Source organism: Mesorhizobium sp. NZP2298 (genome assembly GCF_013170825.1).
Lineage (GTDB): Bacteria > Pseudomonadota > Alphaproteobacteria > Rhizobiales > Rhizobiaceae > Mesorhizobium.
The window spans coordinates 4695782-5607748 of the sequence record NZ_CP033365.1 but is presented as its reverse complement, the minus strand read 5'-3'; the positions used below and the strand labels follow the sequence as shown (position 1 = coordinate 5607748).

Sequence of the window (911967 nt, the reverse complement as noted above, 5' to 3'; positions counted from 1 at the left end):
ACCTTGCGGATCGCGCCGGTCAGCGCCATGCGGTTGTCGGTGTCGATGTTGATCTTGCGCACGCCGTGCTTGATGCCGCGCTGGATCTCCTCGACCGGCACGCCCCAGGTCGGCTTCATCTGGCCGCCATATTTGTTGATGATCTCCTGCAACTCCTCCGGCACGGAGGAAGAGCCGTGCATGACCAGATGCATGTTCGGCAGGCGGCGGTGGATCTCCTCGATGACGTTCATCGCCAGCACCGCGCCGTCCGGCTTGCGCGAGAATTTGTAGGCGCCGTGGCTGGTGCCCATGGCCACCGCCAACGCATCGACATGGGTGTCCTTGACGAACTGCACCGCCTGCTCCGGATCGGTCAGAAGCTGGTCGTGGCTGATCGCGCCTTCGACGCCGTGGCCGTCCTCCTGCTCGCCGCCGCCGCTCTCCAGTGAGCCCAGCACGCCGATCTCGCCTTCGACAGAGACGCCGCCCCAATGCGCCATGTCGACGACGCGTTTGGTGATGCCCGAATTATAGGCGTAGTCGGCCGGCGACTTGCCGTCCTCCTTGAGTGAGCCGTCCATCATCACCGAGGTGAAGCCGTACTGGATCGCGGTGACGCAGGTGGCTTCGTTGTTGCCATGGTCGAGATGCATGCAGACCGGGATATCGGGGTGGATTTCGACCAGCGCGTCGATCAGCTTGGCCAGCACCACGTCATTGGCATAGGCGCGCGCACCGCGGCTTGCCTGCAGGATGACAGGCGATTTGGTCTCTTCCGCCGCCTCCATGATGGCGAGGCCTTGTTCCATGTTGTTCATGTTGAAGGCCGGCACGCCATAGCCGTGTTCGGCGGCGTGATCGAGCAATTGTCTCAGTGTGATGCGAGCCAACGAATAGTCTCCCGTATCTGGTTTCGAACCTGTGGTTGCGGACTGTCCGCGCATCGTCCAGCCCACCGATGCTTCTGGCCGGATTTCGGCCCAACCGCAACCGTAACCGGTCGTCCCAGCTGCAATTCTTGTTACAGGGCCGCGATCAGGGCAAGCGGAATATCCCAAGAAATCGTCCCATTATCACAAAATATTTGCTACTTTTGCGACGATATCTGTTATCGTTTGGGTCCGGTCAGGGAGCCACGCTTCGGCGTTGGCGGTCAGCGGCAATGAAGAGCGATATCAGGCGTCAAGGCATCATGGAGTTTCTGATGGACGCCGGTCAGGCCGGCGTCGACGACCTGGCTTTGCTCTTTGGCGTCTCCAAGATGACCGTGCACCGCGACCTCGACGAGCTCGAGGAAAGCGGGTTCTTGCGCAAGGTGCGCGGCGGCGCCTCGATCCAGCCGAGCGGTCTGTTCGAAAGCGATTTCCGCTACCGTCAGAAGCAGGCGACCGAGGAAAAGCAGCGCTTGGCGGCTGCCGCTGTGGGCATGATCGAGCCCGGCCAGACCGTGATCATCGACGATGGCTCGACGGCGGGCGGCATTGCGCGGCATCTCGCCGATCTGCGGCCGCTGACCGTGATCACCAACAATCTGGCCGTTATCCAGGATCTGGCCGGCGCAGGTGGCATCAGCCTGATCGCGCTCGGCGGCCAGTACAGCAAGAAGTTTCACGGCTTCTTCGGCCTGCTGGCTGAGGCGTCGCTCAAATCGCTGCGCGCCGACGTTGCCTTCCTGTCATCCTCGGCCATCCATGGCGCTTCCGCGTTCCACCAGGACCAGGAGGTGGTGCAGGCCAAGCGGCTGATGATGGCGGCGGCGACCCGCAAATATCTGCTGGTCGATCACGGCAAGTTCGGCCGCACGGCGCTCCACTTCCTCACCGATCTCAGCGCCTTCGACACGGTCTTTACGGGCCGGGCGCCCGAGCCGGCGATGCGCGCCGCGCTGGATGTCGCTGGCGTGTCGCTGACGGTGATCGACAAGGGATCATGATCCCGAAGACGGGCGCTGATCGCTGGACAAAATAAGGAGCAGTACGCGTGGTTTACTGGGTCGGTACAAGCTGGAAGATGAACAAGACGCTCGCCGAGGCGATGGCTTTCGCTCAGCGCCTGGCCGGTTTCATCCCAGACTTCGATGACCGCATCCAGCCTTTCGTGATCCCGCCTTTCACGGCGGTGCGCGAGGTCAAGCGGGCGCTGTCGTCGACGCGCGTCAAGGTCGGTGCTCAGAACATGCATTGGGCCGATGCCGGCGCCTGGACCGGCGAGATCTCGCCGCTGATGCTGATGGATTGCGGGCTCGATCTGGTCGAGCTCGGCCACAGCGAACGGCGCGAGCATTTCGGCGAGACCGACCGCACCGTCGGCCTGAAGACGGCCGCCGCCGTGAAGCACGGATTGATACCGCTGATCTGTGTCGGCGAGACGTTGGCCGAGCGCGAAGGCGGCAAGGCCGATGCCGTGTTGAGCGCCCAGGTCGAGGGGGCGCTGCAATATCTCGAAGGTCAGGCGAAGGGCACAAAAATCCTGTTCGCCTATGAGCCTGTCTGGGCGATCGGCGACAAGGGCATTCCGGCCAGCTCCGACTATGCCGACAAGCAGCAGGCGTTGATCAAGAAGGTCGCCGGCGGTCTGCTGCCGTCCGTGCCGCCGGTCCTCTATGGCGGCAGCGTCAATCCCGGCAATGCCGCCGAGCTGATCGGTCAGCCCAATATCGATGGCCTCTTCATCGGCCGCTCCGCCTGGCAGGCGGATGGCTACATCGACATCCTAGGCCGTGCTTCGGCGGCGATCTGAAATCATCCAAACACGAAAGGGAAAACCATGAAAATAGCCATTGGAGCCGACAGCGCCGGCAAGCCGCTGCTCGATGTCATCGCCGCACACCTTGCCACCAAATCCGGCCTGACGGTCAGTGATCTCAGCCAGGCCGGCTACTATGCCGACCTCTCGCAAAAACTCGCCCAGACCATCATCGATGGCGAGAACGAGCGCGGTATCCTGTTCTGCGGCACTGGCATCGGCGTGTCGATCTCGGCCAACAAGGTGCCGGGCATCCGCGCCGCACTCACCCACGATACCTATTCGGCCGAGCGGGCCGCGAAATCCAACAACGCGCAGATCATCACCATGGGCGCCCGCGTCATCGGCCCGGAATTGGCCAAGGCGATCGTCGATACGTGGCTGGCGTCGGAATTCGACGACAAAGGTCCCTCGGCCGGCAATGTCGAGGCGATCAACAGGCTCGACGCGGTGAAGCCTGCATGAGCCGCAGGCCCGCGGCATAGCTGGGCGGGCTTGGTTCCGCGCTGAGCATGCTGCGATGCCGGCCTACTTCTGTCTGCCGAGCCTGGCAGCGAGGGAACGCCGCACATCCTCTTCCGCTCCGTCCAGCAGGTCGATCAGCACCTTGCTGGTGGCTGCCGAGTCGCGCTTTTCGATGCTCTCGACAATCTGCCGATGCAGGCTGAGCGAATGGCGCTGACCGGCTGGGTTGTCGTCCGAAAGCCGGAAGCTGATCACCAGCGCGGTCTCGATCAAAGCGGCGAGCGAACCGATCAACTCGTTGCCCGACATGTGCAGGATCGCCTGGTGGAAAGCCAGATCCGGCACAGCGAAACGTTCGCCGTCATCACCGGCCTGTTCCATCTCTTCGAGGATTGCCCGCAAATCGGCGATCTGCTCCGGGCTGGCGCGCTGCGCCGCCAAGGCCCCGGCTGTCGGTTCGATCGCGCGGCGCAGCTCGAACAGGGAACGCGCCTCCTCTGCTGTCGTTCTCGAGCCGAAACGCCACAAGAGCACATCCGGATCGAGAAAGTTCCAATCCTTGCGCGGGCGCACCCTGGTCCCGGTCCGGGGGCGCATTTCCACCATGCCCTTGCCAGCCAGAACCTTGACGACTTCACGCAGGCCCGTGCGGCTCGCGCCATAGGAGGCGCTCCAATCGTCGCCATTCGGCAACTGGTCACCGGGAATCAGTTCGCCGCGCACGATGCTGAGGCCGATTTCATTGAGCAGTCTGCCGTGAAGACCGGAATGCGACGAGCCGGCCATGCGCGACGTCATCCGGGACGCCCGAGAGAGAGGGGCTGAATTCTTCATACTATTCCCATTATTCATACGATTGTCACGTACCCGCCCTAGTGAGCACATCGTTGAACTCTCCGCCAGAGCGATCGACGAACCACAGCGCAGATAGCACCCGAAGAGCCACAAAACCTCGTGTCTTGCCATCGCCGGCGGCCGCCACCGTCGTTGGTCGATGTCGTGCGCGTCGAACCGTCGATTACAAACACCAACAGGAACGCGTCAGAAATGTCTTCCAAGATGATCGATCACGCCAGCAGAGCCGCCCTCAAGGGGACGGTCTGTCTTCCGAAAACCATAGCCTCCTGCATCGTTCTGTCCAGTGCGCTCGCCATGACATCGGTGCCGGCGTTTGCCGTCGAGCCCTGGATCATGGTCGAGAAGACGACCTTCACCGGCGACGCGATATCCTCGAAGCAACAGGGCGTGACGACGGACGGCACGAACTGGTATTTCTCCGGCACCAATATTCTCGAGCGCACGGACAGGAACTATAATCCGTCCCTGACTGTCTCGCCCGCCATTCCCAATGTTCTCAAGCTTCCGTCCCAATATTCCGATATCGGGCTGAACCACATCGGCGATATCGATTATGCCGACGGGCTTCTCTATATTTCACTGGACTCGAGCCAGCGCGACCCAGTCACCGGGGGCAAATACGAAAACCCGGTTTTCGCGGTGTATCGCGCGAGTGACCTGAGCTTCACCGGTCAGGCATTTTCGCTCAATCCGCCCCATGGCATCCATGATATTGCCAGTTGGGTGGCCGTCGATGCCAAGAACGGCCTCGGCTACGGCATGGCCTATGAGAACGCGACGGAGATAGCGGTCTACAATCTGTCGGACTGGAGCTTCAAGGAATACATCCCGCTGACGCACACCATCGACCAGGCACAGGGCGGCAAGCTTCTGGACGGCTGGATGTATTTTTCGACCGACAATGACCAGAAGATCATCTACCGGGCGAACCTCAAGACCGGCGAAGTCGAGAATCTGGGCAATCTGAACATCGGCCGCGAACAGGAAGTCGAAGGGCTTTCCTTCAACCAGACGAAGGACGGTTGGTCGATGTACATCCTCAATCGGGAAGCGCTGGAGAGCGACCCCACCGTGGAGGCGGTCGGTTTCTATCGCTATCTGCGTCCCTATGGAAACGCGCTTTCCGGAGAGATCCACGCCGACATCAGCGGCGCTCTTGTTGAGGACAGCCGTTTCGCACGGGACGCCGCGAACAGCCGAATTCGCGCCGCCTTCGATGGGGTTTCCACACCGGTTTTGACGACCGCCAGCATCGACACCGACGGCGTGCGCGCCGCGCCCGCCAATGCCGATGGCATCGTGATCTGGAGCCAGGCACTTGCAATGACTGGCGATACGAACGGCTCCGGCGATGCCGCTGCATTCGGCCGCAACACGACAGGATTCATCGGCGGCGCCGACGCACCGGTCGGAAGCTGGCGGCTCGGCGTGCTCGGCGGTTACAGCCATTCGAGGTTCGATGTCACCGACCGGGCTTCATCCGGTTCGAGCGACAACTACAATCTCGGTGTCTATGCCGGCACGCAACTGGGACAGTTCGGGTTCCGCGCCGGCGCGATCTATGGCTGGCATGACATCGAGACCAGGCGCAACGTGGTCTTCCCCGCCTTCAGCGAACAGCTCTCCGCCGACTACAATGCCGCGACGGCGCAGGCTTTCAGCGAACTGGCCTATCGCTTCGATATCGGACGCAATGCCTTCGAACCCTTCGCCAATCTCGCCTATGTCAATCTGAAGACCGACGGTTTCGCCGAGACCGGCGGCACGACTTCGGCGCTGACGGCACAGAAGACGACGACGGAAAACACCTTCTCGACATTTGGCGTTCGCGCTTCGACCCAGTTCGACACGGGGGTGACCAAGGCCGCCCTGCACGGCATGCTGGGCTGGCAACACGCGTATGGCAACGTCGGTCCGACCTCCGATCTGGCCTTCAACACCGGAGCATCCTTTACCATTTCCGGCGTGCCGATCGCCCGGGATGCGCTGGCGGTCGAAGCCGGGTTCGACGTTCTCCTGTCGTCCAATGCCAAGCTCGGCGCATCCTATTCCGGCCAGATCGCGAAGGATGCCCAGGGACATGCCTTCAAGGTCAGCTTCGATCTGAAACTATAGGGTCGATGTCAGGCTCTTGCGTATCGCGCCGATCACTGTAACGGCCGATGCGGCGCCCGGGTCGATATGCCCGAGCGATCGCTGGCCAAGCCTGGAGGAGCGGCCCTTGGCGGCGATCATGTTCTTGGTCGCTTCAGCACCAGACTCGGCGGCGGCAAGTGCTGCCCCGAGGCTCTCGGCCAAGTTCTTGCCGGCAAGATTGGCCGCGGCGGCGGCTTCCGCCGCCGGCTGCCAGGCATCGACCATCGTCTTCTCGCCCGGCTCCGCCTTGCCGCGATCCTTGATGCCTTGCGCCATGGCCTGGAACAGGGCGATGAAATCCGCCTCCGCCAGCGTCGCCTTGCCCTTGGCGGCGGCGGCGGCGCGCATGAAGGCTGTCGCATAGAGCGGGCCCGAGGAAGCACCGACGGCATTCAGGAACGATTTCGCCGCCGTGTTGAGCAGCGCCGTCGGCTCGATCGCCGCAAGGTCGAGCGAGGCCAGCGCATCGCACACGGCGTTGAAGCCGAGCGCCATGGCAATGCCGTGGTCGGCGTCGCCAATGACGCCGTCAAGCTGGCAGAGCCTGTCCGTGTCGGTCTCGATCGCCACCGCGATCGTATCGAACATTCTTTTCAGGTCGGCGGCATCGATGGTCACGAGAACGCTCTTTCGTCAGCCGGCACGGAACATGGCGCAGTCGCAGGGGTGGTCGAGCATGGTCTGCAATTCCTCGTCGAGATGAAAAAGCGTCACCGAGGCGCCGGCCATTTCCAGCGACGTGCAGTAATTGCCGACCCAGGTCGCGTGGATCGAAACGCCGATATCGTCGAGCCGCTGCTTGACCCGGCGGTTCATGATGTAGAGCTCCATCAGCGGCGTCGAGCCGAGCGAGTTGACCAGCACCGCGACCTTGTCGCCGCGCTTCGGCGCCATCTCGGCGAAAATCTTGTCCAGCATCTCGTCGGTGATTTCGTCGGCGCTTCCAAGCTTGCCGCGGGCGATGCCGGGTTCGCCATGGATGCCCATGCCGATCTCCATTTCGTCGGCGCCGATCTCGAAATTCAGCCGCCTTGTCTGCGGCAGCGAGCAGGGTGACAGGGCCACGCCCATGGTGAAGGTGTGGTCATTGGCCTTGCGCGCGATGCGCTCGACCTCGTCCAGGGAGAGCATGAGGTCGCAGGCGGCACCGGCCGCCTTGAAGATGAAGAAGTTGCCGGCGACGCCGCGGCGCTTCTGCCGCTGGTCGCGCGGTGCCGAGGCGACGTCATCGGTGGTCAGCACGGTGCGCACCTCGATGTCGTCCATCGCGGCCATCTCGGCCGCCATGTCGAAATTCATCACGTCGCCGGCATAGTTGCCGTACATGAACAGGACGCCGGCGCCGCCGCTGACGGCCTTGGCGCATTCGAGGATCGGATCGGGCGGTGGCGAGGCAAAGACATTGCCGATGGCCGCCGCGTCCGCCAGTCCCTTGCCGACAAAGCCGAGAAAGGTCGGCTCGTGGCCGGAGCCGCCGCCGATGACCAGCCCGACCTTGCCGGGCCGCGGCCCGTCGCGGGCGATGATCGAGCGCGGGCTGCCATCCGCGCTCATGAGGTGGCGAGGATGCGCGGCGAGGATCCCGTCGAGCATCTCGTCGACGGCGCGGTTGCCGTCATTGATGATCTTCTTGGTCTGCACCTGCATCCTCCCCGAACTCGGTATTCTCGCAAATACTACCGGGTGTTGTCGCGATTTCCACCCAGCCGGGAAGATTTCATGCCGCGATCTTTTCCCGCGCGGCGAGAATCTGGACGCAGGCGTTGGCCGCTTCCTTGCCCTTGACGATGAAGTGCTCGAAGAAGAAGCGGTGATGCTCGGCGCTGTCGTGATAATTGTGCGGCGTCAGCACCGCCGAAAGCACCGGCACGCCGGTCGACAGCTGCGCGTTCATCATGCCGTCGATGACGGCGCTGGCGACGAACTCATGCCGGTAGATGCCACCATTGACGACGAAGGCCGTGCCGAGGATCGCGGCATAGCGGCCGGTCTCGGCCAAGGTCTTGGCGTGCAGCGGGATCTCGTAGGCGCCGGGCACGTCGAAGACATCGACGGCGAAGCGGTCGCCTCCGATGTCGGCGAGTTCCGCCTCGAAAGCCCTTACGCACTGGTCGACGATATCGGCATGCCAGCGCGCTCTGATGACGGCGATGCGGGTTGTTTCGTAGTCTTTGTGGGAATGCTGATTCATGGGTCCATCCTTCCGTTTCGAACCAGAATCAGGACGCACGACACGAAATCCGGCCCGCCGATGCGGTCCGTTTTCCGTTCGTCCTCTTTCATCCGGACTCTAACCGTCGGCTCCGGAATCACACCGGATCTGCTGACCTTTCCAATTGTCTTGGAAAGCGCTCGCGGGCTTGGGTCCCGTGCATGACGCCGAAAGGAATCATGCACAACCGAGAGTCCTTACCGCCGGTGGGGACTTTCACCCCGCCCTGAGAACATTAACGGGCTTTGTATGGAGGGCAGGGGTGCCACTGTCAACCGGGCGACAGGCCGGTGGCCAATCGCGTTCTGTCGACTGGAGCGATCACGTAAAAGAAGCGTTCTATCGCGTGCGCCACGCGGCCGCCGCTGCGGCAACCAGCATCAGCAGTGCCGCAACCATCGCACAGACCGCAAAGCCGAAGTTGGAATAGAGCGGCCCGAAACCGGTGGTGCCGACAAAGACCGCCAGATAGGTCACCGAGCTGTTCAGGCCCATGATCGTGCCGCGCCGTGAGGGATCGAGCGCCGAAAGACTCATCACCAGCACATTCAGTCCGAAATGATTGGCAAGCCCCCACACCGCCACCATCGCGAGCGTCAGGCCGAAACTGTTGCTGCTTGCGGCGATCGCGACGTAGACGATGGCGACAAGAAGATAGGCGAATGGCATGACGCGGCGAGCGCCCAGGCGATCGATCACCCCGTCGAGGAGAGCAGCCGTGCCGAAGCCGATGCCATAGGCAAGGGCTGCCCAGCCATTGGCGCTCACCGGCTTGCCCAGTCCACTGTGAAGGTGATCGCCGAGATAGCCATAGACACCGTAGAAGGCGGTCATGAAGGCTGCGCAGGCGATGAGAAGCGGCACAATGCCGGGAATGCCGAGCGCCGCCAGCGGTGTCGGGGCCGGGCCGCTCTTCCTGATGCCGCTCAGCGACGTCATCGTGAGACTGGTCAGCGCCAGCATTGCCAGTACCGCGACGGCCGCGAAGACGGCGCGCCAGTGCACGAGATCGGCAAGCACGGCCGAGAGCGAAACGCCGGCCACCATGCTGAGCGTCCATCCGGTCAGCACGACGCCGATGGTCCCGCTTTCGCGGCCGGGCGGTGCGATCGCCGCCGAACTCGCATAGATCGCCGGCATGGCGATGCCGGCGGCAATACCGGCGACGAGCTGGGCCGCGACCAGCATGATCAGTATCGGTGCGGCCGCGCTGGCAACCAGGGCTATGGCCAGCAACAGCAATGCCCCCTGCAGCATCCGGCGAGCGCCGAGCCGGTCGATATAGCGTGCCAGGAACAGGGCGCTTGCCGAGGTCCCGAGGCCAAAGGCGGCCGCTGCGATCATCACGGCCGGGACGCTGCTCGCGAAGGACGACGCCACGGCCGGGGCTATCGGGCCCAGGACCAATGAATTCGAACCGATCACGGCGATGCATCCGGTCAACAGATAGGCGAGGGCCGGGATGGGTGGCCTGGCACCCGTTGGCAGGGCTGTAGCTTGATTGCTGTTCGACATATGGCCATAATGGCCGTATTAAATTCTGTGGCAATTGGGATTGTCGATATGGATGAAGAAACAGATACCATTCCGCGGAACACGCCGGCGCCCCGCGATGTCGACGCAATTGACCGAAAGATATTAGGCGTCCTCGTCGACGATGCCACGGTCAGTTATGCGGAACTCGGCGATCGGGTCGGGCTTTCGCCGCCAGCCGCGCATGAGCGGGTCAAGCGCCTTCGGCGCAGCGGCGCCATTCGCGGCACAGCCGCGATCATCGACCCCAAGGCGGTGAAGAAGCCACTGCTGGCCTTCGTGCATATCGACACCAGGGGCTGGGGCAAGACCCCGGAACTGATGGCGGTTTCGCAATATCCGGAAGTCGAGGAGATCCACACCGTCGCCGGCGACACCTGCATGTTGCTGAAGGTCCGCACCGAAGATACGAGGGCGCTGGAAGGCCTGCTCGCTCGCCTCTACGAAACGCCCGGCGTCACCTCGACCCGCAGCTATGTGGTGCTGTCGACCTATCTCGAACGCCCAGTGCAGCCCGGCGTCACCACGCAATGGCCAACGCCCAACCACATGAGCAAGCCGCTGTATTAGCTGGCATCGGCTCTACGCCCGTTCGGGGAACATCGCCTTCAGACCTTCGCGCGATGCCTTGGCGATGCCGCGTTCGGTGATCAGCCCGGTCACCAGCCGAGCCGGGGTCACATCGAAGGCTGGATTGGCCGCGGGCGTCGCTTCGGGCGAGATGCGCACCTGGGCGATCTCGCCGCCGGCGGTCTTGCCCCATACCAGCGAGACCTCGTCGGCCGAGCGCTGCTCGATCGGGATTTCCTTGAGCCCGTCATGCACCGTCCAGTCGATGGTCGGCGAGGGCAGCGCGACATAGAACGGCACGTCATTATCGGCGGCGGCGAGCGCCTTCAGATAAGTGCCGATCTTGTTGCAGACATCGCCGTCGGCGGTGGTCCGGTCGGTGCCGACAATGACCATGTCGATCGCGCCGCGCTGCATCAGATGGCCGCCTGCATTGTCGACGATCAGTGTGTGTGGCACGCCGTGGCCGGCCATCTCCCAGGCGGTCAGCTGGGCGCCCTGGTTGCGCGGGCGGGTCTCGTCGACATAGACGTGGACCGGAATGCCGGCTTCGGTTGCCAGATAGATCGGCGCGGTGGCGGTACCGTAATCGACGGTGGCCAGCCAGCCGGCGTTGCAATGCGTCAGGATGTTGACCGTCTCACCCGGCTGCTTGCGTGCCGCGATCGCCTTGATGACGGCAAGACCGTTCTCGCCAATGGCGCGGTTCAGACCGACATCCTCGTCGGCGATCTCACTGGCGCGCCGATAGGCGGCTTCGGCGCGTTGTTCTTTTGGCAGCGGCTTGAGGAAGCGCCGCATCTCGTCGAGCGCCCAACGCAGGTTGATCGCCGTCGGGCGTGTCTCGTGCAGCGTCTCCCATACGGCATCGAGCGCTTCGTCGGACGGGTCGTCGGCCATCTGCAGGGCAACACCATAGGCGGCGGTGACGCCGATCAGCGGCGCGCCGCGCACCCACATGTCGCGGATGGCGGTGGCGATGCCGGAAACCGTGCCGATCGTCTCGATGCGGAAATCATGCGGCAGCCAGCGCTGGTCGATAATGTCAACCGAACGTCCGTCGTCGCTCAGCCAGATGGTGCGATAGTGGCGCTCGCCGACGTTCAAATGCTGCTCTCCTGTTCGATCAGCGCGGCCAGATTGTTGACCTCGTCGATGCTGTGTATCCGCCGCCGGTTGACGGCGATGTGACGGCCGAATTTCAGCGCTTTCGCCTCGCAGGAGGCGCGCAGATCCTTGTCGGCGATGGTCTCGAAATCGGCATTGTGGGCGAGGCCGAGGATGCGACGGTGCACCTCGATGCCGGCAAAGCCGAGCAGGTCGGTCCAGATCTGGTGCAGCACATGGTCGAGCGCCTGCTCGGCACCCAGCCTGTCGCCCTGATCCTCGAACAGGCTTTGTTGATAGAGCATTCCGGTGCGCTCGCTGCGCCACAAATGCGAGAACTCGGCGCGGAACACCGCCCATGTCTCCGCGGTGACCCCAAGCAGATAGGCGCGCATCGCATCGCGCTTGCCTTTCTCCTCGTGGCCACGCTGCGAGAAGAACGACATCCAGAAATTGGCGAGCAGCATGCCGACATCGAAGGCCATCGGCCCGTAGAAGGCGAACTCCGGATCGATCATCCTGGTCTCACTGTCGGTGACCATGATCGAGCCGGAATGTAAATCGCCATGCAGCAGCGTCTCGGCATTGGCGGCGAAGATGTGCTTCAGCCGTTGCGCCTCGACCTTGAGGTCGCGGTCGGCACGCAGGTCCGCAACCAGACCGTCGAGTTGCGGCGAGGTATGCCGGTTCAACTTGGCGTCGAAATAGGGATCGGAGAACACCAGGTTCTCGGTGATGTCGCAGAGGTCGACATTGTCGGCGAACAGCGCCAGATCGGCCTTGCGATCCCTCGTCACCATCGACAGGTCCGAACCGCGAAACAGCGTCCGAGCCATGAACAGGCCGATATCCCTGGCAATGTTGGGCAATTGGCGCCCGTCGATCAGGGCGCGCCTGAGAATGGTGTGTGGGGGCGCCAGATACTCCATGATGATCAGCGCCTGGCCTTGATCGAAATGATAGATCGCCGGCACCGAGCCCGGCGCGCGCGCCTCCTGACGGGTCAGCGCGTGATACTCAAAGAAGGAACGCTTCAGCGGCAGCGGCCAGCTGTCGCCGACCAGCCGGACATAGGGCAGGGCCTGCTTGACGATGGCGCCGCCGCCGGCACCCTCGACGATGAACACCAGGTTCAGATTGCCGTCGCCGACTTCGCGGACCTTCCATTGTGTCGTGTCCTTGCCGATCTTCGCGCACAGTGCCTCGTTCGTGCCGAGGCGCGTTGCAAGCGTCTCCACCGACAATGCTTCGAACGGCAATTTCCCAGTCATTCGTCTCCCTCCCGCCTGTGCGCTCCGATCATAAGGGAGCCTTAGCGGCGGGGCCAAGCTAGGAAGCTGTCTGGCAATTGTCAATCGTGTTGACAATTGCCGATATTGACCATAGCGTCGAGGTCAGGGAGGAACGCATGGTCGGCAATGCCGTGTTCCGCGTAGAGGGACTGAGGAAATCCTTTGGCCGCAACGAGGTGCTTGGCGGCATCTCGCTTGAGCTGCATTCCGGCGAAGTGACCGTGCTGATGGGCGCCAACGGCGCCGGCAAATCCACCCTCGTCAAGATCATCAGCGGCGTCTACGAGCGTGGCGGCGGCACCATGACGCTTGCCGGGCAGGACTTCGCGCCGAACACGCCGGCGGAAGCGATCCGCTCCGGCGTCGTCACCGTGCATCAGAACATCAATGACGGTGTCGTGGCCGACCTCGACGTGGCCACCAACCTGACGCTCGACAGGCTGAGCGGGAAGGCCGCACCGACCCTGTTCAATCCGGCCCGGGTGCGCCGCGAGGCCAAGGCCGTCGCCGACCGCATGGGGCTGGCCATCGATCTCAAGGCCCGCGTCAACGACCTTTCGCTGGCCGATCGCCAGATGGTGGCGATCGCACGCGCCCTGGCGCACCAGCCGAAGGTGCTGATCCTCGACGAGCCGACCTCCTCGCTCTCCAGCGCCGAAGCCGACCGGTTGTTCGCCCTGGTCGACAGGCTTCGCGAACAGGGCGTGGCGATCCTCTACATCTCGCACCGCATGTCTGACATCAGGCGGCTTGCCGATCGCATCGTCTCCATGCGTGACGGCATCGTTTCAGGTGTCTTCGACACCAAGCCGCTCGATTATGAAGGCGCGGTCAATGCCATGCTCGGCCGCAAGATCCATCTTGACCAGATCGTTGCCAGAAGTTCCGCCAAGGTGGTCCTGACCGTTGAAGGCCTGCGTATAGGGCAGGGCGCCAGGCCGATCTCGCTGACGCTTGGCGATGGCGAGGTCGTCGCCATCACCGGCCTCGTCGGTGTCGGCAAGACCGCTTTTGCCGAAACGCTGTTCGGTGTGCGCAAGCCGCTGTCGGGTACGATGACGATGAACGGTAGGCCCTACGCGCCGCGATCCGCCGGTGATGCGATCGCCGCCGGCGTGTTCCTCGTCGCCAAGGACCGCGCCACCAGCGGCATTGTCGGCGGCTTCAACATCGAGCGTAATGTCAGCCTGCCGTTCCTGAAGCGGATGTCGAATCTGAGCGTGCTCAAGCGCCGGCTCGAACGCGCAACCGCGCGCCGGCAGATCGAGGAACTCAGCATCGTCTGCCGCTCCGAGAAGGACGAAATGTCGGCACTGTCGGGCGGCAACCAGCAGAAGGTGATGGTCGCCCGCTGGATGGCGCAGAACGCCGCACTATTCATCCTCGACGAGCCGTTTCAGGGCGTCGATATCTCGGCCAGGCGCGACATCGCCGCCAAGCTCAGGGCAAGCGCCCATGGCCGCGCGACGCTTTTGTTCGTCACCGAACTCGACGAGGCGCTGGAGACGGCCGACCGAATCCTGGTGATGTCGGAACACACGATCGTCGGCGAACACCGCAACGCCGAAGTCGATCTCGATCGCCTGCTGGCCGAGGTCGCCGGCGGGCCGCTGCACAGCGCTGCCTGAGCGTGACGGTCGATAGAATTGGAATGGAGAGATTATGGGTTCGAGTTGGGTAAAGTGGGCAGCGGCGCCGGGGTGCGCTGAATGACGCTTCGCGACTACGCAATCCGCTACGGATTCATCGTCCTGCTGGTCGGGCTCGTCGCCTATTTCGCGATCGCGGCCGACGGTTTCGTCTCGCCGCAAAGTGCCGTCTTCATCTTCCAGTCCGTGGCCATCACCGGCGTGCTGGCGCTTGGTGTGACCGCCACGCTGGTTGTCGGCGGCTTCGACCTGTCGATCGGCTCGGTCGCCACATCGGCCATGATGGCAGCTGCCTATGTCATGGTGGTGCTGGAGCAGAATGCCGTCGTCGCCGTGGTCGTCTGTCTGCTCATCGGCGCCATTGTCGGCCTGATCAATGGCTGGCTGATCGTCTATATGCGCGTGCCGGATCTGCTCGCCACGCTCGGCATGATGTTCCTGCTTGTCGGCTTGCAGCGCATTCCGACCGAGGGCCGCTCGATCGCCACCGGCATGACCATGCCCGACGGTTCGGTCGCCAATGGCAAGTTCGGCGCCGCCTTCCTGGCACTCGGCCGCCACCGCTTCGACTTCTTCATCCCGAACCTCATTCCGGTGTCGGTTGTCGTGCTGCTGGTGTTGGCCGTGGTGATCTGGTTCTTCCTCGAATACACCCGCTTTGGTCGCATGATGTATGCCGTGGGCTCCAATGAGCGCGCCGCTGAACTCGCCGGTGCGCCTGTCAAGGCATACAAGATCTGGGCCTACGTTATTTCAGGAGTTTTTGCCTCGATCGGCGGCATTTTGCTCGCGGCTCGGCTTGGACGCGGCGATATCGCCTCGGGTAATAATTTGCTGCTCGATGCGGTCGCCGCGGCGCTGATCGGCTACGCGGTGCTTGGCGCCGCCAAGCCGAACGCCTTCGGCACCGCTGTCGGCGCGCTGTTCGTCGGCATCCTGCTGCAAGGCCTGACGATGATGAACGCGCCTTACTACACGCAGGATTTCGTCAAGGGCGTGGTTCTGGTCGTCGCCCTTGTCTTCACCTTTGCCTTGTCGGGCAGGGGCCGTAGATAGTTTCGGCCGGATAGGATTTTGGGCTCAACAGAGTGGAGGAAAACAAGGTGAACATCACAAGAAGACTTCTGGGGAAGGTGGCGCTCGGGCTGGCCGGCGCAACCATGCTGATGCAGGTGCCGGCTTTTGGCGCGGACAAGCCAGCGCCGTTCGACAAGCCCGGCGTCAAGATCGCGCTGGTGCGCTATCTCTCGACCGGCGACTTCTTCCAGGCCTATCTCTCGGGCGTCGAGGCGCAGTCGAAAGCGCTCGGCATCGACCTGCGCGTGCTCGACAGCCGCCAGGACGCCGCCCTTCAGTCCGACATGGTCGACCAGGCGATCGCGCTCGGCGTGCAGGGCATCATCATCCAGCACGGGCTGACGGAATCGATGAAGGACGCCGCGCAGCGCGCCGTTGACGCCGGCATCAAGGTGGTAGCCTTCGACGTCAATGTAGAAAATCCGAAGATCCCGCAGATCGAACAGTCGGACAAAGACCTTGCCCGCCTCGCGCTCGAGCAGGCGGTCAAGGACAATGGCGAGAGCTGGAACGCCGGCTATGTCTATGTCGCCGGCATCGCGCCGCTCGACCGCCGCAACGAGACCTGGGTCGATGTGAAGAAGAAGTATTCGGGCATCAAGGAAGTGGCCATGTTCGGCACGCTCGACAACCCGATCGCCAACTCCGTCGCCAACCAGGCTCGTTCGGTGCTGTCGGCTCATCCCGATATCAAGGTGATGTTTGCCCCCTATGACGAATTCGCCAAGGGCGTGAAGATCGCCGTCGACGAAGCCGGCCTGAACAAGGGCATCAAGATCTATTCGGCCGATATCTCGACTTCGGATATCGCGGCGATGCGCGAGCCCGACAGCGCCTGGGCTGCGACCGCGGCGACCAACCCGGCCGTTGTCGGCCAGGTCTCGGTGCGCGCTCTGGCACAGCTGCTCGCCGGTGAGGACCCCGGCCACAACGTCATCGTGCCGCCGACGCTGATCACCCAGAAGGAACTGATCGACAAGGACATCAAGAACATGGAAGACCTGTCGGCCAAGCTGCCGCAGTTCGCCCATGCCGATGTCGCCATGCCGGCCTGGATGCCGAACCCGAACGCCAAGTAAGGGTCGTCACGACAGATATGAAAAGGGCGGCCCGTGAGCCGCCCTTTTTGTTGTCAGTCGGAAATGCCTACCGCAGCGCCGCCGCGATGTTGCCGCCGTCGACGGTCGTCACATCAGCGGTGGTGCGTTCGGCCAGCGCGTGATGCAGGAAGGCCTGAGCCACGTCCTGTGCGGTCACTTCCTGGCCGAGCAGATTGCCGGACATGTACTCCTTCTCCGAGACGCCGCGCGCGCCGGAGCGGCTGGCGATCATGGCGTCGGTCAGAAGGCCGGACCGGATGCGATCGGCGTTGACGGCGTTGGAGCGGATGCCGTGGGCGCCGTAGTCGAGCGCATATTGCCTGGACAGGAACAAAGTCGCCGCCTTCGGTACGCCATAGGCGCCGAATTTCGGGCCGGGGTTCACCGCCTGCTTGGAGGTGTTGAACAAAAGCGCCCCGCCCGTGCCCTGTTCGAGCATGATGCGCACCGCGTTCTGCGCCGCCGATTGGTGGGCGAAGAAATTGAGCTCGAAGCTCTTGCGCAGAAGCGCATCATCGAGTTCGCCGATCCGCCCTTCCCAGGCCGCCCCCGCGTTGGAGACCAGGATGTCGATGCCGCCGAAGACGGCAACCGCTTTGTCGAAGGCGGCACGCAGTTGGGCCGGATCGGTGATGTCGGCGGCGACGCCGATCGAATTGTTGCCGGCCTTCTTGGCGGCATCAGCAGCCTTGTCGGCATCGAGATCGACAACGACGGCATGGGCGCCATTCTCGGCGAACAGTTTTGCGGTCGCCGCCCCGATCGCGCCGGCGCCGCCGGTGATCAGCACCACTTGGCCAGTCAGCGGCTTCGGCTTGTTGGAGGCAAGCTTGGCCTGTTCGAGGGACCAGTATTCCAGCGGGAACAGATCAGCCTTGGACAGCGGATGGAACCGGCCGACCGCTTCCGCGCCGCGCACCGCCTCGATCCACATTTCGCCAACGTCGGAGGCGATCTTGGCATCCTTCAGCGTGCGGCCATGGCCGAACATGCCGAGGCCCGGCACCAGCGTCAGGCGCGGCATCGGGTCGAGCATGATGCGCTTGACGTCGTCGAGCGCGTCATTGGTCTCGAAATAGGCGCGATAATCCTTGGCGAAGGCGTCGACATGGCTCTTGATGACGGCCTTGTAGTCGCCGGCCTTGTCGGCATCGGGCGCCGGCACCGCCATCGGGCCGGTCTTGATGCGGATCGACAGGTCGGGTGTCGACACGCCGCGTCCGGCATAGTCGGCGATCGCGGCCGAGTTGATGAAATCGACGATCGCGTCCGAGGTGCGGAAGTCGGAGATCATGCGGTCAAAACGGCCTTCGCCGCGCGACACCGCGACGGCGCCGCGCAGCATCGGCGCGATGGAGGCCGGTGTCGCGAGCTTTGCCGGTAGCGCGGCCTTCGCCGCCTTCGGCTTGGCATGCTTGGCCACATAGTCCTCGGCGACATTCACATAGTGGATCATCCGGTCATAGGCCTGCCTGGCGTCGTCGCCGAAGGTGAAGATGCCGTGCTTGTCGAGGATCAGGCCTTCAACGGTCGGGTCGGCATCGAAAACGTCGGCCGCCGCCTTGGCAAGGTCGAAGCCTGGCATGATGTAGGGCACGTAGCCCATCTTGCTGCCGAAGACGGTCTTCACCAGCGGCTTCGAGTCTTCCTGGTCCACGATGGCCAGGATCGCGGTCGAATGGGTGTGGTCGACGAATTTGTGCGGCAGGAAGGCATGCAGCAAAGTTTCGACCGAGGGATTGGGGGAGGACGGATCGATCAGGTTCGCCCGCTGCAGCGCCACCATGTCCTCGTCGGAGAGCTTGTCCAGCGCGCGCGCCTTGAGCAGGGCGCCCATCTTGACCGCCGGCAGGCCTTGCGGCTCGATGACGGCCATGTCCCAGCCGCTGCCCTTGACGCAGAGCACGTCCCATTTATCGCCGACGAGGTCGGTCGCCTTGATCTTGCAGGAAGTGTTGCCGCCGCCATGCAGCACCAGCTGCGGCACACCGCCCAGCAGCCGCGTGGTGTAGACGCGCAAGGCCAGGTCGCGGCCGACGCCCTTCTTGGCATAGTCGGCAACAAGTTTCTCCGCCGCTTCGTCGTTCCACAGGTTCTTCATGTTCGCTTCGTCCAGTTGCTGTCTTGGGTGGTGAACAGGAATGCCGCGACGCCTTGATGACAATGCGCCGGCGAAAGATTGCTTATTCAGGATGCCTTTTGGGTTGCCGCTCCGGCATGATCGAGCAGCCGCTGCGCCATATGCGCGCCGACCACGAGATGTGTGCAAAGCCCGCCGGCGATCGCCGCGAGCAGCGGTTCGAACTTGCTGTCCTCCTGCACCACCATCAGCCGCCTGGCGATGGCGCGCAGCGAGGCAAGCTCGGCGGAGATCACCCGGCGGTTGTAGCTGCAGTCGAGCACCTTGCCCTCGGCGTCGATGATCTGCCCGGCAATGACGCCCTCGGCACCTCGGCTGCGCAACTCCGCCATCTCGCCCGGTGTCAGCGCGCCGCATTTGACCAGATGGCTCTCGGCGTCGACCGCGCCGACCGAGTAAAGCGCGAGATCGCAGTCCTTGATACCCGACAACTGCTCGCGGATCACCGGTTCGTCCCGCAGCGCGCGCGCCAGCTCTTCCGTCGACAGCACCAGCGGCGCATAGAAGTTCAACCCCTTGGCGTTGAGCCGGCGCGCGATTTCCATGGTGCACTGGTCGGGCCGATAGGAGTAGGGCGCGCCGAGATTGCCGCAGAGCTGCACCACCGTGACATCCTGCAGGTCGGCATAGGACATGATGTCGGCGATCATGTAGACGGTGCGGCCCCAGGCAACGCCGATGCGGTCACCCTTCTTGACCAGTTCCAGAAAGACGCTCGCCGCCAGCACGGCGATGTCAATCGAAGGGTCCGGGATATGGCCGTTCTCCGGCGCGATCCAGACGGCGTCGAGGCCCAGCGCGTCCTCGAGCTTGCGCGCCATGACATCATCGGTGAACAGCTGCGTCGAGGTCGAGATGTTGACGATGCCCGTCTCGCGCGCCTTGCGCAGATACATGGCCACCGAAGCACGGGAAATGTTAAGCTGGCTCGCAACCTGGTCCTGCCGCAGGCCATGCGCGTAGTAGAGCCAGGCGGCCTTGTGAATGAGCTGTTCTGCCGGTCGGATCGCCATGCCGTCTCCTCGGCTGACATTAGTCACGGCTCTCGACAAAAGTCAAATTCGGATGCGGGGACACGATCGTCTCTGGGCGAGGTTTATCCGGGATCGCCATTCTACAAAGCCTGGATAGCATAGCATTTTCGGCCATCCGGGGGGATGGCCTGACGAGAGTCCTGAGGTTAGAAAGCTCGAAAAGAACTTTGGGGAGAACGGGATGGGCAATCCCTACGAACAGGATCTCGACAGGAACGCCGCCAACCACCAGCCGCTGACGCCGCTTACCTATCTGGAGCGCGCCGCAAAGACCTATCCTGATCATATCGCCATCATCCATGGCGGCCAGCGCATCTCCTATCGCGAATTCTGGCGCCGCTCGCTGAAGCTCGCCTCGGCGCTTCAGAAGCGCGGCATCGGCAAGGGCGACACGGTCACCGTCATGTTGTCCAACACGCCGCCAATGCTGGAGGCGCATTTTGGCGTGCCGATGACCAAGGCGGTGCTGCATTCGCTCAACACCCGCCTTGACGCCGCGATCATCGCCTTCCAACTCGACCATGCCGAGACCAAGGCGCTGATCGTCGATCGTGAATTCTCGGGTGTCGTCCGGCAGGCGCTTGATCTGGCCAAGGTCAAGCCGCTGGTCATCGACTACGACGATCCCGAATACGCCGCCGACGCGCCCTATCCGAAAGGCGAGCGGATCGGCGCATCAGACTATGAGGACTTTGTCGCCGGCGGCGACGAGGACTTCGCCTGGTCGATGCCCGACGATGAATGGGACGCCATCTCGCTCAACTACACCTCCGGCACGACAGGCAATCCCAAGGGCGTCGTCTACCACCATCGCGGGGCGGCGCTGATGGCCTACACCAACACCATCCATGCCGGCATGGCCAAGCACGCCGTCTATCTCTGGACGCTGCCGATGTTCCATTGCAACGGCTGGTGTTTTCCGTGGACGCTCGCCGTCCAGGCCGGCACCCATGTCTGCCTGCGCTGGGTGCGGCCGAAGCCGATCTACGACGCCATCGCCGATCATGGCGTTACCCATCTGTGTGGCGCGCCGGTCGTGATGTCGGTGCTGATCAACGCCAGGGACGAGGACAAGCGTGAGTTCCCGCAGATCGTGACCTTCAACACCGCGGCCGCTCCGCCGCCGGAAGCCGTGCTGTCGGGCATGGCCGATGCCGGCTTTGCCGTCACCCACCTCTACGGCCTGACCGAGACCTATGGTCCGGCCGTGGTCAACGAATGGCACGGTGAATGGGACGGTCTGGCAAAAGGCGAGCGCAGCGCCAAGAAGGCACGGCAGGGGGTCCGCTACGCAGCACTCGAAGGGCTGACCGTCATGCATCCCGAGACGATGCAGACGACGCCGCCCGACGGAGAGACGATCGGCGAGGTCATGTTCCGCGGCAACATCGTCATGAAGGGTTATCTGAAGAACCGCAAGGCAAGCGACGATGCCTTCGCCGGCGGCTGGTTCCACTCGGGTGATCTCGGCGTCATGCATCCCGACGGCTACATCCAGCTCAAGGACCGTTCCAAGGACATCATCATCTCGGGTGGCGAGAACATTTCCTCGATCGAGGTCGAGGACGCACTCTACAAACACCCATCCGTTGCCTCTTGTGGCGTGGTGGCGCGTCATGATGACAAGTGGGGTGAGGTGCCCGTGGCCTATGTCGAACTGAAGCCCGGCAAGACCGCGACCGAGGCCGAGATCATCGAGCATTGCCGTGCGCTGCTTGCCCGCTTCAAAGTGCCGAAAGCGGTGATATTTGCGGAGATACCGAAGACGTCGACGGGCAAGATCCAGAAGTTCCGGCTCCGGGAGATGGCCAAGGGGACGTAGCTGCACCGTCATTCTTGCCATGGCCTCGACAATTTGTCGCGGACCTGCCTGACGTGGTTATCCTAGGGTGGATCAGTCGCGAAGCGACGTCGCGGAACCCTGGGATCCATGCCGCGACCTAGCGGCCGTGCTCCAACGGCTCTTCGCAGGCTGTCGATGCTGATCCGCGTAACGCTTTGATCCGTCTCATTCTTCGGCAGACGTCCCGGCATGGATCCTGGGGAGTGCGCTGCGTCGCTGCGCCCTAGAATGACGAATTCATGGGGCCGATCCCAATCGCGAGCGCCGGTTGTCGCACCCGCCCACTGTCACCATCTGTCACCAATTATACGCGTACGTCGATTTCGCGTTGACATCTCCCTCTCTTCAATTTACGAGTGACGAAAATTAAAATTCGTCACTCGTAAAACGACAGGGACCCATGTCCGAAGCCGCCAACATCGTGGTCGATGCCGCCAGGCAGGAGAATGTGACGCGCATTCTCGACTGCGCCGAGCGCCTGTTCCGGCACTATGGCTACGGCAAGACGAATGTCGCGGACATCGCCCGCGAACTCGGCATGTCGCCGGCCAACATATACCGTTTCTTCGCCTCCAAGGTTGAAATCCACCAAGCCGTCTGCGGCCGGATGCTCGGCGCCAGCTACAAGATGGCTTACGAGATCATGCACCTGCCGCTCAGCGCGGAGGAGCGGCTGCGTCGCTACATTCACGCCCAGTACAAGATGACGCTCGAGACCATGCTCGACGAGCAGAAGGTCCATGAGATGGTCATCGTCGCGCTCGAGCGCGACTGGAGCGTTATCGACAAGCACGTCAACAGCATTCACGACCTGTTCGCCGAGGTGATCCGCGAGGGCGTCGAGACCGGCGAGTTCAGGGAGCAGGATCCCGAAGCCGCCTCGCGCTGCTTTGGCGCCGCCACCGTCATTCTCTGCCACCCGCAGATGGTGGCGCAGTGCCTTGCCAAGACCAACCGGGCAATGCCCGACGAACTTATCGACTACGCCATCAGAGCCTTGAAATAGACGCCGGTCGCCGGTGTCGACAGTCCGCCTCCAGTCGGGAGTACCACGATGTCCTTGTCCAATTCCATCATCCGCCGGTTGCCGGTCGCGGGCCTGGTCGTTGCAGGGCTCACGCTCGCCGGCTGCAGCCAGGAGAAGGCCGAGGTCAAGGAGATCATCCGCCCGGTCAAGGTTGTCGAGATTGCAGAAGCGCACGACACCCGCACGCTCTCCTACTCCGGTTCGGTGCGGGCCCGCACCGAAAGCGCGCTGGCTTTCCGCGTCAACGGCAAGATCACCGAGCGCCTTGTCGACATCGGCCAGCACGTGGCGCCGGGCGATGTACTTGCCCGCATCGATCCCACCGACTACGACCTTTCGGTCAAGAGCGCGCAGGCAGCCCTCGATGCCGCCGAACGGCAGGTCGAGACGACAGAGCTTGCGCGCAAGCGCGCCGAGCAGCTTTTTGCCAAGAACTTCTCACCGAAATCGCAGCTCGAACAGGCGACGCTGACCTATGACCAGGCGGTTGCCACGCGCGACTCCGCCCGTTCGTCGCTTGCACAGGCCAAGAACCAGGTCGGCTATACCGACCTCAAGGCCGACAAGGACGGCATCGTCACGGCCGTGAACGCCGATGTCGGCCAGGTGGTCGGCTCCGGTGCGCCAGTGGTCACCGTCGCGGTCGACGGCGAGAAGGAAGTGCTGATCGCGGTCCCGGAAATGGAGATCGCCGAGTTCAAGCCGGGCAAGTCAGTCAAGGCCGGCTTCTGGTCCGACAACACACTGACGCTCGACGGCAAGGTTCGCGAGGTTGCCGGCAGCGCGGATCCGCAGTCGCGCACCTTCGCTGTCCGCGTCAGCCTGCCCAACGACCAGCGCGTGCTTCTCGGCATGACTGCCAATATCGAGGCGTCGGCGGCCAATGAAAAGCAACTCGTATCGATCCCGCTGAGCGCGTTGGCTGAGAAAGATAGCCAGTCGATCGTCTGGACCGTCGATCGTGGCGCCGACACCGTCCATGCCCGTCCGGTGAAGGTTGCCAAGTTCGCCGCCGATGGCGTGCGTGTCGCAGAAGGACTGAATCCCGGCGATATCGTGGTCGCCGCCGGAACACAGTTCATGACCGAGAATCTGAAGGTGAAGCTCGCCGGCGGCATCGCGCAGCAGTCCGCCTCGGCCGACGACGCCAGCCGGCTGCGCTGACGACAGACAGGTCGGCCGCGCGTTCCCGCGGCCGCAGGTTTCCGGGCGGCGTGCGCCCGAAGGTCGAGACGTCAAGGCCGATGTACCCCCGCATCGATCCTAGCGTCCCACCTCGATGAGTGTCTCTCCGCTCGGAAAGCCTCGCCGCCCGGAAGCCAGTACCGAACGCAAATGATTTCGTTTTCGCGCGCCGCGCTTCTTCGAAGCACCAGGCGCCGGCAAACAGCAAAGTGGACCAGCACCGATGACGAACTCCACTGAAGAAAAGCGGCCCTTCAACCTTTCGCGCTGGGCCATCGGCCACCCCTCCATAGCACGGTTCCTGTTCGGGCTGATCATCATCGCTGGTGCGCTCGGCCTGATGCGCATGGGCCAGAAGGAAGACCCCGACTTTACCTTCCGCGTCATGGTCGTGCAGGCGATCTGGCCGGGCTCCTCGATCCAGGAGATGGAGGACCAGGTCGTCAACAAGATCGAGCGCAAGCTGCAGGAAACGCCGCATCTCGACTTCGTACGCTCCTTCACCCGCGCCGGCAGCGCCATCATCACGGTGCAGATCAAGGGCGATACCAACGCCGCCGAGGTAACGGATGCCTTCTATCAGGTGCGCAAGAAGGTCGGCGACATATCCGGCGACCTCCCACAAGGGTTGCTCGGCCCCTATTTCAACGACGAGTTCGGCGACACCTTCATCACGCTGCATTCGATCAGCGGCGATGGCTTCTCCTATCCCGAGCTGAAGAAATTCGCCATCCAGGCGCGCGACATGCTGTTGACCACGCCCGGCGTCGAGAAGGCCGTCATCATCGGCGACCAGCCGGAAAAGCTCTATATCGACGTCTCGTCCAAGGCGCTGGCCGAGCGCGGCCTGACGCTGACCGACCTGCAGAATGCGATCAAGGGCCAGAACAATGTCGATCCGGCCGGTGCCGTCGACACCGGCATCAATTCGGTGCGCATCTCGGTCGAAGGCGACGTCACCAAGGCCGCCGATATCAGGGAACTGCGCCTTCGCGCCGGGGGCCAGGTCACCCGGCTCGGCGACATCGCCACCGTGACCTCGGGGCTCGAAGATCCTTTCCAGCGCAAATACCGCTTCAACGGTCATGACAGCGTGCAGCTTGGCGTCGTGATGGCCAAGGGGTTTAAAGTTACCGACGTCGGCAAGGATGTCGAGGCGACCTACAAGCGCTTCGAGGAGGGGCTGCCTTATGGTGTGTCGGTCGACCAGATTTCCGACCAGCCGGGCGTCGTCACGGATGCGGTGGCCGAATTCATGCACGCGCTCGGCGAGGCGCTGCTGATCGTGCTTGTCGTCTCCTTCTTGTCGATCGGCTGGCGTTCTGGCCTGGTCATCGCCATTGCCATTCCGCTGGTGCTCGCAGCCACTTTCGCCATCATGTACGAGCTCGGCATCGACCTGCAGCGCATTTCGCTGGGCGCCCTGATCATTGCACTCGGCCTGCTTGTCGACGACGCCATGATCGTCGTCGAGATGATGGAGCGAAAGCTGGAGGAGGGCCTGGTCAAGATCGAGGCGGCGAGCTTTGCCTATACATCGACCGCTTTCCCGATGCTGACCGGCACGCTGATCACCACCGCCGGCTTCATTCCGGTCGGCTTTGCCGCCTCCACGGCTGGCGAATATGTGCGCACGCTGTTTTATGTCGTCGGCATCGCTCTGATCGTGTCGTGGTTCGTCGCGGTCTATTTCACGCCATGGCTCGGCAACATGATCCTCAAGCAGCGCAAGCATGCTGGCAGCCATCATGATGTCTTCGACACGCGCTTCTACCGCCGGCTTCGCGCCACCGTCGGCTGGGCGGTGCGCCATCGCATCATCGTGCTTGTCATGACGTTGGTGACCTTCGCCACAAGCCTGTGGGCGTTCCAGTTCATTCCGCAGAACTTCTTCCCGCAATCGTCGCGGCCGGAGATCCTCGTCGACCTCTGGCTGCCGGAAGGCACCTCGATCAAGGAGGTCGAAGCGCAGGCCAAGGCGCTTGAGGCCAAGATGATGAACGACAAGGACAAGCGCTTCATCGCCACCTATATCGGCGAAGGCGCGCCGCGCTTCTTCCTGCCGCTCGACCAACAGCTCAGCAATCCGAACTTCGCCCAGATGCTGGTGATGGCCAATGACGAGCCGGCCCGCGAGCGGCTGATCGTCAAGCTGCGCACAGTTCTGGCCGAGGACTTCCCCTCGATCCGCGCCAAGGTCGACCGCCTGTTCCTCGGACCGCCAACCGGCTGGCCGGTGCAGATGCGCGTCATGGGCCCGGATCGCCAGGAGGTGCGCCGCATCGCCGACCAGGTCAAGGCGAAGTTTCGCGAGAATCCGTTGCTCGGCGCGGTCCATGACGACTGGCTCGAACCGGTGCCGGCGATGAAGCTGGTGATCGACCAGGACCGTGCCCGTGCGCTCGGCGTCACCTCGCAGCGCATCCGCCAGATGCTGCAGGCAACCATGTCCGGCGCACCGCTCGACAATTTCCGCGACGGCGAGGAGACCGTGTCCATCGTCGCTCGCGAGCCGGACGCCAGCCGCAACCTGCTGTCGTCGGTTGACTCGGTCTATATCCCGACCGATTTCGGCGGCTTCGTGCCGCTGTCGCAGGTGGCCAAGGTGGTTCCGGTGCTGGAGCAAGGCATCGAGTGGCGCCGCGACCGCTTGCCGACGATCAGCGTGCGTGCCACGCTGCCCGACGGCGTGCAGTCCAATGACGTCGTCACCAAGATGTACAAGGACATCCAGGGCCTGCGCGACGGCCTGGCGCCCGGCTACAAGATCGAAATCCAGGGCGGTGCCGAGGATTCGGCCGAAAGCCAGGCTTCGATCGCCGCCAAGGCGCCGATCATGCTGGCCATCATCGTCGTGCTCTTGATGATCCAGCTGCAGAACTTCGGCAAGGCGATGCTGGTGCTGGCCACCGGTCCGCTCGGTATCATCGGCGCGGCCGCGGCCCTTTTGATCAGCGGCGCGCCGTTCGGCTTTGTCGCTATCCTCGGCGTCATCGCGTTGCTCGGCATCATCATGCGCAACTCGATCATCCTGGTTGACCAGATCGACCAGGACATCGCCAGAGGCATGGAGCGCTCGGAGGCCATCATCGGCTCGGCTGTGCGCCGTTTCCGGCCGATCGTGCTGACTGCGATGACGGCGGTGTTGGCGCTGATCCCGATCTCGCGCGCCGTGTTCTGGGGGCCGCTCGCCTATGCGATGATGGGCGGCATCGTGGTCGCCACCGTGCTGACCATCCTGGTGCTGCCCGCCGGCTATGCCCTGTTCTTTGGCCGCGAGCCGAAGAAGCGTGGTGTCGACGCCGCGGAAGCATCCGCGACGGAACAGCCGGAAAGGCCGCAACTGGCGCTGGCAGCCGAATAGAGCGGAGCTGATCATCCGCCATCGCTGATGTCGATGGCGGATGGTCCGGCGCGGCGGCTGATCCCATCACGCCGATTAAAATGCTCTCTAGCGCCGATTTTGCAAAACAGAATTCCTTCCCAGTGCGGCCAAGCGGTACCATGCTGAGCGGCACCGGAGCGGCAACGCTCGTCCTTATCAGGGTGTCTTCCCATGACAGAAAAGAAGCAATTGCGGCTCGGCGCCTTCATGCGTCCCGTCAGTTTGCACACCGGCGCCTGGCGCTATCCGGGCGCCTATCCCGACGCTAACTTCAACTTCGCGCATCTGAAGCGTTTCGCGCAGACGCTGGAGGCGGCGAAATTCGACGCTTTCTTCATGGCCGATCATCTGGCCGTGCTGAACATGCCGATCGAGGCGCTCCGGCGCAGCCACACGGTGACCTCGTTCGAGCCGTTCACCTTGTTGTCGGCGCTTGCCGCCGTCACCGATCACATCGGGCTGGTTGCCACCGCATCGACCACCTTTGACGCGCCCTATCACATCGCCCGTCGATTCGCGTCGCTCGACCACATCAGCGGCGGACGCGCCGGCTGGAACATCGTCACGACGTCCAATCCCGATGCGGCGCTCAACTTCGGCCTCGACGAACATGTCGAGCATGACGAGCGCTATCACCGGGCGCGGGAATTCTACGATGTCGTCACCGGCCTCTGGGACAGCTTTGCCGACGACGCCTTCATCCGCGATGCCGAAAGCGGCCTCTATTTCGATCCCGCCAAATTGCATGTGCTTGACCATAAGAGCGAGCATCTCTCTGTGCGCGGCCCGCTCAACATCGCGCGGCCGGTGCAGGGTTGGCCGGTCATCGTGCAAGCCGGCGCGTCGGAGGCCGGGCGGCAGTTGGCCGCGGAAACGGCGGAAGTCATTTTCGCCGCCCATGGTGATCTCGGGTCGGGCCAACGCTTCTTCGCCGACGTTAAAAGCAGGGCGCAAAAACTTGGCCGTTCCCGCGACGACATCAAGATCCTGCCTGGCGCTTTCGTCATTGTCGGCGACAGTGTCGAGGAAGCGCGGGCCAAGCGGGCGAAGCTCGACAGCCTGGTCTATTACGAGAGCGGCATTGCCTCGTTGTCGATCGCGCTTGGACATGACGCGTCGGCCTTTGATCCCGACGCCGCTCTGCCGGAAATACCGGAGACCAATGCCTCGAAGAGCAGCCGCGAGCGTGTCATCGAACTGGCCCGGGATGAAAACCTGACGGTGCGCCAGCTTGCCCAGAGACTGGGTGGCTATTCCGGCCTTGCTTTCGTCGGCACGCCGAAAACCATTGCCGACGAGATGGAGGAATGGCTGGTCGCCGAGGGATCGGACGGCTTCAACATCATGTTTCCCTACCTGCCCGCCGGGCTCGACGATTTCGTCGAGAAGGTGGTGCCCGAGCTGCAGCGGCGCGGCATCTTCAGGCGGCAGTATGAGGGCTCGACGCTGCGCGAGAATCTCGGCCTGAAGCGGCCGCCCAACCGGTTCTTCGAAGGTACGGAAGCGTCGGTCCGCAAGGCTGGGTGAGGTGAAGCCCCCGGCCGGTGGCCGAAAATATCGGGCGCGCCGAAGCGCGCCCGATACCTGTTAAGTTGCCTCTGTCAGATGACGAATATCCAGTTGGCGATCAGCATCACGACCACGCCGGCGACCAGCGTCAGATAGGGCAGCATGCCCGCTTTCTTCACCGAGAGGTCAGTTCCCGTCATGCCGAGATCGGCCAGCATGTGGTCGGGAAACTTGCCCTTGTCCTGGATGTAGTGGCGGAAGCAGAACACCGGAATGATCAGCGCCGCGGTGATCAGCCCGGCCCACAGCGCCATCGGGTTCCACACCTTGGCGCCGGCGCCCATGAAGATCGCGTTGACATAGGCGAAGATGGCTCCGATTCCGAGCAGCCAGGTCGGCGCCTTCCATGGCCGTGCGATATGGCCGTTGTCGATGCGGTGGATCCAGCCGGCATTGAGGTTGAGGAAATTGAAGATGATGTAGCCGCAGTTCGACACGGCGAGGATGAAGAAGAAGCTCGTCGCATCGGCCGAGGCGATGGCCAGTACGATCAGGTTGAAGCAGAGGTCGGTCCACATGGCACGGGTCGGCGCGCCATGCTCGTTGACGTGGCTGAGATAGCGCGGCAGCCAGCCGTCAACCGAGCCTTGATAGAGCGTGCGCGAGGAGCCGGCCATCGCCGTCATGATGCACAGCACCAGCGCCAGGATCATCAGCATCACCAGCAGGCTGTGGATGAGCTTGCCACCGCCTACCATGCCGGCAAGCGCGTCAGCGACGCCGGAGCCGTCGACGATCGGCGTTGCCAGCATGCCGTTGAGGCCCAGCACGCCCTGGAAGGTGAAGGGCACCAGGATGAACAACAGCATGCAGAGCAGGCCGGAATAGAAGATGGCCTTGAACGTGTCGGTGCCGGGATTTTTGAATTCGGAAGTGTAGCAGACGGCGGTCTCGAAGCCGTAGGTCGACCAGGCGGCGATGAACATGCCGCCGAGCACCAGCGTCCACCCGGCGATGTTCCAGGCGCCTGGCTCGGGCGCATAGGCGGCGGCCAGCGGCACCAGCGGCGAGAAATTCGCCCAGTTGATCTGCCCGGTGACGATCGGCACGACGCCGACGATGAGCATCGGGATGATGACCAGCAGGCCGATATACTTCTGCACATTGGCGGTGCCGAGGATGCCGCGATGCTGGATCGAGAAGATGATCAGCATCAGCACCGCGCCGATGAAGAAGGTCGCATTGAACGTGAAGGAAACCGGACCCAGCGTGTGGCTGTACAGCGTCCAGTTGCGGATTGCGGGCGTTGCGGCCGCGGTCACGGCGGTGATGGCGTCGGCGGGTGCCGTTCCGGCATGCGCCGCGATATAGGCGACGACTTCCGCCGAGGTCTCGGTGAACAGCGGCACCGGCGCCAGCGCGTTGAGGATATAGGCGGCGGCGATTGAGCAGCCGAGCGACAACACCGGCGACCAGGCGAACCAGTTGCACCACACCGACAGCGGCGCGATGAACTTGGAATAGCGCAGCCAGGCTGTGGCGCCGTAGATCGAGGCGCCGCCGGACTTGTTCGGGAACAGGCCGGCGATCTCGGCATAGGTGAAGGATTGCAGGAAACCCATGATCATGGACACCGTCCAGATCAGGAAGGCCAGCGTCCCGGTCGTGCCGGCAATGCCGCCGATCGAAAACAGAACCAGTGCCGGAACGCCGCTTGCCACCCAGAAGGCGCCGCGCCAGTCGATATGCCTGAGCAGCTTGCCCTCGGCAGGCTGTTCCAGGGTCGTGCTTATGGTGCTCATGTCAGTGACTTCCCCTTTTCGATGTTCCCCGCCGGCGATGCCTCGACTTTGCGAAGCTTGCTCCCCGGCCCATGACGACACGACTCCAATGTTTCCACTCAGTCGTTTTTTTTTCTTAAGAGTGAAGATTGATCCGGCGCGCTTTCAGGTCAAGCGTTTTGTGAAACCGTACACATCACGCTTGCGCGCGCACGCAAGCATACGCCTCGCGGCGCTGCTGGCGCGGTTTTGCCTGTCCTGAAGGCAATGCTCAGGAACGCGGTCTGGTCTTCTGTGGATCGTAGTGGGCGAAGGCGACGACACGCGCCGGCAGCCTTTTGGCATGGCCGTCGAGCTTGCCGATCTCGACCTCGGTGCCGATGGCCGCATGGGTGACGTCGAGCCGAGCCAGCGCGATGTTCCTGTTCAGGACCGGCGAACGCATGCCCGAGGTGACGACACCGATCTGGGCACGGCCGACATGGACGCAATCGCCATGGCCGACAGCGACATTGGCGTCAATGTCGAGGCCGACCAGTCTGTTTTGCGGGTTTTCCTTGCGCCGGATCAGCGCCTCGCGGCCAACGAAATCATCGGTCTTGCTCTTCAGCGGCACGGTGAAGCCGATGCCGGCCTCGAACGGGTCGGTCTGGTCCGAGAATTCGTAGCCGGCGAAGATCAGTCCGGCCTCGATGCGCACCATGTCGAGCGCCTGCAGGCCCATTGGCTTCAGCCCATGCGGCTGGCCGGCTTGCCATATGGCGTCGAACACCTTTTCTGCGTCGCGCGGATGGCACCATATCTCGTAGCCGAGCTCGCCAGTATAGCCGGTGCGTGAGACGACGACCGGTACGCCGTTGCCGCCGCCGATGCGGGCGACGGCGAAGCGGAACCATTCGAGCTCATCAATCGATGGCTGCAACGGTGAAGTCCAGATCACTTCTCTGAGGATGTCGCGGCTTTTCGGGCCCTGCACGGCGACATTATGCATCTGGTCGGTTGACGAGCGCACCAGCACGTTGAGGTCGAGCTTTTTTGCCGTCTCGCGCAGCCATTCGCCGGAAAGATCGTCGCCCCCGACCCAACGGAAATTGTCCTTGCCGAGCCGCAGCAGCGTGCCGTCGTCGATCATGCCGCCATGCTCGTAACACATGGCGGAGTAGACGACCTGGCCGACGCCGAGTTTCTTCACATCGCGGGTCAGCGTGTATTGCAGCAGCGCTTCGGAATCCGGGCCGGTGACCTCGAACTTGCGCAGCGGCGACAGGTCCATGATCACCGCGTCCTGCCGGCATGCCCAGTACTCGGCTATCGGCCCATCCTTGGCGAAGGAGTTGGCCAGCCAATAGCCCCTGTACTCGACGAAGTTGCGGGTGTGCTTGGCAAAGCTCGAATGAAAGGCTGTCTCGCGGGTCATTTTCGGTTCCGAATCGGGCGTCATGCGTCTGGCGATCGCTCGCGAGAATTTGTGCTGGCCGGAATAGGTCCGCACGTGGATGTCGGTCAGGTCCCAGCCATTGGCCGGCGTCGTGTCGTCGGGGCAGGCGGAGGAAACGCAGACGATGTCGGTGAGCGCGCGCAGCAGCACATAGTCCCCCGGCCTGGACCACGGCTCGTCAGACACCATGACGCCGTGCGCGTCGATCGCCGTGTTGAAGAAGAAGTTGATCGCCATCCAGCCGGCGCGGGGATTGACGCCCTTGTCCGACAACGCGCGGTTGAAGTTCTCCGAGCAATTGGTGTGACCGGGATAGCCGATGTCGTCGTAATATTTGGCCGCGCAAGCGAGCGCGAAGGCGTCATGTCGACCACACGTGTCCTGCACCACCTCGACCAGCGGCTCCATGTCCTGGTCATAGTACTTCGAATGCAGGCCGGGCATCGGATAGCTTGATCCCATCAGCGTGCGTGTCGTGGTCACGTCGAGCGGATGGTCGAGGCCCTTGTCGAGCTTGCGCGCCGAAAAGCACTGGAAGTCGGTGCACTGGCGCCCGTCGACATCGATGATCTGCAGATAGTCGCCCGCCTTGACGAAATAGGATTCGGCGGTTGCCGAGTGCACCCTGAGGTCGAGCACCGGATCGGCGAGTGGATCGGCCAACTGCGATTTTGTCTTCAGGCGGATCGTGGCGCGGCGCACGACAACCGTAAGCGGCGTTGCCGTGTCGTGGCCATCGACCAGCATCGGGCCGCCGGGTGCAGCGACGATCATCGAGCCGTCGCGAGCGACGATGAAACCCTGTTCGGTGCCTGCAGGCGTGGCACTGCCGAAGACGCGGACTGCCTTGGCCTGGTCAAGCTGAACTTGCCGGCGCGAGATGCCCCGCCGCAGGGCAGCGAGACTGTCATCGCCTTCGGTCAGCAACGCCTTGATGCCTGCGGCATTGCTGTTGGATCTTTCGCCGAGGATGGCGGCATCGGTGGCGCCTGTGACGTCCCAGGCCAGCAGTTCGCAGGCCTGGCCACCCTCGACATTGCGGACCGTGATCGTATCGCCGGCCTCGACTTCGATCAGCGCCGCGCCATTGCCCTGGATTGTATAGCGTTCCATGCCCGGCGGCAGCACGATCTGGCCGGGCCTCAGGATGAGGCTTGGGCGCGGCGGTCCTGCTGTGACCGTGGGGTAGGGCGACTGGTTCATCTCAGCCTTGCGGTTCGAGAAACAAGTTTGCCTGTGTGTGAAATTATTTTAGCAGCAAGAATAGCAGCGCGGTTGCGTTTGGCAAGGCGGCTGCTCTTTCTTGCTTCCCCGCAAGGGAGAAGGGAGAGGCGCGTACAAGCGCTAAGTCAGTTCCTCGGAATGCTCGATGTTGACGCCATACTCCGCAGCTGAGTCCAGCATCGTGTGCCACAGGCTTTCGGCAAAAGTCGCAAACACAAGAACGTTGAACACCGCCGACCCATCCGCCCCGTCATTGCCGCGCCAGAGCGTGACGCTGGTGTGATCCATCGAGGTCGCGGCAGCCGTCCCAACCGCGAACGTATCGGGATGCAGATCGATCGAAGACAGCTTGGCCAGCATTGCGCGTGCCTTGGCGCCGGAGACACTGATCAGTACGCGCGCATGCGATTGGTCGGACAGCGACGTCGATGCGGCAAAGGCAGGCGCAAGCGCTCCCGTCCCATGCTTGCCGCCCTTGGACAGGACAAAAAACTGATCCGGTCCCGACCAGATCAGTGTTGCGTCCGCCGCGGCGATCGCGTTCGGCGTTTCCGGAGCGGCAACGCCGAACCTGCCCTTCGCGGCCTTGGCCATGTCGGCTGCCTTGCCGCGCCGCGCCATCACCTGGACGAGGTCGAAATTGCGGATCTCGGCCAGCAAGACGCCGGCATCGCCACGTGCGCCATACGCACCCGATACGAGCGCCCGCTCGAGCGGACTGCGGATGTCCCAGGAAAACTCAGCCACGCTGGCGCCCTCCATCCGGATCGTAGAAGACGGGATTACACAGTTCGACATCATAGTCTTCGCCGCGTATCGGGTCATGCGCATGGACGATCTCGCCGATGCGTTCGCGGCCGCGCTCGACGAGCGCGAGCCCGATCCACTGGTCTGATGTCGGCGAGAAGCAGACCGAGGTGATATAGCCTTGGTCGTTGCCTGGCCCGGGCGTCTGCCCCTTCGGGATAATGTGCGCACCGGAGCGCAGCCGGCGCGCTCTGTCCGTGGGCTTGACGCCGACGACGACCTGACGATCCGGCGCGGCCAGCGCCTCGCGGCCGGCCATGACACGGCCGATGAAATCTTTCTTGGTGGACATCATCTTGCCGAGGCCAAGGTCGGCGGCCGTCGTCGTGCCGCTCAGTTCCGGTCCGGCGATGTGACCCTTCTCGATGCGCATCACGCCGAGCGCCTCGGTGCCGTAAGGCGTGACGCCGAATTGTCTGCCGGCCAGCATCAGATTGCGCGCCATCGCTTCACCATAGCGCGCTGGCACGGAAATCTCGAACGCCATCTCGCCGGAGAAGGAGATGCGGAACAGCCGCGCCTTGATGCCGCCGCGCAAGGCGACTTCGCGCGTGCCCATGAATGGAAAACCTTCGTTCGACAGGTCTTCCGCCGGGTCGACGATCTCCTTGAGCAGATCGCGGGTTTTCGGTCCGGCGATGGAGAACTGCGCCCATTGGTCGGAGACCGAGGTCAGCTGGACGTCGAGTTCCGGGAACAGCACTTGCCGGCAGTATTCGAGATGCTGCATCACCAGTCCGGCCTTCGCCGTGGTGGTGGTGAGGAAGTAATGGTCCTCGGCCAGCCGCGACGTCGTGCCGTCGTCGTAGACGATGCCGTCCTCGCGCAGCATCAACCCGTAGCGCGCCTTGCCAACGGCGAGGTTGGAGAAAGTGTTGATGTAGACGCGGTCGAGGAAGGCGCCGGCATCCGGGCCGTGCACGTCGATCTTGCCGAGCGTCGAGACATCGCAGAAGCCGACGCCGCTTCGCACCGCCCTGACCTCGCGGGTCACCGATTCCAGCCAGTCCTTCTCGCCGGCGCGGGGATACCATTGCGCGCGCTTCCACAGCCCGGTGTCGACGAAGACGGCACCCTGTTCGGCTGCCCAGTGATGCGACGGCGTCAGCCGCGTCGCGTGGAAAGTCTCGTCGCGATGATGGCCGGCAAAGGCACCGATGGCAACCGGCACATAAGGCGGCCGATAGATCGTCGTGCCTGTCTCGGGAATGGAGCGGCCGCTCACCGCCGCCATGATGGCGAGGCCGGCAACGTTCGAGGTCTTGCCCTGGTCGGTCGCCATGCCGAGCGTCGTGTAGCGCTTCAGATGTTCGACCGATTCAAAACCCTCGCGCTGCGCCAGTTCAATGTCGGAGGCGGTGACATCGTGCTGGTAGTCGACGAATGCCTTGCCCTTGCCGGCGACATGCCAGAGCGGCGTTAGGGAGAACGCCTCGTCGTCGGCGCCGGGCGCGGTGCCTGCCTTGCCTTCATGTCCTGCATCACGCGCCGCCGCCGCGCCGGCGGCAAACCCCTGGCTCAGACAGGCGCCGAGGCCGAAATCGCCGTTGGCCGCACCCGCTGCGACCATGCCGGGAGGTGCGCCGTCGGGGACGAAGGCGGCGATGTCGTCGCGCCATTTTGGCCGGCCGCGATGATGCGAGGTGAGCCCGACCGCCGGATTCCAGCCACCGGAAACGGCAAGCCCGTCGGCCTCGACCTCCGCGCGCGCCCCACCGGTCAGCGACACGATGATTTTCCTCACGCCATCCTTTCCGCCGTCAACGCCACTGACAGCGCCGTGCAGCACCGGGAAGTCGCCCTTGGAGGCAAGTGAGCGATGGGCAGGGGAGACGTCGGCCCGCGCGTCGATCACCGCGGCGATCTGCAGTCCGGTTGCAAGTGCGGTCTCGACCGTGCGCCAGCCATCCTCATTGTTGGTGAACAGCGCGACGCGTTTTGCGGGAGTGGCGGCGTAGCGCTTGACATAGGTGCGCATCGCCGAGGCCATCATCACACCGGGCGTGTCGTTGCCGGCAAAGACGATCGGCCGTTCGATGGCACCGGCCGCGACGACACAGCGCTTCGCCACGATCCGCCACATCCGCTGGCGGACCTGGTGTTCGGGCGGCGAGGGCAGGTGGTCGTTGACCCGCTCCAGCGCGCCATAGGTGCCGCCATCGTAGACGCCGAACAGCGTCGTGCGGGTCATGATGCGGACATCGGGCATTGCCGCGAGCTCGGCCAGCGTCCGCGACAGCCATTGGCCGGCCGGCAGGCTATCTATCGTGCCGCCATCCGAGAGCAGGCGGCCGCCGAGCGCAAAATCTTCCTCACACAGGATGACGCGGGCGCCGCTGCGGCCCGCAGCAAGTGCCGCCGCAAGGCCAGCCGGACCGGAGCCTGCGATCAGCACATCGCAATGTGCCCAGGCCTTGTCGTAGTGGTCGGGATCGGCAACACCGGCGGCGCGGCCAAGGCCCGCGGCGCGGCGGATCGCCGGCTCGTAGATCGCTTCCCAGAACTTCGCCGGCCACATGAAGGTCTTGTAGTAGAAGCCGGCAACGAAGATCGGCGCGAACAGCTGGTTGACCGACATGACGTCAAAGCGCAGTGACGGCCAGCGGTTCTGGCTGGCTGCTTCCAGCCCCTCGTAGAGCTCCGCCGTCGTTGCCTTGGTATTCGGCTCACGCCGGGCGCCGGTGCGCAACTCGACCAGCGCGTTGGGCTCTTCCGAGCCTGATGTCAGGATGCCGCGCGGGCGATGGTACTTGAACGAGCGGCCGACCAGCTTGACGCCATTGGCAACGAGCGCGGACGCCAGCGTGTCACCCTGGAAACCGGAAAAGCTCTTGCCGTCGAAGCGGAAGTTCAACTGCGCCGAGCGGTCGATGAGACCGCCATTGTCCAGCCGGTTTGTCTGCGCGCCGGCCATCACGCGTCAACCTTCGCGGCACCGGCGCCCAGTGCCGGTTCGACTGCGGAAATCTCATGCGTCAGCGTGTTGCGCGTGACTTTCAGCCAGGCCCGGCATCCGCCGCCATGATACCAGTTCTCGCTCATCACGCCGGCGATGTTGTCGCGCAGATAGACATAGTCGTAAACCTCGTCTTCCGCAGCGCCAGTCGCCGGCCGCACCGGTTTGGCGTCGCCGAGATAGGTGAACTCGCCGAGTTCGCGTTCGCCGCAGAAGGGACAGACAATACGCATGTGACCGTCCTCAGTGCAGGTTCGGTTGGGCGCCCTGGCCCTTTTCGTCGATCATGGCGCCAGTCCGGAACCGGTCGAGGCGGAACCGTGCTGCCTCCTCGTGCGGCGTGTCGCGGGCCAGAAGATGGGCAAAGACAAAGCCGGAACCCGGCGTTGCCTTGAAGCCGCCATAGCACCAGCCGGCGTTGAGATAGAGCCCGTCGACCGGCGTCTTGTCTATGATCGGCGAACCGTCCATGGACATGTCCATGATGCCGCCCCACTGGCGCAGCAGGCGCACGCGGCCGATCATCGGCATCAGTGCCATGCCGCCCTCGCAGACATCCTCCATCACGGGCAGATTGCCGCGCTGGGCGTAGGAATTGTAGCCGTCAATGTCGCCGCCGAAGACCAGCCCGCCCTTGTCCGACTGGCTGACATAGAAATGGCCGGCGCCGAAGGTCATGACGTTGGGGATCAGCGGCTTGATCGCCTCTGAGACGAAGGCTTGCAACACATGGCTTTCGATCGGCAGGCGCAGCCCCGCCATATCAGCGACGCGCGACGAGGAGCCGGCGACCGCCATGCCGACCCTGCCGGCGCCGATCCTGCCGCGCGAGGTCTCGACGCCGGTTACCTTGCCGTTGGCGTCCCTGACAAAGCCTGTCACCTCGCAATTCTGGATGATGTCGACGCCGAGCCCGCTCGCCGCATGGGCGTAGCCCCAGACCACGGCGTCGTGCCGCGCCGTGCCGCCGCGCCGCTGCAACAGCCCGCCTTGCACGGGAAAGCGCGCATTGTCGAAATTCAGGAACGGCATCATCTTCTTGACTGCTGCGAGGTCGAGCAGTTCGGCGTCGATGCCGTTGATACGCATCGTGTTGCCGCGCCGCGCATAGGCGTCGCGTTGCGCGTCCGAATGGTAAAGGTTGATGACGCCGCGCTGGCTGACCATCGAATTGTAGTTGAGATCCTGCTCCATCCGCTCCCACAGCTTCATCGACAGTTCGTAGAAGCCGGTATTGCCGGGCAGGCCGTAGTTGGAGCGGATGATGGTGGTGTTGCGGCCGGCATTGCCGGAGCCGATCCAGCCCTTTTCCAGCACCGCGACGTTCCTGATGCCGTATTCGCTGGCGAGGAACCAGGCCGTGGCCAGGCCATGGCCGCCACCACCGACGATGACCACGTCATAGCGATCCTTCGGCGTGGCGTCGCGCCAGGTACGCTGCCAGGTCTTGTGGCCGGAAAGGGCGGCACGAGCGAGCGAGAAGATCGAGTATTTCATCAGTTCATTCCGAGGTCGCTCGCACCGCTGGGACCTTTTCTTAACGCATCGGATTCACCCGAAAACCGCTTCGCACTTTTCGGTCCGATGCTTCTAGATGTCCAGCGTGTGGTCGCGCTCCCATTGCGTGAAGTGCGAAGCATAGGAATTCCATTCCTGGTGCTTCAGCTTTAGGTAAGCCGACGAGAATTCCTCACCCAGCGCCGTCTTCAGCGATTTATCCTTGTCGAACTCCCTGAGCGCGTCGAGCAGGTTGAGCGGCAGTTTCGGCGCGCCCTTCACCGTGTGGCCGTGCTGGTACATGTCGATATCGTAACGCTTGCCGGGGTCGGCCTTCGAGCGGATGCCGTCGAGGCCGGCGGCGATGATGACGGCCTGCAACAGATAAGGGTTGGCCGCACCGTCCGGCAGGCGCAGTTCGAAGCGGCCGGGGCCTGGCACGCGCACCATGTGGGTGCGGTTGTTGCCGGTCCAGGTGACGGTGTTCGGCGCCCAGGTCGCGCCCGAGATGGTGCGTGGCGCGTTGATACGCTTGTAGGAGTTGACCGTCGGGTTGGTGATCGCGGCCAAGGCCGAGGCATGCTTCATGATGCCGCCGAGGAAATTCTTGCCCTTGGCCGACAGGCCGAGCTCCATCGAATTGTCGGCGAAGACATTGGTCTTGCCGGCCCTGTCCCACACCGAGATGTGGGCATGGCAGCCATTGCCGGTCAGGCCTTGGAACGGTTTTGGCATGAAGGTGGCGCGCAGGCCGTGCTTCTCGGCCACCGACTTGACCATGAACTTGAAGAACGAATGCTTGTCGGCGGTTGCCAGCGCATCGTCGAAGGCCCAGTTCATCTCGAACTGGCCGTTGGCATCCTCGTGGTCGTTCTGGTAGGGCCCCCAGCCCAGCGCCAGCATGTGATCGCAGATCTCGGCGATGACGTCGTAGCGGCGCATCACGGCCTGCTGGTCGTAGCAGGGCTTTGAGGCCGTGTCGTACTTGTCGGAGATGACGCTGCCGTCCGGGGAGATGAGGAAGAATTCGGCTTCGACGCCGGTCTTCACATGCATGCCGTCGCCGGCAGCCTCCGAGATCAGTCGCTTCAGCGTGTTGCGTGGCGCCTGGTCGACCTCCTTGTCGTCCATGACGCAGTTGGCGGCGACCCAGGCGACGTCGGGCTTCCATGGCAGCTGGATGACCGAATCCGGATCCGGCACCGCCAGCATGTCCGGATGCGCCGGCGTCAGATCAAGCCAGGTGGCGAACCCGGCGAAGCCGGCGCCGTCCTTCTGCATGTCGGCGATGGCTTGCGCCGGCACCAGCTTGGCGCGCTGGCCACCGAACAGGTCGGTGTAGGAGATCATGAAATATTTGACGCCGTTCTCCTTGGCGAATGCGGCGAGATCGTTCCCCATTATGTAGTTCCCTCGCTTATGGATTTCGTGATGTTAGAAGCCGTTCTTCCCCGGTATCCAGTTGGTGCCGGCCAGCGGTACGCCAGCCATGGCGGCGGCTTCGATGGTGAGCGCGACGAGATCCTCGGGCTCGAGATTGTGCAGGCTGTTCTTGCCGCAGGCGCGGGCGATGGTCTGCGCCTCGAGCGTCATCACCTTGAGGTAGTTGGCCAGCCGGCGGCCGGCGGCCACCGGGTCGACCCGCTTCATCAGTTCGGGATCCTGCGTGGTGATACCGGCGGGGTCGCGGCCCTCATGCCAGTCGTCATAGGCTCCGGCCGTGGTGCCGAGTTCGTTGTACTCCGCCTCCCAGCGCGGATCGTTGTCGCCGAGCGCGACCAAGGCTGCCGTGCCGATCGAGACGGCATCGACGCCTAGCGCCAGCGCCTTGGCGACATCGGCGCCGTTGCGGATGCCGCCGGAGACGATCAGCTGCACCTTGCGGTGCATGCCGAGATCTTGCAGCGCCTGCACCGCCGGCCTGATGCAGGCGAGCGTCGGCTGGCCGACATTTTCAATGAACACTTCCTGCGTGGCGGCCGTGCCGCCCTGCATGCCGTCGACCACGACGACATCGGCGCCGGCCTTCACCGCAAGCGCTGTATCGTAATAGGGGCGCGCGCCGCCGACCTTGACGTAGATTGGCTTTTCCCAGTCGGTAATTTCGCGCAGTTCGAGGATCTTGATCTCGAGATCGTCGGGTCCGGTCCAGTCGGGGTGGCGGGAGGCCGAGCGCTGGTCGATGCCCTTGGGCAGCGTGCGCATCTCTGCGACACGGTCGGAAATCTTCTGGCCGAGCAGCATGCCGCCGCCACCGGGCTTGGCGCCCTGGCCGACAACGACCTCGATGGCATCGGCCCGGCGCAGGTCGCGCGGGTTCATGCCATAGCGGGATGGCAGGTACTGATAGACCAGCGTCTTGGAATGGCCGCGCTCTTCCTCGGTCATGCCGCCATCGCCCGTGGTGGTCGAGGTGCCGGCCAGCGTCGCGCCTCGACCGAGGGCTTCCTTGGCCGGGCCGGACAACGAGCCAAAGCTCATCCCGGCGATGGTGATCGGGATCTTCAGTTCGATCGGCTTCTTGGCATGGCGGGAGCCCAGCACGACACTGGTGTCGCAGCGCTCGCGATAACCTTCGAGCGGATAGCGCGAGATCGAGGCGCCGAGGAACAGAAGGTCGTCGAAATGCGGCAGCTTGCGTTTGGCGCCACCGCCACGGATGTCATAGATGCCGGTTGCCGCGGCGCGGCGGATTTCGGAAAGCGTGTAGTCGTCGAAGGTCGCGGATTTGCGCGGCGTCGTCGGCGGATTCTTGTAGGTCATGCTGCCTCAATACGCGTCGGCGTTGTCGATATTGAAATTGTAGAGCGTGCGCGCCGAGCCGTAGCGCTTGAACTCCGACGGCTTGACGCCGGTGATGCCGGCGCGGTCGAGCAGGCCTTGCAGCAACTCGAGATGCTCGGGCCGCATCTCCTTGGCGATGCAGTCGGCACCCAGGCTGTCGACCTTGCCGCGCACGAACAGCCGCGCCTCGTAGATGGAATCGCCCAGCGCGTCGCCGGCATCGCCCAGCACCACCAGATTGCCGGACTGCGCCATGAAGGCCGACATGTGGCCGATATTACCGTGCACGACGATGTCGATGCCCTTCATCGAAATGCCGCAGCGCGACGACGCGTTGCCTTCGATGACCAGCAGGCCGCCCTTGCCGGTTGCGCCGGCATACTGGCTGGCATCGCCTTTCACGATGATCGATCCCGACATCATGTTCTCGCCGACACCGGGGCCCGCCGAGCCATGGACGGTAATGGTGCTGCCGGAATTCATGCCGCCGCAGTAGTAACCGACGCTGCCACGCACATCGATGGTAACAGGTTGGTCGACCCCGACGGCGACCGAATGGCTGCCCTTCGGGTGCAGCACTTCCCATGCCGTTTCATTCGAGCCGGGAGCCAGATTGTGCAGCGCCTGGTTGAGCTCGCGCAGCGACGACACATCGAGATCGAAGATTCGGGAGGCGTGGTCTTGCGTCGCGGCCTTCGAAAGTTTGGTTGCCGGCATGAACTCAATGCTCCCAGAAATAGACGGTTGCGGGTTCCGGTTCCCAGACCCTCGCATTGTCTATGCCGGGCAGCTTGGTCAGCGCGCGATATTCCGAGCCGAAGGCGACATACTGGTCGGTCTCGGCCATGACGGCGGGCTTGCAGGCGATCGGATCGCGCACGACGCCGAAGCCGTTCTTGGTGCCGACGACGAAGGTAAAGAAGCCGTCGAGATCGGAGAGCGTGCCTTCCAGCGCTTCGCCGAGATTCTTGCCATGCGCCATCTGCGAGGAGAGATAGGCGGCCGCGACTTCGGTATCGTTCTCGGTCTCGAATTTCATGCCTTCGCGAACCAGCTCACGGCGGACATTGTTGTGGTTCGAAAGCGAGCCATTGTGCACCAGGCACTGGTCGGCGCCGGTCGAGAACGGATGCGCGCCCATCGTCGTCACCGCCGATTCCGTTGCCATGCGGGTGTGGCCGATGCCATGCGTGCCAGTCATGCTGCGGACGTCGAAACGGTCGACCACCGCCTCTGGCAGGCCGACTTCCTTGTAGATTTCGACAACGTCGCCGGCACCCATGATGCGGATGTCGGGACGCAGTGCCTGGATGGCCTCGCGCGCTTCGTCGATCTTGGCGGGCGTGGTCCTGACCACGGCATGGGTCGATTTCACCGCGATGCTCACCGGCGTTCCGATGGCCTTGGCGAGTTCGGTGTCAAGTCCGCGGAAATCGCGCTCCGGCTTGGCCGATTGGATGGTAATCTTGGCTTCATTCTTGGAAGGCGCGCCGTAGATGGCGATGCCGGCGCTGTCCGGGCCGCGATCGCTGAGCGAGATCAGCATCTGCGACAGCATCGAGCCGAGTTGAGGCTCAAGCGACTTGTCCTTCAAAAAAAGTCCGACGATTCCGCACATGTCAGCCTCCCGGCGTTTGTAGCTAGACGATGATGTATCGAATGAGTCCCATAAATTCAATCATATGAAAAAAATTTTCCTCTAGTTACGTATGCGGCGCAATGCCGCCATGCCCACTATCGCTGTCCTGCCGGGCACTGTGAACCCATTGGGCATGACGGATGCGGGCCAACTTGTAGGCATCGAGGACCGACAAGGCATAGATCAGGAAGCCCCCCGCATGGCGGCCGACGAAGCTGGCATCAGGCGGGGCGATCTTGGCCGTCACCCATGCCAGGATCACCATGAAGAAAAGAAACTGCAGGCCGCGCACCGGCACTCCGAGAATGACATGTCCGCTAGCCGGCAGGACGATTGCCGCGCCGAGTACCAGATAGGGGTTTGGAGGCGCGGGTGCGGCGGCTGAATTGGTCATGCGGCTTGCCTGTCGTTTCTGTTGATGGCGTCGCGAAGCGTCGACGCTGATTCCAGCAGTCTCTCGATCTGTGTCGGGTCCAGCGTGGCGTCGCCAAATTCGGCTTGCCGGAAGACGCCGTAGCGCGCGCGTTCCGCCTCCGCCAGCAGCCAGACGATGCGCACTCCGTTCGGAGTGATCAGCAGTTCCTTGGCGCGCCCTTCGGAAAAGATCCCCAGGTGATCGGCGATGATCTCCTGCGGGAAGCGGACGCCTTTGCGATCCGTCCGCACCACAGCCTCGGCCGGCAATGCCGAACTCTTCGGCAGCGTATGATCGAGATGATCGAAATTGGAGAAGGTCGTTGGCGACCCCGGCCGCATCATCATGTCGAAAGTGCCTGGCACCGCCACCTTTTCGGTGATGGAGGCGCTCAGCCAGCGCGCCGGAAGTTTTCTCGTCGCGAGCGTGTCGACGATGGTGCGTATCTGGACGCGCTGGCCATTCCAAGATCCTTCCCAGGTGAGGACACCGGCGGTGCCGTCCGAAACATCGGCTGCGTCGGCAATGACGGTGCGGATGTTGGCTTGTTCGACGGCGAGCGCCACTGCCGCCCTGTTGCGGCTGGCGCGCGCCAGCCAGGCAAGGTGAAGGACGAGGGCCAGGACAATTGCTCCGGCAAGCAGTGCTGACGTCACGTCGGACATTTCGTCATGCCAGGCCCGCCCAGTATCCGGACGGGCCTTCTCCCATCAATAGCCCTGCGGCTTCGGCCACGGCATGGTGAACTGGTCGCCGCGCCGCACGAATTTGTAGCGGTAGAAATGGAACCACAGCGAGATCAGGAAGTAGAAGGCGACCATCGCGATCAGCTGCGAACCGAAGCCAAGGAAGATCGCGAAGAAGGTCACCACGCACAGGCAGAACAGCACGATCGCCGGCAGCGGATGGAAGGGGTGCGTGTAGCCGCGGCGGATCGAGCCGAGCGGCCACTTCTTCCTGAACATGATGATGTTGATGCTCATGAACGTATATTGCAGCACGCCCGACAGGATCGAGAAGGTGATCGCCTGGTTGAGGTCGGCGATGAAGGCGAAGGCAAGCGCGATCGGCAAAAGGAACAGGATCGAGCGATAGGGCGTGCGATATTTCGGGTGTACGGCCGAGAACCAACTCGGCAGATAGCGGTCACGGCCGAGCGAGAACCAGGCCCGTGCCGCGTCGTTGATGCAGCCATTGGCCGACGCAAGCGCCGCCAGCAGCGTCGCGATGAACAAAAGGTTCTCGAGCAGCGGGCTGCCGGTCAGCTTGCCCGCGTCCCACAGCGGATAGTAGGTGATGCCGAGATATTCCCACGGCATCAGGGAGGCGCAGACATACCAGGTCATGGCGGCGGCGATCAGAAGCGTGATCATGCCAGCCATGGTGCCGTAGGGCAGGGAGCGGGCCGGCGAGCGCACTTCCTCGGCCGCCTGCGTTGTGCCTTCGATGCCGAGATAAAACCAGATGCCGAACTGGAAGGCGGCGATGACGCCGATCCAGCCATAGGGCAGAGCGTTTTCGGGAGTGACCAGCTCATTGAGCTTCAGCACGGCGCCTTGCGTCCACGGGCTGACCGAGAAGAACAGGATGACGATAGCGATATAGGCGATCGCGGTGATGACGAAGTTGACGTTAAGCGTCATCAGCACGCCGCGATAGTTGAGCCACGCCAGCACCACGATGGTGGCGGCGATGAAGGAATTGTGCGTGAGCCCTTCGACGCCGGCCTTGGCGACGATGGTGTCGCCGAGCAGGATGGCATCGGACACTTCCAGCATGGTGTAGGCGAAGACTAGGAACAGCGCGACGTTGAAAGCCATCAGCGGTCCGACGATGTGCTTGGCCTGCGCGTATTGGCCGCCGGCAGCGGCGACGGTCGATGTCACCTCGGAATCGATCATGGCGACCGAGGTGTAGAGCAGCCCGACGATCCAGCAGACGATCAGCGCCGCCAGCGCGCCACCCTTGTCGGCGGCAAAATTCCAGCCGGTGAACTCGCCGACCAGCACGATGCCGACGCCGAGCGCCCAGACATGGGCCGGGCCAAGCACGCGTAGCAGTGAGACCCTGTCCCCGTGGATTACCGGCTCAAGCGTGATCGTCATTGTTCAATCCCCACTCAGATCCGGTGTTTTTCGGAAACGGCTTCAAGCTCGCCTTCGCGTGAGGAAGTCAGGACATCCTCGGTATAGGTGGTATCCACCTTGAACCAGTCGTAGAGCATCCACAGCGCGAGCACGATCGATATGCCCCAAGATGCGTAAGAGAGTGCCACCCACATGATGCGTCCCCCGGATTACTTGTCGTCGAACTTTTCGTTGATGACGTCGCGATATTCGCGGTCGGATGCGCGGAACAGGAAGACGAAATAGCCGACCAGCACCGCCGCCATGATGATCAGCGTCGGCCAGTCGATGACGTAGTGGAAACGGTTCTGGATGATGTCGTGCGCGGTTTCGGGCGTGTAGCCGAGCTTTTCCCAGATCGAGGCCATCGTCGGGTTCTGGCCAAGCGCTTCCCAGGTCTTGGCGTCGAGCGCGTCGATGGATTTGGCGGCTCCGGCAAGACCCAGTTTCAGCGGCAGCCACAGCGCCACGAATATGGCGACGACCACCACGACGATATCGAAGATCTGCCCGGCCTTGCTCTGCTCCGGCGGCGTGTAGCGGGACATGCTCTCTACCCCTCAGGACTTGCGGTTGCGGAAGGCGTCGGCGTTCTTGATATCGAGCCCGTAGATGAAGTCCTTATCTTCCTTGTAGTGCTTGACCATCGCCAGGATGGCGGCCGTGTTGAAGATCAGCACCGCGGCGGCCGCGATTGCCACCACGAGCTTGATCCCGGCATCGGGTATGTGTGGCCAGGTCATCAGCAGGACGAAGAGGATCGTCGCCCACAGGCAGATGATCAGCAACGCGGCTCCGCGCAAGTCGGAACGGTACAGCGCTTCGATGCGCTGCTGCAGGTCTGACATCGGTTTCTCCCCTTTTCCCGGCGCCCGGTTCCGAATCCTCCGCGCACCGCTCTCTTTCAAGAGAGTGAAATTTTTTTCATAAATTCAGACCGTTTCCCGCAATTGTCAAGATGAATTTACGTCGGGTTAACCATTTGCTCGGGACGGCCAATTTTGCCTGACAATGAAATTATTTGCTTTCAGGGGATTGCGGCTCTCCCGCGTTTGCGGTCAATATTCAAGCCAAAGCTCCGGCCTCCGCGCCAAGGAGCAGGGAACAGTGGATTTTTGAACGGAGGACGAGCGGATGACGGCATCCTGGAGATTTTCGACCCTGGCGGATCGCCACCGCGCGCTGGGTTCGAAGCTCGAAGACTGGAGCGGCATGGGGACCGCCTGGACCTACGACAAGGACGCCGACGAAGAGTACATCGCCATCCGTACCAAGGCCGGTCTGATGGACGTGTCGGGGCTCAAGAAGGTTCACATATCAGGGCCGCATGCCTCGCATCTCATCGACCTTGCCACCACGCGCGACGTGGAGAAGATCTATCCGGGCAAGTCGGCCTATGCCTGCATGTTGAACGAGGCGGGAAAATTCACCGACGACTGCATCCTCTACCGCACCGGCCCGAACAGCTGGATGGTGGTGCATGGTTCGGGCACCGGCCATGAGGAATTGCAGCGCGCCGCGATGGGCCGCGATGTCTCGCTGCGCTTCGACGACAATCTGCACGATCTGTCGCTGCAGGGACCGACTGCAGTCGATTATCTGGCCAAGCACGTGCCCGGTATCCGCGATCTCAACTACTTCCATCATATGCAGACGCAGCTGTTTGGTTTCCCGGTGATGATCTCGCGCACCGGTTACACCGGCGAGCGCGGCTACGAGATCTTCTGCCGCGGCCAGGACGCCGGCACGATCTGGGACAGGATTCTCGACGAGGGCAAGAGCGCCGGCATCATTCCGTGCCGCTTCACCACGCTCGACATGCTGCGTGTCGAAAGTTATTTGCTTTTCTACCCCTACGATAATTCCCAAAAGTATCCGTTCGAGAACGAAGGCCCCGGCGACACGCTGTGGGAGCTCGGCCTCGACTTCACCGTCAGCCCTGGGAAGACCGGCTTCCGTGGGGCCGAGGAACACTACCGGCTGAAGGGCAAGGAGCGCTTCAAGATCTATGGCGTGCTGCTCGACGGCAAGGAGCCCGCCGACGAAGGCGCACCAGTCTACCGCGACGGCAAAAAGGTCGGCGTGGTGACATGTGCCATGTATTCGCCGCTGGTCAAGAAATCGATGGGCATCGCCCGCCTCGACGTCGACTGCGCGGTCAAGGATACCAAGCTCGAGATCCGCAACAAGAGCGGATCGATCAAGGCGACCGCGCAGCCCTTGCCTTTCGACGATCCCAAAAAGACCAAGCGTACCGCCAAGGGTTGAGGCATCATAAACAGCGAGGGGTTTTAAGGCACAAAGAGAGAATGGCAGCCAAGACCATCATCAGCCGGCCCATTTACGGGACCCTGTCCCCGCAGCCCGGCAAGCATCATCTTTTCATCGCCGATGCGGAAGGCGCGCTGGCGATCGTCGATATGGCAAAGATGGCTCCGCCCGGTTTCTTCGACGGGGCCGAGATCGTCTTTATCCCGGGGCCCGACAGCAAGCATATCGGCGCGCTCGAAGGGCTGAGGCCGGCCCAGTTCCATCTCGCGCCGTCCTTCGCCAGCCTGCTGCCGAGGCTGAAGCAGACGCTGGCCAATGCCCATATGGGCCTGCGCCTCTACCTCGCCGGCACCGAAGGCCTGATCGGCCAGGCCATGCAAGTAGCGCTCGAAGCCGGCATCGACCATACCTCCATGCAGACCGAGCATCGCGGTTCCTTGGCACGGCGCATGCAATGCGTGCACTGCAAAGGCATCACCGAAAACGTGACGACGCAGCCCGCTACCTGTTCGCATTGTGGGCTGCTGCTTCTGGTGCGCGATCACTATTCCAGGCGCCTCGCCGCTTTCCAGGGCGTGTGCATCAACGCCGAGGATCGCTCGGAGAATCCTCCGATGGAGGAGACCTTCCCATGAGCACCGGCACCACCAAGCTTGATGTCGTGGTCAGCGACGTCGTACCGGTCAACGAACTGGTCACCCGCTTCCATTTCCGCCGGCGCGACGGGCAGATGTTGCCGACCTTCTCCGGTGGCGCCCATGTTGTGGTCGAGATGCGCGACGGCGATCGCACCCGGCTCAATCCCTATTCGCTGATGGGTTCGCCGCTCGACACGCGCGAATACACGATCTCGGTGCGCCGCGACGATGTCGGCCGCGGCGGCTCGCTGTTCATGCATCGCTCCGTCAAGCCCGGGCTGGAGATGGTGATCAGTTATCCCGTCAATTTGTTCTCGCTCGATCTCAGGGCGAAAAAACACCTGATGCTGGCCGGTGGAATCGGCATCACGCCCTTCATGGCGCAGACCGCGCAGCTGGCCGGGGAGGGCGGCAATTTCGAACTGCACTACACCTGCCGCACCGCCTCGCTCGGCACCTATGCCGACGTGCTGCGGGAGCGTTACGACAGACGCATCAGGCTCTACCATGACGACCGCGACGAGCGCATCGACCTTGACCGGCTGCTGTCGACGCAGCCGCTCGGCACGCATCTCTATGTCTGTGGCCCGGCCGGCATGATCAACTGGGCGCGCGACCGTGCGGCAAGCCTGGGCTGGCCGTCGGAAGCCGTGCATTTCGAGCATTTCGCGGCACCCCAGCCCGGACTGCCCTTCGACGTGACGCTGGCCGTCAGCGGCAAGACGATCCGCGTCGGCGAACAGCAGAGCCTGCTCGAGGCCATCGAGGCGGCCGGCGTGGATCCGCCCTATCTCTGCCGCGGCGGCGTCTGCGGCCAGTGCGAGACCAACGTCATCTCCTACGATGGCAAGTTCATCCACAACGACCACTGGCTGAGCGAGGAAGACCATCGCTCCGGTTGCAAGATCATGCCGTGCGTGTCGCGCTTCGAGGGCCGGTCGCTGGTGCTGGAGCGGTAGAGCATTTTGCAGCCAAGTGGATACACTTGGCATCGCAGAAATGCGGCTAAACAAAGAGATAGAGCGGGCATCCCGCTCTAGGAGGAAATCATGGGCATCACCTTTCGCAAGGAAACGTTCCGCGACGATTTCACATTCAGGAACAGCCCCGAGCATATCAGGCGGTTCCCGTTCCCGTTCCACGAAGACGCCTATATGTATGCCGTCAACATCGAGCCGCATGTCGTCGGCCCAAAGGGCAGCGTGCTCGAAAACCTGATCGATGTCGACGAACACTATGTCGCCGAGATGCAGGATCGCGCTTTGGTGCTGGCCGAGGATCCGCTGCGCTGCCAATCGTTGCCGCACATGACGCTGGCCGGCTGGGACCTGCTTGAGCTTTTGATGGAGCAGCAGGCGCTTGGTTATCCCGAGCATTTCACGCTGACGCGCGACGGTGATCGCTGGCGCTGGATCAACCGGCCGCTCGGCATCGACGATACCTTCACCTTCGGCGACACCTCGACGCTGCCTTACGGCCCGATGGAATATATCACGAGGCAGAGCCAGGGCGATTTCTGCATCCTTGATCAGCGCGACGGCAATCTGTGGATGGATGCCGGCATGGTCACCACCCAGGCCGACTGGTCGCTCGATTTCGACATAGGCATGAATTTTTTCGAGTGGCACGCGCCGGTGCCGCTGGCGCATGAGAAGGGGATTTTTACCCGGGCGCTGAAGTTCCTCACCAACATCCAGCAAGGCAAGCCGGCGCGTCGTCTCAACTGGACGATGACCATCAATCCGCGCCTCGACACAAGCCCGGAAAATTATCACAAATGGGGTCCGGACCGGACAACCGTGACGCCGGAAAATGTCGGCGACAAGGTCCATCTGCGCGTCGAGCTGCAGAGCTTCTGGCGGCTGCCGCGCTCCAATGGCATCGTCTTTCCGATCCGCTGCTACCTGATCAAGATGGACGAGTTGGTGACGCAGCCGAAATGGGCGCGGCGCCTGCACCGCGTCATCCGCGACCTGCCTGAAGAACTCGCGACCTACAAGGGCCTGACGCGTTACCGCCCGACGCTGGTGGAGTGGCTGTCGAGGCTGGATGACGGGAGTGTTACCAGCCCGGGGTTTGGGCCGGACTGAGCTGCCGCCGAAGCTGCTAATCTCCCCACGAGGGGAGGAGATTAGCTAACCCGCGCTGTTCTGCGGGTAGCAAATAATCGACAAATACCGCATCGGCAGTTTCGTCAGCTGTTCGGGTCCGTGTGGCGCGTCCGCGTCGAAGAACAGGCTGTCGCCGGGCTTCATCGGATAGAGGTTGCCGCCGTGCCGGTAGACGACCTCGCCTTCCAGCATATAGAGGAACTCCATCCCTTCATGCTGGAAGGTCGGGAACACATCGGAGTCCTCGGTCAGGCTGATCAGATAGGGCTCGACGACGACGCCGCTGGTGTTGGAGCCGATATGGCCAAGCAGATTGTACTGGTGACCAGCACGTGTGCCGCGGCGCTCGACATCGAGGCCTTCGCCGGCTTTGACGAAGACAGCACTTCGCTCTTCCTCGAAGCGACGGAAGAAAGCGGTGACGGGAACGCCGAGCGCCCGTGACAGCGCCTGCAAGGTGGTCAGCGACGGCGAGGTTATGCCGTTCTCGATCTTCGACAGCATGCCCAGCGAAATGTCGGTGGCGACAGCGAGATCGGCGACGGTGATGCCGAGCTTCTTGCGGAACGCCCGCACCTCGCGGCCGATCGCGACCTCCAGCACTTTCTCGCGTGTGTCGCGGATGGCGTGTGGGTTCTGCGTCAGCGGCGCGCGGATGGTTTTGCCGTCCGCCGAGACCTTCGGCAGCGGCTTGGCTTTTGCGGAACCAGGACGAGCCTTCGAACCGGAAATTGTCTTTGCCATCTCGCCCCCGCAACCTCAGGATTTATTTCACTCACGGTGAACATCTCAGGTGCCGATACATGAGCGCAACCGCGACGGCAAGCCATCTTGTGTCGCATGTGCCGGCTCGGCGATTGCAATCGCTGCGGGTTTTTCATCAGGAATCCGTTGCGCGCAAATGCCGTTCCAGCAGATGTCTGTTGACAGCGCGGAAGGGCCAATTACTGTCACTCCCAGTGAAATTTGTTTCGCTGGGGAAATCAAAAAAGAGGAGGCCTGGAAATGAAAACTCGCGTTGCCGTCATCGGAGCCGGACCGTCCGGGCTGGCACAGCTCAGGGCCTTCAAGTCGGCTGCCGACAAGGGCGCCGAGATTCCCGAAATCGTCTGCTTCGAAAAGCAATCCGACTGGGGCGGCCTGTGGAACTACACCTGGCGCACCGGCCTCGACGAACATGGCGACCCCGTGCACGGTTCGATGTACCGTTATCTCTGGTCGAACGGGCCAAAGGAATGCCTGGAATTCGCCGACTACACTTTCGAGGAGCATTTCGGCCGGCCGATCGGTTCCTATCCGCCGCGCGCCGTGCTGTGGGATTACATCAAGGGCCGCGTCGAAAAATCCGGCGTGCGCAAATGGGTGCGCTTCAACAGCCCCGTGCGCATGGTCACTTTCTCGGACGAGACCAAGAAATTCACCGTCACCGCGCATGACCGCACCAACGACGTCACCTATTCCGAAGAATTCGACAATGTCGTCGTTGCCTCCGGGCATTTCTCGGTGCCCAATGTGCCCTATTTCGAAGGTTTTTCCACCTTCAACGGCCGCATCCTGCACAGTCATGATTTTCGCGACGCCATGGAGTTCAAGGGCAAGGACATATTGATCATCGGCCGCTCCTATTCAGCCGAGGACATTGGTTCGCAATGCTACAAATACGGTGCCAAATCGATCACCTCCAGCTACCGCTCCAAGCCGATGGGCTTCAAATGGCCGGAGAATTGGAAGGAAGTGCCGCTGCTGCAGAAGGTGGTCGGCAGGACGGCTCACTTCAAGGACGGTACCACCAAGGATGTCGACGCCATTATCCTGTGCACCGGCTACCTGCATTCCTTCCCCTTCCTCACCGACGATCTGAAGCTCAAGACCGCCAACCGCATGTGGCCGCTGGACCTCTATGAGGGCGTCGTCTGGGAGAAGAATCCGAAGCTGTTCTATATCGGCATGCAGGATCAGTTCTACACCTTCAACATGTTCGACGCGCAGGCCTGGTACGCGCGCGACGTCATCATGGGCCGCATCAAGCTCCCCTCCGCCAAGGCGATGGCCGAGCACAGCGCCAAGTGGCGCGCGCGCGAGGAAACGCTGGAAGACGCCGAGCAGATGATCTGGTTCCAGGGTGACTACACCAAGGAACTGATGGAGCAGACCGACTATCCGGGGTTCGATGTCGAGGCGGTCAACCAGACCTTCATGGAGTGGGAGCACCACAAGGCGGAAGACATCATGAGTTTCCGCGATCACGCCTACCGCTCGCTGATGACCGGCACCATGGCGCCGCTGCACCATACGCCTTGGCTGCAGGCGCTGGACGATTCCATGGAGAGCTATCTCGAGGTGAAGGGCGTCGCGGCGGAATAGGCCGCGGCGCATCGTCCTGCCCTATCCCAGCCTTGCCCGCGCTTTCGCCGTCCAGGCGTTGAACAGCCGGTCGGCAACGATGCCGATGAAGGCTATCGCGAGGCCCGCGACAATGCCACGGCCGGAATCGGCCTTTGACAGCGCGATGAACACCTCCTGGCCGAGATCACGTGTGCCGACCATGGCGCAGATGATGATCATCGCCAGCGCCATCAGGATTGTCTGGTTGACGCCGAGCATGATCTCCGGCAGCGCCAGCGGCAATTGCACGCGAAAGAAGGTCTGGCGCGGCGTGCAGCCAGACACCTTGGCCGCCTCGATCAGCGCCGGCGGCACCTGCCTGATGCCGTGATTGGTGTAGCGGATCGCCGGCACCACGGCGAAAGCGACGGTGGCGATCATGGCGGTGACGTCGCCGACCCGAAACAGCATCACAACCGGGATGATGAAACAGAAGGACGGCAGCACCTGCAGCGTGTCGATGATGGGCGTGACAATCTTCTCGAAGCGGTCGCTGCGCGCGGCCATCAGTCCGATCGGGATGCCGATCAGGCAGGCGATGAAGGCCGAGATGCCGCAGAGATAGACGGTCGCCATGGTTTTTTCCCACAGCCCGGCGACGGCGCAGAAGACGGTCAGCGCCGCGACAAGGGCGGCCAGGCGCGGACCCGAGAGTTGATAGCCGGCGAGGCCGAGCAGGAACACCGCGCCGAGCCACGGAAAGCCTTCGCAGAAGGCACGCACCGGGTTGAGCACATTGAGGATCAGCGCCACGCGGAACGCTTCGATGATGTCGAAGAAGTTGATCGTTACCCAGTTCACCGCCGCCTTCCACAGCGGCGCCGTGGTGAAGGTGATCGCCTTCGGCACCGCGGCGAAAGCCGGCACGAACAGCCCAAGCAGCGTGGTGACGGCAAGTATGGCGATGGCCAGCGTCAGGTTGGGGTAGCGCCGCCAAAGAGTCGGGCTCGATTCCTGATGGACATGACCCTTTGCCTGCTTGTGCGCGATGGCCTGGCTCAGCCGGTCGAGTGCGATCGCCAGCGCGACGATGGCGAGCCCGGCTTCCATAGCCTCACCGACCTTCAGTGCACGCAGCGCCAGAAGCACATCGTAGCCGAGGCCGCCGGCGCCGATCATCGAGGCGATGATCACCATGTTGAGCGCCAGCATGATGACCTGGTTGACGCCGACCATCAGCGTCGGCCGCGCCGAGGGCAACAGCACCCGCCACAGCTTCTGCCGCGCCGTGCAGCCGGCCATGTCGCTGAATTCGCCGATCTCCAGCGGCACCCGCGTCAGGCCGAGCATCGTCGCCCGCACCATCGGCGGCGTCGCGAAAATGGCGGTGGCGATCATCGCCGACACCGGACTGTTGCCGAACAGCAGCAGCATCGGGATAAGGTACGCGAAGGTCGGGATCGTCTGCATCAGGTCGAGGGCAGGGGAGACGATGAGCCTTTCCGCCCAAGGCTTGCGCCAGGCCCAGATGCCGGCGAACAGGCCGGTGACGATGCAGAACGGCACGGCGATGGAAATCAGCGCCAGCGTCAGCATGGCGCTGGTCCATTGGCCGAACAGAGCGATGTAGAGGAAACAGCCGCCGACCAGCAGGCTGAGTTTGCGACCGCCCACGGCATGGCCGGCGAGGAAAGCCGTGGCGCACACCCCGACCCAGGACAGGCGCGGCAGGACATAGGCGTCCGCGCCGTGGCCGATCTTGAAATTCTTGGCCAAGAGATTGAGCGCGAAGTCGAGCGGCACGCCGAGCACCGCGGTGATCGAGCGCGTCAGCCATGACAGGTTCGACTTGATCCAGCGCATCAGCGCGCTGACCCAGTCGGCGACCGGCACGACCGTATCGGCCGGATAGTTGACTGCCCAGGGCACACTTTCCTGCAGCAGGAACACCACCAGCACGGCGGCAAGGGCGAGTACCCAGGCAAGCAGCCAGCGCTGAAGCGGCGGCTTTGCCTCGCTGGCGCTTGCCGTCACCGTCATGCGCGTGCCCCGGAACGGTCGATGCCGGCCAGCAGGTCGATGACCGCTTGCGGCGTCACTTCGCCGATCGGCTTGCCGGTGCCGTTGATCACCGCGAACGGCTTGCCGGCGGAAACGATGCTGGCCGAGAAGCTGGCGATCTTGGCATCCGGCGCGACGGTCCCTCCATGCTCCGAGCCGTCGCAGGCGCGCATCAGGCTGCGCGCCGAGATCACCTTGGCGCGGTCGACGTCGCGAGTGAATTCTGCGACATAGTCGGTGGCTGGATTGACCACCAGTTCCTCTGGTGTGCCGATCTGGATGACCTCGCCGTCCTTCATGATGGCGATGCGGTCGGCGAGCCGGATCGCCTCGTCGAAATCATGGGTGATGAAGACGATGGTCTTGTGCAGCATGGTCTGCAGCCGCATCAGTTCGTCCTGCATCTCGCGGCGGATCAGTGGATCGAGCGCGGAGAACGGCTCGTCGAGGAACCAGATCTCCGGTTTTGTCGCCAGGCTGCGGGCGATGCCGACGCGTTGCTGCTGGCCGCCGGAAAGCTCGCGAGGATAGAAATGTTCGCGGCCACGCAGGCCGACGAGTTCGATGACCTCGCGGGCGCGCGCCTCGCGTGTTGGCCTGTCCTGCCCCTGGATGCTGAGCGGAAAGGCGATGTTGTCCAGCACATTGAGATGCGGCAGCAGCGCGAAGTTCTGGAACACCATGCCCATGCGGTGGCGCCGCAACTCGATGAGGGCTGCGTCGGAGATCTTGAGCAGGTCCTTGCCTTCGAACTCGACTTTGCCGTGGCTCGGCTCGACCAGCCTAGACATGCAGCGCACCAGCGTCGATTTACCGGAGCCCGACAGCCCCATGATGATGAAGATCTCGCCCTGGCGGATTTCGAGATCGACGGCGCGCACGGCACCGACCAGTCCGGCGGCAGTGACATCGGCCATGCTGGCCCTGCCGTCGCGCTCGCGGATGAAATTGGCCGCGTTCGCCCCGAACAGCTTCCAGACATTGCGGCAGGCAAGTTTTACCGGGCGGTGATCCGTGCCCGGTTGCGCCGATCCCTGTTCAGTCGTCATCCAATCTTCCTTCTGGAACATCAAGACTTGAAACCCGACCGATCAACGGCCGGATCTCATTTCTCCAGTCGGAACGATCACTGCGCCCAAGCTTTCCAGTCGGCCTCGTGCGCGGCGATCCAGGCGGCGGCGACGTCTTCCGGCGTCTTGCCGTCAAGGTCGATCTCGCCGCTCATCTTGTTGAGTTCGTCGGTGTCGATCGTGTAGGCCTTGGCCACCTTGTAGGCGATCGGCCATTTGTCCTTCATGCCGTTCCAGGCATATTTCCAGATCTCGCCATGCGGCTTGCCGCAGTCATATTTGGCATCGGGGTTCACGCCCCATTTCGGGTCGTTGTAGCACTCGGGCGTGTATTCGGGGAATTGCACCCATTCTCCCTTGTATTTCGCCGGCGCCCAATGCGGCGAATAGATCCACAGCATGATTGGCGCCTTGCGCTGATAGGCTGAATCGAGTTCCGCGAACATCGCCGCGTCGGTGCCGGCATGGATCACGGTGAAGGGCAGTTTCAGCGCCGCGACGCGCTCGTCGTCAAAGCCTTCCCAGGTCACCGGGCCGCCGAGATAGCGGCCCTTCGGCGCCGTCTCCGCTGTCGAGAATGAAGCCGCGCATGTCGGGTCGAGCAGCGCATGCCAGTCCGGCAAGGTCGGGCATTTCTCCTTCATATATTCGGGAAACCACCATTCTTCCTTGGCCTTCGGGCCGAGCTTGCCGAGCCGTTCGGTCTGGCCGGTGGCATCGGACGCCTTCATGGCTTCGCCGGCGGTCGTGTCCCAGAATTCCATGCCGACATCGAGGTCGCCATTGGTAAGGCCGGTGGTGAGGCTCGAGAGGTAGTCGGCGGTCGGATATTCGACGGTATAGCCGAGCTTTTCCAGGATGCCGCCGAGGATCTTGGCGTTGAGGTTGACGCTGGTCCAGTCGAACAGCGCGATCTTGATCGGGTCGTTGGATTCCGGTGCGGCGGCGTGGGCGGAAGGCGACAACAGGCTTAGTGTCGCGAGCGCGACGGCACTCATCGATAACTTCGAGATATAGCTGCGAAATGACATGCTTGTTCTCCTTCAAGCTGTGGCGGTTATTGTTGGTTCCCTTCTTGCGTCTTTTTATGATTGTGGTGGAAAGACTGGTCGTTGCGCAAGGCCGTTGCCGCCACGTCGCGGCTAAAGCCGGCGCAGGCGAAATGATGCTGAATTTCGGTGACGGTGGAATATGCCGGGAAGGTCAGCGTCATGGCTGCCGATGCATCGCCACGACAGCGATCATCCGCGGATCAATTGCCAGTCTTGCGGCGCCCTGCAAGGTGCGAGCCATCAAGGTCCCATGATCTCGGCTACCGGCCCGGCAAGCCCCGTCTCGCCAACGCCGTTTCATGGGGTGAAATTATATATACCAACGTTCATCTTGCGCAACGACTAACGCCTCGCGGCCGCACAAATTCAGACTGCAGGCGAAGTTCTGCGAGATGCGATCTTACCAGCAGACGTAACCGCCATCGACGATCAGGTCGAGGCCGGTGACGAAACTCGACGCGCGGCTGGCGAGGAACACCGTCGGTCCGACCATTTCCTCAGGCGCCGCCATGCGTCCCATCGGCGTGTCGCGCTTGAAGATCTTGATCTCCTCAGCCACTTCTGGCCGCTTGTTCATCGGCGTCAGCGTATAGCCCGGGCTGACGACATTGACGCGTAAGCCGCGATCGGCCCACTCCATGGCAAGGCTCTTCGACATGTGGATGACGGCGGCTTTCGAAGAGTTGTAGTGCGCCTGCGTCAGCCCGCGATTGACGATGGTGCCCGACATCGAGGCGATGTTGATGATCGAGCCCTTGCGTCGCGCCAGCATCTTGCGCGCCTCGGCCTGGCAGGACAGGAACACGCCGGCGACGTTGACCTCGTGCACCTTCTGCCATGTCTCCAGCGACAAGGTCTCGGCCGGTTCCGAGCCGGCGATGCCGGCATTGTTGACGGCGACGGTCAGTGCACCGAGTTCGGCCTCGACGCGATCGATTGCCGCCGCGAGATCGCTTTCGCATGTCACTGTGCCGGTCAGCACCAGTGCCTTGCGGCCAAGTGCCGTGATCCGGTGCGCGGTCTCCTCCAGCCCACCCCTCGATGCATGACCGAAACAGGCGACATCAGCCCCTGCCTCAGCCAGTCCGATCGCGATTGCCTGGCCAATGCCGCTGCCGGCGCCGGTGACCAGCGCGACATCGCCGTCCAGCTTGAAAAGATCCATCAATAGTCCTCCCTAATTAAGGGGAGGGTATGCGCTGCATGGCAGTTCGATCAACCTCTTCAGAAATCGCAAGCCTTGGGGCGCTTGTCCGAGGACCAGTCCTTGAGCGGCACTGGCCTGAATTTGCCCTTGATCGGCTTGCCGTCCTCAAGGTCCTTTGAGACGGTGCCCCTGCCGGTGAGATAGTTGATGTCGCAGCCCCCCACCGTCGTCTTGACGCCATCCGACGTCCGCTGGTTCCAGTCCCAGCTGCGGCTGTAGCCGCCGACCAGGAATTGGCCATGGCGGTAGACGATTGTCAGCATGTCTTCCGTCGACTTGCTGGCGCCGCAGCCGAAGCAGGACGTCATCGCCAGCGATCCCTTGCCCTTGCCTTCAAGGTCGATGACCCGGTCTTCGGTCAGCCCCTTCTTGACGAAGTCGGGCGGGCGCGAGGGATCGAGCTTCTCCTCGCCGGCTGCCGTGTAAATATACAGATCGGCCGGTCCGCCGGGCTCCTGCATCACCACGGCCCTGTCCATCTTGCCGTCCTGGTCGATGTCGAGCTTCAGCTCGAAAGCCGGATCATTTTCGGCAAACGCCGGCACGGGCAAAGCGGCCAGGGCAACGAGCCAGGGCAGAGTCGCATGATGAAGTACTGTCTTCATGAGCAATCGTCCGGCGCCAGAGCTGAGCCTAGCATCGGCCCGGGCGAACGAAAACTCGAAACCTGGCTGACTTCGAACGCAGTCAGCCAGTGACAGCTCAGAAATAGCCGCTGGACGCGGCCGTGAATTCCTTCGGGATTTCGACGCCGTCGACCAAGATCTTGTCGACCAGTTCGTGGTGGAAGCAGACCAGGCCCTTGATGCGCTCGGCTTCGTGCACCGGCTCGGGATAGTACCAGACGAGGTTCTCGTGCCGCTTCTTGGGCGTCGTCACGTGATAATAGTTGGAGATGCCCTTGTAGGGGCAGCGTGAAATGTAGCGGCTGGGCGCGAACATATCGAGCCGCGTGTCCGCGATCGGCAGATAGTGGCGCACCGGATGGCCGGTCTCGAACAGGAACACGCCGCGTCGTGAATCGGCGACCTGCTCGCCGTCGAGGATGACCTGCACCCGTCGCGAGGACGGCAGGCAGTCGACCCGGCGGAACGGATCGCGGGCGTGGACGAAGATTTCTTCGTCCTCTTCATACCAGTGCGTCATCTTGGGCCAATAGAAGGACATGTAGTCCGACAGGTCAGGCGATCCCTTGACCGGATCGACATAGCGCCAGGCCGCATCCTCGACCAGCGTGATGCCTGTGTTCAGCGAATAGTGCGTGGCGACGCCCTTGAACGGGCTCTCGGTCGTCGTCGTGCTGGGCAGCAGGAACTCCTCGCGCACGTCGCTGATCGGGAAGTAATAGACCGGCAGATGGTCGGATTCGTAGAGCACCAGCGCCTTGGTCGTGTCGGCGACGATCATCGACCCCACCTGCACGCGCAGCCGCTTCTGCGTCGGCATGGTGAAGGCGACATAGCCGGGTTCCGACTCATACTGCACGATAGTGTCGAGCAGGGGGAAATGCGGTCCGCGACCGCGCAAATGAGGCTTGCGAATGGTAGTCTCCCGTTTCTTTTCTTTTGTCATCGAGCGTTGGCGCAAAGCGAGATGAACCTGGATTGAACCATTGTGTCGGAGGGTTTCCGGGCGGCGGGTTTCTCTTGCATCGAGCGGCTCGAGCGATGGCCCCCCATCGCTCTTTGCAGCCTGCCAGGGGATAGCCTCACCGCCCGAAAGACAGAATTGTCCAATCCAGCCTCTATCCCAGCGATACACGATCGAGCAGCAGTCCGGCGGCGATCGGCGGCAGGCCGCTGACATTCTTGCGCACCGGCACCAGCAGATCCGGGAAATAGCTGAAGATCACTGGTGTCTCGTCGAGCAGCAGTTTCTGGATGTCGGATGCGGCCGCGCGCTGCGCACCGATGTCGAGCGCCTTGAGATAGCTGGCGACCATACCGTCATAGGCCGGGCTCTTGAAATGCGCCGCGTTCCACGGGCCGTCGCTGACCAGCGGGCTCTTGAGGAAGACGTTGGGCACGCTGCGATGCGCGTAGTCGGTGATCCCCAACGGGCTGTCCAGCCAGTCCGACTGGCCGAACACCGCCTTGCCGTAATATTTGTCCTGGTCCTCGATGTTCAGCGCGATGCGGGCACCGATCTCCTTGGCGAAGTTCTGGAACAGCTGCGCGTAGCCCGGGATGTCGGAATAGCGCAGCGTCGTCAGGGTCATGTCGAAGCCGCTGGCGAGCCCGGCGGCCTCGAGCAGTTGCTTGGCCTTGGCGATATCCTGGACGCGCTGCGGCACCGTCTTGTCGGTGGCGGGGAAGGCCGGCGCGAACGGGCTGTCATTGCCTGTCGCCGCCATGCCGCGGCAGAGGCCATCGACCAGCTTGGAACGGTCGATGCTGAGCGCCAGCGCCTGGCGCACGCGCTTGTCGGTGAACGGACCAGTATCGCAGCGCATGTGCAACTGGCGATGCGCGGTCGAGGCGACACGCAGCACGGTGATGTCGGGGCTGTTGACCACCACCTGGCTGACATCGAGCGGAACGGCGTCGAGGACGTCGACCTCGCCGGCCTGCAGCGCCAGGATGCGAGGCTGCACGTCGCCGTAGAATTTGAATTCGAGCCGGTCGGGCAGCGCCTTCTCGCCCCAATAGTCGGGGTTGCGCACGAAGGTCGCGCCGACCTTCGGCGTATAGCTCTCCAGCCGGAACGGACCGGTGCCTTCAAAGGTCTTTTCGTAGTCGCCCTTGTAGCTCGCCGGCAGGATGACGGCGTTGTAATTGTCGATCGACACCGAATAGGGAAAGCTGCCGTTGGGTGCATCGAGATGGAAGGCGACAGTGTGGTCGTCGACCTTCTGCGTGCCGCCCTTCGACAGCAGGCCCTTGAACACCGAAAGCGCGTTCGAGGCGCCGTTGGGGTCCGCGAGGCGGTCGAAGGTCGCGACCACGTCGTCGGCCTTGAAGTCCTCGCCATTGTGGAATTTCACGCCCTTGCGCAGCTTGAAGGTCCAGACGCTGCCGTCCGCGTTCGGCGACCAGCTTTCCGCCAGCACCGGCTTCAGAGTGAGATCCGGCTGCGTGACGCAGAGGAATTCGGCGGTCTGGAAAACCAGCTGGTAGCTGCCGCTGTCATAGTAGGTGACGGGATCGATGGCGCCGCCCGGCGTGGCGATGCCGGCGCGCACCGTGCCGCCCGGCTTGCCCTCGGCGCGGGCCTTTTGCGTGCCGAGGCCGGCAGCCGCGACAAGGCTGGCCAGGAACGGCAGGGAAAGGCCGAGCACGCTGCCATGGCGCAGGAAATCGCGGCGGTCGAGCCTGCCGGCCAGCAAGTCGTCGACAGCGGAATTTTCGATTGCCGTCAGATTTTTGCGGGCGGCGTCGATTGTCACGAAAGGCCTTGGCATGGGCGCATTCCTCGCTTGCCTCGGGGATCGGCCATTTAGGTCATTGTTGACCGCGGCCGGAAAGCGATATTTTTGTTGGGTGCCATCGAAATTTTCGATGCAAGGGGTGAGCATGGATACCGAAAACCTGCGCAGTTTCCTCGAGGTTGCCGAACATGGCAGCTTCACAGTCGCGGCCAGCCGGCTCAACCTTGCGCAATCCACCGTCAGCGCGCGGATCAGAGGGTTGGAGGAGCAGTTGGGACGCCGGCTTTTCGTGCGCGACCGCGACGGCGTCACGCTGACGCCGGCCGGCCGGCAGTTCCTGCCGCACGCCTCTTCCATCACTCGCACCTGGGAGCAATCGCGGCAGGATATCGCCGTTCCCGATGGCTATGACAGCCTGCTGCGGCTGACCGCACCCGCCTATCTGTGGGAGCGCATCACCTCGCCATGGGTCGAGTGGATGCGCGCTAAGAGGCCGAACGTGGCGCTGCGGCTCGAGGGCAGTTTTCCGGATCTGGCGATCGACCAGCTGGCAGAAGGCCTGCTCGACATCTGCATCCTCTATCTGCCGCGGCCGCATCCCGGCATCGTCTATGAGACGCTGGCCGTCGATCAGGTCGTGCTCGTCCAGCACGCCGCGCAGACCAAGCCATGGACCGAAAACTACATACTGATGGATTGGGGGCTCGAATTCCGCATCGAGCACGACCGCGCTTTCGCCGGCATGGTCAAACCGGCCATTTCGGCCGGGCTGGTCTTCATCGGCCTGCAGCATGTGCTGTCGCAACAGGCGGCCGCCTATCTGCCGCTCAGCGCCGTCAGCGGCCATATCGAACGCGGCGAGATGCGGCGCATCGACAACGCCCCGGTGTTCCAGCGGCCGATCTATCTCGCCTATCCCTCGAACCCCGTGTCGTCTGACGTGCTCGACATCGCGCTGACGGGCTTGCGCTCGCTGGCCAGGAACTGGAGCAGCGATCAGGGTTTTTCCGAAGGCGACCGCTCCCTGGGCATGGCCGGCCGGAGGTAGCCGGCCGGCCATGCCTCGCTATGCCGGCTCGGTCACGGCCGCCTTCTGCAGCCTGGCAAGTTCCGGGTAGGGGATGTGGCAGCGGATCGAATGTCCGGGCTGCGCCTCGGCCAGCGCCGGCTCCTGCTGCTCGCAGATCGGGCCGATCTTGCGCGGGCAGCGTGTGTGGAAGACGCAGCCCGGGGGCGGGTTGGTGGCGCTGGGGATCTCGCCGTCGAGCCGGATGCGTGCCGTCTCGGTCTGGTCAAGCTTGGGCACGGCTGACAGCAGCGCTTCCGTATAGGGGTGATGCGGCCCAGAGAAGACTTCCTCCGATGGCCCAATCTCCATAATGCGTCCGAGATAAAGCACGGCGATCTTGTCGGAGAGGTAACGCACCACGCCAAGATCGTGCGAGATGAAGATGTAGCTGACATCTTCCTTCGACTGCAAATCGGCGAGCAGGTTGAGGATTGCCGCCTGGACGGAGACGTCGAGTGCGGAGGTCGGCTCGTCGCAGACGACGATGCGCGGATCACCGGCGAAAGCACGCGCAATGGCGACGCGCTGCTTCAGCCCGCCTGACAGCTGGCGCGGCTTGACGGCCAGATGCCGGTCGGTGAGTCGCACAGACCGGACGAGGTCGTCGAGGCGCGCCTCCAGCGCCTTGCCGGATAGGCCCGCCAGCCGCTTCAAGGCGCGGCCGAGGATGTGGCGGATCGAATGCGAGCGGTTGAGCGCGGAGTCCGGGTTCTGGAAGACGATCTGCATCGCCTTGACCTGGTCGTCGCCACGGTTCTCCAGCTTCGGCGCCAGCGCCTTGCCCTCGAGCTCGATGGTGCCGCCGTCATCGGGCGGGACCAAGCCGAGCAGCAGCCTGGCGAAGGTGGTCTTGCCGCTACCGGATTCGCCGACCAGCCCCAGCGTCTCGCCGGGCCGCAGATCCAGCGAGACATCCTTCACGGCACGCAAGGGATGGCCGTGGCTGGCATAAGTCTTGTTCAGCCCGGCGACGCGCAGCACCGGTGCGGTTGCCGGCTTGGGTGCCGCCGCCACATCGCTCGGTGTGGCGCGTGGCAGGGCTTGCGCCTTGTCGTGATGGAAGCAGCGCGACAGGCGCTTGCCTCGCTCGTCGCTCAGATCATAGAGCGGCGGCAATTCGGTGCGGCAGCGATCATCGGCGAGCGCACAGCGGTCGGCGAAGGCACAGCCCTTGATGTCAGCCCCAATGCCGGGCAGGAAACCAGGAATGGTGTCGAGCCGGCCCTGGTCCTTGCGCTGGCCACCGCGCGGCAGGCAGCGCAACAGGGCGACTGTGTAGGGATGGCGCGGGTCGTTGAAGACGACATCGGTCGGTCCTTCCTCGACCAGCATGCCGGCATAGAGCACGCCGACCCGGTCGCACATGTTGGACACGACGGCGAGGTTGTGGCTGATGAACAGGATCGAGGCCGACAGCTCCTGCCTAAGCTGCGCGATGAGGTCGAGCACCTCGGCCTCGACCGTCGCATCGAGGCCGGTGGTCGGTTCGTCGAGGATCAGCATCGAGGGATCGTTGGCCAGCGCCATGGCGATCGCCACGCGCTGCTGCATGCCGCCGGAGAGTTGGTGCGGATAGCGCTGCATGACGCTTGGCGGATCGGAGATGCGCACGCGGTTCAGCATGGCGATGGCGCGATCGGTGGCCGCCTGGCCTGTTATGCCGCCAAGCTCGAAGATCTCGGTCAACTGACGACCGATGCGGATCGACGGGTTCAGCGCCTTGCCGGGATCCTGATAGACCATGGAGACGCTTTCGGCGCGCGCGCGCCGCAAGGCCTCGGCATCGAGCTTCATGACGTCCTGGCCGTCGAGCGAGATCACGCCGCCCGATATCGAGCCGTTCCTTGGCAGATAGCGCACGACGGTGAGCGCGACAGTGGATTTGCCGCAGCCGGATTCGCCGACCAGCCCGTAGGCCTCGCCTTGCCCGATGTTGAGGCTGAGATTGCGCAGCACGGCGCGATTGCGCCCGGCCACCCGGTAGGCGACCGACAGATCGGTGAGTTCGAGCGCGTTTTGCGCCTTCGCGGAGTTAGTCATTGAGCGCTCCATGAACGCCGTCGGCCACAAGGTTGACACCGATCACCAGCGAGGCGATGGCGAGCGCGTCGAACAGCACCGTCCACCAGAAGCCGCCGCCGATCATGCCGTAATTGCTGGAGATCGACAGCCCCCAGTCGGGTGAGGGCGGCTGGATGCCGAAGCCCATGAAGGAAAGTGTGGCGACCGCGAAGATGGCGTAGCCAAGCCGCACGGTGGTCTCGACCAGGATCGGCGGGACGACGTTGGGCAGGATCTCGATGAACATCGTGTGGAAGGCGCTCTCGTGCCTCAGTTGCGCGGCGGCGACATAGTCGAGTTCGCGCTCGGCCAGCACCGCCGAGCGCACGGTGCGGGCGATGATCGGCGCGAAGCTGAGCCCAATGACGACAATGACCGTAGCCTTGGAGGTGCCGAGCGCGACGATGGCGAGCAGCGCGACGATGACCACGGGGATGGCCATGAAGGCTTCCAGGATGCGGCTGACGACATCGTCGACAATGCCGCGGAAATAGCCGGTGAGCAGGCCAAGTGCCGTGCCGGCGACCGTCGCCAGCAGTGTCGCAAGCGGGGCGACGGTGAGGATGTCGCGCGAACCGACAATGACGCGCGAGAAGACGTCGCGGCCGATCTGGTCGGTGCCGAACCAATGTTCGGACGAAGGCGGCGCCAGTGCGTTGATGATGTCGTCGGCAAGCGGGTCGTAGGGTGCGAAGTGCTCGCCGAACAACGCGCAGGCGACCCAGAACAGCACTATGAAAAGGCCGACAAGGAAGGTCCGCGAGCGCATGAGCGAGAAAAAGACTTCCGCAAGGGGACTGCGCCGGCGCGTACCGTCTTGTGGAGGAGAGGTGGTCTGCACGGCGCTCATTGGTCTGACCCCAGCCGGATGCGTGGATTGAGCACGGAATAGAGGAAGTCGGCGATCAATGTCGCCACGGCATAGACGATGCCAATGGTCAGGATGCCCGATTCCAGCATCGGAAAATCCTTGCCTCGCGCGGCGGTGAAGATCAGCGAACCGATGCCCTGGTAGCGGAACAGCGTCTCGATCACCACCAGGCCACCGATGAGATAGCCGGTCTGGGTGGCGATGACGGTGATGGTCGGCAGCAGCGCATTGCGCAGCACATGGCGCCAGATCACGGTGCGCCAGGGCAGGCCCTTGAGCACGGCTGTCCTTGTATAGTCGGAATCGAGCGCCTCGATCATGCCGGAGCGTGCCATACGGGCGATGTAGCCGAACAGCACCAGGAACAGCGGTAGCGAAGGCAGGATCAGGTAATAGAGCTGCGTGAAGAAACCGGCATCACGCGGCCATGCGGCCGATATCGGCAGCCAGCGCAGCCACACACCAAAGATCAGGATCAGGATGATGCCGGTGACGAATTCCGGCAGCACCGTCACCGATAGGCCGCCGAGGCTGATGATGCGATCGAGCGGTCGGTTGAGGTTGAGTGCGGCAATGACGCCGCCGAGGATGCCGATCGGCACCACCAGCACGAAGGCGACCGCCGCCAGCTTCATCGAATTGCCCAAGGCATCGATGACGAAGGGCGCGACCGGCGAGCGGAAGATGTAGGACGTGCCCATGTCGCCCCGGATAAAATTCCAGATCCAGGTCGCATATTGGGTGAGCAGCGGGCGATCGACGCCCAGCGTATGATTGAGCGCGTCGACCGCGCGCTGGTCGGCAAACGGTCCAAGGATCGCACGCCCGACATTGCCGGGCAGCACCTGGCCGCCCAGGAACACCATGATGCTGAGCAGGAACAGCGTCACAAGCGACAGGGAAACACGCCGGGCAAAGAAGGAAAGAATGGCTAAGCCTCCTCGTGATGGGGCTGCGGTCCGGCCAGGCCGGGCACATCGGCTAAACGCACTGTGGCAGGCGGATCGAAGGCTGTCACCGGGGGGACGTCTCCGTCAAATCGAGATACCTCGACCAGCGTCGAATTGCAGGTCGGTGATTGGGCAAGGCGCGACGTCCCCCGGTCTGGCGTCAGCACGTTCGGATTGCCATGCTTTTCCAGACTGTGCGGCTGTCCCGGTGTGGAGGGGTCAAACCATGCTCCGGTGGGCAACTGGATGACGCCGGGGATCAGGCCATCCGTCAGCACGGCGCCCGCGAGGCACGCTCCGCGATCGTTGAAGACGCGCACGACAGCTCCGTCCAGGATGCCGCGCGCTGCGGCATCCGCCCGGTTGATCCACAGCGGCGCGCGATCCGATACCTTGCCTGCCCGACTGACCGAGCCGTGATCGTACTGGCTGTGCAGCTTGTCGGCGGGCTGCGGTGACAGGAGATGCAGCGGGAACCGGCTGGCAAGCTCGCTGCCCAGCCATTCCCTTGGCTCCCGCCAGACGGCATGGCCGGGACAGTCGTCATAGCCGAAGGAGTCGATCGTCGGCGAGAACAGCTCTATGCGGCCCGATGGCGTCGCCAGCCGATGGCGCTCCGGATCGGCGCGGAAGGAACCGAGCAAAGTCTGCGACGTCACCTGCCGGGCAAGGTCGGCGTGGCCGTCATGCCAGAAACGGTCGAAGGGCGGCATCTCGACTCCGGCCGCGTTCGCATTGTCCCTGGCCTGCTCATAAAGCAACCGGATCCAGTCGCTGGCTGCTCGCCCTTCGGTGAAGGCTTCGCCGGTACCGAGCCGCGTCGAAAGGTCGGCAAAGATCCGATAATCGTCGCGCGCTTCCCCAACCTGGTCGATCGCTTGCTTCATGGCGACGACGAGGTTTTCGCGGTTCGAGAAGGCGAGGTCGTTTCGCTCCAGCGGCGTGGTGACCGGCAGCACGATGTCGGCATGGCGCGCCGTCGCGGTCCAGAAGGGCTCGTTGACGATGATCGTTTCAGGCCGCCGCCAAGCCTCGACCAGTCGGTTCAGGTCCTGGTGATGATGGAACGGATTGCCGCCGGCCCAGTAGACCAGCCTGATGTCGGGATAGGCCATTGCGGCGCCGTTGAATTCGAAGGAACCGCCTGGGTCGAGCAGCATGTCGGCCATCCGCGCGACCGGGATGAAGTCCGGCACCTGGTTCCTGCCTTGCTGCACGGATGGCCACCGGAATCCCATCTCCGGCCTTCCGGCGCCATTTGTCGATGAATAGCCGAAGCCAAGGCCGCCGCCCGGCAGTCCGATCTGGCCGAGCAGCGCGGCAAGCGTGATCGCCGCCCAGTATGGCTGCTCGCCATGGTCGGCGCGCTGCAGGGACCAGCTCACCATCAACATCGTGCGCTTGGCAGCCATTTCCCTGGCCAGGGCGACGATCCTGTCCTGCGCCACGCCGCTCAGGGAGGCAGCCCATGTCGGACTTTTCGGTTGGCCATCGGTTTCTCCCAGGACGTAGGCCCGCACAGCCTCGAAGCCGGTGCAATAGCGCGCAAGGAATGCCTCGTCATGGCGGCGCTCGCTGAGGAGGACATGGCACAGGGCCAGCATCAAGGCGGTGTCGCTGTTCGGCCGCAGCGCCAGCCATTCGGTCTCGACGCCACGCGGTGCGTCATCGCGCACGGGCGAGACATTGATCAGCCGGGCGCCGTTGGCGACAGCATTGCGCAAGGCCGCGGCGGCTTCGTGACGGGCCGCGCCGCCGCCCTGTATCTGCGCATTGCGCCAGGGCAGGCCACCAAAAGCGATGATCAGTTCGCTATGCCGTTCGATCCCGTCCCAGGTGGAATGATTGCCCGTCAGGCCATCGGTCCCGCCAAGCACATGCGGCAGGATGATCTCGGCCGCGCCGTAGGAATAGCTGAGCACCGAACTCGTATAGCCGCCGATCACGTTGAGGAAGCGGTGGACCTGGCTCTGGGCATGGTGGAACCGTCCCGCGCTCGCCCACCCATAGGAGCCGGCATAGATGGCGCTGTTGCCATGCTCGACGCGAACACGGTCCAGTTCGGACGCCACGATGTCCAGCGCCGTGTCCCAGGAGACTTCGACAAAAGCCTCGCTGCCGCGCCCGCCCTTGCCGCCGGACCTGTTCCCCTCCAACCAGCCGCGCCGGATGGCGGGACGGGAGACACGCAGATCGCCCTGGACGGTGCCGAGCATGGACTTGCCGATCGGCGATGGATCGGGGTCGCCGCTCCATGGCTCGACGCCGACGAGCCTGCCGTTCTCGGCACGGACTTCGTAGGTCCCCCAATGCATGGTGGTGAGCAGGGTCGCGGACTCCATGGGCAATGATCGATCGTCCCGCAACGCGAGGCTCCGCGTCAGGCCGGCGCGTAGCGCCTTGCCTCGGCCTGGCAGCGAAAGCGCCAGCCCCACTGGGGCTGGCGGTCGCGGGATGGGCTTGTCTGCCTCCGCTTAGGCCTTCGATGCCTTTTCGAGGAAGAGCTGCGACATGGCGGTCGGCTGCACGCCGGCCACGCCTTTCGCCGTCGCCGTCAGGTAGTCGTAGAAATAGCCGAAGATAACAGGCGTTTCCTCGAGCAGCAGCTTCTGGATCTTGCCGGCGTCGGCCTTCTGCGCCTCGAGATCAAGCGCCGCGATGTAGCTGGTCGCCAGCGCGTCGTAGTCCTTGTTCTTGAAGTGCGCCGCGTTCCAGGTGCCTTCGCTCTTCAGCGGGGCAGCGAGATAGACATTCGGCACGCCGCGGTGGCCATAGTCGGTGATGCCCATCACCGAATCCAGCCAGTTCGATTTGCCGAACACCGCGTCGCCGTAATAGGCGCTCTGGTCGAGGATGTTGAGCTCGAGCTCGATGCCGATCTCCTTGACCCAGTTCTGGATGAGCTGGGCATATTCGGGGATTTCGAGGTAGCGCTCGGTGGTCAGCGTGATCTTGAAGCCCTTGCCGACACCCGCCGCTTCCATCAACTGCTTGGCTTGCGCGATGTCCTGCTTGCGCTGCGGCACGCTGGTATCGGTCGACGGGTAGACCGATGCGAACGGGCTGTCATTGCCCGCCACGGCGCGACCCTTCATCAGGCCAGCGACCAGCTTGTCGCGATCCATGCTGAGCGCGATGGCGCGGCGCACGCGCGCGTCCTTCAGCGGGCCGTCGTCGCAGCGCAGGTGCAGTTGCTGATGCGCTGAGGACTTTAGGCTGATGATGTCGACGCTCGGATCGCTGAGCAGGGCGACGCCGGCCAGAACCGGCATCTGGTTGATGATGTCGACCTGGCCGCCTTGCAGGGCCAGGATCATCGGCTGCACATCGGTGAAGAAGGTGAATTCCGTGCGATCGGGCAGGGCCTTCTCGCCCCAATAATTCTCGTTGCGGACGAAGGATGCGCCGACTTTCGGCGTGTACTTCTCGACCTTGAACGGCCCGGTGCCGTCGAAGCTCTTCTCGTAGTCGCCCTTGTAGCTCGCCGGGATGATGACGGCGTTGTAATTGTCCGATGACAGCATGTAGGGGAAGTTGCCGTTCGGCGCGTCGAGATGGAATTCCACCGTGTAGTCGTCGACCTTCTTGCTGGCGCCTTTCGACAGGATGCCGGTGAACACCGACAGCGCGTTGGACGAGTTTGCCGGGTCGGCAAGGCGGTCGATGCTGGCCACCACGTCCTCGGCCTTCATCTCGCCGCCCGAATGGAACTTCACGCCCTTGCGCAGCTTGAAGGTCCATACCGAGCCGTTGTCGTTCGGCTTCCAGCTTTCGGCCAGCGCCGGCTTGAGCACGAGGTCCGGGCCATCGACGCAGAGGAACTCGGCAACCTGCTGCATGACCAGCAGGCCGCCGGCGTCGGCGATGGTGACCGGGTCGATGGCTGCCGCCGGCACGCTGCTGGCGACGCGGATGGTCGCGCCGGGCGCCCCCTGGGCGCGGGCGAGCGACGGCATGCCACTGAGGCCGGCGGCCGTGGTGATGCCGCCCAGGAGTGGCAGCGACAGGCCGAGCAGGCTGCCGTGGCGGATGAAGTCACGGCGACTGACGCGGCCGTCGACGAGACCGTCGATAAGGTGATTTTCGAGCGGCGAGCGGTTGCGCCGGATCAGGTCGAGAATGCGGTAGTTCTTGCTCATGGGTTTAACCCTTTCCCCTTGTTTCTTATGGCTGAAGAATGCACTTGCGGTTGACGAAATCCCGTGGAGTTCTCCTGTCCCGGCCATCAACGAAGTCGGTCGTCCGGGACTGTAGCATGCTGTCTTTTCTGGTCCATCCGATCCTTGCGGCGCGGGGGTCAGATTTTCTTGAGGCAATGCTTCCACCCGTCAGGTGCTGCCTTGGCGATCCAAATCGCTGCGGCGGACCCTTGCTGTCGGCTAGTCTCCTTTCCTTCTCTGTCTCCTAGTTCAGCGGCAGGCGGCGATATGTTCCGGGCTTTGCCGGGTCGTGATATTTGTTGCACGGGCCGTTCTCGGTGAAGTCGCGATGGCAGGCCGCGAGGTTTTTCCGCGACAAGGTAACGCCGAGACCCGGGCCTTCCGGCACGCGTACGACATTGTTCCTCGGCGAAAACGGCCCTTCTTCGGTGATGTCCATCGGCTGCATGCGAAACAGCGACTGGTTCGGCTCCCGGATCCAGCCGAGCGCGGCGCACAGATGCAGATAGGCCGCGCTGCCAATGCCGCTGTCGCCGCTGTAGCACCAGAAATCGACGCCGGCATGTTCGCAGGCGCCGACGAAGCGCAGCAGGCGGCCGATGCCGCCATGCGCCGTCGGATTGCCGACGAAGGCGTCAGGAACCTTGAGGTCCATGGCGCGCGCAATATCGATATTGTGGGTCGAGAACGGGATCGAGCAATGCTGCCGCAACTGCCGCATCTCCTCGATCGTCGCCACCGGATCCTCCCAGTTGCGGACCCCGAGGTCTTCGAGCGGCCGCGCCAGCCGCCGCGCGGTGGCCAGCGAATAAGCCTGGTTGGAATCGATGCGGATCATCGCCTCGTCGCCGAGCTTTTGGCGGATCAGCTCGACCATTCTCAGCGAGACTTTCGGGTTCTCGGTCGAAAACTTGCCTTCGAAGAAGGTCGTGCCATGCGTCTCGTTGAGTTCGACGCAATAGTCGGCGACTTCTTCAGGCGTCGTCTCGCCTTTCACCCTGGGCCCGTCGCCGCGCAGCGAAAAATAGTCGGTGAACGGAATATCCTTGCGCACCGCGCCGCCGAGCAGCTGGTAGAGCGGCTGCTTCCACGCCTTGCCGCGCAGGTCCCACAACGCCATCTCGATGGCGCCGAAGGCCATGATGCGGGTGCGATCGTTGATCGACTGCACGCCGGTCCAGTAGGGCAGGCAGACATATTCGGCGCCGGCGATGTCGAAGGCATCGCGTCCGACCAGGCGCTCGGCCAAGACATCGTTGATGATCGCTGCTGCCGCCGGCGTCGGCGCTTCGCCGAGGCCGATCAGCCCATCCTCGGTCTCGACCTCGACAATGGTTTGCGAAAAGCCGTCGAGCTCGCCAAAGACCCAGCCATAGGGCGCTTCGAGGCGAAGATTGATCGGCGTGGCCTTGATGCCGCGGATTTTCATCTCAGCCGATCTCGAAGAAAGGCTTGCCGAGCAGGCTCGGGTCCACGTCGATGCCGAGGCCAGGCCCATCCGGAATGCCCATATGGCTGCCGGTGACCGGCGGGGCGTTGAAGGCCGTGCGCACCGTCACCCATTCATGGAAGGCGATGGCATGCAATCGCCGCTCTTGCGGTGTAGACAGCGACAGATGTGCCATCGCCGCTGTGTCGATCTCGGCGCCGCCTGTGTCCTCGACCGTGATCATGAAACCGAGGTCGACGGCAACGTCGCGGATCTGCCGGGTCCTGGTCACGCCGCCTAGCCGTGAGATTTTCAGCGTCAACCCGTCGGCCGCCCCCAGGCGGTGGATCTCCAGCATCTCTTCCAGCGACGTCACGGATTCGTCGAGCACCATCGGCTTGTCCAGCATGCGGCGCACCGACATGTTCTCCTCGATCGTCGTGCAGGGTTGCTCGAACGTGTAGTCGATGCCGCGCGTGGCATCGGCGAACTGCCGGGCCTGATAGGGTGTCCAGCCGGCATTGGCGTCGCAGAAAATCACCGTACCTCTCGGCACGGCCGAGGCGACCGTCGTTACCCGCTCGATGTCGTCGTGCACATTGCCGCCGACCTTGACCTGCAAACGGCGACAGCCCTCGGCGATGATCCTTGTTGCCAGTGCCGCCATCTGGTCGAGCGTGCCGTGGGTGACGACCCGGTAGGTTTCCGCCATATCGCTCTCGCGGCCACCGAGCATGGTCACCAGGGGCACGTCGGCGGCGCGTGCGGCCAAGTCCCAGCAGGCCATGTCGAGCGCCGATTTGATGTAGGGATGGCCTTTGAACACCGTGTCCATCAGCCGGCCAATGCTGGCCAGCCCGCGCGGATCCTGTCCGATGAGATGCGGCGCGATCTCCGGCACGCCCGCGCGTGTCCCCGCTGGAAACGCGGCCGAGTAGAAATTGCCGAGCGGCGCCATCTCGCCCCAGCCGGTCACGCCGCTATCGGAAGTGATGGCGACGATGACCGCGTCGAAGCAGTCGGCGACCCGGCCCTTTGACATGCGGTAGGGCCCGTCCACGAAGGGCTGAACGACATGGTAGGCCTTGATGGATTTGATCTGCACTATTGTCTGTCCGTGATTTCAGGAAAGCATCGCCTTGGTGGCGAGGCCCTCAGCCGTTGTTGTTCCGTCCGGCGCGATCGGCCTTGGCGCCCTTCGATTCCCGTTGCTCCAGCCCGCGCGCATAGGCGAGCAGCTCCTCGAAATCCATGTCGATATGTTCGCGGGCATAGCGCTGGGCGGCGCGCATATCCTTGCCTTTCATGAGCCGCACATAGGTCTCGTGGATGTCCTCGACCGGCACCGGCTCGTTGCGGGCATGCAGATGGAGCGCGAAATACATCTGCAGCCGGCTGGTCAGCCGCTGCCAGGTTTCCAGCAGCACCGAATTGTCGGCCCATTCGTAAATCAGTCCGTGCAGTTGCAGCGCGGTCTCGATCTGGCGCGTGGTGTCGAGAGCCCGCGTCGCTTGCTTCACCGCCTCATGGCGCCGGTCGATCTCGTCGAAGAAGCGTTGGTCGCGCAGCGGCCAGGTGCGCTCGATGGCGAATTCGTCCAGAACCTTGTTCAGCGAATAGGCATCGTCGATGTCCTTGGCGGTGACGTCGACGACGAAGGTGCCGGCGTAGGGGATGCTGGCGAGGAGACCTTCCTGCACCAACTCGCGCATTGCCTCGCGCAATGGCGCGCGGCTGACCCGCATCTGCTCGGAAATCCTGACCTCGTTGAGCTTCTGGCCGGGCTCCAACTGGCCGGTCAGGATCGCGCGCCGCAGCAGCGCCACGATCTCGGCGCGGCGCGTCGTGTCGGCAATCGGGCTGAAATCCGTCTTCACTATCCGGCTCACTCCAGCGAGAACAGACCGCAAGACAATCAGATTGTCGACAATCTAACAAGATCTCATTTTCGGATTTTTCTCAGCGCCAGGCAAAGCCCGACCCGGATCGGTGGAGGGCGGCTCAGGCCGCCCGGCCGTAGAAGCCGACCCGTTCCTCGGCGCTGAACATCACGCCGGGTTTCTCGTAATAGGAGAACACCGCGATCATGCGTTCGCGTTCGCCTTCGACGGTGGTGACACGGTGCGCGGTGTTCTTGCCGCGGAAGACATTGAGCGTACCGGGGTTCATGCGCAGGATTTTTGCATCGGGGTCTCGCCCTTCGAGCAGCCTGGCGACACCGTCATAGTTTGGATCGTCGTCCGAGCGCAGATCGGTGCGGTATTCGAGGTCGCCGCCACTCTCGGCCTGCTGTAGCAGAAGCGTCGTGGTGAATTCCGAGCGGTCGAAATGCCAGTTCAGCGCCTCGCCGGCACGGTAGGCCATGACATTGGTGCGGGCCAGCGGATCCTGCATGACATGCAGTTCTGTCTTGCCCATCGTCGCCGCCAGGAAACGCACAAGCGGCTCGTATTCGTAGATGGCAAGCACGATGCTGCCGGGAAGCTGGTCGGCACAGACAGTGTGGCTGATGGTCTCGACCTTGCGCAAGGCGGGGTGGTCAGGCGCCAGTTCGGGGATGCTGGGCTTGAAGTAGATGTTGTGCATGCGCTTGTGGACATGGGACTGCGTGTCCATGACTGGCTTGATTTCCCGCACCGCCTGTTCGGCGACGCCGGGCCGCAGAAAACCTTCGAGATTGAACATGCCGTCGGCCTTGAGCGCCGCGACGGACTGCCCGACGAGACGCCGCCAGTCGGCGCTGCCTTCGCGGTCGAGCGGATAGCGGTCGAGATCGAGAATGTCTTTCATGTCGCGTGCTCCAAGGGTTGGACACAGAAGACGGCAAAAAATTCTTTCTCTCAACGCGGAAAATTATTACGAATGACCAAGAAAAACTTATGGAGCCTGTCATGGAACGGCTGCCGCCGCTGAACGCGATCAAGGCCTTCGAGGTCGCCGCCCGTGCCGGCAGCTTCACCCTGGCCGCGAGCGAGCTTGGCGTGTCCTCGGCGGCGGTCAGCCAGCAGATCCGCAATCTCGAAACCTGGTTCGGCAAGCAGCTGTTCGTGCGCACCGGCAACCGCATCACGCTGACGGACGCCGGCCACGCCATCTACCCGCAGACCGCGCGTGCGCTTGGCGACATCGCCGCCATCGGCCAGCGCATGCTGGAAGGCGGCCTGAGAACGCGTCTGGTCGTCAGCGTGCCGTTTTCGCTGGCAGAGCTATGGCTGGCGCCGAGGCTGGCTGCACTTCTCGAGGCCTTTCCGCACATGGCGATCGATGTGCGCGCGGAAGACGATCCGATTGATCTGATGCGCCAGAATGTCGACCTGCGCATCTCCTATGGCGACTATCACTATCCCGGCTTGCGGATGATCCGCCTTGTCCATGACGATGTGCTGCCGGTCTGCTCGCCGGAATTCTGGCACCGGCACGGCAATGGCGATCCGGGGCTCACGGACCTGCATGAGAGCCTGTTCATCCACACCAATTGGGGGCCGAACTATGCCTCGCACCCAACCTGGGCGGACTGGTTCGCGGCGTGCGGCGGCAGCCGCTCGCCAGACCCGTCGCATGGGCGCCGTGTCGGGTTGTCCAGTCTGGCGATCGCCTCGGCGAGGCTCGGCCTGGGCATTGCCCTTGGCCAGCGGGTGATGGCGCAAGCCGATCTGGATACGGGCCGCCTGGTTGCGCTTTCCACTGTTTCAGTGCGCCTCGGCCATCCTTATTGTGCATTCATGCCACCGGCCAGGGCCGATCGCGCCGATGTGGCCGCTCTTGTCGGCCTGCTCGTGAAAACGGCGCCCGCGACCTGAGAAAAGGTCGGGGGCGCCGCGCGGAAACCGGGCCTGCGGGGGATTCAGGTAGCCGGTTTCTGTGGCAGTGGCGAGATCGGCATTCCGGGGCCGATCTTCTGCAGATTGCCTGTGATGATCTGGTCGCTTTCGGAGACGCCGCTCAGGATCGCAACCAGATCGCCGCTGGTCGGGCCGAGCGAGACCAGACGCTGGTCGACCGTGTTGCCCTTGCCGACCACGTAGAGATATTTGCCGAGCTGGCTCGAACCCAGCGCCGTCTGCGGCACCATCAGCGCATCAGGCTGCTGCCTGATATGCAGCCGCACGCGGACATACTGGCCAGGCATCAGCGTGAACTTCGCATTGCCGATGGTGGCGCGAGCGGTGATGGTTCCGGTCGAATGGTCGACCGTGTTGTCGATGAAGGTGAGTTCGCCCTTCTGGCTGGTCTCGGTCTCGCCCGGAAGCAGAACCTCGACCTCGATCGGGCCGGCTGCGCGGGCCTGCTCGATCTCCGCCAGATCCGTCTCGCTCGGATTGAAGGTGACATAGATCGGGTCAAGCTGCACCAGCGTGTTGAGCACCGTGCCGGCGACGCTGACCAGCGTTCCGACCGAAGCCTGATTGCGGCCCAGGCGCCCGGTGAACGGCGCGTGGATCTCGGCATAGCTCAGATTGAGTTCCGCCGTGCGCACCGCTGCCTGGTTGAGCGCCAGCGACGCCTGCGCTTCGCGCAAGGTGCTTGTGCGCTGGTCGAAGCTGTCCTTGTCGAGGTAACCGCTCTTGGCGAGCTCGGTGCCGCGGCCGAGATTGGAACGGGCATAGTCGAGCGTCGCCGTATCGCGCTGCACCTGGGCTTTCGCCTGGTCGAGAGCTGCCTGGAAGTCGTCGGGCGAGATCTTGTAGAGGAGGTCGCCCTGCCGCACATCGGCGCCATCTTGCGCGGTCTGTTCCTGCAGGTAGCCCGGCACGCGCGCTTGCAGCGTGATGCTGCGGATCGGCTCGATGCGAGCAGCATAGTCGAGATAGATCGGGATCGTCTTCTTGACGACGCTTGCCACCGGCACCGGCATGACGAATGCCGCCGGAGCAGGCGCAGCCCCAGCCGTGCTGGCGCTGAGCCTGAGGTTGCCCATGTCGAGCAGATGGACGCTGGCCACCGAGATGGCGCCCAGCGCGACAGCCGTTCCCAACGCGATTTTCCATTTACGCATGATTAGTCTCCAATCTTATTCGGCCGCTTCCGCCAGGGGAGGCAAGGCGGGTTCGGCGGTTGGTTCAGGATGTTGGGAGACGGGTTCGCCGCCTTCACGGCGTTCCCGCAATTGTTCGATGACCGCGTAGAAGACCGGCACGAACACCAGCGACAGGATGGTCGCGGCGACCATGCCGCCAAACACGGTGGTGCCGATCGACTGACGGCTCGCGGCGCCGGCGCCAGTGGCGAACATCAGCGGCAGCACGCCGAGGATGAAGGCGAAAGCCGTCATCAGGATCGGCCGGAGTCTCAGCCGCGCGGCTTCCATCGCCGCCTCGACGATGCTGAGGCCCTCCTCGCGTCGCCTTCTTGCGAACTCGACGATCAGGATCGCGTTCTTCGCCGCCAGGCCGATCAGCATGACGAAGCCGATCTGCGAGTAGACGTCGATCTGCATACCGCGCAGCAACAGGGCTACGAAGGCGCCGAACAGGGCCAGTGGCACCGCCAGCAGCACCATGAACGGCATCGCCCAGCTCTCATACTGCATAGCCAGGATCAGGAAGACGAAGACGATGGCGAGGCCGAAGACGACCGACGCGATCGATCCTGCCTTGAGCTCCTGGAAGGTGATGCCGGTCCATTCGAAACCGAAATCCCTGGGCAGCGCGGTGGCAGCGGCCCGTTCCATTGCGGCGACCGCCTGGCCTGAAGAGAAGCCGGGGGCAGCGCCGCCATTGATCGTGGCCGAGGCGTTGTTGTTGTAGTGGGGCACGGTTTCCGGGCCGACGAACGGCACCAGCTTGCCCAACGTCGAGAGCGGCACCATGCCGCCTGAGGCATTGCGCACATAGAGCCGTGAAATGTCGGAGGCACCCGCACGTGCATCCTTGTCGGCCTGGATGGTCACCCGGAAAGTGCGGCCGAACAGGTTGAAATCGTTCACGTAGAGCGAACCGAGATAGATCTGCAGCGTGTTGAAGACATCGGGCAGGTTGAGGCCGAGCAGCTTCGCCTTGGCCCGATCGAGGTCGTAGTTGAACTGCGGCGTCGAGGTCGAGAATGGCGAGAACAGCTGCTGCGGGTTGATTTCCGGCTGCTTGCGCGCCTCGGCGATCACGGCCTGCGTCGCGTCGTTGAGGGCCGTGCTGCCGCGGCCGGTGAGGTCCTCGACGACGAATTCGAAGCCGCCCGTGGTGCCGATACCGGGGATAGAGGGCGGATCGAAGGAGAGCGCAAACGCCTCCGGAATCTGCATCAGCTTGCCGCGTACATCGGCGACGAGCTTGGACGCGCTCTGGTCGGGGCCACGCTCTTCCCATGGCTTCAGGATGGCGAATTCGACCGCCGAGTTCGATTGCGCCGCACTGGTCAGGAAGTTCAGGCCGCTGATCGAGCCGACGATGTCGACGCCGGGTGTCGCCTGCAATATGTCGCGCGCTTTCTGGGCCACCGCGTCGGTGCGCTCCAGCGAGGCACCATCGGGCAGCTGGATGACGACGAAGAAGTAGCCCTGGTCCTCGACGGGAAGGAAGGTCGACGGCAGCTTCTGCCAGACGAAGTAGGTTGCCACCAGTCCGGCCGCGAACAGGCCGAGCATGATCCAGCGCAGCCGGATGAGGATGCGCACGCCGTGGGCATAGGCATGTGACGCCTTGTCGAAGCCTGTATTGAACCAGCGGAACGGGGCGAACTGCGTCTCGCCGCGATGGCGCAGGAACGCGGCACTGAGGGCCGGACTGAGCGTCAGTGAGTTGAAGGCCGAGATGCCGACCGAAATCGCCACCGTCAACGCAAACTGATTGTAGAGCTTGCCGGAGACGCCGGGAATGAAGGCGACGGGCACGAAGACGGCCATCAGCACCGCCGTGGTGGCGATGATCGGCCCGGTGACCTCGGCCATCGCGGCCTTGGTCGCCGCCAGCGGTTTGAGGCCCGCCTCCAATTGTCGTTCGACGTTTTCGACCACCACGATGGCGTCGTCGACGACGAGGCCGATGGCCAGCACCATGCCGAGCAGGGACAGCATGTTGAGCGAGAAGCCCATCATCTCCATGACGACCATCGTCGCCACCAACGACACCGGAATGGCAATGGTCGGGATGATCGTCGTGCGCCAGCTCTGGAGGAAGACGAACACCACGGCGACGACCAGCACCAAGGCTTCGCCGAGCGTGATCAGCACGTCATGCATCGAGGCCGACACGAAGCGCGTCGTGTCGTAATGCATGGCGTATGAGACGCCCTTGGGGAAACGTGCCGACAGCTCCTGCATCTTGTCCTTGACGTGCTGCTGCAGATCGAGCGCGTTGGAACCGGGCATCTGGTAGACGGCGAGCACGACCGTCGGGTCCTTGCCGAAGAAGGCCGAGGACGAATATTGCAGGGCACCGAGTTCGATACGGGCCACGTCGCGCAGCCGCACCAGCGAGCCGCTATCGGTGTTGGCGCGCACGACGATGTCGCCGAACTCCTTAGGGTCGCTCAGGCGGCCGACGGCGTTGACTTGCATTTCGAAGGCGGTGCCGGCCGGCGCCGGCGACTGGCCGATCTTGCCGGCCGCGACCTGGACGTTCTGCTCCGAGATGGCGTTCTGGACGTCGACTGCGGTGATGCCGAGATTGGCGAGCTTGTCGGGATCGAGCCAGACACGCATCGAATAGCGCCGCTCGCCGAAGATCTGCACGTCGCCGACGCCGGGCAAACGCTTCAGCGGATCGACGACCTGCAGGTAGGCGAGGTTGCTCAACGCCACCGGGTCAACCGATTTGTCGGGCGAGGTCAGGTTGACGATGAGAACGAAATTCGGGTTCTGCTTCTTGATCGTCACGCCGCCCTGGTTGACGATCGCGGGCAGCGACGAGGCCGCCTGCGAGACGCGGTTCTGGACGTCGACGGCGGCCGTGCTCAGGGAATAGCCGACATCGAAGGTGATTGTGATGGTCGAGGAGCCGTCATTGGAGCTCGTCGACGACATGTAGGTCATGCCTTCGACACCGTTGATCTGCTGCTCCAACGGCGTCGTCACCGTATCGGCGACCACCTGCGCGCTGGCGCCCGGATAGTGGGCGCTGACCACGACCTGGGGCGGTGTGATGTCGGGAAACTGCGAGACCGGCAGCAGGAAATAACAAATCGTCCCGGCGAGCACCATGATGATGGCGATCGACGAGGCGAAGATCGGACGGTGAATGAAAAAGTTTACCACGACACACATGCCTCGCCGGCTGCTCTTGCCCGCCCGAAGGCACTGGCAACCCTGGACAACTGGCCGTGCCCGTCACGGGAAGCTTCCCGTGAACGCAGCAACGGCACCTCGCGCCGCTGCCCATCGGCAAGCGAGCGAAGCATTCTCTCGAAGGCGCGGGGGTCGACCCCATCTGCCTTCATGACCAGCCGGATCATCGGATCCCGGACGGCCTCATCTATGGTAAGATCGCGGCGCTGTGGCATTGGCCGGCTCCTTGTCTGTCGATTCGCAGCCCATGCTCGCGAACCGTTTTCATTTCTTCACCGGCCGAGGCCGCATGATTGGCAGTTTCTCGTCCCTCTCATCTGGCAGGACCAGTTCACGGCCTTGTTATTGACGACGGACGACATAGGTGTTACCAGTAAGTAACATTCTGGAAGTTACAGACCGGTAACACCCTAGTCAAGAGGTGGCCGAGGGTTTTTTGGAAACGAAAGGAGATCATGATGACAGACGGCGTCGTGGAGCGCTCTCGTCCCCGGGATCGAATCCTGGAGACGGCACGCGACATGTTCCACAAGCACGGCATCAAGGGCGTCGGCGTCGACGCTATTACTGAAGCTGCCGGCACGAACAAGATGACGCTCTATCGTCACTTCGAATCCAAGGACGAGCTGATCGTCGAGTGCCTGCGCGCCAACGCGGCCAAGGCCGGCGCCATGTGGGACGCTTTCGAGGCTGAGTTTCCTGGCGACAAGCTTGCGCAACTGCATGCCTGGGTTCGCAAGGCTGCAGCCATGCTCAATGCTGATGGTCGCGGCTGCGACATGGCCAATGCCGCCGCAGAATTGACCGAACCGGATCATCCGGCCAGGCGCGTCATCAAGGAACTCAAGGAAGCCCAACGTGATCGCCTTGTGGCGTTGTGCCGGGGTGCCGGCATCGGCCAGGCAGAACTTCTCGCCGATACGCTATCGCTGCTGTTCGAGGGCGCGCGCGTCAGCGTGCAGACGGTGGGTACCGAAGGTCCGAGCACGCAGTTCGTGCGCATGGCCGAAGGGCTGATCGTTTCCTTCCGGGGCACTGCCGCCGGTTGAGTTTCGCTGCCTCTGTCGGTGGTTTGCCGGTCATATGACTGAGGCGATGTCTGGCGCCCTTTGGCGTCGGCTGTGCCGCTATTCCTGATGGCTGGACGAAAAAAGCCCGCTGCCGGGAGGAGGTGGCAGCGGGCTCGATTTCGAATGCGGTGCGGGAGGAGGTGCACCCCATTCAGCGTCGGCATCGCATCTGGGAGGAGTAGATGGCCGACAACCAGAACCTACGAGTTGCCCAATGATTCGGCAACAATGAATTGTGCATAGCTGCTGTGCAGATTTGCCGTGTCGTCCGCAAAAGCTGGGAAACACGGGCTCATTGCACCGGAACGTTTTCCCTGAAGATCAGTCGTGGCTCGATGAATTTTCGCGTCAGGTAGGGCGCCGATGAGGCGATGGAGCCCAGCAGGCGAATGACCGACTGTTCGGCGATCAGCCTGGCGTTCTGGTCGATGACGACATCGGCGAGGTCGTCGACGAGGTAGCCGCGCGTTTCCCTCGTCAGGTCGTGACAGATGAAGACCGGCTTGCGGTTGGGCCTGGCTTCCCGGATGGCCTTTGCAACGCCGGAGCGTCCGGCCCCGACACAATAAATGCCGAGCAGTTCCGGTTCGTTGTGCAGCGCCTTCATGGTTTCGGCATAGCTGGCATCCGGCTCATCGTTGATCTCGACGGCACTGGTTACGGTGAGGTTGGGAAATTCCTCGCCAAGCACGGAGCGAAAGCCCATTTCACGTTCCTCGTGGCCGCGATAGGAGCGCGAGCCGACGACCATCGCAAGATGGCCCTCGCGGCCGCCGAGGAAGCGTCCCATCAAGAGCGCGGCCGTCCGTCCCGCCACGCGGTTGTCGATGCCGACATAGGCCGAGCGGGGAGCGGCCGGAATATCGGACACCAGCGTCACCAGGCGGATGCCGGTGTCGACAATGTCGCGCAGGATGTTGCGGGTTCGCGGATGGTCGATGGCGATGACGCCGACGCCATTGGCCCTCAGCGACAGGTTTTCGACGGCGCTCTGCAGCGCATTCGGCGCGATGCCGGCGAGGTTGTGGATCCGGCAGGAGGCGACCAGCGGCAGGCGCGATGCATAGTCCTCGATGTGTCTTGCCAGATCCTGCATGAAGGCATTGCTGCCGATCGGCAGGAAGAATTCGAGGTTTGCAGGCTTCGAGGGAAGTGTCACCTGGTCGGCTACCGGCAGATAGCCGAGTTGCTTGGCCGCCTCCATGACACGCTGCCGGTTGGCTGCACTGGCACCTGGCCTGTTGTTGAGCACCCTGTCGACCGTCGCGGTCGAGAGCCCGCAGTTCCTGGCGATATCGGAGACCGTGGCCTTCATGCCGTAACCCTATGCGCCGATGCGGTGGCGCGCCAGACAAGCGATTTGGCAGCCGACGCGATATGAGTGACGGGTGATCGACACCCATCACCGCGACGTGCGTTCGGCTGCCTCGACAAGACGGCTTCCGCCCGTCCTCAGTGTGACGGCTTGCCGTCGGCGACGGCGTCGCGGATTTCCTTGTCCGACATGCCGGTGATGATCCGTTCGACTTCCGTCACGGTCGTCTTCTTCGGGTCGATGTCGTCGGCGACCACTTTGCCCCGGCGCATGACGACGATGCGGTCGACCACCTGGAAGACATGATGGATGTTGTGCGCGATGAAGATGCAGGAATGGCCGGAATCGCGGGCGTTGCGCACGAAGCTCAGCACGCCCTGCGTTTCGGCGACGCCAAGATTGTTGGTCGGCTCGTCGAGGATGATGAGGTCGCTGTCGAAATGCATGGCGCGCGCGATCGCCACCGCCTGGCGCTCGCCGCCCGACAGCGAGCCGATCGGCGTCGTCGGTGGGATGTTTTTCGAGATGCCGACCTGTTTGAGCAGGTCGCGGGCGACAGTGTTCATCGCCTCCTGGTCCATGCGGTTGAGGAAACGCGGCGGCTTGATCGGTTCGCGCCCGAGGAACAAATTGCGGGCGATCGACAGTTGCGTGACCAGTGCCGAGTCCTGGTAGATCGTCTCGATGCCCTGGGCGATGGCGTCGCTGGTGCTGCGCAAGGTCACCTTCTTGCCGCGGATGAAGATATCGCCACTGGTCAGCGGCACGGCGCCTGACAGCACCTTGATCAGCGTCGACTTGCCGGCGCCGTTGTCGCCGAGCAGGCCGACGATCTCCCGCTCATTGACATGGAAATTGGCGTCCTCGAGCGCCTGCACCCGGCCATAGGACTTGCGGATGTTCTGCATGCGGATCAATGGCTCGGCCATGGTTCAAGTCCCTGCCTGATGCCGGCGTTCCAGCCATGAGTGGAGCGCCATCATGCCAAGGATGATCGCGCCGATGAAGATGTTGTAGGCGAGTCCCGGCACGCCGATCAGCACGATGCCGTTGCGCATCACGCGCAGGATCAGGATGCCGAGCACCGTGCCGATGATGGTGCCGCGCCCGCCGGTCAGCGCCGTGCCGCCGATCACCACCATGGCGATGACTTCGAGCTCGTAGCCGGTGCCGCTGTTGGGATTGGCTGCGGACGTGCGCAGCGAGGAGATGACGCCGGCCAGCGAAGCCATAACCGAGGAGAGCACGAACAGGCCGATCTTGACGCGGTTGACGTTGACGCCGCGGGCCCGCGCCGCGTTGGGATTGCCGCCTGCGGCCTGGATCCAATTGCCGGTCCGGCTCTGCGTCAGCACATAGCCGAGCGCGATCGCCGCGGCGATGAACCAGAACAGCGACATGTAGATGCGGAACGGCCCGATGAAGAAGTCGCCGACCAGCGCTTCCGCCAGCCAGCTGCCTTCGGCGCTCCAGGTGCGCTGCGGAAAACCGTCGGTGATGAAAAGGGCGCTGCCGCGCACCACGAGCAGCATGCCGAGCGTCACCAGGAAGGACGGGATCTTGAGCTGCGTGACGAACCAGCCGTTGACCAGGCCGATCAAGGCGGCGACCAGCAGCGCGACGACGAAGCCCATTTCCAGAGAGGTGACGCCACTGTTGAACAGCGTCCACATCAGCACCGGCGAAAAGCCGAACAGCGAGCCGACGGAAAGGTCGAATTCGCCTGATGTCATCAACAGCGTCATCGCCAGCGCGATCAGGCCGAGCTCGACGGTGAAGGCCAGCGTGTTGGAGATGTTCTGCGGCGACAGGAAGTCGTGGTTGAAGCCCCAGAAAACGCCGATCTCGACGACGAGCAGCACGAAGGGACCAAATTCAGGCCGCGCGATCAGGCGTTGGATGAGCGAATGATTTTCCACAGGGAACCCGCGACATGGTTGGAACGGGCCGCGATCCCCACCGCATCAGGCGGGCCAGTCGCGGCGCAAGGGAAACCTGGCGCCGCGTGCCAGGACGGTGCGGCGCCAGGATCGCGGTTATTTGCCGGACAGGATCTTGTCGTAGATGCCGGCCGTGTCCTTTTCGTAGAGCGCGCCGGTGATGACGTTGAAGCCCGGAGGAATGCCTGACGCGGCCATGTTGGCGAGCGACAGCGCGACATAGCTGGTCGCCTGCGGGTCCTGCCATTGGCCGGCATTGACATAGCCGTTCAGCACTTCCTGCGTAGTATCGAGCGAATTGCCCCAGCCGACGACCGGGATTTCGCCCGGCTTGACGCCGACCTGGTCGAACACCCGCTTGATCGAGCCGGTGACGAGGTCGCCGAGGCCGATGATGGCGTTGACCTTGCCTTTGTGGGCGGTGAGGTAGTCGACCATGCGGTTGATCACCTCGGCCTGGTCGAGCGTCGCCTCGGTCACTTCATAGGTGATGCCGAGCGGTCCGAACACGCTCTTGATGCCTTCTTCTTCCTGGACGCCGTATGTGGCACCGGGGATCTCGACCGGCATCCAGACGAAGTCGCCCTTCTTCACCAGGCCCTTGTCGACCAGATACTGCGCCCAATGCTTGCCGAAGGTGACGTTGTCGCCGCCGACATAGGCATTGAAATTGGCCTTGGGATCGGGCGTGTTGAAGTTGATGATCGGGATGTTGGCGGCGCGGGCTTCCTTGACGATCTCGACAAGGCTGCCCGGATCGGGGCTGGTGGTGACGATACCGTCGGCCTTGGCCGAGAGGGCGGCGCGAACCGCTTCCTGCTGGGAGGCGACATCGCCATTGTGGAACGAGGTGTTGACGGTATTGCCGGTGTCCTTGGCCCATTGCTTGGCGCCGGCCAGGAAGTAGGTCCAGACCGGGTCGGCCGGGCCGCCATGTGAAATCCAGTAGAAGGTCTTGGCCTGCGCCGCGGCGGGAATGACCGTCAGCGCGACCAGCAGGCCGTAGAGCACAAGTCTCAGTCTTGTCAGCATTTGATTTCCTCCCGGTTGAAGATGATCCGTCCCTTGTTCCGGCCCGGCCGGATTGCGTCTTTTGCCAGCGCCGCTCGGATGCCTAAGAGCATTCCCTTTTTCAACGAATGGCAAGCCTCCATCTGCAGATGTAGTTGGCGCCCGACGCGCCGCCATCAGCAGAGCCATCAGATTGCATCAGTTGGGGTGACTTTTCAGGGCAGCCGGATGATCGGTGCAGGGGCGCAGCCCGCCAGCACCTTGTCAGCGTCGACTTGCCGGCGCCGATTTCGCCGACCAGCGCGTGGATCGAGCCGCGCTCGATCATAAGGTTCATGTCTTCGAGCACGATCGTGCCGCCAAAGCGCCTGGCGACGTTGCGCACGAACAGGATCGGCGAATCGGACATCGGAGCGGCCCCCCGACCGCACCGCGATCTTGAAGCGGATTGCGTCCGCCGTCATCGGATTCCGCACAAAATCATGTTGATTGCGGCGGTTTGGGTAGAGATTCTAGATAAGATCAGCTTTCGCAAGGTCGCGCATCAAATGGCTGGCACCGTAGGTCCAGTGCGGACAATCGGGCGACAGCCGCACCCGGTTGACCAGCGCGCCGAATTTTTCCGACGAGATGGTGACGATGTCGCCGACCTTGTGGGTGAAGCCCTTGCCCTTTTCGCCGCGGTCCTTCGACGGCACGAACATGGTGCCGAGATAGAGCGCCAACCCATCCGGATACTGGTGGTGCGGTCCCATGGCCGCGGCAACCAGCTCTTCCGGCGAACGGCTGATCTCGGCCATCGAGCTTGCGCCCTCCAGCGAGAACCCATCCTCGCCCTCGACTTTCAGGCGCACGACAGCCCGCTTCACATCGTCGATCGAGAACGTGTCGTCGAACAAGCGGATGAAGGGGCCAAGCGACGCCGAGGCGTTGTTGTCCTTGGCCTTGCCGAGCAGCAGTGCGGAGCGCCCTTCGACGTCGCGCAGATTGACATCGTTGCCGATGGTGGCGCCGACGATCCTGCCGCTTGAGGCGGCGATCATGGCGATCTCCGGTTCCGGATTGTTCCAGGTCGATACCGGGTGCAGGCCGACATCGGCGCCGAAGCCGACCGAGGCCATCGGCTGGCACTTGGTGAAGATCTCGGCATCGGGGCCGATGCCCACTTCCAGATATTGCGACCAGGCGCCGCGCGCGATGAGTTTGGCCTTGATCTCCATGGCCTCCGGCGACCCGGGCTTGAGCTTCGACAAATCATGGCCGATCAGTCCGGCAATGTCGGCGCGGATGGCATCCGCCTTTTCCGCCGAGCCGCGCGCCTGCTCCTCGATCACCCGCTCTAGCAGGCTGACGACGAAGGTCACGCCCGATGCCTTGACGGCCTGCAGGTCAACGGGGGAAAGCAGATGGGGTTTTGCCAGATCGCGCGTCGCCTCGAAACTGTTGGCCGCGATGTCATCGAGCGAGCCGATCGGCTTGCCCTTGGCCGAACGCACATGGTTTTCCGGATCGGCCATCTCGCAGATGTCACGCACGGTCGGCGCCACGCTTGACGTGATGTCGAAGACGGTGCCGTCACGCACCGTGACCACCATGGGATGCGAGACATCGCCACTCCTGGCGCGGCCGACAAAAAGGCCCTCGGTAGGCAGATGCGTCGGGTTTGTCATGCGTGGGATCCTCTGATCATCGAAAATGCGGCTTGCCGGATCGGCGCGGCACTTTCACCGGATTCCGCTCAAAGGTCTATCCCACCGATGGTGATCCAAGGTGCCGGGCTTTGGCTATGAACTCCGCATCTGCACCAGCACGGTCCGTGCCGGCGTCACAAAACCGCGAGCTTTTTCAAGAACATGAAACGCTCGATGGATTTTCATGCAGGACACGTAAGCCCGTGCGGCTGCGGTCTCGGCGAATTTAGGCGTTGATCGCGGCCATTTCCGCCAATGGGATTCTACTTGACAGTTTCAGAAATATGAAAAAATCTTGGCCAATTTCAAAATCTCGATGAGCAGGTCCATGTCGACGCTGGTTGCAGCAGAGGTGCCCGAGCCCCGATCTATACCGGGCTTCCGCCTCGCCATGCTGCTACCGGGGGCACTGGTCACGTTCCTGCTGATCCTGTTTGCGCTTGGCCTGGTGCTGTTCCTCGCCTTCCGCGGCAATGACGGCTCGCTGCTCGGCGTTGGGCTGACAGTCGAAAACTTCACCACCGTGGCAACCGATCCGCTCTACTGGACGGTGACGCTGCGCTCGCTGGTCATTGCCGGCCTGGTGACGCTGGCAACGGTCGTCACCGCCTATCCCGTCGCCTACTACCTTGCCTTCCATGCCGGGCGGCGGCGTGGCCTGCTGTTGTTCCTGGTGACGTTGCCATTCTGGACCAGCTATCTCCTGCGCGTTTTCGCCTGGAAGATCGTGCTCGCCTATAACGGCGTCTTGAATTCGGCGCTGATCGAAAGCGGCATCTGGTCGGAGCCGACGCTGGCCTTCCTCAACACGCCGGCGGCGGTGGTTGTCACGCTCGCCCATGCCTACGCGCCGTTCGCCATCCTGCCGATCTATGTGGCGCTGGACACGATCCCGAAATCCCTGCTCGAGGCCGCCTCCGACCTTGGCGCGCGGCCGTTCACCGCGTTCCGCCGCGTCGTTTTGCCAAACTCCATGCCCGGCGTTCTGGCCGCGGCCCTTGTCGTCTTCGTGCCGACGGTCGGCGACTATGTCACGCCGGCCATGGTCGGCGGCCCGGCCAGCACCATGATCGGCACGCTGATCCAGTCACAGTTCGGCAAGGCCAATGACTGGCCGTTCGGCGCGGCCCTTTCGGTCTGCGTCATGCTGGTCATCCTGCTTGTGGTGCTGGTGGCGCGCGGCGCCGACCGCAGATTTGGCAGCCGCACATGAGGGCCGAACGCGCCGGGACGAAACGCGATGGCCGCTGGCTCGGCCTCTACGTCCTTGCCTATCTGGTGTTCCTCTATCTGCCGGTGCTGCTGATCCCACTGTTTTCCTTCAACGATTCCATCCAGGCGGCGTTTCCCCTGCAGGGCTTCACGCTGCAATGGTACGCGACGCTCTACGGCAATCCGGCGCTTTCGGGCGCGCTCGCCAACAGCCTCGTCATCGGCGTTGTCGCGGCTTCAGGCGCCACGCTGTGCGGCATCACCGTGTCCTATATGGATCTCTATGGCCGCTCGCCTTTGGCCACCACCATCAGCGCCATCGCACGGCTTCCGATCCTCATCCCCGGCGTCATCGTCGGCATATCGTTGCTGATCCTTGTCAACCTGATCGGCCTCGGGCCATCGCGTATCGCCATCGTTCTCGGCCATATACTGGTGGCTCTGCCGACCACCGTGGTCATCATGCGCAGCCGTTTCGCCGCCATCCCCAGGACCGTTCGCGAGGCGGCCCTCGATCTCGGCGCTTCCGACTGGACGACGTTCCGGCGCGTCATGCTGCCGCTCAGCCTGCCAGCCGTACTGTCGGCCTTCATGCTTGCTTTCCTGATCTCCTTCGACGAATTCATCGTCGTCTTCTTCCTCGCCGGAACCGAGCCGACACTACCGCTCTACATCTGGAGCCAACTGCGCTTCCCGCGATCGCTGCCGACCGTCATGGCGCTGGGGACGGTGATCCTGGCTGTTTCCTTCATCATCGCCGGTACCGCCGAGATCCTGCGCCATCGCGGGCTCGGCGCGGCACGCCGCAATCCAGCCTGACCATAACAACCAAGAGGAGAACGAAAATGGCATTCCTGAAATCGATAACCGGACACAAGGCCCGGGCCGGCCTCGCGGCATTGGCGCTCGCACTGTCTTCGACCGTGACGCTGGCCGCCGAAAAACTGCAGTATTTCACCTGGTCGGGTTACGAATTGCCCGACTTCAACAAAAGCTTCCTTGCCGCGCATCCCGATGGCGTCGAGGCCTCGATCTTCGGGGACGACGACGATGCCTTCACCAAGGTCAAGGCCGGCTTCCGTCCTGACATCGCCCATCCCTGCTATGACAAGGTGGCGCGCTGGAACAAGGAGGGCCTGCTGCAGCCGATCGACACCAAGCGCATCAAGAACTGGGATTCGATCTTCCCGGTGTTCAAGAACCTGCCCGACCTGCAAGCCGGCGACGGCAAGGTCTGGATGGTGCCGTGGGACTGGGGCAACACCTCGATCCTCTACCGCACCGACCTGGTGAAGAATCCCGAGGCGAGCTGGAACCTGCTCTGGGACAAGCAATATGCCGGCCGCATGGCGACCATCGACGCCGTCCATGACACGCCCATCGTCGCCGCACTTCTCGCCGGCGTGAACCCCTTTGACATGACGCCGGAGCAGATGGACAAGGTCGCGGCAAAGCTGCGCGAACAGCGCCCGCTGCTGTCGAGCTACACCACCGACATGACCTCGGTCGAGCAGGCGCTGGCCAGCGGCCAGCTGGTCGCCGCCATGACCTGGAACGCATCGGCCACATCGCTGAAGAAGCAGGGCGTGCCGGTCGAGTTCATGAAGCCGAAGGAAGGCATGCTGACCTGGGCCTGCGGCTTCGTCATGCTGAAGGACGCCAAGAATGTCGATCTCGCCTATGACTTCATCAACAGTCGGCTCGACGCCGACTCCGGCAAATTCCTGATCCAGTCCTATGGCTATGGCAGCTCGCTCAGCACCGCTTTCGCCGGCGTGTCGAAGGACGAACTTGAGAAGCTGCAACTGCCGTCCGACCCGGAGGTGATGCTGAAGAGCACGATCTTCACCGGGCCGATGAAACAGAACGACGATGTGGCGAAGATGTTCGAGAAAGTGAAGGCTGGCGGGTGATCAGCGGTTAATTGCGGACGCTGGCGCTGCCCCTCATCGCAGGCAGGTGAGGGGTGGGGCCAACGCCAGGGTAAGTGGGTGCCGAAGGCAAGCTTGCCGGACGCGAGCCAAAGTACTGCAACGAGGACGAATGCATGGATGTTCTTGACGAAACGGCGGAGAAGCCGAAGGACGATGCCGATGTGCGGGTCGGCCGGCGCGTGCGGGCGCTGAGGCTCGAGCGCCGCCTGTCGCTGGCCGAACTGGCCGCGAGGGCAGGCGTGTCGATTGGCGCGCTCAGCCAGATCGAACGCGGCATGTCCTCGTTGCGCGTCAAGGTAATCTGGCCGCTCGCCGCCGCGCTCGACATCGAGCCTTCGGCGTTGATCGCCGACGGCGACGAGGCCGTCAACGATCTCTATTGCGTGCGCGCCAACAGCCGCCGCGCGATTCCGGTGAAATCCGAAGGCATCGCCAAGGCCCTGCTGTCGCCGCCCGGCGCGACGCTGACCGGCATGCTGGTGACGGTGGAAGCCGGTGGCGGCACGGCGGAAGCCTATGCCCATGCCGGCCATGAATTCGGCTTCGTGCTTTCGGGCGAGGTCGAACTGGTGGTGGATTCGACAAGATACGGGCTGAAGACCGGCGACAGTTTTGCTTTCAAGAGCACGCTTTTGCACGCCTTCCGCAATCCCGGCTCGGAGCAGTGCCAGATCCTCTGGGTCAACACCACGAAGCCGTCCGAGGTTCGCGATGGCGCCTGATCCACTCGTCCGGCTGCAGGCGGTTTCCAAGGTTTTTCCAGGTGGCATCGTCGGACTCGATGCCGTCGATCTCGACATTGTCAGCGGCGAATTCATCACGCTGCTCGGTCCGTCCGGTTGTGGCAAGACCACCAGCCTGCGTGTCATTGCGGGCTTCGAAAGCCCGTCGAGCGGCAAGGTCTTGCTCGACGGCCGTGACATCACGGCCCTTCGGCCCTTCGACCGGCCGGTCAACACCGTATTCCAGGACTACGCGCTGTTTCCGCACATGAACGTCGCCGAAAATGTCGGCTTCGGCCTGTCCTTGCGAAAACTGTCCGGCGCCGAGCAGGCAAAGCGCGTCGGCGAAGCCCTGGAGATGGTCGGTCTCGCAGACAAGCTTCGCGCTCGCGTCCTGGAACTGTCGGGCGGCCAGCGCCAGCGCGTCGCGCTCGCCCGCGCCATCGTCTGCGAGCCGCGCGTGCTCTTGCTCGACGAGCCGCTGTCGGCGCTGGACGCGCATCTGCGCGAACAGATGCAAGTCGAGTTGAAGCGGCTGCAGTCGCGGCTTGGCACCACCTTCGTGATGGTCACGCACGACCAGACCGAGGCGTTGTCGATCTCCGACCGCATCGTCGTCATGAACAAGGGCCGCATCGAGCAGATCGCGCCGCCGGCGACCCTCTATGATCGGCCCGCCACCACATTCGTCGCCAGCTTCATCGGCACGATGAACCTGCTGCAGTCGCGCTTTGTCGGCAGAGACGGCGATCGCTTGCGGTTCGCCGCCGGCGCTCTGCCGCTGGAAGCCATGCCGGAAAATGGCGAGGCCCCGAGCGCGGGCGCAACGCGCATCATCGGCGTGCGGCCGGAGGATCTCCTGGCGACGACCGAAGCCACGGCCGGCACAGCGCCGGCGCGCGTCAACAGCATCGTCTTTCACGGCCGTACGCTGCGCCTGCATGCCGAACTCGGGCAAGGCATTCCGATCGTCATCGACGCGCCCCGCCAGGCCGAGGGGTTTCAATTCAGCGTCGGCGACGTGGCGCATATCAGCCTGCGCCGTGGGGCGAACTGCCCTATGCTGTCGGGCTAGTCTGACCACCTTCGAAAGGTCGCCGCACAGCTGCGGCGAGGCAGGTCTCGATCGACTGTCATACCGGGACCGTTCGCACCCTGGAGGTCAAGGGCACCATCAGCTACGGGGCTCGGGCTTCGGATCATCCACGCTTGACTCAAAGATTTGTTCGTGCTTTGTTCTAAATTGCTAAGGCGAAAACAGGAGCGTTCCTTGGCGAGCGTATGCGCATGTACCAAGGCGAGTTCGATTTCGGAATTCCAGAGGGACCATGGCGGCCTAAGCTGCCGGAGCGCGTCTTCTACGGCTTGTTTTTGCAGCAGAAGGACTATTCTCGGTTTGCGGACTGTCAAAGCCGGCTATGCGGCCAATGTGAGATAACCGGCTCCCGTCTGCTGTATCATCGCTTTCACGTCAGCCTGCAACACGTCGGTGATTACAAAAGACTGCGAGAGAAATTCATCTTCGCTGCCGCCCGGTCGGGCCGGAGAGTTGCGATGTCTGAGTTTGAGGTCACCTTTCGTTCTTTCAGGAGCTTTCCCGGTCGCCCGGCGACGAGGGGCCGCCCGGCTAAGCATCCTTTCGTGCTTCTCGCCGATGACGGACCGGTTTGTGAATTGAGCAGGAAGCTTGGCGCTGAGATGTTGCGCGAAGGTCTCAAGGCTTCAGACAGTTTCGTTCCACATTTGACGCTGGCCTATGACCAGAAGCTAATTTCGCAACAGCCTATCGGCCCAATCAGCTTTGTCGCCCGGCAATTCGTTCTTGTGCACAGCTTGCGCGGACTGAAGAAGTACGTTTTCCCCGAATGTTGGCCGCTGAGTGCTATGTGATACGCTGATCGCTCTCCCTCAATTTGTCGTCACACAGCCGCGCTATATCGATCGTCCTGACACGGCTTGTCAGCTGTCATGCGGGCAGGGGTGGCGGGCCGGCAAGCGCTTCCCCACTTCGAGTGCGTCTGAACAGGAGGAACACAAATGACCATCGCGGAAATTGCCAAGGATTTCACCGAGCTCCTCAAGCAGGGAGACCACAACGGTGCCGCCGAAAAGTACAATGCCGATGACATCGCCAGCTACGAAGCCATGGAGGGACCGATGGCCGTCAGCCATGGCAAGGAGGCCCTCAGGCAGAAAAGCCAATGGTGGCAGGAGAACCATGAGGTCCACGGTGGCTCGGTCGAGGGACCCTATGTCAACGGCGACCAGTTCGCGGTGCGCTTCACATTCGACGTCACGCCCAAGGCTACCGGCCAGCGTGTAACCATGGACGAGGTTGGCCTCTACACGGTCAAGAACGGCAAGATTACCGAAGAGCGTTTTTACTACTGAGGCAGGAGATGCCTCCGACTTCGGAGCCTGCACTTCGCTTCGAGATACAAGCATTGCGGCCGGGACGGCGTCCTGGCCGCAATGTGCCGCTCAAATCATCTTCACATACTCGGCAAGCTGGTCGGCCACCATGCCCCAGCCATCGAAGAAACCCCTCTCCTCATGGCTGTCGCGGGTCGCCTCGTCGCGGTGGATGGCGGTGGCGGTCTAGCGCGTGCCTCGGCCATCCGGCTGGAGGGAAATGACCGCGGTGATGAAGGGCTCGCCTGACGGCCGATAGCCCGGCAGCAGCGCATCCGTCCACACCAGCCGCTCGTTCGGCACGATGTCGAGATAGCAGCAATGGTTGCGGGCCTGGGCGCTGGCAAATCGGGAAGGGCGGTTTTAGGTTGTGGGAGGGATTCGATTGTCAGCCCAAGGGAAACGCGCTTTGACGACTACGATCTACGGCATCACCACCTGCGACACGGTCAAGAAGGCGCGCGTCTGGCTGGAGGACCACGACGTTGCTTATCGCTTCCATGACTTTCGCTCGGAGGGGCTGGACGCGAAGCGGTTGGGTGGCTGGGTTGGCAAGGTCGGCTGGGAAAAGCTGCTCAACAAGGGCAGCACGACCTTCCGCGAACTGCCGGACGCCGACAAGCAGTCGCTCGACGAAAAAAAGGCCAAGGCGCTGATGCTGGCCAAACCCACAATGATCAAGCGCCCGGTGCTTGAGGTTGGCGACCAGATCTTGGTTGGGTTCAAGCCGGATGTCTATGCGCAGGCGGTTGGCAAGTAGACGCTGTATTCGCCCGCTTCGTCATTGCCTGAACGCAAGGCTCCGAGGCGGTCTGATTCCTCGGAGCTGATGACGAAGCTGTGGCCAACGGTGGCTAGTTGCGAGCGCCCGCGCTGAGATAGCCCGCCAGCGCCACCGCATTGTTGTGCGCTTCGTCATGCGCGCCGTAGAGCAGCGTCACCTTGCCGTGGCGGAGCAGTCCGCGCAGTCGCGCCACCGCCTCTTCATTCTCATCGAGCTCAGCCCGATACCGCTTCTGAAACTCCTTCCAGAGTTCGGGCTTGTGCCCGAACCACTTGCGCAGATCATCGCTCGGCGCGATCTCTTTCAGCCACAGCGCCAGCGCGGCATGCTCCTTGCTGACGCCGCGCGGCCAGATGCGATCGACCAGCACCCGTTGGCCATCGGCCTTGTCGGGTGCTTCGTAGATGCGCTTGACCGCGATATCGAAAGTCATCCCGCCCTCGCAGGCTGGCAAGCCGTCAGGCCCACTCGCCCTTGCGCATGACCGCCACGCGGCTGCCGTCCTTGTGGACGCCGTCTATGTCGATCTTGTCCGAACCGATCATCCAGTCGATGTGGATGAAGCTCTTGTTGCCACCGCGGGCCGCGATCTCGTCCTGGCTGAGCGAGGCGCCGTTGACGAAGCACTTGGAATAGCATTGGCCGAGCGCGATGTGGCAGGCGGCGTTCTCGTCGAACAGCGTGTTGAAGAACAACAGGCCGCTGGCCGAGATCGGCGAGGAATGCGGCACCAGCGCGACTTCGCCCAGACGGCGCGATCCCTCGTCGGTGTCGAGCACTTTCTTAAGCACATCCTCCCCCTTCGAAGCCTTGGCTTCGACAATCCGTCCGCCCTCGAACCGCACCGAGATCTCGTCGATCAGCGTGCCCTGGTAGGAGAGTGGCTTGGTCGAGGAGACATGGCCCTCGACCCGCCTGGCATGCGGCGTGGTGAAGACCTCCTCGGTCGGGATGTTGGGATTGCAGGTGATGCCGTTCTTGGCGGTCGAGGCGCCGCCCATCCATTCATGGCCGTCCGCCAGTCCGACCGTGAGGTCGGTGCCCGGTCCGGTGAAATGCAGCGCGTGGAAATTATGGCCGTTCAGCCATTCGGTGCGGCCGCGCAGAGCGGCATTGTGCGCCTTCCAGTTGCCGATCGGGTCCTCCACATCCACTCGCGAGGCGGCGAAGATGGCATCGGCGAGCTTGACCACGGCGACATCGTCGGCATCGCCGGGAAAAACCTGCTTGGCCCATGCGAGGTCCGGATAGGCGACGATGTTCCAGTTGATGTCGAAGCCGGTGATCTTTTCCAGCGCCGGCTGGTAGGCCATGGAATTCGCCTTGTTGGCGCGCGCCACTTTCGCCGGGTCCTGCGCCGACAGCAGCGAGGGATCCTCGCCGCGCACGGCAAGCCTGGCCGCATTGTTGGAAAAGGCCTTCGCCATGCCTTCATAGAGCCAGCCGGCGGCGTGGTCGAAACCGGCGTCGGCGCCGAAGCGGTAGCGCGCCAGCGTCATCTCGTCGTCGTTGAAGATCGGCGTCACCAGCCCGGCGCCGGCCTTGTAGGCGTGTTCGACGATGCGCCTGGTCAGCGGCAGGGCCGCGATCGACGAGGTCAGCACCAGATCCTGTCCCGGCTGCAATTGCAGCCCGACCTTGATGGCGACTTCCGCCAGCCTGTCGAGCTTCACCGGGTCGATCGTTGCGGAAACGCCGCGCGAATGTGTGGTCATGATCCTGCCTGCCGTAGTTGGATATCCGACTCTACATAGACCGGGGACGCGGTGCTTTCCACCGCGATCGCGCCGCCGGGATCTGTAGTCGCCGATCTGAATTGCGCCATCGTCGCCTCGATCTCTTCCTTGATCCAGATCTTGAAGTCCCGAACCTTGCGGCTTTCCGCCTTCGTCGACGAGGTCACCAGCCAGTAACCGAGCCCGCTCTGGGCACGGATTCCGAACGGCGCCACCAGCCGTCCATCGGCCAGCGCATCCGCCGTCAGCAACTGCCAGCCCAGCATCACGCCATGGCCGGCAATCGCCGAGTCCAGGCATAGCATCGGATCGGTGAAGCGGGCGCCCTTCTGGAAGGTGACGGGCGCAACACCGGCGGCGGCGAACCAGCTGTCCCAGTTGATCATCGCCCGCTCGTCGGTGATGGCGCAGGTCTGGGCAAGGTCCTCGATCGAGCTCAATTTCCTGGCGATGCCGGGTGCGCAGACCGGGAAAACTTCCTGCGCCAGAAGCAGTTCCGCGCGCCCGCCAGGCCATTTGCCGTCGCCAAGCCGGATGGCGATGTCGATGTCGGAATGATCCAGATTGGCCAGCCGCACCGAGGCGTCGATGCGCAGCAGCACATTGGGATGCCGGTCGAAGTGGCGCGACAGTCGCGGCAGCAGCCATTTCGAGGCAAAGGCCGGCGCCACCGAAACCACCAGGGTGCATTGGGTCGTTTCGTCTGCCAGCGCCACGGCCTGGGTGAGCTCGCGAAATCCAGCGCCAAGGCGGGTTGCGAACACGGCGCCGAATTCGGTCAGCACGAGACCGCTGGCCGTGCGCTCGAACAGCGCCTGGCCGAGCTGTTTTTCGGTGCGGCTTATCTGCTGGCTGACGGCGCTGGCGGAAACGTTGAGCTCGCCGGCGGCCGCTGCAAGCGAGCCGAGACGGGCAACCGTTTCGACGGCCCGAAGGCCGTTGAGATGAACGCGATTGAGCATGGCCATTTGAGATTTTCTAAACTGGTCCGGCCGAAATCTCAATTGAAACTCACATCGGAACGGCAGACTTTGTTGATGGGAGACAGACCCGCGGAGCCGGAAATGCTGAGGATGGTGTCGTCGCTGAGGGGCATGTTCGCCGCGAATGCCTCATGCGTGCCTCACTCAGGGAGCGAGGCACAGGGATGGCTGACAGATCCGCTTTCACATCCTGTGCTGAACACCATGTCGGAGCGCGAACTCGGCGACATGCCGTTCAGGCTGACGGCACGGCTAACCGAGCACGAGACCTGCTCACCCCCTGCCGGTTTGGGTGAACGCCGCTGAGCCGAGGCCGCGCGGTCCGGCTTGAGGAAATGTCGGACAAAGCGTGGCGCATTGGCGGTCGTATTGGCCCAACGAAATGCGGTTGTTTCGGCGGCGCCGGCATTTATTGTGCGCCGCAATGAAATCGACCTCAGCAGCGCTTCGCTTCACCGTCGCCGGCATGATCGCGCTGGCCGTCGCCATGGGCATCGGCCGCTTCGTCTACACGCCGATCCTGCCCGGCATGATGGAAGAGCTGCATCTGTCGCCGGCCAATGCCGGGTGGATAGCTTCGGCCAATTATCTCGGCTATCTCGTCGGTGCGTTTGCCGCGGCCGGTGGTTGGGCGCATGGCCGGGAACGTCTGCTGATGTTGGCGGCTCTTGGCGCCAGCACTGTCCTGGCCGCGCTGATGGGGCTGACCGACGCCATGCCCGCCTTTCTCCTCATCCGCTTTCTGGCGGGTCTGGCCAGCGCCTTCGTCATGGTCTTCATGGCCAGCATCGTTTTCAGCCATATCAATGCCGCCGGTCGTGGCGACCTGCAGGCCTGGCATTTCGGCGGTGTCGGGCTCGGCATGGCGATCTCGGCGGTGATGATGGCGGTGCTGGTCACTGAACATGCCGGCTGGGCGGCGGGCTGGTTGTGGTCGGCTCTGATTTCGGCTTGCGGCTTGGTCGTCGTGGCGCTGCTGGCGAACGAGGGCCCGCTTGTCAACGGCGAAGCCGCCCGTGAGCCGGCCCTGCCGAAAGCCCGGTCGCTGATGAAGATCATCGTCGCCTACGGCCTGTTCGGTTTTGGCTATGTGGTGACCGCGACATTCCTGGTCGCCATCGTCCGCCAGGGCGGCGGCAGCCGCGTCTTCGAGGCCATGGTGTGGCTGGTCGCCGGCCTTGCCGGTTTTCCCTCGACGTGGCTGTGGCAGAAGATCGCCGCGCGGATTGGCCTCTACGCCGCCTATGCGCTCGCATGTTTCATAGAAGTGATCGGCGTCACCGCCAGCGTGGCGCTTGGCGGATATACGGGGCCGCTGCTCGGCGGCCTGCTGCTCGGCGGCACCTTCATCGCCATCACCGCGCTTGGCTTGCAGGCCGCACGCCAGCAGGCGCCAAAGGCGCCCCGGCGCATCTTTGCGTTGATGACGGCGTCGTTCGGCCTGGGCCAGATCATCGGCCCGATCGTTGCCGGTTTTTTGGCGCAGATGTCAGGTGATTTCTTCCTCGCTTCGCTCCTCGCCGCGGCCATGCTGGTCGTCTCCGGCGCCGTCACCTGGTCGGCCGCGCCAAAATCGCCATGATTGTGGTCTTGCTGGCACCGGGCATCGGGCAGGCATTTTCTTTCCCCCTAATGTGTGACTTTATGCCCGCTGTTGTCAGCTGATTTGCGCCTAAAGCAAGGAATTCGCCCAGTGTTCGTATCCTTCTTCCCGCAGCCGAAGCTCTTCTTTTCTTCGGCCGCCATCTGGAGCCTTGCGGCGATCCTGTTCTGGTTTTTCGGTGGTGAGCAATTGGGCGCCGTCTTCGGCCTGCCGGCGGCGGCCGCCGACGCGCCGCCGATCATCGGCATTGCGGTGCTGGTGTCGAAGCCGTTCCTCTGGTTCTATATCTACTTCGTGGTCTGCGTGGCCATCTTCTACGCGTTCTGGAGCTGGTATTCGCCGCATCCCTGGCAGCGCTGGTCGATCCTGATGACGGCGGTCATCCTGTTCTTCATCTATTTCAATGTGCAGGTCAGCGTCGCCGTCAACGCCTGGTACGGGCCGTTCTTTGACTATGTGCAAGGGCTGATGTCAGGCACCGGCAAGTCGACCAACGGTGAATTCTATACCGGACTGGCCGACTTCTCATGGCTCGCGCTGGTCGGCATGAATGTGCAGGTGGTCAATGCCTTCATCGTCAGCCACTGGATCTTCCGTTGGCGCACGGCGATGAACAACTACTTCATCGAGAACTGGGCCAGGTTGCGCCATATCGAGGGTGCCTCGCAGCGTATCCAGGAAGACACGATGCGGTTCTCGCAGATCATGGAAGATCTCGGCTCCAGCTTTGTACAGTCGATCATGACCTTGATCGCCTTCCTGCCGGTCATGATCCAGTTGCAGGCCCATATCAGCGAGTTGCCGATCATCGGCGCGATCCCCCAGCCCCTGGTGGTCGCGGCACTGGCCTGGTGTCTGTTCGGAACGATCTCGGTGATGATAGCCGGCCTGAAGCTTCCGGGGCTGCAGTTCCGTAACCAGCGCGTCGAGGCCGCTTACCGCAAGGAACTGGTTTACGGCGAGGATCATGCGGACCGTGCACAGCCTGCAACCACCGCCGAGCTGTTCGCCAATGTCAGGCACAATTATTTCAGGCTCTATTTCCACTACATCTATTTCAACGTCGTCCGGTACACCTACCTGCAGGCCGATAATATTTTCTCCCTGCTGATCCTGGGTCCGTCTCTGGTCGCCCACAAGATAACGTTCGGCGCGCTGAACCAGATCTCGAACGCCTTTGGTAAGGTGACGGGTTCGCTGCAGTTTCTGCTGACCTCCTGGTCGACCATCGTCGAGCTTCAGTCGGTCCACAAGCGCTTGCGCGCCTTCGAGGCCACGCTCCTGGGTGAGCCACTGCCCGAGATCGACCAGCGTTACCTGGCAAGACATGGCGCCGAAGATCCGGCCTGAGAAGATTTGGGTTTGATCCGAAACGGGTTGGCGGCTCAGCCGCCGACCGTTGCCTGCTTCTGGCCAGCGCTTTGCCGCGTGACATAATCGCGAAAACTGATGCATTCGACATCGGCCTTCACGCAGACCTCGCCGGCAAAGCGCTCCAGCGCGTCCCAATACGCGCCGTCATTCATCAGCGTGAAATGGAAGCCGAGTTCCAGCGGAATGCGCTTGCCCTGATACTGCGTATCGAACGCGGCGCGAAACGCCTGATAGGTCCGGTCGGCGAATTCGCCCGCCTTGCTCGGCCGCTCGAAGCCGCCGGAATGCCTGACATACAGATTGTAGTCCATCGCGATCACCGGCCGTGATTTCGGTCCTTCCGGGATCTGCGGCAGTGAAAAGCGCGTGATGCCGCCGACGGTCGGCGGCAGGGCAGGGCCTTGCGAGACGCCGCTGGCGTCGAATTCGTAGCCGGCGGCAGGCAAGGCCTCGTAAAGCGTCTTGCTCGTCGACAGATACGGCGCGCGGAAGCCGACAACGGCGTGTCGCGCGAAATCACGCCAGCCCTGCGGTTCAGGCGCGATGCCGTTGATCGCATAGGCGTTCTCGAGAATGTGCTCGAACGAGGCGAACTCCTTCAGCCAGTCGGCCTTGCTCCATTCCTTGCCGTCGAAATGACCGCAGGCGTGGCTGGCAATGTCGTGGCCTTCATGCGCGGCAAGGCCGATCTGGTCGAGCCGTTCGGCGACTTCCTGTTTGGAGGCGGCAAAGCCGATGTTGGATTTGCCTGATGTCTTGCCGGGTGCGGTGTATTCCTTGCGCGTCTCCGGCGACAGCAGGAAGACGCAGGAGAGAAAATAGGTGAAATGCGCGCCGGTGCGCTGCGCCAGCGCCCGGCTGCGCTTCCATTGCGAGATGTCGCGGGCGCTGTCGAAGGAGATGATGACGACCTGCTTCGGCTTTGCCGGCTTTGCCGGCATTGGCGGCGCGGGCGGATCGGCCAGAGCCGCGCCGGCAGCGGCGAGCGAGGCAAGAGAGAACGCAACAACGCGAGACAAACGAGGCATCGGCAAACTTACAGGCTCCGGGCGGTCAGCAAGCCGGCTATCCCCGAAATGTGGCGTGGGTGCGATTGGGTCATTTTGTCCGTTTGCCCGGAGCAAACATCCGTTTGCCCTGGGGAATGGGCGATTTTCCGCCCGAACCCCTTCCATGCCGACAAAATTTCGCTAAAACGCGGGCTCATGAACCGCCCCGGCCCGGGGCAAAAGTGGTTTTGATTGATGTCCGACGACAGTTTTATCCGTGAAGTGAATGACGAGATCCGTCGCGAACAGGCGCAGGCGCTGTGGGACCGTTTCGGCCCGGCCTTGCTTGTCATTGCGGTCCTCGTGGTGCTCGGCACCGCTGCTTTCGTCGGCTATCGCTATTGGGACGAGACGCGCGCCAACCGCTCGGGCGATGCGTTCTCGCAGGCGCTGAAGCTTGCCAATGACGGCAAGAACGACGAGGCGCTGGCCGCGCTCGATCAGTTGGAGAAGGATGGCTACGGCGCCTATCCCCTGCTTGCCCGCATGCGCGCCGCCACCGTCAAGGCGAGCAAGGGCGACACCGATGCCGCCGTCAAGGACTTCGACGAAGTCGCCGCCGACACCGCCATACCCCAGGGCATCCGCGACATGGCGCGGCTGCGGGCAGCGTTGCTGCTCGTCGATCACGGCTCCTTCGCCGACGTTTCCAGCCGCGTCGAGGCGCTTACATCGGACACCAACACACTGCGCCATACGGCACGGGAGGCGCTTGGCCTTGCTGCCTGGAAGGAAGGCAAGACCCAGGACGCGCTGAAACTGTTCGACCAGATCGCCGCCGATGACGGCGCCCCACGCAACACCCGCGAGCGGGCAACGCTCATGTCCGAGCTGATCCGCGGCTCGGGCAATGCCTCGTAAATGCATGTCGCCCAAAAGTGTGCAGCGGTTTTGGGATAGCGACATGCATGATTGTAGGACCTTATGACCTTCAAAGTCGCCATTATCGGCAGACCTAACGTCGGCAAATCGACGCTTTTCAATCGGCTGGTGGGGAGGAAGCTGGCGCTGGTCGACGACACGCCGGGCGTCACCCGCGATCGTCGCGTCCACGCCGCCAAGCTCTACGACCTGCATTTCGATGTCATCGACACAGCCGGTTTCGAGGATGCCGCCGCCTCGACCCTGCCTGGCCGCATGCGTGCGCAGACCGAGATCGCCATCCAAGAAGCCGACCTGATCTTCTTCACCATCGATGCCAAGTCCGGCCTGCTGCCGGACGACAGGACCTTTGCGGAAATCGTACGCAAATCCGGCAAGCCGGTCGTTCTGGTCGCCAACAAGGCCGAGGCGAAAGGCGCCCAGGGCGGCATGTTGGAAGCCTGGGAACTCGGCCTTGGCGAGCCGATCCCGGTTTCGGCCGAACATGGCCAGGGCATGCCCGATCTGCGCGACGCGGTGATCGCGGCACTCGGCGAGGCGCGCGCCTTTGGTGAGGAGGAAGAGGGCGAAGACGACGAGATCGCCGCCACCGAGGTGCTGATCGGCGAGGACATTGCCGATCCCGACGCCGAGGATACGCACACTTACGACGACACCAAGCCGATGCGCATCGCCGTCGTCGGCCGTCCGAATGCCGGCAAGTCGACGCTGATCAATGCGCTGATCGGCGAGGAGCGGCTGCTGACAGGACCGGAAGCCGGCATCACCCGCGATTCCATCTCGGTCGACTGGGATTGGCATGGCCGCCGGCTGAAATTGTTCGATACGGCCGGCATGCGCCGCAAGGCCAGGATCCACGAAAAGCTGGAAGTGATGTCGGTGCAGGACGGCTTGCGCGCCATCCGTTTCGCCGAGATCGTCATCATCGTGCTCGACGCCACGATCCCCTTCGAGAAGCAGGATCTGCAGATCGCCGACCTGATCATCCGCGAGGGCAGGGCGCCGGTGATCGCTTTCAACAAATGGGATCTGATCGATCATCCGCAGGAACTTCTGGCGGAACTGCGCGAAAAGACCGAGCGGCTGCTGCCGCAGGTACGCGGCATCCAGGCCGTTCCGGTCTCGGCCGAGACAGGGCGCGGCCTCGACAAGCTGATGGACGCGGTGCTGAGGACCCACAAGGTCTGGAACAGCCGCGTCTCGACCGGCAAGCTCAACCGCTGGCTTGAAGCCATCCTGGCGCATCATCCGCCGCCCGCCGTTGCCGGGCGCCGGCTGAAGGTCAAATATGTCACGCAGGCCAAGACGCGGCCGCCGGGCTTCGTGGTCCAGTGCTCGCGCCCGGATGCGATGCCGCAATCCTATGTGCGTTATCTCTCCAACAGCCTGCGCGAAGCGTTCGACATGCCGGGCGTGCCGATCCGCATCGCGCTGCGAACCTCGGACAACCCGTTCGCCGGCCGGGCCAAGAAACGCGGCTGAGCCTGGCGCTCGTCCGATCAGGCCACGGCGCGTAGGCCGGCAGTCCGCGCATTGTCGGGTAGTGCCTGTCGCGCCGCCTCCAGCAGTATATCGGCGAGGCGCGCCGCCACCGGCTCGAGTTCGGCATCCCGGCGATGCAGGTACAGAGCCATCTTGGGCAGCCCCGGCAGGCCGGCAATCTCCGGCTTCATCGCGCTGACGCTGGCCGGCAGGCCAATGTCGGTGCGGATCGTCAACCCCAGCCCCGCGGCCACGGCCGCCCATATGCCGCCAAGGCTCGGGCTGGAGAAGGCCATGCGCCATGGCAATCCGGCGCGGTCGAGCGTTTCCGTCGCCACTGTGCGCAGCAGGCATGGCGCTTCGAGTGCCACCAGCGGCAGCGGCTCGCCGTCGCGCAGGCTGGTCTCGATGCGCTTGGTCGGACCGATCCAGCGCATTGGAACGTCGGCGACGTGCTCGCTATAGGGCAGCATCGTGCCATTGTGCCAGGCAAGCGCGATATCGAGACTGCCTGACGTGATCTTGTCGGCGAGTTCGAAGCTGCGCGCGATCCTGGCCTCGATCTTCACCTTGGGGTGGGCACGGGCGAAGCGGCCGAGCACATCCGGCAGCACCGCCTCGCCGAAATCCTCCTGCAGGCCGAGCCGCACCCAGCCCTCCAGCTCGACATCATGGATTGCCGCCACCGCCTCGTCATTCAGCTCGATCAGCCGGCGCGCATAGCCGAGCATGGTCTCGCCGGCCTCCGTCAAGGCGAGGCCGCGCCCCGATTTGCGGAAGATCGGCGTCGCTGCCTGCTCTTCCAGCTTCTTCAACTGCGCGCTGACCGCCGAGGTCGAGCGGCCAAGCCGGTCGGCGGCCTTGGCAAAGCTGCCGAGCTCCATGCCGGTGACGAAACTGCGGAGAACGTCGAGGTCGAAGGTCACGCGTTGCATAAGAAATATCCTGCTTTTCAGGATTGATAGTCAAAAACTTCCTGATTTTTAGGACGGATTTATGGCGATAGAGAGATGGGGTCAAGGTCCAGGCGACTGGATTCCCATGGGAATGAAATCATGTCCGCCATCGTTGACTGCACCGACCAAAAGCCAACACAAATCCTGCAAGACAGGGCTGCCGGCTCCACCGGAAGGGTGTTCAGCCCTGGCCATCGCTGGAAGGTCCTGGGCATCGGTGTCGCCGCGAACGCCAGTTTCTCGGCCACCTTCTCCGGCATACCGGCAACGGCCGTCGTGCTTCGTCAGGGCTATCACCTGAGCAATGCCGAGCTTGGCCTGGCGCTTGGCCTCCTCGGACTGGGCGTTGCGCTCAGCGAATTGCCCTGGGGCTTGCTCACCGATCGCTGGGGCGATCGCCGCGTGCTTCTGATCGGACTTGGGGCGACGGCGGCCTGGCTGCTTGCCATGGCCGTGCTCGTCGTGCCGACGAGGTCAGGCGTTCCCGATATCACGCTCCTGTCGGCAAGCCTGCTCGTCACCGGATTGCTGGGCGGCAGCGTCAACGGCTCGAGCGGCCGTGCCATCATGGGCTGGTTCCGGGAAAATGAACGTGGCTTTGCCATGAGCATCCGTCAGACGGCGGTGCCGCTTGGTGGTGGCCTGGGCGCGCTTGTCCTGCCGTCGCTCGCCCTGGTTTTCGGCTTTTCCGCGGTGTTCGGGCTCCTGGCCGGCACATCCGCTATCTCCGCCCTGTTCGCCTGGCGTTGGCTGCACGAGCCGCCGACCGTGGATCACGTCGTTTCGCCGACCACGGCCGGATCGGCGCCGCTGCGCAACCTCGAGGTCTGGCGCATCGCCACCGCTATCGGCTTGCTCTGCTTCCCGCAGGTGGCGGTGCTCACTTTCGCGTCTGTGTTTCTGCACGACTTCGCAGGGCTGGGAACCGCCGCGATCAGTGCGAGCTTGGCAGCCGTGCAGATCGGCGCCATGGTCATGCGCGTCTGGAGCGGCCGCTTCACCGACCGCCACGGCAATCGCCGTCAGTTCCTTCGCAGATGCAGCGCGTTCAGCGCGCTTGCCTTCGTGGTGCTCTGGGTATTGGTCCTGGCCAGCCCCGCCATGCCGGGCGGCCAGTCCTTCCTGATCGCTGTTCTTCCCCTAGTGCTGATTGCCGCAGGCATCTCGGTCTCCGCCTGGCATGGTGTTGCCTACACCGAGCTTGCCACGCTTGCCGGCGCCGGCCATGTCGGAACCGCGCTCAGTCTGGCCAACACCTTTGTTTTCGTTGGCTTCTTCCTGGTGCCGGTGGCCATTCCCGGGCTGCTGCACCTCTGGTCATGGTCCGGCGTCTGGCTGTCGGCCGCCATCTGCGCGCTCATCGCATGGCCGATTTTCCTGCGGCCGGCCTGAATGCTCCCGCCGCAAAACCGCCCGACTTCGAAACCACGACCTTGAGCCGACTGAGAAAACCCGATCGATCCCGTTAACGTCCCATCAAGGTTAATGCATCATTTTGCTCTCCAGTGGGGTCAGTAGCGTTCCTGGAGAGAGTTCCGTGCATCGACGCGTCTTGAAGCGGCTTGCTGCCGCCGCCGGTGAGAAGAAGCGCAATTTTGTGTCTCCGCTCATCATCGGCCTCGGCATCTGGATCGGTTTCCCGACCGTCGCTGCCTACCAGGACATGACCAGTCTGGTTTCCGGCCTCGAATCGCCGACCGCGCGCTGGAATTCCTATGTCGAGAGATCCGTCGCCGGTTCGGTGCATGCCGCCGAGATGCCGTTCGTCGATTCCGATGTCACTGGCTCGATCTCCGGATCGGGTATTCACCTGGCGGGCGTCGGCTCTGTCTCGTTTCGCGGCAAGGGCGGCAAGGTCAGCGGCTCGCCCGACGAGGATCGCGTCATGCGCGCCGACAAGAAGGGCCGCATCGTCCAGGTGTCTCCTGTTGCACCGCCGAAGAACTTCAACGCCGGTTCGATCTTCCAGCGGACCTCATCCTTGATGCGGCCGAGCATGGACAGCGATCTGAAAATGGCATTTGCCAAGCCCCAGATCAAAGGCAAGGAAATCCAGATCGCCGCGGAATTCCATGCGCGTGAGGACAAGAAGCCGGATCCCGGCGTGCCGGCCATGCTTGCGGCCCTCGTCAACAACGATCATCCGGATGTGCTGGCAACGGCTTATGCGCAATCCGAGCCGGACTATGCCAAGGCCTCGCCCTTCGAAGCCCTCCTCCAGGACGAGCAGCCCAACAGTGGCCGCTTCATTCCGCCGATGGCCAAGGGTGACCATTGGTGGATCCAGAATCCGCTGCCTGAGAGTGTCTTCTCCAAGAAGGAGCAGGCATGCCTGGCCAACGGCATCTATTTCGAGGCGAGGAGCGAGTCCGTGCGCGGCCAGGCTGCCGTTGCCCAGGTCATCCTCAATCGCGTCCGCAATCCGGCCTACCCCAATTCGATCTGCGGCGTCGTTTACCAGAACGACAGCTGGTTCAACCGTTGCCAGTTCTCCTTCGCTTGCGACGGCAGGAGGAAGCGCATCGACAGCCCGGTCGCCTACAAGACCGCGCAGGACATCGCCATGGCCGTCACCGCCGGCAAGATATTCATCCCGGAGGTCGGATCGTCGACCCACTACTATGCCCAATATGTCCATCCGGGATGGGCGCGCACGATGCAGAAGATGACCAAGATCGGCTTGCATATCTTCTACCGCACCTATGGCGGCGGGTGGAGCTGAAGGCCTGTCGGCCGCTGGTCTTTTCCGCCGGCTACGGGCTCGATTGAGGAGCCATTGTCCGGGGGATTCGCGCGACGCATCCCCGTCGTCGCGGCGGGCACGATGTCGCACCTTACTAATTCTTTGATTTTATTGCCTAAAATACATGGCAATGATCTTCCGCCCGTGGCTTGACGGGCGCAAACCCTCTAACTATGTTGCCGGCGACTTTAGAAGCGGACGGACGGTGACGGTCTGACCGGGCAGGGGGGTTGCGATGGCCGATAAAAGCAGGCCAGACGGAACCGGAGAAACCGGCCGCGGCAATCAGCATGAAACCGGCATCCGCGACGACGATCTTGAGCGACGTCGGCGTGAACTTGAAGCATCGCTTGCGACAAGGCTGCCGAACCGGCTCGAGGGGAAAGACGACGCGAAAGCGGGCAGTGCGGCCGGATATGGCCAGGCGGTCAAACTCTCCAGTGAATTTATCGCTGGCGTGGTGGTGGGCGCCGGTATCGGCTGGATCATCGACCGTATGGCGGGGACATCGCCGTGGGGTCTGATCGTTTTCCTGCTGCTTGGTTTTGGCGCCGGCGTGCTCAATGTCATGCGTTCCGCGGGCGTTGTGGCAGAATTCGGACAGGGCGATAAATCGCGCTCTGGCCGGGACGACAGCAAATGACCGCCCTTCAGGCGGCATTTGGAAATAGCCGCCTCGTGCGGCAATGGTAATTTGGCCGTACGCGGCATTGACGGGGTTAGAACGTGGCAGCTGACAAGGTCGATCCGATCCACCAGTTCCATATCATCAAGCTGGTTCCGATTAACATCGGCGGCTACGACCTGTCCTTCACAAATTCGGCACTGTTCATGGTCGCGACCGTGGTTGTCGCGGCCGCGTTCCTGTTCCTGACGACGTCGAGCCGCAGCCTGGTTCCCGGCCGGCTGCAGTCGATCTCCGAAATGGCCTACGAGTTCGTCGGCAACATGTTGCGCGATGCCGCCGGCACGCAGGGCATGAAGTTCTTCCCCTTCGTGTTCTCGCTGTTCATGTTCGTGCTGGTCGCCAACCTGCTCGGCCTTTTCCCCTATTTCTTCACCGTCACCAGCCACATCATCGTCACCTTCGGCCTCGCCGCCCTGGTGATCGGAACCGTGGTGGTCTACGGCTTCATGAAGCACGGTCTCGGTTTCCTGAAGCTGTTCGTGCCGCATGGCGTGCCGGTGTTCCTGCTGCCGCTGGTGGTGCTGATCGAAGTCATCTCCTTCGTGTCGCGCCCGGTCAGCCTCTCGGTTCGTCTGTTCGCCAACATGCTGGCCGGCCACATCACGCTGAAGGTGTTCTCGGGCTTCGTCGTCAGCCTCTCCGCGCTCGGCGCGGTCGGCGTCGCGGGCTCGATCCTGCCGCTGGCCATGGCGGTGGCGCTGACGGCGCTTGAATTGCTGGTCGCCTTCCTGCAGGCGTACGTCTTCGCGGTGTTGACCTGCATGTATCTCAACGACGCCCTGCATCCCGGGCACTAGGCCCAAGAGTTTCCGGCCTTACGAGTTTCCAACTCTGGCGCCGGATGGAATACCAACGGAATTTTCAGATCCAAAGGAGTTGAACAAATGGACGCAGAAGCAGCAAAGTACATCGGCGCCGGCATCGCTTGCCTGGGCATGGGTGGCGCGGGCATTGGCCTGGGCAACATCTTCGGCAGCTACCTCTCGGGCGCGCTGCGCAACCCGTCGGCTGCTGACGGCCAGTTCGGCCGCCTGATCTTCGGCTTCGCCGTGACCGAAGCTCTGGGCATCTTCTCGCTTCTCATCGCGCTGCTGGCCCTGTTCGGCTGAGCTTTGGGAAGATTGGACAGGCCGGCCGCGCAAGCGGCGGGCCTGATATCTGGGGATAGTCCATGTTCGTGACATCTGCCTTTGCGCAAGAGTCCGCGCCTGCCGCCGATACCAGCCATGCCGCGACCGGAGGCGACACGCACTCCGCCACCGGCGTGCCTGCCGAAGCGCATGGCGCATTTCCGCCGTTCGATCCTGCGACCTTCCCGTCGCAGCTTCTGTGGCTGGCGATCACTTTTGGGCTGTTCTACCTCTTCCTGAAGCGCGTCGTGGTGCCGCGCGTCGGCGGCATCATCGATGTGCGCAATGACCGTATCAGCCAGGATCTCGATCAGGCGAGCAAGTTGAAGGGCGAGGCCGACGCCGCTGTTGCTGCTTACGAGCAGGAACTGGCGGAAGCCAAGAAGAACGCCAATTCGATCGGCCAGCAGGCCGCCGATGCGGCCAAGACGGAAGCCGAGACCGCACGCAAGAAGATCGAGGCCGCGCTCGACGAGAAGCTTGGCGAGGCCGAGGCACGCATTTCTTCCATCAAGGCCAACGCCATGAAGGAAGTCGGCAGCATTGCCGAGGACACCGCTTCGGCGATCGTCGAGGCCCTGGTCGGCGGCAAGGCCAGCAAGGCCGAGGTCGCGGCCGCGGTCAAATCCGTGGCCCGGTGAGGAGCGCATCATGGACGCTACATCTCTCGCAACGCTCTGGGCCACGATTGCCCTGATCATCTTCCTGGGCGTCGCCATCTATATCAAGGTGCCCGGCCTGATCGCCAAGGCGCTTGACGCCCGCGCCGCCAGGATCAGCAGCGAGCTCGACGAAGCCCGCAAGCTGCGTGACGAGGCCCAGCAACTGCTCGGCCAGTACAAGAAGAAGCGCAAGGAAGCCGAGCAGGAGGCTGCCGACATCGTAGCGGCCGCCAAGCGCGAAGCCGAAATGCTCGCCGCCGACGCGCATAAGAAGTCCGAAGACTATGTCGCTCGGCGCACCGCGCTTGCCGAGCAGAAGATCGGTCAGGCCGAGCGCGATGCGGTTGCCGAAGTGCGCGCCAGCGCCGTCGATATCGCTGTCGAAGCCGCCCGCGCGCTGCTGGCCGCCAAGGTCGATGTCAAGGCCGGCGCCGACCTGTTCAAGGCTTCGCTCGCGGATGTGAAGGCCAAGCTGAACTGAGCGGTTCTCGAGCCGCCGACATGAAGCCGCCCGGGCAACCTGGCGGCTTTTTTGTTGGGCGCATTGAGCACCGATAATCCCTCGAGGGGGAGATCGCTCGCTCAGCTCAATCCAGCCCGGCCAGGCTCTCTTCTTCAACCACTTCAGCCCCGCCCAGCCTGAACGGCGCGAATGACACCCGGTGCAGCCGTGCGACGGGGCCATGCGCCTCGATCGCCGTGCGGTGGCGGGCCGTGGCGTAGCCCATGTGGACTTCAAAGCCGTAGCGGTCGTGATGGCTGCCGCAGCCGCACATCATGCGATCGCGCATCACCTTGGCGACGATCGAGGCGGCGGCGATCGACTGCGAGCGCTGGTCGCCCTTGATCAACGCGCGGCCGTCGCACGGCAGCCCGGGCGGCACATCGCGGCCGTCGGCAAGCGCGAGTTTCGGGCGGACCGACAGCCCGACCAGCGCGCGCCGCATCGCCTCCAGGCTTGCCTTGAGGATGTTGCTGCTATCGATGCCTTCGGCGCTGATCGACGCCATCGAAACCGCCTGCGCGGAGCCAAGAATGCGCAGGAACAGCGCCTCGCGCTGCAAATGACTGAGACGTTTGGAATCGTCGAGGCCTTCGGGGATGTTGGCGGGGTCGAGCACCACCGCGGCCGCGACCACCGGCCCGGCCAGCGGGCCGCGACCGGCCTCATCCATTCCCGCGACAGGCCATAGCCCGTCAGCCATCGCCTTCGTCTCGAAGGAGAAATCGGGTTTCTCGACGATTTCGAAGAGAAGCGGAGAATCGGAACGCGCGCGAGCCATGTTGCGGCGAGGTTCGCATCGGCTCCGATTCTCCGCAAGTCCCTCCGGGTCGGGTGGGGCGCCGGACCGGGAGGGCACCGTCTGCAGGCCGGGGCAGGCCGGACGGGATTCTTTGCCGTGACCGCAATGAAGCGGCGGCGGCGAAAGGGGGCGTTCAGAGCAGCATCAACTGCTCCTGGTCCTTTCCGGCCGCGACGAACAGGTCGGTGCGGAGCGTGCGCCGCTCAGCATTGAGGCCGAGCCGCTTGGCGGTGATCTCGAAGCGGCGACCGATCTGCCAGGCGTAGGGTCCGGCGCCCTTCATGCGCTTGCCCCATTCCGAATCGTAGTCCTTGCCGTCGCGCATCGAACGGATCAGGGACATCACGTGGCGGTAGCGGTCGGGATAATGGCGCAGCAGCCAGTCCTTGAAGATCGGGCTGACCTCCAAAGGCAGGCGCAGCACGACGTAACCCGCCTCGCGCGCGCCCGCCGCGCGCGCCGAATCGAGGATCCGTTCCATCTCCTGGTCGGTGAGGCCGGGGATGATCGGCGCCACCATGACCGAAGCCGGAATGCCGGCATCCGAAAGCTGCCGGATAGCCTCCAGCCGCTTGGTCGGCGTCGACGCGCGGGGCTCCATGGTGCGCGCCAGCATGCGGTCCATTGTCGTCACCGACAGCGCCACCTTGGCCAGCCCGCGCTCGGCCATGCGCGACAAGATGTCGATATCGCGCGTCACCAATGCGGACTTGGTGACGATGCCGACCGGATGGCCACGCGCTTCCAGCACTTCGAGGATCTCGCGCATGATCCGGTACTGCTTTTCGATCGGCTGGTAAGGGTCGGTGTTGGTGCCGATGGCGATGGTGCGCGGCTGGTAGCCGTCCTTCGACAGTTCCTTGTTGAGCAACCTTGCCGCATCCGGCTTGGCGAACAGCTTGGATTCAAAATCCAAGCCCGGCGACAGGCCCATGAAGGCGTGCGTCGGCCGTGCGAAGCAATAAACGCAGCCATGTTCGCAGCCGCGATAGGGGTTGATCGACCGGTCGAAGGAGATGTCAGGCGATTCGTTGCGGGTGATGATGGTACGCGGCTTTTCAACCTGCACTTCGGTCTTGAAGGGCGGCAGCTCCTCCAGCGAATCCCAGCCATCATCGAAGACATGGCGGCTGACCGGCTCGAACCGGCCGGACGGATTGATGCCCGCCGACCGGCCGCGATTGCGGTCCGGACGGATACGCATGCCACTCTGCTCGATCATCGCATTGGCCATCTCGGCTCGTCCAGCTCCGAAAGCTGCAATGTCGGCGCGCACGATCGGTTCCATCTTGGCCCGCTCCCAGGGACTGTCCATGTTGTTTCGAATCGCTCGGTTCATGAAATTATTCCTATTTTCTCGATGAGAACAAATCAAGAACTTTCTATGCTGCGCTGCAAAAACTGGCGCTGTGCGCTGCTTTCCGCTATTCGGCTAAACATGCTCAGTGTTCTCATTGAAACGCGCAATGACGAGGAGGCTCTCGCCCGTACGCTCAGCTCGCTGATTGGCGGCGCTGTCGAGGGCGTGGTGCGCGAGGTCGTCGTCTGCGACACCGGCTCCACCGACCAGACGCATCATGTCGCCGAGCATGCCGGCTGCCAGTACGTGGCAAGCGGCGGCATTGCCGTGGGGATCCGCCAGGCCAAGGGTGACTGGCTGCTGCTGCTGGAGCCGGGCGCGCGGCTGGTGGAGGGGTGGATCGATGCGGTTGTCGCCCACACGGCGCGGCAAACCATGGCGGCGCGATTCTCGCGCGCGCGGGGCAGCCGCACACCGTTCCTGGCTCGGGTCTTTTCGGGAAACCGTGCGCTCGCCGACGGGCTGGTGATCAGCAAGCGGCAAGCCGCGTCCTTGTCGAAAAGCGCCGGTAGCGCCGAGGCGCTGGCGCGTGGCTTGGCGACAAAGAGGCTCGACGCCGAGATCTGGGTAGCGCCGCCGAGGCAGCAGCACCGCTCGCCAAAGTGATTTTTTGCATATGCTCTGTCTATTGTGCATTGCACAAAACGTGACACGGGGTTAGCCTCTCCCCGAGGTGGTGAATTGGGTTTGGGTCATGCGAGTGGTGAGCACCGATGCGGCATCGGGGTCGCGCTCATGGACGAGGATCCGATGAACCTTTCAACCCCTGACAAATCCGGCGCCGCCAGTCTCGAGGCCATTGCCCGCAATGGCAGCTTGTTGCGGCGCATCGCCGTACGCATTCCGACCTATCTCACGGACCTGCGCGAAAACCCTGCCTGGCTGCCGATGTTCATGCTGGCGCGCACCATGCCTGGGCGACGGATGCATTGGCTGGGTGCAAAACGCGCCCGTCCTGCCGACAATGTTGGGGATACGATGTTTTCCGGTGTCGAGCGGGCGGCGGTGGTCGACGCGCTGCGCTCCGACGGCCTGTTTTCAGGCCTGGTCCTGCCATCGGAAATTCATGAGGAGATCGCGCGTTTCGCAGAACGCACGCCTTGCTTCGGCAATTTCGACCGTCGTCTCGAATTCATGCCGGGCGAGCATGCGCAAGCCGAGAAACGCCTGGCTCGCTCGTTGCTCAGCGGACACTATTTCGAGCGCATCCTCGACTGCCCGGCCGCACTCGCCATCCAGCGCGATCCGCTGCTGCTCGACATTGCCGCGCACTATCTCGGCGGCCAGGCGAAACTGATCACCACACGCGTCTGGTGGAGCTTTCCGACCGGCGCGGCCTCCGACGCCGACAAGAACCTTGCCTCCCTCGGCAAGTATCATTTCGACCTCGATGACTGGCGCATGCTGAAATTCTTCTTCTACCTCAGGCCTGTCGACGCCGACACCGGTCCGCATGTCTATGTCAGGGGCAGCCACAGGCGCCGCGCCATGAAGCATCAACTGACCCTGTTGGTCGGCCATCCCGCCCAGGAGGTGCTGGACGTCTATGGCGAGCAAAGCCCGGTGACTCTGACCGGAGAGGCCGGCCTCGGCTTTGTCGAGGACCCGTTCGGTTTCCACATGGGCACCGTGCCGGCGCGCACGCCGAGGCTGATGATGGAGGTGGGCTTCGGTGTTTCGCGCCCGTCACGCCGGCGCTTCCATGGAGAGCCGGTCATCCGCTGAGCGGGATCAGTCGAAGCTGATCTCGACCCGCATCCAGCGGAGGCGACGCCTGGCTTCGCGTTGCTCTCTGCTTTCCCCGTCGAAATCGACAGGGACAGGCTCGCGGCTGAACGCCTTTTGGTCGTCCATGGCACTGATGATGACGATTGCTTTCGCGTCGTCTCCGGCGATCGCGGCGACATAGACGCCGCAATCCGCGCAGATCAGATAGTCGGCCGTCCTCAGCCCGAACCGGTATTTGCGTAATCGCTCGATATCCCCGACCGAGACAATCAGCCTGCCGTCCGGATCGGCGACGGCGCGCGAGCCATGTTTGATGCAGAACGAGCATTGGCAGGCGCGGACTTCGATTTGCGATGGATCGAGTTCGGTTGAAAATCGAAGGCGTATGTTGCCGCAATGGCATCCGCCGGTATGCTCGGTCATCGCATCGTCCTTGTCGGGATCGGCTATTGCCGTTCCACGAGAAGGTACTTTCTCCGGCATCCGGTTTGGAATGGCCTTTCGAAGGCGCCGGCGCCGTTCTGCCTGGCAAACGCGGCGTGAAACCGGGGCTTTGCCCTCGGCTTTTACGGAGTCGACTTCCCGCGCCGCAGATGTTCGTCCAGGCGCGGCATGATCTCGACGAAATTGCACGGCATGTGACGGTAGTCGAGCTGCGCCTTCAGGATGCCGTCCCAGGCATCCTTGCAGGCGCCGGGCGAGCCCGGCAGCACGAAGACGAAAGTGGCGTTGACGACGCCACCGGTCGCCCGGCTCTGGATCGTCGAGGTGCCGATCTTGTCGTAGGAGATGCGGTGGAACACTTCGGAAAAGCCGTCCATGCGCTTTTCGAACATCGGCTCCAGCGCCTCCGGTGTCACGTCACGCCCGGTGAAGCCGGTGCCGCCGGTGGTGATGACGACATCGATATTCTTGTCCCGCGACCACGCCAGGACCGTGTCGCGGATCTTGTCGCGGTCATCGGTGACGACATCGCGGGCGGCCAGGATGTGGCCGGCCTCGATGATGCGATCGGCCAATGTCCGGCCGGATTTGTCGTCGGCAAGGCTGCGCGTGTCGGAAACGGTCAGCACCGCGATGCGAACCGGAATGAACGAACGGCTCTCGTTAATCCCAGCCATCTCACTCAGCCTCCGATGCCATGCTGCGCGTCGCCGCGACGAACCAGTCGGGCTGGCGGCCGCGTATTTCGGCTGCCGCCCGCTTGGCGACATTGCCGGTCTCGAACAGACCGAAGCATGTCGCGCCCGATCCGGACATGCGTGAAAACCCCGATCCGGCCTTATCAAGCCACGACAGCGCCCGGCCTATGGCGGGCTGCAGCGCCACGGCTACCGGTTCGAGATCGTTACGGGTGACCTCCAGCCAGTTGCGCAGGCTGTGAAAATCGATGCTGCGCGGCAGCGGCGCCAGTGGTTCATTGTCGCGGCGGGATAGCGCTGCGAAGATTTCCGCCGTCGACACCGGCTTGCCCGGATTGACCAGCACCAGTCCAAGCGCCGAAAAATCCGGCACCATCGACAGCTCGTCACCAATGCCGCGCGCCACCAGCGGTTTTGCCGCCAGGCACATCGGGACGTCGGCGCCAAGCGAGAGACCGATCCGCGCCAGCTTGGCGTCGTCGATGGCCAGGTCCCATGTCCGCACCAGCCCGCGCAATACGGCCGCCGCGTCACTCGATCCGCCGCCGACGCCGGAGGCGACCGGCAGGTTCTTTTCGAGTTTTATGGCAACCGGCGGAGTTCGTGCGGAGCCGGCCTCTCGTCGCAGGGCATCGCGCGCCTTCAGCACGAGATTGCTGGCGTCGAGAGGAACCGCGGGCGCATAACGGCCGGACACGGTGAAATCGTCGCTGTCGGCGAGCGCGATTTCGACCCGGTCGCCAAAACGCGTGAACACCGCCAGGCTTTCAATCAGATGATAGCCGTCAGGCCGCCTGCCGGTGACATGGAGTGCCAGATTGATCTTGGCATGCGCGGGCCAGGTGCGCGAACCGATTTCGGTGTCCACGGCGTCAGTCGTGTGGGGGATGATGCTCAGTCCTTGGCCAGCCGGTATTCGCCGGTCTTCGGATCCTTGACCAGCGTACCCATAGCGCCGTTGGCCGCCTGCTTTTCAGTCCGCCGCACCTTGGCCGTCACGCGCTCGGCTTCCCGGACGAAAGTGCGGTAGCCGAAATAGGCGGCGACGCCGACGACGGTGAAGAAAATGATCTGCGGCATGTCAAAACTCCTCCCACGCTGGGCCGGCGAAGGCGGCCGGTCGGGTCGGTTGGTGCATGTTGCCCAAAAACTGTGTCCGGTTTTGGGAAAACGACATGCATGAGACTACAAGCACTCATGCTAGACGGTTTCGCCCGGTTTTCAAAGCCCGAAGCGAGCCCACAGCGCGCGCTCTTCCGCCGCATCGATGATGCCACTGGCCGCGGCGCCGGCGATATCGGGCGCCGAAAAGCCCCTGCTCGAGCCGAACAGGCCGAAGCGGCTGAGGAAGCCCCGCGGCGCCGAGACCAGCCTGAGCTGGGTCTTCGCCCCGAACCGGGTCTTCAGCACGGTGCGCATGTCGCCGAGCGCATCGACGAGGCCGAGTTCCAGGCCTTTCTTGCCGGTCCAGAACAGGCCGGTGAACAGGTCCGGATCGTCCTTCAGTTTCGTGCCGCGCCGCTCCTTGACCAGATCGATGAACGTGCCGTGCACCTCCAGCTGCAACGCCTTCAGCCGCTCGATGTCCTCCTTCTTCTCGGGCTTGAATGGATCGAGCACCGCCTTGTTCTGGCCGGCGGTGTGGACACGGCGCTCGACGCCGATCTTCTTCATCAGTTCAGGGAAGCCGAACGAGGCCGAGACCACGCCGATGGAGCCGACGATGGAGGAGGGATCGGCAAAAATCTCGTCACCGGCGACCGCGATCATGTAGCCGCCGGAGGCGGCGACGTCCTCGACGAAGACCAGAACCTTCTTGTTCTTTTCGTTCGCCAGGTCGCGGATGCGCTTGAAGATCAGCCGCGACTGCACCGGCGAGCCGCCGGGCGAATTGATCGAGACGGCGACCGCCGGCGCGTCGAAGGAAAAGGCCTTCTCGATGAGGCCGGCGGTGGAGGCCAGCGACAGGTTCTGCCGGAACTGGCCGCCCGACATGATGGTGCCGTGCAGCCGGATGACCGGAATGGTGACGACGGTGGAGCGCCAGGATTTCGGCAGCAGGCGGTTGAAAAGACGTTTCACGAGGACGCGGTCTCCGGTCGATGGGTTGCAGGCATGTAGGGATTTCCCGGCCAACGGCAATGTGGCGGCCAGGAATAGCTCAATCTCCAAACAGCGAGGCGAGACCGTTGGCGATCATTTCGCTGCGCTCGTCGGGGCCATTGCCCGATTGCGCGTGCAGCATCAGGGGCGGACGGATGGCGAGTTTTCCGCGGGTTCCCAGCGCTGCGCGCACGACGATGCGGATCGCCGCCGCGTCGGGGCGAGGGTGCACGGCGAGCATCTCGGCATCGCCGAAACGGCCTGCGATCGCGTCGAGGATGGCGCCTAGCTGTTCGGGCCGTGCGATGACGGCCAACCCGCCGCGCGGCTTGACAACCGCCGCCGCACTGCGGATCCAGCTTTCGAACAGCCCGTCCTCCATGACATGGGCTTCCTTTCTCAGCCGGTCAGGCGTGGCGCGGTCCCGGGCGGCGTTGAAGGGCGGATTCATGATGACGTAGTCGAAGTCATTGTCGGCCAGACCTGCCGCCGCCCGGGCCTGGCCGGATACTGTGACATCGGCGACGAGCACGGATGCGCGATCGCTGAGATGGGCATTGCCGGGATGAGCAAGGGTGGCCGCGGCAAAGGCCGCCATTTCCGGCGCGCGTTCGACCAGCACGGCCTGGGCAGCCGGGCATCGCGACAGCACGGCCAGGCCGGCGGCGCCGGCGCCGGCGCCGAAATCGGCGAGGCGTCCGCCAAAGGCGGACGGTACGGACGCCGCCAGCATCATCGCATCCATGCCGGCGCGATGGCCGCCATGCTTGGGTTGCACCAGCCAGAACCGGCCGCGATGGAAGGCATCGACCGTATGGGCCGGCGTGTCCGGGCCAAGGGTGTCAAGGGCAGGGGCGGCTGGCGCGGCCGGCATTATTTTGTGCGGATCTCGTTGGCGATGCCGGCGTCCGTCAGGATACGCCGCGCGGCATCGACCTGGTCGGCGTCGACCATCACGCGCTTCTGCAAAAGACCGATCGATCCTTCGAGAATGCTCATATTCTGATCGGCGACAAAGAAGGCGATGCCGGCGTCGCGCATCAGCGATTCGACGAAGGAGATGATCACGGCATCGTTTGTGCGGACAAGTTCTATCATCTGATGAAACTCGCAGTTTGCGCTATTGATGTAAACGGGCGGAGATTCCCTGGCCGAGCCTCGCTCCCCCAGCGGTTGACAGGCTGTTACCGACGCCGCGCCAATTCGCCACTTGCCGTGGCCGTGTCCGCCGCCCTAGAGTCCATACTGGGACTAAGGGTGCCGTCGCACGCGTTATACCAAGACGGGAGTGATTGTCGTGGGTGTCGTTCTCAACATCGAAAACGGGAAGCGGGAACCCGCCTCCATCAAGGATCTGATCGATCTGACGGCCGCCGATATGGGGCGCGTGAACGAATTGATCCTGTCCAAGGCCGGCTCCGACGTCGAGATGATTCCCGAGGTCGCCAACCATTTGATCTCGTCCGGCGGCAAGCGGCTCAGGCCGATGCTGACGCTCGCCGCCGCGCAGATGTTCGGCTATGCCGGCGAGGGTCACGTCAAGCTCGCCACCTCGGTCGAGTTCATGCACACGGCCACGCTTCTCCACGACGATGTCGTCGATGAGAGCGGGATGCGACGCGGCAAGAAGACTGCCCGCATGATCTGGGGCAACCAGGCGAGCGTGCTGGTCGGCGACTTCCTGCTCGGCCAGGCCTTCCGCATGATGGTCGATGTCGGCTCCCTCGAGGCGCTCGACATCCTGTCGAGCGCGGCCTCGATCATCGCCGAGGGCGAGGTCATGCAGCTTGCCGCAGCCAAGAACCTGGAGACCACCGAGGACGAGCATTTCGCCGTCATCAAGGCCAAGACCGCCGCACTGTTTTCGGCCGCCGCCGAAGTCGGCCCCGTCATTGCCCAGGCGACCCGCAACGATCGCGCGGCCCTGCGCTCCTACGGTATGAATCTCGGCCTTGCCTTCCAGCTGATCGACGATGCGCTGGACTATGGCGGCGCCAGCAAGGATCTGGGCAAGAATGTCGGCGATGATTTCCGCGAGGGTAAGGTGACCCTGCCGGTCATTCTCGCCTACCGGCGCGGCACCAAGGCCGAGCGCACCTTCTGGAAACGTGCCATCGAGGACAATATCGTCGACGACGCGGGCCTGGAAAAGGCGATCGGCCTGATGACCCGCCATGGCGCCATCGCCGATACGATCGGCCGCGCCCGCCATTTCGGCGAGATCGCCCGCGACGCGCTAGCGCCGCTGGAAGAAACGCCGCAGAAATCGGCGCTGATCGACGTCATCGATTTCTGCATCAGCCGGGTGAACTGAGAAGGCCGGCCTTTCCCGGAATTCCCTTGGCTTGTGCTGGGGAGAACGCCAATGAATACGGCGTCGCCATCTCGACAAGCTGCCCTGCCGCAAATTATCTATAAAACATGGCAAAAGGCACGGACGACACCATCGCGGTGCGCATCAGCAAGGTGCTGGCGGACCGCATCATCTCTGGCGCGATAGAGCCGGGGGCCAGGCTGCGCCAGGATCATGTCGCCGAGGAATTCCACACCAGCCATGTTCCGGTGCGCGAGGCGTTCCGCCGCCTGGAGGCGCAAGGCCTGGCCGTCAGCGAACCGCGCCGCGGCGTGCGTGTCGCCGCATTCGATCTTGGCGAGGTCAAGGAGGTCGCCGAAATGCGGGCGGCACTCGAAGTGCTGGCGCTACGTCATGCCGCGCCGCATCTGACGTCAGCCATTCTCGACCTCGCCGAGGAGGCGACCAAGGCCGGCGACAAGTCCCGCGACGTCAGGTCATGGGAAGAAGCCAACCGCGCCTTTCACCGGCTGATTTTGGCGCCATGCGCCATGCCCCGCCTGCTCGCCACCATCGATGATCTGCATGCCGCCAGTGCGCGCTTTCTGTTCGCGGCATGGCGTTCGGAGTGGGAGGCACGCACCGACCAGGACCACCGGGCGATATTGACCGCCTTGCGGCAGGGAAACACCGAATCGGCAGCTGCAACGCTGGGACGCCATGTCCAATGGATCGGCCGCAAGCCGGTCAGGACGGCCTCCGGCGCGACGCGCGAAGCCTTCGCGATCGTGGGTTGAGGCATGTCGCCCAAAAGTGGCTCCCTGCTTTGGGGGAACGACAGGCATGAAACACTGCCCTAAGCCGCGTCGCGACGCGCTTTTAGGCCATCCCCACCAAGCGGAGGCTTGCTATCCCGGCGAAAATGTGGATTCGATAATAGATCGAAAACAGAGATTATCTATAATTTCAAATCGGTCGAAGGTATCCCAATGGCAGACATCGCATTCAACTCCCGCAAACCTTCTTTCAGCCCGCTCAGGCTCCAGGATCGCGCTCTCGGCTGGCAGGTCGGAGCCGTCGTGCTCGGCACGCTGTTCCTGGCGTTGGCGTCCTACATCGAGGTGCCGATGGTGCCGGTCCCGGTAAACATGCAGACCTTCGCGGTAACACTGATCGGCGCGCTCTACGGCTGGCGGCTTGGCGCCATCACCATCGCCGCCTGGCTGGTCGAGGGCGCTGTGGGCTTCCCAGTCCTGTCCGGAGGGGTAGGGGGCGCGTCCTATTTCGTCGGGCCGACGGGCGGTTATCTCTTCGCTTTCCCGGTTGTCGGCGCGCTTGTCGGCTGGCTGGCCGAACGCGGCTGGAACAGCAACAGGGTGGTGCTTGCCTTCGCCGCCATGCTGCTCGGCAACCTTGCCTGCCTGGTTCTGGGCACGGCATGGCTTGCCGTCATGATCGGCGCCGAGAAGGCCATAACCTTCGGCTTCCTGCCGTTCATCGTCGGCGGATTGCTGAAGTCGGCGCTTGGTGCGGCGACACTCATGGCGCTTCGCGGCGGCAACGCCAAGCCGGCCAATCCGTGACGGTTAGGCTGCGCGCCCATCACCTCCTTTGCCTGCTCACCTATGTGGGCAAGGGATACAGCCCCGCCTTCACCGCCAATTATGACGGGATCGCGGAGCGCCTGAGCCGTGGCGAGGACATCCTCCTCGTCTCCGGTCCGGATGATGTCTGCGCGCCGTTGCTCGACGGGCCGGAACCGCATTGTCTCAACCAGAGCGTCATCGAGCGGGACCGGCTTGCGGCACGCAATGTCGAGGACTTGCTGGCCCTGCCAGTCCAACCCGGCATCCGCCTCGATCTCGATGTGGCAACACTGGCGCTGATGCGCCGGGCGTTTTCCGTTGGTGGCGTACGCAAGGCTTGCGGCGGCTGCGAATGGAACGAGTTGTGCGGCGCGATAGCGGCCGGCGGCTTTCCCAATACTAAGGTGCAGCGATCCGTCGTGCCGCGCTGACCTTGACGCCGGCTTTTCCCCGGTCGAAAATCCGCTGCAGCCATGGTTTGTTAATCGGCTGACCCGATTGTGAATTTCAGGCGGATTGAAGCGTGACCCCAAAAAGGCCATGCTTTGCCCGGAAAGATCGAGTCTACGTCGATCCCGCTGACGCGGAGATGGCGCCTGGCTGAAAGGGATACGATGCAGCAAGGACGAGCGCGCTGGCTGACAAGGCTGGCAATTGTGACCGGCATGGCGATCTCGGCTTTGCCGGCCTATGCCAAGCAATCCACCGAACCGGTCAAGATTTCCTCGTTCTCGGGTGCCTATCTGGCTGCCCGGATCGCCGAAGGCGACAACGACCTCGACAGCGCCATCGCCTATTACAAGCAGGCCCTGGCCTTCGACCCGAGCGACACCGGCCTGCAACAGAGCCTGATGCTGTCGCTGATCGCGCAAGGCCGCTTCGACGAATCCCTGGTCTATGCCGACAAGCTCAAGGAAGTGCCCGATGTCGAGCGCTTCTCGCGCCTGGCGCTGGCCGTCGATTCCTTCCACAAGAAGGATTTCACCAAGGCGCAGTATTGGCTCAAGCTGTCGCTGGAATCCGACCTCGACCGGCTGATCTCCGGCGTCATGTCCGGTTGGGCCCAACAGGGTGCCGGCCAGGCCAGCGATGCAATGGCCTCCATCGACAAGCTTCAGGGCCCGGACTGGTTCGGCCTGTTCAAGTCCTTCCACCGCGCGCTGATCGCCGATGCCTCCAACATGCCCGAGAAGGCCGAGGCGATCTACGCCGCGACGATGCAGGACACGGCCGCCGGCGGCGCGGCGCCTGAAACCTGGATGCGCAATGCCCAGGCCTATGCCTCGTTCCTGGCCCGCAAGGGCGACAAGGCCAAGGCGATATCGGTGCTGGATCAGGCCGAAACGTTTTCGCCGGGCAAGCTCGAAATCGTCACCTTGCGCGACAGGATCGCCAAGGGCGACAAGATCGCGCCGTTTGTCTCAGGTCCGTCCGACGGCGCTTCCGAAATCCTGCTCGATCTCGCCACCGCGCTCAACCGTGGCGGCGGCGAGCCGTTCGTCCGTCTTTACCTGCAATACGCCCTGGCTCTGAGGCCTGACAGCGACGCGGCCCTCGTGCAACTCGCCGCTGTCGCCGAACAGCTGAAGGACGGCGAGGGCGCCATCGCGCTCTATCGGCGCATCCCTGATTCTTCGCCGCTGAAAGAGCTTTCGGACTTGCAGCTTGGCCTCAACCTTGCCGATCTCAACCGCCATGACGAGGCGATCACCCACCTGAAGGCCTTCGTCGACGCCCATCCCAACGACATGCGCGCCTATCTGGCGCTCGGCGGCGTCTATTCCTCCAAGGATGATTTCCGCTCCGCCGCCAACCTCTACGACAAGGCTGTCGAGGTGCTGAAGACGCCGACCGCGGCCAACTGGAACATTTTCTACCAGCGCGGCATCGCCTATGAGCGCCTCAAGGAATGGCCAAAAGCCGAGCCGAATTTCCGCAAGGCGCTGGAATTGCAGCCGGACCAGCCTCAGGTGCTGAACTATCTCGGCTATTCCTGGGTCGACATGAACACCAACCTCAAGGAAGGCCTGGCGATGATCCAGAAGGCCGTCGACCTCAGGCCGAGCGACGGTTACATCGTGGATTCGCTCGGTTGGGCCTATTTCCGGCTCGGCAGGTTCGATGACGCGGTGCGCGAGATGGAGCGTGCCGTATCGCTGAAGCCGGAAGATCCGGTTCTCAACGATCATCTCGGCGACGCCTACTGGCGCGTCGGCCGCAAGCTGGAAGCCACTTTCCAGTGGAACCAGGCCCGCGACCTGAAGCCCGATCCCGACGTGCTGGCCACGCTGCAGCAGAAGCTGATGAAGGGCCTGCCGCCGATCGAATCCAACACGGCGCAGGAAACCCCGAAGGTCAAGCCCGAGCCGGTGCCTGCCCCGAAGGGGTGAAATCGGCTTTTTGAATGCGAGCGGGGCTTCTTTGGGAGCCCCGCTGCGCCCTTTCGGGAGCCGCATCCGGCGTGCCTTGCTTGACGCTTCGCCGTCGTGTCTCTAGGACGTGCCGGCAAGCTAGCCTTTGCTGTCGAGGCCAACCGTGACGATTGAAATTCCCGCCCATATGCATCCCAGCCGCTCGTTCCAGGGGCTGATCCTGACCTTGCACAATTACTGGGCGGCCTATGGTTGCGTCATCCTCCAGCCCTACGACATGGAGGTCGGCGCAGGCACGTTTCATCCGGCAACGACGCTGCGCGCGCTCGGGCCGCGTCGTTGGAACGCTGCCTACGTCCAGCCCTCGCGCCGTCCCAAGGATGGCCGCTACGGCGAGAACCCGAACCGGCTCCAGCATTACTACCAATACCAGGTGATCCTGAAGCCGAACCCGCCGAACTTGCAGGAGCTCTATCTCGGTTCGCTTCAGGCGATCGGCGTCGACCCGCTGCTGCATGACATCCGCTTTGTCGAGGACGACTGGGAAAGCCCGACGCTGGGCGCCTGGGGGCTTGGCTGGGAATGCTGGTGCGATGGGATGGAAGTCTCGCAGTTCACCTATTTCCAGCAGGTTTGCGGCATCGAATGTGCGCCGGTGGCCGGCGAACTGACCTATGGGCTGGAGCGGCTGGCCATGTATGTGCAGGGCGTCGACAATGTCTACGACCTCAACTTCAACGGCCGCGAGGGCGTCGACAAGGTGACCTATGGCGACGTCTTCCTGCAAGCAGAGCAGGAATATTCGCGCCACAATTTCGAATACGCCAACACAGCGATGCTGCTCAGGCATTTCGAGGACGCCGAGGCCGAATGCAAGGCGCTGCTCGATGCCGGCGCACCGGCTTCGAACGACAATCTGCCGATGCACAAGATGGTCTTCCCGGCGTACGACCAGTGCATCAAGGCCAGCCATGTCTTCAACCTGCTTGACGCACGCGGCGTGATCTCGGTCACCGAGCGGCAGAGCTACATCTTGCGGGTGCGCAATCTGGCGAAGGCCTGCGGCGAGGCGTTCTTGAAGACGCAGGCTGGTGGTTTGGCGGCCTGAGTCAGGCACCCCTTATCATTTCGAGGGAAGCGTTGATCGGCGACAGGATCTGGCCGCTTTGTCCGGCCATCGTCCGCAGCGCCTGCCGCACGCCCGGCATCGAAAAGGCGCCGTGGACCTGCGCGGTGAAGCAGGCGCTGAGCGCGAGGATCTGCAGAAGTCTGGATGTCGTTTTCATCGTCGTTCAGCCAATAGTTCCCTGCCTGAGCGTGGGTCGCTTCAGCGCTGCGTTCGGTTCATGGAAATCTTCGATCCAAGGACGGGCCGGATCGCCGGGGCCCGACAGGGCAGCCAAAATTTCTGGAAATCAGCCGAAGTCGACGATCACCTCGCGGAAAGGGTGACAGCGGCCAGCCGAGTTGCTATGCCCCGCCCGGACCATTTTGCCGCGTGAGCCCCAACCATGCCTGACCTGCTTCTAGAACTCCGCTCGGAAGAGATTCCCGCCCGCATGCAGCGCAAGGCGGCCGGTGATCTCAAGAAGATGCTGACCGATGGTCTGGTCGAGGCGGGTCTGACCTATGAGGCGGCGCGCGAGTACTGGACGCCGCGGCGCCTGACGCTCGACATCAGGGGCCTGACGGCGCGCTCCAAGGACATAAGCGAGGAGATCAAGGGGCCGTCGACAACGGCGCCTGAACAGGCGGTCCAGGGGTTCCTGCGCAAGGCCGGGCTGTCTTCGGTCGCCGAGGCGCATGTCCATTCCGACCCGAAGAAGGGCGACTTCTACGTCGCCCACATTTCGAAGCCGGGCAGGGCGGCCGAAGAGATCATCGCCGAACTGGTGCCGGGCATCATCCGCAATTTCCCGTGGCCGAAATCGATGCGCTGGGGGCCGGCCTCGGCCAAGCCGGGCTCGCTGCGCTGGGTGCGGCCGCTGCAATCGATCCTGTGCACCTTCGGCCCGGAGACCGAGGAGCCTGTCGTGGTCGATTTCGAGATCGACGGCGTCCGCTCGGGCAACATCACCTACGGCCACCGTTTCCTCGCGCCGGCTGAAATCACCGTGCGCCGCTTCGACGACTATGTGAGCAAGCTTGAGGCCGCCAAGGTCGTGCTCGATGCCGACCGGCGCAAGGAGATCATCCTCGCCGACGCCCGCAACCTCGCCTTCGCCAACGGGCTCGACCTGGTCGAGGACGAAGGCTTGCTGGAAGAGGTGTCGGGGCTGGTCGAATGGCCTGTCGTGCTGCTGGGCGAGTTCGAAGAGGCTTTCCTCGCCATTCCGGCCGAAGTGATCCGGCTGACCATCCGCGCCAACCAGAAGTGCTTTGTCACGCGCCCGCAAGGTGAGGGCGACGCGCTGTCCAACCGCTTCATCCTCACTTCCAACATCGAGGCCAGGGACGGCGGCAAGGAAATTGCCCACGGCAACGGCAAGGTGGTGCGCGCGCGCCTCTCCGACGCGCTCTATTTCTGGACGACCGACCAGGGCGATCTGCCGGATCTCGGCCGGCTCGAAGCTTCGGCGAAAAAGTTCGGGCTCGATCTGAAAAAGCCGCTCGACCAGCGCATGGCCCGCCTCGACCATCTCAATGTGACGTTCCACGCTAAGCTCGGCACGCAAGGCGAGCGGGTGGAGCGGATCAAGCGGCTCGCCGAAGAACTGGCGCCGATCGTGGGCGCCGATCCCGCGCTCGCCGCTCGCGCCGCCGTTCTCGCCAAGGCCGATCTCACCACCGAAGTGGTCGGCGAGTTCCCGGAACTGCAGGGCGCCATGGGCCGCAAATACGCGCTGCTCCAGGGCGAGAATCCCTCCGTGGCTGCGGCCATCGAGGAACACTACAAGCCGCAGGGCCCGTCCGATCGCGTGGCGAGTGAGCCAGTGTCGATCGCAGTGGCGCTTGCCGACAAGCTCGATACGCTGGTTGGCTTCTGGACCATCGACGAAAAGCCCACGGGTTCGAAGGACCCCTATGCCTTGCGCAGGGCTGCCCTTGGGGTAGTCAGATTGGTCCTAGAGAATGAAGTAGGGTTGAAGCTCTATGCGCCTCTCGTGACGAAAGCAGGCGAGCTTGCCTCTGCGCTAATATCGAATAGGAACATGGATTGGGAAACTGAGAAACGCTGGTTTGAAGGCAGCGAGATTGATCCAAAGATGACCTCTGCTAAGGAGCTTTTGGCCAAGGGTGCTCGGGAGTTTCCAATGGAGGTGCCGGCGTTTGAGAAGATCGGCTCCGATCTCCTCGCCTTTTTCCACGACCGTCTGAAAGTCTACCTTCGCGACCAGGGCGCCCGGCACGATCTCATCGATGCCGTCATCACGCCGCAGTCCGACGATCTCCTGCAGATCGTCCGCCGCGTCGAGGCGTTGGGCTCCTTCCTCGAAACCGAGGACGGCAAGAACTTGCTCGCCGGCACCAAGCGTGCGGCCAACATCCTGGCGGCCGAAGAGAAGAAGAAAACGGCGGTCGCCGAAACCGTTGAGCCGGCTCTGTTCAAGGAGAATGCCGAGAAATCGCTGTTCGCTGCGGTGAATCAGGCCGAGAAGCAAGCCGGCGAAGCGATTCAAAACGAAGACTTTTCCGCCGCGATGCTGGCGCTTAGCGCGTTGCGCGAACCCGTTGATTCATTCTTTGAAGCCGTTCTCGTGAACGATGAAGACCTGGCGGTGCGAGCCAACCGTCTGGCGCTTCTCACGCGCATCCGCGCGGCCACCGGTCAGGTCGCTGATTTCTCGAAAATCGCTGGTTGAGCGCTCAGGAAAAATATCTGTAAGCCGGCCGTTCGAGCCGGCTTACAGTCATATGACGATGATCTCTGCGTGGCAGAAGGGACATGTTCCCCAACCCAACGGAGGCTCCCATGAATTCCGATCACGAAATCGAAGTGACTGAAGAAACCTCGGCCGCCGCCGAGGCGCTTGAATCCGCTTCCGAAACCGCCATCGATCACGCCGCCGCCGCCACGGTCGAAGCCGCCGATCTGTCGGATGACGACGAGGATGGCGATGACGAAGAAGGCGACGATGAAGACGGCGAAGAGTCTGACGAAGGCGACGATGAAGCCGTGAAAGCCGAAGGCGACGACGCCGAGGACGAAAAAGAAGACGCCGAGTCCGAGGAAGACGACGACAAGGAAGAAGCGGCCTGAGATTTCAATCCGGTTCTGTCGGGAAGAGGGGGCGGCGCAGCGGCGCCGCCCTTTTTATCGTCTTCCCGGATGCTTGTCAGTTCTCCAGGATGCTGACCCGCACGCTGTTTTCGTAGACATCGACCTGGATCAGCGGTTCGCCATTGACGATGGCGCGCTTGGTCGAGGAACTCATCGCGCCGGGACGCTCCAGCATGCGCTGCAGATCGGCGCGCTGGTCGTTGGTCCTGAACCACGCATCACCCTCATCGTCGCGGTCGCGGCGATGGAATTTGTGCCAGTTGGCGCGATCCTGCCGCACCATCTGCGCGGCGCTGTCCAGCGCATAGCCGTCGCTCGCCTGGTGATCCCGATCGGAAATACGCGCCACATAGGATCCCAGCATGTCATCGGCTTGCGCCGCGCTGGCACCCAGCAGCGATGCCAGCAAAAGCGCGGCCACGGTAACGGTCTTGGATAGTCTCATGATCAACCCCCTTTTGAACGACGAAGCCCGTCTGCCAGAGCCGTCCCTGTGCCCGAATCGCTTGACCAAATCCAGGCGGCGGCTTCGAGCGGCCAGATACGCCAGGACGAACTCGCACGGCAATGGTGCGCAGGGCGCCGTCAAGCTGTCAACGATCTGGCCAGCCCAGCAATTTGTGGCGGCTACTTGACCTTGCCGGTCCCAGCCGCGGGGGTCGATGCGGCTGCCGGTGCGGTCGGCTTCTTCTGCATGCCCGACGCCGGAGCCGCCGAGGCGGTCGCCTGGGCTGGAGCGGGAGCAGGGGTGGCGGTCGTGGCCGGTGCCTTGACTTGCGTCGGTGTCGAGAAGTCGCCGCCGACCACGCCGCCACGAATGATCATCGGGCCTGGCATGAAACCGTGCCGTGGCTCGGGCGCGTTGGGGATCGCCGCCACCTTTTCATCAGTAACCTCGGGTTCGCCGAGCGCAACGACGGAGAGCACGTCGCCTGCCTGGATGCCGTCCGCCTTCAAGGCAAGGATGGAGGGTGTCGCGGCCGGCGCGCCGGGAAAGACAAGCGACGAGGCCTGAGCTCCACCGCTCAACGCCGCCAGAGTGATCCCCAGCAGGATACGCACAGACACGATGGCCACTCCCCTTTGCCCAGGCCCTGACGGTAGCGGACCGGAATTGATACCGGCTTTCGCGGAAACGTAGCATTTTAGGAATTGATAAATCGCCAAGACCCTCTTGCCCAACAGCCGGCTTGCCCAATAGCCGCCATCGTACTACGCAGCCGGCATCTGCGAGGTGACGAGAATGGCTGAGATACTTGCCGTCGACGAAGCGTTGGAGCGGGCGTTGGCTCTGCTTCAGGGCGGCGATGTCGTGGCCATCCCGACGGAGACCGTCTATGGGCTTGCCGGCGATGCCACCAACGGCATCGGCGTGGCGCGCATCTTCGAGGCCAAGGGGCGGCCGCGTTTCAATCCGCTGATCGCCCATGTCGCCGACATGGCGATGGCCGAGCGCATCGCTATATTCGATCCGCTGTCGAGGAGACTGGCGCAGGCGTTCTGGCCGGGTCCGCTGACGCTGGTGCTGCCGCAGCGGCCCGGCAACGGCATCCATCCGCTGGTCACGGCCGGGCTGGATACGATCGCCTTGCGCATGCCGAGGGGCTTTGGCGGTGACCTCATCGCAAAGCTCGGCCGGCCACTTGCCGCCCCCAGCGCCAACTCATCCGGCAAGATCAGCGCGACGACGGCACAAGCGGTGGCGGCGGATCTCGGCGCGCGCATCAAGCTGGTGGTCGATGGCGGCGCGACGCCGGTCGGGCTGGAATCGACCATCCTCAAGGCCGAAGGGGGGAGCTTGTGGCTGCTGCGGCCCGGCGGCGTTGCCGCCGAGGAGATCGAGGCGGCCATTGGTGTGAAACTGCTGCGTGGCGGTGCCGCCGGCATCGAGGCGCCGGGCATGCTTGCCTCCCACTACGCGCCGGGGGCGGCGATGCGGCTCAATGCAGGAACGGTCGGCGAAGGCGAAGCTCTGCTTGCCTTTGGGGATCAGCGGGCCGAAGGCTGGCGTGATGCCGCAGCGTTCCTCAATTTGTCTGAAACCGGTGACCTGCGCGAAGCGGCAAGCAATCTTTTCGCCTATATGCAGGAACTCGACCGCAGCGGCGCGCGCACCATCGCCGTTGAGACGATTCCTTTCGATGGTCTTGGCGAGGCCATCAACGACCGGCTCTCGCGTGCCGCCGCCCCTCGTGACAATGTACAGCCCGCACCGTAGTTTTCCCACATGACCGACATTTCGCAAAAACTTGATCCCGCTCTCATCGATCGCTTCGCGGCGATCGTTGGCGACAAATACACGCTGCGCGACGAACAGGACATCGCGCCCTATCTCATCGAGCGGCGCGGGCTCTGGCATGGCGCGACATCGCTGGTGCTGCGACCGGGCAGTGTCGAAGAGATCAGCCGGATCATGCGGCTGGCGACCGAGACGGGAACGCCGGTCGTGCCGCAAAGCGGCAACACCGGGCTGGTCGGCGCCCAGGTGCCGGACAGATCCGGCCGCGAGATCATCCTGTCGCTGTCGCGGCTGAACCGCATTCGCGAGATCGATGTTCTATCGAACACAGTGACGGCGGAGGCCGGCGTTATCCTGCAGACGCTGCAGGAGGCGGCCGACGCCGCCGACCGGCTGTTTCCGCTGTCGCTCGCCGCGCAAGGCTCCTGCCAGATCGGCGGCAACCTGTCTTCCAATGCCGGTGGCACCGGCGTGCTGGCCTACGGCAACGCGCGCGAACTGTGCCTCGGCGTCGAAGTGGTGTTGCCGACCGGCGAGGTGTTCGACGATCTGCGCAAGCTCAAGAAGGACAACACCGGCTACGATTTGAAGAACCTGTTCGTCGGCGCCGAAGGCACGCTCGGCATCATCACCGCCGCCGTGCTGAAACTGTTCCCGAAGCCGAAGGGGCGCGAGGTCGCTTTCGCCGGACTGTCGTCGCCCGAGGCGGCACTGGCGCTGTTCAGCCTGGCGATGGACCGCGCCGGCGCTTCGCTCACGGCCTTTGAACTGATCGGCAAGAGACCTTACGATTTCACGCTCAGGCATGGTCAAGGTGTCGTACGACCGCTGGCCGATGACTGGCCCTGGTATGTCTTGATGCAGGTTTCCTCCGGCCGCTCGGATACCGACGGCCGGGCTCTGATCGAGGAGGTGCTGGCGGATGGTCTCGAGCAAGGCATCGTTGGCGATGCGGTGGTCGCGGCAAGCCTTGCCCAGGGCGACGCCTTCTGGAATTTCCGCGAGACGCTCCCTGAATGCCAGAAGCCGGAAGGCGCTTCGATCAAGCACGACATTTCGGTGCCGATAGCATCGATCCCGCGTTTTATCGAAGAGGCCGCCGGCGCGGTGGCCTCGGTCAGTGCCGGCGCCCGCGTGGTCTGCTTCGGCCATATGGGCGACGGCAACCTTCATTATAACATCTCGCGGCCGCTCGACGGCGACGACGAGGCGTTTCTTGCCCTTTATCATCCCATGAACAAGGCCGTGCACGATGTGGTGCGGTCCTTCCATGGATCGATCTCCGCCGAGCACGGCATCGGCCAGTTGAAGCGCGACGAACTGATCGCCACCGCGCCGCCGATGGCCATCGATCTGATGCGCCGGGTGAAGGCTGCCTTCGACCCTGCCGGCATCATGAATCCCGGTAAGGTTATCTGATCCTTTCAACATCTTGCGCCCGGTGGCATTCCGATAACCATCCCTGAGATCAGCAAAATTTAACCGACTTTCTTAAGCGCGACGGTAAGGAGCCCACGCTACTGTTTCCCCATAACGAGGCCGGGAAAACTGGCCCGGAGAGAACCGGACACCGGCTCTCAGGAGACAGACAGGAAGGCACTCTATGAACACCGGACTGAAGCCAGTCTGGGCGGGACGCAACATGCGCCTCGACCCATTCCGCCTGCCGCAGGTGGTTAGCTACGCCACACGCGACGACTATGGCGACGTGACCTTCACCATTGACCAGCGCGGCGCCGTGATCCGTCGCATGCTGGAGATGAGCGGCGTGCCCGCGATCATCGCACTGCCCGCCAATGCGTTCCGCGGCGTTGCCGCCCGCGCGATGGAGGATCCGGACGGCAATGTCACGGTTACCCTCGAACTCCTGCACAACGACCCAATGCTGTCGGTGCCTCTGCTGGTGGCCGACGACCTCGATGATGTCGCCGCCGACTGGCGCGCCTGGGCCGATGCCTACCGCCTGCCGATGCTCCTGATCGAATCGGACGGCGTTGCCCGCACGCTGGAAGAATCGCTCGGCGCCGCCATCAAGACGCTGCCGCCGCAGGATCGCCGAAAGGGCCGCATTTCGACCACGCGCCGCCCGCGCTTCCTCGCCCGCCGCAGGGCCGGCAACCTTGGTCTCAGGCTGGTCATCGGCGGCCAGGAGATTATTTCTCGCGACTGAGCATGACCCCGGTTCGGGATTGCTGAAAGGCGAAGCCGCTAGACCAGCGGCTTCAGTGCCACCCACAATGCGCCGCCGATCAGGCCGAGGAAGATCAGCCAGCCGACCTGGTTGTTCGACCGGAACAGCCGCAGGCATTGGTCCGGATCGTTGATATCCAGAACCGTGATCTGGCGGGCCATGTGGGCGCCGGCGGCGATCAATCCCGCCAGCGCCACCACCGGTGCCTGCGCCGAGGCAAAGGCGATGGCGAAGCAGATCAGCGTACCGCCATAAAGCCCCGCCAGCCACGCCTTGGTGTTGTCGCCGAACAGCCGTGCCGTCGAGCGCACGCCGACAATGGCGTCGTCTTCCTTGTCCTGATGCGCATAGATCGTGTCGTAGCCGATCACCCACAGGATCGAGCCGATATAGAGCATGATGGCGGGGCCATCGAGATCGCCGAACTCGACCGCCCATCCCATCAGCGCACCCCAGGAAAAGGCAAGGCCGAGAAACAGTTGCGGCCAGTTGGTTATCCGCTTCATGAATGGATAGATGGCCACGATCGACAGCGAGCAGACGCCGAGCAGAATGGCGAAGCCGTTGAACTGCAGGAGCACGGCAAGGCCGACCAGGGCCTGCAGCACAAGGAACAGCCAGGCCCGCCGGCGCGTGGTCTGGCCGGACGGCAGCGGCCGCGAGCGGGTGCGCTCGACCTGGTTGTCTATGCCTTCGTCGACGATGTCGTTGTAGGTGCAGCCGGCGCCGCGCATGGCGATGGCGCCGACCAGGAACAGCACGAGATACCATGGCGCCGGCAGCAGCGTGAGCAGCGGATCGCCGGGGCGTGGATAGGCGCTCGCCGCGAGCGCCGCCGACCACCAGCACGGCCACAGAAGCAATTGCCAGCCGATCGGCCTGTCCCATCGCGCAAGCTGTGCATAGGGCCAAATCGCGCGCGGCAGCACCCGGTAGACCCAATGGCCATTCGGCGCATCGGCGACGCGGCCCTGGGCCGTTTTCGATTGGATAGGTTCCATGTTCCATGGAGTGGCAGCAGGCGCGGAAACCGTCAAGCGGCAAGCCGGCGAGGGACGACCGTCAACCCGTCAGGAGGTGAAGATGTCACGCGTGGAAAACCAGGCCTTCGCTGTTTCGACAAATGCGAGTGCTGCATTCGATACGCGCTGATGCGTGTCATAGGTGAGGATGATGCGCTGCATGGGCAGCGGATCCGATAGCGGCTTGCAGATCAACGGCAGTCCGTCATAGCTGCTGTCCCCGTGCGGCCGGGTGTAGGTGACGGCGACACCAAAACCGTTCGCCACCATGCTGCGCTGGAGTTCGAATGAACTCGTTGCCCTGTCGGCCACCGGGGAGAGGCCGCGGCTGCGGAACAGATCGAGCATATGCTGCCAGCTGTGCGGCTGATCGGTCGTGATCAGCGGATAGGCGGCGAGGTCCGCCAGGCTGACCGATGGTTGGTCCGCCAGGGCATGGCCCGCCGGCAACAGCGCGTGCGGGCGAAGTTCGTGCAGCAGGATGCGCGCGAAATGTGTCGGCAAGCTGAGATCATAGGTGAGGCCGAGATCGATGGCGGCATCGCCAAGCCGCCGCCCAAGCGTCTCGAACGTCTCGTCGCGAACGACGACTTTCACCGCGGGATAGCGTTCGGAAAAGGCGCGGAGCAGCGCCGGTGCGAAGAATGGCGCCAGATCCTCGAAGCACCCCAGCACCAGTTCGCCGCCGACAGCAGATTTGCTTGAACCCAGGCTGACAAGTTCGTCCGTTTCGGTGAGAACCTGTCTCGCCTTGGCCACGAAAGCGCGACCGAACGATGTCGGCGACACGCCACTTCCCCGCTGGCGTACGAACAGCTTCTGGCCGAAATTCTTTTCGACTGCGTCAATCGCCACCGAAATTGAAGGCTGTGAGACGTTCAGCATCTTTGCCGCGCCGGTGACGCTGCCATGGCGCGCCACGGCGACGAGATAGCGCAATTGCGTGAGGGTGACGTTCATAGGCCTAATCTATATATCAGATGGAAAGTTATTATTTTACTGAATGAGAGGGGATTGCGATAGTCGGTTCATTCCAAGAGGAGAACGCGATGGCTTCCCAAGCTGCCACCCACACTGCCGACGCCCCCGTGATCGACGCGGATACGATTGCCGACTATCAGCGTGACGGCGCGGTCTGCATCCGCGGCGCCTTCAAGGGCTGGGTCGATACGATTGCCGCCGGCATCGAGCGCAATATGCAAAACCGCAGCGCCACCGCTTCCGACATCGCCAACGGCCGTGGCAGTTTCTTCGATGACTACTGCAACTGGGAGCGTATTCCCGAATTCGTCAGGGTGGTGCGCGAATCGCCGGCCGCCGAACTGGCGGCGGCGGTAATGCAGTCGCGCACCGCGCAGTTCTTCCATGATCACGTTCTGGTCAAGGAGCCCGGCACGCAGAAGCCGACGCCTTGGCATCAGGACATCCCCTACTATTTCGTCGACGGCCAGCAGACGGTGAGCTTCTGGATTCCCATCGACCCGGTAAAGGAGGCGACGCTGCGCCTGATCGCCGGCTCGCACAAATGGGACAAGATGATCCTGCCGGTGCGCTGGCTCGACGACAGCAATTTCTATGCCGGCGAGGGCGACTACCTGCCGGTGCCCGATCCCGATAACGATCCGTCGATGAAGGTTCTCGAATGGGAGATGGAGCCGGGCGACGCCATCCTGTTCGACTTCCGCACAGCGCATGGCGCGCGCGGCAACCTTACCGCGGCACGGCGTCGGGCACTGTCACTGCGCTGGGTCGGCGACGATGCTCATTATGTCGAGCGGCCAGGCCGAACATCACCGCCCTATCATGGCCACGGCATGCAGCCGGGCCAGAAATTGCGCGAGGACTGGTTCCCGGTGGTTTTTCCCGTCTGAAGCGGGCCAGAATATGGGCGCCAGAAATCGGCGCCCATATCTGGCCGGGGATAACGTTCCCGTGTGCAATTCTGATCAAAACACCCTGATGCCTTGACCCGTCGCCCGGAGAGCAATAGCGGGTGCTCTCCAGGGTTTGCATCAAGAGGTGGCCATGAACGTTCTTCTTCTGGGCTCCGGCGGCCGCGAACATGCGCTTGCCTGGAAGATTGCCGCCTCGCCGCTGCTGACCAAGCTCTACGCGGCCCCCGGCAATCCGGGCATCGGGGCCGAGGCCGAGCTGGTGAAGCTAGATATCACCGATCATGCCGCCGTGGCCGCCTTCTGCCGGCAGAAAAAAATCGACCTCGTCGTGGTCGGCCCGGAAGGGCCGCTCGTCGCCGGCATTGCCGACGATCTGCGCGCAGAAAACATCCGCGTCTTTGGGCCTTCGAAAGCCGCCGCGCGGCTGGAGGGTTCGAAGGGTTTCACCAAGGACCTCTGCGCGCGATATAACATCCCCACCGCCGCCTACGGCCGTTTCGGCGATCTGGCCTCCGCCAAGGCCTATCTCGAGAAGACTGGTGCGCCGATCGTCATCAAGGCCGACGGGCTCGCCGCCGGCAAGGGCGTCACCGTCGCCATGACGCTGGACGAGGCGCTGGCGGCACTCGATGCCTGTTTCGAAGGTTCCTTCGGCGCCGCCGGCGCGGAAGTGGTGATAGAGGAGTTCATGACCGGCGAGGAGGCGAGCTTCTTCTGCCTCTGCGACGGCACCACCGCACTGCCCTTCGGCACGGCACAGGATCACAAGCGCGTTGGCGACGGCGACGTCGGCCCCAACACGGGCGGCATGGGCGCCTATTCGCCGGCGCCGGTGATGACGCCTGAGATGGTCGAGCGCACCATGCGCGAAATCATCGAGCCGACGATGCGTGGCATGGCCGAGCTCGGCGCGCCCTTCGCCGGCATTCTGTTCGCCGGGCTGATGATCACGGACAAGGGGCCGAAGCTGATCGAATACAACACCCGTTTCGGCGATCCGGAATGCCAGGTGCTGATGATGCGGCTGAAGGACGATTTGCTGGTGCTGCTCAACGCCGCCGTGGACGGCCAGTTGGCGCACACTTCCATACGCTGGCGCGACGAGGCGGCGCTCACCGTGGTGATGGCCGCTCGGGGCTATCCCGGCACGCCGGAAAAAGGCTCCGTCATCCGCGGCGTCGAGCAGGCGGCGGGCGAAGGCGTCCAGATCTTCCACGCCGGCACCGCCATCAATGGCGGTGCACTGGTTGCCAATGGCGGCCGCGTCCTCAATGTCACGGCAACCGGAGCCACGGTCGGCGAGGCACAGGCGCGGGCCTATGCCGCGCTCGACCGGATCGACTGGCCGGACGGATTCTGCCGTCGCGACATCGGCTGGCAGGCCGTGGCGCGCGAGCAGGCGAACTGAGATTACGGCACGGCGGCTTATTGCTGGCCGCGGTCGATTTCGGTCGAAGCGGTGCTGACCGGATCGGCCCCGGCGAAGGCGGCGTCGAGCTGCTCGGGTGAGCGCTGTTCGGTTCGCTTCCAGGCAACATATTGCACAATGCCGAAGCCGGGCCGGCGCGGCACCGTCTTCACCACAGGCATGCGGAACCCGTCGCGGAATTTCGACCAGCGCGAGCCAAGCACCGCGACCATTTCCTCGAACGTCGGCGGCGTCGCCACATCCGCATAGATCAGGGTCGCCTTGCCGGCGAGCGCTGCCTCGCGCGAGAGCGGCACCGGCACGCTGGCAAGATAGTCTGATGGCACGTCGATCAGCCCGCCAAAGGGCCATTGCTGGCGCAGCGTGGCGGCATCGGTTGGTGCGACGTTGACGTCGATATCGTTAGGCGTGCCGGCAACCCTGTAGGGGCAACGGAAGCGGCCGCAATTGGCCTGCGCGGAAAATTGCCAGAGCGCATAGCCTTGCCAGTTGCCCATCGGAAAATGCACGTCGATATCGGGTTTATAGCGGGCGTACCAAAGCGGCAGCCGCGACAGGAGCCGGTACTTGTAGCGATTGTCGGCGATGTACTGGGCCGTCTTGCCGTTGGTATAGAGCACCGGGAAGCGACCCATGCGCCGATGCACCTGGCGTACGAACTCCTCGGCATCGTCGAGCGACATCCATTGCGAGGGATCGTTGCCCTCGAGGTCGAGAACCATGAGATCGTCCGGCGCGGGATCGGCAAAATCGAGGAAATTATTGGCCTGCTCGACCGGATTGCCCGGGCGGGCCAGGTGATAGGCACCCCATTTCATCCCGAGCGCCTTGGCCACGACCCGGCGCGTCTGGAACAGTTCGCGCGTCACCGCATGGCGTTTCCACAGCGCCTTGCAGAGCTTCACGTCGGTGTCGCTGCCAAAACAGAAATAGGGCGGCGGCATGCCGTCGGAAGCCTTGTTGATGAATCCGACGATGCGCTTGTCGGTGGCAAGTTGCGCCCAGTCGATGGAATTGTATTCGTAGGCATCGACCACCAGGGCGCGGTCGGCATTCTTCCACGGCTCGGAGAAATCCGAAGCCTGCGCAGCCATCGACAGCGCCACGGTCGCCGCGAAAGCCAGAGGCGTCAGTGCGTGTCGCCAGGAAATATACAGAGGTTTTAGAGAAGCGGCATGCCCAGGGAAAAAGGGTTTGGCGAGCGTTGGCACAGCGCTCTTTGAACGGCGATGGAAACGCCTTTGCAATTTCAAAACAGGGAATCCCCGTTGATCAAAGGCAAATCCTGAACCGTCATGGTTAAGGAATGCTTCTCGATGCCGGGGCAGCCTGTGCCAGGTTAGAACACACCGCCAATCCCAATTCCGCCACTGATGTCGGGAGGGGGAGCGGCGGGACGCGACGATGGCGAACGTGAGGGCGTGGAGGTCTTTCGGCTCGCCGCTCCCTTTTTGCGCGGCGGAGCGGCGTCCGACGCGACCTTCGCCGGCTTGACCTTCACGATGACCGGATCCTTGCAGACACGGCCGGAGTGCAAGAAGAGATCGCCCAGAAGTTCAACCGTTGGCTCGGTCCCCGATGCGGCCCGCCTGGTGTTCTTGTAGTAGTTGTTGAGAGCTTGGACCGAGTGCTTGCCCCAATCCCCATCAACCGTCATGCGATAGCAGCCCAAGCGGCGCAATTCCGTCTGGATGTTGCGTGCTAGGTCGGTCGCTTTCGCAGGGCCCGGCTCATCGGCCGACGTGCCGACGATCAATGTCTCGAGACCGGAAACTACGCTTTGCCGGGCTCCTTCAAGGCTGGCAAGCTGCGTACCTGCCGGTTCCGGTGGAGCGCCGGGCGGGGCTGAAATCTCGGCCGATCGCAATGTTTGTCCCACGATAAGCACGGCGGTCTGTAGGTCATTGGAGGCAAGCTCGACCTGCAGTTTTTTCTTGGCGGCCGGGTCCGACAGAATGCGAGACAGGCTAGCGCTCAACTGAGCCGGGTCGAGCTCTTGTTGCTCGGTGAAATAGAATTGCTCACGAAGGTTCGACTGGTCCCATGGAACCTGACGACCTGCGGTGAGTGCCTCGGTCTCGTTGCGAACGCGGATCATCATATCCGAGATGCTGAGTCCGGGAATCTCAACGTTCCTCAACAGGGCTGTGGTGAAGGGGCTGTTGTCTCCCGAGCCATCGGCCGTGATGTTGCCTGGCTGGGTCGCGAAGGCGACAAACGTGTTTTCGCCCACTTCCACCTGGGCAAGGCCATCCATGACGCTGGCGCCTTTGCCGACCGGGTTGTTGCGGCAAGCGTCAAGAAAGATAAACGTCTGCCTCTCCCGGTTGGAAAACTTTGCGATCACGTCGTTTAGCCTGATCGCGCCCGCGGTCAGTTTTTCCAGGGTTTCAGGATCGGGTGTATCGACGGGCAGGAGATAGTTCTCTCCCTGCAACTGAACGCCGTGACCGGCGTAGAAGATCACCACGGCGCTGGCGGTTGCGAGTTTGCTGTCGGCCCTGTCAAAGAGCTTGGCAAAACCGTCCGACGAAAGGTCGAGCCCCGTCACCACGTCGAAATTCAGCCTTTTCAGACTTTCGGAGAGTTGTGTGGCGTCGTTTACCGCATTGGTCAAATGTTGAAGGCGGGCGCTTTGGTAATGCGAATTGCCAATGACGATTGCAAGCCGCTTGCTTGGCTTTGACGCAAGCACTTCCTCGACCGCGGCTTGGGCACCCATCGAACCGAAAAATACGACCAGCAGAACTGCAGCAAAGTGCCGGAAGAGACTGTAGGTCATGTCACGGGCTCGTTTCAGCTGCGACAACGTTCGCGCCGTCGAAGTGTCCGTCCGGCTGATGCGCCGCCCCCCTCGGACGCCGGAACCCGTATCTCCGAAGACCATTGAATTTTACATCACAAACCGCCTCAAAGAAAGGGCGAGGGTCTCGCGACCCGCGTTTGAGAGGCCGAGCGGGGCGGCGCGAAACATCCTCTTACACGCGCTTCAAAAGGTTCGCTTGGCAAGGACTGCAGCCGCGCCGGCACGCGGAAACCGATTCGACATTCGAAACCATATCTTCCCAGGGCATAACATGTTATAGTCCTTATAGTGCAGTCGCAGTATGTTGAGCGCGCGCGCTGAAGCCGGACGGATATTTTGAATATCGCCGGCGAATTGCATCCCTGATTATTATTGTCTTACTTGTAATAAAGAGGGGAAATGACAATGACAGCAAAGAAATGGCATTTTGACCCGGTCAACGCGATTGCGCTCTCGATCGGTGCTATGGTCGTCCTCCTGCCTTCGAAGGCCGCCGCCTGCATCTTCGTTGGCGAGGGAACTGTTCTGTCAGGGCAGTGCTATCTCAACGGCATAGCCAATGGCGCGGTTGTCGACACGTCCCTGGATGCGCTTCTGGGCGTTGTCGATAACGCAATCGAGTCAGATGTCGGCCTTGCGAACGGACCCCCGCAGGCTTTGTCGACGCCGTTCGGCGTCTTCGCTTCGGGCCAGTTGGCGCACACGAAGCACGACGGCTTCACGATTTCACAGGGACCGACCGTGATCACCGGACCGGATTTCGACGTTGACGAATTTTCCGCCGCGGTCAGCGTGGACTTCAACGCTGCAAAGCACTTCGGTTTCGACAATGAGCACGGACTAAACCTGGGGCTGTTTGGCGGCTATGCTTCGGCCAACGTAGACGCCAATGCGCTCGGTTTCTTTCCTCCCAACGGCGAAGCCACCAACAGAAGCGGTATGTTCGGCGGTTATGGGCTCTATCGTCGCGGCACCAGCTATATGCTCGTGGCTGCATCGGCCTTCCTCGGCAACACCGATGTCGAAAGCACGGGCCTCGGCTCCGGCACGTATGACACACAAGGCTACGCCGTGACGGGGTCGATCGGCCACATCTTCAACTTGACCGATCGGGTGCGCTTCGATCTGCGTGGTGGATTGCTTGGTGTTAGTTTCACCGGCGACGAATACACGGACAGCTCTGGTGTTTCGTACGGAAAAAGCCGCCTGTCATTTGGCGCAATCAAGTTCGAGCCCGGAGTTTATGCCGATTATCAACTCGGAAACGGTATGGTGATCAGCCCTTATGCGCGAGCCGATCTGCAGCAGCGCTTCGGCTATTCAAACACCGCGAGCGTATCCGGAATCGAAAGTAGCTTCGAAGATGCGGACTTCTCGGCGGCGGTGTCGGCAGGCTTCAATCTGAAAATGTCCCAATCGACCACCGTCAGCAGTGAGATCCGGGGCAAGTGGTCCCAAGACAGTTCAACCGTCAGTGGCAAGCTGGGCGTAAAGATCGCCTTCTGAACATAGACGACAGGATGGTCATTTCCGTCGCCGGCAACGCAAGATGCTCGGCGGGCGACTATTCGGTTAGCGCCGGATGCTTGGCGGAAATTCAAACGGGTCGGGCGCGGGCTCCTGCCGCAGCGTGCCTTCGGCGGCGCGTTTGCGGTGGTGGGCCAGCGAGCATTGCGGCGAGCACAATATGCCGCGATCCGACCAGTAGGCCGCACCATGTTCCACTCTGCCCTCATGGTACCAGAATCCCGGTGCGCGATAGGGCAGGCCGCATTCGATGCAGCGGTAGGCGTCGGGTCTGGCGAGCATGAGATGTTCCGGTCGGCTGGTTCTGGTCCGTCGCCGGTCGACTTGATCCGGCTTCGACAGAATTTAATACAGGCCAGCGTGATTGCAAAATCCGCGTGACAAATTTTGACGTTTACGTAAAAAGAAGATGGGAGACGGCCCAAAGGCGGATGGTTTTGCGCCGGAACTGGCTCTAGGGTCGGCGAGGCCGATGCATCAGGAGGATCGAGCGGCATGTATCGGGCACCGGTAGAGGATATCGCCTTTACGCTGAAGCACGTGGCTGGGCTCAAGCAGGGGCTCGATGCCGGCGTATTTGGCGATCTCAGCGAGGATCTGGTCGATGCCGTCCTTGGCGAAGCAGGCCGTTTCGCCACCGAGGAAGTGGCCCCCCTCTACAAGATCGGCGACGAACACGGTGCTATGCTGAAGGACGCTGCCGTTACCACACCGCCCGGCTGGAAGGAGCTCTATCGCCGTTGGATCGATGGCGGCTGGAACGCACTGTCCGGGCCCGAGGAGTATGGTGGCCAGGCGCTGCCGACCATGCTGGGCGTCGCCGCGCTCGAAATGTGGAATTCGGCCGCCATGGCCTTCGGCATCGGCCCGACGCTGACCATGGGCGCGGTCGAAGCGCTGGACAAGCATGCTTCGGAAGAGCTCAAGGCAAAATATCTCGAAAAGCTCGTCTCCGGCGAATGGATGGGCACGATGAACCTGACCGAGCCCCAGGCGGGCTCGGACCTCGCTGCCTTGCGCGCCCGCGCCGAGCCTGCCGGCAACGGCACTTACCGCATCTTCGGCCAGAAGATCTTCATCACCTATGGCGAGCACGATTTCACCGACAACATCATCCATCTGGTGCTGGCGCGGCTGCCGGACGCACCGTCCGGCACGCGCGGCATCTCGTTGTTCCTGGTGCCGAAATTCCTGGTCGGCGACGACGGCTCGCTCGGCGCTCGCAACGATGTCTTCTGTTCCGGCCTCGAGCACAAGCTCGGGATCCATGCCTCGCCGACCTGCACCATGATCTATGGCGATGGGTTCCAGGGCGCCAAGCCCGGCGCCATTGGCTGGCTGATCGGCGAGGAGAACAAGGGCCTCGCTTGCATGTTCACCATGATGAACAATGCCCGCCTGGCCGTCGGCATGCAGGGGGTCGCCGTCGCGGAAACCGCCACCCAGAAGGCGATCGCCTATGCCAATGAGCGCCGCCAGGGCAAGGCGGCGGATTACGCCGGCGCCGGCATGGCGCCGATCGTTCACCACCCCGACGTGCAACGCAATCTCTTGACCATGAAGGCGCTGACGCAGACGGCGAGGGCGATCAGCTATTCCTGTGCCCATGCGATCGACATGGCGCGGGTCTCGGAGGGTGACCAGGCTGCGCATTGGCGTGATCGTGCCAATCTTTTGACGCCGCTGGCCAAGGCGTTTTCGACCGATGTCGGCGTCGAAGTGGCCTCGCTCGGCCTCCAGGTGCATGGCGGCATGGGCTTCATTGAGGAGACGGGCGCGGCGGCTCTCTACCGCGACGCGCGCATCGCGCCGATCTACGAGGGCACCAACGGCATCCAGGCGATCGACCTGGTCACCCGCAAGCTACCGCTCGGCGGCGGCGAGCATGTGCACGGCTTCATCGGCGAACTGGCTGTGGCCGCCAAGGCCGTGCGCACATCAGATCTGCAAGGTTTCGGTCGCACCGCGGATGCGCTCGACGCAGCACTCGGCGATCTGACGCAGGCGACGCGTTTTCTGCAAAAACTGTCGGCGGACGGCTGGACGGAGGAGGTGCTGGCGGGGGCGACGCCTTATCTCAGGCTGATCTCGCTTGCCGCCGGCGGCGCCTATCTGGCCCGGAGCGCTCTTGCCGATCAGGGCCGCATCGGCCTTTGCCGCTTCTTTGCCGAAAACCTGCTCGGCGAGACGGGTGCCCTGAAAGGGCGTGTTGTCGATGGCGCGGAAAGCCTCGTGGCCGCCGGCAAGACACTGATTTCAGCCTGACGTTCACAAGGAAAGCACTGTGACAGACCATATCCTCGTCGAGCGCCAGGGCGCCATCCAGGTCATCCGCATGAATCGCCCGGACAAGAAGAACGCGCTGACGCGCGCCATGTACGCCAAGATGTCGCAAACCCTGGCCGAGGGTGACGCCGATCCGGCGATCCGCGTCCATGTGTTCCTCGGCGTGCCCGGCGCGTTCTCCTCGGGCAACGACCTTGCCGATTTCATGGTCGTGGCCACGGGTGGCGACGGCGGCACGGAAGTCTGGGATTTCCTCATGGCGCTGGCCAGGGTCGAAAAACCCATCGTCTCCGGCGTCGACGGCATCGCGGTCGGCATCGGCACCACGATAAACCTGCATTGCGACCTGACCTTCGCCACGCCGCGCACCGTCTTCAGGACGCCTTTCGTCGATCTTGGCCTCGTGCCCGAGGCAGGATCGAGCCTGTTGGCGCCGCGGGTCCTGGGGCAGCAAGGCGCGTTCGCGCTGCTTGGCCTTGGCGAGGGCTTTTCCGCCGGGCGTGCGAAGGCCGCCGGCCTGATTTACGAGGTGGTCGAGGAGGGTGCGCTGGAGGCATCGGTGCTGTCGGCTGCCGGCCAGATCGCGGCCAAGCCGCCGCAGGCGCTGAAGATCGCGCGCGATCTCATGCGCGGCCCACGCGACGACCTCGTCGCGCGCATCGGCGAGGAAAGCGAGCATTTCCGCGAGCGGCTGAAGTCGGATGAGGCGCGCGCGGCGCTCACGGCGTTCATGACAAGGAAGAAGTAGCAAGCCTCAGGGATAAAGCCGCGTCTTGTCCCACCCGCCCTTGGCGTTGCGTGAAAAGACCACCCGGTCATGCAATCGGAACGGCCTGTCGTGCCAGAACTCGATCGTCTTTGGGACGATACGGAAACCCGACCAGTGTTTTGGCCGCGGAATCTCGCCGATGGCATAACGCGCCGTGTATTCGGCGACCGCTTTCTCAAGCGCGAAGCGGCTTTCAAGCGGCCGTGACTGTTTCGAGGCCCAGGCACCGATGCGGCTGCCGCGTGGCCGCGTCCCATAATAGGCGTCGGCTTCGGCGTCGCTGACGATCTCCACCGGGCCGCGAATGCGCACCTGGCGGCGCAGCGATTTCCAGTGGAAACACATCGCCGCCTTCATGCTGCCAAGAATCTCCTGGCCCTTCGCGCTCTCGAAATTCGTGTAGAAAACAAAGCCGCCTTCATCGAAGCCCTTGAGCAGCACCATCCGCACATCCGGCATGCCCTCGCCATCGACGGTAGCCAGCGCCACGCCATTGGCATCATTGATTTCGCTCTTGGTGGCGTCGTCCAGCCATGCGGCAAAGAGTCGAAACGGCTCGGCCGCCTCGGTAAAGTCACTGCTTGTTAACTCTGTGTCACTCATAGTTTTTCTCAAATTGTCACGAACCGGGGGAGGTTGCCGATTGTCGCGTATCGCGCAGGCTTTTGACAGCAGGCAATGGAGCGTTATCGCTTCGGCCAGCGCGAAAGCGGCGATCGTGTCAATCGCCCTGCCTCTTGTTGGCTGTGGCGCAGGTGGATTCAGCCTGGAAAAAGCCGAAGTCGACCGCTCGATCCTGACCAGTAGCACCTCGGCTTCATCCGCGCCCGCCGATTCGGATCGCGACTCCGATCAGACGACGATCGGCAATGCGGTGTCCTCCGCCGATATCGAGCAACTCGGCGGCCAGGCCGTGCCGTGGGCGAATGCCGGCACCGGGTCGCGTGGCTCCATCACCGAACTGGCGGAGTTGAAGGACCGGGGCCAGACGTGCCGCCGCTTCAAGGCCTCACGCGAAAGCTTTGACGGCGTTGCCATGTTCGAGGGTGAACTGTGCCTTGCCGGTGCCGGCGGCTGGCGCATGCAGGGCTTCAAGGCGCTCTGACTTTCCGCTTTTTGATATGACGGTCCGCTACTGGAATTTCTTCCTATTCGAGCGCATATAGGGGGCAAGTATGGACTCAACTCTTCTCCAGGGCAGAACGCATGCGCGACCCGTATGAGGTGCTGGGCGTTGCAAAGAACGCATCGGCCAAGGACATAAAATCGGCATACCGGAAACTCGCCAAGAAACATCATCCGGACCAGAATCCGAATGATCCCAAGGCGAAGGACCGTTTTGCCGCGGCCAATCAGGCCTAAGAGATCGTCGGCGACGAGAAGAACCGTGCCGCTTTCGATCGCGGCGAGATCGATGCCGACGGCAAGCCGCGCTTCCAGGGTTTAGAAGGTGCCGCCGGTGGTGGCGACCCCTTTGCAGGGTTTCGCCGCCAGCAAGGGCCCGGTGGTTCGCGATTCGAATTCCGGTCAGGGCGCCCGGGCGGCGATCCTTTCGACGGCAACAGCGATATTTTCAGCCAGATTTTCGGCGACGCCTTTTCCGGCGCGCGCGGCGCGGGCGCGGGCGACCGTCGCCAGCCGGCGACGGCGGCCGATCTGAACGTCACGCTCGACGTCACCATCGAGGAAGCGGCGAACGCCGAAAAGGTGACGGCGATGTTTCCCGATGGCCGCAAGGTGGCTGTCAAGCTGCCGGCCTTTGTCGAGGATGGTCAGACCATCCGGTTGAAGGGGCAGGGCGAGCAGGGGCCGGGCCAGCCTGGCGACGCGCTGGTCAAGATCCATATCCGCCGGCACCCGCGCTACCGCATCGAAGGCCGCGACCTGCATGCCGATCTGCCGGTGCCGCTGGCGGATGCGGTGCTGGGCGCCAAGGTGCCGGTCGAGACACCGACCGGCAAGCTAGCGGTCAACGTTCCCGCCTGGTCGAGTTCGGACAAGGTGCTGCGCCTGAAAGGGCGGGGTCTTCCGGAAAAGGCCGGCGGCCATGGCGACCTCTACGCCCATGTGCGCATCATGCTGCCGGAAGGCGGCGACAGCGCGCTGGAAATGCTGTTGCGCGGCCAAAAAGGCTGATCCAGCGCTTTGTCCCCCGAACTGTCCGGTTTGAGCGCTTGAAGGGGCAGTGTGCCTGTGCGATAGGCACTCCACAAAGCACAAACCTTGCGGAGAGCGCTCACATGGCGGGTGGACAGGGCCTGATGGCCGGCAAGCGCGGCCTCATTCTTGGCGTCGCGAACAACAGGTCGATTGCCTATGGCATCGCCAAGGCCTGTGTGGATCATGGTGCCGAGATCGCGCTGACCTATCAGGGGGAGGCGTTCAAGAAGCGCGTCGAGCCGCTGGCGGCGGAACTGGGCGCCTTTGTCGCCGGCCATTGCGACGTCACAGACCCGGCGAGCCTCGACGAGGTTTTTGCCAATGTCGCCAAGCATTGGGGCAAGCTCGACTTCCTCGTCCACGCCATCGCTTTTTCCGACAAGGACGAACTGACCGGCCGCTATGTCGAGACGACGCGCGACAACTTCCTGCGCACGATGGACATTTCGGTCTATTCCTTCACCACCATAGCCAAGCGCGCCGAAGCGCTGATGACCGATGGCGGCTCGCTGCTGACGCTGACCTACTATGGCGCCGAGAAGGTGATGCCGCACTACAACGTCATGGGCGTCGCCAAGGCCGCGCTCGAGGCCAGCGTGCGTTACCTCGCCGTCGATCTTGGCGCCAAGAAGATCCGCGTCAATGCCATCTCCGCCGGGCCGATCAAGACTCTGGCCGCCTCCGGCATCGGCGACTTCCGCTACATCCTGAAATGGAACGAATACAATTCGCCGCTGAAGCAGACGGTCACCCAGGAAGAGGTCGGCGATTCCGGCGTCTATTTCCTGTCCGACCTGTCGCGTGGCGTCACCGGCGAAGTGCATCATGTCGATTCCGGCTATCACGTGGTCGGCATGAAGGCGGTCGACGCGCCCGATATTTCGACGGTCAAGGACTAACTCCCTCCGCTCATCCTCCGCCCAGGCCCTTGCCCGACCTCCGGAAGACCTGATGTACCCGCTGGTTTATATCGTGCGCCACGGCCAGACTGCGTGGAACGCCGAGTTCCGGCTTCAGGGCCAGGCCGACACCGATCTCAATGCCCTTGGTTGCGAACAGGCGACCGGAAACGGGCATCGGCTGGCCGAACTTGTCGACGATGTCAGGGATTTCGATTTCGTCGCCAGCCCGATGCGGCGGACGCGCGAAACGATGGAACGCATCCGCGCCGCGATGAAGCTCGATCCGCTCGCCTATCGAACCGATGTCAGGCTGGTTGAGGTCAATTTCGGCGACTGGCAGAGCTTTACCTTCGCCGAGCTCGAGACGCAGTCTCCCGGAGCAAGCCGGTCACGCGCCCTGGACAAATGGAATTTTCAGCCGCCCGGCGAGGGGGCGGAAAGCTACCAGATGCTGCTCGAACGGGTGAAGCCTTGCTTCGACGAACTTGACCGCAGGACGATCTGCGTGACGCATGGCGGCGTCATGCGCACCCTGTTCCGTTTTGTGCTGGATATGGCCGAGGACGAGGCCGCGAACCTGGAGATACCGCAGGATCGCGTGCTCAAGCTCGAAGGACAGAGCCTGGAGTGGCTTTAAGCCGCCTGAGCTAGTTCGTGTCGCTGTCCGGCAACTGCATATCGGTCACGACATTCTCGCCATTGGTCACGTCGTAAGCGATGACGATGTCCATGCCCGGCTTCAGGGAGTCGAGATCGGTTTCGGCGTTCAGCTTGTAGGATTTGCCGTCGTCCAGCGTCAGCGTCAGCGCATCCTTGTCGATCTTCTTGATCAGGCCCTCGGTCTGTCCGGCGAAGGCGGCGGTGGAACAAAGCAGCATGGCGGCAACAGCGCCAATCAGGGTACGCATGATTGTCCTCTTTGGTCATTGCGCCGGCACTGTGGCGGCGGATCCTCAACGGCGGATGGAAGAAAGCAGAAACCAGCCGAATGTGTCAAAACTTAAACGGCGGGGATGACAGTTTGACCACCGCAAAAAACGCCAATAGAAGGCAGGCTTCAACCGGCTCGGCTGCCGGGCAGGGCAGTTTTCCATGTCTCACAACACGTTCGGCCACCTTTTCCGCGTCACCACCTGGGGCGAAAGCCATGGAGCAGCGCTCGGCTGCGTGGTCGACGGCTGCCCGCCAGGCATCCGCTTCACGCGGGATGAAATCCAGGCCGAACTCGACAAGCGCCGGCCGGGCCAGTCGCGCTTCGTCACCCAGCGCCGCGAGCCGGACGAGGTGAAGGTGCTGTCCGGTTTTGTCCTCGACGGGGACAGCCAGACGATGATCACCACAGGCACGCCGGTCTCGATGCTGATCGAGAATGTCGACCAGCGCTCGAAGGACTATGGCGAGATCGCGCGCCAGTACCGGCCGGGCCATGCCGATTACACCTATGACGTCAAATACGGCATACGCGACTATCGTGGCGGCGGTCGCTCCTCGGCCCGCGAGACGGCCGCGCGCGTTGCTGCAGGAGCGCTTGCCCGCAAGGTAGTGCCGGGCATGGTGGTGCGCGGCGCATTGGTGTCTATGGGCGAGAAGTCGATCGATCGCGCCAATTGGAACTGGAATTTCATCGGTGATGCCGAGAACCCGTTCTTCACCCCCGATCCCGCTTCTGTTCCCGTTTTTACGCAGTACCTCGATGGAATCCGCAAGGCTGGTTCGTCGGTCGGCGCGGTGATCGAGATCGTCGCCGATGGCGTTCCGCCAGGTCTCGGCGCGCCGATCTACGCCAAGCTCGACCAGGACATCGCCTCCGGGCTGATGTCCATCAATGCCGTCAAGGGCGTCGAGATCGGCAACGGTTTCGAGGCCGCCCGTATCACCGGCGAACAGAATGCCGACGAAATGCGCATGGGCAATGACGGCAAGCCGGTGTTCCTGTCCAACAATGCCGGTGGCATCCTCGGCGGCATCTCGACTGGACAGGCGATCATTGCGCGCTTCGCCGTCAAGCCGACCTCGTCGATCCTGACACCGCGAAAGTCGATCGACAAGGACGGCAACGACGTCGAGGTGATGACCAAGGGTCGCCACGACCCCTGCGTCGGCATCCGCGCCGTGCCGATCGGCGAGGCGATGGTTGCCTGCGCGATCGCTGACCACTATCTGCGGCATCGAGGACAGACGGGGTAGGGAGAGGAATAAGGCAACAGGGCAGTATGTTACGTTGCCCGCCGAAACAGCCAAAACTTTCCTTTTCCCTACTTCCTCACTGCCCTATTCCCTACTGCCCTGCGAGCAAAGCGAGCGCCCATGCCTTACGATCAGAAGAAGATTGTCGAAGCCATCCGAGCCTTCGAACGTGGCGAGATCGTCGTCGTCATGGATGATGACGGGCGCGAGAATGAGGGCGACCTGATTGTCGCCGCTGTTCACTGCACGCCGGAAAAGATGGCCTTCATCGTGCGCAACACCTCCGGCATCGTGTGCACGCCGATGCCGCGCGAGGAGGCCAAGCGGCTCAACCTGCAGCCGATGGTCGCCGACAATGATTCCGCGCACACCACCGCCTTCACTGTCAGCGTCGATTTCAAGCATGGCACGACGACGGGCATTTCGGCCGACGACCGCACGCTCACCGTGCGCAACCTCGCCAACGGCAATGTCGGCGCCTCCGATTTCGTCCGTCCCGGCCACATCTTCCCGCTGATCGCGCGCGAAGGCGGGGTCCTGATGCGTTCGGGCCATACCGAGGCGGCCGTTGATCTCTGCAAGCTCGCGGGCTTGCCGCCGATCGGTGTCATTTCGGAACTGGTCAATGACGACGGCACCGTCAAGCGCGGCCCGCAGGTGCAGGCTTTCGCTGAAGAGCATGGTCTGAAACAGGTCTCGGTCGCCGACCTCATCGCCTACCGACAGCGCAAGGAAACGCTGGTCGAGCGCGTCGCTTGCTCCGACATCGACACGCTCGGCGGCAAGGCACAGGTCTTCACCTACACGCTGCCGTGGGACACAATGCATCACGTCGCTGTCGTTTTCGGCGACATCCGCGACGGCGAGGACGTGCCGGTGCGGCTGCATTCCGAGGATGTGGTGACCGACGTCTTCGGCACCAGCCATCGGCTGGACGGCATCATGAAGGCGATGGGCGAGCGCAAGCGCGGTGTCATCGTCTATCTGCGAGAGGGTTCCGTCGGCGTCGCGCATCAGGAACGCAAACGGCCGGCAAGCGGCGACCGCGAGGATCATGAAGAGGCCCGCCGGCGCGAGAACGAATGGCGCGAGATCGGCCTCGGCGCGCAAATCCTGAAGGACCTCGGCATTTCCTCGATCAACCTGATCGCCTCGCGCGAGCGCCACTATGTCGGCCTCGAGGGTTTTGGCATCCATATCGCGAAGACCGAGATTCTCTAGGCCATGTTGATATTCAGGTGAGGTCGGCCTGACCTGAATCTCGACATATCCTGGCGGTCACTAGGCCGGAACGGCGGCGTCGTCGCATCCCTCCAACTCGCATTTATGGGTGGCAAGGCTGTGCTGGCCAAGCAGCACCGTGATCAACGCGATGGTGCCTGCCGCCACTGAAACCCAGAACCCGCTCTGGGCGCCGAATGCGTCCACCACGGCGCCGGCGGCGAAGGAGCCCAGTGCCATGCCGATACCGATCCCCGTGGTCACCCAGGTGATGCCCTCCGTCAGCATCGCTTCGGGCACATGCCGCTCGATCAGGCCGAAGGCCGTGATGAAGGTCGGTGAGATGGCCACGCCGCTGATGAAGACGGTGAGTGCCAGAAGCGGCACGGTGCCGGCGGTGAGCGGCAGCAGCGTGCTGACCGCGATGACGGCTACCGCGATGGCCAACTGGCGTTGCAGCGGTGTTTTCAGATTGAGCGCCCCGACAATGATGCCGAGCACGAACGACCCCAGCGCGTAGACGCCAATGACGAGGCTGGCGGCGCCGGGTTGGCCGAGTTCCTTGGTGATTGCCACGGTGCTGACTTCCGTCGTCGCGAAGGTGGCACCGATGAAGATCAGGGCGAATGTGATGATCTGCACCGGGCGCAGGCGGATTGCGGAGCCGCTCGAGCCGTGACCAATCGGCCGCACTTGCGGCTCGGTCGATCGCTGCAGGATGAACGCCGTCGAGCCCAAGGCAAGGAACAGCGTGCTCGCCAGCATGCCCGCTTCCGGGAACAGGGCGGCACTCAAGCCCACCGACAGTGATGCGCCGGCGATGTAGACCAACTCATCCGCCGCCGACTCGAAGGCGAAGGCGGTGCTCATCTCGGGCCGGCCGCGGAAAATCTCGGTCCAGCGTGCGCGCACCATTGCCGGCATGCTGGGCATGGCGGCGGCCAGCAGCGCCGACACGAACAGCGTCCAGACCGGCCAGTCCTTATTGGCCGATGCAATCAGCGCCAGGAATGCGAGCACGGAGATGATTGTGGTGGGCACGACGATCCGGGTCTGGCCAAGGCGGTCGACCAGTCTTGATATTTGCGGCGCCAGGAAAGCGTTGGCCAATGCGAATGTCGCCGAGACAGCGCCGGCCAGCCAGTATTCGCCACGTGTCTGCGACAGCATCGCCACGATGCCGATGGGCGCCATGGCGATCGGCAGGCGCGCCAGGAAACCGGCGGCTGCGAAGCCCTTGGCACCGGGGGCGCGAAAGATCTCTGAGTAAGGGTTCTGCATGATCCGGTTCCTCGACAAAAGGCGATATGCCAATTACATACGGAGCGTATGGGAACTAGATAGATCATACGCAGCGTATGTCAATTGGCATACGTTGCGTATGTGAATAAGGCCAGGCAGAATGCGCAGACCCCGCAAGGAGATGATCGCCGAGACGCGCGCCAAGCTGATCGCCGCTGCCCGCCAGGCGTTCGGTTCGATCGGATATGCCGAAGCGTCGATGGACGATTTCACGGCATCCGCCGGGCTGACGCGCGGCGCGCTCTATCATCACTTCGGCGACAAGAAGGGGCTGCTGGAGGCGGTTATCGCCGAAATCGACGGCGAGATGGCGGCTCGGGTGAACGAGATCGCATCGAGAGCGCCGACCCGCTGGCAGCGTTTCGTCGACGAATGCACCACCTATATCGAGATGGCGCTGGAGCCGGAAATCCAGCGCATAATGTTCCGGGATGGCCCTGCTGTGCTGGGCGATCCGGCACAATGGTCGAATGCCAATGCCTGCGTTGGCTCAATGACGGATCATCTGACCGCGCTGCAGAGGGAAGGGGTGGTCGTCCCGGGCGTCGACCCTGAAACGGCCGCGCGCCTTATCAACGGGGCGAGCAGCCAGGCGTCGCAGCGGATCGCCAATTCAAACGACCCCGAAGCCACGTCGAGGAAGGTGGTGGCGGCGTTCAAGCAACTGCTTGAGGGGCTGCTCAAAGAACCGGGTCCGCAATCGAACTGAAGTCCCGTCTGCGGCCTGGTGCCCCGCCCATGATTGACAATCTTCGGTTAGAGCGCATCCTCCCCAGCCATCTCTGAGGGGAGATTCGGGGCATGTGGGATTTCGATATCGGCAGGTCGGTGTCCATCATGATGCGGACCTGGCCTTTCATTGTCTTTCGCATGATCGTCTATTTCGGCATCACGCTGGCCTACATCATGGCGACCGGCACGGGCGCCTCGGTCGGCTATGGCGTCGGCCATATCTCCACCGATCCCGATGGACCGCTGTCCTTTGCCCTGTGGGGCGGCGTGGTCGGTTTCGGCATCGTCTCCATCGCCGTCTACTGGATCCGCGAATACATCCTCTACGTCGTCAAGGCCGGCCATATCGCCGTCATGGTCCACCTGATCGACGGCCATCATGTTCCTGCCGGCCAGAACCAGATCGCCTATGCCCGGCAGGTCGTGACCGAGCGTTTCGCCGAGGCCAACATCCTTTTCGTCGTCGACCAGCTGGTCAAGGGCGCCATCCGCGCGATCACCGGCCTGCTCGGCGGCGTCGCCGCCTCTCTGCCCATTCCGGGCCTGAGCGGCCTGGTCTCCTTCATCAACACGGTGATCCGCCTGTCTCTCACCTATGTCGACGAGATCATCCTCGGCTACAACATCCGCATCAACTCGTCCTCGCCTTTCGAAACCGCGCGGCAGGGCGTGGTTCTCTACGCCCAGAACGGCAAGACCATGGTCAAGAACGCCGTCTGGCTGGCGGTCATCATGTGGGGCGTGTCCTTCGTCATCTTTCTGCTGATGCTCGCCCCGGCCGGGGCCATTCTTTTCCTCATGCCCGGACAGCTCGCCGGCTGGGCCTTCGTGCTGGCCATCGTCTTTGCCTGGGCCTTCAAGGCGGCGTTCATCGAGCCCTTTGCCATCGCCTGCCTGATGCAGGTCTATTTCAAGACCATCGCCGGCCAGGTGCCTGATCCGGCCTGGGACGCGCGGCTGGCCGAGGCGTCATCGAAGTTCAGGGAACTCAAGGACAAGGCGCTTTCCTCCTTCGGCGGCTCGCGCTGGGGCACGGCCGGCGCGACGCGCTGATCGGCCGGGCAGGCCTGGGCGGCATCGACGGCGTTCAGGCGCGCCGCCGCTGACTTGAGCGGTGCCTCGCCTTTCCCGCAAAAGGTCTCGCTCATGATCAGTTCGGGCAGGGGCAGGCGCCGGCCCCAGCCATGTGTTTCAAGGTCCGGTTTGGGCGCGAACTCGGAAACCCGGCCGACGCAGAGATAAGCGATCGGCGTTACATGGTCGGGAATGGACAGCAGGCTTTTCAGTGCCTGCGCCTCGATGATGCTGACCCAGCCGACGCCGACGCCTTCGGCGCGTGCCGCCAGCCAGAAATTCTGCACCGCGCAGACCGTGCTGTAGAGGTCCATCTCCGGATTGTGCCAACGTCCCAGCGGCGAGCCCTTCGAGCGCTGGCGGTCGCAGGTGATGCAGATGTTGAGCGCGCTTTCGCAGATGCCTTCCAGTTTGAGTTTGCGGTAGAGTGCCTGCCTTTCCTTTTCGATTTCAGGCAGTTCCTGTTCTCGCGCGGCCAGGAACAGGTCGCGCACCTTCTCCCGTCGCGCGGCATCGCGGATGACGATGAAATTCCACGGCTGCATGAACCCGACCGATGGCGCGTGATGGGCGGCAAGCAGCAGCCGTGCCAACACCTCATCGTCGAGAGGAGTAGGCAGGAAATGGCTGCGCACATCGCGCCGCGTGAACATGGCGCGGTACACCGCGTCGCGCGCCATCTGGTCAAATCCGTCGCCGACAGGAGCGGTCATAGCATCCGGCATCGCTTGTCCCCTTGCGATTGCAATAGTTTCACACCGTCAGAGCGCACTTAGTGCGTCCAAGTGGACGCACGTCGCTCTGATGTCATCCGCCTGACCATGCGGATGACGGTGCCTGCCAGGCCGGTCTTCTGGCTCAGGATCAACCCGCGTCCGGTGCCTTCCCGTCATCGACAGTGGCATTTACCGGCGCGGTCCCCCTCACAGCGTTGGGCACGCCACGGAATTCAACCGTGTTCCCGATTCTCCCGCCAGAGCATTTGCAGCCAAGTGGAATCACTTGGCGCCGCAGAATGCGGCTAGACAAACAGACTGGCGGGCACCAGGCAGTGACGGCGACCTTATGCCGAAGCGTCCGCGGCGCCAATCCCCACAGCGACGCCAATGGACGCAGAAGCGATTTTCCCCAGCCATCGGGCCGCGACGCATGGCCATCGTGGCGTTGGGGCACTAGATAGGGATCATGGCCACTCGTCTCTACACGCATCCGATCTTCCTTGAGCACATCACGCCCCCCGGTCACCCCGAGCGGCCGGACCGCTTGCGCGCCATCGAGCGCGTGCTTGACGACGAAGCCTTTGCCGAGCTCGACCGCGTCAAGGCGCCGGAAGGCGACGAGGCCACCATCCTTTACGCGCATCCGGCCGATTTCATCGCGCGCGTGCGCGCCGCCATCCCAGACGAAGGCATTGCCCGCATCGATGCCGACACCACCGCCAGCCCGAAGAGCTGGCAGGCGGTGATAACCGCGATCGGCGCCGCCAACGCCGCCGTCGACGACGTCTTCGCAGGCCGCGCCGACAATGTCTTCGTCGCCGCCCGGCCACCCGGCCACCATGCCGAAAAGACCACCGCAATGGGCTTTTGCTTCTTCAACACGGCGGCGATCGCGGCCCGCTATGCGCAGAAGAAGCACGGCATCGACCGTGTCGCAGTCGTCGACTGGGATGTGCACCACGGCAATGGCACACAGGATATTTTCTGGGACGATCCCTCGGTGCTCTATTGCTCGACGCACCAGATGCCGCTTTATCCCGGCACTGGCGCGAAGAGCGAGACCGGCGCCGGCAACATCGTCAACGCACCACTGGCGCCGCGGACCGGCAGCGAGGTGTTTCGCGATGCCTTCCTGTCGCGCGTCCTGCCGGCGCTCGACAATTTCGCGCCCGACCTCATCATTATTTCGGCCGGTTTCGACGCGCATCACCGTGATCCCTTGGCCGAGATCAACCTGACCGAGGACGATTTCGACTGGGCGACTGGCCAGCTGATGCAGCGCGCCGCCCGCCACAGCGGCAACCGGCTCGTCAGCCTGCTCGAGGGCGGCTACGATCTGCAGGGACTGGCATTTTCGGTCGCCGCCCATGTCGGGCGACTGATGAAAGGATGAATGATGGCTGCTGAGACCAACGAAGACGTCAAGGCGATGAGCTTCGAGCAGGCACTCGACGCGCTGGAGAAGATCGTCGATGATCTGGAGCGTGGCGACGTGCCGCTCGATCAGTCGATCCGGATCTATGAGCGCGGCGAGGCCCTGAAGGCGCATTGTGACCGGCTGCTGAAGGCGGCCGAGGACAAGGTTGAGAAGATCAGGCTATCGCGCGACGGCAAGCCGGTTGGAACCGAGCCGCTCGACGCGGACTGAGGCATGGCCGCGAACCATGGTCTTGCCTCTCCGGTTTTTGGACACGATCATGGTTGAGGATAAAACTCGTTCCGATTGAAACGGCTCCAGGACAAGAGGAGATACGGAAGCGATGTGCAGAAACATCAAGACCCTGTTCAATTTTGATCCGCCGGCAACCAATGACGAAGTGCGCGACGCAGCCCTTCAATTTGTCCGCAAGCTGAGCGGAACGACGCGGCCTTCGAAACAGAACCAGCATGCGTTCGACCACGCAGTGGAGGCCATTGCGGCATCGGCGCGCGAACTTCTCGATTCGCTCGAAACCAACCAGCATCCGCGTAACCGCGAAGAAGTGGCCGCCAAACTGCGGGCAAAGGCGGCGATCCGCTTTGCGTGATGTCGCCAAAGCGGTCACCGAACGCTGACAAGGAGAGTTCATGAGCTTCTTCCCCGGGAAAGACCCTGAAGCCGGCGATGCCTTTGCCAGCGACCAGATCGAACTGATGGTCATCCCGAACGCCAAGGACATTGGCGGCTTCGAGGTCCGTCGTGCTTTGCCGACCGCCAGGAGACGGCTGGTCGGGCCGTTCATCTTCTTCGATCGCATGGGTCCGGCAATCCTGCGTGCAGGCCAGGCGCTCGACGTCCGTCCGCATCCGCACATCGGCCTGTCGACGGTGACCTATCTGTTCGACGGCAAGATCAGGCATCGCGATTCGCTCGGCACTGAAATGGTCATCCAGCCCGGTGATGTGAACCTGATGACCGCCGGCCGTGGCATCGTCCACTCCGAGCGCACGCCCGAGGAATTGCGCGGCGCGCCGATGTCGATCTCCGGCCTGCAGACATGGCTGGCACTGCCGGACGGCAAGGAGGAAGTGGCGCCCGTATTCGAGAACACCGCTGCCTTGCGGCTGCCCGAGATCGATGCCGAAGGCGTCAAAGGCCGCGTTGTGATCGGTGACTTCCAGGGACTGCGTTCCCCGGTACGGGCCGACGCCGAGACGCTCTACGCCGACCTCAGGCTGGCGCCCGGCGCCAACATAAAGATCCCGGCCGATGCGGAGGAACGCGCCATCTACACACTGGAGGGCGAGGTCACGATTTCGGGTGACGTCTTCCCGGCTGAACGCCTGCTGGTGTTCCGGCCCGGCGACGAGATCATCGTGTCGTCGCAAACCGGTGCGCATTTCATGCTGTTCGGCGGCGCCTCGCTCGGCTCGCAGCGCTATATCTGGTGGAATTTCGTCTCCTCCTCCAAGGAGCGCATCGAACAAGCCAAGCAGGAATGGAAGACGGGCCGCTTCGATATCGTTCCTGGAGACGAGGAAGAGTTCATCCCGCTGCCGGAAAGCTGAGGAAATCGGCAAGGGGACCTGCTTGATCCGTGTCACCGGCACGCATTTACTTTCGCAGGCCGGCGGCTTATCCCGCCGTTGAACAGAAAGCCCGAGCACCCGTGAACGCAACGCCGCATACGCCGCTTCTCGACAAGGTCCGCATTCCGGCGGACTTGCGTACGCTTGACGAGAGCGAACTGCCGCAACTGGCATCAGAACTTCGCCTCGAACTCGTCGACGCGGTGTCCCGCACCGGTGGCCACCTTGGCGCCGGCCTTGGCGTGGTCGAACTGACGATCGCGCTGCACTATGTCTTCAACACCCCGGACGACCGGCTGATCTGGGATGTCGGCCATCAGGCCTATCCGCACAAGATCCTGACCGGCCGCCGCGACCGCATCCGCACGCTGCGTCAGGAAGGCGGCCTGTCCGGCTTCACCCGCCGTGCCGAGAGCGAATACGATCCGTTCGGCGCCGCCCACTCCTCGACTTCGATATCGGCAGGCCTTGGCATGGCCGCCGCCCGTGACCTCTCCGGTGGCCGCAACAATGTCATCGCCGTCATTGGCGACGGCGCCATGTCGGCCGGCATGGCCTATGAGGCGATGAACAATGCCGGCGCTCTCGATGCCCGGCTCATTGTCATCCTCAACGACAACGACATGTCGATCGCACCGCCGACCGGTGCGATGAGTGCCTATCTGGCGCGGCTGGCCTCGGGCAGGGCCTATGCCGGCCTGCGCGACTTCGGCAAGAAACTGACATCCTATCTCGGCAAGCGCGCCGATCGTGCCATTACAAGGGCGGTCGAGCATGCGCGCGGCTACGTCACCGGCGGCACCTTGTTCGAGGAGCTCGGCTTCTATCATATCGGCCCGATCGACGGTCACAATCTCGAGCATCTGATCCCGGTCCTGAAAAACGTCCGCGACAATGGCGAAGGCCCGGTGCTGATCCATGTCGTCACCCAGAAGGGCAAGGGCTACGCGCCGGCGGAAGCCGCCGCCGACAAATATCATGGTGTCAACAAATTCGACGTCATCACCGGCGCGCAGGCCAAGGCGCCGGCCAACGCGCCGGCCTACACCAAGGTGTTCGCCGAAAGCCTGATCCAGGAGGCTCTAGAGGACGATCGCATCGTCGCGGTTACCGCCGCCATGCCGAGCGGCACGGGGCTGGATCTGTTCGGCGAAGTGTTTCCGGCCAGGACCTTCGATGTCGGCATCGCCGAGCAGCACGCGGTCACCTTCGCGGCGGGCCTGGCGACCGAAGGCTACAAGCCGTTCGCGGCGATCTATTCGACCTTCCTGCAGCGCGCCTACGACCAGGTCGTCCACGACGTCGCGATCCAGAAACTGCCGGTTCGTTTCCCCATCGACCGTGCCGGCTTCGTCGGCGCCGATGGCGCCACCCATTGCGGTGCTTTTGACACCACCTTCCTGGCAAGCCTGCCGGGCTTTGTCGTGATGGCGGCTGCCGACGAGGCGGAGCTTCGCCACATGGTGCGCACCGCGGCAAGCTATGATGACGGCCCGATCGCCTTCCGCTATCCGCGCGGCAATGGCGTCGGCCTCGACATGCCGGAGCGCGGCTCGGTTCTCGAACTCGGCAAGGGCCGCATTGTCAGGGAAGGCACAAAGGTGGCGCTGCTGTCCTTCGGCACGCGCTTGCAGGATTGCCTTGTTGCTGCCGAGGAGCTCGGCGCGGCCGGGCTTTCCACCACCGTCGCCGATGCCCGCTTCGCCAAGCCGCTCGACGAGGATCTGATCCGGCGGCTGGCCCGTTCGCACGAGGTTCTGGTGACGGTGGAAGAGGGCGCCATCGGCGGCTTCGCCAGCCACGTGCTGCAGTTCCTTGCCCATGAAGGACTGCTGGAAAGCGGCCTGAAGGTGCGCCCGCTGGTGCTGCCCGACGTGTTCGCCGACCACGCCAAGCCGGAAAAGATGTATGCCGATGCCGGGCTCGATGCCGCCGGCATCGTGCGCACCGTTTTCACCGCGCTCGCGCATACGGCCCGCGCCCAGCGCGCCTGAATCAAAATCTCAAGCGCTTGAATCAGTTTGCCGGCTTGATTTCTTAACGCACTGTTTACGCTGCCGTTTGGCGCTTTGCTTACCGTGTCTCTTGGCCGTTTTTCAACGGCGCCCTGCTAGATCGACGTCAGGCAGGGAGACAATAACAATGAAGACGCTTCTGTGCGGCGTGGCGCTTTTAGCCATCATCGCAACACCCGCCGCCTCCGAGACGCGTTATGACCGCAATCTCGAAAAGGCGGCGATGGGCATCGTCGCAAGCAAGATGGGCGATATCAGGGGCGGCTTCTCCTACAAGCAGGTGCCGCAATTGGTGGTCGTATCGGAACCCGCGCCTGCGTCCGCGGTTGCGGCTGAGCCTCCACGGGAGCAAGCTTCAGGGGATCGGCATGACGGCTTGTCTCCCGCCGTCGAGCGCCAAGTGTCGCGCACTATCTTCTAGAACCACATGTCGCGCACGCAGCGGCCATCGCGTGGCAGGTCGTCATATGTGTCGAGGCCATCGAAATGGTCGATCGGCAGATCGGCGACAGCGTCGGGCGGCGCCAGCCGCACATTGACGGCGATGCGCGTTCGACCGGAGGCACCGGCGCGCAGGCCGCGCCAGGCGAGCACGCAGGCGCAGGTCGGGCAGAACAGGATTTCGAGCGAAGGCGTATCCTTTCCGACGCGCGTGTAGCTGGCCATCGGTCCCGCGACGCGAATGCGCTCATCGACATAGTCATAGGCCCAGAGCGTGCCATAGCGGCGGCAAAGCGTGCAGTTGCAGGCGGTCATCGGCTCGGGATCGCCCGCAAGGGTCCAGTGGGTTGCGCCACAGTGGCAGGTTCCCGTCAGCATTCTTTGTCCCCGGTTCCGACCATGGAGGTCCTCCTCCTCGACACCATTTTGCCGAACCCGATGCGATGCACGCAAGCCGCGGCGTGGCCTGATGCGCCCGCCGCTCTTTGCTTGTTCGACCCAATGTCCTTGCCTTCGCCGCCGGCTTTCGCCATGAAGGCCGATGAACTCGCCTCTGCCAGCCAGCACCCGCCAGCGGCTCGACGACCTGCTCGTCCAGCGCGGCCTGTTTGCCAGCCGCTCGCGTGCCCGCGACGCGGTCGAGCGTGGCACGGTGACGGTCGACGGCACCATTGCCCGCAAGCCCGGTCAGAACGTTTCGCCGCAATGCCTTGTTGCCATCGATGATCCGGCGCAAGGCTATGTCTCGCGCGCGGCGCTGAAGCTGATCGGCGGGCTCGACCATTTCAGCCTCGACCCAGCCGGCCGCGAAGCGCTCGACATCGGCGCCTCGACCGGTGGGTTCACCCAGGTGCTGCTCGAACGCGGCGCGTCCCATGTCACGGCAATCGATGTCGGTCACGGCCAGATACATCCTGATGTCGGTGGTGATCCGCGCGTGACGGTCATCGAAGGGCTGAACGCCCGCGATCTCACCATCGCCGATCTTGCCGGCCGTGTTCCCGGTTTCATCGTCTCCGACGTCAGCTTCATCTCGCTGAAGTTGGCGCTGCCGCCGGCGCTCGCCATTGCGAAGCCTGGTGCCGCCGCGGTCTTTCTGGTCAAGCCGCAATTCGAGGCGGGTCGCGAGGCGATCGGCAAGGGCGGCCTCTTGAAAGACCCCTTCGATGCCGCCCGGGTCGCTGGCCTGCTGCAGGATTGGCTGGACGCCGTGCCCGGCTGGCGCTCGCTCGGCCTGCATCTGTCGCCAATCGAAGGCGGCGACGGCAATCGCGAATTCCTGCTCGGTGGGATCAAGGATCGATGAGCGCGCGCTTCACCATCAAAAAGCTTGGCGCCCAGGGCGACGGCATTGCCGAGACCGAAGGTGGCGATCTGTTCATTCCCTTTACGCTGCCCGGCGAGATCGTCACCGCCGCGCGCGAGCGGGATCGCGCCACGTTGATGGCGGTGCTGGAGGCTTCGCCGCTGCGCATCGAGCCGGCCTGCCGCCATTTCACGGAGTGCGGAGGCTGTGCCCTCCAGCATTTCGAGGCCGAAGCCTATCGCCAGTGGAAACGCGAGAAGGTGGTGCACGCCCTGAAGGGCAAGGGCATCGAGTGCGACATCGACGCGCTGGTTGCCTGCGCGCCGCAGACGCGGCGCCGTGTCGTGCTTGCCGCGCGTCGCAGCGATACAGGGATGCTGCTCGGCTTCAATCGCCATCTGTCGCCGGAAATCATTTCCATATCGGAATGTCCGATCTCGCTGCCCGAAATCGTCGGAGCGCTTGGCCAGTTGAAGGCGCTCGCCGACTTGATATGCGCCACCACCAAATCGTTCCGGATGGCGGTCACCGTGACGGGTTCCGGCCTCGATGTCGCGGTGCATGAATCCGGCAAGCTCGGCGAACACCAGCGCCGCATCGCGTCCAATTTTGTCCTTGCGCAAGGTTTTGCCAGGCTGTCCATCGATGACGAGATCATCATCGAGCCGAGAAAGCCCGTGGTGATGTTCGGCAGCGTCGCTGTCGCCGTGCCGCCGGGTGCCTTCCTGCAGGCAACCGAAGCAGCCGAGCAGACCATGGCCGAGATTGTCGGCGGACATCTGAAGCGCGCCAAGAAGATCGCCGATCTTTTCGCAGGCTGTGGCAGCTTTGCGCTCCGGCTTGCGGCGAAGTCGGAAGTCCATGCGGTGGAGGGCGATGCGGCGGCACTTTCGGCGCTCGACCGGGGATCACGCTTCGCGACTGGCATCAAGCGGGTGACGGGCGAACGCCGCGACCTGTTCCGCCGACCCTTGACCTTCAAGGAGTTGAACGCCTTTGACGGTCTTGTCTTCGATCCGCCGCGAGCGGGTGCCGAGGACCAGTCGAAGCAGGTCGCCCGCTCGGACGTTCCGTTTGTTGCCGCGGTGTCCTGCAACCCGGTGACGCTGGCTCGCGACCTGCGCATCCTCCTCGACGGCGGCTACACCTTGAAAAGCGTGACGCCGATCGACCAGTTCCTGTGGTCGCCGCATGTCGAGGCGGTCGCCCTGCTGGAAAAGCCCAGGAAAAGGCGCGGCTGAGCCGGACAATGATCACGTTTCGTTGAAACCGGGGAATCCGACCGCTTGATACCGAAAGACGTCGGATTAACGCCGCAAAGCCGCCTTTTTGCGCAAGCCTAGTCTGGGCTCTGGGGCGGAAGCATCGTCACTCTCACCTGACGGATGATCGTAATGCGGACGGTCTTGAAATTCCTTGCTTTCTTCCTCGCTTTCTCCATTTTGGCATTCGGCTCGATGGCCGGGGCGCTGGCGCAAGGCGAAAAGCGCCTTGCCTTCGTCATCGGCAATGCCGCCTATCCCGCCAGCGCCCTGACGACGCCGGCCAATGATGCGGGCTTGATCGCCCAGACATTGCAGGCGGCCGGGTTCGACGTGGTCGGCGCGCGCGACGTTGACCAGGAATCGCTGCGTGGCGCCTATCGCGATTTCCTCGCCAAGGTGACCGCGGCCGGCCCCGACGCGGTGGTATTTGTCTATCTAGCCGGGCAGGGATTGCAGTTCGAAGGCGAGAACTATTTCGCGCCCGTCGATGCCGAGATCGCCAATGCGGCTGACGTGCCGATGGCCGCGGTCCGGGTTTCCGACCTTACAAAGCCGCTTGCCGCGCTGCCGACGAAGGTCAACATCGTCGTGCTCGATGCGGCGCGGCCAAATTCTTTCGCCAAGTCGAACCAGCCGCTGGCCGGGGGCCTCGCACTCGTCGATCCCGACCCGAACATGCTGATTGCCTTCAACGCTGCCCCAGGCACGGTCGCGCCGGAAGGCAAGGGGCCGTATGGGGCCTATGCCCAGGCGCTTGCCGAGATGATCAGGGATGGTGGCCTGCAGCTAGGCGATGTGTTTGACCGCACACGGCTGCGGGTCAATGAAGTGACTGATGGCGCGGAGGTGCCTTGGAACGCCTCCAAGATCACCGATCCCTTTGTCTTCTTCGACCGCGGCCCGGATGCTCCGGCGCCGCAGGTCTCCGCCGCCGAGGTGCGTACCAACCGAACCAGGGAGATACGCGATTTCGACGCGCATGATGCCTATATCGCGGCTCTGGATCGCGACACGATGCGCGGCTACGAAGATTTCATCGTCGCTTATCCGCATGACCCGATGGCCAGGCGCGTGCGCGCGATCCTGGCGGCGCGGCGCGAGGCGATCACCTGGCGCCAGACCTGGCTCAGGGACACGCCCGAAGCCTACTGGTCCTATCTCGATCGCTATCCGCGTGGCCCCCATGCCTGGGACGCCCGCCGCAGGCTTGAGCATTTCGACGCTGCCCTGGAGCCGCCGCAGAATTTCGCGGTCTATGACTATGACGTGCCGCCGCCTCCGCGGGAAGAGATCGCCTATGTCGACCGGCCCGTGCTCTATTTCGACGATCCGGAATTCGACTTCGATCCACCGCCGCCCGTGGCGGTGATCTTCCTGCCGCCGCGGCCGCGCGACTTCATCGAATTGCCACCACCGCCGCCGCCGGTCGGGATATTCGTTCTGCCGACGCCTGTCTTTGTGCCGGTGCCTGCCTGGGTGAACCCGCCGCATGACATCCTCCCACCGCCGAACGACGTCATCTTCAACAACATCCACAACACAACCATCGTCAACAACACGACCATCAACGAGAATCAGGGCGGCCTGACCACCGGCCAGAAGCTGACCGCAGGTGCGGTGGGCCTCGGTGCGGCCGCGCTTGCGACCAAGGTGGCGCTGCCGGCCTTCCTGCAGAAGAAGGAAGCCACGCTCGCCAAAATCAATCCGGGTGGCTTGCCGTCGAAGCTTGTCCGGACGGGCCAGCAGAACGGCGGCGCGCCGCTGCCGAAAACACTGCCGGCGGACAGGCTGGCCGGTCACGCTCTGCCCGGCGCCGATGGCAAGACACTGCCGCTTGTCAACGGCAAGCCGGTCCTCAGCGGTCAAAACCAGACCAACGACAAATCTCGCAAATTGTTGCGCAAGCAGGGCCTTGCTGGTGCCGCGGCGACCGCCAATGGCGCGGGGCCGGTGACCAATGGACAGGGCAAGGCTCCCAAGTTCCACAAGCTACCAGCCGGCGCCATCGCGCCTGCCGGCAATGGGCAGAATGCCCAGTTGAAACCGAAGATCAAAAATCCCGCGGCGCTCAACGGCCAGATCGCGGCCAATGGCAAATTCAAGAAGCTTCATGGCCAGGGCGCCGGCGGCCCGGACACGACGAATGGGGCAGTCAATGGACAGGGCAAGGCCCCCAGATTCCACAAGCTGCCGGCCGATGGCGGGCCGGCGGGCGACAAGGTCTCGAGCGGCAATCCGCGTCGCCAATTCAAGCAGCAGGCACAGGCATTTCCGAAGCCGCAGAAGCCGGAATTCCACGCTGCCCAGATGCGGCGGCAGCCGCCGACACAGCAACAGCCGCAGCGGGAGGCTGGCAAGAAGCCGCCGTGCGGGCACCCCAATGAGCCTGCCTGCAAGAGGTAGCGCATGGAGGACGGCGGACATGGCCACACACGATCGCATCACAACCGCGTGGTTGGCTACGGTCAAGATTGCGTGCTGCCCTGGCTCGCTGTTACCAGTCAATGCCGGGGGGCGCTCAAGGGAGTGACCACAATGAGGATTGCAAGCGTTCTGACGTCCATCGCCCTGGCCGGGTTCATTGCGACGGGAACTGCCGCCGCGGCGACGACGGCTGCGACCACGACGGCGCCGGCCGCCACAACGACCGCCCCCGCGAAGAAGGCAAAGACGACTGCCATGACGCCTGAGAAAACCGCGATTTCGAAACAGTGTTCCGCGCTCGCGGATGCCCAGAAACTGCACGGCAAGGCCCGTGAAAAGTTCCGGGCGGACTGCAAGAAGAACGGCGGCAAGGCCACCTGATCTTCGCCTGTTTCACGACTATCGTTGCCAGCCTGCCATTCCGGGGAGGCTGGCGGCGACACCAGAAAATATGGAACCGGGTTTTCGTCTAAGGCCGGTCTCACCTGGGCTCCATCAAGAGCGAATGAAGACGGTCGCGGATCCTCCGAAGGTTTGCGGCGTCTGGACCGCCACGGTCCTGACGGGCCTCTCAGTCCACGAGCTTGGCAACATCCGCAAGGGCCTTCGGCGTACCGCCCCGCCGGTTGATCGAAACCCAGATATTCGGGTTCTGCTGCGACTGGCGTTTCACGAAGTAGTAGCCGGTCGCATTCCAGGGCCTGATTTCGTCGACCAGATTGTCGAGGACCAGATCGCCTTTGTCGGTTTTCACCGTCAGGATGGTGTGGCCTTCATTGTCAAGGTCGTGCACCACGGTCATCAGCAGCGCCTGCCGGGGAAATCCAGCCTCCTGAAGAAGCTTGCGCTTGTAGAGTGCGTAGATCTTGCAGTCGCCCTTGCCGTCAACCGGGTAATCCCAGTGGTCCGTCATCGTGCCCCAGTGGTCGAAATTGCTGACGGGTTTGATGGAACTGTTCGCCTTTTGATTTATCCGCTTGAGGATGCGCAGGTTCTGCGCGGTCAGCTTGATGTTGGCGGCCGGCAGAGCGGGCACCTTGCACTCTTTTGGTCGGCGATGGCAGAAATCGATCCAACCGTAGGGGACACTGGTGGGGCCGCCAACGGCCGCGGAGAGTGGCCCATCCGTGGATGGGCGCGTCGATATTCGCTTGAACAAGGTCGATTGCGCCGCCGCCGGGCTGACTTGCAGCGACGTCGCACCGATTAACGAAACGAAGCCAAGCAGGATAGACGAGGTCAGGACGGGGGAATGCCGCATTGCCAAAACCACCACCGCAACGAGGAAGCTGGTGCTGCGTTCGTGCGCAAATGCAGCCCAGGCAGTTAAACACTTAATAATTTCCTAACTTGGATTGTGTTCACTTCAAGGTGCCGACCAGGATTCAGGCCAGAAAACGTCAGCATCAGCTGGTCGCGGAGAGAATACGTTCGACGAAGGCAGGCACCACTTGCGTCGCCGGTCCTTCCATCTGGTCGTCGAAGCGGGAGCCCCAGCCGGCGCATTTCAGGTTGAGTTCGATCGTCAAGGCGCCGGCGGCGCGCGCCTCCTCGACGAAACCCGCCGCCGGATAGACGTTGCCGCTCGTTCCGATCGCCACGAACAGGTCGCAACGCGTCAACGCTTCGCCGATCTCTTCCATTCGGTACGGCATCTCGCCGAACCAGACCACGTCGGGCCGCAACCGTCCCTTCGCACCGCAGGCTGGGCATCCGGAGTGAACGGCGATGTCGCCGGCCCAGGGGCTGCTTCCGCCGCAGTCCTGGCAAAGCACGCGGCCGAGCTCTCCATGCATATGGATCAGGTTTCGCGAGCCCGCGCGCTCATGCAGATCATCGATGTTCTGGGTGACGAGAAGGATGTCGCCTCGGATTTCGCGCTCCAGCCTGGCCAGTGCCGCATGGGCCAGGTTTGGCTCGACGCTGTCCATTTGTCGCCGGCGCATGTTGTAGAAGTCCTGCACCTTGGCGGGATCGCGGGCAAAACCTTCCGGCGTCGCAACGTCTTCGAGGTTGAATTTCGCCCAGACACCATCGGGGTCGCGAAAGGTCGCGACGCCCGATTCCGCCGAAATGCCGGCACCTGTCAGGATGACGATCCTTGATCTGGGCATAGCCGGGCCGCCTGCATTCGGAAACACCACTTTGGCGGATGATGTTACCGAAACGGCTCCAAGGCCTCAAACCCTTGTGCCGCCGACCGTCATCTGGTTCATTCTGAGATGCGGCTGGCCGACGCCGACCGGCACGCCCTGTCCGGCCTTGCCGCACATGCCGATGCCATTGTCGAGCTTCATGTCATTGCCGACCATCGAGACGCGATGCATGGCATCAGGGCCGTTACCGATCAGCATCGCCCCCTTGATCGGCTGCGTTACCTTGCCGTTCTCGATCATGTAGGCCTCGGTGCAGCCGAACACGAATTTGCCCGAAGTGATGTCGACCTGGCCACCGCCGAAGGAGACGGCATAGATGCCGTTCTTGACCGAGGCGATGATCTCGTCCGGCTCCATGTCGCCAGAAGTCATGTAGGTGTTGGTCATGCGCGGCATCGGCTGGTGCGCGTAGCCCTCGCGCCTTCCGTTGCCGGTGGCCTTCATGCCCATCAGCCGGGCATTCTGCCGGTCCTGCATGTAGCCGACCAGCTTGCCGTCCTCGATCAGCACGTTGCGGGCCGACGGCGTACCTTCGTCGTCGACCGTGAGCGAGCCACGCCGCTCCGGGATTGTGCCGTCGTCAACCACGGTGACGCCCTTGGCGGCGACCTGCTGGCCCAAAAGGCCGGCGAAGGCCGAAGTCTTCTTGCGGTTGAAGTCGCCTTCCAGCCCGTGCCCGACGGCTTCGTGCAGCATGACGCCCGGCCAGCCGCTGGACAGCACGATGTCGAATGTGCCGGCCGGGGCGGGAATGGCCTCGAGATTGACCAGCGCCTGACGGAGCGCTTCCTTGGCGGCATGCTTCCAGCTGTCCTCGATCAGGAATTCGCCAAAGGCCTTGCGTCCGCCCATGCCGTAGGAGCCGCTTTCCTGGCGGTCGCCGTCGCCAACCACGACCGAGACGTTGATGCGGACCAGAGGCCTGATATCGCGCACCACCTGACCGTCCGCGCGTACGATCTCGACATGCTGCCAGGACGCGGCGAGCGAGGCCGTCACCTGGCGCACGCGCGGATCCTCGGCGCGCAGCCAGGCGTCGATTTCCTGCAACAGCTTTGCCTTGGCCTCGAAGGAAGGCGAGGGGATCGGGTTCTCGTCGCCGTAGAGATGGCGGTTGGTGCGGGCGGGCGGCGTGGCAAGCGTGCCGGAATAGCCGCCCTTGACGGTTGCAACGGCAGCGGCCGCGCGCAGCAGCGAGGCCTCGGAGAGGTCACTCGAATGAGCGTAGCCACTGGCTTCGCCGGCGACCGCACGCAGGCCAAAGCCCTGGTCGGTGTTGAAATTGGCGGTCTTCAACCGGCCATTGTCGAACATCAGCGCTTCGCTCTCGCTGTATTCGAGAAACAGTTCGCCGTCGTCGGCGCCGTTTATGGTGTCGGCAACGATCTGCTTGATGCGATCGTCTGAAATGTCGAATTGGCCGATCAGGCTGTTCATGGCGTGCACCCGTGGGAAGATTGCTTTCCCCCGATGTAGGCGCGAAGCCGCGCCCGCACAATCGGCAATGAAGATCGGCGTCGACGAATGGCGGCGGCCGGTTGATGCAAGCCCGGCTTTCGATTCACGAAAGCCGCGTCAGGGTCCGGTTTCCCGAAAAGGCGGGATCAGGGAAGGGCGGCGAAACCCTCGGCGAAACCTTTGAGATCGACAGGGATGCCTATGCCTTCTTCAGGTGTCTGGAAGACGATGAACGTCGCCGACGTGCCGGTCTTCAGCGTGTCGAGGAGCGGCTTTTCCAGAATGACCTCGGCGTAGCAGCCGTCCTGGAAGCAGCGCACGAAATAGGCGCGGCCGATGTCCTTGCCGTCGACGTTGAGGCCGAGCCCGTTGGGCAACAGCACGCCTAGCGGCGCCAGCACGCGCAGGATTTCGGCCTTGTTGTCGGCGGTGCGCAGCACGACCACCGACAGCCCCATCTCCGGACGATCCTCGGCAACGACATTCTGCATCATGACGCATTGCTCGGAGGTCGCGCCGGCCGGCGTGTCGCAGATGATCGACCAGGCGCCATGCGTCGAGCGCACCGTGCCGCTCGGCTGGGCCGCATAGGCCTCACTCGCGACGAACAGACCGGCTGTGGACAGGACGGCGAGAAACACGACCTTCGCCAGGGCTGTCGAAAGCCCTAGTCTCGTGTGCCTCAGTCTCGAAAGCCAAGAGTTCATGACGGCTCCATTGCGAATCACGGCACTTTAAGCCGCGCCAATGCCAAGTAAAGGACGAGACCGCGTCCGAACTGTCCCGAAACAGGCAATACTGCGCTTTTCCATGCCAATTTTGCCTGAATTGCGACGCTTGGCACGCTCCGCCGGCATGAGGCGGGCGACCCGCCGAACATACGCGATTCGCCGCCGTGGCCGCCGCCACGGAAGAGCCGTGCCAGCTTGCGCGCAAAAATGCCGCACAGTTTCCTCCGCTCCTTTCTTGCGGAGGGAAAAAGAGTATGGTTTGAACCACCTTGAGACTGTCGGGATTCCCGTCCCGGCATTGTTCGTTATTCTCGTTGGCGCAGCCGCGAGGAACTGGGAGACGAAGAGGGCGATGAGAAATTTCCTAGCTGGCGCCAGGTTTCTAGCAAGTGCCAAGTTTCTGAGTGCTTGTGCCGCTGCCACGATTTTTGCCGGTACATCCGCCCATGCCGATCAGCCCGTGGCGTGGGAGACGACCTTCCAGGCGCCGGCGACCGATATGATGCGGCAGATCGAGTGGTTCGGAAACTACACGATGTGGTTCATCGTCCCGATCACCATTCTGGTGCTGCTTCTCCTCGCCTACTGCATCGTGAAATTCCGCGCGAGCGCAAATCCGGTCCCCTCCAAGACCAGCCACAACACGCTGATCGAGGTGATCTGGACTGTTGGCCCGGTCGTGGTCCTGCTCTGCCTCGCTATTCCCTCGTTCCAGCTCCTGACCGCGCAGTACACCCCGCCGGAAGAAGCCAAGCTGACCGTCAAGGCGACCGGCAACCAGTGGAACTGGGATTACGAGTATCAGACCGACAACACGCTTTCCTTCAATTCGGCCATTCTCCAGGATGGCGATCGCGCCAAGGCGGGCAAGGAGGATCGCAAGGTCTATCCGCGCCTGCTCGCCGTCGACAATGAGCTGGTGGTGCCGGTCAACACGATGACGCGCGTGCTTGTCACCGCGACCGACGTGATCCACTCCTTCGCCATGCCGTCCTTCGGCATCAAGATCGACGCCATTCCGGGACGTACCAACGAGACCTGGTTCAAGGCTGAGAAGGAAGGCCTCTATTATGGCCAGTGTTCGCAGCTTTGCGGCAAGGACCATGCCTTCATGCCGATCGCCATTCGTGTCGTCTCGGATGCGCAGTTCAAGACCTGGCTGGCGGCGGCCAAGACCGACCTGCCCGGCGCCAACAAGACGCTCATGGCCGAGGTCGAAGGCCAGAACAAGGTAGCGGCCGCAGGCAATTGATGCCGCGGGTTAGCAAGATTTAGGGAACGGAGCGGAACATGGCAGACGCTGCAGCTCACGACGGGCACGACCACAAGCCTTATCACGGTTGGGTGCGCTGGGTTTATTCGACCAACCACAAGGACATCGGTACGCTCTACCTGATCTTCGCGATCATGGCCGGCATCATCGGCGGCGCCCTGTCGGTTGCCATCCGCATGGAACTGCAGGAGCCTGGCATCCAGATCTTCAGCGGTCTGGCGCAGATGGTCTACGGTATGAACGGTGACGCCGCGATCGATGGCGGCAAGAGCATGTACAATGCCTTTGCCACCGCGCACGCGCTGATCATGATCTTCTTCATGGTCATGCCGGCCCTGATCGGCGGTTTCGCCAACTGGATGGTGCCGATCATGATCGGTGCTCCGGACATGGCGTTTCCGCGCATGAACAACATCTCCTTCTGGCTGTTGCCGCCGGCCTTCATCCTGCTGCTCACCTCGATGTTCGTGCCGAGCGCGCCTGGCGCCTACGGTGTCGGCGGTGGCTGGACGCTCTATCCGCCGCTGTCGACCTCGGGTCAGCCCGGGCCGGCCATGGATCTGGCGATCCTGTCGATCCACATCGCCGGTGCCTCGTCGATCCTCGGTGCCATCAACTTCATCACCACCATCTTCAACATGCGCGCTCCGGGCATGACGCTGCACAAGATGCCGCTGTTCGCCTGGTCGGTGCTGGTGACCGCCTTCCTGCTGCTGTTGTCCCTGCCGGTCCTGGCCGGCGGCATCACCATGCTGCTCACCGACCGCAATTTCGGCACGGCCTTCTTCGCGCCGGACAATGGCGGCGATCCGCTGCTGTTCCAGCATCTGTTTTGGTTCTTCGGCCATCCGGAAGTGTACATCCTGATCCTGCCGGGCTTCGGCATCATCAGCCATATCGTCTCGACCTTCTCGAGGAAGCCCGTGTTCGGCTATCTCGGCATGGCCTATGCCATGGTCGCGATCGGCGCCGTCGGCTTCATCGTGTGGGCGCACCACATGTATACGACCGGCCTGTCGCTCGACACGCAGCGCTACTTCGTCTTCGCCACCATGGTCATCGCGGTGCCGACGGGCGTGAAGATCTTCTCCTGGATCGCAACGATGTGGGGTGGGTCGATCTCCTTCAAGACGCCGATGCTGTGGGCACTGGGCTTCATCTTCCTGTTCACCATCGGTGGCGTCACCGGCGTCCAGCTGGCCAATGCCGGTCTCGACCGTTCGCTGCATGACACTTATTTCGTCATCGCCCACTTCCACTACGTGCTGTCGCTAGGCGCGGTGTTCGCGATCTTCGCCGGCTGGTACTACTGGTTCCCGAAGATGACCGGCTACATGTATTCGCCTGTCATCGCCAACACCCACTTCTGGGTCACCTTTGTCGGCGTGAACCTGATCTTCTTCCCGCAGCACTTCCTTGGCCTGGCTGGCATGCCGCGCCGCACCATCGACTATCCGGACGCGTTTGCCGGCTGGAACTATGTGTCGTCGATCGGCTCCTATATCTCGGCCGTTGGTGTGGTGATCTTCCTCTACGGCGTGTTCGAAGCCTTCCAGAAGAAGCGGATCGCCGGTGCCAACCCATGGGGTGAGGGCGCCACCACGCTCGAATGGCAGCTGCCTTCGCCGCCGCCGTTCCACCAGTGGGAGCAGCTGCCGAAGATCAAGTAAGGCGACTCCCCGCTCGAACACGAAACCGCCGGCCCGCCGGCGGTTTTGGCCAACGGAATGATGGACTTGAGTACGCATGGCCCTAGTCGACGAAACCAGCATTGACGAAGCGGGCTTCCGCATGTCGGAAGCGACGGCGGGCGATTTCTTCGCCCTGCTGAAGCCGCGCGTCATGTCGCTGGTGGTGTTCACAGCCTTCGTCGGGCTGGTCGCCGCACCCGTGACCATCAACCCGCTGCTGGCGGTGATCGCCATCCTTTCGATCGCCATCGGTGCTGGCGCCTCTGGTGCGCTCAACATGTGGTACGATGCCGACATCGACGCTGTCATGACCAGGACGGCCAGCCGTCCAGTGCCGTCCGGCCGCATCCAGCCGCACGAGGCGCTCAGCTTCGGCCTGGTGCTCTCGGTGCTGTCGGTGATGACGCTCGGCGTGCTGGTCAACTGGCTGTCGGCGACGCTGCTGGCCTTCACCATCTTCTTCTACGCCGTCGTCTACACGATGTGGCTGAAGCGCTGGACGCCGCAGAACATCGTCATCGGCGGCGCGGCCGGCGCGATCCCGCCGGTCATAGGCTGGGCCGCGGTGACCGGCTCGGTCAGCCTCGAGAGCATCGTCCTGTTCCTGATCATCTTCCTGTGGACGCCGCCGCATTTCTGGGCTCTCGCGCTGTTCAAGTCCGAGGACTATGAGCGCGCCGGCATACCGATGATGCCCAATGTCGCCGGCCAGGCGTCGACCCGCCGTCAGATCTTCGCCTATGCGCTGGTGCTGGCCCCGGTCGGCGTGCTGCCATGGCTGCTCGGCTACACCACGCCCTTCTATGGCGTGGCCGCCATACTGCTCGGGCTCGGCTTTGTCTGGTACGCCTGGAAAGTGCTCGGCATGGCCGACGACGACCGCGCCATGAAACCGGCCAAGGCGCTGTTCGCCTATTCGCTGCTTTATCTCTTCGCCATCTTCGCTGCCTACCTGGCCGACAGCGTTGTCGAACGCGCGCTTGCCATGGGTGGAGCATGATCATGATCGAGGAAAAGCTCGAGACGGTCACCTTGACCGATCGCCAGAGGAAGGCCCAGCGCAGCCGATCCATCGCCATAGGCGTGGCGCTGGCGGTGCTGGTCGTCATTTTCTACATCGCGACGATCGTGAAGTTCGGCCACAATTTGTCGGGCAAGATGTGATGAGCGTCGAGACGCCTAGAAAGACGGCCGGGAAAAACAGCAACCGCATCGTCGCGGCTGTTTGTCTTGCCTTCTTCACCGGCATGATCGGCATGGCCTATGCCGCCGTGCCACTCTACAAGATGTTCTGCCAGGCGACCGGCTATGGCGGCACGACGCAACGTGTCGAGAAGCAGTATGCCGGCCGCGTGCTTGACCGCGAGATCACCGTCCGCTTCGACGCCAATATTGCCGGCGTGCCGTGGGAGTTCCAGCCGGTCCAGCGCTCGATGACCATGAAGATCGGCGAGACGGTGCAGGCGCACTATCAGGCGACCAACAAGTTCGATCGCCCCGTTACCGGCCGAGCCACCTTCAACGTGCAGCCGGAACTGGCGGGTCCTTACTTCAACAAGGTCGAGTGCTTCTGCTTTACCGACACGTCGCTGAAGCCTGGCGAAACGCTGGACATGCCGGTCCTGTTCTATGTGGACCCCGATATCGTGAATGTGCCGGAACTGAAGGACGTGAAGACGATCACGCTGTCCTACACGATGTTCCCGGTCGAGAAGAACAAGCCGGTCGCCTCCTCGGAGCCGGCCAAGGGCAACAGCAAGACAGTTTCAGATACCGAAGCAAATCTCGGGGGTTGATATGGCAGACGCGCACGCAAAACATCACGACTATCATCTCGTCGACCCGAGCCCGTGGCCTTTCCTGGGGTCGGTAGGGGCGCTCGTCACCGCCTTTGGCGGTGTCGCCCTGATGGAATATCTGAAGGGTGGATCGTTCCCGATCTTCGGCTTCAACATCGCCAATCCGTGGCTGTTCTTCATCGGTCTCGTGATCGTGCTCTACACCATGTTCGCCTGGTGGTCGGATACGATCAAGGAAGCGCATGAGGGACATCACACGCGCGTCGTGTCGCTGCATCTGCGCTACGGCATGATCATGTTCATCGCATCGGAGGTGATGTTCTTCGTCGCCTGGTTCTGGGCTTATTTCGACGCCAGCCTGTTTCCGAGCGAGGCGCAGCAATATGCCCGCACCGCCTTTACCGGTGGCGTCTGGCCGCCGAAGGGCATGGAAGTTCTCGATCCCTTCCATTTGCCGCTCTACAACACCGTTATTCTGCTGCTGTCGGGCACCACGGTCACCTGGGCGCACCATTCGCTGCTGCATGGCGATCGCAAGGGGCTGATCAACGGCCTGGTGCTGACCGTCGGCCTCGGCATGCTGTTCACCATGGTGCAGGCCTACGAGTACATGCACGCTCCGTTCGCCTTCAGGGATTCCATCTACGGCGCGACCTTCTTCATGGCGACGGGCTTCCACGGCTTCCATGTCATCATCGGCACCATCTTCCTGCTGGTCTGCCTGATCCGGGCGATGAAGGGCGACTTTACCCCCAAGCAGCATTTCGGCTTCGAGGCGGCCGCCTGGTACTGGCACTTCGTCGACGTGGTCTGGCTGTTCCTGTTTGCATCGATCTATGTCTGGGGATCGGTCGGCGCGGTGATCGAAGGCCACTGATCCGGGCCTTCAGCATTTGGATTCTGGAAGGCGGCCACGGCGACGGGCCGCCTTCTTCTTTTCGGCGCAATGATCGCCCATCGGTTGCCGATGCGGCGGACAGTTTCCTGGGCGATTTGTGCATTTATTCTCCTGGCGTTCCCGGTCCTTGCGGCTGAGAAGGTCGATTTGGTGCGTGTCCGCAAGGCGGAACGGCGGCTCGAACTGGTCGGCGACGGCAAGGTCCTGCGCAGCTACGGTATCGCGCTCGGAGGAGATCCCTTCGGCCACAAACGCCAGGAGGGCGATCAGCGCACGCCCGAAGGCCGCTATATTCTCGACTGGCGCAACCCCAACAGCATCGCGCACAAGTCGATCCACATCTCCTATCCCAATGCCGACGATCTGGCGGCCGCGAACGCACGCAATGTCGACGCTGGCGGCATGATCATGATCCATGGCCAGCCGAATGGCTTCGGCTGGTGGGGCTGGCTGCTTCAATTGGTCGACTGGACCGATGGCTGCATTGCCGTTACGGATTCCGACATGGACGACATCTGGGCAATGGTGACCGATGGGACACCGATCGAGATCGAGAAATAACCATGAATGACGACAAAGCGATCTGGCCTCCGATCGATCCGATTTCGGCTGGCCTGCATGGCCGCTGCCCACGCTGCGGCGAGGGGCGGCTGTTTTCCGGGTTCCTCACCGTCGGCAAGCGCTGCATCAATTGCGGCCTCGACTATTCCTTCGCCGATGCCGGCGACGGGCCGGCGGTCTTCGTCATCCTGATCATCGGCTTTATCATCGTCGGCTTGGCTCTCTGGGTCGAAGTGACGCTGAGCCCGCCGCTCTGGCTGCATCTGCTGATATGGATTCCGCTGGCCCTGGTGCTGTGCCTGACGGCGCTGCGGCTGATCAAGGGTGTGCTGCTCACCCTGCAATATGCCAACAAGGCGGCCGAAGGCCGGCTGGACCACAGCGAATGAGCGAGGCCTCCGTCAAGGATCGTGGCCGTTCGCGGCCGCGATCGGCGTTGCTGCTCGGCCTTGGCCTGCTGCTGCTTTTGATCCTTCTGGCGCTCGGCACCTGGCAGGTCCAGCGCCTGCACTGGAAAGAAGGCCTTCTGCAGACCATCGATCGACGCACCCACTCCGCGCCTGTGCCGCTGGCCGAGGTCGAGAAGGAATTCACCTCGACCGGCGATGTCGACTACACGCCGGTCACGGTCTCCGGGACGTTCCTGCATTCGGGCGAGCGGCATTTCTATGCGACCTGGGAAGGCGAGGCCGGCTTCAACGTCTACACGCCCCTTGCCCTCGACGATGGCCGCTTCGTGCTGATCAATCGTGGCTTCGTGCCTTATGATCTGAAGGACGCCGCCAAGCGGAACAAGGGACAGGTGACCGGCAAGGTCACGGTCACCGGCCTTGCCCGCAATCCGCTGCCGGCAAAACCGTCGATGATGCTTCCTGACAATGACGTGGCGAAGAACATCTTCTACTGGAAGGACCGCGACGTCATGGCGGCGAGCGCCGGCCTGCCTGCCGGGTTCACGCTGGTGCCGATCTTCATCGATGCGGACAAGACGCCGAATCCCGGCGGTCTGCCGATCGGAGGCGTCACCATCATCGACCTGCCGAACAGCCACCTGCAATATGCCGTCACCTGGTATGGGCTTGCCGCAGCACTCGCAGCCGTGCTCATCCTGCGGCTTCGCCGTCCCGCGAAAGAGGAATGAACGCGCGAGCCGCTTTTCTACCGGTGTCCCTTTCTACTAACGCCCCCTTTCTACCGATGCCCTTGACAGGGCAGGGGTAGGCACCTCATTTCGGCGCTGACTAACCGGCTAGGATTCAATGCTTCAGACAACCGCCAAGCCTCCTCTGACGATACGGCTCTGCCAGCCTCGCGGTTTCTGCGCCGGCGTCGACCGTGCCATCCAGATCGTCGTGCTGGCGCTGAAGAAATATGGCGCGCCGGTCTATGTCCGCCACGAGATCGTGCACAACCGCTACGTCGTCGAAGGACTGCAAAGCCTTGGCGCCGTCTTCATCGAGGAGCTTTCCGAAATCCCGCCCGAGCATCGGCAGTCGCCGGTCGTCTTCTCGGCGCATGGCGTGCCCAAATCGGTGCCGGCGGACGCGCAGGCACGCAACCTGTTCTATCTGGACGCCACCTGTCCGCTGGTCTCGAAGGTCCACAAGCAGGCCATGCGCCATCAGCGGCTTGGCCGCCATGTGCTGTTGATCGGCCATGCCGGACACCCAGAGGTGATCGGCACGATGGGGCAATTGCCCGAGGGCGCGGTCACGTTGATCGAGACCGAGGCCGACGCGGCCATGCTTGTGCCAACCGATCCGAAGGCGCTTGGCTTCGTCACCCAGACCACGCTGTCGGTCGAGGACACCGCCGGCATCATCCGTGCGCTGCAGGACCGTTTTCCCGACCTTCAGGCGCCCGCGGCGGAATCGATCTGCTACGCCACCACCAATCGCCAGGAAGCGGTCAAGGACACAGCGCCGGGGGCTGATCTCTACCTGATCGTCGGCGCCCCGAATTCCTCCAATTCGCGCCGCCTTGTCGAGGTCGCGGAGCGTGCCGGCGCCACGATGTCGCTTCTCGTGCAGCGTGCCGCCGAGATTCCATGGAATAACATCGGCAACATTTCGACCCTTGGCCTGTCGGCTGGGGCATCCGCGCCGGAGATCATCGTCGACGAGATCATCGACGCGTTCCGCCAGCGCTTTGATGTTACCATCGACCTGGCCGTCACGGCCACCGAAACGGAGGATTTTCCGGTCATGCGGGTATTGCGCGATGTCGAACTGACGCCGGCCGACATGGCCTTCGTCAATGGAGCCGCGTAAGGCACATGGCGGTCTACACCGATGTTGCGGAGGGCGAACTCGGCGCTTTCCTGAAGCACTACCCGGTTGGCGATCTCCTGTCCTACAAGGGCATCGCCGAAGGCACCGAGAATTCGAACTTCCTGCTGCACACCTCCACGGGTTCCTACATCCTGACGCTCTATGAGAAGCGCGTCGAGAAGGCGGACCTGCCGTTCTTCCTTGGGCTGATGGGCCATCTCGCCAACAAGGGGGTGTCCTGCCCGCTGCCGGTGACAGCGCATGACGGCAGCGTCATCGGCACACTGGCCGGCCGCCCGGCGGTCATCATCACCTTCCTCGAAGGGCTTTCGCTGCGACGGCCGACAGCCACGCATTGCGCCGAGGTCGGCAAGGCGCTGGCCGCCCTGCACCTGGCTGGAGCCGATTTTTCGATGACCCGTCCCAACGCGCTGGCCATCGACGGCTGGCGCAAGCTGTGGACCGCAGCCCGTGGCCGGGCCGACGAGGTTGAGCCGGGCCTGGCGGCCGAGGTCGATGCCGACTTCGCCGATTTCGAGCGGAACTGGCCGAAGGGCCTCCCCGAAGGCATCATCCATGCCGATCTTTTCCCGGACAACGTGTTTTTCCTCGGCGAAAAGCTCTCCGGCCTGATCGACTTCTATTTCGCCTGCAACGATCTCTATGCCTACGACGTCGCCACCTGCCTCAACGCCTGGTGCTTCGAGAAGGACTTTTCCTTCAATCTCACCAAGGGCAAGGCGCTGCTCGCCGGCTATCAGAGCGTGCGGCCCCTGAGTGATCAGGAAAAGGCAGCACTTCCGATGCTGGCGCGCGGCTCGGCCCTGCGCTTCATGTTGACCCGGCTCTACGACTGGCTCACCGTTCCCGATGGTGGCCTGGTCATGAAGCGGGACCCGGCCGAATACATCAGACGGATGCGATTCCATCGGGCAATCAAATCTGCTTCGGAATATGGATTGGCCGAATACGGGGTATCATGAGCAAACAGGTTGAAATCTTCACCGACGGCGCCTGTTCGGGCAATCCCGGCCCTGGCGGCTGGGGTGCCATCTTGCGCTTCAACGGCACCACCAAGGAACTTTCGGGCGGCGAGGCCGAGACCACCAACAACCGCATGGAGTTGCTGGCCGCCATCTCGGCGCTCAATGCGCTGAAGGAGCCTTGCACGGTCGAACTTCATACCGACAGCAAATATGTCATGGACGGCATTTCCAAATGGATCCATGGCTGGAAGAAGAACGGCTGGAAGACCGCCGACAAGAAACCGGTCAAGAATGGTGAGCTGTGGCAGGCGCTCGACGAAGCCAACCGGCGCCACAAAGTGACATGGAACTGGGTCAAGGGCCATGCCGGCCATACCGAGAACGAACGCGCCGACGAGTTGGCCAGGGAAGGCATGGCGCCGTTCAAGAAAGGCTCCTTCAAGCCGGCGGGGTCAGCGCCGAGGCCGGATGTCCAGGCAAAACAGCCGCCGGCCACGAAAGCGCGTCGTTCGACACAGAGCTATTGATTTCCGGCAACTGGTCCGTGCTCAGGCAGTAACCTCTCGACCATGCCGATCCTCTACTATGTGACGCATCCCCAGGTTCAGGTCGATGCCACTGTTCCGGTGCCGGAATGGGGTCTATCCGATTTTGGGCGTGCACGAGCGATTGTGATGCTCGATCAACCGTGGGTCGGATCGATACGGCGCATCGTATCTTCGTCTGAACGCAAGGCGATAGAAACCGCTGAGATCCTCGCAAGCCATGTCGGCCTTGCCGTCGAGGTGAGAGAACGGACGCATGAGAATGACCGGTCGGCGACAGGTTTCCTGCCGCCACTGGAGTTCGAAGCAGTCGCCGACCAGTTCTTCGCCAATCCGCGCAAAAGCATTCGCGGGTGGGAGCGGGCAATTGATGCGCAGCATCGTATCGTGAGCGAGGTCAGCGCTCTGCTCGGCATCCATGACGCTGGCGACGTTACTATTGTGGGCCATGGAGGCGTAGGAACGCTCCTCCTTCTCTCCCTCAGCGGACGGGAGATCAGCCGCGAAGCGGATCAGCCGGCCGGCGGCGGCAACTATTTTGCCTACGATATCGGCGCGCGTCACGTCATCCACGGATGGCGGCCGATCGACAGACTGGAACAGCCCTGAATCCTTAGCGGATCAGCAGCGCGGTGCCCCAAAGCCCGAGTGCGAACACTGTGTGGGAGACCAGGTTGAGCGCCCGAATCCGCATGGGATTGGGTCGCTTCGAGGCTGCCCATCCCGCTCCCATGCCGGGCGCCAGCAGGAACCAGCCGGCACCGACGGTGACGATGCCGAGGATGAAGGCCGGCAGGAAGGTCGGCGCGGCAAGCCAGCCCGCACCAGCCACCACCACCAGGATGATGCCGTAGACGATGCCGACGAAATAGTGAAAGGCCCAGCCCAGCGCCACTTCGTGTGCGTAGGGCGCTGCATCGCCGATATCATCGTGAAAGACCTTGTCACCGAGATGCCAGACCCAGCGCCCGACCGGTCCCCAATTCGGCCGTGGCTGGCCGAACGCCTTGTGCAGGAAGATGGCCCAGAGATCCATCAGCGCCGTGGCGCCGACGCCAATTGCGATAGCGCGCCAGAAGACGTCAAACATTGCTGGGGATCCCCCGAAAATCGGCAGTTCTGGAGTGCAAGCGGTTTGGGCGAGGTCAGCCGTCGCGGCCTCGCCCGACGCGATCGTCGAAGCTCAGAGCTGTCCGAGAATATGAGCCGCACCGGACTCGTCGACGCCGGGCTTGGTCTCGACATTGACCGCGGTCACCTTGCCGTCGTCGACGACCATGGAAAACCGCTTCGAGCGCAGGCCCATGCCGCCACCGGAATAATCGGCATCAAGGCCGACCGCCTTGGCGAAATCGCCGTTGCCGTCTGCGAGGAACAGGATCTTGCCCTCACCGCCGGTGAAGCGGGCCCAGGCACCCATGACATGAACGTCGTTGACCGAAACGACGGCGATGGTGTCGACGCCACGCGCCAGGATGGCGTCATGGTTTTCGAGATAGCCGGGCAGATGGTTGTTGCTGCAGGTCGGCGTGAAGGCACCGGGAACACCGAACAGAACCACCTTCTTGCCCGGGAAAATCTCGGCTGACGTGATCGCCTTGGCGCCATCGGCGGTCATTGTCTTGAAGGTCGCCTCGGGCAGCTTGTCGCCAACGGAAATGGTCATGAGTTCCTCGCTTGGGGAATGGGAAGAGTGCGTGCTTGCGTAGCGAACTCGGCGGCTTCCTGCAACCATCGAGGCGTCAAGGGAAAGGCAGCAGTCCTTCGACAGCGCCCGCCGAACTCGTCAGCGTGTAGTGAAGTCCGCCATCCGTGGGCGTTGTCGAAGGACGGTCGAGGATCGGTACGGTGAAGATCAGCTTGCCGTCCTTCTCGCTGCGGGAAGGGGTGCCGAACATGTAGTCTCGCTCACCGGCGACGAAGAAATCCGCCGCCTCCGGGTCACCGGGAAAGCTCGCCTCGACAACCAGTGTCTCGTGATCGCCCGGCAGCACGTTGATGCCGAAATCAGGCTTTGCCGGCGCCGGCAGGGCCGTAAAACTCGCCTTCACCAAGGCTGCGTCGTCGGCATTGTCGGGATCGGAAGTGGGGTCGACGGTCAGCCGCGTCTGCACGGGGATGCAGATCGTTTCACAAATGCCGAGAAAGATATCGGCGTCGATGACCGCCGGTTGGTTCGGCGTCGCCAGCGTGAATGTCACAGGCAGCGAAACCGGGTAATTGTAGCCGGCCCATTTGCCATAGCCATCGTCGTGGCGTTGGGGCGCCGGAAACGAGAGGGCGGCATCGGCGATATTGGTGCTGGCCGAAATGTCGAGTTGCGGCGGCACGCCGGCGTCACCCGGATCGCGCCAGTAGGTCTTCCAGCCGGGCTTGAGCGCTATGTCGAGCACGCCCTGGATGCGGCCGGCCTCGTCCGGCTTTCCTGATGTCACCAGCCGCACCTTGCCGCCCTCGCTGTTGTACCAGGCGGATGAGGAAGCGGAGGCGGGGAGGACGGTCGCCGATCCGATGGCGGCGCCGAGCAGCAGGATTTTCAAGCTTTGCATGGCGGTGATTTGATCGTCCGTTCGTGGCGGTGCAATGATTTCATGGCCTTGCCGGCATCATATTTGCGTGACCCCCGGTGGCAAGCCAGGGCCCACGGGCAACATGGGCTTTGGTCGAATCCGGCGCAGCGCATCTTTTCGGCGCCCGGGAAACACGGTACCCTCCCTGCCATGGATTTGTTGCGCCACAAGAAGACGGCCGCTGGACGCGGCTTTCTCGACGATCAGTTCCTGATTGCCATGCCCGGCATGAAGGACGACCGTTTCACGCGCTCGGTCATCTACATCTGCGCGCACAGCGATGAAGGCGCGATGGGCCTGATCATCAATCAGACACAGCAGATGCTGTTTCCGGACCTTCTCGTGCAACTCGGCATCATGAACGAGCAGGAGGCGATCCGCCTGCCGGCGCAGGCGCGCGATTTCGTCGTGCGCAATGGCGGCCCTGTCGATCGCAGCCGGGGCTTTGTGCTGCATTCCGGCGACTATCGCGTGGAATCGTCGCTGACCGTTTCCGACGATATCTGCCTGACGGCGACGGTCGACATTTTGCGCGCCATATCGTCGGGCCGCGGCCCGCGCCATGCGCTGATGGCACTGGGTTATTCGGGCTGGGGCGCCGGCCAACTGGAAACCGAGATCGCCGAGAATGGCTGGCTGACCTGCCCGGCCAGCCCCGGGCTTCTGTTCGACGCCGATATCGAGCGCAAATACGATCGAATTCTCGCCTCGATCGGCATTGATCTCGCCCATCTCAGCCTGGCCGCCGGTCACGCCTGAAGCTGCCGAAGCTTGGACGCATCACGCCTGCGTCAGCGGATACTGTTCCTTCAAAGTCTTCAGCACCTGGTCGCCCGGCATCGGCGCGCCAAACATGAAGCTTTGGACGTATTCGCAACCCATCTGGCGCAGTTCCAGCGCGTCGCGCTCGTCCGATATGCCTTCGGCAACCACTGACAGACCTAGCTCATGCGCCATGTTGACCATGGATTTGAGCAGGACAGCGCGCTTGGGCGTGTTGTCGTCGACAAAACTCTTGTCGATCTTGATGGTGTCGAACGGGAACCGCGTCAGATAGGCGAGCGAGGAATAGCCGGTGCCGAAATCGTCCAGCGACAGGCCGATGCCAAGCTGCTTCAGCTTGGTCAGCACATGGGCGGTCTGTTCGGGATTATCCATGACCAGGGACTCGGTGAGTTCCAGCCGGAAACAGCGCGGCTTCAGATTGGCCCGCGCGATGACCGAGCGGACATCGCTGACCAAGTCGCGGCGGATGAGCTGACGGCTGGACAGGTTGACCGAGACCGACAGCGGCGCATCACCGATCTGCTTCTGCCATCCAGCGAGATCCTCGGCCGCCTGTTGCATGGCGAACAGCCCAAGCTGCACGATCAGCCCGCAGCTTTCGGCGACTGGGATGAAGTCCGCCGGCGGGATCATGCCGCGACGCGGATGATCCCAGCGCAGCAAGGCTTCGAAGCCGGCAACGCTGCCATCTTCCAGGCGCACGATGGGTTGGTAGGCCAGCGTGAATTCGCGCCGTTCGATGGCGCGCCGCAAATCGGATTCAAACTGCAGCCGGTCGGTTCCGACGGTGCGGAAAGCCGGGCGGAACGGCTCGATCCTGTCGCCGCCAAAACGCTTGGCCTGGTGCATGGCCAGCTCGGCGTCCTTGACCATGTCCTCGGCCGACGTCTGGGCCGAGGTCCAGGTGATCAGGCCGATCGAGGCGGTCAGCACGATCTCGCGCTTGGCAAAGGTGATCGGGTTGTTGATCGCGTGCTTGATGGCATCCGCCACACCGGCGATGCGGGCAGGGTCCTGTTCGGACAGCAGCATCAGCGCGAACTGATCGCCGGCGAAGCGCGACAGTGAATCCTTCGGCTTGAGCAGCCGGTGCAGGCGGCGCGCTATGGTGAGCAGGATGGTGTCGCCGGCCGAGATGCCGAGCCCGTCATTGACCTGCTTGAAGCGGTCTATGTCGATGACGAAGACGGTCGGACGCACCTTCTCTTCGGTGCGGGCGATCGAGATGATCGCTTCCAGCCGGTTCATGAACAATTCGCGGTTCGGCAGGCCGGTCAGGTTGTCGTGCACGGCGTCGTGCAGCAGCCGCTCCTCGGACTTCTTCTGCTCGGTGACGTCGACCATGGTGCCGACGCAGCGGATGACCTCGCCGTCCGATCCGATGACCGGTCGAGCCCGCAAGTTGAACCAGTGATAGTGCCCGTCAGCCCCGCGCAGGCGGAAATTCTGCGCCACCCGGCCACGGCGATGCTCCAGCACCACGTCGAGCGTCGTGCGGAAGGTGTCGCGGTCGTCGGCGTGCAGCACCGGCAGCCAGTTGCGCGCCGCACCCCCCAGGCTGTTGGGCGCCAGGCCGAGCTGGATGCTGACATCGGGCTTGGTGACCACGCGGTCGCGCAGAACGTCCCAGTCCCACACCGTGTCGCCCGACCCGGCAACCGCCAGCGCCTGGCGTTCGAGGTCGGAGAACAGTCCCTGATGCAGCGCACCGCCGGCAAAGGCGTGCTGCATGACGGTGAAGCCGATCAACAGGATGATCAGGATCAGCCCGCCGCCGAGTGCCGGCTGGGCGATGTCGTTGTCGAGCATGCCGGTGATCGCCATCCACGACCCGCATAGCCACAACAGCACCATGACCCAACTGGGCACCAGCATGATCGCACGATCATAACCACGAATCCCGAGGAAGATGATCAGCCCGAGCCCGGTCAATGCGGTGGCGGCAAAGGAGATACGGGCGATGCCGGCTGCGACCGCGGGATCGACGATGGCGACACCGGCGATCAAGAGCAACCCAAGGATCCAGACCAGGGCGCCATAGCTGAAATGGCCGTGCCATCGGTTGAGGTTGAGATAGGCGAACAGGAACACCACGAAGGTCGCGGCAAGCGCCACCTCCGTACCAGCTCGCCACATCTGCTCATTGCCGGGCGAAATCTCGATGACTTTGTTGAGGAAGCCGAAATCGACGCAGATATAGGCAAGCACCGCCCAGGCAAGGGCTGCGGTCGCCGGGAACATGGAGGTCCCCTTGACCACGAAAAGGATGGTCAGGAAGAGTGCCAGCAGACCGGCGATGCCGATGACGATGCCGCGAAACAGCGTATAGGAGTTGACCGAGTCCTTGTAGGCTTCCGGCTCCCAGAGATACACCTGCGGCAGCTTGGGCGAGGCGAGTTCCGCGATGAAGGTGATCACCGTTCCCGGGTTCAGCGTCACCCGGAACACATCTGCGTCTGGGCTGGTCTGGCGGTCGAGCGCGAAGCCCTCGCTGGGCGTGATGGCGGCAATGCGGGTGGCGCCAAGATCGGGCCAGAAGATGCCGGAATTGACCAGACGGAAATGCGGCGCCACGATCAGCCTGTCGAGCTGCTGGTCGGTGGTGTTGGCCAGCGCGAACACCGCCCAGTCGCCGGTCGAGCGCGCGTCATTGGCCTCGACCTCGATGCGCCGCACGATGCCGTCTGGCCCGGGCGCCGTCGACACCTGGAAGTTCTCACCCTGGTTGCGGTAGATCTCGAAGGCGCGCGACAGGTCGAGCGCAACGTCGTCGCGGGCGATCTTGATCGGTTCGACGGCAAAGGCAGACGATACCGCGCACAGCGTCAGGATTGCCGCGAGGACAAAGGCGAACAGCGGCCCGTTGCGCAGGAAATTCGTCAAAAATCAGTCCTTCGTTCCAGCGCTCGGCGGATCGTCCGCGATCCGGGCGTAGAGATAGTGGTCCTGCCAGATGCCGTTGATCCTGAGATAGGATCGTAAGAGTCCTTCGCGCCGGAATCCGGCTTTTTCAAGCACGCGGACCGACCGGATATTGTCGGGAATACAGGCCGCTTCGATCCGGTGCAACCTCAGCGTATCGAAGGCAAAGCGGGCCACGACCTTGACCGCGTCGGTCATCAGCCCGCGGCCGCCGAAGCGCTCGCCGATCCAGTAGCCGACATGGCCGCTTTGCGAGACACCGTGGCGTATGTTGCCGAGCGTGATTCCGCCGGCCAGCTTGCCGCTCGACTTCTCGAAGATGAAGAAGGCGATCGCGGTCCCTTGCGCATAATCCTCGCGATAGCGGGAGATGCGCAGGCGCCATGCCGTGCGATCGAGTTCATCGGGAGTCCAGCGCGGCTCCCACGGCTCCAGGAATGCCCGGCTTTCGCCGCGCAACGTCGACCATTCACGGTAGTCATTGGTGAATGGAACGCGAAGCGTAACGAGGTTACCCTTCAGCGCCGGCAGGTCACGGCGAAAGAAAGGGAGCGCGAACACGACGCTTTGGGGACTTAGACGGCGAGCCTGCGGGCCATGGTCTGCGTGCCCGGAAGCGAATCGAGAATCGCCTCATATGGCGCCAGCGTACCAACGGGCCCGACAGCGGTAAGTGTCGGCTTGGTCGAGAACATCCGCGACGACAGGTCGGTCAGCCGCTCCACCGTAAGCGCCGAGAGGCGCTCCATCAATTCCTCCTTGGCGATCGGCCTGCCGAACAAGAGCAGTTGCCGCGCGATCTGCGAGGCACGGCTGGCCGGGCTTTCGGCCGACATGATCAGCCCAGCGCGATACTGGGCACGCGCGCGGTCGAGTTCTTCCTGCAGGATGCTCTCTCCGGCCTTCTGCAGTTCGTCGATGATGACAGGTACCAGTTCGGCAATGTCGCTCTGGCCGGTCGCGGCGTGGACGCCGAATATGCCGGTGTCGGAAAAGCCCCAGTGGAAAGCATAGACCGAGTAGCAGAGGCCGCGTTTCTCGCGGACTTCCTGGAACAGGCGCGACGACATGCCGCCGCCGAGGATCATCGACAGAACCTGCGAGGCGTAGAAGTCGCGCACATGGTAGGCGCGGCCCTCGAAGCCCAGCACGATCTGCGCGTCCATCAGGTCGCGGTCCTCGCGGAAATCGCCGCCGACATACTGCGCATATTGCGGAATGGTGCTGTCGGCCTTGCTGCGAAAGCCGCCGAGCTGCTTCTCGACCTCGCGCACGAAATTGTCGTGCTTGATGTCGCCTGCGGCCACGATCACCATCCGCTCGGCGCCATATTGGCGTTCGATGAAGTCGTGCAACTGCTTGGAAGTGAAGGATTTGACGGTTTCCGGCGTGCCCAGGATAGAGCGGCCGATGGTCTGGTGGCGAAAGGCCGTCTCGGTGAAACGGTCGAAGACGATATCGTCTGGTGTGTCGTGCGCGGCACCGATCTCCTGCAGGATCACATGCTGCTCGCGCTCGAGCTCCTGCGGGTCGAATTCGGATTCCTGCAGGATGTCGGCAAGGATGTCGACCGCCAGCGGCACGTCGTCGGACAGCACCCTGGCATAGTAGGACGTGGTCTCGACGCTGGTGGCGGCGTTGATCTCGCCGCCGACATCCTCGATTTCCGAGGCGATTTCGAAAGCGCTTCGCCGCTTTGTGCCCTTGAACGCCATATGCTCGAGCAGATGGGCCATGCCATGCTCTTCGTCACGTTCATTGCGGGCGCCGGACTTGACCCAGGCACCCAAGGCAACCGATTCGATACTTGGAAGGGTTTCGGTGGCGACTGTCAGGCCGTTCGACAGACGGCTTACCTCAACACCCATATGGCTCGTACTCCCTAACGCGCCGCCCGCGCGCGGCGACTGACGTAATCTTCCACCATTTTCAGGTCGGATGGAAGTACCGTGTATTTTTCCTCAAATGTCATCAATCCCCCTAGCCATGCGGGCAGGGCGGGCGAGACACCGCTGGCGGCCTCGACGGCGGCCGGAAATTTCGCGGGATGGGCGGTGCCCAGCACCACCATCGGCACGGCGCCTGACGTTTTGCCGGCCGCGACATGCACGGCCGCGGCGGTATGCGGATCCAGAAGATAATTGCTGGCCGCGAGCGTCGAGCGGATGGTGGCGGCGACCTCGTCCATGGTGGCACGGCCGGCGTCGAATTCGGACCGCATCCTGTTGATTTCGCGGGCTTCAATGGTGAAGGCGCCGGACTGCTTCAGGCCATCCATGTAGCGCCGCACCGTCGCCGCGTCACGGTTCGAGGCCTCGAACAGCAGGCGTTCGAAATTCGACGACACCTGGATATCCATCGATGGCGACGTGGTGGCGAAGACGCCTTTGGTACGGTATTCGCCGGTGGCGAAGGTGCGGGCCAATATGTCGTTGTCGTTGGTGGCGATGACCAGCCGTTCGATCGGCAGGCCCATCTTCTTGGCGGCGTAGCCGGCAAAGATATCGCCGAAATTGCCGGTCGGCACCGTGAACGACACCGACCTGTCCGGTGCGCCGAGCGACAGGGCCGATGAGAAATAGTAGACGATCTGGGCCATGATGCGGGCCCAGTTGATTGAGTTGACCCCCGACAGGGCCACCCGGTCACGGAAAGCGTGGTCGTTGAACATGTCCTTGAGCAGGGCCTGGCAGTCGTCGAAATTGCCTTCGATCGCCAACGCATGGACGTTTTCAGCCTTCGACGTCGTCATCTGCCGCTGCTGCACCGGCGAAACGCGGCCATGCGGGAAAAGGATGAAGATGTCGGTTCGGCTGCGCCCGGCAAAGGCGTCGATGGCCGCGCCGCCGGTATCGCCTGAAGTGGCGCCGACAATGGTGGCATGCTGGTCGCGTTCGGCAAGCACATGATCCATCAGCCGAGCGAGCAGCTGCATTGCCACGTCCTTGAACGCCAGCGTCGGCCCATGGAAGAGTTCGAGGACAAACGTGTTGGGGCCGGTCTGGACCAGCGGGCAGACCGCTTCGTGGCGGAAGGTGGCATAGGCTTCACGCACCAGGCGTTCGAAGACCGGCGCTGCGATCTCGCCGCCAAGGAACGGCGTCAGCACGCGTATGGCAAGGTCGGGATAGGCAAGGCCTCGCATGGCACGGATGTCGGCCGCCGAGAAGTGCGGCCACTCGCGTGGTACGTAGAGCCCGCCATCGCGGGCCAGGCCGGCCAGCACGGCATCGGAAAATCCAAGCGCGGGCGCCTCGCCGCGCGTACTCACATATTGCATGTCTCAGTCCCGTTGCTGCTCGGCTCTTCCGTTCACCACAAGGTGGTTAATTTCTGTGCCGGCTCCAGTCGCATTTTTGCCGCGCCGTTGATATACGTCACCAGCTTTACGAGAGGGAAGTGCAGTTTCATGGCGTTTCGTACATCACGTGGCCGCTTTTTGGCGGGTCTTGCGCTCACCGGCTTTATGCTCGCCGCCGCAGGCTGCCAATCGGGCGACAATGGTATCCTTGACCTCGGCTTCGGCAAGAAGAAGGACCCGGCAGCGCCACCACCGCCGCAGGATCCCAAGGTCCTGGCCAGCCAGTTGAACGCCTATTGCCCGAGGGTAACGGTGCGCGACGGTACGGCCTTCTTCAACACCTATGCCAACGAGGTCAAGAAGGCCAAGCCCAAAGTCAAGAAGACAGGCGACGCCGCGGCGGATGCCGCTGCCCAGGCTGCTGCCGACGCCGCCGCTGCCACTCCGCCCGATGATTCGGCGAGGATCATTTACCAGGCGTCGATTGCCGACGTGACCCGCGACTGCAGCCGTGCCGACGGGCAGATGACGATGAAGATAGCGGTCGCCGGCAAGATCGTGCCGGGACCCAAGTTCTCGCCCGGCACCATCACCATGCCGATCCGCACCGCGGTGATGCACGGCACAGACGTGCTCTACTCGCAGATCCACCAGTATCAGGTCCATGTCACCGATCCCTCGGTCGCCACCCAGTTCGTCTTCACCGATTCCAATGTTGTGGTGCCGGCGCCGACGGCGCAGGATTATCAGGCCTATGCCGGCTATGACGAAACCGCGCCGAAGGGGACCACCGACAAGCCGAAGAAGACCCACAGGAAGAAGGCCGCCGCGACGAACTGAGCGGTCATAGACACAGCGTGCGTCCGCCCGGGCGCCCGCGTCTCAGGCGTCAGCCGACCATTCCGATAATGCCGCGATCACGCTTTTCAGCTCCGCCCAGCGGCGGATCACCGTCTCGGCGCCGGCCTCTGTCAGCGCGTCGGCATGGCCGGCATAGCTGTGGCTGGCGCCGGTGAAGCCGATCACGCGCATTCCGGCTGCCCTTGCGCCGGTGACGCCGTGCACGGAATCCTCGATGACGAAGGTGTTCGCCGGATTCGCGCCGAGTTTTTCCGCCGCGAACAGGAACACATCCGGGGCGGGCTTGGTCTTTTTGCTCGGTATCTCCAGCGCCGAGAAGATACGGCCGGCGAAAAATGGCAGCAGATGCACCTTCTCCAGCATGAATCCGATCCGCTCCGAACGTGAGTTGGAGCAGATGGAGCGCTGTGTCGTGACCGAGGCTACCGCCTCGCGCACGCCCTCGATGGCGCGGACGTCGCTTCGCAGTTTGCGGTCGACCAGATCCTCGGCGCGATCGATGAGCGATGCCTGGAACGGGATTTTGGACTTCTCCTCGATCCGCATCAGGATGTCCTTGAACGTCAGGCCCGCATAGGTCTCCGCGATCTCCTCGGCCGAGATTTCGTATCCGGCCAGGGTTATCAACTCTGCCTCGACCCGCGCGGCGATGATTTCGGAATCGACGAGCACGCCGTCGCAATCGAAGATGACAAGGTCTGGCTGGGGCATGGTGATCCGGAACAAGGAGGGTGGAGGAATGGCCTCTCGGGCTCAAGCGGCGCGGCATACACCAATGGCCCGGCCTTCGCAAACCTGACGGACGATCGCGTTTGCCTTCACCGAATATTTACGCTGATCGGTAACCATAACGGGGAGTAAACAGTAACGCGTGCCTTGGGTGTAAAAATGTCTGCCGTGCGTCTTCTCGACGAGCTTTCCCTTGCCCCCCAGCAATCCGAATGGCTGGACACGATCCTGAAGGGCGACTGCGTCGCGGCGCTCGACCGCCTGCCGGAAAAGTCGATCGACGTCATCTTCGCCGATCCGCCCTACAACCTGCAGCTTGACGGCGATCTGCATCGCCCCGATCAATCCAAGGTCAACGCGGTCGACGACGAGTGGGACCAGTTCGAGAGTTTTGAAGCCTACGACGCTTTCACCCGCGCCTGGTTGCTGGCGGCGCGGCGAGTGCTGAAGCCCAACGGCACAATCTGGGTCATTGGCTCTTACCACAACATCTTCCGGGTCGGCGCCAAGATGCAGGATTTGGGCTTCTGGATCCTCAACGACGTGGTCTGGCGCAAGACCAATCCGATGCCGAATTTCCGCGGGCGCCGCTTCCAGAACGCGCATGAGACGATGATCTGGGCCTCGCGTGACCAGAAGGGCAAGGGCTACACCTTCAACTATGAAGCGTTGAAGGCGTCCAATGACGATGTCCAGATGCGCTCCGACTGGCTGTTCCCGATCTGCACCGGCGGCGAGCGGCTGAAGAACGACAATGGCGACAAGCTGCACCCGACTCAGAAGCCTGAAGCCCTGCTGGCCCGCATCATGATGGCCTCGACCAAGCCGGGCGACATCGTGCTCGATCCTTTCTTCGGCTCCGGCACGACAGGCGCCGTGGCCAAGCGTCTTGGCCGCCATTTCGTCGGCATCGAGCGCGAGCAGGCCTATATCGACGCCGCCAACGAGCGTATCGATGCGGTGCGACCGCTGCAGGATGCCGATCTGACGGTCTTGACCGGTAAGCGCGCCGAGCCGCGCGTTGCCTTCGTCAGCCTGATCGACACCGGGCTGGTGACGCCGGGCGCCACGCTCTATGACGCCAAGAAGCGCTGGGCGGCCAAGGTGCGTGCCGACGGCACGGTGGCGATCGGCGACAGCGCCGGCTCGATCCACAAGATCGGCGCCGAAGTGCAGGGACTGGATGCCTGCAACGGCTGGACCTTCTGGCACTATGAGCGCAGCGGTGGGCTCACCCCGATCGACGAACTGCGCCGCATTGCCCGCCTCGGCATGGAGCGGGCAGGGGGCTAACTCCCTGCCAATTGCTGCTTTCACGTTGATTCAAGATCTGAGCGGATCGCCGCAAGCGATTCAGATCACGCCTTGATTCCGAAGCGTTCAAGATCCGCTTTAAGCGTCCTGGCATCGGTGAATAGCACGGATTGCCAGCCCGCCACCCGGGCGCCGTCGACATTCTTCTGGCTATCGTCGATGAAGAGCGTCGCCGATGGTTCGAGCCCGAACGCAGCCACGTGATGGTCGTAAATGTCGCGATCCGGTTTGATCTTGCCGATCTCGCCGGAGATGGTCACGCCACGTGGACGATCCAGGAAATCGAAGCGTTTGCGGGCTTCGGCCAAAGTGTCGGAGGCGAAGTTGGTCAGCATGGTCACGTCATGGCCGCGCTCGATCAGGCCGAGCATGATGGCGACGCTGTCGTCATAGGCATGCGGCACCATTTCGTGCCAATGGCGACGAAAATTGCGGATGTTTTCCGAATGATCTGGATGCTCCGCGATCAGCAGCGCCTCGGCCTCTTCCCAGCTTCGTCCGCGATCCTGCTCGATGTTCCAGTCATGTGTGCAGACATTGTCGAAAAACCACTGTCTCTCTTCGGCATCGGGAATGAGGCGACTGAACGGGATGTTTGGATCGTAGTGGATCAGCACACGGCCGATGTCGAAAACGATGTGGCGGATTTCAGTCATGGGGCCTCTTTGCACTGAGCGTTGATTGCTTTCTCGTCGCGCCGGGTATCGCAGCCTCGATTGCCTTTTTCATGACAGTGGGCAGCGCCTCTCCGGCAATCTCATGGGCTGGTGACCAGAAACACCCTGCCGGCGCTTCACCTTCTATATTGGCGCGAAAGACGTCGAGCTCGAGCGCGAAATGGGTGAAGACATGCGTGATTGTCCCGGCACGCCGCCAATCGCCGGAAAAGGGCGCCGCCGCCGGTGTGGTGGCCCCATCCATCCGCGCCGTCCAGTCCGTGGTCGGCACCTCGGTCATGCCGCCAAGCAAACCTTTCTCGGGCCGTTTGCGCAGAAGAATGGCACCGTCCTCGCGCACCGCGACGAAAGCAGCACCGCGTCGCTGCGGCTTGTCGGCTTTTGGCAGCCGCACCGGGAAATTTTCGGGGTCGCCTGAGACGACGGCGCTGCAGTCCTCGCGCAGCGGGCACAGCATGCAGCGTGGCCGGCGCGGGCTGCAGATCGTGGCGCCGAGATCCATCATCGCCTGGGCGAAGTCGCCCGGCCTTGCCGCCGGCACCATGGCCTCGACATGGGCGCGTATCTCAGGCTTGGCGTCGCTGAGCGGCGTCGTGATCGAAAACAGCCTCGATATGACGCGTTCGACATTGCCGTCGACAACGGCGGCGGGGCGGTCGAAGGCGATCGCGGTGATGGCCGCCGAGGTGTAGGCGCCGATGCCGGGCAGGTCTCGCAGGGCAGCCTCGGTATCGGGAAACCGCCCGCCACGCGCAGCCACCAGATCGGCGCAGGCCTTGAGGTTGCGTGCGCGGGAATAGTAGCCAAGCCCCGCCCAGGCCTTCATCACGTCCTCGGTCGGCGCCGCGGCCAGCGCCTCGACATCAGGCCATTTCTCGACAAAGACGCGGAAATAGGATTTCACCGCCTCGACAGTCGTCTGCTGCAGCATCACTTCGGACAACCAGATACGGTAGGGGTCGGGCCTCACGCCGCGTGCATGGTCGCGCGGGCTCACGCGCCACGGCAGGTCGCGATGATGCACGTCGTACCAGGCCAGAAGGCGCGACGCGATATCGCCCGACATTGCCTTGCCGGTCTGGGCTTCGGGGGGCTGGGCCTTGCGGGTCTGGTCTGCTGGTGCCATTGATCGTGTATTGGCCTGGCCGGTATTGCTGGGGTCGTGGCTGGAGAACGTACATGGCAGGGAGAACGCCCTACGGCAATCCCGTCCCGGTGAGCGATCTTGCGACCAAAATCCTCGATCCGGTGCTGCGCAAAAGGGCAGGCATCTCGATCGGTCTCGTCCAGTCCTGGGAAGAGATCGCCGGACCGCGCCTCGCCAGCCGCTCGCGGCCCGAGAAAATCCAGTGGCCGCGTCGCCTGCACGAGGACGATCCGTTCGAGCCGGCGGTGCTGGTTATCGCCTGCGAGGGCATGGCGGCGCTTCATCTGCAGCATGAAACCGGCGAGATCATCAACCGGGTCAACGCCTTCCTCGGCTTTACGGCAATAGGCCGCATCAGGATCGTGCAAAAACCGGTGACGTCGGACAAAGGACGGCCTAAACCCAGCTTCAGGCCCTTGACGGCGGCGGAGAAGACGAAATTGTCCAGCACGGTCGAACTGATCGAGGATGAAGGGTTGCGTGCCTCGCTGGAAAGGCTTGGCGCAACCATCCTGGGTGAAAGGAAGTCAAAAACCCCCTGAAGACAGTCATGGATTTGTCGTCAACATCTCGCATTCGTGATCGCCTTTGTCGGGTGCCGCGATTGGATTGGGGATGGAGATGCCTTAATTCGCGCCAACTCTCGCCTTTTCGTGCCTTTGCATTGCAAAATCCAACCCTTGTCAGGTGATTCGTATGAACCGTCCTTCGTTCGGCAAAAGTCTGTCTCGCAGAAACGTCCTGTCTTCGCTGGCCGCGATCCCGGCGGTTGCCCTGCTTGCCGCCTGCAGCGACTCCGGCGAAGAGGCCAAGGCGGCGGATGTGAAGCCTGCTGATCCGGCCGCACCCGCAAAGCCGGCAACACCGGCGGCTGTCCAGGTGCCGGAAGCGCAGGGCACCGTCGACATGGCCGAATTGCTGAAGCCGGGCGCGCTGCCCGACAAGCAGCTCGGCAAGGATGACGCCAAGGTCACCATCGTCGAATACGCCTCCATGACCTGCCCGCACTGCGCGCATTTCGCTGAGACCACCTTCCCGGATCTGAAGACCAAGTACATCGACACCGGCAAGGCGCGCTATATCCTGCGCGAATTTCCGTTCGATCCGAGCGCGGAAGCCGGTTTCATGCTGGCGCGCTGCGCCAAGGATAACTATTTCCCGATGGTGGACGTGCTGTTCCGGCAGCAGGCGAACTGGGTTGGCGTGTCCAACACCAAGGATGCGCTGCTGCAAATCTCGAAGCTCGCCGGTTTTACACAGGAGTCCTTCGAGGCCTGCTTGACGGACCAGAAACTTCTGGACGATGTGAGATCTGTCCAGAAGCGCGGCGCCAGTGAATTCAAGGTCGACTCGACACCGACCTTCTTCATCAACGGTAAGACCTACAAAGGGGCGATGTCGATTGAGGAAATGTCGGCCATCATCGACCCTCTGCTCTGACATCAGGTCAGCGCTGAAGCGGCAGCGTTTCGGCGCTCGCCTTTATGGGGCGCGTGAATGAAGTTCTCGCGCCTCCGCCTCCTTGGTTTCAAGTCCTTCGTCGAGCCCGGCGAGTTCGTCATTGAACGCGGCCTGACGGGCATTGTCGGGCCGAACGGCTGCGGCAAGTCGAACCTTGTCGAGGCGCTGCGCTGGGTGATGGGCGAAAGCTCCTACAAGAACATGCGCGCGTCCGGCATGGACGACGTGATCTTTTCCGGCTCGGGTACGCGGCCCGCGCGCAATACCGCCGAAGTCACGCTTTTCCTCGACAATACCGACCGCTCGGCGCCTGCCGCGTTCAACGATGCCGACGAATTGCAGGTGTCGCGCCGCATCGAGCGCGAGGCAGGCTCGCTTTATCGCATCAATGGCAAGGAAGCGCGCGCCAAGGACGTGCAGCTTCTGTTTGCCGACCAGTCGACCGGCGCGCGCTCGCCATCGATGGTCGGGCAGGGCCGTATCGGGGAGTTGATCCAGGCCAAGCCGCAGGCGCGACGTGCGCTGCTGGAAGAGGCGGCCGGCATTTCCGGCCTGCACACCCGTCGCCACGAGGCGGAACTGCGGCTGAAGGCGGCCGAACAGAACCTCGAACGCCTGGACGATGTCGTTGGCGAACTGGAAAGCCAGATCGAGAGCCTCAAGCGCCAGGCGCGCCAGGCGTCACGCTTCAAGAACCTGTCGGCCGATATCCGCAAGGCCGAAGCGACATTGCTGCATCTGCGCTGGACGCTGGCCAAGACGCAGGAAGGCGAAGCGCGTTCGGCGCTGGCTGCCGCCACCGCCCTGGTTGGCGACCGCGCCGCCGCGCAGATGGCCGCCGCCAGGGAACAAGGCATCGGCGCTCACCGCTTGCCCGACCTGCGCGACGCGGAAGCCGCGGCCGCCGCCGCCTTCCAACGCCTGTCGATCGCCAAGTCGCAGATCGAGGAGGAGGCCGGCCGCATCCGCAACCGCCAGGCCGAAATCGAACGTCGGTTGCAGCAACTTGACGGCGACATCGCCCGCGAGGAGCGGATGGTGCGTGACAATGCCGATGTTCTCGAACGCCTGCGCACCGAAGAGGCTGCACTGAATTCCGAGAACGCCGGCGCCGCCGAACGCGAGGCCGCCACTCGCGCGGCATTCGAACAGGCGGCGTCGACGCTTGCGCAGAGCGAAGCCAAGCTCGCAGCTCTGACAGCCGAACGGGCCGAGGCCGCCGCCTCGCGCCATCAGATCGAACGGACGCTGCGCGAAACCGCTGAGCGCCGCGACCGTTTCGCCCGGCAACTCGCCGAGGTCGACCGCGAATTGTCGGACATCCTCTCCAAGGTGGCTGGCCTGCCGGATCCGGCCGAGAAGCGGCTGCTGGTCGAACAGGCCGTGGCGCTGCTCGAAGAATCCGAGGCAGCGGTGGCGCAGGCCGAGCAGTCGGTCATCGATGCCCGGGCCGCCGAAAGCGCTGCCCGGCCGCCGCTGCAGGACGCCAGGGCCGAGCTGGCGGGCATCGAGACCGAAGCGCGCACCCTGGCCAAGATACTCAATGCCGCCAGCGGCGATCTCTTCCCTTCGGTGCTGGAGCAGATCAGCGTCGAGCGCGGCTTTGAGACGGCGCTGGGTGCGGCCCTCGGCGAAGACCTCGACGTGCCGCTCGACCGCAGCGCGCCGGTGCATTGGGGCGAAAGCCAGATCCATGCAGGTGACGCGGCCCTGCCGGACGGTATCAAGAGCCTGGCCAGCGTGGTTCGTGCCCCCGCGCAATTGGCGCGCCGACTGGCGCAGATCGGTATCGTCGAGGCGGCTGACGGCCGCCGGCTGCAGGCGCTGCTTGCGCCGGGCCAAAGGCTGGTCAGCCGCGAAGGTGCGCTTTGGCGCTGGGACGGTCTCACGGCCAGTGCCGATGCGCCGACGGCCGCGGCACAACGGCTGGCGCAGAAGAACCGGCTTGCCGAACTCGATGCCGAAGCGGTGCAGGCGACGCTTGTCCTGCGCCAGGCCGAGGAGGCGCTGGCAAAGGCCGAACAGGCGCTTCGCCAGGCAAGCGAGGCCGAACGCAGCACGCGCCAAGCCGGACGCGACGCACAGCACCGCCTGGACGCTGCCCGAAATGCGCTGGCCGACGCCGAAAAGGCGGGCGGCGAGCTGTCGAGCCGGCGCGCCGCCTTGGACGAAGCGCGTGCCCGCATCGTCGACAGCCATGAGGAAACCTCGGCGGCCTTCGTCGAGGCCGAAATGCTGTTGCAGGACGCGCCCGATCTCGGCGACCTGCAGTTGCAGCTCGAACAGTCCTCGGCCAATGTCTCGCGCGACCGCGCCACGCTTGCCGACGCGCGTGCCGTCCATGAGGGATTGCGGCGTGAAGCCGAGGCGCGCGCACGCCGGCTCGATGCCATCGGCGCCGAACGCAGCAACTGGCTGGTGCGTGCCGAAAACGCCTCGACGCAGATTGCCTCGCTCGGCGACCGCAAGGCCGAGGCCGAGGCCGAGCGCGAACGCTTGGCTGATGCTCCCGACGAGATCGACGCCAAGCGGCGCGCGCTGCTGTCGCAGCTTACCGAGGCCGAGACCTTGCGCAAGGCGGCCGCCGATCGTTTGCAGGAAGCGGAGAACAGGCAGGCCGAACTGGACAAGCTGGCTACCTCAGCCATCCAGTCGCTGGCCGAGGCGCGCGAGACCCGTGCCCGTACCGAGGAAAGGCTGACGGCGGCCGACGAGCGCCGGCTTGAGGTCGAGGCGCGCATCCAGGAAACGCTGAACACGCCACCGCATCTGGTCATTCGCCATACCGGCCTGGAAGTCGACGCTCCGATGCCCGAGATGGCCGAGATCGAACGCCAGCTCGACCGCTTGAAGATCGAGCGCGAACGGCTCGGCGCCGTCAATCTGCGCGCCGAGGAAGAGCAGAAGGAGCTCTCCGACCGGCTGGAGGCGATCGTTTCCGAGCGCGAGGACATCATCGAAGCGATCCGCAAGCTCAGGCAAGCGATCCAGAGCCTCAATCGCGAAGGCCGCGAGCGGCTTCTCGCTGCCTTCGACGTGGTCAACAGCCATTTTCAGCGGCTGTTCTCGCACCTGTTCGGTGGCGGCACGGCGGAATTGCAGCTGATCGAATCCGAAGATCCGCTCGAGGCAGGTCTCGAAATCCTTGCCCGCCCACCGGGCAAGAAGCCGCAGACCATGACGCTGCTGTCGGGCGGCGAGCAGGCGCTGACGGCGATGTCGCTGATCTTCGCCGTCTTCCTGACCAATCCGGCGCCGATCTGCGTCCTCGACGAAGTCGATGCGCCGCTCGATGATCACAATGTCGAACGCTTCTGCAATCTCATGGACGAGATGGCCAAGACCACCGAGACGCGCTTCGTCATCATCACGCACAATCCGATCACGATGGCCCGCATGGACCGGCTGTTCGGCGTCACCATGGCCGAGCAGGGCGTGAGCCAGCTTGTGTCGGTCGATCTGCAGGCCGCTGAAGCGATGCGCGAGGCGAGCTGACGTGTCCGTGCTGATCGCGCTCCGCCGTCGGGACAATGTGCGATTGGCGCTCAGTCTCGACGGCGCATGAGCCAGGTTGCACAACCCGCCACCACCAGCCCGCACGCGATGCCGATGCAATCAGCAACCCAGTCGAACACATCGAAATCGCGGTCTATCTCCGACGTCCCCTGAAGGACTTCGATAGCAGCTCCGACCGCGGCCAGGAAAATCACCAGCCAGAGCTTATGCTTGGGCCATCCCAGACTGCCAAGGGCGGCCAGGACGGCGAATGCGCTGGCGTGGTTGAGCTTGTCATCGCTGAAACCGATATCGATCCCGAATTCCTGAAGCCAGGGCTCCGGCAGCAGCGCGAGGATAAGAACCGCGACGAACGTAACGACAAATGCGGTCCGTAAGACGACTGAGCAGGATGTCATTGTGCCCCAACAGCGATTTCGACCGCTTTGAGGTCGAAGACTGCCGACTGAACCCGATGCACTACGCAGGAGAAGCGCAGAGCGTCACGATTGCATCGGATTGTTGGAAAAGCAACGAAGTTTCGCCGGCATGGAAGGGTGAATTTTCCCGTTTTTTGGGAAGGTCAGTGGCCATCAAAGCGGGTTCCGTTTCATTTCGGCAAAGATAAGCTCTCCTCGTGAACTGGAGCTTCTTGACGATGACAGACGCGGAAACCGGGATTTCTCGCACGGAAGATGGTCTGGCGAACCCGGCGACACGGCCGGGGATTCTCGCGGATCTGTCGAGGCAAGGTACGTGTGGACGCGTCTGCGCGACGTGTCCGATGCGAAGCCTGAACTGCTCCTCATCGGTCCTCGATAGTGTCGCCGTGGGGCGAAATGCTCGTTGAGGTGAAAAGAAATGGCGGGGGCGGCGCTGCGGAAAGCGCCGCCCTGTTTTCCTGGTAATCAGGCGGCGAGCCAGGCCCTCGTGAAATCCTGCTCATAGGCCTGATGCATCTGATAGCCCATCAAGGCAGGTTTCATATGGCAGAACAGCTTTCGCCAGTAAGGCTGAACGATGACGCCGGATTCCCGCAGCATCAGCTGCAATTCCTTCATAACCGCGCGACGCTGATCCGGATCGGCGATGGCATTGGCCTTGTGAACCTTGGCATCGAACGCCGGATCGGCAAACCCTGTCTCGTTCCATGCCGAGCCGCTCTGATAGGCAAGCGCATAGGTCTGGATGCCGAGCGGGCGGGCATTCCAGTTGGTCGTCGCGAAGGGGTACTTGGTCCAATCGTTCCAGAATGCCGATTCCGGGATGACTGTGCGCTTCACCTTGAAGCCGGCGTCACGCATCTGCTGGGCGACGACATCGGAGCTTTCCTTGCGGTAGTCGGCTTCGACCGAGATCAGATCGAACTCGAAATCGAGCTGGCCGGCTTCCTCCAGCAGCGCCTTGGCCCGGACCGCGTCGCGCTTGATTGGCGGCAGGTCGGCGTGCTCGGGGTGCATCGGCCCGACGTGATCGTTCTGCGCCACCATGCCCATGCCGTTGGCGCCGAGCTGCAGCACCGCCTCATTGTCGACCGCAAGCTGAATGGCATTGCGCACACGCTTGTCGTCGTAGGGCTTGGCGTTGATGTTGCAGCGCGAGACGATGGTGGCGGCGGTGACGATCTCGCTCTTCTTCAAGCCCAGTCCGTCGAGCATGGCGACGTCATAGGACTGCGTCTGGCCGTTCAAATCGATCTCCCCCGATTCGAAAGCGGAGACGGTGGCGGCCGAGTCGGTGCCGTAGTCGATCCAATCGATGCCATCCAGGAACACCTCGCCGCCCCACCACGAGCCTTCCGGCCGCTTGCGCACCGAGGCGGCGACCCCGACATCGAGCTTCTTGAGTTCGAACGGGCCCGTGGAAACGGGATTTGCCGACAGGGCTGCCTCTTTCGGATTGAAGTCGCGATGGACGATCAATGCAGGGTAATCCGTCATCGCCGGGATGATCGTGATGTCGGGTTGCGACAGTTTCAGCGCCACGGTGTGGTCGTCGCGGATCGTGATCGCGCCGGCCCGCGCCACCTTGGTGTCGGGATCGATCAGCGAACTCATGCGCCCGGCCATGGAGTTGCCGGCGGCACCCTTCTCGCACCAGCGCGTGATGTTGAAGGCAACGTCAGTGGCGGTGAAATCGTCGCCGTTCGACCATTTCACGCCTGGGCGGACCTTGAGCACGTACTCCGTGGCGTCCGCGTTGATTTCCCAGCTCTGCAGAAGGACCGGCTCAAAGGTGAAATCCGGCTTCCAGCGCACCAGCGGTTCGAGAAATTGCATGGCGATGTTGCCCATCTGCGAAACCTTGAAACTGCGCGGATCCTCCAGTTCCATCACCTGCATGGCGACGCGAACGACACCGCCCTTCCTGGGCTGGGCCGCTTCTCCGGCCAGAGCCGGAACCGGCTGGCCGATGAGGCCGTAGGCGACCGCCGTGCTGGCGCCAAAGGCGCTGGCCAGCGCCAGGAATTCGCGGCGGCCGAGCGCGCCATTTTTTGTACCTCGCGCAAAGGCATCGATCGCGGGATGAAGAGGCTTGGATGTCATATCGTTTCTCCCATTGTTGATTTTACGTCCAAATTCGGTGGAATGCCCTTGCCGCACGATCGCCGGGCGCTGTCTTCTGTCGGACGCCGCGAAGGGTGGAGCAGATGCGGCGGCGAGGGGAAGCCAGGATGAATCTTCTGACGGCCATGCGCGTGTTCGACCGGGTCTGCCTGCTGGGCAGCCTCTCGGCGGCGGCGCGCGATCTCAACATGTCGACCACGGCGGTCAGCCGCATGATCAAGGATCTGGAAGAGGATCTTGGCGTGCGTCTCATCAACCGCACCACAAGGCGCCTCAGCCTCACCGAGGCGGGACGTGACTATGCTCCGCGGGCTCGCAGCCTGCTGGACGACATCTCGGAACTGCAGGATTCGACGCGCGGCCTGCACAAGGAAACGCGCGGGCTGATCCGGGTTTCCTGCTCCAATGTCCTTGGTCACACGCGCATCACCAAGCTGGTGCCGAAATTCCTGGAAGAGAACCCGCTCACCAGCATCGAGTTCGACCTGACCGCGCGCTACGTCGTCGGCATTGTCGAGGAGGGCTACGATGTCGCCATCCGTTTCGGCGGGCAGGCCGATTCCGCCTTGATCGCGAGGCGCCTTGGCGAGGTTCGCAACTATGTCTGCGCCACGCCGGACTACTGGAACAGAAATGGCCGGCCGGCCCATCCGGACCAGCTGGCAAGCCATTCCTGCGTGTTGAGCAACTTCGCCAAGCGGCTGGGCACATGGCCGTTTATCGGACCCGACGGGCCGTTCGACGCCGCAATTGGCGGACGCATCTCGACCAACAGCGTGGAGGCCGCCTATCAGATGACCATCGCCGGCTTCGGCATCGGCAACCTGCCGAGCCTTCTGGTTGATGCCGCGATCCGGGACGGCCGTCTGGAGGTGCAGCTTGACGAGTTTCGCCCGGGCTCCAGCCCGATCTATGCGCTCTATCCGCACCGCACCTATATCGCCGCCAAGGTGCGCGCCTTCGTCGATTTCCTGATGCGCGAACTGTCGGCGGATTTCACCGCCTGAGACTTTGCAAGGCCGCAGGCGAACGCAGTCAGGGGCCCGGCGCGAACGCCAGGCCCCTTTTGCCCCCATCGCCCGACGCGGCAATGTCATTTCCACCAGGCGGTGGTGTCGTACATCGGTCCCGGCTCCTCGAAGAGCTTTTCGTATTTGCACAGCGTCGGCGTCTTGCCGAGCGGCACGGAGACGCCATCCCGGAACGCCCATTCGCCGCGCTGCGTCGAGTCCGCCCGCACATAGCTCGACAGGGCGAAGGCGCGGTCGTGCTGCGACTTGTTCGGCGAGGAGCCGTGCACCGTAAGCAGCCCCCACATGGCAAGGTCGCCCGGCTCCAGCACCAGCGGAACGATGGTCGCCGGATCGATGCCGACCTTGCGCAACTCCTCCTCGGCGGTAAGGCCTTTCATCAGCTCGCCGGTTCCCTCGTCCGAGAGGCCGAGATAGCCGAGCTTGTGGCTGCCGGGCACGACCTGGAGGCAGCCATTGTCGAGCGTCGCGCGGTCCACTGCGAGGCCGGTGGTCACGGTCGCGTCGGCGACATTGTCGAAGGCGGCCTGGTTGCGGAAGCGCAGATCCTGGTGGAAGCGGTAACCCGTGACATTGGCGCCTGGCGGCTTCCAGTGCAGTTGCTGGGCGATTTGCCTGATGTCGCGGCCAATCAGGCCTTCAAGCAGTTTCAGATAGTCCGGGCTGCGCCGGAATTGCTCGAAATAGGAATTGACCCAGGAAAACCAGTACGCCTGCAGCACGTAACGCTGGCCGAAATCCGACTCGGGCAGAATCTGGAAGCTGAGATTGCCATGCCTATAGGTGGCGTGATGCTTGAGCCCTTCGGCGTAGACATCATCCGTTTCCTTCTTCAGCCGGGCCATCTCGTCGCCGTCGACGAACTGTCGAACGATCGCATATCCTTCCTCGCGGTACTGCTCCACCGCCTCGCGTGCCTGCTTGTCCGTCAACATGTCTTTGACAACCCCTGTCTGGTGATCCGTGGCGATCGTAACAAAGGCATTGCGGGCGATAAGTCGTGGATTCTGGCATCGACTTTCCCGAATATCGGAAAAATGCCGTCGGCGAAGGCGGGCGTGAATTCCGAACCCAGGTATCCCTCGCAAAGATCGCGGCGTCTGGCCCAGACGCAGCGCATCCAGCGCGCCATATGCGGCTGGTGCAGGAACCCGCGGTAAGCGCCGCTCCGGCCGCGACCTTCCTGCTTCAGCGGCAACCGTGCCAGCTCAACGCCGCGGTGCGGCACGGATCGGTGAACGGTGGCGCCGACGCAGTAGCGTCACCGCAACCCAAAACGGGAAGCCGCGCGTCCGCTGTTGGGGGATGGGGCTTTGGGCGGACGCGGCGTGTCGCCGACAACGCGCCATCTTGTCGACGCACGCAACTGGCCTGTGTTACGCTGGCGGTCATGCCGTCTCGCCGAGATGGCCTTGCATTGCAGGCCCGGTCCGGAGGGTGGGACTGGCACGAAACCTAACATGGCTTGAAGTGGCTTGGCTGTTCCATGGAGAACAGATCCTCAGAGGTCCTTGCTTTCGATGAAAAAGGCACTTGTCTTTGGAGCGGCGGGCCAACTTGGTACGGCTGTAGCGGAACGTCTGCTAGACGCGGGGTGGCAAGTTTGGGGTGCTACACGCGGTGGCAGACGCCTCCCTGATTATCTCTCACAACGTGGCATTCATTGGATCGATGGACCGAACGACAGCTATCAAGGCATGTTCCGAAGCCTCGGGAGTTCTGTGGATTCGGCATTCGTCCCAACTGCCTACGATGCTTCCCATGCAACGGACTTGCTGACCGCCGGGACGGGTATCGGCTCGCTAGTTGTAGTCTCGTCATCCAGCGTCTACGCCGATGGTGAAGGCAGGTCTCTGGACGAGGCGGCGGAGACCGGATTTCCCGTGTTCGATAGACCAATCAACGAGGAAACCCGCACGGTAGTGCCTGGACCACAGACTTATTCGACGCGGAAGATGGCCATGGAGCAATCCTTGCTTTCATCTAGCCTACACGTAACGATCCTTAGACCATGTGCCATCTACGGGCGGTTCGCGAGGCATCCGCGTGAATGGTGGTTCGTAAAAAGAGCGCTGGACGGGCGAGACCGCATTCCAGTCGCCTTCGGCGCCGAAAGCATTTTTCATACAAGTAGCGCGCGTGGCATCGCGGGACTGGCGGAAATCTGCATGTCTTCGCCCGCGCAGCGCATTCTGAATGTCGCTGACACAACGCCACTGAAAGTCAGAAGCATTGCTGCCGCGATCGGGAAAGCAATCGGCTTGCCAATCAATCTGGCTCCTCTTGAGGGAAAGTCTGTGGGACCCTCATATATCGGCTCGACGCCATGGTCCGTCGAACGGCCTTATGTTTTGGATACGTCGCGCGCTGCGGCGCTCGGTTGGCACGGAGGTGAATATTCGGAGCAAGTCAGAGAGACTTGTTGCTGGCTCGTTGAAAGCGCGCGCGGTGGAGATTGGCAAAGCCATTTCACTGCTTTCGCGCAGTATGGCTACGATGCTTTCGACTACAAAGCTGAAGATGAGTTGCTGGCGAAGCTATGACCCATCGGGCAGTGCTGGTGCACCATGGCGGAACAAATCGCAGAAAGAATTTGACCCTTGTCAATCGAGTTTCTTCAGAACACGCTCCTCGGAGTCGGGCTAGCCGCCTCTGTGCTGGTCACCTTGGCGATCTTGTTCTGGCTGCCGTTGGTGGCCATGGTCGCTCTGATTTTCGCAGCCATCCTCTACCTCTACCATTTCGCAACCGGCTGCCGGCGTAGCCAAGTTTTTCACTACGCTAATAGGGCTTTGCAGGCGTCGCTTATGTTCGGTGCCATTTCGGCGATAGGTCACATCATTTTGGAGCTACTACGCAGTTACGCGATATCCTTGGCACATGATTTACCGTCGCCGGTCGCAACCGCCTTTCTACAGTGAAACGGTCCATTGCGCGCCTCACGAATAATCCCTTGCCACGTATTGCGCCGCGAACGCTGTTTGCAGCCGCTTGTCGTCGTCCCATGACATGGGCGAGGGGTTCGCCCTGTCCCATGCTCGCAAGCGAGCATCTGCAGCTTTCATTGCCTTGAAGAGATCGCGGTTCGACAAGTCATCGGCCCCGGTTTCCTGTCTGAACGATTTAGCGGCTTCCTTTCGACGCTTGGACCACTCCGCATATGCCGGGTGATTTGCGCGCCGATACTCTTGCAGCGCCTGCTCGCGGTCTTCAGCGGCGCGCTTTTGCCATGGAGCGGGCTTTCCCTTCTTGCCGGGATTGTTGCTCATTGCCGCATCTCTCCTATAGCACGGGCGATTTTCACAGACCGGATGCCATGTGGAACATCCATTTGGCTGTAACGCTTGGCAATTTCTAGTGTTATCTAACTGATTGAAAAACAATGAAAATGGCGATGGCTGGGGCGCCAGGATTCGAACCTGGGAATGTCGGTACCAAAAACCGATGCCTTACCACTTGGCGACGCCCCAATAGCCGTCAGAGTCGCTTGTGCGGCGCGTTATTAGCAGAGCAGCCGAAAAGCACAATGCCAAAGCACAATGCTCATGAGTGACGCGAGAACACTCGGCTGGCCTGCGGCGCGTTGCCGCCAGATGGTCAATGAACAGGCTATTGGGACCACACTGCGAGCTCATTGCCGGCCGGATCGACGAAGTGGAAGCGCCGGCCGCCGGGAAATGCGAAGATCGGCTTGACGATCGTGCCGCCGGCGCTTTCGACGGCGCCAAGTGTTTCCTCGAGGTCGTCGCTGTAGAGCACGGGCAGCGGCTTGGCCTGTGCTTCCGCGGCATCGGCCTGGAAACCGCCATCCAGGCCCTCTGCGAAGGCCGAATAGGTGGGGCCATAGTCGGTGAACGACCAGGCAAAGGCGGAACTGTAGAAAGCCTTCAGCCGATCCAGCGTGCCACCCGTCGCCGGCATTTCCAGATAGTCGAGTTTTCCAGTCAGTTTCATGGGGCACCTATTTGTTCCCTTTATGTTCTAGACATCGAACCGTGAGGTGGCAAGTCTTTTTGCCGTATGTCCGGGCCGGCCTTTTTCTTAATCGATTGTAGCGGCGGAACGGCTTTTCCGGCGCTTGCCTTTCGCACTGCAGCATCATATCGCTCCAAAGTCGGACCAGGGCGGAACTTTCCGTTTCGCCAATCTTTCCAATCTCCTGCAACCGGAGAGCAAAGCATGACCAAATGGGTTTTCACCTTTGGCGATGGTGCGGCGGAAGGCCGTGCCGGCGACAAGAATCTGCTGGGCGGCAAGGGTGCCAACCTTGCCGAGATGTGCAGCCTGGGCCTGCCGGTGCCGCCAGGCTTCACCATCACCACCGAGGTCTGCAATGCCTATTACGCCAATGGCCGCGCCTATCCGGCGGGTTTGGAAGCCGATGTCGCGATCGCGCTCGATCACATTGGCCGGCTGACCGGCCGCCAGTTCGGCGATCCGTCAAAGCTGCTGCTCGTGTCGGTACGCTCCGGGGCTCGCGCCTCCATGCCGGGCATGATGGACACCGTGCTCAATCTCGGCCTCAATGACGAAACCGTCGAGGCGTTGGCCACTGATTCCGGCGATGCGCGCTTTGCCTATGACAGCTACCGCCGCTTCATCCAGATGTATTCCGATGTCGTCATGGGGCTCGATCACGAGGTGTTCGAGGAGATCCTGGAAGACCAGAAGGCCAGCCTCGGCCATGAACTCGACACCGAACTGACGGCCATCGAATGGCAAGGCGTGATCGCGCTCTACAAGGCCAAGGTCGAGGAAGATCTCGGCAGGCCGTTCCCGCAGGATCCGCAAGAACAGCTCTGGGGCGCCATCGGCGCCGTGTTCTCGAGCTGGATGAACAACCGTGCCATCACCTACCGGCGTCTGCATGACATCCCCGAAAGCTGGGGTACGGCGGTCAACGTGCAAGCCATGGTGTTCGGCAATATGGGCGAGACCTCGGCCACCGGCGTCGCCTTCACCCGCAACCCATCGACCGGCGAAAAGCAGCTCTATGGCGAGTTCCTGGTGAACGCGCAGGGCGAGGATGTCGTTGCCGGTATCCGCACGCCGCAGAACATCACCGAGGCGGCCCGCATCGCCGCCGGCTCCGACAAGCCGTCGCTGCAAAAGCTGATGCCCGACGCCTTCCAGTCCTTCGTCACCATCTCCGACAGCCTGGAAAAGCACTACCGCGACATGCAGGACCTCGAATTCACCATCGAGCGCGGCAAATTGTGGATGCTGCAGACCCGCTCCGGCAAGCGCACCGCGAAGGCGGCGCTGAAGATTGCGGTCGAGATGGCCAGGGACAGCCTGATCTCGAAGGAAGAGGCTGTCGCCCGCATCGATCCGGGCTCGCTCGACCAGTTGCTGCATCCGACCATCGATCCGAAAGCCGCGCGTGACGTCATCGGCGTCGGTCTGCCGGCCTCGCCGGGCGCCGCCACCGGCGAGATCGTCTTTTCCTCCGGCGATGCCGAGGATCTGAAGACCCAAGGCCGCAAGGCGATCCTGGTGCGCATCGAGACCAGCCCCGAGGACATCCACGGCATGCATGCGGCGGAAGGCATCCTGACCACGCGCGGCGGCATGACCAGCCATGCCGCCGTTGTCGCGCGCGGCATGGGCAAACCTTGCGTGTCGGGCGCCGGAACGCTGCGCGTCGACTATAAGGCGGGCACGCTGATCTCGATGGGGCAGACCTTCCGCAAGGGCGACATCATCACCATCGATGGCGGCAATGGCCAGGTGCTGAAGGGCGCGGTTGCCATGCTGCAGCCGGAACTGTCGGGCGATTTCGCCGCCATCATGGAATGGGCGGATGCCGTGCGCCGCATGAAGGTGCGCACCAACGCCGAAACGCCGCTCGATGCCCGCATGGCGCGCTCTTTCGGCGCGGAAGGCATCGGGCTTTGCCGTACCGAGCACATGTTCTTCGACGGCGACCGCATCGTCGCCATGCGCGAGATGATCCTCGCCGACACCGAGAGCGACCGGCGCGCCGCCCTGGCCAAGCTTCTGCCCATGCAGCGTTCGGATTTCCTGGAACTGTTCGAGATCATGGCGGGCCTGCCGGTGACGATCCGCCTGCTCGATCCGCCGCTGCATGAATTCCTGCCCAAGACCGAGGCCGAAATCGCCGAGGTCGCCGCCGTCATGAATGTATCGGCCGACAAGCTCAGGCAGCGCACCGAGGCCCTGCACGAATTCAACCCGATGCTTGGCCATCGCGGCTGCCGGCTGGCCGTCTCCTATCCGGAGATCGCGGAGATGCAGGCACGCGCCATTTTCGAGGCTGCCATCGAAGCCGGCAAGAAGGCCGGCGCGCTGGTGGTGCCCGAGATCATGGTGCCGCTGGTCGGCCTCGTGAAGGAACTCGACTATGTGAAGGCGCGCATCGATGCGGTCGCCAAGAGCGTCATGGACGAGAGCGGCGTCAAGATCGACTATCTGACTGGAACCATGATCGAACTGCCGCGCGCGGCGATCCGTGCCCATGTGATCGCCGAGTCGGCCGAGTTCTTCTCATTCGGCACCAATGACCTTACCCAGACCACCTTCGGCATCTCACGCGACGATGCGGCCTCGTTCCTGGAGACTTATCGCCAGAAGGGCATCATCGACCAGGATCCGTTCGTCTCGCTCGACATCGACGGTGTCGGCGAACTGGTGCGCATGGCCGCGCAAAAGGGCAGGGCGACACGGCCGGAGATCAAGCTCGGCATCTGCGGCGAACATGGCGGCGATCCCTCATCGATCCGTTTCTGCGAGGAGGTCGGTCTCGATTATGTGTCGTGCTCGCCCTATCGCGTGCCGATCGCCAGGCTGGCGGCCGCGCAGGCAGCGGTGCAGGTAGCAAAGACGGGGCGCGGATAGGGAGATCAAAGCTTACGGTTTTGTATGAAAACTCACGCGAACGTGCTGAAGGCACTGCGTAATCTCGACATTGTTCCTGCCCAATTTGCGGACGGCCCGCCAATTGTCCCGGGAATCATATGTTGCAGATATCACCCGCGCCGTTCCGCTCGATCCTGGTCATTCAAACGAAGTTCATAGGCGACATCGTCCTCGCCTCGGCGCTCGCCAGGAACCTGCAACTCGAATTCCCTGGCGCCAGGATCGTGTTCCTCTGCGAAGCGCAGTTCGAAAGCTTCGTGGTTACGCATGGTATCGCCTCGGAAGTGGTCACGTTCAGGCGATCCCGCATGCGCGGCACCGCGCTGGAGCGTGGAAAAGAGCTCTATGCCATGGTGCGGGCCCTGCGCGGCTTCCGCTTTGACCTGACGATCGACCTGACCGATTCAAAGACCTCGCGCATCATCAGCGGGTTCGTCAACGCCAAGACCCGCGTCGGCTACAATCCTCCCGAACGGCCTCTGAAGCTGCTGGAGCGGCAACCCGCCAATGTGTTTGCCAAGCCGTTCGGATTTGGCGGCCAGCATTTTGTCTATCGCTATCTTTCGCCCGTTGAAGCGCTCGGCCTTGATCTGCGCGTGACGGTGCCAAGCATTCAGCCTCTGCCGTTCGAGATCCTGAAAGCCTTGGCGCTTCTGGGCAAGCGTGGTCTCAACCCAAACGGCTTCGTGGCGGTGCACGCGGGAGCGAGTTTCAAGGGCCGGCAATGGCAGCCCGAACGCTTTGCCGAGGCGATCGACGAAATTGCAATCGATACCGGATTGGGCGTCGTCTTGGTCGGAGGGCCGGAGGAGCAGGGGACCGCCGCGCGGATCATCGCCAGGACGGCGACGCCGGTCGTCGATCTTGTCGGGACGCTGTCGCTCGAGACCTTGTTGGCCGTCCTGAAGCAGGCGCGACTGTTTCTCGGCAACGAGAGCGGCCCGATGCATATGGCCGCGGCCGCGGGCACACCCGTTGTCGGCCTGTTCGGTATGACGAACCCGTCGCGCTGGGGGCCTCTCGGCGTGCCCAGCATCGCGCTTCGGCCGCCGATGCCGTGCGACTGCGTGGCCAAGGGCTTGTGCCGCCGGACCGACCCCCGCAAGGCATGCTGCGTCTGGCGCCTGGAGGTGAAGCCTGTCATCGAGGCGGCGCGCGATCTTCTGGCGCGCACCGAGATGAAGCGGGAACGGGCTGTCTGAACGGCTGTCGTCGGATGGATCGTTCGCAAGCCCGGCGGTCAAATTGCCGCGCCAGGCATTTTTCTGCTACCCATCGTCCTGATTTCCGCCTTCATGCGGGTCTTGGGATGGCGGCTTGAAATCGCCCCATGGGAAATGTTCCAAAACAAAGGGCGGGTTGCCGTTTCCGTGAAACGGTGAACTGCTTCAGTCGGGAATTCGGTTTGATGCGTCTGCTGCAAAGACATCTCTGCATGATCGCCATATCGCTGGCGGCGATATCCAGCGCCCAAGCCGCGCCGCTTGTCGAGCCCACGCTGCACATCAAGCCCGCGGCAAGCGGAGCGGGCCGCGTTGCGCTCACGCTCGATGCCTGCGATGGCCAGACAGACACACGCATTCTCTCGGCGCTGGTGGAAAACAAGATACCGGCCACCATTTTTGTCACCGGCATCTGGCTGAAGCGCAACGCCGCGGCCGTCGAGATCATGCGGGCGCATCGCGACCTTTTCGAATTGGAAAATCACGGCGGGCGCCATGTTCCGGCGGTCGACACGCCGCAGAAGATCTATGGCATACGCAGCGCCGGCAGCCCGGATGCAGTGTTGACCGAGGTTGAGTCGGGGGCCGCGGCGCTTGCACGGACTGGTGAGCCCGCGCCTAAATGGTTCCGCGGCGCAACCGCCGAATACAGCCCCTCGGCGATCGCGATGATCCGCAAGCTCGGTTTCAAGATCGCCGGCTTCTCGATCAATGGCGATGGCGGCTCGCTGCTGGGCGCCAAGGAAACCGCCAAGCGCATCGCTGCGGCCAAGGACGGCGACGTCATCATCGCCCATATCAACCAGCCGACCCATGCCGCCGGCGAGGGCGTGGTGCAGGGCCTGCTGGCACTCAAGGACAAGGGCATGACCTTCGTGCGCCTGGACGATGCCGACGGTACCGGCAATCACGGCACCACCGACTGAGGGTGCATTCAGGTCGAAGTGCTCAGGCTGGCGTGGCCTCGACCGTGACCTTGCTGGCGTAGAACGCGCCGTGGTCGCGGATTTCGGTCATTTCGTCGAAAGGCCGCTCGTAAGCCCACATTGCATTCTGACCGGTTTCGCCGGCAAGCAGCACACTCCAATAGCTGGCATCGCCCTTGTAGGGGCAATGGGTCGAGTGTTCGGTAGCGCTCAGCTTGCCGAAATCGATGTCGGCGAACGGAATGTAGAAGGCGGCGGGGTAGGGAGCCTCCGTCAGCACCTTGGCCTTCGTGGACGACGCGATAACCGTACCGCCGGCGCGTACCGTAACGGTGCCTACATAGGGCTCGATGGTGATGATCTTGTCGGGATTGCGCTGGAAGCCGGGTGCCGGGTTGGCGATCTTGTCCATGCTGGTTCTCCTTGCCTGGCTCCCTAAGGTGTGGCGGGCACAGCCGTTGCGCAAGGTCCGTTTTCATCAAGAATACAGGCGCCAATCACCAAGGCGTGGCACGGCGCGTCGCGCTTTCGAGTGTCCGCCCCGGCTCAGGCAGCGGTTTTGAATGCGTCCATCAGTCCGGCATAGGCGGCCGCGATGCCCGCCACCGGGTTGCTGCTTCTCGAAACGGTTTCGACTTTCAGAGAGCCACCAACGGTTGGCAAGGTGAGCAGCAGGAACTGACGGTTGCCGCCATCGCCGACGGATGCCGCCGCGACGTGCTGGCCTTCGCCTTCGTTCTGGACGCACATCTTGAACAGCAGCGTGCCGCCGACCGCTTCGAGCGCGCCGCCGACAACTTCAACAAATTCGTCTTCGGAAACAGTCTTTTCGCCCGGCACCAGATCGGCCAGGCTTTCCGCAATTGTGCTCTCAAGGGCTTTGTCGTCGAGCTGCGCGTCCATGCGAACCTCTTTCAGTCGCCAATCGCCCCTTGCCCGTTAACGAAACTTAACGCCGACGATGGCCGGATTGTGGCGGATTTCCAAGTCATTTCGCCGGATAAGGCACTGCGCCGCTGTAGTGATTTCGATCCTCCTGCCATCTCGGTGGCACGATTGGCCCGGAGGAGGAAGCCCAAAACATGTCAAGATTCAACCGCTTGCCGTAGCGGCACGGGCGCGGAAATTCGTTCGCCGCGCAAGCGGGTGACTGGACAATCCGCAGGTTCGCTTCACAATGGTTCCAAGCTACGACGCAAAATGCGCGAGGGAGGAGGAGCGGAATGCTGGGGCTGATGCAGGAATGGCCGCTGCTGTGCCACAAGCTTATCGACAACGCCGAACGGCAGCATGGAGTGCGCGAGATCGTGTCACGCTCGGTCGAGGGACCGATCGTGCGCACCACCTATGCCGACATCCATCGTCGTTCCCTCAAGGTCGCCCAGAGGCTGGAGCGTGACGGCTATGGGTTGGGCGACCGCATCGCCACGCTGGCCTGGAACACGGCGCGCCATATCGAGGCCTGGTATGGCATCATGGGCGTCGGCGCGATCTATCATACGCTCAACCCGCGCCTGTTTCCCGAGCAGATCGTCTGGATCATGAACCATGCCGAGGACAAGGCCGTCTTCGTCGACCTCACCTTCATACCGCTGCTTGAGAAGATCGCCGGTGCCGTCAAATCGCTGAAAAAGGTGATTGTGCTAACCGACAAGGCGCACATGCCGCAAACGACCCTGCCCAATGCCGTCGCCTATGAGGACTGGCTTGACGAGGTCGATGGCGATTTCGCCTGGAGGACCTTCGACGAAGGCACCGCCGCCGGTATGTGCTACACATCGGGCACGACAGGCGATCCCAAGGGCGTCGTCTACAGCCATCGCTCGAACGTGCTGCACGCCATGATCGCCGCCATGCCCGACGCGATGGGCCTGTCCTCACGCGACACCATCCTGCCTGTGGTGCCGATGTTCCACGCCAACGCCTGGGGCCTTGGCCAGAGCGCACCGATGATCGGCGCCAAGCTGGTCATGCCCGGCTGCAGGATGGACGGCGCCTCGATCTAAGAATTGCTCGACACCGAGAAGGTGACCTTCAGTGCCGCCGTGCCGACCATCTGGATGATGCTGCTGCAATATCTGGAGGAGACCGGCAAGAAGCTGCCCTATCTGAACAAGGTCGTCATCGGCGGCTCGTCCTGCCCGCGTGCGATCATGACGAAGTTCCAGGACAATTACAACGTCCAGGTCATCCATGCCTGGGGCATGACCGAGATGTCGCCGCTCGGCACGCTGTGCACCTTGAAGCCGGAATATGCAGCCCTGGAGGGGGAGGCCCGGCTCGACGTCAAGCAGAAACAGGGTTACCCGCCCTTCGGCGTCGAAATGAAGGTGACCGATGACGAGAACAATGCGCAACCCTGGGACGGCAAGACCTTCGGCCGGCTGAAGGTGCGTGGACCGGCCGTTGCCCGCGCCTACTACGGTGGCGCCGGTGCCGAGCAGTTCGATGAGGACGGCTGGTTCGACACCGGAGACGTCGCTCACATCGACGCTGGCGGCTACATGCAGATCACTGATCGAGCCAAGGACGTCATCAAATCCGGCGGCGAGTGGATTTCGACTATCGATCTCGAGAATCTGGCCGTCGGCCATCCGGACGTTGCGGAGGCGGCGGCGATCGGCGTCCATCATTCGAAATGGGGCGAGCGGCCCTTGCTGGTCGTGGTCGCCAAGCCGGGCAAGGAACCGACCAAGGCTGACATTCTCGGCTTCATGAACGGCAAGGTGGCCAAGTGGTGGTTGCCGGACGATGTCGCTTTCGTCGGCGAAATACCCCATACCGCCACCGGCAAGATCCAGAAGATCACCTTGCGCCAGCAGTTCAGGGACTACCGCCTGCCGACGGATTGAGGGGATGTTGCGTGTTTCGGCTTCAAGCCGACGCGAAAAGGCACTAAACCTCCGTCCGGGTTGGGGCAGCGCAGAGAACAATGGTTAGCATTCCCGAACGGCGAACCTCGAAGGCTGCCGGCTGGTCGCGGCGCACGGCCGCATTTTCAGCGGTGCTTCTGCTGACCGATTTCGTCGGCCACCGCTTCGATCTCGTCGAAACCCCGGTGTTCCTATGGGTGCTGGGCATCGTCGCGCTGCTCGCTGCGCTGGCGCTGTTGTTCGCCGCCTTTGCCTTTTCGCGACTATGGAAATTTGGTGATCACGGCGGCCGTGACCTGACCGTCGGCGCCTTGCTGGCCCTGCTGGTGCTCGTTCCCTACGGCGTTGCCGCCTACTGGGCGACGATCTATCCGCCGCTCAGGGACATCTCGACCGATTTCGATGATCCGCCCGCGCTCGATGTCAGCGACCGGACAAAGGACATGAACGTGCTCTCGCCGTCGACGCCGGGCGAACAGCGGCTGCAGACCGACAGCTACCCGCTGGTCACCGCGCGCAGCTACGACCTGCCATTCGAGACCATCGTCAATGCCGTCGAGACCGTGCTCGACCGGCGCGGCTGGGATCTTTCCGAACCCTATCCCGACCTCGCCGGGCAAAGCGATGTGACCATTACCGCTGTCGCCAAGGGTTTCGTGCTCGGCCTTCCCGCCGATGTGGCGATCCGCGTGACGGACGATGGCGATACGGTGATCGTCGACATGCGGTCGGCCTCGCGTTACGGTCGCTACGACCTTGGCGACAATGCCGCGCGCGTCACTGATTTCCTGGCGGAATTGGACCAGGAAGTCGCCGGCCAGGTCGGGGCGGCTCCGGCCGAGTAGTCTTTTCCGCCGATCCCATGCCTGCTGGGAGGGTAGGGCCCAGGGCAGGCCTATCGGGTCGGCGTGAAAAGGCCGTCGATGGCGGGAGCCGCGTCCGTCGACACCACGCCACGCGCCACAAGATCCTCGAGATGGGCAAGCACCGACAGTCCGGCAGCACCATGCAGCTGCGGATCTGTATCCCGGTAGATCGCCTTGACCATGTCGGGAACCGTCCGGTCGCCGGCTCTGACCCGCTCCAGAATGGCCCGTTCGCGCATCTTGCGATGCGTCTTCAACCCGCGCATGAACGCGCGCGGCGCCGTTACCGGCCCGCCATGGCCTGGCAGCAGCATGCGGTCGTCGCGCTCGATCAGTCTGTCCAGCGATGCCATGTAGTCGGCCATCGCTCCGTCCGGCGGCGCGACGATGGACGTCGCCCACGCCATGACATGATCGGCCGAAAACAGGATGCCGGTTCCTTCCAGCGCGAATGCCGCGTGATTGGCGGTGTGGCCGGGGGTCAGAACCGTGCGAATCGCCCAGCCGTCGCCGGCGACCAACGTGCCGTCCGGCAGGGCGGTGTCGGGAACGAAAGCGGTGTCGGCGCTGGCGTCGAGTGCGTTGGTCTCGCCAACATGAAGTGGCCTTGCCGGCCGGTGAGGCCCCTGCGCCATCACCAAGGCACCGGTGCGCTGTTTCAGCCGGGCCGCCAGCGGGGAATGGTCGCGATGCGTGTGGCTGACGAAGATATGGCTGACCGGCCTGCCGGCGATCACGTCGAGCAAGGCCTGAAGATGAGCGTCGTCATCGGGCCCGGGATCGATCACCGCCAGCGTGTCGCGCCCGACGACATAGCTGTTGGTGCCATGAAAAGTGAAGGGGCTGGGATTTCGGACCGTGACGCGCTGCACGTCCGGTGCCACGCTCACGCCCTGGCCGTAATGCGGATCGAAGCTGGTATCGAATTTGAGAGCCATATCGGCACATTGTTCCCGGAACGGCAAAACCGATTGCCGCATAGCACGCAAGCCAATATAGGAAAACGCTAGACCGCGATTATCGGATCGCGACAGATCGGATTGGGGAAGACCATGGCAACTGCAACGACGATGCGCCCGCTTGTTTCTCTGGCCTTGCCGCAGGATGGCGCGGCGCGACTGGCAACACAGCTTTTCCTGGCGATCGCCGGAACGCTGCTGCTGACCCTGTCGGCCAAGACCAGGGTCGTGCTCGGCCCCGTCGACATCTCGATGCAGACGCTTGCCGTCTTGCTGATCGCCGCCGCCTTCGGCATGCGCCTCGGCGTTGCCACGCTGCTGCTCTACATGGCGGAAGGCGCCATGGGCTTCCCGGTTTTCCAGGGCACGCCGGAGAAGGGCATCGGCATCGCCTACATGCTTGGCTCGACCGGCGGCTACCTCGCTGGCTTCGTGGTCATGGCGGCGATTGTCGGCTGGGCCGCGGATCGCGGTTGGGATCGCCATCCGATCAAGCTTTTCAACGCGATGCTGGTTGCCGAAGTGGTGATGATGGCGATGGGTTTCGCCTGGCTCGCGCTGCTGATCGGCCCGGAAAAGTCCTGGCAGTTCGGCGTCGTGCCGTTCATCGTCGGCGACCTGATCAAGGTTGCGCTCGCGGCAAGCCTTGTGCCGGCCGTGTGGTCGCTGCTCAAGCGCTCCTGAGGTCTGTCGATAGTTTGGCGTGCCATAGACGTCAGGGCTCCATTCCCGAGGACGGGCGCTTCTGATGAAGGTTCTGGTCACCGGCGTCGCCGGCTTCATAGGCTATCATGTCGCCAGGCGGCTCATCGAGCGCGGCGACGAGGTTGTCGGTATCGACAGCGTCAACGACTACTACGATCCGGCGATCAAGCAGGCGCGGCTGCGGCTGCTTGCCGAGGCAAGCCGAAGCACCAATGCCGGCTATCATTTCATCCATGGCAATCTTGCCGACAGGGGCATCGTGGACGGCTGCTTTGCCGACCACGCCTTTGACCGGGTGATCCACCTCGCCGCCCAGGCCGGGGTCCGCTACAGCCTTGAAAACCCGCGCGCCTATGTCGAAAGCAACATCGTCGCCTTCACCAACATGCTGGAGGCCTGCCGCGGCGGCGGCATAACGCACCTGACCTACGCCAGCACCTCGAGCGTTTACGGCGCCAACACCGACATGCCGTTCTCCGAGCACCGCCCGGCCGATCATCCGCTGCAGTTCTACGCCGCGACCAAGCGCGCCAACGAGTTGATGGCTCACAGCTACAGCCATCTGTTCGGGTTGCCGACCACCGGGCTGCGTTTCTTCACCGTGTACGGCCCCTGGGGGCGTCCCGACATGGCGCTGTTCCTGTTCACCAGGAGCATCCTGGCCGGCGAGCCGATCAAGCTGTTCAACAATGGCAACCACACGCGCGACTTCACCTATGTCGATGACATCGCCGAAGGGGTGATCCGAACCAGCGACAGCCCTGCCGCCGGCAACCCCGACTGGGATTCCAGCCATCCGGATCCGGCAACGAGCAGTGCGCCCTGGCGCATCTTCAACATCGGCAACAACAATCCGGTGAAGCTGACCGCCTATGTCGAGGCGCTGGAAAACGCGCTTGGCCGCAAGGCCATCATCGAGCTCTTGCCGCTGCAGGCGGGGGACCTGCTCGATACGTTCGCCGACATTTCAGCATTGCAGGAGGCGGTCGGATACCGCCCCGGTACCTCCGTGTCGGAAGGGGTAGGGCGATTCGTCGAGTGGTATCTGGCGTATTTTGGTAACGACTCTGCGGTAAAAGCGGGCGCTGGCAGCAGCTTTTTCAGGGTGTAGTATGGCTCCCACTGCCGCCGAGGGGATTTGGGCATGTCAGGGAGAGCTTCTTGAAAGGAATTATCCTTGCGGGAGGTAGTGGAACACGCCTTTATCCGCTGACGTTGGCAGTCTCCAAACAAATTCTTCCGGTATACGACAAGCCGATGATCTATTATCCGCTGAGCGTATTGATGCTCGCGGATATCAGGGAGATCCTGGTTATTTCGACGCCGCGAGACCTGCCCGTTTTTCGTGATCTACTCGGCGACGGATCGGAGTTCGGGCTGGATATCTCCTATGCGGAGCAGCCGCACCCCAATGGGCTTGCGGAAGCTTTCATCATCGGCCGCGAGTTCATCGGCAAAGACAGTGTGTCGATGATCCTGGGCGACAATATCTATTTCGGCGATGGGCTGTCGCAGCTTTGCCGCACCGCCGCTTCGCGCGACACGGGCGCTTCGGTTTTCGCCTACCGCGTGGATGATCCTGAACGGTATGGTGTCGTATCCTTCGACAAGGTCACCGGAACCGCGCTCACGATCGAGGAAAAGCCGCAAAAGCCGAAATCCAACTGGGCTGTTACAGGGCTGTATTTCTACGACAACACTGTTGTCGACATCGCCTCGTCCATTCGTCCTTCGGCCCGCGGCGAGCTGGAAATCACGGCGGTCAACAACGCCTATCTCGACCGCGGCCTGCTGCATGTGCACCGATTGGGACGCGGCTATGCCTGGCTCGACACCGGGACCCATGACAGTCTGAACGACGCGTCTTCCTTCGTGCGCACGATCGAACATCGACAGGGCATCAAGGTCGCTTGCCCTGAGGAGATCGCCTTCGAGCAGGGTTGGCTGACGGCAGAGCAAGTGCTGCAGCGCGCAACCCGGCTGGGAAAAAATGAATATGCCGCCTATCTGCGCCGGCGTGTCGCCGATCTGTCGGAGGGCTAGGCGTTGGAGATCAGGTCCCTCGGCATTGAAGGCGTACTGGAAATTGTTCCAAAGCGGCACGGCGATGCGCGCGGTTTCTTCATGGAAACCTACAATGCCGAGCGGTTTGCGCAGGCTGGAATAAAATTGCTTTTCGTGCAGGACAACCATTCCTATTCGGCCGAGGCAGGCGTCTTGCGCGGGCTCCATTACCAGCTTGCGCCCCGGGCGCAGGACAAGTTGCTGCGCGTTGTACGCGGCCGGATTCTGGACGTTTGTGTCGACATTCGCCGCAGTTCGAAGACCTTCGGAAAATGGATCGGCCACGAGATTTCGGCCGAAAAGGGCAACCAGATCCTGGTGCCCAAGGGCTTTGCCCATGGCTTCCTGACCCTCGTGCCCGACACCGAGGTCCTCTACAAGGTGACCGACACCTATTCGCCTGAGCACGACCGGTCTATCCGCTTCGACGATCCCGCGATCGGCGTCGAATGGCCTTCGGTGGCCAGCGGGTTCCAGCTTTCGGACAAGGACCGCAAGGCGCCGATGCTCGCCGACACCGAGGTGTTTGCCTGATGAGGACAGCAGCATGAATTTTCTGGTGACAGGCGGGGCCGGCTTCATCGGTTCGGCGGTGTGCCGGCATCTGTGCGCCAATCCGGCCTACCGCGTGACCAATCTCGACAAGCTGACCTATGCCGGCAACCTGGCTTCGCTGCGGCCGATCGAAAACGCGCATAATTATCGCTTCGTCCATGGCGATATCGGCGATGAGAGGACAGTGCTCGATCTCCTGCGCCGTGACGATATCGACATCGTCATGAACCTCGCCGCCGAGAGCCATGTCGACCGCTCGATCGACGGACCGGGCGCCTTCATCGAGACCAACATTGTCGGCACCTACCGGGTCCTCAATGCGGCGCTCGAGTATTGGCGTGGCCTTGCCGATGACAGGAAGGGCCGCTTCCGCTTCCACCATGTCTCGACCGACGAGGTGTTCGGCGATCTGCCTTTCGATGGCGGCATGTTCGTCGAGGAGACGCCTTACGCACCGTCCTCGCCCTATTCCGCCTCGAAGGCGGCTTCGGACCATCTGGTGCGGGCCTGGCACGAGACCTATGGCCTGCCGGTCGTGCTCTCCAACTGTTCGAACAATTACGGCCCCTATCATTTTCCCGAGAAACTGATCCCGCTGGTCATCCTCAACGCGCTCGACGAAAAGCCGCTGCCTGTCTATGGCGCCGGCGCCAATGTGCGCGACTGGCTGTTCGTCGAGGATCATGCGCGGGCCCTGGAACTCGTCGCGACGAGAGGGCATCCGGGCGAGAGCTACAATGTCGGCGGCAATTCGGAACGGACGAACCTCGCCGTCGTTGAGACGATCTGCGACCTGCTCGACATCAGGCGTCCCCGGGCCGGCGGCAAGCGCTATCGCGAACTGATTTCCTTCGTCACCGACCGCCCCGGCCATGATCGCCGCTACGCCATCGATGCCTCCAAGATCGGCGGTGAACTCGGCTGGACGCCGACCGAGAATTTCGACAGCGGCCTGGCCAGAACCGTGGATTGGTTCCTCGAAAATAAATGGTGGTGGGGGCCGATCCGCGAGCAGCGCTATGCCGGAGAAAGACTGGGCGAGGCGCGCAAGGGTGGTGCGTGAGGCTCGTCGTCACCGGACGCGAAGGTCAGGTCGCGGCAAGCCTGCTGGAGGCATGCCAAGGGAAGGCCGGCATGGAGGTCGTCGCCATCGGCCGCCCGGAACTCGACCTGGCAAGACCCGGGACCATCATCGACGCCATTGCGGCTGCGAAGCCGGATATCGTGGTGTCGGCCGCCGCCTACACGGCGGTGGATCAGGCCGAGGACGAGCCCGACCTCGCCTTTGCGGTCAACGCGACCGGCGCCGGCAAGGTGGCTGAGGCGGCGGCTCGGCTCGGCGCTCCCCTCATCCACCTTTCGACCGACTACGTCTTCGACGGCAGCGCCACCCACGCCTATGTCGAGACCGACGCGACGGCGCCCCTCGGCGTCTACGGCGCCTCCAAGCTCGCTGGCGAACAGGCGGTGGCCGCCGCCGGCCCGCGCCACCTGATTCTGCGCACCGCCTGGGTCTACAGCCCGTTCGGCAGGAATTTCGTGAAAACCATGCTGCGGCTGGCCGCCGACCGCGACGAGATTTCGGTGGTGGCCGATCAATGGGGAAATCCCACCTCCGCGCTCGATGTGGCCGACGCCATCTTGCATGCGGCGGCGGTGCTGCATGGCGACAAGAGCGTCGGCGCGTTCGGCACCTATCATCTGGCCGGCACCGGCGAGACCAACTGGAGCGGCTTTGCCCGTCACATCCTGGACACCAGCCGAGCGTCCGGCGGTGCTTGGGCGCAAGTGCGCGACATTGCGGGCAAGGACTATCCGACCAAGGCGCGGCGCCCCGCCAATTCGCGGCTATCGAGCGCGAAGTTCGCTGATGTATTCGGGTGGAGGTCGCCTGACTGGCGGCAGTCGACGGAGGCGGTGGTCCGTCGGCTCCAAAGCGGGCAAGCCCCGGCCGGATGACCAAGCGTCCTTGAGGGCGGCTCGCTGCGTTTCACAAGCCGTGCCTTGCAGCTGCACTCAATGTCGACGGCTGTCGAGCTGGTGATAGAGATCGGCGTAAGCCTTTCCCATCCTGTCCGATGTAAAGAGGCTGGCATAGCGATCTCGGGCGGCTCGCCCCCATTTCGCGGCTTCGCCAGGCGAATCGACGAGCCGGTTGATCGCTTCGGCAAGCCGTGCTGGATCGGAAGGCGGAACGACCAGCCCGGTTTCGCCGGCCTTGTTCACATAACTGGTTCCCGTTCCGATCTCGCATGAAATCATCGGCTTGCCGCACATTGCCGCCTCGACCAGCGATAGCCCATAGGCTTCCGACCTCTGGTTCGAAGGAAAAACGAACCCGAGGCAGCTGTGGAGGAGCGCCATTTTGTGCGACTCCGAAACCTCGCCCAGGAAAATCACATTGTCGCGCCGCAACGTCCTGGCCTGCAGCTTGAGTTGCTGCTCGATCGGTCCCGAGCCGGCAATGACAATCTTGCATCGAACCCTGTCCGCGGCCTCGATCAGCACATCGAGTCCCTTGTAGTAGCGCAGAACGCCGACGAACAGGACGAAGGGCTCCGCCACCGCCGACTGGCACCAGATGGTGTCGGATTCGGTCGGCGCGGGGTAAGCGGTTTCGTCGATGCCGATGGGAATGATCATCGATTTGGCCTTGAAGGCTTTGAGGACAGGGCTCGATCCCAGATAGTCCGGGGATGTCGCAACGATCGTGTCCACGTCCTTCAGGAAACGCAGCATCAGCGGTCGATAGAAAGGCAGTATCAGCCTCTGTTTGACGATGTCGGAATGATAGGTGACGACCGCCGGTTTGCCGTGACGGGAATGAAAATGCACCATATCCATCAATGGCCATGGAAAATGGTAGTGCAGCAGGTCGGCCTTCCCGGCGAGTTCCGCGAATTTCCGAAAAGCCGAGCGCGAGAATCCGGTCGAGGCGAGTTCGAAATCGAGCTTGGCCTTATGGGCCATATGGCCGTCAAACCATTGGGTGTTCTCAGCCGGAGTGGGGCTCAATGACAGCACGTCCGTTTCGATGCCGTGGCTCGCGGTGCTTCGGGCAATGGCCTGTATCGTGCGCTCCACGCCGCCGAACGAATCCGGCCAATAGGTCTTGAAGAAGTGCAGGACTTTCAAACGCGGGCCTTCCGTCTTTGCTCGATGGCCTGTTCAAAAATCCGCAGCATGCTCTTGGCGTGGTTTTCCCAGGTGAAGCGTCCGGCATTCCTTTTCGCGCCCGCGGCGATGCCGTTTCGGAATTCCGCATCGACGCACAACCGGTGGAATGCAGCGGCGATTGCCTCGGGGTCATTCGGGTCGACGAGGACGGCATTGTCGCCCGCCACCTCAGGCATTGACGACGTGTTCGAGGTCAGCGCCGGCTTGCCGAAAGACTGTGCCTCGACGATCGGAAAGCCGAACCCCTCGTAGAGAGATGGCATCGCCAGAAACAGGCAATTCGCATAAAGCGTGGCGAGCGTCATGTCGTCGACGAATCCGGTAAACTTGATGTTCGCCTCCAGCCCGCCGGCGCGCACCTTATCGGCAAGGCCCGTCTGTTTCCACCCCGTGCCACCGACGATGACCAGATCGCAGCCGGACCGGATATCGGCCGGCAGCAAACCGTAGGCCTCAATCAGATTGCCGAGGTTCTTCCGGGGCTCGACCGTGCCGACAAAGAGCGCATAGGGCTTGCCGATGCCGAGCGGCCGCAGGCTCGAAACATCGCCAGGGGCCGGCAGGGCGACCGTGCCGGGGTGGACCGTGCTGACCGGCGATTTCAGCCAGGGGAATTCGGCCGTCAAGGCGGTGGCCGTGGCCGTCGAATCGGCAACCACGGCATCGGCGGTCCGCAGCGCGGGCTTCATCAGCAGGCGGTCGCCCACCCAGGTCCGGGTCCGCATGGTCCGCGCGGCGTGCAGCCAGACGAGGTCGTGAATCGTCACCACCCGAGCGATGTCGCCGCCCAGCACAAAGGGCAGACGGTGCGACGGCCCCCAGAACACCTCCACGCAGTCGCGCCGGACCAAGAAAGGCAACACGGCCTGGCCCCAGAACGTGCGGGCGACAGGCCCCTTGAAGTTGGCGACCCGCACGCAAACGCCAGGCGGAAGACCGTAATCCGGATTGATCCTGCCAGGCGCATAGACGACCACATCGGCGCCGAGAGCCGCCAATGCCTTCACGGCATTGTGGACGAACCGGCCGATCCCATCGGTGGCCGATCCGAGATTCCTGCCATCGATCCCGATCCTCAAGCTTGTCTCCGGAAATGAACTGGGCAAAGGATTCCGGACATTTTTACGATGGCAGCATGGCAGGTGCGTGGAAGCGTGGTCGCTCGACCGCGCATTGCGAACCACCTTTAGCATACATCCACTGAATCGGTAACATCAGGGCTGGCCGTCATGCAGCGGAAGCCGCTCCACAGCATGAGACATGAGTTCGCCTGGATGCTGCCGGCTCGTGCAGCTCACTCGTCACGGTAGCGTCGAAGCTTTATGCGTCGTCGGCAAGCCAGTAGACTTTGGTTGCTCTGGAGATAAAGCTAAGCTAAAGCCCTCGGCGCAACTGGAAGACTATGCCACATGGCCCACCAGAATGGCTGCGGGTGAGCTTTTCGCCCTCACAACAAAAGCCTGCCATCGCCGTCGTCATCCCGAGCTATCGGGTGCGCAATCATATTCTCGCCGTTCTCGGCCAGATCGGCTCTGAAGTCACTGCCATTTATGTCGTCGACGACGCCTGTCCCGAGGACACCGGCCGTTTCGTCAGGGAACATGTCACGGATCCCCGTGTAAACGTGCTGTGGAACGACGAAAATCTCGGCGTAGGTGGGGCGACCCTCGCGGGGATGAAGCAGGCTTCCGCCGACGGGGCCGATGTGATCGTGAAGATCGACGGCGACGGCCAGATGGACCCCGCGCTCATTCCGAGCTTCGTCGGCGTCATTCTTGTCGGTGAGGCGGACTATGCGAAAGGCAACCGCTTTTTCGATCCGGAAGGGGTGGCTTCCATGCCTTTAGGCAGGCTGATCGGTAATGCGGGCCTCTCCTTCCTCGCCAAGATGTCGACCGGATATTGGCACAGTTTCGATCCGACAAACGGGTTCTTTGCAATCCACGCCAGCCTGGTCGGTCTTCTGCCGCTGGAAAAGATATCGAGGCGTTTTTTCTTCGAATCGGATCTTCTTTTCCGCCTGAACGTCCTTACCGCGCGCGTCGTCGACGTGCCTATGCACTCACACTACGCCGACGAGGTAAGCAATATGAAGCCGCATCGCGAAATTCCGCGATTTGCGCTCGCGCATCTGAGGAACTTCGGCAAGCGTATCTTTTACAACTACTTCATCCGCAATTTCAGTATCGCGTCGTTGGAGCTTGTGTTGGGATTGGCGCTTTTGCTGTTTGGCGTTGTGTACGGCCTGTCGAAATGGGGCACATCCGTGCCGGCCACCGCCGGCACCGTGATGATTGCAGCGCTGCCGATCATCGTTGCGACCCAACTCCTGCTTGCTTTCATCAACTACGATATCCAGTCGGTTCCGCGGTCGACACTGCACCTGCGACTGAAGACCTCGTTGTTGCCGCGAACGGCCCTGATCCATCAGGGTGCGGCGAATAATAGAACGAAGAAATTGGACGACGGGTCGAAATGAAAAAGTATATTCCTCTTCCAGATTACGAAGAGTTGGTCAAAAAATGGCTGTCGAATTACGATGCATCCAACTATCAAGGTGGATTGTCGGCTTATGTTTTACGAGAGACGCACTCTTTGATCGAGAAGCCATTTAACGGCGACGTTCACCTCTCTCAAATCTTGGAGGTGGGAGCGGGGACTCTCGCCCATCTGCCGTTTGTGCGTCACCGCTTTGATCGGTACATCGCATCAGATTTCGACGATGCTGTCCTGAAATCCGTTTCTGGGCGAAAATTGCCGCATGGTGTTGAGCTTATGAAACTCGATGGTGCCGCTCTGCCGTTCGAGAGTGACAGTTTCGACCGGGTCATAGCGACCCACGTGTTGGAACATGTGCCTTTCCCGCACATTGCGATCGGGGAGTGGGTTAGGGTGTTGAAGCCAGGGGGGGTACTCTCGGTTTTGCTGCCATGCGATCCGGGGTGGGCGTGGAGAATAGGGCGCGCATTTGGGCCTAGAAAGCAGGCGGAACGAGCGGGTCTTCCCTATGATTATTACATGGCCCGCGAACACATAAACAGCATATTTAACCTGAGTGAGATACTGAAGTTTCATTTTCCTGAGCGTCAAATAACCTGGTGGCCATCGAGGGTTCCTATTCCTGATGTAAACCTGATTTACGCTGGAAATTTTTATGTTTAATATAAATTATATTCTGATCTCATCATCTGTTTTGGTTATAGCTTTCGGGCAGGTAATATTCAAGTTTGCCGCTAAAAATTTCAAAATAGGCGGGGGGGGTGGTTGGTGGAATGTCGCCCAGCAGAATGTGACACCCATAGCGCTGATATTTCTAGCCCTATTTCTATACTTTTTATCCACTATCGCGTGGGTGCAGGCGCTCAGAACCGTTCCGCTTTCCGTAGCCTTTATGTTCAACGCGCTAGCCTTCGTGATCGTCCCATGCGCAGGCTTCTTCTTGTTTGGTGAAAGCGTTCCCAAATACTTTTATCTGGGTATGCCACTCATTCTCTTGGGGATTTTTCTGATTTCGCGGCCCTGATGTCTCCAATTCTCGGCGCATCTCGCCATGGAGGCAGCAAGCCTGCGCCAAGGGTTTGCAACTATCAACTACTGTGTCACGTCCTGCACGCTGAGTTGGCGGAATCCAATTCCGAGCTTCCGGCGATCTTCGTTTAGACCAAGCTCCTTCGGTGAGATTGGGTTGGGGATCGAAATGGAGATCGAGGTCGATGCCTCCGAGTTTTCAAATGGGATAGCAATTTCCTGCACCGACTTCGACAGCACGAACGTCGCTGATTGAGAGCCTATGTGCACGGAAATAGGTTGCCCGGCATTCGGGCCGAAGGCACTTGCCGTGAGGTGCAGGACGAGTTTTTCTGGAAGCGGCTTTACGAATTCCAGTGTGACCGCGGGGCCATCCGACCAGGTTCCCCAAATTTCCGCTGACGACAGGCCTTGGGTCCGAGTCAGGATTTCGGGCCAGGATTTTCTTGTGAAGTCTATCCTGTCTGATCCCGCGAGCCGAAAAAGTGAAAAACCATTCAGATCCAATTTGAAACGAGAATTGGGCGGAGGGACGTGATCGCCGATGAGGAGGAGCCATTCCTTGTCGCCAGGGACCTTCGAAAGATCCGCTGGAGAACCTGCCGGTATTTGAACAATCGAAGCCCGCGGATCATCGACATAAAACAAGGACTGAAACAGTCCTGACGGATTTGAGCTCATAATTACGAGGCGGGATGCGTCATGTTCTTTAAAATATTGGTGTGCGAATATTCCGGCCTCTTCAAATACATTTGGATGTATATTCGCTCTAAGATCGATACTAGAAAAATAAGATCCTACAACGGCCGACAATGGTGCAAATATAAACAGAAAAAAACGAGATCCAAATTTAACGTCATAGGTCCAGATAATAATAGAAATTATTCCGATGGCTGATATAGAAAAGAAGATATTTCTGTTGAAGAAAATCCCATTCAGTTCTGGGCTATCTACCAAAGATGGCGTGTAGGGGTGCATTACTGTGTAGATTGCGTAGATCATCAATGCGGCAATGGGGGCTGCCGCAATAATTTTATAAAGTGTAAATTTTTCTTTAACGTTCTTTAGTTGAGATGAAATAAATATTAGAAAAAAAGGAAAGGCAAAATTATAGTAACGCATATGTAGTCGGAATGGTGTTTCGTAGGGTCCTGCGTTGGCGACCGAGGCCGAAAATAGCGCCACCACCGGGACCAAAGTTGAAAAGACTGCGAGCGTGTAAAAGGCAATTCTAACGGAATTATCCTCGGCGTCATGGCGAGAGGGGAACTTGCGCAGGCTGAGCAGGATGGCGGCTAACGGGGTCCCATACAAAATTGATAGCGCAAGAAAATGACCGGCGAGATTGATGCCGGCCAGGTTGGCTAGGTCGGCGTAGCGGCCGAGGTCCATAGCTGCATCGCGGGCGTAGGACCCGTAGGTGGGGCCAAAGAGCGTAGCTCCTGCTCTCCCCGCGAAGGCAAAGCCAATCGCCAGTTTGGCGGCGATGGCGACGGCGACAAACACTATGGAGATCCGGAGCCACCTCGCGACCCAGGCTTGCTTCGGACTTTGTCTAATCAGGTAAGCAAAGTATAAAACGATCCCTGGTAGGAAAAATAACGAATGCGGTTTAACAAGGGTTGTCGCAGAGAATATAAGTCCCACAAAGGCAAATTTAAGCAACCTAGAGCGTGCGTCTAACTTCAATAACGCCCAGGAAAATATCCAAAACATAAGAAAATATAGTGATTCAGGCATATAATATGCCGTATATGTGTTTATAGCTCCAAGGACTGAAAGAATGGATATAAAGAATGCGCATGTTCTAGATGTTACGCGAGAGGATATAATAAAAATAAATGGCGCAGCCAGAAGAAAGAAAATAGTGTTTAAGAATCTAGCGCATGCGAGAAATCCGTCTCCGCAGTAGTTTGTATAATTATATATGAAGAAAAAAAAGTACGATGGAACAGGTGCGTCGGATATATTGTTTATGCGAGAAAATATACTGTATGTATATTCATCGGATAATACCACAACGTAAAGCCCCTGGTTTCTTAAATTTATCGCAATGCCGACAACGACCAGGAAAATTGACAGAAATACGATTGTGTTCTTGCCGTACGAATCAATCAGCCGGGACCACGTGGCGGAAAAAACACGAGCGATCTCCTCGTACGTCCAAATCACAGGCGGCCCCCCAAATGCCTAGCTAAACTTTTGTCGAATCTACCTGTCGACTAGTTTTATCGGATGTTCAACCGCCACGTGCCCACTATCCGGCAGGATGGTGCCGAATCCCGACATTGTCGGCTCTGTATCAGCCACCCGCCCAGCAAGGTACCAAGAGCACGCAAATAGAAGCCTTGGAGGTTTGCGATCCGCATGGAAGGCCGTTTTGCTCTGGCAAACCGCTTGCGCCTCAGCCTGAGGATGGTAGATGCACGGATCATCAGGTTCCAAATTCGAGAACAAGCCACTGCCGAAACTGATCATCCAGATTCCTTGCTATAACGAAGCCGAGACGCTCGCGGTCGCGCTGAATGATCTGCCGCGGACCGTTGCCGGTTTCGACAGCGTCGAATGGTTGATCATCGACGACGGAAGCAGCGACGCCACGGCCAGGGTCGCGGAGGAAAACGGCGTCGATCACGTCATACGCCATACCAGCAATCGTGGCCTTGCCTACGCGTTCATGACCGGCATCGAAGCCTGCCTCGCGCGAGGCGCCGATGTCATCGTCAACACCGATGCAGACAACCAATACAACGCGGCCGATCTGCCGGCCCTAACAAGGCCGGTGCTGGAGGGACGCGCGGACATGGTCATCGGCGCTCGGCCGATATCGGAGATTGAGCACTTCTCGCCGTTGAAGAAGCTGCTGCAGAAGCTCGGCAGCTGGGTGGTTCGCGTCAGCAGCGGCACGGATGTGCAGGACGCACCGAGCGGATTTCGCGCGATCTCGCGCAACGCTGCCCAGCGTCTGATCGTCTTCAACAACTACACCTACACGCTGGAAACCATCATTCAGGCCGGCCGCAAGAACATGCGCGTGGTCTCGGTGCCGATCCGCGTCAACGGTGATCTGCGACCGTCGAGGTTGGTCAAGAGCATCCCTTCATACCTCAAGCGCTCGATCTTCACCATCGTGCGCATCTTCGTCATCTATCAGCCGGCCCGGTTCTTCGGCGCGGTCGCAGCCGTTCTTTTCGGCCTCGGTTTCCTGCTTGGCCTGCGCTTCCTCTACTTCTACCTGGTTGATGCAAGCAGCGGTCACGTCCAGTCGGTGGTCCTGGCGGGTGTGCTGATGTCGATGGGCTTCCAGGCACTTCTGGTTGCCTTCCTGGCCGACGTGATCGCGGCCAACCGCAAGCTTCTGGAGGACATCCGATACACGCAGCGCGCGGCGCAGCCGCCCTCCGGTATGAGTTCCGCGGTCGAGACAAGCGACAGGGAGGCGTGATTTATGGCCGATCAAGGCGCCGAAGGTTTGCTTTCTCCATTCTTGCGACGACAGCGGATTACCGCAGTGCGGCCGTTTCTGCAGGGGCGAGTTTTGGACATTGGCTGCGGAAGTGGTGCACTTGCGGCCTATGTTGACCAGGCCGATTATGTCGGGATCGATCCGGACCCTGTATCAATTACTACCGCTCGCCAAAGCTTTCCCGGACACACTTTCATCCAGCAGCAAACGTTGGAGGACAGCATGTTCGATACCGTCACGGCGCTCGCGGTCATAGAGCATGTTCCGGATCCAGTTGCCTTCCTGATTGCGCTCAAGGCCAACCTGCTGAAAACACGGTCAGCACGGATTGTCTGCACGACGCCGCATCCTGCAATGGATTGGATTCATTGGACAGGATCCCGAATCGGTCTGTTCAGCCGCAGCGCCAACGAAGAGCACGAGGATCTTTTGAATCGCGAGCGCCTTGTGGAAACTGGCCGGCGAGCCGGTTTGCGGGAGACCAACTATCGGCGATTTCTGGCTGGTGCCAACCAGGTCATCGCGTTTGCCCACGATGATCAGTGAGAAGACAAAAGCCAAGATTGGTTTTTTCCTCAACGGTCTCGGCGTTCTGCTGGGAGCATTGGGCCTTTTTTTCGTGGTGTATCGTCTGCATGCCTACAAGAGCGAGATCGATGTCGCCAGGATCGGGATTGCAGGATATGCAAGTATTCTATCTCTGGCGGTCGTCTATGGGGCAGGTAATATGTTTCTTGCCCTAGGCTGGGGCAGGTTGCTGAATTTTGTGGGCACGCATCCAAGATTTTCGTGGGTTGTCTGGGCGTATGCCACCTCTCAGCTTGCGAAGTACGTTCCCGGCAATGTTTTTCAGTTTTTCGGTCGTCAAGCGCTCGGCGTTTCCGCAGGTATTCCCAACAGGCAATTGGCTAAATCCACCATTCTTGAACTGGCCATCGTGGGGGGCATGGGTGCCTTGTTTTCCCCACTGGTTTTGCCACTGGTCAAGCCCGAGCTCTCCCCCCTTTTGACACTCGCATTGTTCATGGTGGTCATCGTAATTGCCCTTTATCTCATTAGGCATATTTGGAACTCGCACTTGCGGGCGGTTGGCATCTTTTATTGTCTGTACCTGGCGTTATCAGGGTTCGTATTTGTGACGGGCTTTTATATCGCCGGAGGTTCACTCGAAGTCGTGCAAATCCCGACGATCGCAGGCGCCTATGTCCTGGCATGGCTCGCCGGACTGGTGACCCCGGGCGCGCCGGCAGGTATCGGTGTCAGAGAGGCAGTGCTGCTCTTCCTACTCGGCGGGCTCAGCCCCGGGCCGGTCATACTTCTGGCGGTGGTGATCGGAAGGATGATTACTGTCTTGGGCGATCTTCTTTTTTTTGCGGGCGGGCTGATTGCCGGTCGACCAAACTGCCCTCCCGATGGAACTATTTTTTGATGGGACTGTAGTAAATGCGGTCGTACGGCACATTATGGGGTTGATGTGACGAAATGGACGAAGTTCCCCGGCGATGGCCATGCTGCTCTAGGTCGTGAGCCACCATTCGACAAATGGATAAGGGTGACGCAGGCTGGTGTCAGAACGACTTGGCTTGCACTTAGCTGCTAATTTAGACGCTCAGAACGACGGGCAAGCCCTGGACGGCATCGGCATGCCACTGCTTTGAAGCAATTCGTCGCCGCGTCAACTTCCGTTATCTTGGATTGTCGTGCATAGACGGTTGCAACTGCGGCTGCGAGAGCCGCAGCAACAAAAAGAGACCAAAAGTGCTAGCTCGTGACAACGCCAATCTCCCAACCCAGTCCGCCGAATACAATCAGCGGGACAATGCTACAAGTGAACTGTGGGTATCTGGGCTCTTTTTCTTCCTGACGACAGTCGTTTTTGCGGTTGCCAATCATCACTACAGCGGCCCGGTGATTCTGCCCGATGAAATCGGCTATCTGGGCTATAGCGAGTTTTTCGCTGGGCACACGGTGGATGCGGCCGGCTCCTACCACTTCGGTTATTCGCTTTTCCTCGCCCCGTTGTTTTGGGGCCTCTCATCCACGGAGGCTATTTGGAACGGGCTAACAATCATCAATGGGGCCTTCTTCGGCGCCGCCCTCGCAGTCTGCTTTCACATGTCGAGAGCGATGTTTCCCAGCCGCCATTTTGCTGTTTCTGCGCTGACCACAGCCTTGTGCGCGCTCTACCCGGCATGGATTTCTGTCAGCGGCTACGCATTGTACCAGGGGTGTTTTGTATTCTTCTTCACCTTGAACGCCTATCTGCTGATCAAGTCGCCAAAGTCGACGGCATGCACAATCGGCGCGGCTGCTACGGCTGCATTCCTAATCTGGATTCACTCTCTCGGAATTGTCTGCTGCGCAATGACCCTGCTCGTGATCGCGGGATCGAGCCGCAACGCACGTCTTTCGCTCAGCGCAACTGCCGTAACGATCCTGCTGGTTGGAGCCTATCAATTCTGGCTATCGCCGGCAGTCAAGGCCGCGATGACGCCGGACGGCTATCCGCCATTCGACCATTACCCTTCCATGGCCCGCGCATTGGATATTCTGTCTTTCTCTGGGCTGTTGGAGCTGTTTACGCGGTCACTGGGACAGGTGACATATATTCTCATCGCCACATTGGGGCTTGCCGTCACACCTCTCCTCATCGCTCTGGGCGCTGCTTTTGCAATGTTGCGAGGACGTTCCGGACAAACCCCTGCTCAGATAGTCAGCCTGTTCGCGGTTGGCAGCATCGCCGGCATGACGCTGTTCAGCGCTTCGTTGTTTATCGTCATGGGCGATGCGATCAGGCAGGACCACTGGATGTACGGTCGATACAATGAGGGAGCAGTGCTGCCGATCTTGCTCGTCGGCCTGTCGATCGCACCAAGTCGGATTTTCTCGATCCTGGCATTTCTGGTCCCAGCCGTCTTCGCTGTTCTGGTAGGGATTTTGGCGCCACAGGCGCCGCCCATTAGCGTGCTCAACTCTGCTGGATTCTGGCCGGACGCAGCGTTCCCTGGGCTGGGCTTCTCAAGCCAAATCCTCATCGGCGGGATCAGTGCCGGACTTGTCACCGCAACCGCATCATCTAGCTTCGCCGCTGCCGCGCTTATCCTCGCTTTCGCGATCTGCCTGCCACGTCAATTCGCCTGGCATGACATGGCTACTGACATTCAGCGAGAACCACAGGCGGTGAAGCTAATCAAGGATCAGACTTCGCCGGGTGCCTGCATCGGGCTTGACCCGCGCCTCGGATTTACGCGCCTGACCTTTCTGGCGTTTTATCTATTCGATTACCGATATTCTCGCGTGGACCCCGCCCAATGGTCCACCAAGTGCGATGGCCCGTTCCTCTCGTTGGGCACTGGACCGGCCGATGCCGACTGGGTCGCTGCTGGCGATTGGGATACTCGCCTATACGGCAAAGGTGCTATCCCGCAGGATCACTACTCGAACATCGCCTTCACCGATGCGAGCGCTTGCGCAAAGACATGGTGTTACATCGCAGACGGGGAGATGCTTTCTCAGCGCAGCCAGAATGGGCAGATGATGGATGGAGCCCTGACCGCATCCGGGCCTGCGGGATACCTGTTTTTTGGGCCATATATCGATCTCGGGAAAGGTCGATATCTGCTGCGCTTGAGCGGGGCCGGGCACGGTGATGCGCTACTGGATGTGACCACCAATGCCGGCCAGAACACAGTGGCCAAATTCCCCATCGAAACGTTGAGTCCAGCCGGAACCGAATACGCTTTTGATCTCCCTTCTGACGTTACAGGCCTTGAGATCAGACTAAGAATCCCTGAGGGGGTGCAGATGGGCGTCACCGGCTATGTATTGAACCGACAGCCAAACTAGGCCGTAGACTCATAAGCGCGCAGCCACAGACGCATTGAAGCGAGCTGGACCATAGCGAGGAAGTTGGCGGCGAGCTTGTCATAGCGGGTGGCGATGCGGCGGAAGTGCTTCAGCTTGGAGAAGAAGCGCCCGATCAGATTGCGACGTAACACCATCTCGTTGCGCAAATGGAAGCATCGGCAAACGCGATTTTCGAGTAATGATCCTGCGGGATCACCCGTCTGCCAAACAGCTCTGTGCCCCATTCTCCTATGGCGACCCAATCGGCGTTGCTCCGGTCTCGATAACTGGGATCGTTTTTGGTTAGAGTTTTTCGCCTCGAGGCCGCCCGCGCCCTTTGCCTCGCGATTGGCGCCATGATGTAATGTTGCGTGGCACGAGCCCTCGTGCGAAATACCAGTTTTGGCTCTGAGTGGAGTTCGACATTGCCTTTGTCAGAAGTGATCAACGTCCATCGATACGAAGACAAGGAATGGATGTGGTTTCACCGTGACCTTGAAACCTATTCCACCGACAAGCACGTCTTTCAGCACACCAGCGGCCACATCGTTCGCAAAGGCTGGGAGTGGACTCATTGTCTTTTTGGCCTCGAACGGCTCGGCATGCTCCGTGCTGATCATCGTGCTCTCGGTGTCGGTGCTGGGCGCGAACCGGTGATCTTCTGGCTGTCGGAGAGGATCCGAGAAGTGGTCGCTACCGACCTGTATGGCAACGAGACCTGGGCCACGCAAAACGGCGCGGAGGCGCCGGCCGACATCCTCAAAGATGCTACCAAATATTGCCCACGATCCTTCGGGACCAACGTACGATTTCAAAACGCCGATGGAACCGATCTTCCATATCCCGATGGGAGTTTTGATTTCTGCTGGTCTCTCTCATCCATCGAGCATTTCGGCGGACATGAGCAGTCCCGCAAGGCTGTCCAGGAGATGGCGCGCGTGACCCGTCCGGGTGGAATCGTCTGTATCGCTACAGAATATTTATTGCTTCCTGATCAGACACACCCGGAATTTTTCAATAAGAGCGAAATTGAGCATTACCTTATAGAGGCAACGCCCGGTCTTGCACTGGTTGACGGCATGTGCTGGGACTTGCCGCCACATGAATTTCTCGTCGACCAAATTTGCTTTAGCAGCCAAGGTATACATCGTCTCCGGCGCCATGTAGTTCTGAACGATGGTCATCACCAATGGACATCGTTCATGCTCTTTCTGCGCAGAGTGTGAAGGCTTCTAGGCTGCTGAGACTATTGGGCCTCCAGAGGAAATCCTATCGGTATGCCGACACATTGCGGCGGCGGTAACGAAAGCGAGGCGCAACTGCCTACAGCGTCTGGAGTTCAGTTATGAACCAAGCCAGCTATCGTGGTGCTTGTTGTAAAGTGCTTTGAGCATGCGCTCCAGCCGTCCCGACAAAAGCTTCTGTTGATGCGTTGCACGCCAGCGTTCCGCGTCACTGGCCTTCTGTTTGACGGAGTCGGAATTCGACGAAAGCTCGGCAAGAAGACTTCGAACCCCGAGCGATATCGAAGCAGGGTCGTGACCCGGCAATTCAAATACGGCCTCACGGACATCATCGAAAATCGGAAGCGGAGTAACAGCCACGGGCCGTTCAGCGGCAATTCCATGACGAACGGCAGCACTTGAGGATTCGCCGGTCTCTTCGTATGGAAAAATGATCAGATCCGCGTCGGCCAAAAGCTCCAGGCTTTCTTGATCATCCAGGAACTTGGTGTGAAGCTCCACATATTGATCCAACCCCAGTTCCGCGATTAATTCGACGGCTTGCTCAATCAGCTGACGCGATTCTGGAATTTCATACTCAGCATTTACCATCCGCAGTCTCACATCAACGCCATTCTCCCGAAGCAGGCCGATTGCGCGGATAAGCGTATGGAGCCCTTTGGTAGGGAGGAAGAATCCGTATGAGGCAAGAAGATACGATTGTTCGGAAGCACGAACCACGTGCGGAGGACGTGGCTCGGACATCTCGATCAACCCATGCGGAAACAACGTAACGTTGTCCACCAGGCCGATATCCTTCAAGCGATTCATGTCGTCTACGGAATGAACCAGAATCCTGTGGCAACACGATAAGGCACCGACGATGTTCTTGAGTTTCCTTTCCGGAACGGAAGGGGGATCTTGCGTTGAATGAACAGTTAGAATCAATATAACGCCATTCGATATCTGAGTTTCAATGAATTTGGAAAGCTCTTCGAAATCAAAAAAACCATAGTTGAATTGGATGACGAGGACGTTGATTGAGTTTTCAGAAATTAAATTAGACATCTCGTTCAAATTGTCGCCCTGGGACCAGCATCGAAATATCTTCTCTTCCGGGAGGTTGGCTGCCGATTCGTTTGTTCCAAAGATAACCGGCATCTTTGAAAAGTGTGCCAGTAAGTGTTCGGAATAGCCTGCGATGCCACAGGCTTTCTTCCAGGTTGACACCCATCCGACATGAGGTTCCTTTGCCTTAGTCGCCAAGGATTGCCCGGCCGACTCCACGAGTCGCTGAGCGACGCCCTTCCACCGAAACTCGCGCAGGAGTTTCTTTCGGCCGAGGGCAGCGCGCTGCTTCAATTCCTCCTTGGGAGATTCGAAAACGCTGCGCATCGTATCTGCCAAATGGTCGATATCGGCTGTGGCCCAAACCGAATCGCTCAAGCCGAAATGCGCTTCCGTTCTCTCGAATCGGTAGTCAATCAGCCATGCTATTCCAGGTCGGCAAAAATCAACTTGCCCACCCCAAGCAGTCGTTATCACAGGGAGACCTGACATCATGGCCTCGGCCATGGGAAGACCGAACCCTTCGGCGCGGCTTGGGGCCACAAGGACGTGACACGCTTCGTATAACGCTTTCAGGCGTGGGCTATCAAAATCCTCGAGAATTATCTCAACCCTTGGAAAATCTTTGCGATTCCCAACGGCCTCCCGCAGCCATCGGCTAATCTCATTGTGAGGATTTGGGAAGGTCTTGATGATGAGGATCACGTCGTCGCGGGATGAAAAGGCTTTTCCATAAGCCTTCAGAAGCAGGTCCGCACCCTTTCGGGGAAAGCAGGATGAGACGTGCAAGAATCTGAACCCGCTGGGCGGCAGCCGAAATGCAGGATCGGCTACTATACGGTCCCAATGGTCGACGCCGCATCCTGAGACCGACAACGGTACCGTAACGCCGTGATCGATAAGAATCTTTTCCACGTGGGGCGATAGGCACGTGATCGCTTGAAGATGCTTGTTGAATTTTTCCACCCATTCGAGAGGGAAACCGGATTCCTCCCAAGCGTAGTGGTGGAGCATGTTGGTTGGACTTGCCATGTCGTCGACCCGCGGCGGGTAAAGGATTCGACTGGTGACATCGGCATCCCGTTGCTCCATTTCCATGGAGCGCATCCACATTGCATCCAGATCCGGGTTTTGCCGCAGGTAGATTGGATTTGGCAAAAAATCGCCCGGGCCCTCTGTCGAGAACAACGCTACGTCGTGACCCAAATCCGACAGCGCGCGTGCTGTCTCTCGATTTAACAAGGCCAGGCTATAGCTGCTGTCGAATGGCCCTTCCACCCGCCACCTTAGCTTCCTGGCTGGGTCGACGGAAGACTCATGTCTCCTTACTGCGCCGAAGGTGGCTTCTATGGCCTCTGCGGTAAGCAGAAGGTCTTCCTCCGTGGCTCCATCGATTGAGGCAATGGAGTCCACCAGCGCCCGGTAACCGGTGCCAACGGAGGCCTTGGCGGTGGCCCGATCTGACCGGCTCAGCACGGTTTCGAAAGCCCTAATCGCTCTCTGCGCGGATTGATCCCAAGAGAATAAACGTGCTTGATCCATTCCTCGCCGCGACAGCTCGGCGCGAAATTCATCGTCGGTAAGCGCTGCAAGCATCTTGTCGCAGATCGACTGCTCGTCCATCGGATCGAAAAGTGCCTGATCCCAACCGACCACTTCTGGAATGCTAGTTGTTCCAGCGGCGATGGTCGGCGCGCCGCATTTCATCGCCTCCAATGCAGGCAGACCAAATCCTTCGTGCAGGGACGGGAAAACAAAAAGCCGGCACATATTGTATAGCTCCAGAAGACCCTGGTCGCTTACATATCCAAACAGCCTAAAATCCTCGTCGGTCAGGCCGAGAGCATAGGCTTTCGCCTTTATATGCATCGCAGATACATCAGTAATTTTTCCCACAATGCCTAGAGTATGGCGTCGACGGACGTCTGGAGGAAGGGAAGAGAATGCTCCAAAAAGTCGGTCGATATTCTTTCGAAAATCCACACCTCCGGTGTAAAGAACCAGTTCGCGATTTAGCGAAAACTGCCTCGCCGTGTTGAGTTTATTAAATGGGACAATATGGCGAAATTCATCGGAGGCAGACGCCGATATATTGAATACTTTCTCTCTATCTAGCGGTAGCAGGGATATGGCCTCCTCTGCCGTGTATTCGGATATGGCTAGACATATGTCTGCTCTTCTTAGGTCATCTATTTTTCTTAAAAAGAATTCCTCTAAAGGCGTGTTTCTTCCGAGATAATTATCTCTATATATATATGGTATTAGATCGTAAAGAGTGGCTGAGACCAAAGATGTTCTTGGTTTCGCCGATATGCTGGAAGAGGAGTGGTCGCTAAAACCCTCAAAAAGGCTACTTAAGTGAACGACATCCGCATGGAGAGATTCCGTGAAAGCTTCAAATATACTCTCTGAGGCTGATTTTCGCCAGCCGATGTCGTAGCCATTGTGAATAGAGCGATTGGGGCCATACCAGACGTGGAATGAATGGTGGGGCGCCACATTGCTCAAAGACCCAAGGACGCTATCCAGAGAGTCGGGCATATTTCCGTTGAGAGCGAAGCAGACCTCATGAGCCCCCCGATTGCGATAGATCGCCTCTGCGAGGGAAATGGTATAGCGGCCGATCCCCCGAAATCGACTTTCAGTTTGGGCGCCTTGAAGATCTAAAACGATTCGCATGGATCAGTCTTTTTTCCGTGAAGGTCTTCTCAAATTCAGAAGAATCCTATTCGCCTGCGAGGTACTCAGTAATGTGCTGCCAGATTCGGATTTATTGTTTGGCAAGAAGGAAGTTGGCGTTGAGAAGGGTCTGCTAATGTCATCTAAGGTATATTCTTTTTTCGCAGACAATGCCCCAGCTTCGAAGGCGCCAGTTTCATTATTGGCAGAAGCAATAAGTCCGTGAGAAAAGTTATGTATTTTCGGATATCTTCTTATTATGCTTGACAAAAAAGTCTTAAGCCTTGGACGCAGAAGGACAAAACGTATTATTCCGCTATAGATCGGTCTTGTCTTATGCTTTGTCCAAATTCGAAGATCTGGAGTGCTCGCAGCGAATCGCTTCAACACCCTGCCGGTGCGGCGATAGGGGCCTGCCAGTTTCCATGATCTACTTTGATATATTTCTAAGACTTGATTTCTTAGGTATTCACGCTCAGCTACCGCACCTTCGAGTTGCCTGGCAAGAGAGGCGACCTGCTCGGCCTGCGCCGTAATGCGTTCGTTTAGTAGAGCAATTTCCGCATTCCGTTCTTCTGTCTCGGCTTCTTTGAGGGTCAACTGCTCCTGGTTCGCTACCTCGCCGCCCGCAATGTGTTGACGGAGGCGACCGATTTCGTTGTCGCGCGCGGCCACAGCCCTATCCTTTACAATCTCCTTAAGTTGTTTGCCGAGGGAAGCCACCGTGTTCGTGAGGGCAATGTTCCCTGTTCGTAGTAATTCCGATTGAGTAGAAAGATTGTCAGACAACTGCCGAAATTGATCGGTGCTTGAAGTTGTGGCGGCTTCGACCTTCTCCGATATACTGATAATATCGTTATCGGCTGAGCGGAGCCAGCCCTTTATTTCTTCGATTGAATCCGTGGCGGCCTTGACTTCTTCTGATATACTGGTGATCTCGTTGTCAGCGGAACGGAGCCAGCCTTTTATTTCTTTGACGTCAGCAGGTATTTTCTGCGACGTAGACTGAACGAACGCTGCGAGGGAGTCGGATGCTTCTGCGGACTGTTTTTCACTTTTTCTTGCCAGGCACGCATAGTCGCGCGCCACTTCGAACATGAGGTGCACGCTCCGTTCGATCGGTCCGGCTTCGATCATGGGCGAACCATTCAGCCTCAAGATTGCTGTGTCGGGGAATCCAGCTTCTTCCACCAAAAATTCAAGAAGGTCCGGGGGAAGGGGGCTTTTGTGAGTCGGGTCGAGGTGGAAGGTGTGGGTTCCAACCGAAATGTTTTCTGGGTTGGGCGTTTCCAGGACAAGCAGGCCGTCCTTCGCCATCACCCGGTGGCACTCGTCCAGCAACTCGATCAGATATTCGGTTGGCACGTGCTCGACCATATGGAAGGCCGAGATCACGACAGCGCTACAGTCCGGCTGCCTCTTTAGATATTCTAAGGCGTCATGCAGTTCGATCTTCAGTCCACGTTCTACCGCCTCCTGCGCCATGCCTCCGTTCAAATCCACGCCCGTGGCATCGAACCCAGCCTCGGCGAGTATTTCGAGCCATTCGCCGCGTCCGCAGCCAAGATCGATCGCCAGGGTCGGTCCCTCGGCCTGTCGCGGTACCTGCGCCAACAAGGGTTGGTAGATCTTCAGCCGATCCTTAATGAGTTCCCTCGAGCCGCGAAAGCGATCCTCGAAGGCCTTGTAGAGATCATCGAAAGTTTTTTTCATCTGACGATTTCGAACACGTGTTCAAGGCGGCTCGTCCCGACAAAGAACGGGCGGTCTGAATTGATGACGTCGAAAACCTCGACGTTTTCAATCCAGTCGAAATTGTTGTCGATGTGAACGTCTCCCGTATGGAGCGAAATGGAAAGCCCGTATGAACCCTGGCCAAGTGCGCAGGCAAAGCGCAGGTTACATTCCACCTTGTCTCCGGCTTTGATGCCTGAAAGCACCTGGCCCGTATGCCAGGTGTTTGTTCCCCAAACCGTGTGGCCGGCGCGGTCTTTCAGCATGAACCCGATGACGAGTTCCTGAATATCCTCCTTCGCTTCTATCCGGGCTCGAATTGTCACGCTCTGTCCTGAGATGGCGGTCTTGATCGGCTTCCCGTTTTCGCCGTCGATCAGCACGACGGATTCAACCGCGGCCGCCTTGGTTCCGCTCCTGCTGTAAAGCCAATTGTCCTTTTCGCGCCGTTGCTCGATGGTCAGCTTGGCGTTCTCCTTGGTCGCGATCAGGGCGTTGTAGTAGTCGACCACTTCGTCGGGCGGCCCGTCCTTCAGCACCCGTCCCTTGTCCAGCAGAATCACCCGGTCGCACAAGGATCTGACGTCGCCCATACCGTGGGTGACCAGAATGATCGACGTGCCGGCGGCCCTGAAACTGCGTATGCGGTCGAAACTCTTGTGCTGGAAATAGCTGTCGCCCACCGAAAGCACTTCGTCGACGATCAGCACCTCGGGCCGTTCAGCGGTGGCGAGCGCGAAGGCCAGCCGCGCCTGCATGCCGCTCGAATAGGTTCGCAGCGGCTGGTCGAAGAAGTCGCCGATCTCGGCAAAGTCCTCGATATGCGGCATCAGTTCGGCAAGCCGCGTTTGCGACAGCCCCATCAGTCCGCCGGCATGGTAGGCGTTCTGGCGCCCCGTGAATTCGGGGTTGAAGCCGAGCCCGAGTTCGAGGATGGCGCTGATGCGGCCGCCAACGCTTGCCGTGCCTTCGGTAGGCCGCACGGTGCCGGTGATCAGCTTAAGAAGCGTGCTCTTGCCGGCACCATTCTGGCCGATGAGCCCCAGCGCCTCGCCGGCCGCCAGGGAGAACGAGATGTCCCTTACCGGCCAGAATTCCTCCGTGGGCTTGACGGGCGCGCCGAACCAGCCGGCAAACCTTTCCAGATTGCTTGCGTAGGTCGCATAGCGTTTCGACAGATGGCTGACTGAAAGCACGGTCATGGCTACAGCACGTCGACGAGTTCGGGGCTTGCGCGCCGAAAGAAGATCATTGCGAAAGCCATGCTCACAACTCCCAGTGCAGCCGGCACGATCAGGCTTTCAGGGTTTGGCCAGCGGTTGAACAACAACGCGTCCTGATAAAGCGCCACCAGCGGCGCGATCGGATTGAGGCCGATCAGAAAAGCATATTTTTCGGGCAGAACATTGGCGGGATAGACGATCGGCGTCAGCCAGTACCAGAGCTGCAGCACGATCATCATGACTTGCGCCACATCGCGAATGAACACGTTCATCACGCCGAGGATCACGCCAAGGCCGAAGCCGATCGCGGCGATCATGATGATCCCGATCGGCAGCAAGACAAGGGCGCGGCCCGGAATATGCCCGAGGAAGATGAAGATGACAAACAGGGCGACGAGCAGCAGCAGGTGGTTGATGAGTGCCGTGCCCCCCACGATGACGGGCAGGCACAAGCGCGGAAAGGCGATCTTCTTCATCACCGGTGCCTGCTCGATGAATACGGTCATGCTGCGTGTCAGAATCTCGCTGAACAGCGTCCAGGCCGCCATGCCGGACAGGAGATAGATCGGATAGGCCGCGGGGCTGTCAGTGTCCGGGAGCCTTGCCTTGAGAACTTCCGAAAGGACGATCGAGAAGATGAGTGCCTGCGCAAGTGGGTGAAGGATGAACCACAGGCCGCCCAGGCGCGACCGCACGAAACGCCCTTTCAGGTCGCCCCTGATGGAGGAAATGATGAAATGGCGGTACTGCCACAGGCTTCGAAACATGTGCTCAACCTTTGGCGCGCTGCGGTGATGTCGTCATCAGGCATTACATAGCCGGTGCCAATACCCGAAAACGTCGGCTATTGTCTGCTCGAATGGCACCAAAGGCTGCCAATTGAGCTCGGCGCGTGCCTTTGAAGCATCACCTGATGCGGTGGGGATCTCGTTCGGCCGAAGTTTTTCAGGGTCGGCGCGTACTTCGATGTCGATGCCCGACTGCGCAACAAGCGTATCCAGGATATCACGGATTTTGCGGGGTTGTCCCGATGCGATGTTGTAGACTTGATCTGGTGCGGCATCCAGATTCAGCACCGCGGAGCTCGCATACGCGCGCACCACGTCGCGAACATCAAGGAAGTCGCGCTCCACCTCGAGGTTCCCGACGTGAATGACCGGTTCGCTCTTGCCGGACACGATCTCGGCGACCTGGCGTGCGAAGGCGGAAACCACATAGGCATCGGACTGACCGGGGCCGGTGTGGTTGAAGGGACGAAAGCGCACAGCGCGCAAACCTTCATACGCCATTTGCCCGATCATCAGGTCCGCGGCCGCCTTGGTGGCGCCGTAGACCGTCATCGGCCGAAGCGGCACATCTTCCGTTACCGGACCTGCCGCGCTCCGGAAGGAAGCGCCATAGGCTTCGGAACTACCCACATAGACAAACCGGGCGTCCGGCGCGTGGTGCAGCACGGATTGGGCGAGGTTCATCGTTCCCGTGAAATTGACGTTCCAGGCATGTCGCGGCGCGTTGCGTGCATCGGAAGGTGCGGCGACCGCGGCCAGATGAATGAGCGCGGTGGGCTGTACCTCGCGGACGGCCTCGTCGATCCCCTTTCGGTCCTGCAGGTCGATCGCGTTTCGTTGGCCTGCGCCATGGCCAAGCGGGAACACCTTGCAGCCAGCGTGTTCCCGCTCCAGCAGCCGCAACAGTGCTGTGCCGACAAACCCTGTTGCCCCGGTTATCAGGATGCGATGCGTCAACCTATCGACCATAACGCTAAAAGGGCTCTCCGCTCAACTCAGCGCTTGGCCGAGTTGGCATGACGTTCGAGATCGGCGTCCACCATTTCACGGATCATGTCTTCCAGCGAGATCGTCGCCTCCCATCCCAGCTTCTGCTTTGCTTTCGCAGGGTTTCCGAGCAGAATTTCGACTTCGGCCGGTCTGAACAGGTCCGGATCGATCACAAGGTGATCGTCGATCTTGAGCCCGACATGCTCGAACGCAATTCGGCACATATCGCGCACGGTCGTCGTCCTGCCTGTCGCGACGACGTAATCGTCCGGCTGGTCCTGCTGCACCATAAGCCACATAGCACGGACATAGTCCTTGGAGTGACCCCAATCGCGCTTGGCATCGATGTTGCCGAGCCGCAACTCCTTTGCCAGGCCTTTCTTGATGCGCGCCACCGCGTCCGTGACTTTTCGGGTGACGAACTCAATGCCGCGAAGCGGAGATTCATGATTGAACAGGATGCCGCTCGAGGCATGCAGGCCGAAGCTTTCGCGATAATTGATGGTAATCCAGTGGCCATAGAGCTTCGCAACCGCGTAAGGCGAACGCGGATGGAAAGGCGTTGTCTCCGACTGCATGGGCTCCTGGATAAGACCGTACATTTCCGAGGACGACGCCTGGTAGAAACGGGCTTCGGGCGATTCGAGACGAAGTGCCTCGAGCACATTGGTCACGCCTATGCCGGTGACATTGCCCGTCAGGATCGGCTGCTGCCACGATGATTTGACGAAGGATTGGGCGGCAAGGTTGTAGACCTCGTCGGGCTTGACATCGCGCATGGTTCGAGCCAGGCCGGACAAATCCGTCAGGTTGCCATCAACGATCCGGACATCGTTTTCGATGCCAAGCCATTTCAGGCGCGTTGTATTGACGTCAGCCGTGCTCGATCGCCGCGCCAGTCCGTGGACCTCGTATCCCTTGGAAAGCAGCAACTGCGCCAAATATGCGCCATCCTGCCCGGTGATGCCGGTGATCAAAGCTTTCTTTGTCATCAATGTTCTCGATTGTATCTGGTGTTTGCTCGCCAAGCATCGCGAGCCGGGGGATTGTCAGGCGCGACCATATACGTCGTCGAAGCGCACAATATCATCTTCGCCGAGATAATCGCCGCTTTGCACTTCAATGATCACCAGGTCAATTCTGCCGGGGTTTTCCAGCCGATGTTTACGGCCGCAGGGGATGTAGGTTGATTCGTTTGTTGCCAGGAACAACTCCTGGTCGCCATTGACGATTTTCGCGGAGCCGCTGACCACGACCCAGTGCTCCGAACGATGGTAATGCATTTGCAGGCTCAAACGCCTGCCCGGCTTCACCTCGATGCGCTTGATCTTGAAGCGCTCGCCTTCCTCCAGAACCGTATAGGTACCCCAGGGTCGGTGTACCGTGCTGTGAAGGAGATGCGCCCCATGTCCGGAAGCCTTGAGACTCTCGAACAGCTTTTTGACGTCCTGAACGCGGTCGCGGGATGCGACAAGCAACGCATCCGGGGAATCGACGATTATCAGGTCGTTGACGCCGACGGTGCCGATGACCCGCCTGTCGGAGGTGATATAGCTGCCGGCGGTGCCGATCATGTGAATATCGCCGCGTATCCTGTTTCCGTTTTCGTCGGGGGCGACCAATTCGGCCATCGCGTTCCAGGATCCGATGTCGTTCCAATCCATGTCGCAGGGTATCACGGCAAGATTGCCCGCCTTCTCCATGACCGCGTGGTCGAGAGAGATACGTGGAGCCGAGCCGAAATGCTCTGGCGCGAGTTCGATTTTGGCAAAGCCTTCGCCTTCGCTGAAACGGGCGTTCTCATAGCTTCTGGAAACGGCCTCGATGACCGCGGGACAATGCAAGGCCATTTCGGTGAGCATGGTCTGGGCGCTGAAGCAGAAGATGCCGGCGTTCCAGAAGAAACGCTTGGATGCGAGATAGGCTCGAGCGGTCTCGATGTCTGGCTTTTCAACGAAACGGACAACTTTTTCGCCGTCGGCTTCGATGTAGCCGAATGCGGTATCCGGTCTGGTTGGATTGATGCCCAGGGTTGCGATTCGGCCCTGTTTCGCGTGGTCGATGGCCCGGCCCATGACATTCAGAAACGCAGGCAGATTGCCGATCATGTGATCCGCGGGAAAGACGCACAGGATTGCGTCAGGTCCCTGCGTCGCCTTGGCGTGGATCGTGGCGGCGGCGACGGCGGCGGCGGTATCGCGGCCTTCCGGCTCAAGCAGAAATGTGCGTGGCAGCACGACTGAGTCCAGTTGGTCGAAGTCGTCCTTGGTCAGGAAGAGGTGGTCGCGGGAAGTCACCGCAACGAGTTCCACGACGCCCTCGATCGAAGCAGCGCGCAACACGGTGTGTTGAATAAGAGAGTGTCCGTCTGCCACTTTGAGGAAAGGCTTGGGGTGCGATTGCCTCGAGGCAGGCCATAGACGCGATCCGGCTCCCCCGCTGATGATGACGGGAACCACTTTCATTAAACGCCCTCTGTTTCGTCTGTGGATGTGATTGCCCGCGCCCTTTCAAGCGTAAGCGCCACGATCGCTGCCGCTCTGTCCTGGTTTGCAGCCTCCGAGTAGCACCGCAGTTCCGGCGCATTGCCGGACGGCCGCAGATGGATGATCTCGCCAGTCGCCATTCGTGTCCTGAGGCCATCGGTCTCATCGACTTGAGCGACAGTCCCGAAAGGGGCCAGAAATCGCTGCAGTTGTTCCCGATCGGCGAGCCGACGCATCAGGCTGCGCGAACTTTCCACCGGGAAGTTTTCAAGGCGCTCGCTCGCGCATGCCGGGAGCTTCCAGAGTTCGCGCAGATGCGACAGCTTTTTTCCTGCCGACGCAACCGTGCCAAGGACGGCGAGGATGGGGAGCATCGCATCTCGCGTCGGCAGTGCCGTCAATGTCCTCCCGTGCAGCGAACAGTCTGACCCAAGGAGGACGCCGCCATTGGCCTCAAAGCCGAGGACGATGCTGCCGGTACGGTATGAAGCTTCCATGGCTTCGATCACGAACGGGGATCCGACCTTCGTCCTCAGCACCTCAAAACCGAAGGTTTTCGAAATGCCTGAATTGGAGGTCACCGGTGTCACGACAACATCTGCCCGCAAATACAAGGCTACGGCGAGGCCGATCAGGTCGCCGCGAAACAGATCACCGTTCTCATCGGTGATGAGCGGACGATCGGCATCGGCGTCCGTCGACACGATGGCATCGAGTTTGAATTCTCGCGCCCAATCCCTGAACTTTGCAATTGTGGTCGGGCTCACAGCCTCTGTGTCAACGGGCACGAAAGTATCTGATTTCCCGACGGGCGTCACGCTGGCGCCGAAGGATCGGAGAATCTCGACCAGGAGATCCGCCGCGACCGAGCTGTGTTGATAGACACCGATCCTTAAACCCGAAAGGGAACCGGGCTTCAATATATCCTCGGCGCGTGCGCGATAAGCGGCGATCACCTGATCATGGTGTGTCGGAAATGCGGTTTCCGTAGACGGCGGCGAGCGATAGGAATCTGACTTTTCAGCGGCATACTGTGCGATGGCGACTTCATCGGCTTTGCTGATCTCGCCACGCGGGCTGTAGAACTTGATGCCGTTGCGGTCGGCAGGAATATGCGAACCCGTCACCATGAGCGCCGCCATGCCATGCTGCAGGCCATAGAGCGCCAAAGCCGGTGTCGGAATGGCGCCGCAATCGATCGGTTGAAGTCCGCTGGTCGCCAAGGCCGCCATGCAGTTGGCGGCAATGGTGGGACTGCTGTCACGCAGGTCGCGACCTACCAGCACCCTGGCTTTCGGCTGGACCCCGCCTGCGGCCAGGCGCCAAGCGAAAGCCTCGGTAAAAAGTCCACTCGGCTTCCCGACCAGTTCCGAAGCCAGGCCTCGAAGGCCACTCGATCCAAATTTCATCACTTCGCTTTGGCTGGTGAAGGAAAGGCCGTCATATTGCAGTAGGCTCCTCTGTCAACCGAAAATCGCTTGGCCAGCCGTCCAGCGTTTCCCTCGTGATCTTCAAAATAGTGCGTCGGCAATGATTTCGACGACACTTGGTGAGTATCGGTCCGGGAGGCCTGTCACTTGTATAAGCGGGAGCTACTTTTGCACTTGCTGTTGCACACGGTCCTGATCGACATGCCCGGTCTAATCAACCGCCTGTGAAAAAATCTCTGGCGATGGCCTCAAGTCCACGCTATGCGATAGAGAAGGCGGGGGCCGAGGATTTGGCGCTGACAACGGGTGGCCGGTGGCGAATGGTATTCGATCTGGCTTCGTACTAGTGTTGAAGTTCTCACGCCCGGAGTTCAGTACTGCCCGATGACATCCCATCTAGAAGCCGTATCCGGACTTCGGCCGAAGGTGCGTCGCGCTATCATCATGGTTCTGGATATCGTGATGGTCCTTATCGCGGTGGCGCTCAGCCTGGCTTTATCGCAATCGAGACTGTCGTTCGAAGCCTTTTCCCCAGCGGGTTTTGCTTGCTGGGCGAGCATCATTGTTCTCAGCCACCTGCTGTTTAGATATTGCGGCCTTTACAATACCGTGTGGCGTTTCGCCTCGACGCCGGATTTCTTCAACATCCTGAAGAGTTGCGGAATCTTGACGGTCACGCTTTATTGCGTTTCGCTCGTTGTCCGTTCCTTTCAGCCTGTGGCGGGCCTCAACGAGCGCCAGTTTATCGTCTTTTTTCTGGTTTCTTTCACCATCATCTCCGCGCCTCGGATTTTCTATCGGTTCCTTCGCGACGGTGCGAGTTGGCGCATCTTGAGCCGCGGCACCGGCAAGACCTCGATCAAGCGGGCGATGTTCGTCGGCAAGTTGAGCGAGGCAGACGTAATCATCCGTTTCACCCGCACAGCCCAGCCGGCCGAGTATTCCATTGTCGGAATCTTGGCGATCGAAAACGGGGCTCCCGAGGGCACCCGTATCCAGGGCGTACCCGTCGTGGCCATTCGCCCCCGCCTGGTCGAGGCGCTGGAGGAATACGCAAAGGGGACGGCAAGTCTCGACTTGCTTATTTTCGGCAGCGGTGCCGAGCATGAGATCGAAGAGTATTCCGAACTCGTTCGGGTCGCCCGGCATGGCGATATAGCGGTCGTGCAGTTCTCGGGACTTTCGCAACTGGGGCAGGAGGGAAAGCTCGTTCTCGACGCTGTCGAGATGGAAACGATCCTGCGTCGCTCGACGGTGCCGTCCGATATCAAACGCATCGGCGCCTTCGTCGGAGGTAAGCGTGTTCTGGTGACGGGTGGCGCCGGTTCCATCGGCCGAACCCTGGTCAAACGGTCGCTGGAGCTTGGAGCCGACGCGGTCCTGGTTGTCGACAATTCCGAGTTCGGTATCTTCCAGTTGAGCCAATATATTGACGAGCAGCACCATGACCGTCTCAAGGTCCGTATCGCCGATGTCGCCGATCGGCGCCAGATAACGCGCGTCGTCTCGGAATTCAAACCGGATATCATCTTCCATGCGGCGGCGCTGAAGCACGTTCCGCTGCTCGAGGAGAATTGGGACTCGGCCATCCAGACCAATGTTTTCGGGACACTCGTCTGCGCAGAGGTTGCCGCCAGATGCGGAGTGGCGCAGTTTGTCCTGGTGTCGAGCGACAAGGCCGTGGATCCGTCGTCCGTGCTTGGCATCACGAAGCGGGCTGCAGAACAGATCGTCAGCGCCTTGCATGGGACACCCCCGAGCGACCCGGGTGGGCGCCGCCCCGCCACCAAGTTCATCGCCGTCCGTTTCGGCAACGTCTTTGGCAGCAACGGTTCCGTGGCGACCATATTCCAGTCGCAGATCGAGGCTGGCGGACCTGTCACCATCACCGACCGGCGCATGACACGCTATTTCATGACAGTGGCCGAAGCCGTCGATCTCGTCATCATGTCGGCGGCCGATGCCGCATCGCGGCCAAGCGGCGAAGATTATGCCGTCTATATGCTCGACATGGGCAAGCCGGTGCCGATCCTCGAAGTGGCCGAAACGATGATCCGCATGTCGGGAAAGAGCCCGTACACGGACATCCCGATCCGCTTTACCGGCATCAGGCCTGGCGAGAAGCTCCATGAAACGCTGCATGGTGAAGACGAGGAACTCGTCGAACTCGGCATTTCGAAGATTTTTGGCTTGAGCACGGACGTTGTGGAGTGGTCGGATGTCCAGGTCGCACTTGCCGCACTTCAGCAATCGATGAAGAACCAGGGCAAGGCCGCGTCGCTCGCCGTGCTGGCAGGTCTCGACCGCGCCAAGAAGGCGAGGGGGAGTACGGACCAGCGGGCAATCCCGAAAACCGCTGGGCAGGCGACTTAAACCTGCCGGGGCGATCTTCGGTCTTGAAACCTGGTTGGCGCAAACGCAAAAAGCTGTCTCCATCGGCGGCTTTCTGCCGGGACCAAGCGGCACCCCATGTACTGAACCTTGAATGGCCGCGCGGTGCGCTTGGTCGAGAGGCGACCACGTGCTAGGTCGACCGGATTGACGGCTTCATCAGCGGTGTTGCCCTGCGGGGCTTTTGGCAGGGAGCACGATCGGCCATTCATGAAGGCAGCCAAGAAAATCTTCGATCTTGCCGGCGCGACCCTGCTGCTGGTGGCCACATCTCCCGTTCTATTGCTCGCCATGCTCGCCGTGCGGGCATCGTCACCCGGTCCAGCAATTTTTTCCCAGACACGGGTCGGTCGCGACGGCGTGCTGTTTCGCTGCCACAAGTTGAGGACGATGGTCCAGGGGACGCCGTCCTTGCCCTCGCATGAAGCCCCGGCGAATGCCGTGACTGCTGTCGGAAGGACCTTGCGGAAGTTCAAGCTCGATGAACTGCCGCAATTCTGGAATGTTCTGAAAGGCGAGATGAGCTTGGTCGGGCCGCGTCCCTGCCTGCCGACACAGACGGAGTTGATCGAGTATCGCAGGCGGCTGGGGGTTTTGGCGGTACTGCCAGGCATAACGGGCATGGCCCAGATCAGGGGCATCGACATGTCGAACCCGCGGCTCCTGGCCGAAACGGATGCTGCCTATCTCAGGACGGCGTCATTCTGGCTCGACCTTCGTATCCTGTTTGGAACGCTCTATCGCAACGGAGGCGATTGAGCGTTTGCGAACCGCGCCATCTCGACCAGTCGTTCCAGCGTGCCGCTTTCCGGCAGCCAGCCTTCGGATACCAGCAAGGCAGGGTTGCATATCTGCGTCGCGGTCATGCTGTCCCAGAATATCCGCTTGCCCGAGAGGATCGCGGCCGCCCGCAACGGCGCGGCCGGCACGGCCATCAGGCGCGTCGGCCGTCCGAAACCGCTGCGAAAGGCGTGCACAATGTCGGCGATCGATATCGGCGGCACATCGCTGGCAATGTAGATCGGACGCAGCGATCCCGAACGGCTGAGCAGATGCCATATCGCTCCCGCCGCGGATTGCGATGACAGCAGGGAGCGGGCTGCCGTCAGGGCACCTGCCGGCAGCGGCAGGGCCGTGTCGGCCAGGCGCATCAGCGTTGCCAGGTTTCCCTTCATGCCGCTTCCGTAGACTGGAGGCAGCCGCAATACGATGCCGTCGGAACGGCCATGCGATGCATAGGCGTCCAGCACCCTGATCTCGGCTTCACGCTTCGAGCGCCCATAGGCGCATTGCGGATCGGGCATCGTGTCCTCGTTGATCGTTGCGCTGACGCGCGCGCCGATCACGGCCCGGGTCGAGGAGAGCTGGATAAAACGTCCGCTTGCCTGCTCGGCGGCGGCCTGTGCCAGCCGCCCGCTCAATTCCGCATTGGCCGCCCGGAAATCGGCTTCGGTGGCGTTGCCTTCATCATTGTTCAGGCCCGCGCAATGGACGACATCCGTGACATCCCTGGTAAGCGCCATGAAGGCAGCGGTCGGCGCATCGAAACCGGGCATCCGCATGGCGTCATGTCCCGGACCAAGCCTCTCCGGGTGGCGGGACGCCAGGCGAAGCTCGGCGCCTGCTTCGCGAAGCCGGTGCACCACCTGACGGCCGATGAAGCCCGTCGCGCCTGTCACCAGAACTTTCATGGCCTTTGCCCGAAACAGCTATTGGATGGCGGATGGAAGCGCCTGCTCTTCCGTCCTTGGCGGGAGAATATGTTTTTCGGTCACAAGCGAAAGTGCCTGGCCTTCCGCCAACGGAGCCTGACGCCCGGAGGCAAGATAGGTTCCCGACACCAGGAACACCATCAGTACCGAATCCAGGATGTCATGGCCGATCAGGATGCCCGTCATCCCTGCGGTCAGATAGGTGATCAGAACGATGACGATCATGGTAGCGCCGAACCGCTCGATTGGGTCCGTGCTGTTGCGCAGCACCAGGGCGGCATTCCAGGCGGCAACCACGAAGATCGCCGCCAGCGTCACGGCGCCCAGTATTCCCGCCTGCACCAGGGCGGTCAGAAAGCCGTTGTGGAAATGACTGAAGCCGGCGTCCATGCCGAACTGATCCTGGAAGCCCTGCTTTATCAAGGTCTGGGTGGCACCCACTCCATGTCCGAACAATGGCATCTCATGAAACGCCTTGAGGCCGATATCCCACAGAGCTGCGCGCAATCCCAAGGGTGTCGTGTGGTCGCCATGGGTGGCAAGCGCATCCCAGTCGGAGCGCAGAAAATCGACCCGCCCGGATATGGTCTGGAAGCCGACAGCAGCGACCACGACGCCGACTGCCAGCAACAGCAACAGCAGGCGCACGGCATTTCTTCCTCTCAGTTTCCGCTGGTTGATCAGCAGAACGGCGATGCCGGCGATCAGCAGTGCCAGCCAGATAATGCGTGTTTGGGAGTAGATGATGGCGATCGTCCCGCCGAGTGCCGCGCAGACGAGGGCGATCCCGCGTCGCTCGATGCCCGACAGGGCAGCGGCCACACAGACCATCACTCCAAGGCAGAGGACCTCCGCGAACACGATTGCGTTTCCGGCTCCGCCCTCGGCGCGCTTACCAAGCCAATATTGTTGGAAGACCGCCAGAAACAGCGCCACAAAACAGGCCGCCATGCTGCTCAGCACGATGATGCGCACGAGCGTCGTTTTCTGCGTAATGCTCCAGGTCGAATAGGAGATGGGGAAGAACAGGAAGGTGACGAGCGGGATCAGGTGCGACGCGTCCCTGGCGATCGCGTTGTTGACGATGGAAGCCACGAGATTGGCCGCGCAATAGGCATAGATCGCGATCGTCAGCACCATCATCGCCGGGTCGGTATTGAAACGTCTTTTCCTGAAGGCGATCAACAGGATGGACCACAGGCCACCACCATTGAACACGAAGCTGACCACCGATCCCAGAACCGGGGGAAAAAAGAAGCAAAGAATGGAAAAATAGATATTGATCCGCGAAGGCGTGAATTGCTGTCTTACAGACGAAAGCCGGTCCAAGTTTCGGGCTCGCTATTCTCGAGTAGCTTTATGCGGCACATCCCGTTTAGTGGAACCGAATGTGCTCGCCTCGAAATTGCCCATGCCTCATGATGCATCTTGCCCGCTTCGAGACGCTTGTATAGCGGCTGAGCTGTCTTTTCGATAGTGCGGCGGGACAGGTTGTCACCGAAAATCGGCGGCCGGCGCCCGTCGATTGGGAAAGGGTTCCGGAAGCGTTAGCCGTCACATTCTCCCGAGCAATATTTTTCCTGCCTTTTCTCGATTGGAGGCCCTGCGAACAGAAATTTCGGGGTTCTGGCGAAAGCATGGAAAATTCATTCTCGAACCGATGCCTGCCAGGCTCGTCTTGCATTGTTCTGCCGTGCGCCGATCTGCTAGAACGCCCGCACGAAAACACTTTGTCCAGAAGCGAAGCTTGAACCGGGCGCAAAAAGCTCGATGATTTGACGCAAGGTCTTCTGTAGCAAGGCACGAGAGAACGCTCACAGTCCATGACCATAGCGCTTACGCATCTGCAGCGGCTTGAAGCCGAGTCCATCCACATATTCCGCGAGGTTGCGGCCGCCTTCACCAAGCCGGTCATGCTCTATTCAGTCGGCAAGGATTCATCCGTGCTGATGCATCTGGCAATGAAGGCGTTCTATCCCGCCAAGCCGCCATTTCCATTTCTTCACGTCGACACCACCTGGAAATTCCGCGAAATGATCGCTTTTCGCGATCAGATGGCGCAAAAACTCGGCTTCGACCTGCTGGTCCATGTCAACGAAGACGGCGTGCGCGACAACATCAATCCGTTCGACCACGGCTCGAACACTCATACTCATGTGATGAAGACCGTGGCGCTGCGCCAGGCGCTCGACAAATACGGTTTCGATGCCGCCTTTGGCGGCGCTCGCCGCGACGAGGAGAAGTCGCGCGCCAAGGAGCGCATATTCTCGTTCCGCAATGCCCAGCATGTGTGGGACCCGAAGAACCAGCGCCCCGAAATGTGGAAGATATTCAACACCCGCATCGCATCGGGTGAATCGATCCGCGTCTTCCCGCTGTCGAACTGGACCGAACTCGATATCTGGCAGTACATCCTGCAGGAGAACATCCCGATCGTGCCGCTCTATTTCGCCAAGGAACGGCCGGTGGTGGAACGCGACGGCATGCTGATCCTCAAGGATGACGACCGCATGAAACTGCGTCCCGGCGAGACGGTGGAGAACCGGCTGGTCCGGTTCCGTACTTTAGGCTGCTATCCGCTCACCGGCGCCATCGAATCCGATGCCGACACGCTCGAAGCCATCGTTGGCGAGATGCTGACCGCGCGCACCTCTGAACGCCAAGGTCGCCTGATCGACCGTGATGAGGCAGGCTCGATGGAAAAGAAGAAGCGCGAGGGGTATTTCTGACCATGCGTCATATCATGGCAAAAAGCCTTGCTCCCACCGACAGCGTCCGTGATTATCTGGCCGCGCAGGAGAAGAAGTCGCTGCTGCGCTTCCTGACCTGCGGTTCGGTCGACGACGGCAAGTCGACGCTGATCGGACGCTTGTTGTCCGACACCAAGCAGATCTTCGAGGACCAACTCGCCGCGCTCGAGCGCGATTCGCGCAAGCACGGCACCACCGGCGACGACATCGATTTCGCGCTGCTGGTGGACGGCCTCGAGGCCGAGCGCGAGCAAGGCATCACCATCGACGTCGCCTACCGCTTTTTTGCCACGCCGAAGCGCAAGTTCATCGTCGCCGACACGCCCGGCCACGAACAGTATACGCGCAACATGGCGACGGGCGCCTCGACCGCCGACCTGGCGATCGTGTTGATCGATGCAAGGCAAGGGGTGCTGCGCCAGACAAGGCGTCATTCGATTATCGCTTCGCTGCTCGGCATCCGCCATATCGTGCTGGCGGTCAACAAGATCGATCTCGTCGATTTCGACCAGGCGGTTTTCGACCGGATCGTCGAGGACTACGGACAATTCTCGCGTGATCTCGGCTTCCAGACCATCGTGCCGATCCCGATGTCGGCCCGCTACGGCGACAATGTCAGCGGCCGCTCCGACAACATGCAATGGTATTCCGGCCCGACGTTGATCGAGCACCTCGAGACCGTTTCGGTCGAAGAGGCGGCTGTCGAGCAGCCATTCCGTTTTCCGGTGCAGTACGTCAACCGCCCCAATCTCGACTTCCGCGGCTTTGCCGGCACGATCGCGTCCGGCGCCATTGCGCCAGGCGACGAGGTCGTGGTCGCCAAATCCGGCAAGTCCTCGCATGTCAAACGCATTGTCGCCTATGGCGGCGATCTCAAACAGGCGGTGGCCGGCCAGGCCATCACGCTCGTTCTTGACGATGAGGTCGAGGTCTCCAGAGGCAATATGCTGGTTTCGCCGGCCGCCAGGCCGCAGGTTGCCGATCAGTTCGCCGCCAACATCGTCTGGTTTGACGAGCATGCGCTGCTGCCGGGCCGTTCCTACATCCTGCGCACCGAAACAGACCAGACCAGCGCTACCGTCACCGACCTGAAATACCGTATCAATGTCAACGACTTCGCCCATGAAGCAGCCAAGTCGCTTGAAATGAACGAAGTCGGCATCTGCAACATCTCGACGCGGGTGCCGATCGCCTTCGATCCCTTCGCCGAGAATCGCATCACCGGCGCTTTCATCCTGATCGATCGCATCTCGAACGCCACCGTCGGCGCCGGCATGATAGTGCATTCGCTGCGTCGTGCCGAAAACATCCACTGGCAATCGCTCGATGTCGGCAAGCGCGTGCGCGCCGATATGAAGAACCAGCGGCCCGCCGTGTTCTGGTTCACCGGGCTTTCGGGCTCCGGCAAGTCGACCATCGCCAATTTGTTCGAGAAGAAGCTGTTCGCCACCGGCCGGCACACCTATATCCTGGACGGCGACAATGTCCGTCACGGTCTCAACCGCGATCTAGGATTCACCGATGCCGACCGGGTCGAGAACATCCGCCGCGTGGCCGAAGTGGCCAAGCTGATGGCCGATGCCGGGCTGATCGTCATTGTCTCGTTCATTTCGCCGTTCAGCGCCGAACGGCGCATGGCGCGCGAACTGATGGCCGACGGCGAGTTCATCGAGGTGTTTGTCGACACGCCTTTCGAGGAGTGCGCCAGGCGCGATCCGAAGGGCCTCTACGCCCGGGCGCTGAACGGCGAGATCAAGAACTTCACCGGTGTCGATTCTCCTTACGAAGCGCCGGAAAAACCGGAAATCCATCTCAAGACGCTCGGCAGATCGGCTGAAGAGATGGTAGATGCCCTGGAACACTGGCTGAACGAGCGTGACATTGCCGAAGACCAATATGACAATGGCGGCGGTATCTGACGACGAGTCGATGCTCGACATCTTCGAGCAACTGGCCCTGGCGGCCGGACGCGAGGTCATGCGTGTGTTCCACGCAGGCTGCGCGGTTGACCGCAAATCAGACTCCTCGCCGGTGACCGAGGCGGACCGCGAGAGCGAGAAGATCATTCTCGCCGGCCTGCGCGCCGCATTTCCCGAGATTCCCTGCGTGGCCGAGGAGGAAGCGGCGGCCGGTGTCATGCCGCCCGATCTTGGCGACGCCTTCTTCCTCGTCGATCCGCTCGACGGTACCAAGGAATTCGTCAATCGCCGCACCGACTTCACCGTCAACATCGCGCTTGTGCGCCATGGGGTGCCGGAAGTCGGTGTCGTCTTCGCGCCTTGCACAGGCCGCTTCTTTTCCGGCCGGCCGGGCAGGGCGGAAGCCCTGGAAATCGACGGCGACTACCAGATCGTCGGCCGCAGGCCGATTTCGGTGAGAACGGCAGCGGCCCCGCTGGCCGTGGTTGCCAGCCGGTCGCACAACACGCCGGAAACCGAAGCCTATATTCGCGACCTCGGCGCCGCCGAGATCGTCTCGGTCGGGTCGTCCTTGAAATTCTGCCTTCTGGCGAGTGCCGAGGCGGACGTCTATCCGCGTTTCGGCCGCACCATGGAATGGGACACCGCTGCGGGCGACGCTGTGTTGCGCGCGGCGGGCGGTACGACACGCACGCTGGACGGCAAGCCCTTGGCCTACGGCAAACGCGATCAGGCCGACGACGAGGATTTCGCCAACCCGCATTTCATCGCCAGCGGCAGGCCAGGGGCAGGCCCAGCCTGAAAGCCGCTGCCGATTACTCGGCTGCGGCCTGCGCCGAGTTCGAGCCGATATAGTTGCGGATCGTCTCGATGATCCGGTCCTGGTCGGCTTCGCTGAGATAGGGGTGCATCGGCAGGCATAGGATGCGCTTCGGCAGGTCCTCCGAAACAGCAAGGCCGGTCGGCGTGCGCGGGTAGTCGCGATAGGCGACCTGCGCATGCAGCGGCTTGACGTAGTAGATGACGGACGGAATGCCCTTCTCTCCGAGATGCGCCTTCAGACCGTCGCGCTTGGGCGTCTCGATCGCGTATTGGGCCCAGGCGGACCGGCTGCCATCGAGATTGCGGGCAGCCGTGACGATGTCGCCGAGCCCTTCGGCATAGCGATTTGCCACCACCTGGCGCGCGACCATCTCCTCTTCGAGGATGGCGAGCTTTTCTATGAGGATCGCCGCCTGCAGCGTGTCGAGACGCGAATTGATGCCGACGCGAACATTGTCGTACTGGGTCTCGCCCTTGCCGTGGAAGGCGAAGGAACGCAGCTTGTCGGCCAGCGCGTCATCGTTGGTGAACATCGCGCCGCCGTCGCCATAGCAGCCAAGCGGCTTGGCCGGGTAGAAGCTGGTCGAGCCGACATGGCCGAAGGCGCCGCACATTTTGCCGTCATGCGATCCGCCCATCGACTGGGCGGCATCCTCGATCACCAACAGTCCTTCGCGGTCGGCAATGGCCATGATTGCCTCGTAGTTGGCGGCTAGGCCGAACAGGTCGACCGGGATGATCGCCTTCGGCTTCAGCCGGCCTTCCTTCTTGATCATGGCGATGGCCGCCTCGAGACTGGCGATGTCGATGTTGTAGGTAACTGGATCGACATCGACGAACACGGGTTCCGCCTTGGCCAGCGCCACCACTTCGGCGGTGGCGGCGAAGGTGAAGCTCGGCACGAACACGGCATCGCCCGGGCCGATGCCGGCCGCAAACAGCGGCAGCAGCAGCGCGTCGGTGCCGTTGGCGCAGGCCACGACATGCTTGGTGCCGACATAGGCGGCGAGCTTCTTCTCGAATTCAGCGACCTGGGGGCCGAGGATGTAGCGACCGTCCTCGACAACATGGTCGATCGCGGCTTTCAGCCGGTCGCGGATGCGTTCGCGCTGCGCGCCAAGATCAATGAACTGCATGTCGGCCTCAAAAACGGTTTTTAACAAGGCGGTTTAGCCAGATAACGGCCCGCTGGTACCAGAGTTGCGCCTGCCGAGAAAGCCGCACAATCGGGGCCGCCAATTGCCCGGCTGTCGCGTTCTGTTACCACTGCTTTCCGGCGGATACTGGCCAGATGCCGGAAATCCGGCCCTCGTCGGGCGCGATCCAGCCTTTATAGCCCTGGGGAACGGTCCTGCGAAACATAAAGTGATCGACTGGCTCAACTTATGTTGAACGTTGCTCAGGCAATTTCGCGCCGCCACGGTGGATTGGCGCCGGCGCGTGATACGGTCACCGCCGCTGCCTTGGCACCAAGCGCCAGTGCCTTGCGGATCGCGTCTTGTGTGAGGCCGCCGATGGCCGCCTTCGTCAGCAGGCCCTGTTCATGCAGCGAGGCGAGGATGCCGGCGTTGAACGTATCGCCCGCACCGACCGTGTCGACCACCTCGACCTTTTCCGGCATCACTGTGACGGCGTGGTCCTTGGTGTAACCGACGGCGCCTTCGCTGCCATGCGTGACGACGATCAGTTTCGGGCCGCGCTCAAGCCAGTTTCGCACGACGTCCTCGTGCGAACCCGCTTCGCCGAACCAGTTCAGGTCCTCGTCCGACAGTTTCACGATGTCGGCCATCGCCATCATCTCCCGGATGCGCCTGAGGTGCTTGGCCTTGTCCGGGATGAAGTTCGGCCGGATGTTGGGATCGAGCATCATGACACGGCTCGCATGCTCGCGCCGCATGAACTCTTCATAGGCACTGCCGGCAGGCTCCGAGATCAGGCTGATGGCGCCGAACAGCATGGCCTCGATCTCGTTGCCAAGCGCCGGCAGGTCATCGATGGTGAGCAGGCGTCCGGCGGTGTTCTCGTCGTAGAAGGTATAGGTCGCCTGGCCGTTGGTGAGCTTCACGAAAGCCAGCGTCGTCGGCCTGGGCGAGGTATGGGCGTAGGTGGAACTGACCTTGCTCGCCCCCAGCGCGTCCCTGAACTGGCCGCCGAAAAGATCCGACGACAGGCCCGAAAAGAAGCCGGCTGGCGCGCCGAGCCGTCCAAGTGCGATCGCCGTGTTGAACACCGCGCCACCGACATAGGGAGCAAAGGCAGGCTCCCCCTGCGTCGTGGTGCGCGGCAACATGTCGATCAGGGCTTCGCCGCAGCAAAGGATCATGGCTTCCCGGTCTCCGGCGGATAGATCACGCCCTTACGGATGATGATGTTGGCGTAAAGCCGCGGCTCGCTTGTCGCGACGATGGCATGCGCCGTTTTGACCCGTGCATAGAAGTCGGCGCCGGCCAGCGCAACCACCTTGCGGCCGGGCGCGTGTTTGGCACAGGTCGCCTCTATCTCGTGATGGACTGGATCGGCGCGCGACGGGTCGCCTTTCACGGATGCGCGGAACAACGCTTCCGGCACCGCGTCGTCCACCGGCAGGATGCTCAGGATCGCGTCGAGCACCGGAATGAGCGGATGACCGTCGGCCCGGATGAGGCGCCTTGCCTGCTCCTCTGCCGGATAGTTTCCGTCGACCAGGGCGATCTCGTCGCCATGGCCCATGGCGCGCAATGTCGCCAGAAGTTCCGGACCGAGCAACGCCGGGATTCCGATCAGCATTCAGGCGCTCCTGGAAATCGTTGTCGAACCGATCAGGAAGCGTTCGGACAGCGGCAGGCTGGCGCCGCCGAGCGCCCGGGCATGGATGCCGACGGTTCCCTCGCGAACCGCGGGTAGTTTCAGGCCTTCGCCGTCGATTGTCGCGATGGCCGCGATAATGGCATTGACCAGCCGACGGCGCACCGCCTGCGGCATCCAGCCGTCGACCACCGCCGCCTCGAAGTCGATGACCGAGGACGCCGCGACGATGGCATAGGCAAGCGCCTGTGAGGCACTGGCGATCCAGTCGTCGAGTTCGGAGCCGATCTCGCCCCAGTCCTCGGGTGACGTCCACAGATGCGAAGCTTCGACGCCGCGGGCATTGAGCGCTTTTTCCAGCATGGCGATCGACGCCACGTCGATCAGCTGGGTCGGCTTGCCGTCCGGTCCGGGCACCGGCATGGAGCCGAGCGCGCCGGCATTGCCGGTCGGGCCGCCGAACAGCCGGCCGTTGAGCACGATGCCGCCGCCGGCGAAGGCGCCGATGTAGAAATAAACGAAGTCACGCGCGCCGCCCGCCTGGCCGAAGACGAGTTCCGCGCCGCAGGCCGACGTGGCGTCGTTTTGCAGATAGACCGGAAAATCGCATTGCGCCTGGATATCGCCCCTGATGTCGCGGTGGCGCCATTCGTTCATGACGTCGCGCGGCGCGCCGGCGGTGTCGGCCCAGTTCCACAATTCGAACGGCATGGCGATGCCGAGCCCGGCAATGCGCTTGTCCTGCGCCGGCGTCAGTTCGCCGCGCATCTTTTTCATGCCATCGGTGACGAATTCCACCGTCTCGCGCGGTGCCGGATAGCGATAGGAGTGCTGCAGCATCGAGCGGACATTTCCGAGAAAATCGATCAGCACCAGTTCCGCGCTGCGGCGGCCGATCTTGAGGCCGATGAAGAAGGCGCCCTCCGGATTGAGCGCCATCGGTATCGAGGGCTGGCCGATCTTGCCGCGCAGCGGCGCCTGGCGCACGAGCAGGCCTTCTTCCTCCAATTCGCGCATGATGACCGAAACCGTCTGTGCCGACAGTCCGGTCATGCGCGCGATATCGGATTTCGCCAGGCTGCCATGCTGACGCACCAACGAGAGCACCAGCCGCTCGTTGTGGTCGCGCATGCCGCTCTGGTTGGTGCCGCGGTGAATCAGGCTCTCATTCGCTTCGGGCGAACCGTGCCTCGCAGTGGCGGTTTCCACCCTGTTCCTCCCGTCGTTTCCCCTCAATGCTTTTGGGCCAGAATGAGTGAAGGACGCAAGGCTGTCAATAATAAATAAGAGTGATTTAATTATTGACAGGACCCTCGGTCTGGTGTCTTTTGAAGAGGCGTCCACGCTGGGAGAAATTCGTTGGATGCGCCGTAGATGCCGGTTGGCCGGCATCCGGAATGGTTCCACTGGGAGGAAGATCGTGACCAATACAAAACTATTGAAATCGACCGTGTTTGCCGCGGCTGCCCTGGGTCTGATGGCGTTTGCATCGTCCGCATCCGCGGCCGGTGTCGGCGCTTGCCTGATCACCAAGACCGATACCAACCCCTTCTTCGTCAAGATGAAGGAAGGTGCCACGGCGAAGGCCAAGGAACTCGGCGTCGACCTCAAGACCTATGCCGGCAAGATCGACGGCGACAGTGAGAGCCAGGTGGCGGCGATCGAAAGCTGCATCGCCGACGGCGCCAAGGGTATCCTGATCACCGCCTCCGACACCAAGGGCATCGTGCCGACCGTCAAGAAGGCCCGCGACGCCGGCCTGCTGGTAATCGCGCTCGACACGCCGCTCGACCCGATCGACGCGGCCGACGCGACCTTCGCCACCGACAATCTGGAAGCCGGCAAGCTGATCGGCGCCTGGGCCGCCGCGACGCTCGGCGACAAGGCCAAGGATGCCAAGATCGGTTTCCTCGACCTGACCCCGTCGCAGCCGACGGTGGACGTGCTGCGCGACCAGGGCTTCATGATGGGCTACGGCATCGACGTGAAGGATCCCAACAAGATCGGCGATGAGACTGATCCGCGCATCGTCGGCCACGACGTCACCAACGGCAACGAGGAGGGCGGCCGCAAGGCGATGGAGAACCTTCTGCAGAAGGACAACACCATCAACGTCATCCACACCATCAACGAGCCGGCCGCTGTCGGCGCCTACCAGGCGCTCAAGGCCGTCGGCCTTGAAAAGCAGGTGCTGATCGTCTCCGTCGACGGAGGCTGCCCCGGCGTGAAGTCCGTGACAGAGGGTGTCATCGGCGCGACGTCGCAGCAGTACCCGCTGCAGATGGCAGCGCTCGGCATCGAGGCGATCGCCGCCTTCGCCAAGGATGGAACCAAGCCGAAGCCGACCGAAGGCAAGAATTTCTTCGACACCGGCGTCAACCTGGTGACCGACAAGCCGGCCAAGGGCGTGAAGTCCATCGACACCAAGGAAGGCCTCGCCAAGTGCTGGGGCTGATGCTGGTCTGACCGGCAATTACCGAACTCGAGCGGTCGGGGCTTGATCCCCGGCCGCTTCGGGTGGACGATGGCTCGCGTGACCGCGAACAATCCCGGCGATAGACCGGAAAGGCGTGGACGGGCGTCGGCGCGTGGCTGACACCCTACGGGGAGGAAACATGTCTCAGGCTCAGGAATTCGAGAAAGTTCTCTCGAGCAGCGACACCAGCGTTGCTGCGTTCGACGAGCACAAGTCGGCAGTCAGGCGCATCCAGCATTTCCTGCATTCGACACCGGCGGCGGTGCCGCTGATCGTGCTGGTCCTGTCGATCATGATCTTCGGCATCACCATTGGCGGGCGCTTCTTCTCGTCCTACACGTTGACGCTGATCCTGCAGCAGATTGCCATCGTCGGTATTCTGGGCGCTGCGCAGACGCTGGTCATCCTGACCGCCGGCATCGACCTGTCGATCGGCGTCATCATGGTGATTTCAGCCGTGATCATGGGCAATTGCGCCGTCAGTTACGGCCTGCCGAGCGTGCTCGCGGTGGCGATTGGGCTTGCCGCCGGTGCTGCCTGCGGGCTGCTCAACGGGTTGCTGGTCGCCTACATGAAGCTGCCGCCTTTCATCGTGACGCTGGGCACCTGGAACATCGTCATGGCCACGAACTTCATCTATTCGGCCAACGAGACGATCCGTGACACCGACGTCGACACCCAGGCGCCGCTGCTGCATCTGTTCGCCCTGAGCTTCAAGGTCGGAACCGCGGTGCTGACGCTAGGCGTCATCGCCATGGTCGCGCTGGTGCTGCTCCTCTGGTACGTGCTCAACCACACCGCTTGGGGCCGCCATGTCTACGCCGTCGGCGACGACCAAGAGGCGGCCAAGCTGTCGGGCATCCAGACCAAGAAGGTGCTGGTCACCGTCTACACTCTTGCCGGGCTGATCGCCGCTTTCGCCGCCTGGGTCTCCATCGGCCGCAACGGTTCGATCTCGCCGTCGGCGGCAGTCACCGACTACAATCTGCAGGCGATCACCGCCACGGTGATCGGCGGTATCTCTCTCTTCGGCGGGCGCGGCTCGATCCTGGGCACGCTGTTCGGCGCCATGATCGTCGGCGTCGTCTCGATGGGACTCAACATGCTGGGCGCCGATCCGCAATGGAAAGTGCTGCTCACCGGTGTGTTGATCATCGGCGCCGTGGCGGTCGACCAATGGATCAGAAAGGTTTCGGCATAGTCATGACCCAGGAGCCCATTCTCACCGCGCGTGGCTTGGTCAAGCGCTATGGCCGCGTCACCGCCCTCGACAATGCCGACTTCGACCTCTACCCCGGCGAAATTCTCGCCGTCATCGGCGACAACGGTGCCGGCAAGTCATCGCTCATCAAGGCGATTTCAGGCGCCGTAGTGCCTGACGAAGGCGAAATAAGGCTTGAAGGCAAAACCGTTGCCTTCAAGTCGCCAATGGAAGCCCGCGAAGCCGGCATCGAAACCGTCTACCAGAACCTGGCCCTGTCGCCGGCACTGTCGATCGCCGACAACATGTTTCTCGGCCGTGAGATACGTAAACCCGGCTTTCTCGGCCAATGGCTGCGCATGCTCGACCGTCCGGCGATGGAAAAGCGCGCCCGCGACAAGCTGACAGAACTCGGCTTGATGACCATCCAGAACATCGGCCAGGCGGTGGAGACGCTCTCGGGCGGCCAGCGCCAGGGTGTCGCGGTGGCGCGTGCCGCTGCCTTCGGCAGCCGCGTTGTGATCATGGACGAACCGACGGCCGCCCTTGGCGTCAAGGAGAGCCGCCGCGTGCTCGAACTGATCCTCGACGTCAAGAAGCGCGGCCTGCCCATCGTGCTGATCTCGCACAACATGCCGCATGTCTTCGAGGTGGCCGACCGTGTCCACATCCACCGCCTCGGTCGTCGTCTCGCCGTCATCGATCCCAAGCAGTATACGATGTCCGATGCGGTCGCCTTCATGACCGGCGCGAAGGCGCCTCCGGAGGCCGCGCTGGCCGCCTGACCGCCAAATTGCCGCAGGGTAAGCTTGCGGACCTTAATCTAAATCGATTGAATATATGCTGCAATGCAGTAACATGGGCTGGGATGAATGGTGAAAGCCGGTATGATCGTGGCAACCGCACGAGAGGCAGCATGACGCGCGCGATGACATCCGAAACCCTTCCGCCACTGCTCGAAAATCCAGATCCGAAGACGCTCGCAAGGGAAGTCTTGATGGCCCTCAAATACAGGGTTGGCAAGGACACCACCGTCGCGACGCAATATGATTGGCTGACCGCCTCGATCAAGGTCGTGCGCGACCGGATCGTCGACCACTGGATGCAGGCAACCAAAGAGGCCTATGACCAGCAGGAAAAGCGCGTCTATTACCTGTCGCTGGAATTCCTCATCGGCCGCCTGATGCGCGACGCCTTCTCCAATCTCGGCCTGATGGACAATATGCGCGAGGCGCTGTCGTCTCTCGGCGTCGACCTCGATATCATCGCGGCGCTCGAGCCCGATGCCGCGCTCGGCAATGGCGGCCTTGGCCGGCTCGCCGCCTGCTTCATGGAAAGCATGGCGACCGTCGACATTCCTGCGCATGGCTACGGCATCCGCTACGCCAACGGCATGTTCCGCCAGGAAATCCATGATGGCTGGCAGGTCGAACTGCCCGAGACCTGGCTCGATCACGGCAACCCCTGGGAGTTCGAACGGCGCGAACGCTCCTTCGAGGTCGGCTTCGGCGGCTCGGTGGAGTCCATCACGTCAAAGGATGGCCGGCTCGAGCGCCATGTCTGGAAGCCGACCGAGCATGTCCTGGCCGTTGCCTACGACACGCCCGTCGTCGGCTGGCGGGCAAACCGCGTCAACACGCTGCGGCTGTGGTCGGGCATGCCGGTCGATCCGATCCTGCTCGACAAGTTCAATGCCGGCGACCACATCGGCGCGCTGGCCGAAAGCAACAAGGCCGACGCGTTGTCCCGCGTGCTCTATCCCGCCGATTCCCATGTCGCCGGGCAGGAGCTCAGGCTGCGGCAGGAATATTTCTTCTCCACCGCCTCGCTGCAGGACATCGCGCAGCGGCATCTGAGCCAATATGGCGACCTGAAGTCGCTGCCCGACAAGGCCGCGATCCACCTCAACGACACCCATCCGGCGATCGCGGTGCCGGAGCTCATGCGGCTCCTGATGGATGTCCACGGCATGGACTTCGACCTCGCCTGGGACATCACCAAGCGCACCTTCGGCTACACCAACCACACGCTCCTTCCCGAGGCGCTGGAAAGCTGGCCGGTGCCGCTGTTTGAACGGCTTTTGCCGCGCCATATGCAGATCGTCTACGCCATCAACGCGCAGGTACTTCTGGAGGCCCGCGCCACCAACCAGTTCTCAGGCGAGCAGATCAGCCGCATCTCGCTGATCCAGGAAAACGGCGACCGTCGCGTGCGCATGGGCAATCTGGCCTTTGTCGGCTCGCACTCCATCAATGGCGTCTCGGCGCTGCACACCGAGCTTATGAAGGAAACGGTGTTCGCCGACCTGCACAAGCTCTATCCCGACCGCATCAACAACAAGACCAACGGCATCACGCCGCGGCGCTGGCTGATCCAGTGCAACCCCGGACTGACCTCGCTCGCCCGCGAGGCGATCGGCGACCGGTTTCTGGACGACATCGAGGCCATCAAAGGGCTCGACAGCCTTGCCGATGACAGCGCGTTCAGGGAGAAGTTCGCTGGTGTCAAGCGACAGAACAAGGCGCGGCTGGCCAATCTCGTCGCCGACCGGCTCGGCATCAAGGTCGATCCCTCAGCGCTGTTCGACATCCAGGTCAAGCGCATCCACGAATACAAGCGCCAGCTTCTCAACATCCTCGAGGCGGTTGCGCTTTACGACCAGATGCGCTCGCATCCCGAGCGTGACTGGATGCCCCGCGTGAAGTTTTTCGGAGGCAAGGCGGCGCCCAGCTATCACAACGCCAAGCTGATCATCAAACTCGCCAATGACGTCGCTAGGGTCATCAACCGCGACCCGGCCGTTCGCGGTTTGCTGAAAGTGGTGTTCGTGCCGAATTACAATGTCAGCCTGGCCGAAATCATGATGCCGGCCGCCGACCTGTCCGAGCAGATATCGACCGCTGGCATGGAGGCGTCGGGCACCGGCAACATGAAGTTCGCGCTCAACGGCGCGTTGACCATCGGCACGCTCGACGGCGCCAATGTCGAGATCAAGGAATGCGTCGGCGACGACAACATCTTCATCTTCGGCCTGACGACGGCCGAGGTCGCCGAGCGGCGCAACAATGGCTACAACCCGCGCGCCGTGATCGAGGGTTCCCCCGAACTGGCGCAGGCGGTCGCGGCCGTATCCTCGGGTGTCTTCTCGCCGGACGACCCGGACCGCTACCGCGATCTTATCAACGGCCTCTACGACAGCGACTGGTTCATGGTCGCCGCCGATTTCGATGCCTACACCGCTGCCCAGCGCGAGGTCGACGCCGTCTGGCGCAACAGCCCGGACTGGTATGCCCGGGCGATCCGCAATGTCGCGCGCGTCGGCTGGTTCTCTTCCGATCGCACGATCCGCCAATACGCGAAAGAAATCTGGAACGTGCCTGTCTGATGTGATTGCATGAGGCCACGAACAACGTGGTCCCGGTGATGCGGGTTGAATGTCAACTCACATCACCAGAAACAAACACCTGGTGCCCTGGGAGGGACACTGCCTGATGAGGAAGCCGCGCGCGACCGCTGCGACAAGCGGGCCGGACGGACTGGCGCCAGCCAGCGATGTTGCTGCGATTGTCGCCGGTACGCACGGGGATCCGTTTGCAGTCCTTGGTGTCCACGAGATCGGCAAGAGCCTGTTTGCCCGCTGCTTCGTTCCGCATGCCGAAACCGTCGCCGCCTATACGCTGACGGGCATCGAGGCCGGTGAGTTGTCCAAGCGGGATGATGCCGGCTTCTTCGAAGGCAAGCTGTCGATCAAGAAGCGGCAACCACTGCGCTACCACGCGCGCAATGCCGGCGGCGACTGGTGGCTGACCGATCCCTATTCGTTCGGCCCGGTGCTCGGGCCGATGGACGACTACTATATCGCCGAGGGTTCGCACCTCAGGCTGTTCGACAAGCTTGGCGCGCATGTCATCGAGCACGAGGGTGCTACCGGCGTGCATTTCGCCGTCTGGGCTCCCAATGCGCGGCGCGTCTCGGTGGTCGGCGATTTCAACGACTGGGATGGCCGCCGTCACACGATGCGCGATCGCCGCGATACCGGCATCTGGGAATTGTTCGTGCCCGACATCGGTGCCGGCCGACCCTACAAATACGAGATCATCGGCCCCGATGGCGTCAGACTGCCGCTGAAGGCCGACCCGTTCGCGTTCAAATCCGAACTGCGTCCGGCCACGGCTTCGGTCGTTGCCGTGCCGCCGGGGCATGAGTGGGGCGACGAGGCTCACCGTAATTTCTGGCGCAATGCCGATCACCGGCGCGAAGCCATTTCGATCTACGAAGTCCACGCCGGGTCCTGGCAGCTTGGCGACGACGGCACGTTCCTGTCATGGGACGAACTGGCCGACCGGCTGATCCCCTATGTGGTCGAGACCGGTTTCACTCACATCGAGTTCATGCCGATCTCCGAACACCCCTATGACCCGTCCTGGGGCTATCAGACGACCGGGCTCTATGCGCCGTCGGCCCGCTTCGGCGATCCGGACGGCTTTGCCCGTTTCGTCGATGGGGCGCACCGCGCCGGCGTTGGTGTCATCCTCGACTGGGTGCCGGCGCATTTTCCGGTCGACGCGCATGGACTGGCCCATTTCGACGGCACCGCGCTCTACGAACATGCCGACCCGCGCAAGGGTTTTCATCCCGACTGGAACACCGCGATCTATAATTTCGGTCGCCGGGAGGTGGTGTCTTTCTTGGTCAACAACGCGCTGTTCTGGGCCGAGAAATACCATGTCGACGGTTTGCGCGTCGATGCGGTCGCCTCGATGCTCTACCTCGACTATTCGCGCAAGGCCGGCGAATGGATCCCCAACGAGAAGGGCGGCCGCGAGAACCTCGAGGCGGTCTCCTTCCTGCAGAGGATGAACAAGGAGGTCTACGGCCACCATCCGGGCGTGATGACCATCGCCGAGGAATCCACCTCATGGCCGAAGGTCTCGGCGCCTGTGCATGAGGGCGGGCTGGGTTTCGGCTTCAAGTGGAACATGGGCTTCATGCACGACACGCTGGAGTATTTTTCCAAGGAGCCGATCTTCCGCAAGCACCACCATAACGATCTGACCTTCGGCCTGACCTACGCCTTCTCGGAGAATTTCGTGCTGCCGCTCTCGCATGACGAGGTCGTGCACGGCAAAGGCACGCTGCTGGGCAAGATGGCCGGCGACGACTGGCAGAAATTCGCGACCTTGCGCGCCTATTACGGCTTCATGTGGGGCTATCCCGGCAAGAAGCTGTTGTTCATGGGACAGGAGTTCGCGCAGCGCCGCGAATGGAGCGAGGCACGCGCGCTCGACTGGAACCTTCTCGATTTCCGCCCGCATCGCGGCGTCTGGCAGACGGTGCGCGATCTCAACTATCTCTACAGGTCGCGCCCGGCGCTGCACGGCCGCGACTGCGAGCCGGAAGGGTTTTCCTGGCTGATCGTCGACGACAGCCAGAATTCGGTTTTCGCCTGGCTGCGCAACGCGCCGGGCGGCAGTCCGGTGGCCGTCATCTCCAATTTCACGCCGGTGCCGCGCGACAATTATCGCGTGCCGTTGCCGAAGGCCGGCAAGTGGCGCGAGATCATCAACACCGACGCATCCGAATATGGCGGTTCCGGCATGGGCAATGGCGGCATGGTCGAGGCAAGGCTTGAGGGCAAGAGCATTTCGGCAACGATGCTTTTGCCGCCGCTGTCGACAATCATGCTCGAACTCGTTGCCGACTGAGCCCGTCAAGGCCGGAACAACATGGCGAGACTGAGTAACTTGGGAGGGTGGAAATGGCAGACTTGAAACGGATCCAGCCGCTGGCGCGCGATGCCATGGCCTATGTACTGGCCGGCGGCCGTGGCAGCCGCCTCAAGGAACTGACCGATCGTCGCGCCAAGCCGGCGGTCTATTTCGGCGGCAAGACGCGCATCATCGATTTCGCGCTCTCCAACGCGCTCAACTCGGGCATTCGCCGCCTTGGCGTCGCCACCCAGTACAAGGCGCATTCGCTGATCCGCCATCTGCAACGCGGCTGGAACTTCCTGAGGCCCGAACGAAACGAAAGCTTCGACATCCTTCCCGCCAGCCAGCGTGTGTCGGAAACGCAGTGGTATGAGGGCACGGCGGACGCCGTCTACCAGAACATCGACATCATCGAGGCCTATGGCCCGGAATACATGGTCATCCTCGCCGGCGACCACATCTACAAGATGGACTACGAGATGATGCTGCGCCAGCATGTCGACGCCAATGCCGACGTGACCGTCGGTTGCCTCGAAGTGCCGCGCATGGAAGCGACAGGCTTCGGCGTCATGCATGTCGATGCCAAGGACAACATCATCGCCTTCGTCGAAAAGCCGGCCGATCCGCCCGGCATTCCGGGTAACCCGGAATTCGCCCTGGCCTCGATGGGCATCTACGTCTTCAAGACCAAGTTCCTGATGGAGCAACTGCGCCGCGACGCCGCCGAGCCCGGCTCCAGCCGCGATTTCGGCAAGGACATCATCCCCTATATCGTCCAGCATGGTAAGGCGATCGCCCACCGCTTCACCAAGTCCTGCGTGCGCTCGACCGCTGAGAACGAAGCCTACTGGCGCGATGTCGGAACGGTCGACGCCTATTGGGAAGCCAATATCGACTTGACCGACGTGACGCCGGAGCTCGACCTCTACGACCGCGACTGGCCGATCTGGACCTATGCCGAGTTGAAGCCGCCGGCAAAATTCGTCCATGACGAGGATGGCCGGCGCGGCTCGGCCGTTTCCTCCCTGGTCTCGGGTGATTGCATCGTCTCCGGCGCGACGCTGAAGAAGAGCCTGATCTTTACCGGCGCGCGCATCAATTCCTATTCGACGCTGGAAGAGGTCGTCATGCTGCCCGACGTTCATGTCGGACGGAACGCAAAGTTGAAACGCGTCGTCATCGACCACGGTGTAAGGATACCGGAAGGGCTGGTGGTCGGCGAGGATCCCGTGCTCGACGCCAAGCGCTTCCGCGTTTCGGAAAAAGGCATCTGCCTGGTCACACAGGACATGATCAACAAACTCGGGCTCTAGAGCAATTCCAGGAAAAGTGTGAGAACGGGTTTCCGTCCGGAATTGCTCAGAACAGGATCGGTTAGACGCATGCAGGTTCTGTCTGTCACGCCCGAGATATTTCCGCTGATCAAGACCGGCGGGTTGGCCGATGTGACCGGCGCGCTGCCCGTCGCGCTGGCGGCCAAGGGCGTGGCCATGCGCACGCTCATTCCAGGCTTTCCCGTGGTGATGGAAGGCTTCAAGAAAAGGAAGGCCGTCTACCAGTATCCGTTGCTGCAGGGCGGCAAGGCCTCCATCCACTCTGTCGAGCTTGCCGGGCTCGATCTTTTCGTGCTCGACGCGCCGCATCTGTTCGACCGTCCCGGTGGTCCCTATGGCAATGCTTCGGGCGCGGACTGGCCGGACAATTGGCGGCGCTTCGCGGCGCTGAGCCAGGCCGGCGCCGATATCGCCGGCGGCGCCATCTCGGGCTACCTGCCAGACATCGTCCATGCCCATGACTGGCAGTCGGCGATGACGCTGGCCTATATGCGCTACGGCAAGGCGGTCGGCACGCCGTCGATGATGACCGTCCACAATCTCGCCTTCCAGGGCCAGTTCGGCGCCGGCATCTTCGGCGAGCTCGGTCTGCCCGCGGTGGCGATGGCCCTTGACGGCGTCGAATATTATGGCGGCGTCGGCTTCCTCAAGGCCGGCCTGCAGGCCGCCTGGGCGATCACCACCGTCAGCCCGACCTATGCGCAGGAGATCCGCTCGCCGGAGTTCGGCATGGGTCTCGACGGCCTGATCAACATGCGGTCCAGCGATCTCTACGGCATCGTCAATGGCATCGACACGGCCATCTGGGATCCGGAGACAGACAAGCATCTGGTATCGAACTATACGGCCGCCACGCTCAAGGCGCGGGCACCGAACAAGGCCGCCGTGGAGGATCGCTTCGGCCTCGACCGCGACGACAGCCCCATCGTCTGCGTCATCAGCCGGCTGACCTGGCAGAAGGGCATGGACATATTGGCGACGGTGATCGACGGTGTCGTGGCGACTGGTGTACGCTTGGCCATACTGGGCTCGGGCGACGCGGGCCTGGAAGGCGCATTGCTTGCCGCCGCCGCACGCCACCGTGGCCGCATCGGCGTGGTCGTCGGCTATGACGAAGGGCTGTCGCACACCATGCAGGGTGGCTGCGACGCCATAGTCATCCCCTCACGTTTCGAACCCTGCGGACTGACGCAGCTCTATGGCCTGCGCTACGGCTGCGTACCGGTGGTTGCCCGCACCGGCGGCCTCGCCGACACCATCATCGACGCCAATGAAGCAGCGATGGCGGCCGGCGTGGCGACAGGGTTCCAGTTCGCACCCAACAACGGCGGCGCGATGCTGCACGCCATAAACCGCCTGGCCGAAGCCTACGCCAACCCCGCGGTCTTCGAAACCATCCAGCGCCAGGGCATGAAGACCGACGTGTCGTGGGATCGAAGCGCCGAAAAATACGTTGAACTCTATCGCCTGCTGCTTTCGAAAAGGGTTGCCTGAAGCATGATACGCACCGTCCCCACCAAACCCTACTCCGACCAGAAGCCCGGCACGTCGGGCTTGCGCAAGAAGGTGCCTGTGTTCCAGCAGGAGCACTATGCCGAGAACTTCATCCAGTCGATCTTCGACGCGCTCGACGGGTTCAAGGGCAAGACACTGGTGATCGGTGGCGACGGCCGCTTCTACAACCGCGAGGTCATCCAGAAGGCGATCGCCATGGCCGCCGCCAACGGTTTCGGCAAGGTGATGGTCGGGCAGGGCGGCATCCTGTCGACGCCCGCCGCCTCGCATGTCATCCGCAAATACAAGACCTTCGGCGGCATCATCCTGTCGGCCAGCCATAATCCGGGCGGCCCGCACGAGGATTTCGGCATCAAGTACAATGCCGGCAATGGCGGCCCGGCACCGGAAAAGCTGACCGACGCGATCTTCGCCAAGACCAAGGCGATTTCGAGCTTCAAGACATCGGACATCGATCCGATCGACATCGACACGATCGGCACGGTCAAGGCCGCCGGCATGACGGTCGAGATCATCGATCCCGTCGCCGACTATGCCGAACTGATGGAAAGCCTGTTCGATTTCGACGCGCTGCGCAAACTGTTCAAGTCGGGCTTCCGCATGCGCTTCGACGCCATGCACGCGGTGACCGGTCCCTATGCCAAGGAGATCCTTGAAAACCGGCTTGGCGCGCCCAACGGCACCTGCCGCAACTTCAAGCCGCTGCCCGATTTCGGCGGCCATCATCCCGATCCGAACCTGGTCCACGCCAAACACCTCTATGATGAGATGATGGGGTCGGATGCGCCGGATTTTGGTGCCGCTTCCGACGGCGACGGCGACCGCAATCTGATCATCGGAAAGGGCATTTTCGTCACCCCGTCGGATTCGGTGGCGATGCTCGCCGCCAATGCCCGGCTGGCGCCCGGCTACAAGGACGGGCTGAAGGGCATCGCCCGCTCGATGCCGACCAGTGGCGCGGCCGACCGGGTCGCCGAAAAACTCGGCATCGGCATCTATGAGACCCCGACCGGCTGGAAATTCTTCGGCAATCTGCTCGATGCCGGCATGGCGACGATCTGTGGCGAGGAAAGTGCGGGCACCGGCTCCAACCATGTCCGCGAGAAGGACGGCCTTTGGGCGGTGCTCTTGTGGCTCAACATCCTTGCCGCGCGCGGCGAAAGCTGCAAGCAGGTCGTCACCGAGCACTGGGCGGCCTACGGGCGCAACTACTATTCGCGCCACGACTATGAAGAGGTCGAGAGCGAACGCGCCAATGCGCTGGTCGACGAATTGCGCGCCAAGCTCGGCTCGCTGCCCGGCACCAGCGTGCGCGGCCTGAAGATCACCAAGGCCGACGACTTCGCCTATCATGACCCGGTCGACGGCTCGACCAGCGAGCACCAGGGCATCAGGGTGCTGTTCGAAGGCGGTTCTCGCGTCGTCTTCCGGCTCTCCGGCACCGGTACTTCAGGTGCCACCTTGCGCGTCTATATCGAGCGCTACGAGCCGGACAAGGCGCGGCACGATCTCGACACCCAGGTCGCACTCGCCGACCTCATCGCCGCCGCCGACGACATTGCCGGGATCAAGAGCCACACCGGTCGCAACAAGCCGAGCGTGATTACTTGAGGGTGGCGGTGAGGGCTTTCCCTTCTCCCCTTGCGGGAGAAGGTGGCCTCGCGAAGCGAGGTCGGATGAGGGGTGCTCCAGCTTGGCGCGTTCTTCGATCGAGATTGCCAACGCCTCGTTCCGTCACACACCCCTCATCCGTCTCGGCGCTGCGCGCCGATCCACCTTCTCCCACAAGGGGAGAAGGGGAGGCGCTCGCATGACCCAACTCGGCGCCACAAACACCCCCGAAGGCATCCGCTTTGCCGCCTGGTCTTCGTCGGCCCGTCGCCTCTGGGTCTCTATCTTCGACGAGCAAGACAATCGGGAAATCGACCGGCTGGAGCTCCAGCCGGAAGGCGAGGGAGTGCATGCGCTCTTCGTTTCCGGCCTTGCCGCGGGCACGCGATATGGTTTCCGTGCCGATGGCGACTATGCGCCCGAGCTTGGGCTGTGGTTCGATCCCGACAAGCTGCTGATCGATCCCTACGCCGCGGAAATCGACCGGCCTTATGCTTACCACTGGCGGCTCGCCGCGCGGCGTAACGAGGGCGTGGACACCGCGCCGTTGATGCCCAAGACCGTGGCAAGGGCCTTGCCCGAGGCAGTGCCTGTGCTGCCGCCGCTGTTTCGTCCGGGCGGCTTGATCTACGAACTGAATGTCCGCTCCTTCACGAAGCTCCACCCCGATGTGCCGGAAGAACAGCGCGGTACCCTCGCAGCGCTGGCCCACCCCGCCATCATCGCGCATCTGAAGCGCCTCGGTGTGTCCGCCGTCGAACTGATGCCGGTGACGGCGTCGATCGACGAGCGGCATCTGCCACCGCTGGGCCTGAGCAACGCCTGGGGCTATAACCCCGTCACTTTCATGGCGCTCGATCCACGGCTGGCGCCCGGCGGTCTGGCCGAATTGCGCGAAGCCGTCGCGACGCTGCGCCAGGCCGGCATCGGCACCATCCTCGATCTCGTCTTCAACCACACAGGCGAAAGCGACAGGCTTGGGCCGACGCTGTCGTTGCGCGGCCTCGACAATCAAGCCTACTACCGGCACCAGCCGGATGGCAGGCTGGTCAATGACACCGGCACGGGCAACACGGTCGCGTGCGACCATCCGGTGGTGCGCGACATGGTGCTCGACACGCTTCGCCATTTTGTCCGCCATGCCGGCGTCGACGGCTTTCGCTTCGATCTGGCACCGGTGCTGGGCCGCGTGGACGGCATGTTCGATCCCGCCGCGCCCTTGCTCAAGGCCATCGCTGGCGATCCAGTCCTTGCCGATCGCGTGCTGGTCGCCGAACCCTGGGATATCGGCCCGGACGGCTATCAGCTCGGCAATTTCCCTGCGCGCTTCCTCGAATGGAACGATCGCTATCGCGACGATGCCAGACGCTTCTGGCGTGGCGACGTCGGCGCGGTTGGAGCGTTGGCGACCCGGCTTGCCGGCTCCTCAGATGTTTTTGGCAAGGCAGGCCAGCCGGCCAGCCGCACGGTCAATTTCATCGCCGCGCATGATGGCATGACGCTAGCCGATATCGTCGCCTATGAGCGTAAGCATAACGCGGCCAATGGCGAGCAGAACCGTGATGGCCACAACGACAATCTGTCCTGGAACAATGGCGCCGAGGGCGAGACGGACAACGCGGCGATCGGCAAAGCGCGCTTCGAAGACCAGTGCGCGCTGCTTGCCACACTATTTGCCTCGCGGGGCACCATCATGCTGACTGCGGGCGACGAATTTGGTCGTACCCAGAACGGCAACAACAACGCCTACGCGCAAGACAACGCCATCACCTGGCTGGATTGGACGGGCCGCGACCAGGTGCTGGAGCATTACGTATCGGCGCTGGCCACACTACGCCGTGCCGCCCCGGCATTGTCGGACACGCATTTCCTGACGGGACAATCGGCCGCGGCTCCAGGCATCCCCGACGTCGCCTGGTTGAGCGAGACCGGCATGCCGCTGGCCGAGGCGGACTGGAACGATCCCGGCCGACATCGCCTCGTCATGCTATTGGGCGATGCAGGCGGCGGCCGCCTTGCCGTCATCATCAACGGCGGTCGCCGCCAATGCGTCTTCACCTTGCCCGAGCGGGAAGGGTTCCGATGGCAGCCGGCGATCGAAACGCAGGCGGTCGACCTTGCGCGACCAATGCCGGGCCGCGGCGTTAATTTCATGATCGAGCGCCGGACCGGAAAGGGCGGCGCCGGGAAGGGTTCGTGATGGCCGATGAAGATGCCAACCCTTGGGCCGACCCGGGGGCGGGGCAGGGGGCCGAGTGGTGGCGCGGCTGCGTCATCTACCAGGTCTATCCGCGTTCCTTCCAGGACACGACCGGCGATGGCAGCGGCGATCTCAGGGGTATCACGGCAAGGCTCGCCCACATTGCCTCGCTTGGCGTCGATGCCGTCTGGCTATCACCCTTCTTCAAGTCGCCGATGGCCGACATGGGCTACGACGTGTCGGACTATCGCGACGTCGATCCGATGTTCGGTTCGCTGGAGGATTTCGACATCCTGGTCGCCGAAGCGCACCGGCTGGGCCTGAAGGTCGTCATCGACCAGGTGCTGTCGCACTCATCCGACAAGCATGAATGGTTCATCGAAAGCCGCGCCAGCCGCGACAACCCCAAGGCCGACTGGTATGTCTGGGCCGATGCGAAGCCCGACGGCAACGCGCCCAACAACTGGCTGTCCGTCTTCGGTGGCCCGGCCTGGGAGTGGGATTCGACCCGCCGGCAATATTACATGCACAATTTCCTGGCCTCGCAGCCAGACCTGAATTTCCACAATCCGGAGGTCCAGGATGCGCTGCTGGACACGGTTCGGTTCTGGCTGGAGCGTGGCGTCGACGGTTTCCGGCTCGACACCGTCAACTACTATGTCCACGACCGCTGGCTACGCAGCAATCCGCCCTTGGCGTCGAGTGTCGCCGGCACCAATGGCGAGACCAACACCTACCTTTACCAGGAGCATCTGTTCGACAAGACGCAGCCGGAAAACCTGGCTTTTCTCGGACGTTTCCGGGCATTGCTGGACGAGTATGAAGGCCGTGCCGCGGTTGGTGAAATCGGCGATGAGGGCCGCTCGCTGCAGACGCTGGCCGCCTATACTTCCGGTGGCGACAAGCTGCAGATGTGCTACACCTTCGACCTGCTCGGTTCGCAATTTTCGGCGGCACATGTGCGCGGCTGCGTCGAGGCTTTCGAACATGCGGTCGTCGACGGCTGGGTTTGCTGGGCGTTCTCCAACCATGACGTGGTGCGCCATGTCAGCCGCTGGACAGGGCTGGATGGCGATCCCAACACGGTGGCCAGATTCTCGATCATGCTGCTCGCCTGCCTGCGCGGCTCGATCTGCCTCTATCAGGGCGAAGAGCTTGGCCTGGAAGAGGCGGAGCTAGCCTATGAGGATCTGCGCGATCCCGTCGGCATCCGCTTCTGGCCCGGCGTCAAGGGCAGGGATGGTTGCCGCACGCCGATGGTCTGGGAGGCCGGCGCCGACAATGCGGGCTTCTCGACGGCCAGGCCCTGGCTGCCGGTACCGGCCAGCCATCGCGCCCGTGCCGCCGATGTGCAGAACGGCAACGACCAATCTGTGCTGTCAGCCTACCGTTCGACGCTTGCCTTGCGCAGGCGCCATCCAGCGCTGGTGAGCGGTTCGATCCGCTTTCTCGACGCCGAGGGTGACGTGCTCGCCTTCATCCGCGAAGGCAGCGGTGAGAGGCTGCTCTGTGTCTTCAATTTCGCTAGGGAGCCGGCGAATTGGCTGTTGCCCGGGGATATCGAAGCAATTGCTGCTGTCTTGGGTGGCACCGCGGCTGTCGAGGAAGAGACGATCTCGCTGCCGGCTCTCGGTTGCTTCCTTGGCCGGCTCGATTGAGCGGCGGTTCAACCGTCTTTCGGCCAAGCCATTCGCTTGGCCGAAAGACGCCCTACTGAACCAGCACCGCGCGTCCGCAGGTTGCTCCGGTGACACGAACGTCTGCCTGGCCGACCCCGACACCCAGGGCCGAAAGCACGTTGTAAAGCAAGTCGTCGACGGGTGCCGTTACGGTGTTCAGCACCGCCACCACCGCGGGTTTGACCGTTCCGAGCAGGGCGGTGAGGTCGATGCCGAGACCAAGCACACCGACCGAAAGCGACAAATTGTTGACCAGTGACGTGGTGAGCGACTGCGAGATGTTGCGCGTCGAAACGGTCTTGATCGTCTTGTTGGCGATATCGGTGGCGTTGAAGGTCAGTGTTTGCGGGCTGTTGTTGGTGATCGCGGTCGCGGCCGAACCCATCACCTGGATCAGCGGGATATTGATCAGCAGGAGCTTCAGGCTCACATCCGCGATCTCGGCGTCGGTGAAGGTCTGCGGCTGGCTGAAATTGGCGAAACCGGAGGGATTGTTGCTGTTGGCCAGGTTCAGCTGGGCAATGCCGGGGTGTGCGGCGATGGAAACGCTGATGCTGGAGGGCCCTGTCGGACAGGTAATGTCGGTCAGCTTCGCTTCCGCGTAGGCGACTTCCACATTAAGCGGCAGATTAACGGCCAAGAGGCTGATGCCGCCGCCGAGGCCGGGGGTGCCGACACCGACGGAGGCCGTCAGTTTGATGCGCGTCTGGGCCGTCCGCACAGTGGTGCCGATGCCATCGATCGCCAGCCAGGGCGAGGATTGCGCCGGCTCGCCAATGGCGATGTTGAGCTTGGTGGAGAGCAGTCCGGGAATGGTGGCGCCGAGATCGACCGCCGCCTGGCTGGTGCCGTTGGCGAGCACGGCGGCGGCGGTCAGCATCCCCATGGCGCTTGCGTCGACCCCAAGGCCGGACGGCTGTTGTCCGAGGCCCAGGCTGCCGACGGAACCAAGGTCGATAAGACTGCTGAGCGGGATCTTGACCGTGCTCGTCGACTTGGTGGCGATGGTCTGCAGGGCGACCTTGGCCGTATTGCCGAGACCAGGAACGTTGGCCATGGCGGTGGCGATCTGGCCGACAGTCGCCTTCGAGGCCAGCACGTTCGAATAGGTGCCGGCGGTGATGTTCAGTTGTGTGGCCAAGGCACTGACAAAGGAGAGCACGCTGACGTCGGCCGAGATCAGCCCGTTATAGTCCATGACGCTGAGCGAGATGTTGCCGCCGAGAAGTCCGCTTAGGAGCGCGTTGAGGATGCCGCCGTTGACGCTGAGCAGTCTCGATCCGACCGAGAATGCGGCCTGCGGCGTCATGCTGGCCGTGGCTTGGGTGCCGATGACCGGAGTGGGGATGAGCGAGCTCGCGAAATAGCGGGCGGGGATTTTCGCCAGCGTGACACGCACTGCATTGTAAGGTGTCACGCCCGCCTGGAAGCGCTGGGTGACATTGGTGGTCGATGAGGCATATCGACCCTTTGTGACCGTCACCACCGTCTTTCCGACGGCCGGAGGGATGGTCTGGCCCGAGGCTTGAACGACGACACCTGGCATACTGTTGTCGGTGAGCGTGGTCACGACCGCCGTGTTGACATTGTTGATGTTCGATGCGGCGGTGATCGCCGCCAGATCGACCATCGCCTGGGCTTCGCGGCGTTCGGTATAGATGGAGGCTTCATCGATAGCCACCGCGGCCAGCGCCAGCGCGACCGGCGCGCTCAGTGCCGTCATGACGGCAAAGTTCGCATTCCTGTCGCCCAGCATCGACCGTACAAGCCGGCCGATGCCCTTGCCCCGACGCTGCGGCATTCAGATTCCCCCGACCCTGATCGTTGACTGGCGCTTGATGGTGGTCCCCGGCATGGCTATGCCCGGGAAGAGATTCCAGATCGGCAGGTTGCGCGCATCGTAGGAGATAGACACCACGAACTGGCTTCCATCGGCCACGCTGTCATTGGCCTGGTAGGTCAGTTTGCTGGCGTCCACGAAGGGGTAGCCGCCGGCATTGTTGGTGAGGAAGGAGGCCACCAGCGTTTGCCGCTCGGTCTGGTTCAATCCGGCAATGGCCGTCCTGGCGGCGTCGGCCGCGATCTGCTGGATCGAGTTGGCGGCGCCAAAATAGATGCCGTACGCAACCATTCCGAGTAGCAGGAGGATAAAGAGCGGCGACAGCAAAGCGAATTCGACCGCTGAAGTTCCCGAATCGTCTGTTCGGAATGCGCGCCTTCGGGCCGTGGAAATGAGGTTCTGAACCATGATAGCAGCATGCCAAAATTCGCATGCAGAAAGCGAAAACTCTGGGTACAACCAGGGGATGCGTACAATTGAAAAAGCCGCTCTAATTTAGCCGTTGCTTCTTTGGTTGGGAGGATTGACTTAGGGTCAATCAGTACTCGGTTGAAAACAGCTTACCTCCTGTCTAGTCTCCTGCCACCAGCTGCCGGAGGGAACCGGCGGCGCGCTTGAAGGAACCAGATATCGGTCCCGGGGCGTCAACACGAAAAGGCGCGCCGACGGCAGCGCCGACAGGGAGAACTTCATGCTGAAAAACATGCTGAAGGCGACGGTGTTCGCCACCACCATGGCCGTAGCCGCCGGTGCGTTCTACACGCCGGCTTTCGCGGAGACCGTCTATAACAGGGGCACCGCCGCTGAGTCGGAATCGGTCGACCCGCACAAGACCTCGACGGTCTATGAAGCCAATGTGTTGCGCGACCTGTTCCAGGGACTGGTCATGCAGGACGAGAAGGCGAACCTCATTCCGGGCGCGGCCGAAAGCTGGACGGTATCGGACGACGGCACCGTCTACACCTTCAAGCTGCGCAAGGACGGCATGTGGTCGGACGGCAGCCCGGTGACGGCCGACGACTTCGTCTACGCCTTCCATCGGCTGGAAGACCCCGCGACCGGCGCCGAATATGCCTCGATGCTCTATCCGGTGAAGGGTGCGGAGGACGTCAACACCAAGAAGGGCAAGCCCGAGGACATGGGCGTCAAGGCGATCGACGCCAACACCCTGGAAGTGACGCTGAAGGCGCCGACGCCTTACTTCCTGGAGATGCTGACCCATCAGGCGACCTATCCGGTCAGCAAGGCCTCGATCGAAAAGCTCGGCGCTGACTGGATCAAGCCCGGCAACCTTGTTTCGAACGGCGCATATACGCTGGCCGAATGGGTCCCCAACGACCATATGAAACTGGTCAAGAATCCGAAATTCTGGGACGCGGCGACCGTCAAGTTCGACGTGGTCAACTACATCCCGACCGAAGATCGCTCCTCGGCCATGAAGCGCTTCGAAGCCGGCGAACTCGACAGCTACGACGATCTGCCGACCGAACAGCTCGCCGACCTCAAGACCAAGTTCGGCGACCAGATCCATGTCGGCCCATATCTCGGCACCTATTACTACGCGATCAAGACCGACAAGGCGCCGTGGAACAACCCTGAACTGCGCAACGCCATTTCGATGGCGATCGACCGCGACTTCATCGCCGAAAAGGTCTGGCAGAACTCGATGCTGCCCGGCTATTCCATGGTGCCTCCCGGCATCGAGGGCTACACGCCCGCAATGGCCAAATACGCCGACATGCCGCAGATCGATCGCGAGGACGCCGCCAAGAAAATCCTCGAGAAGCTTGGCTACACGCCCGAACATCCGCTGAAGATGGAAATCCGCTACAACACCTCGGAGAACCACAAGAACACGGCGGTTGCCATCCAGGAGCAGTTGAAGCCGCTTGGCGTCGACGTCACGCTGCTCAACACCGACACCAAGACCCACTACTCCTTCCTTGAGCAGAAGGGCGACTATGACGTGGCGCGTGCCGCCTGGATCGCCGATTACAAGGATCCGGAAACCTTCCTTGGCATCTCGCGCAAGGCGAGCGGCAACAACTATTCGAACTATGACAGCCCGGCCTATGAGGCGGCCATGGACAAGGCAGCCGCCGCCGGCGGCAAGCCCGAGGAGCGCATGAAGGAGCTCTCCGAGGCCGAGCGCATTCTCGTCGACGATGTCGGCCAGATTCCGCTTCTCTACTACAGCTACCACGACATCGTGTCCTCGAAGCTGCATGGCTTCGTCGACAATGTGATGGACATCCATCCGTCGCGTTTCGTCAGCAAGGACTGATCCCTGGCCAAGCCGCCGCGCACTCCTTGCGCGGCGGTGCTGGTTTGCCATCGCATCGGCCCGGGAAGCGCAATCGATTTTCGGAAAATCCGGTGCGAAGATTTGAAGGCTGGAGCACAGTCATCCAAAGGATGGGCGTGTTCCGGATCAAGCGGGGCACCGATGCTGCGATACGTATTCCGGCGGCTTTTGACCGCCATACCGACGCTGTTCGTCATCGTGACGATGGCGTTTTTCCTGATGCGCGTCGCGCCAGGCGGCCCATTCAACCAGGAGCGGGGGCTGAGCCCCGAGATCAAGGCCAACCTTGAAGCCCAGTTCGGCCTCAACGACCCGCTCTGGCTGCAATATGTTCACTATCTCGGCAATCTCCTGCGCGGCAATTTCGGCCCGAGTTACAACATGCCGGACTTCACCGTCACAGAACTGTTCGCCAAGGGCCTGCCCATTTCGGTGCAACTCGGCGCCTCGGCGCTGATCCTGGCGCTGCTGCTGGGTTCCGTGCTTGGCACCATCGCCGCACTCAACCAGAACAAGCTTGGCGACTATACGGTGATTGCACTGGCGACCGCCGGCAGCACCATACCGACCTTCGTCATCGCGCCGGTTATCCAGCTCCTCTTCGGGCTGACCTGGAAGCTTTTGCCGATCGGCGGCTGGGGCGATGGCGCCTTCATCAACAAGGTCGGCCCGGTGCTCACCCTTGCCTTGCCGCAGATCGCCATCGTTGCCCGCCTGATGCGCGGCTCGATGATCGAATCTCTGCGCTCCCATCACATCCGCACGGCGCGCGCGCTGGGCCTTTCCGACTGGTCGGTGGTGGTCAAGCACGCCCTGCGCGGCGCCATCCTGCCGATCGTCTCGTTTACCGGCCCCGCGGCGGCCGCCCTTTTGACCGGTTCCGTCATCGTCGAGACGATCTTCTCCATTCCAGGCGTCGGCCGTTATTTCGTCGATGCCGCGCTCAACCGCGACTACACGCTGGTGATGGGGACGGTGGTGGTGATCGCCATCTTCACCATCGTCTTCAACCTGATCGTCGACGTCATGTACGCGGTCGTCGATCCGAGGGTGCGCTATGACTGACATCGCAGCCACGGCTCCCACCATCGTTGGTCGCTCGCTCTGGGGCGATGCCTGGGCGCGCCTCAAGGCCAACCGCGCCGCTATGTTCAGCCTCTACTATCTCGCTTTGATCGGGATCGTCAGCGTGTTCGGCCCCTGGTTCGTGCCGCATCAATACACGACTATCTATGCCGACTATGTGCGCATGCCGCCAAGCCTATCGGCCTACCCGAAGCCAGACATGATTCAGGGCGCACTCACGGACGCCATCAAGCGCATGCGTGTCGACCTCAAGGAATGGCATCAGGAAGGCAGCCGCGTCACGGTCACGGTCACCTCCATCAAGCCGATCGATGATCGCAACATCCGCTACCTCGACCGCTCCGATGCCTTTGACGACACCAAGATCGAGAACAAATCGCCCGACGGGCTCGAGGTGACGATGAGCACATCGGTCAAGCAGCAATATTTCCTGTTTGGCACCGACAACACCGGCCGCGATCTGCTGTCGCGCACGCTGATGGCCGGGCGCATCTCGCTGGCCATCGGCCTGCTCGCCGGCGTCGTGGCGGTGGTGATTGGTGTGATCTATGGCGCCGCCGCCGGCTTTTCCGGTGGCAAGATCGACGAGGTGATGATGCGCATCGTCGATGTGCTCTATTCCTTGCCGTTCATCTTCTTCGTCATCATGCTGGTGGTGTTCTTCGGCCGCAACTTCGTGCTGATGTTCCTGGCCGTCGGGGCGGTGCTGTGGCTCGACATGGCGCGGATCGTGCGCGGCCAGGCATTGTCGATCCGCCGCCAGGAATATGTCCAGGCGGCCGAAGCCATGGGCGTCGGTCAGCGCGGCATCCTGCTGCGCCATGTCATCCCCAATCTTCTTGGCCCGGTCGTCATCTACATGACGCTGCTGGTGCCTCAGGTCATCATCCTGGAGAGTTTCCTGTCGTTCCTCGGCCTCGGCGTGCAGGAGCCGATGACCAGCTGGGGCGTGCTGATCTCGGTCGGCGCCAAGAACATCGGCACCGCAAACTGGCTGCTCCTGTTCCCCGCCTTCTTCCTCGTCTCGACGCTGTTCGCCCTGAATTTCGTCGGCGACGGCCTGCGCGACGCGCTCGACCCAAGGGATCGCTGATATGGGGGATCGATAAAGATGGGGATCGCTGACATGGCTACTCCCGAAACGATTCTCAGCGTCAAGGACCTGCGCGTCCGCTTCCGCACGCTTGACGGCGCCGTCGAGGCGGTCAAGGGCATCAACATCCATGTCAACGCAGGCGAGACCGTTGCCGTGGTCGGCGAGTCCGGTTCCGGCAAGAGCCAGACCATGATGGCGGCGATGAGCCTGCTGGCCTCGAATGGCGAAGCCACGGGCCATGTCGACTATCGCGGCCGCAATCTGCTGACACTGAGCAAATCCGACCTGAACAAGGTGCGCGGCGCCAAGATCAGCATGATCTTCCAGGAGCCGATGACCTCGCTCGATCCGCTCTATTCGATTGGCAACCAGCTGATCGAGCCGATCCGCCGGCATCGCGGCCTGAATGCCGCTGAGGCACGCGAAGAGGCGCTCAGGCTCTTGCGGCTCGTGCATATTCCCGACCCCGAGCGGCGGATGAAATCCTATCCGCACGAAATGTCCGGCGGCCAACGTCAGCGCGTTATGATTGCCATGGCGCTGGCCAACGACCCCGACATCCTGATCGCCGACGAGCCGACGACGGCGCTCGACGTGACCATCCAGGCGCAGATCCTGATGTTGCTCGCCGAACTGCAGCGCAAGCTCGGCATGGCGATCGTCTTCATCACCCACGATCTTGGCATCGTCCGGCGTTTCGCCGACCGTGTCTATGTCATGCGCCAGGGCGAGGTCGCCGAGGAAGGCGAGGCGGAAGCGATCTTCGCAAACCCGCAGCACGCCTACACCAAGATGCTGCTGGCGGCCGAGCCGACGGGAACCAAGGCGCCACCGCCGGCCAATGCGCCCGTGGTGCTCGAAGGCAGGAATGTCGAAGTCACATTCAGGATCGGCGGTGGGTTTCTGGCCGGCGAGCCACTGATGCTGCGTGCCGTCGATGACATTTCGATCCGGCTTCAGCGCAACCAGACCATCGGCATTGTCGGTGAATCCGGTTCGGGCAAATCAACGCTCGGTCGCGCCCTGCTGCGGCTGCTGCCGAGCGATGGTTTGATCCGTTTTGGCGATCGCGACATTTCCACGGCCGACCGGCAGGAGATGCGGCCGCTGCGGCGCCAGATGCAACTCGTCTTCCAGGATCCGTTCGGCTCGCTGTCGCCGCGCATGACCGTTGGCCAGGTCGTCACCGAAGGCCTTCTGGTGCATGAGCCGAACCTTTCAAGCAAGCAGCGTGACCAGCGCGCGGTCGAGGCCTTGCGCGAAGTCGGGCTCGATCCCAACGCCCGCAACCGCTACCCGCATGAATTCTCGGGCGGCCAGCGGCAGCGCATCGCCATTGCCCGGGCGATGATCCTGAAGCCCAAAATGGTCGTGCTGGACGAGCCGACCTCCGCGCTTGATCGCTCGGTGCAAAAGCAGATCGTCGAACTGCTGCGCAAGCTGCAGGCCGACCATGAACTGTCCTACCTCTTCATCAGCCACGACCTCGCCGTGGTGCGCGCCATGGCCGACTACATCATCGTCATGAAGCAGGGAAAGATCGTCGAGCAGGGGCCGACCGAGGCGATCTTCAGCAACCCGCAAGCGCCTTACACGCAGACTCTGATGAACGCGGCGATCGACGTGACGCGCTTTCGGCTGAGCGCGTGAGGCGGCGCTTCAACTGAAGGCAATCATCGTGGCGGCCTCCGTTCGCTCAGCCCGCAGACCTCGGGCACCTGCGTGCGCGCGCAGCGGCAATGGCATCCTGCTGCTGTTTCAGCCGGTCTATCCTGGCTGTTTCCCGATTGGCGACGGCGGTTTTCACCCGCGAGCCGCCAAGCAGCCAGCGCGGAACATTGGTGTTGGCGACCTTGCCGCGCGTAATCGCGGTTTGCGAGATTTCGCTGGCGGTTTCGCCCAGCGCGCTGTTGAGCTCGACACAGGTCATCTTGTCGTACTTCGCCGGATCTACCGTTCCGCTGATCGAGGAGCAGCCGGCCACGAGAAGCACGGCAATCACAAGAACCGGTGTCCAGGCTGTCGTTGAGATAAAATTCATGTCCGCATCCGGTCGCCAGCTTACCGGCTTTCATCGAATTGCCTAGAGCCGATGCCCATTTCGACAAAGTTTGCGCCTGCTGTCGAGCCCGATCGCAATCCGTGCCGGTCGTGACGAGATGTCGTCTGCCGGCGCTCGCTCGTTCGCACGGCTTGTCGGCCTGTCATCTCCAGGGATTCTCATGCTGCTTCGGCGACAAGTCCGGCCAGCGGGGCCTCACCACGGAGCACTGTCTGGGCGATGTCGCTCTTGTTTTCATCGACATGGGCCGTCACCAGGACGATCCCCTCGGCGACGCTCAGATCGTCGGGTTTGGCAGCAGTCGTGATGAATGAGCCGAGCAACCCGCAAGCGCCGCCACAGACCGCGCAAATCACAGCTGTTGCCGGTAATCCGGCGTGAAGGGAATTGACACCGTAGACGGCCACGGCACCAAGGCACGCCAATGCCGCACCGACCAGACCGAGAATGACGCCCGGAGACTTTAGAACTCCGACTTCATCCTGGTAGGGGCCAATAATGGCAATCTGAATGTGAGGAACACCAGCCGCCACCAGTTCTCCAGCAACCCGGCCCGCTTCGGCATGGGAATCAAAAAGCCTGCTAATGGTCCGCATGGTCTCAGGGCGTTTCCTTGTCGAGCAACGTGCCGGTCACGAAGGACGCGGCGATCAAATCGTCGCCATCGATGCTGCCCTGCCCGTCTTCCATCATGGCAGCAACCTTTTGGAATGTCTTCATTTCGCTCATGGTAATCCGGGCTTGCTGCATCCTGGCCTCGAGGGCGGCTACGCGCGTCCCCAATGCATCGGATCTTGCGGCCTCGCTGTTCGACATGGTGACTTTCATCCAAATTCGCTTGATCGCCCTCGCGCGCCCAGTCACCGAACAGAGTCGAAGCGTAATCGTTCCCGAGCTGGGCTTCGGTCTGGTGGGGAGCCGGACTTAAGTCTGGCTGTAAAATGCAATGGTCCTACCTGTGATGCTGCCCGGAACAGCCCCCCGTTCGCAGCCGTTGTCCGCTGCATGTTCAGGAGAAACTGATGGAAAAGAGTGTTGGCCAAGCGCGCTGGTTGCTCGCGCTGATCTTCGCGGTGGCCATCACCTTCATGGCGATTGGAATAACTCTTGGCTGACCATCCGAAAAGATCGAATACGAGTGTCCTGCAGATTGGCGCAGCTATGTCCCTTCCTGCGCCGATAGGGTTCGCCCGCCGCTTCCATGCGGCGAGCGAACCCTCAGTCTCAAGTCGGGGAGCGGAAGAAGGCTTCCGCGACCACGGATTTTCGAGCCCACTGTCGTACGGCCCCACGGCAAAGCCGGACTTAGCTTTTCCGCGATACTCCCGGCTTTCGCAGCTTAGGCTCTTTTTCTATCGCAGACGCAGAAACACATGGCTCCGATGCCAGACGGGAATCGCGGATCGTGAGCCAATAAATCACGCTCGATTAACGCCGGCCGCTCCACACATCACAACGAGATATCCATGCGGCACGTACGTTGCTTGCCAGCATCATTGGGAGGCGAATATGGCACTTTCACCGGACCGGTATGATGATGACATGATGATCCAATGTCCTCGATGCAACCGAATGATGATCCGTAAAGGCCGCCTGATAAAGAGCGTCAAGTCGCTGACCTGTGAAGGTTGTGACAACCAAATTCGGATGACATACAGCCGCAAGATCGACATCTTCGAAAGACGCCGCCGATCACATCCCTGAAGCTGGTGGCCCAGCCTGTCGATGGGTAAGTCAAGCTCGGCGGTGACTAACGGGCGAGGGGTATGGACCAGCACCATCGCGCGAATTGGCCCGACTCCTGGTAATAAGCAGGGCCAGCGGCCGTGTTATCAGTAGCCGCCGTTCTCGATCACCACGGGATGGCGGTGATGGTGTGTGGAGACGGAACCCGTGACCACGAGGGCGTCTCGACGATGGTGATGATGCCGGCGGCCATGGTCGTAGAACGCGACCGTGCCGTGGTGACGGTGATGCAGGCGCTGTCCATCCTCGTTGATGATCCTGACCTTGTGGTGGTGTCGATGGTGGGTCCTGATAACCACATCGGCCTCGGCTGCCGACGCTACGACCGGCAATCCCACGGAAAGCGCCAACGCGCACATGATCATTGTTTTCATTATATTTTCTCCACTTACTTGAATAGCCCTTCGGTGGATACAACTGCGGCTGGCCGCTTTGGTTCCGGGGTTTTCCCAAGGCAGTAGGGATGCCTAAGGGCAAGTCGAAGGTCGGGCGATCGCATTGCCCAGGGCAGAGAAGGGGCGCTTTTCGAAGTGCCCGATGCATCGGTTGCGCTCATTCAAGCGGCACGACGATCTGAGCTCAAAAATTCGCGACATCCAGCTTGCCATGCGGTGGAACATTAGGTCTATCTAATAGTTCTACTCCCGCGGCAAGCGCGTTGGTGTCCGCTGAAGATCGGCCGGCAATGGCTGATCGGCCCGCGTCCTCCGCCAGAGGCGCGGGCCTCCCAGGCGACAGGAGAGAGATCATGAACAACATCATCTGGCTCGTTGGAGCGATAGTCATCGTGTTGGCGATATTGAGCTTCTTTGGCCTCCGATAAGTGTGACGGGAGTGAGGTTCGTCGACACTTTTTTCGGCACGTGATCAGCCGAAGCGGATGCTGGGAAAGCGCCATAGGCGGACGGCCGCAAACCAATATGGCGGCAGAGCTTACTGCTCCTCTTCGCTGCGAAGCGCATTGGCTATGGCTCAGCCAACTCAACTGAGGAGGCGTATCATCTCGCCCGGTTTTCAGGTGGCATATCAGTCAAGCGCCAAGTCGGGATGCGCTAACGCGTTGTTTTTCTGGTCGGAGTGGCAGGATTTGAACCTGCGACCCCCTCGTCCCGAACGAGGTGCGCTACCAGGCTGCGCTACACTCCGTGACCAGACGGCGGGCTTATAGCCGCCACACTTCATTCCTGCAAGCGGCAATGGCAGCACTTCTGTCGCATTTCATCAGCTTTCGCCGCGCAGGCCGCTGGTGTTCCAGTCAAATGCGCGCGCCCAGTCGGCAAAACCGTGCCAGCGCACTTCGGGGAACTCCCTTTGCAAGGCGGCGATGTCAACGTCGTAGCCGACGCGGTCGAACCATTCGAACATCAGTGCCGCGTCCTCGCTCTGCTGGCGGGCAGCCGCGATAGGGATCTCCTGATAGCGGATCGGGCGACCGATGGCCTCGGACAGGATTCTTGCCTGCTCCTCGCCGGACAGTTCGTCCCCGGCGAAATCGAAGCGCTTGCCGAATACCTGTTCCCGCCGTTCCGCGAGTGCAGCGACGAAGGCGCCGATATCGGCCAGCGCAACCAGTTGGACGACGCGCTTCGGCGGCAAGGCGAAAGCGTGAATGCCTTGACGGAGCGCGTCGATCGACCACGGCGCAACTGCATTCTCCATGAAGGCGACCGGCGCGCTGATCGTATAGGGAATGCCGAGCTGCCTGACATGCTGCTCGACAAGGTATTTGCTTTCGAAATGCGGAATGCCGGTCTTCTTGTCGGCGTCGGCAACGGATGAATAGATCAGGTGTCCGATGCCGGCGGCCTTTGCCGCATCGGCGGCAAGAATCCCCTGGCGGGTTTCCTCCTCGAGGCCGGCCTCGTAGCTGTTGCCCATCAGGAACATGGTGTCGACGTCTCTTGCCGCCTTCACGACGGAGGCTGTGTCGGCGAGATCGCCGGCCACGATTTCGGCGCCTACCGCGGCCAGTTGCCGAGCGGCTTCGCTGTCCGGCTTGCGCGTCAGCGCCTTGACGCGATGGCCCCTCGACAACAGGGCACGCGCAACGGCGCCCCCCTGCTGGCCCGTGGCTCCCGTCACAAGAATGCTTCGTTTGCTGGTCATCTCATTTGCTCCATGTTGTCTTGTCTGGAGCAAATTAGCCTCTGTCTCATTGATGCATAATTGCCTATAATTGGAAAACTTTGTCCCAATATTGAGCGCAATGATCGACCTCAACGATGTCACCGTCTTTGCCCGCGTCGTCGAAGCCGGCAGCTTCACCGCGGCCGCACGCTTGCTCGCCATGCCCAAGACCACTGTCAGCCGCCGTGTCGCCGCGCTCGAACGCGAGGTCGGTGTGCGGCTGCTGCAACGCACCACACGCAGCCTCAACCTGACGGACGCCGGACGTCTCTATTATGAGCAAAGCAGCCAAGGGCTGCGGACGATCGAGGAGGCGAATCTGCGTCTCGCGGAGGCGAGGGCGGAGCCTTCGGGTACGATCCGGATTTCGGCCCCGGTTGGTTTCAGCGGTCACTTCCTCATCCGCGCCGTGGTCGAGTTTCTGGCGCTGTACCCGAAGACCAATGTCGAACTCCGCCTCACCGACGACAAGCTCAACCTGATCGAGGACGGCATCGACCTCGCCTTCCGCACCGGGAGACTTGAGGATTCGACGCTGATTGCCCGCAAGATCGGTTCCACGCACAGGCTGCTCTGCGCCAGCCCCGCCTATCTCGCGCGATATGGTATGCCGGAAAGCCCGGCCGATCTCGCCCGCCATCGATGCGTCATCGCGGGCCAGTCGGCCTCAGGCGCTCATTGGGTGCTTGATGGACCACAAGGCCAGGAAACTGTCGTGGTCGCCGGGCGATTCGCCGCCAATGAGATGCAGGCGGTGGTGGCGGCCGCGCTCGCGGACTTCGGCATCGCTCAATTGCCCCAGCTGATGGCCGAGGGGCTGATCAACGAGGGGCGGTTGCGGCGCGTTCTCGACGGCTACACGACGCCCGAGGGCGGTCTATATGTTCTCTATCCCAGCAGCCGGCACCTTTCCCCCCTGGTCAAGGCCTTCATCGATCTTGCGGTCGAGCGGATTTCCAATCGGGTAAACACGGCTTAAAGGCATGCCTGCTACCCTAGACCAACTTCCGAGCGAGACACCAATGAGCCAGCGCATCGTCAGTTTTGTCATGAGCGGCGGCGTCGGCTCGCGGCTCTGGCCATTGTCGCGCGAGGACAATCCCAAGCAGTTTCACGATTTTTCGGGCGACGGCTCCATGCTGGCCAAGACCTTGCGCCGGCTGACGGCAAGGCCGGCCGGCGAAACGCCGATCTTCCTGATTGCCTCCGAGCGCCATGCCGAACGTGTCCATGCCGACCTGGCTGGCCTCGATCTCGCCGGCGGCGGTCCATTGTTCGAGCCCACGGGGCGCAACACCGCCGCCGCGATCGCACTGGCAACGCTGCGCACCCTGTCCGAATTCGGCGACAGCCTGGTCCTGGTTGTGCCATCGGACCACGAAATATCGACCGCAGGGCAATTCTGGCAGAGTGTCGAGGCAGGCGCCGAGGCGGCGCACGCCGGCCGGCTCGTGGTGTTCGGCATCAAACCGACACAGCCCGAGACCGGCTATGGCTATATCGAGGTGGCGGGCGCGCTGGGTGGCATCTTCGACGTCACGCGTTTCGTCGAGAAGCCGGATCTTGCGACGGCGCAGGGCTATCTCAAGGCGGGAAGCTTTTACTGGAACACCGGCATCTTCCTGTTTCGTGCCGCTGCCATGCGTGACGCCTTCGCCGCTTTCGAGCCCGACATCTGGCAGACCACCGAAGCCGCCTACAAGGCGGCGACATCGGATTTGTCCGGCCTCTATATGCCATTGGAACTCTATGAGGCCATACCCTCGATCTCGATCGACTATGCCATCATGGAGCGGGCGCAAGGCATTGCCATGGTGCCGGCCGACTTCCGCTGGAACGATCTCGGCTCCTGGCAGTCGCTGCTCGATGTCGGTCCGGCCGACGAGCAAGGCAATGTCGTCATCGGCGATGTTGTCGCCATCGATTGCGAAAACTCCTACATCCGCAGCGACGGCCGCCTGTTGTCGGCGATCGCCATGAAGGATGTGGCCATCGTTTCGACCGCCGATGCGACTTTCGTCGCGCCGGTCAGTCACAGCCAGCACGTCAAGAAGATCGTCGAGCAGCTCGAGAAATCGGGCCGGCTGGAAACCAGGTTCACGCCGGCGCATGACCGCGTCATCGAAAGCGGCGCCTGGCGGCGGCGTGTGCACCACTGGCTGTTTCAGGAGACATTGCCGCTGTGGTCGACATCAGGCGTCGACGAGCGTCATGGCGGTTTCCATGAAGCGCTGGGCTTCGACACCAACCCGCTCATGAAGCCCAAGCGCATGCGGACCCAGGCCAGGCAGGTCTATGCCTTCGCCGTCGCCAGCGCGCGCGGCTGGCATGGTCCGGCCGACAGGCTGATCAGCCACGGTATCGAGTTCATGGCCAGGAATGGCCGCACCGACAAAGGCGGCTGGGTGCGTACGCTCCATGTCGACGGCTCCGTCGCCGACGCCACCGAGGATGCATACGATCATTCCTGCGTGCTCCTGGCGCTCGCCCATGCCCATATGTCCGGCAATCCCGATGCCTTGCGGCTCGGCGAGGAAACCTTCGCGTTCCTCGATGCGCATCTCGAGGATCATCGCATGACCGGTTTCCTCGAAACATCGGACGGGAAGGGCGAACGGCGCTCCAACCCGCACATGCATTTGCTCGAAGCGTTCCTGGCCTGGCACCAGGCCACCGGCGAGCGCGCTCATCTGCGCCGTGCGGCACGCATCATCGATCTCTTCCGGAGCCATTTCTTCGACCGGGAAAGCTGGACGCTGGGCGAATATTTCGATGACGAGTGGAAGCCGTCAGCCGGTGAGAAAGGCGCGTGGACCGAGCCCGGCCATCACTTCGAATGGGCTTCGCTACTGGTCGATTTCGCCGGACGCAGCGGCCAGGTCGAACTGAGCGGCTTCGCCCGAAAGCTCTACGCCTCGGCCATCGCCAATGGCCTCAACCGCGCCACCGGCCTTGCCTATGGCGCCGTCTCCCGGCAGGGCCTGCCGCTGGACCTGATCTCGCGCAGCTGGCCGCAGGCCGAAGCGGTCAAGGCGGCGATTGCGCTGGACGGTTCGGGTGGACCCGATCTCAAGCCGGAGATCGAGGAACGGGTTGGCCGGCTGTTTCGCTGGCACATCGACCCGGCGCCGCTCGGCCTATGGATAGACCGTATCGACGAACGCGGCCGCTCGCTGGCATCGGATGTTCCGGCCAGCATCTTCTATCACCTGGTCTGCGCGTTGACGCAGTATCTGGATGGAACGGCGGAGAAGGCGGCTTAGGCTGGGCTCAATACGGGCTCGCCACGTCCCCCGTCTCCACATAGATCGACTTGAGCTGTGAATAGAGCGCCAATGCGGCAAGCGAATTTTCGCGGCCGATGCCGGACTGCTTGAAGCCGCCGAACGGGATTTCCACCGGCGTCAGATTGTAGGCATTGATCCAGCAGGTACCGGCCTGCAGCTCGGCGATGACGCGGTGCGCGCGCGACAGGTCACGGGTGAAGACGCCGGCGGCGAGGCCGAACTCGGTGTCGTTGGCGCGGTCGATCACCTCGTCCTCGCCGTCGAATTTCAGCACACTCATGACAGGCCCGAAAATCTCCTCGCGGGCGATGCGCATCGTGTCGGTGACACCGGTGAACACCGTCGGCTCGACGAAGAAGCCGCCGTCAAAGCCTTGCAGCGAAGGCACGTTGCCGCCGCAGGCCAGTGTGGCGCCATCCTGCTTGCCGATCCCGATATAGCCGACCACCTTCTCATGCTGTGCTTTCGAGACCAGCGGCCCCATCTGGGTCTCCGGGTCGAGCGGGTCGCCGATGCGGATCTTTTTCGTCCGCTCGATCAACCGGTCGACGAAGCGGTCGTGGATGCCGCTCTGCACGAAGACCCGCGTACCGTTGGAGCAGATCTGGCCGGTCGAGTAGAAATTGCCGAGCATGGCGCCGCCGATGGCGTTTTCGATGTCGGCATCGTTGAAGACGATCAGCGGCGACTTGCCGCCGAGCTCCATCGTCGCGTGCTTCATCTTCGAGCCGGCGAGCGACAGCACCTTGCGGCCGGTCGGCACCGAGCCGGTCACCGAGACCTTGGCGACGACATCGTGTCCCACCAAGCCGGCGCCGACATCGCCATAACCCTGCACCACATTGAAGAGCCCGTCGGGCAGGCCGGCCTCGCTGTAGATCTCGGCCAGCGCCAGTGCTGAAAGCGGCGTGTTTTCCGACGGCTTGAACACCATGGCATTGCCCATGGCCAACGCCGGCGCCGATTTCCAGCCGGCGATCTGGATCGGGTAGTTCCATGCGCCGATGCCGACGCAGACGCCGAGCGCCTCGCGCCGCGTGTAGGCGAAAGGCCCGCCGAGATCGACGGCCTCGCCATTATAGGCGGCGACCGCGCCGCCGAAATATTCAAGGCAGTCGGCGGCGGAAGGCGCGTCCGCTACCAGCGTCTCCTGGATCGCCTTGCCGGTGTCGAGCGTCTCGATGCGGGCGAGGTCGGCGTTGCGGGCACGCAGAATGTCGGCGGCGCGGCGCAGGATGCGGCCGCGCTCGACCGGCTTCAGCCGCGCCCAGGCCGGCTGCGCGGCCCGCGCGGCCTCGATGGCGAGTTCCAGGACGTTCGGCGTCGCCGAGCGCAGCATGGCGATGGTCTCGCCGGTTGCCGGGTAGATGACGGGCAGCGGCGCGCCTTGCTCGTCGTCGATATAGCGTCCGTTGACGTAGTGCGATGCCGTGGGCTGGGCGCGCATGGGAGTCTCCAATGGTCCGGCGCCGCGGAAGTGGGCGGCTCAATCTATGGGTGGATCATGCTCTATCTGTCCGACGCCTGCCAGCGTGGATTGATCCATGGTTCCTGGTTGGACGGCGCCAGCGGCGTGCGGCCAAGAATGTGGTCCGACGCCTTTTCACCGGTCATGATCGACGGTGCATTGAGATTGCCGTTGGTGACGCGCGGGAAGATCGAGGAGTCCGCGACCCGCAATCCCTCGACGCCGATCACCCGGCATTCCGCATCGACGACGCTCATGAGGTCGTCGGCGCGGCCCATCTTGCAGGTGCCGCACGGGTGGTAGGCGCTTTCGGCGTGGTCGCGGATGAAGACATCGAGATCGTCATCCGACTGCACATGGCTGCCCGGCGAGATCTCCTGGCCGCGATAGGCGTCAAAGGCCTTCTGGCCGAAGATTTCGCGGGTCAGCCGGATACAGTGGCGGAACTCCGCCCAATCATCCGGATGCGACATGTAGTTGAAGTGGATCACCGGATTCGCTTTCGGGTCTGGAGAGCGCAGCGTCACCGAACCGCGCGACTTCGACCGCATCGGTCCGACATGCGCCTGGAAGCCGTGCGACTTCGCCGCCGCCTTGCCGTCATAGCGCACCGCCGCGGGGATGAAGTGGTACTGGATGTCGGGGTAGTCGACACCGGCCTGGGAGCGCACGAAGGCGGCGGCCTCGAAATGGTTGGTGGCGCCGAGGCCTGACTTGAAGAACAGCCACTGCGCCCCGATGAGCGCCTTGGAGAACGGGTTCAGCACTGAATTCAGCGTGATCGGCTTGGTCGATTCCTGCTGGATATAAAGCTCCAGGTGATCCTGCAGATTGCGGCCGACGCCGGGCCGGTCGGCCACGACGGCGATGCCGTTTTCGCGCAAATGCTCAGCTGGCCCGATGCCGGACAGCATCAGGATCTTTGGCGAGTTGATCGACGACGCGGCGACGATCACTTCGCGTCGCGCCTTAACGACCTGAATCTGTTTGTGAGCTTCGATTTCGACGCCGATGGCACGTTGATTCTCGATGATCACCCGGCGCGCAAAGCCCTTGACCAGACTCACGTTTCTCCGCCTGAGCGCCGGCTTCAGATAGGCTGATGCCGCCGACCAGCGACGGCCGCCGCGAATGGTCTGCTCCATTGGGCCGAAGCCTTCCTGCTTGGCGCCATTGTAGTCATCGGTCAGTTCGAAACCGGCCTGGCGGCCCGCCTCGAGGAAGGCGCCATAGAGCGGATTCTTACGCGAGCCGCGCTGGACATGCAGAGGGCCGCCATGCCCGCGCCAGCCATCCTCGCCGCCATCGGAGTCTTCCATGCGCTTGAAATAGGGGAGCACGTCGGCAAAGCCCCAACCCGTCGCACCTTCTTCGGCCCAGTGGTCGAAATCGCGCGCGTGACCGCGCACATAGACCATGCCATTGATCGAGGACGAGCCGCCGATGACCTTGCCGCGCGGCGTCGCCAGCACGCGGCCGCCGAGATGCGGCTCCGGCTCGCTGGCAAAACCCCAGTCATAGAGGCTCATGTTGAGCGGGATCGACAAGGCCGACGGCATCTGGATCAGCGGCCCGATATCGCTGCCGCCGAATTCGATGACGATGACCGAATGCTTGCCGTCCTCCGACAGGCGATAGGCCATGGCCGAACCGGCCGAGCCTGAGCCGATGATGACGAAATCCGCTTCAAGCATGGTTCATATGCGCCATAAAATCGGCGAGCGAGACATTGCCGCCGGTAACCACAACAAGGACGGTCTTGTCCTTCACATCCACCTTGCCGCCGAGCAGTGCCGCCAGTGACGCAGCCCCGGACGGTTCGAGCACCAGCTTCATGCGCTCGAAAGCGATCCGCATGGCGCGGCGCACAGATTGATCATCGACGGTGATGCCGCGAACACCAGCGGTCTTGACCGCGGCGAACGGCGCGTCGCCCGGCCGTCGCGACATCAGCCCGTCGCAGATCGACTTCGGGCCGATCGGCATCGTCTCGATGCTGCCATGCGCTAGCGACGAGCCCATGCCGTTGAAACCTTCCGGCTCGACGCCGATGATCTCGGTTGCGGGCGACAGGTAGTGGAAGGCGAGCGAAACGCCGCCGATCAGTCCACCGCCGCCGACCGAGCAGAACAACAGGTCGGCGCTGGCGTCCTTGGCGGCAAGCTGGTCGAGTGCCTCGAGGCCGGCACCGGCCTGGCCGGCGATGATCTCGGGATCGTCGAACGGATGCAGCAGTGCCAGCCCTTCCGTCTCGGCGATCGCGCGCGCCTTGGCGGCGGCGACTTCCTCACGCGCGCGTTCGCCATGGTCGGTCAGCACGACGCGTGCGCCATAGCCCGCCGTCGCGTCGCGCTTGGCGGCCGGCGCGTCGATCGGCATGACGATGGTGACCGGAATGCCGAGCGCCTGGCCGGCGGCGGCCAGCCCTTGCGCGAAATTGCCGGAGGAATAGGCAACGACGCCCTTTTTCGCTTCATCGGGCGAAAGCTGCTTGAGCCGCCAATAGGCACCGCGCACCTTGAAGGATCCGGCCCATTGCAGCGATTCCGGCTTGATAAAGACGCGGGCCGCACCTGTCTCTCGGGCGAGCGCCGTCGACTCCAGCAATGGTGTGATCTGCGTCGCCCTGGAGGTGACCGCATAGGCCTGTTTGAGATGATCGAGGGAGGGAACGAGAAGGTCTGCCATCATTCGCCTCGCGGGAACCGTTTCTGCTCTTCGAGCACGTTGAGATCCATGTGGTTGCGCATGTAGCGTTCCGAGGCTTTCTGCAGCGGCTGGAACTCCCAGGGATAGTGCGTGCCGTTGCGCAGCGCCGGATAGACCACCCAGCGGCGGGCCTGACTGGCGCGCACGGCGGCGTCGAAGGCCGCCATGTCCCAGCGCGCGCGCACCTTTTCCATGAAGGCCGCCACCAGATCCGCATGCGCCGGATCGGCGGCAAGATTGCTCAACTCATGCGGGTCGGCTTCGATATCATGGAGTTGCGGCGGATCGATCTCGCAATGGACGAACTTGTAGCGGCCGTCACGGATCGCCACCAAGGGCGCGTTTGAACCTTCGGCCGCGTATTCCATCAGCACCGGCGCCGTACGCGGCTTGCCTTCAAGTAGCGGCAGCAGCGACTGGCCGTCGGTCCATGGCGCGATCGCGCTCATGTCTATGCCGGCGAGATCGCACAATGTCGGCGTCACATCGAGATTGGAGACCGGCGCCTCGATCAGCCCGGCCGGCACGCCCTTGCCGGCGATCATCAGCGGCACCCGCGCCGAGCCCTCGAAAAAGCACATCTTGAACCACAGGCCGCGCTCGCCGAGCATGTCGCCGTGGTCCGAGCAGAACAGGACGACCGTGTCGTCGAGCATGCGCGTGCGCTCGAGCACCGACAGCAATTCGCCCACCTTGTCGTCGAGATAGGAGATGTTGGCGAAATAGCCGCGCCGCGAGCGACGGATCTGCTCTGCCGTGATGTCGAAACTGTCGTAGTCGGAAGCCTTGTAGAGCCGCTGCGAATGCGGGTCTTGGCGGTCGTAGGGGATGAAGCCAACTTCTGGTTCGAGCGCCGGGCAATCCTCATAGAGATCCCAGTACTGCCGCCGTGCCACATAGGGATCGTGGGGATGGGTGAAGGAAACGGTCAGGCACCAGGGCCGGTGCGCGGCATCGTCGGAGACGCGGGCGAAGTCATAGAGCTTCTGCACCGCGTGGAAGGCGACCTCGTCGTCATATTCCATCTGGTTCGAGATCTCGGCGACGCCGGCGCCGGTCACCGAACCCAGATTGTGATACCACCAGTCGATCCGCTCGCCGGGCTTGCGGTAGTCCGGCGTCCAGCCGAAATCGGCGGGATAGATATCGGTCGTCAGTCGCTCCTCGAAGCCGTGCAACTGGTCGGGGCCGACGAAATGCATCTTGCCCGACAGCACGGTGTGATAGCCGTCGGCGCGCAGGTGATGGGCAAAGGTCGGGATCGACGAGGCGAATTCGGCGGCATTGTCATAGACCTCGGTGCGCGACGGCAGTTGGCCGCTCATGAACGAGGCGCGGCCCGGCGCACAGAGTGGCGAAGCCGTGTAGTTGTTGGCAAAGCGCGCCGAACGTGCTGCCAGTGCTTTCAGATGCGGCGCGTGCAGAAACGCGGCAGGCCCATCGGGGAAAAAGGTCCCGTTGAGCTGATCGACCATGACGATCAGGAAATTGGGTCGCTTCGCTGTCACTGTTTTTGCCGCTCGCCGAGTTTGGTTTCGAGATAGTCCTCGACCAGCGCGATCGCTGTCGCGGCGTCGGGCACGCCGTCCTTCAACGCCCGCCTGATGTAGAGCCCGTCGATCATCGCCGCTGTCGCCTCCGCGGCGCGGTCGGCCTCTGCGCGGGGCAGGATGCCGGTCAGCCCGCTCATCAGGTTCGAATGCAGCCGCCGCGCATAGATCCTGAGCAGCCGGCGCAAGGCCGATGATTTCTGCGCCTCGACATAGAAGGCGAGCCAGGCGGCGATGGTTTCGGCCTGGAACTGGATGTCGGAGAAGTTGACGGCAACCACGGCGGAGACGCGTTCTCGTGGAGACGCGGTGGATTGCAGGGCACGGCGCATATCGATGGTCAGTTCGGCCAATATGTGCCGCATCGTTGCGAACAAGAGCTCGTCCTTGGCGCCGAAATAGTGATGAGCAAGCGCGGACGACACGCCGGCACGCCCGGCGATCTCGGACATGGTCACGTCAAGCGACCCGCGCTCGCCAATCGCCGAGATCGTCGCGTCGATGAGCGCCTTGCGGCGCAGTGGCTCCATTCCGACTTTCGGCATGTTGTTCCCGATTTTTGCGCGGACGTTATTTTTTATTGACGGGTCAATCAACAAAAAATCGACATGGGCGTGACCTGCACCAAGCGATTGTCGGCTTGCGGCCCTTCACGGCTCCGGCGAGAATGTTTATATTTGAACAATAAAGGCGAGATGTGCCGCTAACCCGTATGCTAGGCTCGCGCCAAGGATGGAGATTGCCATGACCGCATGCATCGTCGGCTGGGCGCATTCGCGCTTCGGCAAGCTTGAGGGCGAGACGCTCGAGAACCTGATCGTCAAGGTCGCGACGGACGCACTCGACCATGCCGGCATCGGCCCGGACGAGGTCGACGAGATCGTGCTCGGCCATTTCAACGCTGGCTTTTCGGCGCAGGATTTCACCGCCAGCCTGGTGCTTCAGGCGGACGACCGGCTGCGTTTCAAGCCGGCAACGCGTGTCGAGAACGCCTGCGCCACGGGATCGGCGGCGGTCCGGCAAGGCATCCGTGCCATCGATGCAAACGCTGCCCGCATCGTGCTGGTGGTCGGGGCCGAGCAGATGACGACGACGCCTGGACCGGAAATCGGCAAAAATCTCTTGAAGGCGTCCTATCTGCCGGAAGATGGCGAGACGCCTGCAGGCTTTGCCGGTGTCTTCGGCAAGATCGCTCAAGCCTACTTCCAGCGCTATGGCGACCAGTCTGACGCGCTCGCCATGATCGCCGCCAAGAACCACAAGAACGGTGTCGACAATCCCTATGCGCAGATGCGCAAGGATTTCGGCTACGAATTCTGCCGTCAGGAGAGCGAGAAGAACCCCTTCGTCGCTGGCCCGCTGAAGCGCACCGATTGCTCGCTGGTCTCCGACGGTGCCGCCGCCCTTATCCTTGCCGACACCGGGACGGCGCTGAAAATGCGCCGGGCCGTCGCCTTCCGCGCCAACGAACATGTGCAGGATTTCCTGCCAATGTCGAAGCGCGATATCCTGTCCTTCGAAGGCTGCGAGCAGGCCTGGACCCGCGCGCTGAAGAGCGCCGGCGTGACGCTGGACGACCTGTCCTTTGTCGAGACGCACGACTGCTTCACCATCGCCGAACTGATCGAATACGAGGCGATGGGCCTGGCCAAGCCGGGCGAGGGCGCCAGGCTGGCGCTGGACGGCACGACGGCGAAAGACGGCCGCCTGCCGGTCAATCCATCCGGTGGGCTGAAGGCCAAGGGCCATCCGATCGGTGCAACTGGTGTCTCGATGCACGTGCTGACCGCCATGCAGCTTGTCGGTGAAGCCGGCGGCATCCAGGTGCCGGGCGCGAAGCTTGGCGGTATCTTCAACATGGGCGGAGCGGCGGTCGCCAACTACGTTTCCATTCTCGACCGGATCAGATAAACCGCCCAGCATTACAGCGCCGCGTGCCTTTTGGGGCGCGCAAAGGACGCTGTAGAACTTTAATTTGGCGCATGATCCTTTTCGAAAATCGGTTCCGATTTTCTAGGTCATGCGCGGGAGGTGGCATGGCAAATCCGGTTCTGATCGAAGTCTTGCGCGGCGCGATCGTCGAGAGCGCGCATCGCGGTGCTGTCGCGGTCTTCGATGCCGACGGCAAAGCGGTCCTGGAGATCGGCGACACCTCGAGGCCGGTGTTCCCGCGCTCAGCGGTCAAGGCGATCCAGGCCCTGCCGCTTGTCGAAAGCGGCGCTGCCGATGCCTATGGCTTCGGCAACCGCGAACTGGCGCTGGCCTGTGCCTCGCATTCGGGCGAGCCGGCGCATGTCGAATTGGCGCGCTCCATGTTGGCCAGGGCCGGGCTGGACGGGTCGGCGCTTGAATGCGGCGCGCATTGGCCCTCGAACCATGACGCCGAGATTGCGCTCGCCCGCACCGGCGATTTGCCCAACGCGCTGCACAACAACTGCTCGGGCAAGCATTCCGGTTTCCTCTGCACCTGCGTGCACTCCGGCATTGCGCACCGTGGTTATGTCAAGGCGGGGCACACCCTGCAGGAAATGGTGCGCGACGCCATGCAGGCTGTTACCGGCGCCGTCCATGGCCCGGATGAGCGGGCGACCGACGGCTGCTCGATCCCAACCTATGCGGTACCGCTCCGGAGTTTCGCGCTCGGCTTTGCCCGCATGGCGACGACACACGGTTTCAGTCCCGAGCGAGCCAAGGCGGCGAAGCGCCTGCTTTCCGCCTGCATGGCGGAGCCCTTCTTTGTCGCCGGCACAGGCCGCGAAGACGTCGCGCTGATGGAAGCAGCACCTGGCCGGATCTTTGCGAAGGGTGGTGCCGAAGGCGTCCACTGCAGCGCGATACCTGAACTTGGCCTTGGCATCGCGATCAAATGCGATGATGGCGCCGGCCGCGCCGGCGAGGCCATGGTCGCAGCCGTCCTCGCCAGGCTGCTGCGTGCGGACGAGGCCCTGTCGGCGAAGCTGCTCGAACTGGCCAATGCGCCGATCGAAAGCCGGATCGGTGCCAAGGTCGGGGCGCTGAGGCCAACCCTAGCCTTGAATTGAAGATTGCTCTCAACTGACGCGGTTGCGCTCGACCGTCAGATGCGCAAAGCCGCTGTTGCTTGACTGGGTCAGGTCTGCTGTCACCGGCTCCGCCCAGCGCTGGCCGACGACGGCGCCGTTCATCGCGCCGTCGATGACGTTGTCCGAGATGACTGCCGTGCCGGCACCCTCGACCACGCTGACGACGATGCCTGTGCCTGCCTTGCGGATGATGTTGCCGGTGGCCACCACATTGCGCAGATACGGGCCCCAGCCGATCGACATGCCGTAGAGCGGCGCGTTCTCGATGACATTGTTGGAAACGGTGGTGTCGGCCTCGACGCCGATGCCGACGCCGAATCCGGGCGGATCGGCGGTATAGGGGCCGCTGGTCGACAGATTGCGCACGATGTTGCCGGAGCAGACACCCATGCGGCCACCTTCGTTGAAGTTGACGATCGATATGCCATTGGCCGCGCCATCGACGATGTTGTTGCTGATGACGGCGCCCTCGAAGGAGAATTCGGAATAGACCGCGGTCTCGCCCGAGCGTGAGCAGGTGTTGCCAGATATCTGCAGGTTGCTGGAACTGTTGGCACGGATAGCCGAGAAAGCGCAATCCGAGACGACGTTGCCCGAAATGATGACGTTGCCGGCACGGAAGGCATTGATGCCGTTGCCGTTCTGGCCGGTCCCGCCGCTGCGCGCGCCGATGCGTTCGACGCGGTTGCCGGTGACCATCGTGCCGTCTTCGGCCGCCTGCCAGCGATGCACGAGGATGCCGCCATTGGCGCAGTCGGAGACGGCATTGCCGGTGATTGCCAGCCCGCCCGCTTCGACCGAGTAGATGCCGGCGTCCGCCGAGCCCGATATGTCGGAGCGTTCGATGCGGCCCGTCGCGTGTTCCAGCGCCAGTCCGTTCTTGCCGCTTCCGGTTATCTGGCAATTGTCGACGACGAGATGGCCGACCCGGCGCAGATCGAGCAGCCCTTGCGCATAGTCACCCATCGACCGGTTCGAACCGTCGAAGACCAGCCCGGCGAGCTCGATATGGTCGGCCTGTTCAGTCATGAAGAGATGGCCGTCGCCGCCATAGACGATGCGCGTTGCCCCCGGCACGCCGGAAAGACGCACGCGGCTGGGCAGCGAGAGATTGGACACCACATAGGTGCCCGCCGGCAGGAACACCGGTATGTCCCGGCTGTTCGCGTCGCGCAGCAGCTTGGCAAAGGCCTTGCTCTGGTCGTCGAATGTCCCGGGCTGCACGCCAAGTTCGGTGGCATTGATCGAGCCGCGCATCGAGGCTTTTTCGATGCCGGTCAGGCTGGCGGCCGCCGCCTTGCCAAGCGCAAGGCCTATCACGGCAAAGCCGGCGGTTTGCGTCAGCAGGGTCCGTCTGTTCAACATCGGCACACAATCCCAGTGTTCGATCATAACACCGCAGGAATCGTGCCAGACGCCCTGTTCCGCTTCACGACTTATCGACAATGACTTGTCGAGCTGCCACTCGAGGCCTAGGTTCAGGGAATGAGCAGAGCTTTCACCCGCGAAGAAGACAGCGAAAACGCCATCGCCGGCGTCGGCGAACGGCCAATCAGCCCGCACCGCAATCTTGTGACGGAACGCGGCCTGGCGCAGATCGAGGACAATCTGGCCGATCTGCGCGACGTTCTGGCGAAAGCCGAAAGGAAAGCCGATCGCGAGCGCATCGCGGTCGTGTCACGCGATCTGCGCTACTGGACCGCGCGGCGGGAGAGTGCCGAACTGTCCGTTCCGGAGCCCGGCAGCGACGTCGTCCGCTTCGGCATGGGCGTCACGCTGGAAGGCGATGACGGCAAGAAAGTGCATTGGAAGATCGTCGGCGAGGACGAGGCCGATCCCACCAAGGGAAGCATTTCGCATGTTTCGCCGATGGCCGTCGCGCTGTTCGGCAAGAAGGTTGGCGACGTGGCCGCGGTCAACGGCAAGGAATGGGAAATCGTCAAGCTCTCGGATAGCTGACAACAGCTACTTGGCCAGCCTTTGCAACGCGACCTCATATGTGTCCATGACATCACGAGCAGCGCGCATCTGCCGTTCGACGTCGTTGCTCTCCACCGGTCTTAGAATGACGCCGTCATCGGTTTCGATAATCTGGAGTTGATCGCCCACTTGCAGCTTCAGGCTGTCGAGCATTTCCGGTGGCAAGATCACGGCCCCTGATCCGTCGTCGAGCTTGTGGATGAGAGTCTTCACTGTCGCTACCCTTGGTTGCGCCCGTCATTGTGGCACAACCTTTTCCAGCAATACAGAATGGTTTCGCTCAGCCCGCCAGCAGCCGATCCATCAACCGGTCCGCCGCTTCCGGGATGACAGTCCCCGGCGGGAAGATTTCCGCCGCGCCGGCTTGCAGCACGGCGTCATAGTCCTGCGGCGGGATGACGCCGCCGGCCACGATCAGCATGTCGCCTCGGCCAAGCTTCTTCAGCGCGTCGCGCAATTCGGGGATCAGCGTCAGGTGTCCTGCCGCCAGCGATGAGGCACCGATGACATGGACGTCATGCTGGACCGCCAGTTTCGCGATCTCTTCCGGTGTCTGGAACATCGCGCCGACGGTGACGTCGAAGCCGAGATCGGCGAAGGCGGTGGCGATCACCTTCTGCCCTCGGTCGTGGCCGTCCTGTCCCATCTTGGCAACGAGGATGCGCGGCTTGCTGCCGTTTTTCTTCTCGAAAGCGCTGATCTTGTCCTGCAGCCCGTCGACCACGGGATTGTCGCCAAGCGCCTTGCGGTAGACGCCGGAAATGGTCTGCACCGTCGCGACGTGGCGGCCAAACGCCCTTTCCAGCGCGAACGAAATCTCGCCGACCGTGGCATTGGCGCGCGCGGCGCGGATGGCAAACTCCAGCAGGTTTTCGTTGCCCTGCGCGGCGCGGGTCAGCGCATCGAGCGCGCTTTCCACCACGGCGACCTCGCGCGTGCCTTTCAGCCTCTGCAGCTTCGACAATTGCCGCGCCCTGACCTCGGCATTGTCGATCTTCAGCACGTCAACTTCGATGTCGTTCTCGGGACGATGCGCATTGACCCCAACCAGCATCTGCTCGCCGGAGTCGATGCGCGCCTGTGTGCGCGCCGCTGCTTCCTCGATGCGCAGCTTGGGGATACCTTGTTCCGTCGCCGCCGCCATGCCGCCGAGAGCCTCGACCTCCTCGATATGGATCAATGCGCGCGCCGCCAGATCATGGGTCAGCCGTTCGAGATAGGTCGACCCGCCCCACGGGTCGATGACGCGCGTTGTGCCGGATTCCTTCTGCAGGACGAGCTGCGTGTTGCGGGCGATACCCGCCGAATGATCGGTCGGCAGCGCCATCGCCTCGTCGAAGGAGTTGGTGTGCAGCGACTGGGTATGCCCTTGAGTCGCGGCCATCGCCTCGATCATGGTGCGGATGATGTTGTTGTAGGGGTCCTGCGCCGTCAGCGACCAGCCAGAAGTCTGGCAATGGGTGCGCAGCGACAGCGAGCGCTCGTCCTTCGGCGCAAAATTCTTCTTCATCAGGGTCGCCCACAGCAGGCGCGCGGCCCTGAGCTTGGCCACTTCCATGAAGAAATTCATGCCGATCGCCCAGAAGAAGGAGAGGCGCGGCGCGAAGCGGTCGATGTCGAGACCCGCCGCGACGCCGGCGCGAGCATATTCGATGCCGTCGGCGATCGTATAGGCGAGCTCCAGGTCGGCCGTCGCGCCGGCCTCCTGCATATGGTAGCCGGAGATCGATATCGAATTGAACTTCGGCATGTTCCTCGACGTGTAGGAGAAGATGTCCGAAACGATCCGCATCGAGGGCTTTGGCGGATAGATGTAGGTGTTGCGGACCATGAACTCCTTCAGAATGTCGTTCTGAATGGTCCCGGCCAGATCCTTCTGCGCAACGCCCTGTTCTTCCGCCGCGACGATATAGAGCGCCATGATCGGCAACACCGCGCCGTTCATCGTCATCGACACGGTCATGTCGCCGAGCGGAATGCCGTCGAAGAGCTGCCGCATGTCGAGGATGGAATCAATGGCGACGCCAGCCATGCCGACATCGCCGGCGACGCGTGGATGGTCGCTGTCATAGCCGCGATGCGTGGCGAGATCGAAGGCGACGGACAGGCCTTTCTGGCCGGCGGCAAGATTGCGCCGGTAAAAGGCGTTGGACTCTTCGGCCGTCGAAAAGCCGGCATATTGCCGGATCGTCCACGGCTGCTGGACATACATGGTGGGGTAGGGGCCACGCACAAAGGGCGGCAAGCCCGGGTAGGTGTCGAGATATGGCAGGCCCTTGAGGTCGCCCTGATTGTACAGATGCTTGACGACAAGCCCTTCCGGCGTCACCCGCTGGCCCTTGACCTCGACCGGTGCGCGGCGCGGCGGCACCCAGCCAACCTGGCTGAAATCCGGAATCAAGAGAGCGCCCCGATGGATTGGTCGATGCGGGCCGGAAACAGCGGTTCGCACAGGACGACACCTTCAGTGAAAGCCGGCCGCTGCACCGCGTCCAGTGTCTCGACCGGGCGCTCGGTCTTCTGTGGATAGAGTGTGGTGCCGATGATGGCTCGCTCGCCGGACTTGAAGGCGGCGTCGCGACGAGCGGCCGCGGCGCGAACGCGCTTCTGGATGTGCCCGTCACGAAGGCTGGACAGTATCCCCCCTTCGGCCTCGATCGTCTGCAACTCCGCCCAGGCGGCTTCGCAAAGATCTGATGTCAGCGCCTCGACCGCGCCGGAACCACACGCGGGATCGGCGACATGATCGACATGGCTTTCATTGGCCATGATCAGCTGCGCGTTGCGTGCGACGCGGCGGGCAAAGGGAGCTGGCAGGCCGTGCGCGATCGTATGCGGCAGGATGGAGATCGAATCCGCTCCCCCCGCTGCCGCTGCGAAGCAGCCGATCGTCGTGCGCAGGATGTTGGTTTCCGGGTCCAATGCCGTCATCATGCGAAATGATGTCTCGGCATGGATGTTGGCCGTGGAATTGGGGATCGAGCAAACCTCCTGCACCCGTGCCCAAAGCCTGCGCAGGGCCCGCACCTTGGCCATGGAGAGGAACTGATCCTGGTCGACGCTGAGTGCGAAGCCGATATGAGGCGCGGCATAGACGAGCGGCTGCCGCGCCTTCTCGAACATTCTGAGATACGAAACCGCGGAAGCCAGCATGATCCCGAGTTCCTGCGCCTCCGTGGCGCCGGCATTGTGAAAGACGCGGCCGTCCGCTTCCAGAAGCACGCCCGGCACGCCCATCGAGAAGAAATGCGCCAGCGATTGCGGCATCGATTCCTGCAGCGCCTCGATCGACATGCGCAGCCGGCCGGTGCCGGCGAGGATCGCCGCCGGATCGATGCCGAAGGATAGGTTTAGCTTTGCTGGATCGGAGCGACGCTTGCTCAGGAACGCCACCAGCCAGTCGGCCATCGGCCGGCTCCATGGGTGGGTATCGATGCGGATCTGCACGCGGTTGAGCGGTACGCCCTCCAGCACCGTCTCCAGAGCCTGCGCGGTTCTCGGCAAGCCGTAGCCGAATGCGTTCGGCGCACCTTCGAAGACGAGCGACAATCCTGTCGCTCCCTGCGCTATATCATCCAGGACCTGCGCCTTGGCACGATCGACATCGGGATCGTCGACGCGCTGGCTGACAATCCACGGCGATCGAGGATTCGCGCGCACGATCGGCTCGGCCCCGGCCGCACGGGCATAGAGTGGCTCGATGCGGATGCTGTCGTCGGTGTGCGAAACCAGCTTTTCCTCGAAGGATGCGCCGGCCAACGCTTTTTCCGCCAAGGCCAGCCATCGCTGGCGTTCGGCATCCGCCGGTTCAACATCCCTGGTCAAGGCTCCAGCGCCCATCCATCTTCCTCGTTATGTCGCCGCACCAGCCCGGAGCGGCTCAGTCTAAGGTCCCCGGCCGGTTATCGCAATGCGCGTCCAGGGTCTGAATTCGATCCATCTGATATAGGTCAGCTTACGTGGACGGACCATGAACGATTGCCAAACACCAGCAAAATCCGCAAGTTCCAAAATCCGATTTCGGCGATAAGTCCGATTGGGGCAATTTGGGCGATTGGCATTGTCGCTGTGCGAGAGCCTCTCTATACCTTCGGGCAAAGGCTGGCTTTTAGACACATCACTTTGCGGAGACCCGAAATATGGCTGACGACACCAGTATTTTCATCGGCGCCAGCCGCAAGCCCGATGACAGCTATCAGCGTCCCGAACAATTGCTGCTGCAGTACGGGAATCGCCATGGCCTGGTGACCGGCGCCACCGGTACCGGCAAGACCGTTACCTTGCAGGTTCTGGCCGAGGGCTTTTCGAATGCCGGCGTGCCGGTGTTCTGCGCCGACATCAAGGGCGACCTGTCCGGTATCGCCATGATGGGCACGGCTCAGGATTTTCTGGTCAAGCGGGCCGCACAGGTAAAGCTTGACCCCTACGATTTCCAGGAATTCCCCGTCATCTTCTGGGACCTTTTCGGTGAGCAAGGCCACCCAATCCGCGCAACGATATCGGAAATGGGACCGCTGCTCCTGTCGCGGCTGATGAACCTGACCGACGCGCAGGAAGGCATAATGAACATTGCCTTCCGCATTGCCGATGAAGAGGGCCTGCTGCTCCTCGACCTCAAGGACCTGCAGGCGCTGCTTGCCAACATCGCCGGGCGCGCCGAAGAGATCAGCGCGCGCTACGGCAATGTCACCAAGCCATCGGTCGGTGCCATCCAGCGCACGCTGCTGGTGCTGGAGCAACAGGGCGCGGGCAACTTCTTCGGCGAGCCGGCTCTACGCATCTCCGACATCATGCGCACCACGCGTGACGGTCGGGGCGCCATCAGCGTGCTCGCAGCCGACAAGCTGATGATGAACCCGCGGCTCTACGCGACGTTCCTGCTCTGGCTGATGTCGGAACTGTTCGAGGAACTGCCCGAGGTGGGAGATCCCGACAAACCGAAGTTGGTGTTCTTTTTCGACGAGGCGCATCTGCTCTTTGACGAGGCGCCGAAAGTGCTGATCGACCGCGTCGAACAGGTGGTCCGCCTGATCCGCTCGAAAGGCGTCGGCGTCTATTTCGTCACGCAGAATCCCCTGGATATCCCCGAGAAGGTGCTGGCACAGCTCGGCAACCGCGTTCAACACGCTCTGCGCGCCTATACGCCACGCGAGCAGCAGGCGGTACGGACGGCGGCGGAAACATTCCGCCCCAATCCCGACTTCGACTGCGCCACCACCATCACCCAGCTCGCCACCGGCGAGGCGCTGGTCTCGACGCTGGAGGCCAAGGGCGTGCCGTCCATGGTACAGCGCACGCTGATCCGTCCGCCGTCGTCGCGGCTTGGGCCCATAACCCCCGCCGAGCGGCAAAAGTTGGTCGCGGAAAGCCCCGTCTCCGGCCAGTACGACCAGGTCATTGATCGCGAATCGGCCTTCGAGATCCTGCAGAAGAAGACCAAGGACGCGCAGGACGCCGAAGCGCAGGCGCAGCAGGCAGGCACCGGCGGCTCGCGCTGGACAATTCCGGGCTTCGGCAATGACGATCCCGCACCGCAGCCGGGTGGCCGCCGCGCGCCGGCACCGCGCCCCTCCAATCGCCAGACGGTCGCCGAGGCGGCGATCAAGTCGGTGGTGCGCTCGGTCGGCTCGTCGGTCGGACGTGCGATCGTGCGTGGTATCCTGGGCAGCCTGTCGCGGGGGCGCTGAGCCCAGTGCAGCAAAGTCCATGCTTATAGCGCCGCGCGTCCCCTTGGACACGCGGCGCCGAGCATATTCGCTGGGCGAAGCTGGATCAGAAGATCGCGTTCGTGACCGCTTTGACGGGGCCGAGCAGGACAGATCCGTCCGGCACGCCGGCATCGATCGGGATGGCCTTGTGGTTCGCGGTCGCCGCCGCCACCATCGGCTGGCTGGCATCGCTGGTCACGATGACCGGGCTTTTCGACGGCACACGGTCGTAGAGGTCGATGATGTCCTGGTTCATCAGGCGCACGCAGCCCGATGACACCGATTTGCCGATCGAGCGCCATTCCGGGGAGCCGTGCAGGCGGTAAAGCGTGTCCACATTGCCCTGGAAGAGATAGAGCGCACGGGCACCTAGCGGGTTCTTGAGGCCGCCGGGCATGCCGCCATTGTCGGCGCTGTATTGCTTCAGTTCCGGCTGCCGGGCGATCATCTCATCCGGCGGCGTCCATTTAGGCCATTTCTGCTTCCATTGGACGACAGCGTCGCCCGCCCATTCGAAGCCGGCGCGGCCAAGGCCGACGCCATAGCGGATGGCCTGACCGCCCGGGCGAACCAGATAGAGGAAATGGCCTGTTGTATCGACGACGATGGTTCCTGGTTTCTGCCCGGTCGGGTCGGGAACGATCTGACGCAGGAACTGTGGATCGATCCTGTCGACGGGGATGGCCGGCAGGTCGAAGCCGCCATCGCTGACGGCCGCGTACATCGACGCATAGTCGGCAAGCGGCGGCTCGACATAGGCCGGCGGCGGTGGCTCGACCGGCCCTGGGCCGGTGGTGGCGCATGCGGAAACCGCGATCGATGCGGCGCCCAATGCTGCGGCGTTGAGGAAGCCGCGACGGCTCAGGCGATAGGATTCGATTTCGGTTATGGACATGACTGCCTTCTTTAAGACTCAAATCGCAACAAAGCGTCAATACGCCGATCACCCGTTGCAGGTGCCTGACAACACCTGGCCCGATAGGCGGTTCCGATTCTGGCCCGAACGTGGACAAACAAAGGCGAAGCTGTGACCGCGCCGCCACTGTGGCGGCAGGGCAACAGATGGACAACTTAGGCGGTGACCAGGGCTTCGAGGGTCGGCAGGATCAGGGTTGGCGGGAAGTCCCGATATTCCTCGGGCTGGTTGGAACGGTTGATCCACACCGTGCGGAAGCCGAATTTGGTGGCACCCGCAATGTCCCAGCGATTGGAGGACTGGAAGGACACAGCGCCGGGATAGAGGCGCCAGCCGGTGGCGACCATGTCGTAGACCGCCGGATCGGTCTTGAAGCGGCGCACCGCGTCGACGGAATAGATGTCGTCCAGAACCTGGTCGAGCGCGGCGGACTTGACGGCCGCTTCCAGCATTTCGGGCGAGCCGTTGGAGAGGATCGCCAGCCTGGCTCCCGAGGCCTTGAGCGCCTTCAGCACGGCCGGCACCTCAGGATAGCAATCCAGTCGCCAGTAGGCTTCGAGAAGCTTAGCCTTCAGGCTTGAATCGGCCGACGGGACCTTGCGCAAGGCGAAGTCGAGCGCCTGCTCGGTCAGTTGCCAGAAATCAGCATAGGCGCCCATCAGCGTACGCACCCAGGAATATTCGAGCTGCTTGGCGCGCCAGATCTCCGACAGCAACTGGCCGTCCGGCCCGATCCGGTCGGCATGGCGGCGCACGGCGGCATGCACGTCGAACAGTGTGCCGTAGGCGTCGAAAACATAGGCGGCGTATTGCATGGCGACAGTTTTGAGGCGAGGCGGGGCGCGGTGCAAGCCTTGATTGCACCGGGCCCGCCGCTGGCCTCAACAAAACTCCCCGATGCCCGTTGACGGCGGTGGCCAAAGCATCATCCAATGTTGTCACACAACATTGACTGGAACGGGACAACGCAATGACACTGGCGGCAGCGGCGCAATCCGCGACATGGACCTTCGTCGACGGGGACTGGTACGAGGGCAATGTCGCCATACTGGGGCCGCGCAGCCATGCGATGTGGCTCGGCACCAGCGTGTTCGACGGGGCGCGCTGGTTCGAAGGCGTAGCGCCCGACCTCGACCTCCATGCCAGGCGGGTGAACGCCTCGGCGATCGCGCTTGGCCTCAAGCCGAACATGACGCCCGAACAGATCATCGGGCTGACCTGGGACGGGCTGAAGAAGTTCGACGGCAAGACGGCGGTCTATATCAGGCCGATGTACTGGGCCGAGCATGGCGGCTACATGGGCGTGCCGGCCGATCCCGCATCGACCCGTTTCTGCCTCTGCCTTTATGAATCGCCGATGATCTCGCCGTCCGGCTTTTCGGTGACGGTGTCGCCGTTCCGGCGCCCGACGATCGAAACCATGCCGACCAATGCCAAGGCCGGATGCCTTTATCCCAACAATGGCCGCGCCATCCTCGAAGCCAAGATGCGCGGCTTCGACAATGCGCTGGTTCTGGACATGCTTGGCAACGTCGCCGAGACCGGGACCTCGAACATTTTCCTGGTCAAGGATGGACATGTCTTTACGCCGGCGCCGAACGGCACCTTCCTGTCCGGAATCACGCGTTCGCGCACGATAAATCTGCTCGGTGAGTATGGCTTCAAAGCCACCGAAAAGACCTTGTCGGTACGCGATTTCCTCGAAGCGGACGAGATCTTTTCGACCGGCAACCACTCCAAGGTGGTGCCGATCACGCGCATCGAGGATCGCAACCTGCAACCCGGACCGGTGGCCAAGAAGGCGCGTGAGCTCTATTGGGAATGGGCGCATTCGAAATCGGCTGGCTGACGCGCCAGTCCGGCCTTTTTGTCGCTGCACTTCTCACCGCAGGAAAACCGTGTGACAGTTTTCCGGAACCCGCTTAGAAAGGGAACCGGCGCTTCACTTCCGGAGTTGTTCCAGCTCAATCCAGACCTATCTTAATCCGGTATCGACACCGGATTTTTCCACGAGGGAGTACTACCCATGGCTTTTGAATTGCCCGCTCTGCCCTATGACTACGAGGCCTTGCAGCCTTACATGTCGAAAGAGACGCTGGAGTATCACCACGACAAGCACCACAAGGCCTATGTCGACAACGGCAACAAGCTGGCCGCCGAGGCGGGCCTTGGCGATCTGTCGGTCGAAGAGGTGGTCAAGCAGTCGTTCGGCAAGAATGCCGGCCTCTTCAACAATGCCGCGCAGCATTACAACCACATCCATTTCTGGAAGTGGATGAAGAAGGGCGGCGGCGGCAACAAGTTGCCTGGCGCGCTGCAGAAGGCTTTCGACAGCGATCTCGGCGGCTACGACAAGTTCAAGGCCGACTTCATCGCGGCCGGCACGACACAGTTCGGTTCGGGCTGGGCCTGGGTTTCGGTCAAGGACGGCAAGCTGGCGATCTCGAAGACGCCGAACGGCGAGAACCCGCTCGTTCATGGCGCCTCGCCGATCCTCGGCGTCGATGTCTGGGAGCATTCCTATTACATCGACTACCGCAACGCGCGCCCGAAATATCTCGAGGCGTTCGTCGACAGCCTGATCAACTGGGATCACGTGCTGGAATTGTACGAAAAAGCTTGATCGACCCGCAGAAGAGCCCCGGCATTCCGGGGCTTTTCTTTTTGGGAGCCGAGGTCTCCAGTCACTCACCGTTCGGCAAAATCGGTCGAAGGAAGGGAATAATCCGTCCGCGACATCCGTTAACGACCTGTCCTGAAATGCCTTCATCATGGAGCCAAATGAATGAGAAAGCTTGTCATCGCCATCTCAACGCTCGCCTTCGCCGGTTCGGCGGCCTTTGCCGATCCGATCCTCGACCGGCAGGCTCTGATGAAGGAGCGCGGAAAGATCGTCGGCGGCCTGTCGAAAGTGGTCAAGGGCGATGAGCCCTTTGATGCCGCTGCCGTGCTGACGCAGTTGCAGGCGCTGCAGGCGAATGCCGAGAAGTTCGACGTCGATGCCTTGTTCCCGAAAGGCAGCGATACCGGCGACACCACGGCCGGGCCGAAGATCTGGGAAGACACGGCGGGCTTCAAGGCCGCCGAGGACAAATATCTCGCCGACGTCAAGGCCGCGGTCGCCGCGGCTCCCGCCGATATCGACGCGCTGAAGGCGCAAGTCGGCACCCTCGGCTCGGATTGCGGCGCCTGCCATCAGGGCTACAGGATCAAGAAGGGCTGATTGCCTGATGGCATGGCTGAAGAAGCTCGTCGGCGCGGCCCTCGTTCTGGGCGGCGTCGGCGCGGCCGGCGGTTGGCTTTTGTCGGCGCCGGTCAGGCTGGATACGACGGCCCTGGCGCAACTCGGGCCGGGCGACGCTAGCCGGGGCAAGCGCATTTTCTATGCCGGCGGCTGCACATCCTGCCACGCAAAGCCCGGCTCGCAGGGCGATGCGCGGCTTCAACTGGTGGGCGGCCTCGAACTCAAAACGCCGTTCGGCACCTTCGTTCCGCCCAACATTTCGCAAGATCCCAAGGACGGCATCGGCGCATGGTCGGTCGAGGATCTCGCCAACGCCATGCTCAAGGGCGTGTCGCCGTCTGGCGAGCATTTCTATCCGGCCTTTCCCTACGCGTCCTACGCCCGCATGAAGCCGTCTGACATTGCCGATCTCTATGCCTTCCTGAAGACGCTGCCCGCGGTCGCCGGCAAGGCACCGGCCAATACGCTGGCATTCCCGTTCAACATCCGCCGTGGCATCGGCCTGTGGAAGCGGCTCTATCTCAGCGATCAGCCTGTCATTGCCTTGCACGATGGCACGCCCGATCCGGTCATGGCCGGCCGCTATCTGGTCGAAGGACCCGGCCATTGCGGCGAATGCCACACGCCGCGTGATTTCGCGGGCGGGACGAAGAAAAGCGAGTGGCTGGCCGGTGCCGTGGCCGCGGAGGGCTCGGGCGTCGTACCGAACATCACATCGGGCAAGGGCGGCATCGCCAACTGGTCGGAAGCCGATATAGCCAACTATCTCGAAACCGGCTTCACGCCCGACTTCGATTCCGTCGGCGGCGCCATGGTCGACGTGCAGCGTAACATGGCCGAGCTGACTGCGGGGGATCGTGCAGCAATCGCCGCCTATCTCAAGGCAGTACCGCCGCACCCGAACGGTTATCCCGCGCGCAAGAAACCGGCGAACTGATATCGACTAGAGGTGCCGATCGCCGAGGAAATCGAAGCCGGCCTCGAAGAAAAGATTGTAGTTGCAGGTCAGTTCCTCGCCGGGTGCGATGTCGCGCAGCGCAAAGGTTTCCTCGGGTGAGGAGACATCGCAATTCGGCTCGTCATCATGGTTCATGTAGCGGGCGTCGTCGGCTTCGAAGACGATATAGGCAGGATCGCGCCGGTCCGGGTAGGAATAGCGGTCGAGATAGTTCTTCACCGGCCCGGTTTCGCCCTCATAGGTCTCGACGTCGATGATCCGGTCGAAGCGGGGATCGAGCTTCCAGATCAGCGTGCCCTTGGGGATGTGGTGCTTGGCAAAGACGCCGATGCCCTGGATCGGCGATTTGTCGAGATAGACGTCGACGAGCAGCATAGCATACCCCAGTAGCAAAGATGGCAAGCGCGGCTTGCGAAAAGCCGCGCACTGGTTAGCGCGGGGCTGGTACAATTGCGAGCGCAAATGAGCAAAGCGGAATTCAAAAAAGTCATGATCGCCGAACCCAAAAGTGAACGTGCTGTCCCGAGCCCTCAGCGTTGCTGCAAGGCCAGGCGGACGCCCAAGGCACAATAGATGCCGCCGACAATCTTGCCCTGCCATTTCAGCACGGTCGGATTTCGGCGCAGGAAACTGCCGAGGCGACCGGCGCTCACGGCAAAGACGACCGTGCTGAAAAGACCGAGCACGACGAAGACAACTCCCAATACGGCCAATTGAAGCATGACCGTTCCGTTTTCGGGTCGCACGAACTGAGGCAGGAATGCCAGGAAAAACAGCGCGGTCTTGGGGTTGAGCACTTCGGTCAGGACAGCCTGCCGAAACGCCTTGCCGGCGGAGATAGCGAGCGCGCCGGCAGAGGGATCGGCCGGCGTTTTCTCGATGATGGCGCGAATGCCAAGGTAGACGAGGTAGGCCGCGCCGATATATTTTACGATGCTGAACAGCGTCGCCGACGTGGCGATGATCGCTGAGATACCGACCATCGCCATGACAGTATGAAATATGTCGCCGGCCGCGATCCCAGCGCCAGTCGCGATCCCGACCTTTGTTCCCGAACTCGTTGCCCGGGCGATCGTCAACAGCGTGGCCGGGCCCGGGATAAAGACAAAGCCGAGCACGACGGCGATATAGGCAATCAACGTGGACAGATCGATCATTTGAGCGTCTTCTCGGCAAGCTGCGCCTTGCCCGTCACCTTAAGCGCGAAGGCATAGGTATAGGCGATCTCTTCCAGGCGTGAGAACCGGCCGGACGCACCGGCATGGCCGGAATCCATGTTGATCTTGAACAGCACCGGATTGTCGCCGCTCTTGCGGTCGCGCAGCCGCGCCACCCATTTGGCCGGCTCCCAATAGGTGACGCGCGGATCGGTGAGGCCGGCAAGCGCCAGGATCGGCGGATAGTCGAGTGCCGCGACATTGTCGTAGGGCGAATAGGCGGCGATCGTCCGGTAGTCGTCGGCGGACGCGATCGGATTGCCCCATTCCGGCCATTCCGGCGGCGTCAGCGGCAGGGTCGCGTCGAGCATGGTGGTGAGCACGTCGACGAAGGGAACCTCGGCGACGATACCGCCAAAGCAGTCCGGCGCCATGTTGGCGACGGCGCCCATCAGCATGCCGCCGGCCGAGCCGCCTTGCGCGACCATGCGGTCGTGCGCGGTATAGCGCTCGGCGACGAGGTGGCGCGCACAGGCGATGAAATCCGTGAAGGTGTTCATCTTGTGCGCCCGCTTGCCGTCATCGTACCAGCCATAGCCCTTGTCCTTGCCGCCGCGGACATGGGCGATGGCGTAGACGAAGCCGCGGTCGACCAGCGACAGGCAGTTGGTGTTGAAGGCGGCCGGCACGGTGATGCCGTAGGAGCCGTAGCCGTAGAGCAGGCAAGGTGCGGTTCCATCCAGCGGCGTGTCGCGACGGTGCAGAAGCGAGATCGGCACCAGTTCGCCATCGGCGGCGGGCGCCATCAGCCGCCTGGTGACATAATGGTCCGCATCATGGCCGGACGGCACTTCCTGGGTCTTGAGCAACACCCGCTCGCGGGTGCGCATATTGTAGTCGAACACTTGCGCCGGCGTCGTCATCGACGAGTAGGAGAAGCGCATGATTTCGGTGTCGTATTCATAAGAACCCGACAGGCCGAGCGAGAAGGCTTCCTCGTCTAAGGAAATCAGGTGCTCCTCACCACTGGCGCGATCGCGCACGACGATGCGAGGCAGGCCCTCCTTGCGCTCAAGCCGGACCATATGGTCCTTGAACCCGATCACCGACAGAATCAGCCGGCCCGGCTCATGCGGAACCAGCTCCCGCCAGTTGGCGCGAACCGGATCGCTTGCCGGCGCCGTCATGATCTTGAAGTCCTTCGCGCCGTCCGCATTGGTCAGGATGAAGAAGACGTCGCCGCCTTCCTCCAACTCATACTGAAGCCCGGTTTCGCGCGCCGACACCAGCCTGGGTTCGGCAAACGAATCGCTGGCGCTCAACAGTCGGTATTCCGAGGTCTCGTGATCGTTGATGCCGATCATGATCCATTGGTTGTTGCGGGTGCCGTCGACATTCATGAAGAAACCGGGGTCGGTTTCCTCATAGATCAGGCGGTCGTTTTCAGGGTCTTGTCCCAGTGCGTGGAACAGCACCTTTGACGGCCGGTGGTTGGGGTCGAGGCGCGTGTAGAAGAACCCGTCATTGCCCGCGTTCCACACACCCGAACCGCCGGTAGCGGGAATCTGGTCGGCCAGTTCCTTGCCGTCGGCAAGGTCGCGCACGCGCAGCGTGTAGAACTCGGAACCCTTGTCGTCGAAGGCCCACAACAGCTTGCCGTGATCGGCCGAATGGTCGACACCGCCAAGCCGGAAATAGGCTTTGCCTTCCGCCTCCATGTCGCCGTCGAGCAGGATCTGCTCAGGCCCGCCGTCGCGCGGCATGCGGAAATAGCGCGGCTGCTCGCCGCCGAGCTTGAAGGAAGAACCATAGGCATAGGGCCCGTCCTTCATGGGAACGGATGAATCGTCTTCCTTGATACGGCCTTTCATTTCTTTGAAAAGCTGCTTCTGCAGGTCCGACGTGTCGGCCATCAGCTTCGACTGATAGGTGTTTTCGGCTTCGAGTTCGGCGCGGATGCCCGCATCGAGCAGGGAAGAATCCCTGAACATCTCCTGCCAGTTGTCGGCTCGCAGCCACGCGTACTCATCGGTTCGCGTGATGCCGTGATGGGTATCGGAAACCGGCCGCTTCTCGGATGTTGGCGGGCTGACGATCGGAAATCGGGGAGTCTTGGTCATTGCGTCTCGCTGTGGAATATCTTGAATGGTGAATGAACACGCCGATCAGGGTGGGTTCAAGGGCTGCAGCCTAGAGGTGGTGTCGGCTCCTTGAGATGGGCCGGGAGGAAAGATGATGACCATTCGGTCTCGGATTGCCGCGACTTTCGCCGTTGCTTCGCTAACACTGGTCTTTGCCGGCCAGTCTCATGCGACCGTATTCGCGGCTTGGCAAGTGGCCAATTTACCGTTCGGCGACACGCTCAACGTGCGTAAATATCCATCAACCACATCCCAGAAGCAGGCCGCATACCCGAACGGGACCGTCCTGCAGATGACCGGACGATGCACCGATGGCATAAACCTGCTCGACATCGCCAATCAACCGGCATGGAAGCAACGGCGGACCGTTCGCTATCGCTGGTGTGAGATCTGGCATGATCCAGCCAAGAACGGCACCTTCGTCACCGGCTGGGCCTATGGCAAGTTCATCACCCCGTATTGATCGAGCGGCATCGATTGGCCCCGAGGCGGCCGGCTGGCGGACATGTCGCCTTGGTCGCCTGCCCGAAAATGCGGCGGCAACCTGTGGTTTTGCGGGCGGATGTGACAACCAAGACTGTTCGCCCGATGGCAAAGCAAACCGGAGCATTGAAATCTGTCTTGTGAGTTGTCGCGAATGTAACGATGATCTGACGTAACGTCAGCCTTTGCCGGTTTGGGGCGCGAAATATCGAAAAATTACATAATGCACGAAAGATTGAAGCTGATTGGCCAATAGTTGATCAACTTTCGTAAATATAATGCAAAGAGAGAATTGACTTACTTGCGCTATGGTCGCATTGATGCGACCGTGACACGAATCGAGGAAATTCTACCTTCATAAATTCGTGCAATGCCCTGCCTGTAAAAGGGGCACAGACCGACGTAACTCTTGTTGGGGCCTGAAGATCGTGGATATTGTCGAAACACCTTCCAGAAACAATGATGCGCTGATCGAGCTGACCGCCGATGTGGTGGCCGCCTATGTCAGCAACAATCCCGTCCCGGTCGGCGAACTGCCGAACCTCATATCCGATGTCCATGCCGCTCTCGGGCGCGTGGGCGGTACCGCCGAACAGCCCCCTGCCGACAAGCAGAAGCCGGCTGTCAATCCGAAGCGCTCGGTTCATGACGACTACATTGTCTGTCTTGAAGACGGCAAGAAGTTCAAGTCGCTCAAGCGTCACCTGATGACCCACTATGATCTGACGCCGGACCAGTATCGCGAAAAGTGGAACCTCGACCCGAGCTACCCGATGGTTGCCCCGAACTATGCGGCGGCCCGCTCGCAGCTTGCCAAGAAGATGGGCCTCGGCCGCAAGCGCAAGGCGCGATAGTCGCTGCGCTGTCAGGTCGAACCGACATCGACGGCGCCTTCGGGCGCCGTTTGACTTTTGGGGACACGATTGTTGGCCGACAGGGGCGTCAGGCGGTCTGCTTGAGTGCCGCCTCGGCATCGCGCTTGATGCGCTTGACCATCGAGCGGAGACCATTGGCGCGCTGGGGCGACAGGTGTTCGTCCAGGCCGAGTGCCTTCAGCGTTGCTTCCGCATCGGTTTTCTGGATTTCGCTGGCGGTCCTTCCGGAAAACAGCGCCAGCATGATCGCGACCAGCCCGCGCACGATATGGGCGTCCGAATCGCCGGTGAATGTAATGACCGGATCGCTGCCCGGTCCCCGTTCGGTGGTCAGCCAGACCTGGCTGACGCAACCTGGCACCTTGTTGGCGGTGTTGCGTTCCGCATCGGGGAAGGGAGGCAGCGCTTCGCCGAGCTCGATGACGTAACGATAGCGATCCTCCCACTCATCAAGGAAGGAGAAGTCGTCGCGGATCGTCTGGATCGTGGTCGTCATGACCCGGATATAATCACGCAGCAGTGCCGCGTCACGGAAAAAACAAGGACACCGCGGGCGTCGAGAGGGCAGACGGCCCGCGGTGTGCCGTCGAGACGGCTTAATTCCTTATCGGCAGTCTAGTTCTTTACCGGCAGGTTGACGGTCTCGGGCAAGACGATCTCTTCCGGCACGCTGCCCGTCATTGTCGAGGTGTCGGGGCCGGCGGACTTGTCGTCCAGCATGGCGGCCGCGATCTTGGCCGTCTCCTTGGCGCGTGCGGTGATGGTGTGCATCGCCGACTTGCCGGTTTCACAGACGTCGGGCTTGCGCTCGCAGATGCCGGCAATGTCACCCACCGCGTCGCGTGCCGCGAACAGGGCCTGGATCGGCCCGACGCTTTCCTGCCCGGGCTCCTCGGAACCGACACTCAGCGGCAGCGCCAGCAGCACCAGTGAAAACCAGAAAGCCATTCTTATCAGAAAGAACATGCCTCGCCTCTCGTCGTGACCGGATCATGCGTCACATGGCATGACCTCTTTTATGGGCAGGATCTTGGCACACAGGCACAAAGGACGGCTTGCAGGTTCGCAGAGAATTTTCCTCAAATTTTAGGCAAATTCGAAACAAAGCGTTTTGCAGTGGATTTGTTTCATATCGGGACGATTTTCGTTACTTTCTGATAACCATCGATCTGCTTGTTTCCATTGATGTTTCCTCGGATTGGGGCGGTTCTATTCCCATCCATGGTCCGCCGACGGTGGGCGTTCGGAGATAACCCTCCATTTACTATGGCGGCATTTGCCCGGGTTTTCGGCCGTCGCCGTCCCGATATTTGCCGCAGGCCGGGCTTTGGTCGGCGCTGCCTTATCCATTCCTTAAACGCTGGATGAGAGTTTCAGAGCCAATCAAAACAATCTGCAAAAGCAGAGCTGTTCACGACGAGTGCGAGTGCGTTGAATTGATGCCGATCAAGGCCAGATACGCTGAATTGCCAGGCGCGATTGCCGCCGGTTGCGAACGTATGGTCCATCCCTCCATTCTTGGGCAGAGCGGCCGCGAACGCCAGCGCCGTTTCATCGGCGTCATGTTGGCGGCGCCATTCTTTGCCGCCGGTGCCGCGGTCACGCTGGTCACATCAGGCATGGGCGCCGCTGTGACAATGGCCGCCATCTTCGCCGCCTTCGGTCTGTGCTGGTTCGTCGCCTTGCTGGTGGCGGCGACCGGCAAGATGGCCGCGGCGGCCCCGGTCGCCCTCGCGATGGCGGCTGTTGCCCTTGGCGGCCTCATCACCGCCGCCGGCGGGTTGAGTTCTCCCGTCGCCGTGCTTGCCCTGGCGCTGCCTTTCGAAGCCTGGTGGATCGGCACTTCGCGCCGCGCGGCCCTGTGGGGGGCGGTATCGGCCATAGCCGCCATTGCCCTTCAGCCTCTGGCAGCGGCCTTCCTGCCCTTCGCGGGCGCGCAGATCGCGGCCTGGCATTGGCTGGTGCCGTTGGCCTGGGCACTGACGCTCATCCCGCGCGTATCGGCGTTTCGCGACACCACCGGTGCGGCTGATACGCTGGATCCGGGCGACAGGCTGGAAGACATCATCGACGCGGTGGTCATGCGGGTCGCCCGACACGGTGAAGTCCTGGACGCGTCCGCCAAGGCGCGCACGCTTTTGAAATTGCCTCCTGAACTGCTTTCCGGAACGGGCTTCTTCGACCGCGTCCATCTGTCGGACCGTGTCTCCTATCTCAGCGCCCTTGCCGACATGCGTGATGGTGCCCTGTCGCGCCGCCTCGAACTGCGCATCAGGCTGCCCCAGAACGGCAACGGCCAGAATGACAATCGCCTGATGGCCGATAATTATCGGCCGTTCCTGCTGGAACTGGTGCGCGGTGAGCAGGGCGATGTCTTCACGCTGGTCCTGCGCGAAAATGACGAAACAGCCCGGCTGCGCGGAGAACTCGCACAGGCCAATGAGGTGGCAGCCGCCGCCGAAGTGGCCAAGGGCCGATTCCTGGCGGTGGTCAGCCATGAACTGCGCACGCCGCTGAACGCCATCATCGGCTTCTCGGACATGCTGCTGCATGAGATGTTCGGCGCCTTCAAGGATCCGCGCCAGAAAGAGTATGTCGGCCTTGTGCGGGATTCAGGCCAGCATCTTCTGGCCGTGGTGACATCCATACTCGACGTGTCGAGGATCGAATCGGGCGCCTACACGGCGGAACCGGAGCCGTTCCGGTTCATGGAAGCCGTCGAGATGTGCCAGTCGATGATGCGGTTGCAGGCGCAGACCAAGAACATCGACCTGCAGACGCAGATCGCTCCCGACGCCGGCGACATCAACGCCGATCGCCGCGCGGTGCAGCAGATCCTCATCAATCTCGTCTCCAATGCGATCAAGTTCACGCCCGATGGCGGCGACGTCGTCGTTGGTGCCAAGCGGATCGGCTCGCGCCTGCATTTCTGGGTCAGGGACACCGGCATCGGCATCGCCGAGGAGGACTTCGCCAACCTCGGCAAGCCCTTCATGCAGATCCAGAACGACTATACGCGCCGTTTCGAGGGGACCGGTCTTGGCCTTTCACTGGTGAAGGGGCTGGTGGGGCTTCACGAAGGCACCATGTCGATCGAAAGCATGCCGGGCGAGGGCACCACGGTGACCATCAGCCTGCCGGTCAACGGGCCGAAGGGGCGCCCGGCGAACGAGGCAGGGGTGCTGACGATGCCGGTGACGAGGGCGAAAGGGGACAGAAATGGCTCGCTCCGCAAAACAGCCTAAGGCGGTCAAACGCCGCAGCAACGCCTTCCAGGACGGCGCCATGGCCGTCGGCGGCATGATTTCGCGCAATCCCGTGCTGGTGGGCGGATCGACGGCATTCCTGGTGACGCTATTCTATGTCTCGGCGAATGCGCTGTGGTATCAGCCTTTCCCGCATGCCGGGGCGTTCTTCGCCACCCGCAATTTCCAGGGTTTTCCGCACACTGCCTCCGACGAACCGGAGACGACGATCAACATCGTGCGGCCCAATGCGGCGCCCGCCCCGATGAAGGGCGACCCGGTGGTCGAGCAGGTGCAAGGCATATTGAAGGATCTCGACTTCTATTCCGGCACGGTCGACGGCATTTCCGGGCCCAACACGCGCAAGGCCATACAGGCCTACCAGCAGAAGGTCGGGCTCAACGCTTCCGGCGAGATCGATGCCCTGTTGCTCGATCAGCTTGGCGCAACGCCGAAGACCGCCTCCGTGCCCAAACCGCAACCTCGCCCGGATACGCAGGCCGCCGTCCCGGTGTCCCTGCAGACAAATTCCGGGCAGGCGAATTCCGGGCAGGCGGATACCGCCCCGACCCAGGGACCCGACCCCCGCATCGTCAAGATCCAGGCCGGACTCAAGGCGTTCGGCAATGACGACATGCGGTTGGATGGTGTCGTCGGCGCGCGCACCAAGGCGGCGATCAAGGAATTCCAGTCGCTGTTCGGCCTGCCGCAGACCGGCGAGCCCGACGAGATCGTCTACGTCAAGATGCGCGAGATCGGCCTGACCAACTGATCGGGAAATGACGGCTCGCCGAGCGGTGGAATTATCGCTAGATAGCCCGCACGGCTTGCGGAGTTTTCATGCGCGTCACATCGGATCTGTGGGTTTCCGCCTTGGTGCGCCGCGTTTTCGGCGCTGGCGGATTTGCCGCCGTGGTCAACCGTGGCGCGACCGAGGCCGGCGCTGTCTTCGTGTTGGCGCGGGGCAGGCTGGGTGAAATCGCCCTTTACGGACCGGCGCCGCAGACAAGTTATGATTCGGCCAAGCCCGATGACCGTTTCTTCAGCCTTCTCGCCGCCGGCGACGATCCGGCCGTGCTGGACGCCCGTCTTGAGAGGGAAAAAAAATTCGATCCGGACATCTGGGTGGTCGAGATCGAGGCCGGGACTGTTCCGGTCGAAGAGCTTATTTCCGTGAAGACGCCCTGAGGACGGGGGCGGCGACATCGTCGCTGTTCGAGGCCTTGCGGCTGTCGCTGTTCGCCGGTGAGGCGTCACGAACCATCCTGGACACCGTCTCGGCCTTCCAACCCCGCACCTTGTCCAGTGCCACATCGCGATGCAGCAGGCGGTAGCGGTCGAGATAGGTGCGGATGGCCTGCGGATGCGGAAACAGGCTGGGATATATGGCGACGGTGATCAGGAAGGCCCGGTCCTCGCTGAGGTCGAGCGAACGCAGCGCCGCGAGCAGTGAGGCATAGTTCTGGTTGGCGGTCAGCGAGCGCGCGGTCGAGAAATCAATGTCGAGGGCGTCCGCAAGCGCGGTCTGGAAGAACGCGGCGTTTCCGGTCAGCGCCGTCTCGCGCAGTTTGACATAGGTATCCGAACCGGGGAACGCATCGACCCTCGCCGCCAAGGCTTCGTCGCCGGTGCGCATCATGGAGCGCAGCCTGCGCCGTGCATTCTCGGCGGCAATGCCAGGGGCCTGTTGTGCTGTCGCGCTGTCCTCTGCCGCTTCCGCATTGACGAGCGCGGCGGCTGGTGCCGCGGGGGCTTGCACCTCCGGATCCCGCACCCGCACCAGAGTCGGTCTTTCGAGCACCCTGATCAGATCGGCGATGGTCGGGTTCAGGTCCTTGCGGCGTGCGATGGCGCGCGCATGCGGCAGCCCGTGCCGGCCGATCAGCGCGATGAGGTCGATATCGCTGACGGCGCGCGAACGGATCAGCAGCGGCGCGGCGATGTCGACCGGTTCCTCGCACAGGCGCCGCACCAACGCGGCGGGAGCATATTCACATTCGGAAAGGGCAGCGGCCACATAGCGCCGCGATTCGACGGACACATCATCGAACAGCGGCAGCGTCAGGTCCTCGAGCTGGCCGATCTCGCGGCGCGATGGGCGGGTCAGCGAGCAGAACGCCGACACTGCGGCACGGAACAGCCTTTCGGCCTTGCCTGATTCGGTCCGTATCGCGATTTGCCTGAAGTCCGAAGATGACACGAAGGATACCCGATACTCGATACAAAGCCTTGATCACGCTCGACCGGGACCATGTCGGTTTCGCGATTGCCTTGGTCAGAACGTCCAGACCTCAAGACAAAGATCAAGTTAGCGGTGATCCGTTAGCGCTCCGTTAACCCTCTGCCGGCCTTAATGATATTTGGAGGCGTTGCGTTGTGCTCCGGGGAAACCGAGAGGAATGCGCGAATCATGGGCATGGTACTGTCTTTCGTGCCGCGTGCGGCACCGACCAATCGAGCCAAGCAAACCACCGAAATACCGGCGGCGGTCATCATCTTTCCCGGCATCCGCTATGAGCGGTCCAGCACCGCTGAAGCGCGGCCGGCCGGGCCCGACAAGCCGGGATCGCCGCGGACACCGGTGCCGCATCACTGAAGCCGCGGCCTGGTCCGTCAGGCCGTCAGCTCTGGGTTTTTGGCTAGCGGCTTAGAAATCCTGCAACTCGCAGGAACTCTGATCGAGAAAGCGCGACACGATCGGCTTCCAGCTGTCGTCCGGCACGAAGCTGCGGATGACGAAGATGCCCTCGTCGATCGGCGCTTCGACGAAGATCGCCCCCTGCAAATCCTCGGGCAAGTCCTGGCGCACATCGATCATCTGGGCAGGTGTCAGCACAACCGCGTCGAGCTTACCGCCGGTCGCCGTACGATCGTTGAAGGAATAGACATTGTGGCCACTGCGGTCATAGACCGAGACCGACCAGAAGGGGACGTTCCCCGGCGCCTTGATCCGAACCATTCCTTCCTCGAGGTCGAACCGGCAGGCCGTGGCATAGAATAGCGGGTCGACCGATTTCACCACCGGCGCGCCGCCCGCCTCGGCATCGAGCCGGTTCATTCTGTAGAGATCGGACGCCATGGACAGGCGCGACCAGGCGTCGCGTTCTGAAAATTCCGGCACCAGAAGCAGCACCACGATGTGCACGATGCCGGCGCCGACAACGCCGAGCAGGACGGCATGGAAAAGACGGCGCAGCGCGGCTGGGACATTACGCATCGCAGCCGGCCTTCACGATCCTGGGCAGCGAAACGTCCGATAGGCCGGTGCTGCTGGCGATGGGCGTGTCGTAGAAGGTCAGGACGAAATACATCCGGCCGGAACCGTCGGTCAAAAGCCAGTTGCCGGGCATCGGGTGATGGCCGACTGAAATGATCACCGAATTGTCGGCCTGGCGCAGCACCTCGTAGGACTGAAGGGCCGCAAGCCGCGGCTTGCCGGTCTCGACGACGCCGAGCGATTGATCGGCGGCGTAGAGCGTCCAGAAGCGGGCTGTCGGAAATCCGCCCTCTATTCTGTAGCTGCATTCCCGCTTGAGCTGGTCGCCGGCAGCATCATTTTCCGCGACGAAGGACAGGCCCTCGGCGCGGCCGAGCGCCAGCACGCCCTCGCGCGCCACGCGCGCCTTGGAATAGGGGTCGGCGGCCGGCGTGCCGATATCGGGGAAGGCGGTCCATTGGCCGATGCGGATCGCCCCGACGCCGTCCTGGATATTCAGCGCATACCAGACACTGGCGCCGCCGCCGCCAATGGCTATGGCAAGCGAAAGCAGCATCAGGAAGGCATTCTTGAGCATGAAGGGCCGCGTGCGCGAAGGATTGCCGTTCGGGGATATCGCGGCGTGGGGCCTCGTGGCAAGCCGGCGTGGTGGATTTGCACCTCGGCTAATGCATGTCGCCCGAAAGTGGCCTCGGTTTTGGGAGAACGACATGCATAAAAACAAAGAGCTAAAACCCGCGCCGGGGCGGATGTCACAGCGCCGAAAGCGTTTCGGGCGGGGCAGGGGCGTCGAGTTTGGGCGCCGACTGGAACAGCTGAGTCATGTCCCTCAGCGTCTGCGTTGTCCGGCTCGACAGCACCGGCGGGCGTTCGGCGGCCGCCTCGGCCGCGGCCTGTTCCTCGCTCTTCTTCTGCGCGTCCGCGGCCTTGGCCGCGATTTCCTCGTCGACGAACGGCTTGTCGATGCCGGGGATCGGCTTCAGATCGATGTTCTGGTGCGCGTAGACCATCAGGCGCTGCCACACCATCGCCGGCAGCGAGCCGCCGGTCATGTTCTTGGTCGGGGTGAAATCATCATTGCCCAGCCACACGGCCGCCGTGTAGTTGCCGGTGAAGCCGACGAACCAGGCATCGCGGTAGGATTGCGTCGTGCCGGTCTTGCCGGCGACGACGATGTTGGGAATCTGGGCACGCCGGGCCGTGCCCATCACGGGTACTGCCGTCAGCATGGTGTTCATGGATCTCAGCGCCTGCTCGGAGAGCACCCGGTGCGGCGGCGGCGCATCCTTGGTCCAGTCATACACCACGTCGCCGGTGCGGGTGACGAGCTGGGTGATGCCGTGCCGGGAACCGACGAAGCCGTTCTGGGCGAACACGCTGTAGCCCGTCGCCTGGTCCATCACGGTCATGCCCGAAGTGCCGAGCACCATGGTCTTGTGCCCCTCCAGCGGCGATTCCACCCCGAATGATTCCGCCATCGCCTTGATCGGACCGATGCCGAGATGGTCCTTGGCCAGCCGCACCGGCACGGTGTTGATTGACTTGGCCATCGCCATCAGCAGCGTGATGTTGCCCGCCGACTCGCCACCGTAATTGTGCGGCGACCAGTTGCCCCAGCTGATCGGTCCGCCCGAAATGACAGAGTTCGGCGTGAAGCCATGCTCCATCGCCGTGGCGTAGACATAGGGCTTGAACGACGAGCCGGTCTGGCGCAGCGCCTTGGTGGCGCGGTTGAACTGGCTGGCGCCGTAGTCGCGGCCGCCGACGATCGCCCGCACCGCGCCATTGGTCTCGATGACGACCACTGCGCCTTCAGTGACGTTGTACTCCTTGCCGAACTGGCGCAGGTGGAATTCGACGGACTCTTCCGCCGCCTTCTGGATGTTGGCGTCGAAGGTGGTGTGGGCAACCAGCGAGTGCTGGCCAGGCTTGGCGATCTTCTTGACCTCGTCGAAGGCCCAGTCGAGGAAATAGTCGGGACTCTTCTGTTCGCCGCGGTCGACGACGTCGGCCGGGTGCAGTCTTGCCTGCAGCACCTGGCCTTCGGTCATGAAGCCGGAATCGACCAGGTTGGACAGCACCACGTTGGCGCGAGCGCGCGCCGCCGGCAGGTTGATGTGCGGCGCGTATTTGGTCGGCGCCTTGAACAGGCCGGCCAGCATTGCCGCCTCGGCAAGGTTCAGGTCCTTGACGCTCTTGCCGAAATAAAAGTCGGCCGCCGCTTCGATGCCGAACGTGCCGCCGCCCATATAGGCCCGGTCGAGATAGAGCTGCAGGATTTCCTTCTTCGACAGATTGGCTTCGAGCCACAGCGACAGGAAGGCCTCCTTGATCTTGCGTTCGAAGGTTCGCTCATTGGTCAGGAACAGGTTCTTGGCCAGCTGCTGGGTGATGCTGGAGCCGCCCTGGACGACCGAGTTCGCGCGCACATTCTCGAAGATCGCGCGCGACAGGCCCAGAACATCAATGCCGTAGTGATCGAAGAAACGCCGATCCTCGGTGGCGAGCACTGCCTTGATGACGTGATCGGGCATCTCGTCGACCGGCACCGAGTCGCGCTGGATGATGCCGCGCTGGCCGATCTCGTTGCCATAGCGGTCGAGGAAGGTGACGGCGAAATCGCCCTGGGCGCGCCAGTCGCCGGCCGTATCCTGGAACGCCGGGATGGCCAGCGCCAGCATCACCACAATGCCGCCGGCGCCGAGCGTAAAACCTTCGCTCAAAATCTCGATGATGCCGCGACGCCAGCCCTTGAGACGGAAGCGCCGCGAGAAGATTGTCGCCGCCTCCCAGAACTGGCGCGCCTTGAACCCGATCTCGTAGAGCGAGGAATCGATCCAGGCATCCAGCGCCAGAAGGCGGGAGGCGATCGGACCTCTTCTCTTACGCTGTTCAGGGCTGACCATTCAAAAAACCCGGCTCGGCTGTGGCGCGACCTGAAAACCGCAAGCGGGCAATTTCAGGGCGGCGCCCTGTTTGGACTATTCATCCATTTTGCCGACGCTCACAAGGGCGGCGAGGACACAGCCGCAAGGTTTGTCGATGGCGGAGCGGGGAGAACGGCTGTAACCGATCGCCCCACCCGAAAAGCCTGGACCGTTCACGCCGCTTCGCGCTTCAGCGCCTGCGCCATGCAGTGGATACCGCCACCGGTCTTGGAGATCTCGCTCATGTCGACGGCCGCGACCTCGAAGCCGCGCGCCTTGAGCTTTTCGATCAGCGTCTTCGAGGACGTCGGCGCGATCACCCGGTCCTTGCCGAGCGACATGAAGTTGCAGCCGAGCGCCATCGTGTCCTGGAAGGGCACGTCGATGATCTCGTGGCCCTTGCCCTTCAGCCAGTCGACAATGCCGGGCTCGGTGCAGGCGAGGCAGACCGCGGTGAGCTTTTCGGCGATCGGCACCACCATCAGGTCGATATGGACATAGTATTCGTCGATGAAGGCGATGCGCGTCTCCCAGCCCTCCTTGTCGAACCATGCCTGCACCTGGCGCGCACCTTCCTCCTGCGTGCGGGCGCCGCCGCAGCCGATCAGCACCACGCCCTCTTCGATGACGTTGAAGTCGCCGCCCTCGAACGTACCCGCCGTGACCATGTCATAGATCGGGATGCCGAGCTTTTCGTAGGTGCGGATGGCGGCGTAGTTCTCGCCGCGCCGCCACCAGTTGGCCATGGCGGTGATGATGGCGCCATAGGGCGTCATGACGCTGGAATCGCGGGAATAAACCTGCATCGGTAGTTCCGGCGTCGGCTCGTGCCAGTGGATGTTGACACCGAAATGCTCGTAGGCGGCAACCAGGTCCTTGTGCTGCGCCTGCGCGATCTGGACGTTGCACGGCGCTTCGCGCAGATGTTTTCGTGACAGCGAACTGGTCGACAGATGGCGCAGGAAGTTCGGCGATCCGAGCAGCACGTCGGTCAGCACGTCGGTTTCGTTGGCGAAACCCCAGGCGGTCAGCGGCTTGGTGCCGCCTGCCGAATTGCGGCGTTGCAGCGAAAACGGCTCGGCGACGATGCGATCATGAACGGTCATGGTGTTCTCCTCGTGGGCTTGTTCTCAAGGGTTGGTCGGGTCATGCATTGCTTGGGATCCACCAGTCGCGGCCGCGCGCCGTGGAGACGTATTCCGGCCAACGGAAATTGATCGGCGGTTCATAGTCGCACAGCGGCGCGATCCAGTTCGCGCCGCCAACGCCGCCGCCGGTACGGGTGATGAACTCGTCCATCGCCGCATCGCGGGCTTTTCTATCCTCGAGCAGGCGCAGCGCCGACAGCGCGACCGTCTTGGCCGCACAGGTGACCATCGGGTCGATGGTGGCGGAGATGCCGCCCAGCGCATTCATTACCCAGGAGGGATAAACGTGGCCATTCGCCGAACGCAGCGCCGGACGCGCGACATAGAAGCGCGCGGTCGGCGCATGCCAGCTCATGTCGGTGTAGTCGTCGGAGGTCGAATTCATCTGCGAGGGCGGCAGGTCGCGGCGCAGGATCGCCTCGGCCTCCTGTGGCGAAATCAGCCTCTCCAGCTCATCAATGAAGGGATTTTCGGTTGCCGTACCACCGGCGTTGACCTGGATTTCGCGCGCGACGGCCTTTGCGGGCTCGTCCCAGTGTGGTGGTCCGACCGTCGAGAGCGCGTCATAGGCGATCCCGGCCATGGCGTGATTGCCTAGTCCGGGCCGCGACTTCGAAACCCAATGGCGCTCGTATCGACAGCCGCTGATCGCGGCGGCGGCCGCGGCATTGCGGTCGAGCACGGCGGTGACCTGTTCGGCCATGGCAATGGTCGGCACGCGGATCATGTACTGGATCTCGGCCAGCCCCGCCGGCAGATTGTCGGCGGTGGCCTGGCCGGCGGTCAGGATCGCCTCGCTGATCGACCAGCCGCCCTGGTGCGGCAACATGGAATCGCGCAGCGCCCTGGAGGCCATGTACATCGTCATCAGCGCGTCATTAGCACCGGGCGCCCGCACCGCCGAATGCGCCTGCGGGATCGGCGCGCCATCGCCCGCGCGAACCCAGTTTTCGGGCTCGTCGCACACAAAGCGGTAGATCATGGCGTAGGCGGCACCGCAATGCGTGTCCCAGCGCGCCGTGTTGCAGAGCGGCAGCATGTAGAAGGGATGGAACGAGATCATGCCGGCAAGGCCGTCATAGTAGCCCTTCGCGGCATGGATCGGCTTTGACCCCCGCACCTTTTCGGCCGGCTCGCCGGTGAAGCGCAGCGTGCCTGGAATGCCATGGTGCTGCATCGCCGCCTTGGTGGCCAGGAGGCCGCCGAGGCTTGCCATGCCGAGCCCCGAATGCGGGTCGGTGTGGCCACCGGCCTCGACGCCGAGGCCGGGCCGCGGCTGCTTCACCGTCACCGCGTCCTGGCAGTTGCCGGGCACTGCGTCATACTCGGCATAGAGGCCTACCGTCGGCCCGGCGCCATTCGTCCAATGGGCGCAGAACGCGGTCGGCATGCCACCGGAACCTTCCTCGACGGCAAAGCCTTCTCGCTTCAGCCGCTCCACATACCAGGCGGCGGACTGATATTCGCGCCAGGCGGTCTCGCCGAAATCGAAGATGGTGCGCGTCCACGCCGACAGCAGCGGCTGGATGCCATCGAGGCAGGCAAGGGCCGTCTCTTGCGCTGATGTCGTCACCGGTTTGTCCATGCATCAAAGAAAGCAGTGAAGCGGCTCGCCAAAAAGTGATATGTTTTCCCGGTTCGTGCAAATTCGGTTCACCTCTTGAGAATTCCCTCCACGCAGGCGCTGCGCGCCCTCGACAGTTTCGCCCGCCACGGCAGCGTCTGGCGTGCCGCCGACGAACTGCACCTCACCCGCAGCGCGGTAAGTCACCAGTTGCGGCTTCTCGAACGCGACCTCGGCTTCGATCTGCTTGAGCGCATCGGCAAGGGCGTCGCGCTCACTCCGCGCGGCCAGCGCTATGCCAGTGACGTGCGCAAGGCGCTTACCGTTCTTGGCGATGCGGTGACGCGCGATGCCGGCACCGGCGTCGGCGGTTCGTTCGCGGTCTCCTGCACCCCGGGCTTCGCCTCGCTGTTTCTATGCACCCATATTGGCGAATTCCGGCAGATGTACCCCGATGTGGCGCTGCGTATCCTGACGCCCCGGCGGCTCGACGATGTCAGCAATGCGGATGCCGACGCGTTCATCGCCTTTGGCGTCGGCAACTGGCCGAACCGCATGGCCGAGCTGCTGTGCGAAATCTCGTTCACGCCGCTCTGCAGCCCGACGCTGCTGAACAAGGTCGGCGGCTTTTCGAAGCCAGCGGACGTGTTGCGCGCCAATCTGCTCCATCTCGATGATACCGAGGATTGGGCGCGCTGGCTGGCCCTTTCCAAGGTCGAAAACCCCGACACGGAGGGCGGCATCTTCTTTTCCGACATGAACCTCGTCTTCTCGGCGGCGATTGCCGGCCAGGGCATTGCCATGGGCGACGAACTGACCAGCCGCCGGGCACTCAGCGAAGGCCGGCTGGTCCGGCCGTTCGACATCGCGATCAAGTCGCCGCGCTCCTACTTCCTCGTCTCCGAACACGCCAAGGCTTCGCACCCGGTGCTGGACGCGTTCGCGGGGTGGCTGAGGTCGAAGCTCTTGGAGAACCGCATTCAGCCCTATTGAGGGCGAAATGGCGCCAGCCGCCCAGACGTGAATCAAATTTGCCGATCAGGCGAAAACTATTCGGTTGCGGTGAGCCGCCGGCCTGCCTACGATTTCCGCCTGGGACTGAGGAAGAGGCAGGATGCAGCAACCCGGCCGGGCCGCAGAGATCAAGGCAATCGGGATCGGCAAGAGCTTCGGCTCGTTCCGTGCGTTGGACAATCTGACGCTCGATATCGGCCGCGGCGAGTTCCTCACGCTGCTCGGCCCCTCCGGCTCTGGCAAGACCACCTTCCTGATGATCCTGGCCGGCTTCGTGCAGCCGACCGAGGGCCGTCTCCTCAGCGATGGCGCCGACATCACCAACCGCCCGGCCGAGCAGCGCGCCGCCGGCATGGTGTTCCAGGGCTATGCTCTGTTCCCGCATATGAGCGTCGAGGCCAACATCGCCTTCCCGCTCAAGGTCCGCAAGAAATCGGCCTCCGAGATCAAGAAGCGTGTCGGCGAGATGATCGAGCGCGTCGGCCTGATCGGCCACGAAAAGAAGCTGCCTGCGCAGCTCTCCGGCGGCCAGCAGCAGCGCGTGGCGCTTGCCCGGGCGCTGGTGTTCGAGCCGGGCGTGCTTTTGCTCGACGAGCCGTTCTCGGCGCTGGACAAGGGCTTGCGCGGCCAGATGCAGGCCGAGATGAAGCGCCTGCACCAGGAAACCGGCACCACCTTCGTCTTCGTTACCCACGACCAGAGCGAGGCGCTGGCGCTGTCCTCGCGCGTCGCCATCTTCAATCATGGCAAGCTGCTTCAGGTCGGCGCGCCGGACGAAGTCTATGATCAGCCGGACAACCGCTTCGTCGCCGAATTCCTCGGCGAGATCAACATGTTGCCGCTGAAGGGGGTTAAGCCCGCCGACAATGGCTCGACGGGCCTTTGCGAGGACCGCGCTGTCAACATGCACTGCAAGGCCGAGAAAGTCCGTGGAGACGCCATCCTGGCGATCCGGCCGGAGCACATGTCGATCGCGCGGGAGGCAGCCGCCGGCGAAAACGGCATCGCCGCCACCGCCATCGCTTCGACCTATCTGGGCGCGGCGACCAAACTCGACCTGACCACGCGGCAAGGAGCAAAAGTGACCGTCTCGGTGCCGAACGAGGTCGCGGCCGCGGCGCTGAGCAAGGGCAACTCCGTCTGGCTGACCTGGCCGGCGGAAAAGGGTTTCCTCCTTCCGGATGGAGGACAATGAGCGCTGGCGCGGCTTGATCTGCCGCACCGGCTTCCGGATTGAAATCAACTAAAACAAAGGGGAACTGACATGAACGATACCAAGAAACACGCAATCGAGACGCTGTCCGAAAGGACCAGACGCGGCGAGATTTCGCGCCGCCAGTTCACGCAGCTCGCAGCTCTCGTGCTCGCCGGCGCACCGATGCTGCTGCGCTCGACAGGTGCCTTCGCCCAGGCCAAGGAACTGGTGCTGGTCAACTGGGGCGGCGACGCCATCACCGCCTATGATGCGGCCTATGGCCAGGCCTTCACCAAGGACACTGGCATCACCGTCAAGATGGACGGCTCGGGCCCGACAGAGGGCGCCATTTCGGCGCAGTTCAAGAGCGGCGCGCCGACCTGGGATCTGGTCGACGTCGATCCGTTCTCGGCCATCACGCTCGGTGCCCAGGGTGCGCTCGAGCCGATCGACTACAAGATCGTCGACAAGACGAAGATGCGGCCAGGCTTCGGCTGGGAGTATGCCGCCTCGACCTATTTCTTCTCCTATGTCATCGCCTACGATTCCGAGAAATATGGCAAGGATGCCCCGACAGGCATGGCCGACTTCTTCGATGTGAAGAAGTTCCCCGGCAAGCGCTCGCTCTACAAATGGGGCGTTTCGAGCTGGGAAGCGGCCCTTCTGGCCGACGGCATCGCGCCGGCGTCGCTCTATCCGCTCGACCTGAAGCGGGCGCATGACAAGATCGCCGCCTTCAAGGAAAATGTCGTCGCCTACTGGGGCGGCGGCGCAGAGAGCCAGAGCGTGCTGCTCAATGGCGAGGCCTCGATGGCCATCGTCTGGTCCACCCGCGCCTCGCTGATCGAGCAGGATTCCGGCGGCAAGATCAAGTTCATCTGGGACCAGGGCCTGATCTCGCCCGGCGCGCTGGCCGTGCTCAAGAACAACCCCGGAGGCAAGGACGCGGCGATGAAGTTCATCGCCAGCGCACAGGATCCGCAAAAGCAGCTCGTCATGTTCGACAAGCTCGGCCAGGGCCCGGCCAATCCGGCGGCCGACGCGCTGATCCCCGCCGACAAGAAGCGCATCAACCCGGTCGATCCCGAAAACATGAAGAAGCAGATCGCGCTCGACATGGAGTGGTACGCCAAGAACTACGGCGCGGCGCTCGACGAATACACCAAGATCATCTCCGCCTGAGAGCTGGATGCTGATCTGAGATGAGAGGCGTTCTCTCCGACAGGATGGGCGCGGCGCTGTTGATGGCGCCGCTGCTCCTGTTCCTCGTCCTGGCCTATGCCTGGCCGTTCCTCGGCGTGGTGAAGTGGAGTTTTACTCTGCCGACGCCGGGGCTTGGCCAGTATGAAGCGTTGCTCACCGACGATCTGGTCCAGTCGGTGTTCATCCGCACGCTGCGCATCGCGGCGATCGTCACGGTCGTTTCCGTTGCCGCCGCCTATGCCATCACGGTCGTCTGGGTGCGCGGCAGCCCGGCGCAACGCCTCATCGCCGAATTCTGTATCTTGGTGCCATTCTGGATTTCGGTGCTGACACGCGCCTTCGGCTGGGTGGCGCTTTTGTCCAATCGCGGCCTGATCAACACCTGGCTGCAATCGATCGGTTTCATCTCCGAACCGCTGACCCTGGTGCGTAACGAGTTCGGCGTCGTCGTCGGCATGGCGCATTTCCTCATTCCCTTCGCGGTCTTTCCGCTGGCGTCGGCCATGCGCAGCCTCGACGAGCGCGTGCTGCTCGCGGCACGCGGGCTTGGATCCAGCCGCATGCGCACCTTCTGGACGGTGTTCGTGCCGATGACCCGCTCCGGCATCATAGGCTCGGCGCTGATCGTCTTCGTCTTCTCGCTCGGCTTCTTCGTCACGCCGGCGATCCTCGGCGGCGGCCGCAGCGTGATGATCGCCGAACTGATCTATCTCAGGATTTTCCAGAGCCCGGATTGGGGGCTGGGGGCTGCGATCAGCGTCGTGCTGGTGCTGTTCGTGGGGGCGCTGATGGCGCTGCTGTTCCGCTATGTCAGACCGAAGCAGTTGATCTGATGCCGACCTATCGCCCCGGGCCCGTCTCGCTGATCCTCGCCGCCCTGGTGGCGCTGTTCCTGCTGATGCCGCTGCTGGCCGTCATCCCTGTGTCCCTGACGCCGAGCCGCATGCTGGCAATGCCGTCCGGAGAACTGTCGTTGCGCCACTATCGCTCGCTGATCGAGGACCCGCGCTGGATCCAGTCGATCCTGCTGTCAATCCGGATCGGGATCGTCAGCAGCGCGATTTCCACCGTGCTGGCGCTCTGCTTCAGCCTTGGTGTGTGGATGTTCCAGCCCCGCTTCACCGCCGCGCTGGTCGGTTTCGTGCTGCTGCCGATGGTCGTGCCGCCGGTGGTCTCGGCAATCACGCTCTACTTCCTGCTGACCTCGATCTCAGGCTTCAGCTCGTTCTTCGGCTACGACACCTGGCTCGGCGTCGCCATGGCGCATTCGGTGATGACGGTGCCCTTCGCCACGGTGCTGATCCTCGTCTCGCTCAGCCAGATAGATCGGCGCATCGACCTTGCGGCGAGGGGACTAGGCGCCAGTGTCTGGGAGCGTGCCACCCGCATCATCATGCCCAACATCAAGTTCGGCATCATCACCGCGGCGCTTTTGTCCTTCGTGCTCTCTTGGGAAGAGATTGGCGTTACCTTGTTCATCACCTCGGTCAATGCCATCACGCTGCCGCGCCTGATGTGGATGGGCCTGCGCGACAACATCGACCCGGCGATCGCGGCCCTGTCGGTGATCCTGATCATCATCACCGTGCTGGTGCTTGCGGTGCGCAGCTTCGTGGTCAGGTTGCGCACCGGGGCCTAGATAAACCGTACCGACACGCGGCCGAACCGGCCCAAATCGCCAATCACTTCGTCGCCGGCCTCGACGCTTATCGGCGTCACGCAGGTGCCTGTAATCACCACCTGTCCCGGCTCAAGTGCCATGCCCAAGCCCGAGAGTTCATTGACGATCCATGTGAGCGCGATCCGAGGGTCGCCCAGCACGGCCGCGCCCTTTCCATCGTGCCGGGATTTGCCGGAAACGAACCCGACCACCGGGTGCTCCGCGAGATTCACGTCGCGCCAGTCGTCTTCTATCGCCTCGCCGATGACAAACAGATTGGCACAGGCGTTGTCGGCTATGAGCTGCGGCGCTCCGACGGCGCAGAAATCGTCATAGCGTGAGTCCGGTATTTCGATCGCCGGGTGCAAGGTCGCCACGGCTTCCATCACCTCGGCGATTTCATAGGGTACTGGACGCGACGGCAACTGGCGGCCGAAGCGGAAGGCGAATTCGATCTCCGCCACGCGCATCTTGCTCGTCGCGAGCGAAACGGTCCCGCCAACCTCGACCGATTTCTCGGCGATGAGACGCCCGGCCATCGGGCCGTCGACGTTGATATGCCTTTGTCCGGCGAGGCTGGTTGCTGCGATCTTCCAGCCGAAAAGCGGGGCCGCTGAGCGATCCATCACATGCGACTGGATGGCGTAACCGTCGATCCGCGTTTGCGGCCGCAACTCGAGGGGTATGGCGTCGAGACGGGTGCCCTTGTCCCAATGGTCCACCAGCAACCGGGACGCGGCTCTGGCCTTTTCTGGATCGAGCATCATCAGCTCCGAAAATCTCGGGAAAATGCCCCCGTTGCCTGGCTAGAGCCGGCAAGGAACATTCCATCGTGGACCCATCCATATGAGGCAAGATCGCGCGGTCAGGCAAGCGGGACACCAAATTCATGCGCTACCTGCCGGGCGGCGCCGATGCTTGATGCGCGGCTTCCCGGTCCTGGTCTTCCGCATCTATCGGCGGGATTGTCGGCAAGTCGTATTTTCGAGATCATCAGCATGCATAATTCTTATGACGAATCGCCGTCGTTTTCCCGTAGCCAACGCTATATCTGGCAAGGCACAGGGAAACCGGCAGGCTTGGAAACGCATTGTCGGTTGCACAGCGGCTTGAGGAATGAATATGACAGCGCCCGGCGATTTGCTGCAGGCACTTTTTCTGAGGCTCAAAACCGACAAGTCGTTGTCGGCGCTGCTCGGTGGCGCCGGGCTGCTCGAAAGGGCGGCCGACAATGCCGCGTTCCCTTATGTGACTTGTGGCCAGACCAGCGCCTTTGACTGGGACACCGGCGCCGAGAACAACGATGATCAGCTGATCACGCTGCACGTCTGGTCGAAAGCTCATGGTGAAGACGAAACCCTTGCCATCATGGCCGCCGTCAAGGCCCGCCTTGCCAACGCCGCGCTGGTTGTCGGCCGGCGCGGCAAGACACGCCTGTCGCTCGAATTCACCGAGGCCCGTTACGACGAAGATCTCCTTGTACATCACGGGCTGCTGCGGTTTCGTGCGCTGACGCAGGAAAATGCCTGATACGCTTCCAAACTGACCAAAACGGAGTCTAGACTGGCATTTCCGGGATTTCGTCGGGTTGGGGCGTCGAAATCACCATCGGGCATCTCGCGTTTCAGGGGGACTAGCGGGAATGATTTTCGTGTCGATCACTGTTCATTTCACGTTCAGCACAGATGCGTTACAACGCCGACCATGAAAACGTTTCGCTCCCTCTTTCGAACCGCGACCCTGGCGCTCAGTGCTGCCGGGCTGCTCGCGTCGCAGGCGATGGCGATGCCGGTGATCGCGCCAGACCAGAGCAGCTCGATCGTCCTGGCTGCGTCCGACTGCTACGCGATCGGCCAGCAGGTGGCAGAGCAGAATGGCGGAACGCTGGCCAAGGCCTCACAGTCGACACGCGGAGGCCAGCCGGTCTGCGTTATCGTCGTGCTGGTGCCAGGCAAGGACGGACAGCGTCCGCGCCGTTCCGAGATTATCGTCCCGCAAAACTGACCCAATGCTCCATCTTACGGGCCACGTTTCCCAGGCCGTCGGAATCGGCCTATATCTGCCAGTCTTCAATCTGAACGAACTCTTCAACAGGTGTCGATCTCCGCATGCGCGTACTCGTCGTCGAGGATGACAAGGATCTCAACAGGCAGATAGCGGACGCGCTGGTCGACGCCGGCTATGTCGTCGACCGCGCCTTTGACGGCGAGGAAGGCCATTTCCTCGGCGACACCGAACCCTATGATGCCGTCGTGCTCGACATTGGCCTGCCCCAGATGGACGGCATCAGCGTGGTCGAGCGCTGGCGCCGGGGCGGCCGCAAGATGCCTGTGCTGATCCTGACGGCGCGAGACCGCTGGAGCGACAAGGTCTCCGGCATCGATGCCGGAGCGGACGACTATGTCACCAAGCCGTTCCATATCGAGGAGGTGCTGGCGAGGGTCAGGGCGCTGATCCGCCGCGCCGCCGGCCATGCCTCGTCCGAACTCACCTGCGGGCCGCTCCGCCTCGACACCAAGGCATCGAAGGCCGATGTCGACGGCGTGCCGTTGAAGCTGACCTCGCACGAATTCCGCCTGCTTGCCTATCTGATGCACCATATGGGCGAGGTCGTCTCGCGCACCGAACTGGTCGAGCATCTCTACGACCAGGATTTCGACCGCGATTCCAACACCATCGAGGTGTTTGTCGGGCGGTTGCGAAAGAAGATGGGCATCGACATGATCGAAACCGTGCGTGGCATGGGCTACCGCATGCGTGAGCCGGAGGCGTAACTCGGAACCGATCAAACCAACCGCAAGGGCGCCGCTTTCGCTGCGTTTGTGGCCGCGTTCGCTGACGTTCCGCGTGATCGCCTTTTCCACCGTATGGGCGATCCTGACCCTTGTCGTCATCTTCACCCTGATCACCACGCTTTATCGCCAGGCCAGCGAGCGTGGCTTCGACAGCCTTTTGTCGGCGCATCTGTTCAACCTGATCGGTTCCATCGGCATTTCCGACACGGGAGCGCTCACCGGTGCTCCCGACCTTGGAGACCTCCGCTTCTCGGAGCCGAATTCGGGCTGGTACTGGTCGGTCGAGCCTGCCTCGGAAGGTGTGCATGGCGACCTTCACTCGTCGTCGATGACAAGCAAGATCCCGTCGCCGAGCGTGGCCGACGTGCCCTTCAATGCCAGCTTCCAGCGCAGCTATGCGGCCGAAGGCATCGACGGTGAGCAGCTCGAAGTGTTCGAGAGCGAATTCGTCCTCGACGCCAAGAACCGCGCCGCGCGTTTTCGTGTCATGGGCAACCAGAGCGAACTCGAACAGGAGATCGCTACCTTTCAGCGCCGCCTGCTGACCTATCTCAGCCTGTTCGGCGTCGGCATGATCGCCATCAACGCGATCGCTATCCTGCTCGGCTTGCAGCCGCTGCGCAGGGTCAGGAACGCACTTGCCATGGTGCGCGAAGGCACCGCACAGAGGCTCGACGGCCGCTTCCCGGCCGAGATCGAACCGTTGGCCAACGAAACCAACGCCTTGATCGAGAACAACAAACGCATCGTCGAGCGCTCGCGAACCCAGGTCGGCAATCTCGCCCATTCGCTGAAGACGCCGCTTGCCGTGCTGCTCAACGAGGGCAGGGCACTTGGCGGCGCCAAGGGACAATTGATCGCCGAACAGGCCGCCTCGATGCAGAAGCAGGTTGACCATTACCTGCAGCGCGCCCGCGTCGCTGCGCAGCGCGACAGCGTCGTCTATCGCACGCCGGTGGCGCCGCTGGTCCAGCGCATGGTGCGGGTCTTGCAGAAGCTCAACCCGCAGACCAGCCTGTCGCTGTCGCTGCCGGCCACCGAGATCGTCTTTGCCGGAGAGCGCGAGGACCTCGAGGAACTGCTTGGCAATCTTCTCGAAAATGCGATGAAATGGGCAAAAAGCGCCGTGTCGGTCTCGGTTGTGTCCTTGGCCAGCAAGGATGACAATTTTTTCGAGATCAGCATCGAGGATGACGGCCCGGGCATCCCCGAGGACAAGGCGCGCGACGCGCTGAAGCGTGGAAGGCGCCTGGACGAGACAAAACCGGGAACGGGTCTGGGGCTTGCCATTGTCGCCGACCTTATCAACGAGTATGGAGGCGTTCTGGCGCTCGAACGGTCCGGCATGGGCGGACTGAAGGCGGTGGTGCGATTGCGGAGCCTTCAGTAATGCTACTCAGGGCCGATCGGCAGCGATGGACGGCGCACATCATGACGGTATATCGATTGGTCCCGGAGCGGCCGGCAGCGGCCAAATTTCCGACAAATATCAATACTATGGCCACGTCTACTTCTCCGATGACGCGGCCCCCGGCGCATCCATGGCAGGCTCCAATTCAAGAAAACCGGTTGTTGGCATGAAGATTCGCGTCGCGCTCGTTTCCGCACTCCTGGCCGTCTCCGGCTGCACCACCTTGAGCGGCAAGGGCCCAACCTTGGCGCCGACACCAGCGTCGACGCCTCCAGCGAATGGCAAAGTCACCAAATCGATCATTTCGGCGATGGGTGGCGGCCTCATTGGCGGCTCGATCGGTGCCGGCCTCAGTGAATCCGAAAAACGCAGCGCTCTCGAGGCGGAATACAAGGCGCTCGAATATACGACGAGCGGCCAGAAGGTGGCGTGGAAGGGCGATCAGGCATCCCGCTATGGCGAGGTCGTTCCGGCCCAACCCTATCGTGTTGGTTCGCAAGACTGCCGCCAGTACACGCAGACCGTCTTCACGGGTGGAGCCGGCGTCACGGCGCGCGGAACCGCTTGCCGCAACGCCGACGGCAGCTGGACGCCGCTGACCTGAAAGCTGCATGTCGCCCAAAAGCGCGCAGCGATTTTGGGACAACGACATGCACAAAACAAAGATCGGATCGGCTCTGGTTGGAATCCGGCCGGTTGACGTCGATCAAGGACATTCGGCGCGCTGACCGTCAAAGCGTCGCAGGATGCCTGTGTTGGCAGGGCAGGGCTCTGCCGTTATTGGAAGAACCATGCTGTTCTGGGTCATAGCCGCGATACTGACGCTCGGTGCGAGCCTGGCGGTGCTGCTGCCGCTGGCCGGAGGCGCCAGGGGCGCGTCGTCGAGCGGCGATCACGATCTGGAAGTCTATCGCGATCAATTGTCCGAGCTTGACCGTGATGTCGCACGCGGCTTGATCCAGCCGGTCGAAGCGGCCGAGGCGCGCGCCGAAATCGCGCGCCGCATCCTTCGCCTCGACAATGCGGATGCGGCCGGCAAGACGTCGGCCAGGCAGGCTTTTTTTTCCGCAAGACTTGTCGCGACAGTGGCCGTACTGGCTGTACCGCTGGTCAGCTGGGGTCTCTACAGCCAGATTGGCTCGCCTGATTTGCCGTCGCAGCCGCTCAGCGACCGGTTGACAAAGAATCCGGCCGACAGCTCGGTCGACGAACTGGTTGCGCGGGCCGAGGCCCACCTTGCCGCCAATCCTTCCGACGGCCGGGGTTGGGATGTGCTGGCCCCAGTCTATCTGCGCATGCAGCGCTTTTCCGAGGCGGTGGCGGCGTACCGCAATGCCATCCGCCTCGACGGAGATAGCGCGGTTCGCCAGGCCGGCCTCGGCGAGGCGATCGCCGGTGCGGCCGGCGGCATTGTTTCCGCCGATGCCCAGGATGCCTTCGAGGCGGCGCTCAAGCTCGATCCGGCCAACGCGAAAGCCCGCTTCTATCTGGCCATGGCCTTGGCGCAGGAGGGGCGAAACAAGGACGCGGTCACGGCCTGGCAAACCATGCTGGCCACCTTGCCGCCCGACTCGCCTTGGCGCGGGTCCGTCGAGCAGGCGCTGGCCAAGTCCGCCAGCCCCGAAGTCGCTTCCGGCGCTGACGCAAAAGGTCCCGATGCCGCGGATGTCGACGCTGCGTCCTCCATGTCGCCGCAGGATCGCGAAGCCATGATCAACACGATGGTCGCCGGCCTCGATGAAAAACTGCGGCAAAATCCGCGTGACCCGGAAGGATGGATGCGGCTCGTTCGTTCCTATGTCGTGCTGGGCAAGGCCAACCAGGCGCGCGAGGCGCTGGGTCGCGCCATTGCCGTCTTTGGCCCCGGCAGTGACGAGGCCAAGAAATTCACCGCCTTTGCCGCCTCGCTCGGCCTGGCGGCGACGGAGTAGAACGTGTCATGACACGCAAGCAGAAACGGTTGTCGGTGATCGTCGGTGGGTTGGCTTTCCTGGGCGCCGCCACCGGGCTGACCTTCTACGCGCTTGGCCAGAAGGCGTCCTATTTCTACATGCCGGCGGACCTCACCACCGCCAGCGTCCAGCCCGGCCAGCGCATCAGGCTCGGCGGTTTGGTCGAAAAAGGCACGATCCAGCGCGGGCAGGGCGCGACAGTCGCCTTTTCCGTCACCGACACGCATAAATCGGTCAAGGTCACCTATACCGGCATCCTGCCCGACCTTTTTCGCGAGGAGCAGGGCGTCATCACCGAAGGCACTTTTGGCCCGGACGGGGTCTTTGTTGCCGACAGCGTGCTGGCCAAGCATGATGAGCGCTACATGCCCAAGGAGGTGGCCGACGGGCTGAAGGCCAAGGGCGTCTGGCAGGAGAGCAAGAGTGAGTGAGTCTGGCAGAAGGGCAGGGGTCAATCATGGTTGAAACCGGACATTTCGCCCTGGTCCTGGCGTTCGCGCTCTCGCTGGTGCAGACGATCGTGCCCCTGTTCGGCGCGCGGCTGAACAACCAGCGCCTGATGGCTGTCGGCGGTCCTGTCACGATAACGGGCTTTGCGTTGACGGCGCTGTCCTTCGTCGCGCTGGCGGGTGCCTACGCGCACTCCGATTTTTCGGTGGCGAGCGTCTGGGAAAACTCGCATTCGCTGCAGCCGCTGATCTACAAGATCACCGGAACCTGGGGCAATCACGAAGGCTCGATGCTGCTCTGGGTGCTGATCCTGACCTTCTTTGGTGCCCTTGTCGCGGCTTTCGGCTCCAACCTGCCGGCGACGCTGCGCGCGAATGTGCTGGCCGTGCAGGGCGCCATTGGCGCTGCCTTCTTCCTGTTCATCCTTGCGACGTCCAATCCTTTCATCCGGCTCAACCCGGCGCCGATCGAAGGCCGCGATCTCAACCCGATCCTGCAGGATCTCGGCCTCGCCATTCATCCGCCGCTGCTCTATCTCGGCTATGTCGGTTTCTCGATCTGCTTCTCCTTCTCGGTCGCCGCCCTCATCGAGGGCCGCATCGATGCCTCCTGGGCGCGCTGGGTGCGGCCATGGACGCTGGTCGCCTGGATGTTCCTGACCGGCGGTATCGCGATGGGGTCTTACTGGGCCTATTACGAGCTCGGCTGGGGTGGTTTCTGGTTCTGGGACCCGGTTGAGAACGCTTCCTTCATGCCGTGGCTGGCGGGCACCGCGCTGCTGCATTCGGCCATCGTCATGGAAAAGCGCTCGGCGCTGAAGATTTGGACGCTGCTGCTCGCCATCCTCACCTTTTCGCTGTCTCTGCTCGGCACCTTCCTGGTGCGTTCGGGCGTGCTCACCTCGGTGCATGCCTTCGCCACCGACCCAACGCGCGGCGTCTTCATCCTATGCATCCTGACGCTGTTCATCGGCGGCTCGCTGGCATTGTTCGCGCTGCGCGCCTCAAGGCTGACGGCCGGCGGACTGTTCCACCCGATCTCGCGTGAAGGCGCGCTCGTCCTCAACAATCTGTTCCTGACCACGGCGACCGCCACCGTGCTCGTCGGCACGCTCTATCCGCTGGCGCTGGAAGCGCTCACCGGCGGCAAGATCTCGGTCGGCGCGCCGTTCTTCGACCTGACCTTCGGCCCCTTGATGCTGCCGCTTCTGGCCCTTGTGCCATTCGGACCGCTGCTCGCCTGGAAGCGTGGCGATGTCTTCGCCGCGGCGCAGCGCCTGATGGCTGCCTTCGCGCTGGCGCTGGCGGCGATGCTGGTCACTGGCCTGTTTATCGACGGCGCTTCGGTTTTCGCCGCCCTCGGCATCGGCCTTGCCGTCTGGCTGGTCGCCGGAGCCCTTACCGACCTTGCCGTCAAGTCCGGTGTCGGATCGGTTGCACCGGCCGTCATGTTCAGGCGCTTCGTCGGCCTGCCACGCTCGGTCTTCGGCACGGCATTGGCCCATCTCGGCCTTGGCCTGACGTTGCTCGGCATTGTCGCCACGCTCTCCTTCGGCACCGAGAAGATCCTTACCATGCGCGCCGGCGAGACGGTGGAATTGTCAGGCCATACGCTGCGTTTCGTCGGGCTTTACCCGGCGCAGGGCCCGAACTACGCCGAGGATCGTGGCCGCTTCGAGTTGATCGGCGTCAGCGGCAGTCCTGTCGGCGTGATCAGTTCCGCCAAGCGTTTCTATCCGGTGCGGCAGACGACGACGACGGAGTCCGGTATCAAGACCCTTGGTTTTTCCCAGCTCTACATTTCGCTCGGCGACGAGGGCAAGGACGGATCGGTGGTGGTGCGCCTGTGGTGGAAGCCGCTGGTGACGCTGATCTGGGGCGGCGGCCTGGTGATGATGGCGGGCGCTGCCATGTCGTTGATGGACAGGCGCTTGCGTGTCGGCGCGCCGTCGCGGCGGCGCAAGCAGGCCGATGCCGTGGCAACCGCGAGCCTGCCATGAAGGCAAGGTTCTCCGTCGCATTGCTTGTCCTGATGCTGGCGCTTGGCTTCGCCGGCTCGGCGCTGGCGGTGAAGCCCGACGAGATGTTGGCCGATCCGGTGCTTGAGGCGAGGGCCCGGACACTCTCGGAAGGCCTGCGCTGCATGGTCTGCCAGAACCAGTCGATCGACGAATCCGATGCCGATCTTGCCCGGGACCTGCGTATCCTGGTGCGCCAACGCCTCGTCGCCGGCGATACCGACCAGCAGGTGATGGACTATGTGGTTTCCCGCTACGGCGAGTTCGTGCTGCTTAAGCCGCGTTTCGATCTGCGCAACGCGTTGCTTTGGGGCACGCCTGTGCTGTTGTTGCTGATCGGGGGCGTCTTCATTGTACTCAGTGCAAGGTCGCGCCGAACCCTGGCGACTCAGTCCCTGTCTTCGGAAGAACAGGCGGCATTGGACGCCATCCTTCGCCGCGACTGACGGCTGCTGGCGCCCGCCAACATTACCAAAGTTTCATGCGTCGGAAATGGCGCTGTAATGTGGACCGCTCTAATTCTCTCTCTTCGAGGATGCCGATCAAGGCAGGTCCATTTGAAAGAGGATACGAGACCCCATGAATATTGCCCCCAATTCATATTCCCGCACCCGTAAGCGTCTCCTGGCTGCCGCCGCGTCCGTCGCCATTGCCGGCGCGATCGGTGTTGGCGCGTTGACCAGTGGAACCAGCCCCGTCCTGGCCGACGCCGTGCGTGTCGAGGCCCCGCAGGTTCCGAGCTTCGCCGATGTCGTGGAGCGTGTTTCGCCCGCCGTGGTCAGCGTCAAGGTCAAGGCCAAGATCCAGCCGACCGCCGATGACGGTTCCGACGACCAGGATGGCTTCGACAATCTTCCCAACAATCCGCAGTTGCGCCGTTTCTTCAAGGAATTCCGCGGCTTTGGCGACCAGGGCGGCCAGAATGACGATGGCCACCGTCGCTTCGGTCACCGCGACCGCAACAATGACCAGCCGCGCCCGGTGGCCCAGGGCTCCGGCTTCTTCATTTCCGAGGACGGCTATCTCGTCACCAACAACCATGTCGTCGAAGAGGGCACCGCCTTCACCGTAGTGACCAATGACGGCAAGGAACTCGACGCCAAGCTGGTCGGCACCGATCCGCGCACCGATCTCGCCGTACTCAAGGTCGAAGGGGGCGGCAAGTTCACCTATGTCGATTTCGCCGACGATTCCAAGGTTCGCGTCGGCGACTGGGTGGTGGCCGTCGGCAATCCGTTCGGCCTCGGCGGCACCGTCACCGCCGGCATTGTGTCGGCGCGCGGTCGTGACATCGGCGCCGGCCCCTATGACGATTTCCTGCAGATCGACGCCTCGGTCAATCGCGGCAATTCGGGCGGCCCGACCTTCAACCTCAACGGCCAGGTGGTTGGCATCAACACGGCCATCTTCTCGCCCTCGGGCGGCAGCGTTGGAATCGCTTTCGATATTCCTGCCTCGACCGCCAAGCAGGTTGTCGGCGATCTGATGAAGAGCGGTGCGGTGCAGCGCGGCTGGCTCGGCGTCGAAATCCAGCCGGTCACGTCTGATATCGCCGAGTCGCTTGGCCTGAAGTCCAACAATGGCGCGTTGGTGTCCAGCGCCCAGGACGATGGCCCCGGCAAGAAGGCAGGCATCACCGCTGGTGACGTCATCACCCAGGTCGATGGCAAGGACGTTGCATCGCCGAAGGAACTCGCCCGCCTGATTGGTGCGTATTCACCGGGCAAGTCGGTTGACGTCACCGTCTGGCGCGACGGCAAGAGCCAGACGGTCAAGGTCGATCTCGGCAAGCTGCCGGCCAGCGACAAGCAGGCTTCGAACGACCAGCAACAGCAACCCGCCGCTCCGGCAAAGCCCGACACGCTGGCCGATCTCGGCCTCACCGTCACCAAGTCCGAAAACGGCAAGGGCCTTGTGGTCACCGATGTGGACCCCGACAGCGATGCCGCCGACCGCGGCATCCAGCCGGGCGACATCATCACCGCTGTCAATTCGAACGAGGTGAACGGCACCGAGGACGTCACCAAGGCGATGACCGACGCGGTGAAGTCCGGCCGCAAGGCGGTGCTGATGCAGATCACCCGCGACAACAACAATCGTTTCGTCGCGCTGCCTGTCGCCAAGGGCTGACAACGACTTTTCCGATGCGGCGGGTTCAAACACCCCCGAGCCGCCGCATGGGAAAGCATGGAGCCGGGTACGTTAGTCAGTCATCGTGCTCTCCTCCAGCGGCAGCGGGCCTCCCATCGCCCGCTGCCGCACATTTTGGAAGCCGCCTAAAAACATTCCCTCGGACCTGGGGCGAGAGGATGTGGTGATCTCAGGATCATGTCCCGAAAGCAGGCATGTTCGGGATGAAGACCACCAGGGAACAAGATCTTATCGCGCTTGGTCTCGATCATCTTGATCGCGATGCGCTTTGGCAAAGGCTAAAATGCAGATGCCGGCTACTCAACCTTCCAGGGAAATCGCGTATAACGGCCCTATGAAGATTCTCGTCATAGAAGATGATCGCGAAGCTGCGGATTATCTGCAGAAAGCCTTTGCCGAGGCTGGTCATACCGCCCACGTCGCCGGCGATGGCGAAACCGGTTTCGCGCTTGCCGATGCCGGTGACTATGACGTGATGGTCATCGATCGGATGATGCCGCGCCGCGACGGCCTGTCGGTCATTGCCGGTCTTCGCTCCCGGGGCAACACCACGCCGGTGCTGATCCTGTCGGCGCTGGGCGAGGTCGATGACCGGGTCACCGGGCTGCGCGCCGGCGGCGACGATTATCTGACCAAGCCTTATGCGTTCTCCGAGCTTTTGGCCCGCGTCGAGGTGTTGAACCGGCGCGCCAGCGCCAAGGAGGCTGAAACAGTCTACCGTGTTGGCGATCTCGAACTCGACAGGCTGTCGCATTCGGTCCGCCGTGCGGCGCGCGAGATCACGCTGCAGCCGCGCGAATTCCGCTTGCTCGAATATCTGATGCGCCACGCTGGCCAGGTGGTGACGCGCACCATGCTGCTCGAGAATGTCTGGGACTATCATTTCGACCCGCAGACCAATGTCATCGATGTCCACGTCTCGCGGTTGCGCGGCAAGATTGAAAAAGGCTTCGATAAGCCCATCCTGCATACGGTTCGCGGCGCCGGCTACATGCTGAAGGGCGGCTAGAGCATGATCCCGAAAAATGGGAACCGGTTTTCTCGGACAAACGGCTCCGTTTGTCCAAAGATCATGCTCAAACAAAGAGCTAGATCAGCATGACGATTCGACCAATCGTCATGCTGATCTAGGCGGCAGCATGGCGCTTTCCGTGCCCGCCATCATGAGGACGACGGCAGCGCGGCTCTCGGCGCTCTACCTCCTGCTCTTCGCGCTCTGCGCCGTGCTGCTTGTATTCTACATGACCTCGCTGTCGGCGCGCATGCTGACGTCGCAGACGCAGGAGACCATCAACGACGAAGTGCTCGGTCTTGCCCGGGCCTATCAACGCGGTGGCCTGCCGGTTCTGGTCAGGGTGGTGGAGGCACGATCGCGTCAGCCAGGCGCCAATCTCTATCTGATCGCCGACGCCAATGGCCAGATCCTGACCGGCAACGTGCAGAGCCTCGAACCGGGGGTGATCGACACCGAGGGCTGGACGACCGAGCCGTTCTCCTACAAACGCTTCGGAGAAGGTGAGCTTGACCGCCTGCGCAGCGGAACGACCGACCAGACGACACCTCCCGCAACTGGTGGCAGCGCGGCCCAGCAGACCGAAGGCGCGCAGGGCCACAACGCCATTGCACTGGTGCTGCGGCTGCCCAACCAGATGATCATGCTGGTCGGCCGCGACCTTGGCGAACCGGAACGTTTCCGCGCTGTCATCCGCCGTGCGCTGACGCTGGCGCTTGGCATGATGGGCTTGGGCGGCATCCTGATCTGGTTCTTTGTCGGCCGCGCCGCGCTCAAGCGCATCGACAGCGTTTCGGAGGCAAGCCGCCGCATCATGGGCGGTGACTTGTCGGGCCGGCTGCCGGTGACCGGCGCCGGTGACGAGTTCGACCGGCTTTCGGAAAACCTCAATTCCATGCTGGCCAGGATCGCGACGCTCAACGAAGGCCTGAAGCAGGTTTCCGACAACATCGCGCATGATCTGAAGACGCCGCTGACCCGGCTGCGCAACCGGGCCGAAGCGACACTTTCCGGCAAGCACAAGCCCGCCGATTATCGCCAGGCGCTGGAAGGCACCATCGCCGAGTCCGACCAGTTGATAAAGACCTTCAACGCCATCCTGATGATCTCCCGCCTGGAGGCCGGATATTCGTCCGAACACACCAACCGCGTCGATCTGGCGGCGGCGGTGCGTGATGTCGTCGAGCTTTACGAGCCGGTGGCTGAAGAGGCTGGCGTTTCGCTCGAAGCCGACGTGAACGGTGCTTTTCTCGTCGACGGCAACCGCGAGCTGATCGGCCAGGCGCTGTCCAACATCGTCGATAACGCCATCAAATACTCGACGGATTCCACGTCCAAGCCGGCGGTTCGTGTGACGCTCAAGCGGACGCATGGCGAGATCAGGCTTTGTGTCGCCGACAACGGCCAGGGCATTCCGGACGATGCCGATCGCGCCCGGGCGACCGAACGTTTCGTGCGGCTGGAGAAGAGCCGTTCGCAGCCCGGTTCCGGCCTTGGCCTCAGCCTCGCCAAGGCGGTCATGACGTTCCACTATGGGCGGCTTGATCTCCTGCCTGGCAATCCGGGACTATCCGTGGTCATGAGTTTCCCCGCACGGGAGGATCACTAATGGCTGCGGTCGCGAAACGGACGGTCACGGACTGGTTGCTGAAGCCGGCGGTTGGGCTCGCCCCGCTCGATGATGGCCAGGCGCGACAGGAATTGGCCGACATTGCCGCGGCGGCACGCGAAGAAGGGCTGACAAGGCTGGCCAAATTCCTGAACGCCAAGGGGGAGGGCCAGGATTTCCTGGCTGCTGTCTTCGACCTCTCGCCGTTTTTGCGCGATACGGCGCGTCGCCGGCCGCGGATCCTGGATGCTCTTTTCGATCAGCCGGTCGAGGCCCGCCTGAAAGCGATCACCGCCGCGATCGACCAGTCGGCATTGGCAGAGACAGTTTCCGAATCCAGCCTGATGATGGAATTGCGCCAGTGCAAGGCCGAGGCGCATTTCCTGATCGCGCTGGCCGATCTCGCCGGTGAGGCGGAAACGTCGCTGACGGTGCGGCGGCTGAGCGATCTTGCCGACGCCTGCACCCGTTCGGCCGTCGATTTCCTTCTGCGCGACGCCCACGGCCAGGGCAAGCTCAAACTGCCTGATCTTGACACCCCCTCGCGACAATCGGGCTGGATCCTGCTCGGCATGGGCAAGCTCGGCGCGCATGAACTGAATTTCTCCTCCGACATCGACCTTGTCGTTTTCTTCGACCCGGAATCGCCCGCCGTCGTCGATCCTCTCGACGCAACCGAGCTGTTTTCGCGACTGACGCGACGACTGGTGCGCATCCTGCAGGACCGCACCGAGCACGGCTATGTCTTCCGAACCGATCTGAGGCTGCGTCCCGATCCCGGTTCGACCCCGCTGGCGATCCCCGTTGAGGCCGCGCTACGCTACTACGAAGCGCGTGGCCAGAACTGGGAACGTGCGGCGATGATCAAGGCGCGTCCGGTGGCCGGCGATCTGGCCGCGGGTGCTGCTTTCCTCAAGGAGCTGCAGCCCTACATCTGGCGCAAGTACATGGACTACGCGGCGATTGCCGATGTCCACTCGATCAAGCGCCAGATCCACGCCCACAAGGGCCATGGCGAGATCGCCGTGAAGGGGCACAACGTCAAGCTCGGCCGTGGCGGCATCCGCGAAATCGAGTTCTTCGTCCAGACCCAGCAACTCATCGCCGGCGGCCGCTTCCCTGAACTACGCGGCCGCGAAACCGTGCCGATGCTCGGCCAGCTTGCCGCACGCGGCTGGATCACCACTGAGGCGCGTGATGCGCTCGCCAGCCAATACTGGTTCCTGCGCCGTGTCGAACACGCCATCCAGATGGTGGCCGACGAGCAAACGCATACGCTGCCGGAAGACGATGAGGGGCTTGAGCGGATCGCCCATATGCTGGGCTTTGCCGACGCGGCTGCCTTTTCCCTGGCATTCCGCGCCTCGCTGCAGCAGGTCGAACGCCACTATGCGGCGCTGTTCGAAACGGCACCCGAGCTTTCGGCGGGCATCGGCAATCTGGTCTTCACCGGCGATGTCGACGACCCCGACACGCTGCAGACCTTGCACGGTCTCGGCTTCCAGCGGCCGAGCGACATCTGCCGTGTCATCCGCGGCTGGCACTTCGGGCGCTACCGCGTCACCCAGTCGGCGGAGGCGCGCGAGCGGCTGACGGAATTGACGCCGGCCTTGCTCAAGGCCTTCGGCCAGACGCGCCGGGCGGACGAAGCCTTGATCCGTTTCGACGAATTCCTTGCCGGCCTGCCTGCCGGCATCCAACTGTTCTCGCTGCTGCAGTCGAACCCGGCGCTGCTCAAGCTGATGGCGACGATCATGGGCGCGGCGCCTCGGCTGGCGGCGATCATTACACGCCGGCCGCATGTGTTCGACGGCCTGCTCGACCCCGCTCTTCTCAGCGAACTGCCTGATCGTGCCTATCTCTCGGCACGTCTTTCCGCCTTCCTCGAAGGTGACAGGGTCTATGAGGAGGTGCTCGACCGGTTGCGCATCTTTGCCTCGGAGCAAAAGTTCCTGATCGGGGTGCGGCTGCTCGCCGGTTCAATCGATCCGGCCCGGGCCGGCCGCGCCTTTTCCGATCTCGCCGATCTCACCATCGAGGCGGCGTTGCAAGCGGTGACCGCCGAATTCTCGGCGCGGCACGGCATGATCGCTGGCGGTGTGGTTTCGCTGCTCGGCATGGGCAAGCTCGGCAGCCGCGAATTGACCGCAGGGTCGGATGTCGACCTCATCCTGCTCTACGACCATGAGGCGAACGCCGAGGATTCCGAAGGCGACAAGCCGCTGGCGCCTTCCCACTATTACACCCGCATGACGCAGCGGCTGATTTCGGCGGTATCGGCGCCAACGGCGGAAGGGGTGCTCTACGAACTTGACCTGCGGCTGCGGCCGTCGGGCAACAAGGGGCCGGTGGCCACCCATATCGATGCCTTCAAGAAATATCAGCGCCAGGAGGCCTGGACCTGGGAGCACATGGCGCTGTCGCGCGCACGCGCCATTGGTGGCGACGCCGGCCTGTGCGCCGAGGTCGAAGCGGAAGTTGCCTCCGTCCTTGGCCAGCAGCGCGACGCGGCAAAGGTGAAGACCGAGGCCGCGGACATGCGCGCCATGATCGAGAAGGAAAAGCCGGCGCGTGACCCCTGGGACATCAAGCTGATCCCCGGCGGGCTCATCGATCTCGAATTCATCGCCCAAGTGGCTGTCATCACCGGGCAGGTCGAGGAAGGGCCGCGTGTCACCGGTACGGCCGAGATTCTGTCCCGCCTCGGCCCTGGCTTCGCCGATGCCGGCGTCAGGCAGGAGCTTGCTGCCGCCTTCGCACTTTACCTAGCGCTGACCCAGATGACCCGGCTTTGTCTCACCGGGCCGTTTGAGCGCGACGACGTTCCGCCAGGGCTTTCGGATCTGCTGCTGGCGGTTACCGACCTGCCGGATTTCGGTGTGCTGGAAGCACACCTCAAGGAGACGTCGCAAAAGGTCAGGAAGGACTTTGACCTTTTGCTTCGCGCCGGACGACCGTGAAATAGCTGTCGAAGCATCGGACCCAAAAGTGGAAACCGGTTTTGGGAAGATCCGATGCTCGACAAAGAGATAGAGCGGCAACAGGACCGAAGATCCGCCGCTCTCGCATCGGGGGTGACGATGCAACAGGAGAAGACCATGAGAAAGTCAACCAAGCTTGCCCTTGCCTTCGCAGCACTTGCCGGCGCCGTCGGCACCACCGCCTATGCCGAAAACAATGCCAGCGCGAAAATGCGCGACGGCATGATGGCCCGCCTCGACAAGGCGATGAGCGATTCAGACGGCGCCATCACCTTCGACCAGTTTTCGGACGCCATGAATGCGCGGCTGAAGAAGCTCGCTGCCGCCAATGGCGGCAAGCTGACCGTCGCCCAACTCGCTGACGCGCTGGAGAAGGCGCGCTTCGAACGCATGGCCAGGCGCATCATCGCCCGTTACGACACCAGGGGCGACCGCACGCTGACCACGGATGACATCACCGGTCGCGAGAAGAAGGTGTTCGCCATGCTCGACAAGAACAATGACGGCAAGATCGAGAAGAGCGAACTGCCGAAGGGCCACCACTTTGGCCATCCTCGGCAATCGGATGACGACGGCAGCGTCCAATAAGATTGTTTGATCCAGGCTCCAGCGATATCGCTCGGAGCCTGCCGCTCAAGCGGCGGCCCTGACCGCCGCCGGCGCCTTCTTCACCGGAATGCGCACCGACACGATCGTGCCGACGCCTTCGGTCGAACGGATCTTCAGCGCGCCGCCCTGGAGCTCGGCCAACGAGCGCGAGATGGCGAGGCCAAGGCCTGATCCGGCATGGTTCTTGGAAAACTGGTTCTGCACCTGTTCGAAGGGCCGTCCGAGCTTGCCGAGCGCCTCCTTCGGGATGCCGCAGCCATTGTCCTCGATGGTCAGCACCAGGGCTGCCGACGTGTTGCGGGCCCTGACCGATATGTGGCCGCCCTGGCCGGTGAACTTCACCGCGTTGGACAGGAGGTTGATGACGATCTGCTTGATCGCGCGGCGATCGGCGAACAAGGTCAGCGCGTCGGCGATGCGTGTCTCCACGGTGATCGCTTTCTGCGCGGCCTGTAGCGAGACGACACGCACCGTCTCGCTGATCAGCGGCCCGAGGTCGATCTGTTCCTGGTCCAGCGAGAACTGGCCGGCTTCGATCTTGGACATGTCGAGAATATCGTTGATCACGCCGAGCAGATATTTGCCACTGCTGTTGATGTCGGTTGCGTACTCCTCGTAGCGCTCCGACCCTAGCGGGCCGAACAGCCCCTGTTCCATCAATTCGGAGAAGCCGATGATGGCGTTCAGCGGTGTACGCAATTCATGCGACATGTTGGCCAGGAATTCGGATTTGGCCCGGTTCGCCGCTTCGGCGCGCTCGGTTTCCTTCATATATTTGCGGTTGAGGTCGACCAGTTCGCGAGACCGTTCCTCCTCGGCCCGGCGGGCGAGGCTGAGATCATGGATCGTCGCCATCAGCCGGCGTTCGCTGTCGACCAGTTTCTCCTGATGCAGCTTGATCTGGGTGATGTCGGAGCCGACAGAGACGATGCCTCCATCCCTGGTCTTGAGTTCGTTGACCTGCAGCCAGCGGCCGTCGGACAGCTGCCGTTCGAAAGTGGCGCCGCCTTGCGGACCATTGGTGTTGGCAAGCCTGCGCTCGGAAGCAAAGGCCAGCATGCGCTCTTCCAGGGAAGCGCGCGTCACGCCTGGCATCACGTCGCGATCCGAGAGCCCGTTGTCCTGTTGGTATTTGGAGTTGCACATGATCAGCCGCTGCGTCGAATCCCACAGCACGAAGGATTCATTGATGTTCTCGATCGCGGTCCTGAGGCGAAGGTCGGCCGCCTCGGACCGCAGCGCCAGATGGCGCTGCTCGGTGACGTCGACGGCGATGCCGATAAGCTGGATTTCCGGCGCTTCCGGATCCATGACCTGTGCACGGGCACGCATCCACACCCATTGGCCATCGGCATGCCGCATCCGGAACACCTGGTCGATGTGGTCGATCTCGCGGGCGACAATTCTGTTGGCGAGGTCGAACAGGTCGCCGTCCTCGGGATGGATAATCTCGTCGACCTCGCCGAAGGACAGCATCGTCTCGCAGGGCTCGTAGCCCAGCATGTCGTACATCGAGCGCGACCAGTACATCTTGCCGCGTACCATGTCCCAGTCCCACAGGCCGCAGCGGCCGCGGACCAACGCCATGTCGATGCGCTGGTGCGCTTCGAGGTAGATGCGGTCGGCGGCCTGTGCGCGCGCCGCCTGCCCGAAATAGGCATAGAGGATGATGATCAGGACGCCGGCCGTCAGCACGAACAGCGTGACGTTGAGCGAGACGGTCTTGCGCCATGTGTCGAAGACTGCGTCCTGCGGCACCAGAGCCGCCGCTGCTCCCTTCCGATCCTTGGCGACGCTGACCGCGGCATACCAGTCCTGGCCGCCGATGCTGACCTCCATGACGCCAGCGCGGTCGCCGAACATGAATAGTGGCTGGCCGCCCTGGACGAGGCCGTCGAGCGAATGGCCTTGCCAGGGGATCGAGCGCGGCGTCACCGCGGTGATCTTGAAGGCGCTGTCGGTGATGACGAGCACATGGCTGCGGCCCATCGCGCCCTGACGGCTGGTGGTCTCCAGCAGGTCCTGGATGGCGCCGGGCAGGGGGTCCGAAGTGGTGGCAAGAGAGCTGGCCAGTTGGCCCGCCGCCAGTGTCAGGATCGCCTTGGCATCACGCTCGACGTCGTCGCGCTCGTTCATCAGCGACAGCACGCGAAGCGCCGCGATGACGAGCAGGAAGATGATGATGAGGGCCGGTATCGACCGGCGCAGCAGCGGTTCGGCGGCCAGAAGCCGCTTGTAGGCCGGTTCGGCGATGAGCCGCGTATTCCCGGCAAGGCCGTCGCCGCGCGTCTCGCGACGCGCAAAAGCCATCCCACCGGGCGCGCCCCACGCGTCCGCCTTCGCCATAAATGGCACTCCCCGAATTTGCCTATGCTGCTTTGTGATCCGGCAAACGCCGCACTTCCGAATCGTCAGTAAAGAATCAAAGGTGATTCGCCTTGTCCAGTGGTCCGGCGAAAAAAGATTAAAAATCGACTAAAATAATCGGTTTTGGAGGCGCCGCGCCTCGGCCCTCTCCCATGTGGGAGAAGGCCGAGGGTATCTAGGCCAGCGTGCGCTCGACAATATCGCGCAGATCCGCCGACAGGTTTTCGGCATTGGCGATCGAAAGCAGGGCTTCCCTAGCCTTGGCCTGCCGGCCCGGTTCGAGCGAACGCCATGATCTCAGTGCCGTCGCCAGCCTTGCCGCCACTTGCGGATTGCGCTTTTCGACCTCAAGCACCGTTTGCGCGAAGAACCGGTAGCCTTCGCCGTCGGGGCGATGGAAACCGGTCTGGTTTGCACTGGAGAATGTGCCGATCAGCGAGCGTACCCGATTTGGATTTGCCATGGAAAAGCCTGCATGAGCAGTCAAGGCACGAACCGTGTCGACAGCCTGCGGCCCCGGTACGCTGGCCTGGATCTGGAACCATTTGTCCATGACCAGGGGGTCGGACGCATAGGTCTTTTCGAAAGCCGCCAGCGCTTTGTTTGCCTCCGGCGAACCATGGTGACGATGCGCGAGCACGGCAAGCGCGGCAGCGCGGTCGGTCATGTTGGTGGCGGACTGGAAATGTCCGGCGGCAAGTGCCGCACCGCCCGGTAGCAGCGAGAGATAGTCCAAAAGGACGTTGCGCAGGGCGCGTCGTCCGGCGCTTGTCGCATCCGGGCTGAACGCGGCCTTGTCCACGAGGCGATCATACAGCTGCGCGAAGAGTTCCCGGTTCGCCGTGGCTATTGCCAGCGCAAGGGCCTGTCGGGCCGTGTGGATGGCGTCGGGATCGATGTTCTTGCCGATGTCGCGCGCGATATCGGCATCGCCAGGCAGCGCCAGCGCCAGCGCCCGGTAGGCGGGCTCCAGCGTCTCGTCGCCGGCGATGCGGCCGGCAAGCTCGGTCAGCCGTGGCGTGAAGTCAGGCTGCTTGCCGCCAAGGATCTCGCGGAAGGCAGCGATCAGCGCATCGGTGAGGAGGGTATTGAAGGCTTGCCAGCGCGAGAAGGCGTCGCTGTCATGGCGGGCAAGGAAGAACTGATCGTCGGCCTTCTGCTCGACCGACAGCGTCACCGGCGCCGAAAAGCCGCGGTTGAGCGACACGGCCGGACGTTCCCCAACGCCTGAAAAGCGTACCATATGGCGGCGCTTGCGGACATGGATGACGCCGTCCTCAACGCTGGCGCCCTCGACCCCGCTATACTCGACAGGCTTGCCGCCGGCGCCGATCAGGCCAAAGGCGAGCGGTATATGCATCAACCGCTTGCGGCTTTCGGAGGGGGTGGGCGGCACCGACTGCTCGATCTCGAGCGTGAACTCCCGCGCGGCCGGATTGTGCGTCGTACTGACCGTCAGATTGGGTGTACCTGCCTGATGATACCAGAGCGCGAACTGCGACAGGTCGCGGCCCGAGGCATCCTCGAACACCTTGATGAAATCCTCGATCGTGGCCGCTTCGCCGTCATGCCGCTCGAAATAGAGGTCCATGCCGGCGCGAAAGGCTTCCGTCCCAAGGATGGTGCGGATCATGCGCACCACTTCGGACCCCTTTTCGTAAACGGTCGCCGTGTAGAAATTGTTGATCTCGCGGTAGCGGCGCGGCCGCACCGGATGCGCCAGCGGACCCTGGTCCTCGGGAAACTGGTGCGCCCTCAGCGTGCGCACTTCGGCGATGCGCTTGACCGCCCGCGAGCGCTGGTCGGCGGAGAATTCGTGGTCGCGGAAAACCGTCAGCCCTTCCTTCAGGCAAAGCTGGAACCAGTCTCGGCAAGTGATTCTGTTGCCTGTCCAATTGTGGAAATATTCATGCGCGATGATCGCCTCGATATTGGCGAAATCGGCGTCCGTCGCGGTCTCCTGATCGGCCAGCACATATTTGTCGTTGAAGATGTTGAGGCCCTTGTTCTCCATCGCGCCCATGTTGAAGTCCGACACGGCGACGATGTTGAAGACGTCGAGGTCATATTCGCGACCGAATGCCTCCTCGTCCCATCGCATCGACCGCTTCAGCGCGTCCATCGCGTAGCCGGCGAGCTTCTCCTTGCCGGGCTCGACATAGATGCCGAGTTCGACCTCGCGGCCGGATGTGGTGACGAAACTGTCGGCCACCTGGCCGAGATTGCCGGCCACCAGCGCGAACAGATAGGACGGCTTGGGGAAGGGGTCGTGCCATCCGGCATAGTGCCAGCCGTCGCCGAGATCGCCCTTGTCGATCGGATTGCCGTTGGACAGGAGCAGCGCCGCCTCGTCGCGCAGAGCCTCGATCCGCACGGTGTAGACGGACAGGATATCGGGCCGATCGAGGAAGTAGGTGATGCGGCGGAAGCCCTCGGCCTCGCATTGCGTGCAATAGACGTTGTTCGAGCGATAGAGACCCATCAGGGCTTCGTTGCCGGCCGGCGCCAGTTCGGTTTCGATGAGCAGCTGGAAGCGGCGCGTGGCCGGCGGCTTGAGAATGGTGAGTTGGTCAGGTGTCACCAGCAGGTCCGCCGGACTTGCCTTCTGGCCGTCGATCTCGATGCGCTTGAGTATCAGTCCGTCGCCGTCGAGCACCAACGGCGCCGCCGCGGACACGCCGTCGCGGCGTTCGATCGTCAGCGTTGCGGTGACGATTGTGGCCTCGGGCGAAAGGCGGAAGGTGAGATTGGTCTGCGGAATGAGATAGTCGTTGGGGCGATAGTCTTCCAGCTTGAAGACCTGGCCGGTGTCCGTGCGCATTCCGTTGTTTTTCCTGTCGATTGCGTTGGAAGCGGACAGTTCCCGCTGGTCCAAGAAATTTGAAGTCCGCGCTCTTTACACGAAACGATCCCTCGACAAAACTCAACCGATGCCTATTTCAGGCGTTCATTCTCCACATCATCACGAGGCAGCCATGACCGTCGTCACACCGAAATTCGGCATGGGCGCTTCCGTGCTGCGGCGCGAGGATGCGGCATTCATCCAGGGACAGGGCCGCTATACCGATGATATCAAGCCGGCCGGCGTCGTGCATGGCTATGTCCTGCGCTCGCCGGTCGCCAAGGCAAGCTTCAGAATCGGCTCGACTGAAGCGGCAAGGCAGGCACCCGGTGTCCATCTGGTGCTGACCGGCAAGGATCTCGCTCATCTTGGCGATCTCAAGTCCGGTGTCATGCAGGCACAGCCGGACGGCACCAAGGCGCCGACGCGCGACATTCCGATCCTGTGCCGGGACCGCGTCAACTATGTCGGCGATGCCGTTGCTTTTGTGGTCGCCGACAGCCGTGCCCTGGCGCAGGATGCCGCCGAACTGATCGATGTCGACTACGACGGCGAGGACGCCGCTTCAGGCACGGCGACGGCACTTGCCGAAGGCACGCCGCTGGTCTGGCCGGAACTGGGCTCCAACCGTGCCTTCACCTACCACATGGGCGACAAGGCGAAGACGAAGGCGGCCTTCGCCAGGGCGGCCCATGTCACCCGCATCGAATTCGTCAACAACCGGCTGGTCTGCAACTACATGGAGCCGCGCTCGGCGATAGGCGAATGGAATGTCGGGGAGAACCGCTTGGTGCTGACCACCGGGTCTCAGGGCGTGCATTCCATGCAGTACATCCTGGCCAACCTGTTCAAGATCAAGAAGGACCAACTGCGCGTCATCACGCCCGATGTCGGCGGCGGGTTCGGGCCGAAGAGCTTCGTCTACCGGGAATATCCGTTGGTGCTCGAGGCTGCGAAACGGCTCGGCCGCCCGGTGAAATGGGCCGGCGACCGGACCGAACATTTCCTCACCGACGCGCAAGGCCGTGACAACGCCGTTACGGCTGAAATGGCCATGGACAAGGATGGTCGCTTCCTCGGCATGAAGGTCGCGCTGCTCGCCAATATCGGCGCCTATGTCTCGCAATACGGCCCGTTCATTCCCTATATCGGCGTCACCATGTCGACCGGCGTCTATGACATCCAGGCGCTCGATGTCTCGGTGACCGGCCTCTACACCAACACCTGCCCGGTCGACGCCTATCGCGGGGCCGGCCGGCCCGAAGCGGCGTTCTTGCTGGAAAAGCTGGTCGATGCCTGCGCCCATGATCTCGGCCTGCCTGTCGACGAAATCCGCCGCCGCAACTTCATCCGACCGGAGCAATTCCCTTATCGCACGCAGACCGGCCGCCTGTACGACAATGGTGAATTCGAAGGCCATATGGACCGCGCCATCGAACGGTCTGAGTGGAAGACGTTTGCGCAGCGGCTGGAGCAGGCGAAGACCGCCGGCAAGATCCGCGGCATCGGCATGGCGACCTATATCGAGGCTTGCGCCTTTCCTGGCTCCGAACCGGCCTTTGTCGAACTCAACGGCGACGGCACGGTGACGCTCAAGATCGGCACCCAGACGAACGGGCAGGGGCATGCCACCGCCTATGCACAGTTCCTGTCGGAAAAGCTCAATCTCGACATCGACAAGATCCATGTCCGCCAGGGCGACACCGACGAATTGAAGGCCGGCGGCGGTACCGGCGGCTCACGGTCCATTCCATTGGGGGGTGTATCGGCCTCCCGCGCGGGCGAGGACCTGGCCAACAAGATCAAGCGCATCGCGGCCGACGAGCTGGAAGCCTCGGCAGGCGATATCGAACTGGCCGACGGGGTTGCCCGCATCGTCGGTACCGACCGCACGATCGATTTTTCCAGCATCGCCAAGGCCGCGAAAACCCCTGATGATCTCAAGGGTTTCGGCGAGTTCGTCCAGGACGAATGCACCTATCCGAACGGCACCCATATCTGCGAGGTCGAGATCGACCCCGACACCGGCACGACCGACATCGTGCGTTACACGATTGTCGACGATTTCGGTGTTACCGTGAATCCGATCCTGCTCGCCGGCCAGGTACATGGCGGCGTCGTGCAAGGCATCGGCCAGGCGCTGACCGAGGAAACCATTTATGGCGAGGATGGACAATTGCTGACGGCGAGCTTCATGGACTATGCCATGCCGCGCGCAGACAATTTTCCGTTCTTCCATTTCGAGACCCGCAACGTGCCGTCGACCACCAATGCGCTCGGCATCAAGGGCGCGGGCGAGGCCGGCACGATCGGTTCGACGCCGGCCGCGCTCAACGCGGTGACCGACGCGCTGTGGCGTGCCTACGGCATCCGGCATATCGAGATGCCTGCAACGCCGGCGCGCATCTGGGCCACGATCAGGGGTGCATCGCCAACGTGACATCAGGGGCGGGGGCGGAACCAGGAACGACGGGCGGCCACGGTACGCTGAGGGGCATCGCGCTCAAGATCGTCTCGGTGGCGGTTTTTGTCGGCATGCAAACCTGCATCAAGGCGGCCGGCGAGGTGCCGGCCGGGCAGATCGTGTTCTTCCGCTCCTTCTTCGCCATCTTCCCGATCATTGCCTTCCTGGCATTGAAAGGGCATCTGGCGACGGCATTCGTCACGAAACGTCCCTTCAACCATGTCGCGCGCGGCATCGTCGGCGTTGGTGCCATGGGACTTGGCTTTTTCGCGCTCACCAGGTTACCGCTGCCCGAGGCGATCACCCTGAACTATGCGCAGCCGCTGCTCGTCGTGGTGTTTTCTTCGGTTTTCCTTGGCGAAACGATCCGCGTCTATCGCTGGAGCGCTGTCGCTGTCGGCCTCATTGGCGTGCTCATCATCTCCTGGCCGGAACTGACCCTGCTCAATTCGGATGAAGCGCTCGACGACGAGGAGGTCCTGGGCGTCATGGCCGCGCTGGTGGCCGCGGCGATCTCGGCTGTCGCCATGCTGCTTGTGCGCAATCTCGTGCAGACGGAGAAGACAGCGACCATCGTTTTGTGGTTCTCGTCGACCGCGAGCGTGCTCTCGCTGCTGACGCTGCCTTTCGGTTGGCAGTCGCTGACACCAGTGCAAGCCGCGCTGCTCATCATGGCCGGCTTCTGCGGTGGCCTCGGCCAGATCCTGATGACCTCGGCCTATCGCCATGCCGAGGCGTCGGTGGTGGCACCGTTCGAATACACCTCGATGATCCTCGGCGTCGTCGTCGGCTATTTCGTTTTCGGCGACGTGACCTCGCTCAGCACGCTGGTCGGCGGCCTGGTTGTCGTCGCGGCCGGCATCTTCATCATCTGGCGCGAACGGCAACTGGGCCTGGAACGCAGGCGAACGCGCAAGGCGATGTTGCCTCAGGGTTGATCAGGACCGCTCGCCGCGCTCCTTCGCCAGCCGCAGCAGCACGGCGCGTGTCTGCTCATCCGCCGGGAAGAAGGATTCGATCGCCAGTTCCGACAAGGTCACGTCGAGCGGTGTGCCGAACACGGTGATGGTGCTGATGAACGACAGCACCTGATCGCCATGGGCAAGCCTGAGCGGATGCACGATGGCGTTCGGCTCGACGGGTGCCGGCCGGCCGCCTTTGAGGCCGGAAGGATAACCGCGCAACTCGTGCTCCAGTTCGACCAGCACCGGGTCGCCGGTCGCATCGTTCTGGTGCTTGAGGCGCTCCAGCAGATGCGTGCGCCATTCCTGGAGATTGACGATGCGCGGTGCGATGCCGCCGGGGTGCAGGGAAAGGCGAAGCACATTGACTGGTGGCGCCAGCAGGGAAGCCTCGCTGACATCGACAAGGAACGGAGCGATCGCGGCATTGGCCGAAACCAGGTTCCAGTGCCGGTCGACGGCCAGTGCCGGGAACGGTTCATGCCCTTTGAGCACGGTCTCGACCGCCGCCATCGCGGGCGCCAGCGTCGTGTCGGTGAGCGGCCGTTCGCTGAAGCTCGGCGCAAAGCCCGCGGCCAGCAGCAATTGATTGCGTTGCCGCAGCGGGATCGAAAGCTGCTCGGCCAGATGCAGCACCATATCGCGCGAGGGCGCGGCGCGTCCGCTCTCGACAAAACTCAGGTGCCGCTGCGAAATCTCGGCCTCCATGGCGAGGTCGAGCTGGCTCATGCGGCGTCGCGTGCGCCATTCGCGGATAAGACTGCCGGCGGAAGTTTGGGCTGATGTCATGGGAGGATGGCTAGTCCGACAGGGATAGCATTTCAATTACCTGCGAGGTTATCGCCAGGGCATGATCCCGAAAAGTGGGAATGCTTCAGTCCAACGTCATCTCGATCTAGGAGAGTGACCGCAGCTTCGCCTTCACCTCGAGAAAATCCCGCCATGCCAGCTTCTTGTGCGCCGGCGTCCGCAACAGATAGGCTGGATGCAGCGTCGGCATGGCCGGAATGGCGGTGCCCGCGGCCGTGGTGTGGACGCGCCAGTTGCCACGCAGCCGCAAAATGCCTTCCGAAGTGTTGAGCAAGGTCTTGGCCGACGGGCCGCCGAGATTGACCAGGACCTTGGGATTGACCAACTCGATCTGGCGCTCGATGAACGGCCGGCAGATTTCGGTCTCGTGCGGGGTCGGCGTGCGGTTGCCCGGCGGCCGCCAGGGAATGACGTTGGCGATGTAGACCGAGGTGCGGTCGAGCCCGATCGCGGCCAGCATGCGGTCGAGCAGTCGGCCCGAACGGCCGACGAAGGGCAGACCCTCAATGTCCTCGTCGCGGCCGGGCGCTTCGCCGACCAGCATGACCGCGGCCTCCGGGTTGCCGTCGGCGAACACGAGATTCTTCGCGGTGGCCTTGAGATTGCAGCCATCAAAGGCGGCCATGTGCTGGCGCAGCTCTTCCAGTGTCGAGGCGCTTGCCGCCATTTGCCGGGCGAGAGCGGCCTGCGCCTCGTCGGGTATGGCGGAGGGCACTGTGCGCGCCGGCGCATCCGGCACCTTGCTTGCATCCAAACCGGGTGATGCCGCGGGCCGCTCCGGCGCCCTGTCCTCGAGAGGGGGCGCCACCGGCGCCGGTGCGCGCTCGACAGGCCTCGGCGCTGCCTCGGCGAAGCGGTTCACCGGGGCGTCTTCCAGCGCTTCATCGACGCCAGCGCTGGCGTAGAAGGCCAGGATGTCGGCAATATCGGTCGGGCTGTTGGGGGACGCGGCAGTCATGGCGCGCACATTCGTCCGCGTGGCTGCAATTTGCAAGGCCGGCCGCTCGCCCTATCCCGTTGGGATGCGCGGATCCTGCACCAGATAGAAGGTCCAACGCGGCGTGTAGTCGGTCATCAGGAACTCGAAGCTGGCGGTCTTCATCGGATCGACCTTGCCGTTCTTGAACAGCAACCGGTCGTAGGGTTCGAAGTCGCGGTCGAAATCGGCGAAATTGCTGGACCAGATATTGTCGGGCGTCTTGTTGCGTTGGTCGAACGAAAGCCCGTCGCCAAACACGCTCGGCTGGTCCAGTATCTCCTGAAGCTCGAACTGGAATTCGATCCAGGCTTGGCCGCTGTTGTTGAGCACGTCGATGCGCATATACATGATGCCGTTGGCGAACTCGCCCGCCTTGCCGAATGTCTGGATCGGCTTCGTGGTGCGGATGGTCAGCGTCACCGGTGTCGCTGAATTAAGCTCTTCCGTTATGACCAGCGGATCGTCCTTGGTTCCGATGCCTGAGGCTCCGGTGATGCGGAAGCCGCCGAGCTCGTCGGAGAAGGAGTAGGCGCCCGTCGCCCAGACTTTTACCTCGTCCGCCGTGGCGTACCCTGGCGCCGATGTCAGAAGGGCCAAAAGAATCGCCCGGCAGGCCCGGCCGGGCGTGAAAACAAAGCGCGTCGAAGGAAAGCCGGCTGGCCCAGGAATGCGCATGGCGGGAAGTATGGCCGATAAGGAAGCCGTCGAACAATTAAAAAACGCAGGGACCGCGGTTCTCGCGGGGCGCTGACGGCCACTATGCGGCGGGATGCGCGACTTTTTGGCCAAATCCGCATTGTCACGTATGCGCCGGTTTCCTGTCGCCAATTGATGCGCTATGCAGCGCAGGAGCCAGCAAGATACGCAACAGCGGCAAGCCAGTGCGGAGGGGTTGATGAGCGATATCGAACGCGAGAGCATGGAATTCGACGTGGTCATCGTCGGTGCCGGTCCGGCCGGCCTTGCCGCGGCCATCCGCCTCAAGCAGGTCAATCCCGAGCTTTCCGTCGTCGTGCTGGAAAAGGGCGGCGAGGTCGGCGCCCACATCCTCTCCGGCGCCGTCGTCGATCCTGTCGGCATCGACCGGCTGCTGCCCGGTTGGCGCGAAGAAGAAGGTCATCCTTTCAAGACCCCGGTCACGGCGGACCATTTCCTGGTGCTCGGCCCCGCCGGCTCTTTCCGTCTGCCCAACATCCTGATGCCGCCGTTGATGAACAATCACGGCAATTACATCGTCTCCCTCGGCAATGTCTGCCGCTGGCTGGCGACCAAGGCCGAGGCGCTTGGCGTCGAGATCTATCCGGGCTTTGCCGCCGCTGGACTGCTCTACAATGAGGAAGGCGCCGTCACCGGCGTCGTCACTGGCGACATGGGCGTCGAGAAGGACGGCACGCATGGCCCGGGCTTCGCGCCGGGCATGGCGCTGATGGGCAAATATGTGCTGATCGGCGAGGGCGCGCGCGGCTCGCTCGCCAAGCAGCTGATCGCCAGATACAAGCTCTCCGACGGCCGCGAGCCCGGCAAATACGGCATCGGCCTGAAAGAACTCTGGCAGGTCAAGCCGGAGAACCATCGGCCTGGCCTGGTGCAGCATTCCTTCGGCTGGCCGCTCGACATGAAGACCGGCGGCGGCTCCTTCCTCTACCATCTCGAGGACAATCAGGTGGCGGTCGGCTTCGTCCTCCACCTCAATTACAAGAACCCCTATCTCTCGCCATTCGAGGAATTCCAGCGCTTCAAGACGCATCCGGCGATCGCGGGAACCTTCGAGGGCGCCAAGCGGCTGGGCTATGGCGCGCGTGCCATCACCGAGGGCGGCTGGCAGTCGGTGCCGAAACTGTCGTTCCCTGGCGGCGCGCTGATGGGTTGTGCCGCGGGCTTCGTCAACGTGCCGCGCATCAAGGGCTCCCACAATGCAGTGCTGTCGGGAATGCTCGCGGCCGAGCATGTCGCCGAGGCGATTGGCGCGGGCCGTGCCAATGATGAGCTTTCCAGCTACGAGGACGCTTGGCGCGCGACCGACATCGGCAAGGATTTGAAGAAGGTGCGCAACGTCAAGCCGCTGTGGTCGCGCTTCGGCACCATCGTCGGCATCGGCCTCGGGGGCCTCGACATGTGGCTGAACACGCTGTTCGGCATCTCGCCCTTCGGCACGCTGAAGCACGGCAAGGCCGACTATGCCGCGCTCGAGCCCGCCGCCAGGCACAAGAAGATCGCCTATCCGAAGCCTGATGGCGTGCTGACCTTCGACCGCCTGTCCTCGGTGTTCCTGTCCAACACCAATCATGAGGAGAACGAGCCGGTCCACCTGCTGGTCGGCGACATGGAACTGCAGAAGCGCTCGGAGCACGATGTCTTTGCCGGGCCTTCGACACGCTATTGCCCGGCAGGCGTCTATGAGTGGGTCGACAAGGACGGCAATGCCGCCGCCGATCCAGAGGCGAAGGATGTGCGCTTCGTCATCAACGCGCAGAACTGCGTCCACTGCAAGACTTGCGATATCAAGGATCCGAACCAGAACATCAACTGGGTGCCGCCGCAGGGCGGCGAAGGCCCGGTCTACCAGGGTATGTGAATGCCCTCAGCGCCGACGGCATGCTGCCGTTGGTCATCTTTGAAGGGAAGCGTGGATGCGCTTGCTCGCACGTTTAGTTCTGGCGACGATTTGCGCGTCGTGCAGCCTGACCTCCGTCGCCTCGGCGGACGTCAAGGTCCTGGTCAAGACGAAGACATACGACATTTCAGGCACGACCGGCGAGGCGCTGATCGAATCCATGGACCGCAACGGGCCAAGGCATGGCTTCATGGCCCGCGCCATCGCGCAGACCAGCTATACCAAGGATTGGGATTTCGACTTTGTTCAGGTCAAGGGCTCCTGCCGGATCAAACAGGCCAACGGCACGCTCAACCTGAATTTCACCTACCCACATGTCGCTTCCGTGCTCCCGCCGGCGCTCGATAAGCGCTGGGCGCGGTTCTTCACCGGTGTTCGCACGCATGAGGAGACGCATGGCAAAATTGCCAGGCAGATGATGGCGGCGACCGAGAAATCGCTTACCGGCCTGACCGCTGCGAACGATGGGCAGTGCTCCAAAACGCGGCGCGAAGCACGCCGGCGAATCGACGCTGTCTTTGACGAGTACGAGGGCAAGCAAAACGCCTTTGACGCGCGCGAGCACCGGGAAGGCGGTCACGTCGAATATCTGGTTGACGCCCTGGCGAAATCATAGCGCTTCACCCGAGCTTTCCGGGCGAAGTTGATGCTCGCGCCACAGATGGACGGCTAAAACTCAACCGCGCGACTTCGCTGGCTCCGGCAGGGAAACGGTCGCGGTTTCATGCTCATCGAGCGGTTTCTGTTCCTGCGGCCTCAGCGTGAACTCGACCAGCACCGGCAGGTGGTCGGAGCCGGTATCCTCCAGCCGCGTCGACGACAGGATCGTCAGCCCGCCCTTGCTGAACACCTGGTCGATGGGCAGGCCTGCATAGCGGCGCAGGAAGTCGGGTAGTGTCCGGTGGATCCAGGTCGGTCCGGCCGACGGCATGACGGTCAGCCTGCCGAGAGCCGCGACCCGCCGCACCGCCGCGCTCCACGGCACGGCGTTGCAATCGCCGGCCATGATCGCGGTCTCGCCTAGCCCGGCCAGTGGTTCCGCCAGTTCGCCAATCTGCCAGTACTGCTCCTTCGGCCACGGCCAGCTCAAATGGATCGCGGCGACATCGACCCCGATCCCGCCGAAGTCGATGGTGGCGGTCGCCATCGCGCCGCGCGGCTCGCAGCGCGGTGCGGTGTCGGCGGCAAACGGCCGGCGCGACAGCAACGCCACCCCGAACATGCCGTTCGGGTAAGGGCAGAGGATACGGTAGGGATAGGCGCTGGTGATGGTGCCAAGCTCGGCCGTCCACATGCCAGACACTTCGTCGAGGGTGATCACGTCCGGATTGGTGCGGCCGATCAGCGAGAGCACTTTCTTCGGCGTCGGGTTGTTGAAGCGCAGGTTCATCTGCAGCAGGCTGTAGACGGCCTGATCGGCGGGCTTGGCAACCGCTGGCTGAGGCCAAAGCCTCGGCAGGGCGCCTGCCGTCGTGGCCAGGCAGGTGATGGCAAAGAGCAGCCCCGCTGCCGCTTGCAGCCGAAACGAGCTGGCGAGCAGCGGCAGTGCCAGAAGCGCCATGAGAACGCTGAAGTGCATGCGGAAATGCGAGAAGGAATCGAAGGCGGGGTGCAGCGAGCCGAAGAACCCGGCCAACAGCGCGGCCGACAGTGCCGTCATCGCCAGGAATGCCAACCCAGCCGTCATTTTCAAGCGCGCGCCTGTTGTCATTGAGGTCGTGTCTGGTGAAGGCCGCCTGACGATCCGTTCAATCTGCTTATCGGCCAAATTGCGGCCTGAGCAAGACGACGAATTGCCTCACGGAGGCGTTGTGGCCACCTACTGGAACGCTGTTTCCGAAAAGCTCCGGAGCTTGCGCGAATGCAGCCGCTCCATCGGCATCTCGGCCAGCTTCTCCATCGCCCTGATGCCGATGGTCAGGTGTTGCGCCACCTGCCGCTTGTAGAACTCGGTCGCCATGCCAGGCAGTTTCAGCTCGCCATGCAGTGGCTTGTCGGACACGCAAAGCAGCGTGCCGTAGGGCACGCGGAAGCGGAAGCCATTGGCGGCGATCGTCGCCGATTCCATGTCGAGCGCGATGGCACGCGACTGCGACAGGCGCTGCACAGGCCCGCGCTGGTCGCGCAGTTCCCAGTTGCGGTTGTCAATGGTGGCGACCGTGCCGGTGCGCATGATGCGCTTCAGATCGTAGCCGGACAGGCCGGTGACTTCGGCAACCGCCTCCTGCAGAGCCACCTGGATCTCGGCCAGCGGCGGGATCGGCACCCAGACCGGAAGATCGTCGTCCAGTACGTGGTCCTCGCGCACATAGGCATGCGCCAGCACATAGTCGCCGAGCGCCTGGGTGTTGCGCAGCCCGGCGCAATGGCCGAGCATCACCCAGGCATGCGGCCGCAGCACGGCAATATGGTCGGTGATCGTCTTGGCGTTCGATGGGCCAACGCCGATGTTGACCATGGTGATGCCGCCATGGTTCGCCTTTTTCAGGTGATAGGCCGGCATCTGCGGCAGACGCTGTGGTCCAACGCCTTCGCTCGGCGCGCTTTGTCCGGCCTTGGTCACGACATTGCCCGGTTCGACGAATTCCACATAACCGCCGCCGCCCTTTTCCATCAGGTCGCGGGCGCGGGCGCCGAACTCGTCAATGTAGAACTGGTAGTTGGTGAACAGCACGAAATTCTGGAAATGTTGCGGGCTGGTCGCCGTGTAGTGCGTCATGCGGTGCAGCGAGTAGTCGATACGCTGCGCCGTGAATGGGGCTAGCGGTCTTGGTTCGCCGAAGGCCACTTCGAACGTGCCGTTGGCGATCTGATCGTCGGTGCCGTCGAGATCCGGCACGTCGAACAGGTCGCGGATCGGCCGCTTGATGCGCTCCGCGGCGGCGCCGTCGACGTAAGTTCCCTCCAGGAAGGCGAAATGCAATGGAATGGGAGTGGTCGATTCCGAAACCGTGACCGCCACGCCGTGGTTGCGCATGATCAGCCGAAGTTGTTCGATCAGGTAGTTCTCGAACAAGTGCGGCTGCGTGATCGTGGTGGCGAAATGGCCGGGCGTCGGCATATGGCCATAGGCTTGGCGCGAGTCGACCTGGGTGAACGAACTCGTGGTGACGCCGATCTCGGGATAGAAGGCGCGGTAGCGCTTGCTGCTGTCACCGCCGGCGGCCAGGGCGGCGAAGGAATCGCGCAGGAACCTGGTGTTGCGGTCATAAAGCAACTGCAGTGCCGCGACCGCTTTCGCGGCATCGTCGAAGCTTTGCCGGCCAAAAGGCTCCGGCATGACGACAGATTCGATGGCTTGAGGGTAGATTCGCTTTTCCATGGCTCAATATAGAGACTCGGACGAGCGGTTGGGAGGGGTGTGGCTGTCGAAGGCGCCCAAAGCGCCATTTTTCTTTATCCTCGCTGCAGACTGACCAGCAGCACGAAGCCGACGCCGGACTTCTTCAGGGCCGGAGCCTCGATCGTCGAGCCGGCATCGGCGCGCATCATCGGTACGGCCAGGACCGGAGCGGCCAGGACCATCAGGATAAGCGCCGCCCGCGGCAGAAGCCGAAGGGTCTTGAGAGCGTTGGCGGCGATGCGGTTCATGATGTCTGAGCTTTTCTTTTCGAGGTCTGGTTTCTTTGGTTCAGTTGCGAAGGTGGGTGGGGCAGGCGAGGCGGCATGTCCTGGAACCGGCTTCGTCCCAGGAGCGGGGGGAACGGCCCGCTTCGGCGACGAGGATGGCGAAGAACATTCCAAACAGGCTCATCAGCAGGCAGACGATGGTGAAGCGGCGAGCAAGCATCGGGTGGTGTCTCCTTCAACACGCAGGAGAATGCCCCAACGCCTCTGAACCGGCTCTGATGCCGGTGTTCATCTGCGGTTCAAAATGATTGACGGGATCTGATCCGGTCGCCGCCGGCCTGATATGGCCACCGGAGGCAGGGCAACAGCACCAGTGCTCGGCCTGCCGATGAAACGAAAACGGGGCCTGCCAGGCCCCGTCATCATGTCCCAAGGATATGGTAGATCAGAGCTTGTGCCAGGTCTGGCTCTTGCAGATCAGACCGCCGAGCACGCAACCGCTCATCTTGAGCGAGGTGCCCGACAACGTCGCCTTGCCCGAATAGGTCTTGTCGTTTGCCGGGTCGGTGATGCTGCCGGCATATTTGTTGTCGCCAGCCGCCTTGAGCGAGCCGATGGTCTTGCCGGTATATTTGCCCGACTTGAGCGTGATGGAAAACGAGCCGCTGCCTGAAATGGCCGCGGTGTCGCCGGCTTGCGTCTTCCAGTTGCCCTCGATCGGATCGGCCCACGCCGTTCCCGCCATGATCAATGTGGCTGCAAGGGCCAGGCTCACTTTTCGAAACATGTCTTCCTCCCTTTGGATGGCCGGCCGGATGCTCCGCCTCGCCGGTCTGCCGCTTACGCAAACGTAAGCTAATCCAGCTCCCGCCAAAACAAAAGCGGTGCCGCAACGGAAGACCTTGGGATTCTGAAAGCGCCTGAATTCGCCTCGTCGCGGAGGGAAATGAAAACGACCGGCGCATCGTGTTTGTCTCCCGTGGTTAGCGGAGTGTTGATTGAGGCCCGGAAAATTTTCGTCAAATTTAGCGAAAATCGGCTGAAACGCTGGCTTCGTATCCTTAACGAATTTCCGCGTTTACCTCTTGTTTTAGCTTTGTTTTCCTCAAATTAAGCACGCCATTTAACGACGGATTCAAGCCTGAGCGGCATTCTCGAAAGCATCGAAAGAGCGGCCCGGACAAGACAAACGGAGGCAGCTCTCGGGAGCCAGACAGGGGACTAAAATGGCACGTTTTGAAATGCTTGAAGCAGGCTTCGGCGCCATGGGGGCAACTGCCCAGGCCGACATTCTTTTCGAACTGGGCATGATGTATGCGACCGGCCGCGACTGCGAGACCGACGTCGTTGCCGCCCACAAATGGTTCAACATCGCCGCCATCAAGGGTTCGGCCCGCGCCGCGGAACTGCGCTCGGAACTGTCGGCGGCCATGTCGAAGGTCGAGATTGCCAGGGCGCTGCGCGAAGCCCGCGAATGGATGACCATGCACTAGGTTTCCGCGAGGCGGAAAGGCTCGGGTCCAGATCGCTCAAAGACGGTCGGGCCACAACAGGGACAAGGCTGCGCAGATAGCCAGGCCACAGGCCAACAACAAGAATGCGGCAGGCGAAATAGGTCAAGCCGTACGACGGACCATGATCCCGGAAAGTGGAATCCGGTCTTCGGGCAAGACCATGGTCAACAGGAAAGACAGGGACGGCCAAGTTGGGGTTCGCGGCGCGGGGGCGCTGGGGAAACAGCCCGACAGGCAAAAAAGCCATGACCGGCCGGAACAAGGCTGGCGTGGCTTTTTTGCGTGGATGAGGCCTCCCAGGCCCAATCGAGCGGCGTCAATGCGCCTAGACAGGCCCGATGAAGGATGAAATTGTCCCGCCTCTCTGGAAGAAGCGCGGCCGGGGCGGCCGCGCGTGAGTGGAGGAGTTCTATTGCAATGAAAAAAATGAGTATTTTGAGCGCGGCCATTTTCGGCCTGATGATGAGTGCGCCGGTCGCATTCGCCGACGACATCACCGTTTCGGTGGTCGGCCCGATGACCGGACAGCTCGCCACCATCGGCGATCAGTTCAAGCAGGGCGCACAGGCTGCCGCCGATGCCATCAACGCCGCTGGCGGCGTCAACGGTTCGATGATCAAGCTCGACATCGAGGATGACCAGTGCGATCCCAAACAGGCCGTGTCGGTCGCCAACCGCATTGTCGCCAACGGCGTCAAGTTCATCGATGGGCATGCCTGCTCAGGCTCGAGCATTCCGGCTTCGGCCGTCTATGCCGAAGCCGGCGCGCTGATGATGAGCCCGGCTTCCTCGAACCCGGTGCTGACCGACGCGGCCGCCAAGGCCGGCTGGCCGACGATCATGCGCCTCTATACGCGTGACGACGCACAGGGCGCCTTCATCGGCCCGTGGATCGCCAAGAAGTATGCCGGCAAGAACGTCGTCATCCTGCACGACAAGAGCGCCTACGGCCAGGGCGTGGCTGACGCTGTCAAGGCAACCATGAACACCGGTGGCCTGAAGGAAGTCTACTACGACGCCATCAATCCCGGCGAGAAGGACTATTCCGCGCTTGTCACCAAGCTCAAGGATCTCAAGGCCGACGTCGTCTATTTCGGCGGCTACCATCCTGAAGCCGGCCTGATCCTGCGCCAGTCGGCCGAACAGAACCTGAAGTTCCAGCTGATCATGCCGGATTCGATCGCCTCGCCGGAGTTCTGGCAGGTTGCTGGCCCGGCCGGCGAAGGCACCATGTTCGTCTTCCCGTCGGACCCGCAGGCAAAGCCGGAAGCCAAGGCCGCCGTCGAGAAGATCAAGGCCGGCGGCTTCGTGCCGGAAGGCTTCACGCTGTTCTCCTACGCCGTGGTCCAGGCTTTCGCCGAAGGCATCAAGCGTGCCGGCAGCGACGATCCGGCCAAGGTTGCCGAAGCGTTGAAGAACGGCACGCCGATCAGCACCGTTGTCGGCGACGTCACCTTCGACGAGAAGGGCGACCTCAAGAACGCCAGCTACGACATCAACCAGTGGCATGACGGCAAGTACGCGCCGATCGCACAGTAATCCGAGGCGATAATCCAGAGAAATGGCCGGGGTTCGCCCCGGCCATTTTGTTTTGCGGTCGGCGATGCGCTCGGTGTATCAGCCTGCGGCGGCGGTTGAGGCGGTCTGCTCCTCGACGAACCGCACAAGCACCGTCCCGTCGGTGACCTGCGCACCTTCCGTGGCGATTTCGGCAATCACCCCGTCATGCGGGGCGGCGATGGTGTGCTCCATCTTCATCGCCTCGAGGATCAGGAGAGCTTGTCCCTTGATCACCGCATCGCCCTTTGCCGCGCGCACCAGCTTGACCAGACCCGGCATCGGCGCGCGCAGGCTGCCGGACGCGGCCGCCGCGTCATCGCTCCGTGCCAACGGGTCGGGCACCGCGAAAGTATAGCCGATGGCGCCTTCGAACACCGTGATGTGGCCTGGCCAGCGGGCGAGGCGTGGAGCGGCGCGAAAATCATGCGAATTGGCGCTGTCATAGGGCGCACCGAGCGCCACCTGGAAACGCCCGTCCGGCCGCACCGAGAGCTTTGCCAGAATATCGTCCTCGCCGAACTTCAACCGTGTGCGCCGCGCCACGCCGTGGAAATGGGCATAGCCGGAAATCGACGACCACGGGTCGTTCGACGGCGGCAATAATCCTGCGCCGGACGCGGCAAGGGCGGCTGCCGAGATGATTTCGCCGGTCGGCGGCGGGAGTTCGGTCAGCGTCGCCTGCTGTCTGCCGATCAGGCCGGTGTCGACGTCGCCAGCGCAAAAGTCCGGATCGGCGGCGAGAGCGGCAAGAAAGGCGGTGTTGACGGTGGAGCCGGCAATCTCGGTCTGCGATAGCGCTGTGCCGAGTGCTTCGAGCGCGGCTTGCCTGTCCTTTGCATGGACGACCAGCTTCGCGATCATCGGGTCGTAGTAGGGCGAGATGGCATCGCCGGCCCGCACGCCGGTCTCGATGCGCATCGTGGCCGCGTCGGGTGCTGTTTCGGGAAATTTCAGATGATGCAGCGTGCCCGTAGCAGGCAGGAACCCTTTTGCCGCGTCCTCCGCATAGATGCGCGCTTCGAAGGCATGGCCGGCAAGCGCGATCTCGCTCTGCGACTTCGGCAGCTTTTCGCCGCTGGCGACCCGCAACTGCCACTCGACCAGATCGGTGCCGGTGACCATTTCGGTGACGGGATGCTCGACCTGCAGGCGGGTGTTCATTTCCATGAACCAGAAGCGGTCGGCCTTGAGGCCCTGCGAGGCATCGACGATGAATTCGATGGTGCCGGCGCCGGAATAGTTGATCGCCTTTGCGGCCTTCACAGCCGCTTCCGTCATCGCCTTGCGCAAATCCGGCGTCATGCCCGGGGCGGGCGCTTCCTCGATCACCTTCTGGTGGCGGCGTTGTGCCGAACAGTCGCGTTCATAGAGATGCACGGCATTGCCGAAATTGTCGCCGAACACCTGCACTTCGATGTGCCGGGGCTTGTCGACATATTTCTCGACCAGCACACGGTCGTCGCCAAAAGCAGCCTTTGCTTCGCGCCGGGCGCTGGACAGCGCCTCGGAAAAATCATCGGGATGCTCGACGCGCCGCATGCCCTTGCCGCCGCCGCCGGCGCGCGCCTTGATCAGAACGGGATAACCGATCTCGCGCGCCTTGGACGCAAGCAGCACGATCTCCTGCGCCTCGCCGTGATAACCCGGAACGACAGGAACGCCGGCTTTCTCCATCAGCCGCTTGGCGGCGTCCTTCAGTCCCATGGCGCGGATCGAGGCCGCCGACGGGCCGATGAAGGTGAGCCCCGCCGTCACCACCTGGTCGACGAAATCGGGATTTTCCGACAGGAATCCGTAACCGGGATGGATGGCCTGCGCCCCGGTCGAAAGAGCCGCCGCGACAATCTTGTCACCGCGCAGATAGCTCTCGCCGACAGGCGAGGAGCCGATATGGACAGCCTCGTCGGCCATCTCGACATGCAGGGATTTCGCGTCGGCGTCCGAATAGACGGCGACAGTGTGCACGCCGAGCTTGCGGGCCGTGCGGATCACACGGCATGCGATCTCGCCCCGATTGGCGATCAGGATCTTGGCGAACATGGAGCCTCCCGGGTTTGTGGCGGGCGGCGCCATTCTGGCAGGCGCCGGCCTATTTCGAAGCGGCGATCTCGCAGGCGCCGGCCTATTTCGAAGCGGCGATCTCGCAGGCGCCGCCATTCGTCACCTTGTAGTGCGCACGTGTGGCCAGGCAGGATTTCATCGCCAGCTCTTCCGCCACCTTTTGCGACGGTGCATTCAGCCGCGTGCCGCACAGGATGTATAGCGAGACCACCCTGGAATACGGCGTCGTGGCGTAGGCCGAATGGCCGCTGGCCGCCACATAGGCCTTGTACGCCTTGGTGCATGGCGACTTCGGGTCGCCATTCAAAGCCGGCGGGAACCGCTTGTCTCCCTCGCTTCCCGCTAGCGAGCCGGCCACGCCGATGCCAGACGAGACGATCATGAACAACCCGGCCAGTATCGCGATGGCTGGTCGCCTGGAGTTCGTGGATTTCATTCTGCTTCCCCCAAAGAGAAAAACCGCGCGCCTTCCAGCCTATTTGGACGCGGCGAGACTGCAGGCGCCAGCGACGGTAACCTTGTATTTGCTCTTGCTGGCCTGACAGGATTTCAGCGCCAGTTCCTCGGCCGCCTTCTGTGACGGTGCATTTAGCTTCACGCCACAAATGAAGTACTCGCTCGCCGGAACGATCGGCGTCGCCGCGAAGGCCGAATGGCCCGCGGCTGCGAGATATGCCCCATAGATCTTGCCGCAGCCTCCGGTGGTCCCCACGGGAATGTTTATCGGGTAACGCACGTCGCCTCTGCTGCCTGCCAGCGATCCGGCCGGGTTGGCGGCAGTCGTTGCGAATATTAGTAGGATTGCAAGTATCGAGGCAACCGTACCCCGGTGATATTTCAGCATCATCTTCGCCCTGTCCCCATTGTATTGCGCGGAAAAAGCAGTAGCGAACATCTTGCCTCGCCGCCAGTTCGTTGGCAGGGATTCGAGTTTGCCTATGCTGATGAATCGATTGGTCCATACAGTTCAGGCCTCCCGAAGCGCAGCAACGGCGCGCCGGTATAGTTCCGCCGTTTGTTCATCGAAGCAGCAGATGATGACAGTCTCGGGTATGTTTTTTTCGTCGATGAACGTGCCGATCGCCCCGACAGCGATTTCGGTCGCCTCATTTTTCGGGTAGCGGTAAACACCGGTCGAAATCGCCGGGAATGCCACGGTGCGGCAATCATTGGCGGCCGCGAGTTCCAGCGACTTGCGATAGCAGGAGGCCAGCAACTCGGCTTCGCCTTTGCCGCCGCCTTGCCAGACTGGCCCGACCGTGTGGATGACATGTCGAGCCGGCAGTTTGTAACCCTTGGTGATCTTGGCGTCGCCGACCTTGCATCCGTTCAGCATCCGGCATTCGAACTCGAGCTCATGGCCCGCCGCGCGATGGATGGCGCCATCGACGCCGCCGCCGCTGAGCAGTGACGAATTGGCGGCATTGACGATGGCGTCGACATCCAGCTTCGTGATGTCGCCTGTGTGGATGCGGATCCTGTCCGGCGCCTTGCTCATTTCACATCCTGAACACGCCGAAGCGCGTGTCCTCGATTTCGGCGTTGAGCGCCGCCGAAAGGCTGAGCGCCAGCACCTCGCGCGTCTTTGCCGGATCGATGATGCCGTCATCCCAAAGACGGGCGGACGAGTAAAGCGGATGGCCCTCGTGCTCGTATTTCATCAGGATCGGCTTCTTGAATTTTGCTTCCTCCTCGGCGCTCCATTCGCCCCCTTTGCGCTCGATGCCGTCGCGCTTGACCATGGCAAGAACGGTCGCCGCCTGCTCGCCGCCCATCACCGAGATGCGGGCATTCGGCCACATCCACAGGAAGCGCGGCGAGTAGGCGCGGCCGCACATGCCGTAATTGCCGGCGCCGAACGAACCGCCGATGATGACGGTCACCTTCGGAACCCTGGCGGTGGCAACCGCCATCACCAGCTTGGCGCCGTCCTTGGCGATGCCGCCGGCTTCGTATTTCCGGCCGACCATGAAGCCGGTGATGTTCTGAAGGAAGACCAGCGGGATCTTGCGCTGGCAGCACAGTTCGATGAAGTGCGCGCCCTTCAGCGCGCTTTCGGAAAACAAGACACCATTGTTGGCGATGATGCCGACCGGCATGCCGTGGAGATGGGCAAGGCCGGTGATCAGCGTCGTGCCGTAATTCTGCTTGAACTCGTCGAATTCGGAGCCGTCGACGATACGCGCGATCACCTCACGTACATCATAAGGCTGACGCAGATCGGTCGGCACGACGCCGTAGAGTTCATTCGCCGAATGAAGTGGTGGAATCGATTTCTGTAAGCTCAGGCTTACAGTCTTGTTCCGATTCAGGTTTTTGACGATGCGACGGCAGATGGCGAGCGCATGCTCGTCGTCCATCGCATAATGGTCGGCGACGCCGGAAAGCCTGGTATGCACGTCCGCGCCGCCGAGATCCTCGGCGCTGACATCCTCGCCGGTGGCCGCCTTCACCAGCGGCGGGCCGCCGAGGAAGATGGTCGCCTGGTTGCGCACCATGATCGTCTCATCCGACATCGCCGGCACATAAGCGCCGCCGGCCGTGCAGGAACCCATGACGCAGGCGATCTGCGGGATGCCGGCCGCGGACATCTTGGCCTGGTTGTAGAAGATGCGGCCGAAATGTTCGCGGTCGGGAAACACTTCGTCCTGGTTGGGCAGATTGGCGCCGCCGCTGTCGACCAGGTAGATGCAGGGCAGATTGTTCTGCAGCGCGATTTCCTGCGCGCGCAGATGCTTCTTCACCGTCAGCGGATAATAGGTGCCGCCCTTCACCGTGGCATCGTTGACGACGACCATCACCTCGGTGCCTTCGACGCGGCCGATGCCGGCGATCATGCCGGCCGAGGAAATTTCCTCGCCATACATCGACCATGCCGCGAACTGGCCGATCTCGAGGAAAGGCGAGCCGATGTCGAGCAATTGCGCGAGGCGTTCTCGCGGCAACAGCTTGCCGCGCGAGATGTGGCGCTCGCGCGCCTCCTCCGAACCGCCGCGTTCGACGATGGCCGCTTTTTCGGCGATGTCGGCGACCAGTCCGCGCATGCGTTCGGCATTGGCACGAAAGGTATCGGAGGAGGGCGATATCTGCGTCTGAAGGACGGCCATGCTAAACCCCCTCCGCCATGATCTCGCGGCCGATCAGCCAGCGCCGGATTTCGCTAGTGCCGGCGCCGATCTCGTAGAGTTTGGCGTCGCGCAGCAGCCGGCCGGTCGGATAGTCGTTGATATAGCCATTGCCACCAAGCAGCTGCAGCGCGTCGAGCGCCATCTGCGTCGCCTTCTCGGCCGCGAACAGCACGCAGCCGGCGGCGTCCTTGCGCGTGGTCTGGCCGCGGTCGCAGGCGGCGGCGACGGCATAGACATAGGCGCGCGCGGCATTCATCACCGTGTACATGTCCGCAAGCTTGCCTTGCACAAGCTGGAACTCGCCGATCGCCTGACCGAACTGCTTGCGTTCGTGCACGTAGGGGATCGCCACGTCGAGGCACGCCGCCATCAGGCCGATCGGGCCACCGGCAAGCACGGTGCGCTCATAGTCGAGGCCCGACATCAGCACCTCGACGCCGCGCCCTTCCTCATGCAGCACATTGTCGAATGGCACTTCGACATCCTCGAACACCAGCTCGCCGGTGTTGGAGCCGCGCATGCCGAGCTTGTCGAGTTTTTGCGCCACGGAAAACCCTGTCATCGCCTTCTCTACGATGAAGGCGGTGATGCCGCGCGATTTCCGCTCCGGATCGGTCTTGGCATAGACGACCAGCGTTTCGGCATCCGGGCCGTTGGTGATCCACATCTTGGTGCCGTTAAGCACATAGCGGTCATTGCGCTTTTCGGCGCGCAACTTGAGCGAGACAACGTCGGAGCCGGCGCCGGATTCCGACATCGCCAGCGCGCCGACACGTTCGCCCGAACACAGCGGCGGCAGGAATTTCTCCTTCTGAGCCGGCGTTGCCCAGCGGTTGATCTGGTTGACGCAGAGATTGGAATGAGCGCCGTAGGAGAGGCCGACCGACGCGGAGGCACGTGAGATCTCCTCGACGGCAATGACATGGGCAAGGTAACCCATGCCGCTGCCACCGAAATCGGGATTTGCCGTTATGCCAAGCAGACCGAGCGCGCCGAGCTCGCGCCACAGATGCGCCGGAAATTCGTTGTCGCGGTCAATGTCGCCGGCGATCGGCGCGATCCGGTCCTGGGCGAAGCGCCGCACCATGTCGCGCAGCGCTTCGATGTCCTCGTCAAGCCCGAAGCTGAGCGTGTTCGTGTACATGTTTTTCCTCCGTGGCGCATGACCCCGAAAATCGGCTTCGATTTTCGGAAAGGATCATGCGCGAAAATTAAAGTGGGACAGCGTCCTTTGCGCGTCCGATGGACGCGCGGCGCTGTCAGCGATCTTCGCGCCGACGAGCCGCATTGTCATTGAAAGATATGTCGCCGTTACTTCAGGGACCGAAAGCCGCTCGCCCGGCCGGAACCAGACAATGACGCCGGTCATCATCTGGATCAGAGCCATGGCTGTCAGGCCGGTGTCCTCGATGCTGAACACACCGGCTTCGGCGCCGTCACGCAGGATGGCGCGCAGTTCCTTTTCGTAGGCCGTGCGCATGCGCAGGATCTGTGTCAGCCTGTCGGGCGACAGACTGCGCAATTCCATGTTCGACACATGCGTGGCGTGCCGGCGCTCGATATGAAAAGCGATGTGGTTGCGTACATAGGCCGCAAGCTGCTCCGCCGGATCGGCGCCGGCTGGCCGGGCGTTTTCCCACGCTTCGCGAAGCCCTTCCATGTGCTCGCGCATCAGCGTGAACAGCAGGTCTTCCTTGGTCGGGAAATAGCGGTAGAGCGCGGCCGCCTGCACGCCTACTTCGGCGGCCAGTTGGCGCATGGACATCGCCTCGTAGCCATAGCGTGCGATCAGGTTGACCGCCGCCTCGCGGACTGCCGCCTCCGTTCGCTCGCCATCGGATCCTGTGGTGCGCGCCATGATCGCCTCTTTAGGCGGCTATAATAAAACGAACGTTCAATTAATTCAAGGGGCCCCATTGGAGCCGCCTATGCGACAACCCTGAAGTCTCCAGGCGCAATCCAACTCTCGAGTTCCTCTATATCGATCTGGTAGACTGCTGCACGCGGCGGGCCTTGCCAAAGGCGCTCGATCATCGTCGAAACCGCCGTATCCGTGCCGGTCAGCCATGCCGTTACCGATCCGTCTCTTTCGTTGCGTACCCAGCCCATCAGGCCAAGCCCTGTCGCTTCGCCTCGCGTCCAGATCCTGTAGCCGACGCCTTGCACCTTGCCCTGGACACGCACCTTCACCGCCCTTTTCCGCTGCTCTTTCATGGCTCGCTCCTCGCATGGAGTCTGGCGCAGGATCGAACGAAGGCAACTGGTTTGAGGGGAGGATTCTTTCGAATTGTCGAGCTGTGTTTCATCCGGAGGATAGATGACTTCCTCCAATAAATAATTGACTTGGTCAAGTTTTTTGCGATGATCCGGCGATGTGGGAATCTTCCGGGGCGCCAGACATGCCGACCGATCGGAATGCCTTGGTCTGCGACCTCAGGCGCTTCAACCGTTTCTATACCGGCCTGATCGGGCTGCTCGACGAAACCTTGACCCACAGTGCCTATACGCTGGCCGAGGCGCGGGTACTGTTCGAGCTGGAGCACCGGACCAGCCTTATTGCCACCAACTCTGGCGGCAAGGCAGGCTTCCTGGCGCGAGTGTTTCAACTCGATTTCGCACCAGCGGCATCCGAAATCGCCCGGGACCTCCAACTGGATCCTGCCTATGTTGTGAGAATCCTTCGAAAATTCTCCGCCGCCGGCTTGATCGAAACGCGTGCCGGTCCCGATACTCTGCGTCGGCGCGTCCTCTCGCTCACCGCACGCGGCCGCGCCGCGCTTGCCGCACTTCAGTCGGCAGCGGATCGAGGCCTTATCCGCTTGACCGCGGGCCTGGGCGACGAGGAGGCCGCCGAGTTGTCGGACATCCTCGCACGCGTCAGGAGGCTGCTCGGTGGCGCGATGGATTCCGAGTGCGGCGAAATTGCCTAGTTCCCTCGCGCCGCGGCCAGCGCGCCGGGCAATTCCTCGGCGAAAATATCCAGTTCGTGATCGAGGCCGACGCTGACGCGAATGCAGCGGTCGAGCCTTGGCGCCATCGGCTTGCGGATGAATACATCGCGCGACAACAGCCCCTGCAGTATTTTCAGCGCGAAGGCGCCATCATGCCCGCAGTCGATGGTGACGAAATTGGTCGCCGAGGCCAAAGGCCTCAATCCGTTCTGCTCGGCGATATCAGCGATGCGGCGGCGGCCGGCAGCCACGCGCGCCACCACGGTCTCGAGATAGGCCTGGTCGGCGAGCGCCTCGACGCCGGCGACCTGCGCCATGCGGCTGACGCCGTAGTGGTTGCGGATCTTCTCGAAGTCGCGGATCACCTGGGTTTCTGCGATCGCGTAGCCGCAGCGTATACCGGCAAGTCCATAAGCCTTTGAAAACGTTCGCATGCGGACAACGTTTGGCCGCGAGATATCGATCGGTGGCAGGGCCGAGGCTGGCCCCAATTCGCCATAGGCCTCGTCGAGCACCAGCATGGTGGTTTCAGGCAACGCCTCGATGAAACGGATGATCTCGTCCGCCTCCCACCAACTGCCCATCGGATTGTCCGGGTTGGACAGATAGACCAGCGGCGCCTTTTCCCTGATGACCGCTGCGAGCAAACCATCCAGGCTTTCCTTGCCGTTTTCATAGGGAACCGTGATCAGCCGCCCCCCGACGCCGTCAACATGAAAGTTGAAGGTCGGGTACGCACCGAGCGAGGTGACCACCGCGTCGCCAGGTGCCACATACATGCGCGCCACAAGGCTGAGCAGGCCGTCTATGCCTTCGCCGACAACGACGTTCTCGACCGCGACTTCGTGATGCGCGGCAGCCGCGACCTTCAGGTCGAAATTGTCGGGATCGCAATACATCCATTGGTCGCGCGCGACACTCTCCATGCGGGCGATGACGCGCGGCGAAGGACCAAAACTGCTCTCGTTGGCGCCGATGCGGGCTCGGAAGGCGCGCCCGCGCTCACGCTCCTGCGCTTCCGGGCCGACGAACGGCACGGTGGACGGAAGCGCGGCGATGAGCGGCGTGAGGGGAGGGCGCAGACGCATTACGGAAGCTCGCGTGAAAAGGGTCTTCTTGCTAGCGTGATGGGGTGGGTGCGCGCAAGCGCTGGGCAGGTCCATTTTGTCTGGATTCGATTGGCTTTTTTTGCTAGCCAGCGACGATGAACAATCGTCTGCCGCCTGCCTGGTCCAAACACCTCAAGTCCGGTGCCGCGCCGAAACCTGGATTGCCACGGCCAGCTCCGGTGCAGGCAAGTCTGCCGAAAGCAAATTCGTTTGCACGCGCACAGGCTGACGATTTGTTGCTGAAGCAGGCCTATGAGCATCAACAGGCCAAGCGGCTTGATGACGCTCAGGACCTGTGCCTGCAGGTCTTAGCGCGCACGCCAAACCATCCGCTGGCGCTCTATATCTTGGGCACGGTTTATCTTGGCTATGATGACGAGGCGGCTCTGCGTTATTTCGCACGCGCTGTCGGTGAGGAGCCTAGAAACCCCTTTTATCATCTTAGCCTCGGTGAGGCCTATGGCAAGCTGAGCGAATTTTCAGCCGCGATCAAACACATCCAATATGCCTTGGAGGTGCAGCCCGATCTTGTCGAGGCCCTGTGTGCCCTGGGTCGCGTTTATACTCAGTTCGACAAGCCCGATTTGGCCTTGCCGCTTTATGAGAAAGCGCTGAAAATCAACCGCGATCACCCCAAGGCGCGGATCGGAATAGCCGCCGCGCTCACCGGCCTTGGGCGCATGGAAGAGGCTGGCGTCTATCTCAAGGAGGCGATCGAACACCGCATTGACGTGGCGGCGGCTTATTACGACCTCGTGCAAAGTCGAAAGTTTACCGAAGAGCCTGCCGAACTTCGATCGATCCTGCGCGAACTCAACGCTCCACGCCTTAAATCGGAGGCCGTGCAGAATCTGCACTACGCGGCCGGCAAGGTGATGAACGACCTCAAGCGCTACGCTGAGGCCTTCGACCATTTCAACAAGGCGAAACAGGCTGCCGGCTACAAGTTCGACATCGATCAGTATCGTCGTTTCGTGGATCTGACCATTGCAACCTTCACGCCGGATCTGTTTGCCGAAAGGTCCAGCTACGGGAACCCGTCCGAAGTGCCTGTCTTCGTGGTCGGTATGCCGCGCTCGGGGACGACACTGACCGAACAGATTTGCGCCAGTCATCCCGACGTTCATGGCGCTGGAGAGCTCAGCAAGCTGAGGCGGGTGGCGAACGCAATCGGTCTGCAAACCACAGCTTCTGATTTCAACAAGCCGATCATGACGGTCACGGAAAGCTTGTCCAAGACGTTGGCCGAAGAGCATCTTTCCTACCTGCGGGAGCGCGCTCCGACTGCGCAGCGAATCATCGATAAGATGCCGCACAATTCCGAATTGATCGGCCTCCTCACCCTGCTCTTTCCCAATGCCCGCATCATTCATTGCAGGCGAGATGCCATCGACAATTGCGTGTCATGCTTTGTCCTGCCCTTCAGTTCTTCACACAGCTATAATTCAGACCTGAGGGCACTCGGCCTCTACTATCGAGAATATGACCGGTTGATGCGTCACTGGAACGAGGTTTTCCCCGGTCGTATCTTTGAAAATCGATATGAGACGCTCGTGGAGGATCAAGAGGCGCAGTCGCGCCGGCTCATCGATTATCTCGGCCTTCCCTGGGATGACGCATGCCTGCGTTTCTTCGATAGGGAAGGGGCCGTCACCACGCCCAGCCGCTGGCAGGTTCGTCAGCCGATCTACAAATCGTCCGTGAAGCGCTGGAAGAATTACGAAAGTGAGATCCAGCCTTTGATTGAAGCGTTGGGCGACCTCGCCGACGTTTGACCGATAGGTTCCCAGACCAAGGCATGTCAAAGAGCTGAGCGCAGCAGCGGATCTCGGAGATCGCGACGCGCTTTATAGGGTGGTTTGGCGCTTGGTAGAATCGTCAAGTCGACCCAGGTGCCGTCGTCATCCGCGGGCTTGACGCGAGTATCCTTGCCGTGGCCAGAGACGCCGCCGCGCTGACACGGTGATTCCGGCCGCCGAATGCGGCACCGAGCACCTTGGCTATCGCTGATGCATGTCGCCCAAAATCCGCAGCGGCGTTGAAACTACCGTATGCATAAAAACGAAAAAGAAAACCCGGCGGTTGCCCGCCGGGTTCTCCTGTCTCCCCAGAAATATCTGGTCTTAGAAATCGCGCTGGAAGCGGATGATGCCGCCGACGGAGTTCCTCTTCTCGGCGCCAGCCCAAACGTTGCCGGCGGCAATAGCGTCCGAACCAACGCGCTGATAGTCGATTTCGGGCGTGACCGTGAAGCCGGGAACGACGGTGTAGGCAATGTTTGCCGCGACGCCATAGTCCTTCCACTGATCACCCGACACCTGGAGGTTGAACGAGGTTTTCTCGTTGAACTTGTAGGTGCCGCCGGCCCAGAAGCCCCAGTTACCACCCCACGGCTTGTAGAAGCCGCGGCCGTTAGCAAAGGAGCTACCGATGGGGCGGGGATGTTGTTGGGGTTGTTGTCGTTAAGCTTTCCGTCGTTGCCGTAGCCGAACATGGCGAACAGCGTCAGTGCACTGGAAACGTTCACGTCGACGCGAACCTTCCCCGAGACGGATTCGTAGTTGCTGTCATAGGCGACGACGCCGACGATATCACCCCAGCCCTGCGTGTACTTCAAGCCGCCGACGATATGCGGAACATAGCTGTCAACCGTCGAGCGGCCATAACCATAAGAGAAACCTGGGTCCTGGTCGCCGCCGCCCGAACCTTCTTCGAGAGAGGCCATCGCCGAGAAACCGTTGCCGGCGTCGAAGTAGTACTGAACAACACCGGTCTTGAACCCGCCGTAGGGAACGATGGTGTCGTTGATGACGTTGCCGGCGTAGCCGACGAACGTATCGAATGCCGATTCGTCCAAGCCGACCCGCAGACCGCCAAGCTGGATCCAGGCGAAGTGCATGTCGAAGCTGTTTTCAGCGTTATTATCGGCACCGTTGTCCAGGGGGTGATTCTGGAAATTCATGCGCGTTTCGGTATAGGTCTTCAACGTGCCGAGTTCGGTTTCCTGGCCGGTCCAGGTCTTCAGCGTGAAGCGAGCGTCTTTGTACCAGGTGCCCTGGTTCTTGCCGGTAACGACGTCATCGGCGCGTGCGCCGGTGAACGAGCCGACGTCGCCAGCGCCGACGTCGTAACGGACATAGCCGCCGATGCGCAGGCAGGTCTCGGTGCCCGGGATGTAGAAGTAACCAGCGCCGTAGACGTCGCAGATCTTGACGTATTCAGCGGGTTCCGGCTCGGCGACGACGACGGCGTCGGCGGCGCGCGCACCGGAAACTGCGATCAGGGCCGCAGCGGAGCCGAGAAGAAGGCTCTTGATGTTCATTTTCTGACCTCCAGTCAGAATCGAACGAAATGAAGGCCTGTAACGGCCCTGACGCTACCGCCGGAACGGCCAAGCGCTGGATCATCTGTCTGTTATTGCTGGGAAAATATCGGCGCGACGCGGCGGCGCGAGGCAGGATGGCGGAGAGGATGGGATTCGAACCCACGAGAAGCTTTTGACCTCTACTCCCTTAGCAGGGGAGCGCCTTCGACCACTCGGCCACCTCTCCGTTGCGCCGCTGGATAAAGAAAAGCGCGGGCACAATCAACAAGCCCCCAGCCATTATCTCGGAAAAGAAGGCATTATATGAAAAAATAAGAGCGCACCGAGCTGCTGCCTTCGCAGGTGCGGCGGTTCTGCGGCAAATCCCTGGCTGGCGACTCCAGGTCTTGCCTTGATTCCGTCGGCCGATTGCCGGATTGGGCGGGAAATAAGCGGTTGCGGCGGGCCTGATGGTTAACGAGAGCTTTCTGAGTGAGGCCAAATCGTGTCATTTGTGCAACAACGCCGGGGGATAGCAGCCGAACTGCCCTTTCGCCAGTACGATCGTTGTTGAACGCCGCCGCCTCATGGGTAATGTCGAATTCGAAGGAGCGGCGCGGTGCGCATCTTTTTCGGTAGTGGGGATGGGGCAGGGAACGCTGTCCTTCAGCAAAGAATACCCAGACCCGTTTTTTAACTTTTGACTGGAGGTCAGAAAATGAACATCAAGAGCCTTCTTCTCGGCTCCGCTGCGGCCCTGATCGCAGTTTCCGGTGCGCGCGCCGCCGACGCCGTCGTCGTCGCCGAGCCGGAACCCGCTGAATACGTCAAGATCTGCGACGTCTACGGCGCTGGCTACTTCTACATCCCGGGCACCGAGACCTGCCTGCGCATCGGCGGCTACGTCCGTTACGACATCGGCGCTGGCGATATCGGCTCGTTCGACGGTGCACGTGCAACCGACGTCAAGGACGGCTCGGATCAGAGCACCTGGAAGAAGAATGCCCGCTTCACGCTGAAGACCTGGACCGGCCAGGAAACCGAGCTCGGCACGTTGAAGACCTACACCGAAACCCGCTTCAACTTCGGCAACACCGCAACCAGCGGTCGCTACGCCTATAATTTTGCCACGGGCGAATACGGTACTGTTGGCGCCACGAATTCGGGCATTTCGCTGAACTTCGCCTGGATTCAGCTCGGTGGCCTCCGCGTCGGTAAGGACGAATCGGCTTTCGATACGTTCATCGGCTACGCCGGCAATGTCATTCAGGATACGCTGGTTCCGTACGGCGGCTTCGACACCAACGTCGTGCAGTACTACTTCGATGCCGGCAACGGCTTCTCGGCGGTGGTTTCGCTCGAAGAAGGCTATGGCCCCTTCACGATCGACAGCTACGTTCCGCATGTCGTCGGTGGCGTGAAGTGGACGCAGGGCTGGGGTGCCATCACGGGCGTCGTGGCTTATGACAGCAACTACGAAGAAGTTGCCGGCAAGGTCCGCTTGGACGTCAACGTCTCCAACGAACTGTCGCTGTGGATCATGGGCGGTTACGGCTCCGACAGCAACTACAATGACCTCAGCTACGCTATCCCGGCCGGTGGTCGCGGCATGTACAAGCTTTGGGGCGGAAACTGGGCTGTGTGGGGCGGTGGCACCTACAAGTTCAACGAGAAAACCTCGTTCAACGCCCAGGTGTCGTATGACGAGGACGAGAACCTCGGCATTGCAGCCAACATCGCTTACGACGTGGTTCCCGGCTTCACGGTCACGGCCGAAGTCGACTATCTGAACGCCGGAAGCTACCCTGCGTCCAACTGGACCTCCGCCGAAAAGAAGAGCAACCTCGGCGGTATCCTCCGCTTCCAGCGCTCCTTCTAAGGGCTGGTTCCTTACAGGTGAAATCCAGCCCGGGCGCACAAACGCCCGGGCTGTTTTTGTTTCGTGACTGGGTCAACGCAAACGAAGGAAGAGGGGGAATCGGTAGCTGAACAAGTCCGCAGAGTGATTTCGTGGGATTCGCTGATGGGCGGATGAGATCACAACCGCGTGATTAAAACTCTTGAAAGGACGCTTCCAAGCGGATAGGGCTGATCTATCCACTCGGGGGGCGCGACGAATTATGACCAACGAAGCGATCCAGGAGGCTAGCCCCTCAGATCCGTTTTCGATGTTTTCTTCTCAGAATTCGAAGATCAAGTACACGTACAACAAGATAAGAGAAGTAAAGTCGTACCGAGTCGGAGAGCTTTTTTCAGCCTATCGGGACATACTGTGGGATGATGGCCGGCATAAATACAATGTCAGCTCTTTCATCGGCGAAATAGATGAAATTCTCCTTGGAGAACGTTTCAGCGCCTTTGACCAGAGTACCCTTGATAACCTTATCGGCACCTTGCGCCAGCGCGGCAACAGCAACGCAACCATCAATCGAAAGATGGCTGCCCTCAGCAAACTGCTGCGCAAGGCCTACAAGATGGGAGATATCCACAGCCTGCCCGAGTTCCGCCGCCAGAAAGAGCGGGCGGGACGGATTCGGTTCCTCGAGAGGGACGAAGAGGCAAGGCTGTTCGCCGCCATCAGAAGCCGCAGTGAGGATGCCTACAGGCTTTCCGTCTTCCTCGTCGACACCGGATGCCGTCTCGGCGAGGCGCTCGGGCTGATCTGGAACGACATCCAGGAACATCGCGTCAGTTTCTGGATCACCAAATCCGGCCGCAGCCGTACCATCCCGATGACCGAGCGTGTCAAGGAGGTCATCAAGCTGCCTCCCGCCGAAGGGCGCCGGCCCAAAGGCCCGTTCACCAAGCTCAGCCAGGCACAGTTCCGTGCCATCTGGAATGACGCGAAGGCCGAAGTCGGTCTTGGCGCCGACGATCAGGTCGTGCCGCACATCTTGCGTCACACCTGCGCCTCGCGCCTTGTCCAGGGCGGCATCGACATCAGGCGCGTGCAGATGTGGCTTGGCCATCAGACTCTTTCGATGACCATGCGCTACGCGCATCTGGCCACCAACGATCTCGACGGCTGTGTCGTCGTGCTGGAAACGCCGCGAAGCGAGGATGCCTCGCGTGGTGATGAAAGCTCGGCCTTCTCGTCCCCGCTGACCGCGCCTTCGGCGCCAAAGCGGGGCCAAACGACCAAGGCGGCTGCGGCGAAGCCGGCAAAAGCCTTGGGGAAAAGCTCGAAGGCCAAATAATTCCGACAGGCGCGGCTATACTGTTGCTGTGACCCCTGGACCAGATCTGGTCTTGGGGTTTACTTTATTCAGTCTTGGCGCTCAGCCCGATCAAGAAAGGCCGCTATATCGCCAGGCAGACTGCCGGTTTCGAGGAATGGTGCGTGCCCCTGACCCGTGACGGTGATCGTCTCGGTGCCAGGATGGCGCTTTCGCATCTCATCCAGCGTTTGGGTCGACAGCAATCTCGAATTGGCGCCGCGGACAGTGAGCAAGGGAATGGCCGCCAACGCGTCGAACTGCGGCCAGAGCGCGGGCAATGGTTGCGACAGGTCGAGACTCGCAATGGTGTCGACCAGCTTCGGGTCAAAATCCGGCAACAGCCCTTGATCCGTCTCACGGTAGAGCGCCCCCACCATTCGCGTCCAGTCGGCGTCGGTGAGTGCGGGAAAGTCCTGGCCATGAACATGGCGTTGGACATTCACCACTTCAGTGAAGGTCTTCGGCTTCGGCGCGCGTTCAAGATAGGACCGGATATGGGCGAGGCCGGCCGGCTCGATCTCCGGCCCGATATCATTCAGAACAATGGCTTTCAGCACTGCCGGTCGCAGGGCGCCGAGCACATGGATGATCAGCCCACCGCGTGAGGTGCCGATGAAAGCCGCCTCCTCGATGCCCAGTGCTGCCAGACCGGCAAGGATGTCGCCGGCCTCGACGCCGACATTATAATGGCTGACATCGGGGTCATAGGCCGATTGCCCGCGCCCGCGATAGTCGAAGGCAACCACCTTGCGCGGATCGGAGCCCGTTGAAAGGCGCAGCGCCAGCTCATGAAAATCTCGTGCGTTGCGGGTCAGGCCAGGCAGGCAGACGACCGGCCAATGTCCGGAATTCGCTTCGCCATAGACGAGCGCATGAAGTCTCAGCCCATCTGGCGCGGCGTAGAACAAGTCGCAAAAGCCTTCGGTACCAGGCATCCGGACATGCCACCTTCTTGCTGCGGGATCATCCCTGACTGCTACAGGTGAGAGCGGGAGCGGTCAAATAGAAGGCGAGACCGAAGTTCCCGACCTCGTCCTGCGGCAGAGATGCCTGGCAGGGGAGAGCGGCCGTCCCGTTGACCTGCAAGCTCATTCCCCGGGACAGGACCATTCAAAGGACTGGAGATCCTTCCCACTCCCTCTGGCCTGCCGGCCATCGAGCGAGATCGGCAGCGTTGGCGAAAGGGCCTGTCGAGCCCTCAGCTGCGCCCGTTCACGAGGTCGCCGACGATGTCGTATTTGCCGGAAATACGCATCTTGTAGACTTCGTAATTCTCCATCACGCGCTGTACGTAACTTCTTGTTTCCGTGTAGGGAATCCGCTCGATCCAGTCCACCACCGCATCGATGTCCTTGCCGCGCGGGTCGCCGTATTTCGCCACCCACTGGCTGGCCCGGTTGGGGCCGGCATTGTAGCCGGCGAAGGTCAGCACATAGGAGCCGTTGAAGCGATCGAGCTGTTCGCCAAGGAAGGCTGAACCGAGTGTGGCATTGTAGCCGGCGTCGGTGGTCAGCCGTGCCTGCGAAAACTGCAATCCGGCCTTCTTCGCCAGTTGCTTGGCGGTTCCCGGCATCAGCTGCAGCAGCCCGCGTGCGCCAGCGCTGGATACGGCGCCGATGTTGAATTCGCTTTCCTGGCGAGCGATCGCATAGGCCAGCGCCTTGCCCGAGCCGGAAATATTGGCCGAATCAGGGATGACGCCGAGCGGATGCGACAGCGCACCGACATCGATACCGCGCGCGCCGGCGATCTTGCCGACCTTCAGCGCCATGAAATGGTTGCCTTGTTTCTCGGCAAGGACAGCGAGCAGCGCCAATTCGCCCGGGCTGGTCAACTGTCCGGCAAGGTCGCGGTAGAGCGTTTCGGCATAGCGGTCGTAGCCTGCCTCCTGCAGGCGTTTGATGGCGCTGACGGCCTCCCGGCTGGCAAAATTCTGCCGGTCGGCAGCGCTCGGCTGGGGATAGACGATATTGAGTGCCTGGCGGCCGACGCGTTCGGCGGCAAGCTGGCCGTAAAAGGTCGTGCCAAAGGCCGCCGCACGCCCAAAATAGTCCTTGGCATTGCCCGGCCCGCCGACTTCCGCCGCACGACCGAGCCAGTAATAGGCGCGCGACAATGTCATCGGCCCCTGCGCCAACTTGGCGATACGTGAAAAATGCGTCGCGGCAAGCTTGGGATCGTTGAGGCCGCGCAGCGCATACCAACCGGCGTGGAACTCGGCCTCCGCCGCATTGGCCGCGCTTTCGGCGGCATGCGTGGCGACGATCCGGTAAGCCGTCTTCATGTCGCCCTGGTCGACCAGTTCGCGCGACAGCACCCGGCGTTCGACCCACCAGGCGTCCGGATCGACCAAAGCCTCGCGGTCCGTCGGCGCCTTCATCACAACGGCGGCGGCGCCAGCAAAATCTTCCTGCTTGCGAAGATATTCGGCCTGCGCGAAGAAATAGCCGGCCGAACGCTGGGATGCCGGCACTGCCTTCAGCAGTTTCAGCGCGTTCTTGTCGCCTCTGTCGGTTGCAGCCCAGGCATCGGCGAACTGCTGGGCGCCGGCAAGGCCGGCAATCCGCAGGGCGGAGTTCACCCGATCGGCATAGAACATACGATCCATGCGAAAACGGTGGTCGGCGGCAGGGATCAGACCGCCGAATTCCTTGATCAACGCCGTCTCGTCCTTGGCTTCCAGGACCGTGGTGCGCCAGAACGGCGACAGCACCGAGCGTGCCGCCTTGACGTTGCCCGTCGCCACATAGGCGCGAGCGAGAACCATGACGCCTTCGAATGTTTGCGGCTGGCTGCCGCCGAATGCCGCAATGACGATGCCGGGGGCGGGGTTTTCCCGATAGAGCGCGCGCTCGCTGTTCTTGCGCAAGGCGACGGTGCCCGGCCAGTTGGGCAGCATCCTCGCGGCCGCGGCGATATCGCCGCTCGGAACCTTGTCGCCGCCATAGAGGGCGATCGCCCAAGCCAGTATATGCTGGTCGAGCGATTGAGCCGGAAGCGCGTCGCGCACACCGCGGGCGCCTGGAATATCGCCGGCCGCCAGTGCGTCCAACCCGCTCTTCAGCATCGCGACGCTGGGTGAGGGCGCCTGCTGCGCCCCGTCCTGCGGGCTGGGCATCGGGATCGCCGAGGTGACCTGCACATCGACGCTGCCGCCGATCGCCACACCGGGCATCAGCACCGCGATGGCGCCAAGCAGCGCGAAGAGGTGGGGCCGACTGGCCGGCATGATCTCGTGTCTTTCCTAATCCAGCATTTTACCAGAAGGCGAAGAAGCCTCGAAGCCTAAACTTAGGTCGTGAAGGGCTCGTAAACAAAGAGTTATCGAGGCCGTCCGAATTGCGCTTGCTGGCACCATGGCAATGCTTGCCGCGCAACCATGTCGAGACTATGGTGCGCCGCTTCGCTTTCGGCTAGAAGGCGCGCACGACAAACCGACTGATAAAACCCAAGAAGTCCCAAGGAGTTGGACGACATGCTGAGAGGCTCGCTTACTGCGCTCGTGACACCGTTCGAAAAGAGCGGGCGTTTCGACGAGAAAGCCTTTCGCGCATTTGTCGAATGGCAGCTCGCTGAAGGCACGACTGGCCTGGTTCCGGTGGGCACGACCGGCGAGTCGCCGACCCTGTCGCATGATGAGCATCGCCATGTCGTCAAGGTCTGCATCGAGGTCGCCAATGGCCGCGCTCCGGTCGTCGCCGGCGCCGGTTCCAACAACACCGCGGAAGCCGTCGGGCTCGTGCAATATGCCGAAAAGGCCGGCGCCGATGCCGCCCTGGTCGTCACGCCCTATTACAACAAGCCGACGCAACGCGGCCTCTACGAGCATTTCGCCGCCGTCGCCAGGGCGACGAAGCTGCCTATCATCATCTACAACATCCCGCCGCGTTCGGTGATCGACATGATGCCGGAGACGATGGGCCGGCTGGCGCACGACTTCAAGAATATCGTCGGCGTCAAGGATGCGACCGGCAAGGTTGAGCGTGTGTCCGAGCAGCGCATGACCTGCGGCAAGGATTTCATCCAGCTTTCCGGCGAGGATGCCTCGGCGCTCGGGTTCAACGCCCATGGCGGTGTCGGCTGCATCTCGGTGACGTCGAATGTCGCGCCGCGGCTGTGCGCCGAATTCCAGGAAGCAACGCTGTCCGGCGACAGTGCAAAAGCGCTTGAGTTGCAGGATCGTCTCTTGCCGCTGCACAAGGCGATCTTCCTGGAGCCCGGCGTATCCGGCGCCAAATACGCGCTGTCGAAGCTCGGCAAGGTCGAGAACGTGCTGCGTTCACCGCTGGTCACGGTCGAGGAGTCGACCGCTGCAAAGATCGACGCGGCCATGAAGCACGCCGGCTTGATAAATTAAGGATGAGGCGCCACCTCTCCACATCATGAATCAAGTCAGAAAAGCCGATCCCAACAACAAGACCGTTGCGGAGAACCGCAAGGCGCGGTTTTCCTATGAGGTGCTCGACACGATCGAGGCCGGCTTGGTGCTGACCGGCACCGAGGTCAAGTCGCTGCGCCAGGGCCAGGCGAACATCCAGGACAGCTACGCCTCGGTCGAAGGCGGCGAGATCTGGCTGATCAATTCCTATCTGCCGGAATATCTGCAGGCCAACCGCTTCAATCACGAGCCCCGGAGGCGCCGCAAACTCCTGCTCAACAAGCGTGAGATGGCAAAGCTGTCGCAGAGCGTCGACCGCGAAGGGATGACCCTGGTGCCGCTAAAGATCTATTTCAACGATCAGGGCCGCGCCAAGCTGCTGCTCGCCGTCGGTCGCGGCAAGAAACTGCACGACAAGCGTGAGACCGAAAAGCAGCGCGACTGGTCGCGCGAGAAGGGCCGGCTCTTGAAGGAGCGTGGGTGAGGAGCGGTCCGCGAAGCGGGCGAAAAGCCAACGATTTGGCGTTTCGAGCGACGAACGCCCGGAGCCATAGCGAAGGGCGGGGTATCGGGCGGTAGCCCAAGAAAGCCAACCGTTTGGCTTTCAAGTTTCGAACGTATGGAGCCAGAAAATACCTGAGAGAGGGTCGTCTTGAAGAGCCGGATAATCCTCTGGGGATCGGTCAGCCTGGTCTTTGCAGCCCTGGTCGCAGCCGGTGGCTTCGTCTACTTCCACACATACTCCCCGGACCGTGGCAAATATCCGGTCAGAGGCATCGACGTTTCCCACCATCAGGGCGAAATCGACTGGCGGCGCGTTGCCGCCGCCGATGTCGCCTTCGCCATCATCAAGGCGACCGAGGGCGGCGATCACGTCGATCGTGCCTTTGCCACCAATCTGCGTGAGGCTCGCGCGGCTGGCCTCGCCGTCGGCGCCTATCATTTCTTCACCTTCTGCCGGCCCGGCGCCGACCAGGCGAAGAATTTCATCTCGGTCGTGCCGCAGGATCAGCCCTTGCTGCCTCCGGTCGTCGATATCGAGTTCGGCGGCAACTGTCCGCAGCGTCCATCGCCCGAACAATTGAATACCGAACTCCAGGCTTTTCTCGGACCTGTCGAGGAAGCGTTCGGCAAGACGGCGATCGTCTATCTGACCGATGAGGCCGAGGTCGCGTATGCCGGGCAGATCGCCGCGCGCCCGCTATGGCTTCGCTCTCTGCTGGTGGAACCGGATCGCCACGACTGGATCTATTGGCAGTATCACAACAGGGGGCGCGTGGATGGCATCCAGGGTGACGTCGACCTGAATGTCTTGCAGGGCGGGTCGGAGAAATTGACGGCGCTGCTTGCACCAGCGCATTGAGGCCGTCCGGCCGAAGCGATCGGGATTGCGCGTCCGAATCGGTTTCTTCACAAACCGGGCTATGCCGTTGCAAATATTGACGATCCTGTTGCCGCCGGCATCGCCAAGCTACCTTGGTTGCACGTCTTGCCATTGCTGAGCAGCGGCCGCTTCAAGCCGCCGCCTGCGATGCCTCCGGCGCCAACGTCACATTCGCATCGCCCCAAACTTTCAAGGCTGTTATGACCGGCTCCAGGCTTCTGCCGCGCGGGGTCAGGCTGTATTCCACCTTCGGCGGTACTTCCGGATAGATCTTGCGGGCAATCAGCCCATCGGCTTCCAGTTCGCGGAGCTGATTGGTCAGCATGCGCTGCGTGCAGTTGGGAATGCGCCGGCGTATCTCGTTGAAGCGCAGCGTCCCCTCGAACAGATGGTAGAGCACGACGCCCTTCCACTTTCCGTCGATATAGCGGAGCGTTCCCTCCACGGTGCAGCCGGGGCTGCAATCGAATCGCTCATGGCGAATGCGCGGCATGACGGTATCCTTTTCGACACTATGTGCTCTATATGTGCATTCTTGCGCTTGGCGCGCATAGTCCGCATCTCTGCCCCAGACAAAGCTCAACAGCAATCGCGGAGACAAAAATGCGCGCCGTCGGCTATCAGATCCCAGCTCCCATCACTGATGAGGCCTCCCTCGTCGATATCGACCTGCCCAAGCCAGAGCCGACAGGCCGTCAACTGCTGGTCGAGGTGAAGGCGATCTCGGTCAATCCGGTCGACACCAAGATACGCCGAAGTGCCTGGCCCGAAGCCGGAACCTGGCGGGTGCTTGGTTGGGATGCCGCCGGTCGGGTCGTTGAAACGGGTCCGGACGCCAGCCTGTTCAAGCTCGGTGACGACGTCTTCTATTCCGGTGCGCTCGCGCCGCAAGGCACCAATGCCGAATTCCACCTTGTCGATGAGCGCCTTGTCGGTCGCAAGCCTGGCTCGCTCGACTATGCGCAGGCTGCCGCGCTGCCGCTGACGGCGATCACCGCCTTCGAGGCGCTGTTCGACCGTCTTGACGTGAAGAAGCCTGTCATGGGCGCCGCGAATGCCATCGTCATCATCGGCGGCGCTGGCGGCGTCGGCTCGATTGCGGTCCAGCTTGCACGCCAACTGACCGGTCTGACAGTGGTGGCCACCGCATCGAGGCCAGAGACACGCGACTGGGTGCTTGGGCTTGGCGCCCATCATGTCGTCGACCATTCCAGGCCGCTGGCCGCCGAAGTCGCCGCGCTGGGCATCGGCGCACCAGCCTTTGTGTTCTCGACAACCAATACCGACCGGCACCTGGCCGAGATTGCCGAATTGATCGCTCCGCAGGGCCGGTTCGGGTTGATCGACGATCCCCAGACACTCGATATCAATCCGTTCAAGCGCAAGAGCGTTTCGGTCCATTGGGAGCTGATGTTCACGCGCTCGCTGTTCGAGACGCAGGACATGGCCGTGCAAGGCGAGCACCTCAACGAACTGTCACGCCTTGTCGACGCCGGCACCATCCGCACCACGCTGGGCGAAACATTCGGCCGTATCAACGCCGCCAATCTGAAGCGCGCCCATGCGCTGATCGAGACCGGCACCGCCAAGGGCAAGATCGTGCTGGAGGGGTTCTAGAGCAATTCCGGGAAAGGCGCGTAGCGCTTTCCCTTGGGAAGCGCGTCAGGAATAGTACGGCGTCATTTCCGCAGGAACGTCGCGATCTGGCTGAATACATTGACGAACATGGCTTCCGTCAAAACGCCTGTATTGGTGTTGTAGCGCGAGCAATGATAGCTCGAAAACAGCGTGATATCGCCCGCCTCCATCTGCCCGCCATGTTTGAACGGATAGTCTGCGGCGCGCCCGCCCAGCGCGCGCACGGTCGATTGGTGCGCGATCGATCCCAGCGCCAGAACGGCGCGCAGGTTGGGAAAGCGGGCGATGGTCGGCACCAGGAATGTTCTGCACGTCGAAATCTCGGCGCCGACCGGCTTGTTCTCTGGTGGCACGCAGCGCACCGCATTGGTGATCGCGGTGCCGACAAGCTCCAGCCCGTCATCGGGCCGTGCCTTGAATTCACCGCGTGCAAAACCGTGCGCGATCAATGTCGAGTAGAGCAGGTCGCCGGCATAGTCGCCGGTGAAGGGGCGTCCGGTGCGGTTGGCGCCGCGCAGGCCGGGCGCCAGCCCGACGATCAGAAGCTGGACGGTATCCTCGCCGCCCAGTGGCAGGAAGGTTGGCACCGGTGCGTTGAACCAGGACGGCTCGCGCTGCCGCCATTCGGCAATGAAGTCATGCAGCCGCGGGCACAGCGGGCAGTCGCGATCGGGTTCGGCATGGGAGAGGGCGGTCAAGGCGACCGGCCTCAGTAGTCGTCCTCTTCGACTTCAGCCGGTTCGGGCCGGCGCACCGGCCGTTCGGAGGGATCACGGCCAACTTCGTTCTTGAGTGTCGTCAGGTCGATGAAGTGGTCGGCCTGGCGGCGCAGATCGTCCGAGATCATCGGCGGCTGCGAGGCCATGGTCGAGACGATCGATACCTTGCGGCCGCGCCGCTGCAGCGCCTCGACGAGCGTGCGGAAGTCGCCATCGCCGGAAAAGATGACATAGTGGTCGACGACGTCGGCGAGTTCCAGCGCATCGACGGTGAGCTCGATGTCCATATTGCCTTTGATCTTGCGGCGACCGGTCGAGTCGGTGAATTCCTTGGCTGGCTTCGTCACCACCTTGAAGCCATTATAGTCGAGCCAGTCGATCAGCGGGCGGATCGAGGAGTATTCCTGATCCTCGACCAGCGCCGTATAATAATAGGCGCGCAAGAGATAGCCGCGCTTCTGGAAGCTGGACAGCAGCTTGCGATAGTCGATGTCGAAGCCGAGCGCCCGCGATGTGGCGTAGAGATTGGCACCGTCGATGAAGAGGGCGATTTTTTCACGTGGGTCGAACATGGAAAATAGTCCTTTTTCGAAAATGCGGCCGTCTAAACGAGATGCGGTAGCGACTATTGGTCAGGCTCATAATAAACCGGCCGACCCTATCCATCCGAGATAACGCCAGTTTGGGGGCAATCCAAGGCGTGATGGGACAATGCAAGCAATTGTGATCGCGGCGGCGAATCAAGGATGCGGCCCGGTTTTGCCAAATCAGGTGTCTGAACGGGAGATTGGGTGCTCAATGCTCCCGTCAATGCCATGATGCTTGTATTTTGGCGACGTTCGGGTTATGGACCGCGCCTGTTTTCCATTAAATCCAGGCATGAAAGGGGCAGTCCATGGCCCGCGTAACCGTTGAAGATTGCATCGACAAGGTCGACAACCGCTTCGAGCTGGTGCTTTTGGCCGGCCACCGTGCTCGCCAGATCAGCCAGGGCGCGCAGATCACCGTTCCTCGTGACAACGACAAGAACCCCGTCATCGCCTTGCGCGAGATCGCCGACGAGACGCTGTCGCCCGACGATCTCAAGGAAGACCTGATCCATTCGCTGCAGAAGCACGTCGAGGTCGACGAGCCCGAAGCCGATGGCGAGGTGATCGCCGATCAGACCGGCGGCGCCGTCGCTGCCGCCGAAACCGACGATGCCGAGGACAACATCACCTTCGATCGCATGACCGAGGAAGATCTGTTGGCCGGCATCGAAGGCCTTGTGCCGCCTGAGAAGAGCGACGATTACTAAGAGAGTTTTCTGGACCTGCCCGGAACACGTTTCCGGCACTTCCGTCTCGGCAGTTTCGTGGCTATCTATGACATGCGCCGTACAGCAGTGCGGCGCATGATTCATGTCATCTCCGAGAGATTCCGCCCATGATGCGTCAGTATGAGCTTGTCGAGCGCGTCCAGCGCTACAAGCCTGACGTCAACGAGGCATTGCTCAACAAGGCCTATGTCTATGCCATGCAGAAGCATGGCCACCAGAAGCGCGCTTCCGGCGACCCTTATTTCTCGCATCCGCTCGAAGTCGCCGCGATCCTCACTGAAATGCACATGGACGAGGCGACGATCGCCGTCGCCCTGCTGCACGACACCATCGAGGATACCACGGCGACGCGGGCCGAGATCGACGATCTGTTCGGTCCCGAAATGGGCAAGCTGGTCGAGGGCCTGACCAAGCTTAAGAAGCTTGATCTCGTGTCGAAGAAGGCGGAGCAGGCGGAAAACCTGCGCAAGCTTCTGCTGGCGATTTCGGAAGATGTCCGCGTGCTGCTGGTCAAGCTTGCCGACCGGCTGCACAACATGCGCACCCTCGACCATATGCCCGAGGCCAAACGCCTGCGCATCGCCGAGGAGACGATGGACATCTACGCGCCGCTGGCCGGGCGCATGGGCATGCAAGGCATGCGCGAAGAGCTGGAAGAGATCGCCTTCCGCTTCATCAATCCGGAAGCCTACCGTGCCGTCACCGCGCGGCTTGCCGAGATATTCGAGCGCAACAAGGGCGTGCTGACCGACATTGAAAAGGCGCTGTCGGCGTTGTTTGAAAAGCATGCCATCAACGCCAGCGTGAAGAGCCGGCAGAAGAAGCCCTGGTCGGTGTTCCGCAAGATGGAGGCCAAGGCGCTGTCCTTCGAGCAGCTGTCCGATATTTTCGGCTTCCGCGTCGTCGTCGATACGGTCGAGGATTGTTACCGGGCGCTCGGCGCCATCCACACCACATGGTCGATGGTGCCGGGCCGCTTCAAGGACTACATCTCGACGCCGAAGCAGAACGACTACCGTTCGATCCACACCACCATCGTCGGGCCGTCGCGCCAGCGCGTCGAACTGCAGATCCGCACCCGCGAGATGAACAAGATTGCCGAATACGGCGTCGCGGCGCATTCGATATACAAGGACACCGGCGGCAAGACGAACGGCGCCGGCCATGCGATCTCGAAGGAGACCAACGCCTATGCCTGGCTGCGGCGCACCATCGAGCAACTCGCCGAGGGCGACAATCCAGAGGACTTTCTCGAAAACACCAAGCTGGAGCTTTTCCAGGACCAGGTGTTCTGCTTCACGCCGAAGGGTATGCTGATCGCCTTGCCGCGCGGCGCTACACCCATCGACTTCGCCTACGCCGTGCACACTGATGTCGGCGACACCTGCGTCGGCGCCAAGGTCAATGGCCGCATCATGCCGCTGATGACGGAACTGAAGAACGGCGACGAGGTCGAGATCATCCGCTCCAAGGCGCAGGTGCCGCCGGCCGCGTGGGAATCGGTCGTCGTCACCGGCAAGGCGCGCGCCGCCATCCGTCGTGCCACCAAGAACGCCATCCGCAAGCAGTATTCCGGCCTCGGCGCGCGCATTCTGGAGCGCGCCTTCGAGCGGGCTGGCAAGAATTTCACCAAGGAAAGCCTGAAGCCGGTTCTGCACCGGCTGGCGCGCAAGGACATCGAGGATGTGCTGGCCTCCGTCGGCCGTGGCGAACTGGCCTCCGCCGACGTCATGAAGGCGGTCTTCCCCGACTACAAGGACGAGCGTGTTACGCCCGCGGCCCCCAAGCAGCGCGAGGAGGGCTGGTCGAAGATCCGCAACGCCGCCGGCATGCTATTCCAGATTCCAGGCCGCGCGGCGCGCAAGGACAAGGACCAGCCACGCGACGGCGCCGTGCCGATCCGAGGCGTGCGCGGCGACCTGCCGGTGCGCTTCGCGCCGGAAGGCGCGGTGCCGGGCGACCGCATCGTTGGCATCGTCCAGCCGGGCACCGGCATCACCATCTATCCGATCCAGTCGCCGGCGCTGCAGGCCTTCGACGACCAGCCCGAGCGTTGGATCGACGTGCGCTGGGACATCGACGAGCGCACCAAGGAACGGTTCCCAGCGCGTGTCTCGGTCACCGCCATCAATGCGCCAGGGTCGCTCGCTGATATTGCCCAGGTCGTCGCGTCCAACGACGCCAACATCCATACGCTGTCGATGGTGCGCACCGCGCCCGACTTCACCGAAATGCTGATCGATCTCGAAGTCTGGGATCTGAAGCATCTCAACCGGCTGCTGTCTCAACTCAAGGACAATTCCAGCGTCAGCGATGCACGGCGCGTGAACGGTTAAAACAATTGGCAACTGGGGGACCTGATGAACACCGATGAAGTGCTAGGCATTTTCCGTGAGGCGGGCGCTGTCCTGGAGGGGCATTTCATCCTGACGTCGGGCTTGCGCAGCCCGGTCTTCCTGCAGAAGGCACGAGTGTTCATGCATGCCGACAAGACCGAGCGGTTGTGCAAGGCGCTGGCCGAGAAGATCCGCGCCGCGGTGCCGGGCACGATAGACTATATTGTCGGCCCGGCGATTGGCGGCCTGATCCCGGCTTACGAGACCTCACGTCATCTCGGCGTGCCGGCGATCTGGGTCGAGCGGGAAGGGGGCGAGTTCCGCCTGCGCCGCTTCGAGATCGCTCGGGGCGCGCGCGTCGTCATCGTCGAGGACATTGTCACCACCGGCCTGTCGATCCGCGAAACCATCGAGTGCCTGCGCGAACTTGGCGCCGAGGTGGTGGCCGCGGCCTGCATCATCGACCGTTCGGCTGGGAAGACCCATGTCGGGGTGCCGCTGATCGCGCTCGCCGAATATGAGGTTCCAGCCTATCCGCCGGACCGGCTGCCGCCGGAGCTTGCCGCGATACCTGCGGTCAAGCCCGGCAGCCGCAACATTTGACTGTGCATGTCGCCCAAAAGTGTGCAGCGGTTTTGGGACAACGACATGCATGAAACAAACATGCATGTCGCCCAAAAGTGCAGCGGTTTTGGAAGTGGATGACATGCATGAAGGCAAATTGGCGATGATCGTCGGTATCGATCATTTCGTGTTGACCGTGGCCTCGCTCGAGGCGACCTGCGCCTTTTACCAGCGCGTGCTGGGCTTTGAGCGCATCGATGCGCCGGGCCGGCCGACGGCACTGGCTTTTGGCGGCCAGAAGATCAATGTCCATGAGATCAGCCGCACTTTCGAGCCCAAGGCGAAGGCTCCGACTCCGGGCTCTGGCGATTTCTGCCTGATCACCGAACAGCCGCTCGACGAAATCCGTGCCCGTCTCGAAGCCAATGGCGTTGCGCTCGAACTGGGACCGGTCGAACGCGTCGGGGCACGGGGGCCGATGATGTCCGTCTATTTCCGCGACCCGGACGGCAATCTTGTCGAGGTCAGCCGGTACCTGCGGTAGTATCTCAAGCATTCGACTGCGACAAAAAGCCGAAGGCGCTTCTCAAATTCGCCGTGATTGTCCGGTGTTGGAAGGGCGAACCTTACCAAGAATTATGGCGGTGCGGCCGCCCTGCAGGCGGCCTTCGGTTGTTGTCGGGGGTGCGTATCGCTATATCAAAGTCGCGATTGCCTTTCAGTGGCCGCAAAGCGCAAGATGTGGCGGTTGAAGCCCGGCTGGAGACAGCCGGCATGTAAGCTGTAAAGTATCGGGAATAGGAACAGAGTGCTTTTTCGTCGCCGCAAGCCTGATGGTCTCCTGGAGCGGGTGCGCACCTATCTGTGGCCGCGCCGTTCGTTCTCGCGCTCGCTGCAGTATTTTTCCAAGCGCATCCTGCGCCTGAAGGCGACGCCGCATGCGGTGGCCGCCGGGGTGGCGGCTGGTGTCTTCGCTTCATTCTTTCCCGTGGGCTTCCATTTCATCATTGCCGCCGTTCTGTGTTGGGTTATCGCCGGCAATCTGGTGGCGGCGGCGCTCGGCGCTGTCTTCTTTGGCAACCCGCTGACTTTTCCCATTCTGTGGGGCGCATCCTGGGAAACCGGCAAGCTCATCCTGCACGATCGCCTGCCGGCGCATGGTCCGCCGGCGCATCTGGGCGAGATGCTGCACACGCTTTCCTTCGCGAAATTGTGGCATCCCGTGCTGGAACCCATGCTGATCGGCGCGGTGCCGCTCGGGCTGGTGTTCGGCCTCCTGTTCTACGGTGCCACGCGCTGGGGCATGAATGTCTTTCGCGAGCAAAGGCGCAAGCGGCTGGCAGAGCGCGCGCATCGCCACGCGCAATCGTCTCATCCTGGCGGAAGCGTCGGTTCCGCCGCACAATGATCATCGGCATCGGCAGCGATCTGATCGACATCAGGCGCATCGAGAAATCGCTGGAGCGTCACGGTCAGCGCTTCGTCCAGAGGATCTACACCGAGGTCGAACAGGCGCGTTCGGAGAACCGCCGTGCCCGCGCTGCCTCCTACGCTAAGCGCTTTGCCGCCAAGGAGGCCTGCGCCAAGGCGCTGGGTACGGGTCTGGCGCAAGGTGTGTTCTGGCGCGATATGGGCGTCGTCAACCTGCCCAGCGGCGCGCCGACCATGGCGCTGACCGGCGGCGCGTTGGCGCGACTGCAAAAAATCCTGCCGAAAGGCCATCGGGCGGCGATCCACCTCACCATCACGGATGATTTTCCGCTCGCTCAAGCCTTTGTGATCATCGAGGCGTTGCCCGTCGAAGAAGCGCCACATTGATTGCATCTGACGACCGGCATTGACGTTGCCCAGCGCGCGCCGAGACTCTATACCATCCAACGCACAATCGAGGACGACATGAGCGTGGCTGAAAAATCCCAGAAGAAATCCGGCGGGCTTGGCGAAACCGTCAGCGTCATCGTCCAGGCGCTTTTGCTCGCCCTGGTTATCCGCACGCTGTTGTTCCAGCCCTTTTCGATCCCGTCGGGATCGATGCGGCCGACGCTTCTGGAAGGCGACTATCTGTTCGTCACCAAGTGGTCCTACGGCTACTCCCGCTATTCGCTGCCTTTCGGACCTGATATTTTCTCGGGTCGCATCTGGGGCTCCGAGCCCAAGCGCGGCGATGTGGTGGTGTTCAAGTTCCCGCCGGATCCGTCCGTCGATTACATCAAGCGCGTGGTCGGCCTGCCCGGCGACAAGATCCAGATGAAGAATGGCCAGCTGTTCATCAACGGCGTCGGCGTGCCGCGCGTGAAGACCGGCCAGATCGACAATCCCGACATCACCGAAATGCCTCAGCCGATCGATGTCTATCGGGAAACCCTGCCCAACGGCGTCAGCTACGACACGCTTGACCTCAATCCGAATTCGATCGGCGACAACACGCGTGAATTCGACGTGCCGCCCGGCCACTATTTCATGATGGGCGACAACCGGGACAACTCCGCCGACAGCCGGTTCACCGTCGGTTACGTTCCTGCCGAGAACCTGGTTGGCCGCGCCAATCTTGTTTTCTTCTCGATCGCCGGCAAGGCAAGCCCGCTCGAAATCTGGAAATGGCCGTCGCTGATGCGTGCGTCGCGCCTGTTCCACTTCGTCAATTAGGGATGGCAGCGGCCAAACGCCTGACCGCCGATGCGCTCGCCGAAGCGCTTGTGGAACGCACGGGCCATGCCTTTGCCGACCGCCAGCGCCTGCAGCGGGCGCTCACCCATGCCAGTGCCCGCGGCGCCAATGCCGGCACCGACTATGAGCGTTTCGAATTTCTCGGCGATCGGGTTCTCGGCCTGGTCGTCGCCGACATGCTGCTGGCGGCGTTCCCCGATGCGGCCGAAGGTGAATTGTCGCTGCGGCTCAATGCGCTGGTCAACGCCGAGGCACTTTCCGAGATCGCCGAGCATATCGGGTTGCCGGACCTCATCCGTGCTGGATCCGATGTGCGCGGGCTCGAGGGCCGCAAGCGCGTCAATCTGCGCGCCGACGCATTGGAATCGCTGATCGCCGTGCTCTATCTCGACGGCGGCCTGGAGGCCGCGCGCGCTTTCATCCACAAATACTGGCAGCCGCGTTCGCAGGCTTCGGGGGCCGCACGCCGCGACGCCAAGACCGAATTGCAGGAATGGGCGCATCAGGCGGCGAGTGCCGTCCCGGCTTACAACATCGACAGCCGCGAGGGGCCGGACCACGATCCGTTGTTCACCGTCAGCGTCAGGGTTGGTGCATTTCAGCCGGCGACAGGCAGCGGCCGTTCCAAGCGTGAAGCGGAGCAGGCAGCCGCGGCTGCCCTTCTGCTGCGCGAAGGTGTATGGAACGCAGCATGACCGATATTGAAACTGCTCAAGCCCCGGCCACGCATTCCGGCTTTGTCGCGCTGATCGGTGCGCCGAATGCGGGCAAGTCGACCCTGGTCAACCAGTTGGTCGGCGCCAAAGTGTCGATCGTCACCCACAAGGTGCAGACCACTCGCGCCATCGTGCGCGGCATCGCCACGCATGACAATGCGCAGATCGTCTTCGTCGACACACCCGGCATCTTCAAGCCCAAGCGGCGTCTCGACACGGCGATGGTGACCACCGCGTGGGGCGGCGCCAAGGATGCCGATATCGTTTTGCTGCTGATCGACGCCGAGCGCGGCATCAGGGGCGATGCCGACGCCATCCTCGAACGGCTGAAGGACGTACGCCAGCCGATGGCGCTGATCCTCAACAAGGTCGACCGGGTCAAGCATGAGACGCTCTTGGCCCTGTCCGCGGCCGCGAACGAGAAAGTGCCTTTCAAGCGCACCTTCATGGTCTCCGCACTGACCGGCTCCGGCTGCAAGGATCTGCTCGACTATCTGGCGCAGGCGCTGCCGGCCGGCCCCTGGTATTATCCGGAAGACCAGATCTCCGATCTGCCGATGCGCCAGCTGGCAGCCGAGATCACCCGCGAAAAACTCTATCTCAGGCTGCATCAGGAACTGCCCTATTCCTCGCATATCGAGACCGAGAAATGGGAAGAGAAGCCGGACGGCTCGGTGCGGATCGACCAGACCATCTATGTCGAGCGCGACAGCCAGAAGAAGATCGTGCTTGGCCACAAGGGCGAAACCATCCGCGCCATCGGCCAGGCGGCACGCATGGAGATTGCAGGCATTCTTGAACAGAAGGTGCATCTGTTCCTGTTCGTGAAGGTGCGCGAGAACTGGGGCGACGATCCCGAGCGCTATCGCGAGATGGGTCTCGAATTCCCGCACTAGCGGCCCATGGATAGCAGGCCCATCATCGACACGGCTCTCGTCCGCCGGTTGGTCGCCACGCAATTCCCCCAGTGGAAGGACCTTGCGGTCAGGCCGGTTGAGCTTGGCGGATGGGGCAACAGGACCTTTCAACTTGGCGACGAGATGACCGTGCGGCTGCCCTTGCCGCCACCTGGCACGGGGCACCGGTCTGGTTCCATGGCGATGTCAGCTGGGGCGACCTGCTTGTCGAAAAGGATCGTTTGAGCGCGGTGATCGGGTGTCGGCGATCCGTCCTGCGACCTGGCGATCGCCTGGACCTTGTTTGAGGGCGAGAGCAGGGAGGTTTTCCGCACCGGTCTTGCCGTTGATGAGGTGATCTGGGCACGCGGGCGTGGCTGGGCGCTATGGAAGGCGCTGATCACGGTCGCTGGCCATACGAACAACCAGGCAGAAGTCGAAAAATCCGGACACGTGATCGGCGAAGTGCTGGCCGACTACAGGAATTCGGCTTGATCTGATTCCGCCATCGCTCTTGTTTCTTGCCGCCTGCATCTGTCGCATTGGGTTTGAAAAGTGGTCCCGCAGAGGCTCACGGTGAGGGGTGGCTGTCACAATCGATAGCGCCGGAGCGTGCGCCGGCCTGTCTCGACGGTCTTCGCGAAATTTGGCCGACCTTGCAGGCGGCGTTGGAGTTCCCCTGCGTCATCGCGAGGTGGAGGACACCAGCCTGTCATCTTCTGAGCGCAACGCAATGGTCATTTCTGAGGACAAGTAGCCAAAAAATGCCATTTTGAGGCCATTAATTGGAAACATCTCGTATTGAATGCATAGTTAGCCGCGAAACTATACAAATATATATTGAATATATGACGTTGTGCCATTTGTGCCAATCGTTATATATACCAGTGTTATTTGTGCAACACAGCATTAATCTGTTCAAGGAATCGCCTTTATTTCCAAAACCGTCATTGAAGGCGGAGGATTGATGGGTATGTTCGCCGCGAAAAGGGGACGCGGTGCGCGCCTTTTTCGTTGTTGGGGTGAGGCGGGAAAACATATCCGCCAGCCACAAATCCGAAGCCATTTAAACTATGACTGGAGAGGTCAGAAAATGAACATCAAGAGCCTCCTTCTCGGCTCAGCCGCGGCCCTGATCGCGGTTTCCGGCGCTCGCGCCGCGGACGCGGTTGTCGTCGCCGAACCGGAGCCGGCCGAATACGTCAAGATCTGCGACGTCTACGGCGCCGGCTACTTCTACATCCCGGGCACCGAGACCTGCCTGCGCATCGGCGGTTATCTCCGCTATGACATCGGCGTCGGCGATTCCGGCACGCTGGATGGTGTCAACAACGTTCCGGACCACATGAACGGCGATAGACACGACACCTACTACAAGAACATGCGTTTCGCGCTTCGGACCTATACCGGCCAGGAAACCGAGCTCGGCACGTTGAAGACCTTCACCGAGACCCGCTTTCAATTCGGCAACAAGTCCGGCGACTATACCAATCAAAACGCTAGCAGCGCCGATGACTGGCAGGCTGTCAGCAAGGCGGTAACGCTGAACTTCGCCTGGATCCAGCTCGGCGGCCTGCGCGTCGGTAAGGATGAAACAGCATACGATGCATTCATCGGTTACGCCGGCAACGTCATCCAGGACACGATCATCCCGTATGGCATCAAGGACACCAACGTCGTCCAGTACTACTTCGACGCTGGCAGCGGCTTCACGGGCGTGGTCTCGCTCGAAGAAGGCACTGGCGTGAACACGATCGACAGCTATGTCCCGCATGTCGTCGGCGGCTTGAAGTACAAGGGCGATTGGGGTGCGATCACCGGCGTCGTCGCTTATGACAGCAACTATGAAGAAGTGTCCGGCAAGGTTCGCCTGGATATCAACGTCACCAAGGAACTGTCGCTCTTCGTCATGGGCGGCTACGGCACAGACGACAATTCCAAGGACGACGCCGCCAACTTCATCAAAATCCATGGCCGCACTCAGTACAAGCCCTGGGGCGGCAACTGGGCCGTCTGGGGCGGCGGCACCTACAAGTTCAACGACAAGACCTCGTTCAACGTCCAGGCTTCGGCTGACGACGACAAGAACATCGCTCTTGCGGCGAACGTCGCCTACACCATCGTTCCGGGCTTCACGATCACGACCGAAGTCGACTGGGATCACTACGGCAATTACGGCAACCCCTCCGTCTACGGCAACTGGTCCAAGGCCGACAAGAAGGACGGCATCGGCGGCATCGTCCGCTTCCAGCGCAACTTCTAATCGATCGACTGACCTTACCAGACCGCCCGCAGCGCATCGCTGCGGGCGTTTTTTTGCGCGCATTCCGATGCCAGTCTGCTGGGCACAAAGCCCTATCTTGATTTCGCCACTCAACGGGTGAAAAGCTCTGGGCATGGAATGGCGCGACGAGGGAATCATTCTCGGCACCCGCAAGCATGGCGAAACCAGCGCCATTCTCGAGGTGATGACGCGTGCGCATGGCCGTTATCTCGGCCTCGTTCGCGGCGGCCGTTCGCGAAAGCAGCAACCTGTTCTCCAACCCGGCAATCGCGTCGATCTCTTATGGCGCGCGCGCCTTGACGAACATCTCGGTACGTTCCAGGTCGAGGCGATCGAAATGAACGCCGCCCGGCTGATGGACAGCGCCGTCGCTGTCTACGGACTGCAGACCATGGCCACGCATCTGCGCCTGTTGCCCGAGCGTGACGCCCATGGCGGCCTTTACGAAGCGCTCGCCGTCATGATCGCCCATCTCGACGATGCCGATGCCGCCGGAGAATTGGTAGCGCGTTTCGAGCTTCTGATCCTTGATGAACTCGGCTTCGGCCTCGATCTCAGCCAATGCGCCGCCACCGGCACGCGGCAGGACCTTGCCTATGTCTCGCCGAAGTCGGGCCGCGCGGTGTCGCGCGACGCCGGCGCGCCCTGGCGCGACAAGATGCTGGTGCTGCCGGCGTTTCTGCAGCGCGGCTCCGGCCTGCGCGCGGATCCGGCGGCGGTCGAGGATGCCTTCCGGCTGACCGGGTTTTTCTTCACGCGCCACGTCTACGAGCCGCGTGCCATCGAACAGCCCGATGCCCGCGCGGGCTTTCTCGCCGCCTTGCGCAAGCACCATGCGACGCGCAAGATCGTTGCAGGAGACAACGCAGCATGACCGAAGTCGAACTGTATCCGGGCCGGGTCTCGCCGCTCGGCCTCGGCACTATTCCGCACGCCGACATCCTGAAATATACAGGCCTGGAACTGCTGCAGCAAATCATCGACGGCGGATATCCGGCGCCGCCAATTTCCTTTCAGTTGAATTTCACCCTTACCGAAGTGTCGGAGGGGCGGGCGGTTTTTCGCGGTATGCCGGGCGAGCGCCATCTCAACCCGCTGGGCAGCGTGCATGGCGGCTGGGCGGCGACGCTGCTCGATTCGGCATTGGGCTGCGCCGTGCAGACGTTGCTTGAAAAAGGCGAGGCCTATTCGACGGCGGAATTCAAGGTGAATCTCACGCGGCCGATCACGCCCAGGACCGGCGAGGTGGTCTGCGAAGGCAAGGTGGTCCACAAGGGCCGCACGCTTGCCGTGTCGGAAGCGACGCTGAAGGATGCCGGCGGCAAGCTGCTGGCTTTCGGCACGGAGACATGTTCGATATTTCCAGCCGCCAATCTGGCGGCACGTTGAGTTTTCCAGCCGTTTAGCCGCCGTATTTGAATGTCAGTGAGATGAAACGTCAGTGAAAACTGGCCTGGTTTGGGGGAACCGCCATGTTTGAGAGCCTGATCGGCCTTGTCGCCATCATCGCCTTGTTCGTCATCATTTCGCGCCAGCAGAACCGCATCGGTCTGATCGAGCGCGAGCTTGGCGCGCTGCGCAGCCTTGTCCTTTCAGGCGTCGTGCCGCCGGTGGCCAAGCCGTCCGAGCAGGCCGCGACCGATGGCAAGGCGGACGCCGTGCCGGTGGCTGCAGCAGTGGCCGATGTCGCCTCGTCAGCGGTAAGCGAGCCGGCGATAGCGGAGTCGCCGACTGCGGAGACACCGACCACGGAGACCGAATCTCCGCCAGGCGAGATCGTGTCCGGCCCCTGGTCAGCGGGCGAGGTTCCGAAGGCAGCCGTCGAGCCGGCCGCAGCGGCAAGGGCACCCGGCAAGCCGGATATCGAGACGGCGCTCGGCACCCGCTGGGCCGTCTGGGTCGGCGGCATCGCCCTGGCACTGGGTGGCCTGTTCCTGATCCGCTACACGATCGAGGCCGGCATTTTCGGCCCTGGTGTGCGGCTCACCATGGCAGCGGTGCTCGGTTTGGTGCTGGTCGCCGGCGGCGAGTTCATTCGCCGTACCGGCTTCAAGGTGCCGGTGCAAGGTGTTGCGGGCGCCTATATTCCGGCGATCCTGACGGCGGCCGGTGCCTTCATCCTGTTCGGCACCGTCTATGCCGCCCACGGCATTTACGGCTTCATCGGCCCGGCGCTCGCCTTTACGCTGCTCGGTGCCATCGGCGTTGCCACCATCGCGGCGGCTCTCGTCCATGGCCAGGCTCTGGCCGGCATCGGCCTTGTCGGCGCCATGGTGACGCCGGTGCTGATCGCCTCGCAGGCGCCCAATCCCTGGGCGCTGTTCGGCTATCTCGCCATAGTGCTCGCCGCCACCGGCGTCATCGCTCGCATGCGCGACTGGAAAGCGCTGATGGCGGCCGCCTTTTTCGGCACCGGCATCTGGACCATCCTCTACATGACCGATGCCTCGGGCGTGAACCTGTCCGCAATCCTGTTCATCGACGCCGTCACGCTGGCCATCCTCGCTTTTGTCTGGCTCGGCGGCCATCGCGACGGAACCGCAAGGGCCTTTGACTGGCCGTCCATCGTGCCTGGCCTTTTCGTTGCCTTCTCGGCACTGGGCCTGTCGGTCGACCCGGCTTTCGCCGCCGCAGGCTATGCCTTGCCGGGCGCCGCGATCCTCGCGGCGATGGTGGTCGTTGCGCTCTATCGTCCACTGGCGCTGCCGCTGCTTTACACCGCAGGGCTGGCGACGGTACTGATCTATCTCGGCATCATCCCGCCAACCTCGATCGTGTCCGACCTTTCGACAGGCGCTCTCGGGGTCGATGGCTTGCCCTTGGCCATGTCCAATGGTCTGACCTTGCGCATTGGCATTGCACTGGGCCTTGTCTTCATCGGCGCGGGCTTGTGGGCCGCCCGCAAGTTCGCGGCATCGTCCTGGTTGCGGTCGGCCTCCTGGTCGGCATCGGGTGTCATCGTGCCGCTGGTCATCCTGCTGGCGCTTTGGTTCACCTTCGGCAACCTCGACCGTGACTATCTCTATGCCGCCGTTGCAGCCCTGCTGGTCATGGTCTTCGCCGCCGGTGGCGAGTGGATCGCTCGCGCCGAGGAGCCGCCACTCAAGGGCGGCATGGCGGTGTCGTTCGCCTTGGGCGGCGCGGCGATCGCCGGCCTCTTGACGCTGCACATGGCTTTCGATTCCGGCTGGACCACCATTCTGCTCGGTGCCGCGGCCATCGTGCCTGCGCTGGCAACGCGCTGGCGTTCTTATCCCGTGCTCGGCTGGATTTCGGTTGGCGCCGTGATCGCGGTGCTTGGCCGTGTCGCCTTCGATCCGACGATCGTCGGATCCGAATTCCTGTCGACGACACCGGTGTTCAACTGGCTGCTGCCGGGATATGGCGTACCGGCGCTCGCCTTTGGCTTCGCCGCTTGGCAACTCGCCCGCACCACCAATGGCCGGCCGCGCCTCGCCATGGAGGCGGCGGCGGCGCTGTTTGCGCTGCTGACCGTCGCCATGCTGGTGCGTCACGCCATGCATGGTGGCGTCATCGACACGGGCGCGATGACGCTCGCCGAACAGGCGATCTACACGCTGATCGCCATCGGCGCCGGCGCCATCCTGGTCGCCATCGACATGCGCTCGCCAAGTTCGGTGCTGCGCTATGGTTCGATGGCTGCCGGCGTGATTTCGGTCGCCCTCATCGTCATCCGGCATTTCGTGGTACTGAACCCATTATTCACTGACGAATCGACGGGCCGGATCCCGGTGTTCAACCTGTTGTTCCTGGCCTATCTCCTGCCGGCGGTCGCTGCCGGCGGGCTGGCGCTCTACATCAGGGACAAGCGGCCGAAATGGTATGCGCAGATGCTGGCGCTGGTGGCGGCAGCACTTGCCCTCACTTACGCTACGCTCTCGGTAAGGCGCCTGTTCAAGGGCGAGTTCATCGGCCTGTGGAGCGGGCTCGGCCAGCTGGAAACCTACTCCTATTCGGCGCTCTGGCTGGTGATCGGCGTGGCATTGCTGACAGCCGGCGTCTGGCTGAAGTCGCAGGTGCTTCGTATTGCCTCCGCCGTGCTGATCGCGGCTGCGGTGCTGAAGGTCTTCCTCTTCGACATGTCGGAGTTGGAGGGCGTGCTCAGGGCGCTGTCCTTCATCGGCCTTGGCGCCGTGTTGATCGGCATCGGCCTGTTCTACCAGCGGCTGCTGACTCAGGCTGCGAAGGAGACGACACCGGTCGCGGAGCAATGACGTTAGGGGGCTCAATCAGCCGGGAATAAACCGGCACTCGCCAGCGTTGTCTCATTGCTTGGGTGACCAGGGCGGCGGACCGCTTCGCGCTGGCCGCTTGCGCCACGCCGGGAAGGCGCGTTCAATCGGGATTAACAAGGGCGACCTCAGAACCAGCGGTCATGGACGAAAAGAAGGCAGCAATCCTTGGCGAAATACCGCGCCTGCGCCGCTACGCACGCTCGCTTTTGCGCGACCGCGATTCTGCCGACGATCTCGTTCAGGACTGCCTCGAGCGCGCACTCATGCGGCTCGACAATTGGCAGACGGGAGAAAGCCCCAGGAGGTGGCTGTTTACGATCATGCATCATTTGTTCATCGACCAGATGCGCAAGGTGAACCGTCGCGGCGAAGCGGCGATGCTGCCACTGGAAGCGGGCGAGGCGGTTGCCCAGCCGGCCGAACAGTTGGAGGGCATCGCCTCGCGCGAGATCATCGACGCGCTGCAGGCGATCAGCCCCGATCGCCGCGCGGCCCTTGTCATGGTTGCCATCGAAGGCTTTTCCTATGCCGAGGCCGCCAATATTCTGGGCGTGCCCGCCGGCACGCTGATGTCGCGCATTGCACGCGGGCGTGAGGAATTGCGCGGGTTGCTGGATGACACGGCACGCCGCCGCGCGATAAGGATCGTCGAGAAATGATCCGCCGCGATTTTTCCGAACGTGATATCCATATGGCGCTCGATGGCGAGTTGCCGGCTGACGAACGCACCGCTTACGATGCCTGGCTCGATGCCAATCCCGAGATGAAGGCCAGAAGCGCCCGCTTCACAGCCGACCGGGAGGCATTGCGCTCCGCCTTTGCCGGTGTGCTGGACGAGCCTGTTCCCGCGCGCTTGCGCAAGATGGTGCTCGGCGAAGCGCCTGTTAGGACTGCGGTGCCCCGCTCGCGCTGGTGGCTGGCCGCGGCGGCGGCCGTGCTTCTGGCCACGGGCGGATTTGGCGGCTATTTTGCCGGCATTGACGGCATCGGACAGGAGGATCCTGCCGAGGATCGGCTCGCCGAACAGGCGATCGCCGCCCATGTCATTTATGCTGCCGAGAAGCGGCATGCGGTGGAGGTGCTGGCCAGCGACAAGGATCATTTGCAGACCTGGCTGTCCAACCGGGTCGGACTGAAGCTGGTGGCGCCGGACTTGAGCGCGAATGGCTTTCAACTGATCGGCGGCCGGTTGCTGCCGGCCGGCGAAGCCAAGGCCGCGATGCTGCTCTATGAGGACGACAAGGGCGAGCGCATATCCCTCTTCGTCACCGCTGAATCGACGGAGAATGCCAAGGGCACCTACGCTTCGGCGCAGGATGGCCCGCAGGCCGTCTACTGGCTGGACAAGGGCTATGGCTGCGCCGTCGTCGGCTCGCTGCCGCGCGAGCAATTGGCGGTCGTGGCCAAGAGTGCCTACGGCCAGCTTCTGGCAGGCTTGGCAAGCTGAGTTGACCGCAATCATCCGCCGCCGGTGACCTGTCGAAACAGCGATCCTGTTCAAAGCCCGCGGGCTTCCTTGCCGCCACGGAACCTGTCACAATTCGGCCCTAATCAAGGAGCGATAGCGCTTGATGAATATCGGCGCTTCGGCCGGTGTTTGCGACGCTTTTGACCGGGGCCGTTCCCGCAACGCAATCGAGGTTTTCTCAAGTCGCATGCCTGCCGAGATCCGCACGGCCCGCGCCTCTGACGTCGATGATCTCGCCGCCATCGAGAAAGCCGTTTTTTCGAGCGATCGCATTTCCCGCCGCTCTTTTCGCCTGTTCATCGAGCGCGAGACCGCCGAGACGTTGGTCGCCGAAGTCGATGGCCGCCTCGCCGGCTATGCGATCGTGCTGTTTCGCAAGGGCAGTGGGGTGGCACGGCTGTACTCCATAGCCGTCGGACCGTTTTTCGGCGCGCTCGGCATCGGGCGCCGGCTGCTGTCGGCGGCGGAGGAGGCAGCCTTCGAGCACGACCGTATGATGCTGCGTCTCGAAGTGCGCGAGGACAACGACCGGGCCATCCGCATCTATGAGCAGGCCGGCTACCGCAAGATTGGCCGCGAGCCCGGCTACTACGAGGACGGCGCGACGGCGCTTCGTTATGAAAAGACATTGCGCGGCGACCTTCCTGTCGCCACCAGGGTGCCATTCTATCAGCAGACCTGCGAGTTCACCTGCGGCCCATGCTGCCTGATGATGGCGATGGCCAATTTCGACCGCGACTTCGTGCCCGATCCGGTGATGGAAATCCGCCTTTGGCGTGAGGCGACCACCGTCTTCATGATGTCCGGACCGGGCGGCTGCGAGCCGTTCGGCCTGGCTGTGTCGGGGTACGAGAGCGGGCTCGCGGCGGAGATATTTGTTTCCTTCTACGGTGCGCTGTTCCTGCAGTCGGTGCGCAGCGAGGAGAAGCGCCGGGTGATGGAACTGGCCCAGGTCGACTTTCGCCGCCGCGCGGAACTTTACGGCATCCCGGTGAATTACCGTTCGTTCGCCATCGATGATATCCGCACCGCGATCGCCGCGGGAAAACTGGTGCTGGTGCTGATCAGCGGCTTCCTGATGTTCGGCAAGAAGGTGCCGCACTGGGTGCTGGCCATCGGCGATGACGGCGATCATATTCTGATCCACGATCCCTGGGTCGAGGACGAAAGGCAGGAAACCATCCTTGATGCCGCCAACATTCCAGTGCCCTACGGCATCTTCATGAACATGGCGCAGTTCGGCCGCGACGGACTGCGTGCCGCCATCACTCTGGGGAAGCGCGACACACAATGACCTGGGTCATTCTTACCGGCCGGCAGAGCGATCTCGACCAGGTGGCGACACCGCACAAGATCATCACCAACCGCGATTACCTCGCGCATCCCTCGCTGTTTCGGGGCCAGCGGCCGAAGGTCATAAACCTGTCGAACAATTACGGCTACCAGAGCCGCGGCTACTATGCCTCGCTGCTGGCGAGCTCGCGCGGCCACAAGGTTATCCCGACCGTCGAGACGATGATCGACCTGTCGGAGCGCAAACTCTACGAACATGCGCTGCCCGAACTGGAACTGGCGCTCAACAAATGCCGCAAGGATCTCGGCGGCTCCTTTCCCCCCAAGGTCTGCATCTTCTTCGGCATCGGCCCGTCAAAGGTCTGGGACCGCTTCGCCAAGCTCCTGTTCGACTGGTTCCGGGCGCCGGCGCTCGAGGTGCACATCAAGGACAGCGCCGAATGGGCCTCGATCCGCAAGATCGGCTTTCATCCGCTGGCGCGCATGACCGAGGACGAGGAAAAGAGCTTCATCCAGTGCCTGGAGACCTACACCAACCGCGAATGGCGCGACACCAAGGGGCGCACGCCGGCGCGCTACACCTTCGCCACGTTGGTCGATCCGCATGAGGAATTGCCGCCATCGGAAATTTCGTCGCTGCGCTACTGGGCCAAGATCGCCGAAAAGATGGGTGTCGAGATCGAACCCATCACCAGGAAGGATCTCGCCAAGCTGGCGAACTACGATGCGCTGTTCATCCGCGAGACCACGTCGATCTCCAACCACACCTATCGCTTCGCCCGCCGCGCCCAGCAGGAAGGCATGCCCGTCATCGACGATCCGCTGTCGATGATCCGTTGCACCAACAAGGTCTATCTCAACGAGCTGATGTCCTACAACAAGGTTCCGGTGCCGCCGACGGTGATGATCGCCGGCACCTCGGATCTTGAACTCGCGGCGCAGACGCTGGGCTTCCCGCTGGTGCTGAAGATCCCGGATTCATCCTTCTCGCGTGGCGTCAAGAAATGCGCCAACTTCGAGGAACTGAAGACGCTCGCCACGGAATGGCTGGAGGATTCCGATCTCCTCATCGCGCAGAAATTCATTCCCACCGAATATGACTGGCGCGTCGGCGTGCTCGGCGGCCAGCCGCTGTTTGCCGTGCACTATCTGATGGCCAAGAAGCACTGGCAGATCGTCAACCACAAGGCCAGTGGCAAGCCCGACCAGGGCGGCATCAAGACCTTCACGCTGAAGGAGACGCCCACCCATGTCGTCGAGACGGCGGTGAAGGCGGCACGCTGCATCGGTGACGGCCTCTACGGCGTCGACCTCAAGGAGACCAAGGACGGCGTCTTCGTCATCGAGGTCAACGATAATCCCAATCTCGACCATGGCTGGGAGGATTCCGGCGAAAAGGACGAGGTCTGGATCCGGCTGACGCAGTGGTTTCTGGAACGGCTCGACCGGCCGGGGCGGCAATAGTTCGACCCGAGCAGCTCGCCGTTTCACGGAAACGGCGAGCTGCTCTATCTCTTTGTTTTGAAGCAATTCCGGACGGAAAACCGCTTCACACTTTTCCTGAAATGCTCCAGGGGCGAAACATGCAGTTCATCGTGATCGAGGATTTCACCGGCTGCGATCGCAAGGACATTTACCGCCGCTTTCGCGACCGGGGCCGTCTGAAGCCGGAGGAACTTGTCGTGCACCACAGCTGGATCGCGGCGGATATGAGCCGCTGCTTCCTGCTCGTCGAGGCCGATGACGTCACGCTTCTGCAGCGCTGGGTCATCGAATGGGCTGATCTGGTCGAATTCGAGATCGTTCCCGTGGCCACCAGCAAGGACATGGTGGTGGCCTTGAGCGGACACCTGTGACCATCGCGTATCGGTTCAACGCAACGCCGGTGAGCCCACCATGCGCTGGCATTCCTTGATCAGCCAGTCACGGAACGCCGCCACGACATCGCGTCTGGCGCTGCGCTCCGGAATCGTCAGGCAATAGGGCTGGCGTAGCGCAATTGCCCCGGCTGCCGGCCTTATCAGCCTGCCGTCCTCCACTGCTTCGGCACAATAGACCCCTTGTGCCAGCGCCACGCCCAGCCCCGAAATGGCGAGGTCGAGCGCCGCACGCGACGAGTTGGCCGACAGGCCGCGCTGCGCTGCCCGGCCAGGTTGGACACCGGCCGCCTCGAACCAGTTGCGCCAGGACGGAAACGATGCGCCGGTCGGACCCCAGTCGGTGTGGATCAGCGGCAGCCCTGCGAGCGGACCGTCGCCTGCGTTGATTGCGCTGGAAAGCGATGGTGCGCAGACCGGATAGACAGCGTCCCGGGTGATATCCTCGGTCGGGTGCTCGCGATAGTGCGGACCGTAAGAGAGCCTGATGTCGATCAACTCGCGGTCGAACGGTACGGGGTCGTCGTCACCGCGCAGCGATATATCGGCGGCGCCATGGCTTGCGACAAAACCGGACAGACGCTGCGAAAGCCAGCCCATGGCCATGGACGGCGGCACCGAGACCACCAGGCGCGGGCGAAATGCGTCGCCGCCCAGTTCGCGCGAGACACTGCCGATTTCCTGGAAGGCCATGGTCAGCCGTGGCAGCATCTCCACGCCGGCCTCGGTGAGGGCCACTTTGCGGTTGACCCGATGAAACAGCCTGCGGCCCATCTGTTCCTCGACGGTGCGGATAAGCTGGCTGACGGCGGCGGCCGAAACCGAAAGCTCCTCCGCCGCCGCGGCAAAGCTGCCCGTGCGTGCCGCGGCCTCGAAAGCCTGAAGCCCTTTAAGCGACGGAGATGTGACCATGATCGCCATATAGATAAGATAAGCTTATCCAAATCGCAGGAATCGTGGCTTTTGGAAAGCTTTTTCAGCGGCTAGGGTAAGCGTCGTCAAATCGCCAGCCTGGATCCAGCCGATGGACCATCGCGACATAATCGCGTCACTAACCCCGGAAGAACGCAGCCGTCTGACCGCCAAGTCCGACGCCGCGGGTCTCGTTCAACTCGGCGCCCACTGGGGTGCGATTGTGATCATTGGATCGCTGATTGCCGCGAAGGTGCCATTCTGGCCGCTGCTGATGCTGCCGCAAGGCATCCTGATCGTGTTCCTGTTCACGCTGCTGCACGAGACGGTTCATCGCACCGCCTTCGAGACGCAGTGGCTGAACGATGCAGTGGCGCGGGTGTGCAGCGTGGCGCTTGCATTGCCGGCCGACTGGTTCCGCTATTTCCATTTCGCCCATCACCGCTTCACCCAGGATCCCGAGAGCGACCCGGAACTGGCCTTTCCCAAGCCGGAAACGCTGCGGCAGTATCTCGTGTATGTCTCCGGCATTCCGCTGTGGTGGGGCCATATCAAGACGCTCTACGCCAATGCGGCCGGCGGCAGCCAGGAAAGCTATGTGCCGCCGAAAGGTCGACCCAAGGTTAGCGCCGAGGCGCGCGCCATGATTGTCTTCTACGCCGTGCTCATTCTGCTCGCAGTCCATTTCCAGCTCTCTGCGCTCCTTTATGTCTGGATCATTCCGGCTCTGCTCGGTCAGCCGTTTCTGCGCCTCTATCTCCTGGCCGAGCACGGCCGCTGTCCGTTCGTCGCCAACATGCTGGAGAACACCAGAACCACGCTGACCAATTGGGTGGTGCGCAAGCTTGCCTGGAACATGCCGTTCCACGCCGAGCATCATGCCTATCCTGGTGTGCCGTTTCACCAATTGCCGCAGTTTCACGCACTGATCGAGCAGCATCTCAAGGTGATCGAGCCGGGCTATGTCAGCTTCCATGAAAAATACATAGAGACATTGCGCTGATGCCGGGCAGCCGGCAATCGGTCGCGTCCGGTCGAGGGCGCGACCTTTCGGCATGAGCGGTTAGACCTGGGCCATGCCGCCATCGACGAACAGTTCGGCACCGGTGACAAAGCTGGAATCGTCCGAGGCCAGGAACACCGCCGCCTTGCCGATCTCATCAGGATCGCCAAGCCGGCCATCGGCACCTGGGCAGCAAGGAAGTCTAGCAAGCCCTTCTGGCTTTGGGCTTCAGGTCCGGCAAGCTCGGCGGGGCCTGTCGTACGGGTCGGGCCAGGACTGAGGATGTTGACGCGGATCTGCCGCTCCTTCAGGTCGAGAATCCAGCTGCGGGCAAAGTTACGCAGCGCCGCCTTGGACGCGCCGTAGACGCTGAACGCGGCCGCGCCGGTCGAGCCGGCTGTCGAACCGGTCAGGATCACCGAGGCCTCATCGGTCAGCAGTGCGAGCGCCTTCTGCACCGTGAACAGCACCGCCTTGACGTTACGGTCGAAGGTTTCGTCAAAATGCTGTTCGGTTATCTGGCCGAGCGGCAGCATGGAACCGCCGCCGGCATCGAGAGTACATCGATGCGGCCGCTTTGCGTTTATGGCGGCGCGCCTGTCGAGACCAAGCTGGGAACTGATCTCCAAATAGATGGCGCGGCGGAACAATAGAGGCCCGACGGCATACTCTCGAACAGCTCGGTTCGGGACGGTGTGACAAGACGCCTTGGCCTGAGGTCAGCCGATCTGGCTGTGCAGTTCACGCGACTTCAACAGACGCTGAATATCCGATGCCTTTGACGGTACGCCGATCAGGTACCCCTGAGCCTCGACACAGCCATTTTTGCGCAGCATGTCGAGCTGCTCCTCGGTCTCGACGCCCTCGGCCGTGACAACGATGCCAAGCTCGGTGCCGAGCCCGATGACGGTGCGGACGATCGCCGCGGTGTCGTGATTGGCCATATCGCCAATGAACGAGCGATCGATCTTGATCTTGTCGACCGGGAAACGCCTGAGGTAGCCGAGCGAGGAATAGCCAGTGCCGAAATCATCCAGCGCGATACGGATGCCGAGTTCACGCAACTGTCGCAGCGTCTTGAGCACGGCTTCGCTCTCGTCCATCAGCACGGTTTCGGTGATTTCCAGCTCCAGCTGTGCGGCCGGCACGCCAGAAAAGGCCAGCGCCGAGATGACGCTGCGGGCAAAGCCGCCGCTTCTAAGCTGCACGGCCGAGACATTGACCGCGATGCGCAAGCCGGGAGGCCAGCTTGCCGCCGCCGTGCAGGCTGTCCTCAGCGCCCACTCGCCAAGCGGCACGATCAGTCCGGTTTCTTCGGCGACCGGAATGAATTCGTCTGGCGCGACGGTGCCGCGCGCCGGGGAATGCCAGCGCATCAAGGCCTCCGCGCCGATGATCTCGCCGGAGGCGATGTTCATGATGGGTTGGAAGTCGAGATCGAATTCCTGGCGCGGCAGCGCAGCCTCGAGGTCGACCTCGATCGCCCGGCGGGCCTGCACCACGGCGTCCATTTCGGGCTCGAAGAAGCGATACAGGTTTCTCCCTTCGCTCTTCGCCCGATAGAGCGCCGTATCCGCGTTTTTCAGCAGCGTATCGGCGTCCCTGCCATCGTTGGGGAAAACGGCAATGCCCAGGCTGATACCGACATGCATCTCCCGGCTCTTGTCGCGAAACGGTCTTGCGATTGCCTCGACGATGCGCTTCGCCAGTTTTTCCGCCTCGGCGATGCCCCTGGAATTGAACTGCATGATGACGAACTCGTCCCCGCCGAAACGGGCGACGATGTCTGTTTCATTGTGCAGGCAGCGCTGCAGCCTCTCGGCCACGCTTTTCAGGAGCCAGTCGCCGGCAGGATGTCCCCAGGTGTCGTTGACCGCCTTGAAGCGGTCGAGATCGAGCGAGAAGATCGCCAACGGCGTAGCCGCGTCATCGTCCAGCGCTAGGTCGAGCCGCTCGCGAAACATCGAGCGGTTGGGCAGTCCGGTCAGCGTGTCGTGATGCGCAAGATGGGTCATGCGCTCTTCGGTGCGGCGGCGTTCGGTGACGTCGTCGAAGGTCACCACCCAGCCGCCGCCGCTCATCGGCTGGTGCGTGACCAGAACCGTCCTGCCGTCGGTTAGATACCGATAGGCCGAATGCATCTTTGCCGCCGCCAGGCAGGCTTCGGTTTTGGCGACTTCGCTGTCGACATCGATCTTCGTATAGATGCCGAGTTCCAGCAACCGTTCCAGCGCGTCGCGGTGCGTTGTCCCAAGCGGGAAGTCCGCCGCTGTGACGTTGTAGAGTTCCAGAAAGCGCCGGTTGCGCACGATCATCTTGCCGTTGCCGTCATACATCAGCAGGCCTTGCGACATGTTGGCGAGCGCGGCGTCGAAGCGGCGGTGCTGCTCCTTCAGCTCCTGCTCGGCGCGCCGCTGTTCGGTGATGTCCTCGTAGATCGAAACCCAGCCGCCCAAGGCCAGCGGGCGGTGCGAGATGCTGACGATGCGGTCATCCGACAGCGTCTCCTCATAGGTCGAGGGTTTCGCCTGGTCGATATAGGGTTTGCGGATGGCATAAAGCTCGTCCGCGGTTTGCGAGGCGATGCCGATGTCGACGCTGTGCCGCAGGATGTCGATGAAGCGGATGCCAGGACGTATCAGCTTGGCGTCGAGGCGAAAGATATTGAGGTAGTTGCCGTTGCAGATGATCATGCGTTCGTCGGCGTCGAACATGCACAGGCCGTGCGACATGTTCTCGACGGCGGCTGAAAAGCGTTCGTTCTGTTCGCGCAGCTCGTCTTCCATGCGGCGCGAGTGCTCCATGCCTTCGGCCACCCGCTCCGGGACGACCGAACCATTCTTGACATCCACGACGGGCATGAGGCGCGCCTGCGGTGCGTGATCGAACACCGCACTGTTATCCGTTCCGGTTAATTTAGCGTTTTCTACCCTACCGCCGACGTCGCAACTGGGTGCCGCGACTTCTCGATCCCTGAAAACCGCTTCAGGAAGGCATTCTGCGCCGAGGTCACCGAGCGCGGTGTGAAATCGAAGCGCTCGGCGGAGAAACCGCGCGGACGGCCGAAGAATTCGGTCGCTTCGGCGGTGGAGAAACCGGCGAGTAGCGTTGCCTCGAAATAGGCGGCGATCTGGTCGGCACGCTTGATCTCCCTGCGCAGTGCCGCGGCCGGTTCGGGCGGCAGGGAAAAGCGCAGATGGATGGCGCGCTGCAGGCGCAACTCGCAGTCCTTGTAGCTGCCGCCCATCACCGACTTGAACGGCGAGATCATGTCGCCGATGACATATTCGGGCGCATCGTGCAGCAGCGCGGCCAACTGGTCATCGGCCGAAGCTTGTGGCGCCAGTTCGTTGAACAGGGCCTCGACCAGCAGCGAATGCTGGGCGACCGAAAACGCATGCTCGCCGCTGGTCTGGCCGTTCCAGCGGGCGACCCGGGCAAGCCCATGGGCTATGTCCGAAATCTCGATGTCGAGTGGGGAGGGGTCGAGCAGGTCGAGCCTACGGCCGGACAGCATGCGCTGCCAGGCACGTGGCGGCGCACCGGCGCGGTCCGCCGCCATCAGGCTTCCTCCGCGCTGACGGTTTCCTGAGGAAAACGGAATTTGGCCCATGGGGGAATGGTCACCGTCACCGGGACATCACCCGCCAGGATCGGCTGGCCGGCGTCCAACGCTGCCTTGACCCTGTCTATGCGGGCAATGGCAAGTCCCGTGCCGCCGGCACTCGAGCCGAGCGTACCGACCGGGCGTCCCTCGACGGTGAGGTCGGTGCCTGCGGCGGGCAGGAGAGGACTTGCCTGGACAATCAGTACGCGACGCCTCGCCGTGCCGCGATGCTGCATGCGCGAGACGACTTCCTGGCCGACATAGCAGCCCTTCCTGAAGCCGACGCCACCCGTCTCGTCGAGCAGGACGTCATGCGGAAAGGCGTCGCCCAACGCATAATCGGCGCCGCTCTCGGCAATGCCGTGGGCGATGCGGAAGGCTTGCCAGGCGTCGTCGTCGCCGGCGTCTTGGGGGCCGGCATACGAGCGCGCGACGCTTTCATTGGGAAAGCGCGTGTCGGCAAACACGGTTGAATCATTTTCCGACGCGATTGACTCTTTTCCCCACGCAACAGTGACAAGCGCTTGTTCCGATTTGGCAATCTCGACCTTGGCACGAAGCCTGTAGAGCATCAGCCGGCGAATGAATTCATCTGAAATATCGGCACGGCATTCCAGTCGGAAGGCGTTTTCACCGGCACGCGAGATCAGGAAATCGAACAGGATCTTGCCTTGCGGCGTCAAAAGCGCGCCGGGCTTTGCTTCGCCTTCGCCGAGTGCATCGAGGTCGGTGGTCAGGATGTTTTGCAGAAAGTGCTCGGCCTCCGGGCCGGAAACGGAGATGAGCGCGCGGTCTTTCAGCAGGGCAAAGGGCATGGGGAGGATAAAAGCCTGATCTTGCAAAACGGTTGGCCATTACGTAAGCCGCTGACACTCCCCCCGCAAGAGAGCATGCCCATGACCTACGACCTCATCCTGACAGGCGGCACGGTGGTCAACCATGACGGCGAGGGGCAACGCGATATCGGCGTGAAGGACGGGCGCATTGCGGTCATCGGCGATCTTCGCCAGGCCTCGGCCGGTGAGACAATCGACTGCCGCGGCTTGCACGTCCTGCCCGGTGTCGTCGACAGCCAGGTACATTTTCGCGAGCCTGGACTGGAGCACAAGGAAGATCTGGAAACGGGATCGAGGGCGGCGGTGCTCGGCGGCGTCACCGCGGTGTTCGAGATGCCGAACACCAACCCGCTGACCACCAGCGAGGCAACACTTGCCGACAAGGTCCGGCGCGGCAGCGGCCGCATGCATTGCGACTTCGCGTTCTGGGTCGGCGGTACCCGCGATAACGCCAGGGATGTCGGTGAACTCGAGCGGCTGCCGGGGGCGGCGGGTATAAAGGTTTTCATGGGATCGTCCACCGGCGATCTGCTGGTCGAGGACGACGAAGGTGTCGCTTCGATCCTGAGGAACACCCGCCGTCGTGCCGCGTTCCATTCCGAGGACGAATTCAGGTTGCGCGAACGTCTGGGCGAACGCATCGAGGGCGATCCGTCATCGCATCCGGTCTGGCGCGACGAGATCGCCGCCTTGCGCTGCACCGAACGGCTGGTGCGCATCGCGCGCGAAGCTCGCGCCCGCATCCACGTCCTGCACATCTCGACCGCCGAGGAGATTCTGTTCCTTGAACAGCACAAGGACGTCGCGACCTGCGAGGCGACGCCGCACCATCTGACGCTGAGTGCCGACGATTATGCCCGGCTCGGTACGCTGATCCAGATGAACCCGCCGGTACGCGCCTCCCACCACCGCGACGGCGTCTGGCATGGCATCGCACAAGGCATTGTCGATGTGCTCGGTTCAGACCACGCGCCGCACACGCTGGCCGAAAAGGCAAAACCCTATCCGGCCTCGCCCTCGGGCATGACCGGTGTGCAGACGCTGGTGCCGATCATGCTCGACCACGTCAACGCCGGCCGGCTGACCCTGCAGCGCTTTGTCGATCTCTCCAGCCACGGTCCACAGCGTATCTTCGGCTTGGCCAGAAAAGGCCGCATCGCCGCAGGCTACGACGCCGACTTCACTGTGGTCGACATGAAGCGGCGCGAGACCATCACCAATGCCCAGGCCGGCTCGAAGGCCGGCTGGACGCCCTATGACGGCAAGGAAGTGACCGGCTGGCCGGTCGGCACGGTCATTCGCGGCCGCCGCGTCATGTGGGAAGGCGAGATCGTGACGCCTGGGCAAGGTAGGGCGGTGGAGTTTTCCGAGGCGCTGCCGGGATAGGCTTCCTCAACCTCTCTTGTCGAGGGTCGCTCAGTCGCCAGCGACGAAGAACGTCCACTCCCCGGCGGGCGTGATGCCGACGCGATAGAAGATATAGGCGCCGAACTGCTTCATGTCGTCGAAATCACCGGCGGTGACGATCTTGAACAGTTCGACCCGCTGCTTGGCGTCGAGCTTGTCCAGCGGCAGCGCGAAGAAATACGGCCAGACATACAGTTCCTGCGGTGTTCCGGCGTCGACATGGACATAGCCGGCATTCAGCACTTCCTCCAGGATGGCCAGGATCTCCTGGCCGTCTGGGTCTCCCGACAGGCCTTTGAGGAAGGCGATGGCGTCGCCGTCGATGTCGGCCAGCGACAGTTGGGTCATGCTGTCGCCCTTGCCGATCAGGGGCCTGAGCTTCTCGATGTCGCCGCTCTTGCAGGCTTCGATGATGAGGTCGTGCATGCGCCGCACGGGCTCCGGCAGCTTGCCGAGGTCGTAGACGACTTCCGGCAAGGGTGCTTCGGGATCGACACGCGGCCTGTTGCTGCCGCTATCCGCTGGACTGTCGGGCTCCGCCGCGTCCGGAGCGGCCGGCTGCTGGCCGGTCGAAGGCGGCGTTCCCATCGGGTCAGGCATGGGAATCGCGCCGCCGGGCGACGAAGCGTCGTCATCCGCTGACGGTGTGACGGGTGAGGGAAGCTCTTCGCGCTGGATTTCGCTCAGCGCATAGGCCGGGCTGCTGGCCAGGCACGTCACAAACGCAATCGCGGCACAACAAGCGGCGAGGCGGATGTAGAGCACCAGGCCCTTCGACCGGCCTGACATCGGAAAATTCACTGCCCGTATCTCCTTGGCTCCCGGGCATGATGCCCAAACGGCACTCGATCGTCAAAGAACCGGATGTCGGTTCAGTGCCGCAGCCGCTCGGGTTCGAAGGCGCCAGCAATAACCTTTTCACGCATGCGGTCGAGCAGGGCAAGGGCCGATGTCTCGCCGTTGGCGCGCAGCATTTCACCGAACGCGGTCTCTAGCGCCGCCTCGGCAATGATCTCGGGCTCGATGCCGGCCGAAAGGCCTTCAGCCCAAGCTTCGCTGTGGCTCTCCACCGCCGTCAGGCGTTTTTCTTCCCTGACCAGCGCGTCGATGTCGTTGACACCATGTTCCATAAGCGATGTCCACCCTTTCAAGCGGCGACCCGTCAATGGGGGTCATGCTTGATTTGTTCCGTTTACACGCAGCCTAAGTAAGTATCTGTAAATACGACATTTTTTTGATCGTCTTTTACAGGGAGCGGCTGTGTCTGGCGAAGCTGCGTTTCAATCCGGATCAAACTTAGCCGATTAGGCCGGCCTGCGGGTCGAAAACCTTCAGTTTGAGTTAATTTCGCATTCGTGCGGTAACGTTTGATTAACGCTGTTGCAGAAGTGCAACATCAGGATTGCACCAAGACACAGACCGGTACAAGCCGGATTTCTCCAACATGTCCGATGATGCCCCCGATATCTGTTGATGGATTGCCTAAAGCGCGTGGCGTCGAAACAGAGTCATGCAACGCGCATTAGGTCATTGTTCTCACGCATGTCGCGTCCCCAAGGCCGGGGCACTTTGGGCGACATGCATTAGTTTCCATAGCGCGAGGCGATGTCGCGCGACAGCGTCTCGCCTTCCTTCATATAGCGGCTGATGGCTTCGGTGGCTGAAGCGGTGCACTGGGTATAGGTGCCGCCGAAGGAACGATAGCCGCGATTGAAGCTGGCGATGAGGCGGGCGCGGCGCTCCGGGTCGGGATTTTCCGAATCGAGCAGTTTCTCCATCTGGCCACGCCACTGGTCGCCCTTCTCCCCGCACAGATTGCGCAGGAAATGCAGCGACCCCAGGACCTCTGCCAGCCGCATCAGCCCCGGCTCGAACGGCGACTCGGCGCTAAGCGCCGGCCGCACGGCCACGGCCGTACTGACGGCAAGGCATAAAGCAACAAGAAAAGGAGCGCGGCTCATAGGTCTATGTGGCCAAACAATTTGTCGCCTGCAAGGCGTTTCCGGCGCGACCGTTGAGGAATTCAGCGGCTTTCAGGGGAACCAGCAGGTCGGCCAAGCAGATCTTCCGCCACCGCGAACACCGAACCGGCAAGCGGCAGCGCCGCCATCTCGCGGAGTGTGTAGAAGGCGGCTGTCTCGGCATCGTCGCTGGCCACGGCCTCCCCGCCGGCATAGGCGGCGCCGAAGACCGTGAGGCGGTAATCGACAGGGTGGGAATCACCCCTGCCGTCGATATGGATTTCCCGAAGCGGGCGGAAACCGGTGGCACGCAGACCGGTCTCTTCCAGCAGCTCGCGCTTAGCGGCATCCTCCAGCATCTCGCCGGTCTCGACCTTGCCGCCTGGAAAGGCATAGAGCCCCTGTGAGGGCTGCCGGGCTCGCTTGACCAGCAGCACGGTGTCGCCACGCACCACGGCTACCGAGACGGCCGGCAGTATCTTTCGTGTATCGTTCATGGTTCTCAACCGTTCGACCGCCGCAGCCCGCTGTGGACGGTTGGCGTCAGACAGCTTTAGCGGTTGCAGTGCGGCTGTTCCATCGCCACTTTCTTGGCAACCATTCGAGGGCAGGAGCAATCGATCATGTGCGGACGTTTTGCCTTGACGGCCACGCCGGATCAAACCGCTGCCTTTCTGGGCTTGGTCGAACTGGAAGATTTCCCGGCGCGCTACAACATCGCGCCAACCCAGCCGGTGCTGATGGCGACTGCTGGTGAGCCGCGCTCACCGGGTTCCAACTTGCCGGACCGGCAACCGATGCTGGTGCGCTGGGGGCTCATCCCGGCCTGGGTGAAGGACACCAGGGAGTTTCCGCTGCTGTTCAACGCGCGCTCGGAAGGCGCGATCGAAAAGGCCTCGTTCAAGGCTGCCATGCGTCATCGCCGCGCACTGGTGCCGGCGTCGGGCTTCTACGAATGGCGGCAGACCGGGGGCAAGAAGGGGCAGCCCTATTGGATCCGGCCCAGGCATGGCGGGCTGGTCGCCTTTGCCGGCCTGATCGAGACCTATGCGGAGCCGGGCGGCTCGGAAATGGATACTGGCGCAATCCTGACGGTCAACGCCAATGCCGACATCGCCCATATCCATGATCGGATGCCGGTGGTCATCGATCCCAGGGACTTCGCTCGCTGGCTGGATTGCCGCACGCAGGAGCCGCGTGATGTCACCGACCTGCTGCGACCGGCGCAACTCGATTTCTTCGAGGCGATTCCAGTCTCCGACCTCGTCAACAAGGTCGCCAACACCGGACCGGAGATTCAAGTAAGAGGGGAGATCGGCGCGGAGCCCGAGAAGGTCAGACGCCAGAAGCCTGGCACCGACGACAGTCAGATGACGCTGTTCTAGCGAAGCCTGTCGAGGGCCTTATTCCAGGGTGCCCTGTTCGCACCCTCATCGCCGGCGATCGCGCCGGCGGAACATCATCTCAGGCGGCGCGCGGCGATACGATCTTCTGCGCCGGCTTCTTCTTCTTCGCGGTATGAAGAAGTGCGGCGACGATCGCGGCCGGGCCGATTGCGCGATAGTGGCTGGCCAACGCCGGTTGCTTGGCGCGGTTGGCTTCCTGCTTGCTTCGAGGCATGTTCTCTTCCCTGGTAACGTTTTCGTGTCTGCGTTTGATGGCTGATTCCGACCAAATCGTGACGCTTGGTGAACTAGCCGGCGAATGTTTCATGACTGTGCCGACATGTTTAATAAAATGTTTCACTGGCTGATTCCGCGTGATCGAGCGACGGGTTTACCTGTCTTGGCGACGTTTTTCCCGGGATCAGCGACTTGACGGCAACACTGGTCAAGGCGATAAAGCCGCCCATGAAAACGTCTTTCGCCATCTGTGGCATTTGCATTATTGGCTAGCCTCGCGCTGGTCCGGACGTTTTCGCCTCATCTTTCCCCAGATTGGACAAACGCCCCGGCCAGCAGGCTGGAGCCTGATTTGCGCCTCGGCGCGAGACTGGCTCCATGCAAACAAGAAGTTCTGAACCGGGAAGGCATGGAATGTCTGACGCATCGAAGGGCCTGCGCCTCTACAACACGCTGACGCGTTCGAAGACGGATTTCGTTCCGATCGATGCGCTGAATGTGCGCATGTATGTCTGCGGCCCCACCGTCTACGACTTCGCCCATATCGGAAATGCCAGGCCGGTCATCGTCTTCGACGTGCTGTTCCGTCTGTTGCGCTATCTCTATGGACAAGCCCACGTCACCTATGTGCGCAACATCACCGACGTCGACGACAAGATCAACGCGCGTGCGTTGCGCGATTTCGGCGGCGAGATATCCACCGGAAAGCTGTCGCTCAACGAAGCGATCCGGCGGGTGACGGAAAAGACCGCCGACCAGTTCCACAGGGATGTCGCCACGCTCGGCTGCCTCGAGCCGACGGTCGAACCGCGCGCCACCGAATTCGTCGAGCCGCGCGCCGACGGCAAGGCCGACATGATCACCTTGATTCAAAACCTGATCCAACGCGGCCATGCCTATGTCGCCGCTGGCGAAGTTCTCTTCGACACGGCGTCGATGCCGGACTATGGGCAATTGTCGAGGCGCCATCTCGACGAGCAGCAGGCCGGCGCTCGCGTCGCCGTCGACGCGCACAAGAAGAACCCGCAAGATTTCGTGCTGTGGAAGCTGTCATCGCCGGCAGAGCCGGGCTGGGAGAGCCCATGGGGCAGGGGCCGGCCGGGCTGGCATATCGAATGCTCCGCCATGTCCGCGGCCTATCTCGGCGAGGTTTTCGACATCCATGGCGGCGGCCTCGACCTGATCTTCCCGCATCATGAGAACGAGATCGCCCAGTCGCGCTGCGCCCACGGCACGTCGGTCATGGCCAATGTCTGGATGCACAATGGCTTCCTGCAGGTCGAGGGGCAGAAGATGTCGAAGAGCCTCGGCAATTTCTACTCGATCCATGAACTGCTGGAGACCGAGACCTTCGGCGGCCGCAGCTGGCCGGGCGAGGTACTGCGGCTGGCGATGCTGATGACGCACTACCGCGAGCCGATCGACTTTTCCGTGCGCAAGCTGGAGGAGGCGGAGAACACGCTGCGCAAGTGGAAACGCGCGGCGGACCTTGCGCCGACCGTCGGGCAACTGCCGGCAAAGGTCGTGGAGGCACTCTCCGATGACCTGGCCACCTATGCCGCCTTCCAGGTTTTGACGCAGTTGGCCGGTGAGGCAGCCGACGGCAACGAAGCCGCTGCCGCACTGAAGGCGTCGCTGCTGTTTCTTGGCTTCGATGTCGGCTCCGAAGAGGTGGATGAGGACAAGATCGCCAAGGCAATCGCCAATCGCCTCGCTCTCATCGCGGCGAAGAACTGGGCAGAGGCCGACCGCATCCGCGATGACCTTTTGGTGCAAGGCGTGCAGTTGAAGGACGGCAAGGATCCGGCGACCGGCGAACGCATCACGACCTGGGAGGTAAAAAGATGATCGACCATCTTGGCATCAACGTTGCCGATTTCGACACTTCGAAGGCGTTCTACGACAAGGCGATGGCACCGCTTGGCGCTTCGCTGATCTACATGGTGCCGCTGGAGTACACAGGCGGCGCCAGGATCGGCGGCTACGGCCGCGACCGCCCGGTGTTCTGGCTGCAGGCCGCCAAGGACAAGCCCAAGGCCCGTCAGCACGTTGCCTTCACCGCGCGCAACCGCGCCGAAGTCAACGCCTTTCATGCGGCAGCGCTTGCCGCCGGCGGCAAGGACAATGGCGAGCCGGGGCTGCGCCCACACTATCACCCGAATTACTACGGTGCCTTCGTCTTTGATCCCGACGGCAACAATGTCGAGGCGGTCTGCCATGATCCGGAGTGAGACGCGATGAGCCTCGACAACCGGCCGGTCTACACAGGCGGCTGCCAATGCGGCGCGGTGCGCTTCCGCGTCGAAGGCGCGCTTGGCGACGCCTCGATCTGCCACTGCCGCATGTGCCAGAAGGCGAGCGGCAATTTCTACATGCCGCTAGTCTCGGTGCGTGGCGCCAAGCTCGACTGGACGCGCGGCGAGCCCAAGCGTTTCCGCTCCTCCAATGCCGCCTGGCGCGGCTTCTGCGCCGAATGCGGCACGCCGCTGACCTTCGAGGCGCCCGATGGCCTTGCGTTGGCGATCGCCGCCTTCGACGATCCGGCAGGCATCGCACCGACTGTACAGTGGGGCACCGAAGCAAAACTGCCTTATGTCGACACCATTCCGCAATTGCCGGGCGAAGATACGATGGCGGACATGGGTTCGGCTCCCTATCTCGCCGAGCTTGTTTCCTACCAGCATCCCGATCACGACACCGAACAATGGCCGCCGGAGGAAAGACCATGACCGAGACCGTCCGAACCGGCGGCTGTCAGTGCGGCGCCGTGCGCTTCCGCATCAAGGGAGTGCTCGGGCGCCCGTCAATCTGCCATTGCCGCATGTGCCAGAAGCAGTTCGGCTCGTTCTTCGGCGCGCTGGTCACCGTGCCCCGGGATGGTGTCGAATGGACCCATGAGGAACCGAGCTATTTCCAGTCGTCGATCAACATCGATCGCGGCTTCTGCGCCCGCTGCGGCACGCCGTTGACCTACCGCCAGCCCAGCGGGCTCGAGATCGCCATCGGCGCCTTCGACGACCGCTCGGATCTGGCGCCGCAAATCCAGGTCAACTATGCGGCCCGGTTGCCTTGGGTGGAAAAGATCTTCGAGGCGCCGGTCCACGACGATCCCGACTACTACGCCAGGCAGGAGCAGATCATCTCCTTCCAACACCCCGACCACGAAACCGCCAACTGGCCGCAACAGGGCTTGAAACTATGAGCTTGCGCACACTCTATCCGGAAATCGAACCGTTCGACTCAGGCATGCTCGATGTCGGCGACGGCCACACGGTCTATTGGGAGCGTTCCGGCACCAAGGGTGCCAAGCCGGCCGTGTTCCTGCATGGCGGACCGGGCGGCACCATCTCGCCAAAGCATCGGCGGCTGTTCGATCCAAAACGCTACGACGTCATCCTGTTCGATCAGCGCGGTTGCGGAAAATCGACGCCGAACGCCTCGCTGGAGGCCAATACGACCTGGCATCTCGTCGCTGACATCGAACGCCTGCGCGAAATGGCCGGCTTCGACACATGGTTGGTGTTCGGCGGCTCCTGGGGCTCGACGCTGGCGCTCGCCTATGCCGAGACGCACCCTGATCGCGTCAGCGAACTGGTGGTGCGCGGCATCTACACGCTGACTCGCGCGGAGCTCGAATGGTATTATCAGTTCGGTGTCTCCGAGATGTTTCCCGACAAGTGGGAGCGTTTCCTGTCGCCGATCCCGCAGGCCGAGCGCGGCGACATGATGGCAGCCTACCGCAAGCGTCTGGTCGGCACGGACCGCGAGGCGCAGATAGAGGCTGCTCGCGCCTGGAGCCTATGGGAAGGCGAGACGATCACGCTGTTGCCGGAGCCTGAAACCAGCGGTCCGTTTGGGCAGGACGACTATGCCGTCGCCTTTGCCCGTATCGAGAACCACTATTTCGTCCATGCCGGCTGGCTTGAGGAGGGACAGCTTCTGCGCGATGCCCATAAGCTCAAGGACATTCCCGGCACCATCGTCCATGGCCGCTACGACATGCCGTGTCCGGCGCGCTATGCCTGGGCGCTGCACAAGGCTTGGCCAAAGGCCGACTTCCACCTGATCGAAGGCGCCGGCCACGCCTATTCCGAGCCCGGAATCCTCGACCAGTTGATCCGCGCGACGGACAAATTTGCAGGCAAATGACCATGACCCGCGACCGCCTCTATCTCTTCGACACCACATTGCGCGATGGCCAGCAGACGCCGGGCATCGACTTTTCCGTCGAGGACAAGATCGCGATTGCAAAACTGCTCGACGACTTCGGCATGGACTATGTCGAGGGCGGCTATCCCGGCGCGAATCCGACCGACACCGCCTTCTTCCAGAAGAAGCGCACGGCCAAGGCGAAGTTCGTCGCCTTCGGCATGACCAAGCGGGCAGGGGTCTCCGCCTCGAACGATCCCGGGCTGGCGGCGCTCGTGCAGTCGAAATCGGACGCCATCTGCTTCGTCGCCAAGAGCTGGGATTATCATGTCCGTGTGGCGCTCGGCTGTACAAACGAGGAGAATCTGGAGTCGATCAAGACTTCGGTCGAGGCCGCCGTCGCTTCGGCCAAGGAAGCGATGGTCGACTGCGAGCATTTCTTCGATGGCTTCAAGGCCAATCCGGACTATGCCCTGGCCTGCGCCAAGACGGCATACGACGCCGGCGCGCGCTGGGTGGTGTTGTGCGATACCAATGGCGGCACGCAGCCCTCGGAAGTGCGCACCATCGTCGCCAAGGTCGTCGCATCGGGCATTGCCGGCGATCATCTGGGTATCCACGCCCATGACGACACGGGCCAGGCGGTTGCGAATTCCCTGGCCGCCGTCGAGGCCGGGGCGCGCCAGATCCAGGGCACGCTGAACGGCATTGGCGAGCGCTGCGGCAATGCCAACCTCATCTCGATCGTGCCGACACTGGCGCTGAAGCCGGCATTCGCCGATCGCTTCGAGACCGGCATTTCGGCCGAGGCGCTGACCGGCATCTCGCGCCTGTCGCGCGCATTCGATGAACTCTTGAACCGTGCCCCGGAAGCGCAGGCTCCCTATGTCGGCGCCTCGGCTTTCGCCACCAAGGCCGGCATCCATGCCTCGGCGCTGGCCAAGGAGCCGGCGACCTATGAGCATGTTCCGCCGGAATCCGTCGGCAACCGCCGGCGCGTCATGGTCTCCGACCAGGGCGGCAAGGCCAATTTCCTCGCCGAACTGAAACGGCGCGGCATCGAGGTGCCCAGGGACGATCATCGGCTCGATGCGCTGATATCAGTCGTCAAGGAGCGCGAGGCCGAAGGCTATGCCTATGAGGGCGCCGACGCCTCCTTCGAGCTGCTCGCCCGCAAGATGCTGCACGGCCTGCCGGAGTTCTTTAACGTCACCTCGTTCCGCTGCATGGTCGAGCGGCGTTTCGACGCCAACGGCCAGTTGAAGACCGTGTCCGAAGCAATCGTGAAAGTGCTGGTCGACGGCGAGGAGAAGATGTCCGTGGCCGAGGGGCACGGACCGGTCAACGCGCTCGACATCGCGCTGCGCAAGGATCTCGGCAAATACCAGAGCGAGATCGTCGACCTCGAACTCGCCGACTTCAAGGTGCGTATCCTCAATGGCGGCACCGAGGCGATCACCCGCGTGCTGATCGAATCGCATGACGGCACAGGCGCGCGCTGGTGGACGGTCGGGGTTTCCGAAAACATCATCGACGCCTCGTTCCAGGCGCTGATGGATTCGATCATCTACAAGCTGATGAAGAACCGTGAGATGGCTGGGCTGGTTGCCGCCGAATAAGGTTGACCCATCAGCGAAAGTCCATTGATCCATCAGAACTTTGTGATGGTCTTGCCAAGATTACTGGGCCATAGCGTTGGCCCATGGCCACTGAATCAATTGCCCTGGACGCGGATTCAAAGGCCCGCCGCGGTTTCCTGCTGGCGTTGGGCGCCTATCTCCTGTGGGGGTTGCTGCCTTTCTACATGAAGGCGGTGGCGCATCTGCCGCTTGCCGAGGTGATCGCCCACCGCATCGTCTGGTCCGTGCCGATCGCCGCCGCGGTTCTGGTCTGGGCCGGCCGCACCGCGGACTTCAAGGCGGCAATTCGCTCACCCCGCACCATCGCCATGGCGGGCCTGACGGCGGCGCTGATTTCGGTCAACTGGGGCATCTATGTCTGGGCGATCGCCGTCGATCGCACCGTCGAGACCGCGCTTGGCTATTACATCAACCCGCTGGTCAGCGTCGTCGTCGGTGCACTGCTGCTTGGCGAACGACTCGACAAATTGCAGATCGCGGCGGTGGTGCTGGCGACGGTCGCCGTGGCGGTGCTGACGATCGAGGGCGGCAAGCTTCCATGGGTATCGCTGGCGCTGGCCTTTTCCTTCGCCGCCTACGGCTTTTTTCGCAAGACGCTGCCGATCGGGCCAAGCCAGGGCTTTCTGCTCGAAGTGCTTTTGCTGTCCGTGCCCGCTCTCTTCTATATCGTCTACCTGATCGCGACCGGACAGGATCACATCGTGTCCAGCAACGGCACCGATACCGCATTGCTGATTGGCTGCGGTCCGGTCACATCGGTGCCGCTGCTTCTGTTTGCGTTCGGCGCCAAGCTTTTGCGCCTCTCCACCATCGGCATCATGCAATATATCGCGCCGACCATGGTGTTCCTGATCGCGGTCCTGATTTTCGATGAGCCGTTCGGCACCACCCAGGCCGCCGCCTTTGCCCTGATCTGGACAGCCTTGGCGATCTATTCCTGGTCGATGCTGATGACGGCCCGCCGGGCTGTTGCCCGATAGGCTTCGGCGCAAGATATTGCCAATTGCCGCTACAGGCCTCGGCCAAGCCGTCTGACGAACAGATAGGTGGCCGCAGCGATAGCCATTGAAACCGCCGTCACCACCCAGAAGCCCAATGGCGTGTCGACAAGCGGCAGTCCGCCGACATTCATGCCGAACAGGCCGGAGATAATGGTCATCGGCAGCAGCACAGCCGTCATGACAGAGAGAACATAGAGCAACTGGTTCGACTGCATGGTCAGTTTGGCCATCAACTCGTCCTGCAGAAGCCGCGTGCGCGCCTGCAACTGCTCGCCGTCATGGTAGAGCGTCTGCGCCCGGTGCGAGAGTCGGGCCGCCATGTCGTTGATCGAATCCGGCAACTCGTCGCGATGCGAATGGTCGAGATGCCGGAACAGGGTGGTCAGCGTTGCCATCTGCCGGTGGATGACCACCAGCTGCCGGCGCGCCTCGACCAGCGCTTGCCGTTCATTGTGCCATGCATCGCGCACGACGCGATCCTCGATGCCATCGAGCGTGTCGCCGAGCTTGCCGAGTTCTATCGCCATGCCATCAAGCGACTGGCCCATGACCGCCTCGATCAGGTCCGACGGCGAGCGGAATTTCCGCGATCCACTTTCCACTACCTTGCGCACGGCGTCGACCGACTCCAGCGGCTGCTTGCGGGCGCCGATCAGAATAGTGTCGTTGAAGGCGAAGCGGAAATGGACGAGTCCGCGCGCTTCCGAAAAATCGTGCTTGAGGTCCGGCAGATCGCCGTAGAGCCAGCCATCCTCATAGTCGATGTGGCAGCCATGGCTGGGGGCGAGGAAAGCATCGCGCGCCGGGGCCGGCAGAACCTTCTCGGCGCCGATCTCCTGGCGAGCGTGGAGATCGGTGATCTGGTAGCTGCGCCATGTCCATCGCGCCTGCGCGGGATCCTTGGTGCGGGAGCCTTCCGCCGTGAAATGATAGCTGAAGAACAGCCCGTGCTCATCGGGCAGGTAAGGCGACAGGTCGGTGCCTTCCGGAGCGAGGGCGATATCCATGGCAGTGCCAGATACAGGTTGCGACCGCAGCGCCGCGTTAGCGGCACCTCACCGCGACTTCTAGCACGAGCGAACCCGGCTCCGTGTGACGGTTTCTTGACAGCCGGTCACAGTGTGTCGAGCAGGGAAGGGCTGGACGCAACAGTTGCCGTCGGCTTGTTTGGCTAGCGTTGCGAACGGTGGCTCAGAAATTGTCAGCCAGGTGGCTCGAGCAGATATGCAGCTGCAAGGTCGATTGGTCACGAAAACGCAGTGTTTACCAGTCTCCAATACTGTACGATGATTGGCAACGTTCAGATTTGATCGATGAATTTTCAGTTTTCAATTGGCCTGCTGGCAGATCGCGGCTTGAACAAGGCGGTCGATTACAGTGTGAAGAACTCGGCTGCGCTACAGTTGCTCGGTGTCAGCGTCCGGTCGCAAACGATCTCCATGACGCCGGTGACCAAGAACGGCTTTACCGACTTTGACAGAGCGCTCGGGACGGTGCGTGATGAATGGGCGTACGCGCAGAAACACGCGCGCCATGGCAACGTCATCGATGGTAGCGCCTTGGAACCATTGCTGGGCGCGATCCAAGCCAATCGAGAAAGTTTTCCGCCTGGTGAATTTACCATCAAGGTACAATGGCCGGACGGGGCGTCGATCGAAACGACCGTCCCACCGATGGCAGGGACAAGCGTGCGAAGCGTCTCGATCAGCGCGGTATTCGCCAGGGTGTCGACAGCCCAGCAGGCCTCTGTCGCCCCCACCTCCCAGCAAGCGTCCTACCAGGAATGGCAATGACGATACACACGCGGCCGGCCTCGCCGCCCGCCGCGCCGTCCGATGCGGTTTACCGTTTCGGCCCAAATCCAGGATAGGGATTGAGCGGCACGATCGCGGTGATCTCCATCATGCCGGCCTTTATCAGCGGCAAAGTGGCGAGATGGCCGCGCACTTCGGTATCGTCGGATGCCTCGAACATCATGCCGCTACCGGGAATGTCGCCACGGTTCCAGACTTGGCGCACAGCGCCTTCGGCGTAGAGCGTGCGCCGCTGTTCGGCCTCGCCCGGCAAAAGCGGTGCAAAGTCGGCGTCGCTGAACTTTGTGGTGTTGCGGGTGAGAAGGGCAAAGAACTGCATGTCGGTCTCCTTTGGTTGGGATGGCCGACTATCGCTTTTGGCTGGTCAGACTGTCCAAGACTGATTAGGCTAGAGTTGAGACCTATTGAGACTAGGTGTTTCGGAGAAAAAGTGTTCGACCTGCGCCAGATCCGGTATTTCGTCACCGTGGCCGAGACCGGCAATGTCGGCCGCGCCGCCGAACTGCTGCACATCTCGCAATCGCCGCTCAGCCGGCAGATCATTCAACTCGAGGAGCAACTGGGCTTTGCTCTGTTCGAAAGGGCAAAGCAGCGGGTTCATCTCAATGCAGAAGGTCGCGCTTTTCTCGCCGAGGCCAAGATGCTTCTCGCCGGCGCGAAGCGGCTGGAGATGTTCGGCCGTGACCTTGCGACCGGCGCGGCCGGCCGCCTTGCTATCGGCTATGTCGAGGGCGCGGTGCATGCCGGGCTGGTCGCCGGCATGCTCAGGCAGTTTCGACGAGAGCGGCCGCAATTGCATCTCAGCCTGATGAGCCTGCGCTCTGCCGCGCAGTTGGAGGGGCTGCGCCAGCGCACGCTCGATCTCGGCCTGGTCTATTCCCCGCCGCCGGCCGACTATCCCGAAATTGCCTCGATGCTGGCCCGTCGCGAGCCGTTGGTGCTGGCGATACCCGAGGGCGATGCGCTCACGGCTGTGGCCGACATCCGCCCGCATCATCTCGATGGACGCACCTGGATCACCGTGGTGCGTCAGCCCGCCGATACCAACCGCGGCCAGTTCCTGGCCGCCTGCATCGAAGCTGGCTTCGTGCCCGACATCGCTTATGAGACGGCCGATCCCTTGACCTCGCTCGGCCTGGTCAGCGCCGGACTGGGCCTGGCGACGGTGCAGGAGAGCCTGCGAAGCGTCGCGCCGCCGGGCATCGTTTTCCGCGACCTTCCCTGGTTCAAGCGCAGCGTGGCGATCCATCTTGCCTGGCGGCGGCAGGATAAGCGCGCGGTGATTGGGGATTTGCGTAGGGCAGTAGGGCAGTAGGGCAGTAGGGCAGTAGGGCAGTAGGGCAGTAGGGCAGTAGGGCAGTAGGGCAGTAGGGCAGTAGGTGCTGTCTTCCTACTGCCCTATTCCCTTACTCCCTTACATCTTGTCTATCACCGACTGCACGCCTTCCGTCGGGGCGTCGACGGAGGACCCTGCCACCATGATGGCGGCGACGATGGCCTCGGGATCATTGACGACCAGCGGCTTGACCCGTTGCGCGGTGTGAATAAAACCTTCCGCCGCCATGTGATCAAGCAACGCCGTCATCGGGTCCCAGAATCCGTTGACGTTGCCGAAGACGATCGGCTTGCGGTGATGGCCGAGTTGCGCCCAGGTCATGATCTCGACGATCTCCTCGACTGTGCCGATGCCGCCAGGCAGCGCCACAAAGGCGTCGGATTTCTCGAACATCTTGTGTTTGCGCTCGTGCATGTTGTCGGTGATCAGCAATTCGTCGAGCCGGTCAAGCGCGGTTTCGGTTGCTTCCCTGTTGATCAGGAAGCGGGGAATGATGCCCGTGACCTTGCCGCCGGCCTTGAGCGCGCCGTCGGCGACGGCGCCCATAATGCCTTTGGTGCCGCCGCCATAGATCAGCCGCAGGCCCGCTCTGGCAATTGAGCGCCCAAGCAGGTGTCCGGCCTTCGCATAGACTTCATCGCGGCCCGGAGACGAGCCGCAATAGACGCAGACGGATCGAATCGTATTCATGCGGATGATTGGTGATTGGGTCTGAAAGCTTGGTCAAGCCCCAAGGGTTGACAAGCCCGGGCTTTTTGTTGCTGGCCCGTTTTTCTTGTCGACTTTGGGAAAACACGCTAGACCGGCATTAGGTGGCTAAGGGGTAGGGAAATATGGCGATTAATCCATTGAAGGCGTTCCTGTTCGCGGCGGGTGGGACCGTCGCGGCCGCGGGAACCGCCTATGTATCGGGCGCACTCGACCCGTATCTTCATCCAGCCGCCCCGGCGCAGGTCGTGGCCTTGACGCCGCCCGAGGCGCCGAAACCGGCTGATCCCGGCACGGAAGGACGACTGCCTGCGCCGGCGGTGCCGGCTGCTCCCGCGGCGGCGCCACAGACAGCGGCCCCGGCCGCGCCTGCAACAGAGGCCATGCCCCCGGCCGCGCCCGCTGCCGATCCGGCGGCGCCCGTCGCGCCGGTAGCGGCCGGTCCGATTGCGCCGACTTTCGATGTCGTGCGCGTCGAGAGCAATGGTTCGATCGTCGTTGCCGGCAATGCGGCACCCAATTCAAAGGTCGAGATCCTGAACGGCACGACCGTGATCGGCTCGACCTTGGCGGGTCCGGATGGCGCTTTTGTCATCGTGCTCGACGATCCGCTGAAGCCCGGCGACTATACGATTGCCCTGCGATCGACGGTCGGCACGGTTGTGACTGCCTCGGCGCAGACCGCCGTGGTCTCGGTTCCGGCCAACGCGGCCGGCCAGGTGCTGGCCATGGTCGAGGAGCCAGGCAAGCCGGCCGAACTGCTGACAGTTCCGGCACCCGAGACCAAACCAGCCGCGCCCGCCGGCGATCAGGCAGCCGCTCCCGCTGCTCCGGCACCAACTGCTCCCGCCGCTGCATCGCCGGCACCAGCCGCACCCGCGCCAGCCGTCGCGGAGGCAACACCGCCCGCCGCGGCCGTGGGCGAACCCAAGATCGTCGTCGAGGCGGTGGAGATAGACGGCAACAAGATCTTTGTCGCCGGCCTCGCCGATCCGGGCCGCAAGGTGCGCGCCTATGCCAACGACATCCTGCTCGGTGACGCGCAGACATCGCCGGATGGTCATTTCCTCGTCGAGGCAACGCGCGACATTCCGGTCGGCAGCTATACCATTCATGTCGACGGCCTCGATGCCGATGGCGTGAAGGTTGTGGCTCGCGCCGCCGTGCCGTTCGAGCGCGAGCCGGGCGAAGCGGTCGCTGCCGTGGCGCCCGCCGAAGCCAAGCCAGCGGATGGCAAGCCAGCTGAGACCAAGCCGGCCGCTGCGGATGCTCCTGCCGCTCCGGCTCCAGGTGCGCCCGCCACCGAGGCTCCGGCCGTCGTGGCGGAAGCCACGCCGCCAGGCGATGTGCCGGAGGTCGTATCGCCCAAGCTCGAACATGCCGACGGCGCCGTCGTCATCCGCCGCCACGATACGCTGTGGCGGATTTCGCGGCGCGTCTATGGCCATGGCGTGCGCTATTCCACCATCTACCTCGCCAACCAGGACCAGATCAGGAATCCTGACCGCATCTGGCCCGGACAGGTATTCAAGGTCCCGGGAAAGTCCAAGGAAGGCGAAGCTGCCGACCTCAAGGCGATGGGAGAGCAGGCGACCACGGCTCCGGCAAAGACGCAGTAGAAGCCCACTTCGATCAACTGGGATCGCCCACGCGGTTGGAGTGAAGGGCAAAGCCGGTTGCATGCGGATCGCCCAGCTCAGGGCGGAGATTCATGCTCGGGATGAGATAATCTCCGCCATTTTGCCGACGGTATGGGATGGGCGGCGTCGTCGCCAGTGTCCGCATCCTGTCACGCAGGCGTTCGGCCACGGGTTCGAAGCCTGCCTCTTCGAGACGATCGACCTTGTAGACCACGAACGGCGGAAGTACGTCGTATCCAGGGTAGTACAGGATCCCGTGATTGATCGGGAACAGCAGGTCATCGATGGATCCGTTGATCCCGCGCGGCGTATAGTGCTCCTCCCAGCCTCCGGCGGTCACGATCAACATCGCGCGTTTTCCGACAAGGGTACCCTCGCCGTAACGATCTCCCCAGCGCCGATCGCTATGCTCGCCAACGCCATAGGCGAATCCGTAGGCGAACACACGGTCGACCCAGCCCTTGAGGATCGCCGGCATGGCGAACCACCAAAGCGGGAACTGCAGGATCAAGGTGTCGGCCCACAGGAGCTTCTCGATCTCGGCCTTGACATCTGCGGTCAGCGTGTTGGCCTCGAAACCCTTCTTGGAAGCCGCGACGGGGATGAGCCGTGCATCGGGTTCCAGTGATGGGAAGTCGGCGCGATCGACTTCGGACTTCCAGCCATCGGCGTAAAGGTCCGATACGCGCACCTCATGCCCTTGAGCCTCGAGTTCCTTGACGGCGACGTCGCGAAGGGCGCCGCTCAGCGAGCGTGATTCAGGGTGAGCGAAGACAAGCAGGACTTTCATGGGATCAGATCCAACATTGAGGAAACTGACGGGAAGGTAGCCAATGGCTGTTCAATCCACTATATGCCGGTAATGCATAATATTGTGCCGAATAATGGATAAGTCAGACATTACATTCGAGCGCATGCGCACCTTCATTCGTGTGGCCGAGCGTGGCAGCCTGTCGGCGGTCGCGCGGGAATTTGGTGTCGGGCAGTCGACGATCACACGGCATGTGCGGGAGCTCGAGGAAGCTGTCGGCGTGCCTTTGCTCAGCAGGACGACCCGGCGTGTCACGATGACCGCCGAAGGCAGCCGCTATTATGCCAACAGCGTTCAGATACTGCGTCTTGTAGAACAGGCCACCGATGAGGCCCGAGGCACGCGTGGCGCGCCCGCCGGCACGATCCGGATAAGCTGTACGGCGGCTTTCGGTGTCTTGCATGTCAGCCGGCTGATCTTCGCCTTTCAGGACCGTCACCCCGACATCGGCGTTGACCTCAGCCTCACGGACGAGCGGGTGGATCTGGTCCGCGAGGGCGTCGACATCGCGCTTCGGCTGGGGCCGCTCACGGACAGTTCGTTGAAGCTGCGGGCCCTCGGCCAGTCGCGGCGTCTGCTCGTGGCATCTCCGGATTACCTGGCGGCGCGGGGAAGACCGGCCGTTCCTTCGGATCTTTCTCGGCATGAGGGCATCCGGATGTCGAACGTGGCGGGCAGCGAAACGCTTGCCTTGCAGGGCGCGGGCGGCGAACGCCACACCGTGCCTTTCTCGGGCCGGCTGCGGATCGACCATGGGCTTGCCGCGCGGCAGGCCATGGTCGCTGGTCGAGGCATCGCGCCGGCGCATCGATGGCTTGTGGACGATCTTCTGGCGGCGGGCCTGCTCGATACGATTTTGACGGATTATTCGCTGCCGTCGGTCCCATTGAACATGTTGATCGTCCCGGAGCGCGCGGGCGTCGCAAGGGTCCGCTTGCTGGTCGAGTTCCTGGCTGAACAGATTGCCGTCATTCCAGGGATCGAGAAATCCGTCTCAGGGCATTAGCGCGATCCGATCTGCCCGGAAGAGCAGCTTGCGGCGGTGACATCCATCGTCTATCGCCGATGAACGATGACAGAATCCACCCTTGAACCAGACCGCGCTGGCAGCGCGCTATCCAACCGCATCTGCGACAGTCGCGCTGTCGCGGCGCGATTCGCGGCGCTGTCGCATCCCGCGCGTATCGAGATATTGAAGCACCTCTCGGCCAGCAATTCGTGCTGCTGCCGCGAGGTCGTCGATCGTTTCGATCTGGCGCAGTCGACGGTCTCGCAGCATCTGAAGATACTGGTCGAGGCCGGCCTTGTCCGCTTCGAGCCCGACCGCCGGCGCTCCCGCTATGCCGTCGATCGCGCGGCCCTCGCCGAGACATCGGCATCGCTGAGCGCCCTCGTCAATTCCTGCTGCTCCGGCCGCTGACCCTCTCACCCAAAAGGCAAGAAAAAGTGGTCGAAAAAACCGTCTCCGCCGAAACATCTACCCTGGCGACATTGCGCAATCTCTGGCCCTATATGTGGCCGGCCGACCGCGCCGATCTCAGGGCGCGCGTCACCTGGGCGACGCTGCTGCTGGTCGTTGCCAAGGTGACACTGGTCGCCGGTCCCTATTTCTTCAAATGGGCGACCGATGCGCTGGCTGGTGGGGCCAGAACGCCGCCGCCATTGCCGTCCTTCCTGCTTGCCCCTGTGATGCTGGTTATTGCCTACAATGTCCTGAGGCTCGTCCAACTCGGTTTCAACCAGTTGCGCGATGCGCTGTTTGCACGGGTCGGCCAGCATGCGGTGCGCCAGCTTGCTTTCCGCACCTTCGTCCACATGCACCAGCTGTCGCTGCGCTTCCACCTGGAGCGCCGCACCGGCGGCCTGTCGCGCATCATCGAACGCGGCACCAAGGGCATCGAAACGATCGTGCGCTTCATCATGCTCAACACCGCGCCGACCATCCTTGAATTCGCGCTGACCGCGGGCATATTCGGTTTCACCTATGGCTGGAAATACGTGGCCGTTGTGGCGGCTACCGTCTGCCTCTATGTCTGGTTCACGGTCAAAGCGAGCGATTGGCGCATTTCGATCCGCCGCGACATGAATGACAGCGACACCGACGCCAACACCAAGGCGATCGATTCGCTGCTCAATTTCGAGACGGTCAAATACTTCACCAATGAGCGCATGGAAGCGGAGCGCTTCGACCGCTCGATGGCCCGCTACGAGGTCGCCGCCACCAAGACCTGGACCTCGCTCGGCTGGCTGAACTTCGGCCAGGGTGTCATCTTCGGCATTGGCACGGTGGTCGTCATGTGCATGTCGGCACTGGAGGTGCAGGCTCACACGCAGACCGTCGGCGATTTCGTCTTCATCAATGCCATGCTGGTGCAGCTTTCCGTGCCGCTCAACTTCATCGGCTTCATCTACCGCGAAATCCGGCAGGGCCTCACCGATATCGAGCACATGTTCGACCTGCTCGACGTGCCGCAGGAGATCGTCGACAAGCCGGACGCCAAGCCGCTGGCCGTCGGCGCCGGCAAGGTTGAGTTTCGCGACGTGCATTTTTCCTATGATCCGAACCGCAAGATCCTGAAAGGTGTCTCCTTTGAAGTGCCGGCGGGCAAGACGGTTGCCATTGTCGGGCCGTCGGGCGCCGGGAAGTCGACCATCTCGCGGCTGCTGTTCCGCTTCTACGACGTGCAGGGCGGCCAGGTTCTCATCGACGGCCAGGACGTCAGGGATGTCACCCAGGACAGCTTGCGCGCGGTACTCGGCATGGTGCCGCAGGACACGGTTCTGTTCAACGACACCATCGCCTACAACATCCGCTACGGCCGCGTCGGCGCGAGTGAGGAGGAGGTCCGCAAGGCGGCCGAACTCGCCCAGATCGGGCCATTCATCGAAAAACTACCTGACGGCTACAAGTCGATGGTCGGCGAGCGTGGCCTGAAACTCTCGGGTGGCGAGAAGCAACGCGTGGCGATCGCCCGCACCATCCTGAAAGCGCCGCCGATCTTGATGCTCGACGAAGCGACCTCGGCGCTGGACAGCCACACAGAGCAAGAGATTCAGGCCGCGCTCGATCTGGTCAGCAAGGGCCGCACCACCATTGTCATTGCCCACCGCCTGTCGACGGTGATCTCGGCCGACGAAATCATCGTGCTCAAGGATGGCCAGATCGCCGAACGCGGCACCCATGTCGAACTGATGCGCAAGCACGGCCTCTACGCCTCGATGTGGGACCGCCAGCGCGAGGCGACCGAAGCCGAGGAGCGGCTGCGTCTCGCTCGCGAGGGCGACGAACTCGGCGTCATCGTCCGCCGGCGGACGTCGGAGGTGTCGTAGCTGCGGGCGGCTCTTCTTTCTCTCTCGTAAGGAGAGAAGGAGAAAAAATCCGCTTGACCTCAACTTAAGTTGAGATTGTAGACCGTCGACCGAGAGCCGGAAACCGCATCATCGAGGACGGAAAAAGTGGATATGAGCTTTAAGAATCACCACGTTAACGGCAGCAGCGTGTTCAGGGTCGACAAGTTCGTCGTACCTGCCAATGCCCGCGAGGAAATCCTCGCCAAGGTGAAGATGACGCACGAGCTGCTGCGCCTGCAGGAAGGTTTCGTGCAGGATTTTCTGCTCGAACAATTCTCCGGACCAGGCGAATTCAATCTCGTCACTATCGTCGAATGGGAAAGCCAGGCTGCCGTCGACAATGTGGTTCCGATCGTCAAGGCCGCGCATGAGCGCGTTGCCTTCGACCCGAAGGAGACGATCGCCCGGCTCGGTGTCCGGGCCGACATCGCCAACTATCAACGGGTACCGGGACTCTAGCCAGGCCAGCCGACCCCAGGTGCTGGTGCTTCAATGGCGAGCACCTGGCCGGTGCGGGCGTCGCTGACCATGTGCTCGAAGCCGCGCCATTCGGCGGCGGCGATGAACAATGTCCTTCGGTCCGCACCGCCCAGCATGCAGGCAAAGCAGCCGCGATCGGCGGCGACGGTCTGCAGCACCTCGCCGCCCTCGCGCACCCGCACGCAGTGCTTGTTGGGAACATCCGCGTACCAGACCGCGTCTTCGGCATCGAGGCAGATGCCATCCGGATAGCCGTTGAGATCGGCCCAGACGCGCCGGTTGGACAGGATGCCGTCGGCGGCGATGTCGAAAGCGGTCAGCCGTTTGCCATGGGATTCGGCAAGGATCAGTGTCTTGTTGTCCGGTGTCACCGCCATGCCGTTGGCAAAGGCGATATTGTCTGCAACTTGCCGGGTCGCGCCGTCCGGTGTGTTCAGAGCGATGGTGCCCGGACCGAAATGCTCACCGGGCGCCGGCGCCGGCCCGCCGCCATTGACATAGGCATTGCCGCGCCCATCGACGACGATCTCGTTCCACGGACTTTTCGACAAGCCGCGCAGATCGGCATGGGTGACGAGCCCGCCATCGGCTTCCTGCCGCAACAGCAAACCCTCGCGACCTGAGACAATGAGCAGGCGTCCATCCGGCAACCAGTCGATGGAATAGGGCAAGTCCGCCTGCACGGTGAGCATGACTTCGCGGTTGCCATCGGCATCAACCGCTATGATCTCGCCGGTGCCCCAGTTGCAGACCCACAGCCGCCCGTCATGCCAGCGCGGCGACTCGCCGAAGGCCAGGCCTTCCGTGATGAGACGAGCTTTGGTGCCGGACGATGTCTGCATGATCGAGAGTCTCCGTTGCGTGCGTCATCGGCCCTTTGCGGGTGCGATGGCGCGTTTTCTCACCAAGGACGAACGAGAGGGCTGTTCGCCGACAGTGAGTTGCTGCTTTTCGCTCAGGACGAATGCCCCATCGGCATGGCCATTGCGCTGCATGAAGGTGGCTCCAAACCACCGTCCTTGCCAGCGGTCGCGCGGCGCAGGAGAACTACGCGGATCGTGAATCCTCGGCTTTTCATGAGATCTGCTCCGTGCAGGCCGGAATCTTGACGGCTATGGCATGGGTGCACAAGCCGACCGCGACTTCCAGAAATGCGGAGCGCCTGGCGTTCCGACGCCGGGTGGGTGTGCCCGTTCGCCCCGCGCCGCGGATTGTCGCGTTGCGGGCAGGGGGTGTTTCGGCTATTGAGGCCGAACCTGAAACAGGGACCGCCCCCATCCCATGAGCCTTGTCGACACGGTCAAGAACGCGTTCGTACCGATCCATCGCGAGGGCTACCCCTTCATTGCCGCCTTTGGCGCGGCGACGCTCTTCCTCGGCTATTTCTCCTCCATCCTGTTCTGGATCGGCCTGATCCTGACCGCCTGGTGCGTCTATTTCTTCCGCGATCCCGAGCGCGTCACCCCGGTGGACGATCGGCTGGTGGTGAGCCCGGCCGATGGCATCATCTCGGCGGTTGGTCCGGCCCTGCCGCCGCGTGAACTCGGCCTCGGCAATGTCGAAATGACCCGCATTTCGGTGTTCATGAACGTCTTTTCCTGCCATGTGAACCGCTCGCCCGTGCGCGGCCGCATCGCCAAGATCGAACATCGGCCGGGAAAATTCCTCAACGCCGAACTCGACAAGGCCAGCACCGAGAACGAACGCAACGGCCTGGTCATCGAGAGCCCCAACGGCACGGTGGCTGCCGTCCAGATCGCCGGCCTGGTGGCGCGCCGCATCGTCTGCTGGGCCGAGGCCGGCGGCTCGATCGGCACAGGCGAGCGGTTCGGCCTGATCCGCTTCGGCTCGCGCGTCGACGTGTTCCTGCCCCTGACCGCGACGCCTCGTGTTGCCGTTGGCCAGACGGCGGTCGGCGGTGAAACCGTGCTTGCCGAATTCGGTGGTGTCGTCGGCACTCCCCTTGTGCGGATTTCCTGAGCCTTGGGCGCGCCGTTCAAAAAGTTCGAGGCACATGCCAGCGGCGGTCCGCGCATCCGCGAGATACCGATGCGCATGGTGCTGCCCAACCTCGTCACCGTGCTTGCCATCTGCGCCGGACTGTCCGGCATCCGCTTCGGCTTTGAAGGCCGCTTCGAACCCGCGGTGGTGATGGTGCTGCTGGCCGCCTTTCTCGACGGCATCGATGGCCGCCTGGCGCGGATGCTGAAGGCAACCTCCAAATTCGGCGCGCAGATGGATTCGCTGGCCGACATCGTCAATTTCGGCGTGGCACCTGCTCTGGTGCTCTATGCCTTCCTGCTCGACCGCGCCGGCTCGCCGGGCTGGATCGCGGCACTCCTGTTCGCCATTGCCTGCGGGCTGCGGCTCGCCCGCTTCAACGTGCTCGACGATGACAAGGCCGAACGCCCCTTGTGGCAGACCGAATATTTCGTCGGTGTGCCGGCGCCGGCAGGCGCGGTGCTGGTGATGCTGCCGCTCTATCTCTATTTCCTGCGGCTCGGGGTGGAGCCCAGCCGCCCGGCGGCCTTCGTCGCCACCGGCTTCACCATCCTGGTCGCCTTTCTTCTGGTCAGCCGGCTGCCGGTCTATTCCGGCAAGAGCATCAAGATCCCGGGCGACAGGGTGCTGCCGGTCATCCTGGCCGTCGTGCTCTACGTCCTCTTGCTGATGACCTATCCCTGGTACACGCTGACGGCATCGGTCGCGGGCTATCTGATCTTCCTGCCGTTTTCCGTGCGCGCTTACTCCAAGCGCGCCTCGCTCGAGGGCGAGAAAGTACCGCCTTCGGACATAGGTTAAAAGGTCCGCAGAAGTCCTTGATCTGACTCAGGCCGCGACGCCGAGCCCCAGCCTATCGATCGCCAGCTTCCTGGTGGAGACATAGTCGGTCTTGCCGGAACCGAGCACCGGAATTTCCTCCACCTTGACGATGTCGTTCGGCACCATCAGTTCGGCTGCCCCGGCCTTTTTGCCAAACTGGCGCAGTTCTTCGGGATTGGCATCGTCGGCCGTGGTGACCAGCACGATGCGCTCGCCGCGCCTCTTGTCCGGCACCGCAACCGCCGCGTGGCGCTCTTCGGGCCATAGCGACTGCACCAGCATCTCGACCGCGCCCAGCGACACCATCTCGCCGGCGATCTTGGCGAAGCGCTTGGCGCGACCGCGAATGCTGATGAAGCCTTCGCGGTCCACGGCGACGATATCGCCGGTATCGTGCCAGCCGGTCAGAGTCTGCAACTCACCGGGACGGTCCGCTGTCATGTAGCCCATCATGAGATTGGGTCCGTCGAGCCACAACTGACCGGCGTCCGTAATGCCCTCGACCGGTTCCAGCCTCATGCGCATGGCCGGTAAGAGCCGCCCGACAGTACCGTCACGGCCATGGATCGCGGTGTTGACGGCAACCACGGGTGCTGCCTCGGTCAACCCGAAGCCCTCGATGATTTCGGCCTGGAAGCGCTCGCGGTAGACGCGGCGGGTTTCCGGCTTCACCGCCTCGGCGCCGGCGACGACGAAGCGCAGGCTGGAGAAGTCGCCGTCCTTGGCGGTGCGCGCATAGTTGGCGAGGAATGTGTCGGTGCCGAACATGATCGTTGGCTTCACCTTGCGCGCGATCTCGGGGATGATCTTGTAGTGCAGCGGCGAGGGGTAGAGGAACAGTTTTACCCCGGTAACCAGTGGCAATATGGTGCCGCCCGTCAGGCCGAAGGAGTGGAACACCGGCAGTACGTTGAGCAGGATATCGGCCGGCGAAATGGTGATGCGCGCTTCGGCCTGCATGGCGTTGGCGAGCAGGTTCTTTTGCGACAGAACGACCGCTTTCGGCGTGCCTTCAGAACCCGAGGTGAACAGGATCACGCCCGGCTTGGCCGCGTCCTGCCGCTGCAGCGGCCAGCGCCACAGCAAGGCGGCGGCAAGCTTGTCCAGCGGGGTGACGCTGGTGCGAATATCTTCCAGCCACAGCAGCCTGGCGCCACCCTTTTCGGCCGCCGCCACGATATCGGCGAGATCGGCCTTGTCGACGAAGGCGCGCGACGAAATGACGGTGCGGATGACGGCCGTGCGCACGGCCGCCGTGACGCTCGCCGGCCCGGCCGTGTAGTTGATCATAGCCGCGACTCGTCCGCCCGAGAGAAGGCCGACCAGCGACAGCACGACGCCATTGGCGTTGGGCAGCATTATCCCCACTGCCTCGCCCGGTGCCGTTACCGCCTCGAAGCGCCTGCCCAGCACGCGCGCGCCGATGAACATCTCGCGATAGGTCAGCGCGCCCGAAATGACATCCTCGATGATCGGATGCGAGGCGCCGACTCTGAATGCCGCATCGCGCATGGCCAGGAACAGGCCGCGATCGAGGTCGGTGCCAAAAAGCCGGGCCTCGGCGACGCGGTCGAACAGCGCATTGGTGTTCGAGGCCTGGTCCGGGCTGCGCGCCACAAGTTCGGCGATGGTCATCGGCTCCAGCACGCTGATCGACAGCCGCGGAAACCAGTGCCGCGGCGCCTTGTCCGCAGGCGTCAGCGACACAGGCAGGATGCGCGCGCCGGCGACGAAGATCGGGACGATGCGGGCGTCGGCCTGCATGGCGATGCGGGTGACGGCGCGAAACAGGCGAAACGTCTTGACGTCGGGCTCGACCGCATCCGGCAGATAGACGGCGAGCCGGCCCTTGCCCTTCAGCACACGCACCAGGCGGCGGCTGACGAAGACGTGTTCCGCATTGAAGGCAATGGTGCGGCCAAGTTCGCGCCAGGGTTCGAGCCAGGGCGAGCGTGCCGAGACCTCGTCGAGTATATGCAGCGTGTCGTCGGGCAGCAGCGACAGCATCAGCGCCGGTTCGAAGCGCGACTGGTGCGAGATCACGTAGATGACCGGTACCTGCGCCTTGCGGGCGATCCTGACGCGGTTGTCGCTGATCCGGTAGGCGAGCTTGAACGGCACATAGAGCAGCGCCTGGGTGAAGCGCAGGCCGAGGCGGAATTTTTCCACCACGCCGATCAGCAGCCAGGCTGCAACAAGACCCGCAAGCAGCGCCAGTGTCAGGATCATGCCGCGTCTCTCCCAACAAGTTTTGTCATAGCGGCTCTTCCGCGGCCGCTTCGGGGGCAGAAGGTAGCGGAAGTGGGCCTGAGGTCAATGTGGAAGAGGGGGCCTTCTCCCTCTGGAGGGAGAAGGCCAAGGCCGTCATGCCGCCTTCAACCGCCCGCTGATGAATCGGAACTCCTGGGTCTTGCCGCCATAGCCATAGGCGGCGGCAGGTACTTCATGCACGAAGGCATAGCTTTCCTCGTGCACGCCGCCCAGCAGACGGTCGAAGGCATCGAAGAGAGCCTTGAGATAGGCTTCCAGCTCGAGCTTGGTGTTGGTGCCGTCGACCACCTTGATATCCAGCCAGAACGTGTTGGAGCCATGCTCGGCTAGCGATTTGCCGCCGGCGAACCAATGTTGCGGATCGAAATAGGATACGGCAACGGCTGTGATGGTCGGATCCTTGCGCAACTGCCTGGCGGTGATCTCGGTTATTTCCCCGGCAATCCTGGCCGACAAAGAGGCGTCTGGCTTGCCGGTGAGGCTGATGTTGATGATGGGCATTTTTCTTCTCCTGGCTCAGCGGCGTCTGATCGCCGTTGGAGAGACCATGTCACCATCTTTGAATCAAAAAAATCGAATTGTTTTCAACTAAAGATTCGATATTATCGAATTATGGAAGCTCTGGAACCCGACCTGCTCAAAACCTTCCTCGCTTTCGTCGACAGCGGCTCGCTGGCGCGGGCGGCGTCGAGTGTCGGCCGCTCGCCCTCGGCCGTGACGGCCCAGATGCAGCGGCTCGAGGAGATCGTCGGCGAGCCGCTTCTGGCGCCACAGGGGAGGGGTCGTGGGCTGACGCCGGCCGGCGAGGATCTCGTCGGTCATGCCAGGCGCATTCTGGCCGTTCATCGCGAGGCCTGGCTGGCGTTGAAGGGGGCGCGGGCTGCCGGGCGTGTCGCCATCGGGACGACGCAGGATTTCGCCGACAGCGGCCTGCCGGATCTGCTGCGTGCCTTCGCTGCCAGCCATCCCCGCGTCAGGATCGAATTGCGCGTTGGCCGCTCGGCCGAACTGGCGCAGGCCCTGCAGGCCGGCAGCCTGGATATTGCGATCGTCATGCGCCAGACGGCGGCTCCGGACGAGGTCGGTGTACTGCGCGAACCGATGATATGGCTGTGTTCACGCAAAGGGCTGGCCTCGCGGCAGGAAGAACTGCCGCTGGCGCTGCTCGATCCCTATTGCGGTTTTCGCGAGGCCGCACTCGCGGCACTCGATGCCGCCGGCCGCAATTATCGGATCGCCGCCGGAAGTGCCAGCCTGGCTGGGTTGCGCACGGCCGTGAATGCCGGCGTCGCATTGACGCTGCGCACCGCGCGCTTTGCTCATTCCGGCATCGTCGAGGCGCCGCGCGAGCTTGGCTTGCCGCAGGTTCCGATGGCGGAATTCGCGATCCGGTTGCGCGCCGGGGCCGATACTCCGGCGGGCGATCTGGCGACACTGCTCGGCGGCAATCTGGCTCTGGCCGGATCGCTTGGTTGATTCGGGAGAGCTCGGATATCGTCGACAAGGTATGGAAAAAGCCGACCTTGCGGTGGGGCCTGTTTAGCCAAGAAAAAGCCGACCTTACGGTCGGCTTGGAGTAGGACGGGCCGAGGGGTTTGGGGGGACTTGGGGGGTGACCCGTCGCATCAATAATGTCTGAGTCCGATGATGGTTCCGTGACTGTGTCACTTTTTTAAGAAATATTTGACGCCGTGCGTTGGGAGCGGGCCGACAGCCAGTCCCGGCCGGCATGGGCGAAGACCGCGCAGAGCACGATGGCGCCGCCGATCATGCTGGCTTCTGGCGCGATCTCGCCAAGAAACAGGAAGGCAAACAGGATCGCGAACGGCACCTCGGCCGAGCCGAGCAGCCCGGATTCGGCCGCAGGGATAAGCCGCGCCCCCTCCGTCCAAAGGATCGACGACAGCGCGAAGGACGCACCGAAAGTGACGAGGAGCGCGACATCCCTGGATGAAACCGCCAGCGGGTCGGTGACAAACCAGCCGAGTACGAACAGCAGAAATGCCGACACCGCACCGGCCCAGACCACCGGCGTGTCGCGGAAGGCACGCACCATGATCATGTAAAGACCGCTGCCTAGGGTCATCAGCAGCGCCAGCCCGTCGCCGAAGAGGTGGCCGGTGCCGAAACCGGACCAAACCATGATCGCCACACCGCAAAGCGAGACGGCGGCGGCGACCATCGTCTGCATGCGGAAAGGTTCGCGAGTCAGAATCCAGGCCAGAACCGCGGTCATGAAAGGTGCGGTGGCATAGATGACCGCGACATTGGCGACGTATGTGAATTTGAACGCCGAAATGAAGGCAATGCTCGCCAGTGCCCCTTCCACCGCCAGCAGCCAGCCGCGCCAGCCAAGCCGCAGGCTCTCGCGCCCGCCGGAGCGGCGTCGTCGCCACAACACATAGAGCGTGATCAGGATCGAGCCGACAAAGCCACGCCAGCAGATGATGGTCAGCGGGTCGGCATGGATCGATTTTGTCAACACGCCCGTCAGGGCAAAGACAGCCGCCGAGCACGACACCAGGATAATACCCAATGTGCGCTCGGCGACCGTATCAGCGGTGGCTGTCACGTCAGTCATGCCGATAGCCTACGCCGTCCGGTCCTGACATCGTACTGTCACCACTGATGAACATCACAGCCGCTTGCGGAAATGTTCGCCGCCGACGATCAGCAGCCCGGCGGCGACGATCAGCGCGGCGCCGAGAAACACTTCGCGGCGCGGCACGTCGCCCCAGATCGCAAAGCCGAGCGCGAACGCCCACAGCAGCGAACTGTATTCGAGAGGCGCGAGGATCGATGCCGGCGTGCGCTTCATGCCTTCGAAGAGGAGATATTGCGCCAGGCCGCCGAGCGCGCCGACACTGGCGAGAAGCAGCAACTCGGTCAGCTCAGGCGTATGCCACCGCAAAAGCGCCGGTACCGCCGAAAACACCAGGAAATAGAAATTGTTGAGGAGGAGCTGGATCATCGAGCGCTCGGCAAGCGCGGTCTTGCGCAGGAGCACGATGGCGATGGCCCACAAAAGTGCGGCCGCCAACACCAGCAGCACCGGCACCGACAGGCCGAGATGGGTGGGATCGCAAGCGACGAAGACACCGACAAAACCAATCAAGACCGCCAGCCAGCGCAGAACAGGCACTTTTTCGCCGAGCAGGAACACCGAAAGCACGGTGACGATGATCGGCGCCGCGTAATAGACGGTGGTCAGTTCGGCAAGCTGCAAGCTGCGCGCGGCGTTGTAGTAGCATAGCCAGGCGGCGAGCGTGAAGGCGCTGCGCACCAGCATTGGCCGCACGATCGGCGAGCGTAGCGTGTCGGCGAACAGCTGCCGCCCACCCATCGCGGCGCAGGCACTCAGAATGGTGATGCTGCGGAAGAACATGATCTGCCACACCGTCATTCCGGTCACCAGCAGCTTGATCGAGGCGTCCTGCGTCGAAAACAAGAGATAGGCGGCACCGGTCAGCAGGATTCCGGCGAGAACCCTTTCGCGTGTTTCGAGAATGGCGACATCGGCCATAGGCGCGGACCAGTGTTACAGGAAGCGACAGATATTTCGTGGATCAACGTGATGGCCGGGAAGTCGGGCCTTCTTGCCAAGCTATACGGTCGAAAGTTGGCACAGCGCTACGCCAGCCCTGAGCTTGCGTTGGGGCAGGACCTGGCGGTCTTGCTTCCGGGACGCGATCGGCACTTATATCTGCCAAAGCCACGCTGCTCGCTGGCCGCAAAAGCGAAAGAGGCAACGCAAATGGATGCAACCGAACTGAAGGCCATGCAGGCGCCGCTGAAGCAGGCCTACCGCGACGACGCCTCGCGGGCGCTGATCACGTTGAGAGCGAAGGGTTCGATCGACGACCAGTCGGTGGCCTGCAAGGTCGAGACGGGCAGGGCTATCGCCATCGCCGGCCTGCATCCGGCAACCGGCGGCTCGGGGCTCGAGCTCTGTTCCGGCGACATGCTGCTTGAGGCCTTGGTGGCCTGCGCCGGCGTGACGCTGAAGGCGGTGGCGACAGCGCTCGAGTTCAAGCTCGGCGCCGCCTCGGTGGAGGCCGAAGGCGATCTTGATTTTCGCGGCACGCTGGGTGTCGCCAAGGATGCGCCGGTCGGCTTTCGTGCCATCCGGCTCAATTTCAGTCTCGACACGAATGAACCTCAGGAGCGTATCGACTCACTGCTGAAGCTGACGGAGCGCTACTGCGTGGTGTTCCAGACCATCAACCAGAAGCCGGAGCTGACGGTGAGCGCCCGGCGCTAATGATCTCCCCTCTTGAGGGGGAGATGTCGCCGAAGGCGACAGAGGGGGTCGGAACGTTCTGACGCGACACCCCTTTCGCTGGTAAAGGAGGTCAGCACTCCACGTGCGGCGACCCCCTCTGGCCTGCCGGCCATCTCCCCCTCAAGGGAGGAGAGTGCGTTCATTATTGCGCAGCCGGCTCTTCGGCATCACCCTCGTCGGTGAAGGGCGAGGCGCTCGGTACGCATTGCACGGACCAGCCGGTTGGTGTCGGCTGCTTCTGATACTCGGTGATGGCGGCGGTGCATTGCTCGCGCTTGTCGAAGGTGCTGGGCAGCACCACCATGCCGCCCTGCGGGCCGGCGATTACCAGATACCAGACCAACGCTGCGGTTGTAGCCATGGGGATTTCCTTGTTCTGCCCAGCGGGGCGCTTGTTGTGGGAGTCGGTCCGATCCTAACAACTCCTCGGAAATGACGAAAGCATGACCGCGGGGCAGCCTTTCCCCTTCAGATCACAGCCGCGTGATCAATCGGCAGGCTGCTAACAGGCATATTGCTGCGGGCAGCGCTCAGTCGGTCGCAAAACAATAGAACAAGCCATCGCCGCCAGTGCCTTTCAGCGCTTCCTGGCTGCAGCCGCCACGCGAGGCGTGCGAGGAATTCCACGACTTCGCCGCCGCCGAATCGTCAAGCCCGGTGCGGTCGTGATGCCCCATCATCGCCGCCCCTTCGGCGCCGCTCATCGTCCAGTCGCCGCAAGTCTGGTCGGCGATCCTGGTGCCGTCGGGTTTCGATCCGGTCAGCATATCATGCCGGTTCGGCGTGTCGCCACGGCCGGCGACCACTTCGCCCTTTTCGCTCAGCGCCGTCTGCTTGGTGATGCCGTTGGAGTCGCCATGCAAGGAGGCGACATCATCGGCGATTTTCTCGGCCTTGGCGTTGAACCAGGGCCCCTTGCCGATACGGTCGCGTGCATCCTCGGCGCTGGTCGAGAGATAGGCATGCCAAGTCTTTCCGGTGACGCCGGCGGCCTCGGCCAGCGAAGCGCAATGTGCGTCGGCGCCCTTCAAGCCGCCAAGATCGGCGCCCTTTCCGGAGCCGACACTGGTGACGAAGAAACTCATCTTGGCATCTTGGGAGACGGCCACACCTGCTGTCGCGCCGAGAGCGGTCACAAAGGCGGTGGTGGCAATGAGAAGAAGTCTGCGCATATCGGTCCTCCGGTTTCGAATGTCCTACGTCAGAAGAACGTAGCCGGAGGCCCTTTTAATCCCTTTGGGACCCGTCAAACCGAAGGCGTGAGCTCATTCAGGCTGCCGGTAGGAGACGAAGCGGTTGTGCTTGGCCTGGAAGATCAGCCCGGTCTCTTCCAGCTCGGGGCTGGCCAGCGGCACGATCCGCTTGGCGATCTCCTGGGGATGCGGCAGCGTCTCCGGATCCTCGCCGGGTACGGCCTGGGCCCGCATGGCGGTGCGGGTGGCGCCTGGGTCGGCGGCATTGACGCGCAGCGGCAGGCTCTGCGTCTCATGCGCCCAAGAGCGCATCATGGTCTCGACCGCCGCCTTCGATGCCGCGTAAGGCGCCCAGAAGGCACGCGCCGAATGCGCTGCGTTGGACGACAGGATGATGGCCCGGCCAGCATCCGAGAGCCGCAGCAGCGGGTCGACCGAGCGGATCAGCCGCCAGGTCGAGGTGACGTTGATGGTCATCACCTTCTCGAAGGTCTTCGCCTCGACATGGCCGATCGGCGAGATGACGCCGAGCACGCCGGCATTGGCGACGAGAATGTCGAGCTTGCCCCAGCGCTCATGGATGGCGCCGCCCAGCCGGTCGATGCCGGCCATGTCGGCGAGATCGAGAGGCACCAGCGTCGCCTGGCCACCGGCCGCCTTGATCTGGTCGTCGAGTTCCTCGAGGCCTCCGACGGTGCGCGCAACGGCAATCACATGCGCGCCGGCGGCGGCCAATTCCCTGGCGATGAAATAGCCGATGCCGCGCGAGGCGCCGGTGACGACCGCAACGCGGCCGGTAAGGTCGAGGGTCATTCGAGAATTTCCGTAAGGTCTAGCCTACGCCCCGTTGTTCGCCAGCAGCGACAGTGTGCGCACATTGTCGTGGCCTTCGAAGTCGAGCAGGCGGGTTGGGTACTGGCCGGTGAAGCAGGCGTCGCAGAATTGCGGCTGCTCGTCATTGCGGCTGGCCTCGCCGACGGCACGGTAGAGCCCGTTTATCGAGAGGAAGCCGAGCGAATCGACGCGGATGAATTCGGCCATCTCTTCCACCGACATGCGCGACGCCAGGAGCTTCGACTTCTCCGGCGTATCGACGCCATAGAAACAGGAAGCGCTGGTCGGCGGCGAGGCGATGCGCATGTGCACTTCCTTTGCGCCGGCATCGCGCACCATCTGCACGATCTTCTGGCTGGTGGTGCCGCGCACGATCGAATCGTCGACCAGCACCACGCGCTTGCCTTCGATCATGCGGCGGTTGGCATTGTGCTTCAGCTTGACGCCCATATGGCGGATCGAATCGCCGGGCTGGATGAAGGTACGGCCGACATAGTGGTTGCGGATGATGCCGAGCTCGAAGGGAATGCCTGCCGCCTGGCTGAAGCCGATCGCCGCCGGCGTACCCGAATCCGGCACCGGCACGACGATGTCGGCCTCGACCGGGTTTTCCTGCGCCAATTCGGCGCCGATGCGCTTGCGCACCTCGTAGACGTTGCGACCCTCGACCGACGAATCCGGCCGGGCAAAATAGACATATTCGAAGATGCAGAAGCGGGTCTTCTGCGGCTCGAACGGGAACAGGCTTTCAATGCCCTTGGAGGTGACGACGACCATCTCGCCAGGCTTCAGGTCGCGCACGAAGCGCGCGCCGATAATGTCCAGCGCGCAGGTTTCGGAGGCGAGGATCCAGGCGCCGTCGAGATCGCCCAGCACCAGCGGGCGGATGCCGAGCGGATCGCGGCAGCCGATCATCTTCTTGGCCGTCATCGCCACCAGCGAGAACGCGCCTTCGACCTGACGAACGGCGTCGATGAAACGCGAGTTGAGGTCGCGCTCCTTGCTGGTCGCAACCAGGTGCAAAAGCGTCTCGGTGTCGGAGGTGGAGGAGAAGATCGCGCCCTGCTTCTGCAGCGCGCGCTGCACCGTCATGGCGTTGGTGAGATTGCCGTTGTGGGCGACGGCAAAGCCGCCATCGGCGAGCTCGGCGAAAAAGGGCTGTATGTTGCGCATGCCGGCGCCGCCGGTCGTGGCGTAGCGCGTGTGGCCGATGGCGCGGTTGCCTTGCAGACTGTCGATGACGCGCTGCTTGGTGAAAGTGTCGCCGATCAGGCCGACATGGCGTTCGACATGGAATTGGCTGCCATCATAGGAAACGATGCCGGCCGCTTCCTGGCCGCGATGCTGCAGCGCATGCAGTCCGAGCGTGACGATGGCCGCTGCGTCCTGTCGGCCGAAAATGCCGAACACACCGCATTCGTCATGGAAATGGTCGTCGGCCTCGGCGGAAAGCACGTCGTCTGCGTCTGCCATCTTAAGCTCCGCTAAAATCGCCATATAGTGCGGGTTCGCGTCGAAAGCAACGCGCGCCGTGCAGTCGTTCACACCATCGTCAGTCCAAGCGCGTCAGTTTGCCGGGGCTGCTGGCTTGGCCGTGTTGTCCGCCGGGCCGGCATCATTGTCGTCGGGAGCTGGTGCATTGGCGTCGTCGCCGCCGGCGGGAGCGTCCGCCGCCGGTGCATCCGGAGCGGCCGGCGTCTCGGCAGCGGGCTGATTCGGATTGAGCTTCTTGAGGATCGCGTTTTCCGGATCCTCGGGCAGCAGGCTTTCAAGCTTGGCGCCGATCTGCTCCAGCAGCGGCCGCGACTTGGCCTCCATCACCCAGGCCGGTGCCTTGGCGCCAGCCAGCCAGTTGAAGAACAGCAGCGCGACGGCGACGACCAGGATGCCGCGCGCGGCGCCGTAGAGGAAACCAAGCGTGCGGTCGAGCGCGCCGATCCGCGAATCGATGATCCAGTCGGCAAGCTTCATGGTGATGACCGAGACGACGATCAGCGCGATGATGAAGACGACGCCGGCGGAGGCCGCCATGGCGATCTTCTCATTGTCGATGTAGGGCTTAAGGTAAGGCAAGACTGGCTTGTAGAAGAAGAAAGCCGCCGCCGCCGCCGCCGCCCACGAGACGACAGACAGGACCTCGCGCGAGAAGCCGCGAACCATGGCGAGCATCGCCGAGACCAGGGTGAAGCCGACCAGGATTCCGTCAAGCAGCGTAATCGGCATGTCTTTCGCCCCACTCCGATCTCTTTTTCACGGCTCGACGAGCCGCGTTATTCTTCATCGTCGACGCGGCTGCGCCGTGAGCCGGCTATGCGCGCCACGAGGTCGGCAAGCTCGGTGGGCTGGAAAGCGCCGGCCCCGATCCCTCCGGCAAGTTCCTCGCTGCCCAAGGGCAGAACCGCGCTACCAAAACCCAGCTTTTCGGCTTCCTTGAGGCGCTGTTGCGCATGCGCAACCGGCCTCACAGCGCCCGAAAGGCTGATTTCGCCGAAATAGACGCAATCGGCGGGAAGGGCAAGACCGGTGAGCGAGGAAACCAGTGCGGCCGCGACCGCTAGATCGGCCGCCGGCTCGCTGATGCGGTAGCCGCCGGCGACATTGAGGTAGACGTCATGGGTGCCGAAACGAACGCCGCAATGCGCCTCCAGCACAGCCAGCACCATCGAAAGTCGCGCGCCGTCCCAGCCGACCACCGCCCGGCGCGGCGTGCCAAGCGAGGAGGGCGCCACCAGCGCCTGGATCTCGACCAGAACCGGCCTTGTGCCTTCCATGCCGGCGAAAACGGCCGCGCCTGGCGATTTCGCATGCCGCTCGCCCAGGAACAGTTCCGACGGGTTGGAGACCTCGCGCAACCCCTTGTCCGACATTTCAAAGACGCCAATCTCGTCGGTCGGTCCGAAACGGTTCTTCACCGTGCGCAGGATGCGGTAATGGTGGCCGCCTTCGCCCTCGAAATAGAGCACGCCGTCGACCATGTGCTCGACCACGCGCGGCCCGGCGATCTGGCCCTCCTTGGTGACATGGCCGACCAGGACGATGGCCGCACCCGTGGATTTCGCATAGCGGATCATCGCCTGCGCGGCGGCGCGCACCTGGGTGACCGTGCCCGGCGCCGAATCGGCAAGGTCGGTCCACAGCGTCTGGATCGAATCGAGAATAACCAGATCCGGCCGCTTGCCGTCGGCGATCGTGGCGAGGATATCCTCGACATTTGTTTCCGCCGCGAGCTCGACTGGCGCCGAAGCAACGCCGAGGCGTTGCGCGCGCAGCCGGATCTGCGCGACGGCTTCTTCGCCCGAGACATAGACGATGCGGTGACCCTTTGACGCCAGCGCGGCAGCGGCCTGGGTGAGCAGCGTCGACTTGCCGATGCCGGGATCGCCGCCGACCAGAAGTGCGGAACCGCGTACAAAACCGCCGCCGGTGGCGCGGTCGAGCTCGCCGATGCCCGATATGATGCGCGGCGCGTCCTCGATATCGCCGGAGAGCGTGGTCAGCACCACCGCGCGGCCCTTGCGGGCGTTGCGCGTGTTGGCTGGCCCCGAACCGATACCGCCGGACGTGCCTTCCTCGACCAGCGTGTTCCACTCGCCGCAGGCGTCGCATTTGCCGGCCCAGCGCTGATGCACCGATCCGCAGTTCTGGCAGATGAACTGGACGCGCGATTTGGCCATCAGGCTGCCGCGAGTTGGAACGGAGCGGGTCGGTAGGTCAAAAAGCTACTCAAACCTCTCCGCGATATGGTGCTCTTCCGCCAGATCGGAGAAGCGGGTGAATTCGCCGTGGAAGGCGAGTGTCACCGATCCCGTCGGGCCGTGGCGCTGCTTGGCGACGATGACCTCGGCCTTGCCGCGCATCTCGTTCATCTCGTTTTCCCACTTGACGTATTCCTCCGTGCCGAGCTTCGGCTCACGGTTCTTGAGGTAATACTCCTCGCGGTAGACGAACATCACGACGTCGGCGTCCTGCTCGATCGAACCGGATTCACGCAAGTCGGAGAGTTGCGGGCGTTTATCGTCGCGGCTTTCGACCTGACGCGACAGCTGCGAGAGCGCGATGATCGGCACGGCCAGTTCCTTGGCCAGCGCCTTCAGGCCCGTCGTGATCTCGGTGATTTCCTGCACGCGGTTCTGCGAGGCCCTGGCGCTCGAGCCCTGCATCAGCTGGATATAGTCGATGACGATCAGGTCGAGGCCGCGCTGGCGCTTCAGGCGACGCGCGCGGGCGGACAGCTGCGCAATGGAGATACCGCCGGTCTGGTCGATGAAAAGCGGGATTTTTTGCATGGTCTGCGAACAGGCGACCAGCTTTTCGAAGTCCATTTCGCTGATTTCGCCGCGGCGGATTTTTGAGGACGAGATTTCCGTCTGCTCGGAGATGATACGGGTTGCGAGCTGCTCGGACGACATTTCGAGCGAGAAAAAGCCGACGACGCCGCCATTGGCCGCCTTGAACGATCCGTCTGCCTGCTGCGCCGGCACATAGGCCTCGGCGATGTTGAAGGCGATGTTGGTGGCGAGCGACGTCTTGCCCATGCCCGGGCGGCCGGCAAGCACGATCAGATCGGATGATTGCAGGCCGCCCATGCGGCGGTCGAGATCGCGCATGCCGGTGGCGAGGCCCGACAGGTGTCCGTCGCGCATATAGGCCGCATTGGCCATGTCCACGGCCGTCTTGACCGCGTCGGTGAAGCTCTCGAAGCCACCATCGTAGCGGCCGGTTTCGGCCAGCTCGAACAGTCGGCGCTCGGCGTCCTCGATCTGCTCGGAAGGCGACATGTCGACCGGCGCGTCATAGGCGATGTTGACCATGTCTTCGCCGACGGTGATCAGCGCGCGGCGCGTCGCCAGGTCATAGATGGCGCGGCCATAGTCGGTGGCGTTGACGACGGTGACGGCTTCGACCGCCAGCCGCACGATATATTGCGCAACCGTCATGTCGCCGACCTTTTCGTCGGCCGGCAGGAAGGTCTTCAAGGTGATCGGCGTCGCCACCTTGCCCATGCGGATGAGCTCGGCCGCGATCTCGAAGATCCGGCGGTGCAGTGGTTCGTAGAAATGGCCCGGCTTCAGGAAGTCCGAGACGCGGTAGAAGGCATCGTTGTTGACGAGGATCGCGCCGAGCAGCGCCTGCTCCGCCTCGATGTTGTTCGGCGCCTCGCGATAAAGCGGTTGCTGCTCCGCCACGCCGAATTTTCGTGCTGCCTCTGCCATGATATCCCCGATTTCGATCCCGGCTTCTCGATATCAGAACGAAACGAAACCGTGCTGACCTTTCTGCATCACCCCACGACCAACCAACCTTGATGCCCGTTGTTCACAGGAACGGAAAACCGTCCACAGGACAGTGTTCCTGTGTCCCGATTCCGGTTGACTCGGCAAGCGGCGATTCTTACTCGTACTATTGGAACGAAGCAAGAACAATCGGCCGTTCACGTACCGCGCGGTTCCAGCCTGTCGCCCCAGTCCAGCCGCCGGGCCAGCTTGAAGTCCGCGCCGTCACGCTTGGTGAAGAGTTGCTCGGCGGCGTCGCCGTCTTTCCGGCAAAGCTTGAGCAGAACCTTGCCCGAGCCCGATTTCGGCGGTGCGATGACGCGCGCGGCGTGGGAGGCGGCGGGCTGGCGCGACGCGGCGACAAATATGAATTTCTCGTCTTCCCACGGCACCTCAGCGTCCTTGGCCAGCCGGTGCAGGCGCGAGCGGGCGACGCGGCGGGCAAAGTGACACCAGTCGGGCGGGTTGAGCGGGCAGGGCGCTTCGTGCGGACAAGGCGCCAGCACATGCGCGCCGGCCGCGATCAGTTGCGCGCGCACCGCCAGAATGCGCTGCCAGCCCGCCGGCGTGCCCGGCTCGATGATCAGCAGCGTGTCCGTCGTCAACCGCCACAGCCGGTCGACCATCTTGGGCAGCGATGCCGGCACGATCTCGTCCAGCACATAGGCGCAGGTGACAAGATCCGCCGGCCGAAGGTCGGCTAGGTCTGTTGTGACGTCGCCGGCCTGCCAGACGGTTCGGGCCGGGATGGCGTCGGCGGCAAGCGCCTCGCCGATCTTGCGCACCGCCGCACCCGCTTCCAGCAGAACCGCCTGTTCGAGATCGGGCCAGAGATCGTTGGTGGCCCAAAGCACCGTACCAGGACCGGCGCCGACATCGAGCAGGGTTTTCGGCGCGAAATCCGGCCGGGCCGCGTTCAGTGCGTCGAGGCTGGCGCGGACCGCGGCATAGGTCGCCGGCAGCCGCGTCGCCAGATAGGCCTTGACCGCCATGTCCTGCGCCATGTGCAGGCGGCCGTCGCGCAGTTCGGCGCGGTAGCGGTCCGACAGGGTTTTCGCCGCCTGCTTCAGTTCCGGCAGCGGGACTTTTTCCAGGATGCGATCGACGGCGTGTCGAAGAGAGGCAGGCAGTTCCACGCTAGGCTCCTCGCGGCGCGAGCAGGATGAGCGAAGCGCCGGCCATGCAGAGCGCGGCACCACCAAGATCCCAGCGGTCGGGCCGCACGCCTTCCACCAGCCACAGCCAGCCAAGCGAGGCGACGATGTAGATGCCGCCATAAGCGGCATAGGCACGGCCGGCGGCATTGGTATCGACCAGCGCCAGAAGCCAGGCGAACAGGAGCAGCGAGACGAAGCCTGGCGCCAGCCACAGCGGCGATCTTTCCAGCCGCCACCAGGCCCACACCGAAAAACAGCCTGCGATCTCGGCCAGTGCGGCGGCGGCATAGAGGAGATAGGTCATGAAAAAGGCCCCGTGACGATCACGAGGCCTTTTTCAGGGCAGGGGCCGGGAATGGCAAGCGGCAATGGCGAAAGCGCACCAACGTTGCGTTTCTACTCCGCCACCTTGCGGCGCCGCGCGGGCTTGGTGGCCTTCTCGACGGGAGCCGCTTCGCGGCGGCCCAGGTCACGCATTTCCAGTGCCTTTTCGCATTTTGCCATATAGTCGCGGGTCACCGGCAGCGTATCGTTCTTCTTGGTGATCTGGAACTGGAAGATGACCAGGTCCTGCCAGCGGAAGGCGGCTTCGGAAGCGGCCAGATAGAATTCCCACATACGGCAGAAGCGTTCGTCGTAGATGGCCTTGGCCTTGTCGCGATTGGCGGCGAAACGCTGGCTCCAGTGCTTCAGCGTATCGGCATAGTGGAGCCGCAGGATCTCGACATCCGTGACCACGAGGCCGGACTTCTCGATCGCCGGCAGCACCTCCGACATTGCCGGTATGTAGCCGCCCGGGAAAATATACTTGCGGATGAAGGCGCTGGTCGCCCACGGCACGCCGGAGCGGCCGATCGTATGCAGGAGCATGACGCCATCGGGCTTGAGCAACGTTGCCGCCTTGTCGAAGAAGGTGCGGAAGTGGTTCACGCCGACATGTTCGAACATGCCGACCGAAACGATGCGGTCGAAGCGTTCGTTGAGTTCGCGATAGTCCTTCAGCTCGAAATGGACGTGGTTTTCCAGGCCTTGCGCATGCGCCCTGTCGGTGGCCACGCCATGCTGTTCGGTCGACAGCGTCACGCCCTGCACGTCGACGTCGAAGGCCTTGGCGAGATAAAGGCCGAGCCCGCCCCAGCCGGAGCCGATATCGAGCACGGTCTGGCCGGCTTTCAGCCTGAGCTTGGCGGCGATATGACGCTTCTTCGCCGCCTGCGCCTCGTCCAGCGTCATGTCCGGCTGCTCAAAATAGGCGCAGGAATACTGCATGTCCTCGTCGAGGAAGAGCCGGTACAGGTCGCCCGACAGATCGTAATGACGCTGCACGTTGCGGCGCGAGCGCGAGGCGGTGTTGATCTGCTGCAGTCGGCGGAAGGCGTGGCGCAGGCCCTCGATGGCTTTCGACCATGTCGCGTCGATGCCGCCGCTGCCCATGTTCTGGAAGGCAATGCGCATCAGGCCGAGCACGCCGCCTTCGAGGATGTCGAGTTCACCGTCCATGTAGGCTTCAGGCACGGCCAGCATCGGGTCGAAGGTGATGGCCCGTTCGGCGTGCCGGGTCTTGATGTGCATGTGCACTGGCTCGCCGCTGCCGTCGCCGAAGACGACTGTCAAGCCCTTGGGCCCGGTTACCTTGAGATTGCCCATGCGCACCAGGCGATCGAGAACGCGCTTCAGCAGAATGTTCATAACCAAATGTCCCCTCACGGTCAGACCGGCTGCCTTAATTCTGCAACAATATATAGGGGTTCGAAAAGTTCCATTTGGTATAAAAATGCCCGGGCGAGAGGCCCGGGCATTGGTCCAGAATGGCTGGATTACGACAAAGTGATCGGGAGCGCTGCTCCTTTGCTTGTCGTGGGCGATCAGGCGTTGTCTTCGCCGCCGTCGAACTCGGCGTTCGGATCGAAGAAGTTTTCCGGCCGCGCATTGTCGTTGATGTCGTCGCCATAAATGGCTTCGGCGGTGGTCAGCGTCTCGCCCTTGGCCTGGCGTTCGGCCTCATCGGCCGTGCGGGCGATGTTGAGCGTGATGGTGACTTCGACTTCCGGATGCAGCGCGATCGCCACATTGGTGAGACCGATGGTCTTGATCGGCTGGTTGAGCTGGATCTGGTTGCGGTTGACCGTGAAGCCTTCCGCCGTCAACAGATCCGCGATGTCGCGCGTCGACACCGAACCGTAGAGCTGACCGGTCTCGCCGGCCGAGCGAACGGCGATGAAGCTCTTGCCGTCGAGCTTTTCGGCAACTTGGCTGGCTTCCGACTTGCGCTCGAGATTGCGGGCTTCGAGCTGGGCGCGCTGGCCTTCGAACTTCTTCTTGTTGGCTTCGTTGGCGCGTAGCGCCTTGCCCTGCGGCAGCAGGAAATTACGGGCAAAGCCGTCCTTGACCTTGACGGTATCACCCATCTGGCCGAGGCGGGAAACGCGTTCGAGAAGAATGACTTCCATGGTTTTGTTCCTTTTGGCTGGGCGCCCGTCCACAGGGCAGGCGCCGAATTCTGGAACAGGTCAGGAAGCAAAAGAGGCGTTGCCGCCGGTGTCGCTGTCCTGCCTGTCGCGGCAGTTAGAGGCCTTGGCCTCAACTCGGGATTTGATGCCTGAACCGGTCATGCCCGTCATGGCCGGCGAAAGGAACGGGCGGCGAGCCGCCCGTTCGAGAGATTTAGCGGACCACGTAGGGCAGCAGGCCGAGGAAACGGGCGCGCTTGATCGCCTTGGCGAGTTCGCGCTGCTTCTTCTGGCTGACGGCGGTGATGCGCGACGGCACGATCTTGCCGCGCTCGGAAATGTAGCGCTGCAGGAGACGCACGTCCTTGTAGTCGATCTTGGGCGCGTTGGCGCCGGAGAACGGGCAGGTCTTGCGGCGACGGTGGAACGGGCGCCGGGTCGGGATCTGGTTGATGTCGACCATTATTCTGCACCCCCTTCAAAGCCTTCGCGCGGACGGCGCGGACCACGATCGCCACCGGCATCGCCGAATGAACGCGGCGGACGATCGCCACGGTCGCCGCGATCACGGTCGCCGAACGAACGCGGGCCGCGATCGCGGTCACCGAAGCTGCCGCGCTCGGAGCGCTCTTCGCGCTTCTGCATCATGGCCGAGGGACCTTCCTCATGTGCCTCGACCTTGATGGTCAGGAAACGCAGGACGTCCTCGGACAGACCCATCTGGCGCTCCATCTCGTTGAGCGCTGCCGGCGGGCAGTCGAGGTCCATGAGCGTGTAGTATGCCTTCCGGTTCTTGTTGACCCGGTAGGTGAGGGACTTCAGTCCCCAGTTCTCCACCCGGCCGACGGACCCGCCATTCGCGGAGATGACGCCCTTGTACTGTTCGACAAGCGCATCGACCTGCTGCTGCGAGAGGTCCTGCCGGGCAAGAAACACATGTTCGTAAAGAGCCATTATGGTTCAGTGCCTTTCTTCGTTTCTCTCCCGGTTCCCGGCGGCAAAAGCCTCTGCAACTTCTCTGACCCGTTGAGCCCAGGAGGGCACGGGGAAGAAAGGAGCATGACGAGACGGTCGAGAGCGGAGACACGGGAGGCGGAAGCACTTCTGGCTTCACACGAAGGCTCTTGATAAAACCTCCGGCCCTCCGTTCAGCCCCCAGCTGGGACCGGCAGATTGGCGGCGTCTATACAGCAATCCACCGAGAAGGCAAGGGCAAGTGGCGTTCCCGATGTCGCAGCGCGCTGGAAATGAAGCGGCTGCGTCCGTACCGCCTGGCGATTTTTGGCAACCAGCCTTTAACCACAATGTGAGGTTGCACAGGGTTGAGCCCCGCCGTCAACGGTCGATTCATCAAGGAAGGCGCAAAAGCCCGCGCAATCCGCGTAGGCCAAGCGGTGAGCATTTCCGGGGGTAAGGATGCTTCTCAATAAATTCTGGCGCTCGAAGAGCGGCAATTTCGCGGTTCTGATGGGGCTCGGTCTGCCGGCCATCCTGTCGGCCGTCGCCTTCGCGGTTGATGTGTCGACCATCATGCGGGCCAAGAGCAACCTGCAGAATGCGCTCGACGCCGCAAATCTCGCCTCCTCTCATCTCGGCGATCTGGATATTACCCGCACGGACGCCTTCGATCGCTATTTTCAGGCCAACATCGTCGGACATGGCGAACTCGCCAACGCGCAGGCGACGCTGACCGTCGACAGGGGCGTCAACTTCATCAAGACAAAGGCGGTTGCCTCGGCGGACGTCAATTTGAACTTCGCCTTCCTGTTCGGCCAGAACAGGCACATCGTCGTCGATGCCTCGGCTGTCGAATCGAACAATCAGCTCGAAGTCGTGCTGGTGCTGGACAATACCGGCTCGATGGCCGGTGCCCGCATGACGGCATTGAGGACGGCAACGAAGTCCCTGCTGGACACGCTTGAGGCGACAAAATCGCCGACGCGCCAGGTGCGTGCCTCGCTGGTTCCCTTTGTCACGGCGGTCAACGTCAATGGCGATGGGTTCGATCCGTCTTGGATCGACGTGGACGGGAAGTCCTCGACCAACGGCATCAATTTTCCCATCATCGACGGCAAGCGGCCGACCCATATGGCGCTGTTCAAGCAACTGGGGCTGAAGGGCGGTTGGAAAGACACCGGATGGAAAGGCTGCGTCGAGGCTCGCCCCGGCGCCTACAACATTTCCGATACGCCACCGGATCCGAACAAGCCCGACACGCTGTTCGTGCCCTATTTCGCTCCCGACGATCCTGCACCTGCCACCAAGCCGTCAGGCTCCTATGGCAACTCGGCGACCGGCTACAACAATTCGTACCTCGACGACACCATAGACAAGAACAAGCTCAAGCAGTCCGGCATCAATGTGCTGGGTATCGACCTCAGCGGCCTGCTCGGAGGTGCGATCGACGCGCTGTTGGCCGCTGATCTGGAAAAAATCGCCAAATATGTCGCCTCGACGAACCAACTCGTCACCGAAACCGGCACCGCCATCACCGTCGGGCCGAATCGCTCCTGCCCGACCCCTATCGTTCCCTTGACCGACGACTTCGTCAAATTGCGCAAGGCGGCGAGCCAGATGACGGAATGGAACGGTTCCGGCACCAATGTCTCGGAGGGCCTGTCGTGGGGCATGCGGGTGCTTTCACCAGGCGCGCCCTATACCGATGGGGTGCCATTCAAGTCGCCGGGCGTCAGCAAGATTGTCATGCTGCTTACCGACGGCGAGAATGTCGTCTATGGCGCCAGCAATCAGCCGACCAAGTCCGACTACACGTCCTATGGCTACCTGGCGGGTGGCCGCTTCGGGTCGGACAACCAGACGACGGCGGCCCGCAATGTCGACGGCTGGACCAAGAGCGTTTGCACGCAATTGAAGAACGAAGGCGTGCAGATCTACACGATGGTGCTGCAGTCAGACACCGCCGCCAACCGGGCGCTTTACAGCGCCTGCGCTTCCGACCCGAGCGACTATTATGCCGTCAACGACCCGGCCAAACTGCCGAACGTCTTTCAGCAGATCGCCAACAAGTTCTCGAAGCTGCAACTCACGAACTGAGCGCTCGATCTCAAGAGGGCTGACGCATCTGAAGGATGTGGAACCCTTAACTCGTATGGGCGACGATCTTGTCGACCGTCTCGGGGAAGAAGTCGGGCGCGGCATGGCGCTTGCCGAACATCATGTCGTACTGGATGAGCCGGAAATCGCGGATTGCCGGATCAATCTCCTTCTGACGTGACCAATCGGGCGTGGCTTCGCCGGCCGGGGTCAGCAGCAGGTTGCGGTCGACGACGCGGTAGCGTTCCCGCATCTCGCCCAGGAAGCCCGTGTAGTAGGGATGGGTGATGCCGGCCGCGGTGAGTATATGATAGGGCAGGAATGCCGGGCTGACCGTGCCGAGATCCGCGACCGGACCGGAGCGGTTCGACCAGATGATCAGCGGTGTCTCGTGGTGGTCAAGGGCGGCTTGCGGTGTCGGCTCCTTGCGTGGCGCAACGTTGTCCTTCAGGAAGCCGGTCTCGACATAAACTGGCCCCAGCGGCGGCAGATGGTCGCCGAAGAAGGCGACAATCGTCGGCCGTTCGCGCTTCTTGGCCCATTCGATCAGCCGTTCAAGGCCGTGGTCCGCGTCGGCTGAACCCTCCGCATAGCTCAACAGCGAATCGCGCGCCCACTGGCTGATCGGCGCCTGCACGGCGTGGGTCGGGTTGTAATAGCGGTTCGGTTCATAGGGGCCATGGTTCTGCAGGCTGACCGCGAAGAAGAACACCGGGTCGTCACTGGCGTCGGCTTCCCGGATGATCTCATCCGTCATCGCCGCGTCCGATGCCAGCGGTCCGCGCTTTTCCATGGGCGGCAGCGTTTCTTCCGACTTGAAATCGTTGAAACCGAAATCGGCGTATACCGCGCCACGGTTCCAGAACCAGTTGGTGCCCGGATGGATGGCGCGCGCCCGGTAGCCCTCACTCTTCAGGAAGGTCGCCATCGATGGTGTCGGCGTGCGCACATATTGCTGGTAGGGGATGCTGCCGGCCGGCAGGAAAGCGTTGGAAAAACCGGTCAGCGCCTCGAATTCGATATTTGCGGTCATGCCGCCGAATTCAGGCGAGAACATCGAACCGGAACGCAATGCCCGCACGGTGGGAATGGGATCCGGTGTGATGGTGACGCCGGGCAGCTTGGTCGGATCCCAGAAGGATTCGCTCATGACGACGATGATGTCTGGCTTTTCATTAGGCACCGAGGCCGTTATCTGCGGCCGGTCGATCGCCGCGATCGCCTTTTCCGTATAGCCCGGGGGGGCCGAGACATGGGCCATCGGCACGTTGAGCGCGAAGGCCAGCGCAAAGCCGTTGGAGGCGTAGTTTTCCTTCTGGTCCCACATGATCGGGATGATCTGCAGCCGATCCCTGGTCCATGAGAAGGTGGCGTAGTCCATGATCGATACGAAGAAGGCGAGCAGCGGCACCGCCAGCGTCAGCCGGGCAAGGCGACCCTTGTGGCTGAGCGCGGGAACCTTGCGGCGCCACAGCCGCCAGCCGTAGACGAGCAGCGACAGGCCCGCGACGATGCCGACGACCATGGCGAGCGCGGTCATCGGCCGTTCACGCACCAGGAGCGGCAACAGGGCGAAGATCTGGCGGGCGTAGAGGAAATCCGTCGGGTAGAGCGGATCGCCGAGATAATGCGATTTCTGGTGGCCGACAAAGGCCAGCGAGAGCGTCAATGGCGCGACAATCATCAGGCTCTGATGGCTGCGGCCGAGCACGGCGTCGAGGCCGATCAGCATCAGCGCGAACACGACGATGGTCGTCCAGCCCGGCTTGAGCGGCTGCAGGAAGAAGGAGACGGTGCCGGCAAAGTCACCGCGCACGATCAATTCGATGGTGAACACCAGGATGGTTGAGATCGCCAGGCTGATCAATCCGTAGCGGACGACCGGCCATGTCCGGCCCGGCAGATAGCCGGTGGACGGATCGTCTTCCAGGAACTGAGGCGCGGCTTTACCGGCGCGTTTCGAACTCTTTGCCACTTTAACTTCCCACCCAGCGACAACCCAAGTCACGCGATTGTCATATAATTGTCACGCAAAGCTAGCGCCTGTGGCGGAAATAAGAAGAGCCAGCGAACGATTCGTGAGCGGTTTTCATCAGGAGTGATCGCCAAAAAGCCCTTTCGGAACGGGCACTCGGCGCAGGGTTCGGGTCTGGGGACGGGCCGAGCCGGGCTTGACTTGGCGGGCTGCCTTGCGCCACAGGCAGGAAAAATTCGTGTTATCAGGCAAGCACAACCAGTCTTCGGGAGCCCTAGCATGGCCGTCGCATTCACCTTTCCGGGACAAGGCAGCCAGGCTGTCGGAATGGGCAAGGATCTTGCCGATGCCTTTCCGGAGGCGCGCAGGATCTTCCAGGAAGTCGACGACGCGCTTGGCGAGAACCTGTCGAAGCTCATCTGGGAAGGTCCGGAAGAGACGTTGACGCTGACCGCCAATGCGCAGCCGGCACTGATGGCGGTTTCGCTGGCTGCCGTGAGGGCACTGGAAGCGCGCGGTTTCTCGCTGAAGGACAAGGTCGCCTATGTCGCCGGCCATTCGCTGGGCGAATATTCGGCCCTTGCCGCCGCCGGCTTTGTTTCCGTCGCCGATGCAGCCCGACTGCTGCGCATTCGTGGCAACGCCATGCAGGCGGCGGTGCCGGCCGGCGAGGGCGCCATGGCGGCGATCATCGGACTGGAGCAGGCGGATGTCGAAGCCGCCTGCACCGAGGCCGCGCAAGGATCCGGCAAGGTCTGTCAGATCGCCAACGACAATGGCGGTGGCCAGTTGGTCATCTCCGGCGCCAAGGCCGCGGTCGAACTGGCGGCGAAACTGTGCACCGAAAAGGGCGCCAAGCGGGCGCTGATGCTGCAGGTCTCGGCGCCCTTCCATTCTGCCTTGATGGCGCCGGCGGCGAACGTCATGCGCGACGCGCTCGCCGGGGTGGCGAAGAACGCGCCGGCGGTCCCCGTGGTGTCCAACGTCACTGTGACCCCGACCGGCGATCCGGATGAGATCGCCCGGCGCCTGGTCGAGCAGATAACCGGCCGCGTGCGTTGGCGCGAAACGGTGGAATGGTTCGGCGCCAACGGCGTCGCGACGCTTTACGAGGTCGGCGCCGGCAAGGTGCTGTCGGGCCTGGCACGGCGCATCAACCGCGATATCGCTACATCGGCTGTCGGCACGTCGGCCGATGTTGAGGCGGCACTGGCCGCACTCGCATAATACACTGGCGATTTGACCCCTTCCGTGTGAAGGGTGTTTTCTCAGATCAGGAGACAAAAATGTTCGAACTGACCGGCCGCAAGGCGCTCGTCACCGGCGCATCGGGAGGCATCGGCGAGGCGATCGCCCGCGTGCTGCATGCGCAAGGCGCCATTGTCGGCCTGCACGGCACCCGCATCGAGAAACTCGAGACACTGGCCGCCGAACTCGGCGACCGGGTAAAGCTGTTTCCGGCCAATCTGGCGAATCGCGACGAGGTCAAGGCGCTTGGCCAGAAGGCGGAGGCCGATCTCGAAGGCGTCGACATCCTCGTCAACAATGCCGGCATTACCAAGGACGGGCTGTTCGTGCGCATGTCGGACGCCGACTGGGACAGCGTGATCGAAGTCAATCTGACCGCCGTTTTCCGGCTGACGCGCGAACTCACCCATCCGATGATGCGCCGCCGCCATGGCCGCATCATCAACATCACCTCGGTGGTTGGTGTCACCGGCAATCCCGGCCAAACCAACTACTGCGCCTCCAAGGCCGGGATGATCGGCTTCTCCAAGTCGCTGGCGCAGGAGATCGCCACCCGCAACATCACCGTCAACTGCGTTGCCCCGGGCTTCATCGAATCGGCGATGACCGACAAGCTCAACGACAAGCAGAAAGAGGCGATCATGGCGGCGATCCCGACGCGCCGCATGGGATCGAGTGTTGAAGTGGCGTCCGCCGTCGCCTACCTCGCCTCCAACGAAGCCGCCTACGTCACCGGGCAGACCATCCATGTCAACGGCGGCATGGCCATGATTTGACCAGACATGGCGGGGTTGTGAAAAGACACCATTTCACCTTGGACCTCGGCCATTTTTCGTGTAATGCGGCCCGCAACCCGGCGGTTCGGGCAAAAACCGGTCCGTAGCCGTTGCGTTTCCGGCAGGACCATCTTTCAGCTTGATTAGCGGCATTCTGCCCGCTAACGAAGACAGACAAACAAAAGACGAGGATGCCCAAATGAGTGACACCGCAGAGCGCGTCAAGAAGATCGTCATCGAGCACCTTGGCGTCGATGCCGACAAAGTGACGGAGCAGGCGAGCTTCATCGATGATCTGGGCGCTGACAGCCTCGATACGGTCGAACTCGTCATGGCGTTCGAAGAAGAGTTTGGCGTCGAGATTCCCGACGACGCGGCCGAGACCATCCTGACCGTCGGCGATGCGGTGAAGTACATCGACAAGGCTTCGGCCTGACGCTTTCCGCAGTCATCACCGGGGAGGACCTGCGATGAGGCGTGTCGTCGTCACGGGCCTTGGGTTGTTGTCGCCGTTCGGCATGGGCTTTGAGCACAGCTGGAAGGAACTTCTGACCGGCCGCAGCGCCGCCAAGCGCATCACCGAGTTCGAGGTGGAGGATCTTGCCTGCAAGGTCGCCCACGTCATTCCGCGTGGTGACGGCAGCAATGCTACCTTCAATCCCGAAGCCGTGCTCGAGCCTAAGGAATTGCGCAAGATCGGCGACTTCATCCTGTACGGGATTGCCGCCGCCGACGAGGCGCTGAAGGATTCCGGCTGGGAGCCCAAGACGCATGAGGAGCAGTGCGCCACCGGCGTGCTCATCGGGTCCGGCATTGGCGGCATCGAGGGCATCGCAGAGAACGCGATCATCCTCAAGGAGCGCGGTCCGCGCCGCATCAGCCCCTTTTTCATCCCTGGCCAGATCATCAATCTTGTCTCTGGCCAGGTTTCGATCCGGCACGGGCTGAAAGGCCCGAACCATGCCGTCGTCACTGCCTGTTCGACCGGCGCGCATGCCATTGGCGATGCTGCCCGGCTGATCATGTGGGGCGATGCCGACGTCATGGTCGCCGGTGGCGCCGAAGCGCCGGTGACGCGGCTGTCAATCGCAGGCTTCGCCGCCTGTCGGGCGCTGTCGACCGAGCGCAATGACACGCCGCAGACGGCCTCGCGTCCCTATGACCGTGACCGAGACGGCTTCGTCATGGGCGAGGGCGCCGGTGTCGTGGTGCTGGAAGAACTCGAGCATGCCAAGGCACGCGGGGCGAAAATCTACGCTGAGGTGACCGGCTACGGTCTCACGGGCGATGCCTATCATATCACCGCGCCGGCTGAAGACGGCGACGGCGCTTTCCGTTGCATGACGGCGGCGTTGAACCGGGCCAAGCTTACGCCTTCCGATGTCGACTACATCAACGCGCATGGCACCTCGACCATGGCCGACACGATCGAACTCGGCGCCGTCGAGCGGCTTGTTGGCAATGCCGCGTCGAAGATTTCGATGTCGTCGACCAAGTCGTCGATCGGCCATCTGCTGGGGGCGGCGGGTGCCGCCGAGGCGATCTTTTCGATTCTCGCGATCAGAGACAATATCGCACCGGCGACCATCAACCTCGACAACCCGGAGCGTGAAACCGCGATCGACCTGGTGCCGAACAAGCCTCGCTCCCGCCAGATCGACGTGGCGCTGTCCAATTCCTTCGGCTTCGGCGGCACAAACGCTTCGCTTGTGTTCCAGCGCTACAATGGCTGATCGTCCGGCCGCCGGACGATGCTTCGGCGTGCCGTCAATTTTGCCATATTCGCCCCTACTCTGCCGCAGGGGATTCGCTGGGCGATCAAACGGTAGGGCAAAATGAACACAAATCCGGTGGGCAACGGAGAATTCGGGCAACGGCCGGCGAACACCGGGCCGATCGTGCCGAAGACAGCCAGCGAGGCCTTGCGGCCGGAAGCCGGAACACCGCCGCCGAAACGCTCGCGCGCTTCGCGCAGCCAGGTCGTGGTGTTCATGAACTTCGTCATCTCCTCGGTGATGCTGCTGGTTCTGGCGGCGGGCGTGGCGCTCTATTTCGGCAAGCAGGAATTCACCGAACCCGGTCCTTCGGCCAATGGCGACACCTTCCTGGTCAAGGCGAACACCGGCGTCCAGGACATCGCCGACCAGCTTGAGCGCCGCGGACTGATCAGCGACGCCCGTGTCTTCCGCCTTGGCGTGCGAGCCTTCGGCAATGATTCCGCGCTCAAGGCCGGCGAATACGAAATAAAGCCCAGGGCATCCATGCGCGACATCATGGAACTCCTGAAGAGCGGCAAGTCGGTGATGTACTCGCTGACCATCCCGGAAGGGCTGACAGTTGAGCAGGCCCTGCAGCGTATCGCCGACGAACCCGCCCTGAGTGGCGACATGCCTTCGACAACGCCTCCCGAGGGCAGCCTTGCCACAGACACGCTGCGCTTCACGCGTGGCGCGACGCGCCAGCAGATGATCGACAAGCTGCTGGCCGATCAGAAGAAGCTGGTTGACGAAGTATGGCAGCGGCGCGCGCCGGACCTGCCGCTCGCCAGTATCGAGGACTTCGTCACCCTGGCGTCGATCGTCGAGAAGGAAACTGGCAGGGGTGACGAGCGTTCGCGCGTCGCCGCCGTCTTCCTGAACCGGTTGGCAAAGGGCATGCGCCTGCAATCCGATCCGACCATCATCTATGGTCTGTTCGGTGGCAAGGGAAAGCCCGCCGACCGCCCGATCTACCAGTCCGACATCCAAAAGCAGACGCCTTACAACACCTATGCGATCAACGGCCTGCCGCCGACGCCGATCGCCAATCCGGGCCGTGCGGCACTTGAGGCCGTGGCCAATCCATCGAAGACCGACGATCTCTATTTCGTCGCCGACGGCACGGGCGGTCACGTCTTTGCCGCGACGCTGGACGAGCACAATGAGAACGTCGCTCGTTATCGTGCGCTGCAGAAAAAGCAGGCCGATGACGCAGCCAAGGCCGCTGCCGCTGGTGCCAATGGCAATGCGGACAAGCCTGCTGCCGACAAGCCCGCCGACGGCGGCGATAGCACCGGTGGCGACAATGGCGATGCCGGCGGCGATGCGGGTGATGCCCAGTAAGACGAAGAAAGGCGTTGCCCGGAAGGCGACAGCCTGACATTTGAAAGAACGCCACGCGTCCGATTTCGACGCGCCCGCGGCGTGGTTGTTTTCAAGCAGCACTTACCCTGTCCGGAAAACCGGTTTCGGGGTGATGCGCCAGGGATGTGCAGGCGACATGAATTTGCAGAGCATGACAGGATTCGCACGTGCCGTCGCCGAGCATGACGGCACCTCGATCGCCTGGGAGGTCAAGTCCGTCAACGGCAAGAGCGTCGAGGTACGGCTGCGGTTGCCGCAAGGTTTCGAGCGGCTGGAGCCGGCGGTCCGACAGACGCTGCAGAAGCGTTTCGCCCGTGGCAATTTCCAGGCGACGCTCACGATCGGCCGCGCCGGTGGCGCGCAGGCGCAACCCGTCGTCAACGAGGCGTTTTTGAAAGACCTTGCGGGTCTCGCCAAGCGTCTGCAGGAACAATTCGGCGTTGCCCCGGCGACAGCCGACGGATTGCTGTCGCTGCGAGGCGTGCTCGACGTTCCTGAAACCGTCGAAACCGAGGAGGCGCGCGCCGCGCTCGACGCCGCCATCACCGTGGCGCTCGACGTCGCGCTGAAAGGGCTGGAACAGGCACGGCAGGGCGAGGGTGCGGCACTGGCTTTGCTGCTGTCCGGTCACATCGATGCCATCGAGGCACTGACGTTGCGCGCGGAGGCGGATCCCTCACGCGACACCGCGGTGATCCGTGAACGCATCGCCGAGCAGGTCAGGCTGCTGATGGACGCCTCCGCCAATCTGGACGCCAGCCGGCTGCACATGGAGGCGGCATTCCTTGCGACCAAGGCTGATATTCGCGAAGAGATCGACCGGCTGAAGACGCATGTCGCATCTGGCCGGGCCCTGCTTGGGGGTGGCGGCGCCGTCGGCCGCAAGCTCGATTTTCTGGCACAGGAATTTAACCGCGAATCGAATACGCTGTGCTCGAAGTCGAACGCCGCAGCCGTCACCGCGATCGGGCTGGAGCTGAAGGCCGTGGTCGACCAGTTTCGTGAACAGGTCCAGAATCTGGAGTAGCCGATGGTTGCCAAGGAACCGATGGTTCCCAGGGATTTGGGAGGCCGCATTCGCCGCCGGGGGCTGATGCTCGTCTTGTCGTCGCCATCCGGTGCCGGCAAGTCCACGATCGCGCGCAACCTTCTGGAAAGCGATTCCAGCCTCGAATTGTCGGTCTCGGTCACCACCAGGCCGCGCCGCGGCTCTGAAATCGAGGGTGTTCACTACCATTTCCGCACCATGCGCGAGTTCGAGCGGCTGCGTGATTCCGATGCACTGCTGGAGTGGGCGGAAGTGCACGGCAATTGCTATGCGACACCGCGCGAACCCGCGGAACTGGCGCTGGCGCAGGGCCGCGACATGCTGTTCGACATCGACTGGCAAGGCGCCCAGCAGCTCAAGGAGAAGATGCGTGCCGATATCGTCTCGATCTTCATCCTGCCGCCCTCGATGAAGGAATTGAAGGCGCGGTTGAAACGCCGCGCCGAGGACCAGGAAGCGGTGATCGAGACGCGGCTGAAGAACGCCCGCAATGAGATCGAGCACTGGAAGGAATATGATTTCGTCATCGTCAATGACGATCTCGACCGCGCCTTCGCCGAGGTGCGCGGCATCGTCGTCGCCGAACGATTGCGGCGGGACCGCCGGCCCGGTCTGTTCGATTTCGTCTCCGGCTTGCTGGACGAGAAGACGGAGTGAGGCCTCTCTGCTTCTCTCCCCGTAGACGGTGAGAAAAGAGCTACACTGCGTTCGTCAGCCGCACAAATTCCTCGACGCTAAGCGTTTCGGCGCGTCTTGTCGGGTCGATGCCCGCACGCTCGAGCAAGGCCTCGCCGCCCAGGCTTTTCACGCTCTGTCGCAACATCTTCCGGCGTTGGCCGAAGGCGGCTTCGGTGACGCGCCCGAGTTTCTTCACGTCAGTGGGCAAGGGTGTCGTGCGCGGCTCCAGATGCACCACCGAAGAGGTGACCTTGGGCGGCGGCGTGAATGCCTGGGGCGGCACGTCGAAGGCAATCCTGGCTTGCGTGCGCCAGCCGGCCAGCACGCCAAGCCTGCCATAGGCATCGCTGCCAGGCGCGGCGACGATGCGCTGGGCCACCTCACGTTGGAACATCAGCGTCATCGAGGCGTAGAAGGGCGGCCAGTCCATCACAGTCAGCCAGCGGACGAGCAATTCCGTGCCGATATTGTAGGGCAGGTTGGCCACAATCCTCACCATGCCACCATCTCCGGCCGCTGCCGCGGCGAGGGCGGCGAAGTCGGTCTTCAGCGCGTCGCCGGAAATCACCTCCAGCCGGCCGGGATAGTGAGCGGAGACTTCGGCCAGTGCCGCCAGGCAGCGCTCGTCGCGCTCGATGGCGACAACCCGGCGGGCGCCGTTGGCAAGCAGCGCTCTTGTCAGGCCGCCAGGCCCCGGACCAACCTCGATCACCGCTGCGTTTGTCAGGTCGCCGGCGCTGCGTGCGATCTTGCCCGTCAAATTGAGATCGAGCAGGAAATTCTGGCCGAGCGCTTTTTTTGCCTGCAGCCCATGGCGCTCGATGACATCGCGCAGCGGCGGCAGCCCGTCGATGCTCATGCGTTCGGATCCGAAACGGGAGCGCTCATGCGGCCGCGGCCATGTTGTCGATGTCGGCGAGCCGTCTGGCGAGCTTCAATGCGGCGATCAGGCTATCGGGCCGCGCAATGCCCTTGCCGGCGATGTCGAAGGCGGTGCCATGATCGGGCGACGTGCGGATGAAGGGCAGGCCGAGCGTGACGTTGACCGCTTCGTCGAAGGCCAGTGCCTTGGCCGGGATCAAGGCCTGGTCGTGATACATGCACAGCGCTACATCATAGCCCGCCCGCGCCCGGGCATGGAACAGCGTGTCGGCCGGCAGAGGTCCGAAAGCATCGATGCCCTCGGCGCGCAGGATGTCGACCGCCGGGCGCACCACACGTTCATCTTCCTGGCCCATGGAGCCGCCTTCGCCGGCATGCGGATTGAGGCCGGCAATGGCAAGCCTCGGCCTGGCTATGCCGAAGCGACTGGCGAGGTCGGTGGCGGTGATGCGCGCGGTCGCCACGATCAATTCGGTGGTCAGGGACTTCGGCACCTCGGCCAGCGCGATGTGGATGGTAACGGGAACGGTGCGCAGATCAGGGCCTGCCAGCATCATGACCGGCGTCACCTCGATACCACTGTGCCGGGCCGCCAGATGCGCCAGATACTCGGTATGGCCGGGAAAGCGGAACCCGGCATCGTAGAGCGGCTTTTTGGCGATAGGGCAGGTGACCACGGCAGCGGCGTCGCCGGCGAGGCAAGCGGCGACAGCGCGGTCGATCGCCTCGATCGTGCCCGCCGCATTGGCCGGATCCGGCCTGCCGGGGCTGTCGATGAACCGGGCGGCCAGTGGAACGACCGGCAGGCTATCGACGAAAATTTGCGCCGTTTGCGCCGGTGTTGTCTCGACGATCGGCACCGACACGCCGAGGTGGTTTGCCCGCGATGCGATCAGCGCCGGATCAGCCAAAAGATAGAATGCGGGCAAGCCGATTGCCTCGCGCGCCAGGAAGGCGGCGATAGCGATTTCGGGGCCGATGCCGGACGGATCGCCAACGCTCAGCGCCAGCGCCTTCATCGCGCTGCTCACGTCAGCGCTTGACGATGCGGGCTTTCGCCTTCAGCTCGTCGACATATTTCTTGCTGAGATCGTCGGCCGCCTTGTCGTTGGAGCCTTCGCTCTGGAACACCATCTGGGCGGTCTTGTCGTCGGACACTTCGCGCGACGAGCAGATGCCGATGAACTCGACGCCGCGCTCGGTTTCGCGCGTGACAGTGGCGCCGCCAACCTTGGTGGCCTTGATCTGCTCGGCCCAGTCCGGCGGCAGTTGCGGCGCCAGAACCCGGCCCAGATCGCGAACGGTGACGTCGATCAGGCCCTTGGCGAACTCGCGCGTCGTATTGCAACCGTTGAAGCGGGCGCGCATGGCGTCAGCCTCGCGCTTGCGCTTGGCCAGCGTCGCGCTGCGTTCGGCGGCCGGCACGACGAAGATGACCTGCTGCAGCATGTACTCGGTGGCGCTTGGCTTGGCCCCGCCCTTGTCGAGCATGCGCCTGACCGCGTCCTGCTCGGTCACGCTGCCGCCTTCTCCGGAACGGTAACGCGCGCTCAAGGCCTGGTTCCAGGCCATCTGGGCGCGGATGAACTCCTTGAAGTGGTCCTTGCCGACTCCGGATTTTTCCATGACGCCGTCGAGTTGGCTGAGTTGCATCTTGTTGCTGGAAGCAAAGCGCTGATAGGCAGCCTCGACCTGCGCGTCGCTGATGCGGATGCCAAGCCGCCTGGCTTCGGCAAGGCGTAGCGTCTGATCGATCATTTCCTGGGCGGCGTCGCCCCCCTTCTTGTGCTGCAGTTTCAGGAAGGCGGCACGATGCGCGATATCGCCTGACGTGATTGGTATGTCGTTGACGACGTATTTGATCTCGCTGGCGAAGGCCGGCGGCGTCATGACGGTCATCGACACGGATGTCGCCGCCACAAGCAGCGCGAACCCTGCTGAAAAGAGGTATTTCCTCATCATTAGCATCCCAATTCTATCCCGGTTCCGCCCAATTTCGTCCTCTTCCGGGTGCGCGAATCCGTGCCAGCCCTATGCGGCGAAACGATGTCGCCGACTACTGGATGGTGTCGATCGCGCTGGTCGACGAGCCGAAGTCGCCGAGGGTGCGGAACGACAGATTGAAGCCGATGCTCTGTGTCACTTCCCTGGTGTTCAGGTCACGCGACTGCGAGTACGTCATCAGATAGGTGAAGCAGGAATCGTTGTAGGCGAAGCCGACTCCATCCTTGACCAACAGGCTTTCCTGCAGGTCGTAGGTTCCTGTCCCGAACACGCGCCAGTTCTCGGCAAGGTGCGTGGATGCACCCAGCGTGACCTCATGACGGTCGGTCGTGAAGCCATAGAGCGGCTGGGCCTGGATAAAGGCGTACTTGGCACTCAACGACACCGGCAGGCCCGAATAAGCGGCCTTCACCTCGGCGCGGCGGATATCGAAGGTCTGTTCGTCGAAGCGACCGCTGATGGAAGCCGCGAATCCATTCGGGCTGTTGATGCCAAACAGACCGACATAGTCGGACTTGGTGTTCTGAAGGCCCGAATAGGCGCCGACATTGACCAGATCCGGCGCGGCGAAGGAGTTGTCACCGCCAATCTGGTAGGACTGGCCGAAAATCGCATTGGTACCCCAGCCGTTGATGTAGGAGCCGGAATAGCGGAACCCGACATTGGCGCGCGAGCCGCCTTCCACGCGATCGTAACCGGAGAACTTGTCGCGTTCGAAGAGCGTGGTCGCATCGAAAACCATGCTCTGGGCGTCTTCATTGGGGACGGCGAGGCCGCCGACATACTGTTCGTTCGGACGCAGGAATACCTGCGCCATCGGCTCGATGACATGGCTCGACCCGCTCGCCATCGAAAACAGCATCGGCCAACGCATTTCGAGGCCCGCTGTTGCCATGTAACGGGCAAACGACGAACGCATGTTGTCCTGCTCGCCCAAATTCGTCGCCATCTGGTTGACGGCTGCGAGCGATCCCGACGACGCGTTGAGGTAGTCGACATCGCCCTGCAGCGCCAGCAACGGAGTCAGCACCAGTCCGTCGTCGGTGACGAAGGACCGCTTCCATTCCGCTTCGGCCGTGAGGCGGCTGGACTCACCTGCGATGCCGCGCACGCGCTGCACCGGCGTGCTGGCATTGTATGGCGTCTCGAAAGCCTCATCGAGATCATCGCGGCGGATCACCCGCGTATTGACGTTCATCGACAACTGACCGCCTGCGATGGACGCATCGGGGATGTATGCATAATCCAGCGAGGGCAGCACCCAGGGCTGCTGGCCGCTTCGCGCCGCGGGATTGCTGTTGAGCGTATCTTCCTGAACCTCGAAATGCATGGCGCGCACGTCGAAATAGTTACGGCCATTGAGACCGGTCAGGTAGACCGACGACTGGTGGACGGCGGCATTGTACTTGTCGATGTTGTAGGTGTTGGAGAAGTTCTTGTCCGTCTGCAGCAGCACGTCCCAGCCGAAATTCCAGCGCTCGTTGATTGCGAACTGTCCCTGCGTGCCCATCATGCCGCGGAACTTGTTCGGGTCGCCCGCGGCGCCGGAGTCGACGTTGCGGCCAGCGCTGTCGATGAAGGCGTCGGGATCCTGCTGCTGGATGCCGGCCATCTTCAAACTGTATTGGCCATCGTCGAAGCGCTGCCGCCACTCGGCCTCTCCGAGGAAGCCCTGCTTGGTGTAGCCACTTCCCGACACCGTCAGGTCATAAGTCGGCGAAAGTGCGAAATAGTAGGGAACCTTGACGCTGTATCCCAGATGGCTGTTGTAGCTGATGCTGGGGATCAGGAAACCGCTCTTGCGCTTCACCGTCGGGTCGGCGATCTCGAAAGCCGGCAGGTAGGCGAGCGGAAAGCCGAAGAACTCGAAATTCGCATTCTCGAAGCGAACCGTCTTCTTCTCGCCGTTCCAGATGATCTTCCTGGCCTTCACGCGCCAGGTCGGCGCCTTGTCGGGCTTGTCCTCGCATGGCTCGCAGGCGGTGTAGACACCATTGTGGAAGGTGGTCAGCACGCCGCCCATGCGCTCGGCGCTTTCGGCGGCGAAATAGGCCTTGTCGACGGTTTCAACGCGAAGCGCGTTGACGAAGCCGTCGGCGAAATCGTCGGTGATATCGATATGCTGCGAATTGATCTTGGTGCCGTCGCTGTTGACGATTTCGACATTGCCGCTGGCAACCATCCGCTTGGTGTTGCGGTTGTATACGACCTTCTGGGCGACGAGGCGGTTGCCGCCATAGTCGATCTGGACCCCGCCGACAGCGGTCACGGTCTGGTTGTCGTTGTTGTACTCGAGCGTATCGGCGGCCAGCAGCATTTGCGAGCCGGACGGAACCTTGGTCGCCACATCGCCGACTTCCTGCGCGAACGCAGGCAATGGAACGCCGCAGGCAAGCAGGCACGCCAAGGCGCTCGCCGCATAGAGGCGCGCCAAACTGGCCTGCCTGTTGCTGGGCAAAAACGCCTCCCTCACTAGCCGTCTTCCTTGTATAGCAGGAAAGTCACCCCGAAGAACATAGCTACCACAACTGGCACCCAGGCGGCTATGGCAGTCGGCACGAACCCCGCCACGCCGAATGCCTTCACCAGCACCGAAACGACATAAAGCAGAAACCCGGCAACGACGCCACCCAGAATCATCGTTGCTGATTGTCCCATCCTCGCAAATCGCATTGAAACTGTTGCCGCAATCAGCGTCATGGCGACGAGGAGGAACGGCAACGCCACCAGCGAATCAAACTGCATGGCAAAGGCATTTGCCTTGAGGCCGAAGGAACGGGCAACCTCGATTTTTCCGGGCAGGTCGTAGAATGGAATGGTCTCCGGGCGCGCCAGCCGCTCCTGCACGAATTCTGGCTTCAGATTGGTCGGCACACGATCGCTTGCGGCGGGCTGGATGATGCCGTTCTTGAAGGTCTTCACGTCCTGCAATTCCCAATAACCGTCCCGCAGGTAAGCGCGCGCGGCATCCTTGCGCTCGACGATATTGCCTTGCTGGTCGAGGACGAAAAAGACGGCGTCGGCCATCTCCAGGCCCTGGTTGAGGATGGCCCGTGCGCCGATTATGGTGTCGCCAGAGCCGGTTTTCTGACGAATCCAGGGGGCGGCATCGGCCGAAACCGTGTTCGATTTGCCGGAGCGCAACTGGGTCTCGATCTGCTCGGACAAGGAGAAGGCGTGCGCGGCGAGCGGATTGATGAGCCCGACCGACACGAAGCCGAACAGCAATGCTCCGATGCAGCATGGCAAAAGGAATTGCCAGGCGGAAACGCCGGCGGAGCGCGCGATGACCAGCTCGTAGCGGCGGTTGAGCGACACCAGCGTTGCCATCGCCGAGAACAGGCCGACAAACGGCACCGTCTGCAGCATGATCATCGGCATGCGAAGGCCCGAAATGGCAACGGCCGTTCCATAGGTGAAGCCGGGCAGGCCGGTGGTGCGGCCGGAAAGTTCGGTAAAATCGATCAGGAACACCAGCGCCAGAAGGCCCAGGAAGAACCAGATCGTGATCGTCACGTAACGGAAGAAGAAATAACGGCCCAGTGTCCAGCCCATCAGCCGATCCCCTGACCTGAAGTGCCGCGCCGTGACCAACGCAGCTTGAGGGCGTTCCAGCCGTCACCGAAGCGGCTGGCCAGGTTCGTCATCCAGTCCGCCCAGGCAACCGGCAGTTCCATGGTGCGGTTCGACACGATGAACCAGATGGCAACGGCGGAAGCCACGATGGGCACGCCATAGACCATATAGGCGTATTGCGGAATCTCATCCGCCTTGCTGGCGGCAAAGAAACCCAGCCAGCGCACGAACAGGGATATGGTGATCGCCGTGATCAAGGGATTGACGCGCGCCTCACGATGCGAGCGCGCGTCGCCAGCGACCGCGAGTGCGATAAGCGCGAACACCATGGAATAGGTCCATTCCGAAAATCGCTGGTCGATCTCGGCCCTGTATTCCTGCGGTCTTTGCTGGAAATTCTTGTCGTTGGGGCTTGGATTGAGCAGGTACTGGGTTGTCTGGTCCTTAGGCAGCAGCGTCACCTCGGAGGCCGCCGCCATGAAGGCCGACATGTCGAAGGCATAGGAGGTGAACCGGATGACGCTGAGGTCGCCGGTCAGCGTTTTGCGGTGGATGACGCCGTCATTCATCATCAGCACCTTTTCGCCGCCGCGTTCGACGATGCTGCCCGTCTTGGCATAATAGACGAGATTGACGCCTTCCTCGCGCGAATCGGCGACGAAGATGCCGCCCAGCCGATTGTCTGGAAGCCGCTCGCCAATCTGCAGGAACAGGCCGTCCTCGATCTTGCGGAAGGTGCCTTCCTGGATGATCAGCGACAACAGGTCGGCGCGCGACTGCGCCACCAGGGCGCGGTTCTTCTGCCTCGCATAGGGGTCGATGCCATTGTCGACGGCAAAGGAAAAAACGCTGGCCGCAAGGGCGAGAAGCATGATTGGCCGCACGATCGTCCAGCGCGAGGCGCCTGCCGCGTTGATGACAGCGAGTTCGGAATCCGAATTCATGACACTGAGTGTCTGGGCAACCGCTACCACCAGCGCGAAAGGCACGACGATCGGTATGATCGAGGGAAGGATGAGGGCGGCGACCTCGAAGAAGGTCAGCGACGACTGGCCGCTGTCGGTGACGAGGTCGATCTTGGCCAGCACCTGCGTGGTCCACACGATGGCCAGCGTCCAGACCAGCGCTGCCAGGAAGACCACGAAAGCGCGGCGCATGATGTAGCGTTCAACGACCTTCATGAAGGCTTTACTCGATTTTCTCGAACGGCATCATGCCACCACACTCAGGGTAGCTGTCCGGCGACGACCGCACAACTGGCTCCGATGGGCTCGATCAGGCAGGCGATCCGGTTCCCGTCCCATGTCGCGTGCCGCAGTGGACCGGAGTGTCGGAGGGAATGGATAAGAAAGGGCGAACATCGATGGTTAACAACATGTTGCGGCATGAAGCGGGGCCGTGCCGCGACGAATCGCCATCGATTCCGTGTGTCATATGGGTAGCCATTTTGGCAAAGTCTTGCCAAATACCGGAAAACGACCAAATGTCGCGGATCGCTTCAAACCGCTTCGCGCACCATCGCGCAATCCCCGAAAGCAGGACATGATGAACCCGAGACCGTCGATCGCCTTTGCAAAATTTGCCGCGCCTCAGGCGGCGGCGAACAGGAAGGGCACGGTTTTCGTGCTGTCGGCGGATGATGGCAACCTGAGCGACGCCGCCTCGGCGTACGATCCTGGCAAGACGCTGGAGCGGGCCTTCCCGGTGGCCGAGTTCACGGGCAAGTTTGCCGGCGTCGTCGAGGTTCTGGCGCCGCAGGCAACGTCGCTCGACAGGCTGGTCGCGATCGGCGCCGGCAAGGCGTCGGGGCTCGACGAATATGCCTGGCTGAAACTCGGCGGCACCATCGCAGCCTCGTTGCGCAAGGCAACCGACGTTGCCGTCGTGCTCGACCTTGCCGGCGCCTCGCCTGATGGCAAGGACGCCGCCAATCTTGCGGCTGGTATCCTCCTGCGCGGCTATTCCTTCGACAAGTACAAGACCAGGAAGGACAAGGATGACGTGAAGGCCGATCCGAAGAAGTCGGTCAAGATAACCATCCATACCGCCGACCCGGCAGGCGCCAGGAAGGCCTTCGCGGATGCCGAGGCGGTGGTCGACGGCGTGCTTCTGGCGCGCGACCTTGTCAACGAACCGGCAAATATTCTGGGACCGGTCGAGTTCGCTGCCCGGGCCAAGGACCTCGAGGCGCTTGGCGTCAAGGTCGAGATCCTGACCGAGAAGGAGATGAAGAAACTCGGCATGGGCTCGCTGCTCGGCGTTGCGCAAGGCTCGCCACGCGGCGCGCGCATGGCGATCATGCAGTGGAATGGCGGCAAGCCCAAGGACAGCCCGGTCGCCTTCGTCGGCAAGGGCGTCACCTTCGACACCGGTGGCAATTCGATGAAGCCGGCGTCTGGCATGGAGGACATGAAGGGCGATATGGGTGGCGCTGCCGCGGTAACCGGACTCATGCACGCCCTGGCCGCACGCAAGGCGAAAGCCAATGTCGTCGGCATCATTGGTCTTGTCGAGAACGCCGTCGACGGCCATGCCCAGCGTCCCGGCGACATTGTCACCTCCATGTCGGGCCAGACCATCGAGGTGCTCAATACCGACGCCGAGGGGCGTCTCGTGCTGGCCGACGCGCTGTGGTACTGCAACGACCGCTTTGAGCCGAAATTCATGGTCAATCTGGCGACGCTGACCGGCGCCATCATGGTCGCGCTCGGCCTGCACTATGCCGGCCTGTTTTCCAACAATGACGAATTGGCGGAGAGGCTGACGGGGGCGGGGCAGGCGACTCAGGAGCGGCTGTGGCGCATGCCGCTCGGTGCCGAGTACGACAAGCTGATTGATTCCAAGAACGCCGACATGAAGAACATCGGCGGCCGCTATGGCGGCGCCATCATCGCCGCGCAGTTCCTGCAGCGCTTCGTCAAGGATACGCCCTGGGCGCATCTCGACATTGCCGGCACGGCCATGGGCTCGCCGTCGAGCGAGATCAACCAGTCATGGGGTTCAGGCTTCGGCGTGCGGCTGCTCGACCGGCTGGTGCGCGATCATTACGAAAGCTGACCTCGATCCATGGCCGACGTGCTGTTCTACCATCTGACCGAATCGACGCTCGAGGATGCGCTGCCGGGCCTGCTCGAGCGCAGCGTCGATCGGGGTTGGCGCGCCGTGGTGCAGACCGGCACCGAGGAACGGCGCGACGCGCTCGACCAGCATCTGTGGACCTTCCGCGATGATTCGTTCCTGGCCCACGCGACCGATCGCGAGGCTTATCCCGGGGAACAGCCTGTCCTGTTGACCACCGGCGACGGCAATCCCAACGAAGCCAAGATAAGGTTCCTGGTCGACGGCGCGGCACCGCCCGATCTTGCCGGTTACGAGCGCGCCGTGTTCCTGTTCGACGGCCATGACGCCGCCCAGGTCGAGGCGGCCCGCGTGCATTGGAAAACGATGAAGGACGCGGGCCACGCCGTGACCTACTGGCAGCAGACATCAGACCGCCGCTGGGAGCGCAAGGCCTAGGCCTCGGCGAAACGGCCGACATGGCGATCGGGTCGCAATCGAGTGTCGGTTGCATGGGCTGCCCATGAAGAGACCCGCCTTTTGGTGGGTCTCTTCAATATGACAACCGTCATCGGCTGATTCGCCACTTCCCCATTTCCTTCTTGCTGACCGGCCTATTGCCCGTCCATTTCCTTGTTGCCTGCGGGCTTATTGCCCGCCCATTTCCTTCTTGAACGTGTCGAAATCGACCTGCATGCCATTGAAAATGGTGCTCCAGTGGCGGGTCAACGCAGCCATTGTCACGGCTTCCTGGATCTCCTCGTCGGTGGCGCCGGCGCGCTTAGCGTCCTGGGTGTCCGACCAGATGCAATAGCTGCACGGAATCTGCGCCGCCACCGCCAGCGAGATCAGCGACTTGACCTTTGGCGGCAGCGCCGTCTTGTCACTGAGTTCGATGGCCTTGACCTCGGCCCAGGCACCGGGCAGACCGGCTTTGGGAAATTGCTTCACAAAGCTCGGTACGCCACCCATGGTCGACTGGATGTCCATGAGGGTCGCATCATAGTCGTCGGCATGGGCAGGTGCCGCGGCCAGCGTCAGTGCGCAGCCGGTAGCGGCGAGCAGGCAGGTCCGGCGGATGGAAGAAGGCACGGATGAAAGAATGCGATAGTCGAACATGACATTCTCCTCTGGTTTTTCCAAGCCTTACGGTGTAAGGTGATGTGGAAATTGAACCTTACAGTGTAAGTTGTCAAGCGGCGCATGGACTCATCGATAAAAAAAGCCGGAACACGTGGCCGCCTGTCGCGCGAGATGATCGAGGACGCGGCCTTCGAGGTGATCGAGAAGGAGGGGCTTGCCGGCTTTTCCATGCGCAAGCTGGCGGCGGCACTCGGTTGCGAGGCGATGAGCATTTACCACCACTTTCCTTCGGTGGCGCATTTGCACGAAGCCCTCGTCGACCGGTTGATAGGTGCGCTTGAAATGCCCGACGCCAGCCTTCCATGGCGGCAAAGGATGCGCATCGCCATCGAGGATTTTCGTCGCATCGGCCGCGACCATCCCGCCTATGCCGCTTTCTTCGTCACCTACCGTATGAACTCGCCCATCTGCCTTGCCTGGCTGGACGGCATTATCGGCCTGTTCAGGGATGCCGGCTTTGACACCGAACTCAGCGCGCGGCTGTTTCGCGCCGTCGGCTATTACTTGATGGGGGCGGTGCTGGACGAGAATGCGGGCTATGCCAAGGGGCCATCGGCTGTGAACACGGTCAGCGACGAGCAACTGGCCCGGGATTTTCCCAATGTCACGGCGGCCGGGCGCTTTTTCGGCGCCGCAGAATTCGACAAGACATTCGAACTCGGCCTCGACATGCTGCTGGACGAAATGGAACGCCTGCGCGACGGTGCCGGTACAGGCCAGTTGCCAGGCAAGGCGTGATTGCCAAGGCATGATTACAAGGTGACTGTCTGAATGCGCTTTCTGTTTGTCCTGATCCTGCTCGCCGGCACCGGTATAGGCCTTATCTATCCCTGGGCGATGACCAATTTTTCCGGCCGCGAGATCGGTACCTGGCGGGTCTATGAACAAGGCCGCTTCAAACCAGTGACCGTGTCGCTCTCGGGCCGCGATGCGCCGGTGCGGGCATTGGTCGACCTGACCGCGAGAGCCGAGCGCATCGTTTCGCAGCAACGCACGGTGTTGACCCTGACCGCCGCCACCAATGGCCGCACGGTGCTTGCATCGACATTGCAGTTCAACCATGTCGACAACCCGCGCCAGGCGAGCCCGCAACTGCCCGACAAGATCTTTCGCGACGAGGCGGGCGTCATCGCGACCGTCAGTCCCGGCCCTTATGTCTTCACCGTCGGTCCGGGCGATGCCGAGGACATACCGATGCGGGCGGTCGACCTTGTGCTGCGCTCCGGTGTCGGCGAAGCTGACCGTCGTGCGCGGCCGGTCGGCCTCTCGCTGATGGCGATCGGTCTGATCGGCTTCCTGCTGTCCCTGCGTTCCGGTGGCGGCCGGCCGGACAATCCGAACTCGCAACCACCGCAGCCGCGCTGGGGCAGGGGACCCAAGTGAACTATCGCCACGCCTACCACGCCGGAAATTTCGCCGATGTCGTCAAGCATGTCGTGCTGACGCGGCTGCTCGACTATCTCAAGCAGAAGGACAAGGCTTTTCGCGTCGTCGACACCCATGCCGGCATTGGCCGTTACGATCTGTCGTCGCTCGAGGCGCAGAAGACCGGCGAATGGCAGGGTGGCATCGGCAGGCTGATCGATGCCTCGTTCGACGCCAGGGCGGGCGCGTTGCTGGCGCCCTATCTGGAGGCTGTGCGGTCGCTCAATCCCGGGGACGGCGTGAAGAAATATCCGGGTTCGCCGATGCTGGCGCGCCATCTCCTGCGCAAGCAGGACCGGTTGTCGGCGATCGAACTGCACCCGAAAGACGCCGCCAAGCTGAAGGCGGAATTCGCCGGTGACTTCCAGGTGAGGGTGATGGAACTCGACGGCTGGCTGGCGCTGGGCGCGCATCTGCCGCCGAAGGAGAAGCGCGGCCTGGTTCTCATCGATCCACCATTCGAGGAGGAGGGCGAGTTCGGCCGCCTGGTCGACGGGCTCGTAAGGGCGCACAAGCGCTGGCCCGGCGGCATTTACGCGCTGTGGTATCCAATCAAGGACCGCAAGGCGATCATCGCCTTCAGGAAGGCGCTGAAGCAATCCGGCATCCCGAAAATCCTCGACATCGAATTCGAGATCCGGCCGCCCTCTTCGGAACCCAGCCTTGATGGCAGCGGCATGGTGGTGGTCAATCCGCCCTTCACGCTGGAAGCCGAATTGCGGACGGTGTTGCCGGCACTGCACAAATTGCTTGCGGTGGAAAAGCCGGCGCACTGGTCGCTGGAATGGCTGGCCGGGGAGCAGGCGGGCACGGCTTGAACCCTGTCGGCCGGGCGCTCTATGCGCCGGTGGCGGCCAGTGCCGACGGCGTGATGCCGGACAGCCGCCTGCTTTCGCGTATCAAATGGGCCTGATCGGCATAGCCGGCCTCGACCGCCAATACAGCGGTCGAGGCATTGCTGGATGCCTGCCGCAGACGCCGGAAACGATGGAAGCGAAGGATGCGGTCGAGCGTCTTGGGGCCGTAGCCGAAACTTTCCTCGAAACGGCGACGCAGCGACCGCTCGCTCATATGCAAGCTGTGCAGCAGGAACGGCACCAGCGGCTTGCCGGCCGGCAGCCCCCGGTCGATGACGTCGAATGCATTGCCCATGACTACATCGGGCGCACGGTGTTCTTGCGTGTATTCCCCGATTGCCTTCTCCAATTGTCCTACCAGCTTGGCAAGATCGGGCGTGGCCCGCACGCGGCATGCCAGATGGCGCGCCCCGGTGCCCCAGAGGTCACCGAGGTCGAGGCGTTCTCCGACGATCCGGTTGGCCGGCACGCCCAGCCACGCGGCGGCCGCACCTGGCCGGAATCTGAACCCGACAATCGTCGCTCCTGAAGGCAATATCTCGATCTGCGGCTCCCGGTCCGGCCCCGCGACCCGCAACCGGCCGTCGATCCACTGCAGGTCGATCGTCGCATCCGGCGTTATCACGACAGGTGGAGCGTCCTGGTCCTGCATGCGGTGGACCCAGACGGACGCGAAGACGGCACCCAGCCGCCTGTCTGCCGGACGTTCCTGGAAAAAGCCGGTGGTCTGCGCCAGTACCGCTTCCATTCCTTCAGCCATCATCCGTCTGCTTGGCCAGCAATCGCAGGCTCGCCGTTTGGCCGGCGCTCTCCGCCATCTTGACCGAAATCTTCAATGCGCGCCGCTCCAGCAATGGCAATCACATGAAGCCTTACGCTGGCATTAGCCACCGCATCCGCGCTGACGTCACCGCACAAGTCCAGAATATAGAAAGGAGAAATCAAAATGAAAGCTCGCATCAGTGTCATCACCCTTGGTGTCGATAGTCTGGAAGCTTCGCTCGAATTCTACCGAAACGGACTTGGGCTTCCGACCGAGGGCATCATCGGCAGGGAGTTCGAGCATGGCGCCGTCGCCTTCTTCGATCTGCAGGGCGGCTTGAAGTTCGCGATCTTCGAACGTTCCGACATCGCCCGTGACGCCGGCATCGACCAGACCGGCCGCAGCCCGACCGAGTTCACCATCGGGCACAATGTCACGAGCGAAGCCGAGGTTGATGCCGTGATGGCGCAGGCCGTCAGAGCAGGCGCGCGTCTCGTCAAGCCGGCCCAGAATACGTTCTGGGGCGGCTATGCCGGCTATTTCCAGGATCCGGATGACCATCTCTGGGAGGTCGTCTTCAACCCCGCCTTTCTTCCGGAAGACTGATACTGGAGAGGAACGTGTAGCCGGTAGGTACGTTGGTAGACGCTCCAGCTCGTTTCTGGAAACCATTGTCTGAGCAACCGCTTGACCGACGCCAAGCGAATCCGCACAGTGCGCGCAATCGACCTTGAGAGGCTGTCATGACTCGCTTCGCCAAATCCGCACTTGCTGCCCTGATTTCGCTCTGTACCCCGCTCGCCGCGCCTCTTGGCATTACCCATGCGGTCCAGGCGGCTGACCTTGGCGTCTATTCGGACGACGATGGCGGCGTCTGCGGCCAGCCTTGGGTGCTGAGCAAGATCACCTCCCGCTTCTCCTACCAGGTGCATCATGTGCCGCATCTGCCGGATGTGCAGATCACCGACTTCCGGCGCATTCATCAGCACCGCTATCTGCCGGCCGACGACACCTGGCCGATCGGCCGCCGCTACTGCGGGGCCACCGTCAGCCTCTCCGACGGGCGCGACCGGTCCATCTGGTACCTGATCGAGGAAGGCCAGGGCTTTGCCTCGATCGGCGACAATGTCGAATTCTGCGTCTCGGGCTTCGACCGCTGGATGGTCTACAACGGCCGCTGCCGCGTCCTGCGCTAGACGCAACCTTCCGTTTCTCGATTTTCTTCAAGGCCTGCGGCTTAATCAGCCGCAGGCCTTTTCCGTGCCGTGTTGACAGACGGTGAGATCCATCGCATAGGTATGAGACAGACCTGTCTCATCACTTGGTGCGCATCATGACGCCGTCGCCTGTCTCCGACAAACGCCAGCACGTCGTCGAAACCGCCTACGCGCTGTTCAAGCGTGCCGGCTTCCACGCCACCGGGATCGACTGGATCATCGCCGAGGCCGATGTGGCCAAGATGACGATGTATCGCCACTTCCCCAGCAAGGATGAACTGATCGTCGCGGTGCTCGACTATCGCGCCAGGCGTTTTGACGAACAGCTCGACCAGCTTGCGCGGGAGAGCATGACGCCGGAGCAGAAGATCGCGAAGATTTTCGACTGGCATGGCCGCTGGTTCCGTAGCCCGGATTTCCACGGCTGCCTGTTCGCGCATGCGCTGGCTGAGTTCGGCGATCCGCGGCATGCCGTATTCAAGGCCGTCGCCAGGCAGAAGGACGGCTTCAGGCAGCGCATGCGATCGATCCTCGCGCAGGTGATGCCGCGCGGGCGCGCCGAGAACGTGGCGGCGACGCTGTTGATGCTGATCGAAGGGGCCACCCTGATGGCGCAGATGGGGCAGGCGAGTACCGCTCTTCGTGAAGCCCGCAAGGCGGCCCTGGACATCGTCGCTGCCTCGCGCAGGCCGCAATGAGCCCGCTGGTCGTCGGCCTCGCGCTGTTCGCGGCGATCCTGCACGCAAGCTGGAACGCTTTCCTGCGAACAGGCGCCGACAGGTTGTGGACCGTCACCGTCATGAGCTTCTCCAGCACGGTGCTGGCCATTCCCGTGGCAATCCTCAACGGTTTTCCGGCTACGTCGGCCTGGCTCTATGTCGGGCTCTCGGCCTGCCTGCAGGTTGGCTACAGCGTGTTCCTGGTGGCCGCCTACAAACATGGCGAATTGGGACAGGTCTACCCGATTGTTCGCGGCAGCGTGCCTCTGCTTGTCACCCTTGGCGGCTTCCTGCTGGCCGGCCAGCAGCTCACCGTTCTGGAGACCGTCGGCGTCGCCCTGGTCGGCGGTGGCATCATGGGTCTTTCGCTCGGACGAGGAAGAGCCGCCACGACATCGATCCTCTATGCGCTGGCAACGGGAGCTATCATCGCCGCCTATGCGACGGTCGATGCAATCGGCGTTCGCGCGGCGGGCAATGTCGGCGCCTACACCGCCTGGGTCCTGCTGGCCTATGGCGCATTGCTGCCGGCGACCTTCGTCGCCTGTCGTGGCCGGCTTGCTGTCGACCCGTGGGCGCCGGAGACCTGGAAGGCACTGGGCGGCGGCCTGTTCGCGCTTCTGGCCTATGGCGTCGTGGTGGCGGCCTTCGCGCTCGGACCTGCCGGTCCGATCACCGCGGTCCGCGAGACCAGTGTCGTCTTCGCGGCTTTCATCGGCCGGCTGTTTCTCGGCGAGACGCTGACACCCCGGCGGGTCGGCGCCTGCGCCGTCGTGGCGCTCGGGGCCATCTGCCTCGGCTATCAGCCGTGACGAAATCCATGTGCCTGCCCTACACGCGGGGCGCCGCCGTCGTTGCGACGCGCCAACGGTGTTCGCTCAATTGCAGTGCTATTTCCCGCGCCGCGTTGCCTCCGCCTGATCGATGATCTTGCGAAGAAAGGCAATGTGACCGCGAAAGGCCCGCCGCCCGATCGTTGTTGCCTTGACCCGGGTCTGCGGCCGTCGCCCGACGAAAAGCTTTTCAATATCGACATAGCCCGCCCTGGCCAGCGTATCGAGGTGTGCCCCGAGATTTCCGTCGGTGGCTTCGACCATGATCTTCAATTGGGTGAACTCCAGCGCCTCGCGCCTTTCCAGCGTGTTGAGGATGGCCATGATCCTGAGCCGCATACTCTGGTGAATGATGTCGTCGACGCTCATCGATGGGCTCCAATGCGGCAAGGCCTTGGATTGTCGTCATGTGGCACGGCGCTCTCGGAAAGCGGCAGCGCCACTTGCTTCTTGCGCGATCGACAAAGCGCGACCGCATCTTTGCAGAATACTCTGCTGTGCAGAGTTATCTGTCAATTGGAGGTAGGGATGCATGCTTGACAAGGTGATCCTCAGATCGGTCGCCGTATCGCGCTCGTGATCCACATAGACCGTTCGCTTGCGGAAGATGATCGCCTCGATGAGGTGGCAGGTCATGATATTCACGGCCGACGATCATGCGTAAAGTTGCTCGCTAGTCTTGGGAGTTCGATGGTGGGCTCGCATCGAGAATGCCGGTGTCAAATTGCCGGTGGTATCAGAAGATCAGCGACGGATTTTTGCGATGATGAGTGCGATCGCGTCACGATCTCAACGAAAATTTAAGCTGAGAAAATCATACCATTGCTTCGCTGGCTAGCGAGCCGCGAGTCAGATATGCATTGCGCGCCGGGGTCATTCACGGCCATCGGCATAACGTGAAGGGGCATGACATGGCTAAGCAGTCATCTAAAGCGCCGGCTTCCAAAGCACCGGCAAAGAAAGCACCCGCAAAAGCAGTCGCGGCGAAGGCCGCAACGGCAGTGAAGAAAGCAGCGCCTGCGAAGGCGGCGGCAAAGCCCGCGGCGAAAGCAGCACCGGCCAAGAAGCCGGCAGCGGCCAAGGCTGTGGCGAAGCCCGCAGTGAAGAAGGCGGCGCCCGTCAAGGCAGCGGCAAAGCCTGCAGCGAAGGCTGCACCGGCGAAGAAGCCTGCGGTCAAGGCAGCGGCAAAACCCGCAGCCAAGAAGGCGGCGCCCGCCAAGGCTGCGGCAAAGCCCGCCGCGAAGGCAGCGGCAAAGCCCGCCGCGAAGGCAGCGGCAAAGCCGGCCGCGAAAGCAGCAGCGGCCGCTACAAAGCCCGCGGTGAAGAAAGCCGCCGCGCCGAAGGCCAAGGCAGCGCCCGCGAAGGCGAAGGCTCCGGCCAAGAAGTAGACCGGTCGTTGGGGCGTCGCGTGTCCTTCGGGGCTCGGCAAGGACGCTCTGACGCACTGGATCGAAGCAAGTCCGGCAGCGGGTTCAGCCCTCGGGGCTGAACATCGGGATGAGACCGAGGGGGCAAGCAAAGCGAGGCGCCGGTTGGCTGCCTCGCTCGCCCATTGAACCGTCTCCTTGTCGTGCTTGGCGAAGGCTCCGGCGCAGTGCCTGGGTTGGTGAGATGCAAATGCAGGTTTGAACATAATCAGCCTGCTGTCGTCGCTCGCTCGCGTTTCCGGCGTACCACTCTGTAGGCTGATGCCCGGGATGGAAACCGCAACCGGTTTCTGGCAGTTCTTTTTTTGCGCTCTGGCGGTTGATCGCAAGTGGCTGTCCAGTCAACACTGGACGTCCGCAAACAGGAAACCGATCATGCCGAAGCTGCTCTACGCATCCACCTCTCCCTACAGCTCCAAGGTCAGGATGGCTGCGGCCTATGCTGGGATCGCGATCGATCTGGTGCCGGTCAAGACCGAGGACAAACCGGCCGAACTGATCGGAGCCAATCCGCTCGGCAAGATTCCGGTGCTGGTGCTCGATGACGGTCGTTCGATTCACGACAGCCGCGCCATTACCCAGCACCTCAACCGGATTTCGAAGAACGCGTTGTTCCCGCGCAATCCCGACAAGCGTCTGGAAGCGGAAGTGCTGGAGGCGCTGGCCGACGGCATTTGCGATTGCGCGCTGTCGATGGTCTATGAGCGCCGCACCCGGCCTGAGGACATGGTCTATCAGCCCTGGCTCGACCGGCAGTGGGCGAAGATCACCTCCGCTCTCGACCTGCTCAACGCCAACCCGCCGAAACTGCCGAAGAAGATCACCGCCGGCCAGATGGCGTTGCGGGCTTGCCTTGGTTACCTGTCATTGCGCTTTGCCGGCAAATGGGAAAAGGGTCGCGGCCGGCTGACCCGCTGGATGGCGCGTTTCGACGAGAAATTCCCGGAGTTGAAGTCCGCGATCCCGGGGTGACGGCGGCCACAAAAAAAGCCGGGCGCGAGGCCCGGCTTTTTCGTGTCGTGGCTTGAACGACTTAGAACTTCATACCGACGCCGAAGGTGACGCGGTTGTCGGTGGCCTTGACCTTGCCGATACCATCGAAGCTCTTGCTGCCGAAGTCGGTGTAACGATACTCGACACGGCCGAAGACATTGTCGGTCAGCTTGATGTCGGTACCCACGCCGGCGGTCCAGCCGATCATCGTAGCGGTGTCGCTGGCGAGGAGGTCGGAGTCTTCCACCTTCAGGCTTCTGCCGGCGAGACCGCCGGTGCCGTAGAGGAGGATTTCCGGGGTCACGGCATAACCCAGACGGGCACGCAGCGAACCTTCGAGGCCACCCTTGGAGTGGATACCATTGTCGTCACCCTTGACGCCGTTGTAGCCGAGTTCGGCTTCACCGCCGTACACGAAGTTCTCCTGCTGCCACTGATAGCCGCCGAAGACGCTACCGACGAAACCCTTCGTGCTGGTGTCGAAACCGGTATCCTTTTCCTTGGTACGGCCGGAGAAGCCATAGCCGAGGTTGATACCGGCATAGGGGCCGGCCCAGGACGCGACAGGCAGTTCGGCAACCGGAGCGGGTGCCGGCGGCTCTTCCTGAACGACGTCCGCGGCATAAGCGGTTCCACCGAGGGCGAAGAGCCCGAACGCGACGGCCAGCGGCCGTGCGAATTTGAGATTGGCTTGCATTGTTCTTTACTCCTTAAGCCACAGGACACAGGCTTGTTTCTTACGATCGCCATCAACCCGTCCGGGGGGTGAAACGGATCTGGCGTTCGTCGGTTCCAAATGTCGTGTCAAAATGCGGCTGAAGCGAACCTGAACTTGGGTCATTCCCCGGCGCGAATGAGGCAGAACCATGACGTTGCATCTTCGCAACAGCGAAATGTCAGCAGCTTGGCCATGTTGCGCCGCACACCGCTTGGTGCAAGGAGTCCTGCGCCCTATATGGGGATATGACTGGCCTTGTTATGGGGCGAGTCTGAATGCCCGCCAGGCGGTTTCGCCACAATGTTGCCCCAGGTGCGAACGCCATTTAACGGATGGCGAGCCATATTTTGCCGGCGCCGTCTTTTCGTGCCGAAATTGAGGATTGACTGAAGATGAGCAAAGCCACCACGGCGCTGGTGACCGGTGGGGCGAAACGGATCGGCAAGGCGATCGTCGAGGACCTCGCCAGCCATGGTTTTGCAGTCGCCATCCACGCCAATCGCTCGCGCGGTGAGGCTGACGCCTTGGCCGCGGGGATTAACCAGTCCGGCGGCCGCGCGGCGGTGGTAAGCGCCGACCTGACCGATATGAATTCCGTCAACGACCTTGTCGGCCAGGCGGAAGCCGCGCTGGGGTCCATCTCGCTTCTGGTCAACAACGCTTCGCTCTTTGTCGATGATTCCGTTGACGACTTCGACTGGCGGGCCTGGGATCGCCACTTTGCCATTCATGCGAAGACGCCGGCGCTGTTGGCGCAGAATTTCGCGCGCGCTTTGCCGGAAGGGCAGGAGGGGCTGATCGTCAACATCATCGATCAACGCGTCTGGCGGCCGACGCCGCGCTATTTTTCCTATGCGCTGTCCAAATCCGCCCTGTGGACGCAGACGCAGATGTTGGCGCAGGCGCTGGGCCCAAACATTCGTGTCAACGCGATCGGTCCGGGGCCGACGTTGAAGAACATGCGCCAGGATGATTCCGATTTTGACGCACAGGTCGCCGGCCTGATCCTGAAGCGCGGCCCGGAATTGCCTGAATTCGGCGCCACCATCCGCTATCTTTGGGATGCGCGCTCGGTCACCGGCCAGATGATCGCGCTCGATGGCGGCCAGCATCTTGCATGGCAGACGCCCGATGTGACAGGCATGGCTGAATGAGTCCACTCGATCACAAAAACAAGGTGCGCGGCGGCGCCGATGATCTTCCTCCCGAAATCGACCTCGAGGACGAGGCGCTGGAGGAGATCGTCGAACCAACTGGCCCCGATGTCGCCTTCACGGCCATCGACTGGACGCCGCATGCCGGCGATGCCGAAGGCATGGTCGGCGCCGAGGTGATCCAGACGCTGGTCAAGCGGCTGCCCAATGCCCCCGGCGTCTACCGCATGATGAACGCCGCCGGTGACGTGCTCTATGTCGGCAAGGCCCGCAGCCTGAAGAAGCGCGTCACCAACTACGCGCAAGGCCGGTTCCACACCAATCGCATCGGCCGCATGGTCCGCGAGACTGCGACGATGGAGTTCGTCGTCACCCGCACCGAAATCGAAGCGCTGCTGCTTGAAGCCAACCTTATCAAGCGCTTGCGGCCGCGGTTCAATGTGCTGATGCGGGACGACAAGTCGTTCCCCTATATCCTTTTGACCGGCGACCATGTCTCGCCCGGCATCTACAAGCATCGCGGTGCGCGGTCGCGCAAGGGCGACTATTTCGGCCCTTTTGCATCGGCCGGCGCCGTCGGCCGCACCATCAATTCGCTGCAGCGCGCCTTCCTGCTGAGAAGCTGCACCAACTCCTTCTACGAGAACCGCACGCGGCCATGCCTTTTGTACCAGATCAAGCGCTGCGCCGGCCCTTGCACCGGCGAGATCTCGCATGAGGGCTACGCCGAACTGGTCGCCGAGGCGAAGGACTTTTTGTCCGGCCGCAGCCAGAAGGTGAAGACCGAAATTTCGGCCGCCATGCAGCAGGCGTCCGAAGACCTCGATTTCGAGCGCGCCGCCATCTATCGCGACCGGTTGGCGGCGCTGTCGCACGTGCAGAGCCATCAGGGCATCAACCCGCAGACCGTCGACGAAGCCGATGTCTTCGCCATCCATCAGGAAGGTGGCCAGGTCTGCATCCAGGTCTTTTTCTTCCGCACCGGCCAGAACTGGGGCAACCGCGCCTATTTCCCCAAGGCCGACCCTGCACTGGAGGGATCGGAGGTGCTGGGCTCGTTCCTGGCGCAGTTCTACGACGACAAGCCGACGCCACGCGCCATTCTGCTGTCGCGTGGGGTCGAAGACCAGGAGCTGCTGGCCGAGGCGCTCTCCACCCGCGCCGGCCGCAAGGTGGCTATCTCGGTGCCGCAGCGCGGCGAGAAGAAGGACCTGACCGACAACGCCCTTCAGAACGCCAGGGAGGCGTTGGGCCGCAGGCTGGCCGAAACGTCGACGCAAGGACGATTGCTTGCCGGTTTCGCCGAGACCTTCGGGCTGGCCAAGCCGCCGGTGCGCATCGAGGTGTATGACAACTCACACATCATGGGCACCAATGCCGTCGGCGCCATGGTGGTCGCCGGGCCGGAAGGTTTTGTCAAAAACCAGTACCGGAAATTCAACATCCGCTCGACCGAGATCACGCCGGGCGACGATTTCGGCATGATGCGCGAGGTGATGGAGCGGCGCTTTTCGCGGCTGCTCAAGGAGCATGGCGATGTTGCCGTGGCCGACGACGCTGCGGCAGGCGAGGCGACCGATGATATCGATGATGACATCTCCGGCAGCTTCCCGGCCTGGCCCGACGTCATCCTGATCGACGGTGGTCAGGGCCAGATGACGGCCGTGCGCAAGATTCTCGCCGATCTCGGCATCGAGGACCGGGTCGTGGCCATTGGCATCGCCAAGGGCCAGGACCGCGATGCCGGCCGCGAACGTTTTTTCGTCAGGGGCAGGGACTCGTTTTCGCTGCCGGTGCGCGACCCCGTGCTCTATTTCGTGCAGCGCCTGCGCGACGAGGTCCATCGCTTCGCCATCGGTTCGCACCGGGCGCGGCGCAAGAAGGAAATGGTCAAGAGCCCGCTCGATGAGATTGCCGGCATCGGTCCCGGCCGCAAGCGGGCGCTGCTGCTGGCATTCGGCACCGCCAAGGCGGTGAGCCGTGCGGCAATCGAGGATCTGAGGAAAGTCGATGGCATTTCCGAACAAGTCGCCAAGCTGGTCTACAATCATTTTCACGAAAGTTGAAAAATTCGGCAGTTTCAGCTGGTCAGTCGAATCTGGCCTGTTGACCCCCTACATTCCCTTCTGATTTGAGTACGTAGGCAGAAAGAGTCCACCAGACATGGCCCAGCGCGCGTTCAACCTGCCCAACATACTGACCTACGCCCGCATCATCGCGGTGCCGCTGGTGGTTCTGTGCTTTTTTCTCGAAGGCCATCTCAAATCCAGCGACTTCGCCCGCTGGTCGGCGCTGATCATTTTCCTGCTCGCATCCATCACCGATTATTTCGACGGTTATTTTGCGCGCGCCTGGCAGCAGACCTCCAACATCGGCAAGATGCTCGATCCGATCGCCGACAAGCTGCTGGTCGCCACGTGCCTTTTGCTGCTTGCGGCCGACACCGATCGCCATGCCGGCATCGCCGGCTGGTCGCTGTGGGCGGCGATCATCATCCTGTGCCGCGAAATCCTGGTTTCGGGCCTGCGCGAATATCTGGCGGCGCTCAAGGTCTCGGTGCCGGTGACGCAGCTTGCCAAGTGGAAGACCACCATCCAGATGGTCGCCATCGCCTTCCTGCTGGCAGGTCCGGCCGGCGACAAGATATTCCCGCTGACCACGCAGACCGGTCTGGTGCTGCTGTGGATCGCGGCGCTCGTCACGCTCTACACCGGCTACGACTATTTCCGCGCCGGCCTCAAGCACATCATGGATGAGTGAGATGGCGACCCGTCTCATCTATTTCGCCTGGGTGCGCGAACGGATCGGCACATCGGAGGAAGACGTTGAATTGCCGGCCGGCATCGAGACGGTCGCCGACCTGTTGCGCTGGCTGCAGTCGCGCGGCGAGGGCTACGAGCACGCGCTGCAGTATCCTGACGTGATCCGTGTTGCCATCAATCAGGAACATGTCGACCACCACGAGAAGATATCGGGCGCGCGGGAGATCGCGCTGTTCCCGCCAATGACCGGGGGCTGATACTCATGTCGGCCGTCCTGGTGCCGATCGTGCGCATCCAGCGCCAGGATTTCGACGTTGCCGCCGAGATTGCCGGCATGACGCAAGGCCGCGCCGATATTGGCGCGGTGGTCACCTTCTCCGGTCTTTGCCGGGATGAGCAGGGCGCCTTGTCAGCACTGGAGCTCGAGCATTATCCCGGCATGGCGGAGGCCGAGATCGGTCGTATCGCCACTGAGGCGGTTCAGCGCTGGCCGCTGCAAGGCCTCACCGTCATCCACCGCCATGGCAAGATCGCGCCGGGACAGAATATTGTGCTGGTGGTGGCCGCCTCCGCCCATCGTCAGGCGGCGTTCGAGGCGGCGGATTTCCTCATGGATTATCTGAAGTCGCGTGCACCCTTCTGGAAGAAGGAGCACCGCGCCGATGGCTCCGAGGGCGGTTGGGTCGAGGCCAAGGAAACCGACGCCCAAGCCGCGGGGCGCTGGAAATCGCCTTCCGAATAAATACCCGTCGCAGCCATGCATTGACCGTAATCCTTTGGCCAGATGGACGGCGTGGTCAGCCATTGGCAGCCCGGGGATTGGCGATCCCGGCAAGGGAGGTGGTCATGCTGGACAGGCTCGCGGAGTTCTTCGTCTTCGGCTTCGTGCCTCTGATCGTCGGTATCCTGGCGGTGCCGGAACTGTCCGTGGCTGCCGAAAGGGCGGTGAGGGGCGAGGTGATCTATCGCGAGCGCATCGCCCTGCCGCCCAGCGCCGTGCTTTCCGTCCAGCTTGTCGATGTCTCGCTGGCCGACGCGCCGGCCAAAGTCATCGGCGAGCAGACTATCAAGCCGACCGGCCAGGTGCCGATCAGCTTCGAGATCAAATTCGATCCATCGGCGATCCGGTCACGGATGACCTATGCGCTGCAGGCGCGGATCACTGTCGATGGCAAGTTGATGTTCATTTCCGATGTGCGCCATCAGCTCGATCCGCTGACCGACGCGCCGCAAACCATCATGCTCAAGATGGTCGCGCCAGGCACCGGGCCGACGGCTTCCGCCTTTGGCCAGCTCTGGGTGGTCGACTATGTCGACGGCATCGGCGCCATCACCGCGCCGCAGGCGACGTTCAGGGTCAGCGAGGCCGGCAAGGCTGGCGGCAGTGGCCCCTGCAACGCCTATTTTGCCACAGCGAAGGTCGATGGCCAGGCGATCGCGATCAGCAATATCGGTTCGACCCACAAGGCCTGCGCACCCGAGGTGATGGCCGAGGAAAAGGCGTTGTTCGATGCCTTGGCCAGGGCGGCGTCCTACAAGCTCGATGCCGGCAAGCTCACCATATCAGACAAGGACGGTCGCGAAATCCTTCGCTTCAGCGCCGCGAGCTGACCGCCAATGAAAAAGGCCGGCGAGTGCCGGCCTTTTCGAGACTTGGCAGTGTCGGCTCAGCCGACGATCTCGGTGTCCGAGAACCAGTACTTGATTTCCTGCGCGGCGGTTTCCGGCGCGTCGGAGCCGTGCACCGAATTCTCGCCGATCGACAGCGCATGCACCTTGCGGATGGTGCCTTCGGCGGCGTTGGCCGGGTTGGTGGCACCCATCACTTCGCGGTTCCTGGCAATGGCGTTCTCGCCCTCCAGAACCTGGACGACGGTTGGAGCCGAGGACATGAACTCGACCAGTTCGCCGAAGAACGGGCGGTCCTTGTGGACAGCGTAAAAACCTTCCGCCTCGCGGCGGCTCATCCACACACGGCGCGAAGCGATGACGCGCAGGCCGGCGTCTTCGAGCATCTTGGTGATGGCGCCGGTGAGGTTGCGCCGGGTTGCGTCCGGCTTGATCATGGAGAAGGTGCGTTCGAGCGCCATGGGTCGTCCTTGTCTGAGAATGGAATTGAGAGTGGCGGGCTCTATACAAGCCGCCCGACCCATTGCCAAGGGGTGAGGAGCGGTCCGCGAAGCGGACGGAAAGCCAATTGCTTGGCTTTCCGAGCGACGAACGCCCGGAGCGACAGCGAAGGGCCGGGCAGGTCCGCGAAGCGGACGGAAAGCCAATTGCTTGGCTTTCCGAGCGACGAACGCCCGGAGCGACAGCGAAGGGCCGGGCAGGTCCGCGAAGCGGACGGAAAGCCAATTGCTTGGCTTTCCGAGCGACGAACGCCCGGAGCGACAGCGAAGGGCCGGGCAGGTCCGCGAAGCGGACGGAAAGCCAATTGCTTGGCTTTGCGAGTGAAGAACGCCCGGAGCGACAGCGAGGGGCCGGGCAGGTCCGCGAAGCGGACGGAAAGCCAATTGCCTGGCCTTGCGAGTGAAGAGCCCCATGGCGATAGCGAAGCGCCCGGACCGGCCGGGCGCTTCGATGTCGGGCCGGCAGTTCCCTGGGCCGGATCAGACGGCTGCACAGCAACGCTTTGCTTGCTATAGTCGCGTGTCGGCGCCGCGCTGAAGTCGGCCCGAATGGAGACAACATGACCATGGCAGACGATCGTCAGGAGCGCATTCGCAATCGCGCACATCAGATCTGGCAGGAAGAAGGGCAACCGGCCGGTCACCACGAACGCCATTGGCGCCAGGCGGCGGCCGACATCGATCGGGAGGACGCGGCCAAGCCGTCGGCGGCCAAGACGCCAGCCAAGAAGGCATCTGGTGCTGGCAAGGCAAAGGCCGCGCCCAAGGAAGAAAAGGCCGCCACGAAAGCCAGCAAGCCGAAAACCAGCAAGCCAAAGAAGGCAGCCAAGTAAGGCCAGCTATCCCGCCGCTGATTTTCGCCACGGATTGACGGCGCCCGAGCTGCCTTGCGGGCAGGGCGGGCGTTTTGCGGCCGTCACGCCGCCGCCGCCGCCACCTTTCGTCCCAGCCCGCCATGCAGGTCGAGGCAGCGGCTGAACCATTGCGCCACCACGTCGCTGTTTTCGAGCAGCTGATAGGGCGTGGCAATGCGCGCCCATTGCAACGCGCCGAAGACGATATAGTCCGCAAACAGCGGCGAGGCACCGCCGATGAAGGGCTGATAGCTCAGCATCGAGCGCAGCGGCTCAAGCGAGGCCCGAAACGCCGCCAACCCGCCGTCGCGTGCCGCGACGACATCTTCCAACTGCTTGCCGAGACGCTGCTCCCGGCTCTGCCGGAAATACACCGCGTTCTCTTCGTCCTGCATGGCATGGAGGTCGGTGAGCGCGACCGTGGTGACGTAGGGATGGATGGTCAATTGCGACCAGCGCTCGATGAAGCGCGCCATCGCCTTGCCGCCTTCGCCGCCAAACAGCGTCGGCCGGTCCGGATAGGCTTCGTCGAGATAGAGCGCGATGGCGAAGGAATCGATGACCACCTTGTCGCCGTCGCGGATCACCGGAACGCTTTTCGAAGCGCCGCCCTCTATGGTGGGGACCTCGAGAAAACGCGTCGGCGCGGTTGAGACATCGAGCCCCTTGTGGGCAAGCGCCATCGTTGCCTTCCAGCAATGCGGGCTGAACGGACGGCTCTCGTCACGCCCGACGAGATCATAAAGCAGAATGGTCATTGGCGCGGGTCCCTTTGCGGTCCAGAGCAATTCCAGGAAAAGTGCGAGCGGTTTTCCGTCCGGAATTGCGTCAACACAAGAGTTAGAGCAATTCACCGTTTCCGTGAAACGGTGAATTGCTCTAGGTATCGCTCCCGACACTCCGAGACGGGGCGGCGGGAGAAAAGATGAGACAGCACTTCATGATGTTTGCGGCGTATAATCAATGGGCCAATGGCCGCATCTATGCCGCCGCCGCCGATCTCGACGAGGAGGAATTCAATCGCGATGTCGGCGCCTTCTTCGGCTCGCTGATGGGCACGCTCAACCACCTGCTCGCCGCCGATCGCATCTGGATGAAGCGCTTCACCGGCGAAGGCGACGCACCGACGGCGCTGGACGTCGTGCTGCATCGCGCCTTGCCCAATTTGAGAGCGGCGCGCGAGGCGGAGGACCGGCGGATCATCGAGTGGCTCGCCGGCTTGAGCGACAAGGCGCTGTCGGGCCGCTTCACCTATATGACCGTATCGGACATGCGCACCGTCTCGCAGCGCCTGGCGCCGGCGCTGGCTCATGTCTTCAACCACCAGACCCATCATCGCGGTCAGGCGCATATGATCCTGACGGTTCTCGGTCGCCCTTCCGTGCAGCTCGATCTGGCGCATTTCCAGCGCACCGAGGAGGGCAGGGCCTTCGCCTGATCAGTTGTTTTCGTTCTGGATTCGAGGGCTGGCGGTTCGCGTCGTCATCGAGGGACGATCCGAATTTCAGACGGCCTCAGAAGCCAAATCTCTGATTTCGCTATCCAATTGGCGTTGCGTCAGGGCCGCTTCCGCCATCACCCATTGTTTGAACAGCAGCACCTTGCGTGCGGCGAGGCTCTTGTGCGGTGAGACGAAATACCAGCCGGCCGTGTTCGGGTGGTGGACGGCAAAGGGAGCGACCAGCCTTTCGGCGCGGATGTCGCTGGCCATGTAGGCGCGGTTGGCGACGGCGAAACCCATTCCGGCATTGGCTGCCTCGTAGGACATCATGCACGAGTCGAAATAGATGCTCTTGGTCTCGCTGAGCACGAAGCTGGCGCCGGCGAAGGCCAGCCAGGATTGCCAGTTCTGGGTGCAGGTATCGGAATGCAACAGCGTGAAGAGCTTGAGGTCGTCCGGTGTCACCTTCGACAGCGGCTTGTCGCCGAGTACCTCATGGAACAGCTTGCGGCTGCACACCGGCGTCAGGTCTTCCCGAAACAGCAGATCGGATGGCAACCCGTTGAAGTGGCCGTCGCCATAGCGGATTTCGAGATCGAAATCGGAGGTCGTGAACTCATGCGTCGCGTAGGAGGTCGAAACCCGCATCACGATATCGGGATATTGCCGCTGAAACAGCGGCAGGCGCGGAAACAGCCAGCGCGCGGCAAAGGTCGGCAGCACGGATATTTTCAGCACATGCTCCTGCGATTGCCCGGTCGCTTCCATGCTGGCGGCAACGATTCGCTCCAGCGCCTCGCGAACGCGCGAGACATAGGTCTCACCCTCCGGCGTCAGCGACACCGCATTGCCGCCGCGCTGGAAAATCTTGAAGCGCAGCTGGTCCTCCAGGCTCTTGACGCGCTGGCTGACCGCGGAAGCGGTGATGAACTGCTCTTCGCCCGCACGCGTGAAATTGCCGTGCCTTGCAGCACTCTCCACGATCTTCAGCGAATTGAGGTTGACTTGACTGAGCAGGCGCACGGGTTTCGACCTTAAGCTGGGCTTACGGTAGCACTAGCATTCCTAATTTTACAGGGGGGACTAATTTAATCGACTGTTAACCAAGTGTTTGCCCCCACTTGGAGAAGTACAATGAACGCACACACCATACCCGAACTGCGCTATGCGATGAGCCGTGAGGCCATCATCGGACATGAAACCGCCTGGAAAGTGTCGAGTTTCGGCGTTGCGCAGTATCTGCATGGCTATGATCCGGCCCTGCTTGCCGCAATCGAGGAGGCTGCCCTGAAGCTCAAGGCCAGCCATGCCGTGCACAAGCACCTCGACCTGACCTTTATCACCGGCGCTGACCGTTTCATCCCCGAAATCAGGGAATTGCTGCACGACAAGCTGCGCCTGGAGCGACTGTCCGACATGATGGGCACGAAGCTGGAGCCCTATCCGCTATCGATCGTCGGCTCGACCGTCACCTTCATGAATCCAAGGGATGGTGCCGTCGAGTGGCATTGCGACGGCGTTCCGGTCACCGAACTCATTCCGCTGTCGATCAGCAATCCGCTGGTCGGCGGCCATCTCGAGATCTATTGCGATGATTCCGAGACCGGTCGCGCCATCCTCGAATCCGGCCGCGAGATTCCGCGCAACCGCATCATGCGCATCGATCACAAGATGAATTACGCGACACTCGGACAGTTTCTTGGCGTCCTGCATCGCACCGCGCCGATCCAGTACGGCGAGCGCGTCACACTGGTGCTCAACCAGCGTTCGGTGGCCAAGCCCTATGTCGACGACAATCGCATGTTCTATCTTGCCGCCGACAACGACCATGATCGCGAGTGGGTCAACGAGCTGGCCGAAGATGTCTGGACCAACCAGTTGCCCGCCTATCGCCGGTTCGAGGCGGAGCATCCCACGCCTGCCCCAACCGCCGAAGCACAGGTTCCGGGCGGGGCACGGGAATCATGGTAGCGAACCATGATTCCGAAAAGTGGGACCCGGTTTTCGGACAAGATCATGGTCAAGCCTGGAGATAGAGTTCGATGCCGATTCTTTCGGCATGGATCAGGCTCGATATCCGCGCTGGTCTTCGCCGCCGGCGCGGTGGCCTTGTGGTCGACCAATGCCTTGGTCGGCAAATCCTTGCTGGCGACCCATCCGGTGTCGCAGGTGCAGTTCCTGCAATTTGCGGGCGCTGTACTGGTCTTCGCCCTGATCCGGTTCATGAGCCGGGAGGAGGCTCCGTCGGTGGCGCTCCGGGCCGCACTCGCGCCTCTCGCGGTCGGCCTCATCGGTCTGGTCGGCACCATGGTGCTGCAATATGTTGCCTTCGCATCGATGCCGGTGATCGAAGCCAATCTCGTGGCCTACACTTGGCCCTTGATGGTCGCTGCGGCGGTGATCGTTTTCGAAAATCCGCGGCGTCCGGTTTTGCTGGGGCTTGCCGCGGCCCTTGGGTTCGTCGGCGTCGTACTGGTGATATCGGGCGGGCGTGAGAGCACCTGGTTCCAGGGCGATCTTGTCGGCTATTTCGCCGCCTTCGGGTCCGCGCTGTGCATGGCCTTTTATTCGGTGATGGTGGGGCGGCTCGCCACGTCGCCCGAGCGCCTTTTGTTGCCATCGTCGCTGGTCGGCATCGCCTTGACGCTTTTATGGTCGGCTCGCGAAGGTGTTGCGTGGCCCGCCGGCGTGGATCTGGCCCTTGGGCTCTATCTTGGCGCTGGCCCGATGGGCCTGGGTTATTACCTCTGGTCACGCGCCTTGAAGCTCGAAGGCAGCGGCAAGGTCGCTGTCATAGCCTATCTCACGCCGATCGCGTCGACGTTGCTGCTGACCCTGTCCGGCGAACGACTGACGACGACCGCTATCGCCGGAGCCGTCCTTGTCATCGGCAGTTGTATAGCGGTCGGCCTGGAACGTTCGGAGGCACAAGACCATGTTTGACGAAAATGAACGTCTCGCCAGGCAGGAAGCGCATTGGCTGATCAAGGAATTCGGCGTCGAGGCACCGCTTTACGCAGCGATGAAGGCCGAAAAGGCGATTGAACAGAAGGATTTCGGGCGCTGTGCCCGCTGGAAGCGTATTCTTGAGATATTGGCCGACGGCCGGACAACCAAGTCTGCCGGTTCCAAGTATTAGATTTTCTAATTTGCGTGACGTCGATTTTCCATAAAAGTAGTTGACACCAAGTCTTGATTCGTTTTGGAACTTGGCGGCCCGTTGGGGGACGCGGTTAAAGAGATACATCGGCAAAAGTCTTCACTGTGGTGGATGATTTTATCGCAAATAGGATGAAAGAATTGTCAAATATCGAGGATAAGACCGTGATCGAGCTGACGGCCGATATTGTCTCGGCCTATGTCGGCAACAATCCGCTTCCGGCTTCCGGCCTGCCTGACCTGATTGCCAGCGTCAGCGCCTCGGTTCGAAAGCTGGCTGGCGCGGCCGTCGTGGAAAGCCCGAGCCTGGTTCCGGCTGTCAATCCGAAAAAGTCGGTGTTTCCCGATTACATCGTCTGCCTGGAGGATGGGAAGAAATTCAAGTCGCTCAAGCGACACCTCAGGACAGACTATGGTTTGAGCCCGGACGATTATCGGGCCAAATGGGGCTTGCCGCCGGACTATCCGATGGTTGCTCCGAACTACTCGGCGACCCGGTCGGCGCTGGCGAAGTCGACGGGACTTGGCCGCAAGCCGGCGGCACCGGCCACCGTCGCCAAGGCGACAAAGCGTGGCAAGGCCACTGCCTGAAGCCTTGCCGGCCGCTACGGCGAGCCATTGATCGGCGGCTGTGACGGCGCAATTGCAGGCGCCGTTTTCAGGCCTTGTGCGGCCAACCGGTCCGCAAGGTCTTGCGAAGCGTCGATGTCCGGTGCAAAAGCGCGGCCATGCTGATCATCAATGACCTTTCGCTCCGCATGGCCGGGCGCCTGCTTCTCGACCATGCCTCGCTGACCTTGCCGGCCGGCACCAAGGCCGGTCTTGTCGGTCGCAACGGTACTGGCAAGACGACGCTGTTCAAGGCGATTACCGGCGATTTTCCCTCCGAGACAGGCTCGATCAGCCTGCCGAAGAACACGCGCATCGGCCAGGTGGCGCAGGAAGCGCCGGGAACCGAGGAGCCGCTTATCGAGATCGTGCTCAAGGCCGACCTCGAGCGTACGGCGCTGCTTGAAGAAGAAAAGACCGCCACCGATCCACACCGCATCGCCGACATCCATATGCGGCTGGCCGACATCGACGCGCATTCGGCCGAGTCCCGCGCGGCCACCATCCTGGCCGGCCTTGGCTTCGACGATGCGGCGCAGCGCCGTCCGGCCTCGTCCTTCTCCGGCGGCTGGCGCATGCGCGTGGCGCTCGCCGCCGTGCTGTTTTCAGAGCCAGATCTCCTGCTGCTCGACGAGCCGACCAACTATCTCGATCTCGAAGGCACGCTGTGGCTGGAGAACTATGTGTCGAAGTATCCGCACACGGTGCTCCTGATTTCGCACGATCGCGATCTGCTCAACCGCGCCGTCAATTCGATCGTTCATCTCGACCAGAAGAAACTGACCTTCTGGCGCGGCGGCTACGACCAGTTCGAGCGCCAGTATACCGAGCAGAAGGAATTGCAGGAAAAGGGCAGGGTCAAACAGGAAGCCGCCCGCAAGCATATGGAATCCTTCGTCGAGCGCTTCCGCGCCAAGGCCTCCAAGGCGAGGCAGGCGCAGTCGCGCATCAAGGCGCTGGAAAAGATGAAGCCGATCGCGGCCATCGTGAACGATTCGGTGCGGCCGTTCTCCTTCCCCGAACCGGTGAAGACGGTTGCCTCGCCGATCATTGCGCTGAACAACGTCAATGTCGGCTACACCGAAGGCCAGCCGATCCTGAAGAAGATGACGCTGCGCATCGACGCCGACGACCGCATCGCGCTGCTCGGAGCCAACGGCAACGGCAAGTCGACTTTCGCCAAATTGCTGTCCGGCCGGCTCAAGCAGGAGAGCGGCACCATGACCGTGGCGCCCGGGCTGAAGGTGGCGATCTTCGCCCAGCACCAGCTCGACGATCTCCGTCCGGAGGAAAATGCCTATGAGCATGTCCGCCGGCTGATGCCGGAGGCTCCGGAATCGAAGGTGCGCGGCCGCGTCGCCCAGTTCGGTCTCACCACCGAGAAGATGAATACGCCCGCCAAGGACCTGTCCGGCGGCGAGAAGGCGCGTCTTCTGATGGGCCTGTCGGCCTTCGAGGGGCCGAACCTGTTCATCCTCGACGAACCGACCAACCACCTCGACATCGACAGCCGTGAATCGCTGATCCATGCGCTCAACGAATTTCCCGGGGCCGTCATCCTGATCTCGCATGATCGCCACCTGCTCGAGGCGACCGCCGACCGGCTGTGGCTGGTCAAGGACGGGGCGGTCAACCCGTATGATGGCGACCTTGAGGACTACAAGACGCTGGTCACCGGCGTGTCCGGCGATCGCCGTGGCAAGCGCGAGGCGGACAAGGCGTCAAAAGCCGACCGCCGCCGCGATGCGGCAGCGCGCCGCGCCGCTTTCGAGCCGCTGGCCAAGGAAATCCGCGCCACCGAGGCGCTGATGGACCGCATCCGCAAGCGCATCGACGGCATCGAGGACGAGTTGGCCAACCCGGCGATCTACGAGAAGGACCCGTCGACCGCGACACGCCTGGCCAAGGAACGCTCGCAGCTCGCCCAGACGTTGGCCGGCCACGAGGAAAAATGGCTGACCATGTCGGCTGAATATGAGGAAGGCACGGCGGAGTGATTTACCCCCCCATCAAAGGGACGGTGAGCTGCCGTTATGCGGTAGCAGGTGGAAAAGACGTCTCCCAAACGCAGCTTGTCGGCAAATCTGGCCCTACACGCTATGTCTGGAACCGGCTAACCTCACCCCATGAACCAGCACGCCAAGCTTCGCATCGGCCATTCGGCCTGTCCGCACGATTGCCCTTCAACCTGTGCGCTCGAGGTCGAGCTGCTCGATGGCAACCGCATCGGCCGCGTCCATGGCGCCAAGGCCAACAGCTACACATCGGGCGTCGTCTGCGCCAAGGTTGCGCGCTATGCCGACCGTGTCCATCACCCCGACCGGCTGCTGAAGCCGCTGGTGCGGACCGGCGCCAAGGGCGACGGCGCTTGGCAGGAAGCGAGCTGGGAGGCGGCACTCGATCTCGTCGCCGAAAAGTTCATCGCGGCCGAAGAGAAATACGGCTCGGAGACGGTGTGGCCCTATTTCTATGCCGGCACGATGGGACTGGTTCAGCGCGACGGCATCCACCGGCTGCGTCACGCGAAAAAGTATTCGGGCTTCTTCGGATCGATCTGCACCAATCTCGCCTGGACCGGCTGGATGATGGGGGCAGGCGCCCTGCACGGGCCCGACCCGCGCGAGATGGCGAAATCCGACTGCGTGGTGATCTGGGGCACCAATGCCGTGGTCACCCAGGTCAATGTGATGACCCACGCCATCAAGGCGCGCAAGGAGCGTGCGGCGAAGATCGTCGTCATTGACGTCTATGAAAACGCGACCATGAAGCAGGCCGACATGGGCCTGGTGCTGAAGCCCGGCACCGACGGCGCGCTGGCTTGCGCGGTCATGCATGTGCTGTTCAGGGACGGCCTGGCCGACCGCGTCTACCTCGAAAAATACACCGACGACCCGAAGGGGCTCGAAGCGCATCTGCGCACGCGTACGCCGGAATGGGCCTCCGCCATCACCGGCCTTGGCGTCGATGAAATCGAGGCCTTCGCCCGGTTGGTTGGCACGACCAGGAAGACCTATTTCCGCCTCGGCTACGGCTTTGCCCGCCAGCGCAACGGTGCCGTCAACATGCATGCCGCTTCCTGCATCGCCGCGGTCACCGGCAGCTGGCAGTACGAGGGCGGTGGCGCCTTCCATTCCAATTCCGGCATCTTCAAGCTCAACCAGGACGTGCTGGAAGGCTCAAGGATGCGCGATCCCTCGATCCGCTATCTCGACCATTCGCGCATCGGCCCGGTGCTGACCGGCGCCAGCGACGCGCTTTATGGCGGCCCGCCGGTGACGGCCATGCTGATCCAGAACACCAATCCGGTGAATGTCGCGCCCGAGCAGCGGCTGGTGACGCAGGGTTTCCGGCGCGAAGACCTGTTCACGTGCGTGCACGAGCAGTTCATGACCGACACGGCCAAGCTCGCCGATGTCGTGCTGCCGGCGACGATGTTCCTCGAGCATGACGATGTCTACAAGGGCGGCGGCAACCAGCACATCACGCTCGGCCCCAAGCTGATCGACCCTCCGGAAGGGCCGCGCACCAACCATTTCGTTATCGAGCAGTTGGCCGAGCGCCTCGGGGTCGCCGATCGGCCGGGCTTTGGCCTGACCGAACAGCAGCACATCGACATCATTCTCGGCAAGCGCGGGTTGGGCAGCTTCGACAGCTTGAAAGAGCAGAAATGGGTCGATTTGCAGCCTGATTTCGAGACCGCGCATTTCATTAGAGGATTTGGCCACGCGGATGGAAAATTCCGCTTCCGTGCCGACTGGACCGGCCAGGCGGCTCCCAATCGGCCGCCGAAGAGCATGGGCCTGTTCGGACCGGTCGAGCGCCTGCCCGAGTTTCCCGACCATGTCGATCTGATCGAGGTCGCCGACGAGGCGCATCCGTTCCGGCTGGCGACCTCGCCGGCGCGCAACTTCCTCAACTCGACCTTTGCCGAAACGCCGGTGTCGAAGGAAAAGGAAGGCAGGCCGGCACTGCTCCTGCATCCAGACGATGCGGCGGACCTGGGGCTTGCCGATGGCGACCGTGTCGAGGTCGGCAACCGGCGGGGCGACCTGGTGCTGCACGCGAAATTCTTCGACGGCATCAAGCGCGGCGTGGTGATCGCCGAAGGCATCTGGCCGAACAGCGCGCATGAGCGCGGCGAAGGCATTAACGTGCTGACCGGCGCCGATGCGCCGGCGCCCTATGGCGGCGCCGCCTTCCACGACAACAAGGTCTGGCTGCGCAAGGCAAGTTGAGCCGGGCGAAGCGCTGGGCCGACTATATCGGCAGGATTTCGGTGGCCCTTTTTCTGCTCAGCCGGTAATGGATGTCATCGGCGATCGCCTGGGCTTCGATCGCGATCTCGCGCAACAACCCGGTGACCGCATTGTGGAAGCCAACGAGATAGAGGCCGAGATCCGAGGCCTGTGCGGTGACGCCACTGCGGTCTGGCTGGATGCCGGGCTCGAGAAATTTGGCATAGCCCGGCCGGAAACCAGTGGCGAAGATGATCGCGTCGAATTCGCCATGCTTGCCGTCGGCAAAACGGGCGCCGCGCTCCGAGATCTCGGCGATATCGGGCGCGACCTTGATCGCACCTTCGCGGATCTTGTCGATGGTGCCCACATCGATCACCGGAATGCGCGATGCGGCCGCAATCTGTTGCAGCAGTCCCTGTCTCGGCCGTTTGAGCCCATATTTTTCCGGCCTGCCCAGCACCAGGTCGAGGATGAGGGGGAAGAGAACGTCATTGACGCGTTGCGGCCCCAGCCGCGCCGCCATGCCGACCATCTGGATGGGCACGCCGAACAGCTCACGCGGTACGATATGAACGCCGCCGCGCACGGAAATCGTCGGTTTTGCGCCGTTTTCCGCCAGGTCGAGCGCAATCTCCGCGCCGGTGTTGCCCATGCCGACGACCAGCACCGACTGGCCGGCGAAAGGCGCGGCATTGCGATAGTCGGCACTGTGCAATGTCTTGCCCGTGAAGGTGTCGATCCCAGCAAATCCGGGACGCAAGGGCTCGGCATTGTAGCCTGACGCAATCACCACATGCCTGGCGCGCAGCGGACCGGATGTCGCCTCCACACGCCAGCCGTGGTCCTCCCGGGCGATCGCTTCCACCGTTTCCCCAAAATGGGGTCGCAGGTCGAAGCGTTGCGCATAGGCATCGATATAGTCGACGAAGAGACCGCGCGGCACATAACGTGGATAATGCTTCGGGAAGGGCGCGAAGGGCAGGGACGAATAGCGCTTGGTGGTATGCAGGTGGACGCGCTCGTAGTGCCGCCGCCATGCGGGTGCGGCCTGCTGTTCTTTTTCGATGATGATGAAGTCGACGCCGGCCTGGCGCAGGCATGCGGCAACAGCCAGGCCCGCCGGCCCGGCACCGATGATCGCAACTGGGGTGGTATCGTCCAAGCGCGCCTCCGCCGCTCAATTCGCGTCCTGAGAATGTCAAAAGCATGGCGGGTCTGGCGGGAGCCTTGCCTGCCGGCAAGGCTCAGTCCGGCAACGGCACCGTCAGCCCGACCTTGACGCGGTCCATGGCGACGAAGGTGCGGAATTTCCGCACATTGTTGCTGCCGAAGAACAGTTTTCGCGTCAGCGCCTCATAGGCGCCCATGTCGGCCACGGTGATGACGAGGATGAAGTCGGCTTCGCCGGTGACGTAGTAGCATTGCTGCACTTCAGGCGTTTGCGAGAATTGCCGCTTGGCTGCGTCGATCAGTTCTGTGCGCTCGCTCTCCAGCTCGACCTCGACGAAGATGGTGAGGGGCTGGCCGACCGCCGCGGGGTCGATGATGGCGACATGGCTTGCAATGACCCCGGTCTGCTCCATGCGCTTGATGCGGCGCTGCACCGCCGGTGCCGACAGGTTCACCGCTTCGCCGATCAGGCGCTGCGGCGTCGTGTTGTCCCGCTGCAGGATGGCAAGGATGGCGAGATCGAAACTGTCGAGCGGCGGCGGCGATGGCGGCAATGGCGATATCCCAACGAAACAAACTTGCATTTTGAAGGTCTAATTACAGCGCTCTTTGCGCCTGCCTTGCAATATATTCTCGCTAACTGCCAAGGAGGCCGCCAGTGTTCCTGCTCAATCGCAATGCCTTGCACGGTAAGCCGCTTGATGTGACCGATGCCGAAACCCTCGGCATCACGGGCGCGGACACGGTCGAGCGATTCCTCGCCCATCGTGAAAATCACGCAATGACGCCACTGCACGCGCTGCCGACACTGGCGAGTGAACTCGGCCTTGGCGCATTGCATGTCAAGGATGAGGGCTTTCGTCTCGGCCTTGGCAGCTTCAAGGCGCTGGGCGGCGCCTATGCTGTCTTCCAACTGGTGCTGGAGCAGGCAGGCAAACGCCTTGGCCGCCCTGTCGATGTCAGGGATCTCGATCGAGCCGATGCCCGCTCGGTCGCCGCGAAGATGACTTTTGCTTGCGCCACCGACGGCAATCATGGCCGCTCTGTCGCGCAAGGCGCCGAGCTTGCCGGCGCCAGGGCCGTGATCTTTGTCCATGCCGGGGTCAGCGACGAGCGCATCTCGGCAATAGCCCGCTATGGCGCGGAGATGGTTCGTGTCGACGGCAATTATGACGACTCGGTCAGGCAAGCCGCCGAAGTCGCGGCCGAGAAAGGCTGGACCGTGGTATCGGATACGTCATGGCCGGGCTATGAGCGCATTCCTGGCCTGGTGATGCAGGGCTATACGGCGATCGTGCGCGAAGCGCTGCGCCAGCTCAGCGAACCGCCAACCCACGTCTTTGTCCAGGCCGGCGTTGGCGGCATTGCCGCCGCTGTGGCTGGCCACCTCGCCATCGTGCTCGGCGAAGCCAGGCCAACCTTCACTGTCGTCGAGCCCGCACGTGCCGCATGTATCGTCGCAGCTGCTGTGGCAGGGCGTGTGGTCAAGGTGGCGCATGATCAGCCGACTGTCATGGCCATGCTTGAATGTTATGAGGCCTCGCAGGTCGCATGGCGCGTGCTGGCGCGTGTCGCCGACGCCTTCATGACCGTGGACGAGGGCGACGCCATCGCGGTGATGCGGCGGCTGGCACGGCCGGCCGGCGACGATCCGGTGATCGTTTCCGGCGAGAGTGGCGGCGTCGGCCTTGCCGGACTCATCCGGGCGATGGCCGAAAACAGAACAGACCTGGGCCTCGACGGCAAATCCCGGGTGCTGGTGATCAACACCGAAGGCGCCACCGACCCGCATCGCTATGCCGAACTGGTTGGCACGGGCCCGGCCGATGTGCTGGCCGGCAAGCTTGCCGCCGAGGCAACGCCGTGATCGCGGTCGATGCACAGCGCCTGCTTGGCCGCATCCGTGAACTGGGCGCAATCGGCCGCGACGGTGAGGGCAGGCTGACCCGGCTGGCCGCTTCCGACACCGACAAGCAAGGCCGCGACCTCTTCGTCGGCTGGCTGCGCCAGGCCGGGCTCGATGTCGCCATCGACCGCATCGGCAACATCTTCGGCATCTGGCAAAGCGCCGACAATGCAGGCAAGGCGCCGGTGCTCATCGGCTCGCATATCGACACGGTCATCGACGCCGGCATCTATGACGGCTGCTACGGCGTGCTTGCCGGGCTGGAGGTGATCGAGACGCTGAAGGCGTCGGGCCTCTCGCCGTCGCGCCCGCTCGCCGTCGCGGCCTTCACCAATGAAGAAGGCGTGCGCTTCTCTCCCGACATGATGGGCTCGCTGGTCCATGCCGGTGGCGTCGATGTCGAAGCGGCACTCGCCGCTGTCGGAACCGACGGCCGCACGCTCGGGCAGGAACTGGCCCATATCGGCTATGCCGGCGAGCGCGAGCCGGGTTTTCTCAAGCCGCACATCTATGTCGAGCTGCATATCGAACAGGGGCCGGTCCTGGAGCGCGAAGGGATTCCGATCGGCGCCGTGGAAACCCTGCAAGGCATCTCCTGGCAGCGCATCACCCTTGATGGTGTCGCCAACCATGCCGGCACCACACCGATGTCGATGCGCTGTGATGCCGGATACGCCGCGGCACGCGTGGTCACCTTCCTGCATGACCGGGCAACGGCGTCGAATTCACCAACGGTTGTCACTGTCGGCACGATGCGCTTTGAGCCCAACGCCATCAACGTCATTCCGTCGCGCGCCGTCTTCACCGTCGATCTGCGCGATCCCGACGAGCAGCGCTTGCAGGCGCAAGAAGCGGCACTGGCCGTCTTTCTGCAACAGCTCGCCAGCGAAGGGATCACCCTCACGGTCGAAAGGTTGGCGCGGTTCGAGCCGGTTGTCTTCGACGGCCGGGTCGTCGAACTGATCGAGGCCGCCGCGAAGAAGCGCGGGCTTGCCTCGCGGCGCATGACCTCGGGCGCCGGCCATGACGCGCAGATGATCGCGCGCATCGCGCCGGCGGCGATGATCTTCGTGCCGAGCGCCGGAGGCATCAGCCACAGTCCGCACGAACACACCGAAGATGCCGAGCTTGTTGCCGGCGCCAACATCCTGCTTGATGTCGTGACTGAACTTGCCGAACTCGAAGGCTGAAGAGATGGCTGATCTCGATCGCGAAACACTGAAGCGCGAGATGACCGCCTGGCGGCGCGACCTGCACGCGCACCCCGAATTCGGCTTCGAGGAGAAACGCACCGCCGCCTTCGTTGCCGCCAAACTGCGCGAATTCGGCCTGGACGATGTCACCGAAGGCGTCGGTGGCACCGGTGTCGTCGGCACTTTGAAGCGCGGCACCGGCAATCGGGCGATTGCGCTGCGGGCCGATATGGATGCGCTGCGCATAGCAGAGCAATCGATCGCGCCCTATCGCTCCGGCAATGCAGGAATTATGCACGCTTGCGGTCATGACGGCCACACCGCCATGCTGCTCGGCGCGGCCAAGCTGCTGGCAAGCGAGGGCGGTTTCGACGGCACCGTGCGCTTTATCTTCCAGCCGGCAGAGGAGTGGGGCAGGGGCGCCCTGGCCATGCTCGACGATGGCCTGATGCAGCGCTTCCCCTTCGACGAGATATTTGGCCTGCACAACATGCCCGGCCTTCCCGTCGGGCACTTCGAGACCCGCGCCGGTCCCGTGATGTCGGCGGAAGACAATTTCGAGATCGTGCTGAAGGGGCTCGGCGGCCACGCGGCGCGGCCGCATTCGGGCAACGAGACACTGGTCGCCGCCTGCGCGCTGGTCACCAATCTGCAGACCATCGTCTCACGCCGGCTGAGCCCGGCCGACATAGCGGTGGTTTCGGTGACCGAATTGATCACCGACGGCACGCGCAATGCATTGCCTGGTCTTGCCCGCATCCTTGGCGATGCCCGCAGCTTCCACCCCGAGGTGAGCGCCGGTATTGAACGCCAGATGCGCGTCATCGCCGAGGGCACTGCTGCGGCTTACAATGTCGCCGCGGAGGTTACCTATACGCGCGAATTCGTGCCGTTGCGCAACGATGCCGAACTGGTCGATGCGGCCTTTGCCGCCGCAAGAACCGTCTTCGAGCCCGGCAATATCGCGGTCGCCCGGGAGCCGATGACGGCATCGGAGGACTTTGCCCGTTTCCTTGATCACGTGCCGGGCTGCTTCGTCTTCCTCGGCAATGGCGAAGCTTCGGCGCCGCTGCACAATTCCAGCTACGACTTCAATGATGATGGGCTGGTTTTCGGCGCCAGTTTCCATGCCGCAATTGCCAGGCAACGGCTTGCGATTTGACAGGCTACGGATGCATTTCAACGCGCTTTGCCGGGGGGAAACGCCCGGGAAAGCCCGAAATCCGCGATCCCACATGACGTGGGGGCAAGACTCAGCTAGCTTTCATCCTGCGGCGGACCTGATTTATCCGCTTGGCCGGCGCCTTCTCCTCCCAAGCGGCGCCGGCCTTCTTCGTTGCGGCGATCCCTGGATAAATTAGAGATCATTAAATTTAGAATATTCGCACTTGCCGGAAGTTAGGGTCTTGCTGGCATAGAAGCCGCCGGGTCCTTGGGGTGTTTGCGGGAAGACGGATGCGCGGGCGGAGCTGGATAAAGGCGTTGCGCCAGGACGAGGCGCGGCTGGTGCGTGCGCGCATCGCCGAACTCGAAAGAAACCTGACGGCGGCGTCTCCGGCCCGGGGCCGTCAGCAGCGGCAGGAAGCCGGGCACGAATTGCGCAATGCCAAGCTCCGCCTCGAGCGTCTTCAGGAATGCATCGCGTCAATACCTTGAGGTACGGCGGGGCCTTGAGGCTCCGACTGGAACGCCACCGCAGGCAAAGATGTTCGATTGGCTACAACCTCTGTTGCCACGACAGGATTGCTGGTTACATTCGCGCCTTGGTCAGCGCCGAGGGCCTTTGTCGGCGGCAGTCGCAAGCCGAGACAGTCAAAGCCAACAGAACGAGGCCCAATCTTAGCTTTTTCATCGCTATCGCCTCCATCTTCTCAACGACGCGGCATCGGTTTGGTTGCGAACCAGCGTTGCGGGAACAAAACGCCACGGTTCCGGTTGTTCTCCATTAGAGGAGACCGCAGCATGATCCGTTTGCTTCTGACCGGCGCCTTTGCCTTTCTCACCTACCGCCTCGCGCGCAGGATGATCGATGACGTGCCCGGCGACATCGATCCACTTTTGCTGCCCGCATCGAGAAGCGACCGCGACGCTCTGCGCCGACAATCGGCGGCCATGGGTGTCGATCCCCGGCGCTAATTCGTCGTACCGCTTCCTTGTTGCGAACAAAGCGGAAACGATGCTTGATGGGCGATGAACCTCGCCGCCCATGATTCGACTTTTCTGGAGCCGACTGCCCAACCTGCCTATCTCGCCCGGCTGAACGACGCGCAGCGTCAGGCCGTTGAGCATGGTGACGGCAAGATCGCCGGGCCCTTGCTGGTCATTGCCGGCGCGGGCTCGGGCAAGACCAACACGCTGGCGCATCGCGTCGCCCATCTCATCGTCAGGGGAGCCGACCCGCGCCGCATCCTGCTGATGACCTTTTCGCGCCGCGCCGCATCCGAAATGGCAAAACGTGTCGAGCGTATCGCCGGCGAAGTGCTCGGCCGCGACGCCGCTGTCATCACCGATGCGCTGACCTGGGCCGGGACCTTTCACGGCATCGGCGCGCGGCTGTTGCGCGACTATGCGCTGGAGATCGGCCTCGACCCGGCCTTCACCATCCATGATCGGGAGGATTCCGCCGATCTGATGAATCTCGTGCGTCATGAGCTCGGCTTCTCCAAGACCGAGGCTCGCTTCCCCACCAAGGGGACCTGCCTCGCCATCTACTCGCGCGCCGTCAACGCGCAGGCGCCGCTTGGCGAAGTGCTGGGGTCGGCCTTCCCCTGGTGCGCCGGTTGGGCCGATCAGCTCAAGCTGCTTTTCGCCGGTTATGTCGAAGCCAAGCAGGCGCAGAACGTGCTCGATTACGACGATCTGCTGCTCTACTGGGCGCAGATGGCGGCCGAGCCGGAAATCGCGGCGCATCTGGGCGGGCGCTTTGACCATGTGCTGGTCGACGAATACCAGGACACCAACCGGCTGCAGGCGTCGATCCTCATGGCGCTGAAACCCGACGGTGCCGGGCTGACGGTGGTCGGCGACGATGCGCAGTCGATCTATTCTTTCCGCGCCGCGGAGGTGCGCAACATACTCGACTTCCCAAAACAGTTCGCGCAGGCCGCCGATGTGGTGATGCTGGAGCGCAACTACCGCTCGACCGAGACCATTCTGGCCGCCGCCAATGCGGTGATCGGCGAGGCTTCGGAGCGCTTCACCAAGAACCTGTGGTCGGAGCGCAAATCCACCGACAAGCCAAGGCTGGTCACCGTGCGCGACGAGGTCGAGCAGGCGAATTTCGTCTGCGATACGATCCTTGCCGAGCGTGAGGCTGGCACGGCGCTGAAATCGCAGGCGGTGCTGTTTCGCGCCTCGCACCACAGCGGGCCGCTGGAAATCGAGCTGACGCGGCGCAACATTCCCTTCGTCAAATTCGGCGGGCTGAAGTTCCTGGACGCCGCGCATGTCAAGGACGTGCTGGCAGTGCTGCGTTTTGCCGAAAACCCGCGCGACCGCGTCGCCGGTTTTCGCGTCCTGCAACTGATGCCGGGCATTGGCCCCTCGGCCGCCGGACAGATCGTCGAGACGATGACGACGGCGCTGGATGAAGCGATGGGCCTCGCCGGCTGGCGGCCGCCACAACGCGCGGCGGACGACTGGCCGGGTTTCGTCTCGCTCTATTCCGGCCTGCGGGCCGGCGCAAAATGGCCGGCGGATCTCGAGCAGGTCAGGCTCTGGTACGAGCCGCATCTGGAGCGCATCCATGAGGACGCGATCACGCGACGCGCCGACCTGCTGCAGCTCGAGCAGATCGGCTCGGGTTACGCCTCGCGCGAACGCTTCCTGACCGAATTGACCCTCGATCCGCCGGACGCGACCAGCGACCAGGCCGGACCGCCACATCGCGACGAGGACTATCTGATCCTGTCGACCATCCATTCGGCCAAGGGCCAGGAATGGAAGAACGTCTTCGTGCTCAACACGGTCGATGGCTGCATTCCGGCCGATCTCGGTGTCGGCACAAAGGAGGATATCGAGGAGGAGCGCCGGCTGCTCTACGTGGCGATGACGCGGGCCAAGGACAGCCTCAACCTGGTCATGCCGCAGCGCTTCTTTCCGCATGGCCAGGCGGCACGCGGCGACCGCCATCTCTATGCCTCGCGCACGCGGTTCATCCCGGCCTCCATACTCACGGCATTCCAGCAGGTGTCGTGGCCGGGCGGGCAAGCGGCGCAGGGCAGGGCGCCCCGGCCCGAAGTGCGCGTTGACATCGGCGCGCGCATGCGCGGCATGTGGAAATAGCCGAAGGCCATGGCGCCGATCCGGATTGCCATTGCCGGCGCACTCGGTCGCATGGGGCGCCAGATGGCCGAGGCCGTGCAGGCCGATCCGCGGCTGTCGCTGACCGCCCGCTTCCATCGGCCAAGCAGCGTCGGCGACGGGCTGGTAAGCCGCGACGAGGCGCTTGCCATGGCCGATGTGGTGATCGATTTCACCACACCTGCGGCTTCGGCCAACCTGGCAAGGTTTTGCGCAAACCGGGGCGGCCCCGCTTTGGTGGTCGGTTCGACGGGTTTCGATGCCGCCGAACTGGCTGATATCGCCGACGCCGCGAAAACGATTCCCATTGTCCGCTCCGGCAGTTTTTCGCTCGGGCTCAACATGCTGGTCGGATTGGTAGAACAGGCGGCGAGAGCGCTCGATGCCGATGACTGGGATGCCGAGATTTTCGAGGCGCATCACCGCCACAAGGTCGATGCGCCGTCGGGCACCGCACTGATGCTGGGCCAGGCCGTTGCCGGCGGACGCGGAGTCGAACTGGACGCGGTCGCAAGGCGCATTCGCGACGGGCTCATCGGCGCACGTCCGGCCGGCGAGATCGGTTTTGCGGTGGCACGTGGCGGCAGCATGATCGGCGAGCACAGCGTCAGCTTCTGTACCGAGGGTGAACTCGTTACCTTGTCGCATGCGGCCGGCGACCGCATCATGTTCGCCCGTGGCGCGATCGCCGCGGCACTTTGGGTCGCCGATCGGGCGCCCGGCGAATACGATATGCGCGAGGTGCTTGGCTTTGCCGCCTCGTGACCCACGGCGGCTTCCCTTTAAACAGACGTCAAAATGGCTGAAAGCCAGCTGAAAGCTTGGGCATGCAATGACGGCATTGCGGCTTTCGCCGTGTGTCCGGTGCGGGAGCGGCCGGCATGGAGGAATGCGGCACAGCCGGGATGGCGCGCCGCCCAGGTGGAGGAAATAAAGTGACCGGTTTCATCTCGAAACGCGTTTTGCGTTCAGCAGCCCTGACGCTTGCCCTCGTCGCCACTGGTGCGACGGCAGCATCGGCGGCGGACAAGATCACCATCATCGTCGGCGGCATGGAAAAGCAGATCTACCTGCCGGCCGTGCTCACCCAGCAGCTCGGCTACTTCAAGGATGAAGGGCTCGATGTCGAGCTCGTCAATTCGCGTGCCGGCGTTGAGGCCGAAAACGAATTGCTGGCTGGTGCCGTACAGGGCGTCGTCGGCTTCTACGACCACACCGTCGACCTGCAGTCCAAGGGCAAGTACATCCAGTCGATCGTCCAGTTCAGCCAAGCGCCGGGCGAGGTCGAACTGGTCTCCGCCAAGCACCCCGAGATCAAGTCGCCAGCCGACTTCAAGGGCGCCACGCTCGGCGTCACCGGTCTCGGCTCCTCGACCGATTTCCTCACCCAGTACCTTGCCGTGCGCAACGGCCTGAAGCCCGGCGACTACACGCTGCTGCCGGTCGGCGCCGGCAACACCTTCATCGCCGCCGTCAAACAGGATCAGATCCAGGCCGGCATGACCACCGAGCCGACCATCGCGCAATTGCTCAAGACCGGCGAGGCCAGCGTGCTGGTCGACATGCGCACGCCCGAAAAGACCAAGGAAGCACTGGGCGGCGACTATCCGGCGGCGTCCTTCTATGTCCAGTCTTCCTGGCTCGAAGGCCACAAGGACGAGGCCCAAAAACTCGCCAACGCCTTCGTCAAGACGATGAAATTCATCGCCACGCATTCGGCCGAGGAAATCGCCGACAAGATGCCGAAGGATTATTACGCCGGCAACAAGGACCTCTATGTGCAGGGCCTGGCCGGCGGCAAGGCGATGTTCACGCCCGACGGTCGCATGCCGGCCGATGGCCCGGAGACGGTGCTGAAAGTTCTGTCGACTTTCTCCAAGAGCCTCCAGGGCAAGCAGATCGACCTGTCGAAGACCTTCACGACGGAATTCATCGACGCCGCCAAATAGCGCCGTCCGACGGCTGCGGATTTCCGCTCCGCGCGTTGAAGAACAACAAGTTGCGCCGCTTGGCTGAATCAGTTCGGCAGCGGCGCCTTTCCGGATGCCGATGACGGAAGGTCTGCTGGCCGACCGACGGCATCTCCGCGCCAACACCTCAGGAGTGCGCCATGCAAGTGCAAACCATGGCGGCCGAGAAGCTGTCTCAGGCCGCGCCACCCGCCGACGCCGCTATCGCCATCGATGATGTGACGCTGCGCTTCGTCACGCCCGACGGCCATATGATGACGGCTATAAGGGATTTCACCATGACCGTGGCGCGCGGCGAGTTCGCTTGCGTCGTCGGGCCGACCGGCTGCGGCAAGTCGACGACGCTCAATCTCGTCACCGGGCTGCTGCGGCCGACGACCGGCAATGTCCGCGTCATGGGCAATCCGGTCACCGACATCAGCCGCGACATCGGTTTCGTCTTCCAGGCCGATGCGCTGTTCCCGTGGCGCAGCGTCCTCGACAATGTCGCCGCCGGCCCGCTCTATCGCGGCACGCCGAAAGCGCAGGCCTATGAGCGGGCGCGCGACTGGATCGCCCGCGTCGGCCTCGGCCGCTTCGAAAGGCATTATCCGCATCAGCTTTCGGGCGGTATGCGCAAGCGCGTCGCACTGGCGCAGACCTTCATCAACCAGCCCAAGATCCTCCTGATGGACGAGCCGTTCAGCGCGCTCGACATGCAGACGCGCACCGCCATGCAGGACGAATTGCTGGACCTGTGGTCGGAGCAGAAATCCTCCGTCGTCTTCGTCACTCATGACCTCGAGGAAGCGGTGGCGCTGGCCGACAAGGTCTATGTGCTGACCGCTGGGCCGGGCACGGTCAAGAGCGTCTATCGCATCGGCCTGCCGCGCCCGCGTGTCATGGCCGACATCCGTTACGACCCGAAGTTCATCGAGATCGCCAAGGTGATCTGGAACGATCTGCGCGAGGAAGTACAGCTCGGCCAGAGCCGTGGCCTGCAGGCTAGCCATTGAAAGGAGAAACAGCATGACCGCAATCTCTCCGACCGACAATCAGGCTGCCGTCCGCGATGCTTCGATCGCCGTTGCCGAAGCCCGGGCGAGGGCGCGGCTGCGCCGGCGCCATGCGCTCGTCATCAGCCTGCGCGTGGCAATCCTCGTCGTCTTCCTTGGCCTGTGGGAACTCGGCGCCGACTACAATGTCATCGACCCGTTCTTCTTCGCCAGCCCATCCGGCATCTGGGACCAGATCTGGGTGTGGGTCACCGAGGGCACGTCGCAAGGATCGCTCTGGCTGCAGATGTATGTGACGCTTGAGGAAACCTTCCTCGGCTTCGTCATCGGCGCCGTTGGCGGTATCGCCGCCGGCATCATCCTTGGCCGCAACCGGCTGCTGGCCGACGTCTTTTCGATCTACATCAAGATCGCCAATTCCGTACCGCGCGTTGTGCTGGGCTCGGTGTTCATCATCGCGCTCGGCCTCGGCATGGCCTCGAAGGTGGCGCTTGCGGTGGTGATGGTGTTCTTCGTCGTCTTCGCCAATGCCTTCCAGGGCGTGCGTGAGGCCGACAGGGCGATGATCGCCAACGCACAGATCCTCGGCGCGTCGCCGTTCCAGATCACCACCTCGGTGATCATCCCCTCGGCGATGAGCTGGATTCTGGCCAGCCTGCATGTCAGCTTCGGCTTTGCCCTGGTTGGTGCCGTCGTCGGCGAGTTCCTTGGCGCCAAGCAAGGCATGGGCCTGCTGATCTCGACCGCGCAAGGTGCCTTCAACGCCAACGGCGTTTTCGCCGCCATGATCATCCTGGCTGTCATGGCGCTGGTGGTGGAGTTCATCATCACCCGCTTCGAGAACTATGTCGTCAAATGGCGGCCGGCACCCTTCAACGAGCAAGGCACCTGATTGGTCAGGCCAGGGGCAGCCTGACTTCGACCACCAGGCCGCCGACCGCGCCATCCCGCAGGGTGACGCGGCCGCCGGCGTTTTCGACGACCTCGCGCACGATGGCGAGCCCCAGCCCGCTGCCTTCCTCGGTCGAACCGGCGATGCGGTAGAAGCGCTCGAACACATGGTCTCTTTCGTCCAGCGGAATGCCAGGCCCGGCATCGGCAACCGCCAGCACGGCTTCGCCATCGACGGCCGCCAGTCTCACCGTGACGCTGCCGCCTGATGAGGAGTAGCGCAGCGCATTGTCGACGAGGTTGACGATCATTTCGCGCAGCATGGTGCCGTCGCCGACAACCGGCACGGGACCGGTCTCTTCAAGGCCGAGATCGATATTGCGGGCGATCGCCGCCGGCGCCTGCGTTTCCAGCACGTGTCTGGCGGCCTCGGTCAGGTCGATGCGATCGGCGCGTGGCCGCCGGCTGCCGGGCTCGGCCCGCGACAAGGTGAGCAACTGTTCGGCCAGCCGGGCGAGCTTGCCGGAGCTTGCCTGCAGCGCGAACAGCGCTTCCTGGCGTGCGTCGGGGACAGTTTCCCTCAAGGCATAGCTCGCCTGCGTCGAAAGCAGCGCCAGCGGCGTGCGCAACTGGTGCGCGGCATTGGCGATGAAGCGGCGCTGCGCCGCCATCTGCCCCCGCACGCGCTCCATATAGACGTTCAGCGCGTCGATCAGCGGCCGGATCTCGCTTTGCGCGCCCGGCACCTCGACCGGGTCGAGATCGCTGCGGCTCGGCGAGCGGACCGCGTCGCGCAGCCGGATCAGCGGCGCCAGGCCCCGGCGCAGGCCGAGCAGCACGAACACGCCGGCAATCGCCACGAGCGCCAGCTGCTGGGCAAAGGCACTGAACCACAGCCGCTTCACCATCGCATCATGGCCGGCAAGTGTAACGCCCACGGTGACCGATATCGGCGAGTCGTCGCCGGCACCGATGACGGCATGGCTGAGCGTCAGGAGCCGTAGCTCATAATCGCGATAGCTGGCCCCGATGCTGGCGTGCTGCGGCGCCTCGGGGAGATCCGGATAGCCGGTCAGCAAACGCCCGCCGGCGGTCTCGACCCGGTAGTAGACGCTGTCGCGGTCGCCGGTATCGAACATCTCGATGGCGGCCGGAGGCACCGTTGCGTCGAGCACGCCATCGACCATCGCGACCTGCTCGGCAATCGCCCGCGCCGAGCCGACCAGCATTCGGTCGGTGACCAGATCGGCGGTCGCTAGCGCGTTACGCTGGCTGGTCCATAGATTGATGGCTGCCAGCCCGGCGAGCGGCAGCACCACCCAGGCCAGCAATTGCAGCCGAAGACTGTTAATCCTCATGGCGCAACAGATAGCCGAGACCGCGCAAGGTGGCGATCTGGACCCGCGACCCTTCGAGCTTCTTGCGCACACGGTGCACATAGATCTCGATGGCGCTTGGATCCGCATCGGTCTCGAAGTCATAGATGGCAGCCGACAGTGCGGCCTTGCTCACGGTGCGCCCGGCCTTCACCATCAATTGTTCAAGCACTGCGTGTTCTCGCGGCGTCAGTGCCAGCATTTCGCCGGCGAGCGAAAACAGCCGCGTGTTGGTGTCGAAGACGAGATCGCCGCAGGCAACGACAGGCGCGGTCCGGTCATTGGCGCGACGCAGTTGCACGCGGATGCGCGCTTCAAGCTCCTCGATCTGGAACGGCTTGGCGAGATAGTCGTCCGCGCCTTCATTGAGGCCTTTGACCCGGCCATCGAGACTGGCGTTGGCGGTCAGCACAATGACTGGCACTGCGTTGCCGCGTGCCCGGAGCATGCGCAGCACCTCCATCCCGCCCATGCGCGGCAGTGCCAGGTCGAGGATGACAAGCGCATGATCGCCCGCCGCCAGCGCATGCTCGACATCCTCGCCGTCATGGACGATGTCGACCACATAATTCGCCTGGCGCAGGGTCTTGCCCAACCAGTCGGCGAGTTCACGATTGTCCTCAACAAGCAGCAGTCGCATATCTATGTCGGCCCGGATCCCATCTCCCAGCGGAACGCCCAAGGCTTGATCGCCGCGGCACGCCTGAACTCTCTTGAATGAGCGACAGTATCGATCTCAACGCAAGACAAATGCGGCTCTGGCGCGGGGTGACAGCACACCCATCCTGGTTCAAATCAGCCTGTTTCCGCATATGAATCGAACCGAACGGTTCGGTTCTGATTGACAGATTGTATCCCAGACAGTGAACGATGGCGTCCAAAATCATGAGGCCTTCGTCAGAAGGGAAGAGTTCAACATAATGAAATTATTGCATAATTCGTATTGGGTTTGCTGCAGCGCAATATGCATTGTCTATAATATAACGAAATCCTGCAGGACCGGAGCGACTGGAAATCCCAAAAAGCATTCCCTACTTCGGGGTGGTCCGAGCGACGCGAAATTCCTCCCAAGGGCACGCCACTAGACGGACAGGACAGATAAATACTGGAGTAAAGAAAATGACCAAGATCGCTCTTACCGCCGCTGCTATCCTCGTTGCCACGGGCACCGCTTTCGCCGGCAGCGACAATTATGGCTCGGCCAACGTCAACCAGCCCGCCGCCACTGTCGACCATTCGGTCACCGCTTCGATCTCGAAGTCGACCGCCACCGTCCAGACCCAGGCTCCGCAGGGCGCTGACCGTAACCTCTTCGGCCGCTAATCGCGACTGTCGATTTCAATCCGACCTTCAATTCAGGAGTACTTAAAATGACCAAGATCGCTCTTACCGCCGCTGCCATCCTTGTTGCCACGGGCACCGCTTTTGCCGGCAGTGACAATTATGGTTCCAACAATGTCAACCAGCCGGTTGCCAACCAATCGATCTCCAACGTCGACAACACGCATACCGGTTCGATCGCCAAGTCCGTAAAGGTACAGGGCGACGCCAATGCCAACGTGCCGGCTCAGTCGGGCCAGGGCATCTGGGGCCGTTAATCCCTTCAAACCACGGTAGACGACAAAGAGCGGTGGGCTTGGCCCGCCGCTCTTGTTTTTGTGCATGGTGATAAGTGTCAATGCCGATCGAGTTATGAGGCGGGCAGGGCTTCAGCGGCTCACATGGGGGCTGATCGAAATCGAACCGGTCGGTTCAACTTATGTTGACGAGCCGTGAGCGGATGGCGACTGCTTGATTCAGTAAATCGCCGTGCCATGCGTTGGACGATTTCCTATAACCATATGATATTGATCAATAAAATTGTTGGCGTTCTACCATTTGGCAGAGGTCGGACGTCTCGATCCGGTGCGTGATGGAACATCTTCGTGATTGGAAGTCGGCGAATGAAAAAACCACCTGCAGCCTGTCCGAGCGACGCGAAATTCCTCCCAAGGGCACGCCACTAGACGGACAGAACTGGAAATACTGGAGTAAAGAAAATGACCAAGATCGCACTTACCGCCGCCGCCATCCTCGTTGCCACGGGCAGCGCCTTCGCCGGCAGCGACCATTATGGCTCGGACAACGTCAACCAGCCGGCCATTACCGCGCCCGCTGGCAATATTGACCACAGCCACACGGCTTCGATCCGCAAGCCGGTCGAGCATCACGGCTTCAAGCTGACGCCCGATTCAAACCAGCCGGAATCCGGCCAGGGTATCTGGGGCAACTGAGCCGACGCTCGGGCAGGCTTCGATAACAAAGAGCGGTGGGCCTGGCCCGCCGCTCTTGTTTCTTGTGCGACAGGGCAGGTGACATCGGTTTGACCAGCCAATCCTCGCATCCGGCAGAAAAAGCGTCCACCCCCAGGAATAAAACCGGGTGGCCCCGAGTCTTATCCCCAGCGGAACCGTCCTCCCAAGACGCCGCCCAACGGATGAACAGGAGATTGAAATGAACAAGATTGCTTTCGTTGCCGTCGCTCTTCTCTTTGCGACCGGCGGCGCTTTTGCCGGCAGCGACCACTTTGGCTCCGACAATGCCAATCAGCCGGTTGCTTCGGTTGCCGGCGTCGATCATGCCGTCACCGGCGCGGTCAAGAACACGGATATGGCCGGGCACAAGGCAGCCGATACCACGATGAAGACCACCACCGACTGGCCGGAATCCGGCCAGGGCATCTGGGGCAACTGAGAATTCGGATGCGGCGGACTTGTCCGCCGCATCCTCCCGGCACAGGCTTTTAGCCCAAATCCTTCGGGCGCAGGCAATGCGTCAGCCGCGCGGAGAACAGGGCGGACCAGTCGCCGTCGAAGACAAAGCGCGCAAGGGCCGCCGTCGGATACTTTTCCTCGATCCTCTTGCGCGCCTTGGCCTCCGAGTCTGGACCGGCGAGTTGTTTTGCCAGATCCTCCAGTCCAGGACTATGGCCAACCACCATCAGGCAGCCGCTCGACGGGTCGGCCTTATGGATCTGGGCCAGAATATCAGCAGCCGAAGCTTCGTAGAGTGGTTGGGCAAACGCGACCCGTGGATGCGCCGGCAACTCCGCGGCGACCAGCCGCCAGGTGTCTCGGGTGCGCAGCGCCGACGATACCAGCACCTGGTCCGGCAGCCAGTCGCGCGCCGCAAGCTCCCGGCCCATCGATCGCGCCGCCTTCAATCCACGCTCGGCGAGCGGCCGGTCGAAATCATCGAGATCAGGATCGTCCCAACTCGATTTGGCATGGCGCAGGAGAAGAAGTTGTCTCATCGCCGCGTTCTCGACTCAGGGCGTGATCCGCGCCAGATGTTCCAGGTCGGCTTCCTCGCGCACCGGATCGGGCGCCATCACCACCGAGGTGCCGTTGTCGGCGTCATCGGCAAAGTGGGCAAGCACCGTGCGCCCGCCCTCCATGCGCGCCTTGCCCTCGGCGACCAGCCCGAGCGCCAGCGGATAAAGCCGGTGTTCGGCCTTCAGCACCCGGGCGGCCAGCGTATCGGCATTGTCGCCGACCATCACCGGCACGGCCGCCTGCGCGATGATCGGTCCGTCATCCATCTCGGATGTGACGAAGTGCACGGTGCAGCCGTGGATGCGCAGGCCGGTGGCCAGCGCGCGCGCATGGGTGTCGAGGCCCTTGAACGCCGGCAGCAGGGCAGGGTGGATGTTGATCATGCGGCCCTGCCATTTCTGGACGAAGCCTGATGTGAGGATGCGCATGTAGCCTGCCAGCGCCACGATCTCGGCATTGAAGGCCTCAAGCGCCGCGTCGATCGCCACGTCGTGCGCCTGCTTGCTGCCATGGTCGGCGCGGGTAATGACCTGCGTGGCGATGCCGCGTGCCTTGGCGATGCCGAGGCCGGCGGCGTCCGCCTTGTCGGAGATGACGCCGACGATCTCGGCCGGGAAGGCCGGGTCGCTGGCAGCGGCGATCAGCGCGGTCATGTTGGAGCCGCGCCCCGATATCAGGACGACTGTGCGTTTTCTGCTCATAGGCCGATCGAGCCCCGATAGATGACGCCGGCATCGCGGCGCGGCACGATGCGGCCGATCGGCGTCACCGTCTCGCCGGCTTCCTGCAGCACGGCGGCGACCTGCGCCGCCTGACCGGACGCGACCGCCAGGATCATGCCAACGCCGCAATTGAAGGTGCGCATCATCTCTTCCGGCGCCACGCCGCCGGTCTTGGCGAGCCATGAGAACACCGGCGGGACGTCGATCGCTTCGAGATCGAGTTCGGCCGAAAAGTCCTTGGGCAGCACGCGCGGAATGTTTTCCGGAAAGCCGCCACCGGTGATGTGGGCCAGCGCCTTGATGCCATGCGTGTTGCGGATGGCCTTGAGGATCGATTTGACATAGATGCGGGTCGGCTCGAGCAGCGCTTCGGCCAGCGTCGCCTCGTCGTTGAATGGTGCCGGATCGCTCCACGCCAGGCCGCTGGCGGCCACGATGCGGCGCACCAGCGAGAAACCGTTCGAATGCAGGCCGGAGGAGGCGAGGCCGAGCAGCACATCGCCTTCGACAATGTCGTCCGTGGGCAAAAGCTGGCCACGTTCGGCCGCGCCCACGGCAAATCCGGCGAGGTCATAATCCTTGCCGTGATACATGCCTGGCATTTCCGCTGTCTCGCCGCCGATCAGCGCGCAGCCGGCCTGACGGCAACCTTCGGCAATGCCGCCGACGATCGCCGCGCCCTGGTCGGGGTCGAGCTTGCCGGTGGCGAAATAATCGAGGAAGAACAGCGGTTCCGCGCCCTGCACGACGATGTCGTTGACGCACATGGCGACGAGGTCGATGCCGATCGTGTCGTGCTTACCGGCATCGATGGCGATCTTGAGCTTGGTACCGACACCGTCATTGGCGGCGACCAGCACCGGATCGGTGAAACCGGCGGCCTTGAGATCGAACAGGCCGCCGAAACCGCCGATCTCGCCATCCGCGCCCGGCCGGCGCGTGGCGCGCACCAGCGGCTTGATCTTCTCGACCATGAGATTGCCGGCATCGATATCGACACCGGCCTCGGCATAAGTGAGCCCGTTCCTGCGCTTGCTCGTTTTTGACTGGCCCGTTTTGTGCTGGCCAGTTTCGCGCTTGCTCATCACAATTTTCCTGCTCGTTTGCGGGCTCTTCGCATGAACGGTTTCGGTCCGCAAGGATAACGGCGGAACCGAGCGCCATTTGGCCTGACAAAAACGTGGATAGCCTGGCATCCCGCATGGCGCCCGCGCTTGGAACGGACTGCTTCTCCCTTGTGTCGCCCTTCCAACTCCCTCATCTATCCGGAAAAGAGAATATGGCGGGACAACACGTTGACCATCCCCAACCTGATCAGCATCCTGCGCCTTGTTCTGGTGCCTGCCGTGGTGCTGGCCATGCTGCAGTCGCGCTGGGACTGGGCCTTTGCCGGCTTCGTCATTGCCGGCGTATCGGATGGTGTCGATGGCTTTATCGCACGCCGTTTCAACCAGCAGTCCAGGCTTGGTGCGTATCTCGATCCGATGGCCGACAAGCTGCTTCTGGTTTCGGTGTTCGTCGTCATGGGCTTCACCGGGCAGTTGCCGCTGTGGCTGGTCGTCACCGTGGTAGCGCGCGATGCGCTGATTGTCTGCGCGATCCTGTTGTCCACGGTGATGGCTCATCCCGTCGAGATAAAGCCGTTTCTGGTATCGAAGGCCAATACCGCCATCCAGATCGTGCTGGCGGCGGTTGTGCTGGGCGAACTCGCCTTTGCCGTGCGCCTCGACCCTCTGCGGCAGGCCCTCATATTGCTGTCCGGGGTCTTGACCGTGGCTTCGGCCGCAGCCTATCTCGTGGCTTGGCTGAGGCATATGAGCGGCTATGGCGAAAGCTCCAATCCGGACGTCTGAGAAAGAAGCGGCAGTGATCGAGGGCGCGCCTGCCGATCTTGCCGCGTCCTCCGCGTTCCGCCGCCAGATCTTCTTCTGGCTGGCCGGCGCGGCGATCCTGGCGCTTTTCCTCTATGTCTTCAGCGCCATCCTGTTGCCTTTCGTCGCCGGAATGGTGCTTGCCTATTTCCTCGACCCTGTCGCCGACCGGCTGCAGCGGCTCGGCCTGTCCCGCCTCATGGCGACGGTGGTCATCCTCATCACCTTCCTCATCGTGCTGGTGCTGGCCTTCGTCATCCTCATTCCGGTGCTGGCGACGCAGATGGCCGATTTCGCCGGCAAGCTGCCGGAATATCTCACCCGGCTGCAGAGCCTGATCACCTCCTTTGATCCGAAATGGCTGGAGCGGAAATTCGGCGTCAATGCCAATGGCTTGCGTGACGGGCTGAATTCCCTGCTGACCTCGGGCTTCGGCCTGGTCACCACCGTATTCACTTCGCTGTGGAGTTCCGGCATGGCACTGGTCTCGGTGGTCAGCCTGTTCGTGGTGACGCCGGTCGTTGCCTTCTACATGCTGCTCGACTGGGACCGCATGGTGGCCGTCATTGACAGCTGGGTGCCGCGTGACAACGTCGCGACCGTGCGCGCCATCGCGCGTGACATCAACACCGCGACCGCCGGCTTCGTGCGCGGCCAGGGCACGCTCTGTCTGGTGCTGGGCGCCATGTACGCCACCGGCCTGACGCTGACCGGGCTGAATTTTGCGATCCTCATCGGCCTGTTCGCCGGGCTGATCTCCTTCATCCCCTATGTCGGCTCGCTGACCGGGCTGGTGCTGGCCGTCGGCGTCGCCTTCGTCCAGTTCTGGCCGGATTGGACGATGATCGTCGCTGTCGCTGTGGTCTTCTTCATCGGCCAGTTCATCGAGGGCAACATCCTGCAGCCCAGGCTGGTCGGCAAAAGCGTCGGCCTGCATCCGGTATGGCTGATGTTCGCGCTGTTCGCCTTCAGCGCGCTGTTCGGCTTTGTCGGCCTGCTGATTGCCGTTCCGGCTTCCGCGGCCGTCGCGGTTCTGGTTCGCTTTGCCATCGCCCGCTATCTCGAATCGCCGCTCTACAAGGGTCGCGCGACAGAGGCCTTGCCGCCGCTGCCGGCCGATCGCGGCGGCGGCCACCGCACGCAGCCGCGTCGCTGAAGTGACCGCTCAGCGAACCGATCCGCCGCGCCAGCTGCCGCTCGATCTCGGCCACGGCACCGGCTATTCGCGCGACGAACTTGTCGTCTCCGGCACCAACAACCAGGCGGCGGCGCTGGTCGACCGTTGGCCGGACTGGCCCGCGCCGGTGGTGGTGCTGGCAGGTCCCGCCGGGTCCGGGAAGACGCATCTGGCTGCCATCTGGCGCTCGCGTGCCAACGCGGTGGCCGTGAATGCCGGGCGCATTGGCGACAGCATCGCAAACCTTGGCGCCCGGCCGGTGCTGATCGACGATGTCGATACAGGCGCGATCGACGAACAAGGCCTGTTCCATCTGATCAATGCGGTGCGTGGCGCCGGCTCGACGCTGCTGTTGACGGCGCGCCGTTTTCCGTCGGCCTGGGGTGTTTCCCTGCCCGATCTTGCCTCGCGGCTGAAAGCGGCGGCGACGGTCGAAATCCACGAGCCCGATGATCTCCTGCTCGCCGGCGTCATAACCAAGCTGTTCGCCGACCGCCAAGTCGAGGTCGAGCCGCATGTCGTGCAGTATCTGGTGCGGCGCATCGAGCGCTCACTGGCGACCGCCATGCGCGTGGTGGAGCGGCTGGACCGCACCGCGCTCGAGCGCAAGACGCCGATCACGCGGGCGCTGGCGGCGGAAGCGGTCAGCGCCATGGACGAGGGGCAGGGCGCGTTCGAGATTTGACGGATGTCGCCCAGGGGTGCCCTCAGGACACGACGTGCACAAACAGGGACATGGAGCGGGCCGCATCGATCTGTTTTGACGCAACGCGCTCTGGGTGACTCGGTTTTCAGGCGGTCAGCGAACGCGAAGCCTGTCCCATTTTGGGAAATAACATCTGGCATCCTTCTTGCAGCGCGAGGTTGCCGGCTGACCCCGGTCCTGATTGCGTTCCAAATCAGGTTGTAGGCTCGCCGGGAATGAGGTTGTTGGGGTTCTCGCCCGGCGAGCTTACCTTCAAATGCACCGAGCGATCACCTGTGCCCGGCCGCGACCATTCTGACCGCCACGGCCTGTCGTTTCCCGCCATTTTTGAAGTGCTCCCGTTGCCGTCTTCAGATTCGCACCGGAAAACCGTCGCAGCAAGGCCACGGCCGGAGGCGACCAAAGATGGCCATGCGATCACGCCAATGGCTATCGATACAGCCTTTTTCGAAAGGGATGGTCGGAGTGGAGAGATTCGAACTCCCGACCCTCTGGTCCCAAACCAGATGCGCTACCAGCCTGCGCTACACTCCGAACGGTCTGTTGCCTATTCATTTCGGTGCTATATGGCAAGTGCAAAAACCTTGCCGCCATGCGCATTGCGCAGTAATGACGGGCAAAGGGCGGCGATGCCGCCTTGCATAACAATGAGGTGGCCATGTCCGCGCGCATTTTCAGCCCAGCCAAAACCGCGATGCAGTCCGGTAAGGCCAAGACCGGCCACTGGGTGCTGGAATTCGATCCCGAGATGCGCAAGAAGATCGATCCCCTGATGGGCTATACGACCTCTGGGGATATGAGAAGCCAGATCAGGCTCACCTTCGACACGCGGGAAGAGGCCGTGGCTTACGCCGAAAAGGAAGGGCTTGCCTTCCGTGTCGAGGAGCCGAAAGAGACCAAGCGCCGCCAGATTTCCTATGCGGAAAATTTCCGCTATGACCGCAGGACGCCCTGGACGCATTGAACGGCAGCCAGCGCCAGATATCCACCCGGTCCCTTTTGGCCGGCCCAGCGGTCCCGTAGCTCAGCTGGATAGAGCACCGGCCTTCTAAGCCGATGGTCACAGGTTCGAATCCTGTCGGGATCGCCAATCTTTTCAAGTAGTTAGATACTATATTGCGAGCCGGAAACCAACCGAAATTGGTCGTTTTGCAGATTTCGTTCCTCATGGGTTCTTTTCCATGCGGTGAATGACGGTGCAGTCTGCGGGAACCTGATGCCCGCCAGCACGTTGCCTCGCATGCTCAAGAAGATCGCCTTCGCCGCCGTGTTGTTCCAGGTTGCCGTTTTCTCGGCTCTGATAACCCAGACGGTTCTTTTCGCGTCCACGGCGACGCAAGCGGCCGCCGTGCGGCATAGCGAGCCCGTTGCGGTCGCTGACAAGGAGTGCGCCACCGCGACATGGCCGAATATTCCGGGTCGATGCCTGGAGCGGGTGGAGGCGCGGAACTCAAGTACGACGATAGTGGCGATGACCGCGCAATAAGGCAAAGCTCGACGGGCGATCCGGAATTATTTCGTGATCTGCCGAGATTGGAACCTTAGGCCCCATGAGGCGTTCGGGGCCTTGTATTCGCGGAACCTCATAAAAAGGCAATGTGGGGGCCAGCGAATGGGCGGGGCAAAACAAGTGCGGGTTGGGGGAGGAGAAGCCAGGCCATGTCGAAACGAGAAATTGGAACGTCCCCCGCCTTGGGGCGGCGTATCGCTGAACTCAAGGCCAGAATGCAGGATGCCGAAATTTCCGACTATGAGATGAAGACCTTCCACAAGGTCGCCGCCATCATGGGAGCAGGCGACGGCTCGCTACGACTGGATGCCGACGACCTGATCGCCGCATCCTTCGTTGTGGAGGCGAGTCGACCGGCGCCCGGCCGTTGACGTTGGGGAATTCCCGCATCGCGCGAAATTTAAGCACCGAACTGCTTTCACCGCCGGAGCACGACCACCGATGGGCGGGCGTGCTCCGGCTCACTGATCTCGAATTGAAGGGAAAGTCTTATCATTTTGTTTGCGTTGGCACGTCATAGTAGAGGCGGCTAACGGAGTGGAATGGGATGAAGCTCGACCTGTCGCCGACCAGCTGGGGCAGGGTGATCGCTGTCACCGCGGCCGGCACGGCATTCTTCATTGCCGTGGCGTTTTTTGTTGATTCGTTCAATTTCCCCTATCTGTCGTCCGACGCTGTCTGGCGCGCGCAACTGACGGACCTGCTTCTTCCCTTGGGGCTGGGCGGCACGTTTCTGTTTCTTCTCATGTGGAAGATCCGCCAACTGGCCATAGCCCAACGCGAACTCAGCGTCATCGCCGCGACCGACAGTCTTACGGCGGTGCTGAACCGCGGCGCCTTCTCGATGCTGGTCGAGGCTTATCTCGAGGAGACCCGCAAGCAGGAGCATGCCCGTTCCGGCGCGCTGCTGATCATCGACGCCGACCATTTCAAGTCGATCAACGACCGGCTCGGCCATGACTGCGGCGACCAGGCGCTCAAGCTGATCGCGCAGGCGATCAAGGGGCAATTGCGCGGCAGTGATATCGTCGGCCGCATCGGGGGCGAGGAGTTTGGCGTGTTTCTTCCCGGTGTCGACCCCTCGCAATCCTGGCTGGTTGCCGAAAGCATCCGCCGGCGCATTCGCGAAATGGATTTTTCGCCCGGCGGCCGCGCCTGTCCGCTTTCCGTCTCGATCGGCGGCACCAGCTTCAGCGGGCCGACGACCTACGAGGCGATTTTCTCCGCCGCCGACAGGCGGCTCTATGCCGCCAAGTCGAATGGACGCGACCAGGTCAGTTTTGACCCGGCGGAAGCCGCCCTGGTGTCTCAGCCCAGCGCCACCACGGTGCATTGAAGGCAGCCTTGCAGCGCATGAAGGCGGCCGCTTCCTTGACGCCTTCTTGTCGGTATGCTTCCTCCGGCTAAGGTGATGTATTGGGCATCGCCAGAGACATTTATGCTTTTCTTGATCTCCTCGGTCTTCCGGCCCGCTGGCGCAGTCGCGACCTTTCGGTGCCGGCGAACGAGTGGCGGGATGGCCCCGGGCAAGGCCAGGCAAGCGCGGCGATCATGATTCATCTCTTCAACGGTTTTCAAAACCCGTTTGGCGGTAGCGAGCGCGAGACCCTCGACCTGTACCGGCTGTTGAGCGCCGACCAGCAGGTGCGTCTTTGGGCAACCTCTTCGCGCGTGTCCGACGAACTGATGCGGCAATTTCCGATTCACCGCGTCTCGCCGACAAAGCGCGACATGCCGGACGGCGGCACCTACGTCTTCCTCGGCGCGCATTGGCGCAACAAAATCTGGCCTTACCTGATCCGGCGACCACGCCGGCTGATCTATGTCTTCAACACCTTTCACCCAAAAATCATCGCGCTGACGACCGGCATGCCGCGCCTGCTGGGCTGGCCCGACGCCGAACTGGTGCTGATCTCCGATTTTCAGAAGCGCATGCTGCAGGTCGAAGGCGTCGTGCATCCGTCGCCAATCGATATCGAGCGTTTCTCACCATGGCCGGCAAGGTCGGATCGGCCGTTCACGGTGGGCCGGCTGAGCCGTGACACGGCGGACAAACATCATGCCGACGATGCGGCGCTTTATGAGGCATTGCTGGCCGATGGCGTTGCGGTGCGGATCCAGGGCGGGACGCCGCTCAAGGACAAGCTTACGCCACACCCGCAACTGGAACTCCTGCCGCAAGGCCAGTTTGCCGCCGAACAATTCTTGCCGACGCTCGACGTGTTCTACTACCGCACCGGCTCGCATGTGGAGACCTTCGGCCGCGTGGTGTTCGAGGCGATGGCCTGCGGTTTGCCCGTGGTCTGCCATTCGCATGGCGGCTACGCCGACCATATCATTCATGGCGAAAACGGTTTTCTCTTTGAGACGACGCAACAGGCGGCGCAAATCCTGGCCGAGCTCAAGGCCGATCCAGCGCTGCGGGCTAACGTGGGCCACAAAGCGCGGCAGACCGTCGAGCGGCTGTTTTCGCCGCAGGCATTGCAACAGCGGCTGGATTTCTATCGGCGTTAGCGATACCGCCCGCACGACAGCTTGCCCAGTCCGTTTGTCATCAATCTCGACATCGCCAAAGTTGACATGCAAAAGAACCACCGGGCGGACCGCATCGGTGCCACCTGATCGAGCGGGGCTTCTTACCGATGACATTGATGGGCGCGGCGGCGTTGCTGATCCTGGTCCTGACCTATGCCGGCGTGGCTATCGGCCGTATACCTGGACTGCGCCTCGACCGGGCGGGGATTGCGCTGCTTGGCGGCGCCGCGATGATCGCCATCGGCGCGATCAGCATGGAGGATGCCTACCGCGCGATCAATTTCGACACCATCACGCTTCTGCTCGGCATGATGATCGTGGTGGCGCATTTGAAAGTCTCCGGCGCCTTTCGCGGCCTTGGCGCCATCGCCATCGAACACGCGCACGCGCCCTTCATGCTCCTGGTGATGGTCACGCTGCTGACCGGCGTGCTGTCGGCCTTCCTGGTCAATGATGCCATCTGCCTGGTCATGGCGCCGATCGTCGTCCACGTCACCCGCGTCATCAACCGCAACCCGATCCCATATCTGATCGCCACCGCCACCGCATCGAACTGCGGCAGTGTCGCCACCATCACCGGCAATCCGCAGAACATGGTCATCGGCGCGCTGTCGGGCATTTCCTATCCTGCCTTTTCAGCGGCGCTCGCGCCGGTCGCACTGTTCGGCCTCGTCGCGGTCATCGTCATCGTGCGCATCGTCTATCGGGCCGAATTCACCCGCACCGCTGAACTAGCGCCGCATGTGTCGCGCGGGCGCATGCATCGCGGGCAGGTGCTGAAGGCCGTGATCGTCTGCATCGGCCTGGCCGTTGCCTTCTTCGCCGGCGTTCCCGTTGCCAAGGCGGCGTTGATCGGCGGCGCCATTCTGCTGCTCACTCGCGCCATCAAGCCGGAACGCATCTACCGTGAGATCGACGGTCCGCTGCTGTTCATGTTCGCAGGTCTGTTCGTGGTGGTTGCCGGCGCCGAAAAGACGCTGCTGACGCCTGATCTCGTCGCCTCGGCCAAGAATCTCGGCCTGGACGATGTCTGGCGTTTGTCCGGGTTCACCGCGGTGCTCTCTAACATCATGAGCAATGTGCCGGCCGTGCTGGCACTGCGGCCGTTCATACCCGGGTTGGAAAACCCCGAACGCGCCTGGCTGGTGGTGGCGATGAGCTCGACGCTTGCCGGTAATTTCACGCTGCTCGGCTCGGTCGCCAATCTGATCGTCGCCGAGCAGTCCAAGACTGCCGGCACACCACTGTCCTTCGGCGCCTTCTTCAAGGTCGGCTTGCCGCTGACGCTGATCACGCTCGTCGCCGGCACCGCATGGTTGGCGCTGGGTTTCTAGGCTGGGCTGCCTGAAATTCGTGCCCTGACCAGCATGGCCGCCGCTCGTCCGGCTGCCTCGATGTAGTCGGGATTGCGATGGATCAGCATGATCGAAAAACAACCGTCGATCAGCAGTACGATCTCGCGCGCCACAACCTGCGGTTCCTCGATGCCATGGTTGGACAACGCGCCAGCCAGCCATGTCTCAAAATTTGACTTGTGACGCGAGCCGACCTTGACCGCCGGATGTCCAGGCATCGAAGCGAGTTCCGCGGCTGTGCGCAGAAAGCCGCATCCCTTCCATTTCGGATGGTGCGCAACCCGTGCCAGATTGCTGAAGATCGCCTCGACCCTGCGGTCCGCCTCACCTTCTGCCGCGTCGAACCAGCCGGCCATCTGCCGCAGATTGGGCTGGTCGCGACCGTCGAGATAGGCAGCGATGAGGTCGTCCTTGCTCTTGAAGTGGTAGTAAAGCGTACGCTTGGTGAGGCCTGCCTTTTCGGCAACGGCATCGACGCTGACACGACCGATTCCCTCGGCGTAAAACAGCTTCGTCGCGGCATCGACGATGCGTTTGCGGGTCGGACTGGCGGCTTCAGGCATGGAGCATGTATACCGACTAGTGAATATACATGCAATCGAAAGCATGATCCCTTTCCGTCGTATCTGGAAAGGAAGAACAATGGCCGATCTTGTCCTGAACGAGACCCGTGACGGGGTGTGCGTCCTCACCATCAACCGCCCCGAAAAGCTCAATGCGCTGAACTATGCCCTGATCGATCGCCTGCTCGCGATCCTCGACACGATAGAGACCGACAATGCGGTCCGCGCCGTCATTCTGACCGGGGCAGGGGAACGCGCCTTTTCCGCCGGCGGTGATATCAACGAATTCTCACTGAGTGTCGCCGCCGGCACGGATGTGGCGTTGCGCGACTTCGTCATGCGCGGCCAGCGGCTGACGGCGCGGCTGGAGGCCTTCCGCAAGCCGATCATCGCCGCCGTCAACGGGATTGCCTTCGGCGGCGGCTGCGAAATCACGGAAGCCGTGCCGCTGGCCATCGCCAGCGACCGCGCGCTGTTCGCCAAACCCGAGATCAACCTCGCAATGCCGCCGACCTTCGGCGGCACGCAGCGCCTGCCGCGACTTGCCGGGCGCAAGCGCGCGCTGGAATTGCTGTTGACGGGTGACTGGTTTCCACCGCCGCGGGCGCTCGAACTTGGTCTCGTCAATCAGGTCGTGCCGCATGTCGATCTGATGCCGGCGGCGCACGATCTTGCCCGCCGCATCATCACGCATTCGCCGGCAGCACTCGCCAGCATCCTCACCGCGGTGGCGCGCGGCATCAATCTCGGCGTCGCCGAAGGGCTTCTGGTCGAGGCCGAGCAGTTCGCCCGCATGGCTCCGACCGTTGATTTGCGCGAAGGGCTCGATGCCTGGATCGAGCGGCGTAAGGCAAGCTACGATGGCTCGTGGACGCATGTCGCCCGGCCTGACGAAGCCAGGCGCGCCTCGCTACGGCTCGATCAGGCGGCGGGTTAGGGCGAAACGTCGAGATGGCCATGTTGGGATGGAAGCGGCAGAAATAGTCGATCGCTGCGGCCCTGCCTGGCTTTCCTATGTTAAGCCTCCGCCAGTGCCTTGTCTGTCGTCTGCACGCGCGCGGCCGCCGCCAGAAGATCGGTCTGGGTGATCAGGCCGAGAATGCGCCGTTCGCGGTCGACAATGACCACGGCGTGGCTGCGCCCGTCGGTCAGCACCGGCAGCAGGCCCATCGCCGGCGTGTCGGGCGAGGCTGTGCCGGCCCTCGACATGACGCCCTTCACAGTGTCGCTGGCCCTCGTCAGTTCACGCAGGCCGACCGCGCCCACCAGACGGGCGTCCGCGTCGACCACCGGCAGGGTCCGGATATTATGATCGAGCAGCTGCTGGCGGGCCTCCTCGATGGTGGCCTGCTCCGACACTGACACGACGTCGCGGGACATGATGTCCTCGCAGAGCAACGTCCTGTGTGAGCGCACCATGGCCTGCAGCTCGACTTGTCTCAGGAGCCGTTCGAGGTCGTTGCGGTCGATGTCGAAGGTTTCGTCGAGCGTGGTCAGTGCCGCGTCGATATCCTCGGGCCGGAAGCCGACGCGCTGCTGCGCCGGCGGATCGGCTGTCCCATGGCTGTTGGCGGCGGGTGCGGCGACATGTGGATAGTTGCGCCGCGCCAGCCTGTGGAAGAGGAAGCCGAGCGTGACCAGGATGATCGAATTCAACGCCACCGGCACGAAGGGGAACAGGAAGCCCGCGCTGACAACGGCAGGCCCGCCGAGAACGGCGGTCAGCGCCGCCGCGCCGCCTGGCGGGTGCAGGCAGCGCGTGAACGACATCGCCGCGATCGCGAAAGCTACGGCGAGGCCCGATGCAATGACCGGATCATGGACGAAATGCGCCACGGTCACCCCCACCAGCGCCGATATGGAATTGCCGCCGATGATCGACCAGGGCTGCGCCAACGGGCTCGCCGGCACGGCGAAGAGAAGCACGGCGGAGGCGCCCATCGGCGCCACCAGCAGGGCCACGTGCGGGCCGCCACCCATCGCCAGTCCGCTGATCACGCCGGTCAGCGCGATGCCGATCGTGGCGCCGATACACGCCAGGATGCGTTCGCGTAGCGTCGCGCCGGCAAGGATGGGGACAAAAAGACGAAAGGCCATGGCAAGCTTTGTGACAAATGGATTGGTCGGGAATGCCGTGCAGCACGCAATGCGGTCGAATCCGCGGATTTGAAAGTCAAACAAATCCGGAAAGTCGCGGTCCGGGAGAATAATATTGCGCGCCGCACGGCAATGGGATGCCACGAGCGGCTCGCGCTTTGTCATCAGCGCCAAGGCCTTGCGGCCGTTTGGCGGTCCTGTCCCGCCTCAGCCCGTTTGCGCGGTCAGGTAGCGGCAGCGGCCAGCCCGCGCATGATGTCGGCTTTCAGGTCGTCGACATCCTCGAGGCCGATCTGCAGACGGATCAGCGGACCTTCATAAGGGGCTTGTGCAACGACGCGGTCGCCAAGCCAGACCGGCACCGCAAGGCTTTCGTAGCCGCCCCAGGAATAGCCGAGCCCGAAGATCTGCAGCGCGTCCAGGAAAGCGTGCTGCTCCTTCTGGCCGCCTCCGGCAAGCACGATGGAAAAGATGCCGCTCGAACCGCAAAAGTCGCGCTTCCACAAATCGTGGTCCGGGTGGCTGGGAAGGGCCGGGTGGAGCACACGCGCCACGCCTTTCTGGCCTTCGAGCCACGACGCGATCGCAAGCGCGCTGCGCTGGTGATGTTCCAGGCGCACGCCCATCGTGCGCAGGCCGCGCAGCACTTGGTAGACATCGTCGGGGCCTGCGCAGCAACCAAGCGTGCAGAAGCTCTCATAGAGCTGTTTCCAGTGGCTTCCATTGGCCGACACCGTGCCGAGCAGCACGTCGGAATGGCCGGCCGGATATTTCGTCGCCGCGTGGATGGAAATGTCGACGCCATGGTCGAGAGGCCGGAAATAGAGCGGCGTCGCCCAGGTGTTGTCCATCATCACGATGGCGCCGGCCGCATGCGCCGCCTTGGCGATCGCCGGGATGTCCTGCACCTCGAATGTGTTGGACGCCGGCGATTCCGTGAACACCACCCTGGTGTTGGGCTTGATCAAGGCGGCGATGCCGGCGCCGATACGGGAATCATAATACTCCACCTCGACGCCGAGCCGCTTCAGCATGGTGTCGGCGAAATTGCGGGTCGGATGGTAGACGCTGTCGACGATCAGCAGATGATCTCCCGCCGATACGAAGGCGAGCAGCGGAATGGTCACCGCCGCCAGCCCCGACGGCACCACGATCGTGCCCGCGGATCCCTCCAGCGCGTCGATGGCGTGGGCAAGGGCGTCCGTCGTCGGCGTGCCGCGCGTGCCGTAAGTGTATTTCTGGGTGCGGCTTGCCATCGCGGCTGCATTGCGGAACAGCACCGTCGAGGCATGCACGACCGGCGGATTGACGAAGCCGAAATAGTCGTGCGGGTTGTTACCCGAATGGGCAAGCCGCGTGTTGATGCCCACTGTGCCGGAACCCTGCTTGTTGCCGTCTTTTGCCATTCGTCCTGCCTCTTCTGGTAGGCCGCTAGCCATAGTGCGGCGGCATGGGCCGTGCAACAGCATGGCGTTCGCCAGGAAACCGACTTCGGATATGCCAATTTCTTTCGCGGAGGCCATCTTCTGTCATGTGCCGGCCGAACCGGCGCGGGCATCGCGCTGCCGAACCCGGATACGATATCGCTGAGCGCGGCAATAGAGAGAGAGCTCGCCGATTCTGGAATTCGAGCTGCTGCGGGCCAGATCGCTCACGAGATCGGGACGATGTCAGCATGCACTATGCCGTCGGCAAAATCGGGCGCTTGAGCGCCAGCTGGTAAAGAAGTGTCGGCTGTTGGTGCAGCGTTGATGTGTTGCTGTGCAGTAATAATAAGTTGGCTATCGGGTCGCGGAGGATCTTGCATGCCGTCCGTTTGGCAGATTTATGGGTTCACGGCCTGGATATCGAGCGCGTTTGTCTGCGGTTCGGGCATTTCAGGCAATCGATTTTCAAACACGTTCGGATTCGGTCATTTTCCTTGACCTCACCGGAATTATCGCCTTCGATGCCATTCGTGAATGGGAGGCGGCGCGTCGGTTACGATGCGGGGTTCCGGGAATGGGCCGGGATGGGAGCTGCGTTCACGCGGGAAAAAAGATCAGGGTTTGCCTGAAAAACAGAGAAAAGGGTCTGTGGGTCATGAAACATATTGCTATCGGCATTCTTGGCGCCGCTACGCTTGGATTGATGGCGTCGGCCGCGTCGGCCACGACGCTCGACACCGTCAAGGCGAAGGGCTTCATCCAGTGCGGCGTCTCGACCGGTCTGGCTGGCTTCTCGGCGCCGGATGACAAGGGCGACTGGCAGGGCATAGACGCGGATTTCTGCCGCGCTGTCGCGGCCGCCGTCTTTGGTGACGGCAGCAAGGTCAAGTTCACGCCGCTCAGCGCCAAGGAACGCTTCACCGCGCTGCAGTCCGGCGAGGTCGACATCCTGTCGCGCAACACCACCTGGACCATCAACCGCGACACCGCGCTCGGCCTGAATTTCATCGGCACCACCTACTATGACGGCCAAGGCTTCATGATCAACGCCAAGAAGCTGCCGGGCGTCAATTCGGCCCTCCAGCTCTCGGGCGCCGCCGTCTGCGTGCAGAGCGGCACCACCACCGAACTCAACCTCGCCGACTACTTCAAGGCGAACAAGATGGAGTACAATCCGGTCGTCTTCGAGAAGCTCGAAGAGGTCAATGCCGCCTATGATGCCGGCCGCTGCGACGTCTACACCACCGACCAGTCGGGCCTTTACGGCATCCGCCTGACGCTCGGCTCGCCGGCCGATCACGTCGTGCTGCCCGAGATCATCTCCAAGGAGCCGCTGGGCCCGGCCGTGCGCCAAGGCGACGACCAGTGGTATCATATCGTCAAGTGGACCTATTTCGCGCTGCTCGACGCCGAGGAACTCGGCATCACCAAGGCCAATGTCGATGAGATGAAGAATTCGGCCAGCCCGGAGATCAAGCGCGTGCTCGGCCAGGAGGCCGACACCAAGATCGGCACCGATCTCGGCGTCTCCAACGATTGGGTCGTCAACATCGTCAAGGCCGTTGGCAACTACGGCGAAATGTTCGATCGCAATGTCGGCTCGGGCAGCCCGCTCAAGATCGCGCGCGGCATCAACGCGCTGTGGACCAAGGGCGGCCTGCAATACGCTCCGCCGATCCGCTGACCGAAATGTGATCCGGAAGGCAGATACTCTGCCTTCCGGTTTCTCTTTCCAGGGGACGGTCACATGGCATCGCAGGAAGTTCTTCGCGAAGAGCCCAGCCGGGCTTCTCTTATAAACGATCCCAAAGTCCGCAGCGTTTTCTATCAATGCCTGGTCGTTGCTTTGCTGGTGTCGGGTGTCTGGTGGATAGTCCACAACACCATCGTGAACCTCACGAACCTTCACATCGCCTCCGGCTTCGGCTTTCTGAGGGGCCGCGCCGGTTTCGACATCTCGGACACGCCCATCGCCTACACGTCGGACTCCACCTATGGCCGGGCCATCATCGTCGGCTTGATCAACACGTTGATCGTCGCCTTTGTCGGCATCATCACCGCCACCATCATCGGTTTCATCGTCGGCATCGGCCGGCTGTCGAAAAACTGGCTGATCCAGAAGATCTGTACCGTTTATGTCGAGGTGTTCCGCAACATCCCGCCGCTGCTGGTCATTTTTTTCTGGTATTCCGGCGTGCTGGCCGTGCTGCCGGCGCCGCGTGACAGCTATCATCTGCCTTTCGGTTCCTTCCTCAACCAGCGCGGCTTCTATTTCCCGCGCGCTATCTGGGGTGACGGCTCCTGGCTGATTCTGGTGGGTCTGCTTGTCGGCATCGCCATGGCGTGGTTCGTCGCCCGCAAGGCGCATCAGCGCCAGATGGCGACCGGCCAGCAATTCCCGGTGTTCTGGACATCCCTGACGCTGATTGTCGGGCTGCCGCTGCTCGCCTACGCGCTGAGCGGCTTTCCGCTGACTTTCGATTTTCCCAAGCAGTCGACTTTCAACCTGAGCGGCGGTTTCGTCGTCAAGCCGGAGTTTCTGTCACTCTATCTGGCGCTGTCGTTTTATACCGCCGCCTTCATTTCCGAAATCGTGCGCGCCGGCATTCGCGGTGTCGCCAAGGGTCAGAGCGAGGCCTCGGCGGCGCTTGGCCTGCGTTCCGGCCAGGCGCTGCGGTTGGTGGTCGTGCCGCAGGCCATGCGCATCGTTATTCCGCCGCTGGCCAGCCAATATCTCAACCTGACCAAGAATTCCTCCCTCGCCATCGCCATCGGCTATCCCGACCTGACGGCGACGACCGGAACGGTGCTCAACCAGACCGGCCAGGCAGTGGAATGCGTGGTCATCATGATGGTGATCTATCTGGCCATCAGCATCCTGACCTCGCTGCTGATGAACTGGTTCAACGCCAAAATGGCGCTGGTGGAGAGGTAAGGACATGCAAGAACATGATATGTCCTGGGTTCGCACCGAAATGATGCTGGCGCAACCGGCGCCTGCCGGCGTCTCGGGCTTCAGTGCGTGGGTGCGCAGGAACCTGATCGCCTCGACGGGCGATACCATTATGACCATAATCGGTATCGCACTGGTGGTGATGATCCTCCCGCAGATCATCAACTGGGCCTTCATCAACGCTGTCTGGACAGGACCGAACCGGACCGTCTGTGCCACGGTAACGCAAGGCGGAATTCAGCCGGACGGCTGGTCTGGTGCCTGCTGGGCCTTTGTGAACGCCAAGTTCGGCCAGTTCATGTTCGGAACCTATCCGCTCGAGGAACGCTGGAGGCCGATTCTGGTTGGCATACTGCTCGTCGTGCTTATGGTGCCGATGCTGATCCCGAGCGTGCCGCGCAAGGGCCTCAACGCCCTGCTGCTGATTGTCGGGTTACCTGTAGTGGCGTTCTTCCTGCTGGTGGGCGGCGTGTTCGGTCTGGAACATGTCGAAACCGCGCGCTGGGGGGGCTTGCTGGTAACGCTGTCGCTATCTTTTGTGGCCATCGTCGTGTCGTTGCCGCTTGGCATCGTGCTGGCGCTTGGCCGGCGCTCCAAAATGCCGATCGTCAAGATGCTGTGCGTCATCTTCATCGAGGCCGTGCGCGGCATTCCGCTGATCACCGTTCTGTTCATGGCCAGCGTCATGCTGCCACTATTCCTGCCGCCGGGCGTCACCTTCGACAAGTACCTGCGCGCGCTGATCGGCGTGTCGCTGTTTGCGGCCGCCTATATGGCCGAAGTGGTGCGCGGTGGCCTGCAAGCGATTCCCAAGGGGCAATATGAGGGTGCCGATTCGCTCGGTCTCGGCTATTGGCAGAAGATGTATTTCATCGTCATGCCGCAGGCGCTGAAGCTGGTCATACCGGGCATCGTCAACACCTTCATTGGCATGTTCAAGGACACCAGCCTGGTCACCATCATCTCGATGTTCGACCTGCTTGGCATCGTCAAGCAGAACTTCTCCGACGCCAACTGGGCGACGGCGCAGACGGCCAAGTCCGGCCTGATCTTTGCCGCCTTCGTCTTCTGGCTGTTCTGCTTCGGCATGTCGCGCTATTCAATGTACACCGAACGCCGGCTCGACACCGGCCACAAACGCTAAACGAAAGACCAAGGGAACCCTGTCAATGGCCACCGAAAATGCCGTCAGCGCGGAAGAGATCAAGGTCAACGCCGCCAAGATGCACATCTCGACCACAGATGTCGCCATCGACATCATCGCCATGCACAAATGGTATGGCGAATTCCATGTGCTGAAGGACATCAATCTGAAGGTGATGCGCGGCGAGCGCATCGTCATCTGCGGGCCCTCGGGCTCCGGCAAGTCGACCATGATCCGCTGCATCAACCGGCTGGAGGAGCACCAAAAGGGCAAGATCATCGTCGACGGCAAGGAACTCACCAATGATCTGAAGAAGATCGACGAGGTGCGTCGCGAGGTCGGCATGGTGTTCCAGCACTTCAACCTGTTCCCGCATCTGACCATCCTGGAAAACTGCACGCTGGCGCCGATCTGGGTGCGCAAGACGCCCAAGAAGCAGGCCGAGGAAATCGCCATGCATTTCCTCAAGCGCGTGAAAATCCCGGAGCAGGCCAACAAGTATCCGGGACAGCTTTCAGGCGGCCAGCAGCAGCGTGTGGCGATCGCGCGTTCGCTGTGCATGAACCCGCGCATCATGCTGTTCGACGAGCCGACCTCGGCGCTCGACCCGGAAATGATCAAGGAAGTTCTGGAGACCATGGTGGGGCTCGCCGAGGAAGGCATGACCATGCTGTGTGTCACCCACGAAATGGGCTTTGCCCGCAAGGTCGCCAACCGGGTGATCTTCATGGATCAGGGCCAGATCGTCGAGCAGAACACGCCGGCCGAATTCTTCGACCATCCGCGCCATGAGCGCACGAAACTGTTCCTGTCGCAGATCCTGCACTGACCGGTTTCACACCGAGCGCAAGAGCCCGGCCGTAATGCGGCCGGGCTCTTTTGTTATGGGTCGGCTGATGCGATTGGCGGCAGAGCAGCGGGCGTCATCGATGAGAAAAGTCCTGCGTTTCCTTTCCATGTCGCTCGCCGTGATCGTGCTTGCAGCGGCCCTCGGCACGCTGGTGCCGCGCCCGCTCTGGCCGGCAGCATCCGCGGGCGAGGGCATGCGGCACATATTGGTGCTGAAGAATCCGATCCATACCGACATTGCCATCCCGGTGGACGATGCCGTGCGTCAGCGCTTTCATTTTCTGGTCGAAGCCGGCATCCCGGCCGATAGTCCGGAGGTGCGCTACATCGTCTTCGGCTGGGGAGGCCGCGCCTTCTATCTGGAAACACCGACCTGGTCCGAACTCAAAGCCGGTCCGGTGATGAAGGCGCTGACCCTCGATGCCTCGGTGATGCATGTCGATGTCGCCGGCGCCATCGCCGAACCACACCCGGATGTCGCGGGCTTCGACATTGACGGGAAGCGGTTCGCGGCGTTGCTCGATTTCATCCAGGCCAGTTTCCAGCAGGGACTGAACGGTCCGATCCATGTCCAGAACGCCGCTTATTCAAAATTCGACGGCTTTTTCGAAGCCAACGGCCATTTCAACGCGCTGGTCGGATGCAACACCTGGACCGCTGCCGCTCTGCGTACCGCTGGCCTGCGGACCGGCTGGTGGAACCCGCTGCCGGTGTCGCTGGGGTGGTCGATGCGGTTGTATAATTGAGACTCGGCAACGTTTCCAAGATGACGCCGGCGCCAAAGCCGCCAAAATCCCCCCAGTGGGGGAGATGTCCGGCAGGACAGAGGGAGGTGCTGTCCCGACAACCTATCGGGCTGACTTGTCTCGACGTCCTACCGCCTGACGACCTTCGGTTCCTCCCAGCCATAAAGCCAGTCGAGATCGGCCGCGAGCTTCTGCGCCGGCCGCGTCGCCAGCACCAGGTTGCGGGCCAGCGCCACCGGGCCTCGGGCGTGCCAGGCAAGCCGGTTGAACGCACCGCGTCTAAGCACCTTCTCCAGGCGCGGCCGCCGCAGATTCTCCCAGATGCTCAGGCTCTGTCGCGGATCGGCGGGGAAGTCGGCGACCAGAGTGGCAAGCGTCGCGGCATCCTCGATCGCCATCGCCGCGCCCTGTGCCGCGAATGGCGTCATCGCATGCGCGGCATCGCCGATCAGCGCAATGCCGGCCGGCGTTGTCCAGGGCTGTTTCTGTTCGACGGTATGCAACGGCCAGGTCAGCCACGGGCCGGCCATTTCCACCAGCTGCACAAGCCCTGGCGCGGTGCCGCGCATGGCGGCGGCGAGGATGCCGGGATCGGCATGGCCGGACCAGCCCTCGGCAATGCGCTCGCCTTTGGTGAAGGCGACGAGGTTGAATGCGTCGCCCTTGCTGACCGGATAAGCGACCATGTGGAAACCCGGATGCAGGAAAGTCGTGACGCAATCGGCTGCGCCGATCGCGGCGAAGGCCTGCCCGGCTCTGCTGTCGGAAGCGACGGTGGTGCGCCAGGCCAACTCTCCCGAAAAACGGTTTCTTGGCGATGCCATCCTTTTTGCGTCGACAAGCCCGCGCACAGAAGACCAGACGCCATCGGCGCCGACCAGCAAGGAGCCTTGTTCTTCCGCCGTCTTGCCGCCGATCTCGACGGTCGCCCTGACACCATGGCTGCCAGTCGCAATTCTTTGGACACGCGCCCCGAGGGTGAGATGGATATCAGGCATCTCGGCAACACGCGCCATCAGCGCGCTCTGCAGGTCGGCCCGGTGCGCGACGAGATAGGGAGCGCCCCAATGGTCTTCACCCGACTGCCCCAACGGCACATGCGCCAATGCCCGCAACGTCCTCGCATCCTTCAGCACCACGGCCTCCGGCCGCACCGCCGCCGGCAACAGCCGGTCGAGTACGCCGAGGTCACGCAGAATGCGTGTCGCGTTGGGGGAAAGCTGGAGGCCGGCCCCCACAGCTTCCAGGCGCGGCGCTTGCTCGAACACCTGCACGGGATAGCCGCGTCTAGCAAAAGCAAGTGCCGAGGTCAGCCCGGCGACGCCCGCTCCGGCGATGACGATTTGCCGGGAGCGCGTGTCTTCCATCAGGTCCGTCGCGAAGGAATCAGGCGGCTTGGTCGATGTAGAGGCAGCCGGCAGGTAGCGTTTCCGTCGCCTTCAGCTTTGGCGAATAGCGGTAGAGCGTCGAGCAATAGGGGCAGACCTTCTCATTGTCGTCGCCCATGTCGAGAAACACATGCGGGTGATCGAAAGGCGGGTTGGCGCCCGTGCACATGAATTCCCTGACGCCGATGTCAATCGCCGGATGGCCCGCATCGTTCTGGAAATGGGGAATGGAACCGCCTGCCATCGTCGTCTCCTTAACGCAGTCTCGCATGCATCTGGATCATAACAGGTCTCTTTGCAAGATCGATGAAATGAAACTGTCGCAAAAGCCTGTCAGAGGATAAGTTAAGCCGGTTAACCGGCTGAGCGGTGGAAAGAGCAGGAACCATGAACGAACTGAAGCCGGTGCAGAGCGAATTCATCAATGTCGAAGCGGCGAGCCCGGAAGGCGGCAATCCCGATCGTTTCGTCAATCGCGAGTTTTCATGGCTGCAGTTCAATCGCCGCGTGCTCGAGGAATCGCTGAACACCCATCATCCGCTGCTGGAGCGCGTTCGTTTCCTCTCGATCTCGGCTGCCAATCTCGACGAATTCTTCATGGTGCGGGTCGCAGGCCTCGCCGGCCAGGTCCGCGAGGGCATCGTGCTGAAGAGCCCTGATGGCCGCACTCCCGAACAGCAGCTCGAACAACTGCTGCGCGAGGTCGAACGGCTGCAGGAAGACCAGCAGAAGAGCCTTTCGGCGCTGACTGTGCTGCTCAACAAGGAAGGCATCGAGACCATCACCCGCGACGCTCTGACCAAGGACGAGAAGATCTGGTTGGAAGAGCATTTCCAGGACCAGGTGTTTCCGGTGCTCACCCCGCTGTCGATCGACCCGGCGCATCCGTTCCCGTTCATTCCCAATCTCGGCTTCTCGATGGCGCTGCAGCTTCGCCATCGCAAGAACGGCGAGGAAATGAGCGCGCTCCTGCGCCTGCCAGTGGCGCTGAAGCGCTTCATCCGTCTTCCGGATCGCAAGCACCATGTCCGCTTCATCCCGCTGGAAGAGGCGGTCGGGCTCTATATCGGCAAGCTGTTCCCCGGCTACGAGGTCAAGGGCTCAGGCACCTTCCGCATCATCCGCGACAGCGATATCGAGGTCGAGGAAGAATCGGAAGATCTGGTACGCCTGTTCGAGACCGCGCTGAAGCGCCGCCGTCGCGGATCGGTGATCCGCATCGAATTCGACAAGCTGATGCCTGGCGAATTGCGCGATTTCGTGGCCAGCGAACTCGGCGTGTCATCGAGCCGCATCAGCGTCCTGACCGGACCGCTGGCGCTCAGCCAGATCTCGGAGATCGTCGCCGTGCCCCGTGACGACCTCAAATTCACACCCTACAATCCGCGCTTTCCCGAGCGCATCCGCGAGCATGGCGGCGATTGCTTTGCCGCTATCCGCGAGAAGGACATCATCGTCCACCACCCCTACGAATCCTTCGACGTGGTGGTGCAGTTCCTGCGCCAGGCAATGGCCGACCCCGAAGTGGTGGCGATCAAGCAGACGCTTTACCGCACCTCCAACGACAGCCCGATCGTGCGCGCGCTGGTCGACGCGGCCGAGGCCGGCAAGTCGGTGACCGCACTGGTCGAGCTCAAGGCGCGCTTCGACGAGGAAGCCAATATCCGCTGGGCGCGCGACCTGGAGCGCGCCGGCGTGCAGGTCGTGTTCGGTTTCCTCGAACTTAAGACCCATGCCAAGATGTCGCTGGTGGTGCGGCGCGAGGATGGCAAGCTACGCAATTACGTGCATCTTGGCACCGGAAACTATCATCCGGTCACCGCGCGCATCTACACCGACCTGTCCTTCTTCACCACTGACCCGACGATTGCCCGCGACGTCGCGCAGCTGTTCAATTTCATCACCGGCTATGCCGAGCCGACCGCCGAAATGCGGCTGGCGATCTCGCCGTTCACGCTGCGGAACCGCATCCTGCAGCACATTTCCGACGAAGTCGCCCATGCACTGGAGGGCAGGCCGGCGCGCATCTGGATGAAGATGAACGCGCTTGTCGACCCGATCATCATCGACGCCCTCTATGATGCCAGCCGCGCCGGTGTCGAGATCGACCTCGTCGTGCGCGGCATCTGCTGCCTGCGGCCACAGGTGCCGGGCCTGTCGGAAAACATCAGGGTCAAATCGATCGTCGGCCGCTTCCTCGAGCACAGCCGTATCTACTGCTTCGGTAACGGCCATGGCCTGCCGTCGGACGAGGCGATCGTCTACATTTCCTCGGCCGACCTGATGCCGCGCAATCTCGATCGTCGCGTCGAGACCATGGTGCCGATCACCAATCCAACTGTGCATGAACAGGTGCTCGGCCAGATCATGCTTGGCAATATCATGGACAATCAGCAAAGTTTCGACGTATTGGCTGATGGAACCTCCCGGCGCGTGGTGCTGGAGGAGGGCGAGGAACCGTTCAACGCGCAGGAATATTTCATGACCAATCCGAGCCTGTCCGGACGGGGTGACGCGCTGAAGTCGCATGCGCCCAGGCGCATCGCGCAGTTCAAGCGCCGCAAGAAGAACGCCGCAGCGTCCACCTGATGCTGTCTGATTCCCAGGGCCGGCTGCAGGATCGCCGACCGCTGTCCATCATCGACATCGGGTCGAATTCGATCCGCCTCGTTGTCTATGAAGGGCTGGCGCGCTCGCCGACCATGCTGTTCAACGAAAAGATGCTGGCCGGTCTTGGCCGCGGCATCGTCTCGACCGGCAAACTCGACCCCGAGGCGGTGACGCGCTCGATGGAGGAGTTCCGCCGCTTTCGCGCGCTGTCCGACCAGGCCGGCGCCGAGCATATGTATGTCTTGGCCACCGCCGCCGCGCGCGAGGCGATCAACGGTCCCGATTTCATCCATCGGGCCGAGGACGTGCTCAAGACCGAGATCCGGGTGATCAGCGGGCGCCAGGAAGCTTATTATTCGGCGCTCGGCGTCATTTCCGGCTTCCATCCGGCCAATGGCATCGCCGGCGATCTGGGCGGCGGCAGCCTCGAACTGGTCGACGTCAGTGGCGAGGCGATCGGTGACGGCATAACGCTGCCGCTCGGTGGCCTGCGCCTGCAGGACATGGCAAAAAACTCGCTCACTCAGGCGCAGAAGATCGCGCGCGAAGAGCTTGCGCGGGCCAAGCTGCTGAAGGGCGGGCAGGGCCGGCCTTTTTACGCCGTCGGCGGCACCTGGCGAAACCTGGCCCGGCTGCACATGGAGATGACGAACTACCCGCTCGGCGTCATGCACCATTACGAGATATCAGCCGACAGTGCGGCGAACTTTCTCAAGCAGGTGGGCAAAGCCGAGATCGAGAAGGTCAAGGGGATCGAAGGCGTCTCGAAGAACCGCCGTTCGCTGCTGCCCTACGGCGCCATCGTCCTGCAGGAGATCATGGCGGCGATGCAGCCGTCGAAGATCATCGTCTCGGCGCTCGGTGTGCGCGAAGGCTTCCTATATTCGTTGCTCGACGAGGCGGAGCAGAAGGCGGATCCGTTGATTTCGGCGTCCGAGGAGCTCGCCCGGTTGCGTTCGCGCTCGGTCACCCATGCGCATGAACTGGTCGACTGGACGGCCAAATCCTTCGCTGCCTTCGGCATCGACGAGACCGAGGATGAGGCGCGCTACCGCCATGCCGCCGCACTGCTGGCCGATATCGGCTGGCGCGCGCATCCCGAGTATCGCGGCAGGCAATCGCTCAACATCATTGCCCATGCCTCTTTCTTCGGCGTCGACCATCCGGGCCGTGCCTTCCTGGCACTGGCCAACGCCTATCGTCACGACGGCATCTTCAACGAATCCATCGCGCCGGAAATCAAGGCGCTGGCGACGCCGCGCTACCTCGAGCGTGCCCGGGTGCTGGCGGCGATGATGCGCGTCGTCTATCTGCTGACGGCCTCGATGCCCGGCATCATGCCCAGGCTGAAATGGGAGCAGCGCGCCAATGGCGTGCTGGCGCTGGTGTTGCCGGCCTCGCTCTCGGACCTCTACGGCGAGCGGCCGGCCGGCCGGCTGGCGCAGCTGGCTCGGATCACCAACCGCAGGCTGGTGCTGGCAGTGGAAGGCGGGCCGAGCGTTTCGGTCAAATAGCGCGTTCCGGTGGATCGAGGCTCAGGTCGCGTCCGCACCGATGCCGAAACTGCGTCCGTCGGCCGACCAGGCTCCGGCACCGGCCATGGCCAGCGCCAGGAAGCCACCCGCGATCGCAATGTCCTTCATCAGCATCTGCTGGTGCAGGAAGGCGAGCGTCGCATCGTCAGCGCCCTGGCCGTAATGGCCGATGAAGCCGGCAACGACGCAGAAGGCCGCCAGCAGCAGCGCCACGATCCGCGTCTGGAAGCCGACGAGGACCAGCAATCCGGCGATCAGCTCGAACAGGCCCGTGCCCCAGGCGGCAAGGGGAGGCAGCGGCAGGCCGAGGCCGGCGAAATAACTGGTCGTGCCGGCAATGTTGGCGAGGGCCTGGAAGCCGGACGGTACGAACAGCACGGCAAACAGCAGTCGCGAAACCAGAAGCAATGCGTTGCGGGTCATGGCCACCTCCCTTGCCGGCGCCCGATTGGGCTCGAGCCGGCGCCGCGCAGTTTACGCCTGTGAGGCTAGAGCCGAAACCGAACTGGTTATTCCAGACAACGAAAAAGCGGCGCGGAAAATTCCGAGCCGCTTCTTTCACATAAGGAAAGGAGGATTAGCCGCGCTTGGCGTCGATGGAGTAGGCGCCGGCGCCCGATGAAGCCAGCAGCAGGAAGCCGCCGGTGATGGCGAGGTTCTTGAGAAACTGGATCATCTGCATCTGGTCGGCCCAGCCGGTGTGCGCGACCAGACCGGTGGCGACGGTGAAGACAGCGAGAACCCAGGCAGCGATCCTGGTCTGGAAGCCGACCAGTACGGCGAGGCCGCCAAGCAGTTCGATCAGACCGACGATGACGGCCGTTGCCGTTGGCGCCGGCAAGCCGAGGCCGCCGAAATAGGCCGCTGTGCCGGAGATGGCGGTGAGCTTGCCGAAACCGGAAAGCAGGAAAATAACCGCGAGCAGGATGCGGCCGAGGAGGATGGTGACAGAGCTGTTGGACGCGGCGCCGGCGCCGGCGGCTGAAGTGTTGATGGACATGGTGGCTCTCCGAATGGGTTGAATGACCCAGAGATAGACGATGCCGACTGTTCACCAAAGCCGCCTATCCGGCGACACATTGTTCACAGCCTATACATTCCCGTGATCGGGCAGTAGGCGTGAAATTCGTGTCGAACAGCGCGGCGACGGGAGTAAATTCTCCCGCCGAAAACACCTTATCCCGGATGCGTCATGTCCTCCGGCCGCACCAGCCGGTCATAGTCAGCCTCGCTGACCAGCCCGGTGGCCAGCGCTTCCTCGCGCAGCGTGGTGCCCTTCTTGTGCGCCGTCTTGGCGATCTTGGCGGCGTTGTCGTAGCCGATGGTCGGGGCCAGCGCCGTCACCAGCATCAGCGAGCGGTCGAGGGCCGCCTTGATGTTGTCCTCGCGGGCCTCGATGCCGACGACGCAATTGTCGGTGAAGGAGACCGACGCGTCGGCGAGGAGCTGTACCGACTGCAGGAAGTTGTAGGCCATCAGCGGATTGTAGACATTGAGCTCGAAATGGCCCTGGCTGCCGGCGAAGGTCACTGCGGCGTTGTTGCCGAACACCTGCACGCAGACCTGTGTCATCGCTTCGCACTGCGTCGGGTTGACCTTGCCGGGCATGATCGAAGAGCCAGGCTCGTTCTCCGGCAGTGACAATTCGCCAAGCCCAGAGCGTGGGCCGGAACCGAGGAAGCGGATGTCGTTGGCGATCTTGAACAGTGCGGCGGCAGCCGCGTTGATGGCGCCGTGCGAGAACACCATGGAATCGTGGGCGGCAAGCGCCTCGAACTTGTTCGGCGCGGTGACGAAGGCGATGCCGGTGATGGCGGCGATGCGATCAGCCACCCGCTCGGCGAAGCCGACAGGCGCATTCAGGCCGGTGCCGACGGCGGTGCCGCCCTGCGCCAGTTCCTGCAGGCCGGGCAGCGTCATTTCGATGCGCTTGATCGAGGAGGCGACCTGCGCCGCATAGCCGGAAAATTCCTGGCCGAGGGTGAGGGGAGTGGCATCCTGCGTGTGTGTGCGGCCGATCTTGATGATGTGATTGAAGGCCTTGGCCTTGGCGTCCAGCGCCTTGTGCAGGTGCTTCAGCGCTGGCAGCAAATCGTGCACGATGCGCTCGGCGCAGGCAATGTGCATGGCCGTCGGATAGGTGTCGTTCGAAGACTGGCTCATATTGACGTGGTCGTTGGGATGCACTGGCTTCTTCGACCCCATCACGCCGCCAAGCATCTCGATCGCCCGGTTGGAGATCACCTCGTTGGCGTTCATGTTGGACTGGGTGCCGGAGCCGGTCTGCCAGACCACCAGCGGGAAATGGTCGTTGAGCTTGCCGTCGATGACCTCTTGCGCGGCCGCGATGATCGCCTTGCCGATCGCCGGATCAAGCCGCTTAAGCTCCATGTTGGCTTCCGCCGCGGCCCGCTTGACGATGCCGAGCGCGCGCACGATCGAAGCCGGCTGCTTTTCCCAGCCGATCTTGAAATTCCCCAGGGAGCGCTGCGCCTGTGCGCCCCAATAGCGGTCGGCTGCAACCTCGATGGGGCCGAACGTATCGGTTTCGGTTCTGGTCTTTGGCGTGCTCACGGCAAGTCTCCGGTCTGTCGATTTGGGCAACGGCGTATCGCGTTGCACAATGGCCTTCAAGCGGAGATTGCGGGTGGTGCGAATGCAAATCGGTTGAAGATGGGCGCTTCTCCTTTCTCCGTGTGGCCTCATCCCGCCGTATAGCCTCCATCCACCGGGAAGACCCCACCGCTGGTCCACCCAGCCTCGTCGCTGGCGAGATATACCGCCATCCCGGCAAGGTCCTCGGGCCGGCCGATGCGGCCCAACGGATAGCTGCGTTCGACATAGGCAGCCAGTTCCGCCTTTGCCGCGGCTGGCAGGTTGTCGATGGTCTTGCGGCGCATGGCTGTGTTGACCGTGCCGGGCGTGATGGCGTTGACGCGGATGCCGCGCGGGCCGAGCTCGAAGGCAAGCGATTTGGTCAGCGAGTTCAACGCGCCCTTGGACAGGGAGTAGAGGCTGGACGGCCGCTTCGGGATCATCTTGTTGGCGAAATAGGAGGAGATGTTGATGACGGAGGCGCCAGCACCGAAATGCCGCAGCAGTCCCTGGGTGAGGAAGAAAGCGGCTGTCACATTGAGCGCGAAGGAGTGCTGGAATTGCGCCTCGCTGACGGTCTCGAATGGCACGAGATAGGCCACACCGGCATTGTTGACGAGAGCGTCGAGCGGCCGGCCGGAAGCTTTCACGTGTTCGGCAACCGCTGCGATGCCGGGGCTTGTGGCAAGGTCGGCCGACAATGTCTCCACGGTTGCGCCTGGGCCGGCCGCGGCCAGTTTGTCGCGCGCGGCTTCGAGCTTGCCGGCGTCGCGGCCGACGATCAGGACATCGGCTCCTTCGCGCAGGAACGCCTCGGAGATTGCCAGGCCGATGCCGTCCGAGCCGCCGGTCACCAGCGCACGCTTGTCTTGAAGCCTCATTTGGCGCTCCGAAGTTTTGGGTCGGGCCAGAGCACCGCATGGTCGCGGCCCGGGTCAAGCCGCGGGCCTATCCCACGGTATGAACTTCGTCAGGTGCCGATGCCGGGATTGTCTGCCCCTTGCATCCGCCGCGCCAACGGGATAGCCGCGTTGATCGAAACGAGCCGCGACGAGCGTCTTTTGAAAATGGCACCACTCAAGAACGGACCGAAAGCGCTTCCCATGGCTGTCGACGTCGTCGAGGTTGGCAGGCGCTTTCTGCCTGGGCTCAATCGCGGCGAGATACACTGCCGTTTCGAAGGCGGGACGCTCAAGGTGCGCTCCCGCGCTGCCTGGCTTGAGCGGCACGTGCAGGTCCTGACCTTGATCGCCGAGGCATTGGCGTCCCTGGGCGTCCAAAGCCTGCCGCCCTTCTATATGCTGCTCGGCGATACGCCGTCGCGCAGAAGGCATCGTTATTTCCGCACACGCTTTGCCTTCTCTCAAGCCGACGGCTATGGCGAGGTGGCCGCGCCTGATTTCGTTTTCGATGGCTGGCCGGACGCGAAGTTCGACGATTACGACCAGAAGACGCGGGCGATGGCTGCCGCCTCGGAAGAGCCGCCGCGCGATGACAGATTGTTCTGGGCGGGACGCTGCATGAACCATGCTCGCCATGCGATAGTCGAGATTGCAAAGGCGCGGCCGGATCTGCTTGAGGCCTACGACACCGAGCCGAACTACAACACCAGCATCAATCGGTATTCCGCGACCTTCAAGACAATGGAAGACCAGGTCGCTACCTACAGGTACATGATCGATGTCGAGGGCGCGGGCTACAGTGGCCGCTTCAAGATGCTGCTCCACACCAAACGGGTCGTGCTGTTGCAGGATCGGCCGTGGCGCGAGTGGTTCTTCGACGATATCGAACCGTTTCGCCACTATGTCCCGGTGGCGCGCGACCTGTCCGATCTGGCCGAACGCATAGAATGGCTGCGCGCCAATCCGAAACTGGAGGCCGAGATAGCCGCGGAGGCGCAGGATTTCGCCAGGACCCGCCTGACACGGGCGGCAGCGGTGGCGGCATGGGCGAGGCTTCTGAAGGATCACGCCGCCGCCGGCGGCAATCTGAAATCCGGCCTTGAGCGGCGCAACCGCGCGACCGGCTGGCCGCCCTGACGGCGCGCCCTTCGCTTGGCATGGAATTCCGGCCTGCCCAGAGGCCGGGCCGGCCTATGCGCTGACGGTCGCAGGCTGGTGCATGGCCAGCCGCGCGGCGACGAAATCCTTGACCTGGCGGATAGCCTGTTCGCGCGACACGCTGCCCGGCTCCAGGCCGAGCCGCAACCAAAGCCCGTCGATCAGCGCGGTGACGCCAAGCGCGATGTCGTCGGCAATTTTGGGCGAGGTGAGGCCGTGCAGACCGGACAACAGGTTCGAGCGCATGCGCGCGTGAAGCACCTTCTGGATACGCGCCAGCTTTTCGTCGCGCGGCACCTCGGCGCAGAGCGAAAGCCAGGCATGGCAAAGCGATGGCTGGAACAGATGCTCCTCGAAATTGCCATCGATCACCGCATCGAGGCGTTCCCTTGGCGTGCGCGCCTGGCGAAGCCGGGCGACCACAGCGTCGCGCAGCACGGCGTTGGCTTCCCGCATCGCATGTTCGAACAATTCCTGCTTGTTGCGGAAATAGTGCAGCACGATGCCCTTGGAGGCGCCGGCATGGGCGGCAACCTTTTCCAGGGTCGCGCCGGCAATGCCTTCGCGCTCCAGCACCGCGAAAGCGGCTTGCCGCAACTCTTTGCGGCGTATGTCACCGAGACGCTTGAGTTTCACGGGTTCGATCCAGGCATTGCGAATCCACGTTGACATCTTCGTCCGTCTAGATCAACTATTGACCAGCGGGACAATAAAAAGACCAATTGGTCAATTGAGGACAAGAGGAGAACCGGAATGTTGCGCATCCTTGCAAATGGCGTGTGCCTTGCCGCTTTGGTGCTGGCGTCTCACGCGGCCCGGGCGGCAGAGGCAGAAGAGTGCAAGACGGTTCGCATGGCCGAGCCTGGCTGGAACGATCTCGCCTTCACCACAAGGGTGGCCAACGTCCTGCTGCAAGCGCTCGGCTATCAGTCGCAGAGCGAAGTGCTCGGTATCAACGTCATCTACGAGGGCATGAAAAACAGGGATCTCGACCTGTTCCTGGGTTACTGGGATCCTGCGATGGTCACCTATTACGAGCCCTACAAGAAGGACGGCTCGATCGAGAATGTCCGCGTCAATCTCGTCGGCGCCAAATACACCTTCGCCGTACCGACTTATGTCTGGGAGGGCGGGGTCAAGGATGTTTCCGACCTGCACAAATTCGCCGACAAGTTCGGCAAGAAAATGTACGGCATCGAACCCGGATCCAATCAATTGATGATGGACGCCATTGCCGATCCGGCCTTCGGCCTTGACGGCTGGCACGTGGTCGAATCGAGCGAAGCGGGCATGCTCTCGGAGGTCGGCTATGAGATCAAGGAGAAGCAGTTCATCGTCTTTCAGGGCTGGGCTCCGCATCCGATGAACACGATGTACGATTTCAAATATCTGACTGGTGGGGACAAGTTCTTTGGCCCGAATTTCGGTGCCGCGACGGTGACGACGCAGGTGCGCAAGGGCTATCTGCAGCAATGTCCCAACGTCGCGCAGTTCCTGAAAAATCTCGCCTTCGACATCGATTTCGAGAATGTCGGCATGGGCTACCTGATCAATGACGGCATGAAGCCGGAGGACGGCGCACTGAAGGCGATCACGCTGAACAAGGACCGCCTCGACACCTGGCTCGCCGGCGTCACCACCTTCGACGGCAAGCCCGGCCTTGCCGCGGTCAAGGAGAAGCTCGGCCTGTGACGGCGGTCGACCTGAAGGCGACACCGGGTGCGGAGCAGGACGGCTGGGCCGGCCGCAAGCAATTCGTCAATCCCGGCGGCCTCGAGATCGCCTATGTCGAGATATCGGGCGCCGAGCCGGCGCTGGTTCTGGTGCATGGCTTCACCGACACCAGCCGCAGCTTTTCGCTGCTGGCGCCGCACCTGGCTGGCCGCCGGCTGATCATGCCCGACCTGCGCGGCCACGGTGCGTCGCCAGCGGGCAAGGGTTGCGGCATTACCGACTTCGCCGATGATATTGCCGGGCTGATCCGGCATCTCCAACTCGATCGGCCTGTTGTCGTTGGCCATTCGCTGGGCGCCATGGTGGCCATCGCTCTGGCTGCACGATACGCTGAACTCCTAGGGGGGCTGGTGCTCATGGCAGGCACGCTGAAGCCCGATCTCGCACACGACCATCCACTCGTTACGGGTGTCCAGGCCCTACGTGACCCGATATCGCCAGCCGACCCGTTCTATGACTGGTGGCATGCCTGCCGGCCCGATGTGCCCCAGCCGTTCTTAGCCGGCCTGGCGAAAGACGCATCGGCGATGCCCGCGGCGCGCTGGCGCGCCATTCTGGAAGAGATATGCCCGGCCGACCTGACCAGTGGGGCACAGGCAGTGCGGACCCCAACGCTGATCATCGCCGGCGCGTGCGACCCGCTGTTCGGCAAGGCGCACCAGGAGGCGCTGTTGCGCAGCCTAGCGGGGGCGAGACTCGTGCGTGCCGAGGCGTGTGGCCACAACCCGCATTGGGAGGATCCGGCCTTCGTTGCCGGGGCCATCATCGAGGCATTGGGAGCCTAGAGGCTCGGCCCGACCAACGATCGCGAAGTAGGCGAGAGCCGCAGAGTCTCCGTTGGTTTGGTCAGGTCGAGCTCAGCTGCCTGCCAAAAGGCCCGCCAGTTCGGCGACGCGGCCAGGACGGCTTCATGGCGGGCATGCGCCTCGGCGTCGAAGCCGGTAACGGAAATAAAGACGTTTTCGCTCGCCCGCACGGGCAGGCGCGGGAAGCTGTTTTCGGCATGCTCCGTGGTAAAAGCGGCGAGGAGGCGGACGCCGGAGGCGTTCATCATGGGTACCGCCTCGGCCTTGAAGCGACTGGCGAAGTCGGTCTCCACGCCTGGCCGCAGATGATGAATCCGGATGACAACAATGCCAGCCAGCGGTTTGTTTTGAATTGGCTTTTCGCCCGTGGCCCAGGCGGCGCGCTGCGTTCCAGAGAGGTCGAACCCGGCGCCCGGCCATGCCGGCTTCAGCAGCAACACGTCGTCGGAATCGATCATCGTCGCATTGGCCACGTCACGGTGCGCGGCCCAGACCGGCCCGCCGTAAAAGGTGGCCAGGGCCTCCTTGCGGGTGTCCATGCTTTCGAAACCGCGCAGCCAGACGAACATGTCGGCACGGTCCAGGTCGCGAAACTGGCCGATGATGACCATGCCAGTCGCCTCCTGGCTCTCGATGAACTCCCGGTCGAAAAGGGCAATCAGCGTTTCACGCTGCCCTGGCTTCAATGTGTATTGCCTCAACTCGACGACGGGCGAGGCGAGCACCTTCATGGGAAGTTCGAGGCGCGGATTCATCGGTAGTCTCCAGAAACAGGGTGATCGTCCTGTTTATAAACAGACCGGTTGTCCTGTTTTGTCAACATGCTATTGTCCGGTAATGTCAGCAGAGATGACCACCCGATCGGGCGTACGGCCTGGAAAACGCGTCAACGACCCAGAGGGGATGCGCAGGAAAGTTCTCGATGTGGCCGAGGTCGCGTTTCAGGCACGCGGCTATCACGCTTCCAGCCTGGGCGACCTGATGGCGGCGGCAGGGGTCAGCGGCGGCGCGTTGCATCACCATTTCCCGACCAAAAAGGCGCTTGCCCTGGCTGTGATCGAGGAGCGCGTGGCGGCGGCGGTCGAGCAGACATGGATCGCGCCGGTCAAGACGGCGGCTTCGGCGCGCGACGGGGTGCGGACCGTGTTCGAGGCCGTGGCGGCGGAACTGGACCAGCAGGGTTTCGTGCGCGGCTGCCCGCTCAACAATCTGGCGCATGAACTGTCGCTTGCCGATCCCGATCTGCGCGCTGCCCTTGCCGGCATCTTTGCGGCATGGCGCCAGGCGATCGCCGACAAGGTCGGTGCCGACCAGCAGGAGGGCAGGGAACAAGGTACCGATCCCCAGCATTTTGCCGCACTTGCCATCGCCTCCTATTCCGGCGCCATGTCGATGGCCAAGACGGCGCAGGACGCCGGCCCGTTGCGCGACTGCCTCGCGGCTTTGGAGCGCGGCGCCTCCCAAGTCGCACCGTCTCGGGGCGAGAGGCGACGTCGCAGGGTGCTGCGGCGGCATGGCGCCGTCTAAGGCAGGTTGGATCGCTTCGCGGCCGGTGCCGCGATAAACGCGGGCAGCCCGGCCCCTATTCGGCCAGCGGTTTGATCGTCTCGTAGCCGTTGACCGATTCCGCACTGGTCCCTTCATCATAGCGCCGGGCAAGAGCGGCTTGCAGGTCGGGTGAGTAGAGCGCGGTGAACGCATCGAGCGTCTCGCCACTCCCGTTCTTGAAGGTCTCCTTGACCGCCAGAACGTTGTACTTACAGTCGCCCAGGCTGAAGGTTTCCTTGCCCTTGACGACCAGGGTCAGCGTCCTGGTGGCCTTCGGCTGCTTGTCAGGCGACAGCTCGACGAACTCGATCGTGCTCTTGGCTCCCGTCTTCAGCGGAAACAGTTTTCGCAGGTCGGAAAATGGGATCATTGCCACCCGGCCGGTGGCGCTGTCACGAAAAACCTCGATCAGGCCGGCAAACAGGAACTGCTTCTGCGGTGATTGCGACTCGTAAGTATTGGCGACGGAAATCATCCCGCCCGCCACTGGCCGAAATTCGCTTTGGATACCGGGCCTCGCCAGAATGAAGCCATTCTTGGCCGATTTCGCATCGACGCATGGACCGGCAAACGCAACACTTGCAGGCAGCAGAACCGCCAATGCCATGCCGACAAGCGCGCTCTTCATGACGCCCCCTGTTCTTGAAAATACAAGCGCAGGTAGAAGTGGCAGACGTTGATTGCGATGTCGATGGTCAAGGCAGTGGCGATATTGCCGAAACTGGACGGACGGACATCGCTTGTGCTGAAATTCCGGCATGATGAATCGCCATTCCCCTGTTTTGCTTTCACGACGCGGCTTTCTGGCCCAGGCCGCCGGTCTTGCCGCGGCTGGCGCGCTTTCACGTCCGGCGTTCAGCCAGACCGGGCAGCGCATCCAGCCCATCGACGCCACCTTCCTGTTCATCGCCGATGTCCATGCCTGCCGCATGGCAAGCGGCCTGAGCCCCAACTGCCAGCAGGAAGGCAAGACCGACGCCGCGCTGCTGCGCAACGTCGCTGCACTGAATGCCATCGGCGACAAGGACTGGCCGACCGAGATCAACGGTGTCGCCACCCGCTTGCGTTCAGCGGGCCGCCGGATCGGCATGCCGCTCGGCCTTGTCATCGGCGGTGACATCACCGACGATGGCGGCGGCCAGATCACCCAGCCGAGCGAGGGTACGCAGCTGCTTCAATTCAGCCAGCGCTACAGCCAAGGCGTCGGCCTGGATCGCGTCCACATGCCGGTCTATGTCGGGCTCGGCAACCACGATCTCGACCAGAACGGCCCGCCGGACCATGTCGACTGGTACCGGCGCGAACTGCGTGACTATGTTGAAGTCAACCATCGTGCCGGCGTGTTCTTCAAGCCGCCCGTGCCGGCCACCGACTACGATGTCGAGACCGACTGCTATTCATGGGATTGGGGCGGCCTGCATCTCGTCCAGACACATCGCTTCGCCGGCGATACCGGCCATGGCGCCGATAGCAGCCTGCCATGGCTCAAGCAGGATCTGGCGACCTATGCGGCGGATGGCCGTCCCGTCATCCTGTTCCAGCATTATGGCTGGGACACATTTTCGACGGAGCGGTGGGATCCCTCCAAGCGGACCTATGACGATGACGGCGCCGGTGCGCCGCACTGGTGGGGCGAGGCCGACAGACAGGCGCTGGTGGTGGCGCTGAAGGGTTACAATGTCATTGCCATCTTCCACGGTCATCAGCACGAAACCTCGCTGATCTACCGTCGCGACGGGCTCGACCTGTTCAAGCCGAAGGCTGCCTATATGGGAGGGTTCGCTCTGGCCAGGGTAACCAGCGATGGCATGGACGTGGTGCTGGGCGAGGCGACCGACGACCACGGCGAGATCGCTTTCACCAACGCTTTCAGCAAGGGCTGGAGCACATGAAAAGGCGGCCTCGGGCAGCCGCCTTTGCCGATCTTCCCGATGCGGAATCAGAACGCCTTTCTGACCTTGTCCTTCATGTCGCCATAGGCCTTCTGCACCTTGCCCGCGACCTTGTCGGCCATGCCTTCGGCCTGGGTCTGCCGGTTGCCGGTGGCCTTGCCGGCTGCTTGCTTGATCGAGCCCTTGACCTGCTTGGCCACGCCGGCGACCTGATCCTTGTTCACCATTTCGCATCTCCTGGGATGTCGGGATTTTCACTCTGGATAGGCAAACGGGCCAGCCTTGCTTACGTTCCGCAGGCCTGAAGGGTGCCCCCAGACAACTGGTTGCCTCTGCCGAGGCAATGCGGCTAGGTTCTGCGCGGGATCAGCCTACGGCCCGCCGGGGGAGTTCTATGCGTTTTCTGTCTCGCCTTGCCTTGGCGGTCGCTGTCTCCCTGCTGACGGCAGGTTGCATCGCCGACGATGTCGGACCGATCAACGTCCTGACATCCGAAGCAGGACACCCTTCACCGACCTTCATCCCCGATCCGGGCGACGATGGTTCGACCGTGGTCGGCCTCGCCTTTTCAGGCGGGGGCACCAGGGCGGCAGCCTTCTCCTATGGCGTGCTGCAGGCCCTGGACGACATCGTCATCGACGAGCGACCGTACCGCCGCACGCTGGTCGACGACATCAGGATGATTTCCGGAGCGTCTGGCGGCGCCATCGCGGCGGCCTATTTCGGCTACAAGGGCAAGGACGGCTACCAGGATTTTCGCCAGCGCTTCCTGATCCAGGACGCGGAAGCCGATCTCAGGACGTCGGTGTCGCCGCTCAATCTCGTGCGCGCCTATTATGGTGGCGTCAATGACCGCAGCGGCTTCGCCAAATGGCTGAACGACCATCTTTTCGACGGCGCGACTTTCGAGGCATTCCGCAGGCCGGACCGCCCGATCGTCTGGGTCAACGCGTCGGATATCTACAACCGTACGCCGTTCATGTTCACCTACGACACCTTCGCGGCCCTGTGCAGCGACCTTGACAAGGTGCGGCTGGCCGATGCGGTTGCCGCCTCCGCCGCCGTGCCCATCGTCTTCGCCCCGATCGTGGTCGCCGCGACCAAGCCGGATTGCGGCTACCGCAAGCCATTGTGGCTGAGCCGGGCGCTTGCCGACCGCAACGCCTCGCTCAGGCTGAAGGCCTACGCCAGCGCGCTCGATTCCTACCAGAACGCCGATCCGCTCGATTATGTGAAGCTGCTCGACGGCGGTTTGACCGACAATATCGGCGTAACCGGCTTTTCGCTTGAGCGCTCGGCCGCCGGCACGCCCTACGGGCCGCTGTCGCCTTCGGCAGCCGTTCGCCTGACGACGCTGATCTTCATCGTCGCCGATGCGGGCAGCAACAGGGATGTGAGTTGGGCGAAAACACTCCATGGGCCAAAGGCATCGGAATTGCTCGACGCCGTGACCAGCACCACGCTTTCTTCCTCTGTGCGTGACGAATTCGATGCCCTGACCCTGGCCGTCTCGCAGTGGAAGCAGGAGTTGGTGCGCTACCGCTGCGCTTTGCCGGCCCCGACGGTGGCCGCCTATCGAGGCTCGACGGGCGGCTGGAATTGCCGCGACGTCCGGCTCGTGGTGCAGCACCTGTCTTTCGCCGATCTCGATCCGGCGGTGCAAATTAGGCTCAACGCCATACCGACCCGGCTGAAGCTGCCGGTCGAGCAGGTCGACCTCACCATAGAAGCCGGACGTGAGGCGCTGCGCGTCAATGCCGATATTGCCAGCGCGGTCGCCGCGATCCGCGCCCGCGCCGGTGTTTCGCCGGGGGCGCAATTGGCTGCACAGGCAAACTGAATTCATCACGGGTGAACGCAGCAAAGCGGCCGAAACGCTTGGCTGCCATTGCGCCGTGTGGCTGGAGCAGTTCATCGTTTCACGGAAACGTCGAACTGCTCCAACTCTTTGTTTGGATGCAACCCCCAAGGGAAAGCGCTCGCGCTTTTCCCGGGAAAACCGCTACACACCTTTCGTGGGATTGCTCTAGTGTGACGAAAATTTGGGGAAATCGCCTTGGCTGAATTCACGCTCTACATCGGCAACAAATGCTTCTCCTCCTGGTCGCTCAGGCCATGGCTGGCGATGAAGCATCTGGAGATCCCGTTCGAGGAGAGCTTCGTGCGCCTGCGGACGCCCGAGACCTTTGCCAATCTTGCCAAGGTGTCGCCGACCGGACTGGTCCCCGTCTTGGATCATAAGCCGTTGCAGGGCGGGGGCAGGATCGTCTGGGAAACCCTTGCCATTCTTGAATATCTTGCCGACCTGTTTCCGGACAGAGGGCTCTGGCCCGATGATGTCGGCGCCCGTGCCTTGGCCCGCTCGGTGGCCACCGAAATGCATTCCGGCTTTCGCGAGGTCCGCTATGGCTGGCCGATGAATCTACGCCGGCCCAAGGGCCACAAGCCGCTCGACGCCGAAGGGGAAGTGCAGCGCGCTCGCATCGAGGCCATCTGGCGCGCGTGTCGCGAAAAATACGGCAAGGACGGCCCCTTCCTGTTCGGCCATTTCACCGCGGCCGATGCCATGTACGCGCCGGTCGTCACCCGCTTCGACACCTATGGCGGCGAACTCGCGCCCGACACCAGGGCCTATGTCGACGCCGTGCTGGCTACGCCGGCGATGCGGCACTGGTACGCGGAAGCGGCAAAGGAGCCCTGGCCGGAACCGGGACCGGACGAATAGGTCAATCGAGGCGGAACACCGATGGTCGATTGACGGGGTTTTGGAGAAGGATTGATGGCCAGCAACGACGGACCGCCCACGGTGCCATTGATCTTTCACTGCCGGCTGATCCCGCCTCGACCGGATTTCGCCTTCACCATGACCGAGGATGAAAGGGAACTGATGGGGCGGCATGCCGACTACCTGCGCCGCAAGCTTCGCGAGGGTACCATGATCGTGGCTGGCCCGGTCGCCGACCCGGCCGGTCCCTGGGGCCTACTGGTCCTGCGTGTCGGGAGCGAAGCCGAGGCGAGGGCCGTGATCGATGACGATCCGGTGTCGCGTTCCGGCCGCGGTTTCCACTACGAGATCCTGCCGCTGATCAGCGCCATTATATAGCAAGGCTCGCGGCCCCGCTTCGGCCTCCTGGCACATACAAGAACGCCTCTCGCACCGATTGTCGTGCGGGAGGCGTCCTTTTAGCAGCTTTCCCGAGATTGCTCTCTAATTGCTGACACCGTTGAAATGCGTCGGCATGGAGTTGGTTCCGGGGGTGGCGCGTTTTTGTGGGGACCTTGTCTTTCGGCCGCCTCGCCAGTTGAGGTCTCATGTCTGAGCAATCCTAGGTTGAATTCAGGTCGATGGAAAACCAGAAATTGACTCGGTGACAAAAGAAGCCTACAAGAAACATGTCGATATTTGTTTGACTGACTTTTGTTATCCGCGCATCCATGCGCGTCTTTGACGAACTTCCCCATCAAAAATCGAGACAAAAATCGTTGTGCATTCGCACCGCGATTAACGAATATTTGCCATGGAAAGGGTTCGTTTATGAGCACCGGCACAGTTAAATGGTTCAACGCCACCAAAGGTTTTGGTTTTATTCAGCCTGACGACGGCTCGGCCGACGTTTTCGTCCACATCTCGGCCGTAGAGCGCGCCGGCATGCGCGACATCGTCGAGGGCCAGAAGCTCGGCTACGAGATGGTCCGCGACAACAAGTCGGGCAAGATGTCCGCCGACCAGTTGAAGGCGGCCTGAAGAAAGAATTCAGCCCTCCCGGTGACCACGGATGTACTGGCACCGGTGAAGGGCGAATTCGGACGCATGGCCTCGGAAACCTGAGTTTCCAAGGCACATCATGCGCATGAAAGGAGTGTTCCCGTGCATCCATCTGGATGTGCGGTGCTCCTAGGGAGGTCAGGCGGTGCCTGGCCTTTTTCATTTTACGCTTGTTGCCGTCGAAAATGCGCTGCGCGTCGGGCTGAACGTGCTAAGGAACGCCTCAGCAATTTGAATCCGCTGCCCCAATGCCGTGTTGCTTCGTGCATGGTCCTGACCGAAGAGCCGGTCTCGTCCTATCGGCACCAGGCTCCTGACAGGAGAAAGATTTTGACCGCCCATTCGAAGGCCGCCGATCCCGCGGTGTCGCTGTTCAGCAGGACGCAAACCCAGTCAATGTCGCTCAACCGCATCATGTCCGAGCGCGATGCCGTAAGCGAGGCGCGTGAAGCCAAGACGGCCCGTTTGCGCGAGCTGCGACTGGAAAAGGAAGCCGACGATATAGCGGCGGCGGCGGCACTCGCGGTGCAGCCGAAACGAGCCGGAAAACGCTGATGGCCACCAAGCGCGTACCCCCGACACCGATCGCCGCCGATGCGACCATTGCCGACATGGTCGAAACCCTGGACAAGCCGGTCGAATACGTCCGGCGCGTGTTGGAAAAACTCGAACGCTGCAAGCGCGCCCACGGCGATGCCCAGGTGCGCGTTGGCGTGCGCGGCCGTGCCGAAGCCCCGAACTACCTGATCGAATATGTCCGCGAGGACAAAAAGACCCAGGAGCAGGTGACCTACCAGGATGCCGCCTACAGCGGCAGCACGCATCGCGAACTGGCGCCGCATCACATCGCGGAAGCCAGGAACTGGTCGCCCGAGGAAATGAACATCACGGCGGTTTCGGCGCTGATCGGCCGCTTGCGCAATCCGCGCGCACCATCATCGCGTTTCGCCGACGAGGACTGACATGGCCATTAAATTCTCCGCCAAGGATCAGCCGGCAACGCCGGCTCCCGCTGCAAAGCCGGCCAAGCCGGTTGCCGCGAAGGCCGGCGAAGCTGCCGACGCCGCGACCGATCTGTTCAAGTCGCCCGTTGAAGCGCCGGCGCGCAAGACAGGCAAGAAGAAATAGCGCCTTGCCGCAGGACGCCTATCGCAATTCTGCCACGCCAGGGCTGCTCGCCCTGGTTCCTGCTGCAAGCCTTTCGTCGCCGCAACGCGACGCCGCTTCTGCCTTCGACTGTCAGAGCTGTGGCGCGTGTTGTTCCTATTCAGCCGAATGGCCGCGCTTCTCGACCGAGGATGACGCGCAGCTCGACCGCATCCCTGAGAAATACGTAGCGGCCGACCTGTCGGGCATGCGCTGCGAGGGCGTGCGCTGTTCGGCCTTGTCGGGCGAAATCGGCAAGTCGACCGCATGCGGCATCTACGAATTGCGTCCGGATGTCTGTCGCGCCTGCATGCCTGGCGACGCGGAATGCCTGATGGCGCGCCGGGCGATCGGATTGCCGGTGTAGCTACCGATCTCACCCGAATGGGGATTGCGCAAATCGCCACCGCTTGTGCGGCGCCCGCTGGCCCGGTACCTTCCCCGGCCGGGCAGGGCCGTGGAGGAACCATCGTGAGCATCGAATTCCTGTTGACGTCGCTGATCGTCGTGGCTTCGCCCGGCACGGGCGTTCTCTACACGCTGAGCGCCGGACTTTCGCGCGGCGCGCGGGCCTCGATCATTGCGGCCTTCGGCTGCACGCTGGGCATCATCCCGCACATGGCGGCCGCCATCACCGGGCTTGCGGCACTGCTGCACACCAGCGCGGTTGCTTTCGAGACGTTGAAATATATCGGTGTAGCCTATCTCATCTACATGGCCTGGAACACGCTGAAGGAGAAGGGCGGCCTCAGCGTCGAGGACAATGCCGCGCCGCGTTCGGCCGGCAAGGTGATCGCAACCGGCATCCTCGTCAACGTGCTCAATCCGAAACTGTCGATCTTCTTCTTCGCCTTCCTGCCGCAATTCGTCAGCACCACCGAGCCCAATGCGCTGTCGAAGATGCTGGAACTCAGCTCCGTCTTCATGCTTTTGACCTTCGTGGTTTTCGTCGGCTACGGCATCTTCGCCGCCTCGATCCGCAGCCATGTCGTGTCGCGGCCGATGGTGCTGACCTGGATGCGCAGGACGTTCGCGGGCGCCTTTGTCATGCTCGGCGCCAAGCTGGCACTTGCCGATCGGTAGCTCCAGGCCCTTGTTCCCGTGCGTGTCGCCCCCAGAACCGAGATCACTGATGGGCGACAGGCATCAGGCGCCCTGATTTGGGAAGCAAGCCTTGGCGCTGAGGTTGGGGCCATTCGCGAGCGAGGTGAGGAAGGCCGGCAGCACGGTCGCGAACGTGTAGGAGACCTGGACGCTCGAAAAACCGGTCAGGCCCGAGCAGGTGGTGTTGTTGCTGACGGTGATGTTGGTGGTGCTCAGGACGATGCCGTCGGTTGCCGCCCTGTTGCTGATATAGCTGATGGCGCTGGCGGCGTTGTAGGCGCCGTTCTGTGTGCATCCGCTCTGCAGCACGCCGACGCAACGCGCCCCTGCGGCGGCGATTTCATTCAGCACGTGCTGCGCCCAATACATGCGACCGAACTCGAACGTGCCCATCAACACCATCAGCAACGGCACCGACAGCAGCGCGAACTCGACGGCGTTGGCGCCGGATCTGTCGCGCAGGAACGACCGGCAACGGCTCATTGCGGCTGCACCACCGAGTTGACGGTGATATTGCCGTTGGTGACGATGCCGAAGCCGCCAAAAAGCGGCGTGTAGGGCTTGCTGGCCGCGATCGTCACGAATTTTCCCGCGATCCCGCCGGCATTGCAGATGCTGGCGCATGCGACCGGGACGCTCCAGGCGACGGTCCCGGAATTGCCCGGGCAGTAGCAGAGGTCCGCATTCGCGGCCGTGCCGCTCTGGGTCGCCTTGGATGTGCTGGCGTCATACACAATCGTCGGGCCATTGTTGATGACGACCTGAATGTTGCCGGCATTGCCGCTCAGGCCGCTCGTCACCACCGTCGCGATGTTGCCGGCCAGTGCGCTGCCGCCGGAGGAGTTGACCTTGTCGCCATTGAGCAGAGCATAGTTCGAACCGGCCGAGACCGCCGAGCTCAGTTCGAACTTGGCCTTCAGTGAGCCGCCTATGTCGACGGTTCCGGCCAGGATGACGAGCAGCACCGGAGTGACCAGGGCGAACTCGACCGCCGACACGCCTGCTTTCTGACGACGAAGGAAGTCCGTGAATGAACGAGCCCTGCCGGCGGGCAGGCCGAGGCGTGACGGATTTCTCATTGCACGAGGCTCACCTTGCTGCTGGCGCTGGTGCTCGGGGCGGCGATGCATTCCGAAGCGGCCGTGGTGCCGCCCGATAGCGTGATGCGCGAGCCGATCATCTGCAGGCACTTGGTCGAGTCGGTCTTCGATCCCAGCACGCTCGAGCCGCCATTCATGACGATCGGGCCATAGGGAAAGTAGAATGCACCTGATATCTGGGCATTGGAGCCGCCTTCGGCGAATGTCGCGCCGCCGGTGTTTGTGGTCGCCGTCGGACCGATAACCGCCAGCTTCGCCGTTGCTCCCGATTGCGGTGCGGTGAGCACGATGTTGCTGTAGCCGGCGGCGACGCAGAAGACATAGCCGTTGCAACTTCCCGAACTGGACTTGGCCTTGCCTGACAGCACAAGCGTCACGCTGGCGCCGCTGACGCTGATGGTGCTGCCGTTGCAGTTGGCGCTGCCGCCGCCATTGCCGCCAAGCGCGAAATAACCGTCGACCGTATAGACGCCGGCGCCGAGCAGGATGGCGCCCGAGCCGATGAAGTTGCCTGAGATGTCGTGCTGTGCCGCGGCGCTGACGACAAAGCAGCTGCCGCCGCCTCCGCCATTCACATTGCCGACGACCTGGAAGACGCTGCTCGCGCCGGTCGCATCGGCCATGATCGTCGTGGACCCGCCGCCGATCGTGATGGCATCGCCGTTACTGCCGGGGCCGATCTTGTAGGAATTGGTCGTGCCCGAGCCGAAGGTGAGTGTCGAGCCGCCGGTGTTGGTATAGCCGCCGGGCAGTTCGAAAACGCTCGGTCCGCCAAAGGTCAAGGTGGAGGTATTGCAGATGCTGACCTGCCCCGAGCCGCTGCAGGCGGTGTCGCTGCGGCCAATCTTGAAAGTGCCGGCGCCGAAGGTTGTGGTGGCACCACCGCCGGTGGTCAACCCCTTGGTGAAGTTGAAAGTGCCGGCACCAAAGGTCGTTGTTCCACCGGTGGTCACCTGCTTGCCGAAATTATAGGTGCCCGCCTTGAAAGTGGTCGTTCCCGCCGTCGTCAGGGTCTTGGCGAAATTGTAGATTCCGGGACCGAAACTCGTCGTGGCGCTGGTGGTGAAATCGCCGGCGAAATTGTAGGTGGTCGTTGCCGCACCGTTCAGGGCGAAATTCAGGTTGATGCCGCCGCCAATAGTGACGGTCCCCAGATTGACGGTCGTCTTATTGCCACAGCTGAACGTCCAGGTCGGCTGCGACCAGGACGCGGTACAGCCAGCGGCCACAGCTGCGTTCATTGTCGCGGTCTGGTTCCACGCGAAGTCGATGTTGGTGCCGGTCGTATTGGTCGGAGCGGAAGGGGCGGTCGTAGCCGACAGTGCGGCCACGGTTGGAAAGCGGGCCACGGCAGCCGTGACCGCGGCATTGCCGGCCAGCGGGTCGGGGGTCGATTTCTTGGTGATCACCGCAGCCGCTCCGTTTGGGCCGGTGATGCCGTTGCAGGGCTGGCTTGGAGCCGCAGCGGAATTGTAGTTGACGCCGATCGCCGAAATGCTGGTGCCGCAAGGGACGGTCACGGTGTTGTTGGAAGAGACGGTGCATTTCGGCGCCGAGATCGAGGTGCCGCCGCTCAGCGTCACGCCGGTCTGCGTACCGTCGAGCGCGAGCATGCATCCGGGGGTCTGTGGTTGCGCGCCGACCTCGGCCACCGAATTGGCGTAGATCTGCAACTGCTGGCGATCGTTCAGGACGCGTGCCAGGAACAGGGTCCTGTAAGTGTTGATCGAAACCGAAACGGCCTTGACGCCGGTTGTCTTGGGGGAGGCAACCAGGCTGACCTGGACATTGGCGGCGGTGACACCGTTAAGCACCGCGACGCCGACAGCTGTGGCAGTCATCTGGTCGGTGGACTTGTTGGCATTGTAGGCGAGCGCGCCTGCATAGGCCGAAAGGTCGGCAACGCGCTGATTGTCGGCCTGCTGGACCAGCGCGGCGCCATATTCGGTTACCAGGGCGGCCATGCCGATCAGGACCGGCATCACCAGTGCCGAGATGATCAGGATGTTGCCGTCGCGGTTCCGCAAAAATCGCTGGAAAAATTGCATCGATGATTACCCGACACCACACGCTCGAGCAATTTCGTCTGCTCTCCCTCTTTAGTAATCGCGAATGTGTTAAAAAATATTGTCCGACAGTTTTTTCTGGATCACGGAGAATTGATTTAAGTATATGATTTTGTTTACGAAAATGACCGAAGAATAGTCAGCCGTTCTCCTTGATGGCAGGGGCGCTCGCGCAAGGCGGCACATCCCCGCCGTCGCGCCATGCCAAGAATTGTTGTGTCGCACGCCTGGTGCGGGGAGCGGCATGGCTTCGCCGGCCCGCTTCCCCGTATTTGTCGTCGCCCGGTTCCCGAGAAGGCCGCCAGGAAATCCTTGCGGAGTTGCCCGACGCTCTACCCCTTCACATAGCCCATCGCCTCGACGATCTGTCCGTCCGCGACGCGCATCAGGTTGACGCCACGCAGTGAGTTGCCGTCGGCCATCCAGTAGCGCCAGCGGATGGTTGCGCGGTCGCCGGCCACGAAAGTCTCTTCGATGTCGAAGCGCGTGTCCGGCCCGGTGGCGATCGCCGACCACAGTTCGACGCAGGCGGCCTTGCCGGCGCGCCGGGTGCCGTCCGGCGCCGGCGTGGTGTTCTCGATCACGCAGTCCTCCGCCACCAGTTCGTGGAGCGCGGACGGATCGTGGCGCTGGAACACGTCGTTATAACGCTGCATGATTTCCGCCGTTTCACTGGAGCGCTTTGCGGTGGCGATGTCGATGATGACTTCCCTGGTCATTGGATGGGTTCCTTCCTTTCGTGGTCAATGGCGGCGTCGATGAGGTCGGCCTTCAGGGTGATCGTGGCGACGCCGGCCAACGCCCGTGAGACGAGGCAGCCCGCCTTGGCCGATTGCGCCAGCCGCTCGAAGTCTTCAGCCGCTAGGCCGGCGACGCTTGCCTGCGTCTTCAGTTCGATACGAGTGATGGTCGGGCCGGCTGTCGTGGCGCCGAGATGCACCCGTGCGGTCGTATGGATGCTGCCGGGCGTGTGGCCTTCGCTGCCGAGGGCGGCGGCAAGCGCCATCGAGAAGCAGCCGGCGTGCGCGGCCGCGATCAGTTCCTCCGGATTGGTGCCCGGACCGTTGTCGAAACGTGAGGGGAAGGAATAGGCGCCCTCGAACACGCCGCTGCCCAGCCGCAGCCGCCCGGCTCCTTCCTTGAGCGTGCCCTGCCATTGGGCGGATGCTTCGCGGATTGTCATGGCTGATACTCCTCTCTGGTTTGGGGAATGCTGCGGTCACGCGCCGTCGATGACGACCTTGCCGAAGACGTCGCCCTGCCGGAAATGGCGGTAAGCTTCGCGCGCATCGGTGAACGGGAAGATCCTGTCGATGATCGGCTTCAGCCGATGCGTGGCGACGGCGGCAAGCATCGTTTCCAGCCCGTCGCGGCTGCCCACGAACACGCGGCCGATGGTGGCAAGGCTGCGTTGGTAGACGGCGGCTGGAATCTCCACCGATCTGCCTTTCTGGTCCTGCACGGTAAGCAGCACGATGCGCCCGTAGAGAGCGCTGGCGATCAGCGATTGACCAAAGGTCGCCGGGCCGCCGGTCTCGACGACCAGATCGATCCCGCCGGTCTGCTCGCGTAGTTTGATGCCCCATTGCGGCGCGTCGGCGGTGGCGATGACGAGGTCGGCGCCGAGCGCGCGGAGCCTGTCGGCCTTCTCGGTGCGCGAGGTGATAGCGGCGACACGGCAGCCCATGAGTTTGGCGAACTGCAAGGCAAACAGCGCGACACCGCCCGAGCCGATGGTCAGAACCCATTGTCCAGGCCTTGGAGCCTCCGCGCCTGTCAACGCGCTCCAGGCCGTCAGCCCGGCACAGGTGAGTGTCGCTGCCTCATGCCAGGAGAGATGCTCCGGCAGGCGGACCGCCCATTGCTCGTCGAGCAGGGCATATTCGCTCAGCACACCGTCCAGCGTGCAGCCGAGCTGGTCGACCACGCCCGGATGCATGCGGCCATCGACCCAGCGCGCGAAATAGCTGCCGGTGACACGATCGCCGACAGCAAAACGCGTCACGCCGTCACCGATGGCAAAGACTTCGCCGGCGCCGTCACTCAGCGGCACGATGCCCAGGCGAGGCGGCAGCGGGTAGGTGCCGTTAAGGATCATGGTGTCGCGGCGGTTGAGCGAGGCAGCGCGCACCCGCACGAGAATCTGATGCGCCCCCGGCTGTGGCACCGCTTCCTCCCGCATCGCCAGCCTGTCGATGCCGTCACCCCGTTCTTCAAGCCTGTAGCTGCGCATTGTTCTCTCTGGAATATGTAGACCGATTTACATATTATGTAGACCGATTGTCATATTCGACGCAAGACCTATAATGCGTGCTCCTGACAGAGGTTGACATGGCAACGGATACACGCACCCGGATGATCGAGGCGACGGCGCTGCTTTTGCGGCGGCGCGGCTATCACGGCACGTCGCTGAACGACATTTTGAGTGCCAGCGCGGCACCCCGAGGCTCGCTCTATTTCCATTTCCCGGGCGGCAAGGACCAGTTGGTCGTAGAGGTGACTCGCGCCAGCGTGGCCGAGGTGACGGAGCGGCTGGGCGCGCAACTGGCTGCGGAAAATGATCCGGCGGTCGCTGTCCACCATATCTATCAGTCCGTGGCCCGGATGCTGGAGGACAATGAGTTTTCGCTCGGCTGCCCGATCGCGCCGGTCGTGCTCGACGCGCCCAATGACGTGCCGGACCTTGCGGAAATCTGCCGCTCCGCCTTCGAGCAGTGGATAGGCCTGCTACGACAGGCATTCGTCAGGGCAGGGGTGGCCGAACGCCGCGCGCAGGCGCTGGCGCTGCTGGTCGAATCCTCGCTGGAGGGCCTGATGGTGATTGCCCGCGCCACCCACGACCGCGCACCGCTCAATGCCGTGGCCGACGAGGTGGCTGCGCTGATCGAGCAGGCGGTGCTTGCCGGCAAGGTGGCGCGGCAAGCAGAGACCGCAGCATAAGAGAGCTATTGCCGGCCAGGCCAACCGCACAACAAAAAGGGCGGCATCGCTGCCGCCCTTTTCGCATGCATAAGCCAGGTAGGCTGGATTAGAAGTCCATGCCGCCACTCAAGCCCGCTTGCGGGCTCGAGCAATCCTAGTTCATGGGCGTGCTTTATGGACTTCTTAGAAGTCCATGCCGCCACTCAAGCCCGCTTGCGGGCTTGAGCAATCCTAGTTCATGGGCGTGCTTTATGGACTTCTTAGAAGTCCATGCCGCCCATGCCGCCCATGCCGCCGCCGCCGCCCATGCCGCCAGGCATGCCGCCGCCAGCCGACTCCTTCTTCGGAGCCTCCGCGATCATGGCTTCGGTGGTGACGAGCAGGCCGGCGACCGAAGCCGCGTCCTGGAGAGCGGTGCGTACGACCTTGACCGGGTCGACGATGCCCATGGCGATCATGTCGCCATACTCGCCCGACTGGGCGTTGTAGCCGAAGGTAGCGCCCTTGTTCTCAAGGATCTTGCCGGCAACGATCGAAGCTTCCGCACCGGCGTTCGAGGCGATCTGGCGGGCCGGAGCCTGCAGCGCGCGACGCACGATGTTGATGCCAGCAGCCTGGTCGGCATTGGCGCCGGTAGCCTTGATGTTGGCCGAAGCGCGCAGCAGGGCCACGCCACCACCGGCGACGATGCCTTCTTCCACGGCCGCGCGGGTCGCGTTCAGGGCGTCATCAACGCGGTCCTTCTTTTCCTTGACTTCGACTTCCGTCGCACCGCCGACGCGGATCACCGCAACGCCGCCCGCCAGCTTGGCGAGACGTTCCTGCAGCTTCTCCTTGTCATAGTCCGAGGTGGTCTCTTCGATCTGCTGCTTGATCTGGGCAACGCGGCCCTGGATCTCGGCCTTCTTGCCGGCGCCGTCCACGATGGTGGTGTTCTCCTTGGAGATCGACACCTTCTTGGCGCGGCCGAGCATGTTGAGGCCGACATTCTCGAGCTTGATGCCGAGGTCTTCCGAGATGACCTGGCCACCGGTGAGGATGGCGATGTCTTCCAGCATGGCCTTGCGGCGATCACCGAAGCCCGGCGCCTTGACGGCGGCGATCTTCAGGCCGCCACGCAGCTTGTTGACGACGAGCGTGGCCAGAGCCTCGCCTTCGACGTCTTCCGAGATGATGAGCAGCGGCTTCGAGGTCTGCACCACGGCTTCGAGAACCGGCAGCATGGCCTGCAGGTTGGAGAGCTTCTTCTCGTGGAGCAGGATGTAGGCGTCCTCGAGATCGGCAACCATCTTGTCGGCGTTGGTGACGAAGTAGGGCGAGAGATAGCCGCGGTCGAACTGCATGCCTTCGACGACTTCGAGTTCGGTCTCGGCGGTCTTGGCTTCCTCGACGGTGATGACACCTTCGTTGCCGACCTTCTGCATCGCTTCCGCGATCATCTTGCCGACCGACTCGTCGCCATTGGCCGAGATCGTGCCGACCTGGGCAACTTCCTCGGAGGTCTTGATCTTCTTGGCAGCCTTGCCGAGAGCCGCGACGACTTCGGTGACGGCGAGATCGATGCCGCGCTTCAGGTCCATCGGGTTCATGCCGGCGGCAACCGCCTTGTGGCCTTCCTGGACGATCGACTGCGCCAGAACGGTCGCGGTCGTGGTGCCGTCGCCGGCGATGTCGTTGGTCTTCGAAGCAACTTCGCGGACCATCTGCGCGCCCATGTTCTCGAACTTGTCTTCAAGCTCGATTTCCTTGGCGACGGTGACGCCGTCCTTGGTGATGCGCGGGGCGCCGAACGACTTGTCGATGACGACGTTGCGGCCCTTGGGGCCGAGGGTCACCTTCACCGCGTCGGCGAGGATGTTGACGCCGCGCAGCATGCGCTCGCGGGCATCACGGGAGAATTTTACGTCTTTAGCAGCCATTTTTGAGCTCCTGGCAGGGGCTTGGGGTAAGCCCGAATTCAGTTGACGGTGAGGCCGATAATCAGCCGATGATGCCCATGATGTCGGATTCCTTCATGATCAGAAGGTCTTCGCCATTGAGCTTGACTTCGGTGCCCGACCACTTGCCGAACAGGATGCGGTCGCCAGCCTTGACGTCCAGCGGGACCAGCTTGCCAGCTTCGTCACGAGCGCCGGAGCCTACAGCGATGATCTCGCCTTCCTGCGGCTTTTCCTTCGCCGTATCCGGGATGATGATCCCGCCGGCGGTCTTGGATTCGGATTCGACCCGGCGAACGACCACACGGTCATGAAGCGGGCGGAACTTCGACTTTGCCATTTTTTCTTCCTCGAATGAGAACGGTGAGAAACAGTTCCTCCGTCCGGCGAAGCCGGACAACCTACAACGCCCGGCGGCGCCGGAGCTGTGGTTAGCACTCACCAATGGCGAGTGCTAACGTGGCGCTGAAATAGGCCGCCGACCTGCGAGAGTCAAGGCGCACGGGAAGGGCCGATCGCAGGAAATTTTTCTCGCGCAGCCGCGCGACTGCGCAAAATAAGGTTTGTTGCTTGGACGCTGCTCGAATGCCGTCCTGTTAATCGGCAGTCAGTGGTCGAGGCGCAAGCCGATCTCCCGGGTCTCAAAGTCAAGCAGCAGGCTGTTCTTCTCGAAATATCGGATGCCGACGATGTTAAACGGAAGACCGGGGATGAACTCTACCTCGGGATTGTAAGTGGTCTTGAAGTTCCAATCCTCTTGACCGTCGGCTTTTACCAGAACCTTCGTGCCGGTGTTCAATGACGAGTACCGCATCGACGCGTCGGTAGAAACCTGGATCGTTGAGTTGCCTGTGTCATAAAGCGTTGGCCGACACGTCGATTCAGATTTCCACGAGATACAGGCCTCGATCGTCGGGAAATTGTATCGCCAATCGGCCCGTTTCCAGCTCTGCACCCTGAAGTCCTTCTTCACGTCTTTCGGCACGCCGATGTGGAGCGCTTCCACTCGCGGACAGTTGCCGTCACTGTTCGTGCAGGCCTTCCACTTGGTGCCAATCGGAGTGAGGTAATAGCCTCTGTTCAAGCCGGGCCCAATGTTCACATAAGCGAGCGGGGACTTGATGATCCGATCTGGTCCGTTTCCGCCAACAGGAGCGATGCCGAAAATGCCCTTGGGCCAAAGTGGACCTCCGACGATTTCTCCGGTACTCCGTCTGACTTGTTTGTAGCGGATGAGGAATGGGATTGAGGTGATGGTGGAGACCGGCGAGTCCGGCGAACCAAAAGCCATGCGAGCATAGGCAACATTGCCGTACTCATCGTAAGTTCCATATTTCATAACCGCCTGTTCGGTGGTCACCATTATCCCTTCTATCTGCTGGTCTTTTGTGATCTTTATTCCTGTGTCCGAACAGATTTCGGTCGGCAGCACGGATTGGCACTCGATCGTCATTCCGCTGGACCCTGTGTCAAACAGGATCGGCTGGTTCACCGCATGATCGCCGAGCGAAACGATATTCACATAGAGCATGCGAATATTGCCCGGCTTCCATGGATATTCCACTTTGATCAGGGGTACGGTCGAAGGGCGTTCGTCTCCGGATTGGGCTGGTGGCGATGTGGATCCAAGCGCAGAGGCAATTGCCACCAGGCGTGCAAAGCATCGAAAGCGAATCCCCACGTGTCCCTCCCCAGAGCCGACCGAGGGAGGAAAGTGTAGTTTACGGTGGCCGATGTAAAGTTGTTAACATCGCCGACGGGGCTTATTGCCGCGAACCAAGACTAGATAATCATGCCTGCCGCAAATTCGATATGATGTCGGTCACCGCCGACAGTCAGTGGTTTTACAAGAACTCACAGGCGCCAGGGCGGCCCAAGCATCAGCAGCGGGCACCGTTCCGCCAGCGGGTATGAGCCGCTCGGCACGACGCGCACGTCGCCGAATCAGGTGTTCGCCTCATCGATCAGCATGGCCAGCGGCGCGAAGCTGTAACCTATGTCCGAACCGGCATAAACGTCGACTGTGTTGATCGACGTCATACTCCACCCTGTCCGTGCGGCGAGAACTTCGCGGTCGGGGAACAGGCTGTCGAAGGTGTCGCGGATCGTCCGCACCTTGATTGCAAAATCGCAGTCGTCGCCCGTGCAGGCCATCGCGATGCGCCATTTGAGCGCGTGAAAATTCTCGACCCCGCCCGTCTGGACCAAGGCTTCGATGCCACCCAAATCGTCCGCCGTTTGCGGCCGTGCAAAAACGCGGATTGCCGCGCGCCTGCCGGGCTTCAGTACCCTGGCGATCTCGCCGAACAGGGCATGGCGGCCGGCTTTGGAATCGACCGCCGACAAGCAGCCGTCGCCGATCACCGCGTCGAAACTTGCCCGCTCCAGGGGGAGGTTGAGCCAGTTTCCCGCCATCGCCCTGCGCGAAGCGTTGTCGCCGGCCCGTACGCCGGAAATCATGGTTGCCGATTGATCGATCGCCAACATCGATCTGCCCAGGACCGCCAGTTCCGGGGTCACGCCGAGCAGAAGGACATCGGCATCTTTCAGTCAAGTTCGCGATCGAATATGCCGACAGTTTCCGGCGTCGGCCGCAGCGGAGCGTCGAGAAGCTGCCAGTGCCGATGATATCCCAATGATTCGTCATTCAAACCCGTTGGAGCCCAGGAAAGTCTGGCATCGATTGATTAGAGCGGCTTAATAGAAGCGGGTGTTGAGGCCAAGGGGGGGCGAAGTGGCGCGAGTCGTCATCATCACGCATGAGCAGGACCGCTTCCTGGGCAAGCGCGACCTCCTGTTGCGCAGGGGCAGCCCTTATCTGCTTTTCGACGTTCTGGAGGACTTGAAAAGGCGGGGCCATTCGGTCCGGATTCAGCAAGGCCCGTCAAAGACATACGATGCCGATATCGCGGTTCTGCATGTCGATGCGACGGTAACGCCCGCGGACCATGTCGACTATGTTAGGCGTTTTCCGTTCTGCCTCAATATCGGCGCAGCCGACATCTCCAAACGACGGATCAGCGGTGCGCTGATATCGCAAGGCGACGCCTGGCAGGGCCCGGTCATCGTCAAGAGCAACCTCAACTACCAGGGCATTCCCGAGACGCTCCTCAACCGGCGATCGAAGCGCGCGGCCAAGCCGCCGCCTTTTCCGCATGTGCCGGCGATGCGGCCCTATGAGGTCTATGGAGCCCTCGCCGAAGTTCCGGCCGGTGCCTTCGAAAACGAAGACCTTGTCGTGGAAAAATTCATTCCGGAAAGAGAACCCGACGGTTTTGCGGCGCGTTTCTGGTGTTTTGCGGAGAGCACGAGCGCTGTACCCGCCATGTCTCGCCAAACAGCCTGGTCAAGGCATCGGAAACGATCCGGCGTGAGCCCGTCCCGGTTCCCGACGAAATGCGTGAGCGGCGCGAACTCGGCTTCGACTACGGAAAGTTCGATTTCGTCCTGCATGAGGGCAGGGCCATTCTCCTCGATGCCAACAAGACTCCCGGCCGTCCCCAGAATCTCGCGAAGATGTTCGCGGCCGGCGCCGCCGATCTGGCCGACGGCTTCGAAGGCCTCATCCGTCAGGCAATATAGGCCAACAGTGGCCAAGGTCGCCGCTCCCGCTAAAGAAACAGCCGCAACTGGGTGTGGATGATCGACCGGTAATCCTCGATGGTGCGGCGGCTTTCCGCTTCGCCTTCCGCGAGTGCCAGGCGCACCACGCCGCCGGCGAGCTGGAAGATCAGCAGAACGATGCGTTCGAACTGCTCGTGCTTCGGCGGCTCGATCAAGCCGATGACGCGGTCGCAGAACATCCTGGCCTGGTGCCGGGTTTCGGCGATGTCGAGATTCTTGAGCGCCTTGTCGGCCTGGATGGCGTTCTGCAGATCCTGGATGGCCGGATCGCCGGCGACGCGGCTGAGGTAATCGTCGAGCAGCCGGTCGGCCGCGACGATGACGTCCTCGGCTTCGCGGATATCGGCGATGATACCAGTCAATCGCGTGCGGCTGACCTCCGAAAACCGCTCATATAGCATCGCCAGGATCGCCGACTTGTTGGGGAAGTAGTGATAGACGGTGGCGATTGGCCCGCCGGCCAGCATGCCGACCTCCTTCATGGTGACGGCGTCGATGCCCTTCTCGCCGATCAGCTTCATTGTTGTCGACAGGATGGCATCGATGCGCTCGCGGCTGCGCTCCTGCTTCGGCTTGCGCCTCGGTTCGGTCGCTGTTCGCCTCGCTTGTGTCATGCACCGGTCTTTCGCTCGAACTGCCAAATTCTGGTTGACAAGAAATATGATCAAGTATCAGGTCCTGAAAAGCTGACAGATTGTCAGCTTTTTTGCCGTGCGGCAAGGATGTTGGGAGGCGCCTTTGACATCTGGTGACTCGCATACCGGAAGCGGCGACTGGCTGGTCGGCAACCCGACCGGCGGCCAGCTTGCCTCCGCCCTGTGGATCGGATCGGTCGGTCTGCTCATTCTCGGTATGCAGCCGGTTTTGCTCGGCGCCCTTTACACAGAGCGCCATGTCAGCGGCGATGAACTGGCACTGGTCGCCACCGCCGAGCTGATCGCCATCGCGATCGGTTCGGCCATTGTTGCGACGCTGCTCTCGGCCCGCAACATGCGCTGGAAAAGTGCGGCCCTCCTGCTCCTGCTGGCGCTGGCGAATGTCGGGACCGCCTATGCCGCCGGCGCCTACATGTTGATGGCGGCCCGCGCCGTGGCCGGCCTTGCCGAAGGCGGCCTTGTCGCGGTCGCCACCGAACTGATCGCCCGCTCGCGCCGGGCCGAGCGCATCGGCGGCTATTTCGTCACCATGCAGACGCTGGCGCAATGCCCTCTTGCCCTGCTGCTGGCACTCTATGTCATTCCAGCGGCCGGGTCGGCCGGCGGCTTCCTCGTTCTGGCGGTCGTCTGCATCCTGTCGCTGATGGTCGCCTTCACTGTCCCCGCCGATTACGCCGATCTGCCCAAGGACGAGAATCTGGCCAATGTGCTGACGGTTCCTTCGATCACGGCGCTGTTGTGCGTCTTCTGCTACTTCATGTTCTTTGGCTCGATCTGGGCCTTTCTGGAACCGATTGGCGCACAATTCGGCATCGACGGCCGCACCGTTGGCCTGATCGTGTCAGCCAGCCTCGCGATGCAGGTTCTGGGCGCGATGACGGCGACCGTGTTCGAGGCGCGCATCGACTATCGCCTCGTCATAGCGGCAATTGGCACCGTCGCACTTGTCGCCTCGCTCATCCTCGCCAGCGGGCCTGATCTCGCGATCTTCTGGGTCGCCGCCCTGGTCATGGGTTTTATTCTCCTGTTCATCGTGCCCTATCAAATCCGGCTGACGATCACAGCGGACGAGACACGCACGGCCGTGCTCTTGGTGCCGGCCGCGCAGCTCCTTGGCTTGGCGATCGGGCCGGTCGCGGCGTCGCTGCTCATTGACGGCAAGGATTTTCGCCCGGTTCCGGAATTCGCTGTCGGCAGTGCCTTGGCCAGCGTGCTGCTGCTCGGCCTGTTCGTCGTCGTCTCGCGGCACCGCGGCGCCGTTGCCTGATCGGGGGTAATATGTCCAACTGGAGCAACTGGTCGGGCTATGTCACCGCCGAGCCGCGGCTGATCGCCAGCCCCGCCGATGCCGGTGAAGTTGGTGATCTCATTCGCACCGCACCCGGCCCGATCCGCGTCGTCGGTGCCGGTCACTCCTTCACGCCGCTGGTGAAATCGCGAGGCACCATCCTGTCCCTGGAGAAACTGGAGGGGCTGGTCTCGCATGACGCTGAAAAGCAACAGGCGCGCGTGCGGGCGGGGACGCGGCTTGGTTCGCTCATGCACATCCTGCACGGTATCGGCCAGGGCCTGCCCAATATGGGAGATATCGACCGCCAGGCGATAGGCGGCGCATTGGGCACCGCGACCCATGGCTCGGGACCGACGCTCGGCGCCTATCACACGCAATTGGAGACGGTGCAGATCGTCGACGGGCTTGGCAAGGTTCGCGACTTCAAGCGGGCAGGGGATCAGGACACGATCCACGCCATCGGCGTCGCGCTCGGTGCCTTCGGCGTCTTGAGCGAAGTGACGCTGAACAACATTGCGACCTACCGGCTGCGCCGCCGCAAATGGGTGCTGCCGGTCGCCGACATGCTGCGCGATTTCGAAACGATGATGACCGCGCACCGGTCGGCCGAATTCTACTACATCCCGTTCTCCGGCCATGCGCAGTTCATCGCCAGCGACTTGAGCGACGCGGCGACCACCGCGCGTCCTACCGAGAATGACGAGGCCGGACTGCGGACACTGCGCCGGCTGCGCACAGGGCTCGCCTGGCTGCCGTCACTGCGCCGCCGGCTGATCCAGGGCGCCGTCGCCAAGGTGCCGGCCGAGGACTATGTGCAGGACTGGCTCAATGTCTATGCCAGCGACCGACAGACCAAATTCAACGAGATGGAATATCACCTTCCGTTCGAGGAAGGACCGAAGGCGCTGGCCGAAATCATCGAGCTGACCGAGAAGCGCTTTCCCGAAGTCTATTTTCCCATGGAGGTACGCAGCGTCGCGGCCGATCAGTTCTGGCTCTCGCCCTTCTTCAACAGGCCGACCTGTTCGATCGCCATCCACCATGACGCGGCGAACGATCCGTTGCCGTTCATGCAAGCGGCCGAGCCGATCTTCCGCAGATATGGCGGCAGGCCGCATTGGGGCAAGATGCACAGCCTGAAGGCGGCGGACTTCAAGAAGCTCTATCCACGCTGGGACGATGCCATGGCGGTGCGTCGCGACATCGATCCGCGAAACCGTTTCGTTTCACCCTATATGGCCGGCTTGTTCGGCGTCGAACCATGAGTGCCTATTTCGCCACGCTTTCGGGGGCGCTGAAGCAGGCCGGTATCTTCCAGCCCTGTCTGGTGCTGGACCGCGACCGGCTGGACAGCAACATCGCCCTGGTGAAGGACAGGCTTGATCCCGGCCTTGCCGTGCGGCTGGTCGACAAGTCGCTCGCTTGCCTGCCGCTGCTTTCGCATATCGGCAAGACGCTCGGAACCGATCGCTTCATGACCTTCCATCCGCCGATCAGCGCGGCGGTGCTGAAAGCGTTCCCGCATGCGGATCTGCTGTACGGCAAACCGATGCCGGTTAGCGCGGCAAGAGCGGCGCTGGTGAAGGGCGACGCCGACTGGTCGCGTGTCTGCTGGCTGGTCGACAGTGACAAAAGACTGGCGGAATATGGCGCTCTGGCCGCCGAGCTCGCTATCGAACTGCGTATTGCCTTCGAGATCGATGTCGGCCTGCATCGCGGCGGGTTTGCCAAACCGGAGGCCTTGTCGCGGGCGTTGAAGATGCTGCCGGCCCACAAAGCGCTGCGCTGCGAAGGCGTCATGGCCTATGAGGCGCACGCACCGCACATTCCCGGCCTGTTCGGTGGGCCGGCCAGGGCGTTGGCGCGGGCCTCGGAACAGGCCGCCGATTTCGTGGCGCGCCTGGGCGCCGACCAGCGAAGCATCCTCAACATTGGCGGCAGCAAGACCGCGCTGCTTCATCACCGCGGCATTGCCAACGAAGTGTCGATGGGCTCGGCCTTCGTGCTGCCCGGCGATTTCGATACGCCCGGCCTCGAAAATTTCCAACCGGCGGCTTTCATCGCGACGCCGATCCTGAAAGTGGTCGAACCGATGCTGCCAGGCCCCCCCGCCGTCTCCCGCCTCTTGCGGGCGCTTGGCCGGTTCCCGCGCAAGGGCTGCTATCTCTATGGCGGTAAGTGGATGGCCGAGCCGGTATTTCCAGAAGGCATGAAGACGAACGGTTTGCTCGGCCTTTCCTCCAACCAGCAATTCATGGGCCTGCCGGCTGACGCAGCTGTGATGCCCGGCGATTATGCGTTCCTGCGGCCGACGCAAAGCGAGGCGGTGCTGCAGCAATTCGGGCCGATCGCGGTGCTTTCCGGCGGCAGGATCGTTGATCGCTGGCCGGTGTTGCCGATGATGTGATCGTATCGGATGGTTGACTCCGTCAAGTAAATGATTGATCCTGTAAAAGACAGGAGATGCCGATGACGATTCACCATCAGCCCAGCAACGAAGCGCCCAACAAGGACCTGATCGATGCGGTGCGGGCTTTCAACCGCTTCTACACCCGCCAGATCGGGCTGCTCGACGAAGGGCTGCTGAAAAGCGCCTTCTCCCTGACCGAGGCGCGTGTGCTCTACGAACTGGCGCACCGCGACGGTCTGACCGCGACCGACCTCGGGCGCGACCTCGGTCTCGATGCCGGCTATGTCAGCCGTCTGCTGAAGAAGTTCGAGCGCCTTCACCTCATCTCCAGGTCAACGCTGGTTTCGGACGCCAGGCAATCGTCGATTGCGCTGACGACGGCGGGAAGGAATGCCTTCGCGCCGCTGAACAAGGATTCGCACGACCAGGTCGCGACCCTTCTCGATAGGCTACCTGCGTCGGAGCAGGACCGGCTGGTGAAATCCATGCGGACGGTCCAGGCTCTGCTGGGTGAAAGCGATGAGCCAAGGATCCCTTATCTGTTACGACCGCTGCAGGTCGGCGACATCGGCTGGATCACCCGCCGGCAAGGGATGCTCTACGCGCAGGACTATGGCTGGGACGAAACCTATGAGGCGCTGGTTGCCGAAATCCTCGCGGCATTCGTCAAATCCTTCGACCCGAAATGGGAACGAAGCTGGATCGCCGAGCGCGATGGCGAGGTCGTCGGCTCGGTCTTCGTCGTGCGCAAATCGGATCAGGTGGCGAAGCTGCGCCTGCTTTATGTCGAACCTTCGGCGCGTGGCCTCGGCATCGGTAGGCGGCTGGTCGAGGAATGCATCGGCTTTGCCCGTGCGAAGGGCTACAAGACGCTGACCTTGTGGACCAACGATATCCTGATCGCCGCCCGGCACATCTACCAGGCGGTCGGCTTCAAACTGACCGAGGAAGAACCGCACCACTCCTTCGGCAAGGATCTGGTTGGCCAGACCTGGGACTTGGAATTGTGATCTCCGCTAAGCCTTGACGGGTATCCAGATCTCCAGCCCGCCATTGCCGTTGTTCGGATCGAACTCCGGACCGTTGCGCTCGAATTCGGGCGCGTCCGCTATCTCGTGCCCGGAGGCCGGCAGCCATTTGTTCCAGATTGTATTGACGGTGCGGCGGATGGTCGAGATGTGCTCGCGATGCGCGAACACCGCATATTTCCGGGCTGGTATCCGCACCCGGCAGAGTTCCCTTGGAAGGTCAGAAAAATCGGTGACCTCGACACCGGCGACGTAGTCGAAATTGCCGGCGTCGTCGCCGTTGACGCAGACGCCGTAGGCGACGTCCAGGAGCGAGACTGGCTCGATGTCTTCATTCGGCAGAAAGCCTCACTTGACTTCGCCGAGCGGCATGATTTAAATCGTAATGTAATTACATTACATCCGCAATTTCAGCGCCGCCGCGGGATCGACAATGCATCGAGAAATCCGTTGCGAAGCAAATTGGGGAAAACTACGATCGAGTGGTGATGGTCCCCGAGTCGAAAGGCAAGGGGTGAAAAGGGAACACGGTGAGATCCTAAAAAGGTCGAAGCCGTGGCTGCCCCCGCAACTGTAAGCGGTGAGCAAGATCCGAAATGCCACTGGCCGGCAAGGCTGGGAAGGCAGGATTGAGCAAGGACCCGCGAGCCAGGAGACCTGCCATCACTGAGTTGACCGGACGGGGTGTGCCGGGAGGAGACGTGGACGTCGGTCTTGTCGGCCGGCTCGCCAACATCCTTCCGTCGCCAGTTTTGGAAAGTGACGGAAGTTGGACGGCGCTATCGATCACCACATCATCGTGTGCACGCTTTGCCGTGACGTTCCCACCGGCATCAGGTCGGGCGAAAGCCTGTGCGCCGATTTGCGCTCCCGGCTCTCGGCCCATGATGAACCCGCCGTGTCGCATGGCTTCACGGTCGAAGGCGTCGAATGCATGGCGGGCTGCGCACGGCCGCTGACGGTAGCCTTCCAGGCGCCGGGCAAGGCTACCTATCTCTTCGGCTCCGTCGATGCCGAGGCCGACGCCGGTGATCTCGTGCGATTTGCCAGGCTCTACGCCTCGCTCGCCGACGGCTGGTGCAATTCCGGACAGCGTCCGCCGCGACTGGCCGGCAAGACGCTGGCCCGCATCCCGGCGCCGGGCAAGCTGGCGGGTGATAGCCGATGACAATGCCACTCCTCGAGGCGCGCGACCTGGGTGCTGTGGCGAATGGCCGGAATCTGGTCCATGCGGTCAGCCTCTCTATCGCCACCGGCGATCGTCTCGCCATCATCGGCCCCAATGGTGCCGGCAAGACGACGCTGCTGCGCATGCTGTCGGGCATGCTCAGGCCAAGTTCGGGCGAGGTGAAGCTTGGCGGGCGACGGCTGGACAGGATCTCGACGGCCGAGCGGGCCCTGCACATGGCCGTCGTCGGCCAGACCGACCAGCCGGATCCGCGGCTGGCGGTGATCGACTATGTCGAACTTGGCCGCGTTCCGTATGCCGGCCTGAGGCGCAGGAGCGAGGAGCGCGACATTGTCGTCGACGCCCTGCGCCGGACCGGCCTTTTGCCGCTGCTCGGCCGCACCATTGGCTCGCTGTCTGGAGGGGAGCGCCAACGCGCCCAGCTGGCGCGCGCCATCGCACAGCAACCAAAGGTGTTGTTCCTCGACGAGCCGACCAATCATCTTGACCCGCGTGCTCGCGGCGAGCTTCTCGAACTCGTCGCCGGCTTCGGCATGACGGTGATCGCGGTGCTGCATGACCTGGCCCTGGTGGCGCCTTTCGCCACCAGGGTCGCGGTGATGAACGAAGCCCGGCTGCACGCGTTGGCCGCACCGCGCGAAGCGCTGACGCAACAGCTGATCCGCGAGATTTTCGGCGTCGACGTGTTTCGCCTGCGCCACCCTACCGAGGACCGTGAACTGACGGTGTTCGATGTTCCGAACCGCGCCGCGCCACCATCCTGATCGAACCATCCCTCATCAACGCTGTTCAACCAAGGAGCAAAATCCGTGAAACGTCTCGCCTTGTCGCTCGTCTTTTCCTTGCTGGTCTCTACCGCCTTCGCTTTCCCCGTCACCGTCGACAGTTGCGGCAAGCCGCTGACCTTCGACGCGCCGCCCAAGCGCGCCGTCATCCATGACCTCAACATGGCCGAGATGGCCTTCGCGCTGAAGCTGCAGCCGTCGATCGTCGGCCTGACCGGCATCACCGGATGGTACAAGGTCGGCCCCGAATTCAAGGCCGAGCAGGGCTCAATCCCGGAACTCGCGCCCAAATACCCGACGCTCGAGAACCTGGTCGCCGTCGAGCCCGATTTCTTCTTCGCCGGCTGGTACTATGGCATGAAGCCGGGCGGCGACGTGACGCCCGACACGCTCGCCCCGCATGGCATCAAGACACTGGTGCTGACCGAAAGCTGCGTCCATCTCGACAAGAACCGCCCGGCGGCTTCCATGGACCTGCTCTATGGCGATGTTGAAAAGCTGGGCAAGATCTTTGGCAAGGAGACCGAGGCGCAGAAGCTTGTCGCCGGCTGGAAGGCGCAACTCGCCGACATCACCGCGAAGGTCGGCGACGCCAAGGGAACCCGTGTGTTCCTCTATGATTCCGGCGAGGACAGGCCGTTCACCGCCGGAAAATTCGCCATCCCGAGCGCCATGATCACAGCGGCCGGCGGCGATAACATCATGGCCGACATGGACACCAGCTGGGGCAACACGGACTGGGAAACGGTGGCGTCGCGCAATCCGCAATTCCTCATCCTGCTCGATTACCAGGATGGCGGCGGCTACAGGAAGCTGCTCGATTTCTTGAAGGCGCATCCGGCGATGAAGGAGACGGATGCGGTCAAGAACGAGCGTTTCGTGGCCCTTCGCTATGCCGAACTGACGCCTGGACCGGCAAACATCGAGGCGATCGCCAAGATCGCCAAGGCGATGCATCCGGAAGCGTTCTGATGCTTCTTGCCCCCGGGCATAAATCCGGCGCGCTTTCCGGGCACAAGGCATTCGCGCTGGCCATGGTGGCGGGCACGGTGGCGGTCGTCGCCCTCGTGCTGCTGTCGATCGCCTATGGTTCGACGCTGATCCCGTTGAGCGACGTCATCGCCTCGCTTGGCCATGCCGTCGGGTTGAATGAGCACCAGGTGTCGGGCCCGGTCGGCAAGATCGTCATCGATCTCAGGCTGCCGCGCACGATCCTGGCGGTCTGTGTCGGTGCCGGCCTCGGCATCACAGGCGCGTTGCTGCAGACGGTGACCCGCAACGATCTCGCCGATCCTTTCCTGTTCGGCCTGTCGTCGGGAGCCGCCGCCGGCGCTGTTTCCGTCATCACCGTCTTCGGCGACAGTTTTGGCATCTGGACCTTGCCGGTCGCGGCCTTCACCGGCGGCATACTGGCCGCCTGCATCGTGCTGCTGCTGGTCGCCCGGGTAAGGGGGCAGGGGCCGGAGCGGCTGATCCTCGCCGGCCTTGCCGTCTCCTTCCTGTTCACGGCATTGACCAATTATCTGGTCTTTGCCGGAGACCAGCGCGCCGCCCATTCGGTGCTGTTCTGGACGATGGGCGGGCTCGGGCTGGCGCGCTGGGACAATGTCTGGCTGGGCGCGTTGGGAGCCGGCACGATCGCGGCCTACGGACTGTGGAACCACCGCAGGCTGGACGCCTTCCTGGCCGGTGAAAGTGCTGCCGAAAGCCTTGGCGTGCCGGTGGCGCGCATGCGCCGGGCGACGTTTCTCGTTGCAGCCTTCTCGACGGCAATTCTCGTCTCGGTCGCCGGCGTCATCGGCTTTGTCGGATTGATGATCCCGCATCTGTCGCGGCCGCTGGCAGGTCCCTTGCATCTGCGCCTGATCGCAAGCTGTGCATTGTTCGGGGCGGTGCTCCTGCTGGCAAGCGATCTTCTGGCCCGGACGCTGCTGCCGCCGCAGGAACTGCCGATCGGCATCATCACCAGTTCGCTCGGTGCCTTCTTCGTCGTTACGCTGGTCGTCCGAAACCGCCTGTGAAAAAGGCCGATTCCTGACGTCCGGCTGTCTCCAGCGGTTCACGGATTGCCAGCCACGATCGCGTTGCAAGACCGCCACGCACATTTGCCGGCTTTCACCGTCACGTGACATCTTGAATAGTAAGCACGCTTATTATATGTATCGCTCATGGTTTCTGATGGCATAGACAGACTGGGCTTTTTGATCCACGACGTGCAACGTCTGCTGCGCAAGCGCTTCGAGACGCGCGCCAGCGGGCTTGGCCTTTCGTCGGCGCAATGGCGCCTCATGGTGCGTGTCGCCAAGGAGGCAGGCGTTACCCAGGCGCGGCTCGCGGAACTGCTCGAAATCGAGCCGATCAGCGTCTCGCGCCTCGTCGACCGGATGGAGGAGGGCGGCTGGATCGAACGCCGCGCCGACGCCGCCGACCGCCGCGTGCGCATGATCTTCCCGACAGCCAAGGCGAGCGCTGCCTATGCCGAGGTCAAGAGTCTCGCCGGCGAGGTCTATGAGGAATCGCTTGTCGGCGTTTCGCCCGAGGACCGCCGCGTCCTGATCAGGGCGCTCGATGCGATGGCGCAGAATCTCGCCGACGGCGATACCTCGTCCTCGGACAAAGTCGAGCCTACGAAAGGCGCAGCAGCATGAACGCGGCAGCCAAGGTTGACGAAAACGCCCCCAAGGTTGAGATGGAAGCGCCGGCCCAGCCGGTTGCCGCCCCTGTCGCGGTTGCCCCGCCAGTAGCGCCGGTCCCGGCGGCGCCGAGGAAGAAGCGCCGCATGGGCCGCTTCCTCTTGATGTTCGCCTTGCCGGCCGCGCTGATCATCGGTGGCGGCTATGTCTGGGTGACCGGCGGGCGCTATCAGGAGACGGAGAACGCCAATCTGCAGCAGGCCAAGGTGTCGATCGCCTCGGACACGGCCGGCCGCATCGTGCAGGTCGCCATATCGGACCATCAGATGGTCAAGCAGGGGGATCTCCTGTTCGCCATCGACCCCGAGCCTTACCGGATCGCGCTCGCCCAGGCCGACGCCGCGGTTGCCGCGGCACGCCTCAATGTCGAGCAACTGCGTGCCGCCTACAGCCAGTCTATGGCGCAGGAGAAGTCCGCCAGCAGCGAGGTCGACTACGCCCAGTCGCAATATGACCGCGCCGCCGATCTCGCGCAGAAGGGCATAAACGCCAAGTCGTCGCTGGACCAGGCCCGCAACGACCTCGACAAGGCAAAGCAGCAGGTCGCCGTTGCCCAGCAAGGCATCATCAGCGCCAAGGCCGCACTTGGCGGCAATCCCGACATCGAAACCGACAAGCATCCAACCGTGATGTCGGCGCTCGCCGCGCGCGACAAGGCCGCCTACGACCTGGCGCAGACCACGGTCAAGGCGCCCGCCGATGGCGTCATATCGCAGGCCTCGTCCTTCAAGGTCGGCCAGTTCGTCGGCTCCGGCACGCCGCTGTTTTCGCTGGTCGAGACCAACGACACCTGGATCGATGCCAATTTCAAGGAAACCCAGCTCACCAACATGAAGCCGGGCCAGAAGGCCGAGATCGTCGTCGATACCTATCCGGGCAAGACTTTCGAGGCGACGGTCAAGGCGATCGGTGCGGGAACGGGCGCGGAATTTTCGCTGCTGCCCGCCCAGAACGCCACCGGCAATTGGGTCAAGGTCACGCAGCGCATCCCGGTGCGCCTGGAACTGACCGACGCCGACGCCAAGATGGCGTTGCGGACCGGCATGAGCGCCAGCGTTACCGTCGATACCGGCGTTGCGCGTGGTTTTCCCGCAATATTCGGTCACGCCACGGCTGGCGAGCCCGCGCAGTAACGTCGGCGGAGGCCCGCAGACCAGCGGGTGGAAGCCGATAGCAGGATTGGTCTGATGGGAGGAGTGGGAAGGATCAGCGCTTGGTTCGAGCCGCGCCGCGGGCTGGCCGAAATCTGAAATCTTCGACACGGACCCCTCGGTCCTCATGTTTCCGGGCGGCAGGCATCCGCTCATCAGAGACTTTCAGTCGATGTAACCCCCACATCGATACTCGCGTCCCACCGCGATGAAGGTCTCTCAACGGAAGGCTTTGCCGCCCGGAAACCCTGTGTACACGTTTTTGTTACCTGCTGGAAGTTCCGCATCATGAGCACGCCCGAACCTTTCAAGGAAGTGCCGCATCGTGGCCTGATCACCGTTGCGCTGATGCTGGCGACCGTCATGCAGGCGCTCGACACCACCATCGCCAACGTCGCGCTGCCGACCATGACAGGTGATCTCGGGGCATCTCCCGACAACATCAACTGGGTGCTGACCTCCTACATCGTCGCCGCCGCCATCATGACGCCGGTCACCGGCTGGCTCGCCGACCGCTTTGGCCGCAAGGAGTTGTTCCTGACGACCGTGGTCGGCTTCACCGTCTTCTCCATGCTGTGCGGCTTGGCATGGAGCCTTGAAACCATCGTGCTGTTCCGGCTGATGCAAGGCGTGTTCGGCGCCGCCATCGTGCCGCTGTCGCAGACCTTCCTGCTCGACATCAACCCCAAGGAGCGTCACGGCCAGGCCATGGCCATCTGGGGCGCCGGCATCATGCTGGGACCGATCCTGGGCCCGACGCTGGGCGGCTGGCTGACCGACAATTTCAACTGGCGCTGGGTGTTTTTCATCAACCTGCCGGTTGGCATCGTCGCATTCCTTGGCATGGCCGCCTATTTGCCGGCCGTTGCCCGGCGGGTGCGCAGCTTCGATTTCTTCGGCTTTGCCATGATATCGCTCGGCGTCGGCGCACTGCAGCTGATGCTGGATCGGGGTGGCGAGGTCGACTGGTTTTCCTCGGTCGAAATATGGATCGAACTTGGCCTGGCCATCACGGGCTTCTGGGTGTTCATCATTCACACAGTGACGGCGGAACATCCCTTTATCGACCCCAAGATATTTCTCGACCGGAACTTCGTGACCGGCCTGGCGTTCATCTTCGTCATGGGTGTGCTCATCCTGGCCTCGATGTCGCTCCTGCCACCAATGCTGTCGACCATTTTCGGCTATCCGACTGTCACCATCGGTGTCGTCATAGGTCCACGCGGTATCGGCACCATGATTTCGATGCTCGTCGTCGGGCGGCTCATGAACAAGATCGACGCCAGAATTCTCGTCGTCATCGGCTTTCTGCTGACCGCGCAGTCGCTCTACACCATGGCCAGCTTCACGCCGCAGATGGACAACTGGCTGATCCTCAGCTCCGGCGTGATCCAGGGCCTGGGCATGGGAATGGTGTTCGTGCCGCTGTCGACAGTTGCCTTCGCCACGCTCGACGCGCGCTACCGCACCGACGCAACCTCGTTGTTCAGTTTGGTGCGCAATCTTGGCTCGTCGATCGGTGTCTCGGTCGTGACGGTGCTGCTGGTGCGCAACACGCAGATCAACCACGCCGAGCTTTCTGCTTTCATCAACCCGTTCAATCCCAACCTCTGGGCAGTCTCGCCCGCGGCCGCCGGCGGCGATCCGACAGCGCTGTCGGAGGTCGATCGCATGGTCAATATCCAGGCGATGATGATCTCCTACGTCAACGATTTCAAAATACTGATGATGATGACGCTGCTCGCCATCCCGTTCGTCTTCCTGCTGCGCAAGCCGAAAGCCGGCCCGGCGGGCGGCGGCGCACCCGCCGCGCATATGGACTAGGCCCGCGGCAGGCATGTGCCTGCCGCCAATATGGACTAGGCCCGGGCAGGCATGTGCCTGCCGCAAATATGGACTAGGCCCGCTGTAGGCATGTGTCTGCCGCCAATATGGACTAGGATAGCCGCGTCGGGTGGTGCTAGCTCATTGCGGAAGCGGCCTGCATCGTTTGGCCGTTGACCCGGCGAGACGGGAAATTCAAGGCGACGACCAAATAGGTCGGGCAGGGACTTTCTATTTCCCGAGCACGAGAGCCCAGTACCGCAGGCTGGAGTCGCGGCCGTCGCGCACATAGGCGAGGCCGAAGCGGGTGAAGCGCGGGTCGAGCATGTTACGACGATGGCCGGGCGAGTGCGCCCAGATGTCGAACAGCTTCTGCTGGTCGAAGCGGCCCTCGGCGATGTTTTCGGCGGCGGCACCGGCAATGCCATTGTCCTTGACGCGCGAGGCGAAATCCTTGCCCCAGCCCGTGGTGTGGCTCATGCGTTCCCGCGATGCCATGTAGCCGGCCTGCTGAAGCGCCGCCTGTTCAAGCTGGGTGTCGGGAACGAGCGGGCCCAGCCCCGCCGTGGCGCGCAGGCTCGCCAGCGTGCCGGTCGCGGAAGAGGAAACCCCGGCGCCTTGCCCGGTCGGCAGCGAGACCGTGCTGCAGGCGGCGAGCCCGACCAAGGCCGCGAGGCCGGCTGCCTTGAGCCATGTGCGCCTGTTCAGGCCTTTTTGACGGATTTCGACTTTTTCAGCTTTCATGCCCGTCTGACATAGTCGCGATCATGGCTTTTGCCGGGCAGGGCGATGAAAATCGCGACCCTAGGCCACAAGCCGATTCGAAAAGGAGATCCAAGACATGCTGCATCACATCTCCTTTGGCGTTTCCGACATCGAGCGCTCGGCTGCCTTCTATGATGCCGTGCTGGCGCCGCTCGGCTATGTCAGGGTCTGGGATGATCTCGGACCCGGCGAGCCCGATCAGGCCGTAGGCTACGGGATTGCCGGTGGCGGCGACAAGCTGGCGCTGAAACTTCGCCCGAAAGGACAACGCCCGCCCGGTCCGGGTTTCCATCTGGCCTTCGCCGCGCCGGATCGTCAGAGCATCGCGCGGTTCCACGCGGCCGCGCTTGCTCACGGCGGGCGCGACAACGGCGCGCCAGGCCCGCGGCCTGACTATGGCCCACACTACCACGCTGCGTTTGTCATCGATCCGGATGGCCATCACATAGAGGCGGTTTTCAATTCGCCCTGATAGCGGCGGGATTGGGTTCTGCCGGGCCGGGAGATGAAAATCCCGTGAGGAGAGCCGAAACGCGGTCCGCGCGGCGACAATCCCGGGAAGATCGGCTATGATACCTTCGTTCATGAAGTGGCAGCTACGGGCGGCCATCCCAGGCGGTGACCGCCCCCCGAAGAAAAACGGAGGATGGTTATGGCCGGCTTTCATGTCATGGCGGACGCCTACGGGATGCATGTGCAGCCCGCGGTGCGCCGCATCACCACGGCCGATCTCTGGGACGCGCTCAAGCTCGGCGCCGAGGATTTCTGGGCCAAGCCCTCGCACTACGTGTTCCTGTGCCTGATCTACCCGGTCGTCGGCCTGATCCTGACGCAATGGACGTCGGGCTCCAACGCCATCCAGCTTGTCTATCCCTTGATGTCGGGCTTTGCCTTGGTCGGCCCTTTCGCCGCGATCGGGCTCTACGAGATCAGCCGCCGGCGCGAACTCGGCATGAACACGGATTGGCGCCACGCGCTCGATGTGCGCCGCTCCCCGGCGCTGCCGTCGATCGCGGTCATTGGCATCATGTTGTTTGCGCTGTTCCTGTTGTGGCTGTTCACCGCCCAATCGATCTACACCAGCCTGTTCGGCGACCAGCCACCGGCTTCGATCGGCGCCTTTGTCCGCGATGTGCTGACGACCAGCAAGGGCTGGACGTTGATTCTGCTCGGCAACGCGGCCGGTTTTGTCTTTGCGGTGGTGGTGCTGGCCACGACGGTGATCGCCTTTCCGCTGCTGCTCGACCGTGATGTCGGTGCCGTCTCGGCAATCGAGACCTCGGCCCGGGCGGTGATGGCTAACCCGCTTCAGGTGGCACTGTGGGGGCTGCTGGTCGCCGTGCTTCTGGTGATCGGCTCGATCCCGCTGTTTGCCGGGCTGGCCGTGGTCATGCCGATCCTGGGTCACGCCACCTGGCATCTCTACCGCAAGGTGATCGAGCCGGCGCAGATCCGGCCGATCCGCCGGCCGATGTAGGCTAAGGCATGATCCCCCAAGGTGGGAACCGGTTTTGGGAAAAGATCTTGCTGGAGGGCCTCAGCGCTGCGCGTCGGTCGCCATCTTCAGCGCCAGTGCCGTCAGCACGGTTCCCATCATCCAGCGTTGGATGACCAGCCACAATGGCCGTCCGGCAAGGAATGTGGCGATCGAACCGGCCGTCACCGCGATGATGGCATTGACGGTCAAGCTGATCGTGATCTGCGTCGCGCCCAGAACCAGCAGCTGCGACAGGACATGGCCTTTGCCAATGCTTATGAATTGCGGCAGCAGCGACAGATAGAGAACGGCCACTTTCGGATTGAGCAGATTGGTCATAAGCCCCATGGCGAACAGCTTGCGCGGCCCGTCTTTCGGCAGGTCGCGCACCTGAAAGGGCGAACGTCCGCCAGGCTTCACCGCTTGCCAGGCCAACCACAAGAGGTAGAGCACGCCGGCAAAGCGCAGCGCATCGTAGGCATAGGGCACGGCGAGCAGCAGTGCGGTGATCCCGAACGCCGCCGAAAGCACATAGAACAGGAAGCCGACCGCAACCCCGCCAAGCGAGATCAGTCCGGCCTTCGGCCCTTGCGACAGCGAGCGTGAGATCAGGTAGATCATGTTCGGGCCTGGCGTCAGCACCATGCCGAGGCAGACCAGCGCGAAGGCGAGATGGTTGGCGGTATCGGGCATTGTTTGTCCCCAAGCGTGCCGCGATGGATGCGCGATCCCGCGAGCGGCCAATATCTGCCTGTCGCGGCGGGCGCCCGCAAGGGCTTGGGCGGTGCAGGCATTGCGCCAGCGCGTGCATGATTCCGTTCGACGCGACGCGCTCTAGCCGACCACCCGCAGGTTCGACAGTTCATTGCCGATTTCCTTGAAATCGTTCGACAGGCTGGCGCCGGTCGCATTCCAGAACAGCTTCGCCGGCTTGCTCGGGTTCGTCGGGTCCTTGCGGAAGCGCGAGTCCGAGGAACAGGATTTCAGCGCATCGATCGCCAGCTTGTCGCTGGCCTTGGTCGTCGACAGGTCGAGCGCCACCGTCATCACCATGATGTTGGCCGCCTTGGCGTTGTTGCAAAGCGCTGCCATCTGCTCGTTGAGCGCGTTGGTGTAGTTGCCGTTCGAATAGTCGAACTGGCCGATGGCGCTCGACGTGCCCATGAACAGGCGACCGACCGAGGTGCCGTTGTAGCCGGGGTTGAGATAGCCATAGGACGCGTAGGTTGATTTCGAGTTGGCGGGATCTGAATAGCCCAGCGAGGACGGCGTATAATAGGTGTTGGCGCCGTCGGTCAGCACGATCACCACCTTGTCGTTGCCTTTCTCGGTTTCCGCCCGCCCTTGCGTGAACGGCTCGCCACTCGAAACAACGCGCCAGCCCCAAGCCATACCCTCGGGAACATTGGTGCCGCCATTCGGCTGCATCAGGTCGATGGCGGCCTTGATCGAGGTGAGCCCATCGGTGACGCTGACATCGGTCAGTGGCGTGATTGGATTGGTGGTGCAGCTGTAGTTCGGGCCGTTGCCGGCAGGCAGCGCCGGCGCATTGATCGGCCGCGGTTGGAAATATTTGGCCATGTTGCGCAGTCGCGACTGGCCGGTGCTGCTCGAAGGATCGTCATTCCACCAACTGTTCACCGCGCCGTATGTCACCGGTGCCGCCTCGTCGGGATCCTGGGTGAGCTTCCAGTGATTACCGGGCTCGTCCGGGGCGAACATGGGCACGAACATCGTTGCCGGATCGCCGACGCCTATGCCGGTGTTGGCGGTGCCGCCGGATGGCGGTGTGTCGTTGACATTGTAGGGGTAGGGCCGGGCCTCCACGCAGCCTTGCCAACTGGCGAACGGACCGTAGGAGTCGATATAGTCATATTCGTCGTGGCTGCGCTTGCAGGTGTTGTTCGAATTGTATTCGTCGCAAACCACCCGCTTGCTGTTGACGACGCGCTCGTGGTTGGTGACGACCTTCATGTCCCGGTAGAGCGAAAACCGGGTCAGCATCTGGCCTTCCTCGCTGCCCCAGCCTGTGCCGCGCTTGTACCAGATGCCGTTGGTCTGCTGGGCGTATTTGTTGGCGGCATTCAGCGTCGACCAGTCGAAATTCTCGTTCGACACCGGCGACAGGCCCTCTGTGTCCATCCACGACGCGTTGCCATTGCCGGGGCCGACATTGACCGAAGCGGCAAAGGGCACGAGGCCGAACTGCACCGGCTTGTCGACCTGCTTGATCATGGCCGCCTGCTGGGCCAGCGTGTCGACCAGTTGCTTGGACGCGGTCTTGAGAAGATCGATGCGCTTCTGTCCGGAGCCGGTGCCGAGTGTGGTCATCGATCCGGAATTGTCCAGCACCAGGGCAACTTCCAGCGTGTTCTTCAGCCGCACCTGGGAGGTGACGTTGAAGCTGATCCTTTGGTTCGCATCGATTGCGGATTTACCGACAAGCTGCGCGAAGGCCGGGTAGAAATAGGGCTTGTAGGCAAGCTGCGCCGTCATGGTGAGCAGGCCACCGCCGCTGGTGTTGCTCGGCAATATGACGTTCAGCGTCGTGCTGGCGGGATCGACATCATTCAGGTTGGCGTTGAAAAAGTCGAGCGCGTAGGCCTTCAGCTGGTCGTCGGTCGCGCCTTCCGTCAGCCGGCGCGCCGTGGCGAAGTTAGCGGCATCGAGCGCGTTCGTCACCATCTGCTTTTCGCGGTTCATTTCCGTGAAGTCGACCGCGATCGCCAGGCCGCCCATCAGCGGTACCATCGCCACGACTGTCATAAGAGCATAGTTGCCGCGCCGGTCGCGGCGGAACTGACGCCAGATTTCATGCATGTCTTGCAGCGGCCCCCGCCGGCGGATTCTCGGTCTGCGCCAGCTTCTCACAAAACGCTGAAAGACGGGTTTGGGAAACCTTTCTATTGCTTGGTTGGCGCTTCACCAACCGCTAACCAATCAAAGGCCACAGCCCTGATGCCGTCCAGAAAAACGCCTGCCGACGCAGGATCTGGCATACTGGGCTGACAAATAACAGGGATAAGACGGCGCTCACGGTCGTTCAGTCCAACTCTCATTGATCAATTGACGGGGCTGCCAGGCGAAAGCTGGTGACAGCATGAAGCGGTTCGGATAATTCGAACCCGCTGCGGCGACCCGTCGGCCGTGGCACTCGCAACGCTCATATTGAAGGAAACGGCATGGCGAATTCGCCTGAAATCGTCGGCTCGCTCGAAGACGTCTCGAAAGCCTATTCGGCAATCCTTTGCGATGTCTGGGGCGTGGTGCACAATGGCGAATGGCATTTTCCGGCGGCCGCGGCGGCGCTTGCCGAGGCGAGGACAGCCGGTATCCCGGTTGTCCTTATCACCAATTCGCCTCGCCGCAGCGCCGACGTCGTGGCTCAGATGAGCGTGATCGGCGTTCCGCCATCGGCATACGACCGTGTGGTGACTTCGGGTGATGTGACCCGCGACCTGATCGCGGAGGGCCCGCGCAAGATCTTCCACATCGGCGCCGAACGCGATCTGACCCTTTATGACGGCCTCGATGTCGATCTCGTCGAGGAATTCGAGGCCGCCGGTGTTGTTTGCACCGGGCTGTTCAACGACGAGGTCGAGAAGCCTGAGGATTATACGGATCTTTTGCGCCGATTGCGTGCCAGGAACCTGCCATTCATCTGCGCCAATCCCGATATCATGGTGGAGCGCGGCGAACGGATCATCTGGTGTGCGGGCGCCCTGGCGCGCGACTATGCCCAGCTCGGCGGCCGCACGCTGATCGCGGGAAAGCCCTACACGCCGATCTACGACCTCGCGATGAAAGAAGTGGCGGAGGTGCTTGGGCGGCCGGTTGAGCGTTCGCAGGTACTGGCCATCGGCGACGGGATGATGACCGATGTGAAAGGCGCGGCCGACAATGGTTTCGACGTTCTCTATGTCTCCGGCGGCATCCATGCCCGCGACTACGGCGATGCATCCCGGCCGGATCCGGCAAAGCTCGGTCTCTTCCTGGAACGGCACGGCTATCGTCCGGTGGCCGTCATAGCCAGACTGCAGTAGGTGACAATGGTGGCCTTCCAGCATCTCTCGACAACCGCGCCGCTGCCCGCCGATCTGCGGGGCGGCGTTGTCGCGATCGGCAATTTTGATGGTGTCCATCGTGGCCATCAGGCGGTGCTCGAGCGGGCGTTGGCCGAGGCCGCGCGGCGTGACGTGCCGGCCCTGGTGCTGACCTTCGAGCCGCACCCGCGGAAGGTCTTCAGGCCCGACATGCCGTTGTTCGTGCTGACGCCGCCGCCGATGAAGGCGCGCATTCTGTCGTTGCTCAGCTTTGCCGCGCTCGTCGAGCAGCCGTTCACGCGCGACTTCGCCTCGCTGTCGGCGGAAGCCTTCGTCACCGACGTGCTGGAGAAGACGCTCGGCATCACCCACGCCGTGACCGGTTTCGATTTCCATTTCGGCAAGGACCGCCAGGGCGGACCAGCCTATCTGATGGCGGCCGGCGAACGCCATGGCTTTGGCGTCACGCTCGTCGACGCTTTTCGCGACGAGGGCGCCGAGGTGGTCTCGTCAAGCCGGATCCGGGGCTTGCTCTGCGATGGCGAGGTGGCCGAGGCCGCCGGTCTGCTCGGCTATCGCTTCACTGTCGAAAGCGAGGTCGTCGGTGGCCAGCAGCTCGGCCGAACGCTCGGCTTTCCGACCGCGAATATGCGGCTTCCCGCGGAAGCCACCCTCAAGGAAGGAATTTATGCCGTCCGCTTTCGGCGCGCCGACGGCGCGTTGCACGATGGCGTCGCTAGCTTCGGCCGCCGCCCGACCGTCGACGACAATGGCGCGCCGCTTCTGGAGACCTTCGTCTTCGATTTTTCCGGCGACCTCTATGGCGAGACCTGCCAGGTCTCGTTCTTCGGTTTCCTGCGCAGCGAGATCAAATTCGACGGGCTCGACGCTCTGGTCATGCAGATGAAGAGGGACGAAGCCGAGGCGAGGGCGCTGCTTGACGGCGTCAAGCCGCTTTCACAGCTCGACGCGGCCATCGCTTTTTAAAAGCGGTATCCCGGACCGGATGTCCGTGCCGGTGGACCGGTTTTCGCACAAGACCGTGCCCGGGTAAGGCCCCAGGTTTACTTTTTCAGAGCCAGGCCGACGGCGATGAAGGTCCAGCCCTGGAAGATCAGGTCGATCGCCAGGAACAGTCCGAGCACCCACACGCTGTTGACCGGCCAACCCATGGCGATGATCAGGCCCGCAAGCACGCTGATGGCGCCTGCAGCGACGACCCAGCCCCAGCCTTGTTCCGGACGGTGACTGTAGCCGACCCAGGCCCGCAGCGCGCCGGAAGCGACGAGCGCGACGGCCAGCAGGAAGGTCAGCACCGCCGAGGCCAGCAGCGGATTGTCGAAAGCGAAAAACCCAGCGACCGCGTAAAGCAGGCCGCTGAGCAGCCAGTAGAAGAAGCGCCCCCAGGTCTTGACCCCGAAAGCATGCATGATCTCGATGATGCCGGCCACCAGCATCAGCCAGCCGACGACGTAGACGGAAGCCACCGTGGCGATGAACAAATTGCCAAAGGCAATGCCGCCGAGGATCAGCAGCAATACCCCCAGACCGACAAACCATCCCCACTTTTCTCGCGTCTGGCCGATCGCGTTCTTCAGTGTATCGCCGTGCAGTGTCATGTCGCCACCTCCCTTGAGGACTGCCAGAATAAAACCAAGTTACCCTTGGGGCCGACCGGCGTCCAGCCGAGGGCGGATCGGATGATGCAAGCAATGCGAGGCTTATGTCTCTGCTTTAAATCAAATTTTACCAAAGCCTCGTCAAAGCTGTCGCCGAAGGGCAGTTGTATCGTGTTAGTGGAGTAGCCATGAGTCCGTTCGGAAAGATTTCTGCAGCCTTGGCTACCGTCATGCTGGCCACATCGGGCGCGGCCGAGGCCGGCGACGGCGCTTTCGGCTGGCTGTCCGGCGACTGGTATCTGACGGTTGGCGCCACTGGCCTGGTTGCGCCGAATTTCGAGGGCGGCAAGAAATACATGCTTAGCGCCCAGCCCATCATCTCTTTGGGCAAGGCCGGTCCCCAGGCACGCTTCACCTCGCGCAACGACAACATTTCGCTGGCGCTCGTCGATGATGGCGGCGTTCGCGCCGGTTTGACCGGCAAGTTCCTGTTTTCGCGCGACGACGGCGATGCCGACGAGCTCAAGGGCCTCGATCCGGTCCGTTGGGGTGGTGAAGTCGGCGGCTTTTTCGAATTCTATCCGACGGACTGGATGCGCGCGCGCGCCGAATTGCGGCACGGCATCCGTGCCCATAATGGCTTTGTCGCCGATATCGCCGCCGACGCCTTCTACGATGTGACGCCAACCGTCAGGATTTCGGGTGGCCCGCGCGTGTCCTTTGCCTCGGCCAACTATTTCGACGCCTATTATGGCGTCAACGCGCAGGAAGCCGTGGCCTCGGGCCTGAGCCAGTATAATCCTGGTGGCGGCCTGAAATCCGTCGGCCTCGGCGGTGCGGTGACCTGGAAGGTGACCGATCCGATGACCGCCAGCCTGTTCGGCGAATATTCGCGCCTGGAGGGTCCGGCGGCCGATTCCAGCCTGGTCAGGGAGCGCGGCGATCGCAACCAGTTCATGGTCGGTGTGTCGACCACCTATCGCTTCGACTTCAAGATGTAGGCGAATCGAACGAGACGCTTTATTCCTGCGCCTATCTCCGCTAAAAGCCCACCAATGACGAGCTTTTCGCGCCTTCGTGTGCTGACGATACGAATTACCGGCCCGGTGTTCCGGGCGGCCTGAGCGCCGCCGGAGCCGCCGGGACTTTTGCGCGCACCCTCGCGCTTTTTCCAGAACATCGACGCATATCGCCCAAAAGTGGGTCCGGTTTTGGGAAAACGATATGCATCAACCAAAGACTTCAAGCCCCGGGGCTTTCCCGCCGCCGGGCAATTGAGATGGCAGATCAATGACCGATACCCCTACCGCCGACAAGGCCGAGACGATCGACTATTCCAAGACGCTTTACCTGCCGCAGACGGATTTCCCGATGCGCGCCGGCTTGCCCGAGAAGGAGCCGGTGCTGGTCAAGCGCTGGCAGGACATGGACCTCTACGCCAAGCTGCGCGAGAGTGCCGCCGGCCGCACGAAATATGTGCTGCATGACGGCCCGCCCTACGCCAACGGCAACATCCATATCGGGCACGCGCTGAACAAGATCCTCAAGGACGTCATCACCCGCTCGTTCCAGATGCGCGGCTATGACTCGAACTACGTGCCTGGCTGGGACTGCCACGGCCTTCCCATCGAATGGAAGATCGAGGAGCAGTACCGCGCCAAGGGCAAGAACAAGGACGAGGTGCCGGTTAACGAATTCCGCCAGGAATGCCGCGAATTCGCCGCGCACTGGATCTCTGTGCAGGGTGGCGAGTTCCAGCGGCTCGGCGTCGTCGGCGATTTCAAGAATCCCTATACGACGATGGCCTTCCATGCCGAGTCGCGCATCGCTGGCGAACTGTTGAAATTCGCCATGTCGGGCCAGCTCTATCGTGGCTCGAAGCCGGTGATGTGGAGCGTCGTCGAGCGCACCGCATTGGCCGAGGCCGAGATCGAATACCAGGACTACGAGTCCGATACGATCTGGGTGAAGTTTCCTGTCGCCAATCTTGTCGTTGCCAGTGTCGTGGACGGGCAGCCGGCGGAACTCAATCCGGATCTGAGCGGGCGGTCGCTGGATTTGCTGGATGCCCACGTTGTCATCTGGACGACGACGCCTTGGACCATCCCGGGCAATCGCGCCGTCAACTATTCGCCGCGCGTCGCCTACGGGCTCTACGAGGTGACCGCGGCCGAGAATGCGTTTGGTCCGCAACCGGGCGAGAAGCTGATCTTTGCCGACGCCCTGGCCGAGGAAAGCCAGGCCAAGGCCAAGGTAACCTTGAAGCGCCTTCACGGCATCAGCACCGAACAGCTTGGAAATCTTGTGCTTTCGCACCCTCTCAAGGGCCTCGGCGGCGGCTACGAATTCCCCGTGCCGATGCTTGCCGGCGACCACGTCACCGATGATGCCGGCACCGGTTTCGTCCATACTGCACCCGGCCATGGTCGCGAGGATTTCGACGCCTGGATGGATGCGGCGCCCGAACTGCGCGCGCGCGGCGTCGATACCGCGATCCCGTTTACCGTCGACGACGCCGGCTTCCTGACCAAGGACGCGCCGGGCTTCGGCCCGGATCGCGAAGGCGGACCGGCACGCGTCATCGACGACAATGGCAAGAAGGGCAACGCCAACCAGGCGGTCATCGATGAACTGATCAAGCGCAACGCTTTGTTCGCGCGCGGCCGGCTGAAGCACTCCTATCCGCATTCCTGGCGGTCGAAGAAGCCGGTCATCTTCCGCAACACACCGCAATGGTTCGTCTACATGGACAAGGACCTCGGCGACGGTACCACGCTGCGCAGCCGCGCGTTGAAGGCCATCGACGACACGCGCTTCGTGCCGGCTGCCGGCCAGAACCGCATCCGCGCCATGATCGAGGAGCGTCCCGACTGGGTGCTCTCGCGCCAGCGCGCCTGGGGTGTGCCGATCGCCGTATTCGCCGATGAGGACGGCAATGTGCTGAAGGACGAGGCGGTCAACCAGCGCATCATGGATGCCTTCGAGAAGGAAGGCGCCGACGCCTGGTTTGCCGCCGGCGCCAAGGAGCGTTTCCTTGGCAATCACGACGCTTCCCGTTGGAAGCAGGTGACGGACATCCTCGATGTCTGGTTCGATTCGGGCTCGACGCACGTCTTCACGCTGGAGGACCGTCCCGATCTGAAGTGGCCGGCCGACGTCTATCTCGAAGGTTCCGACCAGCATCGCGGCTGGTTCCACTCCTCGCTGCTCGAAAGCTGTGGCACCAGGGGCAGGGCGCCTTACGACACCGTCGTCACCCATGGCTTCACCATGGACGAGGACGGACGCAAGATGTCGAAATCGCTCGGCAACACCGTGGTGCCGCAGGACGTGATCAAGCAATCCGGCGCCGACATTCTGCGCCTGTGGGTGGTGACGACGGATTATTGGGAAGACCAGCGGCTCGGCAAGAACGTGCTGCAGACCAACATCGACGCCTACCGCAAACTGCGCAACACCATTCGCTGGATGCTGGGCACGCTCGCCCATGACGATGGCGAGACGGTGCCGCTGGAAGAAATGCCGGAACTCGAACGGCTGATGCTGCATAGGCTGGCCGAGCTGGACGAGGTGGTGCGCCAGGGCTACGACGCCTTCGAATTCAAGCGCATCACCCGCGCATTGCTCGATTTCATGGTGGTCGAATTGTCGGCCTTCTATTTCGATATCCGCAAGGACGCGCTCTACTGCGACGCGCCGTCGAGCGTGAAGCGCAAGGCCTCGGTGCAGGTGGTGCGCCATCTCTTCGACTGCCTGGTGAAGTGGCTGGCGCCGATGCTGCCCTTCACCATGGAAGAGGCCTGGCTCGACCGGCATCCCGATGCCGTTTCGTTGCATCTCGACCAATTCCCGGAAATCCCGGCGGATTGGAAGAATGACGCGCTGGCGGAAAAATGGCGCAAGGTGCGGCAGGTCCGCCGTGTCGTCACCGGCGCGCTGGAGATTGCGCGGGCGCAGAAGGTGATCGGCTCCTCGCTCGAGGCGGTGCCAGTGGTCACGATCAACGACGCGGCGCTTGAGGCGGCCATATCGGACGTCGACATGGCAGAGATGGCGATCACCAGCGATCTCGTCATCGCCCATGGCCGGGCGCCGGAAGGTGCCTTCACGCTCGACGACGTCAAGGGCGTCGCCGTGGTGGTCGAGAAGGCCGAGGATCGCGGTCTGGTCAAATGCGCGCGTTCCTGGCGCTACACGGCCGATGTCGGCCAGGATGCTGCATTTCCCGATGTCTCGGCGCGCGACGCTGCCGTGCTGCATGAGCTGCAGGCGCTCGGCCGGCTTTGATGCATGTCGCCCAAACCACTCTCGGGCCTGGCCCGAGGGTGTGCCGCGGTTTTGGGATCACGGCGCGCGTGGCCGGATGCGCGGCATATCGGTGCACAAATGCCACGCAGGGCGGCGCGGATCCGCCCGTGCGTTGCCCTTAACGAGCGGTTGAGGTAAACACGCGAAACTCCGGAAGACAAATTGTCGCCGGATTTCCGTCGCAAGTGCTTGGACGATGGGGGCCGGACATCAAGACCGGTGGCGATCGAGAGGCTGTCTAGAGTGGGACTTTTTGGCATGACCGAGAGATATAATGCGCGCCTCGCGCTGCTGGCGCCGCTTGTCGCATCGGGCCTCGCTTTGTCCGGCTGCATGGGCTCTCCGACCTATGGCACCGACAAGACTGCCGCCGAACAGCTCGCCGGGGATCTCACCGGCGCCGTTTCCTTCGCGCCGAAGCGCAGGGAACCGATCGACTACAAGCCGCGCCCCACCTTGGTAAAGCCCGGGCCCGGACAGAAGGAAGCCCTGCCTGTACCGCAGGACAGCATCGAGACGGCAAGCGCCGAATGGCCCGAATCGCCCGAGCAGCGCCGCGCGCGCTTGCGCGCCGACGCCACCGCCCATCAGAACGATCCGAACTACCAGGCGGAGATCGTTGATGATGTGCAGACGGATCCGGCTGCGGTGAAAAAAGCTATGGAAGAGTCTGGCTCCAGCCACCCGCCGGCTTGGTCGCCTGCTGATTCCGACAAGGGTCGCGCCGCCGAAATCCAGCGCCGTCTCGCCGAGAGCAAGCAGGGCGATCCGAACACGCGCAAGTATTTGAGCGAGCCGCCCTTGGCCTACCGTGTCGCATCGGACGCCGCGCCACAGAACGAACTCGGCGAAGACGAGTACAAGAAGGAACGCCGTTTGAAGAAACAGGCGGAAGGCAAGAAGGGCGGCTGGTTCGACTGGTTGCCGTCGCTCTAGAGCAAGTCGCGACGTTCCCTGAAAAATTCCTTGAGCAGCAGGGCCGCTTCGGTCTCTCCCATGCCCGGATAGATGTCTGGCGTGTGGTGACAGGTCGGCGAGGCGAAGAAGCGCACGCCGTTGACCACCGCACCGCCCTTTTCGTCCGCGGCACCGAAATAGAGACGGCGCAGCCTGGCGAAGGAAATGGCGCCGGCGCACATGGCGCAAGGTTCCAGCGTCACATAGAGATCGTGGCCGGTAAGCCGCTCGCTTGAGAGTTTCTCACAGGCTTCGCGGATGACCAGCATCTCGGCATGCGCCGTCGGGTCCGCCAGCTCGCGGGTACGGTTGCCGGCACTGGCCACGATTGTGTTGCCCATGGCGATGACGGCGCCGACAGGCACTTCGCCGCGCAAGGCTGCCGCTTCGGCCTCCTTCAGCGCCGCCGCCATGAAATCCGGCCGCTTCACGCGGTTTCCATTCCGATTGTCTCCTCGCCACTCCAGGCTTTTGATTTTCGCTTGTCTTGCCGGAAAAACCGGTCGCCACTTTTCCCTGACAAACTCTGATGATCCTGTTATTGAGCGCATCAGCCTGAAAATCGGACTCGATTTTCAGAAAAGATCATGCGCCAAATCAAAGTGCTACAGCGTTCGTTGCGCGCCCGAAAGGATGCGCCACGCTGTAGCAGCGCAAACGGACAAAGGCCACATGGACGACAACGACAAGAAATCTCCGCGCCAAAAAGGTCCGGGCAAGAAACCCTCGGCTCCGCGAGGCGACAGGGGCGGCAAGCCATCCTTCGGCGCCAAGAAACCCTACGCGCCGCGCGGCGATCGGCCGATGGCCGCCGAGGGCGAGCGCCCGAAGCGCGACTTCAAGGGCGGCGACAAGCCATTCAGCAAGGGGCCGCGCCCCGCGGGCAAGCCGTATGAGAAGCGCGAAGGACCGCGCAAGCCCTACGCGCCGCGCGGCGACCGGCCCGTGGCGGCAGAAGGCGAGCGCAAGCCCTACGAGAAGCGCGAAGGACCACGCAAACCCTACGCACCGCGCGGCGAACGGCCAATGGCGGCTGAGGGCGAGCGCAAGCCCTACGAGAAGCGTGAAGGCCCACGCAAACCCTACGAGAAGCGTGAAGGACCGCGCAAACCCTACGCGCCGCGTGGCGACCGTCCGGTTGCCGCTTTGGCAGAGGGTGGCGAAAAGCGTTTCGACCGCCCCAAGCGCGATTTCGGCGATCGTCCGAAGCGTGACTTTTCTGACCGTCCCAAACGCGACTTCAGTGATCGGCCGCAAGGGGCATCAGCAGGCTTCAAGCCGCGACCTCGGCCCGCCGAGGCCACGGAAGAGGCCGGCGAACGCATCGCCAAGCGGCTGGCGCGCGCCGGGCTTGCCTCGCGCCGCGATGCCGAGGAACTGATCGCCGCCGGCCGCGTCAAGGTCAATGGCCGGGCGCTGTCTTCGCCGGCGTTCAATGTCATGCCTGGCGACATCATCCATCTCGACGGCATGGAGATCCCGCCGATCGAACGCACACGCCTGTTCTTGTTCCACAAGCCGGCTGGCGTCGTCACCACCAACCGTGATCCCGAGGGCCGCAAGACCGTCTTCGACGTGCTGCCGGCCGAATTGCCGCGGCTGATGACCATCGGCCGGCTCGACATCAACACCGAAGGCCTGCTGCTGCTCACCAATGATGGTGGCCTGTCGCGCGTGCTCGAACTGCCGGCCACCGGCTGGCTGCGCCGCTACCGCGTGCGCGTCCACGGCAAGGTCGAGGAAAGCGCGCTTGCCGGCCTGCGCGAAGGCATTGCCGTCGATGGGGTGTTCTATGGCGCCATCGAAGCCAGCCTCGACCGCGAGCAGGGCTCCAATGCCTGGCTGACAATCGGCCTGCGCGAAGGCAAGAACCGGGAAGTGAAGAACATCCTCGGCGCGCTCGGCCTCGACGTGACGCGGCTGATCCGCATCTCCTACGGCCCGTTCCAGCTCGAGGACCTTCCCGAAGGTCACGTGCTGGAGATCAAGGGCCGCGTGCTGCGCGACCAGCTTGGCGAACGCCTGGTGGAGGAATCCGGCGCCAATTTCGACGCCGAGATAGCAAAACCCTTTTCCAACAAGCCGGTGCGGCGCACTGAAGTTCGCGAGCCGGAACCCGAACGGCCGAAATTCACGCGTGATGGCGAGCGCCGGCCGATCGGCGAGGGCGGGCTGATCAAGAACCGCAAGCGCCGGGAAGGCAGCCGCGACGAGGCGCTCGGCAAATTGTCGACAAGCCCCGAAAGGAGCGCGCGGCCGGAAAAGAGCTTTGGCGAGCGTGGTCCGAGGCCAGAGCGTGGTGGCTTTGGTGACAAGCCACGCGGCAGTTTTGGCGACAAGCCGCGCGGTGGCTTCGGCGACAAACCTCGTGGCGGCAAGAAATCCGAGCGCGAGCAGCGGCCGATCGAGCCGCCCGGCCAGCGCAAGGCCAATGTCTGGATGGCGCCTGGTGCCCGGCCGATCGGCAAAGGCAGGGCGGAAGCCGATGCCGCCAAGGCGGCCGACGCCAAGGCGCGCAAGGCGTCGTTCAAACCGTCCTATGGCAAACCCGGCGGCAAACCGGCAGGCGCCAAGCCGTTCGGCAAGCCGCGTGGCGAGCGTCCTGGCGGCGCCGGCGGCGGTGAGCGGCCGCGCGGCGGCCCCAAGGGTCCCCGGACAAGATGAGAATCGTCGGTGGTGAGTTTCGTGGGCGTCCGCTGGCGACGCCTCGCAGCAGCGCCATCCGTCCGACGACCGACCGCACCCGCGAGGCCGTCTTCAACGTGCTGGCGCATCGTTTTGCCGAACAGTTGGACGGCGCGCGCGTGCTCGACCTGTTCGCCGGAACCGGCGCGCTGGGTCTGGAGGCGCTGTCGCGCGGAGCATCCTATGGTGTCTTCATCGAGGAATCGGCCGAAGGCCGTGGCCTGATCCGCGACAATGTCGAGGCCTTCGGCCTGACCGGCCGCACCAAGATTTTTCGTCGTGATGCGACAGGCCTTGGCGAGGCGGGCACGCTGGCGCCGTTTGGCCTTGTCTTCGCCGATCCGCCCTACGGCAAGGGCCTTGGCGAGCTTGCCTTGCGGTCGGCGAAAGCCGGCGGCTGGCTGCGCCCCGGCGCGCTGTGCGTGGTCGAGGAGACGGCGGTGGTTCCCTTTGAACCAGGCCCGGGCTTTTCCGTGCTGGATGAGCGCAATTACGGCGAAACCGTGATCCGTTTCATCGAGGCTGACTGATACGCCCGCGTTCGCGATCCCTTCCGAAGGCAACGGGTAGGCCGAGCGCCTTCAAAATGACGAACAAATCGCTTTGCCTCGGCTGGCAACCCCGCCTATCGTCCCGCCATGACAACCGGAGCCATCAATGAAACGTCCTGAATGGCTGCGCGCAATGCTGCTGACGACCGCTCTGGCACTGATCAGCCCCGCCCTTGCAGCCGATGATGGCACGGTCACCAACTTCCTGCTCGACAACGGCATGGAAGTGGTGGTCATTCCCGACCATCGCGCGCCGATCGTCACTCACATGGTGTGGTACAAGATCGGCAGCGCCGACGAGCCGCCGGGAAAATCCGGCATCGCCCATTTCTTCGAACATCTGATGTTCAAGGCGACGACAAATCACGCGGCCGGAGAGTTCGACCGCGCCGTCTCCGACATTGGCGGCTCCAACAACGCCTTCACCTCCTACGACTACACCGCCTTCCACGAGACGGTGGCGCCGTCGGCGCTCGAGCAGATGATGGGCTTCGAGGCTGACCGCATGCGCAACCTCATCCTCACAGACGATGTCATCAAGACCGAGCGCGATGTCATCCTCGAAGAACGCCGTTCGCGCATCGACAACAATCCGCAGGCGGTGCTCGACGAGGAAGTCGATGCCACGCTGTGGCAGAACCAGCCCTATCGCATTCCGGTCATCGGCTGGATGCAGGAGATGGAACAGCTGAACCGCACCGACGCCACCGCCTTCTATGACAAATACTACCGGCCCAACAATGCCGTGCTGATCGTGGCCGGCGATGTCGAACCGGAGACGGTGAAGGCGCTGGCTGAGAAGACCTATGGCAAGGTGGCGCGCGGCCCGGACCTGCCGCCGCGCATCCGCCCGGTCGAGCCGGAGCAGAACACCAAGCGCACCGTCACGCTCTCCGACGCCCGCGTCAGCGTGCCGAGTTTCTCGACGCAATGGGTGGTGCCGTCCTACCACACCGCCAAGCCGGGCGAGGCCGAGGCGCTTGACCTGCTTGCCGAAATCCTCGGCGGTGGCAACCGCAGCCGGCTCTACCAGGCGCTTGTGGTCAAGCAGGGCATCGCCTCCAATGCCGGTGCGTATTTCCAGGGCACCATGCTCGACGACACCAATTTCACCGTCTACGGCGCGCCGCGCGGCGACGCCAAGCTGGCCGACGTCGAGGCCGCGGTCGATGCCGAGGTGGCGCGCATCGCCAGCGATGGCGTCACATCCGATGAGCTTGAAAAGGCCAAGGACCGCTATATCAGGTCGATGGTCTTTACCCGCGACAAACAGGACTCCATGGCCGAAATGTATGGCTCGACGCTCGCCACTGGCGGCAATGTGCAGGATGTCCAGCAATGGCCGGACCGTATCCGAAAGGTCACGGCCGACGAGGTCAAGGCCGTCGCCGCACGCTACCTGGTGCTGGCTCGCTCGACCACCGGCTATCTCTTGCCGCAGCAACAGGCGGGGAATTGATGATGAGCTCGATCCCCATGGGCGTTGGTACCGCAAAAGCCGGTGATTGGCGAAATCGGCGCTCGGAGCGTCCGTCCGACCGCTTTCCGGGAGAGGATGCCGGCAGGCAGGTGAGGGGCAGCGCCGACCTTGCTAAATCGTCGCCAAGACATATCGGCGTCCCGCTGGTCACTCTGCTCCTCGCCATCCTCTTCCTGGTCCTGCCGGCGCTTGCCGCCCGCGCCATGGAGATCCAGTCCGTCACCTCGTCGAAAGGCGTCACGGCCTGGCTGGTGGAGGATTATTCCGTACCGGTCGTCGCCGTTCGTTTCGTCTTCGGCGGCGGCTCGACGCAGGACCCGGTGGGCAAGGAAGGTCTGGCCAATCTGATGACTGGCCTGTTCGATGAGGGCGCCGGGCCTCTCGATTCGGAAGCCTTCCAGATCAAGCTCGACGATGCCGGAGCCGAGATGAGCTTCGACGAGACCCGCGACGGCATCTATGGTTCGATGCGCATGCTGGCCGAGCAGCGCGACCAGGCGTTCGACCTGTTGCGGCTGGCGGTCAACGAGCCGCGCTTTGACCAGGCGCCGATCGACCGCATCCGCGCCCAGATCCTGTCCGGCATCATCGCCAACGAGAACGACCCCGACACGGTGGCGCAGAACAAATGGGCGCGCGCCATCTATGGCGACCATCCCTATTCGCGCTCGGTCCAGGGCACCAGGGGGAGCATCGCGGCCATCACGCAGGATGATCTGAAGGCCCTGCACAAGGCGATGTTCGCCCGCAGCGGCCTGCATATCGCAGTGGTCGGCGCCATCGACGCCGAGACGCTGAAGAAGAAGCTCGACATGGTGTTCGGTGACCTGCCGCAGAACCAGGCGCTGGCGCCTGTCGCCGATATCGAGCCCAACCTGGCGCAGCATCTGGAAGTCAATTACGACTTGCCGCAGACCTCGCTGCAGCTCGCCTGGCCCGGCGTGAAGCGCAAGTCGGCGGATTTCTTCCCGGCGGTGCTGATGAACGAGATCCTCGGCGGTGGCACCTTCACCTCGCGCCTGTTCCAGGAGGTGCGCGAAAAGCGCGGGCTGGCCTATGGCGTCAATTCCTCGCTGGTCAACCAGGACCATGCCAACGCGCTGGTTGTCACCACCGGAACGCGCTCCGACCGCGCGGCCGAGACGCTCGGTATCGTGCGCGATGTCGTCAAGCAGCTGGCCGAGAACGGCCCGACCGAGGCAGAACTCGCGGCGACCAAGAAATACCTGATTGGCGCCTATGCTATCAACAATCTGGACTCATCGAGTTCCATCGCCGCGACGCTGGTCGAATTGCAGCTCGACGATCTCGGCATCGACTACATGCAGCGCCGCGCCGGCTACATCAACGCGGTGACGCTCGACCAGGTCAAGGCGGCGGCGAAAAAGCTGCTGACAGCCGAGCCGACCATCATGGTGGTCGGACCTCGGCTGGCGGGGGCCGGCAAGGGATGAGCCCGACCTTCGGCATAGCTTTCGGCGGCGGCGGCGCGCGCGGGCTGGCGCATATTCATGTCATCGAAGTGCTGGACGAACTCGGTATCAAGCCGGTGGCGATCGCCGGTTCATCGATCGGTGCCATCATGGGCGCCGGCATGGCCGCGGGCATGACCGGCAAGGATATCCACGACTATGCACGCTCGATCCTCGGCCGGCGCGCCGAGGTGGCGAGCCGCATGTGGCGCGCTCGTCCGGGCACGATCGCCGAAGCCATGCAGAACGGCATCCGTGTCAGCCAGTTCAATGTCGAGCGAATCCTGAAGGCGTTTCTGCCCGAGGCCATCCCCGAAACCTTCGCCGAGCTGAAAATTCCGCTGAAGGTGACGGCGACCGATTACTTCGGCCACAAGCTGGCGGTGTTCGCGGATGGCGACCTGCATTCCGCACTGGCCGCTTCGGCCGCCATTCCCGCCGTGTTCCGCCCGGTGATGCGCGACGGCAGGCTGCTGATCGATGGCGGCATCTACAATCCCGTGCCATTCGACCTGATCGAGAACGACGCCGACATCATCATCGGCGTCGACGTCGTCGGCGCGCCGGAAGAGGTCGACCGCAAGCGGCCCACCTCCGTCGACCTGATGTTCGGCGCCACGCAGCTGATGATGCAGTCGATCATCGCCAACAAGCTGAAACAATGCCGCCCCGACATACTGGTCCGCCCGGCAGTATCGAAATACCGCGTACTCGATTTCCTGAAGATCGACGCCCTGATGAACGAGACGGCTGATATCAAGGATCAACTCAAGCGGGAGCTGGAGAGAGTGGTGGAGGCGCGTGAAAAGCGTGTCATCGGCTCGAAACGACAACCGTCTTCGAGCCGACGCCTTGCACGCTGAAATAGTCGCGTGCACCGGCGGGTGCCGAACTGGCAACTTTTCCTTCTGCCCCGTCAGGCCGAGATCGGTTGCTCGGTCATCTGGCTGCCGAGATTGGTGAAGAACTGGCCGGCAAGCTTGCGCGAGGTCGAATCGATCAGCCGGCTGCCGAGTTGGGCGATCTTGCCGCCGACATCGGCCTTGACCGTGTAGGAGAGGATCGTGGCATTTGGCCCATCCTCGGCCAGCGAGACATCGGCCCCGCCCTTGGCGAAGCCGGCAATGCCGCCCTTGCCCTCTCCGGAGATCGTGTAGGAGTGCGGCGGGTTGAGATTGGTCAGTTCCACCGTACCTTCGAAACGCGCCTTGATCGGTCCGACCCGCAGCACGACGGTCGCGGTCATGTCGGTATCCGACGTCTTCTCCAGCGTCTCGCAGCCCGGAATGCAGGCACGCAGCGTCTCCGGATCGTTCAGCGCCCGCCATACCGCGTCGATTGGCGCTTCGATGCGCTCTTGCCCGTTCATATCCATCGTCTATGCCTTTTCTGCTGCGGATTGATGTGCCGCCGTGCTGCGCTGTCCTTCGCGGCGGCGTTGTGTGATTTCGGCGAGGATCGACAGGGCGATCTCCTCGGGCGTGATGGCGCCGAGGTCGAGACCGGCCGGCGCCTTGATGCCATCCAGCGCCGCAGGCGAGATGCTGTCGGCGGCCAGTTTTTCGCGCAACGCCGCGATCTTGCGGCGGCTGCCGACGAAGCCGCGGTAGTCGGCATCCATGCCGAGCGCCGCTTTCAGTGCCGCCTCATCGCCTTTGCCTTGCGTGGAAACGACGACGAAGCGTCTTGCGCCATGATGTGCTTCGATCCGAAATCCGTCGACGAGCAGATCCGCGTCGGGCATGGCGGACAGGTCCGCCATCGGCGATGCCAGCGTGACGTGGTAGCCGAGAGGCCTCGCCTGCTCGATCAGTGCCAGCGCCACCGGGCTGGAACCCAGCACGACAAGCGACGGGCGCGGCAGCACCGGCTCCACGAAGATGTCCATCGTGCCCTTGGACGGGCACATGTTCTTGGCGAATTCTATCCCGTCACGATCGTCACCCGCATGCACGCCCAGTTCCTCCAGAAGATTTTCCGGTTGAATCGAGATCAGCCGCGACTGCCCGTCGGTCAGCGCCTCGCGCGCCGCCTTGAGCGTGGCCCCGCGCGCGCAGCCGCCACCGATCCAGCCGGCCTCGATGCGGCCGTCCGGACGGATCACGGCCTTGGCGCCCGCCTTGGCCGCCGTCACCGACACGGTGCGCACCACGGTGGCGAGCACAAAGGGCTCTTCGGCCGCCTTCAGGCGGGATACGATATCGAGCACATCGACATGGGCGTTCATGGCAAAACCTCCCGTCTCCGTCACAGTTTGCTCAAATAGGGTTCGAGCGCGGCCAGGCTCTTCAGCGTATGCGCCGGCGCGAACAGATCGACATGCGGCAGCGCTGCCTTGATGCCGGCGGCCTCCGGCGCGTAGCCCTCCCAGCCCATCATCGGGTTCAGCCAGACGATGCGCCGGCAGCGTCGCCCAAGCTGCTCCATCTCGCGGCCGAGCAGGGCTGCGTCGCCGGTTTCGTAGCCGTCCGAGACGATCATCACGCAGGTGCGTGAATGGATGACGCGGGCGGCGTGCCAGCGGTTGAAGGTCTGCAGGCTCTCTCCGATCCTCGTGCCGCCACCAGCGCCTTGGGCCATCATCGACAGACGGTCGAGCGCGCGCGCCGCATCCTTCTCCCTCATGGCGTCGGAGACATGGGCAAGCCTGGTGTGGAACAGGAAGGCCTCGGCTTCGCGGAAGGCGTCGAGGGCGCCGTGGATGAACCGCAGGAAGGCGCCGGTATACATGCTCATCGAACCCGAAGCGTCGAGCAGGATCACCAGCCGCAGCGGCTTTTGCTTGCGCTGTCGCCTGACCAGGCTGACCGGCACGCCGCCATGGCTGATGTTGCGATGTATGGTGCGCCTGAGGTCCAGCCGGTAGCCACGCCGACGCGCGAGGTCGCGCCGCGTCAGCCGTGTGCGCATGACACGCGCCAACCGTTCGGCGACGGCATGCGCCTCGGCGATGTCGGCGGGGTCGGAGAGTTTGCGGAAATCGGTTTCGGCGATGGTTTCCGTCCGCGACGCGCCCTCGGCGCGTCCTTCGCCGGATCGTTCCTCGACGCCCACCTCGCCGCCGGAGGCGATCTGGTCGAACGCCTCGCCACCTTTCTGCTTGTCCGGGCCGTCCTGAAGCGATTTCACCGACGGATGGTCGGCGTTGGCGGGCCTGCCTGAAGCGGCAATGCGCGAACGCACGCGCTTCTTCAGCCAGAACGCATCGAAGATGCCGTCGAATTTCTCCCAGTCGGCCTTGCGGGCCGAGAACAGATGCTTGAAGGCCGAGCGCAGCAGGCCGGGCTTTTTCCCATAGCCAGCGGCAAGCAGCGCCGCGGCATCCTGGCCTTCTCGCGCGCCCACCGCGAAGGCGGCGCCGCGCAGCGTGGCAAGGAAGGCCGAGAGTTTGCGAGAGACGAGGCGCGAGACCTCGTCCATCTCGTCGAGGCTCGGAGGGGTGCCGCAGCAACTCATGCCACTCTTCCCAATATGCGCTGCGTGACCTGGCGCGTCATGCGCGCGCAGTCTTCCCGGGTTTTCAGCAGGCAGATCAGCGTCTCGTGCACGTTTTCGGACTTCTCGTGCAAGTCCGTCACATCGAGGCCGACAAGTGCCGCGGCCCAGTCGAGCGTTTCCGCGATGCCCGGCACCTTGCGCAATTCCTCCTTGCGGATGCTTTCGACCATGCGGGCGATCTGCAGCGAGAGCGCAGCGCCTGCCTGCGGGATTCGCGCCATGATGATGCGTGCCTCGCGATCGACGTCGGGATAGTCGACATAGTGGTAGAGGCAGCGCCGGCGCAGCGCATCGGACAGTTCGCGGGTGCCGTTCGAGGTCAGCACAACGTGCGGAACGGATATGGCCGTGATGGTGCCGAGCTCAGGGATCGAGACCTGAAAATCGGAAAGCAGTTCGAGAAGAAAAGCTTCGAATTCCTCGTCGGCGCGATCGACCTCGTCGATTAGCAGCACCGGCGGCTTTTTCCTCCGGATGGCGGCCAGCAACGGCCGCTCAAGCAGGTACTTTTCGGAGAATATCCTGTCCTCGATCGTGTCGGCGTTGCGGTTGGTGCCGGCCTTGTGCGCCTCGATGGCGAGCAACTGGCGCTGATAGTTCCACTCGTAGAGCGCCGCAGATTGGTCGAGGCCCTCGTAGCATTGCAGGCGGATCAGTTCCGTGTCGTGCACGAACGTCAGCGCCTTGGCGACCTCGGTCTTGCCGACGCCCGCCTCGCCCTCCAGCAGCAGCGGCCGCTTGAGCAACTGCATGATGCCGATGGCGGTCGCCAGTTCGGCGTCGGCAATGTAGCCTGCTGCGGCTAGGCGGCCGGCGATCTTGTCGAGGGGGAGGGCCATGGGAAGGACTATCCGACCGCCCCCAGTTGCTTCGCCACCCGCCAGTTGCGCCAGTAGTCATGCGGCATCTGGATGTGCGTGGAGCCGAGGAACGAGAAAGCGTCGTTGACGGCGTTGGAAAAGGCCGGCACGCCGCCGACATTGGGGCTTTCGCCGACGCCTTTGGCGCCGATCGGATGATGCGGCGACGGGGTCACGGTGAAGTCGGTTTCCCAGCGCGGTGTTTCGACCGCGGTCGGAATGAAGAAATCCATGAACGAGCCGGTGGTGACGTTGCCGGCCTCGTCATAGGCAATCTCCTGGCCCATGGCGATGGCGAAGGCCTCGGTCAGTCCGCCATGCACCTGGCCCTCGATGATCATCGGGTTGATGCGCGTGCCGCAATCGTCCAGCGCGTAGAAGCGGCGGACTTTGTAGACTCCCGTATCCACGTCGATATCCATGACGCAGATATAGGCCCCGAACGGATAGGTCATGTTGGGAGGATCGTAGTAGCTCACCGCTTCCAGCCCCGGCTCCATGCCGGGCGGTGGGGAATTGTAGGCGATCCAGCAGATATCCTTCATGCCGAGGAATTTCTCCGGCAGTCCCTTTACCCGGAAGCCGTCGATGTCCCATTCGAGATCGTCTTCATGGACCTCGAGCTTGTAGGCGGCGATCATCTGTGCCTTGGCCTTGATCTTGCGCGCGGCCATGGCGATGGCGGCGCCCGCCACCGGCGTCGAGCGCGAGCCGTAGGTGCCCAGTCCGTAAGGCGCGGTGTCGGTATTGCCTTCCTCGACCATGATGTCGTCGGCCGGAATGCCGATCTCGGTCGCGATGATCTGCGCCCACGTCGTCTCGTGGCCCTGGCCCTGGCTCTTGGTCCCGACCCGCGCGATGCCGGCGCCGGTCGGGTGCAGCCTGATCTCGCAGGAATCGAACATGGCGATGCCGAGGATGTCGCAGTTCTTCGAGGGGCCGGCGCCGACGATCTCGGTGAAGAAGGAGACACCGAGGCCCATGATCTCGCGCGTCTCGCCGCGCTTGAACGCTGCGCGCCTGGCGGCCTGTTCCTTGCGCAGCCCGGCGTAGTCGACCGTCTCCATCATCTTCTTCATGGCGGTGTGGTAGTCGCCGGAATCATATTCCCAGCCGAGCGCGGAATGGTATGGGAACTGCTCAGGCTTGATGAAGTTCTTGAGCCGCAGCTCCGCCGGGTCCATGCCGAGCTTCTGGGCAAGGATATCCATGCCCCGCTCGATGCAGTAGGCGGCTTCCGTCACCCGGAACGAGCAGCGATAGGCGACACCGCCCGGCGCCTTGTTGGTGTAGACTCCGTCGACTGCCAGATGCGCCACCGGGAAGTCGTAGGAACCCGTGACGATGTTGAAGAAACCGGCGGGCCATTTCGACGGATCGGCGCAGGCGTCGAAGGCGCCGTGATCGGCCAGCACGTGGACGCGCAGGCCGGTGACCTTGCCTTCCTTGGTCGCCGCGATCTCCGTCGTCATGTGGTAGTCGCGGGCAAAGGAGGTCGCCGTCAGGTTCTCGATACGGTCCTCGACCCATTTGACAGGTTTGCCCGTCACGATCGATGCCACCGCCGCGCAGATATAGCCGGGATAGGCGCCGACCTTGTTGCCGAAGCCGCCGCCTATGTCGGGCGCGATGACATGGATCTTGTGTTCCGGAATCTTGGCGATCAGCGCCACCACGGTGCGGATGACGTGCGGCGCCTGGAACGTGCCGTAGATGGTCAGTTCGCCCTTCACCTTGTCGAAGGAGCAGAGGCACTGGCAGGTTTCGAGCGGCGACGGGTGGGTGCGATGGTAGGAGATCATCTCCTTGATCGTCACCTCCGCCTTGCGGAAGGCGGCGTCGGTGAGATCCTTGTCGCCCACCGTCCATTCGAAGATATGGTTGTGGTGCTTGCGCGGGCCATGCGCACCGGTCGTCTTGCCGGCAAGATCCTCGCGCAATACTGGCGCATCAGGGTCCATCGCCTTGAACGGATCGACCAGCGGCGGCAACGCCTCATACTCGACCTCCACGGCATTGATGCCGTCATCGGCGGTGTAGCGGTCGGTGGCGACGACGAAAGCGACTTCCTGATTCTGGAACAGGACCTTGCCGTCGGCCAGCACCATCTGCACATCGCCCGCCAGCGTCGGCATCCAGGCCAAATTCACGGTCTTCAGCGTCTCCGCCGTAATCACGGCGAGCACGCCGGGGATTTTGAGCGCCTTCTCGGCGTTGATCGACTTGACGCGGGCATGGGCGTGCGGCGAGCGCACGAAGTCGCCATGCAGCATGCCGGGCAGCTTGATGTCGTCGACATAATTGCCCCGGCCTTGCGTGAAGCGGATATCCTCGACCCGCTTCCTCTTGCAGCCCATGCCTTCCAATTTCGCTTCGCGCTGTTCGCGCGTCGGGGTCATGTCGTTCATTCCGCTGCCTCCTGGAATTCCGTGCCGTTGATCTTGGCGGCCGCGTACTGGATTGCCCTGACGATGTTCTGGTAGCCGGTGCAGCGGCACAGATTGCCTGCGATGCCGAAACGGATTTCTTCTTCAGTGGGGTTCGGGTTCTCCTGCAGAAGCCGGTGCGCGCGCACGATCATACCCGGTGTGCAAAAGCCGCATTGCAGTCCGTGCATCTGCCTGAAGCCTTCCTGCAATGCCGCCAGCGTGCCGTCCGCGTTGGCGATGCCCTCCACCGTGGTGATCTCGGCGCCGTCGGCTTGCACGGCAAAGATCGTGCAGCTCTTCACCGACATGCCGTTGAGATCCACCGTACAGGCGCCGCAATGCGTCGTCTCGCACCCGATATGGGTTCCAGTGAGTTGCAGGTTTTCGCGGATGAAATGAACGAGCAGGGTACGTGGCTCGACGAGGCCGTCGACCTCGACACCGTTCACCTTCATGCTGACCTGGGTTTTCCTTGCCTGGGTTGCCATCTCCGGTCTCCTCCTCAGGCCGCCTTGGCCGCGGCGCGTTTCAACGCCCGCTGGACCAGGATGCCGCCGACATGTTTCCTGTATTCGGCCGGCCCCCTGCCGTCGCCGGCAGGCTCCATCACCGCCTCCGCCGCCTCGGCCGATCTCTTCAAGGCAGCGTCGTCGAGGCTGGTGCCGATGACCGCCTGTGCGGCGTCCTCGGCCAGCAGCGGGGTCTCCGACAGGTTGGTGAGCCCGATCACGCAGGTCGCGACCTTGCCGCCGCTCATGGTCAGCACCACGGCGGCCGCGGCGGTCGCATAGTCGCCGATCTTGCGTTTCAGCTTCTCGTAGGCGTAGCCATGGCCGACCGGCGGTACGGGGACCGACACCGAGGTCAGTATTTCGCCGGGTTCGAGCGCGGTGAAATAGGCGCCCTGGTAGAACTCCCGTGCGGCCACAGTGCGGATGCCGTCGGGACCTTCCAATAGGTAGTCGGCGCCGAGCGCCATCATCAGCGCCGGCATGTCGTTGCCGGGGTCGCCATTGGCGACATTGCCGCCGATGGTGCCGCGATAGCGCACCTGCGGGTCGGCGATCAGCAGCGCCGTCTCATGCAGGACCGGCAGGGAGGATGCGATCACGTCCGAGGCGAGCAGGTCGTGCTGGGTGGTCATGGCGCCGATGACGATGCGGTCGCCATCGCGTCTGATACCCTTGAGGCCATCTATGCCATGGAGGTCGATCAGATGGTCGGGCGTCGCGAGCCTGAGTTTCATCATCGGGATCAGGCTGTGGCCGCCCGCCAGCGGCCGCGCCTCCTCACCAAGGTTGGCGAGCAGCTTGATCGCATCGGCGACGCTCGCGGGGCGGTGATAGCTGAAAGGTCCTGGAATCATGTCGGTCTATCCTCCCTCGAGCCGGAACTCGGATGCGGTTCCGGTCACGAATAATCTGGTGGGAAGGCTGTTCCCGCTGTCCGGCATGCGCAAGACATGCGGGCTTCAGGCGTCACGAAGAGCGCGGAAAGGCACGAAATGCGGTAAAATCCGCACGAATTGCGTCAGTCATCGTGACCTATGCCGGGGAGGTGGTCAGGTGGCGCGTCGGATCAGGCCTAGCCGCGCCCTGAGTTCGGCGATCTTGGCACGGCTCACCGGCACAAGATGCGGCACGACGCCGTCGAGTTCCACCACGGCGCCGTCTCCCTCCTTGCGGATCATCGTGACGTGCGGGATCGAGACAATATGACTGCGGTGGACGCGGATAAAGGTGGCGGGATCGAGCTGCGTTTCGGCCTGCGAGATCGCCCATGGACACATGCGTTCGCGATTGCCGTCATGGACGAGCGTGTAGTGGGCGTCCGCCTTGACGCTGCGGATCTCTCCAACATCGATGAAATGTGTGCCGTCGCTGCCCTCGACGGGCAGTCGCGTCGCGGCGGCGATACGCGGTTGTCCGAGTCCTTGCAGCGGCAAATGCCGTTGCGCCTGCAGGCCCGTCAGGTCGAAACCGTTTCCCTCGGGTCTCATGCTTTCCGCGGCATCGAAATCCTGCCCATCGGCCGCGCCGGACGCGACCGAAACGCGAGCGCGCGGCTCGGGGACGAGGAACAGCAGAAAGCCTGCGACGATCAGGAAGCACAGAAGCGAGACGATCAAGGACAGGACCTGCGGCGAGGCGATGAGGCCGTCCGAGCCGTGGTCGAGAGCCGGCGCCGGCACGAAGCGCATACCGTACATGGCAGTGTAATGCATGCCGGAAACCGCAACCCCGAAAGCCGCCGCGCTGAGCGCCAGGCGCCTGCCGACATGACGCGCCAGGAACACGCGCAGGCCGCCATAGGCCGTACCGACAGCGATCAGCACCGCCATCAGCACCATGGCGCGCTCGTGCTCGACGCGGAAGGCGCCGGCCAGGCCGTGTATGCCGACATAATGCATCGACACGATACCGGCTCCGAGCAACAGCGCCGACGCCATGACACGGCTATCCGAGGGCTCGCCCACCGAGACGAAGAACAGCGACACGCCGACGACGAGGGCGCAGATCAGGAAGGAGACGATGGTCGGCAGGACGAGATAGACGGTGTCGCTGGGAAGCGGTGCCGCCAGCACGCCGACGAAGTGCATGGTCCAGATACCAACCGCCAGGAAAAAGGCCGCGCCGGCGAGCAAAAACCTGCGCCCGGCACCGGCGGTACCGCGCACGCGGGCTGCGAGCCCGAAACCTGTGTATCCTCCCAGGATCGCGATCACCACCGAGAGCGCGACCAGATAGGGGTTATGCCCTACGAACATCTCGGCACTGGGCCCGCGAGACATCCACCTGTCCGCGCACCTTCTCCCGAGGGATAGTTTACATCCGAAGGCCCTATTTGCAATGCGGCTGTCGGCCAGATTCCAGCAGTCGCCGCGTCAGTGAGCGCAACAAATTTCCAAGCTTGGCGGCATAGGATGCCAGGCCGTCACAAGACGTGCTCTGGCGCAGGCCTAGTCCTTCGCACGCTCCACATAGGACCCATCGGCGGTCATCACCACCACGCGGGTGCCTGGCGCGATGTGCGGCGGCACGGCGGTGCGCACGCCGTTGGAGAGCACGGCGGGCTTGTAGGAGGACGACGCCGTCTGCCCCTTGGTCGTCGGCTCCGTTTCGACCACTTCGAAGGTGGCGCGCTGCGGCAGCACCAGGGCGATTGCGATGCCGTTGAACTGCGAGACCTGCACCGGCATGCCTTCCTGCAGATAGGGGGCGGCGTCGCCGACCACGGCTTCGGTCACCGTCACCTGGTCATAGGTCTCCGGGTTCATGAAGTGATAGCCTTCGCCGTCGGCGTAGAGGAAGGTGTGCTCGCGCTCTTCGACATAGGCGCGCTCCACCTGCTCGGTGGTGCGGTAGCGCTCCGACACCTTCACCCCGTCGCCGATGCGGCGCATGTCGAGCTGCGTCACTGGCGTGCCCTTGCCTGGGTGGATGTTTTCGGCAAAGAGGATCACATAAAGCTTGCCGTCCTTGTCGACGACATTGCCTTTGCGGAGCGAACTGGCGATGACTTTCACCACGGTTTTAAATCCTGCGAGAGTTGACGGGCGTTTGCCGGCTTGTGCGGCGCTGGTAGCGCATCTTGGCGCGAACCGCCAGCCCCCGCCGCAAACTGACATGGCCCGCACCAGCACGCCTTCAATCCGCTCATGACCGCCGCTTCACCCTGGTGGATGCCTGACGTTCACGCTGACCGCCGGCCGCGCCTGCTGCTGCGCAATGGCCTGGCGGCTGCCCTGCGCGACTGGTTTGCCCGCAACGGTTTCATCGAGGTGGAAACATCGGCCTTGCAGGTCTCGCCCGGCAACGAGGCGCATCTGGCGGCTTTCGCCACGGAAGCGGTCGGCCCGGATGGCGTTCGCTCGCCGCTTTATCTCCACACCTCGCCGGAATTCGCCTGCAAGAAGCTGCTCGCCGCCGGCGAGGTCAGGATCTTCAGCCTGGGTCCGGTCTACCGTAATCGCGAACGCGGCCCCTTGCACCATCCCGAGTTCACCATGCTCGAATGGTACCGGGTGGGCGAGACCTATGAGAGCCTGATGCGTGATTGCGCCGATCTGCTGGCGCTGGCCGCGACGAGGGCGGGGGCGACGCGCTTTTCTTTCCGGGGCCGTGACTGCGATCCGTTCGCCGAGCCCGAACGGCTGACGGTGGCGGATGCCTTTACTCGCCATGCCGGCATCGATTTGCTGGCCACCGTCGCCGCCGATGGCGGCACCGACCGGCACGCGCTTTACGCCGCCTTGACCAAGGCCGGCCTGCGAACCGCACCTGACGACAGCTGGGCCGACCTGTTCAGCCGGGTGATGGTGGAAAAGATCGAGCCGTTCCTGGGGCAGGGGCGCGCGACCATCCTGTGCGAGTATCCGGTCGCCGAGGCGGCGCTGGCGCGGCCAAGCCCGCGCGATCCCCGCGTCGCCGAGCGCTTCGAACTCTATTGCTGCGGCGTCGAGCTCGCCAACGGTTTTGGCGAACTGACCGATGCTGAAGAGCAGCGTCGGCGCTTCATCCTCGAGATGGACGAGAAAGAGCGCATTTATGGCGAACGTTACCCGCTGGACGACGATTTTCTCGCCGCCCTTGCCATCATGCCGCAGGCCAGCGGCATCGCGCTCGGCTTCGACCGGCTGGCGATGCTGGCGACCGGTGCCCGGAAGATCGAGGATGTGATCTGGACGCCCGTGGCGGAGCCGTGAACCGGTCAGCCACCGACTTTGCCCTTGATCCGCCCGCCAAGAAGCCGGCGTCGGCACCTGCAATCGATCCACTGATTCCGGCCTTCGCCATTGCACAAGCCGGATTGGAACAATAGATGGTGGGCGGCGGCCATGGGCTGGCCGTAGCAGCAGGATCACAGGCATGACCGATACGCTTGATGCAGCAAAGTTGACCGACCGTGTCGCGGCCTTGGTCGAAGCTGCCAAAAAGGCTGGCGCCGATGCCGCTGACGCGGTTGCCGTGCGCGGCCGCTCGACCGGAGTTTCAGTGCGGCTCGGCAAGGTCGAGGGCACGGAATCATCCGAGAGCGAGGATGTCGCGCTGCGCGTCTTTATCGGCAAGCGGGTGGCGAGTGTCTCGGCCACCGCTGCGTCCGACCCGTCAGCGCTTGCCGAGCGAGCCGTTGCCATGGCGAAGGTCTCGCCCGAGGACCCCTATCAGGGGCTGGCCGATCCGGCGCTGCTGGCAAGGCAAACGCGCGATCTCGACCTGTTCGATGCCACCGAAGTGTCCGCTGACCAATTGAAGGAAGCAGCCCTTGCGGCGGATGAGGCAGCGCTTGCCGTCAAGGGCGTGACCAATTCGGCCGGGGCCAGCGCCAGTGCGGGTCTTGGCGGCCTGGTGCTGGCCACCTCGCACGGGTTCCTTGGCCACTATGTCGGCTCGCGTTTCTCGCGCTCGGCCAGCGTCATCGCCGGCGAAGGCACCGGCATGGAGCGCGACTATGAATTCTCCTCGCGCCAGCATTTTGCCGATCTCGACGCGCCGACGGATATCGGCCGCAAGGCCGGCGAGCGCGCCGTGCGCCGCCTTGGCGCGCGCAAGGCGGCGACCGGGCCGGTCGACGTGGTGTTCGATCCGCGCGTGGCGCGTGGCATCGCCGGCCATATTGCCGGTGCCATCAACGGCGCCTCCGTCGCGCGCAAGACATCGTTCCTACGCGACATGATGGGCAAGCAGGTTGCCGCATCCGCGATCACGGTCACCGACGAGCCGCTCAGGCCGCGTGGCCAGGCCTCGCGTCCCTTCGACGGTGAGGGCGTCGAAGGCGAAAAGCTTCTCATGATCGAGAAGGGTGTGCTCAACCACTGGTTCCTGTCGACTTCGGCGGCGCGCGAACTGGGACTGATCACCAACGGGCGCGGATCGCGCAGCGGCTCTTCCGTTTCGCCGTCCTCCACCAATCTCGCCATCGAACCGGGCGAGCGCTCGCCCGAAGATCTGATCAAGTCGCTCAAGACCGGTTTCTATGTCACCGAAGTGTTTGGCCAGGGTGTCGACATGGTGACGGGCGAATACAGCCGCGGCGCTTCCGGTTTCTGGATCGAGAATGGCGAACTGGCCTATCCGGTCGCCGAAGTCACCATCGCCTCCAACCTGAAGACGATGTTCCTCAACATGGTGCCGGCTGATGACCTCGACCGTAATTTCGGCACCGCCGCACCGACGCTCCTGATCGAAGGCATGACCCTTGCCGGAGCCTGAGCTGACCACCGCCGGTGCCCCTTCCGACGCCGCTGGGGATCTGCTGCTGCTGCAGGATGCCGCCCGCGAGGCGGGTCTCATCGCCATGCAGTACTTCGGCAACAGCCCGCAAGTCTGGATGAAGGGCGGCACCTCGCCGGTCAGCGAAGCCGATCATGCCGCGGACGCCTATCTGCGCCGCACCCTGCTGGCGGCGCGGCCGGACTATGGCTGGCTGTCGGAAGAGACGGTCGACGATGCGGCGCGGCTTTCGGCGCGCCGCACCTTCGTCGTCGATCCTATCGACGGCACGCGCGGCTTCCTGGAAGGCCAGCGCACCTGGTGCGTCAGCGTCGCCGTCGTCGAGCAGGGCCGCACGCTCGCCGGCGTGCTCGAATGCCCGGCAATGGACGAGACCTACTGGGCGCTGCCCGGCCAGGGCGCGTTCCGCAACGGCAAGCGCATCGCGGTGCGGGCGCTTGGCGACAAGGCCGAGATATCAGGGTTGAAGCAGTTGATCGACCTGGTGCCGGCCGGCTGGCAGAAGCGACTGACACGGGCGCCCTACAGCCCATCGCTTGCCTATCGCCTGGCAATGATCGCCAACGGCACGCTCGACGCCACCTTCGTCAAGCCGAACGCGCATGACTGGGACATCGCCGCCGCCGATCTCATCCTGCGCGAGGCCGGCGGCCGCTTGCTCGACCCGAATGGCCGCGCGCCGCTCTATGCCGGTGAGGTGACCCGCCACGGCGCGCTCGCCGCCGGCAGCGGTGAATTGCTGGCGGTGCTCGTCAACGTCATCGCCGGGCTGGATGCGTGAAAGCATTTTCGAAGGTTCCAAAGTCGGCGGCTTTGGTCTAGACCTGTCACAAACTCACAATATGTGAAGGACCGACATGACCGCGGAAGACGGTAAGAAACAGCTTTTGCATCTGGTGTTCGGCGGCGAACTGAAGAAACTTGGGGGTACCGAGTTCCGCGATCTCGATGGGCTCGACATTGTCGGCATCTATCCAGACTATCAATCCGCGCACACAGCGTGGAAAGCCAAGGCGCAAGCCAGCGTGGACAATGCCCATATGCGTTATTTCGTCGTTCATCTGCACCGCCTGCTGGATCCCGACAGCAAGGACGCCGGTTGACTTCGATGGAGCAGGACCTGGCGAAAGGGCCAGCCAGCGACGCCGCGCCCAAGGGCAGGGGCGGCAGCCGCACGACCAAGACCTTCTGGCGCAAGATACGCGAACCGCTCGCGCAGTCGCGATTCGTCAAGAACGCCATTGCCAGCCTGCTCGCCCAGTTCGTGCGCCTGGTTCGCCTGACCAGCCCGCTGGTCGCCGGATCGGCGCGCTTTTCGGGCGGTGCCTACGCCGAATTCGAGCCCGGCATCATCGCTTTGTGGCACGGCCAGCATCTTTTGACGCCGGCCTATTATCCGAAGCGCAAGCCGCTGGTCGCCATGGTGTCGCGCAGCGCCGATGCCGAGCTCAACGCGCTCATGCTGGAGAAATTCGGCATTGAGGCGGTGCGCGGTTCGGGCGGGCGTGACAATGCCAGGCATCTCGACAAGGGCGGGGCCAAGGCCTTGATCGCCCTCAAAAAGTCGCTCACGGCTGGCAAGAACGTCGCCATGATTGCAGACATTCCACACGGCACGCCGCGCGACGCAGGGCTCGGCATCGTTCTCCTGGCGCGCCTCTCGGGCCGGCCGCTCCTGCCTGTCGCCATTGCCACCAGCCGCCGCAAGGTGCTTGAAAAAAGCTGGGACAAGACCACCATCAACCTGCCATTCGGCCGTTCCGCTGTGACCATCGGCGAGCCGATCTTTGTGGCGGCGGACGCCGATGACGCCGAAATGGAGCGCAAGCGCCAGGAAGTCACGACCGCTCTCAACGCCGCGACCGCCGAGGCCTACCGTCTCGTGGATGGCCGGCGATGAGTGGCCGCTGGGCGCGCGCCATGCTGGGGGCATACCGTTTCGCAGGTGCCGCGGCCTATCCGCTGGTCGGACCGTATGTCGCCTGGCGCACCTCGCGCGGCAAGGAAGACCGCAACCGCCGCCGCGAGCGCTACGGCGTCGCGGGGCGTCCTCGCCCCGAAGGGCCTGTTATCTGGATCCATGCCGCGAGCGTCGGCGAAACCATAGCCGTCGTGCCCCTGGTCGAAAGCATTCTCGACTATGGCGTCAACATCGTGCTGACGACCGGCACCGTGACATCGGCCCAGGTTGCCGACGAGCGGCTTGGCGACCGCATCATCCACCAATATGTGCCGCTCGACCTGAAGCCGGCGGTCAGCCGCTTCCTCGATCACTGGCGGCCGGATCTGGCGATCATCGCCGAATCGGAAATCTGGCCGATGACCATCCTCGAGCTTGGCGCGCGCCATGTGCCGCAGGTGCTGGTCAATGGCAGGCTTTCCGACCGCTCCTTCAGCTCCTGGAAAAAGCGCGCCAACATCGCCGAGGCGCTGTTTGAGAACCTTGCCCATGTCGTTGCCCAGTCGGATGTCGACGGCGAGCGTTTCCGCGCGCTGGGTGCCCGGCCGGTCACTGTGTCGGGCAACCTGAAGGTCGACACCAATCCGCCCCCGGTCGACGAACGGGCACTGGCCACCTTGCAGCGGCAGATCGGTGGCCGCCCGACCTGGGCGGCGATCTCGACCCATGATGGCGAGGAAGTGGTCGCGGCGGAGGTCCACGCCACGCTGCACAAGCGCCACCACGGCCTGCTGACCATAGTCGTGCCGCGCCATCCCGATCGTGCCGAGGCCCTTGCCGCGCAGATTTCGGGCATGGGGCTGAAGATCGCGCGGCGCAGCAAGGGCGATCGCATAGGACCCGACACCGATATCCTGCTCGGCGATACGATCGGCGAGATGGGGCTCTATCTCCGGTTGACCGAGATCGCCTTCGTCGGCCGTTCGCTGACCTCCGAGGGCGGGCAGAATCCGCTCGAACCGGCCATGCTCGACACCGCGGTTCTTGCCGGCCGCAATGTACAGAATTTTCGCGAAGCCTATCAGCGGCTGATCGACAGCGGCGGCGCCAAGCTGGTGCGCGATCGCGACATGCTGGCCGGCGCCGTCAACTTCCTTTTGACCAACGAAGTGGCGCGCCATGAGATGATGGCGGCAGGGGTAGCGACTGTCGATGAGATGCGCGGCGCGCTGGCGCGCACGCTGAAATCGCTCGAACCCTATATCCAGCCGCTGGTCGTCAAGTCGCGCCTGAAGGGCGCGAACGGGCGTTAAGGTGGCCTCCGAAGCACCACCATTCTGGTGGCAAGAGCCGGACTGGAAAGTTCTGGCGCTGTCGCCGCTGTCGGCCGTCTATGCGCTCGTCGCCGGCCGCGGCATGCGGCGGGCCCGGCGCGAGAAGATCAAGGCGCCGGTTCTGTGCGTCGGCAATTTCACCGTTGGCGGCACCGGCAAGACGCCGGTCGCCATCGCGCTCGCCGAACAGGCCAGGCGCATGCGGCTAAAGCCCGGTTTCCTGTCGCGTGGCCATGGCGGCTCCTTCGCCGAACCGCATGTCGTTGATATCAGTCATGACAGCGCCAGGCATGTTGGCGACGAGCCGCTGCTATTGGCCGAACACGCGCCGGTGGCTGTGACGCCGAACCGCGCCGCCGGCGCTCGGCTGCTGCTGGAAAGGCATGGCTGCGATTTCCTCATCATGGATGACGGGTTTCAAAGCGCGCGCATCCATATCGATTATGCGCTGGTCGTCGTCGACGCCCGCTACGGGATCGGCAATGGCCGTGTCATTCCGGGCGGCCCGCTCAGGGCCAGGGTCGTCGATCAGTTGGTCTTCACCAGTGGCTTGCTGAAGATGGGTGAGGGCACCGCCGCCGACGCCGTGGTGCGCCAGGCGGCCCGCGCCGGCCGGCCGATCTTCGAGGCCCATACGGAGCCCAGCAGCAAGATAGGGCTTGCCGGCAAGCGCTTCCTGGCCTTCGCCGGCATCGGCCATCCCGACAAATTCTTCGACACGGTACGCGAGGCCGGCGGCGAGGTGGTTCTTTCAAAGCCCTTTCCGGACCATCATTTCTACGCCGAGGACGAGCTTGCCGAACTGGCGGCGACGGCACGCACCGAAGGCCTCGGCCTCATCACCACCGCCAAGGACGCCGCCCGATTGCGTCACGGCGCCCCGCAGGGCTTTCTCGACGGTCTCGACGTGCTGGAAATCGACACGGTTTTCGAGCTTGACCACGTGCCTGAGCGCATCATCGAGGAAACGCTCGATGCCTGGCGGCAACGCAAGCTTAGAGGCTAGAGAAATTCCAGGAAAAGTGTGAAGCGGTTTTCCTACAGGAATTGCGTCAAACAAAGAGCTGGAACGGTTAGGCGTTTCTGTGAAACGATGAACCGTTCTAGCTTCGCTTGCGCAGCTCCGGATGCGCTTCGATTTCGCGGCGCAGCGAGGCGGCGGCGTTGACGTAGGGCTCCTGCCTGGCGACGCTCCAGTATTTCAGCTCATCCAATGGGATGCTTTCCCCGGTCACGGCACAGCGCACGAACGAGCCGGGGCTGGTGACCTGGAAATCGCCATCGAGGTAGCGGATGCGGGCTTCCTTGCCGCCCGGGCCTTCGAAACGGTTCATCATGCGGTGGTGCCGAGGTTCATGGAGATTTCATCGCCACAAATCTCCGGCCAGGTCAAGCTCGCGACAAGCCTCGGACAATGCTGAGGCGCTACGAGAGGCCGAAAAGCGCTTTTATCGGGGGCATGATGGATATTTCTTCCGCCCGCCTGGCTTCCTTGCTCAAGGAGGCGATGACGCCGCAACCCGTGCCGTTGGCAAAGGCAGATCCTGTCAGGACAGCCCTGGTCAGGGAGCTGGTCCAGCCCCCGGCGCCCTCCCTGTTCGCGGAACGTACGGCGCCGGCCCTGTTGGCAATGCCGGCGGCGCCGATGGCCGTCAAATCGCAGCAGATTGCGTCGGCCGGCATCGTTGAGGCCTATCAGGCCCAGATCGAGACGAGGGACGAGGCGGCGTTGGCAACGGTCGTGGCCAGGAAAGCGGCGCCGCAAACCGAAACGCAGCGAGGCGCCATGCCACCCACGGCAACCGCCAATGACAACGCTCCCGCCAGGGCCGCGGGAGTGTCCTTGCTGTCGTTTATCCCACCGCAGGTTCCGGTCCCGAAAAACGCAGCCGCCCTGGGTACACCGGCGGGACAGCGAAGGCCGGGCAATCAATCCCGTGGTGCGGCGCCGAACCCCGAGCGCCTGCTGGTGAGAATAGGCTTTGTTTCTATCATGACCGGCTTATTGGCAACCGTGATCTTCGGGTTCGTTCTGTTGCTGCTTCACTGAGTTGCGAAGCGGTTGACGGGTTGGCCGGCCTGGAGGCCTATCGATCCGCCTCGATAAACGCTTCGATCTTCTCGGGCGCTAATCCAGCCTGCTGCGCGATGCGGCGCGCGAGATCGGCCGCGGCCGTGCGTGGCCGTCCTATTGGCCGGTCTAGCCAGTAGGACACCGGATTGAGCGCGGTGCGCTCTTCGACCGCGGCGATGCGGCCCGATTTCAGCTGATGCCCGGTCAGCGGGGGACGTGCCAATGCGATGCCGAGCCCGTAGGCGGCGGCGTCCAGAACCAGATTATAGTCCTCGAAGCGCCGGTCCTGCGGACGCGGACGATAGTCCATACCTTGTGCCGCGAACCAGGCGCGCCAGCCCGAGGCGTCGGAATCGTTGATCAGAGGGAATTTGAGCAGCCGGGCCGGGTCGCCGCGGCCGATCTCGCGTGCAAGCTCCGGCGAGGCGACAGGGAAGACATGCTCCTCGAAAAGTTTCACCGAGACGCGGCCCGGAATGCCGCCGCGGCCGCAACGGATCGACAGATCGATGCCTTCATCGGCAAGGTCGGCCTGGCGGATGTCGACATCGAGCACGATGCGCAGCTTGGTGGGATTGTTCTCCAGGGCCGCCATGCGTGGCATCAGCCACAGCCCGCTCACCGAGGGGATCGAGGTCAGCCGCACCACTGCGGTGCCGCGCGGCTCGACCCAGCGGTCGGAATGGGTCGATATCAGCGCGAAAGCCTCGGACGTGCGCAGATGCAGCCGGTTGCCTTCGATCGTCAGCGTCACCCCGCGCGCGCCGCGATCGAACACCTTCAGCCCCAGCCAGTCCTCGAGCTTGGCGATCTGCCGGCTGACCGCGCCATGGGTGATGTTGAGCTTTTCGGCCGCCGCCGAAAAACTGCCTGTCCGCGCCGCCGCATCGAAGGCACGCAGGGTTTCGAGCGGCACCATTGTGTCTGAGCTGTGATCCATAGTCACAGGTGATCCTCGATTTGGTCGTTTGTCAACAAGCGGGAAAGGGCGTTTTGTGGCTCTCAGGACGAAGAACACGAGGACAGTGAGATGAGCGCGATGGCGGGCACGTTGAATCAGACACAGCGGATGGACACCACGGCCGCCATCGCCGTGGCGTTGACGGTTGTCGGCTGGGCGTCCGCCTTTCCGGCGATCCGTGCCGGCCTTGCCGCCTTCCAGCCGCTGGAGCTTGGTGCCCTGCGCTTTGCCATCGCCGCGGTGCCGGCGGCGATCTTCCTTGCGGTCAAGCGCCCGGCTCTGCCCAGGGTCGGCGAATTGTGGCGCTTCGCCTTTGGCGGCGCCATTTTCGTCTCGCTCTATACTGCGATGCTCAATTTCGGCGAACTGACCGTCTCGGCGGGAGCCGCCGGCTTCATCATCAATGTCAGCCCGATCTTCACCGCCATCATGGCGATGGCGCTGCTGGGCGAGCGTTTTTCGCGTCTGGCCTGGCTTGGCACCGCGATTTCCTTCGCCGGCATTGGCATCATCGCCGTGGCCGACGGCCATGGCTTGCACTTCAATGCCGGCGCACTGCTGGTGCTCGGCTCCGCGCTCTGCTCGGCCGTCAACACCATCGTCCAGAAGCCGTTGTTTGCCCGCCACCATCCGCTGACCATCGCGGCGTCCAACATGGTGCTCGGCGCGCTCTGCCTTGCACCCTTCCTGCCCGCCGCTTTCCAGCAGGCGGCTGCCGCCAACACCGCGGGTCTCGGCGCCGTCATCTATCTCGGCATCGTGCCGAGCCTGATCGCCTACGCGGCCTGGGCGACGGCCCTGTCGCGCCTGCCGGCGGCGCGTGCATCGAACTTTCTCTACCTGGTCTCGCCCATGTCCGCCCTGATCGGTTTCTTCTGGTTGGGCGAAGTGCCGACGCTGCTCGGCCTCCTCGGCGGCGCGCTGGCGCTGGGCGGCGTCATCGTGGTGAATTTGAAGAGGTAAAACAGAAGGTTGGAGGCGTTTGCGGACTCAAACCCGAAACCGTATCCGCCAGCGTGCAGACACCCAGAGGAAGGGCCGTTATGGTGAGCCGCTTTCACTGGGGGACGGCATGGGAAAACTGCTCATATCGGCGCTCTTTTGCGTTTTGTTACTGACCGGGGAAGCCGTCGCAGGCTGGTATCAGGTCGAAAACTACGAAGGAACCATCGGGCCTGATCCGATTCATTTGTCGCTGCAGAGATATGACAGTTTTGGCAGCGGCATTACCGTCGAGGGAACTTACTTCCGCGACACAGAACAGAGGCCGACCGCACTGTATGGCACCGTCAACGGCACCAAAGTCTCGCTTTGCGAGATCGCGGATGACAAGGAATTCTATCGGGTCATGGTGATGGGGTCAAAGACGCCAGTCGACACCGCCGGATGCCCGATCGTCCTTGATGTTAACGCGGACGGCGCGACGGGAAGCTTGAGCAAGGGCGCCGACAGGTTGCCCGTCATTCTCAAGAAGGTCGCGAGCCTTGATGACACCGGCGACGCAAAGATCGTCGGCACCGTGGAGATTCCCTTCTGGGCCGAGACCGCCGCCGACAGGTTTGCCGGCGTTTATGCGAACACCAGCGCCAGCATTTGCATGACGAAAATGCAGGTGATCAAAAAGAGCACCGGCAAGGTCGTCCAGCAAATCCGCTTCGATGACGATGATTGCAATGCGGGCATGCTGATGACGCCCATCTACATGAACGTCCAGAAGTCGGTGGAGCACGGCAAGGACGTCATTTCCGTGAATTTTCGCGGTGGCGGCGCGGGCTACACGACGGACTACGTCTTCAATCGCGCGACCAGGAAATATCAGAAAAAGAAATGACGCGGGGCATCGGGCCTTGGTGTTGGCGGTCGGAGGGCACACCTACCGCCGCCCGAACAGCCGCTCGATATCCGCCAGCTTGAGCTCGATATAGGTCGGGCGGCCATGGTTGCACGTGCCCGAACCCGGCGTCGCCTCCATCTGGCGCAGCAGCGCGTTCATCTCCTCGGCCTTGAGCAGCCGGCCGGAACGCACCGAGCCGTGGCAGGCCATGGTGGCGGCGATCTTGTCCAACCGTTCTCTTAGCGTTTCGACCGTGTCATTGTCGGCGATCTCGTCGGCGAGATCACGCACCAATTGCGGGACATTGGTTTCGCCAAGCATCGATGGCGTCTCGCGCACGGCGACGGCGCCCGGGCCGAAACGCTCAATGCCAAGGCCGAAGCGAGCCAATGTTTCAGAATGCATGGCGAGCCGCTCGGCATCCTCTTCGGGCAGATCGATGATTTCCGGCAGGAGCAGCATCTGCGAAGGCACGGGGCGCGAATGCAGGGCGTTCTTCAGGGCTTCGTAAACCAGCCGCTCATGCGCCGCGTGCTGGTCGACGATGACGAGCGAATCCCTGGTCTGGGCAACGATGTAGTTCTCGTGCACCTGGGCGCGCGCGGCACCCAGCACCGTGCCAAGCAGCGTCTCCGCCGCCTCACTCTGCCCGGCGCGCGCATCGGCGCTGGAAAGCGGACCGGTATCGAACGCGGCCTGGCCGGGTTCACCAAAGCCGCCATGCCTTGTGCCGGCGCGTTCAAAGCCAGAGCCTTCGAATTGCATGTCGAGCGGCCGCTGCGGCGAGCGTGAGGGATCGAAACCGGCGGAGCCGGATGCACGGAAAGCCGCTTCGTAGCTGCGATGGCCGTTGGCCGGGCCGCCATGATTGTAGGGAGCGGCGCCCGGCCGGAACGCCGCCATCATGCCGGCGGCTCCGGTCGTGGCTGAGCGGATGCCGGCGTCCGCCAGAGCCTGGCGGATGGCGCCGACGATCAGCCCGCGCACCAGGCCTGGATCGCGGAAGCGAACATCGGCCTTGGCCGGGTGGACATTGACGTCGACGATGGCCGGATCGAGCGAAAGGAACAGCACCGTTACGGCGTGGCGGTCGCGCGGCAGCACATCGGCGAAGGCGCCGCGGATGGCGCCGGCGATCAGCTTGTCGCGCACGGGCCTGCCGTTGACATAGGCATATTGCTGCAGCGCATTGGCGCGGGTGAAGGACGGGATCGACACATGGCCGGTCAGATGCACGCCTTCGCGCATCGCGTCGATGGCAATGGAATTGTCGGGAAATTCGCTCCCCATCACCTGGGCGACGCGACGCAGGCTGCCTTCCGGACTGTCATCGGTCGCCGGCAATTCCAGCGTCGAGCGGTCGGAACCGGCCAGCGTGAACCGCACGGCCGGAAAGGCGATGGCGATGCGCTTGACGACATCGCTGGTCGCCGAGCTTTCGGCGCGCTCGCCTTTCATGAATTTCAGCCTCGCCGGCGTGGCGAAGAACAGGTCGCGCACCTCGACCGTGGTTCCCCGATTGGCGGCCGCCGGCTTGACGGGCAGGACGCGGCCGCCCTCGATGCCGATTTCGGCGGCGCTGTCACTCAATGCCGTGCGCGAGCGGATCGACAGCCGCGACACCGAGCCGATCGACGGCAACGCTTCGCCGCGAAAGCCGAGCGAGCGGATGTCGTTGATATCCTCGGCGAGCTTGGAGGTGCAGTGGCGGGCAATCGCCAGCGCCAGCTCCCGTTGGGGGATGCCGGAACCGTCATCCGTGACGCGGATCAGGTTCAGCCCGCCGCCTGCCGTGACGATTTCGACGCGCGAAGCACCGGCATCGAGCGCGTTCTCGACCAGTTCCTTGACCACGCTTGCCGGACGCTCGATGACTTCGCCGGCGGCGATCTGGTTGATCATCGTTTCGGAAAGCTGGCGAATGGGCATGGGGCACTATAGGCGGATTCGGGCTTCGCGGGAGAGGCAGAATTGCGTTGGCGGTGGATCAGTTGGCGGTACGGATTTCGCGCACACCCTTGCGCAGCCGCCGACGCAGCAAATTGCGCAACGTCACCCCCTCGCTATAGCCGACTTTCGCGGCGATCTCGTCGACGCTGTCGGATGTGGTTTTCAACAAATGCACAGCCTGCTCGACGCGCAGATCCTGAAAATAGGATAGCGGCGTCTTGCCGAGCACATCGTTGACCCGTCGCGACAGCGTGCGCTTGCTGGCGCCGAGTGCCGTGGCTGCTTCGTCGAGATTGAACCCGGCGGCGAGATGGTCGCGCGCCCAACGTTCGAAGCGTTCGACCAGCGGGTTGGAATGGGCAAGGTGGTCGGAGATCGCATAGACCGATTGCAACGGCCGGCTGTCGACGATGAGGTATTTCGCCGTCAGCGCAGCGAGTTCCGGGCTTGTCTGGCGAATGATCATCAAAGCGAGATCGATGTGGCCGAGCGCGGCTCCGGCAGTTGCGAACTGCCCGTCATTGATCAGCATGCGCGCGGCATCGAGCCGCACTCGCGGATAAAGTTGCCGGAACATCGGCGCCAGCCACCACGTCGTCGTTGACGGCCTGTGGTCGAGCAGGCCGGTTTCCGCCAGGATGAAAGTGCCGATACAGGCAGCTCCGATGCGTGTGCCTGTTTCGGCGGCCGCGCGCAACGCCTTGGTTGCGTCGGCGATATCGCTCCGGTTCAGGGCGTCGGCAAGCGGGCCCGGCATCTTCTGGCCGATCGCCGGGATCACCAGCCAATCGGGATCTGGCTCGCTGCCCATCGCGACGACCGGTACCTGAAGGCCCTGTGCCGTGCGGACCGAGGCGCTCACCCCGACGATAGTCGTTGTGAAGCGGCTGGGCGGCGACACCAGCATTCCGACCAGTTCGTTGGCGGTGCCGAACACGTCGAGCATCGTGGCCAGTCCGGTGTCGAAGACGCCATCAAGCGCAAGGACGGAAATATTCATGGCAATAATGGTATCAAAGATGTCATTTTTGCCAATACGCTTTGCCACCCGATGCTGCAACTGTTGTTTCGACGGCCGCCTCGGCCGCACAAAGAGGAGAAGTCAAATGATCAAACTCGCATTGTTCGCACGCTTCGAAGCCAAGCCGGGCAAGGAGAAGGACGTCGCGGCGTTCCTCGAAGCCGGGCTGCAGCTGGCCAATCGGGAAGCAGGAACACCGATCTGGTTTGCCTTGCAGCTTTCGCCAAGCGTCTTCGGTGTGTTCGATGCCTTTCACGACGAGGCAGGGCGGCAGGCCCATCTCACTGGCGAGATTGCAAAGGCGCTGATGGCCAATGCCGAAACGCTGTTCGCTGGCCCGCCGACCATCGACAAGGTCGACGTGCTGGGCCTCAAGAATGACGGTTCGGTCTGATCGCTCCAGCCTGCGAACGCAATCCGGCCACGCGCCGGATTGCATTGAACTCAGGCCTGCGCCACCAGCCAATCCCTTACCTTGCGGGCATTCTCGCTGAGGTCGCGGTTCTTCGGCCAGATGACGTAGAAAGCAATGCCGGTCCTCATCACATGGTCGGTGACCGGCACCAGCAGGCCGGATGCCACGAGCCGCTCGACGAGATGCCGCCAGCCGAGCGCGATGCCTTGCCCCTCCATGACCGCCTGGATTACCAGGGCATAGTCGTTGATGCGCAGTCCGCGCTCGGCGTTGCGCAGGCTGGTTCCGGCGGATGCGAACCATTCGTCCCAGTTGGGGGCCTCGCGATAGGGCTCCTCAAGATGGATGAGCCGGTGCACGGCCAGTTCCGCGACGGTCCTGGGCAGGCCGAACTTGGCGAGATAGCTGGGGCCCGCGACCGGAAAGATCTCCTCATCGGAGAGCGGCATCGAATGATAGTCCGGCCATTGTCCGGGCACGCCTCCGCGCACACCGAGCGGGATCCCCTCGGCGATGATGTCGAGGTCGCGGTCGGCGGTCTGGATGCGCAGATCGATGCCCGGCAATTCGTCGCGGAACTGCTGTAGGCGCGGCATCATCCAGAAAGAGCCGAAAGCGGTCGATGCTGCGAGCGTCACATGGCCGCCGGTTGCCTGCAGGCGCAGATCCTCGGCCGACTTGCGGATGTGCGACAGGCCCAGCGAGACATCGGCGTGGAAGCGTTCGCCGGCTTCTGTCAGGCTGACCTGCCGATGACGGCGCTGGAACAGCTTGGCGCCGAGCTGCTCTTCCAGCCCGCGCACCGCATAGGAGACGGCCGCCTGCGTCATGCCGAGCTCGCGCCCCGCGGCGGTGAAGCTCGACAGCCGGCCGGCTGCCTCGAAGACGATCAGGCTGCCAGCGGAGGGCAGGAGGTGGCGCAGGCTTCGCATAAGCACAGCTTATACAGAAGATCAGGATTTTCCAGCGTCACAGCCATATTTCGGGTCGCTAACGTGTGTGGCGGGAAGAAGGAGGCTCCATGAACGCACCGGCCGTCGAATTGACCGAACAGACCCACCGCCGCGGTGGTGGCCGTCTTGGCCGCAAGGCGCTCAGAAGCGCGCCGGTCGCTTCCTTTCCGACCTTGGTGCGCAAGATCCCCGCCTATGAGATCGTGCCTGACGAGGCGGTGGAACTGATCCACGAGGAATCGCTCAAGATCCTCGAGGAGGTGGGCTGCGAATTCCGCGACGACGGCGCGATCGAGCTCTGGAAGGCGGCCGGCGCCGATGTCAGGGAGACGCGTGTCCGCATCGACCGCGCGCTGCTGATGGAGCTCGTCTCGAAGGTTCCATCCGAGTTCACGCTCCATGCGCGCAATCCCGAGCGTACGGTGCGCGTCGGTGGCAAGAACTCGATTTTCGTGCCGATGTACGGTGCGCCCTACGTGCGCGACCTCGACAATGTCAGGCGCTACGGCACGCTCGCCGACCTCAACAATTTCCACAAAATGGCCTACATGGCGCCAGCGCTGCATTCCTCGAGCTCGGTTATCTGCGAGCCGATGGAGATAGCGGTGCCGAAACGGCATCTGCACATCATCCACTCGGCGCTGAAGCATTCCGATAAGCCGTTCATGGGCATAGTGACGTCGAAAGAGCGCGCCGAGGACACGATGGCGATGGCTGGCATCGTCTTCGGCGAGGAGTTCGTACGCGACAACCCTGTGCTGGTGGCGATCACCAACTGCAATTCGCCGCTGGTATGGGACGCCACCATGATAGACGCCATGCGGGTCTACGCGAGCCACAATCAGCCGCTGATCCTGGCGCCTTTCGCGCTGTGCGGCGCCTCGACCTCGGCTTCCGCCGTCGGCGCGGTGGCGCAGGTCAACGCGGAGGCGCTTGCCGGCGTGGCGCTGACCCAGCTCATCCGCCCAGGCTCGCCGCAAATCTACGGCCAGTTCATGGTCACGGTCGATATGAAGACCGGCGCGCCGATGGGCGGCACGCCGGAAGCCGCCCAGATGATGTACCTGATGGGCGCCTTGGCGCGGAAATACCGGCTGCCATGGCGCACGTCGGGTTTCCATGTCGGCTCGAAGCTGAACGACGCCCAGGCTGGCTACGAATCGAACATGCTGATGCATGCCGCCATCCTCGCCGGCGCCAACTACATCTGGCATTCCGCCGGATGGCTGGAAGCCGGCCTGACCTGCGGCTACTCGAAATTCGCCACGGACTGCGAGCAGCTTGTCGGCTGGTACAAATACGCAGGCGGGCTCTCCTTCGATGATTTCAAGGAAGCGATGGCTGCGATCCGCGAGGTCGGGCCGCAAGGCCATTTCCTCGGCACCCAGCACACGCTCGAACACTTCGAATCCGCCTTCTTCATGCCCTCGATCATGGACTTCAATTCCTACGAGCAATGGAATGCAGAAGGGGCGAAGGATCACGACACGCGCGGCCGCGAGAAAGCGCGCAACATGCTGGCCGACTATGAGGAGCCGAAGCTGGACGAGGGGATTGCCGAGGGTCTCAGGGATTTGATCGCGCGGCGCGAGGAGAAGCTGCCGGACACCGTCAGTTGAGAAAGAACGGGCAACGACCCGACGGAACCAATGGGAGAGAGAAATGACATTCTTCAGAAGCAATGGCGATCGTGTCCCAAGCGCTATCGAGGCGATGGCGGAAGACGCGCGCGCGGGCCGCATGGACCGGCGTGAGTTCCTGGCCCTGGCAAGCGCCTTCGGCGCATCGACGGCTTTGGCCTATGGCATGATCGGTCTTGCCGCCCCGCAGCAGGCTTTGGCCGAGGAGCCGAAGAAGGGCGGCACGCTGCACGTCTCGATGTCGGTCAAGGCGCAGAAGGACCCGCGCACCTATGACTGGGTGGAGCTTGCCAATATCTCGCGCAGCTGGCTGGAGCCGCTGGTGCGCTATACCAGAGAGTTCACCTTCGAGCCGGTGCTGCTTGAAAGCTGGGACATCAACGACGACGCAACCGAATACGTCCTGCATGTGCGCAAGGGCATCACCTGGAACAATGGCGATGCTTTCAACGCCGATGACGTGGTCCACAACGTCACGCGCTGGTGCGAGAAAGGCGTCGCCGGCAATTCGATGGCCGCCCGCGTCGGCGCGCTGATCGACGCAAAAACCGGAAAGGCGAGGGATGGCGCGATCACCAAGGTCGATGACAACACGGTCAAGCTGAAGCTCAGCGAGCCCGACATCTCGCTGATCCCGAACTTCACCGACTATCCCGCGCTTGTCGTGCACCGAAACTTCGACGCCGACGGCGCCGATCCGATCAAGAAGCCGGTCGGCACGGGACCATTTGAACTGGTCTCCTACGATGTCGGCCAGAAGGCGGTGGTGAAGCGCCGCGAGAACGGCAAATGGTGGGGCGGCGAGGCGCCGCTCGACGGCGTCGAGTTCATCGACTACGGCACCGATTTCAATGCCACGGTCAACGCGTTCGACTCCGGCGAGATCGACCTCAATTTCGAATCGCCCGCCGACTTCATCGACATTCTCGACAAGATGGGTCTGCAGAAATCCGAGGTTGCGACGGCGACGACACTCGTTGCCCGCACCAACGTCACCCATAAACCCTATGACGACAAACGGGTGCGTAACGCATTGCAGATGGCCGTCGACAACAACGCCGTATTGCAACTCGGCTATAATGGGCGCGGCACGGTCGGCGAAAACCACCATGTCAGCCCCATCCACCCCGAATATTATCCCCTGCCGAAGAAGGAGCGCGACGCCGCCGGCGCCAAGAAGCTGATGGCGGAGGCCGGCCAGGCCGACTTCGAGCACGAGCTGATCACCATCGAGGACGATTGGCAGAAGAACACCGGCGACGCGATCGCCGGTCAGTTGCGTGACGCCGGCATCAAGGTCAAGCGCACTGTGCTGCCGGGGTCGACCTTCTGGAACGACTGGACGAAGTATCCCTATTCGATGACCATCTGGTACATGCGCCCGCTCGGCGTTCAGGTGCTGGCGCTGGGATATCGTACCGGCGAGGCGTGGAATGAATCCGCCTATTCCAATCCCGACTTCGATGCCAAGCTCAAACAGGCGCTGTCGCTGATCGACGTGGCCAAGCGCAAGGAGGTAATGAAGGACGTAGAGCAGATCCTGCAGGATTCGGGCGTCATCATTCAGCCCTTCTGGCAGAAGCTCTTCAGCCACACCAACAAGAAGGTCAGGAACTACGGGGTCCACCAGACCTTCGAAATGGATCTCCAGAACGTCTGGCTCGACGGCTGAAAGGAGGACGGGCAGGGACTTCATGAGCCGCAAAAAAGCCGATATGCAGGATGCGTGGTGTTGATTGCTTCAAGCCATCAAAAGCCGGAGATTCTGCATGAGACGGACAGTGCTTCTTGCCGCCCTTACGACAGCCTTGCCAGCGGCCGCCTTGGCCGGACCGGCGTCCGACGCCGTGAAGTTCTTCTATGTCCCGGCGGTCAGGTTCGAGGCCGACGCACAATACCGGGACCGCTTCACCGAGCCGGTGACGAAACTGTTCGATCTCAACGACCAGGCGACCAAGAAAAATCCCGACCAGGTCGCCTGTATCGACTTCGATCCTGGCCTGGATGCGCAGGATTTCGACCAGAAGACCGTCTCCAAGACCTTGAAACTGTCCGAGACGGTCGATGGCGATACGGCGCAAGTGGTGGCGAGCTTCAGCCTTTTTTCGGACGGAGACGATTCAAAGCGCGAAATGAACTGGTCGCTGAAGAAGGTCGGCGGAAAGTGGAAGGTTTCGGACATTGCCTCGAAGACCAGCGACTGGACGCTGAGCCAGCTCGAATGCATGGCGGGCCAAGATCCGGAGTGATGCGATGGCCCGCCGCGTATTCCTGGCTCTGTCGGCAATGTGCCTGCTGGCGGCGGGTTTGAGCGGCGCTGTTGCCCAGGGACTGTTCGGCGCCCCGCCGGCTAGCGCTCCGGCGCAGACGGCGCCGGGCGGCGGCGATGCACCCCCTGCAAACCCACCCGGCAACGCGGTGGAACCGGCAACGCCACCGCCGGCATGGCCGCCATCCGAGCCGGCCGCGCCCGTGTTGCCGGGCTCGCCGACGGCGATGGTCAAGCCGTTCTACGACCATCCCGGGCTGGAGCTCGATCCGACCCAGCGCAAGAATTTTGTCGACCCGGCCAAGACAGTGCTCGACAAGAGCGATGCGCTGCGGGCTTCGGGACAGGGCGAATGCCTCGACCCCAACATGGCGCTCGACAATGCCGACTACGACAAGCTCGCAATCGACAAGAGCCTGAAGAGCATCGAGGCGGTGAACGGCGATCAAGCCAAGGTGGTGGTCGCCTTCGTTGTCGAAGGCCATCAGCACCGGCTGGAGTGGAAGTTCAAGAAGGTCGGCGGCGACTGGAAGATATCGGACCTGCTGTCGGTGACGGGCGAATGGGCGCTCAGCCAATATCAGTGCGAATGATGGCTGAGCTAGCCGCGCCCGCGATAGGGGGCCACTCCGGTGTCCGGCAGCCAGGCGCCTTCGGGTGGCGCGCCGGTCTGCCAGAAGACGTCGATTGGAATGCCGCCGCGCGGATACCAATAGCCGCCTATGCGCAACCACAGCGGCTTGGTGGCCGCCACGATGCGGCGACCGATCATGACCGTACAGTCTTCATGGAAGGCGCCATGGTTGCGAAACGAGGTCATGAACAGCTTCAGCGACTTCGATTCCACCAGGGCCGCATCGGGTGCGTAGTCGATGACGATGTGGGCGAAATCCGGCTGGCCTGTCACCGGGCACAGCGAGGTGAATTCCGGGCAGGTGAAGCGCACGATCGCCGGCGGACCGTCGCCGCGCGAAAACGGCACGGTCTCCAGGACCGCCTGTTCGGGGCTCTGTGGCGTCTCGACGTGGGCGCCGAGCTGGGTAAGGGTCTTGGTATCGATCATGGGCGGGATCTCTTTCGATTTTCGCCGCTCCTTAGCATCGGACCGGAAAGTGCGCAGCGGTTTTCGGATAAATCCGATGCTTAAATAGGAACTGGAGCAGCACATGTTGCTCCAACACAATTTGAAACGGCAGGAAGACGATGACCAGCAGCGACCCGCTTCTCCAACCCTACCAGCTCAAGCACCTGACGCTGAAGAACCGGGTGATGTCCACCAGCCACGAGCCGGCCTATTCCGAGGACGGCATGCCGAAACAACGCTACCGGCTCTACCATGCCGAAAAGGCCAAGGGCGGCATGGCGCTGACGATGACCGCGGGCTCGGCGATCGTCTCGCGCGACAGCCCGGCCGCCTTCGGCAATTTGCATGTCTATGACGACCGCATCGTGCCGTGGCTGGCCGAACTCGCCGACGCCTGCCACGAGCATGACTGCAAGGTGATGATCCAGATCACCCATCTTGGCCGCCGCACCGGCTGGAACAAGGCCGACTGGCTGCCGGTGCTCTCGGCCTCGCCGGTGCGCGAGCCGGCGCATCGCGCTTTCCCCAAGACCATCGAGGACTGGGACATCGAACGCATTGTTGCCGACTATGCGTCGGCCGCGCAGCGCTGCCAGGCCGCCGGCCTCGACGGCATCGAGTTCGAGTCCTACGGCCATCTGATGGATGGCTTCTGGTCGCCGGCCACCAATCATCGCGACGACGAGTATGGCGGCTCGCTCGACAATCGGTTGCGCTTCACCAACATGGTGCTGGATGCGGTGCGCGCCGCGGTCGGCGAAAAATTCGTCGTCGGCATTCGCATGGTCGCCGACGAGGACTTTTCGCAAGGCCTGTCGAAGGAAGAGGGCGTCGAGATCGCCAGGCGGCTCGCCGGCTCCGGCAAGGTCGATTTCCTCAACATCATCCGCGGTTCGATCGAAAGCGACGCGGCACTGACCAAGGTCATTCCTGTGACCGGCATGCGGTCTTCGCCGCATCTCGATTTCGCCGGCGAGGTCAGGGCGGCGACAAAGTTCCCGACCTTCCACGCGGCGCGCATTTCCGATGTCGCCACCGCGCGCCATGCGATTGCTACCGGCAAGCTCGACATGGTCGGCATGACCCGTGCGCACATCGCCGATCCGCACATCATCAGGAAGGTGATGGAGGGCCGCGAGCACGAGATCCGTCCTTGTGTCGGCGCGACCTATTGTCTCGACCGCATCTATGAGGGCGGCGAGGCGCTGTGCGTGCACAATGCGGCGACCGGCCGCGAGGCCGAGATTCCGCACATCATCGTAAAGACCGAGGGGCCGGGAAGAAAGGTCGTTGTCGTCGGTGCCGGGGCCGGCGGACTGGAGGCGGCGCGTGTCGCGGCCGAGCGCGGCCACCAGGTGACGGTGCTTGAAGCCTCGAGCCAGGCCGGCGGCCAGGTGCGTCTGGCGACGCAGAACCCGCGCCGCAAGGAACTGATCGGCATCATCGACTGGCGGCTGGCCGAGCTCGACCGGCTCGGCGTTGAAATCCGTTACGACACCTGGGCGGAGCAGGATGATGTTCTGGCGCTGGCGCCCGATGTGGTCGTCGTCGCCACCGGCGGCCTGCCGCAAAACCCGCCGCTGACAGCGGGCGACAATCTCGTCACTTCGAGCTGGGACATCATGGCCGGCAGCGTCAAACCGGCCGAGAACGTGCTCATCTATGACGACAATGGCGGCCATCAAGGCATGGGCGCGGCCGAGTTGATCGCCAACAGCGGCGCGAGGCTGGAGCTGGTTTCGCCGGAGCGTTTCTTCGCTCCTGAAATGGGCGGCATGAACCACGTGCCTTATATGCACGCCTTCCAGGAAAAGGGCGTCACCATCACCATCAACACACGCCTGCGCTCGGTGCGCCGCGAGGGCAATCAGCTGGTCGCGGAACTCGCTTCGGATTTTGCCGATGGCTGGCGCGGGGAGCGCAGGGTCGATCAGGTGGTGGTCGAGCACGGCACGGCGCCGCTCGACGATCTCTATCTCAGCCTGAAGCCGCTGTCGAAGAATGGCGGGGCGGTCGACTACGAACGTCTGGTCGGCGGCGGCGACATTTTCCCGGCGCGCAATCCAGGGGCGGGCTTCGTGCTGTTCCGCATCGGTGACGCGGTCGCCTCACGCAACATCCATGCCGCCATCTATGACGGGATCAGGTTCGGCCTGCGGATCTGACGCGCGGGTCTGCTCAGGCCGGCATGTTGAACGGCGTGATGATCTGGATGTTGGATGCGCCTGGCGCGACCGATTTCGGCAACGCGCCCTGTGCCCGCATGATGTGGATGCAGGCCGAACGCATGTCTTGCCTGAGATCGTGATGCAGCACGGCGGAGATGTGTCGGCTTCGCAGCAATTCGAGATTGTCGGCGTCGAGATCGTGGCCGATGAACACAAGGCAGGGCCGGTTCATCTCGGCGAATGCCTGCACGATGGAGGCGTTTCCGCCGCCGATCGAATACACGGCCGCAACATCGGGATGATGTGCCAGCGCGGTGCGGACCAACTCGCCCGTCGCGCGATCGATGCCGTGGCCTTCGCTGATGTCGACGATCCCAAGGTCGGGAAAGTTTTCGCGCAAGGCGCGGCGAAAGCCGATTTCGCGCTCCTCCTCGCCCCGGAACCGGTTACTGCTCAAGGTGACCAGGACATCGGCACGACGTCCGCCAAGCCATGCGCCGATCAGATAGGCAGCCGTTTCGCCGGCGGCGCGGTTGTCGATGCCGACATACGCCAGCCTCCGGCTGTTCGGCAGATCGGTGACCAGCGTCACGACCGGTATTCCCGACCGGACGACCCGGTCCACCGCGGCCGCTATCTCCGGAATATCAGGCGCCTTGAGGAAAATCCCGTTGCTGCCGCGACGAGCGATCGCGTCGAGCAGCGCGACGGTGTTCGCCGCCACGCGCACTTCGGCAAGGTGGTGGCGCGCGCGAAACACGGCAGGATGGAGGCCCGGCATCTCGGCCTCCAGCGCGGCGCGCACCGCCTCGGTGAAGCGCACGGGAGCTTCCATGACGAGATCCAGAATGAATTTGCGGCCCGACAGGCCGAGTTGCGAGCGTTGCGTTTCCAGTTCCCGGATCGCCTGGTCTATGCGGTGTATGGTGTGCTGACGCACGCCGCCGCGCCCATGCAGGACGCGGTCGACCGTGGCGATGCTGACGCCAGCCTGCAGGGCGATGTCCTTCACCAGGAACGGATGCGACATCGGCCGTCTCGATAAGTTTTGAGCTGTTTTTGAGGCGTTTCAGCTGTGTGCCGCCTCTCAGTCAGAGCTATACTTCCGCCATCCAGTCGAAACAAGACCAAGGGGAGGATGCCGTGAAGACCGACAATTATGCCAAGCTCAGATCCGATCGTGTCTGGCTTGCCGCCGATGTGTGCAACGTCGACGATTTTGCCGCGTCGACGCAAAGGACGACAAATCCAGCAGACTATCCGTTCGCGTCCGAGGTGCGGAAGAACGTCCTGATCTACGATGGTGCACCGGTTCGTGCGGTCGCCGGCGATCCGGCCCGGCGCAAGGCGCTTATGGCCGAATGGGTCGAGGCGATGACCGACGGTCCGGGTGTGGTCGTGTTTCGCGGCGCCTTCGAGGATGTGGCGCCAGTCGACGCAGCCACTGAAGCGTTCAATGCCATCATCGCCGAGGAGCGTGCGGACGGGGCAGGCGGCGGCGATCATTTTGCCAAGCCCGGCGCCAACGACCGGGTGTGGAATGCGCTGGAGAAGCTGTGCCTGCGCGATCCCGCGACCTTCGCCGCCTATTACGGCAACGATATCATCGCGCTGATATCGGAAGCCTGGCTCGGCCCAGCCTATCAGGTGACGTCGCAGGTGAACAATGTCAGGCCAGGTGGCGCATCGCAGTCGGCGCACCGGGACTATCATCTCGGTTTCCAAACCGCGTCCATCATCGAACGCTATCCGGTGCACGTCCATCGCATCTCGCCGGTGCTGACGCTGCAGGGCGCCGTCGCTCATTGCGACATGCCGGTGGAAAGCGGCCCCACGCTTTATTTGCCCTATTCGCAGACCTACCTGCCTGGATACCTGGCGATGAACCGCCCCGAATTCCAGGCCTATTTCGCCGAGCATCATGTTCAGCTGCCCCTGAAAAAGGGCGATGCGGCCTTCTTCAATCCGGCGCTGTTCCACGCCGCCGGCACCAACCGTTCGGCCGACATCCAGCGCATGGCGAATCTCTTGCAGGTCTCATCGGCCTATGGCCGCGCCATGGAGAGCGTGGACCGGACCCGCATGAGCGCGGCCCTCTATCCCATTCTGCAACGTATGCTGGGCGACGGCAGCCTGACCAGGCAGGCGGCGGGCAACGCCATTGCGTCGTCGGCGGAAGGCTATTCCTTTCCGACCAATCTCGATCGCGACCCGCCGCTCGGCGGGCTTGCGCCGGAGACACAACAGGCGCTTTTCCATCGTGCTCTGGATGCAGGATGGAGCCCGGCCGTCTTCGTGGGCGAACTCGAGAAACAGGCGCGTAAAAAACTGACCTGAGAACCGCCTGTCGCGACTGTCGGGGTTGGTGGCGCGCGGTCGAACCGGCATACGAGAGCCCATATATGCCGGCCTGGCCGCGCGCCCGCACGCCGTTGGCTCATCGCCTGACAACGTGCGATCTCGTGAGCTTGCGATGCGGACGACGCTCAGACCATCCTGGCGATTGCCATGCACAGCACGGTGACCACCAGCAGCCATGCGGCAATGCGTTCGCCCATCGCCATTCTGGCGCGCAGTTGCGCTTCGATTTCCGCATTGGCGCCGGCAAGCCGCCTGCTGGGCGCCCTGACCATGGCGCCGAGCACGCCGGCGGCGGCAAAGGCGGCCACGATGCCGAGCGCCAGCACCATTTCCATCGAGCCGAAATAGGCGCCGTGGAAGAAATACCACAGCAGTGCCCCGGTTAGGAAAACCATGCCGGCCGCGCCCATCTGCGGCTGGATGAAGCGTTCCGCCTTGATCTCGGGATCGCGGGCGAGCGTGATGGTGGTGCCAGCCCAGAACACGCCGGCCATGACGTGAAGACCGATAACCACGATATAGACATATTGCATGCCGGCTCTCCTCTCTCGCGTGCTGGTGCACAATAGTTAGATATCTAACTATTAGATGTCAATGTATAAACGCGAACCTGTTCCATCCGCGGAAGACACCGTCTTTGTCTGACGCAATTCCGGGCGGAAAACCGCTTCACACTTTTCCTGGAATTGCTCTAGTGTCCGGCAATGACGCCCTTTGAACGCCCGCCAGTCGGCATGAATCTCGGCCGCACCGCCAAGCTCGTTGCGCAGGCCTTCGACGCCGCTTTGGTTGAAGCGGGCGGCACATTGCCGGTCTGGCTCACGCTGCTGTCGGTCAAGTCGAGCAAGCTTGCCAATCAGCGCGAACTCGCCGGCATGATCGGCATCCAGGGCGCGACGCTGACCCACCATCTCAACGCGATGGAGGCGCAGGGCCTGCTGACGCGCCGCCGCGATCCCGTCAACCGGAGGGTCCATCTGGTCGAATTGACAGAAGCGGGAGAAGAGCTGTTCGAGACGTTGCGACAAGCAGCAGTCGCCTTCGACAAGCGGCTCCGCAAAGGATTGCCCGACGAGCGTCTGGCGGAGTTTGCGCAGGTGCTGGCGGCATTGCGGGACAATTTGGAGAGCTAAAGCAATTCCAGGAAAAGCGTGGAGCGGTTTTCCGTCCGGAATTGCGTCAAAACAAAGAGTTTGAGCGGTGCGCCGTTTCCGTGGAACACTGCACTGCTCCGGGAAAGCCAGGCCGTTGGCTCAGTCGTCATAGCTCTGGATTGTTCCAAACGCATAGCGGCGCAACTTCAGTGCGGTGATCAGGTTGGTGAGCTGTGTCTTGCCGTCGAAACTGTCCTGGAACATCTCGTCATGCATCAAGAGGATCAGCTTGCCTGGCTTGGCGAAGCGGCCATAGCCGAACAGGTGATCGATTTCGCTGACCAGATGGTCGACGCTCTGGACCGGCTCGCCGTTATCCTTGTGCACCCACTCGTGGTCCCAGCCGTAGAGATAGAAGCCGGAAGCCGCGACGAATTCGTAGTCGGGATCCTCGCGGCCGGCTTGCGCGGGCCCAAGCGAGTTGTCGTCCTTTGACATCGAAGGCAGCCGGAATACATCGCGCCCCGGCAGTCGAGCGTGCACCGCGGGCTTCAGGCCAAGCACGGCATTCGCCATGAGCATGTCGGCAACCACACCTTCCGTGTCGCTGTAGAAGTGCCGGTAGTGATTGTAGGCGTGGCTGTAGCTGTGGTTGCCGATCGTCACCAGCGGCATCGCCTTGGCCCGCCGTACCAGGGCCTTGTTGGACGCACTGGCCTCGGCGTGCATGCCCACCATGAACAACGTTGCCGGAACCTGTTCCGCCGCCAACACATCGAGGATGTTGCTGGTGCCGTTCAGCGGACCATCGTCGAAGGTGAGATAGATGGTGCGATCCGCCCCATAAGCCGGCAGCGCGGACATCAGCATGGCCGCCAGCACAAGCCGAAAGAATGTCATAGGCCGCTATATCCGTTTGCGATCACGACAGGCCGCCATCTCGGCGGTTGTCAAGGCGGGCCAGGTTTCGCCTATGCCAGCCTGCCTTGCAGCACCGTCAGCCTGGCCTTCTTCGGCATGCGCGCGGTCAGCCATTCGAGCGCCTTGTCGTGCGGCATAGGGAAGGCGATGGAATATCCCTGTACCTGGTCGCAGCCGATCGCCATCAGCGAATCGAGTTCGGCCTCGGTTTCAGCCCCCTCGGCGACGATCGAGATGCCGAGCCCGCGGGCAAGCTCGGTGATGGCGCGCACGATCTTGGAATTGTCGCCATTCTCATGGATGTTCTGGACGAAGCGGCGGTCGATCTTGAGCCGATCGATCTCGTTGGGATTGACGTGGCTGAGCGACGCATAACCGGTGCCGAAATCATCGAGTTCCAGATGCACGCCCGCGGCCCTGATGTGGCGCAGCTTGGCGGCGATACCTGTCTTCTCGTCGTCCAGAATGACGGATTCGACGATTTCCAGCGAGAGTTTCTGCGGCGGCAGCCCGGCCTTTTCCAGTGTCTCGAACAAGAACGCATCGAAATCGTGCTCGCGCAGTTCGGTGCCCGAAACGTTGACGGCAAGCCGGCCGAAGGCAATCCCGGCACGGTTCCACTCGGCGGCTTCGTTGATCGCCTTGCTGATCACGATACGGCCGATCTCCGGCATGAAACCGCATTTCTCGGCGACCGGAATGAATTCGCCCGGCGAGATCATGCCGCGCTCGGGATGGTTCCATCGCACCAGGGCTTCGATACCGCTGATGGCGCCGTTGGTCAGGGAGACCTGCGGCTGGAAATAGACCTGGAACGCTTTTTCTGAAATCGCGACCTTGATGTCGTGCTCGAGCTGCTTGCGGTAGTCGAGTTCGCGGCGCAGCTCCTCCGAGAAGAACGAGAAATTGCCGCCGCCCATCTTCTTGGCGGAGTAGAGCGCCAGATCGGCATGGACGAGCAGGTCCTGCGCATTGTCGGCATCGATCGGGTAGACGGCGATGCCGCCGCTGGCACCCGGAAGAATCGTGGTGCCCTGGAAGATGATCGGCTCGTTGATATGCGCCAGGATCCGCCGTGCCAGCATGTTGATGTCCTCGGTGCTGCCCGCGCCATTGAGGATCATCACGAATTCGTCGCCACCGAGCCGCGCGCACAGATCCGACGCCCGGCACGAATCGCGCATGCGCTGCGCCGTCACCACCAGGACATAGTCGCCGGCGGCGTGGCCGAGCGTATCGTTGATCTGCTTGAATCGGTCGAGGTCTAGCTGGACCACGGCCAGGCGTTCGCGCCGCCGGTGCGCACTCTTGATCAGCGTGTCGAAATGGTCGGTCAGGAAAGTGCGGTTGTGCAGGCCGGTCAGGCCGTCGTGAACCGCGATGAAGGCCATCGAGTTGCGCGCATCGACCAGTTCACGCGTCTTGCGCAGGATCGCATTGGACATCGGCCTGAAGATGAACAGTGCCACCAGCAGGATGACGCCGAGCGTGGCGTAGAACAGCGTGCGGTGGAGGGCGAGCAACTTTTCGGAGCGCTCGTCGGCCTCGGCGCTGATGCGCTGGCCAAGGGCCGCATAGCCCGACAAGGTTGCGTTGGCGACCGACGTATCGAGGTTGACGCGCTCAGCGCCGCCCTTGTAGCCATCATTGTCGAGATTGAGTTTCGATTCAAAGGCCGAGATCAGACGGTCGCCATTGGCGATCAGCCCAACCGAGAAATAGTCGAGATGGAAGGGCTTGGCGAAAAGCACGCTCTCGATCGACTTCGCATCAAGCTTGGCCGGCGACTGCGGATCCGCGCCCGTCTCCTTGAGCAGCAGGTCGTAATTGGTCTCGAATTCCGCCGTGGCTTGCTTGAGCGCGCTGACCAGCGCCGGCTGCTTGTCGCGCGACGCGGCACCCGTTGCGCTGGCAAGGAAGACGATGCGCTGCGACAATGTCTTCTGCGTGCCGACGATATCGAGCAAGGTGTGGTTGTGCTGCTGCGTGGCCATCGTCTGCTGCAGCAGGACGAAGGAGGCTGCCACCATGGTGGCGATGATCAGCAGCGCGAGCCAGTAGCCGGCCTTGATCAGCAGTATGAGCTTGCCTGAAACGGTTTGCACCGGCTGCTGCGACATTTTCGGGGGCGGCCCTCTCGCCAACGGATTCCTGTATGATCACAATTGAACCGCAAACGTTAACAGGACCGGAAATCGACAGCCGGCCGGCAAGGAGAAAGGCGGAAAGATCGCTGAATGGTTATCGGCTCCTTTCGCCGCCGGCCTGCATTTGAGCATTGCTTCTCGCGTGCGTTCTCGGGTAGCCGCTCAGGCGATGCCCGTCGCGTCTCGGTTGATGCTGTCCGGCCACCCGATCCGGTCGCTTTTGCGATGGATTTTTTGCGCAAGCGGGACGACAGTCTGCCCACGTCAAACGAGGCCCGACCATGACCGCAGCATTTCTCTCCCATATCGACAGCGAGCTCGCAGGGCTCAAATCGGCCGGGCTCTACAAATCCGAGCGGGTGATCTCCTCGATGCAGTCGGCGCAGATCGAGGTCGGCGGCGAGAAAGTGCTGAATTTCTGCGCCAACAACTATCTCGGCCTCGCCGACAGCGCCGAACTGCGAAAGGCGGCCACGCAGGCGCTCGATCGCTACGGCTACGGCATGGCCTCGGTGCGCTTCATCTGCGGCACGCAGGAGGAGCACAAGCAGCTCGAGGCGACGATTTCCTCCTTCCTCGGCCTGGAAGACACCATCCTCTACGGCTCCTGTTTCGACGCCAATGGCGGCCTGTTCGAGACGTTGCTCGGTGAAGACGACGCGGTCATTTCGGATGCGCTGAACCACGCCTCGATCATCGACGGCGTCAGGCTGTCCAAGGCCAAGCGCTTCCGATACGCCAACAACGACATGGCCGATCTGGAGGCGCGATTGAAGGAGGCGAAGGATTGCCGCTTCCGACTGATCGCCACCGACGGTGTGTTCTCGATGGACGGCATCATCGCCAACCTGAAGGGCGTCTGCGACCTTGCCGAGAAATACGATGCGATGGTCATGGTCGACGACAGCCATGCGGTCGGCTTCGTCGGCAAAAATGGCCGCGGCTCGGCGGAGCATTGCGGCGTCGAGGGCAGGGTCGACATCATCACCGGCACGCTGGGCAAGGCGCTCGGCGGCGCCTCCGGTGGCTACACCTCCGGCAAGAGCCAAGTGGTCGACTGGCTGCGCCAGCGCTCGCGGCCCTATCTCTTTTCCAACACACTGATGCCGGCGATCGCCGGCGCCTCGATCAAGGTGTTCGACCTGATTCGCAATGGCGACGCGTTGCGCGAACGCCTATATGCCAATGCGGCGCGGTTCAGATCTGAGATGGGCAAGCTCGGCTTCACGCTGGCTGGTGCCGATCATCCGATCATTCCGGTGATGCTGGGCGAAGCGACGCTGGCGCAGGAGATGGCGGCGCGCATGCTGAAGCGCGGCATCTATGTCATCGGCTTCTCGTTCCCGGTGGTGCCGAAAGGCCAGGCGCGCATCCGCACCCAGATGTCGGCGGCGCATTCCAGCGCCGACATCGATCGGGCGGTGGAGGCATTCGGCGCGGTCGGCAGGGAACTGGGCGTGATTTCCTGAGCGGCCGGCGCCGAAAAGCGATTCCGGATCAAGAGATTCAAGGGACAAGAGAATGTCGAACATGATGAAGGCGCTGGTGAAGGCCAAGGCCGAGCCGGGCATCTGGATGGAAGAAGTGCCGGTCCCGGAGATCGGCCCCAACGATGTGCTGATCAAGGTCAAGAAGACGGCGATCTGCGGCACTGACGTCCATATCTACAATTGGGATCAGTGGGCGCAGAAGACGGTGCCGGTGCCGATGGTGACCGGCCATGAATTCGTCGGCACCGTCGCCGATTTCGGCGCGGCCGTCACCGAATACAAGGTCGGCCAGCGCGTCTCGGGCGAAGGCCACATCGTCTGCGGCCATTGCCGCAACTGCCGTGCGGGCAGGGGGCATCTGTGCCGCAACACGCTCGGTGTCGGCGTCAACCGGCCGGGCGCTTTCGGCGAGTATCTGGCGATCCCGCAGCACAATGTCGTTCCGATCCCCGACGATGTGCCGGACGAAGTCGCGGCGATCTTCGATCCGCTGGGCAATGCCGTCCACACGGCATTGTCCTTCGATCTGGTCGGCGAGGACGTGCTGGTCACCGGCGCCGGGCCGATCGGCATCATGGGCGCGCTGGTTGCCCAATGCGTCGGTGCGCGAAAGGTGGTCATCACCGACATCAACCCGGTTCGGCTGGCGCTGGCGAAAAAGCTCGGCGTCCAGCATGTCGTCGACGCTTCGAAGCAAAAGCTGCGCGACGTCATGCCGGCGCTCGGCATGACCGAGGGTTTTGACGTCGGCCTCGAAATGTCGGGCGCCGCCCCCGCCTTCCGTGACATGATCGACACCATGAACAATGGCGGCAAGATCGCCATTCTGGGCATTGCGCCCACCGGCTTCGAGATCGACTGGAACAAGGTCATCTTCAAGATGCTGCATCTCAAGGGCATCTATGGCCGCGAGATGTTCGAGACCTGGTACAAGATGATCGCGCTGGTGCAGGGCCCGCTCGATGTCTCGGGACTGATCACGCACCGCATCGGCATCGACGATTTCCAGACAGGCTTCGATGCGATGAGGAGCGGCAGTTCGGGCAAGGTCGTGATGGACTGGTAGACGCGTTCGGCGAGCTGACCCAGGAAAAGGCCTCAAGGGCCCTTGATTCTCAACCATCGCACTTGTCGCCATGCGCGGCGTAGCGCGGTTGCGGCGGAGCCGATCGCGATGATGGCAAGCGCGAGCGTCAGGACCTCGTTGCGGCCATGCCAGAGGAATTCCACTGAGGACAGCAGTGCAGCGATGGTTGCAACCGCCATGCGATGCGGTTTGGCCATCGGGCCGGAGAAATCGCTCGGTGCTTCATTGGCGCGCCCTAGTTCCCGTACATAGGCGGTGAGAACCGAAAAACAGGCGGCTGCCCAGCCAAGGCCAGGCATGGCGATGCCGTAGCCTATTCCCACCATGATGGCGATGTCGGCGATCCTGTCCGGGAACTCGTTCCAGAACGGCCCATCGGCTGACGCCTTGCCGCCTTCGACGGCGACCATGCCATCGAAAAGGTTGCATAGCAGGCGCAGTTGGCAGAACAGCGCGGCACCCGGCAACAACAGCAAACGCGCCATGTCGTCGCTCTGCCCGCCAAGCCAGAAGGCGGCGCCGGCCAGCGCGCCGGCGAGGATGCTGGCCTGCGAAATCTGGTTAGGGGTCACCGAGAGTGCGGCGAGACGTCTGGCCGTCGCCTGTGCCCAGCGCGTGTCGCGGCTTGCAAGGGGTCTGCGATCGCCTGTGTTCATGACTGCCTCATCCCGGCGACCAGAAGTAACGCGTGAGGTGGAAGAAGATCGGAGCGGAGAACACCACCGAATCCAGCCGATCGATCAGGCCGCCATGGCCGTCTATCAGATGGCCCCAATCCTTCACGCCGCGGTCGCGTTTGATGGCGGACATCACGAGGCCGCCGAAAAAACCCATCAACGTGATCAGGAAGGCCATTGCGCCGGCCTGAAGCGGAGAGAACGGCGTGATCCACCACAGACCAGCGCCGACGAGGCTGGCGCAGGCGATGCCGCCGACGAAACCTTCAACAGTCTTGGACGGCGAAAGCCTTGGTGCGATCTTCGTACGCCCGATCATCTTCCCCCAGATATATTGCAGCACATCGCTCAACTGAACGACGATGACAAGGAAGGCTATCAAAAGCACATTGCGGCCCTCGTAGCCGGGAATATGCAACGTCAGCAGAGCCGGCACGTGCGAGGCGCAGAAGACGCAGATCATCAGCGCCCATTGCACCTCCGCGATTCGAACCAGGAAGTGCTGCGTGTCGCCTCGCACCGCCGAGATGATGGGCATCAACAGGAAGGCGTAGACCGGAATGAAAACGGAAAAGATCTCGTAGTCCTCGATCCAGAGCAGGACGTACTGCAACGGCAGCACGACGAAAAACGCGGTGGCCAGCGCCCAGTGGTCGGCACGGCGCGTATTGGTCAGCGTCACGAACTCGCGAAGGGCGGCGAAGGAGCAGAAGCCGAAGAGGAGCAGAACGCCGATGCGCCCGGCGACGAATGCGATGGCGATGAGGATCGCCATCACCCACCAGGCATTGATGCGGGCGTTGAGGTTCTCGATGGCAGGATTCGAGCCGTCCGGCGACAAGCGTCGTTCCAGGATCTGGCCCACGAAGGAGGCCGTAAGCAGGATCCCGCAGACGCCGAGCACGAGAACCATCATGTCGAATTGTGTGGAGCTCATTCCGCCGCCTTTTTCGGCGCCAGCGCGAGTAGCGCCTCCCGTGCCCGCTCGAGAAACATATCCTTGTCCTCGCCATCAGCCAGATGCATTGGCTCGCCGAACGTCACCGTGCAGATCAGTGGTATAGGAACGAACTCCCCCTTCGGCATCACCCGGTTGAGATTGGCGATCCATACCGGCACCAACTCGAAATCGGGGTGCAATGCCGCCAAATGGAACAAGCCGGATTTGAATGGCTGCAAGGACGCATCGGACTGGTTGCGCGTGCCTTCCGGGAAAAGGATCAGTGAAGAGCCTTCCTTCATCGCTTCCCCCATGCTCTCGACAGGATCCATCGTGCGTGCGTCGCGATTGCGATCGATCAGGACGGCATTGAAAACGTCGCGCCCGATGAAGCTTCGGAGTTTTGATTTCAGCCAGTAGTCGGCGCCCGCTACGGGACGGACCCGCCGACGCAGGCGCGGCGGCAGAACAGCCCAGATCAAGATGAAATCACCATGGCTGGAGTGGTTGGCAAAGAAGATCGAGCGACGGCGAGGCAGCCTGCCTTCGTGCCAGAACGGCCGCACAGCGGTGATGGCACGCGCAAACAGCAAGACGATCACCGCCACCGGCTTGGCAATCAGCGACTTCATCCATCCCCCAATTCGCTCATGGATCATCCGCCAGCTGACACGCAGGCGCAGAAAATCCGCTACCGAACAAGCAGGGATCGCGAGATCCGTGGCTGCCTGAACGTACTACCCCTTCGCGGCGACCGTCTTATATCTCCTCCGGCGACGGCGGCTATCTCCTACCCAATGCGGTTTCCAGCGACAAGATGCCCTTTATGATGGAAGTCCGTTCGTCGGCGCTCAACTGGGCCAGCAGCACTTGCTCAAACGCCTTCGCCAACGGCACCATCTCACGATAGGCGGCAAGGCCCGCTTTGGTAAGCCTCAAATGCTCGACACGGCGATCGTTCTCATCGGGTGTCCGGATGAGCCAGCGCCGCCTTTCAAGCTCGGCCACCGCGCGCGATACTTTGGTCTTGTGCATGGCCGACTGCTCGCCGAGCTCTGTCGCGGTCATCGTCCCGCGCTGGCCAAGTCCGGAAAGCGTGCGCCATTCCGGCCGCGTCAGCCCGTGACTGTCCTTGTATATCCGCGAGAATTCGCGGCTGACGGCATCGGCAAGGCGATACAGCCGGTAGGGCAGGAAGCTTTCGAGTTCCAGGATCTCCGGGTCCATGGTTCATTTCCCTGCGCGCATGGTGGCATTGATAGTTACATTTTCGATGGTTACAAATGAAACCAGTTTGGTCAATCCGGCTGGCGCCTTGCCGGACGCGCAAGGGAGGAAGCGATGGCCTTTTCCTACATGCCGGGCTTCGGCAACGATTTCGAGACCGAAACCTTGCCCGGCTCGCTGCCGCAGGGGCGGAACTCGCCGCAACGGCCGGCCTACGGCCTTTACGCCGAACAGCTTTCCGGCTCGCCCTTCACCGCGCCACGTGGCACCAATGAGCGGTCCTGGCTCTATCGCATCCGGCCGAGCGTCAAGCACACCGGCCGCTTCAAGGCGGCGAACTATCCCCTGTGGAAGAGCGCGCCCAATGTCGGTGACCACGAACTGGCGCTTGGCCAGTATCGCTGGAACCCGGTGCCGATGCCGAAGGAGCCGACCGATTTTATTCAGGGGATGCGCACCATCACCACGGCTGGCGACGTGCTCGGCCAGAGCGGCATGGCGGCGCATGTCTATGTCGCCAACACATCGATGGTCGATGATCATTTCTTCAATGCCGATGGCGAGTTGCTGGTGGTGCCGCAAGTGGGCGCCTTGCGCCTCGTCACCGAGATGGGCGTCATCGAGCTCCGGCCCGGCGAGATCGCCGTTTTGCCGCGCGGCCTGGTCTTCAAGGTCGAATTGGTCGACAGGCAAGTGCGCGGCTACGTCTGCGAGAACTATGGCGCCAAGCTGACCTTGCCCGATCGCGGCCCGATCGGCGCCAATTGCCTGGCCAACCCGCGTGATTTCAAGACGCCTTGCGCGTGGTTCGAGGAGAAGGAGACGCCGTGCCGGCTGATCGTGAAATGGTGCGGCAATTTCCATGTCACCGAGATCGGCCATTCGCCGCTCGACGTCGTCGCCTGGCATGGCAACTACGCGCCCTACAAATATGATCTGGCGACGTTTTCGCCGGTCGGCGCCATCCTGTTCGATCACCCCGATCCGTCGATCTTCACCGTGCTGACCGCGCCGAGCGGCGAGGAAGGCACGGCCAATATCGACTTCGTCATCTTCCCGCCGCGATGGCTGGTGGCCGAGGATACGTTCCGGCCGCCATGGTACCACCGCAACATCATGAGCGAATTCATGGGCCTGATCCACGGCCAGTACGATGCCAAGGAAGAAGGCTTTGTTCCCGGTGGCGTCAGCCTGCACAATCTGATGCTGGCCCATGGCCCAGATGCCCCTGGCTTCGAAAAAGCCTCGCGCGCGGATCTGAAACCGGTCAAGCTCGACAACACCATGGCCTTCATGTTCGAGACCCGCTTCCCACAGATGCTGACCCGCTACGGCGCCGAACTGGAAACCCGCCAGGACAACTACATCGATTGCTGGGCAGACCTGAAGAAGCGTTTTAATGGCACGCCGGAGGGCGACTGGTCTTGAGCCGCAAGCCAATGCCGGACCGGTTGGTGCTGATGGGCTCCAAGGGCGGGCCGGCATTGCGGCCAGGCGGGCCGTGGCCGAGTTCGTCGCTGCTTGAGATCGGTGGGCGAACCATCGTCGTCGATTGCGGGCTTGGCGCGACCCGCGGTCTGGTCGATGCCGGTATCAGCCTGAAGGCACTCGACCTGATCTTCATCACGCATCTGCATTCCGATCATGTGCTGGAACTGGGGCCACTGGTCCATACCGCCTGGACGGCGGGGCTGGCGACGCCGATCAGCGTGTTTGGTCCGCCCGGCACCGGCCACTACTGGCGTCGCTTTTGCCAGGCGATGGAATTCGACATCGAGATCCGCATCGTCGACGAGGGTCGGCCTGACATTCGCGATCTGGTTTTGATCGACGAGTTCGGCGAGGGCCAGGTGGTCGAGCAAGGTGGCCTGAAGGTCACGGCGCTGCGTGTCGACCATCCGCCGGTGACCGACTGTTTTGCCCTGCGCTTCGAGCATGGCGGGAAAACCGTGGTCTTTTCCGCCGATACGGCCTTCTTTCCACCGCTCGCCGATTTCGCCGAGGGTGCTGACCTTCTCGTCCACGAAGCCATGCTGGAGGAAGGCATCGAGCGGTTGGTCGCCAGAACCGGCAATGGCGCGCGGCTCAAGGAACATCTGCTCGCCAGCCACAGCTTTGCCCAGGAAGCCGGTCGCATCGCCAGCGATGCCGGCGTCAAGAGGCTGGTGCTCAACCACCTCATTCCCGCCGACGATCCCGAGATCACCGAGGCCGACTGGCTTGCTGCTGTCAGGAAAACATGGGCCGGCGACTTGACGATCGCCCGCGACGGCCTTGTTGTGGAGCTAGCATGATCCCGAAAAGTGGAAACCGGTTTTCGGAAAAGATCATGCGTAAGGCAAAAAGCCAAGGCGGTGGCAAAGCCGCATCAGGAGAGGAAATCGCATGAAGCTTGCCACATTGAAGGACGGGACGCGCGACGGAAAACTCGTTGTCGTCTCGCGCGACCTGACGCAGTACACCGACGCTTCGTTCCTGGCGCGCACGCTGCAGGCGGCACTCGACGATTGGCGCAGGATTTCGCCGCATCTCGGCACAATAGCGGAATCGCTGGAGAACAATGCGATGCCATCAGCGCGCTTTCACGAGCACGACGCGCATTCGCCGCTGCCACGCGCCTATCAGTGGGCCGACGGATCGGCCTATGTGAACCATGTCGAACTGGTGCGGAAGGCGCGTGGCGTCGAGATGCCGGCAAGCTTCTGGACCGATCCGCTGATCTACCAGGGCGGCTCGGACTCCTTCATCGGGCCGCGCGATCCGATCCGCATGGCCGACGAAGCCTTCGGCATCGACATGGAGGCGGAAGTCGCCGTCATCGTCGATGACGTGCCGATGGGGGCAAGCCTCGATGAAGCGCGCGCCGCCATCCGGCTGGTCATGCTGGTCAATGATGTTACCCTGCGCGCGCTCACCGGGCCGGAACTGGCCAAGGGTTTCGGCTTCTTCCAATCGAAACCGTCCTCGGCCTTTTCACCCGTTGCGGTGACGCCGGACGAACTGGGCGATGATGCCTGGGATGGCGGCAAGGTCAGCCTGCCGCTGCTTGCCGATCTCAACGGCAAGCCCTTCGGCCGCGCCAATGCTGGTGTCGATATGACCTTCGATTTCCCGGCCCTTATCGCGCACGCCGCGAAGACGCGACCGCTTGTCGCCGGCACCATCATTGGTTCGGGTACGGTTTCCAACAAGCTCGACGGCGGCCCGGGAAAGCCTGTCTCGGCCGGCGGCGCCGGCTATTCCTGCATCGCCGAACTGCGCATGATCGAGACCATTGCGTCAGGCGAACCGAAGACGCCGTTCCTGCGCTTCGGTGACACGGTGCGGATCGAGATGAAGGACAAGGCCGGACATTCGATCTTCGGCGCCATCGAACAGACGGTCGAGAAATACGAACGATAGCGAGGGAATGGAATGACGGGGGAGGTATTCTATCCGCTGGCCGGTGTCTGGGCGCTGGCTATTCTGGCTGTCTTCATCCTGGCGGTACGGTTGAGCTATCGCATCGAGGCGCGCTCGCCGAATCTCACCAACCGCAGCGGCTTCCCGCGCAAGGCGATGATGTTTCACACCATCACCAACATGAATGTCGCGCGGGACGAGGAAACGCAAGCCATGCGTCGGCACATGAACGGGTTGCTGCTGATCGTTCTCGCCGGATTCGCGATCACGGCGGCAGGCTTGCATCTGGTGCGGTCAGGGGGATGATCTCATGACCCTGCTGGATCATCTGCGCCGCATGGCCGGCAACAATCTCTGGTCGAATGACCGGCTCTATCGTGCCGTTCTGGCGCTCAAGCCCGGTGAGTTCGAAGCCGAGCGCACCAGCTTCTTCCCGTCGATCAAGGCAACGCTCAACCACATTCTGGCGGTCGATCATCTCTATCTCGATTTTCTCGAAGAGGGCGGCATCGGTGCCGCAGCCCATGATGATTTTGTGCCTTTCGACGAGCCCCATGCGTTGTTCGCCGCGCAGGTCGCGGCCGACCGGCGATTGATCGCCTTCTGCGATGGCCTGTCGGAGGTCGATCTCGACCGCCGGGTCATCACCGACCGGCGTGAGGACGGCATGATCCCCGAGCGCATCGGCGATATCCTTGCCCATGTCTTCCTGCACGACATCCACCATCGTGGCCAGGTGCACGCAATGCTGTCCGGCACCTCGGTTGCGCCGCCGCAGCTGGACGAGTTTTTGCTCGATTATGATGTGAAGCTCAGGAACGATGAGGTCGGGCGGCTCGGCTTGTAGGCCGCTCGACCCGCTTGCAAGCTTACGCCGCCTTGCCGTCGACCTTGATCACGCCGCGCTTGATCTGGTCCTGCTCGATCGATTCGAACAGCGCGCGGAAATTGCCTTCGCCAAAGCCTTCGTCACCCTTGCGCTGGATGAACTCGAAGAAGATCGGCCCGATCACCGTCTTCGAAAAGATCTGCAGCAGGATCTTGGTCATGCCGCCGTCGACCACGCCTTCGCCGTCGATCAGGATACCGTGCTTCTTCATCCGCTCGATCGGCTCGTCATGGCCGTTCACCCTGGCATACGACATGTCGTAATAGGTTTCCGGCGGGCCGGGCATGAACTTCAGCCCATTGGCGGCGAGCTTGTCGGTGGCGGCGTAGATCTCGTCGGTGCCGACCGCTATGTGCTGGATGCCTTCGCCATTGTACTTCTTCAGATACTCGGCGATCTGGCTGGTCTCGTCCTTGGATTCGTTGAGTGGAATGCGGATCTTGCCGCAGGGCGAGGTAATCGCCCGGCTGACCAGGCCGGTGATCTTGCCGTCAATGTCGAAGAAATGGATCTGCTTGAAGCCGAACAGATTGCGGTAGAAATCCCACCATTTATCCATTTGGCCGCGATAGACATTGTGGGTCAGGTGATCGAGGAAATAGAAGCCGACGCCTTGCGGCCGCGGATCGCGCGAGCCGAGCCATTCAAACTCGGCATCGTAGGCCGAGCCCTTCTTGCCATAGGCATCGATGAAATAGAGCAGCGAGCCGCCGATGCCTACGATCGCAGGCACGTCGAGCGCCTTATCGTCGCCTTCGTAAGGCGTGGCGCCCTTCGAGACGGCGTGGTCGAACGCATGCTTTGCGTCGACCACGCGCCAGGCCATCGAGGCGGCGCAAGGGCCATGCTTGCCGGCGAACTTCATCGCATGCGAGCCCGGCTCGGCATTGACGACATAGTTGATGTCGCCCTGGCGCCATACGGTGATGTCTTTCGTGCGATGCTTGGCGACCGCCACATAGCCCATGCGGGTGAACAGCTCAGCCAGCTTCCGCGGTTCCGGATGCGCGAATTCGACGAATTCGAAACCATCGGTGCCGGCGGGGTTATCCCTGCTGATCTTGGCGGGCGGGGCGTCATGCGGGAAGGGGCCCATGGTATTCCTCCGGAAGCTGGCTTGGCCCGAGACGGCCATCTGACGCCATCATAGCGCGCAGCCGGCGCATGGTGCTTGCATTCAAACGCTTGAAATGATCATCTCATGCGCGAAGCATGCATGTTGAGAGAAAAAATCATGGATGAGACGCGCATTGATCAATTTGACCGCAAGATAATGGCGCTCTTGCAAGGCGATGCGCGGCTGACGAACAATGATCTCTCGGACCGGGTGAACCTGTCGGCATCACAATGCTCGCGCCGCCGGCAGCGGCTCGAGGAAGACGGCTATATCAAGGGCTATCGGGCGGTGCTCGACCGCGACAAGCTCGGCTTCTCGCTGGTCAACGTCATCTCGGTGACCCTGGCCACCCACAACCGCGACAATGCGCGGCGCTTCGGCGAGTTGGTGGCGCGGCTGCCCGAGGTGCAGGAGGCGCACGCGCTGACCGGCGAGATGGATTACATCCTGAAGGTGGTGACGCCCGATCTCAAATCACTGTCGGAGTTCGTCAACGGTGTGCTCCTGCCGCATGAATCGGTGCAGCATGTGAAGACGGCGATCGTGCTGGAGACGCTGAAGGAGACCGGCGCCCTGCCGATTTGATCCTTGGTCTCTAGCCCTTCGACTGCTGGATCAACCCATACAAATTCGTGCACCGCGCGCCCGAGCGGCAATAGGCGAACACCGGACCTTCCAATTCGTCCAGCGCCTCTGCCTGGTCCTCGACGTTCTCGGCGGTGATCTGGCCGCTGATCACCGGAATGTAGCGGAAGGCGAGGCCCGCGGCTTCGACCGCCGCCTTGAGCGTATCGGCCGAAGGCTGGCCGGGCTGTTCGTCATCCGGCCGGTTGCAGATGACGCTCTTGAAGCCGGCGGCCTTGATGGCCGCGACGTCTTCGGGCTGGATCTGGCCCGAGACCGAATAGTCTTCGCTGATCTCGCGGTATTCCATGGCAACATCCTCGCAATCTGGTTTGTCGAGGAGTCTTGCCACTCCCCGACGTGGCCGGCAATCCGCACCGACAGAAATCATTCAGCGCAGATAGACGTTTCCCGCGGAGAATCCAACTCAGGCTGCCCAGGCCGGGAACGGATCGGGCAGCGCTCGCCACTGTTCAGGCCGAAAATCCTCGGCGTCGACCAGGCAATCGTCCAGTTCGGCGCGGATTTGCGCCTCATCCATCGGTTCGCAGCCGATGAAGACCAGTTCCTGGCGGCGATCGCCCCAGACAGGGTCGAGATAGGGGGCCATGCTTTGACGCCATTCGGCATGGCCGGGCCAGCGGCTTTGCGGCACGGCAGCCCACCACAGGCCGCGCTTTTCGGTCCGCACCAGTGCGCCCGCCTGGCTCATTTCGCCGACATGGCGCGGCCGTGTCGCCAGCCAGAAGAAGCCTTTGGCCCGCACCACGCCCGGCCATGCGCGGCCGATGAAGGCCTGGAACCTCGCCGGCTCGAACGGTTTTCGCGCCCGGTAGACGAAGGAACGGATACCGTATTCCTCGGTCTCGGGAACATGGTCGCGAAAACCGTTGAGTTCCTTGAACCAGAGCGGATTCTGCTGCGCTTTGTCGAAATCGAAGCGGCCGGTGGCGAGCACCTTGTCGAGCGGCACCTTGCCGAAATCGGCTTCGACGATCTCGGCACCGGGGTTGAGCGCCCGCACGATCAGCCTTGCCATGTCGCGCTGGTGCGGGCTCGCCACGCCGATCTTGTTCAGCACCACGATGTCGGCGAACTCGATCTGCTCGACCAGAAGGTCGACGAGCGCACGGCTGTCCTGCTCGCCAAGCGACTGGCCACGCTGCTTGAGGAAATCCGACGACGAATAATCCTTGAGCAGATTGAGCGCGTCGACCACGGTCACCATCGTGTCGAGGCGGGCGACGTCGGACAGGCTATTCCCATGCTCGTCCCGGAAATCGAAGGTCGCGGCGACGGGCAGGGGTTCGGAAATGCCGGTCGATTCGATCAGCAGATAGTCGAAGCGATCTTGTTCGGCGAGTGCGCGGACCTCCTTCAACAGGTCGTCGCGCAACGTGCAGCAGATGCATCCATTCGACATCTCCACCAGTTTCTCGTCGGTGCGCGACAGGTCGGCGCCGTCGCGCACAAGTTCGGCATCGATGTTGATCTCGCTCATGTCGTTGACGATGACGGCGACGCGGCGGCCCTCGCGATTCGACAATATGTGATTGAGCAGCGTGGTCTTGCCGGCACCGAGGAAGCCGGAAAGCACGGTGACGGGAAGGCGTTTGAGACCGGGCATTCTATTCATGATTGGGTTCCGGGATCTTAGTGAAATTGTAATGTTATTTTATTACATATCGAGTACTGGAAAAGGCGGAGACTGGCTCCGCCTTTCCGAGCGTGGCGCTCCTCAGCTGCCGAGGATGGCGCCTTTGATCTGACGGATGTTGTTGTGCATCATGTCGATATAGGTCGAGCCGGGGCCATCGGGCTGCGAGAGGGCGTCCGAATAGAGCGTGCCGCCCACCTTGATGCCGGTCTCGCTGGCGATCTGCTCGATCAGGCGCGGGTTGGTGATGTTCTCGACGAAGATCGCGGCCGCCTTGTCCTGCTTCACCTGCTCGACCAGCTTGGCGACATCGGCGGCCGACGGCTCGGAATCGGTCGAAATGCCTTGCGGGGCGAGGAAGGTCAGGCCGTATTCGTGTTCGAAATAGCCGAAGGCGTCATGCGAGGTGATGACGACGCGCTTCGCCTCGGGGATCGACTGGATCGCCGCCTTCACTTCGCCTTCCAGCGCATCGAGCTTCTTGGTGTAGGCGGCGGCATTGGTCTGGTAGCTGACGCAGCCTTCGGAATCGGCGGCGCAGAACGCCTCGGCGATGTTCTTCACATAGATCTTGGCATTGGCGATCGACTGGAAGGCGTGCGGATCGGTGACCGTCTTGCCGCCGCCGGTGCCGGCACCTTCGGCTGCGTCGGCGTCGGCGAACTCAGGCTTGAAATCGATCGGCGTCACACCCTTGGTCAAGGTGATGATCGACGCCTTGGTGGCGCTGGCATCGACCAGCCGTTGCAGGAAACCTTCGAAATGCAGGCCGTTGACCAGAACGATATCGGCCTTGGCCATGGCGACGGCGTCGGCCGGGCTCGGCTCATAGACATGGGCATCGCCATCCGGCCCGACGATGGTGGTGATGTCGACACGGTCGCCGCCGACATTTCTGGCGAAATCGGCGATGACGGTGAAGCTGGCGACCACTTTCAGCGGTGCCGCGAAGGCCGCCGACGCGCCAAAGGCGGTTAATGTTATAACGCTCATCGCCAGGGCGGCACGGATGGATTTCAGCATGGACGAGGGTCTCCTTTCAGGGGCGGGGATCAGGCCGTTCTGTGACGGTGATGGATGATGCGGGCGCGCAGAATGCCGCGCGTGCCGAACAGGATCGAGGCGAAATAGACGACGCCGGCCGACAGGATGATGGCTGGACCGGACGGCAGCGAGGCGTGATAGGACAAAAGCAGCCCGGCGATGCAAGAGGCAAAGCCGATCAACACGGCCAGCACGCACATCGGCTCGACGCGCACCGTCCAGAAGCGGGCGGCTGCCGCCGGCAACATCATCAGCCCGACGGAAAGCAAAGTGCCGAGCGCCTGGAAGCCGCCGACGAGATTGAGAACAACCAGACCAAGGAAGATGAAATGCACGGGGCTGCCCATCTTGCTGACCGAACGCAGAAACAACGGATCGAGGCATTCGGCGACCAGCGCCCGCCAGAAGATAGCGAGGCTGACCAACGTCACCGCGACGATGCCGCCGATCAGGATCAGCGCCTCATTGTTGAGCGCCAGCACCGTACCGAACAGCACATGCATGAGATCGACGCTGGAGCCTCGGATCGACACCATCAGCACGCCGATGGCGAGTGATATCAGGTAGAAGGCCGCCATTGAGGCATCCTCGCGCTGGATGGTGAAGCGCGAGACGGCACCGGCGCCGAGCGCCACGACGATGCCGGCGATCAGGCCACCAATGGTCATCGGCAGAATTTCGAGGCCGTAGAACAGGAAGCCGGCGGCCGCCCCGGGCAGGATGGCATGCGCCATGGCGTCACCCGACAGGCTCATGCGCCGCAGCATCAGGAAGACGCCGATAGGGCAGGCGCCGAGCGACAGCATCAGCGAGCCGAACAGCGCCCGCTGCATGAAGCCGAAATCGGCGAAGGGCGCGATGAAAAGACTGTAGAGCGTGTCCATCAGGCAGCCCTCGGGCCGGCGCCGTGATGATGGTCGTGAGCGTGGCCGTGATGATCGTGATCGTGGCCATGATCATGGGCGTGCTCGTCCGGTTCGCACCAGGGCGCGTTCTCTTCCCAGGCTTCGTGAAAACGGCGGGCGCGCAACAGGTTTTCCGGCTTCAGCGTCTCGCGCGTTTCGCCCCAGGCGATCGGCTGGCGGGCCAAAAGCAGGGTCTCGGGGAAATTCTGACGTACCAGATCGAGATCATGGACGACCACCATGATGGTGCGTTCTTCGCCATGCCAGCGCTTGATCAGGGCGATCAGGTCACCGACAGTCTTGGCATCGACGGCGTTGAACGGTTCGTCGAGCAGGATCAGGTCGGCATCCTGCAACAGCACGCGGGCAAACAGCGTGCGTTGCAGCTGGCCGCCCGACAGCGTGTCGATCGGGCGCTTCTCGAAGCCGCCAAGGCCGACCGCCATCAGCGCCTGGCTGACGGACTCGCGATCCTTGGCGGTATAGCGGCCGAGCATGCCGCGCTTCGGCCAGAGCCCCAGCGAAACAAGGTCGACAACACGCGCCGGGAAGGAGCGGTCGAGTTCCGATTGCTGGGGAAGGTAGGCGGCGCGCACGCCGGGTGCGCGAACCACCTCGCCAGCCATCGGCTTCAGGACCCCGACGATACCCTTCATCAGCGTCGATTTGCCGGACCCATTGGCACCGACCACGGCCGTCAGCGACCCCTTGCGGATCGTGCCGTCGAGATGATGGATCGCCGGGTGGCTGCTGTAGCCCAGCGTCAGGTCACGGAAGGTCAGGCAGGTCTGGGTCATGTCGTTCCGTGAAGCAGCGAAACCCGGCTGCGGGCAGGGGTCGATTGGATATGTGATGTTATTACATTAGTCAACAAGCCAATCGGGCGGAATTGCGACCGGCGGCTCAACTTGCCGTGAATCTCACCCTTGCTGGTCCAAGGGGAATTGGCGCCGGCGGCCTTGCCCGAAGCGAACCGCAACTCTAAACAGTCGCCACCCATAACAGGAAGGAATCTCCCATGAGCATTCGTCGCATCGATGTTGGCCCGCGCATGAGCCAGATCGTCATCCACGGCAACACGGTCTATCTGGCCGGCCAGGTCGGCGAACCCGGCGGCAACGTCGCCTCGCAGACCCGCGATATCCTGGCGACCATCGACGAATTGCTGGCCAAGGCCGGCACCGACAAGACCAAGATCGTTCAGGCGATCATCTGGCTGGCCGACATGGGCACCTTCGCCGAGATGAATTCGGAATGGGACAAGTGGGTGCCGCAGGGCCACACCCCGGCCCGCGCCACCGGCGAAGCCAAGCTCGCCGGCCCGGAATATCTGGTCGAGATTATCGTCACCGCGGCGATTTGAGCTTTTACCTCCCCCTTGTGGGGGTGAGGAGCCGGTTCGCGTCAGCGAATTCGGCGCGTCCGTGGCGCGTCGAAAGGCCAGCGAACGCTGGGACGCTGCCGAAGGCAGCGGGGACCCAGCCCAGCGCAACGGCCCTCCGCCATGGCTCCGGGCGTTCGGCGTTCGAAAAGCCAAATCGTTGGCTTTTCGCCAGCCTTCGGCTGGATACGCCTCACCCCTGCGACGGCGTGAACCTTGCCACCAGCGTGTGGCTTTCCGCCGGATAGACAAACCGGACATGGGTGACCGGGTGTTCCGCGCTCCAGGTGCGGCGCTCGACCACCAGGCAGGGCGCGCCCGGATCGATGTCGAGCGCGTCGGCAACAATCTCATCGGCGGCCATGGCACGGATCCGGTGTTCGGCCTCGCTCCACGGCACACGGCCGATCAGCCAGGGCCCGGCGGCGATTTCCCTGAACTCTTCATCTCCGGCTTCCGGAACCGCCGAAAGATTGATCAGGCGCTGCTCGAGGGCGAAGGGCCGCTCACCGGCAAAATGCAGGCCTTCGAGCCATAGCAATGACCCTGCGGCGGACAGCCCGAGCAGCGCTCTGTCGTCCGCGTTGCTGCGCCGCTTCAGGCGCTCCAGCCGCTCGTAACGATAGGGTAGGCCAAGTGATTCGACCTCGATCCTGATGTCGTGAAGTTCCAGCACCGCTGCCTGCGACTGCGGTTGGCGGACAAAGCTGCCTGAGCGGCGGCGGCGTTCGATCAGCCCGGCCTTGGCCAACTGCGACAGGGCCTTGTTCACCGTCATGCGCGAGCAATTGTACTCGGTCGTCAACTCGTGCTCGAACGGAATGCGATGACCGGGCGCCCAGGCACCGGACAGGATTTTTTCGCTGATGTCGGACAGGATGCGCTGGTGCAGCGAACCGCCACTGTCGGCATCAACTGTCTCGACCGTGCTCATGCCGACAGCGCCGTCATCACAGTGCGAAAGCGCTCGGCGATGGCTTCGCGCCGTGCATGCCGGCCGCCGCTGACCTGTTTTTGCCCATGCACCCAGACGCAGTCGACCTTGCTTCCATTGGCGAAAATCCAGGCGTCGAGTATTGCGTCGCCGGTCTTGCCGGCCAGCGAGGGGGTCTTGGCGTCGAGCGAGACGAGATCGGCGGCAGCGCCGGCGGCGATCTGCGAGGCGCCGGCGCCAAGCGCGACGCTGCCGCCATCGAGTGCTGCATCAAACAGCGCGCGCCCGGTCGAGCCGCCGGCCACCGCCAGCACATTGCGGGCGCGGTGGGCAAGGCGCTGGGAATATTCGAGCTGGCGCAATTCGTCGGGCAGTCCGATCAGCACGTTGGAATCGGAGCCGATTCCGAAGCGGCCGCCATGCTCGGTGAATAGCGGCGCGGCAAAAGTACCGTCGCCGAGATTGGCCTCGGTGATAGGGCAAAGGCCGGCAATGGCGCCGCTCTTCCCCATGCCGATGGTTTCGGCGTCGGTCATATGCGTGGCGTGGATCAGGCACCAGCGCTGATCGACATCGGCAGCGCCAAGCAGAAACTCGACCGGGCGCGCGCCGGACCAGGCAAGGCAGTCCTCGACTTCCTTCACCTGCTCGGCGACATGGATGTGGATCGGTCCATTCGGCGCCAAAGCGGCAATTTGGGTCAATTCCTCCGGCGTCGCCGCACGCAAACTGTGCGGTGCGACACCGACGACGGCTCGATTCAACGCACGAACCGATTCGCTAGACTTCTCAACAAGCCGGGTGAACCGATTCACATCGTTGATGAATCGGCGCTGGCCTTCGTTCGGCGCGGCACCGCCGAAGGAGGAATGCGCATAGAACACCGGCAGCAGCGTCAGGCCGATACCGGTTTCGCCAGCCGCGGCTGCGATCCGTTCGGCCATCTCGGCGAGATTGGCGTAGGGCTTTCCATTGCGGTCGTGGTGCAAATAGTGGAATTCGCCGACGCGCGAAAACCCGGCCTCCAGCATCTCGACATAGAGCTGCGCGGCAACCGCTTCGACCTGATCCGGTGTCATCGACAGAGCGAAGCGGTACATCACCTCGCGCCAGCTCCAGAAACTGTCGGCGGAAGGGCCGCGAAGCTCAGCCAATCCGGCCATGCCGCGCTGGAAGGCGTGGCTGTGCAGATTGGGTATACCGGGCACGAGAATGGCGTGGCGCTCGTCGCCGGCCTGCGGAGCTGAACCCGCTTCGACGGAGGCGATACGGCCTCCATCGAGCGCGATCCTGACATTGCCTTGCCAGCCCTCGGGCAGAAGCGCCTGTTCCGCAAAGATCACCGTCACGTCCGCCTCCAAATCTGCATGCCCGGGCGACGATACCACTTGCGCCGCGTTTCAATATGTATATACATAATCGCCATCCTTTCAAATGGAAAAGATGATGGTTGGAGCAAACGGGAAGAGCGGCTTTCGTCTGTGGCGCAATGCGCGGTTGGCGACCATGGCCGACGGCACGGCTGGCCTCGGCGTCGTCGAGAAGGGCGCAATTGCTGCCCGCGACGGGCTTATCGTCTATGTCGGCGCCGAAGTGGAGATGCCGGCTTCGGCAGGGCAGGGCGCCGAGACCATTGACTGCGAGGGCCGCTGGATCACGCCCGGCCTGATCGACTGCCACACCCATCTGGTCTATGCCGGCAACCGTGCCAGCGAATTCGAGATGCGGCTGGCTGGCGCTACCTATGAAGAAGTGGCCCGCGCTGGCGGCGGTATTGTTTCCTCGGTCAAGTCATTGCGTGCCGCCAGCGAGGATGAACTCGTTGCCCAGACGCTGCCGCGCCTCGATGCGCTGATGGCGGAAGGCGTCACGACAGTCGAGGTCAAATCGGGCTATGGCCTCGATCTCGATAACGAGAAGAAGTCGTTGCGCGCCGCCCGCCGGCTGGCGAATGAGCGCCCCGTCACCGTCCGAACGACGTGCCTCGCCGCACACGCACTGCCGCCCGAAGCCAAGGGTGACAAGGACGCTTTTATTGATTTGGTCGCCAAGCAGATTGTTCCGGAGGTTGCCGCCGAGGGACTGGCCGATGCGGTGGACGGTTTTTGCGAGGGCATCGCCTTCTCGCCGGAGCAGATGGCGCGGGTTTTCGATGCCGCCAAGGCCTTGGGCCTGCCGGTCAAGCTTCACGCCGACCAGCTGTCCAACCTGCACGGAGCAGCGCTTGCCGCCTGCTATGGCGCACTGTCGGCCGACCATCTCGAATATACGGACGAGGCGGGCGCTGCCGCGATGGCGAAGGCCGGCACGGTGGCGACGATCCTGCCAGGCGCCTATTACTTCATCCGCGAAACCAAGAAGCCGCCTGTCGACTTGTTCCGCCGCCATGGTGTGAAGATGGCGGTGGCGACCGACAGCAATCCCGGCACTTCGCCGCTCACCTCGCTGTTGCTCGCCATGAATATGGCCGCGACGCTCTTTGGGTTGACCGTCGATGAATGCCTTGCCGGGGTCACCCGCGAGGCCGCGCGAGCGCTTGGCCTTCTCGATAAGGCCGGCACGCTGGAAGCCGGAAAATCCGCCGATCTGGCGATCTGGGACATCGAGCGTCCCGCCGAACTCGTTTACCGCATGGGCTTCAACCCGCTCCATGCCCGCATCTGGAGAGGACAATGACCGAACTGACCTTGAAGCCCGGCAATGCGACGCTGGCCGACTGGCGCGCCATCTACCGTGGCGACGTGCCGAAGCTGGATGATGCCTGCCGCCCAAAGATCAAGGCGAGCGCCGAGGCTGTCGCCAGGATCGTTGCCAAGGGTGAGCCGGTTTACGGCATCAACACCGGCTTCGGCAAACTGGCCAGCGTGCGCATCCCGGCCGGCGATCTCGAAACCTTGCAGCGCAACATCGTGCTGTCGCACGCCGCCGGCGTCGGTGAGCCGATGCCGGTCGCGATTGCCCGCCTGATGATGGCGCTGAAACTTGCCAGCCTGGCGCAGGGCGCCTCCGGCGTGCGTGCCGAAACCATCGAGTTGCTGGAAGCGATGCTTGCCAACGACGTCATCCCCGTCGTGCCGGCGCAGGGCTCAGTCGGCGCTTCCGGCGATCTCGCGCCGCTGTCGCACATGACGGCGGTGATGATCGGCGTCGGCGAATGCTTCACGCCGCATGGCCGCTTCCCGGCCAAGGTCGCTTTCGTCTCGCACGGCCTGGAGCCCGTGACATTGGGCGCCAAGGAAGGCCTGGCGCTGCTCAACGGCACCCAGTTTTCCACCGCCTATGCGCTTGCCGCCTTGTTCGAGGCCGAAGTGCTCTACCAGTCGGCATTGGTTGCCGGCGCGCTGTCGACCGACGCGGCAAAGGGGTCCGACGCTCCGTTCGATCCGCGTATCCATGTGCTGAGAAAGCATCCCGGCCAGATCGAGACGGCGGACGCGCTGCGCAATCTGATGGCCGGCAGCGCTATCAGGGAATCGCACCGTATCGGCGACGAGCGCGTGCAGGATCCCTATTGCCTGCGTTGCCAGCCGCAAGTGATGGGGGCGGCACTCACCGTGCTGCGCCAGGCGGCCGACACGCTGGGCACCGAAGCCAATGGCGTCACCGACAACCCGCTGATCTTTGCAGAGGATGATACCGCGCTCTCCGGCGGCAATTTCCACGCTGAGCCTGTGGCCTTCGCCGCCGACATGATCGCGCTTGCCGTTTGCGAGATCGGCTCGCTGTCCGAACGCCGCATTGCCATGCTGGTCGATCCGGCGCTGTCGGGCATGCCCGCCTTCTTGACGCCGAAGCCCGGCCTGAACTCCGGCTTCATGATCCCGCAGGTGACGGCGGCGGCACTCGTTTCGGAAAACAAGCAGAAGGCCTATCCGGCCAGCGTCGATTCGATCCCGACCTCGGCCAATCAGGAAGACCACGTTTCGATGGCCGCGCATGGTGCGCGCCGGCTGATCGGCATGGTCGAGAATGCGACGGCTGTGATCGCCATCGAATTGCTGGCCGCCGCGCAAGGGTGCGATTTCCACCAGCCGCTGGCGTCGAGCGATGCGCTGGAGGCTGTGCGCAAGCTGGTCCGTGCCGAAGTGCCGCATCTCGACAATGACCGGCACTTTCATCCCGACATGGAGAAGGCAATCGCCATGGTGCGCAGCGGCGCGACCGTCAGGGCTGCCGGCGCGGTGGCGCTGCCCTCGATTTCAGGAGCGGCATGATGGCCGCCACACCCTGGCTCACCGTTAGCCAAGGCACAGCGCCCCTGCTGGTGTCGATCCCGCACACCGGCATCGACCTTGCCGGCCTCGAAAACCGGCTGGTCTCGCCCTGGCTCGGCCGGCGCGACTGCGACTGGTGGATCGATAACCTCTATGACTTCGCCGGCAGCCTCGGCGCCACCGTCGTCCACACCGCGATCTCGCGCACCGTCATCGACGTCAACCGCGATCCTTCGGGTGCTTCGCTCTATCCCGGCCAGGCGACGACCGGCCTGTGCCCGACGGAGACCTTCGATGGCGATCCGCTCTACCGCGAGGGCGAAGAGCCGGGACCGTCGGAGGTCGACGAGCGTCGCGAGAAATTCTTCGTGCCTTATCATACCGCCTTGCGGGCCGAGATCGCCCGGCTGCGTGGCCTGCATGACAAGATCGTCCTCTACGACTGCCACTCGATCCGTTCGGTGCTGCCGCGCCTGTTCGAAGGCACGCTGCCGGTGTTCAACCTCGGCACCAATGACGGCAAGAGCGCCGATCCGAATCTGCAGGCAATGGTCAGCCAGATCATGGCCGAAACCGGCGAAACCTTTGTCGTCAACGGTCGCTTCAAGGGCGGCTGGATCACACGCCATTTTGGCCAGCCGCAACAGGGTGTCCACGCCTTGCAGATGGAGCTCTCCAACCGCGGATACATGCGCGAGCCCGAGGAAAAGGGTGAACCGGACAATTGGCCGGTACCCTACGACGCCGGGTTTGCTGCACCGATCCGCGCCACGCTGAAGCAGATTCTCGAAACCGCCATTGACTGGGCCGGGCGCTGACGCGCGCCGCCTTACTCGAAGGGACAATGATGAACAATCCTCGCCACAACATTCGCGAAGTCCGTGCGCCGCGCGGCGACAAGCTCAACGCCCGCTATTGGACGACCGAAGCGCCGCTGCGCATGCTGATGAACAATCTCGACCCCGAGGTTGCCGAAAACCCGAACGAATTGGTCGTTTATGGCGGCATCGGCCGGGCCGCGCGCACCTGGAACGATTTCGACAGCATCGTCGCCTCGCTGAAGACGCTTGCCGAGGACGAGACACTTTTGGTGCAATCCGGCAAGCCGGTTGGCGTGTTCCGCACGCACGCCGATGCGCCGCGTGTGCTGATCGCCAACTCCAACCTCGTGCCGCACTGGGCGAATTGGGACAAGTTCAACGAGCTCGATAAGAAGGGCTTGATGATGTACGGCCAGATGACGGCCGGCTCGTGGATCTACATCGGCACGCAAGGCATCGTGCAGGGCACCTACGAGACCTTCGTCGAGGCCGGCCGCCAGCACTATGGCGGCAACCTCAAGGGCAAATGGATCCTGACCGGCGGTCTCGGCGGCATGGGCGGCGCCCAGCCGCTGGCCGCCGTCATGGCCGGCGCCTGCTGCCTTGCCATCGAATGCAACCCGGATTCGATCGATTTCCGCCTGCGCACCCGTTATGTCGACGAGAAGGCGGAGACGCTCGACGAGGCGATGGAAATGATCGAACGCTGGACCAAGGCCGGCGAAGCGAAGTCGGTCGGCCTGCTCGGCAATGCGGCCGAGATCGTGCCGGAAATGTTCAGGCGCGGCATCCGCCCCGACATGGTCACTGACCAGACCTCGGCCCACGATCCGATCAACGGCTATTTGCCGAAGGGCTGGACGATGGCCGAGTGGCGCGAGAAGCGCGTCAGCGACCCCAAGGCTGTCGAAAAGGCGGCCCGCGCTTCCATGCGCGAACACGTCGAGGCGATGGTGGCGTTCTGGAACGCCGGCGTGCCCACGCTCGACTATGGCAACAACATCCGCCAGGTCGCCAAGGACGAAGGTTTCGAGAACGCCTTTGCCTTCCCCGGCTTCGTGCCGGCCTATATCCGCCCGCTGTTCTGCCGGGGCATCGGGCCGTTCCGTTGGGCCGCGCTCTCCGGCGACCCCGAAGATATCTACAAGACCGACGCCAAGGTGCGCGAACTCACTCCCGGCAACACCCATCTGCACAACTGGCTGGACATGGCGCGTGAGCGCATTGCGTTCCAGGGCCTGCCGGCGCGCATCTGCTGGGTCGGTCTTGGCGACCGCCACCGGCTGGGTCTTGCCTTCAACGAGATGGTGGCCAAGGGTGAACTCAAGGCGCCGGTCGTCATCGGCCGCGATCACCTCGATTCCGGCTCGGTCGCCTCGCCGAACCGCGAAACGGAATCAATGAAGGACGGTTCCGACGCCGTCTCCGATTGGCCGCTGCTCAATGCGCTGCTCAACACCGCGTCGGGCGCCACCTGGGTCTCGCTGCACCATGGCGGCGGCGTCGGCATGGGTTTCTCCCAGCATGCCGGCATGGTCATCGTCGCCGACGGCACGCCGGACGCCGCTAGGCGCCTGGAGCGCGTGCTGTGGAACGATCCGGCGACCGGCGTCATGCGCCACGCCGATGCCGGCTACGACATCGCCATCGACTGCGCCAGGGAGCATCAGCTCAACCTGCCCGGTATTCTCGGGTGATAGGCTGACGTCATGCGCATCCTTCGTGCCGCCGACTACCGCGTGATGCCGTGGAAGAACGGTGGCGGCACGACGACCGAGATCGCGGTCTCGCCTGACGGCGCCGGCCTCGATGATTTCGTCTGGCGCGTCTCGATGGCACGTGTCGAGGGCAGCGGGCCGTTCTCCAGCTTTGCCGGCATCGACCGCACGCTGACGGTGCTCGAAGGCGAGGGGATCGTGCTTGATATCGCCGGCCAGCCGGCGGCCCAGTTAACGCCGGCTTCCGCGCCTTTTTTCTTTCCGGCCGACCTGCCGACCAGTGCGGCCCTGATCGCCGGCCCAATCACCGATCTCAACGTCATGACCCGCCGCGGCCGCACGCTGCATTCGGTCGAACGTCTGGCGATTTCGCGCCCTGTGGAAATCGCAACCGAGGCCGGTTCGACCCTCATCCTTTGTCACAAGGGCGAAGCTGTTTTCCCCGACGCCGGGTCAATTCGCCTCGGGCCGCTCGACACGCTGCTGCTCGGGCCGGATGCACCTATCCTGCGGGTTGAACCCGTGCGGGATACCACGTTGTTCGTGATCCGGATAACCATCGCGGCCTGACGCTTTCGCGCCAACGGTTACCGCCTGTTTCCAAACATGATCGCAATGCCGGCGAAATATAGCGTAAGCTCTTGCCGGCATCACGAAAAAGCCCGAATCCTCTCCGTCGATCGATCCTGACGGGAGCGAGGGGCGCTCGTCTTTGAGTTTGGTCGAAAGATGGACGCCCCTGTCGTGGTGCGGAAACAAACTTTCGGCATAGGGGTTGATGCAACCAATTGCATTTGAACCGGTTTTAGGGCCATTGCCGTGGCGGTAACGCCGCTGAGTGCCCGCTTACGGAATTTTCAATGAATATTCAGACGAATCCAGCCCAGATCGAGAAGACCAGCGCGAGCTTTCCGGCCATCACGGAAGAGCCGATAAGGTCGACATTCCTGCCGGACGAACGGCTCCGGCTGCTCGGCGAAAGCCTGGCAAAAGGCGATCTCGCCGACCTGTTCGGCCTGACCCCGTTCGATTTCCAGGCCCGCATCCGCGACAGTGCCAAGAAGATCCTCGAAGTCTATCGTTCGACCAATGCGGCGCAGGCCAAGGGCGAAACGATCACCCCGGCCGCCCAATGGCTGCTCGACAACAACTACCTGGTCGAGGAGACCATTTTCCAGGTCAAGCGCGATCTGCCGCGCCGCTTCTATCGCCAGTTGCCGACGCTGAAACTGCCTGATGGCGGCACCGTGCCGCGCGCGCTGGCGCTGGCCTGGACCTATGTGGCGCATTCAGACAGTTCCGTCTCCGCGACCATGTTCAAGTCCATCGTCCAGGGCTTTCAGTCGGTCGAGCCGCTGAAGATCGGTGAACTCTGGGCGCTGCCATCGCTGCTGCGCTTCGTGCTGATCGAGAATCTCCGCCGGCTGGCGGTCAGGGTCAATCGCACCCGCCAGATGCGCCAGATCGCCAACGACGTGGCCGACAAGGTTCTGGCGACCGACGACAGCGCCGACCGCCAGGCCATCCTGGCCAATTTCAGCGCCCACGCGCAGGACACCACCTTCGCCACCCAGCTTCTCTATCGTCTGCGCGATGGATCGCAGAATGCCGGCAAGGCCCTGGAATGGCTGGAAGGCGAGCTCGAAAAGACCGGCTCCGATGCCGAGGAGATCATCATCTCCGAGCATCACACGCTGTCCAGCGGCAATGTGACGACCGGCAACATCATCCGCGGCCTGCGCCTCATCAACGACGTCGACTGGACAGTATGGTTCGAGGGCGTCAGCCGCATCGACACCGTGCTGCGCGAGCGCACCGATTTCGCCGCGCTCGACTTCTTCTCGCGCGACCAATACCGCACCGCGATCGAGGAACTGGCGCGCCGCTCGAACCTCTCGGAATACCGCGTCGCCGAAAAGGCCATCGAACTGGCCGGCCAAGCCGCCAGCGAACGCGCCGCCAGCGACCATGCATCGGATCGCGACGATTCCATTCCGGCTCCGTCCGCGCATACCGATGTCGGCTTCTTCCTCGTCGGCCCGCGCCGGCTGGAGTTGGAAAAGGCGATCGGCTATCGGCCGACGATCAGCCAGATAGCCAAGCGGACCTTCGCCAAGACCGGGTGGCTCGGCATCGTCCTGCCCGTCTTCGCGCTGACAGCCCTGCTTCTTGTCCTCACCGGCAATGCGTTGGCCAATCTCGGCCTGTCGGTGGCCTCGATCGTGCTGATGCTGGCTCTGTTTGCCGTGCCGGCGAGCGAAGGCGCGCTTGCCTTCTTCAACACCGTGGTCTCGCTGTTCCTCAAGCCGACACGCCTGATCGGCTATGACTACAGGCACGGCGTGCCGCCCGAGGCGCGCACTTTGGTGGTTGTGCCTTCGCTGATCGGCTCGCGCGACGATGTCGAGGAAAACATCCGCAACATCGAAGTGCATTACCTTGCCAATCTGGTGGACGAGATCCACTTCGCGCTGCTGTCGGACTGGCCCGACAGCAAGATCGAGATCGATGCGGCCGACACCGAGATCCTCGAATATGCCCGCGCCGAGATCGCCCGTCTCAACGCCCGCTATCCTTCGGAAGGCTCGCCGCGCTTCTACATCCTGCACCGCCGCCGGCTCTTCAATGCCGCTCAAGGAGCCTGGATGGGCTGGGAGCGCAAGCGTGGCAAGCTGCACGAGCTTGACCTTCTGCTGCGTGGCGACAGCGACACCACTTTCCTGCCGCTCGAGGTGCCGCTGCCCGAAAAAGTCGTCCATGTGATGACGCTCGATGCCGATACGCGCACCACCCGCGATGCGGTGGCGACCCTTGTCGGCAAGCTCTGCCATCCGCTCAACCGCCCGCATTTCGACGCGGCCAAGCGCGTTGTCACCGCCGGCTACACGATCCTGCAGCCGCGCATCACCGCTTCGCTCACCAGCGGTGACGAAGCCTCGTTCTTCCAGCGCGTGTTCTCGGCCAATCGCGGCCTCGACCCCTATGTCTTCGCCGTCTCGGATCTTTATCAGGATGTGTTCAGCGACGGGTCCTTCACCGGCAAGGGCCTCTATCACGTCGATGCCTTCGAGGCCGCCCTGCAAGGCCGTATCGAGGAAAACACCATCCTCAGCCACGATCTGCTCGAAGGCGCGCTGGCGCGCGCGGCACTGGTCACCGACGTCGAACTGGTCGAGGACTACCCGACCCGCTACTCGGTCGACGCCTCGCGCCACCATCGCTGGGCACGCGGCGACTGGCAGTTGCTGGGCTTCATCCTCGACCCACGCTCAGGCGTTCCGGCCCTGTCGCGCTGGAAGATGGTCGACAATCTGCGCCGCTCGCTGACGCCGATCTTCTGGGTGATGGCGGCGATCGCAGGCTGGACCTTGCTGCCCTTCACGCAGGCCGCGCAATGGCAGGCCTTGCTGATCCTCAGCCTGTTCATGGCGCCGACTTTCGACGTCGTCGACGCCATCCTGCCCAAGAGCGGCGACCAGACGCCGCGTGGTCATTTCTCTGCTCTCGCTCGAGATGTCGCCTTCGGCACCGCCATGGTGGCGCTGAAGATCGTGCTGATGGCGCACAATGCCTGGATGATGGGCGATGCCATCGTGCGCACGCTCTACCGGTTGTTCGTCAGCCGCCAGAACCTCCTGGAATGGCGCACCGCCTCGCAGGCGCACAAGGCGGGCGACAATGATGTCGGCTCCTATTATGGCATGATGTACGGCGCCGTGATCATCGGCTTCGTCGGCCTCGCCATTCCGGTGCTGGCCGATTCCACTGGCGCCTTCGTCGCCTTCTTCTTCGCCCTGTTCTGGATCGGCTCACCGGCGATCGCCAGCTGGATCAGCCGCTCGGCCGAAACCGAGGATCGCCTTCGCATATCGCAGGCCGACATCCACGCGCTGCGCACCGTGGCGCGGCGCACCTGGCACTATTTCGAGAGCTTCGTCACGGCGGAGCATCACAATCTGCCGCCGGACAATTTTCAGGAAAGCCCGGCACCGGTCGTGGCACCGCGCACTTCGCCCACCAATGTCGGTGTCTACCTGCTGTCGGTCGTCTCGGCGCGCGATTTCGGCTGGATCAGCCTGTCCGATGCCATCACCCGCATCGACGCCACCATGACGACCATCGAGAGCATGCCGCGCCACCGCGGTCATCTCTTCAACTGGTACGACACCACGACGCTGAAGCCGCTCTACCCGCTCTATATCTCGGCTGTCGACAGCGGCAATCTCGCCGGCCACCTAGTGGCGGTGGCTGCTGCCTGTGCCGAATGGGCGGAAGCGCCTTCCGTTCACCTCCAGGGCGATTTCGAAGGCATTCTCGACACGGTGACCATTTTGAGCGAAAGCCTCGATGAGTTGCCTGACGATCGCCGCCAGTTGCGGCCCTTGCGCCAGCGCCTCGTTGACCGCCTGGACGGCATGCGGCGTGCCGTGGAGACGATCAAGGCGCAGCCGGAAATGGCCTCGATCCGCACCATCAACCTTGCCGTGCTGGCGGGCGAGATCCGCAAGCTGGCCACGGCCATCCACACCGAGGCAGCGTCGGCTCAGAGCGACGTCATCGTCGACTGGGCGGCAAGACTGGAAGCGACTTGCGAGGCGCACGTCCACGACGCCCACAGCGACGACAACGCCGTCGAGGCACTGCGCGCCAAGCTTCTGACCTTGCGCGAACGCACGCGTCGCTTCGCCTTCGAGATGGAATTCGCCTTCCTGATGCGGCCGGAACGCAAGCTGCTGTCGATCGGCTACCGGGTCGAGGAGCACCAGCTCGACGAAAGCTGCTACGACCTTCTCGCCTCCGAGGCGCGGCTGACCAGCCTGTTCGCCATCGCCAAGGGCGACCTGCCTACCGAGCATTGGTTCCGGCTCGGTCGCCCAATCGTCGAGATCGGCTTCCAGGGCGCGCTGATGTCCTGGTCGGGCTCGATGTTCGAGTATCTGATGCCACCGCTGGTGATGAAGGAGCCGCAAGGCTCGATCCTCAACCAGACCAGCAAGCTGATTATCAAGCGCCAGATGCAGTACGGTCGCCAGAAGAACGTGCCGTGGGGCATTTCGGAAGCGGCCTACAATGCCCGCGATCGGGAACTGACCTATCAGTACACCAATTTCGGCGTGCCCGGGCTTGGGCTGAAGCGCGGCCTCGGCCAGAACACGGTGATCGCGCCCTACGCCACCATCCTGGCGGCGCAGTTCAACCCGCGCGAAGCCGTGCAGAACCTGTCCCGGCTGCGCGAGATCGGTGCGCTTGGCCCTCATGGCTATTACGATGCTGTCGATTTCACGCCGCAGCGCGTGCCGGAAGGCACCAACCACGCGGTCGTGCTCAATTACTATGCGCACCATTCGGGCATGTCGATCGCGGCGGTCGCCGACGCGATCTTCGAGGGTCGCCTGCGCGACCGTTTCCACAGCGATCCGGTTATTGAATCGGCTGAATTGCTGCTGCAGGAAAGGGCGCCGCGCGACATCCCGACCGCCACCGTCAGGACCGAAGCCGACGAGCGAGCCAAGGACGAGACCGAGACCGAGAGCCCCGACACCCGCATCGTGCTTGATCCCTTACGGGCGTTGCGCTCGACCAATGTGATGTCGAATGGCCGTTATTCGGTGATGGTGACCGCGACCGGTTCCGGCTACAGCCGCTGGGGCGATCTGTCCGTGACCCGCTGGCAGCCGGATCCAGTCGAGGACCGTCTGGGCTCCTACATCTTCCTGCGTGACGTCAGCACCGGAGACTGGTGGTCGGCAACGGCGGGGCCCAAGCGCGCGGCCGAGGAGAAGGCGCAGACCCTGTTCTCCGACGACAAGGCGAGCTTCGTCAAATCGGTCGGCACGTTGCGCTCCGAGGTCGAATGTATCGTCGTTTCCGAAGGCAATGGCGAAGGCCGTCGCATAACGCTCTACAATGAAAGCACATCCGATCGTCACATCGAGGTGACGTCCTTCGCCGAACTGGTGCTGGGTTCGGAGGCGTCCGACAACGCCCATCCGGCCTTCTCGAAGATGTTCGTGGAGACTGAGATCGCCGCCAACAAAGGCGCGATCTTCGCCACGCGCCGCAAGCGCGAAACCAGCGAGCCTGATATCACCCTGGCGCATTTCGTCACCGATCCGTCCGGGCCGGCGCGCGATGCGGAGGCCGAGACCGACAGGCGCGCCTTCATCGGCCGTGGCCGCTCCATCGTCGATGCCGCCGCTTTCGATCCAGGCGCGAGACTAGGCGGCCATTCCGGCTTCACGCTCGATCCTATCGCCTCGTTGCGCCGCCAGGTACGCGTGCCCGCCAACAAGAAGATATCGCTGACCTTCTGGACCGTGGTCGGGGCCAATCGCGCCGAGCTGGACGAGGCCATCAATCGGCTTGACCATCAGGAGAGCTTTGCCCGCCAGGCCATGCTTGCCTGGACGCGCAGCCAGGTGCAGACCCGCCATATGGGCCTCAGCCTGACCGATGCCGCCAATGTGCAGAAACTGGCACGCTATCTGATCTATCCCGATGCGTTCCTGCGCCTGCCCGCCGAATCCATCGCGTCGGGCCTGGGCAAGCAGTCGAGCCTGTGGCCGACCAGCATTTCGGGCGATTTTCCGATCTTCCTGGTCAGGATCGGCGACGTCGCCGACCTGGAAATCGTCGCCCAGGCGCTGCGCTTCCAGGAATATATGCGTACCCGCGGCATGATGATCGACTTCGTCGTCGTCAACGAGCAGGCCTCGTCCTATGTCCAGGACCTGCAGCGGGCGGTCGAGACGCTGTGCGAAAACAGCCGTCTGCGCGGCAAGGAACTCGGGCCACGACAGCATATTTTCGCGGTGCGCCGCGACCTGATGGAAGAGACCACCTACAAGACGCTGCTCGCCGTCGCCCGGGTGGTGCTGCACACGCGCAACGGGACCATCTTCGATCAGATAGAGCGGGCCGAGGCGGCTGCCTTGCAGGCGCGCGACGCCATTGTGCCGGCCGGGTTGCCGACGCTGCGAGAGATTTCGACGCCAGCGGCGCATGCATTTGCCTCGCAGGCCGTGGCGGATGTCAGCGCCGACGGCACTGGCCTCAACCAATGGAACGGCTTTGGTGGTTTCGACGGCGACGGACGGCACTATGTGGTGCGCCTGGCTGGCCGGCGCAGCACGCCGCAGCCCTGGATCAACGTCGTCTCCAATGCCTCGTTCGGCTTCCACACCTCGGCCGAGGGTGCCGCCTTCACCTGGAGCCGCAACAGCCGCGACTACCAGTTGACGCCGTGGTCGAACGATCCGGTCTCGAACCGGCCGGGCGAGGGCATTTATATCTACGATCAGGCCAGCGGCAGGGCGTTCTCGCCGCTCGCGGCGATGGTGCGCGATCCCTCGATGACCTACGAGGCCTGGCACGGGCAGGGCTTCTCGACGTTCCGCTCGAAGCGCGGGCCGTTGTCGATGGACCTGACCCATGTCGTGGACCCCATTGATCCGGTGAAGATCACGCGGCTGCGCATCCAGAATTCCGGCTCGGTGCCGGCGCGGCTGCGCGTCTATGCTTACGCCGAATGGGTGCTTGGCGGGCACCGGTCACGCACCGCGGCGACCATCGTTCCGTCCCGCGACAGCGCGACCGGCGCGTTGCTGGCGCAAAACCCTTACGGGCTTGATTTCAGCGAGCGCGTGGCCTTCCTCGCCGCTGATGCCGCTGCTCATTCGGTGACGGCAGATCGTTCCGAGTTCCTCGGCCGGCACGGGTCCAGCGAGCTGCCGCAGGCGGTGCTGAGCGGCGCGGCGCTGTCGGGTCGCGTCGAGGCCGGAGACGATCCTTGCGCGGCGATCGCCCGCGACATCGAGATCCCGGCCGGCGGCGACGTCACGCTGCTCTGGCTGCTCGGCGATGCCGATTCCGCGGCGCAGGCGAGCGCGCTGGTGCAAAAGCACCGGAGCAAGGATTTCGACCAGCGCCTGGCCGACAACGAGCGGGAGTGGCGCGGCTTCCTCGATACCATCCAGGTCGAGACGCCGGACAAGGGGCTCGACGCCATGGTCAATCACTGGCTGCCCTATCAAAGCCTTGCCTGCCGCATCCGCGCCCGCTCGGCCTTCTATCAGGCAAGCGGCGCCTTCGGCTTCCGCGACCAGTTGCAGGACACGCTGGCGCTGCTGGCGCATGATCCGACGCTGGCGCGCGACCAGATCCTCAACGCCGCGCGGCGGCAGTTCCCGGAGGGCGATGTGCAGCATTGGTGGCTGCCACGCACCGGAGCCGGCGTGCGCACGATGATTTCCGACGACGTGGTCTGGCTGGCCCATGCGACGGCGCGCTACCTGACGGTGACCGGCGACGCCGCGATCCTGAAGGAGCAGCTGCCTTTCATCGATGGACAGGCGCTGGGCGAGGGCGAGCACGATGCCTTCTTCACTCCGGAAATCTCGAAGAAGACGGTATCACTCTACGATCATTGCGCGCGCGCGCTCGACCTCGCCGTCAAGCGCAGCAGCCCTGCCGGCCTGCCGCTGATCCTTGGCGGCGACTGGAACGACGGCATGAACCGTGTCGGCGAACACGGCAAGGGCGAGAGCGTGTGGCTGGGCTGGTTCCTGCTGAAGACGCTCGGCGACTTCGCCACCGTCGCCAAGGCCGAGGGCGACAGCAAGCGCGCGCAGGCCTGGGCAAAGCATGCCGATGCGCTGAAGCGGGCGCTTGAAAGCACGGCATGGGACGGCGAATGGTACCGGCGCGGCAGTTTCGATGACGGCACGCCCTTGGGCTCACGCACGTCCGAAGAGTGCAGGATCGACTCCATCGCCCAGTCCTGGAGTGTGCTTTCGGGTGAGGGTGACCCGGCGCGGTCGACGACGGCGATGCGGCAGGCAACCAGCCTGCTCGTGGACGACAAGCTCAAGATCGTCAAACTGTTCACGCCGCCTTTTTCTAAGACGCAGAAGGATCCTGGCTACATCAAGAGCTATCCGCCGGGGGTGCGCGAGAATGGCGGCCAGTACACCCACGCTGCGACGTGGTTCGTCATCGCGCTCGCCGAGATGGGACAGACCGACGAAGCCTATCGCTGCTTCTCGATGCTGAACCCGGTCAACCACGCAATCGACGAGGCCTCGGCCGAACACTATCGCGTCGAACCCTATGTGGTGGCGGCCGATATCTATGCCGGAGAGGACAAGGGCGGGCGTGGCGGCTGGACCTGGTACACCGGCTCGGCGGGCTGGCTCTACCGGGCGGCGGTCGAGGGCATCCTCGGCATCGAACGGCGCGGAAAGCAGATCACGTTCCGGCCGAAACTGCCCAGCCATTGGGATGGCTACCACGCCACGCTCAAGATGCTTGGCGCCGAGATCAAGGTTCATGTCATTCGCGACAAAAAGACCAAGACGATCTCGCTTGAAGTCGACGGTTCGAAAACAAAGTCCGCTTCATTCGAACCCAAAGCCGGCAGTAAGACCGAGATCGTGGTCAAGATACCAGCGTAAAGTCAATAGCTTAGGTTAGTTATTCGCGCGTCCTTCGGGACGCGCGACGCTGCGTCTCGTTACTTGCACGCGGTCCGCGAATGCGCCCGCAAGATGCCTTCCGATTAAGCCCCGCAATACCGTCGTGATTAAAAATGTGGCAGTGCTCGGCTGCTGCCATGATTTTGCCGCAAGGCTGGCATTTCACCTTTTATCTCAAACCGTTAGGTGATCACGTCAGATTTCGCATCGTCGTCATGTTTTGTTCGCTAAATGGGAACGGAAGCGATAGACGGGCATTGTTTTGCGACGCATCAACCGTTACGTGTCATGGAATGGTGCAGTGCACAATACTGGTATTGGGCACAATAGAGAGTTGGCGGAGTAGCTGAAGTGTCACTTCTGCAGATCTATTGGAGAGCGCTGGGCTATCTGGCCGCCGACAAGAAGCGCGTGGCGCTGATTTGTTCGGCCAACGTCGCCCTTGCCGCCATCGCAATTCTTGAGCCGATCATGTTTGGCCGGGTCATCGATGCGATTTCCGCGCACGGCTCGGTGTTCTCCACGCTTGCCGTATGGGCTGGCCTGGGCGCCTTCAATGTGATCGCTTTCGTCCTGGTGGCGCGCGGCGCCGACCGGTTTGCCCACGCCCGGCGTAGCGAAGTGCTGTGCGAGTCGTTCGAACGCGTCATTACCATGCCGCTCGCCTGGCATCATCAGCGTGGCACTTCCAACGCGCTGCACACGTTGTTGCGGGCTGTTGAGACGCTGTTCAGCCTGTGGCTCGAATTCATGCGCCAGCATCTGTCCACCGCCGTTGCGCTCGTACTGCTGGTGCCTACGGCGCTAAGCATGGATGTGCGCATGTCGATGGTGCTGCTCGGGCTGGGCGTACTCTATGTCTGCATCGGCCGGCTGGTCATGAAGCGCACCAAGGCAGGCCAGGCCGCCGTCGAGCGTCACTACCACAAGGTGTTCGCGCATGTGACGGACTCGGTGAGCAACGTCGCCGTTCTGCAGAGCTACAACCGTCTGGGCCATGAGGCTGAGACGCTGCGCGGCTATGTCAAGAACCTGCTCGACGCGCAAAATCCCGTGCTCGACTGGTGGGCCATCGCCAATGCGCTCAATCGCCTGTCGTCAACGATCTCGATGATGGTGGTGCTTCTGATCGGCGCCTATCTGGTCACGCATGGCCAGTTGCGCGTCGGCGATGTGATCGCCTTCACCGGCTTCGCCACGCTGCTGATCTCGCGGCTCGACCAGATGTCGGCTTTCGCCAACCAGATTTCCGAGGCCCGCGCCAAGCTTGAGGATTTCTACAAGCTCGAGGACTCGGCCGCCGATGCCGCGGAGCCGGATGGCTTGCGCGACCTCACCAATGTCACCGGCCATGTCCGTTTCGAGGATGTCAGCTTCGAATTCGCCAATTCGGGGCAAGGCGTCAGCGACGTGTCCTTCGAGGTTCAGGCCGGCCAGACGGTTGCCATCGTCGGACCGACGGGTGCCGGCAAGACCACGCTGATCAATCTGCTGCAGCGCGTCTTCTCGCCGTCCAGCGGCCGTATCCTGATCGACGGCATCGATACCCGCACCGTGACCCGCAAGTCGCTGCGCCATTCGATCGCCACCGTGTTCCAGGACGCCGGGCTTCTCAACCGCTCGATCGAGGACAACATTCGTGTTGGCCGCGCCGATGCGAGCAATGATGAGATCCATGCCGCCGCCGTCGCGGCTGCCGCGCAGGACTTCATCCTGGACAAGAGCAATGGCTACGACACGGTGGTCGGCGAGCGTGGCGGCCAGTTGTCGGGTGGTGAGCGCCAGCGCATCGCCATTGCCCGTGCCGTGCTGAAGGATGCTCCGATCCTGGTGCTCGACGAGGCGACCAGCGCGCTCGACGTCGAGACCGAGGATCGCGTCAAGGAAGCGATCGACGAACTGCGGCGCGACCGCACCACCTTTATCATCGCGCACCGCCTGACTACCGTTCGCGACGCCGACCTTGTCGTGTTCATGGACAAGGGCAGGGTGGTCGAAATGGGCGGCTTCGCTGAACTGTCGCTGCGCAACGGCCGCTTCGCCAGCCTGCTGCGCGCCGGCGGCCTGCTCAACGACGAAGAAGTCCGCCGTCTCAGCCGCTCCGTGCAGGGCGAAGCCGCGTAAGCATCATCTTTTACCTCCCCATTGTGGGGAGGTCGGACCAGAGGTCCGGGTGGGGGCAGCGCGCGCCGCCGCCCCTTTGCTTCGCAGCGACCCTCCCACGAGGGGCAGGGGTAACCCAGCCTGCGACACCACCGCTCGATTGCCCCAATCGCGCCGGCGGTCTATGTAAAGTCGCATGAGCGACACGACTTCACGCCTGAGCGGCTGGATGGACCTTGCCAACCCGACGCGCTTCGTCGCGCTGGTCGACAAGGTCGTGCCGTGGCTGGCGGCGATCGCCGCACTCATCCTTGCCATCGGCCTCTATATGAGCTTCGCCGCGCCCGAGGATTTCCAGCAAGGCATCACCGTGCGCATCATGTACATCCACGTGCCTTTCGCCTGGCTTGCCATGATGTGCTACACGCTGATGGCGGTTTCCGCCCTCGGCACGCTGGTCTGGCGCCATCCGCTGGCCGATGTCGCGCTGAAATCGGCGGCACCCATCGGCGCGGTCTTCACGGCACTTGCGCTGATCACCGGTTCGATCTGGGGCAAGCCGATGTGGGGCACCTGGTGGGTGTGGGATGCGCGCCTGACCTCGGTCTTCGTGCTGTTCCTGATGTATCTCGGCATCATCGCACTGACCCGCGCGCTCGACGATGCCAGTCGCGCAGCCTGGGCCGCTGCCATCATCACGCTGGTCGGGTTCATCAACATCCCGATCATCAAGTTCTCCGTCGACTGGTGGAACACGCTGCACCAGCCGGCCTCGGTATTCCGGCTCGGCGGGCCGACCATCGATCCCAGCCTGCTGTGGCCGCTGCTGGTCATGGCAGTCGGCTTCACGGTGCTGTTCTTCGCGTTGCACTTGATGGCAATGCGCACGGAGATACGGCGCCGCAGGGTCATCGCCATGCGCAGGGTCGCGGCACGACAGGCGGAACGGCAACCGGCTTAGTTCACCCGTTACCCGCCGAAAGTGCTCACGCCATCAGCCCGCGTGCCGCCACAGGCAGCGTTTCCAGCACTTTCTCGCCGTCGATCAGGTTGACCTGGTTGAACAGATTGGTGACGACACAGCAATGATCGGGCACCACGCGCACGCGATCGCCGATGCGCAGTTTCGCGTCACCGGAAAGCGTGACGGTGCCATGCTCTTCGCTAAGCCCGGTCACCCTTGCGTCGGCAGCGCCGAGCAACTCGCCAAAATCCTTTAGCCCGAGCGTGTCACTGGACAGCGCCTTGCTGCCCGCATCGAGTATGGCACGCGTCGGCGTCGGGTGGCTGACCACGGTCGACAGCACCGTCAGCGCGCAATCGTCCAAGGTACCGACACCTTTGGCGACCTGATAGCGGTCGAGATAGATGTAGGTGCCGGGCCGATATTCGGTGACGACAGATGTATCGCTGGAGCGCCACATGTCCGGCGTGCCGCCGCTGGAGATGCGTTCGCAGGCGAGACCCGAAGCGGTCAGCGCCTGCCTGGCGTCGGCGAGCCAAGCTTCGGCCTCCGCGGCGCGGCCCGCCGCAGGATAGGTCATCAGCCCGCCAAAGGTGAGGCCGCCGGCCTTGTCGATCACCCTTGCCAGTGCAACCGCCTCATCGGCCGTCTGCACGCCGCAGCGGCCCATGCCGGTGTCGCATTCGACCAGCACCGGGAGGCGATGGCCGGCATCGGTGAAAGTGGCGGCCAGTCCTTCCAGCGTTTCCATGCTGTCCGCCGTGACCGACAGGGTGACGCGACCGTGCAGCGCCTTCAGCCGCTCCAGCTTGGCGCGGCCGAGGATGTTGTAGGGAAGAAAGATGTCGGACAGCCCGGCATCGGCCATGACCTCGGCCTCGCCGATCTTCTGGCAAGTGATGCCGACAGCACCCGCCGCCACCTGCTTCTTCGCCCAGTAAGGAAGCTTGTGCGTCTTGATGTGCGGCCTGAGCTTCAGCCCGTTTCTGTCGGCATGGGCCTGTGCGCGGGCAATGTTGGCTTCGGCGCGCGCGGCGTCGATCAGGATCGACGGCGTGTCGAGGTCGTGGATGGTCGGCATAGTCTATCACTCTGTGAGAATTCGCAGGGGTTATGAGCCTGAAAGCGGGTGATGTCACGCGGCCAGCGGACCGGATCGATGGGCCATCCGCGCTTGGCGCAGCGGGCGTGCAGGCGCGAGATGGATCGACACCGCATCGGCGTTCGGCTATGCGATTTGCAATGCATGTCGCCCAAAAGTGCCCAGCGGTTTTGGGATGACGACATGCAACAACCTAAGCATGTCGACACGAAGGGTTACGATCATGAAACGCTCCGCCATCAACGACATCATCCGCGAAGCCGACGCTTTCATCCGCTCGTTCGGCTACATCATGCCGCCCTTCGCCTACTGGTCGCCGGAAGAGATGAAGGCACGCCAGGTCGACTCCTCCGCCATATTCACCTCGCGGCTCGGCTGGGACATCACCGACTACGGCCAGGAGAAATTCAAGGAACTCGGCCTGTTCCTGTTCACCGTGCGCAATGGCCGCTACGAGGACATGAAGAAGGGCATGGGCATGCTCTATGCCGAGAAGATCATGATCTCGCGCAAGGACCAGCTGTCGCCCATGCACCGCCACAACATCAAGGCCGAGGACATCATCAACCGCGGCGGCGGCAAGCTGGTGCTGGAACTGTTCATGCATGATCGCGACGGCGGTATCGACCCCAAGGCGGAAGTGTCGGTGCCGGTCGACGGAACCATCCACAGGCTGCCGGCGGGCGGCCTCCTGAAGCTCGACCCCGGTCAGAGCGTCACTCTGCTGCCCGGCGTCTGGCACGCCTTCTGGGCCGAGGGCAAGGACGTGCTGATCGGTGAGGTGTCGACCGTCAACGACGATCTGACCGACAACGTGTTCCGCGAGCCGATCGGCCGCTTTTCCAATATCGACGAGGATGTTGCTCCAGTGCACCTGCTGGTGGCCGACTACGAGAAATGGCTTGGCTGAGGGTAGGCGGCGGTCGCCTACCGGCAGCTTTAATGGCAGCCTGGCGCCGGCAGCGCGCTCGTCCGGCACAGGTATGACCAAGGCTGGACGCCAGTTTGAGCCACGGCGCTCGATGATCCCCGCGCAGCCGCTGACTGCGCGCGCGGGCCGTCGCCGCAGGCTCCGGAGCCCGAGGTTAATTGCGGCAGCCTCATCAAAATGGATGGCGACTCTCGTCGACGCCTGTGGTGGCATCCAGCCCAGGTGGAGAGCGGGGAAGCCGGAGCGACAGGTGGTCCTCCGGCAAGGGGACCAACTCCCTCATTGAGTGGGTCTCTTATGCGCTCCGACCGAGGAGAGCAGAGAATGCAGTATCCTGGCGAGTGGAACAAAAGGCTGCCTCGTACTCAGCCCGAAGATGAGCGTCAGGCGCGGCTCGAGAAAACAGCCCGGCTCAAGCGGCTTCGGTCTTACGCTTCCTGGCTGGCGCCTGACCCACACGCCCAACTTCATGATGAGATAGACTGCTCTGTGCTAATTGAGGAAAGCAGGTCAGTGGGTCTGGCCTGATCGACAGCGTGAAACTGCAGCTCTGCGAGGCGTCGACCGTCACGATGATCTCAACGACAGCGCGTTTCGCGAGCCGATGGGCCGTTTTCCAATGCCGACGAGGACGTCGCATCGGTACACCTACCGGCGGCCGGCCATCAGACGTGGCCGAGGCGAGGGGCACGCCTGCCGAAGCCTCAATGACAGCAGCTTGCCGCCGATTGCACGCTCGTCCGGCACAGGCATGACGAGCTGATCGCCACATCCGCCTTGGCCATCGCCGCGGCGAGCCTTGCCTGCAGGGCCGGCAGCTCTTCGCTTTCGCCGCGGCGCCTCAAGCATTCCACCAGCCCGTGCAGCGCCCAGACATTGTCCGGGTGCTGGGCGCAGCGTTGCACCTTGGCGCTCAGGCCGAGATCGTCGCGATAGACCTGCTCGGCCTCTTGCGCATGGCCCCGGTCGAGCAGCAGCGCCGCCAGCGCATGGCGCGGCGGGTGCATCCACGCCCATGGCTCGGTGTAGGAGAGATTGTCGTCCAGCTCGACCGCTCGCCGCAAATGGGGGTAGGCCTCCTCGTGCCGGCCCTGATGGTAGGCGAGCTCGCCATCGAGCAAGGCGGCACCGACGGCCAGCGAAGCGCGGGTTGGGTTGCTGAGGAAACGCCGTTCGGCCGGGATGTTCTCCACATGACGGTGGAACCGCACACGCTCGCGCTCGGCCTCCGTGAATTGCCTGAGCGTCGCATGCGCGACACCCTTGGCGTAGTGCTGCATGGCCGCCGTCAGTACATAGAGGCCGGGCTCTTCAACCACGGGTTCGTCGATGATCTCCTGCCAGCGGCCGAAGCGCACCTGCACATGCGATTTCATCGCATGATAACCTTCCACTGTTTGCGTGAGCTTGGGCCGGTCCTGGATGGCGACCACGTCTCGCGTCACCAGGCTGCGCACCTTGTCGGCGGCCCACAGCGCCGGCCGGTACTGGCCAAGGAACATGCAGGTGAACATCATCAGGTGCAGGTCGTGGCAGCAGCCGAGCAGATAATAGGTCGGCTCGTCGGCATAGGCGAGATAGAGGTCGTTGGCACGGACAGCCTTTTCGCTGGCGATCTTCGCCTTCTCATAGTCGCCACACAGCACATAGATATGCCCCGGCATGTGGTTCATGTGCCCGGCATCGGGGCACATCTCGCCGAGCCGGTCGGCCGAGCGCATGCCGCGTTCCGGCATGGTGGACATTTCCAGGAGATGGATATGCAGGTGCAGGATCGCCGGGTGCTGTGTCAGCCGGATTGACCGCTCGCAGACCTCCAGCGCCTCTACGACATCGGAATTCGGCGCCGGCTCACCAGTCTTGAGGTTCCAAAGCCGCCGCACCGTGCGCATCATCAGCGCCTCGACCAGCAGCGCCATCACATCATGGTCGTCGGGAAAATCCTGGTACACGCGCCGCATTGCGGTGGCGTAGGCATCATCCCACTGTTCGAATTCCTGCGGGCTTACCTTGTGCGGTTTTTGAAAACGGCTGGCCAGCGCCTCGATCAACCGCCGTTCGACATCGCTGGCATTAGCCGCCTTGGCGCGCGCCAGCTGGACATGCTCGAAGCAGCGCTTCGTCGCGCTGTTGGCCTCGGCCTCGCCATGCTCCTTCCAGGTCAAATTGTAGAAAGGCCCGGCCGCATAGGCGATGCCCCAATGCACGAAGGCGCAGCCGGGATCCGTCTCCAGCGCTTTCTCAAAGCACTTGATGCCTTCCTCATGGTTGAAGCCGTAGCACCAGTTGAGCCCGATATCGAACCAGCGCTGGGTCTCGGTGGAGCGGGTGGAGATAGGGCGTCGATAGGTGCCAAGGTTGAAACGGTCCATGTCGTCCATTCAAAGTCCTGTTGGCCGCAAGCCAGGCCGTGGCCAGATTCCCTAGCCATCAATGTGTGCCGAAATTTGTAGGCATGGCAAACACCATGAGTGGCATCGCCGGCACACCAGCCGCCTTAGTTGGTTCCTTCACTTTGCCAGCCGGCCAGCTCGGGCAAGTCGTCAAGCCAACTTTTCTCGGTCATCAAAGCAGCGCCGGTCTGAAGGTCTGCCTGGGTGGCGTTTTGAATGAGCCAATCCATCCACTTGCGATAGGCAGCAGGATCCAGCTGGGGCGGCAGAACCTTGGCCTTGAGCAGCATCCGCTTGCGGAAGCTGGTCTGCCGGCGGAGTTTGGTCGTCGTGAATTTGATGGCCTTGCCCTGGTATTCAACCGTCCAGCGGTCATTCCCATGGCTGGTGAGCCTGTCTATGGCAAAACCGGCATCAACCGGTCTATCCCGCCAGGGAAGCTCGATGGCATTCTTTCTCAGATCGAGAGCCCATCGCCTGTAATCGGCCCCGGCACGCTGCGGCGGGAGCACACCGGCCTGTTCGAGCATCTTCCTGCGGAAGGTGGGCTGCTTCTTCAACTGGCCGGTTGTGAACTCGACGCGATGCCCACGAAACTCGACATGCCAACGGATCCTTCCGTTGCCGACATACTTCACCAGCCTGTCGATGAGGAACTCGTCCTCGGCAAGAATCACGCAGCCTTGGCGGATGCTTTCGAGAATGAATTCGGTGTCAGTGACCACTATGGAGCCCAATACAGCAAACCTTCACGGAGCTTAGCCAGCGGCAACCGCGGCCATCAATCTTTTTCGGACGCCTAGACGCCAGGGAGGCCGAATGGCGGTTGATCGAGGCACTGGGTTCTCGTTTCCAGAAGCCACAACGGGTGAGTCCTCAGGAGTTATAACAGTGGGATGACGCGTTCGAAGGGTTCAAGGTGTTAAGGAAATATCCCTAGACCTGATGGGGCCTGTTCTTCTCGCCGTCGATTGGCGGATTGCAGGTCAGAGATGCAGCGTTCCAGGCGCTGAAGCCGCAATTTGCTGGAATGAATGTGGTAGCCGAGCTCGGTAAGCCTTCTTGGCTCGGCAGCGCCTCTCTAGGTAAGTAGCTCAGTTTCCAGCTGGACGATCTGTTCCCTGAGCAGTTGGGCTTCGGCCTGCCGCTCTTGCCGGATCCAGCTTCGACCTCGCATTCTCCTGGTCCTCCGATGCTTTAGTCAAAAGCCCCGGAGGCGCTGCTGCTTCGGAGTCACGCAAGTTCCGTCACCATTGTTGGATATTTTGTGGCTCGCGCCACAAGCCGCGGTTCAAAACTCGATCAATATGCGTCGGCATCTGCGCACGGCAACCTATCGATGGGATTTTTTTCGCGGCTGGGTTTGGTCAAATTGAGTGACACTCGGAGCCTATGGACTGACTTAAAAGCGCGATCGGCGAGACGCCTCCTTCAGCCGTCTACTGCACGGACGACGCCCGTAATAGACCTATCGTCCGCTTGCCCGGCATCGCATGGACGGCAGAGGCGATGATTGAGCCAAGGCGCGGTCGGATGCAGCCGCTTCGCTGGGCAGAGCCGCTTGACTGTGGCCCACAACCGCTGCGTTTGTATGGTACAGGACTGCTGTCCCATCGTTAAGTTGAATCAAAATCGAACGACCGGGAACCGGGTCATTCGAGGAACAGTTTACATACCAAATGGTGAAGACGCTCAGCCAGGCTGTATGGAAGATCGTTATGTAGATTAGAGAATTCTAATAGAGGCCATGAATGTGTTTCCTGCCCGCCCATGACACCGACCGACTAACATGATTTCTTCTGATCGCGAGCTTGATGCCGACTTCAATTCATCCGATCAGGATTTGCAGGCTTTTTCTTCGACAACCGGTGAGCGGACAATTGCGACGCAGCGGGGGAGGGCAACTTATCACCTCATGCCACCCGGGCTGCACACCTTCGAGGCGAGTGAACACGTCGTCCTTGTCGGTCTCGAGGCCGCACCAGTGTGTGCCACACTTGGAGGGGGCAAGGCCGAGCGCTATGACGCGCCGGCAGGAAGCATCATCGTCAAGCCGGCACATCTTGAAGCGCGGCTGCGTCTATCACAGGCGCGGGAGAGCGCCACTATCGTCTACCCGGACGACAGTCTCAAAGAACTTGCCAGGCAGCAATTTGGCCCAGTGGAAACGGAGTTGACGCCTCCGCCCCTGGGCACACGGGACGACAATGCGTTGCGTGTCGCCCAACTGCTCAAGGCGGAGCTCACGAAGAAGGAAGGCGCAAGCCGCTTCCACGTCGAGCAGCTAATCGCGATCCTGGGCATTCACGTGCTTCACGCATATGCCACACGAACCAGCGGACCGGCGCAGTTCAAGGGCGGTCTTTCCAGGCAGTCCGCGCAGAAACTGCGGGAGTTCCTGAGCATCAATCTCACCCGCAAGATCTCTGTCGACGAGCTGGCCGCACTTGCAAAGCTTTCACCGAAGCATTTCACCCAAGCATTCAGCCGAACTTTCGGGATGGCACCTCATCGCTACCTTTTGGACCTACGGCTCGATCACGCCACACGTCTGCTTTCGGACGAAGCCATGACGATTGCGGAAGTTGCCTATTTGAGCGGGTTTTCCAGCCAGAGCCACCTGACTGCTGCGATGAGGAAATATCGAGGCACGACCCCAACCCGCTTTCGATCCTCAATCTAACGCCCGATTTCGGGGGTCCGTTAAGCCTATATTAGCGTTACGAAATAATGAGTTGTGATATTACAGTAACACTCCGGTAGAAGTGTGTAATTAGATCAAAACGCGTCGGATTTTTTTGTCAAACGTCGTACCTTTTTGAAATACGTCCGGACGTTTCCATGCCCATGTTGGCGCTAGTGTCCTGATTCCTTGGGATGCATTGCATTACAACTTTCTAATGTAGGGGGATACATGGCTGGGTTGGCCTACGGCGGGACCATCCATGACCAGAGGGATAGCGGCGGCGGTGCCGGCGACCCGAGGCTGAAAGCTGGCCACCTACATCCCGGGCGCGCATCCTCCCAAGCGCTACCGGGTCACAAGGGACGGGCGGCGAGAGAAGCAGATAGGCCTATTTTCTCCCGGCTCCTGCGCGGCGGCCGGATGACCAAGTGGAAGGGCAAAGCGGCGAGCTACGCCGCTCATATGGCGCAGCCGGCCTTTTCGGCGGCGCGGGCGTTAGCCGCCCCGTTCCTGCCTGCGATCCTGCTGATGACGCTGGCCACCGGGACGGCCGGCGCCGCCGACAGATACTGGGATCCCAACGGCACGGCGGCCGGGACGGGCGGCACCGGGACCTGGGACGTGAGTTCTAACAGGTGGAGCCCCAATGGCGACGGCGTCAGCGGTCCCTACACGCCGTGGAACAACGGTGCGCTCGACAATGCCATCTTCGGCGGCGCCAATGGAACCACCGCCACGGTGACGCTGGGCGCGCCGGTTACCGCCAACAGCCTCACCATCAATGCCAGCGCCACCTACACGGTCACGGGCAGCACGCTGACACTCGCCGGCGCCACGCCGGCGATCACCACCAACGGAAATGCGACCATCAGCTCGATCCTCGCCGGCACCGCGGGGCTGACCAAGGCGGGCGCGGGATCGCTGGCGTTGAGCGGGGCCAACACCTTCAGCGGTGGCGTCAACGTCACCGCCGGGTTGCTGCTCCTCAGCGGCGATTCTGCACTCGGCGCCGCGAGCAACGGCATCACGCTCTCAGCGGGCACAAATCTGCGAAGCACTGGCGCGCTCGCCGCTGGCCGCGTTGTTACGCTGCTCTCCGGTTCCGCGGGCATTGGCGGGGGCGTCGGCTCGGCGCACATCACCGGGGCCGGCGGCTTTTCCCTGATCGCACAGACGGTGCTGAGCGACGACACCAACGATTTCACAGGTGCGGTCGGTACCGACAGCTTCAACCTGTACTTCTCGTCGATCGGCAATCTGGGCGAGGCGAGCTCCCTCGGCGCGGCGACCACGGTGGCCAACGGCACGGTCTTCGTCCGCAATGCCTCCGCCATCTATACCGGCAGCGGCGATACCTCGAACCGCGCCTGGAACATGGCGCCCAGCACCGGTGCTTCCGCCCTGACAAATCAGGGAACCGGCACGCTGACGGTAACCGGGGACATAATCGCGGGGGGCGGGTATACGCCATCTGTCATTCTGAACGCACAGACGGCAGACCTGGGGCTGCTGGGCGTCATCAGCAGCAACCTTGCAGTTCGGCCATTTGTATTCACGGGCGGCGGGACAAACCGCACCATCACATTGGGTGGGGCCAACACTTTTGGCGGTGCCGCCACGATCCAGACCGTTACCGTGAAGGCCAGCTCACTGGCGAACCAGGGGGCCGCCAGCTCGCTGGGTTCAGGCTCAATCATCAACCTGAACACCGGCGTGTTGTCCTATACCGGCGCGGCGGCCAGCACCGACCGCACACTGTCGCTCAACGGCGCCAGCGCGATCCTCAATGATGGCACCGGCTCGCTGGCGCTGAGCGGCGCGGCGTCGTTCAATCCAGCCAATCCCGGCGACACCTTCACCCTTGGCGGCAGCTTCGCCGGCAGCAGCACCTTTTCGGGCGCACTTTCGGGCAACGGCAATCTGGTCATGAACGGCGCGGCGGGAAACAGCTGGCTGCTCAGCGGCGCCAACACCTATGTCGGGTCGACCACCGTCACCAGCGGAACCCTCCGGGCCGGCAGCGCCACTGCGTTCGGCGCGCCCAATGCGGTGGTCGTCAATGGCGGCACGCTCGACCTCAATGGCTTTGACGCCACGGCCACGTCGCTCGCCGGCACGGGCGGCAGCGTGACGCTCAATGGCGCCGACCTGACTGTCAACGGCACCGCCAGCACCAGCTATGCCGGCGTCATCGCCGACGGCGCCACCAGCGGCGGCGGCCTCATCAAGCGCGGCACCGGCACGCTCACGCTGAGCGGGGCGAGCACCTATACCGGCGACACCACGGTCAATGGCGGCACGCTGGCGCTGAACTTCGCCGCGCCAGGAGCGCCGACCAGCAACATCATCTCAGGCTCGTCCGGCCTCAACCTGGCTGGCGGCGTGGTCACACTGACCGGCGTAGCGGGCGTGGCAAACAGCCAGACTTTCGACGGTCTGAACGTCAACGCGGGCAACAACCAGATCGTCACGACAGCCGGTGCGGGCGGCAGCATGACGCTCAACCTCGGCGCGATCACGCATACCGGCGGCCTGCTCGATTTCAAGCTCCCGACGAGCGGCAGCATCACCACAACCAATGGCGACGGCGCGCTCAGCTGGGCAACCATAAACGGCACTGACTACGCGCAGGTCAGCGGCGGCGTCATCACCGCCTTCACCGCCTATGCGAACAAGGACAATGCCAGCACCTGGCTGACCGGCGACGTGGTCAGCGACGCGGGCGGAGCGGCCAACACCCCGTTCACCAACACCGTTGCCGGCAATGTCCAGCTCGGCGGCATCAAATACACCGCCCCGTCCAACTCCATAGTCACCATCGGCGCCGGCAACACGCTCGGCGTGGACGGCACGATCATTGTCGCCGCCAGTGTCAACAATGCCAATCAGACCATCACCGGCGGCTCGATCACCGGCGCGGCTGGCGGTGGTACGCTGGGCGTGCTCGACAACAGCACGGGCACCGGCACCTTCACGATCGCGTCGACCATCGTCGACAATGGCGGTGCCACCAGCTTCGCCAAGGGCGGCACCGGCAAGGTCGCGCTGACCGGCGCGAACAGCTATACCGGCGGGACGACGCTGAGCGGCGGCACGCTGGCCATCGACAGCGTCGCCAATGGCGGCTCCGCGAGCAGCATTGGCGCTTCGAGCGCGGGTTCGGCGAACCTGGTGCTCGAGAGCGGCACGCTGGAATATACCGGCGTCGGCGCGGGCACGACCGACCGCGGCTTCACTTTGGTCAATGGCGGTGCGCCGCGGACGATTCAGGTCGACAGCGGGAATCTGAGCTTCGGCGGCGTGGTCGTCGGTTCGGACGATGCCGGATTCAACAAGACCGGCGCCGGCACGCTGACACTCGCAAACGCTGCCAACACCTATGCCGGCGTCACGACCATCTCGGCCGGTACGCTGTCTGTCAGCACGCTGGCCAATGGCGGTCTGGCGAGCGGCATCGGCGCATCGTCGTCGGATGCCGCGAACCTCGTGATCCAGACCGGCGGAACGCTGCAATATACCGGGGCGACGGCCAGCACCGATCGCGGCTTCACGCTCAACGGAAGCGCGGGCGGTACGATCGATGTCACCAATGCGGCTACGACGCTCACCGTCGGCGGCACGGTGGTTGGCGCCGTGCCGTTCCACAAAGCCGGCGCCGGCACTTTGGTTTTTTCGGGTACCAACACCAATAACGGCCCGACGATGATCGACGGCGGCACGTTGCGCGCCGGCTCTACCCAGGCCTTCGGTGGTCCCAACGCCATGAATTTGGCGGATGTCGCCGGCGTCACGCTCGACCTCAACGGTTTCAACAACAAGGTCGGCGGATTATCGGGAGGCGGCGCGAATGGCGGCACCGTGCGCCTCGGCGGAGCGACCCTGACGGTGGGCGGGACGACCGTCAGCTTCAGCGGCTCCATCACTGGAGCCGGCGGCATCACCAAGGACAACAGCAGCACGCAGACACTGGTTGGCTGCAACAACACCTATACCGGCGCGACGAACGTCATTGGCGGTACGCTGAGCGTGGATTGCCTTGCCAATGGCGGGCAGGCAAGCGGCATCGGCGCTTCGACCAGCGCCTCGGCGAACCTTGGCCTGAACGGCGGCGTCCTTGCCTATACCGGCGGCAGCGTCAGCATCGACCGCGGCATCACGCTCGCCACTACCGGTGGCGCCATCAACGTGGTGAATGCCGCCACCGTGCTCGGCGTTAGCGGCCCGATCGTCGGTGCCGGCGCCCTCCGGAAAGACGGCTCAGGCACGCTCGTCCTGTCTGGCAACAACACCTACACAGGCATCACGACGGTTACAGGTGGCATCCTGCGCGCCGGCTCCACCAGTGCTATCGGAGTGGGTGGATTCGGCCTGAACAACACCGCCGGTGCCGCACTGGATCTCAACAATTTCAGCACCTCCATCTCCTATCTGAATGGCGGTGGCGCAGCAGGCGGCAACGTCACGCTTGGCACGGCGACGCTGACCATGGCCTCGAACGGCGGAGCGGGCGGTTTTGCCGGCGCGATCAGCGGGAGCGGTGGGCTGGTCAAGGGCGGAACCTTCACCCAGGCGCTCACCGGCTGCGCCAGTTCCTATACCGGCAGCACGACAGCAAAAGGCGGAATACTGCAGGTTTCGTGCCTAGCCAACGGCGGCGTCAACAGCGCGATCGGTGCGTCGAGCAACGCGGCGGCCAATCTCGTCCTCAACGGCGGCACCCTGCAATATGTCGGGACTGGCGACAGCACCGATCGCCTGTTCACGCTCGGCGCCTCGGCCGGCAGCCGGCTCGAATCCTCGGGTACCGGCGCGATCGCCTTCACGAATACCGGGGCGATCGCGTTCACGACTCCCGGCACGCCCCAGACGCTGGCGCTCGGCGGCACCAACACCGGCAACAACAGCCTTGCCACGCAGATCACCAACAATGGCGCCGGCGTCACCGCGCTGACCAAGGACGGTGCCGGCAGCTGGATCCTCAACAATCAAAACAGCAGCTACACCGGCGTCACCACGATCAATGGCGGCGTACTCGGCGTCAGCAAGCTGGCAAATGGCGGCGCGGCAAGCAGCATCGGCGCCTCGTCCAACGCGGCCGCCAACCTCGTGATCGGCAACGGCTCGACCCTGCGCTATACCGGTAGCGGCGATACGACCGACCGGCTGTTCACGCTTTCCGCCGGCACCAGCTTCATCGAATCCTCCGGCACGGGCGCCGTCGTCTTCAGCAACACGGCCGCCGTGACCTATTCCGGCAGCGGTCCGCGCACCATCGCGCTCGGCGGCACCAACACCGCGCTCAACATCATGGGTGGGGCGATCGCCGACGGCGCGGGCGGCGCGACAACGCTTGCCAAGAACGATGCCGGCACCTGGGCGCTCACCGGCAACAACACCTTTACCGGCAACACCGTCATCAACAACGGCAATTTGATGATCGGCAATGGCGGCACCACCGGCAATGCAGGCGCCGGCAATGTGATCGTCAATGCCGCCACATCGACTTTGTCGTTCAACCGCAGCGACACGTTCAATTTCAACGGCCTTCTCAGCGGCCCCGGCACCATCGCGCAGGTCGGGACGGGCACCACCGTGCTGACGCAAGCCGGCAACGACATCGGCGCGACCCGAGTCGACGCGGGTGTCCTGCAGGTCAATGGCGGTCTCACCACGCCGACGATCGCCTTGAACGGCACCGGCGCGCTCACCGTCAACGGCACGGTCGGAGCCGCCGCCGGCGGCTTCTCGACGATCACCGGCGATGGCGGGGCAAGCACCATCAACATTGGCGCCGGCGATACGTTGCGCGGCAATGGCAATCTTGGCGCCGGCAACGACACGGTGAATGTCAGCGGCACGCTCGCCACAGGCGCCGCACAGCTCAACCTCGGCGCCGGCAACGACACGCTGGTGCTCAATGACACCGCCGTCATCAGTGGCGCGGGCGTCGATGCGGGCACCGGCGGCGAAACCGGCGCGGGCGACACGCTGCAAGTGGTTACCGCCGCGGGGCGGACACTGGACGCCGCCAATGTCAGCAATTTCGAGACTCTCTCCAAGCAGGGCGCCGGCACACTAACGCTGACCGGCAACCACGGCTACAGTGCCGGCACGACTATACAGTCCGGGACGCTGCAAATCGGCAACGGCGCGACGGCCGGGGCGCTCGCGACGCCAGCCGTTACGAACAACGGCGTGCTCGCCTTCAACCTCAACAGCGATTACATCTTTGCCGGCGCGATCTCGGGCAGCGGCACGGTCAACAAGCTCGGCAGCGGCGTTACGACGCTCACTGGCACCAACAGCTATAGCGGCGCGACCAACGTCAATGCCGGCACCCTGCTCGTCAACGGCAACCAGTCGGGCGCGGCCGGGCAGATTTCGGTCGCCGGCGGCGCGACGCTTGGCGGCACAGGCATTATCGGCGGCAGCGTCACGGTCGCCGACGGCGGCACGTTGAGCGCCGGTGGAGCAGGCAGCATGCCCGGCACGCTGACCATCAACGGCAATCTCGCCCTCGGCAATTCCAACCTCAACGTCGATTTCGGCCAGGCCAATGTGCCTGGCGGCGCGCTCAACGACCTGATCAACGTCGGCGGCAATCTCACCCTCGACGGTATGCTCAACATTACGCAGACATCGGGCGGCAGCTTCGGCCCCGGCATCTATCGCGTGTTCAACTATGGCGGCTCGCTGATCGACAACGGCCTCAACGTCACCGATCCGAACTATTTCGTGCAGACATCGGTCGCCAACCAGGTCAATTTGGTCAACTCGGCGGGCCTGACGCTGAGCTACTGGGACGGCGACGCCGGTCCGCATTCCAACGGTGCCGTCAATGGCGGCAACGGCACCTGGCGTGCCGCCGGCGACCAGAACTGGACGGACTCGACCGGACTTTTCGCCGCTCCCTTTGCCAATGGCAGCTTCGCCATCTTCCAGGGTACGGCTGGGATGGTGACGGTGGACGGCACGAATGGCCCGGTTTTGGCTGTCGGCATGCAATTCGCGATCGGCGGCTACCAGGTGCAGGGCGCGGACGTAGGGCTTGTTGGGCCGCAGTCGATCATCCGCGTTGGCGACGGCTCGGCGGCGAGCGCGGGCTATACGGCAACCATCGCCTCGAACCTCACGGGGGCCGGGCAACTGGTCAAAACCGACGCCGGCACGCTGGTTTTGGCAGGTGCCAACACCTACACCGGCGGCACCGCGATCAACGGCGGCACCGTGCAGATTTCCTCCGACAGCAATCTCGGCGGCTTCCCCGGGGTTCTTTCGCTTGACGGCGGCACGCTGCATACAACCGCCGGTATCGCTTCCGGGCGCTTCGTGACGCTCAACGCCGGCGGCGGCACATTCGATATCGACGGCGCGACCAACCTGGCGCTCGGCGGCACCATCGCAGGTGTTGGCGCGTTGACCAAACAAGGCGGCGGCACACTCGTCCTGGCAGGCTCCAACACCTATCAGGGAGGCACGTTCATCAAAGGGGGCACGGTCCTGATCACGGCCGACGCCAATCTTGGCAGTGCGGCGGGCAAGGTCACTTTCGATGGCGGCACCCTGCACGTGAGCAGCCTGTCCAACGTGACTTCCGGACGCAACGCGACCCTTGAAGCGGGCGGCGGCACATTCGAGATTGACAATACGCTTGTATGGAATGGAACCATCGACGGCGCGGGCGGGCTGACAAAAACCGGCACGGGAGCGCTGTTCCTCGGTGCCGACAACACCTACACCGGCGGCACGACCATTGCGGGCGGCGTCCTGGCTTTGGGCACTGGCGGCACGACGGGTGCGGTTCTCGGCGATGTGGTCGACGACGGCACGCTCAGCTTCAATCGCTCCAACCTTTATACATTCGACGGCACGATCTCCGGCAGCGGCAGCGTTACCCAGGCCGGAACGGGGACCACCGTGCTCACGGCCGAGAATAGCTATTCCAGCTTCACCATCATCAACGGTGGCGGTGGGCTCTACATCAATGGAGACCAGACTGCGGCGAACGGACAGACCATCGTCGCCGCGGGTACGCTTGGCGGCACGGGCGTTGTCGGCGGTGACGTCTTTGTTGACGTGGCAGGCAGACTGGCTCCTGGCGGCCTTGGCGCCGCGCCCGGCACGCTCACGATCAATGGCAGTCTCGATCTGGCCTCCGGGTCGAACCTCGACTATTCGTTCGGCCAGGCGGGCGTGGTCGGCGGCGCTTACAACGATCTGACCGTCGTGCATGGCAATCTGACGCTCGATGGTACCATCAATGTCACGGAAGCCCCGGGCGGCAATTTCGGGCCGGGCATCTATCGCGTCATCAGCTATGACGGCGCGCTTGCCGACAACGGGCTGGACACAACATCGGCCAACCACGTGGTGCAGACGTCGGTCGCGGGTCAGGTCAACCTCGTCGACATCAGCGGCCAGACCCTCAATTTCTGGGATGGCGACGCCGGTCCAAAAAGCAATGACGTTGTCAACGGAGGAAACGGAACCTGGCGGGCCGCTGGAGACGACAACTGGACCGGTTCGGATGGCAACCTGAACGCGGCCTTCACCAACGGCAGCCTTGCCATCTTTGCCGGCGCAGCCGGTATGGTCAGCGTCGACAACACCAATGGCCAGGTGCAGGCCGTGGGCATGCAGTTCGCGACCGGCGGGTATGTGGTCCAGGGACAGGACATCGAATTGCTCGGGCCGCAGTCGACCATCCGGGTCGGCGACGGCACGCTGGTCGGGGCAGGCTTCAGCGGAACCATCGCATCGAACCTCACAGGCGCCACTCAGCTGGTGAAGACCGACCTTGGCACGCTGGTGCTGGCCGGCACCAGCAGCTACACCGGCGGCACGGCCATCAAGGGCGGCACGCTGCAGGTTTCGGCCGATGCCAATCTGGGCGATCCCTCCGGCGGCTTGAGCCTGGACGATGGCGCAACGCTGCAGACCACCGCGGCCTTCACCTCGGCGCGAGACGTCACTCTCAATGCAGGTACCGCCACCTTCCAGACCGATGCGAATCTTACCCTTTCGGGCCCGATCACCAGCGCTGGCGGTTTGAACAAGACCGGCATCGGAGCACTCACACTGACCGGCTCCAACAGCTATGCCGGGCCGACCACGGTGACGACGGGCGGCCTCTATGTCGATGGCGACAACAGCGCTGCTACCGGCCTCGTCTCGGTCGCGAGCGGCGCGACGATTGGCGGCAAGGGCTCGATCGGCGGCGATGTGATTGTCTCCGACGGAGGTACCTTGGCGCCCGGCTCAGTCGACGGCACCCCAGGCACGCTGGCCATCACTGGTAACCTCAACCTCTCCAGCGGCTCGGTCCTGAACTATTCCTTCGGCGAGGCGAACGTCGTCGGTGGCGCGCTTAATGACCTCACGACAGTCGGCGGCAATCTCGTCCTCGACGGCAAGCTCAATGTCACCACGAGCGCAGGCGGTACCTTCGGGCCGGGCGTCTACCGCGTCTTCAGCTATGGCGGCACGCTGACCAACAACGGCCTCGTCGTGGGCACGATCCCGTCAACCGGCTATTCGATCCAGACCTCGATCGATCACCAGGTGAACCTAGTCAACACCCAAGGCCTGACCTTCAACTACTGGGACGGCGCTGCCGGGCCGAAGAACAACGGGGTAATCAATGGCGGCGATGGCGTCTGGCAGACCTCGGCCGGCAATGACAACTGGGCCAACGAGGCCGGCACCATCAATGCTCCCTTTAACGATGGCTCCTTTGGAATCTTTGCCGGCCAGGCCGGCGCGGTGACGGTGGATGACGGCTTGGGGCAGGTGACGGCCTCCGGCATGCAGTTCATGACCGATGGCTATGTTGTCCAGGGTGACGGCATCGACCTTACCGGACCGTCGAGCAGCATCGTCGTCGGTGACGGCACCGCCGCCGGCGCCACGATGAAGGCAACGATCGCCTCGGTTCTCTCGGGCGACGCGCAATTGGTCAAATCCGACCGCGGCGCGCTGGTCCTGACCGGCGCCAATACCTACACCGGCGGTACAGCGATCAACGGCGGCACGCTGCAGGTCTCCGCCGACGCTAACCTTGGCGACGCGGCAGGCGGACTCAGCTTCGACGGCGGCACGCTGCGCACCACTGGCAGCTTCGCCACCGCGCGCGCGGTGAACGTGATGAGCTCCGGCACGGTCTCCACCGCCGCCGCCACGACTTTGACCATGAACGGCGCGCTGACCGGATCGGGTGCATTCACCAAAGCCGGGGATGGAACCCTTGTGCTGACCGCAGGGGGCTCCGCTTTCGCCGGCCCGACCTCTGTCCAGCAGGGCACCTTGTCGGCGGGTGCGGCGGATGCGCTGGGCGCGGCATCGGCATACACCGTCGCCTCAGGTGCAACGCTCGATCTCCGCAGTTTCAACCAGACCGTGGCCTCGCTCGGCAATGCGGGGTCCGTGCGGTTGGGCAGCGCGCCGGGCACGACGCTGACCGTCAATGGCGATTACACCGGCAACGGCGGAACCATCTTCCTCAATGCAGCGCTCGATGGCGATGCTTCGACCACCGACAAGGTCGTCATCCACGGCAGCACCTCCGGCACCGGCATTCTTGCCGTCGCCAATGTCGGTGGGGCAGGGGCCCAGACCGTCGAGGGCATCAAGATCGTCGATATCGACGGGAGCTCGGTCGGCACCTTCTCTCTTGCCGGTGACTATGTCTTCCAGGGCGACCAGGCCGTGGTCAGCGGCGCCTATGCCTACAGGCTCTACAAGAACGGCGTGAGCACGCCGACGGATGGTGACTGGTATTTGCGCTCCGCGCTCATCAATGGATCGCCGAACCCGCTCTATTCGCCGGCGGTGCCGATCTATGAGGCCTATCCAGGCGTCCTGCAGAGTCTCAACGAGCTGGGTACCCTGCAGCAGCGGCTCGGCAACCGCTCCTGGACAGGTGCCGCTCAGGGCGCCGACGAGATCGGCAGCGTTCCGACACAGAACGCCATTTGGGCCCGCATCGAGGCCGCTCACACGAGCCAGAGCCCCGAGAGCGCCACAACGGTCTCGGACTATGACGTGACGACATGGAAGCTGGAGACGGGGGTCGACGGGCTGCTCTACGAGGACGCTACCGGTATCCTGCTCGGCGGTGTCTCTTTCCATTATGGCACAGCCTCGTCGGAGGTCTCGTCGATCTATGGCGTCGGCTCCATCAATGCCAAGGGCTATGGCTTCGCTGGTACCCTGACCTGGTATGGCGATAACGGTTTCTACGCCGATGGCCAGGCGCAGGTGTCGTGGTATGACAGCGACTTGAAGTCCGCCACGCTGGGCAGCGAGCTCGCCAAGGGCAATAATGGATTCGGCTATGCGCTGAGCATCGAAGCCGGCCAGAAATTAGCGCTCGGGGGCAAATGGACGCTGGCGCCGCAGGCTCAGCTCTCCTATTCCGCGGTCCGCTTCGACAGCTTCACCGATCCGTTCGACGCGGCGGTTTCGCTTGACAGCAGCGAGGCGCTGATCGGCCGTGCCGGCCTGTCCCTCGACTATGAGGATGCCTGGACGGGTGCACGAGGCAAGGTAAACCGCTCGCACCTCTACGGCATCGCCAACCTCTATTACGATTTCCTCGATGGCAACAACGTGGACGTCTCGGGCACTTCGTTTCACGAGCACGATCAGCCTCTGTGGGCCGGCGCAGGTCTCGGCGGATCGCTCTCTTGGGCCGATGATCGCTACACGGTCTTTGGCGAGGCCTTTGCCAAGTCGAGCCTGAAGGAGTTTGGCGACAGCCAGTCGATCGGCGCGAAGCTCGGCCTCAGCGTCACATGGTAGTCAGCCGATACCCGGGCTGGCATGTAAGGATCAGGAGCGGGATCGAGTGCGCCCGGCTCGATAGGAGTGGATGATATGACGCGCAAGAACTGGGGCAGAAGCCTATTGGCGGCCACCGCGCTGCTCGTAATGGGCTTTGCGATTTCGGCATTTGCTCAAGAGACGACAGGGCTTCCAGGCGGTGCGACTTCGCTCCAGGAGAGCTACCAGGACTGGAACCTGACCTGTCAAAGCGGGGCACCACAAATAGCGTGCGCCGTCTCCCAGCAACAAACGCAGCAGAACGGCCAGCGAGTCATGGCTGTCGAGCTTAGGGGAAACAGCGGTGCGACGCTTGGCGGCAACCTCGTCCTTCCGTTTGGGCTTATGCTCGACGCTGGCGCCACCTTGCAGATCGACGACGGGCAGCCGCTGGAGGCGCTGCGCTTCTCCACCTGCTTGCCGGCCGGCTGCATCGTGCCCCTCAGCCTCGGGAAAGAGACAGTCGCAGCTTTGCGGGCCGGTTCGGTGCTGAAGATCAAGGTCAGAAGCACGGACCAGAAGGATGTGGTCCTGCCCGTGTCGTTGAAAGGGCTTGCACCTGCTCTGGACAGGCTTGGCGTCCTCGCTGGAGCGTGACAATTCCTGCCGGAGCGCGCGCTTCTTAGCGAAAAAGCCGATGCTTGCCACTGGTTCAAGTGGCGCTGCGCTGCGTCGTAATGCAGTGGTCGGCTATTAATTCACAACAAGAGCCGTCGATCCGCTGCCGGTCTCAATGCGGACGTCAACGGTTCTACAATTGGCCATCGACTGGGGTTCCTGGAAACTTTTCGCACTTTCTGTCTTGCGGCTCCCGTCGAGATGCGCGCGCTACTGAAGGAGGTCGGGGTGTCTGGATCCGCTGTGGTGCAACTTGATCCAAGCATCTATGGGGGTTCGAGTCGGGAGAGCGCTACCGCCCTTCCCCCCACTCGGAGAGCATGCGATATCTTCTACAGCGTCGGGCGTGATGGGCGTGTCTCGGTGCTGCACAGACCGGCAGGGAATGGGAGAGTCTGGCCCGAAAAGCTATCACGACGCGAACGGCAGCTTTGCGCCTGGTTTCGGCCGTTAAGGTCAGCTCTGCCACCGCCTGGAAGCGGACATGGCTGGCGACCACTCTGGAAGTCGCGGTTGCGCCGATTTTGTTGAAGAAGTGGGCGATGAGACTGGCACTGCTTCGACAGCCGTTGCTGATCTGGAGTCGACTTCGGGAAATGATCGCTAGCCCGATTTCGCGGGCAAGTCACTCTGGCAGCCCGGCTTTCCTGAGGCCCTCGATATACCGATCGCGGTCATCCGCTCGACGGAACGGGGGCAGCACGTCGGCGAGATTCGAAAGCCGGAGGGTGGGATTGAGGACGCGCAGGCGGGCGACCATTTCCTGTGCTTTCCCGAGCCGTCCCGCAAGGGCATGACTGGCCGCAATGACGCGCATCGCGCTCGCGTAGTTGGGCTGGGAGAGCAAGGACATTCTTGCCCACGAGACCGCGTTGTCGTAGCGGCCACCGCAGAAATGCGCCAGCGCAGTGCAAAACTGCCATGCGAACAGGCGCGGGTCCAATGGGCTCAGGCGCATGGCAAGGGCGGCGTGCTCGACGGCCTCGTCCGGTTCGCCCAGGCAGGCCTTCGCCCAACTGCTGTAGCCCCACGCCACAGCCAGATTCGCGTTGAGGACAAGGGCCCGGTCGATACAGGCAGCACAGTCCTCAAGCTCTCCACCAATGTAGCCCAGCACATATCCACCGAACGACAGCGCGATCGCGTCATCCCGCCCGAGCTCGACCGCGCGCCTCGCCAGTCGCATGGCTTCGGCAACCTCTTTTGCGCGATCGACCATCCAGCCGTTGCTCTTTCGGGTGACATAACATCGCGCCGCCCTGGCATAGGCTATGGCGAACTCCGGGTCATGAGCGATCGCCTGCGTGAAGAGCTGTAAAGCCTCGTCTATGGCCGCCCTGCTGGTCGCGGTCCGGTCAAACACCGCCAGGCCGCGGAGATAGTAGTCATAGGCATCGAGGCTCTCGGTCGGCTTGCTCTTGGCACGCTCGATCTCCGCCTCCTCCACCTTCGGCGTTATGGCGCCAACGATGCTCGATGCGACCTGGTCCTGCAGATCGAAGACATCGGCCAGCGGTCCGTCAAAACGATCCGCCCATAGATGAGCGCCTGTCGAGGCGTCGATCAGTTGCGCACTGATGCGCAGACGCTCGCCAGCCCGGCGCACGCTTCCCTCGACGACGTAGCGCACGTTCAACTCACGCCCAACCTGCTTTGTGTCGACGGCCCGCCCCTTGTAGGTGAAGCTCGAATTTCGGGCTATGACGAACAGGTGACGGAAGCGAGCCAGCGCAGTGATGATGTCTTCCACGATGCCGTCGGCAAAATATTCCTGCTCGGCATCGCCGCTCAAATTCTGAAATGGCAGCACCGCGACCGACGGGCGGTCGTCTTGTTTCATCGGAGCCGGGACTGCCACCTGCTGCGACGTGATCTCGGAGGCCGGGACGATACGATGTTCGGCTCCTTCGCGCAATTGCAGGGCAGCGGCCAGGGAATTGGTCTGCGCTTCCGGTTCCACGCCGAGCTGCTTTCTCAAGGCAGCCCGGCACAGCTCGAACTGGCGCAAGGCCAGGTTCTCGTGCCCCCGGTGAGCGTGGATGCGGATCAACGCCCGATGGGCGGCTTCCGCGGCAGGGTCTGAAGCGAGCAGCCTCTCCGCGAGCCTCTCGCAAGCTGCCTCTTCCGCCGAGCCGGGTGCAGCCTGTGCAAGACCGAGCTGCTCCACCAGTTGCAACGCCTTGCGCTGGTAGCTGCTTTGATATGGCCCGAACCACTCGTCCAGCCCATCCGGGATGGCCTCGCCCGCAAGCAATTCACCGCGATAGAGATCCGCGGCAATGGCAAGATCGGCGGCTTGGCTGGCCTCGAGCTTCAGATCGAAGAGCGAGATGTCCGTATGATCCGGAGCGACGACGAGCGCGACGGTCTCCTGATCTCCCTCGATGCGGATGTCGGCGCTGCCGTCGTTCGGAAAGGAACGCCTGATATCGACAAGTGCCTGCCGCAGGCTGTTGCGCGCCTGAACATTGTCGCGGCCCGGCCACAACGCTTCGGAGATCTGCTCCCGCCGCAGGCTGCGACTGCCGGCCAGGACGAGGGCTGCCAAAAGCAGCGCAGCCTTGCGGGTGGCAAAGCGCACGGCCTGGCCCCCTGGAGATATGACTTCTATGCCGCCGAACAACCGGATGCGCACCATCGTCGCCAGAGTTCGACCCGAGCTGCAAAAATAGCAAGTCCGTCGTTCGATTTAACGCAGATTTAGCGCCAGAGCGCCGGCCTTTTCCATGTTGTTAGCGCACAGCCCAACGGCGGCCAAGCGCCATGGTGGGAAGTTCTGGAGGTGATACAGAAAGCGGAGACGAACAATGATTGAGATGACAACGCACCTCGAAGATCGCGCGCCGAGAAAGCGCGCGTTGTTATTCGGACTGGCGAACATGAAAACGACGATTGCGGCTGTCAGAAAGTGGCAGCGCGCAACGGCTACACGCAGCGCACTGGCCGATTTGACTGCCGACCAGTTGCGGGATGTTGGCCTTCCTCAGCCTTCTCGGCCCGAGCTGGTTGTCAAAGCCGGCCTTGTCACCAACCTGATCTCGATGCGTTAGCGGAAAAGATCCGACGCCCGGCACCAAGAGCGCTGGGCTTTCACCCGGGGTCGGGTCACTACGATACTCGAGCTGACTGAAAAGTCCGTTGTTGACCATCTGAGGCCAGAAGTTGCCAGTCAGCCTTCGGCCCAATGCTGCCGGACGCAATGCGCCTCATTTCGGCCATAGAAGTCATCGCGGCGCGCGCCTATAAGCGGACGCACCCGCGACGACGGTTCGTGATCCGTACGCCGATATCTGAGGGTAGGTCCGTCACTCCTATCCCGTTCAAGAGCGGAATCTTTCTTTCGGCATCACGGATGAAAATCGCCAAGAACGATTTTGCCGAACACACCGCCGGCTTCCATGCGACGATGGGCATCCGAGGTTGCCGAGAGCGGATACGTTGCTCCAACGAGGGGATGAAGTTCTTTGCCCATCATTGGCAGCACCTGGTCCCTGAACCGCCGGATCATCTTTCTCTTCTCTGCCCGAGATCTGGATTTCATGACCGTCCCCAGCAGTTGCAGGTGGTTGTGAAGAACGGTACCGAGGGGAATGATGGCATTGTCATCACGCCCCAACAGGCCGACCTGAACAAGCCGACCGCCAGGCGCAAGACTTCTGATGTTACGGGCCAAGTAGGACCCGCCGACAAAGTCGATGATCAGGTCCACACCGCGTGAGGCTGTCACGTCAATGATCTCTGCCTCAAAGTCGACCTGCCTGTAATCAAAGACGGCATCCGCGCCGAGGGCCAGTACCCTTTCGATGTTGTTTCCAGACGCAGTGGCCAGCACTGTCGCGCCCTGAGCCTTTGCAAGTTGGACCGCAGCCGATCCGATGCCGCCTGCAGCAGCATGGACGAGAATGAGTTCGCCCTTCGCGATTCCTCCGAGATTTGCCAGCGCTTCCCAAGCTGTCGCGAAGCTTTCCATGACTGCGGCAGCGTCGGTGAAGGACATGCCGGATGGAATGACGGTCGCCATGCCGCTGTCGAGGCGCGCATACTGGGCATAGGCGCCGCCGCCGACAATCCCCATGACACTGTCGCCAACGGCATAGTCGCTGACTGCGTTTCCGACGGCTATCACTTCTCCCGCGACCTCAAGGCCCAGAATGCTACTGTCGCCGTAAGTCCGAGAACCGTAGACACCTTCACGTTGAAGAAGGTCGGCGCGGTTGACACCTGCCGCCATGACCTTCACCAGGAGGTCGTCGGGACGCACTTCGGGCATAGGGACGTCGGCAAGTCGCATTACATCGGCGCTTCCGAAGTCATCGAAGATGATCGCTTTCATCGCAAGGCTCCTTCCTTCGAAAGCGCGCGCCGGGCGAGGCTGGCAGCAAACAGCGGAGTTTCGCGACGGTTGTGATCTCCGCCTGCCGTCTGACGGGCTGCGGCGGCGTTTTCATAGGTGACCCCATGGTTTTGGATGAAGGTCATGAACGCGTCCGTCGGATGGGCTGTGACCTTGTTGGTGTAGCGCGATCTGCGGTCATCAATCTTCTCAACAGAGAGTTCCCAGACAACATTGACCTGGGTCCTGCCATTGGCAGTGAAGACATCCGAGATTGAGTTCATCCGGCAATAGGTTGGTTCGGCGACCTCGGCGACATAGTGCTGCACCACGAGGCCCGAGCCGATCTGTTCGACATTGATCGACATACGACGGCCGTCGTCCGTCCAGGTGACGCCCGCTGCAATGTGGTCGGGCGGGCAGCAGCGAAGATATTCCGCTTCTGGCAAGTTGAAGAGCCAATCGGCGATGTCGATCTTCTCGAGCGGAACGTCGATCTCTGCGGAATAGGCGGACTGTGAGAGGATTGAATCGAGGACCTTGACCATGGGAGTGTTCCTTGTGTTTGGTGAGCAAAACTGCCCGTTGACGAGAAGGAATGTGCTCCTGATGACCTTGGATGATAACCAACTGAATGGTCGGAACGGTTTTGCGTCGTAGGCAAAGATGAGGGACCCACGCTTCGCCGAACATCTGGCGGTTTATGTCGACGTCGTCCGCGCGGGCAGCTTTTCGGCTGCGTCTCGGCGTCGGGCTGTCACTCCGTCGGCTATCGTTCGACAGATCGACGCGCTCGAGCAGGACCTGGGAGTCCCACTCCTTGTCCGCTCGACAAGGGCACTGTCGTTAACGGACGCGGGGCATCATCTCTTCGAGCGCGCACAGCGCTTGCTCGATGAACTGGCCGATACGCATGCCGAGGTGGCAGCGTTCGATGGCGAGGTCGGCGGCACATTGCGGCTCGCTTGCTTCCCGACCTTCGGAAAACGATATGTCATTCCTGTTCTGGCATCGCTTGCACAGCAATACCCGAGTTTGCATGTTGAGCTGGACTTGACCGAACGGCTGGCCGACCCGGTCGCGGAGCGCCTTGATTTAGTGGTGAGAATGGGGGAGCTATCGGACAGCACGCTGATCGCAACCAAACTGGCACCTCACGATCGCATCCTCGTGGCAAGTCCTGCATATCTTGAGCAGCACGGCGTGCCGGAAAGCGAAGCCGCGCTTCGCAGCCATCGCCTTCTCGACAAGCTCCATGGCAACGATCTTCTTGGGTGGTCTTCGATTCTCGGCGCGCCGACAGGGGAGACCTGTGAGCATGTTGTCTTCCGGTCGGACGATTTTGAAGCGCTGAACGGGGCCGCGCTGGCCGGGATGGGCGTTGCGTTCCTCCCAAGCTGGGTATCGGGACCTTCAGTAAAGGCGGGTGATCTTGTACGCCTGCCGATATTGAGGGAGAGGTGGAATGAGAGGCCTTCAGGGATCTATCTCCTGCGCGCCCTCCCGGCGCCACCCGCGAAAGTCAAGGCATTCACGCAAGCGCTGAAAGATCACGTGGGAACCCCACCTTGCTGGAGCTGAGAAGCGTGAACGAGAAAAGCTAATTGGCCTGCTGCCACATCAATTAAAGCACCGATGTATGCGGCATTTGCAATCGGGCAGTGATGGGATGCAGGTACTGGACAGCGACGAGGCCGGCGTTGCCGCGAAGAAGATTTCGGAAATGAACCTCAAGGAGCTTGCCGCAAACGAAGGCTACGAATTCCGGGTCTTAATGTTGGGCGAATCATCGGGCATTAAGAAAACCGACGTCGCTATTGAGAACCCGTTCCAGACGGCTTCTTCCGGGAATGCGTGAACCGCGCCTAGCCGTCAAGGTGCCTTGCACGGATTTCGCCCTGCTCTCGGATGCTTCAGCAGAGGTGTCGGCAAAGAAGAAATGGTAGTGCTGGTCTGTGTGATGCGGTGAGGTCGGGTTGATCCGGCTAACGTTCATGCCGCCATCGAAAAGCGACAGCGTCCAGTTCGGCCACATCCAAAGCCATTTGCCGCGATAGAACAGACCGTCGTGCCAGACCCGACGCGCGCCGTAAGTGCGGTCGCTGCTCTTGAAGCTTCGGTCGATCCTGGAAACGAGGATCTCGTCATGCTGGGAGCGAACGCTAGCGCTGCGGCTGAGCCAGGCATGGAAGCCGGAGCGGGACACATTCAGCGCACTGCACAGCCATGCCACCGGCCAGCTGTTCCGGTGCCTCGCGATGAAAGCGAACCTCATGTCACTTCCCTCGCGAAGCAGGCTGCGGCCTTTTTTAGGATGTCGCGCTCCGCCTTCAGCTTCGCGACTTTCCTTGCGTAGCCGGTCAATCTCCTGCTGCTCCGGCTTCATCTGCCCACAACGGGAGACGCACGCTGCGGATCTGCCGATAGCTCGCGCACCCATTTGCGCAGCACATTCTCGTGGACATCTAGTCGCGGGCAGCCTGGGCCACCGCAACGCCCCGATCCTTGATCAATCTCACCGCCTCGAGCTTGAACTCGCGGCTGAACTTCCTTCTGCATTCCCACTCTCTAGTGCCGTTAAACCCCTTATCTCGGTGTCCACGAAACTGGCAGCAGGCCACCGACCGATACCTCGACCTGTTCGTTCGCCTTCTCGGGCTGATTTCCATCCTCCACTGCGCTGTCAAACGTTCGGGTTGCGTTCGGCGAGAATGCTCCCTGAGGCCGAAACCAAGCTTCTCGGTTTGACCAAGCTGTTCACAAACCGGCCCCGAGAAGCTCGCCGGTGTCGTTTACCCTTATTGGTCCATCTATCTTTGGACTGAACAAACACTGGCTAAGCGCCGACAACGGCCCCAAGCCCTCCTTGGCCTACGCTGGACTGCTTAAGTCCAAGAATTCGCCGAACCTGGGTCGTATTCGCGGGCTCTCCTCCTAGGCTCTTCACCAGATGCACGGCATCCTCCACCAACTGGGCATTCGTCGCCAGCACGCCTCGGCTGCGGTAGATGTTGTCCTCCAGGCCGACCCGGACGTGTCCCCCAAGCAGGATTGACTGCGCCGCCACCGACATCTGCTCCGCCCCAGCGCCAAATGCGACCCAAACGGCATCTTTCGGAAGCATGTTGCGCATAAGCAGCATGGTCGCCGCGTCGGATGGCGCGCCCCAGCGCAGGCCAAGCGCGAACTGGAAAAACGCCGGTCCTTTGATCAGCCCTTCCTCCGCCAAGCTGCATGCGAGACGCAGATGGCCGAAATCGAAGACCTCGAGTTCAGGCTTCACGCCCGCCGTCGCGATCCGTTCGGCCATCTCTCGCACCATGCCGGATGTGCTGACGTAGACTTCGGTATCGAGTCCATTGTTGAAGCTGCCGCAGTCCAGACTGCAGATATCCGGCTTCAGCGCTTCGATATGGACCAGCCGTTCGGCGGCGCCTACGAGATCGGTCGAGCCATCGAAAGGCAGAGCGTTCACGTCATCGAGCACGAGCTTGCCACCCATTCCGGCCGTGAGATTGACGATGACATCCGCACCGCTGTCGGCGATGCGCTCGACGACCTCGCGATAGTAGTCGGTGTTTCGGCTACCCTTGCCCGTAGCCGGGTCGCGGACGTGGATATGGACGATGGCTGCTCCTGCCTCGGCGGCCGCCAGCGCATCGGCGGCGATGGCAGCCGGCGTGACCGGCACGTGTGGGCTCTTGGCGGGTGTGTTGCTGTCGCCGGTCAGCGCGCAGGTGATGATAACGGGACGTGCCATTGTCTACTCCGGATTCTGAATAAGATTTCGACCATCACCGGAGCCGGTTTCGTCAGACGCTTGGTGAAGACTGCCTGCGCCAGGTTCCCAGTAGGGAACAGCGCGTTGAAGGATGTCGCTGGCATCGGCAATGTCGGCCGCCATCGCTCTGCGGGATTGCGGTCCCTGCCCTTTGCCTATGGCGTCCAGAATGTCGGTATGGTGATCCAGGCCCTGCTGGATGGTTGCTTCCTGGCGCATGATGTTGAGCAGCGGACCGGCCCGTAACCAAAGGCGCTCGATTATCGGAACGAGCACTTTCGATCGTGATGCCCGATAGATCGTGAAATGGAATTGTCTGTTGAGCGCCAGATATTGCGAAACCTCGTGGGTCTGCACGCAAGCCTTCATCGCGTCGTTGATGCGATGGATCGCATCAAGCTCAGCGGCGCTGATCGTCGCGGCCGCCCACTCCGCGGCCTGCCCTTCAATGGCGCAGCGTACCCGGAAAAGGTCAGCCACGGACGCGACGTCCGCGGTTGGAACGGTGACACCCCGATTGGGGTGATCAAAAAGGGCTTCATCGTTAACGAGCTTGCGCAGCGCCTCGCGCACCGGCATGGCGCTGGTAGCGAAGCGTTCCGACAATTCGCGTACGATGAGCCGGTCGCCGGGTTGGAAATCCCCATTCATCAGTGCGGATTTCAGCTCGGCATAGATGATCGCATGCGCGGTCACCACTTCGTTGCGTTGAGGGGCTTCCTCCGCGTCGGGGATCGGAACTTTCTTGACGGCCATGGATCACGCTTCCCGCGGCAGGAGATGTCCATTGACCTGCAAAAAGTCGTCGACCGCATCCAGCACCCGCGATGCCTCCTCGTCGCCGAACGGGATCGACAGCGCGATCATGCCGCGCGGCGCCAGATAAACGCCTCGCAACAACATCTCGACATGGAAAAGAGAGAGACCGCGCGGGTCCGCGCTGTCGATGATTGCCGGATTGTCGATAGGACCCTTCAGGAAGTGCAGGGCCATCAGCGAGCCCCGACCGGTCACCGTCGCCACCACCCTATGCCGATCAAACATGGCCTGCAGGTCTCTGCGGAGCCTGTCGCCTTGCTCGTTGACCTTGCGGCTCGCTTCCAAGGTGAGCACTTTGGTGAAGCCTGCCATGCCGCCGGCCATGCTCAGCAGATTGTTGTTGAAGGTGCCGCCGTGGGAGAAGGCATGCTTCCGTGCCGGGTCGAACCGGTCCATGATGTCGGCGCGGCCGCCGAAGCAGCCGAAGCTTGCGCCGCCGCCAAGGTATTTGCCCATCGTCAGCAGGTCGGGCAGGACGCCATGCGCACCGTGCAATCCGCGATAGTCGAGCCGCGACGTCATCACCTCGTCGATGATCATCAAGGCGCCAGCCGCGCGCGTTTCCTCGCGGATCGCCGCCAGAAATTCAGAGGTGGCGGGAATGCAGCCGCCGCCGCCCATCATCGGTTCCAGTATGACCGCAGCAAGGTCCGGCGCATGCTCGCGGATCAACGCCCGGATCGCCGCCACATCGTTGTACTCTGCGAACAGGAACGGGAAGGGCAGGTTCAGTTCCGATCCGCCATGGGCAAAGGTGAGTACGCCGCCATGATATCCTTCATGCATCGCGATCACCTTGGGCCGTCCGGTCACCGCCCGGGCGGTGGAGATGGCCATGATGTTCGCTTCCGTGCCGGAATTGCAGAAGCGCACGCGCTCGAAGGCCGGAAAGCGGTCGACCAGCGCCCGTGCGTATTCAGCCTCGACGACATTCGGTGCGCCGAGCGACAAGCCGCCGTCGATCACGTCCTTCTGCGCCGCCGCGATCACCGGATTGGAGTGCCCGTACAGGCCCGCCGAATATTCCGACACGAGGTCGATATGCTCATGTCCGTCGAGGTCGGTGACCTTACAGCCGTTTCCGCCGGTGAAGGTGAGCGGGAAGGGAGGATAATAGAGAACTGCCCGTGTATTGCCGCCGGGAAGCACGCCGATTGCTGCCTGGTGACGCGCGAGGCTCCTGGGATTGGCCGCCTCGAAGCGAGCATAGGCGTCCGACACTGCATCGTCCAAATCCGAGTTCCGGCGGGCTTGATTGGTGTCGTTCATTGAATCCTCCGTTGATGTTCGGCCGATGCGCCAATTGCGCCTGGTTTGGAAATGCCGCGTGATACCGCCTCGGCCGCACTGACGCGGTTGTTCCTCCATGCGACAATGCTTCGGGTCAGGTCCGGCGCCTCTATCAGCACGACGACCAGCAGAAGCGCGCCACGCGCAAGGTCGATCATGTAGGTCGGCATGGCGAGTTGAATGAAGATCGTGTCGAGAAGGCTCATCGCCAGAACGCCTGCCAGGATCCCCAGGGCACTGCCCCGCCCGCCGGAAACGTCTATTCCCCCGAGCAGGATGGCGGTAACAGCGAAGATGAAGGGATCGAGCCCGAGATCGTATTTCGCCGCCGTCGTCGAATAGGAAAACAGCGCTCCGCCCAGGGCGCAGAGTATTCCGGAGAGGACAAAGACCCCCGTGACGACGCGACCGACCGAGACGCCGGAGGCGAGCGCCGCGCGACGATCGGCTCCGACCGAGCGGATCAGGGGACCGACCCGGGTGAAGCGCATGGCCGCCCACAGCAGGAGGAAGATCGAGAGGATCAGCAGGCTGCGGCGCGAGAACAGCAACGCCACCGGATCATCCAGCCATATGCCGATGTCGTAGTTTCCATATGCGAGGATGCCCTCGCCGGCGACGATGTGACAGAAGCCAAGGATGACGATGTATCCACCGAGCGTCAGCGGCACCGAACTGATCCCCGTCAGCACCAGCGCCCCGCCCTGTATGGCCCCCAGAAGGGCTCCCGCGGCCACCGCGATGGCGATGCCCAGCAGCGGAGAGGCCTCGCCGAATTTCACCGCCAGAAGCCCGCCAAGCGTGAATATGGCGATGGAGGAGAGATCGAATTCCCCGATCATCACGGTCAATCCGACGGCGAGTGCGAGAAGCCCCAGCGTCGCGGTGTTCTGGAATGTGTTGAAGACGGAAAAGATCGAGAAACCGGTGTCTGTCCAGCCAGGGAGGCTCAGCGCCACAAGGGCGATGATCACCACGGTGGCGAGCGGCAGTGTCGCGCGAATGCGTCTCTGGCGCCTGGCGCTGCTTTGAAAGGCGGAACCGGTCATAGGGCGCGCTCCTGGCGAAGGTGAACGCCGACGGCGAAGATGACCATCACGAGGCCCTTGAGGAAGATCTGTTCTCCGGTAGTGAAACCCCGCAGCAGCACGAGGTCGGAGACTACGGCGATGATTGCCACGCCCACCATGGTGTTGAGCACGCTGCCGCGCCCGCCGCCGATGGCCGCGCCGCCTATGAGCACCGCTGCGATCGCATCGTAGCCGAGCGTGCCGCGGCTGAGCAGCAGCGAGGCCGAGTGATTGAAACTCGCCATGAAGATGCCGGCGAGCGCGGCCGTACCCCCGGCGATAGCGAATACGGCAGTTCCGATCCAGCCGACGGGAAGGCCGGCCGATCTCGCTGCGACGCGGCTGTCGCCCATCAGGTAGATCATCGGGCCAAGACGAGTGAAGCGAAAGACCGCTTCTGCCAGCAGCGCCAGGGCCGCCAAGGCATAGAGGCCCACGGGAAGCCCGAGCAGCCGCCCATTGAGCACCTGGTACGACGTGCCGACCGGATTGATCGTCGCTCCGTGCGAGAATGCCACGGCCACACCCTCAAGCACGGCGGCGGCGGCGATCGTGACGATGATGGGATTGGCATTCCAGCCGCCGATTGCAAGCCCTTGCAGCGCGCCGGTGAGCGCGCCGGCGAGAATGGTCAACACGATTGCCGCGGGCAGGCCAAGCGAGAGGCTGGCCATGAAGATCATCGCGGAAATGGTGGCGGTGGTCGCCAGCGCCATCGATACGAAGGCGCCCGATACCATGATCAGGGTCATGCCCACGGACACCATGCCGACGAAGATCATGGAGGCGAGTATGGCCCTTGCATTTTCGAGCGTGAAGAAGCCTTGCGTCGTCACCGCGCACCACACGACGACGATCGCCATGGCCACGGCGAACGCAGGAAGCAGTATCCGCTTTGCCGGGTTCATGGACATCAAGCTACAGCTCCCGTCAGCGGCCCGTGCGTCATGTCCGACAGGAGTCTGACATTGTCCGTTTCTGCCACGGGAACCTGGGACACGATGCGGCCCGAGCGCATGACCACCACGTCGTCGGCCAGCGACAGGACTTCATCGAGGTCCGACGAAGCAAAGACCACGGCGACGTCCTGCGCCGCCAGCGCCCGCAACAGCACATGGATGTCCGCGCGCCCGCCGACGTCGACGCCGCGTGTCGGTTCGTCGAGGAGGAGGACGCGTATGTCATCGCGTTCCATGCAGCGGCCGAGGAAAGTCTTCTGTTGATTGCCCCCGCTCAATCGTCTCACCGACTCGCCGAGCCGGTTCTGGTCTATGCCGACCCGCGACGCGATCGTCCGGGCGGTGGCCCGCATTTTTGATCGATGGAGGAATCCCCTCGGCGACAGGGTCGAGAGGCGCGTGGCTAGAAGGTTCTCGCGGATTGAGCGCGACAGGAACAAGCCGTCACCCTTGCGGTCCGCTGAAAGAAAGCCGACGCCGGCGGAAATCGAGGCATGCGGCGATCCGATTGGCACGCGTCTGCCGCCGACGCCGATGTCGCCCTTGGCGGCTGGCGTGAGCCCCGCGAGCGCATGCAGGACATCGCTTCCTCCCGACCCCACCTGGCCGGCGATCGCCGTGACGGTTCCCGCCATGACCGACAGATTGAAATTTTCCACCGTGGGACCGGTCGAAAGGTTGCGAATCTCCAGGATCGGGTGCCCGCCGACGGTTGCTCCGCCCGATCTTGCGACCGGCGCGGGCGCGTGGCCGATCATGAGCTCAACAAGCCTTGCCGCATCGAGGCTCCCAGCCGGTTCATCGGCAGTGACGGCACCGTCCCGCATCACCACGATCCGCTGGCAAAGAGAGAGGACTTCGTCCAGTCGATGCGAAACGTAGATCACTCCGCAGCCCGCGGCCGCAACTTTCCGCACGGCTCTGAAGACATGGGCGATGTCGGCAGTGTTCAAGGTCGCTGTCGGCTCGTCGAGAATGAACAGCCGCGCGTCGCGGCCCATCGCTCGCGCGATCTCCACGAGCTGACGTTCGCCGATAGACAGGTCCTCGATGTGGCTGAATGGGTCCAACTGATCAAGCCCGACGGCGTCCAGGCGTCTTCGCACCTCTTCGCGAGGCAGAGCGCCCCGCAAGCCGAGGCCGGGTTCGCCAAGCGCCAGATTTTCCGCCACCGTCAGGGCCGGGATCACGCTTAGTTCCTGGTCCACCAGCGCCACACCCTGCCTCTGCGCGTCGCGCACGCTTCGGAATGAGCAGGGTGCGCCGCCCAGCACGATCCTTCCCTCGTCGGGCCGGTGCAGCCCGGAAAGCATCCGGACGACACTGCTCTTGCCGGCGCCGTTGTGGCCGCAGAGTCCGAGCACCTCTCCTGCCTTGAGCGAGAAGCTTGCCTCGCGAACAGCCTTGAAGCTGCCGTAGCTCAGCGACACGCGCTCGAATGACAGGAGAGGGGCCTCAGGCATCATTTCGCGCAGACCTCGCCATACTGGTCGACATTCGCGGCGGTGACACGGTACTCGGGCACCTTCACCGTCTTCTCGACGGGCTCTCCGCTGAGGAACTTGATAGCGGCGTTGGCGCTTGCCTCGCCCTGGGTCCAGGGATCCGCCGTCGCCGTGCCGATCATGTCTCCGGTTTTGATGGCGGCGATGCCCTCCGGCGAGCAGGTGCTTCCGGACACGACGAGCCCATCCTTGCCGCCCAGCTTCAGGCCGGCCTGACGCGCCGCCTCCAGGACGGGGATCGCCATGTAGTCCGCGTCGGCGCGCACGCCCTGTATGCCGCCCTGGGACCCGTACTTTGCAAAGAGCTGCTGGGCCATGCGGCCGCTTTCGACTGGATCCCAGTTGTTGGCCTGCACCTCGACGACTTTGTATGCCGGTTCTTGCGCCATGGCGTCCATGAAGCCGCGCTGCCGCTCCGCCACCATCGCGGTGCCGGCCGAGCCCGTAATGGCGATGACATTGGCCTCCTTGCGGCCTTGTGCCTTGAGCCCTTCCACTATGTTCTCGCCGGCGAACTTTCCGAGCGCGTAATTGTCGGCGACCACCTGCAGCGCGATGTCTTCCATGATTGCCGGGTCGGCAGGGCTGTCCATGTAAAGAACCGAAACGCCGGCGGCCTTGGCTTTCTTGATCGCGGCGATGAGGGACTTGTCATCGGCCGGCTCGACCATGATGAGGTCCGGCTTCTGTGCCACTGCCTGCGCCACCTGCTGATTGACCTGCACCGGGTCGAGATCATTCTCCAGCACCGTGATCTTGACGCCGGTCTCCTTCAGAATTCCGGTGATGCGCTCGTTGAAGGTCTTGCACCACGGATTGGACGGGCCGCAGCTGACCAGTATGAGGTGCTTGCCGGAAAGATCGACGGCGCCGGCGGGCGCGGAAAGAGCAGTGGCGAATGCCAGTGCAAGATAAGTTTGGCGCAATCCAATTTTCATTGTCGTTGTCCCCATCTCTGGTTGTTGACGTTTTCTGCCATCACGAGCATTCCACCCAGTAGTTGCCGTCCGCATCGACGCGCGCCGCCATGCCGGGCAGCAGGAGCAGCGTCGTCGTCTCCTCCTCGATGATTGCGGGTCCGCGTATCCCCGAGGCCGCTCCAAAGGCCGATCCGTCGTACACAGGGATCGCGCGAGCCTTCGCTCCCGGCTCGAAACATACGGCCCTCTCGGACTTCGCCTTCGGCGCAGCCAGGGGAGCTTCCTTGCCTGGAGCGGGGGCTGCCGGCCGTGGGTTGGTGTGACCGACCGCCGTCATCTTCCAGGAGACGAATTCCACCCGGTTGCCCTCGTCCGATATTCCATAGACGCGGCGATGCATGTCGTGGAAGGCGTCGGTCAGACCTGCAAGATCGGCCGATGTGAACACGCCGCCCGCGGGCAGGATGAACGGCACCTCGATTTCCCATGACTGGAACTGGTAGCGGCCCATGAACGCGACCTCGATCGAACGGCTCTCATGGGAAACGCCCGAACGATCCAGAAAGCCGTTGCAGCGCCGCAGCAGGTCCGCCAGAGCCGCGTTTACGCGGCTGATGGCGAAATTGCCGCTGTCCGAATAGGCGCTCGCCGAAACCTGCCAGCGTATATCCGACACCAGACCGCCAAAGGCGCTGAGGCCGGACGAAAGGCGCGGCACCATGAAGCGCGGCAGGCCGAGTGCCTGCGCCATGCCGGCGATGTGGCACCCCGTCGCGCCGCCGCCCGTGACGATCAGGCTGTCGCGGGGATTGAGCCCCTCATTGACGGTGATGTCCTCGATGGCGCCGATCATGTTGTGGTTCGACGTGGCATGGATTGCGTAGGCTGCCTCCAGGCGGCCTATGCGCAATTGCCCAGCTATGCGGTCGACCGCCTGCTCGGCGAGGTTCCTGTCCAGCCGGATCGCTCCCCCGAGGAAGAAGTCCGGATCAATGATGCCGAGCACGACATTGGCGTCGGTGACGGTCGCCTGATCTCCGCCGTGCCCGTAGCAGGCCGGGCCGGGCCGGGCGCCGGCGCTCTGGGGACCGACATGAAGAAGACCGCCGTCATCGACCCAGGCGATCGAGCCGCCGCCCGCGCCCACGGACCGCACGTCGACCTTGGGCAAGCCGAGCATGTCATGGTCGTAGACCATCGCTTCCGGTGTCACCAGGATCTGGCCGGAACGGATCGCCGCGACGTCGAATGTCGTGCCGCCCATGTCCGCCACCACGACATCTTGGCCGGGGACCGCGTGCCGTGCGGCGACCGGGGCCATCGTGGGTCCCGACATGACCGACTGGATAGGGCTGCCGATGATCTCGTCGGGCGGCATCATCCCGCCGGTGCAATTGGCGATCAGCAGTTTGCCCCGAAAGCCGGCTTCGGCGAGCGCGCCGGTCAATGCCTCGATGTAGGCGTTCACGACCGGCCGCAGCGACGCGTCGATGGCGGTCGCGATGGTGCGCCGGTATTCACGCGGAATAGGGTTCACGCGGTGACCGAGACTGACGGGTACGCCCGGCCACTCCTCCTCTATGATCTCGGCGGCACGCAGTTCGTGGGAAGGGTTGACGAAGGCCCATAGGAGGCTGACCGCGATCGCCTCCACACCGGCCTGGCGAAGCAGCCTGGCCGCGGCGCGCACGTCCGCCTCGGACAGGGGCTCGACTTCGTTGCCCAGCGAATCGATGCGGCCGCCGACTTCCATCGTCCGGTTTCGGGGCACGAACGGGTCGGGATAGTCCAGCCGCCAGTCCCACGCCTTTTTTCGAGGGGCTTCCCGAAGCGTCAGCACGTCGGGATGGCCGCGCGTGGCGAGCAGCCCGGTTGGCGCGGTGCGCCGCGTGACCAGGGCGTTGGTCGAGACCGTGGTGCCGTGGACGATGACGTCGACTCGGGCGAGGAAATCCGCAAGGTTGAGCGCGAAGCGATCCGCCGCCACCTTGAGCGCGTTCATGAAGCCCCTGGCGAAATCGCCGGGCGTCGATGGGCTCTTGACGATGACCACCCGCCCTTCGGGGGTCTGGACCACGCAGTCCGTGAAGGTCCCGCCTATATCGATACCGACACGGAACATCAGTCGACTCCTTCCGTCGATACGGACCGGAGCCGCGCGGTTTCCTGGGTGTCGACGACATGGTCGATGCCATTTTCGGCGTGGACGAGTGCGACGCCATAGACGTCTCTGGCCATTGCCGTGTCGATCCAGCCACGATCGGCGTCACGGGCTACGCGCGCGGGGTCACGGTCGAAAGGTGCACCATACCCACCGCCGGAAACGGTGCGGAACACAATGCGCTCGCCCGCGCCAAGCGTTTCCATGTGAAAGGCCGGCAGCGCAAACTCGCTGCCATCGGCCAAGCGTTTGGCGTTTATGGCGCGGGTGCCGTCGCGTCCGCCAACCACGCCGCGGGGCGGATTGACGTCGCCGTCACTGCAATAGGCCACGGTCATTGCCTGCGACAGCGGCCGATAGACGCCCTGCATCGCGGGCGCGCCGTTCCATTGCCCCATGCCCAAGGCATTGGCTGCGATTTTCCGCTCCTCGACAAGGATGGGATAGGTCATCTCGTCGATCTCGACCTGGTCGAGCGCCAGCACGCCGCCGCCATTGGGCGCCTCGTATGTAAGCCAGCCGTCATGTCCGTGAACCGCCGGGCCGGTCGACAGGCCGAGGAACAGCATGTTGATGTAGGGCGACGATGCTCCGGAACGGTCGTCAGTGCCGGAGATAACGCCCATGTTCGCGCCGAATTCCGTTCCGCCCTCGGCCAGGCCATAGGGACTCCCCAACTGGGCGAAGGCGCATTGGACTGCATTGATGAGCCTGTCGTTTATGCCCATCGTGGCGTTGGACGTTCCCGCTGGATAGGTGGGGCGCCCGACAATGCATCCGTCGCGCAGCAGCACGTCGATGCAGCTTGCCGAACCATCATTGTGGGGCAGGGACGGGTCCAGATTGTAGAAGACGCCGATCCGCCCCGCGCCGGTGGCGCATGCCTCTGAGAGGTTGATGCCGCCGTCAACGCAATCGGGATTGTCGCGCAGGTCCACCACGATCTTGCCGGCCTCGGGCTGGATCGTGACCTTCGCGGTGATCGCCACGCCGTTCTCGGCGACGCCTGGCACCGGGTCGTGCCAGCATGTCCATGACAGCGTTCCGGCAGGCAAGGCGGCAATCGCGGCTTGCGCCCTTCGGCGGCCATAGTCCATCCATGCATCAAGAAAGGCGAGGATCGTCTCGCGGCCATAGCGCGCGCCAAGTTCCTTCAGCCTCGTCTCGGCGGTCCTGGCGGCGCCGACCTGCGCCTGATAGTCGCCGTACCAGATGTGACTCTCGCGTATGTTCTGCCGGCACCAGCGGATGACGTCCTCGCGGTCCCGATATCGGGACTGGAAGCGCACGACGGGGATGTGCATGCCTTCCTCGTAGACATTGCGCATGTAGGCATCCATCGTGGTGGGAACATGCGCCCCGGTATCGGCGTGATGCGACCGTGCGACGGTCCAGAACATCGGTACCCCGTCGAGATAGACCGGAACGCACAGCGTCATGTCGGCATGGTGGGTACCGCCGTGATACGGGCTGTTGGAGAAGAAGGCATCTCCCTCGGCGATGTCGTCGAAAAGTTCCGTTGCCGGCCGGGTCGAGAGATCCATCGCGGTGACGTGAACGGGCATCGCCTCCTCGACGCAGACCAGCCGGTGATCGAATGTCAGAAGACCGCATGAGAAATCGCGTGCATTGGTGATCGCCGTCGAGCGGCTTGCCTTTTTCACGATGTTCGACATTTCGCGAACGATCGACTGCATCCGGTTCGAGAGGACAGCAAGCAGCAGCGGATCGAATTCCGCGAGCATCGGCTCTTCTCCTCCCATGAGCTATTTCTCCGTTAAGCCGAGATAGGATTTGATCAAATATGCACCCATGTCAACCCATATTTGATCAAATATGGGTTGACCAATTGGACCGCGGGTGTGAGGTCTGCGTCACTGGACAATTGATCCGATGAGGCAGCCTCCCGCTCGGGCAGCCTTCGACGGCCATCGCCGGCTTCGTGCGATGCACCTGGAACAAATCCAGGAAAGGTGTAACGGTTTTCCGTCCGGAATTGTCAAAACACAGAGAGCGGTTCGGCGATTCCGTGAGAGCTGAACGGCTCTAAAGGACGTCCCGCTTCGCCAGCCTGTGTTCCACGAGCCTGACCCATATGCTGGCGCCGATAGACAGGATTCGATCGTTGAAGTCGTAGCGGGTGTCGTGGGCGACCGCCCGGTGGTCGTCGTCGGCCTGGCCGATCAGGAAGTAGCAGCCCGGACGCCGCTGCAGCATGAAGGAGAAATCCTCGGATCCCATTTCCGCCGGCGGACCGAGAACAAGGTTTTCCTGCCCGACGATTTCCGCCGCCACACGGGTGACCACGCTTGCCGGCTCGGCTGCGTTCACCGTCGGTGCGAAGAGAACTTCGCTGGTGATCTCGACACGTGCGCCGCTGATGGATGCCTCGCCATCGCATACCCGTTTTATGCCGGCCTCCAGAACGCGCAGCACCTCATCGTTGAAGCAGCGCACGGTGCCCACCAGCACCGCCTTGTCGGGGATCGTATTGAACGCTTCCCCGGCATGGATGCTTCCGACGGTGACGATCGCCGGCGAAGCTGCGTCGGTCAGCCTGCCGGGCAGTGCCTCAATCGCCAGAAGGATGCGGGCGGCGGTCGGCAGCGGATCGATCGTCATGTGGGGCGTCGCTGCATGGCCACCACTGCCATGAACGACGATCGTGAACCGCGTTGCGGCAGCCGCCACTACGCTGTCGTGGACAACGACCTGTCCGACCGGGCGCTCGACATTGTGAAAGGCGTAGATTTCGTCGCAGTGAAATCGCTCGAAAAGCCCGTCGTCGAGCATGGCGAGGGCGCCGCCGCATCCTTCCTCTCCCGGCTGGAAGATGAATCGCACCGTGCCCGCGAATTCTGGAGACCTGGCGAGCGCCGCAGCCGCGCCGAGCAATGTCGCGGTATGGCCGTCATGGCCGCAGCCATGCATCTTGCCCGGAAAGCGGGAGGCGTGCGGAAGATCGCGAACCTCCGTCATGGGGAGAGCATCCATGTCGGCGCGTATGCCGACGCAAGGCCCGTCGCCCAGCCTCCCGCGCAGGGTTCCGACCACGCCGGTGCGGCCCACGCCCTCCACGGTCTCGATGCCAAAGCCGCGCAGCTTGTCGGTGACGAAACGCGCCGTCTCGATCTCCTCGAAGCCAAGTTCGGGATTCTGGTGCAGGTGCCGCCGCCATTCGCCCATCTGGCTTTCCAACTGACGGATAGACGGGAGAATGTTCATCATGAGGCTCGGGATTTCGAAGTCCTTGACTGGAGCCAGCCGATCAAGATCAGCAGGATTGCCGAGAAAAGGACAAGCAGGACTGCGGCGGAGGCGATTGCCGGACTGATGGATTCCCGGACGCCGGAGAAGATCATGCGCGGAAGGGTGCGCTCCTCGCCCGTCGACAGGAAGCTTGCCACCACGACTTCGTCGAACGAGATGATGAAGGCAATGATGGCGCCGCTGACAACGCCGGGCGCGATCAACGGCAAGACGACCCTGAAGAATATGAGCAGCGGACCTGCCCCAAGCGATGCAGCCGCGCGCACCAGCGTCCTGTCGAAATTCGAGAGGCTGGCCATGACGGTGGTCAACATCACCGGCACGGCAAGGGCGGTGTGGGTGAGGATTATGGAAAGCTTGTTCCCGACCATCCCCAGGGCCGAGAAAAAGGAAAAGGCGGCCACGCCGACGATTACCACCGGAACGACCAGTGGCGCGGCGATGATCGCATAGATGACCCGCTTGCCAGGGAATTTCGTCCAGGCAAGCGCCATCGCCGCCGGTATGCCGAGGACGCTGGACAGCAGGGTCACGCTCGAGGCGATCAGCACCGAGTTGACGAAGGAGGACAGCCAGCGCGGATCGTCCGCAAGTTCACGAAACCAGCGCCAAGAATATCCAGGAGTTGGGAAGGTGAGCGAAGTGCCGCTGGTCAGTGACATAGGCACGACAATGAGAAGTGGCCCCAGCATGAAGGCAAGTAGCAGGGCTGCGTAGATATACATGGCCCGGCTGCGAAGCGTTGCGGCGTTCATGAGGTGGCAGCCGAGCGCCTGAGCAAAGCCGCCGCGGTCCAGAACAGTATCGCGCTGGCGGCCAGGATGAGCAGCAACTGCACCGACAGCGCTGCCGCCATGCCCCAGTTCAATGTCTTGTTGGTGTAGAAGGCTATGTAGGACGATATCATCTGGTCGGTGGGGCCGCCGACAAGGGTAGGCGTGATATAGTAGCCGAGCGCGAACACGAAGACGATCGCCGCGCCGGACAGAAGGCCAGGCATCACAAGAGGCAATTGGACGCGCCTCCAGGCCGTCAACCATGAGGCACCGAGCGAAAGAGCGGCCCTCATATAGCTGGCCGGGATGCGGCGCATTACCGAAACCAGCGAAAGCACCATCATCGGAAGCAGTACCTGGACCATGGCGATGTAGAGGGAAAAGCGCGTATAGACGAGGGAAAGTGGATGGTCTGTCAATCCGACTGCCAGGAGGGCGGAATTGATCGGTCCGTTCTTCTGCAGAACGATGATCCAGATCACAGTGCGGACGAGGAGCGAAACCCATAGAGGAAAAAGCACCAGCGCGAACAGTATTCGCGACCGTACGGGTGGTGCGCTGACGATCGCCTGCGCCAGCGGCAGCGCGACGACCGCGCAGATCATCGTGACCACGAAACTGATCCACACCGTACGCCACAGGATCTCCAGGAAAACCGCCTTGTCCGCCGGAGCCTTCTCGATCGACCCGTCGGGCGCGCGCTGAAGGTCGAGGCTGGCGAGCAGATAATAGTCGGTGTAGGCGCTGCGCTGCAGGGCAATGGTCCGCCAGAGGCTCACGTCGGACCATCCCGGATAAGCGGCCAGCACGGCTTCGCGCAACGGGCGCTGGTCGAACTTGCCGGCGGCGGCGTCCTTGGCGGTCTTGATGACGAGGAAGCGGGTGCCCACCAAGCGCTGATTGATCAGTTGACCGACAAGACCGTCCCTGCCGGCACGCCGCGCGCGGGCCAGATCGTCCACTAGCGCCACGAAAGTGTCTTCGCCGGGTAGGCCCTGTGCTGGATTCCACCCGTCAAGCGAGGCGACAGTCCGGGTCAGATTGTCCGACAGGTCGGAATTGTCGACCGAAAGAGCGAGGAAGCGAGCGACCGGCCACAGGAATACGACCAGCACGAAGAGAATCAGCGGCAGCGCCAGCAAGATGAAAAGTCCATCACGTCTGTGCCGCCGCCGGTTCATCGGTTATCACTCACGCCGCAACATCACTTTCCAAGCCAAGCCTTGAAGCGCTCCTCCAGCGCCTCCTTATGCTCGGTCCAGAAGGCGTTGTCGTAGGCCATGCCGTATTTCAGATGCTCCGGCGATGTCGGCAAGTTTGCGAGTTGTTCCGCAGGGATGAACTGCGCCGCTTCCTTGCGACCTGTTCCGTAGGCATAGAGCGCCGAAAAGCCCGCCTGATTCTGAGGTTCCGAGAACCATTTGAGAAGATCCAGGGCCTCCTTCTCGTGCGGTGCACCCTTGACCACCGCCCAGATGTCCGTGCCGTAGAAGAAGCCGGCCTCCCACACGATGGCGTAAGGCTTCTTCTCCTTGAGCGCCTCGTTGGTGATGCGTGCGTTGTATTGATCGGACATCACGACTTCGCCGCTGTCGAGATTCTGGATGGCCTGGGTCGTTCCGGACCACCAGACGGCGTTCGGCCTGATCTTGTCCAGCATGGCGAAAGCGCGATCAACACCTTCCGGCGTGGAAAGAACCTTGTAGACGTCAGCCGGCTTTACGCCATCCGCCATCAGTGCGTTTTCCAGAGTGTACTGGGCCTGGGATAAGACGCCGCGCTTGCCCGGGAACTTGTCGACATTCCAGAAGTCCGCCCAACTCTTCGGCCCGCTGTCGCCCTTGAAGACGTCGGTGTTGTAGGTGAGAATCGTCGCCCAAGTGTCTGACGCCACACCGCATTCGTGCACGCTGCCGTCGAGATAACTGGAGGGATCGCCGGTGATCTCCGGGGTGAGGGGAACGAACAGGCCTTCGGCGCAGCCGATCTCGGCTGCCGGCGCTTCCACCGATACTAGGTCGTAGGTGATCGATCCTGATTGGACCTGTGCCCGGACTTTGGCAACCTCGCCCTCCCACTCCTCCTGCACGACGGGCACGCCGGTCTGCTTCGTATATTTGTCCCAGACGCCTTCCTTGTACGCCTTATCCCACGTGCCGCCCCACCCGACGACGGTGATCGGCTCCGCACCCTGCGCGGCCACTGCGGTGAGAACCACGCCAAGAGCGGCGGTCGAAATCGCATTCAAGTATCTGCCCATCGTACTTCCCCTGTTTCAGTGTTATATTTGATCAAATCACAATCCTAAAATGCATTGATAATCAACCAAAAAATCTTGTATGGTGCGAAAAAATGAATCGAGCGGTCGGATTTGATCGAATGCGAAGTGCCAGAACTGCGTGTCGAAACCTGACGTTAGGACAATCGGCGAAACGATTTCCCCTCTGTGTGTGCGCGGCCGCTCCCGAGACGCGGCGGCACTGATGCGCGCCAAGAGGGACGCGGCGCCCGGCCAGATGTCAGGTGGCGACATTCCGGAGACCGCTCACAGGCGCGTCTATGCCGATCTGAAGCAGCGGCTGATGAGCGGCGACTTCGTGCCGGGGCAGAGGCTTGTCGTGCGTCATCTGGCGGAGCAGTTCGAGACAAGCGCAATGCCGGTCCGCGAGGCGCTGCGACAACTCGTCAGCGATGAAGCGCTCTATGACCATCCGAACCGCGGGGTGATCGTTCCCGAGGCGACGGTGGATACGATCGGGGATCTGACACGCGTGCGCTGCAAGATCGAGGGCGCCGCTGTCGAATGGGCGGCCGCTACCATCAGCACGGCTGAGCTGGAGCAGTTGGAGCATGTCAACGGGGCAATGGGCGAATGCGTCCGGGTTCGGGCCATGGTGGAATATCTGACGCTCAACCGCCGTTTCCATTTCACCATCTACCGCGCTGCGCGTTCCGTCCAAATCAACCAGATCATCGAGCGCATGTGGCTTCGTGCCGGCCCCTGGCTCAATCTCGTGCGTGACGGAACGATGGCCGGCACCGGCCTGCACCATCATGAAGAGATGATTGCCGCCCTGCGGAGCGGCGACGGCAATGCTGCGCGCCAGGCGCTGGTCGCCGACATCACCGACGCGGCGGATGTCATCCTGCGCGCGGCTGCGACGCCTCTGCGCGTTCTGCCAAAGGCGCGGCGGCGCCCTGATGCCAGGAGCAAGAGGACCTTGTCGCTATGACTGAGGGTTCGACCGCCACCCGGGCGCATGTGGAATTCCGCGATATCGCAAAGAGCTACGGCAACGCCGTGCAGGCTGTGCGTGACCTCAACCTGGATATAAGGCGGGGCGAGTTTCTGACCCTGCTCGGTCCTTCCGGTTCGGGCAAGACAACCGCCCTCATGATGCTCGCCGGGTTCGAGGAGCCGTCGCAGGGCGAGATCCTGATCAACGGCCGGCGTATAGACAATGTTTCGCCGAACCGGCGCGGCATCGGGATGGTGTTCCAGAACTATGCGCTTTTCCCGCATATGACCGTTGCGGAAAACCTGGCGTTTCCCTTGCAGGTCCGCCGCATCGGCAGGGCTGAGGTTGAGGAAAGGGTCAAGTCTCTTCTCGAGATGGTCCGCTTGCCAAGTCTGGGCGCGCGCAGGCCGGATCAGCTTTCAGGCGGACAGCAGCAGCGGATCGCTGTGGCGCGCGCACTCATCTTCCAGCCGTCGCTGGTGCTGATGGACGAGCCGCTCGGCGCCCTCGACAAGCAGCTTCGCGAGCAGATGCAATATGAGATCAAGGAGATCCATGCCCGGCTCGGTGTGACATTCGTCTATGTCACCCACGACCAGACAGAGGCGCTGACCATGTCGGACCGCATCGCGGTCTTCAATGCGGGCTCGGTCCAGCAACTGTCGAACCCGGCTGAACTCTACGAGCGTCCGCAGACCAGCTTCGTGGCGAACTTCATCGGCGAGAACAACCAGTTCCACGGAACGATAGTGCGCAAGCAAGGCGACACCGCCATCGTCAGGCTGAACGATGGCGCAGACGTTGTCGCGATGCCGGTCGGCGAACATCCCTCGTCCGCCAGTGCCGCCACCATCGTGTCGGTCAGGCCGGAGCGGGTGAGCCTTCTGGCCCGAGCCGGCGAACGCGACAATGGGTTCGTCGCGACGGTGCGTCAGGTCATCTATGTCGGCGACCATGTCAGAATAATCTGCGATGTGCCCGGCATGGGCCCGATCGTGCTCAAGACACCGAATGAAGCTGGCCGGCGCGATGTGTGTCCCGGTACGGAGGTGAACATAGGATGGTGGGCGCGCGACTGTCTTGCGCTTGCGCCATGAGGATAGGGCCGGCAGGAGGCCGGACAAGGGGAGGACAACATGACTGCAACGCCCAAGGTGATCATCACCTGTGCCGTGACGGGATCCATCCACACGCCGACGATGAGTCCCTATCTGCCGATCACGCCCAACGAGATCGTGGAAGCCGCCGTCGGAGCGGCCGAGGCTGGCGCCGCCGTGATACACCTGCATGCGCGTGACCCGGAAACCGGCAAGCCCACGCCCGACCCGCGACTGTTCATGGACTTTCTGCCGCGCATCAAGCAGCAGACAGACGCCGTTATGAACATTTCGACTGGCGGGGGCCTCAAGATGTCGCTTGAGGAGAGGCTGGAGGCCGCCCATGCCGCAAGGCCGGAGTTGTGCTCTCTCAACATGGGATCGATGAACTTCGCGCTCCACCATATCGTGCCGAAATACGATACGTGGAAGCACGAATGGGAGAAGCCCTATCTGGAAGGAACGAAGGGCGGCATCGTCTCAAACACGTTCGAGCAGATCGAGAGGGTCATCGTCGAGGTGGGGCAGGCCTACGGCACGAAGTTCGAGTTTGAGTGCTACGACGTCAGCCATCTCTACACCCTGGCCCACTTCCTCGACCGCAAGCTGTTGACGCCTCCTCTTTTCGTGCAGACGATCTTCGGCCTGCTCGGCGGGATAGGAGCGAGTCCGGAAGACATGATGCACATGCGCCGGACCGCCGACAGGCTCTTCGGCCGGGATTATCTCTGGTCGATCTTGGCGGCAGGCAAGCACCAGATGGGGCTGTGCACGATGGGAGCTGTAATGGGAGGCAACGTCCGCGTGGGCCTGGAAGACAGCCTCTACCTCGCCAAGCATAAGCTCGCCAAGAGCAATGCCGAGCAGGTGGCGAAGATCAGGCGCATATTGGACGAGCTTTCTTTGGAAGTGGCGACCCCGGAGGAGGCGAGAACCATCCTCAAACTCAAGGGTGGGAACGAGGTGGCGTTTTGACGAGGGCACCGGTCATTACCTTTGCCGGCGTCGTGCACCCCTGGATGTGCGATGCGATGGGACACCTCAACGTCCGGCATTATGTCGGGATGTTCGACGACGCCAGCTTCCAGTTGCTAGGCCGCGTCGGCGGGCTGGAGATGGACACGAAGCGCTACGGCTGGGCCGATGTCCGCATGGAGATAGACTATCTCCGGGAGACGTCGGCCGGCACGAATGTTTCGGTCCACTCGCACGTCGAAGCCATCGGCACATCCTCGCTGACCTATGTGCATAGATTGACCGGGACGCTCGATGATATCCCTCGGGCCCGAATGCGTGTTGTCAGCGTGCATTTCGACCTACTGGAGCGCTGCAAGGCCAAACTCCCAGTCGAAATGCGGGACCGCGCTGAAAAGCTTGGGATTGCGGACCAGACGTAACCTTGGCCACCCGAGCCCGCTGAGCAGATGAACGGCAATGCTCAGCCGGAGGCGCGGAACGGCAAATAGCCGAGTTCATTCAGGATCACGATATCCGGATGAATCAGGCGGTTTGCGATTTGGCTCGCCCTTGTTGGTTCGCACTGTCTTTCGACAACCGTTTGATTTGCTTGCTGAAACGACTGCGGTGCTATCGACGGAACAGTCCCAAGGGATCGTCGTGTCCAAAGGACATCCAGTTTGGCTGGGGTTCTTGGAGGGGTTTTCGAACTTTCTGTGTCGCACCCCAGCCGGAATTGCATGCGCTTATGGGACATTCGCTAAGGTCAGTCACCTACAGATGACCAACTCCAACGGAGCAGATCGTCCAGTCGGTCGATCTCTGCAGTCGCTGCCTAGAAGCGATGGCTTGCATGAACGGCCAAAGCGTCATTCGCTCCGCCGCAGCTCTCGCGTATGATCAGCTTCGGCACGATGAATTCCATTCCGAATTTGACTTCGATGCTGCCTTCAACCAAGCCGATGAGATGTCTGGTTGCGCTGCTGCCCAGCTCTTCAGTTGGCTGGGCGACCGTCGTCAGGCGAGGGACAGTGTATTGTCCCTCCAGAATGTTGTCATAAGCGACGACCGCGACGTCTGCTGGAACGCTGAACCCGAGGTCTGCCGCGGCGCGCAAAATGCTGATCCCGGCGAGATCATAGGTGGCGAAGATCGCGCTCGGCCTTGCGGGCGCTTCCAAGATGCTGCGCGCAAGCTCGTGGGACGACTGGCGGTCGTACTCCTGGCTGTGATGTAGGACCGGCTTGAAGCCTGCATCGGTCATCGCATGCGCGTATCCCCGTGCGCGCTCGCTTGGCACCCGAACCGGGCCGCAAAGCGCAGCGATGTCGGTGTGGCCAAGCGAGAGGAGATGGCGGGTCGCGGTGACCGCGCCAGCAAAGCTGTCCGTAGCAAGCAGAAAGGCGTTCGGCGCATAGTTGATGCGGCGGTCGAGCAGGATGAAGGGTACGGCGATTTCCGAAAACAGGGCAGTCAGTTCATCGGAGCTGCTGCCGCTGATCAGAAAGAGCCCGTCGACCTGCCGGTCGAGAAAGGTACGGACATAGCGTAGTTCCCGCTGCGCATCCTGCTCGCTGTTGCCGAGCACGAGCGTATATCCCGACAGGTCAGAGCAGTTCTCGATCACCCGAGCCAGCTCGGCGTAGAACGGGTTGGAAATATCGGGAACGATCAAGCCAAGCACACGCGACCGCTGCCCCCGCAAGGCCTGTGCCACGCGGTTCGGGCGGTAGCCAAGCGCAGCGATGGCGTCGAGCACGCGCTGCCTTGTTTCGGCCGCGACCGGCCGCGGCCCGTCATTGACGACATAGCTGACGACGGCTGTCGAGGTCCCTGCGCGTCTTGCAACATCGGATCGAGTGACCATTACCTGCCTTGCCCCGAGAAACCGGCGAACTCTCCGTCAAGTCCAGCATTCATGCATGTGGTCCATGACATGACTCAAGAAGGAGCTGTTCTTGTCGGCATATGCGCTGATGGCGGTGAAATGATCGCAACCCTCCTGCGGATGGGCCTGGACCTTGTTGCCCCCAGCCTGCCAGGCCGCGCAGAACGTCTCCGACTGCCGCCAGAATTCTTGGCTCTCGTTGGAACCCCAGCTGACAAGCAGCGGTATTCCGTTCTGCGGCACGTGCAGTATCGGACTGTTACGCCTGATCTGCTGGCCGTTGAACTGTATCTTCGGTTGGATCCACGTGTACTGGAAGGGCTCGATATCATAGAGCCCGCTGATCGGGCAGCCCCCCTTGATGACGTCCGCCGGCAGCCCGTAGTCGTTGACCCAATCGGTCACCGCCATCATCGCGGTCAGATGGCCGCCGGCGGAATTGCCGGTCACATAGATCCGGTTGCCGTCGGCGCCGAATGTGGCGGCGTTCTTGTAGGTCCAGGCAATCGCGGCCCGGCACTGGCGCACGATCTCGTCGACGGTGACTTTTGGGCAAACGTCGTAGTCGATGATGACGGTGGTTACGTCATTGCCGGTAAAGCCCTTGGCCACCCAGATGTAGTTTTCCTTTTTCAGGCGACCGTCGAACCAGTAGCCGCCATGGATGAAGACCACGATCGGCGCGCCGGTCGTGCTGGCGGGATAGATGTCGAGCTTCTCCATACGGGTTGGTCCGTAATGGACGTCGGGCGTGCGGTTGAGGGTTTTTCTCGCCTTTTCGGCCTCCGCAATGCGGCCGGCGATGATTTTCTCGAACGCCTTGGGGGCGTCTATCCTGAGCTCGGGCCTGTACTCCCAGTCGAGCTGTTCCTGCGTTTCGAACTGACGGTACAGCGGCATTCGAACATCCTTCCCTCTTATCTGCACACGCAGCGTGGCGCAGAGATCCTGTTGCGTCCAGCCCGTGGCATGACGCTCTTTTTTGCGCCGGCACTTCGGCCAACCATGCTTGCAAGACCAATTCTACTCGTGTAGATAACATTTAAACGAGGTAATGTCGAGCATCCGGCCGATCGCCCATGCGTGCATCAGCCTCCGATAAGCGACGCGACCAAGTCTGGAGAATGCGATGAGTGGCAAGAGGATCCTGATCGTCGGCGAGACTTGGTTCACGACGGCGACGCACACCAAAGGCTTCGATTCCTTCACCACGACATCGTTCGGCGAGGGCTATTCTATCCTCAAGGCCGCACTCGAGGCCGGCGGTTACCAGGTCGATGTCATCCAGAACCACGCCGCTCCGACGGATTTCCCAGACACTGTCGACGGGCTGCGGAAATACGCGACCGTCATCCTGAGCGACATCGGGGCCAACACGCTGCTGCTCGCGCCAAAAACCTGGCTGCACGCGCAGCGTTCGCCCAACAGGCTCGACGTGATCGCGGATTACGTGAAGCGCGGCGGTGGACTGGTCATGGTCGGCGGCTATCTGACCTTCACCGGGATCGAGGCCAAGGGTTGCTGGAAGGATACGCCGGTCGAGGCCTGTCTTCCCGTTCGCCTGATGGCGACGGACGACCGGCGCGAACATCCCGAAGGCGTTGTCGGCACAATCGTGCGCGATACCCATCCTGTCTTCAATGGGGTGCAGGGGCCGCTGCCGGCATTGCTCGGCTACAATCGTGTGACGCTGGCCGAAGGCGCGGAGCTCCTGGCGACGATCGGCAACGATCCGCTTCTGGCCTTGACCGAACATGGCAAGGGCCGCACGGCTGCCTTCATGTCGGACTGCAGCCCGCATTGGTGTCCCGCCGAATTCACCAATTGGCCCGGCTACAAGGCCATGTGGTGCAATCTGGTCGCCTGGACGGGTCGCGGTTGACGACGCCGATGCTTGACCTTCTGCACGACTGCGACCCCGGTAACGACGACGCACTCGCCATCCTGGCCGCGCTGGGACATCCGGCGGTGCGGCTTCTGGCTGTGACCACGGGGGCTGGACATCTTGCGAGCGACCGCACCGCGATCAATGCTGCGATCACTGTTGCCGCGGCCCATCCGCTGGTCGCGCCCGTCTGCGAAGGCTCGGTCGGGCCACTGCTTCGCGAGCGCCTGATCGCCCGCATTCTCGATATGGAGAGCGCGCTCGACCCCGCTCGCGATGATCTGGCGCGCGTCGAACTCGACCCGCAGCATTCCGTCGATCGGATCGCGGCCGAGGCCGCCGCGCATCCCGGCCTGACGATCGTCGCTACCGGACCGCTGACCAATCTCGCCCTTGCCTTGCGCCGGCACCCGCGGATCCAGCCGCTCATCGGCAGGATCGTCACGCTCAGCGGTGCGTGGGGCCTGGGGACGAAGACGGCGGCGGCCGAATGGAACATCCTGTGCGATCCCGAGGCGGCGGCGATCGTCTATGGCTCGGGCATTGCGTTGACGATGGTCCCGGTGGACGCGAGTGGCACCGTGCCGATCACGCATGCGCTGATCGATCGTGTCGCGGCACTTCCTGCGCCTGCCGCGAAACTGGCCGCGGAATTGCTGGCATCGCTGCGCGCAACGCACCGGCCGAACATCCTTACGCCGACCGAGGCGCCGCTGCATGATCCCTGCGCGGTGCTCGTGGCGGCGCAGCCGGGGATTGCGAAGACCGTCAGGGCCCGCGTCGATGTCGAGACGTCACCAGGGCTGAACTATGGCCGCACCGTCGTCGATTTTCTCGGCAGGTCCGACAAGCCGACCAACTGCGACGTGGTCATCGAATTCGATATCGAGGCGACGCAAGAGGCTCTTTTCGCGTCGATCGCATCGATCGCGGCGCTGCAGCGCGGCGATGTCGAAGCAGGCAGCATAATTCCAGCAGCACATCAAACGAAACAACAACAGGGAACACGATGATGATGAGAATCCTTTCGAAGTTACTGGCCGGCGTTGCCGGCGGATTGCTGTCCGTCTCGATCATGGCGGGCGCGGCCAACGCGGCCGACAAGCTCAGCGCCGTCTACGTGATGAGCGACAATCTGGGCGACATGGGTTTCAACGACAATGCCGCAACCGGCTTTGCCCGCGCGGAGGCGGATGGCGTGCGCACGCGCCTGCTGCAGGCCTCGCCGAGCGACCCGCAACTGTGGCGCCAGAATCTGGAAGCGGTTTCCAATTCCGGCGAATGGAACATCATCTTCACCGGACCGAATATGCACGACAATCTGGCGGCGGTCGCGCCCCAGCATCCCGAACAGAAATATGTCTTCTTCGACGATCAGCTGGATCTGCCGAACGTTCTTTCGGTGAAGTACGCGCAAAACGAGGGATCCTATCTCGCCGGTGCGCTCGCGGCGATCGCGGCGACGGACAAGGCGGAGTTCCCGCTTTCCTCTGGTGAGCCGAAGATCGCGGTGGTCGCCGGCATGGATCTGCCGGTCATCCAGGACTTCATCGTCGGCTTCAAGCAGGGCGCCAAGACGGTGGTGCCGAACATCGAAGTCCAGGTGATCTTCATCGGCAACTTCAACGATGCGCAGAAGGCCTACGACCTCACCAAGACCGCCATCGAGAATGGCGCCAACGTCGTCTACAACGTCGCTGGCCCCGCTGGCCTCGGCATATTGAAAGGCGCTGCGGATGCGAAGAAATATGCAATCGGCGTCGATTCCGACCAGAACGGACTGCACCCCGACAACGTCCTGGCCTCGATGCTGAAGCAGATCGGCAACTCGATCTACGACTCGATCGGGCAGGTTCGCGACGGCAAGGCCGAGTTCGGCAAGCTCAAGATCTACGGCCTCGCCAACAACGGTGTCGGCCTGGTCTACAACGATGCCCTGGTGCCGGCCTCGGTAAAGGCGAAGATCGACGAGGCGAAGGCGAAAGTCGTCAGCGGCGCGCTTAAGGTCGAGACGGCCTTCAAGTAGACTTGGAAGCAGACGGGCGGGTTCGGTCCCGCCCGTCATCTCGTTGGTGGACTTGTGCCATGACCGGCTCGGATGAAATCCTGCACCTTTCGGGGATCGCCAAGACGTTCGGCGAGAAGGTGGCATTGCGAGACGTCGCGTTGAGCGTCCGGCGCGGCGAAGTCCATGTCATCTGTGGCGAGAATGGCGCGGGCAAATCGACCTTGATGAACATCCTGGCCGGCATCCACCAGCCGAGCGCCGGCGTCATTCAACTCGATGGCCGCAAGGTCGAGATCGCCAGCCCGATCGCCGCGAGCCGGCTCGGCATCGGCATGGTCCACCAGCATTTTACCTTGGTCCCCTCGATGACGGTCGCGGAAAACATTTTCCTTGGCCGGCATCTCACCCGGCTGGCGATCTTCTCCGACCGCAAGGCCATGGTCGCGCGGGCCACGGCACTCATAGAGCGCTACAATTTCGGCCTCGATCCGCGGACGCCGGTCCGCGACCTGTCTGTCGGACAGCGTCAGCGTGTCGAGATCCTGAAGGCGCTCGCCTTCGACGCCGAACTGCTGATCCTGGATGAGCCAACCGCGGTGCTGACGCCTCCCGAGGTCGATGAGTTGATCAACGTCATCGATGGGCTGCGCTCGCGCGGCCGGACGATCCTCTTCATCACCCACAAGCTTCGCGAGGTGAAGGCGGTGTCGGATAGGGTGACGGTGCTGCGGCACGGCAAAACCATATCGACGCATCTGACGCGCGACGTCAGCGAGGCCGACATCGCCCGCGACATGGTCGGCCGCGATGTCTTTCTCGTCGGCCGTGCCGGTCAGTCGCGCAAACGCGCCTTCGGCGAGACCAAGCTCAGGCTTCGCCATGTCGCGGTGGCCAATGCCGCCGGCAGGCGGCTGCTCGACGACATTTCACTCGAGGTCCGCGCCGGCGAGATCGTCGGCATCGCCGGTGTTGACGGCAACGGGCAGACCGAGCTGTCCGAAGTCATCGCCGGGTTCACCGATATCCAGGCCGGAACGATCGAATTCGACGGCAGGGACGTTACCACAGTCGACGTGCCGGGCCGCCAGCAGGCAGGCCTCGGCTTCGTCCCGGAAGACCGGTTGGATCGTGGCCTCAGCGTCACCATGAGCGTCGGCGAGAACCTGGCCGCGACCAACTACAGGCTTGCCGGCCTGATCAGGCACGGACTGGTGCGCACCGACAGGGTTGATGCGTTCGCGGCAGGCAAGATCGCGGAGTTCGACATCCGAGGCGCGCAACCGTCGACGCCGGTCGGCAGCCTTTCGGGCGGCAACATGCAAAAAGTCGTCATCGCACGCGAGTTGAACCGCGATCCCACGCTTCTGGTGGTCAGCCAGCCAACGCGGGGCCTCGACATCGGCGCCGCCGAATTCATCTACGAGCGCATCATGGCGGCCGCCGATCGCGGCCGCGCCGTGCTGCTGATATCGTCCGAACTGTCCGAGATATTCGCGCTCTCCGACAGGATCGGCGTGATGTATTCGGGAAAGCTGTTGCGCGTCCTCGAGCGCGGCGATGCCGACGAAGTGACGGTCGGTGCGCTGATGAACGGTTCGCTCGGGGCGGTCAACTGATGCGTAGCACTGTTATCGACCTGCTGAAGGCCATCCGCGCGCCGGTCGCCGCGATCGCGCTGACGCTCGCCATCGGCTTCGTGCTGGTTGCCGCCATCACCGACGAGCCGGTTCGCGCCTATCGCGACCTGCTTCTGGCCAATTTCGATTCACTCGGCAATTTCGCCCTGTTCCTCAATCGCGCAACGCCGTTGACGCTGATCGCGCTCGGCGTGATCTTTTCGTTCCGGGCCGGCGTCTTCAATGTCGGCGGCGAGGGCCAGCTCTATGCCGGTGCCATCACCGCGACCGTAATCGGCGTCTCCCTTTCCGGTCTTCCGACGGTGGTGCTCTTTCCGCTCGTGGTCGTCGGGGGCATTCTCGCTGGTGCGTTGCTCGGCTGGATACCCGCAGTCCTCAAGGTCAGGCTTGCCGTCGACGAGGTCGTCACCACGCTGATGTTGAACATCATTGTGCTGTTGTGCACATCCTATCTCGCCAATCAGATCATCCGCGACCCAACCAGCTACGGCGCCGTCAGCGCCTTGCTGCCGCAGAAGATATGGCTGCCGGCGTTTCCCGGCGTGCCGGGCGCCACCAGCGGCATCATAGTTGCCGCCTTGCTGTCGGTGGTGAGTTGGGTGGTGCTTTTCAGGACGGAATGGGGCGCGCAGCTGCGCGCATCCGGCACCAATCTGCGCTTTGCCAGGACCATCGGCGTTCCCGCCGACAGGCGTATTGTCATGGCCATGCTGCTGGCCGGGGGGTTCGGCGGTCTGGCGGGTACGCTCTACGTGCTGGGGATTGGCCATCGCTTCGAACAGAATTTCTCCCCCAACTACGGGCTGGTCGGGCTCACATGCGCCTTGCTGGCGCGCATCCACCCGATCGGCGCGCTGGCGACGGCCTTGTTCTATGCCATGATCATTAATGGCGCCGCCTACATGCAGATCTCCACCGACGTGCCGCGTTCGCTGGTCAATCTCCTCACGGGCCTTCTTGTGCTCTTGATGACGGCTCGGCTCAACGCCCGGGCGAGGGGCTAGGCCGATGGCATACATCTCCTTTCTCGCCTCGGTGCTCGAACAATCCTCGCCGATCGTGTTGGCCGCCTTGGCCGCGATGATCACGCTGCGCGCCAATATCCTCAACGTTGCCGTGGAGGGGATGATGCTGGTGGCCGCGTTCACAGCCATTGCCGTCGGCAATGCATCCGGAAGTGCGGCACTTGCGCTTTTGTGTGCCCTGGTTGCGTCGATCCTGATGTCGCAGCTTCTGGCGCTGATGACCTTGCGGTTTTCCGCGGATTTCATCGTTGCCGGCCTCGGCATCAACCTTCTGGCCGCCGGCGGCAGCCTGTTTGCGCTGGAATGGTTCTACAGGAGCCCCGGTGGCCTGCGTCCGATCACCTTCCCCGATCTCTGGCACATTCCGGCTGGTGCGCTTTCACTTGTGCCGCCGCTCGGTCCGGCGCTGGAGGGGCAGAGTGTGATTGTGGTCCTGGCGTTCCTGGCCGTGCCGGCCTGTTTTGTCTTCCTCTACAAGACGCCGGTCGGCTCCTATTTGCGCGCTGCGGGCGAAGACGAGCATGCGGCGCGCTCCGCCGGCATCGATGTTGCACGCATGAAGGCGCTGGCGCTTGCCATCAGCGGCCTCCTGGCGGGTCTCGCCGGCGCGCAGATATCGATGGACAAGCTGCACTTCTTCCTTCCGGAAATGACCAGCGGCCGTGGTTTCATCGGCCTCGCCGCGACGCTGTTCAGCGGCGGCTTGCCCTGGACAACGGCTGCCGCTGCGGTGCTGTTCGGCTTCTTCGGGGCGTTGGGCGACCGCCTTCAGGCGCTCGCAATCCCCTCGCAGTTCGTCCTGATGTTGCCCTATCTCGCGGCCATTCTCGGACTGACATTCGCGCGCTGGCGGCTTCACCTCCGCAACCGACCGGCCAGGATTCTCGAACCGGCGCCAGCGAGCGGGTCATCCGATCCGCAACGTTCAAATTTTTGACCACCATGACGCAAGGCGGCCAACCCATGCAGCGAGAAGATGACTTCGTGTTTCATTTCGGCGGCCATGCGCCTCGCAGGACCGTGCGGCCCGGGGAGATCTTCACGGTTTTCACCGAGGACTGCTTTTCCGGCAAGCTGACCGATGTCGACGGCCGGCCGCGTGAGGTTGCGCCATACCCGAAGGTCAATCCGCTGACAGGGCCGATTGCCGTCGACGGCGTCGTCGCCGGGGACATTCTCGCCATCCGCCTGATCGCGCTGGAGCCCGCCCGCGACTGGGGCGTCGCGACGATCTCGCCGGATTTCGGCTTGCTCTCGGGCACGCGTGCCAATCCCAACCTCCAGCAGCCACAGGACGAGCGCGTCTGGATCTGGACCTTCGACGCCGACCGCACCTCGCTTGTGACGCCGACGCGTTCCGGGGCTCGGCTGCAAGTCCCTTTCCGGCCATTTCATGGCACTCTGGGAGTCGCGCCAGCGCATGGCGAAGTCCGCCTCGGCGTCGTCCCGGGTGACTTCGGCGGCAATCTCGACATTCCGGATCTCGGCACCGGCGCCACGCTCTACATCAGGGCCAATGTCGATGGCGGGCATGTCTATATCGGCGACGGGCATTATGCGCAGGGCGACGGCGAGATCGCGGGTACCGCGATCGAAGGCGCCTTCAACACGACATTGTCGATCGACCGGCTTGCGCCTGAAGACGGGTTCGATTGGCCGAGGCTGGAAACCGAGAGCCACATCGGCGTCATCGGCTGCGCACGGCCTGTCGAAGACGCTGTCCGGATCGCTGCATCAGGCCTTGTCAGATGGGTCGCTCGGCGGACGAAACTGGATCTGATGGACGCCCACCAGCTTGTCAGCCAATGCTGCAAATTGCGCGTCGGAAACCTGGTCAATCCGTCCTTCAGCGTCCTTTGCTCGATTCCAAAGAGCGTCTTGCCTGTCTGAAGATGCCGCACGGCAAAATGATCCGATCTGCGGCCAAACTTACCGCGCCATTCGGATCACCCAGCGAAGTTGCGCGACAGGATCGAAGGGTTGCTGGACGGGTTGCGATCGCCCGGAGACGGCGAGCCCATGCAGGAACGGGAACCTGGGCCGGGGAGGGAAAATGTTGGGGCGCAGAACGGAGATGCACGCCCGCCGCCGGAAAGGAATATTCCCGCCACCGGAGTGTCGCGCGACTTGAATGTGCCCGTGGACACAGCCTTCGCACGAGAAAAAGCGGCTCTTGAATCTCGTGGTGTCGAACTGCCACCGGAATCAAGGGGAGGTTCATCCGGTCTTCAGGCAACCGTTTGATCTACTTGCGGAAACGGTCGCAGTCGGCGCAGCAACGGGTGCACAGCAGACAGCTTTAGCGAGAGAGAGTCCAGTTTGGCTGGGGAACCTGGATTCGAACCAGGACTAACGGAGTCAGAGTCCGTGGGTCTACCGTTAACCTATTCCCCAGCAGGCGCGGTCACGAACCGCGCGGGCCGAACGGCTGAGCCGCTTGAGCGCTGCCTTGTAGCCGCCAGCGGAAAATAGTCAAGCCTGCTTTGCGGTTCAATCGCCACGTTTTGTCAGCCGGGTGCAGACCCATTGCCTCGCAGCGCTTCAAGCGCGGATATGAAATCCAATCCGCGCCTCAGCTCTCTGTCCGGCTGAATTGCGAGCGTTCGAAGAACAGTACGATGCCCAGTCCCAGAAACAGCGGGATGATGAGATAAAACAACCGGAACACCAGCAGCGCCGCCAGCACGCCGACCGGCTCCATGTCCGAAAGCCCGGCCAGGAACACCACCTCGAACACGCCCAGCCCGCCAGGCGCGTGCGAGATCTGGGCGACCGAGAAGGAGACGAGGAAGACGCCGAGCACGACGAAATAGCCGGGATTGTGGGCCTCGGGCAGGGCGAAGAAGATGATGGCGGCCGCGGCAAGCAATTCAATCGGGCCGATCAGCAATTGCCTGGCGACGATCGGCAGCGCTGGGTAGTGCAACTGGAAGCTGGCGATCTTCAGCGGGCGCAGATGCAGCCAACTGCCGAAGACGTAGGCGGCGACGATCAGCAGCATGGCGATACCAGCCGCTTCCGACAGGCCGTGATGGGCGATGCCCGAAAAACGATCGATGATCTGAGGCTCGAATACCAGCACGAGGCCGGAGGCCAGAATCGTCGACAACACGAAGGTGATCCAGCAGATCGCCACCAGCACGCCGACATCCTGGCCGGTCAGGCCCCTTGTGCCATAGGCGCGGTAGCGGATGACGGCGCCGGAGAACACCGAGCCGCCAATGTTGTGCGACAGCGCGTAGGTGGTGAAGGAGCATAGCGTCACGAACAGCCACGACACCCGTTTGCCGATATGGAGCAGTGCGATGTGGTCGTAGCCGGCGAGCGCGGCATAGGCGATGACCGAACTCAGCGCTGCCAGGATCCAGCCGCGGGTTGGAATGGCCGCGAGCCCGTCCCAGACATCGTCGAGCGAAATGCCGCGCAGTTCGTGCCAGAGCAGCAGCAGCGAGAAGATCACCGCGGCGATGCCGACGACCGGCCAGAAATAACGTCTCCAGTTCATTGCCTGACTGCCATGCGCTGCGTGTCCGCTTCCTTTTCGCCTGATGGTGGGAAGCCGGCTGCCCGGCGACTTCCGTACATTTCAGAAATGCCTCATTGAAGCCGGCTATTCAACCGCGAACACTTGTCGCGCCGCGGCCGGCAAAGATCCGCCCGCGGCCAAGATGGCGCGAAGGCGCCGGCATGCGGTGATCGCATCGGCTTTGACAGGAGATTGTCTTCGCCGGCATCGCGTACCAACAGCCTCGCGGGCACATTTCGCGGCGGGGCGAAAGGCGGTTCGCGCCCAGCCGCAAAATTCGGCGTGCGGCTCTTGGTGATCGGGCACGGCACTGTTAGTCTGGCGGCAACTTGAAACATGCCAAAGCGCCTGCTGCGTCCGTCACCGGTTCGCGCGGCGCCGGAAGGAACGATAGTGGAAGACCGCGACACCGGCGCAGGCGCGCCGGAGGTGGGCGCGTCCAGCGCTTCCCCAGGGCCATCGGGCTCGGGGACAGCCGGTTGGCAGCAACGCCGCCCGACGGAGCCGCACTCCGCCGACGGGCAGGCGGGCGACGCGACCCATCACCAGAAGGGCAAACCCAAGAAGCGGCGCAAGCGAAGGCGCGGACGCAAGGTCTTTGCGCGCGATGAAGCGCAGGACAATCGATCGCCGGTGCCAGGCAAGGCTGCTGCTTCGGCCGTGGAGCCGAAGCAGCAGCCGGCCGGCCCAGCGATCTCGCCCGTTCTCCAAGCGCCGCGCCACGAGCAGGGCACCCGCCGGCCGCCGGTGCACGAGCTTCCCGTATTCGCGGCCCTCGACCTCGGCACCAACAATTGTCGGCTGCTGGTCGCTGTTCCCACGCGCCATGGCCAGTTCCGCGTCATCGACGCCTTTTCGCGCATCGTCAGGCTTGGAGAGGGGCTCACCGCCAACGGCCGGCTCGGCAAGCCGGCGATGGACCGCGCTGTCGAGGCGCTGAAGGTCTGCGGCGACAAATTGCGCAGCCGCAAGATCAGGAAGGCCAGGCTGATCGCCACGGAAGCCTGCCGCTCGGCCGAGAACGGCGTCGAGTTTCTTGAACGCGTTGAGCGCGAGGCCGGGTTGAAGCTCGAGATCATCGACCGCCAGACCGAGGCGCGGTTGGCGGTTTCCGGCTGCGGCTCGCTGGTCGAGCGTGACACGCAAGGTGTCGTCCTGTTCGATATAGGCGGCGGCTCTTCCGAAATCGCGCTGATCGATCTCACCGGCCGCCGTTCCCCACGTCTCGCCAACCACATCGTCTCGTGGACGTCGCTGCCGGTCGGCGTCGTCTCCTTGGCGGAACGCTTTGGCGGCCGCACCGTGACGCGCGAAATCTTCACCGCCATGGTCGACGACGTCGCCGGCCGGCTGGCCACCTTCGATGGCCGCGACCGGCTGAGCCACCTCAAGGCCAGCCCGAACTTCCACCTGCTCGGCACCTCCGGCACGGTCACGACGTTGGCCGGTGTTCACCTTGATCTGGAACGTTACGACCGGCGGCGGGTCGACGGGCTGTGGATGGACCGCGACAGCGTCGACCGCATGGTGGAGAGACTGGTAGGCTGGGATTTCCAGCAACGCTGCGCCAACCCTTGCATCGGTGCGGACCGCGCCGATCTGGTGCTGGCTGGCTGTGCTATCCTGGAAGCGATCCGTGCCGTCTGGCCGTCGGAGCGGCTGCGCGTCGCCGACCGTGGGCTGCGCGAAGGCATATTGAGCGAGCTGATGGCCGATGACGGCGTCTGGCGCAACGATGGGCGTGGCAGGGCATGAACGTGCTCAAGCAAGAAATCAGGCAATGACCAAGAAACCGGAAAAACCAGGGTCGGCCAGCATTCGCGTGCTGAAGACGCGGATCAAGAAGAAGAGCGGCCTGAAGGAATCGTCGCGCCGCTGGCTGCAGCGCCACATCAACGATCCCTATGTCCAACGGTCGAAGGCCGACGGCTACCGCTCGCGAGCCGCCTACAAGCTGATCGAGATCGACGACAAGCACCATTTGCTCAAACCCGGCATGAAGGTGATCGATCTGGGAGCCGCCCCCGGCGGCTGGTGCCAGGTCGCGGCCGCGCGCACGAAATCGACGGCGGAAAATCCGCATGTCGTCGGCATCGACTATCTGGAAATGGATGCCGTGCCCGGCGCGCCGGTGCTGTTAATGGATTTCCTGGACGCGGATGCTCCGCGCAAGCTGTCCGAGGCGCTGGGCGGCGATCCCGATGTCGTGCTGTCCGACATGGCCGCACCCACCACCGGTCACAAGCGGACCGACCACATCCGTACCATGCATCTGTGCGAAGTGGCGGCCGACTTTGCTCTGTCCGTGCTGAAACCGGGCGGGCATTTCCTGGCCAAGACCTTCCAGGGCGGCGCTGAAAACGAGCTGCTTTCGATGTTGAAGAAGAATTTCCGCTCCGTGCATCACGTCAAGCCGCCGGCCTCGCGCGATGAATCGGTCGAACTTTATCTGTTGGCGAAAGACTTCAAGGGGCGAGAGTCCGGTCCGCCGTCAGGTGGATCGGAACGTCCAGTGGACGTTCCGAAGGACTCGAGCGCCCGGAGCCATAGCGAAGGGCCGGGGGACGCCGAAGCCTAAGCAGGCCACCAATTGCCGGTCCGCCGTCAGGTGGATCGGAACGTCCAGTGGACGTTCCGAAGGACTCGAGCGCCCGGAGCCATAGCGAAGGGCCGGGGGACGCCGAAGCCTAAGCAGGCCACCAATAGCCGGTCCGCCGTCAGGTGGATCGGAACGTCCAGTGGACGTTCCGAAGGACTCGAGCGCCCGGAGCCATAGCGAAGGGCCGGGGGACGCCGAAGCTTAAGCCTATAAGCAGCCTTCGGCTTACTCGCCCGGCGATCTCGCAGGTTCCAGTGTCTTGGGCGTTGTCAGCCGGCCATGGCCGGAGACGGCGTTGCCCGCATCGGGCGCCAGCCGCATGAACGACAGCGACGCCGCCGCGGATACGGCCGCCACGATGAAGAAGGCGATATGGAAATCGCCCAGCGTCAGCGGGCCGCCATGGATCGAGGTCGAGACTTCCAGGATGCCGCCGGCGAGCGCCACGCCGAGCGCGATCGACAGCTGCTGGAACACCGCCGTGATCGGCGTTGCCTTGCTGGTGTCCTCGGCCGACACCTCGGCATAGGACAGCGCGTTGACGCCGGTGAAGAACATCGAGCGGATGAAGCCGCCGACCAGCAATATGGCCAGCATCAGCACGTAAGGTGTTTCGGGGGTGAAGAGGCCGTAGATGGCGATCGATGCGGCGGCGACCAGCGAGCCGACGATCAGCACGCGGCGGAAGCCGGCAACGCGAAAAATCAGCGCGGTGACGAATTTCATGCCGATGGCGCCGATCGCCGAGACGAAGGTGATCATGCCGGATTGGAACGGCGTCAACCCGAAGCCGATCTGGAACATGAGCGGCAGCAGGAACGGCACCGCCCCGATGCCGATGCGAAACAGCGAACCGCCAAGCACCGACGAGCGGAACACCTGGTTGCGGAACAGGTCGAGTGCCAGCAGTGGATTCCTGGCGCGGCGCGCATGCATCAGGTAGAGCGCGCCCGAAAGCAGCCCGACGGCCACGGTGATGAAGCCGGTCGCCGGCGGCAGATAGGGCAGGCTGACCACGGACAGGCCGAACACCACACCGGATGCCGCCACCCCGCTCAGCACGAAGCCGACGAAGTCGAGCGGCGGCGTCTCCATCGATTCGGTTTCCGGCAGGAAGCGTGTGGCCAGCCAGATACCGATCAGGCCGATCGGCACATTGATCAGGAATATCCAGTGCCAGGTGAAATAGGTGGTAATGAAGCCGCCGATCGGTGGACCGACCAGCGGTCCGACCAAGGCGGGAACAGTTAGCCAGGACATGGCGGCGACCAGGTCGCTCTTGGGCGTGGCCCGCACCAGCACCAGGCGCCCAACCGGCGTCATCATCGCGCCGCCAATGCCTTGCAGGAAGCGCGACACCACGAAGGCCGGCAGCGAACCTGATAAGGCGCAGGCGACCGAACCGACGATGAACACCGCGATCGCGGCGCGAAAAACGGTCTTGGCGCCGAAACGGTCGGCCATCCAGCCGCTGATCGGAATGAAGATGGCCAGCGACACCAGATAGGCCGTCAACGCCAGCTTGAGCGCGATGGGGCTGGTATGGATGTCGATGGCGATCGCCGGCAACGATGTCGCGATGACGGTCGAATCCATGTTCTCCATGAAAAGTGCGACCGCCAGGATGAGCGGAATGGTGCGATTCACGAGCGTGACCGTTTCAAATTTTCTTTCCGGCTGGGAGGAAGCCGGTACAGGGGCGCGGTTATCACGGCTGGACACCAATGTCGTGTTAATTTGCTGTCACTTTTGTGCGACTGCAACCAGCGGTGGCGCCGGATCACGCGATAACGCTGTTGTGCGATGCAACGATCGGCTTTTCATCCGCGCCGCGACGTGTTACCAGCCACCGCCAATCCTGAAAGGGAAGATGAGAGTCGGCGCTGTCCAACCCGGTCCAGCGCTTTTTCCGCATTCTAAAGGGCTGGCCATGGCAAAAATCATCGAAACGTCCACCGGCGCACTGGCGCTGACCTTTGACGACGTGCTTTTGCAGCCGGGTCATTCCGAGGTCATGCCCGGCGAAACCGATGTCCGCACCCGCATTGCCGGCGACATCGACCTCAACGTGCCGATCCTCTCCGCCGCGATGGACACCGTCACCGAGGCGCGTCTTGCCATCGCCATGGCCCAGGCCGGCGGCATCGGCGTCATCCACCGCAATTTCTCCCCGGCTGAACAGGCCGAGCAGGTGCGGCAGGTCAAGAAATTCGAGTCCGGCATGGTGATCAATCCCGTCACCATCGGCCCCGACGCCACCCTTGCCGATGCGCTGTCGCTGATGCGCACCTATTCGATCTCGGGCATTCCGGTGGTCGAGAATGGCGGCACCGGCGGCCAGAAGATCGGCCGGCTGGTCGGCATCCTGACCAACCGCGACGTGCGCTTCGCCTCCGACCCGGCGCAGAAGGTCTATGAATTGATGACCCGTGAGAACCTGATCACGGTCAAGGAGAATGTCGACCAGGACGAGGCCAAGCGGCTTCTGCACCAGCACCGCATCGAAAAGCTCGTTGTTGTCGACAAGGCGGGCAATTGCGTCGGCCTGATCACGGTCAAGGATATCGAGAAGTCGCAGCTCAACCCGCACGCCACCAAGGACGCGCAGGGACGCCTGCGCGCGGCAGCCGCCACCAGCGTCGGTGACGACGGCTTCGAGCGCGCCGAGCGCCTGATCGATGCCGGCGTCGACCTTCTGGTCATCGACACCGCGCACGGCCACTCGCAGCGCGTGCTGGACGCGGTGACGCGTGCCAAGAAGCTTTCCAATTCGGTTCGCATCCTGGCCGGCAACGTCGCCACCGCCGAAGGCACGCAGGCGCTGATCGACGCCGGCGCCGACGCGGTCAAGGTCGGCATCGGCCCTGGCTCCATCTGCACCACCCGCATCGTGGCCGGTGTCGGCGTGCCTCAGCTTTCGGCCATCATGTCGGCCGTCGAGACGGCGCACAAATCCGGTGTGTCGGTGATTGCCGACGGCGGCATCAAATATTCCGGCGACCTTGCCAAGGCGCTCGCCGCGGGCGCCAGCGCCGCCATGATCGGTTCGCTGCTGGCCGGTACCGACGAAAGCCCGGGCGAGGTCTATCTGCACCAGGGCCGCTCCTTCAAGGCCTATCGCGGCATGGGTTCGGTCGGCGCCATGGCGCGCGGCTCGGCCGATCGCTACTTCCAGGCCGAGGTCCGCGACACGCTGAAACTGGTGCCGGAAGGCATTGAAGGCCAGGTCCCTTACAAAGGACCTGTGTCTGGCGTGCTGCACCAGCTTGCAGGCGGGCTAAAAGCCGCTATGGGTTATGTTGGTGGCCGCGACCTTGCCGATTTCCGCGAGCGCGCCACCTTTGTGCGCATATCCAACGCCGGACTTCGTGAAAGCCACGCCCATGACGTCACGATTACCCGCGAAAGCCCGAACTATCCCGGCGGAGCCTGAGCAATACGGGCTCGGGCGAAGCCTGACCGCGACGATCTTGCGGCTGTCTCGCCACGCGGCAGCGCTTTGTTTCCTGTCGGCGTCGGTTTTCATTGCCATGACGCTGATGGAATTCTTCTATTTCCGCCAGTTGAGCGGCGGCTTGCCGTCGCTCGACATGCGCTATTTCGGCTTCACGCCCGACGAAGGCATGGCCTGGCTGACGGCGCTCGGCCGGCGCGGCGGCGAGATCATTCTTGTCTGGCACTACCTCACCTTCGATCTCTTGTTCCCGGCGCTGTTGTCGCTGACCTTGGTGAGCCTGATCCTGGCCTCCGGCCGGCGCCTGAAGAATTTCCGCGTGCTGCAGCCGCAGGTGCAGTCGATCTTCGCCCTGGTGCTGGTGCTGCCCTATACGCTTGCCGACTATGCCCAGAATATCGCCGTGGCGCGCCTTCTGTCCGATTTCCTGTCGGCCAACCCGGATTCGCTGTCTTTCGCCTCGTCGCTGATCGTCACCAAATTCGCGCTTCTTGCCATCCCGGTGGTCGTCATCGCCGCTTTCTGGCTCGTGGGCCAGAGACCCCAGGCTTGATGCTAAACAGGGCAGGGGAAACATCATGAACCAGACCGCGATTTTCTGGCCGGTTCTGGCGCACGTGCTGCTGATCTACATCGTCTACGGCGTGTTGGGTCGTCGCAGATATGGCGCAATCAAGTCGGGAGAGGCCAAGGTTGGTCAATACAAGGTCCGCTCGACCGAGCCGGCTTCCAGCGTCACCGTTGCCGCCAATCTCAGCAACCAGTTCGAACTGCCGGTGCTTTTCTATGTGTTGTGCCTGACGCTGCATGTCACCAATGGCGTCAACTATCTGACCCTGGCACTGATGTGGATTTTTGTGGCCTCGCGCTGCTTCCACGCCTGGGTTCATCTGACCAGCAACAATCTGCTGCTGCGCAGCCGCTCTTTCTCTTTTGGAGCCGTGATTATCCTGTTGGGCTGGATCTGGTTCGCCCTGCATCTGCTGGGAGTGGTCTAAACCGCGCCCCGGCCCTTCGTAAGGCTTGGGGCGTTCGAAGGTCGAACAGCCAGGCAATTGGCTTTCGCGGCCTGCGGCCCCCTTCTCACCTTGCAGGGAAGGTCCCTCCGCAAAGCGGAGCGGGGCGAGGGCAGGCGCTATAAATCGAACACCGCGATCTTGCGTTTGTCGAACTTGATGCCGATCTCGCCGCGCACCAGCTTCAGCGCCTGTTCACCGAATACGGCACGCCGCCATCCCTGCAGCGCCGGCACATCGGCGTCCTCGCCCTCGGCCGCGATGCGATCGATGTCGTCGCTGGATGCCAATACTTTCGAGGCCACGCCCTGCTTCTCGGCAACGATCCTGAGCAGAACTTTCAACAGTTCCGCCGCGGCATTTGAGCCTTCCGGCGGCTGAAAATTCTTCGGCAGTTTCGGCATCTGCTCCTTGGGCAAGGCCAGTGCGGCATTGACCGCCCCAAGCAGGGCTGTCGCCGTCGAGGAGCGCTCCCAGCCCTTGGGTGTTGTGCGCAGCTTGGCAAGCGCCGCCGCGTCACGCGGCGCCTGTTGCGCCACCTCGTAGATCGCATCGTCCTTGAGCACGCGGCCGCGCGGCACGTCGCGTTCCCTGGCCTCGCGCTCGCGCCATGCCGCCACGGCCTGCACGATCGCCAGTTCCTGCGGCTTGCGCAGCCGCATCTTCAGCCGCTTCCAGGCATCTTCGGGATGCGGATCGTAGGTCTCGCGCGAGGTGAGCACATCCATCTCTTCGTTCAGCCAGTGGGCGCGGTTTTCCCGTGTCAATTCGGCGCTCAGGTGCTGGTAGACCTCGATCAGATGGGTGACGTCGGCCAGCGCGTAATCGAGCTGCTTGTCGGACAGCGGCCGGTGCCGCCAGTCGGTGAAGCGCGAAGATTTGTCGAGCCGCGCACCGGTGATGCGCTGCACGAGCTGGTCGTAGGAAACGCTGTCGCCAAAGCCGCAGACCATCGCCGCAACCTGTGTATCGAACACCGGATGCGGCACCAGATCCCCGAGATGCACGATGATTTCGATGTCCTGCCGGGCGGCATGGAAGACCTTTACCACCGCTTCGTTGGCCATCAGCCTGAAGAAGGGCGCCAGGTCGATGTCAGGCGACAGCGGATCGATCAGCGCCGTCACGCCTGGGGCCGCCATCTGGATCAGGCACAGGATAGGCCAGAAGGTCGTTTCGCGGATGAATTCGGTGTCGACGGTGACGAAGTCCGACTTTTCGAAAGCGGCGAGAACGGTCTCGAGTTCTTTCTGGGTGGTGATGACGTGCATCAAATCGCTTTTGGCAGGAGTAAGGTCTTCCTAGATTTCAGCCGGAAAGGCTTTCGTCAAGCTTTGGCGCCTCCATCATGAGCTTCCGGGGCCGTCGGAATCACCATTCCGTCTGGCCAGCCGCGCGAAAATGGTGGAGGTGCGCAGCAGAGCGGTGAAGCGGCTGCGTTTGCCCAAAGGCACGCCGGACCGGGCCTGCATGCGGTAGAGGATGACGGCGATGAAGATCGCATAGACGATGGCGCTGAACACGAACAGCGCGCTCGGTCCGAAATACTGCATCGCCGTGGAGGCTGCGAAAGGGCCGCCGATGGCGCCGAAGGAGTAGAACAGCATCAGCGCCGCATTGATCAGCACGAACTCGCCCGTGTCGGCGCGGTCGTTGGAATGCGCGGCCGACAGCGAATAGAGCGGCATGGCGAAACAGCCGAAGATGAAGATGATGACGAAGTTGAGCAGCGGATTGCTGCCGGCGATGAACACCAGCGCCAATGCCGAAAGCATTGCGCAGCAGGTCGTTAGCAACAGCACCCGGCGCCGGTCCCAGCGGTCGGACAGATAGCCCAGCGGATACTGGATGATGGCGCCGCCGAAGATGCCGACGCTGACGAAGGTAACGACATCGGCGACCGACATGCCGATCTGCTCGGCATAGACCGGCGACAAGGTGCGAAAGGCGCTGTTGGTGACGCCGACGGCAATGCAGCCGAAGCAACCCAGCGGCGAAATGCGCCAGACGCGCGCCAGGTCGAGCTTGACCTCCTCCGGAGGGGTCGGGTTGGAGCGGTCGCCGAGCGACACCGGCACCAGCGACAGCGTGATCATGATCGACATGATGGCGAAGATGGTGAAGCCGCCGGCGCCGAAGATCGGAATCAGGAACTGAGCACCGGTTACGGAACCAGTGTCGACCATCCGGTAGATCGCCAGCACACGCGCGCGGTCGTGATTGCTGACGCCGGAATTCAACCAGCTTTCAACGATGGTGAACAAACCGGCGAAGCAGAAGCCGCCGGCAAAGCGCACCGCGCACCACATCACCGGATCGAGGACCAGCACCAGCAGCAGGGTGCCGACCGAGGCGATCGCGGCCAGCGCCGAAAACGCCCTGATATGGCCGACCGCCTTCATGATGCGGGTGATGGCCAGGCAGCCGAGCAGGAAGCCGGCGAAATAGAAAGTGCCCATCAGGCCGATGTCGGAAGCGGAAAACCCCTCCTGCGCGCCGCGCAGCGCGATCAGCGTGCTCTGCAGCCCATTGCCGCCAAGCAGGATGCCTGCGGCGAGAAGAAGCGGGATCAGCGGGCGGATGGAGGACATGAAAGGCGATCACGTATCGGTGATCCCTTCTTGAACCATTGCATCCATCAATGCCAGCGGCAATTGCCGCGCTATTCAGGATGCGAACCCATGGACTTGGAGAATCGCCAGATGCGATCTGACAGATGCCTTTCCATTGACCTCGCTCCAGGACCGTGCCTGCGGGGATGAACGTTCTTCGCCGCGGGTGTCGACGGCCTTCAGCCGCGTCTGGCAACCGTATCCACAACACCCCGGCTGAACGTCGCCGAGGACAGGCGTGCGATCTTCAACGGCACCTCGCTCGAGGGACGGGCGTGGGCGCTCGCCTTGACAAATCCGGCCTCCCATGCGCTTTTCGCGCAAATTTTGGGCCGGGCTTTGATGCTTTGGCCTGCCACCCAGCACCCCGGACTTTACCAATGACCATGCACCGTTACCGCAGCCATACCTGTGCCCAGTTGAGAAAGAGCGATGTCGGCTCATCCGTTCGCCTTTCGGGCTGGGTGCATCGCGTGCGCGACCATGGCGGCCTGCTCTTCATCGACCTGCGTGACCACTACGGCCTGACCCAGATCGTCGCCGATCCCGATTCGCCTGCCTTCAAGATCGCCGAGACCGTGCGCGGCGAATGGGTGATCCGCGTCGACGGTGAGGTAAAGGCGCGCCTCCCGGAGACGGTCAACGCCAACCTGCCGACCGGCGAGATCGAGATTTTCGCCCGCGAGATCGAGGTGCTGTCGGCAGCCAAGGAATTGCCGCTGCCGGTGTTCGGCGAGCCGGACTATCCCGAGGACATCAGGCTGAAGTACCGCTTCCTCGACCTGCGCCGCGACACGCTGCACAGGAACATCGTGGCGCGCACGAAAATCATCGCCGAGATGCGCAAGCGCATGAACGATGTCGGCTTCACCGAATTCTCGACGCCGATCCTCACCGCCTCGTCGCCGGAAGGCGCCCGCGACTTCCTGGTGCCGTCGCGCATCCATCCCGGCACCTTCTACGCGCTTCCGCAGGCGCCGCAGCAGTACAAGCAGCTGATCATGGTGTCGGGCTTCGACCGCTATTTCCAGATCGCGCCCTGCTTCCGCGACGAGGACCCGCGCGCCGACCGTCTGCCAGGCGAATTCTATCAGCTCGACCTCGAAATGAGCTTCGTCGAGCAGGACGACGTGCTGTCGACCATGGAGCCGGTGATGCGCGGCGTCTTCGAGGCCTTCGCCAACGGCAAGCCGGTGACGCAGAAGTTCCAGCGCATTCCCTATGATGTCGCCATGCGCAAATACGGCTCCGACAAGCCGGACCTGCGCAACCCGATCGAGATGCAGGCTGTTTCCGATCATTTCCGCGATTCCGGCTTCAAGGTGTTCGCCAACATTCTGGCCAACGACCCGAAGGCCGAGGTGTGGGGCATTCCGGCCAAGACCGGCGGCAGCCGTGCCTTCTGCGACCGCATGAATTCCTGGGCGCAAGGCGAGGGCCAGCCGGGGCTGGGTTACATCTTCTGGCGCAAGGAGGGCGACAAGCTCGAAGGCGCCGGCCCGCTCGCCAAGAACATCGGCGAGGAGCGCACCGAGGCGATCCGGCAGCAGCTCGGCCTTGCCGACGGCGACGCCGCGTTCTTCGTCGCCGGCGACCCGAAGAAGTTCGTCTCCTTCGCGGGAGCGGCACGCACGCGCGCCGGCGAGGAACTGAACCTCGTCGACCGCGAGCGCTTCGAATTGTGCTGGATCGTCGACTTCCCGTTCTTCGAATGGAACGAAGAGGAGAAGAAGATCGACTTCGCCCACAACCCGTTCTCGATGCCGCAGGGCGGCATCGACGCGCTGAACGGCGAGGATCTGCTCGGCATCAAGGCGTTCCAGTACGACATGGTCTGCAATGGCTTCGAGATCGCCAGCGGCGGCATCCGCAACCATCTGCCCGAAACCATGGTCAAGGCGTTCGAGACGGTCGGGCTGGACCGCGCCACGGTGGAGGAGCGTTTCGGCGGCCTCTACCGTGCCTTCCAGTACGGCGCGCCGCCGCATGGCGGCATGGCGGCGGGCGTCGACCGCGTCGTCATGCTGCTGGTTGGCGCCAAGAACCTGCGCGAGATCACCATGTTCCCGATGAACCAGCAGGCCTATGATCTGTTGATGAACGCACCGTCGGAAGCCTCGCCGCAGCAGCTCCGCGAACTGGCCCTGCGTGTCGCGCCGACCAAGAAGGACGCGTGATCGCGAGCTTCGGGCGATGCTTTAAAAAACGGGCGGAACTATCTCTGTGGATTCAATAGCCCACAAAAAAGCCCGGCATCGCTGCCGGGCTTTTTCTTGATCCTGACGTTTCGATCAGTCTTCGTTGGCCTTGACGGCCACGCCGAGCGTCTTCGGCAGATCGAGCGGGTTGGACATGGCGCCCGCCATGATCAGCGCGAACGGCACTGATGCCGGCGGCTCGGCCGAGATTTCGAGGCTCTTCGGGTCGTCCAGATATTTGCTGACCGCCGCCGTCACCTGCGCCGTCAGCTCGGGATTGTTGAGCTGGGCCATGCCGAACGGCACGATCGCCTTGGCCTGGTTGGCGATGTCCTTGGCCGACATGCCTTGCTGCTTGCCAACATATTCCAGCACCTTGCCGGTCAGCGAATCGTCGTCGAAGCGGATCGAGGCGCTGTTGAAGGAAAGCTGCTGCAACAGGCCGAGCATGGCCATGCCTTGCGCCGAATTGTCGGCGCCTTCGGGCTGCGCCGCCATCTTCTTCTGCATCTCCTGCAGCGACTTGATGAAGTCCATCGTGTAGCCGCCGAGATTGAAGGTCATGCCGAGCGTGCCCGCATTTTCGACGGAGATGTCATATTTCGACAGTTCCATCTTGCCGTCCGAGGGCTGCCAGGTGCCGGCCATTGCGAGATTGCCGGAGATGTTCTGGTAGCCGAGCGCGTCGATGACTTCCTTGGACTTGGGGTCGTCGACCAGCGAGAGATCTGCCGTGAACTTTTCCGTATTGCCGGTGAACTCCATCGCCTTGCCGTCCGCGGGCGGCGTGATCTGGATGGCAAGCCCGTCCATCGAGAAGGCGGTCTTGTCGGCGACCTTGACCGTCATGTTGGACAGTTCGGCCGACTTGTACATCATCAGCGAGCCCAGCGGGCCGGTGGCGCCTTCGGCCGGAACCGTCATGTCGTGGATGACGAAGGGGCTCAGGTTGAGGGTGACCCCATCCTTGCTGTGTTCGAAGGGGGAGGTCGAGACGGTGCCGATGTCGTAGCCGCCATTGGCCTCGGTCACGCCCTCGAGCTTGACGTCGCCGATCGGCAGGGCTTCCTTTTCCGCCGCCGGTTTGATGGACACGCCCTGCAGCACCATGCTGGTGTTGTCGCCGGTCACCCCGGTCCAGGAGATGTTTACGCCCTGGGCCGCCAGCGCCGCCTTCAGCCGATCGGCAACGGCCGCATCCTGGGCAAGGGCCGCATTCAGCGGCAGTGTGAACAGGAAGGTCGAAAGAGCGAATTTCCGGAGAGTTGAGCGTTTGATTGTCATCGCAAGGTCCCTGAGAGTGTCCTGAAATTGTTTTTCAATTCTTTGCGCCATCACCATTCCGTGACGAACTGGACGGGAAAAAGGCATGTCCCGGCACAATGGTCAAAAATCGCGGCGAAAGGCAAACCCGATCCGAACGCCATTGGAGAATGCGGTGAATTTGGCATGAAGGTCGGGCCGTCGAGCGGTTATCGTGCTTCGCAATAGATGCGGCGTGTAACAGATTGATGTTGGCCGGCAAGCGCGACCTTGCGGTTTCCTGTTGCAGAAAAGCGCGCAATTCGACCGGCCGGGCGCGCGCCTCTTGCCGCGAATCACCCGCTCGGCTAGTCCCAGCCCATGGGAAAAAGGCTTTTGCCGCCTCAAGATGGCGGTGGCGATCACATCGAACCGGTCGATCTGAAGAAGGCGCTGGAAGAGCGCTATCTTGCCTATGCGCTGTCGACCATCATGCACCGGGCGCTGCCAGACGTTCGCGACGGACTGAAGCCGGTCCACCGCCGCATCATGCACGCCATGCGCCTGCTGCGCCTCAATCCCGACCAGGGCTTCGCCAAATGCGCGCGTATCGTCGGCGAGGTGATGGGCAAGTTCCACCCGCATGGCGATCAGTCGATCTATGACGCGCTGGTGCGATTGGCGCAGGATTTTTCGATGCGCTATCCCCTGGTCGACGGCCAGGGCAATTTCGGCAACATCGACGGCGATAACGCCGCCGCCATGCGCTACACCGAAGCGCGCATGACCGACGTGGCGACCGAATTGCTAGCCGGCATCACCGAGGACGCCGTCGACTACCGGCCGACCTACAATGAAGAGGACGAGGAGCCGGTGGTGCTCCCCGGCGCCTTCCCGAACCTCTTGGCCAACGGCTCGTCCGGCATCGCGGTCGGCATGGCGACATCGATCCCTCCGCACAATGCGGCCGAGCTCTGCGACGCGGCATTGCATCTGATCGAGCATCGGGATGCGTCGGTGGCGAAGTTGATGGATTTCGTCCAGGGCCCGGATTTCCCGACCGGCGGCATCATCGTCGACAGCCGCGCCTCCATCCTCGAAGCCTACGAGACCGGCCGTGGTGGTTTTCGCGTGCGTTCGAAATGGAGCCAGGAGGACCAGGGCAGGGGCACCTGGAGCATCGTCGTCACCGAAATCCCTTATGGCGTGCAGAAGGCGCGGCTGATCGAAAAGATCGCCGAGCTTCTGATGGCGCGCAAACTCCCGCTGCTCGAGGACATCAGGGACGAAAGCGCGGAGGATATCCGCGTCGTGCTGGTCCCCAAGAGCCGTTCTGTCGATCCTGGCATCCTGATGGAATCGCTGTTCAAGCTCACCGAGCTTGAAAGCCGCTTCCCGCTCAACATGAATGTGCTGTCGCGCGGCAAGGTACCCAATGTCCTGTCCCTGAAGGGCGTGTTGCAGGAATGGCTGGACCACCGTCGCGACGTTCTGATCCGTCGCTCGAAACATCGCCTCGGCGAGATCGAACGGCGGCTGGAAATCCTTGCCGGCTACCTGATCGCCTATCTCAACATCGACGAGGTGATCAAGATCATCCGCGAGGAGGACGAGCCCAAGCAGGTGATGATGGCCCGCTGGTCGCTCACCGACACCCAGGCTGAAGCCATCCTCAACATGCGCCTGCGCGCATTGCGCAAGCTGGAAGAATTCGAGATCCGCAAGGAATTCGACGGCCTCACCACCGAGAAGAAGCAGATCGAGGCGCTGCTTGCATCCGATGCCAAGCAATGGTCGACGATCAAGTGGGAAGTCACCAGCATCCGCGACAAGTTTGGCCCGGAGACAGAGCTCGGCAGGCGCCGCACCCAGTTCGCCGATGCGCCCGAGCACGACCTGACCGATATCGCCCACGCCATGATCGAGCGCGAGCCGGTCACCGTGGTGGTTTCGGAGAAGGGTTGGCTCAGGGCCATGAAGGGCCATCTGGCCGACCTTTCGACACTCACCTTCAAGGAAGGTGACAGCTTGAAGCTCGCCTTCCATGCCCAGACCACCGACAAGGTGCTGGTCTTCACCACTGGCGGCAAGTTCTACACCATCGGCGCCGACCGGCTGCCAGGCGGGCGCGGCCATGGCGAGCCGATCCGCATCATCGTCGACATGGACAACGACCAGGACATCGTCACCGCCTTTGTCCACGATCCCAAGCGCAAGCTCTTGCTGGCCTCGCATGACGCCAACGGCTTCATCGTGCCGGAGGAGGAAGTGGTCGCCAACACCCGCAAGGGCAAGCAGGTGATGAACGTCAAGGCGCCGGACGAAGCCAAGCGTTGCGTGCCGGTCACCGGCGATCATCTCGCCATCGTCGGTGAGAACCGCAAGATGCTGGTGTTCGCGCTCTCCGAAATTCCGGAAATGGGCCGCGGCAAGGGCGTTCGGCTGCAGAAATACAAGGATGGCGGCCTGCTCGATCTCAAGCCGTTTACATTGGAGACGGGCCTGTCCTGGCAGGATTCGGCCGACCGCACCTTCACTAGGTCGCGCGAGGAACTGGCCGAATGGATCGGCGCCCGGGCATCGGCAGGGCGTATGGTGCCAAAGGGCTTCCCTAGGACGGGCAAGTTCGGTTGAAGTTGCGATCTCCCCTCTCGAGGGGGAGATGTCGCCAAAGGCGACAGAGGGGATCGGCGCGACCGGACGCGACCCCCTATCGTGACAGACGAGGCTAGCGCTCCACGCGCGGCGCCCCCCTTGGCCTGCCGGACATCTCCGCCACAAGGGGAGAGATTGGCGGCGTCACCGTGATCATTTGGAGTATCGTCACGATTGCTGCACTATATCAGTGCATAACGGAGAAGGGTGTTTGGGAGTCACGGGCGTTTGAAGGAATCCAGGATCCAGAAACCGGAACGGCAGCAGCGCCTGTTCGGCCTGTCGACGCCGTTGCGGTCGGCTGTCATTCCGCCGCTGTCGGCGGCGCGCTGGCTGCTGGTGCTGATCGTCGCCGCGGGCGTCTACTTCTTCCACGGCTTCCTCTTCCCGGTGCTGGCCGCGCTTGTCATCGCTTTCGCCAGCTGGCCGCTCTACCAGCGGCTGCTTGCCGGCGTTGGCGGCAACCGCACCGTCGCCGCCACCTTGGCCATCCTGTTCATCCTTGCCTTCCTGGTGATACCGATCGCGCTTGCCGGCACCTATGCCATCAACGAGGTGCGCGAGTGGGTCGCCTGGGCGATCGAGACCAACCGGCATGGTGCCACCACGCCGCACTGGATCGCGACCATGCCTGTCATCGGCGACTGGCTGAACGAGCAATGGACGACCAATTTCGGGCATCCCGGCGGCATTGGCGAACTGATCCAGTTGGTCAGCGGCGCCAATATCGGCAGCATCTATCGAGGCGCGCTCGCCGCCGGCGGCAGTGCCTTTGGGCTGCTCCTGACGTTGCTGTTCATGATGATCGCCCTGTTCTTCGCCTATCGCGATGGCGAGCATTTTGCCGGCCAGGTCGACCGCCTTGGCGAGCGCATCCTGCCGACCAGATGGGAGCGGATTTCGCGCGTCGTGCCGGCGACGATCTCCTCGACCGTGACCGGCATGACCGTCATCGCCATAGGCGAGGGGCTGGTGCTGGGCATTGCCTACTGGCTGGCCGGCGTGCCGTCGCCGGTGACGCTCGGCGCCCTGACCGGCGTCATGGCGCTCATTCCCGGCGGCGCACCCTTGTCCTTCACCCTTGTCTCGATCTACCTCGCGGCCAGCGGCTCGCCCATGGCCGGTCTGGCGCTGTTCCTGTGGGGTGCGGTCGAGCTGTTCATCGTCGACAAGACGCTGCGCCCGAAGCTTGTCGGCGGACCGATAAAACTGCCTTTCCTGCCGACCTTTTTCGGCCTGATCGGCGGCGTCAAGACCATGGGCTTCCTCGGCCTGTTCATCGGTCCGGTGCTGATGGCGCTGCTGGTCGCCATCTGGCGCGAGTGGCTGCGCGAGGTGGAACTGGTCGACGAGTTGCCCGCCGGCTCGGCGGCCGAGATCGAGGCCAACCCACAGATCGAGGTCTTGCCGGAGGCTGGCGCGGCAAAGAAGGCCAGCGCCTGATCCGAAACGCGACTTGCGCCAGGCCCATCAATTACCCGTTAGACTGGATGGTGCACCGCAAGGTCAACTCGTTGCCTGCGGCCATCATGCAGTTGCCAGAGCGAATGGGCGACCAGCGTGACGATCAGGATCGCGCCGCCGATCAGGCTGTTGCGGGTCGGTGCCTCGGCAAAGATCATCCACACCCAGACCGGCGCCAACACCGTTTCGAGCACGTAGAACATCGCCACTTCCGGCCCGGAAATGTATTTCGGCCCGGCGGCAAGACAGAAGAACGAGATCGGCATGATGACGGCGCCGTTGAAGATGATCCACCATGGCGCGTTGACGTGGAAGCCTTCGCCCGACACCATGAAGGCTGCCAGGGCGAGCGGCAGAAGCACGCCGACAAGTGAGGTGAAGCCCATGTCCTTGCCGCTGGCGCGTGAGATGGTGATGGCCACAGCGATGAAGAAAGCCGAGCACAGCGCCATGAAATCGCCGAACAGCTTGCCGGTGCCGACCGACCCACCGACGATGACCAGCACGCCAAGGATCATGATCAGCATCGCCACGATGGTCACCAGCCGTGGCCTTTCCCGCAGGAATATCCAGGACAATAGCCCTGCGAACACGGTGTTGAAGGCCAAAATGAAGACGAGATCGGCGGTCGAGGTGTGATAGACGGCGGTGACGAAGGTGATCCCTGTCAGCCCGTAGCATATCGCGACGATCAGGCCGGACCAGCCCGGAATGAGCGGCGGGGCGTTACGGCTCAAAGCCCGCCAGACCCACCAGATGACCATGGCGGCGACGAATGTGGTGCCGGTGCGCAGCAGCATGATCGTCCATGCGCCGCCGTCGGCGAGGCGGATCAACGGTATGTCGACAGTCAGCGTCAGTCCGCCGATGGCGGTGATCAAAAGACCCTTCTGGTGATCATGGTGGGAAGGCATGCAGGAACTTTCGCAATGAAATGCAGGCTGGCGGCTGATCGGTGCAGTAGCGCACTGTCTCCAGCCAACCGGCTGAAAGACCAGCATCCCGTGCCTTGAAACAGTTTAAGCTTAAGCGCGGATCGTGGAAAAACTCAGCGTGAAACCGCTTCGTTGGTGTAGCGCTCCCAGCCCTTGGGGCCGAGATGCTCCTGCGGCATGAAGCGCATCTTATAATTCATCTTGCGTGAGCCGTTGACCCAGTAACCGAGGTAGACATGGGGCAGGCCCATCGCCCTAGCGCGGGCGATGTGGTCGAGGATCATGAACGTGCCGAGCGAACGCTCCTCGAATTCGGGATTGAAGTAGGAATAGACCATCGACAGGCCGTCGGCCATCTTGTCGGTGAGTGCCACCGCGATGAGCTCACCCTGGCCCTTGCCGGTGATGAAGCTGTCGGGTCCGCGCCGCCGGTATTCGATCACCTTGGTGTCGACATGGGTGTCCTCGACCATCATGGCGTAGTCGAGCACCGTCATGTCGGACATGCCGCCGCGGCGATGGCGGGCATCGAGATAGCCGCGGAACAGCGAATATTGTTCGGTCGAGGGCTCGGCATTGTGCATGGCGCCGACAAGGTCGGAATTGTGCTGCAGCACACGCTTCATGTTGCGGCTGGCGGTGAATTCCTGGGCGAGGATGCGCACGGAAACACAAGCGCGGCAGGTCTCGCAGGCCGGCCTGTAGGCAATGTTCTGCGAACGCCTGAAGCCGCCTTGCGTGAGGAGGTCGTTCATCTCCGACGCCTTGTCCCCGACCAGATGCGTGAACACCTTGCGCTCGAACTGGCCGTCGAGATAGGGGCACGGCGACGGCGCGGTCAGGAAGAACTGTGGCGACTGGGTCGGATGCTGCGTCATCTAAGTCTTGGAAACGCTCCTTCGAGTCGCTCTACCTTTGGCGCGGAAAGCAAAAAATTCAACAGGATTGTGAAGGCACGTGCAATCTGATGCCTTCACATTTGCGCCGACAAGGCGGGGAACGCCTCAACGGCCGGTGCGGCTGACCACCGTGCCGAGCAGAAGGTCGTGCAGCGTGCGCTTGCGGTCTGAGAACAACGTCACCAGCAGGACCAGCGGCGACAGGATGACATTGCCCGCCCAGAACAGCACCGAATGGACAACCGCGGTCAGGCCGTCGATCGGCCTGCCGTCGAGGCGGTCGAGGCGGATGCCCATTATCTTCATGCCCGTGGTTGCCTGGTCTACGCTGCCCAGCGTGTTCCAGATGTAGAGGATGGCGACGGCCGGCACCAAGACGCCGAACAGCACCCAGCCAACGCCAAGCGTCAGAAGCCCGAGGAAAAACACCAGTATGGCAAAGGGAATGGTGAGCAGGGCGACGATGATGTAGTCGAGCACAAAGGCCAGGATGCGCCTTGTGCGCACGCCCTCATAGGCCCTGACGTCGTCAAGCCGGGTGTTGATGATTTCGCCGTCGAGAACGCGCGCGTTCATGTCATTTCCTCGTAACAAGGCCCGACATAGGGTGCGGACCGCTCGATGATGAAATGGTGAAGGCTTGCGGCGGAATCAAGGTCGAGCGCTTCGAGGGAGGCGAAGCCTGAAAGCCGTGCTTCGCAATCTGAATCGGTTGAATTTGCGGTGTGGATGGCATTAGCTTGTTGCGGCGCAACAAAGCGTTTCGGGGCAGAAGTGAGGGGACGGGCACTATGGACTACGAAATGCTGGTCATCGGCAGCGGCCCCTCCGGACGCCGCGCCGCGGTGCAGTCGGCCAAACTCGGCAAATCGGTGCTGGTGGTCGATCGCGGCCGGCGTCTCGGCGGCGTCTCGGTGCATACCGGCACCATCCCCTCGAAAACGCTGCGTGAAACGGTGCTCAATCTCTCGGGTTGGCGCGAGCGCGGCTTTTATGGACGCGGCTATAGGGTCAAGCAGGACATTTCGGTCGGAGACCTGATCGAGCGCCTGCACAAGACGCTCGATCACGAGGTCGAGGTGCTGCAGCACCAGTTCATGCGCAACACCGTCAAGAGCGCCCGCGCGGCGGTGAAATTTCTCGGCCCCAACAAGGTCAGCCTGACGTCGGACAATGGCGACTACAGCGAAGTCGGCTTCGCCAACGCGCTGATCGCGGTCGGCACCAGGCCGCACCGGCCGCGCGACGTGCCCTTCGACAAGACCCGCGTCTTCGACAGCGACGAGATGCTCGAGCTCGACCGCCTGCCGCGCACGCTGACGGTGATTGGCGGCGGCGTCATCGGCGTCGAATACGCCACGATCTTTTCGGCACTCGACGTGCCGGTGACGCTGGTCGAGCCGCGCAACTCCATCCTCGATTTCGTAGACCGCGAGATTGTCGACGATTTCATCCACCAGATGCGTGATCGCGGCATGACGATAAGGCTGGGCAGCGCGGTGAAGGAAATCCGCTCCAAGCCCGAGGCCGCCGAGGTGGAGCTGGCCGACGGCCGCACCATTCGCTCGGAGGTCGTGCTCTACGCCGCCGGCCGCACCGGCAATATCGGCAGCCTGGGTCTCGACGTGGTCGGCATCGAGGCCGACTCCCGAGGCCGCATCAAGGTCGATCCGCAGACTTTCCAGACCAGCGTGCCCAATATCTACGCAGCCGGCGATGTCATCGGCTTTCCGAGCCTCGCCTCGACCTCGATGGAGCAGGGCAGGGTGGCCGCCTGCCACGCTTTCGGCGTGACCCTGCCGCCACCGCCGGAAACATTCCCCTATGGCATCTATGCGGTGCCGGAGATTTCCACGGTCGGCCAGTCCGAGGAGCAGGTGCGCCAGAGTGGTGGCGCCTACGAGGTCGGTGTCGCGCGCTTCCGCGAAACCTCGCGCGGACATATCATGGGGGTCGACACTGGCTTCCTGAAACTATTGTTCTCGATCGAGACGCGGCGACTGCTCGGCGCGCATATTGTCGGCGAGGGCGCCACCGAGCTCATCCATATCGGTCAGGCGGTCATCAACCTCGGCGGCACCGTCGACTTCTTCGTCAACAACACTTTCAATTACCCGACGCTGGCGGAAGCCTACAAGATCGCAGGGCTCGATGCCTGGAACAGGATGGGGCGGTAGGCTTCAGCATCTTCGCTCCTTGTCGGTGGGGAGGCGCGGATCGCGGCTGTGCCCGGTCGAGACAGCGGTCGGTTCGAAAGGCTGGTCCGCCTACGCCACGGCAGCCGATCCCGCCAACCATTGCCTGACAATAGCGGCGTCCGGATCACCGATTTCATGGCCCGAGGGAATGATCCGGGCGTCGATGGCGGCGCCGTGCCGGCTGAGCAGCGTCACCAGTGCCGGCGCGAAGGGCCCGTAGGTCTCGTCGGCGGCGCCAGCGATAATCAGCGTCGGTATTCCAGCGAGGTCCGTCGCGGGCACATGGTCGAGTACAGGCATTGGCCTTAGCAGCACCGCCCTGCGGACGATGCCCGGATGGAGCAGCATCAGGCTCGAAACCAGATTGGCCCCGTTCGAATAGCCGAGGAATGTCGCGTGATCGAGATCAAGCCCATGGCGCTTGGCGGCCTCGCTTGCGAATGCCGCGAAGGCAGCCGTTTCGGCCAGGATGCTTTCCTGTTCGAAGCGCGTCGGGGTTATACGCTCGAACCAGCGAAAACCGTCCTCCTGGGGGATACGCCCACGCGCCGCGATCACCATGGCGTCGGGTGCGATGCGTCTTGCCAGCGGCGCCAGGGTGGTCTCGTCGACACCCGATCCATGCAACAGGAAAAGGCATTCGCGGCTGTTCCCGCCGGCGCCCAGGAGACGATAGGCAAAGGCCAGATCCTTGAGCAGGGGACTGTTTTCGGTGCTGTTGCCGGTCATCCCGCATCCTCTTGATTATATGAGGCTTCGCTCAATTTGCCGGCTTCAAAACGCAATATTTTCATCCTCCGCGAAAGTTGATTGAACCAGGCGCATTCCAGCCCGTTTCTGCGCCGATATACTCCGCATGGGAGGAATCGAAGCGGTGCGCCGGGGGTCGCATTGCTGGACATGAACAACCAGCTTTGAGGCCTTTTGTCGATGACTACCCCTGTCTCGCCCGAACGCGATACGCGTATCGATGTGTTGCGCGCGCTTGCGCTGATCATCATTTTTATCGACCACGTGCCGGGCACGGCTTTCGAGGCCTTCACCTACAAGAATTTCGGTTTCTCGGACGCGGCGGAGGCGTTCGTGCTGATTTCCGGCATCTCGGTGGCGCTGGCCTACGGCACGAAGTTCCACTCGGGTGGCCGGCTTTTGGCCACATTGAAGATGTGGCGGCGGGCAGGCATGCTCTATATCGCCCATATCGTCACGACCATGGTGGTGATCGCCTTGTTCTGTACCGTGGCCGTGTTCACAAGGCGGCCGGAGTTGCTGAAACTGATCAACATCGAGCCCTTGATGAAGAACACGCCGGAAGCGCTGGTCGGCATCGTCACGCTCGGCCATCAGCTTGGCTACAACAATATCCTGCCGGTCTATGCCGCGCTGCTTCTGATGGCACCGGCCTTCGTCCTGTCCATCAGCTACAGGCCTGTCGCGGCGCTTGTCGTGTCCGGTGCGCTGTGGCTGGTCGCCGGCATCTGGCAGATCGCCCCGCCCAATTACCCTGAGCCCGGCTTCTGGTTCCTGAACCCTCTCTCCTGGCAGTTCCTGTTCAACATCGGCCTCGCCGCCATGCTGCATGTCCGGCGCGGCGGTGTCATTCCGATCAACCGCTGGCTGGTTGGCGCCGCCGCGGCCTATGTGCTGACGGCGCTGATATGGGTGCACAGTCCGCTCTGGGGCCAGATCACGTGGTTCAAGCTGCCGGTGGTCATCGGCGGTTTTGACAAGACCTTCCTGTCGCTGCCAAGGCTGCTGCATATCCTGGCTGTCAGCTATCTGATCGTCGCCTTGCCGGCGCTGTCGAACCTGTTCCGCACCAGCCCTGACCATCCGCTGGCGATACTCGGCAAGCGCTCGCTGCCGGTCTTCATCGCCGGCACGGTGATCGCCATGGTCGCGCAGGTGATGAAGCTGATCAATCCGGGCGGATTTGCCTATGACAGCCTGCTGCTGTCAGCCGGCATCGCCATGCAGTTCGCGCTCGCCTTCTATCTCGAATGGCTGTCGACCATCAGCGCATCGGGCAAGGTCCGTACGACGCAAAAGGATGTCACGCCGGCGCGTGCGTCCTTCGGCATCTCCGCCATGGCAAGAGCCAATCGCTGAGCGGCGCGCCGTTCAGCCGCGCGGCGGAACCGACGAGGCCCGCACAACCAGTTTGACCGGCAGCAACTGCCGGCTGACCTTGCCGTCGCTCTCCAGGATCGCCTTGACGGCAAGGCGGCCCATTTCGGCTATCGGCTGAGCGATCGTGGTCAAGGGCGGCTCGGACACGGCGGACTCCGGAACGCCGTCGAACCCGATGACGGAAACATCGTTGGGGACGCTGAACTCGCGCGCGCTCAGCCATTCGAGCGTCACCAGGGCTATTTTGTCCGACATCGCCAGGATGGCAGTGGGCGGCTCCTTGGCCGCGAAGATGGTTTCGAGTGCCTCTCTCGTGCTGGCCGCGTCGTTGGCGGTCTCGTAGACGGGCACTGTGGATGTATCGACGCCAACCCGCGAAAGCTCCTGGAGATAGCCGGTGAGCCGGTCGCGCGTGCCCGCATAGGTCGCTGAGCGAACCTGCTCGGGTGAAACGAGACCCGTCCTGCCGTCGACGAAAGGCAGTGCCAGAACGGCAAAGCGGCGATGTCCGAGATCCGTGAGATGGCGGGCCGCCAGGCTGGCGCCGGCGATGTTGTCGACACCGATCGCCGCGACCGCCCCATCCTCGGAGTCCAGGTCGAGCGCCACGAAGGGCAGTTTGCGCTCGCGTGCCAGTTCCACCAGCCGCGAGCCGCCTTCGATGCAGAAGACGATGAAGCCGTCGACCAGGGCACTCTGGATGTTCCAGGCAAGTTGTTCGTTGTTGGCTGCCGAGACCAGGGAAATGCCGGCTCCTGTTGCATCGCAGGCCTGCGAGATGCTCGCCATCATGACCCGCGCAAAAGGATCGTCGAAGAAGTAGGAGAGGGGTTCGGCGGTGGCGACGCCGATGGCGTTGACCTTGCCTGCCCGCAACAATCGGCCCTTGGGATCCGGCCCGCCATAACCCATCGCCTCGGCGGCCGCCTTGACCCGCTCGCGGACTTCCTCGCGCACGATCTCGGGGCGGCTGAAGACATTGGATGCGGTGCCGTGCGAAACACCGGCGGCCTTGGCGATATCGGCCAGCCGGACGGGTCTTCGATTGCCTGCGGTGAGTGACGCCATGTGCGTGCCTCCTGACATGCATTTAGCACGTTCCGGATTTGCATCTAGCACTTTCGTTGGATCGATTCAAATTTTGCTTGACCGGGAACTGCCGGAGACCTATTCTTGAATCGATCCAAGTTGGTGGGTTTGGCCCGCCTGTGTTTCAGGGGAGGTGCGACATGCATCCCGTCAATTACCTGTTCGAAGACATCTATCGCAACGACTGGAGTATTGGGTCGGCCGCCAACAGCTTCAGGCGTCGGGGCAGGGCAAGCCCATGGATTCGCGACCTTCGCTTCCTAGTGGGGCGTAAGCGAAGCTGATCGCCGCGTTTTTTGCCTATGTATTGGATCGATTCAACCCGAAGGGAGAAAAATCATGCATCCCATCAAGCATTTGTTTGAAGACATTTATCGCAACTACTGGGGCATCGCTCCGGCCGCCGAGCGACCGGAAGCGCGACGCCTGACGAAGCGGGCCTCGCGCAATCACAATTTGTGGATCCGCACCGGCCGTCCCGGGGATTGATCCCGACCGATTCGGCCTTAGGAACGTCGACGTACCAGGGCAGAGATCGCTATCCCCAGCCAGCCGGCGATGAGCAAGGTGCCCCCGATCGGCGCCGACATCGGAAACAGCCTCGATCCCAGGAAATCGCGGGCAAGTAGATCGCCCGCGAAAAGCAGGAGCCCGGCAAGCAAGGCGACGCTGGCGATCCGCAGAAAGCGATTTGCGCCGGTGAGGCCGACGGCGAGGAAGACAGGCGCGTGCATCAAGAGGAACGACGCGGCCGTGCCGGTGAAGGCGCCGCCGAGATGCGCGGCGGCAGCTGACAGCGCCACGCCTGCCGCGCCGACGAGACCGCCGGCAAACACGAGGGTAGGGCTGGCGGTTGGTTCGGAGGAATTCATGTCGGCTAGTTCCCTCTTTTGACGGCCTGAACCTCAGGACTCGCTCGCTTCCAACGCCATATGCCGTGTGCGCCGCGACTGGACAATCCAGTTGTAGACGGCACCGCCGGCCATCAGCACCGATGTGGCGAGAAACACCGAGCGCATGCCGAAGTGACCGCCGACGAAACCACCGGATAGTGGTCCCGCAACCTGCCCGACATACTGCGCCGAGATGGCCAGCCCAAGCACATTGCCACCGACGCCGTCGGGGATGTTGTGGCGGATGACGCTGGTGATGCAGGGCAGCAGGCCACCCAGCGCCAGTCCCATCAGAAAGCGAAGGCCGATCAGTTGCCAGCCATTGCTGACGAAGGCCTGCGGGATAAGCAGCAGGGCCGATACGGCCAGCGCTCCGACAACGACATTCCAGTGGCCGACACGATCCGCAAGCCTGCCAAGCCAGGATGCCGACAGGATGGTGCCTAGCGCCGTCGCCGACATCACCACGCCAGCGATCATCGTCACCCGGCTCTGGTCCTCTATGAGTTGCTGCACGTAGACGGTGATGATCGGCTCGATCGACATTGTGGCGAAGGCGAGCAGCATGCCGGTTGTCAGCATGGCCACGACGGGGCGCTTGTCCGGGATCTGCGACCAGCCGCTTTTCGGCCTTGCCGCCGACGCTGCCGTGGCCGGCTTCGGGCGCTGGGTCTCCTTGATGAGGAATGTCGTCGCCAGGAAGGCAAGGAAGATGACGCCGCCGGACAACAGGAAGGTGGCGCGAATGCCGATGACCGGCGGCAGCGCACCGCCGAGCAGGGGACCGACAAGCGAACCTGCCGTGATTCCCGCCGACAGGACGCCGAGCGCCCAGCCGGAGCGGTCCTTGGGCGTCTGCATGGCCACCAATATGGTCGAACCCGAGGAATAGCCGCCGGCAAACCCGATCAGCAGGCGCAGCAGCACCAGTTGCCAGACCGTCTCGACCATGCCCGTCAGCGACATGCAGATCGCCATGCCGAAGCTGGCACGCACCAGCATCACCTTGCGGCCGTAGCGGTCGCCCAGCCGTCCCCACAATGGCGCGACCAGGGCCGCGGCGAAGAAGGTGGCGCCGTAGGCGATGCCGGACCACTGCACGATCGACGCATGGCCTTGCGCGCCGAGCTGTTCAACATAAAGCGGCAGGAAAGGCAACAGCAGCGTCATGGCGATGAGCGTGCTGAACGAGCCGGCGAAACAGACGGCGAGATTGCGCCGCCAGTGGATGTTGTAGCCGCCTTGTTGCGTATCTTCCTGTGCCATGTCCTGCCTGCCCGATATCAGTGCTTGTTGCGGATACCATTTTGGGATACCAAACTGGTATCCGTCATGAACTTCAACCCGGCTGCTGTCAATGCGGCTTCGAAGAGGCTAGCGCGATGTCGCAGATGCAGAATGTCGAACGACAGTTACGGGAGATGATCCTGGGGCTCGAGATCGGTCCTGGCGAGAAATTGACAGAACGTTGGATCGAAGGCCGCTTTGGCGCCTCGCGCACACCGGTCAGGGCGGCGCTTCTGCGGCTGGAGACCGAGGGGCTGGTGGGCAGGGATGGCCGCGGCTGGACGGTGTCGCCTATCAACCTTGCCGAGCTCGAGCAGATCGCCGTCTATCGCGAAGCCGTCGAGGTCGCGGCCATGCGGCTGACATGCATGCACGCCGAAACGAGCGCCCTCGATATCATCGAGGCGATGCTCGATTCCTGCGACGAAAATACGCCGCGCGAGGAATGGCATCGTGTCGGCATGGATTTTCACATCGAGCTGGCGCGCCTGTCGGGCAACGAATTCCTGTTCAGGGCCGTGCGCGATGCCATGACGCGCCTGTCGCGGGCCCGATGGCTGGAGGTGCGTGACGAGGCAGCCCTGGGTCGCGCCTGGGCCGAACACCGTGCCATTCTGGCGGCGGCCCGCCTTGGCGAGGCCGATGAAGCGGCGCGCCGGCTCTCGGCGCATATCATCGGCAGCCGCGACCGGCTGGTGACGTCGCTCGCCAACGATCGACGCGGTCTTCGTGCCAGGGGATTTGCCGTCGTCGCCGCTTGAAGCAGGTCCGGGAAAAGTGTGAAGCGGTTTCCCGTCCCGAATTGCGTCAGCATAAAGAGACTGAGGCGGTTCGGCGTTTCCGTGAAGCCGCGAACCGCTCTGTACGGCAGGGCGCTGCCGGGCAAAAGCGGCGTCCGGAAGCGAAGCGCACTTTCGGCCTCGCTTCAAGGGCGCCGATGGCGTAAGAGCGGCGATGGAAAACAACCGATTTGAAACACCCGTGACCGTCAAGTCCGTCACGGCGGGAAGCACCCAGCTCTTGCGCACGGCCCGCGAGGCTTCCGATTACCTCCTCAACAGTTGGCCCGGCAAGCGCAGTCCCAAGCATCGCGCGGCGCTGCAGGCCTGCCACGATGCGCTGGCCGGCGACAAGCCGGCGATGAATGCCAGGCGCGCCTTTATCGCCGCGGCGCGGGAAGTGGACGTTTTTGTCAGCGACAAGGCGCCCGCCTGATTCAGGTCGGCAATCTCGATTGAAGCAAGGCCCGCATGTGCGGGCCTTTTGCCGTCATTCCGCTGTTTCGGTTTCGGCCTCGCCCTCGGGCTTCGAACGTTCGCGCGCGGCAACCTTGGCCGCCAGCTTTTCGGCCTTCTTCGCCGCCTTCTGCCGGTCACGTTCCTTGCGTTCCTGATCGTAGTTTGGTGCTCGCGCCATATCGGCTCCTTTTAACCTGCCTTGCGGCTCTGACCCTGCCTAGGAGCATTAGCCGTCAAACACAACAGCTGAAGCGGCCGTGCGCGGGCGCGGCGTCGCGGATTTGCAGGGGGGCTTGCCAGACGGGCGCCATAATGATGTAGAAAACGCGGGGCGCCAGCGTATTGAGAGCTGCCCGTTTGTTTTGATCAAGTGAACCATGGCCACAATTGCGCGGACGTCGGCAAAGGTTTTCTATTATGCGCGAAACGTCGCGCGCGATGTCATTCCACAAGCCTTGTTTCGCCGCAGACTGGCAGTTCGCCTCGAAAAGGCCAGGCTTTCCGATGAGGCGGCGCGCCGGCGGGTAAATTACTACAACAAGCTGCAGGATGGCTTCGCCCCAAGTGCCAATGCCATGCGCATCAGCAAGCTGCCCTTCACGCCGACCATGTACTATTACGACCTGAAGGAATTTGCCCGCTACTTCGACCCCGGACTGCTGATCGACTTCGAATTCGGCGACGTCAGGAATGTGCCGAAGGTGCCGACGATCGTGAAGGACCGGCCGATCCGGGATGACGACGAGAACGCGGTCATCATGAAGCTCGACAAGTTTCGTCACTTCCAGATGCCGGCTGATGCCATCTCGTTCGCCGACAAGCTGCCTGTCGTGGTCTGGCGCGGCGATCTCAACAATCCGATCAGGACGAGATTTCTGAAGGCGGTGCGCGACCTGCCGTTCTGCGATGCCGGCTCGCACAAGCCGAACGCTCCGGCCGAATACGCCAAGCCGTTTCTGAGCATCAGCCAGCACCAGCGCTATCGCTACATCGTCTCGCTTGAAGGCAATGACGTGGCGACCAACCTCAAGTGGATCTTGAGCTCGAAGTCGCTCTGCCTGATGCCACCGCCGACATATGAGACATGGTTCGCCGAGCGGCAGCTCGAGGCCAATGTCCACTATGTGCCGCTCGAAGCTGATTTCTCGGACCTTGCCGAACATGTGGCCTATTTCGAACGGAACCCGGAGAAGGCGGAGCGTATCACCGCGGCTGCGAACGCCTATTGCCGGACCTTTGGGCACGAACAGACCGAACAGGCGATCTCCCTGCTGGTGCTGTACAAATATTTCGTGCTCAGCGGCCAGATCAAGCCGGATACCGCGGTCTGGCGCTGCATAACGGGCTAGTTGCCCGGATCCTCTCGTCGAAGCCGATCGGCACGCGCTGGACGACCGCCGCGCTTGGTAAATGCCTGGCACAATGACGCGTAAGCGTGACGCGGGAACAAACTCGGTTGTCGTGTGTTTTGGTCGCGTTTGTCCTGATCAACGTGAACCATGGCCGGCATAAAGAGAACGACGCAGAAGGTTTTCTACTACGCGCGAAACGTCATGCGCGATATCGCGCCACAGGCACTCTTCCGACGACGGCTGGCGGACCGCCTGGAGCAGGCCAGGCTTTCGGACGAGGCCGTGCGCCGGCGGTTGAATGACTACAACAAGCTGCAGGACGCCTTTGTGCCTGGCCCGGATGCGGTGCGCATCGACAAGATGCCGTTCGGACCGAGCATGTACTATTACGACCTGAAGGAGTTTGCCCGCTATTTCGATCCGGCATTGCTTCTCGACGTGGAGTTCGGCGACGTCATCGGGTTGCCGAAGGTGCCGACGCTCGTCAAGGACCGGCCGATCCGTGCCGACAATGGCAATGCGGTCATTCTGAAGTTCAACAAGTTCCGCCACTTCTACATGCCCGCCGACGCAGTCGCCTTCGCCGACAAGCTGCCGGTCGTGATCTGGCGCGGCGATCTCAACAATCCGATCAGGACACGGTTCCTGAACGCGGCGCGTGACCTGCCGTTCTGCGACGTAGGTTCACACAAGCGAAGTGCGCCGGCCGAGTACAGCAAGCCCTTTCTCAGCATCCGCCAGCACTTGCGCTACCGCTACATCGTCTCGCTGGAGGGCAATGACGTAGCGACCAATCTCAAATGGATCATGAATTCGAACTCGCTGTGCCTGATGCCGCCGCCGACCTACGAGACGTGGTTCGCGGAGAGCCGGCTCGAAGCCAACGTCCACTATGTGCCGCTCGATCCGGATTTCGCCGATCTTGGCGAAAAGGTGCGCTATTTCGAACGGCATCCGGCGCAGGCCGAGCGCATTGTTGCCGCGGCCAATGCCTATTGCCGGACATTCTCCAATGAGCGAGACGAGCAGGCTGTCTCCCTGCTCGTGCTCTATAAATATTTCGTGCTCAGCGGCCAGATCGAACCCGATCCCCAACTCTGGCACTTCATCGAGGGCTAAGCGCGCTTCGGCCAGAGAGTCAGATGACGCTGCGGTCGAGAACCATGTCGGCGGGGCCGAAGCGATCCTTTGCCGTCAATTGCTGGTGCCAGTAGGGGTAGAGCAGGGGCGGGCGGCTGACCGCGTCGAGGCGCTGGCGTTCTTCAGGGTTGAGTTCCAGGGCAGCCGCGGCGAGATTGTCCTTGAGCTGGGCATCGTTGCGGGCGCCGATCACCAGCGAGGAGACGGCGGGGCGGCCGAGCAGCCAGGCAAGTGCCACCTGCGCCGCCGAGACGCCGCGAGCCTTGCCGATCTCCACCAGCACATCCACGATCCGCCACAGCCGATCCTCGTCCCGGATCGGCGGCTCGGACCAGCCCGCGAGCTGGCGCGCGGTCGGGCTGTCGCGGCGGTATTTGCCGGACAGCAAGCCGCCGGCGAGCGGGCTCCAGACCAGCACGCCCAGTCCCTGGTCGACCGAGATCGGCAGCAGTTCATATTCGGCCTCGCGTGCCTCCAGCGTATAGTGGATCTGCTGGGTGACGAAGCGTTGCTGGTGACGGCTGTCGCTGATGGAGAGTGCCTTCATCACCTGCCAGCCGGACCAGTTGGAGCAGCCGATATAGCGCACCTTGCCCTGGGCGACCAACGTGTCGAGCGCGGCCACCGTTTCCTCGACAGGGGTAAGACCATCCCACTGGTGAACGAAATAGATGTCGATGACGTCGGTCTTCAGCCGCTTCAGGCTCTTTTCGCATTCGCGGATCAGATGGTGGCGCGACAGGCCTTCGTCGTTCGGCCCGCCGCCGATCCGCATGCGCGCCTTGGACGCGATCAGCACGTCGTTCTTGCGCTTGCCGCCGAGCGCCTCGCCGATGATCTCTTCCGACAGGCCGTTCGAATAGACATTGGCGGTGTCGATGAGGTTGATGCCGGCGTCGATGCACATGTCGATCATGCGCTTGGCTTCGGCAAGATCGCTGTTGCCCACCGCGGCGAAGGGGCCGGTGCCGCCGAACGTCATGGTGCCCAAAGTCAGTGTCGAAACCTTCAGGCCGGAACGGCCAAGGGTGCGGTATTCCATGTCAGTCCTCGCGATTGTGTTGAATTGGGGTGCCGCGAAGGGCAGCCCGGAATGCGACCGGGGATTTGTAGGACAATTCGCCCGGCTTGTCGCCATGCAATGATGATGGATCGATCACACATGGCGGAGCTTTTAACAGCCGCGATCGCGCCCCGGACTGCAATAAAACCGTCACCGCCGGCCTATATTGAATTCGGCTAAGGTGTTTCCATTCCAGGCTAGGGGCCAGCAGTTTGGGGTGCCGGACATGAGCCGACAGGCTTGCAAGCGGAGCGACTGATATGACCGAGCTAAGACAGAATTCTCCCGCCAAGGACTGGCTTGAAGCCGAGCTCGCCGACACGCTCGACGAAGACTATGAGCTCGAAATGTCGGAGCCGGCGCTGTCGATGGAGATCGCCAAGATCTACAAGAACGCGCATCCGCCTTCGATCGACCGCATGCAATATTTCCGTGACCTGATCACCTTGCAATCCGAGCTGATCAAGCTGCAGTCCTGGGTCGCCTACCACAAGAAGAAGCTGGTGGTGATTTTCGAGGGCCGCGATTCCGCTGGCAAGGGCGGCGTCATCAAGCGCATCACCCAGCGGCTCAATCCGCGCATCTGCCGCGTCGTGGCGCTGCCGGCGCCGACCGAGCGCGAGAAGTCGCAATGGTATTTCCAGCGCTATGTGCCGCATCTGCCGGCCGGTGGCGAGATCGTGCTGTTCGACCGCTCCTGGTACAACCGGTCAGGCGTCGAGCAGGTGATGGGCTTTGCCGATCCCGGTCAGGTCGAGGAATTTTTCCGCGACGTGCCGGAGTTCGAGCGCATGCTGGTGCGCTCCGGTATCACCGTGGTCAAGTACTGGTTCTCGATCACCGACGAGGAGCAGCAGATGCGCTTCCTGATGCGCATCCACGATCCGATGAAGCAGTGGAAGCTGTCGCCGATGGATCTGCAATCGCGCGTGCGCTGGGAGCAGTACACCAAGGCCAAGGAAGAGACCTTCGCCCGCACCAACATTCCGGAGGCGCCCTGGTTCATCGTCGAGGGCAACGACAAGAAGCGCGCACGGCTGAACTGCATCGACCATCTGCTCAAGCAGATGCCTTATGAAGAGGTGCCGCACGAGGAGATCACGCTGCCGGAACGCGTCTTCAATCCCGAATACGAGCGCCAGACATTGCCGCGCGAACTCTACGTGCCGGAGAAGTATTGAGCACCTTGTCCTTCTCCCCGTTCACGGGGAGAACGTGCCCGAAGGGCGGATGAGGGGCGGCGCCAGCGTTGGCGATTGAGCCCCAATTCGCTGCTATTGGTAGCTTGCCGCTAGTCTCCAAAGGCCGCGCCGCCCCTCATTGCCCTGCCGGGCATTTCTCCCCGTATAGTGACGGGGAGAAAGAGCTGTAGTCACGCCCGCCCGATCATCACATGCGTGGCAAGCGCCGTCGCAACCTGCTCGGTGCACTGGTAGCCGAGCTTCAGCATGTCGAGACCGGCGAACAGATTCTCACCTGTGCCAAGCAGGATCGGCGAGATCGCCAGGTGCATCTCGTCGATGAGCTTCTCCTGAAGGTATTGCCGGATTGTCGAAACGCCGCCACCAACCCGCACATCCTTGCCGCCAGCCGCGACCTTTGCCTGCTCGAGCGCCGAATGGATGCCGTCGGTGACGAAGTGGAAGGTCGTGCCGCCTTCCATGACGATCGGATCGCGTTTGTAACGCGTCAGCACGAAAGTCGGCACGTGATAGGGCGGGTTGGGGCCCCACCAGCCTTTCCAGCTGTCGTCAGGCCAATCGCCGCGGATCGGCCCGAACATGTTGCGGCCGAGGATCCAGGCGCCGACATTCTCGAAACTGCGTGCCGCGAAGCTGTCATCGGTGTCGGTGGTCCCGTCGTTCTTGCCGAGCACCATCTGGCGGAACGTGCGGGTGCCGATCATCCATTTGTGCAGATTTTCGCCGCCGACGCCGAGAGGATGTTCAAGAGTCTGATCCGGACCGGCGCCGTAACCGTCGAGCGAGAGGGTGAACGCATTGACACGAAGTTTTGACATCATTGCCTCCTGAACCGCATGTAATTTGCAACCAGTGGCCGCTTAACCTAACTGCTTGCAAAAAGCAATTGGTTTCGTGTGATGCGCAACGGGCTACAGAAGGCTCCTGACAGCCAGCTGGGAACGATCGTTCAAAACGAAGATGACGGTGCTTATATGCCGCATCGCGGGGCTTCGGCGGCTTCCTTGTTCAGGTTTGGTGCGAGCTACCCCTTCAGCATCTGCGCCACCTCAGGCGCGAAATAGGTCAGGATACCGTCACAGCCGGCGCGCTTGAAGGCAAGCAAGCTCTCCAGCATTGCCTTCTCGCCATCGATCCAGCCATTGGCGCCCGCCGCCTTGATCATCGAATATTCGCCCGACACCTGGTAGGCGAAGGTCGGCATCTGGAATTCGTCCTTCAGCCGGCGGATGATGTCGAGATAGGGCAGGCCGGGTTTGACCATCAGCATGTCGGCGCCCTCGGCGATGTCCTGCTCGGCCTCGCGCACCGCCTCGTCGGAATTGGCGTGGTCGATGTAATAGGTCTTCTTGTCGCCCTTGAGCAGACCGGCGGTGCCGACCGCCTCGCGGTAGGGGCCGTAGAAGGCCGAGGCGAACTTCGTCGCGTAGGACATGATCGCCACGTCCTGAAAACCGTTGGCGTCGAGCGCGTCGCGGATGGCACCGATCCGGCCGTCCATCATGTCGGAAGGCGCGATGATGTCGGAGCCGGCGGCCGCCTGGATGACAGCCGCAGCCGCGACCTGCTCGACCGTCTCGTCATTGACGATGATGCCGTCGCGCAGGATGCCGTCATGGCCATGGCTGGTGAACGGGTCGAGCGCGGCGTCGGTGATGATGCCGATTCCGGGCACCGCGTCCTTTATCGCGCGGCTGGCGCGATTGATGATGTTTTCCGGGTCGAGGATGTGCGAGCCGGTCTGGTCGCGCAAGCCGAACTCGACATTGGGAAAGGTGGCGAGAGCCGGAATGCCGAGCTTTGCCGCCCGTTCGGCCTCCTTGACGGCAAGGTCGACCGACAGGCGGAAGACGCCTGGCATGGCCGCGATCGGCTCCCGCACATTCCTGCCCTCGACGACGAAGATCGGCCAGATCAGGTCATCGACCGCAAGCCGGTTCTCTTGCACCAGGCGGCGCGACCAGTCGGCCTTGCGCATGCGGCGCAGGCGGCGGCTGCCGGTAATGTCGTCGACGCTGCGCGCGCCGGCTGGCTTTGTCGGGGTGAATTTGTTCATGGCCAAAACTCTCGTTTGGCGGCTTTTACCACGAGCCCTTGGTGCTGACCAATGCGACACGATTGTGCCAGGCCGGCAGAAAGGGAGGCACCGTCCCGCCATGCCTATCCGGTCAGGGCTGCCCATTGCCGGAAAGAATTTGTGCAGCACCCCCGATTGCCACACGGAACGCCTCGTCGAAGCTGACGCCGCGGACCTCCCAGCGATAGGTCCTGCCGTGATCTGCCAGTCGCCAATCGGCGATCCACCCGAGCTCCTTGTCGCTCCATACGATGCTGCCGGCGAGCGCTTGCGCGCCACCGACCTGTTTGGCCAGCTGATCCAGCCTTGCCATGTCGTCGGTGCGCAGCCCTTTTTCGTCCAGCTCGGCCAACTGCGCAGCCTTCGGAAACGCGACATTCATCAATAGCGGATCGGCGGCATTGGCGAAAGACTCGCGCATCGTCTCGCCACGTTCCTCCTCGGCGCTTAGCAAAAAATGCCGAGCGCCCTGTTCGGTGCTGAGAAAGACGGCGAGCGTTGGTCGCTCGCCAGGCCAGGGCTTGCTGCCGAGCTGTGCGAGCAGCTTGTTGACCGTGGCGGGTTTGTAGAGACAAGTCAGATCATGCGGCCGGTCATGCGTGCCTTGCTCGTCATGGATCGGAATACCCTCCAGCCGGTCGTGGTAGCGGAAGGCGTCGACGAAATCGCCGGCCTTGTCCCGTAGTGCCAGCATTTCCGGCTTTTTCGGCAGCCGCTGATCCCCCGACACCTTGACCAGAACCCGGTCCAGGCAATCCCTGAAGCCTATCTGGCGGTTCTCCTCGCCCTGGCCGGTGACGATGGTCCGCGACTGGTAGAGATCGTCGGTCGTGACGGCGAACGCGGGACGCGGTGCAAGGCCGGCGATCATAAACCCGATCGTCAACAGCGCGGGACGGAGAAATCCGGACATGACCAACTGTCCCTGAAGCCGCTTGCGCGCGCACTATCGGCGCGTCGCTCGCGACGGTAGCCATCTTCGTAGCATTGCCAACCGCCGGCCGCCAAGGCCGTGGCGGAGAGGCCGCTGCCATTGACGCACCCATGCGCCGCCTTTAGCACTTCAGTCCCGCAGGCGGGGGGAAGGATTCTCTGGCGATGGATTTTGGTGGAGGCGACGAAATTCGCTTCGAACGGTTGGGCAGGGCCGGTGTCGTGACGCTGACGCGGCCGCAGGCACTCAACGCCGTCACCCATCGCATGGTCAAGGCGCTGGGTAAGGCCTTGCGTGCCTGGGAGCGCGATGACGGCGTGGACGTCGTCCTCGTCAAGGCCGAGGGCAGGGCGTTTTCGGCCGGTGGCGACATCCTGCATATCTACGAGGCCGGCCGGGCCGGAAAGCCGCCGGTCGAGTTCTTCGCCGACGAGTATCGGCTGAACGCCCGCATCAACAGCTTCAAGAAACCCTATGTCGCCCTCATCGACGGCATCGTCATGGGCGGCGGCGTCGGCATTTCCTTTCACGGTTCGCACCGGGTGATGACCGAGAATGCCCAGTTCGCCATGCCGGAGGTCGGTATCGGCTTCTTCCCCGATGTCGGCGCCAGCCATCTGCTGCCCGACCTTGGCGGCTCCTTCGGCATGTATCTGGCCCTGACCGGCAACCGCATCCGCTATGGCGACGCGCTGTGGTCGGGGCTCGCCACCCACACGATCAAGGCCGAAGACCAGGCCAGCTTCCTTGATCGGCTGGTGCTGACCGGCGATCCGGAATCGGTGCTGCGCGGTTTCTTTATCCAGGCAAAGCGGGAGACCGACAGGCCGACGCTGGAAGCGATATCGCGCCATTTCAACCAACCGTCGCTGAAGGATGTTCTCAACAGCCTGGATCGCGCGTCGGGCACCGATGAATTCGCGGCCAAGACGCTGGCGACGATCCGCATGCGCTCTCCGACCAGCCTTCGCGTCGCCTGGCGGCAGATCAGCGCCGGGCTGACATTGTCGATGGACGACTGCATGAAGATGGAATTTCGCATCCTCAACCGCATGCTTGCCGGCCATGATTTCTACGAAGGCATCCGCGCCGCCATCATTGACAAGGGGTCGAAGCCGCAATGGCGGCCGGCAAGCCTCGATGCGGTTGGCGAGGCGGACGTCGAGGCCTATTTCGCCCCGCTCGGTGAACGGGAACTCCAGGTATGAGCGAGGTGACGTCGCGACGCGTCGTACTCCAGCCCTCGACGGTCGAGGTCATCTTCGCCTGGTTTCAGCGCGTCATCGCCGGCTACTGCCTGCTGTTCGGCATCCTGTACTGGATCAAGCTGATCGGCTTTTACCCCGGATCGCTCTGGCGCTTCGACCTGATGCCGGTGCACTGGCAGGTGGCGGCGGTGATGCTCGCCGTGTTCTTCCCCTTCGCCGCCGCCGGGCTATGGATGCTGGCCTCCTGGGGGCCGGTGATCTGGTTCATCTGCGCGGTCACCGAAACCGTCATGTACGCCGGCTTTCCCGAGCTTTTCGGCCATCGGCTGCTGATCGTCGTCTCGCATGCGGCGGTGGCGCTGCTCTACATCGTCTTTCGCGTCGTCATCTACATGCAGAAACGCCCCGCGCGGCACTAAGCTCTTGCCGCCATTGACGACTTCGCGGCCACCTCGATCCGGCCTCGCGATCATTGCCTAAGCCTTTAGGTTAATTATCCTTGCTCGGGTGACCGTTCGTTAAGCCTCTTTCGAAACCTGTTACCGGTAAGCTCTTGTTAGCCCTAGCGTTTAAGTCGAATTTTATGAGTATTCGATAGTGTCGCGATCAAGGTGAAAAACAAAAAATCACCAGGGCGACAAACGAGAGGCAAAGACAATGATCAATTCGCGTCCGGCGGCGAAGACCGCCAACGTTTCCGACGATCGCCGCGAGGCTATCCGTTCCCTTTACATGGAATCGCTGCAGCTCGTCGAGCGGCTGCACCGCCGTCTGCTTGACGTGATCAAGGATGAATTCGACCGCAATGGCCGTTCCGACATCAATGCCATCCAGGCACTGCTGCTCTTCAACATCGGCAATTCCGAGCTGACCGCCGGCGAGCTGCGCTCGCGTGGCTACTATCTCGGCTCGAACGTGTCCTACAATCTGAAGAAGCTGGTCGATCTCGGCTTCATCAACCACCAGCGTTCGCGCATCGACCGCCGTTCGGTCCGCGTCTCGCTGACCCCGAAGGGCAACGAGGTGGCCGACGTCGTCGCCGGTCTCTATGAGCGCCATGTCGGCTCGATCGAGCAGGTCGGCGGCATCAACACCGACGAGTTCAAGCAGATGAACCGCGCGTTGCAGCGGCTCGACCGCTTCTGGAACGACACGATCGCATATCGGATGTAAGACGCCGCATCAGATCTGGCCCGCGCCACAGAAGCGCGGCCGAAATGGCGACCTCCAGTCAGGGCCGGTGCCGAAAAGCATCGGTCCCTTTCTTTTCGGGGCGCCGGCCCGACCGATTTGGGCGCAAGGCCACGTTGCCGCCATATTCCAGTGGAACCGAGGGTGGCAGTGATGCTGTCGTGAAGACCATGCGTCCACCCGCAACCGTATCGCGCCTCGTGCGTCTCTCGCCAACGTGATACGGGCCATGGTTGGCTAATTGTTAAGATTGCCAATTTTAGAGTGCGGGCGAGATCGCCCTATGATCGACGCAGCAAGTAATCGAACCGCTACCTATGTCTGGAACATCCATGAGAACCAGCCGCCGCCTTTTCCTTTCCGGAGCCTCGTTGCTCGCCGCCGCCATGGTGGCCGGCCGTGCGAGCGCGCAGGATGTGATCGGAGATATCCTGAAATCCTCGGCCCGCGGCAATTGGGACGACCAGTTCGACGCCCGCGCCAGCGAAGGTGGCAAAGTGGCTTCGACGCTGCCGATCTTCAGCCCGCAGACCGTTGCGTTCACGGAGCAGGCGGTCGCGCAATATCAGAACATTGTCGGGCAGGGCGGCTGGGTAGAGGTCCCCGCGACCAAGAAGCTGCAACTCGGCGTCGATGATCCCGATGTCGTGCCGCTGCGCAAGCGGCTCATGGTCGCTGGCGACCTTTCGCAGAGCGCCGGTATTTCGACGGCCTTCGATTCCTATGTCGACTCGGCGGTCAAGCGCTTCCAGCTGCGCCACGGCCTGCCCGCCGACGGCTCGATGGGCAAATACACTTATGCGGCGATGAACGTTTCGGCGCAGGTCCGGCTTGGCCAGTTGCAGACCAATCTGCAGCGGCTGAAGGAGAAGGCCGGCACGCTAGGCAGCCGCTATGTGCTGGTCGACATTCCGGCGGCGCAGGTCGAAGCGGTAGAGAACGACCGCGTCGTGCTTCGCCACACGGCAATCGTCGGCAAGATCGATCGCCAGACACCGATCGTCAATTCCAAGATCAACGAGATCATCGTCAACCCGTACTGGAACGCGCCGGTCTCGATCGTGCGCAAGGACATCATTCCGCTGATGCGGAAGGATCCCGACTATTTGAAGAACAGCCATATCCGCCTGTTCGCGCCGGACGGCAGCGAAGTCGATCCGATGAACGTCGATTGGTCGACCGATGATGCCGCCAAATACCGGTTCCGCCAGGATCCCGGTTCGGAAAACGCCATGGCCTCGGTCAAGATCAACTTCCCGAGCCCGGACGGCGTCTACATGCACGACACGCCCCAGCAGAGCTTGTTCGGCAAGATGATGCGCTTCGACTCCTCGGGCTGCGTGCGCGTCCAGAACGTGCGCGATCTCGTAACCTGGATCCTGCGCGACACGCCCGGCTGGGACCGTCAGCATTTCGAGGCGGCGATCAAGACCGGCCAGAACACGCCGATCCAGGTCACCAACCCGGTTCCGGTGCACTTCCTCTATCTCTCGGCATGGTCGACCGGACCCGGGGTGGTTCAGTTCCGCGACGACGTCTACGCGCTGGACGGCGCCAGCGAGTTGCAGATTACATCTTCGCTGTAAGGCTTTGATATTCATAACGAAAAGCCGCCGTCAGGCGGCTTTTTTGTTTGGCGAAAACGTCGTTAAATCAAGCGCTGGTTCACCAGCCGCGCCACCGCTTGCGCGCGATTGACGGCGCCGAGCTTGCGCCTGGCATTGTCGACATGGAAGCGCACGGTCGCTTCGGCAATGCCGAGAATGACCGAGATTTCCCAATCCGTTTTGCCTTCGGCGACAAGCGCCAGGGCATCACGCTCGCGCACCGTCAGCCGAACGATGGCGGCGGGCGGTGGCGTCGTCAGGTTCATCAGCCGTTCCGTCAGCACGAGACCGGCCATCTGGATGGCAAAACTCTCTTCTGCCGTGAATTCACGCTCGTGGAAGCCGAGATGCAGCGAGGCTATGGCGCCATCGGCGCCGTAGGAGGTGGAACACAGCGCATCATTGATCCCAGCCTCGCCGAGCGCTTCCCAATAGACGCCGAACTGTGGGCGGTCGCGCGGAGCGAAGTCGGAGAACCGGTAGCGCGTGCGGCTTTCGCGGATCGCGCCCAGCAGCGGGTTGCACTCGAAGCACACATAGTCGAACGCAGGGCTGCCTGGCCAGTCCGCCGGTGCCAGCCGGGTGATGAAGCCGCCGGCCGCCCAATGGCTGGCCGACGTCAGCGTCGCCGCCGGCCTTCGATAGAGGCGGGTCTGCAGATAGGAAGCGCCGAAGGTTTCCATCGCCGCGAAATAAGCGATGCTTGCATCCTCGGCTGTTTCCGACGCCAGGGCCGGTTCGGCATGTGCCATGATCCGCGACAGCATAGATCGAACCCCCGCTCGCCAGCCGTGGTGCACGGTGGCACAACCGCATATGACCCGCAAGGCTGCCACCTGGCGCAAGCCATCTGTCAACCTCGCGCTATCGGGAGGTTGATGCGGGAATATACTCGCTTATCCAGGAAAGGAGCGGCGCTGGCTTTCGTCATCCACGTCTGGATGTCTGGACATCGGCGCCCCGCATACGCACGTCGACCGCGGGGGGCTGGCGTGCGGCCGGCCACCTGGTGCCCCTAGGCAGCCTCGCGTTGACGCCAGGTGCCGGCTTTTTCTTACATTACCGGCATGCTTGCCCATGCGGTCGGCTCGCTCATGCCCTGAACTCGGCCCGGCCGTCGCCGCGCCGGCGCTGTCTGGACGCGAGGTCGACGATTGCGCATGGTTCGCGAAACAGCCGGAATCGCACCATGCAAGCCGCCATCTTTGTCCTCGTCGTACTCGTTTTCGTCGCCGTTTCCGGCGCGCTGGTGCGGCTGGTGCGGGTGCCGCTGCCGATCCTGCAGATTGCGATGGGCGCCGCGCTCGCATGGCCGGTGCGCGGCATCCATATCGAGATCGATCCGGAACTGTTCCTGCTGGTGTTCATTCCACCGCTGCTGTTCAGTGACGCTTTTGGCGCGCCCAAACGCGAGCTGATGGCATTGCGCGGACCCATCCTCGACCTTGCCATCGGCCTCGTCTTCTTCACCATTGTCGGCTTCGGCTATGCCTTGCACTGGCTTGTGCCGAGCATTCCGCTGGTCGTTGCCTTCGCGCTCGCGGCAGTCCTGTCGCCCACCGATGCGGTGGCCGTCTCCTCGATCGTCGACAGGAGCGTGGTCCCGGCGCGGCTGATGCACATTCTCGAAGGCGAGTCTCTGCTCAACGATGCGTCGGGCCTGGTCATGTTCCGCTTTGCCGTCGCGGCGGCATTGACCGGCAGTTTTTCCTTCGCCGAGGCGTCGCTGAGTTTCGTCTACGCCGTGGCGGTCGGCATCCTGGCTGGCGTGGCGGCATTGTTCGTCGCCGCCAAGGCGCTGCAACTCTTGAACCGCATCGGCGGTGTGCCGGCCGAGGCGCAGGTGCTGATAACTATCCTGCTTCCCTTCGTCGCCTATCTCGGCGCCGAGCACTTCGAGGCTTCGGGTATCCTGGCCGCGGTGACCGCTGGTCTGTTGACGGGGAGCACCGGCATATTCCGTTTCCTTGGAGTCTCGGCGCGCATGCAGACGATCTCGCTCTGGACGACATTTTCCTTCGTCTTCAACGGCGCGCTGTTCATCGTGCTCGGCCTGCAGCTTCCCGAAATCATCCGCAAGGTGCCACCGGAACTAGCCGGCAACTATCCACTCATTCAGCCGGTGCTGACCGTGATGGCGCTGACCTTGTGCCTGATCGCGCTCCGTTTCGTCTGGATCTGGATTGGCGACATCATGGCGGGGCTTGCGGCTCGGCTTGGCAAACGCAAGGCCGAGCCATTCGGCCTACGCGTGCGGCTCGCCGGGTCGGTGGCCGGCGTGCGTGGCGCCATTACGCTGGCCGGCATATTGTCGCTGCCGCTGGCCCTGCAGGACGGCTCGCCGTTTCCCGCGCGGGACCTTGTCATCTTTCTCGCCGCCGGCGTCATCATCTGCTCCCTGGCGATCGCCGGCCTGGCCTTGCCCGTCATCGCGCGCGGACTGGTCGAGCCCGGTGAAGACGCAGGCGCCGCCGAGGAACGCATGGCGCGTGTCGGCGCGGCGAAGGCCGCGATCGCCCACCTTGAAAGCATCGCGCAGACCGATGAAGAGGAGGGCGATGTGCCGGGCGTCAGGCTCGCCGCCGCCAACGGGATTGTCGCTTCCTACCGGCGGCGCATCGCGGCGGCCGACGAGGCCGATGAAGCGCGCGCCGAGATGCGCGAGGCAGGGAGGCTGGAGATCGATCTGAGGCTCGCCGGCATCGCCGCCGAGCGCGACGCCTTGCGCGCCATGCTTCGCCGTGGCGTGATCAACGATCACACCGCGCGGGCGTTGCTCACCGAGATCACGCTTACCGAAGCTCTTCTGGACGGCAGGCAGTCACGAAAATAGGGCCTGCGATTCCCAAGGGCCATGGATTTGCAACCTCTGCCGCAAACCGGCCAGCAAATTTCGCGCTGCAAACGTGGCGGGTCGAAAACAACTGTGTTAATGGCGCGGCAATGCGTGTCGCCCAAAAGTGTGCAGCGGTTTTGGGGCAACGGCATGCATGAACAAATTGCCCCCGAACCGAGGATTTCAGGCCATGGCAACAGCAGCGGCAGCGTCGAACAAATTCGAATCCTTCTTCGAAACCACGCTGGAAGACGCCGATCCGGAGATTTTCGGCGCCATCCGCAACGAACTCGGTCGCCAGCGCCACGAGATCGAGCTGATCGCTTCGGAAAACATCGTCTCGCGCGCGGTGCTCGAGGCGCAAGGGTCGATCATGACCAACAAATATGCCGAAGGCTATCCGGGCAAGCGCTATTACGGCGGCTGCCAGTTCGTTGACGTGGCCGAGGAACTGGCCATCGAGCGGGCGAAGAAGCTGTTCGGATGCAATTTCGCCAACGTCCAGCCGAATTCCGGCAGCCAGATGAACCAGGCGGTGTTCCTGGCGCTGCTGCAGCCCGGCGACACCTTTATGGGCCTTGATCTCAATTCCGGTGGCCATCTTACCCATGGCTCGCCTGTGAACATGAGCGGCAAATGGTTCAAGGTCGTCTCCTATGGCGTGCGCAAGGACGACCATCTGCTCGACATGGACGCGATCGAGAAGACCGCGCATGAGACCAAGCCGAAGCTGATCCTGGCCGGCGGCACCGCCTATTCGCGCATCTGGGACTGGAAGCGTTTCCGCGAGATCGCTGACGCGGTCGGCGCCTATCTGATGGTCGACATGGCGCACATTGCCGGCCTCGTGGCCGGCGGCGTGCACCCGTCGCCGCTGCCGCACGCGCATGTGGTGACGACCACCACGCACAAGTCGCTGCGGGGCCCGCGCGGCGGCATGATCCTGTGCAATGACGAGGACATTGCCAAGAAGATGAACTCGGCGGTGTTCCCCGGCCTGCAGGGCGGCCCGCTGATGCATGTCATCGCCGCAAAGGCGGTGGCCTTTGGCGAGGCGCTGAAGCCGAGCTTCAAGGTCTATGCCGAGAGCGTGGCCGCCAATGCCAAGGCGCTGGCTTCGAGCCTCAAGGAGACCGGTCTCGACATCGTTTCCGGTGGCACCGACAACCATCTGATGCTGGTCGATTTGCGCCCCAAGAACGCCACCGGCAAGCGCGCCGAGGCAGCTCTTGGCCGTGCCAACATCACCTGCAACAAGAATGGCATTCCCTTCGATCCGGAAAAGCCCTTCGTCACCTCCGGCGTTCGCCTCGGCACCCCGGCCGGCACAACGCGCGGCTTCGGCCAAGCCGAATTCCGCGAGATCGGCAAGCTGATCGCTGAAGTGCTGGATGGTCTCAAGGTCGCCAATTCCGACGAGGGCAATGCCGCGGTCGAGGCGGCGGTCAAGGCAAAGGTCGTGGCGCTGACCGATCGTTTCCCGCTCTATCCTTATCTCGGTTGATCATCCTTATCTCGATTGACCGGGCGCGAAGCGTCATCTCTTATTCGCCGGCGGTGCGTCGCCCTTGATCGGGTGACGCATGGAATTGGAGACTTGATGATGCGCAATTTTCGTCTCGCCCTGCTCGGCGTTGTCGGCTGGCTGGCCCTTTGCGGGTCCGCCCTGGCGCAGACACAGGCCGCCCCGGAGACGCCGGTTACCAACACCTTCGGCAAATGGACGACCATCGTCGATGTGCTCGACACCGGCCAGGATGCGAGCAAGACCTGTGCGGCTTCGACGGCGTTCTTCGATGCGAACGGCAATTCGGGCACGCTGACCTTGTCGATCTCGACCGGCGATGCGCTGCCGCCCGATGCCTATCCGGCCATCATGCTCACTGTCGACAACAAGGAGCTGCCGACCGGCAAGAAGATCGCGGCGACGTTCGGCGATCCCGGTGTCAAGATTTCGGCGACGGTCTATTCCAACGATGCCGTCATCGGCCGCCCGAGCTGGACGGTCGACAATCAGGCCAAGACCAGTCTCGCGCTGCTGCGTGCCATGCGCCAGGTTGTCTCGCTGGACGTGACTTTCGGCAAGCAGGCTGTCGCCAGTATCCCGATGGACGGCTTCACCAAGGCCTACCGCAACCTGGGCACGTCCTGCGGCTTTCCCACCAAGGACGTCGCGCCGTGACGGGAGAGCCGGATGCGCAATAGGGATTGCGGATGGACATTGCCTGGAAGGGCATGGTCGGCGGGCCGGTGACGCCGCCGACCGTCTGGGCGTCCAGACGGGCATCCTGCCGCTGGCGCCGATCTTTGCCGTCATTGCCTTGCTCGCCGTCGGCGCGACGCCTGCCTTGCAGGCATGAAGACAATTCCCGCCTATCTTGCCTTCGTTGGCGCCTGCTGGCTGTTTATCGGCAAGGTCGACTATCGCCTGGCCGTCGCCGGCGGCATTGCCGTCTGGCTGGTTGCCCGCTGGCAATCTTCCTCGCGCCTCGCTATCTCTGAAGAAACGGAACTGCTTCAATCCCGCCCAGAAAGGCTCTAAGCCTTTCGCCTCACCAGATTCGCGAACCCAAGGCTTTTCATGCGCTGTCCTTATTGTCAGTCCGAAGATACGCAGGTGAAGGATTCGCGCCCCGCCGAGGACGGCGCGGCGATCCGCAGGCGGCGTGTCTGCCCCGATTGCGGCGGACGTTTCACCACATTCGAGCGCGTGCAGTTGCGCGATCTGGTCGTGGTCAAGAAGTCAGGCCGGAAAGTGCCGTTCGACCGCGACAAGCTGCTGCGCTCGGTCGAGATCGCGGTACGCAAACGCAATGTCGATCCCGAGCGCATCGACCGCGCGGTGACCGGTATCGTGCGCCAGCTCGAAAGCTCCGGCGAGACGGAAGTGGCTTCCGGCGAGATCGGCCGGCTGGTCATGGAGGCGTTGAAATCGCTCGACGACGTTGCCTATGTGCGTTTTGCCTCTGTCTACCGCAATTTCCGCGAGGCCAAGGATTTCCACGAGTTGCTGGGCGAGCTGAAGGGCGACGAAGACAAGACTGAAGAGGACGCCGGCTGAGCATGGCAGCACCGCAACTGAGCGAGGCCGAACAAGCGGCCCTTGATCGCCGTTTCATGGCCGCGGCTCTGCGGCTTTCACGCAGGAATGCGGGCAGGACCTCGACCAATCCTTCGGTCGGCACGATCATCGTGCGCGATGGCGGCGCGGGGCCGATGATAGTCGGCACCGGTGTCACCGCCGTCGGTGGCCGTCCGCATGCCGAGACCGAGGCGCTGGCCGAGGCCGGCGAACTCGCGCGTGGCGCCACGGCTTACGTCACTTTGGAACCCTGCGCCCACCACGGCCGCACGCCACCGTGCGCGAACGCGCTGGTCAATGCCGGCATTGCGCGCGTCGTCGGTGCTGCCAGCGATCCCGATCCGCGCGTCTCCGGCAAGGGCTATGCCATTCTGCGCGCCGCCGGTGTCGAGGTGGTGGAGAAGGTGCTGGCCACGGAAGCAGCCGAACAGATGGCGGGCTATTTGATTCGATCTCTGCGAAAACGCCCGGAAGTGACGCTGAAGCTTGCGCTTTCGAGCGACGGCAAGATCGGCAGGAAAGGCGCTGGCCAGGTTGCGATCACCGGCGAGATCGCGCGTCGCGACGTCTATCTGATGCGCGCGGAGTCGGACGCCATCCTGATCGGCATCGGCACGGCACTGGAAGACGATCCGGCGCTGACCGTGCGCCTGCCGGGTTTGGAAAACCGTTCGCCAGCGCGCATCATCCTCGATCGTCAGATCCGGCTCCCGGAAGCCTCGAAGCTGGTTTCCGGTGTCGACCGGGTGCCGCTCTATGTCGCTGCCTGTCTTGAGGCTGATCCGCACCGTCGCGCTGCGCTTGAACGCGCCGGCGTGCGCTTCATCGGCACCGAAACCCATGACGGCGTCGTCGCCTTGCCGGAACTGCTCGAAGACCTGGCGGCGCTCGGCATGGCAAGCGTGCTGGTCGAAGGCGGCGCCCAGGTCGCCAAGGCATTCCTGGACGAGGGCCTGGTCGACCGCATCGTGTTGTTCCAGGGACCGGAGGCGATTGGCGAGGATGGCATTGCATCGCCGGTCGATGCCGACCATATCCCGGCTGGCTTTCGCAAGCTGCGCGAGATGCGCTTCGGCGAAGACAGCTACGCCGAATGGGTAAGAGACATTTAGGGATCAATCGATGTTCACCGGAATTGTCACCGATATCGGCACCGTTGCGGCCGTCAAGCCGCTCAGCGAAGGCGTCGGCCTGCGCATCGATACCGCCTATGATCCCGAGACCATCGCCATAGGCGCCTCGATCTCCTGCGGCGGCGTCTGCCTGACGGTCACGGCTTTGCCCGAACATGGCTCGAACGCGCGCTGGTTCGAGGTCGAAGCCTGGGAAGAGGCCTTGCGGCTGACCACGGCCTCGGGCTGGAAATCCGGCACCAAGGTCAATCTCGAGCGGGCGCTGAAGATCGGCGACGAACTCGGCGGCCACATCGTGTCGGGCCATGTCGACGGCACTGCCGAGATTGTCGAGCGCAAGGACGAGGGCGACGCGGTGCGCTTCACGCTGGAGGCGCCGCGCCATCTGGCGAGATTCATCGCGCCGAAGGGCTCCGTCGCGCTCGACGGCACCTCGCTCACCGTCAACAAGGTGGAGGGTACCCGCTTCGACGTGCTGCTGATCCATCATTCGCTGACCGTCACCACCTGGGGCGAGCGCAAGGTCGGCGACCGCGTCAATCTCGAGATCGACACCATGGCCCGCTACGCCGCGCGGCTGGCGGAGGCGGCGAAAGAGGGGCTCTAGAAGTCTGGCGGATCGGCCGGTCCAAGGTGTCTCATGCGCTTCCAGCAATCTTCCGCTTGCGATCAATCCGGCTTCGGCCTAAGTCACCGGCAACCCCCCGGAGATTTTTATGGCAGGCACATCCCAACACGGCAAAGCCTTCATTCGTCCGAAGACGAAGGCGCATCTGCTGATTGTCGAAGCGCGCTTCCACGACGACCTTGCCGACGCGCTGCTCGAAGGCGCGACAAGCGCGCTCGATGAAGCGGGCGCGACCTACGACGTCATCACCGTTCCAGGTTCGCTCGAGATTCCCGCGGTCATTACCTTCGCGCTGGACGGCGCGGCTGAAGGCGGCACGAATTACGACGGCTTCGTTGCGCTCGGCACCGTCATTCGCGGCGACACCTATCATTTCGACATAGTCGCCAATGAATCCAGCCGCGCGCTGATGGACCTTTCCGTGCAGGACTCGGTCTGCATCGGCAACGGCATCCTGACCACCGAGAACGACGCGCAGGCGTGGACGCGGGCCAAGCGCTCGGAGGGTGACAAGGGCGGATTTGCCGCGCGTGCGGCGTTGACCATGATCGCCCTCAAGGAACGAATGGGAGCGCGATCGTGAGCGAACCCGATTCGCCCGGACAGCCCGCGATACGCCACGCCAACAAGCGCGGTGCTGCCCGTCTGGCTGCCGTCCAGGCGCTCTATCAGATGGATGTCGCCGGCAGCGGTGTCTTCGAGATCACCGCCGAATACGAGGCGTTCCGGCTTGGCAAGGAAGTCGACGGCGCGCTTTATCGCGAGGCGGATGCGCAATGGTTCCGCGCCATCCTGACCGGCGTCGTCGAGAACCAGAAGACCATCGATCCGGTCATCCGCCAGGCGCTTACCGATGATTGGCCGCTGTCTCGGCTCGATTCGACGCTGCGCGCCATTATGCGCGCCGGCGTCTATGAATTGATGAAGCGCGAAGACGTGCCGGTGGCGGTCATCGTTTCGGAATATGTCGACATCGCCAAGGCTTTTTACGAGGAAGACGAGCCGAAGCTGGTCAATGCCGTGCTCGACCGCGTGTCACGCCGGGTGCGCGGCGAGGGGCGCGGCAAGGACGCATCGTGACAGCCATCAACGTCGAGGTGGGCAAGGACGCGCGGCACACCGCTTTGATCCTCGCCGCCTCGCAGGCGATTATCGGCTCGGCGGCACCCATAGCCATCTCCATGGGCGCACTGGCCGGGCAATATCTGCTCGGCGCCGACAAGTCGCTGGCGACGGCGCCGATCACTGGCTTCAACCTTGGCGTGGCGCTCGGCGCTTTGCCGGCCGCGGCCATCATCCGCCGGCTGGGCCAGCGCGGCGGCTTCATGACCGGAACCGTCGTCACCGCGCTTGGCGGCCTGATCGCCACTCTGGCGCTTTTCCACGGCAGTTTCTGGCTGTTCGCGTTTGCGCTGCTCGTGATCGGCATTGGCGGTGCCTTCGTCCAGCAGTTCCGCTTCGCCGCCGCTGACAACGCGCCGCCGGAGTTCAAGGCGCGCGCCATCTCTTTCGTGCTGGCCGGCGGCATCGTCACCGCCATCCTTGGGCCGCAGATCGTCATCTTCACCCGTGAACTGTTCGCGCCGGTGATGTTTGCCGGGTCGTTCGCCGCTATCCTGCCGCTTGCCGCGGTTGGAGCCGTTATCCTGTCGTTTCTGCGCTTGCCGGCAAAGGCCGCTAGCAGGGTTGATGTTGCCGCCGGCGATGCCAGACCCCTGGCCGAAATCGTCACCAGGCCGCGCTTCGTCGCCGCACTGTTCTGCGCCGTCGGCTGCTATGCGCTGATGAGCTTCGTCATGACCGGCGCGCCGCTGGCCATGGTCGGCTGCGGCCTGTCGGAGAATGATGCGACGCTGGGCATTTCCTGGCACGTCATGGCGATGTTCGCGCCGAGCTTCTTCACCGGCTCGCTGATCCATCGGTTTGGCGCCGAGCGGATCGTCGCCACTGGCTTGCTGCTACTGATTGGCTGCGCAGCAGTAGCCTTGTCGGGCCTGGCGCTGTGGCAATTCTGGACGTCGCTTATCCTGCTCGGTCTCGGATGGAATTTCGGCTTCATCGGCGCCACCGCCATGGTCGCTGCCAGCTACCGGCCGTCGGAAAAGGGCAAGGTGCAGGGTTTTCACGACTTCGCCCTGTTCGGCTCAGTCGCCTGCGCGTCGCTGCTGTCGGGCATGGTCTACAATGCCTGGGGCTGGGAGATGCTGAATTGGATGATCTTTCCGGTCACCGTTCTGTGCTTTTTGGCACTTGGTACGTTGAAGCTGACGGGCCCGCGCAAATCCGACGCCTGAGCCTCGACTTGACGTGACATGATGCTGTCAGGATCGCTTCCGTCGAAGTCGCCGTTTCAGAACAAAATTATTGCGCTGATACCCACTCTTATGAAACCGTATGCCCCGACGCCGCGTTTGGGCCATGCTCATATGCGGGCACCGTATTTCGGTTCATAGCAAGGGATTTTCACAATGTTTTCAACCAAGGCTCTGGCTGGCGCGGCGCTCGCGCTCGGCATCACGGCAGCTTCCGCCAGTGCCCAGGTGGTCGTCTCCTCGAAGATCGACACCGAGGGCGGCGTGCTCGGCAACATCATCCAGCTCGTTCTCAACGCCAACAACATCAAGACTACGGACCGCATCCAGCTGGGCGGCACGCCGGTGGTGCGCAAGGCGATCACCGCCGGCGAGATCGATATCTACCCCGAATACACCGGAAACGCCGCCTTCTTCTTCGAAAAGGCCGATGACCCGGTCTGGAAGGATGCCGCCAAGGCCTATGAGACGGCCAAGAAGCTCGACTATGACGCTAACAAGATCGTCTGGCTGTCGCCGGCGCCTGCCAACAACACATGGGCGATCGCGCTACGCAAGGAAGTGACGGACGAGAACAAGCTCGTCACCCTGTCGGACTTCGGCAAATACGTCGCCGGCGGCGGCAAGGTGGTGCTGGCGGCTTCCTCCGAGTTCGTCAATTCGGCTGCGGCCCTTCCGGCCTTCCAGACCACCTACGGCTTCACGCTGAAGCCGGACCAACTGATCACGCTCTCGGGCGGCGACACGGCGGCGACCATCGCCGCGGCAGCGAACCAGACCAGCGGCGCCAACGCTGCCATGGTCTATGGCACCGACGGCGGCATCGCGCCGTCCGGCCTGGTCGTGCTCGAGGACGACAAGGGCGTGCAGCCTGTCTACCAACCGGCCCCGATCATCCGCGAATCCGTGCTCAAGGAACATCCCGAGATCGAGACGCTGCTGAAGCCGGTCTTCGCCAAGCTCGATCTCGTCACGCTGCAGGAACTGAACGGCCGCGTGCAGGTCGGCGGTGAGCCGGTCAAGGGCGTCGCCGAGGACTTCCTGAAGAAGAACGGCTTTCTGAAGTAGGGCGATTCCGGCGCGCCGCATGCGTGGCGCGCCGGAACGACCGACGGGGGAGGGCGTGAATATCCGTTTCGACAAGCTCGGCGTGGTCATCGCCGCGATCGCCGCCTATGCGGCGTTCCTCGCCCCCTTCGCCACGTTCCGCGCCAACCGGATCGTTCCGGGCCAGGCGCGTTCGATTCTCGAGGCGCTGCCGGCAACCGCCGGGGCATTGCTTTTGGCTGTCGTGGTCGTCGCCGCGCTCATAGCACTTTTCAGGACACCGCTTGTGCTGCGCCTTGCCGCCGGCGTGGTCGCGCTTGCCGCGCTCGCGCTGCTCGTCGGCGTTGCCGGCACGTTCTTGACGCCGGCCGGCAACACCTTTGCCAGAGTGTCTCCGGCCTCCGGTTTCTGGATTCTCATCTTTGCCTTCACGCTCTTGCTGGCCGACGTGCTGACGCGCCTGAATTTGTCGCCCTCGGCACGTGTCGGTGTGCTGGTCGCCGCCGCTGTAGCGATCGGCCTGCTTCTGGTGTCGGGGGCCTGGAACGACCTTTCCATCCTCAAGGAATATGCCAACCGTGCCGACAGTTTCTGGGCCGAGGGCTCCAAGCACGTGACGCTGGCGCTTGGCTCGCTGGCCGCGGCAGTGATCGTCGGCCTGCCGCTCGGCATCCTTTGCCACCGTGTCGAAAAGCTGCGTGCCGGCGTGCTCAACGTGCTCAACATCATCCAGACCATTCCTTCGATCGCGCTGTTTGGCCTGCTGATCGCGCCGCTCGGCTGGGTCGCCGAGCATGTGCCGGGAGCTGCCGCGCTCGGCATTCGCGGCATCGGCACCGCACCTGCCTTCGTCGCCCTGTTCCTCTATTCGCTGCTGCCGGTGGTGGCCAACACGGTTGTCGGTCTCGCCGGCGTGCCGCGTGCCGCCAACGACGCCGCGCGCGGCATGGGCATGACGGACCGCCAGCGCCTGTTCGGCGTCGAATTTCCGCTGGCCTTTCCGGTGATCCTCACCGGCATCCGCATCGTGCTGGTGCAGAATATCGGCCTTGCCACCATCGCCGCGCTTATCGGTGGCGGCGGATTCGGTGTGTTCGTCTTCCAGGGCGTTGGCCAGACAGCGATGGACCTGGTGCTGCTTGGCGCGGTGCCGACGGTCGCGCTCGCCTTCGCCGCGGCCATCATCCTCGATGCGGTGATCGAAATGACCGCCACCAGGCGCAGGGTTGAAACGGCATGATCGAGATCGAAGGCATTACCAAGCGCTATGATGCGACCACCGTGGTCGACGACGTGTCGATGGTCATCGAGCCACGCACGGTTTGCGTCATTGTCGGCACCTCCGGCTCCGGCAAGACGACGTTGCTGCGCATGATCAACCGGCTGGTCGAGCCAACCGCCGGCATCATCAAGCTCGACGGCGCCGACAATCGTTCGGTGCCCGGCTACGAACTGCGCCGCAGCATCGGCTATGCCATCCAGGGCCATGGCCTGTTTCCGCATCGCACCGTGGCCCAGAACATCGCCACCGTGCCGGTGCTGCTCGGCTGGGACAAGGCCCGCATCAAGGCTCGCGTCGACGAGCTGATGACGCTCTACCAGCTCGATCCCGAGGCGTTCGGGCCGCGCTATCCGCACGAATTGTCGGGCGGCCAGCAGCAACGTGTCGGTGTGGCCCGGGCGCTCGCCGCCGAGCCCAACGTGCTTCTGATGGACGAACCGTTCGGCGCACTCGATCCGATCATCCGCACCAAGGCTCAGGAAGATCTGCTGGCGATCCAGAAGCGCTTCGGCACCACCATCATTCTTGTCACTCACGACATGGAAGAGGCCGTGCATCTGGGCGACAAGATCGCTGTCATGGATGCCGGCAAGCTCGTGCAATACGCCAAGCCCGCCGAGATCCTGGCAAACCCGGCCAGCAGCTTTGTCGAGACCCTGGTTGGCGCCAGCGAGAGGCCATTCAGGCTGTTGTCGCTCGGGCGGGTGCGTGACGCGGTGGAAAAGGGCACCGCCGATGGCGAGGCGATCCCCGGCGACGCAAGCCAGCGCGATGCGCTTGCCGAACTCCTGTGGTCGGGCCGACCGGCGCTGCCGGTAAAAGGCGCCGACGGCAAACTGCTCGGCCGCGTCACGGTGGACGGGCTGGTCAAGCGCGCGGCGAGGCCGGCATGAAAGCCTGGCTGCCTCTGCTGCTGAGGCTTGCCTTGGTGGTGGTGCTGGTGGCCTTTGTCACCAGTCCAGGCTGGTTCGAGCCACTGCTCAAGCCGCTGACCGAAAACAACGCTCCCGCGATCTACAATCAAGGCAGCCTGCTGACGCTGACGCTGCTGCATTTGCGCACCGTGCTGATCGCCACCGTCGCCGCTACCATCGTTGCCGTGGCTCTGGCCATCCTCGTCACCAGGCCAGCCGGCGCCGAATTCCTGCCGCTGTCGCGCAGCCTGGTCAACATCGGCCAGACCTTTCCGCCGGTGGCTGTGCTGGCGCTAGCCGTGCCGGCTGTCGGCTTTGGCGAGAAGCCGACGCTGATCGCGCTGTTTCTCTATGGTCTGCTGCCGATCTTCGAGAATGCTCTGACCGGACTGACGACGCTGCCGGCCAATGTCATGGAGGCGGCGCGTGGCGCCGGCATGACCGGCTGGCAAAGGCTCACCAAGGTCGAACTGCCGCTGAGCGCGCCGATCATCCTGGGCGGCATCAGGCTGTCGGTGGTGATCAGCCTCGCCACGGCCACCATCGGCTCGACCGTGGCGGCCAAGACGCTGGGCGAGGTGATCATAGCCGGGTTGTTGTCCAACAACCTTGCCTTCATCCTGCAGGGTGGCCTGATCGTGGCGGCCCTTGCAGTGCTGATCTATGACGGTCTGTCGGCGGTCGAACGCTACACCGCACGCCGAATGGGCCGCGAGGCGGAATAGTCCCAAGCGGTGCTGTCGGAATGATTCCCTAGCGTCATTTCAATCGATCTAAATGAACGGCCCATGCGGGCATTGTGGTCGCGGCTTTGTCTTTTGGGCGAAAGCCGGGCAAAAACTGAACAATATCTTGACGTTCCGAGCCCTGTTTCGCATACACCGATGCGAAGAGGTGGATTCCGTGCGCGGATTCCGGTCTTTGTCTCAACGGCCCAGGGAGGGGTTCATTTGGGCCAACAATCGAGGAAAATTTGGCAATGACCATACTTTACGCCGTCATCGCCTGCGGTCTGCTTTCTGTCCTTTACGCTATCTGGGCGACACGATCGGTTCTCGCGTCCGATCAGGGCAATGCACGCATGCAGGAAATCTCCGCCGCCATCCGCGAAGGCGCGCAAGCCTATCTGGCGCGCCAGTACACCACCATCGCCATCGTCGGCGTGGTTGTGCTTTTGCTCGCCTGGTGGCTGCTTTCTATCACGGCCGCGATCGGCTTCCTGATCGGCGCCGTCCTGTCGGGCGCCGCCGGCTTCATCGGCATGCATGTTTCGGTGCGTGCCAATGTGCGCACCGCGCAAGCGGCTTCCAACAGCCTCGCCGCCGGTCTCGACATCGCCTTCAAGTCGGGCGCCATCACCGGCATGCTGGTGGCGGGCCTGGCATTGCTTGGCGTCTCGATCTACTACCTGATCCTGACCGGTCCCATGGGCCTGCAGCCCAATGACCGTATCGTCATCGACTCGCTGGTCTCGCTCGGCTTCGGAGCCTCGCTGATCTCGATCTTCGCCCGTCTCGGCGGCGGCATCTTCACCAAGGGTGCCGACGTCGGCGGCGATCTCGTCGGCAAGGTCGAAGCCGGCATCCCGGAAGACGATCCGCGCAATCCCGCGACCATCGCCGACAATGTCGGCGACAATGTCGGCGACTGCGCCGGCATGGCCGCCGACCTGTTCGAGACCTATGCGGTGACGGTCGTCGCCACCATGGTTCTCGGCGCCATCTTCTTTGGCGGTACCGCCGTTCTCCAGACTGCGATGCTTTATCCGCTCGCCATCTGCGGCGCCTGCATCCTGACCTCGATCGTCGGCACCTTCTTCGTCAAGCTCGGATCCAACGGCTCGATCATGGGCGCGCTCTACAAGGGGCTAATTGTCACCGGCCTGCTGTCGATCGTCGGCCTCGCCGTCGCCACTTCGGCAACGCTCGGCTGGGGCGAGGTCGGCACTGTCGCCGGCATGATCATCACCGGCAAGAACCTGTTCATCTGCGGCCTCATCGGTCTCGTGGTGACGGGTTTGATCGTGGTGATCACCGAGTACTACACCGGCACCAACAAGCGCCCGGTCAACTCGATCGCCCAGGCTTCGGTCACCGGCCACGGCACCAACGTCATCCAGGGCCTCGCGGTTTCGCTGGAATCGACGGCGTTGCCGGCCATCGTCATCGTCGGCGGCATCATCTCGACCTACCAGCTCGCCGGCCTCTACGGCACGGCGATCGCGGTCACCACCATGCTCGGCCTTGCCGGCATGATCGTGGCGCTCGACGCCTTCGGCCCGGTCACCGACAATGCCGGCGGCATCGCCGAAATGGCGGGCCTGCCCAAGGAAGTGCGTCACTCCACCGACGCGCTCGACGCGGTCGGCAACACCACCAAGGCCGTGACCAAGGGCTATGCCATCGGCTCGGCCGGCCTCGGCGCATTGGTGCTGTTTGCCGCCTATTCGAACGACCTCAAGTTCTTTGCCGCCAATGGCGACAAATATCCCTACTTCCAGGGCATGGGTGAAATCTCCTTCGATCTCTCCAACCCTTATGTCGTCGCCGGCCTGATCTTCGGCGGCCTGATCCCGTATCTGTTCGGTGGCATCGCCATGACGGCCGTTGGCCGTGCAGCGGGCGCCATCGTCGAGGAGGTTCGCAAGCAGTTCCGCGAAGATCCGGGCATCATGGCAGGCACGTCCAAGCCGAACTATGCGCGTGCGGTCGACCTTCTGACCAAGGCGGCGATCCGGGAGATGATCATTCCGTCGCTGCTGCCGGTGCTGGCGCCGCTCGTCGTCTATTTCGGCGTGCTGCTGATCTCCGGTTCGAAAGCATCGGCCTTCGCGGCCCTCGGTGCCTCGCTGCTCGGCGTTATCGTCAACGGCCTGTTCGTCGCCATCTCGATGACCTCGGGCGGTGGTGCCTGGGACAATGCGAAGAAATCGTTCGAGGATGGGTTCACCGACAAGGACGGCGTCAAGCACCTCAAGGGCTCCGAGGCGCACAAGGCTTCGGTGACCGGCGACACGGTCGGCGATCCCTACAAGGACACCGCGGGCCCCGCGGTCAATCCGGCGATCAAGATCACCAACATCGTGGCCCTCCTGCTGCTGGCCGTGCTCGCGCACGGCTAACCGCCGGGCCGATGATCCGAAAAAGCCCGCGGGGAGCGATCCCCGCGGGCTTTTCATTTGATGCGTCAGCTTCGACGGGATTTCAACCGCCGCTGGCGTTCGTGCCCGGGCGGCTGCCGTAGATCTCCGACAGTTCCTGCACACCCGGCTCGCGCTCGGGCATTGGCGGGAGGCCGCGAATCTCGCGCAGCAGCGCGACGAATGCGCCGCGTTTGTGTCGATGACGGAAGGACCGCGCCCTGGGGTGAATGCCGCAAGCGGCGAGCAATCTGCGCCTGAGATAGGTGGCTCTTGTCGAGCAAGGCGGTCCGTCAGCACCGGCAAGCACCCTCACACGCAAGGTGTTGGCGTCTCCATTGCCGCGACGAGCCCTTTCGTCGCAAGGTCTTCGCCATAGCCCCGGCGGTTGCCGGAGTGCAGCTTGAGCACGGTCAGATGCGGCATCGTCGCGATGATCGCGCCCTTTCGCCAGGACCGGAAGAGCCAGTCTTGCGAGGCCTCGCAAAAGCACTGGCTGGCAGGGCGCCAGGGGGCCGAGCCAGTCCAGCGATGTCAGCCGGACCACCTGCGACGAGCCAAACCCTACCGTGTCAACGGGATCGTAGAATCCACCCTTGCCGACGCCGAAGATCGAGTTGTTGACGGGAACGCCTTCGAGGGGCGGTTGTTCGACAACGACGCCTCTTGTGCCGGTGGCCATCCAGCCCTCCGGCGCTGCGCGTTCGCCACCGCTCATTTTCAAAAAGCCCCAAAGCCCGGGGGATTTGAAACGGGCTTGCCCATTGCTGGCGAGCTGGCCTTTCCTTGGCCAAACAAAAACCCGTGAGATCGCTCCCACGGGTTTTCGGTCGCCTGAGATGTTGCTGCTTTCCGAAAGGAAGCAGGGTTCTGATGATCAGGGAGTTCCACCGCCGGGAATGCTGGGCGCCAGCTTGCTGGCGCCGTTGATGATCTGGCTGAGGAAGTTCTGGTCCTTGCCGCCAGTCGGAGTGGTGCGCGAAATGAAGTCGAAGATCTTGCCGTCCTTCAAGCCGTAATTGGCGATCTGGGTGACGCGGCCATCGGCGCCGAAATAGACCGCGAGCACCTTCTGGTCGACAAGCCTGGGCTTGTCGAAGGCGACATAGCGCTTGCGCGTTTGCGAAATGTAATAAAACGCCTCGTTGTCGAAAGTGGCCGTCGTCGACGGCGTGCCAAGCGCCAGAAGCACCTGCTCGCGGCTGGAACCGACGGGCACCGAATCGACGGCCTGCTGGTCGTAGACATACCCTTGCGTGAGCGTCTCGCTCGGACTTAGGTCGCCGAACATCTTGTTGGTATGACATGCCGAGAGCGCCGATATGACGAGCAGCAGCGAGATCGCGCCAGCAGGCCTGGACGAGAAGGTCGACTTGAAATTCAGCGCGCGCAACAACAATTCTCCATTATATCGCCGCAACTTGCGCTGGGCCGCAAAACCGGTAAACCAGCTTGCCTGCCGATGCAACAAGGCCAATTCAACAAACGGTCCCCGGAGACCATCCCCATGTTCCAGCGCCTTTTTGGTCGCGAACGCCACGCCAACCGCGCCATCACCGACGCGCTCTACGCACAAATCGTGGCAGCGGCGCGGCAGACTGTATTTTATTCCCACTGGAATGTACCGGATACGCCGCTCGGCCGTTTCGAGATGCTTTCGCTGCATATGTTCCTGTTCCAGCATCGCTTGCGCGGTGAAGACGGCGTGGCGCAGGAGATCGCCCAGGTGCTGATCGACGAGTTCTTCCTCGACGTCGATCATTCGCTGCGGGAGCTGGGCATTGGCGATGTGGGCGTGCCCAAACGCATGAAGAAACTGGCGAAGATGTTTTATGGCCGTACCGCCGCCTATGATGATGCGCTGGAAAGAAACGACCACGACGGGCTGACCGCGGCACTTGCCCGCAATGTCCGGCCCGACACCGGCGCGTGGCCCGAGGCATCGCAATTGGCCGACTATGTCGTCGACGCTTGCCGGCAACTGGCCGCTCAGCCGTCCGAATCAATCGTTTCCGGTACGGCAACGTTTCCGCTCGCCAGGGGAGGTGCTTGATGAAACATGCTGATACGCGAAGCCCGGTATCGTTTTTCGCCAATGTCGCCCGGCTGCCGCAGAAGGGCCTGCCCGTGGTGATCGAGGCCGATGCCGCCCAGCGCGCGGCGCTCGCAGGGGAGCACGGGCTGCTTTCGGTGGAAGCCTATCGTGCGGAGCTTCTGGTGGCGTCCTGGAAGCGCAATGGCGTGAAGGTCAGCGGCCGTGTCGAGGCCGACATCACCCAGGCCTGCATCGTCACGCTCGATCCGGTCCAGGCGCATATCGACGAGCCGGTCGAGGCGCTGCTGTTGCCCGAGGACTCCAAGCTCGGACGGCAGGGGTTCGAAGGCGGCGGCGAGATACTTCTCGATGCGGGCGGGCCCGACAGTCCCGAAACATTTTCCGGTGACACCATCGATGTCGGGGCACTCGCCGAACAGTTCTTCGGATTGGCGATCGACCCTTATCCGCGCAAGCCGGGCGCGTCGCTGGACGCCGTCGGCAGGACCGAAGCGGCTGAGAATGAATTTCAGCAAAAACTGCGATCCTTGCTGGGAAAATCCTGAAAACCTCGCCCGCGATGGAAAAGTCGGTTGTGTGAAAACCCAAAACCGCTATTTTCGCCGAACCTTCGCGATCACTAAAGCGACCTGCCGCATAACCGTGAGATAAATACCGCGTGATCAGGATTTCCATCGATGCCATGGGCGGCGATCACGGACCAGCCGTGGTCATTCCGGCGCTCATGACGGTCGCGACCCGCCGTCCCGACATCCGCTTCGTCATCTACGGGCGTGAGGAACTGGTGCGCCCCGAACTGGCCAAGTTCCCCAAGCTGGCCGAGGTGAGCGAATTCTTCCACTGCGAGATCGCGGTCAGGATGGACGACAAGCCCAGCCAGGCGCTGCGCCATGGCCGCTGGAAGTCGTCGATGTGGAAGGCGGTCGAAGCGGTCAAGTCGGGTGCCGCGGACGCTTGCATCTCCGCCGGCAACACAGGCGCGTTGATGGCGATGTCGAAATTCTGCCTGCGCACCATGGCCACCATCGATCGCCCGGCGATCGCGGCATTGTGGCCGACATTGCGCGGCGAAAGCGTGGTTCTGGACGTCGGCGCCACCATCGGCGCCGATGCCCAACAACTCATCGATTTTGCCATTCTCGGCACCGGCATGGCGCGCGCCGTGTTCGGCATCGCCCGACCGACGGTTGGCCTGCTCAATGTCGGCGTGGAAGAGATCAAGGGCCAGGAAGAGGTCAAGGAAGCAGGACGCATGCTGCGCGAGGCCAACATGGCCTCGATGAACTATCATGGCTTTGTCGAAGGCGACGATATCGGCAAGGGCACGGTCGACGTGGTGGTGACCGAAGGCTTCGCCGGCAATATCGCGCTGAAGACGGCGGAAGGCACCGCGCGCCAGATCGCAGGTTACCTGCGCGCCGCCATGAGCCGTACCCTGATGGCCAAGATCGGCTATGTCTTCGCCAAGGGCGCCTTCGATCGCCTGCGCGAAAAGATGGATGTCGGCCGCTCCAATGGCGGCGTTTTCCTGGGGTTGAGCGGCATCGTCGTCAAAAGCCATGGCGGTGCCGATTCGGACGGGTTCGCCGCCGCGATCGAACTCGGCTACGACATGGTTCGCAACAATCTGCTTGACCGGATCGAGGCCGACCTCGACCTGTTTCATGCGCGCAACCCGCGTGCCCTGTCATCTAGGAAATCCGACGTCGTTACCGACGCGAAGGAATAGGAAAGAACTTTGATCAGATCAGTCGTGCGCGGCACGGGCGCCGCGCTGCCCCGCCGCATCATGAAGAATGCCGATTTCGAGGGCATGGTCGAAACCTCGGACGAGTGGATTGCCCAGCGCACTGGCATCCGCCAGCGTCATATCGCGGCCGACGACGAGACGACGGCTTCCCTGGGCGAGGCCGCGGCCCGTGCCGCCCTTGCAAATGCCGGGCTGACGCCGGACGACATCGACCTGATCGTGCTGGCGACGTCGACGCCCAACAACACATTCCCGGCCACTGCTGTCGAGATCCAGAACAGGCTCGGCATGCATCACGGCTTTGCCTTCGACATGCAGGCGGTGTGCTCGGGCTTCGTCTATGCGATGACGACAGCCGATCTCTATATCCGTGGCGGCTTCGCCAAGCGCGTGCTGGTCATCGGCTCGGAAACATTCTCGCGCATCCTCGACTGGAATGACCGCTCGACCTGCGTTTTGTTCGGCGACGGCGCCGGCGCCCTGGTCCTGGAAGCAGGCGAGGGGGCTGGCACGATTGCCGACCATGGCGTTCTGGCGGCCAGCCTGCGCTCTGACGGCGCGCACAAGGACAAGCTTTTCGTCGACGGCGGACCGTCAACGACGGGAACGGTCGGCCACCTCAGGATGGAAGGCCGCGAGGTCTTCAAGCACGCGGTCGGCATGATCACCGACGTTATCGAGGCGACCTTCTCGGCCGCGGGCATCACCGCTGACGATCTCGACTGGTTCGTGCCGCACCAGGCCAATAAACGAATTATTGACGCTTCCGCCAGGAAGCTCGGGATAGCCGAGCAAAAGGTGGTGGTTACGGTCGATTTGCACGGTAACACCTCGGCTGCTTCCGTGCCGCTGGCACTGTCGGTGGCCGTTGCCGATGGTCGCATCAAGAAGGGAGACCTCGTTCTCCTGGAAGCGATGGGCGGCGGCTTCACCTGGGGTGCTGTTCTGGTTCGCTGGTAAGTGCCGAACGGGTCGGTTTCGGTCCTTGACCTTGCCGGATCAATTACTTAGGCTCAGCCGTTGTTGTGCCGATTTTATGTTTGAGCTGATGGGACGGTCGCATGGGGGGAAAGACACTTACGCGTGCCGACCTTGCGGAGGCCGTCTATCGAAAGGTCGGTCTGTCGCGCACTGAATCCGCCGAACTCGTCGAAGCCGTGCTGGACGAAATCTGCGAAGCCATCGTGCGTGGCGAGACGGTCAAGCTGTCGTCCTTCGCGACGTTTCATGTCCGCTCGAAGAACGAGCGCATCGGGCGCAATCCCAAGACCGGTGAAGAAGTGCCGATCCTGCCGCGTCGGGTGATGACCTTCAAATCGTCCAACGTGCTGAAGAACCGCATCTTGCGCTCGCATCAGAACAGCAAGGCCAAGGGCGGCAAATAGCCTCCGTTGGCGTTGAAAACCGGCGCCGCCATGACGCCGGGCTTGAATATTGCTTCACAAACCGCTGAAATAAGGTCCGATTCGGCAGCATGGCCGGATTGGTGTTTCGCGTATGGTCCATTCCGCGCAACCGGAATGAGTTTTTCTCTTTGGTGAGCCTGATCTCGCTGAGTACCGTTCCGGATCACGCTCCAGCGTGAGGATTTCGCCCATGGACAAGAGCCCTGACGCCTTCCGCACAATCAGCGAGGTCGCTGAAGATCTCGACCTGCCCCAGCATGTGCTGCGTTTCTGGGAGACGCGCTTCAACCAGATCAAGCCGATGAAGCGCGGCGGCGGCCGTCGCTACTACCGGCCGCAGGACGTCGAACTGATCAAGGGCATCCGCCACATGCTCTACGACCAGGGCTACACGATCAAGGGTGTGCAGAAGCTGCTGCGCGAAAACGGCAATCATTTCCTGGTCGCCATCGGCAATGGTGACATGGCCGCCGTCGAGGCGATCTCGCAACGGAAGCAGGCCGATCAGGTGCCGCTGACACCGGCGGCGCAGCCGCGCGGTGGAGATGATGAACTGGTTGGCCAGCCGAGGGTCAAGCCCAGCCGCCGCTTTTTTGGCCTGGGCAAGAGCGACGAGGAAGGTCCGGTTCAGCCGGACGCGTCGAAACTCTCGCGCGACAACCGCGCGCTGCTGCAGGAGGCGCTGTTCGATCTGCTGGAATGCAAGCGTCTGCTTGACCAGGTGCGCTGACCGCCGCACGCGTTTTGAAGCCTTTGGGCCGGAACTCGCCTTCGGGTGAGGCGTTACGTTTCCTTCTGCGAGACATCGTTCAGCAAGACAAGGAAACGCATGATGGCATCATTCTCGACTCTTTCGGACATCGACCTCGAAAAGCAGGTCGCGGCCCTCTCAAGGGAACTCGCGGCGTTGCGCAAGGCAATGTCAAAACGGGGTGGCACTTACTATGAAGACGGCCGCGATGCCGCTCTTGATACATATTCGGATCTTGCCGGACGTCTGCGGGATGCCATGCCGGCAATCCGAAAGCAGGGCAGGGTGATCGAGAAATCGGCCCGCGACCATCCGGCGGCCGCCGCCGCGGTCGGCCTTGTGGTACTCGGCCTGGTCGCCAGCCTGCTTTTCAGCCGGCGCTGAGGAGCCCTCTGGTCATAAGACAAGGGATTCAATCAAGAAAAATGGCGGTCGACCCCGAAAGGAGAGCCGCCATTCTTATTGCCATCAGGTGGTTACTTGGCGAGCTTGATCTTGGCCTGGGGTGAAACCTGCGCGGTCTGGCTGCATTTGCCATAGACCGTGCCGTTCTTGTCGGTGGCGTCCGTATAGGTGCCCTTGCACTCGATCGAGAGTACCAGGCAGTGGCCTGCGCCCTTGCAAACAGCGCCGCCGTCGCCAGTGGGGTGCGTGCCATTGGCAAAGGCCGAATTCGTCATCGACATCGAGCCGATCGCCGAGAATGCGATGGCGCCGGCGAGCGAGAGGCGCTTGAAGTTCGAGTTGGTGGTCATTTCTGCATTTCCTTCGGTTTGATTGGGGATCGCCTTGCCGGCGTCCATGCAGGCTTAGTGAGCTGCTCGAAGGAAAGGTTCATGGGGTAGTTGCAGAAAAAAGCGCTGCCGATTCCGGCGGCTTCATCAGGGGCGCCGCGCGGCGTCGGCCTGGTCATTTGCAATGTTGCCCCGGCATCTGGCGCGAAGCGCGTCGGCATAGAGGCGCACAGCCCCGTTGTGAGGTCGGCGCAGGAAGGCGGATTGGTCGAGCCGCCAGAGCCGCTCGATTTCGCGGGCGAACGCCGGATGACCACCACGGCGCCGGTCAGCAGACCCGGCGGGATGTCGGTAGCGTCGCCCCACACCAGAGCGTATTCGGTATGGGGATCCCGGGGCAGGCTCCACGGATATGAGCCTTGGCCGCCAGCTTGTCGGTCAGCGTCACGAACAGCGGGTTGCGATCGAGAATCTTTCGCCAAAGCAACAGTTCATGGTGGCGCACGGGCGCGGCCGGATTGGGCAGATAGCCCGGTTTCATGAAGAACCGCACGATAAGGGCAGGGTGGCTAAGTGTGCCACAATCGGGCAACCGACAGGACAAGGCGGTCTATCCGGGAGAGGTCGGCCTTGGCCGTCATCGGGATACCTAGCCTGTTCGCGAAAGCCTGATCCGGTACAGCTGCCGGTCAGAAACATCCCTGGCCGTATCGCGATTTGGTGCGGCGTGAAAGTCTCGCCTCTCGAGGTATTGGATTGGCGCCGAAATCCTGGCCAGCAGTGTCGTCAGGCGAAATCCGATGGGCCCGGTTCATGTCGGGTCTGGCAGCGCATGACCAGGAGAAGACCAGCCTTGAACAGGAGGCCAAGGCCGGTCTTCTCGTTGGCAGTGCGGTGTCAGGCCTTCTTCATCGTCTTCATGTGATGATGGCGGTGATGGCGGTGATGATGACGATAGTGGTGATGATGACGATGATGCTTCGCCATCGGGGCCGCATCCGCGCTGGTCACGCCGATAGCCGGCACCGTGAAAGCAACTGCAACCGCAAGCCCGAGAGCCGAGAGGAGGGACTTCTTCATGGATCGTTTCCTTTTTTCGCAGGCAGATATAAATCGGGTCGATAGCCCGACCGCCGCGCATGGGATTACGCTCCCGAATTTTTTCGTCAGTATTTCCCGATTGTAGAATTTTGTTTCTGGACTGTTTCCGAAGAAGCCGGCTTTCCGACCATCATCACCAGGGCCGAAAAGCCGCGCTCTTCCGGCTGTTTGGCTACATCGGCGGGACCACGCCATTGTTTCCCACCACGACACGGCTGGAACTCAGCGTCCCGTCAGCCTCTCGCTGGGCGGTCACGAAAACCGTTGCGCCTGGCTTGAGATCGGTCGGCGTGGCCGGGGCAAAGGTCACGACAGGCGTGCTGTCGGGGATCGAAATCTTCTTGGTCTGCCCATTGTCGTAGGTCAGCGTCACGGCTCGCCCGCTTATGTCGGTAACGTCCGCCACCGTGCCGTTGGTCATGCGGCTGTTCGGCTGCAGGTCCCACGGGCGGTCACCCTCGCCGGTGCCTTTCAAGGCAGCGGGGAAAATCACGACTTCGAGCGCCCCGCTGCCGCCATCCGCCTTTGAAACGGAAGCGATGCCGAGGAAGTCGCCCTGCTTGATGTCCTTTTCGGAGGCACTGGCGACGCCCGAGATCTTCCAGCCGGTATTGAGCTTGATCGCGGAGGTGTCACCCTGGCGGGTTTTGACGGTGAGCAGTGAGGGCTCGAAGCTGATCACAGTACCACGAACGCGCAACGCGTCCGCCGCTTGAGCGGTCGCCGCTCCGGCGATGAAAAGACTGGAGATCGTGCCGAGCACGAGGAGGGATGTCTTGACGTTCATTGCAGATATCCTTCTGGGAATGGGCTGGCTGGAACCGGATGGTTTTCACGCCAGTGCATCAGAACAACGAACAGGTGGGCCTAAACCTCCGAGCAAAAAGGTGCCGGGTGTTCAAAAGAACTTGATGGCGCCGATGTGCGTAAGCCGCCGCGAAGGCGTCCGGTTCACGATAGCGTGACGGTCCGTTTGGCTCTTGGCAAATCATCGGCGAGCGGGCATGTTCCTGCTCGTCTCAGGCAACACTCCATTTTTGATCAAGACGCTTTCAGCCACCGGAGTTGCCAATGCCCAACAATGCAAAAAGCCATGCCCTCTCCGAACCGTTAGCCAGTGAGATCGGGCACGATTACAGCACCCTCAGAGCCATGCGGGAAACCCGCGGATACAGCGTGGAAGAGCTTTCCCTGACCTGCGGCCTCTCGGTCGGCGAGATCGAGGATATGGAGAACGGCCGGGCGGCCGATCCGTCGAAGCTGCGTCGTATTGCGTCCGCGCTTCGCATGCCGCAGGAGGCTCTCATCGCTTCCGCCGCGCCGACGCCGGCCGCGCAAGGCGGACCCTTGGCATAGACCAGCCCCAGGCATGCAAGAGAACCCGCCAAGGCCCGCTTGGCGGGTTTCTTGTTGATGCCATGGTGTTCTCAGGCAGGCCGGGCTTGCCGATTTGTGGATCGCACGTGTTTATACCTGCGGCATCCAAATCTGCGCCAATCGCGTCCGCCGTGCATCGGCTTTGAATCATGGGTTTTCTGACATGAGCCTGGACTCTGTTCGTGCCTTCTTCGCCGCTCATGCGCCCGACATCGAGGTCCTGGTCACGCAAGCAAGTTCGGCGACGGTGATGCTGGCGGCGGAGGCGCATGGCGTCCTTCCGGCGCAGATCGCCAAGACGATCTGCCTGCGCGTCGGCGAGCGGACCATGCTGGTCGTGACCAGCGGCATCGCCAGACTGGACAACCGCAAGTTCAAGGACCGGTTCGGCGGCAAGCCGCGCATGCTGGACGCGGAGGAAGTTGTGGCTGCCACGAGCCATCCGGTTGGCGGTGTTTGCCCGTTCGGCTTGCCGGCGCCGCTGCCGGTCTACTGCGACGTTTCGCTGCGCGAATTCGATGAGGTGGTGCCGGCCGCCGGCGCCACCAACGCCGCGGTACGGATCGCTCCGCGGCGCATGGTCGATCTTATCGGTGCGGAATGGGTCGATGTGTGCCAGGGTTAAGGTAGGACACTGATGCAGCCGGCCTCCATTATCTCACAATCTACCTGCAAGATAGTCGCGGAATTCGGTTGACCGGAGCGGGGTTATCACGATACATCGCGACCGGTCCGGAGTGTAGCGCAGCCCGGTAGCGCACTTGACTGGGGGTCAAGGGGTCGTCGGTTCGAATCCGGCCACTCCGACCAAACAAAACAAAGAGTTAGCCGTTTCCCCCAGAGGTGGCTATAGAGTTTTTAGCCACATTGTAGCCAGAACGAAAAGCCGCCGAAGCCGAGCTTTAGCAGTGCGCCTTGTTTGCAACACGTTTGGCTGCCATATACTTGATCAAGCATTCGCGCGAACGTCCCTTCAGATAGTCGGTGAGGTTTACCAGGCAGACTGTGCATTTGAGCTGATCGACAGCTCGACGGCCATGAATGTACCGGCATCGAGCATGAGTCTTGGCAACGAAGGGAAGCGGGCAATAGCCCGCTTTTTTGTTGCCCATCGCCCCGACTGCGGGGGTCAGTCACGCTTGGGAAAGAGCGCCCTATCACCGACAGCGCCATCTCCTCTCGACGCAGCGGCGTTAGACGGGCATTCTTGTGGATGTTCATTCGGACCCTCCGGTGGATGCTGAAGCCTGGTAACTCCAGTCTCCTCGGTCCGGTCCGAACGGACAACCTCCCGAAAGCTCACAGCTAGTCGCCATCAATGGCCCGAACGGTTTGAGCCTGGCCATTTCGAAATGGGAGTTCTCCCGGGTTCGTCTTGGCTGAACCCTGGGCAGATCGTGCCTTCAGCTTCCTGCTTGAGCCAGAGCCGGCCGCAACAGCCGCTGATGGCGGTATTCCAAGGCGATGGCGCCCCAGATCAGGCCGAGCAGCAGGTAGACGTGGCGCCAGTGGTCGATGTCGATGAAGGTGCCGAGCCCGATATTGCCGATGAAGGCGACATAGGCGCACAAGAGGTAAGGCTGCCACGGCCGGTCGCGCAGCAGGATGCGGAAGCCGGCGGTCATGGTCCAGACGACCAGTGTCAGGAACGAGACAAAGCCGAGCCAGCCATAATCCATCAGCATTTTCAGCCAGATGTCGTGCGTGTCCTCGCCGAACATCTTGCCGAAGACCAGCGGCCCGATGCCGAACGGACGCTCCATCGCCATCTGGAAGCCTATACCGTAGCGGGCGAAACGGCCGAGGCGGGCGGTGTCGTAACTCTGTTCGAGATGCGCGCGCTGGGTGAACATGTCCGCTACCCCGGGCAATTGCAGGATGACGATGATGGCGATCGTCAGCAGCGACAGCGCGGCGATGGTCATGATCACCACGCGCAGCCGGAACTTGCCGCTGTTGCTCTGCAGGAACAGGCAGCCGGTGAGCAGCACGGCAGAAACGGCGAACATGCCCCAGGCGCCCCGCGAGAAGGAGAAGAAGATGCCCGATGCGATGATCAGCAGCGGCACCGCCAGCAGCGGCATGCGCGAGACCGGACCGGTCAGGAGCAGATAGAGCAGATAGATGCCGGGCAGCACCAGGAAGGGTCCGAAGACGTTCGGATCCTGGAAGGCGCCGGCGGCGCGGTCGTATTTGGTGAAGATCTCGGCGCCGGGAAAGACATGGAAATAGCCTGCTATGCCGAGCAGCGACGTAGCCACGGCCGAGACGACATAGGCATTGAAGATCAGCCGGTAGAGACCTGGTTGCGTGGCGGTGACCGAGGCGAAGAACACCGCGCTGAAGGCCAGGAACAGCGACACGGAGAGATAGAGGGGCGTGAAGGCGAGATCCGCCATCTGCGTCATCGAGATCATGCCGCCGATATTCATTGTCACCAGCAGCACCAGCAGCGGCATGGCCGCGCGGGAGATCCGCAAGCCGAAGAGCGCCCAGATGGCGATCAGCCCGGCCATGTAGATTTCGTAAGGCGCCGGCTCGCTGATGACGAAGCCGGACAGAAGGATGCCGAACACCACCGCACCGGAAGAAATCAGGGCGATCAGCTTGGCGTTGACCGCGCCCGGCGGCAGTTCATGGGAAATCGCGCTCAATAGGCGTTTTCCGTATTGAGCAACCGGATCGGCGTCAGGAACAGGATCCGCAGATCGAACAGCAGCGACCAGTTCTCGATGTAGTAGAGGTCGTACTCCGTCCGCATGCGGATCTTCTCGTTGGTGTCCATCTCGCCGCGCCAGCCGTTGATCTGCGCCCAGCCGGTGACGCCCGGCTTGACCTTGTGGCGGGCGAAATAGCCGTCGACCACCTCGTTGTAGAGAAGGTTGTGCGACTGCGCCGCGATCGCATGCGGGCGCGGGCCGATCAGCGACAGCGATCCCAGCAGCGAATTGACGAACTGCGGCAGTTCGTCGATCGACGTCTTGCGGATGAAGCGGCCGACGCGGGTGACGCGCGGATCGTTCTTGGTCACCGTCTGCTTGGCGGTGGGATCCGACCGGTCGGTGTACATCGAGCGGAACTTGTAGACCTCGATGATCTCATTGTTGAAGCCGTGTCGCTTTTGCTTGAACAGCACCGGTCCCTTGCTGTCGAGTTTTATGGCGATCGCGGTCGCCAGCATCACCGGCGAGAAGACGATGATGCCGATCAGCGAGAAAATGATGTCGAAGGCGCGCTTGGCGACCGAATCCCAGTCGTTGATCGGCTTGTCGAAGATGTCGAGCATCGGCACCGAACCGATGAAGGAATAGGCGCGTGGGCGGAACTGCAGCGCGTTTGAATGCGCCGAAAGCCGAATGTCCACCGGCAGCACCCACAGTTTCTTCAACAGCTGCAGCACACGTGTTTCGGCGGTCAGCGGCAGCGACACGATCAGCATGTCGATGCGGGCGATGCGCGCGAACTCGATCAGTTCCGAAATGGTGCCGAGCTTGGGATAGCCGGCAACGATGGGCGGCGAGCGCTTGTCGCTGCGGTCATCGAATATGCCGCAGATGCGGATGTCGTTGTAAGGCTGTTTTTCGACCGAGCGGATCAGCACTTCCGCAGCCTTGCCGCCGCCGACAATGACGGCGCGCCGCTCCATGCGTCCATCGCGGGCCCAGCGCCGGATCAGCTTCGACATCACCAGCCTGAGGCCAAAGAGGAGGACGAAGCCGACCACGAACCAGGTGCCGAACAGCAGTCGCGAATAGTCTTCCGACATCTTCATGGTGAAAGCCGTCAACGCCATCAGCGCGAAGGTGCCGGCCCAGACCAGCAGGATGCGGCCGAAATTGGCGATCGGCCGCATCAGGGAAACGACCTGGTAGCAGTCGGTGACATCGAGCAGAACCACGGCGAGGAACGACGCGGCGGCGATCGTCACCGGATATTGCCAGGCGAGATAGTTGAAGAACCCGACATAGTAGAAATAGACGCAGAGCCCCGAAAGGAACAGGATCGCGAACTCGACCATGCGCAGGACACCGCTGACCATGATCGGCGACATCGTATCGCGCCGGTATTGCGACGCGACCTGTCGGGCAACATCGTTCATGCCCCCGGGTGCGTCGCCATCGGTCGGGCCGTTGAATTTACGCACAGCTTCTGCTGAAAAGCGGCGCGCGGGGTCAATCTCGTTCATGGAACAGTCCGCAAGCTTCCCAGGGTGATTAGCAAAAGAGAGCTAAGAAACCCTTGAAACAACACGTGGCTTTGGAAAGGCTTGGGGAGTCACCTGCCGAGCGCGGCGAAATAGGCCTTCTCGATTTCGGCGGCCATGACGTCGGCGCCGAAACGCGCCTTGAGGCCGGCGCCGTCGGGCATCAGCTTGCCGTAGGCTGCGAGATCGGCCAGCGCCTCACTCATCTTTTCAGTGAGTTCGACGGGATCGGGCCTGATCAGGGCAGGGGAGCCGGCAGCGAAAATCTCCGGTATGCCGCCGACAGCGGTTGCGATCATGGGTCTTGCCGCGGCAAGCGCTTCCAGCACGATATAGGGCATGGCTTCGGCGCGCGAGGGAACGACGACGAGCGCTGCCAGCGCGAAGGCCTCCCTGGCCGGCATTGGCGGCAGGAAGCGGACATGGTCCTGAAGCCCAAGACGCTTCACCTGCGCGTGGTAGCGCGGTAGGTCGTCGCCGTCGCCGACCATCACCGCGCTCAGCGTACGGCCAAGCCGGGGACCGGCTGCGGCCAGCGCATCGATGAAGATGTCGGGGCCCTTCAGGTCCCGCATCATGCCGATATAGAGCAGATCCGCCGCATCGGGTTCGATCGCCACCGGTTCGAATTCCGTGGCGCGCAGTCCGTTGTAGACCAGCGTGTTCGGGATCGGCGGCTCGCCCACCTTCCTGCGATAGGTTCGCCGCTCATAATCCGAGACGAAGAGCAGGCAATCGGTGAAGCGCGCCATGGAGCGCTCCAGTGCGAAGAACAGCCTCCCCGTGGCTGTTGTTTCGTCATAGTGGAGGGAGCCGCCATGCGGCGAATAAAGGCGGGCTACGCGAGACCTTGATACCCGCAACAATGAGCCGAACAGACGGGCATAGGCGCCACCCTTGGCACCGTGCCCGTGCAGGACGTCCGGCTGCAATTCCTTGATGATCCTGTAGGTGCGCCGGGCCGAGGCGAGATCGCCCGGGCCGACATGGCGCTGCATTGGCGTGCGATGGATACCGAGCGCCAGCGTGTCCTTCATCTGCTCGAACAGGCGCTCCTCGAATTCGCCGCCGGTGGTCGAATCGCAGACGATCCCGACCACATGGCCGGCCGCGACCTGAGCTTCCGTCAGGTCGCGCACATGCCGGAAAATTCCTCCGACGGGTGAACGAAAGCAGTGGACGATCCTGAGCTTGTCCGCCACGTGGTATCTGTCAGAACAGGCGTTCGCGGACGAAGACGGTATCTCCGGGCAGCAGCGGGTCGGAGGTGACCACGCGCCCGGTCATCACCTTGCCGTTGATGTCGCGAGTGATGTCGACGCTTTCCTGGTTGGCGCGTGGTGTGAAGCCTCCGGCAATGGCGATGGCCTTCTGCACGGTCAGGCCGGGCACGTAGGAATACTGGCCGGCAGCACCCACTTCGCCCATGACGAAGATCGGCCGGTAGCGGTCGATCTCGACCGAAACGTCCGGGTCGCGCAGATAGCCTTGCCGCAATTTGTCGGCGATCTCCTTTTCCATCTGCTGCGCGGTGTGACCACGCGCGGGTACGGCACCGACAAGCGGGAAGGAGAGATAGCCGGACTGGTCGACACTGTAGGTGTTGGTCAGGCCGTCCTGTTCGAACACGGTGACGCGAACGCGGTCGCCGGCGCCGAGGCGATAAGGCTGGTCGAGGACCTCGTGGAAGGCCGCCGGCGGCGGGCGGTAGCTGGAGCAGCCGGCGAGCATCGATACGGCAAGCAGCGCGCGAACGAGGGAAGCAGTGCTTTTCATGACCGGATACGTACCTTCGACTGGCCGCTGCGGCGTCGCAGCAAACATCTGGGATCGGGTTCGTTATCGTCCTGTTAGGGTTAATGGCCGGTAAAGGCTACGGCCAATAGAGCTCGCGCCGGCAGGGATTTTGCCATTTTGTCGTTTTTTCTAGCCGCTCGCCAGTAATCCCTAATGGAGTATTACCGCGATCTTAACTGCTGAGTTACCATAGTTGTTTACGGTGCATCCTGACCCAGTTTCGGAGTAGGGATGCATGTCCGTTCAGTCCGCGGCCGCAGATGTCGATGTCGATCTCAGGCAGCTTTTCGCCAGCCTGGCGAGGAACTGGCTGCGCATATTGCTCTTTGTTCTGCTCGTGACAGGCTTGGCGTTTGCGTTCGCTTCGTTCGCGACACGACACTACAAGGCGCAGACGCAGGTGGAAATCGCCCCGCGCGAATCCGTTTATACCCGCCCGGCCGGCAGCAACAATGACGGCGACAAGCCGATCCTCGACGAGCAGGGCGTCGCCACCCAGGTCCAGATCATTTCGTCCAACGAAATCCTCAAGCAGGTGGCGCAGAAACTCGGCTTGGCGCGACTGCCTGAGTTCGACGAAACGATCAACATGTCGTCCCTCAGCCGCGTGCTGATCCTGCTTGGGCTGAAGAACGATCCGATGGATATTCCGGCCGACGAACGCGTGTTGAAGAAGATGCGCGAGAAGCTCAACGTCTTTGGCGTTGAAAAGACTCGCATCATTGCCATCGAGTTCTCCTCGGAGGATCCCAAGCTCGCCGCAGCCATCCCAGACGCCATTGCCGCTGCCTATATTGCCGGGCAGGGCGCGGCCAAGAGCGAATCGAACACCGCCGCCGCGGATTTTCTGGCGCCGGAGATCGCCGACCTGTCGAAGCAGGTCAGGGATGCCGAGGCCAAGGTCGCGGCGTACCGCGGCCAGTCGGACCTCCTGATGGGCGGCAACAATTCCACCTTGGCCACACAGCAACTGGCCGAGCTGTCGACCGAATTGTCGCGGGTGCGGGCCAATCGCGCCGCGGCCGAAGGCACCGCAGACAGCGTACGCAAGGCGCTGCAGAATGGGGGCTCGCTGGATTCGCTGCCGGAAGTGCTGTCGTCCGACCTGATCCAGCGTTTGCGGGAGCGCCAGGTCGAGCTGCGCGCCAACATCGCCGATCTGTCGACGACGATGCTCGACAATCATCCGCGCGTTCGCGCGGCGAAATCACAGCTGGCCGATCTCGATGCGCAGATCCGCAGTGAAGCGCAGAAGGTCATGAAGGGCCTGGTTATGCAGGCCGATGCCGCCAAGGCACGTGAAAACCAGCTCGTCGCCGACGTCAACACGCTGAAGGCGGCCTCGGCACAGGCTGGCGAACAGCAGGTCGGTCTCGACGCGCTGCAGCGCGATGCGGCGGCCAAGCGCCAACAGCTCGAACTCTATCTCACCAACTACCGCGAGGCAGCCTCGCGTCAGGACCGCAACTATGCGCCGGTCGACGCTCGTGTCTCCTCGCCGGCTTCGGTGCCCTCCGAGCCATACTTCCCCAAGGTCGGGCCGATCGTTGGCGCCGCCGCCGCGGCTTCGCTTCTGCTGGCGGCGGTCTTCACGCTGCTGCGGGAGCTCTTCTCGGGCCGTGCCATGCGCCCGGCCACGGGAGCCCGTTTTGCACCGATCGACGAAGTGGCGATGCCGACAACTGCCCGCCAGGAGCCGGCCGCTCCCCTGGAACCAGCTGGCCGCCTTGAGCCGGCTGTCGCCAGCGAGTTTGCCAATCCAGGTGCTGAGGCGCCATGGTCCGAAACGGTCGCGGATTCCGAGATGACGGTGCGACCCCAGCCCATTGCCGAGCCTGAGCCTGCTACCGAGCCTGAGCCTGCCACCGAGCCTGGGCCTGCCGCCCAGCCAGAGCCTGTCGCCAAGGCCGTATCAGCTACCGAGCCGGAATCCGTCGTGGAGGTCCAGCGGCCGCGCTCGGTGCTCGGTGAGATCGACATCGAGAAGGCCGCGGAAAAGCTGATCGCCAGCGGGGCCGCACGCGCGATATTCGTTTCGCCCGAAGGCGACGAGGCAGCCGCATCGGCGATCCTGGTGGCGCGCGAGGTGTCCGACGCCGGCCTGCGCGTCTTGCTGCTCGATCTTACCGCCTCGGGTGCTGCTTCGCGGCCAATGCTGGACAGCGGACTTTTCCCGGGCATCACCGATCTGCTCGCCTCGCAGGCGCAGTTCAGCGACGTCATCCATGCCGATCTCTATTCCGATTGCCACGTCATTCCGGTCGGCACCGCCGATCCGGTCCGCGCCATGCGCGCCGCCGACAGGTTGCCGATCATCATGCAGTCGCTGACCACGGCCTATGATCTGGTGGTGGTCGAGTGCGGGCCGGCCGACGCGCAAGGCATCAGCCGCCTGGGCGGCGACGCCACCGAAGTGTTCCTATCCATGCTCGAGCCGGACGACGAGGTGACGCGAGCCGCGGTCAAGCTGATCGAGAGCGGTTACCCCGACCTGACGCTGGTGACGCCGCTTGGCCACGAGCCGCCGGGCACTCCGGGCCGGCGCTCCGCGGCCTGAACAGCCGCTGTCCACAGACCGCCTGACCTATCCCAGTTCCAGCGTCGTCACGCCGAATATCCTGTTGGCATCAAGCTTCGGGGGTGGGCCTTGATACATGCGGGTGGTGGTGAAGGTCGGTGAGAAGCCCGCCGCCTCGAGCGCCGCGATGAAATCGACTTGGGTGGCTGGGACGTCGATGTTCAGCTCGCCGCCTTTGCACGCACTTGCCAGCTCCGCGAGCAATTCGAGCGCGGTCTGCGTGTCGTCGGCGAAGAGCGGGCCGACCTTGAAGCCGCTGCGGCAGGAACGGGCTACCGCATAGCCGGCCGCTCCCCACGATTGGATCGCGGCCAGGGCACGGTGAGGCGGCTGCAGCCATTGCTGCAGGAAAGAGGGCCGGGGCGCGGGAAAGCAAAGCGCGTCATATCCGATGATGTCGGGCCCCGGTTGCGCTGTCACCATGCGCAGCCGCCCGGCGCCGACGGGCGAGCCCGCAGGGCGCCCGCTGTAGCGGATGGTCTCGTAGACCGGCCTGAACCCTTTTCTCTGGTAGTTGGCCCGCTGCTCTTCGACGCCATCCAGCCCGATGGTGCGCCCGGCCAACCTGGCCATGCCAGCGGTCCACACCGCCTTGCCATAGCCTTTGCCGCGCATGTCCGGACGGCTGATGTAGAGGCCGATGAAACCAAAATCGTGCCCATAGGCCACCGCCGAGATCGCGGCGACCATCTCGTCGCCGACGAAAGCGCCGATGAAGCCCTCCGGATCCGCGGCCTGGAACATCGCCGCGTCTTCAAGGCCCGGGTTCCAGCCCTCGGCGGCTGCCCAGTCGATGAGGTCAGTCAGTTCCCTGAGGGATAGCGTGCGGATGGTCGGCTTCATGGCGCTCATTTCGAAGCGAGCTTAACTGTCGTCCTCGACAGCCGCGGGCGCTGGCTGTCCGGCTGCCTTGCGGCGCAGCATCTTGGTCAGTTTCCAGATCGTCGGGCTGTTCTTGACGAAGGCCTTCAGCCGCGCGCCCTGGCGAAGCGACTGCGCCAGGGCGCGGCCCTTCAGTGTCAGCGGGACCAGCACCTCGAAATGCCGGGTTTCGATATCGCACCACTGCCGTTTGTAGGCCTCGTCGCCGACGGAGAAGTCATAGACGGCAAAACCGGTGTCGCAGGCTTCCTGTATGTTGTCGAAGAACAGGAAATCGCCGGGACTGCTGTGCGCGAGATCGTCCTCCGCGATCGCGCCGAACTCGCAGATCAGGCGCTTGCCCGAACGGCTCGACCCGGTGACGGCGCGCAGCTTGCCGGCGACCTCCAGGCCATGCAGCAGGAAAGATGGCTTGTCCTCGGCCAGGGCTTGTGTGAACAGCCCCCGGAAGAAGGCACGTATCCGAGCGTCGCCGAAGACGTTGGCAATGCCCATCTTGCGAAAGCGATGTTCCTTCATCTCGAAGAAGGCGTCGAGCAGCCTGTCCACTTCGTCCGAAGTTCGCGCCTCGATGCGCCGGTGGCTGCCGACGGCCTCGAATTTGCGCGTCTGCGAACGATGCTTCTTGCGTTTGCGCTTGCCGCTGGCGCGCAGCAGCAGCGCATCGAAGCCACCGGCAAGATCGACGGCCAGCGAAAGATTGGGGCTGGCAAAATGGTCGAGCGACGCAAGCGGATTGGCGATGCCCTCGAGATCGGGCAGCAATCTTTCCAGCGCGATGAGATCGATGTCGGGACGAGCCTTGGCGATGGCTGCGAACATCGCGCCGACGTTTGCGCGATCCGCCCTGTTCAGCCATAGGGTGTCGGCTGCCGCGAAATTTCCATTGGCGTGGCGGTCGCCCATGAAACGGGCGACTCGGAACGGGCCGCGGCTGACAATCTCCAGCGCCAGCGCGAAGACCGGCTTGCCTTCGAGAGTGAGCGTTGCCACGAGCAGATCCGGCTTGACCTGAGCGGCCCAGTTCAGGATCCATGTCGCGCCCTGTGCCGGCGCGCTAAGCGCCGACCGGCAGAACTCCGCATAGGCCGCTAGCCCGTCCGCACCCACGACGGAAACCGACAGCCCCTCGGCATCCTTCGGCTGGGCGCGTGGCGAAGCCTCGGTCGCCGCGAGCCGATTGCCGTCAAATGACGCCATTGCGTCAACCATACCTCAATCCTTAAGGCGTACTGATCCCGATTTGGGGGGCGCTCAGGCGTATTCCGTGCTTGGATCAGCCTAGGCGCAAAAGGTGAATGAATGATCGACGGTGGGGAGGCAATCCGGAAACTGGCGCTCAACGTCGCCCGTTATACCGGCCTTGCACCGCTGGCCAGGCCATTTGTCGGCGGCATCGGCGCCATCCTGATGCTGCACCGCGTGACGGCGACACCGGAAAAACCCGACAGCGTCAACCGGCATCTCAACATCGCGCCCAGCTTCCTCGACGCGGTGATCGGCGACATGAAGGCGGACGGCTATGCCTTCGTCTCGATGGACGAAGCCGTGGAGCGCATCAAGGCAGGCGGCAGGGGCGGCCGGTTCGCCACCATCACCGCCGACGATGCCTATCGCGACAACATGACCGAGGCCCTGCCGGTGCTGGAAAAGCACGGCGCGCCGATCACCATCTATGTCGCGCCCGGCCTGATCGACGGCACCGCCTATCTCTGGTGGGACGTCGCCGAGGACATCGTCAATGTGTGCGATCGCCTGACGCTCGCGACCCCTAACGGTCCGGCGGTGATCGATTGCACGACCCCCGCCAGGAAAACCCAGGCGATAGCCCGGCTGCATGCCTATCTCGCTACCGAGGTTCGCGAGGAGGATTTGCGGACCGTGCTGCGCGATCTGGCCAATTCAAACGGGGTCGACGCGGACGCCCCGCGCCTGCGGACACTGATGAACTGGGATGAGATTCGCACTGTCGCGGCACATTCATTGGTGACGATTGGCGCCCATACGATCAACCACAGCAATCTGAAGCGGTTGTCCGAGACCGATGCGCGGTATGAGATCGGCGCTGTAAAGGAGAAGTTGCGCGCCGAGCTCGGCAGGGAGCCCCGCCATTTCGCCTATCCCTATGGCTATGCGAGCGCCGTCGGCTGCCGCGAGGTGGGCTTTGCCCGTGACGCCGGCTATGTCTCCGCCGTGACGACCCGCCATGGCGTGCTGCGCGCCGAACATGCCGGCTTCCTGCATGCCTTGCCGCGGATTTCAATCAATGGCCGCTACCAGAGCCTCGCCCACATCCGCACCATGCTGTCGGGCGTGACCACGCCGCTCGCCAATGCCGGCAAGATGGTCGTCACCATCTGACGGGCTGCCTTGTCAAGGCGACCGAGCCGGCGAACATCCGCAACGTGTCAGCATTTGTGGAAATAGCGGTAGGTGTCCGGCGCGCTCATCCATTTGAAGTCGGCCGTCAATCCGCCATGCGCGTTGATCCAGCCGTGGATGTCGGAGGCATAAGCCTTCCACAACACGCCGGTCATGTCGGTGCGGTGGGCGAGATGGAAGCCGAAACTCGCCGCCGGCATGACGCATATGCGGCTGCGGGGGACATAGCCGAGCAGCACCGTGCAGGCGGACCGGCATTTGCCGACAATGCGCACATTGACGCCGCGCGCCGCCAACGCTTTCCAGCGCTGGCTGTAGGTGGCGACGCTGCCGCCATGGTTGTCCGAGACGTTGATGGTTTCGGCCGCCGCGGCCGACGCGGCCAGCGGGGTGAACAACAAGATCAGCCCTGCGAACATCCCTTTCAGCATGCCGGCCTCCCCAGGTGGGCACCGTCAGGATAGCCCCTTGTTCGGGGGCGATGGATCACATTCGCGTTCTTGACGCGTGACCCCTGTAAACCGACGCGGGCCTGTTTCAGCCTTTCGAGCGCGGCTCCAGCATCAGCCACTTGATGATGCCCATCGCCGGCAGTACCCACAGCAGCCCGCTGAGCAGGAAGAACAGGAATTGCACCAACGCACCCGATTCGGACAAACGGGCGACCGCGAAGATCGATGCGACGAGCGCATAGATGATCACCAGCGCCACAAGCAGGAACATTCCGATCAGCTTCTTCAGGCGAATAGGCATGGCTTGGCCTCGTTGATCGCTATCGCTTAAGCCGAACGCAGGATGCGCGCAACCCGCTGCGGGCGGCGCGACGGCGTGCCGCGCCGGATGGCCTTGCCAGCAGGGGTGCGATGGTTCACCTATCCGCGACTTCAACCTGCCGGGACAAGATCATGGCTGCCACATCAGCCGCCGCTGCGCCATACGCTGCCCGCGACCGCTACCTGCACAACCGGGCGCTGGTTCGGGGCTGGCTTTATGTCGTGCTTCTGGTGCTGTTTGCACTGGTGCTGGTCGGCGGCGCCACGCGGCTTACCGAGTCGGGCCTGTCGATCACCGAATGGCAGCCGATCCATGGCGTCATCCCGCCGCTCAACGACGCCGAGTGGCAAGAGGAATTCCAGCGCTACCAGCAGATCCCGCAATACACCGAGCTCAACAAGGGCATGAGCATCGAGGCGTTCAAGTCGATCTTCTGGTGGGAGTGGGCGCATCGTCTGCTGGCGCGCAGCGTCGGCCTGGTTTTCGCCTTGCCGCTGCTGGTCTTCTGGGTAACGCGCCGCATCGAGCGCGGCCTTGGGCCGAAGCTGGTCGGCATCCTGCTTCTCGGTGGCCTGCAAGGCGCCATCGGCTGGTGGATGGTGGCCTCCGGCCTGGTCGACCGGGTCTCGGTGAGCCAGTACCGGCTGGCGACGCATTTGACGCTGGCGGCGCTGATCTTCACCGCCACCATGGTCGTCGCGCGTGGCTTGGCGCCGCACTCCGAGCCCGCCGCCGATCGCTCGACGCAGCGCCTAGCCGGCTTCATCGTGCTTCTGGCGCTGATCCAGATCTATCTCGGCGGCCTTGTCGCCGGGCTCAATGCCGGTTTGAGCTACAACACCTGGCCGCTGATGGATGGCAAGATCATCCCGGGTGACCTGCTGATCCTCGAGCCGGCATGGCGCAATTTCTTCGAAAGCCCGAAGACGGTGCAGTTCGTTCATCGGCTCGGCGCCTATACAGTCTTCGCCGTCGCGCTCTGGCACATGATCGCGACACGGATCCGCTTGCCGGGCTCAACCCATGCGCGCCGCGCGACGCTATTGTTCGTGCTGGTGCTGGTGCAGGCGTCGATCGGCATCGGCACGCTGCTGATGCAAGTGCCGCTGCATATGGCGCTCACCCATCAGGGTTTCGCACTGATCGTGCTGGGCTTTGCCGCCGCGCATTGTCGCGGCACCAAGGGAGCTTACCCCTTGCCGCAAGAGATCGCGCTCCGGAATTGATCCCGAGCCGATCAGATCGTCACATCCAGAATTCGTTGGACTGCGTGGTTTTCTCGCCGTCGAATTCCGCTTGGCGCAAGGCGGCGGCGGAGGGTGTTGACTGGCTCTGAGCGGCCTTGGCGGCCTTGTCGGCGTCGGCGGCCCTGAGCGCATCAAGCTTGGCTTGGGCCACGGCTATATCCTGCCGCACCTGGGCGGCCTTGACTTCATCCGTGATCGCCTTGGCCTGATCCTCCAGGTCCTGGATCTGCTTTTCGAGCGCTGCCTCCTGGGCTGCATTGCTCGAGGAACTGGACGAGGAATACTGGGTTGCCGAGGACGAACCCGAGATCGCGCTGACCATGGCAAATCCTTATGAAAGCCAGGACATGTCACTAGCCGATCATGGTGAACAATCGATTACTTCAGCCGTTCCCGGGTCAGAAATTCGTCCGCACGGCCCGGATCGTCTTGGCGATCGACAGCTCGCGGTTCTCCTCGGCCGCATTGTCGTCCTCGTGATGCCATGCCGCGGACAGGCAGCCATAGGCGATGGCATGGTCCAGTATCGCGGCCGGCGACTGCCCCAGCGTCCTGGCAAAGACTTCGGCCATGTGTGCGATCCGCGAGGGATCGAGGCAAAGCGCGTCGCGGTCGAGCGGGTTGTAGAACATGTTGGCGGCGTCGAAGCCGGGATCGCCAAGCACGCCCTTCGGGTCGATCGCCAGCCAACCGCGCGGGCCCTGCAAGATGTTGTCGTGGTGGAGATCGCCATGCAAGGGCCTGATATCGTGCGGATTTTCCAGCAGCCGTTCGGCGATGGCCGCAGCCTCGACATAGAGGCTGTCGTCGCTGGCATGGCGGTCGGTTTTCGCCTTCTTGAAGAGGCTCGAAAACCGCTCCCTGAGCGGCTGAAGCTCGGGCGGGTAGCGGTGTTTTGATGGCGAGAGCAGTTTTGCCATTACCTCAGCAGCGATTGCGGTCGCGACGTTGTCGCCCTGTTCATCGAGAACCCGCGTAAGCAGCGTGTCGCCGGCATATTCGAGCAGCATTCTGTGGCCGTCGCGGCCAAGCAGGCGCACCGCGCCTTCGCCGCGCCGCCAGGCGAGGAAATGCTCGCCGCGCAACTCGTCGGCGACATCGTCGAAAGGCTTGAGCGCCTTGACGACGGCCGGCGAGCCATCCTCGCGAACAACCTTCCAGATGCGGCTCGAAAAGGTCTCGGCAATGAGTTCGGGCGCGCTGATTTTCCAGCGCGCCGGGAAGACTGGTGCGTCCATCAAAGGCCGAGCATCAGGTCCATGTTCTGGACGGCCGCGCCCGAGGCACCCTTGCCGAGATTGTCATAGACCGCCAGCAGCAGCGCCTGCGCTCTGTTGTCGTTGGCAAAGACATAGACCTTCATGCGGTTGGTGCCGTTGTAGATCTCGGGATCGATCTCCGGCACACGCTCCAGATGGGCGTACGGCGCCACTTCCACCACGCCGCCCTTGATCGCGGCGAAATGGTCGGCAATGGCCGCATGGAGCTCCGCGCCTGTCGGCACATGGTCCAGGCCGCCGAGTTGCAGCGGCACCACGGTGATCATGCCCTGGGCGAAATTGCCGACCGCCGGCTGCATGATCGGATCATGCGACAGTTTCGCATAGGCCCTCAACTCCGGCACGTGCTTGTGCTGCAGGGTCAGGCCATAGGGCAGGAACTCCGAGGCGTCCTCGCCCTTGGCGACATAGTCCTCGATCATCGGCCGACCGCCGCCCGAATAGCCCGAAATGCCGTTGACGGTGATGGGGAAATCGGTTGGCAGCAGGCCGGCGGCAACCAGTGGCCGCAGTGTCGCGATCGGTCCCTGCGGCCAGCAGCCGGGATTGGCGACGCGCTTGGCGGTGGCGATCGCCTTGGCCTGATCCTTGTCCATCTCGGCGAAGCCATATGCCCAGCCTTCGGCGACGCGATGCGCGGTCGACGCATCGATGATCTTGGTGGTGTCGTTGGCGATCAGCGAGACGCTCTCCTTCGCCGCGTCGTCCGGCAGGCACAGGATCGCGATATCGGCGGCATTGAGGAATTCAGCGCGCGCCGCCGTTTCCTTGCGGCGCTCGGCGGGAATGGAAATGATCTCCAGGTCGCCACGCTCGGCAAGCAGCGCCCGGATCTGGAGGCCGGTGGTGCCGTGCTCGCCGTCGATGAAGATTTTCGGTTTCATGACCTGATCAAATTCCCTGATACTTCAACACTATATGCCGTGACCTTGATTCACCGCGGCACCGTTATGATTGCCGTTGTTCATCTCTACCTGTCGTGCCTTTCGTTCAGCCAGCAGGCCGAGATATTGCATGGCCACCATCGAGCCGGCGATCGCCGTTATATCGGCGTGATCATAGGCCGGCGCAACCTCCACGACATCGGCGCCGACAATATCGACCTGGTTGAGCTGGCGCAGCGTCGACAGGATCTTCGCCGACGAAGGCCCGCCGGCCACCGGCGTGCCGGTGCCGGGCGCATAGGCCGGGTCGAGGCAGTCGATGTCGAAGGTGAGGTACGTCTTCTTGCCGCCGGTGCGGTCGACGATCGCATAGGCGATGTCGGATGCACGCATCTCCTCGATTTCGTGGCCGTAGAGGATCTTGATGCCGAACGTGTCGGGCGCGTGCGTCCGGATGCCGATCTGGATCGACCGGTCGGGGTCGATGATGCCTTCCTTGACCGCACGGCCGACGAAGGATCCGTGGTCGATGCGCTTGCCGTCATCTTCCCACGTATCCTGATGCGCGTCGAACTGCACCAGAGCGAGCGGTCCGTGGATGGCGGCATGCGCCTTGAGCAGCGGCCAGGTAACGAAATGGTCGCCGCCGAGCGTCAAAAGGAAAGCGCCCGACTTCAGGATCTTGGCCGCTTCGCGCTCGATCGTGCCGGGCGTCTTCTGGTGGTTGCCGGAGTCGAGCAGGCAGTCGCCATAATCGACCACGGCCAGATGCTCGAACAGATCGCGCGAGAACGGGTACTGCGGGTCATTGTCGAGGATGGCCGAGGCGCGGCGTATAGCCTGCGGCCCGAAGCGGGCGCCAGGCCGGTTGGTGACGGCGGCGTCGAAAGGAATGCCCCACACCACCGCGTCCGCGCCCTTCACGTCCTTGGTGTATTTGCGCCGCATGAACGACAGCGCGCCGGAATAGGTCGGCTCAAGGGCGCCGCCCGTCTTGGAACGGGCGGTGAAGGCATGGTCGATGTTCTTGGTCGCCATTACTGGTCCTCGTTTTCATCGGGGTGCAACAACTACAAAACCGGCACGGAAGATGCCAGTCACAGCTTGGGGAGACGAAACGGTGCCGCCCAGGTGCCACGGCAAGACAGGATCTGTACCATCATGACGCAGACCGCGTTTCTTAATCCGTCCCATGCCGTGGTGTCGACCCATGCCGGTACGGTAGCGGGAGAACGCTTCCAGGTTCTCGATTCGTGGCGCGGCATCTGCGCGCTTCTGGTGGCCCTGTTTCATTTCCCGACCGCCTCGTCGATCTCGCAAAGCGCCTTTGTGGGTTCGTCCTACCTTTTCGTCGACTTCTTCTTCGTTCTTTCCGGTTTCGTCATCGCCAGCAGCTACGCCAATCGGCTCAGCCGGCCGGAAGAGGTAGCCCGCTTCGCGCTGGTGCGTTTCGGCCGCATCTACCCGCTGCATCTGCTGATGCTTGCGGCTTTTGCGGGGTTCGAACTGCTGCGGCTGATGCTCCCGCAACTTCATGGCACCGGCGCAGCCCCCTTCACCGGCGGTTTCGACCTTGCGAGCCTGCTTGCCAATCTGCTTCTCCTGCAGGGAATGGGCTTTGAGGATCAATTGACCTGGAATGCGCCAAGCTGGAGCATTTCGGCCGAGTTCTTCGCCTATCTCTTGTTCGCGGGCGTGGTCTTCGTCGCCGGCGCGCGTGCCTGGATATGGTTTGTCGCCGCCGCCGTCACCGCGCCGCTGTTCCTGCTCGGCTTCTCCACGCATCATATGGATGTGTCCTACGATTTCGGCTTCATCCGCTGTCTCTACGGCTTCTCGCTCGGCGCCCTGCTGGCCTGGTTTCAGCATGATTCCATTGCAGGGGCGCGACAGCTCCTCGCCAGGAGCGGCCCACGGCTGAGCTGGACCCTTGCCGAAATCGTGATGGTGGCGGTGATCGTGCTTTTTGTCTCGTTGGCGGGCAGCAATGATTTTGGTATCGCGGCACCCCTGGTGTTCGCGCTGGCGCTGTTCCTCTTCGCCCATGAGGGCGGCTGGATTTCCGCCTTGCTGAGAACGCCCTTCATGCTGACGCTTGGCGCGCTGTCCTACTCCATCTACATGGTCCACATCTTCGTCCAGGCGCGTCTGATCAATTTTGCCGGGCTCGTCGAGCGCAAGCTTGGCCTTGGTCTGATCGGCGACTTTGTGCTGCGCGGACAGCCCGCCACCGGCTTCGGCGCCGGCTTGGCCGGGACCGGGGCAATCGTCATCATGCTCATCGCCACCATCGCCGCCTCCTGGATTACCTGGCGCCTGGTCGAGATGCCGGCCATGGCATGGTTCCGTCGGCTGTCCAGGCGCATCTGACGCACCATCCGCTAGCCGGCTTCGTTCACCCGCCTGTCACGGGCATCGCCTATCCCGGTTTCGATCCGGCAAGGAGCGATTCTCGATGCGGACAATCTGGCTGAGCCTTTTGCTTTCCACGGCCTTCGCGGTCGCATCCGGTCAGGCTTTGGCCAGCGAAAGCCGTGCCAGGCAGATCCTCGACCGCTTCGAGCATGCCAACCAGTGGCGCGACCACGTCATGGTGGCCGCGCATCGCGCCGGTAGCATGCAGGCCGGCAAGACGCTCTATGCGGAAAACTCGATTGCCGCGGTTGAAGGTTCAATCGCCATGGGTGCCGAAATCGTCGAGGTCGACATCAGGCGCTCGAAGGACGGCGCGTTCGTCGTCATGCATGACAGCTGGCTCGATCGCACCACGACCTGCAAGGGCGAGGTGGTGAACTATACGCTGGCCGAACTGAAGGCCTGCCGGCTGCTGGTCGAGGGCACCGGCGTCGTCACCAACGAGCGGGTCTCGACGCTGCACGAGATGCTGCTGGCGACCAGGGACAGGATCCTCATCAATCTCGACAACAAGCTCGAGGTCGGTGATCTCCCGGGCATGATCGCTGTGGCACGCGATCTCGGCATGGCCGATCAGGTCATCGTCAAGGAGAACCTCTGGAACCAGAACAGGATCGCCACGGTCAAGGCCGCGATGGCTGCCATCGGTGGCGGTGTCCAGTTCATGCCGATCATCGCCGATGACGCGGTGCATGATGCCGGTTTCGCCGAGACGGTCGACCACGCTTTCTCGCCGCGCGCGATCGAGCTGATCAACTGGCGGGCGGGTGCCGAGACGCTGACCGAGACCGGCGGACCGCTGTTCAGCACGCGCATGCGCGCCGCCGCGGTGCGGGGTAACTGGCACATCTGGGCCGACACCTACGCCATCGTCAACAAGCCGGGCGGCTTCCTGGCCGGCGGCCGTGGCGACGAATTGGCGGTCAAGGCCAGCCTGCCGCGCGAGGCCTGGGGTTTCTGGGCCGATCGTGGCGCCACCATCATCCAGACCGACGAGCCGAAGGCGGCCATCGACTGGCTGACGGCGAACGGTTATCGCGTGCCTTATGCTGGGGTCGGCGAACGTATCGAGCCCGCCGCGACCGCCAGCATCAACTGATCTGCCGCAGTTGAAGTTGTCGCAGTCTGGCCTCTGCTGACGGAACGGTGTCAGTGAAAATCCGTTATCCCAAGGCATGTCCGAAGCCATCGTTCTCAAGCCCCGCGCCGCCTATGCCGCAATCGTCGCCGCGACCAGTCTCGGCTTTGTGGTGGTGCAACTCGATGTCTCAATCGTCAATGTTGCGCTGAACAGGATCGGCGCCGCACTTTCGATGGGCATAGGCGGCCTGCAATGGGTCGTCGATGCCTATACGCTCGCCTTCGCGTCGCTGCTGCTCGTCGGCGGCGCCCTCGGCGACAGGATCGGCGCCCGCCGCGTGTTTGTTGGCGGCATGGCATTGTTCAGTGTTGCTTCGCTGGTTTGCGGGCTGGCGCAGAGCCCGTGGGTGCTGATCGCGGCGCGCGCCGTGCAGGGCGCTGGTGCGGCCTTGCTGATGCCGTGTTCGCTGGCGCTCCTCAATCGCGCCTATGCCTCCGACAAGCCACGTCGGGCACGCGCCGTGGGGCTGTGGACGGCGGCTGGCGGCATTGCGCTGTCGGCCGGACCTGTGCTCGGCGGCTTCATGGTGGCATCGTTTGGCTGGGCCAGCATCTTCCTGGTCAACCTGCCTATCGGCGCTCTCGCAATCTGGATGGCTTATCGGTTTCTTGAGGAAACGCCGCTCAAGGCCGAGCGGCCGCCTATCGAATGGGCCGGCCAGGGGCTTGTCGTGCTGGCACTGTTTTCGCTGACCGGGGCCTTCATCGAAACCGGTTCGTCGGGCTGGATTTCGATGGCGGTCATCGGCGGACTGATAGTGGCGGTGGCGGCCGGAAGCCTGTTTCTGCTCGCTGAGAGCCGGACAGCGGCACCGATGTTTCCGCTCAAGCTGTTCGCCAGCCGTGTGCCGGCTGTGACCAGCCTCGTCGGGCTGGCGGTCAATTTGACGCTCTACGGCACGATCTTTATGCTCAGCCTCTACTTCCAGAAGGAAAGGCATTTTTCGCCCGAAATGACCGGGCTCGCCTTCCTGCCCTTCATGGCGGCGGTCACCGTGTCGAACATTGCCGCCGGCCGCATCGCGGCCACCTACGGCCCACGCTTGCCGATGGCGATCGGCCTGCTCATCGGGGCGACCGGTTTCGGGCTGATGGCACTGATCCAGGCCGACACGTCCTACCTGTCGCTGCTCTGGCGGCTGCTGTTCCTGCCGGTCGGCATCGGTCTTGCGGTGCCCGCCATGACCACGGCACTGTTGTCGTCAGTGCCGACGGCGATGTCGGGAACAGCCTCGGGCGTTCTGAACACAGTGCGCCAGTCGGGCGGGGCGATCGGGGTCGCGCTGTTCGGCTCGGCCTTGGCGCTGGGCACGATCCAGGGCATGCGGATTGCTTTCCTCGTCTCCGCGCTCGCCGTGGCGTTCTCGGCGGTCTGCGCATTCCTGTTCATCCGCGACGCCGACCATTTCGCCGGATAGGGGATGCGCAACGCAAAAAGGCCGCCCGGAGGCGGCCTTTCGATTGTCCGTGGAGAGCTTAGCGCTTCGAGAACTGGAAGCTGCGGCGGGCTTTCGCCTTGCCGTACTTCTTGCGCTCGACGACGCGGCTGTCGCGGGTCAGGAAGCCGCCCTTCTTGAGCACGGCGCGCAGCGCCGGCTCGTAGTAGGTCAGCGCCTTGGAGATGCCGTGACGAACCGCACCCGCCTGGCCGGAGAGGCCGCCGCCGACGACCGTGGCGACGATGTCGTACTGGCCCGAACGGTTGGAGGCGATGATCGGCTGGTTGAGGATCATCTGCAGGACCGGACGCGCGAAATAGGTCGCGAATTCCTTGTCGTTGACGACGATCTTGCCGGAACCCGGCTTCACCCAGACGCGCGCAATGGCGTTCTTGCGCTTGCCGGTGGCATAGGCGCGGCCCGACTTGTCGAGCTTCTGGACGTGGACCGGGGCCGCGGCCTGCGTGTTCGTGTTGCCGGTGGCGGCGCCCAGTTCTGCGAGCGAGGAAAGCTCAGCCATCTTATGCGACCTTCTTGTTCTTGGAATTCAGCTTGGCCACGTCGAGGACTTCTGGCTGCTGGGCGACATGCGGATGCTCCGCGCCTGCATAGACGCGCAGGTTCTTCATCTGGCGACGGCCGAGCGGGCCACGCGGCACCATGCGCTCGACGGCCTTCTCGACGACACGCTCGGGGAAACGACCCTCGAGCAGCTGGCGCGCGGTGCGCTCCTTGATGCCGCCGGGGTGGCCGGTGTGCCAGTAATAGACCTTGTCGGTGAACTTCTTGCCGGTGAACACCACCTTGTCGGCATTGATGACGATGACATTGTCGCCGTCGTCGACATGCGGGGTGAAGGTCGGCTTGTGCTTGCCGCGAAGATGATTGGCGATGACAGTGGCGAGACGACCAACGACGAGACCTTCGGCGTCGATCAGGATCCACTTCTTCACCACATCCGCAGGCTTCTGCGAAAAGGTTGTCATGTTTTCTGCTTTCGGTTCTGACCTTCACGGGGAAGGCGTTTCTTGTTGCTTGGATTGGCGATGAGACGCTTGCCCGCCGCCAATAACAAAACGGCGGCCTTTGCGGGCCGCTGCTTCGTGAGGGCTTATAGGCGAGGGGGAACCGCGCGTCAAGCCGATCGAAAAGCTCCCTAGCGAAGAAACAATAGCAAAAACAACGACCTAGGTAAAAGGTATTATTTTACCACATCACTACTCCGCTTCGGCGGGATCGAATAGGTGCCCGTCGCGTGCGCGATCGTCTGACCTTCCGGGCCGGCGACGATGTCGATGTCGAACACCATCAGGCTCTTTCCCAGCTTCAGGATACGGCAATGGCCATCGATCGGCCCGGCCTCGGCCTTGCGCACGAAGTTGATATTGAGGTTGGTGGTGACCGAGAGCGCATCCGGCCCGGCGTGGCTGAGCACGCAGACATAGCCGCCAATGTCCGCCAGTGTGAACAGGGCAGGGCCCGACACCGTGCCGCCAGGACGCAGATGCCGCTCGCCGGCGTTGAGCCGCACGATGCAGCCGCCGGGGAACACGTCGATCGCCTCATAGGCGGCGGAATTCTCGTTGAGTTGCGGAAAGACGGTCTCCATCAGCGCATTGATCTGTGCTGCGGTCAGCACCGGCTTGAGGTTGGTCTGGGCGGGCATGTCGGTCTCTCGTTCTGCGCAGGCCTGTATGGGCGCAGCCGGGCGTTCCTGGCAACACCTTCAGTCTTCTGGCGCAAGCGATGGGTGTTGGATGAAACCCGATCCGATATTAGATACTCTCCCAGCCCGTTCGGAATCGCGGAGACCTTAGCCATGGCCGAAATTCTTGCCATCAAGCCTGTCGCTGTCGAGGGTCCGGTCACGACCAGGCTGGACAAGGGCGTGCTGCGCCTGACCCTCGCCAATCCTCCTGCCAACGCCCTGTCGCTTGGGGTGATGGCGGCGCTGACTGCCGAACTCGACCGCGCCAAGGACGACAAGGCCGTTCGTGTCATCGTGCTGTCGGCAGCGGGAAAAGTGTTCTGCGCCGGCCATGATCTCAAGGAAATGACGGCGCGCCGCGCCGACGCCGACCGCGGCAAGACCTTCTTCGAAGAGACGTTCGCCGCTTGTGCGACGCTGATGCAGGCGATCGTGCGCCATCCCTTGCCTGTCATCGCCGAAGTCGACGGTCTGGCCACCGCCGCCGGCCTGCAACTGGTCGCCAGCTGCGACCTGGCGATCGCCTCGCATGAGGCGACCTTCTGCACGCCGGGCGTCAACATCGGCCTGTTCTGCTCGACGCCGATGGTGGCGCTGTCGCGCAACGTGTCGCGCAAGCAGGCGATGGAAATGCTGCTGACCGGCGAGACGATCGACGCGGCGACCGCCAAGGAATTCGGCTTGGTCAACCGCGTCGTGCCGCGCGAATACCTGAATCAGATCGTTACCAAATACGCGCAGACCATTGCTTCCAAATCATCTTTGGTGGTGAAGACCGGCAAGGAGGCCTTTTACGCGCAGGCCGAGATGGGGCTGGCGGACGCCTATGCCTATACCGGCCGCGTCATGGTCGAGAACATGCTGGCGCGCGACGCGGAGGAGGGCATCGGCGCCTTCATAGGCAAGCGCAAGCCGCAATGGACGGACGAGTAACCGTGGAACCGCGTATCTCCATCGTCACCATCGCTACGGACGATCTCGACCGCGCCGTGCGTTTCTACGAGACGATGGGCCTGAGACGGCATGGCGGCATCACCGACGGTGTCGCCTTCTTTCAGATGGGCGGCGCCATTCTCGGCCTGTTTCCGCGTGCCAGCGCCGAGGAGGATTCGGGTATCACCTTCGCCAAGGCGCCTTCCGCCGTCTACCTTGCCTACAACACCCGCTCCGACGCCGAAGTCGACGAAGTGCTCGCCATGGCTGAAAAAGCCGGCGGCCGCATCGTCAAGCCGGCAGGCCGTGCCTTTTGGGGCGGCTGGTACGGCTATTTCGCCGATGCCGACGGGCATGTCTGGGAAGTAGCACACAATCCGGCCTTTCCGATCGCCGAAGACGGCACGATTTCGCTGCCTGATTGATGGCCTACCGCAAACAACTGACACGGCTCAAGGCGCCCTATCTCAAGCGTATACTGCTCGATCCGGAGCGGGTGTCCGACTGGGAAAGATATCCCTGGAACCTGCCGCTCTTTCGCGGCCGCGAGTTCGAACTCGCATTCAACACCCCGATCACAATCATCGTCGGCGAGAACGGCACCGGCAAATCCACGCTTCTCGAGGCGATCGGCGCTTTGGCCGGCTACGACGAGGCCGGCGGCGGCAAGGGCTATCGCCCGGTCGACCACTCCAGCGCCATCGACAAGAGCGGTGCCGCGTTAGCCGACAATTTTCGTTGCCACTGGCTGCCGAAGGTTACCACCGGTTGGTTCTTCCGCGCGGAATCCTTCTATTCCGTTGCCCGTTACCTCGACGAGGCGGCTAGGGAATCCGGCGGGACGCCGCCTGACTTCCTGTCCTGGTCGCATGGCGAAGGCTTCATCCGTTTCTTCGAGGAGCGTTGCCGCAGGCAAGGAATCTACATCCTCGACGAGCCTGAAAGCGCGCTCTCGCCGTCGCGCCAGATCGAACTTCTGAAGATGCTGCGCCGCATGGACCACTCGGGCGCCGCGCAAGTGATCATGGCGACGCACTCGCCATTATTGATGGCATGTCCCGGCGCGCGACTGTTCCGCATCAGCCGTTTCGGGCTGGAGCCCGCCGACTTCCGGGATACCGACCACTTCCGCATGTTGCGCGATTTCAGCAATGATCCGGATGGTTTTCTCGCCGAGGCGTTGTATGAGGACGAGGCATGAATCACGATAGCTATGACAACACCTATATCGGCGGCATCCTCAATTCGGTGAAGACGATCGCCATGGTCGGCGCATCGGCCAATGACGTCAGACCGAGCTATTTCGTGCTGAAATACCTGCTGGCCAAGGGGTTTACGGTATTTCCGATCAATCCCGGCCAAGCAGGCAAGGAGATCCTTGGCCGGATGACCTATGCCCGGCTGGCCGACCTTCCGGGACCGATCGACATGGTCGACATTTTTCGCGCCGCAACCGCGGTGCCCGGCATTGTCGATGAGGTGCTAAAGCTCGATCCATTACCGAAGGTCGTCTGGATGCAGCTTGGCGTGCGCCATGACGAGGCGGCCGCCCGCGCCGAAGCCGCCGGCATCAAGGTGGTGATGAACCGTTGCCCCAAGATCGAGTACGGCAAGCTGTCCGGCGAGATCGGCTGGACCGGTGTCAATTCGGGGGTGCTGTCATCAAAGAAGCCCCTGATGCGCCAGGGCTTCCAGAGCTTTGGCGTGCGCCAGAAATGATGCATGTCGCCCAAAAGTGCGCAGCGGTTTTGGGATAACGACATGCACAAAAAGGATGCCTAAGGCGCGTCGCATGGATTCCTTCAAACGCGACGTGCCTTAGGCGCAAAATTTTTCCGGGAAGAAAGAGTATTTTCTGGCGCGTTCATCGCAGATCGTTTGCCGAAAGGTATTTTCTTCTTTGCATTCATGCGCGGCCTTCGCCAAGAATGCGCGGCCAATTCGAGAAGTTCAAAGGGAGGTTTAAGTGACCCGTACGCCCGGTTTCAACACGCTCGCCGTCCATGCCGGCGCCAAGCCCGATCCGGCCACCGGCGCGCGCGCCACGCCGATCTACCAGACGACCTCCTTCGTCTTCGATGACGCCGACCACGCCGCCTCGCTGTTCGGCCTGAAGGCGTTCGGCAACATCTACACCCGCATCATGAACCCGACGCAGGCGGTGCTCGAAGAGCGCGTCGCCGCACTCGAAGGCGGCACGGCTGCCCTTGCGGTCGCGTCCGGTCACGCCGCGCAGGTGATCGTGTTCCACAATCTGATGCAGCCGGGCGACAATTTCGTCGCCGCGAACAAGCTTTATGGCGGTTCGATCAACCAGTTCGGTCACGCCTTCAAGAATTATGGCTGGGAAGTGCGCTGGGCCGACACCAACGACATCTCGACCTTCGAAAGCCAGATCGACAACAGGACCAAGGCGATCTTCATCGAGAGCCTTGCCAATCCGGGCGGCACCTTCGTCGATATCGAGAAGATCGGCGACATCGCCCGCAAGCACGGCCTGCCGCTGATCGTCGACAACACGCTGGCCTCGCCCTATTTGATCCGGCCGATCGAGCATGGCGCGGACGTCGTCGTCCACTCGCTGACCAAGTTCATCGGCGGCCATGGCAATTCGATCGGCGGCGTCATTGTCGACGGCGGCACCTTCGACTGGTCGAAGTCGGGCAAGTACCCGATGCTGTCGGAACCGCGCCCCGAATATGGCGGCCTCGTCCTGCACGAGACCTTCGGCAATTTCGCTTTCGCCATAGCCGCGCGCGTGCTCGGCCTGCGCGACCTCGGCCCGGCGATCTCGCCTTTCAACGCCTTCCTCATCCTGACCGGCCTCGAAACCTTGCCGCTACGCATGCAGCGCCACTGCGACAATGCCGTCACGGTCGCGGGCTGGCTGTCCAACCACCCCAAGGTCGCTTGGGTGAACTATCCCGGCCTGCCCAGCGACAAGAACAATGCGCTGCAGAAGAAATACTCGCCGCTTGGCGCAGGCGCCGTGTTCACCTTCGGCCTCAAGGGCGGTTATGAGGCCGGCGTCAAATTCGTCGAGGCGCTCGAGCTGTTCTCGCATCTGGCCAACGTCGGCGACACCAAGTCGCTGGTCATCCATCCGGCTTCGACCACGCACCGCCAGCTTTCCGACGAGCAGAAGGTCAAGGCCGGCGCCGGCCCGGACACGGTGCGGCTTTCCATCGGCATCGAGGACGTCACCGACATCGTCGCCGACCTTGAACAGGCGCTCGCCAAGGTTTGATTCTTTTACCCTCCCCCTTGTGGGGAGGGGCGGCGCGCAGCGCCTGGGTTGGGGTGAGCCGGCATACGCCGGCTCTTTCATGGAGGCAAATTCTGTCCGCGCATTACCTGACAATATCTATTGACGGCGTCGAACCCGAATCTGGCGCGCCGGCGCCGGATCGGCTGATCTCGGGCGATCCGAAATTCCGCACCTGGAATGTCGAGGAGCGTGACGATGGCCTCTATGCCGGCATCTGGGAGTCGACCCGGGGCAAATGGCGCATCGTCTATAACGAATGGGAGTTCTGCCACATCTTGTCCGGCGTTTCGGTGATCGCGGAAGACGGTGGCGAAGCGCGCACCGTCAAGTCCGGCGACAGTTTCGTGCTGAGGCCGGGCTTCAAGGGCAGCTGGGAAGTGCTTGAAACGACCCGCAAGGAGTATGTGATCAAGCTGTGATCATTCCGGGTCAGACGACGCGATCGATGTCGCTGTCTGAAAATTCGTATCGGGCCATCATCCGCCGGTGCCAGTCGCCGCCGAGCAGTTCATCGAGGCAATCATCGATGCGTTGGAGCAGGCCAGCATTCTCCTTGGCGATCGCGAATGCACCGGCCGATGGCTGTTTTTCGGCCGCGGCAATCTCGACAAGTCCAAGCGGCATTTCGGGTCGCCGCGCCAGATAACCTCGGTGCGCCATGGCAACGCTGGCATAGGCATGCACCACGCCGTCGGCAACAGCCCGTGCTGCATCCGCCTGTGTCGCAAACGGCCTGATCTGGTTGGGCGAGACGCCATTCCGCAACGCCGTGAGATGCTGGACCTGATCGGTGATGACGCCGATCAAGGCGGTGGGATTTTTCGCAATCGATTGATAGCCGTCGAAGCCGCACGGATTGCCTTGCATGACCAGCAACCCATCCTGCAAAGACCAGATCGGCCGGGTGAAGTCGACAATCTGCCTGCGCTCATCGGAGACGAACAGCCCGGTCGTCATGGTCCAGCGGCCGTTCACCAGTCCTGGCAACAATTCGGCGAATTCAGTTCCGATCGCCGTAAAATCCCTGAGACCCAGCATGCCGCTGACCCTTTGCGCAAGCTCGACGTCACAGCCCGAAACCTCGGACGATCCGTCGGTAAAGCAAAATGGCGGCTCTTCCAGAAAGGCGAATTTCATTGCGGTCATCGGTTCCGGCGGTCAGATGTCATGTTAAGGCAACCTACTTCGCCGGAAACTGGCTGAGGCAGGCTTCCGACGCCTTGTCGTGCGCCGTCAGAAGATCGGCGTCCTGCGCTTCGAGATCGGAATCCGATATCTCGTCGCGATAATATTGCGCCAGGAGGTCGAGCCCTTCCTGGCTGACGCCATGGGTCGGGATCTCGCGGGCAAGGCAGCCGCAGAGACTGAGCGCACGATCGGGCGAGCCGGTCTTGTGATTGGTCAGGATGAAATCCTGAGCCGGGCAGGCGTCGAGAAAGCCGTTGAAGTTCAGCTTCCGCTGCGGCTGGTCGCCATGGTTGAAATAGGCCGGCGGCCATTGGCTCTTGCCGCTCGCGACATCGCAGCCCGTGGCGATGTCCTGGGCATCTCTCGTGAGGGTGAGCCAGGCATTCTCCTTGTCGCCCGTGGGGTACTTGAAATCCTGGCCAACCATCGAGGCCGTATAGGCATCAAGGTCGGCCTGTGTGAAACCGAGCGTCTGAAATCGGTTGAACTGGCATTGGCAAGCGGCACTCACTTGCTCTTGCGACTGCTGGCTCAGCTTGTTCTTCTGACAAGCTGCGACAAAGGCAGCGCCAGCCAGCGACGATGCCGGAAAAGTCGAAGCATCGATATAGCGCGTTCCATCCCAGCCGATCGTCATCTTGTCGGACTGGATGTCGAAGAAACCGTTTCGTTTGAAGGGGCTGAGTGCGATCTTGTCTTGCGGCACCAGCCGCGCTCCGGGAACGCCGCCGAGAACTTCCTGATAGCTGTCGCCTTCCAGGACGAACAGGAAATTGCCGCAATTGACGCCGTCGCAGCCCGGTGCGTAGCGGTAGGCGAAGATTTCAGGCAAGCCGTCGAGGTTGAGATCGACCTCGATGGCGAAGGATGCCAGCGGCAGGCCCTTCGACCCGGTCTGCCGCTCCAGTAGGCTCATCGCCATCTTCTGGGCAATGGCCATGCTGTTTTCCCAGGGAATGTTTTCCGGCTGTTGCTGGGTGCGTGCCGCTCCCATGCAGGCGCATAGAAACGCCAATGCGAACGCTGTCGCCGGTCTCCAAAACAGTCTCATCGCGCAGCCCCAGGCCCGCGATCGTCAGAAGCCGACGGCGAGCGTTTCCAGCCCATGGAAGTGGTAAGTGTCGCGGAAGCGGGGCTGTTCGGCAAGATGCAGTCGCGGGTGCCGGTCGAACAAAGTCTTCAGCGACACCTGCAATTCGAGCCGGGCCAGCGGCGCGCCGATGCAGAAATGAATGCCGGCGCCGAAGGACACGTTCTTCTGGTCCGCACGATCCGGCCGGAAGGCCTGCGGTTCGGCAAAGGCGCGCGGGTCATGATTGGCCATGCCCAGCAAGAGCCCGATGGTCTGGCCCGGCTGTACGACGATGCCGGGCGCCACTTCGATCTCCTGGTAGGCGTAGCGCGTGAACATGTGCAGCGGTGCGTCGAAGCGCAGGCATTCCTCGACTGTGGCAGCGGTCGCTTCGGACGAGGTGAAGAAGCGGCTGGGGTCACCGCCTTGCGCCAGGATCGAGCGCACCGCATTGCCGGTCTGGTGCACGGTCGCCTCGTGGCCGGCATTGAGCAGCAGGATCGCCGAGGACACCATCTCGTCCTCCGACAGCCTCTGGCCGTCTTCCTGCGCCGAAATCAGCAGCGAAAGCAGATCGTCACCAGGGTTCTTGCGTCGTTCGGTGACGTAGCCGCGCAGGAAATCGGCGAATTCGCGCGCGGCGCGGTTGGCCGTCTCCTCGGTCTCGCGGGTGCGGCCATGGATGTACATGGCGACCATTTGATGCGACCAGTCGAGCAGTTGCGGTCCCATCTCGACCGGCACGCCGAGCATTTCGGCGATGATGGTGATCGGCAGGGGCGAAGCGAAGGCGGGCAAAAGGTCGACTGGACCAGTCGGATCAAAACGGTCGATCAGCTCGTTGGCAAGTGCCTCGACCCGCGGTCGCAGCCGTTCGACCTGGCGCGAGACAAAGGCCCGGTTGACCAGCGTCCTCAGCCGCGTGTGCACCGGCGGTTCCAGCTCCAGCATCGAATTGGCTTCGATGCCGTCGAATGCCGTGAGATGGCTTCGGTCCTGGCCGACGCCGCGGCTGTCGGGAATGCCGGCCGGGTTCTTGCGGCCGAAACGGCGATCGCGCAGCAGCCGGTTGACATCGTCGAAGCCGCCGAAGCACCTGAAGCCGAACTCTTCCCAGTAGAACGCATTCGATCCGCCGTGCAGGAACGCATAGGCCTCGTACGGATTCAGGAAGAAAGCCGGCTCGTGCGGGTCGAGCCTCAGTTGGCGTGTGGCTGGATCAAAGGCGATGTAGGGCAGCGTCAATTTGGTCATGCCAGACCCATAGCGCGGCTTGCCAGCCTCGTTCCAGACCGTATGTTGGCGCGCGACAACCCATGAATTGAGCCAGCCGAAGCGGCTGCGGAAGGTCTGAGCGGATGAATGTGATTGTCGTTGGTGCGGGTATCGCCGGTCTCTCCACGGCGTGGTCCCTGGTCAAGGCGGGCCACAGCGTGTCGATCGTCGAGCAGGGACCGATCCCCAATCCGCTGGCCGCGTCGGGCGACCATCACCGCATCATCCGTCGCGCCTATCGGGCCGGAACCGGCTACGGCCGGCTGATCACAGAGGCCTATGAAGCCTGGGACGAGATGTGGGCCGATCTCGGCGAAAGTCATCTTGATGCGCGCGGCTTCGTCTGCTTTTCGCGCGAGCCCGGTGACGAGGCCGAGGAATACCGCCAGGGCCTGGAAGAAGGGAATTTTCCCTTCGAACTGTTCGAGCCCGACGCCGCGGTCAAGCGTTGGCCTTTCCTTGAGCCAGGCTCGTTCCGTTATGCCTACTACTCGCCGGAAGGCGGCGCGCTCCACTGCCGCAAGATCGCGGCGGAATTGGCAAGCTGGTTGCGTGCCAACGGCGCCAATGTCTACGAGAAGAGCAAGGTCACCGCGATCGACTCCGAGGCCGGTCATGTCGTGCTCGAAAGCCGCGAAACCATGCAGGCCGACCGCATCGTCGTTACGGCCGGCGCTTGGGTTCTGAAACTTTTCCCGGAGCTGGGCGGCGAACTGAAGACCTATCGAACAGCCCTTGCCTATGTCGAACCGCCGGTCGACCTGAAGGCAGCCTGGGAGGCGGCACCCGTCGTCCTCGACGTCGGCGGCGCTGTCGATGGCTACGTAATCCCGCCCTCCGGCGGCGCCGGCATGAAATTCGGGTCAGGTCTGCACCGGGTACCGACCAGCGACGCCGACTGGAATCGTGAGCCGGTGCCGGGCGAGGGCGAGGCGATCCGCAACCTGTTTTCGCCGCCGATCGCCCGCATCGAGGAGTATGAGGTGACCGAGGTCGTCACCTGCGCCTACACTTTCACCGAGGACGAGAAATTTCTCGCCCATGAGAAGGGCAGGTGCCTTGTCGTCTCGGCTTGCTCAGGTCACGGCTATAAGTTCGGGGCGGCGGTCGGTCGGCGCGTTGCGGCTGCTGTCGGGGATGGCGATGTCGCGGGGCTGAAGCGCTGGTTGCGGGCGGAGGTGGCAAGCCAGGCCGAAGACGTGCGACGGCTCAGTGATTGAGCTCGTCAGCGGCGGCAATGACTTCGGAAACAATGGCCCGTACGGCATCTGGCGTCGTTCGGTGATTGACGAAACACGCCCGCAGCGCGAACTGGCCGTTGATCGAGGCATTTGACAGATACACGCGACCGCGCGCAATCACGCGGCGCAGGATCGCTTCATTGTCCTTCGAGCGGTGGCGAAAACAGACCGCGCTCAGCGATACCGGCGCAACCTGTTCCAATTCAGGCCTCGTTGCGATTGTCTGAGCCAGCATTTGCGCATGGTGGAGATCGCGCGCAATGGCTTCGCGATAGGCACTGCGTCCGTGATATTGCAGCGACATCCAGAGCTTCAGCGCGCGGAAGCGTCGCGAGAGCTCGATCGACTCCTCAAAGAAGGCAAATGCTTCCGTGGGGTCTTCGCTCAGTACCCTCACGTAATCGTCGCTGTGCGAGAACGTCCTGCGCGCGATGTCTGGATGGCGATTGAGCAGGCAGCCGCAATCGAGTGGTTGATAGAGCCATTTGTGTGCGTCGAGCGACAGTGAATCCGCCAAGGACAATCCCTGGAATTTTTCCGGAACCGCCAGAGCCGCCAGTCCCCCATAGGCACCGTCGACGTGCATCCACAGGGCCTCTCTTCGGGCGATGTCGGCAATTTCGGGGAGGGGATCGATCGCGCCGGAGACGATGGTCCCGACCGTGGCCACGATGGCGATTGGCGTGTTGCCGGCCTCGCGGTCGGCGGCTATTGCCGCCTGGAGGGCATCCGGGCGCATCCTGAATTTATCGTCGACAGGGATCAGGCGAAGATTTTTTCTGCCTATGCCCAAGAGCGCGACGGCCTTTGGAATCGACATGTGCACTTGTTCGGAAGCATAGATCACGCAGGGTCGTGCGCCTGTTTCGTTGGCTGGCAGCTTCGCTTCCCGCGCCATCGCCAGCGCCATGAGGTTGGCCATCGAGCCGCCACCGCACAGGCTGCCGGTAAATCCCGCGCAGCCGACGGCTTCCGCCAACCATCCAACAGCGGTGCGTTCGATCGACGTCGCCGCCGGCGCCGACCGCCACGACGTCACATTCTGATTGAGCACCGCGGCCAGCAATTCGCCCAGGACGCCGATTGGTTCGCCTGAGCCGAGGACGTAACCAAAGAATCTGCCGGTTGCAGGCCGCGCATGCTCTGCGATCGACTTGAAGTCCTGGAGGACGTCCCGGCCACGCGCATTCTCCGCCCAAGGCCGCGAGAAGAGTTCAGTCGTATTCTTGCCGCTGGTCGAGGGGTACGCCCGACGTTCCTCGACGGACGCCCAATAGTTTTTGGCCAGATCCAAGGCTTCTTCCGCAAGATCCGATAGTTCCTGATTGGAAATTTCCAGGTCGCGCATGTCCTCAGCCCAACGGAGACCCGCTGTGGCGCAGGCTATGCCATGCCCACTAATCTTGGCAATGCCTGGGAATATGCACGCGCCGCCAGCCTGACGACCCTTCACGCACCAGCACACGCCGCGCCACGGTCTGGTAAGACGCGGGTACGTCGATGATGCGTCTTTGCTCCGGCTGCACCAGGACTTCCTCGGCGATGCTGTCGTATTGCGCTGGAATGACGACCCGCCGCGTGCGTTCAGGTTGGATCACCACGGTCTCGGCGACGCGTTCGTAGCGTGCCTTGTGCCAGATCTTGCACAGCACCCTGCGGCCATGGATGACGCGCCATTCCCAGGAATAGCCGCCGCCATCGACCCTCACCGTGTGATAGACGGTGCGCGTGACGGCGGGCACGACCTCGTAGGTCACTCGTGCCGGAACGGTCATCACCACGCGTTCGCGCGTGCCGTAGATGGGCGGGGTGTAGTCGACCTGCTGGCCAGGTGGGCTGACCATCACGTCTTCATAGACAGTGTCGTAGAGGTCAGGCGTGCGGACCGGTTCGTAGCATTCCACGGCGCGGCCGCCGGCTGCCGTCTGCGAAGTCATGCCGAGCATGGCCAGCCCGGCAACGGCGAAGGATACGCTTCTCCTGTACATGACACTCCCCCTGTTTGAACCGCAGCCACAAGTTCAACGTTGAATTGTAGGGGAAGCGCTCCCGGAGAAAAGCGGTTTCGCCGCATTTCGTTAAGTGACGCGGTTAAGAAATTGCTACGCGCCGGCGGCTTGGTTGTGCGGCCATGGTGCGTTGGAGGCCGTCACCGTGACGAATCCTTGGCCGTAAAGCTTGATTCGACTTACCCAGATGGCTAGGACGGGTCGGCCTTGCACAAGGATGAGCCGGCATCCTATCTACGGAACAACGATCCAGAACCGATTCTGCCCGATCTGCCGGCATTCCCGGCGCCGGAATCCCACCGCGAGATAAGAGATATCAGATGAAGAACCCCGTCGAAACCTACATGAACCTCGTTCCGATGGTGGTCGAACAGACCAATCGCGGCGAGCGGGCCTACGACATCTTCTCCCGCCTCCTCAAGGAGCGCATCATTTTCATCACCGGTCCGGTCGAGGACGGCATGGCGACGCTGGTTTGCGCGCAGCTTCTGTTCCTTGAAGCCGAGAATCCGAAGAAGGAAATCAATCTTTACATCAATTCGCCGGGCGGCGTCGTCACCTCGGGCATGGCGATCTACGACACCATGCAGTTCATCAAGCCGGCCGTGTCGACGCTCTGCATCGGCCAGGCGGCCTCGATGGGCTCGCTGCTGCTGACCGCCGGCCACAAGGACATGCGCTTCGCCACGCCGAACGCCCGCATCATGGTTCACCAGCCGTCCGGCGGCTTCCAGGGGCAGGCCTCCGACATCGAGCGCCATGCCATGGATATCGTCAAGCTGAAGCGCCGTCTCAACGAGGTCTACGTCAAGCACACCGGCAAGAGCTACGAAGAGATTGAACGCACGCTCGACCGCGATCATTTCATGACCGCCGACGAAGCCAAGGATTTCGGCCTCATCGACAAGGTCATTTCGTCGCGCGAACCGGCCGAAGGCGCTGTGGCATAAGGACTTGGTGGCAGTTGGATGGCACCATCACGCGCTTTTGGTGCCTCTTGCGGCATTTCGGCCACAATTGGCTGTTCCCTCGACGGTCGGGATTGCCTACGTTAAGGCTATGTTGATTTTCGACGGCTTAGCTTTGTGTGGGGTTGCTGCGAATCATTGCCACGTTTTCTGATTTGTGTTTCGTACGGAATACGTTGCGGGAGCCGGGATACTGGCGGCGGCGGATTCCCGCGATAAATAGGGTATGCGCCCTTTCAGCCAGACCATCGGCGGGCGGCCATGAAAGGACAGGAAAATGAGCAAGGTCGGCAACAACAGCGGGGACTCGAAGAACACGCTTTATTGCTCGTTTTGCGGCAAAAGCCAGCATGAGGTGCGCAAGCTGATCGCCGGTCCGACGGTCTTCATCTGCGACGAATGCGTCGAGCTCTGCATGGACATCATCCGTGAGGAGAACAAGACCTCGATGGTGAAGTCGCGCGAGGGCGTGCCGACACCGCAGGAGATCCTCAAGGTTCTCGACGACTATGTCATCGGCCAGCCCTACGCCAAGCGCGTGCTGTCGGTGGCGGTCCACAACCACTACAAGCGCCTCGCCCATGCCGGCAAGAACAACGATGTCGAGCTGGCCAAGTCCAACATCCTGCTGATCGGTCCGACCGGTTGCGGCAAGACGTTGCTTGCGCAGACGCTGGCCCGCATCATCGACGTGCCCTTCACCATGGCGGACGCGACGACGCTGACCGAAGCCGGTTATGTGGGCGAGGACGTCGAGAACATCATCCTGAAGCTGCTGCAGTCGGCCGACTACAATGTCGAGCGCGCCCAGCGCGGTATCGTCTACATCGACGAGATCGACAAGATTTCGCGCAAGTCCGACAATCCCTCGATCACCCGCGACGTGTCGGGCGAGGGCGTGCAGCAGGCACTGTTGAAGATCATGGAAGGCACGGTCGCCTCCGTGCCGCCGCAAGGCGGCAGGAAGCATCCGCAGCAGGAATTCCTGCAGGTCGACACCGCCAACATCCTGTTCATCTGCGGCGGCGCCTTCGCTGGGCTGGACAAGATCATCTCGGATCGCGGCCGCAAGACCTCGATCGGCTTCGGCGCTATCGTTGCCTCGCCCGAGGATCGCCGCACCGGCGATGTCTTCCGCCTGGTCGAGCCCGAGGATCTGTTGAAGTTCGGGCTCATTCCGGAGTTCGTCGGCCGTCTGCCGGTTCTGGCGACGCTGGAGGATCTCGACGAGCCGGCGCTGATCCAGATCCTGACCGAGCCGAAGAACGCGCTGGTCAAGCAGTATCAGCGGCTGTTCGAGATGGAAAACGTCGACCTGACCTTCCACGAAAACGCCCTGTCGGCGATCGCCAAGCGCGCCATCGAGCGCAAGACCGGCGCGCGCGGCCTGCGTTCGATCATGGAAGCGATCCTGCTCGACACCATGTTCGAACTGCCCGCCCTGGAAGGCGTGCGCGAAGTGGTGATTTCGGAGGAAGTGGTGACCGGCAGCGCCCGGCCGCTCTATATCTATTCCGAACAGAAGGAAAAGAAGGGCAACGTCAGTGCCTGACATGGCACTCCACCCTATATTTTTATGGAACGGCGCCGTTGCGGCGCCGTTTTGCTGTGAAGGGCACGCGACTTCGGCGATGGAGTGGATTGCGGACGATGTTAACTCTTGATCTTTGCCCCGCCTGCATCCACCTAACACCAGAAGGCCGAGGTGCCCGATTTCTGTGCTGTAAAACTCCCGTCACAAACGGTGGTAGGCGGAACGATCCCCGGTCGTTAATATGAGATTCGCGGTTGGCCTGATGGCGACCGCGACATGAAAGGTTGGACAATGGCCAAAATATCCAAGGCTCCCAGCGACGGCGTCTACGCAGTCCTCCCACTGCGCGACATCGTGGTGTTCCCGCACATGATCGTTCCGCTCTTTGTCGGGCGCGAAAAGTCGATCAAGGCGCTGGAAGAGGTGATGGGTCAGGAGAAGCAGATCCTGCTTGCCACCCAGATGAATGCCGCCGATGACGATCCCGAGCCCGATGCGATCTTCGATATCGGCACGCTCGCCAATGTGCTGCAATTGCTGAAGCTGCCCGACGGCACCGTCAAGGTTCTGGTCGAGGGCGCCTCGCGTGCGAAAATCGTCTCCTTCACTGACCGTCCCGACTTCCACGAAGCCCGCGCCGCGGCGCTGGTCGAGCCGGAGGAGGAGGAGGTCGAGGTCGAGGCGCTGGCCCGCTCGGTCGTCACCGACTTCGAGAACTACGTCAAGCTGAACAAGAAGATCTCGCCTGAAGTGGTGGGTGCCGCCAGCCAGATCGACGACTATTCCAAGCTCGCCGATACGGTTGCCTCCCATCTCGCCATCAAGATCCCTGAAAAGCAGGAAATGCTGGCCACGCTCTCGGTCAAGGAGCGGCTGGAAAAGGCGATGGGCTTCATGGAAGCCGAGATCTCCGTGTTGCAGGTGGAGAAGCGCATCCGCTCGCGCGTCAAGCGCCAGATGGAGAAGACGCAGCGCGAATACTACCTCAACGAGCAGATGAAGGCGATCCAGAAGGAACTCGGCGAAGGCGAGGACGGCCGCGACGAGGCCGCCGAGATCGAGGCGCGCATCAAGAAGACCAAGCTCTCCAAGGAAGCCCGCGAAAAGGCGGAAGCCGAGTTGAAGAAGCTGAGGACGATGTCGCCGATGTCGGCTGAATCGACCGTCGTGCGCAACTACCTCGATTGGCTGCTGTCGATCCCGTGGGGCAAGAACTCCAAGGTCAAGCAGGATCTGGCCTATGCCCAGAACGTGCTCGATACCGATCACTTCGGCCTCGACAAGGTCAAGGACCGCATCGTCGAGTACCTGGCCGTGCAGAGCCGCCAGAAGAAGCTGAAGGGGCCGATCCTGTGCCTCGTCGGCCCTCCCGGCGTCGGCAAGACCTCGCTCGGCAAGTCGATCGCCAAGGCGACCGGTCGCGAATTCATCCGCATGGCGCTTGGCGGCGTGCGTGACGAAGCCGAGATCCGTGGCCATCGGCGCACCTATATCGGCTCGATGCCCGGCAAGGTCATCCAGTCGATGAAGAAGGCGAAGAAGTCCAACCCGCTCTTCCTGCTCGATGAGATCGACAAGATGGGCCAGGACTTCCGTGGCGATCCGTCGTCGGCGCTGCTCGAGGTGCTCGACCCCGAACAGAACTCGACGTTCATGGACCATTACCTCGAGGTCGAATATGACCTGTCGAGCGTGATGTTCGTGACGACGGCGAACACGCTGAACATCCCTGCGCCCTTGATGGACCGCATGGAGATCATCCGTATCGCCGGTTACACCGAGGACGAGAAGATCGAGATCGCCAAGCGGCATCTGATGCCGAAGGTGATCCGCGATCACGCGCTGCAGCCGAAGGAGTTCTCCGTCGGCGAGGATGCGATCCGCGCCATCATCCAGACCTACACCCGCGAAGCGGGCGTCCGGAGCCTGGAGCGCGAGCTGATGAAGCTCGGGCGCAAGGCGGTGACCGAGATCCTGAAGACGAAGAAGAAGACGGTGAACATCACGGCGGCGAACCTCGCCGACTACCTTGGTGTCCAGCGCTTCCGCTTCGGCCAGGTCGAGGCTGATGATCAGGTCGGCGTCGTTACCGGGCTTGCCTGGACGGAAGTCGGCGGCGAGCTGCTGACGATCGAAGGCGTCATGATGCCCGGCAAGGGCCGCATGACGGTGACGGGCAACCTGCGCGACGTGATGAAGGAATCGATTTCGGCGGCGGCCTCCTATGTCCGCTCGCGGGCCATCGATTTCGGCATCGAGCCGCCGCTGTTCGACAAGCGCGACATCCACGTGCACTTGCCGGAAGGCGCCACGCCGAAGGACGGTCCGTCCGCTGGTGCTGCCATGGCGACAGCCATTGTGTCGGTACTGACGGGCATTCCGGTCCGGGCCGATGTGGCGATGACTGGCGAGATAACGCTTCGCGGCCGCATCTTGCCGATCGGCGGCCTCAAGGAGAAGTTGCTCGCCGCTCTGCGCGGCGGCATCAAGAAGGTGCTTATCCCGGAAGACAACGCCAAGGATCTGGCGGAGATTCCGGACAACGTGAAGAACGGCATGGAGATCATTCCGGTCTCACGCGTCGGTGAGGTGTTGCGCCACGCGCTGGTGCGTATGCCGGAGCCGATTGAATGGGTTGAACCGGTCAATCCGCCGGCCTCGACCGACAGTGCCGATGATGCTGGAAAGTCGCTTGCACATTAGAGCGCCGCGCGTCCGATTGGACGCGTAAAGGACGCTCTAACACTATAGACTTGCGCATGGTCCTTTCCGAAAACCGGCTACGGTTTTCGGGGTCATGCGTTAGAAATTTCTAAAGTTGCAGCGCACAAACAGAAAGCCGGGCCTCGCGCCCGGCTTTTTCATGTGAAAAACCCCGGATTTCCGGGCTTTTTCCCACTTTTTCCTGCCTTTTCGACTTGGTTGCGGGAACGCTTCTTTCTAAAGTCCGTTTCCTGCCGGATGAGTCGTTAGTTCCGGTGTTCTCATGGAAGGGAATTTTTATGAACAAGAACGAACTGGTGTCCGCTGTCGCCGACGCCGCGAGCATTTCGAAGGGTGACGCGCAGTCGGCGGTCGATGCGGTGTTTTCCGTCATCACCGGCGAACTGAAGAAGGGCGGCGATGTCCGGCTTGTCGGCTTTGGCAATTTTACCGTGTCAAAGCGTGCGGCCTCGACTGGCCGCAACCCCCAGACCGGCGCTGAAGTGAAGATCCCGGCACGCACCGTGCCGAAGTTTTCGGCCGGCAAAGGCCTCAAGGACGCCGTCAACTAAACGCGTTTTTCTTTTTCAGAGACCAGAAAAGCCGGGCTTGCCTCGGCTTTTCTTTTTTGGGCCTGACACCGGCGCTGATGGTCCCCGGTTATGCGGTCGGCGCATCGGCGCTCATCAGGCCTTCCTTCTTGAGGTCGGCCCAAAGGGTTGCTGGCAGTTCCGCGTCGAGCAGCGCCCGGTTGCTTTCGACTTCGCTCGGCCGCTGGCCGCCGGGGATCACCGAGACGACCGACGGATGCAGCAACGGAAATTGCAGCGCCGCCTCGATCAGCCTGACGCCATGGCGTTTGCAGACAGCCTCGATGCTGGCGACCCGTTCGAGAATGTCCCTCGGCGCTTCGGAGTAATTGTAGTAGGCGCCGGGTTTTGGCCCCGTCGCCAGGATCCCGGAATTGTAGGGGCCGCCGAGAACGATGCCGATGCCGCGTTTTTGGCAGAGCGGCAGGAAGGATGTCAGCGCTTCCTGTTCGAGCAGCGTGTAGCGCCCGGCAAGCAGAAACAGGTCGAAATCGCCGCGCTCGGCCAGCGTCTGAGCAACCTGCCATTCGTTGATGCCGCCGCCGAACGCCTTGATGACGCCCTGGTCGCGCAGCGACAGCAGCCCGTAATAGCCCGAGCGCATGAATTCCTCGATGCGCAGGTCGGACGCCTCCTTGCTGCCATGGGTGAAGATGTCGACATCATGCACGAACAGTATGTCTATCCGGTCGACGCCAAGCCGCTCGAGCGAGGCCTCGAAAGAGCGCATCACGCCGTCATAGCTGTAATCGTACACCTCGCGGCGCGACGGCGTGTCGAAGAACTTGCCGATGCCCGTGCGCTGCTCGGGCGGGCAGGCGCGCATCAGGCGGCCGACCTTGCTCGACAGCACATAGTCATCGCGCTTCTTGCCGCGCAGGAAGGGATTGAGGCGCGTTTCAGACAGGCCGAGCCCATAGAGCGGCGCGGTGTCGTAGTAGCGGCAGCCGGTCGCCCAGGCGGCATCCAGCGTGGCATTGGCATCCTCGTCCGAAACGGTGCGGTAGAGATTGCCGAGCGGTGCCGTGCCGAAGCCGAGCTCGGTAAAGGTGATGCCGCCATTGCCGATGCGGTCGAAATGCCGTGTCTTCATGTCCTGCAGTTTCCCGGGTTGATTTGTCTGGCATGACACTATCACGCCTGTGATCAGGCAAAAGCGTTGCGCGGCGTTGGACACCCATTTTCGCGGTTGCTAGCATGAACCAGATCAAGCTGTTCGTGAAAAAAATCCCGGACGATTTCGAGGGTGGATTTGCAGTGAGCGGCCCGAGCGAAAACCTGTTCAAGACCGCGCTCGATGAACTCGGCGGCGTGTTGGCACGCGTGGATGAAGGCAGCATCGAGGCCGCCTGCAAGCAGTTGGCAGAAGCCAGACAGATCGTCGTCTATGGCTGCGGCCGCGAGGCGTTGCAGGTCAAGGGTTTCGCCATGCGGCTCTTCCATCTCGGTCTGCCTGTCTCGGTGGTCGGGGACATGACCACGCCGCCGCTGGGCCCAGGCGATGTTTTCCTGTCCAGTTCCGGGCCGGGAGAAACCTCGACAGTGCTGACCTTGATGCAGGTTGCGCGCAACGCCGGCGCGACCAATCTGCTGCTGACCGCCCAGGCCGGTGGCAGTGCCGCGGGGCTGGCCGACACCACGCTGATCATCCCGGCCCAGACCATGGCCGATGACCAGGGTCCACAAAAGACTTCGGTCCTGCCGATGGGCTCGGTGTTCGAAGGAGCCCTGTTTCTGCTGTTCGAGGTGATGGTGCTGAAACTCAAATCCCTGACCGGTGCGTCGCCGCAAGCCATGCGCGCGCGACACACCAACATGGAATAGACCATGCGTTATGAATTGATGCTGCCGCACCAGATCCGCAAGGCGATCGCGCAGAATTGGCCGGTCGCGCTGCCGCTGGGCGTGCTTGAATACCATGGCGAGCACATGGCTGTCGGCATGGACACTCTGGCCGTCATCAAGACGCTGGAACTGTTCGAGCAGGAGAGGGATGTCGTCATCCTGCCGCCCTTCTACTACGGCGCGGCGAGTTACGCGGTGGCGCCGCCGGAAGGCACTGGTTCGGTGCAGGTCGGCGGCAATCAACTGGCCCCATTCGGCGAGGAGCTGTTCTACAGCCTGCTGCGCATCGGCTTCCGCAACATCCACGCCATCGTCCATCACCAGACCGAGAACTTTGCCGCCGGCATGCCGACCGATCTCGCCTTCAAGACCGCCGGCCGTCAGGCGATCTTCCGTTTTCTCGAAAAGCAGCGCGGCGAGGGCTGGTGGGGTTCCGAGACGATGGCTGACTATTATGCCGGACATGCCGAGGGGGAAAACTTCTTCAACTGGGTGCAGGTGCATCCGTTGATGCCGGCGGCCATGAACGGCAAGTACCCGTTCGACCATGCCGGCGTCGGCGAGACATCGCTGATGCTGGCACTATGCCCTGAAGCTGTCGATGTCGCCCGCTTCGCCGACAATACCGGCTGGTATACGGCGGGCGCCAAGGATGCATCGGCGGAACTCGGGCAAAAAGGCGTTGCCATGATCATGGATCACCTGCGGTCCATCCTGAAGACTTAACCGCGGTTTTTCAGCCGTTCCGCCCGGTAAGTCCGACCTTGCCAGGCGCTTGGCATGCACCCTTGCCGTAGCGGTCATGGCCTTTGTGGCCAACGCGGATATCGCGCACGAACCAGTACGGCCTTATTTCACCGCTCCCGCAGTCATGCCCATGATCAGATAGCGCTCCAGAGCGATGCCGATGACGGCGAGAGGCGCTATGGCCGCGGTGGCAAGGGCCGCCATCGACCACCAGTTAATGCCTTGCGAGCCGGTCTGGCTCGCCACCATGACCGGAATGGTCTTGGCGTCAGTCGAGGTCAGCAGCGCGGCGAAAAAATATTCGTTCCAGCATAGCACCATCGCCAGGATGAACGCGGCGACCATGCCTGGCAGCGCGATCGGCATGACGATGCGGAAAAACGCGCCCCAGATCGACAGGCCATCGACGAGGGCCGCTTCCTCCAACTCGACGGGAATGGAGTTGAACTGGTCGCGCATGATCCAGATGACGATCGGCAGCACCATCAGCGTGTAGAGCAAGATCAGCCCGACGCGCGTGTCGAGCAGGCCGACTTCCCGGTAGAGCACCAGGAAGGGCAGGGCGAGCACCACGGGCGGCAGGATCAGCTGCGACAGGAAGAAGAAGGAGATATCCTCGTTCCTGAACCAGGCGAATTTGTAGCGGTAGCGCGTCAGGCCATAGGCGGCGAGGCTGCCGATGACGATGGCGAGGCTCGATGCGCCGACCGAAGTGATGACCGAGTTCATGAATCGCTTGAAGAACTCATCGCGCACCGTGGAGGTCTGGAAGATCGAATCCGGCGACAGGCCGAGCGATCGCCAGCCCTTCCAGTCCGGCCAGAAGTCGACGAAGGGGATGAGATGGCCTTGCGTGACGTCGACCGCCGATTTGAACGAGGTCGTTATCGTCCAGTAGATCGGGAACAGGCAGATGAAGGCCCAGAAGACGAGAGCCCCATAGATGAAGACGCGGCTGGTGATGAAGCTCGCCGGAGAGCGGATTTCGGAGACGGTATAGTCGGTGGTCTGAACGCTCATGATCCGGCCACTCAGTTGACGTTGCGCACGAAGCGGTTGGCGAGCTTCAGCAGCCAGGTCACGAACACCACGATGATGACGAGGTAGGCCATTGCCAGCATGGTGCCGTAGCCGACATTCGAGCGGTCGCGGTATTCCCGGTAGATGAAGCTCGACACGGAATCGGTCGCGCCGCCGGGGCCGCCTGATGTCACTGTGATGATGATGTCGGCGAGCTTCAGCTTGAAGATGATGCGCAGGATCACCGCCGTCACCGAGACCGGCAGCATCAGCGGGAAGGTGACCTGCCAGAAGGTCTGCCATGCGGTCGCGCCGTCGACGCGCGCCGCCTCCAGCACCTCGCGCGACATGGCCTGCAGGCCGGCCAGCAGCATGATCATCATGAAGGGAATGAAGGTCCAGGCGTCGAGCAGCATGATCGAGATGCGCGCGGTGATCGGATCGGAGAAGAAGGCGGGATTATCCCAGCCGAGATGGCGCGCCAGCGTCGCCGCCGGCCCGAACCGGTATTCCATCAGCGATTTGCCGATCATCCAGGATACCGCGACCGGCGACAGCATCAGCGGCATCAGGAAGACGACGCGGAAGAACTTTCGCGCCCGGATCTGTGCGTTGAGCAACAGCGCCAGGCCGAAGGCGATGACATATTCGACCAGCACCGCCAGCACATAGAGCACCATGTTGAACAGTGCATTGCGGTAGTAGGGGTCGCCAAGCATCTGCCAGAAATTGTCGAGCCCGTTGAACCTGCGGCCACTGAAGGAGGAGAGGTTCCAGTCGGTGAGTGCGATGTAGAAGCCGAACAGCGTCGGGAAGATCACCATGGCGATGGTGAACAGCAGCGCCGGCAACAGGAACAGCGCGCGCTGCCCGTCCTCGCCGCGCGTCAGCACCTGGCCGATGCCGAGCGCCACGCCCCACAGCACATAGGCATAGACGACCGGTCGCCACGTCTCGAAACCGATCGTGTCGACTTCGCTCTTGTAGAGGATCTGTACCAGGATCGTTGCCAGGAGGCCAAGCGTGGCCAGCGCCATCAGCGCCCAGCCAAGGCGTTTGCGGCCTGGCGGGATCAGGTCGGATGGGACGGCGTTTGCCGGCCAATCATTGGTGGGCAAAATCTGGTCAGCCAAGCGTCTCGTCCGGTTGCAGAAGGCACTTCGCGACCGGCGTACCGGTCAAGACAGGGTCCGGCGGCTCTCGTCGCCGGACCCGGTTTCAGGCTCCGATCAGGCCATGCCGAGCGAGGCCTTGTAGAGCTTGATCTGCTTTTCGCGGCCGATCTGGTCGGTCAGCTTTTCCCAGGCCGCGGCAATGGCGTCGGCGCCTTCCTGCGCCTTCATCTTGCCCGCGAAGGTGTTGGCCAGGATGTCCTCGGCGGCGGAATAATACTGGAAGATGCCGGGGATGCGTGGCTCGATTGCCGCGTTCGGATGGTTGTAGCTGTCGCCTTCCGACTTGAGGTACGAGGTGATGAAGGCCTCGTCGTAGCCAGCCGCCACCCATTCCGGAATGTCGAAATGGGAATTGCGGTAGGGCTGGAAGCCGGACGGATACATCGCCGTCCAGATCGACAGGTCCTTGCCGCCGAGATGGGCGGCGGCGGACCATGCCGCTTTCTTCTTCTTCTCGTCGCTGTCGACACGGGCCATCACGTAGACGCCCCAGCCGAGATAGGCGCAGTTCGGCGAATAGTTCGGCCCGCTGGCGAGCTTCTCCCATTTGCCGGTCTTGGAGTTGTAGACGTCGTCCGAGCCCGGCAGGATCGAGAAGCCGGTGACGTCGCCGATGACAGAGGAATCATTGGTCTTCACGTTCGAGCCGACATCGCCCCACCAGGGGATCATCGAGCCGGTGCCGGCCAGGAACTGCTGGAAGGCGGTGGTGTTCGGATCGGCATTGATCTGGTCGGCCGGTTCGGAGGGCAGGGCGTCGATCACGTCCTGAATGGCGCGCACCCAGGCCGGATTGTTGACGCGCGGCTTCATCGTGTCGGCGTCGAACAGCCAGGCCTTGTCGTCGGGATGCTTGGCATAGGCGGTGGCGCGGCTGCCGAGGAAGTAGAAGCCGAAACCGCCCCAGGGCTTGGGCGCATCGAGGTAGCCGTAGACGTCCTGGCCCTTGAATTTCTTGCCCTTGAGGAACTTGGTCACGGCCTGCACCTGTTGCCAGGTCTTCGGCACGCCCCATTCGCCTTCACCGCCGCCGTCCTTCCACTGCTTGGCGAGGTCGGCATCGGCGAACACGTCGGTGCGGTAGTTGAAATTGTGCGTGTCGCCGTCGATGGTCACGCGATACTGCTTGCCATCCCAGGTGCCGACCGGCGGCTTCAGATAATTGACCAGATCGTCGAAATCGATCTGCTTCTTGACCCAGTCGGGCATTTCCGAGGTCAGGCCCTTGCCGCAGACGTCGCCTTCGAAGGGGGCGCCCATCTCGATAATGTCGAAGTCGACGGTGCCGGTGGCGATCGACTGCTGCAGGCGGGCGTTGTAGTCGGCCTGCGCCAGGTCGATCCAGCTGATCTTGGCGCCGGTATAGGCTTCCCATGGCTTCAGGAAGCCGCGGAACAGCACATTGTGCAGGTTCTGGTTGTTGAGGCCCATGAAGGTCAGCTCAACGCCGGCGAATTCACCTTCCTTGACATTGGCCTTGGTCGCCTCGAGGCAGAGCTCGCCGACCTTCTGGAAATCGGCATCGGTCGGCTGGCCTTTGCCAACGCCGGGAATCTGCAGGATCTTCGAGCGAAGCTCGCTTGCAGCGGAGGCCGGACGCGTCAGCGCGCCGAGCCCGGCGCCGGATGCCGCCGCGATCGCGGCCATGCTGGCCGCACCCTTCAATATGTCGCGCCTTGTGGCGCCAGCGCGGACCAGTTTGTCGTAAAGACCTGTTCTCATCGACTATTCCTCCCAGAATATCAGTGTGAATGGATGTGGCCACCTGTCGGACGCTGGAGCACGACTGTGCTCCCGGCTGGGCAACGAATTAGGCAGGCCCCCACCCTGCGTCGATTGAAATTCCCTGCGGATCGTTACCGACATTTGGACCAGCGCCTGCCACTATTCTCACAACCAAACGCCGTGTCAACGAGAACAGGTTTTTATCTATAAGAGACCGACTTGCCCTGGCAGGTCGCGTTGGTTAGCTTCTGCGCCTACGGCCAGTGGAGCCGATGGGGGAGATATGGCTCAAGTCGCGATCAGCAAGGTGGCCAAGGCGTTTGGAACCGTCAAGGTTCTGCACGAAGTCAGCGTCGACATCGCTGACGGACAGTTCGTCGTGCTGGTCGGTCCTTCAGGTTGCGGCAAGTCCACGCTGCTGAGAATGGTGGCCGGGCTGGAGACCGTTTCCGGCGGCACGATCGCCATCGGTGACCGTGTCGTCAATCATCTGCCGCCCGCAAAACGCGACATCGCCATGGTGTTCCAGAACTACGCGCTCTATCCGCACAAGACGGTGGAGCAGAACATGGCCTTTGCCCTCAAGCTGCGGAAGACCGATCCGGCCGTGGTCGCCGAGCGGGTCAAGCGCGCCGCCGATATCCTGGATCTCAATCCCTATCTCAAGCGCTATCCCCGGCAGCTCTCGGGCGGCCAGCGTCAACGCGTGGCGATGGGGCGTGCCATCGTGCGCAATCCGCAAGTGTTCCTCTTCGATGAGCCGCTCTCGAACCTCGATGCCAAGCTGCGCGTGCAGATGCGCACCGAGATCAAGGAACTCCACCAGCGGCTGAAAACCACCACCATCTACGTCACCCACGACCAGATCGAGGCGATGACGATGGCCGACAAGATCGTCGTCATGCGCGACGGCCGCATCGAGCAGATCGGCGCGCCACTGGAGCTGTTCGACCGGCCAGCCAATTTGTTCGTCGCCGGTTTTATCGGCTCACCTTCGATGAACTTGCTCAAGGGTGTTTTGCGCAAGGGCGACAAGCCCGGTGTCGACATATCAGGTACATTGTTCCCGATTGGCGACAATGCCGCGCGGGACGGGCAGGCTGTCGTCTATGGCGTGCGCCCGGAGCATCTCGAGATCCATCCCGATGGCGTCCCGGCGAAGATTTCGGTGGTCGAGCCGACCGGGTCCGAAACGCTGGTGTTCCTGCGCTTCGGCGACGGCGAGATGGTGGCATTGTTTCGCGAGCGCCACGACTTCAAGCCTGGCGATACGCTCAAGCTCCGGCCCAGGCTCGACCATATCCACCTGTTCGACGCCGAGACCGGCCAGCGTCTCTGATCTCAACGTCTCTGATCTCAAACGGACTTCACGAGGACCATCATGCTCAAAGGGATCCATCCGTTGCTCAATGCCGACGTGCTGCAGGCATTGCGGGCGATGGGACATGGCGACGACCTGATCATCGCCGACACCAATTTCCCGTCCGATTCGGTGGCGCGCCAGACGGCGCTCGGCCGGCTGTTGCGCATCGATGCCCCGGCGGCGCAAGTGGTGAAGGCGGTGCTGTCGCTCTACCCGCTGGATACGTTCGTCGACGACTCCGCGGCACGCATGGAGATCGTCGGCAAGCCGGACGAGATTCCGCCCGTGCAGAAGGAAGTGCAAAAGGAAATCGACGCGGCCGAGGGCAAGTCCTGGCCGATGCTCCCGGTCGAGCGCTACGCCTTCTATGAGCGCGCCAAACGGGCCTATTGCGTCATCCAGACCGGCGAGCGCCGCTTCTACGGCTGCTTCGCCTTCCGCAAGGGCGTCGTGCCGCCGGACGCGGCATAGCATGGCCTCCGGCAAGCCTGTCGTCATGAAACCTGTCGTCGTCCTGGGCGTCTTCGTCGCCGATACCGCCTATCGCGCCGATCGCCAGCCGCGCATGGGCGAAACGATCCTCGGCAATTCTTTCAAGCTCGGGCCGGGCGGCAAGGGTTCGAACCAGGCGGTGGCCGCCGGCAAGCTCGGTGCCGATATCACCTTCCTGACCCGGCTTGGCGTCGATGCCTTCGCAGACATGGCCAAGCGGACCTGGAAGGATGCCGGCGTGAAAAGCGCCGTCATCGATACGCCGGATAGCTACACCGGCGCCGCCTACATCTTCGTCGAGGAGGGAAGCGGCAACAACGCCATCATCGTCAGTCCTGGTGCGGCCATGCTGATTTCGCCGGCCGATATCGAGGCCAATGCCGATCTGATCGGCGGGGCCGGCGTCTTTGTCACGCAGCTCGAACAGCCCATCGACGCGGCGCTGAGGGCGCTGGAGATCGCGCGCGGGGCAGGGGTGACGACCATCCTCAACCCCGCTCCCGCGGCCACGCTCCCCGACCGCATCTACACGCTCTGCGATTATCTCACGCCGAACGAGACCGAGACGGAGGAATTGACAGGGCTGAAAGTCTCCTCGGTCGATGACGCCCGGGCCGCCGCCGGCAAGCTGCTCGAAAAGGGCGTCGGCACCGTCATCGTCACGCTCGGTGACAAGGGCGCACTGCTGCACACCAAGGACCGCTCCGAGCATGTCCCCGCCATCAGCGCCGGGCCGGTGGTCGAAACCACGGGAGCCGGAGATGCCTTCAACGGCGGCTTCGCCGCAGCGCTTTCGCGAGGGGTGGAGCCGGTACAAGCGGTGCGCTTTGCCTGCGCGGTAGCCGGCATTTCGGTGACGCGGCCGGGGACGGCGCCATCGATGCCGACACTGCGCGAGGTCGAGGCGCTGCTGGCCGGAAGCTAGGATCGGTTTCGCCGATCGACCGTTGTCATTGCCGCCAGCCGTGCGCGAGAGAAGCGCCGACCAACACCTTCTGCTCGCGCGGCCCATGATGCCAACCACAACCGCCGCAAGTCCATGATTAAGAAATTGTCGGCGGCCTGCTTAGCGACCAATCGCGCACATTTCTGACATTACGAACCGCCGCAGGGCCTGTTGGCTGGCTTTGCCTGATGGAGGCAAGGCCAGCACACAGGGTGATCGAACTGGGCTATATTCCTCCTGGCGCGGGAATGGGTGGCAGCCAACGCCGCCTTCCTGATTTGGCTGCATCCCGGCAATCCCTCGAAGGGAAGGATCTGGGTTCCTGACTACCGCGGCGGTCGCGTTCGCGGAAATGGGATGATCGTCAAGGGCGCCTTCTGAAATTCCGCGGCTGCGATCTCTTCAATCAGGACGTCAAGCATCGCGCGGACACTCCGGCTTGTTTCGTCATTTCCGGATAGGCGGTTTTGCGCGCATTCGAGCAGCTCGCGCGCCGCTGCAAAGTCACTTTGCATCGCAACACCCAACTGTCGACCCAACGTGGAGTATGGTCGTCCCAGTTAGTTGAGGGATTGCTAATGTAAATGTGTGCAATTTAGGGAATGGCGCCGGACGTCTTGGAAAGATGGATTGGAGTCCAGGCCATCAGCCCAATGCTTATCTGGTACGACGGGAGTTTTTCGAATTGGGGGAGACGCTATGAGCCGCACCGCTGCAAATGACAATCGACTTCGGGTGCCTCGGTCCGCCTTGCGGTTGAGCCTCTCGACGAGGCTTCAATCTTCCGCTCTCGACCTTCGGCCCCGGCCCTAAAGGAGGACGCCAGGCGGCAGGAAAAATTGAAACTTCTTATGCGCGACAAAGGCCAAGTCCTTGAAAAGACTTGGCGCGAGTGACGGGGCTCGAACCCGCGACCTCCGGCGTGACAGGCCGGGGGATTGTTCATATGTGCCGCTGAAAAGTTCAACTTTTTTCTCGCGATAACGGGCGGCAAAGACGGCAAAAGTTGAAACCAAAAAAAGTCCCGCGGACCCAACCGCGGCTAATCTCAATCCAAAGGACGATCCAAGTGAATATCATCGCCATCCGGCCAGCAGCCGGATCGAGAACGCTTGCCTATTTTGATTTAGAGATCGATGGGCATCTCCGCATTTTCAATCTCGCACTCCGCACAAATCGCCTCGGCCAACTGCGAACCGTCGCGCCGCAGGCGTGTGGCAAGCACGCCGTGACTTTTCTTCCAGCATTCGCCGAACAAATCAGCCAGGCAGCAGCCGCGGCTTTGGGGGCAGCAGCCAATGTATCCTAACGCCTATGAGATGGCTCCCTTCACCTTACAGTCCGGCTTCGGTGATGGCGTTGAACCTGCTGTAGGTTTGATCAGCATCGACCAACGTGAACACGCTCTAGAAACCGTCGCCGACTATGCTGACATGTTGTTCGGCGACGTCGTGCTAGTGCCTTTTTCGGACGGCCAACCTGATTGGACGAACACCACCCGCGATAGCATCGAAAAATTTTCCGGTAGCTGGTCTGAACTTGAGCCAGAAGACGTTCCGCGGCTTGGCGTTCTGACAGACAGCTTCGGCAGGTTTTTAGGTCATGGCGATGATGTATCAGTCGTGACGTTGTGGAGAGGTGGGACGCCCGAGGTGCGCCAGATCGGCGGCCAATATTGTCCGGCCGCCCACTGCCTCGTCACTGACGCGCTCATTGACGACGAGCCGCTGAAGGTGAGAGCGGTAAAGCCCAAACAGCCGCCCGTTGGGGGAAACGACAATCAAGAAATCTTCCTCGTTAATCCTGCTGACTGGAGCGGGCTGCCCGTGCCTAAGCGGGAATGGTTCATTGAAGGCATGGTCCCAATGCGCCAGGTCACAATTTTGAACGGTGATGGGGGCGTGGGTAAATCTCTACTTGCCCTGCAAATCGCCGCCGCGAGTGCGCTGTCGGTAGACACGCTTGGCCTAGAACCTTTGGCTAGGCCGGCACTCTACGTCGGCGCAGAGGACAGCGCAGACGAGTTCCATCGAAGGCTTGCAGATATTGTCGGTCACCACAAGATGGCCATGTCAGACATGTGGCGGTTCCGACTTTTGCCTCTGGCCGATCGGGATGCACTCCTGTGTGTTCCTAACCGGCTTGGGGCTATGGAGCCGACAGTTCTTTGGAAGCGGCTCGTCGTAACCATTCAGGATCTCAAGCCAGGTCTTGTCGTGCTGGATACCTCGGCCGACCTTTTTGGTGGCGATGAAATCAAACGGGCACAGGTTCGCCAATTCATCGCCATGCTGCGGAAGGTGGCCATGGAGAGCGATTGCGCAATCATGCTTCTGGCTCACCCGTCTGTTGCCGGCATGCAAACGGGCACAGGCTCGTCAGGCTCAACGGCATGGAATAATTCGGTGCGTTCGCGTCTCTATTTGACCCGGCCGGAGGGTAAGGATGACATTGACCCTGACGCCCGCGTGCTGACGACAAAAAAGATCAATTACGGGAAGGTCGGCAATGAACTTCGGATGCGATGGCAAGATGGCGTGTTCGTGTTGGACGATGGCAAGCCAACCGCCGTCAGTGGCCTACTAAACAGGCGCCATGATGAGGCGTTCCGGAGCTTGCTCTCCGCAGTCAATCGAACCGGCCAACGCGTAGCCTCGACCAGGGGAGTCAACTACGCGCCGAACGTTTTAGCAGCGCGGCCAGATGCCGAGGGTGTTACCAGGAAGCAGTTCGAGGCGGCTATGCAACGGCTCCTTGCCGATGGCATCGTGAAGGTTGTTTGGGAAGGCCCGCCATCAAAGCAGAGGCAGCGTCTTATAGTGTCGGCAGAGGATTTTGGTCCGGATTCAGAGGTGGAGGAGTGATGTTCCACCTTACATTCCACCCACCTACCACCCGTTCCACCCCTGTTCTTCCACCCCTTATACCCCCGGCAGGGTGGAACACCCTGGAAGTGGCTGGAAACCACTTCCGGTTTATCCACGCCTGTAGAGAGTAGGACGTTTGGAAATCCGACCGAGGGATGCCCGTTGCTGATCACCTCCAGGCCATGTCATCATATGCAATGATTGCTGATGAAATAGGCTTCGCCATTGAAGCTGCGATGGCGAAGCAACCCGATCTCGCCAATCGCTGGGTACTCATGACCCATCGAATGACTGAAAAGTATGGCTCCATTCAACCGGTGTTGAACCACGCCGACTGCATGCTCGACTTGGCGATCAGATGCATGGAAGACGAGCACCTTGCCGGTGCCACCGAGTCGCCAAAGCCACGCAAGTCGTCCATCCTCGCTGCGACCATGCAAATAGCGCTTAGTCGTCTATGGGTTTTGTCCTCATACGAGACATTGCGCACCGTCAGGGATACCCCCATAGGAAAGGCTGACGAGCGGCTGCATCTGATATATCGAAAGTTCCGGTTGATAAGAGTCCCGCTGGCTAAGATGCGAGTAGCTAACGCCGATTTTATAAAGGCCCCAATGGATGTTGCAACCGCAGGCAATAAGAGCAAAATCACCCTATCTCCGCAGCATACTTATATTCTTCCAGCGGTCCTCTGCGGTCAGACGGGCTCTGTTCTCTGGCACGCAATAGATACCAAGTCAAAGGCAACGGCTCAGATCACCCGCCGCGAGTTGTCTGATGAGTTACTATCCTTGCTCGAACCAGTGTGACGGCCAGGGTGCGGGTCGAAGAGCTAGGGCGGCAGGTTGCCCCACTCGCTTTTCCGTCCCTCCTACATTAGTGACATTCCGGCCACTCAGACACTATATTTAGTTCTCGTCTTGAATTTTCACGCACTCGACGCCTATATCGACAATATCCAAGACCGCCGCCGCGTTGGCGACGATGAAGACCGGCCAGGCCGGAACGCGCCACGAGCGCCTATCTCCGAAGAAACCATGACCACCCCCACAAATCGCCTTCGCCGCGACTGGCGCGCCCATGACGCCGCCATCCCCTACCATAACGAGCGCCGCATTTTGCTGAACGGCACCAATCCGGCCGGTCGCCGTCCACACACGTTTGTGGAACCGAGCCGCAAGACTGTCGTCGCGCTGCTTGCCGCCAATGACAACAGAAGCGAGGACGAGGCGGCATAGCGGCAAACGACAACGCTCACGTCAGCTCGCCGAATTCCGCCTCGTTGCGGTCAGATGGCAAGCGCTCGTAGTCGAGCGGCGGCTGAAGACGCATGTCGGCGCGAGCCTGGGCGCGGCCGCCTGCTTCGCCGAGTTTGTAAGCCGCGTAGAGGGCGCCAATTCTGAGTAGCCAATGGATCATCGGGTTTCTCCCTGTGTGGCCAGAGAAACCCCGCGACCCGAAGGTTTGTTCCGCATGCTATTATTGGTTGAGACCTGAGTGATCAAGCAGGAGGCCAACGTGAAGATCAGGACCACAACACACAATCATCCGGGCGAGACAGGCGTAATCCTGCTCGACCAGCAGATCGAAAATCTGATTGTAGGCACCGACATTAGAGACGGAACGACAACGCTGTTTGGGACGGCCAACCTGCAGGTGAACTATGCCGGCGCGTACGATATCCGGGTCGAACTGACACCAGCTGAGCTAACACAGGTTTATGGACTTCTGGTCAAAAACCTCCTCGAGGAAATCAAGGAACTCAGAACGCCCAAAAACCCTGACGCCCGAAAGGCGGCGCAGGGGGAGGGTGGACGAAAGTCCTAGCCCGCCGAACCTGTATAAAAACTGACCACCCGCTTGAGGAAGCGGCACTTACGGCCTTCGGGCCGCCACCACCTGGGGAACCACCACATGAACACGACAGAACGGCCCGTCTTCGACGTGGCCGAAGACCTGAAAGCATTGCCTCGGATCATTGACGACGCAGATGGCGACTGGATGCCCGCGCGCACTAGCTCTCGCCGCGGCAAGCCCTGCTTCCGATACGGAACAGACGGCCCGTCTGTCGAGTGGCGGCTGTGCGCGCAGGCTGTGCGCATCACAAGCAACCGTTACAGCGGCCAGGCTGCCAACGATAATGTGGACTGGCCATTGCAGAAGCTTCTGAAGGCGGAAGGAAACGATCAGTGTCTGGCGCTGGCCGAACGCTATCGCGATCTCTGGAACGTCGCGAATGGGCCGCATGACTTGGTTGGGCGCGACCTCGCCGAGAACATCTATCTGATGGCCGACATCAGGCTAGACGAATCCACGGGCAATCTGGTCGATAAGGGGCTGAAGACGGTCAAGGGCAAGAAAGCTCGCCTCGATACGCCGGCCACCCGCGCCGTGATGGCGGATCCCGATAAGACCAAGAAGCGTGCAAAGCCTGTTGCGAAAAAGTGGAATGGCGATTGGCCGCTATTGCATCATATCGATTGCGGCAGGGAATTGGCCGAGTTGCAGTCTGTGCTTGGCTGGTTGCGGGAAGCGTTCGAGGCGGCCGTCGTATTCGGAGATACATTAGAGAAAATCGGGCGCGAGCACGGCGTGGGAAATCAAGCCGGGGCAAAGGGTGCTGGTCGGGCGCTTGTCATGCTCGGCATGCAGGCGGTTGATGAGTTCTGGCGTAAACCCGTCCGTCGCGCCGCATAGGCATACCCAATTCAAATTCCCACAGGGGTATAGGTGAGAGATACAGGGCAGCTTCGGCTGCCCTTTCGTTTCACGGCTTGCCCGTGACGCTGGGCGCACCTTCGGGCAGTACCCAGCGACAATTCGCGGCGTTCTCCCTAGGTCGTCGCCGCCCTGCCTGCCCTCACAGGCGTGGGCATCCCGTCATTGGTCTAGAGATCAGGCGGGACCAATCAGCCGCTGCTCCTTCGGGAGCGCGGCTCTTTTTTTGCCCATCACATACGCAATTTCGAACTATGAAAGGAACGCCACGCCATGGCTGCTCTTAGAGCCTGCTTGACATCAATCGAGCACCACTTGGGATTTCCGAAATCCCGCAGCATTACCATTTCTCGCCGTCTGCAGGAGCGCGGTGTGCTCCCTCTAGGCGGACCGGGCATTGCGCCCGAACTCGACGCGCACGATGTGGTGTCGTTAATCATCGCGCTCGCCGCCGACACTGCCCTGCACGAGGCACCAGACGCAGTTGCGCGCTATCGTTCGCTAACACCTGGTGGTGTCGACCTGACTGGCGCTCCGGACAGCATCGACACGGCCGGTCGGGCGCTCGACGTCATTGCCGACGTTGCCATCCACGGTGAAGCCGACCTACTGCGCCGCGACCGGATCGAAGTCGTCGGCAACTGGCCTGAGGTAACCATTTACGACGCCACCAGCGGTCACACGGAGCGTTTCGTGCCTGTTGGGGCGTTGGCTGCGAATTGGCAGGCTAACGGCCACCGCAAATCCACCACCATCAACGCCAGCGCCTTCGTTGACGTCATCCAAGACCTATTCAGGAAGGAATCCTAAATGGCAGCGATTTTCCCCCGCCCGCGCAAGTCCGCACCTGTCGATGTTCGCCCGCCGCGCGTTGTGCCGAAGGTCGACCCTGAAGCCTATCGCGTGCCTTCTGCCGCGGAAGTGCTGCCAGACTTGGCGCGCCTTCTAGAAAGAGAAAACGAGATCAGCGCCGCGGTTCGCGCCGATCGCGCGGAACAGAAACTATTCGAGCGTGAATTGGCGGTTGATGACTCGCCAGAAATTCACCCTGAGGTGGCCGCGCTTTTGCAAGACAATCCTTCCCCGAAGGCAACAAAGCGCAAAGCCATCGCCGACGCTCGCCATCGCATTGCGGTAGGCGAGACCGCTCTAGCCGAGATCCAGAAACGTCGCATGGCACTGGAAACCAAGGCAGGCAAAGCTGTTTGTGATGCGGTTGGGCCGGAAGTTGGCAAGCGTGTTGCAGCCCTCGTAACCGCCCTGCAGGCGGCCGACGAGGCGCACGGCGAACTCAATGAACTGATCATGGCCATCGAAGCGGAAGGCGTTTCGTGGGCGTCGCTCGGGCCTATCCGTCCGTTCTTCATGGGCGACCATCGGGACGCGCAGCGCCGGGTCGCAACATATGTGAAAGACGTAACGGAGGCTGGCTATGCAGTCTAACATCGAAAAGGCAGACACGGCCCGCACCCGCACCACCAGCAAGTCGCGGCGCATCAAGTTGCCTGGCAAGCCGCTAGAGTATACCGATACGGATCCTATCAAGATTGCCCGCGAACTCCGCGCCAAGTCGGCGCTGGGCCGGGCGGAAGCCAAGTTGGAGCGCAAATGACAGGCAACGTCATCTCCGGCTATGCGGTGATGTTCAACAGCGAGACCGTCATTGCCGGGGAGTTCCGCGAACGTATCGCGCAAGGGGCATTCACTCGCACGCTAAAAGATATGCCCGATGTTGTCGCTATCCTCAGTCACGACAGCGGGCGCGTGCTTGGGCGCGTCTCGGCTGGTACGCTCACATTGCGCGAAGACAGGATTGGTCTTTGGTTCTCGCTGGACGCTGACCCATCGACGCCTGAAGGGCAGACAGCTATCGGCACGGTAGGACGTCAGGACGTTAAGGGCTGCAGCTTCGGCTTTCAGGTGCGTGCCGAGGACTGGCAGGACGGCGGCAATCGTCTACCGCTCCGGACCATCACTGATGTTGACCTGTATGAGATCACGCTTACGGCGTTCCCTGCTTACGAGTCCACATCCGCCGCCCTCACGCGCGCCGAACACAACGCCACCGCAGCGACCGAGCGCATCAGACGCAGGGCCGAGGCGGCTCAGCGGCTACGCGGAATCCGCTGACGTTTATTCGGTCTTTGGCGGCACTTCTTTTTTTATCGAAGTGTCGGCTGTGGTGTCAGCCTTCTCGACGCTCGCTGTCTTAGTCTGCGCGTCGACTGATGCCGATACCTTGGAGTGGAAGGCGCATTCTGCCGAAGCGGCGGACACGGACAGTCCCAGTGCGGCAGCGATTGCGACTAATATCTTCATTTCGTTCACCCTTCGTTGCTGACGTAGGGTAACCGATCTGCTGCCACTCACAAAATCACGTTTGTGCCTCGCGCGCTTGCGCGCACGCGAGGCAGAATCTGTATTAGCGTTATCGCTAGGCTTGGCAGCCGGTCCTAGGGCCGAGCCCACCAAGTCCATCTAGACCCCCGGAGGGGTCATCGTGGACCTAGTCCGACCTTCCCTGGCGACCGCGCGGACGAGTTTCCGCACAACGCCGCGATTGAAAAGTTGAGGGGTCAGATCGAAAATGCCTAACATTATCAACTACGAATTGCCTGCCGACATCGCGGTCATTACCCCGGCAATGATCGAAGCTGGGATATACTCGGCTAGGGAACACATGCTCGGCCAGCAGATGCGCGATCTAGTCGTAAGCGTCTACCTGGCTATGCGCCTTGAACAATTAAACTCCGAGCCTCGGCAACCATAGCCGTTAGGTACTTGAGCCCGAGTTCCGCGATAATCTGCGGGGTCGGAACGTCGATAGCGTGACCTTCATGTTGGGTTGGCACGGCACACTCATCGCCAAATTTCGCATTTGTGACCGTCCGAAGTACAATATTGGGACCGCGAAGCGTTGCATCGGAAGGTTCGCCAATCGGTTCATGTGTAATTGGATCGGCTCTCTGAACCTTTAGTGGAATTTCTCTTCCGAAGTGCTCAGGCAGAAAACCCATTGGTTTCCCGTCGATAGTCGGAACGTCTCTATGTGTGATGTGTTCAATACCATGCACATCGCTGTTCCGTGCGAAATGAAGATACTTAAGCAACGGATCCGTCTTTCGCTGGTGCTTCCTGCGGCCAAACCATGCCTCGCTTCTGCCGACGCCTTTGGCGCCTTGTTCCAGCTTTGAGTAGGTAGCCGCGACAGCGACGAGGAAATCAGCCCACGCCTGCTCTGCAGCTTCATAATTGTTGGCTTGCTGCAACCGAGCGCAACTTTGTTCGGCTAGAAGTAATTTGTTGTTCGCTAAATCGACAGCAATTGGCTTCATCGTGCCCCTACGGCGCTTAGTGCATGAACGCTGGCAGCCACAGGGCCGCTAGTTGGAGGCCAAATCCTACAAAAATCAGACCCAAGCCGATGCTAGATATGATCTTATGGCGCGACTTTCGTCGTCTGTTTGAGTCGATTATGTCGGATATTCTCGTCCCGTCCGCAAGCACTGTGGCGTCTTCGAGGGCAAGTCCGACGCTCTCCTCAAAATCAGGGAGCGGAGGCCCCCAGATGAAAATCAAGACCACGCCTAGCATGCCCATTGTCAGGCCGATGGTATTTAGGATGTCAGATGCCAATCGAGTCTCCCTCTGAGGCTTAGGTGATTCCCGGCGGCTGGCTCAGTTTACGAGGCCGAGCTTAAAAGTCGAATGAAAGCTGGCGAGGCCAGGACCGAAAATGAGCACAAACATGCTCAAGACGGCCCAGGCGCGTACGGAAATACGCCCTAACTTTCACAACTTTTGACTTCAACGTCGACATGTTGACGTCTCCCTTTTTTCTAAAGCGGAATTAGGTCCGCCACTCCAGCGAAGCATTATTGCCGCGCCGCCATCCGTGTGAGTGCAGCCTAAGCTGTCAGAAAAGAGGTTGCCGCCGGCAATCACCATTACAGATAGATGATTCACGCGTCGACGCGCCGCAATTCGTCACTAATGCACGCTTTCCACAGGCGTTCGCCCACTTTCCACAGGACACCCCATGCCCAAATCCACCCAACGCTTCCCGGCGCGGTCGCACAGCCATGGCCAACTTTAAGGTCGACGGCCTGGCCGACCTCAAAAAGAACCTCGAGGAATTCAAGAAATCGACCCAGCGCGGGATCATGGAACGCGCCCTGAAAAAGGCCGCTGCCCCTATCGTGGCCGACGCCAAGGCCAGTGCGCCTGTGCTGACCGGCGACCTGAAGGAATCCATCAAGGCCACTGTCGTTCGCACTAACGCCGGCAAGGCCGCCTATGCCAAATCCAAGGCGGGTGGCGGATCGGACGAGAACGCATCATCGGCCGCTCGCGACGCAAATCGTGCTGCGGCAGGCCGCGGTGCGTCAGCTCTGGTGCGGGTGGCTGCTACGGCACCGCATGCCCTGTTCGCTGAATTTGGAACTCGGCATTCGCCAGCACAGCCGTATCTCGGCCCGGCCCTACGCGGAAATCGCAACAAGGTTCTACGCAGCATCAAGGGCGATCTAGCAACTGAAATAGACAAATCGGCCAAGCGCATTGCGGCGCGTGCGGCGAAGAAAGGCACCACCACATGAACCTAAAATTTAACGCCAATACCTTGGTTGCCGCGGAGCGGTCGGCAGGGAAGCCGTTTGTCGACATCGTTGCAGAACTCAACTCTGACGATGGCGCATCGTTGACCACTATCCGCGCGTTGCTTGCGGCCGGTGTTGCCGGCGCTCGCCAAGATGGGCAATTCCATAGATGAGAATAAATCGCTTCAGCGGACGTATATGCCGGTCAATCTCGTTGCAGTGCGCACTGCTGACGAACACCGCCGTAAAGGTCGCAAGCTACTCGGCCAGGAACACAAGGAGTTCAAAAAGTTGAAACTAGGCGGCGAAAAAAGTTGAAACTCGTCCAACTCAACTTCAGCGCCACTCCCATTAAAGCCTTGTATAACAAGGGATTGAGAGTGGCGCGAGTGACGGGGCTCGAACCCGCGACCTCCGGCGTGACAGGCCGGCACTCTAACCAACTGAGCTACACCCGCGCATTGACGAGCACGTGTCAGCCGTGTTCGTCGTTGGGGCGGTGGATAAGGGGTTCGCCTCCGGGTGTCAAGCGCACCAAACCATCATAAACACAAACTGGAGAAGGTTTTTTGACAGCCCCCATTCTGTGAACAAATCCGGCGTGCGAACACGGCGTCGGCTGTTCATTTGGCCTTGCGAACCCGGTCCCGACCGCTTAAAGGTCGCGCCGGAGCGGGCGATTAGCTCAGTTGGTAGAGCGCTTCGTTTACACCGAAGATGTCGGCGGTTCGAGTCCGTCATCGCCCACCAAATAGTCTTATGGTTTTTATAGGTTATTTCGCATCGTCGGCTGGCCGCTTTTTGCGAAGGGTGCCGCGAAAAGAGACACCGAGCCAAGTTTTGAACGTAGATGTGATGCGTTTTTGGATATTCCCTGTTCGTCGCAACATCGTGGTCTCGCTGGTCGGATGTCTGTTGGTGGCGGGCTGCTTCGACATGAAGCAGGATCTGGCATTCCGGCGCGATGGGACCGCGACGGCCAATATCCGGATAGCGGTGGATGCTTCGCTACTGGCGATGGCCAAGAACGCGAACGGCAAATGGTGCAGTTCCGACAAGCTGTTGTCGTCGCCGGGCATAACCGGAACCGCCGAGCAGAAAACCGAGGGCCGCGATGAGGTCTGCTCGCTGTTTTTCTCCGGCAAGACAGACGATCTCGTTGCGGCTCTTTCGAACGCCAGTGTCGGAGGAGACAAGAAGCAAGGCGTGCAGCTCAATCGAGTAGGGGACAATTACGAATTCGTCGTCAATTTCCCCAGTCTCAAGCCAACCGACAAGTATGCCGACGATCCGATGGCGCAAGGGCTGCAGACCCTCATATTGGCGAAGATGTCAGGCAGGCATATTGCATGGACGGTGACGGCTCCGCGCATCATCGAGACAAGTGGCACGATATCGGATGACGGACGGACGGCATCCTATTCTCGCCCGCTTGCATCGGCATTTTCCAGCGATCGGCCGACGACATTTCGTGCCGTGTTCTCGCTGGAACCGCCCGGAATGCTCGAACAACTGTTCAACTGGTTTCGGTAAGCCTTGCAGGAAGCCGCGGAGCGGCGACGGAAAGAGCGGCGACTTTCCCTCGCAGGTTTACGGAATCACGGCGGCGCCATCCGGAAATCCTTGCCCTCGGGCAGCAACTGCCCGCCGTCGACGACGATGGTCGTGCCGGTGATGTAGCTGGCATCGTCCGAGGCCAGGAACAGGAAGGCATTGGCGACGTCGCGCGGGCTGCCGAGGCGGCCGAGCGGGATGGAATCCTCCATGTTCTTGATATAGGCGGCGCCGCGATGCTGCTGGATGGCCTCTGTGAGGATGTTGCCGGGCTCGACGCCGTTGACGGTGATGCCGTAGCCGGAGAATTCCAGCGCCGCCGCCCGGATGAAGCCGTTGATGCCCGCCTTGCTGGCCGAATAATGGCCATGGCCGGGACTGGTCACGTGCGGGCCGGTGATGGAGGAGGTGTAGAGCATGCGCCCGGAGCGCTGCGCCTTCATTGGCACCAGTGCCGCGCGGCTGGCATTGAACGTGCCGCGCAGATTGACGGCCATCACGCGGTCCCAGTCGTCGGCGCTGGTGTTTTCGATCAACTGCCAGGGATAGATACCGGCATTCTGCACGATGATATCGAGGCGGCCGTGACGCTTCAGCGCCAGTGCCACCGCGGCCTCCGCGTCGGCCATTTGCGAGATGTCGGTGCGGATGAAGGGCACGCCCAGTTCGTCGGCTGTCGCTTGCCCGGCCTCGGCCTCGGTGTCGGCGAGGACCAGACTTGCGCCTTCTTCGGCGAAGCGAAGCGCGATTCCCTTGCCGATGCCGCGCGCGCTGCCGACGATCAGCGCCACCTTGTCCTTCAGTCTTCCGGTCATGCGAGCCGTCCTGTCATGCGAGTCTTTGGCGAATGGTTTGCTTGAATGCGTCGAGCAGCACCGCGGCCAGCACCAGCAGGCCGTGGATGACCTGGGTGAAGTTGGCCGGCAGTCCCATCAGGTTGATCGCCGTGTTGATGGCCGAGAGCAGGAGCACGCCGGCATAGACGCCGGGCAAGGTGCCGACGCCGCCTTTCAGGCTGACGCCGCCGATGACGACCGCGGCAAAGGCGTTGAACAGCAGCCCGACGCCGAGATTTGCGGTGGCGCCCGAGGTGCGGATCGCCAGCAGCCAGCCGGCAAGGCCAGCGATGGCGCCGGCAAGCACGAAGGCGATGATGAGGTTTCGGTTGACCCGGATGCCGGCGCGGAAGGTCGCCGTCTCGTTGCCGCCGATCATCACGAGGTGCCGGCCGAACGGCGTCTTGGCCATGATCAGCGAGAAGACGACGAAACAAGCGATGGCGATCCAGGCCGTCAGCGGCAGGCCGATCAGCCGTTGGATGCCGAACCAGCGGATGGCGGGTGCCAAATCCTGAGCCGAGCGGCCGCCCGAAATAACCAGCACCAGGCCGCGCACCCAGATGTAGGACGCCAGCGTGATGATGAAGGCGCTCATCTTGACCTTGACGACCAGAAACCCGTTGAAGGCGCCGATCAGACCGCCGACGGCCAGAGCCAGCAGCAGCGACACCGGAACCATCAGCCATTCGGGGTGCAATTGGATGCCGAGGCCGATGCCGGACGAGCAGAACAGGATGCCCACCGCCATGGCGCTGAGCGCCGCGACGGATTCGACCGACAGGTCCATGTGCCCGGCGATGATGACCAGCGCCAGGCCGATCGACATGACGCCGAGCACGCTCGAAGCCTCGATGATGTTGGCGAAGATGCCGAGCTGGAAATAGTTCGGGATGAAGATGGAGAAGACCACCAGCACGAAGACCAGCATGAACCAGACAAGGTTGTCGAGAACGAACTCCAAGGCTTGGCGGGTGCGGGGGTTCATGAGCTGATCCGGCTGGCGCATGAACCCCGAAAATCGATTTCGGTGACGATCTTGCGCGGATTGATGTTGCGGAGAAGCGGCTCCGGACCACTTTGGTCCGGAGCACCTTATGCGACCGGCCTATTCGACCGGTTTGACGGTATCCGTCGGCGCCTTCTGGTTGCCCCAGAAGGCCGGATTGTCGACGTTTTCCTTGGTGATGGCGGCACCCGGGATCTTGATGTTCGGCCCCCACGCTTCTTTGGTCACGGTCGATTTCAGGCCCAGCACGTCGTAGTCGCCGGGCTTGATCTCCTGCTTGTTGGCGACCTTGTCCATGAACATGGCGACGGCCGCGGCCTGCGCGTAGAGCGGCTGCTCGACTTCGACGTTGAGCCAACCCTTGCGGATCAGGTCGAGGCCGACCGGCGCGCCATTCGAACTCATCAGCATGACGTCGCCCGGCTTTTTGCCGGCGGCTTCGAGCGACGCGACGGCGGCGACCGAGAGATGCGCGGCATGGCTGAAGATCAGGTCGATGTCGGGGTTGGCCAGCATCTGGTCGGCGACGATGGTGCCGGCATTGCTGGCTTCCCACTGCATGGCCGGCAGCGAGATGATCTTGACGTCGGGGAATGCCTTCATCTTCTCCTCGAAACCCTTCTGGATGTCGAGCGTGTAGGGATCGCCAGGATCGCCGAGTACCTGTAGCACCTTGCCCTTCACCGATCCGTTCTTCGCCTTCAACAGCTTCTGCGCCTGGTCGGCGGCGATATGGCCGATCTCGACGGTACCCGCCACCGAGGTGAAGTCGGAAGGTGTCGACGTGATCTGGCGGTCGAACTCGACCACCGGGATGCCGGCGGCGCGTGCGGCCTCGATGGACGGCTTCAGAGCGTTGAAATCGACCGCCGCCAGGATGATCGCCTTTGGCTTCAGCGCGATGACGTCGTTCATCTGCGATTGCTGGGCGTCGGTCTTGTTGTCGGCGTTCAGCGTCTTTATCTCGTAGCCGACCTGTTTCAGGAACAGCTCCAGCGCGGTCACCGAGCCGGTCTGGAACTCGTCCAGCAATGTCGGCACCATATAGTAGACGGTCCCCTTGGACTGGGCGAATGCCGGCGTGAGCGTGGCAAAGGCCAGTGCCAGGATACCGAAGACAGCAAGAAGTATTCGCTTCATGTCGTTCGCTCCTGTTGAGCCGGACCCCTCTTTTTGTCCCTCAGCCAGCCGGTCCGGCACCGGCAAGCGTCTCGCCGGTGATCATGTTGATCACCGCATCGGGACTTGTTTTGTTTCTGGCGACATCGCCGGCCACGATACCTTGGCGGATCACCACGATTCGGTCGGCGACCTGAAAAGCCTGCTGCATGATATGGGTGATGATGACGACGCCGATGCCCTGGCTCGCCACCTGGCGGATCATGTCGAGGCCGCGCCGCGTCTGCTCGACGCCAAGGGCGGCGAACGGCTCGTCGAGAAGCACCAGCTTGCCGCCCCAATGCACGAACCGGTTGAGTTCGATGGCCTGGCGCTGGCCGCCCGAGAGATGCTCGACGTTGGTGCGCAGTGATGGAATGCGGGTGCCGGCGCTGGCCAGCGCCTTCGCGACGACGGCCTCCATGGCGCGCTCGTCGAGCACGGGAATGCCCAGGACCTTCCTGGTGATCTCACGGCCCATGAAGAAATTCGCCACCACGTCGACATTGGTGCACAGCGACAGGTCCTGGTAGACGGTTTCGATGCCCGCCGCCTTCGCCTCGGCCGGCGATCTGGCAAGAAACTCCTTGCCCTCGAACAGCATGCGGCCGGAGGTCGGCTCCAGCCCGCCGGCGATGATCTTGACGAGCGTCGATTTGCCGGCGCCGTTATCGCCGAGCAGCGCCACGACCTCGCCCTTGCCGATGGAGAAACTGATCCCCTTGAGCGCTTCGATCGCGCCGTAGTTCTTGGTGACGTTGTCGAGTACCAGCAGCGGTTCGCTCATGCGGCAATCTCCTTGGCCGCGAGGAGATCGCGGCCGCGTTCGCGCTCGGCCGTGAACATCTGGCCGAAGCGGGGCGACAGCACTCCGGAAACAGCGAGGGCGGCGGCACCGCGCAATACCGAATGTTGCCCGCCGCGTGCGACCATGACCCGGGGCGTCGTGCGGTCCTTGCGCGCGGAGACGGAATTGTGGAGACCGTCGGTCGAGCCAGCCAGCCGTTCAAGCAGGTCAGTGGATGCCAGCCCGCCGAGGATGACCGTTTCGGGGTCGAAGAGATTCTCGATGACGGCAATGGCATTGTGAAAGATCGGTGCGACTTCCGCGACCCAATCGGCCTCGCCGCCGTTCCAGCGCCGGAGCGCCTCGAGCGAGAGGTATCTTTCGAGACAGCCCCGGTTGCCGCAGGGGCAGGCCTCGCCGCCGGGAACGACGGGAATGTGCCCGACCTCGCCGGCATTTCCCCAGGCGCCACGCAGCGGGCTGCCGTCGTGAACCATGACGCCGCCAAGGCCGACGCCGAAATAGAGGTAGTAATATTCAGAGAATTGAGCGCCGAGGCCGTAGAGCCGCTCGCCCATGGCCGCCGCCACCATGTCGGTTTCGAAGAAGGCCGGCAGCCCGGTCGAGGCCGCCAGCCGCTCGCGTAGCGCCACATCCTTCCAGCCGGTCATGGTGGTCGGGCCGACAAAACTCATGGATTCGACGCCGAATGGGCCGGGCAGGGCCAGGCCGACCCCAAGCACCCGTCCTCCGGCCCGCAACCTGATCAATTCGATCACCATCGCGCCGATGAGGTCGAAGGCATGGTCCGGCGTCGCGTTCGGGGCCTCGCGATAGGTGCTCTCGATCACGTCGCCACGCAGATTGATCAAGGCCGCATTGATGCCGAGCGGGGTGATGTGGATGCCGACGGCATAGCCGCCCTCGGGATTGATCCGCAGCGTCGCAGGGGGCAGGCCGCGCCCCTTCGGCTCTTCGCGCACCGAGAGGATGTAGCCCTGCTCTTCCAATTCACGAACGATGGTCGAGACCGTTTGGACCGTAAGCCCGACGCGGTTGGCGATTTCGCCACGGGCTATCGGTCCATGAAGGCGGATGGACTCAAGCACGATGCGCCGGTTGTACGGCCGCCCGAACTCCTGATTGGTCCCCCGCAATGCCATGCCTTGCGCCCTCGGTTGACGCGAGGTTCGCACCAAAGATTTATTCAGTCAAATGGAATTCAAAAATAAAATTGAAGCAGCATCCCAAGCTCCCGAGGGGACGTAGGTCGTATCGGCCTAGGACCTGTTCACCTGTCGCCCTTGGCCGATTGCCGTCACGGCAAAACGCTTCAATGGTGGAGCCTCGCAACCGTTGAACAGAGTATGGAGCAAAGATGATCGAACTGCCGTTTGCCCGCGACGAGTACCAGCAGCGGCTTCGCAAGATCCGCACCGAGATGGCGAGGCGCGGTCTCGAGCTTCTTGTCGTCAACGACGTTGCCAACCAGCATTACATCACCGGCTATGATGGCTGGTCATTCTACACGCCGCAGGTGGTGCTGGTTCCCTTGGAGGAGGTCGAGCCGGTCTGGATCGGCCGCGCCATGGATGCGGCTGGTGGTCTTCTGACGGCATGGATGAAGCCCGAGAACGTGGTTGGCTTCCCGGAAGATCATGTTCAGCGTGCCGATCGCCATCCCATGGACTGGATCGCGAACTGGATCGCCGCCAAGGGATGGGGTGTCAGACATATCGGCGTTGAACTCGAAGCCTATTATTTCTCGCCAAAGGCACATGCCAGGCTCGTCGCCGGCCTTCCCAACGCCAAATGGCACGATGCCGACCTTCTGGTGAACTGGATCCGCGCGGTCAAATCGGCGCCCGAGATCGCCTATCTGCGCAAGGCATCGACCCTGGCCGAGGCGGCCGTCGCGCGGGCCTTCGAGGTGATCGCGCCTGGTGTGCGCGAATGCGATGCCATTGCTGCCATCCAGGCGGCGCAGATCGCCGGCAGCCCGGATTTCGCGGGCGACATCACCGCCCTTCCGCCGACAATCCTCGGCGGCGAGAATGCCTCGGCCCCGCACATCATGTGGAGCGACAGGCGGTTTGGAGATAACGAGACGATTGCGCTGGAGCTGGCCGGCGTCTGCCGCCGCTATGCGGCCGGGCTGGCAAGAACGATGCAACTCGGCAAGACGCCGACGCGTGTCTCGGACACGGCGAAGGCGGTGATCGAGGGCATGGACGCGGTTCTCGATGCGGTCAGGCCGGGAACATCTGCCGAAGCGGTCGAGGGTGCGTGGCGCAAGGTCATCCAGCGCTACGGGCTGAAGAAGGAATCGCGTATCGGCTATTCCATCGGCGTTGCCTATCCGCCGGATTGGGGCGAGCACACGATCAGCCTCAGGCCCGGCGACAAGACGGTACTTCAACCCGGCAACGTCCTTCATTCCATCCTCGGCATGTGGATGGATGGCTGGGGCATCGAGGTCTCCGAGACCATCCTGGTGACCGAAACCGGCCATGAGACCCTGACGAAGTTCCCGCGAGAGATCCATGTCAGATCCTGAGGGTTCGACCATGGCAGGCGATGTTGCCGGTCCCGGCGAGGTTGATATCGACGCCGGGCTTCTCGATCGCATGATCGAGATACGGCGCCATTTGCACCGCAATCCCGAATTGTCGAACCGCGAGGCCGACACGCAGCGTTATCTCAGGCAGAAGCTGGCCGGCGAGGGAATGACCGATATTCGCGATGTCGCGGGCTTTGGCCTGGCCGTCGATATTGTCGGCACAGGCAAGCCGTCAAATCGAAAGATTGCCATTCGCGCCGACATCGATGCCTTGCCGATCGAAGAAGAGTCCGGCGTCGATTATGCCTCGACAAATCCAGGCGTGATGCATGCGTGCGGCCACGACGCCCACGCATCGATGGGCTTCGCGGTTGCCGCGCACCTCCATAAATCAAGGGCCGATTTTGGCGGCACCGTGCGTCTCATTTTCCAACCGGCCGAGGAGGACTCGCCCTCGGGCGGCAAACGTGTGGTGGAGGAGGGGCTGCTCGACGATATCGACGCCGCGATCTGCCTTCACGTCGATCCGTATACGCCATCAGGCAAGATCGCGGTCCGCTCGGGTCCCTACACGCTGGCGTGCGATACGTTCGACGCCGACGTCATCGGGGAGGCGGCCCATGCGGCAAAGCCCTATGAGGGAATCGATGCGATTGCCGTGGCCTGCTCCATGGTGAGTGAATTGCAGAAGATCGTCTCGCGCGAGATTGATCCCTACGATCCCCTGGTCATTTCCGTCACCGGTATCAACGGCGGCAGCGCCTACAATGTGATCGCCGGCAAGGTCACCTTGAAAGGGACCATCCGCAGCGGCAGCGATGCAACCCGCGAGCGGGCCTGGCGGCGTGTTCGCGAAATCCTCGAGGGCATGGCGGCGAGCCACGGCGCCAGTGTGGAACTCGCCATACACAAGGGCGAGCCTGGGGTCGTCAACGACGGCGAAATGGCCGAACTGATTGCCGCCAGCGGCAAGGCCTGCATCGGCGCCGACAATGTTCTCAACACGCCCGGATGGACCATTGCCGACGATTTTGGCTACTACAGCGAGAAGCGCCCGTCGGTCTATTTCCGGCTTGGGATTCGCAACGAGCAGGTCGGATCGGTCTTTCCGCTGCACCATCCCCGGTTTCGGGTCGACGAGGCCGCCTTGAAGATTGGTGCGACCACTCTGATTTCGGCGGCAACCCGATTTCTGTCGATACAGCCAGGAAGCACAGACTGATCAGGCGATCCAAGACCGGTTCATGCATGGTTTGCACGAGAGCCCTACCAACCCGGGCTTGCGCGCCTCAGAGATACTGGGCGACCTTCTTGCCGACCGTGAGGAAGCGCAGGGGATCGATCGCTTCGCCATTGTGGCGCACTTCGTAGTGCAGATGCGGGCCGGTCGAGCGGCCGCTGCTGCCGGTCTTGCCGACGATGGCGCCGGCGTCCAGTTTCTCGCCCACGGTCACGTCGATTTCGCTCAGATGTCCGTAGCGGGTCGCAAAACCATTGCCGTGGTCGACCTCCACCATCCGGCCATAGCCCCCGTTCCAGCCGGCCTTCGTGACAATGCCGGGCGCCGTGACCTTGGCCGGCATGCCGATGGGAGCCCTGAAGTCCATTCCCGAGTGCAGCGCGGCGGTGCCGAGAATAGGATCCGTGCGCACGCCGAACGGACTGGTGACGGAGTGGCCAGGGGCGGGGTTGGCAAGCGGCAGCCGGCGCGCTTCCTTCTTTAATTGGTCAAGCGTATCCAGGGCTTCGTCCAGTTCCTTGACCTTGCTGTCGAAGATCATCGAACTGTCGAGTGGGATCAGCGGGCCGCCGACATCGCTCTCGTTCTTGCCGAAATCGCTGTCGACCGGCAGCCCTGCCGCCGCCAGCGCCTGCTGAATGGCATCCGCGCTCTTGTAGGCATTGTCGGCGAGCGTGCTGATGCGCGTGAGTTGTTCGTTTTCGATGGACTTGAGCGACTGGTTGATTGAAACGAACAGCTTGTCCGCGCGATCCGCGGCGGAATCGCTGGGCAGTGGATCGGTTCGGGTCGACCACAAGGAGAACGGTCTGGTGTCGGCGGCACCCCGGTCCACGCCCAGGCTGGCGACCGCGTAGTTCTGCGCAGGCTGGCTGATACTGCCGGTCACCTGTGCGTGCTTGTCCGGCTTGACGGCTGCTGCGGGATCTTCGGCGGGCTCCGTCCCGGCCTCATTCTCAGCGCGTTCGAGCAGCGGGCCGAGACGGCCGTGCCGCTGGCTGAGCTGTGTCTGGCGTTCAAGCAGTTCGCTGACCTTGGTTTCCATCAGTTGCTGGTCGAGCAACTGGCGGCTGGTGATGCGGTCGACCTGGGCGCGAAGTGCCGAGATGCGGTCTTCATAGGCCTGCTGCATGCGCGCCTGGCGCGCGGTGGTGGCGCCGATCAGGTCGTCGCGCAGCACGAGATAGGATGTGGCGAGGAGGTAGCCGATGGCAATAGCGGCGAGTGCTGAACCGATGAATGCCGCGAGCCAGGGCCGGATCGTGAAATGCCTGATCTCGTTGCCGCGCGCGATGATGATCGTGTGAGGTTCCTTGCGCCTGCCGAAGACTGCGGACTGACCGGTTGCGTTCACGGGACCAAGCTTTCGTTTACGACATCACGACAGCCTGACTACACATTATTAAGGTTAACAAAGCTTTGCCGGATTGAACGCGCGGCAACGAATGCACGCGGAGCGGGCGGGAGGTTGCATGAGAACCGCCAAATTGAGCCCCGGTGTCGCGAAATCCCTGGCAATCGGCACCAATGTGCTGGGCGGGAGAAGGGATTTTCGCTCGCGCCTTAGGGGTAGTTTCTTAACTGTCTTCGATTGCTTTTAATTGACGGTTTTCGAGTAAAGCGTGCTGGGATTTGGGATTCATTATGGCTGTGGGAATGCTGAGCGATCTGGTTGGCAAGATCCTCGACAAGATTTCGGGCACTGGTCTGCTGGCGACGGGGCTTTTGCTGCTGACTGCCTTTGTCAGCGCGCTCGTGGCCTATTGGCGCACGGTCGAGAATAAGAGCTGGAAGGAGTTTTTCGAGTTCGTCATCCCGCACGAGGTCATCACCCATCCCTCGGCGAAGGCCGATCTGCTGTTCTGGGTGACGAAGAAGGCCCTGATGCCCTTCCTGATGCTGCCTGCCGGCATTGTCTTCGTCACCGCGGTTGGCTACGCGACCAACTGGCTGTTTTCGACACTCTTCCAGTTCCAGCCGCCTCTGGTCGAGGGGCCAGCAGGGCCGGTGACGGTGCTGATCTTCACCATCACCATGCTGCTTGCCTACGACATTTCCTATTATCTCTATCACGTCGCCCAGCATCGCTATCCGCTGCTTTGGGAGTTGCACAAGGTGCATCACTCGGCCGAGGTGATGGTCGGGATCACCAAGGATCGGGTCCACCCGCTCGACGAGCTGATGAATCGGGCCTGGGACGGCCTTATCGTCGGCGTCTGCTTCGGCATCTGGTCGCTGATCTCGCTGAACCTTGTCGAACTGACCGTCTTTGGCGTGAACGTCTATGTCATGCGCAACATCCTGATGATGGATTTCGTCAGGCACACGCATTTCAAGATCTCGTTCGGCCGGCTAAACAATGTGATCCTGTGTCCCCACTGGCACCAGTTGCATCACAGCACCGATCCACGCCACTACGACAAGAATTTCGGCCTGCTGTTCTCGTTCTGGGACCGGCTGTTTGGAACATTGTGCGTGCCGAAGCCCGACGAGGACTTCAAGTTCGGACTGATCGACCGCGATGTGCGCGATTATCAGTCGCTCGCCGGCCTCTATGTCATGCCGCTGAAGCGGATGTGGAGGCATATCGCCAGGCGCATGCGGCCTGGAAAGCCACGGACCTCACGATCATCAGAAGGGACACGGCCATGAACGCTCCTTTCGTGCTCGCCATCCCGCGGACACGCACCTTCGAAGTCGTGACATCGGCGGAGCGGCTGGCCGAGATCACGCCGGCCTGGAGCGCACTTTGGCGGCGCGTCGGCGGGCTGGTCTTCCAGCACCCAGAATGGATCGCGGCTTGGTGGCGCACGACCCCGCAGCAGGAACTGCGCACGCTCAGGATCGGACTGGCCTGGAATGGCGACCGGCTCGATGGCGTGATTGCGCTCGCCACTTTCAAGCGCTCCGGCATCCGCATGCTCGAATGGGCAGCAAAGGATCACAGTGACTATGGCGACGCGCTGCTTGCCCCCGACTGTGATCCGCAGGCGCTTTCCCGGCTCTGGCAGTATGTTCTTGATCAGGGTGGCTTCGACCTGATCTATCTCAACCGTCTGCTGCCGGATGCCGGTGTCCGTGCTCTGCTGGACCCGGCCTCGCGCCATGGCAAGGCGCTACGGCCCAACCACCGCAGTGAAACCAGCTACCGTGTCGCCGGTTCCTGGCAGGGTGGGGCGAAATGGTTCGAGACGCTGTCCAAGAAGGCCCGGCAGAATTACCGTCGTGGCCGCAAGTTCATGGAGGAAGGCGGGGAATTGCGTTTCCGCCTGCTGGATGCGGACGAGCCGCGCGAGCCTGTGCTCGCGCGGGTTGCGGCGCTGAAGCGCCTCTGGCTCGTCCGGCATGGCCGCGTCTCGGACCTGTTCGACGAGGGCTCGCCCGTTCTCGCCGCGCTTGTTTCCGTGCTGGCCGAACTCGGGCTGTTGCGCATCTTCGTGCTGGAGCTTGACGGCACGATTATCGCCGTCTCCATCAATTTCGAGCAGCACGGCACGATGATGGCTTTCGTCACCACCTACGATCCCGAATATGAGCGCGCCTCGCCGGGCATGGTACTGATGATGGACTATATCCAGTGGTCGCTCGACCGCGGCTTGGCCAAGGTTGATTTCCTCTGCGGCGGCGAGGACTTCAAGCGCCGCTTCGCCACGCAATCAGTCACGCTGTGGTCGATGATGGGCGCGCGCGGTCTGCGCGGCCATCTCGCCGCGCTGGCCGATCATGCGAACCATGTTGCGAAATCCTGGCGGGCGCGGCGGCAGCCGAAGGCGGAAACACCCGACGAGTAAGGCCGGCTCGTGTGAACCTGGCATCGCGCGCTCAAAGCGCGCGAACGGCTTCCAGCACTTCCTCGGCATGGCCCTTGACCCGGACCTTGCGCCAGATCCTGGCGATCCGCCCGTCTCGGCCGATCAGGAACGTCGCGCGCTCGACGCCCATGTATTTGCGGCCATACATCGATTTCTCGACCCAGAGATGGTAGGCTTCGATCACCTTGCGTTCCTCGTCGGCGGCGAGATCGATGGTGAGATTGTATTTCGACTTGAACTTGTCATGCTTCTTGACGGGATCGGGCGACAGGCCGATCACGACGGCACCGGCCTTCTCGAAATCCGGCTTCAGCTGTGAAAAGCTGATCGCCTCCTGCGTGCAACTTGTGGTGTCGTCCTGCGGATAGAAGTAGAGCACCACGGGTTTGCCGGCCGACGCGGCGAGGCTGAGCGAACCGCCGCCATCTCTCGGCAGGTCGAATTGCGGCGCAAGATCGCCCACGTCGAGGTCAGCCATATCGATGCCCTTGTTTGAGGTTACACGCGAAGCCACACCGATATAGTGTCGAGCGGGGATTCGTCCACGAGCGAATTCGTACAACGGAAGATGGCGTGGATCAGGAGCAACCGCAGCACGAGAAGATCAGGTTCAGGCGGGATGAAATCACCGACCTGGGGGCATTGCCGTCCGCGTGCCGCGTGCCGCCGCTCGGTCAGGCGTCGATCGGCCGCGGCTTCCGCATCCTTTCGCGCGTGTTCGCCGGCGTTGTCAGCCTCGTGTTGCTGGCAGCAGTCGTCGTCTATCTGGTCGGGGCATCCGGCATCGGCTCCGAGCGGCTTCGGACGGAAGCCGAGGTCGCCATCGAGAGACTTGCCGGCGTCGATGTCCATGTCGCCGTCGGGCCGGCGCGCATCACGCTCGACAGTTCGAGCTTCGTCGCGCTTCAGGTCAGCGACGTCAGCCTGAAGACATCGGATGGCAAGCCGATGGCGGATGCCGGCCGTGTTCGCTTCGGCATGCGCCTGGTACCGCTGCTGTGGGGGGAGGTGCGCCTGACCAGCGCCAGGATCTCCGACGCGCGCATCGTCACGGCCGCGATGCCGTCAGGCGGTGACTGGACAGCCGGCTTGCGCAATGAGGATGGCCTCGTCGACCCGGAGAAACTGTCCGACGCGGTGTTCGGCAACATCCATCAGGCGCTCGACGCCGTGCGGGAAGATTCGCTGCGCCGGATCGATCTCAGCAACGTCGAATTCGTATTGCCCGAAGCCGGGGCGATCAAGCTGGTCACCATCACCGACGCCACCGTCGTACAATCGGGCCCGGGCGGTATGGAGTTTTCCTCCGAGGCGAATGTCGACGGCAGAAAGGTTACCCTTGCCGCTTCCGCAACCCGCGATATCGCGGCGCACCGCGTGACGTCGCTGACCGCGAACATCGAGCTGGCGGCTGCCGACAATAGCGCGGCCGGCGCTGGGAGGCTGGGTGCGGTCGCATTGAAGCTGACAGGATCGGAAGGATCCGGCGCGAATGCATCGCGGCTGACAGCCGCGATCTCGTCCGCTGGGTCCGTCCTTGATCTTGGCACGCGCGGCTTGCTGCCGGCCGACATCGATGTCGATGCCACGCTTGTCAATGGCAGCAACAAGATCCAGGTCGACAGGCTGCTCCTGAAAACCGGTCGGTCTTCTTTCAATTTCGGCGGCTCGATAGGGCCAAAGCCGGCGACAGGAGCGGTGGGCGAGGAACCCTCCTATCGTTATGACCTGACCAGCGACGGTTCGACCCTGGCGCCATCGGAATCGCCCGAGCCCGCGCTGGCGTTCATCGCCCGCATTGCCGGGGTCTATCGGACCAAGAGCCATGAACTGGTGGCCGAGCAGATCGCGGTTCGGTCCGACGCTTCCGGCGAGGTGCTTGGCACCGCGGCCGTGAAATTCGTTGACGGCAAGGCCCCCGGTATCAATCTGGCGCTCAACGTCCATGACATGCCGGTCTCGCACGTCAAGCAGCTGTGGCCGTGGTTTTCGGCCCGCAACGCGCGGCTCTGGGTGCTGGACAATCTGTTCGGCGGCCGCGTCGTCGATGCCAATCTTCAGTTCCAGGTGGTGCCGGATCGCCTTGGCAACGGCGTTCCGCTTTCGGCCGACGAAGTGTTCGGCCGCTTCCAGATCGAGGGGTCGCGCTTCGACACGGCCGGCCGCATTCCGCCGATACGCGACGCGGTCGGCGTTGTCGCCTTCCACGGCAACGACGTCGACATTTCGCTCTCATCGGGCACCGTCTTCATGCCCAGCGGCCGCACCGTGGCGGCCAGCAACGGCACACTGTCGGTCAAGGCGGCGAACCACCCGCCGGTCATCGGCGCACTCGACATTGACGTGGAGGGAGAGGCGTCGGCTGTCGCGGAACTCGCCTCCTACGAACCGATCAACGCCATGCGCCATGTCGGCTTCCTGCCGGAGGACCTGTCCGGCAGCGTTGCCGGCCATGTCAGGGCCGACATTCCGTTGCAGTCCGGCGTCGACACCTCGAAGCTCGACTGGCTGGTGTCCCTCGACTACACCGGCCTGTCGCTGGCCAAGCCGTTCGAGGGACAGACCGTCACCGATGCCGACGGCTCGATCACTGTCGACCCTGTAAAGGCGGTGATTTCCGCCAAGGCCTCGCTGAACAACATTCCGGCCGAACTCGACCTCGTCGAGCCGCTGGCGGATGATGGGCCGCCGCGCAGCCGCAAAGTGGCCCTGGTGCTTGACGACAAGATCCGTGCCGCCGCCATGCCCGGCCTGACGCCGATGCTGGGCGGAACGGTGAAAGTCGCGATCGACAAGAGCGGCAACGGCAATCAGAATGTATCGGCCGACCTGACCAATGCCAGGCTGGACATTCCCTGGGCTGGCTGGAGCAAGGGGGCAGGGGTCCCAGCCAGTGTCACCTTCGTCATGACCAAGTCCGGTGACACCACGACACTGTCCGATTTCAACCTCGATGGCAAAACATTCTCCATCGACGGCAGCATCGTGCTGGTCAACGGCGCCCTGTCGTCGGCAAAATTCAGCAAGGTCACTTTGAACAGGGGTGACGATGTCGCGATTTCGGTGAAGCGGTCGGGCAAGGGCTACGCGGTCGACATCAATGGCAATGCGCTCGACGCTCGCTCGCTCATCAAGCAGTTCATGTCGGATGTGGACACCGCAACCAAGACCACGGGGACAGACAACATTTCCGTCAGCGCCGACGTCGAGCAGCTTACCGGTTTCCACGACGAACAACTGTCCAACCTGAAGCTGGACTACAGCGCGGCCGGTTCAAGGGTGAACGGCCTGAAGGTCAGCGCCACGGCCAGTTCGGGCGCAGCCATAGCAGTCAGCAACACCGCCGGCGATGGTCGGCGCTCGCTCAACGTGCAGTCGGCGGATGCCGGCGCTATCCTCAGATTTCTCAACATCTACGAACATATGGAAGGCGGGTCGATCACCTTGGCGCTGACGGGGGCAGGCGACGGGCCGATGAAGGGCAAGGTCGATACCAGCAGCTTCTTCATCGTCAACGAGCCGAAACTGGCCTCAATCGTCTCGACCACGCCGGCCGGCGACAACCGCAGCCTCAATCAGGCGGTCAAGGGCAATCTCGACACGTCGCGGGTCAAGTTCGAGCGCGGCTACGCCGAGATCGACAAAGGCAGTGGCTATCTGAAGCTGGCCAATGGCGTGCTGCGCGGACCCCGCATCGGCACGACGTTCCAGGGCATCCTCTACGACCAGAACAACAATATGGATATGACGGGCACCTTCATGCCGGTCTATGGGCTCAACCGCATCTTCGGCGAACTGCCCATCGTTGGCGCGCTTCTCGGTAACGGCCGCGATCGCGGCCTGATCGGCGTCACCTACCGGCTCAGGGGCAATGCCAACAAGCCGATGCTCGACGTCAACCCGCTATCCGTGATCGCGCCGGGCATATTCCGGTCGATCTTCGAGTATCGCTAGAGTATTCTAGGAATAGTGCGTGAACGGTTTTTCCGGGAAAAGCGCTTAGCGCTTTCCCTTGGGAATGCTTCAAAACAAATAGTTAGGGCCGTTCACCGTTTCCGTGAAATGGTGAACGCCTCCAGGCGGCCTCAGGCCGGCCGCACCAGAACGTGTTTTTTCTTGCCGAGTGAAAGCTTTACGACGTTTTCCGGACTCAGATCCTGAAGCGTGACCATGCGGCGATCATCGGTGACCGACTGGTCGTTGATGCGAACCGCACCGCCCTGGATGTGCCGCCGCGCCTCGCCATTGGACGATGCCAGTCCAGCCGTGACCAGCAGCGACAGGATGCCGACGCCGGCCTCCAGCGCTGCCTTGTCGGCCCCGACGGTCGGCAACGTATCGGCGAGCGCCCCTTCCTCGAAGGTTTTTCGCGCGGTTTCCTCGGCCTGCTGTGCCGCCTCGCGGCCATGAACGATCGCCGTCGTCTCCGTCGCCAGCACCTTCTTGGCCTCGTTGATCTCGGAGCCGCCGAGTGCGGCCAGCCGTGCGATCTCATCGAGGGGCAGGCGGGTGAATATCTTCAGGAAGCGCTCGACATCGGCGTCCTCGGTGTTGCGCCAGTACTGCCAGAAATCATAGGGCGAGAAGAGGTCGCCGTTGAGCCACACCGCACCTTTTGCCGATTTGCCCATCTTGGCGCCGGACGATGTCGTGAGCAGCGGCGTGGTCAGCGCGTAGAGTTGGGGCGTGTCCATGCGATGGCCGAGATCGACGCCGTTAATGATGTTGCCCCACTGGTCCGACCCGCCCATCTGCAGGCGGCAGTTCTGGCGCCGGGCGAGTTCGACGAAATCATAGCCCTGCAGGATCATATAGTTGAATTCGAGGAACGACAGCGACTGCTCGCGGTCGAGCCGCAGCTTGACGCTGTCGAAGGTCAGCATGCGGTTGACGGAAAAATGCCGGCCGACATCGCGCAGGAACTCGACATAGTTGAGTTTCATCAGCCAGTCCGCATTGTTGACCATGATGGCGTCGTTCGGGCCGTCGCCGAAACGCAGGATGCGGCCGAAGATGCGCTTGATGCCCTCGATGTTGGTGGCGATCGCCTCGGGTGTCAAAAGGCTGCGCTGGTCGTCACGGAAGGACGGGTCGCCGATCATCGACGTGCCGCCGCCCATCAGCGCGATCGGCCGGTGCCCGGTCTCCTGCAGCCAGTAGAGCATGGTCGCGGAGATCAAATTGCCGATATGCAGGCTGGTGGCGGTGGCGTCGTAGCCGACATAGGCGGTGACCGTTTCCTTGGCGAAAAGTTGGTCGAGGCCGGTCTCATCCGAAATCTGGTGGATGAAGCCGCGCTCGCTCATCGTGCGCAGGAAATCGGATTTGAAGGCAGGCATGGTTTCTTTCCCGAAAGCGTCCGCCCGGTCCGGCGCGGCGTATGTGAACGGGCGCGTTTAGCATCCAAGCGCGATCAGCAAAAGTGGAATCCGGTTTTGCGTCCGATCGCGCGGCAACCAAGGGGTTCGCGATCAGCAAAAGTGGAATCCGGTTTTGCTTCAGATCGCCTGCGCGCGAAGGACCACAGATGTCCTGACGATCACCGGTTGTTGAAACAGCGCAACGGGCCGTCCGGCACCAATGCTTGCTTCATCGTTTCGGCTGGCGTAATGAGGCGCCGCGCCAAAGGTTCTTGCAGCCCCACGACCTCGAGCGGCACCGCACGGCATCCAGGAATGCCATATCCGACGACAGAGCCCCGACGCGACATGCCGGACGCATTGATATCCATCGTCATTCCTTGCAGGAACGAGGCGGCAAACCTGCCGCTGCTGATCGACGAGATCGAGACGGCGATGGCCGGGCGCGACTTCGAACTGATCATCGTCAACGACGGCTCGACCGACGAGACGGCTGCCGTGCTGACCGAGCAGGCGACGCTTCGCTCCTTTCCGGTACGGGAATTGCGGCATCAGAAATCCGCCGGCCAGAGCCTTTCAGTGCGTTCGGGCGCCTGGGCGGCGCGCGGCAGCATCGTCGCCACGATCGATGGTGACGGCCAGAACGATCCGCAATACATCCCCGTGCTGGTGGACGCCTTGCGGCAGGCCGGCCCCGATTTCGGCGCCGCCCAGGGGCAGCGCCTCAAGCGCCGCGACAGCAAGGTCAAGCAACTGGCGTCGCGCTTCGCCAACTGGCTGAGAAACGCCATCCTGCATGATGAGACGCGCGATACCGGCTGTGGCCTGAAGGCTGTCCATACGGACATCCTGCGCAAGCTGCCGTTTTTCGACGGCACGCACCGCTTCGTCCCCGCTCTGGTCATCCAGGAGGGCTATCGCGTGGTGCATTGCGACGTCGTCGACCGCTCGCGCCGGCACGGCAAGTCGAACTACGGCATTTTCGACCGCGGCCTGCAGGGCGCGCTCGATCTCGGCGGTGTCTGGTGGCTGCGCCGCAGGCGCCGCAGAATGCCAAAAGTAGAGGAAATCAAGCGTGTTTAACGTGCTTCAGGAACTGGCGACGTGGCTTCACCAGGTTTTCATCAAGCAATTCGATGCGTGGGTCCTGCTCGGCTTCATTGCCCAGTTCTTCTTCACCATGCGCTTCGTCGTGCAATGGCTCGCCTCGGAAAAGGCCAAGCGCAGCGTGGTCCCGGTGGCCTTCTGGTTCTTCTCCCTGTTCGGCGGCGGCCTGCTTCTGATCTATGCCATCCAACGCCAGGATCCGGTGTTCATCGCCGGCCAGGCCATGGGCATGTTCATCTACATCAGGAATCTCTGGCTGATCGCCAATGAGCGCAAGGCGGCGATGACCAAGGTCGATTGAGCGGCCTGTCACATCAAGAAATGACCAGAGAGGTTCGAGCATGGCGTTGAACAGGAACTACATCCTTCTCTTCCTGTTCAGCCTGGTGATGACGGTTTCGGGGCTGGCATCCCTGCCGCCGATCGACCGGGACGAGTCGCGTTTCGTCCAGGCCACCAAGCAGATGGCGGAGAGCGGCGACTATGTCGACATCCGCTTCCAGAACGCCTCGCGCTACCAAAAGCCGATCGGTATCTATTGGCTGCAATCTGCCGCCGTGACCTTGAGCGGCAAGGGGGCCGAAGCGCCGATCTGGGTCTACCGCACGGTCTCCGCGCTTGGCATTGCCATTGCGGTGCTGGCGATCGCCTGGACAGGGACCAATCTTTTCGGCGCCAATGCCGGCCTCGCCGCCGGCCTGGTGATGGCGGCGATCTTCGCCACGGCCTTCGAGGGCCGCGACGCCAAGACCGATGCGATGCTGCTCGCCTGCTGCGTGGCGGCGCAAGGCGCACTGGCGCAGATCTACCTGGCAGCACGGCGCAACGAGCCGGTCGCCGGCCACCTCTGGTGGATATTCTGGATCGCCCAAGGGGCGGCGATCCTCATCAAGGGGCCGATTGCGCCGCTGCTGTCGGCGCTGACAATCGCCGCGCTGTTTGCCTTCGAGCGCGACGGGCGCTGGCTGTCGAAACTCAAGGTCGGGCGCGGCTTGTTGCTCGTCGTGCTGATCACGCTGCCCTGGCTCGCCGCGATCACCTGGAAAAGCCATGGTGCTTTCCTGCAGCAGGCTGTCGGCAAGGACATGCTTGGCAAGGTCGCGTCGGGCGAGGAATCGCATGGCCTGCCCCCGGGCTTTTACATGCTGACCTATTCGCTGTTCATGTGGCCCTTCGGCCTGATCGCCGTCGGCGCCGGTCTCCAGGCCCTCAACCGTCTGCGCGACGATGTCAGGTTGCGCTTCTGCCTCGCCTGGTACATCCCTTTCTGGCTCGTATTCGAACTCATTCCGACGAAGCTGCCGCACTACGTTCTGCCGGCCTATCCCGGCATGGCGCTGCTGATCGGCTGGCTGCTGACCTTGCAGCCGCAGGATGCCAATGCACCGCTCAGGCGCTGGCAGCAATGGCTGTGGTGGTCGACTGCATTCGGTCTGGTCGTGGTAAGCCTTGGTCTGGCGGCGGTCTGTATCGGAGCGCCGATCTACCTCACCCACACCTTTTCCTGGTGGAGCATTCCGGCCGCCGCTGCCGCGCTCGGCACCGGCTACCTGGGTTTTTCGCGGCAGTTGCAGGTGCCGCTGCCCCGTATCGGAGCCACCGCCGCCTGTGCCGGCATCACCTATGCCTTGCTGTTCGGTGTCATCGCTCCATCCCTGAAGCCGATCTGGCTGAGCCCGGCGATCAAGCAAGCGGTGCTTGCCAACAAGGTTTGTGACACGACGGTGCTGGCCTCGGCACGCTATCAGGAACCGAGCCTGGTGTTCCTGGTCGGCACCAAGACGGTGCTGACCGATATTGGGGGGGTGGCGGAACATCTGCTTGCCGATCCGGCCTGCGCGTTGGGGCTGGCGCCGATCGAGGATGAGCAGAAACTGAATGGCATGCTGTCGGTGCGAGGCAAATCGGCGAACCGCGTCGCCGAAGTCGACGGCGTCAACTATTCGTCGGGAGACAAATTGTCGCTCGGCCTCTATCGTATCGCGCAATGATTTCGGCGATGAGGTCGACTTCCCAATGCTCGTGAAATCGCGCCCACCCGTTTCTGGCAGGCTCCTGGGGGCAGGGCGCCGGTCGGTCGACAATTTTCTCGACACGATGCGGATCGTGAGAGGGCGCTTTGCTGCCCGTCCCGCCAGGTACCCGAACATAGTATGGTCGGTCTGGGGCCTGGGCTGGGTTCTGCTGACAGCGGCGGCGTTTGTCCGTCTCGACACCCCTGCGGGGATGCTTCGCGATCAATGGTCACCGGGATTCGTCCGTCTGGCCGACTTTTTCACGCAGTTCGGTCTCGGCGGCTGGTATCTCATTCCGCCCGCGCTTTTGCTCGTCGCGGCCAATCTGACCGATTGGCGAAGTCTCTCGAGACGATCATTGATGCTCGCCTACAACTGGACTTGCCTGGCTTTCCTGGTGCTGAGCGCCGTCGGCCTGTCCGGTCTGACGGTCAATGTCCTGAAGTACGCGATCGGCCGGGCCCGACCGCTCTACTTCCAGGATTTTGGTGTCCTGGCCCTGCATCCCTTTGCTTTCGATGCACGCTTCGCCGGTTTTCCGTCCGGCCATGCCACGACGATGGGCGCGGTGTTCGGCGTTCTTCTGCTCTTGTTTCCGCGACGCTGGTACATCGCGCTGGCGGTGACAGCCTGCATCGCCTCGACCCGGGTCTTCGTTGGTGCCCACTACCCGAGCGACACGGTCGCCGGCTTCGGCCTCGGCTGCGCCTTCGCGCTCGCCTGCGGGGTGGTCTTTGCCCGTCTCGGCTTCATCTTCCGGCCGACGCAATCGGGATTGCCGGTCCGCAAAGCATCGTTCCGGTTGGTTGCCCCGGAAAGATAGCGAAAGATAGTCGCAGGGCGGATTGATCTAATTGCTGTCCAGTCCGCCGTAGGATCTCACTAGGCGAGCCATGTCGGACGAATTGGCCGTTTCGCTTTCGAGCCCTTGCGCGACACCCGCGCGATCGGCGACGGGACGGTTCTGGCTGACCTTCCACTTACCATGGATCTCGCTGATCTCGATCTCCAGCCCGATAATGCCCTTGATCTGCGACTGGATGAAGGGCGGCGGCGCATCGGTCACTGCCCAAGGCGCCTCGCGCGCACCTTCCTGGGAGGCGGTCAGGTCGGCGATCTGGCGCGCGAGCCATTCCTGGTCGTCGATCACCTTGGCGGTGCCGCGCACTTGCACGATGGCATAGTTCCAAGTCGGCACCACCTTGCCGGTCTCGCGCTTGGTCTCGTACCAGGAGGGCGTCACATAAGCGTCGGTGCCCTGGAAGACGATCAGCAAGGGCAATCCCGGATTATCGGCAATGAGGCGCCATTGCGGGTTGGCCTTGGCCAGGTGAGCCCGCAACTTGCCGTTCGGCGCCGCTTCAGCGTCGAGCAGGAAGGGAATGGCGTTTGCGACCGGGCCGTCAGGCCCGTTCGAGATCAGCATGCCGAGCGGATACGCCCTGATCAGTCCATGCAGGACATCGGGTCGCGTTTCCTGGAAATGGGGAGGCTCGTACATCGGCGCTGGCGCCTTCCCCTGTTTATCTCAGCCGCTTCGGCCGCGGATCGGACAATTCGCCCGCCAGCCGGCGATCGAGATAGTCGGCGCATTCCTCGATCAGCAGGTCGGCGTCGTTGGCGAAAAAGTGGTTGGCGCCGGGCAGGGTCTTCTGCGTGATGGTGATGCCCTTCTGCGTGTGCAGCTTGTCGACCAGGCCTTGCACATCCTTCGGCGGCGCCACCTTGTCGGCATCGCCATGGATGATCAGGCCCGATGACGGGCAGGGCGCCAGGAACGAGAAATCATAGGTGTTGGGCTGCGGCGCGATCGAGATGAAGCCTTCGATCTCCGGCCGGCGCATCAAAAGCTGCATGCCGATCCACGAGCCGAAGGAATAACCGGCGACCCAGCAGCTCTTGGAATCCGGGTGCAGCGACTGGACCCAGTCGAGCGCGGCCGCCGCGTCCGACAATTCGCCGGTGCCGTGGTCGAACTCGCCCTGGCTGCGGCCGATGCCGCGGAAATTGAAGCGCAGCGTGGTGAAATCACGCTTCTGGAACATGTAGAAGAGGTCGTAGACGATCTTGTTGTTCATCGTGCCGCCGAATTGCGGGTGCGGATGCAAAACGATGGCGATCGGCGCGCTCTTTTCCTTGGAGGGCTGGTAGCGTCCCTCCAGGCGACCGGCCGGACCGGTGAAAATGACCTCAGGCATGAAATACTCCACTTGGTATACGAATGCGCGGCGCCCGGAACGTGTCTTCCTCTGGCCTTGACGCAGGGCGAGCGTCTTCTTAGAAGCTAGTTTAGAACTATTCAAAACTGAGTGGCCAGACGTCGAGCCCGGCCACCCGCGCCGCAAGCCGCGTAAATAGGACGGCTCGCCTTGGAATTTCAAGGAAATAACGCCATACGACGACCGAATGGCTTCTGACGGGACCAACTGGACGAAAATGGCCGCAAAACGCGCCTATCTCGACTACAATGCCAGTGCGCCGCTGCTTGCAGGGGCACGCGAGGCTATGGTCGCGGCATTTGACGTGGCCGCCAACCCGTCGTCGGTCCATGCCGAGGGCCGCGCCGCGCGGCGCCTGATCGAGACGGCGAGGCGCGAGGTCGCGGCATTGGTGAATGCCAGGCCCGAACATGTCGTGTTCACCTCCGGTGCGACCGAAGCCGCCTCGACGCTTCTGGTCCCTGATTGGCAGATGGGGCGCGGCAGCCTGCGCATGAGCCGACTTTACGTGTCGGAGGCCGATCATCCCTGCCTGTTGAATGGCGGGCGCTTCCCGGCGGCGCAAGTGACGCGCATCGGCGTCGACGCCAATGGCATTGCTGATCTTGCGGCCCTGGCGGCGGCGCTTGCAGGTCATGACAAGGCCGATGGCCTGCCGCTGGTGGCGATCCATGCCGCCAACAACGAGACCGGCGTCATCCAGCCGATCGATCGTATCGCAGAGATCGTCAAGGCCGCCGGCGGCATTCTTGTCGTCGATGCGGTTCAGGCCGCGGGCCGCGTTTCGATCGACATGTCAGCGGGTTACGCCGATTATCTGATTCTGTCTTCGCACAAGATCGGCGGCCCCAAGGGCGTCGGCGCCATCGTCGCCGCCGCGGATCTGATGATGCCGAAGCCCCTGATCAATGGCGGCGGCCAGGAAAAGGGCCATCGCGGTGGCACGGAAAACCTCGCCGCCATCGCCGGTTTTGGTGCTGCCGCACGCGAAGCGCTGGCCGGACTGCCGGCCATCGATGCGGTGCGCGAGCGCCGTGACGAGATAGAGGCCATCGTCAAAATGCTGGTCCCGGATGCGGAAATCTTTGGAACCGGCGCGCCAAGGCTTGCCAACACGACATTCTTCGCTATTGCGGGCGTCAAGGCCGAAACCGCGCAGATCGCCTTTGATCTCGCCGGTGTTGCGCTGTCGGCCGGCTCCGCCTGCTCGTCGGGCAAGGTCGGGCCGAGCCATGTGCTGAAAGCCATGGGCTACGGCGACAGTCTTGGCGCCTTGCGTGTGTCGATCGGTCCGGCGACGAGTGCTGGGGACATAGAACTGTTCCACACCGCGCTGGCGGGAATCGCCGCTCGTCGGGCGGATAAGGAAAGGGCCGCGTAGCGGTTGGACGATTTTGGGCTTTTCGGCCTGGTAGAGCCGTGCGTTTCATACTGGCCGGGTGAATTTCCGGTCGAGGCGCACTATATGGAACTTACGCTGCCGCGAGCGCTTCTTCGGCGTTCATATCGGCGGTGCCATAGTTTGAAAACTGTCGGGCCTTGACCCCGGCGTGGATGGAGAACGCATATGCCTGCTGTGCAGGACACGATCGATCGGGTCCGAAAGATCGACGTCGACCAATACAAATACGGATTCCAGACGGAAATCGCAGTCGACAAGGCCCCCAAGGGCCTGAGCGAAGACATCATCCGTTTCATTTCGGCCAAGAAGGACGAACCGTCCTGGATGCTGGAATGGCGCCTGGAAGCCTATCGGCGCTGGCTGACGCTGGAAGAGCCGACCTGGGCGCGCGTCCACTATCCAAAGATCGATTTCCAGGACATCTACTATTACGCGGCGCCCAAGAGCACGCCTGGCCCATCGTCGCTCAGCGATGTCGATCCCGAACTCTTGAAGGTTTACGAGAAGCTCGGCATTCCGCTTAAGGAGCAGGAGATCCTCGCTGGCGTGCAGAAGACCGATGCCTCCGATCTCGAGGAGCCTAGCGACAATGTCTACAAGTCGGGCCGTGTGGCTGTCGACGCGGTGTTCGATTCCGTTTCGGTCGTCACCACCTTCAAGAAGGAACTGGCGCAGGCCGGCGTGATCTTCTGCTCGATCTCGGAAGCCATCCGCGAGCATCCGGAACTGGTCCAGAAATATCTCGGATCGGTGGTGCCGACATCGGACAATTTTTACGCCACGCTGAATTCGGCCGTCTTCACCGACGGCTCGTTCGTCTTCGTACCCAAGGGCGTTCGCTGCCCGATGGAGCTGTCGACCTATTTCCGCATGAACGAGAAGAACACCGGCCAGTTCGAGCGCACGCTGATCATCGCCGAGGAGGGGGCTTACGTCTCCTATCTCGAAGGCTGCACCGCGCCGCAGCGCGACGAGAACCAGCTGCATGCCGCGGTGGTCGAACTCGTGGCGCTCGACGATGCCGAGATCAAATATTCGACGGTGCAGAACTGGTACCCCGGCGATGCCGAGGGCAAGGGCGGCATCTACAATTTCGTCACCAAGCGTGGCGACTGCCGTGGCGACCGCTCGAAGATCTCGTGGACGCAGGTCGAAACCGGCTCGGCGATCACCTGGAAATATCCGAGCTGCATCCTGCGCGGCGACGATTCCTCCGGCGAGTTCTATTCGATCGCCGTGTCGAACGGCTACCAGCAGGTCGACAGCGGCACCAAGATGATCCATCTCGGCAAGAACACGTCGAGCCGCATCATCTCCAAGGGCATCGCCGCCGGCTTCTCGCAGAACACCTATCGCGGCCAGGTTTCCGCGCACCGCAAGGCGACCAACGCCCGCAACTTCACCAACTGTGACTCCCTGCTGATCGGCGACCAGTGCGGCGCGCACACCGTGCCGTACATGGAAGCCAAGAACTCGACGGCGCAGTTCGAGCACGAGGCGACGACGTCCAAGATTTCCGAGGACCAGAAGTTCTACGTCATGCAGCGCGGCATTCCCGAAGAGGAAGCCATCGCGTTGATCGTCAACGGCTTCGTCAAGGATGTCATCCAGCAACTGCCGATGGAGTTCGCCGTCGAGGCGCAGAAGCTGATCGGCATCTCGCTTGAGGGCTCGGTCGGCTGACCGGACAGATATTCAGGAAACAAAAGAATGCTTGAAATCAAGAACCTGCACGCCCGCATCGTCGATGACGGCACCGAAATCATCCGCGGCCTGAACCTGACGGTGAAAGCCGGCGAGGTCGCCGCGATCATGGGCCCGAACGGCTCGGGCAAATCGACGTTGTCCTACATCCTCGCCGGCCGCGAGGACTATGAGGTGACCGAAGGCGACATCCTGTACAATGGCCAGTCGATCCTCGAAATGGATCCGGCCGAGCGCGCGACGTCGGGCATCTTCCTCGCTTTCCAGTATCCGATGGAGATACCGGGCGTGGCGACCATGGAATTCCTGAAAGTGGCCATGAACGAGCAGCGCAAGGCGCGCGGCGAGGAGCCCCTGAAGATCCCGGAATTCCTGAAGCGCGTGAAGGAAGCCGCCGCCTCTCTCAGCATGGACATGGCTATGCTGAAGCGGCCGCTCAACGTCGGCTTCTCCGGCGGCGAAAAGAAGCGCGCCGAGATCCTGCAGATGAAGCTGCTGGAGCCAAAACTCTGCGTGCTCGACGAGACCGATTCCGGCCTCGATATCGACGCGCTCAAGATCGTTTCCGACGGCGTCAACGCTTTGCGCGCGCCGGACCGTGCTTTCCTGGTCATCACCCACTATCAGCGCCTGCTCGAACACATCGTGCCCGACAGCGTGCACGTGCTCTACAAGGGCCAGGTCATCAAGTCCGGCGACAAGTCGCTGGCGCTCGACCTCGAAGCCAACGGCTATGCCGGCGTGATCGGCGAAGCCGCGTGAGATGCCAGAAGGCAAGGTCAAACTGATGAATATGCACACACAACCGCAGCGGACACCGGCCGAAACCGCGTTGATCGACGCGTTCGGCGACCGGTTGTCGCTGCTGCCGGGCGACGGCGCGGTGATGCTGAAGCGCGACGACGCGATCGAGGCGATCAAGCACGGCCTGCCGACGCGGCGTATCGAATCCTGGCACTACACGGACCTGCGCCGGCTGTTGAATGCGGTGCCGGACTTCGACCCGGCCGCAGCGGCAAAAGCCGTTGCGCCGATCGTCGAAGGCTCCGCGGTGTTGGCGATCCTGAACGGCAAGTCCGACGCGAAGACGCCTGATATCGAAGGCGTCACCGTCCAGCGCCTGTCGGAAAAGCTGATTGATGGCAGCATTGCGCCGGGCCTCGACCCCTATGGCAGCGACGATGCGATCGGTGCGCTGAACACCGCCTTCGTTGCCGACGGCTATTTTGTCGACATCGCCGATGGCGCGGAACTCGAAAAGCCGATCGAACTGCAGAATGTGCAGGCCGGCGGCCAGACCCATGTGCGTCTGCCGGTGCGTGTCGGTGCCGGGGCCAAGGCGGTCATCGTCGAGCGTCAGGCGGGAGACGGGGCTGCCCTGGTCAGTTCGGTCAGCCAGCTTGTGCTGGGTGAGGGTGCCGAGGTGACGTGGCTGATCGTCCAGGAACAGCCGGAGACGGCGACCCATCTGGCGCAGTTCAAGGCCCATATCGGCAAGAATGCGAAGCTGACGCTGTTCGTGATGAACGCCGGCGGCAAGCTTGTGCGCCAGGAGGTCATGGTCAGGACGACGGGCGAAGGCGCCGACTTCAAGCTGCGCGGCATCAACCTGCTGGCCGGCGATACCCACAGCGACGTGACGATGGTGCTCGACCACGCTGTGCCGCACACGACCTCGACCGAGATCATCCGCAACGTGGTGACGGGCAAGGCGCGCGGCGTTTTCCAGGGCCGTATCAACGTCCACCAATATGCGCAGAAGACCAACGCCAAGATGGCTTGCAACACTCTGCTTCTGTCTGACGATGGTGAGTTCTCGACCAAGCCGGAGCTCGAAATCTTCGCCGACGACGTCGTCTGCGGCCATGGCGCGACCGTCACCGAGATCGACCACGACCATCTGTTCTACCTGATGGCGCGCGGCGTCGACGAGAAGTCGGCCCGTGGCCTGCTGGTCAAGGCGTTCGTCGCCGAGGTGATCGAGGAACTGGATGACGAGGCGATCGTCGAGGCGCTGGAAGCAAGACTGGACGATTGGTTTTTGACGCACGGGTGAAATGATGAACGCTCCAGGCAAGATCGGAGATTTCTACGACGTCGAGGCGATCCGTCGCGACTTCCCGATCCTGTCGCGGGAAGTCTACGGCAAGAAGCTGGTCTATCTCGACAATGGCGCCTCGGCGCAGAAGCCGCAGGTGGTGCTGGATACGATCCAGCACGCCTATTCGCAGGAGTATGCCAACGTCCACCGCGGCCTGCATTTCCTGTCCAACGCGGCGACCGACGCTTATGAAAAAGCGCGTGAGACTGTACGCCGCTTCCTGAATGCACCGAGCACCGACAACATCGTTTTCACCTCGAACACGACCTCGGCGATCAACACGGTCGCCTATGGCTATGGCATGCCCAATATCGGCGAGGGCGACGAGATCGTGCTGTCGATCATGGAGCACCACTCCAACATCGTTCCCTGGCATTTCATCCGCGAGCGGCAAGGAGCCAAACTGGTTTGGGTGCCGGTCGACGATCTCGGCGTCTTCCATATCGAGGAATTCGAGAAGCGGCTGACTGACCGCACCAAGCTCGTCGCCATCACCCAGATGTCGAATGCGCTGGGCACGGTGACGCCGATCAAGGAGATCGTGCGCATCGCGCATGCGCGAGGCATTCCCGTACTCGTCGACGGCAGCCAGAGCGCCGTGCACATGCCAATCGACGTGCAGGATCTCGACTGTGACTTCTTCGTCTTCACCGGCCACAAGGTCTACGGTCCCTCGGGCATCGGCGTGCTCTACGGCAAGAAGGACATTCTCGCCGGCATGCGGCCCTTCATGGGCGGCGGCGAGATGATCGAGGAGGTGACGGAGGACATTGTCACCTACAACGAGCCGCCGCATCGCTTCGAGGCCGGCACGCCGCCGATCGTCCAGGCGATCGGGCTGGGTGCTGCCCTCGACTACATGGAAAAGATCGGCCGCGAGCGCATTGCTGCACATGAGGAAGACCTCAAGACTTACGCGCATGAGCGGCTGCGCGCCATCAACTCGCTGCGCATCTTCGGCGACGCGCCGGGCAAGGGCGCCATCATCTCGTTCGAACTGCAAGGCATTCATGCCCATGACGTGTCGATGGTGATAGACAGGCAGGGCGTTGCAGTGCGGGCAGGCACCCATTGTGCCCAGCCGCTGTTGAAACGCTTTGGCGTAACCTCCACATGCAGGGCATCGTTCGGCATGTATAATACCAGGGCCGAAGTCGACGCTTTGGCCGAGGCGCTTGAAAAAGCGCGAAAGTTCTTTGGGTGATGACGACCATGGACGATGTGAGCACGACCGCAGAGACCGCACCGGAGCCGGCTGCAAATGGCATCGTATCGGCCTCGGCTATTCCCGCCGACGAACTGGCGCGGCTGACCGACGATATCGTCTCGGCGCTGAAGACGGTCTATGATCCGGAAATCCCGGCCGACATCTATGAGCTTGGCCTCGTCTACAAGATCGACATAGAGGACGACCGCTCGGTCAAGATCGACATGACACTGACCGCACCAGGCTGCCCGGTCGCCGGCGAGATGCCTGGCTGGGTGGAGAACGCCGTCGGCGCCGTCGAAGGCGTGTCCGGCGTCGAGGTCAACATGACCTTCGACCCGCCCTGGTCGCCCGACCGCATGTCGGAAGAGGCACAGGTGGCGGTGGGCTGGTACTAGTGTCGGGACCGGTACACTTGCGCCGGTGGTAAAACTTCACCATTTTAGGTGAGGAATCATTCGGCAGGCCTTGAACCTGCATGGAATGGAGAAGGAAAGAGAATGGGACGCTTCGCCGTCATCACGATGACCGAAAAGGCCGCCGACCGGGTACGCGAGATCGTGGCTACCCGTGACAATGCGCATGGCATTCGCCTCGGCATCAAGAAGGGCGGCTGCGCCGGCATGGAATACACGGTCGATCTGGTGACCGAGCCCAATACCAAGGACGACCACATCGAGCGCGACGGCGCCCATGTCTATGTCGCGCCGGAGGCAGCCCTTTTCCTGTTCGGCACCGAGATGGATTTCGAGCAGACGACGCTGCGCACCGGCTTCACCTTCCACAACCCCAACCAGAGTTCGGCCTGCGGCTGCGGTGAGTCCGTCGAACTGAAGCCGGCTGATCTCAAGGCGCTGGCAGAGGCACGCGCCTCGGCCTGATCTTCCTTCGCCCAGTTTACAGCGCGAAGAACACTACTCCACCCACATACCCGTCCGCTTGTGCCAGTCGGCGATCGACTCTTCCGGATAGACATCGAATACCTTGTCGCCCTTGCCGACCGCGGGCTCGACCCAGTTCGCCTTGTATTTCAGCATCAGATGCACCTTTTCAGGCGGTTTCGGCAGGTCGCTGTCGATCGCCGAGGCGAAGGGATGCACCAGTTCCGGCCAGGTCGGATCGTAGAGCCAGAGCGCCGACCCGCATTTGCGGCAGAAATTGCGTTCGCCGGTCGAAACCTCGCAATGGGGATGCTCGTCGTCCTCGATCTCGGCACGGTAGACGCCAATGCTCCTCTTGCCCCTGATGTTCAGCGTTTCGTAGTCGGCGCCGAGATTGATGGCGAAACCGCCGCCGCCCTGCTGCTTGCGGCAGATCGAGCAGTAGCAGAGCATGAATGGCACGGGCGTGTGGCTTTCCACCTCGAAACGCACGGCGTTGCATCGGCAGGATCCCTTGAGCAGAAGCGGCATGACAAAACCTCCGACGGAATAATCTCAACCTGTCAGCATGATCTTGGTTGCGCGATGACAATGTCAAATGCCGGTGACATGATCGCGGCATGGACAATGAACGCATCGCCGAACTGTTTGCCGGCCTCGGCCCGGTCAGCATCCGCAGGCTGTTCGGCGGCAAGGGCATCTATTTCGACGGCGTTATCGTCGCCATCGTGCTGCGCGGCGAATTGCTGCTGAAGGCCGACGAGCAAAGCGCGCCCGAGTTCGAAGCCGAGGGCTGCAAGCAATGGACCTATACCGGCTCGCGCCACGGCAAGCTGGTCGCGATGCCCTATTGGAGCATTCCCGACAGTGCCTTTGACGATCCGGACGAGATGACGGTGTGGGCGCGCCGCGCCTATGAGGCCGGAAGGCGGGCCGGCAAATAGCCGCGCGAACCTACAGCGCTTTTGCTATCTCGGCCGCCAGCCTCGCATTGTTTTCGACCAGCGCGATGTTGGTCTTCAGGCTGCGGCCGCCGGTGAGCTCCAGGATCTTCGATAGCAGGAACGGCGTCACCGCCTTGCCGGTCACGTGCAGAGCCTCGGCGGCCTTTTGCGCTGCTTCGATGTAGCCCGCCATCTCTTCGGCCGGGATTTCGTGGTTCTGCGGCACCGGGTTGGCGATCAGCATGCCGCCGCCGAGCCCCAGCGCAGCCCGGGTCTGGTAGAAATGCGCGATGTCTTCAGGCTTGTACAAGGTGAGAGGCGCGCGGAACGGCGACTGCCGCGACCAGAAGGCGGGCATGGTCTCGCAGCCATGGCCGATGACAGGCACGCCGCGCGTCTCCAGCACTTCCAGCGTTTTCTCGATGTCGAGGATGGCCTTGGCGCCGGCCGAGACGACGATGACCGGCGTGCGCGCCAGTTCGTCGAGGTCGGCGGAAATGTCAAAGCTCTTTTCAGCGCCCTTGTGCACGCCGCCAATGCCGCCGGTGGCGAACACTTTTATCCCGACCATATGGGCGGCGATCATCGTCGCGGCGACCGTGGTGCCCCCGGTGCGCCCTTGCGCGGCGGCGAAGCCGAGGTCGGCGCGCGACAGCTTCATGGCGTCGCCGGTCATGGCCAGCGATTCGCGTTCGCCGTCGGAAAGGCCGATCTTGATGCGGCCGCCAATCACGGCGATCGTTGCCGGCACGGCACCTCCGTCGCTGATGATCTTCTCGACATCGGCCGCCATGGCGCCATTGTCGGGGTAGGGCATGCCATGGGTGATGATGGTGCTTTCCAGCGCCACCACCGGCCGGCCGGCGGTCAGGGCTTGCGCCACCGGCTCGTGGATATCGATGAAGGGGCGTGCGGTCTCTGGCGTCATCTCTGATCTCCAACCGATGTGCGTGCATCCATCAAGACGCGCGGCGGCACTCCGGTATTATGAATTTGCCGGTCTCATGCCACTTCCTGCACATCGGGCACAAGGGCCAGCGCTTCCATGAAGGCCGCCGCGGTAAAATCGGGAACGGCGTCGGCGCTCTCGATGGCCAGCGTTGCCGCCGCGACTCCTTCCCGCAATGCCGCCCGCAAGGGCATGCCGCGCAGCAAGGCGGCGACCGTTGCCCCCGCCAGCGCATCTCCCGCGCCGGTGACGTCCACAACCTTCCTCGGGGCCGGCGGCATGATGGCAAACATGCCGTCACGATCGAAACCCAGCACCGGGCCGCTGCCCGCCGTGACCACCGCGCTGGTGAGGCCGGCGCGCTTCAAACCGTCAACGATGCCCCGCTGGGAAGCCCCGCCGTCCAGGCATGCCAGCGCGAGGGCCTCGCGCTGGTTCATGAAGACGACGGCCAGATTGTCGAGCACCGGCTTCAGGCGCACGATCTTGGCCGGCGAAATGGCAATGGCGAATATGGGCTTGCCGGCGGCAAGCAAAACCAGTCGCTCCAGTGCCGCCGATGGCAGATTGGCGTCACACAGGATGGCGTCGGCGGCCAAGATCGCCTCCCGCACCTTGGATCGGCGGATCTGCTTGGGAAACGCCAGATCGTACAGCGCCATGTCGGCAAAGCCGACGATCAACTCGCCTTCGCGATCGATCAACGCGGTATAGCTCGGTGTCGTGCGGTCAAGGAACACCGCTGACAGATCGGCAATCCCTGCCTTCGCTATGGCGCGTGAAACGGTGTCGCCCGCCGCATCGCCGCCCCGCATCGAAAGCAGCGAAGCGGAGATGCCGCGCAGCACTGTGCTGCGTAGCGCGTTGAAGACGCCGCCGCCGACATCCTCGCGCATCGTGCCGGGGTTGGACGCGGCCGGCACGTAGTGGCCGGACACCTGGCCGCGCCGGTCGATATGGGCCCCGCCCACGGCCAGTATCTTTGCGGATTTCACCATGGCGGCGATATGACCTTTGTTGTTGCAGCCGCACAAGCGCTAGGCTGCGCGGCAGAGCTTCGCATGCAAGGCAGCGATTCGGCAGGCCAGGACAACGGCGCCGGCTGGTCTAATGGGAGGCGGGTTGCTGTCGCGTTTCTGGGACGAAAAAAGAACAAACCCGGATATCGTTTATTTTTCAAAAGGTTGTTGCCTCTTGCCAAATGAGAACAAAAAAGGTACAAAATGCCAGGGATTACGGATTGTCCGGCCTTCATTGACGACCAAGGGGTGATGTATCATGGCTCAGAATTCTTTGCGGCTTGTAGAGGATAAGGCAGTGGACAAATCAAAGGCTCTGGATGCGGCGCTGTCGCAAATCGAGCGGGCTTTCGGCAAGGGCTCGATCATGCGGCTCGGCGCGAATGAGCAGGTCGTCGAGATCGAAACGGTACCGACCGGGTCGCTTGGCCTCGACATCGCGCTTGGTGTCGGTGGCCTGCCGCGCGGCCGCATCATCGAAATCTACGGGCCGGAAAGCTCGGGCAAGACGACGCTGGCGCTGCATACGGTGGCCGAAGCCCAGAAGAAGGGCGGCATCTGCGCCTTCGTCGACGCCGAACATGCGCTCGATCCGGTCTATGCCCGCAAGCTCGGTGTCGATCTTGAAAACCTGCTGATCTCGCAGCCTGACACTGGCGAGCAGGCGCTGGAGATCTGCGACACGCTGGTGCGTTCCGGCGCCATCGACGTGCTGGTGGTCGATTCGGTCGCGGCGCTGACGCCGCGTGCTGAAATCGAGGGCGAGATGGGCGATTCGCTGCCGGGCCTGCAGGCCCGCCTGATGAGCCAGGCGCTGCGCAAGCTGACCGCTTCGATCTCGCGCTCCAACACCATGGTCATCTTCATCAACCAGATCCGCATGAAGATCGGCGTCATGTTCGGTTCGCCCGAAACCACGACCGGCGGCAACGCGCTGAAATTCTACGCGTCGGTGCGCCTCGACATCCGCCGCATCGGCTCGGTCAAGGACCGCGACGAGGTCGTCGGCAACCAGACCCGCGTCAAGGTGGTCAAGAACAAGTTGGCGCCGCCCTTCAAGGTGGTCGAGTTCGACATCATGTATGGCGAGGGCGTGTCCAAGACCGGCGAGCTGGTCGACCTCGGCGTCAAGGCCGGCGTGGTCGAGAAGTCGGGTGCCTGGTTCTCCTACAATTCGCAGCGTCTCGGCCAGGGCCGCGAAAATGCAAAACTGTTCCTGCGCGACAATCCCGATACCGCGCGCGAGATCGAACTGGCGCTGAGACAGAATGCCGGGCTGATCGCCGAGAAATTCCTCGAGAATGGTGGCTCCGAGGGCAATGGCGACGACGGTTTTGAGGACGAAGCCGGCGCGATGTAGGGCAATTGCCGGAGTTCGGCCATAATCCGGTCTATGATCTGAAGCTTAAGTAACTGAGTTCTGTAGTATCGCGTTCAAAACCGCCGGCCTTCGCGCCGGCGGTTTTCGTTTTGGATAGCGCGGACGGCTGGCAAGCTCGTGGATTGGCCCAATTCCGTGTTTCTGGACAGGCTGGGGCGTGCCCGCTAAAAGGCCAAATCTATTTCTGGAAAGCAGAGACCAGTTTCCGCCGGCCGCGCCGGCGGTTTTCGCGAAAAGGCAGCAGTCATGAGTGGCGTGAACGAGATCCGGTCGACATTTCTCGACTATTTCCGCAAGGAGGGCCACGAGGTCGTCGCCTCGAGCCCGCTCGTGCCGCGCAACGATCCGACATTGATGTTCACCAATGCCGGCATGGTGCAGTTCAAGAACGTCTTCACCGGCCTGGAGAAGCGGTCCTATTCGCGTGCCACCACTGCCCAGAAGAGCGTTCGAGCCGGCGGCAAGCACAACGACCTCGACAATGTCGGCTACACCGCGCGTCATCTGACCTTCTTCGAGATGCTCGGCAACTTTTCCTTCGGCGACTATTTCAAGGAGCGCGCCATCGAGCTTGCCTGGAACCTGATCACCAGGGAGTTCGGGCTAAAGAAGGACAAGCTGCTGGTCACCGTCTACCACACGGATGATGAGGCGGCGGGCTTCTGGAAGAAGATCGCCGGTTTCTCGGACGATCGCATCATCCGCATCCCGACCTCGGACAATTTCTGGGCGATGGGCGACACCGGTCCTTGCGGGCCGTGCTCGGAAATCTTCATCGATCGTGGCGAGCACATCTGGGGGGGGCCTCCCGGCAGCCCGGAAGAGGATGGCGACCGCTTCCTCGAATTCTGGAACCTGGTGTTCATGCAGTATGAGCAGGTGACGAAGGAGGAGCGCATCGACCTGCCGCGTCCCTCGATCGACACCGGCATGGGCCTGGAGCGCATGGCGTCCATCCTGCAGGGCGTGGAGAGCGTTTTCGAGACCGACCTGTTCCGGCATCTGATCGATGCGGCGTCGTCCGCGCTTGGGCGCGCGCCGGATGCCGAAACGGTGGCGTCCTACCGCGTCATTGCCGATCATTTGCGCTCGTCCTCCTTCCTGGTCGCCGACGGCGTGCTGCCGTCGAACGAAGGCCGTGGTTATGTGCTGCGCCGCATCATGCGCCGCGCCATGCGCCACGCGCAGTTGCTCGGCGCGAATGAGCCGCTGATGTGGAAGCTGGTGCCGGCCCTGGTGCGCGAGATGGGCCAGGCCTATCCCGAATTGTTGCGCGGCGAACAGCTGATTACCGAGACGCTGAAGCTCGAGGAGACGCGCTTCCGCAAGACGCTGGTGCGCGGCCTCGGCCTGCTCTCCGAGGCGACGGAAACGCTGCATGCTGGCGACATGCTGGATGGCGAGACGGCCTTCAAGCTCTACGACACCTACGGCTTCCCGCTCGACCTGACGCAGGACGCGCTGCGCCAGCGCAGCATCTCGGTCGATCTTGCCGGCTTCACCAATGCGATGGAGCAGCAGAAGGCCGAGGCGCGCAAGCATTGGACCGGATCCGGCGAGGCCGCCACCGAGACGGTGTGGTTCTCGGTGCGCGAAAAGACCGGTGCCACCGAATTCCTCGGTTACGAGACTGAAGCTGCGGAAGGCCTCATCCAAGCGCTGGTCCGGGACGGCAAGACCGTCGACAGCGCCGGCAAGGGTGACGCGGTCGCGGTGGTCGTCAACCAGACGCCATTCTATGGCGAGTCCGGCGGCCAGATGGGCGATACCGGCGTCATCTCGGGCGAAGGCTTCTCGATCGAGATCTCGGACACGCAGAAGAAGGCGGATGGGCTGTTCGTGCATCTGGGCAAGGTTGCGAGCGGCACGGTCAAGACGGGCGCCGCCGTTGAGCTCAAGGTCGACCATAACAGGCGCTCCAGGCTGCGCGCCAACCACTCCGCCACGCACCTGATCCATGAGGCGCTGCGCGAGGTGCTGGGCACCCATGTCGCGCAGAAGGGCTCGCTGGTCGCGCCGGAGCGCCTGCGCTTCGATATCTCGCACAACAAGCCGATCTCGGCCGAGGAACTCGAAGAGGTCGAGCGCATAGCCAACGAAATCGTTGTGCAGAACGGCCCGGTGACCACGCGCCTGATGTCGGTCGACGACGCCATTGCGGAGGGTGCCATGGCGCTGTTCGGCGAGAAGTATGGCGATGAAGTGCGTGTCGTGTCGATGGGCACCGGGCTGCACGGCACCAAGGCCAACCGGCCCTATTCGGTCGAACTCTGCGGCGGCACCCATGTCAGGGCAACCGGAGATATCGGTCTGGTGCGTGTCGTTTCCGACAGCGCGGTTGCCGCCGGCGTGCGCCGCATCGAGGCGCTGACCGGCGAGGCGGCCAGAAAACATCTCGATGAGCAGGATCGGCGTCTGAAGACGGCGGCAGCCGTGCTGAAAATCTCGCCCGCCGACGTGCCGGCGCGCGTCGAGGCTTTGCTTGAGGAGCGCAAGAAGCTCGAGAAGGAACTCACGGAAGCGCGCAAGAAGCTGGCGTTGGGTGGCGGTGCCGCGGCCGGCGCGCCCTCGGAGAACGAGACCGTCGCGGGCATAGGCTTCCTCGGCAAGGCGGTATCGGGCGTGTCGCCGAAGGACCTGAAGCCGCTGGCCGATGCCGGCAAGACATCGCTCGGCTCCGGCGTCGTCGTCTTCGTCGGCGCCGGCGAGGACAACAAGGCAAGCGTCGTGGTAGCGGTGACCGATGACCTCGTCGGTCGCTTCAGCGCTGTGGACCTGGTGCGCGTGGCCTCCGCCGCCTTGGGCGGTCAGGGCGGCGGCGGTCGGCCCGATATGGCCCAGGCCGGTGGCCCTGACGCCTCGAAGGCCAATGATGCGATCGCGGCGGTCAGGGCGGCACTCGAAGCCGCCTGAAAGCCGAGACATGAAAATTCTCGTCCTCGGCGGCTATGGTTTGATCGGGGACGCCGTCATTGGCCGTTTGCTTCGCGACGGTCATCATGTGACCGGTCTCGGTCGCGATGTCGGGGATGCCGGTCGGCGTCGGCCGGCGGTTCGCTGGATCGCAGCGGACATGTCGAAACTGCTTGCCGCTGAAGACTGGCTGTCGATGGTTGCGGGCATGGGCGCGGTCGTCAACGCCGCGGGCGCCTTGCAGGACGGCCCACGCGACCGCCTCGACGCCATTCATCGCGGCTCGGTGGTAGCGCTAGTGGCGGCCTGCGAGCAGGCCGGCGTGCGCCGTTTTGTGCAGATCTCGGCGATCGGTGCCGACCCTGCCTCATCGGATGCTTTCTTCAGCACCAAGGCGGAAGGCGACAAGGCCGTCACAGGCTCTTCGCTAGAGTGGACGATCTTGCGACCGGGCCTGGTGATCGCACCGGCCGCTTATGGCGGGACCGCACTTTTGCGCGCCCTCGCGGCCTTTCCCGTTTTTGTCCCTGCCGTCATGGCGCGCCAGCCGATCCAGACTGTGTCGGTAACGGACGTCGCCGAGGCAGTCTCGCGCGCGGTTGCCGGATCTCTGCCGCCGCGCCTTGCGATCGATCT

General features: G+C 62.7%; 849 protein-coding genes, 9 tRNA genes, 10 pseudogenes and 3 riboswitches (2 of these 871 only partly in view). Of the genes and pseudogenes, 483 read left to right on the top strand and 385 right to left on the bottom strand.

What is annotated here, in order from left to right:
* Positions 1–872: the 5' portion of a class II fructose-bisphosphate aldolase gene (fba, locus tag EB231_RS27155; protein WP_172351517.1), read on the bottom strand. It extends 193 nt beyond the left edge of the window; the window shows 872 of its 1065 coding nt (coding positions 1–872); its start codon is at positions 870–872; its stop codon lies off the left edge, out of view.
* Positions 873–1144: 272 nt separating this feature from the next.
* Here fba and EB231_RS27150 point away from each other — a divergent pair, with 272 nt between their 5' ends.
* The 3 genes from EB231_RS27150 to derI all read left to right on the top strand — a co-directional run bounded on the left by EB231_RS27150 (position 1145) and on the right by derI (position 3192).
* Positions 1145–1915, top strand: coding sequence for a DeoR/GlpR family DNA-binding transcription regulator (locus tag EB231_RS27150; RefSeq protein ID WP_172351516.1), 771 nt, complete (start codon positions 1145–1147; stop codon positions 1913–1915).
* 77 nt (positions 1916–1992) lie between these two features.
* Positions 1993–2721, top strand: a complete 729-nt coding sequence (locus tag EB231_RS27145; RefSeq protein WP_246741034.1) for a triose-phosphate isomerase — start codon at positions 1993–1995, stop codon at positions 2719–2721.
* A gap of 27 nt (positions 2722–2748) precedes the next feature.
* Positions 2749–3192, top strand: a complete 444-nt coding sequence (derI, locus tag EB231_RS27140) for a D-erythrulose-4-phosphate isomerase (RefSeq protein WP_172351514.1) — start codon at positions 2749–2751, stop codon at positions 3190–3192.
* A 63-nt stretch (positions 3193–3255) separates the two neighbouring features.
* On the opposite strand, the gene EB231_RS27135 is transcribed toward derI, so the two are convergent.
* On the bottom strand, positions 3256–4158 hold the full coding sequence (locus EB231_RS27135; protein WP_246740725.1) for a FadR/GntR family transcriptional regulator: 903 nt from the start codon (positions 4156–4158) through the stop codon (positions 3256–3258).
* A gap of 81 nt (positions 4159–4239) precedes the next feature.
* Here EB231_RS27135 and EB231_RS27130 point away from each other — a divergent pair, with 81 nt between their 5' ends.
* Positions 4240–6165, top strand: coding sequence for an autotransporter outer membrane beta-barrel domain-containing protein (locus EB231_RS27130; RefSeq protein WP_172351513.1), 1926 nt, complete (start codon positions 4240–4242; stop codon positions 6163–6165).
* Here the strand turns inward: EB231_RS27130 and dhaL are convergent.
* From dhaL to EB231_RS27110, 4 genes are all read right to left on the bottom strand, one after another.
* Positions 6160–6804, bottom strand: coding sequence for a dihydroxyacetone kinase subunit DhaL (gene dhaL, locus EB231_RS27125; RefSeq protein WP_172351512.1), 645 nt, complete (start codon positions 6802–6804; stop codon positions 6160–6162). The genes EB231_RS27130 and dhaL overlap by 6 nt on opposite strands.
* 15 nt (positions 6805–6819) lie before the next feature.
* Positions 6820–7833: a dihydroxyacetone kinase subunit DhaK gene (locus EB231_RS27120; RefSeq protein WP_172351511.1), complete on the bottom strand. Its 1014-nt coding sequence runs from the start codon at positions 7831–7833 to the stop codon at positions 6820–6822.
* Between the two features lie 70 nt (positions 7834–7903).
* On the bottom strand, positions 7904–8377 hold the full coding sequence (locus EB231_RS27115) for a 6,7-dimethyl-8-ribityllumazine synthase (protein ID WP_172351510.1): 474 nt from the start codon (positions 8375–8377) through the stop codon (positions 7904–7906).
* 76 nt (positions 8378–8453) lie between these two features.
* A riboswitch (FMN riboswitch) is annotated at positions 8454–8636 on the bottom strand.
* Positions 8637–8737: 101 nt separating this feature from the next.
* A complete protein-coding gene (locus tag EB231_RS27110; protein ID WP_172351509.1) occupies positions 8738–9913 on the bottom strand; it encodes an MFS transporter in 1176 nt (391 codons plus the stop codon).
* A 48-nt stretch (positions 9914–9961) separates the two neighbouring features.
* Between EB231_RS27110 and EB231_RS27105 the strand changes: the two genes are divergently transcribed.
* Complete coding sequence (locus EB231_RS27105) at positions 9962–10501, top strand: Lrp/AsnC family transcriptional regulator (RefSeq protein WP_056564366.1); 540 nt, start codon at positions 9962–9964, stop codon at positions 10499–10501.
* A 12-nt stretch (positions 10502–10513) separates the two neighbouring features.
* On the opposite strand, the gene mtnA is transcribed toward EB231_RS27105, so the two are convergent.
* Positions 10514–11608 carry an S-methyl-5-thioribose-1-phosphate isomerase gene (gene mtnA / locus EB231_RS27100; RefSeq protein ID WP_172351508.1) on the bottom strand — a complete coding sequence of 365 codons (1095 nt, stop codon included), beginning with the start codon at positions 11606–11608 and terminating at the stop codon, positions 10514–10516.
* Positions 11605–12879 (bottom strand): S-methyl-5-thioribose kinase, encoded by a 1275-nt coding sequence (gene mtnK / locus EB231_RS27095; RefSeq protein ID WP_172351507.1) that lies wholly within the window; start codon positions 12877–12879, stop codon positions 11605–11607. The genes mtnA and mtnK overlap by 4 nt, the downstream gene beginning before the upstream one ends.
* A gap of 137 nt (positions 12880–13016) precedes the next feature.
* Here mtnK and EB231_RS27090 point away from each other — a divergent pair, with 137 nt between their 5' ends.
* The 3 genes from EB231_RS27090 (at position 13017) to EB231_RS27080 (ending at position 16705) form a co-directional block, all read left to right on the top strand.
* Positions 13017–14528 (top strand): sugar ABC transporter ATP-binding protein, encoded by a 1512-nt coding sequence (locus tag EB231_RS27090; protein WP_172351506.1) that lies wholly within the window; start codon positions 13017–13019, stop codon positions 14526–14528.
* Between the two features lie 81 nt (positions 14529–14609).
* Positions 14610–15605 carry an ABC transporter permease gene (locus EB231_RS27085; protein ID WP_172351505.1) on the top strand — a complete coding sequence of 332 codons (996 nt, stop codon included), beginning with the start codon at positions 14610–14612 and terminating at the stop codon, positions 15603–15605.
* Between the two features lie 47 nt (positions 15606–15652).
* A complete protein-coding gene (locus EB231_RS27080) occupies positions 15653–16705 on the top strand; it encodes a substrate-binding domain-containing protein (RefSeq protein ID WP_172351504.1) in 1053 nt (350 codons plus the stop codon).
* A gap of 67 nt (positions 16706–16772) precedes the next feature.
* On the opposite strand, the gene EB231_RS27075 is transcribed toward EB231_RS27080, so the two are convergent.
* Positions 16773–18827, bottom strand: a complete 2055-nt coding sequence (locus tag EB231_RS27075) for a bifunctional aldolase/short-chain dehydrogenase (RefSeq protein WP_172351503.1) — start codon at positions 18825–18827, stop codon at positions 16773–16775.
* Between the two features lie 86 nt (positions 18828–18913).
* Positions 18914–19879: a sugar-binding transcriptional regulator gene (locus EB231_RS27070; RefSeq protein WP_172351502.1), complete on the bottom strand. Its 966-nt coding sequence runs from the start codon at positions 19877–19879 to the stop codon at positions 18914–18916.
* A gap of 202 nt (positions 19880–20081) precedes the next feature.
* Here EB231_RS27070 and EB231_RS27065 point away from each other — a divergent pair, with 202 nt between their 5' ends.
* The 5 genes from EB231_RS27065 to EB231_RS27045 all read left to right on the top strand — a co-directional run bounded on the left by EB231_RS27065 (position 20082) and on the right by EB231_RS27045 (position 28867).
* The gene (locus EB231_RS27065; RefSeq protein WP_172351501.1) at positions 20082–21722 is read left to right on the top strand and encodes an acyl-CoA synthetase; all 1641 of its coding nucleotides are present in this window, start codon (positions 20082–20084) and stop codon (positions 21720–21722) included.
* Between the two features lie 421 nt (positions 21723–22143).
* Positions 22144–22749 carry a TetR family transcriptional regulator gene (locus tag EB231_RS27060; protein WP_172351500.1) on the top strand — a complete coding sequence of 202 codons (606 nt, stop codon included), beginning with the start codon at positions 22144–22146 and terminating at the stop codon, positions 22747–22749.
* A gap of 48 nt (positions 22750–22797) precedes the next feature.
* Positions 22798–23934 (top strand): efflux RND transporter periplasmic adaptor subunit, encoded by a 1137-nt coding sequence (locus EB231_RS27055; protein WP_172351499.1) that lies wholly within the window; start codon positions 22798–22800, stop codon positions 23932–23934.
* 244 nt (positions 23935–24178) lie between these two features.
* Positions 24179–27319: an efflux RND transporter permease subunit gene (locus tag EB231_RS27050; RefSeq protein ID WP_172351498.1), complete on the top strand. Its 3141-nt coding sequence runs from the start codon at positions 24179–24181 to the stop codon at positions 27317–27319.
* Between the two features lie 192 nt (positions 27320–27511).
* Entirely contained in the window at positions 27512–28867 is a 1356-nt protein-coding gene (locus EB231_RS27045; protein WP_172351497.1) for an LLM class flavin-dependent oxidoreductase, read from the top strand.
* 74 nt (positions 28868–28941) lie between these two features.
* Here the strand turns inward: EB231_RS27045 and EB231_RS27040 are convergent, their stop codons facing one another.
* The 16 genes from EB231_RS27040 to EB231_RS26965 all read right to left on the bottom strand — a co-directional run bounded on the left by EB231_RS27040 (position 28942) and on the right by EB231_RS26965 (position 46364).
* On the bottom strand, positions 28942–30651 hold the full coding sequence (locus tag EB231_RS27040) for an APC family permease (RefSeq protein WP_172351496.1): 1710 nt from the start codon (positions 30649–30651) through the stop codon (positions 28942–28944).
* A gap of 250 nt (positions 30652–30901) precedes the next feature.
* The gene (locus tag EB231_RS27035) at positions 30902–33271 is read right to left on the bottom strand and encodes a DUF1989 domain-containing protein (protein WP_172351495.1); all 2370 of its coding nucleotides are present in this window, start codon (positions 33269–33271) and stop codon (positions 30902–30904) included.
* A 141-nt stretch (positions 33272–33412) separates the two neighbouring features.
* Positions 33413–34039 (bottom strand): sarcosine oxidase subunit gamma, encoded by a 627-nt coding sequence (locus EB231_RS27030; RefSeq protein WP_172351494.1) that lies wholly within the window; start codon positions 34037–34039, stop codon positions 33413–33415.
* Positions 34032–37013 (bottom strand): sarcosine oxidase subunit alpha, encoded by a 2982-nt coding sequence (locus tag EB231_RS27025; RefSeq protein WP_172351493.1) that lies wholly within the window; start codon positions 37011–37013, stop codon positions 34032–34034. The genes EB231_RS27030 and EB231_RS27025 overlap by 8 nt, the downstream gene beginning before the upstream one ends.
* Complete coding sequence (locus tag EB231_RS27020; protein ID WP_172351492.1) at positions 37013–37288, bottom strand: sarcosine oxidase subunit delta; 276 nt, start codon at positions 37286–37288, stop codon at positions 37013–37015. Before EB231_RS27020 ends, EB231_RS27025 begins: the two co-directional genes overlap by 1 nt.
* Before the next feature lie 10 nt (positions 37289–37298).
* Positions 37299–38552: a sarcosine oxidase subunit beta family protein gene (locus tag EB231_RS27015; RefSeq protein WP_172351491.1), complete on the bottom strand. Its 1254-nt coding sequence runs from the start codon at positions 38550–38552 to the stop codon at positions 37299–37301.
* A gap of 93 nt (positions 38553–38645) precedes the next feature.
* A complete protein-coding gene (gene glnT, locus EB231_RS27010; RefSeq protein ID WP_172351490.1) occupies positions 38646–39953 on the bottom strand; it encodes a type III glutamate--ammonia ligase in 1308 nt (435 codons plus the stop codon).
* Positions 39954–39986: 33 nt separating this feature from the next.
* Positions 39987–41315: an FMN-binding glutamate synthase family protein gene (locus EB231_RS27005; protein ID WP_172351489.1), complete on the bottom strand. Its 1329-nt coding sequence runs from the start codon at positions 41313–41315 to the stop codon at positions 39987–39989.
* A 6-nt stretch (positions 41316–41321) separates the two neighbouring features.
* Positions 41322–42053 carry a GltB/FmdC/FwdC-like GXGXG domain-containing protein gene (locus EB231_RS27000; RefSeq protein WP_172351488.1) on the bottom strand — a complete coding sequence of 244 codons (732 nt, stop codon included), beginning with the start codon at positions 42051–42053 and terminating at the stop codon, positions 41322–41324.
* A 4-nt stretch (positions 42054–42057) separates the two neighbouring features.
* Positions 42058–42954: a class II glutamine amidotransferase gene (locus EB231_RS26995; protein ID WP_172351487.1), complete on the bottom strand. Its 897-nt coding sequence runs from the start codon at positions 42952–42954 to the stop codon at positions 42058–42060.
* Between the two features lie 85 nt (positions 42955–43039).
* Complete coding sequence (locus tag EB231_RS26990) at positions 43040–43369, bottom strand: hypothetical protein (RefSeq protein WP_172351486.1); 330 nt, start codon at positions 43367–43369, stop codon at positions 43040–43042.
* The gene (locus tag EB231_RS26985) at positions 43366–44055 is read right to left on the bottom strand and encodes a hypothetical protein (RefSeq protein ID WP_172351485.1); all 690 of its coding nucleotides are present in this window, start codon (positions 44053–44055) and stop codon (positions 43366–43368) included. Before EB231_RS26985 ends, EB231_RS26990 begins: the two co-directional genes overlap by 4 nt.
* A 45-nt stretch (positions 44056–44100) precedes the next feature.
* Entirely contained in the window at positions 44101–45495 is a 1395-nt protein-coding gene (locus EB231_RS26980) for an APC family permease (protein WP_172351484.1), read from the bottom strand.
* Between the two features lie 14 nt (positions 45496–45509).
* A complete protein-coding gene (locus EB231_RS26975; protein WP_172351483.1) occupies positions 45510–45671 on the bottom strand; it encodes a hypothetical protein in 162 nt (53 codons plus the stop codon).
* A gap of 15 nt (positions 45672–45686) precedes the next feature.
* Positions 45687–46064, bottom strand: coding sequence for a hypothetical protein (locus tag EB231_RS26970; protein WP_172351482.1), 378 nt, complete (start codon positions 46062–46064; stop codon positions 45687–45689).
* 12 nt (positions 46065–46076) lie between these two features.
* The gene (locus tag EB231_RS26965; protein WP_172351481.1) at positions 46077–46364 is read right to left on the bottom strand and encodes a hypothetical protein; all 288 of its coding nucleotides are present in this window, start codon (positions 46362–46364) and stop codon (positions 46077–46079) included.
* A 286-nt stretch (positions 46365–46650) separates the two neighbouring features.
* Between EB231_RS26965 and EB231_RS26960 the strand changes: the two genes are divergently transcribed.
* The 4 genes from EB231_RS26960 to EB231_RS26945 all read left to right on the top strand — a co-directional run bounded on the left by EB231_RS26960 (position 46651) and on the right by EB231_RS26945 (position 50515).
* Positions 46651–47784, top strand: coding sequence for an aminomethyltransferase family protein (locus EB231_RS26960; protein ID WP_172351480.1), 1134 nt, complete (start codon positions 46651–46653; stop codon positions 47782–47784).
* Between the two features lie 41 nt (positions 47785–47825).
* Positions 47826–48422, top strand: a complete 597-nt coding sequence (locus tag EB231_RS26955) for a dimethylamine monooxygenase subunit DmmA family protein (RefSeq protein WP_172351479.1) — start codon at positions 47826–47828, stop codon at positions 48420–48422.
* A complete protein-coding gene (locus EB231_RS26950; protein WP_172351478.1) occupies positions 48419–49384 on the top strand; it encodes a PDR/VanB family oxidoreductase in 966 nt (321 codons plus the stop codon). The genes EB231_RS26955 and EB231_RS26950 overlap by 4 nt, the downstream gene beginning before the upstream one ends.
* A gap of 90 nt (positions 49385–49474) precedes the next feature.
* Positions 49475–50515 (top strand): heme-dependent oxidative N-demethylase family protein, encoded by a 1041-nt coding sequence (locus EB231_RS26945; RefSeq protein ID WP_172351477.1) that lies wholly within the window; start codon positions 49475–49477, stop codon positions 50513–50515.
* 45 nt (positions 50516–50560) lie between these two features.
* Here EB231_RS26945 and EB231_RS26940 read toward each other — a convergent pair whose 3' ends face one another.
* A complete protein-coding gene (locus EB231_RS26940) occupies positions 50561–51280 on the bottom strand; it encodes a helix-turn-helix domain-containing protein (protein WP_172351476.1) in 720 nt (239 codons plus the stop codon).
* A gap of 261 nt (positions 51281–51541) precedes the next feature.
* On the opposite strand from EB231_RS26940, the gene EB231_RS26935 reads away from it, so the two are divergent.
* A complete protein-coding gene (locus EB231_RS26935; protein WP_172351475.1) occupies positions 51542–52900 on the top strand; it encodes an NAD(P)-binding domain-containing protein in 1359 nt (452 codons plus the stop codon).
* A gap of 21 nt (positions 52901–52921) precedes the next feature.
* Here EB231_RS26935 and EB231_RS26930 read toward each other — a convergent pair whose 3' ends face one another.
* The 8 genes from EB231_RS26930 to EB231_RS26895 all read right to left on the bottom strand — a co-directional run bounded on the left by EB231_RS26930 (position 52922) and on the right by EB231_RS26895 (position 61651).
* Positions 52922–54901, bottom strand: a complete 1980-nt coding sequence (locus tag EB231_RS26930; RefSeq protein ID WP_172351474.1) for an ABC transporter permease — start codon at positions 54899–54901, stop codon at positions 52922–52924.
* Positions 54898–55971, bottom strand: a complete 1074-nt coding sequence (locus tag EB231_RS26925; protein WP_172351473.1) for a quaternary amine ABC transporter ATP-binding protein — start codon at positions 55969–55971, stop codon at positions 54898–54900. The genes EB231_RS26930 and EB231_RS26925 overlap by 4 nt, the downstream gene beginning before the upstream one ends.
* 77 nt (positions 55972–56048) lie before the next feature.
* Positions 56049–57023: an ABC transporter substrate-binding protein gene (locus EB231_RS26920; protein WP_172351472.1), complete on the bottom strand. Its 975-nt coding sequence runs from the start codon at positions 57021–57023 to the stop codon at positions 56049–56051.
* 26 nt (positions 57024–57049) lie between these two features.
* The gene (locus tag EB231_RS26915) at positions 57050–57205 is read right to left on the bottom strand and encodes a hypothetical protein (protein ID WP_172351471.1); all 156 of its coding nucleotides are present in this window, start codon (positions 57203–57205) and stop codon (positions 57050–57052) included.
* Positions 57206–57444: 239 nt separating this feature from the next.
* Positions 57445–58209 carry an SDR family oxidoreductase gene (locus EB231_RS26910; protein WP_172351470.1) on the bottom strand — a complete coding sequence of 255 codons (765 nt, stop codon included), beginning with the start codon at positions 58207–58209 and terminating at the stop codon, positions 57445–57447.
* A 59-nt stretch (positions 58210–58268) separates the two neighbouring features.
* Complete coding sequence (locus EB231_RS26905; protein WP_172351469.1) at positions 58269–58856, bottom strand: hypothetical protein; 588 nt, start codon at positions 58854–58856, stop codon at positions 58269–58271.
* 97 nt (positions 58857–58953) lie between these two features.
* A complete protein-coding gene (locus EB231_RS26900; protein ID WP_172351468.1) occupies positions 58954–59823 on the bottom strand; it encodes a DUF427 domain-containing protein in 870 nt (289 codons plus the stop codon).
* Positions 59824–59995: 172 nt separating this feature from the next.
* Positions 59996–61651 (bottom strand): ABC transporter substrate-binding protein, encoded by a 1656-nt coding sequence (locus EB231_RS26895; protein ID WP_172351467.1) that lies wholly within the window; start codon positions 61649–61651, stop codon positions 59996–59998.
* A 112-nt stretch (positions 61652–61763) separates the two neighbouring features.
* Here EB231_RS26895 and EB231_RS26890 point away from each other — a divergent pair, with 112 nt between their 5' ends.
* Positions 61764–62666, top strand: coding sequence for a LysR family transcriptional regulator (locus EB231_RS26890; RefSeq protein ID WP_172351466.1), 903 nt, complete (start codon positions 61764–61766; stop codon positions 62664–62666).
* Between the two features lie 18 nt (positions 62667–62684).
* Here EB231_RS26890 and EB231_RS26885 read toward each other — a convergent pair whose 3' ends face one another.
* The 9 genes from EB231_RS26885 to EB231_RS26845 all read right to left on the bottom strand — a co-directional run bounded on the left by EB231_RS26885 (position 62685) and on the right by EB231_RS26845 (position 74948).
* Entirely contained in the window at positions 62685–64727 is a 2043-nt protein-coding gene (locus EB231_RS26885; protein WP_172351465.1) for an ABC transporter ATP-binding protein, read from the bottom strand.
* Positions 64720–65598: an ABC transporter permease gene (locus tag EB231_RS26880; RefSeq protein ID WP_172351464.1), complete on the bottom strand. Its 879-nt coding sequence runs from the start codon at positions 65596–65598 to the stop codon at positions 64720–64722. The genes EB231_RS26885 and EB231_RS26880 overlap by 8 nt, the downstream gene beginning before the upstream one ends.
* Positions 65595–66485, bottom strand: coding sequence for an ABC transporter permease (locus EB231_RS26875; protein WP_246741033.1), 891 nt, complete (start codon positions 66483–66485; stop codon positions 65595–65597). The genes EB231_RS26880 and EB231_RS26875 overlap by 4 nt, the downstream gene beginning before the upstream one ends.
* A 65-nt stretch (positions 66486–66550) precedes the next feature.
* Positions 66551–68911 (bottom strand): molybdopterin-dependent oxidoreductase, encoded by a 2361-nt coding sequence (locus tag EB231_RS26870; protein WP_172351463.1) that lies wholly within the window; start codon positions 68909–68911, stop codon positions 66551–66553.
* Between the two features lie 132 nt (positions 68912–69043).
* Positions 69044–70708: an ABC transporter substrate-binding protein gene (locus EB231_RS26865; protein ID WP_172351462.1), complete on the bottom strand. Its 1665-nt coding sequence runs from the start codon at positions 70706–70708 to the stop codon at positions 69044–69046.
* A gap of 265 nt (positions 70709–70973) precedes the next feature.
* Positions 70974–72158 (bottom strand): mandelate racemase/muconate lactonizing enzyme family protein, encoded by a 1185-nt coding sequence (locus EB231_RS26860; RefSeq protein WP_172351461.1) that lies wholly within the window; start codon positions 72156–72158, stop codon positions 70974–70976.
* 1 nt (position 72159) lies between these two features.
* Positions 72160–73263, bottom strand: coding sequence for a mandelate racemase/muconate lactonizing enzyme family protein (locus EB231_RS26855; protein ID WP_172351460.1), 1104 nt, complete (start codon positions 73261–73263; stop codon positions 72160–72162).
* Positions 73264–73312: 49 nt separating this feature from the next.
* Positions 73313–74038, bottom strand: coding sequence for a GntR family transcriptional regulator (locus EB231_RS26850; protein ID WP_172353030.1), 726 nt, complete (start codon positions 74036–74038; stop codon positions 73313–73315).
* A gap of 121 nt (positions 74039–74159) precedes the next feature.
* Complete coding sequence (locus EB231_RS26845; RefSeq protein WP_172351459.1) at positions 74160–74948, bottom strand: HalD/BesD family halogenase; 789 nt, start codon at positions 74946–74948, stop codon at positions 74160–74162.
* 101 nt (positions 74949–75049) lie between these two features.
* On the opposite strand from EB231_RS26845, the gene EB231_RS26840 reads away from it, so the two are divergent.
* Positions 75050–75958, top strand: coding sequence for a LysR substrate-binding domain-containing protein (locus tag EB231_RS26840; protein ID WP_172351458.1), 909 nt, complete (start codon positions 75050–75052; stop codon positions 75956–75958).
* A gap of 44 nt (positions 75959–76002) precedes the next feature.
* Here EB231_RS26840 and EB231_RS26835 read toward each other — a convergent pair whose 3' ends face one another.
* Entirely contained in the window at positions 76003–77154 is a 1152-nt protein-coding gene (locus EB231_RS26835) for an efflux RND transporter periplasmic adaptor subunit (protein WP_172351457.1), read from the bottom strand.
* Between the two features lie 15 nt (positions 77155–77169).
* Positions 77170–80355, bottom strand: coding sequence for an efflux RND transporter permease subunit (locus tag EB231_RS26830; protein WP_172351456.1), 3186 nt, complete (start codon positions 80353–80355; stop codon positions 77170–77172).
* A gap of 479 nt (positions 80356–80834) precedes the next feature.
* Here EB231_RS26830 and EB231_RS26825 point away from each other — a divergent pair, with 479 nt between their 5' ends.
* Entirely contained in the window at positions 80835–81425 is a 591-nt protein-coding gene (locus EB231_RS26825) for a TetR/AcrR family transcriptional regulator (RefSeq protein WP_172351455.1), read from the top strand.
* Positions 81426–81738: 313 nt separating this feature from the next.
* On the opposite strand, the gene EB231_RS26820 is transcribed toward EB231_RS26825, so the two are convergent.
* The 6 genes from EB231_RS26820 to EB231_RS26795 all read right to left on the bottom strand — a co-directional run bounded on the left by EB231_RS26820 (position 81739) and on the right by EB231_RS26795 (position 87382).
* Positions 81739–82761 carry a LacI family DNA-binding transcriptional regulator gene (locus tag EB231_RS26820; RefSeq protein ID WP_172351454.1) on the bottom strand — a complete coding sequence of 341 codons (1023 nt, stop codon included), beginning with the start codon at positions 82759–82761 and terminating at the stop codon, positions 81739–81741.
* A gap of 137 nt (positions 82762–82898) precedes the next feature.
* On the bottom strand, positions 82899–83690 hold the full coding sequence (locus EB231_RS26815) for an ATP-binding cassette domain-containing protein (protein WP_172351453.1): 792 nt from the start codon (positions 83688–83690) through the stop codon (positions 82899–82901).
* A 3-nt stretch (positions 83691–83693) separates the two neighbouring features.
* A complete protein-coding gene (locus tag EB231_RS26810; RefSeq protein WP_140769067.1) occupies positions 83694–84680 on the bottom strand; it encodes an ABC transporter permease in 987 nt (328 codons plus the stop codon).
* Between the two features lie 117 nt (positions 84681–84797).
* Positions 84798–85733, bottom strand: a complete 936-nt coding sequence (locus tag EB231_RS26805) for a substrate-binding domain-containing protein (protein WP_019856893.1) — start codon at positions 85731–85733, stop codon at positions 84798–84800.
* A 100-nt stretch (positions 85734–85833) separates the two neighbouring features.
* Positions 85834–86121: an ATP-binding cassette domain-containing protein gene (locus EB231_RS26800; RefSeq protein ID WP_172351452.1), complete on the bottom strand. Its 288-nt coding sequence runs from the start codon at positions 86119–86121 to the stop codon at positions 85834–85836.
* A gap of 103 nt (positions 86122–86224) precedes the next feature.
* Positions 86225–87382, bottom strand: a complete 1158-nt coding sequence (locus EB231_RS26795; RefSeq protein WP_172351451.1) for a fumarylacetoacetate hydrolase family protein — start codon at positions 87380–87382, stop codon at positions 86225–86227.
* A gap of 349 nt (positions 87383–87731) precedes the next feature.
* On the opposite strand from EB231_RS26795, the gene EB231_RS26790 reads away from it, so the two are divergent.
* The 7 genes from EB231_RS26790 (at position 87732) to EB231_RS26760 (ending at position 93662) form a co-directional block, all read left to right on the top strand.
* Complete coding sequence (locus EB231_RS26790) at positions 87732–88616, top strand: ABC transporter permease (protein ID WP_172351450.1); 885 nt, start codon at positions 87732–87734, stop codon at positions 88614–88616.
* On the top strand, positions 88613–89434 hold the full coding sequence (locus EB231_RS26785; RefSeq protein WP_172351449.1) for an ABC transporter permease: 822 nt from the start codon (positions 88613–88615) through the stop codon (positions 89432–89434). Before EB231_RS26790 ends, EB231_RS26785 begins: the two co-directional genes overlap by 4 nt.
* A gap of 26 nt (positions 89435–89460) precedes the next feature.
* Positions 89461–90528, top strand: coding sequence for an ABC transporter substrate-binding protein (locus EB231_RS26780; protein ID WP_172351448.1), 1068 nt, complete (start codon positions 89461–89463; stop codon positions 90526–90528).
* 134 nt (positions 90529–90662) lie between these two features.
* Positions 90663–91271, top strand: coding sequence for a cupin domain-containing protein (locus EB231_RS26775; protein WP_172351447.1), 609 nt, complete (start codon positions 90663–90665; stop codon positions 91269–91271).
* Entirely contained in the window at positions 91261–92346 is a 1086-nt protein-coding gene (locus EB231_RS26770; RefSeq protein WP_172351446.1) for an ABC transporter ATP-binding protein, read from the top strand. Before EB231_RS26775 ends, EB231_RS26770 begins: the two co-directional genes overlap by 11 nt.
* Positions 92347–92558: 212 nt before the next feature.
* Entirely contained in the window at positions 92559–93161 is a 603-nt protein-coding gene (locus tag EB231_RS26765; RefSeq protein ID WP_172351445.1) for a 2'-5' RNA ligase family protein, read from the top strand.
* A gap of 147 nt (positions 93162–93308) precedes the next feature.
* Positions 93309–93662 carry a SnoaL-like domain-containing protein gene (locus EB231_RS26760; RefSeq protein ID WP_172351444.1) on the top strand — a complete coding sequence of 118 codons (354 nt, stop codon included), beginning with the start codon at positions 93309–93311 and terminating at the stop codon, positions 93660–93662.
* A 207-nt stretch (positions 93663–93869) separates the two neighbouring features.
* On the opposite strand, the gene EB231_RS35240 is transcribed toward EB231_RS26760, so the two are convergent.
* Complete coding sequence (locus EB231_RS35240; RefSeq protein ID WP_246740723.1) at positions 93870–93968, bottom strand: hypothetical protein; 99 nt, start codon at positions 93966–93968, stop codon at positions 93870–93872.
* Between the two features lie 124 nt (positions 93969–94092).
* Here EB231_RS35240 and EB231_RS26750 point away from each other — a divergent pair, with 124 nt between their 5' ends.
* Positions 94093–94443, top strand: a complete 351-nt coding sequence (locus EB231_RS26750; RefSeq protein ID WP_172351443.1) for an ArsC family reductase — start codon at positions 94093–94095, stop codon at positions 94441–94443.
* A gap of 94 nt (positions 94444–94537) precedes the next feature.
* Here EB231_RS26750 and EB231_RS26745 read toward each other — a convergent pair whose 3' ends face one another.
* From EB231_RS26745 to EB231_RS26735, 3 genes are read right to left on the bottom strand one after another with little or no spacing between them, the layout of a single operon-like run.
* Positions 94538–94900, bottom strand: coding sequence for a DUF488 domain-containing protein (locus EB231_RS26745; RefSeq protein WP_172351442.1), 363 nt, complete (start codon positions 94898–94900; stop codon positions 94538–94540).
* A gap of 25 nt (positions 94901–94925) precedes the next feature.
* Positions 94926–96182 (bottom strand): aminopeptidase, encoded by a 1257-nt coding sequence (locus EB231_RS26740; RefSeq protein ID WP_172351441.1) that lies wholly within the window; start codon positions 96180–96182, stop codon positions 94926–94928.
* Complete coding sequence (locus EB231_RS26735; RefSeq protein ID WP_172351440.1) at positions 96179–97171, bottom strand: LysR substrate-binding domain-containing protein; 993 nt, start codon at positions 97169–97171, stop codon at positions 96179–96181. Before EB231_RS26735 ends, EB231_RS26740 begins: the two co-directional genes overlap by 4 nt.
* A gap of 96 nt (positions 97172–97267) precedes the next feature.
* Between EB231_RS26735 and EB231_RS26730 the strand changes: the two genes are divergently transcribed.
* The 3 genes from EB231_RS26730 to sbmA all read left to right on the top strand — a co-directional run bounded on the left by EB231_RS26730 (position 97268) and on the right by sbmA (position 100139).
* Positions 97268–97492, top strand: a complete 225-nt coding sequence (locus EB231_RS26730; protein WP_172351439.1) for a hypothetical protein — start codon at positions 97268–97270, stop codon at positions 97490–97492.
* A 118-nt stretch (positions 97493–97610) separates the two neighbouring features.
* The gene (locus EB231_RS26725) at positions 97611–98768 is read left to right on the top strand and encodes a YbfB/YjiJ family MFS transporter (RefSeq protein ID WP_172351438.1); all 1158 of its coding nucleotides are present in this window, start codon (positions 97611–97613) and stop codon (positions 98766–98768) included.
* Positions 98769–98879: 111 nt separating this feature from the next.
* Positions 98880–100139: a peptide antibiotic transporter SbmA gene (sbmA, locus tag EB231_RS26720; RefSeq protein WP_056564147.1), complete on the top strand. Its 1260-nt coding sequence runs from the start codon at positions 98880–98882 to the stop codon at positions 100137–100139.
* A 35-nt stretch (positions 100140–100174) separates the two neighbouring features.
* Here sbmA and EB231_RS26715 read toward each other — a convergent pair whose 3' ends face one another.
* Positions 100175–101191: a polysaccharide deacetylase family protein gene (locus EB231_RS26715; protein ID WP_172351437.1), complete on the bottom strand. Its 1017-nt coding sequence runs from the start codon at positions 101189–101191 to the stop codon at positions 100175–100177.
* A gap of 216 nt (positions 101192–101407) precedes the next feature.
* Here EB231_RS26715 and EB231_RS26710 point away from each other — a divergent pair, with 216 nt between their 5' ends.
* Both EB231_RS26710 and der read left to right on the top strand, forming a co-directional pair.
* Positions 101408–102073 (top strand): tetratricopeptide repeat protein, encoded by a 666-nt coding sequence (locus EB231_RS26710; protein ID WP_172351436.1) that lies wholly within the window; start codon positions 101408–101410, stop codon positions 102071–102073.
* Between the two features lie 63 nt (positions 102074–102136).
* Complete coding sequence (gene der / locus EB231_RS26705) at positions 102137–103576, top strand: ribosome biogenesis GTPase Der (protein ID WP_172351435.1); 1440 nt, start codon at positions 102137–102139, stop codon at positions 103574–103576.
* Between the two features lie 17 nt (positions 103577–103593).
* Here der and EB231_RS26700 read toward each other — a convergent pair whose 3' ends face one another.
* Entirely contained in the window at positions 103594–104511 is a 918-nt protein-coding gene (locus EB231_RS26700; RefSeq protein WP_172351434.1) for a LysR substrate-binding domain-containing protein, read from the bottom strand.
* A 120-nt stretch (positions 104512–104631) separates the two neighbouring features.
* Here EB231_RS26700 and EB231_RS26695 point away from each other — a divergent pair, with 120 nt between their 5' ends.
* From EB231_RS26695 to EB231_RS26665, 7 genes are all read left to right on the top strand, one after another.
* Positions 104632–105924 carry an MFS transporter gene (locus tag EB231_RS26695; RefSeq protein WP_172351433.1) on the top strand — a complete coding sequence of 431 codons (1293 nt, stop codon included), beginning with the start codon at positions 104632–104634 and terminating at the stop codon, positions 105922–105924.
* A gap of 145 nt (positions 105925–106069) precedes the next feature.
* On the top strand, positions 106070–107254 hold the full coding sequence (locus EB231_RS26690; protein ID WP_172351432.1) for a cell wall hydrolase: 1185 nt from the start codon (positions 106070–106072) through the stop codon (positions 107252–107254).
* 256 nt (positions 107255–107510) lie between these two features.
* On the top strand, positions 107511–107918 hold the full coding sequence (locus EB231_RS26685; RefSeq protein WP_172351431.1) for an AtpZ/AtpI family protein: 408 nt from the start codon (positions 107511–107513) through the stop codon (positions 107916–107918).
* A gap of 83 nt (positions 107919–108001) precedes the next feature.
* On the top strand, positions 108002–108760 hold the full coding sequence (locus EB231_RS26680; protein ID WP_172351430.1) for a F0F1 ATP synthase subunit A: 759 nt from the start codon (positions 108002–108004) through the stop codon (positions 108758–108760).
* Between the two features lie 87 nt (positions 108761–108847).
* Complete coding sequence (locus EB231_RS26675) at positions 108848–109072, top strand: F0F1 ATP synthase subunit C (RefSeq protein ID WP_013896722.1); 225 nt, start codon at positions 108848–108850, stop codon at positions 109070–109072.
* Positions 109073–109134: 62 nt separating this feature from the next.
* Positions 109135–109734, top strand: coding sequence for a F0F1 ATP synthase subunit B (locus tag EB231_RS26670; protein WP_172351429.1), 600 nt, complete (start codon positions 109135–109137; stop codon positions 109732–109734).
* Between the two features lie 10 nt (positions 109735–109744).
* Positions 109745–110236, top strand: a complete 492-nt coding sequence (locus tag EB231_RS26665) for a F0F1 ATP synthase subunit B (protein ID WP_172351428.1) — start codon at positions 109745–109747, stop codon at positions 110234–110236.
* A 106-nt stretch (positions 110237–110342) separates the two neighbouring features.
* Here the strand turns inward: EB231_RS26665 and EB231_RS26660 are convergent, their stop codons facing one another.
* Complete coding sequence (locus EB231_RS26660; RefSeq protein ID WP_172351427.1) at positions 110343–111038, bottom strand: ribonuclease HII; 696 nt, start codon at positions 111036–111038, stop codon at positions 110343–110345.
* Positions 111039–111192: 154 nt separating this feature from the next.
* The gene (locus tag EB231_RS26655) at positions 111193–112347 is read right to left on the bottom strand and encodes a PA0069 family radical SAM protein (RefSeq protein WP_172353029.1); all 1155 of its coding nucleotides are present in this window, start codon (positions 112345–112347) and stop codon (positions 111193–111195) included.
* Positions 112348–112497: 150 nt separating this feature from the next.
* Between EB231_RS26655 and EB231_RS26650 the strand changes: the two genes are divergently transcribed.
* Together EB231_RS26650 and EB231_RS26645 are read left to right on the top strand one after the other, a co-directional pair.
* Entirely contained in the window at positions 112498–113025 is a 528-nt protein-coding gene (locus EB231_RS26650) for a glycosyltransferase (RefSeq protein WP_172351426.1), read from the top strand.
* A gap of 144 nt (positions 113026–113169) precedes the next feature.
* A complete protein-coding gene (locus tag EB231_RS26645) occupies positions 113170–114144 on the top strand; it encodes a hypothetical protein (protein ID WP_172351425.1) in 975 nt (324 codons plus the stop codon).
* A 6-nt stretch (positions 114145–114150) separates the two neighbouring features.
* Here the strand turns inward: EB231_RS26645 and EB231_RS26640 are convergent, their stop codons facing one another.
* The 7 genes from EB231_RS26640 to EB231_RS26610 all read right to left on the bottom strand — a co-directional run bounded on the left by EB231_RS26640 (position 114151) and on the right by EB231_RS26610 (position 118490).
* Positions 114151–114570, bottom strand: coding sequence for a GFA family protein (locus EB231_RS26640; RefSeq protein WP_172351424.1), 420 nt, complete (start codon positions 114568–114570; stop codon positions 114151–114153).
* A gap of 143 nt (positions 114571–114713) precedes the next feature.
* Positions 114714–115268, bottom strand: coding sequence for a molybdenum cofactor biosynthesis protein B (gene moaB, locus EB231_RS26635; protein WP_172351423.1), 555 nt, complete (start codon positions 115266–115268; stop codon positions 114714–114716).
* 1 nt (position 115269) lies between these two features.
* Positions 115270–116157, bottom strand: a complete 888-nt coding sequence (locus EB231_RS26630; protein ID WP_172351422.1) for a 4-(cytidine 5'-diphospho)-2-C-methyl-D-erythritol kinase — start codon at positions 116155–116157, stop codon at positions 115270–115272.
* Positions 116158–116183: 26 nt separating this feature from the next.
* Positions 116184–116369 carry a membrane protein gene (locus EB231_RS26625; RefSeq protein ID WP_013896713.1) on the bottom strand — a complete coding sequence of 62 codons (186 nt, stop codon included), beginning with the start codon at positions 116367–116369 and terminating at the stop codon, positions 116184–116186.
* A 141-nt stretch (positions 116370–116510) separates the two neighbouring features.
* Positions 116511–117371, bottom strand: a complete 861-nt coding sequence (locus tag EB231_RS26620) for a S49 family peptidase (RefSeq protein ID WP_172351421.1) — start codon at positions 117369–117371, stop codon at positions 116511–116513.
* Between the two features lie 79 nt (positions 117372–117450).
* Positions 117451–118266, bottom strand: coding sequence for a tRNA1(Val) (adenine(37)-N6)-methyltransferase (locus tag EB231_RS26615; protein WP_172351420.1), 816 nt, complete (start codon positions 118264–118266; stop codon positions 117451–117453).
* Complete coding sequence (locus tag EB231_RS26610; RefSeq protein WP_172351419.1) at positions 118266–118490, bottom strand: putative signal transducing protein; 225 nt, start codon at positions 118488–118490, stop codon at positions 118266–118268. The genes EB231_RS26615 and EB231_RS26610 overlap by 1 nt, the downstream gene beginning before the upstream one ends.
* Positions 118491–118689: 199 nt before the next feature.
* On the opposite strand from EB231_RS26610, the gene EB231_RS26605 reads away from it, so the two are divergent.
* The 6 genes from EB231_RS26605 to EB231_RS26580 all read left to right on the top strand — a co-directional run bounded on the left by EB231_RS26605 (position 118690) and on the right by EB231_RS26580 (position 124751).
* Entirely contained in the window at positions 118690–119706 is a 1017-nt protein-coding gene (locus EB231_RS26605) for a polyprenyl synthetase family protein (RefSeq protein ID WP_172351418.1), read from the top strand.
* A gap of 107 nt (positions 119707–119813) precedes the next feature.
* Positions 119814–120482, top strand: coding sequence for a GntR family transcriptional regulator (locus EB231_RS26600; RefSeq protein WP_172351417.1), 669 nt, complete (start codon positions 119814–119816; stop codon positions 120480–120482).
* Between the two features lie 192 nt (positions 120483–120674).
* Entirely contained in the window at positions 120675–121268 is a 594-nt protein-coding gene (locus tag EB231_RS26595; RefSeq protein WP_172351416.1) for a biotin transporter BioY, read from the top strand.
* Complete coding sequence (locus tag EB231_RS26590) at positions 121265–121702, top strand: DUF1284 domain-containing protein (protein WP_172351415.1); 438 nt, start codon at positions 121265–121267, stop codon at positions 121700–121702. The genes EB231_RS26595 and EB231_RS26590 overlap by 4 nt, the downstream gene beginning before the upstream one ends.
* A gap of 183 nt (positions 121703–121885) precedes the next feature.
* Positions 121886–123661 (top strand): tetratricopeptide repeat protein, encoded by a 1776-nt coding sequence (locus tag EB231_RS26585; RefSeq protein ID WP_172351414.1) that lies wholly within the window; start codon positions 121886–121888, stop codon positions 123659–123661.
* Positions 123662–123830: 169 nt separating this feature from the next.
* A complete protein-coding gene (locus EB231_RS26580) occupies positions 123831–124751 on the top strand; it encodes a glycine--tRNA ligase subunit alpha (protein ID WP_172353028.1) in 921 nt (306 codons plus the stop codon).
* 1 nt (position 124752) lies between these two features.
* Here EB231_RS26580 and EB231_RS26575 read toward each other — a convergent pair whose 3' ends face one another.
* Positions 124753–124929 (bottom strand): hypothetical protein, encoded by a 177-nt coding sequence (locus EB231_RS26575; protein WP_172351413.1) that lies wholly within the window; start codon positions 124927–124929, stop codon positions 124753–124755.
* A gap of 225 nt (positions 124930–125154) precedes the next feature.
* Here EB231_RS26575 and glyS point away from each other — a divergent pair, with 225 nt between their 5' ends.
* Positions 125155–127446, top strand: a complete 2292-nt coding sequence (gene glyS, locus EB231_RS26570; protein ID WP_172351412.1) for a glycine--tRNA ligase subunit beta — start codon at positions 125155–125157, stop codon at positions 127444–127446.
* Between the two features lie 110 nt (positions 127447–127556).
* Positions 127557–127844: an ATPase gene (locus tag EB231_RS26565; RefSeq protein WP_172353027.1), complete on the top strand. Its 288-nt coding sequence runs from the start codon at positions 127557–127559 to the stop codon at positions 127842–127844.
* Between the two features lie 76 nt (positions 127845–127920).
* Here the strand turns inward: EB231_RS26565 and EB231_RS26560 are convergent, their stop codons facing one another.
* Positions 127921–128310: a hypothetical protein gene (locus EB231_RS26560; RefSeq protein ID WP_172351411.1), complete on the bottom strand. Its 390-nt coding sequence runs from the start codon at positions 128308–128310 to the stop codon at positions 127921–127923.
* Positions 128311–128492: 182 nt separating this feature from the next.
* Positions 128493–128933, bottom strand: coding sequence for a hypothetical protein (locus EB231_RS26555; protein WP_172351410.1), 441 nt, complete (start codon positions 128931–128933; stop codon positions 128493–128495).
* A 175-nt stretch (positions 128934–129108) separates the two neighbouring features.
* Between EB231_RS26555 and EB231_RS26550 the strand changes: the two genes are divergently transcribed.
* From EB231_RS26550 to EB231_RS26540, 3 genes are all read left to right on the top strand, one after another.
* The gene (locus EB231_RS26550) at positions 129109–130083 is read left to right on the top strand and encodes an L-threonylcarbamoyladenylate synthase (protein WP_172351409.1); all 975 of its coding nucleotides are present in this window, start codon (positions 129109–129111) and stop codon (positions 130081–130083) included.
* A 9-nt stretch (positions 130084–130092) separates the two neighbouring features.
* Positions 130093–131523: an FAD-binding oxidoreductase gene (locus EB231_RS26545; RefSeq protein WP_172351408.1), complete on the top strand. Its 1431-nt coding sequence runs from the start codon at positions 130093–130095 to the stop codon at positions 131521–131523.
* Between the two features lie 184 nt (positions 131524–131707).
* The gene (locus tag EB231_RS26540) at positions 131708–132274 is read left to right on the top strand and encodes a DUF6101 family protein (RefSeq protein WP_056564066.1); all 567 of its coding nucleotides are present in this window, start codon (positions 131708–131710) and stop codon (positions 132272–132274) included.
* A 38-nt stretch (positions 132275–132312) separates the two neighbouring features.
* Here EB231_RS26540 and ubiA read toward each other — a convergent pair whose 3' ends face one another.
* Together ubiA and EB231_RS26530 are read right to left on the bottom strand one after the other, a co-directional pair.
* A complete protein-coding gene (ubiA, locus tag EB231_RS26535) occupies positions 132313–133296 on the bottom strand; it encodes a 4-hydroxybenzoate octaprenyltransferase (protein ID WP_172351407.1) in 984 nt (327 codons plus the stop codon).
* Between the two features lie 69 nt (positions 133297–133365).
* Positions 133366–134277 (bottom strand): LysR family transcriptional regulator, encoded by a 912-nt coding sequence (locus EB231_RS26530; protein WP_172351406.1) that lies wholly within the window; start codon positions 134275–134277, stop codon positions 133366–133368.
* Positions 134278–134366: 89 nt separating this feature from the next.
* On the opposite strand from EB231_RS26530, the gene EB231_RS26525 reads away from it, so the two are divergent.
* Both EB231_RS26525 and purD read left to right on the top strand, forming a co-directional pair.
* Positions 134367–135188 (top strand): phytanoyl-CoA dioxygenase family protein, encoded by an 822-nt coding sequence (locus tag EB231_RS26525; RefSeq protein ID WP_172351405.1) that lies wholly within the window; start codon positions 134367–134369, stop codon positions 135186–135188.
* 154 nt (positions 135189–135342) lie between these two features.
* Positions 135343–136620 (top strand): phosphoribosylamine--glycine ligase, encoded by a 1278-nt coding sequence (gene purD, locus EB231_RS26520; protein ID WP_172351404.1) that lies wholly within the window; start codon positions 135343–135345, stop codon positions 136618–136620.
* Positions 136621–136637: 17 nt separating this feature from the next.
* Here the strand turns inward: purD and EB231_RS26515 are convergent, their stop codons facing one another.
* The gene (locus EB231_RS26515; protein ID WP_172351403.1) at positions 136638–137735 is read right to left on the bottom strand and encodes a glycoside hydrolase family 25 protein; all 1098 of its coding nucleotides are present in this window, start codon (positions 137733–137735) and stop codon (positions 136638–136640) included.
* A 245-nt stretch (positions 137736–137980) separates the two neighbouring features.
* Complete coding sequence (locus EB231_RS26510) at positions 137981–139423, bottom strand: caspase family protein (RefSeq protein ID WP_172351402.1); 1443 nt, start codon at positions 139421–139423, stop codon at positions 137981–137983.
* Between the two features lie 429 nt (positions 139424–139852).
* Here EB231_RS26510 and EB231_RS26505 point away from each other — a divergent pair, with 429 nt between their 5' ends.
* Entirely contained in the window at positions 139853–140953 is a 1101-nt protein-coding gene (locus EB231_RS26505) for an autotransporter domain-containing protein (protein WP_246740722.1), read from the top strand.
* Between the two features lie 66 nt (positions 140954–141019).
* Here the strand turns inward: EB231_RS26505 and EB231_RS26500 are convergent, their stop codons facing one another.
* The gene (locus EB231_RS26500; RefSeq protein WP_172351400.1) at positions 141020–141256 is read right to left on the bottom strand and encodes a hypothetical protein; all 237 of its coding nucleotides are present in this window, start codon (positions 141254–141256) and stop codon (positions 141020–141022) included.
* 213 nt (positions 141257–141469) lie between these two features.
* Between EB231_RS26500 and EB231_RS26495 the strand changes: the two genes are divergently transcribed.
* Positions 141470–143239, top strand: coding sequence for an acyl-CoA dehydrogenase (locus tag EB231_RS26495; RefSeq protein WP_172351399.1), 1770 nt, complete (start codon positions 141470–141472; stop codon positions 143237–143239).
* Between the two features lie 19 nt (positions 143240–143258).
* The gene (locus tag EB231_RS26490; protein WP_172351398.1) at positions 143259–144008 is read left to right on the top strand and encodes a crotonase/enoyl-CoA hydratase family protein; all 750 of its coding nucleotides are present in this window, start codon (positions 143259–143261) and stop codon (positions 144006–144008) included.
* 6 nt (positions 144009–144014) lie between these two features.
* Here the strand turns inward: EB231_RS26490 and pdxH are convergent, their stop codons facing one another.
* Positions 144015–144632 (bottom strand): pyridoxamine 5'-phosphate oxidase, encoded by a 618-nt coding sequence (pdxH, locus tag EB231_RS26485; protein ID WP_172351397.1) that lies wholly within the window; start codon positions 144630–144632, stop codon positions 144015–144017.
* Between the two features lie 40 nt (positions 144633–144672).
* Between pdxH and EB231_RS26480 the strand changes: the two genes are divergently transcribed.
* From EB231_RS26480 to EB231_RS26465, 4 genes and pseudogenes are all read left to right on the top strand, one after another.
* A complete protein-coding gene (locus tag EB231_RS26480; protein ID WP_172351396.1) occupies positions 144673–145134 on the top strand; it encodes an RT0821/Lpp0805 family surface protein in 462 nt (153 codons plus the stop codon).
* 101 nt (positions 145135–145235) lie between these two features.
* Positions 145236–146165: pseudogene (locus EB231_RS26475) on the top strand (DnaJ C-terminal domain-containing protein).
* A gap of 104 nt (positions 146166–146269) precedes the next feature.
* Complete coding sequence (fabI, locus tag EB231_RS26470) at positions 146270–147088, top strand: enoyl-ACP reductase FabI (RefSeq protein WP_056564020.1); 819 nt, start codon at positions 146270–146272, stop codon at positions 147086–147088.
* A gap of 52 nt (positions 147089–147140) precedes the next feature.
* Positions 147141–147728 (top strand): histidine phosphatase family protein, encoded by a 588-nt coding sequence (locus tag EB231_RS26465; protein WP_172351395.1) that lies wholly within the window; start codon positions 147141–147143, stop codon positions 147726–147728.
* A 10-nt stretch (positions 147729–147738) separates the two neighbouring features.
* Here the strand turns inward: EB231_RS26465 and EB231_RS26460 are convergent, their stop codons facing one another.
* Entirely contained in the window at positions 147739–147999 is a 261-nt protein-coding gene (locus EB231_RS26460; RefSeq protein WP_056564015.1) for a DUF1344 domain-containing protein, read from the bottom strand.
* A 184-nt stretch (positions 148000–148183) separates the two neighbouring features.
* On the opposite strand from EB231_RS26460, the gene aroC reads away from it, so the two are divergent.
* A complete protein-coding gene (gene aroC / locus EB231_RS26455) occupies positions 148184–149278 on the top strand; it encodes a chorismate synthase (protein WP_172351394.1) in 1095 nt (364 codons plus the stop codon).
* A 120-nt stretch (positions 149279–149398) separates the two neighbouring features.
* Positions 149399–150499 (top strand): 3,4-dihydroxy-2-butanone-4-phosphate synthase, encoded by a 1101-nt coding sequence (gene ribB, locus EB231_RS26450; protein ID WP_140768934.1) that lies wholly within the window; start codon positions 149399–149401, stop codon positions 150497–150499.
* 60 nt (positions 150500–150559) lie between these two features.
* On the opposite strand, the gene EB231_RS26445 is transcribed toward ribB, so the two are convergent.
* Positions 150560–151780 carry an MFS transporter gene (locus EB231_RS26445; protein ID WP_172351393.1) on the bottom strand — a complete coding sequence of 407 codons (1221 nt, stop codon included), beginning with the start codon at positions 151778–151780 and terminating at the stop codon, positions 150560–150562.
* A 121-nt stretch (positions 151781–151901) separates the two neighbouring features.
* Here EB231_RS26445 and EB231_RS26440 point away from each other — a divergent pair, with 121 nt between their 5' ends.
* Complete coding sequence (locus EB231_RS26440) at positions 151902–152510, top strand: TetR/AcrR family transcriptional regulator (RefSeq protein WP_172351392.1); 609 nt, start codon at positions 151902–151904, stop codon at positions 152508–152510.
* Between the two features lie 92 nt (positions 152511–152602).
* Positions 152603–153586 carry a hypothetical protein gene (locus EB231_RS26435; RefSeq protein WP_246740721.1) on the top strand — a complete coding sequence of 328 codons (984 nt, stop codon included), beginning with the start codon at positions 152603–152605 and terminating at the stop codon, positions 153584–153586.
* An 86-nt stretch (positions 153587–153672) separates the two neighbouring features.
* Here EB231_RS26435 and bluB read toward each other — a convergent pair.
* A pseudogene (gene bluB, locus EB231_RS35235) lies at positions 153673–154332 on the bottom strand (5,6-dimethylbenzimidazole synthase); the annotation flags it as partial.
* A 100-nt stretch (positions 154333–154432) separates the two neighbouring features.
* Positions 154433–154628, bottom strand: a riboswitch (cobalamin riboswitch).
* Positions 154629–154792: 164 nt separating this feature from the next.
* On the opposite strand from bluB, the gene EB231_RS26425 reads away from it, so the two are divergent.
* The 6 genes from EB231_RS26425 (at position 154793) to EB231_RS26400 (ending at position 159771) form a co-directional block, all read left to right on the top strand.
* Entirely contained in the window at positions 154793–155719 is a 927-nt protein-coding gene (locus tag EB231_RS26425; RefSeq protein WP_172351390.1) for a histone deacetylase family protein, read from the top strand.
* Between the two features lie 3 nt (positions 155720–155722).
* The gene (locus tag EB231_RS26420) at positions 155723–155974 is read left to right on the top strand and encodes an exodeoxyribonuclease VII small subunit (RefSeq protein WP_056565628.1); all 252 of its coding nucleotides are present in this window, start codon (positions 155723–155725) and stop codon (positions 155972–155974) included.
* Positions 155975–156086: 112 nt separating this feature from the next.
* Positions 156087–156353: a DUF2277 domain-containing protein gene (locus tag EB231_RS26415; RefSeq protein WP_010914875.1), complete on the top strand. Its 267-nt coding sequence runs from the start codon at positions 156087–156089 to the stop codon at positions 156351–156353.
* A gap of 40 nt (positions 156354–156393) precedes the next feature.
* The gene (locus EB231_RS26410) at positions 156394–157314 is read left to right on the top strand and encodes a pirin family protein (protein WP_172351389.1); all 921 of its coding nucleotides are present in this window, start codon (positions 156394–156396) and stop codon (positions 157312–157314) included.
* A gap of 101 nt (positions 157315–157415) precedes the next feature.
* Entirely contained in the window at positions 157416–159329 is a 1914-nt protein-coding gene (dxs, locus tag EB231_RS26405; protein ID WP_172351388.1) for a 1-deoxy-D-xylulose-5-phosphate synthase, read from the top strand.
* A 148-nt stretch (positions 159330–159477) separates the two neighbouring features.
* Positions 159478–159771: a hypothetical protein gene (locus tag EB231_RS26400; RefSeq protein WP_172351387.1), complete on the top strand. Its 294-nt coding sequence runs from the start codon at positions 159478–159480 to the stop codon at positions 159769–159771.
* On the opposite strand, the gene EB231_RS26395 is transcribed toward EB231_RS26400, so the two are convergent.
* Positions 159768–160169, bottom strand: coding sequence for a GFA family protein (locus tag EB231_RS26395; protein WP_172351386.1), 402 nt, complete (start codon positions 160167–160169; stop codon positions 159768–159770). The two genes, EB231_RS26400 and EB231_RS26395, sit on opposite strands and share 4 nt — an antisense overlap.
* Before the next feature lie 163 nt (positions 160170–160332).
* Here EB231_RS26395 and EB231_RS26390 point away from each other — a divergent pair, with 163 nt between their 5' ends.
* From EB231_RS26390 to EB231_RS26375, 4 genes are all read left to right on the top strand, one after another.
* Positions 160333–161097, top strand: coding sequence for a TlyA family RNA methyltransferase (locus tag EB231_RS26390; RefSeq protein WP_172351385.1), 765 nt, complete (start codon positions 160333–160335; stop codon positions 161095–161097).
* Positions 161094–162338, top strand: coding sequence for a class I SAM-dependent RNA methyltransferase (locus EB231_RS26385; RefSeq protein ID WP_172351384.1), 1245 nt, complete (start codon positions 161094–161096; stop codon positions 162336–162338). The genes EB231_RS26390 and EB231_RS26385 overlap by 4 nt, the downstream gene beginning before the upstream one ends.
* A gap of 144 nt (positions 162339–162482) precedes the next feature.
* Positions 162483–164765 carry a caspase family protein gene (locus EB231_RS26380; protein ID WP_172351383.1) on the top strand — a complete coding sequence of 761 codons (2283 nt, stop codon included), beginning with the start codon at positions 162483–162485 and terminating at the stop codon, positions 164763–164765.
* Between the two features lie 3 nt (positions 164766–164768).
* Positions 164769–165167, top strand: coding sequence for a hypothetical protein (locus tag EB231_RS26375; RefSeq protein WP_246740720.1), 399 nt, complete (start codon positions 164769–164771; stop codon positions 165165–165167).
* A gap of 190 nt (positions 165168–165357) precedes the next feature.
* On the opposite strand, the gene EB231_RS26370 is transcribed toward EB231_RS26375, so the two are convergent.
* From EB231_RS26370 to EB231_RS26355, 4 genes are all read right to left on the bottom strand, one after another.
* The gene (locus EB231_RS26370; RefSeq protein WP_172353025.1) at positions 165358–166047 is read right to left on the bottom strand and encodes a transglutaminase-like cysteine peptidase; all 690 of its coding nucleotides are present in this window, start codon (positions 166045–166047) and stop codon (positions 165358–165360) included.
* 145 nt (positions 166048–166192) lie between these two features.
* On the bottom strand, positions 166193–166900 hold the full coding sequence (locus tag EB231_RS26365) for an NAD-dependent deacylase (protein ID WP_172351382.1): 708 nt from the start codon (positions 166898–166900) through the stop codon (positions 166193–166195).
* A 66-nt stretch (positions 166901–166966) separates the two neighbouring features.
* A complete protein-coding gene (gene tldD / locus EB231_RS26360; protein ID WP_172351381.1) occupies positions 166967–168379 on the bottom strand; it encodes a metalloprotease TldD in 1413 nt (470 codons plus the stop codon).
* Between the two features lie 167 nt (positions 168380–168546).
* Positions 168547–169107, bottom strand: a complete 561-nt coding sequence (locus tag EB231_RS26355; protein ID WP_172351380.1) for an invasion associated locus B family protein — start codon at positions 169105–169107, stop codon at positions 168547–168549.
* A gap of 259 nt (positions 169108–169366) precedes the next feature.
* On the opposite strand from EB231_RS26355, the gene coxB reads away from it, so the two are divergent.
* The 13 genes from coxB to EB231_RS26290 all read left to right on the top strand — a co-directional run bounded on the left by coxB (position 169367) and on the right by EB231_RS26290 (position 179763).
* Positions 169367–170383 (top strand): cytochrome c oxidase subunit II, encoded by a 1017-nt coding sequence (gene coxB, locus EB231_RS26350; protein ID WP_172351379.1) that lies wholly within the window; start codon positions 169367–169369, stop codon positions 170381–170383.
* A 38-nt stretch (positions 170384–170421) separates the two neighbouring features.
* Positions 170422–172074, top strand: coding sequence for a cytochrome c oxidase subunit I (ctaD, locus tag EB231_RS26345; RefSeq protein WP_140768894.1), 1653 nt, complete (start codon positions 170422–170424; stop codon positions 172072–172074).
* A 76-nt stretch (positions 172075–172150) separates the two neighbouring features.
* Complete coding sequence (locus EB231_RS26340; protein WP_172351378.1) at positions 172151–173095, top strand: heme o synthase; 945 nt, start codon at positions 172151–172153, stop codon at positions 173093–173095.
* Between the two features lie 2 nt (positions 173096–173097).
* Positions 173098–173259 carry a hypothetical protein gene (locus tag EB231_RS26335; protein ID WP_172347042.1) on the top strand — a complete coding sequence of 54 codons (162 nt, stop codon included), beginning with the start codon at positions 173098–173100 and terminating at the stop codon, positions 173257–173259.
* Positions 173259–173891: a cytochrome c oxidase assembly protein gene (locus tag EB231_RS26330; protein WP_172351377.1), complete on the top strand. Its 633-nt coding sequence runs from the start codon at positions 173259–173261 to the stop codon at positions 173889–173891. Before EB231_RS26335 ends, EB231_RS26330 begins: the two co-directional genes overlap by 1 nt.
* A 1-nt stretch (position 173892) precedes the next feature.
* Complete coding sequence (locus EB231_RS26325) at positions 173893–174771, top strand: cytochrome c oxidase subunit 3 (protein WP_172351376.1); 879 nt, start codon at positions 173893–173895, stop codon at positions 174769–174771.
* Between the two features lie 90 nt (positions 174772–174861).
* The gene (locus EB231_RS26320; RefSeq protein ID WP_172351375.1) at positions 174862–175353 is read left to right on the top strand and encodes a L,D-transpeptidase family protein; all 492 of its coding nucleotides are present in this window, start codon (positions 174862–174864) and stop codon (positions 175351–175353) included.
* Positions 175354–175355: 2 nt separating this feature from the next.
* The gene (locus EB231_RS26315) at positions 175356–175742 is read left to right on the top strand and encodes a DUF983 domain-containing protein (protein ID WP_140768882.1); all 387 of its coding nucleotides are present in this window, start codon (positions 175356–175358) and stop codon (positions 175740–175742) included.
* On the top strand, positions 175739–176494 hold the full coding sequence (locus tag EB231_RS26310; protein ID WP_172351374.1) for an SURF1 family protein: 756 nt from the start codon (positions 175739–175741) through the stop codon (positions 176492–176494). The genes EB231_RS26315 and EB231_RS26310 overlap by 4 nt, the downstream gene beginning before the upstream one ends.
* Positions 176495–176612: 118 nt before the next feature.
* Complete coding sequence (ispH, locus tag EB231_RS26305) at positions 176613–177623, top strand: 4-hydroxy-3-methylbut-2-enyl diphosphate reductase (RefSeq protein WP_172351373.1); 1011 nt, start codon at positions 176613–176615, stop codon at positions 177621–177623.
* A 5-nt stretch (positions 177624–177628) separates the two neighbouring features.
* Positions 177629–178606, top strand: coding sequence for a homoserine kinase (locus tag EB231_RS26300; protein ID WP_172351372.1), 978 nt, complete (start codon positions 177629–177631; stop codon positions 178604–178606).
* Positions 178603–179136: a ribonuclease HI gene (rnhA, locus tag EB231_RS26295; protein ID WP_140768876.1), complete on the top strand. Its 534-nt coding sequence runs from the start codon at positions 178603–178605 to the stop codon at positions 179134–179136. The genes EB231_RS26300 and rnhA overlap by 4 nt, the downstream gene beginning before the upstream one ends.
* Positions 179137–179178: 42 nt before the next feature.
* Complete coding sequence (locus EB231_RS26290) at positions 179179–179763, top strand: histidine phosphatase family protein (RefSeq protein WP_172351371.1); 585 nt, start codon at positions 179179–179181, stop codon at positions 179761–179763.
* 4 nt (positions 179764–179767) lie between these two features.
* Here the strand turns inward: EB231_RS26290 and EB231_RS26285 are convergent, their stop codons facing one another.
* The 3 genes from EB231_RS26285 to EB231_RS26275 all read right to left on the bottom strand — a co-directional run bounded on the left by EB231_RS26285 (position 179768) and on the right by EB231_RS26275 (position 181703).
* A complete protein-coding gene (locus EB231_RS26285) occupies positions 179768–180244 on the bottom strand; it encodes a DUF2938 domain-containing protein (protein ID WP_172351370.1) in 477 nt (158 codons plus the stop codon).
* Positions 180245–180337: 93 nt separating this feature from the next.
* On the bottom strand, positions 180338–180820 hold the full coding sequence (locus tag EB231_RS26280) for a peroxiredoxin (RefSeq protein WP_056563927.1): 483 nt from the start codon (positions 180818–180820) through the stop codon (positions 180338–180340).
* Between the two features lie 76 nt (positions 180821–180896).
* Complete coding sequence (locus EB231_RS26275) at positions 180897–181703, bottom strand: protein-disulfide reductase DsbD domain-containing protein (protein ID WP_172351369.1); 807 nt, start codon at positions 181701–181703, stop codon at positions 180897–180899.
* A gap of 171 nt (positions 181704–181874) precedes the next feature.
* Between EB231_RS26275 and EB231_RS26270 the strand changes: the two genes are divergently transcribed.
* Positions 181875–182483 (top strand): YqgE/AlgH family protein, encoded by a 609-nt coding sequence (locus tag EB231_RS26270; protein ID WP_056563921.1) that lies wholly within the window; start codon positions 181875–181877, stop codon positions 182481–182483.
* Between the two features lie 21 nt (positions 182484–182504).
* Here EB231_RS26270 and EB231_RS26265 read toward each other — a convergent pair whose 3' ends face one another.
* From EB231_RS26265 to thrC, 4 genes are read right to left on the bottom strand one after another with little or no spacing between them, the layout of a single operon-like run.
* A complete protein-coding gene (locus tag EB231_RS26265) occupies positions 182505–185393 on the bottom strand; it encodes an EAL domain-containing protein (protein WP_172351368.1) in 2889 nt (962 codons plus the stop codon).
* Between the two features lie 3 nt (positions 185394–185396).
* Positions 185397–185993, bottom strand: a complete 597-nt coding sequence (locus EB231_RS26260) for a GNAT family N-acetyltransferase (protein ID WP_056563916.1) — start codon at positions 185991–185993, stop codon at positions 185397–185399.
* A gap of 14 nt (positions 185994–186007) precedes the next feature.
* A complete protein-coding gene (locus EB231_RS26255) occupies positions 186008–187300 on the bottom strand; it encodes a M16 family metallopeptidase (protein ID WP_172351367.1) in 1293 nt (430 codons plus the stop codon).
* A gap of 14 nt (positions 187301–187314) precedes the next feature.
* On the bottom strand, positions 187315–188712 hold the full coding sequence (gene thrC, locus EB231_RS26250) for a threonine synthase (RefSeq protein WP_172351366.1): 1398 nt from the start codon (positions 188710–188712) through the stop codon (positions 187315–187317).
* Positions 188713–188841: 129 nt separating this feature from the next.
* On the opposite strand from thrC, the gene EB231_RS26245 reads away from it, so the two are divergent.
* Positions 188842–189573, top strand: coding sequence for a hypothetical protein (locus tag EB231_RS26245; protein WP_172351365.1), 732 nt, complete (start codon positions 188842–188844; stop codon positions 189571–189573).
* 42 nt (positions 189574–189615) lie between these two features.
* On the opposite strand, the gene EB231_RS26240 is transcribed toward EB231_RS26245, so the two are convergent.
* Entirely contained in the window at positions 189616–190305 is a 690-nt protein-coding gene (locus EB231_RS26240; protein WP_172351364.1) for an HAD family hydrolase, read from the bottom strand.
* 177 nt (positions 190306–190482) lie between these two features.
* Here EB231_RS26240 and EB231_RS26235 point away from each other — a divergent pair, with 177 nt between their 5' ends.
* Positions 190483–191616: a site-specific DNA-methyltransferase gene (locus tag EB231_RS26235; protein ID WP_172351363.1), complete on the top strand. Its 1134-nt coding sequence runs from the start codon at positions 190483–190485 to the stop codon at positions 191614–191616.
* A 65-nt stretch (positions 191617–191681) separates the two neighbouring features.
* On the opposite strand, the gene EB231_RS26230 is transcribed toward EB231_RS26235, so the two are convergent.
* Both EB231_RS26230 and mutY read right to left on the bottom strand, forming a co-directional pair.
* A complete protein-coding gene (locus tag EB231_RS26230) occupies positions 191682–192293 on the bottom strand; it encodes an HAD family hydrolase (protein WP_172351362.1) in 612 nt (203 codons plus the stop codon).
* Positions 192286–193380, bottom strand: a complete 1095-nt coding sequence (gene mutY, locus EB231_RS26225) for an A/G-specific adenine glycosylase (protein ID WP_445299326.1) — start codon at positions 193378–193380, stop codon at positions 192286–192288. The genes EB231_RS26230 and mutY overlap by 8 nt, the downstream gene beginning before the upstream one ends.
* Before the next feature lie 113 nt (positions 193381–193493).
* Between mutY and EB231_RS26220 the strand changes: the two genes are divergently transcribed.
* The 3 genes from EB231_RS26220 to smc all read left to right on the top strand — a co-directional run bounded on the left by EB231_RS26220 (position 193494) and on the right by smc (position 198417).
* The gene (locus tag EB231_RS26220; protein ID WP_172351360.1) at positions 193494–194003 is read left to right on the top strand and encodes a DUF721 domain-containing protein; all 510 of its coding nucleotides are present in this window, start codon (positions 193494–193496) and stop codon (positions 194001–194003) included.
* 154 nt (positions 194004–194157) lie between these two features.
* On the top strand, positions 194158–194901 hold the full coding sequence (locus tag EB231_RS26215; RefSeq protein WP_172351359.1) for a DsbA family protein: 744 nt from the start codon (positions 194158–194160) through the stop codon (positions 194899–194901).
* Positions 194902–194958: 57 nt separating this feature from the next.
* Positions 194959–198417, top strand: a complete 3459-nt coding sequence (smc, locus tag EB231_RS26210; RefSeq protein ID WP_172351358.1) for a chromosome segregation protein SMC — start codon at positions 194959–194961, stop codon at positions 198415–198417.
* A gap of 50 nt (positions 198418–198467) precedes the next feature.
* Here smc and EB231_RS26205 read toward each other — a convergent pair whose 3' ends face one another.
* Positions 198468–198836 carry a hypothetical protein gene (locus EB231_RS26205; protein WP_172351357.1) on the bottom strand — a complete coding sequence of 123 codons (369 nt, stop codon included), beginning with the start codon at positions 198834–198836 and terminating at the stop codon, positions 198468–198470.
* Positions 198837–199325: 489 nt separating this feature from the next.
* A complete protein-coding gene (locus tag EB231_RS26200) occupies positions 199326–200963 on the bottom strand; it encodes an ABC transporter substrate-binding protein (RefSeq protein WP_172351356.1) in 1638 nt (545 codons plus the stop codon).
* 128 nt (positions 200964–201091) lie between these two features.
* Between EB231_RS26200 and EB231_RS26195 the strand changes: the two genes are divergently transcribed.
* Positions 201092–201991: a LysR family transcriptional regulator gene (locus EB231_RS26195; protein WP_172351355.1), complete on the top strand. Its 900-nt coding sequence runs from the start codon at positions 201092–201094 to the stop codon at positions 201989–201991.
* Between the two features lie 86 nt (positions 201992–202077).
* Here the strand turns inward: EB231_RS26195 and EB231_RS26190 are convergent, their stop codons facing one another.
* On the bottom strand, positions 202078–202950 hold the full coding sequence (locus tag EB231_RS26190) for a phytanoyl-CoA dioxygenase family protein (protein WP_172351354.1): 873 nt from the start codon (positions 202948–202950) through the stop codon (positions 202078–202080).
* A gap of 1026 nt (positions 202951–203976) precedes the next feature.
* Here EB231_RS26190 and EB231_RS26185 point away from each other — a divergent pair.
* The gene (locus tag EB231_RS26185; protein ID WP_172351353.1) at positions 203977–204558 is read left to right on the top strand and encodes an NAD(P)-dependent oxidoreductase; all 582 of its coding nucleotides are present in this window, start codon (positions 203977–203979) and stop codon (positions 204556–204558) included.
* A gap of 396 nt (positions 204559–204954) precedes the next feature.
* Here EB231_RS26185 and EB231_RS26180 read toward each other — a convergent pair whose 3' ends face one another.
* From EB231_RS26180 to EB231_RS26170, 3 genes are all read right to left on the bottom strand, one after another.
* On the bottom strand, positions 204955–205284 hold the full coding sequence (locus tag EB231_RS26180; RefSeq protein ID WP_172351352.1) for a hypothetical protein: 330 nt from the start codon (positions 205282–205284) through the stop codon (positions 204955–204957).
* 126 nt (positions 205285–205410) lie between these two features.
* Positions 205411–205485 (bottom strand) — tRNA-Gln (locus tag EB231_RS26175).
* A gap of 139 nt (positions 205486–205624) precedes the next feature.
* The gene (locus EB231_RS26170) at positions 205625–205969 is read right to left on the bottom strand and encodes a VOC family protein (protein WP_172351351.1); all 345 of its coding nucleotides are present in this window, start codon (positions 205967–205969) and stop codon (positions 205625–205627) included.
* A 225-nt stretch (positions 205970–206194) separates the two neighbouring features.
* Between EB231_RS26170 and ppdK the strand changes: the two genes are divergently transcribed.
* The 3 genes from ppdK to EB231_RS26155 all read left to right on the top strand — a co-directional run bounded on the left by ppdK (position 206195) and on the right by EB231_RS26155 (position 211043).
* The gene (ppdK, locus tag EB231_RS26165) at positions 206195–208873 is read left to right on the top strand and encodes a pyruvate, phosphate dikinase (protein ID WP_172351350.1); all 2679 of its coding nucleotides are present in this window, start codon (positions 206195–206197) and stop codon (positions 208871–208873) included.
* Between the two features lie 119 nt (positions 208874–208992).
* The gene (locus EB231_RS26160) at positions 208993–210096 is read left to right on the top strand and encodes a glycosyltransferase family 9 protein (RefSeq protein ID WP_172351349.1); all 1104 of its coding nucleotides are present in this window, start codon (positions 208993–208995) and stop codon (positions 210094–210096) included.
* 206 nt (positions 210097–210302) lie between these two features.
* Entirely contained in the window at positions 210303–211043 is a 741-nt protein-coding gene (locus EB231_RS26155; RefSeq protein ID WP_172351348.1) for a polysaccharide deacetylase family protein, read from the top strand.
* 22 nt (positions 211044–211065) lie between these two features.
* Here EB231_RS26155 and EB231_RS26150 read toward each other — a convergent pair whose 3' ends face one another.
* Together EB231_RS26150 and EB231_RS26145 are read right to left on the bottom strand one after the other, a co-directional pair.
* Positions 211066–211455 carry a DUF427 domain-containing protein gene (locus EB231_RS26150; RefSeq protein ID WP_172351347.1) on the bottom strand — a complete coding sequence of 130 codons (390 nt, stop codon included), beginning with the start codon at positions 211453–211455 and terminating at the stop codon, positions 211066–211068.
* A 134-nt stretch (positions 211456–211589) separates the two neighbouring features.
* Positions 211590–211946, bottom strand: a complete 357-nt coding sequence (locus EB231_RS26145) for a hypothetical protein (RefSeq protein WP_172351346.1) — start codon at positions 211944–211946, stop codon at positions 211590–211592.
* 320 nt (positions 211947–212266) lie between these two features.
* Here EB231_RS26145 and EB231_RS26140 point away from each other — a divergent pair.
* Both EB231_RS26140 and EB231_RS26135 read left to right on the top strand, forming a co-directional pair.
* Positions 212267–213895 (top strand): annotated as a pseudogene (locus tag EB231_RS26140) (fatty-acid--CoA ligase).
* 80 nt (positions 213896–213975) lie between these two features.
* Positions 213976–214761, top strand: coding sequence for a DUF1499 domain-containing protein (locus tag EB231_RS26135; protein WP_172351345.1), 786 nt, complete (start codon positions 213976–213978; stop codon positions 214759–214761).
* Positions 214762–214811: 50 nt separating this feature from the next.
* Here the strand turns inward: EB231_RS26135 and EB231_RS26130 are convergent, their stop codons facing one another.
* On the bottom strand, positions 214812–215720 hold the full coding sequence (locus EB231_RS26130) for an MBL fold metallo-hydrolase (RefSeq protein WP_172351344.1): 909 nt from the start codon (positions 215718–215720) through the stop codon (positions 214812–214814).
* Between the two features lie 114 nt (positions 215721–215834).
* Between EB231_RS26130 and EB231_RS26125 the strand changes: the two genes are divergently transcribed.
* From EB231_RS26125 to rfbD, 6 genes are all read left to right on the top strand, one after another.
* Positions 215835–216425 (top strand): biotin transporter BioY, encoded by a 591-nt coding sequence (locus EB231_RS26125; RefSeq protein ID WP_172351343.1) that lies wholly within the window; start codon positions 215835–215837, stop codon positions 216423–216425.
* A 64-nt stretch (positions 216426–216489) separates the two neighbouring features.
* On the top strand, positions 216490–217557 hold the full coding sequence (locus EB231_RS26120) for an NAD-dependent epimerase (protein ID WP_172351342.1): 1068 nt from the start codon (positions 216490–216492) through the stop codon (positions 217555–217557).
* Between the two features lie 50 nt (positions 217558–217607).
* Positions 217608–218489: a glucose-1-phosphate thymidylyltransferase RfbA gene (rfbA, locus tag EB231_RS26115; protein WP_172351341.1), complete on the top strand. Its 882-nt coding sequence runs from the start codon at positions 217608–217610 to the stop codon at positions 218487–218489.
* Between the two features lie 3 nt (positions 218490–218492).
* Positions 218493–219044, top strand: coding sequence for a dTDP-4-dehydrorhamnose 3,5-epimerase (rfbC, locus tag EB231_RS26110; RefSeq protein ID WP_172351340.1), 552 nt, complete (start codon positions 218493–218495; stop codon positions 219042–219044).
* A 13-nt stretch (positions 219045–219057) separates the two neighbouring features.
* On the top strand, positions 219058–220128 hold the full coding sequence (gene rfbB / locus EB231_RS26105; protein WP_172351339.1) for a dTDP-glucose 4,6-dehydratase: 1071 nt from the start codon (positions 219058–219060) through the stop codon (positions 220126–220128).
* Complete coding sequence (rfbD, locus tag EB231_RS26100; protein WP_172351338.1) at positions 220125–221024, top strand: dTDP-4-dehydrorhamnose reductase; 900 nt, start codon at positions 220125–220127, stop codon at positions 221022–221024. The genes rfbB and rfbD overlap by 4 nt, the downstream gene beginning before the upstream one ends.
* A 57-nt stretch (positions 221025–221081) precedes the next feature.
* Here rfbD and EB231_RS26095 read toward each other — a convergent pair whose 3' ends face one another.
* Positions 221082–222200 (bottom strand): glycosyltransferase, encoded by a 1119-nt coding sequence (locus EB231_RS26095; RefSeq protein ID WP_172351337.1) that lies wholly within the window; start codon positions 222198–222200, stop codon positions 221082–221084.
* Positions 222197–223426: a glycosyltransferase family 4 protein gene (locus EB231_RS26090; protein ID WP_246740719.1), complete on the bottom strand. Its 1230-nt coding sequence runs from the start codon at positions 223424–223426 to the stop codon at positions 222197–222199. Before EB231_RS26090 ends, EB231_RS26095 begins: the two co-directional genes overlap by 4 nt.
* 248 nt (positions 223427–223674) lie before the next feature.
* On the opposite strand from EB231_RS26090, the gene EB231_RS26085 reads away from it, so the two are divergent.
* Genes EB231_RS26085 through EB231_RS26075 form a run of 3 tightly spaced genes read left to right on the top strand, consistent with a single transcriptional unit; the run spans position 223675 to position 225765 of the window.
* Positions 223675–224721 carry a glycosyltransferase family 2 protein gene (locus tag EB231_RS26085; RefSeq protein WP_246740718.1) on the top strand — a complete coding sequence of 349 codons (1047 nt, stop codon included), beginning with the start codon at positions 223675–223677 and terminating at the stop codon, positions 224719–224721.
* Positions 224718–225404, top strand: coding sequence for a class I SAM-dependent methyltransferase (locus EB231_RS26080; protein ID WP_172351335.1), 687 nt, complete (start codon positions 224718–224720; stop codon positions 225402–225404). The genes EB231_RS26085 and EB231_RS26080 overlap by 4 nt, the downstream gene beginning before the upstream one ends.
* Positions 225397–225765 carry an EamA family transporter gene (locus EB231_RS26075; protein WP_172351334.1) on the top strand — a complete coding sequence of 123 codons (369 nt, stop codon included), beginning with the start codon at positions 225397–225399 and terminating at the stop codon, positions 225763–225765. The genes EB231_RS26080 and EB231_RS26075 overlap by 8 nt, the downstream gene beginning before the upstream one ends.
* Positions 225766–225833: 68 nt before the next feature.
* On the opposite strand, the gene EB231_RS26070 is transcribed toward EB231_RS26075, so the two are convergent.
* Complete coding sequence (locus EB231_RS26070; protein ID WP_172351333.1) at positions 225834–227276, bottom strand: DUF7024 domain-containing protein; 1443 nt, start codon at positions 227274–227276, stop codon at positions 225834–225836.
* A gap of 916 nt (positions 227277–228192) precedes the next feature.
* Here EB231_RS26070 and EB231_RS26065 point away from each other — a divergent pair.
* The 4 genes from EB231_RS26065 (at position 228193) to EB231_RS26050 (ending at position 233082) form a co-directional block, all read left to right on the top strand.
* Entirely contained in the window at positions 228193–229215 is a 1023-nt protein-coding gene (locus tag EB231_RS26065; protein WP_172351332.1) for a glycosyltransferase family 2 protein, read from the top strand.
* Positions 229216–229218: 3 nt separating this feature from the next.
* Positions 229219–229782 (top strand): class I SAM-dependent methyltransferase, encoded by a 564-nt coding sequence (locus tag EB231_RS26060; RefSeq protein ID WP_172351331.1) that lies wholly within the window; start codon positions 229219–229221, stop codon positions 229780–229782.
* Positions 229772–230665, top strand: a complete 894-nt coding sequence (locus tag EB231_RS26055; protein ID WP_172353023.1) for a hypothetical protein — start codon at positions 229772–229774, stop codon at positions 230663–230665. Before EB231_RS26060 ends, EB231_RS26055 begins: the two co-directional genes overlap by 11 nt.
* Before the next feature lie 329 nt (positions 230666–230994).
* Positions 230995–233082, top strand: coding sequence for a hypothetical protein (locus EB231_RS26050; RefSeq protein WP_172351330.1), 2088 nt, complete (start codon positions 230995–230997; stop codon positions 233080–233082).
* Here EB231_RS26050 and EB231_RS26045 read toward each other — a convergent pair.
* A pseudogene (locus tag EB231_RS26045) lies at positions 233079–233225 on the bottom strand (IS5/IS1182 family transposase); the annotation flags it as partial. The gene EB231_RS26050 and the pseudogene EB231_RS26045 sit on opposite strands and share 4 nt — an antisense overlap.
* A 282-nt stretch (positions 233226–233507) precedes the next feature.
* On the opposite strand from EB231_RS26045, the gene EB231_RS26040 reads away from it, so the two are divergent.
* Positions 233508–234308, top strand: coding sequence for a class I SAM-dependent methyltransferase (locus EB231_RS26040; RefSeq protein ID WP_206681860.1), 801 nt, complete (start codon positions 233508–233510; stop codon positions 234306–234308).
* A 117-nt stretch (positions 234309–234425) separates the two neighbouring features.
* Here EB231_RS26040 and EB231_RS26035 read toward each other — a convergent pair whose 3' ends face one another.
* From EB231_RS26035 to EB231_RS26000, 8 genes are read right to left on the bottom strand one after another with little or no spacing between them, the layout of a single operon-like run.
* On the bottom strand, positions 234426–238052 hold the full coding sequence (locus EB231_RS26035) for a glycosyltransferase (protein WP_172351329.1): 3627 nt from the start codon (positions 238050–238052) through the stop codon (positions 234426–234428).
* A gap of 3 nt (positions 238053–238055) precedes the next feature.
* On the bottom strand, positions 238056–239765 hold the full coding sequence (locus EB231_RS26030) for a class I SAM-dependent methyltransferase (protein ID WP_172351328.1): 1710 nt from the start codon (positions 239763–239765) through the stop codon (positions 238056–238058).
* Positions 239762–240988: an ABC transporter ATP-binding protein gene (locus EB231_RS26025; RefSeq protein ID WP_172351327.1), complete on the bottom strand. Its 1227-nt coding sequence runs from the start codon at positions 240986–240988 to the stop codon at positions 239762–239764. Before EB231_RS26025 ends, EB231_RS26030 begins: the two co-directional genes overlap by 4 nt.
* Positions 240989–240990: 2 nt before the next feature.
* A complete protein-coding gene (locus EB231_RS26020) occupies positions 240991–241776 on the bottom strand; it encodes an ABC transporter permease (RefSeq protein ID WP_172351326.1) in 786 nt (261 codons plus the stop codon).
* 36 nt (positions 241777–241812) lie between these two features.
* Positions 241813–242766 carry a GDP-mannose 4,6-dehydratase gene (locus EB231_RS26015; protein WP_172351325.1) on the bottom strand — a complete coding sequence of 318 codons (954 nt, stop codon included), beginning with the start codon at positions 242764–242766 and terminating at the stop codon, positions 241813–241815.
* A 26-nt stretch (positions 242767–242792) separates the two neighbouring features.
* Entirely contained in the window at positions 242793–243779 is a 987-nt protein-coding gene (gene gmd / locus EB231_RS26010) for a GDP-mannose 4,6-dehydratase (protein ID WP_172351324.1), read from the bottom strand.
* A gap of 57 nt (positions 243780–243836) precedes the next feature.
* On the bottom strand, positions 243837–245252 hold the full coding sequence (locus EB231_RS26005) for a mannose-1-phosphate guanylyltransferase/mannose-6-phosphate isomerase (protein ID WP_172351323.1): 1416 nt from the start codon (positions 245250–245252) through the stop codon (positions 243837–243839).
* Complete coding sequence (locus tag EB231_RS26000; protein WP_172351322.1) at positions 245252–246682, bottom strand: phosphomannomutase; 1431 nt, start codon at positions 246680–246682, stop codon at positions 245252–245254. The genes EB231_RS26005 and EB231_RS26000 overlap by 1 nt, the downstream gene beginning before the upstream one ends.
* 405 nt (positions 246683–247087) lie before the next feature.
* Between EB231_RS26000 and EB231_RS25995 the strand changes: the two genes are divergently transcribed.
* Positions 247088–249076, top strand: a complete 1989-nt coding sequence (locus EB231_RS25995; protein ID WP_172351321.1) for a nucleoside-diphosphate sugar epimerase/dehydratase — start codon at positions 247088–247090, stop codon at positions 249074–249076.
* A gap of 228 nt (positions 249077–249304) precedes the next feature.
* On the top strand, positions 249305–249853 hold the full coding sequence (locus tag EB231_RS25990) for a sugar transferase (RefSeq protein WP_172351320.1): 549 nt from the start codon (positions 249305–249307) through the stop codon (positions 249851–249853).
* Here EB231_RS25990 and EB231_RS25985 read toward each other — a convergent pair.
* Both EB231_RS25985 and EB231_RS25980 read right to left on the bottom strand, forming a co-directional pair.
* Entirely contained in the window at positions 249832–250785 is a 954-nt protein-coding gene (locus EB231_RS25985) for an NAD-dependent epimerase/dehydratase family protein (RefSeq protein ID WP_172351319.1), read from the bottom strand. The genes EB231_RS25990 and EB231_RS25985 overlap by 22 nt on opposite strands.
* A gap of 18 nt (positions 250786–250803) precedes the next feature.
* Complete coding sequence (locus EB231_RS25980; RefSeq protein WP_172351318.1) at positions 250804–252135, bottom strand: O-antigen ligase family protein; 1332 nt, start codon at positions 252133–252135, stop codon at positions 250804–250806.
* A gap of 494 nt (positions 252136–252629) precedes the next feature.
* On the opposite strand from EB231_RS25980, the gene cysD reads away from it, so the two are divergent.
* Genes cysD through cysQ form a run of 3 tightly spaced genes read left to right on the top strand, consistent with a single transcriptional unit; the run spans position 252630 to position 256277 of the window.
* Positions 252630–253535 carry a sulfate adenylyltransferase subunit CysD gene (cysD, locus tag EB231_RS25975; RefSeq protein WP_056563762.1) on the top strand — a complete coding sequence of 302 codons (906 nt, stop codon included), beginning with the start codon at positions 252630–252632 and terminating at the stop codon, positions 253533–253535.
* A 2-nt stretch (positions 253536–253537) separates the two neighbouring features.
* Positions 253538–255475 carry a sulfate adenylyltransferase subunit CysN gene (cysN, locus tag EB231_RS25970; protein WP_172351317.1) on the top strand — a complete coding sequence of 646 codons (1938 nt, stop codon included), beginning with the start codon at positions 253538–253540 and terminating at the stop codon, positions 255473–255475.
* A 10-nt stretch (positions 255476–255485) separates the two neighbouring features.
* Entirely contained in the window at positions 255486–256277 is a 792-nt protein-coding gene (gene cysQ / locus EB231_RS25965; protein ID WP_172353021.1) for a 3'(2'),5'-bisphosphate nucleotidase CysQ, read from the top strand.
* Positions 256278–256290: 13 nt separating this feature from the next.
* Here the strand turns inward: cysQ and EB231_RS25960 are convergent, their stop codons facing one another.
* The 4 genes from EB231_RS25960 to EB231_RS25945 all read right to left on the bottom strand — a co-directional run bounded on the left by EB231_RS25960 (position 256291) and on the right by EB231_RS25945 (position 260290).
* Entirely contained in the window at positions 256291–257433 is a 1143-nt protein-coding gene (locus EB231_RS25960; RefSeq protein WP_172351316.1) for a DegT/DnrJ/EryC1/StrS family aminotransferase, read from the bottom strand.
* A 263-nt stretch (positions 257434–257696) separates the two neighbouring features.
* Positions 257697–258620 (bottom strand): carbohydrate kinase family protein, encoded by a 924-nt coding sequence (locus EB231_RS25955; RefSeq protein WP_172351315.1) that lies wholly within the window; start codon positions 258618–258620, stop codon positions 257697–257699.
* Positions 258617–259063: an RbsD/FucU family protein gene (locus EB231_RS25950; RefSeq protein WP_172351314.1), complete on the bottom strand. Its 447-nt coding sequence runs from the start codon at positions 259061–259063 to the stop codon at positions 258617–258619. Before EB231_RS25950 ends, EB231_RS25955 begins: the two co-directional genes overlap by 4 nt.
* Complete coding sequence (locus EB231_RS25945; protein ID WP_172351313.1) at positions 259064–260290, bottom strand: ROK family transcriptional regulator; 1227 nt, start codon at positions 260288–260290, stop codon at positions 259064–259066. It lies immediately after the preceding gene.
* A gap of 268 nt (positions 260291–260558) precedes the next feature.
* Here EB231_RS25945 and EB231_RS25940 point away from each other — a divergent pair, with 268 nt between their 5' ends.
* From EB231_RS25940 to bglA, 10 genes are all read left to right on the top strand, one after another.
* Entirely contained in the window at positions 260559–261536 is a 978-nt protein-coding gene (locus EB231_RS25940) for a sugar ABC transporter substrate-binding protein (protein WP_394811859.1), read from the top strand.
* A 160-nt stretch (positions 261537–261696) separates the two neighbouring features.
* Entirely contained in the window at positions 261697–262758 is a 1062-nt protein-coding gene (locus tag EB231_RS25935) for an ABC transporter permease (RefSeq protein ID WP_140768752.1), read from the top strand.
* A complete protein-coding gene (locus EB231_RS25930; RefSeq protein ID WP_244493895.1) occupies positions 262734–263543 on the top strand; it encodes an ATP-binding cassette domain-containing protein in 810 nt (269 codons plus the stop codon). Before EB231_RS25935 ends, EB231_RS25930 begins: the two co-directional genes overlap by 25 nt.
* Before the next feature lie 131 nt (positions 263544–263674).
* Positions 263675–266143 (top strand): glycogen/starch/alpha-glucan phosphorylase, encoded by a 2469-nt coding sequence (locus EB231_RS25925; protein WP_172351312.1) that lies wholly within the window; start codon positions 263675–263677, stop codon positions 266141–266143.
* 106 nt (positions 266144–266249) lie between these two features.
* Complete coding sequence (gene glgB / locus EB231_RS25920; protein ID WP_172351311.1) at positions 266250–268463, top strand: 1,4-alpha-glucan branching protein GlgB; 2214 nt, start codon at positions 266250–266252, stop codon at positions 268461–268463.
* Between the two features lie 53 nt (positions 268464–268516).
* Positions 268517–269782, top strand: a complete 1266-nt coding sequence (gene glgC / locus EB231_RS25915) for a glucose-1-phosphate adenylyltransferase (protein WP_172351310.1) — start codon at positions 268517–268519, stop codon at positions 269780–269782.
* A 69-nt stretch (positions 269783–269851) separates the two neighbouring features.
* Positions 269852–271297 carry a glycogen synthase GlgA gene (glgA, locus tag EB231_RS25910; RefSeq protein ID WP_172351309.1) on the top strand — a complete coding sequence of 482 codons (1446 nt, stop codon included), beginning with the start codon at positions 269852–269854 and terminating at the stop codon, positions 271295–271297.
* Between the two features lie 3 nt (positions 271298–271300).
* Positions 271301–272929: an alpha-D-glucose phosphate-specific phosphoglucomutase gene (locus EB231_RS25905; protein ID WP_172351308.1), complete on the top strand. Its 1629-nt coding sequence runs from the start codon at positions 271301–271303 to the stop codon at positions 272927–272929.
* A 199-nt stretch (positions 272930–273128) separates the two neighbouring features.
* Entirely contained in the window at positions 273129–275129 is a 2001-nt protein-coding gene (glgX, locus tag EB231_RS25900; protein WP_172351307.1) for a glycogen debranching protein GlgX, read from the top strand.
* Entirely contained in the window at positions 275129–276787 is a 1659-nt protein-coding gene (bglA, locus tag EB231_RS25895; protein WP_172351306.1) for a beta-galactosidase BglA, read from the top strand. The genes glgX and bglA overlap by 1 nt, the downstream gene beginning before the upstream one ends.
* Positions 276788–276839: 52 nt before the next feature.
* Here bglA and EB231_RS25890 read toward each other — a convergent pair whose 3' ends face one another.
* Both EB231_RS25890 and EB231_RS25885 read right to left on the bottom strand, forming a co-directional pair.
* Positions 276840–278609: a TadG family pilus assembly protein gene (locus tag EB231_RS25890; protein ID WP_172351305.1), complete on the bottom strand. Its 1770-nt coding sequence runs from the start codon at positions 278607–278609 to the stop codon at positions 276840–276842.
* Positions 278610–279056 (bottom strand): TadE/TadG family type IV pilus assembly protein, encoded by a 447-nt coding sequence (locus EB231_RS25885; RefSeq protein ID WP_172353020.1) that lies wholly within the window; start codon positions 279054–279056, stop codon positions 278610–278612.
* Between the two features lie 283 nt (positions 279057–279339).
* Between EB231_RS25885 and EB231_RS25880 the strand changes: the two genes are divergently transcribed.
* From EB231_RS25880 to EB231_RS25865, 4 genes are all read left to right on the top strand, one after another.
* Positions 279340–280932 carry a peptide ABC transporter substrate-binding protein gene (locus EB231_RS25880; protein ID WP_172351304.1) on the top strand — a complete coding sequence of 531 codons (1593 nt, stop codon included), beginning with the start codon at positions 279340–279342 and terminating at the stop codon, positions 280930–280932.
* Between the two features lie 162 nt (positions 280933–281094).
* Complete coding sequence (locus EB231_RS25875; protein ID WP_019857069.1) at positions 281095–282018, top strand: ABC transporter permease subunit; 924 nt, start codon at positions 281095–281097, stop codon at positions 282016–282018.
* The gene (locus EB231_RS25870) at positions 282011–283132 is read left to right on the top strand and encodes an ABC transporter permease (protein ID WP_172351303.1); all 1122 of its coding nucleotides are present in this window, start codon (positions 282011–282013) and stop codon (positions 283130–283132) included. The genes EB231_RS25875 and EB231_RS25870 overlap by 8 nt, the downstream gene beginning before the upstream one ends.
* A gap of 33 nt (positions 283133–283165) precedes the next feature.
* On the top strand, positions 283166–284785 hold the full coding sequence (locus EB231_RS25865; protein WP_172351302.1) for an ABC transporter ATP-binding protein: 1620 nt from the start codon (positions 283166–283168) through the stop codon (positions 284783–284785).
* Between the two features lie 46 nt (positions 284786–284831).
* Here EB231_RS25865 and EB231_RS25860 read toward each other — a convergent pair whose 3' ends face one another.
* The 6 genes from EB231_RS25860 to EB231_RS25835 all read right to left on the bottom strand — a co-directional run bounded on the left by EB231_RS25860 (position 284832) and on the right by EB231_RS25835 (position 289049).
* The gene (locus tag EB231_RS25860; RefSeq protein ID WP_172351301.1) at positions 284832–285176 is read right to left on the bottom strand and encodes a hypothetical protein; all 345 of its coding nucleotides are present in this window, start codon (positions 285174–285176) and stop codon (positions 284832–284834) included.
* A 179-nt stretch (positions 285177–285355) separates the two neighbouring features.
* The gene (locus tag EB231_RS25855) at positions 285356–285793 is read right to left on the bottom strand and encodes a hypothetical protein (RefSeq protein ID WP_172351300.1); all 438 of its coding nucleotides are present in this window, start codon (positions 285791–285793) and stop codon (positions 285356–285358) included.
* Positions 285794–285797: 4 nt separating this feature from the next.
* Entirely contained in the window at positions 285798–286013 is a 216-nt protein-coding gene (locus tag EB231_RS25850; RefSeq protein WP_172353019.1) for a hypothetical protein, read from the bottom strand.
* A gap of 1016 nt (positions 286014–287029) precedes the next feature.
* Positions 287030–287317 (bottom strand): hypothetical protein, encoded by a 288-nt coding sequence (locus EB231_RS25845; protein ID WP_172351299.1) that lies wholly within the window; start codon positions 287315–287317, stop codon positions 287030–287032.
* 695 nt (positions 287318–288012) lie between these two features.
* Positions 288013–288089: transfer RNA gene (locus EB231_RS25840), tRNA-Pro, on the bottom strand.
* Positions 288090–288164: 75 nt separating this feature from the next.
* Positions 288165–289049, bottom strand: coding sequence for an NmrA/HSCARG family protein (locus EB231_RS25835; protein WP_172351298.1), 885 nt, complete (start codon positions 289047–289049; stop codon positions 288165–288167).
* A gap of 100 nt (positions 289050–289149) precedes the next feature.
* Here EB231_RS25835 and EB231_RS25830 point away from each other — a divergent pair, with 100 nt between their 5' ends.
* Both EB231_RS25830 and EB231_RS25825 read left to right on the top strand, forming a co-directional pair.
* Entirely contained in the window at positions 289150–290049 is a 900-nt protein-coding gene (locus EB231_RS25830) for a LysR family transcriptional regulator (protein WP_172353018.1), read from the top strand.
* 43 nt (positions 290050–290092) lie between these two features.
* Entirely contained in the window at positions 290093–292333 is a 2241-nt protein-coding gene (locus tag EB231_RS25825) for an AGE family epimerase/isomerase (RefSeq protein WP_172351297.1), read from the top strand.
* A gap of 7 nt (positions 292334–292340) precedes the next feature.
* Here the strand turns inward: EB231_RS25825 and betB are convergent, their stop codons facing one another.
* The 5 genes from betB to betI (EB231_RS25800) form a co-directional block, all read right to left on the bottom strand.
* Positions 292341–293804 (bottom strand): betaine-aldehyde dehydrogenase, encoded by a 1464-nt coding sequence (betB, locus tag EB231_RS25820; RefSeq protein ID WP_172351296.1) that lies wholly within the window; start codon positions 293802–293804, stop codon positions 292341–292343.
* A gap of 62 nt (positions 293805–293866) precedes the next feature.
* On the bottom strand, positions 293867–295519 hold the full coding sequence (gene betA / locus EB231_RS25815) for a choline dehydrogenase (RefSeq protein ID WP_172351295.1): 1653 nt from the start codon (positions 295517–295519) through the stop codon (positions 293867–293869).
* A complete protein-coding gene (locus EB231_RS25810) occupies positions 295512–296516 on the bottom strand; it encodes a threonine/serine dehydratase (protein ID WP_172351294.1) in 1005 nt (334 codons plus the stop codon). Before EB231_RS25810 ends, betA begins: the two co-directional genes overlap by 8 nt.
* Positions 296513–298042: a choline-sulfatase gene (betC, locus tag EB231_RS25805; protein ID WP_172351293.1), complete on the bottom strand. Its 1530-nt coding sequence runs from the start codon at positions 298040–298042 to the stop codon at positions 296513–296515. Before betC ends, EB231_RS25810 begins: the two co-directional genes overlap by 4 nt.
* Positions 298039–298629 carry a choline-binding transcriptional repressor BetI gene (gene betI / locus EB231_RS25800; protein WP_172351292.1) on the bottom strand — a complete coding sequence of 197 codons (591 nt, stop codon included), beginning with the start codon at positions 298627–298629 and terminating at the stop codon, positions 298039–298041. Before betI (EB231_RS25800) ends, betC begins: the two co-directional genes overlap by 4 nt.
* 199 nt (positions 298630–298828) lie before the next feature.
* On the opposite strand from betI (EB231_RS25800), the gene EB231_RS25795 reads away from it, so the two are divergent.
* Both EB231_RS25795 and EB231_RS25790 read left to right on the top strand, forming a co-directional pair.
* Positions 298829–299995 (top strand): acetyl-CoA acetyltransferase, encoded by a 1167-nt coding sequence (locus EB231_RS25795; protein ID WP_172351291.1) that lies wholly within the window; start codon positions 298829–298831, stop codon positions 299993–299995.
* Between the two features lie 125 nt (positions 299996–300120).
* Entirely contained in the window at positions 300121–301125 is a 1005-nt protein-coding gene (locus EB231_RS25790; protein WP_172351290.1) for an asparaginase, read from the top strand.
* 9 nt (positions 301126–301134) lie between these two features.
* On the opposite strand, the gene EB231_RS25785 is transcribed toward EB231_RS25790, so the two are convergent.
* The gene (locus tag EB231_RS25785; RefSeq protein ID WP_172351289.1) at positions 301135–302511 is read right to left on the bottom strand and encodes a TIGR03808 family TAT-translocated repetitive protein; all 1377 of its coding nucleotides are present in this window, start codon (positions 302509–302511) and stop codon (positions 301135–301137) included.
* Between the two features lie 120 nt (positions 302512–302631).
* Here EB231_RS25785 and greA point away from each other — a divergent pair, with 120 nt between their 5' ends.
* Entirely contained in the window at positions 302632–303105 is a 474-nt protein-coding gene (gene greA / locus EB231_RS25780) for a transcription elongation factor GreA (protein WP_056563662.1), read from the top strand.
* A 6-nt stretch (positions 303106–303111) separates the two neighbouring features.
* On the opposite strand, the gene EB231_RS25775 is transcribed toward greA, so the two are convergent.
* The 3 genes from EB231_RS25775 to EB231_RS25765 form a co-directional block, all read right to left on the bottom strand.
* Complete coding sequence (locus EB231_RS25775) at positions 303112–303339, bottom strand: AbrB/MazE/SpoVT family DNA-binding domain-containing protein (protein ID WP_172351288.1); 228 nt, start codon at positions 303337–303339, stop codon at positions 303112–303114.
* Positions 303340–303406: 67 nt separating this feature from the next.
* Positions 303407–305527, bottom strand: coding sequence for a methylmalonyl-CoA mutase (gene scpA / locus EB231_RS25770; RefSeq protein WP_172351287.1), 2121 nt, complete (start codon positions 305525–305527; stop codon positions 303407–303409).
* Complete coding sequence (locus EB231_RS25765; protein WP_172351286.1) at positions 305524–306966, bottom strand: methylmalonyl-CoA mutase subunit beta; 1443 nt, start codon at positions 306964–306966, stop codon at positions 305524–305526. The genes scpA and EB231_RS25765 overlap by 4 nt, the downstream gene beginning before the upstream one ends.
* Positions 306967–307265: 299 nt before the next feature.
* Between EB231_RS25765 and EB231_RS25760 the strand changes: the two genes are divergently transcribed.
* On the top strand, positions 307266–308813 hold the full coding sequence (locus tag EB231_RS25760) for a helicase HerA-like C-terminal domain-containing protein (RefSeq protein WP_172351285.1): 1548 nt from the start codon (positions 307266–307268) through the stop codon (positions 308811–308813).
* Positions 308814–308898: 85 nt separating this feature from the next.
* On the opposite strand, the gene EB231_RS25755 is transcribed toward EB231_RS25760, so the two are convergent.
* Positions 308899–309729, bottom strand: a complete 831-nt coding sequence (locus EB231_RS25755) for a L,D-transpeptidase (protein ID WP_172351284.1) — start codon at positions 309727–309729, stop codon at positions 308899–308901.
* Positions 309730–309905: 176 nt separating this feature from the next.
* Positions 309906–310565 (bottom strand): haloacid dehalogenase type II, encoded by a 660-nt coding sequence (locus EB231_RS25750; protein WP_172351283.1) that lies wholly within the window; start codon positions 310563–310565, stop codon positions 309906–309908.
* Between the two features lie 155 nt (positions 310566–310720).
* Here EB231_RS25750 and EB231_RS25745 point away from each other — a divergent pair, with 155 nt between their 5' ends.
* From EB231_RS25745 to EB231_RS25730, 4 genes are all read left to right on the top strand, one after another.
* Positions 310721–311599 carry a branched-chain amino acid aminotransferase gene (locus EB231_RS25745; RefSeq protein WP_172351282.1) on the top strand — a complete coding sequence of 293 codons (879 nt, stop codon included), beginning with the start codon at positions 310721–310723 and terminating at the stop codon, positions 311597–311599.
* A 177-nt stretch (positions 311600–311776) separates the two neighbouring features.
* Positions 311777–312373: a superoxide dismutase gene (locus EB231_RS25740; RefSeq protein WP_056563640.1), complete on the top strand. Its 597-nt coding sequence runs from the start codon at positions 311777–311779 to the stop codon at positions 312371–312373.
* Between the two features lie 162 nt (positions 312374–312535).
* Complete coding sequence (locus EB231_RS25735; RefSeq protein WP_172351281.1) at positions 312536–312973, top strand: c-type cytochrome; 438 nt, start codon at positions 312536–312538, stop codon at positions 312971–312973.
* Positions 312974–312980: 7 nt separating this feature from the next.
* On the top strand, positions 312981–313931 hold the full coding sequence (locus tag EB231_RS25730; RefSeq protein ID WP_172351280.1) for a cytochrome c: 951 nt from the start codon (positions 312981–312983) through the stop codon (positions 313929–313931).
* A 6-nt stretch (positions 313932–313937) separates the two neighbouring features.
* Here the strand turns inward: EB231_RS25730 and EB231_RS25725 are convergent, their stop codons facing one another.
* The 3 genes from EB231_RS25725 to EB231_RS25715 all read right to left on the bottom strand — a co-directional run bounded on the left by EB231_RS25725 (position 313938) and on the right by EB231_RS25715 (position 317229).
* On the bottom strand, positions 313938–314327 hold the full coding sequence (locus EB231_RS25725) for an SET domain-containing protein (protein WP_172351279.1): 390 nt from the start codon (positions 314325–314327) through the stop codon (positions 313938–313940).
* A gap of 155 nt (positions 314328–314482) precedes the next feature.
* A complete protein-coding gene (locus EB231_RS25720) occupies positions 314483–315109 on the bottom strand; it encodes a LysE family translocator (RefSeq protein ID WP_172351278.1) in 627 nt (208 codons plus the stop codon).
* Positions 315106–317229 carry a S9 family peptidase gene (locus EB231_RS25715; protein WP_172351277.1) on the bottom strand — a complete coding sequence of 708 codons (2124 nt, stop codon included), beginning with the start codon at positions 317227–317229 and terminating at the stop codon, positions 315106–315108. The genes EB231_RS25720 and EB231_RS25715 overlap by 4 nt, the downstream gene beginning before the upstream one ends.
* A 115-nt stretch (positions 317230–317344) precedes the next feature.
* Between EB231_RS25715 and EB231_RS25710 the strand changes: the two genes are divergently transcribed.
* A complete protein-coding gene (locus EB231_RS25710; protein ID WP_172353017.1) occupies positions 317345–317713 on the top strand; it encodes an SH3 domain-containing protein in 369 nt (122 codons plus the stop codon).
* Between the two features lie 448 nt (positions 317714–318161).
* On the top strand, positions 318162–318587 hold the full coding sequence (locus tag EB231_RS25705) for a MucR family transcriptional regulator (RefSeq protein WP_010915014.1): 426 nt from the start codon (positions 318162–318164) through the stop codon (positions 318585–318587).
* An 88-nt stretch (positions 318588–318675) separates the two neighbouring features.
* On the opposite strand, the gene EB231_RS25700 is transcribed toward EB231_RS25705, so the two are convergent.
* Both EB231_RS25700 and EB231_RS25695 read right to left on the bottom strand, forming a co-directional pair.
* Positions 318676–319104 (bottom strand): SufE family protein, encoded by a 429-nt coding sequence (locus tag EB231_RS25700; RefSeq protein WP_172351276.1) that lies wholly within the window; start codon positions 319102–319104, stop codon positions 318676–318678.
* A 119-nt stretch (positions 319105–319223) separates the two neighbouring features.
* Positions 319224–319574 carry a DUF5330 domain-containing protein gene (locus EB231_RS25695; protein ID WP_056563621.1) on the bottom strand — a complete coding sequence of 117 codons (351 nt, stop codon included), beginning with the start codon at positions 319572–319574 and terminating at the stop codon, positions 319224–319226.
* Between the two features lie 533 nt (positions 319575–320107).
* Between EB231_RS25695 and EB231_RS25690 the strand changes: the two genes are divergently transcribed.
* From EB231_RS25690 to EB231_RS25680, 3 genes are all read left to right on the top strand, one after another.
* On the top strand, positions 320108–321853 hold the full coding sequence (locus EB231_RS25690; protein ID WP_172351275.1) for a sensor histidine kinase: 1746 nt from the start codon (positions 320108–320110) through the stop codon (positions 321851–321853).
* Positions 321828–322625 (top strand): peptidoglycan-binding domain-containing protein, encoded by a 798-nt coding sequence (locus tag EB231_RS25685; protein ID WP_172351274.1) that lies wholly within the window; start codon positions 321828–321830, stop codon positions 322623–322625. The genes EB231_RS25690 and EB231_RS25685 overlap by 26 nt, the downstream gene beginning before the upstream one ends.
* A gap of 68 nt (positions 322626–322693) precedes the next feature.
* Positions 322694–323041: a DUF1491 family protein gene (locus tag EB231_RS25680; RefSeq protein ID WP_172351273.1), complete on the top strand. Its 348-nt coding sequence runs from the start codon at positions 322694–322696 to the stop codon at positions 323039–323041.
* Here the strand turns inward: EB231_RS25680 and EB231_RS25675 are convergent.
* Positions 323019–324053, bottom strand: coding sequence for a hypothetical protein (locus tag EB231_RS25675; protein WP_172351272.1), 1035 nt, complete (start codon positions 324051–324053; stop codon positions 323019–323021). The two genes, EB231_RS25680 and EB231_RS25675, sit on opposite strands and share 23 nt — an antisense overlap.
* Before the next feature lie 210 nt (positions 324054–324263).
* On the opposite strand from EB231_RS25675, the gene EB231_RS25670 reads away from it, so the two are divergent.
* Positions 324264–324449, top strand: a complete 186-nt coding sequence (locus tag EB231_RS25670; protein WP_136090370.1) for a hypothetical protein — start codon at positions 324264–324266, stop codon at positions 324447–324449.
* A gap of 51 nt (positions 324450–324500) precedes the next feature.
* On the opposite strand, the gene EB231_RS25665 is transcribed toward EB231_RS25670, so the two are convergent.
* The 5 genes from EB231_RS25665 to EB231_RS25645 form a co-directional block, all read right to left on the bottom strand.
* Entirely contained in the window at positions 324501–325070 is a 570-nt protein-coding gene (locus tag EB231_RS25665) for a DUF1254 domain-containing protein (protein WP_172351270.1), read from the bottom strand.
* Complete coding sequence (locus EB231_RS25660) at positions 325063–325647, bottom strand: DUF1214 domain-containing protein (protein WP_172351269.1); 585 nt, start codon at positions 325645–325647, stop codon at positions 325063–325065. Before EB231_RS25660 ends, EB231_RS25665 begins: the two co-directional genes overlap by 8 nt.
* A 175-nt stretch (positions 325648–325822) precedes the next feature.
* Positions 325823–327976, bottom strand: a complete 2154-nt coding sequence (locus EB231_RS25655; protein ID WP_172351268.1) for a transglycosylase domain-containing protein — start codon at positions 327974–327976, stop codon at positions 325823–325825.
* Between the two features lie 194 nt (positions 327977–328170).
* Positions 328171–329103: a dimethylarginine dimethylaminohydrolase family protein gene (locus EB231_RS25650; RefSeq protein WP_172351267.1), complete on the bottom strand. Its 933-nt coding sequence runs from the start codon at positions 329101–329103 to the stop codon at positions 328171–328173.
* A 40-nt stretch (positions 329104–329143) separates the two neighbouring features.
* Positions 329144–330730 (bottom strand): amidohydrolase, encoded by a 1587-nt coding sequence (locus EB231_RS25645; protein ID WP_172351266.1) that lies wholly within the window; start codon positions 330728–330730, stop codon positions 329144–329146.
* Positions 330731–330805: 75 nt separating this feature from the next.
* Between EB231_RS25645 and EB231_RS25640 the strand changes: the two genes are divergently transcribed.
* The 5 genes from EB231_RS25640 (at position 330806) to EB231_RS25620 (ending at position 335760) form a co-directional block, all read left to right on the top strand.
* Positions 330806–331702: a LysR substrate-binding domain-containing protein gene (locus tag EB231_RS25640; RefSeq protein WP_172351265.1), complete on the top strand. Its 897-nt coding sequence runs from the start codon at positions 330806–330808 to the stop codon at positions 331700–331702.
* A gap of 121 nt (positions 331703–331823) precedes the next feature.
* On the top strand, positions 331824–332918 hold the full coding sequence (locus tag EB231_RS25635) for an ABC transporter ATP-binding protein (protein ID WP_172351264.1): 1095 nt from the start codon (positions 331824–331826) through the stop codon (positions 332916–332918).
* A gap of 69 nt (positions 332919–332987) precedes the next feature.
* Positions 332988–334100 carry an ABC transporter substrate-binding protein gene (locus tag EB231_RS25630; protein ID WP_172351263.1) on the top strand — a complete coding sequence of 371 codons (1113 nt, stop codon included), beginning with the start codon at positions 332988–332990 and terminating at the stop codon, positions 334098–334100.
* Between the two features lie 20 nt (positions 334101–334120).
* Complete coding sequence (locus tag EB231_RS25625) at positions 334121–334954, top strand: ABC transporter permease (RefSeq protein WP_172351262.1); 834 nt, start codon at positions 334121–334123, stop codon at positions 334952–334954.
* Complete coding sequence (locus EB231_RS25620; protein ID WP_172351261.1) at positions 334954–335760, top strand: ABC transporter permease; 807 nt, start codon at positions 334954–334956, stop codon at positions 335758–335760. The genes EB231_RS25625 and EB231_RS25620 overlap by 1 nt, the downstream gene beginning before the upstream one ends.
* Here EB231_RS25620 and EB231_RS25615 read toward each other — a convergent pair.
* A complete protein-coding gene (locus EB231_RS25615; RefSeq protein ID WP_172351260.1) occupies positions 335757–336545 on the bottom strand; it encodes a 2-keto-4-pentenoate hydratase in 789 nt (262 codons plus the stop codon). The genes EB231_RS25620 and EB231_RS25615 overlap by 4 nt on opposite strands.
* Positions 336546–336903: 358 nt before the next feature.
* On the opposite strand from EB231_RS25615, the gene EB231_RS25610 reads away from it, so the two are divergent.
* The 14 genes from EB231_RS25610 (at position 336904) to EB231_RS25545 (ending at position 352747) form a co-directional block, all read left to right on the top strand.
* On the top strand, positions 336904–337311 hold the full coding sequence (locus EB231_RS25610) for a DUF3168 domain-containing protein (RefSeq protein ID WP_172351259.1): 408 nt from the start codon (positions 336904–336906) through the stop codon (positions 337309–337311).
* Positions 337312–337485: 174 nt separating this feature from the next.
* A complete protein-coding gene (locus tag EB231_RS25605; RefSeq protein WP_172351258.1) occupies positions 337486–337785 on the top strand; it encodes a hypothetical protein in 300 nt (99 codons plus the stop codon).
* Positions 337786–337889: 104 nt separating this feature from the next.
* Positions 337890–338555, top strand: a complete 666-nt coding sequence (locus EB231_RS25600; protein WP_056563567.1) for a response regulator transcription factor — start codon at positions 337890–337892, stop codon at positions 338553–338555.
* On the top strand, positions 338539–339966 hold the full coding sequence (locus EB231_RS25595) for an ATP-binding protein (protein ID WP_172351257.1): 1428 nt from the start codon (positions 338539–338541) through the stop codon (positions 339964–339966). The genes EB231_RS25600 and EB231_RS25595 overlap by 17 nt, the downstream gene beginning before the upstream one ends.
* Before the next feature lie 187 nt (positions 339967–340153).
* Positions 340154–340591, top strand: a complete 438-nt coding sequence (locus EB231_RS25590; protein WP_172351256.1) for a hypothetical protein — start codon at positions 340154–340156, stop codon at positions 340589–340591.
* A gap of 187 nt (positions 340592–340778) precedes the next feature.
* Entirely contained in the window at positions 340779–341918 is a 1140-nt protein-coding gene (ccmI, locus tag EB231_RS25585; protein WP_172351255.1) for a c-type cytochrome biogenesis protein CcmI, read from the top strand.
* A gap of 8 nt (positions 341919–341926) precedes the next feature.
* The gene (gene ccmE, locus EB231_RS25580) at positions 341927–342370 is read left to right on the top strand and encodes a cytochrome c maturation protein CcmE (protein WP_027041623.1); all 444 of its coding nucleotides are present in this window, start codon (positions 341927–341929) and stop codon (positions 342368–342370) included.
* A gap of 26 nt (positions 342371–342396) precedes the next feature.
* Positions 342397–344388 carry a heme lyase CcmF/NrfE family subunit gene (locus EB231_RS25575; protein WP_172351254.1) on the top strand — a complete coding sequence of 664 codons (1992 nt, stop codon included), beginning with the start codon at positions 342397–342399 and terminating at the stop codon, positions 344386–344388.
* Positions 344385–344852 (top strand): cytochrome c-type biogenesis protein, encoded by a 468-nt coding sequence (locus EB231_RS25570; RefSeq protein WP_172351253.1) that lies wholly within the window; start codon positions 344385–344387, stop codon positions 344850–344852. Before EB231_RS25575 ends, EB231_RS25570 begins: the two co-directional genes overlap by 4 nt.
* 133 nt (positions 344853–344985) lie before the next feature.
* On the top strand, positions 344986–346536 hold the full coding sequence (locus EB231_RS25565) for a Do family serine endopeptidase (protein WP_172351252.1): 1551 nt from the start codon (positions 344986–344988) through the stop codon (positions 346534–346536).
* Positions 346537–346891: 355 nt separating this feature from the next.
* Complete coding sequence (locus EB231_RS25560) at positions 346892–347566, top strand: response regulator transcription factor (protein ID WP_027041628.1); 675 nt, start codon at positions 346892–346894, stop codon at positions 347564–347566.
* Positions 347567–347696: 130 nt separating this feature from the next.
* Complete coding sequence (locus tag EB231_RS25555) at positions 347697–349178, top strand: sensor histidine kinase (protein ID WP_172351251.1); 1482 nt, start codon at positions 347697–347699, stop codon at positions 349176–349178.
* The gene (locus EB231_RS25550) at positions 349178–352138 is read left to right on the top strand and encodes a bifunctional [glutamine synthetase] adenylyltransferase/[glutamine synthetase]-adenylyl-L-tyrosine phosphorylase (protein WP_172351250.1); all 2961 of its coding nucleotides are present in this window, start codon (positions 349178–349180) and stop codon (positions 352136–352138) included. The genes EB231_RS25555 and EB231_RS25550 overlap by 1 nt, the downstream gene beginning before the upstream one ends.
* 138 nt (positions 352139–352276) lie before the next feature.
* A complete protein-coding gene (locus EB231_RS25545) occupies positions 352277–352747 on the top strand; it encodes a hypothetical protein (RefSeq protein ID WP_172351249.1) in 471 nt (156 codons plus the stop codon).
* Between the two features lie 45 nt (positions 352748–352792).
* Here EB231_RS25545 and EB231_RS25540 read toward each other — a convergent pair whose 3' ends face one another.
* Complete coding sequence (locus EB231_RS25540; protein ID WP_172351248.1) at positions 352793–355114, bottom strand: PAS domain-containing sensor histidine kinase; 2322 nt, start codon at positions 355112–355114, stop codon at positions 352793–352795.
* Between the two features lie 196 nt (positions 355115–355310).
* Positions 355311–357956 carry an aminopeptidase N gene (gene pepN, locus EB231_RS25535; RefSeq protein ID WP_172351247.1) on the bottom strand — a complete coding sequence of 882 codons (2646 nt, stop codon included), beginning with the start codon at positions 357954–357956 and terminating at the stop codon, positions 355311–355313.
* A 154-nt stretch (positions 357957–358110) separates the two neighbouring features.
* Here pepN and EB231_RS25530 point away from each other — a divergent pair, with 154 nt between their 5' ends.
* Positions 358111–360417 carry a xanthine dehydrogenase family protein molybdopterin-binding subunit gene (locus EB231_RS25530; protein WP_172351246.1) on the top strand — a complete coding sequence of 769 codons (2307 nt, stop codon included), beginning with the start codon at positions 358111–358113 and terminating at the stop codon, positions 360415–360417.
* Complete coding sequence (locus EB231_RS25525; RefSeq protein WP_172351245.1) at positions 360414–361379, top strand: DMT family transporter; 966 nt, start codon at positions 360414–360416, stop codon at positions 361377–361379. The genes EB231_RS25530 and EB231_RS25525 overlap by 4 nt, the downstream gene beginning before the upstream one ends.
* On the opposite strand, the gene EB231_RS25520 is transcribed toward EB231_RS25525, so the two are convergent.
* The 3 genes from EB231_RS25520 to EB231_RS25510 form a co-directional block, all read right to left on the bottom strand.
* On the bottom strand, positions 361380–362192 hold the full coding sequence (locus EB231_RS25520; RefSeq protein ID WP_172351244.1) for a helix-turn-helix domain-containing protein: 813 nt from the start codon (positions 362190–362192) through the stop codon (positions 361380–361382). It lies immediately after the preceding gene.
* A gap of 106 nt (positions 362193–362298) precedes the next feature.
* A complete protein-coding gene (locus EB231_RS25515; protein ID WP_172351243.1) occupies positions 362299–363171 on the bottom strand; it encodes a uracil-DNA glycosylase in 873 nt (290 codons plus the stop codon).
* A 51-nt stretch (positions 363172–363222) separates the two neighbouring features.
* Positions 363223–363867 carry a hypothetical protein gene (locus EB231_RS25510; RefSeq protein WP_172351242.1) on the bottom strand — a complete coding sequence of 215 codons (645 nt, stop codon included), beginning with the start codon at positions 363865–363867 and terminating at the stop codon, positions 363223–363225.
* 220 nt (positions 363868–364087) lie between these two features.
* Here EB231_RS25510 and EB231_RS25505 point away from each other — a divergent pair, with 220 nt between their 5' ends.
* Together EB231_RS25505 and EB231_RS25500 are read left to right on the top strand one after the other, a co-directional pair.
* Positions 364088–365767 carry an electron transfer flavoprotein-ubiquinone oxidoreductase gene (locus EB231_RS25505; protein WP_172351241.1) on the top strand — a complete coding sequence of 560 codons (1680 nt, stop codon included), beginning with the start codon at positions 364088–364090 and terminating at the stop codon, positions 365765–365767.
* Between the two features lie 55 nt (positions 365768–365822).
* Positions 365823–366422: a DUF922 domain-containing protein gene (locus EB231_RS25500; protein ID WP_172351240.1), complete on the top strand. Its 600-nt coding sequence runs from the start codon at positions 365823–365825 to the stop codon at positions 366420–366422.
* Positions 366423–366482: 60 nt separating this feature from the next.
* On the opposite strand, the gene EB231_RS25495 is transcribed toward EB231_RS25500, so the two are convergent.
* The 5 genes from EB231_RS25495 to EB231_RS25475 form a co-directional block, all read right to left on the bottom strand.
* The gene (locus tag EB231_RS25495; RefSeq protein ID WP_172351239.1) at positions 366483–367493 is read right to left on the bottom strand and encodes an endonuclease/exonuclease/phosphatase family protein; all 1011 of its coding nucleotides are present in this window, start codon (positions 367491–367493) and stop codon (positions 366483–366485) included.
* Between the two features lie 132 nt (positions 367494–367625).
* Positions 367626–369086, bottom strand: coding sequence for an AMP nucleosidase (locus EB231_RS25490; protein ID WP_246740717.1), 1461 nt, complete (start codon positions 369084–369086; stop codon positions 367626–367628).
* Between the two features lie 116 nt (positions 369087–369202).
* Positions 369203–369397 (bottom strand): hypothetical protein, encoded by a 195-nt coding sequence (locus EB231_RS25485; RefSeq protein WP_056563514.1) that lies wholly within the window; start codon positions 369395–369397, stop codon positions 369203–369205.
* 40 nt (positions 369398–369437) lie between these two features.
* On the bottom strand, positions 369438–369596 hold the full coding sequence (locus tag EB231_RS25480) for a hypothetical protein (RefSeq protein ID WP_172351237.1): 159 nt from the start codon (positions 369594–369596) through the stop codon (positions 369438–369440).
* A gap of 225 nt (positions 369597–369821) precedes the next feature.
* A complete protein-coding gene (locus tag EB231_RS25475) occupies positions 369822–370163 on the bottom strand; it encodes a DUF2147 domain-containing protein (protein WP_172351236.1) in 342 nt (113 codons plus the stop codon).
* 439 nt (positions 370164–370602) lie between these two features.
* Between EB231_RS25475 and EB231_RS25470 the strand changes: the two genes are divergently transcribed.
* The gene (locus EB231_RS25470) at positions 370603–370869 is read left to right on the top strand and encodes an SEL1-like repeat protein (RefSeq protein WP_115145099.1); all 267 of its coding nucleotides are present in this window, start codon (positions 370603–370605) and stop codon (positions 370867–370869) included.
* Between the two features lie 438 nt (positions 370870–371307).
* Positions 371308–372429 carry a branched-chain amino acid ABC transporter substrate-binding protein gene (locus EB231_RS25465; protein ID WP_172351235.1) on the top strand — a complete coding sequence of 374 codons (1122 nt, stop codon included), beginning with the start codon at positions 371308–371310 and terminating at the stop codon, positions 372427–372429.
* A gap of 78 nt (positions 372430–372507) precedes the next feature.
* On the opposite strand, the gene EB231_RS25460 is transcribed toward EB231_RS25465, so the two are convergent.
* From EB231_RS25460 to EB231_RS25425, 8 genes are all read right to left on the bottom strand, one after another.
* Positions 372508–374490, bottom strand: a complete 1983-nt coding sequence (locus EB231_RS25460; RefSeq protein ID WP_172351234.1) for an acetyl/propionyl/methylcrotonyl-CoA carboxylase subunit alpha — start codon at positions 374488–374490, stop codon at positions 372508–372510.
* 82 nt (positions 374491–374572) lie between these two features.
* Positions 374573–374947: a hypothetical protein gene (locus tag EB231_RS25455; RefSeq protein ID WP_172351233.1), complete on the bottom strand. Its 375-nt coding sequence runs from the start codon at positions 374945–374947 to the stop codon at positions 374573–374575.
* 39 nt (positions 374948–374986) lie between these two features.
* Complete coding sequence (locus tag EB231_RS25450) at positions 374987–375406, bottom strand: hypothetical protein (RefSeq protein ID WP_246740716.1); 420 nt, start codon at positions 375404–375406, stop codon at positions 374987–374989.
* A 72-nt stretch (positions 375407–375478) separates the two neighbouring features.
* On the bottom strand, positions 375479–376009 hold the full coding sequence (locus EB231_RS25445; RefSeq protein WP_172351232.1) for an O-acetyl-ADP-ribose deacetylase: 531 nt from the start codon (positions 376007–376009) through the stop codon (positions 375479–375481).
* Position 376010: 1 nt separating this feature from the next.
* Complete coding sequence (locus tag EB231_RS25440; protein ID WP_172351231.1) at positions 376011–377618, bottom strand: carboxyl transferase domain-containing protein; 1608 nt, start codon at positions 377616–377618, stop codon at positions 376011–376013.
* A gap of 1 nt (position 377619) precedes the next feature.
* Positions 377620–378783 (bottom strand): isovaleryl-CoA dehydrogenase, encoded by a 1164-nt coding sequence (locus EB231_RS25435; protein ID WP_172351230.1) that lies wholly within the window; start codon positions 378781–378783, stop codon positions 377620–377622.
* Between the two features lie 54 nt (positions 378784–378837).
* A complete protein-coding gene (locus EB231_RS25430) occupies positions 378838–379497 on the bottom strand; it encodes a TetR/AcrR family transcriptional regulator (RefSeq protein WP_172351229.1) in 660 nt (219 codons plus the stop codon).
* A 68-nt stretch (positions 379498–379565) separates the two neighbouring features.
* Entirely contained in the window at positions 379566–379853 is a 288-nt protein-coding gene (locus EB231_RS25425; protein ID WP_172351228.1) for an acylphosphatase, read from the bottom strand.
* Between the two features lie 185 nt (positions 379854–380038).
* Here EB231_RS25425 and EB231_RS25420 point away from each other — a divergent pair, with 185 nt between their 5' ends.
* The gene (locus EB231_RS25420; RefSeq protein WP_172351227.1) at positions 380039–380569 is read left to right on the top strand and encodes a MarR family winged helix-turn-helix transcriptional regulator; all 531 of its coding nucleotides are present in this window, start codon (positions 380039–380041) and stop codon (positions 380567–380569) included.
* Here EB231_RS25420 and EB231_RS25415 read toward each other — a convergent pair.
* Complete coding sequence (locus EB231_RS25415; RefSeq protein WP_172351226.1) at positions 380566–381678, bottom strand: pyridoxal phosphate-dependent aminotransferase; 1113 nt, start codon at positions 381676–381678, stop codon at positions 380566–380568. The genes EB231_RS25420 and EB231_RS25415 overlap by 4 nt on opposite strands.
* A gap of 116 nt (positions 381679–381794) precedes the next feature.
* On the opposite strand from EB231_RS25415, the gene EB231_RS25410 reads away from it, so the two are divergent.
* Positions 381795–383474, top strand: a complete 1680-nt coding sequence (locus EB231_RS25410; protein WP_172351225.1) for a tetratricopeptide repeat-containing sulfotransferase family protein — start codon at positions 381795–381797, stop codon at positions 383472–383474.
* Positions 383475–383822: 348 nt separating this feature from the next.
* Here the strand turns inward: EB231_RS25410 and EB231_RS25405 are convergent.
* Both EB231_RS25405 and EB231_RS25400 read right to left on the bottom strand, forming a co-directional pair.
* A pseudogene (locus tag EB231_RS25405) lies at positions 383823–385021 on the bottom strand (porin).
* Positions 385022–385159: 138 nt separating this feature from the next.
* A tRNA-Ser gene (locus tag EB231_RS25400) sits at positions 385160–385250 on the bottom strand.
* A gap of 471 nt (positions 385251–385721) precedes the next feature.
* Here EB231_RS25400 and EB231_RS25395 point away from each other — a divergent pair.
* The gene (locus EB231_RS25395; RefSeq protein ID WP_172351224.1) at positions 385722–386882 is read left to right on the top strand and encodes a porin; all 1161 of its coding nucleotides are present in this window, start codon (positions 385722–385724) and stop codon (positions 386880–386882) included.
* Positions 386883–387123: 241 nt separating this feature from the next.
* Positions 387124–388200 (top strand): tyrosine-type recombinase/integrase, encoded by a 1077-nt coding sequence (locus EB231_RS25390; protein WP_445299288.1) that lies wholly within the window; start codon positions 387124–387126, stop codon positions 388198–388200.
* 68 nt (positions 388201–388268) lie between these two features.
* Here EB231_RS25390 and EB231_RS25385 read toward each other — a convergent pair whose 3' ends face one another.
* A complete protein-coding gene (locus EB231_RS25385) occupies positions 388269–389156 on the bottom strand; it encodes an alpha/beta fold hydrolase (RefSeq protein ID WP_172351223.1) in 888 nt (295 codons plus the stop codon).
* Positions 389157–389419: 263 nt separating this feature from the next.
* Complete coding sequence (locus tag EB231_RS25380; protein WP_172351222.1) at positions 389420–391450, bottom strand: lytic transglycosylase domain-containing protein; 2031 nt, start codon at positions 391448–391450, stop codon at positions 389420–389422.
* 246 nt (positions 391451–391696) lie between these two features.
* Here EB231_RS25380 and dapA point away from each other — a divergent pair, with 246 nt between their 5' ends.
* The 3 genes from dapA (at position 391697) to EB231_RS25365 (ending at position 393962) form a co-directional block, all read left to right on the top strand.
* Complete coding sequence (dapA, locus tag EB231_RS25375; protein ID WP_172351221.1) at positions 391697–392578, top strand: 4-hydroxy-tetrahydrodipicolinate synthase; 882 nt, start codon at positions 391697–391699, stop codon at positions 392576–392578.
* Between the two features lie 25 nt (positions 392579–392603).
* Positions 392604–393083 (top strand): SsrA-binding protein SmpB, encoded by a 480-nt coding sequence (smpB, locus tag EB231_RS25370; RefSeq protein ID WP_006202221.1) that lies wholly within the window; start codon positions 392604–392606, stop codon positions 393081–393083.
* Between the two features lie 168 nt (positions 393084–393251).
* Positions 393252–393962 carry a glycoside hydrolase family 25 protein gene (locus EB231_RS25365; RefSeq protein ID WP_172351220.1) on the top strand — a complete coding sequence of 237 codons (711 nt, stop codon included), beginning with the start codon at positions 393252–393254 and terminating at the stop codon, positions 393960–393962.
* Between the two features lie 151 nt (positions 393963–394113).
* On the opposite strand, the gene EB231_RS25360 is transcribed toward EB231_RS25365, so the two are convergent.
* Positions 394114–394476: a winged helix-turn-helix transcriptional regulator gene (locus EB231_RS25360; protein WP_172351219.1), complete on the bottom strand. Its 363-nt coding sequence runs from the start codon at positions 394474–394476 to the stop codon at positions 394114–394116.
* A gap of 110 nt (positions 394477–394586) precedes the next feature.
* On the opposite strand from EB231_RS25360, the gene EB231_RS25355 reads away from it, so the two are divergent.
* Positions 394587–395600, top strand: coding sequence for a zinc-binding alcohol dehydrogenase family protein (locus tag EB231_RS25355; protein ID WP_172351218.1), 1014 nt, complete (start codon positions 394587–394589; stop codon positions 395598–395600).
* Positions 395601–395662: 62 nt separating this feature from the next.
* On the opposite strand, the gene EB231_RS25350 is transcribed toward EB231_RS25355, so the two are convergent.
* Together EB231_RS25350 and EB231_RS25345 are read right to left on the bottom strand one after the other, a co-directional pair.
* The gene (locus EB231_RS25350) at positions 395663–396319 is read right to left on the bottom strand and encodes a uracil-DNA glycosylase (RefSeq protein WP_172351217.1); all 657 of its coding nucleotides are present in this window, start codon (positions 396317–396319) and stop codon (positions 395663–395665) included.
* An 11-nt stretch (positions 396320–396330) separates the two neighbouring features.
* On the bottom strand, positions 396331–396912 hold the full coding sequence (locus EB231_RS25345) for a LabA-like NYN domain-containing protein (protein ID WP_056563452.1): 582 nt from the start codon (positions 396910–396912) through the stop codon (positions 396331–396333).
* A 323-nt stretch (positions 396913–397235) separates the two neighbouring features.
* On the opposite strand from EB231_RS25345, the gene rpoZ reads away from it, so the two are divergent.
* The 19 genes and pseudogenes from rpoZ to EB231_RS25250 all read left to right on the top strand — a co-directional run bounded on the left by rpoZ (position 397236) and on the right by EB231_RS25250 (position 415994).
* Positions 397236–397637, top strand: coding sequence for a DNA-directed RNA polymerase subunit omega (rpoZ, locus tag EB231_RS25340; protein ID WP_056563448.1), 402 nt, complete (start codon positions 397236–397238; stop codon positions 397635–397637).
* 128 nt (positions 397638–397765) lie between these two features.
* Entirely contained in the window at positions 397766–399994 is a 2229-nt protein-coding gene (locus EB231_RS25335; RefSeq protein WP_172351216.1) for a RelA/SpoT family protein, read from the top strand.
* A 24-nt stretch (positions 399995–400018) separates the two neighbouring features.
* Positions 400019–400597 (top strand): orotate phosphoribosyltransferase, encoded by a 579-nt coding sequence (gene pyrE, locus EB231_RS25330; RefSeq protein WP_172351215.1) that lies wholly within the window; start codon positions 400019–400021, stop codon positions 400595–400597.
* Between the two features lie 103 nt (positions 400598–400700).
* Positions 400701–401102 carry a VOC family protein gene (locus tag EB231_RS25325; protein ID WP_172351214.1) on the top strand — a complete coding sequence of 134 codons (402 nt, stop codon included), beginning with the start codon at positions 400701–400703 and terminating at the stop codon, positions 401100–401102.
* Positions 401103–401366: 264 nt separating this feature from the next.
* Complete coding sequence (locus EB231_RS25320) at positions 401367–401966, top strand: DUF2062 domain-containing protein (RefSeq protein ID WP_172351213.1); 600 nt, start codon at positions 401367–401369, stop codon at positions 401964–401966.
* Positions 401963–402376, top strand: a complete 414-nt coding sequence (gene acpS / locus EB231_RS25315; RefSeq protein WP_172230668.1) for a holo-ACP synthase — start codon at positions 401963–401965, stop codon at positions 402374–402376. The genes EB231_RS25320 and acpS overlap by 4 nt, the downstream gene beginning before the upstream one ends.
* Positions 402377–402454: 78 nt before the next feature.
* On the top strand, positions 402455–403204 hold the full coding sequence (gene lepB, locus EB231_RS25310; RefSeq protein ID WP_027045285.1) for a signal peptidase I: 750 nt from the start codon (positions 402455–402457) through the stop codon (positions 403202–403204).
* Positions 403205–403206: 2 nt separating this feature from the next.
* Positions 403207–403920 carry a ribonuclease III gene (gene rnc, locus EB231_RS25305; protein WP_172351212.1) on the top strand — a complete coding sequence of 238 codons (714 nt, stop codon included), beginning with the start codon at positions 403207–403209 and terminating at the stop codon, positions 403918–403920.
* Entirely contained in the window at positions 403905–404837 is a 933-nt protein-coding gene (gene era / locus EB231_RS25300; protein WP_172351211.1) for a GTPase Era, read from the top strand. The genes rnc and era overlap by 16 nt, the downstream gene beginning before the upstream one ends.
* Before the next feature lie 6 nt (positions 404838–404843).
* Positions 404844–405332, top strand: a pseudogene (locus tag EB231_RS25295) (phosphotransferase).
* 598 nt (positions 405333–405930) lie between these two features.
* Positions 405931–407100 carry a porin gene (locus EB231_RS25290; RefSeq protein ID WP_172351210.1) on the top strand — a complete coding sequence of 390 codons (1170 nt, stop codon included), beginning with the start codon at positions 405931–405933 and terminating at the stop codon, positions 407098–407100.
* Positions 407101–407233: 133 nt separating this feature from the next.
* Entirely contained in the window at positions 407234–407995 is a 762-nt protein-coding gene (gene recO / locus EB231_RS25285; protein WP_172351209.1) for a DNA repair protein RecO, read from the top strand.
* Positions 407992–408510, top strand: a complete 519-nt coding sequence (locus tag EB231_RS25280) for a PaaI family thioesterase (RefSeq protein WP_172351208.1) — start codon at positions 407992–407994, stop codon at positions 408508–408510. Before recO ends, EB231_RS25280 begins: the two co-directional genes overlap by 4 nt.
* 83 nt (positions 408511–408593) lie before the next feature.
* Positions 408594–411356, top strand: coding sequence for a DUF2339 domain-containing protein (locus EB231_RS25275; RefSeq protein ID WP_172351207.1), 2763 nt, complete (start codon positions 408594–408596; stop codon positions 411354–411356).
* Between the two features lie 161 nt (positions 411357–411517).
* On the top strand, positions 411518–412036 hold the full coding sequence (locus EB231_RS25270; protein ID WP_056563409.1) for an RNA polymerase sigma factor: 519 nt from the start codon (positions 411518–411520) through the stop codon (positions 412034–412036).
* Positions 412033–412824 carry an anti-sigma factor family protein gene (locus tag EB231_RS25265; RefSeq protein ID WP_172351206.1) on the top strand — a complete coding sequence of 264 codons (792 nt, stop codon included), beginning with the start codon at positions 412033–412035 and terminating at the stop codon, positions 412822–412824. The genes EB231_RS25270 and EB231_RS25265 overlap by 4 nt, the downstream gene beginning before the upstream one ends.
* Positions 412825–413032: 208 nt before the next feature.
* A complete protein-coding gene (locus EB231_RS25260) occupies positions 413033–414139 on the top strand; it encodes a peptidase C39 family protein (protein ID WP_172351205.1) in 1107 nt (368 codons plus the stop codon).
* The gene (locus tag EB231_RS25255) at positions 414136–415602 is read left to right on the top strand and encodes a RimK family protein (RefSeq protein ID WP_172351204.1); all 1467 of its coding nucleotides are present in this window, start codon (positions 414136–414138) and stop codon (positions 415600–415602) included. The genes EB231_RS25260 and EB231_RS25255 overlap by 4 nt, the downstream gene beginning before the upstream one ends.
* Positions 415603–415721: 119 nt before the next feature.
* Positions 415722–415994 (top strand): DUF3303 domain-containing protein, encoded by a 273-nt coding sequence (locus EB231_RS25250; protein WP_172351203.1) that lies wholly within the window; start codon positions 415722–415724, stop codon positions 415992–415994.
* A gap of 15 nt (positions 415995–416009) precedes the next feature.
* On the opposite strand, the gene EB231_RS25245 is transcribed toward EB231_RS25250, so the two are convergent.
* Positions 416010–416927 (bottom strand): LysR substrate-binding domain-containing protein, encoded by a 918-nt coding sequence (locus EB231_RS25245; protein ID WP_172351202.1) that lies wholly within the window; start codon positions 416925–416927, stop codon positions 416010–416012.
* 112 nt (positions 416928–417039) lie between these two features.
* Here EB231_RS25245 and EB231_RS25240 point away from each other — a divergent pair, with 112 nt between their 5' ends.
* The gene (locus EB231_RS25240) at positions 417040–417930 is read left to right on the top strand and encodes a fatty acid desaturase family protein (protein WP_172351201.1); all 891 of its coding nucleotides are present in this window, start codon (positions 417040–417042) and stop codon (positions 417928–417930) included.
* Positions 417931–417990: 60 nt separating this feature from the next.
* On the opposite strand, the pseudogene EB231_RS35230 reads toward EB231_RS25240, so the two are convergent.
* From EB231_RS35230 to ygfZ, 4 genes and pseudogenes are all read right to left on the bottom strand, one after another.
* Positions 417991–418484, bottom strand: a pseudogene (locus EB231_RS35230) (SDR family oxidoreductase); the annotation flags it as partial.
* A 165-nt stretch (positions 418485–418649) separates the two neighbouring features.
* The gene (locus EB231_RS25230; protein ID WP_172351200.1) at positions 418650–420791 is read right to left on the bottom strand and encodes a putative bifunctional diguanylate cyclase/phosphodiesterase; all 2142 of its coding nucleotides are present in this window, start codon (positions 420789–420791) and stop codon (positions 418650–418652) included.
* Positions 420792–420856: 65 nt separating this feature from the next.
* Positions 420857–421492, bottom strand: a complete 636-nt coding sequence (locus EB231_RS25225; protein ID WP_172351199.1) for an HD family hydrolase — start codon at positions 421490–421492, stop codon at positions 420857–420859.
* Positions 421492–422352, bottom strand: a complete 861-nt coding sequence (ygfZ, locus tag EB231_RS25220; RefSeq protein WP_172351198.1) for a CAF17-like 4Fe-4S cluster assembly/insertion protein YgfZ — start codon at positions 422350–422352, stop codon at positions 421492–421494. The genes EB231_RS25225 and ygfZ overlap by 1 nt, the downstream gene beginning before the upstream one ends.
* A gap of 75 nt (positions 422353–422427) precedes the next feature.
* Here ygfZ and EB231_RS25215 point away from each other — a divergent pair, with 75 nt between their 5' ends.
* Positions 422428–423759, top strand: a complete 1332-nt coding sequence (locus EB231_RS25215; RefSeq protein ID WP_172351197.1) for a dihydroorotase — start codon at positions 422428–422430, stop codon at positions 423757–423759.
* Between the two features lie 30 nt (positions 423760–423789).
* On the opposite strand, the gene EB231_RS25210 is transcribed toward EB231_RS25215, so the two are convergent.
* The 4 genes from EB231_RS25210 to EB231_RS25195 all read right to left on the bottom strand — a co-directional run bounded on the left by EB231_RS25210 (position 423790) and on the right by EB231_RS25195 (position 426238).
* The gene (locus EB231_RS25210; RefSeq protein WP_172351196.1) at positions 423790–424581 is read right to left on the bottom strand and encodes a hypothetical protein; all 792 of its coding nucleotides are present in this window, start codon (positions 424579–424581) and stop codon (positions 423790–423792) included.
* A gap of 71 nt (positions 424582–424652) precedes the next feature.
* On the bottom strand, positions 424653–424910 hold the full coding sequence (locus tag EB231_RS25205) for a hypothetical protein (RefSeq protein ID WP_008874920.1): 258 nt from the start codon (positions 424908–424910) through the stop codon (positions 424653–424655).
* 453 nt (positions 424911–425363) lie between these two features.
* Positions 425364–425741, bottom strand: a complete 378-nt coding sequence (locus tag EB231_RS25200) for a TIGR02301 family protein (protein WP_172351195.1) — start codon at positions 425739–425741, stop codon at positions 425364–425366.
* A gap of 62 nt (positions 425742–425803) precedes the next feature.
* Complete coding sequence (locus EB231_RS25195; protein ID WP_172351194.1) at positions 425804–426238, bottom strand: NUDIX hydrolase; 435 nt, start codon at positions 426236–426238, stop codon at positions 425804–425806.
* Between the two features lie 126 nt (positions 426239–426364).
* Here EB231_RS25195 and EB231_RS25190 point away from each other — a divergent pair, with 126 nt between their 5' ends.
* Entirely contained in the window at positions 426365–427126 is a 762-nt protein-coding gene (locus EB231_RS25190) for an SOS response-associated peptidase (RefSeq protein WP_172351193.1), read from the top strand.
* Between the two features lie 79 nt (positions 427127–427205).
* On the opposite strand, the gene EB231_RS25185 is transcribed toward EB231_RS25190, so the two are convergent.
* Positions 427206–427361 (bottom strand): hypothetical protein, encoded by a 156-nt coding sequence (locus EB231_RS25185; protein WP_140768494.1) that lies wholly within the window; start codon positions 427359–427361, stop codon positions 427206–427208.
* 416 nt (positions 427362–427777) lie between these two features.
* Here EB231_RS25185 and cysS point away from each other — a divergent pair, with 416 nt between their 5' ends.
* The 7 genes from cysS to rarD all read left to right on the top strand — a co-directional run bounded on the left by cysS (position 427778) and on the right by rarD (position 434132).
* Entirely contained in the window at positions 427778–429211 is a 1434-nt protein-coding gene (cysS, locus tag EB231_RS25180; RefSeq protein WP_172351192.1) for a cysteine--tRNA ligase, read from the top strand.
* Entirely contained in the window at positions 429208–429594 is a 387-nt protein-coding gene (locus tag EB231_RS25175) for a VOC family protein (RefSeq protein WP_172351191.1), read from the top strand. Before cysS ends, EB231_RS25175 begins: the two co-directional genes overlap by 4 nt.
* Positions 429595–429600: 6 nt before the next feature.
* Complete coding sequence (locus EB231_RS25170) at positions 429601–430092, top strand: GFA family protein (RefSeq protein WP_172351190.1); 492 nt, start codon at positions 429601–429603, stop codon at positions 430090–430092.
* Complete coding sequence (locus EB231_RS25165; RefSeq protein ID WP_172351189.1) at positions 430089–430565, top strand: GFA family protein; 477 nt, start codon at positions 430089–430091, stop codon at positions 430563–430565. Before EB231_RS25170 ends, EB231_RS25165 begins: the two co-directional genes overlap by 4 nt.
* Positions 430562–431512 (top strand): prolyl aminopeptidase, encoded by a 951-nt coding sequence (gene pip / locus EB231_RS25160; RefSeq protein ID WP_172351188.1) that lies wholly within the window; start codon positions 430562–430564, stop codon positions 431510–431512. Before EB231_RS25165 ends, pip begins: the two co-directional genes overlap by 4 nt.
* Positions 431509–433131: a citramalate synthase gene (gene cimA, locus EB231_RS25155; protein WP_172351187.1), complete on the top strand. Its 1623-nt coding sequence runs from the start codon at positions 431509–431511 to the stop codon at positions 433129–433131. The genes pip and cimA overlap by 4 nt, the downstream gene beginning before the upstream one ends.
* 83 nt (positions 433132–433214) lie before the next feature.
* The gene (gene rarD, locus EB231_RS25150; RefSeq protein ID WP_172351186.1) at positions 433215–434132 is read left to right on the top strand and encodes an EamA family transporter RarD; all 918 of its coding nucleotides are present in this window, start codon (positions 433215–433217) and stop codon (positions 434130–434132) included.
* Positions 434133–434161: 29 nt separating this feature from the next.
* On the opposite strand, the gene EB231_RS25145 is transcribed toward rarD, so the two are convergent.
* Positions 434162–435160 carry a transporter gene (locus tag EB231_RS25145; RefSeq protein WP_172351185.1) on the bottom strand — a complete coding sequence of 333 codons (999 nt, stop codon included), beginning with the start codon at positions 435158–435160 and terminating at the stop codon, positions 434162–434164.
* A gap of 306 nt (positions 435161–435466) precedes the next feature.
* Here EB231_RS25145 and EB231_RS25140 point away from each other — a divergent pair, with 306 nt between their 5' ends.
* Positions 435467–435946, top strand: coding sequence for a hypothetical protein (locus EB231_RS25140; RefSeq protein ID WP_172351184.1), 480 nt, complete (start codon positions 435467–435469; stop codon positions 435944–435946).
* A gap of 49 nt (positions 435947–435995) precedes the next feature.
* Here EB231_RS25140 and EB231_RS25135 read toward each other — a convergent pair whose 3' ends face one another.
* The gene (locus EB231_RS25135; RefSeq protein ID WP_172351183.1) at positions 435996–436286 is read right to left on the bottom strand and encodes a muconolactone Delta-isomerase family protein; all 291 of its coding nucleotides are present in this window, start codon (positions 436284–436286) and stop codon (positions 435996–435998) included.
* Between the two features lie 111 nt (positions 436287–436397).
* On the opposite strand from EB231_RS25135, the gene EB231_RS25130 reads away from it, so the two are divergent.
* Positions 436398–437282 (top strand): LysR substrate-binding domain-containing protein, encoded by an 885-nt coding sequence (locus EB231_RS25130; RefSeq protein ID WP_172351182.1) that lies wholly within the window; start codon positions 436398–436400, stop codon positions 437280–437282.
* Positions 437283–437381: 99 nt separating this feature from the next.
* Here EB231_RS25130 and EB231_RS25125 read toward each other — a convergent pair whose 3' ends face one another.
* Entirely contained in the window at positions 437382–437993 is a 612-nt protein-coding gene (locus tag EB231_RS25125) for an LOG family protein (protein ID WP_140768468.1), read from the bottom strand.
* 143 nt (positions 437994–438136) lie between these two features.
* Here EB231_RS25125 and EB231_RS25120 point away from each other — a divergent pair, with 143 nt between their 5' ends.
* The gene (locus EB231_RS25120; protein WP_172351181.1) at positions 438137–439630 is read left to right on the top strand and encodes a LysM peptidoglycan-binding domain-containing protein; all 1494 of its coding nucleotides are present in this window, start codon (positions 438137–438139) and stop codon (positions 439628–439630) included.
* Between the two features lie 13 nt (positions 439631–439643).
* Here EB231_RS25120 and EB231_RS25115 read toward each other — a convergent pair whose 3' ends face one another.
* Positions 439644–440441 carry an NAD(P)H-dependent oxidoreductase gene (locus EB231_RS25115; RefSeq protein ID WP_172351180.1) on the bottom strand — a complete coding sequence of 266 codons (798 nt, stop codon included), beginning with the start codon at positions 440439–440441 and terminating at the stop codon, positions 439644–439646.
* A gap of 94 nt (positions 440442–440535) precedes the next feature.
* Here EB231_RS25115 and EB231_RS25110 point away from each other — a divergent pair, with 94 nt between their 5' ends.
* The 4 genes from EB231_RS25110 to EB231_RS25095 all read left to right on the top strand — a co-directional run bounded on the left by EB231_RS25110 (position 440536) and on the right by EB231_RS25095 (position 444272).
* Positions 440536–441468: a LysR family transcriptional regulator gene (locus EB231_RS25110; RefSeq protein WP_172351179.1), complete on the top strand. Its 933-nt coding sequence runs from the start codon at positions 440536–440538 to the stop codon at positions 441466–441468.
* Between the two features lie 66 nt (positions 441469–441534).
* Positions 441535–441882, top strand: coding sequence for an ArsR/SmtB family transcription factor (locus EB231_RS25105; RefSeq protein WP_172351178.1), 348 nt, complete (start codon positions 441535–441537; stop codon positions 441880–441882).
* Positions 441883–441908: 26 nt separating this feature from the next.
* On the top strand, positions 441909–443792 hold the full coding sequence (locus tag EB231_RS25100; protein WP_172351177.1) for an ABCB family ABC transporter ATP-binding protein/permease: 1884 nt from the start codon (positions 441909–441911) through the stop codon (positions 443790–443792).
* A 132-nt stretch (positions 443793–443924) separates the two neighbouring features.
* Positions 443925–444272, top strand: coding sequence for an antibiotic biosynthesis monooxygenase (locus EB231_RS25095; RefSeq protein WP_172351176.1), 348 nt, complete (start codon positions 443925–443927; stop codon positions 444270–444272).
* On the opposite strand, the gene EB231_RS25090 is transcribed toward EB231_RS25095, so the two are convergent.
* On the bottom strand, positions 444269–445135 hold the full coding sequence (locus EB231_RS25090) for an SMP-30/gluconolactonase/LRE family protein (protein WP_172351175.1): 867 nt from the start codon (positions 445133–445135) through the stop codon (positions 444269–444271). The two genes, EB231_RS25095 and EB231_RS25090, sit on opposite strands and share 4 nt — an antisense overlap.
* Positions 445136–445574: 439 nt before the next feature.
* Here EB231_RS25090 and EB231_RS25085 point away from each other — a divergent pair, with 439 nt between their 5' ends.
* Complete coding sequence (locus tag EB231_RS25085) at positions 445575–446273, top strand: phosphatidylserine decarboxylase (RefSeq protein ID WP_056563311.1); 699 nt, start codon at positions 445575–445577, stop codon at positions 446271–446273.
* A gap of 3 nt (positions 446274–446276) precedes the next feature.
* On the top strand, positions 446277–447095 hold the full coding sequence (locus EB231_RS25080; RefSeq protein WP_172351174.1) for a CDP-alcohol phosphatidyltransferase family protein: 819 nt from the start codon (positions 446277–446279) through the stop codon (positions 447093–447095).
* A 27-nt stretch (positions 447096–447122) separates the two neighbouring features.
* Here the strand turns inward: EB231_RS25080 and EB231_RS25075 are convergent, their stop codons facing one another.
* Together EB231_RS25075 and EB231_RS25070 are read right to left on the bottom strand one after the other, a co-directional pair.
* Positions 447123–449345 carry an AMP-binding protein gene (locus tag EB231_RS25075; protein WP_172351173.1) on the bottom strand — a complete coding sequence of 741 codons (2223 nt, stop codon included), beginning with the start codon at positions 449343–449345 and terminating at the stop codon, positions 447123–447125.
* A gap of 135 nt (positions 449346–449480) precedes the next feature.
* Positions 449481–449888 carry a tautomerase family protein gene (locus EB231_RS25070; RefSeq protein ID WP_172351172.1) on the bottom strand — a complete coding sequence of 136 codons (408 nt, stop codon included), beginning with the start codon at positions 449886–449888 and terminating at the stop codon, positions 449481–449483.
* Positions 449889–449999: 111 nt separating this feature from the next.
* Between EB231_RS25070 and EB231_RS25065 the strand changes: the two genes are divergently transcribed.
* On the top strand, positions 450000–450863 hold the full coding sequence (locus EB231_RS25065) for a LysR substrate-binding domain-containing protein (protein ID WP_172351171.1): 864 nt from the start codon (positions 450000–450002) through the stop codon (positions 450861–450863).
* A 196-nt stretch (positions 450864–451059) separates the two neighbouring features.
* On the opposite strand, the gene EB231_RS25060 is transcribed toward EB231_RS25065, so the two are convergent.
* Both EB231_RS25060 and EB231_RS25055 read right to left on the bottom strand, forming a co-directional pair.
* A complete protein-coding gene (locus EB231_RS25060; protein ID WP_172351170.1) occupies positions 451060–451968 on the bottom strand; it encodes a DMT family transporter in 909 nt (302 codons plus the stop codon).
* Positions 451969–452022: 54 nt separating this feature from the next.
* Entirely contained in the window at positions 452023–452910 is an 888-nt protein-coding gene (locus tag EB231_RS25055) for a DMT family transporter (RefSeq protein ID WP_172351169.1), read from the bottom strand.
* A 231-nt stretch (positions 452911–453141) separates the two neighbouring features.
* On the opposite strand from EB231_RS25055, the gene EB231_RS25050 reads away from it, so the two are divergent.
* Complete coding sequence (locus tag EB231_RS25050; protein WP_172351168.1) at positions 453142–453648, top strand: OsmC family protein; 507 nt, start codon at positions 453142–453144, stop codon at positions 453646–453648.
* Between the two features lie 163 nt (positions 453649–453811).
* Here the strand turns inward: EB231_RS25050 and EB231_RS25045 are convergent, their stop codons facing one another.
* The 13 genes from EB231_RS25045 to rpsF form a co-directional block, all read right to left on the bottom strand.
* Positions 453812–454030, bottom strand: coding sequence for a hypothetical protein (locus tag EB231_RS25045; RefSeq protein ID WP_027045347.1), 219 nt, complete (start codon positions 454028–454030; stop codon positions 453812–453814).
* 169 nt (positions 454031–454199) lie between these two features.
* Positions 454200–454841, bottom strand: coding sequence for a hypothetical protein (locus EB231_RS25040; RefSeq protein ID WP_172351167.1), 642 nt, complete (start codon positions 454839–454841; stop codon positions 454200–454202).
* Between the two features lie 93 nt (positions 454842–454934).
* Positions 454935–455675, bottom strand: a complete 741-nt coding sequence (locus EB231_RS25035) for an SDR family NAD(P)-dependent oxidoreductase (RefSeq protein WP_172351166.1) — start codon at positions 455673–455675, stop codon at positions 454935–454937.
* 24 nt (positions 455676–455699) lie between these two features.
* Positions 455700–457169, bottom strand: coding sequence for an amidophosphoribosyltransferase (purF, locus tag EB231_RS25030; RefSeq protein WP_172351165.1), 1470 nt, complete (start codon positions 457167–457169; stop codon positions 455700–455702).
* Between the two features lie 93 nt (positions 457170–457262).
* Positions 457263–457919, bottom strand: coding sequence for a CvpA family protein (locus EB231_RS25025; RefSeq protein WP_172351164.1), 657 nt, complete (start codon positions 457917–457919; stop codon positions 457263–457265).
* Positions 457920–457966: 47 nt separating this feature from the next.
* Positions 457967–459370: a DNA repair protein RadA gene (radA, locus tag EB231_RS25020; RefSeq protein ID WP_056563272.1), complete on the bottom strand. Its 1404-nt coding sequence runs from the start codon at positions 459368–459370 to the stop codon at positions 457967–457969.
* A 45-nt stretch (positions 459371–459415) separates the two neighbouring features.
* Positions 459416–460909, bottom strand: a complete 1494-nt coding sequence (locus EB231_RS25015) for a replicative DNA helicase (protein WP_172351163.1) — start codon at positions 460907–460909, stop codon at positions 459416–459418.
* A gap of 218 nt (positions 460910–461127) precedes the next feature.
* The gene (locus EB231_RS25010) at positions 461128–462105 is read right to left on the bottom strand and encodes a small ribosomal subunit Rsm22 family protein (RefSeq protein WP_172351162.1); all 978 of its coding nucleotides are present in this window, start codon (positions 462103–462105) and stop codon (positions 461128–461130) included.
* A gap of 1 nt (position 462106) precedes the next feature.
* The gene (locus EB231_RS25005; protein WP_172351161.1) at positions 462107–462430 is read right to left on the bottom strand and encodes a YnfA family protein; all 324 of its coding nucleotides are present in this window, start codon (positions 462428–462430) and stop codon (positions 462107–462109) included.
* 92 nt (positions 462431–462522) lie between these two features.
* On the bottom strand, positions 462523–463815 hold the full coding sequence (locus EB231_RS25000) for an SAM-dependent methyltransferase (protein ID WP_172351160.1): 1293 nt from the start codon (positions 463813–463815) through the stop codon (positions 462523–462525).
* Positions 463816–463991: 176 nt separating this feature from the next.
* A complete protein-coding gene (rplI, locus tag EB231_RS24995) occupies positions 463992–464576 on the bottom strand; it encodes a 50S ribosomal protein L9 (RefSeq protein ID WP_056563263.1) in 585 nt (194 codons plus the stop codon).
* 214 nt (positions 464577–464790) lie between these two features.
* Positions 464791–465039, bottom strand: coding sequence for a 30S ribosomal protein S18 (gene rpsR, locus EB231_RS24990; protein WP_006203718.1), 249 nt, complete (start codon positions 465037–465039; stop codon positions 464791–464793).
* A complete protein-coding gene (gene rpsF / locus EB231_RS24985; protein ID WP_140768422.1) occupies positions 465039–465530 on the bottom strand; it encodes a 30S ribosomal protein S6 in 492 nt (163 codons plus the stop codon). The genes rpsR and rpsF overlap by 1 nt, the downstream gene beginning before the upstream one ends.
* Before the next feature lie 462 nt (positions 465531–465992).
* Between rpsF and EB231_RS24980 the strand changes: the two genes are divergently transcribed.
* Positions 465993–467630, top strand: coding sequence for a pilus assembly protein (locus EB231_RS24980; RefSeq protein WP_172351159.1), 1638 nt, complete (start codon positions 465993–465995; stop codon positions 467628–467630).
* A gap of 46 nt (positions 467631–467676) precedes the next feature.
* On the opposite strand, the gene EB231_RS24975 is transcribed toward EB231_RS24980, so the two are convergent.
* A complete protein-coding gene (locus tag EB231_RS24975; protein ID WP_445299287.1) occupies positions 467677–469605 on the bottom strand; it encodes an LTA synthase family protein in 1929 nt (642 codons plus the stop codon).
* A 279-nt stretch (positions 469606–469884) separates the two neighbouring features.
* Here EB231_RS24975 and fabD point away from each other — a divergent pair, with 279 nt between their 5' ends.
* The 7 genes from fabD (at position 469885) to gmk (ending at position 476456) form a co-directional block, all read left to right on the top strand.
* Positions 469885–470832, top strand: coding sequence for an ACP S-malonyltransferase (gene fabD, locus EB231_RS24970; protein WP_172351157.1), 948 nt, complete (start codon positions 469885–469887; stop codon positions 470830–470832).
* Between the two features lie 59 nt (positions 470833–470891).
* Positions 470892–471629 (top strand): 3-oxoacyl-[acyl-carrier-protein] reductase, encoded by a 738-nt coding sequence (gene fabG, locus EB231_RS24965; protein WP_140768414.1) that lies wholly within the window; start codon positions 470892–470894, stop codon positions 471627–471629.
* A 199-nt stretch (positions 471630–471828) separates the two neighbouring features.
* Complete coding sequence (locus tag EB231_RS24960) at positions 471829–472065, top strand: acyl carrier protein (protein ID WP_006203723.1); 237 nt, start codon at positions 471829–471831, stop codon at positions 472063–472065.
* Positions 472066–472099: 34 nt separating this feature from the next.
* Positions 472100–473362: a beta-ketoacyl-ACP synthase II gene (gene fabF / locus EB231_RS24955; RefSeq protein ID WP_140768412.1), complete on the top strand. Its 1263-nt coding sequence runs from the start codon at positions 472100–472102 to the stop codon at positions 473360–473362.
* A 102-nt stretch (positions 473363–473464) separates the two neighbouring features.
* Positions 473465–474730: an endolytic transglycosylase MltG gene (mltG, locus tag EB231_RS24950; RefSeq protein ID WP_172351156.1), complete on the top strand. Its 1266-nt coding sequence runs from the start codon at positions 473465–473467 to the stop codon at positions 474728–474730.
* A 157-nt stretch (positions 474731–474887) separates the two neighbouring features.
* Positions 474888–475778 carry a YicC/YloC family endoribonuclease gene (locus EB231_RS24945; protein WP_172351155.1) on the top strand — a complete coding sequence of 297 codons (891 nt, stop codon included), beginning with the start codon at positions 474888–474890 and terminating at the stop codon, positions 475776–475778.
* 21 nt (positions 475779–475799) lie between these two features.
* Positions 475800–476456, top strand: a complete 657-nt coding sequence (gene gmk, locus EB231_RS24940; RefSeq protein WP_172353013.1) for a guanylate kinase — start codon at positions 475800–475802, stop codon at positions 476454–476456.
* Positions 476457–476496: 40 nt separating this feature from the next.
* Here gmk and rsmA read toward each other — a convergent pair whose 3' ends face one another.
* The 6 genes from rsmA to lptF form a co-directional block, all read right to left on the bottom strand.
* On the bottom strand, positions 476497–477336 hold the full coding sequence (gene rsmA, locus EB231_RS24935; protein ID WP_172351154.1) for a 16S rRNA (adenine(1518)-N(6)/adenine(1519)-N(6))-dimethyltransferase RsmA: 840 nt from the start codon (positions 477334–477336) through the stop codon (positions 476497–476499).
* 25 nt (positions 477337–477361) lie between these two features.
* Complete coding sequence (gene pdxA, locus EB231_RS24930; protein WP_172353012.1) at positions 477362–478378, bottom strand: 4-hydroxythreonine-4-phosphate dehydrogenase PdxA; 1017 nt, start codon at positions 478376–478378, stop codon at positions 477362–477364.
* Between the two features lie 13 nt (positions 478379–478391).
* On the bottom strand, positions 478392–479327 hold the full coding sequence (locus EB231_RS24925; protein WP_172351153.1) for a peptidylprolyl isomerase: 936 nt from the start codon (positions 479325–479327) through the stop codon (positions 478392–478394).
* A gap of 88 nt (positions 479328–479415) precedes the next feature.
* On the bottom strand, positions 479416–481836 hold the full coding sequence (locus tag EB231_RS24920; RefSeq protein WP_172351152.1) for an LPS-assembly protein LptD: 2421 nt from the start codon (positions 481834–481836) through the stop codon (positions 479416–479418).
* The gene (gene lptG / locus EB231_RS24915; RefSeq protein ID WP_172353011.1) at positions 481836–482921 is read right to left on the bottom strand and encodes an LPS export ABC transporter permease LptG; all 1086 of its coding nucleotides are present in this window, start codon (positions 482919–482921) and stop codon (positions 481836–481838) included. Before lptG ends, EB231_RS24920 begins: the two co-directional genes overlap by 1 nt.
* A complete protein-coding gene (gene lptF, locus EB231_RS24910; protein WP_172351151.1) occupies positions 482918–484120 on the bottom strand; it encodes an LPS export ABC transporter permease LptF in 1203 nt (400 codons plus the stop codon). Before lptF ends, lptG begins: the two co-directional genes overlap by 4 nt.
* A 364-nt stretch (positions 484121–484484) precedes the next feature.
* Between lptF and EB231_RS24905 the strand changes: the two genes are divergently transcribed.
* Positions 484485–485996, top strand: coding sequence for a leucyl aminopeptidase (locus tag EB231_RS24905; protein WP_172351150.1), 1512 nt, complete (start codon positions 484485–484487; stop codon positions 485994–485996).
* Positions 485997–486005: 9 nt separating this feature from the next.
* A complete protein-coding gene (locus EB231_RS24900; RefSeq protein WP_172351149.1) occupies positions 486006–486455 on the top strand; it encodes a DNA polymerase III subunit chi in 450 nt (149 codons plus the stop codon).
* 189 nt (positions 486456–486644) lie between these two features.
* Here EB231_RS24900 and EB231_RS24895 read toward each other — a convergent pair whose 3' ends face one another.
* On the bottom strand, positions 486645–487115 hold the full coding sequence (locus EB231_RS24895; RefSeq protein WP_172351148.1) for a carboxymuconolactone decarboxylase family protein: 471 nt from the start codon (positions 487113–487115) through the stop codon (positions 486645–486647).
* Positions 487116–487199: 84 nt separating this feature from the next.
* On the opposite strand from EB231_RS24895, the gene EB231_RS24890 reads away from it, so the two are divergent.
* The 3 genes from EB231_RS24890 to EB231_RS24880 are packed head-to-tail and all read left to right on the top strand — an operon-like array spanning position 487200 to position 489382.
* On the top strand, positions 487200–487877 hold the full coding sequence (locus EB231_RS24890; RefSeq protein ID WP_172351147.1) for a TetR/AcrR family transcriptional regulator: 678 nt from the start codon (positions 487200–487202) through the stop codon (positions 487875–487877).
* Between the two features lie 33 nt (positions 487878–487910).
* Complete coding sequence (locus tag EB231_RS24885) at positions 487911–488522, top strand: hypothetical protein (RefSeq protein WP_172351146.1); 612 nt, start codon at positions 487911–487913, stop codon at positions 488520–488522.
* A complete protein-coding gene (locus tag EB231_RS24880) occupies positions 488519–489382 on the top strand; it encodes a 23S rRNA (adenine(2030)-N(6))-methyltransferase RlmJ (protein WP_172351145.1) in 864 nt (287 codons plus the stop codon). Before EB231_RS24885 ends, EB231_RS24880 begins: the two co-directional genes overlap by 4 nt.
* A gap of 19 nt (positions 489383–489401) precedes the next feature.
* On the opposite strand, the gene EB231_RS24875 is transcribed toward EB231_RS24880, so the two are convergent.
* The gene (locus EB231_RS24875) at positions 489402–490181 is read right to left on the bottom strand and encodes a helix-turn-helix domain-containing protein (RefSeq protein ID WP_246740715.1); all 780 of its coding nucleotides are present in this window, start codon (positions 490179–490181) and stop codon (positions 489402–489404) included.
* A complete protein-coding gene (locus EB231_RS24870) occupies positions 490181–490381 on the bottom strand; it encodes a hypothetical protein (RefSeq protein WP_172351144.1) in 201 nt (66 codons plus the stop codon). Before EB231_RS24870 ends, EB231_RS24875 begins: the two co-directional genes overlap by 1 nt.
* Here EB231_RS24870 and EB231_RS24865 point away from each other — a divergent pair.
* The 4 genes from EB231_RS24865 (at position 490368) to EB231_RS24850 (ending at position 492932) form a co-directional block, all read left to right on the top strand.
* A complete protein-coding gene (locus tag EB231_RS24865) occupies positions 490368–490790 on the top strand; it encodes a VOC family protein (protein WP_172351143.1) in 423 nt (140 codons plus the stop codon). The two genes, EB231_RS24870 and EB231_RS24865, sit on opposite strands and share 14 nt — an antisense overlap.
* Positions 490791–490927: 137 nt before the next feature.
* A complete protein-coding gene (locus EB231_RS24860) occupies positions 490928–491380 on the top strand; it encodes a hypothetical protein (protein ID WP_140768369.1) in 453 nt (150 codons plus the stop codon).
* A 137-nt stretch (positions 491381–491517) separates the two neighbouring features.
* Complete coding sequence (locus EB231_RS24855) at positions 491518–492099, top strand: TetR/AcrR family transcriptional regulator (RefSeq protein WP_172353009.1); 582 nt, start codon at positions 491518–491520, stop codon at positions 492097–492099.
* Entirely contained in the window at positions 492096–492932 is an 837-nt protein-coding gene (locus EB231_RS24850) for an EamA family transporter (protein ID WP_172351142.1), read from the top strand. The genes EB231_RS24855 and EB231_RS24850 overlap by 4 nt, the downstream gene beginning before the upstream one ends.
* Before the next feature lie 78 nt (positions 492933–493010).
* Here the strand turns inward: EB231_RS24850 and EB231_RS24845 are convergent, their stop codons facing one another.
* The 3 genes from EB231_RS24845 to EB231_RS34975 all read right to left on the bottom strand — a co-directional run bounded on the left by EB231_RS24845 (position 493011) and on the right by EB231_RS34975 (position 494382).
* Positions 493011–493322: a transcriptional regulator gene (locus EB231_RS24845; RefSeq protein ID WP_172351141.1), complete on the bottom strand. Its 312-nt coding sequence runs from the start codon at positions 493320–493322 to the stop codon at positions 493011–493013.
* A 36-nt stretch (positions 493323–493358) separates the two neighbouring features.
* Entirely contained in the window at positions 493359–493598 is a 240-nt protein-coding gene (locus EB231_RS24840; RefSeq protein ID WP_172351140.1) for a hypothetical protein, read from the bottom strand.
* A gap of 232 nt (positions 493599–493830) precedes the next feature.
* Positions 493831–494382, bottom strand: coding sequence for a hypothetical protein (locus EB231_RS34975; protein ID WP_206681859.1), 552 nt, complete (start codon positions 494380–494382; stop codon positions 493831–493833).
* 373 nt (positions 494383–494755) lie between these two features.
* Here EB231_RS34975 and EB231_RS24830 point away from each other — a divergent pair, with 373 nt between their 5' ends.
* Positions 494756–495352, top strand: a complete 597-nt coding sequence (locus EB231_RS24830; RefSeq protein WP_172351138.1) for a glutathione S-transferase — start codon at positions 494756–494758, stop codon at positions 495350–495352.
* A gap of 61 nt (positions 495353–495413) precedes the next feature.
* Here EB231_RS24830 and EB231_RS24825 read toward each other — a convergent pair whose 3' ends face one another.
* Positions 495414–496070 (bottom strand): outer membrane protein, encoded by a 657-nt coding sequence (locus EB231_RS24825; protein WP_172351137.1) that lies wholly within the window; start codon positions 496068–496070, stop codon positions 495414–495416.
* 413 nt (positions 496071–496483) lie between these two features.
* Here EB231_RS24825 and EB231_RS24820 point away from each other — a divergent pair, with 413 nt between their 5' ends.
* The 6 genes from EB231_RS24820 to EB231_RS24795 all read left to right on the top strand — a co-directional run bounded on the left by EB231_RS24820 (position 496484) and on the right by EB231_RS24795 (position 501618).
* A complete protein-coding gene (locus EB231_RS24820; RefSeq protein WP_172351136.1) occupies positions 496484–497245 on the top strand; it encodes an SDR family oxidoreductase in 762 nt (253 codons plus the stop codon).
* Complete coding sequence (gene uvrC, locus EB231_RS24815) at positions 497242–499311, top strand: excinuclease ABC subunit UvrC (protein ID WP_172351135.1); 2070 nt, start codon at positions 497242–497244, stop codon at positions 499309–499311. The genes EB231_RS24820 and uvrC overlap by 4 nt, the downstream gene beginning before the upstream one ends.
* A gap of 97 nt (positions 499312–499408) precedes the next feature.
* Positions 499409–500005: a CDP-diacylglycerol--glycerol-3-phosphate 3-phosphatidyltransferase gene (gene pgsA / locus EB231_RS24810; RefSeq protein WP_140768350.1), complete on the top strand. Its 597-nt coding sequence runs from the start codon at positions 499409–499411 to the stop codon at positions 500003–500005.
* Position 500006: 1 nt separating this feature from the next.
* Positions 500007–500264: a molybdopterin converting factor subunit 1 gene (moaD, locus tag EB231_RS24805; RefSeq protein ID WP_172351134.1), complete on the top strand. Its 258-nt coding sequence runs from the start codon at positions 500007–500009 to the stop codon at positions 500262–500264.
* 5 nt (positions 500265–500269) lie between these two features.
* Entirely contained in the window at positions 500270–500749 is a 480-nt protein-coding gene (locus EB231_RS24800; RefSeq protein ID WP_172351133.1) for a molybdenum cofactor biosynthesis protein MoaE, read from the top strand.
* A 104-nt stretch (positions 500750–500853) separates the two neighbouring features.
* Positions 500854–501618, top strand: coding sequence for a YbaY family lipoprotein (locus EB231_RS24795; RefSeq protein ID WP_172351132.1), 765 nt, complete (start codon positions 500854–500856; stop codon positions 501616–501618).
* A 56-nt stretch (positions 501619–501674) separates the two neighbouring features.
* Here EB231_RS24795 and ndk read toward each other — a convergent pair whose 3' ends face one another.
* The gene (gene ndk, locus EB231_RS24790; RefSeq protein WP_091577236.1) at positions 501675–502097 is read right to left on the bottom strand and encodes a nucleoside-diphosphate kinase; all 423 of its coding nucleotides are present in this window, start codon (positions 502095–502097) and stop codon (positions 501675–501677) included.
* 599 nt (positions 502098–502696) lie between these two features.
* Here ndk and EB231_RS24785 point away from each other — a divergent pair.
* On the top strand, positions 502697–502969 hold the full coding sequence (locus EB231_RS24785) for a DUF2934 domain-containing protein (RefSeq protein ID WP_172351131.1): 273 nt from the start codon (positions 502697–502699) through the stop codon (positions 502967–502969).
* 83 nt (positions 502970–503052) lie between these two features.
* On the opposite strand, the gene EB231_RS24780 is transcribed toward EB231_RS24785, so the two are convergent.
* Entirely contained in the window at positions 503053–503748 is a 696-nt protein-coding gene (locus EB231_RS24780) for a glutathione S-transferase family protein (protein WP_172351130.1), read from the bottom strand.
* 167 nt (positions 503749–503915) lie between these two features.
* On the opposite strand from EB231_RS24780, the gene EB231_RS24775 reads away from it, so the two are divergent.
* Entirely contained in the window at positions 503916–504428 is a 513-nt protein-coding gene (locus EB231_RS24775) for a DinB family protein (protein ID WP_172351129.1), read from the top strand.
* 66 nt (positions 504429–504494) lie between these two features.
* On the opposite strand, the gene EB231_RS24770 is transcribed toward EB231_RS24775, so the two are convergent.
* Positions 504495–505454: a LysR substrate-binding domain-containing protein gene (locus tag EB231_RS24770; RefSeq protein WP_172351128.1), complete on the bottom strand. Its 960-nt coding sequence runs from the start codon at positions 505452–505454 to the stop codon at positions 504495–504497.
* A gap of 111 nt (positions 505455–505565) precedes the next feature.
* On the opposite strand from EB231_RS24770, the gene EB231_RS24765 reads away from it, so the two are divergent.
* The 6 genes from EB231_RS24765 (at position 505566) to EB231_RS24740 (ending at position 512434) form a co-directional block, all read left to right on the top strand.
* A complete protein-coding gene (locus EB231_RS24765; protein ID WP_172351127.1) occupies positions 505566–506402 on the top strand; it encodes a hypothetical protein in 837 nt (278 codons plus the stop codon).
* A 45-nt stretch (positions 506403–506447) separates the two neighbouring features.
* Entirely contained in the window at positions 506448–507374 is a 927-nt protein-coding gene (locus EB231_RS24760; protein WP_172351126.1) for a DMT family transporter, read from the top strand.
* Positions 507367–507570 carry a hypothetical protein gene (locus EB231_RS24755; RefSeq protein WP_172351125.1) on the top strand — a complete coding sequence of 68 codons (204 nt, stop codon included), beginning with the start codon at positions 507367–507369 and terminating at the stop codon, positions 507568–507570. Before EB231_RS24760 ends, EB231_RS24755 begins: the two co-directional genes overlap by 8 nt.
* Positions 507571–507722: 152 nt before the next feature.
* Entirely contained in the window at positions 507723–508181 is a 459-nt protein-coding gene (locus tag EB231_RS24750) for a MucR family transcriptional regulator (RefSeq protein ID WP_056565530.1), read from the top strand.
* Positions 508182–508318: 137 nt separating this feature from the next.
* A complete protein-coding gene (locus EB231_RS24745) occupies positions 508319–510196 on the top strand; it encodes an ABC-F family ATP-binding cassette domain-containing protein (protein WP_172351124.1) in 1878 nt (625 codons plus the stop codon).
* A gap of 129 nt (positions 510197–510325) precedes the next feature.
* Complete coding sequence (locus EB231_RS24740) at positions 510326–512434, top strand: molybdopterin-containing oxidoreductase family protein (RefSeq protein WP_172351123.1); 2109 nt, start codon at positions 510326–510328, stop codon at positions 512432–512434.
* A 22-nt stretch (positions 512435–512456) separates the two neighbouring features.
* Here the strand turns inward: EB231_RS24740 and EB231_RS24735 are convergent, their stop codons facing one another.
* Positions 512457–513599 (bottom strand): flavin-containing monooxygenase, encoded by a 1143-nt coding sequence (locus EB231_RS24735; protein ID WP_172351122.1) that lies wholly within the window; start codon positions 513597–513599, stop codon positions 512457–512459.
* A gap of 82 nt (positions 513600–513681) precedes the next feature.
* Positions 513682–514161, bottom strand: a complete 480-nt coding sequence (locus EB231_RS24730; RefSeq protein WP_172351121.1) for an Lrp/AsnC family transcriptional regulator — start codon at positions 514159–514161, stop codon at positions 513682–513684.
* A 104-nt stretch (positions 514162–514265) separates the two neighbouring features.
* Here EB231_RS24730 and EB231_RS24725 point away from each other — a divergent pair, with 104 nt between their 5' ends.
* From EB231_RS24725 to EB231_RS24680, 10 genes are all read left to right on the top strand, one after another.
* Entirely contained in the window at positions 514266–515474 is a 1209-nt protein-coding gene (locus EB231_RS24725; RefSeq protein WP_172351120.1) for a diaminopropionate ammonia-lyase, read from the top strand.
* A complete protein-coding gene (locus EB231_RS24720; protein ID WP_172351119.1) occupies positions 515471–516703 on the top strand; it encodes a Zn-dependent hydrolase in 1233 nt (410 codons plus the stop codon). Before EB231_RS24725 ends, EB231_RS24720 begins: the two co-directional genes overlap by 4 nt.
* 4 nt (positions 516704–516707) lie before the next feature.
* Complete coding sequence (locus EB231_RS24715; protein ID WP_172351118.1) at positions 516708–517868, top strand: M20 aminoacylase family protein; 1161 nt, start codon at positions 516708–516710, stop codon at positions 517866–517868.
* Positions 517869–518188: 320 nt separating this feature from the next.
* The gene (locus EB231_RS24710; protein ID WP_246740714.1) at positions 518189–518362 is read left to right on the top strand and encodes a hypothetical protein; all 174 of its coding nucleotides are present in this window, start codon (positions 518189–518191) and stop codon (positions 518360–518362) included.
* Positions 518363–518668: 306 nt separating this feature from the next.
* Positions 518669–518842, top strand: coding sequence for a hypothetical protein (locus tag EB231_RS24705; RefSeq protein ID WP_172351116.1), 174 nt, complete (start codon positions 518669–518671; stop codon positions 518840–518842).
* 54 nt (positions 518843–518896) lie between these two features.
* Entirely contained in the window at positions 518897–520990 is a 2094-nt protein-coding gene (locus tag EB231_RS24700) for an ATP-dependent helicase (protein WP_172351115.1), read from the top strand.
* Between the two features lie 9 nt (positions 520991–520999).
* Positions 521000–521773 (top strand): 4-hydroxy-tetrahydrodipicolinate reductase, encoded by a 774-nt coding sequence (gene dapB / locus EB231_RS24695; protein ID WP_172351114.1) that lies wholly within the window; start codon positions 521000–521002, stop codon positions 521771–521773.
* Positions 521774–521943: 170 nt separating this feature from the next.
* Complete coding sequence (locus EB231_RS24690) at positions 521944–522957, top strand: ABC transporter substrate-binding protein (RefSeq protein WP_172351113.1); 1014 nt, start codon at positions 521944–521946, stop codon at positions 522955–522957.
* A 161-nt stretch (positions 522958–523118) separates the two neighbouring features.
* Entirely contained in the window at positions 523119–523973 is an 855-nt protein-coding gene (locus EB231_RS24685) for an ABC transporter ATP-binding protein (protein WP_206681857.1), read from the top strand.
* A gap of 13 nt (positions 523974–523986) precedes the next feature.
* Positions 523987–524865 carry an ABC transporter permease gene (locus EB231_RS24680; protein ID WP_172351112.1) on the top strand — a complete coding sequence of 293 codons (879 nt, stop codon included), beginning with the start codon at positions 523987–523989 and terminating at the stop codon, positions 524863–524865.
* 4 nt (positions 524866–524869) lie between these two features.
* On the opposite strand, the gene EB231_RS24675 is transcribed toward EB231_RS24680, so the two are convergent.
* Both EB231_RS24675 and EB231_RS24670 read right to left on the bottom strand, forming a co-directional pair.
* Positions 524870–526222 (bottom strand): sensor histidine kinase, encoded by a 1353-nt coding sequence (locus tag EB231_RS24675; protein WP_172351111.1) that lies wholly within the window; start codon positions 526220–526222, stop codon positions 524870–524872.
* The gene (locus tag EB231_RS24670; protein WP_172351110.1) at positions 526212–526880 is read right to left on the bottom strand and encodes a response regulator; all 669 of its coding nucleotides are present in this window, start codon (positions 526878–526880) and stop codon (positions 526212–526214) included. The genes EB231_RS24675 and EB231_RS24670 overlap by 11 nt, the downstream gene beginning before the upstream one ends.
* 479 nt (positions 526881–527359) lie before the next feature.
* Here EB231_RS24670 and EB231_RS24665 point away from each other — a divergent pair, with 479 nt between their 5' ends.
* The 4 genes from EB231_RS24665 to EB231_RS24650 all read left to right on the top strand — a co-directional run bounded on the left by EB231_RS24665 (position 527360) and on the right by EB231_RS24650 (position 528973).
* On the top strand, positions 527360–527563 hold the full coding sequence (locus EB231_RS24665; RefSeq protein ID WP_172351109.1) for a DUF680 domain-containing protein: 204 nt from the start codon (positions 527360–527362) through the stop codon (positions 527561–527563).
* Between the two features lie 47 nt (positions 527564–527610).
* On the top strand, positions 527611–527838 hold the full coding sequence (locus tag EB231_RS24660; RefSeq protein ID WP_056563096.1) for a DUF680 domain-containing protein: 228 nt from the start codon (positions 527611–527613) through the stop codon (positions 527836–527838).
* A 441-nt stretch (positions 527839–528279) separates the two neighbouring features.
* Positions 528280–528513: a DUF680 domain-containing protein gene (locus EB231_RS24655; protein ID WP_172351108.1), complete on the top strand. Its 234-nt coding sequence runs from the start codon at positions 528280–528282 to the stop codon at positions 528511–528513.
* Between the two features lie 220 nt (positions 528514–528733).
* A complete protein-coding gene (locus tag EB231_RS24650; protein ID WP_172351107.1) occupies positions 528734–528973 on the top strand; it encodes a DUF680 domain-containing protein in 240 nt (79 codons plus the stop codon).
* A gap of 49 nt (positions 528974–529022) precedes the next feature.
* Here the strand turns inward: EB231_RS24650 and EB231_RS24645 are convergent, their stop codons facing one another.
* From EB231_RS24645 to purM, 3 genes are read right to left on the bottom strand one after another with little or no spacing between them, the layout of a single operon-like run.
* Positions 529023–529532, bottom strand: coding sequence for a SixA phosphatase family protein (locus tag EB231_RS24645; protein WP_172351106.1), 510 nt, complete (start codon positions 529530–529532; stop codon positions 529023–529025).
* 15 nt (positions 529533–529547) lie between these two features.
* Positions 529548–530255 (bottom strand): phosphoribosylglycinamide formyltransferase, encoded by a 708-nt coding sequence (gene purN / locus EB231_RS24640; protein ID WP_172351105.1) that lies wholly within the window; start codon positions 530253–530255, stop codon positions 529548–529550.
* Positions 530252–531361, bottom strand: a complete 1110-nt coding sequence (gene purM / locus EB231_RS24635) for a phosphoribosylformylglycinamidine cyclo-ligase (RefSeq protein ID WP_065004974.1) — start codon at positions 531359–531361, stop codon at positions 530252–530254. Before purM ends, purN begins: the two co-directional genes overlap by 4 nt.
* A 210-nt stretch (positions 531362–531571) precedes the next feature.
* Between purM and EB231_RS24630 the strand changes: the two genes are divergently transcribed.
* From EB231_RS24630 to hdaA, 3 genes are read left to right on the top strand one after another with little or no spacing between them, the layout of a single operon-like run.
* Entirely contained in the window at positions 531572–532129 is a 558-nt protein-coding gene (locus EB231_RS24630; RefSeq protein ID WP_172351104.1) for a CDP-alcohol phosphatidyltransferase family protein, read from the top strand.
* Positions 532101–533303 (top strand): AI-2E family transporter, encoded by a 1203-nt coding sequence (locus EB231_RS24625; protein WP_172351103.1) that lies wholly within the window; start codon positions 532101–532103, stop codon positions 533301–533303. Before EB231_RS24630 ends, EB231_RS24625 begins: the two co-directional genes overlap by 29 nt.
* A 1-nt stretch (position 533304) precedes the next feature.
* A complete protein-coding gene (gene hdaA, locus EB231_RS24620; RefSeq protein WP_172351102.1) occupies positions 533305–534009 on the top strand; it encodes a DnaA regulatory inactivator HdaA in 705 nt (234 codons plus the stop codon).
* Between the two features lie 478 nt (positions 534010–534487).
* On the opposite strand, the gene EB231_RS24615 is transcribed toward hdaA, so the two are convergent.
* Positions 534488–534564, bottom strand: a tRNA-Pro gene (locus EB231_RS24615).
* 124 nt (positions 534565–534688) lie between these two features.
* On the opposite strand from EB231_RS24615, the gene EB231_RS24610 reads away from it, so the two are divergent.
* From EB231_RS24610 to EB231_RS24580, 7 genes are all read left to right on the top strand, one after another.
* Entirely contained in the window at positions 534689–534994 is a 306-nt protein-coding gene (locus EB231_RS24610; protein WP_015318428.1) for an ETC complex I subunit, read from the top strand.
* Positions 534995–535043: 49 nt separating this feature from the next.
* Positions 535044–535120: transfer RNA gene (locus EB231_RS24605), tRNA-Arg, on the top strand.
* Positions 535121–535270: 150 nt separating this feature from the next.
* Positions 535271–535516 carry a hypothetical protein gene (locus EB231_RS24600; RefSeq protein WP_246740713.1) on the top strand — a complete coding sequence of 82 codons (246 nt, stop codon included), beginning with the start codon at positions 535271–535273 and terminating at the stop codon, positions 535514–535516.
* A gap of 173 nt (positions 535517–535689) precedes the next feature.
* On the top strand, positions 535690–535911 hold the full coding sequence (locus EB231_RS24595; RefSeq protein WP_140768280.1) for a hypothetical protein: 222 nt from the start codon (positions 535690–535692) through the stop codon (positions 535909–535911).
* Between the two features lie 176 nt (positions 535912–536087).
* Entirely contained in the window at positions 536088–536876 is a 789-nt protein-coding gene (locus tag EB231_RS24590) for a GGDEF domain-containing protein (RefSeq protein ID WP_172351100.1), read from the top strand.
* A gap of 215 nt (positions 536877–537091) precedes the next feature.
* Positions 537092–538054: a glycosyltransferase family 4 protein gene (locus tag EB231_RS24585; RefSeq protein ID WP_172351099.1), complete on the top strand. Its 963-nt coding sequence runs from the start codon at positions 537092–537094 to the stop codon at positions 538052–538054.
* Between the two features lie 128 nt (positions 538055–538182).
* On the top strand, positions 538183–539409 hold the full coding sequence (locus EB231_RS24580; protein WP_172351098.1) for an anion transporter: 1227 nt from the start codon (positions 538183–538185) through the stop codon (positions 539407–539409).
* Here the strand turns inward: EB231_RS24580 and EB231_RS24575 are convergent.
* Positions 539406–539993: a TetR/AcrR family transcriptional regulator gene (locus EB231_RS24575; RefSeq protein WP_172351097.1), complete on the bottom strand. Its 588-nt coding sequence runs from the start codon at positions 539991–539993 to the stop codon at positions 539406–539408. The genes EB231_RS24580 and EB231_RS24575 overlap by 4 nt on opposite strands.
* A gap of 79 nt (positions 539994–540072) precedes the next feature.
* On the opposite strand from EB231_RS24575, the gene EB231_RS24570 reads away from it, so the two are divergent.
* Positions 540073–540930: a crotonase/enoyl-CoA hydratase family protein gene (locus EB231_RS24570; protein ID WP_172351096.1), complete on the top strand. Its 858-nt coding sequence runs from the start codon at positions 540073–540075 to the stop codon at positions 540928–540930.
* An 80-nt stretch (positions 540931–541010) separates the two neighbouring features.
* Here EB231_RS24570 and EB231_RS24565 read toward each other — a convergent pair whose 3' ends face one another.
* The gene (locus tag EB231_RS24565) at positions 541011–542090 is read right to left on the bottom strand and encodes an HPP family protein (protein WP_172351095.1); all 1080 of its coding nucleotides are present in this window, start codon (positions 542088–542090) and stop codon (positions 541011–541013) included.
* A gap of 224 nt (positions 542091–542314) precedes the next feature.
* Positions 542315–543496 (bottom strand): cystathionine beta-lyase, encoded by a 1182-nt coding sequence (locus tag EB231_RS24560; RefSeq protein WP_172351094.1) that lies wholly within the window; start codon positions 543494–543496, stop codon positions 542315–542317.
* 676 nt (positions 543497–544172) lie between these two features.
* Between EB231_RS24560 and EB231_RS24555 the strand changes: the two genes are divergently transcribed.
* From EB231_RS24555 to EB231_RS24535, 5 genes are all read left to right on the top strand, one after another.
* Entirely contained in the window at positions 544173–545201 is a 1029-nt protein-coding gene (locus EB231_RS24555; protein ID WP_172351093.1) for an amino acid ABC transporter substrate-binding protein, read from the top strand.
* 63 nt (positions 545202–545264) lie between these two features.
* Positions 545265–546452: an amino acid ABC transporter permease gene (locus EB231_RS24550; RefSeq protein ID WP_172351092.1), complete on the top strand. Its 1188-nt coding sequence runs from the start codon at positions 545265–545267 to the stop codon at positions 546450–546452.
* Positions 546453–546456: 4 nt separating this feature from the next.
* Positions 546457–547614 (top strand): amino acid ABC transporter permease, encoded by a 1158-nt coding sequence (locus tag EB231_RS24545; RefSeq protein WP_172351091.1) that lies wholly within the window; start codon positions 546457–546459, stop codon positions 547612–547614.
* Between the two features lie 79 nt (positions 547615–547693).
* The gene (locus EB231_RS24540; RefSeq protein ID WP_031240865.1) at positions 547694–548443 is read left to right on the top strand and encodes an amino acid ABC transporter ATP-binding protein; all 750 of its coding nucleotides are present in this window, start codon (positions 547694–547696) and stop codon (positions 548441–548443) included.
* A gap of 100 nt (positions 548444–548543) precedes the next feature.
* Positions 548544–549209: a TIGR02117 family protein gene (locus tag EB231_RS24535; RefSeq protein ID WP_172351090.1), complete on the top strand. Its 666-nt coding sequence runs from the start codon at positions 548544–548546 to the stop codon at positions 549207–549209.
* 128 nt (positions 549210–549337) lie between these two features.
* Here the strand turns inward: EB231_RS24535 and EB231_RS24530 are convergent, their stop codons facing one another.
* Positions 549338–550576: an FAD-dependent monooxygenase gene (locus EB231_RS24530; protein WP_172351089.1), complete on the bottom strand. Its 1239-nt coding sequence runs from the start codon at positions 550574–550576 to the stop codon at positions 549338–549340.
* A 19-nt stretch (positions 550577–550595) separates the two neighbouring features.
* A complete protein-coding gene (locus tag EB231_RS24525) occupies positions 550596–550841 on the bottom strand; it encodes a zinc-finger domain-containing protein (protein WP_056563026.1) in 246 nt (81 codons plus the stop codon).
* A gap of 143 nt (positions 550842–550984) precedes the next feature.
* On the opposite strand from EB231_RS24525, the gene EB231_RS24520 reads away from it, so the two are divergent.
* Both EB231_RS24520 and ppx read left to right on the top strand, forming a co-directional pair.
* On the top strand, positions 550985–553186 hold the full coding sequence (locus EB231_RS24520) for an RNA degradosome polyphosphate kinase (RefSeq protein ID WP_172351088.1): 2202 nt from the start codon (positions 550985–550987) through the stop codon (positions 553184–553186).
* Entirely contained in the window at positions 553186–554721 is a 1536-nt protein-coding gene (gene ppx, locus EB231_RS24515) for an exopolyphosphatase (RefSeq protein ID WP_172351087.1), read from the top strand. Before EB231_RS24520 ends, ppx begins: the two co-directional genes overlap by 1 nt.
* 21 nt (positions 554722–554742) lie before the next feature.
* Here the strand turns inward: ppx and EB231_RS24510 are convergent, their stop codons facing one another.
* The 4 genes from EB231_RS24510 to EB231_RS24495 form a co-directional block, all read right to left on the bottom strand.
* The gene (locus EB231_RS24510) at positions 554743–555165 is read right to left on the bottom strand and encodes a DoxX family protein (protein ID WP_172351086.1); all 423 of its coding nucleotides are present in this window, start codon (positions 555163–555165) and stop codon (positions 554743–554745) included.
* A gap of 154 nt (positions 555166–555319) precedes the next feature.
* On the bottom strand, positions 555320–555742 hold the full coding sequence (locus tag EB231_RS24505; protein WP_172351085.1) for a DoxX family protein: 423 nt from the start codon (positions 555740–555742) through the stop codon (positions 555320–555322).
* Between the two features lie 176 nt (positions 555743–555918).
* Entirely contained in the window at positions 555919–557316 is a 1398-nt protein-coding gene (gene fumC, locus EB231_RS24500) for a class II fumarate hydratase (protein ID WP_172351084.1), read from the bottom strand.
* A 128-nt stretch (positions 557317–557444) separates the two neighbouring features.
* Positions 557445–558218, bottom strand: coding sequence for an SDR family NAD(P)-dependent oxidoreductase (locus EB231_RS24495; RefSeq protein WP_172351083.1), 774 nt, complete (start codon positions 558216–558218; stop codon positions 557445–557447).
* 150 nt (positions 558219–558368) lie between these two features.
* On the opposite strand from EB231_RS24495, the gene EB231_RS24490 reads away from it, so the two are divergent.
* A complete protein-coding gene (locus EB231_RS24490; protein WP_172351082.1) occupies positions 558369–559376 on the top strand; it encodes a glycosyl transferase family 90 in 1008 nt (335 codons plus the stop codon).
* Positions 559377–559430: 54 nt separating this feature from the next.
* Here the strand turns inward: EB231_RS24490 and betI (EB231_RS24485) are convergent, their stop codons facing one another.
* The gene (gene betI / locus EB231_RS24485) at positions 559431–560069 is read right to left on the bottom strand and encodes a choline-binding transcriptional repressor BetI (RefSeq protein ID WP_172351081.1); all 639 of its coding nucleotides are present in this window, start codon (positions 560067–560069) and stop codon (positions 559431–559433) included.
* A gap of 81 nt (positions 560070–560150) precedes the next feature.
* On the opposite strand from betI (EB231_RS24485), the gene choX reads away from it, so the two are divergent.
* Both choX and EB231_RS24475 read left to right on the top strand, forming a co-directional pair.
* Positions 560151–561089 carry a choline ABC transporter substrate-binding protein gene (gene choX / locus EB231_RS24480; RefSeq protein WP_172351080.1) on the top strand — a complete coding sequence of 313 codons (939 nt, stop codon included), beginning with the start codon at positions 560151–560153 and terminating at the stop codon, positions 561087–561089.
* On the top strand, positions 561086–561916 hold the full coding sequence (locus EB231_RS24475; RefSeq protein ID WP_172351079.1) for an alpha/beta fold hydrolase: 831 nt from the start codon (positions 561086–561088) through the stop codon (positions 561914–561916). Before choX ends, EB231_RS24475 begins: the two co-directional genes overlap by 4 nt.
* On the opposite strand, the gene EB231_RS24470 is transcribed toward EB231_RS24475, so the two are convergent.
* Positions 561913–562692 (bottom strand): NIPSNAP family protein, encoded by a 780-nt coding sequence (locus EB231_RS24470; RefSeq protein WP_172351078.1) that lies wholly within the window; start codon positions 562690–562692, stop codon positions 561913–561915. The two genes, EB231_RS24475 and EB231_RS24470, sit on opposite strands and share 4 nt — an antisense overlap.
* A 148-nt stretch (positions 562693–562840) precedes the next feature.
* Here EB231_RS24470 and EB231_RS24465 point away from each other — a divergent pair, with 148 nt between their 5' ends.
* Positions 562841–563464 carry a TetR/AcrR family transcriptional regulator gene (locus EB231_RS24465; RefSeq protein WP_172351077.1) on the top strand — a complete coding sequence of 208 codons (624 nt, stop codon included), beginning with the start codon at positions 562841–562843 and terminating at the stop codon, positions 563462–563464.
* 55 nt (positions 563465–563519) lie between these two features.
* Here the strand turns inward: EB231_RS24465 and EB231_RS24460 are convergent, their stop codons facing one another.
* Positions 563520–564245, bottom strand: a complete 726-nt coding sequence (locus tag EB231_RS24460) for a hypothetical protein (protein ID WP_246740712.1) — start codon at positions 564243–564245, stop codon at positions 563520–563522.
* Between EB231_RS24460 and EB231_RS24455 the strand changes: the two genes are divergently transcribed.
* Entirely contained in the window at positions 564244–565377 is a 1134-nt protein-coding gene (locus tag EB231_RS24455) for a metallophosphoesterase (protein WP_172351076.1), read from the top strand. The two genes, EB231_RS24460 and EB231_RS24455, sit on opposite strands and share 2 nt — an antisense overlap.
* A 47-nt stretch (positions 565378–565424) precedes the next feature.
* Here the strand turns inward: EB231_RS24455 and EB231_RS24450 are convergent, their stop codons facing one another.
* A complete protein-coding gene (locus tag EB231_RS24450) occupies positions 565425–565604 on the bottom strand; it encodes a CsbD family protein (RefSeq protein WP_172351075.1) in 180 nt (59 codons plus the stop codon).
* Positions 565605–565771: 167 nt separating this feature from the next.
* Between EB231_RS24450 and EB231_RS24445 the strand changes: the two genes are divergently transcribed.
* The 9 genes from EB231_RS24445 (at position 565772) to EB231_RS24405 (ending at position 571372) form a co-directional block, all read left to right on the top strand.
* Positions 565772–567217, top strand: coding sequence for a patatin-like phospholipase family protein (locus tag EB231_RS24445; RefSeq protein ID WP_172351074.1), 1446 nt, complete (start codon positions 565772–565774; stop codon positions 567215–567217).
* A 216-nt stretch (positions 567218–567433) separates the two neighbouring features.
* Entirely contained in the window at positions 567434–568102 is a 669-nt protein-coding gene (locus EB231_RS24440) for a glutathione S-transferase family protein (RefSeq protein WP_172351073.1), read from the top strand.
* A 54-nt stretch (positions 568103–568156) separates the two neighbouring features.
* Positions 568157–568480, top strand: coding sequence for a YciI family protein (locus tag EB231_RS24435; protein ID WP_172351072.1), 324 nt, complete (start codon positions 568157–568159; stop codon positions 568478–568480).
* Positions 568481–568912: 432 nt separating this feature from the next.
* Positions 568913–569122: a cold-shock protein gene (locus EB231_RS24430; RefSeq protein ID WP_010915421.1), complete on the top strand. Its 210-nt coding sequence runs from the start codon at positions 568913–568915 to the stop codon at positions 569120–569122.
* Positions 569123–569473: 351 nt separating this feature from the next.
* A complete protein-coding gene (locus EB231_RS24425) occupies positions 569474–569698 on the top strand; it encodes a hypothetical protein (protein WP_172351071.1) in 225 nt (74 codons plus the stop codon).
* A complete protein-coding gene (locus EB231_RS24420) occupies positions 569698–570105 on the top strand; it encodes a hypothetical protein (RefSeq protein ID WP_172351070.1) in 408 nt (135 codons plus the stop codon). Before EB231_RS24425 ends, EB231_RS24420 begins: the two co-directional genes overlap by 1 nt.
* Before the next feature lies 1 nt (position 570106).
* The gene (locus EB231_RS24415) at positions 570107–570271 is read left to right on the top strand and encodes a hypothetical protein (RefSeq protein WP_172351069.1); all 165 of its coding nucleotides are present in this window, start codon (positions 570107–570109) and stop codon (positions 570269–570271) included.
* Between the two features lie 4 nt (positions 570272–570275).
* Complete coding sequence (locus EB231_RS24410; protein ID WP_445299286.1) at positions 570276–570656, top strand: YkgJ family cysteine cluster protein; 381 nt, start codon at positions 570276–570278, stop codon at positions 570654–570656.
* A 104-nt stretch (positions 570657–570760) separates the two neighbouring features.
* Positions 570761–571372 (top strand): LysE family translocator, encoded by a 612-nt coding sequence (locus tag EB231_RS24405; protein ID WP_172351068.1) that lies wholly within the window; start codon positions 570761–570763, stop codon positions 571370–571372.
* A gap of 63 nt (positions 571373–571435) precedes the next feature.
* Here the strand turns inward: EB231_RS24405 and EB231_RS24400 are convergent, their stop codons facing one another.
* The 6 genes from EB231_RS24400 to EB231_RS24375 form a co-directional block, all read right to left on the bottom strand.
* Positions 571436–571876 (bottom strand): TadE/TadG family type IV pilus assembly protein, encoded by a 441-nt coding sequence (locus EB231_RS24400; RefSeq protein ID WP_172351067.1) that lies wholly within the window; start codon positions 571874–571876, stop codon positions 571436–571438.
* Positions 571873–572391: a TadE/TadG family type IV pilus assembly protein gene (locus EB231_RS24395; protein ID WP_246740711.1), complete on the bottom strand. Its 519-nt coding sequence runs from the start codon at positions 572389–572391 to the stop codon at positions 571873–571875. Before EB231_RS24395 ends, EB231_RS24400 begins: the two co-directional genes overlap by 4 nt.
* A 77-nt stretch (positions 572392–572468) precedes the next feature.
* On the bottom strand, positions 572469–574541 hold the full coding sequence (locus EB231_RS24390) for a TadE/TadG family type IV pilus assembly protein (protein WP_246740710.1): 2073 nt from the start codon (positions 574539–574541) through the stop codon (positions 572469–572471).
* A 350-nt stretch (positions 574542–574891) separates the two neighbouring features.
* Positions 574892–575278 (bottom strand): nuclear transport factor 2 family protein, encoded by a 387-nt coding sequence (locus tag EB231_RS24385; RefSeq protein ID WP_172351065.1) that lies wholly within the window; start codon positions 575276–575278, stop codon positions 574892–574894.
* Entirely contained in the window at positions 575275–575742 is a 468-nt protein-coding gene (locus EB231_RS24380; protein ID WP_172351064.1) for an OsmC family protein, read from the bottom strand. Before EB231_RS24380 ends, EB231_RS24385 begins: the two co-directional genes overlap by 4 nt.
* A 36-nt stretch (positions 575743–575778) precedes the next feature.
* Positions 575779–576792, bottom strand: coding sequence for a zinc-dependent alcohol dehydrogenase family protein (locus EB231_RS24375; RefSeq protein ID WP_172351063.1), 1014 nt, complete (start codon positions 576790–576792; stop codon positions 575779–575781).
* Positions 576793–576890: 98 nt separating this feature from the next.
* Between EB231_RS24375 and EB231_RS24370 the strand changes: the two genes are divergently transcribed.
* The gene (locus tag EB231_RS24370) at positions 576891–577499 is read left to right on the top strand and encodes a TetR/AcrR family transcriptional regulator (protein WP_172351062.1); all 609 of its coding nucleotides are present in this window, start codon (positions 576891–576893) and stop codon (positions 577497–577499) included.
* Between the two features lie 242 nt (positions 577500–577741).
* Here EB231_RS24370 and groL read toward each other — a convergent pair whose 3' ends face one another.
* The 4 genes from groL to EB231_RS24350 all read right to left on the bottom strand — a co-directional run bounded on the left by groL (position 577742) and on the right by EB231_RS24350 (position 581905).
* Positions 577742–579400, bottom strand: a complete 1659-nt coding sequence (groL, locus tag EB231_RS24365) for a chaperonin GroEL (protein ID WP_172351061.1) — start codon at positions 579398–579400, stop codon at positions 577742–577744.
* A 61-nt stretch (positions 579401–579461) separates the two neighbouring features.
* Entirely contained in the window at positions 579462–579758 is a 297-nt protein-coding gene (gene groES / locus EB231_RS24360) for a co-chaperone GroES (protein WP_006203049.1), read from the bottom strand.
* Positions 579759–580025: 267 nt separating this feature from the next.
* A complete protein-coding gene (locus tag EB231_RS24355; protein ID WP_172351060.1) occupies positions 580026–581099 on the bottom strand; it encodes a hypothetical protein in 1074 nt (357 codons plus the stop codon).
* A 263-nt stretch (positions 581100–581362) separates the two neighbouring features.
* On the bottom strand, positions 581363–581905 hold the full coding sequence (locus EB231_RS24350; RefSeq protein WP_246740709.1) for a class I SAM-dependent methyltransferase: 543 nt from the start codon (positions 581903–581905) through the stop codon (positions 581363–581365).
* An 804-nt stretch (positions 581906–582709) separates the two neighbouring features.
* Here EB231_RS24350 and EB231_RS35225 point away from each other — a divergent pair.
* Positions 582710–583000 (top strand): hypothetical protein, encoded by a 291-nt coding sequence (locus EB231_RS35225; protein WP_246740708.1) that lies wholly within the window; start codon positions 582710–582712, stop codon positions 582998–583000.
* Between the two features lie 29 nt (positions 583001–583029).
* On the opposite strand, the gene EB231_RS24340 is transcribed toward EB231_RS35225, so the two are convergent.
* Complete coding sequence (locus tag EB231_RS24340; protein WP_172351059.1) at positions 583030–583656, bottom strand: TetR/AcrR family transcriptional regulator; 627 nt, start codon at positions 583654–583656, stop codon at positions 583030–583032.
* 124 nt (positions 583657–583780) lie between these two features.
* Between EB231_RS24340 and EB231_RS24335 the strand changes: the two genes are divergently transcribed.
* From EB231_RS24335 to EB231_RS24320, 4 genes are all read left to right on the top strand, one after another.
* Complete coding sequence (locus EB231_RS24335) at positions 583781–584965, top strand: MFS transporter (RefSeq protein ID WP_172351058.1); 1185 nt, start codon at positions 583781–583783, stop codon at positions 584963–584965.
* A gap of 11 nt (positions 584966–584976) precedes the next feature.
* Positions 584977–586254 carry a D-arabinono-1,4-lactone oxidase gene (locus EB231_RS24330; RefSeq protein WP_172351057.1) on the top strand — a complete coding sequence of 426 codons (1278 nt, stop codon included), beginning with the start codon at positions 584977–584979 and terminating at the stop codon, positions 586252–586254.
* Positions 586251–587396, top strand: coding sequence for a DSD1 family PLP-dependent enzyme (locus EB231_RS24325; RefSeq protein ID WP_172351056.1), 1146 nt, complete (start codon positions 586251–586253; stop codon positions 587394–587396). Before EB231_RS24330 ends, EB231_RS24325 begins: the two co-directional genes overlap by 4 nt.
* Positions 587397–587458: 62 nt before the next feature.
* Entirely contained in the window at positions 587459–588409 is a 951-nt protein-coding gene (locus EB231_RS24320; protein ID WP_172351055.1) for a bifunctional helix-turn-helix transcriptional regulator/GNAT family N-acetyltransferase, read from the top strand.
* A gap of 6 nt (positions 588410–588415) precedes the next feature.
* Here EB231_RS24320 and EB231_RS24315 read toward each other — a convergent pair.
* Positions 588416–588733: pseudogene (locus EB231_RS24315) on the bottom strand (GyrI-like domain-containing protein); the annotation flags it as partial.
* Positions 588734–588899: 166 nt separating this feature from the next.
* A riboswitch (cobalamin riboswitch) is annotated at positions 588900–589106 on the top strand.
* A gap of 90 nt (positions 589107–589196) precedes the next feature.
* On the opposite strand from EB231_RS24315, the gene EB231_RS24310 reads away from it, so the two are divergent.
* From EB231_RS24310 to EB231_RS24280, 7 genes are all read left to right on the top strand, one after another.
* Positions 589197–589595, top strand: coding sequence for a DUF1636 family protein (locus tag EB231_RS24310; protein WP_172351054.1), 399 nt, complete (start codon positions 589197–589199; stop codon positions 589593–589595).
* Positions 589592–590380: an ABC transporter ATP-binding protein gene (locus tag EB231_RS24305; protein WP_172351053.1), complete on the top strand. Its 789-nt coding sequence runs from the start codon at positions 589592–589594 to the stop codon at positions 590378–590380. The genes EB231_RS24310 and EB231_RS24305 overlap by 4 nt, the downstream gene beginning before the upstream one ends.
* A gap of 45 nt (positions 590381–590425) precedes the next feature.
* Positions 590426–591373, top strand: coding sequence for an ABC transporter substrate-binding protein (locus EB231_RS24300; RefSeq protein ID WP_172351052.1), 948 nt, complete (start codon positions 590426–590428; stop codon positions 591371–591373).
* A complete protein-coding gene (locus EB231_RS24295; protein WP_172351051.1) occupies positions 591373–592422 on the top strand; it encodes a FecCD family ABC transporter permease in 1050 nt (349 codons plus the stop codon). The genes EB231_RS24300 and EB231_RS24295 overlap by 1 nt, the downstream gene beginning before the upstream one ends.
* Positions 592423–592569: 147 nt before the next feature.
* Positions 592570–593049: a MarR family winged helix-turn-helix transcriptional regulator gene (locus EB231_RS24290; RefSeq protein WP_172351050.1), complete on the top strand. Its 480-nt coding sequence runs from the start codon at positions 592570–592572 to the stop codon at positions 593047–593049.
* A complete protein-coding gene (locus EB231_RS24285) occupies positions 593046–594227 on the top strand; it encodes an HlyD family secretion protein (protein WP_172351049.1) in 1182 nt (393 codons plus the stop codon). The genes EB231_RS24290 and EB231_RS24285 overlap by 4 nt, the downstream gene beginning before the upstream one ends.
* A gap of 306 nt (positions 594228–594533) precedes the next feature.
* A complete protein-coding gene (locus tag EB231_RS24280) occupies positions 594534–596069 on the top strand; it encodes a DHA2 family efflux MFS transporter permease subunit (RefSeq protein WP_172351048.1) in 1536 nt (511 codons plus the stop codon).
* 231 nt (positions 596070–596300) lie between these two features.
* Here EB231_RS24280 and EB231_RS24275 read toward each other — a convergent pair whose 3' ends face one another.
* Positions 596301–596813, bottom strand: a complete 513-nt coding sequence (locus EB231_RS24275) for a CAP domain-containing protein (protein ID WP_172351047.1) — start codon at positions 596811–596813, stop codon at positions 596301–596303.
* A gap of 97 nt (positions 596814–596910) precedes the next feature.
* On the opposite strand from EB231_RS24275, the gene EB231_RS24270 reads away from it, so the two are divergent.
* Positions 596911–597306, top strand: coding sequence for a VOC family protein (locus tag EB231_RS24270; protein ID WP_172351046.1), 396 nt, complete (start codon positions 596911–596913; stop codon positions 597304–597306).
* A 180-nt stretch (positions 597307–597486) separates the two neighbouring features.
* Complete coding sequence (locus EB231_RS24265; protein ID WP_172351045.1) at positions 597487–598311, top strand: DUF2189 domain-containing protein; 825 nt, start codon at positions 597487–597489, stop codon at positions 598309–598311.
* Between the two features lie 60 nt (positions 598312–598371).
* On the opposite strand, the gene EB231_RS24260 is transcribed toward EB231_RS24265, so the two are convergent.
* The gene (locus EB231_RS24260) at positions 598372–599004 is read right to left on the bottom strand and encodes a LysE family translocator (protein WP_140768156.1); all 633 of its coding nucleotides are present in this window, start codon (positions 599002–599004) and stop codon (positions 598372–598374) included.
* Between the two features lie 141 nt (positions 599005–599145).
* Entirely contained in the window at positions 599146–601131 is a 1986-nt protein-coding gene (locus EB231_RS24255) for a TadE/TadG family type IV pilus assembly protein (protein ID WP_172351044.1), read from the bottom strand.
* 362 nt (positions 601132–601493) lie between these two features.
* Between EB231_RS24255 and EB231_RS24250 the strand changes: the two genes are divergently transcribed.
* Entirely contained in the window at positions 601494–602354 is an 861-nt protein-coding gene (locus EB231_RS24250; RefSeq protein WP_172351043.1) for a TIGR01459 family HAD-type hydrolase, read from the top strand.
* A gap of 6 nt (positions 602355–602360) precedes the next feature.
* A complete protein-coding gene (locus tag EB231_RS24245; protein ID WP_172353004.1) occupies positions 602361–603341 on the top strand; it encodes a bifunctional riboflavin kinase/FAD synthetase in 981 nt (326 codons plus the stop codon).
* 77 nt (positions 603342–603418) lie between these two features.
* On the opposite strand, the gene EB231_RS24240 is transcribed toward EB231_RS24245, so the two are convergent.
* Entirely contained in the window at positions 603419–603973 is a 555-nt protein-coding gene (locus EB231_RS24240) for an HdeD family acid-resistance protein (RefSeq protein ID WP_172351042.1), read from the bottom strand.
* A gap of 188 nt (positions 603974–604161) precedes the next feature.
* On the opposite strand from EB231_RS24240, the gene EB231_RS24235 reads away from it, so the two are divergent.
* The 3 genes from EB231_RS24235 (at position 604162) to EB231_RS24225 (ending at position 609217) form a co-directional block, all read left to right on the top strand.
* Complete coding sequence (locus EB231_RS24235; RefSeq protein ID WP_172351041.1) at positions 604162–604974, top strand: MipA/OmpV family protein; 813 nt, start codon at positions 604162–604164, stop codon at positions 604972–604974.
* A gap of 289 nt (positions 604975–605263) precedes the next feature.
* Positions 605264–608260, top strand: coding sequence for an isoleucine--tRNA ligase (gene ileS, locus EB231_RS24230; protein ID WP_172351040.1), 2997 nt, complete (start codon positions 605264–605266; stop codon positions 608258–608260).
* Between the two features lie 279 nt (positions 608261–608539).
* Complete coding sequence (locus tag EB231_RS24225; protein ID WP_172353003.1) at positions 608540–609217, top strand: hypothetical protein; 678 nt, start codon at positions 608540–608542, stop codon at positions 609215–609217.
* Here EB231_RS24225 and EB231_RS24220 read toward each other — a convergent pair.
* On the bottom strand, positions 609214–609669 hold the full coding sequence (locus EB231_RS24220; RefSeq protein ID WP_172351039.1) for a nucleoside deaminase: 456 nt from the start codon (positions 609667–609669) through the stop codon (positions 609214–609216). The genes EB231_RS24225 and EB231_RS24220 overlap by 4 nt on opposite strands.
* 241 nt (positions 609670–609910) lie before the next feature.
* Between EB231_RS24220 and EB231_RS24215 the strand changes: the two genes are divergently transcribed.
* The 5 genes from EB231_RS24215 to EB231_RS24195 all read left to right on the top strand — a co-directional run bounded on the left by EB231_RS24215 (position 609911) and on the right by EB231_RS24195 (position 616289).
* Entirely contained in the window at positions 609911–611902 is a 1992-nt protein-coding gene (locus EB231_RS24215; RefSeq protein WP_172351038.1) for a pseudouridine synthase, read from the top strand.
* Positions 611899–612453 carry a 16S rRNA (guanine(966)-N(2))-methyltransferase RsmD gene (gene rsmD, locus EB231_RS24210; protein ID WP_172351037.1) on the top strand — a complete coding sequence of 185 codons (555 nt, stop codon included), beginning with the start codon at positions 611899–611901 and terminating at the stop codon, positions 612451–612453. Before EB231_RS24215 ends, rsmD begins: the two co-directional genes overlap by 4 nt.
* A gap of 127 nt (positions 612454–612580) precedes the next feature.
* Entirely contained in the window at positions 612581–613933 is a 1353-nt protein-coding gene (locus EB231_RS24205; RefSeq protein WP_172351036.1) for a M16 family metallopeptidase, read from the top strand.
* Positions 613934–613935: 2 nt separating this feature from the next.
* On the top strand, positions 613936–615408 hold the full coding sequence (locus EB231_RS24200; protein WP_246740707.1) for a M16 family metallopeptidase: 1473 nt from the start codon (positions 613936–613938) through the stop codon (positions 615406–615408).
* Positions 615405–616289 (top strand): patatin-like phospholipase family protein, encoded by an 885-nt coding sequence (locus EB231_RS24195; protein ID WP_172351035.1) that lies wholly within the window; start codon positions 615405–615407, stop codon positions 616287–616289. The genes EB231_RS24200 and EB231_RS24195 overlap by 4 nt, the downstream gene beginning before the upstream one ends.
* A 53-nt stretch (positions 616290–616342) precedes the next feature.
* Here EB231_RS24195 and EB231_RS24190 read toward each other — a convergent pair whose 3' ends face one another.
* The 9 genes from EB231_RS24190 to efp all read right to left on the bottom strand — a co-directional run bounded on the left by EB231_RS24190 (position 616343) and on the right by efp (position 625742).
* Positions 616343–616801, bottom strand: a complete 459-nt coding sequence (locus EB231_RS24190; protein ID WP_172351034.1) for an SRPBCC family protein — start codon at positions 616799–616801, stop codon at positions 616343–616345.
* A gap of 3 nt (positions 616802–616804) precedes the next feature.
* Complete coding sequence (locus EB231_RS24185; RefSeq protein ID WP_172351033.1) at positions 616805–617653, bottom strand: XdhC family protein; 849 nt, start codon at positions 617651–617653, stop codon at positions 616805–616807.
* A gap of 20 nt (positions 617654–617673) precedes the next feature.
* Complete coding sequence (locus EB231_RS24180) at positions 617674–618882, bottom strand: vWA domain-containing protein (RefSeq protein WP_172351032.1); 1209 nt, start codon at positions 618880–618882, stop codon at positions 617674–617676.
* The gene (locus EB231_RS24175; protein WP_172351031.1) at positions 618879–619763 is read right to left on the bottom strand and encodes an AAA family ATPase; all 885 of its coding nucleotides are present in this window, start codon (positions 619761–619763) and stop codon (positions 618879–618881) included. The genes EB231_RS24180 and EB231_RS24175 overlap by 4 nt, the downstream gene beginning before the upstream one ends.
* Before the next feature lie 8 nt (positions 619764–619771).
* Positions 619772–622192 carry an aerobic carbon-monoxide dehydrogenase large subunit gene (locus EB231_RS24170; protein WP_172351030.1) on the bottom strand — a complete coding sequence of 807 codons (2421 nt, stop codon included), beginning with the start codon at positions 622190–622192 and terminating at the stop codon, positions 619772–619774.
* On the bottom strand, positions 622189–622701 hold the full coding sequence (locus EB231_RS24165) for a (2Fe-2S)-binding protein (RefSeq protein WP_172351029.1): 513 nt from the start codon (positions 622699–622701) through the stop codon (positions 622189–622191). The genes EB231_RS24170 and EB231_RS24165 overlap by 4 nt, the downstream gene beginning before the upstream one ends.
* Positions 622702–622715: 14 nt before the next feature.
* On the bottom strand, positions 622716–623579 hold the full coding sequence (locus EB231_RS24160; RefSeq protein WP_172351028.1) for an FAD binding domain-containing protein: 864 nt from the start codon (positions 623577–623579) through the stop codon (positions 622716–622718).
* Positions 623580–623774: 195 nt separating this feature from the next.
* Positions 623775–624980 (bottom strand): MHYT domain-containing protein, encoded by a 1206-nt coding sequence (locus tag EB231_RS24155; protein WP_172353001.1) that lies wholly within the window; start codon positions 624978–624980, stop codon positions 623775–623777.
* Positions 624981–625172: 192 nt separating this feature from the next.
* Positions 625173–625742, bottom strand: coding sequence for an elongation factor P (gene efp / locus EB231_RS24150; RefSeq protein WP_206681856.1), 570 nt, complete (start codon positions 625740–625742; stop codon positions 625173–625175).
* 129 nt (positions 625743–625871) lie between these two features.
* Here efp and epmA point away from each other — a divergent pair, with 129 nt between their 5' ends.
* The 7 genes from epmA (at position 625872) to lpxK (ending at position 632686) form a co-directional block, all read left to right on the top strand.
* The gene (epmA, locus tag EB231_RS24145; protein ID WP_172351027.1) at positions 625872–626918 is read left to right on the top strand and encodes an EF-P lysine aminoacylase EpmA; all 1047 of its coding nucleotides are present in this window, start codon (positions 625872–625874) and stop codon (positions 626916–626918) included.
* 163 nt (positions 626919–627081) lie between these two features.
* On the top strand, positions 627082–628425 hold the full coding sequence (locus EB231_RS24140; protein ID WP_172351026.1) for a TldD/PmbA family protein: 1344 nt from the start codon (positions 627082–627084) through the stop codon (positions 628423–628425).
* Positions 628412–629227, top strand: coding sequence for a 3'(2'),5'-bisphosphate nucleotidase CysQ (locus tag EB231_RS24135; RefSeq protein WP_172351025.1), 816 nt, complete (start codon positions 628412–628414; stop codon positions 629225–629227). Before EB231_RS24140 ends, EB231_RS24135 begins: the two co-directional genes overlap by 14 nt.
* A 76-nt stretch (positions 629228–629303) precedes the next feature.
* On the top strand, positions 629304–629549 hold the full coding sequence (locus tag EB231_RS24130) for a DUF4170 domain-containing protein (protein WP_056562882.1): 246 nt from the start codon (positions 629304–629306) through the stop codon (positions 629547–629549).
* 5 nt (positions 629550–629554) lie between these two features.
* On the top strand, positions 629555–630346 hold the full coding sequence (locus EB231_RS24125; protein WP_172351024.1) for a lysophospholipid acyltransferase family protein: 792 nt from the start codon (positions 629555–629557) through the stop codon (positions 630344–630346).
* Positions 630343–631659, top strand: a complete 1317-nt coding sequence (gene waaA / locus EB231_RS24120) for a lipid IV(A) 3-deoxy-D-manno-octulosonic acid transferase (RefSeq protein ID WP_172351023.1) — start codon at positions 630343–630345, stop codon at positions 631657–631659. The genes EB231_RS24125 and waaA overlap by 4 nt, the downstream gene beginning before the upstream one ends.
* 1 nt (position 631660) lies before the next feature.
* A complete protein-coding gene (gene lpxK, locus EB231_RS24115; protein WP_172351022.1) occupies positions 631661–632686 on the top strand; it encodes a tetraacyldisaccharide 4'-kinase in 1026 nt (341 codons plus the stop codon).
* A 97-nt stretch (positions 632687–632783) separates the two neighbouring features.
* Here lpxK and EB231_RS24110 read toward each other — a convergent pair whose 3' ends face one another.
* Positions 632784–633017, bottom strand: a complete 234-nt coding sequence (locus tag EB231_RS24110) for a DUF2093 domain-containing protein (protein ID WP_172351021.1) — start codon at positions 633015–633017, stop codon at positions 632784–632786.
* A gap of 125 nt (positions 633018–633142) precedes the next feature.
* On the opposite strand from EB231_RS24110, the gene EB231_RS24105 reads away from it, so the two are divergent.
* Positions 633143–633730: a hypothetical protein gene (locus tag EB231_RS24105; protein ID WP_172351020.1), complete on the top strand. Its 588-nt coding sequence runs from the start codon at positions 633143–633145 to the stop codon at positions 633728–633730.
* Between the two features lie 37 nt (positions 633731–633767).
* Here EB231_RS24105 and EB231_RS24100 read toward each other — a convergent pair whose 3' ends face one another.
* Positions 633768–634694, bottom strand: coding sequence for a LysR substrate-binding domain-containing protein (locus tag EB231_RS24100; protein WP_172351019.1), 927 nt, complete (start codon positions 634692–634694; stop codon positions 633768–633770).
* 90 nt (positions 634695–634784) lie between these two features.
* Here EB231_RS24100 and EB231_RS24095 point away from each other — a divergent pair, with 90 nt between their 5' ends.
* Together EB231_RS24095 and EB231_RS24090 are read left to right on the top strand one after the other, a co-directional pair.
* On the top strand, positions 634785–635678 hold the full coding sequence (locus EB231_RS24095) for a DMT family transporter (protein WP_172351018.1): 894 nt from the start codon (positions 634785–634787) through the stop codon (positions 635676–635678).
* Positions 635679–635787: 109 nt separating this feature from the next.
* The gene (locus tag EB231_RS24090; RefSeq protein WP_172351017.1) at positions 635788–636546 is read left to right on the top strand and encodes a hypothetical protein; all 759 of its coding nucleotides are present in this window, start codon (positions 635788–635790) and stop codon (positions 636544–636546) included.
* A 42-nt stretch (positions 636547–636588) separates the two neighbouring features.
* On the opposite strand, the gene mutL is transcribed toward EB231_RS24090, so the two are convergent.
* Together mutL and EB231_RS24080 are read right to left on the bottom strand one after the other, a co-directional pair.
* A complete protein-coding gene (mutL, locus tag EB231_RS24085) occupies positions 636589–638478 on the bottom strand; it encodes a DNA mismatch repair endonuclease MutL (protein WP_172351016.1) in 1890 nt (629 codons plus the stop codon).
* A gap of 58 nt (positions 638479–638536) precedes the next feature.
* Entirely contained in the window at positions 638537–639499 is a 963-nt protein-coding gene (locus tag EB231_RS24080) for a GlxA family transcriptional regulator (RefSeq protein WP_172351015.1), read from the bottom strand.
* Positions 639500–639605: 106 nt separating this feature from the next.
* Here EB231_RS24080 and EB231_RS24075 point away from each other — a divergent pair, with 106 nt between their 5' ends.
* On the top strand, positions 639606–639914 hold the full coding sequence (locus tag EB231_RS24075) for a putative quinol monooxygenase (RefSeq protein WP_172351014.1): 309 nt from the start codon (positions 639606–639608) through the stop codon (positions 639912–639914).
* 50 nt (positions 639915–639964) lie between these two features.
* Here the strand turns inward: EB231_RS24075 and EB231_RS24070 are convergent, their stop codons facing one another.
* Complete coding sequence (locus EB231_RS24070) at positions 639965–640867, bottom strand: LysR substrate-binding domain-containing protein (RefSeq protein ID WP_172351013.1); 903 nt, start codon at positions 640865–640867, stop codon at positions 639965–639967.
* A gap of 89 nt (positions 640868–640956) precedes the next feature.
* On the opposite strand from EB231_RS24070, the gene EB231_RS24065 reads away from it, so the two are divergent.
* The 4 genes from EB231_RS24065 to EB231_RS24050 all read left to right on the top strand — a co-directional run bounded on the left by EB231_RS24065 (position 640957) and on the right by EB231_RS24050 (position 645390).
* Positions 640957–642507, top strand: a complete 1551-nt coding sequence (locus EB231_RS24065) for a trimethylamine methyltransferase family protein (RefSeq protein WP_172351012.1) — start codon at positions 640957–640959, stop codon at positions 642505–642507.
* Between the two features lie 43 nt (positions 642508–642550).
* Positions 642551–644200 (top strand): ABC transporter substrate-binding protein, encoded by a 1650-nt coding sequence (locus EB231_RS24060; RefSeq protein WP_172351011.1) that lies wholly within the window; start codon positions 642551–642553, stop codon positions 644198–644200.
* Positions 644201–644297: 97 nt separating this feature from the next.
* Positions 644298–644777: a DUF3828 domain-containing protein gene (locus EB231_RS24055; RefSeq protein WP_172351010.1), complete on the top strand. Its 480-nt coding sequence runs from the start codon at positions 644298–644300 to the stop codon at positions 644775–644777.
* Positions 644778–644781: 4 nt separating this feature from the next.
* Positions 644782–645390, top strand: a complete 609-nt coding sequence (locus EB231_RS24050) for a hypothetical protein (RefSeq protein ID WP_172351009.1) — start codon at positions 644782–644784, stop codon at positions 645388–645390.
* Between the two features lie 8 nt (positions 645391–645398).
* On the opposite strand, the gene queF is transcribed toward EB231_RS24050, so the two are convergent.
* Positions 645399–645860, bottom strand: a complete 462-nt coding sequence (gene queF / locus EB231_RS24045; RefSeq protein WP_140768082.1) for a preQ(1) synthase — start codon at positions 645858–645860, stop codon at positions 645399–645401.
* Positions 645861–646000: 140 nt separating this feature from the next.
* Here queF and EB231_RS24040 point away from each other — a divergent pair, with 140 nt between their 5' ends.
* Positions 646001–648046 (top strand): oxidoreductase, encoded by a 2046-nt coding sequence (locus EB231_RS24040; protein ID WP_172351008.1) that lies wholly within the window; start codon positions 646001–646003, stop codon positions 648044–648046.
* A 13-nt stretch (positions 648047–648059) separates the two neighbouring features.
* On the opposite strand, the gene EB231_RS24035 is transcribed toward EB231_RS24040, so the two are convergent.
* Positions 648060–649079: a LacI family DNA-binding transcriptional regulator gene (locus tag EB231_RS24035; RefSeq protein ID WP_172351007.1), complete on the bottom strand. Its 1020-nt coding sequence runs from the start codon at positions 649077–649079 to the stop codon at positions 648060–648062.
* Between the two features lie 113 nt (positions 649080–649192).
* On the opposite strand from EB231_RS24035, the gene EB231_RS24030 reads away from it, so the two are divergent.
* Positions 649193–650386 (top strand): phytanoyl-CoA dioxygenase family protein, encoded by a 1194-nt coding sequence (locus EB231_RS24030; RefSeq protein WP_172351006.1) that lies wholly within the window; start codon positions 649193–649195, stop codon positions 650384–650386.
* 149 nt (positions 650387–650535) lie between these two features.
* Here EB231_RS24030 and EB231_RS24025 read toward each other — a convergent pair whose 3' ends face one another.
* Complete coding sequence (locus tag EB231_RS24025; RefSeq protein ID WP_172351005.1) at positions 650536–650943, bottom strand: hypothetical protein; 408 nt, start codon at positions 650941–650943, stop codon at positions 650536–650538.
* Between the two features lie 201 nt (positions 650944–651144).
* Here EB231_RS24025 and EB231_RS24020 point away from each other — a divergent pair, with 201 nt between their 5' ends.
* The gene (locus EB231_RS24020) at positions 651145–651543 is read left to right on the top strand and encodes a MarR family winged helix-turn-helix transcriptional regulator (protein ID WP_246740706.1); all 399 of its coding nucleotides are present in this window, start codon (positions 651145–651147) and stop codon (positions 651541–651543) included.
* Between the two features lie 120 nt (positions 651544–651663).
* On the opposite strand, the gene EB231_RS24015 is transcribed toward EB231_RS24020, so the two are convergent.
* Together EB231_RS24015 and EB231_RS24010 are read right to left on the bottom strand one after the other, a co-directional pair.
* Positions 651664–652404 (bottom strand): polysaccharide deacetylase family protein, encoded by a 741-nt coding sequence (locus tag EB231_RS24015; RefSeq protein ID WP_172351003.1) that lies wholly within the window; start codon positions 652402–652404, stop codon positions 651664–651666.
* Positions 652405–652475: 71 nt separating this feature from the next.
* Entirely contained in the window at positions 652476–654545 is a 2070-nt protein-coding gene (locus tag EB231_RS24010) for a putative bifunctional diguanylate cyclase/phosphodiesterase (RefSeq protein ID WP_172351002.1), read from the bottom strand.
* Between the two features lie 308 nt (positions 654546–654853).
* On the opposite strand from EB231_RS24010, the gene EB231_RS24005 reads away from it, so the two are divergent.
* Positions 654854–656041, top strand: coding sequence for a glycine C-acetyltransferase (locus tag EB231_RS24005; protein WP_172351001.1), 1188 nt, complete (start codon positions 654854–654856; stop codon positions 656039–656041).
* 52 nt (positions 656042–656093) lie between these two features.
* Positions 656094–657128 carry an L-threonine 3-dehydrogenase gene (gene tdh, locus EB231_RS24000; protein WP_140768066.1) on the top strand — a complete coding sequence of 345 codons (1035 nt, stop codon included), beginning with the start codon at positions 656094–656096 and terminating at the stop codon, positions 657126–657128.
* 32 nt (positions 657129–657160) lie between these two features.
* Here tdh and EB231_RS23995 read toward each other — a convergent pair whose 3' ends face one another.
* From EB231_RS23995 to EB231_RS23980, 4 genes are all read right to left on the bottom strand, one after another.
* Entirely contained in the window at positions 657161–657805 is a 645-nt protein-coding gene (locus EB231_RS23995; protein WP_172351000.1) for a CDP-alcohol phosphatidyltransferase family protein, read from the bottom strand.
* Between the two features lie 7 nt (positions 657806–657812).
* Positions 657813–658763: a phosphatidate cytidylyltransferase gene (locus tag EB231_RS23990; protein WP_172350999.1), complete on the bottom strand. Its 951-nt coding sequence runs from the start codon at positions 658761–658763 to the stop codon at positions 657813–657815.
* Positions 658760–659398 (bottom strand): lysophospholipid acyltransferase family protein, encoded by a 639-nt coding sequence (locus EB231_RS23985; RefSeq protein WP_172350998.1) that lies wholly within the window; start codon positions 659396–659398, stop codon positions 658760–658762. Before EB231_RS23985 ends, EB231_RS23990 begins: the two co-directional genes overlap by 4 nt.
* Positions 659399–659549: 151 nt before the next feature.
* Positions 659550–659993, bottom strand: coding sequence for a MarR family winged helix-turn-helix transcriptional regulator (locus tag EB231_RS23980; RefSeq protein WP_172350997.1), 444 nt, complete (start codon positions 659991–659993; stop codon positions 659550–659552).
* Between the two features lie 114 nt (positions 659994–660107).
* On the opposite strand from EB231_RS23980, the gene hmgA reads away from it, so the two are divergent.
* The 5 genes from hmgA (at position 660108) to EB231_RS23955 (ending at position 664242) form a co-directional block, all read left to right on the top strand.
* Entirely contained in the window at positions 660108–661421 is a 1314-nt protein-coding gene (gene hmgA, locus EB231_RS23975) for a homogentisate 1,2-dioxygenase (RefSeq protein ID WP_172350996.1), read from the top strand.
* An 11-nt stretch (positions 661422–661432) separates the two neighbouring features.
* A complete protein-coding gene (locus EB231_RS23970; protein ID WP_172352999.1) occupies positions 661433–662287 on the top strand; it encodes an MBL fold metallo-hydrolase in 855 nt (284 codons plus the stop codon).
* A 91-nt stretch (positions 662288–662378) separates the two neighbouring features.
* Complete coding sequence (locus tag EB231_RS23965; RefSeq protein WP_172350995.1) at positions 662379–663395, top strand: fumarylacetoacetate hydrolase family protein; 1017 nt, start codon at positions 662379–662381, stop codon at positions 663393–663395.
* A 12-nt stretch (positions 663396–663407) separates the two neighbouring features.
* Positions 663408–663701, top strand: a complete 294-nt coding sequence (locus tag EB231_RS23960) for a hypothetical protein (protein WP_172350994.1) — start codon at positions 663408–663410, stop codon at positions 663699–663701.
* A 4-nt stretch (positions 663702–663705) separates the two neighbouring features.
* On the top strand, positions 663706–664242 hold the full coding sequence (locus tag EB231_RS23955) for a DinB family protein (protein WP_172350993.1): 537 nt from the start codon (positions 663706–663708) through the stop codon (positions 664240–664242).
* A gap of 22 nt (positions 664243–664264) precedes the next feature.
* Here the strand turns inward: EB231_RS23955 and hppD are convergent, their stop codons facing one another.
* Positions 664265–665380, bottom strand: coding sequence for a 4-hydroxyphenylpyruvate dioxygenase (gene hppD / locus EB231_RS23950; protein WP_172350992.1), 1116 nt, complete (start codon positions 665378–665380; stop codon positions 664265–664267).
* A gap of 138 nt (positions 665381–665518) precedes the next feature.
* Between hppD and EB231_RS23945 the strand changes: the two genes are divergently transcribed.
* Positions 665519–665986 carry an Lrp/AsnC family transcriptional regulator gene (locus EB231_RS23945; RefSeq protein WP_172350991.1) on the top strand — a complete coding sequence of 156 codons (468 nt, stop codon included), beginning with the start codon at positions 665519–665521 and terminating at the stop codon, positions 665984–665986.
* A gap of 10 nt (positions 665987–665996) precedes the next feature.
* On the opposite strand, the gene EB231_RS23940 is transcribed toward EB231_RS23945, so the two are convergent.
* The 5 genes from EB231_RS23940 to aztA form a co-directional block, all read right to left on the bottom strand.
* The gene (locus EB231_RS23940) at positions 665997–666335 is read right to left on the bottom strand and encodes a TIGR01244 family sulfur transferase (RefSeq protein ID WP_056562770.1); all 339 of its coding nucleotides are present in this window, start codon (positions 666333–666335) and stop codon (positions 665997–665999) included.
* A gap of 117 nt (positions 666336–666452) precedes the next feature.
* Entirely contained in the window at positions 666453–667652 is a 1200-nt protein-coding gene (gene zigA, locus EB231_RS23935; protein ID WP_445299325.1) for a zinc metallochaperone GTPase ZigA, read from the bottom strand.
* A 111-nt stretch (positions 667653–667763) separates the two neighbouring features.
* Entirely contained in the window at positions 667764–668705 is a 942-nt protein-coding gene (gene aztC / locus EB231_RS23930) for a zinc ABC transporter substrate-binding protein AztC (RefSeq protein ID WP_172350989.1), read from the bottom strand.
* A 29-nt stretch (positions 668706–668734) separates the two neighbouring features.
* Positions 668735–669610 (bottom strand): zinc ABC transporter permease AztB, encoded by an 876-nt coding sequence (gene aztB, locus EB231_RS23925; protein WP_172350988.1) that lies wholly within the window; start codon positions 669608–669610, stop codon positions 668735–668737.
* On the bottom strand, positions 669610–670428 hold the full coding sequence (gene aztA, locus EB231_RS23920; RefSeq protein WP_172350987.1) for a zinc ABC transporter ATP-binding protein AztA: 819 nt from the start codon (positions 670426–670428) through the stop codon (positions 669610–669612). Before aztA ends, aztB begins: the two co-directional genes overlap by 1 nt.
* Before the next feature lie 221 nt (positions 670429–670649).
* Between aztA and EB231_RS23915 the strand changes: the two genes are divergently transcribed.
* A complete protein-coding gene (locus EB231_RS23915; protein WP_172350986.1) occupies positions 670650–670994 on the top strand; it encodes a RidA family protein in 345 nt (114 codons plus the stop codon).
* Positions 670995–671205: 211 nt separating this feature from the next.
* Here the strand turns inward: EB231_RS23915 and hutC are convergent, their stop codons facing one another.
* Positions 671206–671946 carry a histidine utilization repressor gene (hutC, locus tag EB231_RS23910; RefSeq protein WP_172350985.1) on the bottom strand — a complete coding sequence of 247 codons (741 nt, stop codon included), beginning with the start codon at positions 671944–671946 and terminating at the stop codon, positions 671206–671208.
* Positions 671943–673295, bottom strand: coding sequence for a formimidoylglutamate deiminase (locus EB231_RS23905; RefSeq protein ID WP_172350984.1), 1353 nt, complete (start codon positions 673293–673295; stop codon positions 671943–671945). Before EB231_RS23905 ends, hutC begins: the two co-directional genes overlap by 4 nt.
* A 97-nt stretch (positions 673296–673392) precedes the next feature.
* On the opposite strand from EB231_RS23905, the gene hutI reads away from it, so the two are divergent.
* From hutI to EB231_RS23865, 8 genes are all read left to right on the top strand, one after another.
* Positions 673393–674622: an imidazolonepropionase gene (gene hutI / locus EB231_RS23900; protein ID WP_172350983.1), complete on the top strand. Its 1230-nt coding sequence runs from the start codon at positions 673393–673395 to the stop codon at positions 674620–674622.
* The gene (gene hutH, locus EB231_RS23895) at positions 674619–676160 is read left to right on the top strand and encodes a histidine ammonia-lyase (RefSeq protein ID WP_172350982.1); all 1542 of its coding nucleotides are present in this window, start codon (positions 674619–674621) and stop codon (positions 676158–676160) included. The genes hutI and hutH overlap by 4 nt, the downstream gene beginning before the upstream one ends.
* Positions 676160–676978 (top strand): N-formylglutamate deformylase, encoded by an 819-nt coding sequence (gene hutG, locus EB231_RS23890; RefSeq protein WP_172350981.1) that lies wholly within the window; start codon positions 676160–676162, stop codon positions 676976–676978. The genes hutH and hutG overlap by 1 nt, the downstream gene beginning before the upstream one ends.
* A 29-nt stretch (positions 676979–677007) precedes the next feature.
* Positions 677008–678678: a urocanate hydratase gene (gene hutU, locus EB231_RS23885; protein ID WP_172350980.1), complete on the top strand. Its 1671-nt coding sequence runs from the start codon at positions 677008–677010 to the stop codon at positions 678676–678678.
* A gap of 12 nt (positions 678679–678690) precedes the next feature.
* A complete protein-coding gene (locus tag EB231_RS23880; RefSeq protein ID WP_172350979.1) occupies positions 678691–679269 on the top strand; it encodes a HutD/Ves family protein in 579 nt (192 codons plus the stop codon).
* A gap of 290 nt (positions 679270–679559) precedes the next feature.
* Positions 679560–688151 (top strand): GH36-type glycosyl hydrolase domain-containing protein, encoded by an 8592-nt coding sequence (locus EB231_RS23875; protein WP_172350978.1) that lies wholly within the window; start codon positions 679560–679562, stop codon positions 688149–688151.
* 372 nt (positions 688152–688523) lie between these two features.
* Positions 688524–690296, top strand: coding sequence for a glucan ABC transporter ATP-binding protein/ permease (locus tag EB231_RS23870; RefSeq protein ID WP_172350977.1), 1773 nt, complete (start codon positions 688524–688526; stop codon positions 690294–690296).
* Between the two features lie 175 nt (positions 690297–690471).
* Positions 690472–691236, top strand: coding sequence for a heme ABC transporter permease (locus EB231_RS23865; protein WP_172350976.1), 765 nt, complete (start codon positions 690472–690474; stop codon positions 691234–691236).
* A 25-nt stretch (positions 691237–691261) separates the two neighbouring features.
* Here EB231_RS23865 and EB231_RS23860 read toward each other — a convergent pair whose 3' ends face one another.
* Positions 691262–692320, bottom strand: coding sequence for a D-TA family PLP-dependent enzyme (locus EB231_RS23860; RefSeq protein WP_172350975.1), 1059 nt, complete (start codon positions 692318–692320; stop codon positions 691262–691264).
* A gap of 244 nt (positions 692321–692564) precedes the next feature.
* On the opposite strand from EB231_RS23860, the gene EB231_RS23855 reads away from it, so the two are divergent.
* Positions 692565–693251 carry a D-lyxose/D-mannose family sugar isomerase gene (locus EB231_RS23855; RefSeq protein ID WP_172350974.1) on the top strand — a complete coding sequence of 229 codons (687 nt, stop codon included), beginning with the start codon at positions 692565–692567 and terminating at the stop codon, positions 693249–693251.
* Between the two features lie 725 nt (positions 693252–693976).
* On the opposite strand, the gene EB231_RS23850 is transcribed toward EB231_RS23855, so the two are convergent.
* Complete coding sequence (locus EB231_RS23850; protein WP_172352998.1) at positions 693977–695644, bottom strand: tetratricopeptide repeat protein; 1668 nt, start codon at positions 695642–695644, stop codon at positions 693977–693979.
* A 125-nt stretch (positions 695645–695769) separates the two neighbouring features.
* Positions 695770–696390: a hypothetical protein gene (locus tag EB231_RS23845; RefSeq protein WP_172350973.1), complete on the bottom strand. Its 621-nt coding sequence runs from the start codon at positions 696388–696390 to the stop codon at positions 695770–695772.
* 1064 nt (positions 696391–697454) lie between these two features.
* Here EB231_RS23845 and EB231_RS23840 point away from each other — a divergent pair.
* From EB231_RS23840 to EB231_RS23830, 3 genes are all read left to right on the top strand, one after another.
* On the top strand, positions 697455–698348 hold the full coding sequence (locus EB231_RS23840) for a helix-turn-helix domain-containing protein (RefSeq protein ID WP_172350972.1): 894 nt from the start codon (positions 697455–697457) through the stop codon (positions 698346–698348).
* Between the two features lie 423 nt (positions 698349–698771).
* Positions 698772–710150 (top strand): autotransporter-associated beta strand repeat-containing protein, encoded by an 11379-nt coding sequence (locus EB231_RS23835; protein ID WP_246740704.1) that lies wholly within the window; start codon positions 698772–698774, stop codon positions 710148–710150.
* Positions 710151–710225: 75 nt separating this feature from the next.
* Complete coding sequence (locus EB231_RS23830; RefSeq protein ID WP_172350970.1) at positions 710226–710768, top strand: invasion associated locus B family protein; 543 nt, start codon at positions 710226–710228, stop codon at positions 710766–710768.
* Between the two features lie 646 nt (positions 710769–711414).
* Here EB231_RS23830 and EB231_RS23825 read toward each other — a convergent pair.
* The gene (locus EB231_RS23825; protein ID WP_172352997.1) at positions 711415–713424 is read right to left on the bottom strand and encodes a BTAD domain-containing putative transcriptional regulator; all 2010 of its coding nucleotides are present in this window, start codon (positions 713422–713424) and stop codon (positions 711415–711417) included.
* A gap of 172 nt (positions 713425–713596) precedes the next feature.
* On the opposite strand from EB231_RS23825, the gene EB231_RS23820 reads away from it, so the two are divergent.
* Complete coding sequence (locus tag EB231_RS23820) at positions 713597–713839, top strand: DUF1127 domain-containing protein (RefSeq protein ID WP_172350969.1); 243 nt, start codon at positions 713597–713599, stop codon at positions 713837–713839.
* Positions 713840–714135: 296 nt separating this feature from the next.
* Here EB231_RS23820 and EB231_RS23815 read toward each other — a convergent pair whose 3' ends face one another.
* Both EB231_RS23815 and EB231_RS23810 read right to left on the bottom strand, forming a co-directional pair.
* Positions 714136–715122, bottom strand: coding sequence for an NAD(P)H-quinone oxidoreductase (locus EB231_RS23815; RefSeq protein ID WP_172350968.1), 987 nt, complete (start codon positions 715120–715122; stop codon positions 714136–714138).
* Positions 715119–715670: a hypothetical protein gene (locus tag EB231_RS23810; RefSeq protein ID WP_172350967.1), complete on the bottom strand. Its 552-nt coding sequence runs from the start codon at positions 715668–715670 to the stop codon at positions 715119–715121. The genes EB231_RS23815 and EB231_RS23810 overlap by 4 nt, the downstream gene beginning before the upstream one ends.
* 118 nt (positions 715671–715788) lie before the next feature.
* Here EB231_RS23810 and EB231_RS23805 point away from each other — a divergent pair, with 118 nt between their 5' ends.
* Positions 715789–716703 (top strand): LysR family transcriptional regulator, encoded by a 915-nt coding sequence (locus tag EB231_RS23805; protein ID WP_172350966.1) that lies wholly within the window; start codon positions 715789–715791, stop codon positions 716701–716703.
* A gap of 478 nt (positions 716704–717181) precedes the next feature.
* On the opposite strand, the pseudogene EB231_RS23800 reads toward EB231_RS23805, so the two are convergent.
* The 14 genes and pseudogenes from EB231_RS23800 to EB231_RS23735 form a co-directional block, all read right to left on the bottom strand.
* Positions 717182–717641, bottom strand: a pseudogene (locus EB231_RS23800) (transposase); the annotation flags it as partial.
* Between the two features lie 317 nt (positions 717642–717958).
* Complete coding sequence (locus EB231_RS23795) at positions 717959–718882, bottom strand: BKACE family enzyme (protein WP_172350965.1); 924 nt, start codon at positions 718880–718882, stop codon at positions 717959–717961.
* Between the two features lie 3 nt (positions 718883–718885).
* Positions 718886–719659 carry a GntR family transcriptional regulator gene (locus EB231_RS23790; RefSeq protein ID WP_172350964.1) on the bottom strand — a complete coding sequence of 258 codons (774 nt, stop codon included), beginning with the start codon at positions 719657–719659 and terminating at the stop codon, positions 718886–718888.
* Positions 719660–719662: 3 nt separating this feature from the next.
* On the bottom strand, positions 719663–720991 hold the full coding sequence (locus EB231_RS23785) for an aspartate aminotransferase family protein (protein ID WP_172350963.1): 1329 nt from the start codon (positions 720989–720991) through the stop codon (positions 719663–719665).
* Positions 720988–722061 carry an ABC transporter permease subunit gene (locus EB231_RS23780; RefSeq protein ID WP_172350962.1) on the bottom strand — a complete coding sequence of 358 codons (1074 nt, stop codon included), beginning with the start codon at positions 722059–722061 and terminating at the stop codon, positions 720988–720990. Before EB231_RS23780 ends, EB231_RS23785 begins: the two co-directional genes overlap by 4 nt.
* Complete coding sequence (locus tag EB231_RS23775; protein ID WP_172350961.1) at positions 722058–722996, bottom strand: ABC transporter permease; 939 nt, start codon at positions 722994–722996, stop codon at positions 722058–722060. The genes EB231_RS23780 and EB231_RS23775 overlap by 4 nt, the downstream gene beginning before the upstream one ends.
* On the bottom strand, positions 722996–724471 hold the full coding sequence (locus tag EB231_RS23770; protein WP_172350960.1) for a sugar ABC transporter ATP-binding protein: 1476 nt from the start codon (positions 724469–724471) through the stop codon (positions 722996–722998). Before EB231_RS23770 ends, EB231_RS23775 begins: the two co-directional genes overlap by 1 nt.
* Positions 724472–724503: 32 nt before the next feature.
* Positions 724504–725484 (bottom strand): sugar ABC transporter substrate-binding protein, encoded by a 981-nt coding sequence (locus EB231_RS23765; protein WP_172350959.1) that lies wholly within the window; start codon positions 725482–725484, stop codon positions 724504–724506.
* Positions 725485–725524: 40 nt separating this feature from the next.
* Positions 725525–727588, bottom strand: coding sequence for a hydantoinase/oxoprolinase family protein (locus tag EB231_RS23760; RefSeq protein ID WP_172350958.1), 2064 nt, complete (start codon positions 727586–727588; stop codon positions 725525–725527).
* Positions 727588–729372, bottom strand: a complete 1785-nt coding sequence (locus EB231_RS23755) for a hydantoinase B/oxoprolinase family protein (protein ID WP_246740703.1) — start codon at positions 729370–729372, stop codon at positions 727588–727590. Before EB231_RS23755 ends, EB231_RS23760 begins: the two co-directional genes overlap by 1 nt.
* Positions 729373–729673: 301 nt before the next feature.
* The gene (locus EB231_RS23750; RefSeq protein WP_172350956.1) at positions 729674–730852 is read right to left on the bottom strand and encodes an amidohydrolase; all 1179 of its coding nucleotides are present in this window, start codon (positions 730850–730852) and stop codon (positions 729674–729676) included.
* Positions 730852–731622: an ABC transporter permease gene (locus EB231_RS23745; RefSeq protein WP_172350955.1), complete on the bottom strand. Its 771-nt coding sequence runs from the start codon at positions 731620–731622 to the stop codon at positions 730852–730854. Before EB231_RS23745 ends, EB231_RS23750 begins: the two co-directional genes overlap by 1 nt.
* Before the next feature lie 26 nt (positions 731623–731648).
* A complete protein-coding gene (locus tag EB231_RS23740) occupies positions 731649–732815 on the bottom strand; it encodes an ABC transporter permease (RefSeq protein ID WP_172350954.1) in 1167 nt (388 codons plus the stop codon).
* A 62-nt stretch (positions 732816–732877) separates the two neighbouring features.
* The gene (locus EB231_RS23735; protein WP_172350953.1) at positions 732878–733876 is read right to left on the bottom strand and encodes an ABC transporter substrate-binding protein; all 999 of its coding nucleotides are present in this window, start codon (positions 733874–733876) and stop codon (positions 732878–732880) included.
* A 280-nt stretch (positions 733877–734156) separates the two neighbouring features.
* Between EB231_RS23735 and EB231_RS23730 the strand changes: the two genes are divergently transcribed.
* Genes EB231_RS23730 through EB231_RS23715 form a run of 4 tightly spaced genes read left to right on the top strand, consistent with a single transcriptional unit; the run spans position 734157 to position 737406 of the window.
* Positions 734157–734906 (top strand): GntR family transcriptional regulator, encoded by a 750-nt coding sequence (locus tag EB231_RS23730; RefSeq protein WP_172350952.1) that lies wholly within the window; start codon positions 734157–734159, stop codon positions 734904–734906.
* On the top strand, positions 734903–736009 hold the full coding sequence (locus EB231_RS23725; protein WP_172350951.1) for an ABC transporter ATP-binding protein: 1107 nt from the start codon (positions 734903–734905) through the stop codon (positions 736007–736009). The genes EB231_RS23730 and EB231_RS23725 overlap by 4 nt, the downstream gene beginning before the upstream one ends.
* A 39-nt stretch (positions 736010–736048) precedes the next feature.
* Positions 736049–736984 carry a BKACE family enzyme gene (locus EB231_RS23720; protein WP_172350950.1) on the top strand — a complete coding sequence of 312 codons (936 nt, stop codon included), beginning with the start codon at positions 736049–736051 and terminating at the stop codon, positions 736982–736984.
* Entirely contained in the window at positions 736981–737406 is a 426-nt protein-coding gene (locus tag EB231_RS23715; protein WP_246740702.1) for an acyl-CoA thioesterase, read from the top strand. Before EB231_RS23720 ends, EB231_RS23715 begins: the two co-directional genes overlap by 4 nt.
* A gap of 395 nt (positions 737407–737801) precedes the next feature.
* On the opposite strand, the gene EB231_RS23710 is transcribed toward EB231_RS23715, so the two are convergent.
* Complete coding sequence (locus EB231_RS23710; protein ID WP_172350949.1) at positions 737802–738833, bottom strand: LacI family DNA-binding transcriptional regulator; 1032 nt, start codon at positions 738831–738833, stop codon at positions 737802–737804.
* A 36-nt stretch (positions 738834–738869) separates the two neighbouring features.
* Complete coding sequence (locus tag EB231_RS23705) at positions 738870–739754, bottom strand: alpha/beta hydrolase (RefSeq protein ID WP_172350948.1); 885 nt, start codon at positions 739752–739754, stop codon at positions 738870–738872.
* 229 nt (positions 739755–739983) lie between these two features.
* Here EB231_RS23705 and EB231_RS23700 point away from each other — a divergent pair, with 229 nt between their 5' ends.
* From EB231_RS23700 to EB231_RS23670, 7 genes are read left to right on the top strand one after another with little or no spacing between them, the layout of a single operon-like run.
* On the top strand, positions 739984–740736 hold the full coding sequence (locus EB231_RS23700; protein ID WP_172350947.1) for a glutamine amidotransferase: 753 nt from the start codon (positions 739984–739986) through the stop codon (positions 740734–740736).
* Between the two features lie 8 nt (positions 740737–740744).
* A complete protein-coding gene (locus EB231_RS23695) occupies positions 740745–741752 on the top strand; it encodes a nucleoside hydrolase (RefSeq protein WP_172350946.1) in 1008 nt (335 codons plus the stop codon).
* Complete coding sequence (locus tag EB231_RS23690) at positions 741752–742765, top strand: BMP family lipoprotein (RefSeq protein ID WP_172350945.1); 1014 nt, start codon at positions 741752–741754, stop codon at positions 742763–742765. The genes EB231_RS23695 and EB231_RS23690 overlap by 1 nt, the downstream gene beginning before the upstream one ends.
* Positions 742766–742824: 59 nt before the next feature.
* A complete protein-coding gene (locus EB231_RS23685; protein WP_172350944.1) occupies positions 742825–744363 on the top strand; it encodes an ABC transporter ATP-binding protein in 1539 nt (512 codons plus the stop codon).
* Entirely contained in the window at positions 744363–745388 is a 1026-nt protein-coding gene (locus EB231_RS23680) for an ABC transporter permease (protein WP_172350943.1), read from the top strand. The genes EB231_RS23685 and EB231_RS23680 overlap by 1 nt, the downstream gene beginning before the upstream one ends.
* 4 nt (positions 745389–745392) lie before the next feature.
* Complete coding sequence (locus EB231_RS23675) at positions 745393–746346, top strand: ABC transporter permease (protein ID WP_172350942.1); 954 nt, start codon at positions 745393–745395, stop codon at positions 746344–746346.
* Positions 746347–746372: 26 nt separating this feature from the next.
* Positions 746373–747299: an acetamidase/formamidase family protein gene (locus EB231_RS23670; RefSeq protein WP_172350941.1), complete on the top strand. Its 927-nt coding sequence runs from the start codon at positions 746373–746375 to the stop codon at positions 747297–747299.
* Positions 747300–747729: 430 nt separating this feature from the next.
* Here EB231_RS23670 and EB231_RS23665 read toward each other — a convergent pair.
* Both EB231_RS23665 and EB231_RS23660 read right to left on the bottom strand, forming a co-directional pair.
* A tRNA-Gln gene (locus EB231_RS23665) sits at positions 747730–747803 on the bottom strand.
* A gap of 178 nt (positions 747804–747981) precedes the next feature.
* Positions 747982–748914, bottom strand: coding sequence for a lysylphosphatidylglycerol synthase domain-containing protein (locus EB231_RS23660; protein WP_172350940.1), 933 nt, complete (start codon positions 748912–748914; stop codon positions 747982–747984).
* A gap of 357 nt (positions 748915–749271) precedes the next feature.
* Between EB231_RS23660 and EB231_RS23655 the strand changes: the two genes are divergently transcribed.
* Positions 749272–750690, top strand: coding sequence for a Ppx/GppA phosphatase family protein (locus EB231_RS23655; RefSeq protein ID WP_246740701.1), 1419 nt, complete (start codon positions 749272–749274; stop codon positions 750688–750690).
* A gap of 25 nt (positions 750691–750715) precedes the next feature.
* Positions 750716–751513 carry an RlmE family RNA methyltransferase gene (locus EB231_RS23650; RefSeq protein ID WP_172350939.1) on the top strand — a complete coding sequence of 266 codons (798 nt, stop codon included), beginning with the start codon at positions 750716–750718 and terminating at the stop codon, positions 751511–751513.
* Positions 751514–751759: 246 nt separating this feature from the next.
* Here EB231_RS23650 and EB231_RS23645 read toward each other — a convergent pair whose 3' ends face one another.
* Positions 751760–753181, bottom strand: a complete 1422-nt coding sequence (locus EB231_RS23645; protein ID WP_172350938.1) for an MFS transporter — start codon at positions 753179–753181, stop codon at positions 751760–751762.
* Between the two features lie 283 nt (positions 753182–753464).
* On the opposite strand from EB231_RS23645, the gene guaB reads away from it, so the two are divergent.
* From guaB to EB231_RS23630, 3 genes are read left to right on the top strand one after another with little or no spacing between them, the layout of a single operon-like run.
* The gene (gene guaB / locus EB231_RS23640; protein ID WP_027057339.1) at positions 753465–754967 is read left to right on the top strand and encodes an IMP dehydrogenase; all 1503 of its coding nucleotides are present in this window, start codon (positions 753465–753467) and stop codon (positions 754965–754967) included.
* Positions 754918–755541: a hypothetical protein gene (locus EB231_RS23635; protein ID WP_246740700.1), complete on the top strand. Its 624-nt coding sequence runs from the start codon at positions 754918–754920 to the stop codon at positions 755539–755541. The genes guaB and EB231_RS23635 overlap by 50 nt, the downstream gene beginning before the upstream one ends.
* Before the next feature lie 25 nt (positions 755542–755566).
* A complete protein-coding gene (locus EB231_RS23630) occupies positions 755567–755986 on the top strand; it encodes an MAPEG family protein (RefSeq protein WP_172350937.1) in 420 nt (139 codons plus the stop codon).
* Positions 755987–756123: 137 nt separating this feature from the next.
* Here the strand turns inward: EB231_RS23630 and rnd are convergent, their stop codons facing one another.
* Positions 756124–757275 (bottom strand): ribonuclease D, encoded by a 1152-nt coding sequence (rnd, locus tag EB231_RS23625; protein WP_172350936.1) that lies wholly within the window; start codon positions 757273–757275, stop codon positions 756124–756126.
* A 75-nt stretch (positions 757276–757350) separates the two neighbouring features.
* Positions 757351–758595, bottom strand: a complete 1245-nt coding sequence (locus tag EB231_RS23620) for an MFS transporter (RefSeq protein WP_172350935.1) — start codon at positions 758593–758595, stop codon at positions 757351–757353.
* Between the two features lie 407 nt (positions 758596–759002).
* Here EB231_RS23620 and aspS point away from each other — a divergent pair, with 407 nt between their 5' ends.
* Positions 759003–760793 carry an aspartate--tRNA ligase gene (gene aspS / locus EB231_RS23615; RefSeq protein ID WP_172352993.1) on the top strand — a complete coding sequence of 597 codons (1791 nt, stop codon included), beginning with the start codon at positions 759003–759005 and terminating at the stop codon, positions 760791–760793.
* Between the two features lie 114 nt (positions 760794–760907).
* On the opposite strand, the gene EB231_RS23610 is transcribed toward aspS, so the two are convergent.
* Positions 760908–762098, bottom strand: coding sequence for a hypothetical protein (locus EB231_RS23610; protein WP_172350934.1), 1191 nt, complete (start codon positions 762096–762098; stop codon positions 760908–760910).
* A gap of 339 nt (positions 762099–762437) precedes the next feature.
* On the opposite strand from EB231_RS23610, the gene parC reads away from it, so the two are divergent.
* Together parC and EB231_RS23600 are read left to right on the top strand one after the other, a co-directional pair.
* Positions 762438–764690 carry a DNA topoisomerase IV subunit A gene (parC, locus tag EB231_RS23605; RefSeq protein ID WP_172350933.1) on the top strand — a complete coding sequence of 751 codons (2253 nt, stop codon included), beginning with the start codon at positions 762438–762440 and terminating at the stop codon, positions 764688–764690.
* Positions 764691–764939: 249 nt separating this feature from the next.
* A complete protein-coding gene (locus EB231_RS23600; protein WP_172350932.1) occupies positions 764940–766154 on the top strand; it encodes an AI-2E family transporter in 1215 nt (404 codons plus the stop codon).
* 38 nt (positions 766155–766192) lie between these two features.
* Here the strand turns inward: EB231_RS23600 and EB231_RS23595 are convergent, their stop codons facing one another.
* From EB231_RS23595 to EB231_RS23585, 3 genes are all read right to left on the bottom strand, one after another.
* Positions 766193–767089 (bottom strand): DMT family transporter, encoded by an 897-nt coding sequence (locus tag EB231_RS23595; protein WP_172350931.1) that lies wholly within the window; start codon positions 767087–767089, stop codon positions 766193–766195.
* A 134-nt stretch (positions 767090–767223) separates the two neighbouring features.
* Entirely contained in the window at positions 767224–767988 is a 765-nt protein-coding gene (locus tag EB231_RS23590; RefSeq protein ID WP_172350930.1) for an arginyltransferase, read from the bottom strand.
* Positions 767989–768114: 126 nt separating this feature from the next.
* On the bottom strand, positions 768115–768585 hold the full coding sequence (locus EB231_RS23585) for an RDD family protein (protein WP_172350929.1): 471 nt from the start codon (positions 768583–768585) through the stop codon (positions 768115–768117).
* Positions 768586–768800: 215 nt separating this feature from the next.
* On the opposite strand from EB231_RS23585, the gene sthA reads away from it, so the two are divergent.
* Positions 768801–770186, top strand: a complete 1386-nt coding sequence (gene sthA / locus EB231_RS23580; protein ID WP_172350928.1) for a Si-specific NAD(P)(+) transhydrogenase — start codon at positions 768801–768803, stop codon at positions 770184–770186.
* 90 nt (positions 770187–770276) lie between these two features.
* On the opposite strand, the gene EB231_RS23575 is transcribed toward sthA, so the two are convergent.
* Entirely contained in the window at positions 770277–770936 is a 660-nt protein-coding gene (locus EB231_RS23575) for an alpha/beta hydrolase (RefSeq protein ID WP_172350927.1), read from the bottom strand.
* Between the two features lie 201 nt (positions 770937–771137).
* Here EB231_RS23575 and EB231_RS23570 point away from each other — a divergent pair, with 201 nt between their 5' ends.
* A complete protein-coding gene (locus EB231_RS23570) occupies positions 771138–772316 on the top strand; it encodes an OpgC family protein (RefSeq protein ID WP_172350926.1) in 1179 nt (392 codons plus the stop codon).
* A gap of 12 nt (positions 772317–772328) precedes the next feature.
* On the opposite strand, the gene EB231_RS23565 is transcribed toward EB231_RS23570, so the two are convergent.
* Positions 772329–773405: a LacI family DNA-binding transcriptional regulator gene (locus EB231_RS23565; RefSeq protein WP_172350925.1), complete on the bottom strand. Its 1077-nt coding sequence runs from the start codon at positions 773403–773405 to the stop codon at positions 772329–772331.
* A gap of 360 nt (positions 773406–773765) precedes the next feature.
* Here EB231_RS23565 and EB231_RS23560 point away from each other — a divergent pair, with 360 nt between their 5' ends.
* Entirely contained in the window at positions 773766–773915 is a 150-nt protein-coding gene (locus EB231_RS23560) for a hypothetical protein (protein ID WP_172350924.1), read from the top strand.
* Positions 773916–773932: 17 nt separating this feature from the next.
* Here EB231_RS23560 and EB231_RS23555 read toward each other — a convergent pair whose 3' ends face one another.
* Together EB231_RS23555 and EB231_RS23550 are read right to left on the bottom strand one after the other, a co-directional pair.
* Complete coding sequence (locus EB231_RS23555) at positions 773933–774298, bottom strand: DUF423 domain-containing protein (protein WP_172350923.1); 366 nt, start codon at positions 774296–774298, stop codon at positions 773933–773935.
* A gap of 33 nt (positions 774299–774331) precedes the next feature.
* A complete protein-coding gene (locus tag EB231_RS23550; protein ID WP_172350922.1) occupies positions 774332–775585 on the bottom strand; it encodes a multidrug efflux MFS transporter in 1254 nt (417 codons plus the stop codon).
* Between the two features lie 116 nt (positions 775586–775701).
* On the opposite strand from EB231_RS23550, the gene EB231_RS23545 reads away from it, so the two are divergent.
* Entirely contained in the window at positions 775702–776367 is a 666-nt protein-coding gene (locus EB231_RS23545) for a GntR family transcriptional regulator (protein ID WP_172350921.1), read from the top strand.
* A gap of 193 nt (positions 776368–776560) precedes the next feature.
* A complete protein-coding gene (locus EB231_RS23540) occupies positions 776561–776821 on the top strand; it encodes a DUF982 domain-containing protein (protein ID WP_027028494.1) in 261 nt (86 codons plus the stop codon).
* 54 nt (positions 776822–776875) lie between these two features.
* On the opposite strand, the gene EB231_RS23535 is transcribed toward EB231_RS23540, so the two are convergent.
* Entirely contained in the window at positions 776876–777022 is a 147-nt protein-coding gene (locus EB231_RS23535) for a hypothetical protein (protein WP_172350920.1), read from the bottom strand.
* A gap of 199 nt (positions 777023–777221) precedes the next feature.
* On the opposite strand from EB231_RS23535, the gene EB231_RS23530 reads away from it, so the two are divergent.
* Together EB231_RS23530 and EB231_RS23525 are read left to right on the top strand one after the other, a co-directional pair.
* Positions 777222–778193, top strand: coding sequence for a glycosyl transferase family 90 (locus EB231_RS23530; RefSeq protein ID WP_172350919.1), 972 nt, complete (start codon positions 777222–777224; stop codon positions 778191–778193).
* 150 nt (positions 778194–778343) lie between these two features.
* Complete coding sequence (locus tag EB231_RS23525; RefSeq protein WP_172350918.1) at positions 778344–779315, top strand: glycosyl transferase family 90; 972 nt, start codon at positions 778344–778346, stop codon at positions 779313–779315.
* 19 nt (positions 779316–779334) lie between these two features.
* Here the strand turns inward: EB231_RS23525 and EB231_RS23520 are convergent, their stop codons facing one another.
* Positions 779335–780378: an aldo/keto reductase gene (locus EB231_RS23520; RefSeq protein WP_172350917.1), complete on the bottom strand. Its 1044-nt coding sequence runs from the start codon at positions 780376–780378 to the stop codon at positions 779335–779337.
* 281 nt (positions 780379–780659) lie between these two features.
* Here EB231_RS23520 and ppk2 point away from each other — a divergent pair, with 281 nt between their 5' ends.
* Positions 780660–781580 carry a polyphosphate kinase 2 gene (gene ppk2, locus EB231_RS23515; protein WP_172350916.1) on the top strand — a complete coding sequence of 307 codons (921 nt, stop codon included), beginning with the start codon at positions 780660–780662 and terminating at the stop codon, positions 781578–781580.
* 191 nt (positions 781581–781771) lie between these two features.
* On the opposite strand, the gene EB231_RS23510 is transcribed toward ppk2, so the two are convergent.
* The 3 genes from EB231_RS23510 to EB231_RS23500 form a co-directional block, all read right to left on the bottom strand.
* Positions 781772–782419, bottom strand: a complete 648-nt coding sequence (locus EB231_RS23510; protein WP_172350915.1) for a dihydrofolate reductase family protein — start codon at positions 782417–782419, stop codon at positions 781772–781774.
* Between the two features lie 206 nt (positions 782420–782625).
* Complete coding sequence (gene hemB, locus EB231_RS23505; protein WP_172350914.1) at positions 782626–783657, bottom strand: porphobilinogen synthase; 1032 nt, start codon at positions 783655–783657, stop codon at positions 782626–782628.
* Between the two features lie 112 nt (positions 783658–783769).
* On the bottom strand, positions 783770–784591 hold the full coding sequence (locus tag EB231_RS23500; protein WP_172350913.1) for a DUF2066 domain-containing protein: 822 nt from the start codon (positions 784589–784591) through the stop codon (positions 783770–783772).
* A 185-nt stretch (positions 784592–784776) separates the two neighbouring features.
* On the opposite strand from EB231_RS23500, the gene EB231_RS23495 reads away from it, so the two are divergent.
* From EB231_RS23495 to EB231_RS23480, 4 genes are all read left to right on the top strand, one after another.
* Complete coding sequence (locus EB231_RS23495) at positions 784777–785820, top strand: enoyl-CoA hydratase/isomerase family protein (protein WP_172350912.1); 1044 nt, start codon at positions 784777–784779, stop codon at positions 785818–785820.
* Positions 785817–786239 carry a DUF6163 family protein gene (locus EB231_RS23490; RefSeq protein ID WP_172350911.1) on the top strand — a complete coding sequence of 141 codons (423 nt, stop codon included), beginning with the start codon at positions 785817–785819 and terminating at the stop codon, positions 786237–786239. The genes EB231_RS23495 and EB231_RS23490 overlap by 4 nt, the downstream gene beginning before the upstream one ends.
* A gap of 238 nt (positions 786240–786477) precedes the next feature.
* The gene (gene ldtR, locus EB231_RS23485) at positions 786478–786993 is read left to right on the top strand and encodes a transcriptional regulator LdtR (RefSeq protein ID WP_013896002.1); all 516 of its coding nucleotides are present in this window, start codon (positions 786478–786480) and stop codon (positions 786991–786993) included.
* Positions 786994–787343: 350 nt separating this feature from the next.
* The gene (locus EB231_RS23480; RefSeq protein WP_172350910.1) at positions 787344–788597 is read left to right on the top strand and encodes a L,D-transpeptidase family protein; all 1254 of its coding nucleotides are present in this window, start codon (positions 787344–787346) and stop codon (positions 788595–788597) included.
* Positions 788598–788659: 62 nt separating this feature from the next.
* Here EB231_RS23480 and EB231_RS35555 read toward each other — a convergent pair whose 3' ends face one another.
* Positions 788660–789385: a helix-turn-helix transcriptional regulator gene (locus EB231_RS35555; RefSeq protein ID WP_172350909.1), complete on the bottom strand. Its 726-nt coding sequence runs from the start codon at positions 789383–789385 to the stop codon at positions 788660–788662.
* Between the two features lie 422 nt (positions 789386–789807).
* On the opposite strand from EB231_RS35555, the gene EB231_RS23470 reads away from it, so the two are divergent.
* From EB231_RS23470 to EB231_RS23400, 15 genes are all read left to right on the top strand, one after another.
* Positions 789808–791451 (top strand): Na+/H+ antiporter, encoded by a 1644-nt coding sequence (locus tag EB231_RS23470; RefSeq protein ID WP_172350908.1) that lies wholly within the window; start codon positions 789808–789810, stop codon positions 791449–791451.
* 193 nt (positions 791452–791644) lie between these two features.
* Positions 791645–792958, top strand: a complete 1314-nt coding sequence (gene glyA, locus EB231_RS23465) for a serine hydroxymethyltransferase (protein ID WP_015318249.1) — start codon at positions 791645–791647, stop codon at positions 792956–792958.
* A gap of 99 nt (positions 792959–793057) precedes the next feature.
* The gene (locus EB231_RS23460; RefSeq protein ID WP_172350907.1) at positions 793058–793636 is read left to right on the top strand and encodes a hypothetical protein; all 579 of its coding nucleotides are present in this window, start codon (positions 793058–793060) and stop codon (positions 793634–793636) included.
* Between the two features lie 174 nt (positions 793637–793810).
* On the top strand, positions 793811–793996 hold the full coding sequence (locus EB231_RS35210) for a hypothetical protein (protein WP_246740699.1): 186 nt from the start codon (positions 793811–793813) through the stop codon (positions 793994–793996).
* Positions 793997–794035: 39 nt separating this feature from the next.
* Positions 794036–794515, top strand: a complete 480-nt coding sequence (gene nrdR / locus EB231_RS23450; protein WP_172350906.1) for a transcriptional regulator NrdR — start codon at positions 794036–794038, stop codon at positions 794513–794515.
* Positions 794516–794517: 2 nt separating this feature from the next.
* A complete protein-coding gene (gene ribD, locus EB231_RS23445) occupies positions 794518–795648 on the top strand; it encodes a bifunctional diaminohydroxyphosphoribosylaminopyrimidine deaminase/5-amino-6-(5-phosphoribosylamino)uracil reductase RibD (protein ID WP_172350905.1) in 1131 nt (376 codons plus the stop codon).
* Between the two features lie 10 nt (positions 795649–795658).
* Entirely contained in the window at positions 795659–796276 is a 618-nt protein-coding gene (locus EB231_RS23440) for a riboflavin synthase (RefSeq protein WP_172350904.1), read from the top strand.
* 109 nt (positions 796277–796385) lie between these two features.
* Positions 796386–796880 carry a 6,7-dimethyl-8-ribityllumazine synthase gene (gene ribH / locus EB231_RS23435; protein WP_172350903.1) on the top strand — a complete coding sequence of 165 codons (495 nt, stop codon included), beginning with the start codon at positions 796386–796388 and terminating at the stop codon, positions 796878–796880.
* Positions 796877–797377 (top strand): transcription antitermination factor NusB, encoded by a 501-nt coding sequence (gene nusB, locus EB231_RS23430; RefSeq protein ID WP_172350902.1) that lies wholly within the window; start codon positions 796877–796879, stop codon positions 797375–797377. Before ribH ends, nusB begins: the two co-directional genes overlap by 4 nt.
* Positions 797374–798591, top strand: a complete 1218-nt coding sequence (locus EB231_RS23425; RefSeq protein WP_172350901.1) for an MFS transporter — start codon at positions 797374–797376, stop codon at positions 798589–798591. Before nusB ends, EB231_RS23425 begins: the two co-directional genes overlap by 4 nt.
* 174 nt (positions 798592–798765) lie before the next feature.
* Entirely contained in the window at positions 798766–799677 is a 912-nt protein-coding gene (gene osmF / locus EB231_RS23420) for a glycine betaine ABC transporter substrate-binding protein OsmF (RefSeq protein WP_172350900.1), read from the top strand.
* Positions 799678–799696: 19 nt separating this feature from the next.
* The gene (locus EB231_RS23415) at positions 799697–800896 is read left to right on the top strand and encodes an ABC transporter permease (protein WP_172350899.1); all 1200 of its coding nucleotides are present in this window, start codon (positions 799697–799699) and stop codon (positions 800894–800896) included.
* A complete protein-coding gene (locus tag EB231_RS23410; RefSeq protein ID WP_172350898.1) occupies positions 800893–801831 on the top strand; it encodes an ABC transporter ATP-binding protein in 939 nt (312 codons plus the stop codon). Before EB231_RS23415 ends, EB231_RS23410 begins: the two co-directional genes overlap by 4 nt.
* A complete protein-coding gene (locus tag EB231_RS23405) occupies positions 801828–802577 on the top strand; it encodes an ABC transporter permease (protein WP_172350897.1) in 750 nt (249 codons plus the stop codon). The genes EB231_RS23410 and EB231_RS23405 overlap by 4 nt, the downstream gene beginning before the upstream one ends.
* A gap of 254 nt (positions 802578–802831) precedes the next feature.
* Positions 802832–804973, top strand: coding sequence for a sodium-translocating pyrophosphatase (locus EB231_RS23400; RefSeq protein WP_172350896.1), 2142 nt, complete (start codon positions 802832–802834; stop codon positions 804971–804973).
* 82 nt (positions 804974–805055) lie between these two features.
* Here EB231_RS23400 and EB231_RS23395 read toward each other — a convergent pair whose 3' ends face one another.
* A complete protein-coding gene (locus EB231_RS23395; protein WP_206681854.1) occupies positions 805056–805673 on the bottom strand; it encodes a hypothetical protein in 618 nt (205 codons plus the stop codon).
* Positions 805674–805868: 195 nt separating this feature from the next.
* Positions 805869–806384, bottom strand: a complete 516-nt coding sequence (locus EB231_RS23390; RefSeq protein ID WP_172350895.1) for an outer membrane protein assembly factor BamE — start codon at positions 806382–806384, stop codon at positions 805869–805871.
* 114 nt (positions 806385–806498) lie between these two features.
* On the opposite strand from EB231_RS23390, the gene EB231_RS23385 reads away from it, so the two are divergent.
* The 7 genes from EB231_RS23385 (at position 806499) to EB231_RS23355 (ending at position 811338) form a co-directional block, all read left to right on the top strand.
* Positions 806499–807044 carry a ubiquinol-cytochrome C chaperone family protein gene (locus EB231_RS23385; protein WP_172350894.1) on the top strand — a complete coding sequence of 182 codons (546 nt, stop codon included), beginning with the start codon at positions 806499–806501 and terminating at the stop codon, positions 807042–807044.
* On the top strand, positions 807044–807592 hold the full coding sequence (locus EB231_RS23380; RefSeq protein ID WP_172350893.1) for a YceD family protein: 549 nt from the start codon (positions 807044–807046) through the stop codon (positions 807590–807592). Before EB231_RS23385 ends, EB231_RS23380 begins: the two co-directional genes overlap by 1 nt.
* Before the next feature lie 113 nt (positions 807593–807705).
* Positions 807706–808776, top strand: a complete 1071-nt coding sequence (gene plsX, locus EB231_RS23375; protein ID WP_019857626.1) for a phosphate acyltransferase PlsX — start codon at positions 807706–807708, stop codon at positions 808774–808776.
* Between the two features lie 9 nt (positions 808777–808785).
* Positions 808786–809757, top strand: coding sequence for a beta-ketoacyl-ACP synthase III (locus EB231_RS23370; RefSeq protein ID WP_172350892.1), 972 nt, complete (start codon positions 808786–808788; stop codon positions 809755–809757).
* A gap of 101 nt (positions 809758–809858) precedes the next feature.
* Positions 809859–810182, top strand: a complete 324-nt coding sequence (locus tag EB231_RS23365; protein WP_010915609.1) for an integration host factor subunit alpha — start codon at positions 809859–809861, stop codon at positions 810180–810182.
* A gap of 211 nt (positions 810183–810393) precedes the next feature.
* Positions 810394–810933 carry a MerR family transcriptional regulator gene (locus EB231_RS23360; RefSeq protein WP_027042329.1) on the top strand — a complete coding sequence of 180 codons (540 nt, stop codon included), beginning with the start codon at positions 810394–810396 and terminating at the stop codon, positions 810931–810933.
* Positions 810934–811035: 102 nt separating this feature from the next.
* Positions 811036–811338, top strand: a complete 303-nt coding sequence (locus EB231_RS23355) for a hypothetical protein (protein ID WP_172350891.1) — start codon at positions 811036–811038, stop codon at positions 811336–811338.
* Positions 811339–811430: 92 nt separating this feature from the next.
* Here the strand turns inward: EB231_RS23355 and EB231_RS23350 are convergent, their stop codons facing one another.
* The 5 genes from EB231_RS23350 to EB231_RS23330 form a co-directional block, all read right to left on the bottom strand.
* Positions 811431–811709, bottom strand: coding sequence for a hypothetical protein (locus tag EB231_RS23350; RefSeq protein ID WP_172350890.1), 279 nt, complete (start codon positions 811707–811709; stop codon positions 811431–811433).
* Positions 811706–812056 carry a hypothetical protein gene (locus tag EB231_RS23345; protein WP_172350889.1) on the bottom strand — a complete coding sequence of 117 codons (351 nt, stop codon included), beginning with the start codon at positions 812054–812056 and terminating at the stop codon, positions 811706–811708. The genes EB231_RS23350 and EB231_RS23345 overlap by 4 nt, the downstream gene beginning before the upstream one ends.
* The gene (locus EB231_RS23340) at positions 812017–812229 is read right to left on the bottom strand and encodes a hypothetical protein (protein WP_172350888.1); all 213 of its coding nucleotides are present in this window, start codon (positions 812227–812229) and stop codon (positions 812017–812019) included. The genes EB231_RS23345 and EB231_RS23340 overlap by 40 nt, the downstream gene beginning before the upstream one ends.
* A 356-nt stretch (positions 812230–812585) precedes the next feature.
* Positions 812586–812768 (bottom strand): hypothetical protein, encoded by a 183-nt coding sequence (locus tag EB231_RS23335; protein ID WP_172347041.1) that lies wholly within the window; start codon positions 812766–812768, stop codon positions 812586–812588.
* A 193-nt stretch (positions 812769–812961) separates the two neighbouring features.
* Positions 812962–813576 (bottom strand): hypothetical protein, encoded by a 615-nt coding sequence (locus tag EB231_RS23330; protein ID WP_172350887.1) that lies wholly within the window; start codon positions 813574–813576, stop codon positions 812962–812964.
* Between EB231_RS23330 and EB231_RS23325 the strand changes: the two genes are divergently transcribed.
* The 4 genes from EB231_RS23325 to EB231_RS23310 all read left to right on the top strand — a co-directional run bounded on the left by EB231_RS23325 (position 813566) and on the right by EB231_RS23310 (position 814976).
* Positions 813566–813754 carry a hypothetical protein gene (locus EB231_RS23325; protein WP_172350886.1) on the top strand — a complete coding sequence of 63 codons (189 nt, stop codon included), beginning with the start codon at positions 813566–813568 and terminating at the stop codon, positions 813752–813754. The two genes, EB231_RS23330 and EB231_RS23325, sit on opposite strands and share 11 nt — an antisense overlap.
* Positions 813755–813860: 106 nt before the next feature.
* Positions 813861–814145, top strand: a complete 285-nt coding sequence (locus EB231_RS23320; RefSeq protein ID WP_172350885.1) for a helix-turn-helix domain-containing protein — start codon at positions 813861–813863, stop codon at positions 814143–814145.
* 184 nt (positions 814146–814329) lie between these two features.
* Positions 814330–814791: a YbaK/EbsC family protein gene (locus EB231_RS23315; protein WP_172350884.1), complete on the top strand. Its 462-nt coding sequence runs from the start codon at positions 814330–814332 to the stop codon at positions 814789–814791.
* Between the two features lie 108 nt (positions 814792–814899).
* Positions 814900–814976, top strand: a tRNA-Pro gene (locus EB231_RS23310).
* 345 nt (positions 814977–815321) lie between these two features.
* Here EB231_RS23310 and EB231_RS23305 read toward each other — a convergent pair.
* The 5 genes and pseudogenes from EB231_RS23305 to EB231_RS23285 form a co-directional block, all read right to left on the bottom strand.
* A pseudogene (locus tag EB231_RS23305) lies at positions 815322–815387 on the bottom strand (type II toxin-antitoxin system RelE/ParE family toxin); the annotation flags it as partial.
* Positions 815388–815569: 182 nt separating this feature from the next.
* Entirely contained in the window at positions 815570–816820 is a 1251-nt protein-coding gene (locus tag EB231_RS23300) for an O-antigen ligase family protein (protein WP_172350883.1), read from the bottom strand.
* Entirely contained in the window at positions 816817–818352 is a 1536-nt protein-coding gene (locus tag EB231_RS23295; protein ID WP_172350882.1) for an undecaprenyl-phosphate glucose phosphotransferase, read from the bottom strand. Before EB231_RS23295 ends, EB231_RS23300 begins: the two co-directional genes overlap by 4 nt.
* Positions 818353–818441: 89 nt before the next feature.
* Positions 818442–819572 (bottom strand): glycosyltransferase, encoded by a 1131-nt coding sequence (locus EB231_RS23290; protein WP_172350881.1) that lies wholly within the window; start codon positions 819570–819572, stop codon positions 818442–818444.
* Between the two features lie 10 nt (positions 819573–819582).
* A complete protein-coding gene (locus EB231_RS23285; RefSeq protein WP_056565427.1) occupies positions 819583–820146 on the bottom strand; it encodes a polysaccharide biosynthesis/export family protein in 564 nt (187 codons plus the stop codon).
* 256 nt (positions 820147–820402) lie between these two features.
* On the opposite strand from EB231_RS23285, the gene EB231_RS23280 reads away from it, so the two are divergent.
* Complete coding sequence (locus EB231_RS23280) at positions 820403–822724, top strand: GumC family protein (protein ID WP_172350880.1); 2322 nt, start codon at positions 820403–820405, stop codon at positions 822722–822724.
* 27 nt (positions 822725–822751) lie between these two features.
* Here EB231_RS23280 and EB231_RS23275 read toward each other — a convergent pair whose 3' ends face one another.
* Both EB231_RS23275 and EB231_RS23270 read right to left on the bottom strand, forming a co-directional pair.
* A complete protein-coding gene (locus tag EB231_RS23275) occupies positions 822752–823588 on the bottom strand; it encodes a GNAT family N-acetyltransferase (protein WP_172350879.1) in 837 nt (278 codons plus the stop codon).
* Between the two features lie 21 nt (positions 823589–823609).
* Positions 823610–824839 carry a GNAT family N-acetyltransferase gene (locus tag EB231_RS23270; protein ID WP_172350878.1) on the bottom strand — a complete coding sequence of 410 codons (1230 nt, stop codon included), beginning with the start codon at positions 824837–824839 and terminating at the stop codon, positions 823610–823612.
* A 90-nt stretch (positions 824840–824929) separates the two neighbouring features.
* On the opposite strand from EB231_RS23270, the gene EB231_RS23265 reads away from it, so the two are divergent.
* Positions 824930–825988: a polysaccharide deacetylase family protein gene (locus tag EB231_RS23265; protein WP_172350877.1), complete on the top strand. Its 1059-nt coding sequence runs from the start codon at positions 824930–824932 to the stop codon at positions 825986–825988.
* A 47-nt stretch (positions 825989–826035) separates the two neighbouring features.
* On the opposite strand, the gene EB231_RS23260 is transcribed toward EB231_RS23265, so the two are convergent.
* Both EB231_RS23260 and EB231_RS23255 read right to left on the bottom strand, forming a co-directional pair.
* On the bottom strand, positions 826036–826440 hold the full coding sequence (locus EB231_RS23260; RefSeq protein ID WP_172350876.1) for a hypothetical protein: 405 nt from the start codon (positions 826438–826440) through the stop codon (positions 826036–826038).
* Between the two features lie 106 nt (positions 826441–826546).
* Entirely contained in the window at positions 826547–826762 is a 216-nt protein-coding gene (locus tag EB231_RS23255; protein ID WP_172350875.1) for a DUF2842 domain-containing protein, read from the bottom strand.
* Between the two features lie 152 nt (positions 826763–826914).
* Here EB231_RS23255 and EB231_RS23250 point away from each other — a divergent pair, with 152 nt between their 5' ends.
* Positions 826915–828009, top strand: a complete 1095-nt coding sequence (locus tag EB231_RS23250; protein ID WP_172350874.1) for a COX15/CtaA family protein — start codon at positions 826915–826917, stop codon at positions 828007–828009.
* 19 nt (positions 828010–828028) lie between these two features.
* Here the strand turns inward: EB231_RS23250 and EB231_RS23245 are convergent, their stop codons facing one another.
* From EB231_RS23245 to speB, 4 genes are all read right to left on the bottom strand, one after another.
* Positions 828029–828352 carry a hypothetical protein gene (locus EB231_RS23245; RefSeq protein WP_172350873.1) on the bottom strand — a complete coding sequence of 108 codons (324 nt, stop codon included), beginning with the start codon at positions 828350–828352 and terminating at the stop codon, positions 828029–828031.
* A gap of 76 nt (positions 828353–828428) precedes the next feature.
* The gene (locus tag EB231_RS23240; RefSeq protein WP_172350872.1) at positions 828429–829268 is read right to left on the bottom strand and encodes an aminoglycoside phosphotransferase family protein; all 840 of its coding nucleotides are present in this window, start codon (positions 829266–829268) and stop codon (positions 828429–828431) included.
* Complete coding sequence (gene argC, locus EB231_RS23235) at positions 829268–830194, bottom strand: N-acetyl-gamma-glutamyl-phosphate reductase (protein WP_172350871.1); 927 nt, start codon at positions 830192–830194, stop codon at positions 829268–829270. Before argC ends, EB231_RS23240 begins: the two co-directional genes overlap by 1 nt.
* 30 nt (positions 830195–830224) lie before the next feature.
* Positions 830225–831232 carry an agmatinase gene (speB, locus tag EB231_RS23230; protein ID WP_056562410.1) on the bottom strand — a complete coding sequence of 336 codons (1008 nt, stop codon included), beginning with the start codon at positions 831230–831232 and terminating at the stop codon, positions 830225–830227.
* Positions 831233–831355: 123 nt separating this feature from the next.
* On the opposite strand from speB, the gene EB231_RS23225 reads away from it, so the two are divergent.
* From EB231_RS23225 to EB231_RS23215, 3 genes are all read left to right on the top strand, one after another.
* A complete protein-coding gene (locus EB231_RS23225; RefSeq protein WP_172350870.1) occupies positions 831356–832564 on the top strand; it encodes an acyltransferase family protein in 1209 nt (402 codons plus the stop codon).
* An 85-nt stretch (positions 832565–832649) separates the two neighbouring features.
* A complete protein-coding gene (locus tag EB231_RS23220; protein WP_172350869.1) occupies positions 832650–833708 on the top strand; it encodes a glycerophosphodiester phosphodiesterase family protein in 1059 nt (352 codons plus the stop codon).
* Between the two features lie 76 nt (positions 833709–833784).
* Entirely contained in the window at positions 833785–835167 is a 1383-nt protein-coding gene (locus tag EB231_RS23215) for an MFS transporter (protein WP_172350868.1), read from the top strand.
* 58 nt (positions 835168–835225) lie between these two features.
* Here the strand turns inward: EB231_RS23215 and rpsI are convergent, their stop codons facing one another.
* The 3 genes from rpsI to EB231_RS23200 form a co-directional block, all read right to left on the bottom strand.
* Positions 835226–835708: a 30S ribosomal protein S9 gene (gene rpsI / locus EB231_RS23210; RefSeq protein ID WP_010915637.1), complete on the bottom strand. Its 483-nt coding sequence runs from the start codon at positions 835706–835708 to the stop codon at positions 835226–835228.
* A 1-nt stretch (position 835709) separates the two neighbouring features.
* On the bottom strand, positions 835710–836174 hold the full coding sequence (gene rplM / locus EB231_RS23205; RefSeq protein ID WP_010915638.1) for a 50S ribosomal protein L13: 465 nt from the start codon (positions 836172–836174) through the stop codon (positions 835710–835712).
* Positions 836175–836389: 215 nt separating this feature from the next.
* The gene (locus tag EB231_RS23200) at positions 836390–836854 is read right to left on the bottom strand and encodes a PaaI family thioesterase (RefSeq protein WP_172350867.1); all 465 of its coding nucleotides are present in this window, start codon (positions 836852–836854) and stop codon (positions 836390–836392) included.
* A 153-nt stretch (positions 836855–837007) separates the two neighbouring features.
* Between EB231_RS23200 and EB231_RS23195 the strand changes: the two genes are divergently transcribed.
* From EB231_RS23195 to EB231_RS23170, 6 genes are all read left to right on the top strand, one after another.
* On the top strand, positions 837008–837829 hold the full coding sequence (locus EB231_RS23195) for an enoyl-CoA hydratase (RefSeq protein ID WP_172350866.1): 822 nt from the start codon (positions 837008–837010) through the stop codon (positions 837827–837829).
* A gap of 2 nt (positions 837830–837831) precedes the next feature.
* The gene (locus tag EB231_RS23190) at positions 837832–838254 is read left to right on the top strand and encodes a VOC family protein (RefSeq protein ID WP_172350865.1); all 423 of its coding nucleotides are present in this window, start codon (positions 837832–837834) and stop codon (positions 838252–838254) included.
* Entirely contained in the window at positions 838254–839030 is a 777-nt protein-coding gene (locus EB231_RS23185; protein WP_172350864.1) for an AAA family ATPase, read from the top strand. The genes EB231_RS23190 and EB231_RS23185 overlap by 1 nt, the downstream gene beginning before the upstream one ends.
* Positions 839027–839548 carry a CoA-binding protein gene (locus tag EB231_RS23180; protein WP_172350863.1) on the top strand — a complete coding sequence of 174 codons (522 nt, stop codon included), beginning with the start codon at positions 839027–839029 and terminating at the stop codon, positions 839546–839548. Before EB231_RS23185 ends, EB231_RS23180 begins: the two co-directional genes overlap by 4 nt.
* Positions 839549–839795: 247 nt before the next feature.
* Positions 839796–841076 carry an O-acetylhomoserine aminocarboxypropyltransferase gene (locus tag EB231_RS23175; protein ID WP_172350862.1) on the top strand — a complete coding sequence of 427 codons (1281 nt, stop codon included), beginning with the start codon at positions 839796–839798 and terminating at the stop codon, positions 841074–841076.
* A gap of 92 nt (positions 841077–841168) precedes the next feature.
* On the top strand, positions 841169–841516 hold the full coding sequence (locus EB231_RS23170; RefSeq protein WP_445299324.1) for a cupin domain-containing protein: 348 nt from the start codon (positions 841169–841171) through the stop codon (positions 841514–841516).
* Positions 841517–841526: 10 nt separating this feature from the next.
* Here the strand turns inward: EB231_RS23170 and EB231_RS23165 are convergent, their stop codons facing one another.
* From EB231_RS23165 to EB231_RS23155, 3 genes are all read right to left on the bottom strand, one after another.
* Positions 841527–842243 (bottom strand): transporter substrate-binding domain-containing protein, encoded by a 717-nt coding sequence (locus EB231_RS23165; protein WP_172350861.1) that lies wholly within the window; start codon positions 842241–842243, stop codon positions 841527–841529.
* A gap of 34 nt (positions 842244–842277) precedes the next feature.
* The gene (locus EB231_RS23160; RefSeq protein WP_172350860.1) at positions 842278–843225 is read right to left on the bottom strand and encodes a hypothetical protein; all 948 of its coding nucleotides are present in this window, start codon (positions 843223–843225) and stop codon (positions 842278–842280) included.
* Between the two features lie 135 nt (positions 843226–843360).
* Positions 843361–844611, bottom strand: coding sequence for a cytochrome P450 (locus EB231_RS23155; RefSeq protein ID WP_172350859.1), 1251 nt, complete (start codon positions 844609–844611; stop codon positions 843361–843363).
* A gap of 104 nt (positions 844612–844715) precedes the next feature.
* Between EB231_RS23155 and EB231_RS23150 the strand changes: the two genes are divergently transcribed.
* Positions 844716–845852 (top strand): NAD(P)/FAD-dependent oxidoreductase, encoded by a 1137-nt coding sequence (locus tag EB231_RS23150; RefSeq protein ID WP_172350858.1) that lies wholly within the window; start codon positions 844716–844718, stop codon positions 845850–845852.
* Here EB231_RS23150 and EB231_RS23145 read toward each other — a convergent pair.
* Together EB231_RS23145 and EB231_RS23140 are read right to left on the bottom strand one after the other, a co-directional pair.
* Positions 845842–847221, bottom strand: coding sequence for a pyridoxal phosphate-dependent decarboxylase family protein (locus tag EB231_RS23145; RefSeq protein WP_172350857.1), 1380 nt, complete (start codon positions 847219–847221; stop codon positions 845842–845844). The two genes, EB231_RS23150 and EB231_RS23145, sit on opposite strands and share 11 nt — an antisense overlap.
* A gap of 49 nt (positions 847222–847270) precedes the next feature.
* Positions 847271–847861, bottom strand: coding sequence for a hypothetical protein (locus EB231_RS23140; RefSeq protein WP_172350856.1), 591 nt, complete (start codon positions 847859–847861; stop codon positions 847271–847273).
* A gap of 341 nt (positions 847862–848202) precedes the next feature.
* Here EB231_RS23140 and clpP point away from each other — a divergent pair, with 341 nt between their 5' ends.
* From clpP to EB231_RS23120, 4 genes are all read left to right on the top strand, one after another.
* A complete protein-coding gene (clpP, locus tag EB231_RS23135; protein WP_056562366.1) occupies positions 848203–848832 on the top strand; it encodes an ATP-dependent Clp endopeptidase proteolytic subunit ClpP in 630 nt (209 codons plus the stop codon).
* 295 nt (positions 848833–849127) lie between these two features.
* The gene (clpX, locus tag EB231_RS23130) at positions 849128–850402 is read left to right on the top strand and encodes an ATP-dependent Clp protease ATP-binding subunit ClpX (protein WP_023759839.1); all 1275 of its coding nucleotides are present in this window, start codon (positions 849128–849130) and stop codon (positions 850400–850402) included.
* A 273-nt stretch (positions 850403–850675) separates the two neighbouring features.
* The gene (lon, locus tag EB231_RS23125; RefSeq protein WP_140767873.1) at positions 850676–853087 is read left to right on the top strand and encodes an endopeptidase La; all 2412 of its coding nucleotides are present in this window, start codon (positions 850676–850678) and stop codon (positions 853085–853087) included.
* A 299-nt stretch (positions 853088–853386) separates the two neighbouring features.
* Positions 853387–853659: an HU family DNA-binding protein gene (locus tag EB231_RS23120; RefSeq protein WP_006201846.1), complete on the top strand. Its 273-nt coding sequence runs from the start codon at positions 853387–853389 to the stop codon at positions 853657–853659.
* Positions 853660–853747: 88 nt separating this feature from the next.
* On the opposite strand, the gene EB231_RS23115 is transcribed toward EB231_RS23120, so the two are convergent.
* The gene (locus EB231_RS23115; protein WP_172350855.1) at positions 853748–854770 is read right to left on the bottom strand and encodes an aldo/keto reductase; all 1023 of its coding nucleotides are present in this window, start codon (positions 854768–854770) and stop codon (positions 853748–853750) included.
* A gap of 104 nt (positions 854771–854874) precedes the next feature.
* Here EB231_RS23115 and EB231_RS23110 point away from each other — a divergent pair, with 104 nt between their 5' ends.
* Complete coding sequence (locus tag EB231_RS23110) at positions 854875–855501, top strand: SIS domain-containing protein (RefSeq protein WP_172350854.1); 627 nt, start codon at positions 854875–854877, stop codon at positions 855499–855501.
* A gap of 3 nt (positions 855502–855504) precedes the next feature.
* Entirely contained in the window at positions 855505–856248 is a 744-nt protein-coding gene (locus EB231_RS23105; protein ID WP_172350853.1) for a creatininase family protein, read from the top strand.
* A 123-nt stretch (positions 856249–856371) separates the two neighbouring features.
* On the opposite strand, the gene EB231_RS23100 is transcribed toward EB231_RS23105, so the two are convergent.
* The 3 genes from EB231_RS23100 to EB231_RS23090 all read right to left on the bottom strand — a co-directional run bounded on the left by EB231_RS23100 (position 856372) and on the right by EB231_RS23090 (position 860186).
* Entirely contained in the window at positions 856372–857289 is a 918-nt protein-coding gene (locus EB231_RS23100; protein WP_056562348.1) for a carbohydrate ABC transporter permease, read from the bottom strand.
* Positions 857290–857300: 11 nt separating this feature from the next.
* The gene (locus tag EB231_RS23095) at positions 857301–858422 is read right to left on the bottom strand and encodes a carbohydrate ABC transporter permease (RefSeq protein ID WP_172350852.1); all 1122 of its coding nucleotides are present in this window, start codon (positions 858420–858422) and stop codon (positions 857301–857303) included.
* A gap of 96 nt (positions 858423–858518) precedes the next feature.
* Positions 858519–860186, bottom strand: coding sequence for an ABC transporter substrate-binding protein (locus EB231_RS23090; RefSeq protein ID WP_172350851.1), 1668 nt, complete (start codon positions 860184–860186; stop codon positions 858519–858521).
* A 286-nt stretch (positions 860187–860472) separates the two neighbouring features.
* Here EB231_RS23090 and EB231_RS23085 point away from each other — a divergent pair, with 286 nt between their 5' ends.
* The 7 genes from EB231_RS23085 to EB231_RS23055 all read left to right on the top strand — a co-directional run bounded on the left by EB231_RS23085 (position 860473) and on the right by EB231_RS23055 (position 867095).
* Positions 860473–861528 carry an ABC transporter ATP-binding protein gene (locus tag EB231_RS23085; protein ID WP_172350850.1) on the top strand — a complete coding sequence of 352 codons (1056 nt, stop codon included), beginning with the start codon at positions 860473–860475 and terminating at the stop codon, positions 861526–861528.
* Between the two features lie 42 nt (positions 861529–861570).
* Complete coding sequence (locus tag EB231_RS23080; protein ID WP_140767867.1) at positions 861571–862023, top strand: RbsD/FucU family protein; 453 nt, start codon at positions 861571–861573, stop codon at positions 862021–862023.
* A gap of 1 nt (position 862024) precedes the next feature.
* Positions 862025–862969, top strand: a complete 945-nt coding sequence (gene rbsK / locus EB231_RS23075; RefSeq protein WP_172350849.1) for a ribokinase — start codon at positions 862025–862027, stop codon at positions 862967–862969.
* Positions 862970–864059: 1090 nt separating this feature from the next.
* Positions 864060–864299, top strand: a complete 240-nt coding sequence (locus tag EB231_RS23070) for a hypothetical protein (protein WP_172350848.1) — start codon at positions 864060–864062, stop codon at positions 864297–864299.
* Positions 864289–865854 (top strand): AAA family ATPase, encoded by a 1566-nt coding sequence (locus EB231_RS23065; protein WP_172350847.1) that lies wholly within the window; start codon positions 864289–864291, stop codon positions 865852–865854. Before EB231_RS23070 ends, EB231_RS23065 begins: the two co-directional genes overlap by 11 nt.
* A 158-nt stretch (positions 865855–866012) precedes the next feature.
* On the top strand, positions 866013–866666 hold the full coding sequence (locus tag EB231_RS23060) for a hypothetical protein (protein WP_172350846.1): 654 nt from the start codon (positions 866013–866015) through the stop codon (positions 866664–866666).
* Between the two features lie 228 nt (positions 866667–866894).
* The gene (locus tag EB231_RS23055) at positions 866895–867095 is read left to right on the top strand and encodes a hypothetical protein (RefSeq protein WP_172350845.1); all 201 of its coding nucleotides are present in this window, start codon (positions 866895–866897) and stop codon (positions 867093–867095) included.
* A gap of 16 nt (positions 867096–867111) precedes the next feature.
* Here EB231_RS23055 and EB231_RS23050 read toward each other — a convergent pair whose 3' ends face one another.
* Positions 867112–867276: a hypothetical protein gene (locus EB231_RS23050; RefSeq protein ID WP_172347040.1), complete on the bottom strand. Its 165-nt coding sequence runs from the start codon at positions 867274–867276 to the stop codon at positions 867112–867114.
* Positions 867277–867354: 78 nt separating this feature from the next.
* On the opposite strand from EB231_RS23050, the gene EB231_RS23045 reads away from it, so the two are divergent.
* The 6 genes from EB231_RS23045 to EB231_RS23020 all read left to right on the top strand — a co-directional run bounded on the left by EB231_RS23045 (position 867355) and on the right by EB231_RS23020 (position 870705).
* Positions 867355–867684 carry a hypothetical protein gene (locus EB231_RS23045; RefSeq protein ID WP_172350844.1) on the top strand — a complete coding sequence of 110 codons (330 nt, stop codon included), beginning with the start codon at positions 867355–867357 and terminating at the stop codon, positions 867682–867684.
* 87 nt (positions 867685–867771) lie between these two features.
* Complete coding sequence (locus EB231_RS23040; protein ID WP_172350843.1) at positions 867772–868554, top strand: hypothetical protein; 783 nt, start codon at positions 867772–867774, stop codon at positions 868552–868554.
* A 315-nt stretch (positions 868555–868869) separates the two neighbouring features.
* Positions 868870–869385, top strand: coding sequence for a hypothetical protein (locus tag EB231_RS23035; protein ID WP_172350842.1), 516 nt, complete (start codon positions 868870–868872; stop codon positions 869383–869385).
* The gene (locus EB231_RS23030) at positions 869386–870018 is read left to right on the top strand and encodes a hypothetical protein (RefSeq protein WP_172350841.1); all 633 of its coding nucleotides are present in this window, start codon (positions 869386–869388) and stop codon (positions 870016–870018) included.
* Positions 870008–870187 carry a hypothetical protein gene (locus EB231_RS23025; RefSeq protein ID WP_172350840.1) on the top strand — a complete coding sequence of 60 codons (180 nt, stop codon included), beginning with the start codon at positions 870008–870010 and terminating at the stop codon, positions 870185–870187. Before EB231_RS23030 ends, EB231_RS23025 begins: the two co-directional genes overlap by 11 nt.
* Positions 870184–870705, top strand: a complete 522-nt coding sequence (locus EB231_RS23020) for an HK97 family phage prohead protease (RefSeq protein WP_172350839.1) — start codon at positions 870184–870186, stop codon at positions 870703–870705. Before EB231_RS23025 ends, EB231_RS23020 begins: the two co-directional genes overlap by 4 nt.
* A 596-nt stretch (positions 870706–871301) precedes the next feature.
* Here EB231_RS23020 and EB231_RS23015 read toward each other — a convergent pair.
* The gene (locus tag EB231_RS23015; RefSeq protein ID WP_172350838.1) at positions 871302–871910 is read right to left on the bottom strand and encodes a hypothetical protein; all 609 of its coding nucleotides are present in this window, start codon (positions 871908–871910) and stop codon (positions 871302–871304) included.
* A gap of 747 nt (positions 871911–872657) precedes the next feature.
* On the opposite strand from EB231_RS23015, the gene EB231_RS23010 reads away from it, so the two are divergent.
* Complete coding sequence (locus EB231_RS23010) at positions 872658–873173, top strand: HK97-gp10 family putative phage morphogenesis protein (RefSeq protein ID WP_172350837.1); 516 nt, start codon at positions 872658–872660, stop codon at positions 873171–873173.
* The gene (locus tag EB231_RS23005; protein ID WP_172350836.1) at positions 873170–873346 is read left to right on the top strand and encodes a hypothetical protein; all 177 of its coding nucleotides are present in this window, start codon (positions 873170–873172) and stop codon (positions 873344–873346) included. Before EB231_RS23010 ends, EB231_RS23005 begins: the two co-directional genes overlap by 4 nt.
* A 208-nt stretch (positions 873347–873554) precedes the next feature.
* Here the strand turns inward: EB231_RS23005 and EB231_RS23000 are convergent.
* Positions 873555–873631: transfer RNA gene (locus EB231_RS23000), tRNA-Asp, on the bottom strand.
* A 216-nt stretch (positions 873632–873847) separates the two neighbouring features.
* Here EB231_RS23000 and EB231_RS22995 point away from each other — a divergent pair.
* Positions 873848–873923: transfer RNA gene (locus EB231_RS22995), tRNA-Val, on the top strand.
* A gap of 9 nt (positions 873924–873932) precedes the next feature.
* The gene (locus EB231_RS22990) at positions 873933–874706 is read left to right on the top strand and encodes a hypothetical protein (protein WP_172350835.1); all 774 of its coding nucleotides are present in this window, start codon (positions 873933–873935) and stop codon (positions 874704–874706) included.
* Positions 874707–874771: 65 nt separating this feature from the next.
* Here EB231_RS22990 and EB231_RS22985 read toward each other — a convergent pair whose 3' ends face one another.
* From EB231_RS22985 to EB231_RS22965, 5 genes are all read right to left on the bottom strand, one after another.
* Complete coding sequence (locus tag EB231_RS22985) at positions 874772–875542, bottom strand: SDR family oxidoreductase (protein ID WP_172350834.1); 771 nt, start codon at positions 875540–875542, stop codon at positions 874772–874774.
* Positions 875543–875555: 13 nt separating this feature from the next.
* A complete protein-coding gene (locus tag EB231_RS22980) occupies positions 875556–876551 on the bottom strand; it encodes an ABC transporter permease (RefSeq protein WP_065005129.1) in 996 nt (331 codons plus the stop codon).
* Between the two features lie 120 nt (positions 876552–876671).
* Positions 876672–877712: a sugar ABC transporter substrate-binding protein gene (locus EB231_RS22975; RefSeq protein ID WP_172350833.1), complete on the bottom strand. Its 1041-nt coding sequence runs from the start codon at positions 877710–877712 to the stop codon at positions 876672–876674.
* A 40-nt stretch (positions 877713–877752) separates the two neighbouring features.
* Positions 877753–878517, bottom strand: a complete 765-nt coding sequence (locus tag EB231_RS22970; protein ID WP_172350832.1) for an ATP-binding cassette domain-containing protein — start codon at positions 878515–878517, stop codon at positions 877753–877755.
* Entirely contained in the window at positions 878514–879680 is a 1167-nt protein-coding gene (locus tag EB231_RS22965) for an ROK family transcriptional regulator (protein ID WP_172350831.1), read from the bottom strand. The genes EB231_RS22970 and EB231_RS22965 overlap by 4 nt, the downstream gene beginning before the upstream one ends.
* A 215-nt stretch (positions 879681–879895) precedes the next feature.
* Between EB231_RS22965 and EB231_RS22960 the strand changes: the two genes are divergently transcribed.
* Both EB231_RS22960 and EB231_RS22955 read left to right on the top strand, forming a co-directional pair.
* Positions 879896–881074, top strand: a complete 1179-nt coding sequence (locus EB231_RS22960; RefSeq protein ID WP_172350830.1) for a M24 family metallopeptidase — start codon at positions 879896–879898, stop codon at positions 881072–881074.
* Complete coding sequence (locus EB231_RS22955; RefSeq protein WP_172350829.1) at positions 881061–882299, top strand: M20 metallopeptidase family protein; 1239 nt, start codon at positions 881061–881063, stop codon at positions 882297–882299. Before EB231_RS22960 ends, EB231_RS22955 begins: the two co-directional genes overlap by 14 nt.
* Positions 882300–882366: 67 nt before the next feature.
* Here the strand turns inward: EB231_RS22955 and EB231_RS22950 are convergent, their stop codons facing one another.
* Complete coding sequence (locus tag EB231_RS22950) at positions 882367–883671, bottom strand: M23 family metallopeptidase (RefSeq protein WP_172350828.1); 1305 nt, start codon at positions 883669–883671, stop codon at positions 882367–882369.
* Positions 883672–883973: 302 nt separating this feature from the next.
* Between EB231_RS22950 and EB231_RS22945 the strand changes: the two genes are divergently transcribed.
* Both EB231_RS22945 and EB231_RS22940 read left to right on the top strand, forming a co-directional pair.
* Entirely contained in the window at positions 883974–884969 is a 996-nt protein-coding gene (locus tag EB231_RS22945) for a sterol desaturase family protein (RefSeq protein ID WP_172352991.1), read from the top strand.
* Positions 884966–886108 (top strand): GNAT family N-acetyltransferase, encoded by a 1143-nt coding sequence (locus tag EB231_RS22940; RefSeq protein WP_172350827.1) that lies wholly within the window; start codon positions 884966–884968, stop codon positions 886106–886108. Before EB231_RS22945 ends, EB231_RS22940 begins: the two co-directional genes overlap by 4 nt.
* Positions 886109–886139: 31 nt before the next feature.
* Here the strand turns inward: EB231_RS22940 and EB231_RS22935 are convergent, their stop codons facing one another.
* Positions 886140–886607, bottom strand: coding sequence for a peroxiredoxin (locus tag EB231_RS22935; protein WP_140767855.1), 468 nt, complete (start codon positions 886605–886607; stop codon positions 886140–886142).
* Between the two features lie 95 nt (positions 886608–886702).
* Here EB231_RS22935 and EB231_RS22930 point away from each other — a divergent pair, with 95 nt between their 5' ends.
* Positions 886703–890083, top strand: a complete 3381-nt coding sequence (locus EB231_RS22930) for a YhdP family protein (RefSeq protein WP_172350826.1) — start codon at positions 886703–886705, stop codon at positions 890081–890083.
* 131 nt (positions 890084–890214) lie between these two features.
* Here the strand turns inward: EB231_RS22930 and tyrS are convergent, their stop codons facing one another.
* Complete coding sequence (gene tyrS, locus EB231_RS22925) at positions 890215–891468, bottom strand: tyrosine--tRNA ligase (RefSeq protein ID WP_172350825.1); 1254 nt, start codon at positions 891466–891468, stop codon at positions 890215–890217.
* Positions 891469–891837: 369 nt separating this feature from the next.
* Here tyrS and EB231_RS22920 point away from each other — a divergent pair, with 369 nt between their 5' ends.
* The 4 genes from EB231_RS22920 (at position 891838) to EB231_RS22905 (ending at position 895434) form a co-directional block, all read left to right on the top strand.
* Complete coding sequence (locus EB231_RS22920; protein ID WP_172350824.1) at positions 891838–892572, top strand: glycosyltransferase family 2 protein; 735 nt, start codon at positions 891838–891840, stop codon at positions 892570–892572.
* On the top strand, positions 892565–892897 hold the full coding sequence (locus EB231_RS22915) for a lipid-A-disaccharide synthase N-terminal domain-containing protein (protein WP_056562293.1): 333 nt from the start codon (positions 892565–892567) through the stop codon (positions 892895–892897). Before EB231_RS22920 ends, EB231_RS22915 begins: the two co-directional genes overlap by 8 nt.
* 40 nt (positions 892898–892937) lie before the next feature.
* Positions 892938–894587, top strand: coding sequence for an ArnT family glycosyltransferase (locus tag EB231_RS22910; protein WP_172350823.1), 1650 nt, complete (start codon positions 892938–892940; stop codon positions 894585–894587).
* A gap of 106 nt (positions 894588–894693) precedes the next feature.
* Positions 894694–895434 carry a phosphatase PAP2 family protein gene (locus EB231_RS22905; protein WP_246741029.1) on the top strand — a complete coding sequence of 247 codons (741 nt, stop codon included), beginning with the start codon at positions 894694–894696 and terminating at the stop codon, positions 895432–895434.
* Positions 895435–895461: 27 nt separating this feature from the next.
* Here EB231_RS22905 and EB231_RS22900 read toward each other — a convergent pair whose 3' ends face one another.
* Together EB231_RS22900 and EB231_RS22895 are read right to left on the bottom strand one after the other, a co-directional pair.
* Complete coding sequence (locus EB231_RS22900; protein ID WP_172350821.1) at positions 895462–896112, bottom strand: FMN-binding negative transcriptional regulator; 651 nt, start codon at positions 896110–896112, stop codon at positions 895462–895464.
* A gap of 22 nt (positions 896113–896134) precedes the next feature.
* Entirely contained in the window at positions 896135–896809 is a 675-nt protein-coding gene (locus EB231_RS22895; protein ID WP_027042409.1) for an alpha/beta hydrolase, read from the bottom strand.
* A gap of 238 nt (positions 896810–897047) precedes the next feature.
* Between EB231_RS22895 and EB231_RS22890 the strand changes: the two genes are divergently transcribed.
* From EB231_RS22890 to sufA, 7 genes are all read left to right on the top strand, one after another.
* A complete protein-coding gene (locus EB231_RS22890) occupies positions 897048–898211 on the top strand; it encodes a cysteine desulfurase family protein (protein ID WP_172352990.1) in 1164 nt (387 codons plus the stop codon).
* Positions 898212–898397: 186 nt separating this feature from the next.
* On the top strand, positions 898398–899915 hold the full coding sequence (sufB, locus tag EB231_RS22885; protein ID WP_172350820.1) for a Fe-S cluster assembly protein SufB: 1518 nt from the start codon (positions 898398–898400) through the stop codon (positions 899913–899915).
* A gap of 27 nt (positions 899916–899942) precedes the next feature.
* Positions 899943–900698 carry a Fe-S cluster assembly ATPase SufC gene (gene sufC / locus EB231_RS22880; RefSeq protein ID WP_015318168.1) on the top strand — a complete coding sequence of 252 codons (756 nt, stop codon included), beginning with the start codon at positions 899943–899945 and terminating at the stop codon, positions 900696–900698.
* A 25-nt stretch (positions 900699–900723) separates the two neighbouring features.
* The gene (gene sufD / locus EB231_RS22875) at positions 900724–901992 is read left to right on the top strand and encodes a Fe-S cluster assembly protein SufD (RefSeq protein WP_172350819.1); all 1269 of its coding nucleotides are present in this window, start codon (positions 900724–900726) and stop codon (positions 901990–901992) included.
* A gap of 4 nt (positions 901993–901996) precedes the next feature.
* Positions 901997–903241, top strand: a complete 1245-nt coding sequence (locus EB231_RS22870; RefSeq protein WP_172350818.1) for a cysteine desulfurase — start codon at positions 901997–901999, stop codon at positions 903239–903241.
* Complete coding sequence (locus EB231_RS22865) at positions 903241–903642, top strand: SUF system Fe-S cluster assembly protein (protein ID WP_172350817.1); 402 nt, start codon at positions 903241–903243, stop codon at positions 903640–903642. Before EB231_RS22870 ends, EB231_RS22865 begins: the two co-directional genes overlap by 1 nt.
* Before the next feature lie 102 nt (positions 903643–903744).
* On the top strand, positions 903745–904125 hold the full coding sequence (sufA, locus tag EB231_RS22860; RefSeq protein ID WP_013532156.1) for a Fe-S cluster assembly scaffold SufA: 381 nt from the start codon (positions 903745–903747) through the stop codon (positions 904123–904125).
* 33 nt (positions 904126–904158) lie between these two features.
* On the opposite strand, the gene EB231_RS22855 is transcribed toward sufA, so the two are convergent.
* Positions 904159–904656: a GFA family protein gene (locus EB231_RS22855; protein WP_172350816.1), complete on the bottom strand. Its 498-nt coding sequence runs from the start codon at positions 904654–904656 to the stop codon at positions 904159–904161.
* An 89-nt stretch (positions 904657–904745) separates the two neighbouring features.
* Here EB231_RS22855 and EB231_RS22850 point away from each other — a divergent pair, with 89 nt between their 5' ends.
* Positions 904746–905069, top strand: coding sequence for a TfoX/Sxy family protein (locus EB231_RS22850; protein ID WP_172350815.1), 324 nt, complete (start codon positions 904746–904748; stop codon positions 905067–905069).
* Positions 905070–905079: 10 nt separating this feature from the next.
* Here EB231_RS22850 and EB231_RS22845 read toward each other — a convergent pair whose 3' ends face one another.
* Positions 905080–905997: a pseudouridine-5'-phosphate glycosidase gene (locus EB231_RS22845; protein ID WP_172350814.1), complete on the bottom strand. Its 918-nt coding sequence runs from the start codon at positions 905995–905997 to the stop codon at positions 905080–905082.
* A 74-nt stretch (positions 905998–906071) separates the two neighbouring features.
* Positions 906072–907016 (bottom strand): carbohydrate kinase family protein, encoded by a 945-nt coding sequence (locus EB231_RS22840; protein ID WP_172350813.1) that lies wholly within the window; start codon positions 907014–907016, stop codon positions 906072–906074.
* Positions 907017–907025: 9 nt separating this feature from the next.
* Between EB231_RS22840 and EB231_RS22835 the strand changes: the two genes are divergently transcribed.
* The 4 genes from EB231_RS22835 to EB231_RS22820 form a co-directional block, all read left to right on the top strand.
* Positions 907026–907223, top strand: coding sequence for a hypothetical protein (locus EB231_RS22835; protein WP_172350812.1), 198 nt, complete (start codon positions 907026–907028; stop codon positions 907221–907223).
* 73 nt (positions 907224–907296) lie between these two features.
* A complete protein-coding gene (gene recA / locus EB231_RS22830; protein WP_013895892.1) occupies positions 907297–908397 on the top strand; it encodes a recombinase RecA in 1101 nt (366 codons plus the stop codon).
* 267 nt (positions 908398–908664) lie between these two features.
* A complete protein-coding gene (alaS, locus tag EB231_RS22825; RefSeq protein WP_172350811.1) occupies positions 908665–911331 on the top strand; it encodes an alanine--tRNA ligase in 2667 nt (888 codons plus the stop codon).
* Positions 911332–911341: 10 nt separating this feature from the next.
* On the top strand, positions 911342–911967 hold the start of the coding sequence (locus EB231_RS22820) for an SDR family oxidoreductase (RefSeq protein ID WP_172350810.1). The gene runs 670 nt beyond the window's last position; only the first 626 of its 1296 coding nucleotides appear in the window; its start codon is at positions 911342–911344; its stop codon lies beyond the right edge, outside the window.

What these genes read in the sequence shown, in the direction of transcription:
- EB231_RS24450 (WP_172351075.1), bottom strand. Translation starts at nt 565,604, where the DNA reads ATGGTGAACAAGGATCAGGTCGCCGGCGTGGCCAAGCAGGTCAAGGGC.
- lon (WP_140767873.1), top strand. Translation starts at nt 850,676, where the DNA reads ATGGCCAAAATATCCAAGGCTCCCAGCGACGGCGTCTACGCAGTCCTC.
- EB231_RS24370 (WP_172351062.1), top strand. Translation starts at nt 576,891, where the DNA reads ATGGCAACGGATACACGCACCCGGATGATCGAGGCGACGGCGCTGCTT.
- EB231_RS26950 (WP_172351478.1), top strand. Translation starts at nt 48,419, where the DNA reads ATGAGCACCGGCACCACCAAGCTTGATGTCGTGGTCAGCGACGTCGTA.
- EB231_RS25745 (WP_172351282.1), top strand. Translation starts at nt 310,721, where the DNA reads ATGACACTGGCGGCAGCGGCGCAATCCGCGACATGGACCTTCGTCGAC.
- EB231_RS26310 (WP_172351374.1), top strand. Translation starts at nt 175,739, where the DNA reads ATGAGCGAGGCCTCCGTCAAGGATCGTGGCCGTTCGCGGCCGCGATCG.
- EB231_RS23460 (WP_172350907.1), top strand. Translation starts at nt 793,058, where the DNA reads ATGCGCAATTTTCGTCTCGCCCTGCTCGGCGTTGTCGGCTGGCTGGCC.
- EB231_RS27135 (WP_246740725.1), bottom strand. Translation starts at nt 4,158, where the DNA reads ATGGCAAGACACGAGGTTTTGTGGCTCTTCGGGTGCTATCTGCGCTGT.
- EB231_RS23745 (WP_172350955.1), bottom strand. Translation starts at nt 731,622, where the DNA reads ATGTATATCTACGCAGCCCTGCTACTTGCCTTCATGCTGGGGCCACTT.
- EB231_RS26155 (WP_172351348.1), top strand. Translation starts at nt 210,303, where the DNA reads ATGCGTCTGCTGCAAAGACATCTCTGCATGATCGCCATATCGCTGGCG.
- EB231_RS26670 (WP_172351429.1), top strand. Translation starts at nt 109,135, where the DNA reads ATGTTCGTGACATCTGCCTTTGCGCAAGAGTCCGCGCCTGCCGCCGAT.
- EB231_RS23635 (WP_246740700.1), top strand. Translation starts at nt 754,918, where the DNA reads ATGACGTCACGATTACCCGCGAAAGCCCGAACTATCCCGGCGGAGCCT.
- EB231_RS24960 (WP_006203723.1), top strand. Translation starts at nt 471,829, where the DNA reads ATGAGTGACACCGCAGAGCGCGTCAAGAAGATCGTCATCGAGCACCTT.
- EB231_RS24875 (WP_246740715.1), bottom strand. Translation starts at nt 490,181, where the DNA reads ATGGCTGAAGGAATGGAAGCGGTACTGGCGCAGACCACCGGCTTTTTC.
- EB231_RS24275 (WP_172351047.1), bottom strand. Translation starts at nt 596,813, where the DNA reads ATGAAAGCTGAAAAAGTCGAAATCCGTCAAAAAGGCCTGAACAGGCGC.
- EB231_RS26440 (WP_172351392.1), top strand. Translation starts at nt 151,902, where the DNA reads ATGCGCAGACCCCGCAAGGAGATGATCGCCGAGACGCGCGCCAAGCTG.
- tldD (WP_172351381.1), bottom strand. Translation starts at nt 168,379, where the DNA reads ATGAACAGCCTGATCGGCCAATTCGACATTTCAGACGATCGCATCAAG.
- EB231_RS23470 (WP_172350908.1), top strand. Translation starts at nt 789,808, where the DNA reads ATGCAAGCCGCCATCTTTGTCCTCGTCGTACTCGTTTTCGTCGCCGTT.
- EB231_RS24830 (WP_172351138.1), top strand. Translation starts at nt 494,756, where the DNA reads ATGCCGAAGCTGCTCTACGCATCCACCTCTCCCTACAGCTCCAAGGTC.
- EB231_RS24645 (WP_172351106.1), bottom strand. Translation starts at nt 529,532, where the DNA reads ATGAGACAACTTCTTCTCCTGCGCCATGCCAAATCGAGTTGGGACGAT.
- EB231_RS23225 (WP_172350870.1), top strand. Translation starts at nt 831,356, where the DNA reads ATGACGCAGACCGCGTTTCTTAATCCGTCCCATGCCGTGGTGTCGACC.
- EB231_RS26835 (WP_172351457.1), bottom strand. Translation starts at nt 77,154, where the DNA reads ATGCGTAAATGGAAAATCGCGTTGGGAACGGCTGTCGCGCTGGGCGCC.
- EB231_RS24855 (WP_172353009.1), top strand. Translation starts at nt 491,518, where the DNA reads ATGACGCCGTCGCCTGTCTCCGACAAACGCCAGCACGTCGTCGAAACC.
- EB231_RS25715 (WP_172351277.1), bottom strand. Translation starts at nt 317,229, where the DNA reads ATGACCAAGACTCCCCGATTTCCGATCGTCAGCCCGCCAACATCCGAG.
- hemB (WP_172350914.1), bottom strand. Translation starts at nt 783,657, where the DNA reads ATGAACAAATTCACCCCGACAAAGCCAGCCGGCGCGCGCAGCGTCGAC.
- EB231_RS24495 (WP_172351083.1), bottom strand. Translation starts at nt 558,218, where the DNA reads ATGAGGCTTCAAGACAAGCGTGCGCTGGTGACCGGCGGCTCGGACGGC.
- moaD (WP_172351134.1), top strand. Translation starts at nt 500,007, where the DNA reads ATGGCGACCCGTCTCATCTATTTCGCCTGGGTGCGCGAACGGATCGGC.
- EB231_RS24285 (WP_172351049.1), top strand. Translation starts at nt 593,046, where the DNA reads ATGAACGCGGCAGCCAAGGTTGACGAAAACGCCCCCAAGGTTGAGATG.
- EB231_RS24180 (WP_172351032.1), bottom strand. Translation starts at nt 618,882, where the DNA reads ATGAGTTGCTGCGGCACCCCTCCGAGCCTCGACGAGATGGACGAGGTC.
- EB231_RS24100 (WP_172351019.1), bottom strand. Translation starts at nt 634,694, where the DNA reads ATGGATCACAGCTCAGACACAATGGTGCCGCTCGAAACCCTGCGTGCC.
- EB231_RS25680 (WP_172351273.1), top strand. Translation starts at nt 322,694, where the DNA reads ATGCGCGTCACATCGGATCTGTGGGTTTCCGCCTTGGTGCGCCGCGTT.
- EB231_RS25055 (WP_172351169.1), bottom strand. Translation starts at nt 452,910, where the DNA reads ATGGCCGATGTCGCCATTCTCGAAACACGCGAAAGGGTTCTCGCCGGA.
- EB231_RS23295 (WP_172350882.1), bottom strand. Translation starts at nt 818,352, where the DNA reads ATGAACGAGATTGACCCCGCGCGCCGCTTTTCAGCAGAAGCTGTGCGT.
- EB231_RS23215 (WP_172350868.1), top strand. Translation starts at nt 833,785, where the DNA reads ATGTCCGAAGCCATCGTTCTCAAGCCCCGCGCCGCCTATGCCGCAATC.
- rarD (WP_172351186.1), top strand. Translation starts at nt 433,215, where the DNA reads ATGGCCACTGAATCAATTGCCCTGGACGCGGATTCAAAGGCCCGCCGC.
- EB231_RS25610 (WP_172351259.1), top strand. Translation starts at nt 336,904, where the DNA reads ATGACAGCGCCCGGCGATTTGCTGCAGGCACTTTTTCTGAGGCTCAAA.
- betI (WP_172351292.1), bottom strand. Translation starts at nt 298,629, where the DNA reads ATGCCGAAAGTCGGAATGGAGCCACTGCGCCGCAAGGCGCTCATCGAC.
- EB231_RS26805 (WP_019856893.1), bottom strand. Translation starts at nt 85,733, where the DNA reads ATGCTGACAAGACTGAGACTTGTGCTCTACGGCCTGCTGGTCGCGCTG.
- EB231_RS26790 (WP_172351450.1), top strand. Translation starts at nt 87,732, where the DNA reads ATGTCGACGCTGGTTGCAGCAGAGGTGCCCGAGCCCCGATCTATACCG.
- EB231_RS24400 (WP_172351067.1), bottom strand. Translation starts at nt 571,876, where the DNA reads ATGAGCCGTTGCCGGTCGTTCCTGCGCGACAGATCCGGCGCCAACGCC.
- EB231_RS26695 (WP_172351433.1), top strand. Translation starts at nt 104,632, where the DNA reads ATGTCCGCCATCGTTGACTGCACCGACCAAAAGCCAACACAAATCCTG.
- EB231_RS25925 (WP_172351312.1), top strand. Translation starts at nt 263,675, where the DNA reads ATGACGCGCGCGATGACATCCGAAACCCTTCCGCCACTGCTCGAAAAT.
- EB231_RS25690 (WP_172351275.1), top strand. Translation starts at nt 320,108, where the DNA reads ATGGTCCATCCCTCCATTCTTGGGCAGAGCGGCCGCGAACGCCAGCGC.
- EB231_RS25125 (WP_140768468.1), bottom strand. Translation starts at nt 437,993, where the DNA reads ATGAATACGATTCGATCCGTCTGCGTCTATTGCGGCTCGTCTCCGGGC.
- EB231_RS25385 (WP_172351223.1), bottom strand. Translation starts at nt 389,156, where the DNA reads ATGCCTGGTACCGAAGGCTTTTGCGACTTGTTCTACGCCGCGCCAGAT.
- EB231_RS25455 (WP_172351233.1), bottom strand. Translation starts at nt 374,947, where the DNA reads ATGAAATCCACGAACTCCAGGCGACCAGCCATCGCGATACTGGCCGGG.
- ccmE (WP_027041623.1), top strand. Translation starts at nt 341,927, where the DNA reads ATGACACGCAAGCAGAAACGGTTGTCGGTGATCGTCGGTGGGTTGGCT.
- ppx (WP_172351087.1), top strand. Translation starts at nt 553,186, where the DNA reads ATGCTGTCTGATTCCCAGGGCCGGCTGCAGGATCGCCGACCGCTGTCC.
- EB231_RS25940 (WP_394811859.1), top strand. Translation starts at nt 260,559, where the DNA reads ATGGCGTTTGCATCGTCCGCATCCGCGGCCGGTGTCGGCGCTTGCCTG.
- EB231_RS25540 (WP_172351248.1), bottom strand. Translation starts at nt 355,114, where the DNA reads ATGGCGAAGGCGGACGCGTGGGGCGCGCCCGGTGGGATGGCTTTTGCG.
- hutI (WP_172350983.1), top strand. Translation starts at nt 673,393, where the DNA reads ATGGTTGGAGCAAACGGGAAGAGCGGCTTTCGTCTGTGGCGCAATGCG.
- betB (WP_172351296.1), bottom strand. Translation starts at nt 293,804, where the DNA reads ATGCGCGCCCAGCCCACGGCATCGCACTACGTCAACGGACGCTATATC.
- EB231_RS26445 (WP_172351393.1), bottom strand. Translation starts at nt 151,780, where the DNA reads ATGCAGAACCCTTACTCAGAGATCTTTCGCGCCCCCGGTGCCAAGGGC.
- EB231_RS23650 (WP_172350939.1), top strand. Translation starts at nt 750,716, where the DNA reads ATGACCAAGAAACCGGAAAAACCAGGGTCGGCCAGCATTCGCGTGCTG.
- EB231_RS26365 (WP_172351382.1), bottom strand. Translation starts at nt 166,900, where the DNA reads ATGCCCAGATCAAGGATCGTCATCCTGACAGGTGCCGGCATTTCGGCG.
- EB231_RS25685 (WP_172351274.1), top strand. Translation starts at nt 321,828, where the DNA reads ATGGCTCGCTCCGCAAAACAGCCTAAGGCGGTCAAACGCCGCAGCAAC.
- EB231_RS25430 (WP_172351229.1), bottom strand. Translation starts at nt 379,497, where the DNA reads ATGGCGCGCACCACAGGATCCGATGGCGAGCGAACGGAGGCGGCAGTC.
- EB231_RS24325 (WP_172351056.1), top strand. Translation starts at nt 586,251, where the DNA reads ATGAGTGCCTATTTCGCCACGCTTTCGGGGGCGCTGAAGCAGGCCGGT.
- EB231_RS26525 (WP_172351405.1), top strand. Translation starts at nt 134,367, where the DNA reads ATGGCTTCCCAAGCTGCCACCCACACTGCCGACGCCCCCGTGATCGAC.
- EB231_RS23200 (WP_172350867.1), bottom strand. Translation starts at nt 836,854, where the DNA reads ATGCCCGCCCAGACCAACCTCAAGCCGGTGCTGACCGCAGCACAGATC.
- EB231_RS24745 (WP_172351124.1), top strand. Translation starts at nt 508,319, where the DNA reads ATGCTGATCATCAATGACCTTTCGCTCCGCATGGCCGGGCGCCTGCTT.
- dapB (WP_172351114.1), top strand. Translation starts at nt 521,000, where the DNA reads ATGGCGCCGATCCGGATTGCCATTGCCGGCGCACTCGGTCGCATGGGG.
- EB231_RS25575 (WP_172351254.1), top strand. Translation starts at nt 342,397, where the DNA reads ATGGTTGAAACCGGACATTTCGCCCTGGTCCTGGCGTTCGCGCTCTCG.
- alaS (WP_172350811.1), top strand. Translation starts at nt 908,665, where the DNA reads ATGAGTGGCGTGAACGAGATCCGGTCGACATTTCTCGACTATTTCCGC.
- pdxA (WP_172353012.1), bottom strand. Translation starts at nt 478,378, where the DNA reads ATGAAGGCGCTGGCGCTGAGCGTTGGCGATCCGTCCGGCATCGGCCCC.
- EB231_RS23015 (WP_172350838.1), bottom strand. Translation starts at nt 871,910, where the DNA reads ATGAAGCCAATTGCTGTCGATTTAGCGAACAACAAATTACTTCTAGCC.
- EB231_RS24015 (WP_172351003.1), bottom strand. Translation starts at nt 652,404, where the DNA reads ATGACATTCTTTCGGCTTGTGCTGGCGGCCATGCTGATGTCCGCGCTG.
- EB231_RS24455 (WP_172351076.1), top strand. Translation starts at nt 564,244, where the DNA reads ATGATGAATCGCCATTCCCCTGTTTTGCTTTCACGACGCGGCTTTCTG.
- EB231_RS23585 (WP_172350929.1), bottom strand. Translation starts at nt 768,585, where the DNA reads ATGAACGCGCGCGTTCTCGACGGCGAAATCATCAACACCCGGCTTGAC.
- EB231_RS23335 (WP_172347041.1), bottom strand. Translation starts at nt 812,768, where the DNA reads ATGAAGAAGTCCCTCCTCTCGGCTCTCGGGCTTGCGGTTGCAGTTGCT.
- EB231_RS24110 (WP_172351021.1), bottom strand. Translation starts at nt 633,017, where the DNA reads ATGATGAACCGTTTCGAAGGCCCGGGCGGCAAGGAAGCCCGCATCCGC.
- era (WP_172351211.1), top strand. Translation starts at nt 403,905, where the DNA reads ATGGAACGCAGCATGACCGATATTGAAACTGCTCAAGCCCCGGCCACG.
- rplM (WP_010915638.1), bottom strand. Translation starts at nt 836,174, where the DNA reads ATGACAACCTTTTCGCAGAAGCCTGCGGATGTGGTGAAGAAGTGGATC.
- dapA (WP_172351221.1), top strand. Translation starts at nt 391,697, where the DNA reads ATGCTGAGAGGCTCGCTTACTGCGCTCGTGACACCGTTCGAAAAGAGC.
- EB231_RS26125 (WP_172351343.1), top strand. Translation starts at nt 215,835, where the DNA reads ATGGCAACTGCAACGACGATGCGCCCGCTTGTTTCTCTGGCCTTGCCG.
- EB231_RS25500 (WP_172351240.1), top strand. Translation starts at nt 365,823, where the DNA reads ATGCGCTTGCTCGCACGTTTAGTTCTGGCGACGATTTGCGCGTCGTGC.
- EB231_RS23185 (WP_172350864.1), top strand. Translation starts at nt 838,254, where the DNA reads ATGGCCTACCGCAAACAACTGACACGGCTCAAGGCGCCCTATCTCAAG.
- gmd (WP_172351324.1), bottom strand. Translation starts at nt 243,779, where the DNA reads ATGACAAAGAAAGCTTTGATCACCGGCATCACCGGGCAGGATGGCGCA.
- hppD (WP_172350992.1), bottom strand. Translation starts at nt 665,380, where the DNA reads ATGGGCCCCTTCCCGCATGACGCCCCGCCCGCCAAGATCAGCAGGGAT.
- EB231_RS22955 (WP_172350829.1), top strand. Translation starts at nt 881,061, where the DNA reads ATGTCAGATCCTGAGGGTTCGACCATGGCAGGCGATGTTGCCGGTCCC.
- EB231_RS26240 (WP_172351364.1), bottom strand. Translation starts at nt 190,305, where the DNA reads ATGCCCCAGCCAGACCTTGTCATCTTCGATTGCGACGGCGTGCTCGTC.
- EB231_RS24165 (WP_172351029.1), bottom strand. Translation starts at nt 622,701, where the DNA reads ATGGCAACCCAGGCAAGGAAAACCCAGGTCAGCATGAAGGTGAACGGT.
- EB231_RS23880 (WP_172350979.1), top strand. Translation starts at nt 678,691, where the DNA reads ATGCGCATCCTTCGTGCCGCCGACTACCGCGTGATGCCGTGGAAGAAC.
- EB231_RS24800 (WP_172351133.1), top strand. Translation starts at nt 500,270, where the DNA reads ATGTCGGCCGTCCTGGTGCCGATCGTGCGCATCCAGCGCCAGGATTTC.
- EB231_RS27110 (WP_172351509.1), bottom strand. Translation starts at nt 9,913, where the DNA reads ATGTCGAACAGCAATCAAGCTACAGCCCTGCCAACGGGTGCCAGGCCA.
- EB231_RS24890 (WP_172351147.1), top strand. Translation starts at nt 487,200, where the DNA reads ATGGACTCATCGATAAAAAAAGCCGGAACACGTGGCCGCCTGTCGCGC.
- EB231_RS22965 (WP_172350831.1), bottom strand. Translation starts at nt 879,680, where the DNA reads ATGGCATTGCGGGGGACCAATCAGGAGTTCGGGCGGCCGTACAACCGG.
- EB231_RS27085 (WP_172351505.1), top strand. Translation starts at nt 14,610, where the DNA reads ATGACGCTTCGCGACTACGCAATCCGCTACGGATTCATCGTCCTGCTG.
- EB231_RS26510 (WP_172351402.1), bottom strand. Translation starts at nt 139,423, where the DNA reads ATGACCTACAGTCTCTTCCGGCACTTTGCTGCAGTTCTGCTGGTCGTA.
- EB231_RS26150 (WP_172351347.1), bottom strand. Translation starts at nt 211,455, where the DNA reads ATGGACAAGATCGCCAACCCGGCACCCGGCTTCCAGCGCAATCCCGAC.
- EB231_RS23090 (WP_172350851.1), bottom strand. Translation starts at nt 860,186, where the DNA reads ATGAGAACAGGTCTTTACGACAAACTGGTCCGCGCTGGCGCCACAAGG.
- EB231_RS25605 (WP_172351258.1), top strand. Translation starts at nt 337,486, where the DNA reads ATGAAAACGTTTCGCTCCCTCTTTCGAACCGCGACCCTGGCGCTCAGT.
- EB231_RS23545 (WP_172350921.1), top strand. Translation starts at nt 775,702, where the DNA reads ATGTCGCAGATGCAGAATGTCGAACGACAGTTACGGGAGATGATCCTG.
- EB231_RS26875 (WP_246741033.1), bottom strand. Translation starts at nt 66,485, where the DNA reads ATGGTGTTCCTGGGCGGCCAGGTGCTGCCCGGCAATGTCGGGCGTGCG.
- EB231_RS26355 (WP_172351380.1), bottom strand. Translation starts at nt 169,107, where the DNA reads ATGAACTCTTGGCTTTCGAGACTGAGGCACACGAGACTAGGGCTTTCG.
- EB231_RS25290 (WP_172351210.1), top strand. Translation starts at nt 405,931, where the DNA reads ATGAACATCAAGAGCCTCCTTCTCGGCTCAGCCGCGGCCCTGATCGCG.
- EB231_RS24520 (WP_172351088.1), top strand. Translation starts at nt 550,985, where the DNA reads ATGAACGAACTGAAGCCGGTGCAGAGCGAATTCATCAATGTCGAAGCG.
- EB231_RS27050 (WP_172351498.1), top strand. Translation starts at nt 24,179, where the DNA reads ATGACGAACTCCACTGAAGAAAAGCGGCCCTTCAACCTTTCGCGCTGG.
- EB231_RS26270 (WP_056563921.1), top strand. Translation starts at nt 181,875, where the DNA reads ATGGATTTGTTGCGCCACAAGAAGACGGCCGCTGGACGCGGCTTTCTC.
- EB231_RS23080 (WP_140767867.1), top strand. Translation starts at nt 861,571, where the DNA reads ATGCTCAAAGGGATCCATCCGTTGCTCAATGCCGACGTGCTGCAGGCA.
- EB231_RS24580 (WP_172351098.1), top strand. Translation starts at nt 538,183, where the DNA reads ATGACATTGATGGGCGCGGCGGCGTTGCTGATCCTGGTCCTGACCTAT.
- EB231_RS24650 (WP_172351107.1), top strand. Translation starts at nt 528,734, where the DNA reads ATGAACAAGATTGCTTTCGTTGCCGTCGCTCTTCTCTTTGCGACCGGC.
- EB231_RS23400 (WP_172350896.1), top strand. Translation starts at nt 802,832, where the DNA reads ATGACCATACTTTACGCCGTCATCGCCTGCGGTCTGCTTTCTGTCCTT.
- EB231_RS23730 (WP_172350952.1), top strand. Translation starts at nt 734,157, where the DNA reads ATGCGCGCCAAGAGGGACGCGGCGCCCGGCCAGATGTCAGGTGGCGAC.
- EB231_RS25090 (WP_172351175.1), bottom strand. Translation starts at nt 445,135, where the DNA reads ATGCAGACATCGTCCGGCACCAAAGCTCGTCTCATCACGGAAGGCCTG.
- EB231_RS22935 (WP_140767855.1), bottom strand. Translation starts at nt 886,607, where the DNA reads ATGGCTGACCTCGACGTGGGCGATCTTGCGCCGCAATTCGACCTGCCG.
- EB231_RS24925 (WP_172351153.1), bottom strand. Translation starts at nt 479,327, where the DNA reads ATGCTAATGATGAGGAAATACCTCTTTTCAGCAGGGTTCGCGCTGCTT.
- EB231_RS24330 (WP_172351057.1), top strand. Translation starts at nt 584,977, where the DNA reads ATGTCCAACTGGAGCAACTGGTCGGGCTATGTCACCGCCGAGCCGCGG.
- EB231_RS24010 (WP_172351002.1), bottom strand. Translation starts at nt 654,545, where the DNA reads ATGTCGCAGCAGCCGGTGCAAACCGTTTCAGGCAAGCTCATACTGCTG.
- EB231_RS26905 (WP_172351469.1), bottom strand. Translation starts at nt 58,856, where the DNA reads ATGAAGACAGTACTTCATCATGCGACTCTGCCCTGGCTCGTTGCCCTG.
- EB231_RS26775 (WP_172351447.1), top strand. Translation starts at nt 90,663, where the DNA reads ATGGATGTTCTTGACGAAACGGCGGAGAAGCCGAAGGACGATGCCGAT.
- EB231_RS26975 (WP_172351483.1), bottom strand. Translation starts at nt 45,671, where the DNA reads ATGTGGGTGGCACTCTCTTACGCATCTTGGGGCATATCGATCGTGCTC.
- EB231_RS24070 (WP_172351013.1), bottom strand. Translation starts at nt 640,867, where the DNA reads ATGCGAAGCCTGCGCCACCTCCTGCCCTCCGCTGGCAGCCTGATCGTC.
- EB231_RS26900 (WP_172351468.1), bottom strand. Translation starts at nt 59,823, where the DNA reads ATGACAAAAGAAAAGAAACGGGAGACTACCATTCGCAAGCCTCATTTG.
- EB231_RS23765 (WP_172350959.1), bottom strand. Translation starts at nt 725,484, where the DNA reads ATGAAAATTGGATTGCGCCAAACTTATCTTGCACTGGCATTCGCCACT.
- EB231_RS26595 (WP_172351416.1), top strand. Translation starts at nt 120,675, where the DNA reads ATGGCAGACATCGCATTCAACTCCCGCAAACCTTCTTTCAGCCCGCTC.
- EB231_RS25250 (WP_172351203.1), top strand. Translation starts at nt 415,722, where the DNA reads ATGCAGTTCATCGTGATCGAGGATTTCACCGGCTGCGATCGCAAGGAC.
- EB231_RS25740 (WP_056563640.1), top strand. Translation starts at nt 311,777, where the DNA reads ATGGCTTTTGAATTGCCCGCTCTGCCCTATGACTACGAGGCCTTGCAG.
- ubiA (WP_172351407.1), bottom strand. Translation starts at nt 133,296, where the DNA reads ATGGAACCTATCCAATCGAAAACGGCCCAGGGCCGCGTCGCCGATGCG.
- EB231_RS23965 (WP_172350995.1), top strand. Translation starts at nt 662,379, where the DNA reads ATGAAGCTTGCCACATTGAAGGACGGGACGCGCGACGGAAAACTCGTT.
- EB231_RS26830 (WP_172351456.1), bottom strand. Translation starts at nt 80,355, where the DNA reads ATGTGTGTCGTGGTAAACTTTTTCATTCACCGTCCGATCTTCGCCTCG.
- EB231_RS25095 (WP_172351176.1), top strand. Translation starts at nt 443,925, where the DNA reads ATGAGCTTTAAGAATCACCACGTTAACGGCAGCAGCGTGTTCAGGGTC.
- sufA (WP_013532156.1), top strand. Translation starts at nt 903,745, where the DNA reads ATGGGACGCTTCGCCGTCATCACGATGACCGAAAAGGCCGCCGACCGG.
- EB231_RS35555 (WP_172350909.1), bottom strand. Translation starts at nt 789,385, where the DNA reads ATGCTGTCGCGGATCATGGCACATGCCGAACCGGCCCTGGCGTCGGAA.
- EB231_RS22945 (WP_172352991.1), top strand. Translation starts at nt 883,974, where the DNA reads ATGCTGAGCGATCTGGTTGGCAAGATCCTCGACAAGATTTCGGGCACT.
- EB231_RS23140 (WP_172350856.1), bottom strand. Translation starts at nt 847,861, where the DNA reads ATGTACAGGAGAAGCGTATCCTTCGCCGTTGCCGGGCTGGCCATGCTC.
- EB231_RS26080 (WP_172351335.1), top strand. Translation starts at nt 224,718, where the DNA reads ATGAAAAAGTATATTCCTCTTCCAGATTACGAAGAGTTGGTCAAAAAA.
- EB231_RS27005 (WP_172351489.1), bottom strand. Translation starts at nt 41,315, where the DNA reads ATGACCTACAAGAATCCGCCGACGACGCCGCGCAAATCCGCGACCTTC.
- EB231_RS26530 (WP_172351406.1), bottom strand. Translation starts at nt 134,277, where the DNA reads ATGAACGTCACCCTCACGCAATTGCGCTATCTCGTCGCCGTGGCGCGC.
- EB231_RS23020 (WP_172350839.1), top strand. Translation starts at nt 870,184, where the DNA reads ATGACAGGCAACGTCATCTCCGGCTATGCGGTGATGTTCAACAGCGAG.
- EB231_RS24445 (WP_172351074.1), top strand. Translation starts at nt 565,772, where the DNA reads ATGCGTTTTCTGTCTCGCCTTGCCTTGGCGGTCGCTGTCTCCCTGCTG.
- EB231_RS23155 (WP_172350859.1), bottom strand. Translation starts at nt 844,611, where the DNA reads ATGACCAAATTGACGCTGCCCTACATCGCCTTTGATCCAGCCACACGC.
- EB231_RS26800 (WP_172351452.1), bottom strand. Translation starts at nt 86,121, where the DNA reads ATGTCCGATTCGCCGATCCTGTTCGTGCGCAACGTCGCCAGGCGCTTT.
- EB231_RS23810 (WP_172350967.1), bottom strand. Translation starts at nt 715,670, where the DNA reads ATGGTCAAGGTCCTCGATTCAATCCTCTCACAGTCCGCCTATTCCGCA.
- EB231_RS26945 (WP_172351477.1), top strand. Translation starts at nt 49,475, where the DNA reads ATGGGCATCACCTTTCGCAAGGAAACGTTCCGCGACGATTTCACATTC.
- waaA (WP_172351023.1), top strand. Translation starts at nt 630,343, where the DNA reads ATGAGTGGCCGCTGGGCGCGCGCCATGCTGGGGGCATACCGTTTCGCA.
- EB231_RS24565 (WP_172351095.1), bottom strand. Translation starts at nt 542,090, where the DNA reads ATGGCCTTTCGTCTTTTTGTCCCCATCCTTGCCGGCGCGACGCTACGC.
- EB231_RS24250 (WP_172351043.1), top strand. Translation starts at nt 601,494, where the DNA reads ATGGCGAATTCGCCTGAAATCGTCGGCTCGCTCGAAGACGTCTCGAAA.
- EB231_RS25990 (WP_172351320.1), top strand. Translation starts at nt 249,305, where the DNA reads ATGAAGGCAGCCAAGAAAATCTTCGATCTTGCCGGCGCGACCCTGCTG.
- EB231_RS25760 (WP_172351285.1), top strand. Translation starts at nt 307,266, where the DNA reads ATGGCTGACGACACCAGTATTTTCATCGGCGCCAGCCGCAAGCCCGAT.
- EB231_RS24055 (WP_172351010.1), top strand. Translation starts at nt 644,298, where the DNA reads ATGAGACGGACAGTGCTTCTTGCCGCCCTTACGACAGCCTTGCCAGCG.
- EB231_RS25390 (WP_445299288.1), top strand. Translation starts at nt 387,124, where the DNA reads ATGACCAACGAAGCGATCCAGGAGGCTAGCCCCTCAGATCCGTTTTCG.
- EB231_RS25665 (WP_172351270.1), bottom strand. Translation starts at nt 325,070, where the DNA reads ATGCGTAATGTCCCAGCCGCGCTGCGCCGTCTTTTCCATGCCGTCCTG.
- EB231_RS23550 (WP_172350922.1), bottom strand. Translation starts at nt 775,585, where the DNA reads ATGGCACAGGAAGATACGCAACAAGGCGGCTACAACATCCACTGGCGG.
- EB231_RS27045 (WP_172351497.1), top strand. Translation starts at nt 27,512, where the DNA reads ATGACAGAAAAGAAGCAATTGCGGCTCGGCGCCTTCATGCGTCCCGTC.
- EB231_RS25710 (WP_172353017.1), top strand. Translation starts at nt 317,345, where the DNA reads ATGACCATTCGGTCTCGGATTGCCGCGACTTTCGCCGTTGCTTCGCTA.
- EB231_RS24555 (WP_172351093.1), top strand. Translation starts at nt 544,173, where the DNA reads ATGAAACATATTGCTATCGGCATTCTTGGCGCCGCTACGCTTGGATTG.
- EB231_RS25725 (WP_172351279.1), bottom strand. Translation starts at nt 314,327, where the DNA reads ATGCTGCTCGTCGACGTCTATCTCGACAAATCGCCGATCCAGGGCATC.
- EB231_RS26935 (WP_172351475.1), top strand. Translation starts at nt 51,542, where the DNA reads ATGAAAACTCGCGTTGCCGTCATCGGAGCCGGACCGTCCGGGCTGGCA.
- EB231_RS24185 (WP_172351033.1), bottom strand. Translation starts at nt 617,653, where the DNA reads ATGAACGCCCATGTCGATGTGCTCGATATCGTATCCCGCCTGAAGGCG.
- EB231_RS24865 (WP_172351143.1), top strand. Translation starts at nt 490,368, where the DNA reads ATGAAAGCTCGCATCAGTGTCATCACCCTTGGTGTCGATAGTCTGGAA.
- EB231_RS23040 (WP_172350843.1), top strand. Translation starts at nt 867,772, where the DNA reads ATGAACACGACAGAACGGCCCGTCTTCGACGTGGCCGAAGACCTGAAA.
- choX (WP_172351080.1), top strand. Translation starts at nt 560,151, where the DNA reads ATGTTGCGCATCCTTGCAAATGGCGTGTGCCTTGCCGCTTTGGTGCTG.
- EB231_RS22840 (WP_172350813.1), bottom strand. Translation starts at nt 907,016, where the DNA reads ATGGTGAAATCCGCAAAGATACTGGCCGTGGGCGGGGCCCATATCGAC.
- EB231_RS27105 (WP_056564366.1), top strand. Translation starts at nt 9,962, where the DNA reads ATGGATGAAGAAACAGATACCATTCCGCGGAACACGCCGGCGCCCCGC.
- EB231_RS22855 (WP_172350816.1), bottom strand. Translation starts at nt 904,656, where the DNA reads ATGCCGCTTCTGCTCAAGGGATCCTGCCGATGCAACGCCGTGCGTTTC.
- EB231_RS23530 (WP_172350919.1), top strand. Translation starts at nt 777,222, where the DNA reads ATGGCCACAATTGCGCGGACGTCGGCAAAGGTTTTCTATTATGCGCGA.
- EB231_RS23220 (WP_172350869.1), top strand. Translation starts at nt 832,650, where the DNA reads ATGCGGACAATCTGGCTGAGCCTTTTGCTTTCCACGGCCTTCGCGGTC.
- EB231_RS26195 (WP_172351355.1), top strand. Translation starts at nt 201,092, where the DNA reads ATGAATCTTCTGACGGCCATGCGCGTGTTCGACCGGGTCTGCCTGCTG.
- EB231_RS25185 (WP_140768494.1), bottom strand. Translation starts at nt 427,361, where the DNA reads ATGCCTCGAAGCAAGCAGGAAGCCAACCGCGCCAAGCAACCGGCGTTG.
- hutG (WP_172350981.1), top strand. Translation starts at nt 676,160, where the DNA reads ATGGCCGCCACACCCTGGCTCACCGTTAGCCAAGGCACAGCGCCCCTG.
- EB231_RS23340 (WP_172350888.1), bottom strand. Translation starts at nt 812,229, where the DNA reads ATGAAACCGGGCTATCTGCCCAATCCGGCCGCGCCCGTGCGCCACCAT.
- EB231_RS25985 (WP_172351319.1), bottom strand. Translation starts at nt 250,785, where the DNA reads ATGAAAGTTCTGGTGACAGGCGCGACGGGCTTCATCGGCCGTCAGGTG.
- EB231_RS22940 (WP_172350827.1), top strand. Translation starts at nt 884,966, where the DNA reads ATGAACGCTCCTTTCGTGCTCGCCATCCCGCGGACACGCACCTTCGAA.
- EB231_RS26815 (WP_172351453.1), bottom strand. Translation starts at nt 83,690, where the DNA reads ATGGCCGAGCCATTGATCCGCATGCAGAACATCCGCAAGTCCTATGGC.
- mltG (WP_172351156.1), top strand. Translation starts at nt 473,465, where the DNA reads ATGAACACAAATCCGGTGGGCAACGGAGAATTCGGGCAACGGCCGGCG.
- EB231_RS25040 (WP_172351167.1), bottom strand. Translation starts at nt 454,841, where the DNA reads ATGCGCAGACTTCTTCTCATTGCCACCACCGCCTTTGTGACCGCTCTC.
- EB231_RS23165 (WP_172350861.1), bottom strand. Translation starts at nt 842,243, where the DNA reads ATGACCGCAATGAAATTCGCCTTTCTGGAAGAGCCGCCATTTTGCTTT.
- EB231_RS23055 (WP_172350845.1), top strand. Translation starts at nt 866,895, where the DNA reads ATGACCACCCCCACAAATCGCCTTCGCCGCGACTGGCGCGCCCATGAC.
- EB231_RS26785 (WP_172351449.1), top strand. Translation starts at nt 88,613, where the DNA reads ATGAGGGCCGAACGCGCCGGGACGAAACGCGATGGCCGCTGGCTCGGC.
- EB231_RS26205 (WP_172351357.1), bottom strand. Translation starts at nt 198,836, where the DNA reads ATGACATCCTGCTCAGTCGTCTTACGGACCGCATTTGTCGTTACGTTC.
- EB231_RS27090 (WP_172351506.1), top strand. Translation starts at nt 13,017, where the DNA reads ATGGTCGGCAATGCCGTGTTCCGCGTAGAGGGACTGAGGAAATCCTTT.
- EB231_RS26820 (WP_172351454.1), bottom strand. Translation starts at nt 82,761, where the DNA reads ATGAAGGCCACGGTCTCCGATATCGCCAGGAACTGCGGGCTCTCGACC.
- EB231_RS25110 (WP_172351179.1), top strand. Translation starts at nt 440,536, where the DNA reads ATGGATAAGTCAGACATTACATTCGAGCGCATGCGCACCTTCATTCGT.
- EB231_RS26330 (WP_172351377.1), top strand. Translation starts at nt 173,259, where the DNA reads ATGAGCGTCGAGACGCCTAGAAAGACGGCCGGGAAAAACAGCAACCGC.
- EB231_RS24460 (WP_246740712.1), bottom strand. Translation starts at nt 564,245, where the DNA reads ATGCCGGAATTTCAGCACAAGCGATGTCCGTCCGTCCAGTTTCGGCAA.
- EB231_RS24900 (WP_172351149.1), top strand. Translation starts at nt 486,006, where the DNA reads ATGGCCGACGTGCTGTTCTACCATCTGACCGAATCGACGCTCGAGGAT.
- mutY (WP_445299326.1), bottom strand. Translation starts at nt 193,380, where the DNA reads ATGTCGGGCGATATCGCGTCGCGCCTTCTGGCCTGGTACGACGTGCAT.
- EB231_RS24095 (WP_172351018.1), top strand. Translation starts at nt 634,785, where the DNA reads ATGAGCGCGATGGCGGGCACGTTGAATCAGACACAGCGGATGGACACC.
- EB231_RS26290 (WP_172351371.1), top strand. Translation starts at nt 179,179, where the DNA reads ATGCCGATCCTCTACTATGTGACGCATCCCCAGGTTCAGGTCGATGCC.
- EB231_RS27020 (WP_172351492.1), bottom strand. Translation starts at nt 37,288, where the DNA reads ATGCGTATTGTCTGTCCCTTCTGCGGCGAACGCGAACTCGGCGAGTTC.
- fabF (WP_140768412.1), top strand. Translation starts at nt 472,100, where the DNA reads ATGAGGCGTGTCGTCGTCACGGGCCTTGGGTTGTTGTCGCCGTTCGGC.
- EB231_RS23705 (WP_172350948.1), bottom strand. Translation starts at nt 739,754, where the DNA reads ATGCCGCTGTACCGTCAGTTCGAAACGCAGGAACAGCTCGACTGGGAG.
- EB231_RS22985 (WP_172350834.1), bottom strand. Translation starts at nt 875,542, where the DNA reads ATGACCGGAAGACTGAAGGACAAGGTGGCGCTGATCGTCGGCAGCGCG.
- EB231_RS24820 (WP_172351136.1), top strand. Translation starts at nt 496,484, where the DNA reads ATGAGCAAAGCCACCACGGCGCTGGTGACCGGTGGGGCGAAACGGATC.
- EB231_RS25195 (WP_172351194.1), bottom strand. Translation starts at nt 426,238, where the DNA reads ATGAACGATACACGAAAGATACTGCCGGCCGTCTCGGTAGCCGTGGTG.
- rsmA (WP_172351154.1), bottom strand. Translation starts at nt 477,336, where the DNA reads ATGAGCATCGACGGGCTGCCGCCGCTGCGCGATGTCATCGAGCGCCAT.
- EB231_RS24140 (WP_172351026.1), top strand. Translation starts at nt 627,082, where the DNA reads ATGACCGATACGCTTGATGCAGCAAAGTTGACCGACCGTGTCGCGGCC.
- EB231_RS25115 (WP_172351180.1), bottom strand. Translation starts at nt 440,441, where the DNA reads ATGAAAGTCCTGCTTGTCTTCGCTCACCCTGAATCACGCTCGCTGAGC.
- EB231_RS26685 (WP_172351431.1), top strand. Translation starts at nt 107,511, where the DNA reads ATGGCCGATAAAAGCAGGCCAGACGGAACCGGAGAAACCGGCCGCGGC.
- EB231_RS25790 (WP_172351290.1), top strand. Translation starts at nt 300,121, where the DNA reads ATGGCAAATCCGGTTCTGATCGAAGTCTTGCGCGGCGCGATCGTCGAG.
- EB231_RS25165 (WP_172351189.1), top strand. Translation starts at nt 430,089, where the DNA reads ATGACCGAGACCGTCCGAACCGGCGGCTGTCAGTGCGGCGCCGTGCGC.
- EB231_RS24590 (WP_172351100.1), top strand. Translation starts at nt 536,088, where the DNA reads ATGAAGCTCGACCTGTCGCCGACCAGCTGGGGCAGGGTGATCGCTGTC.
- EB231_RS24255 (WP_172351044.1), bottom strand. Translation starts at nt 601,131, where the DNA reads ATGCATGAAATCTGGCGTCAGTTCCGCCGCGACCGGCGCGGCAACTAT.
- EB231_RS23350 (WP_172350890.1), bottom strand. Translation starts at nt 811,709, where the DNA reads ATGACCACCAACTCGAACTTCAAGCGCCTCTCGCTCGCCGGCGCCATC.
- hutH (WP_172350982.1), top strand. Translation starts at nt 674,619, where the DNA reads ATGACCGAACTGACCTTGAAGCCCGGCAATGCGACGCTGGCCGACTGG.
- EB231_RS23145 (WP_172350857.1), bottom strand. Translation starts at nt 847,221, where the DNA reads ATGCGCGACCTGGAAATTTCCAATCAGGAACTATCGGATCTTGCGGAA.
- EB231_RS26840 (WP_172351458.1), top strand. Translation starts at nt 75,050, where the DNA reads ATGGAACGGCTGCCGCCGCTGAACGCGATCAAGGCCTTCGAGGTCGCC.
- EB231_RS25600 (WP_056563567.1), top strand. Translation starts at nt 337,890, where the DNA reads ATGCGCGTACTCGTCGTCGAGGATGACAAGGATCTCAACAGGCAGATA.
- EB231_RS25550 (WP_172351250.1), top strand. Translation starts at nt 349,178, where the DNA reads ATGGCTGCGGTCGCGAAACGGACGGTCACGGACTGGTTGCTGAAGCCG.
- EB231_RS26015 (WP_172351325.1), bottom strand. Translation starts at nt 242,766, where the DNA reads ATGGTCGATAGGTTGACGCATCGCATCCTGATAACCGGGGCAACAGGG.
- EB231_RS24535 (WP_172351090.1), top strand. Translation starts at nt 548,544, where the DNA reads ATGAGAAAAGTCCTGCGTTTCCTTTCCATGTCGCTCGCCGTGATCGTG.
- EB231_RS26145 (WP_172351346.1), bottom strand. Translation starts at nt 211,946, where the DNA reads ATGGACGCGCAGCTCGACGACAAAGCCCTTGAGAGCACAATTGCGGAA.
- EB231_RS25085 (WP_056563311.1), top strand. Translation starts at nt 445,575, where the DNA reads ATGAGCCTTGTCGACACGGTCAAGAACGCGTTCGTACCGATCCATCGC.
- pgsA (WP_140768350.1), top strand. Translation starts at nt 499,409, where the DNA reads ATGGCCCAGCGCGCGTTCAACCTGCCCAACATACTGACCTACGCCCGC.
- cysN (WP_172351317.1), top strand. Translation starts at nt 253,538, where the DNA reads ATGCGTCATATCATGGCAAAAAGCCTTGCTCCCACCGACAGCGTCCGT.
- EB231_RS23915 (WP_172350986.1), top strand. Translation starts at nt 670,650, where the DNA reads ATGAGCATTCGTCGCATCGATGTTGGCCCGCGCATGAGCCAGATCGTC.
- EB231_RS25845 (WP_172351299.1), bottom strand. Translation starts at nt 287,317, where the DNA reads ATGAAAACAATGATCATGTGCGCGTTGGCGCTTTCCGTGGGATTGCCG.
- EB231_RS24380 (WP_172351064.1), bottom strand. Translation starts at nt 575,742, where the DNA reads ATGACAATCCGCGAAGCATCCGCCCAATGGCAGGGCACGCTCAAGGAA.
- EB231_RS22865 (WP_172350817.1), top strand. Translation starts at nt 903,241, where the DNA reads ATGACGACCATGGACGATGTGAGCACGACCGCAGAGACCGCACCGGAG.
- sufD (WP_172350819.1), top strand. Translation starts at nt 900,724, where the DNA reads ATGAATATGCACACACAACCGCAGCGGACACCGGCCGAAACCGCGTTG.
- EB231_RS25135 (WP_172351183.1), bottom strand. Translation starts at nt 436,286, where the DNA reads ATGCAGTTCTTTGCCCTTCTCACCCGCAACACCACAAAGTTCAGCGAC.
- EB231_RS26325 (WP_172351376.1), top strand. Translation starts at nt 173,893, where the DNA reads ATGGCAGACGCGCACGCAAAACATCACGACTATCATCTCGTCGACCCG.
- EB231_RS23180 (WP_172350863.1), top strand. Translation starts at nt 839,027, where the DNA reads ATGAATCACGATAGCTATGACAACACCTATATCGGCGGCATCCTCAAT.
- EB231_RS25230 (WP_172351200.1), bottom strand. Translation starts at nt 420,791, where the DNA reads ATGCCCGTCGTGGATGTCAAGAATGGTTCGGTCGTCCCGGAGCGGGTG.
- aztC (WP_172350989.1), bottom strand. Translation starts at nt 668,705, where the DNA reads ATGCTGAAATCCATCCGTGCCGCCCTGGCGATGAGCGTTATAACATTA.
- EB231_RS24050 (WP_172351009.1), top strand. Translation starts at nt 644,782, where the DNA reads ATGGCCCGCCGCGTATTCCTGGCTCTGTCGGCAATGTGCCTGCTGGCG.
- EB231_RS25730 (WP_172351280.1), top strand. Translation starts at nt 312,981, where the DNA reads ATGGCATGGCTGAAGAAGCTCGTCGGCGCGGCCCTCGTTCTGGGCGGC.
- purN (WP_172351105.1), bottom strand. Translation starts at nt 530,255, where the DNA reads ATGAGCAGAAAACGCACAGTCGTCCTGATATCGGGGCGCGGCTCCAAC.
- EB231_RS26600 (WP_172351417.1), top strand. Translation starts at nt 119,814, where the DNA reads ATGGCAAAAGGCACGGACGACACCATCGCGGTGCGCATCAGCAAGGTG.
- EB231_RS25000 (WP_172351160.1), bottom strand. Translation starts at nt 463,815, where the DNA reads ATGAACATTCTGCTGAAGCGCGTTCTCGATCGCCTGGTGCGCATGGGC.
- EB231_RS22845 (WP_172350814.1), bottom strand. Translation starts at nt 905,997, where the DNA reads ATGACGCCAGAGACCGCACGCCCCTTCATCGATATCCACGAGCCGGTG.
- rplI (WP_056563263.1), bottom strand. Translation starts at nt 464,576, where the DNA reads ATGGAAGTCATTCTTCTCGAACGCGTTTCCCGCCTCGGCCAGATGGGT.
- EB231_RS25345 (WP_056563452.1), bottom strand. Translation starts at nt 396,912, where the DNA reads ATGTTCGACCCACGTGAAAAAATCGCCCTCTTCATCGACGGTGCCAAT.
- EB231_RS24585 (WP_172351099.1), top strand. Translation starts at nt 537,092, where the DNA reads ATGATTCATCTCTTCAACGGTTTTCAAAACCCGTTTGGCGGTAGCGAG.
- fabI (WP_056564020.1), top strand. Translation starts at nt 146,270, where the DNA reads ATGGCGGGTGGACAGGGCCTGATGGCCGGCAAGCGCGGCCTCATTCTT.
- EB231_RS24190 (WP_172351034.1), bottom strand. Translation starts at nt 616,801, where the DNA reads ATGGATATGAACGGGCAAGAGCGCATCGAAGCGCCAATCGACGCGGTA.
- ppk2 (WP_172350916.1), top strand. Translation starts at nt 780,660, where the DNA reads ATGACCGAGCTAAGACAGAATTCTCCCGCCAAGGACTGGCTTGAAGCC.
- EB231_RS26500 (WP_172351400.1), bottom strand. Translation starts at nt 141,256, where the DNA reads ATGCTCGCCAGACCCGACGCCTACCGCTGCATCGAATGCGGCCTGCCC.
- EB231_RS26625 (WP_013896713.1), bottom strand. Translation starts at nt 116,369, where the DNA reads ATGCCGCAGATCATTTTCTTCACCGTCGTCGGCGTCGCCGCCTATTTC.
- EB231_RS24530 (WP_172351089.1), bottom strand. Translation starts at nt 550,576, where the DNA reads ATGGAAGACACGCGCTCCCGGCAAATCGTCATCGCCGGAGCGGGCGTC.
- EB231_RS26880 (WP_172351464.1), bottom strand. Translation starts at nt 65,598, where the DNA reads ATGAGCGCCGTGCAGACCACCTCTCCTCCACAAGACGGTACGCGCCGG.
- EB231_RS23495 (WP_172350912.1), top strand. Translation starts at nt 784,777, where the DNA reads ATGGATTTTGGTGGAGGCGACGAAATTCGCTTCGAACGGTTGGGCAGG.
- EB231_RS26615 (WP_172351420.1), bottom strand. Translation starts at nt 118,266, where the DNA reads ATGCCGGCCGCGCCAGCCGCCCCTGCCCTTGACACCCTTGGCCCGGAC.
- EB231_RS26415 (WP_010914875.1), top strand. Translation starts at nt 156,087, where the DNA reads ATGTGCAGAAACATCAAGACCCTGTTCAATTTTGATCCGCCGGCAACC.
- EB231_RS23835 (WP_246740704.1), top strand. Translation starts at nt 698,772, where the DNA reads ATGACCAAGTGGAAGGGCAAAGCGGCGAGCTACGCCGCTCATATGGCG.
- EB231_RS24060 (WP_172351011.1), top strand. Translation starts at nt 642,551, where the DNA reads ATGACATTCTTCAGAAGCAATGGCGATCGTGTCCCAAGCGCTATCGAG.
- rnc (WP_172351212.1), top strand. Translation starts at nt 403,207, where the DNA reads ATGGCAGCGGCCAAACGCCTGACCGCCGATGCGCTCGCCGAAGCGCTT.
- EB231_RS25355 (WP_172351218.1), top strand. Translation starts at nt 394,587, where the DNA reads ATGCGCGCCGTCGGCTATCAGATCCCAGCTCCCATCACTGATGAGGCC.
- EB231_RS25205 (WP_008874920.1), bottom strand. Translation starts at nt 424,910, where the DNA reads ATGGAACATGGTGTCAACGACATCGACGCGCTGGTCAGGGAAGAAAAA.
- EB231_RS24025 (WP_172351005.1), bottom strand. Translation starts at nt 650,943, where the DNA reads ATGCAATATGTCTATATCGTGGTTATCGGTCTTCACGTCATGGCCGGC.
- EB231_RS26885 (WP_172351465.1), bottom strand. Translation starts at nt 64,727, where the DNA reads ATGACTAACTCCGCGAAGGCGCAAAACGCGCTCGAACTCACCGATCTG.
- recO (WP_172351209.1), top strand. Translation starts at nt 407,234, where the DNA reads ATGGAATGGCGCGACGAGGGAATCATTCTCGGCACCCGCAAGCATGGC.
- EB231_RS23875 (WP_172350978.1), top strand. Translation starts at nt 679,560, where the DNA reads ATGAATATTCAGACGAATCCAGCCCAGATCGAGAAGACCAGCGCGAGC.
- hutC (WP_172350985.1), bottom strand. Translation starts at nt 671,946, where the DNA reads ATGAGCACGGTCGAGACAGTTGATGCCGACAGTGGCGGTTCGCTGCAC.
- ygfZ (WP_172351198.1), bottom strand. Translation starts at nt 422,352, where the DNA reads ATGCCCTTTGCCCTGCTGAAAGACCGCGCGCTCATCTCCGTTTCCGGC.
- recA (WP_013895892.1), top strand. Translation starts at nt 907,297, where the DNA reads ATGGCTCAGAATTCTTTGCGGCTTGTAGAGGATAAGGCAGTGGACAAA.
- EB231_RS23025 (WP_172350840.1), top strand. Translation starts at nt 870,008, where the DNA reads ATGCAGTCTAACATCGAAAAGGCAGACACGGCCCGCACCCGCACCACC.
- EB231_RS24750 (WP_056565530.1), top strand. Translation starts at nt 507,723, where the DNA reads ATGAAAGAATTGTCAAATATCGAGGATAAGACCGTGATCGAGCTGACG.
- EB231_RS26135 (WP_172351345.1), top strand. Translation starts at nt 213,976, where the DNA reads ATGGTTAGCATTCCCGAACGGCGAACCTCGAAGGCTGCCGGCTGGTCG.
- EB231_RS24175 (WP_172351031.1), bottom strand. Translation starts at nt 619,763, where the DNA reads ATGGCCCTCCCCCTCGACAAGATCGCCGGCCGCCTAGCCGCAGCAGGC.
- EB231_RS23995 (WP_172351000.1), bottom strand. Translation starts at nt 657,805, where the DNA reads ATGAACACAGGCGATCGCAGACCCCTTGCAAGCCGCGACACGCGCTGG.
- EB231_RS24740 (WP_172351123.1), top strand. Translation starts at nt 510,326, where the DNA reads ATGAACCAGCACGCCAAGCTTCGCATCGGCCATTCGGCCTGTCCGCAC.
- EB231_RS22960 (WP_172350830.1), top strand. Translation starts at nt 879,896, where the DNA reads ATGATCGAACTGCCGTTTGCCCGCGACGAGTACCAGCAGCGGCTTCGC.
- ndk (WP_091577236.1), bottom strand. Translation starts at nt 502,097, where the DNA reads ATGGCGCTCGAACGCACCTTCTCCATGATCAAGCCGGACGCAACCCGG.
- ribB (WP_140768934.1), top strand. Translation starts at nt 149,399, where the DNA reads ATGCCTTACGATCAGAAGAAGATTGTCGAAGCCATCCGAGCCTTCGAA.
- EB231_RS23365 (WP_010915609.1), top strand. Translation starts at nt 809,859, where the DNA reads ATGGGGGGAAAGACACTTACGCGTGCCGACCTTGCGGAGGCCGTCTAT.
- EB231_RS26575 (WP_172351413.1), bottom strand. Translation starts at nt 124,929, where the DNA reads ATGAAAACGACATCCAGACTTCTGCAGATCCTCGCGCTCAGCGCCTGC.
- mutL (WP_172351016.1), bottom strand. Translation starts at nt 638,478, where the DNA reads ATGCCCATTCGCCAGCTTTCCGAAACGATGATCAACCAGATCGCCGCC.
- EB231_RS25735 (WP_172351281.1), top strand. Translation starts at nt 312,536, where the DNA reads ATGAGAAAGCTTGTCATCGCCATCTCAACGCTCGCCTTCGCCGGTTCG.
- EB231_RS25275 (WP_172351207.1), top strand. Translation starts at nt 408,594, where the DNA reads ATGTTTGAGAGCCTGATCGGCCTTGTCGCCATCATCGCCTTGTTCGTC.
- EB231_RS26990 (WP_172351486.1), bottom strand. Translation starts at nt 43,369, where the DNA reads ATGACCAATTCAGCCGCCGCACCCGCGCCTCCAAACCCCTATCTGGTA.
- EB231_RS25325 (WP_172351214.1), top strand. Translation starts at nt 400,701, where the DNA reads ATGCATGAAGGCAAATTGGCGATGATCGTCGGTATCGATCATTTCGTG.
- EB231_RS26765 (WP_172351445.1), top strand. Translation starts at nt 92,559, where the DNA reads ATGTACCAAGGCGAGTTCGATTTCGGAATTCCAGAGGGACCATGGCGG.
- EB231_RS25460 (WP_172351234.1), bottom strand. Translation starts at nt 374,490, where the DNA reads ATGTTCGCCAAGATCCTGATCGCCAATCGGGGCGAGATCGCATGCCGT.
- glgC (WP_172351310.1), top strand. Translation starts at nt 268,517, where the DNA reads ATGGCAGACTTGAAACGGATCCAGCCGCTGGCGCGCGATGCCATGGCC.
- EB231_RS26560 (WP_172351411.1), bottom strand. Translation starts at nt 128,310, where the DNA reads ATGAGACTATCCAAGACCGTTACCGTGGCCGCGCTTTTGCTGGCATCG.
- EB231_RS23815 (WP_172350968.1), bottom strand. Translation starts at nt 715,122, where the DNA reads ATGAAAGCGATCATCTTCGATGACTTCGGAAGCGCCGATGTAATGCGA.
- EB231_RS23610 (WP_172350934.1), bottom strand. Translation starts at nt 762,098, where the DNA reads ATGACAATCAAACGCTCAACTCTCCGGAAATTCGCTCTTTCGACCTTC.
- EB231_RS24375 (WP_172351063.1), bottom strand. Translation starts at nt 576,792, where the DNA reads ATGCGCAGCTACAGGCTTGAAGAACGGGGTGACGGCATCGACAGGCTG.
- EB231_RS25555 (WP_172351251.1), top strand. Translation starts at nt 347,697, where the DNA reads ATGGCGCTTTCCGTGCCCGCCATCATGAGGACGACGGCAGCGCGGCTC.
- EB231_RS26170 (WP_172351351.1), bottom strand. Translation starts at nt 205,969, where the DNA reads ATGAAACTGACTGGAAAACTCGACTATCTGGAAATGCCGGCGACGGGT.
- EB231_RS25435 (WP_172351230.1), bottom strand. Translation starts at nt 378,783, where the DNA reads ATGTACACGAACACGCTCAGCTTCGGGCTTGACGAGGACATCGAAGCG.
- sthA (WP_172350928.1), top strand. Translation starts at nt 768,801, where the DNA reads ATGGACTACGAAATGCTGGTCATCGGCAGCGGCCCCTCCGGACGCCGC.
- EB231_RS24305 (WP_172351053.1), top strand. Translation starts at nt 589,592, where the DNA reads ATGACAATGCCACTCCTCGAGGCGCGCGACCTGGGTGCTGTGGCGAAT.
- EB231_RS26390 (WP_172351385.1), top strand. Translation starts at nt 160,333, where the DNA reads ATGAACTCGCCTCTGCCAGCCAGCACCCGCCAGCGGCTCGACGACCTG.
- EB231_RS24655 (WP_172351108.1), top strand. Translation starts at nt 528,280, where the DNA reads ATGACCAAGATCGCACTTACCGCCGCCGCCATCCTCGTTGCCACGGGC.
- EB231_RS25890 (WP_172351305.1), bottom strand. Translation starts at nt 278,609, where the DNA reads ATGCCGCAGCGTCGGGGCAAGGGCATCGGCCGGCTTGTACGGTCGATG.
- EB231_RS23385 (WP_172350894.1), top strand. Translation starts at nt 806,499, where the DNA reads ATGTTCCAGCGCCTTTTTGGTCGCGAACGCCACGCCAACCGCGCCATC.
- ppdK (WP_172351350.1), top strand. Translation starts at nt 206,195, where the DNA reads ATGACCAAATGGGTTTTCACCTTTGGCGATGGTGCGGCGGAAGGCCGT.
- ispH (WP_172351373.1), top strand. Translation starts at nt 176,613, where the DNA reads ATGCTTCAGACAACCGCCAAGCCTCCTCTGACGATACGGCTCTGCCAG.
- EB231_RS25560 (WP_027041628.1), top strand. Translation starts at nt 346,892, where the DNA reads ATGAAGATTCTCGTCATAGAAGATGATCGCGAAGCTGCGGATTATCTG.
- EB231_RS23410 (WP_172350898.1), top strand. Translation starts at nt 800,893, where the DNA reads ATGATCGAGATCGAAGGCATTACCAAGCGCTATGATGCGACCACCGTG.
- EB231_RS26700 (WP_172351434.1), bottom strand. Translation starts at nt 104,511, where the DNA reads ATGCAACGCGTGACCTTCGACCTCGACGTTCTCCGCAGTTTCGTCACC.
- EB231_RS27065 (WP_172351501.1), top strand. Translation starts at nt 20,082, where the DNA reads ATGGGCAATCCCTACGAACAGGATCTCGACAGGAACGCCGCCAACCAC.
- EB231_RS24270 (WP_172351046.1), top strand. Translation starts at nt 596,911, where the DNA reads ATGCTGCATCACATCTCCTTTGGCGTTTCCGACATCGAGCGCTCGGCT.
- zigA (WP_445299325.1), bottom strand. Translation starts at nt 667,652, where the DNA reads ATGCCCGGTCTCAAACGCCTTCCCGTCACCGTGCTTTCCGGCTTCCTC.
- EB231_RS24870 (WP_172351144.1), bottom strand. Translation starts at nt 490,381, where the DNA reads ATGCGAGCTTTCATTTTGATTTCTCCTTTCTATATTCTGGACTTGTGC.
- EB231_RS26995 (WP_172351487.1), bottom strand. Translation starts at nt 42,954, where the DNA reads ATGTGCGGAATCGTCGGACTTTTTTTGAAGGACAAGTCGCTTGAGCCT.
- EB231_RS26425 (WP_172351390.1), top strand. Translation starts at nt 154,793, where the DNA reads ATGGCCACTCGTCTCTACACGCATCCGATCTTCCTTGAGCACATCACG.
- rnhA (WP_140768876.1), top strand. Translation starts at nt 178,603, where the DNA reads ATGAGCAAACAGGTTGAAATCTTCACCGACGGCGCCTGTTCGGGCAAT.
- glgB (WP_172351311.1), top strand. Translation starts at nt 266,250, where the DNA reads ATGAGGAAGCCGCGCGCGACCGCTGCGACAAGCGGGCCGGACGGACTG.
- rfbB (WP_172351339.1), top strand. Translation starts at nt 219,058, where the DNA reads ATGAATTTTCTGGTGACAGGCGGGGCCGGCTTCATCGGTTCGGCGGTG.
- EB231_RS25200 (WP_172351195.1), bottom strand. Translation starts at nt 425,741, where the DNA reads ATGAGCCGCGCTCCTTTTCTTGTTGCTTTATGCCTTGCCGTCAGTACG.
- EB231_RS25545 (WP_172351249.1), top strand. Translation starts at nt 352,277, where the DNA reads ATGAGAAAGTCAACCAAGCTTGCCCTTGCCTTCGCAGCACTTGCCGGC.
- EB231_RS26745 (WP_172351442.1), bottom strand. Translation starts at nt 94,900, where the DNA reads ATGACTTTCGATATCGCGGTCAAGCGCATCTACGAAGCACCCGACAAG.
- EB231_RS23245 (WP_172350873.1), bottom strand. Translation starts at nt 828,352, where the DNA reads ATGGTCAGCGCGATCTCGGGTTCGTCCTCGGCAACCCAGTATTCCTCG.
- EB231_RS25480 (WP_172351237.1), bottom strand. Translation starts at nt 369,596, where the DNA reads ATGCTTGCTCGCCGCTTCACCATCGTCTGCCTGCTGATGAGCCTGTTT.
- EB231_RS27130 (WP_172351513.1), top strand. Translation starts at nt 4,240, where the DNA reads ATGTCTTCCAAGATGATCGATCACGCCAGCAGAGCCGCCCTCAAGGGG.
- EB231_RS25465 (WP_172351235.1), top strand. Translation starts at nt 371,308, where the DNA reads ATGAAAAAAATGAGTATTTTGAGCGCGGCCATTTTCGGCCTGATGATG.
- EB231_RS25255 (WP_172351204.1), top strand. Translation starts at nt 414,136, where the DNA reads ATGACCTGGGTCATTCTTACCGGCCGGCAGAGCGATCTCGACCAGGTG.
- EB231_RS24680 (WP_172351112.1), top strand. Translation starts at nt 523,987, where the DNA reads ATGACCGCAATCTCTCCGACCGACAATCAGGCTGCCGTCCGCGATGCT.
- rsmD (WP_172351037.1), top strand. Translation starts at nt 611,899, where the DNA reads ATGAGAATCGTCGGTGGTGAGTTTCGTGGGCGTCCGCTGGCGACGCCT.
- rnd (WP_172350936.1), bottom strand. Translation starts at nt 757,275, where the DNA reads ATGCACGTCATCACCACCCAGAAAGAACTCGAGACCGTTCTCGCCGCT.
- lptF (WP_172351151.1), bottom strand. Translation starts at nt 484,120, where the DNA reads ATGAAGGTCGTTGAACGCTACATCATGCGCCGCGCTTTCGTGGTCTTC.
- EB231_RS35210 (WP_246740699.1), top strand. Translation starts at nt 793,811, where the DNA reads ATGAAGACAATTCCCGCCTATCTTGCCTTCGTTGGCGCCTGCTGGCTG.
- EB231_RS26215 (WP_172351359.1), top strand. Translation starts at nt 194,158, where the DNA reads ATGAACCGTCCTTCGTTCGGCAAAAGTCTGTCTCGCAGAAACGTCCTG.
- EB231_RS23570 (WP_172350926.1), top strand. Translation starts at nt 771,138, where the DNA reads ATGACTACCCCTGTCTCGCCCGAACGCGATACGCGTATCGATGTGTTG.
- EB231_RS24795 (WP_172351132.1), top strand. Translation starts at nt 500,854, where the DNA reads ATGCTGGACAGGCTCGCGGAGTTCTTCGTCTTCGGCTTCGTGCCTCTG.
- aspS (WP_172352993.1), top strand. Translation starts at nt 759,003, where the DNA reads ATGCACCGTTACCGCAGCCATACCTGTGCCCAGTTGAGAAAGAGCGAT.
- EB231_RS23670 (WP_172350941.1), top strand. Translation starts at nt 746,373, where the DNA reads ATGCAGCGAGAAGATGACTTCGTGTTTCATTTCGGCGGCCATGCGCCT.
- EB231_RS23280 (WP_172350880.1), top strand. Translation starts at nt 820,403, where the DNA reads ATGTCCGTTCAGTCCGCGGCCGCAGATGTCGATGTCGATCTCAGGCAG.
- EB231_RS24885 (WP_172351146.1), top strand. Translation starts at nt 487,911, where the DNA reads ATGCGCTTTCTGTTTGTCCTGATCCTGCTCGCCGGCACCGGTATAGGC.
- EB231_RS27145 (WP_246741034.1), top strand. Translation starts at nt 1,993, where the DNA reads ATGAACAAGACGCTCGCCGAGGCGATGGCTTTCGCTCAGCGCCTGGCC.
- EB231_RS23330 (WP_172350887.1), bottom strand. Translation starts at nt 813,576, where the DNA reads ATGAACGTCAAGACATCCCTCCTCGTGCTCGGCACGATCTCCAGTCTT.
- EB231_RS23565 (WP_172350925.1), bottom strand. Translation starts at nt 773,405, where the DNA reads ATGGCGTCACTCACCGCAGGCAATCGAAGACCCGTCCGGCTGGCCGAT.
- EB231_RS26420 (WP_056565628.1), top strand. Translation starts at nt 155,723, where the DNA reads ATGGCTGCTGAGACCAACGAAGACGTCAAGGCGATGAGCTTCGAGCAG.
- pepN (WP_172351247.1), bottom strand. Translation starts at nt 357,956, where the DNA reads ATGCGCACGGACACCGGCCAGGTCTTCAAGCTGGAAGACTATCGCCCC.
- EB231_RS23790 (WP_172350964.1), bottom strand. Translation starts at nt 719,659, where the DNA reads ATGGCCGTCAAGAAAGTTCCGATCCCCGACGCGGAGGAAGCCCCTCAA.
- EB231_RS24350 (WP_246740709.1), bottom strand. Translation starts at nt 581,905, where the DNA reads ATGTTGGCGATCGATCAATCGGCAACCATGATTTCCGGCGTACGGGCC.
- EB231_RS25050 (WP_172351168.1), top strand. Translation starts at nt 453,142, where the DNA reads ATGGATGCAACCGAACTGAAGGCCATGCAGGCGCCGCTGAAGCAGGCC.
- EB231_RS24545 (WP_172351091.1), top strand. Translation starts at nt 546,457, where the DNA reads ATGCAAGAACATGATATGTCCTGGGTTCGCACCGAAATGATGCTGGCG.
- EB231_RS25635 (WP_172351264.1), top strand. Translation starts at nt 331,824, where the DNA reads ATGCAGCAACCCGGCCGGGCCGCAGAGATCAAGGCAATCGGGATCGGC.
- EB231_RS24575 (WP_172351097.1), bottom strand. Translation starts at nt 539,993, where the DNA reads ATGCCTGAAGCCGCCAGTCCGACCCGCAAACGCATCGTCGATGCCGCG.
- pdxH (WP_172351397.1), bottom strand. Translation starts at nt 144,632, where the DNA reads ATGAGTGACACAGAGTTAACAAGCAGTGACTTTACCGAGGCGGCCGAG.
- EB231_RS26735 (WP_172351440.1), bottom strand. Translation starts at nt 97,171, where the DNA reads ATGGCCATGCTCAATCGCGTTCATCTCAACGGCCTTCGGGCCGTCGAA.
- sufB (WP_172350820.1), top strand. Translation starts at nt 898,398, where the DNA reads ATGCCTGCTGTGCAGGACACGATCGATCGGGTCCGAAAGATCGACGTC.
- acpS (WP_172230668.1), top strand. Translation starts at nt 401,963, where the DNA reads ATGATCATCGGCATCGGCAGCGATCTGATCGACATCAGGCGCATCGAG.
- EB231_RS25875 (WP_019857069.1), top strand. Translation starts at nt 281,095, where the DNA reads ATGCTGCGATACGTATTCCGGCGGCTTTTGACCGCCATACCGACGCTG.
- EB231_RS25950 (WP_172351314.1), bottom strand. Translation starts at nt 259,063, where the DNA reads ATGCTGATCGGAATCCCGGCGTTGCTCGGTCCGGAACTTCTGGCGACA.
- thrC (WP_172351366.1), bottom strand. Translation starts at nt 188,712, where the DNA reads ATGCAATATGTGAGTACGCGCGGCGAGGCGCCCGCGCTTGGATTTTCC.
- EB231_RS26955 (WP_172351479.1), top strand. Translation starts at nt 47,826, where the DNA reads ATGGCAGCCAAGACCATCATCAGCCGGCCCATTTACGGGACCCTGTCC.
- EB231_RS25755 (WP_172351284.1), bottom strand. Translation starts at nt 309,729, where the DNA reads ATGTCCATAACCGAAATCGAATCCTATCGCCTGAGCCGTCGCGGCTTC.
- EB231_RS24105 (WP_172351020.1), top strand. Translation starts at nt 633,143, where the DNA reads ATGGATATTTCTTCCGCCCGCCTGGCTTCCTTGCTCAAGGAGGCGATG.
- EB231_RS25700 (WP_172351276.1), bottom strand. Translation starts at nt 319,104, where the DNA reads ATGACGACCACGATCCAGACGATCCGCGACGACTTCTCCTTCCTTGAT.
- EB231_RS24715 (WP_172351118.1), top strand. Translation starts at nt 516,708, where the DNA reads ATGGCTGATCTCGATCGCGAAACACTGAAGCGCGAGATGACCGCCTGG.
- EB231_RS23395 (WP_206681854.1), bottom strand. Translation starts at nt 805,673, where the DNA reads ATGGCCACCGGCACAAGAGGCGTCGTTGTCGAACAACCGCCCCTCGAA.
- EB231_RS23160 (WP_172350860.1), bottom strand. Translation starts at nt 843,225, where the DNA reads ATGGCCATTGCCCAGAAGATGGCGATGAGCCTACTGGAGCGGCAGACC.
- EB231_RS23690 (WP_172350945.1), top strand. Translation starts at nt 741,752, where the DNA reads ATGATGAGAATCCTTTCGAAGTTACTGGCCGGCGTTGCCGGCGGATTG.
- EB231_RS26550 (WP_172351409.1), top strand. Translation starts at nt 129,109, where the DNA reads ATGGCTGAGATACTTGCCGTCGACGAAGCGTTGGAGCGGGCGTTGGCT.
- EB231_RS23700 (WP_172350947.1), top strand. Translation starts at nt 739,984, where the DNA reads ATGAGTGGCAAGAGGATCCTGATCGTCGGCGAGACTTGGTTCACGACG.
- EB231_RS26190 (WP_172351354.1), bottom strand. Translation starts at nt 202,950, where the DNA reads ATGTTGACGGACAAGCAGGCACGCGAGGCGGTGGAGCAGTACCGCGAG.
- EB231_RS22900 (WP_172350821.1), bottom strand. Translation starts at nt 896,112, where the DNA reads ATGTACGAGCCTCCCCATTTCCAGGAAACGCGACCCGATGTCCTGCAT.
- EB231_RS26410 (WP_172351389.1), top strand. Translation starts at nt 156,394, where the DNA reads ATGAGCTTCTTCCCCGGGAAAGACCCTGAAGCCGGCGATGCCTTTGCC.
- EB231_RS26825 (WP_172351455.1), top strand. Translation starts at nt 80,835, where the DNA reads ATGACAGACGGCGTCGTGGAGCGCTCTCGTCCCCGGGATCGAATCCTG.
- EB231_RS26055 (WP_172353023.1), top strand. Translation starts at nt 229,772, where the DNA reads ATGATCAGTGAGAAGACAAAAGCCAAGATTGGTTTTTTCCTCAACGGT.
- EB231_RS23805 (WP_172350966.1), top strand. Translation starts at nt 715,789, where the DNA reads ATGAGGGACCCACGCTTCGCCGAACATCTGGCGGTTTATGTCGACGTC.
- EB231_RS26030 (WP_172351328.1), bottom strand. Translation starts at nt 239,765, where the DNA reads ATGAAAAAAACTTTCGATGATCTCTACAAGGCCTTCGAGGATCGCTTT.
- EB231_RS23275 (WP_172350879.1), bottom strand. Translation starts at nt 823,588, where the DNA reads ATGAAGCCGACCATCCGCACGCTATCCCTCAGGGAACTGACTGACCTC.
- EB231_RS23655 (WP_246740701.1), top strand. Translation starts at nt 749,272, where the DNA reads ATGCCAAAGCGCCTGCTGCGTCCGTCACCGGTTCGCGCGGCGCCGGAA.
- EB231_RS26385 (WP_172351384.1), top strand. Translation starts at nt 161,094, where the DNA reads ATGAGCGCGCGCTTCACCATCAAAAAGCTTGGCGCCCAGGGCGACGGC.
- EB231_RS26235 (WP_172351363.1), top strand. Translation starts at nt 190,483, where the DNA reads ATGTCTGCCGTGCGTCTTCTCGACGAGCTTTCCCTTGCCCCCCAGCAA.
- EB231_RS26065 (WP_172351332.1), top strand. Translation starts at nt 228,193, where the DNA reads ATGCACGGATCATCAGGTTCCAAATTCGAGAACAAGCCACTGCCGAAA.
- speB (WP_056562410.1), bottom strand. Translation starts at nt 831,232, where the DNA reads ATGGCGACCAAGAACATCGACCATGCCTTCACCGCCCGTTCCAAGACG.
- EB231_RS23195 (WP_172350866.1), top strand. Translation starts at nt 837,008, where the DNA reads ATGGCCGAAATTCTTGCCATCAAGCCTGTCGCTGTCGAGGGTCCGGTC.
- aztB (WP_172350988.1), bottom strand. Translation starts at nt 669,610, where the DNA reads ATGGACACGCTCTACAGTCTTTTCATCGCGCCCTTCGCCGATTTCGGC.
- EB231_RS23440 (WP_172350904.1), top strand. Translation starts at nt 795,659, where the DNA reads ATGTTCACCGGAATTGTCACCGATATCGGCACCGTTGCGGCCGTCAAG.
- EB231_RS26320 (WP_172351375.1), top strand. Translation starts at nt 174,862, where the DNA reads ATGCGGCGGACAGTTTCCTGGGCGATTTGTGCATTTATTCTCCTGGCG.
- EB231_RS27015 (WP_172351491.1), bottom strand. Translation starts at nt 38,552, where the DNA reads ATGAAATACTCGATCTTCTCGCTCGCTCGTGCCGCCCTTTCCGGCCAC.
- rpsF (WP_140768422.1), bottom strand. Translation starts at nt 465,530, where the DNA reads ATGGCTCTTTACGAACATGTGTTTCTTGCCCGGCAGGACCTCTCGCAG.
- EB231_RS23860 (WP_172350975.1), bottom strand. Translation starts at nt 692,320, where the DNA reads ATGCCGACCATCCACGACCTCGACACGCCGTCGATCCTGATCGACGCC.
- EB231_RS23680 (WP_172350943.1), top strand. Translation starts at nt 744,363, where the DNA reads ATGCGTAGCACTGTTATCGACCTGCTGAAGGCCATCCGCGCGCCGGTC.
- EB231_RS24435 (WP_172351072.1), top strand. Translation starts at nt 568,157, where the DNA reads ATGGCCAGCAACGACGGACCGCCCACGGTGCCATTGATCTTTCACTGC.
- glyS (WP_172351412.1), top strand. Translation starts at nt 125,155, where the DNA reads ATGCCTGACCTGCTTCTAGAACTCCGCTCGGAAGAGATTCCCGCCCGC.
- EB231_RS24685 (WP_206681857.1), top strand. Translation starts at nt 523,119, where the DNA reads ATGCAAGTGCAAACCATGGCGGCCGAGAAGCTGTCTCAGGCCGCGCCA.
- EB231_RS26740 (WP_172351441.1), bottom strand. Translation starts at nt 96,182, where the DNA reads ATGACCACACATTCGCGCGGCGTTTCCGCAACGATCGACCCGGTGAAG.
- EB231_RS25215 (WP_172351197.1), top strand. Translation starts at nt 422,428, where the DNA reads ATGCCCATGACCTACGACCTCATCCTGACAGGCGGCACGGTGGTCAAC.
- EB231_RS24560 (WP_172351094.1), bottom strand. Translation starts at nt 543,496, where the DNA reads ATGGCAAAAGACGGCAACAAGCAGGGTTCCGGCACAGTGGGCATCAAC.
- cysS (WP_172351192.1), top strand. Translation starts at nt 427,778, where the DNA reads ATGTCTGACGCATCGAAGGGCCTGCGCCTCTACAACACGCTGACGCGT.
- EB231_RS24340 (WP_172351059.1), bottom strand. Translation starts at nt 583,656, where the DNA reads ATGACACAAGCGAGGCGAACAGCGACCGAACCGAGGCGCAAGCCGAAG.
- pip (WP_172351188.1), top strand. Translation starts at nt 430,562, where the DNA reads ATGAGCTTGCGCACACTCTATCCGGAAATCGAACCGTTCGACTCAGGC.
- EB231_RS25335 (WP_172351216.1), top strand. Translation starts at nt 397,766, where the DNA reads ATGATGCGTCAGTATGAGCTTGTCGAGCGCGTCCAGCGCTACAAGCCT.
- EB231_RS26460 (WP_056564015.1), bottom strand. Translation starts at nt 147,999, where the DNA reads ATGCGTACCCTGATTGGCGCTGTTGCCGCCATGCTGCTTTGTTCCACC.
- EB231_RS26515 (WP_172351403.1), bottom strand. Translation starts at nt 137,735, where the DNA reads ATGGCTGCGCAGGCTTCGGATTTCTCCGAGCCGTGGAAGAATGCCGAC.
- EB231_RS24240 (WP_172351042.1), bottom strand. Translation starts at nt 603,973, where the DNA reads ATGACACTGCACGGCGATACACTGAAGAACGCGATCGGCCAGACGCGA.
- EB231_RS26655 (WP_172353029.1), bottom strand. Translation starts at nt 112,347, where the DNA reads ATGGAACCGATCGTGCGCGCCGACATTGCAGCTTTCGGAGCTGGACGA.
- EB231_RS23030 (WP_172350841.1), top strand. Translation starts at nt 869,386, where the DNA reads ATGGCAGCGATTTTCCCCCGCCCGCGCAAGTCCGCACCTGTCGATGTT.
- EB231_RS26970 (WP_172351482.1), bottom strand. Translation starts at nt 46,064, where the DNA reads ATGTCCCGCTACACGCCGCCGGAGCAGAGCAAGGCCGGGCAGATCTTC.
- EB231_RS26730 (WP_172351439.1), top strand. Translation starts at nt 97,268, where the DNA reads ATGCTGAGGATGGTGTCGTCGCTGAGGGGCATGTTCGCCGCGAATGCC.
- EB231_RS27075 (WP_172351503.1), bottom strand. Translation starts at nt 18,827, where the DNA reads ATGAAGAACCTGTGGAACGACGAAGCGGCGGAGAAACTTGTTGCCGAC.
- queF (WP_140768082.1), bottom strand. Translation starts at nt 645,860, where the DNA reads ATGATCGATACCAAGACCCTTACCCAGCTCGGCGCCCACGTCGAGACG.
- EB231_RS24550 (WP_172351092.1), top strand. Translation starts at nt 545,265, where the DNA reads ATGGCATCGCAGGAAGTTCTTCGCGAAGAGCCCAGCCGGGCTTCTCTT.
- EB231_RS23285 (WP_056565427.1), bottom strand. Translation starts at nt 820,146, where the DNA reads ATGAAAAGCACTGCTTCCCTCGTTCGCGCGCTGCTTGCCGTATCGATG.
- EB231_RS25445 (WP_172351232.1), bottom strand. Translation starts at nt 376,009, where the DNA reads ATGAGCAAGGCGCCGGACAGGATCCGCATCCACACAGGCGACATCACG.
- EB231_RS24470 (WP_172351078.1), bottom strand. Translation starts at nt 562,692, where the DNA reads ATGAATCCGCGCCTCGAACTTCCCATGAAGGTGCTCGCCTCGCCCGTC.
- EB231_RS25520 (WP_172351244.1), bottom strand. Translation starts at nt 362,192, where the DNA reads ATGACATCAGCCCAAACTTCCGCCGGCAGTCTTATCCGCGAATGGCGC.
- EB231_RS26395 (WP_172351386.1), bottom strand. Translation starts at nt 160,169, where the DNA reads ATGCTGACGGGAACCTGCCACTGTGGCGCAACCCACTGGACCCTTGCG.
- EB231_RS27035 (WP_172351495.1), bottom strand. Translation starts at nt 33,271, where the DNA reads ATGAACCAGTCGCCCTACCCCACGGTCACAGCAGGACCGCCGCGCCCA.
- EB231_RS25650 (WP_172351267.1), bottom strand. Translation starts at nt 329,103, where the DNA reads ATGACCGTTCATGATCGCATCGTCGCCGAGCCGTTTTCGCTGCAACGC.
- EB231_RS24675 (WP_172351111.1), bottom strand. Translation starts at nt 526,222, where the DNA reads ATGAGGATTAACAGTCTTCGGCTGCAATTGCTGGCCTGGGTGGTGCTG.
- EB231_RS23270 (WP_172350878.1), bottom strand. Translation starts at nt 824,839, where the DNA reads ATGGTTGACGCAATGGCGTCATTTGACGGCAATCGGCTCGCGGCGACC.
- rpsI (WP_010915637.1), bottom strand. Translation starts at nt 835,708, where the DNA reads ATGGCTGAGCTTTCCTCGCTCGCAGAACTGGGCGCCGCCACCGGCAAC.
- EB231_RS25475 (WP_172351236.1), bottom strand. Translation starts at nt 370,163, where the DNA reads ATGTTTCGAAAAGTGAGCCTGGCCCTTGCAGCCACATTGATCATGGCG.
- ctaD (WP_140768894.1), top strand. Translation starts at nt 170,422, where the DNA reads ATGGCAGACGCTGCAGCTCACGACGGGCACGACCACAAGCCTTATCAC.
- EB231_RS26985 (WP_172351485.1), bottom strand. Translation starts at nt 44,055, where the DNA reads ATGTCCGACGTGACGTCAGCACTGCTTGCCGGAGCAATTGTCCTGGCC.
- smc (WP_172351358.1), top strand. Translation starts at nt 194,959, where the DNA reads ATGAAGTTCTCGCGCCTCCGCCTCCTTGGTTTCAAGTCCTTCGTCGAG.
- groES (WP_006203049.1), bottom strand. Translation starts at nt 579,758, where the DNA reads ATGGCAAAGTCGAAGTTCCGCCCGCTTCATGACCGTGTGGTCGTTCGC.
- EB231_RS23850 (WP_172352998.1), bottom strand. Translation starts at nt 695,644, where the DNA reads ATGGACCGTTTCAACCTTGGCACCTATCGACGCCCTATCTCCACCCGC.
- EB231_RS24130 (WP_056562882.1), top strand. Translation starts at nt 629,304, where the DNA reads ATGACCGCGGAAGACGGTAAGAAACAGCTTTTGCATCTGGTGTTCGGC.
- EB231_RS26940 (WP_172351476.1), bottom strand. Translation starts at nt 51,280, where the DNA reads ATGGCAAAGACAATTTCCGGTTCGAAGGCTCGTCCTGGTTCCGCAAAA.
- EB231_RS26925 (WP_172351473.1), bottom strand. Translation starts at nt 55,971, where the DNA reads ATGACGACTGAACAGGGATCGGCGCAACCGGGCACGGATCACCGCCCG.
- EB231_RS25170 (WP_172351190.1), top strand. Translation starts at nt 429,601, where the DNA reads ATGAGCCTCGACAACCGGCCGGTCTACACAGGCGGCTGCCAATGCGGC.
- EB231_RS24260 (WP_140768156.1), bottom strand. Translation starts at nt 599,004, where the DNA reads ATGCCCGATACCGCCAACCATCTCGCCTTCGCGCTGGTCTGCCTCGGC.
- EB231_RS25075 (WP_172351173.1), bottom strand. Translation starts at nt 449,345, where the DNA reads ATGATCCTGACACTGGCGCTGCTTGCGGGTCTTGTTGCAGCCTGGCTG.
- EB231_RS24430 (WP_010915421.1), top strand. Translation starts at nt 568,913, where the DNA reads ATGAGCACCGGCACAGTTAAATGGTTCAACGCCACCAAAGGTTTTGGT.
- EB231_RS26980 (WP_172351484.1), bottom strand. Translation starts at nt 45,495, where the DNA reads ATGACGATCACGCTTGAGCCGGTAATCCACGGGGACAGGGTCTCACTG.
- EB231_RS23795 (WP_172350965.1), bottom strand. Translation starts at nt 718,882, where the DNA reads ATGGCACGTCCCGTTATCATCACCTGCGCGCTGACCGGCGACAGCAAC.
- EB231_RS26025 (WP_172351327.1), bottom strand. Translation starts at nt 240,988, where the DNA reads ATGACCGTGCTTTCAGTCAGCCATCTGTCGAAACGCTATGCGACCTAC.
- EB231_RS22910 (WP_172350823.1), top strand. Translation starts at nt 892,938, where the DNA reads ATGGCGTTGAACAGGAACTACATCCTTCTCTTCCTGTTCAGCCTGGTG.
- EB231_RS24245 (WP_172353004.1), top strand. Translation starts at nt 602,361, where the DNA reads ATGGTGGCCTTCCAGCATCTCTCGACAACCGCGCCGCTGCCCGCCGAT.
- epmA (WP_172351027.1), top strand. Translation starts at nt 625,872, where the DNA reads ATGACCGCCGCTTCACCCTGGTGGATGCCTGACGTTCACGCTGACCGC.
- EB231_RS26465 (WP_172351395.1), top strand. Translation starts at nt 147,141, where the DNA reads ATGTACCCGCTGGTTTATATCGTGCGCCACGGCCAGACTGCGTGGAAC.
- EB231_RS23760 (WP_172350958.1), bottom strand. Translation starts at nt 727,588, where the DNA reads ATGTTCCGTGTCGGTATCGATATAGGCGGGACCTTCACGGACTGCGTG.
- EB231_RS23555 (WP_172350923.1), bottom strand. Translation starts at nt 774,298, where the DNA reads ATGAATTCCTCCGAACCAACCGCCAGCCCTACCCTCGTGTTTGCCGGC.
- greA (WP_056563662.1), top strand. Translation starts at nt 302,632, where the DNA reads ATGAGCAGAGCTTTCACCCGCGAAGAAGACAGCGAAAACGCCATCGCC.
- parC (WP_172350933.1), top strand. Translation starts at nt 762,438, where the DNA reads ATGGGAAAAAGGCTTTTGCCGCCTCAAGATGGCGGTGGCGATCACATC.
- EB231_RS25510 (WP_172351242.1), bottom strand. Translation starts at nt 363,867, where the DNA reads ATGCGCATTCCTGGGCCAGCCGGCTTTCCTTCGACGCGCTTTGTTTTC.
- EB231_RS24540 (WP_031240865.1), top strand. Translation starts at nt 547,694, where the DNA reads ATGCACATCTCGACCACAGATGTCGCCATCGACATCATCGCCATGCAC.
- EB231_RS24905 (WP_172351150.1), top strand. Translation starts at nt 484,485, where the DNA reads ATGAACCCGAGACCGTCGATCGCCTTTGCAAAATTTGCCGCGCCTCAG.
- EB231_RS24845 (WP_172351141.1), bottom strand. Translation starts at nt 493,322, where the DNA reads ATGAGCGTCGACGACATCATTCACCAGAGTATGCGGCTCAGGATCATG.
- EB231_RS23990 (WP_172350999.1), bottom strand. Translation starts at nt 658,763, where the DNA reads ATGAGCTCCACACAATTCGACATGATGGTTCTCGTGCTCGGCGTCTGC.
- EB231_RS24665 (WP_172351109.1), top strand. Translation starts at nt 527,360, where the DNA reads ATGACCAAGATCGCTCTTACCGCCGCTGCTATCCTCGTTGCCACGGGC.
- EB231_RS23320 (WP_172350885.1), top strand. Translation starts at nt 813,861, where the DNA reads ATGCCCAACAATGCAAAAAGCCATGCCCTCTCCGAACCGTTAGCCAGT.
- EB231_RS25750 (WP_172351283.1), bottom strand. Translation starts at nt 310,565, where the DNA reads ATGCAATACGCCGCCTATGTTTTCGACGCCTACGGCACACTGTTCGAC.
- EB231_RS25905 (WP_172351308.1), top strand. Translation starts at nt 271,301, where the DNA reads ATGATACGCACCGTCCCCACCAAACCCTACTCCGACCAGAAGCCCGGC.
- EB231_RS26505 (WP_246740722.1), top strand. Translation starts at nt 139,853, where the DNA reads ATGACAGCAAAGAAATGGCATTTTGACCCGGTCAACGCGATTGCGCTC.
- nrdR (WP_172350906.1), top strand. Translation starts at nt 794,036, where the DNA reads ATGCGCTGTCCTTATTGTCAGTCCGAAGATACGCAGGTGAAGGATTCG.
- EB231_RS23970 (WP_172352999.1), top strand. Translation starts at nt 661,433, where the DNA reads ATGCCGGACCGGTTGGTGCTGATGGGCTCCAAGGGCGGGCCGGCATTG.
- EB231_RS26370 (WP_172353025.1), bottom strand. Translation starts at nt 166,047, where the DNA reads ATGCGGCATTCCCCCGTCCTGACCTCGTCTATCCTGCTTGGCTTCGTT.
- EB231_RS27055 (WP_172351499.1), top strand. Translation starts at nt 22,798, where the DNA reads ATGTCCTTGTCCAATTCCATCATCCGCCGGTTGCCGGTCGCGGGCCTG.
- EB231_RS24525 (WP_056563026.1), bottom strand. Translation starts at nt 550,841, where the DNA reads ATGGCAGGCGGTTCCATTCCCCATTTCCAGAACGATGCGGGCCATCCG.
- EB231_RS26000 (WP_172351322.1), bottom strand. Translation starts at nt 246,682, where the DNA reads ATGAAATTTGGATCGAGTGGCCTTCGAGGCCTGGCTTCGGAACTGGTC.
- EB231_RS25960 (WP_172351316.1), bottom strand. Translation starts at nt 257,433, where the DNA reads ATGCAGTTCATTGATCTTGGCGCGCAGCGCGAACGCATCCGCGACCGG.
- EB231_RS23360 (WP_027042329.1), top strand. Translation starts at nt 810,394, where the DNA reads ATGGACAAGAGCCCTGACGCCTTCCGCACAATCAGCGAGGTCGCTGAA.
- aztA (WP_172350987.1), bottom strand. Translation starts at nt 670,428, where the DNA reads ATGACCCAGACCTGCCTGACCTTCCGTGACCTGACGCTGGGCTACAGC.
- EB231_RS23120 (WP_006201846.1), top strand. Translation starts at nt 853,387, where the DNA reads ATGAACAAGAACGAACTGGTGTCCGCTGTCGCCGACGCCGCGAGCATT.
- EB231_RS24625 (WP_172351103.1), top strand. Translation starts at nt 532,101, where the DNA reads ATGGCGAAAGCTCCAATCCGGACGTCTGAGAAAGAAGCGGCAGTGATC.
- EB231_RS26610 (WP_172351419.1), bottom strand. Translation starts at nt 118,490, where the DNA reads ATGATAGAACTTGTCCGCACAAACGATGCCGTGATCATCTCCTTCGTC.
- EB231_RS25245 (WP_172351202.1), bottom strand. Translation starts at nt 416,927, where the DNA reads ATGGTCACATCTCCGTCGCTTAAAGGGCTTCAGGCTTTCGAGGCCGCG.
- EB231_RS22970 (WP_172350832.1), bottom strand. Translation starts at nt 878,517, where the DNA reads ATGAGCGAACCGCTGCTGGTACTCGACAACGTCACCAAGAACTACGGC.
- ileS (WP_172351040.1), top strand. Translation starts at nt 605,264, where the DNA reads ATGACCGATACCCCTACCGCCGACAAGGCCGAGACGATCGACTATTCC.
- EB231_RS25145 (WP_172351185.1), bottom strand. Translation starts at nt 435,160, where the DNA reads ATGGATATCGCCCTCGCTCCGGAAGGCACCGACCTGTCGCCTTACCTG.
- EB231_RS24510 (WP_172351086.1), bottom strand. Translation starts at nt 555,165, where the DNA reads ATGACCCGCAACGCATTGCTTCTGGTTTCGCGACTGCTGTTTGCCGTG.
- EB231_RS23630 (WP_172350937.1), top strand. Translation starts at nt 755,567, where the DNA reads ATGAACCAGACCGCGATTTTCTGGCCGGTTCTGGCGCACGTGCTGCTG.
- EB231_RS23560 (WP_172350924.1), top strand. Translation starts at nt 773,766, where the DNA reads ATGCATCCCATCAAGCATTTGTTTGAAGACATTTATCGCAACTACTGG.
- EB231_RS25865 (WP_172351302.1), top strand. Translation starts at nt 283,166, where the DNA reads ATGGCTACTCCCGAAACGATTCTCAGCGTCAAGGACCTGCGCGTCCGC.
- EB231_RS25860 (WP_172351301.1), bottom strand. Translation starts at nt 285,176, where the DNA reads ATGAATTTTATCTCAACGACAGCCTGGACACCGGTTCTTGTGATTGCC.
- uvrC (WP_172351135.1), top strand. Translation starts at nt 497,242, where the DNA reads ATGAGTCCACTCGATCACAAAAACAAGGTGCGCGGCGGCGCCGATGAT.
- EB231_RS25015 (WP_172351163.1), bottom strand. Translation starts at nt 460,909, where the DNA reads ATGGCAGAGGCAGCACGAAAATTCGGCGTGGCGGAGCAGCAACCGCTT.
- EB231_RS26275 (WP_172351369.1), bottom strand. Translation starts at nt 181,703, where the DNA reads ATGCAAAGCTTGAAAATCCTGCTGCTCGGCGCCGCCATCGGATCGGCG.
- EB231_RS26545 (WP_172351408.1), top strand. Translation starts at nt 130,093, where the DNA reads ATGACCGACATTTCGCAAAAACTTGATCCCGCTCTCATCGATCGCTTC.
- EB231_RS24825 (WP_172351137.1), bottom strand. Translation starts at nt 496,070, where the DNA reads ATGCAAGCCAATCTCAAATTCGCACGGCCGCTGGCCGTCGCGTTCGGG.
- EB231_RS26220 (WP_172351360.1), top strand. Translation starts at nt 193,494, where the DNA reads ATGGCAGGGAGAACGCCCTACGGCAATCCCGTCCCGGTGAGCGATCTT.
- EB231_RS25870 (WP_172351303.1), top strand. Translation starts at nt 282,011, where the DNA reads ATGACTGACATCGCAGCCACGGCTCCCACCATCGTTGGTCGCTCGCTC.
- EB231_RS24755 (WP_172351125.1), top strand. Translation starts at nt 507,367, where the DNA reads ATGTTTGACGAAAATGAACGTCTCGCCAGGCAGGAAGCGCATTGGCTG.
- EB231_RS23595 (WP_172350931.1), bottom strand. Translation starts at nt 767,089, where the DNA reads ATGCCTTCCCACCATGATCACCAGAAGGGTCTTTTGATCACCGCCATC.
- EB231_RS27115 (WP_172351510.1), bottom strand. Translation starts at nt 8,377, where the DNA reads ATGAATCAGCATTCCCACAAAGACTACGAAACAACCCGCATCGCCGTC.
- purF (WP_172351165.1), bottom strand. Translation starts at nt 457,169, where the DNA reads ATGGCAGACGCAGACGACGTGCTTTCCGCCGAGGCCGACGACCATTTC.
- EB231_RS24225 (WP_172353003.1), top strand. Translation starts at nt 608,540, where the DNA reads ATGACCGAGAGATATAATGCGCGCCTCGCGCTGCTGGCGCCGCTTGTC.
- EB231_RS23855 (WP_172350974.1), top strand. Translation starts at nt 692,565, where the DNA reads ATGAAACGCTCCGCCATCAACGACATCATCCGCGAAGCCGACGCTTTC.
- EB231_RS26160 (WP_172351349.1), top strand. Translation starts at nt 208,993, where the DNA reads ATGTTGCAGATATCACCCGCGCCGTTCCGCTCGATCCTGGTCATTCAA.
- EB231_RS25440 (WP_172351231.1), bottom strand. Translation starts at nt 377,618, where the DNA reads ATGGCCGTCCTTCAGACGCAGATATCGCCCTCCTCCGATACCTTTCGT.
- EB231_RS22905 (WP_246741029.1), top strand. Translation starts at nt 894,694, where the DNA reads ATGCGGATCGTGAGAGGGCGCTTTGCTGCCCGTCCCGCCAGGTACCCG.
- EB231_RS26780 (WP_172351448.1), top strand. Translation starts at nt 89,461, where the DNA reads ATGGCATTCCTGAAATCGATAACCGGACACAAGGCCCGGGCCGGCCTC.
- EB231_RS24235 (WP_172351041.1), top strand. Translation starts at nt 604,162, where the DNA reads ATGAGTCCGTTCGGAAAGATTTCTGCAGCCTTGGCTACCGTCATGCTG.
- osmF (WP_172350900.1), top strand. Translation starts at nt 798,766, where the DNA reads ATGTTTTCAACCAAGGCTCTGGCTGGCGCGGCGCTCGCGCTCGGCATC.
- EB231_RS22850 (WP_172350815.1), top strand. Translation starts at nt 904,746, where the DNA reads ATGGACAATGAACGCATCGCCGAACTGTTTGCCGGCCTCGGCCCGGTC.
- EB231_RS25785 (WP_172351289.1), bottom strand. Translation starts at nt 302,511, where the DNA reads ATGTTGAACAGACGGACCCTGCTGACGCAAACCGCCGGCTTTGCCGTG.
- EB231_RS25670 (WP_136090370.1), top strand. Translation starts at nt 324,264, where the DNA reads ATGGGCATGGTACTGTCTTTCGTGCCGCGTGCGGCACCGACCAATCGA.
- fabD (WP_172351157.1), top strand. Translation starts at nt 469,885, where the DNA reads ATGGCCGTCGCATTCACCTTTCCGGGACAAGGCAGCCAGGCTGTCGGA.
- EB231_RS25955 (WP_172351315.1), bottom strand. Translation starts at nt 258,620, where the DNA reads ATGATCCTTTGCTGCGGCGAAGCCCTGATCGACATGTTGCCGCGCACC.
- EB231_RS25720 (WP_172351278.1), bottom strand. Translation starts at nt 315,109, where the DNA reads ATGATCGATCTGTCCACGTTGATTGCCTATATCGCCGTCGTGCTCGGC.
- EB231_RS25470 (WP_115145099.1), top strand. Translation starts at nt 370,603, where the DNA reads ATGGCACGTTTTGAAATGCTTGAAGCAGGCTTCGGCGCCATGGGGGCA.
- groL (WP_172351061.1), bottom strand. Translation starts at nt 579,400, where the DNA reads ATGGCTGCTAAAGACGTAAAATTCTCCCGTGATGCCCGCGAGCGCATG.
- EB231_RS26640 (WP_172351424.1), bottom strand. Translation starts at nt 114,570, where the DNA reads ATGACCGAGCATACCGGCGGATGCCATTGCGGCAACATACGCCTTCGA.
- EB231_RS26860 (WP_172351461.1), bottom strand. Translation starts at nt 72,158, where the DNA reads ATGAAAATCCGCGGCATCAAGGCCACGCCGATCAATCTTCGCCTCGAA.
- EB231_RS26965 (WP_172351481.1), bottom strand. Translation starts at nt 46,364, where the DNA reads ATGTCAGACCTGCAGCAGCGCATCGAAGCGCTGTACCGTTCCGACTTG.
- EB231_RS26130 (WP_172351344.1), bottom strand. Translation starts at nt 215,720, where the DNA reads ATGGCTCTCAAATTCGATACCAGCTTCGATCCGCATTACGGCCAGGGC.
- EB231_RS24280 (WP_172351048.1), top strand. Translation starts at nt 594,534, where the DNA reads ATGAGCACGCCCGAACCTTTCAAGGAAGTGCCGCATCGTGGCCTGATC.
- EB231_RS25425 (WP_172351228.1), bottom strand. Translation starts at nt 379,853, where the DNA reads ATGAAAGAGCAGCGGAAAAGGGCGGTGAAGGTGCGTGTCCAGGGCAAG.
- EB231_RS25795 (WP_172351291.1), top strand. Translation starts at nt 298,829, where the DNA reads ATGACCGCATGCATCGTCGGCTGGGCGCATTCGCGCTTCGGCAAGCTT.
- EB231_RS23940 (WP_056562770.1), bottom strand. Translation starts at nt 666,335, where the DNA reads ATGGAATACCGCGAGATCAGCGAAGACTATTCGGTCTCGGGCCAGATC.
- EB231_RS24385 (WP_172351065.1), bottom strand. Translation starts at nt 575,278, where the DNA reads ATGACCAGGGAAGTCATCATCGACATCGCCACCGCAAAGCGCTCCAGT.
- glyA (WP_015318249.1), top strand. Translation starts at nt 791,645, where the DNA reads ATGGCAACAGCAGCGGCAGCGTCGAACAAATTCGAATCCTTCTTCGAA.
- EB231_RS23960 (WP_172350994.1), top strand. Translation starts at nt 663,408, where the DNA reads ATGACGGGGGAGGTATTCTATCCGCTGGCCGGTGTCTGGGCGCTGGCT.
- ribD (WP_172350905.1), top strand. Translation starts at nt 794,518, where the DNA reads ATGGCAGCACCGCAACTGAGCGAGGCCGAACAAGCGGCCCTTGATCGC.
- ribH (WP_172350903.1), top strand. Translation starts at nt 796,386, where the DNA reads ATGGCAGGCACATCCCAACACGGCAAAGCCTTCATTCGTCCGAAGACG.
- smpB (WP_006202221.1), top strand. Translation starts at nt 392,604, where the DNA reads ATGAATCAAGTCAGAAAAGCCGATCCCAACAACAAGACCGTTGCGGAG.
- EB231_RS23240 (WP_172350872.1), bottom strand. Translation starts at nt 829,268, where the DNA reads ATGGACGCACCAGTCTTCCCGGCGCGCTGGAAAATCAGCGCGCCCGAA.
- argC (WP_172350871.1), bottom strand. Translation starts at nt 830,194, where the DNA reads ATGAAACCGAAAATCTTCATCGACGGCGAGCACGGCACCACCGGCCTC.
- EB231_RS25880 (WP_172351304.1), top strand. Translation starts at nt 279,340, where the DNA reads ATGCTGAAAAACATGCTGAAGGCGACGGTGTTCGCCACCACCATGGCC.
- EB231_RS25360 (WP_172351219.1), bottom strand. Translation starts at nt 394,476, where the DNA reads ATGCCGCGCATTCGCCATGAGCGATTCGATTGCAGCCCCGGCTGCACC.
- EB231_RS23500 (WP_172350913.1), bottom strand. Translation starts at nt 784,591, where the DNA reads ATGTCCGGATTTCTCCGTCCCGCGCTGTTGACGATCGGGTTTATGATC.
- EB231_RS23520 (WP_172350917.1), bottom strand. Translation starts at nt 780,378, where the DNA reads ATGGAATACCGCACCCTTGGCCGTTCCGGCCTGAAGGTTTCGACACTG.
- EB231_RS24195 (WP_172351035.1), top strand. Translation starts at nt 615,405, where the DNA reads ATGAGCCCGACCTTCGGCATAGCTTTCGGCGGCGGCGGCGCGCGCGGG.
- EB231_RS23660 (WP_172350940.1), bottom strand. Translation starts at nt 748,914, where the DNA reads ATGAACTGGAGACGTTATTTCTGGCCGGTCGTCGGCATCGCCGCGGTG.
- EB231_RS24850 (WP_172351142.1), top strand. Translation starts at nt 492,096, where the DNA reads ATGAGCCCGCTGGTCGTCGGCCTCGCGCTGTTCGCGGCGATCCTGCAC.
- EB231_RS25070 (WP_172351172.1), bottom strand. Translation starts at nt 449,888, where the DNA reads ATGCCCATCATCAACATCAGCCTCACCGGCAAGCCAGACGCCTCTTTG.
- EB231_RS24760 (WP_172351126.1), top strand. Translation starts at nt 506,448, where the DNA reads ATGGTCAAGCCTGGAGATAGAGTTCGATGCCGATTCTTTCGGCATGGA.
- EB231_RS26725 (WP_172351438.1), top strand. Translation starts at nt 97,611, where the DNA reads ATGAAATCGACCTCAGCAGCGCTTCGCTTCACCGTCGCCGGCATGATC.
- EB231_RS26715 (WP_172351437.1), bottom strand. Translation starts at nt 101,191, where the DNA reads ATGCCTCGTTTGTCTCGCGTTGTTGCGTTCTCTCTTGCCTCGCTCGCC.
- EB231_RS23780 (WP_172350962.1), bottom strand. Translation starts at nt 722,061, where the DNA reads ATGACCGGTTCCGCCTTTCAAAGCAGCGCCAGGCGCCAGAGACGCATT.
- EB231_RS25025 (WP_172351164.1), bottom strand. Translation starts at nt 457,919, where the DNA reads ATGCCGATTACGCTGCTTGACGGAATCCTGGTCGGCTTCACCCTGGTC.
- EB231_RS24780 (WP_172351130.1), bottom strand. Translation starts at nt 503,748, where the DNA reads ATGACCATTCTGCTTTATGATCTCGTCGGGCGTGACGAGAGCCGTCCG.
- EB231_RS27040 (WP_172351496.1), bottom strand. Translation starts at nt 30,651, where the DNA reads ATGAGCACCATAAGCACGACCCTGGAACAGCCTGCCGAGGGCAAGCTG.
- EB231_RS26660 (WP_172351427.1), bottom strand. Translation starts at nt 111,038, where the DNA reads ATGGCTCGCGCGCGTTCCGATTCTCCGCTTCTCTTCGAAATCGTCGAG.
- EB231_RS23865 (WP_172350976.1), top strand. Translation starts at nt 690,472, where the DNA reads ATGAGCGACACGACTTCACGCCTGAGCGGCTGGATGGACCTTGCCAAC.
- EB231_RS25530 (WP_172351246.1), top strand. Translation starts at nt 358,111, where the DNA reads ATGACCGTCGTCACACCGAAATTCGGCATGGGCGCTTCCGTGCTGCGG.
- EB231_RS26035 (WP_172351329.1), bottom strand. Translation starts at nt 238,052, where the DNA reads ATGCGAATCGTTTTAGATCTTCAAGGCGCCCAAACTGAAAGTCGATTT.
- EB231_RS25380 (WP_172351222.1), bottom strand. Translation starts at nt 391,450, where the DNA reads ATGCCGGCCAGTCGGCCCCACCTCTTCGCGCTGCTTGGCGCCATCGCG.
- EB231_RS24295 (WP_172351051.1), top strand. Translation starts at nt 591,373, where the DNA reads ATGCTTCTTGCCCCCGGGCATAAATCCGGCGCGCTTTCCGGGCACAAG.
- EB231_RS26075 (WP_172351334.1), top strand. Translation starts at nt 225,397, where the DNA reads ATGTTTAATATAAATTATATTCTGATCTCATCATCTGTTTTGGTTATA.
- EB231_RS24600 (WP_246740713.1), top strand. Translation starts at nt 535,271, where the DNA reads ATGCTCAAGAAGATCGCCTTCGCCGCCGTGTTGTTCCAGGTTGCCGTT.
- EB231_RS27120 (WP_172351511.1), bottom strand. Translation starts at nt 7,833, where the DNA reads ATGCAGGTGCAGACCAAGAAGATCATCAATGACGGCAACCGCGCCGTC.
- EB231_RS22835 (WP_172350812.1), top strand. Translation starts at nt 907,026, where the DNA reads ATGACCTTTGTTGTTGCAGCCGCACAAGCGCTAGGCTGCGCGGCAGAG.
- EB231_RS25485 (WP_056563514.1), bottom strand. Translation starts at nt 369,397, where the DNA reads ATGAACCGCATCGCCGCCAACGCTCTCAAGACCCTTCGGCTTCTGCCG.
- EB231_RS23620 (WP_172350935.1), bottom strand. Translation starts at nt 758,595, where the DNA reads ATGTCCTCCATCCGCCCGCTGATCCCGCTTCTTCTCGCCGCAGGCATC.
- EB231_RS24765 (WP_172351127.1), top strand. Translation starts at nt 505,566, where the DNA reads ATGAACGCACACACCATACCCGAACTGCGCTATGCGATGAGCCGTGAG.
- EB231_RS26710 (WP_172351436.1), top strand. Translation starts at nt 101,408, where the DNA reads ATGTCCGACGACAGTTTTATCCGTGAAGTGAATGACGAGATCCGTCGC.
- EB231_RS26645 (WP_172351425.1), top strand. Translation starts at nt 113,170, where the DNA reads ATGAACCTTTCAACCCCTGACAAATCCGGCGCCGCCAGTCTCGAGGCC.
- EB231_RS24415 (WP_172351069.1), top strand. Translation starts at nt 570,107, where the DNA reads ATGGCCATTAAATTCTCCGCCAAGGATCAGCCGGCAACGCCGGCTCCC.
- EB231_RS26400 (WP_172351387.1), top strand. Translation starts at nt 159,478, where the DNA reads ATGAAGACGCTTCTGTGCGGCGTGGCGCTTTTAGCCATCATCGCAACA.
- EB231_RS23150 (WP_172350858.1), top strand. Translation starts at nt 844,716, where the DNA reads ATGAATGTGATTGTCGTTGGTGCGGGTATCGCCGGTCTCTCCACGGCG.
- rbsK (WP_172350849.1), top strand. Translation starts at nt 862,025, where the DNA reads ATGGCCTCCGGCAAGCCTGTCGTCATGAAACCTGTCGTCGTCCTGGGC.
- EB231_RS26930 (WP_172351474.1), bottom strand. Translation starts at nt 54,901, where the DNA reads ATGACGGTGACGGCAAGCGCCAGCGAGGCAAAGCCGCCGCTTCAGCGC.
- EB231_RS25830 (WP_172353018.1), top strand. Translation starts at nt 289,150, where the DNA reads ATGATCGACCTCAACGATGTCACCGTCTTTGCCCGCGTCGTCGAAGCC.
- tyrS (WP_172350825.1), bottom strand. Translation starts at nt 891,468, where the DNA reads ATGCCTGCCTTCAAATCCGATTTCCTGCGCACGATGAGCGAGCGCGGC.
- EB231_RS23115 (WP_172350855.1), bottom strand. Translation starts at nt 854,770, where the DNA reads ATGAAGACACGGCATTTCGACCGCATCGGCAATGGCGGCATCACCTTT.
- EB231_RS24005 (WP_172351001.1), top strand. Translation starts at nt 654,854, where the DNA reads ATGACCGCAGCATTTCTCTCCCATATCGACAGCGAGCTCGCAGGGCTC.
- EB231_RS26870 (WP_172351463.1), bottom strand. Translation starts at nt 68,911, where the DNA reads ATGGAGTCCGCGACCCTGCTCACCACCATGCATTGGGGGACCTACGAA.
- glgX (WP_172351307.1), top strand. Translation starts at nt 273,129, where the DNA reads ATGACCCAACTCGGCGCCACAAACACCCCCGAAGGCATCCGCTTTGCC.
- EB231_RS26340 (WP_172351378.1), top strand. Translation starts at nt 172,151, where the DNA reads ATGGCCCTAGTCGACGAAACCAGCATTGACGAAGCGGGCTTCCGCATG.
- EB231_RS26675 (WP_013896722.1), top strand. Translation starts at nt 108,848, where the DNA reads ATGGACGCAGAAGCAGCAAAGTACATCGGCGCCGGCATCGCTTGCCTG.
- EB231_RS24155 (WP_172353001.1), bottom strand. Translation starts at nt 624,980, where the DNA reads ATGTTCGTAGGGCATAACCCCTATCTGGTCGCGCTCTCGGTGGTGATC.
- EB231_RS26315 (WP_140768882.1), top strand. Translation starts at nt 175,356, where the DNA reads ATGAATGACGACAAAGCGATCTGGCCTCCGATCGATCCGATTTCGGCT.
- EB231_RS25615 (WP_172351260.1), bottom strand. Translation starts at nt 336,545, where the DNA reads ATGCTCGATCCAGAAAAGGCCAGAGCCGCGTCCCGGTTGCTGGTGGAC.
- EB231_RS23785 (WP_172350963.1), bottom strand. Translation starts at nt 720,991, where the DNA reads ATGAACGACACCAATCAAGCCCGCCGGAACTCGGATTTGGACGATGCA.
- EB231_RS26255 (WP_172351367.1), bottom strand. Translation starts at nt 187,300, where the DNA reads ATGGGTGTTGAGGTAAGCCGTCTGTCGAACGGCCTGACAGTCGCCACC.
- hmgA (WP_172350996.1), top strand. Translation starts at nt 660,108, where the DNA reads ATGGCCTTTTCCTACATGCCGGGCTTCGGCAACGATTTCGAGACCGAA.
- rpoZ (WP_056563448.1), top strand. Translation starts at nt 397,236, where the DNA reads ATGGCCCGCGTAACCGTTGAAGATTGCATCGACAAGGTCGACAACCGC.
- purM (WP_065004974.1), bottom strand. Translation starts at nt 531,361, where the DNA reads ATGAGCAAGCGCGAAACTGGCCAGCACAAAACGGGCCAGTCAAAAACG.
- EB231_RS26770 (WP_172351446.1), top strand. Translation starts at nt 91,261, where the DNA reads ATGGCGCCTGATCCACTCGTCCGGCTGCAGGCGGTTTCCAAGGTTTTT.
- EB231_RS24860 (WP_140768369.1), top strand. Translation starts at nt 490,928, where the DNA reads ATGACTCGCTTCGCCAAATCCGCACTTGCTGCCCTGATTTCGCTCTGT.
- EB231_RS23085 (WP_172350850.1), top strand. Translation starts at nt 860,473, where the DNA reads ATGGCTCAAGTCGCGATCAGCAAGGTGGCCAAGGCGTTTGGAACCGTC.
- EB231_RS26280 (WP_056563927.1), bottom strand. Translation starts at nt 180,820, where the DNA reads ATGACCATTTCCGTTGGCGACAAGCTGCCCGAGGCGACCTTCAAGACA.
- EB231_RS25005 (WP_172351161.1), bottom strand. Translation starts at nt 462,430, where the DNA reads ATGACCTATCTCCTCTATGCCGCCGCCGCACTGGCCGAGATCGCAGGC.
- EB231_RS26865 (WP_172351462.1), bottom strand. Translation starts at nt 70,708, where the DNA reads ATGAGCAAGAACTACCGCATTCTCGACCTGATCCGGCGCAACCGCTCG.
- EB231_RS24200 (WP_246740707.1), top strand. Translation starts at nt 613,936, where the DNA reads ATGAGCTCGATCCCCATGGGCGTTGGTACCGCAAAAGCCGGTGATTGG.
- hutU (WP_172350980.1), top strand. Translation starts at nt 677,008, where the DNA reads ATGAACAATCCTCGCCACAACATTCGCGAAGTCCGTGCGCCGCGCGGC.
- sufC (WP_015318168.1), top strand. Translation starts at nt 899,943, where the DNA reads ATGCTTGAAATCAAGAACCTGCACGCCCGCATCGTCGATGACGGCACC.
- EB231_RS27150 (WP_172351516.1), top strand. Translation starts at nt 1,145, where the DNA reads ATGAAGAGCGATATCAGGCGTCAAGGCATCATGGAGTTTCTGATGGAC.
- EB231_RS23695 (WP_172350946.1), top strand. Translation starts at nt 740,745, where the DNA reads ATGCTTGACCTTCTGCACGACTGCGACCCCGGTAACGACGACGCACTC.
- EB231_RS24075 (WP_172351014.1), top strand. Translation starts at nt 639,606, where the DNA reads ATGATCAAACTCGCATTGTTCGCACGCTTCGAAGCCAAGCCGGGCAAG.
- EB231_RS23110 (WP_172350854.1), top strand. Translation starts at nt 854,875, where the DNA reads ATGAACCAGATCAAGCTGTTCGTGAAAAAAATCCCGGACGATTTCGAG.
- EB231_RS26650 (WP_172351426.1), top strand. Translation starts at nt 112,498, where the DNA reads ATGCTCAGTGTTCTCATTGAAACGCGCAATGACGAGGAGGCTCTCGCC.
- EB231_RS23750 (WP_172350956.1), bottom strand. Translation starts at nt 730,852, where the DNA reads ATGAACATTCTCCCGTCTATCCGTCAGTTGGAAAGCCAGATGGGCGAA.
- EB231_RS23105 (WP_172350853.1), top strand. Translation starts at nt 855,505, where the DNA reads ATGCGTTATGAATTGATGCTGCCGCACCAGATCCGCAAGGCGATCGCG.
- EB231_RS22980 (WP_065005129.1), bottom strand. Translation starts at nt 876,551, where the DNA reads ATGAACCCCCGCACCCGCCAAGCCTTGGAGTTCGTTCTCGACAACCTT.
- EB231_RS23255 (WP_172350875.1), bottom strand. Translation starts at nt 826,762, where the DNA reads ATGCCTATTCGCCTGAAGAAGCTGATCGGAATGTTCCTGCTTGTGGCG.
- EB231_RS26895 (WP_172351467.1), bottom strand. Translation starts at nt 61,651, where the DNA reads ATGCCAAGGCCTTTCGTGACAATCGACGCCGCCCGCAAAAATCTGACG.
- EB231_RS26890 (WP_172351466.1), top strand. Translation starts at nt 61,764, where the DNA reads ATGGATACCGAAAACCTGCGCAGTTTCCTCGAGGTTGCCGAACATGGC.
- EB231_RS24160 (WP_172351028.1), bottom strand. Translation starts at nt 623,579, where the DNA reads ATGATTCCAGGACCTTTCAGCTATCACCGCCCCGCGAGCGTCGCCGAT.
- glnT (WP_172351490.1), bottom strand. Translation starts at nt 39,953, where the DNA reads ATGGGGAACGATCTCGCCGCATTCGCCAAGGAGAACGGCGTCAAATAT.
- EB231_RS24090 (WP_172351017.1), top strand. Translation starts at nt 635,788, where the DNA reads ATGGGAAAACTGCTCATATCGGCGCTCTTTTGCGTTTTGTTACTGACC.
- EB231_RS22920 (WP_172350824.1), top strand. Translation starts at nt 891,838, where the DNA reads ATGCCGGACGCATTGATATCCATCGTCATTCCTTGCAGGAACGAGGCG.
- EB231_RS24215 (WP_172351038.1), top strand. Translation starts at nt 609,911, where the DNA reads ATGGACGACAACGACAAGAAATCTCCGCGCCAAAAAGGTCCGGGCAAG.
- EB231_RS26910 (WP_172351470.1), bottom strand. Translation starts at nt 58,209, where the DNA reads ATGGATCTTTTCAAGCTGGACGGCGATGTCGCGCTGGTCACCGGCGCC.
- guaB (WP_027057339.1), top strand. Translation starts at nt 753,465, where the DNA reads ATGGCAAAAATCATCGAAACGTCCACCGGCGCACTGGCGCTGACCTTT.
- EB231_RS25420 (WP_172351227.1), top strand. Translation starts at nt 380,039, where the DNA reads ATGCCGACCGATCGGAATGCCTTGGTCTGCGACCTCAGGCGCTTCAAC.
- EB231_RS23755 (WP_246740703.1), bottom strand. Translation starts at nt 729,372, where the DNA reads ATGCTCGCGGAATTCGATCCGCTGCTGCTTGCTGTCCTCTCGAACCGG.
- EB231_RS24895 (WP_172351148.1), bottom strand. Translation starts at nt 487,115, where the DNA reads ATGTTCGACTATCGCATTCTTTCATCCGTGCCTTCTTCCATCCGCCGG.
- EB231_RS25630 (WP_172351263.1), top strand. Translation starts at nt 332,988, where the DNA reads ATGAACGATACCAAGAAACACGCAATCGAGACGCTGTCCGAAAGGACC.
- mtnK (WP_172351507.1), bottom strand. Translation starts at nt 12,879, where the DNA reads ATGACTGGGAAATTGCCGTTCGAAGCATTGTCGGTGGAGACGCTTGCA.
- EB231_RS25620 (WP_172351261.1), top strand. Translation starts at nt 334,954, where the DNA reads ATGCCGACCTATCGCCCCGGGCCCGTCTCGCTGATCCTCGCCGCCCTG.
- EB231_RS27025 (WP_172351493.1), bottom strand. Translation starts at nt 37,013, where the DNA reads ATGGCCGGCGCGCAGACAAACCGGCTGGACAATGGCGGTCTCATCGAC.
- EB231_RS23675 (WP_172350942.1), top strand. Translation starts at nt 745,393, where the DNA reads ATGGCATACATCTCCTTTCTCGCCTCGGTGCTCGAACAATCCTCGCCG.
- EB231_RS25660 (WP_172351269.1), bottom strand. Translation starts at nt 325,647, where the DNA reads ATGCTCAAGAATGCCTTCCTGATGCTGCTTTCGCTTGCCATAGCCATT.
- EB231_RS24420 (WP_172351070.1), top strand. Translation starts at nt 569,698, where the DNA reads ATGGCCACCAAGCGCGTACCCCCGACACCGATCGCCGCCGATGCGACC.
- EB231_RS27070 (WP_172351502.1), bottom strand. Translation starts at nt 19,879, where the DNA reads ATGGCGATCCGACCGGCAGAACAGCTCATTCACAAGGCCGCCTGGCTC.
- EB231_RS24390 (WP_246740710.1), bottom strand. Translation starts at nt 574,541, where the DNA reads ATGCAATTTTTCCAGCGATTTTTGCGGAACCGCGACGGCAACATCCTG.
- EB231_RS26915 (WP_172351471.1), bottom strand. Translation starts at nt 57,205, where the DNA reads ATGACGCTGACCTTCCCGGCATATTCCACCGTCACCGAAATTCAGCAT.
- EB231_RS26300 (WP_172351372.1), top strand. Translation starts at nt 177,629, where the DNA reads ATGGCGGTCTACACCGATGTTGCGGAGGGCGAACTCGGCGCTTTCCTG.
- EB231_RS25280 (WP_172351208.1), top strand. Translation starts at nt 407,992, where the DNA reads ATGACCGAAGTCGAACTGTATCCGGGCCGGGTCTCGCCGCTCGGCCTC.
- EB231_RS26230 (WP_172351362.1), bottom strand. Translation starts at nt 192,293, where the DNA reads ATGACTGAAATCCGCCACATCGTTTTCGACATCGGCCGTGTGCTGATC.
- EB231_RS23050 (WP_172347040.1), bottom strand. Translation starts at nt 867,276, where the DNA reads ATGATCCATTGGCTACTCAGAATTGGCGCCCTCTACGCGGCTTACAAA.
- EB231_RS26375 (WP_246740720.1), top strand. Translation starts at nt 164,769, where the DNA reads ATGGAGGACGGCGGACATGGCCACACACGATCGCATCACAACCGCGTG.
- EB231_RS24670 (WP_172351110.1), bottom strand. Translation starts at nt 526,880, where the DNA reads ATGCGACTGCTGCTTGTTGAGGACAATCGTGAACTCGCCGACTGGTTG.
- EB231_RS26245 (WP_172351365.1), top strand. Translation starts at nt 188,842, where the DNA reads ATGGCGTTTCGTACATCACGTGGCCGCTTTTTGGCGGGTCTTGCGCTC.
- radA (WP_056563272.1), bottom strand. Translation starts at nt 459,370, where the DNA reads ATGGCCAAATCGCGCGTCCAGTTCATCTGCCAGAACTGCGGATCGGTG.
- EB231_RS22975 (WP_172350833.1), bottom strand. Translation starts at nt 877,712, where the DNA reads ATGAAGCGAATACTTCTTGCTGTCTTCGGTATCCTGGCACTGGCCTTT.
- EB231_RS24040 (WP_172351008.1), top strand. Translation starts at nt 646,001, where the DNA reads ATGACCAGCAGCGACCCGCTTCTCCAACCCTACCAGCTCAAGCACCTG.
- EB231_RS23510 (WP_172350915.1), bottom strand. Translation starts at nt 782,419, where the DNA reads ATGTCAAAACTTCGTGTCAATGCGTTCACCCTCTCGCTCGACGGTTAC.
- EB231_RS23315 (WP_172350884.1), top strand. Translation starts at nt 814,330, where the DNA reads ATGAGCCTGGACTCTGTTCGTGCCTTCTTCGCCGCTCATGCGCCCGAC.
- EB231_RS25490 (WP_246740717.1), bottom strand. Translation starts at nt 369,086, where the DNA reads ATGCCGGAGCCTTTTGGCCGGCAAAGCTTCGACGATGCCGCGAAAGCG.
- EB231_RS24785 (WP_172351131.1), top strand. Translation starts at nt 502,697, where the DNA reads ATGACCATGGCAGACGATCGTCAGGAGCGCATTCGCAATCGCGCACAT.
- EB231_RS23355 (WP_172350891.1), top strand. Translation starts at nt 811,036, where the DNA reads ATGGCATCATTCTCGACTCTTTCGGACATCGACCTCGAAAAGCAGGTC.
- EB231_RS25590 (WP_172351256.1), top strand. Translation starts at nt 340,154, where the DNA reads ATGAAGATTCGCGTCGCGCTCGTTTCCGCACTCCTGGCCGTCTCCGGC.
- cimA (WP_172351187.1), top strand. Translation starts at nt 431,509, where the DNA reads ATGACCATGACCCGCGACCGCCTCTATCTCTTCGACACCACATTGCGC.
- EB231_RS24505 (WP_172351085.1), bottom strand. Translation starts at nt 555,742, where the DNA reads ATGTCCATCAACACTTCAGCCGCCGGCGCCGGCGCCGCGTCCAACAGC.
- EB231_RS26180 (WP_172351352.1), bottom strand. Translation starts at nt 205,284, where the DNA reads ATGAGCAACAATCCCGGCAAGAAGGGAAAGCCCGCTCCATGGCAAAAG.
- EB231_RS23005 (WP_172350836.1), top strand. Translation starts at nt 873,170, where the DNA reads ATGAACCTAAAATTTAACGCCAATACCTTGGTTGCCGCGGAGCGGTCG.
- EB231_RS26380 (WP_172351383.1), top strand. Translation starts at nt 162,483, where the DNA reads ATGATCGTAATGCGGACGGTCTTGAAATTCCTTGCTTTCTTCCTCGCT.
- EB231_RS26665 (WP_172351428.1), top strand. Translation starts at nt 109,745, where the DNA reads ATGGACGCTACATCTCTCGCAACGCTCTGGGCCACGATTGCCCTGATC.
- pyrE (WP_172351215.1), top strand. Translation starts at nt 400,019, where the DNA reads ATGAACACCGATGAAGTGCTAGGCATTTTCCGTGAGGCGGGCGCTGTC.
- EB231_RS23820 (WP_172350969.1), top strand. Translation starts at nt 713,597, where the DNA reads ATGATTGAGATGACAACGCACCTCGAAGATCGCGCGCCGAGAAAGCGC.
- EB231_RS25060 (WP_172351170.1), bottom strand. Translation starts at nt 451,968, where the DNA reads ATGACTGACGTGACAGCCACCGCTGATACGGTCGCCGAGCGCACATTG.
- EB231_RS25450 (WP_246740716.1), bottom strand. Translation starts at nt 375,406, where the DNA reads ATGTTCGCTACTGCTTTTTCCGCGCAATACAATGGGGACAGGGCGAAG.
- EB231_RS26020 (WP_172351326.1), bottom strand. Translation starts at nt 241,776, where the DNA reads ATGTTTCGAAGCCTGTGGCAGTACCGCCATTTCATCATTTCCTCCATC.
- EB231_RS26540 (WP_056564066.1), top strand. Translation starts at nt 131,708, where the DNA reads ATGAACACCGGACTGAAGCCAGTCTGGGCGGGACGCAACATGCGCCTC.
- EB231_RS26845 (WP_172351459.1), bottom strand. Translation starts at nt 74,948, where the DNA reads ATGAAAGACATTCTCGATCTCGACCGCTATCCGCTCGACCGCGAAGGC.
- EB231_RS26120 (WP_172351342.1), top strand. Translation starts at nt 216,490, where the DNA reads ATGAAGGTTCTGGTCACCGGCGTCGCCGGCTTCATAGGCTATCATGTC.
- EB231_RS25810 (WP_172351294.1), bottom strand. Translation starts at nt 296,516, where the DNA reads ATGATGGCAGACCTTCTCGTTCCCTCCCTCGATCATCTCAAACAGGCC.
- lepB (WP_027045285.1), top strand. Translation starts at nt 402,455, where the DNA reads ATGAGCGTGGCTGAAAAATCCCAGAAGAAATCCGGCGGGCTTGGCGAA.
- EB231_RS23725 (WP_172350951.1), top strand. Translation starts at nt 734,903, where the DNA reads ATGACTGAGGGTTCGACCGCCACCCGGGCGCATGTGGAATTCCGCGAT.
- EB231_RS26495 (WP_172351399.1), top strand. Translation starts at nt 141,470, where the DNA reads ATGTATCGGGCACCGGTAGAGGATATCGCCTTTACGCTGAAGCACGTG.
- EB231_RS23710 (WP_172350949.1), bottom strand. Translation starts at nt 738,833, where the DNA reads ATGGTCACTCGATCCGATGTTGCAAGACGCGCAGGGACCTCGACAGCC.
- EB231_RS24610 (WP_015318428.1), top strand. Translation starts at nt 534,689, where the DNA reads ATGTCCGCGCGCATTTTCAGCCCAGCCAAAACCGCGATGCAGTCCGGT.
- EB231_RS25190 (WP_172351193.1), top strand. Translation starts at nt 426,365, where the DNA reads ATGTGCGGACGTTTTGCCTTGACGGCCACGCCGGATCAAACCGCTGCC.
- EB231_RS25825 (WP_172351297.1), top strand. Translation starts at nt 290,093, where the DNA reads ATGAGCCAGCGCATCGTCAGTTTTGTCATGAGCGGCGGCGTCGGCTCG.
- EB231_RS23985 (WP_172350998.1), bottom strand. Translation starts at nt 659,398, where the DNA reads ATGAAGTCGCTGATTGCCAAGCCGGTGGCGGTGATCGTCTTGCTGTTT.
- EB231_RS24595 (WP_140768280.1), top strand. Translation starts at nt 535,690, where the DNA reads ATGTCGAAACGAGAAATTGGAACGTCCCCCGCCTTGGGGCGGCGTATC.
- EB231_RS24660 (WP_056563096.1), top strand. Translation starts at nt 527,611, where the DNA reads ATGACCAAGATCGCTCTTACCGCCGCTGCCATCCTTGTTGCCACGGGC.
- purD (WP_172351404.1), top strand. Translation starts at nt 135,343, where the DNA reads ATGAACGTTCTTCTTCTGGGCTCCGGCGGCCGCGAACATGCGCTTGCC.
- EB231_RS25495 (WP_172351239.1), bottom strand. Translation starts at nt 367,493, where the DNA reads ATGACGGCTGGGTTGGCATTCCTGGCGATGACGGCACTGTCGGCCGCG.
- EB231_RS24080 (WP_172351015.1), bottom strand. Translation starts at nt 639,499, where the DNA reads ATGAATATTTCCGTCCTTGCGCTTGATGGCGTCTTCGACACCGGACTG.
- EB231_RS23100 (WP_056562348.1), bottom strand. Translation starts at nt 857,289, where the DNA reads ATGAGCGTTCAGACCACCGACTATACCGTCTCCGAAATCCGCTCTCCG.
- cysQ (WP_172353021.1), top strand. Translation starts at nt 255,486, where the DNA reads ATGCTCGACATCTTCGAGCAACTGGCCCTGGCGGCCGGACGCGAGGTC.
- EB231_RS23840 (WP_172350972.1), top strand. Translation starts at nt 697,455, where the DNA reads ATGATTTCTTCTGATCGCGAGCTTGATGCCGACTTCAATTCATCCGAT.
- EB231_RS22895 (WP_027042409.1), bottom strand. Translation starts at nt 896,809, where the DNA reads ATGCCTGAGGTCATTTTCACCGGTCCGGCCGGTCGCCTGGAGGGACGC.
- EB231_RS23490 (WP_172350911.1), top strand. Translation starts at nt 785,817, where the DNA reads ATGAGCGAGGTGACGTCGCGACGCGTCGTACTCCAGCCCTCGACGGTC.
- EB231_RS24170 (WP_172351030.1), bottom strand. Translation starts at nt 622,192, where the DNA reads ATGAACGACATGACCCCGACGCGCGAACAGCGCGAAGCGAAATTGGAA.
- EB231_RS23980 (WP_172350997.1), bottom strand. Translation starts at nt 659,993, where the DNA reads ATGGACCCGGAGATCCTGGAACTCGAAAGCTTCCTGCCCTACCGGCTG.
- EB231_RS25225 (WP_172351199.1), bottom strand. Translation starts at nt 421,492, where the DNA reads ATGGCGGCGGACCGCGCCGGTGCGCCGCCACGTGCCTGGCAGCGCATG.
- EB231_RS23590 (WP_172350930.1), bottom strand. Translation starts at nt 767,988, where the DNA reads ATGACGCAGCATCCGACCCAGTCGCCACAGTTCTTCCTGACCGCGCCG.
- EB231_RS25625 (WP_172351262.1), top strand. Translation starts at nt 334,121, where the DNA reads ATGAGAGGCGTTCTCTCCGACAGGATGGGCGCGGCGCTGTTGATGGCG.
- EB231_RS22870 (WP_172350818.1), top strand. Translation starts at nt 901,997, where the DNA reads ATGAACGCTCCAGGCAAGATCGGAGATTTCTACGACGTCGAGGCGATC.
- clpX (WP_023759839.1), top strand. Translation starts at nt 849,128, where the DNA reads ATGAGCAAGGTCGGCAACAACAGCGGGGACTCGAAGAACACGCTTTAT.
- EB231_RS24700 (WP_172351115.1), top strand. Translation starts at nt 518,897, where the DNA reads ATGAACCTCGCCGCCCATGATTCGACTTTTCTGGAGCCGACTGCCCAA.
- EB231_RS25395 (WP_172351224.1), top strand. Translation starts at nt 385,722, where the DNA reads ATGAACATCAAGAGCCTTCTTCTCGGCTCCGCTGCGGCCCTGATCGCA.
- EB231_RS23575 (WP_172350927.1), bottom strand. Translation starts at nt 770,936, where the DNA reads ATGACCGGCAACAGCACCGAAAACAGTCCCCTGCTCAAGGATCTGGCC.
- EB231_RS25410 (WP_172351225.1), top strand. Translation starts at nt 381,795, where the DNA reads ATGAACAATCGTCTGCCGCCTGCCTGGTCCAAACACCTCAAGTCCGGT.
- EB231_RS26795 (WP_172351451.1), bottom strand. Translation starts at nt 87,382, where the DNA reads ATGACAAACCCGACGCATCTGCCTACCGAGGGCCTTTTTGTCGGCCGC.
- EB231_RS23380 (WP_172350893.1), top strand. Translation starts at nt 807,044, where the DNA reads ATGAAACATGCTGATACGCGAAGCCCGGTATCGTTTTTCGCCAATGTC.
- EB231_RS24205 (WP_172351036.1), top strand. Translation starts at nt 612,581, where the DNA reads ATGAAACGTCCTGAATGGCTGCGCGCAATGCTGCTGACGACCGCTCTG.
- EB231_RS25655 (WP_172351268.1), bottom strand. Translation starts at nt 327,976, where the DNA reads ATGGTCAGCCCTGAACAGCGTAAGAGAAGAGGTCCGATCGCCTCCCGC.
- EB231_RS25765 (WP_172351286.1), bottom strand. Translation starts at nt 306,966, where the DNA reads ATGGGCGCTGGAGCCTTGACCAGGGATGTTGAACCGGCGGATGCCGAA.
- EB231_RS26580 (WP_172353028.1), top strand. Translation starts at nt 123,831, where the DNA reads ATGCATCCCAGCCGCTCGTTCCAGGGGCTGATCCTGACCTTGCACAAT.
- EB231_RS25515 (WP_172351243.1), bottom strand. Translation starts at nt 363,171, where the DNA reads ATGACTGCCGCGTCCCCCAACAGCCCGACCGATATTGCCGACATCCTG.
- EB231_RS26335 (WP_172347042.1), top strand. Translation starts at nt 173,098, where the DNA reads ATGATCGAGGAAAAGCTCGAGACGGTCACCTTGACCGATCGCCAGAGG.
- EB231_RS25570 (WP_172351253.1), top strand. Translation starts at nt 344,385, where the DNA reads ATGAAGGCAAGGTTCTCCGTCGCATTGCTTGTCCTGATGCTGGCGCTT.
- EB231_RS23405 (WP_172350897.1), top strand. Translation starts at nt 801,828, where the DNA reads ATGAAAGCCTGGCTGCCTCTGCTGCTGAGGCTTGCCTTGGTGGTGGTG.
- EB231_RS25935 (WP_140768752.1), top strand. Translation starts at nt 261,697, where the DNA reads ATGTCTCAGGCTCAGGAATTCGAGAAAGTTCTCTCGAGCAGCGACACC.
- EB231_RS25045 (WP_027045347.1), bottom strand. Translation starts at nt 454,030, where the DNA reads ATGGCTACAACCGCAGCGTTGGTCTGGTATCTGGTAATCGCCGGCCCG.
- EB231_RS23060 (WP_172350846.1), top strand. Translation starts at nt 866,013, where the DNA reads ATGCCCGTTGCTGATCACCTCCAGGCCATGTCATCATATGCAATGATT.
- EB231_RS27060 (WP_172351500.1), top strand. Translation starts at nt 22,144, where the DNA reads ATGTCCGAAGCCGCCAACATCGTGGTCGATGCCGCCAGGCAGGAGAAT.
- EB231_RS24570 (WP_172351096.1), top strand. Translation starts at nt 540,073, where the DNA reads ATGGCCGATCTTGTCCTGAACGAGACCCGTGACGGGGTGTGCGTCCTC.
- EB231_RS23260 (WP_172350876.1), bottom strand. Translation starts at nt 826,440, where the DNA reads ATGCTGAAAGGGATGTTCGCAGGGCTGATCTTGTTGTTCACCCCGCTG.
- EB231_RS23955 (WP_172350993.1), top strand. Translation starts at nt 663,706, where the DNA reads ATGACCCTGCTGGATCATCTGCGCCGCATGGCCGGCAACAATCTCTGG.
- aroC (WP_172351394.1), top strand. Translation starts at nt 148,184, where the DNA reads ATGTCTCACAACACGTTCGGCCACCTTTTCCGCGTCACCACCTGGGGC.
- ldtR (WP_013896002.1), top strand. Translation starts at nt 786,478, where the DNA reads ATGATCAATTCGCGTCCGGCGGCGAAGACCGCCAACGTTTCCGACGAT.
- EB231_RS25695 (WP_056563621.1), bottom strand. Translation starts at nt 319,574, where the DNA reads ATGTTCTTTCTGATAAGAATGGCTTTCTGGTTTTCACTGGTGCTGCTG.
- EB231_RS23250 (WP_172350874.1), top strand. Translation starts at nt 826,915, where the DNA reads ATGGCTGCCACATCAGCCGCCGCTGCGCCATACGCTGCCCGCGACCGC.
- EB231_RS25885 (WP_172353020.1), bottom strand. Translation starts at nt 279,056, where the DNA reads ATGGTTCAGAACCTCATTTCCACGGCCCGAAGGCGCGCATTCCGAACA.
- EB231_RS24945 (WP_172351155.1), top strand. Translation starts at nt 474,888, where the DNA reads ATGAATTTGCAGAGCATGACAGGATTCGCACGTGCCGTCGCCGAGCAT.
- EB231_RS23830 (WP_172350970.1), top strand. Translation starts at nt 710,226, where the DNA reads ATGACGCGCAAGAACTGGGGCAGAAGCCTATTGGCGGCCACCGCGCTG.
- EB231_RS23415 (WP_172350899.1), top strand. Translation starts at nt 799,697, where the DNA reads ATGCGTGGCGCGCCGGAACGACCGACGGGGGAGGGCGTGAATATCCGT.
- EB231_RS24320 (WP_172351055.1), top strand. Translation starts at nt 587,459, where the DNA reads ATGACGATTCACCATCAGCCCAGCAACGAAGCGCCCAACAAGGACCTG.
- EB231_RS23065 (WP_172350847.1), top strand. Translation starts at nt 864,289, where the DNA reads ATGTATCCTAACGCCTATGAGATGGCTCCCTTCACCTTACAGTCCGGC.
- betA (WP_172351295.1), bottom strand. Translation starts at nt 295,519, where the DNA reads ATGCTTGAAGCGGATTTCGTCATCATCGGCTCAGGCTCGGCCGGTTCG.
- EB231_RS25065 (WP_172351171.1), top strand. Translation starts at nt 450,000, where the DNA reads ATGGAAGCTCTGGAACCCGACCTGCTCAAAACCTTCCTCGCTTTCGTC.
- betI (WP_172351081.1), bottom strand. Translation starts at nt 560,069, where the DNA reads ATGTCAACGTGGATTCGCAATGCCTGGATCGAACCCGTGAAACTCAAG.
- EB231_RS27000 (WP_172351488.1), bottom strand. Translation starts at nt 42,053, where the DNA reads ATGCCGGCAACCAAACTTTCGAAGGCCGCGACGCAAGACCACGCCTCC.
- EB231_RS23775 (WP_172350961.1), bottom strand. Translation starts at nt 722,996, where the DNA reads ATGTCCATGAACCCGGCAAAGCGGATACTGCTTCCTGCGTTCGCCGTG.
- ccmI (WP_172351255.1), top strand. Translation starts at nt 340,779, where the DNA reads ATGCTGTTCTGGGTCATAGCCGCGATACTGACGCTCGGTGCGAGCCTG.
- EB231_RS25175 (WP_172351191.1), top strand. Translation starts at nt 429,208, where the DNA reads ATGATCGACCATCTTGGCATCAACGTTGCCGATTTCGACACTTCGAAG.
- derI (WP_172351514.1), top strand. Translation starts at nt 2,749, where the DNA reads ATGAAAATAGCCATTGGAGCCGACAGCGCCGGCAAGCCGCTGCTCGAT.
- EB231_RS24125 (WP_172351024.1), top strand. Translation starts at nt 629,555, where the DNA reads ATGGAGCAGGACCTGGCGAAAGGGCCAGCCAGCGACGCCGCGCCCAAG.
- EB231_RS25035 (WP_172351166.1), bottom strand. Translation starts at nt 455,675, where the DNA reads ATGACCCTCGACCTTACCGGCCGCGTTGCGGTCGTCACCGGCGCCTCG.
- EB231_RS24035 (WP_172351007.1), bottom strand. Translation starts at nt 649,079, where the DNA reads ATGTCGCATCCGTTCCTGGTGAAGGACATCGCCCTGCAGGCTGGCGTC.
- EB231_RS26060 (WP_172351331.1), top strand. Translation starts at nt 229,219, where the DNA reads ATGGCCGATCAAGGCGCCGAAGGTTTGCTTTCTCCATTCTTGCGACGA.
- EB231_RS22890 (WP_172352990.1), top strand. Translation starts at nt 897,048, where the DNA reads ATGGCCGCAAAACGCGCCTATCTCGACTACAATGCCAGTGCGCCGCTG.
- EB231_RS26200 (WP_172351356.1), bottom strand. Translation starts at nt 200,963, where the DNA reads ATGACATCCAAGCCTCTTCATCCCGCGATCGATGCCTTTGCGCGAGGT.
- EB231_RS25120 (WP_172351181.1), top strand. Translation starts at nt 438,137, where the DNA reads ATGGCGATTAATCCATTGAAGGCGTTCCTGTTCGCGGCGGGTGGGACC.
- EB231_RS24265 (WP_172351045.1), top strand. Translation starts at nt 597,487, where the DNA reads ATGGCCGGCTTTCATGTCATGGCGGACGCCTACGGGATGCATGTGCAG.
- fabG (WP_140768414.1), top strand. Translation starts at nt 470,892, where the DNA reads ATGTTCGAACTGACCGGCCGCAAGGCGCTCGTCACCGGCGCATCGGGA.
- EB231_RS25835 (WP_172351298.1), bottom strand. Translation starts at nt 289,049, where the DNA reads ATGACCAGCAAACGAAGCATTCTTGTGACGGGAGCCACGGGCCAGCAG.
- EB231_RS26005 (WP_172351323.1), bottom strand. Translation starts at nt 245,252, where the DNA reads ATGAAAGTGGTTCCCGTCATCATCAGCGGGGGAGCCGGATCGCGTCTA.
- EB231_RS25240 (WP_172351201.1), top strand. Translation starts at nt 417,040, where the DNA reads ATGGACCATCGCGACATAATCGCGTCACTAACCCCGGAAGAACGCAGC.
- der (WP_172351435.1), top strand. Translation starts at nt 102,137, where the DNA reads ATGACCTTCAAAGTCGCCATTATCGGCAGACCTAACGTCGGCAAATCG.
- EB231_RS22990 (WP_172350835.1), top strand. Translation starts at nt 873,933, where the DNA reads ATGGTTTTTATAGGTTATTTCGCATCGTCGGCTGGCCGCTTTTTGCGA.
- EB231_RS25140 (WP_172351184.1), top strand. Translation starts at nt 435,467, where the DNA reads ATGAATTTTCAGTTTTCAATTGGCCTGCTGGCAGATCGCGGCTTGAAC.
- EB231_RS23265 (WP_172350877.1), top strand. Translation starts at nt 824,930, where the DNA reads ATGATCGACGGTGGGGAGGCAATCCGGAAACTGGCGCTCAACGTCGCC.
- EB231_RS26285 (WP_172351370.1), bottom strand. Translation starts at nt 180,244, where the DNA reads ATGTTTGACGTCTTCTGGCGCGCTATCGCAATTGGCGTCGGCGCCACG.
- EB231_RS24775 (WP_172351129.1), top strand. Translation starts at nt 503,916, where the DNA reads ATGAGACAGCACTTCATGATGTTTGCGGCGTATAATCAATGGGCCAAT.
- tdh (WP_140768066.1), top strand. Translation starts at nt 656,094, where the DNA reads ATGTCGAACATGATGAAGGCGCTGGTGAAGGCCAAGGCCGAGCCGGGC.
- cysD (WP_056563762.1), top strand. Translation starts at nt 252,630, where the DNA reads ATGACCATAGCGCTTACGCATCTGCAGCGGCTTGAAGCCGAGTCCATC.
- EB231_RS23540 (WP_027028494.1), top strand. Translation starts at nt 776,561, where the DNA reads ATGGAAAACAACCGATTTGAAACACCCGTGACCGTCAAGTCCGTCACG.
- EB231_RS23685 (WP_172350944.1), top strand. Translation starts at nt 742,825, where the DNA reads ATGACCGGCTCGGATGAAATCCTGCACCTTTCGGGGATCGCCAAGACG.
- EB231_RS24020 (WP_246740706.1), top strand. Translation starts at nt 651,145, where the DNA reads ATGAATCTCGGCCGCACCGCCAAGCTCGTTGCGCAGGCCTTCGACGCC.
- EB231_RS25415 (WP_172351226.1), bottom strand. Translation starts at nt 381,678, where the DNA reads ATGCGTCTGCGCCCTCCCCTCACGCCGCTCATCGCCGCGCTTCCGTCC.
- EB231_RS25930 (WP_244493895.1), top strand. Translation starts at nt 262,734, where the DNA reads ATGGATCAGAAAGGTTTCGGCATAGTCATGACCCAGGAGCCCATTCTC.
- EB231_RS24705 (WP_172351116.1), top strand. Translation starts at nt 518,669, where the DNA reads ATGATCCGTTTGCTTCTGACCGGCGCCTTTGCCTTTCTCACCTACCGC.
- EB231_RS25105 (WP_172351178.1), top strand. Translation starts at nt 441,535, where the DNA reads ATGACAGAATCCACCCTTGAACCAGACCGCGCTGGCAGCGCGCTATCC.
- EB231_RS25270 (WP_056563409.1), top strand. Translation starts at nt 411,518, where the DNA reads ATGGACGAAAAGAAGGCAGCAATCCTTGGCGAAATACCGCGCCTGCGC.
- EB231_RS23480 (WP_172350910.1), top strand. Translation starts at nt 787,344, where the DNA reads ATGAGAACCAGCCGCCGCCTTTTCCTTTCCGGAGCCTCGTTGCTCGCC.
- clpP (WP_056562366.1), top strand. Translation starts at nt 848,203, where the DNA reads ATGAAGAACCCCGTCGAAACCTACATGAACCTCGTTCCGATGGTGGTC.
- EB231_RS26960 (WP_172351480.1), top strand. Translation starts at nt 46,651, where the DNA reads ATGACGGCATCCTGGAGATTTTCGACCCTGGCGGATCGCCACCGCGCG.
- EB231_RS23720 (WP_172350950.1), top strand. Translation starts at nt 736,049, where the DNA reads ATGACTGCAACGCCCAAGGTGATCATCACCTGTGCCGTGACGGGATCC.
- rpsR (WP_006203718.1), bottom strand. Translation starts at nt 465,039, where the DNA reads ATGGTCGACATCAACCAGATCCCGACCCGGCGCCCGTTCCACCGTCGC.
- EB231_RS25995 (WP_172351321.1), top strand. Translation starts at nt 247,088, where the DNA reads ATGACATCCCATCTAGAAGCCGTATCCGGACTTCGGCCGAAGGTGCGT.
- EB231_RS25645 (WP_172351266.1), bottom strand. Translation starts at nt 330,730, where the DNA reads ATGGACAAACCGGTGACGACATCAGCGCAAGAGACGGCCCTTGCCTGC.
- EB231_RS25505 (WP_172351241.1), top strand. Translation starts at nt 364,088, where the DNA reads ATGAGCGATATCGAACGCGAGAGCATGGAATTCGACGTGGTCATCGTC.
- EB231_RS26920 (WP_172351472.1), bottom strand. Translation starts at nt 57,023, where the DNA reads ATGTCATTTCGCAGCTATATCTCGAAGTTATCGATGAGTGCCGTCGCG.
- bglA (WP_172351306.1), top strand. Translation starts at nt 275,129, where the DNA reads ATGGCCGATGAAGATGCCAACCCTTGGGCCGACCCGGGGGCGGGGCAG.
- EB231_RS26185 (WP_172351353.1), top strand. Translation starts at nt 203,977, where the DNA reads ATGGAGCAATCCTTGCTTTCATCTAGCCTACACGTAACGATCCTTAGA.
- EB231_RS24065 (WP_172351012.1), top strand. Translation starts at nt 640,957, where the DNA reads ATGAACGCACCGGCCGTCGAATTGACCGAACAGACCCACCGCCGCGGT.
- EB231_RS23945 (WP_172350991.1), top strand. Translation starts at nt 665,519, where the DNA reads ATGGATGAGACGCGCATTGATCAATTTGACCGCAAGATAATGGCGCTC.
- moaB (WP_172351423.1), bottom strand. Translation starts at nt 115,268, where the DNA reads ATGGCTGGGATTAACGAGAGCCGTTCGTTCATTCCGGTTCGCATCGCG.
- EB231_RS26760 (WP_172351444.1), top strand. Translation starts at nt 93,309, where the DNA reads ATGACCATCGCGGAAATTGCCAAGGATTTCACCGAGCTCCTCAAGCAG.
- EB231_RS23010 (WP_172350837.1), top strand. Translation starts at nt 872,658, where the DNA reads ATGGCCAACTTTAAGGTCGACGGCCTGGCCGACCTCAAAAAGAACCTC.
- EB231_RS23525 (WP_172350918.1), top strand. Translation starts at nt 778,344, where the DNA reads ATGGCCGGCATAAAGAGAACGACGCAGAAGGTTTTCTACTACGCGCGA.
- EB231_RS26435 (WP_246740721.1), top strand. Translation starts at nt 152,603, where the DNA reads ATGTGGGATTTCGATATCGGCAGGTCGGTGTCCATCATGATGCGGACC.
- gmk (WP_172353013.1), top strand. Translation starts at nt 475,800, where the DNA reads ATGGTTCCCAGGGATTTGGGAGGCCGCATTCGCCGCCGGGGGCTGATG.
- EB231_RS25260 (WP_172351205.1), top strand. Translation starts at nt 413,033, where the DNA reads ATGCCTGCCGAGATCCGCACGGCCCGCGCCTCTGACGTCGATGATCTC.
- EB231_RS25850 (WP_172353019.1), bottom strand. Translation starts at nt 286,013, where the DNA reads ATGTCGAACAGCGAGGCCGCAAGATCCGATGCATTGGGGACGCGCGTA.
- EB231_RS26565 (WP_172353027.1), top strand. Translation starts at nt 127,557, where the DNA reads ATGAATTCCGATCACGAAATCGAAGTGACTGAAGAAACCTCGGCCGCC.
- EB231_RS25855 (WP_172351300.1), bottom strand. Translation starts at nt 285,793, where the DNA reads ATGCGGACCATTAGCAGGCTTTTTGATTCCCATGCCGAAGCGGGCCGG.
- EB231_RS26585 (WP_172351414.1), top strand. Translation starts at nt 121,886, where the DNA reads ATGCAGCAAGGACGAGCGCGCTGGCTGACAAGGCTGGCAATTGTGACC.
- EB231_RS25565 (WP_172351252.1), top strand. Translation starts at nt 344,986, where the DNA reads ATGAATATTGCCCCCAATTCATATTCCCGCACCCGTAAGCGTCTCCTG.
- EB231_RS24980 (WP_172351159.1), top strand. Translation starts at nt 465,993, where the DNA reads ATGCTTCTCAATAAATTCTGGCGCTCGAAGAGCGGCAATTTCGCGGTT.
- EB231_RS24290 (WP_172351050.1), top strand. Translation starts at nt 592,570, where the DNA reads ATGGTTTCTGATGGCATAGACAGACTGGGCTTTTTGATCCACGACGTG.
- EB231_RS24465 (WP_172351077.1), top strand. Translation starts at nt 562,841, where the DNA reads ATGCGCAGGAAAGTTCTCGATGTGGCCGAGGTCGCGTTTCAGGCACGC.
- glgA (WP_172351309.1), top strand. Translation starts at nt 269,852, where the DNA reads ATGCAGGTTCTGTCTGTCACGCCCGAGATATTTCCGCTGATCAAGACC.
- EB231_RS25265 (WP_172351206.1), top strand. Translation starts at nt 412,033, where the DNA reads ATGATCCGCCGCGATTTTTCCGAACGTGATATCCATATGGCGCTCGAT.
- EB231_RS23535 (WP_172350920.1), bottom strand. Translation starts at nt 777,022, where the DNA reads ATGGCGCGAGCACCAAACTACGATCAGGAACGCAAGGAACGTGACCGG.